This is a genomic window from Segatella hominis (genome assembly GCF_019249725.2).
Lineage (GTDB): Bacteria > Bacteroidota > Bacteroidia > Bacteroidales > Bacteroidaceae > Prevotella.
In genome coordinates this window covers 167,501-1,090,246 of sequence record NZ_CP137559.1, presented here as the reverse complement: position 1 = coordinate 1,090,246, position 922,746 = coordinate 167,501, and the positions used below count along the sequence as shown (strand labels likewise).

715 protein-coding genes, 7 tRNA genes, 9 pseudogenes and 1 riboswitch (1 of these 732 running past the window's edge) are annotated in these 922,746 nt (G+C 43.5%); of the genes and pseudogenes, 346 read left to right on the top strand and 385 right to left on the bottom strand.

Features of this window, described 5'->3' with window-relative positions; genetic code table 11:
* The 12 genes from KUA50_RS04380 to KUA50_RS04325 form a co-directional block, all read right to left on the bottom strand.
* Window positions 1-796, bottom strand: partial view of a hypothetical protein gene (locus KUA50_RS04380; RefSeq protein ID WP_296978864.1) — the 5' portion only. 122 nt of this gene lie to the left of the window's left edge; the window shows 796 of its 918 coding nt (coding positions 1-796); it begins with the start codon at window positions 794-796; the stop codon falls past the left edge of the window.
* 30 nt (window positions 797-826) lie between these two features.
* The gene (locus KUA50_RS04375; protein ID WP_218456898.1) at window positions 827-1,144 is read right to left on the bottom strand and encodes a DUF4377 domain-containing protein; all 318 of its coding nucleotides are present in this window, start codon (window positions 1,142-1,144) and stop codon (window positions 827-829) included.
* 213 nt (window positions 1,145-1,357) lie between these two features.
* The gene (locus KUA50_RS04370) at window positions 1,358-2,110 is read right to left on the bottom strand and encodes a hypothetical protein (protein ID WP_151202118.1); all 753 of its coding nucleotides are present in this window, start codon (window positions 2,108-2,110) and stop codon (window positions 1,358-1,360) included.
* A 115-nt stretch (window positions 2,111-2,225) separates the two neighbouring features.
* Window positions 2,226-2,471, bottom strand: coding sequence for a hypothetical protein (locus tag KUA50_RS04365; protein ID WP_218456897.1), 246 nt, complete (start codon window positions 2,469-2,471; stop codon window positions 2,226-2,228).
* Window positions 2,472-2,836: 365 nt separating this feature from the next.
* Entirely contained in the window at window positions 2,837-3,238 is a 402-nt protein-coding gene (locus tag KUA50_RS04360) for an N-acetylmuramoyl-L-alanine amidase (RefSeq protein ID WP_218456896.1), read from the bottom strand.
* A 37-nt stretch (window positions 3,239-3,275) separates the two neighbouring features.
* Window positions 3,276-3,821, bottom strand: coding sequence for a hypothetical protein (locus tag KUA50_RS04355; RefSeq protein ID WP_218456895.1), 546 nt, complete (start codon window positions 3,819-3,821; stop codon window positions 3,276-3,278).
* Window positions 3,822-4,055: 234 nt separating this feature from the next.
* Window positions 4,056-6,596: a DUF3987 domain-containing protein gene (locus KUA50_RS04350; RefSeq protein WP_218456894.1), complete on the bottom strand. Its 2,541-nt coding sequence runs from the start codon at window positions 6,594-6,596 to the stop codon at window positions 4,056-4,058.
* A 32-nt stretch (window positions 6,597-6,628) separates the two neighbouring features.
* The gene (locus KUA50_RS04345; protein ID WP_218456893.1) at window positions 6,629-7,048 is read right to left on the bottom strand and encodes a hypothetical protein; all 420 of its coding nucleotides are present in this window, start codon (window positions 7,046-7,048) and stop codon (window positions 6,629-6,631) included.
* A 150-nt stretch (window positions 7,049-7,198) separates the two neighbouring features.
* Entirely contained in the window at window positions 7,199-7,480 is a 282-nt protein-coding gene (locus KUA50_RS04340; RefSeq protein WP_218456892.1) for a DUF3127 domain-containing protein, read from the bottom strand.
* 179 nt (window positions 7,481-7,659) lie between these two features.
* Complete coding sequence (locus KUA50_RS04335) at window positions 7,660-7,956, bottom strand: hypothetical protein (protein ID WP_218456891.1); 297 nt, start codon at window positions 7,954-7,956, stop codon at window positions 7,660-7,662.
* Between the two features lie 289 nt (window positions 7,957-8,245).
* Window positions 8,246-9,196 carry a hypothetical protein gene (locus KUA50_RS04330; RefSeq protein WP_218456890.1) on the bottom strand — a complete coding sequence of 317 codons (951 nt, stop codon included), beginning with the start codon at window positions 9,194-9,196 and terminating at the stop codon, window positions 8,246-8,248.
* A 39-nt stretch (window positions 9,197-9,235) separates the two neighbouring features.
* Window positions 9,236-10,234, bottom strand: a complete 999-nt coding sequence (locus KUA50_RS04325) for a hypothetical protein (RefSeq protein WP_218456889.1) — start codon at window positions 10,232-10,234, stop codon at window positions 9,236-9,238.
* A 629-nt stretch (window positions 10,235-10,863) separates the two neighbouring features.
* Here KUA50_RS04325 and KUA50_RS04320 point away from each other — a divergent pair.
* From KUA50_RS04320 to KUA50_RS04215, 22 genes and pseudogenes are all read left to right on the top strand, one after another.
* Window positions 10,864-11,397: pseudogene (locus tag KUA50_RS04320) on the top strand (HU family DNA-binding protein); the annotation flags it as partial.
* Window positions 11,398-11,722: 325 nt separating this feature from the next.
* Window positions 11,723-11,827 (top strand): smalltalk protein, encoded by a 105-nt coding sequence (locus KUA50_RS04315; RefSeq protein ID WP_318346071.1) that lies wholly within the window; start codon window positions 11,723-11,725, stop codon window positions 11,825-11,827.
* 829 nt (window positions 11,828-12,656) lie between these two features.
* Window positions 12,657-13,457 carry a YqiA/YcfP family alpha/beta fold hydrolase gene (locus KUA50_RS04310; protein ID WP_218456887.1) on the top strand — a complete coding sequence of 267 codons (801 nt, stop codon included), beginning with the start codon at window positions 12,657-12,659 and terminating at the stop codon, window positions 13,455-13,457.
* Window positions 13,458-13,459: 2 nt separating this feature from the next.
* Entirely contained in the window at window positions 13,460-13,759 is a 300-nt protein-coding gene (trxA, locus tag KUA50_RS04305) for a thioredoxin (RefSeq protein WP_218456886.1), read from the top strand.
* Between the two features lie 24 nt (window positions 13,760-13,783).
* Complete coding sequence (locus KUA50_RS04300) at window positions 13,784-14,161, top strand: YccF domain-containing protein (protein ID WP_218456885.1); 378 nt, start codon at window positions 13,784-13,786, stop codon at window positions 14,159-14,161.
* Between the two features lie 27 nt (window positions 14,162-14,188).
* Entirely contained in the window at window positions 14,189-14,482 is a 294-nt protein-coding gene (locus KUA50_RS04295) for a DUF1294 domain-containing protein (protein WP_218456884.1), read from the top strand.
* Window positions 14,483-14,496: 14 nt separating this feature from the next.
* Window positions 14,497-14,736, top strand: a complete 240-nt coding sequence (locus tag KUA50_RS04290) for a hypothetical protein (RefSeq protein ID WP_218456963.1) — start codon at window positions 14,497-14,499, stop codon at window positions 14,734-14,736.
* The gene (locus tag KUA50_RS04285; RefSeq protein WP_218456883.1) at window positions 14,737-15,477 is read left to right on the top strand and encodes a YczE/YyaS/YitT family protein; all 741 of its coding nucleotides are present in this window, start codon (window positions 14,737-14,739) and stop codon (window positions 15,475-15,477) included. It begins immediately after the preceding gene.
* Window positions 15,478-15,843: 366 nt separating this feature from the next.
* Window positions 15,844-16,470 carry a type IV toxin-antitoxin system AbiEi family antitoxin domain-containing protein gene (locus tag KUA50_RS04280; protein ID WP_218456882.1) on the top strand — a complete coding sequence of 209 codons (627 nt, stop codon included), beginning with the start codon at window positions 15,844-15,846 and terminating at the stop codon, window positions 16,468-16,470.
* Window positions 16,467-17,297: a nucleotidyl transferase AbiEii/AbiGii toxin family protein gene (locus KUA50_RS04275; RefSeq protein ID WP_256624251.1), complete on the top strand. Its 831-nt coding sequence runs from the start codon at window positions 16,467-16,469 to the stop codon at window positions 17,295-17,297. Before KUA50_RS04280 ends, KUA50_RS04275 begins: the two co-directional genes overlap by 4 nt.
* A 177-nt stretch (window positions 17,298-17,474) precedes the next feature.
* On the top strand, window positions 17,475-18,143 hold the full coding sequence (locus tag KUA50_RS04270; RefSeq protein ID WP_218456961.1) for a hypothetical protein: 669 nt from the start codon (window positions 17,475-17,477) through the stop codon (window positions 18,141-18,143).
* A 2-nt stretch (window positions 18,144-18,145) separates the two neighbouring features.
* Complete coding sequence (locus KUA50_RS04265) at window positions 18,146-18,826, top strand: DNA alkylation repair protein (RefSeq protein WP_218456881.1); 681 nt, start codon at window positions 18,146-18,148, stop codon at window positions 18,824-18,826.
* A gap of 2 nt (window positions 18,827-18,828) precedes the next feature.
* The gene (locus KUA50_RS04260; RefSeq protein ID WP_218456880.1) at window positions 18,829-19,269 is read left to right on the top strand and encodes a ribonuclease H; all 441 of its coding nucleotides are present in this window, start codon (window positions 18,829-18,831) and stop codon (window positions 19,267-19,269) included.
* 382 nt (window positions 19,270-19,651) lie between these two features.
* On the top strand, window positions 19,652-20,173 hold the full coding sequence (locus KUA50_RS04255; protein WP_218456879.1) for a GNAT family N-acetyltransferase: 522 nt from the start codon (window positions 19,652-19,654) through the stop codon (window positions 20,171-20,173).
* A 12-nt stretch (window positions 20,174-20,185) separates the two neighbouring features.
* Window positions 20,186-20,578, top strand: coding sequence for a TIGR04076 family protein (locus KUA50_RS04250; protein WP_117664173.1), 393 nt, complete (start codon window positions 20,186-20,188; stop codon window positions 20,576-20,578).
* A gap of 43 nt (window positions 20,579-20,621) precedes the next feature.
* Window positions 20,622-21,482 carry an aldo/keto reductase gene (locus KUA50_RS04245; RefSeq protein ID WP_218456878.1) on the top strand — a complete coding sequence of 287 codons (861 nt, stop codon included), beginning with the start codon at window positions 20,622-20,624 and terminating at the stop codon, window positions 21,480-21,482.
* Window positions 21,483-21,591: 109 nt separating this feature from the next.
* The gene (locus KUA50_RS04240; RefSeq protein ID WP_256624250.1) at window positions 21,592-22,116 is read left to right on the top strand and encodes a hypothetical protein; all 525 of its coding nucleotides are present in this window, start codon (window positions 21,592-21,594) and stop codon (window positions 22,114-22,116) included.
* 232 nt (window positions 22,117-22,348) lie between these two features.
* Window positions 22,349-22,957 (top strand): hypothetical protein, encoded by a 609-nt coding sequence (locus KUA50_RS04235; protein WP_218456876.1) that lies wholly within the window; start codon window positions 22,349-22,351, stop codon window positions 22,955-22,957.
* A gap of 121 nt (window positions 22,958-23,078) precedes the next feature.
* Entirely contained in the window at window positions 23,079-23,255 is a 177-nt protein-coding gene (locus tag KUA50_RS04230) for a hypothetical protein (protein WP_218456968.1), read from the top strand.
* A gap of 1,142 nt (window positions 23,256-24,397) precedes the next feature.
* On the top strand, window positions 24,398-24,787 hold the full coding sequence (locus KUA50_RS04225) for a PepSY-like domain-containing protein (protein ID WP_413777444.1): 390 nt from the start codon (window positions 24,398-24,400) through the stop codon (window positions 24,785-24,787).
* Window positions 24,784-24,936: a hypothetical protein gene (locus KUA50_RS04220; RefSeq protein ID WP_218456195.1), complete on the top strand. Its 153-nt coding sequence runs from the start codon at window positions 24,784-24,786 to the stop codon at window positions 24,934-24,936. Before KUA50_RS04225 ends, KUA50_RS04220 begins: the two co-directional genes overlap by 4 nt.
* 387 nt (window positions 24,937-25,323) lie before the next feature.
* Window positions 25,324-27,312, top strand: a complete 1,989-nt coding sequence (locus KUA50_RS04215) for a KUP/HAK/KT family potassium transporter (protein ID WP_218456196.1) — start codon at window positions 25,324-25,326, stop codon at window positions 27,310-27,312.
* A gap of 202 nt (window positions 27,313-27,514) precedes the next feature.
* Here the strand turns inward: KUA50_RS04215 and KUA50_RS04210 are convergent, their stop codons facing one another.
* Both KUA50_RS04210 and KUA50_RS04205 read right to left on the bottom strand, forming a co-directional pair.
* Complete coding sequence (locus tag KUA50_RS04210; protein WP_218456197.1) at window positions 27,515-28,783, bottom strand: ammonium transporter; 1,269 nt, start codon at window positions 28,781-28,783, stop codon at window positions 27,515-27,517.
* Window positions 28,784-28,832: 49 nt separating this feature from the next.
* Window positions 28,833-29,189: a P-II family nitrogen regulator gene (locus KUA50_RS04205; protein ID WP_022111209.1), complete on the bottom strand. Its 357-nt coding sequence runs from the start codon at window positions 29,187-29,189 to the stop codon at window positions 28,833-28,835.
* Window positions 29,190-29,825: 636 nt separating this feature from the next.
* On the opposite strand from KUA50_RS04205, the gene KUA50_RS04200 reads away from it, so the two are divergent.
* Together KUA50_RS04200 and hrpB are read left to right on the top strand one after the other, a co-directional pair.
* Entirely contained in the window at window positions 29,826-31,463 is a 1,638-nt protein-coding gene (locus KUA50_RS04200; protein ID WP_118117293.1) for an ABC-F family ATP-binding cassette domain-containing protein, read from the top strand.
* Window positions 31,464-31,531: 68 nt separating this feature from the next.
* A complete protein-coding gene (hrpB, locus tag KUA50_RS04195; protein ID WP_218456198.1) occupies window positions 31,532-34,075 on the top strand; it encodes an ATP-dependent helicase HrpB in 2,544 nt (847 codons plus the stop codon).
* 79 nt (window positions 34,076-34,154) lie between these two features.
* On the opposite strand, the gene KUA50_RS04190 is transcribed toward hrpB, so the two are convergent.
* The 3 genes from KUA50_RS04190 to KUA50_RS04180 form a co-directional block, all read right to left on the bottom strand.
* On the bottom strand, window positions 34,155-35,174 hold the full coding sequence (locus KUA50_RS04190; protein ID WP_218456199.1) for a FecCD family ABC transporter permease: 1,020 nt from the start codon (window positions 35,172-35,174) through the stop codon (window positions 34,155-34,157).
* 389 nt (window positions 35,175-35,563) lie between these two features.
* Entirely contained in the window at window positions 35,564-37,144 is a 1,581-nt protein-coding gene (locus KUA50_RS04185) for an OmpP1/FadL family transporter (RefSeq protein ID WP_218456335.1), read from the bottom strand.
* A gap of 42 nt (window positions 37,145-37,186) precedes the next feature.
* A complete protein-coding gene (locus KUA50_RS04180; protein WP_147344132.1) occupies window positions 37,187-38,173 on the bottom strand; it encodes a hypothetical protein in 987 nt (328 codons plus the stop codon).
* 182 nt (window positions 38,174-38,355) lie between these two features.
* Between KUA50_RS04180 and prmA the strand changes: the two genes are divergently transcribed.
* Window positions 38,356-39,222: a 50S ribosomal protein L11 methyltransferase gene (gene prmA, locus KUA50_RS04175; RefSeq protein ID WP_218456200.1), complete on the top strand. Its 867-nt coding sequence runs from the start codon at window positions 38,356-38,358 to the stop codon at window positions 39,220-39,222.
* A 137-nt stretch (window positions 39,223-39,359) separates the two neighbouring features.
* On the opposite strand, the gene KUA50_RS04170 is transcribed toward prmA, so the two are convergent.
* Together KUA50_RS04170 and KUA50_RS04165 are read right to left on the bottom strand one after the other, a co-directional pair.
* Window positions 39,360-40,250, bottom strand: a complete 891-nt coding sequence (locus tag KUA50_RS04170; protein ID WP_218456336.1) for a glycoside hydrolase family 25 protein — start codon at window positions 40,248-40,250, stop codon at window positions 39,360-39,362.
* 66 nt (window positions 40,251-40,316) lie between these two features.
* The gene (locus tag KUA50_RS04165; protein ID WP_218456201.1) at window positions 40,317-41,966 is read right to left on the bottom strand and encodes a diphosphate--fructose-6-phosphate 1-phosphotransferase; all 1,650 of its coding nucleotides are present in this window, start codon (window positions 41,964-41,966) and stop codon (window positions 40,317-40,319) included.
* A 203-nt stretch (window positions 41,967-42,169) separates the two neighbouring features.
* Here KUA50_RS04165 and KUA50_RS04160 point away from each other — a divergent pair, with 203 nt between their 5' ends.
* The 5 genes from KUA50_RS04160 (at window position 42,170) to KUA50_RS04140 (ending at window position 48,528) form a co-directional block, all read left to right on the top strand.
* Complete coding sequence (locus KUA50_RS04160; protein ID WP_022111323.1) at window positions 42,170-42,442, top strand: hypothetical protein; 273 nt, start codon at window positions 42,170-42,172, stop codon at window positions 42,440-42,442.
* Between the two features lie 18 nt (window positions 42,443-42,460).
* A complete protein-coding gene (locus KUA50_RS04155; protein WP_022111324.1) occupies window positions 42,461-43,018 on the top strand; it encodes a 1-acyl-sn-glycerol-3-phosphate acyltransferase in 558 nt (185 codons plus the stop codon).
* Between the two features lie 95 nt (window positions 43,019-43,113).
* Window positions 43,114-45,729 (top strand): fibronectin type III domain-containing protein, encoded by a 2,616-nt coding sequence (locus KUA50_RS04150; protein ID WP_256624152.1) that lies wholly within the window; start codon window positions 43,114-43,116, stop codon window positions 45,727-45,729.
* A 94-nt stretch (window positions 45,730-45,823) separates the two neighbouring features.
* Window positions 45,824-46,165 (top strand): hypothetical protein, encoded by a 342-nt coding sequence (locus tag KUA50_RS04145; RefSeq protein ID WP_022111326.1) that lies wholly within the window; start codon window positions 45,824-45,826, stop codon window positions 46,163-46,165.
* Window positions 46,166-46,194: 29 nt separating this feature from the next.
* A complete protein-coding gene (locus KUA50_RS04140) occupies window positions 46,195-48,528 on the top strand; it encodes a YgiQ family radical SAM protein (protein ID WP_256624153.1) in 2,334 nt (777 codons plus the stop codon).
* A 394-nt stretch (window positions 48,529-48,922) separates the two neighbouring features.
* Here KUA50_RS04140 and KUA50_RS04135 read toward each other — a convergent pair whose 3' ends face one another.
* The 5 genes from KUA50_RS04135 to KUA50_RS04115 form a co-directional block, all read right to left on the bottom strand.
* Window positions 48,923-49,954, bottom strand: a complete 1,032-nt coding sequence (locus KUA50_RS04135) for an N-acetylmuramoyl-L-alanine amidase-like domain-containing protein (protein ID WP_318346070.1) — start codon at window positions 49,952-49,954, stop codon at window positions 48,923-48,925.
* A gap of 29 nt (window positions 49,955-49,983) precedes the next feature.
* Entirely contained in the window at window positions 49,984-50,898 is a 915-nt protein-coding gene (locus KUA50_RS04130; protein WP_413777443.1) for a DUF4421 domain-containing protein, read from the bottom strand.
* A gap of 386 nt (window positions 50,899-51,284) precedes the next feature.
* On the bottom strand, window positions 51,285-52,268 hold the full coding sequence (locus KUA50_RS04125; protein ID WP_022111330.1) for a Gfo/Idh/MocA family protein: 984 nt from the start codon (window positions 52,266-52,268) through the stop codon (window positions 51,285-51,287).
* A gap of 35 nt (window positions 52,269-52,303) precedes the next feature.
* The gene (gene yihA / locus KUA50_RS04120; protein ID WP_118117302.1) at window positions 52,304-52,906 is read right to left on the bottom strand and encodes a ribosome biogenesis GTP-binding protein YihA/YsxC; all 603 of its coding nucleotides are present in this window, start codon (window positions 52,904-52,906) and stop codon (window positions 52,304-52,306) included.
* An 88-nt stretch (window positions 52,907-52,994) separates the two neighbouring features.
* Window positions 52,995-54,830 carry an ABC-F family ATP-binding cassette domain-containing protein gene (locus KUA50_RS04115; protein ID WP_218456203.1) on the bottom strand — a complete coding sequence of 612 codons (1,836 nt, stop codon included), beginning with the start codon at window positions 54,828-54,830 and terminating at the stop codon, window positions 52,995-52,997.
* Between the two features lie 155 nt (window positions 54,831-54,985).
* Between KUA50_RS04115 and rho the strand changes: the two genes are divergently transcribed.
* Window positions 54,986-57,181 carry a transcription termination factor Rho gene (rho, locus tag KUA50_RS04110; RefSeq protein ID WP_218456204.1) on the top strand — a complete coding sequence of 732 codons (2,196 nt, stop codon included), beginning with the start codon at window positions 54,986-54,988 and terminating at the stop codon, window positions 57,179-57,181.
* A 98-nt stretch (window positions 57,182-57,279) separates the two neighbouring features.
* Here the strand turns inward: rho and KUA50_RS04105 are convergent, their stop codons facing one another.
* The 4 genes from KUA50_RS04105 to dapA all read right to left on the bottom strand — a co-directional run bounded on the left by KUA50_RS04105 (window position 57,280) and on the right by dapA (window position 62,272).
* A complete protein-coding gene (locus tag KUA50_RS04105; RefSeq protein ID WP_218456205.1) occupies window positions 57,280-58,599 on the bottom strand; it encodes a YihY/virulence factor BrkB family protein in 1,320 nt (439 codons plus the stop codon).
* A 99-nt stretch (window positions 58,600-58,698) separates the two neighbouring features.
* Window positions 58,699-60,102 carry a glucuronate isomerase gene (gene uxaC / locus KUA50_RS04100; RefSeq protein ID WP_218456206.1) on the bottom strand — a complete coding sequence of 468 codons (1,404 nt, stop codon included), beginning with the start codon at window positions 60,100-60,102 and terminating at the stop codon, window positions 58,699-58,701.
* Window positions 60,103-60,420: 318 nt separating this feature from the next.
* The gene (locus KUA50_RS04095) at window positions 60,421-61,308 is read right to left on the bottom strand and encodes an AraC family transcriptional regulator (RefSeq protein ID WP_218456207.1); all 888 of its coding nucleotides are present in this window, start codon (window positions 61,306-61,308) and stop codon (window positions 60,421-60,423) included.
* Window positions 61,309-61,384: 76 nt separating this feature from the next.
* Window positions 61,385-62,272, bottom strand: coding sequence for a 4-hydroxy-tetrahydrodipicolinate synthase (gene dapA, locus KUA50_RS04090; RefSeq protein WP_022111338.1), 888 nt, complete (start codon window positions 62,270-62,272; stop codon window positions 61,385-61,387).
* Between the two features lie 148 nt (window positions 62,273-62,420).
* Between dapA and truA the strand changes: the two genes are divergently transcribed.
* Complete coding sequence (gene truA / locus KUA50_RS04085; RefSeq protein WP_218456208.1) at window positions 62,421-63,224, top strand: tRNA pseudouridine(38-40) synthase TruA; 804 nt, start codon at window positions 62,421-62,423, stop codon at window positions 63,222-63,224.
* Between the two features lie 157 nt (window positions 63,225-63,381).
* Here the strand turns inward: truA and KUA50_RS04080 are convergent, their stop codons facing one another.
* The 15 genes from KUA50_RS04080 to thrS all read right to left on the bottom strand — a co-directional run bounded on the left by KUA50_RS04080 (window position 63,382) and on the right by thrS (window position 79,789).
* The gene (locus KUA50_RS04080; RefSeq protein ID WP_134843455.1) at window positions 63,382-63,969 is read right to left on the bottom strand and encodes an IMPACT family protein; all 588 of its coding nucleotides are present in this window, start codon (window positions 63,967-63,969) and stop codon (window positions 63,382-63,384) included.
* A gap of 80 nt (window positions 63,970-64,049) precedes the next feature.
* Window positions 64,050-65,384, bottom strand: coding sequence for a DUF1015 domain-containing protein (locus tag KUA50_RS04075; protein WP_218456209.1), 1,335 nt, complete (start codon window positions 65,382-65,384; stop codon window positions 64,050-64,052).
* 117 nt (window positions 65,385-65,501) lie between these two features.
* On the bottom strand, window positions 65,502-66,419 hold the full coding sequence (locus KUA50_RS04070) for an NAD(P)-dependent oxidoreductase (protein ID WP_218456210.1): 918 nt from the start codon (window positions 66,417-66,419) through the stop codon (window positions 65,502-65,504).
* Window positions 66,420-66,447: 28 nt separating this feature from the next.
* Window positions 66,448-67,518, bottom strand: a complete 1,071-nt coding sequence (gene serC, locus KUA50_RS04065; RefSeq protein ID WP_218456211.1) for a 3-phosphoserine/phosphohydroxythreonine transaminase — start codon at window positions 67,516-67,518, stop codon at window positions 66,448-66,450.
* Between the two features lie 266 nt (window positions 67,519-67,784).
* Complete coding sequence (locus tag KUA50_RS04060; RefSeq protein ID WP_218456212.1) at window positions 67,785-69,098, bottom strand: DEAD/DEAH box helicase; 1,314 nt, start codon at window positions 69,096-69,098, stop codon at window positions 67,785-67,787.
* 2 nt (window positions 69,099-69,100) lie between these two features.
* Window positions 69,101-70,318, bottom strand: coding sequence for a tetratricopeptide repeat protein (locus KUA50_RS04055; RefSeq protein WP_218456213.1), 1,218 nt, complete (start codon window positions 70,316-70,318; stop codon window positions 69,101-69,103).
* A gap of 77 nt (window positions 70,319-70,395) precedes the next feature.
* Window positions 70,396-71,493, bottom strand: a complete 1,098-nt coding sequence (locus KUA50_RS04050) for a DUF6057 family protein (RefSeq protein WP_218456214.1) — start codon at window positions 71,491-71,493, stop codon at window positions 70,396-70,398.
* Between the two features lie 10 nt (window positions 71,494-71,503).
* Window positions 71,504-73,606: an alpha amylase C-terminal domain-containing protein gene (locus tag KUA50_RS04045; RefSeq protein WP_218456215.1), complete on the bottom strand. Its 2,103-nt coding sequence runs from the start codon at window positions 73,604-73,606 to the stop codon at window positions 71,504-71,506.
* A gap of 81 nt (window positions 73,607-73,687) precedes the next feature.
* Window positions 73,688-74,131 carry a YhcH/YjgK/YiaL family protein gene (locus KUA50_RS04040; RefSeq protein ID WP_118117318.1) on the bottom strand — a complete coding sequence of 148 codons (444 nt, stop codon included), beginning with the start codon at window positions 74,129-74,131 and terminating at the stop codon, window positions 73,688-73,690.
* A 76-nt stretch (window positions 74,132-74,207) separates the two neighbouring features.
* A complete protein-coding gene (locus KUA50_RS04035) occupies window positions 74,208-75,326 on the bottom strand; it encodes a phosphatidylinositol-4-phosphate 5-kinase (RefSeq protein ID WP_218456216.1) in 1,119 nt (372 codons plus the stop codon).
* Between the two features lie 274 nt (window positions 75,327-75,600).
* Window positions 75,601-75,945 carry a 50S ribosomal protein L20 gene (rplT, locus tag KUA50_RS04030; protein WP_022111350.1) on the bottom strand — a complete coding sequence of 115 codons (345 nt, stop codon included), beginning with the start codon at window positions 75,943-75,945 and terminating at the stop codon, window positions 75,601-75,603.
* Between the two features lie 39 nt (window positions 75,946-75,984).
* Entirely contained in the window at window positions 75,985-76,182 is a 198-nt protein-coding gene (gene rpmI / locus KUA50_RS04025) for a 50S ribosomal protein L35 (RefSeq protein WP_022111351.1), read from the bottom strand.
* An 81-nt stretch (window positions 76,183-76,263) separates the two neighbouring features.
* Window positions 76,264-76,950 carry a translation initiation factor IF-3 gene (gene infC, locus KUA50_RS04020; protein ID WP_218456217.1) on the bottom strand — a complete coding sequence of 229 codons (687 nt, stop codon included), beginning with the start codon at window positions 76,948-76,950 and terminating at the stop codon, window positions 76,264-76,266.
* Between the two features lie 355 nt (window positions 76,951-77,305).
* Window positions 77,306-77,683 carry a GxxExxY protein gene (locus KUA50_RS04015; RefSeq protein ID WP_218456218.1) on the bottom strand — a complete coding sequence of 126 codons (378 nt, stop codon included), beginning with the start codon at window positions 77,681-77,683 and terminating at the stop codon, window positions 77,306-77,308.
* Between the two features lie 153 nt (window positions 77,684-77,836).
* Window positions 77,837-79,789 (bottom strand): threonine--tRNA ligase, encoded by a 1,953-nt coding sequence (thrS, locus tag KUA50_RS04010; RefSeq protein WP_218456219.1) that lies wholly within the window; start codon window positions 79,787-79,789, stop codon window positions 77,837-77,839.
* Between the two features lie 434 nt (window positions 79,790-80,223).
* Here thrS and KUA50_RS04005 point away from each other — a divergent pair, with 434 nt between their 5' ends.
* Entirely contained in the window at window positions 80,224-81,264 is a 1,041-nt protein-coding gene (locus KUA50_RS04005; RefSeq protein ID WP_218456220.1) for an asparaginase, read from the top strand.
* Between the two features lie 23 nt (window positions 81,265-81,287).
* Here the strand turns inward: KUA50_RS04005 and KUA50_RS04000 are convergent, their stop codons facing one another.
* The 7 genes from KUA50_RS04000 to KUA50_RS03970 form a co-directional block, all read right to left on the bottom strand.
* Complete coding sequence (locus KUA50_RS04000; RefSeq protein WP_218456221.1) at window positions 81,288-81,818, bottom strand: hypothetical protein; 531 nt, start codon at window positions 81,816-81,818, stop codon at window positions 81,288-81,290.
* Window positions 81,799-83,853: a TonB-dependent receptor gene (locus tag KUA50_RS03995; protein ID WP_218456222.1), complete on the bottom strand. Its 2,055-nt coding sequence runs from the start codon at window positions 83,851-83,853 to the stop codon at window positions 81,799-81,801. Before KUA50_RS03995 ends, KUA50_RS04000 begins: the two co-directional genes overlap by 20 nt.
* Before the next feature lie 112 nt (window positions 83,854-83,965).
* A complete protein-coding gene (locus tag KUA50_RS03990) occupies window positions 83,966-84,793 on the bottom strand; it encodes a LytTR family DNA-binding domain-containing protein (RefSeq protein ID WP_218456223.1) in 828 nt (275 codons plus the stop codon).
* A gap of 124 nt (window positions 84,794-84,917) precedes the next feature.
* A complete protein-coding gene (locus tag KUA50_RS03985; RefSeq protein WP_218456224.1) occupies window positions 84,918-85,343 on the bottom strand; it encodes a hypothetical protein in 426 nt (141 codons plus the stop codon).
* 26 nt (window positions 85,344-85,369) lie between these two features.
* The gene (locus KUA50_RS03980; protein ID WP_022111360.1) at window positions 85,370-85,918 is read right to left on the bottom strand and encodes a Panacea domain-containing protein; all 549 of its coding nucleotides are present in this window, start codon (window positions 85,916-85,918) and stop codon (window positions 85,370-85,372) included.
* Window positions 85,919-86,033: 115 nt separating this feature from the next.
* On the bottom strand, window positions 86,034-86,414 hold the full coding sequence (locus KUA50_RS03975) for a DUF1016 N-terminal domain-containing protein (protein ID WP_218456225.1): 381 nt from the start codon (window positions 86,412-86,414) through the stop codon (window positions 86,034-86,036).
* Between the two features lie 16 nt (window positions 86,415-86,430).
* Entirely contained in the window at window positions 86,431-87,297 is an 867-nt protein-coding gene (locus KUA50_RS03970; protein ID WP_218456226.1) for an Rpn family recombination-promoting nuclease/putative transposase, read from the bottom strand.
* A gap of 782 nt (window positions 87,298-88,079) precedes the next feature.
* Here KUA50_RS03970 and KUA50_RS03965 point away from each other — a divergent pair.
* The 6 genes from KUA50_RS03965 to KUA50_RS03945 all read left to right on the top strand — a co-directional run bounded on the left by KUA50_RS03965 (window position 88,080) and on the right by KUA50_RS03945 (window position 93,002).
* Window positions 88,080-88,568, top strand: a complete 489-nt coding sequence (locus KUA50_RS03965; RefSeq protein WP_218456227.1) for a hypothetical protein — start codon at window positions 88,080-88,082, stop codon at window positions 88,566-88,568.
* Window positions 88,569-88,632: 64 nt separating this feature from the next.
* Complete coding sequence (locus tag KUA50_RS03960; protein ID WP_218456228.1) at window positions 88,633-90,933, top strand: BT4734/BF3469 family protein; 2,301 nt, start codon at window positions 88,633-88,635, stop codon at window positions 90,931-90,933.
* A gap of 182 nt (window positions 90,934-91,115) precedes the next feature.
* On the top strand, window positions 91,116-91,325 hold the full coding sequence (locus KUA50_RS03955; RefSeq protein WP_022110161.1) for a DUF4248 domain-containing protein: 210 nt from the start codon (window positions 91,116-91,118) through the stop codon (window positions 91,323-91,325).
* Window positions 91,326-91,580: 255 nt separating this feature from the next.
* Window positions 91,581-92,177, top strand: coding sequence for a DNA-binding protein (locus tag KUA50_RS03950; RefSeq protein ID WP_218456229.1), 597 nt, complete (start codon window positions 91,581-91,583; stop codon window positions 92,175-92,177).
* 60 nt (window positions 92,178-92,237) lie between these two features.
* Window positions 92,238-92,333, top strand: a complete 96-nt coding sequence (locus tag KUA50_RS16850) for a smalltalk protein (protein ID WP_022110163.1) — start codon at window positions 92,238-92,240, stop codon at window positions 92,331-92,333.
* A gap of 231 nt (window positions 92,334-92,564) precedes the next feature.
* The gene (locus tag KUA50_RS03945) at window positions 92,565-93,002 is read left to right on the top strand and encodes an N-acetylmuramoyl-L-alanine amidase (protein WP_218456230.1); all 438 of its coding nucleotides are present in this window, start codon (window positions 92,565-92,567) and stop codon (window positions 93,000-93,002) included.
* Between the two features lie 325 nt (window positions 93,003-93,327).
* Here the strand turns inward: KUA50_RS03945 and rhuM are convergent.
* A pseudogene (gene rhuM / locus KUA50_RS03940) lies at window positions 93,328-93,636 on the bottom strand (RhuM family protein); the annotation flags it as partial.
* Between rhuM and KUA50_RS03935 the strand changes: the two are divergent.
* The 3 genes from KUA50_RS03935 to KUA50_RS03925 all read left to right on the top strand — a co-directional run bounded on the left by KUA50_RS03935 (window position 93,624) and on the right by KUA50_RS03925 (window position 95,583).
* Complete coding sequence (locus KUA50_RS03935) at window positions 93,624-93,833, top strand: hypothetical protein (RefSeq protein ID WP_218456231.1); 210 nt, start codon at window positions 93,624-93,626, stop codon at window positions 93,831-93,833. The pseudogene rhuM and the gene KUA50_RS03935 sit on opposite strands and share 13 nt — an antisense overlap.
* Before the next feature lie 118 nt (window positions 93,834-93,951).
* Entirely contained in the window at window positions 93,952-95,040 is a 1,089-nt protein-coding gene (locus tag KUA50_RS03930; protein ID WP_218456232.1) for an AAA family ATPase, read from the top strand.
* Between the two features lie 6 nt (window positions 95,041-95,046).
* Window positions 95,047-95,583 carry a hypothetical protein gene (locus KUA50_RS03925; protein ID WP_218456233.1) on the top strand — a complete coding sequence of 179 codons (537 nt, stop codon included), beginning with the start codon at window positions 95,047-95,049 and terminating at the stop codon, window positions 95,581-95,583.
* 285 nt (window positions 95,584-95,868) lie between these two features.
* Here KUA50_RS03925 and KUA50_RS03920 read toward each other — a convergent pair whose 3' ends face one another.
* From KUA50_RS03920 to KUA50_RS03875, 10 genes are all read right to left on the bottom strand, one after another.
* Entirely contained in the window at window positions 95,869-98,334 is a 2,466-nt protein-coding gene (locus tag KUA50_RS03920; RefSeq protein ID WP_256624158.1) for a TonB-dependent receptor, read from the bottom strand.
* A gap of 109 nt (window positions 98,335-98,443) precedes the next feature.
* Window positions 98,444-99,376 carry a zinc ribbon domain-containing protein gene (locus tag KUA50_RS03915; RefSeq protein WP_218456234.1) on the bottom strand — a complete coding sequence of 311 codons (933 nt, stop codon included), beginning with the start codon at window positions 99,374-99,376 and terminating at the stop codon, window positions 98,444-98,446.
* A 68-nt stretch (window positions 99,377-99,444) separates the two neighbouring features.
* Entirely contained in the window at window positions 99,445-101,421 is a 1,977-nt protein-coding gene (locus tag KUA50_RS03910) for a peptidase U32 family protein (protein ID WP_218456235.1), read from the bottom strand.
* Window positions 101,422-101,424: 3 nt separating this feature from the next.
* Window positions 101,425-102,342, bottom strand: coding sequence for a homoserine O-acetyltransferase MetA (gene metA, locus KUA50_RS03905; RefSeq protein ID WP_218456236.1), 918 nt, complete (start codon window positions 102,340-102,342; stop codon window positions 101,425-101,427).
* A gap of 199 nt (window positions 102,343-102,541) precedes the next feature.
* Window positions 102,542-104,575, bottom strand: a complete 2,034-nt coding sequence (locus KUA50_RS03900; RefSeq protein WP_218456237.1) for a M13 family metallopeptidase — start codon at window positions 104,573-104,575, stop codon at window positions 102,542-102,544.
* Between the two features lie 105 nt (window positions 104,576-104,680).
* Window positions 104,681-106,618 carry an ABC-F family ATP-binding cassette domain-containing protein gene (locus KUA50_RS03895; RefSeq protein WP_218456238.1) on the bottom strand — a complete coding sequence of 646 codons (1,938 nt, stop codon included), beginning with the start codon at window positions 106,616-106,618 and terminating at the stop codon, window positions 104,681-104,683.
* 227 nt (window positions 106,619-106,845) lie between these two features.
* On the bottom strand, window positions 106,846-107,385 hold the full coding sequence (locus tag KUA50_RS03890) for a 30S ribosomal protein S16 (RefSeq protein ID WP_022109795.1): 540 nt from the start codon (window positions 107,383-107,385) through the stop codon (window positions 106,846-106,848).
* A 142-nt stretch (window positions 107,386-107,527) separates the two neighbouring features.
* On the bottom strand, window positions 107,528-107,995 hold the full coding sequence (locus KUA50_RS03885) for a DUF4293 domain-containing protein (protein ID WP_218456239.1): 468 nt from the start codon (window positions 107,993-107,995) through the stop codon (window positions 107,528-107,530).
* 262 nt (window positions 107,996-108,257) lie between these two features.
* Window positions 108,258-108,599, bottom strand: coding sequence for a DNA-directed RNA polymerase subunit omega (locus tag KUA50_RS03880; protein WP_218456240.1), 342 nt, complete (start codon window positions 108,597-108,599; stop codon window positions 108,258-108,260).
* A 205-nt stretch (window positions 108,600-108,804) separates the two neighbouring features.
* Entirely contained in the window at window positions 108,805-109,677 is an 873-nt protein-coding gene (locus KUA50_RS03875) for an outer membrane protein assembly factor BamD (RefSeq protein ID WP_218456241.1), read from the bottom strand.
* A 195-nt stretch (window positions 109,678-109,872) separates the two neighbouring features.
* Here KUA50_RS03875 and uvrB point away from each other — a divergent pair, with 195 nt between their 5' ends.
* From uvrB to KUA50_RS03855, 4 genes are all read left to right on the top strand, one after another.
* Complete coding sequence (uvrB, locus tag KUA50_RS03870; RefSeq protein WP_218456242.1) at window positions 109,873-111,915, top strand: excinuclease ABC subunit UvrB; 2,043 nt, start codon at window positions 109,873-109,875, stop codon at window positions 111,913-111,915.
* A gap of 216 nt (window positions 111,916-112,131) precedes the next feature.
* The gene (locus KUA50_RS03865; RefSeq protein ID WP_218456243.1) at window positions 112,132-113,049 is read left to right on the top strand and encodes a DMT family transporter; all 918 of its coding nucleotides are present in this window, start codon (window positions 112,132-112,134) and stop codon (window positions 113,047-113,049) included.
* 135 nt (window positions 113,050-113,184) lie between these two features.
* Window positions 113,185-113,457 carry an ACT domain-containing protein gene (locus KUA50_RS03860; RefSeq protein ID WP_022109789.1) on the top strand — a complete coding sequence of 91 codons (273 nt, stop codon included), beginning with the start codon at window positions 113,185-113,187 and terminating at the stop codon, window positions 113,455-113,457.
* Between the two features lie 67 nt (window positions 113,458-113,524).
* Window positions 113,525-114,889: a PFL family protein gene (locus KUA50_RS03855; protein ID WP_118117456.1), complete on the top strand. Its 1,365-nt coding sequence runs from the start codon at window positions 113,525-113,527 to the stop codon at window positions 114,887-114,889.
* A gap of 449 nt (window positions 114,890-115,338) precedes the next feature.
* Here KUA50_RS03855 and KUA50_RS03850 read toward each other — a convergent pair whose 3' ends face one another.
* The 5 genes from KUA50_RS03850 to mazG all read right to left on the bottom strand — a co-directional run bounded on the left by KUA50_RS03850 (window position 115,339) and on the right by mazG (window position 120,084).
* Window positions 115,339-116,709, bottom strand: coding sequence for an outer membrane beta-barrel protein (locus KUA50_RS03850; protein ID WP_218456244.1), 1,371 nt, complete (start codon window positions 116,707-116,709; stop codon window positions 115,339-115,341).
* Window positions 116,702-117,247: an RNA polymerase sigma factor gene (locus KUA50_RS03845; RefSeq protein WP_218456245.1), complete on the bottom strand. Its 546-nt coding sequence runs from the start codon at window positions 117,245-117,247 to the stop codon at window positions 116,702-116,704. The genes KUA50_RS03850 and KUA50_RS03845 overlap by 8 nt, the downstream gene beginning before the upstream one ends.
* Before the next feature lie 126 nt (window positions 117,248-117,373).
* The gene (locus KUA50_RS03840; protein WP_118117449.1) at window positions 117,374-118,288 is read right to left on the bottom strand and encodes a ribonuclease Z; all 915 of its coding nucleotides are present in this window, start codon (window positions 118,286-118,288) and stop codon (window positions 117,374-117,376) included.
* Window positions 118,289-118,405: 117 nt separating this feature from the next.
* Window positions 118,406-118,969 carry a lipocalin family protein gene (locus KUA50_RS03835; RefSeq protein ID WP_218456246.1) on the bottom strand — a complete coding sequence of 188 codons (564 nt, stop codon included), beginning with the start codon at window positions 118,967-118,969 and terminating at the stop codon, window positions 118,406-118,408.
* A 158-nt stretch (window positions 118,970-119,127) separates the two neighbouring features.
* Window positions 119,128-120,084, bottom strand: a complete 957-nt coding sequence (gene mazG, locus KUA50_RS03830) for a nucleoside triphosphate pyrophosphohydrolase (protein ID WP_218456341.1) — start codon at window positions 120,082-120,084, stop codon at window positions 119,128-119,130.
* 176 nt (window positions 120,085-120,260) lie between these two features.
* Here mazG and KUA50_RS03825 point away from each other — a divergent pair, with 176 nt between their 5' ends.
* The 3 genes from KUA50_RS03825 to KUA50_RS03815 all read left to right on the top strand — a co-directional run bounded on the left by KUA50_RS03825 (window position 120,261) and on the right by KUA50_RS03815 (window position 125,212).
* Window positions 120,261-122,942 carry a valine--tRNA ligase gene (locus KUA50_RS03825; protein ID WP_218456247.1) on the top strand — a complete coding sequence of 894 codons (2,682 nt, stop codon included), beginning with the start codon at window positions 120,261-120,263 and terminating at the stop codon, window positions 122,940-122,942.
* A gap of 109 nt (window positions 122,943-123,051) precedes the next feature.
* Window positions 123,052-124,341 carry a clostripain-related cysteine peptidase gene (locus tag KUA50_RS03820; RefSeq protein ID WP_218456248.1) on the top strand — a complete coding sequence of 430 codons (1,290 nt, stop codon included), beginning with the start codon at window positions 123,052-123,054 and terminating at the stop codon, window positions 124,339-124,341.
* Window positions 124,342-124,345: 4 nt separating this feature from the next.
* Window positions 124,346-125,212 (top strand): GYF domain-containing protein, encoded by an 867-nt coding sequence (locus KUA50_RS03815; protein ID WP_218456249.1) that lies wholly within the window; start codon window positions 124,346-124,348, stop codon window positions 125,210-125,212.
* A gap of 75 nt (window positions 125,213-125,287) precedes the next feature.
* Here the strand turns inward: KUA50_RS03815 and nth are convergent, their stop codons facing one another.
* From nth to KUA50_RS03800, 3 genes are all read right to left on the bottom strand, one after another.
* Window positions 125,288-125,935: an endonuclease III gene (gene nth, locus KUA50_RS03810; protein ID WP_118117434.1), complete on the bottom strand. Its 648-nt coding sequence runs from the start codon at window positions 125,933-125,935 to the stop codon at window positions 125,288-125,290.
* Window positions 125,936-125,942: 7 nt separating this feature from the next.
* Entirely contained in the window at window positions 125,943-126,551 is a 609-nt protein-coding gene (locus tag KUA50_RS03805) for an OmpH family outer membrane protein (protein WP_218456250.1), read from the bottom strand.
* A 146-nt stretch (window positions 126,552-126,697) separates the two neighbouring features.
* Window positions 126,698-126,892: a hypothetical protein gene (locus KUA50_RS03800; protein WP_022109776.1), complete on the bottom strand. Its 195-nt coding sequence runs from the start codon at window positions 126,890-126,892 to the stop codon at window positions 126,698-126,700.
* A 173-nt stretch (window positions 126,893-127,065) separates the two neighbouring features.
* Between KUA50_RS03800 and KUA50_RS03795 the strand changes: the two genes are divergently transcribed.
* On the top strand, window positions 127,066-128,532 hold the full coding sequence (locus tag KUA50_RS03795; protein WP_218456251.1) for an aminoacyl-histidine dipeptidase: 1,467 nt from the start codon (window positions 127,066-127,068) through the stop codon (window positions 128,530-128,532).
* A gap of 780 nt (window positions 128,533-129,312) precedes the next feature.
* Here KUA50_RS03795 and KUA50_RS03790 read toward each other — a convergent pair.
* Entirely contained in the window at window positions 129,313-129,837 is a 525-nt protein-coding gene (locus KUA50_RS03790; RefSeq protein WP_318346068.1) for a sigma-70 family RNA polymerase sigma factor, read from the bottom strand.
* 216 nt (window positions 129,838-130,053) lie between these two features.
* Between KUA50_RS03790 and htpG the strand changes: the two genes are divergently transcribed.
* The 8 genes from htpG to KUA50_RS03750 all read left to right on the top strand — a co-directional run bounded on the left by htpG (window position 130,054) and on the right by KUA50_RS03750 (window position 138,776).
* Entirely contained in the window at window positions 130,054-132,111 is a 2,058-nt protein-coding gene (gene htpG / locus KUA50_RS03785; RefSeq protein WP_218456252.1) for a molecular chaperone HtpG, read from the top strand.
* Between the two features lie 490 nt (window positions 132,112-132,601).
* Window positions 132,602-132,690, top strand: a tRNA-Ser gene (locus KUA50_RS03780).
* A gap of 70 nt (window positions 132,691-132,760) precedes the next feature.
* Window positions 132,761-133,639 carry a DUF4468 domain-containing protein gene (locus KUA50_RS03775; RefSeq protein WP_218456253.1) on the top strand — a complete coding sequence of 293 codons (879 nt, stop codon included), beginning with the start codon at window positions 132,761-132,763 and terminating at the stop codon, window positions 133,637-133,639.
* A 31-nt stretch (window positions 133,640-133,670) separates the two neighbouring features.
* Complete coding sequence (locus KUA50_RS03770; RefSeq protein ID WP_256624159.1) at window positions 133,671-133,967, top strand: mechanosensitive ion channel protein MscS; 297 nt, start codon at window positions 133,671-133,673, stop codon at window positions 133,965-133,967.
* Between the two features lie 101 nt (window positions 133,968-134,068).
* Entirely contained in the window at window positions 134,069-136,414 is a 2,346-nt protein-coding gene (locus KUA50_RS03765; RefSeq protein WP_218456254.1) for a putative porin, read from the top strand.
* Between the two features lie 4 nt (window positions 136,415-136,418).
* Window positions 136,419-137,342: a 1,4-dihydroxy-2-naphthoate octaprenyltransferase gene (gene menA / locus KUA50_RS03760; protein ID WP_218456255.1), complete on the top strand. Its 924-nt coding sequence runs from the start codon at window positions 136,419-136,421 to the stop codon at window positions 137,340-137,342.
* An 8-nt stretch (window positions 137,343-137,350) separates the two neighbouring features.
* Window positions 137,351-137,989, top strand: coding sequence for an HD domain-containing protein (locus KUA50_RS03755; protein WP_218456256.1), 639 nt, complete (start codon window positions 137,351-137,353; stop codon window positions 137,987-137,989).
* Window positions 137,990-138,326: 337 nt separating this feature from the next.
* Window positions 138,327-138,776 (top strand): hypothetical protein, encoded by a 450-nt coding sequence (locus KUA50_RS03750; RefSeq protein ID WP_218456257.1) that lies wholly within the window; start codon window positions 138,327-138,329, stop codon window positions 138,774-138,776.
* Between the two features lie 187 nt (window positions 138,777-138,963).
* On the opposite strand, the gene KUA50_RS03745 is transcribed toward KUA50_RS03750, so the two are convergent.
* Window positions 138,964-140,631 (bottom strand): glycoside hydrolase 43 family protein, encoded by a 1,668-nt coding sequence (locus KUA50_RS03745; protein ID WP_218456258.1) that lies wholly within the window; start codon window positions 140,629-140,631, stop codon window positions 138,964-138,966.
* A 33-nt stretch (window positions 140,632-140,664) separates the two neighbouring features.
* Window positions 140,665-141,768 (bottom strand): hypothetical protein, encoded by a 1,104-nt coding sequence (locus KUA50_RS03740; RefSeq protein WP_218456259.1) that lies wholly within the window; start codon window positions 141,766-141,768, stop codon window positions 140,665-140,667.
* Between the two features lie 177 nt (window positions 141,769-141,945).
* On the opposite strand from KUA50_RS03740, the gene KUA50_RS03735 reads away from it, so the two are divergent.
* The 12 genes from KUA50_RS03735 (at window position 141,946) to hemL (ending at window position 158,401) form a co-directional block, all read left to right on the top strand.
* The gene (locus KUA50_RS03735) at window positions 141,946-143,136 is read left to right on the top strand and encodes an ATP-binding protein (RefSeq protein WP_218456260.1); all 1,191 of its coding nucleotides are present in this window, start codon (window positions 141,946-141,948) and stop codon (window positions 143,134-143,136) included.
* Between the two features lie 106 nt (window positions 143,137-143,242).
* Window positions 143,243-146,821, top strand: a complete 3,579-nt coding sequence (nifJ, locus tag KUA50_RS03730) for a pyruvate:ferredoxin (flavodoxin) oxidoreductase (RefSeq protein ID WP_218456261.1) — start codon at window positions 143,243-143,245, stop codon at window positions 146,819-146,821.
* 272 nt (window positions 146,822-147,093) lie between these two features.
* Window positions 147,094-147,306, top strand: a complete 213-nt coding sequence (gene thiS, locus KUA50_RS03725; RefSeq protein ID WP_022110249.1) for a sulfur carrier protein ThiS — start codon at window positions 147,094-147,096, stop codon at window positions 147,304-147,306.
* Window positions 147,307-147,550: 244 nt separating this feature from the next.
* Window positions 147,551-148,360: a HesA/MoeB/ThiF family protein gene (locus tag KUA50_RS03720; RefSeq protein ID WP_218456262.1), complete on the top strand. Its 810-nt coding sequence runs from the start codon at window positions 147,551-147,553 to the stop codon at window positions 148,358-148,360.
* Window positions 148,361-148,586: 226 nt separating this feature from the next.
* Window positions 148,587-149,171 (top strand): hypothetical protein, encoded by a 585-nt coding sequence (locus KUA50_RS03715; protein ID WP_218456263.1) that lies wholly within the window; start codon window positions 148,587-148,589, stop codon window positions 149,169-149,171.
* Window positions 149,172-149,187: 16 nt separating this feature from the next.
* Entirely contained in the window at window positions 149,188-149,586 is a 399-nt protein-coding gene (locus KUA50_RS03710) for a M67 family metallopeptidase (protein ID WP_218456264.1), read from the top strand.
* A gap of 81 nt (window positions 149,587-149,667) precedes the next feature.
* On the top strand, window positions 149,668-152,208 hold the full coding sequence (locus KUA50_RS03705) for a sulfurtransferase TusA family protein (RefSeq protein ID WP_218456265.1): 2,541 nt from the start codon (window positions 149,668-149,670) through the stop codon (window positions 152,206-152,208).
* Between the two features lie 22 nt (window positions 152,209-152,230).
* On the top strand, window positions 152,231-152,686 hold the full coding sequence (locus tag KUA50_RS03700) for a bifunctional precorrin-2 dehydrogenase/sirohydrochlorin ferrochelatase (protein ID WP_218456266.1): 456 nt from the start codon (window positions 152,231-152,233) through the stop codon (window positions 152,684-152,686).
* Complete coding sequence (gene hemA, locus KUA50_RS03695; protein WP_218456267.1) at window positions 152,664-153,674, top strand: glutamyl-tRNA reductase; 1,011 nt, start codon at window positions 152,664-152,666, stop codon at window positions 153,672-153,674. Before KUA50_RS03700 ends, hemA begins: the two co-directional genes overlap by 23 nt.
* A 74-nt stretch (window positions 153,675-153,748) precedes the next feature.
* Window positions 153,749-155,884: a uroporphyrinogen-III C-methyltransferase gene (cobA, locus tag KUA50_RS03690; RefSeq protein ID WP_218456268.1), complete on the top strand. Its 2,136-nt coding sequence runs from the start codon at window positions 153,749-153,751 to the stop codon at window positions 155,882-155,884.
* A gap of 192 nt (window positions 155,885-156,076) precedes the next feature.
* Window positions 156,077-157,072 (top strand): porphobilinogen synthase, encoded by a 996-nt coding sequence (gene hemB / locus KUA50_RS03685; RefSeq protein WP_218456269.1) that lies wholly within the window; start codon window positions 156,077-156,079, stop codon window positions 157,070-157,072.
* Window positions 157,073-157,126: 54 nt separating this feature from the next.
* A complete protein-coding gene (gene hemL, locus KUA50_RS03680; RefSeq protein WP_218456270.1) occupies window positions 157,127-158,401 on the top strand; it encodes a glutamate-1-semialdehyde 2,1-aminomutase in 1,275 nt (424 codons plus the stop codon).
* A 176-nt stretch (window positions 158,402-158,577) separates the two neighbouring features.
* Here hemL and KUA50_RS03675 read toward each other — a convergent pair whose 3' ends face one another.
* Window positions 158,578-159,516 (bottom strand): Rpn family recombination-promoting nuclease/putative transposase, encoded by a 939-nt coding sequence (locus KUA50_RS03675; protein ID WP_318346067.1) that lies wholly within the window; start codon window positions 159,514-159,516, stop codon window positions 158,578-158,580.
* Between the two features lie 420 nt (window positions 159,517-159,936).
* Between KUA50_RS03675 and KUA50_RS03670 the strand changes: the two genes are divergently transcribed.
* From KUA50_RS03670 to KUA50_RS03660, 3 genes are all read left to right on the top strand, one after another.
* Window positions 159,937-160,221: a hypothetical protein gene (locus KUA50_RS03670; RefSeq protein WP_218456272.1), complete on the top strand. Its 285-nt coding sequence runs from the start codon at window positions 159,937-159,939 to the stop codon at window positions 160,219-160,221.
* A 197-nt stretch (window positions 160,222-160,418) separates the two neighbouring features.
* A complete protein-coding gene (locus KUA50_RS03665; protein WP_218456273.1) occupies window positions 160,419-160,562 on the top strand; it encodes a hypothetical protein in 144 nt (47 codons plus the stop codon).
* A gap of 8 nt (window positions 160,563-160,570) precedes the next feature.
* The gene (locus KUA50_RS03660; RefSeq protein ID WP_199545556.1) at window positions 160,571-160,744 is read left to right on the top strand and encodes a hypothetical protein; all 174 of its coding nucleotides are present in this window, start codon (window positions 160,571-160,573) and stop codon (window positions 160,742-160,744) included.
* Between the two features lie 191 nt (window positions 160,745-160,935).
* Here the strand turns inward: KUA50_RS03660 and KUA50_RS03655 are convergent, their stop codons facing one another.
* From KUA50_RS03655 to KUA50_RS03635, 5 genes are all read right to left on the bottom strand, one after another.
* Window positions 160,936-162,168 carry a GIY-YIG nuclease family protein gene (locus KUA50_RS03655; protein WP_218456274.1) on the bottom strand — a complete coding sequence of 411 codons (1,233 nt, stop codon included), beginning with the start codon at window positions 162,166-162,168 and terminating at the stop codon, window positions 160,936-160,938.
* Window positions 162,169-162,203: 35 nt separating this feature from the next.
* Window positions 162,204-162,464 carry a hypothetical protein gene (locus KUA50_RS03650; protein ID WP_218456275.1) on the bottom strand — a complete coding sequence of 87 codons (261 nt, stop codon included), beginning with the start codon at window positions 162,462-162,464 and terminating at the stop codon, window positions 162,204-162,206.
* A gap of 25 nt (window positions 162,465-162,489) precedes the next feature.
* Window positions 162,490-164,523, bottom strand: coding sequence for a DEAD/DEAH box helicase (locus tag KUA50_RS03645; protein ID WP_218456276.1), 2,034 nt, complete (start codon window positions 164,521-164,523; stop codon window positions 162,490-162,492).
* A gap of 15 nt (window positions 164,524-164,538) precedes the next feature.
* A complete protein-coding gene (locus tag KUA50_RS03640) occupies window positions 164,539-167,295 on the bottom strand; it encodes a class I SAM-dependent DNA methyltransferase (protein WP_218456277.1) in 2,757 nt (918 codons plus the stop codon).
* 669 nt (window positions 167,296-167,964) lie between these two features.
* Window positions 167,965-168,600: an HU family DNA-binding protein gene (locus tag KUA50_RS03635; RefSeq protein ID WP_218456278.1), complete on the bottom strand. Its 636-nt coding sequence runs from the start codon at window positions 168,598-168,600 to the stop codon at window positions 167,965-167,967.
* A 462-nt stretch (window positions 168,601-169,062) separates the two neighbouring features.
* Between KUA50_RS03635 and KUA50_RS03630 the strand changes: the two genes are divergently transcribed.
* From KUA50_RS03630 to KUA50_RS03600, 7 genes are all read left to right on the top strand, one after another.
* Window positions 169,063-170,457, top strand: a complete 1,395-nt coding sequence (locus KUA50_RS03630) for a metallophosphoesterase family protein (protein ID WP_218456279.1) — start codon at window positions 169,063-169,065, stop codon at window positions 170,455-170,457.
* Window positions 170,454-173,864 carry an AAA family ATPase gene (locus KUA50_RS03625; protein WP_218456280.1) on the top strand — a complete coding sequence of 1,137 codons (3,411 nt, stop codon included), beginning with the start codon at window positions 170,454-170,456 and terminating at the stop codon, window positions 173,862-173,864. Before KUA50_RS03630 ends, KUA50_RS03625 begins: the two co-directional genes overlap by 4 nt.
* Before the next feature lie 226 nt (window positions 173,865-174,090).
* Complete coding sequence (cysD, locus tag KUA50_RS03620) at window positions 174,091-174,999, top strand: sulfate adenylyltransferase subunit CysD (RefSeq protein ID WP_371318253.1); 909 nt, start codon at window positions 174,091-174,093, stop codon at window positions 174,997-174,999.
* An 86-nt stretch (window positions 175,000-175,085) separates the two neighbouring features.
* On the top strand, window positions 175,086-176,351 hold the full coding sequence (locus tag KUA50_RS03615; RefSeq protein ID WP_218456281.1) for a sulfate adenylyltransferase subunit 1: 1,266 nt from the start codon (window positions 175,086-175,088) through the stop codon (window positions 176,349-176,351).
* Between the two features lie 13 nt (window positions 176,352-176,364).
* Complete coding sequence (locus KUA50_RS03610; protein ID WP_218456282.1) at window positions 176,365-177,090, top strand: phosphoadenylyl-sulfate reductase; 726 nt, start codon at window positions 176,365-176,367, stop codon at window positions 177,088-177,090.
* Between the two features lie 186 nt (window positions 177,091-177,276).
* Window positions 177,277-178,158 (top strand): phosphate ABC transporter permease subunit PstC, encoded by an 882-nt coding sequence (gene pstC, locus KUA50_RS03605; protein WP_218456283.1) that lies wholly within the window; start codon window positions 177,277-177,279, stop codon window positions 178,156-178,158.
* Window positions 178,159-178,213: 55 nt separating this feature from the next.
* A complete protein-coding gene (locus KUA50_RS03600) occupies window positions 178,214-179,053 on the top strand; it encodes a PstA family ABC transporter permease (protein ID WP_134842814.1) in 840 nt (279 codons plus the stop codon).
* Between the two features lie 128 nt (window positions 179,054-179,181).
* Here the strand turns inward: KUA50_RS03600 and panD are convergent, their stop codons facing one another.
* Together panD and panC are read right to left on the bottom strand one after the other, a co-directional pair.
* Window positions 179,182-179,526: an aspartate 1-decarboxylase gene (gene panD, locus KUA50_RS03595; protein ID WP_022110374.1), complete on the bottom strand. Its 345-nt coding sequence runs from the start codon at window positions 179,524-179,526 to the stop codon at window positions 179,182-179,184.
* A 72-nt stretch (window positions 179,527-179,598) separates the two neighbouring features.
* Entirely contained in the window at window positions 179,599-180,450 is an 852-nt protein-coding gene (panC, locus tag KUA50_RS03590) for a pantoate--beta-alanine ligase (RefSeq protein WP_218456284.1), read from the bottom strand.
* Between the two features lie 174 nt (window positions 180,451-180,624).
* Here panC and KUA50_RS03585 point away from each other — a divergent pair, with 174 nt between their 5' ends.
* Genes KUA50_RS03585 through KUA50_RS03575 form a run of 3 tightly spaced genes read left to right on the top strand, consistent with a single transcriptional unit; the run spans window position 180,625 to window position 183,087 of the window.
* The gene (locus KUA50_RS03585) at window positions 180,625-181,437 is read left to right on the top strand and encodes a glycogen/starch synthase (protein ID WP_118119152.1); all 813 of its coding nucleotides are present in this window, start codon (window positions 180,625-180,627) and stop codon (window positions 181,435-181,437) included.
* Window positions 181,438-181,495: 58 nt separating this feature from the next.
* Window positions 181,496-182,944 (top strand): DUF4270 domain-containing protein, encoded by a 1,449-nt coding sequence (locus KUA50_RS03580; RefSeq protein ID WP_218456285.1) that lies wholly within the window; start codon window positions 181,496-181,498, stop codon window positions 182,942-182,944.
* Window positions 182,945-182,949: 5 nt separating this feature from the next.
* Window positions 182,950-183,087 carry a dehydrogenase gene (locus tag KUA50_RS03575; RefSeq protein WP_118119156.1) on the top strand — a complete coding sequence of 46 codons (138 nt, stop codon included), beginning with the start codon at window positions 182,950-182,952 and terminating at the stop codon, window positions 183,085-183,087.
* A 208-nt stretch (window positions 183,088-183,295) separates the two neighbouring features.
* Here the strand turns inward: KUA50_RS03575 and KUA50_RS03570 are convergent, their stop codons facing one another.
* Genes KUA50_RS03570 through KUA50_RS03560 form a run of 3 tightly spaced genes read right to left on the bottom strand, consistent with a single transcriptional unit; the run spans window position 183,296 to window position 187,221 of the window.
* Window positions 183,296-185,779, bottom strand: a complete 2,484-nt coding sequence (locus KUA50_RS03570; protein ID WP_218456287.1) for an ATP-dependent helicase — start codon at window positions 185,777-185,779, stop codon at window positions 183,296-183,298.
* Window positions 185,780-185,797: 18 nt separating this feature from the next.
* On the bottom strand, window positions 185,798-186,532 hold the full coding sequence (gene mtgA, locus KUA50_RS03565; protein ID WP_118119160.1) for a monofunctional biosynthetic peptidoglycan transglycosylase: 735 nt from the start codon (window positions 186,530-186,532) through the stop codon (window positions 185,798-185,800).
* Window positions 186,532-187,221 (bottom strand): OmpA family protein, encoded by a 690-nt coding sequence (locus KUA50_RS03560; protein WP_218456288.1) that lies wholly within the window; start codon window positions 187,219-187,221, stop codon window positions 186,532-186,534. The genes mtgA and KUA50_RS03560 overlap by 1 nt, the downstream gene beginning before the upstream one ends.
* Window positions 187,222-187,489: 268 nt before the next feature.
* On the opposite strand from KUA50_RS03560, the gene proS reads away from it, so the two are divergent.
* Window positions 187,490-188,971: a proline--tRNA ligase gene (gene proS, locus KUA50_RS03555; RefSeq protein ID WP_218456289.1), complete on the top strand. Its 1,482-nt coding sequence runs from the start codon at window positions 187,490-187,492 to the stop codon at window positions 188,969-188,971.
* A gap of 173 nt (window positions 188,972-189,144) precedes the next feature.
* On the opposite strand, the gene KUA50_RS03550 is transcribed toward proS, so the two are convergent.
* The 18 genes from KUA50_RS03550 to KUA50_RS03465 form a co-directional block, all read right to left on the bottom strand.
* Window positions 189,145-190,419, bottom strand: a complete 1,275-nt coding sequence (locus tag KUA50_RS03550; RefSeq protein ID WP_218456290.1) for an S-adenosylmethionine:tRNA ribosyltransferase-isomerase — start codon at window positions 190,417-190,419, stop codon at window positions 189,145-189,147.
* 45 nt (window positions 190,420-190,464) lie between these two features.
* Complete coding sequence (locus KUA50_RS03545; RefSeq protein ID WP_218456291.1) at window positions 190,465-191,169, bottom strand: phosphatase PAP2 family protein; 705 nt, start codon at window positions 191,167-191,169, stop codon at window positions 190,465-190,467.
* A gap of 1 nt (window position 191,170) precedes the next feature.
* The gene (locus KUA50_RS03540; RefSeq protein ID WP_218456344.1) at window positions 191,171-193,780 is read right to left on the bottom strand and encodes a BatD family protein; all 2,610 of its coding nucleotides are present in this window, start codon (window positions 193,778-193,780) and stop codon (window positions 191,171-191,173) included.
* Window positions 193,781-193,834: 54 nt separating this feature from the next.
* A complete protein-coding gene (locus KUA50_RS03535) occupies window positions 193,835-195,619 on the bottom strand; it encodes a VWA domain-containing protein (protein WP_218456292.1) in 1,785 nt (594 codons plus the stop codon).
* Window positions 195,620-195,685: 66 nt separating this feature from the next.
* Window positions 195,686-196,684 (bottom strand): vWA domain-containing protein, encoded by a 999-nt coding sequence (locus KUA50_RS03530; RefSeq protein ID WP_218456293.1) that lies wholly within the window; start codon window positions 196,682-196,684, stop codon window positions 195,686-195,688.
* A 39-nt stretch (window positions 196,685-196,723) separates the two neighbouring features.
* On the bottom strand, window positions 196,724-197,797 hold the full coding sequence (locus KUA50_RS03525; protein WP_118118292.1) for a BatD family protein: 1,074 nt from the start codon (window positions 197,795-197,797) through the stop codon (window positions 196,724-196,726).
* 57 nt (window positions 197,798-197,854) lie between these two features.
* Window positions 197,855-198,724, bottom strand: a complete 870-nt coding sequence (locus tag KUA50_RS03520) for a DUF58 domain-containing protein (protein ID WP_218456294.1) — start codon at window positions 198,722-198,724, stop codon at window positions 197,855-197,857.
* Window positions 198,724-199,719: an AAA family ATPase gene (locus tag KUA50_RS03515; RefSeq protein WP_218456295.1), complete on the bottom strand. Its 996-nt coding sequence runs from the start codon at window positions 199,717-199,719 to the stop codon at window positions 198,724-198,726. The genes KUA50_RS03520 and KUA50_RS03515 overlap by 1 nt, the downstream gene beginning before the upstream one ends.
* A gap of 271 nt (window positions 199,720-199,990) precedes the next feature.
* The gene (gene leuB, locus KUA50_RS03510) at window positions 199,991-201,052 is read right to left on the bottom strand and encodes a 3-isopropylmalate dehydrogenase (RefSeq protein ID WP_218456296.1); all 1,062 of its coding nucleotides are present in this window, start codon (window positions 201,050-201,052) and stop codon (window positions 199,991-199,993) included.
* 22 nt (window positions 201,053-201,074) lie between these two features.
* Window positions 201,075-202,673, bottom strand: coding sequence for an alpha-isopropylmalate synthase regulatory domain-containing protein (locus KUA50_RS03505; protein WP_218456297.1), 1,599 nt, complete (start codon window positions 202,671-202,673; stop codon window positions 201,075-201,077).
* A 2-nt stretch (window positions 202,674-202,675) separates the two neighbouring features.
* Window positions 202,676-203,266 (bottom strand): 3-isopropylmalate dehydratase small subunit, encoded by a 591-nt coding sequence (gene leuD / locus KUA50_RS03500; protein ID WP_006846819.1) that lies wholly within the window; start codon window positions 203,264-203,266, stop codon window positions 202,676-202,678.
* 53 nt (window positions 203,267-203,319) lie between these two features.
* Entirely contained in the window at window positions 203,320-204,717 is a 1,398-nt protein-coding gene (gene leuC / locus KUA50_RS03495) for a 3-isopropylmalate dehydratase large subunit (protein ID WP_218456298.1), read from the bottom strand.
* A gap of 68 nt (window positions 204,718-204,785) precedes the next feature.
* Window positions 204,786-206,288 carry a 2-isopropylmalate synthase gene (locus tag KUA50_RS03490; protein WP_022110578.1) on the bottom strand — a complete coding sequence of 501 codons (1,503 nt, stop codon included), beginning with the start codon at window positions 206,286-206,288 and terminating at the stop codon, window positions 204,786-204,788.
* A 346-nt stretch (window positions 206,289-206,634) separates the two neighbouring features.
* Window positions 206,635-208,137: a replicative DNA helicase gene (gene dnaB / locus KUA50_RS03485; protein WP_022110579.1), complete on the bottom strand. Its 1,503-nt coding sequence runs from the start codon at window positions 208,135-208,137 to the stop codon at window positions 206,635-206,637.
* Window positions 208,138-208,215: 78 nt separating this feature from the next.
* Complete coding sequence (locus KUA50_RS03480; protein ID WP_318346066.1) at window positions 208,216-210,345, bottom strand: tetratricopeptide repeat protein; 2,130 nt, start codon at window positions 210,343-210,345, stop codon at window positions 208,216-208,218.
* 6 nt (window positions 210,346-210,351) lie between these two features.
* On the bottom strand, window positions 210,352-211,266 hold the full coding sequence (locus KUA50_RS03475; RefSeq protein ID WP_218456300.1) for an ABC transporter substrate-binding protein: 915 nt from the start codon (window positions 211,264-211,266) through the stop codon (window positions 210,352-210,354).
* A 14-nt stretch (window positions 211,267-211,280) separates the two neighbouring features.
* Window positions 211,281-212,462: a class I SAM-dependent rRNA methyltransferase gene (locus tag KUA50_RS03470; RefSeq protein ID WP_218456301.1), complete on the bottom strand. Its 1,182-nt coding sequence runs from the start codon at window positions 212,460-212,462 to the stop codon at window positions 211,281-211,283.
* A 61-nt stretch (window positions 212,463-212,523) separates the two neighbouring features.
* Window positions 212,524-213,273 (bottom strand): 3'-5' exonuclease, encoded by a 750-nt coding sequence (locus KUA50_RS03465; RefSeq protein ID WP_218456302.1) that lies wholly within the window; start codon window positions 213,271-213,273, stop codon window positions 212,524-212,526.
* A gap of 162 nt (window positions 213,274-213,435) precedes the next feature.
* Between KUA50_RS03465 and KUA50_RS03460 the strand changes: the two genes are divergently transcribed.
* On the top strand, window positions 213,436-216,069 hold the full coding sequence (locus KUA50_RS03460) for an FtsK/SpoIIIE family DNA translocase (protein WP_218456303.1): 2,634 nt from the start codon (window positions 213,436-213,438) through the stop codon (window positions 216,067-216,069).
* Window positions 216,070-216,186: 117 nt separating this feature from the next.
* Window positions 216,187-216,789 (top strand): LolA-like putative outer membrane lipoprotein chaperone, encoded by a 603-nt coding sequence (locus KUA50_RS03455; protein WP_022110585.1) that lies wholly within the window; start codon window positions 216,187-216,189, stop codon window positions 216,787-216,789.
* 100 nt (window positions 216,790-216,889) lie between these two features.
* Here KUA50_RS03455 and KUA50_RS03450 read toward each other — a convergent pair whose 3' ends face one another.
* From KUA50_RS03450 to KUA50_RS03420, 7 genes are all read right to left on the bottom strand, one after another.
* The gene (locus KUA50_RS03450; protein ID WP_256624165.1) at window positions 216,890-219,526 is read right to left on the bottom strand and encodes a S9 family peptidase; all 2,637 of its coding nucleotides are present in this window, start codon (window positions 219,524-219,526) and stop codon (window positions 216,890-216,892) included.
* A 51-nt stretch (window positions 219,527-219,577) separates the two neighbouring features.
* Window positions 219,578-220,294: a phosphatase PAP2 family protein gene (locus KUA50_RS03445; protein ID WP_256624166.1), complete on the bottom strand. Its 717-nt coding sequence runs from the start codon at window positions 220,292-220,294 to the stop codon at window positions 219,578-219,580.
* A gap of 77 nt (window positions 220,295-220,371) precedes the next feature.
* On the bottom strand, window positions 220,372-221,748 hold the full coding sequence (locus KUA50_RS03440; RefSeq protein WP_256624167.1) for an alpha-L-fucosidase: 1,377 nt from the start codon (window positions 221,746-221,748) through the stop codon (window positions 220,372-220,374).
* A gap of 158 nt (window positions 221,749-221,906) precedes the next feature.
* Window positions 221,907-222,419: a nitroreductase family protein gene (locus tag KUA50_RS03435; RefSeq protein WP_218456304.1), complete on the bottom strand. Its 513-nt coding sequence runs from the start codon at window positions 222,417-222,419 to the stop codon at window positions 221,907-221,909.
* Between the two features lie 135 nt (window positions 222,420-222,554).
* Complete coding sequence (locus KUA50_RS03430; protein ID WP_218456305.1) at window positions 222,555-223,940, bottom strand: ABC transporter substrate-binding protein; 1,386 nt, start codon at window positions 223,938-223,940, stop codon at window positions 222,555-222,557.
* Between the two features lie 338 nt (window positions 223,941-224,278).
* Window positions 224,279-225,058 (bottom strand): peptidylprolyl isomerase, encoded by a 780-nt coding sequence (locus KUA50_RS03425; RefSeq protein ID WP_218456306.1) that lies wholly within the window; start codon window positions 225,056-225,058, stop codon window positions 224,279-224,281.
* A 79-nt stretch (window positions 225,059-225,137) separates the two neighbouring features.
* Window positions 225,138-226,145, bottom strand: a complete 1,008-nt coding sequence (locus tag KUA50_RS03420; protein WP_413777442.1) for a DUF5715 family protein — start codon at window positions 226,143-226,145, stop codon at window positions 225,138-225,140.
* 272 nt (window positions 226,146-226,417) lie between these two features.
* On the opposite strand from KUA50_RS03420, the gene KUA50_RS03415 reads away from it, so the two are divergent.
* The 14 genes from KUA50_RS03415 to KUA50_RS03350 all read left to right on the top strand — a co-directional run bounded on the left by KUA50_RS03415 (window position 226,418) and on the right by KUA50_RS03350 (window position 244,354).
* The gene (locus KUA50_RS03415) at window positions 226,418-227,407 is read left to right on the top strand and encodes a PhoH family protein (RefSeq protein ID WP_218456307.1); all 990 of its coding nucleotides are present in this window, start codon (window positions 226,418-226,420) and stop codon (window positions 227,405-227,407) included.
* Window positions 227,408-227,559: 152 nt separating this feature from the next.
* The gene (locus KUA50_RS03410; RefSeq protein WP_022110836.1) at window positions 227,560-228,510 is read left to right on the top strand and encodes a phosphoribosylaminoimidazolesuccinocarboxamide synthase; all 951 of its coding nucleotides are present in this window, start codon (window positions 227,560-227,562) and stop codon (window positions 228,508-228,510) included.
* Between the two features lie 69 nt (window positions 228,511-228,579).
* A complete protein-coding gene (gene ubiE / locus KUA50_RS03405; RefSeq protein WP_218456308.1) occupies window positions 228,580-229,314 on the top strand; it encodes a bifunctional demethylmenaquinone methyltransferase/2-methoxy-6-polyprenyl-1,4-benzoquinol methylase UbiE in 735 nt (244 codons plus the stop codon).
* An 18-nt stretch (window positions 229,315-229,332) separates the two neighbouring features.
* Window positions 229,333-230,085, top strand: coding sequence for a shikimate dehydrogenase family protein (locus tag KUA50_RS03400; protein WP_218456309.1), 753 nt, complete (start codon window positions 229,333-229,335; stop codon window positions 230,083-230,085).
* Window positions 230,086-230,374: 289 nt separating this feature from the next.
* On the top strand, window positions 230,375-231,523 hold the full coding sequence (locus KUA50_RS03395; protein WP_218456349.1) for an AIR synthase-related protein: 1,149 nt from the start codon (window positions 230,375-230,377) through the stop codon (window positions 231,521-231,523).
* 33 nt (window positions 231,524-231,556) lie between these two features.
* On the top strand, window positions 231,557-232,666 hold the full coding sequence (gene prfA, locus KUA50_RS03390; RefSeq protein WP_218456310.1) for a peptide chain release factor 1: 1,110 nt from the start codon (window positions 231,557-231,559) through the stop codon (window positions 232,664-232,666).
* Window positions 232,667-232,721: 55 nt separating this feature from the next.
* A complete protein-coding gene (gene pyrF / locus KUA50_RS03385) occupies window positions 232,722-233,564 on the top strand; it encodes an orotidine-5'-phosphate decarboxylase (protein ID WP_218456311.1) in 843 nt (280 codons plus the stop codon).
* A gap of 231 nt (window positions 233,565-233,795) precedes the next feature.
* On the top strand, window positions 233,796-234,827 hold the full coding sequence (gene lpxD, locus KUA50_RS03380; RefSeq protein ID WP_022110830.1) for a UDP-3-O-(3-hydroxymyristoyl)glucosamine N-acyltransferase: 1,032 nt from the start codon (window positions 233,796-233,798) through the stop codon (window positions 234,825-234,827).
* 98 nt (window positions 234,828-234,925) lie between these two features.
* Window positions 234,926-236,308 (top strand): bifunctional UDP-3-O-[3-hydroxymyristoyl] N-acetylglucosamine deacetylase/3-hydroxyacyl-ACP dehydratase, encoded by a 1,383-nt coding sequence (locus KUA50_RS03375; RefSeq protein ID WP_256624169.1) that lies wholly within the window; start codon window positions 234,926-234,928, stop codon window positions 236,306-236,308.
* Window positions 236,309-236,323: 15 nt separating this feature from the next.
* On the top strand, window positions 236,324-237,094 hold the full coding sequence (gene lpxA, locus KUA50_RS03370; RefSeq protein ID WP_022110828.1) for an acyl-ACP--UDP-N-acetylglucosamine O-acyltransferase: 771 nt from the start codon (window positions 236,324-236,326) through the stop codon (window positions 237,092-237,094).
* Between the two features lie 281 nt (window positions 237,095-237,375).
* Window positions 237,376-238,284: a tRNA (adenosine(37)-N6)-dimethylallyltransferase MiaA gene (gene miaA / locus KUA50_RS03365; protein WP_218456312.1), complete on the top strand. Its 909-nt coding sequence runs from the start codon at window positions 237,376-237,378 to the stop codon at window positions 238,282-238,284.
* Window positions 238,285-238,496: 212 nt separating this feature from the next.
* Window positions 238,497-241,064 (top strand): transglycosylase domain-containing protein, encoded by a 2,568-nt coding sequence (locus tag KUA50_RS03360; protein ID WP_218456313.1) that lies wholly within the window; start codon window positions 238,497-238,499, stop codon window positions 241,062-241,064.
* Between the two features lie 196 nt (window positions 241,065-241,260).
* On the top strand, window positions 241,261-243,024 hold the full coding sequence (locus tag KUA50_RS03355) for an AAA family ATPase (protein ID WP_218456314.1): 1,764 nt from the start codon (window positions 241,261-241,263) through the stop codon (window positions 243,022-243,024).
* Window positions 243,025-243,034: 10 nt separating this feature from the next.
* Complete coding sequence (locus tag KUA50_RS03350; RefSeq protein ID WP_218456315.1) at window positions 243,035-244,354, top strand: serine hydrolase domain-containing protein; 1,320 nt, start codon at window positions 243,035-243,037, stop codon at window positions 244,352-244,354.
* Between the two features lie 88 nt (window positions 244,355-244,442).
* Here KUA50_RS03350 and KUA50_RS03345 read toward each other — a convergent pair whose 3' ends face one another.
* From KUA50_RS03345 to KUA50_RS03320, 6 genes are read right to left on the bottom strand one after another with little or no spacing between them, the layout of a single operon-like run.
* On the bottom strand, window positions 244,443-245,642 hold the full coding sequence (locus KUA50_RS03345; RefSeq protein ID WP_022110823.1) for a hypothetical protein: 1,200 nt from the start codon (window positions 245,640-245,642) through the stop codon (window positions 244,443-244,445).
* A 15-nt stretch (window positions 245,643-245,657) separates the two neighbouring features.
* Window positions 245,658-246,302: an ATP-binding cassette domain-containing protein gene (locus tag KUA50_RS03340; RefSeq protein WP_218456316.1), complete on the bottom strand. Its 645-nt coding sequence runs from the start codon at window positions 246,300-246,302 to the stop codon at window positions 245,658-245,660.
* A 58-nt stretch (window positions 246,303-246,360) separates the two neighbouring features.
* Window positions 246,361-247,737, bottom strand: coding sequence for a DUF4836 family protein (locus tag KUA50_RS03335; protein ID WP_218456317.1), 1,377 nt, complete (start codon window positions 247,735-247,737; stop codon window positions 246,361-246,363).
* Window positions 247,738-247,759: 22 nt separating this feature from the next.
* Entirely contained in the window at window positions 247,760-248,485 is a 726-nt protein-coding gene (locus KUA50_RS03330; RefSeq protein ID WP_218456318.1) for a 16S rRNA (uracil(1498)-N(3))-methyltransferase, read from the bottom strand.
* Window positions 248,482-249,036, bottom strand: a complete 555-nt coding sequence (locus KUA50_RS03325) for a bifunctional nuclease domain-containing protein (RefSeq protein ID WP_218456319.1) — start codon at window positions 249,034-249,036, stop codon at window positions 248,482-248,484. The genes KUA50_RS03330 and KUA50_RS03325 overlap by 4 nt, the downstream gene beginning before the upstream one ends.
* A gap of 33 nt (window positions 249,037-249,069) precedes the next feature.
* Window positions 249,070-250,368 carry an MFS transporter gene (locus tag KUA50_RS03320; RefSeq protein ID WP_218456320.1) on the bottom strand — a complete coding sequence of 433 codons (1,299 nt, stop codon included), beginning with the start codon at window positions 250,366-250,368 and terminating at the stop codon, window positions 249,070-249,072.
* 160 nt (window positions 250,369-250,528) lie between these two features.
* Here KUA50_RS03320 and KUA50_RS03315 point away from each other — a divergent pair, with 160 nt between their 5' ends.
* Both KUA50_RS03315 and KUA50_RS03310 read left to right on the top strand, forming a co-directional pair.
* Window positions 250,529-251,071 (top strand): chromate transporter, encoded by a 543-nt coding sequence (locus KUA50_RS03315; RefSeq protein ID WP_218456321.1) that lies wholly within the window; start codon window positions 250,529-250,531, stop codon window positions 251,069-251,071.
* A gap of 10 nt (window positions 251,072-251,081) precedes the next feature.
* Window positions 251,082-251,654: a chromate transporter gene (locus tag KUA50_RS03310; protein WP_218456322.1), complete on the top strand. Its 573-nt coding sequence runs from the start codon at window positions 251,082-251,084 to the stop codon at window positions 251,652-251,654.
* Window positions 251,655-252,510: 856 nt separating this feature from the next.
* Here KUA50_RS03310 and KUA50_RS03305 read toward each other — a convergent pair.
* The 5 genes from KUA50_RS03305 to ppdK form a co-directional block, all read right to left on the bottom strand.
* Window positions 252,511-253,149 (bottom strand): DUF3256 family protein, encoded by a 639-nt coding sequence (locus KUA50_RS03305; RefSeq protein ID WP_218456323.1) that lies wholly within the window; start codon window positions 253,147-253,149, stop codon window positions 252,511-252,513.
* 93 nt (window positions 253,150-253,242) lie between these two features.
* Window positions 253,243-253,734, bottom strand: a complete 492-nt coding sequence (locus KUA50_RS03300; RefSeq protein WP_218456324.1) for a hypothetical protein — start codon at window positions 253,732-253,734, stop codon at window positions 253,243-253,245.
* Window positions 253,735-253,882: 148 nt separating this feature from the next.
* Window positions 253,883-254,197, bottom strand: coding sequence for a helix-turn-helix domain-containing protein (locus tag KUA50_RS03295; protein ID WP_218456325.1), 315 nt, complete (start codon window positions 254,195-254,197; stop codon window positions 253,883-253,885).
* Window position 254,198: 1 nt separating this feature from the next.
* A complete protein-coding gene (locus KUA50_RS03290; RefSeq protein WP_218456326.1) occupies window positions 254,199-254,537 on the bottom strand; it encodes a type II toxin-antitoxin system RelE/ParE family toxin in 339 nt (112 codons plus the stop codon).
* 203 nt (window positions 254,538-254,740) lie between these two features.
* Window positions 254,741-257,461 carry a pyruvate, phosphate dikinase gene (ppdK, locus tag KUA50_RS03285; RefSeq protein WP_218456327.1) on the bottom strand — a complete coding sequence of 907 codons (2,721 nt, stop codon included), beginning with the start codon at window positions 257,459-257,461 and terminating at the stop codon, window positions 254,741-254,743.
* 391 nt (window positions 257,462-257,852) lie between these two features.
* On the opposite strand from ppdK, the pseudogene rlmD reads away from it, so the two are divergent.
* A pseudogene (gene rlmD / locus KUA50_RS03280) lies at window positions 257,853-259,301 on the top strand (23S rRNA (uracil(1939)-C(5))-methyltransferase RlmD); the annotation flags it as partial.
* A 178-nt stretch (window positions 259,302-259,479) separates the two neighbouring features.
* Complete coding sequence (locus KUA50_RS03275) at window positions 259,480-260,658, top strand: porin (protein ID WP_218456351.1); 1,179 nt, start codon at window positions 259,480-259,482, stop codon at window positions 260,656-260,658.
* Between the two features lie 368 nt (window positions 260,659-261,026).
* Here the strand turns inward: KUA50_RS03275 and KUA50_RS03270 are convergent, their stop codons facing one another.
* Window positions 261,027-262,307, bottom strand: a complete 1,281-nt coding sequence (locus tag KUA50_RS03270; protein WP_218456328.1) for a DUF3078 domain-containing protein — start codon at window positions 262,305-262,307, stop codon at window positions 261,027-261,029.
* A gap of 148 nt (window positions 262,308-262,455) precedes the next feature.
* Between KUA50_RS03270 and KUA50_RS03265 the strand changes: the two genes are divergently transcribed.
* From KUA50_RS03265 to KUA50_RS03240, 6 genes are all read left to right on the top strand, one after another.
* On the top strand, window positions 262,456-264,060 hold the full coding sequence (locus KUA50_RS03265; RefSeq protein WP_022111671.1) for a CTP synthase: 1,605 nt from the start codon (window positions 262,456-262,458) through the stop codon (window positions 264,058-264,060).
* A 20-nt stretch (window positions 264,061-264,080) separates the two neighbouring features.
* The gene (gene yidC / locus KUA50_RS03260; protein ID WP_218456329.1) at window positions 264,081-266,018 is read left to right on the top strand and encodes a membrane protein insertase YidC; all 1,938 of its coding nucleotides are present in this window, start codon (window positions 264,081-264,083) and stop codon (window positions 266,016-266,018) included.
* Between the two features lie 267 nt (window positions 266,019-266,285).
* Window positions 266,286-266,639 carry a type II toxin-antitoxin system HicB family antitoxin gene (locus tag KUA50_RS03255; RefSeq protein WP_218456330.1) on the top strand — a complete coding sequence of 118 codons (354 nt, stop codon included), beginning with the start codon at window positions 266,286-266,288 and terminating at the stop codon, window positions 266,637-266,639.
* Between the two features lie 116 nt (window positions 266,640-266,755).
* The gene (locus KUA50_RS03250; RefSeq protein ID WP_022111675.1) at window positions 266,756-266,962 is read left to right on the top strand and encodes a helix-turn-helix transcriptional regulator; all 207 of its coding nucleotides are present in this window, start codon (window positions 266,756-266,758) and stop codon (window positions 266,960-266,962) included.
* 12 nt (window positions 266,963-266,974) lie between these two features.
* The gene (locus tag KUA50_RS03245; protein WP_022111676.1) at window positions 266,975-267,373 is read left to right on the top strand and encodes a HipA N-terminal domain-containing protein; all 399 of its coding nucleotides are present in this window, start codon (window positions 266,975-266,977) and stop codon (window positions 267,371-267,373) included.
* 15 nt (window positions 267,374-267,388) lie between these two features.
* Entirely contained in the window at window positions 267,389-268,330 is a 942-nt protein-coding gene (locus KUA50_RS03240; RefSeq protein ID WP_022111677.1) for a HipA domain-containing protein, read from the top strand.
* Between the two features lie 133 nt (window positions 268,331-268,463).
* Here KUA50_RS03240 and KUA50_RS03235 read toward each other — a convergent pair whose 3' ends face one another.
* Window positions 268,464-269,927: a DUF1846 domain-containing protein gene (locus KUA50_RS03235; RefSeq protein WP_218456331.1), complete on the bottom strand. Its 1,464-nt coding sequence runs from the start codon at window positions 269,925-269,927 to the stop codon at window positions 268,464-268,466.
* A gap of 128 nt (window positions 269,928-270,055) precedes the next feature.
* Here KUA50_RS03235 and KUA50_RS03230 point away from each other — a divergent pair, with 128 nt between their 5' ends.
* The 8 genes from KUA50_RS03230 to KUA50_RS03195 all read left to right on the top strand — a co-directional run bounded on the left by KUA50_RS03230 (window position 270,056) and on the right by KUA50_RS03195 (window position 282,658).
* Complete coding sequence (locus KUA50_RS03230; protein WP_022111679.1) at window positions 270,056-270,424, top strand: DMT family protein; 369 nt, start codon at window positions 270,056-270,058, stop codon at window positions 270,422-270,424.
* A gap of 117 nt (window positions 270,425-270,541) precedes the next feature.
* Window positions 270,542-271,825 carry an O-acetylhomoserine aminocarboxypropyltransferase/cysteine synthase family protein gene (locus KUA50_RS03225; protein WP_218456332.1) on the top strand — a complete coding sequence of 428 codons (1,284 nt, stop codon included), beginning with the start codon at window positions 270,542-270,544 and terminating at the stop codon, window positions 271,823-271,825.
* 520 nt (window positions 271,826-272,345) lie between these two features.
* A complete protein-coding gene (locus tag KUA50_RS03220; RefSeq protein WP_218456333.1) occupies window positions 272,346-273,209 on the top strand; it encodes a hypothetical protein in 864 nt (287 codons plus the stop codon).
* An 11-nt stretch (window positions 273,210-273,220) separates the two neighbouring features.
* The gene (locus KUA50_RS03215) at window positions 273,221-273,913 is read left to right on the top strand and encodes a hypothetical protein (protein ID WP_218456334.1); all 693 of its coding nucleotides are present in this window, start codon (window positions 273,221-273,223) and stop codon (window positions 273,911-273,913) included.
* A gap of 328 nt (window positions 273,914-274,241) precedes the next feature.
* A complete protein-coding gene (locus KUA50_RS03210; protein ID WP_413777421.1) occupies window positions 274,242-275,681 on the top strand; it encodes a transposase in 1,440 nt (479 codons plus the stop codon).
* Between the two features lie 582 nt (window positions 275,682-276,263).
* On the top strand, window positions 276,264-278,015 hold the full coding sequence (locus KUA50_RS03205) for an AAA family ATPase (protein ID WP_413777449.1): 1,752 nt from the start codon (window positions 276,264-276,266) through the stop codon (window positions 278,013-278,015).
* A gap of 116 nt (window positions 278,016-278,131) precedes the next feature.
* Window positions 278,132-280,297, top strand: coding sequence for an alpha/beta fold hydrolase (locus tag KUA50_RS03200; RefSeq protein WP_218458215.1), 2,166 nt, complete (start codon window positions 278,132-278,134; stop codon window positions 280,295-280,297).
* Window positions 280,298-280,390: 93 nt separating this feature from the next.
* Window positions 280,391-282,658 (top strand): S8 family serine peptidase, encoded by a 2,268-nt coding sequence (locus KUA50_RS03195; RefSeq protein ID WP_218458216.1) that lies wholly within the window; start codon window positions 280,391-280,393, stop codon window positions 282,656-282,658.
* A gap of 453 nt (window positions 282,659-283,111) precedes the next feature.
* Here KUA50_RS03195 and KUA50_RS03190 read toward each other — a convergent pair whose 3' ends face one another.
* The 3 genes from KUA50_RS03190 to KUA50_RS03180 all read right to left on the bottom strand — a co-directional run bounded on the left by KUA50_RS03190 (window position 283,112) and on the right by KUA50_RS03180 (window position 285,395).
* Entirely contained in the window at window positions 283,112-283,474 is a 363-nt protein-coding gene (locus tag KUA50_RS03190) for a hypothetical protein (RefSeq protein ID WP_022111683.1), read from the bottom strand.
* 632 nt (window positions 283,475-284,106) lie between these two features.
* Window positions 284,107-284,997, bottom strand: a complete 891-nt coding sequence (locus KUA50_RS03185; RefSeq protein WP_233524585.1) for an IS3 family transposase — start codon at window positions 284,995-284,997, stop codon at window positions 284,107-284,109.
* Window positions 284,998-285,047: 50 nt separating this feature from the next.
* Window positions 285,048-285,395, bottom strand: a complete 348-nt coding sequence (locus tag KUA50_RS03180; protein ID WP_218458243.1) for a hypothetical protein — start codon at window positions 285,393-285,395, stop codon at window positions 285,048-285,050.
* 245 nt (window positions 285,396-285,640) lie between these two features.
* On the opposite strand from KUA50_RS03180, the gene KUA50_RS03175 reads away from it, so the two are divergent.
* The 3 genes from KUA50_RS03175 (at window position 285,641) to aroC (ending at window position 287,862) form a co-directional block, all read left to right on the top strand.
* Window positions 285,641-285,916, top strand: coding sequence for a hypothetical protein (locus KUA50_RS03175; protein ID WP_218458187.1), 276 nt, complete (start codon window positions 285,641-285,643; stop codon window positions 285,914-285,916).
* Window positions 285,917-286,070: 154 nt separating this feature from the next.
* Window positions 286,071-286,682 carry an FKBP-type peptidyl-prolyl cis-trans isomerase gene (locus KUA50_RS03170; protein WP_022111686.1) on the top strand — a complete coding sequence of 204 codons (612 nt, stop codon included), beginning with the start codon at window positions 286,071-286,073 and terminating at the stop codon, window positions 286,680-286,682.
* Between the two features lie 64 nt (window positions 286,683-286,746).
* Window positions 286,747-287,862, top strand: coding sequence for a chorismate synthase (gene aroC, locus KUA50_RS03165; protein ID WP_218458186.1), 1,116 nt, complete (start codon window positions 286,747-286,749; stop codon window positions 287,860-287,862).
* A 104-nt stretch (window positions 287,863-287,966) separates the two neighbouring features.
* On the opposite strand, the gene KUA50_RS03160 is transcribed toward aroC, so the two are convergent.
* Window positions 287,967-289,520, bottom strand: coding sequence for a peptide MFS transporter (locus KUA50_RS03160; protein ID WP_218458185.1), 1,554 nt, complete (start codon window positions 289,518-289,520; stop codon window positions 287,967-287,969).
* A 343-nt stretch (window positions 289,521-289,863) separates the two neighbouring features.
* Between KUA50_RS03160 and KUA50_RS03155 the strand changes: the two genes are divergently transcribed.
* A complete protein-coding gene (locus KUA50_RS03155; RefSeq protein ID WP_022111689.1) occupies window positions 289,864-290,739 on the top strand; it encodes an RNA polymerase sigma factor RpoD/SigA in 876 nt (291 codons plus the stop codon).
* A 105-nt stretch (window positions 290,740-290,844) separates the two neighbouring features.
* On the opposite strand, the gene KUA50_RS03150 is transcribed toward KUA50_RS03155, so the two are convergent.
* The 4 genes from KUA50_RS03150 to KUA50_RS03135 all read right to left on the bottom strand — a co-directional run bounded on the left by KUA50_RS03150 (window position 290,845) and on the right by KUA50_RS03135 (window position 295,219).
* Entirely contained in the window at window positions 290,845-291,519 is a 675-nt protein-coding gene (locus KUA50_RS03150) for a hypothetical protein (protein ID WP_218458184.1), read from the bottom strand.
* A 147-nt stretch (window positions 291,520-291,666) separates the two neighbouring features.
* Window positions 291,667-293,043, bottom strand: a complete 1,377-nt coding sequence (locus KUA50_RS03145) for an MFS transporter (protein WP_218458183.1) — start codon at window positions 293,041-293,043, stop codon at window positions 291,667-291,669.
* Window positions 293,044-293,058: 15 nt separating this feature from the next.
* Complete coding sequence (locus KUA50_RS03140; protein ID WP_022111692.1) at window positions 293,059-293,820, bottom strand: porin family protein; 762 nt, start codon at window positions 293,818-293,820, stop codon at window positions 293,059-293,061.
* A gap of 25 nt (window positions 293,821-293,845) precedes the next feature.
* Entirely contained in the window at window positions 293,846-295,219 is a 1,374-nt protein-coding gene (locus KUA50_RS03135; RefSeq protein ID WP_218458182.1) for a LysM peptidoglycan-binding domain-containing protein, read from the bottom strand.
* 151 nt (window positions 295,220-295,370) lie between these two features.
* Between KUA50_RS03135 and KUA50_RS03130 the strand changes: the two genes are divergently transcribed.
* The 10 genes and pseudogenes from KUA50_RS03130 (at window position 295,371) to KUA50_RS03090 (ending at window position 304,883) form a co-directional block, all read left to right on the top strand.
* A complete protein-coding gene (locus KUA50_RS03130) occupies window positions 295,371-296,081 on the top strand; it encodes a gliding motility-associated C-terminal domain-containing protein (RefSeq protein WP_022111694.1) in 711 nt (236 codons plus the stop codon).
* A 140-nt stretch (window positions 296,082-296,221) separates the two neighbouring features.
* Complete coding sequence (gene uvrA, locus KUA50_RS03125) at window positions 296,222-299,059, top strand: excinuclease ABC subunit UvrA (RefSeq protein WP_218458181.1); 2,838 nt, start codon at window positions 296,222-296,224, stop codon at window positions 299,057-299,059.
* Between the two features lie 39 nt (window positions 299,060-299,098).
* Window positions 299,099-299,284 (top strand): DUF4250 domain-containing protein, encoded by a 186-nt coding sequence (locus KUA50_RS03120; protein WP_022111696.1) that lies wholly within the window; start codon window positions 299,099-299,101, stop codon window positions 299,282-299,284.
* Between the two features lie 160 nt (window positions 299,285-299,444).
* Window positions 299,445-300,374, top strand: coding sequence for a YitT family protein (locus KUA50_RS03115; protein ID WP_022111697.1), 930 nt, complete (start codon window positions 299,445-299,447; stop codon window positions 300,372-300,374).
* Window positions 300,371-300,508: pseudogene (locus tag KUA50_RS16845) on the top strand (ATP-binding protein); the annotation flags it as partial. The gene KUA50_RS03115 and the pseudogene KUA50_RS16845, both read left to right, overlap by 4 nt.
* Before the next feature lie 237 nt (window positions 300,509-300,745).
* On the top strand, window positions 300,746-300,931 hold the full coding sequence (locus KUA50_RS03110; RefSeq protein ID WP_022111699.1) for a Fic family protein: 186 nt from the start codon (window positions 300,746-300,748) through the stop codon (window positions 300,929-300,931).
* Window positions 300,932-301,087: 156 nt separating this feature from the next.
* Window positions 301,088-302,311, top strand: a complete 1,224-nt coding sequence (locus KUA50_RS03105; RefSeq protein ID WP_318346065.1) for a transposase — start codon at window positions 301,088-301,090, stop codon at window positions 302,309-302,311.
* Between the two features lie 63 nt (window positions 302,312-302,374).
* Complete coding sequence (locus tag KUA50_RS03100; protein ID WP_218457435.1) at window positions 302,375-302,593, top strand: hypothetical protein; 219 nt, start codon at window positions 302,375-302,377, stop codon at window positions 302,591-302,593.
* Between the two features lie 78 nt (window positions 302,594-302,671).
* Window positions 302,672-303,136 (top strand): PD-(D/E)XK nuclease domain-containing protein, encoded by a 465-nt coding sequence (locus tag KUA50_RS03095; RefSeq protein WP_218457434.1) that lies wholly within the window; start codon window positions 302,672-302,674, stop codon window positions 303,134-303,136.
* 208 nt (window positions 303,137-303,344) lie between these two features.
* Window positions 303,345-304,883 carry an ATP-binding protein gene (locus tag KUA50_RS03090; RefSeq protein ID WP_218457433.1) on the top strand — a complete coding sequence of 513 codons (1,539 nt, stop codon included), beginning with the start codon at window positions 303,345-303,347 and terminating at the stop codon, window positions 304,881-304,883.
* A gap of 262 nt (window positions 304,884-305,145) precedes the next feature.
* Here the strand turns inward: KUA50_RS03090 and KUA50_RS03085 are convergent, their stop codons facing one another.
* Both KUA50_RS03085 and KUA50_RS03080 read right to left on the bottom strand, forming a co-directional pair.
* Window positions 305,146-305,493 carry a hypothetical protein gene (locus tag KUA50_RS03085; protein ID WP_218457432.1) on the bottom strand — a complete coding sequence of 116 codons (348 nt, stop codon included), beginning with the start codon at window positions 305,491-305,493 and terminating at the stop codon, window positions 305,146-305,148.
* 4 nt (window positions 305,494-305,497) lie between these two features.
* Window positions 305,498-305,827: an AAA family ATPase gene (locus KUA50_RS03080; RefSeq protein WP_218457431.1), complete on the bottom strand. Its 330-nt coding sequence runs from the start codon at window positions 305,825-305,827 to the stop codon at window positions 305,498-305,500.
* A gap of 421 nt (window positions 305,828-306,248) precedes the next feature.
* Here KUA50_RS03080 and KUA50_RS03075 point away from each other — a divergent pair, with 421 nt between their 5' ends.
* Genes KUA50_RS03075 through KUA50_RS03050 form a run of 6 tightly spaced genes read left to right on the top strand, consistent with a single transcriptional unit; the run spans window position 306,249 to window position 312,720 of the window.
* Window positions 306,249-307,298: a chain-length determining protein gene (locus KUA50_RS03075; RefSeq protein ID WP_218457430.1), complete on the top strand. Its 1,050-nt coding sequence runs from the start codon at window positions 306,249-306,251 to the stop codon at window positions 307,296-307,298.
* Window positions 307,299-307,300: 2 nt separating this feature from the next.
* Complete coding sequence (locus tag KUA50_RS03070; RefSeq protein ID WP_218457429.1) at window positions 307,301-308,842, top strand: oligosaccharide flippase family protein; 1,542 nt, start codon at window positions 307,301-307,303, stop codon at window positions 308,840-308,842.
* Window positions 308,843-308,848: 6 nt separating this feature from the next.
* Window positions 308,849-309,907 (top strand): EpsG family protein, encoded by a 1,059-nt coding sequence (locus tag KUA50_RS03065; protein WP_218457428.1) that lies wholly within the window; start codon window positions 308,849-308,851, stop codon window positions 309,905-309,907.
* 39 nt (window positions 309,908-309,946) lie between these two features.
* Window positions 309,947-311,095: a glycoside hydrolase family 99-like domain-containing protein gene (locus KUA50_RS03060; RefSeq protein WP_218457427.1), complete on the top strand. Its 1,149-nt coding sequence runs from the start codon at window positions 309,947-309,949 to the stop codon at window positions 311,093-311,095.
* Window positions 311,096-311,099: 4 nt separating this feature from the next.
* A complete protein-coding gene (locus tag KUA50_RS03055; RefSeq protein ID WP_218457426.1) occupies window positions 311,100-311,909 on the top strand; it encodes a hypothetical protein in 810 nt (269 codons plus the stop codon).
* Window positions 311,896-312,720 carry a glycosyltransferase family A protein gene (locus KUA50_RS03050; RefSeq protein ID WP_218457425.1) on the top strand — a complete coding sequence of 275 codons (825 nt, stop codon included), beginning with the start codon at window positions 311,896-311,898 and terminating at the stop codon, window positions 312,718-312,720. The genes KUA50_RS03055 and KUA50_RS03050 overlap by 14 nt, the downstream gene beginning before the upstream one ends.
* A gap of 18 nt (window positions 312,721-312,738) precedes the next feature.
* On the opposite strand, the gene KUA50_RS03045 is transcribed toward KUA50_RS03050, so the two are convergent.
* The 3 genes and pseudogenes from KUA50_RS03045 to KUA50_RS03035 form a co-directional block, all read right to left on the bottom strand.
* The gene (locus tag KUA50_RS03045; RefSeq protein WP_218457424.1) at window positions 312,739-313,536 is read right to left on the bottom strand and encodes a family 16 glycosylhydrolase; all 798 of its coding nucleotides are present in this window, start codon (window positions 313,534-313,536) and stop codon (window positions 312,739-312,741) included.
* A 125-nt stretch (window positions 313,537-313,661) separates the two neighbouring features.
* Window positions 313,662-314,750 (bottom strand): macro domain-containing protein, encoded by a 1,089-nt coding sequence (locus KUA50_RS03040; RefSeq protein ID WP_218457423.1) that lies wholly within the window; start codon window positions 314,748-314,750, stop codon window positions 313,662-313,664.
* A gap of 2 nt (window positions 314,751-314,752) precedes the next feature.
* Window positions 314,753-315,316 (bottom strand): annotated as a pseudogene (locus KUA50_RS03035) (DUF4433 domain-containing protein).
* Window positions 315,317-315,667: 351 nt separating this feature from the next.
* Here KUA50_RS03035 and KUA50_RS03030 point away from each other — a divergent pair.
* A complete protein-coding gene (locus KUA50_RS03030; RefSeq protein WP_218457420.1) occupies window positions 315,668-316,486 on the top strand; it encodes a glycosyltransferase family 2 protein in 819 nt (272 codons plus the stop codon).
* 97 nt (window positions 316,487-316,583) lie between these two features.
* Here KUA50_RS03030 and KUA50_RS03025 read toward each other — a convergent pair whose 3' ends face one another.
* Window positions 316,584-318,149, bottom strand: coding sequence for an ATP-binding protein (locus tag KUA50_RS03025; protein WP_218457419.1), 1,566 nt, complete (start codon window positions 318,147-318,149; stop codon window positions 316,584-316,586).
* A gap of 288 nt (window positions 318,150-318,437) precedes the next feature.
* Between KUA50_RS03025 and KUA50_RS03020 the strand changes: the two genes are divergently transcribed.
* Complete coding sequence (locus KUA50_RS03020) at window positions 318,438-319,073, top strand: sugar transferase (protein WP_218457441.1); 636 nt, start codon at window positions 318,438-318,440, stop codon at window positions 319,071-319,073.
* A 181-nt stretch (window positions 319,074-319,254) separates the two neighbouring features.
* Here KUA50_RS03020 and KUA50_RS03015 read toward each other — a convergent pair whose 3' ends face one another.
* The 5 genes from KUA50_RS03015 to KUA50_RS02995 form a co-directional block, all read right to left on the bottom strand.
* Complete coding sequence (locus KUA50_RS03015) at window positions 319,255-320,841, bottom strand: ATP-binding protein (RefSeq protein ID WP_218457418.1); 1,587 nt, start codon at window positions 320,839-320,841, stop codon at window positions 319,255-319,257.
* 291 nt (window positions 320,842-321,132) lie between these two features.
* Window positions 321,133-322,719, bottom strand: a complete 1,587-nt coding sequence (locus tag KUA50_RS03010; protein ID WP_218457417.1) for an ATP-binding protein — start codon at window positions 322,717-322,719, stop codon at window positions 321,133-321,135.
* A 201-nt stretch (window positions 322,720-322,920) separates the two neighbouring features.
* Window positions 322,921-324,480: an ATP-binding protein gene (locus KUA50_RS03005; protein ID WP_218457416.1), complete on the bottom strand. Its 1,560-nt coding sequence runs from the start codon at window positions 324,478-324,480 to the stop codon at window positions 322,921-322,923.
* Window positions 324,481-325,301: 821 nt separating this feature from the next.
* Complete coding sequence (locus tag KUA50_RS03000; RefSeq protein WP_256624307.1) at window positions 325,302-325,784, bottom strand: lipocalin-like domain-containing protein; 483 nt, start codon at window positions 325,782-325,784, stop codon at window positions 325,302-325,304.
* 15 nt (window positions 325,785-325,799) lie between these two features.
* Window positions 325,800-327,392, bottom strand: a complete 1,593-nt coding sequence (locus KUA50_RS02995; protein WP_218457415.1) for a capsule assembly Wzi family protein — start codon at window positions 327,390-327,392, stop codon at window positions 325,800-325,802.
* A gap of 300 nt (window positions 327,393-327,692) precedes the next feature.
* Between KUA50_RS02995 and KUA50_RS02990 the strand changes: the two genes are divergently transcribed.
* Entirely contained in the window at window positions 327,693-328,694 is a 1,002-nt protein-coding gene (locus KUA50_RS02990) for a hypothetical protein (protein WP_218457414.1), read from the top strand.
* A gap of 272 nt (window positions 328,695-328,966) precedes the next feature.
* Here the strand turns inward: KUA50_RS02990 and KUA50_RS02985 are convergent, their stop codons facing one another.
* The 5 genes from KUA50_RS02985 to KUA50_RS02965 form a co-directional block, all read right to left on the bottom strand.
* Window positions 328,967-329,554: an AbgT family transporter gene (locus KUA50_RS02985; RefSeq protein WP_256624306.1), complete on the bottom strand. Its 588-nt coding sequence runs from the start codon at window positions 329,552-329,554 to the stop codon at window positions 328,967-328,969.
* Window positions 329,555-329,613: 59 nt separating this feature from the next.
* Complete coding sequence (locus tag KUA50_RS02980; protein WP_022111179.1) at window positions 329,614-330,339, bottom strand: DUF5932 domain-containing protein; 726 nt, start codon at window positions 330,337-330,339, stop codon at window positions 329,614-329,616.
* A gap of 50 nt (window positions 330,340-330,389) precedes the next feature.
* The gene (locus KUA50_RS02975) at window positions 330,390-333,914 is read right to left on the bottom strand and encodes a DUF5112 domain-containing protein (protein ID WP_256624305.1); all 3,525 of its coding nucleotides are present in this window, start codon (window positions 333,912-333,914) and stop codon (window positions 330,390-330,392) included.
* A 19-nt stretch (window positions 333,915-333,933) separates the two neighbouring features.
* Complete coding sequence (locus tag KUA50_RS02970; RefSeq protein WP_022111177.1) at window positions 333,934-334,605, bottom strand: bifunctional 4-hydroxy-2-oxoglutarate aldolase/2-dehydro-3-deoxy-phosphogluconate aldolase; 672 nt, start codon at window positions 334,603-334,605, stop codon at window positions 333,934-333,936.
* A 79-nt stretch (window positions 334,606-334,684) separates the two neighbouring features.
* Window positions 334,685-335,707 carry a sugar kinase gene (locus KUA50_RS02965; RefSeq protein ID WP_218457413.1) on the bottom strand — a complete coding sequence of 341 codons (1,023 nt, stop codon included), beginning with the start codon at window positions 335,705-335,707 and terminating at the stop codon, window positions 334,685-334,687.
* 376 nt (window positions 335,708-336,083) lie between these two features.
* Between KUA50_RS02965 and KUA50_RS02960 the strand changes: the two genes are divergently transcribed.
* The 6 genes from KUA50_RS02960 to KUA50_RS02935 all read left to right on the top strand — a co-directional run bounded on the left by KUA50_RS02960 (window position 336,084) and on the right by KUA50_RS02935 (window position 343,020).
* Entirely contained in the window at window positions 336,084-337,148 is a 1,065-nt protein-coding gene (locus tag KUA50_RS02960) for a substrate-binding domain-containing protein (protein ID WP_218457412.1), read from the top strand.
* A gap of 76 nt (window positions 337,149-337,224) precedes the next feature.
* The gene (locus KUA50_RS02955; RefSeq protein ID WP_218457411.1) at window positions 337,225-338,721 is read left to right on the top strand and encodes a UxaA family hydrolase; all 1,497 of its coding nucleotides are present in this window, start codon (window positions 337,225-337,227) and stop codon (window positions 338,719-338,721) included.
* Window positions 338,722-338,782: 61 nt separating this feature from the next.
* Complete coding sequence (locus tag KUA50_RS02950) at window positions 338,783-340,075, top strand: Na+/H+ antiporter NhaC family protein (RefSeq protein ID WP_218457410.1); 1,293 nt, start codon at window positions 338,783-338,785, stop codon at window positions 340,073-340,075.
* A gap of 192 nt (window positions 340,076-340,267) precedes the next feature.
* Window positions 340,268-340,963, top strand: coding sequence for a hypothetical protein (locus KUA50_RS02945; protein ID WP_218457409.1), 696 nt, complete (start codon window positions 340,268-340,270; stop codon window positions 340,961-340,963).
* Between the two features lie 70 nt (window positions 340,964-341,033).
* Window positions 341,034-341,720, top strand: a complete 687-nt coding sequence (locus tag KUA50_RS02940; RefSeq protein WP_218457408.1) for a glycoside hydrolase family 25 protein — start codon at window positions 341,034-341,036, stop codon at window positions 341,718-341,720.
* A gap of 67 nt (window positions 341,721-341,787) precedes the next feature.
* Window positions 341,788-343,020: a zinc ribbon domain-containing protein gene (locus KUA50_RS02935; RefSeq protein ID WP_218457407.1), complete on the top strand. Its 1,233-nt coding sequence runs from the start codon at window positions 341,788-341,790 to the stop codon at window positions 343,018-343,020.
* Between the two features lie 138 nt (window positions 343,021-343,158).
* On the opposite strand, the gene KUA50_RS02930 is transcribed toward KUA50_RS02935, so the two are convergent.
* Window positions 343,159-343,917, bottom strand: a complete 759-nt coding sequence (locus KUA50_RS02930; RefSeq protein WP_218457406.1) for a DnaJ domain-containing protein — start codon at window positions 343,915-343,917, stop codon at window positions 343,159-343,161.
* A gap of 198 nt (window positions 343,918-344,115) precedes the next feature.
* Between KUA50_RS02930 and KUA50_RS02925 the strand changes: the two genes are divergently transcribed.
* From KUA50_RS02925 to KUA50_RS02915, 3 genes are read left to right on the top strand one after another with little or no spacing between them, the layout of a single operon-like run.
* A complete protein-coding gene (locus tag KUA50_RS02925; RefSeq protein ID WP_218457405.1) occupies window positions 344,116-345,882 on the top strand; it encodes a bifunctional metallophosphatase/5'-nucleotidase in 1,767 nt (588 codons plus the stop codon).
* Window positions 345,879-346,649: an NAD(+) diphosphatase gene (gene nudC / locus KUA50_RS02920; protein ID WP_134842667.1), complete on the top strand. Its 771-nt coding sequence runs from the start codon at window positions 345,879-345,881 to the stop codon at window positions 346,647-346,649. Before KUA50_RS02925 ends, nudC begins: the two co-directional genes overlap by 4 nt.
* Window positions 346,650-346,676: 27 nt before the next feature.
* Window positions 346,677-347,864 carry an MFS transporter gene (locus KUA50_RS02915; RefSeq protein WP_134842666.1) on the top strand — a complete coding sequence of 396 codons (1,188 nt, stop codon included), beginning with the start codon at window positions 346,677-346,679 and terminating at the stop codon, window positions 347,862-347,864.
* 349 nt (window positions 347,865-348,213) lie between these two features.
* Here KUA50_RS02915 and KUA50_RS02910 read toward each other — a convergent pair whose 3' ends face one another.
* The gene (locus tag KUA50_RS02910; RefSeq protein WP_218457404.1) at window positions 348,214-348,654 is read right to left on the bottom strand and encodes a DUF3127 domain-containing protein; all 441 of its coding nucleotides are present in this window, start codon (window positions 348,652-348,654) and stop codon (window positions 348,214-348,216) included.
* Window positions 348,655-348,906: 252 nt separating this feature from the next.
* Here KUA50_RS02910 and dnaN point away from each other — a divergent pair, with 252 nt between their 5' ends.
* Genes dnaN through KUA50_RS02880 form a run of 6 tightly spaced genes read left to right on the top strand, consistent with a single transcriptional unit; the run spans window position 348,907 to window position 356,445 of the window.
* On the top strand, window positions 348,907-350,031 hold the full coding sequence (dnaN, locus tag KUA50_RS02905) for a DNA polymerase III subunit beta (protein ID WP_218457403.1): 1,125 nt from the start codon (window positions 348,907-348,909) through the stop codon (window positions 350,029-350,031).
* Window positions 350,032-350,058: 27 nt separating this feature from the next.
* On the top strand, window positions 350,059-350,922 hold the full coding sequence (locus KUA50_RS02900; protein WP_022111162.1) for a 3'-5' exonuclease: 864 nt from the start codon (window positions 350,059-350,061) through the stop codon (window positions 350,920-350,922).
* A gap of 19 nt (window positions 350,923-350,941) precedes the next feature.
* Window positions 350,942-352,213 (top strand): bifunctional phosphopantothenoylcysteine decarboxylase/phosphopantothenate--cysteine ligase CoaBC, encoded by a 1,272-nt coding sequence (gene coaBC / locus KUA50_RS02895; RefSeq protein ID WP_218457402.1) that lies wholly within the window; start codon window positions 350,942-350,944, stop codon window positions 352,211-352,213.
* Window positions 352,191-353,135, top strand: a complete 945-nt coding sequence (locus KUA50_RS02890) for a DUF4835 family protein (RefSeq protein ID WP_413777440.1) — start codon at window positions 352,191-352,193, stop codon at window positions 353,133-353,135. Before coaBC ends, KUA50_RS02890 begins: the two co-directional genes overlap by 23 nt.
* A gap of 2 nt (window positions 353,136-353,137) precedes the next feature.
* A complete protein-coding gene (recN, locus tag KUA50_RS02885; protein WP_218457401.1) occupies window positions 353,138-354,796 on the top strand; it encodes a DNA repair protein RecN in 1,659 nt (552 codons plus the stop codon).
* The gene (locus KUA50_RS02880) at window positions 354,793-356,445 is read left to right on the top strand and encodes a tetratricopeptide repeat protein (protein ID WP_218457400.1); all 1,653 of its coding nucleotides are present in this window, start codon (window positions 354,793-354,795) and stop codon (window positions 356,443-356,445) included. Before recN ends, KUA50_RS02880 begins: the two co-directional genes overlap by 4 nt.
* A gap of 185 nt (window positions 356,446-356,630) precedes the next feature.
* On the opposite strand, the gene KUA50_RS02875 is transcribed toward KUA50_RS02880, so the two are convergent.
* The 4 genes from KUA50_RS02875 to radA all read right to left on the bottom strand — a co-directional run bounded on the left by KUA50_RS02875 (window position 356,631) and on the right by radA (window position 360,217).
* Window positions 356,631-356,705: transfer RNA gene (locus KUA50_RS02875), tRNA-Arg, on the bottom strand.
* A gap of 183 nt (window positions 356,706-356,888) precedes the next feature.
* Window positions 356,889-358,019: a TlpA disulfide reductase family protein gene (locus KUA50_RS02870; RefSeq protein WP_022111157.1), complete on the bottom strand. Its 1,131-nt coding sequence runs from the start codon at window positions 358,017-358,019 to the stop codon at window positions 356,889-356,891.
* A gap of 49 nt (window positions 358,020-358,068) precedes the next feature.
* Window positions 358,069-358,722 (bottom strand): 7-cyano-7-deazaguanine synthase QueC, encoded by a 654-nt coding sequence (gene queC / locus KUA50_RS02865; RefSeq protein WP_022111156.1) that lies wholly within the window; start codon window positions 358,720-358,722, stop codon window positions 358,069-358,071.
* 49 nt (window positions 358,723-358,771) lie between these two features.
* The gene (radA, locus tag KUA50_RS02860) at window positions 358,772-360,217 is read right to left on the bottom strand and encodes a DNA repair protein RadA (RefSeq protein ID WP_218457399.1); all 1,446 of its coding nucleotides are present in this window, start codon (window positions 360,215-360,217) and stop codon (window positions 358,772-358,774) included.
* A gap of 175 nt (window positions 360,218-360,392) precedes the next feature.
* Between radA and KUA50_RS02855 the strand changes: the two genes are divergently transcribed.
* Window positions 360,393-362,096 carry a SulP family inorganic anion transporter gene (locus tag KUA50_RS02855; protein WP_218457398.1) on the top strand — a complete coding sequence of 568 codons (1,704 nt, stop codon included), beginning with the start codon at window positions 360,393-360,395 and terminating at the stop codon, window positions 362,094-362,096.
* A gap of 146 nt (window positions 362,097-362,242) precedes the next feature.
* On the opposite strand, the gene KUA50_RS02850 is transcribed toward KUA50_RS02855, so the two are convergent.
* Window positions 362,243-365,185: a TonB-dependent receptor gene (locus tag KUA50_RS02850; protein ID WP_218457397.1), complete on the bottom strand. Its 2,943-nt coding sequence runs from the start codon at window positions 365,183-365,185 to the stop codon at window positions 362,243-362,245.
* Window positions 365,186-365,357: 172 nt separating this feature from the next.
* Here KUA50_RS02850 and aroB point away from each other — a divergent pair, with 172 nt between their 5' ends.
* The 7 genes from aroB (at window position 365,358) to KUA50_RS02815 (ending at window position 375,128) form a co-directional block, all read left to right on the top strand.
* The gene (aroB, locus tag KUA50_RS02845) at window positions 365,358-366,404 is read left to right on the top strand and encodes a 3-dehydroquinate synthase (protein ID WP_022111151.1); all 1,047 of its coding nucleotides are present in this window, start codon (window positions 365,358-365,360) and stop codon (window positions 366,402-366,404) included.
* A gap of 146 nt (window positions 366,405-366,550) precedes the next feature.
* Entirely contained in the window at window positions 366,551-368,839 is a 2,289-nt protein-coding gene (locus KUA50_RS02840; RefSeq protein WP_218457396.1) for an alpha-N-acetylglucosaminidase, read from the top strand.
* Between the two features lie 36 nt (window positions 368,840-368,875).
* A complete protein-coding gene (locus KUA50_RS02835; RefSeq protein ID WP_218457395.1) occupies window positions 368,876-370,006 on the top strand; it encodes an acyltransferase family protein in 1,131 nt (376 codons plus the stop codon).
* 124 nt (window positions 370,007-370,130) lie between these two features.
* Window positions 370,131-371,861, top strand: coding sequence for a lysine--tRNA ligase (lysS, locus tag KUA50_RS02830; RefSeq protein WP_218457394.1), 1,731 nt, complete (start codon window positions 370,131-370,133; stop codon window positions 371,859-371,861).
* Between the two features lie 73 nt (window positions 371,862-371,934).
* The gene (locus tag KUA50_RS02825) at window positions 371,935-372,933 is read left to right on the top strand and encodes an NAD(P)H-dependent glycerol-3-phosphate dehydrogenase (RefSeq protein ID WP_022111146.1); all 999 of its coding nucleotides are present in this window, start codon (window positions 371,935-371,937) and stop codon (window positions 372,931-372,933) included.
* A 43-nt stretch (window positions 372,934-372,976) separates the two neighbouring features.
* Window positions 372,977-374,335 (top strand): glucose-6-phosphate isomerase, encoded by a 1,359-nt coding sequence (locus KUA50_RS02820; RefSeq protein WP_218457393.1) that lies wholly within the window; start codon window positions 372,977-372,979, stop codon window positions 374,333-374,335.
* 28 nt (window positions 374,336-374,363) lie between these two features.
* A complete protein-coding gene (locus tag KUA50_RS02815; protein ID WP_218457392.1) occupies window positions 374,364-375,128 on the top strand; it encodes an HAD family hydrolase in 765 nt (254 codons plus the stop codon).
* A gap of 131 nt (window positions 375,129-375,259) precedes the next feature.
* Here KUA50_RS02815 and KUA50_RS02810 read toward each other — a convergent pair whose 3' ends face one another.
* A complete protein-coding gene (locus tag KUA50_RS02810) occupies window positions 375,260-376,588 on the bottom strand; it encodes a S28 family serine protease (protein ID WP_256624304.1) in 1,329 nt (442 codons plus the stop codon).
* 274 nt (window positions 376,589-376,862) lie between these two features.
* Here KUA50_RS02810 and KUA50_RS02805 point away from each other — a divergent pair, with 274 nt between their 5' ends.
* The gene (locus tag KUA50_RS02805) at window positions 376,863-377,246 is read left to right on the top strand and encodes a membrane lipoprotein lipid attachment site-containing protein (RefSeq protein ID WP_218457391.1); all 384 of its coding nucleotides are present in this window, start codon (window positions 376,863-376,865) and stop codon (window positions 377,244-377,246) included.
* Window positions 377,247-377,382: 136 nt separating this feature from the next.
* Here KUA50_RS02805 and KUA50_RS02800 read toward each other — a convergent pair whose 3' ends face one another.
* The 3 genes from KUA50_RS02800 to pheT are packed head-to-tail and all read right to left on the bottom strand — an operon-like array spanning window position 377,383 to window position 380,922.
* Entirely contained in the window at window positions 377,383-377,661 is a 279-nt protein-coding gene (locus tag KUA50_RS02800; RefSeq protein ID WP_022111140.1) for a TIGR03905 family TSCPD domain-containing protein, read from the bottom strand.
* Between the two features lie 7 nt (window positions 377,662-377,668).
* Window positions 377,669-378,412, bottom strand: coding sequence for a YebC/PmpR family DNA-binding transcriptional regulator (locus KUA50_RS02795; RefSeq protein ID WP_218457390.1), 744 nt, complete (start codon window positions 378,410-378,412; stop codon window positions 377,669-377,671).
* A 41-nt stretch (window positions 378,413-378,453) separates the two neighbouring features.
* Window positions 378,454-380,922 (bottom strand): phenylalanine--tRNA ligase subunit beta, encoded by a 2,469-nt coding sequence (gene pheT / locus KUA50_RS02790; RefSeq protein WP_218457389.1) that lies wholly within the window; start codon window positions 380,920-380,922, stop codon window positions 378,454-378,456.
* A 216-nt stretch (window positions 380,923-381,138) separates the two neighbouring features.
* Between pheT and KUA50_RS02785 the strand changes: the two genes are divergently transcribed.
* Window positions 381,139-382,449, top strand: coding sequence for a ComEC/Rec2 family competence protein (locus KUA50_RS02785; protein ID WP_218457388.1), 1,311 nt, complete (start codon window positions 381,139-381,141; stop codon window positions 382,447-382,449).
* Here KUA50_RS02785 and KUA50_RS02780 read toward each other — a convergent pair.
* Window positions 382,377-384,695, bottom strand: a complete 2,319-nt coding sequence (locus tag KUA50_RS02780; RefSeq protein ID WP_218457387.1) for a penicillin-binding protein 1A — start codon at window positions 384,693-384,695, stop codon at window positions 382,377-382,379. The genes KUA50_RS02785 and KUA50_RS02780 overlap by 73 nt on opposite strands.
* Window positions 384,696-384,844: 149 nt before the next feature.
* Here KUA50_RS02780 and KUA50_RS02775 point away from each other — a divergent pair.
* Both KUA50_RS02775 and KUA50_RS02770 read left to right on the top strand, forming a co-directional pair.
* Window positions 384,845-386,150, top strand: a pseudogene (locus KUA50_RS02775) (AAA family ATPase); the annotation flags it as partial.
* A 129-nt stretch (window positions 386,151-386,279) separates the two neighbouring features.
* Window positions 386,280-386,633: a helix-turn-helix transcriptional regulator gene (locus tag KUA50_RS02770; protein ID WP_318346084.1), complete on the top strand. Its 354-nt coding sequence runs from the start codon at window positions 386,280-386,282 to the stop codon at window positions 386,631-386,633.
* A 187-nt stretch (window positions 386,634-386,820) separates the two neighbouring features.
* On the opposite strand, the gene KUA50_RS02765 is transcribed toward KUA50_RS02770, so the two are convergent.
* On the bottom strand, window positions 386,821-387,483 hold the full coding sequence (locus KUA50_RS02765) for a hypothetical protein (protein WP_218457386.1): 663 nt from the start codon (window positions 387,481-387,483) through the stop codon (window positions 386,821-386,823).
* Window positions 387,484-387,769: 286 nt separating this feature from the next.
* On the opposite strand from KUA50_RS02765, the gene pyrB reads away from it, so the two are divergent.
* The 4 genes from pyrB (at window position 387,770) to KUA50_RS02745 (ending at window position 391,655) form a co-directional block, all read left to right on the top strand.
* The gene (gene pyrB / locus KUA50_RS02760) at window positions 387,770-388,717 is read left to right on the top strand and encodes an aspartate carbamoyltransferase (RefSeq protein WP_022110142.1); all 948 of its coding nucleotides are present in this window, start codon (window positions 387,770-387,772) and stop codon (window positions 388,715-388,717) included.
* A gap of 28 nt (window positions 388,718-388,745) precedes the next feature.
* A complete protein-coding gene (pyrI, locus tag KUA50_RS02755) occupies window positions 388,746-389,210 on the top strand; it encodes an aspartate carbamoyltransferase regulatory subunit (RefSeq protein WP_134842617.1) in 465 nt (154 codons plus the stop codon).
* Between the two features lie 111 nt (window positions 389,211-389,321).
* Window positions 389,322-390,602: a serine hydroxymethyltransferase gene (gene glyA / locus KUA50_RS02750; RefSeq protein ID WP_022110140.1), complete on the top strand. Its 1,281-nt coding sequence runs from the start codon at window positions 389,322-389,324 to the stop codon at window positions 390,600-390,602.
* A gap of 171 nt (window positions 390,603-390,773) precedes the next feature.
* Entirely contained in the window at window positions 390,774-391,655 is an 882-nt protein-coding gene (locus KUA50_RS02745; RefSeq protein ID WP_218457385.1) for a hypothetical protein, read from the top strand.
* A gap of 125 nt (window positions 391,656-391,780) precedes the next feature.
* Here KUA50_RS02745 and KUA50_RS02740 read toward each other — a convergent pair whose 3' ends face one another.
* From KUA50_RS02740 to KUA50_RS02645, 20 genes are all read right to left on the bottom strand, one after another.
* Complete coding sequence (locus KUA50_RS02740) at window positions 391,781-392,890, bottom strand: UDP-N-acetyl glucosamine 2-epimerase (protein ID WP_218457384.1); 1,110 nt, start codon at window positions 392,888-392,890, stop codon at window positions 391,781-391,783.
* Between the two features lie 44 nt (window positions 392,891-392,934).
* Window positions 392,935-394,158 carry a transposase gene (locus tag KUA50_RS02735; protein WP_318346065.1) on the bottom strand — a complete coding sequence of 408 codons (1,224 nt, stop codon included), beginning with the start codon at window positions 394,156-394,158 and terminating at the stop codon, window positions 392,935-392,937.
* Window positions 394,159-394,344: 186 nt separating this feature from the next.
* Window positions 394,345-395,295: an SPFH domain-containing protein gene (locus KUA50_RS02730; RefSeq protein WP_022110137.1), complete on the bottom strand. Its 951-nt coding sequence runs from the start codon at window positions 395,293-395,295 to the stop codon at window positions 394,345-394,347.
* 53 nt (window positions 395,296-395,348) lie between these two features.
* A complete protein-coding gene (locus KUA50_RS02725; RefSeq protein ID WP_218458066.1) occupies window positions 395,349-395,801 on the bottom strand; it encodes an NfeD family protein in 453 nt (150 codons plus the stop codon).
* Window positions 395,802-395,839: 38 nt separating this feature from the next.
* The gene (locus KUA50_RS02720) at window positions 395,840-396,745 is read right to left on the bottom strand and encodes a M48 family metallopeptidase (RefSeq protein WP_218458065.1); all 906 of its coding nucleotides are present in this window, start codon (window positions 396,743-396,745) and stop codon (window positions 395,840-395,842) included.
* A gap of 129 nt (window positions 396,746-396,874) precedes the next feature.
* The gene (locus KUA50_RS02715) at window positions 396,875-397,999 is read right to left on the bottom strand and encodes a metallophosphoesterase (RefSeq protein ID WP_218458064.1); all 1,125 of its coding nucleotides are present in this window, start codon (window positions 397,997-397,999) and stop codon (window positions 396,875-396,877) included.
* A gap of 105 nt (window positions 398,000-398,104) precedes the next feature.
* Window positions 398,105-399,556: an NADH-quinone oxidoreductase subunit N gene (locus tag KUA50_RS02710; RefSeq protein WP_218458063.1), complete on the bottom strand. Its 1,452-nt coding sequence runs from the start codon at window positions 399,554-399,556 to the stop codon at window positions 398,105-398,107.
* A gap of 15 nt (window positions 399,557-399,571) precedes the next feature.
* Entirely contained in the window at window positions 399,572-401,071 is a 1,500-nt protein-coding gene (locus KUA50_RS02705) for a complex I subunit 4 family protein (RefSeq protein WP_118115842.1), read from the bottom strand.
* Between the two features lie 33 nt (window positions 401,072-401,104).
* Complete coding sequence (nuoL, locus tag KUA50_RS02700; protein WP_118115844.1) at window positions 401,105-403,060, bottom strand: NADH-quinone oxidoreductase subunit L; 1,956 nt, start codon at window positions 403,058-403,060, stop codon at window positions 401,105-401,107.
* Window positions 403,061-403,068: 8 nt separating this feature from the next.
* The gene (gene nuoK / locus KUA50_RS02695; RefSeq protein ID WP_006846356.1) at window positions 403,069-403,377 is read right to left on the bottom strand and encodes an NADH-quinone oxidoreductase subunit NuoK; all 309 of its coding nucleotides are present in this window, start codon (window positions 403,375-403,377) and stop codon (window positions 403,069-403,071) included.
* Window positions 403,374-403,901: an NADH-quinone oxidoreductase subunit J gene (locus KUA50_RS02690; RefSeq protein ID WP_134842611.1), complete on the bottom strand. Its 528-nt coding sequence runs from the start codon at window positions 403,899-403,901 to the stop codon at window positions 403,374-403,376. The genes nuoK and KUA50_RS02690 overlap by 4 nt, the downstream gene beginning before the upstream one ends.
* Before the next feature lie 15 nt (window positions 403,902-403,916).
* The gene (locus tag KUA50_RS02685; RefSeq protein WP_218458062.1) at window positions 403,917-404,447 is read right to left on the bottom strand and encodes a NuoI/complex I 23 kDa subunit family protein; all 531 of its coding nucleotides are present in this window, start codon (window positions 404,445-404,447) and stop codon (window positions 403,917-403,919) included.
* Between the two features lie 34 nt (window positions 404,448-404,481).
* The gene (gene nuoH, locus KUA50_RS02680; protein WP_218458061.1) at window positions 404,482-405,567 is read right to left on the bottom strand and encodes an NADH-quinone oxidoreductase subunit NuoH; all 1,086 of its coding nucleotides are present in this window, start codon (window positions 405,565-405,567) and stop codon (window positions 404,482-404,484) included.
* A 2-nt stretch (window positions 405,568-405,569) separates the two neighbouring features.
* Entirely contained in the window at window positions 405,570-407,141 is a 1,572-nt protein-coding gene (locus KUA50_RS02675) for an NADH-quinone oxidoreductase subunit C (protein ID WP_118115850.1), read from the bottom strand.
* A gap of 19 nt (window positions 407,142-407,160) precedes the next feature.
* Window positions 407,161-407,886: an NADH-quinone oxidoreductase subunit B gene (locus tag KUA50_RS02670; protein WP_118115852.1), complete on the bottom strand. Its 726-nt coding sequence runs from the start codon at window positions 407,884-407,886 to the stop codon at window positions 407,161-407,163.
* Complete coding sequence (locus KUA50_RS02665; RefSeq protein ID WP_022251748.1) at window positions 407,877-408,227, bottom strand: NADH-quinone oxidoreductase subunit A; 351 nt, start codon at window positions 408,225-408,227, stop codon at window positions 407,877-407,879. The genes KUA50_RS02670 and KUA50_RS02665 overlap by 10 nt, the downstream gene beginning before the upstream one ends.
* A gap of 186 nt (window positions 408,228-408,413) precedes the next feature.
* Complete coding sequence (locus tag KUA50_RS02660) at window positions 408,414-408,746, bottom strand: cupin domain-containing protein (protein WP_118115854.1); 333 nt, start codon at window positions 408,744-408,746, stop codon at window positions 408,414-408,416.
* A gap of 119 nt (window positions 408,747-408,865) precedes the next feature.
* Window positions 408,866-410,188: an MFS transporter gene (locus KUA50_RS02655; RefSeq protein ID WP_256624368.1), complete on the bottom strand. Its 1,323-nt coding sequence runs from the start codon at window positions 410,186-410,188 to the stop codon at window positions 408,866-408,868.
* A 105-nt stretch (window positions 410,189-410,293) separates the two neighbouring features.
* A complete protein-coding gene (locus tag KUA50_RS02650; protein ID WP_413777448.1) occupies window positions 410,294-411,745 on the bottom strand; it encodes a mannitol dehydrogenase family protein in 1,452 nt (483 codons plus the stop codon).
* Window positions 411,746-412,017: 272 nt separating this feature from the next.
* The gene (locus KUA50_RS02645; protein ID WP_218458057.1) at window positions 412,018-413,022 is read right to left on the bottom strand and encodes a LacI family DNA-binding transcriptional regulator; all 1,005 of its coding nucleotides are present in this window, start codon (window positions 413,020-413,022) and stop codon (window positions 412,018-412,020) included.
* Between the two features lie 325 nt (window positions 413,023-413,347).
* Between KUA50_RS02645 and KUA50_RS02640 the strand changes: the two genes are divergently transcribed.
* A complete protein-coding gene (locus KUA50_RS02640) occupies window positions 413,348-414,709 on the top strand; it encodes an NAD(P)/FAD-dependent oxidoreductase (protein WP_218458055.1) in 1,362 nt (453 codons plus the stop codon).
* Between the two features lie 124 nt (window positions 414,710-414,833).
* Here the strand turns inward: KUA50_RS02640 and KUA50_RS02635 are convergent, their stop codons facing one another.
* Entirely contained in the window at window positions 414,834-415,841 is a 1,008-nt protein-coding gene (locus tag KUA50_RS02635) for a LacI family DNA-binding transcriptional regulator (RefSeq protein ID WP_218458054.1), read from the bottom strand.
* A 280-nt stretch (window positions 415,842-416,121) separates the two neighbouring features.
* Here KUA50_RS02635 and KUA50_RS02630 point away from each other — a divergent pair, with 280 nt between their 5' ends.
* From KUA50_RS02630 to KUA50_RS02610, 5 genes are all read left to right on the top strand, one after another.
* Entirely contained in the window at window positions 416,122-417,516 is a 1,395-nt protein-coding gene (locus KUA50_RS02630; protein ID WP_218458053.1) for an MFS transporter, read from the top strand.
* 61 nt (window positions 417,517-417,577) lie between these two features.
* Complete coding sequence (locus KUA50_RS02625) at window positions 417,578-418,627, top strand: zinc-dependent alcohol dehydrogenase (protein WP_117663466.1); 1,050 nt, start codon at window positions 417,578-417,580, stop codon at window positions 418,625-418,627.
* Between the two features lie 169 nt (window positions 418,628-418,796).
* Window positions 418,797-419,681: a carbohydrate kinase family protein gene (locus tag KUA50_RS02620; protein ID WP_218458052.1), complete on the top strand. Its 885-nt coding sequence runs from the start codon at window positions 418,797-418,799 to the stop codon at window positions 419,679-419,681.
* Between the two features lie 3 nt (window positions 419,682-419,684).
* Window positions 419,685-420,419, top strand: coding sequence for a hypothetical protein (locus KUA50_RS02615; protein WP_218458051.1), 735 nt, complete (start codon window positions 419,685-419,687; stop codon window positions 420,417-420,419).
* Window positions 420,420-420,475: 56 nt separating this feature from the next.
* Window positions 420,476-420,865, top strand: coding sequence for a VOC family protein (locus KUA50_RS02610; protein WP_218458050.1), 390 nt, complete (start codon window positions 420,476-420,478; stop codon window positions 420,863-420,865).
* A 325-nt stretch (window positions 420,866-421,190) separates the two neighbouring features.
* Here the strand turns inward: KUA50_RS02610 and KUA50_RS02605 are convergent, their stop codons facing one another.
* From KUA50_RS02605 to KUA50_RS02590, 4 genes are read right to left on the bottom strand one after another with little or no spacing between them, the layout of a single operon-like run.
* Window positions 421,191-422,339: an acyloxyacyl hydrolase gene (locus KUA50_RS02605; protein ID WP_218458049.1), complete on the bottom strand. Its 1,149-nt coding sequence runs from the start codon at window positions 422,337-422,339 to the stop codon at window positions 421,191-421,193.
* Window positions 422,340-422,355: 16 nt separating this feature from the next.
* Window positions 422,356-422,898, bottom strand: a complete 543-nt coding sequence (locus KUA50_RS02600) for an NUDIX hydrolase (RefSeq protein ID WP_218458048.1) — start codon at window positions 422,896-422,898, stop codon at window positions 422,356-422,358.
* Window positions 422,899-422,934: 36 nt separating this feature from the next.
* Window positions 422,935-423,366 carry a DUF6575 domain-containing protein gene (locus tag KUA50_RS02595; protein ID WP_256624367.1) on the bottom strand — a complete coding sequence of 144 codons (432 nt, stop codon included), beginning with the start codon at window positions 423,364-423,366 and terminating at the stop codon, window positions 422,935-422,937.
* The gene (locus KUA50_RS02590; protein ID WP_218458047.1) at window positions 423,363-423,743 is read right to left on the bottom strand and encodes a hypothetical protein; all 381 of its coding nucleotides are present in this window, start codon (window positions 423,741-423,743) and stop codon (window positions 423,363-423,365) included. Before KUA50_RS02590 ends, KUA50_RS02595 begins: the two co-directional genes overlap by 4 nt.
* 276 nt (window positions 423,744-424,019) lie before the next feature.
* Here KUA50_RS02590 and KUA50_RS02585 point away from each other — a divergent pair, with 276 nt between their 5' ends.
* Complete coding sequence (locus KUA50_RS02585) at window positions 424,020-424,499, top strand: GAF domain-containing protein (protein ID WP_218458046.1); 480 nt, start codon at window positions 424,020-424,022, stop codon at window positions 424,497-424,499.
* Window positions 424,500-424,681: 182 nt separating this feature from the next.
* Here KUA50_RS02585 and KUA50_RS02580 read toward each other — a convergent pair whose 3' ends face one another.
* The 7 genes from KUA50_RS02580 to KUA50_RS02550 form a co-directional block, all read right to left on the bottom strand.
* Window positions 424,682-425,026 (bottom strand): HigA family addiction module antitoxin, encoded by a 345-nt coding sequence (locus tag KUA50_RS02580; protein WP_218458045.1) that lies wholly within the window; start codon window positions 425,024-425,026, stop codon window positions 424,682-424,684.
* A gap of 7 nt (window positions 425,027-425,033) precedes the next feature.
* Entirely contained in the window at window positions 425,034-425,231 is a 198-nt protein-coding gene (locus tag KUA50_RS02575; protein WP_218458044.1) for a type II toxin-antitoxin system RelE/ParE family toxin, read from the bottom strand.
* Between the two features lie 1,324 nt (window positions 425,232-426,555).
* Window positions 426,556-427,941, bottom strand: coding sequence for a leucine-rich repeat domain-containing protein (locus KUA50_RS02570; RefSeq protein ID WP_218457583.1), 1,386 nt, complete (start codon window positions 427,939-427,941; stop codon window positions 426,556-426,558).
* Between the two features lie 52 nt (window positions 427,942-427,993).
* A complete protein-coding gene (locus KUA50_RS02565) occupies window positions 427,994-428,137 on the bottom strand; it encodes a hypothetical protein (RefSeq protein ID WP_218457584.1) in 144 nt (47 codons plus the stop codon).
* A 101-nt stretch (window positions 428,138-428,238) separates the two neighbouring features.
* Window positions 428,239-429,969 (bottom strand): hypothetical protein, encoded by a 1,731-nt coding sequence (locus KUA50_RS02560; protein ID WP_218457585.1) that lies wholly within the window; start codon window positions 429,967-429,969, stop codon window positions 428,239-428,241.
* 21 nt (window positions 429,970-429,990) lie between these two features.
* Complete coding sequence (locus KUA50_RS02555; protein ID WP_218457586.1) at window positions 429,991-431,334, bottom strand: OmpA family protein; 1,344 nt, start codon at window positions 431,332-431,334, stop codon at window positions 429,991-429,993.
* Between the two features lie 40 nt (window positions 431,335-431,374).
* Window positions 431,375-431,608, bottom strand: a complete 234-nt coding sequence (locus KUA50_RS02550) for a protein regulator of cytokinesis 1 (RefSeq protein ID WP_218457587.1) — start codon at window positions 431,606-431,608, stop codon at window positions 431,375-431,377.
* Window positions 431,609-432,092: 484 nt separating this feature from the next.
* Between KUA50_RS02550 and KUA50_RS02545 the strand changes: the two genes are divergently transcribed.
* Window positions 432,093-434,837 carry a response regulator gene (locus KUA50_RS02545; protein ID WP_256624325.1) on the top strand — a complete coding sequence of 915 codons (2,745 nt, stop codon included), beginning with the start codon at window positions 432,093-432,095 and terminating at the stop codon, window positions 434,835-434,837.
* 5 nt (window positions 434,838-434,842) lie between these two features.
* Here the strand turns inward: KUA50_RS02545 and KUA50_RS02540 are convergent, their stop codons facing one another.
* From KUA50_RS02540 to KUA50_RS02530, 3 genes are all read right to left on the bottom strand, one after another.
* Entirely contained in the window at window positions 434,843-436,207 is a 1,365-nt protein-coding gene (locus tag KUA50_RS02540) for an ATP-binding protein (protein ID WP_218457589.1), read from the bottom strand.
* Window positions 436,208-436,626: 419 nt separating this feature from the next.
* Window positions 436,627-437,529 (bottom strand): IS3 family transposase, encoded by a 903-nt coding sequence (locus KUA50_RS02535; RefSeq protein WP_218457590.1) that lies wholly within the window; start codon window positions 437,527-437,529, stop codon window positions 436,627-436,629.
* A 2-nt stretch (window positions 437,530-437,531) separates the two neighbouring features.
* Entirely contained in the window at window positions 437,532-437,969 is a 438-nt protein-coding gene (locus KUA50_RS02530) for a transposase (RefSeq protein WP_089543290.1), read from the bottom strand.
* A gap of 441 nt (window positions 437,970-438,410) precedes the next feature.
* Between KUA50_RS02530 and KUA50_RS02525 the strand changes: the two genes are divergently transcribed.
* The 5 genes from KUA50_RS02525 to KUA50_RS02505 all read left to right on the top strand — a co-directional run bounded on the left by KUA50_RS02525 (window position 438,411) and on the right by KUA50_RS02505 (window position 442,377).
* Window positions 438,411-438,872, top strand: coding sequence for a peroxiredoxin (locus tag KUA50_RS02525; RefSeq protein ID WP_134842595.1), 462 nt, complete (start codon window positions 438,411-438,413; stop codon window positions 438,870-438,872).
* Between the two features lie 12 nt (window positions 438,873-438,884).
* Window positions 438,885-439,613: a sulfite exporter TauE/SafE family protein gene (locus KUA50_RS02520; RefSeq protein WP_218457591.1), complete on the top strand. Its 729-nt coding sequence runs from the start codon at window positions 438,885-438,887 to the stop codon at window positions 439,611-439,613.
* A 63-nt stretch (window positions 439,614-439,676) separates the two neighbouring features.
* On the top strand, window positions 439,677-440,186 hold the full coding sequence (locus KUA50_RS02515; RefSeq protein ID WP_218457592.1) for an HD domain-containing protein: 510 nt from the start codon (window positions 439,677-439,679) through the stop codon (window positions 440,184-440,186).
* Between the two features lie 39 nt (window positions 440,187-440,225).
* The gene (locus KUA50_RS02510) at window positions 440,226-441,518 is read left to right on the top strand and encodes a dicarboxylate/amino acid:cation symporter (RefSeq protein ID WP_218457593.1); all 1,293 of its coding nucleotides are present in this window, start codon (window positions 440,226-440,228) and stop codon (window positions 441,516-441,518) included.
* A 418-nt stretch (window positions 441,519-441,936) separates the two neighbouring features.
* The gene (locus KUA50_RS02505; RefSeq protein WP_153122300.1) at window positions 441,937-442,377 is read left to right on the top strand and encodes an Hsp20/alpha crystallin family protein; all 441 of its coding nucleotides are present in this window, start codon (window positions 441,937-441,939) and stop codon (window positions 442,375-442,377) included.
* A gap of 118 nt (window positions 442,378-442,495) precedes the next feature.
* Here the strand turns inward: KUA50_RS02505 and KUA50_RS02500 are convergent, their stop codons facing one another.
* From KUA50_RS02500 to KUA50_RS02415, 18 genes and pseudogenes are all read right to left on the bottom strand, one after another.
* Window positions 442,496-443,782 carry a hypothetical protein gene (locus KUA50_RS02500; protein ID WP_218457621.1) on the bottom strand — a complete coding sequence of 429 codons (1,287 nt, stop codon included), beginning with the start codon at window positions 443,780-443,782 and terminating at the stop codon, window positions 442,496-442,498.
* A gap of 46 nt (window positions 443,783-443,828) precedes the next feature.
* Complete coding sequence (locus KUA50_RS02495) at window positions 443,829-445,466, bottom strand: hypothetical protein (protein WP_218457594.1); 1,638 nt, start codon at window positions 445,464-445,466, stop codon at window positions 443,829-443,831.
* A 14-nt stretch (window positions 445,467-445,480) separates the two neighbouring features.
* The gene (locus KUA50_RS02490) at window positions 445,481-445,738 is read right to left on the bottom strand and encodes a hypothetical protein (RefSeq protein ID WP_118190147.1); all 258 of its coding nucleotides are present in this window, start codon (window positions 445,736-445,738) and stop codon (window positions 445,481-445,483) included.
* Between the two features lie 172 nt (window positions 445,739-445,910).
* Window positions 445,911-446,990, bottom strand: a complete 1,080-nt coding sequence (locus KUA50_RS02485; protein ID WP_256624322.1) for an AraC family transcriptional regulator — start codon at window positions 446,988-446,990, stop codon at window positions 445,911-445,913.
* 811 nt (window positions 446,991-447,801) lie between these two features.
* Window positions 447,802-448,116: a hypothetical protein gene (locus tag KUA50_RS02480; RefSeq protein WP_218457596.1), complete on the bottom strand. Its 315-nt coding sequence runs from the start codon at window positions 448,114-448,116 to the stop codon at window positions 447,802-447,804.
* A 258-nt stretch (window positions 448,117-448,374) separates the two neighbouring features.
* Window positions 448,375-448,470, bottom strand: a pseudogene (locus tag KUA50_RS02475) (IS30 family transposase); the annotation flags it as partial.
* 227 nt (window positions 448,471-448,697) lie between these two features.
* Entirely contained in the window at window positions 448,698-449,282 is a 585-nt protein-coding gene (locus tag KUA50_RS02470) for a TonB-dependent receptor plug domain-containing protein (RefSeq protein ID WP_218457597.1), read from the bottom strand.
* A gap of 476 nt (window positions 449,283-449,758) precedes the next feature.
* Window positions 449,759-450,421 (bottom strand): hypothetical protein, encoded by a 663-nt coding sequence (locus tag KUA50_RS02465; RefSeq protein ID WP_153122290.1) that lies wholly within the window; start codon window positions 450,419-450,421, stop codon window positions 449,759-449,761.
* A gap of 439 nt (window positions 450,422-450,860) precedes the next feature.
* Window positions 450,861-451,094 carry a DUF2442 domain-containing protein gene (locus KUA50_RS02460; RefSeq protein WP_153123040.1) on the bottom strand — a complete coding sequence of 78 codons (234 nt, stop codon included), beginning with the start codon at window positions 451,092-451,094 and terminating at the stop codon, window positions 450,861-450,863.
* Window positions 451,091-451,525 carry a DUF1016 N-terminal domain-containing protein gene (locus tag KUA50_RS02455; protein WP_218457598.1) on the bottom strand — a complete coding sequence of 145 codons (435 nt, stop codon included), beginning with the start codon at window positions 451,523-451,525 and terminating at the stop codon, window positions 451,091-451,093. The genes KUA50_RS02460 and KUA50_RS02455 overlap by 4 nt, the downstream gene beginning before the upstream one ends.
* Window positions 451,526-451,889: 364 nt before the next feature.
* Complete coding sequence (gene carB / locus KUA50_RS02450; RefSeq protein WP_218457599.1) at window positions 451,890-455,123, bottom strand: carbamoyl-phosphate synthase (glutamine-hydrolyzing) large subunit; 3,234 nt, start codon at window positions 455,121-455,123, stop codon at window positions 451,890-451,892.
* Between the two features lie 47 nt (window positions 455,124-455,170).
* Window positions 455,171-456,247 carry a glutamine-hydrolyzing carbamoyl-phosphate synthase small subunit gene (carA, locus tag KUA50_RS02445; protein WP_118116254.1) on the bottom strand — a complete coding sequence of 359 codons (1,077 nt, stop codon included), beginning with the start codon at window positions 456,245-456,247 and terminating at the stop codon, window positions 455,171-455,173.
* Between the two features lie 66 nt (window positions 456,248-456,313).
* Window positions 456,314-458,197, bottom strand: coding sequence for an amidophosphoribosyltransferase (locus tag KUA50_RS02440; protein ID WP_218457600.1), 1,884 nt, complete (start codon window positions 458,195-458,197; stop codon window positions 456,314-456,316).
* Between the two features lie 129 nt (window positions 458,198-458,326).
* Window positions 458,327-460,231, bottom strand: a complete 1,905-nt coding sequence (glmS, locus tag KUA50_RS02435) for a glutamine--fructose-6-phosphate transaminase (isomerizing) (protein WP_218457601.1) — start codon at window positions 460,229-460,231, stop codon at window positions 458,327-458,329.
* Window positions 460,232-460,263: 32 nt separating this feature from the next.
* Window positions 460,264-461,049 (bottom strand): polysaccharide biosynthesis/export family protein, encoded by a 786-nt coding sequence (locus tag KUA50_RS02430; RefSeq protein WP_218457602.1) that lies wholly within the window; start codon window positions 461,047-461,049, stop codon window positions 460,264-460,266.
* A gap of 129 nt (window positions 461,050-461,178) precedes the next feature.
* On the bottom strand, window positions 461,179-462,630 hold the full coding sequence (gene pyk, locus KUA50_RS02425) for a pyruvate kinase (protein ID WP_218457603.1): 1,452 nt from the start codon (window positions 462,628-462,630) through the stop codon (window positions 461,179-461,181).
* Window positions 462,631-462,865: 235 nt separating this feature from the next.
* Window positions 462,866-463,447 (bottom strand): LemA family protein, encoded by a 582-nt coding sequence (locus tag KUA50_RS02420; protein WP_022111006.1) that lies wholly within the window; start codon window positions 463,445-463,447, stop codon window positions 462,866-462,868.
* A gap of 77 nt (window positions 463,448-463,524) precedes the next feature.
* Window positions 463,525-464,361, bottom strand: coding sequence for a TPM domain-containing protein (locus KUA50_RS02415; RefSeq protein WP_022111007.1), 837 nt, complete (start codon window positions 464,359-464,361; stop codon window positions 463,525-463,527).
* A gap of 166 nt (window positions 464,362-464,527) precedes the next feature.
* On the opposite strand from KUA50_RS02415, the gene KUA50_RS02410 reads away from it, so the two are divergent.
* From KUA50_RS02410 to KUA50_RS02400, 3 genes are all read left to right on the top strand, one after another.
* The gene (locus KUA50_RS02410; RefSeq protein WP_022111008.1) at window positions 464,528-464,827 is read left to right on the top strand and encodes an HU family DNA-binding protein; all 300 of its coding nucleotides are present in this window, start codon (window positions 464,528-464,530) and stop codon (window positions 464,825-464,827) included.
* A gap of 259 nt (window positions 464,828-465,086) precedes the next feature.
* The gene (locus KUA50_RS02405) at window positions 465,087-466,658 is read left to right on the top strand and encodes an Rne/Rng family ribonuclease (RefSeq protein WP_118116104.1); all 1,572 of its coding nucleotides are present in this window, start codon (window positions 465,087-465,089) and stop codon (window positions 466,656-466,658) included.
* A gap of 184 nt (window positions 466,659-466,842) precedes the next feature.
* Complete coding sequence (locus KUA50_RS02400) at window positions 466,843-467,160, top strand: heavy metal-binding domain-containing protein (RefSeq protein WP_118116257.1); 318 nt, start codon at window positions 466,843-466,845, stop codon at window positions 467,158-467,160.
* Window positions 467,161-467,255: 95 nt separating this feature from the next.
* Here KUA50_RS02400 and KUA50_RS02395 read toward each other — a convergent pair whose 3' ends face one another.
* From KUA50_RS02395 to rpsF, 8 genes are all read right to left on the bottom strand, one after another.
* On the bottom strand, window positions 467,256-467,498 hold the full coding sequence (locus tag KUA50_RS02395; RefSeq protein ID WP_218457604.1) for a hypothetical protein: 243 nt from the start codon (window positions 467,496-467,498) through the stop codon (window positions 467,256-467,258).
* Between the two features lie 45 nt (window positions 467,499-467,543).
* Window positions 467,544-469,034 (bottom strand): type II toxin-antitoxin system HipA family toxin, encoded by a 1,491-nt coding sequence (locus tag KUA50_RS02390; RefSeq protein WP_218457605.1) that lies wholly within the window; start codon window positions 469,032-469,034, stop codon window positions 467,544-467,546.
* 9 nt (window positions 469,035-469,043) lie between these two features.
* Entirely contained in the window at window positions 469,044-469,352 is a 309-nt protein-coding gene (locus KUA50_RS02385; RefSeq protein WP_218457606.1) for a helix-turn-helix domain-containing protein, read from the bottom strand.
* A gap of 597 nt (window positions 469,353-469,949) precedes the next feature.
* Window positions 469,950-472,142 (bottom strand): alpha-amylase family glycosyl hydrolase, encoded by a 2,193-nt coding sequence (locus tag KUA50_RS02380; RefSeq protein WP_218457607.1) that lies wholly within the window; start codon window positions 472,140-472,142, stop codon window positions 469,950-469,952.
* A gap of 88 nt (window positions 472,143-472,230) precedes the next feature.
* Window positions 472,231-473,118, bottom strand: a complete 888-nt coding sequence (gene fabD, locus KUA50_RS02375; RefSeq protein WP_218457608.1) for an ACP S-malonyltransferase — start codon at window positions 473,116-473,118, stop codon at window positions 472,231-472,233.
* A gap of 363 nt (window positions 473,119-473,481) precedes the next feature.
* Window positions 473,482-474,000, bottom strand: a complete 519-nt coding sequence (gene rplI / locus KUA50_RS02370; protein ID WP_118116122.1) for a 50S ribosomal protein L9 — start codon at window positions 473,998-474,000, stop codon at window positions 473,482-473,484.
* A 20-nt stretch (window positions 474,001-474,020) separates the two neighbouring features.
* Window positions 474,021-474,290, bottom strand: a complete 270-nt coding sequence (gene rpsR, locus KUA50_RS02365) for a 30S ribosomal protein S18 (RefSeq protein ID WP_006847399.1) — start codon at window positions 474,288-474,290, stop codon at window positions 474,021-474,023.
* A gap of 2 nt (window positions 474,291-474,292) precedes the next feature.
* Window positions 474,293-474,637: a 30S ribosomal protein S6 gene (rpsF, locus tag KUA50_RS02360; RefSeq protein WP_118116124.1), complete on the bottom strand. Its 345-nt coding sequence runs from the start codon at window positions 474,635-474,637 to the stop codon at window positions 474,293-474,295.
* A gap of 268 nt (window positions 474,638-474,905) precedes the next feature.
* On the opposite strand from rpsF, the gene KUA50_RS02355 reads away from it, so the two are divergent.
* A complete protein-coding gene (locus KUA50_RS02355) occupies window positions 474,906-475,118 on the top strand; it encodes a hypothetical protein (RefSeq protein ID WP_218457623.1) in 213 nt (70 codons plus the stop codon).
* 60 nt (window positions 475,119-475,178) lie between these two features.
* Here the strand turns inward: KUA50_RS02355 and KUA50_RS02350 are convergent, their stop codons facing one another.
* From KUA50_RS02350 to KUA50_RS02340, 3 genes are all read right to left on the bottom strand, one after another.
* The gene (locus tag KUA50_RS02350; RefSeq protein WP_022109847.1) at window positions 475,179-475,877 is read right to left on the bottom strand and encodes a response regulator transcription factor; all 699 of its coding nucleotides are present in this window, start codon (window positions 475,875-475,877) and stop codon (window positions 475,179-475,181) included.
* 49 nt (window positions 475,878-475,926) lie between these two features.
* Window positions 475,927-477,486 (bottom strand): sensor histidine kinase, encoded by a 1,560-nt coding sequence (locus KUA50_RS02345; RefSeq protein WP_218457609.1) that lies wholly within the window; start codon window positions 477,484-477,486, stop codon window positions 475,927-475,929.
* Window positions 477,487-477,669: 183 nt separating this feature from the next.
* Window positions 477,670-479,832, bottom strand: coding sequence for an elongation factor G (locus KUA50_RS02340; protein WP_022109845.1), 2,163 nt, complete (start codon window positions 479,830-479,832; stop codon window positions 477,670-477,672).
* A gap of 280 nt (window positions 479,833-480,112) precedes the next feature.
* Here KUA50_RS02340 and hemW point away from each other — a divergent pair, with 280 nt between their 5' ends.
* Window positions 480,113-481,288, top strand: a complete 1,176-nt coding sequence (hemW, locus tag KUA50_RS02335; RefSeq protein ID WP_218457610.1) for a radical SAM family heme chaperone HemW — start codon at window positions 480,113-480,115, stop codon at window positions 481,286-481,288.
* Between the two features lie 55 nt (window positions 481,289-481,343).
* Here the strand turns inward: hemW and KUA50_RS02330 are convergent, their stop codons facing one another.
* The 19 genes from KUA50_RS02330 to KUA50_RS02240 all read right to left on the bottom strand — a co-directional run bounded on the left by KUA50_RS02330 (window position 481,344) and on the right by KUA50_RS02240 (window position 514,700).
* Window positions 481,344-481,712, bottom strand: a complete 369-nt coding sequence (locus tag KUA50_RS02330; protein WP_218457611.1) for a hypothetical protein — start codon at window positions 481,710-481,712, stop codon at window positions 481,344-481,346.
* Between the two features lie 360 nt (window positions 481,713-482,072).
* Window positions 482,073-483,254 carry an AGE family epimerase/isomerase gene (locus KUA50_RS02325; protein ID WP_218457618.1) on the bottom strand — a complete coding sequence of 394 codons (1,182 nt, stop codon included), beginning with the start codon at window positions 483,252-483,254 and terminating at the stop codon, window positions 482,073-482,075.
* Between the two features lie 26 nt (window positions 483,255-483,280).
* Window positions 483,281-484,624 (bottom strand): MFS transporter, encoded by a 1,344-nt coding sequence (locus KUA50_RS02320; protein WP_218457612.1) that lies wholly within the window; start codon window positions 484,622-484,624, stop codon window positions 483,281-483,283.
* A gap of 168 nt (window positions 484,625-484,792) precedes the next feature.
* Window positions 484,793-485,965 (bottom strand): glycosidase, encoded by a 1,173-nt coding sequence (locus tag KUA50_RS02315; RefSeq protein WP_218457613.1) that lies wholly within the window; start codon window positions 485,963-485,965, stop codon window positions 484,793-484,795.
* 79 nt (window positions 485,966-486,044) lie between these two features.
* On the bottom strand, window positions 486,045-487,214 hold the full coding sequence (locus tag KUA50_RS02310) for a glycoside hydrolase family 26 protein (RefSeq protein ID WP_256624323.1): 1,170 nt from the start codon (window positions 487,212-487,214) through the stop codon (window positions 486,045-486,047).
* Window positions 487,215-487,305: 91 nt separating this feature from the next.
* Entirely contained in the window at window positions 487,306-488,649 is a 1,344-nt protein-coding gene (locus KUA50_RS02305) for an acetylxylan esterase (protein WP_218457614.1), read from the bottom strand.
* 186 nt (window positions 488,650-488,835) lie between these two features.
* Complete coding sequence (locus KUA50_RS02300; protein WP_218457615.1) at window positions 488,836-490,392, bottom strand: cellulase family glycosylhydrolase; 1,557 nt, start codon at window positions 490,390-490,392, stop codon at window positions 488,836-488,838.
* Between the two features lie 13 nt (window positions 490,393-490,405).
* Window positions 490,406-492,046, bottom strand: coding sequence for a glycan-binding surface protein (locus KUA50_RS02295; RefSeq protein ID WP_256624324.1), 1,641 nt, complete (start codon window positions 492,044-492,046; stop codon window positions 490,406-490,408).
* 33 nt (window positions 492,047-492,079) lie between these two features.
* A complete protein-coding gene (locus KUA50_RS02290) occupies window positions 492,080-493,873 on the bottom strand; it encodes a RagB/SusD family nutrient uptake outer membrane protein (protein WP_218457616.1) in 1,794 nt (597 codons plus the stop codon).
* Between the two features lie 64 nt (window positions 493,874-493,937).
* Window positions 493,938-497,144, bottom strand: a complete 3,207-nt coding sequence (locus tag KUA50_RS02285; protein WP_218457617.1) for a SusC/RagA family TonB-linked outer membrane protein — start codon at window positions 497,142-497,144, stop codon at window positions 493,938-493,940.
* Window positions 497,145-497,388: 244 nt separating this feature from the next.
* Window positions 497,389-498,678 carry a hypothetical protein gene (locus KUA50_RS02280; protein WP_218457624.1) on the bottom strand — a complete coding sequence of 430 codons (1,290 nt, stop codon included), beginning with the start codon at window positions 498,676-498,678 and terminating at the stop codon, window positions 497,389-497,391.
* A 169-nt stretch (window positions 498,679-498,847) separates the two neighbouring features.
* A complete protein-coding gene (locus tag KUA50_RS02275; RefSeq protein WP_413777421.1) occupies window positions 498,848-500,287 on the bottom strand; it encodes a transposase in 1,440 nt (479 codons plus the stop codon).
* 742 nt (window positions 500,288-501,029) lie between these two features.
* Window positions 501,030-502,316, bottom strand: coding sequence for a glycoside hydrolase 5 family protein (locus tag KUA50_RS02270; RefSeq protein WP_218457891.1), 1,287 nt, complete (start codon window positions 502,314-502,316; stop codon window positions 501,030-501,032).
* A 264-nt stretch (window positions 502,317-502,580) separates the two neighbouring features.
* A complete protein-coding gene (locus KUA50_RS02265) occupies window positions 502,581-504,392 on the bottom strand; it encodes a cellulase family glycosylhydrolase (protein ID WP_218457890.1) in 1,812 nt (603 codons plus the stop codon).
* A 30-nt stretch (window positions 504,393-504,422) separates the two neighbouring features.
* The gene (locus tag KUA50_RS02260; protein ID WP_256624354.1) at window positions 504,423-506,552 is read right to left on the bottom strand and encodes a hypothetical protein; all 2,130 of its coding nucleotides are present in this window, start codon (window positions 506,550-506,552) and stop codon (window positions 504,423-504,425) included.
* Between the two features lie 28 nt (window positions 506,553-506,580).
* Window positions 506,581-508,482, bottom strand: coding sequence for a hypothetical protein (locus tag KUA50_RS02255; protein ID WP_256624353.1), 1,902 nt, complete (start codon window positions 508,480-508,482; stop codon window positions 506,581-506,583).
* 26 nt (window positions 508,483-508,508) lie between these two features.
* A complete protein-coding gene (locus KUA50_RS02250) occupies window positions 508,509-510,209 on the bottom strand; it encodes a RagB/SusD family nutrient uptake outer membrane protein (protein ID WP_218457889.1) in 1,701 nt (566 codons plus the stop codon).
* Window positions 510,210-510,227: 18 nt separating this feature from the next.
* Window positions 510,228-513,401 carry a SusC/RagA family TonB-linked outer membrane protein gene (locus tag KUA50_RS02245; protein WP_218457888.1) on the bottom strand — a complete coding sequence of 1,058 codons (3,174 nt, stop codon included), beginning with the start codon at window positions 513,399-513,401 and terminating at the stop codon, window positions 510,228-510,230.
* Between the two features lie 387 nt (window positions 513,402-513,788).
* Window positions 513,789-514,700 carry an ATPase gene (locus KUA50_RS02240; protein ID WP_218457887.1) on the bottom strand — a complete coding sequence of 304 codons (912 nt, stop codon included), beginning with the start codon at window positions 514,698-514,700 and terminating at the stop codon, window positions 513,789-513,791.
* A gap of 197 nt (window positions 514,701-514,897) precedes the next feature.
* Here KUA50_RS02240 and KUA50_RS02235 point away from each other — a divergent pair, with 197 nt between their 5' ends.
* The 5 genes from KUA50_RS02235 to KUA50_RS02215 all read left to right on the top strand — a co-directional run bounded on the left by KUA50_RS02235 (window position 514,898) and on the right by KUA50_RS02215 (window position 521,111).
* A complete protein-coding gene (locus KUA50_RS02235; protein WP_218457886.1) occupies window positions 514,898-517,294 on the top strand; it encodes a mechanosensitive ion channel domain-containing protein in 2,397 nt (798 codons plus the stop codon).
* A 26-nt stretch (window positions 517,295-517,320) separates the two neighbouring features.
* Window positions 517,321-518,076: a 3-deoxy-8-phosphooctulonate synthase gene (kdsA, locus tag KUA50_RS02230; RefSeq protein ID WP_218457885.1), complete on the top strand. Its 756-nt coding sequence runs from the start codon at window positions 517,321-517,323 to the stop codon at window positions 518,074-518,076.
* A 32-nt stretch (window positions 518,077-518,108) separates the two neighbouring features.
* Window positions 518,109-519,089 carry a KpsF/GutQ family sugar-phosphate isomerase gene (locus KUA50_RS02225; protein WP_022110972.1) on the top strand — a complete coding sequence of 327 codons (981 nt, stop codon included), beginning with the start codon at window positions 518,109-518,111 and terminating at the stop codon, window positions 519,087-519,089.
* Window positions 519,090-519,188: 99 nt separating this feature from the next.
* Window positions 519,189-520,454, top strand: coding sequence for a phospholipase D-like domain-containing protein (locus tag KUA50_RS02220; RefSeq protein ID WP_218457884.1), 1,266 nt, complete (start codon window positions 519,189-519,191; stop codon window positions 520,452-520,454).
* A gap of 33 nt (window positions 520,455-520,487) precedes the next feature.
* Entirely contained in the window at window positions 520,488-521,111 is a 624-nt protein-coding gene (locus KUA50_RS02215; protein ID WP_218457883.1) for a response regulator transcription factor, read from the top strand.
* A 142-nt stretch (window positions 521,112-521,253) separates the two neighbouring features.
* Here KUA50_RS02215 and KUA50_RS02210 read toward each other — a convergent pair whose 3' ends face one another.
* Entirely contained in the window at window positions 521,254-522,210 is a 957-nt protein-coding gene (locus KUA50_RS02210) for a LuxR C-terminal-related transcriptional regulator (RefSeq protein WP_218457882.1), read from the bottom strand.
* A 381-nt stretch (window positions 522,211-522,591) separates the two neighbouring features.
* Between KUA50_RS02210 and KUA50_RS02205 the strand changes: the two genes are divergently transcribed.
* From KUA50_RS02205 to KUA50_RS02175, 7 genes are all read left to right on the top strand, one after another.
* Complete coding sequence (locus tag KUA50_RS02205; RefSeq protein ID WP_218457881.1) at window positions 522,592-523,893, top strand: hypothetical protein; 1,302 nt, start codon at window positions 522,592-522,594, stop codon at window positions 523,891-523,893.
* An 80-nt stretch (window positions 523,894-523,973) separates the two neighbouring features.
* Window positions 523,974-525,227, top strand: a complete 1,254-nt coding sequence (locus tag KUA50_RS02200; protein WP_218457880.1) for an imelysin family protein — start codon at window positions 523,974-523,976, stop codon at window positions 525,225-525,227.
* 105 nt (window positions 525,228-525,332) lie between these two features.
* Window positions 525,333-527,090: a di-heme oxidoredictase family protein gene (locus KUA50_RS02195; protein WP_218457879.1), complete on the top strand. Its 1,758-nt coding sequence runs from the start codon at window positions 525,333-525,335 to the stop codon at window positions 527,088-527,090.
* Window positions 527,091-527,251: 161 nt separating this feature from the next.
* A complete protein-coding gene (gene ccsA / locus KUA50_RS02190; RefSeq protein ID WP_218457878.1) occupies window positions 527,252-529,516 on the top strand; it encodes a cytochrome c biogenesis protein CcsA in 2,265 nt (754 codons plus the stop codon).
* 333 nt (window positions 529,517-529,849) lie between these two features.
* Window positions 529,850-531,493, top strand: coding sequence for a hydroxylamine reductase (gene hcp / locus KUA50_RS02185; RefSeq protein ID WP_218457877.1), 1,644 nt, complete (start codon window positions 529,850-529,852; stop codon window positions 531,491-531,493).
* A gap of 180 nt (window positions 531,494-531,673) precedes the next feature.
* Window positions 531,674-532,342: a Crp/Fnr family transcriptional regulator gene (locus tag KUA50_RS02180; protein ID WP_218457876.1), complete on the top strand. Its 669-nt coding sequence runs from the start codon at window positions 531,674-531,676 to the stop codon at window positions 532,340-532,342.
* A 90-nt stretch (window positions 532,343-532,432) separates the two neighbouring features.
* Window positions 532,433-533,347, top strand: coding sequence for a transglutaminase-like domain-containing protein (locus tag KUA50_RS02175; RefSeq protein WP_256624352.1), 915 nt, complete (start codon window positions 532,433-532,435; stop codon window positions 533,345-533,347).
* Between the two features lie 132 nt (window positions 533,348-533,479).
* Here KUA50_RS02175 and KUA50_RS02170 read toward each other — a convergent pair whose 3' ends face one another.
* From KUA50_RS02170 to KUA50_RS02150, 5 genes are all read right to left on the bottom strand, one after another.
* Complete coding sequence (locus KUA50_RS02170) at window positions 533,480-534,181, bottom strand: tRNA 2-thiocytidine biosynthesis TtcA family protein (RefSeq protein ID WP_218457875.1); 702 nt, start codon at window positions 534,179-534,181, stop codon at window positions 533,480-533,482.
* A gap of 101 nt (window positions 534,182-534,282) precedes the next feature.
* A complete protein-coding gene (gene rny / locus KUA50_RS02165) occupies window positions 534,283-535,818 on the bottom strand; it encodes a ribonuclease Y (protein WP_218457874.1) in 1,536 nt (511 codons plus the stop codon).
* Window positions 535,819-535,863: 45 nt separating this feature from the next.
* Window positions 535,864-536,166: a cell division protein ZapA gene (locus tag KUA50_RS02160; protein WP_118116168.1), complete on the bottom strand. Its 303-nt coding sequence runs from the start codon at window positions 536,164-536,166 to the stop codon at window positions 535,864-535,866.
* A 13-nt stretch (window positions 536,167-536,179) separates the two neighbouring features.
* Window positions 536,180-536,473: a hypothetical protein gene (locus KUA50_RS02155; RefSeq protein ID WP_118116170.1), complete on the bottom strand. Its 294-nt coding sequence runs from the start codon at window positions 536,471-536,473 to the stop codon at window positions 536,180-536,182.
* Window positions 536,474-536,565: 92 nt separating this feature from the next.
* Window positions 536,566-537,213, bottom strand: a complete 648-nt coding sequence (locus KUA50_RS02150) for a hypothetical protein (RefSeq protein WP_118116172.1) — start codon at window positions 537,211-537,213, stop codon at window positions 536,566-536,568.
* Between the two features lie 239 nt (window positions 537,214-537,452).
* Between KUA50_RS02150 and KUA50_RS02145 the strand changes: the two genes are divergently transcribed.
* From KUA50_RS02145 to KUA50_RS02130, 4 genes are read left to right on the top strand one after another with little or no spacing between them, the layout of a single operon-like run.
* The gene (locus KUA50_RS02145) at window positions 537,453-538,883 is read left to right on the top strand and encodes an undecaprenyl-phosphate glucose phosphotransferase (protein ID WP_218457873.1); all 1,431 of its coding nucleotides are present in this window, start codon (window positions 537,453-537,455) and stop codon (window positions 538,881-538,883) included.
* 17 nt (window positions 538,884-538,900) lie between these two features.
* On the top strand, window positions 538,901-539,776 hold the full coding sequence (rfbA, locus tag KUA50_RS02140; protein WP_022110174.1) for a glucose-1-phosphate thymidylyltransferase RfbA: 876 nt from the start codon (window positions 538,901-538,903) through the stop codon (window positions 539,774-539,776).
* 58 nt (window positions 539,777-539,834) lie between these two features.
* Window positions 539,835-542,384 (top strand): GumC family protein, encoded by a 2,550-nt coding sequence (locus tag KUA50_RS02135; protein WP_218457872.1) that lies wholly within the window; start codon window positions 539,835-539,837, stop codon window positions 542,382-542,384.
* 9 nt (window positions 542,385-542,393) lie between these two features.
* Complete coding sequence (locus KUA50_RS02130; protein WP_022110176.1) at window positions 542,394-542,822, top strand: BT0820 family HAD-type phosphatase; 429 nt, start codon at window positions 542,394-542,396, stop codon at window positions 542,820-542,822.
* Between the two features lie 94 nt (window positions 542,823-542,916).
* On the opposite strand, the gene KUA50_RS02125 is transcribed toward KUA50_RS02130, so the two are convergent.
* From KUA50_RS02125 to KUA50_RS02110, 4 genes are all read right to left on the bottom strand, one after another.
* A complete protein-coding gene (locus KUA50_RS02125; RefSeq protein ID WP_218456960.1) occupies window positions 542,917-545,067 on the bottom strand; it encodes a peptidylprolyl isomerase in 2,151 nt (716 codons plus the stop codon).
* Window positions 545,068-545,319: 252 nt separating this feature from the next.
* A complete protein-coding gene (locus KUA50_RS02120; RefSeq protein WP_218456959.1) occupies window positions 545,320-546,588 on the bottom strand; it encodes a hemolysin family protein in 1,269 nt (422 codons plus the stop codon).
* A gap of 17 nt (window positions 546,589-546,605) precedes the next feature.
* Window positions 546,606-547,265: an LPS export ABC transporter periplasmic protein LptC gene (gene lptC / locus KUA50_RS02115; RefSeq protein ID WP_218456958.1), complete on the bottom strand. Its 660-nt coding sequence runs from the start codon at window positions 547,263-547,265 to the stop codon at window positions 546,606-546,608.
* 9 nt (window positions 547,266-547,274) lie between these two features.
* Window positions 547,275-548,573 carry a hypothetical protein gene (locus KUA50_RS02110; RefSeq protein ID WP_218456957.1) on the bottom strand — a complete coding sequence of 433 codons (1,299 nt, stop codon included), beginning with the start codon at window positions 548,571-548,573 and terminating at the stop codon, window positions 547,275-547,277.
* Window positions 548,574-548,733: 160 nt separating this feature from the next.
* On the opposite strand from KUA50_RS02110, the gene KUA50_RS02105 reads away from it, so the two are divergent.
* The 4 genes from KUA50_RS02105 to feoB all read left to right on the top strand — a co-directional run bounded on the left by KUA50_RS02105 (window position 548,734) and on the right by feoB (window position 556,711).
* Window positions 548,734-549,969, top strand: coding sequence for a DUF4105 domain-containing protein (locus tag KUA50_RS02105; RefSeq protein WP_256624257.1), 1,236 nt, complete (start codon window positions 548,734-548,736; stop codon window positions 549,967-549,969).
* 23 nt (window positions 549,970-549,992) lie between these two features.
* Window positions 549,993-550,355, top strand: a complete 363-nt coding sequence (locus KUA50_RS02100; RefSeq protein WP_022110182.1) for a hypothetical protein — start codon at window positions 549,993-549,995, stop codon at window positions 550,353-550,355.
* 235 nt (window positions 550,356-550,590) lie between these two features.
* Window positions 550,591-553,944, top strand: a complete 3,354-nt coding sequence (gene secA / locus KUA50_RS02095; protein WP_218456955.1) for a preprotein translocase subunit SecA — start codon at window positions 550,591-550,593, stop codon at window positions 553,942-553,944.
* Between the two features lie 235 nt (window positions 553,945-554,179).
* Window positions 554,180-556,711, top strand: a complete 2,532-nt coding sequence (gene feoB, locus KUA50_RS02090; protein WP_218456954.1) for a ferrous iron transport protein B — start codon at window positions 554,180-554,182, stop codon at window positions 556,709-556,711.
* A 162-nt stretch (window positions 556,712-556,873) separates the two neighbouring features.
* On the opposite strand, the gene KUA50_RS02085 is transcribed toward feoB, so the two are convergent.
* Window positions 556,874-558,043 (bottom strand): MFS transporter, encoded by a 1,170-nt coding sequence (locus KUA50_RS02085; protein WP_318346064.1) that lies wholly within the window; start codon window positions 558,041-558,043, stop codon window positions 556,874-556,876.
* 171 nt (window positions 558,044-558,214) lie between these two features.
* Between KUA50_RS02085 and KUA50_RS02080 the strand changes: the two genes are divergently transcribed.
* Together KUA50_RS02080 and KUA50_RS02075 are read left to right on the top strand one after the other, a co-directional pair.
* Entirely contained in the window at window positions 558,215-559,081 is an 867-nt protein-coding gene (locus KUA50_RS02080; protein ID WP_256624256.1) for an SGNH/GDSL hydrolase family protein, read from the top strand.
* A 375-nt stretch (window positions 559,082-559,456) separates the two neighbouring features.
* The gene (locus tag KUA50_RS02075) at window positions 559,457-559,576 is read left to right on the top strand and encodes a hypothetical protein (protein ID WP_318346082.1); all 120 of its coding nucleotides are present in this window, start codon (window positions 559,457-559,459) and stop codon (window positions 559,574-559,576) included.
* 136 nt (window positions 559,577-559,712) lie between these two features.
* Here the strand turns inward: KUA50_RS02075 and KUA50_RS02070 are convergent, their stop codons facing one another.
* Genes KUA50_RS02070 through KUA50_RS02060 form a run of 3 tightly spaced genes read right to left on the bottom strand, consistent with a single transcriptional unit; the run spans window position 559,713 to window position 568,773 of the window.
* Entirely contained in the window at window positions 559,713-562,961 is a 3,249-nt protein-coding gene (locus KUA50_RS02070) for a DEAD/DEAH box helicase family protein (RefSeq protein ID WP_218456952.1), read from the bottom strand.
* A gap of 8 nt (window positions 562,962-562,969) precedes the next feature.
* A complete protein-coding gene (locus KUA50_RS02065) occupies window positions 562,970-565,831 on the bottom strand; it encodes a site-specific DNA-methyltransferase (RefSeq protein ID WP_218456951.1) in 2,862 nt (953 codons plus the stop codon).
* Window positions 565,832-565,872: 41 nt separating this feature from the next.
* Window positions 565,873-568,773, bottom strand: a complete 2,901-nt coding sequence (locus KUA50_RS02060) for an SNF2-related protein (protein ID WP_218456950.1) — start codon at window positions 568,771-568,773, stop codon at window positions 565,873-565,875.
* A gap of 770 nt (window positions 568,774-569,543) precedes the next feature.
* Here KUA50_RS02060 and KUA50_RS02055 point away from each other — a divergent pair.
* The gene (locus tag KUA50_RS02055; protein WP_218456949.1) at window positions 569,544-570,863 is read left to right on the top strand and encodes an ATP-binding protein; all 1,320 of its coding nucleotides are present in this window, start codon (window positions 569,544-569,546) and stop codon (window positions 570,861-570,863) included.
* A 156-nt stretch (window positions 570,864-571,019) separates the two neighbouring features.
* Here the strand turns inward: KUA50_RS02055 and KUA50_RS02050 are convergent, their stop codons facing one another.
* From KUA50_RS02050 to KUA50_RS02035, 4 genes are all read right to left on the bottom strand, one after another.
* Complete coding sequence (locus tag KUA50_RS02050; RefSeq protein ID WP_218456948.1) at window positions 571,020-571,349, bottom strand: cation transporter; 330 nt, start codon at window positions 571,347-571,349, stop codon at window positions 571,020-571,022.
* Between the two features lie 44 nt (window positions 571,350-571,393).
* Window positions 571,394-573,511: a TonB-dependent receptor plug domain-containing protein gene (locus tag KUA50_RS02045; protein WP_218456947.1), complete on the bottom strand. Its 2,118-nt coding sequence runs from the start codon at window positions 573,509-573,511 to the stop codon at window positions 571,394-571,396.
* A gap of 247 nt (window positions 573,512-573,758) precedes the next feature.
* Window positions 573,759-574,094 (bottom strand): hypothetical protein, encoded by a 336-nt coding sequence (locus KUA50_RS02040; protein WP_218456946.1) that lies wholly within the window; start codon window positions 574,092-574,094, stop codon window positions 573,759-573,761.
* 283 nt (window positions 574,095-574,377) lie between these two features.
* Complete coding sequence (locus tag KUA50_RS02035; RefSeq protein ID WP_218456945.1) at window positions 574,378-574,602, bottom strand: hypothetical protein; 225 nt, start codon at window positions 574,600-574,602, stop codon at window positions 574,378-574,380.
* A riboswitch (SAM-I-IV-variant riboswitch) is annotated at window positions 574,602-574,713 on the bottom strand. (Overlaps the previous gene by 1 nt.)
* A gap of 294 nt (window positions 574,714-575,007) precedes the next feature.
* Between KUA50_RS02035 and KUA50_RS02030 the strand changes: the two genes are divergently transcribed.
* Window positions 575,008-575,421, top strand: coding sequence for a secondary thiamine-phosphate synthase enzyme YjbQ (locus tag KUA50_RS02030; protein ID WP_218456944.1), 414 nt, complete (start codon window positions 575,008-575,010; stop codon window positions 575,419-575,421).
* Between the two features lie 78 nt (window positions 575,422-575,499).
* On the opposite strand, the gene KUA50_RS02025 is transcribed toward KUA50_RS02030, so the two are convergent.
* The 8 genes from KUA50_RS02025 to rlmN all read right to left on the bottom strand — a co-directional run bounded on the left by KUA50_RS02025 (window position 575,500) and on the right by rlmN (window position 582,737).
* A tRNA-His gene (locus KUA50_RS02025) sits at window positions 575,500-575,575 on the bottom strand.
* A gap of 404 nt (window positions 575,576-575,979) precedes the next feature.
* Window positions 575,980-576,372: a preprotein translocase subunit SecG gene (secG, locus tag KUA50_RS02020; protein ID WP_218456943.1), complete on the bottom strand. Its 393-nt coding sequence runs from the start codon at window positions 576,370-576,372 to the stop codon at window positions 575,980-575,982.
* Window positions 576,373-576,385: 13 nt separating this feature from the next.
* On the bottom strand, window positions 576,386-577,132 hold the full coding sequence (locus KUA50_RS02015) for a tetratricopeptide repeat protein (protein ID WP_118116210.1): 747 nt from the start codon (window positions 577,130-577,132) through the stop codon (window positions 576,386-576,388).
* Between the two features lie 189 nt (window positions 577,133-577,321).
* Window positions 577,322-577,843, bottom strand: coding sequence for an LptE family protein (gene lptE / locus KUA50_RS02010; protein ID WP_118116213.1), 522 nt, complete (start codon window positions 577,841-577,843; stop codon window positions 577,322-577,324).
* Between the two features lie 12 nt (window positions 577,844-577,855).
* A complete protein-coding gene (locus KUA50_RS02005) occupies window positions 577,856-579,148 on the bottom strand; it encodes a sigma-54 interaction domain-containing protein (RefSeq protein ID WP_218456942.1) in 1,293 nt (430 codons plus the stop codon).
* Between the two features lie 65 nt (window positions 579,149-579,213).
* Window positions 579,214-580,347 carry a PdxA family protein gene (locus KUA50_RS02000; protein ID WP_022109975.1) on the bottom strand — a complete coding sequence of 378 codons (1,134 nt, stop codon included), beginning with the start codon at window positions 580,345-580,347 and terminating at the stop codon, window positions 579,214-579,216.
* 83 nt (window positions 580,348-580,430) lie between these two features.
* A complete protein-coding gene (locus tag KUA50_RS01995; protein ID WP_218456941.1) occupies window positions 580,431-581,372 on the bottom strand; it encodes a DUF4837 family protein in 942 nt (313 codons plus the stop codon).
* Window positions 581,373-581,669: 297 nt separating this feature from the next.
* Window positions 581,670-582,737: a 23S rRNA (adenine(2503)-C(2))-methyltransferase RlmN gene (gene rlmN, locus KUA50_RS01990; RefSeq protein WP_218456940.1), complete on the bottom strand. Its 1,068-nt coding sequence runs from the start codon at window positions 582,735-582,737 to the stop codon at window positions 581,670-581,672.
* A 137-nt stretch (window positions 582,738-582,874) separates the two neighbouring features.
* Between rlmN and KUA50_RS01985 the strand changes: the two genes are divergently transcribed.
* Together KUA50_RS01985 and KUA50_RS01980 are read left to right on the top strand one after the other, a co-directional pair.
* Window positions 582,875-586,927, top strand: coding sequence for a DUF4922 domain-containing protein (locus KUA50_RS01985; protein ID WP_218456939.1), 4,053 nt, complete (start codon window positions 582,875-582,877; stop codon window positions 586,925-586,927).
* A gap of 120 nt (window positions 586,928-587,047) precedes the next feature.
* Window positions 587,048-588,496 carry an MFS transporter gene (locus tag KUA50_RS01980; protein WP_256624259.1) on the top strand — a complete coding sequence of 483 codons (1,449 nt, stop codon included), beginning with the start codon at window positions 587,048-587,050 and terminating at the stop codon, window positions 588,494-588,496.
* Window positions 588,497-589,029: 533 nt separating this feature from the next.
* Here the strand turns inward: KUA50_RS01980 and KUA50_RS01975 are convergent.
* From KUA50_RS01975 to KUA50_RS01950, 6 genes are all read right to left on the bottom strand, one after another.
* Window positions 589,030-589,602, bottom strand: a complete 573-nt coding sequence (locus tag KUA50_RS01975; RefSeq protein ID WP_218456938.1) for an L-threonylcarbamoyladenylate synthase — start codon at window positions 589,600-589,602, stop codon at window positions 589,030-589,032.
* A 19-nt stretch (window positions 589,603-589,621) separates the two neighbouring features.
* Complete coding sequence (gene fmt, locus KUA50_RS01970) at window positions 589,622-590,659, bottom strand: methionyl-tRNA formyltransferase (RefSeq protein WP_218456937.1); 1,038 nt, start codon at window positions 590,657-590,659, stop codon at window positions 589,622-589,624.
* A gap of 131 nt (window positions 590,660-590,790) precedes the next feature.
* Window positions 590,791-592,593: a chloride channel protein gene (locus tag KUA50_RS01965; RefSeq protein WP_022111454.1), complete on the bottom strand. Its 1,803-nt coding sequence runs from the start codon at window positions 592,591-592,593 to the stop codon at window positions 590,791-590,793.
* Window positions 592,594-592,629: 36 nt separating this feature from the next.
* Window positions 592,630-594,216, bottom strand: coding sequence for a peptide chain release factor 3 (locus tag KUA50_RS01960; RefSeq protein ID WP_118116229.1), 1,587 nt, complete (start codon window positions 594,214-594,216; stop codon window positions 592,630-592,632).
* 44 nt (window positions 594,217-594,260) lie between these two features.
* Entirely contained in the window at window positions 594,261-594,812 is a 552-nt protein-coding gene (locus tag KUA50_RS01955; RefSeq protein WP_022111452.1) for a DUF4924 family protein, read from the bottom strand.
* A gap of 52 nt (window positions 594,813-594,864) precedes the next feature.
* Entirely contained in the window at window positions 594,865-595,542 is a 678-nt protein-coding gene (locus KUA50_RS01950; protein WP_022111451.1) for a LysE family translocator, read from the bottom strand.
* A 119-nt stretch (window positions 595,543-595,661) separates the two neighbouring features.
* Between KUA50_RS01950 and KUA50_RS01945 the strand changes: the two genes are divergently transcribed.
* Window positions 595,662-596,642, top strand: coding sequence for an ROK family protein (locus tag KUA50_RS01945; RefSeq protein ID WP_218456936.1), 981 nt, complete (start codon window positions 595,662-595,664; stop codon window positions 596,640-596,642).
* 11 nt (window positions 596,643-596,653) lie between these two features.
* Here KUA50_RS01945 and KUA50_RS01940 read toward each other — a convergent pair whose 3' ends face one another.
* Complete coding sequence (locus KUA50_RS01940) at window positions 596,654-596,827, bottom strand: hypothetical protein (protein ID WP_218456935.1); 174 nt, start codon at window positions 596,825-596,827, stop codon at window positions 596,654-596,656.
* Between the two features lie 284 nt (window positions 596,828-597,111).
* On the opposite strand from KUA50_RS01940, the gene KUA50_RS01935 reads away from it, so the two are divergent.
* Window positions 597,112-598,110 carry a hypothetical protein gene (locus KUA50_RS01935; protein WP_218456934.1) on the top strand — a complete coding sequence of 333 codons (999 nt, stop codon included), beginning with the start codon at window positions 597,112-597,114 and terminating at the stop codon, window positions 598,108-598,110.
* 10 nt (window positions 598,111-598,120) lie between these two features.
* On the opposite strand, the gene KUA50_RS01930 is transcribed toward KUA50_RS01935, so the two are convergent.
* From KUA50_RS01930 to KUA50_RS01890, 9 genes are all read right to left on the bottom strand, one after another.
* On the bottom strand, window positions 598,121-598,666 hold the full coding sequence (locus KUA50_RS01930) for a DUF5675 family protein (protein ID WP_218456933.1): 546 nt from the start codon (window positions 598,664-598,666) through the stop codon (window positions 598,121-598,123).
* Window positions 598,638-601,685 (bottom strand): hypothetical protein, encoded by a 3,048-nt coding sequence (locus tag KUA50_RS01925; RefSeq protein WP_256624254.1) that lies wholly within the window; start codon window positions 601,683-601,685, stop codon window positions 598,638-598,640. Before KUA50_RS01925 ends, KUA50_RS01930 begins: the two co-directional genes overlap by 29 nt.
* A gap of 335 nt (window positions 601,686-602,020) precedes the next feature.
* Window positions 602,021-603,031, bottom strand: a complete 1,011-nt coding sequence (locus tag KUA50_RS01920; RefSeq protein WP_218456932.1) for a phage antirepressor — start codon at window positions 603,029-603,031, stop codon at window positions 602,021-602,023.
* A 345-nt stretch (window positions 603,032-603,376) separates the two neighbouring features.
* Window positions 603,377-604,912, bottom strand: a complete 1,536-nt coding sequence (locus tag KUA50_RS01915) for a hypothetical protein (protein WP_218456931.1) — start codon at window positions 604,910-604,912, stop codon at window positions 603,377-603,379.
* Window positions 604,913-605,239: 327 nt separating this feature from the next.
* The gene (locus tag KUA50_RS01910) at window positions 605,240-607,444 is read right to left on the bottom strand and encodes a sodium-translocating pyrophosphatase (protein WP_218456930.1); all 2,205 of its coding nucleotides are present in this window, start codon (window positions 607,442-607,444) and stop codon (window positions 605,240-605,242) included.
* Between the two features lie 181 nt (window positions 607,445-607,625).
* On the bottom strand, window positions 607,626-608,108 hold the full coding sequence (locus tag KUA50_RS01905; RefSeq protein ID WP_218456929.1) for an energy transducer TonB: 483 nt from the start codon (window positions 608,106-608,108) through the stop codon (window positions 607,626-607,628).
* Between the two features lie 199 nt (window positions 608,109-608,307).
* Window positions 608,308-608,724, bottom strand: coding sequence for a hypothetical protein (locus tag KUA50_RS01900; RefSeq protein ID WP_218456928.1), 417 nt, complete (start codon window positions 608,722-608,724; stop codon window positions 608,308-608,310).
* 308 nt (window positions 608,725-609,032) lie between these two features.
* Window positions 609,033-609,422 (bottom strand): DUF86 domain-containing protein, encoded by a 390-nt coding sequence (locus KUA50_RS01895; RefSeq protein WP_218456927.1) that lies wholly within the window; start codon window positions 609,420-609,422, stop codon window positions 609,033-609,035.
* Complete coding sequence (locus KUA50_RS01890; RefSeq protein WP_218456926.1) at window positions 609,409-609,708, bottom strand: nucleotidyltransferase family protein; 300 nt, start codon at window positions 609,706-609,708, stop codon at window positions 609,409-609,411. Before KUA50_RS01890 ends, KUA50_RS01895 begins: the two co-directional genes overlap by 14 nt.
* A 266-nt stretch (window positions 609,709-609,974) precedes the next feature.
* Here KUA50_RS01890 and KUA50_RS01885 point away from each other — a divergent pair.
* From KUA50_RS01885 to KUA50_RS01875, 3 genes and pseudogenes are all read left to right on the top strand, one after another.
* A pseudogene (locus tag KUA50_RS01885) lies at window positions 609,975-610,171 on the top strand (IS1380 family transposase); the annotation flags it as partial.
* An 813-nt stretch (window positions 610,172-610,984) separates the two neighbouring features.
* Window positions 610,985-611,605 (top strand): HU family DNA-binding protein, encoded by a 621-nt coding sequence (locus KUA50_RS01880; protein ID WP_218457442.1) that lies wholly within the window; start codon window positions 610,985-610,987, stop codon window positions 611,603-611,605.
* 78 nt (window positions 611,606-611,683) lie between these two features.
* Window positions 611,684-611,779, top strand: a complete 96-nt coding sequence (locus KUA50_RS01875; protein WP_178035995.1) for a smalltalk protein — start codon at window positions 611,684-611,686, stop codon at window positions 611,777-611,779.
* Window positions 611,780-612,270: 491 nt separating this feature from the next.
* On the opposite strand, the gene KUA50_RS01870 is transcribed toward KUA50_RS01875, so the two are convergent.
* The 5 genes from KUA50_RS01870 to KUA50_RS01850 form a co-directional block, all read right to left on the bottom strand.
* The gene (locus KUA50_RS01870; RefSeq protein ID WP_218457478.1) at window positions 612,271-614,367 is read right to left on the bottom strand and encodes a glycoside hydrolase family 127 protein; all 2,097 of its coding nucleotides are present in this window, start codon (window positions 614,365-614,367) and stop codon (window positions 612,271-612,273) included.
* 828 nt (window positions 614,368-615,195) lie between these two features.
* The gene (locus tag KUA50_RS01865; RefSeq protein WP_256624309.1) at window positions 615,196-617,757 is read right to left on the bottom strand and encodes a glycoside hydrolase family 2 TIM barrel-domain containing protein; all 2,562 of its coding nucleotides are present in this window, start codon (window positions 617,755-617,757) and stop codon (window positions 615,196-615,198) included.
* An 18-nt stretch (window positions 617,758-617,775) separates the two neighbouring features.
* Complete coding sequence (locus tag KUA50_RS01860) at window positions 617,776-619,392, bottom strand: rhamnogalacturonan acetylesterase (RefSeq protein WP_413777439.1); 1,617 nt, start codon at window positions 619,390-619,392, stop codon at window positions 617,776-617,778.
* A gap of 163 nt (window positions 619,393-619,555) precedes the next feature.
* Entirely contained in the window at window positions 619,556-621,679 is a 2,124-nt protein-coding gene (locus tag KUA50_RS01855) for a rhamnogalacturonan lyase (RefSeq protein WP_256624310.1), read from the bottom strand.
* Window positions 621,680-622,001: 322 nt separating this feature from the next.
* Entirely contained in the window at window positions 622,002-626,612 is a 4,611-nt protein-coding gene (locus KUA50_RS01850; RefSeq protein WP_218457443.1) for an autotransporter-associated beta strand repeat-containing protein, read from the bottom strand.
* A 309-nt stretch (window positions 626,613-626,921) separates the two neighbouring features.
* On the opposite strand from KUA50_RS01850, the gene KUA50_RS01845 reads away from it, so the two are divergent.
* The gene (locus KUA50_RS01845) at window positions 626,922-627,143 is read left to right on the top strand and encodes a hypothetical protein (protein ID WP_218457444.1); all 222 of its coding nucleotides are present in this window, start codon (window positions 626,922-626,924) and stop codon (window positions 627,141-627,143) included.
* Here the strand turns inward: KUA50_RS01845 and KUA50_RS01840 are convergent.
* From KUA50_RS01840 to KUA50_RS01820, 5 genes are all read right to left on the bottom strand, one after another.
* The gene (locus KUA50_RS01840) at window positions 627,131-629,254 is read right to left on the bottom strand and encodes a hypothetical protein (RefSeq protein WP_218457445.1); all 2,124 of its coding nucleotides are present in this window, start codon (window positions 629,252-629,254) and stop codon (window positions 627,131-627,133) included. The two genes, KUA50_RS01845 and KUA50_RS01840, sit on opposite strands and share 13 nt — an antisense overlap.
* Before the next feature lie 135 nt (window positions 629,255-629,389).
* Window positions 629,390-631,216, bottom strand: coding sequence for a RagB/SusD family nutrient uptake outer membrane protein (locus KUA50_RS01835; protein WP_218457446.1), 1,827 nt, complete (start codon window positions 631,214-631,216; stop codon window positions 629,390-629,392).
* Between the two features lie 18 nt (window positions 631,217-631,234).
* Window positions 631,235-634,105 carry a SusC/RagA family TonB-linked outer membrane protein gene (locus KUA50_RS01830; RefSeq protein WP_218457447.1) on the bottom strand — a complete coding sequence of 957 codons (2,871 nt, stop codon included), beginning with the start codon at window positions 634,103-634,105 and terminating at the stop codon, window positions 631,235-631,237.
* A 39-nt stretch (window positions 634,106-634,144) separates the two neighbouring features.
* Complete coding sequence (locus KUA50_RS01825) at window positions 634,145-636,433, bottom strand: RagB/SusD family nutrient uptake outer membrane protein (protein WP_218457448.1); 2,289 nt, start codon at window positions 636,431-636,433, stop codon at window positions 634,145-634,147.
* A 35-nt stretch (window positions 636,434-636,468) separates the two neighbouring features.
* A complete protein-coding gene (locus tag KUA50_RS01820) occupies window positions 636,469-639,816 on the bottom strand; it encodes a SusC/RagA family TonB-linked outer membrane protein (protein ID WP_218457449.1) in 3,348 nt (1,115 codons plus the stop codon).
* A 529-nt stretch (window positions 639,817-640,345) separates the two neighbouring features.
* Between KUA50_RS01820 and KUA50_RS01815 the strand changes: the two genes are divergently transcribed.
* From KUA50_RS01815 to rhaM, 5 genes are all read left to right on the top strand, one after another.
* Window positions 640,346-641,221 (top strand): AraC family transcriptional regulator, encoded by an 876-nt coding sequence (locus KUA50_RS01815; protein ID WP_218457450.1) that lies wholly within the window; start codon window positions 640,346-640,348, stop codon window positions 641,219-641,221.
* Window positions 641,222-641,574: 353 nt separating this feature from the next.
* Entirely contained in the window at window positions 641,575-643,074 is a 1,500-nt protein-coding gene (gene rhaB, locus KUA50_RS01810) for a rhamnulokinase (RefSeq protein ID WP_134842496.1), read from the top strand.
* Between the two features lie 66 nt (window positions 643,075-643,140).
* A complete protein-coding gene (locus KUA50_RS01805) occupies window positions 643,141-644,394 on the top strand; it encodes an L-rhamnose isomerase (protein WP_218457451.1) in 1,254 nt (417 codons plus the stop codon).
* 106 nt (window positions 644,395-644,500) lie between these two features.
* Window positions 644,501-645,532 carry an L-rhamnose/proton symporter RhaT gene (locus KUA50_RS01800; protein ID WP_022110649.1) on the top strand — a complete coding sequence of 344 codons (1,032 nt, stop codon included), beginning with the start codon at window positions 644,501-644,503 and terminating at the stop codon, window positions 645,530-645,532.
* 80 nt (window positions 645,533-645,612) lie between these two features.
* Window positions 645,613-645,930, top strand: coding sequence for an L-rhamnose mutarotase (rhaM, locus tag KUA50_RS01795; protein ID WP_022110650.1), 318 nt, complete (start codon window positions 645,613-645,615; stop codon window positions 645,928-645,930).
* Window positions 645,931-646,175: 245 nt separating this feature from the next.
* On the opposite strand, the gene KUA50_RS01790 is transcribed toward rhaM, so the two are convergent.
* The 12 genes from KUA50_RS01790 to KUA50_RS01735 form a co-directional block, all read right to left on the bottom strand.
* On the bottom strand, window positions 646,176-646,625 hold the full coding sequence (locus KUA50_RS01790; protein WP_218457452.1) for a hypothetical protein: 450 nt from the start codon (window positions 646,623-646,625) through the stop codon (window positions 646,176-646,178).
* Window positions 646,626-646,806: 181 nt separating this feature from the next.
* A complete protein-coding gene (locus tag KUA50_RS01785; protein WP_218457453.1) occupies window positions 646,807-647,121 on the bottom strand; it encodes a hypothetical protein in 315 nt (104 codons plus the stop codon).
* A gap of 5 nt (window positions 647,122-647,126) precedes the next feature.
* On the bottom strand, window positions 647,127-647,657 hold the full coding sequence (locus KUA50_RS01780; RefSeq protein ID WP_218457454.1) for a hypothetical protein: 531 nt from the start codon (window positions 647,655-647,657) through the stop codon (window positions 647,127-647,129).
* 53 nt (window positions 647,658-647,710) lie between these two features.
* Window positions 647,711-648,172, bottom strand: coding sequence for a hypothetical protein (locus KUA50_RS01775; RefSeq protein WP_218457455.1), 462 nt, complete (start codon window positions 648,170-648,172; stop codon window positions 647,711-647,713).
* A gap of 48 nt (window positions 648,173-648,220) precedes the next feature.
* The gene (locus KUA50_RS01770) at window positions 648,221-649,177 is read right to left on the bottom strand and encodes a DUF6443 domain-containing protein (protein ID WP_218457456.1); all 957 of its coding nucleotides are present in this window, start codon (window positions 649,175-649,177) and stop codon (window positions 648,221-648,223) included.
* A gap of 5 nt (window positions 649,178-649,182) precedes the next feature.
* Window positions 649,183-649,716, bottom strand: a complete 534-nt coding sequence (locus tag KUA50_RS01765; protein ID WP_118120481.1) for a hypothetical protein — start codon at window positions 649,714-649,716, stop codon at window positions 649,183-649,185.
* Between the two features lie 62 nt (window positions 649,717-649,778).
* Window positions 649,779-652,874, bottom strand: a complete 3,096-nt coding sequence (locus KUA50_RS01760) for an RHS repeat-associated core domain-containing protein (RefSeq protein WP_218457458.1) — start codon at window positions 652,872-652,874, stop codon at window positions 649,779-649,781.
* 19 nt (window positions 652,875-652,893) lie between these two features.
* Window positions 652,894-655,878, bottom strand: coding sequence for a hypothetical protein (locus KUA50_RS01755; protein WP_218457459.1), 2,985 nt, complete (start codon window positions 655,876-655,878; stop codon window positions 652,894-652,896).
* A gap of 13 nt (window positions 655,879-655,891) precedes the next feature.
* The gene (locus KUA50_RS01750) at window positions 655,892-656,890 is read right to left on the bottom strand and encodes a hypothetical protein (protein WP_318346063.1); all 999 of its coding nucleotides are present in this window, start codon (window positions 656,888-656,890) and stop codon (window positions 655,892-655,894) included.
* A gap of 379 nt (window positions 656,891-657,269) precedes the next feature.
* Complete coding sequence (gene rhaD, locus KUA50_RS01745) at window positions 657,270-658,079, bottom strand: rhamnulose-1-phosphate aldolase (protein WP_218457461.1); 810 nt, start codon at window positions 658,077-658,079, stop codon at window positions 657,270-657,272.
* A gap of 133 nt (window positions 658,080-658,212) precedes the next feature.
* On the bottom strand, window positions 658,213-659,712 hold the full coding sequence (locus tag KUA50_RS01740) for a M56 family metallopeptidase (RefSeq protein WP_218457462.1): 1,500 nt from the start codon (window positions 659,710-659,712) through the stop codon (window positions 658,213-658,215).
* A 34-nt stretch (window positions 659,713-659,746) separates the two neighbouring features.
* Entirely contained in the window at window positions 659,747-660,109 is a 363-nt protein-coding gene (locus KUA50_RS01735; RefSeq protein WP_218457463.1) for a BlaI/MecI/CopY family transcriptional regulator, read from the bottom strand.
* A 502-nt stretch (window positions 660,110-660,611) separates the two neighbouring features.
* On the opposite strand from KUA50_RS01735, the gene KUA50_RS01730 reads away from it, so the two are divergent.
* The 4 genes from KUA50_RS01730 (at window position 660,612) to KUA50_RS01715 (ending at window position 667,750) form a co-directional block, all read left to right on the top strand.
* Window positions 660,612-662,186, top strand: a complete 1,575-nt coding sequence (locus KUA50_RS01730; protein WP_218457464.1) for an ATP-binding protein — start codon at window positions 660,612-660,614, stop codon at window positions 662,184-662,186.
* A gap of 266 nt (window positions 662,187-662,452) precedes the next feature.
* Window positions 662,453-665,056 (top strand): glycosyl hydrolase, encoded by a 2,604-nt coding sequence (locus KUA50_RS01725; protein ID WP_218457465.1) that lies wholly within the window; start codon window positions 662,453-662,455, stop codon window positions 665,054-665,056.
* Between the two features lie 82 nt (window positions 665,057-665,138).
* A complete protein-coding gene (locus tag KUA50_RS01720; protein WP_218457466.1) occupies window positions 665,139-666,311 on the top strand; it encodes a glycoside hydrolase family 88 protein in 1,173 nt (390 codons plus the stop codon).
* A 47-nt stretch (window positions 666,312-666,358) separates the two neighbouring features.
* On the top strand, window positions 666,359-667,750 hold the full coding sequence (locus KUA50_RS01715; protein ID WP_256624311.1) for a glycoside hydrolase family 28 protein: 1,392 nt from the start codon (window positions 666,359-666,361) through the stop codon (window positions 667,748-667,750).
* Between the two features lie 134 nt (window positions 667,751-667,884).
* Here KUA50_RS01715 and KUA50_RS01710 read toward each other — a convergent pair whose 3' ends face one another.
* The 7 genes from KUA50_RS01710 to trpD form a co-directional block, all read right to left on the bottom strand.
* A complete protein-coding gene (locus KUA50_RS01710; RefSeq protein WP_218457467.1) occupies window positions 667,885-668,478 on the bottom strand; it encodes an anthranilate synthase component II in 594 nt (197 codons plus the stop codon).
* An 87-nt stretch (window positions 668,479-668,565) separates the two neighbouring features.
* On the bottom strand, window positions 668,566-670,002 hold the full coding sequence (locus tag KUA50_RS01705; RefSeq protein ID WP_218457468.1) for an anthranilate synthase component I family protein: 1,437 nt from the start codon (window positions 670,000-670,002) through the stop codon (window positions 668,566-668,568).
* A 128-nt stretch (window positions 670,003-670,130) separates the two neighbouring features.
* On the bottom strand, window positions 670,131-671,330 hold the full coding sequence (trpB, locus tag KUA50_RS01700; RefSeq protein WP_022111389.1) for a tryptophan synthase subunit beta: 1,200 nt from the start codon (window positions 671,328-671,330) through the stop codon (window positions 670,131-670,133).
* 141 nt (window positions 671,331-671,471) lie between these two features.
* Complete coding sequence (gene trpA, locus KUA50_RS01695; protein ID WP_218457469.1) at window positions 671,472-672,248, bottom strand: tryptophan synthase subunit alpha; 777 nt, start codon at window positions 672,246-672,248, stop codon at window positions 671,472-671,474.
* Window positions 672,249-672,303: 55 nt separating this feature from the next.
* Entirely contained in the window at window positions 672,304-672,999 is a 696-nt protein-coding gene (locus KUA50_RS01690; RefSeq protein WP_218457483.1) for a phosphoribosylanthranilate isomerase, read from the bottom strand.
* 43 nt (window positions 673,000-673,042) lie between these two features.
* Entirely contained in the window at window positions 673,043-673,870 is an 828-nt protein-coding gene (gene trpC / locus KUA50_RS01685) for an indole-3-glycerol phosphate synthase TrpC (RefSeq protein ID WP_218457470.1), read from the bottom strand.
* 90 nt (window positions 673,871-673,960) lie between these two features.
* Window positions 673,961-674,965, bottom strand: a complete 1,005-nt coding sequence (gene trpD / locus KUA50_RS01680; protein ID WP_218457471.1) for an anthranilate phosphoribosyltransferase — start codon at window positions 674,963-674,965, stop codon at window positions 673,961-673,963.
* A 639-nt stretch (window positions 674,966-675,604) separates the two neighbouring features.
* Between trpD and rpe the strand changes: the two genes are divergently transcribed.
* Window positions 675,605-676,270, top strand: a complete 666-nt coding sequence (gene rpe, locus KUA50_RS01675) for a ribulose-phosphate 3-epimerase (protein ID WP_218457472.1) — start codon at window positions 675,605-675,607, stop codon at window positions 676,268-676,270.
* Between the two features lie 25 nt (window positions 676,271-676,295).
* Here the strand turns inward: rpe and KUA50_RS01670 are convergent, their stop codons facing one another.
* The gene (locus KUA50_RS01670) at window positions 676,296-676,892 is read right to left on the bottom strand and encodes an RNA polymerase sigma factor (protein ID WP_022111383.1); all 597 of its coding nucleotides are present in this window, start codon (window positions 676,890-676,892) and stop codon (window positions 676,296-676,298) included.
* A gap of 386 nt (window positions 676,893-677,278) precedes the next feature.
* On the opposite strand from KUA50_RS01670, the gene KUA50_RS01665 reads away from it, so the two are divergent.
* From KUA50_RS01665 to KUA50_RS01655, 3 genes are all read left to right on the top strand, one after another.
* Window positions 677,279-679,894 (top strand): glycoside hydrolase family 88 protein, encoded by a 2,616-nt coding sequence (locus KUA50_RS01665; protein ID WP_218457473.1) that lies wholly within the window; start codon window positions 677,279-677,281, stop codon window positions 679,892-679,894.
* 296 nt (window positions 679,895-680,190) lie between these two features.
* The gene (locus tag KUA50_RS01660; RefSeq protein ID WP_218457485.1) at window positions 680,191-681,456 is read left to right on the top strand and encodes a hypothetical protein; all 1,266 of its coding nucleotides are present in this window, start codon (window positions 680,191-680,193) and stop codon (window positions 681,454-681,456) included.
* Window positions 681,457-681,727: 271 nt separating this feature from the next.
* The gene (locus KUA50_RS01655) at window positions 681,728-683,548 is read left to right on the top strand and encodes a pectate lyase (RefSeq protein ID WP_218457474.1); all 1,821 of its coding nucleotides are present in this window, start codon (window positions 681,728-681,730) and stop codon (window positions 683,546-683,548) included.
* A 157-nt stretch (window positions 683,549-683,705) separates the two neighbouring features.
* Here the strand turns inward: KUA50_RS01655 and KUA50_RS01650 are convergent, their stop codons facing one another.
* A complete protein-coding gene (locus KUA50_RS01650) occupies window positions 683,706-684,410 on the bottom strand; it encodes a hypothetical protein (protein ID WP_218457475.1) in 705 nt (234 codons plus the stop codon).
* 308 nt (window positions 684,411-684,718) lie between these two features.
* Here KUA50_RS01650 and KUA50_RS01645 point away from each other — a divergent pair, with 308 nt between their 5' ends.
* The 7 genes from KUA50_RS01645 to KUA50_RS01615 all read left to right on the top strand — a co-directional run bounded on the left by KUA50_RS01645 (window position 684,719) and on the right by KUA50_RS01615 (window position 701,103).
* Entirely contained in the window at window positions 684,719-689,275 is a 4,557-nt protein-coding gene (locus KUA50_RS01645) for an InlB B-repeat-containing protein (RefSeq protein WP_256624312.1), read from the top strand.
* 255 nt (window positions 689,276-689,530) lie between these two features.
* On the top strand, window positions 689,531-692,779 hold the full coding sequence (locus KUA50_RS01640; RefSeq protein WP_218457476.1) for a SusC/RagA family TonB-linked outer membrane protein: 3,249 nt from the start codon (window positions 689,531-689,533) through the stop codon (window positions 692,777-692,779).
* An 18-nt stretch (window positions 692,780-692,797) separates the two neighbouring features.
* Window positions 692,798-694,741 carry a RagB/SusD family nutrient uptake outer membrane protein gene (locus tag KUA50_RS01635; RefSeq protein WP_217763789.1) on the top strand — a complete coding sequence of 648 codons (1,944 nt, stop codon included), beginning with the start codon at window positions 692,798-692,800 and terminating at the stop codon, window positions 694,739-694,741.
* A gap of 28 nt (window positions 694,742-694,769) precedes the next feature.
* The gene (locus tag KUA50_RS01630; RefSeq protein ID WP_218457477.1) at window positions 694,770-696,458 is read left to right on the top strand and encodes a DUF5123 domain-containing protein; all 1,689 of its coding nucleotides are present in this window, start codon (window positions 694,770-694,772) and stop codon (window positions 696,456-696,458) included.
* Window positions 696,459-696,703: 245 nt separating this feature from the next.
* Complete coding sequence (locus KUA50_RS01625; protein ID WP_217752555.1) at window positions 696,704-697,927, top strand: transposase; 1,224 nt, start codon at window positions 696,704-696,706, stop codon at window positions 697,925-697,927.
* A 54-nt stretch (window positions 697,928-697,981) separates the two neighbouring features.
* Window positions 697,982-698,941, top strand: coding sequence for an Rpn family recombination-promoting nuclease/putative transposase (locus KUA50_RS01620; RefSeq protein ID WP_022110694.1), 960 nt, complete (start codon window positions 697,982-697,984; stop codon window positions 698,939-698,941).
* A gap of 149 nt (window positions 698,942-699,090) precedes the next feature.
* Window positions 699,091-701,103, top strand: coding sequence for a glycoside hydrolase family 28 protein (locus tag KUA50_RS01615; protein ID WP_218456717.1), 2,013 nt, complete (start codon window positions 699,091-699,093; stop codon window positions 701,101-701,103).
* A gap of 208 nt (window positions 701,104-701,311) precedes the next feature.
* Here the strand turns inward: KUA50_RS01615 and KUA50_RS01610 are convergent, their stop codons facing one another.
* The 8 genes from KUA50_RS01610 to gap form a co-directional block, all read right to left on the bottom strand.
* Complete coding sequence (locus KUA50_RS01610) at window positions 701,312-703,369, bottom strand: RagB/SusD family nutrient uptake outer membrane protein (RefSeq protein WP_218456718.1); 2,058 nt, start codon at window positions 703,367-703,369, stop codon at window positions 701,312-701,314.
* Between the two features lie 16 nt (window positions 703,370-703,385).
* Window positions 703,386-706,484: a SusC/RagA family TonB-linked outer membrane protein gene (locus tag KUA50_RS01605; protein WP_218456719.1), complete on the bottom strand. Its 3,099-nt coding sequence runs from the start codon at window positions 706,482-706,484 to the stop codon at window positions 703,386-703,388.
* A gap of 368 nt (window positions 706,485-706,852) precedes the next feature.
* A complete protein-coding gene (locus tag KUA50_RS01600) occupies window positions 706,853-708,271 on the bottom strand; it encodes a glycoside hydrolase family 57 protein (RefSeq protein ID WP_218456720.1) in 1,419 nt (472 codons plus the stop codon).
* Window positions 708,272-708,359: 88 nt separating this feature from the next.
* Complete coding sequence (locus tag KUA50_RS01595; protein WP_218456721.1) at window positions 708,360-709,628, bottom strand: glycosyltransferase family 4 protein; 1,269 nt, start codon at window positions 709,626-709,628, stop codon at window positions 708,360-708,362.
* A 16-nt stretch (window positions 709,629-709,644) separates the two neighbouring features.
* Window positions 709,645-711,588: a glycogen debranching enzyme N-terminal domain-containing protein gene (locus tag KUA50_RS01590; RefSeq protein ID WP_218456722.1), complete on the bottom strand. Its 1,944-nt coding sequence runs from the start codon at window positions 711,586-711,588 to the stop codon at window positions 709,645-709,647.
* Between the two features lie 299 nt (window positions 711,589-711,887).
* Window positions 711,888-712,820 (bottom strand): diacylglycerol/lipid kinase family protein, encoded by a 933-nt coding sequence (locus KUA50_RS01585; protein WP_134843725.1) that lies wholly within the window; start codon window positions 712,818-712,820, stop codon window positions 711,888-711,890.
* 104 nt (window positions 712,821-712,924) lie between these two features.
* Window positions 712,925-713,899, bottom strand: a complete 975-nt coding sequence (miaA, locus tag KUA50_RS01580) for a tRNA (adenosine(37)-N6)-dimethylallyltransferase MiaA (RefSeq protein WP_218456723.1) — start codon at window positions 713,897-713,899, stop codon at window positions 712,925-712,927.
* A gap of 195 nt (window positions 713,900-714,094) precedes the next feature.
* Window positions 714,095-715,123 (bottom strand): type I glyceraldehyde-3-phosphate dehydrogenase, encoded by a 1,029-nt coding sequence (gap, locus tag KUA50_RS01575; RefSeq protein ID WP_022110706.1) that lies wholly within the window; start codon window positions 715,121-715,123, stop codon window positions 714,095-714,097.
* Between the two features lie 426 nt (window positions 715,124-715,549).
* On the opposite strand from gap, the gene mscL reads away from it, so the two are divergent.
* The gene (gene mscL, locus KUA50_RS01570) at window positions 715,550-715,981 is read left to right on the top strand and encodes a large-conductance mechanosensitive channel protein MscL (protein WP_218456724.1); all 432 of its coding nucleotides are present in this window, start codon (window positions 715,550-715,552) and stop codon (window positions 715,979-715,981) included.
* Window positions 715,982-716,114: 133 nt separating this feature from the next.
* Here mscL and KUA50_RS01565 read toward each other — a convergent pair whose 3' ends face one another.
* The gene (locus tag KUA50_RS01565) at window positions 716,115-716,513 is read right to left on the bottom strand and encodes an FKBP-type peptidyl-prolyl cis-trans isomerase (protein ID WP_218456725.1); all 399 of its coding nucleotides are present in this window, start codon (window positions 716,511-716,513) and stop codon (window positions 716,115-716,117) included.
* Window positions 716,514-716,647: 134 nt separating this feature from the next.
* Between KUA50_RS01565 and KUA50_RS01555 the strand changes: the two are divergent.
* A pseudogene (locus tag KUA50_RS01555) lies at window positions 716,648-717,266 on the top strand (aminoacetone oxidase family FAD-binding enzyme); the annotation flags it as partial.
* A 4-nt stretch (window positions 717,267-717,270) separates the two neighbouring features.
* Here KUA50_RS01555 and KUA50_RS01550 read toward each other — a convergent pair.
* The 5 genes from KUA50_RS01550 to KUA50_RS01530 all read right to left on the bottom strand — a co-directional run bounded on the left by KUA50_RS01550 (window position 717,271) and on the right by KUA50_RS01530 (window position 723,150).
* A complete protein-coding gene (locus tag KUA50_RS01550) occupies window positions 717,271-718,278 on the bottom strand; it encodes an alpha/beta hydrolase (RefSeq protein ID WP_256624227.1) in 1,008 nt (335 codons plus the stop codon).
* Between the two features lie 173 nt (window positions 718,279-718,451).
* Entirely contained in the window at window positions 718,452-720,566 is a 2,115-nt protein-coding gene (locus KUA50_RS01545) for a TonB-dependent receptor domain-containing protein (RefSeq protein WP_218456726.1), read from the bottom strand.
* 36 nt (window positions 720,567-720,602) lie between these two features.
* Complete coding sequence (locus KUA50_RS01540) at window positions 720,603-722,648, bottom strand: hypothetical protein (RefSeq protein WP_218456727.1); 2,046 nt, start codon at window positions 722,646-722,648, stop codon at window positions 720,603-720,605.
* A 182-nt stretch (window positions 722,649-722,830) separates the two neighbouring features.
* Window positions 722,831-723,019 (bottom strand): hypothetical protein, encoded by a 189-nt coding sequence (locus KUA50_RS01535; protein WP_218456728.1) that lies wholly within the window; start codon window positions 723,017-723,019, stop codon window positions 722,831-722,833.
* A complete protein-coding gene (locus KUA50_RS01530; protein ID WP_218456729.1) occupies window positions 722,995-723,150 on the bottom strand; it encodes a sigma factor in 156 nt (51 codons plus the stop codon). Before KUA50_RS01530 ends, KUA50_RS01535 begins: the two co-directional genes overlap by 25 nt.
* Before the next feature lie 184 nt (window positions 723,151-723,334).
* Between KUA50_RS01530 and KUA50_RS01525 the strand changes: the two genes are divergently transcribed.
* The 5 genes from KUA50_RS01525 (at window position 723,335) to KUA50_RS01505 (ending at window position 726,854) form a co-directional block, all read left to right on the top strand.
* The gene (locus KUA50_RS01525; RefSeq protein WP_117664352.1) at window positions 723,335-723,631 is read left to right on the top strand and encodes a nucleotidyltransferase family protein; all 297 of its coding nucleotides are present in this window, start codon (window positions 723,335-723,337) and stop codon (window positions 723,629-723,631) included.
* The gene (locus KUA50_RS01520) at window positions 723,615-723,944 is read left to right on the top strand and encodes a DUF86 domain-containing protein (protein ID WP_218456730.1); all 330 of its coding nucleotides are present in this window, start codon (window positions 723,615-723,617) and stop codon (window positions 723,942-723,944) included. Before KUA50_RS01525 ends, KUA50_RS01520 begins: the two co-directional genes overlap by 17 nt.
* Before the next feature lie 253 nt (window positions 723,945-724,197).
* On the top strand, window positions 724,198-724,965 hold the full coding sequence (locus KUA50_RS01515; RefSeq protein WP_218456731.1) for a radical SAM protein: 768 nt from the start codon (window positions 724,198-724,200) through the stop codon (window positions 724,963-724,965).
* Between the two features lie 80 nt (window positions 724,966-725,045).
* Window positions 725,046-725,867 carry a bifunctional hydroxymethylpyrimidine kinase/phosphomethylpyrimidine kinase gene (locus KUA50_RS01510; RefSeq protein ID WP_218456732.1) on the top strand — a complete coding sequence of 274 codons (822 nt, stop codon included), beginning with the start codon at window positions 725,046-725,048 and terminating at the stop codon, window positions 725,865-725,867.
* Window positions 725,868-725,915: 48 nt separating this feature from the next.
* On the top strand, window positions 725,916-726,854 hold the full coding sequence (locus KUA50_RS01505; protein WP_218456733.1) for a DMT family transporter: 939 nt from the start codon (window positions 725,916-725,918) through the stop codon (window positions 726,852-726,854).
* Between the two features lie 44 nt (window positions 726,855-726,898).
* Here KUA50_RS01505 and KUA50_RS01500 read toward each other — a convergent pair whose 3' ends face one another.
* Complete coding sequence (locus KUA50_RS01500) at window positions 726,899-728,995, bottom strand: hypothetical protein (protein WP_218456734.1); 2,097 nt, start codon at window positions 728,993-728,995, stop codon at window positions 726,899-726,901.
* Between the two features lie 201 nt (window positions 728,996-729,196).
* Between KUA50_RS01500 and KUA50_RS01495 the strand changes: the two genes are divergently transcribed.
* Together KUA50_RS01495 and KUA50_RS01490 are read left to right on the top strand one after the other, a co-directional pair.
* Entirely contained in the window at window positions 729,197-729,970 is a 774-nt protein-coding gene (locus tag KUA50_RS01495; RefSeq protein WP_256624228.1) for a helix-turn-helix domain-containing protein, read from the top strand.
* A 93-nt stretch (window positions 729,971-730,063) separates the two neighbouring features.
* Window positions 730,064-730,621 (top strand): hypothetical protein, encoded by a 558-nt coding sequence (locus tag KUA50_RS01490; protein ID WP_218456735.1) that lies wholly within the window; start codon window positions 730,064-730,066, stop codon window positions 730,619-730,621.
* 125 nt (window positions 730,622-730,746) lie between these two features.
* On the opposite strand, the gene KUA50_RS01485 is transcribed toward KUA50_RS01490, so the two are convergent.
* The 3 genes from KUA50_RS01485 to KUA50_RS01475 all read right to left on the bottom strand — a co-directional run bounded on the left by KUA50_RS01485 (window position 730,747) and on the right by KUA50_RS01475 (window position 734,251).
* Window positions 730,747-731,544, bottom strand: a complete 798-nt coding sequence (locus KUA50_RS01485; RefSeq protein WP_218420347.1) for an Ig-like domain-containing protein — start codon at window positions 731,542-731,544, stop codon at window positions 730,747-730,749.
* Window positions 731,545-731,663: 119 nt separating this feature from the next.
* Window positions 731,664-732,458: a class I SAM-dependent methyltransferase gene (locus KUA50_RS01480; protein WP_218456736.1), complete on the bottom strand. Its 795-nt coding sequence runs from the start codon at window positions 732,456-732,458 to the stop codon at window positions 731,664-731,666.
* A gap of 74 nt (window positions 732,459-732,532) precedes the next feature.
* Entirely contained in the window at window positions 732,533-734,251 is a 1,719-nt protein-coding gene (locus KUA50_RS01475; protein WP_218456737.1) for a sigma-70 family RNA polymerase sigma factor, read from the bottom strand.
* Window positions 734,252-734,405: 154 nt separating this feature from the next.
* Between KUA50_RS01475 and KUA50_RS01470 the strand changes: the two genes are divergently transcribed.
* The 3 genes from KUA50_RS01470 to KUA50_RS01460 all read left to right on the top strand — a co-directional run bounded on the left by KUA50_RS01470 (window position 734,406) and on the right by KUA50_RS01460 (window position 739,125).
* Window positions 734,406-735,971, top strand: a complete 1,566-nt coding sequence (locus tag KUA50_RS01470) for an ATP-binding protein (RefSeq protein WP_218456738.1) — start codon at window positions 734,406-734,408, stop codon at window positions 735,969-735,971.
* A 185-nt stretch (window positions 735,972-736,156) separates the two neighbouring features.
* On the top strand, window positions 736,157-738,481 hold the full coding sequence (locus KUA50_RS01465; protein WP_218456739.1) for a TonB-dependent receptor domain-containing protein: 2,325 nt from the start codon (window positions 736,157-736,159) through the stop codon (window positions 738,479-738,481).
* Between the two features lie 50 nt (window positions 738,482-738,531).
* A complete protein-coding gene (locus tag KUA50_RS01460; RefSeq protein ID WP_218456740.1) occupies window positions 738,532-739,125 on the top strand; it encodes a hypothetical protein in 594 nt (197 codons plus the stop codon).
* 6 nt (window positions 739,126-739,131) lie between these two features.
* On the opposite strand, the gene KUA50_RS01455 is transcribed toward KUA50_RS01460, so the two are convergent.
* On the bottom strand, window positions 739,132-739,890 hold the full coding sequence (locus KUA50_RS01455) for a helix-turn-helix transcriptional regulator (protein ID WP_218456741.1): 759 nt from the start codon (window positions 739,888-739,890) through the stop codon (window positions 739,132-739,134).
* Window positions 739,891-740,244: 354 nt separating this feature from the next.
* On the opposite strand from KUA50_RS01455, the gene KUA50_RS01450 reads away from it, so the two are divergent.
* Together KUA50_RS01450 and KUA50_RS01445 are read left to right on the top strand one after the other, a co-directional pair.
* On the top strand, window positions 740,245-741,090 hold the full coding sequence (locus tag KUA50_RS01450) for an N-acetylmuramic acid 6-phosphate etherase (RefSeq protein WP_218456742.1): 846 nt from the start codon (window positions 740,245-740,247) through the stop codon (window positions 741,088-741,090).
* A gap of 40 nt (window positions 741,091-741,130) precedes the next feature.
* Window positions 741,131-741,922 carry an SDR family NAD(P)-dependent oxidoreductase gene (locus tag KUA50_RS01445; protein ID WP_218456743.1) on the top strand — a complete coding sequence of 264 codons (792 nt, stop codon included), beginning with the start codon at window positions 741,131-741,133 and terminating at the stop codon, window positions 741,920-741,922.
* Window positions 741,923-742,148: 226 nt separating this feature from the next.
* Here KUA50_RS01445 and guaA read toward each other — a convergent pair whose 3' ends face one another.
* The 6 genes from guaA to groES form a co-directional block, all read right to left on the bottom strand.
* Complete coding sequence (guaA, locus tag KUA50_RS01440) at window positions 742,149-743,759, bottom strand: glutamine-hydrolyzing GMP synthase (RefSeq protein WP_218456744.1); 1,611 nt, start codon at window positions 743,757-743,759, stop codon at window positions 742,149-742,151.
* Window positions 743,760-743,834: 75 nt separating this feature from the next.
* A complete protein-coding gene (locus KUA50_RS01435) occupies window positions 743,835-744,611 on the bottom strand; it encodes a nucleotidyltransferase family protein (RefSeq protein ID WP_218456745.1) in 777 nt (258 codons plus the stop codon).
* 76 nt (window positions 744,612-744,687) lie between these two features.
* Complete coding sequence (locus KUA50_RS01430; protein WP_218456746.1) at window positions 744,688-746,232, bottom strand: phosphotransferase; 1,545 nt, start codon at window positions 746,230-746,232, stop codon at window positions 744,688-744,690.
* A gap of 54 nt (window positions 746,233-746,286) precedes the next feature.
* A complete protein-coding gene (locus KUA50_RS01425; RefSeq protein ID WP_022111054.1) occupies window positions 746,287-746,502 on the bottom strand; it encodes a transporter in 216 nt (71 codons plus the stop codon).
* A gap of 445 nt (window positions 746,503-746,947) precedes the next feature.
* Window positions 746,948-748,576: a chaperonin GroEL gene (gene groL, locus KUA50_RS01420; protein ID WP_118118927.1), complete on the bottom strand. Its 1,629-nt coding sequence runs from the start codon at window positions 748,574-748,576 to the stop codon at window positions 746,948-746,950.
* 75 nt (window positions 748,577-748,651) lie between these two features.
* Complete coding sequence (gene groES, locus KUA50_RS01415) at window positions 748,652-748,924, bottom strand: co-chaperone GroES (protein WP_022111401.1); 273 nt, start codon at window positions 748,922-748,924, stop codon at window positions 748,652-748,654.
* Window positions 748,925-749,200: 276 nt separating this feature from the next.
* On the opposite strand from groES, the gene KUA50_RS01410 reads away from it, so the two are divergent.
* The gene (locus KUA50_RS01410; RefSeq protein ID WP_022111403.1) at window positions 749,201-750,823 is read left to right on the top strand and encodes a Na+/H+ antiporter NhaC family protein; all 1,623 of its coding nucleotides are present in this window, start codon (window positions 749,201-749,203) and stop codon (window positions 750,821-750,823) included.
* A 1,619-nt stretch (window positions 750,824-752,442) separates the two neighbouring features.
* Here the strand turns inward: KUA50_RS01410 and KUA50_RS01405 are convergent.
* The 5 genes from KUA50_RS01405 to KUA50_RS01385 all read right to left on the bottom strand — a co-directional run bounded on the left by KUA50_RS01405 (window position 752,443) and on the right by KUA50_RS01385 (window position 764,597).
* Window positions 752,443-755,604: a glycoside hydrolase family 2 TIM barrel-domain containing protein gene (locus KUA50_RS01405; protein WP_218456747.1), complete on the bottom strand. Its 3,162-nt coding sequence runs from the start codon at window positions 755,602-755,604 to the stop codon at window positions 752,443-752,445.
* A gap of 42 nt (window positions 755,605-755,646) precedes the next feature.
* A complete protein-coding gene (locus KUA50_RS01400) occupies window positions 755,647-757,902 on the bottom strand; it encodes a TonB-dependent receptor (protein WP_218456748.1) in 2,256 nt (751 codons plus the stop codon).
* A 986-nt stretch (window positions 757,903-758,888) separates the two neighbouring features.
* Window positions 758,889-759,986 (bottom strand): metallophosphoesterase, encoded by a 1,098-nt coding sequence (locus KUA50_RS01395; RefSeq protein WP_413777447.1) that lies wholly within the window; start codon window positions 759,984-759,986, stop codon window positions 758,889-758,891.
* A gap of 63 nt (window positions 759,987-760,049) precedes the next feature.
* Window positions 760,050-761,558: a RagB/SusD family nutrient uptake outer membrane protein gene (locus KUA50_RS01390; protein WP_218456750.1), complete on the bottom strand. Its 1,509-nt coding sequence runs from the start codon at window positions 761,556-761,558 to the stop codon at window positions 760,050-760,052.
* Between the two features lie 12 nt (window positions 761,559-761,570).
* Entirely contained in the window at window positions 761,571-764,597 is a 3,027-nt protein-coding gene (locus tag KUA50_RS01385; RefSeq protein WP_256624234.1) for a SusC/RagA family TonB-linked outer membrane protein, read from the bottom strand.
* 733 nt (window positions 764,598-765,330) lie between these two features.
* Between KUA50_RS01385 and KUA50_RS01380 the strand changes: the two genes are divergently transcribed.
* Both KUA50_RS01380 and rbr read left to right on the top strand, forming a co-directional pair.
* Window positions 765,331-766,884, top strand: a complete 1,554-nt coding sequence (locus tag KUA50_RS01380) for an endonuclease (RefSeq protein WP_218456752.1) — start codon at window positions 765,331-765,333, stop codon at window positions 766,882-766,884.
* 203 nt (window positions 766,885-767,087) lie between these two features.
* Window positions 767,088-767,630, top strand: coding sequence for a rubrerythrin (rbr, locus tag KUA50_RS01375; protein ID WP_218456753.1), 543 nt, complete (start codon window positions 767,088-767,090; stop codon window positions 767,628-767,630).
* A 100-nt stretch (window positions 767,631-767,730) separates the two neighbouring features.
* On the opposite strand, the gene mutY is transcribed toward rbr, so the two are convergent.
* From mutY to KUA50_RS01355, 4 genes are read right to left on the bottom strand one after another with little or no spacing between them, the layout of a single operon-like run.
* The gene (gene mutY / locus KUA50_RS01370) at window positions 767,731-768,897 is read right to left on the bottom strand and encodes an A/G-specific adenine glycosylase (protein WP_218456754.1); all 1,167 of its coding nucleotides are present in this window, start codon (window positions 768,895-768,897) and stop codon (window positions 767,731-767,733) included.
* 57 nt (window positions 768,898-768,954) lie between these two features.
* On the bottom strand, window positions 768,955-770,208 hold the full coding sequence (locus KUA50_RS01365) for a mechanosensitive ion channel family protein (RefSeq protein ID WP_218456755.1): 1,254 nt from the start codon (window positions 770,206-770,208) through the stop codon (window positions 768,955-768,957).
* 11 nt (window positions 770,209-770,219) lie between these two features.
* Window positions 770,220-771,548: a D-alanyl-D-alanine carboxypeptidase/D-alanyl-D-alanine-endopeptidase gene (dacB, locus tag KUA50_RS01360; protein WP_256624229.1), complete on the bottom strand. Its 1,329-nt coding sequence runs from the start codon at window positions 771,546-771,548 to the stop codon at window positions 770,220-770,222.
* Window positions 771,549-771,572: 24 nt separating this feature from the next.
* Window positions 771,573-771,992: a PH domain-containing protein gene (locus tag KUA50_RS01355; RefSeq protein WP_022111410.1), complete on the bottom strand. Its 420-nt coding sequence runs from the start codon at window positions 771,990-771,992 to the stop codon at window positions 771,573-771,575.
* Between the two features lie 262 nt (window positions 771,993-772,254).
* Between KUA50_RS01355 and nadB the strand changes: the two genes are divergently transcribed.
* Window positions 772,255-773,844 carry an L-aspartate oxidase gene (nadB, locus tag KUA50_RS01350; RefSeq protein ID WP_218456756.1) on the top strand — a complete coding sequence of 530 codons (1,590 nt, stop codon included), beginning with the start codon at window positions 772,255-772,257 and terminating at the stop codon, window positions 773,842-773,844.
* A 213-nt stretch (window positions 773,845-774,057) separates the two neighbouring features.
* Here nadB and sprA read toward each other — a convergent pair whose 3' ends face one another.
* The 3 genes from sprA to axeA1 form a co-directional block, all read right to left on the bottom strand.
* Window positions 774,058-781,911, bottom strand: a complete 7,854-nt coding sequence (gene sprA, locus KUA50_RS01345) for a cell surface protein SprA (protein WP_413777437.1) — start codon at window positions 781,909-781,911, stop codon at window positions 774,058-774,060.
* A 19-nt stretch (window positions 781,912-781,930) separates the two neighbouring features.
* Window positions 781,931-782,545 carry a Holliday junction branch migration protein RuvA gene (ruvA, locus tag KUA50_RS01340; RefSeq protein ID WP_022111413.1) on the bottom strand — a complete coding sequence of 205 codons (615 nt, stop codon included), beginning with the start codon at window positions 782,543-782,545 and terminating at the stop codon, window positions 781,931-781,933.
* Between the two features lie 355 nt (window positions 782,546-782,900).
* Window positions 782,901-784,373 carry an acetylxylan esterase AxeA1 gene (gene axeA1 / locus KUA50_RS01335; RefSeq protein ID WP_256624230.1) on the bottom strand — a complete coding sequence of 491 codons (1,473 nt, stop codon included), beginning with the start codon at window positions 784,371-784,373 and terminating at the stop codon, window positions 782,901-782,903.
* Between the two features lie 180 nt (window positions 784,374-784,553).
* On the opposite strand from axeA1, the gene sppA reads away from it, so the two are divergent.
* From sppA to KUA50_RS01305, 6 genes are all read left to right on the top strand, one after another.
* Window positions 784,554-786,338 carry a signal peptide peptidase SppA gene (sppA, locus tag KUA50_RS01330; protein ID WP_218456758.1) on the top strand — a complete coding sequence of 595 codons (1,785 nt, stop codon included), beginning with the start codon at window positions 784,554-784,556 and terminating at the stop codon, window positions 786,336-786,338.
* Window positions 786,339-786,378: 40 nt separating this feature from the next.
* Window positions 786,379-787,554: a tetraacyldisaccharide 4'-kinase gene (gene lpxK / locus KUA50_RS01325; RefSeq protein ID WP_218456759.1), complete on the top strand. Its 1,176-nt coding sequence runs from the start codon at window positions 786,379-786,381 to the stop codon at window positions 787,552-787,554.
* The gene (locus tag KUA50_RS01320; protein WP_118116816.1) at window positions 787,439-788,248 is read left to right on the top strand and encodes a purine-nucleoside phosphorylase; all 810 of its coding nucleotides are present in this window, start codon (window positions 787,439-787,441) and stop codon (window positions 788,246-788,248) included. The genes lpxK and KUA50_RS01320 overlap by 116 nt, the downstream gene beginning before the upstream one ends.
* Before the next feature lie 78 nt (window positions 788,249-788,326).
* Window positions 788,327-789,436: a thiamine-phosphate kinase gene (gene thiL, locus KUA50_RS01315; protein WP_218456760.1), complete on the top strand. Its 1,110-nt coding sequence runs from the start codon at window positions 788,327-788,329 to the stop codon at window positions 789,434-789,436.
* 145 nt (window positions 789,437-789,581) lie between these two features.
* Window positions 789,582-789,654 (top strand) — tRNA-Phe (locus KUA50_RS01310).
* Window positions 789,655-789,811: 157 nt separating this feature from the next.
* Window positions 789,812-791,215, top strand: coding sequence for a glycoside hydrolase family 28 protein (locus tag KUA50_RS01305; RefSeq protein ID WP_218456761.1), 1,404 nt, complete (start codon window positions 789,812-789,814; stop codon window positions 791,213-791,215).
* A gap of 186 nt (window positions 791,216-791,401) precedes the next feature.
* Here KUA50_RS01305 and tsaA read toward each other — a convergent pair whose 3' ends face one another.
* Window positions 791,402-792,079, bottom strand: coding sequence for a tRNA (N6-threonylcarbamoyladenosine(37)-N6)-methyltransferase TrmO (gene tsaA / locus KUA50_RS01300; protein WP_218456762.1), 678 nt, complete (start codon window positions 792,077-792,079; stop codon window positions 791,402-791,404).
* Between the two features lie 250 nt (window positions 792,080-792,329).
* On the opposite strand from tsaA, the gene KUA50_RS01295 reads away from it, so the two are divergent.
* The 4 genes from KUA50_RS01295 (at window position 792,330) to KUA50_RS01280 (ending at window position 795,161) form a co-directional block, all read left to right on the top strand.
* Window positions 792,330-793,193, top strand: a complete 864-nt coding sequence (locus tag KUA50_RS01295; protein WP_218456763.1) for an FAD-dependent thymidylate synthase — start codon at window positions 792,330-792,332, stop codon at window positions 793,191-793,193.
* A 312-nt stretch (window positions 793,194-793,505) separates the two neighbouring features.
* Window positions 793,506-793,590, top strand: a tRNA-Ser gene (locus KUA50_RS01290).
* Between the two features lie 84 nt (window positions 793,591-793,674).
* Window positions 793,675-794,613, top strand: coding sequence for a bifunctional hydroxymethylpyrimidine kinase/phosphomethylpyrimidine kinase (gene thiD, locus KUA50_RS01285; protein WP_218456764.1), 939 nt, complete (start codon window positions 793,675-793,677; stop codon window positions 794,611-794,613).
* Window positions 794,610-795,161, top strand: coding sequence for a thiamine phosphate synthase (locus tag KUA50_RS01280; protein WP_218456765.1), 552 nt, complete (start codon window positions 794,610-794,612; stop codon window positions 795,159-795,161). The genes thiD and KUA50_RS01280 overlap by 4 nt, the downstream gene beginning before the upstream one ends.
* A gap of 102 nt (window positions 795,162-795,263) precedes the next feature.
* Here the strand turns inward: KUA50_RS01280 and KUA50_RS01275 are convergent, their stop codons facing one another.
* A complete protein-coding gene (locus KUA50_RS01275) occupies window positions 795,264-797,540 on the bottom strand; it encodes a right-handed parallel beta-helix repeat-containing protein (protein ID WP_218456766.1) in 2,277 nt (758 codons plus the stop codon).
* Window positions 797,541-797,765: 225 nt separating this feature from the next.
* Between KUA50_RS01275 and KUA50_RS01270 the strand changes: the two genes are divergently transcribed.
* From KUA50_RS01270 to KUA50_RS01215, 12 genes are all read left to right on the top strand, one after another.
* The gene (locus tag KUA50_RS01270) at window positions 797,766-800,345 is read left to right on the top strand and encodes an endonuclease MutS2 (protein ID WP_218456767.1); all 2,580 of its coding nucleotides are present in this window, start codon (window positions 797,766-797,768) and stop codon (window positions 800,343-800,345) included.
* Between the two features lie 235 nt (window positions 800,346-800,580).
* A tRNA-Thr gene (locus tag KUA50_RS01265) sits at window positions 800,581-800,654 on the top strand.
* A gap of 294 nt (window positions 800,655-800,948) precedes the next feature.
* The gene (locus KUA50_RS01260; RefSeq protein WP_218456768.1) at window positions 800,949-801,482 is read left to right on the top strand and encodes a DUF4199 domain-containing protein; all 534 of its coding nucleotides are present in this window, start codon (window positions 800,949-800,951) and stop codon (window positions 801,480-801,482) included.
* Window positions 801,483-801,503: 21 nt separating this feature from the next.
* On the top strand, window positions 801,504-802,475 hold the full coding sequence (locus KUA50_RS01255; RefSeq protein ID WP_022111427.1) for a glycosyltransferase: 972 nt from the start codon (window positions 801,504-801,506) through the stop codon (window positions 802,473-802,475).
* The gene (locus KUA50_RS01250; protein ID WP_022111428.1) at window positions 802,463-802,945 is read left to right on the top strand and encodes a DUF6452 family protein; all 483 of its coding nucleotides are present in this window, start codon (window positions 802,463-802,465) and stop codon (window positions 802,943-802,945) included. Before KUA50_RS01255 ends, KUA50_RS01250 begins: the two co-directional genes overlap by 13 nt.
* Window positions 802,899-803,591 carry a DUF6048 family protein gene (locus KUA50_RS01245; RefSeq protein WP_218456791.1) on the top strand — a complete coding sequence of 231 codons (693 nt, stop codon included), beginning with the start codon at window positions 802,899-802,901 and terminating at the stop codon, window positions 803,589-803,591. Before KUA50_RS01250 ends, KUA50_RS01245 begins: the two co-directional genes overlap by 47 nt.
* 25 nt (window positions 803,592-803,616) lie before the next feature.
* Window positions 803,617-804,633, top strand: a complete 1,017-nt coding sequence (locus KUA50_RS01240) for an FAD:protein FMN transferase (protein WP_218456769.1) — start codon at window positions 803,617-803,619, stop codon at window positions 804,631-804,633.
* 43 nt (window positions 804,634-804,676) lie between these two features.
* Window positions 804,677-805,351, top strand: coding sequence for a Crp/Fnr family transcriptional regulator (locus KUA50_RS01235; RefSeq protein ID WP_022111431.1), 675 nt, complete (start codon window positions 804,677-804,679; stop codon window positions 805,349-805,351).
* Between the two features lie 114 nt (window positions 805,352-805,465).
* Entirely contained in the window at window positions 805,466-807,559 is a 2,094-nt protein-coding gene (locus KUA50_RS01230) for a M3 family metallopeptidase (RefSeq protein ID WP_218456770.1), read from the top strand.
* 6 nt (window positions 807,560-807,565) lie between these two features.
* Window positions 807,566-808,021: a dCMP deaminase family protein gene (locus KUA50_RS01225; RefSeq protein ID WP_022111433.1), complete on the top strand. Its 456-nt coding sequence runs from the start codon at window positions 807,566-807,568 to the stop codon at window positions 808,019-808,021.
* 64 nt (window positions 808,022-808,085) lie between these two features.
* A complete protein-coding gene (locus tag KUA50_RS01220) occupies window positions 808,086-809,765 on the top strand; it encodes a S41 family peptidase (protein WP_022111434.1) in 1,680 nt (559 codons plus the stop codon).
* A 29-nt stretch (window positions 809,766-809,794) separates the two neighbouring features.
* Window positions 809,795-810,340, top strand: coding sequence for a 5-formyltetrahydrofolate cyclo-ligase (locus KUA50_RS01215; RefSeq protein ID WP_022111435.1), 546 nt, complete (start codon window positions 809,795-809,797; stop codon window positions 810,338-810,340).
* On the opposite strand, the gene KUA50_RS01210 is transcribed toward KUA50_RS01215, so the two are convergent.
* Both KUA50_RS01210 and recF read right to left on the bottom strand, forming a co-directional pair.
* Window positions 810,337-810,627 carry a DUF721 domain-containing protein gene (locus tag KUA50_RS01210; RefSeq protein WP_022111436.1) on the bottom strand — a complete coding sequence of 97 codons (291 nt, stop codon included), beginning with the start codon at window positions 810,625-810,627 and terminating at the stop codon, window positions 810,337-810,339. The two genes, KUA50_RS01215 and KUA50_RS01210, sit on opposite strands and share 4 nt — an antisense overlap.
* Before the next feature lie 119 nt (window positions 810,628-810,746).
* Window positions 810,747-811,856: a DNA replication/repair protein RecF gene (gene recF / locus KUA50_RS01205; protein ID WP_218456771.1), complete on the bottom strand. Its 1,110-nt coding sequence runs from the start codon at window positions 811,854-811,856 to the stop codon at window positions 810,747-810,749.
* 252 nt (window positions 811,857-812,108) lie between these two features.
* Here recF and KUA50_RS01200 point away from each other — a divergent pair, with 252 nt between their 5' ends.
* The 3 genes from KUA50_RS01200 to KUA50_RS01190 all read left to right on the top strand — a co-directional run bounded on the left by KUA50_RS01200 (window position 812,109) and on the right by KUA50_RS01190 (window position 813,704).
* Window positions 812,109-812,804, top strand: a complete 696-nt coding sequence (locus tag KUA50_RS01200) for a tetratricopeptide repeat protein (RefSeq protein WP_022111438.1) — start codon at window positions 812,109-812,111, stop codon at window positions 812,802-812,804.
* A gap of 2 nt (window positions 812,805-812,806) precedes the next feature.
* Complete coding sequence (gene ribH, locus KUA50_RS01195) at window positions 812,807-813,283, top strand: 6,7-dimethyl-8-ribityllumazine synthase (RefSeq protein ID WP_022111439.1); 477 nt, start codon at window positions 812,807-812,809, stop codon at window positions 813,281-813,283.
* Between the two features lie 103 nt (window positions 813,284-813,386).
* Complete coding sequence (locus tag KUA50_RS01190) at window positions 813,387-813,704, top strand: hypothetical protein (RefSeq protein ID WP_317518708.1); 318 nt, start codon at window positions 813,387-813,389, stop codon at window positions 813,702-813,704.
* A 39-nt stretch (window positions 813,705-813,743) separates the two neighbouring features.
* Here KUA50_RS01190 and KUA50_RS01185 read toward each other — a convergent pair whose 3' ends face one another.
* Complete coding sequence (locus tag KUA50_RS01185) at window positions 813,744-814,349, bottom strand: DUF4738 domain-containing protein (RefSeq protein WP_318346062.1); 606 nt, start codon at window positions 814,347-814,349, stop codon at window positions 813,744-813,746.
* 393 nt (window positions 814,350-814,742) lie between these two features.
* On the opposite strand from KUA50_RS01185, the gene KUA50_RS01180 reads away from it, so the two are divergent.
* The 3 genes from KUA50_RS01180 to KUA50_RS01170 all read left to right on the top strand — a co-directional run bounded on the left by KUA50_RS01180 (window position 814,743) and on the right by KUA50_RS01170 (window position 817,600).
* Window positions 814,743-815,420, top strand: a complete 678-nt coding sequence (locus tag KUA50_RS01180) for a DUF4230 domain-containing protein (RefSeq protein WP_218456772.1) — start codon at window positions 814,743-814,745, stop codon at window positions 815,418-815,420.
* An 85-nt stretch (window positions 815,421-815,505) separates the two neighbouring features.
* On the top strand, window positions 815,506-816,090 hold the full coding sequence (locus KUA50_RS01175; RefSeq protein ID WP_218456773.1) for a DUF4230 domain-containing protein: 585 nt from the start codon (window positions 815,506-815,508) through the stop codon (window positions 816,088-816,090).
* Window positions 816,091-816,175: 85 nt separating this feature from the next.
* Window positions 816,176-817,600 (top strand): alanine/glycine:cation symporter family protein, encoded by a 1,425-nt coding sequence (locus KUA50_RS01170; protein ID WP_022111444.1) that lies wholly within the window; start codon window positions 816,176-816,178, stop codon window positions 817,598-817,600.
* A 353-nt stretch (window positions 817,601-817,953) separates the two neighbouring features.
* Here KUA50_RS01170 and KUA50_RS01165 read toward each other — a convergent pair whose 3' ends face one another.
* From KUA50_RS01165 to KUA50_RS01130, 8 genes are all read right to left on the bottom strand, one after another.
* Window positions 817,954-818,532, bottom strand: a complete 579-nt coding sequence (locus KUA50_RS01165) for a GNAT family N-acetyltransferase (protein ID WP_218456774.1) — start codon at window positions 818,530-818,532, stop codon at window positions 817,954-817,956.
* Between the two features lie 95 nt (window positions 818,533-818,627).
* A complete protein-coding gene (locus KUA50_RS01160; RefSeq protein WP_218456775.1) occupies window positions 818,628-821,045 on the bottom strand; it encodes an alpha-xylosidase in 2,418 nt (805 codons plus the stop codon).
* Window positions 821,046-821,157: 112 nt separating this feature from the next.
* The gene (locus tag KUA50_RS01155; RefSeq protein ID WP_256624231.1) at window positions 821,158-823,629 is read right to left on the bottom strand and encodes a glycoside hydrolase family 2 TIM barrel-domain containing protein; all 2,472 of its coding nucleotides are present in this window, start codon (window positions 823,627-823,629) and stop codon (window positions 821,158-821,160) included.
* A 107-nt stretch (window positions 823,630-823,736) separates the two neighbouring features.
* Window positions 823,737-826,691, bottom strand: coding sequence for a TIM-barrel domain-containing protein (locus KUA50_RS01150; RefSeq protein ID WP_218456776.1), 2,955 nt, complete (start codon window positions 826,689-826,691; stop codon window positions 823,737-823,739).
* Window positions 826,692-827,195: 504 nt separating this feature from the next.
* Window positions 827,196-831,710, bottom strand: coding sequence for an ATP-binding protein (locus KUA50_RS01145; protein WP_218456777.1), 4,515 nt, complete (start codon window positions 831,708-831,710; stop codon window positions 827,196-827,198).
* A 261-nt stretch (window positions 831,711-831,971) separates the two neighbouring features.
* Window positions 831,972-832,994, bottom strand: coding sequence for a LacI family DNA-binding transcriptional regulator (locus tag KUA50_RS01140; RefSeq protein ID WP_218456778.1), 1,023 nt, complete (start codon window positions 832,992-832,994; stop codon window positions 831,972-831,974).
* 324 nt (window positions 832,995-833,318) lie between these two features.
* A complete protein-coding gene (locus KUA50_RS01135) occupies window positions 833,319-833,957 on the bottom strand; it encodes a response regulator transcription factor (protein ID WP_218456779.1) in 639 nt (212 codons plus the stop codon).
* A 217-nt stretch (window positions 833,958-834,174) separates the two neighbouring features.
* Complete coding sequence (locus KUA50_RS01130) at window positions 834,175-836,727, bottom strand: DUF5686 and carboxypeptidase-like regulatory domain-containing protein (RefSeq protein ID WP_218456780.1); 2,553 nt, start codon at window positions 836,725-836,727, stop codon at window positions 834,175-834,177.
* Between the two features lie 226 nt (window positions 836,728-836,953).
* Between KUA50_RS01130 and KUA50_RS01125 the strand changes: the two genes are divergently transcribed.
* Window positions 836,954-837,220, top strand: coding sequence for a hypothetical protein (locus KUA50_RS01125; RefSeq protein ID WP_218456781.1), 267 nt, complete (start codon window positions 836,954-836,956; stop codon window positions 837,218-837,220).
* Between the two features lie 204 nt (window positions 837,221-837,424).
* Here KUA50_RS01125 and KUA50_RS01120 read toward each other — a convergent pair whose 3' ends face one another.
* The 4 genes from KUA50_RS01120 to KUA50_RS01105 all read right to left on the bottom strand — a co-directional run bounded on the left by KUA50_RS01120 (window position 837,425) and on the right by KUA50_RS01105 (window position 842,084).
* Window positions 837,425-838,243: an HAD family hydrolase gene (locus KUA50_RS01120; protein WP_235391285.1), complete on the bottom strand. Its 819-nt coding sequence runs from the start codon at window positions 838,241-838,243 to the stop codon at window positions 837,425-837,427.
* Window positions 838,233-839,243, bottom strand: coding sequence for a lysylphosphatidylglycerol synthase transmembrane domain-containing protein (locus tag KUA50_RS01115; protein ID WP_218456782.1), 1,011 nt, complete (start codon window positions 839,241-839,243; stop codon window positions 838,233-838,235). The genes KUA50_RS01120 and KUA50_RS01115 overlap by 11 nt, the downstream gene beginning before the upstream one ends.
* Window positions 839,236-840,144, bottom strand: a complete 909-nt coding sequence (locus tag KUA50_RS01110) for a CDP-alcohol phosphatidyltransferase family protein (RefSeq protein ID WP_218456783.1) — start codon at window positions 840,142-840,144, stop codon at window positions 839,236-839,238. Before KUA50_RS01110 ends, KUA50_RS01115 begins: the two co-directional genes overlap by 8 nt.
* 245 nt (window positions 840,145-840,389) lie before the next feature.
* Complete coding sequence (locus tag KUA50_RS01105; protein WP_218456784.1) at window positions 840,390-842,084, bottom strand: nucleotidyltransferase family protein; 1,695 nt, start codon at window positions 842,082-842,084, stop codon at window positions 840,390-840,392.
* 363 nt (window positions 842,085-842,447) lie between these two features.
* On the opposite strand from KUA50_RS01105, the gene KUA50_RS01100 reads away from it, so the two are divergent.
* Window positions 842,448-843,815 (top strand): MATE family efflux transporter, encoded by a 1,368-nt coding sequence (locus KUA50_RS01100; protein ID WP_218456785.1) that lies wholly within the window; start codon window positions 842,448-842,450, stop codon window positions 843,813-843,815.
* Window positions 843,816-844,626: 811 nt separating this feature from the next.
* On the opposite strand, the gene KUA50_RS01095 is transcribed toward KUA50_RS01100, so the two are convergent.
* A complete protein-coding gene (locus tag KUA50_RS01095) occupies window positions 844,627-844,896 on the bottom strand; it encodes a hypothetical protein (RefSeq protein WP_318346061.1) in 270 nt (89 codons plus the stop codon).
* Between the two features lie 170 nt (window positions 844,897-845,066).
* On the opposite strand from KUA50_RS01095, the gene epsC reads away from it, so the two are divergent.
* The 11 genes from epsC to KUA50_RS01040 all read left to right on the top strand — a co-directional run bounded on the left by epsC (window position 845,067) and on the right by KUA50_RS01040 (window position 860,552).
* A complete protein-coding gene (epsC, locus tag KUA50_RS01090) occupies window positions 845,067-846,008 on the top strand; it encodes a serine O-acetyltransferase EpsC (RefSeq protein WP_022109960.1) in 942 nt (313 codons plus the stop codon).
* Window positions 845,992-847,608 (top strand): THUMP domain-containing class I SAM-dependent RNA methyltransferase, encoded by a 1,617-nt coding sequence (locus KUA50_RS01085; RefSeq protein WP_022109959.1) that lies wholly within the window; start codon window positions 845,992-845,994, stop codon window positions 847,606-847,608. The genes epsC and KUA50_RS01085 overlap by 17 nt, the downstream gene beginning before the upstream one ends.
* 205 nt (window positions 847,609-847,813) lie before the next feature.
* A complete protein-coding gene (locus tag KUA50_RS01080) occupies window positions 847,814-850,156 on the top strand; it encodes a S9 family peptidase (RefSeq protein WP_256624383.1) in 2,343 nt (780 codons plus the stop codon).
* Window positions 850,157-850,229: 73 nt separating this feature from the next.
* Window positions 850,230-851,498: a phosphoribosylamine--glycine ligase gene (purD, locus tag KUA50_RS01075; RefSeq protein WP_022109957.1), complete on the top strand. Its 1,269-nt coding sequence runs from the start codon at window positions 850,230-850,232 to the stop codon at window positions 851,496-851,498.
* A 141-nt stretch (window positions 851,499-851,639) separates the two neighbouring features.
* Window positions 851,640-852,590, top strand: a complete 951-nt coding sequence (locus KUA50_RS01070) for a hypothetical protein (RefSeq protein WP_218458170.1) — start codon at window positions 851,640-851,642, stop codon at window positions 852,588-852,590.
* Between the two features lie 222 nt (window positions 852,591-852,812).
* On the top strand, window positions 852,813-853,220 hold the full coding sequence (locus KUA50_RS01065; RefSeq protein ID WP_218458171.1) for a VTT domain-containing protein: 408 nt from the start codon (window positions 852,813-852,815) through the stop codon (window positions 853,218-853,220).
* Between the two features lie 232 nt (window positions 853,221-853,452).
* The gene (locus KUA50_RS01060; RefSeq protein ID WP_218458169.1) at window positions 853,453-854,358 is read left to right on the top strand and encodes a metal ABC transporter solute-binding protein, Zn/Mn family; all 906 of its coding nucleotides are present in this window, start codon (window positions 853,453-853,455) and stop codon (window positions 854,356-854,358) included.
* A gap of 23 nt (window positions 854,359-854,381) precedes the next feature.
* Window positions 854,382-855,071, top strand: coding sequence for a metal ABC transporter ATP-binding protein (locus tag KUA50_RS01055; RefSeq protein ID WP_218458168.1), 690 nt, complete (start codon window positions 854,382-854,384; stop codon window positions 855,069-855,071).
* Window positions 855,072-855,312: 241 nt separating this feature from the next.
* Window positions 855,313-858,747, top strand: a complete 3,435-nt coding sequence (locus tag KUA50_RS01050) for a DUF2723 domain-containing protein (protein WP_218458167.1) — start codon at window positions 855,313-855,315, stop codon at window positions 858,745-858,747.
* 446 nt (window positions 858,748-859,193) lie between these two features.
* Complete coding sequence (locus KUA50_RS01045; RefSeq protein ID WP_022109951.1) at window positions 859,194-859,805, top strand: polysaccharide deacetylase family protein; 612 nt, start codon at window positions 859,194-859,196, stop codon at window positions 859,803-859,805.
* 6 nt (window positions 859,806-859,811) lie between these two features.
* Window positions 859,812-860,552, top strand: a complete 741-nt coding sequence (locus KUA50_RS01040) for a hypothetical protein (protein WP_118116892.1) — start codon at window positions 859,812-859,814, stop codon at window positions 860,550-860,552.
* A 253-nt stretch (window positions 860,553-860,805) separates the two neighbouring features.
* Here the strand turns inward: KUA50_RS01040 and KUA50_RS01035 are convergent, their stop codons facing one another.
* From KUA50_RS01035 to KUA50_RS00985, 11 genes are all read right to left on the bottom strand, one after another.
* Window positions 860,806-862,011, bottom strand: coding sequence for an IS256 family transposase (locus tag KUA50_RS01035; protein WP_218458245.1), 1,206 nt, complete (start codon window positions 862,009-862,011; stop codon window positions 860,806-860,808).
* A 115-nt stretch (window positions 862,012-862,126) separates the two neighbouring features.
* Window positions 862,127-863,518: a phosphoglucosamine mutase gene (gene glmM / locus KUA50_RS01030; RefSeq protein WP_218457894.1), complete on the bottom strand. Its 1,392-nt coding sequence runs from the start codon at window positions 863,516-863,518 to the stop codon at window positions 862,127-862,129.
* A 60-nt stretch (window positions 863,519-863,578) separates the two neighbouring features.
* Window positions 863,579-864,295: a DUF4827 domain-containing protein gene (locus KUA50_RS01025; RefSeq protein ID WP_218457895.1), complete on the bottom strand. Its 717-nt coding sequence runs from the start codon at window positions 864,293-864,295 to the stop codon at window positions 863,579-863,581.
* Window positions 864,296-864,438: 143 nt separating this feature from the next.
* Complete coding sequence (locus KUA50_RS01020) at window positions 864,439-865,473, bottom strand: DHH family phosphoesterase (RefSeq protein ID WP_218457896.1); 1,035 nt, start codon at window positions 865,471-865,473, stop codon at window positions 864,439-864,441.
* A 62-nt stretch (window positions 865,474-865,535) separates the two neighbouring features.
* Window positions 865,536-866,447, bottom strand: coding sequence for a nucleotidyltransferase (locus KUA50_RS01015; RefSeq protein ID WP_022109941.1), 912 nt, complete (start codon window positions 866,445-866,447; stop codon window positions 865,536-865,538).
* A gap of 296 nt (window positions 866,448-866,743) precedes the next feature.
* A complete protein-coding gene (locus KUA50_RS01010; RefSeq protein ID WP_256624355.1) occupies window positions 866,744-869,095 on the bottom strand; it encodes a BamA/TamA family outer membrane protein in 2,352 nt (783 codons plus the stop codon).
* Window positions 869,096-869,180: 85 nt separating this feature from the next.
* Window positions 869,181-873,923 carry a translocation/assembly module TamB domain-containing protein gene (locus tag KUA50_RS01005; protein WP_218457898.1) on the bottom strand — a complete coding sequence of 1,581 codons (4,743 nt, stop codon included), beginning with the start codon at window positions 873,921-873,923 and terminating at the stop codon, window positions 869,181-869,183.
* Between the two features lie 31 nt (window positions 873,924-873,954).
* Window positions 873,955-874,626 carry an RluA family pseudouridine synthase gene (locus tag KUA50_RS01000; protein WP_218457899.1) on the bottom strand — a complete coding sequence of 224 codons (672 nt, stop codon included), beginning with the start codon at window positions 874,624-874,626 and terminating at the stop codon, window positions 873,955-873,957.
* A 22-nt stretch (window positions 874,627-874,648) separates the two neighbouring features.
* Window positions 874,649-875,407, bottom strand: a complete 759-nt coding sequence (gene fabG, locus KUA50_RS00995) for a 3-oxoacyl-[acyl-carrier-protein] reductase (protein WP_118116896.1) — start codon at window positions 875,405-875,407, stop codon at window positions 874,649-874,651.
* Between the two features lie 77 nt (window positions 875,408-875,484).
* The gene (locus tag KUA50_RS00990) at window positions 875,485-876,081 is read right to left on the bottom strand and encodes a TetR/AcrR family transcriptional regulator (RefSeq protein WP_022109936.1); all 597 of its coding nucleotides are present in this window, start codon (window positions 876,079-876,081) and stop codon (window positions 875,485-875,487) included.
* 323 nt (window positions 876,082-876,404) lie between these two features.
* Window positions 876,405-876,710, bottom strand: a complete 306-nt coding sequence (locus tag KUA50_RS00985) for a hypothetical protein (RefSeq protein WP_233524633.1) — start codon at window positions 876,708-876,710, stop codon at window positions 876,405-876,407.
* Between the two features lie 193 nt (window positions 876,711-876,903).
* On the opposite strand from KUA50_RS00985, the gene KUA50_RS00980 reads away from it, so the two are divergent.
* The 19 genes from KUA50_RS00980 (at window position 876,904) to KUA50_RS00890 (ending at window position 892,612) form a co-directional block, all read left to right on the top strand.
* Window positions 876,904-877,125: a hypothetical protein gene (locus tag KUA50_RS00980; protein ID WP_118116898.1), complete on the top strand. Its 222-nt coding sequence runs from the start codon at window positions 876,904-876,906 to the stop codon at window positions 877,123-877,125.
* Entirely contained in the window at window positions 877,110-877,316 is a 207-nt protein-coding gene (locus KUA50_RS00975) for a hypothetical protein (protein WP_218457900.1), read from the top strand. Before KUA50_RS00980 ends, KUA50_RS00975 begins: the two co-directional genes overlap by 16 nt.
* Complete coding sequence (locus KUA50_RS00970; protein WP_218457901.1) at window positions 877,300-877,614, top strand: hypothetical protein; 315 nt, start codon at window positions 877,300-877,302, stop codon at window positions 877,612-877,614. Before KUA50_RS00975 ends, KUA50_RS00970 begins: the two co-directional genes overlap by 17 nt.
* A 378-nt stretch (window positions 877,615-877,992) precedes the next feature.
* Window positions 877,993-880,929, top strand: coding sequence for a hypothetical protein (locus KUA50_RS00965; protein WP_218457903.1), 2,937 nt, complete (start codon window positions 877,993-877,995; stop codon window positions 880,927-880,929).
* Between the two features lie 672 nt (window positions 880,930-881,601).
* The gene (locus KUA50_RS00960; RefSeq protein ID WP_218457904.1) at window positions 881,602-882,186 is read left to right on the top strand and encodes a hypothetical protein; all 585 of its coding nucleotides are present in this window, start codon (window positions 881,602-881,604) and stop codon (window positions 882,184-882,186) included.
* Window positions 882,187-882,283: 97 nt separating this feature from the next.
* A complete protein-coding gene (locus tag KUA50_RS00955) occupies window positions 882,284-882,697 on the top strand; it encodes a hypothetical protein (RefSeq protein ID WP_118116902.1) in 414 nt (137 codons plus the stop codon).
* A gap of 61 nt (window positions 882,698-882,758) precedes the next feature.
* Entirely contained in the window at window positions 882,759-883,784 is a 1,026-nt protein-coding gene (locus KUA50_RS00950) for a Clp protease ClpP (RefSeq protein WP_218457905.1), read from the top strand.
* A 1-nt stretch (window position 883,785) separates the two neighbouring features.
* Window positions 883,786-884,886: a hypothetical protein gene (locus KUA50_RS00945; RefSeq protein ID WP_218457906.1), complete on the top strand. Its 1,101-nt coding sequence runs from the start codon at window positions 883,786-883,788 to the stop codon at window positions 884,884-884,886.
* Window positions 884,887-884,919: 33 nt separating this feature from the next.
* Window positions 884,920-885,540 carry a hypothetical protein gene (locus KUA50_RS00940; protein WP_218457907.1) on the top strand — a complete coding sequence of 207 codons (621 nt, stop codon included), beginning with the start codon at window positions 884,920-884,922 and terminating at the stop codon, window positions 885,538-885,540.
* A gap of 100 nt (window positions 885,541-885,640) precedes the next feature.
* On the top strand, window positions 885,641-886,312 hold the full coding sequence (locus KUA50_RS00935) for a hypothetical protein (protein WP_218457908.1): 672 nt from the start codon (window positions 885,641-885,643) through the stop codon (window positions 886,310-886,312).
* Window positions 886,296-886,871 (top strand): C4-dicarboxylate ABC transporter, encoded by a 576-nt coding sequence (locus KUA50_RS00930; RefSeq protein WP_218457909.1) that lies wholly within the window; start codon window positions 886,296-886,298, stop codon window positions 886,869-886,871. Before KUA50_RS00935 ends, KUA50_RS00930 begins: the two co-directional genes overlap by 17 nt.
* Window positions 886,849-887,061, top strand: coding sequence for a hypothetical protein (locus KUA50_RS00925; protein WP_218457910.1), 213 nt, complete (start codon window positions 886,849-886,851; stop codon window positions 887,059-887,061). Before KUA50_RS00930 ends, KUA50_RS00925 begins: the two co-directional genes overlap by 23 nt.
* Window positions 887,058-887,684, top strand: a complete 627-nt coding sequence (locus KUA50_RS00920; protein ID WP_218457911.1) for a hypothetical protein — start codon at window positions 887,058-887,060, stop codon at window positions 887,682-887,684. The genes KUA50_RS00925 and KUA50_RS00920 overlap by 4 nt, the downstream gene beginning before the upstream one ends.
* Complete coding sequence (locus tag KUA50_RS00915) at window positions 887,681-889,282, top strand: hypothetical protein (protein WP_218457912.1); 1,602 nt, start codon at window positions 887,681-887,683, stop codon at window positions 889,280-889,282. The genes KUA50_RS00920 and KUA50_RS00915 overlap by 4 nt, the downstream gene beginning before the upstream one ends.
* An 842-nt stretch (window positions 889,283-890,124) precedes the next feature.
* Window positions 890,125-890,649, top strand: a complete 525-nt coding sequence (locus KUA50_RS00910) for a ComF family protein (protein WP_218457913.1) — start codon at window positions 890,125-890,127, stop codon at window positions 890,647-890,649.
* Between the two features lie 11 nt (window positions 890,650-890,660).
* The gene (radC, locus tag KUA50_RS00905) at window positions 890,661-891,350 is read left to right on the top strand and encodes a RadC family protein (RefSeq protein WP_233524634.1); all 690 of its coding nucleotides are present in this window, start codon (window positions 890,661-890,663) and stop codon (window positions 891,348-891,350) included.
* A gap of 225 nt (window positions 891,351-891,575) precedes the next feature.
* Entirely contained in the window at window positions 891,576-891,722 is a 147-nt protein-coding gene (locus KUA50_RS00900; RefSeq protein ID WP_218457914.1) for an ArsR family transcriptional regulator, read from the top strand.
* Between the two features lie 48 nt (window positions 891,723-891,770).
* A complete protein-coding gene (locus KUA50_RS00895; protein ID WP_218457915.1) occupies window positions 891,771-892,028 on the top strand; it encodes a DUF5053 domain-containing protein in 258 nt (85 codons plus the stop codon).
* A 341-nt stretch (window positions 892,029-892,369) separates the two neighbouring features.
* Window positions 892,370-892,612 (top strand): hypothetical protein, encoded by a 243-nt coding sequence (locus KUA50_RS00890; protein ID WP_218457916.1) that lies wholly within the window; start codon window positions 892,370-892,372, stop codon window positions 892,610-892,612.
* Here KUA50_RS00890 and KUA50_RS00885 read toward each other — a convergent pair.
* Window positions 892,589-892,795 carry a hypothetical protein gene (locus tag KUA50_RS00885; protein ID WP_218457917.1) on the bottom strand — a complete coding sequence of 69 codons (207 nt, stop codon included), beginning with the start codon at window positions 892,793-892,795 and terminating at the stop codon, window positions 892,589-892,591. The genes KUA50_RS00890 and KUA50_RS00885 overlap by 24 nt on opposite strands.
* A gap of 403 nt (window positions 892,796-893,198) precedes the next feature.
* Between KUA50_RS00885 and KUA50_RS00880 the strand changes: the two genes are divergently transcribed.
* The 20 genes from KUA50_RS00880 to KUA50_RS00785 all read left to right on the top strand — a co-directional run bounded on the left by KUA50_RS00880 (window position 893,199) and on the right by KUA50_RS00785 (window position 911,771).
* Window positions 893,199-893,384, top strand: a complete 186-nt coding sequence (locus tag KUA50_RS00880; RefSeq protein WP_218457918.1) for a type II toxin-antitoxin system HicA family toxin — start codon at window positions 893,199-893,201, stop codon at window positions 893,382-893,384.
* Between the two features lie 94 nt (window positions 893,385-893,478).
* Window positions 893,479-893,877 carry a pilus assembly protein HicB gene (locus KUA50_RS00875; RefSeq protein WP_218457919.1) on the top strand — a complete coding sequence of 133 codons (399 nt, stop codon included), beginning with the start codon at window positions 893,479-893,481 and terminating at the stop codon, window positions 893,875-893,877.
* Window positions 893,878-894,308: 431 nt separating this feature from the next.
* The gene (locus KUA50_RS00870) at window positions 894,309-894,551 is read left to right on the top strand and encodes a hypothetical protein (RefSeq protein WP_218457920.1); all 243 of its coding nucleotides are present in this window, start codon (window positions 894,309-894,311) and stop codon (window positions 894,549-894,551) included.
* Entirely contained in the window at window positions 894,551-894,841 is a 291-nt protein-coding gene (locus tag KUA50_RS00865) for a hypothetical protein (protein WP_318346059.1), read from the top strand. Before KUA50_RS00870 ends, KUA50_RS00865 begins: the two co-directional genes overlap by 1 nt.
* Window positions 894,838-895,296 (top strand): hypothetical protein, encoded by a 459-nt coding sequence (locus KUA50_RS00860; protein ID WP_218457922.1) that lies wholly within the window; start codon window positions 894,838-894,840, stop codon window positions 895,294-895,296. The genes KUA50_RS00865 and KUA50_RS00860 overlap by 4 nt, the downstream gene beginning before the upstream one ends.
* 37 nt (window positions 895,297-895,333) lie before the next feature.
* Window positions 895,334-895,807 carry a hypothetical protein gene (locus tag KUA50_RS00855; RefSeq protein WP_218457923.1) on the top strand — a complete coding sequence of 158 codons (474 nt, stop codon included), beginning with the start codon at window positions 895,334-895,336 and terminating at the stop codon, window positions 895,805-895,807.
* On the top strand, window positions 895,800-896,069 hold the full coding sequence (locus KUA50_RS00850) for a hypothetical protein (protein WP_218457925.1): 270 nt from the start codon (window positions 895,800-895,802) through the stop codon (window positions 896,067-896,069). The genes KUA50_RS00855 and KUA50_RS00850 overlap by 8 nt, the downstream gene beginning before the upstream one ends.
* Window positions 896,066-896,377, top strand: coding sequence for a hypothetical protein (locus tag KUA50_RS00845; protein WP_218457926.1), 312 nt, complete (start codon window positions 896,066-896,068; stop codon window positions 896,375-896,377). Before KUA50_RS00850 ends, KUA50_RS00845 begins: the two co-directional genes overlap by 4 nt.
* A gap of 574 nt (window positions 896,378-896,951) precedes the next feature.
* Window positions 896,952-897,578 (top strand): hypothetical protein, encoded by a 627-nt coding sequence (locus tag KUA50_RS00840; protein WP_218457928.1) that lies wholly within the window; start codon window positions 896,952-896,954, stop codon window positions 897,576-897,578.
* Window positions 897,579-897,865: 287 nt separating this feature from the next.
* Window positions 897,866-899,263 (top strand): hypothetical protein, encoded by a 1,398-nt coding sequence (locus KUA50_RS00835; protein WP_218457930.1) that lies wholly within the window; start codon window positions 897,866-897,868, stop codon window positions 899,261-899,263.
* On the top strand, window positions 899,256-900,098 hold the full coding sequence (locus KUA50_RS00830; RefSeq protein WP_218457931.1) for a DUF6712 family protein: 843 nt from the start codon (window positions 899,256-899,258) through the stop codon (window positions 900,096-900,098). Before KUA50_RS00835 ends, KUA50_RS00830 begins: the two co-directional genes overlap by 8 nt.
* Entirely contained in the window at window positions 900,055-900,849 is a 795-nt protein-coding gene (locus tag KUA50_RS00825) for a hypothetical protein (protein WP_218457932.1), read from the top strand. The genes KUA50_RS00830 and KUA50_RS00825 overlap by 44 nt, the downstream gene beginning before the upstream one ends.
* On the top strand, window positions 900,846-901,376 hold the full coding sequence (locus tag KUA50_RS00820) for a hypothetical protein (RefSeq protein WP_218457933.1): 531 nt from the start codon (window positions 900,846-900,848) through the stop codon (window positions 901,374-901,376). The genes KUA50_RS00825 and KUA50_RS00820 overlap by 4 nt, the downstream gene beginning before the upstream one ends.
* Window positions 901,357-901,815: a hypothetical protein gene (locus tag KUA50_RS00815; protein ID WP_218457934.1), complete on the top strand. Its 459-nt coding sequence runs from the start codon at window positions 901,357-901,359 to the stop codon at window positions 901,813-901,815. Before KUA50_RS00820 ends, KUA50_RS00815 begins: the two co-directional genes overlap by 20 nt.
* A gap of 16 nt (window positions 901,816-901,831) precedes the next feature.
* Window positions 901,832-906,853: a hypothetical protein gene (locus KUA50_RS00810; RefSeq protein WP_318346058.1), complete on the top strand. Its 5,022-nt coding sequence runs from the start codon at window positions 901,832-901,834 to the stop codon at window positions 906,851-906,853.
* 18 nt (window positions 906,854-906,871) lie between these two features.
* Window positions 906,872-908,629: a hypothetical protein gene (locus KUA50_RS00805; protein WP_318346057.1), complete on the top strand. Its 1,758-nt coding sequence runs from the start codon at window positions 906,872-906,874 to the stop codon at window positions 908,627-908,629.
* Window positions 908,630-908,739: 110 nt separating this feature from the next.
* Window positions 908,740-909,096, top strand: coding sequence for a hypothetical protein (locus KUA50_RS00800; RefSeq protein ID WP_318346056.1), 357 nt, complete (start codon window positions 908,740-908,742; stop codon window positions 909,094-909,096).
* 276 nt (window positions 909,097-909,372) lie between these two features.
* A complete protein-coding gene (locus tag KUA50_RS00795; protein ID WP_218458201.1) occupies window positions 909,373-910,530 on the top strand; it encodes an RNA-directed DNA polymerase in 1,158 nt (385 codons plus the stop codon).
* 17 nt (window positions 910,531-910,547) lie between these two features.
* The gene (locus KUA50_RS00790; protein WP_318346055.1) at window positions 910,548-911,135 is read left to right on the top strand and encodes a DUF4376 domain-containing protein; all 588 of its coding nucleotides are present in this window, start codon (window positions 910,548-910,550) and stop codon (window positions 911,133-911,135) included.
* 108 nt (window positions 911,136-911,243) lie between these two features.
* Entirely contained in the window at window positions 911,244-911,771 is a 528-nt protein-coding gene (locus KUA50_RS00785) for a hypothetical protein (protein WP_218458203.1), read from the top strand.
* Here KUA50_RS00785 and KUA50_RS00780 read toward each other — a convergent pair.
* Entirely contained in the window at window positions 911,750-911,902 is a 153-nt protein-coding gene (locus tag KUA50_RS00780; protein ID WP_218458204.1) for a hypothetical protein, read from the bottom strand. The genes KUA50_RS00785 and KUA50_RS00780 overlap by 22 nt on opposite strands.
* A 154-nt stretch (window positions 911,903-912,056) precedes the next feature.
* On the opposite strand from KUA50_RS00780, the gene KUA50_RS00775 reads away from it, so the two are divergent.
* The 6 genes from KUA50_RS00775 to KUA50_RS00750 all read left to right on the top strand — a co-directional run bounded on the left by KUA50_RS00775 (window position 912,057) and on the right by KUA50_RS00750 (window position 919,986).
* Window positions 912,057-912,305: a hypothetical protein gene (locus KUA50_RS00775; protein WP_218458205.1), complete on the top strand. Its 249-nt coding sequence runs from the start codon at window positions 912,057-912,059 to the stop codon at window positions 912,303-912,305.
* On the top strand, window positions 912,292-912,714 hold the full coding sequence (locus tag KUA50_RS00770; RefSeq protein WP_218458206.1) for an N-acetylmuramoyl-L-alanine amidase: 423 nt from the start codon (window positions 912,292-912,294) through the stop codon (window positions 912,712-912,714). The genes KUA50_RS00775 and KUA50_RS00770 overlap by 14 nt, the downstream gene beginning before the upstream one ends.
* A gap of 2 nt (window positions 912,715-912,716) precedes the next feature.
* Window positions 912,717-913,301 (top strand): DUF6549 family protein, encoded by a 585-nt coding sequence (locus tag KUA50_RS00765; protein WP_218458207.1) that lies wholly within the window; start codon window positions 912,717-912,719, stop codon window positions 913,299-913,301.
* A gap of 79 nt (window positions 913,302-913,380) precedes the next feature.
* Window positions 913,381-913,707: a hypothetical protein gene (locus KUA50_RS00760; protein ID WP_218458208.1), complete on the top strand. Its 327-nt coding sequence runs from the start codon at window positions 913,381-913,383 to the stop codon at window positions 913,705-913,707.
* Between the two features lie 87 nt (window positions 913,708-913,794).
* On the top strand, window positions 913,795-918,147 hold the full coding sequence (locus KUA50_RS00755) for a phage tail tape measure protein (RefSeq protein ID WP_218458209.1): 4,353 nt from the start codon (window positions 913,795-913,797) through the stop codon (window positions 918,145-918,147).
* A gap of 3 nt (window positions 918,148-918,150) precedes the next feature.
* Entirely contained in the window at window positions 918,151-919,986 is a 1,836-nt protein-coding gene (locus tag KUA50_RS00750; RefSeq protein WP_218458210.1) for a hypothetical protein, read from the top strand.
* Window positions 919,987-920,001: 15 nt separating this feature from the next.
* Here KUA50_RS00750 and KUA50_RS00745 read toward each other — a convergent pair whose 3' ends face one another.
* From KUA50_RS00745 to KUA50_RS00735, 3 genes are all read right to left on the bottom strand, one after another.
* Entirely contained in the window at window positions 920,002-921,165 is a 1,164-nt protein-coding gene (locus KUA50_RS00745) for a tyrosine-type recombinase/integrase (protein ID WP_118119428.1), read from the bottom strand.
* Between the two features lie 121 nt (window positions 921,166-921,286).
* Window positions 921,287-921,359: transfer RNA gene (locus tag KUA50_RS00740), tRNA-Met, on the bottom strand.
* Between the two features lie 241 nt (window positions 921,360-921,600).
* Window positions 921,601-922,044 (bottom strand): lytic transglycosylase domain-containing protein, encoded by a 444-nt coding sequence (locus tag KUA50_RS00735; RefSeq protein ID WP_218458211.1) that lies wholly within the window; start codon window positions 922,042-922,044, stop codon window positions 921,601-921,603.
* Window positions 922,045-922,746: the final 702 nt, after the last annotated feature.

The following is a 922,746-nucleotide window of genomic DNA, read 5'->3' as shown; positions in this document are numbered from 1 at the left end:
AAAAATCGGAAGGGTTTATCATTCGTTCCATAATTAATGGAAGTATTTGTTTTCCCATTGATTTGAGAGGAATGAACTCAGGCAATTTTGCATATGAATATGTGCTTGCACTATATCGCGTCTTAGGATTATGGTCTATTGCAAAATTCCATTTATCCACTAAACTTGCAAAACGATTTCTTATGCTGTCTGGAACTTGTGAAGCCAATTCTTTTATTTTCTCTTTCTCTGTATTTGTTAGAAAGTCTCTCGTTGATAGGCTGTCTTGTTTGTTGTCAGCATTGGAATTCCAAATACTCTCTGGTTCATGTACAGTTTGCAATGGTACTTTAACAATAGAGTCAGAAGCCACTTTCTCATAGTCATTTGGTGAGTGATTGGTTTGCTCTACAAAGGTTTTAAATAGAAAATTTCTTCCCCAACCATTACCAAATATAACATCTAATGGTTCCCCTGTATCTTTCCATATTCTGACTCTTGCTGCAAATCCAAAATCAAATTTAACGGCAGTACTATCATATGTAAAAGTTACAGTATAGTACTTTCTTCCTATCTGTTTTTTAATTTCAGGAAAGCTGTCCCCATAATCCTCCTTTTGGAAAACTTGAACATCCGATACGTTAGCCTCTTTAAAAAATGGAACATACGCAGGACCAAAGGTCAAAGCCACGTTTCTTGCGCTATTTACAAGAGTACTATTGTCTAAGACCTCTGGTCGCTTGCATGAACTCAAGAATAGTGTACATAATACCGCTATTCCCCAAACTACAATCATTATAGATGTTTTATTTTTCATTGTTTGATTTGATACAATTAAAACTCTCTACTACTCATTTCCCTTTGCCATTTTTGACACCACTTTTATAAGAGTATAGTCATAGCTTGATCCATCTGCTGGTGGATTGGCATATATGGTCTTCGTAGCCAAAAGTTCGTACTCGTATCCTTTCTCGTATGTAAAGCCTTTAATTCCGTTGAACTCGCATGGCTCCAAAGTCTTTTCTCCCTTTTCTTTTATCAACATACATTCGTGTGGTGTACCCGTCATACCGGTACGTTCTCCTGTTGTGGCAGAAACATATAGAGTTACAGTCTTCTGCTTGTCTTTGGGTTCATCGTCATCATTTAAACAGCTTGCAAACATTGTAAATACTGTTAACAAAATGACGAGAATCCCGATTCTTGTTTTGATTTTTTTCATAATTCGTAATTTTTAATGTTTATATATGTGTGAAAATATAATTATAATTGACTGTTTGAATGCAATTTTTAATTTGCATTTCTCAGCTCCTCAATTACACTTTGACGCTGGAAGTAAGAATCCACATAAGTAGGATCCTCATAGCATCCGCTTAAACTAATCATGGCTGAAATAGCCACAATGACCATTGATATCTTTTTCATTACTATTGTTTTTATTATATAACGGCGAGACTATATTATTATTGTTATGTTCAGAGTCTATCGTATAGTTTACGTTTGCATCGTAACCATAAGCTTTCTTGGTTGCCTCAAGTTCGTTGTCCGTCATGCGCTGATAAATCACCATGCCGTAGAATGGTTTCAGATTTCCATTCTCATCGGTTGCATCGCCCAGTTTCTGCATGGTGTGCATTTGCAAATAATTTGACTCTGTTTTTGTGAGGAGTAAAACTTGCATATAGCGGCTTTGCATACTTTGACTTGCCGAACCGCGCATGATGAATCCTGCCACAGCATCATAAAACCATTCTGTTTTGTTATAGAACTTACCATCGGTATCGCCATGGTGGAAACCTATCAGATGACCGTCTGACTCAAACCAATAATCCATATATCCACCGCCATAAACTGTCTTGCGGTAGTCTGTTTGTGAAAGTCTGCCGTTATCCTGCACTTTATACATGCCTATGACTTTCCATCCATAGCCCTTTACCTTATTTTCAATGTCAGCAGCACTTACGGGCTTTAATCCTTTAAGCACACAGCATCCATCGTTGTTAATAATATAAGTCCTATCGAACTCATAGTCTATAACTGTAACTGGTCCGCTAGGTTCCTCAGTCATATCACAACCTGTAAAAGAAACGATGCTGAGCATTGTCATCAAAAAAATCATTCTAATTTTCATACGCTTCTTGATATTAAAGGGTTATATCTATTCAATAAACGCAAAAGGAATCAAAAACTTGCATGAGATTTCAAGATTATTTTATTCCTTGTGTTATTTCATCAATACAGGCTTATTATCGAAGCCGTTCATCTTGTTTGTCACTATTGTCGTTCCAAATAACCTCTGGTTCATGTATAGTTTGCAATGGTACTTTAACAATAGAGTCAGAAGCCACTTTCTCATAGTCATTTGGTGAGTGATTGGTTTGCTCTACAAAGGTTTTCTTCTTGGAGAGACAGGCATGACGGAGCTTACTTTGTTCTACACTCTTGAATGGTGGCAGTAGGCATTTCGTAACAGTGTCAAAGACGTTATCCAAAAAGCAACTGTGAAATAATATTTTTTAAGATAATAGTTTGCTCTAATCCAATATAAATCTGTATCTTTGCAACCAGATAAGCGTTCTGTAACACAAGAAACGGAAGAGGCTGAGAAACAATGCATTGCATTTCTTTCCAGAATCTTACAAAAAAGGCTAAAAGGAACGGTACAACTTCATCGCTAACAGGTTGAGAATAAGCAGATTACATTTGTTGTTCATTTTCTCTGCACTTGTAAAAAGGGTAGTTGTACCGTTTAAAAGATAAAAGCTTAACTATCAGCAACATCCACATGTTGCATCGGAAAGTAATAGATAATTATAATAGGGAACGCAGTGCGTTCCCTATTATAATACCCATCAGTTTAGCCAAATTCTTCCTTCACGTCGAAACAAGGACAAGCCTTGCTGGCGAACTCGTTGTGCCCGTGGATAGTAGCCCCGGGATATTCCTCCTTCAACTGTTCGATGAGGGATTTCATGGCAGCCTTCTGCTGGGGCGTACGGGTGTCTTTAGGCTTGCCGTTCTTCGACAAACCGCCGATGTAGCAGATACCGATGCTCACAAGATTGTGACCTCTGCAGTGGGCGCCTACTTCTTCTACAGAACGGCCCACGTGGATGCTTCCGTCACGATAAATTACAAAATGATAGCCGATGCAGAAAAAGCCACGATCTCGATGCCAGCGGTCGATGTCGGCTACGGTGTAATCACGACCTTCCTTGGTCGCGCTACAATGAATGATGATTTCCTTGATTTTACGCATGATGAAAATAAATTTAAATATTGATCTACTAATTGATTTACTGAACAGACTCCGGATTTACAGACGCTTCTGATAGAGATTGAGACGCTTCTGAAAAAGGCAGAGATGCTTCAGAGAATGTCTGAGATTCTTCTGATGACGATGGATCCTCTTGGGGAATATCTTCGCTGCCCCAGTCTCGTATTAGCAGAGAGACTTTCTCCTTGTTCTTCAAAGCCACGTTCACTCTTTCTAAAAACTCCTGAAAGTATTCCTCCGAATAAGCCATTAAACCTGTAATCAGAGGCTTGCCTATGATGATGCTTCCATATTTCAGTCTGAACGGACCTAAGCCAGGCGTAATGAAAGGCTTTTGTACTACTTTTGGGGGAACTCGGTCGTCTGCGCCAAAGATGACTGGCAGGGTTTTGAATTCCTCTGTCCCGTTTTCTATCTTGACAGGTACAAGTACGATTTTGTAACTGTTAGCAAGCAGATAATTCTTGGGATGCTCAATGGTTCGACAGAAAGTCCCACCATTGATGATCATGGTTCCGTCCACACTCCAGGGAGTGAAGCGACGGCGATATATAATGATGTTCATAATGATGATATTTTATTAAATTAGAAATGAGAAATGGAGGATAAAACCTTAATGACACTTAATGACACCCGTCCTTAATGACACCTTATAGCTTCATTCCCCTTCCCCTTTCCCTTACTCATTCTTCTCTCTTTCTCCTCCTTTCTCTTTCTTCCCCTCTTCTCATTCCTCCTCATTTCTAATTTCTCATTTCTAATTTCTCATTAAAAAACCTTTCTCATTTTATCATCTTTCTCATACTGTTGGCGATGTTTTCTGATAACGTTTATCGGGCAACAGACAGATCAGACCCTGCCGTTTCCAGTTTTTCAGCATTTGCTTTACTGACTGATAGGTAGCGTTCGCCCCCTTCACGGCAATGCTCTGCTGCTGCGCCTGTTCGAAGGAGAAGGTAACGTCCAGACGCTCGAAGATAGAGTCGTTTTTTCCTCTGCGACTGCGGTCGTAAGGCGACTGCCCGCAATAATCCTTGGATGAGAAAGCATTCTCGATGCGAGAGCGGAAGAAGTAGAGCGCATTGTCCAACTGATAATCTGCCAGCACATTGAAAACTCCTAACATGGTAGGTGTCTGCATCTTTACAATCGATTCCTTCCACTGCTGAGGATTCTGCTTCAGCAACTTCTCTGCACCCGCAAATCCGTGCTTCTGAATCAGAGATTCTGCTACCTTGCAGAGCATGATGCAGGTCATCATTCTCATCGTTGTAGGACAGATGCGGAAGCCCTGACGAGCCTTTACTTTGTCATCATTCTTTATGGTCTCCAGTCGTATTTCTTCCAGCCATTCCCTACCTTTAGTCTCCAACTTGGGTAGCACAATTTCGCCCTCCATCAGGGGTAGCAGATGAGCTATCTGTACTATGCGCTCTCGCTGACGCTCATTGAGCACATACAGATTTTCTGTGAGCGGAGTAAACGTATTGTCAGGCGTTCTCGCCACGGTGATACGGCTCTGAAAACCATCCGTATAATTGTTGACCACTCGATAAAGCGCATCAGGTGTTCCACACATCACTACGTTCCATAACAGTCTGTCTATGTGGACATTCACCGCATCTGCGCTCCTTGCCTCACGCTCATAGCACGTTCCGTCGTAAGCCTGTCGGAGCATCACGGAGAAGTCGCTCATAGCCGATTTCCACTTCTGCGCCACGGTGTCAGCTTCCGGAGTAAATGAGAAAGCGTGCTTGCCGTCGGTGTTGGCCAGTCGTTCAGCCAGATTGGCCACGGTATTGTTCAGCGTGAGACATCTTACGGGCAGTTTAGGCTCTTCGGGCTGATCCTTCTTGTTCTTTGCTGCTCGCTTCTTGGCTCTCCATTCGTCCTCTTTCTGCTGATACATTTTGTCCATATCTTTCACTTCTTTTGTCCAGGCATTGATTACGGGGTCGATGCTGCCTTTGCCCGAAGCGAAATCACCAGCGATGTAGGAGATGAGGTTCAGCGTGTTCATCTTGCCGTGCACGCTCACCTTCACGCCTGTGGCGAGCATTCCGATGACGGGGCAGATGGCGGTAATGACGGGCATTGCTAAGGCTGGTCCTACGGCATTGATGGAGTCGCGCACACCTTGTGGCATTTTGGGCAGGGCATTGTAATAGAACAGTTCGTCCTGCGCATTAGCCTCGTCAAGTGCATTGATCAGCACCTCGTCCTCATGGGCAGAAGTGCCATTCTGCGCCATCTGTTTCAACTTTTCCTGTCGCAGCGCAGCAAGCACATCCTTCAGTCGCTTAGGCATTTGGGTAATTTTCTCGTTGAGCGCTGAGTTGATGCAAGCCATCTTCTCCTGCTCAGGGAAGCCATCGTAGCAGGGGATGATCTGAGCCATCATATTGCGGTCGAAACCACAGATGTGGCGCAGGTTTACGGCGAGCTCGAAAGTCAGTGTGTTGCGGTTGGAACGAACCGGTTCCTGACCGTCATTATACATCTGCCACCATTTCGAGATGATTTCAGAATATGGGATTCCGAGATACTGGAGATTCGAAGGGACTGGAATTGGAGATTGATTCTTTCCAGCCGAGGTCTGTGATGTTCCTGCCGCTTCAGCTACTTCTGATTTCTCGCCATTATTTTCCCCGTCATTCGCCTCAACCCCCGTCTTGAGCATTCCGTTAATATCTGCATTCTTTGTCGTATTTTCCCAAGGTTTGTAATGCTTATTCGCCTTGTGAGCCCCCTCAGGAAGTTCTTCCTGTCCATACTTCTCTCGCTCCTCCAACACCTTGCTTTCAGCCGCCACGGCAGCTTCATCGTAAGCATCCTGAAAGAGTTCGGGAGAGAGGAAAAGCAAGTCGTCCGGTTCGGCGGATGAGGTGAAATAAACCCGGTTGATGTCGTGTGCCGACGTGTCCATTTCGCATTTCAGCATCGTGGCGATGCGTACTTGGTTTTCCAGTATAGTCTTACCCATTTCTCGCTTGCAGACGGCGTGACCACCTTGTCTTGCACTACGTTCCAGCATCAGCAGTCCATATTTCTCAGGCTCCTTGAGCAGCAGTTCAGCAGCCTTCTCGAAAGCCTCTTTGTCGTCGAGATCAAATCCGAAAGCCTGGCCTGGCAGTTTCATGCCTTTCACCACGCCCTGTGGATAATGTCCGGAATAATTAAATTGTATCAGACGGCGTTTCGCCGCATCGTTTCCAGCGCGAGCCAGTCGCAGATTAGCCTTCTGCTCATTGCTTCCACGCAGCATTTTATACTCCTCTTCCGAAGTGATGGAGCGGGCCACCTTGTGCCCGTTCTCCACCCTGATCAAATAACAGCTCATTGATATGTTTTTTTACATTATTAAAAGATTTTCTATCGCTTCAACTGATAATCTACCAAAGCATCCGCAGCCTCTTCAGACTCTTTAACGAGTGTGCTGCCGATATTGATACCCTCGTCGCAGAACACCTTCAGCGTGAGCTGGATAGCCCCATCTTTGGTTTTGCTCAGACGTCCGTGAGCCAACTTTCTGATGAGTTGAGCCTGCGAACGGATTCTTGGTTTCATTATGAAGTCGAAAGTGCCATCCGTCAACTGCTGGGCAATGCCCTGCGTACGGAATGCCGGTACTTGATTTCTCACTCCCTGTTGGTTGGGCGCAAAGAGAAAACACTTGCTCTCATCATAGAAAGCCACACCACCCAACTGCACGTGCTGGCAGCCATTATTCTGTTGGAACTGATTGTAACCATTGTTTTTCTGGTTGCCCTTTTTAGCATTATTTTTCTTCATGTCTGAATTGAAATTTTCGAGGAGAAACATCTGGAATGTTGCGCGCTTTACTTAAGAAAATCCTCCGTCCGTCCCAACTCAGATTAATAATTTTGTTACAGAACCAGCGCAAGTCTTTCCCTGCGAAGCTCTTTTTACCTTTTTACCTTTTTACTTTTTTACCTTTTCAATGTCCGTCACGAGGATGTCCTGATACACCTGCCCATTATACTCTCTTGCCGTGAATCTGAGTGTAGCCACCACCAAATCCCCAGGATAGAATTTGCATTGAGCAGCATTACCCAGCATGGCTGCAGCATATTGGTTTTCGTACTTGCCGCCCAACTCCTGCAACACGATGTTGCACTTCATTATCTGGCCATTCTCACTCTTCTGACTCTGTACAGTGAAAGGCTCGCCCTGCTTAACAACTCTTAGAATCATTGTATTCATAATCAAAGAAACAAGACCTCGCCTTCCTTTCAAGGCTCCTTAGTTAGCAGCTCCGATCTTGCTGAAAGCTGTTGCAAAGATAGTGAGTCTTTCCATGCGCTGGAATACTTAGTGTAAGAATCCCCCCTCATCTTTTCACCACTTTTCTTTAGAGGGTCTATTTTCAGCCAGTTTTCAGTCTATTTCAGTTCAGCTTCCAGGATGTCTTTCATCACGACAAGCAGACTCTTGGTTCCATCGCCACCGCTCGCCATTCTCTGCTCGTATTCCCTATTGATCAAGTCGAAGAATAGTTTCAGATAGAATCGTTCCGTCGCTTTCTTCAGTGCTTTCCCGTCTCTGATGTTTCTCAGCGTGGGATAGTTTACGCTCATGTCGAGCTTTACCAGTCTGCTGTGCGTATAGCCCAGTCTCACTACGGCAGTATAGGCAATGCCCAATGCCGTTTGTTTGTTTTGATGATTATCTGCCATCATTCCTGATCGGTTTGCGAGAGAAGCCGTGGATTACCGATGGCCATCTTCAATCACGTTGTGAGGTTCCCCACCTCCGCTCAGGTTGTTATTATATAAATAGGTACTATAAGAATAGATGCTATTTAAAATGAAAACACTCGGAAATGAGAATGTACAGTTCTCAAATCCGAGTGCAAAGATAAGATAAAGTAGTGTAAGTGCCTGAAAATAAAATCGGTCATTCCCGGACGACCGGAAATGACCGAAAATGACCGTAAACAGATCTTTTTTTTATCCCATTTAATGTGTTTCAAACAATCCTCGAGAAGCCGTTTACCATTTCCCGATAAGCCATATCTTTTTCGTATGGTTTGTTGTCAGGATTCATATAATCAGTAAAAGTCGTCTTCGTCATTATAGCTAATCCGTCAATAGCCTTATATTCGTTGAAGGTAGGCCTTCTGATAACGCCAGCATCCATAGCCGCCCTCACAGGCATGGCCAGATCTTTAGGTTTTGATTTGCCCGACTGGTAATCTCTGATCATGGTAATGACAGTGGTGGCTTTCCCCTCCTTTACCATAAAGGAAGACGGAGTCGACGGAGCTGGGGTGTTTACCCCTAATTTTCGCCTCAACAGATCCACCTCCTTATCTAATTCCCCCTCATACTGCCTATTCAGATCGTGCAGGGGGATGAGCACCTTCTCGATGGTATCAGGTGGATATTCACAGACCTGCTGCAGAAAGTGATGGAGAAAATCCTTGACATCAGAGGCTTTAGTACCGTCGGCTTTCATGACATTCAGTTCACAAGTCAGCAGATTGGTCCGCTTACCCTCCATCCATTTCTTCTCCTCTTTTCGGGCGCATATTTCGAGCAGTTGGAAGAAGAGAGGATGGTCATTCAAACGTTTATAAATAGTCATAATGATGGCTTTGACATCCAGATGCTCATAGGTCTTGCCAGCTGCGAAAATCACGGCAGAAGCCACCATGAGCACCAGCATGGCTTCATCCTCATTAGCAGCATCGTCCTGGATGTCATCCATCTCGTCTTCTATCCCCTCCAGAATATCCGGTAATTGCAATACATCGCTGGCAAATGACTTGGCAGAAAGATATATTTCGGCAGGGGTAAGCGCAGTGTAGCCCTCACGACAAAACTGCCTGAGTGCATCATGGAAGATAACGAAAACGTCATCCGAAAGCAAGCGTCTTCTCTCCTGCCTCACCTGTTCCTTGTCCAAATGTATGATCATAATTTTTCTGCCTGATAGTAGGTTGTTGGTTCATATTGCTTAATCATCCACAGAGGTATTTTTCATCCCGTTCAGCATCTCAACGATGGCCGCTTCTCCCTTCATGATATCATCGTGCTCTACCTTCTCACCGTTTCTTTTCTTTCCCTTGAAAAGCATTTCCAGAAGCTGGGCGTCCAATTGCTTATGTATAATTTTATCGGTATTTTCCTCATCCGATTCCACAAAGCACCGGTAGGTAGCACCATCCTTTGTCACCAGTTCTACGGGCGTATGGGAGGCACTTGCCAGGGTGAGCATATTTTTCATATATGTAGAAGTTTCATTCAGACTGGCACAGGTAAGTTTTTCTTCACAACTTACTTCCATTCTCAAATTATGTTTGTCCTCTTTGGCAGCAAAAGCCACTTGTAAAAGTGCAGGAATCAGCGAATCATCAAAATATCCCTTTTTCTTCTGCTTGAGCTCTTCCACCCTTTCCAGCAATTCCTCTTTGCTCATATTAGGATTACCAAAGAACATCTTTCTGGTATTATCTTGTAACTTCTCCCATGCTTCAACCAGATCTTCGGGATAATATTTTGGCAATATCTCCAGGTCATAACAATATTCACAAAAGAGCACTTTATTGATCTCTCGTGTCAGAATTTCTGCCACTCGCTTAGGAGCCGAAAAGGCCTTGCGGCGGTTCTGTATGGCTATCGTTCTCATCCCCTCCCGGTTGTCGATGATGACAAAGCAGGAAGGTTCAGTCTTGGCGATAGAATTCTCATACTTGATTTCTATGGGGATGTCAATAGAATTGGCAAACTGCATCACGATGATGTTGGGATTGCTCTCCAGATGATAGACGCGATGATTATACACTTTGTCATAAGGGATTCCCTTCTTTGCCTGTTCTTCGCTTGCTTCTCCTTCACCGAAAACAATATCTTTGTCTTCTTGGAATAGAGTCGCAAGATGCTTCTGTCTGTCCTCCCAGTCATAGGGGGCAAACTCATGCTTGTATTTTATATAGTAGTCAGCAAATTTAGCCATATTATTCTTTAAGTTAATAGTTTATTATTATTTTTCATCCTGTGGCAGTTTACTTTAGTAGATTGTCCGAATGATTGTTACAAAGGTACTAAAACATCGTAAAATATTTTATAATATTACATTTTTTAACGCGTATAAATAATAAATTGATAGCTTTGGGTGTCATTAAGAGAGGGTGTCATTAAGTGTCATTAAGGTTTCGGGGGGCGCAAAAATCCTCTATAGTATAATATATAAATATTTATATATTATACTATAGCCCAAAATGACACTTTCATTTTTCTTAATGACACTTAATGACACCCTTCCTTAATGACACCTTTGTCACCTTTTGTCTTCCATGGGATATGAAATGCAAAATCAGCTTTTGCGTATATAGTTATAAATCAGCTACTTACAGAGTTATTTCTAACTTTTTTGGCCATATTCTTGTTTTCGGCTCAGAATTGTTGTACCTTTGCACCAGCAATCGAAAGAAAGCTTCTCTTGCACCGAAAGTCGGTCTTTACAGACGACACATTTGAATCTCGATTGATGTAAGGCGCCAGACATCAATGACGACCAAAATAAGGGCAAGAAACGGGGCTTCTGGGGAATTGAAATATCAACCATCAAAACACACAAAAAGTATGATTAACTACAGCATTACCATGCGCTCAGTGAACAGTAACCTCCTTGAAATCAACCAGGCTAAATCACGTATCAACCAGGCTAAGAAAGAGGGTAAGAACCCCGACCAGGCCGACCTCAACCTTGTGAAGACCGAGAAGAAGAATGCCTTCGCCGTATCTCAGTATTCTGATGTGATGACCATCGAGAAGTTTGCCAAGCACATCTCCAGTCACGGCAGCGTCTATTCTCGCGCAGACATCTCTGCCATCCTCTACATGACCGTGGATTGCATGAGAGAGCAACTCCTCGAAGGCAAGAAAATCCGCCTCGGCGATCTCGGTGATTTCTCCATCCTCCTCTCATCCAAGGGCGCTGAGGATGCAGACAAGTTCTCCGCTCAGAACATCACTGACGTGAAGGTTCAGTGGGAGCCAGGCGCTGAGTTCAAGAACCTCATTGCCGATGCAGAGTTCAACCTCGTAGCCAGCCGTAGCGCTCAGGCTGCAGTCATCAAGGCCATCAAGGAGGGCAAAGCCAACGTGGACATCAGCACTCCAACTACTCCTGACGACGGTTCTGATGGCGGTGGCTCTAACCCAAGCAGTGGCTCTAACCCAAGCGGCGGCACTCCTGCAGGAGGTAACACCGAGCAGAGCGGCGGCACCAGCCAAGGCACCGGTTCCACCCCAAGCGGCGACAATAAGGGCGACACTGGACAGGACGGCGATGGAGACTACGAATTGAAGTAGCCTCTCCCCCGCCAAAGTGAAGCTGGTGGGGGCAACCTACCCTCCCGAAGTCCTAACAGACCAGGGGAAAATTAACCTCATGTGAAACACACAAAAATATAAGTTTAACCTTTAAAATTGAATCAATATGAGTAAAATGAAAGCAGACACATGGAAGACCATTCTTCAAATCGCCATCAGCATTCTTACGGCACTTGCCACCTCGCTGGGCGTTTCGAGTTGCATGGGATGAAATATCGCATATATATCATGTTGAATGTTAAGTTGCATTCTTGTATACATAAAAAGGTATAAATCCAGTATGGTTTGAGTTTTGAATTTACCTCACCGAAAATGTGGTTTTAGAATTACAATCAGACAGAGAGTTTGATGAATCCCTATAAGACGACCGCTTCCTCAAAATCATGAGGGGAGCGGTCGTCTTTTGTTTTTCAAGTGTTAGTTTCAAGTTTCGTTATCATTCCGAGGGTGTCATTAAGAGTGGGTGTCATTAAGTGTCATTAAGGATTTTATGTGTTATTTTTATGAAAAATTATAATTTCATGGGGGGTTATTACTTTATTTCATTTTATTTGCCCTATCATTCAATCATGATAGTACAGCTGACTAGATATATTCATTGTTTTTGCACGTAATAATCTTATGAATATTATGTGCAAAGTCGGTGATTCTATTCTGAAAGTCAACAATATTGCTAAAACAAGCACTCAGACAAATACCAAGAAACGCAGTACATAGAAAACCGATGATAGCACTACTAATGATCGAAAAAAAATAGAAGATTACAGAAAGTGAGGTTGAAATTGAGGTTAATAATGAGATAAAGAGTGAGGTGAAGAGAAACTATGTACTTGGAACCCAAGATAACACTAAAGACATTTTCGTTATCCCCTTGCATACAAATAAAGTTAAATCAAGTTCGCCCTGCAAACAAAATCCATCTAAATATTCACTTTTCTGAATATTTTTCTGTATTTTTGCAGATATATTGCGCTGATATGGGCGTTGAGCATTGCTTATCTCCCTAGATTACAGGCGCATCATTATCAAATGATTAGAGCATGAAGAAGATATTATTCCTACACGGATTCTTCGCCACGGGCAGCTGTCCGATGGCGAGAGCCTTGAAAGAGGCGTTTGAGGGGACGGCGGTGGTGCTGACTCCCGACCTGCCATTGCACCCCAAGGAGGCACTAAAGGAGATTCGCTCCATCATCGACCGGGAACAGCCCGACTTGCTTCTGGGCAACAGCTGCGGCTCTTTCCTCGCCCAGATGCTGGCTCCGGTGGTGGGCATTCCTGCCCTGCTCGGCAATCCGTATTTCATGATGACGGAGTTTCTGAAGGAGCGAATCGGCGAGCATGAATACAAGGCACCGAGAAGGGACGGCAATCAGCGGCTGGTGATTGACGAGGCGCTGATAGAGGAGTTTGCGGAACTGGAAGCCGTGCAGTTTGACCATTGCAACCCTTATTATAAGGATCGTGTGTGGGGACTTTTTGGAGAGCAGGACACCCTGGCTCACTTCTCCCCTCTCTTCCTGGAGCACTACAACCAAGCCTTCCATTTCCCTGGCGGTCATACGCCTACTGAGCAGGAGGTGAAGACCTGGTACGCTCCCCTCGCCCAGAAAATGCTGATGGAGTTTTCAGCAAAGGAAGAAAGATATTTCCAGCACTTTAAGGGCGGTAAATACAAATTCATCCATTCTGCCTTCGACTCCGAGACTCAGGAGCGCATGGTGGTTTATCAGGCTCTCTATGGAGACCAAGCCTATTGGGTAAGACCGGAAGATATGTTCTTCGGGAAAGTAACAAGGGACGGCAGAACTTTTAATCGTTTCACAGAAATAGAAAGATAATTATGGAGACATTCAATGACGTAATCAATAGTGACCAGCTTGTTCTGGTCGATTTCTTTGCTACATGGTGCCAACCTTGCAAGGCGATGCACCCCATTCTGCAGCAGGTGAAGAGTGTATTGGGCGACCGCATCCGAATCATCAAGGTGGATGTAGATAAGTACGGCGTAACAGCAAGCCAATACCGCATCCAATCCGTGCCTACGCTGATGCTCTTCCGAAACGGAGAAGTATTGTGGCGCACAAGCGGTGTGGTAGATAAAGCTGAACTGCTGGCTACGCTTGATCCATTCTTGACATAATCAAAAATATAAAAGAATAATCTTATGCGCATAATAGGAAACTTACTTTGGTGGCTCTTCGGAGGTCTCGAAGCTGCCATCGGTTATTTCACCGGAAGTCTGGCTCTTGCATGTACTATCATCGGCATTCCGTTTGCAATACAGACATTCAAGATTGGTCTGCTCTGCCTATGGCCTTTTGGTTCTACAGTAAGAGAATCGAATAGTCCTACAGGTTGCATTCGCATCCCGTTGAATTTACTCTGGCTGATTTTCGGAGGATTGTGGGCTTGCCTCATGCATCTGTTCTTCGGCTTTCTCTTATGTATAACCATTTTCGGCATTCCTTGGGGAAAACAGCATTTCAAGATGGCCGCGCTTTCGCTCGCACCATTCGGAAAGGATGTGGAGTTGGGATTTTAAAGAAATAAGAAAAAGAAGTCGAAGGGTATGAACACATTACACAGTTGCCTCGCCTACTATCTCCTGGGCATCAATGCAGTTACATTCATCGTGTACGGCATTGATAAGTACAAGGCAAAGAAAGCCAAATGGCGCATTCCGGAAGTAACGCTTTTATTGCTGGCTGTCGTTGGAGGAAGCGTCGGGGCATGGATGGGGATGAAAGTCTGGCACCATAAGACGATGCACAAGAAATTCAAATACGGCATTCCTGCCATTCTGCTGATACAGATTGCGCTGATGACGTATTTACACGTGAATCTTTGGAAACAAATAGTTTGAAGAAAATTATGGCAATGACTATTGATACAACAAACCTCTGCTCACATCTTCAAAAGAAGTTGTTTGAACCTGAGGGAGTATATTATCCTATCTGGCAAGCCATGCAGAACGATAAGGAGCTGACAGCCGTAGTTCGCTCACGACAGCTTCATATCTATCGTAACGGCAAGAAGATTCTCATTCTCGCTGGCAAGGCTCAGCCGAAGATTATCAGAGAGGACAAACTGAACGAATTGATTAAGAAAATAATATAAATGATGAAGAAAGAAGAAGTTATATCTTTTGTATGGCAGCATATTCTGCTGCTCGTTTCGCTCTATGTAATGACTTTCGGAGTCGCAGCATGTGTGCGAAGTCAGTTAGGTTCAAGCGTTATTTCCACCATCCCTTACGTGATGGCTTCGGCAGGAACAATGCTTGACTACATTCCCCGATGGACTATCGGCGGCTACACCATCATGATGAACGCCATCTTCGTGGTGCTGCAGATTCTGATTCTGAGAAGAAACTTCGAGTGGGTGCAACTCTTCCAACTCGCTATCGGCTTTATCTTCGGAATGTTCATAGACCTCAATATGGTGCTTACACAGTGGATGGTTTCAGAAAATATCCTGGTCAATGCCCTTGTGCAGATTGCCGGTTGCACCATCCTCGGTTTCGGAATTGCCATGGAGGTGAAGTGCGGCTCAGTAACCATGCCTGGCGAGGGCATTTCCATCGCCATTCACAAGGTTACCGGCTGGCCTTTCCCTAAAGCCAAGATTCGGGTGGACATCACGCTCGTGGTCTTGGCCGTCTTGTTCTGCTTCCTGCTTCTCGGTTCATGGAAATGGGAGATTGTGGGCATCGGAACGCTCTTCGCCATGGTCTATGTAGGTGTTACAGTTCGCCTATTCAACAAACATCTTGCATGGTTCGACCGCCTGCTCCACTATCGTCCAGGTTGCCGCAGATATGTTTACGGACTGGCACGATACATAAGAAAACAGATGTAAGTTTTTCTAAATATGAATAAAAATGGAAACAGAAAGAATTTTAGCTTGTGGGTGGTGACAAGGATATGGTTAAAGTGTTTAAGTACAAAGGATAAAAATAAATCTCTGTTCACATCTTCAAAAGAAGTTGTTTGAACCTGAGGGAGTACATTATCCTATCTGGCAAGGCTCAGCCGAAGATGCAATTCTGATGTGGGCAATGAGAATGCTATGGAATAGGAGCACAATTCAGACTCGGAGTATCTAGCCTGATTTCTGCATCAATGTTTAACGGTCTGACTAAGCGACTTGTTAAAATAGCCAAAAACAGAACAGAAAAACAAATAAAAGTTCGTTTTCTATTCCAAATTTTACTATTTTTGCACCATGATAATGGATTTAGAACATATAGGTAACATACCAGTCAGTACTTCAGCTATAGCTTCATTGTTTACAAATATTGAAGCAGGGAATCAGAAAGTACGCAGTCTTGAGGCGGCTCATAAAATTATCCGACTCAAGAAGGGGCTTTATGTGGTAGCTCCAAATGTGTCTCGTGTTGCTCTATCCACAGAACTGATAGCCAATCATCTTTATGCCCCTTCGTATGTGTCAATGCAGACAGCATTACGTTATTATGGATTAATACCAGAAGCTGTTTACACTACTCAGTCTATGACACTAAAGCACTCCCGTAGTTTTGATACTCCTGTCGGGCGTTTTGAGTATAAGAACATGTCAAGAGAAGCCTTTTCAATAGGGATTACAAGCATCAACATGCAGAGTTACGCCTTTCTGATGGCAACACCAGAAAAAGCGCTCTGTGACTTAATCGCAAATTCTCCGAAGGTTAATTTACGTTACCAGAAGGATATAGAGAACTATTTGGAGGAGGACATCCGAATGGAAATAGATGATTTCAGGAATATGGACATAAGTATATTTGAGCGATATGCTCAGGTTGGGAAAAAGTCTAAATCCATAGAAACTCTAATTAAATATTTAAGGAAATGAATACAAACGAGATATTCAATCAAATGCTTTCGAGCTATGACATAACGACCGAACTGCAAAACCGCAATGCTATCTTTGAGGTCAACCAGCAGATTATTCTTTCTGGTCTTTACAATGGTGGCTTTTTCAACGAGGCAGCTTTCTATGGTGGAACATGTCTGCGTATATTCCATGGATTGCAGCGTTTCTCTGAGGATATGGATTTTTCCCTGCTTGCTCCGAATGAAAACTTTGATTTTACACATTATTTTCAGCCCATCATTGACCAATTCGCTATGGTGGGTAGAGAGGTTGAGATCAGAAAGAAGGACAAAAAGAACTTTGGCAAAGTGGAGTCTGCCTTTCTGAAAGACAACACAGATGTATATGATATTACATTCCGAACTGAGAAATCTGTCAAGATCAAGATTGAAGTTGATACTCAACCTCCTTTGAAATTCCAAACAGAACAGAAGTTGCTTCTGCTCCCCCAATCTTTCATGACACGATGTTTCACTTTGCCAGCCCTCTTTGCAGGAAAGATGCATGCACTGGTGTATCGTGCCTGGAAGAACAGAGTCAAGGGACGTGATTGGTATGATTTCGAATGGTATGTTCGCCACAATGTTCCTCTTGACTTTACTCACTTGTGCGAAAGAGCCTTGCAGTTCAATCACGAAGAGCTTGACAAGGAGACGTTCCTTCAAAAACTGAATGAAAGACTTGCCACGGCAGACATGAATCAAATAAAGGCAGACGTGTTGCCTTTTGTCAGGAATCCCAAAGAGTTGGATATTTGGTCGAATGACTATTTTATGGAACTTGCAAAAATGATCAGATTTGAATGAAAGAAACATTTAGAAAATATCTGGACAGATCATTTCACCGGAAATTCAGCATCAGGAAAGGTCATGGTGAAATGCGGTTTCTCTGACACCGGAATGCTGAACAGATGCAGCCAGCTTGTGGGTGGCGACAAGGATATGGTTAAAGTGTTTAAGTACAAAGGATAAAAATAAATGAACATGAATTTTCCAGAAATATATTCAGCAACAGGCATGATGGAGCTAATTCAGAAGATCGGCTTCCTCCCTCTCCTTGATAGCGGCATTGAAGGATTCTCTGCCGAAGACATCGTGACAGATGACTGCGGTTATGTAACATTTCCTGAAGGCGGTTGGGACTGGCCGCTATGGAAATGGAAGGGCGAAATTGTGCAGGAAATGCCGTGTATGTACGGAAAGTTCTTCAACAAGAAAGCAGGATTCATCAGCCAGGAATGGTGGCCGGACTTCTACAACTACAGAAGAAGCAAGTTTCCTCGCCCGAATGAAGAATCGATAGAAGGAGCCATTCTCAGTACACTTCAATCTACCGGCAGTCTCATTACAAGGGAACTTCGGGCAGCCTGCGGTTTTACGGGCAAGGGAATGAGAAGCAAGTTTGACGGTTATCTCACCCGACTGGAAATGGCGACTTACATTGTGACCGAGGATTTCATCTATCCTCGTGACAAGCACAATCATGAATATGGCTGGGGATGGTCGCTGCTCAACACTCCCGAAGATCTCTATGGCAGGGAGGCTTGCCAATGCAACCGTACTCCCCTGGAATCTTACCAGAAGATTTTCAAACATCTGAAAGAAATCCTGCCTGACGCTTCGGATAAACAGATCATTAAATTAATTGGATAAAAATGACTTCACTTCAAGAAAGACTGTTCGCCATGCAGGATAAGCAGTATGCTGCTTTCCAAGCCAAACTGACACCGGGAGTGCCTATAGAAAGTTTCATAGGCATTCGTGTGCCTGTGCTTCGCAAGTTCGCAAAAGAATTTACAAAGGAGACAGAATGCGAGGAATTCCTTCATCAGCTTCCTCACGAATACTACGATGAGAACATGCTTCATGGTCTCCTCATTTCTGAGGTGAAGGACTACGAAGAATGCATTCGTCTTACAGACAGATTCCTGCCTTTCGTGGACAACTGGGCAGTTTGCGACATCATGTCTCCGAAGGTGTTTGTCAAACACAAGAAGGAGCTGTTGGCGAAGATCAAGACTTGGAGTAAATCGTCACACATTTATACCTGTCGCTTTGGAATAGAGACACTTATGTCTCATTACCTGGATAAAGACTTCAAGGCTGAATATCTTGAAATTCCAGCCTCTGTAAGGAGCGAAGAATATTACGTAAAGATGATGGTAGCCTGGTTCTTCGCCACCGCCCTTGCCAAGCAATGGGACCAGGCGATTCCCTACATCGAGCAAAACCGCCTTGCTCCATGGACGCACAACAAGACCATCCAGAAGGCCATCGAGAGCTACAGAATCACGCCCGAGCAGAAGGAATATCTGAGGACATTGAAGATAAAATAATTATGACACAAGATACTTCTACATATTACGTTTGGATAGGTGGCTCATGTGATTATGGCCATAAAGAGCGAGCTGGTGGTGCTGCCGTTGTGATTGAGCATAACGGCAACATCATCAGCCGTGATGTAATCAGCGACTTGCACACCACGGAGTTCCGCATGATGCTTACCCTCATGGTGAAAGTAATGCAGGAAATACCGGATGGTTCCGACATTCTCTTCCTGACCAACGCTGCCTATATTCAGAACTTTGACAAGACTCCAACGGCTAAATCTGCCAATCCAGACTTGATCATTCAATGCATCGAGGAAAAGAAAAGGCACAACTCTGTCGGGGTCAAGATTGTGCAATATCACAAAAGCCCATTGCTGATAGAAACCCACGATAGGGCTACGGAAGCAATGGCTAAGACAAGAAAGGAGTTTCATCAGAAAAACAAATAATTGTTTAGGGCCGTTTTCCGGTCATTAAGGTCACGGTCATTAAGGTCATTAAGGATTTCTGTTTTCAAAATATCCCTCTGTCTTATAAAATAAGGTTAAATCAAGTTCGCCCTGCAACCAAAATCCATCCATAAAATCACTTTTCTGAATATTTTTCTGTATTTTTGCAGATATATTGCGCTGATGGCGTATTTGCACATGAATTAATAACAAAATAAAAAACTAAGTATATGAGCATTAAAAAGAATGGGATTTATTGGAAGGGCATCAAGCGCCGGATAGGGAGATTCTTTGAGAAGGTGCACGAATGTATACTTATCTTCACCGACTGGCTTGGGTAAGCACACAAAGTAAATAGACAGCAAAACATTGATATAATCTGATGGAAACAGAAAGAATTTTACTCCGCCATTGGCTGGAATCTGATGCAGAGGCACTATTCAAGTACGCCTCAGACCCTGACGTAGGACCACGTGCAGGATGGCCAGCACATAAGTCAGTAGAGGAAAGTCGGGAGATAATCCGGACATTCTTCCATAATGAAACGACATGGGCGATTGTGCTGAAAGAGACTGGCGAGGCTATCGGCTGCATCGGCTACTACACCCATGAAACCAGCAACATCCCTATCGGAGAAAACGACTGCGAGGTGGGCTACTGGGTAGGAAAACCTTATTGGAACAAGGGAATCTGCACCGAAGCCTTGAAGCTGATGCTCGACTACTGCATCAACGAAAAGCATTTCGAAAACATCTGGGCAGACCATTTCACAGGCAATCCTGCATCAGGAAGAGTCATGGAGAAATGCGGTTTCTCAGACACCGGAATGCTGAACAGATGCAGCCAGCTTGTGGGTGGCGACAAGGATATGGTTAAAGTGTTTAAGTACAAAGGATATAAATAAATAAAAAAGAATATGAAGCATAAAGTAAAAGTGACCGTAATAGACAAGAAAATCTATCCGGAACTACAGGAGAAGTATTGCGCCGACCCTAAAGCAGGAATGTGTCCATGCTACAATGTTGGCGATGAGTTTATCTTTGAGCGTGACGAAGAGAACGACCATTTCTGGCATGGAGGCTTGAATACGCTCGTCAAAACATCCGCTGACCCGAACACAGTAGCTGGAGGTCCGAAAATGCCACATTGCTCTGAGGCATGGGACGCTATTTCACGATATATATACACCGGACTGCAAGGTGGTTCAATCATGAAGGGGTGGATGAAGCGTGAAAACGAAATGATTTGCTGTTGTTCTGACGGAACAAGACCAGTCATATTCAAAATTGAGCGTATAGACGAAGAGTAGTTGTGGAATAAATGGGATAAACGAACATTAAAACATATTGGTTATGAAGAAGATAAAGTTAAGCAATGGCGTGGAAATGCCACAACTGGGTTATGGTGTTTATCAGGTGGAACCTGATGAGTGTGAGCGTTGTGTGCTGGATGCTCTCAGCGTGGGCTATCGGATGATAGATACTGCGCAGGCTTATCTCAACGAGGAAGCCGTGGGCAACGCATGGAAGAAGAGCGGCGTAAATCGTGATGAGATTTTCCTCGTTTCCAAGGTCTGGCCTTCCAACTATGGCGATGGACAGACCATGAAGAGCATCGACGAGAGTCTGCGCAAACTGCAGACCGACTATATAGACCTGATGCTCCTCCACCAGCCTTACTGCGACCGCTACGGTGCCTATCGTGACTTGGAAAAAGCTTACAAGGCAGGAAAGGTTCGTGCCATCGGAGTGAGCAACTTCTTTCCTGATCATCTTATAGACCTGGCTTCAAACATGGAGATTGCGCCGATGGTGAACCAGATGGAGACGCACGTGTTCAACCAACAGTATGAGACTCGAAAATTCATGGATGAGATTGGCACCAAGCTCATGGCGTGGGCTCCTTTGGCAGAAGGTCAGAACGGAATGTTCACCAACCCTACCCTCACCCAGATTGGCGAGAAGTACGGCAAGACTGCTGCACAGGTAGCCTTGCGCTGGCTGCTGCAGAGCGATGTAATCATCATCCCGAAGACCGTTCACAAAGAAAGAATGCAGGAGAATCTGAATCTCTTCGACTTCGAACTTGATGCTGAGGACATGCAGAAAATTGCTGCGCTCGACACCGCCCACAGTCTCTTCCTCGACCATCATAGCGGAGAAACAACCAAGCAGTTTATGGAGTGGAGAGCTGTGGTGAAACCTACTGAATAAAGAGACTCTTAGAAACGAGCTCACTCTTATATGATAAATTTCGCTAAAAAATTGGTTATTTCAAAATAATTGGTGTATATTTGCATAAAAATCATTAGAATGGAGAATTATGGAAGAAAAATTATCGACTATATATTTGGTAAACGGTCAAACAGCTCTGCAGTATCTTATGAACGTGAGCAAAAAAATACAGGCAAATAGCGACCGAAGCGATATTCGAGTGTTTGAGACTGGGATATCCCCTCAACGACATGGAAATATCAGGCAAAGCTCGCGAGTTGCTGAGGAAGAGGAATGTAATAGGTTGATCAGTATTGCCAAGGAGAATAACTTATACATAGATAAGGAAGATTGGGATAAATTCGGCAATCGACGGATGATTCCAACAGGGGAAAGTATTGTCTTTTTGAGCAAGGACGGAAGTGTCTTCACAAAGATGAAATCTCCATTTTCCAAGGTTCCTTTAAAACAAACTCATCCGGAGGATATTATCTACGAGCATCTGATACACAATATGTTATTTCCTAGTACCAGGTACAGGTTCATCGGAATTTCAGAAGATATCAAAGGAATCAGAATCGTCTTGCAGCAAAAGAACATATCATCTATGTTTAGAGTTCCTACCCCAAAATGATAGACGACTATCTCCGAAATGTATTGGGATTAACTAAGGAAGACAAGTATTTCTATGGTAATGAATAAATGTTTCATAATCAAGAAACAAATAGCGTTTAAATGAGTTATATATCCCATTTTTAACATTTCCATAGCAAGTAATTGCCAGATCCCCATAAGACACGTGCTACTTATAATTCTAATATATCTTGCTTATGTTAATATTTCTCCAAAAAAATAAAATAGATATTATGCAAAGACTGATAATCACTCTTTGCATAATATCTATTCCTTTTTTTCAATCGTTTTCTAAAAGGTATTCAAAGACAAACTTAAAGATAGATATTCCTTCTGAGAATATTCATTTTAGAATGCAAGTATATAAAGGCAAAAACTATTTTATTTTACCGAAAGCAACTTTACACTCTTTAAATAAATATATGGATAATGAAAGAATTTGGCAATGGGAGAAAACATATATTATTGGCAAAACAAATGTAATATTAGACAGTTTTAAAGTGGGAGACATCGTTGGAGATATATGTACTGGTTTTTATAAAATTCGTAAGAAAACTTCTTTTAGATTATTATATTTTATTCCACCACAAAAAATAGAATATGTCATATTACCTTATATGTATAATGAAAAAACAAATAGACTTTATATTAAAAATATTAGTGATTATATAACTACACCAGATACAAAATACCTCTATTCTATAGATGATAATCACCTTATATGGATAGAAAATACACCATCTTATGAAAAAATACCGAATGAAGTATGTCGTTTGCAGATATATAATCATCCATCTCTAAGCGTAGAGAAAGAATTAAAGGAAGAATATTTAAAGGAATAATAGTCCTAATGGCATAAAATACAGGCTCAGGAGAGATTGTCCGTGGGATAAGACAACCTCTCCTAATCAAATATCTTGACTATACGATATATATTTCAAAAAAATGTATTACCTTTGTAGCATGGCTAAGAAAACTTCAACATTCGATTACGAAATATTGGTACGCTATATGCTTCCGAAAGGCATCTTGGATACATTTGAGGTAGCCAAGGTAGAGGAAGAATGTACTGGTGTCATGGATGAGACCAATACCGAAATACGTATACTTCAGACGTTGTCATTTAAACTGTGCCGATAAAATTCCACATTAACGACACTATAATCAGACTTTATTTTCTATTGCTTGAACAATGACTATCAATCTTTTGTAGAATAGCGAAATTAATTACTTTATTTAAAGGAAAAAGTTATTTTTGAGGCTATTTTTGCGATTTAAGACCCTCGAAAATGGCGAAAAAATGAAGCAGAAATGCCAAAACAAGTACCCCAAAATGCAGTTTTAGTAAAGAAACACAACAAAATGGCAGGCAAGAAATGGATATTGAACATGGATTTTCTTTGAATTTGAGAGACAGGAGAATATAAGAATAAGATTTTTTAGGAGAGAAAAAGAGGGGTTTAATAATCATATAACACACTGATAGTCAAGTACTTCTAATTACATCTTATACACTAAGACACTTGCTATGAAGAAAAACAAAATCCGGTCAAAATCGGTCATGGTCATTTTCGGTCAAAATGAAATTGAAACCGGTCAAAATGGTCTATAATATAATATAAATAAATATTTATATTATATTATAGAATGACCGAGCGCCCCCGAAAATGATTTTGACCGAAAATGACCATGACCGGAAATGACCGCTTTTCTAAAATTCTGAGTCACAAGCCTTCATTTTCTTCAAAATCAGTCAAAATGCAGCAATTGATTTCCGAAATATCATTGTAAAGCACTATCAGTCAGGCACTTACAGACACAACTAAAAAATCTGTAGCGGAAAAATTTGTTTTCAACTCCAAATTGTTGTACCTTTGCACCAGCAATCGAAAGAAAGCTTCTCTTGCACCGAAAGTCGGTCTTTACAGACGACACATTTGAGTCTCGATTGATGTCAGGCGCCGGACATCAATGACGACCAAAATAAGGGCAAGAAATGGGGCTTCTGGGGAATTGAAATATCAACCATCTAAACACACACAAAGTATGATTAATTACAGCATCGCAGGAGAAGAGAAATAGAAAGAAAAAAGCGAAAAAAAGAATGTTTTTACTTAAACCTTTGTGGATAGTATGCGTCTACTTCATAAAGTATAGGACATATAGTATAGGATGTTCAGACATTCATCGCAAATAGAAATTATAAACTTTTAATATTGTGGCTTATGAAAAGAATGATAAGAATTTTGATGATTGCCATTTGCTGCATGCTAACATGCAATATGGCAGCAAATGCAGGCAATGACAAGCCTATCGCCGTTAATGCTCTCCCGATAAAGGCTCAGACCTTACTCAGCAACCATTTCAACAATCAGAAGGTGATACTTGCTACCATTGAGACGGGAGTTATCAGCAAGAGCTATGATGTGGTTTTGCAGAACGGAACCAAGCTGGAATTTGATAAAAAGGGAAATCTCACTGAGATTGACTGCAAGCAGGGAAAAGTGCCAGCCAAGCTGATTCCGCAGGCCATCAGAAACTACCTGAAGGAGAATTACCCAGCGCAAGCGGTAAAGAAGATTGAAATGAACAAGAATGAATACGAAGTGGAATTGGCAAATGGGTTGGATTTAACCTTCAACAAGCATTTTCAGGTAATCGACATCGATTGATAAGACAACTCGACGCCATGGTCTATGTAGGCGTTACGGTTCGCCTGTTCAACAAGCATCTTGCATGGTTCGATCGCCTGCTCAACTATCGCCCAGGTTGCCGCAGATATGTTTATGGTCTTGCCCGATATATAAGAAGACAGATGTAAGTTTTTTGATGTGGTCGTGTTTAAGCACTCATCACAATTCAGGGATTATAAAATTTGAATTTGTAGCTTATACCCCACCAACCTTCCGATTTCAGCATGAATGAAGATTCGGATAGTTGATGGGGCTTTTTTGAGTCCGAGAAAGAATATCACTTTTTTACCTCTTCCAAACAGTCATTTACTGCCAACTAAAACGAAAGTTAAAACAGATAAATCTTGTTAAACAAATCATTTTTTACTACTTATGTTCATACCTTTGCACCCAAATTTATAATCAAAAAGGGAAATTTTATGTTCTAATAAGGATAATACAAAGGATCATTCCTTCAATTAAAAAGGTTCATTCCTTAATTGAAAGGATCATACATTAATTAACAAGAGAAAAATATGAGAGAAAAAACAGAAAGTTCAGTAGCCTGCAACCATCACAAAGTAGGCTTCTTAGGGCTGCTCGTCACATTAGGCATCGTGTTCGGAGACATCGGAACATCACCCCTCTATGTAATGAAGGCCATCCTCCATACAGGCGAAACCATCAACGAAAGTACTATTCTGGGCGCATTGTCCTGTATCATCTGGACACTCACCCTCCAGACCACCATCAAATACGTATGTGTGGCGCTGCGTGCCGACAACAATGGCGAGGGAGGCATCCTTGCCCTCTACGCCCTGCTGCGCCGACTCAAGAGCAAGTGGATTTACATTCTTGCCATCATTGGCGCAAGCACCCTGCTGGCAGACGGAATCATTACCCCTGCCATCACGGTGACCACGGCCATCGAAGGACTCGAGAGCATCAGTCCACACCTACCAGTCATTCCCATCACCCTTGCCATCATCACCATCATCTTCTTCGTGCAGCGTTTTGGTACAGAGAGCATAGGCAAATCGTTTGGCGTCTTCATGCTGCTATGGTTCCTGCTGCTGGGTGTGGTGGGAGCATTCAGCATCACGTCTTACCCATTGATACTGAAGGCTTTCAACCCCTATTACGCAGCCATACTGCTGGCAAGATCTCCTGAATGGTTCTTGATTCTGGGTGCCGTATTTCTCTGTACCACCGGTGCAGAGGCTCTCTACTCCGACCTGGGGCATTGCGGCAGAAAGAACATCGCCATCAGTTGGGGATTTGTAAAAACCATGCTCATTCTCAATTATCTGGGTCAGGGAGCATGGGTGCTGAACCATATCCAGACTGCCTCCTCCGTGAATCCGTTCTTTTCCATCATGCCGCAGAGCATGCTGTTCTTCGCCATCATCATGGCCACAGGTGCTGCAATCGTTGCGAGTCAGGCACTCATCAGCGGAACCTTCTCCATTTTGAGCGAAGCCATGAACCTTCACTTCTGGCCACGCATGCGAATTAAGCACCCTACCCATGTTAAGGGGCAACTCTATATCCCGATGATCAACCTCGCTATGTACATCGGCGTGGTGCTCATCATCCTGCTCTTCCGCGACTCCTCACACATGGAAGCAGCCTACGGACTTGCCATTACCATCACCATGCTGATGACCACCCTGCTGCTCGGTTTCTACCTGCACAGCAAGGGCGTGGCACGGGTCTTCACCCTGCTGTTTATGGGCGCATACTGCACCATCGAAGCCATCTTCCTGGCAGCCAATCTGTCAAAATTCCTCGCAGGAGGATGGTGTACGATGCTCATTGGCGGAATCCTCTTCCTGATGATGTATGTATGGGTGAGAGCCATGAAGATACGCTGCCATTATATCAGTACCAAACCGCTGGATGACTATTATCAGATTATCTCCGATATCAAGGCCGACGAAAGCATTCCCAAGTACGCGTCCAACCTTGTATATGTAAATCATGCCGGCAAGGAAGGTGCTGTAGATGACAAACTGCTCTATTCCATCATCAACAAGCAACCTAAACGAGCCGATCATTACTGGCTTATCAATATGGATTTTGTTGATACACCAGACACACTGGAATACCGCTGCGAAACCCTGGTACCCGATACTCTTTACAGCATAACGATGCACATAGGTTTCCGCATAGAGCCTCGGGTAAGCCTCTATCTGAGACAAGTGGTGGAAGACCTTGTGGCAAACCAAAAGGTAGATCTGACCAGTACGTACTCTTCGCTTCGCAAAAATGGTATTTCTGGCGACTTCCGCTTCATCATTATCCACCGCGTATATTACCCGGAAAGTTCCGATAATCGTCAACAGAATTTACTGATGAGTATCTATGCTCTTATCTGCAAGATAGGCATTGATGAGCCAAAGGCATTGGGACTTGACACTTCTATGGTGACAGTGGAACGTGTACCGCTCATCATCAACCAACGCAACAAGAGTATCAGGCGCATTACGCCAATAGTGGAAGAAAAGGAGGAACATTCCAATTAAATAATATTAGCAGAGGAGAATAGATATCCTCTGATTAGCAGAAATAAATAAACCGGCTGACTTTATGTAACAAACATAAAATCAGCCGGCTATGTATTTTAAAACTCACATGTATCAGAGTCAGAACCTATTCTATCAGCCTTCAGCATTGCGATTTCAAGCATTTAGTCGATCATTATAGGCTGACCTGTGGAAATCTCAATTAGTTACTATACGCACTCTCACCATGCTCGTAGATGTCGAGACCTTCCTCCTCTACTCGCTTGTCAACACGTACACCTACAGACTTATCAACCACCTTGAAGATAATGTAAGTAACTATGATACTATAAATGATACTTACCACGGTGGCTACTACCTGAATCCAAAGCTGGTGCCAATCACCATAAAGGGCTCCCTGAACACCATCAGTACCAGTTACACAATGAGTGGCGAATACACCAGTAAGTATAGAACCTAAAATACCACCCATACCATGAACACCAAAAGCATCAAGCGCATCATCATACTTGAACTTCTCTTTTACTACTGCTACCATGAAGAAGCAGACTACGGTAGAAATGATACCGATGCAGAATGCTCCTAAAATATCTGTACTACCTGCGGCTGGAGTGATAGCCACCAAACCGGCTACGGCACCGGTACAAGCTCCAACAGTGGTTGGTTTCTTATTGACAAACCAGTCAATGATCATCCAGGTAGTGGCTGCGGCTGCGGTGGCGATATGGGTTACGAGGAAGGCATTGGCAGCCAAACCATCGGCAGCCAGACCGCTACCTGCATTGAATCCGAACCATCCCAACCAGAGGAATGACATACCCATGAACACGAAAGTAATGTTGTGAGGAGTGATAGGATGACCAGCACGGTAATCATCACGCTTGCCCACACAGAGTGCCATGACCAGGGCTGCTACACCAGCATTGATATGAACCACAGTACCACCAGCAAAGTCGATGGCTCCCATCTCCTGCAGGAAACCGCCTCCCCACACCCAGTGGGCCATTGGAAGATAGGCGATGATGATCCAGAGAATGGTGAAAAGTACATAACCGTTGAATTTGACACGCTCGGCGAAAGCACCGAGGATGAGGGCTGGAGTAATCAGGGCGAACATGCACTGGAACATGGCGAATGTAAGTTCTGGAATACCTGTAGGCATGATAGAATCCAGACCGATGCCATGAAGGAAACATTTATCAAAACCTCCGATGATGCAAGCCAAAGGATTGCCGGAATCTGCATATTCTGTAGAGAAAGCCCAGGAATATCCGAATGCTACCCATATCAAACTGACTACTGCCACGATAAATACCGTCTGCATCAAAATACTCAATATATTCTTCTGGCGCACCAGACCGCCATAAAAAAGTGCAATACCTGGGATTGACATCAAAAGCACCAAGATGGTAGCCATAATCATCCACGCTGTGTTACCTGTATCGAGTGTTGTCAATAATAAACTGCTCATAAATATCTTAAAGTTAAATTAGAATACAATATTATACAAAAACGTCTTTTTATTTTTCTTTCTCAGCATTATATAATGCAATGTCGCCTCGTTCACCGGTTCTGATTCTGATGGTATCCATTACTGGAATCACGAAGATACGACCATCTCCGATTTCTCCCGTCTGTGCTGCACCCTGTATGGCAGCGATAGTAGGTTCTACATTCTTATCACGAACCACAATATTCAGAAGCACTCGTTCGATGCTGCTGGTATCGTACATCACACCACGATAAATACGAGCCTGGCGCATCTTTCCTTCACCTCTTACATTGTAATAAGAGAACCACTCGATGTCTGCTGCTAAAAGTGCTTTCTTGACATCCTCGAATCTGGACTTGCGGATAATTGCCTCAATCTTCTTCATAATCCTTTAATAATTAATAATGTGTTAATACTTCTATTGATTGTCTCTTTTTGAAAACGGACTTTCATTGGTTGTTATTCAAATCAAGTCATCCTTTATCGTTATGTTCGTTTTCGGCTGCAAAATTAATACATTTTGCTACAAAAACAAAACATAAACAAACATATTGTTTTATTTTTATTGCTTATGTTTTAGTTTGTTCTTTGTTTATAGTTATATCCTTACAATCTGAAATATAAATATGATTTTAACCGAGCAATTAGTAAGTTTTATAAAAATATTTAGAGTTAAATGTTTCTTTAAAGTGCATTTATTCTATCAAATTGCCTTAATTCTAAATAAAAAAATAACAAAACGCTTAAATTTATGTTCATAGGAATAAAATCATGAAATATTTACTAAATGATGATGGATTCATAAACTTACAAACACCAATTTTCAATATTATACTTATATTTATGCGCAAAATTAATCATTTATATAGTTATATCCTAAAGATTGGTTGATTTTTGAATATTTTTCAGAATATAATTTGTACCTTTGCATTCAGAAACATCGATACGTTCATTTTTATCAGAAAACAGAAAGCAAAGTCGATGAACACCTTATTATATAATATAGACAGAAGAAAAAAATATGATTACAGTTGATGGACTGACCGTCGAGTTTGGCGGCACCACCTTATTCAAGGACATTTCCTTCCAGATCAATGAGAAGGACCGTATAGCCCTGATGGGTAAAAATGGCGCAGGCAAGAGTACCTTGCTTAAAATCATTGCTGGTGTGAGAACGGCTACAAGAGGTACGGTTTCCGCTCCAAAAGATTGCGTCATTGCCTATCTTCCGCAGCATCTGATGACCGAAGACGGTCGAACCGTGTTCGATGAAACCTGTCAGGCGTTCGCTCATCTGCACGAGATGCAGGCGGAAATCGACCGTATCAACAATGAACTTGCCACCCGTACAGACTATGATAGCGATGACTACATGCAGCTCATCGAAAAGGTTTCTTCACTCTCAGAAAAATTCTATGCCATCGACATGACTCATTTCGAAGAAGATGTTGAGAAAACTCTTCTCGGTCTGGGTTTTGAACGTTCTGATTTCGATCGTCCTACCAGCGAATTCTCTGGTGGTTGGCGAATGCGTATCGAATTAGCAAAACTACTGCTGAAATCTCCTGATGTCTTGCTGCTGGATGAGCCTACCAATCATCTCGACATCGAATCTATCGGTTGGCTTGAGGATTTCATCATCAACAGTTCTAAAGCCGTGGTTGTCATCAGCCACGACCGCAAGTTTGTAGATGACATTACTACTCGTACCATCGAGGTTACTATGGGGCGCATCTACGACTACAAGGCTACCTATAGCCAGTATCTGGAACTGCGCAAGGAGCGTCGCGAACAGCAGATGAAGAAATATGAGGAGCAGCAGAAGATGATAGCCGAAACCAAGGATTTCATTGAGCGCTTCAAAGGTACTTATTCCAAAACATTTCAGGTGCAAAGCCGCGTAAAGATGCTGGAGAAACTTGAACTTATTGAGGTGGATGAAGAAGACACCAGTCGCCTTCGCCTCAAGTTCCCACCAAGTCCTCGCAGCGGTGCCTATCCTGTGCAGATGAGCGATGTATCAATGTCTTTTGATGATAAGAAGATATTCAGTGGCGTGAATCTTACTGTAGAGCGTGGCGACAAGATTGCTTTCGTAGGTCGTAATGGCGAGGGTAAATCCACGCTCGTGAAATGTATCATGGGACAGTTGCAGAATGAGGGAAAACTCGAATTGGGGCATAATGTACAGATAGGTTATTTCGCCCAGAATCAAGCCTCTCTGCTTGATGGTGAACTCACCGTATTCCAGACTATCGACGATGTGGCGAAAGGAGAAATCCGCAACAAGATACGCGATTTGCTCGGGGCTTTCATGTTTGGTGGCGAAGACTCTACCAAGAAGGTGAAAGTCCTCTCCGGTGGTGAGCGTACTCGCCTTGCCATTCTCAAACTCCTTCTGGAGCCGGTAAACCTGCTGATTCTGGACGAGCCTACCAACCATCTCGACCTCAAGACCAAGGACGTGCTCAAGCAAGCTCTTCTGGATTTCGACGGAACCCTCATTGTAGTGAGTCACGACCGCGATTTCCTCGATGGACTGGTGAGTAAGGTCTATGAATTCGGTCATGGTCGCGTCCGCGAACATTTGTGCGGCATCTACGAGTTCCTCGAAACCAAGAAAATGGAAAATCTGCAGGAACTGGAAAAGAAATCATAACATCATCATGGCTTTCATGAAAAGTCAGAGCAAACGCCATAGTAGATTACTTTAAAAAACAACAAGTAATGTCGATTGAAAATATAGCCAAACGTTCCGGTAATCTTCCGGTTTTTCAAATCGCTGATGCAGTAAACCAAACTTTGTCAGAGCACAATTCCATTGTGATTACGGCTGCACCCGGTTCTGGAAAATCAACCGTTCTCCCGCTTACCATGCTTCAAGCATTGGGAAGCGAGGGGAAAATAATCATTCTCGAACCCAGGAGAATTGCAGCCAGACAAATCGCTGAGCGCATGGCTTATTTGCTCGGTGAACCGATAGGAAAAACTGTGGGCTATCGTATTCGCTTTGAAACCAAAGCTTCTAAAGATACACGCATTGAAGTCGTGACGGAAGGAATTCTTACCAGAATGCTGATAGAAGATGCTACACTCGACGGGGTGAATCTTGTTGTCTTTGATGAATTTCATGAAAGAAGTCTTGCGGCTGATCTGGCTTTTGCCCTCACCCATCAGACCCAACAGATTATCAGAGACGACCTGAAAATCGTCATCATGTCGGCTACCATTGATGTGGACTCTATCTGCCATTCCCTTCAGGCTCCCATGATAGAGAGTCAGGGAAAAATGTTTCCAGTAGAAATCGTTTATGCAAAGGAAACTCCGCAACTTCATGAGATTGTGCAGGTTACCGCTGCCACTATCCTGAAAGCCTATAGGGAACAGGAAGGAGACATGCTTATATTTCTGCCTGGACAGGGAGAGATTATAAAATGCGCGGAATTGCTCGAGAAATCTTCACTTGATGCAAAGGTTTATCCTCTTTACGGCAACTTATCTCAAGAAGCACAAAAACAGGCCATCGCTCCTTCCCTGGATGGAGAAAGGAAGATTGTGCTCGCAACTCCTATTGCTGAAACTTCTATTACTATTGAGGGGGTAAAAATTGTGATAGATGCGGGCTATTGCCGTCGTTTGAACTATGATGCGAAAACTGGATTGAGTCGTCTTGATACAGTAAGAATCAGCAAGGACATGGCTGTACAGAGAGCGGGACGTGCAGGACGAGTGACAGAAGGAACCTGCTATCGACTTTGGACAATGGCGACGGAACATCAGATGGAGGAACAACGTAAACCGGAAATTCTGGAAGCTGACTTGTCATCCATGTTGCTTGAAATCGCAGCATTCGGCGAAACAAATGTTGCAGTCTTGCCTTGGCTTACTCCACCTCCGACTGGTAATTTACTGAGTGCAAAGGAATTATTAGTAATGCTTGGAGCGATTGTTCTGCATAATTCCCAGCCAAAGAATGTTTCTAATAGCAAGGAGGAAGAAGCTTCTTTCAGCCTGACTCCTTTGGGCAAAGTAATGGTCAAACTCCCTTGTCATCCTCGTATTGCTAAAATGATTTCGGGAGCGAAAACGCAGCAGGAGAAGAGTCTGGCATGTGATGTGGCTGCTCTCTTGGAAGAAAAAGATCCGCTTTCTGATCAGGAGGATAAGGATATTACTCTTCGCATTTCCCTTTTGCGGAATGCACGCAGAAAACAGAGTTTGGGCAGATGGGCAAAAATCGCAAAGAGTTCGGCAGAACTGCATCGTATGTGCAAGGTTAAAGTGGAGAATCAGGATCCTTCTGCTGAAGTTGTCGGCCGTCTGGTGGCTTTAGCTTATCCGGAACGCATCGCCCTCGCCATGGATCATATTGGCAACTATCGTTTGGCGAATGGTAATAGAGTCAGAATAGAAAGCACAGATTCCCTAATTGGTTACCAATGGCTTGCGGTGGCTTCGATGCATTCCAATGGAAATGCAGGAAAGGTTTTCTTAGCAGCACCTGTCTGCGAAAAGGATTTACAGGAACTCGCCACAGAGCATGATCATGTTTCTTGGGACAGTAAACAGGGATGTGTTGTCATGCAAAGGGAAAAAAGAATTGGTAGAATCATTGTTGACAGCAAACCGATTCATGATATTGATAAAAGTCTGATTATCAACATTATATGTGAAGCTATCAGAAAAGATGGACTTAGCATGTCCGACTGGAATGAACAGGTGCAGATGCTGCAGAGGCGTGTGGCTCAAGTGACAGAATGGCATCCTGAACTGGAGATTCCGAATCTGAGTACTCCTTATCTGATGGAACATGCGCAAGACTGGCTTCCGTTCTATCTGGAAGAAGGAAATCATGTGATTTCCACTAATAGTGAACTGAAGAAAATCAATCTGAAAGAAGTTTTGTGGAATAGCATTCCTTATGATCTTCAACAGGAAATCGATCGGCTGGCTCCTACCCATATCCAAGTTCCTTCTGGTAGCAGAATCAAACTCGATTACCGCCAGGGTACTGAAATTCCTGTATTGAGCGTACGCTTGCAGGAGTGCTTTGGAATGAAGGAAACACCTTGTGTGAATGACGGAAAACAGCCTGTACTGATGGAACTTCTGTCGCCTGGTTTCAAGCCGGTGCAATTGACTCAGGATTTGGGCAGTTTCTGGAAGGACACATATTTTGAAGTACGAAAGGAATTGAAGCGCCGCTATCCTAAGCATTTCTGGCCTGAGAATCCGTTGGAAAGCGAAGCTGTTAAAGGAGTGAAGAGATAGTTTATCTTTTCACTCTATTTTTGAATTTCTCATCTTAGTTTTTTACTTTTTTACCTTACTTTTTTACCCTTTTACCTTTTTACCCTTTTACCTTTAATAATATATAAATGACAATCGGGGCTCCAAAGAGCGGAGTTACGGCATTGAGCGGCAACGTACCATTCCAGCAAGGCAATGAACACAGGAGATTACAGATTTGAGCCATCAGACTGCCTGCAATCATCGTAAAAGGGATGAGCAGTCGGTGATTGTCTGTAGATAAAAGCATCCGAGCCAGATGTGGAGTTACCAGTCCGATGAAAGCTATAGGTCCGCAAAAAGCTGTAACAACGGCAGTCAATACACCTGTTATTAATAAAAGTGTCAGTCGGATTTTTGATATTTCAAACCCCAAGCTTGCTGCATACTGTTCGCCTAATAATAGCGCATTGAGGGGTTTGCTCATCATCATGGCAAAGAAACTTCCTACCAGAATGACACCAGCCAGAAGCGGAACGTTTCCCATCGTAACATTTCCGAAACTACCCAATCCCCAAATCATATAAGACTTTACTCCCTCAGCCGTAGCATAAAAATTAAGAAGAGAGATGGCGCTGCTTGCCAAATACCCTATCATAATACCGATAATGAGAAGTACTACGTGACTTTTGACCATCGTAGAAAGCAGAGAGATTATGCAGATGATAATCATCGCTCCCACAAAAGCACTGACAAGAATTGCCAAGAAACCATTGGCGGTATAAGAACCTAAAGAAATATTTCCTCCAAGTATGAACATCACGATAGCTACTGCCAGACTTGCACCACTGCTAATGCCGAATACGTCCGGTCCGGCAAGTGGATTGCGGAAGGTTGTTTGAAGCAGTAATCCAGAAACCGACAATGCAGCTCCGGCTAAAAGTGCCGTAAAAGCCTGAGGAAGACGGGATTCCAAAACAATATAACTATATGAAGGATTTGCCACCCCCTCTCCTTTTCCGAGTAGGATGGCTATGATGTCTTGAATCGGAATTGAAACGCTACCTAATGCTAAACTTAACATAAACAGCAATAGAACAGCCATCAATCCTGCGATAGTATATATGAAAACTTTGCCCATAATCGTATTCTTATTTGAAATTCTATTCTTTAGTTTGAAATGATCATCTCCTTCAGAAATAACATATTACTTAGTCAGAAATATATTACCGCATCAGAAACAGCTTTTACTTCATCAGAAATAAATCAATACTCCATCAGAAAATAAAAAAAATAGGACCTGTTTCTCAACAAATCCTATTCACATACTTACTAAAACTAAATTAACCACTAAAAAAACTAATATTTTCTTGTATAAACAATCTGTTTTCATTTGCAAAGGTAGTACTTTTATTTGTAACCACCAAATTATTCTCGCCTTTTTTTCTTGAAAATTGCGAAAAAGCAAACTTTTAACAGTTATTGCCTATTTTCTGTCGCGTTTCTGTCTTTTTTCAAAGATATCTACATTTAAAATTTGTAAGATAAAGTCATCAGCAACTGATGACGATTGTTCTCAACTTTTGTTGCAGGAGCTATACAATCGTTCTCACAGTCATGATTATCATAGTAACTCATGAATGGATAGAAATCTCCCTTCTGGGCACTATACTGATAAGCCACATCGAAAGCCCAACCCTGATAGTTGAAACCTACACCGGCTGTAATGCGATTGGTAGCCTTCCAGTTGGTAAAGTCGCTGGAAGTTGCATAAGCTGTTCCAGGAGAAGCGATGCTCTGATCACGGTAACCTTCTTCCTTAAACATCGGAGATACATAATTATATCCGAGACGGATGGCAACCAATGGCATAGGCTTGTACTCCAAACCTAATTTCACGGTACTAACTCCACTCAGTGAAAAACGAGTGTTATCGTTCATGGCATCATCACTACTACTGGTCTCATAATAATCACCATACCAGGAATCATAATATCCACCATCCTTGATGCGGTTGTCCATATGGTCATACCAGGCGTATTCATAAGTTGCACCCAATGCAAGATAGTTGCCCACAGTATGTCCGAGACTGACACCTGCTTTCCATGCAGTATTCAGACGATAATCATAACTGCAGGTATTGTTAGAAAAAGCAGTATCATCATATCTCTTTACATCCACCATTTCCAGTCTGGAAGCACCACTCATGGTCAGGTCGTAATATACTGGCGAATTCAAGTAGGCACCGATGCGGAAAGGAGAATCATTCACAGGGCGGAAGATGACACCGGCCTTTACATCAAAACCAGTTCCATCAATCTTGAGACTCTCATAGTGGTCGGAAATCGCTCCGCCAGGATTATCAGATTTCAGGTTTTCAGAGTACATGGAATTGCTCTTATAGTTGACATCGTGCAAACCAATGGTAAGACCAAGCCAAACACGATTGTTGATAGAACCGCTGATGTTGAAATCATACTGTCCTATGTATCCTTTCTGAGTCTGACCATAGAGAAACTCATTGCCATTATAATAATACATATTTCCCATTTCATCATATCTCATCATCTTTTCATAATTAGCATCAACACCGGTCCATACCATATCTCCGCCTGTCTGACCATGAAAAGCAGCATATTTAATAGCAGTCAACTTGCTTTGAGAAGCCCCATTCAGATTGTTGGCTGCATTCAGAATCTGATTGAAATCAGCACTCTTGTGATAGTTAAATGCCAAATTGATGTAGCTACTTTTGCCGCGTGTAGGCGACCAGACAAAACCTACCTGATCAAGGCTTACATGTGATTTGCTTCCATCAAAATCAATAGTCGTATTATTGAACTTTGTATAGTTCTCTGCGTCAGTCTGCGCCATTACACCCGCAGAAAGGCTTACCTGATTCTTTCTGAACAAACCGATACCAGCAGGGTTAGAGCCGATGGTAGAAATATCTGCACCGAGGGCTTCCATGGCACCACCCATACCTACATAACGTGCAGTACCATTCAGACTGTTCTCTGCAAATTTAGTATCCTGGTAAGTTTCCTGAGCCAAGGCTGGGACTGCCATGAGTCCCAGCGCAGCTAACAAGAAATATTTAGAATTCTTCATCATGATTTCCAAACTTTAAATAAATTACTTATATTACATTTTTTATCTTCTGCCACCAAAGCTGCCGCCTCCGCCGGAACGTGAGCCTCCTCCAAAGCTACCGCCACCGAAGCTGCCGCCAGAATGACTTCCACCGAAACTACCTCCTCCAAAGTTACCACTTCTGTTGCCAAAGCCACTGAAGTTGGAATTACTATTGTTAGAGCGATTGGAATTGCCGAAACTGTTGTTGTAATCACGGTTAGAACGATTGCCGAAGTTACGATTGCCATACGAGTTATCATCCCTTCTGCCATTATAGCGGCCAGAATTATTACCCGGACCATTCCAACTGCGGTTGCCAGCATAACCCTTTGGATTTCCGCTATAGTGAACATGTCCTATCATCGGACCACCCCAGTACCAAGGATTGTAATATCCGCCCCATCCATACCAAGGAGAATACCAACCTCCATACCAGCCAGCATATCCGTAATACCAAGGATCGTAGAATGGGTCAAACCATGGGTCGTACCAACCTGCGTAATAACCATAGCGCCAAGGATTTCTCCAGCCCCAGTAGCCACTACGCCAGTAATAAGGTCCTACTCCATAATAATCATAGAACCACGGATTATAATAACCATCCCAACGACTCAAATCACGCGTGTATTCGAAATCCTCATCCTGATTGATGAATTTCTGAGCGAAAGCCTCATCGTCGTAAATAGAGTCTGGTTTGACACCTTTCTCAAGACGGAATGAAATAATGTCATTACCCAAAGAATCTGTAGTGATACCTTGATAATGACTCAATATTCTACCATTACGATTGTATTCGTCAACGGAACGTGGACTGCCCGACCAATGAATAGCATAAAGACTATCACGAACGGCACGTACTCTGGCATAAGCCTTCGCTCTCTGCTCACGGAGTGCAGCTTCTTTCTTGGCCTCCTGTTTCGGATTGAAATAGAGGTCATCGTCCTGAGCCATCGTTGTCAATGGCATCGCTGCTACAAGGACTGCAAGAAGAACAAATTTTTTCATTATATGACTCCTTTTATTTATTCTCTAACCAACTTTCTATACCAATATAATTAATTACATGCAAAAATATTGCTTATTCTCATGCAAAATTAAAGAAAAACCCTAAATAATGATAGGTTTTTCCCTATTTTTTATAATTTTGCAGTAGTTTTTTAGATTTAAATAAGAATTGAAGAATTGATATGAAATATTTAGTAGCAAAATTTAAGATTAAAGCCAGCGAGGATTTGATGCAAGTTTGCAAGGATCTGTTGGCTGACAGTGCAGCTGAAGCCGGATTTGAATCGTTTGAAGAAACTGAAGAAGGCATGGAGGCGTATGTGCAGAAAGAATTGTTTGATAAGGAAATACTCGATCAGAATATTAAAGAATTTCCTATTGAAGGAACTGAAATCTCTTACGAGGTAGAAGAAGCTGAAGATAAAGACTGGAATCAGGAATGGGAAGATCAGGGATTTGAACCGATTTGTATTGATGACCAGATTCTCATCTATGACGCCAAACATCCGGATCTCCACCCTACTACATCTCCAGACCATATTGAGATTGGAATCGAAGCTAAACTCGCCTTCGGTACAGGTAACCACGAAACGACACGCATGATTGTTTCTTCGCTCATGAACATGAATCTGTACAAGAAGCGTGTTCTTGATTGTGGTTGCGGTACTGGAATCTTAGGGATTGTGGCCTCTAAGTTGGGAGCAAGCGATGTGGTCGCTTATGATATTGATGAATGGAGTGTAGAAAATTCCAAGCATAATGCCCAGCTTAACGGCGTGAATAATATAAGCGTATATTTCGGCAATGCATCAGTCGTCAATCATATCAGTGGTATGTTTGACGTGGTTCTTGCCAATATCAACAGAAACATTCTCTTGGAAGACATGAATGTTTTCAGAAGTGTAATGAATGATGGCTGTTATCTGATTCTCAGCGGTTTCTACGTGGAAGACATTCCTGTGTTGCTGGAGAAAGCAAAGGAATTGGGATTGTCGGAAATCGAAAGAAAAAACGATAACAACTGGGCTTGTCTCATTCTCAAAAACTAATCAACTTCTGTATCTTTTAATGACAATTTCAGAGGTTTTTAAGGAAAATTTTGGATGCAGTAAATAAAGGGCTGCATCCAACTATATACTAAATCATAAAATCCTTTCTTTTAGGCAGATTTGCTAAAAGAAAGGATTTATTCTTCTTCATCTTCTTCGTCATATTCATCATCTCCAAAAAGACTTTCGCCTTTTGAACCAATACAGAGTTTTCGTAGGTCATAATAACTTCCGTTGTAGATATTGAAATCCACGTAGCCCTTAATGCCTGGTAGTTTACCAGCATCCGTATGCTGCCAGAACTTCCACTTTCCCTTGTACTGCACCTTATCTACATAATAATGCGCTATCCAATAAGGATAGTCATCAAAGACAGGAGCGCTCAGATACTTCTCCTTAAACTTATAATAGGTGTAGATAATCGGCTTGGCATGATACTTATCTTCTACGATATGCAGCCAGGTAAGTACATCACGCTGAAAATCTTCAACAGACTTATCTGCAGGCTTGTGCTCAATGTCCAGAACAGGCGGCAGGTCTCCATCTGTAAGATGTATCTTCTCCAGGAAGAAATATGCCTGATCGCGAGCAGAAGACTTATTACTCCAAAAATGATAAACACCACGGATAAAACCATAATCCCGCGCCTGATTAAAATTCTCTCTGAAATTATCATCCAGACGTGAGGAACCTTCTGTTCCCTTGATGATGATAAAGCGAACAGGACAGCCTTTTATCATCGCATTCTTGAGCTGCTCCCAATCAATCGTACCCTGATAATGCGAAATATCTATACCATGAATCTCATAACCTTCAGGATATTCTGCATCACCATACAAAGCACGCCACCGGAAACCAGTAGGACTTACGAAGAAATAATAAAAAGCCCAGATGTAAAGAAAAACAATCAATAATCCTCCTATCCACCATGCCCAACGGGGATATGAACGGAGGAAACGTGGTAAAAAAGAAGACGAACGCCTTCTTGCACGAGTATTACCACGTCGAGTCGTTTTCTTTCTCGGCATGCTATGTTTTTTCTGTGAAGAAGCCGTTCGTCTTGTTGACATATACTATAAAAATATAATACGATATTACTTAGCCTGCTCCAACTGGAGAGTCTTAGTGGTCTGATCGCAAACCTCTGTAGGACCCCAGTACTGGATAGGACCTGGATATACATAAGCAGTCTCCTTAGCCCACTGCTCACGCTTAGAAGCGAAGAACTTGAATGGAGCACCGTCGAGCTCTACGAGAGCCTTACGGATAACAGGCTTGTTAGCACCGTTACGACGCTCGATGTTCATCATCATAGTGATAGGCACACCACCAGCAATCCACTCAGCAGCAGGAGCTGTTGTGTTCTTGATTACTGACATATAACCTGTCTTACCATTAGCGATGAGGCAAGAAGCATTGAAACCGAGTGAGTAGCAGTAGTCTGCATCGTAGTTAGAAGGAGCAGCGCAGCGTCCCTCGTAACCGAAGAAGTGATGCTGAGCAGAGAACTTACCTACATACTTACCCTCCTTCTTCCAAGCAGCCAACTTCTCTGCTACCATGCGAGAGAGCAACTTCTCTGTCTCAATGAGAGAAACCTGAACGTTTCCGTGAGGGTCACGGTCGAGGCAAAGCTGACGAGCTACATCTGCTGGCAAAGACTCCAATACTGCGAGGTTGTCCTTAGCGATGGCACCCTTAACGAATGCAATCTGCTCCTCAGCACTTGCAAACTCACGGCTCTCGCCTGTAGCTGGATCAGTAAGAACCTCATTCAATTCAGCGATCAACTTCTTGATAGCAGGGATAAACTCGATCAAACCCTCAGGAATGAGAACAGTACCGAAGTTATTGCCATCAGCAGCACGGTCTGCTACAGCCTTAGCAATATATGTAACAACATCATCAAGTGACATTTCCTTAGCCTCTACCTCCTCAGAAATCAAGCAGATGTTAGGCTGAGTCTGGAGTGCGCACTCAAGAGCGATATGAGAAGCAGAACGACCCATCAACTTGATGAAGTGCCAGTATTTACGTGCAGAATTGCAGTCGCGCTCAATGTTACCGATGAGCTCAGAGTAAGTCTTACAAGCTGTATCGAAACCGAAAGAAGTCTCAATCTGCTCGTTCTTCAAGTCACCGTCGATAGTCTTAGGACATCCGATTACCTGAACGCCATACTTCTTAGCAGCGTAGTACTCTGCAAGTACACAAGCATTGGTGTTAGAGTCGTCACCACCGATGATTACGAGAGCCTTGATACCAAGTTCGCGAAGAATCTCGATACCCTTCTCAAACTGGTCTTCCTTCTCCAACTTAGTACGGCCAGAGCCGATGATATCAAAACCACCAGTATTGCGGTACTCGTCCATGATTTCAGAAGTAATCTCCATGTAGTTGTGATCTACGAGACCACCAGGACCGAGAATGAAACCATAAAGTTTGTTAGCAGGGTTGAGAGCCTTTACACCATCGAAAAGACCAGAAATCACGTTGTGACCACCAGGAGCCTGACCACCAGAGAGGATAACACCTACATTGAAAGAAGGGAGTTCCTTAGCCTCACCAGCTTCAAAAGTGATGACAGGCATTCCGTATGTATTAGGGAACAATGCCTTAATTTCATCCTGATTACCTACTGACTGTGTAGCTGCGCCCTCTACTGCCTTAACAGGGCCCTGAAGAGCCTTTGGCAACTTTGGCTGATAAGCAGCTCTTGCAATTTGCAATGCACTTTTTTCCATAATTATTCTTTAATATTTAAAAGTTGAAACTACAAAAACTTTGAAAAACACTGCAAAAATAACTTTTTTTTGCGAAATAATGAAAGAAAAAAGCTAAAATTGCGTTAATCAGTATTTTTTTTCGTTACTTATGCTTGGATTTCAAAGATTTTTGCTATCTTTGAGCATTCATTTCATAATTTTAAATTTAAAAGAATAACATTATGGCTAATAAAAGAGATTTAAAACGCACTATCAATTACATCACCAGCGAACTCTTCGCTGAGTGCGTAGCAGCCTCATTGTATAATGGCAAACCAGAGCAAGAAGACGTGGACGGCATCATTTCTGTCATTGTTATGACCAATACGAATTTCATCAAACGTGTCTCTCATCCGGAACCAGGTATGAAACAGACCGTATATTATAAGAATCTCGTTTCTGATTTCAACAAGCAAGTTTGTGAGATTATTGATCAAATTGCTAATCTCGCTTAGTCCTATACCTTATTATATATGTTACAGAATTTTTGTCGCTGGATTTTATATAAGAAATTAGGGTGGAAAAAGGATATCACGGTTGATTTGCCGGAAAAGTATATTATATGCTTAGCTCCGCATACAAGCAACTGGGATTTGTTTCTTGGACAGGCTTTTGCCAAGGCTGAAGGTATGAAGTCTAACTTCTTGATGAAAAAGGAATGGTTCTTCTGGCCTCTCGGTCCTATTTTCCGCAAGATGGGTGGCATTCCGGTCTGGAGAAGTAAGCATACGAGCATGACTGATAATTTGGCTGAAGAGGCTAAAAAGAGAAAGTCTTTTGTGCTTTGCATCACACCTGAAGGAACCCGTTCTCTTAATCCAGAATGGAAAAAAGGTTTCTATTTCATTGCACAGAAGGCTAATATTCCTATCCTGCTCTATGGTGCTGATTATGAAAAGAAGCTCATTCAGTGCACCAAGAAGATGATTCCATCAGGCGATGTAGATAAGGACATGCGCGAAATCAAACTTTATTTCAAGGACTTCAAGGGTAAAAAACCGGAAAAATTCACTATCGGAAACATCGATTGAAGTAAAAAGTAAATATCAAAACTTAGAAATAGGTAATGATAAAGGTAAGTAAACTTAGAAATAAGTCAGCTTATAAATAACTTAGAGGTAAAAAATTGAATAAGAAAAACTATCTTAAATATTGGGCATTCTGTTGCTGGCTATTGATGCCGGCAACTGCAAATGCGCAATATCTTGAAGGCAATACAAGGGCCTGGGGAGACATCGAATATACCGATGATCCCTGGGTCTTTAATGCATCACATCCTTACTTTATAACTGAAGGATTGCAGAACCGCCATCTTTCAGTATGGGCATCGCATGGCAGATATTATGATAATGATCAGAAACGCTGGAAATGGCAACGACCAAATCTCTTTGGTACTACCGAGGATTTGTTCACGCAAACCATTGTTATCCCTTATCTGATTCCGATGCTTCAGAATGCCGGTGCCATCGTTTTCACTCCACGTGAAAGAGATTGGCAAAAAAAGGAAATCATAGTTGATAATGATGATCCTATCAAAGCCAATTACTACAAAGAAACGGTAAATGGAAAGAAATGGAAAACAGGTAAGGAACCTGGATTTGCTGCAAAAAAGGCACTCTACAATGATGGGGAAAATCCTTTTACTGATGGTTCCATCAGAAAGGCTAAAGCCACTAAAAAGAAGAATTACAGTGAAATCAGCTATCAGCCAAATATTCCTGATGCTGGTAAATATGCTGTCTATGTAAGTTATCAGACTTTGCCTAAAAGTGTGAAGGATGCAAAATATCTCGTTTTCCACAAAGGGCAGGTTACGGAATTTACAGTCAACCAGAGAATGGGAGGCAGCACATGGGTCTATTTGGGCACATTTGATTTCGATAAAGGTTGCAATGAGTTCAATCGTGTTGTCGTGACCAATCAGGCTTCTTCCAAAGGTATCGTGACAAGTGATGCTGTAAGATTTGGAGGAGGTATGGGAAATATTCTTCGTGGCGATTACAACAGTGGGGTTCCTCGTTGTCTGGAAGGGGCAAGATATTACGCACAATGGGCAGGCGCTCCCTACTCTGTTTATGGAGGAAGAAAGGGCAAAAATGATTATGCTGATGATATCAATACCCGTTCGCTCATGACCAACTGGCTGGGTGGTGGTAGTGTCTATATGCCTGCTAAAGACGGCAAGAATGTACCTATTGAATTATCACTTGCCATTCATAGTGATGCGGGATACAATCCAGACGGCAAATCTGTATATGGATCTTTGGCTATTTGCACAACCAACTTCAATGATGAGAAATTGAATACGGGTATTTCCAGATTTACATCCAAGGATTTTGCCCAGGCATTGCTGAAGAACCTCGTTACAGACATGAGATATAAATATGGTGATTTTGGAGAACGCTATCTTTGGGACAGAAATTATTCTGAAACAAGATTGCCAGAAGTGCCTTCTGCCATCATCGAAACTCTCTCTCATCAGAGTTTCCCAGATATGAAACTGGCTCAGAATCCAATGGCTAAATTCACCATCGCTCGTTCACTATACAAGACCATTCTCAGATATGTTTCCTCCAATCATGGCAAGAAATATACGGTTCAACCTTTGCCTCCAAATCACTTTTCTGTAGAAGTGAACAATCAGGGAATAGCTACTCTTTCATGGAGTCCGCAGACTGATAAAACAGAACCGACAGCAACTCCTACCTCTTATGTCTTGTATATAGCAGAAGGAAGAGGTGGCTTCGATAATGGGCAAATTATCAGAACTGCTGCCTGCCAGATCAAACTGGAACCTGGTAAGACGTATAGCTTTAAGGTGACCGCACTGAACAAAGGTGGAGAAAGTTTTCCATCTGAGACATTGGCTGCTCTCTACAATCCGAAAGCTCACCATACCGTATTGATAGTCAACAACTTTCATCGTTTGGCTGCACCTCAAGTGATAGACAATGAAGCGGAACAAGGCTTTGATTTTGATCAGGATCCTGGAGTAAGTTATGGCCTGAATGCTGGATGGAATGGTAAGCAGAGAGTTTTCAAACGTTCTAAAATGGGCGTGATGACTGCTGATGGACTTGGGTACTGCGGTGACGAAATGGCAGGAAAAATGATTGCAGGTAATGATTTCAATTATCCAGTAGAACATGCCAGAGCAATTGCTACTTCTAATCTGTATAGTATTGCCAGTTGCTCCAGCGAAGCCATCCTTTCGGGTAAGGTAAATATGGGCAAGTACTCAATAGTTGATTTGATCAATGGACTCGAAAGATATGATGGCTACACGCCTGAATACTACAAATCTTTTACCCCTACCATGATCAATAAGATTGAGAATTACATGCATCATGGAGGACGTTTATTGGTGAGCGGCTCCTACATCGGAAGCGATATGCAAACGGATGAAGAGAAGAATTTCCTGGCTAATACGCTGAAGGTGCAATATCAGGTTTCAGACAGTCTGAAAGCCACACCGATGGTTAACGGATTAGGAATGAACTTTGATTATTACGACAAATTGAATGACAAGCACTACGCTGCAACACATCCTGATATTCTTGCCCCAATTGATGGGGCTATCTGCACAATGCAATATATAAATGGAGCAAGTGCTGCTGTAGGATATAAAGGCAATGGGTATGGTTCATTCACCATGGGCTTCCCATTCGAGTGTATCAAGAATGAGCAGACACGCGTACAGTTAATGTCTGGTATTCTCAAGTATTTACTTGACAACAAGTAATAATACTGTTTTCTGATATATTCAACAAGTCAATGCATTCAACAAATCTGAATATGATAAAAAAGAAATAATAACCCTTTAAATGTAGAATATTATGTATAAAATTCAAGCAAACCAATCAGGTACTCGCTCTATTGAAGTAAGCGACCTGCATCTTGAAACTATTGATAAGTATCAGCTTCTTCGCAATCTGGTGGACAGTAATGGAATCATTGATGAAGAAGTACTTGAAAAATTGAAGTTGAATGTCCGCTCTTTATTGGAAGCAGACAACTGTCAGGACAAGAATCTTTTGGATCTATGCCTTGACGTTATTTATAATAGCAATATGAAAGCCTTAGGCCTTCATAACCTGGTATTGCTATATGTAGATTGGAAAGAGAAGAAGGAAACTGAGGAGGCAACAGAAGCTGAACCAGACGCGGTTAATGACTAACTCCTGAACCTCTTTAAGACAGATTTTAAATGGATTATAAATTAACAGATTTTTTACCAACAACTAAGAAAGAATGTGAACTCAGAGGGTGGGACGAACTGGACGTTATCCTGTTTTCAGGAGATGCCTACGTAGATCATCCATCCTTTGGTTCTGCTATACTTGGCAGAATCCTTGAAGCCAATGGCTACCGTGTGGCTATTGTGCCTCAACCAGACTGGCATGGTGATTTCCGTGATTTCAAAAAGCTCGGACGTCCACGTCTGTTCTTTGGCGTTTCTCCAGGAGCCATGGACTCGATGGTAAACCGCTATACTGCCAATCGCCGTATGCGAAGTGAAGATGCATTCAGTCCAGACTCGCGCCATGACATGCGTCCAGACTATCCTTCTATCGTCTATACTCAGATATTGAAGAAACTTTTCCCTGATGTACCTGTGGCTCTTGGCGGTATAGAAGCTTCGTTGCGCCGTATCAGTCACTATGATTATTGGAAAGACGAACTGCGCAAGTGTATTCTCTGTGATTCAGGTGCCGACCTCATTCTCTATGGAATGGGTGAACGTTCTATTGTGGAACTTGCCAACGCTTTTGCTGAAGGAAAGACAATGGACGAGATTCACGAAATGCCACAGGTTGCTTTCTATTGTAAGGAAAAGGATATTCCTGGTGGTTTCAAGGATGATGACATCATCCTGCATAGCCATGAGGAGTGTCTTCACAACAAGAAAGGTCAGGCTGAGAATGTGCGCCATCTGGAGGAAGAAGCCAATAAGATGCATGCACAGAGAATGATTCAGGAAGTGGATGGAAAATATGTTGTGGTCAACCCTCCTTTCCCTCTGATGACAACAGAGGAATTGGATGCAGCTTTCGATTTGCCATACACCCGTCTGCCTCATCCGAAATATAAAGGGAAAACGATTCCTGCGTATGAGATGATCAAGTTCTCTGTCAACCTGCACCGTGGCTGTTTTGGCGGCTGCTCTTTCTGCACCATCTCTGCTCACCAGGGCAAATTTGTGGTATGCAGAAGCAAGGAAAGTATTCTGAAGGAGGTGAAGAAAATCATCGCAATGCCTGATTTTAAAGGATACTTGAGCGATTTAGGCGGTCCATCAGCTAATATGTATGGAATGCATGGCAAAAATCAGAAGGCCTGTGAGGTGTGCAAACGTCCATCATGCGTAAATCCCCAGATTTGTCCAAACCTCAATACCGATCATAGCAAACTCCTCGAAATTTATCATGCAGTTGATGCCCTGCCTGGTATCAAGAAAAGTTTTATAGGTAGTGGTGTCCGCTATGATTTGCTATTGCATAAAAGCAAGGATGAGAAGGTGAATCAGGCTGCAAGGGAATATACCCGCGAGCTGATTACCAAGCATGTGAGCGGACGACTGAAAGTGGCACCAGAGCATACAAGTCCGGAAGTTCTCAAGTTCATGCGTAAGCCATCGTTCGACTTATTCTATGAATTCAAACGTATCTTCGATAAGATCAACAAAGAAGAGGGGCTCAATCAGCAAATCATTCCTTATTTCATCAGTTCACATCCGGGCTGTCATGAAGAGGATATGGCAGAATTGGCTGTTATAACCAAGGGACTGGATTTCCATCTTGAACAAGTACAGGACTTCACTCCTACTCCGATGACAATCTCTACGGAAACCTGGTACACAGGATATGATCCATACACTCTGGAACCAGTTTTCAGTGCCAAGACTCAGAAGGAAAAACTCGCTCAGAGAATGTTCTTCTTCTGGTATAAACCGGAAGAAAGAAGGGCTATAGAATCTGAATTACGTAGAATTGGCAGAAGCGACCTGATTGCGAAACTATATGATAAGCGTGATATGAAAGGCGGGCACACTTCTGCAAGATTCGATGAGAAAGCTGTAGGCTCTACTTATGACAACCCAGGCGTTGGTCGTGGTGCAAGAGGAAAGAACAGACAGGGAAATTCTTCTTACGGCCCCAATTCCGGAAGAAATGGTAGAAATCAATCATACCAACCTAAGGGATATGGCAATGTAGGATGCTATGATGAGGATAAATATCTCAATAATGGCAAACCTCTGAATGCCCGTAACCATCATGAGGGTTCACAAAGACCACTATCTCCTCGCGAACTTGCCAAGTCTGTAAAAGAGCAGTTGAAAGCCGATAAAGGTTCTGGATTCTTCAAGGATAAAAAGAAAAAGAGTTTCAACCCTAATTTTGATGAAGGAAATCATAGACGCGGTGACATGAGTCAAAATCGTGGAAACGGCAAACAAAATCATGGAAATGGTAGAAATTCAGGATCTTTCTCTGGAGATAATAGAAATAAAGGCAATTCCGGAAGAAGAGGTAAAAGATAATCATCATTACTATATTTAGGGCAAGTTCTCAATAGAAGTGCAAAAATATAGCAGTGATGTTAAAATAAAAAATGAACAGTCATTGAATTGAAAGAAACGTTTTCAAGACAAATGACTGCTCATTTTGCGCATTTCACCCAAGAGAGAGAACCAACTTGTTTTCTTATAGTGCTCGGGGGCAGCACCAATGTGCCCTGACTATAGCACTTTGGTGCCCTCCAAAAAGCATTTTTATAGGAATGAGAGATACGAGTGCTATCTCCGAAAGATAGGTGTGCTAAATGACTTGTTTCTATTCCCCAATAGCCTAACTTTTTAGGAAAGTCAAAAACAAACATTTAAAACTTATCCACAGACTATAGGTACAATAATAATTTAAAATATATTCTCAAAATCATTTAGCTCCATCAACAACTCTGCAAACTCTGATTCCTATCTGGCTCGGATGTTTCATCATATAAGTACGCAGAAGCATTGGTTCATCAATTACCTTCTTGTGAATACTGCTTGCATTAAGCATATGGAGTCCATCTTGATGCCAAGATGCTATTCCTATATGCGTCGTATCAAGTCCCTTTTTATTGGTTATCATGACAAGGATGTCGCCATTATGAATGGTATTTCTGAATAAACGACTATCCACAATCTGCTCTTTTGGAATATACCGATAACTTTTACCACTAATCTGCTCTTCCAATGCTTTAATACCTTGAAGTCGCTTTGTATTATTTTTTAGCATCTTATAGCTCTGCTGATGAGTAGTCATCCAATTCACAGAAACATGCTGAACTTTGGTGAAAGGAGGATTGTTCTGAATATCAGTAACAATGCCTTCCTCTGCATTATCACTAATCCAAACAGTAAAATAATGCTGTCTCTTTTCATAGACAATTTCTCCATTGATATAACGGACATGCTGAAGCTGTCGGAAAAAATCTGAGAAATCCCTTTTTCCATTCCCGGACATGCAACGAGTCAATGCTGTCACAATTTCAACAAAAGTCGTACAGTCGAGTTCTGAAGTATTAATAACCAGTTTTTCTTCCTCCGCCCTATCCAAAGTTCCTCCTACATACGGAACACCTATGAATTTCTTTCCAAACCAAAGCATCCAACTTTTCGGTTTTGCTTTGAGTTGGGAAGCCTCTCGAAGTAAGGAGTTGATACGGGAAATATCTGACTGACTATATGTAGCATCAACCTGATAATGTGCTGTATCGTCAGTACGATGACTAACGACTTTGTCAGATGAAGTCTTTAATGGAGAAAGATGAGCATCCTGATAACTATCAATATTCTCCTTCTTAACTCCATTAGAAACCGACTTAGGATGCGGTTCGAACGTACAACTTCTCGTTTGTCCTACAGCCAATAATGTAGCCAGATTTAAAATCTGACTGGCTAAAATAAACTTAAAATACATCATATCAATTATGTTTTTACTTGATGGAATCGTTAATGGTGTCGCTTACGACCAAAGTTCACACCTACATAGATATTCAGCGAGCCAAAAGAACTGTTTGTAGAAAACTGTTCTTTTTTATAATTATAAGTATGGATTACTGCGCTGGCTCCAGCATACCACTTCGTATTATTCCATACAATTCCAAACCGACCAATACCATCAAGATTGAAATTATTGAAACTGAAATCATGAATATCCAATCTGCTATGTTCTGTATCTGATTTCGATTTGTTGTAAGCAAGACCTACCGAAAGCGAAGCATTAAAGAGGAAGTTCTTTGCAAATACCCAATTATAAGCATATCCGCAAGAAACCGAGATGTCTGAATATTTCACCTTCGAGAAGGTTAAAGTACTATCTATTCTTGATTTTCCATCTTCCTTTTTTCCTAATTTCTCATCTACAAGAGAACTCAACTTATCCCAGTCAACATCAAGCGTATGCCGCATATAACCAATCCCTAAGAGCATAGAACCAGCACTTTTTCTTTGACAGGTACTTTGCGAGTAAGCTGCTGGGTATGAGAATTTTCTATGATTGAAGATATAGTAAAGATTGAACCCTTTAATACTGGACTTAAAACCATCAAAAGGAACTTTGTGCATCGGTGATGTATCAAGTTCGCTGCTCAGATTCATGCGTTGTACATGGTAATCATTACCCGTTTGTCTCCAAAATAAATCGATGCCCAACATACTGCTATATAAGCTCAAGTCAAACTCTTTCTTATTGGTATGTTGTGAACTCGCATTGATATGTTTGAGGTCAACGGTGTAACCAAGGAACACCCAGCGCCAACCCAGATAAGGCCCCAGTCGGAAGGTTGGATCGGGTGCAAAAGATATGCGCTGGCCTTCCTTGCTGGAAAGCGTATATTCCTCATAAGTATTCGTATTCTGAAGCATTACTGTATAATTATAATGCTGCGGTTCTATATAGGAACTGTCCGTAACATTAAATTCACGGAAAAACTTCGTAAAAACATCCCCCACACGATGGAAAAAAGTCTTTTTATGTTTTTCCCTAATGAGACTATCAGGTGAATTGGATTGAAACATCGATCTATTGAAGAGAACGTTGAAACCGATAGAATCACGCTCCCCTATTTCCGTTGCATGAATAGATGCAACGGAAAACAGCAAAAATAATCCTATATAATATCTCTTCATCTCAATCACGATGTTTATTACTTTACAGAATACGAGTAAAAACTTATTTAAAATTCTATCAGAAATCTGATTAAATCAGAAACCAGAGTAGCCGAATGAATATTCATCAGCCCTATGAGCCTCTAGTTTTTCCAAAGAATACGGTCAAGTACCCAATTGGTAGGAGTAGCAGAAATAGCAGTACATTCACAAATACCTATTCCTTGTAAATCTTCTATCACCTTCTGGATGATTGGTAATTGAACGTATGGTGGATTTGGAACAACGATATCTTTCTTTCCTTCGGAATTAATTAATCGGATAGGTTCGTAATTGAAAACCGAGAAAGACAGTGATCCCTTGTCACCAATGATTTCGATACAATCTTCCTTAGCACTTTCATGTCCAACAAAACACCAGCTTCCACTGCCAGGAATGCCACTTTCAAAGAAGAAACATGCAGAAATCGTATCTTCAGCTTCATACAAGTGAGCACGATTTGCCGGATATCCGTGAGCACGTGTTATCACACCAAACAAATCTTGCAAAAGATCAATCTGATGTGGAGCTAAATCATAAAAGTAGCCACCACCAGAAATATCCGGTTGCAATCTCCAAGGCATTTCCTTTCCACTATGATAGTCTAAATCGCGAGGTGGAACAGAAAATCTTACCTGCACATTGATGACATCTCCAATTCCTCCACTTTGAATAATTTCCTTAACTTTCTGGAAATAAGGGAGATAACGGCGATAATAAGCAACAAAACATGGCACACCTGTCTGTTCGCTAATACGATTGATACGAATACAGTCGTTATAGCTTGCAGCCAGAGGCTTCTCAACATAAACAGGTTTACCAGCCTTCATAGCCATAATAGCAAAAGTGGCATGAGAAGAAGGTGGCGTGGCGATATAGACCGCATTTACATCAGGGTCATCAATAAGTTCTTGAGCATCAGTGTACCATTTTCTGATATGATGGCGCTCAGCATAACTGCGCGCTTTCTTTTCACTTCTGCTCATAACCGCAACAACTTGTGAGCCAGGAACTTCATTGAATGCTGGTCCTGACTTTTTCTCGGTTACCTCACCGCAGCCGATAAATCCCCACTTAATTTCTTTCATTGATTCTGATATTAATATTTGAAGTGTTCAGAAACTTACTCACTCAAAGACTTGTTGATTTCATCGATATAATCAAGCACTTCATCCCTTCCCATTTTCTTTTCACTACTGGTTATAAAATAAGGAGGGAGTTCTTCCCAGCGATCCTCCAATGCTTGCATCCACTTCTGGGCATTCATTCTTGCCTTTACAGGACCTAACTTGTCTGCCTTGGTAAACACAATGCAGAAAGGAATGTTACTTTCGCCCAACCAATCTACAAATTCACGATCTATCTTCTGCTGCTCATGGCGAACATCAATCAATACGAATACATTTGCCAACTGAGGGCGCTGAAGAATATAACCAGCAATCATCTGTTCCAGTTGCTTCTGAACAGTCTTGGAGCGCTTGGCAAATCCATAACCAGGAAGGTCAACCAAATACCATTCGTTATTGATGATAAAGTGGTTGATTAACAGAGTTTTACCTGGTGTGGCTGAAGTTTTTGCTAAACCTTTATGATTGCAAAGCATATTGATAAGACTTGACTTACCTACATTACTTCTGCCAATAAAAGCATACTCTAATTTATTATCTTTAGGACACATACTCACTCGAGGAGCAGATATCGTAAATTCTGATTTTTTAATCTCCATTGTTACTGATATTATGTTACGATTATTATTTTATACGTTATACTTTCCCCCCATCCAGTTTCTTTATTAGAATACCGGATATCGGTTATTAAAGCAATTCTGAAAGCTCAAGCCATCTCATTTCCTTTTCGTCAAGTTCATCCTTGATTTGTGGCAATCTCTTGCTTTTTTCTGTCAGTTCCTCCACGCTCAGTTTTCCGCTACAGAGTTCTTCCTCCAATAGCTTCTGTTCTTTCTCTAAAGCTTCGATTTCCTTTGAAAGTTGTTCGTACTCACGTTTTTCCTTAAAGGACATCTTCCGTTTGTTTTCGAAGTTTACATCACGTTTAGCAGTACCACTGGCATTATCACTATTCTTTGCATCAGTTGTCTTTGACGCCGATTTTGCCTTAGTGGATTCGTCTTCATTTTCCTTAGCTTGCAACCTGCTCCAATCACGATACTGGGTATAGTTGCCAGGGAAATCCTGAATATCACCCTCTCCCTTGAACACAAGCAGATGATCTACAACCTTATCCATGAAATACCTGTCGTGACTGACTACTATAACACATCCAGGGAAATCCTGAAGATATTCCTCCAGAACCTGCAACGTCTGAATGTCCAGGTCATTAGTAGGCTCATCCAGAATGAGGAAATTCGGATTACGCATCAATACGGTACACAGATAAAGCTTTCTCTTTTCTCCTCCACTCAACTTATATACATAATTATGTTGTTCCTCCGGTGTAAAGAGGAAGAATTGAAGAAACTGAGAAGCAGTCATGTGTTTACCGCCACCGAGATCGATATAATCGGCAATTTCCGTAATTACATCTATAACCTTCTGGTCCTCACGGAATTTCAGACCTTCCTGCGAAAAATAACCAAAGCGTACAGTCTCACCGATATCAAATTTACCCTCATCAGGATTCACTTCACCCAAGAGCATCTTGATAAACGTCGATTTACCGGTACCATTATTACCCACAATACCCATTTTCTCAAAACGGGCAAAGTTATAATAAAAATGGTCGAGTATCACCTTTTTATGACCGTGATCTTCAAAAGCCTTGCTAACATACTGGCATTCAAAAATCTTGCTACCAATATAAACTGTCGAAGCCTTCAGTCTGACCTGCCTGTCCTCAATGCGCTGTTTGGCAACTTTTTCAAGTTCATAGAATGCCTCTTCACGATAGCGCGCTTTATGACCACGGGCTTGTGGTTGTCTGCGCATCCAGTCAAGTTCTCTTCTATACAAATTTTTAGAATGTTGTATCTCAGCACGAAGATTGTCCATTCTTTCCTGACGTTTCTCCAGATAATATGCATAGTTACCTCGATAGGTATAAATAGTCTGATCGTCCAATTCAAGGATAACATTACAAACCTTATCAAGGAAGAAACGATCATGAGTAACCATGAAAATAGTCTTGTTTCCACGATTCAGATAACCCTCCAGCCATTCTATCATTTCCAGATCCAAATGGTTAGTAGGCTCATCCAGCATCAGAAAATCAGGTTCTTCTATGAGTACATTAGCAAGTGCCACACGTTTTTGCTGACCACCACTGAGCTGACCCATAGGTTGCTCTAGATTGGTGATATGCAGTTGTGTAAGTATCTGTTTAGCTTTCAGTACCTTTTCCGGATCTCCATTATGATTGAAGCAAGCATCCAATACTGTCTCCTCTGGATCAAAGTCTGGTGATTGCTCCAAATAACCGATTTTCAAGTCTCTACGATATATAATATCACCGTTTTCATACCCCTCTTTATTCATCAGTACAGACATAAGAGTAGATTTGCCCGTACCATTACGTGCAACAAGTCCCACCTTCTGTCCTTCTGCGATGGAAAAAGAGATTTTATCGAAAAGAACCTGTGCTCCAAAGCGCTTTGTAAGGTTCTGTACATCTAAATATGGTGTCTGATTTGCCATTTTTATTGAAATTTTGTGCAAAGATACAAAAAAAATTTGGCAGAAACGATTTTTTTAATTATCTTTGCACTCGGAATTTGTACGATAGGTGTTTCTCCTCTTGAAACACCTTTTTATACTATCAAGAATCATATACAATATAACTATTATAAATAATGTATAGCAAAGACGAATTAACTTCTAGGAATGTCGCAACATTGAAGGACATTGCTAAGCAAATTGGCGCAAAGATTAAATCAAGCGACAACAAGGAGACTATCATCTATGCCATCCTTGACGCTCAGGCAGAAACAGCGCCTCAACCAGTAAAAAGAAAGAGAGCTCGCATTGCCAAAACAGAAGATAAGGTTTACACTGTCAAGGGAAAAGACGGTGAAAACTTTGACGTGATGAAAAATCAAGCTACAGGTCCTTCTGCACACGAGGAACCTAAATTATTTAATGAGTCTGATAAAACTCAAGAAGGAACACAGTCGGTTTCTGAACCAGCAAACTCAAATACTGAACCACAAGAAAACAAAAATACAGAAGTTAGTGATCAATCAACAAATTCCCCAGAGGAACCTGTTATTGACTTTCCAAAGCATCGTGGTAGAAAAAGCAAGGCTGAATTGGAAGCTATTGCTATAGCGAAAGCTGCTGCGCTTAAAAAACTGCACGAAGCTAAGTTGGCTACCCATGATACCATTAACACCGAAATGAACTCTTCTGAAAACGAGAATGCCCAGAAAGAACTGCCTGCTAATGCATTATCTGCAGAAAATAAGGTTTCAGAAAGTAATGCTGGCATGGACAATACTGAAGAAAGTAAGAATGAAGGAAATACAGTTGCAGAGAATGATTCTACTACTACTTCCGATTCTTCTTTAAGTGGTACTGATAACTTAATTCCTGAGCAAGTTTTCGATCATTCAAAAGAAACAAATGGTCAGAATAATGAATTGTTTGCACAGTTGCAGGCTAAGATGAATGCTCAAAATGAGGAAGAAGTATACCAGCAGAATGCAACAGTTCAGACACCAAATAATGGCTATGTACAAGTCTGGGAAAACGATCCAGGTGATGGGACAGATTTCATCCCTGTAGTTGATTTACCTATTGAAGATCAGTCTGCTTTGCCATCTTTCGACATATTTGACAGACCGATGAATTCTGCGGCAGCAAACCAACAAAACCAAGCTGTTCTGTCGGATGCACAGGAAGAACAGGAACAAGAACCATTATATGATTTCAGTGACATCATTACATCCAATGGTGTTCTCGAAGTAATGCCTGACGGTTACGGATTCCTTCGCAGTAGTGACTATAATTATTTATCTTCTCCTGACGATGTATATGTTGCTTCCAACTTTATCAAGCGATATGGTCTCAAAACTGGCGATGTTGTTCTCTGTAAGGTACGCCCACCTCATGAAGGTGAGAAGTATTTCCCATTAACTTCTGTTGTCAAGATTAATGGTCGTGAGCCATCAGAAATTAGAGACAGAGTTCCATTCGAGCATCTTACTCCACTCTTCCCTAACGAGAAATTCTCTCTCTGTGGAAATCGCTCGACCACCAATCTCAGCACAAGAATTGTAGATTTGTTCTCGCCAATCGGTAAGGGTCAGCGTGCTTTGATTGTAGCTCAGCCTAAAACGGGTAAGACTATTTTGATGAAGGATATTGCAAATGCGATTGCTGCCAACCATCCGGAGGCTTATCTGATGATGCTTCTCATCGACGAACGTCCAGAGGAGGTTACTGATATGGCTCGTACTGTAAATGCAGAAGTAATTGCATCTACATTTGATGAACCGGCAGAGCGCCACGTGAAAATTGCAGGTATCGTCTTGGAAAAAGCAAAGAGAATGGTAGAATGCGGCCACGACGTTGTCATCTTCCTTGATTCTATTACACGATTAGCTCGTGCTTACAATACTGTTGCACCAGCTTCTGGTAAGGTTCTTACTGGTGGTGTGGATGCCAATGCTCTACAGAAACCAAAACGTTTCTTTGGTGCTGCCAGAAATATTGAGGGAGGTGGATCGCTGACGATTATTGCTACAGCTCTGATTGATACAGGTAGCAAGATGGATGAAGTTATCTTTGAGGAATTCAAGGGTACGGGTAATATGGAGTTGCAGTTGGATCGTTCTCTCAGCAACAAACGTATCTTCCCTGCTGTCAATCTGGTTGCTTCATCTACACGTCGTGATGATCTCTTGCAGGATAAGATTACCCTCGACCGTATGTGGATTCTGCGCAAGTACATTTCAGACATGAACCCAATTGAGGCTATGAATACCATCCACAATAGCATGCAGCATACAAGAAATAATGATGAGTTCTTACTCTCTATGAACTCATAAGAATGAAAATAAAGTTATCCTATTTATAATTTAGGAGAACATAAATAATAAACGGTCATTTGTACAAACTGATGTTACAAATGACCGTTTATATTTTTCTAAATAAATAATATCTGCTTACCGTTATCTACGAATTTCTGATTTACGATATCGATATTTTTCCACAATTTCAATTCTTTTTCTATTTCTGAAAAACCAGAAATTTCCTCACCATAGTTAAAGAGGCGTTCTATCATCACCCCATAAGTCAGATGATCTATCTTCTCTATCGGATGCAAGACAACAGATTCTTCAAAACAACCTTTTTTTTCGCTTCTAATCTCTACCAGTAATTTAGCATGCAAAAGTTCTCTTACTGCCTGATTGACTATCTGTTGCGGTATTTCTGTTAAATCATGAATCTGCTTAGGAGTATAAGCCTGTTCTCCATTATTAAACTGCTTGCATACCAAATGCATAACCATTCCGCAAACCTTGATACGCTGCACTAATTTAAGACGATCATATCTGAGGTCTCCATCATAATAATGTATGTTTTGATTCGTATGACAAAGCAAAGCACCAAATACCACTATTGCCCAAGAAATCTGAAGCCATAACAGAAAAAGTGGAATGGCAGCCAAAGAACCATAAATGACATTATAGCTGGAAAGGAATACTTGCAAATAAATATAGCCATACTGCAATGCTGTCATACAGATACCAGCCAGAAAAGAAGGTACAAGAGTACTGCGAAGTCTGATATAGGTATTCGGAATAACACAATAGCAGAACACAAAGAACAGAAACATCGGAACGAATGCAGCCAAATGGAGGATAAACGAAGGAATTGTTTCTCCTATATCAGCTATCTTATCGACATTATCTACCATATTCACCGTCCATACATTAATACTCGAAGCAAAAAGTATCATGAGACTTAACCCAAACAGAATGGTAGGATATTCCGTAAAAATCTGTTTCCATGAACGTTCACCCGTATGCCAGATGTCATCAAACGTAAGTTCTATTTTCTGCATCAGAGAGATGATCGTATAGAGAAACATCACGATACCCGTACCGATGATATAGTTGCTCTGGGTATTCTCGATATAATTATGTACGAAATTTACGATAGTTTGAGCCACAACCGGTTGTGCCTCAAAAGTAGTAGAAAGCCAGGATTCCAATAAGGATGCATATCCAAAACCTCTGGCAATGACAAACATCATCGCCATAAAAGGAATCAAAGCCATGAAGGAGGCAAAAGTCAATGCTGCCACATCTCTGGCCCACATATCCTTTACATAGAAGATACGTCCGGCAAGCATACCCATCTTTATCCAAGACTTTACTCTGCCTCGGAAATCCTTGATATTAGAAGAATTAAATTCTCTGAGATCTTCGTAATATCGTAGTATTCTGTCTATTACCCCCATAATCAAAAGTTTTCTGTTATTAACCAACAAATCCCTCCACAACATCATCAGATGCCGTAAAGGGATTTGTCTTAGTATAATTGCTATTCAGCTCTACAATTAATAGAACTTGAAGTAGTTGCGGGCATTGTTGTAAGAGATATCTTCAACCATGCGAGAGAGACTCTCCATATCGTTAGGAAGCAAACCCTTCTCTACATCATTACCGAGGAGGTTGCAAAGCAAACGACGGAAATACTCATGACGTGGATAGCTCAAGAATGAACGAGAGTCGGTCAACATACCGACGAAACGGCTCAAAAGACCGAGCACAGACAATGCATTCATCTGACGTGTCATACCATCGAGCTGATCATTGAACCACCAGCCAGAACCAAACTGAATCTTACCTGGGCAAGAACCATCCTGGAAATTACCAAGCATAGTAGCGATTACCTCATTGGCACATGGGTTCAAGCAATAAAGGATTGTACGAGTCAACTTACCCTCTACGTTCAATTCATTCAAGAAATTACTCATAGCACGAGCTGTAGTAAACTCACCAATAGAATCAAAACCTGTATCTGCGCCCAACTTATTGTACATCAATGTGTTATTGTCGCGGATGGCACCATAGTGATACTGCTGAGTCCAATCAGCAGCATGATCCATCTCAGCACAAATTCTCAAGAAAGCATGCTTGTACTGACGAACCTCAATAACTGACAACTGCTGACCACGCATAGCCTTTTCAAAGATAGTCTCAATCTGAGAATCAGTATATGCCTCGTCATAGAATTCCTCAATACCATGGTCGCTCAACTTACAGCCATTCTCTGTGAAGAAATCGTGGCGCTTCTGAAGAGCATCAACCATATCCTGGAATGTTGAGATAGTAACACCTGCAACTTCACCCAACTTATTCATATACTCAGCGAAATCAGGCTTCTCGATATTCATAGCCTTGTCAGGACGCCAAGCAGGAATCATCTTAATTTCGAAACCACTCTCACGGGTCTGCTTGTGGTAACGGAGATCATCAATTGGATCGTCTGTTGTACAAACACACTCTACATGATAATGGCGCATCAAACCGCGTGCACTGAACTCAGGCAACTGCAATTTCTCGTTACACTCATCAAAGATCTCACGAGCGGTCTTAGGGTTCAACTGTTTGTCAATACCGAAAGCTGTCTTAAGCTCGAGATGAGTCCAATGATACAATGGGTTGCGGAATGTATAAGGAACAGTTTCAGCCCACTTCTCGAACTTCTCCCAATCGCTTGTATCGGTACCAGTGCAGAAACGCTCATCTACACCATTAGTTCTCATTGCACGCCACTTGTAGTGGTCACCACCGAGCCAAAGTTCAGTAATACTCTTAAACTTGTGATCATTAGCTACCATCTCAGGAATAAGATGGCAGTGATAGTCAATAATTGGCATTTTAGCCGCATGATTGTGGAAAAGATCCTGCGCAGTCTTAGTGTCGAGCAAGAAATTTTCATCCATAAATTGCTTCATAATTGTATAGTAGTTTTAAATATTTTGCTTTTGAAAAACCTTTTGGGAATTCCATTAACTATTTTCTTTGCAAAAATAACTCAAATTTTCGGTAAAACAAAATAATAATAGAATTTTTAATCAGATTTTTACTTAAACGATTGCGGAAAAGGTAAAAAAGAACAAAATAAATCTCCCAAGTAGTCATACATGGAAGATTTATTTGTTTTTGGATTTTTAATTCTCTTCAATTCTTAATATTTATAACAGGCATTTATGCCATAGGCCATAAATTCATCAGAAGAAAACACTATTCATACAGTCCATTCACTAGACAGACTACACAATAATACGAGTCTTGTGATAATTTTCACGGAATTCACTTGGTGAGCATCCTTTTTTCTTCTTGAAAATACGATTGAAGTTACTCAGATTATTAAATCCGCAATCAAATCCGATTTCACTGATAGATTTTGCAGTATCTACCAGCATTCGTGCTGCATAACCCAACCTCAGATCAATAATATATTCACTGATATTTCTTCCAGTGTGCAACTTAAAGAATCTACTGAATGCACTTGGACTCATGCCAGCCATGCTTGCAAGCTCTGGCAGTCTCAGTTCATCCATATAATTCTTAGAGATATAATTCTTTACCTTCAGAATTCTTCTACTGTCATCCTCCACAGTAACCTTCGCATAACTGGTAGAAGCTAAAGTCTTAGCACCATCACACCGTGAAAGTTCATACAATATAGTCAGAAACTGCTGAACGGCATAAAAGCCATCTTTGACAGAACTCAAAGTATCCAACAATCCATATACTTTCATAATGGCTTTCATCGGAAACACAAGTCCTTTCTTGGCTTCCTGCATCATTCTTGTAATACTTGAATACGGATTTCTGCCAAAGAGCGTTTCGGTACCCATACTGAAGTCAAATTGTATTGTAATCTCTCTGATATCCTCGCTGCGACAATCATTCTGTTCCCATACATGTTCAAGGTCAGGAGAAGTAATCAAACACAAATCATAATCACCGATAATTTCCTGCGAGTCACCCACTATGCGTCGGACACCTTTAGCATTCTCCACAAAATTGAGTTCAAACACAGAGTGATTGTGAATAGGATAAGTAAACTCCTTTTTATGACGGTCTGCAATGTATAAAACATCTTTTCCCATCAACGGAGTAATTTCATGTATGATTCTTCTATCGTCTGACATAAAGTAGCTATTAGTGAAATTCAGAATAATTCAGTGGCAATATTTCGGAAAATGAGCAAAATCAAAGCTAATGTCATCAGAAACGCAAGTCCTTGATGATATCGCTCATCTTCTGCTTAGTTGCAATTCTTGTTGGAACAAGAGGCAATCTAAGTTCATTTTCTATGAAACCCATATCATTGAGCAAAGCCTTTACACCAGCAGGGTTACCATCTACAAAAAGCAAGCTATAAAGCTCTGTAAATGCATGATGAATCTTACGTGCTGGCTCATATTCACCACGGAACTCCAAGCGGATCATACGGCTGAATGCTTTAGGAAGAGCATTACCAATAACTGAAATCACACCTGCTGCACCACTGGCTACCATAGAGAAAGTCAATGCATCATCACCACTGATAACATCAAAATTATCAGGTTTGTTCTTGATAATCTCATCTACCTGTTCCAAGCTGCCACTTGCTTCCTTGATTGCTACAATATTAGGGAAATCGCGGGCGATGCGACAAGTTGTTTCAGGTTTCATGTTAACACCTGTTCTACCTGGTACATTATATAATACGATAGGCAGAGGACTAACTTCAGCGATTGCCTTAAAATGCTGATAAAGTCCCTCCTGAGAAGGCTTATTATAATAAGGACAAATACTGAGGATACCATCAATACCACTCCAATCAGTATTCTTGATTTCATCTACTACAGCAGCAGTATTATTACCACCGCAATATTTCAAAATCTTGACACGACCATGATTGACCTCTTTGACAAGTTCTGTGATTTTATCTTTCTCATCTTTAGTAAGACAAGGCGCCTCACCAGTTGTAGCAAGGATGCAAAGGAAATCTGCACCATTGTCAATTTGAAACTCTACCAATCTCTTCAGAGCCTGGTAATCTACCGAACCATCGGTCTTAAATGGAGTAATGAGAGCTATACCTAACCCTCTAAAAATATTCTGTGCCATAATCAATTTTACAAAATTAATCGCAAAATTACAAATTTATTGCCAAATTGCAAAACAAATTGCCATTTTTCTTTCAAAATTGTATCAAAATTGAAAAAATTTGGTATTATTATCGCATATATCGCATATTTTTCGTAATTTTGCAGCTATGAGTAGATACTTTATTACCTTTAGTTATGATGGTACAAACTATCATGGATGGCAAATTCAGCCTAATGCAAATACGGTGCAGCAAGAGTTGCAACGAGCGTTGTCTATTTTACTCCGAAAAGAAATTGAAGTTGTAGGTGCCGGACGTACAGACACAGGAGTTCATGCCAGAAAAATGGCAGCTCATTTTGATTGGGAACTTAAAGATCAGGCAGCATTATCTTCTGACGAAGAAAAAGACATGTCTGCGAAAAAGGAACTTCTTCCCATTTCCTGCGACCAGATGGTTTATCGCCTGAATCGAATTCTCCCAAGAGATATATCTGTATGGGATGTTTTCCCTGTTGCAGATGACATGCATGCCCGTTTCTCCGCCACCTCCCGCACCTACCATTATTATATACATACGCGAAAGGATCCATTTGAACGTCATTTCTCTCTCCAAATTAATTATCCATTGGATTTTAATAAAATGAATGAAGCAGCCAAGTATTTCCTTCAGCATGAAGACTATGCAGCATTCTGCAAGGCTGGTGGTGACAACAAGACTACCATTTGTCATGTTACAGAAGCGAAATGGGTGCAGACCTCCCCTACATCCTGGTATTTTGAAATAACAGCCAACCGTTTCCTTCGCAACATGGTGAGAGCTGTGGTAGGAACATTGATTGATGTAGGCCGTGGAAAAATAAGCATGAATCAATTTCTTGAAATTTTGCATCAGGGAACAAGAAGTGATGCCGGCGAGAGTATGCCAGGCAATGCTCTTTTCTTAGAAGATGTAAGCTATCCGGAATTATAGCTTTAAGATCATCCGAAAATTAAAACCATTGCATCCAGAAATAAAATCCATTGCATCCGGATAATAAATACAAAAACTTCCAGTTTTTTAAAACAGAAACAATTCTGATTTATTTAACGAAAAGAATATATAAACCAAAAACTCGCTTGGAGAAACTTTATTCAAACGAAAGTTTCTTCAAGCGAGTTCTTAATTGTTCTGCCTCACTCTTGCGAATGGAAAGCTTTATGCTGCAGGTGTTATCAAAAACCTGATCCACAATACGTGGATTCATTTCCTTCACAATTCTCATTACATCATTCATCATAGGATAGGTAAAATCGTAAGTCACAATTTCTTCTACCTGTCTGATTTCCTCTTCACAATGAGCCAATGCCTCTATAGCTGCTTCACGATAAGCGACTATCAAACCACTTGTTCCAAGTTTTACTCCACCGAAATATCTGATAACCACTATCAGAATATCTGTCAATTCTGCTTTGTTGATTTGTCCTAAGATTGGTTTTCCGGCAGTAGAAGACGGTTCTCCATCGTCATTCGCCCGGAATTCATTTCTTTCAGGACCCAACATATATGCATAGCAACAATGTCTGGCATCATAGTATTTCTTCCTATAACCTGCCACTATTTCCTTGACTTCTTCGACAGATGTCACATGATGGGCAAAAGCGAGGAACTTACTTCTTTTCTCAGTGTACAGCCCCTCGCCTACTTGATCTTTTATAGTTTTGTATTCGTCAATCATTCCATTTAAGTCGTCAATTATATAAACCAAACTGTCCTACATAAATTCTGTAGAATAGTCGGACTTATAAGTCGAACTCTTTAATCTAATTTATGAATTATCAAACCGCTGCGCAGTTTTGGTTCAAACCAAGTTGCCTTAGGTGGCATAATCTTACCACTATCAGCAATGTCCATAATCTGCTGCATAGTTACCGGATGAAGTGCCAATGCCATCTTCATTTCACCACTATCTACACGACGTTTCAGCTCACCAAGTCCACGGAGACCACCCACAAAATCGATACGCTTATCAGAACGTAAGTCCTTGATTCCAAGGATTTCATCAAGAATCAAACGGGATGAAATATCAACATCTAATACGCCAATCGGATCTTCATCATCGTAAGTACCTGGCTTAGCGAATAATCCATACCATTTACCATCCAGATATAGGAGGAATGAATGAAGGGCTGCAGGTTTCAGAATATCCAAACCGAATTTATCGATAGCTTCCTGTAACTCCATCTTTTCATAGCATGGAATACCTTCATCATCACCAGATACATTGATGTTAATTGCATCAATCTCAATAACTTCGAAATTTTTAGTCAAAGCATCGAGGAATTGTTCTGAAGTCAAACCATTCAAGTCCTTCACTACTCGATTATAGTCAAGAATTGTCAACTGACTTGCCTGGAAGCAAACTGCCATAAAGTAGTTGTATTCTTCCTGACCAGTATGATGAGGATTATTCTTAGCCTTTTCAGCACCTACCAAAGCTGCAGCAGCTGAACGATGGTGACCATCAGCTATATAGAGACTTGGCATTTTCTCAAACTCCGCTGTTATAGTGGCAATATCCTGGTCATCACTAACAATCCAGAATTGATGACGGAATCCGTCAACAGGAGCAATGAAATCATACTCTGGTGCAGTAGCAGCATAGCGAACCAGAAGGTTATTGAGTACCGGATTATCTGGATAAGCAAAGAATACAGGTTCGATATTTGCATTGCAAACACGTACGTGCTTCATGCGATCCTCCTCCTTGTCACGGCGAGTCAACTCATGTTTCTTGATAACACCCGTCATATAATCGTTTACATAAGCACCCACTACAAGACCATACTGCGTCTTGCCATTCATGGTCTGGGCATAAATGTAATATTGTTCCTTATCATCCTGTTTCAACCAACCATTCTCCTGAAACTTTCTGAAATTCTCAGCAGCGCTTTCATAGACTCGTGGATCATACTCAGAAGTACCAGGTTCAAAATTGATTTCAGGTTTGATAATATGATAAAGACTCTTCTCGTTGTCACCAGCTTCGGCACGAGCCTCTTCTGAATCGAGCACATCGTATGGTCTTGATTCCACCAGTTCCACCAGTTCCTTTGGCGGACGAATGCCCTTAAAAGGTTTAATTTTTGCCATAATGTTGTAGGTATTAAAATACCGCACTAAAATAGTCCGGCACTATGATAAAACACAAAAGCCCACAAAGGATACTTTCACACAATACCCTCTGCGAGCTCACCTATTATTCTTTTATTACTTGTTTACCTGGAATTTGGTACAGCCATCCTTGAAGAATGCATTAATCTGCTTAGCAGCAGCAATACCAGCATTGATATTAGCCTCTGCTGTCTGTGCACCCATCTTCTTAGGAGTAGAGAAATAACGACCTTCAAACTTAGCAAACTCAGCATCTGCATCTGGCTTGATATCTGTAATAAACTTCAAGTCCTCACGCTCAGCCATCAGCTTAATCAACTCATCCTCGTTGATAACTTCCTTGCGGGCAGTATTAATCAAGATACCACCCTTAGGCAACTGGTTTACAGCCTTATAATCGATGCTCTTGATAGTCTCTGGAGTAGCAGGAATATGAAGAGAAACGATATCACAAGTCTGGAACAGTTCATCCTGACTCTTGACAGCATGAACACCGGCAGCCTCAATAACATCAGCAGGGCAGAAAGCATCATAAGCAGATACTTCCATACCGAAGCCCTTAGCGATGCGAGCAACATTTCTACCCACATTACCGAAAGCAAGGATACCTAATTTCTTACCCTTCAACTCAGAACCAGCCTTGCCGTTATAGAAATTACGAACAGCAAATACCAGTAAACCGAAAACCAATTCGGCAACTGCATTAGAATTCTGACCAGGAGTATTCTCAGCTACTACATTGTGAGCCGTAGCAGCAGCAAGGTCAATATTGTCATAACCTGCACCAGCACGTACCACAATCTTCAGATTCTTGGCAGCATCCAAAACTTCAGCAGTAACTTTGTCAGAGCGAATGATCATTGCATCCACATCTTTCACTGCATCCAATAGCTGAGTCTTTTCTGTATATTTCTCAAGCAGGACAAGTTCATTGCCTGCACCTTCAATTTCTTTCTTGATACCTTCAACAGCAGCTGCTGCAAAAGGTTTTTCTGTTGCAACTAATACTTTCATGATTGAATTTGATTAGAATATTTTAGAATTAGTGCTGTGCCTCGAAATCCTGCATAGCCTTTACAAGAGCATTCACGCCCTCCATAGTCATAGCATTGTAGCAACTTGCACGGAAGCCACCTACAGAGCGGTGACCCTTTATACCTACCATACCACGCTCAACTGCAAAGTCAAGGAATGGCTTCTCAAGTTCCTTATATTCATCGTTCATAACGAAACAGATGTTCATCAGAGAACGTGAAGCCTCCTCTACAGTACCCTTGAAGAGTTTATTGCGATCAATCTCTGCATAGAGTACATCAGCACGCTCGTGAGCACGCTTATCAGCAGCCTCTACACCACCATTAGCCTTCAACCAACGGAGATTCTCCATCAGAGAATAGATAGGCACTACTGGAGGAGTATTAAACATACTGCCCTTATCTACATGTGTACGATAATCAATCATTGTAGGCAACTCACGTGGAGCCTTGCCCAAGAGTTCATCCTTCACGACTACTACAGTTACACCAGCCATAGAGAGATTCTTCTGTGCACCAGCGTAGATAGCTGTATATTTAGAAACGTCCACAGGACGGCTCATGATATCAGAACTCATATCAGCAATCAAAGGCACCTTAACATCTGGATCACGACGTAACTCAGTACCATAGATGGTATTGTTGGAAGTGATGTGCAGATAGTCTGCATCAGCTGGCTCGAGACCTTCAAACTGAGGATAGAAAGTATAGTTGGCGTCGGACGAGGATGCGATCTCCACGACCTCACCAAAATGCTTTGCCTCTTTCATCGCCTTCTTGGCCCAAGTACCAGAATTGACATAGGCAGCCTTCTTGATGAGGAAGTTGGCAGGAATCTGCATGAACTGCAATGACGCACCACCACCAAGGAAGATAACGGAGTAACCCTCAGGGACATCAAGCAACTCCTTGAACAAGGAGACTGCCTCATCAACTACTGGCTGGAAATCCTTAGCGCGATGGCTGATTTCCATCAATGAAAGACCTGAACCGTTGAAATCCAAAATCTGCTTAGCTGTGTTTTCAATCACTTCGCGTGGAAGCATTGAAGGACCTGCATTAAAATTGTACTTCTTCATCTGTATATTATTTAAGTTTTTATTGGATTATTCCCTATGTGTTTTTAAAACACGTCGGCGAAATTACAATTTTTATTTGAAACCACCAAACTTTTCTGCACATTTTTAGCAAAATGGGCAAAATTCTTACGGATTGTCAGCCTTTTCTGCCTATTCTATGTATTTTTATGCAGAAAATAGAATTACTGATACATATTATCAGCAATTAAGATGACAGAGAATCAATAAGATCAATATGGGAATATATCAGGGCGAAGGAAATAAGATTATAAAACCTCTTCCACTACTGTTCTGATACCTTTGATTTTTTGTCCGGCAGTCAGTTTGAGCACCTGTTTCAACTTAGTACGCGATACGGCCACATAGGCATATCTGTCCTTCACATCGATCTTGCCGATCTCGGAAGAATTGAGCTGGCCTATTTTGCAGAGATAACCTACGATGTCACCCTTGCTTACCTTATCCTTCTTTCCTTTACCTATATATATAGTAGCCATACGTGGTTTGGCTGGTACAGAATGAGTCAGCGGGATTTCGTAAGTCTGTATCTCTGCATCCACATAATCTGGAATGTGTTCAGTAGGTCCGATGATAAAGAAAGCCTTACCCTGAGATTCCCAGCGCGCCGTACGACCTACTCTGTGAATATAACTATCCTCACATTCCGGGATATGATAATGCACAATATTGTTGATGTCAGGAATATCAATACCTCTTGATGCTAGATCAGTACTTACTAAGATATTCACACTACCATTGCTGAACTTATAGAGTGCATCTTCACGCGCTTTCTGGTCCAATCCACCATGGAATGAGGAAAGTGAGAAACCTTTTTCACGCAAGAAATCGCTGGTACGCTCCACACTGTCACGGTAGTTGAGGAACACAATGGTACTCTCATCACCAAAACTCAACAGAAGCTGGGCGAGTGTCTCCAACTTGTCTTTCTGTGGACTATCCACCTGATAGATGCAAACACGGTCTGAAACCTGTTCCTCCTCAATGCGATAGTCAATCGTTTCTGCACGATTCATGTGAACGAAATTAGGAATCTGCTCTGCCTCGGTAGCAGAAAGCAGTATATGGCGTTCCAGATTTGGCAGACTCTCTATCAGTTTGCTCATTTCGTTCTGAAAGCCCATTTCCAGACACTTATCAAACTCATCGATGATGAGGTACTTGATATTCTCTATTTCGAAATTACCCTTATCGATATGATCATTCAGACGTCCTGGAGTACCGAAGATAACCTGAGGCATCACCTTTCTGAGCAAACGATGTTCATCCATCGTAGGTCGTCCACCATAACAAGCCATTGCCTTTACAGGAGTATGCATAGTTCCCAGTACATTGGCCGACTGCAATGCAAGTTCACGACCAGGAGTAATCACAAGCGCCTGTGGTGCATCTACCGATGGATCAATGAGCTGAACCAGTGGCAGAAGATAAGCCAGCGTTTTACCGCTACCTGTAGGCGAAAGAACCACAACGTCCTTATTGCTATGAAGCATTGCATGCATCGTAGCTTCCTGCATGCCGTTCAGTTCTATATCCAAACGATTCAATATATCTTGTAACATATTTACTTTTTATTTCTGTTATTATTCATCACTTTGTCTATCTCATCAAACTCTTTACCCATATTCAGATTGAGATAAATCGTATATAATGGGAGGGACCACTTCCCTACTTCATTCGGTTCGAGCTTTCTATATTTTTCCAGATATGGAAGTGCCTGTTTGTAGAGCGCATTTATTTCATCATGTTTCTTTCTCAATTTCTGCGAATTTTTATCCAGCATAATGGCGCGGTTGAAACATGAGAGACCGGCATTGAGATGAGCTTCGGATAAGGAATCATTTTTCGCTATCAGAGACTTACAGATATCAAAACATTCCTCATTCTTTCCCTGATTCAGCAAGATGGAACTCTTGGTCAGGAGATAAGTGGTATTCAAAGAATCCACCAGTAAAGCTTGGTTCACCACATTCATTGCCGAATCCAGTTCATTTTTTTCCATATAATGTTCTACCAGGCGTGGAAAGAAGAAAGGAAAAGAAGGTGAATTCTTGAATCCTTCTTTCAGACAATCCACATATCTTACCTTATCCTTTTCGAGTTTATATGTCTCTGCCAGATATTGCAACATATAATTATAATGAGTAGTATCCTTCAGAGCGATATACGAATGATGTAAAGTAGCCTGTGGATTCTTCATCTTGTATCCGCAATATACGGCCCAGAAAGCCACAGTCGGAATCAGCTTATCTTTCTCCCTGTAATTGTAAGAGGCGAAGAGAGGAATGCTGGCGCAATGCAAATACTGATCCAACAAACTATATGCCTCGGGAAATCTGGTTTTTCTGATAAACCAGAGACCACCGCTGTAGAGGTTTTGTCTGATTTTTCCCAGATAATCAGCATGTTGCTTGCGATATTCGATACGCACTCTCCCTTTCCTGTCAGGAACCATTTCTACAGAATCCATATTCTGTGCCACCTCAAAGAGTTGTCTTGTCAGATTAAACAGTTGGGCTGTATCATACGCCTGTTTCAGATACAACTTTTCATTCCCCTGCTCATATTGTTTTCTCACAGCATCATAGAGAATATTCCATATTTTCAGGTTTCCGCGATTCACAGAATCCTTGAGCAACTTCTCCATAGATGCCTGAGCCTGAGTTAAATTATTTCCAGCCTTAACATTGTCTCGTGCAGCAGAAATCTCCTTCTTCTGAGCATAGCCTGCCATACAGAAGAAAGAAATCGACATGAGCAAAAACAACTTAAGTTTATTCATACTTGTTTTTTATGTTGAGATATTTAATAAGGCTTATAGCCTGAATGATCATAACGATAAAAGGCATATTAGCCAGTTTATTCCTTACCATAAAGATAATAATACCAGTACGTATTACCATAGGTATCACGCAAGGCGGCATTACGTTCCATTGCATTAGGATATTTCCGTTCCAAAGTCTGGAAATCCTGGAAGTCAGCTTCCATTACTGCATTTCTATATACTACCTTCGGATGCAATCTTCTGTGGGTATATAGCATCAATGCCTCCTTATAATGCTTGGGGAGCGAATCATTCTCGATATTATATTTGCTTTGCACAAGGTGTACAAACTGATCGATTTTCTTATCCAGCAGGAATGCATTCAACTGATAGTCCAGCGGTTTCACATAGTAGAATTTTCCTCTTACCTTCTTGCGCATCCACTTCGGAGTGGTCCACATCATCGATTTGGTAGTCACGCTGTCTGGTATCATTGCCTTGCTGCCACCTACAAGAGGGTAAGTGAAAAGTTTCTCCCCCATCGCTCCCGTTTTATGAAGGCAGGCTATTCTGAGCATGGTGAGTGAAGAATCCGTATGAGCAGACTGCGCACCCACCTCCAGCGCTTCCTGATATTTTCCTTCACACATCAGACTTTCCATCCGCATGCGATAGTGGAACACATCATTACCATTTCCGATAAGAATCACCAGAAGAATCATCACATCCAGAGAAAGCACGTTGATCCAAGTACATTTGGACAGCCAGAGCCCTTTCTGAATATCTGGTTCGTATGCTTCCAGTTGACGGATTACCCACATTATTCCTGAATAAAGAATCAGGAGCAACGGAAAAAGCCAGCACCAGCTACCCAATGAATGGTAGGTATCAATATCCGTAGGAATATCCGTGATGATAGCGAGTATCAGCAAAGATGGAAAATACGTCAATGCATGAAATCGTTTCTTCACCCGCGTGATGGCAAAAACGCCGCATTGAAGAAGAAACAGGACAAGGGTAGTCAGGATAGGAAACAGTACATAGTTGTACTGAGTCATTCCACCCGATAAAGCATGTTGAGCTACTGCCAACAGATCCTGTTGGTAGCAGCTCAAATAGAGATATGTAAATACTATAAAGATGATAGCACACGTCAGACGCATCTTGGTGGTACTATTTCTTTTCTTTTCCATATAATTACTTTCAGTTTTTCTTTAATACGAGCGCAGAACGAGCTGGTAAATAGAGTTTTAACCACTCTTTATGCTCTTCTACATAGAGCGCATCATAATTTGTTAAATGTGTCATTGTATCATCATTCAGACCATTTCCTCCAAATGCCACATTATCACTGTCCAGTACGATACTGTAAGAACCAGTAGGTACCAGGAAGCCATAATCGGTAAATGATTTGGTAGGTGAGAAGTTGAAAACAAACAGCAGGTCGCCTCTCATGAAGGCAAGTACCTGATCACCATCATTGTGCCAGATTTCCTGAACTGGAGTCTTATTGAAATTCTTCTCACTCTTGATAACGTTGATCATTTCACGATCGAAGTCACCCAGATAATGATAACACAAATCCTTATTATCTACAAGGTTCCACTGACGACGGGCATACTTGTAACTCCATCCGTTTCCTTCTCTTGGGAAGTCAATCCACTCTGGATGACCGAACTCATTACCCATAAAATTCAGATATCCACCATTGATAGTAGAAGCCGTCACCAGTCTGATCATTTTATGCAGAGCAATTCCGCGATGTGCCATATCATTCTCATCTCCCTTCTTGAAATGCCAGTACATATCAGCATCTATCAGTCGGAATATGATCGTCTTGTCACCCACAAGTGCCTGGTCATGACTCTCACAGTAAGAGATAGTCTTCTCATCCTTACGGCGGTTCTTTACCTCCCAGAATATGCTGCTTGGCTTCCATGCCTCATCTGGCAATTCCTTGATGGTCTTAATCCAGAAATCAGGAATATTCATTGCCATGCGATAGTCGAAACCATATCCGCCATCGGTAAACTTAGCTGCCAATCCTGGCATACCACTCACTTCCTCTGCTATGGTGATTGCATTCTTGTTTACCTCATGAATCAGGCAGTTGGCAAGAGTCAAATAGCAGATGGCATTGTCATCCTCATGTCCGTTGAAGTAATCAGCATAGCAGGTGAAAGCCTCGCCTAGACCATGACTGTAATAGAGCATGGATGTAACACCGTCGAAACGGAAACCATCAAAATGGAACTCATTAAGCCAATACTTGCAGTTGCTCAGGAGGAAGTGGATGACTTCATCCTTGCCATAGTCGAAGCAGAGACTATCCCAGGCCGGATGCTCATGGCGGTCACCAGGATAGAAATACTGGTTAGGATCGCCAGCTAAGTTACCCAGACCTTCCACCTCATTCTTTACAGCGTGAGAATGAACGATATCCATAATCACAGCGATACCCTTCTGATGAGCAGTATCAATGAGATCCTTCAGTTCCTCAGGAGTACCGAATCGGCTGCTGGCAGCAAAGAAACTGCTTACATGATAACCGAACGAGCCATAGTATGGATGCTCCTGAATAGCCATGATCTGGATACAGTTGTAACCATCCTTGATGATACGTGGCAGTACATTCTCCTTAAACTCTGTATAGGTACCCACTTTTTCAGCATCCTGTCCCATACCGATGTGGCATTCGTAGATCAACAGCGGAGTCGTCTTTGGCTTGAAAGTTTTCTTCTTCCATACGTATGGTTCCGGATTCCAAACCTGTGCAGAGAAAATCTTGGTCTTTTCATCCTGTACCACTCTTCTTGCCCAAGCAGGAATGCGCTCACCTTCTCCACCTTCCCAGTGAACTTTCATCTTGAAAAGATCACCATGCTTCAACGCTTTCTCAGAGAGCTTGAGTTCCCAGTTTCCTGTACCCTGAATACGTTTAGCACGATACTTTGGCGACTCTTTCCAGTCATTGAAATCACCAATCAGATAGATATCAGTAGCATTAGGAGCCCACTCACGGAACACCCATCCACGATCAGTTTTATGCAGACCGAAATACTCGTAGCCATTGGCGAAATCACTCAAGGTCTGCTTACCATTCTTAGTCAGTTGATTCAATTTCCACAGAGCATGATCATGTCTTCCCTTAATTGCATCCTCATAAGGTTCGAGATAGGAGTCATTCTTCACCAAACCGATATGTTTAGGAGCTGCAGGAGTCTTCACTGCTTTTTTAGTTGCAGTAGTTTTCACTGCCTTTTTAGCAGCAGTTTTCTTGCCGCTTTCTGCTTTTTTTGTTGCCATATACTCATGATTTTAGATTAGCTATAGAGAAAGAAATCTGCGAGTAACAGATTCCGTCTTAAACTTTGATTGATTTTCAGTTTATGCCTTGATTTTGAAGATAGCCTTGTGGATATCGCCTGTACCGATGCATGGCTGATGCCCATCCTGAGGAGCGAAAATAGCAAATTCACCAGGCAGACAGGTTACATAAGCAGAAGCCACAGCACCAGGATATTTGGTTACGTCTTTTTCTGCATTGTATTCTGCCTCAGGCAATTTAGCCAAAGGAAGATAACCATAAGTCTCTTCGTTGTCAAGAGGTATCTGGATATCAAGCATATTCTTGTGAGTTTCAAATACAGCTTCATCCACAGTTTTTCCATGAGCTGTTGTTATATTTACAAACAAGTCATTACCCACGATGGAATGCTTGCCGTCTTCCAATTCGTTCAAATCGTTCTCTTTCAAGAACTTAACGACCTCTGCAAAGAGAGGATTCAGAGAGACATATTTCTCCAAATTTTCTAATGTGTCAACTATCATGATTTAAAAGTTTAAAATACAAATTCTATTTAATATAATTGATAACTCTTTAGAAGATTTTTCCTGAAATTTCATATCAATCTTCAAAGCGCTTACCGTTCTCGTAAGTTCCGCGAGCTGTCACCTGTCCGTTTCTATCTTTCTCTACGAACTTGCCTTCTCGGCGGTCGTTACGGTAAGTGCCTTCAAATCGTTTACCTTCCTTGGTTTCCTCGATGCAGGCACCCTCACGTTTACCATTTCTGTAAACACCCTTGAAACGGTTGCCATTGGCGTAGTGGATAATCACCTCTCCATTCACCTGACCTTTTCGGAATTCACCTTCAAAGATATCACCCGATTTCTTGGTCAGTTTACCTCTACCATCCTGCAGGTCATCTTTCCAACTACCTACGTAGATATCCCCATTTTTCCAGATAAAAGTACCCTGTCCGTTTCGCAGACCATCACGGAACTGTCCGGTATATTTCGCCCCATTCACAGACTTGAAGATACCTTCACCAGTACGTTCACCCTGCACATAGTCGCCTTCATATACATCACCGTTCTTAAACTTGTATATACCTTTACCGTCCTGAATATCATCTTTCCAGTCTCCGATATATACATCGCCATCGGCATACTTGTTGGTACCCTTTCCCGAGCGCTGGTTATCCACCCAGTTTCCATCGTAAGTCGTACCATCACCCCAGTCAAAGAATCCCAGTCCATTCTTCATGTCGTTCTTCCACTGACCTTTGTAGTATGCTCCATTGGAGTAAGTATAGGTACCACGTCCCTGTCGCTTGTCCATATACCAGTCACCATCATATTTATCCTTATTGTAATAATACATGATGCCATGTCCATGCTGGTAATCACGGAACCATAAACCAACATATTTATTATTATTCTGGAAATAGTAAGTTCCACGTCCATGCTGCTGATCTTCCATCCACTGACCTTCATATTTTTCACCGTCAGCAAAAGTATAGATACCATAACCGTTTCTCTTACCTTTCACGTAGGATCCTTCATAAGTATCACCATTTTTAAAGACGGTAGTACCTTTCCCATTCGGCTTATTTCCTACCATTTCGCCTTTATATTGTCCTCCGTCACGAGTAACGCAAGAACCCAGTGAAATTTTCTGGGCAAAGGAGCACAAAGGCAATGATATCAGTAAAAATGAGATTAAGTTTATCTTGTATTTCATACGCTTGCGTGTTGATTATTCTCCAAAATTATATAAAATCTATCAAACGACAAAATAGATTAAGTAAATTTAAGGATAAACAACAAAATAAGAACAAAATAAACAAAGATAAAAACGGGAAATTCCGGATAAAAGTTAGTCGTTGCTTATATAACAGGAGATATAAAACGAGAGATAAAGGATGCGAAATAGGGAATTCTTAAAAAGCAAAAGACTGTACCCCATCATCTGGAATACAGTCTTTATTTTTTGAAATCACAGACTAAGTCTTGAATTACTTAACCTTGTCAACAATAGCCTTGAAAGCCTCAGGGTTGTTAACAGCGAGGTCAGCGAGCACCTTACGGTTGATCTCGATACCTGCCTTGTGAAGCGCACCCATCAACTGGCTATAGCTCATGTTCTCCAAACGAGCAGCAGCATTGATACGCTGAATCCACAATGCGCGGAAATTGCGCTTCTTGTTACGACGGTCACGATAAGCGTAAGTAAGACCCTTCTCCCAAGTGTTCTTAGCTACTGTCCATACATTCTTGCGAGCTCCATAGTAACCCTTAGTGAGCTTCAAGATTTTTGTTCTTTTTGCTTTTGATGCAACGTGATTTACTGATCTTGGCATAATTTTTTTTCTTTAAAAGTTCGACTAAAAAGTTAATAATTAACGGAGGCAGAGCAAGTCGCGAACCTGCTTGAGGTTAGAACGATCTACGAGAGTCTCACCAAGGAGATTTCTCTTCTGCTTCTTTGTCTTCTTAGTCAAGATGTGACTGTGATAAGCGTGATGACGCTTGATCTTACCTGTACCGGTGAAACGGAATCTCTTCTTTGCGCCGGAATTAGTCTTTACTTTTGGCATTTTTACTTTTAATTTAAATTGTTATTTATTTAACGGATGGCAACGCATATACCACGGCGTTACGCATCTCTTTTTTCTTGATTAATCCTCGCTGTCTGCTGCAAGTTGCTTCAAGGCATCACCGCCCTTAGCGTTAGCCAGCAAACTGTTTTTTTCTGCATTGGCAGCTCTTTCAGCCTGTTCTGCAGCCTTAGCTTCAGCCTCACGCTTTTCACGATCCAGTTTCTGCTGACTCTTCTTAGCCACACCAGCTTTCTTAGGGCTCATATAGAGGAACATCTTCTTACCTTCCAATTTAGGCATCTGCTCCACCTTACCATACTCCTCGAGGTCGTTAGCAAAACGGAGAAGAAGAACTTCACCCTGCTCCTTGAAGAGGATACTGCGACCGCGGAAGAATACGTATGCACGTACCTTGTTACCTTCATTCAGGAACTCCATAGCGTGCTTGAGCTTAAACTGATAATCGTGCTCATCAGTCTGAGGTCCGAATCTGATCTCCTTGGTCTCCACCTTTACCTGCTTCTGCTTCATCTCCTTAGCATGCTTCTTCTGCTGATAAAGGAATTTAGAATAGTCAACTATTCGACAAACAGGAGGTTGTGCATTAGGAGAAATCTCCACGAGATCAACACCTTCCTGGCGAGCCAAGTCCAAAGCCTTACGTGTTGGCATCACTTCTGCTCCGCCATCACTTACCACTCTCACTTCACGTACGCGTATTTGTTCGTTTACGCGGTACTGATTTTTTATTTTGTCATTTTTCATTAACTATTCTACGTTGTTTTTTTGATTAAACGGCTGCAAAGTTACGATTTTTCTCGCAAACCACCAAATTTTCAGCTGGTTATTTTCATTTTTAGGCTTATATTTTGTTGCTGTGGATGAAAATTCCACGCAAAATTCATTTTTAAAGACTCATAAATCGTTTTTAGTCACGCAGATTACGCAGATCTTTCTTCTTCTACATCATTTATCCGCAGATGAGACCTGTCCGGTCGGATTACGCAAATCTTTCGTGCGATACTCTTAAGTATGCCACTGCAAGGAAAATCTGCGTTATCTGCGAAATCTGAGTGACTAAAAAAATCAAGCGTGACCAAGAAATATATATCTACGTGAGCTAAAGGTGATTAACGACTCGGTGAATAGATGAACGAATATCAGATGTATCAAAATTAACCAACAGACCAAGCTTTAGATTAGATATTTTCAGATAAGTAAGAAGCTGTTTGCCATAAACCGCCTTCATTTCTGTAACAGATTTCAATTCTACAATCACTTTATCCTCTACCAAAACATCCAATCGCAAATCTACAGGCAAGACGTGCCCATCATATATTACAGAAAGTTTCACCTGATTCTCAACCTTCAAACCATCTTTTCTAAGTTGATAGCAAAGGGCTGCTTCATAAACAGACTCTAACAAGCCAGGACCAAGCTCATTATATACCTTATATATTGCTCCGATAACCTTATAAGATATTTCGTTTTCTGTCATAACAACAAGTATTAAGTATCCCCCCTTTTAAAAGACTCACGCAGATTCCCCAAACTACGCCGTTTTCCAAGTACTCCAACAAAGAATACCCAAAGGAAAATCTGCGTTATCTGCGAAATCTGCGTGACTTAAATAATATATCAGCGTGAGAAATTACTCCTCTGCTGCCTTCAGCTGCTCTGCTACCTCAGCATTGATGCGCTGAGCAAACTCTTCCATGCTCATGGTAGCCTGCTCGCCACCACCCTGCTTACGCATGGAAACGAGGCCCTCGGCACTCTCCTTCTCACCTACAATAACCATGTAAGGAACACGCTTCAACTCGTTGTCACGAATCTTGCGACCAATCTTCTCGTTACGATCATCAACCAAAGCACGAACACCCTGCTTGTCAAGATACTGACGTACCTTCTGAGCATAATCGTTGAACTTCTCAGAGATAGGGAGAATAGCAACCTGGTCTGGAGTCAACCACAATGGGAAGTGACCTGCTGTATGCTCGATGAGAACGGCTGTAAAACGCTCCAATGAACCGAATGGTGCACGGTGAATCATCACAGGAGTCTTCTTTGAGTTATCCTCAGCTGTATATTCCAGCTTGAAACGCTCAGGCAAGTTGTAATCCACCTGGATGGTACCCAACTGCCAGCGACGACCGATGGCATCCTTCACCATGAAGTCGAGCTTAGGACCATAGAAGGCAGCCTCGCCAACCTCCTCACGAGTCTCAAGACCCTTCTCCTTGCAAGCCTCGCGGATAGCATTCTCGCTCTCTTCCCAAATCTCATCAGAACCGATATACTTCTCTGTATCTTTAGGATCGCGGAGAGAAATCTGTGCCTCGTAGTTCTCGAAACCGAAAATCTTGAATACCTTCAAGATTACGTCGATTACATTCTCGAACTCAGACTTCACCTGATCTGAACGAACGAAGATATGTGCATCATCCTGAGTAAATGTACGAACACGAGTCAAACCGTGGAGCTCACCGCTCTTCTCATAACGGAACACGGTACCGAACTCGGCGATACGCAAAGGAAGATCCTTGTAAGAACGAGGCTTACGGGCGTAGACCTCGCAGTGGTGAGGACAGTTCATTGGCTTGAGCATATACTCCTCATCCTCCTCCGGAGTCTGGATAGGCTGGAATGCATCCTTGCCATAGTGAGCATAGTGACCAGATGTAACATAGAGACTCTTGCCACCGATACCTGGGCAGATAACCTCCTGATAGTTGTAAGGCTTCAGGAGAGAACGGAGCAACTCCTGCAGACGCAGACGGAGCTGAGTACCCTTTGGCAACCAGATAGGAAGACCCTTACCTACACGCTCAGAGAACATGAAGAGTTCCATCTCCTTACCAATCTTACGGTGGTCGCGCTTCTTAGCCTCTTCGAGAATAACCAGGTACTCGTCGAGCATCTTCTTCTTAGGGAAGCTGATACCGTAGATACGGGTCATCTGCTCGCGCTTGGCATCACCGCGCCAGAAAGCACCAGCCACACTTGTAATCTTCACAGCCTTGATCAGACCGGTGTTCATCAAGTGAGGACCACGGCAGAGGTCGGTGAAGTTACCTTGGGTATATGTGGTGATAGTGCCATCCTCCAAGTCCTGTTCGATGTGCTCGCATTTGTATTCCTGACCGTCAGCCTTGAACTCAGCGAGTGCATCAGCCTTAGAAACCTCCTTGCGAACTACAGGCTCGTTCTTCTTGGCAAGTTCCAACATCTTAGCCTCGATCTTGGCGAAGTCATTCTCAGAAATCACCTGACCCTCAGCTGGCATCACATCGTAGAAGAAACCGCTCTCTACGGCTGGACCGAAACCAAACTGAATACCAGGATAAAGCTCCTGAAGAGCTTCAGCGAGCAAGTGTGCAGAAGTATGCCAGAATGTGTGCTTACCCTGCTCATCCTCAAACTTATAGAGTTCTACATTCGCATCCTCATTGATAGGACGGTTCAACTCTACTGTCTCACCATTTACACCGCAAGATACAACGTTGCGAGCGAGAGCCGGTGAGATACTCTCGGCGATTTGTAAACCAGTTACGCCCTGCTCATACTCACGAACAGATCCGTCTGGGAATGTGATTTTTACCATAACAACTTAGTATTTTTATTAAATCAAATGCAAAAGTAATACTTCTTTTTGTAACAAGCGAATATTTTGCATTAAATTTTCATAACTTTTCATTTTCAATACATTACGCCCTCTCTTTATACCTTATAATATTACAAATGAGAAATGAGGGATGAGATTGGGGGAAGAGGAAAAACATTTTGGAATGTGTGAAAAAGAGGAAGATGAAAAAAAAGATGAAAGACAAGAAATATGAGATATGGAAAAACAAATAAAATGATGAGAAAAAAAAAGGAAATAAAGGGTGTTCACGGGAAAACATAGAGGACACACCTTCCACGCAACTAACAAAAAGACACATCTTCGTCATTTTTTATCATACATTTCTTTGCCATTACAAAGTTTTTCCGTATTTTTGCAGGCGATTAATTGACAAATTGCTAAATATTTCAAAAATGACAGGTACACCAAAGATTCTCATTATTTATACAGGCGGTACAATCGGTATGGGTAAGGACGTAAATACAGGCGTTCTCGAACCTCTCGATTTCAACCATTTGGTTTCATCTATGCCCGAATTCCAACTGATTCAGGCAGATATTGATGTGAGAAAATTCGACCCACCGATAGACTCCAGCGATATGGACCCAATGGGATGGGCTGAACTGGTGGGCATGATAGCCAACAATTATAATGACTATGATGGTTTCGTCATTCTGCATGGCACGGACACAATGGCCTACACCGCCTCTGCCCTATCGTTCATGCTCGAAAACCTGACCAAGCCTGTCATTCTCACCGGTAGCCAGTTGCCTATCGGCGAATTGCGTACCGACGGCAAGGAGAACATGATGACTGCCATCGAGATAGCCTCCATGAAAGATCAGGAAGGCCATCCGTTAGTACCAGAGGTCTGCATCTTCTTCAATGGTAAGTTGCTGCGCGGCAACCGTACTACGAAGATCAATGCAGAAGGATTTCATGCATTCGATTCCTTCAACCACCCTCATCTCTGTGATGTAGGTATCAACTTCTCTTTCCATCCGCACCACATTCTGGAACCAGACTATCACAAGCCGATGGTACCTCACATGAAACTGGACCCGAACGTCATCGTCTTCAGTCTCTTCCCAGGCATTCAGGATACCATTGTCCGCCACGTCCTGGAATCCCCATCTCTGCGAGGTATTGTGATGAGAACTTATGGTTCAGGCAATGCCCCTCATGCCCCTTGGATCATACGACTGCTCGATCAGGCAGCCCATCGCGGTGTGAACATCATCAACATCAGCCAGTGCATCACGGGATGTGTGGATATGGAGAGATATGGTGCTGGGTTCCAGCTCAAGGTAGCTCATGTGGTGAGTGGCTACGATAGTACCGTAGAGGCAGCCGTCACCAAACTGATGTACCTGCAGGGCAGATATCCAGACAATCGCATGGTGCGCGAAAAACTGAAACAGTCACTGGCAGGAGAAATCACGCTTCCGGAGTAAATACCCGGAAGCATATCACTTTTTTATAAACCAGTTTGCTTCTTCATACCCTCAAAAAACTTTTGCTGTAATTGTTTGGCAAGTTGGTTCTCAGGATTGAGTTTAAGCGCTTTCTCATAGTTCTGCATGACATCAAGATAATAGCGCTGGCCGTTTTGTACAGGATTCTGTACGATACGTACCATGCATAAAAAACCTCGAAGAGTACAGATATCAGACTGGTTTGCATTCCTCATTTTTTCCATTTTAGCAATGGTTTCTTCTGCTCCAGCCATCAGGTCTTCCGTTTCCAGAGCATGCGGATTCATAACGGAAAAATTGAGGCTTTGCAACACCATCTGAAATTTAGGTTGAATACTATCCGGAAACATATCATCAATACGTTTCATCTCAGCAACACAATTCAGGAAGTTTTCAGGAGTGGGTTGTTGGAGTTTGGAAAGAGACTGTCCGATAAGTGCCTGCATATTAGGCTCTTGAGCATGAATGCTTACAGTAGAGATCAAAAAGAAGATCCCCATCAACATGAACTTTTTAAAAATTTGAAATGTCATAAGCTTTGTTATTTTTAAGTGAAACAAATATACCTATATAAAAGAATCTATCGCGGGATGAAACAATCGGGCGACCCTTGGCATCATATCCGAAAACATTCGTGCGACCAAGGATGTTATTCAGCGAAGAATAAACAATCACCTTGGGACTCAGCAAATAAGTCAGATTTACATCTACACTGTGATACGGCGGAGTCTTACCTTGCAGAAAGAGACGACCGCTGGCATAAGATTCAGCCAAACTCAGAATAGCTTTTCCGAACGAATATTTCGCTGTCAGTCTCAGATTATGTCTGGAAGCAAAAGCAGGTGTTCGTTCTTCCGTATAATCCAGATAGAAACGTCTGGAGTCATTGTATGAATAAGATAAGGTGGTGGAAAGACGCCTGCAAAGAGAATGGTCATCCACAAAGAGATCAAACCCCTTACTCGTCCCATATCCTTTCGGAAGATAAACACCCTTATCCCATAAAGGCAACCGATGATATTTCTTCCAATAGGGTTCTATCCTTACAAGTGTACCCGCCGATTTATATTGCATGGAGATGATAGCATGATCAGCAGTACACTGCCCAAGAGAATAGTTGCTGGTGGCGAGATCATCATCACTTGCAGTCTGACTATACCGTCCCGCAACAAGCGAAATCTGGAAAATCTTGTTGGGAACATAAGAGAGTGTAGCTCTTGGCATGAACAGCCACTGCGCATGCGACATATATTCAGTCCTTGCTGAAAGATTCAGAAACACACCGGGCAGCATCCTCCACTGGGCATCAGCATGGGCAGCCAGAATGTTATAATCCAGGGTGTAGCAATAGGAATCATACTCCAATAAACTGTTTCGCTGATAATCCTCCACACCAACCGACAATTTCAGTACATCTGAACAAACCTTGCGCATTTCTGCCTTCAGATGTATCTCATTTCTGAAATTATAAAAACAGTCACCAGCAACCTTGGCATCTTTTATATCATTGAAAACAGATGAATTTGCCATACCACAAAAGAAGGTATAACCAGCCCCTATCGCTGCCTTATAGGTAGCATTTGTATAAACATTGTTCTCCTTCAGCAACAGGTTTCTATCATCAATACGTTGCCCTACAGAAGTAAAATCATAGCCAACGTATGTCTTCAAAATTCCAGCATTCTTGAACTCCATCTTATATTGGGCCTCACCAGATAATTTCCGGTATGGCTTGTAGAAATCGAATCTTTCAGAAAACAACTGGTTGTAGATACCCATGCTTGTCATTGCCGCATTAAATGACAGACTGCTGGTATCAAACACTTTAGTTCCACCGATATTCCAGTCCACCAGTGATGCACTGGCTCCATATTTGTCGCTCGTAGCCACATCAGTAGTCTCCATCGGAAGAACAGATGAAAGAGCCTGCCCATATTCTCCGCCATAACCTCCAAGAGAAAAGCAAATTCCCTTGAACAGAAAAGGAGAAAAACGGCCTCGCACTGCTGTATTTTCGGCATTGGTACTATAGGGAACAAGTACGTGCATTCCATTGATAAAAGTCTGACATTCTTCGCTTTCACCACCCCTCACATAGAGTTTGCCATCCTCACCCACCTTTTGCGTTCCTGGCAATGACTGCAAAGCTGCCACAATGTCTCCACATGAATTACCTGCCATCACCACGTCCAGCGCATCCATCGTCTTGAAATGATCACTTTTTCCAAAACTGTAAGTGCTGGCAGATACTACAACTTCTTGGATTGTTGCAGCCTTTTCTTTCATTGAAATGGTGAGATGCTTCAGTTTGCTGACATCAGAATCCTGTGTGTATTCCTCAAAGCCTATCATGGTTGCCTTCAGGGTTATTTCTCCTGTCTTGGAAGTGTAAAAAGAGAATCTTCCAAGAGAATCCGTCAGGCATCCATCAATAGTACCAGCGATAAAAACGTTGGCACCAGCAAGAGGTTCCAGACCACTCATGACCATTCCTGAAATCAGAGTCTGAGCAGTCAAATCAACTACCATAAATAGCAGTAATGCGATATGTATCATTCGTTGTTTCATGCTGCAAAGATACAGCACAAAACGGAACTAACCAAATTCTCAGGATATACAGCTAAAACCTATGACAGACAACAACTTATGATGACGAACAACTAACAAAAAGGACGAATAACTAAGTAAGATATGTCTTAAACTGAGGCACAAATGACCGCGAAACTGGGATGATATCAGCACATTTATCCAGTTTCAACTGATACCCGTTAGAATTACCTTTAGCCGAAGATATATTGTTCACATTGACGGCAAAAGAGCGGTGACATTGGAAGATATTATCATATCCCTTCAGTTCTTCCAGAGTACGTGTCAGCGTATTATGAACATCAACAGAAACGACATGATTCTCCTTTACAAAACAGACCGAGATATTGTTTTTCTGCGCTTCGATATAAAGCAGATCATTGATAGGCATCGCAAGATCATTTCCCCTGCTGCTCGTATCGTGGATTGTAATAATCACCTCCTTTTGTTCCTGAGTCGTTTTGTGCAACAAATCTTCCATTCTGTCTCTTAAATATCCGTTGTATTGTATTCCGACTGACAGCAAAGTCAGAAACACACCGACAATAATCGTCCAGTTCAAAAACAACAGAAAAAGCCTGATAGTGATTGTATAATGAAAGAGAAATGAGGATAAAAGAAAATTACAAAAAGCAATCATGACAATGAGCCCGAGTACTGCCATTCCTTCATGCCAGATGCGCCAGGGATTGACAGTTCGGTGAAAACGCTTCAATACCAAAGCTAAATAAAGAGCATAGCACACGAAAGTGACCATGCCAAACAAGGCAGCAGCAAGACATTTATTGCCCAGATACAGACAGAACCCGAAAGGCTGCAGAAAATATAATATAGCCCAAATGACAAGACCATAGAAAAATCCATCTCTCATCCAGTGTCTGCTCTGCTTGAATGGATATATGCGAGTAAGGAATGACATCATAAAATACTATTGATTTAAATTTTACTGGCAAAAGTACAAGAAGCTTATGCTATTCATTTGTCAAAACAAAAGCAATATTTACTTCGCCAGATGTTCATATAAAGCATCAGGCGAAGCCAGTATCTTATATAATACCAAACTCTCTTAGTTGCTTTTTGCTTATGGTTGGACTCTCTTTTACGGTATTGATAATCAGTTCCATCATTTCTGTATCGGAGATAGCCCCACGATAAGTATTTTTATTGAATTTACTTCTCTTGGCCACAATAATCTTTGAGCAGTTGATAAACGAGTTGTGCTCCAAAAATGAAAATTGTTCAACTGTTACAGGTAGCTGATAGTCTGTAACTGACGTTGGCAAATTATAATTGATGTTTGAGTTTATTACTAAACCACCAATAACATTACCTTCATTATCAAAACCAAGGATGATGAAGAATTTATTGCGGGAAGTATCTCCTGCTTTGGGAGTAATACCATTATTTGAATCAAGATTGAGGAAGTGAACATCACCGATGTTAAGACTATCTTGGGCTAACTTGTCAGCCATAGTTCCCAATAATTCTCCGAGTTTCGTCATGACAATGCAGCCTCCACCAACAGATTATCCTTAATATATTCTATCATATCATCGGATGCCATACCATCTTTTGCCATACCAATAATATCCATGACTTTACGCCCTTGTTGGGCATAAGCACGCTTCCATTCTTCGCCATGTGATTTTGCACGTAACTCACCGTATGGAAGATTTACATTCTCGAAGATAGACTTATCCAAAGCTTCAATATCAGCTTTTGACAGGTATTCATCGTCTGCCTGTCGCTTGGCTTCAAGCATATAATAAGCGTCATCAGTTCCTTTAGAAACGCAATTGTCTATCATTGCTTGCAATTCTTTATCACACTGAGGATCGCCTTTTATACAATTATAAAGGACAGAAGGTACAGGTCCATCTGGCAATGCACAGAATTCGTCAGAAACCATGGGAAAGCCATATTTTGCTAAATATGAAATATTAGCAAAATATATAACCTTGAATACATGGTAGTAGTCTAACCCTTTTGTTTTATTCAAGATATATAATACAATCTCTGTCAGTTTCTGTTTATCGAAGTTTGTCATCTCAATAGTTTTTTATTGGTTGCAAAATTAATACATATTATTAATATGTGCAAAAAACAATAAGTTTTTTACGAAATATTATATATTCAAATGAAAGTAGAGCTTATTTCAAATTTTAATAGCCATACTTCCCATAGACACCCAAAGGAGTAGTGATGCCACGCAGAGACCATTCTACTACTGACGAATCTTTGTCCTTGCAAAGAAGAATACCAATACTCGGAATGTCTCCTTCGCATATAAGCAAATTGGCATCATCCACTTCCTGTAATTGTCCACCAGTCTGGTGGACAAATTCAATTTGGCTTGAATAGAATGCGAAACATCTTTTGATGTCATACAAATTGGTCCTGGAAAAACCTTCACTCTGAGGAAATTCCGCACGCAAATCAAGGCTCAATCTTTTCATGAAGTTTGCATCCCATTTATATTGCTTCTGCTTCTCACAAATGTCCTCGCCCAAACTCCAATAGAATTTGAGCTTTACAATCTCCAAATCATTATTATTTAGCCTACAAACTGCTTATTTGCTCTTTTGTCAAACCTGTAACTTGCATGATTTGACTTACTGGCATACCTAATGCAAGGAGATTCTTTGCAACATCAAAACTTTTAGCAAGTTCACCTTGTTCAATCCCCTTCTCATTTCCTTCCAGCCAGGCACTATACATTCCCAGGTTGTAATTATCAACCTGGCGCTGGCTCTCTTCATATTTTTCCATTTCCTCCTTGCTCAGGCAGCGGCTGTCAGCCACTTCTGCCAAACGCTTGAAGATCTTCTTCTGCGTCTCAAATGGAATTCTTTCTAATGTTGTCATATGCTTCAATACGTAAATCCACTTTTCAAAATCTGTTACACATTCCTCCGCCTTCTTTGTGAAATACGGAAGATTCAAATAGATGAAGCGAAGCTTGTCTGTGAAAGGCTCTTCGCTATTTTTCTCCCTCAGCATCACATCAGATTTAAACTGACTGATCTCTTCTCCGACATGAGGAGAGAAATTCATAAAACTGATCACATAGACAGGAACCAGCTCATAAAATGAAGGCTTGTCCTTGGACTTTTCTTTCTCACGCTGATTGGTAATAGCCTTGCTGGCATAACACAACGTGCGATTCACGAAATTAACCGTCCAGTTGTTCTGCATCTCCACAATGAAATGCTTGCCCTCATCTGTCTCGCAATAGACATCATATATACAGCCTCGCAAATCCTTGGAATCAGCCAACTGCTCTTTGTCCTTGAAGGAGACATCCCTGACTTGAAATTCCCCCTCGAACAAATCGTTTAAGAAACTTATCAGCAAATCCTTGCTGAACTCCTGACCGAACAATCGCTTAAAGCCCCAGTCGGTAAATGGGTTAATGTATTTCGCCATAATATTTGTATGATGTATGTTGTTAACGCACTATTGCGTCTTCGAGGGCAAAAGTACGATTATTTTTTGAAAAATGCAAATCTGAAGGAAAAAAAATCAATATGATGGAGAATATTGGAGGAAATAAGGCTAAAGGTCTCGTATTTGATTGATGTTTCGATAGAACATAAAGGAACATTACAATCGTTTCATTTACATGTACCATAAGCCTATATTTTATACCATTGCAAAAATACGAATTTAATTTGAATACGCCAAACATTTCAACAGTTTTTAGTTCTAACCTCAATAAAATTGCCCAATTTTTCCATTTTTTTCGCAATACCGATGGGTGACAGGGGTGACAGACCCCTCCACAAAAAAACTGAAAACTCGTGTCACCAGCGTCACCCAACAAACTGGCTCCAATAAAGGGCGCAGCAGAAAACGGTGACAGGTGACACTTTTATATACTCTTTTTTTTATGACTTACCGCGCGAAAATAGATAAAAGATTGATAATCAGAGGGAGACATCCAAATTGGAGGGTAGTGGATCCAATGCATAAAAAAAAATGAAAAGTAAGTGTCACCGACACCTTTGGCATTCATTTGTAAAGTTTTATTTTCCTTTTATCGAAAGGATGGTTTGGCTGGAGATTTTAAATACACAGGAAAGCCCCAACTGTTAAAGATTCAAAATATTCGGATATTATTTTCGCACCTTGGGGGTTCTATATAACCCCCCACCCTATCTGGCATTTTTTGATGAACTTTGCAGCATAATATTAATAATTGCAAGAAAATGGAGAAACCAAGGAAACAAAAGGGAGAAACAAAAAAAATGACCCCAGTTTATTCTGAAGAAAAACTGAAGGCTTTGGAGACCGCTGCTAACTGGATAAGAACCCAACAAGTTTTCTTCATCCAGCAAATACAGAAATATGATATCACCGGGAAAAAACTGCAGGAAATTGGTCATTTCGACAAAAAATTAATTAAGAGATTTGAAACAGGAGTTATCTCTGTGATCAAGCTGATAGAAATGAAAGTAACGATTAGCGCTATCCTCCGTGAAAAGGACCTTCAAGAGCAAGTAAATATGCATGAAAGAGGACATAGAGAGAGTGATTTTTATGCCGACTATATGGCCCTGGAGATCAATCAAACGATTGAAGAACGTGAAGAAAAAATAAACGCTTTCAAAATGACCGATAAGTTCATTCAAAGTACACACTTCGTCGAAAATATCAACATCCTGATTCAAAATGGAGACATTCATCTGAAACAGTAACAATCTTCAGACCTCAACTAATTTCCAAAATAACAATTTAACTTGGAAGCTAATGGAAGAAACCATGCCCTCGCTATTTACTTCGCTCAGAAGTAGTAGCCACAAACCTCTGTCAAGCAAGAAGGAACTGGAATGGCTCATCATGCAAGACAGATTCATCCAGATTCATACGGATGACTACCGACAAATGGTAAATATCGACAGAAAAGCTGCTGATAACAAAAAGCGAAACTCTGCTGCCATCTGTCCATCTATCCAGTTCAAACCCGATGGTAGAACGCTCGAATACTTCGGCAAACCTACCTACTGGGCCATGCTCGACTATGATCATACGCCAAGCATCATCCTGGAAGACGCCGTGGAAAAGGCTATCAAAAAGCCTACTACCATGGTTTGTTACCGCACTATCAGCGGCAGGGGATTCAGAATCCTCCTGAAATATGCGCGTCCCCCCGGCTGCACGCTCACTGAGACTGAACTGCACCGCCTCGCCATCACAAAGGCCATCAAAATCTATGATGAGCTGCTGAATCTCAATGCCGACAGACAGTGCCTCGACATGACCCGTCTCTGCGGTCTGGCGCACGATGAGAAAGCCTACTTCAACTGGGATGCGGAACCCCTACCCCTTTCGCCTGAGGAGGTGACGAAATTCTACCAGACCGTGCTGAAACCGGAGATGGAAAGGGAGAAAAAGTTGGAGACGGATAGAGCCAACGGTACTTCATCGAAAGGCAGTAGAAGCGCCAAAAAGAGTCAGGGCAGCGCATCCTCAGGGAAGGCAAACGGCAAGAAGCAGACGCAAGCGAGTACGGAGGACGTGATAGAGCAAGTGAAAAAGCTCTCTGAGGGCTGGTTCTGCCGATTTGAGCCTGGCAGCCATCACGAGTTCTGCATGCGATTTGCCACCTTCTGCTTCAACTACGGTGCCAGGAAGGAAGAACTGCTCAACTGGATGACGGCGGAATATGGAAGCCAGTATGACGGTGTGAAAAGCATCGTGGACTGGGTGTTCAATCATACGGAAGGTTGGGGCTGCTGGCATCTCTATTCGAAGGGAGAGAAATACGGATCCAACCCGAGCATGAAGGTGCTGATGCAGTGGCTTAACACCCGATATGAGATGCATCTGAACACCGTGACCGGCATGGTGGAAATCAGGGCCTACGATACCCAGAGCGACTTCTACTACAAATGGACGGAGGTGACCGAGACCGTGGAGAATACCATCTATACGCTGATGGATATGGACGGACTGCGCACCAACAAGAAAAGATTGGAAAGCGCCATCAAGTCGGATTTCACGAAAAAGTTCAACCCCATCGAGGATTATCTCATGGGATTGCCAGAATGGAAGGAAGGCGATCCCGACTACATCGACCAGCTCTGCGAACGTATCACGGTGAAGGAGGCGCCCGAATACTATCACACCAAGAAGTACTTCAAGTATGCCTTCCGCAAATGGTTTGTGAGCATGGTATATGGCTGGGGCAGCAAGGAGATGGTGAACGAGCTGGTGCTCGTGCTCGTGGGTCGTGGCGGTATCTTCAAGACCAAATTTCTGGAAAATCTCCTGCCCAAGTGCCTCAGAAGTTACTATGCCAACGATTCTTCCGCCGACTACAAGAACAAGGATTTCCTGCAGATAACGACCAGCAAGGCGCTCATCTGTCTCGACGAGTTTGATGCCCCACATGGCAAGAATCTCAATTCCTTCAAGAGTTGTGTGACGAAGCGCAGCGTAACCATCCGTGTGCCCTACGACAAATATCCCAGTCAGCTGCTGCGCCATGCCTCTCTCTGCGGCACGAGCAACAATCGCCACGTGATATGCGAAGAGGAAGACCGCCGCTGCCTGGTATGGGAGGTGGAGAAAATCCAGAGCCCCTTCGAATATCCCATCGATCACGATCATATCTATGCCCAGGCTATATATATCGTGAAAGAACTCATCAGAAAGCGCAAGGAGGGCAAACTGAAGCAAGGTGACTGGGTGCCTTGGCTCACCTACGAGGACATGGAGAAGCAAAGACTGCACAACAGGATGTTCCTTGCCAACAGCTTCCTGGAGGAGCTCATAGCCAAGTATTTCAGGGTACCAACAGACGGCGACCTGATGAATCCGAATATGAAATTTGCCACCTCTGCCGACATCATGGAAAAGATAGGATTCAACCCTGCCATTCGAAACAACGTGACCAGTGGAGACATTCAGAACGTCATGGAAAAAATGGGATTCCGGAGATTACGCAGAAAACAAGGCAGAGGTTGGAGCGTAATCGAGAAGGAAGGCTATGATATCAATCAGGAGGCGAAACTGTCGATAGCAGAGAGCCGGAATGACTCAGATACGACGGTGAAATGACTGAAATACGATGAGAAAATGACTCATTTAGGAGTTGCAAATGACTTGTTTGGCTATCGTAAATGACTTGTTTACGGGTACTAAATGACTTGTTTGCCACTCCTAAATGACTTGATTCGGGATAGCAAATGACTTATTTAGAGATAGTAATCAACTTATATCATACTAAAAATCAATCGGATATGGAAATACGTATTTATGAAAAGACAGAATTGGCTTTACTCTACTTTCCACGATCGGAAGCCAAGGTGGCGCTCAACCGTCTGAAGCGCTGGATCAAAAATAATCCCGAACTCTCTGAGGCTCTCGACGACTGCAAGGTGGGCAAATTTGCCAAGTATTACAGTCGCCATCAGGTAGAGCTGATAGTGGATTATTTGGACGAACCTTAGAATCATGATGGAGATTCTCAGAACATTGACTCTCAGAAGGAAGAAAAAGGGCTTCCGGAAAGGGATAGAAAGGGATAGAAAAGGATAGAAAAGGATAGAAAAGCATCAAAAGGGATAGAAAGGGATAAGTGAGTCAGCAGAATGTTGTATCTTTGCATTGTCATTCAGAGAGAGTGACTTAGCTGAAAACGAAGGCGAGCGCGCAGCCCTGATTGGAGGCTAACAGTTATTAACCACTTTCAATAAACAGTAATTATGATTCTATTTAAATTATCTAAAAACAAGAACCCGAAAATTCAAAAGGCGTATGGCAAGTACTATGCACGCCCAGTAGTAACTCAAACCATCGATCTCAACGGACTCGCTGAGCACATGACCGAACACAATACGGGTTTCTCGCCCGGTGCCACCAAGGGTTTGCTCACCGACATGGTGAAGTGCATCAAGGAGTTAGTGCTCCAGGGTCTTGCCGTGAAAATCGACGATCTGGCCATCTTCTCCATCGGTCTGAAGACCAAGAAGGGTGCTGATAGTGAGGATGATTTCTCTGTGGCGAAGAACATTGATGGCGTAAGGCTCCGTGCCCGTGCTACCGGTAATCTGACCAGCAGCAAGCTCGATATCCAGGCTTCCCTGAAGAATGCTGCCAACCTCCTCGTCGAGGATTCAAGCAAGACCACTACCCCATCTGGTCCTGATGGTGACGGAAGCGGTTCGGGTACCAACGGCCCAAGCAAGGGAGACTCTTCGCAGACTGGTGACAACAAGGACAACACTCAGAGCGGCGGTGGAAACACTGACAACTCACAGGGCGGCGGTACAGACGGCGATGGAGACTACGAACTCAAATAGTCCTCGCTGAGCCTTGAGAATGAATTCACAAAAATATTAACTACTTAAAATTTGAAAAGTATGAAGAATGTAACATTGAAGAACGTGATTAATTTCATCATTACAGTTTTGACAGCAATTGTCGGCGCTTTCTGCGTTTCCAGTTGCAGAGGATAGCGGTCCTATTCTGCTACTTACCGAAACAGGATTAACCACTATTTTTTAGAAGGAGGGAATTGAGGAGTTATCGCTTCTAAGGATTACAGAGGAGTTAAGACAACAGTCTTATAGTGAAATGAAGGCAACCGTCTTAACTCCTTCACCTCCTTTCATTTCTTTATCTCCTTTTTCTTTCTCAACCTATAAAATTTAAGAGTATTAACATTTAAAACAGGAAACGGTAAAATTATGAGTAAAAACAAGAGAAATATTTCGCTGATTGTACTTCATTGCAGTGCAACGCGAGTGAATCAGAATTTCACGATAGAGCAGTTGGAAGCGTGTCATAAGGCAAGAGGTTTCCAGACCATTGGTTATCATTACTACATCACGAAGGATGGCACGCTCTATCCGGGTCGTCCGGAGAGTCAGATGGGAGCTCACGCCAAGGGTTTCAATGCCCACAGCATCGGCATCTGCTATGAGGGCGGTCTGGACGAGCACGGTCGCTGCAAGGACACCCGCACCTTGGCCCAGAAGGTAACGATGGAGGAATTGCTCCAGAGCCTCTGCGTTGACTATCCTGATGCCGAGATTTTAGGTCATCGCGACTTACCTGGCGTCCACAAGGAATGTCCCTGCTTCGACACCCGTGCCTGGCTCAAGGAAATCAATTTCCATATTTAGAAGGGAATCATAAAGAAGTGGGTGTATCGGAAGTCATATCCTGTACACCCATAAATGTCCCACAGATTTCACAGATTTACACAGATTTAGTTTTATCCTTAAAATACATCCGTGTAAAGCTGAAAATGTCTTTGGCTGGCGAAATCACGCTTCCGGAGTAAATCCCCGGAAGCATAACACTTTTTTATAATCCTGTTTGCCACTCACGATACATAACCACCGTCCAACGAACTTGATAGTATTCGAAGACCTTGGTGAACTTGAGTGAGGTATCGGTGCTGAACTAGAAAATATTTTCTTTTTTCTTGTTAATCTTTTCATGACAATCACGAGTATGGTCGAGCAACTCTTTCCAATAGTTGCCACCACCAAGATTTTTGAGTCGTTCATCGTCCATCGTAAACCCTTTTACGATGTACTCATTCAGTCGCTCTGTAGCCCATTGACGGAAACGAGTGCCTTGAATAGATTTTACACGATAGCCCACAGATATGATAACATCAAGGTTATAGAACTTCACTTCTTTGCTTTGGGTTTTTCCTGCCATAGCACCATGCTGAGTGGTCTGTCGGAATTTCCGAACAACCACTTTTTCATCAAGTTCTCCCTCTTTAAAAATATTTGATAAATGCTGACGTCTGGAAAGACTTTGGAAACATCATTGAGTATGATGCGACAGGTATTGACAAGGTGACAAATCGCAGCGATGTGAAGGAAATCTCCCGCTATTCTCTCAACGGACAGCGAGTAACCTCTCCTACCAAGGGCGTGAATATCGTGGTATATAGCGATGGCAGCATCAAGAAAGTTGCCGTTCAACAAACAAAATAGAAAATCAGTGTTACTCTCAGTCGTAGCACTGATTTTTTTTTGCTCATTTTTTGCTCATTTCGAAAAAAAATGATTAGCTTTGCAAAAAATATACTGGTGAATAAAATATACACAGCCCATGATTACAAAGATTAGGTTACAAAACTGGAAGAGTTTTAGGGACTCTACAATATATATTGATTCTTTAGGCATCCTTATTGGAACCAATGCAAGTGGCAAGTCGAATGTATTAGATGCGTTCGCCTTTCTCCGTGCCGTGGGTGATGGCAAAAGCCTTCTTGATGCCATTCAGACTGTTAGAGGAGGTGAAGATTGGATTATCCGTAGAGGGGAAAATACTTTTTGTATTGAAGCAGAAATAGAAACAGAAGAAGGTAATTTTATTCTTGATTTAAGAGTAATTAAAAAGGATTCTGGCTTCTCATATGGTCCTTGTGAAATCCATCGCTTGGGTAGTACCCCAGAGGAAAATGTTCCTGATGAATTCACGGATTCTACTCGAAATATAACATGGAAGACCTATAATATTCCGTCATCAATGGATTTATGGTCAAGCTTGTATGCTACACTAAGAAGTATTGTTATTCTTGATCCTGTTCCTGCAAAGATGCGCGACTACTGCAAGATCTCTAAAGAGTTAAAGCCAGATGGAAGTAATGTTGCTGGTGTATTATGCGCGATGGCTCCAGAGGAAAAAGAGAATGTAGAAAATATTGTATCAAGTTATGTCCGTCCTCTTCCAGAACGTGATATCAACAAAGTTATATCTGTACCAGTAGGTCTGATTAAATCTGATGCCATGCTTTATTGTTATGAAGATTGGAATCCAGACCAGCCAGTTGATGCAAGGGGCATGAGCGATGGTACACTTCGTTTCATAGCCATTGTTGTGGCTCTTTTAACTGCTGCACCTCATAGTTTATTACTCATCGAAGAAGTGGATAACGGCCTGCATCCTTCTCGTGCCAAGGAATTAGTTGACATGCTAAAAGAATTGTCAAGAAAGCGCCAAGTTGATGTACTCTGTACAACTCATAATCCCGTTTTGTTGGATGAATTAGGAAATAAGATGATCCCATTTGTCAGCTACGTTACTCGTGATGAATATGGAGATAGCCATGTCAAACTTCTAGAAGAAAAAGAGAATCTTGCAAAACTAATGGCTTCTGGAACATTAGGCAGAATAATGATTAATGGTAAGATATGATGAAATATGAAAACATTAATATTTTTTCTGATATTCATAATTAGCACACTTTGCTGCTATAGCCAGACCTCTATGACGGGTGCGCCGCGACAGTTTGCTGCGCCGCGTGCGTCTTTCAATGATATCATTAGCATTGGTGAGCTGATAAAGAGTGTGAAAGAGGGTAACGTTGGTATTAAGAAAATAGCGGAAAAGAGCGGCTATGCGTTTCGAGGTCGCTATCACGACCCTGAGTTGAACGACTTCTATTATGAGGATGTCTACTATAAGAATTGTATGGTGGCGGCAGACGGCAGTCCGATTAAATATGGTAAAGGTAATTCTTCTGTGCTGATAGCAGGAAGCGTTGGCTTCGGACCTTTCGTCTCGATTCGTGTCTGCAACAAGCGTGCCTATAACTACATAAAATCGGAACTAAGGAACAAGTTCCATTTCAAAACCGCGGAGGTCGATGGCAAGTGGGCAACGCTGAAGAAAGGGAGTGTGGTTGTTGACGTTTCCGTGGACGGCAATGCCTATGGTTTCACCTTTTACATCAAATAGACGTTGGTTAAAAGCTGGCGTGAACTGAGCTGGGACAGATGAATCTGCCGTCGCTGTTCGACGGAGCGTATGCTAACGCTGGCGCTTTCCTGTCGTTGAAAGGTGCCTCAATAGATTTTGGCGATTTGGCGGATAGCAAAAGTAACGCCTATCAATGATTATTCGTATCTTTGCAACACGAGAACCCGCCAAGCCTCTCAAAGATGCTCAAACAAAATAAAAACCACCACATACTTATTTATTGGCATGTGGTGGTTTTTATATAATCCCGCCTTTTACGGAATATTAGAAGTGGAAGCGGAGATCAACGCCACACTGGAAAGGATTGCCACGCTGGGCGAAGTATTCCTTGTTGCCTGTGGCGGCATTATCTACCGCGAAGGTATTGTAATGGGTATTCGTCAGATTACGAGCCCAGAAACTGATGAGGACCTTGCCTAAATCGGCATCCAGATGAGCGCCTAAGACTGCATACAAATTCTGACAGTAACTGTTGGCCTGATCCCAATAGGTCTTGCCCTGTGCATTGACATTGGCTCCTAAAGTAAGCGAACGGAGCAAACGGCAATCTGTATCAATGCGATAATCTGCAGTAGCAGAAAGCGTATGCTGCGGAACATAAGGTACAAACTTGTCCTTGAAATCCTCAGCCTCGGCTCCTTCCCCACTCCGGTACTCATCAAATACGGCACGGGTATAACCATAGTTCACCATCCAGTCTAAATGACCATTGAAGAGCTGACCTCTGAGCGCAGCCTCAATACCGCAACTGTGACTCTTGCCTGCATTGACCATCATTCTGCCAAAACCGTAATTACCTGCCATCACGGACAACTGTTGGTTCTTTACCTGCATATAGAAAGCACTGAGATCCAGATGAAGCGCATTCTCAAAGAGATTGAGATGGGTTCCCAACTCGTAGTTCCAGCTCACTTCCGGTTCATAAGAGATCGTCTTATTCACCTTCTCATAATCCTCAGCAGAATGAGGAACATCATAATCACCACGCATCGCAGCCTGACGGTTGGCATTCAATTCTGTCTGAAGAATATCGCTGAACATCTGGATGTTATAACCACCGGCACGATAACCCTTGCTGACTACCGCATACACATTACTGCCATGGGAATCCAATCGCCAAGTGAGTCCCAACTTAGGCAACAGCTCTTCGAAATGATCGTGCGTGCGACCATCGAGCATACTGCGCAAAGTATAAGTTGCCTCCCTGCCCATCACGTTCGCCTTCATAGCCATATAGGCTGAACTCTCGTAATGGATGGAGGTAAGCATATAATCGTAACGCAAACCCAAGGTAAGGGAAAGCGAAGAAGATAAATCGAAAAGGCTCTCGTGATAGAAACCGAGATTGGACTGAGGCGTATGATACAATCCTGGCGCACCCATGGAAACCTCCATGCCTACTCCACCAGCTTGTTCTATAGCTCGCTGAGCGGCAGCCTGGGCTGCAGCTGCAGGCATTCCCTGTGCTATCATCTTGCCTGCCATCGCCTTCACCATCGCATTATACATCTGGCTCTGGATGGCATTGCCGATAGGCGCCGTCATCGCTTCATCAAAGAACACTGGTCCGTTGGTCTTCAACCACTGTTGGGAGAAGAAAGCACCTAATGTCCAATGCCAGAATCCGCCCACAGCCTGCTTGCCCTTGAAGGTAAACTCCTGGGTAAAGGAATTCTGCAACTGCTGCTGAAGGATGCGCATATAGTCAGCCGGAAGATAATCCTGATCCATCAGCATATGGTCTTTCACATACTGATAACTCGAAACGGAAGTGAAATCGAAAAGTTTTCCCTGACGGGTGAGTCGCAAACCGGAAATCAGATTGTTGCGGCGATAGATGCCTGCAAAGGTGGAGGCTGGACGGTCGGTATTGCCTGTTGCAAGGTCCAGACGACCATAAGGAAATCCATTCTGATCTACATACTGATAATTGGCGAGAACATCAACATCCCAACCGGCATTCAGACGGGTTTTTACAAGCAGTTTTCCGCCCGCCTCATTCATCTTGTCAGCCCTTTCCCCAGTAAAGGAATTGCGGAAGAAACCGTTCTGTCCATCATAAAAACCTGCCAAAGAGAAGGCTGTCTTCTCATTCACCTTATTATAATGCGCTACCTCAAAATTGCGATAGCTGCGACTGCCATAGCCCAATTTCACATCCGTACCCTGATAGTTAAAAGGATTGCGGGAATACATTCTGACGAGTCCGCCCTCTGTATTCTGTCCATAAAGAGTGCCCTGCGGTCCACGGAGCACATCCACACGACTCAGTTGGTAATTGTGGAGATTGAAGGCAGACTTGCTCATCACCGGGATATCATCCATATAGATGCCCACAGAAGGACTGTTGACACGACTGCCGATGCCACGTACATAGACAGAAGACGACAAGCGGCTGCCGTAATTAGGCATCACAAAATTAGGGATATACTGAGAGAGTTCACGCAAATCATGAACACCGAGTTTATGCATCTGAAAACTGCTGAGAGAACTGCTGCTCAATGCCTGCTGACGGAGGCGACGGGTTTCCTTGGGTTGGGAAACAACTACAATCTCATCAATATCAAATACCTTGCTGCTATCCGCAAAAACGCTCTCTCTACTGACCAAATTACCATTAACGGCACTGGCTGGATGCATACTTTCCGCTTTAGCCAGATATTCATTTTCTGCATTTACTGGCAGAAAATTTGCAGCTAAAGATGCGGCTATCAAAATTTTAAAATACATAATTCAACTGATTTTTTCGGCTGCAAAGGTACAAAGATTATCCCGAAAGGATTATCCTTATAAATTAGGAAATCAGACTGAACCTGAAAAATCAGAAAAGGGGAACATATCAGGAATTTCGCTTGAGATAAGTCCGGATAGCATACCAGAAATACGCTACTAAAATAATATAACCAACAGTGTATAACGTACTGATACTGAATATGATATAATCTAAGGCGCACATACCCATCAGCCCACCCAAATAAAGTATTCCTTCACCCAAAGTAAGACGGTTTTTTACTTCATCCACACAGGCAATGGCAAGTATGAGTATCGCCCATACGGATGCTAAGAAGAAGCCTAACACCTTAGGCACTGCAAAAGGATTGAGCGTAGGATGGAAATAGAAATGACGCCATACCTCAGGCATGTAGGTCTGAATCGTGGCATAGAATGCAGCAGACAGCGATACCATCAGCACAAGGGCTGTTGGATAAGGTGAGTCGATATCATTGAAATGCACGATAGGCGCATTTCGCGTAAAGATCTTCTTCACCAGATAACTCACTCCTATCAGCACAAAGACTATCAGGAAGATGAGCAGGTGGGTATTGCTGAACACCATGATAAACTGGGAAATAGGATCATCGGGCACTACCTTAGAAAGCATATTAGACTCATGTGTCCAACCGAATACATTATCTTCTGTTGCCAACTGGATCCAAACTGAATCCACACGATCCTGCGGAATTATCCTGATATCAGAAACAACCAGAAGACAGTGCTTCATGACTGCGAAAGAATCGATGGGAAGATGGTTGACGAATTCCTCCGGCTGCTGCTTGATAAGCATCAGAGAATCTGCTGCCACCTCGAAATTGTAGCGATAGGTATAATGATGCGTAGAAGAAAAAGAAATCGAATCGCGCTGGCGATCACTGTATTCCACCAGTGCAGCATGCTGTCCCTTCGTACTGTGACGGTGATAACAACTGGTTACAAAGAAAAGCACAAAGACCATCAGCATGCCCGTGAGGACATACTGACAGCCTTTTCTCATATCGGATAACTTTAACTTCATCTGTATTTTATTATATGATTCTTCTGAATAGAACCTGCTCACGATAATCAGTTTGACGCAGCATAGACATTCATCTGACATTCCTTGCAGACAAACTCCAGCCGGAATCTTCTGCCATCGCCTAATACCAGCGAAAGCGGTTCTTTCCATGTAGGTTTCTTTCCACCCCTCTTCACGCAATATCCTAAGGAATAGCGGATGCAATGGCGGCACTGCATGATGAGCGATTCATCCTTGCGTTTGTTAGCACCCAGTTCGAATGCAGGCTGGATATTCTCAAGTCCATGCTTCTTGTAGAAATCAACCGCAGAATCATTGGCAATATTATAAGTATATCGCCATTTTTCATATTCCGGTTGCCAGGTTAATTCCTTCTGACTCTTAGCTTCACGTTCTCCCGGCTGATCCAATCTGTAAGGATTGGCAAAGAAATTTCTGTCCATACCAGAAATCAGCGAACGGTTGAGTTCATCTGTTATTCTCTGATCAAGTTTTTGAATCAATTCCCTACGGACATTTGAAAGCACACTGTTGGGGATGAACGCAGCATCAATATCATTCTTGAGTACCACATGCTTACATTCATATTTAGATTCACCGAACTTGCTCATCTGCGCAATCATATTATCATGCTGAGAGCGTTTGGCGCACTGCAGTTGCATAGGTGTGAAGACCTCTGCAGCCTTGTAGTACAAGCCCTGTTCTACACTCTTGAAGATATTGGCAGTGGCAAGGAATCCATCTACTACTTCATCATTATCCTCGTCCTTTTCCAACACAGGCTGAAGTTCGATAAAGAGCGGAATACGGCGTTCGGCTGTCTTACGTGCCAGAATCTGTTCGAAAGCCTGGTCGTTGTTGCGATACAAAGCCATACCCGGTCTGAGGTTTTCCGGCATGCGGAAAGGGAAAAGGCGGTTGCCCTCTACCTTGTTGACACGGAAGCCCTCCAACTCTCGCTCATCATTGATGAAACAGAGTCCGTCGCCATTGGCAAAACTGGCTACTGTAGCTACATTGAATGATACATTTCCACGTATTTCTTTCACCTTACCTACGTATTCACCAATAGCCTTCGGTGTATCGAAGGAGGAAATATCGGGTTGTCTGCCATGCAGGAAATAGTTGGTAAAACCGCGGTTGAAGGTTTTCTTCAGATTCGGAACGAAATTATATTCCACATGTCCTCGCGAAGCACGTCGGTATTCGCGTGGATATTTGGCTACGATTTCATCCAATTTCTTGTTATAGGCAGCCACCACGTTTTTCACATAAGTGATATCCTTGAGTCTGCCCTCTATCTTGAAAGAAGAAGCTCCGGCATCAGCCAGGTCCTTCAGATAATCTAACTGGCAGAGATCCTTGAGCGACAGGAGATAGCGCTGGTGCTCTATCATCTTGTTGTCGGCATCAACCAGGTCAAACTTCATACGGCAGAACTGGGCACATTCACCACGGTTGGCAGAACGGGAGAAGCATTTTTCGGATGCATAGCAGACTCCGGAATAACTGACACAGAGAGCACCATGCACGAAGACTTCAATCTCTCTGTCTGGAATAGCATTGTGGATGGCTTTGATTTCATCCAGTGACAGTTCACGTGCAAGAACCACTCGCTTGAAACCGATCTGAGTCAACCACAAAGCTTTCTCAGGAGTTCGAGTATCGCATTGGGTACTGCTATGTAACTCCCTCTTCCACAATCCTTTAGCTCTTACCTCCCAAAGGAGTCCCATATCCTGCAGCAAGAGTGCATCAACACCAATCTCATCCAACTGGGAAATCATCTTAAGCGTATCTTCCAATTCTGAATCATAGATGATGGTATTGACGGTAACGTGAACCTTGGCACCAAACTGATGGGCGTAATCACAGAGTTGCTTGATATCCTCGATAGAGTTGCCGGCAGCAGCTCGTGCACCGAAGCGTGGAGCACCGATATAGACGGCGTCTGCTCCATGATCGATGGCAGCTATACCGCATTCTAAATTTTTGGCAGGAGCCAATAATTCCAATGTTCTCATATCTTACTGAATATCGTCAATATTATAAGGAGTCTCCTGGTAAACATAATAGTTGATCCAGTTGCTATAGAAGAGATTGGCATGTGCACGCCATGTAACCAATGGAGCCTCGTTAGGATCGTCGTGATAATAATAATTCTTCGGCAATTCCACATCATCGCGCTTGCCCATATCGCGCTTATACTCTTTATCGAGTGTATTTGGCGCATATTCAAGATGACCGGTTACAAAGAACTCACGGCCCCCTCTTGCCATCACGATGCTCACACCGCTTTCAGGAGATTCTGCAATAATGTCAAGTCCTGGTACCTTCTCAATATCCTCTCGTCTCACTTCTGTATGACGGCTGTGAGGCATGGCAAAGACATCATCAAAGCCTCTGAAGATAGGCTGTGACATATCCAGCGGTTTCTGCTGGAAGATACCGAACATCTTCTTCTCCAACGGATATTTCGGCACGCCATAGAAATGATAAAGTCCTGCCTGTGCGCCCCAGCAGATATAGAGCGTAGAAGTGACATGAGTACGTGCCCAATCGAAAATCTGCATGATTTCCGGCCAATACTCAACTTCCTCGTATGCCATCGTCTCGATCGGAGCACCAGTAACAATCATACCATCAAACTTCTGCTTGGAGAGTTCGGAAAAATCCTTATAGAACATCATCATGTGCTCGATAGGAGTATTCTTAGGGGTATGACTCTTGAGTTTCATGAAATAGACCTCAAGCTGCAAAGGCGTATTGGACAACAGTCGCACGAGGTCGGTCTCTGTAGTTATTTTCAGCGGCATCAGGTTGAGAACCACGATTTTAAGTGGACGGATTTCCTGGCTATGAGCCCGGCTCTCGTCCATCACAAAGATATTCTCATGCTTCAGCAACTCGATGGCTGGCAATTTATCTGGTAATCTTAATGGCATTTTTTATCCTTTCTTTGTATTTTTCTGCAAAGTTACTGTAAAAATCTGACTTAGCGAAAAAAAAGAGGATTTTTTTTATAAAACAGAAAATGTGTTGAACAACTGTTCAACACATTTTCCTATAGCTGTATCTAAAAAAGAACTGACCCATACCCCTAAGAATATTTAAAGCTGAAAAGAGGTATGGATCATCATTTCTTTACCAGAGATCTAATCTCTCTGACTCTGGGATATACATTTTGTCTCCCTTCTTGACACCAAATGCCTCATACCAGGCATTGATGTGAGGAAGAGCGCCATTTACTCGCCATTCACCCAATGAATGTGGGTCGCTCTTTACGCGGTTGCGGATTTCCAGCTCTGTGATGTTCTGACCCCATACGCCAGCATAAGCAAGGAAGAAACGCTGTTCTGGTGTGAAACCATCCTTCTCCTTGAGCTTTTTCTTTGCAGTTGCATTCTTAAATGCATTGTAAGAAACCATCAGACCTCCGTGGTCTGCCAGGTTCTCACCCAAAGTGAATCGACCATTGGCATTCAAATCAGGCAATACCTTGATATTGCTGAAGAATGCAGCATACTGATCAGCACGCTTGTTGAAGCCCTCTGCATCATTGGCTGTCCACCAGTCATGCATATTACCATCTGAATCATACTGTCTTCCCTGGTCGTCAAATCCGTGAGTCATCTCATGTCCGATCACCACACCGATAGCACCATAGTTGAATGCAGCATCAGCCTTCGGATCGAAGAATGGATACTGGAGAATACCTGCTGGGAAGGTAATCTCATTGGTTGTTGGGTTATAATAAGCATTGACTGTCTGTGGAGTCATGTACCACTCGTCACGATCCACTGGCTTTCCTGCCTTGTCATTGATATGCTTGTCGTGAGCAAACTTGCGGCATGCCATCACGTTCTCATAGAAACTCTTAGATGGATCGATTTGAAGACTGCTATAGTCTGTCCACTTGTTAGGGTAACCGATCTTCACATAGAACTTGTTGAGCTTTTCGTGAGCTGCTGCCTTGGTAGTATCGCTCATCCAGGTCTGTGCATCGATACGCTGACCGAGACTTACCTGAAGATTTTTTACCAATTCCAACATGATCTTCTTGGAAGACTCAGGGAAGTAGCGCTTGCAGTACATACGACCGAGAGGTTCGCCCAACTGAGCTTCTACCTGATTGGTAGCACGTTTCCAGAGAGGATAATCCTCCTTACGGCCACTCATTGTCTTGCCGAAGAAATCAAAGTTAGCCTCACGGATCTCATCTGTAAGATAAGAAGATGAACTCTGGATAACATCCCACTCCATCAAGGCTCTGAGCGTATTGTCATTCTCGGCTGCAGTAATCTTGTCGAGACCAGCGAGGAAGTCAGGCTGACCTACGATCATCTCCTGGATGTACTCGCTCTTGATACCCTCTGCATTACACATTGCCTCGAGATTGAGGTTAGGATATTTCTCCTGGAACTCCTTGAGAGTCATCTTATTATAGTTAGCCTGAGGATCGCGAAGTTCTGTCATACTCTTTGAGATGAGCGCCAACATGGTTTCGTGCTGGAAGATAGCCTGCTCCTTCTGAGCTGCTTCCTCTGCTGAGAAACCGTAGAGCTGGAACATCTTCTGAACATACTTCTTGAATGCCTCACGGATAGCTACTGTAGCTGCATCATTGTTGACATAATAGTCTTTCTGACCGAGGGTAAGACCGCCCTGACCGAGATTGAAGATATTCATCTTGACATTCTTCTCGTCAGCACCGAAGCCGCCACCGAAGCTCACACCATAACCTTGTGCTGCATACTTCAACTGGATCTTCTGCAAGTCAGCCTTTGTCTTGGCTGCTTCCATCTCATCGAGAAGTGGCTTAACAGGTGAGATACCAGCCTTGTTGCGAGCATCTACATTAAGAGCCAACTTATAGAAGTCAGACAATTTCTGCTCGATAGTACCCTTCTTATAAGTCTTCTTCTGAAGTTCAGAAAGAATGGTATTGATACGCTTGTTGTTGTCATCTGCCAACAGATTGAAGCTGCCGTAGCAGCTGTAAGCTGCTGGGAGTGGGTGGTTCTTCTGCCATCCACCTGTAGCAAACTTGTAGAAATCATTAGCAGGACTGACTGTCTTATCAAGGTTTTCCATGACAAGACCCGACTTGTTCTGTGCATCTGCGCCGAGAGGCATAGCTGCCAGCATCATCATCGGAAGAATCATTTTAATGTTCATGTTAATTATATTTTTTATTATTAAATCTCAGAAAGATAAGCATCTGCTGAAAGAAAATCTTATGCAGAAAAATATCTCAATATGAAGAAATCTTATGCTGAATGATTATGAATTGCAGACTTCTTCGAGCTTTTCAGAAAGAAGCAGCCAGTTATCATTTTCTTCATCAAGTTTCTGCATCAGCGAAGTATATTCTGTGACAAGTTCCATGTTGGTAGCATTCTCCGGCTTCATCAGGAGGTCATCGATTTCCTTCTTGCGCTTTTCCAGTTTGGCAATGCGATCTTCACACTCCTTGACAGCCTTCTCAGCCTTGCGGATTTTCTTCTGCTGTTCCTTATGCTCCGCATAATTCTGTTTACCGGCAGAAGGAGTTGACTCTACAGTTGCTGCTACTGGAGCTGACTGAGCACTTGTCAATGCGGCATTGATGGAATCTGCATTGTGCGCACGGAGATAGTCGTAGATACCACCTAAGTGCTCACGTACCTTACCGCCACCGAACTCATAGACTTTATCTACCAGTCCATCAAGGAATTCACGGTCATGGCTCACGATGATAGCTGTACCATCAAAAGCCTTGATAGCTTCCTTGAGCACATCCTTTGACTGCATATCAAGATGGTTGGTAGGCTCATCGAGTATCAGCAGGTTGACTGGTTCGAGCAGCAGTTTGATCATGGCCAATCTACTTCTTTCACCTCCACTGAGTACCTTCACATACTTTTCCGATGTCTCACCACCAAACATGAATGAACCGAGGAGATCATTGATTTTCAATCGCATTTCACCAGTGGCTACACGATCGATGGTATCGAATATCGTGAGGTTTTCATCAAGGAGCTGCGCCTGGTTCTGTGCGAAATATCCTATCTGTACATTGTGTCCAATCTTGAGGTTGCCCGTAAAAGGAATCTCGCCCATGATACATTTGACAAGCGTTGATTTACCTTCACCGTTCTTTCCTACGAACGCAACCTTCTCACCTCTTTTAATAGTAAGGGTGACATGATCGAAAACCGTATGCTCTCCATAATCCTTGCGTACCTCATCGCAGATAACCGGATAATCACCGCTTCGCAGACAAGGAGGGAACTTGAGATGCATCTGTTTGTTATCCACCTCATCCACCTCGATCGGCACAATTTTCTCCAATTGCTTGATACGGCTCTGCACCTGTACTGCCTTGGTAGGTTTATATCGGAATCGCTCTATAAAGTCCTTAATATCAGCGATTTCCTTCTGTTGGTTCTCGTAAGCCCTCAACTGCTGTTCACGACGTTCCTGACGAAGGACGATATACTCATCGTATTTTACTTTGTAGTCCTCTACCCTTCCGCAGGTAATCTCCAACGTACGATTGGTAACATTATTGATAAACGCACGGTCGTGGCTCACGAGTACTACCGCCTTGGCACTTTGAGCAAGAAACTGTTCCAACCACTGGATACTTTCGATATCAAGATGGTTGGTAGGCTCATCGAGCAAGAGGACATCAGGTTTCTGCAACAGGATTTTCGCCAATTCAATACGCATACGCCATCCACCGGAAAACTCTCTGGTAGGACGTTCAAAATCCTCTCGCACAAATCCGAGACCTGTCAGGGTACGTTCGATTTCAGCCTCATAGTTTTCACCTCCCATCATCATGTAGCGTTCATGTTCCTGAGAGAACTTCTCCACGAGTTGCGCATATTCATCACTCTCGTAGTCGGTACGGTCAGCCATTTCCTGCTGCATCTTATCAAGACGCGCCTTCATCTCCGTATTATGAGCAAAGGCCTTGCGGGTTTCTTCCTTGACCGTCGTATCGTCCTGAAGTTTCATGACCTGAGGCAGATATCCGATAGTGGTATCGTTTGGAATCGCCACAACACCGTCAGTAGGTTTCTGCAAACCACACAGGATTTTGAGCATGGTAGATTTTCCAGCACCGTTTTTGCCGACGAGCGCTATGCGATCTCTATCATTGATGACAAAACTGACATCATGAAAAAGAGGTTTAACGCCAAATTCAACTTTAAGATTTTCAACCGATATCATTACAGAATCTATATATTACAGAATCTTGATTACAGAATCTACTTTTAAAGAATTCATTCTTTTGAAAATGTAAATATCCTTATTATGAAGAATTTATTATTCTTTTTGAGAATCTATCATCAAGAATCTATTATTTCCAAAAAAAATCCCCAATGGGGTAAGTTTAATAAAAAAGGTCGGACCTCAAAAAGAGAAACCGACCTTTATACTTTAAATCTTCAAGAAGATTAAGCCTCTGCAGGAGCGTCCTCTGCTGGAGTTTCCTCAGCAGTTGCAGCAGCCTCAGCCTCTGCCTGAGCAGCAGCCTGAGCAGCCTTCTTGTCAGCTACCTTCTTTGCGATTGCTTCATTCATCTTCTTCTCAGCCTCGAGCTCCTTAGCAGCAGCTTCCTTCTTAGCCTTAGCCTCAGCGTCACGAACTGCAGAAACCTTCTGGTCTGCGCCGTTCTTCCAAGCGTCGAAACGCTTCTGAGCCTCAGCCTCGTCGAATGCGCCCTTCTTAACGCCACCACGGAGGTGCTTCATCAAGTAAACGCCCTCGCCCTTGAGGATGTTACGTACTGTGTCTGTTGGCTGTGCACCTGTCTCTACCCAGTAGAGGGCACGATCGAAATTCAAATCTACAGTAGCAGGATTGGTGTTAGGGTTGTAAGTACCAATCTTCTCAGTAAATTTACCATCACGTGGTGCTCTAACGTCAGCGATTACGATGCTGTAGAAAGCATAGCTCTTACGACCGCCGCGCTGCAATCTGATTTTTGTTGCCATTTTTTAATCTAATTTTTTAATTTGAGGTTTGAATTTTATGCTGCCATCTCGTGACAGCGGGTGCAAAATTACAACTTTTATTTGATTCCCACAAATTTCAAGTTGATTTTATAATTATTTTTAACGTATTCTACGGATTCCATTAACGAATTCTATCGGCTGCACGTACCAATTTCTCATCATCACTGACTCCCTTGCGTGCTAAAAGCACAAAGACAAGTGATAAGAGAGGCATTACTGCACCCCAATGGAATGTCAAATTGCCGGATACTTTTTCTAATCCTACAAGTCCGAAGAAGATCACTGCATAATCTACGTACCAGAGTACATTGAAAAGCAGGTTGATAGAACAGAGATTGATCTGCAACTTACGGTTCTTGAACAGGAATACTGTTGCCAGAGACATCAATGCTGAAACGGAGCAAAGAAGAAACAGTGGCAAACAGCTTGCATCAAAACGGATTCCCTCGTCGCCACTAATGCCCAGGCAGTGTACTGACATCGGATTTTCCATACCTTGTGGCATCACTGAAGCCACAGGTACAAACAGGCAGATCACACAGGCAATGACCGCGACCAGAAGAAACAATGTTTGTTTACGCTGTATCATAATCTTGTTATATTCCTACATGATTATATAATCACTACCCTACATTTCTATATAATTGAGATCCCTAAATTATAATTATATTCCTAAAATTACATAATAGAGACGGAACTCCACATTAAAAGGCAGAACTCCTCATTTAAAAAGGGAAGCACCTCATTAAAAGGAGAAACACCACATAAAAAAGCAGAATACCTTACTATATAACATTGAATTATATATTTGCAGAATCTGCATTATATATGATATAGAGTCAGTAATCAGATTAATATCTGTCAACAGGAGCGTGCTCTCTTGTTGGGTCACGCCAGTAGATATTCTTATCTACAAACTCCTGAGTAGCCAAGAGAGTTGGCTTAGGGAGTTTTTCATAATAGCGAGAGATTTCAATCTGCTCACGATTCTCGAACACCTCTTCCAAAGAGTCATTATAAGAAGCAAACTCCTGAAGCTTCTTGTTCAATTCCTGCTTAATATCAAGAGAAATCTGATTCGCACGCTTAGCGATGATTGCTACACTCTCGTAGATATTGTTTGTGTCATCACAGAGATCCATGATATTGCGAGTCACGGTGTTTGTTGGAGCTTTTGTTTTTTTGTAATCCATAATAATACCTTTATTTAATATCTATTTTGATTGATTCTTATTATTCTTATTTTTGAGAAATTCTACAAATTATATTTATTCTGGAAAATTCTATAAATCTGCAGATTCTTCAAACTATTTTTATAATGTTCTCTAAATCCCTTCAGAAAAATTATTCAAATCTCTTCGGATAGATTCTTGCAACAGCTAAATCCCAAAAGAAACTTTACTGATTGGAATTGCCGGAGCTCAATTTTTCCAGTGCATCCTCTGGATGTTCTTTTTCGAATTCCTTACATTTCGCAATCATCTTTTCAGCATTGGCACGTTCTTTTGAATCTGGATACTCATTGATGAAGCCGTAGCACTCATCCTCAGCATCCTGATAACGCTCCAGCTGCTTCTCCTCCACACTCATCTTGGCCAGTTCAAACTTGCCTTTCATAATCAGTGTGGCAAATGCTTCACGCTTATTGCTATAAGGATAATCCTTCAACGCATTCTGAGCTGTTACGATACATGCCTGATAGTTGTTACCCTCACCCAGACAGTTGCCGAAATAACTGCCCAAATCATAATATAGCTTCGCATTCTTATATTCCTTCTCCACCAGAAGATCCTGCAAAGCGAAAAGACGACTGGTAGCCAAATTCTTCAGACGGGCATCAGGATATACATCAAGATACTCCTGAAAAGCACTGATCGCTGTAATCGTAGTACTCTGGTCAAGACGTGGTTCTGGAGCATTCATATACAGACTTTCGCCTACAAAGAACTTAGCTTGCTCTGCATAGATACCCTTAGGATAACTGGAAACATATTTGCGGAAATACTCAGCAGCCGTCTCATAGTCTTTCATCTCAAACTCACACATAGCGAGCATGTAAAGGCTCTCCTCGGCCTCTGTAGATCCCTTCTTGATAGTAATCAAGTCATTCAGAAGAGTAGCTGCACGAGAATACTTGCCAGAAGCAAAATACTGCTTGGCATACTCATATTTCAAGTTATAATCCTGAGACTTATAAACCTGGTTAAACTGATTTGCACAACTTGACATCAGAAGCGCAAAACAAGCTGATATAAGAATTGTTTTTTTCATTATAATCACGTTTTGTGATGCAAAGTTAACTATAAAATAGCTATCTACAAAGAAAAAAATACACTTTTTCGCATTTTATCATTCTTTATAACTAATTATGCGATTTTTTTTGTAATTTTGCAACCGATAATTTAATTTTATTAAGACTTCGTGTCTCAATACTTGTCAACAAACTGATTTTTGAAATCAACAGATATGGAATTCAAGATAACTTCTAAATACCAGCCAACTGGCGATCAGCCACAGGCAATCAGGCAACTCACCGAGGGGGTGGAGCAAGGAGATCCTGCACAGGTTCTCTTAGGTGTCACCGGTTCGGGAAAGACCTTCACCGTGGCCAATGTCATTGCCAACGTGGGAAAGCCGACCCTCATCCTGAGTCACAACAAGACTCTGGCTGCACAGTTGTATCAGGAAATGAAGGGCTTCTTTCCTGAAAATGCTGTAGAATACTATGTCTCCTACTACGACTATTATCAGCCAGAAGCTTATCTTCCTACTACGGACACCTACATAGAGAAGGATCTTGCCATCAACGAAGAAATAGACAAGTTGCGACTCGGAGCCGTTTCTGCTCTATTATCAGGTAGAAAGGATGTCATCGTGGTTTCCTCTGTTTCCTGTATCTATGGTATGGGTGGACCTACTGCCATGCAGGAAAATATCATCAAGATAAAGAAAGGACAGATACTGGATCGCAATGTATTCCTGCGCCAACTGGTTGATGCGCTGTATGTAAGAAACGACATTGAACTGCAGCGAGGCAACTTTAGGGTGAAAGGTGAAACGGTGGACATCTTCATGGCATACAGTGACCATGTACTGAGAGTTACCTGGTGGGATGACGAAATCGACAGTATCGAGGAAGTCGATTCTCTCACCTACCATCGCATTGAATCGTTCGACCAGTATGAGATTTATCCTGCCAATCTGTTTGTGACAACCAAAGAACAGACAGAACAAGCTATCCGCATGATACAGGACGACCTGGTGAAACAGGAAGAGTTCTTCAAGAGTATCGGAGACGGTATCAAGGCACAGCGAATCAAGGAAAGAGTGGAATACGATATGGAAATGATTAAGGAATTAGGTCACTGTTCGGGTATCGAAAACTACTCCAGATATTTCGATGGACGACAGGCCGGAGAACGACCATACTGTCTGCTGGACTTCTTTCCGAAAGACTTTTTACTGGTAGTGGATGAAAGTCATGTCAGCATCCCACAGATAGGTGCGATGTACGGAGGTGATAGAGCCAGAAAGAAGAATCTCGTGGAATACGGTTTCAGACTTCCTGCTGCTTTTGACAACAGACCACTGACTTTCGAAGAATTCCACAGTATGATCCACCAGGCTATCTATGTAAGTGCCACACCTGCCGACTATGAACTCAAGGAGGCTGAGGGCATTGTGGTAGAACAGTTGATTAGACCGACCGGACTGTTGGATCCGGAAATAGAAGTAAGACCAAGTGAAAATCAGATAGACGATCTGCTGGATGAGATATTGACCAGAACGCACAGAAACGAGCGAGTACTGATTACGACCCTGACCAAGAGAATGGCAGAGGAATTGACTGAGTTCTTGCTGAATCATAATGTGAAAGCTGCCTATATCCACAGTGATGTGGCTACGCTTGACCGTGTGAAAATCATGAACGACCTGCGAGCTGGCATTTACGACGTACTGGTGGGCGTCAACCTCTTACGTGAAGGACTTGACCTGCCAGAGGTTTCATTGGTAGCGATTCTTGATGCCGACAAGGAAGGTTTCCTGAGAAGTCACCGTTCACTCACTCAGACGGCTGGTAGAGCTGCCAGAAACGTCAACGGAAAGGTTATCATGTATGCAGACAACATCACAGAAAGCATGCAGCGTACCATAGATGAGACTGCCCGCAGAAGAAGTATCCAGTTGCAGTACAATGCAGATCATGGTATCACACCTAAACAGATAGAGAAGGCAATTACCTCTGCACTCCCAACATCTGCCGACAAGGAAGATAACTATCGCATCGGTGACGGCAAGAAAGAGATTAAACGGGTATATATCGAACCGGAAGGAGGTGCCTTTGCCGCCGACCCTATCGTACGTAGTATGAGCAAGGAGGAACTCGTCAAGAGTATTGAAAACACAACTGCCCTGATGAAACAAGCTGCCAAGGAACTCGATTTCATGCAAGCTGCACAATACAGAGATGAAATCCTGAGACTGCAGAAGGAACTGGAGGAGAAATAAGCACTTGAAGAAAATCAGAACTGGAGGATTCAAGGACTGGAGAAATCAAGAAGTGGAGGAATCAAGGACTGGAGGAATCAAGAAGTGAAGGAATCTGGAACTGGGAAACCAAGTACTTCAGGAATCCAGGACTATTGAAATTCTGGACTTCAGAAAAAGTAAATTAAAATATTAGAAAAAACAATAGGTAAATAAAAGGTAATAAGATTAAAATTTATGTGGTTAGTATTAGCATTTCTCTCAGCCACTTTGCTGGGATTCTATGATGCCTTCAAGAAAAAGGCACTTTCAGGTAATGCGGTGATTCCGGTGCTCTTTCTGAACACCCTCTTTTCATCGCTCATCTTTATTCCGTTCATCATAATGAGCTATACAGGAACTCAATTAGACGGAACGATTTTTCATGTAGCTGAAGGTGGATGGGAGGTTCATAAATATATCGTACTAAAGAGTATGATTGTACTGAGCAGTTGGACTTTCGGCTATTTCGGCATGAAGCATCTGCCTCTTACCATTGTAGGACCAATCAATGCCACAAGACCTGTAATGACGCTTGTTGGTGCACTGATTGTATATGGCGAGGTGTTGAACCTGTATCAGTGGATTGGTGTAATTTTGGCCATCATCTCTTTCGCCATGCTCAGCAAAAGCGGAAAGAAAGAAGGAATCGACTTCAAGCATGACAAGTGGATCTACTTCATCGTTTTGGCTGCCATATTGGGAGCTATCAGCGGTCTTTATGACAAATATCTCATGGCTCCCCCAGAGAATGGTGGCGTAGGACTGGACAGAATGATTGTACAGAGCTGGTACAATATCTACCAATTCTTCCTCATGGGAGCGATGATGCTCATGATTTGGTGGCCTAAGAAGAACAGTACCACCCCATTCCACTGGCACTGGTCTATCGTTTTCATCAGTATCTTCTTGAGCGCAGCAGACTTCGTCTATTTCTACGCATTAAGTTTACCAGGCGCCATGATCAGTATCGTGAGTATGGTGAGACGCGGAAGTGTCATCGTCAGCTTTCTCTTTGGAGCCGCCATCTTCCACGAAAAGAACCTCAAAGCAAAGTTTGTCGACCTGCTTTTGGTGCTCTTAGGTATGCTCTTCCTATATTTCGGAACTAAATAAGAAACAGGGAAATTACTGCAAAAAGAATATTCTTTCCATTAAAAACAATAACTTTTTGAATATTTATTTGGCAGTTCGATAATAAAGTGTTAATTTTGCAGACAAAATAATTACCAAAAACAAATAGATTTGATCATGAACAGAACAATTATTACAGTAGTGGGCAAAGATACTGTGGGTATCATTGCAAAGGTTTGTACCTATTTGGCAGAGAATGACATCAACATTCTTGATATCTCACAGACCATCGTTCAGGAGTATTTCAACATGATGATGATTGTTGACATGGGTAAGATGAAGAAGTCTTTTGAGAATGTGGCTGATGAACTTGCTGAGATTGGTAAAGGCATGGGGGTACAGATCAAAACCCAGCGTGAGGAAATTTTTGATATGATGCACCGTATCTAATCAATCCTGATATTCATTCAGGGTATCAGTTTGACACATTATTATATATATAGATAAAAATACAATTATGATCAACATATCTGAGGTTATCGAAACCAACAAGATGATTGAGCAGGAAAATCTCGACGTTCGTACTATCACAATGGGTATCAACCTGTTGGATTGTGCTGCAACAGATGTAGACGTGCTCTGTCAGAACATATACAATAAAATCACTCGCCTGGCCAAAAATCTGGTAAAAACTGGCGAAGATATCTCTAAGGAATTTGGTATTCCTATCGTCAACAAGAGAATCTCCATTACTCCTATTTCACTCGTAGGCGGTTCTGCATGCAAAACTACAGACGACTATGTGAAGATAGCCAAGACGCTTGACAAATGTGCCAAGGAACTCGGTGTAAACTTCCTGGGTGGTTACTCTGCCATCGTAAGCAAGGGTATGAGCAAGAGCGATGAACTTCTGATTCGTTCTATTCCGCAGGCTCTGGCGCAGACTGATTTTATCTGCAGTTCTATCAATGTAGGTTCTACAAAGACTGGCATCAACATGGATGCAGTCCGCCTGATGGGACAAATCATCAAGGATACTGCTGAAGCAACCAAGGACAAGGGTTCATTAGGTTGTGCTAAATTGGTTGTTTTATGCAATGCACCTGACGATAATCCGTTTATGGCTGGTGCTTTCCATGGTGTTAGCGAAGCTGATGCTGTCATCAGCGTTGGTGTCAGCGGTCCTGGTGTTGTAAAATATGCACTGGAAAGTGTTCGCGGTGAGAGTTTCGAGGTTTTGTGTGAAACTATCAAGCGTACAGCATTCAAGATTACACGTGTAGGTCAGTTGGTTGCTAAAGAGGCTTCTGCTCGTCTGAATATCCCATTCGGCATCATCGACTTGTCTCTGGCTCCTACTCCTGCTATCGGCGACAGTGTGGCTGATATTCTCAAGGAAATCGGTTTGGAGCATCCAGGAGCTCCTGGTACAACTGCTGCTTTGGCTTTGTTGAATGACCAGGTAAAGAAGGGCGGTATCATGGCTTCATCATACGTAGGTGGTCTGAGTGGTGCTTTCATCCCAGTAAGTGAAGACCAGGGTATGATTGATGCTGTAGAGGCAGGTGCTCTGACTATCGAAAAATTGGAAGCTATGACCTGCGTTTGCTCTGTAGGTCTTGATATGATTGCAATTCCTGGCGATACTCCTGCAACAACCATTTCTGGTGTGATTGCTGACGAGGCAGCTATCGGTATGATCAATCAGAAGACAACTGCAGTCCGCGTTATTCCTGTTGTAGGAATGAAGGTTGGCGATAATGTTGACTTTGGCGGTTTGCTGGGTCATGCACCTATCATGCCTGTCAACTCTTTCAGTTGCGAAGCTTTTGTAAACCGTGTAGGACGCATCCCTGCTCCTATCCACAGTTTCAAGAACTAAATTAGAAAAATCATATAAAAAAGAGAGGGTGCGTCATGGCTTATGACACTCCCTCTTTTTATAAAGCATTTCCTCAAAGGAAACGCATTTATAAGCTCTAATGAAGCGCTTTGTTAAGGTCTAAGTTTATTGAGATCTAATAAAGCGCTTTATTAAGGTCTAATGAAGCGCATCGTTAGGTGTTAATGAAGCGCATCGTTAAGTGACTAAAAAGCGCTTCATTAAGTGACTAAAAAAGTGCTTCTTCATCCGTCTATAATTTTCGAGGATTCAGGTTTCATAATTTCCGTCCCTGTACCCACTTTTATTTTCCCCTGCCCACGGAAAAATTCTTGCGTGGACAGGGAGAAAAATATACCCAGGCAGAGAAGGGAAACCATAAGTGTATTTGTAAGAAAAGGGAGTGTCATGTAGTTATGACGCACCCTCTTTTTTTATAATTAACTTTATTATTTCCCAACATTGAATCGGAGGCCAAACTGGATATTGAAATTCAACTTTTTATCTTTGAAGATATTTTCAATCTGACTTCCATTATCAAAGTAATATTTCATTCCTGGCTCCACATAAACTCCCAATTGAGGAATAAAATCATACTGGATACCAACAGATGCATTTGTTGACCATTGCATCTTATCACGTTTGCTTTCTTTTACTTCTCCATCCGTTTCGGTATGATTCTTAATATTTACAGCTCCTTCGCCACCTGCTGTCACGTAAGTATGCAAGCCTTTATATTCCCATACAGAATAACTCAAATTGAGCGGTATTCCAATATAATGGAGATCTTGGGTAGATACTGTACGAGTATCAGAAACTCCACTGATGAAATCCGAACTGACTTTGGTATAAACCAGACCCGTAGAGAGTTTCAACTTAGGAAGAAGATGAAAGCCCACCTGCATACCTACTGATATCGGTTGATGATGCTTGGTCTCTTCGTAGAGATCCGAAGTTGGAATCATGACCATATATCTTTCATCGAAGAGACTGGCAATCTGGGTGTTTTTGTCATAAAAGACCGGATCAGAAGAAGGCATAGAACTCATCAGTACAGGACTATTACCTCCTGATGTCTTCCCTATAAATCCATTCTCGCCGTACAACTGAAGTTTCAAGCCACCACGATGACGTTTGTCTTTACGTCCCAGTTCTTCATCCATACTGCTTTGTGCCAAAACAGTCCTTCTTCCGTTCTGAGCAGAAGACATTACATCACCTTCTGAAGTTATTAGAGAGTTTACTTTCCGAGAAGAACGGGATGAAGGAACCGTTTCTGATTTCTCATTTACAGAACGGGCAGAACTCTGAGTATCTAAATCTAAAGACAAAGCAGATTCAGAACTTACTAATCCTACAGAATTAGATTGAGCAAGAATGTTGTTCCTTGTCTGTCCGCCTCCAGACAAAGTTTGCAGTCCATCTTTAGACATCGCATTTTGACCATTAGCAGAGATTGATTTCTGATTATTATCAGAGATTGCTGCCTGACTATCTTTAGGGACTGCTGTCTGCCTTTTATCAATGAAAGTTTTGGAGCCTTTGTCAAATATAGCAGCAACTTCATTTTCTGCAACTTCATTCCACGGATGGAAATACACATAGGCCCCACCAGCAAGAAGGGCTGCTATTGATGCAGCTATAGAGAAACGACGCATTACAACAGAGCGAGCGACACCATTATTGCTATGGACGTTTTTATTCGCAAATACCTCATCTTGAGCTAACGATTGTTCTATGTTAGCCCACAACTCATCTCCGACTGGCATTTCATAGTCTGCCATCCGGTCGCGTAGTCTGTCTGTCCAATCGTTATTCATATTCCTTATTCTTTAGATAATTATTAATTTTGCTCGCTAAAAGTTTCTTGGCCCTCAAATACTGAGAAGCAGAAGTAGATTCCTTGATATCAAGCATCTCTGCAATCTCCTTGTGACTCTTTTGTTCAAAGACATAAAGATTTAAAACCATTCTATAACCATCAGGCAACTCACTGATTATCTGATTCAGAACTTGCGGTGGCACTTTATCGACGTCTGGTTCTTGTTCTTCTATCTCATCTGGGAACTCATCAACAAAAGAAAATTTCGCTTTCTGTTTGATGAAATTGATTGCCTCATTGGAAACAATCCTAAGAACCCACCCTTTCAACGATCCCTCACCCCTGTATTCAAACCTGTTGACAGAAGAAAGAATCTTCACGAAACTATCCTGAATGACATCATTGAGATCATCACGATCAGGGACATACCTCAGCCCTACAGCCATGGCATATCCCACATATCGGCTATACAGTTGATGCAACGCACTCCTGTCGCCCTTTTTGATATCATCCAATAATTCCTTTTCTGATTTCATTCTCTAACAACAAGTTTCCACAACTGGGTGGTCTAAAACTCATAGCCATTTATCTAAAAACTGAAAAATATGAAAATCTTGCATCAGATTTATATTTTTTTGCAAATTTCTTTTCTAGAAGCCATTTTAAATCTCAACTACATCTCCTTCCTGAGTTAAAAAACTATGAGGGAAAACGGCTTTTGCCTCATTGAGCAAAACGGCTTCACAATTATATCTTGCACTATAATGGCCTAAAAGAAGTTTACCAACATTGGCTGCTTTAGCTACAAGAGCAGCCTGCTTCGCTGTGGAATGATAATAAAGTTTGGCTCTATCCTCATTCTCCGAAGCATAAGTACTCTCATGATAAAGTACCGTTACATCCTGTATTTTTTTATAAAGCTCAGGCATATACTTTGTATCACTACAATAGGCATAACTTCTTGGCGTTTCTGCTGGAGTAACCAATTGGCTATTGTCAATAACCTTTCCATCCGATGTAATCCAATCTTTTCCTAACTTGATATTATTAATCTGACTTACTGGTATCTCATAATAGTCAATCATGTCACGTCGGATATGAGGCAATGTGGCCTTCTCACGGAACAGAAATCCACAACAAGGAACGCGATGCTGAAGCGGAATTGTTTCTACCGTAAGAGACTTATCTTCATAGATAATTTCAGACACCTTAGTATCAACGGGAACAAACTCGATTTTATATTCCATACCCGTCATAAAGAAATCTAACTGTTGTTTAAACAAACTCTCATATTCTTTTGGCGCATAGACTTTTAAAGAAGAGGTTCGACCTAACATTCCAAAGGTAGAAAGTAATCCGAGCAAGCCAAAGCAATGGTCACCATGGAGATGAGAAATGAAGATGGCATTAATCTTCCCAAAATGAATGCGGGAGCGCCTGAATTGTATCTGTGCGCCCTCACCACAATCTATCATAAAAGCCTTTCCTCGCAATTCAATAATTTGCGAAGTAGGATAATGTTTAAGGGTGGGCAATGCACTGCCACACCCTAATATATGAATTCTAAAAGGTTCCATTAAAACTTATCTAAAAAATAAATCATTTTCCTCTTACAAGAAGCTTATACCCAACATTTGAAAATATATTATACTATAACGTTAGGAAGTAAATTACACATTACGCCTGAAAGTAGATTATACTTGACGTTTGAAAGTAAAGATTCCTGCATTGTTTTCCAAATACATACTGTCAGGACCAAGTTCATCAATCATGAAAGTATCCTTGTTGAGCAACAACTTACCATTGAGAATTTTCCAGGATGTCCAAGGATTCTGTTCTGCCTTCACATGATTCTTGACCTCACCACCTTCAATAATCTCAAAATTCTTATCCAAGCTCGTCCACTTTCCGAGAAGTGAAGTCAGATTAATCACCTGCTGAGCAGCCACATCGCCCAGTCCTTCATTTTTTTGTCCATTCAATATCAAAGCAATTCTATCACCTGCCAACAAACCACCTTTCACGATGTTAGGTTCTTCATCATCGATAAAGACGTTCATGGTATCTCCAGCATCTGTTATCAACTGAAGATTATGCATTGTGGTACCGTCACCGCAAATACCATATATTGTCGAATCTGGAACATCAACATCTGTTGTATCAACAACAGAAATGACATTAGATGTTTTACGCTCTTTACAACTATTAACAACGAACAAGCTTACCAAAGCTATTGTTATAAAAAATAATTTCTTCATAATTAAATCTCCTTATTCTTTATTTTTCTCAATATTCGCGACATTGTCTGTATTCTCAGGAAACCAATAATCGCAGGATTATCTATATTCGGAATGTTGTCAAAATTTAAAACCATTCTTTACTATAGAATTACCTATACTCCAACTTTATAAAAAGATCAGCCTTTATTCGCCTCTTTTAGATTGCCTTCACACTTCTCTAAAGATTTAGCTTCATTCCATAGCTGATCCATTTCTTCCAATGAAATATCCTTCAGATTTTTTCCTCGTTTTAAGGTATGATCTTCCACATAATTAAAACGTCGGATGAATTTCTGATTGGTATGTTCAAGTGCATTATCGGGATTCAGTTTATAGAGACGGGCTGCATTGATCACAGAAAAAAGGAAATCACCTAATTCCTGTGTAGATTTTTCCTTATCTTCCTTTGCCAATTCTATTTTCAATTCATCAAGTTCCTCCTGAACCTTATCCCAAACATCCTCTTTGTTTTTCCAATCAAAACCTACATTTCTTGCCTTGTCCTGTATGCGATAAGCTTTAATAAGAGAAGGCAAGGCATTAGGAACACCGCTAAGCACTCTTTCATTTCCATCCTTCTCCTGCTGCTTAATCTGTTCCCAGGTTTTCTCAACAGCAGTTGATGTTTTAGGTTTGACTGAACCCGCCTTTACAAAAGAGTTCTGGTCATCATCAGAAGCAGAATCCTCAGACTCACATTTTTCTTCTTTATAAACCACCTGTCCATTTTCGTTGATATACATATCAGGATTGGATACGCTCCATTCTCCTTCCTCGTTCCAATTGATAAATGGATGTCGGAACATCAGTTTATCTGCTTCCTGATTGCAAACATCGCAGATATCAAACTCACCATCTTCTCGTCCGATGATACTGTAGAACATCACATGCTCCAAAACATCACCCAACTCTTTCTTGATATCTTTATAATCGCGTTTCATCAGTGCATCACAGAGTTCGAAAGTCTCCTCGATTGTATTCGGGCGAAGACTCTCGAATGTCTGTTTCTTATCCCATGGACACTGCAGGCGCAAACGGTCCTGCACATCCAACAAGCGACTGAACGCTGCCATTTTTTCTTCTTTCGTATGCATTTTATTCATATTCAACTTTAAAGGTTCATCATGCGCATCTCCAACTATCACGTTAAGAAAATGTGCAAAAATTAATAATTTTGATGCAAAGATAGTGTTTTTCGCCCAAAAAGTAGTATCTTTGCACTGTTTTTTAAAGAAAAAGAAAGAAAAAGAATAAAAATTAGATATAAGCAATGGAATTAGCAAGTAAATACGATCCACAAGCAGTGGAAAGTAAATGGTATCAGTACTGGCTCGACAACAAGCTTTTCAGCTCTAAGCCAGATGGTCGTGAACCTTATACAGTGGTTATCCCTCCACCAAACGTTACAGGTGTGCTTCACATGGGACACATGCTCAACAATACTATCCAGGACATTCTCGTTCGCCGTGCACGCATGGAAGGTAAGAACGCTTGTTGGGTACCAGGTACAGACCATGCCAGTATCGCTACTGAGGCTAAGGTAGTCAACCGCCTCGCTCAGCAGGGCATCAAGAAGACTGACCTTACTCGCGAGGAGTTCCTCAAGCATGCTTGGGACTGGACTCACGAGCACGGTGGCATCATCCTCAAGCAGCTCCGCAAGCTCGGTGCCAGTTGTGATTGGGACCGTACAGCATTCACTATGGACGAGACCCGTTCTCGCGCTGTCATCCACGTATTCTGCGATCTTTACAAGAAAGGTCTCATCTATCGTGGCGTGCGCATGGTTAACTGGGACCCTAAAGCTCAGACTGCGCTCTCTGACGAGGAGGTAATCTACAAAGACGAGCACTCTAAGCTCTATCATCTGAAGTATTATGTAGTAGAGCAGGACTGCCAGCAGGTGGATGAGGAGAACGTGATTCACAAGGATGAGAAGGGTTACTATGCCGTGGTAGCAACAACCCGTCCTGAGACCATCATGGGCGACTCTGCCATGTGTATCAACCCTGAGGATAAGAAGAATACCTGGCTGAAGGGCAAGCACGTGATCGTGCCTCTCGTAAACCGCGAGATTCCTGTCATCGAGGATACATACGTAGATATCGAATTCGGTACCGGTTGCTTGAAGGTAACTCCAGCTCACGATATCAACGACCACGCCCTCGGTTTGAAGCATGGTTTGGAGACCATCGATATCTTCAACGACAACGGTACCATCAGCGAAGCTGCTGGTCTCTATGTTGGCATGGATCGTATGGATGTACGTAAGCAGATTTCCATCGACCTTCAGAACGCTGGTTTGATGGAGAAGATTGAGGACTATAATAATAAGGTGGGCTTCTCTGAGCGCACCAATGTGCCTATCGAGCCAAAGCTCTCTACACAGTGGTTCCTCAAGATGCAGCACTTTGCCGACATCGCCCTTCCTCCAGTAATGGACGATGACATCGAGTTCTATCCTAAGAAGTATAAGAACACCTATCGTCACTGGTTGGAGAACATCAAGGACTGGTGTATCAGCCGTCAGCTCTGGTGGGGTCACCGCATCCCAGCTTACTACTTCGACAATGCCGGCAAAAAGGATTTCGTAGTAGCAGAGACCGCAGAGGAAGCTTTGAAGCTCGCTCAGGAAAAGAACGCCAAAATCAAGGCTGAAGATCTTGAGCAGGAAAGCGACTGCCTCGACACATGGTTCTCTTCATGGTTGTGGCCTATCTCATTGTTCGATGGAATCGAGAATCCTGACAACGAGGAGATCAACTACTACTACCCTACTTCCGACCTCGTAACTGGTCCGGATATCATCTTCTTCTGGGTAGCACGTATGATTATGGCAGGCTACGAGTATCGTGGCAAGATGCCATTCAAGCACGTATATTTCACAGGTATCGTTCGCGATAAACTCGGCCGCAAGATGAGCAAGAGTCTCGGTAACTCCCCTGACCCACTCGATCTGATTGACAAGTTTGGTGCCGACGGCGTTCGTATGGGTATGATGCTCAGCGCTCCAGCAGGCAACGACATCCTCTTCGACGAGAGCCTCTGCGAGCAGGGACGTAACTTCAACAATAAGATCTGGAATGCCTTCCGCCTCGTGAAGGGTTGGGAGACTGCGGATATCGAGCAGCCTAAGAGTGCAGAAATCGCCGTGAAGTGGTTTGATGCCAAGCTCAAGGAGGTGAACGAGGAGATGCAGAAGCAGTTTAAGGACTACCGTATCTCTGAGGCATTGATGACAGTATATAAGCTGTTCTGGGATGAGTTCTCATCCTGGTACCTGGAGATGGTGAAGCCAGCTTACGGCCAGCCTATCGACCAGAAGAGCTACGACGCTACCCTCCGCTTCTTCGATGCCCTCCTGAAGATGTTGCATCCATTCATGCCATTCATCACCGAGGAGTTGTGGCAGCACATCTACGACCGCAAGGATGGAGAGAGCATCATGCGCGAGAAGCTGGAGATGCCTGCACCTACAGCCGAGGAGCAGAAGTTGGCAGCCGATATCGAGGCAGTGAAGCAGATCATCGCCGGTGTTCGTACCGTTCGCAACCAGAAGAACATTGCCCAGAAGGAGCAGTTGTCTCTCCAGGTAGTAGGCAAGAACGATTTCGAAGTTTACAACGACGTGACTCTGAAGATGGTGAACCTCGACAAGATTGAGGTTATTGCCGAGAAGAGTGCCGATGCATCCAGCTTCATGGTAGGCACCGACGAGTTTGCCGTACCATTGGGCGACCTCATCGACGTAGCTGCCGAGATTGAGAAGGCAGAGGCTCAGCTCAAGCACCTGGAGGGCTTCCTGATGGGTGTACGCAAGAAACTCAGCAACGAGAACTTCGTAGCTCACGCTCCTGAGAAGGTGGTAGCCCTCGAACGTAAGAAGGAAAGCGACTCTGTAGAGAAAATAGCTACCCTGAAGGCTACTATCGAGGAACTCAAGAAGAAGTAATTATAAATAATCATGTTTAGTGTTTAGAATATCATGTCAGCTCATCATTTTTATGTTTTGCAATCATATATTCCTAAGCACTAAACATTTCATTTAAATCCTCCCCTAAATGAAACAGTTTGTTTACGGATTTATCTTTGCAATTGTATCCATCATCGGACTAGGAAGTTGTACAGAAGAAGCTTTTGACGTCGATAAAGTTAATAAGCAGACAATACTCGTCTTCCTACCTTGGACTGGCGGAAACTCAAGTATCGGATTGACAGAAGCTTTATCTAATAATATTGATAGCATCTGTGCAGGTATTACTGACAAGAAGGGACTCAACAATACGCGTGTATTGGTTTTCTTCAGCAATAATGCCAACAATAGTACGCTCTTTGATCTGACATATAATGATGTTACAAAAGAGGTAAGCAGGACTCCTATTAAAACTTACGAAGGCTCAGCCTACAATTCTGCAAATGGATTCGCAGATCTTCTCAATGAGGTAAGACAAAATGCAGAAGCACTTAACTATGCCCTGATTATTGGTGGTCACGGTTGCGGCTGGTCTTGCGCTGACGATTGGATAAATTATCCAAATCAGGCAAAATCATTCAATACACAGCAAACATTTGATACCTCATTTAGCGGCATTCAGTTTGGCGCAGACCCAAACAATCCTACAACCCGCTTTTTCGGTAGCGTAGATCGCAAGGAAAATTCAATAGATCTAAGCACATTGGTGGAAGGTATCAAGCAAAGCGGCATCAAAATGCAGTATATCCTCTTCGATGCATGCTATATGGGAAATGTGGAGACAGCATACGAGCTGAAGGATGTCACAAACTATCTCGTCGCTTCCAGTAGTGAAATCATGGCTAAAGGAATTCCTTACCGCTCAATGTGGAGCTATCTTAATGGAACAACCCCAAACTATAGCAGTCTTGTAAATGGCATCGTAAACTTCTACAAGAATAGCAATTCTCCATATTGCAATATGGCTGCCATCGATTGCAGACAATTAGATGCGCTGGCAAATGTAATGAAAGAAATCAATCAAAAATATACATTAGATACCACGATTCCTCTCGACTCCATCCAGCCACTCGATGGTTTCTTACCACATCTTTCCTACGACATGGCAGTATATGTTGACAGTTTGAAGCCAAGCGGTTATCTAAAAGAACAATTCAGCAACCAACTGAAGAAAACAGTCAAAGCTGCAGCACATACTGATTGCGTATATACAGCTTTAAGACTGTATCCAGAAGCAACAATTAAGATCAAGAATTATTGCGGTCTTTCAATTTCTGACCCAAGCCAGCATCCTGTTGCTATCAGAGGTAAAGAGAAAACTGGCTGGTGGAAAGCTACACATGAACAAAAGAAGATCATACATTATATAATATCATAAGCAAATGAAATTCTTTGTTATATTAAATAATCAGCAAGAAGGACCATACACGATAGCCCAACTTGCAGAAATGGGTATTTCAGCAGAAACCTTAGTATGGAAAGAAGGTATGAAAGACTGGCAACCAGCCTGGACTGTTTCTGAACTCCGTTACATTTTGAACGAAAAGACAAATGAATATAGGAATGCTTCTTCCACAGGCATGCAACAAGAAACTGCAATTCCGCCAACACCCCCTTCGGCTCCCTATAAAGAGGAAAAGAAACCGCAAAATCATTATTTGCTCAAAATTTTCGGTGGACTTGTCTTGCTTCTCCTCATTATCATGGCTCTGACAAATCCGAATAGAGAATCACATGAAAATGCCATTCGCACAGAAGTAAGTAAAGCCGTGGAAAAAGCAACAACATCTAATGGCAATGATATCTTCTCACAAGGTTTTGGAATGATGGCGAGAATGCTTGCAGGTAATTTTATTGACTCGGCACTTGACAATCTCTTCGAATATCATAACTATCTGATTTTCTCGAAAGGTACTGTGACTATTCAAGACAAAGAACATACGGTCAGTTATGGAATTTTCGGAAAAGTCATTACTATGAATTCTGACGACATGGTAAAAGCATTGGAAGGAAACAACCCAGAAAATACCAGTTCTGACGAGTACAATTCAAGTGAAAACACTACTGATGAAAAAGATTTGGGCGAAAATATCCAGAAGAAGTTGGAAGACAGAGCCAATCAGGCTATGGATAAGGCTGCAGACAAGGTGAGCAAGAAAATCGAGGAAAAGATAAATCAGAAAATAGATCAAGCTACTGATTCTACTACAATAGATAAGATTATCGATAAGATTCTGGAATTAATATAAAAAGATAAAACATCAAAAAAATCCCAAACAGAGATTGAATATCAACCAACTGTTTGGGATTTTTTGCATCCATATTTATAACTTACTGTTTTTCAGCAATTTAGGACAGATATCTGTAAACTGACACTTACCACAATCTGGGTTAGCACTTTTACAAACATACCTACCATGCAGGAGTAGCCAGTGATGAGCATTAGGAATATCTTCCTTTGGAATATGCTTCATCAGGTAATCTTCTACTTTACGAGGAGTATCAGCGGTTTTAGGAACTAAGCCCAAACGGTGACTTACGCGATAAACGTGTGTATCAACAGCCATCGTAGCCTTACCAAACCAAACTGCCCGTATCACATTTGCAGTCTTTCGCCCTACTCCTGGAAGAGTAACCAACTGAGCCATTTCGGAAGGAACCTCTCCATTAAAATCACATACCAGTTTACGTGACATTTCCACCAAATGCTTAGCCTTGGCATTAGGATAACTGACTGATTTAATCAGATCGTAGATATCATCCTCCTCAGCCTGAGCCATTCTGTTTGCATCAGGATAATGGGCAAAAAGAGCAGGTGTAACCATATTGATACGCTTGTCTGTACATTGAGCCGAAAGCAAGGTTGCCACCAAAAGCTGAAATGCACTACCAAACTGCAACTCCGTGGTTACATGTGGCATGGATTGCCGAAAGTAATCCAACACAAATTGATACCGCTCGTCTCTTAACATAATAATATTACTTCTTTGCAGCAGGAGTAGCAGCAGGGAGTGTGCTCTTGTAAGCCTTGTTAAGACCAGAGATTACTTCATTGGTAATATCATAAGCCTTGTCTGCGTACAGCAAGTTGTCACCACTCTTAGAGAAGATAATGCTATATTTCTTATCCTTATTATATCTTGCCAGATAATTAGCGATGCTATCATGAAGAGCCTTATTGTACTTCTCCTGTTCTGAAGCAAACTCGTTGCTCAAACGCTGCTGCAATCCCTGCAAATCATTATTCTGCTTCTGTATAGCAGCCTGTCTTTGCTCAGCAGCCTCACGACTTAAAGCATTCTGCTGAATCTGCTGCTGGAAATTAGCAGCGGCAGCCTGCAAGTTCTGCTGCTTCTGTGCAAGAGTAGCCTGAATGTTCTGACCCTTCTTTTCAAGAATTGCAGCATACTCCTTTGCGAATTTATATTGAGTCATGATAGAATCCACCTCAACATAAGCAATCTTTAACTCAGCCGGAGCCTTACTTTCAGATTTAGCTTCAACCTGTGGCTGTGACTTGTTGCAAGATGTTAGTGACAAAGCGGCCATAGCTGCAAATGCCACTGAACCCAAAATGTTCTTTTTCATTTCTTCTATAATTTTATTATTACTTATTTTCTATTTCTCAAAAATCAAATTAGGAATCGGAATGCATACATGAGTCATCATTTATAATAAACATAAAATAACATATACGTTATCTTCCATTTATCACAATACATCTCAATTATTAATTAATAGGCTTTTCCTGCCTGACGCGCTTCTCTGTCCTGATCAATGACACAATGAATGCCCTGCTTGCGCAAGCCTGGATTATCATGCACATGCTGGGAAGAGAACTTTCCGTTCTTCCTAAAAATCAACTTAACTGATAACAATGCTATACAAATAGCAATTATTAACACACTAAATAGGAATATCTTTACCATTTTTATTAATTTTGCAGTGCTTTAATTAGCACATTTGGTTGCAAAGGTAATATTTTTTGGGGAATATCCCAAATAAAAAGCCAGAAATAGTAAGTAATTATAAATAAAATAACATTCTTTTCTAAAAAAAGTAAGTTATTAATAGTACAACAATAATATAAAAACATATTGATATGGAAAAAAATGAGTTAAAACCATCATGCGTTTTCGAGCAATTCGCAAAAATCAATCAAATACCTCGTCCTTCTAAGCACGAGGAAAAGATGATTGAGTTCCTCAAAGATTTTGGCGAAAGCAGAAATCTTGAAACCAACGTTGACAAAACGGGCAATGTGATCATCAGAAAGCCTGCTTCACCTGGATATGAGAACAGAGAAACCATCATACTCCAGAGTCACATGGATATGGTTTGCGATAAATTGGTAGATGTTGATATCGACTTTACCAAGGATGCTATCCAGACTTATATAGATGGCGAATGGTTAAAAGCTAAGGGTACTACTCTTGGGGCTGACGACGGAATTGGATGCGCTATTGAACTGGCTATCCTTGACAGTAATGAAATCGAACACGGTCCTATAGAATGTGTGTTTACACGTGATGAAGAAACTGGATTAACCGGCGCGCATGGCATGGAAGCCGGTTTTATGACAGGCAAAATGCTCATCAATATGGATTCTGAGGATGAAGGACAGATTTTCGTTTCATGTGCTGGTGGACAGACCATTCACGCAACTTTTGATTTTGAACGCGAACAAGCTCCTGCAGGTTACTTCTTCATCAAATTGAGTCTGAAAGGTTTAAATGGCGGCCACTCAGGTGATGACATCAACAAGAAGCGCGCCAATGCCATCAAACTTCTCGCCCGCTTCCTGTATCTGGAGATGGAAAAGTTTAACGGCGACATCAGATTAGTCAACTTCAATAGTGGTAAGATGCACAATGCCATCCCTCGTGATGGTCAGGTAGTATTAGCTATCAAGAATGAGGTAAAAGAACAGGTTCGTATAGACTGGAACATCTTTGCATCAGAAGTTGAAGAAGAATTCCATGTTACAGAAAAGGATATGGTCTTCAATATGGAATCTGCAGAATCATCTCCTGTCATCGAAAAAACAATAGTAGAAAAGTTCATCATGGCTTTACAAGCAGTAGATAACGGCCCGTTGACAACCTGCCAGGATGAAGCTATTGCATGGATGGTAGAAACTTCCAGCAATGTTGCCAGTGTGATAACTACAGACAACTCTATTGACATCGTAGCTTCACAACGCAGTAATGTGATGAGCAATCTGGAAAACATGACCAATACAGTGAAAGCTGCCTTCCAGCTGGCTGGAGCTAAAATTACTGTAGGCGACAAATATCCAGCATGGAAAATGCGTACAGATAGCAAACTAACGGAAATCACCGTCAAGAGTTACGAAAAACTTTTCGGAAAGAAACCATTAGTCAAGGGTATTCATGCAGGTCTGGAATGCGGCCTCTTCTCAGAAAAATATCCTGATTTGGACATGGTTAGCTTTGGTCCTACTCTCCGAGAAGTACACACTCCACAGGAAGCACTCTATATCCCAACTGTGCAGATGGTATGGGATCATCTTCTGGACATACTCCGCAATGCACCACGCAAAGGATAAAAGTTAAGTAACAGGCAAGATTAGTACGGGCTGATAGCCTAATAGCACATAGTCCCACAGATTCCAGATATACACAGATTTGGTCTTTCCGCCATAAAAATCTATGTAAATATTTAAAGTCTGTGGGACATTTTTAGTTTACATGATGCGGCTTATGACGCACCTACTTTTCTTTTATCCAGAATCATAAAATATACTAAATTCAGCAAAAATAGAAAAAAAGACGCATAAATATTCCAAAAGAAAAACAATACTGTTAAAAACGTAAAAAAAATGCGGTAAATACTTGATAATCTGAAAAATAATGATTAACTTTGCAATGTCTTAAAGATAACATGCTTGTTTTCTTAAGACAAAGTATAAGTACAAAGATAAACATTTATTAAATCACAAAACCTAAAGAAAATGAAAACAGAAAATGCTAAGAACTATGGTGAATACGTAGAAATCGCATCACCTATTCAAGAAACAGCGTTTATGCCCCAAAACGTAATGGGCGGAGAAATTTGGTATAACTAACTTATGATTAGCTAAACAAAGAAATTTACGTTGTCTCAATACTTTTGTGGCAACAGCTACAAAAAGATAGGAGAAGTTATCATTTATAAGATGATAATTTCTCCTATTTTTATATAAAACAACAATTATTTAAATACAACTTCACAATCTTACTTTTATACATCTGCCCTTCTTGTCCTTTTCGGCCATCTCGTCCTTCTTGCCCTTCTTGAGAAAAATACCAATCTATAAGAACCATTCTAAAAAACTATAAATCCCCAATTAAGCCAACATACGTTTCATATATTTCCTAACCTCTTTACGAGCAGCACAAAGACGATTTTCTACCTTCTTATATTTAACATCCAACTTGATTGCAATCTCACTAATCTGCATTCCATCGCATACATTCATTCTGTAAATCTTACGTTGATTTTCACTTAAGCGAGCAATTCCACGTTCAAGCAATTCGTTAATTTGCTGGACCGAATAGATTGATTCACCCATATTCGTGCAAATTCGAGAAGCATGAGAGTTCACGAAAAAATGTTCATAATCATATACACATTGACGATGGCGCCAATAATCACAAATCAAATTTCTGGCAATCGTATATACCAAACAAGGCAAAGTGACAGAAGATATCATTTTGTCCATTTGCAAGAGGCGCAGAAAGATATTCTGAACGACATCTTCAGAATCATCTGCATATTGTAATCGGGAAGAAACGAAAGCCTTCACTTCTTCATAGTGCTGAGAATAATAGTCAGCGATCAAATCGGATTTAGATTGTAATTGTTGCATCATGATTGTGTTGTTTCAAAAGTTTATCATTAAATTTCTTGCAAAGGTAATAAAAAAAACAAAGCAACCAAATTTTATAAGAAATAATTTGAGCCAAAAAGTCATAAATGAAACATTTCAGATACAATAAGAAACATTTTATCGCTCTTTGGCACGCCTTTTGTAAGTGGCAAACACAAAAACATATGAATAGTAAATTTTAAATTAAAACATATAATTATGGCACAAAAAGGTAATATTGGAGTAACGACAGAAAATATTTTTCCTGTCATCAAGAAGTTTCTTTATTCAGACCATGACATCTTTCTCCGTGAGATGGTGTCAAATGCAGTAGATGCCACACAAAAGTTGAAAACACTTGCTGCTCAAGGTGATTTCAAGGGAGAAATTGGAGACACTATAGTAAGAGTTTCTCTTGACGAGAATGCTGGTACATTGACCTTCAGCGATCATGGTATCGGAATGACTGAAGAGGAAATAGATAAATACATCAACCAAATAGCTTTTTCAGGTGTTACTGATTTCCTTGATAAATATAAGGAGAATGCCAATGCTATCATTGGTCACTTCGGACTCGGCTTCTATTCTTCTTTCATGGTTTCCAACAAGGTGGAAATCATTACCAAGAGCTACAAAGAAGGCTCTAAAGCCGTAAAATGGAGCTGCGATGGTTCTCCTGCATTCGAAATTGAAGATGCAGAAAAGAGCGAGAGAGGTACGGATATTATCCTCCACATAGCAGATGACTGCAAGGAATTCCTTCAGAAAAACAAGATTCAGGAATTGCTGAACAAGTACTGCAAGTTCATGGCCGTACCTGTGGCATTCGGAAAGAAAACTGAATGGAAGGATGGAAAAAATGTCGAAACAGAGGAAGATAACATTATTAATAATGTAGAGCCTTTATGGACTAAGACTCCAAGTACATTGAAAGACGAGGACTACAAGAATTTCTATCGTACCCTCTACCCTATGTCTGACGAGCCTCTGTTCTGGATTCACCTGAATGTAGATTTCCCATTCAACCTGACAGGTATTCTCTACTTCCCACGTATCAAGAACAGTATCGACATGCAACGCAATAAGATACAGTTGTATTGCAACCAAGTCTTTGTTACTGACCAAGTTGAGGGTATCGTACCGGAGTTCCTCACCTTGCTTCATGGTGTCATCGATTCACCAGACATTCCATTGAACGTAAGCCGCAGTTACTTACAGAGCGACAGCAACGTCAAGAAGATTTCTACCTACATTACAAAGAAAGTAGCAGATCGTCTGAATTCTATATTCAAGGAAAACCGCAAGGAATACGAAGAGAAATGGGATGACCTCAAGATATTCATCAACTACGGTATGTTGTCTAAGGAAGATTTCTATGATAGAGCTAAAGACTTCGCCTTGTTTAAGGACGTAGATGGTAAGTACTTTACATTTGACGAATATAAGACCGTCATCAAGGACAACCAGACTGACAAGGAAGGCAACCTGATTTATCTCTATGCCAACAACAAAGAGGAGCAGTACTCATATATCGAGGCTGCAAAGGACAAGGGATATTCTGTGCTCTTGATGAATGGACAGTTGGATACCCCAATGGTGAACATGCTTGAACAAAAGTTTGAAAAATCTCGTTTTGTTCGCGTTGATTCTGATACAATTGAGCGCCTTATCGTGAAAGAAGATGCCAAAAAGACAGACCTCAATCATGAGCAGACCGACAATCTGACACAAGTATTCCGTTCACAACTTCCTAAGATAGAAAAAACGGAATTCACCGTTGAAGTGCAAGCTTTGGGTGAGAACAGCAAACCGGTAGTCATCACACAAAACGAGTGGATGCGCAGAATGAAGACCATGAGTCAGTTCCAGCAAGGTATGAACTTCTATGGTGAGATGCCTGACAGCTACACCATCATCTTGAACTCAGACCATACTCTGATAAAGAATGTTTTGGCTGATTCAGAAAGCAATACTGCAGAAGCACTCAAGCCTATCTTGGCAGAGATCAAGGGTCAGGAGGCTCGATTGGCAGTTCTTCATCAGGAACAGACCAAGAAGAAACCAGAGGAGATTACCCAGCAGGAAAAGGATGATGTTCATCAAACCGAAAAGACTATCAGCGATGAAAAAGGTAAGCGTGATGAAATCATAGGCAATTACGCCAAGGACAACAATATCGTTCACCAACTGATTGACCTTGCTTTGCTGCAAAACGGTATGCTTAAGGGCGCAGGCCTCGAAGCATTCTTGAAGCGCAGCGTTGATATGATCAAATAATAGATTTATTCTACCGAATATAATAATTCCCCGCCCGGAAAGACAATCAAATGCTTTCCAGGAGGGGATTTTTATGTTTACAAATCAGAATCATAGATTACAAATTCAAGAAATAAAGGGAAACAGCAACAATAAATAAGTCATTTAGCACCAGTAAACAAGTCATTTAGCACCAGTAAACAAGTCACTTAGCACCAGTAAACAAGTCACTTAGCACCAGAAAACAAGTCAGTTCGCATCAGAAAACAAGTCAGTTCGCATCAGAAAACAAGTCAAATAGCAACAGTATCTCCGAAAAATACCACCCCTTCATCTTTTACAATATGATCCAAAACACCAATTGAACTTGTCCATTGAATGAACAACAAAGAAACTGAGGTTAATATTGTTAAAAAATACGTCATAAATTTTGCTATAACATCAAAAAACACTATCTTTGCAATGTTTAAAGGTAAGTATGAATATATATCATGCTAAATTACCAGAGAATGGAAGATTGGCAGAGTGACCGAATGCGCTGGACTCGAAATCCGGTATACCCCTTACGGGGTATCGGGGGTTTGAATCCCTCATCTTCCGCACATATCATTTATAACCATTCTGTTTTCGCCATTCACCGAGCGGAAAAGATTCTAAAAACAAAATAATCATGAAGAAAGTATTTTTCACAATATTCATGTTTCTCCCTTTAATGATGTCAGCACAGACTGTTTTGACACCAGAACAAAAGTTGGAACAAGCTCAAAAACAATTGGAAGAAGCCAAGAAAGCTGTAGAAGAAGCAAAGGCTGCCGCAGAAAAAGCGAAAGGTACAGATAAAGAACTGGAACCATCCATTGCAAACGAGCCAGCATCTACTACGATTAATGGTAAAACTATCGTAGTCAAAAATCAGCAAAAGAATACAGAAAGCACCAATGCTCCTTCAGAGACAAACCAAGGTTGGATTGTCCCTAAAGTAGAAAAGCGCACTGAAGTTGCCAAGAAAACGGTTACTAAAAATGGTGTTACACTGAAAGATGACCCGAAGTATTTGGAGGGCGCAATACCAACTGATGAAAATGGCAAAATCGAATTTACCATGCAAACAGATGCTAACGGGAAATCTGCGAAACAGATTTATGATCTTGTGTACAATTACTTCAGCAATTTAACACAAGACAAAAATAATATAGCAAGCAGAGTTGCACTTGTCAATCCAAAAGAGAATATCATAGCAAATACTATGGATGAATGGCTTGTTTTCAGCCAGTCATTCCTTTCACTTGACCGAACAGAATTCAGATATCTGTTGGTTGCTCAAATTGCAGATAACTCTTTGACCGTTACATTGTCAAAAATCATCTATAATTATGAAGAAGGACGCTCTACTGGTTTTAAGGAGCCAGCAGAAAAAGTAATTTCTGATCGCTATGCACTCAATAAGAAAAAGAATGGCTTAGCACGCATCTTTGGCAAATTCCGCAAGGGAACTATTGATCGTAAGGATCAGATTTTCAGCGACATAAAAGCATTAGTTAAAAATTAACTTTCAAGTTGTTTAATACAATTCTTTCAAAATGCAAGAAGATAACAAGATACAGGATACAGTAAATACTGAATCCAACGAGAATAACGAAACAAAGACATCTTATGCCGTCAGACCCCAACATCGCCAGCGACGACTCATTGACTATGATGGCAGAGACAAGATGCTGAAAGTTCGAAACAAGCTTAATATTGCATTCATGCTTTTGGCTGTCATCGGACTCATTCTTTGGACTCAAACAGAATATCAAACTGCAAGTACCATTGTACTGATTATAGGAGTTGTTCTTAAAATTATTGAAGTCTGTCTCAGACTATTTAAGAAATAACATTTAAGATTTTAAGAAATGATATTAGGTTTTGTCTGTTCAAAAATCATGAGAAAACCATATATATAGGAATAAGAAAGTAGTAAATGAATACCTACATAATGAATAAAATATTCACTACAATGCTATTTTGTGCTGCAACTACCTCGGTTGCAGCACAAACTGATTTTAATTCAATCAATGAAGATGGAGATTTCCGCCCAGCTTCCGAAAGAAGAATAAGTACAGATTCACTCGGCTCTAATCAGGAAATTCCTAAAGGAATTAAGGTTTGGACGGTAGATGAAAGATTCGGCGACCAGCAAGATGCTGTTGTAGATACACTTCAGCATATGTACATGAATACGACTTTCACAGAAGGACTTCGCGGAGAATACAACACCTTAGGTAACATGGGCTCTCCGAGAATAGGACGTATTTTCATTGATCGCAGAAATACTCAGGGCCAATTCCTTTTCACAGAACCTTATTCATATTTCAACACGCCCGTCAGTGATTTTCATTTCACCAACACATACTCACCAATAACCAACATCACACTCAATTCATGTGGTGACCGCACGAATGGTGAGGACGATTTCCATGCCATCTTTGCAGTCAATGCCAATAAGCGATTGGGAGCAGGATTCAAATTCGACTACAAATACGGACGTGGTTACTATAACGCACAAAGTACCAGTCATTTCAAATATACCATGTGGGCTTCCTATATTGGTGACCAATATCAGGCACATTTACTTCTTAGTACTCTCCACCAGAAGGTGACAGAGAATGGAGGTATTACAGATGATGACTATATCAAGCACCCGGAAATTTTCGAAGAAACATTTTCAGAAAATGAGATTCCAACTGTTTTAGAGAAGAACTGGAACAGAAACGATAATCAGCATATCTTCTTATCTCATCGCTATAGCTTAGGTTTCAAACGCAAAGTAAAAATGACAGAAGAAGAAATCAAGGCCAAGAAATTCGCTATGGAGTCTGCAAAAGATAATGCTGAAAGCGAAGCTAAAGAAGAAGCCATAAAAAAGGCGAAAGAAACCGGAAAGAAATTTAACGAGAAGGAATTTGATAAAGCTCAACAAGCCAAATATTCCGGAAGACCAGAAGGCGCTAAAATTGCAGGCAACGAACCTGCAGTGGAAGCTAATGCAGGCTCTTTGAAAACAGATACAACCAGAATAGCAGTCAACGGTAAAGCTGCTGCTGATAGCTTATTGGCCATCCAAAAGAAGGCCAAGGAAGACTCATTGTTCTATAAAACTGAGTACGTACCAGTCACAAGTTTTATCCATACGCTCAAATTTGACAATTACAAGCGTATATACACTGCTTATCAGACCCCAGCGAACTTTTACTTAAACGAATACTACAACGTGGGTAAGTTGACAGGAGACTCTATATACGACAAGACCCGCCATTGGGAAATGAAGAATACCTTTGCATTAGCCACTTTAGAGGGCTTCAGCAAATGGGCCAAAGCTGGCATCAAAGCTTTTGCAAGTTACGACATGCGCCACTTCGACTTGCCTACAATGGAGGGCGGTATAGAAAAATATAACGAACATACACTTAGTGTTGGTGGTCAACTCAGTAAAAAACAAGGAAAGCTATTACATTATAATGCCATTGCGGAAATAGGTATCGCAGGCGAAGATGCGGGTACTTTGGCTGTAGATGGAAATCTGGATGTAAATATCCCTTTCCTTGGAGATACGCTTTCAATTATAGGAGATGCTTTCTTCCATCGCGAAAATCCATCTTTTTACTATAGAAAATATCATTCTCGACACCTCTGGTGGGAAAACGATCTCGACAAGATCATTCATACCCGCATCATGGGAACATTAAGGTTCAACAAGACTCGCACTTCGTTACGTGTTGCCGTTGATGAAATCAAGAATTATACTTATTTGAGTCAGAGTTACAGCATTACCGATGAAGGTTTGAGAACTGGCGTTACAGTAACTCCTATGCAGAGTTCCAGTCCTATCAATTTACTTACTGCACAATTAAAACAGGACTTTAAGTTGGGCATACTGAATTGGGAAAATGTAATTACATACCAGCATTCAAGCAAGGAAGAAGTTGTACCGGTACCAGACTTGGATATCTACACCAATTTATATATCAAATTCTCTATCGCAAAAGTTTTGCATATAGACTTAGGTGCAGATGCCCGATATTTCACGAGCTACACTGCACCCGACTATTCTCCATATATGGGACAATATGTAGTCCAGGGAAATGGTGACAAGAACGTAAAGGTAGGCAATTATCCGATAGTCAATGTCTATGCCAATGCATTCATCAAGCATACCCGCTTCTTTGTCATGATGAGTCACATCAACGCCGGACAGGGAGACAGAAATTATTTCTTGACACCTCACTACCCTATCAATGGAAGGGTATTCAGATTTGGAGTAAGTTGGAATTTCTTTAACTAATAAAATGGTAAAAACGAATTCTGTAAAAGCGTGGCTTTTAGCAACACGCCCCAAGACGCTTTCAGCGGCTGCAGTTCCTGTCATGATAGGAACTGCATTCGCGTGGCGAAATACAAGCGAACAATTCAATTGGATTCCTGCAATCTTATGTTTGCTATTTGCATGGATCATGCAGATAGATTCAAACCTTGTCAACGACTATTTTGATTTTAAAAAAGGTAATGATGACGAGACGAGATTAGGTCCTAAAAGAGCATGTTCGGAAGGATGGATAACATCCGACGCTATGGTGTGGGGAATCCTCATTACAACCCTTTTGGGATGTATGACAGGAATACCACTTATATTATACGGAGGACTGGAAATGGTGATGGTGGGAATAGCATGTGTCGTATTTTGCTTTCTCTACACCACATTATTCAGCTACCACGGATTGGGTGATATTTTAGTACTTCTGTTTTTCGGTATCATTCCTGTATGCTGTACGTACTACGTCTGCATGCCTCTCCACCAACAAATTCCAACAGGTGAAGTGATCGCATCATCCATAGCCTGCGGCTTAGCAATAGACGCACTATTGATAGTCAACAATTACAGAGATATTGACAATGACAGGAGCAACGGCAAGATAACCCTTGCAGTACGTTTGGGAGAAAGCAAGACAAGAAGACTATACGAATCAATAGGATACATCGCTGCAGGTATCATGATCATCCGCGTATTCTTCGATTCATATCAAACCGACAAGTTAATTCCGACGTATGCTCTATACCTTATATATATCATATTACACCGGCAATCCTATCAAGAGATGAAAAGAATCAACAAGGGAGCAAAATTAAATCAGGTACTCGGCTTGACAGCCCGCAACATTTTAGTTTTTGGCCTTCTATCAGTTGCAGCCATACTTTCTGTGATATTTATATAACAAAGCTTATGAAACAACAGGTAAATCTTGAAATAATGGAATTCATCGAGCTACAGATTCTTCCACGTTACAATGCATTCGGAACGAGTCATGGCTTACGCCACGTGAATAGAGTGATCAAAAACTCCATCAAGTTGGCAGAAGTGACAGGTGCAGACATAAACATGGTATATGTGATAGCAGCATATCATGATTTAGGAATGGAAGGACCAAGAGCCATACACCATATCACAAGTGGTAAGATACTCCAGAGTGATCAAAGATTGAAGCGTTGGTTCAAGCCAGAGCAAATCAAAATCATGAAAGAAGCTGTAGAAGATCATCGAGCATCTTCCAGCAGACAGCCCCGAAGTATTTATGGGAAAATCGTAGCAGAAGCAGACAGAGATATTGAAGCTCATGAAATTTTCCTGCGAGCTATCCAATATGGAATAGAAAATTACGCAGAGAAAGATAAAGAAAACCAATGGCTCAGATTCTCTCAGCACATGGAAGAAAAATACTCCAACAATGGGTATATCAAACTCTGGATACCAAACTCACCCAATGAAAAAGCATTAAAGGAACTGAGGGGTATTATAGAAAACAAAGAAGAATTAAGAAGAACATTTGAAAGCATCTGGAAAGAAATTGAAGAATGCAAATAAAAAAATGAGAAAATATTTGGTTATTTCATAAGAAAGCATTACCTTTGCAAATGTAAAACATGACAAATGAATAAAAATATTTGGGGTCGTATCGGTTCGATCGGGTTACTCTTCATATTAAATCGTGAAACCGAGAAGACTTCTCTTGTTGATGGCGGGCCATATAAATCGCATTTGCGACTAAGCTGTAAAGCCAGTGGATTACAAAGACGGAGAGCTCTCAAACTTGTGAAAGTTCAGAGTTTCATCACATCATCGAGCGACCCCTCTCTTTTTATAAGTACATAAAAGTACAAACATCAATATCATGCCAGACAGTAACGCTAACAGAAACGACATGGAAATAACAGAACAAACACTTCAGCAAGTTGAGCGATTCATCAAGAAGATAGCTCAAAAGTTTCCACCTCAAGAACTCGATGAAACTTCTGTTCTTACAGATATTCATGTACGATGTTCTCAGGATAGTGGAGAATTGTTGGCATACAATGACGACGAGCAGGAGATTACTCGCTGCGTTGTTGAACAATGGATAGACAACAAGGACGAAAATTTCTATGAGGAAGTTGCCAAGTGTTTGAGAGATATTCTGAGAAAGAACACAGCTATCGTTGATAACTTGGGAATTCTCAAGCCATACAGTTTTGTTCTCGAAGATGATGACAAAGAAAATCTTGGAGAACTCTATCTGGCAGATGATGACACGATTATTGTGGGTGGTGACCTGATGGAAGATTTAGACCATGATCTGGATACATTCCTCGATGATCTACTCAAAGAAGTATAATTGTGCTTTTAGTAAGAAAAGTAAATAATAAATTTTTTATAAATTAAATAAGTACATACTTATAAGAACTAAAATTGATTTAGCGAAATCAAGCAAAAGGATGAGTAACTGAGAAGTCACTCATCCTTTATTTTTTCTGAATACTCTTAATATATTGAATTCAAAATGCTCTACGAATATTAGTAGCTTATTTGGTAATTCTAAACCAATCTACATCTATCCAGCCACGATTGGTCTTACCTGCTGGTTCTTTAGCAACCATACCGACCTTGGCTCCAATCCATTTTCCTTCACGCATTGTAAATTCGTCACCTACCTTCTTAAAGGACTTTCCGTCTTTGCTAAAGTAGAAATTAACCTTTCCCTGCTTAACAACCATTCGGAGATAAGAAGAATGATGCAAGGCAGGCTGATAATCAATTTTATCAGCGGAAGTCGGCGCAAAAGTGGCAAGCACCTTCACATCTTCAGTTCCCTTCTTGTCAGCCTTATGACAGGTAATCTGCTGCAACTGGAATTCATCCCCTACTCTTTTGACAACCAAAGCAGAATAGTCCAATCCCATCATGATAATACCACCCATCTGATTCTGATCTTTAGCTGTCAGTTGTAATTTTGCAGTAGCCGTAAAATTATCAGCAGGAGTTTTTTGGAGCAAGAGGTTGGGAGTATGCCAAATGGTTTCATCACTCTTATGGGTATAAATACGATATACACCCCAGGAAGTAGGCATACCAAACTGCTGTTGGTAATTAGCGTGCCACTGCCATTGCAAACCAAGTTTTGGAGTATTAAACTCATCACTCTCAACAGGATTCACATTCACATGAGTACTTGCTTTAGGCATCTTATAAGTCTCATACGGTTCCCCACAATAACCTTTTGCCGGAACCTTGCCCATCACTGGCCAATTATCCTTCCAGGTAACAGGTTGGAGATGGACGACACGTCCATAAGCTTCCTTATCCTGGAAATGAATAAACCAATCCTCTCCATATTTGGTATGAACCCATCCACCCTGATGAGGGCCGTTAATCTGACTCTTTCCCTGTGCCAGAACCTTCTTAGATTCATAAGGACCGAAAGGTGATTTAGAGCGCATAGCCACCTGGAAACCTGTAGGTACGCCACCAGCAGGGAACATAACCCAATACCAGCCGTTTCTCTTATAGAATTTAGGTCCCTCGCAAGTACGGTTCTCCGTTCCATTTCCATCAAAAACGATGACAGGATCACTGATAGCCTTGGTACCATCAGCATTCAATTCTCTAACAGTAATGACAGAGGCAAAACGATTGCGGGAATTAGCCCAACCATTAACGAGATAAACTCTACCATCTTCGTCCCAAAGAGGAGACGTATCAATCATTCCCTTACCAGGAATCACGCATACAGGATCGTCCCATTTTCCGGCAGGATCCTTCGTCTTGACCATAAATACGCCATAGTCAGGATCGCCCCAATAAATATAGAACTCACCATTATGATAACTGATACATGGAGCCCATACACCATTACCATGAGAAGGCTGATCAAACTCACTCTCTGGTTGAAGTTTCGTAACAGCATGACCGATGATTTCCCAATTCACCAAGTCTTTACTATGCAAGATTGGTAAGCCTGGGATACAGTTGAAACTGCTGGCAGTCATATAATAATCATCACCAACGCAAACCACATCCGGATCAGAATAATCCGCATTGATGACAGGATTTTTATACATGCCATTACCTAAGTCTGGATTCCAGACCTGAGAAACATAAGGGGAAGTCGAATGAGCCTTTTGAGCAAAAACAGTCGAACTACCACCTACCAAAGTTGAAGCTATCAGCAGATAGATTAATTTTGTTTTCATGTCTTAAGTTGTTTGTATAATATAATAGTACTTTTAATGATAAGGAGCAGATTCAGAAGGCAAGCCTGGTAAAACCCGCAGGCGATGTTTGTTACCATCAAAACCAACCTGCATAATATGTCCGGCCGTTTTTTCGGATGCTCCCAAGGACAATGCCACATGTCCCATCGTACGACGAAGATTCAATTCCACACATGGATTGATCTGCAATCTTCGTTCATCATCCGCATAAATCATCATATCCACCCCAAAAGGTCCGCTATAGATAGATTTCAGAACCGGCTGGAGAATCTCAATGATATGCTGACGTATTTGAGCCAATTTATCTAAGGAAACATAAGAAGCAAGAATTTCCTCTTTCTCCTCTTCAGAAGCAAGGATATTACCCGCATAAGCCCCCTTGATGGTCTGAAACAGAGATAATCCGCAATATTTCACCACTCCATCAACTATTTCAAATTCCATACCAAAATCTTTCACCTTATTATAATAAGGCTCCACAGTAACACCCCCTTGATGGCGAATCACGTTAGCAGCCCATTTCTCCATATCATCCAGATTGTCGAGTCTGGTGATGCCTGAATTTTGAGCAGTAGCAGAGAAAGAACTGTTCACATATCTGAGTCCACGACCACTTGAACTCCAAGGAGATTTAATAATCGCCTGTCCTTTTCTTGAAACCACATCTTTCAGCATTGCCACATCAGCAACAAAATCCACATGACTCTGGAGATTCTTGGCAGCCCATTCTCTACTACTTATGCATCTGATTTTATTCAGATTTTCAGAAGTAGGCAACATGATATCTGGGCACCCCAAATGTTTCAATTGAGAAACTAAGGCCTTGTCCCATCCCCAAGGATGAATACTGTCTATCTCCATCGTATCCCTGAAAACACCTTCCAGCTGTCTTGGCGTGATAAATTCCACCTTATTATATATATAGCCGAGATGTCTTACCTTATCATAAGCATCATCAATGGAATCCACCATAACGAAATCTCCTTCATCCGCCCAAAGAGCAGGAATGAAAGCTAAATCATTACGAAGTTGTCTCCCAGCATGAGGAGCCGTATAATTCGGTTGATTGACTGCAAGCGCCAAATCATGTTCAGGATTAAATATATGTAATTTCATACTGCAAAGTTAATAAAAAGCACTCTAAAATGAGAAAAAAAAAGCCCAAAAATGGGATTTTAACTTAGAATAGTGCTAAATAATGAAAAAAAAGTTAGTTTTTGCTATCTAGAGTTTGCAAATTAGAAAATATTGATTACCTTTGCATCTATAAACAACACGAACAAACAGAAACTCATGGAAGAAGCTTTCTTCAGAACACATACATACCTGGTAGAGCATATCAATGCGCCAGTACGTCGGTCTCTCATGGATGAGATTGACTGGAACGACCGCATGATAGGTATCAAGGGCACAAGAGGCGTTGGTAAGACAACATTTCTACTTCAATATGCTAAAGAACATTTTGGAGCGAAAGACCGCAAGTGTCTCTTTGTGAACATGAACAACTTCTATTTCCAGGGTAGAGGTATAGCAGATTTTGCTGGAGACTTTGTTCGCCAAGGTGGAAGAACATTACTCATTGACCAGGTATTTAAACAGCCTAACTGGAGCAAGGAGTTAAGAAAATGCTACGACTTGTATCCAGAGCTGAAAATCATATTTACCGGGTCAAGCGTGATGCGACTCAAGGAAGAGAATCCTGAGCTCAACGGAATAGTTAAAAGCTACAACCTCAGAGGTTTCTCATTCAGAGAGTTTCTCAACCTGCAGACGGGCAATAACTTTCCTGCATTTTCTCTCGATGAAATATTACGTAATCACGAGCACCTAGTAAAACAAATCTTACCGAAAGTAAGTCCGATGAAGTATTTCAAGGACTACTTGCATCATGGATTCTATCCATTCTTCTTGGAGCAACGCAACTTCACGGAGAACTTGCTCAAGACTATGAATATGATGACGGAGGTTGACATTTTGCTCATCAAACAAATAGAACTTAAATATCTAAACAAAATCAAAAGATTGTTCTATCAACTGGCAGTAGAAGGTGCAAAAGCTCCAAACGTCAGTCAACTGGCAGATAGCATTGAGACAAGCCGTGCAACGGTGATGAACTATATCAAGTATCTGGCAGATGCAAGACTCATCAACATGATTTATCCTGATGGTCAATTCTTCCCAAAGAAACCATCCAAGGTCATGCTTCACAATACCAACCTGATGTATGCCATCTTCCCGCTGCAAATAGACGAGCAGGAAATCATGGAGACATTCTTCGTCAATTCCATGTGGAAAGATCACAAAGTACACCAAGGCGGAAAAGACCATTTCTATATGGTAGATGGAACGACCAAGTTCCGTATCTGTGATGCTCATGCCACCAACAAAGTGAGATTTAATCCAGACACCATCTATGCCCGCTATAATACGGAAGTTGGTAAGGACAATAAGATTCCACTGTGGTTATTGGGATTCCTGTACTAAGGTAAATACAACAAAGACTATAAAACGCATCGGTTGGCTTGCAAAAGTCATTCGATAAAAAACGAATTAAATACAAAACATTTTTAATATTTTATCTAAAAGTAAAATGGCTAAAGAGAAAAAATTTATCACTTGTGATGGTAACACAGCTGCCGCACACGTAAGCTACATGTTTACTGAGGTTGCTGCTATCTACCCTATTACTCCATCATCACCAATGGCGGAGCATGTAGATGAATGGGCTGCCAAAGGTCGTAAGAACCTTTTCGGTCAGCGAGTTTCTATCCAGGAAATGGAGTCTGAGGCTGGTGCTGCCGGTGCAGTTCACGGTTCTCTCCAGGCTGGTGCCTTGACTTCAACTTACACTGCTTCTCAGGGTTTGTTGTTGATGATTCCTAATATGTACAAGATTGCTGGTGAGTTGCTTCCTTGCGTATTCAACGTATCAGCTCGTACATTGGCTTCTCACTCACTTTGTATCTTCGGTGATCACCAGGACGTAATGGCTTGCCGCCAGACTGGCTTCGCTATGTTCTGCTCTGGTTCTGTTCAGGAGGTGATGGACCTCTCTGCAGTTCCTCACTTGGCTACATTGGAGACAAAGGTTCCTTTCATTAACTTCTTCGATGGTTTCCGTACTTCTCACGAGTACCACAAGATCGAGGAGATGGATATGGAAGACATCCGTCCATTGGTTAAGGAAGAGTTCATCGAGGACTTCCGTAACCGTGCTTTGACTCCTGAGCGTCCTGTTACTCGCGGTACCGCTGAGAACCCAGAGACATTCTTCACACACCGCGAGGCTTGCAACACTTACTACGATGCAATCCCTGAGGTAGTAGAGAAGTATTGCCAGGAGATGACTAAGATTACTGGTCGTGAGTATCACCTCTTCAACTACTATGGTGCTGAGGATGCTGAGAACATCATCATCTTGATGGGTTCTGCTACAGAGCCAGCTCGTGAGGCTATCGACTACTTGAACAAGCAGGGCAAGAAGGTTGGTATGGTTGCAGTTCACCTCTTCCGTCCATTCTCTGTTGACTTCTTGAAGAAGACTATCCCAGCTACTGTTAAGCGTATCGCTGTTCTCGACCGTACTAAGGAGCCAGGTGCAGAGGGTGAGCCATTGTACCTCGACGTTAAGTCAGCTCTCTACGATGACGAGCGCAAGCCATTGATCGTTGGCGGTCGTTATGGTCTCGGTTCTTCTGATACAACTCCAGCTAAGATCGTTGCTGTATTCAAGAACCTTGAGTTGCCACAGCCAAAGAACCACTTCACTGTAGGTATCGTTGATGACGTTACATTCACTTCTCTCCCAGAAGAGGAGGAAATCCCAATGGGTGGCGACGACTTGTTCGAGGCTAAGTTCTACGGTTTGGGTGCTGACGGTACTGTTGGTGCTAACAAGAACTCAGTTCAGATCATCGGTAACAATACCAACAAGTATTGCCAGGCATACTTCTCTTACGACTCTAAGAAGTCTGGTGGTTTCACCTGCTCTCACTTGCGTTTCGGCGACAGCCCTATCCACAGTGCTTATCAGGTAAATACTCCTAACTTCGTAGCTTGCCACGTACAGGCTTATCTCCACATGTACGATGTAACACGTGGTTTGCGTAAGAACGGTTTCTTCCTGCTGAACACTATCTTCGACGGCGAGGAGTTGGTTAACTTCATCCCTAACAAGGTAAAGCGTTACTTCGCTCAGAACAACATCACAGTTTACTATATCAACGCAACTAAGATTGCTCAGGAGATTGGTCTCGGCAACCGTACCAACACCATCCTCCAGTCTGCATTCTTCCGTATCACAAAGGTTATTCCTTTGGATCTCGCTGTAGAGCAGATGAAGGCATTCATCGTTAAGTCTTACTCTAAGAAGGGTCAGGACGTTGTTGACAAGAACTTCGGCGCTGTTGACCGCGGTGGTGAGTACAAGCAGTTGACAGTAGATCCAGCTTGGGCTAACCTCGCTGACGATGAGGCTAAGGAGGATAACGCTCCAGCATTCGTTAAGGAGCTCGTTCGTCCTATCAACGGTCAGGCAGGTGACCTCTTGAAGGTTTCTGACTTCGTTAAGCACAACACTGTTGACGGTACATGGCAGAATGGTACAGCAGCATTCGAGAAGCGTGGTGTTGAGGCATTCGTACCAGTATGGAACGTTGAGAACTGTATCCAGTGTAACAAGTGTTCATTCGTTTGTCCTCACGCAGCTATTCGTCCATTCGTATTGACCGATGAGGAGCTCGCAGGCATCGAGGGTCTCGAGACTCAGGATGTGAAGGCACCTAAGGCTTTGGCTGGCATGCACTTCCGCATCGAGACATCAGTACTCGACTGTCTGGGTTGTGGTAACTGTGCTGACGTCTGCCCAGGTAAGAAGGGTGAGAAGGCGTTGACAATGGTTCCATTCAACGTTGACGCAGAGGATATGGTCAAGGAGGCAGCTAACTGGGAGTACCTCGTACACAACGTTGCTTCTAAGCAGGATCTCGTTGACATCAAGCAGAGCCCTAAGAATTCTCAGTTCGCTCAGCCATTGTTCGAGTTCTCTGGTGCTTGCTCTGGTTGTGGTGAGACTCCATACGTTAAGTTGATTTCTCAGCTCTTCGGTGATCGTCAGATGATTGCTAACGCTACTGGTTGTTCTTCTATCTACTCAGCTTCTATCCCATCTACTCCATATACAAAGAACGCTAAGGGTCAGGGTCCTGCATTCGACAACTCATTGTTCGAGGACTTCTGCGAGTTCGGTCTCGGTATGGTAATGGGTAACAAGAAGATGAAGGAGCGTATCGCTCACTTGCTCGAGGAGGCTAAGGCTCAGGAGCATGTTCCTGCTGAGTTCGTAGCTGCTGCTGACAAGTGGATGGCTAACATGAACGATTCTGAGGGTTCTAAGGAGGCTGCTGCAGAGTTGAAGCCTCTCATCGCTGCCGGCGCTGAGAAGGGTTGCCCTATCTGCAAGGAGCTCAAGACTTTGGATCACTACCTCGTTAAGCGTTCACAGTGGATCATCGGTGGTGATGGTGCTTCTTATGATATCGGTTACGGTGGTCTCGACCACGTATTGGCTTCTGGTGAGGATGTTAACATCTTGGTACTCGATACTGAGGTTTACTCTAACACAGGTGGTCAGTCTTCTAAGTCAACACCTCTCGGTGCTATCGCACAGTTCGCTGCTCAGGGTAAGCGTATCCGCAAGAAGGATCTCGGTTTGATGCAGACTACATACGGTTACATCTACGTAGCTCAGGTAGCTATGGGTGCTGACAATGCTCAGACATTGAAGGCTATCCGCGAGGCTGAGGCTTATCCAGGTCCATCACTCATCATCGCTTACGCACCATGTATCAACCACGGTTTGAAGCGTAAGGGCGGTATGGGTCGTTCACAGCATGAGGAAGAGTTGGCTGTTGAGTGCGGTTACTGGCACTTGTGGCGTTACAACCCACTGTTAGCTGATGAGGGTAAGAACCCATTCACACTCGACTCAAAGGCTCCAAACTGGGAGAACTTCCGCGACTTCTTGCTCGGTGAGGTTCGTTACCTCTCTGTACAGAAGGCATTCCCTAAGGAGGCTGATGAGCTCTTCTCTCAGGCAGAGAAGATGGCTAAGCTCCGCTACCAGACTTACGTTCGTAAGAGCCAGGAGGACTGGAGCGAGCAGATCTAATCTGATTTTCAGTAAATATCTATATAAGGTGGTACATCCCAAAGAGGGTGTACCACTTTTTTTACTATTACTTATACCTATTTTTGGGTTACTTTAAGCGCATATCTGCAGTTTTGTAGTCTTATTTATACTTATATAATATCCTTCTACCCCATTTGTGGTATATACCATACTATCATAATGTGACCCAAAATACCCCCGGGGTGGTATGGTATAGGTCGCAAAATCGCCGTACCTTTGCACCCAGAAAATAACAAATAAAAAATAAGATTATGGCACAGATTATTGTAAACGACGAAAAGCAGGAAGTAACACTTCCTCTCACATTGGCAGAACTGATAAAAATCAATAAAGTGTTCCAGCCAGAAATGGTAACCATTCAGGTAAACGAAGATTTCGTAGAAAGAGAAGACTACGAGAAAATACAACTGAAAGAAGGTGACCGTGTAGATTTCCTATATTTCATGGGAGGAGGCGCTTGCTAAATTCAATAGAATCTCTGTCGTCAAGCAGGAATCAACTGTATACAAAATAGCAAGAAAAAATTCTTAAAGAGAAAAAACTATTAAAAGTAGCATTTTTTAAGAAGCAAGACAGAAATTCAGTACAATAAAATGCTTATTAAATAGTTTAATATATTAGATTACGTTGTCGTTAATGTACGTATTCTGTATCGTTAACGTATTTAATAAGTGATAGTATTCATCCGTAAAAGAAAAACAGTGTAAAATGATAGAATTAAGTGAAGAACAAATTGAGAGATATAGCCGACATATCCTGCTTCAGGATGTAGGTCTCGAAGGACAGGAAAAGCTCCTCAATGCCAAAGTCCTAATTATCGGTGCAGGAGGTTTAGGCTCACCAGTATCTCTTTATCTGGCAGCAGCCGGAGTGGGACATATCGGTATCGTAGATGCAGACGTTGTTGATCTGAGCAACCTGCAACGACAGGTCATTCATCAGACCAAAGATTTGGGAAGACCTAAGGTGGAAAGTGCCAAGGAGAAGATGATTGGCATCAATCCGGACGTAGAGGTAACTACCTATCATGATTTCCTTGATTCCCACAATGCAGAGGAAATCATCCAGCCTTGGGATTTCATCATTGATGGAACAGACAATTTCCCAGCAAAATTCCTCATCAATGATGCCTGTGTTCGATTAGGCAAAGCCTTTTCTCATGGCGGTATTCTCCGCTTCCAGGGTCAGACCTTTACACATCTGCCAGGAACAGCATGTTATCGCTGTTTCTTCAAGGAGCCACCTCCAGCAGGTGTCGTTCCGACCTGTAGTCAGGCAGGAGTTTTAGGAGCCATTGCCGGTATGTTAGGAACCATTCAGGCTGCAGAAGCATTGAAATATTTCCTGGGCGTAGGCGATCTCCTGACAGACAGACTGCTCACCTTCGATGCCAAGACGATGAACTTCCGCACCATCAAGGTGAAGAAACGTGCATCCTGCGAAATCTGCGGCGACCACCCTACCATCGATCATCTCATCGACTACGAGCAGGCTGCGTGTGATTTGAAGCATCACTAGATAATGAATACATTACATCACTAAATAATGAATACATTACATCATTACATTATCATATTGTTATTTTCTGTAGGTTTAATCTATAGTATCTACAGAATAGCTATCAAAAATAGAAAAATAAAAGATAAACAAATACAAAAATTGACACAAGAAAGAGATATACTTTCCGCTGCTATTTTTTTGTATGTACTCTTAGAGATATTAAACAATTTAAGACAATAGAGTCATGAATAAGAATGGGATTATAAAAATAGTACTATTTTTTATAGTATGTAATGTGATTTCTGCATGTTCTACTGATGAAATACAGACTTCAAACAAAGAGGTTTCTGAAAAAGTTAGCGGAATAAATCAGTTTACTGAGGTAACCAGCAAGATTGCCCAAAAGTCAGCTAATGCATACAAAAATTATTATCCAAACACATCAAGAGCTGCCATAAATGAAGATTCTCTTGATGTTTACGCTCAAGAAATTGCAACAAAAACAGAAGATTTTCTTGCAAAGAATTTTATCACAACAGATAGCATTGACAAGGAATATAAAATCCAAACTCTTTCTCTTCTTGGGTTAATTTTAATTGAAGAAGCAGAATATGAGAATCATCCAACTACTAGATCTATTGGTGGGTGCGCAGCATATGCTTTTGGAATAAAAGAACTTGTAAAAGGAGGTTTTACTTCAAGAACAGGCTTAAAAATTGCATTAAAAGCTGTAGGAAAAAGTATTGCAAAACGAGCTATTCCTTACATAGGATGGGGTATAGCCCTTGGTGAATTTTCATATTGCATGTATCATAGAGGAGATGTATAAACAATCTTAACATATTATGAAGATTAACGACGACGTAATACAGACCATCATCGAGCAAGCCAAAAAGGACGCTCCCATTGAGAGTTGCGGACTTCTGTTAGGCAAGGATGATGTGGTGACGGAAAGCTACTGGATGGAGAACATCGACCATAGCGAGGAGCATTTTGCCTTTGCTCCGAAAGACCAGTTTGCGGCTCTGAAATACGCCCGAAGCAAGGGCTTGAAGATTCTCGCCAACTGGCACAGTCACCCTGCATCGCCTTCCCGCCCATCGCAGGAAGACCTTCGGCTGGCAAACGATCCCAACATCCGTTATGCCATCCTCTCATTGCTCGACGGAAAGATTCACCTCAATTCATTCAAGGTTCTGAATGGAAAGGTGGTGGATAAGGAAGAACATTATAGTGAAGAGTGAAGAACGAAGAGTGAAAAATTCTATAGTCTCATTCTGATAAACGCTTCACTCCTTCAATATAACTAAATAAGATACAAGAACATGTACAGAATACCTTCTACATTAAATGGAGACTTGGACTATACCCAGTCACTCATCGACCAATTCAAGGCGGGCGAGATTCAGGCTGGTCAGTTGAAGTCGAACCGTGTACCTATGGGCATCTACGAGCAGCGCAAGAACCAGCACTATATGCTCCGACTGCGTTGTGCCGGCGGTCTCGTCACCCCAGAGCAGCTTGCCAAGATTGCCTTTGTGGGTCACCAGCTCTCCACTTCGCATCTCCACGTTACCACCCGACAGGAGATTCAGATTCACAATGTTGATATCGAAGATGCCATTCCGGCTCTGAAGAAACTGGAAAAGGTGGGCATCTCCAGCGCAGGTGGCGGTGGAAACACCGTAAGAAACATGATGGTGGATGACCGGAGCGGACTCACTGCCGATGAGGAATTCGATGTCTATCCATACGTGGAGGAACTCACCTCCCGACTCATCGCCGAGAAAGATTCGTTCACGATGCCTAGAAAATACAAGGTGGCAATAGATACCAGTGTGGCTACAGGCAACTACTCCTACATCGCCGACCTGGGTCTGCAGGCACGCATCAAGGACGGACAGCGAGGATTCAGAGTGCTCATCGCCGGTAGTGCCGCCAGCAACGCCCACACCGGTTGGGAGGTATTCGACTTTCTTCCAGAGAAGGACCTCTATCGTGCAGCCAAGGCATTGAAAAACTGGTTCCATAAATACGGAAACAGAAGAAACCGCCACAAGGCACGCATGAGATACGTGTTCTACAAATACGGAACAGAAGAAGCCAAGCGATTGTATCTCGAAGAGTTTGAGGAACTTAAAAAAGATGGTTCAATCGATTTCGAGGCTCCGGCATTGCCATTGGAACACCATAAGCCCAACTTCCCTCCACTTAAAGCTCCAACCGATTTTGAAACCTGGAAGCACCGTTACGCCCATAAGCAGACCAATGCCGAGGGCTTGAAAGAGAACCTCTGGTATGCCTACATCCCATTGCGCCACGGCAATAATTCCACCGATTTCTTTGCAGAAGTGGCTGAATATCTTGGAAATTATGGCAACGATGTGATCCGCTTCACCAAGAAGGAACAAATCCAGGTGCGAAATATCCCAGAAGAATATCTTCCGGATATCTATGCCTTCTTCAAGAAATTAGGCGTATATCAGGTAGATTATCCTGTAGTTGTCACCAACCTCACATGCTGTACTGGTGCAGACACCTGCCGACTTGGCATCTGTTTACCTAAAGGTGCGATTGATGCAATTGCCAAGCAACTCCTCAGCAGTGATTTGAATCTGGATACCATCCCTGACTTCGAACTCCGAATGAACGGATGTACCAATATCTGTGCATTGGCCACATGGGGCGACTTGGGATTCAGTGGACGTGTGGGACGTGTAGGAGATGATCCATACCCTGCCTATACGGTTTGGTTGCCAGTCAAGGGCAAACATGAGATCGACCTCCAACAGGGTTATATCGCAGCCAAGAAGATTCCTGCCTTTGTAGAAGATTATCTGAGAGATGTCATCCAGGAGCAAGCCAACTATGCAGACTACTACGATTATGTAGCAAAGCGTGGTGCAGGTTTTATCAAAGAATTGATAGCCAAGTACAAGGAGATAGCTCCGTTTACAGAAGAACCGGATACCTTTTATGATTTCGGCGACGACGAAAAGTTCTCTCTCATCAAATATGGTAAAGCAGAATGCTCAGCCGGTCTGTTTGATATCATCGAGATCGACCAGGATACCATCAGGGAGAAACTCGGAGAGATAGACAAGATATTGGGCAATGATAAGTCGCACACAGATCTCACGAATCTCACGGATATTGTAAACGAAGAGGACGCAAAGAAGATAGAGAAACTCCTCCACGACATCGTGTTCTCGGAGAACCGAATGCTGCTCGTTACCCGTGGTTTGGATCCACGCACCGACGAGGATGTATATCAGGGATTTGAGAAGGAATTCATCGCTGCTGGCATCATCCCTCAGAAGTTCAAAGTATTGACAGAAAAGGCAAGAAACAACAATTCATTGATTGAGTACCAACCCCTTATCGATGAGCTCGCAGACTTGCTCAACGATCTCTATCAGAACATGGATGATTCATTGCAGTTTAAATTGTCAAGCGATAGTTCTCAGACGGATGCAAAAGATTCCAAGGAAAAGGACAATCAGAAAGAAAAATCCGTGAAATCCGTGTGCGTTTCCGAAAGCAAGAATGCCAATGATAAATCTGTGCCATCTGTGAAATCTGTGGGACAAAAAAACGGAAGCGAGAATGAAGAAAAAGAATCTGCGGAATCTGCAGCCATATCCCCGGATGTAAAGAAAGACTTCCGAGGTGTGATGTGTCCGATGAACTTTGTAAAGACAAAGATTGCTCTCACACCAATGCAGAGTGGACAGATACTGGAGATTCTTCTCGACGATGGCGCACCTATCGAAAACGTTCCAGGCAGCGTGAAAGGCGAAGGCCACACCATACTCTCTACTGAAAAGATAGAGAACTACTGGAAAGTATTGATTAGGAAAAAGTAGAAATTCATTAATCTATGTCAATATGGACTATCTTCCTATAACGATTAAAATCGTCTCCGCCAACATACTCATCGTTGGCGGAGGGAAGGTAGCGACCCACAAGGCTCAGATACTCGCTCGCTTCACCACTCATGCAACGGTTGTAGCCCCAGAGATTACAGAAGAGCTGAAGGCACTACCCTTCCATATCAAAGAGAAAACTTTCGAAACTGCAGATCTGGATGGAGTACAACTCCTCTTTGTATGTACAGGAGATCATGAGTTGAACCACCATATCAAAGAACTTGCAGCAGAACGGCATATTCTGACCAGCGTTTGCGATGACCCGGCTCAATGTGATTTCATATCCCCAGCCATCTATCGCGATGACAACCTCACCATTGCCGTTGGAAGTGATTCCAGGGATGTAAAAAGAAGCATCCGAGTAAGAAACAGAATAAAAGAATTGATAGAAAATGGTACATTACAAATCGATTGACCAAAGCCAGTTCGCTGAAGGAACCGACATCAAGGAGCAGGAGAAAGTCTTCGATGAATTTCTACAAGAATCACTCTTGGAAATACAGGGAAGTCATATCAACAATCATTCCCCCATTCCTTATATCTTCCTGAAAACGTGCAACCGCAGCGAGATATACTATGGTGAAGGCGAAGTCCCGGATGAGGTAGCGCGCCATCTCTTTCGTGTGGTAGCAGGATTGGAATCTGCCATCATTGGAGAAAGAGCTGTTCAGGGACAAGTGAAAGAAGCTTATTATACAGCCAAGGACCAGCGCCCATTGACAGCCGAGCTCCATCGACTTTTCCAGAGCGCATTACAGGTAGGCAAGCGGGTGCGCAACGAAACAGAGATTTCGCATGGTGCCGTATCGCACAGTCTCGCAGCCTTGGAGATTATGGAGGATGGCAATATTGATTTAAAGGATGCCCGAATCACCATCATCGGTGTCAACAAACTGACCGCCGACATTCTGAAGTTCCTCCAGAATAAAGGAGCAAAGATGGTGTTCCTCGCCAACCGCAGCCAGATTAAGGCACATTACCTTGCTGATCCCCTCGGCATCAAGGTATATACATTGGATGAGAAGCAGGAGTTCCTGTCAAAGACAGATATCCTCATAAGCGCTACCTCAGCCCCACATCTCATCATCCGCAAGGAAGACATCCCAGAGCAGAAATCTCTGCTCGCTATAGATCTCGCATTCCCTCGTGATATCGATTCACGCCTTAGTGAACTCCCAAACGTTCAGCTCTACAATATCAGAGACGTAGAAAGAAAAGTACGTGAGAACATCGAAGTGAGAGGAGCCGAAGTAGAGAAAGCCGAAGCCATCATCGAAGAAGAAATTCAGGAGATGCAGGAGGCTTTAAAAAGAAGAAAGAAATTTTTAGAAGTGAAGAATGAAGAACAAAGAGTGAAGAAACAACGTTCGGCGGCCGAAGGGAAAGCCAATTCTATTGCTTAAAGTCAGTTGTCATCATCTCAAACATCTTTACTTCCTTTTCATTTTATTCATAAACATAACCGACATTTTTAAAGATGAATAAAAAGATTAGAGTTATTGCAAGAGGCAGCCGACTCTCCCGGCTGCAAGTTGAGGAAGTGTTCAAGAACTTCCCGGAACTCGCCTACGAGATTAAATATTTGGAATCTTACGGCGACAAGAACCAGCAGATTTCACTATTAAACGGTGAAGCTCCTGCTGATATTTTCACGAGAGAGCTTGACGATGCCATCCGCCAAGGAGATGCAGACATCGCCATTCATTCAGCGAAAGACTTGCCTTATCCTCTGCCTGAGGACATGGAAGTCATCGCCTTATTTCCTGCTTTCGATACGACCGATTCACTCGTTAGCAGAGACCATAAGAAACTGGCAGAACTCCCTGCCGGAAGTATCATTGGAACCAGTAGCCCACTTCGCAAGAAAGGTTTAAACGAATTACGTCCTGACCTGACTATCAAAGGAATACGCGGTTGCATTGAAGATAGAGTACAACAGGTAAAAGACGGAAAATATGATGCCGCCATCGTAGCTACTTGTGCATTAAAGCGATTGGGAATGGAGGATGAAATCGCCGAAGTACTCCCTTTCCCAACCCATCCTCTTCAAGGTTTCCTTGCCATCACAGCAAAGAAAGTGAAGAGTGAAGCACAAAGAATGAAGAATCAAAATACAGAAGGTTCTTCTGCTTCTGAGCAAGAAAATTCTTCGCTTCTCACTCTTCGTTCTTCCCTTAAGAATCTCTTGAATTCGCAAGGCACCGTATCCTTGGTAGGTTTCGGTCCTGGTGACCCAGAGCTGTTGACCATCAAGGCAGCAAAAGCCATTGAAGCCGCTGACATCATCTTTTATGATGACTTGATAGACGAGACTTATCTCAATGATAAAAAAGCAGAAAAAGTATATGTAGGAAAGAGAGACGGATATCATCATAAAGAGCAGTCTGAGATCAATCGTCTCCTGCTTGATGCAGCCAGAAAGGGTAAGAACGTAGTTCGCCTGAAAGGAGGAGATCCTATGATATTTGCTCATGGAAGCGAAGAAATCGAATTCTTAGAGAGTAATCTCATCAATGTGAATGTCATTCCGGGCATTACCACTGCCTCGGCCCTTGCCGCATCTCAGAAAATCAGTCTCACCCATCGCGATTTCTCCTCCAGCGTGGCATTGGTAAGCGGACATACCCCACAGCCAGTCACTCCTGATGCAGAAACTTTGGTGTATTACATGGGTGCCAAACAGTTGCAGGCTATCGCTACCCAACTCATCGACGAAGAGGGTTGGGCTTTCAACACCCCGGTTCTCCTCACCTACAATGTGAGCCGTCAGGACGAACAGACCTTTGAGACTACGCTTTGGGAGCTCAGAAACGGAGAGAAAAAAGATCTCCCTACTCCTCTCATCGCCCTTATCGGCAACGTGGCTGGTCTGAAGCATCATCAGGCATCAGACATCAAGCCAACACTCTACACAGGCACATTACCTGATATAGAGAAACGAAATGCCGACTACACATATACCCCGCTGATAGAAATCAATAATAGTTCTATTTTCAGTTTAAAAGATGCATTATATGATGAAGAAAACTATGAGTATTACAAAGGAAAAGGTTTAGCTTGGAATGACGATGATGAAAAGAAGCCGAAATATGTAGTCTTTACAAGTCAACATAGCATATCATCAACAATAGAATGCATACCGGAATTACTCGAGGAGCAAGAAAATTATATATTTATTTCCATTGGGGATACCACGACTGAAGCTTTGCATAATGCAGGCATCAAAGATGTGACACAGGTAGAGGAAGACAATCGCTTCGGAATCATAAAATGGTTCGAAAAAGAGAAAGAGAAATACGATGAAGCCAATGCACGATACGAGGATATTATCTATCCTCATTCCTCATTGTCACCAGAAGACATTCCTCTGGCATTGCAAGAATTAGAATTTAGCGTAAAAAGCTTCGTCGCTTACAAAAACGTGATGCCGGAGCATCCTCGCCTTGTGAATCTCAATCACTTCAAGCGGATTGTCTTCACATCGCCTTCCACTATCGACAACTTCATCGAACTGTATGGTAAATTGCCAGAGAATACTGAGTTCATCACCCGTGGTCCTATCACTCAGAAACATCTGGAAGAAGTATTGGAAGCGAAGAACAATAGAAAGTAAAGAACGAAGAGCAATAGAAAGTGAAGAACAAGAGTAAGTGAAGAACGAAGAGTGAAGAGTGAAGAATTCAAGTGTTTGAAGGGCGCAGCCTAATTTCTCATTTTTCATTTGTCATTTCTCATTTTCTTGTCTTTCTCATTCTTTAATATTTCTCATTTTTAATTTAACATTATAATAAAACCGACATAGATTATGAAAAGATTCAGAGATTTTAGAAAAGACCAGGCTACTCGCGACAAGTATGCCGACGTCTCATTGAGTGCCACAGACTTCATCTACCCTTACTTCGTAGTAGAGGGAGAGAACCAAAAGGAAGAGATTTCCACCATGCCGGGCGTCTATCGCTTCAGTATAGATACTCTTCTCAAGGATATCAAAGAAATCAAGAACCTCGGCATCAACAAGGTTCTTCTTTTCGGAGTGATTCCTGATGAACAGAAAGATGAACGAGGCAGTGCTGCCTATGCCGATGATGCACTCATCGCCCGTGCCGTGAAGGCCATCAAAACAGAGTTTGGCAAGGACATCATCGTCTTCACCGACGTCTGCCTCTGCGAATATACCAATCACGGACATTGCGGACTCCTGCATCATCACGATGTAGATAATGATTCCACCCTCCCATTACTTGCTGAAGAAGCTTATGTTCACGCCAAGGCCGGTGCTGATTTCGTAGCCCCATCAGCCATGATGGACGGACAGGTGGAAGCCATCAAGAAGAGGCTTAAAGAAGGAGGTCTCGACAAACAGTGTAAGGTTCTCGCATACTCCGCCAAATACGCCTCAGCCTTCTATGGTCCATTCCGTGATGCAGCAGATTCTGCCCCAAGCTTTGGAGACAGAAAGAGTTATCAAATGGACTTCCGCACCCACGATCAGGGTCTTGAAGAGATTGCAGCAGACATAGAGGAAGGGGCAGACTGGACGATGGTAAAACCAGCGATGCCTTATCTCGACATGATTGCCAGAGGTGTAGAGAAGTTCCCAAACATCCCAATGGTAGCTTATCAGGTGAGCGGAGAATACTCCATGCTCAAGGCTGCAGCCAAACTCGGTTATCTGGACGAGAGCCGCGTGGCATTCGAGAGCCTCATCGCCATCAAGCGAGCTGGCGCACAATACATTATCACTTATTATGCCAAGGAAATCATCGAAAAGGCAGAAGAGTGGAATATCAAAATAGATTAAGAGCAATTTCCATTCAGTAAATACAAAACATTTAACACTAAACATTACTGAAATATGAACGAAAGAATCAAATCTGCCGCCGCTTTTGAGGAGGCAAAACAGATAATTCCTGGTGGAGTCAACTCGCCAGTGAGAGCATTGAAGAGCGTGGGAACCACCCCACTCTTCGTGCGTGATGCCAAAGGTCCCTACATCTATGATATTGATGACAACAAGTTTATCGACTTCTGTATGTCATGGGGCGTATTCATCTTGGGTCATAATAATGATAAGGTAAGCAAGGCAGCATCCGATGCCATCTTCCACGGAAGCAGTTTCGGAATCCCGACTCTTGCAGAAACCACCTTGGCAGAGAAGGTAAGAGAGTCATTTCCTTCTATGGAGCGACTTCGCTTCGTCAACAGCGGAACCGAGGCAACGATGTCAGCCATCCGTGTGGCACGTGGTTTTACCGGACGAGATATTCTCGTGAAGTTCGAAGGATGCTATCATGGTCATGCCGACCATCTTCTGGTAAGTGCCGGTTCTGCAGTAGCCAAGCTGAACAATGCTTCGTCTGCCGGAGTTCCAGCTGGTTTCACTCAATATACCGTGGTATTACCTTATAATGATACCGAGGCTTTAGAGAAATACTTTGCAGAAAACGGAGACAAAGTGGCAGCGCTCATCATTGAGCCTGTAGCCTGCAACATGGGTGTGGTTCCTCCTACCCGTGAGTTTATTGAAGCAACCCGCAAGGTAACCCAAGAGCATGGAGCCATCCTGATATTCGATGAAGTCATCACCGGTTTCCGTCTTTCATACGGCGGAGCACAGAAGCGATTCGGAATCACACCGGATATGACAACAGTTGGTAAAATAGTAGGTGGCGGATTCCCTGCCGCAACCTTCGGAGGTAGAGCGGATATCATGAGCGTATTAGCCCCAGAGGGTCCAGTTTACCAGGCAGGTACTTTGAGTGGAAATCCTGTGGCGATGGCAGCCGGTTATGAAACTTTGAAGCAGTTGGGCGAACCGGGCGTTTATGAACTCTTAGAAGAACGCAGCAATCGTTTCCTCTCCCGTCTTGAGAAGATAGTAGAAGACAAGGGCATCCAGGTAAACCACGTGGGCACGATGTTCACGATGTTCTTCAACGACCAGCCTGTGCGCAATTTCCAAGATACCAAGAAGAGTGATCAGGAACGTTTCGCACGTTATTTCCGCAACATGTTGGATCGAGGCATCTACGTGAGTCCATCGCAGTTTGAGGGCAACTTCATCTCCCTCTGCCACACTGATGAGATTCTCGACTACGTATTGAAGTCAATAGAAGAAAGTATAGAATAGAAAAGATTTGTATAATAAAAAAGTAAAGTCACAATACTCAGCACCATCTGCCGGATATTGTGACTTTTTTTCAGAAACACCCCAAGCCCAATAAAGAGCAAAAGCCTTGATTATAAGATACTTTATAAAACTTTTCTCCCATTTTATTTCTTGAGGATTCTAAATCCGAATTTATATTATTTCTTGGCCTGCAAACTGCTTATTTGCTCTTTACTCAAACCTGTAACTTGCATGATTTGACTTACTGGCATACCTAATGCAAGGAGATTCTTTGCAACAGCAAGATTAGTAGAAAGTTTTCCTTGCTCTATTCCTTGCTCTATTCCTTGCTCTATTCCTTGCTCTATTCCTTGCTCTATTCCTTGCTTAATCCCCTTCTCATTTCCTTCCAGCCAGGCACTATACATTCCCAGGTTGTAATTATCAACCTGACGCTGGCTCTCTTCATATTTTTCCATTTCCTCCTTGCTCAGGCAGCGGCTGTCAGCCACTTCTGCCAAACGCTTGAAGATCTTCTTCTGCGTCTCAAATGGAATTCTTTCTAATGTTGTCATATGCTTCAATACGTAAATCCACTTTTCAAAATCTGTTACACATTCCTCCGCCTTCTTTGTGAAATACGGAAGATTCAAATAGATGAAGCGAAGCTTGTCTGTGAAAGGCTCTTCGCTATTTTTCTCCCTCAACATCACATCAGATTTAAACTGACTGATCTCTTCTCCGACATGAGGAGAGAAATTCATAAAACTGATCACATATACAGGAACCAGCTCATAAAATGAAGGCTTGTCCTTGGACTTTTCTTTCTCACGCTGATTGGTAATAGCCTTGCTGGCATAACACAACGTGCGATTCACGAAATTAACCGTCCAGTTGTTCTGCATCTCCACAATGAAATGCTTGCCCTCATCTGTCTCGCAATAGACATCATATATGCAGCCTCGCAAATCCTTGGAATCAGCCAACTGCTCTTTGTCCTTGAAGGTGACATCCCTGACTTGAAATTCCCCCTCGAACAAATCGTTTAAGAAACTTATCAGCAAATCCTTGCTGAACTCCTGACCGAACAATCGCTTAAAGCCCCAGTCGGTAAATGGGTTAATGTATTTCGCCATAATATTTGTATTATTTACCTACGCACTATTGCGTCTTCGAGGGCAAAAGTACGATTATTTTTTGAAAAATGCAAATCTGAAAGCAAAAAAATCAATATGATGGAGAATATCGGCGTAAAAACAAGGAAAACTACCTCGTCATTTTCGTAGATTTATGGGATATGAGAAGAAGCCCCAGATATCTGATTAGACAATTCAAAAGAAAACTATAAAGGAAAGAGCTCTAACTGTATGGTTGAAACGGGCTGAATGCCCAAAAGCTCGTAGCCCAGGGCAGCGCCCTGGGTACACTAACAATCAGCAATACGCCCTGCAAGGGCAAAAGCTTAAAAATGTATTGTTTTTCACAGTTTTCTCCCATTTTCCTTGCATGATTCAGATAATAATCGTAAATTTGCAGTAGATAAAATACGCAAGCTTATGAAAGAGAAAAGCTATACATTGCCAGAAGAGCAGAAAGATGCAGCTTTCGCAGCAGAGCCTGCACCAACCTATCACGGAAATGCCGCCATGACACTTCCCGAGGATGAATGTGCAGAAGAAGATATTGACTGGAACAAGATTCCTGTGGGCTGGCATCCGGCTAATGAAGAAGAAGCCATGGCTAGGATTGAAGCTATTGAGGCGGAGTATGAGAATGGGCAATATATTGATGCAGAAGAATTTGAAAAAGAACTAATTGCACAATATCCATGGCTGGCATAAGATTAACTCTTTACCACCGCCCTTACCATAGTGCAATTATCAAGGAGAATTGGAAGATTATCTATCGCTACGACGAAGCCAACGACCTCGTCATTTTCGTAGATTTATGGGATATGAGAAGAAACCCCAGATATCTGATTAGACAATTTAAAAGAAAACTATAAAGGAAAAAGCTTATGAAGAAGAAATGATATACATTGCCAGAAGAGCAGCCGATTCCGGTTGGCTGGCATCCGGCTAATGAAGAAGAAGCCGCGGATAGGATTGAAGCCATTGAAGCGGAGTACGAAAGGACAGGCAAGGCTACTGATTTTGATGAATTTATAGAAGAACTAAAATAGGAAGGATTATGGCTCAACCAATAAAAGCAATACCAACACTCTATGGTGAAGAGGCTCGTCGTTTCCAAGAAATGGCAGACGAAACTGAGCGCAAATATGATATTAGTCCCAAGCGAGACATCAAAAAAGATCCTCGCTATCGTGCTATGCGCACAATACTTGAAAGGTCGAACATAAAATAGAACTTTGCAGGTGGTTCAGGAACGGGCTGAAAGCCCAAAAGCTCCTATCCTGGGCAGCACCCTGGGTACACTAACAGTCAGCAATGCGCCCTGCAAGGGCAAAAGCTTCGTATAACACACTATATTAGAACACATAGAAATAGCGTTTAAGGTCACAATTTGTGACCTTAAACTATTGGTTTTCAACTATTTTATTTATTTTCCTTTCCCCTAATCACCTCCAATACCTTTCCGAGATGATAAGTTACCAAGCCATCCTCATAGGTAGTATCCAATACCTGAACCACGGCACTATCCCTATCCGAATGATAACCCACATAAAACCTTATCGCATCGAAACGACGGAGATAACGCTTGCCATCAGCCTCATCAATATAAGTATATTTGTTAAGCGTGGTCTGCTTCAGCGAACGGTACTCCTCGGTCTTCACACCAGATACAATCTCCTCGAAATATACCTTCTCGATAATCAGCGTCAAAACCTTCAAGCCCGACAGATTTAACTGCGATGGCTTTTTCTCTATTCGCTGCTCCAGACATTGCTGTTCCTTATTGTAGGAAAAGTAGATGATAGTGCCATTCATGATTTTCTGAATGATACTGTCGATGATTTCCAGCGGAACCTGATACCACTCCGTAGCCTCATGCATCTCTCCCTTATCATCAGCCACCCTGAAACGGAAGTTCACCGTCTGCAACACCTGATGCACCAGGTCCTCAAACTTCTGGGAGTGCATGTTCACTATCTTGTAAGTGCTTACAATCTCTACAGGTGCCATCAGATAAGTAGGCTCGTGCTCGGCATTTGCCACACGCTCCTCCACCTTATTCGTAGAGAAACCTATCTTATAGAGATTCTTGATGTTACGAATTTCCGGATTCTTTGATTTCGAACGAAGCACGTAGATGTAACCCGTCACCTGGTCTTCCTGTCTCACGTCCTCAGGATTGAAGAAATGGGCATCAGTCTCCTCCAGAGTTTCGGTGATGGCATAGCCACTTGTCACCACATTCTTGCGAAGTGTCTGGAGATAGATATCCGACTCCGTACCATTTTCATAGATACAGCGGGTTCTGCCATCGGGCAAACCATTAGTACCCTTTTTCTTCTCAATAATCTCATATAACAAAACCATCTGACCATCTACAAGATAATAGCGTCCAGCCAATAAGCTCGTCGTCTTCGAGATTCTCTGCAACTGTCGCTTCCCGATCTTCAAATCCTGATGCACCTGTTCGAAGAGAGGCTTAAACCGTGCAAAATCCTCACACGGTTTTCTTTGCGCCACATGGTCGGGCGCATCCTTCTTCTGAGCCATCACGCCTTTCATGTCAGCAGGCACATCGAAGAGTTTTGCCTCCTGATAGGAAACATCCATCAAAGGGTCACTGAATATATCTTCTAATTCTTTATCAATATCCATATCACTATATATATAATAAGGTGAAAAACTATAGCCTATCCCAACAGTTGATACTCATCATACTGTCTTAGACTATCTGTTGCCTTGATTCGCAGAGCCTTGAGCGATGCAGCAAGCAACTTTTCTTTCAAGCCACCATCTGCTGTAGGTTCGCTACCATGCTCTGCCACCCACTTGTTGATTTCAAGCAATTTCTGTGCCAGCCTGTCATCGGGCGTCGGTGCCTTCGGTTTCGGACGTACATCCGCCAACAAGGGGTCATCAAATATCTCTAATAATTCTTCTGGCCAATCCATTTATATTAATGTTAAATGTTGAATATTACCTTTCTGGCTCATACTCCAATCCCATCATCTTTCGAATCTTCAGGTTCTTGAGTTTCTGGAATGCAGCAGCCAGTTCCCTTACCTTCGGGTCAGGGTCGTTGATGTCTGGGCGCAGACCGTCATGCTCTGCCACCCATTGCTTATAGGGTCCCTTGAACAGCATCATCGCCTGTTCGATGGTCATATCGAATTTCTGTTCAGCCATCGTATCCTGGATAATCTTCAGGGTCTGCTTATCCACATTCTTCGACAGCACCTCGTAAGCACGCTGGAAAGGGTTGATGGAATCAATCAGATTGATGCTCAACTGGTTGATATTAATCATTCGGTTTGCCAGTTTGATGAGGCGATTGCCTTCAGACTCCTTCTCCTCATCGTTTGCCGAAGCATCGAAGTCGATAGGATTTCCCTTATCATCCACCACTTCACCACCCTTGACAAGGGTATCAAGCAGCAGGCGCTGACGAACTTCTTCCACTTCGTCCTCGCTCAAATCCGGATACTTTTCACGAATCACTTTCGGAATGAGCGTTTTGGTGATGGTTTCAGCCGTAGTACTTCCGCTGATGGCTTTCACCACAAGGTCGTCTTGCAAGATAGCAGCCTTCAAATCATCCAACTGATCCACTACAATCATCTTCGTCTTCTCGCTCGACAAAGGTTTCAAACCCTCTATCACCAGGGTACGGGCATCCAGCGGACTACCTTCATCACGATCCACATCCTTCACCGTCTTGAAATGCCAACTTGGCGCCATTACCTGCTCCATCAGAAGCGATGCGGTAATGGCTTTAAGAAAGTCGTTCACCGCCACCTTCACATCGGGCTGATTGGCATCAGGCATTCCTATCATGTTCACAAACTTGGCGGTTTCCTTGCCTTCGCAATCACGGGTGCATCTTCCAATAATCTGCACCACTTCGGTCAGCGAGCCACGCACACCGATGGTCAGACATTCCTCACACCATTGCCAGTCGAAACCTTCCTTGGCAGTACCCAGAGCGATGATAATATCTACATCATCACGCTTCTTTATCCGCTGCAAATATCCCTGCACCAGGTTGCGAGTCTCGGCGTGGTCTTCCACCAGATCAGCAACCTTCAGCAGTCTGCCGTCCTTGGTTCTGATGTAATAGATGCCACCATTATTGTAATCCCGTTCTTCTACCTTACCGATGATCTTGATGATTTCATCCACCTCCGTGTATTTACCCAAACCGCTGGATGCTCGGGAGTTGACACTCGGAATATGGATGATGGTCTTCTTGGTAGTATCCAGCACCTCGGCGATATGGTCGAGATAACTGCCGTGATAGAAGTGATAGCCCAGGACGAGGTTCTTGAGATAGCGATAACCGTTGAGTTGCTGATAATAGTTGTAGGTTACCGGGAAGAAACGGACCTCATCCTCTGCCCTCAATACCGGAACGCCATCGCCTCGGAAGTAACTGCCCGTCATGGCAACAATATGACCGGTGGAATTATTCATCACCCGGCGCACGATATCGCCCAGTCCGCTGTTCACATCAGCACTTGTATGATGAAACTCATCTATCGCCAAGAGGCAATCATTAAACTCCTCGTCACTTATTTCCTTCATACCGTTTCGGAGAGTGGCATGGGCACAAACCAGGATATTGTTTTTATCTTGATGGAAGAAATTTTTAAAGCGTACCGCCTTATCTTTCTCGTCGGTAGTATCGCAAAGATTATACTGTTGCGCCACCCTCCAATCGGCGAAGAAGCCATACTTCATCAGGTCGGTGTTTTGGAAGGAGCGGCCGATACTCTTTTCCGGTACAGCCACTACAACCTTCTTGATGCCCTGATTCTTCAGCTTATCCAGGGCGATGAACATCAAGGCGCGACTCTTGCCAGAAGCTGGTGGTGCTTTGATAAGCAGAAAGCGATGGTTGCGGGCTTCGTAAGCCTTGGCTTGCATCTCTCGCATACCGAGTTCATTGGTATTACTCGATTTACCCGTTTGCTGATACTTGATATCTACGATATTATCATTTATCTTGTCCATAAGCCATTCAAATTATTACTTGTTAGCTGTCATTTTCTCATAGAGTTTGAAGAGGCATTCCAATCGAGCCTCATCATTTGGGAACGGAGCGCCAGGATAGCAGCTTTCTACGATGGCATCCAGTTCCTCATGTGCAGCACGCAAATCCTCCGGCATCTTTTCCGGGTCGTAAAGATCAGCAAGCGTCTTCTCGGGATAGTTTTCACGAGCCAGAAGGACATTCGTTGCCGCCTCTTCTATCTCAGACTTCTTTGTGCCGGAGATGGATGGGAAGGGGAAAGTGTTGTAACAGAGACCTGCGGAATATCTGTAATCAGTCTTTAATCTACCTCCTACAGTTCGAACCCATACCATGTGCATCTCACTGGTAAGGATGCCAAAGAGCCATAATGATGCGTCATAGATGGCGAAGGCTGAATCTGAAATAACAGTTCCTTTGTCCAAGAACCCCATAGGAATGTACTTTCGCCTTTCAGATGATACACGAGGAATGATAATACACTCAGTTTCTTTATAGCGAACCTCTCCAAAAGAATATGGTTTCTCTGCCAACTTTTGAGTACTAGCTCTTTCACTTTCTAATCGTGTTTGCTGACACTTCTGAATTCGTTTATGAATTACCTGTATTGCATCAGCTTCTTCATAATTGCTCTCCGTAATCCAAAGACAATATCTTTTTTCACCTCTGATAAACTCCTGAGCTCCCAATAAAGGATGAATAAACTTTTCACAATTAGGATCACTCTTCATTATTTCATCCTTTTCCTGCTGATCTAACAGAAGAAAGCCTCCATCATTAGGCATACTTCCAAAAGACATTCCTACGAAATCCGAAATCGGAGCAAACTTCTTTGTAATAATATTCGTTTTAGCCGCAGTTAAATATGGCGTTATATTATCAACCTCACGTGCTTCTCCAGTACAAAACAAGCATTTCTTTCCTGTACGACAACTTCGTAAGCCTATAATCACACAAGTAACACCAGCATTATATTTTGCATTATTAGACCACTTAAAAGAAGTATAAGCAAAGAATATTTCTACATCTTGAGAAAATATATAATCCCATATTAATGGAACTTGTTCCCCTTGACAAATAGAATTTGTTGTTACAAAAGCCAGCTCTGCTTTAGTATTTTTTACATAATTTGTACCTTTATAAAACCAAGTGGAAATATAATCTAGATTGTTATACGCCAAATCTGCTCCGACTGCAACTTGCATATCTTCTTTTTGATCTACATCTTGAAGTCGAGCGCCCAAATACGGCGGATTACCAAATACAAACACTTCTTCATCCTTGGTATGTGGGCATACTACCTCCCAATCCATTCTACAGGCATTACCACATTTTATCTGGTCGATATTATGCAAAGGCAAGGCGGCAACATTCACACCGAAATCGGCGTGAAACTTGTTGTTCATCTGATGCTCAGCAAGCCAAAGGGAAAGCATGGCTACCTCGTGAGGGAAGTCGAGAAGCTCTATTCCATAGAACTGCTCCAAACGGATGCACGAACCATCGATAAAATCGAGCATCTGCTCTGGCTGGCACTTTTTGCGAAGATGCAAGATGTCTATCTCCAACAAACGCAACTGCTTATAGGTGATAATCAAGAAGTTGCCACTTCCACACGCTGGATCGAAGAACTTCATCTTACTCATACGCAACAGCAAGCGGTCGCACCCCCTGACAATAGGCTTGCATTCCGCCACAAACCGATTGATGGACAATACGCTCATGTCATACAAGTTTCTCTTCTGATCGTAAAAGTCCGTCAGTTTCTTATATTCCCCTCTCAAATCATCCATAAAGAGTGGATTGATTACCTTCATGATATTAGGCACACTGGTGTAGTGCATACCTTCCTTGGCACGCACATCAGGATTCACCACCGCCTGAATCATACTACCGAAAATATCCGGATTGATGTCCTTCCAATCCAAGTCGCCGCATTCGATGATAATCTTTCTAGCCTTATAACCCATCTTTGGGATAGGAATGTCTGAGGCAAAAAGACCGCCATTCACGTAAGGAAACTGATTGATTTCCTTGGTAAGTTCTTCCGAACGCTCCTTGTTTGGCACATTCATCACCTGGAATGCCTGACCTAGCATCTCGCCGAGATCGGAACCATCTTCCTTGGTAAATTGCTTGATAAAGTTGGTAAAGAGATTTACGGCAAAGATACCTGTGTCTTCGGCAAAGAAGCAGAAGAGCAGGCGGGTGATGAAGATGTTAAGGTCGTGCAAGTCGTCATCACTATTATATTCGTTATAAGCACGAATCTCATCATGCAGTTTGGCAAGTTTCTCAGCAGCCTTCACATCGGCAGGGTTTTCTGCCGTAGTGTGTACTCGCTCTACGTTCATCAAAGGATAGAAGAAGCCAAAGTCGCTGTGCATCTTGACGAGTTTCTGCTCGTAAGTATCATTCTCACGAGTATCATAAGCAAGGAGGGTTTCACCATCGCTCACCGCAATAATCTTTGGTGCAGCCTTCTTTACTTGAGCATCAGTCTTCAATGCCTCCAACCTGGTGGTAAGATGCAAAGTATCTACAGCCTGATAGCAGAACAAGCCTTTGATAAGCAAGCCATCGAATGTCTTCAAGATACCCTTTCCTTCCTTGTATCTCGACACATCCTTTTCGCTTTTACCAAAAGCCATCAGTATCTCGTAGCCAACCTCAGAGGCTGGCACCACTTTAGTTTTAAACGATTCTAATCGGGATTCGATTTCCTTATAGCTGAGTTGCAGTTTCTTTGCCATAACTTCCGTTGCCGATGGGAGCATAGCAAAGCCTTGCCATCCTATTACTCCACCGATTCCCGAAAGCAGAAACCATCTGATTTAAAAAGATTATTTTGATTTTAGTCCAGCCTCATCGCAAGATAAGGAATAGGATAACTGATTAGCTATCAAAAAGGAAGGCGTAGGGAATCTATCACTCGCATTACCCTTGCCAATTGAGGTCCTCGGACGACCTATGGGAACAAAGATAAGAAGCAATAGAGCCTACGCCTAACGGGTATATATATGATAGCACAGAGCGTACCCCTCCAGACGAAGGGGCACACCTATGCCATGTGTATATACACAGTGGGTAGACGCCCACTGCTGTCTTCACCTGCTTCCCATTTGAAATTTCCGAGGTTTCAATTGAACAGAAGAAAACGTAGAGAACGTCTTTCTTAATTATGATAGGCCAAGCCATGGATTTTTACCTAGCCAGCGACTCATCGCCAACCATCCACGGCAAGACAACCGCAAAAGTAATAAAAAGAATTGGGATTTGCAAGAAAATCGGAAAGTTTCTTGCAAATCCCAATAAAATAGTTGATGAATTACTTCTTAATACGGCATCTTATACCCACGCCTAAGCCTCCAGATAATCCATCATATCCTCCAATGTATCGAAGTTCTTGACTTTCCCCTCCTTTAAGATCGCTTCACCCAAACCTTGTGGCTTCCTCTTCCAATCGAGCGGATAGGTGATGTCGGGTCTTGGGTTATCTCCTTCAATTCGAGGGAAGCGGCGGTGCGGCTCATATCGTTGATGTAGGCATAATCACCGAGAGTGATAGCTGCGTTCTTTTCCAATACCGATAAGGCACGGGCAATGCGCTCTTCCTTGGAATAGAGTTGCTTGCGGATAACCTTCACACCACTCATCTCTCGTTCCAAATCACAGTCGGTCTCCATCTTTACAGCCTTCACAAACTCAGGAGATGAATTGAAGTTGACGTTCTTCACCCCTACCTTGCGATATTTCATCATGTCGTCATCTGTCTGCATCTCCGTAGGCTTGTCATCCTCAAAACCAAGGGACAAGGAGAAGGTGCCCAAGCCTTCGAGATTCACATTATAACCCATAGAGAGCATACGGACCAACACGTCTTCCACATCTGTCAGAACCGCTTCAATAGTGCCCTGAGAAAGGTCACGATGATAACTCTGCATCTTTTCGATGAATTCCTTTCTGGAAAGCGTGCGATAGGGCACCATCTTGGGATAAACTCTGCGCTTGCCTTCATCACGCATATCACTCATTTCCTGCAATTTGTACTTTGCCATTTCTTTTCCTTTCTTATTTAGATTGTTAGTTTTCTCACTTAATCGGTCCTTCTATCTCTGAGAGATATGATCTCTACTAAGTAACAGGATCTTCCTACTTAGGAATAAAAGTATCTCATCCTAAGAGAAATCTCCGTTCAAAGACGTTGAACCGACATTCAAAGTCGTTGAACCGCCGTTCAGAGTCGTTGAACCGACATTCAACGTCTTTGAACGAAGATTTCTATTAGGCAAAGATACAACATTATCAGGTAGAAAACAATAGTTTACCCAAATATCTTCACTTTTCCAGTCATTTTTCTTCATTTTTAGGGTATTTTTCCTTGCTTATCCCAAAGAATTATGCTAACTTTGTGGTCAGATTGCATTTCCGAGTTCAAGGATTGCAATCTTGGAACAGAGGAAAAACGATTGTAAACTTGAAACAAAGAAAAAGACAAAGATAACACACCCCCTATGAGTATGAAGATATTAGCAACCAGCGACTGGCACTTGGGCAACTTGTTTCACGGCAACGACCGACTGCCTGAACACAAGCACTTCCTGCAATGGCTCTTAGTGCAAATCGATGAACAAAAGCCCGATGCACTCCTCGTCGCAGGAGACATCTTCGACAATGGAAATCCATCGGCAGCAGCACAGACCGTTTATTACGAGTTTCTTGCCGATGCCACCCATCTGTGCCCGAACATGCAGATTATCATCACCGCCGGCAACCACGATTCCGCCAGCCGACTGGAGGCTCCCCGCCCACTCCTTGCCAGATACCATGTAGAAATCAGAGGAAATGTAAGGAAAATCTGGCAGCAGGGAGAAAACGAAGACGATAATAAAACCGGCGGACATTGGCTCTATTCCTACGACGATCTCATCATCCCTGTGTCCAATGAGGAAGGAGAAGAAATCATCATCCTCGCCGTGCCTTTCCTTCGGAGTGATGTTGTGCAGAACGCCTGTTATTCGCAAGGAGTCAACACCTTCCTGAGAGAACTGACTGCTGAAGCACGAAAGAAATACCCGGGCAGAAAGTGCATCATGATGGCCCACATGTACGCCAAGGGCTCGGATATCGCCAAAAAGGATGCGAGCGAGAAAATCATCATCGGCGGACAGGAGGAAGTGGATTTGGAAGGATGGAACGATCATCCTGACTACATGACTTGCGGACATATCCACAAACGGCAACATATCTGGAACACCGACTGGGCAAGATATACGGGAAGTATTCTTCCAATGTCGTTCGCCGAGAAAGACTACACGCACGGCATCGACCTCATCACCATCGGATGTGACAAGGGAGAAAAGAAGGAAATGGAAGTGAAGAAGAAAGAAGATGAAATGAAGGAAAATAAAGATGAAATTGAAGAAAACAGAACGAACGAGGACGAAACAGGAAACTGCAAAGGCAAGAGCAAGGATATAAAAGTAGAATTCCTGAAATACAAGCCTCAGCACTCCCTTCGCATTCTGCCTGAAAACGAGGAGGAACTCACCATCAAGAAATGGCAGAAACTCATCCATTCAGAACTTTCAGAAAGGATGAATGGCGAACTGAGCGACCATTTCGACTACGTAATGCTGAAGGTGAAACAGGAGAAGCTTTCCAACGATGACATCAAGGAACTGGAGAATCTCGTCAATGAGAAGGATGCCGTACTCTGCAAAATCCAGCGCATCATCCCGCAGTTAGACCTCTCCACAATCCAAGGTTCCCAGCAAATCACCAGCATCGAGGACATCGTCAACCGACCGCCACTTGATACTTTGAAGGAGGCCTTTGCCATCAAGCACAACGCTCCGATGAACGAAAGACAGGAGAAAATGTTATCCGATTTATTAACGACATCATCATTATGAAATTCCTACAACTCGAAATACTCAACCTCGCTTCGCTTGACAAACAGGGTGGCGAGGTCATCAACTTTGAAGAAGGTGCCTTAGGCGAGAGCACCATCTTCAGCATCGTAGGTCCGACGGGCAGTGGCAAATCTACCCTACTCGACGCCATCTGCCTTGCCCTCTACAACCGCGCCCCTCGCTACCCAAGAAAGAAAGGCGACAAGAATCAGAACATAGAGATTTTCGGAGAAGCTGATGCTAATGAAAACAACCGGTTAGCTCCTACAGATAGTCGAAACATACTGACCCGTGGCAAGAAAGAGGGTTACAGTAAACTCACCTTCCTTGCCAACAACGGCAGTATCTACCGCGCAGAATGGCACGTCAGATTCCAAAGAGTACGCTATGAAAATGCCAAGACTTCTCTCTATAAAATCACGAGAAACGGAGAACAACTGACAGAAGAAATAGCCGATTGGAACGAATTGCCGAACATCATCGGTCTCGACTACGACCAGTTCCTCCGCACCGTGCTCATCGCACAAGGTTCGTTTGCCAACTTCCTGACTGCAAAGGAAAACGAGCGCTACGAACTCCTGGAGAAACTCATCGGATGTGAGGAAACTTATACGAACATCGCTACTGAAATCAAGAAAGCAAAAGACCAGGCGGTGGATGCCTACAACCAGATGGCAGCATCAGTGGAAGCAGTAAAACAGAACCTGCTGAATGACGAAGAACTCGCCCAACTGCAAGAGGAAATCACCCTTTTGGAAAAGGCAGAGAAGGAACTCGACAGCCAATTGAAGGCCATCTCAGAAAACCTGCAATGGTATGAGGAAAACGATAAGCAAACGAAGCAAATAGCTATCTATCAAGCAGATATGGAGCAGGCTGCAAACGCTATCAAAGACATACAAGTCCAGATTATCCGTCTCCAGTTGCACGATGAAGTACAACCAGCCGTCAACCTGTTACAGGAAGTTGAGCGACAGATACAAAGCATCCACAATCAGGAAGAAGAAATCCTGAAATCGGAAGCTGCCATCAAAAGCAAGGAGGTTGGCATCACCGAAAGCGAGCATACTCTCTCCTACCTAAAGGAAGTAGTCAACAAGGCACAGGAGCAACTCGAAAAGACCATGCCGGTTATCGCTGAAGCAAGGGCGCTGAAAACAAAAATGGAAGCGGCAATGCCGAATCTGAAAGAAAAGAAAGAGGCATTGGAGTTAGCACAGAAAGAGAATCTAACTGCCCTGAAAGATGTGGAAGAGAACGCCAGAAACATCCAAAAATGGGAAGCTGAAACGGAGAAAACGAACCTTGCCCTCAAAACGACCAAGGAAGAGATTGCCAAGCAGAAACAGGTTCTGCACGAAGCGACGCAAGCCGCAGAACAGGCTTGGGAGAAGGAAAGAAATAAGACTGCCGGACAGAACATAGAGGAACTGCAGAACAGTAAGACTGTAGCTGACAGGAAACTGCAAGATGTCCAGCAAGCCATCAAGGTTGTGGCTCATCTCGATGCTGCCACAACTGAAAAGCAGAAGAATGAAGAGCGAATCCAGGTCTTGGGCAAGAGAAACGCGGAGATAGATGAGGCGCTGGGCAAATTGACCATCGAGGCGCTGACCCAAGAGACCCTGGTGCTGAGAAATGCCTATACCCTCATGGTGAGTGAGAAATGGGAGATTCATCGTGCCAACCTGACCGAAGGCAAGCCTTGTCCGCTTTGCGGCAGCACGACCCATCCTTATCATACCGACAACAGACAGTTTGAGGAAGCCACCACGGAACTCTCGCAACTTCTGAAAGCAAAAGAGGATCTGCTGAAACTGCAGCAGAAAGAGGAGAAGGATCTTTCCGGCGAAAGAAAACAGAACGACGGCGAAGTACAGACGCTCCAAAAACAACAGGAAAAACTCTCGCGTGAAATCGCAACTTACGAAGAGGAATGGAAGGCACTCATCGCCCAGTATCCAAAGATTCCAAAGAAAGAGGCAGAACTGAAATCGCTCTTGCCTATCTATGAAGACAAGGCGAAAGAAGCAACCGGCAAACTGAGCCTGTTTAACAAGATTCAGAAAGAGATAGAACGGCTGACCCAACTCAAGGATAAGGCTGTAAAGGATGAAGCTGCGTATGAAAGCAAGGCTTCAACGATACTGAATAACGCTCAAGAAAGCACTTCAATATGCGCTACAAAACTGGCTGAGCACAAAGCACTTACCACAAATCTCATTTCACAAGAAAAGAACAAGAAAGAAGCTTACGAGAAAACTCTTCAAGCGTGGAATAACACCAAGAAAGAAATGGAGGAATGGCAGGCGCAATACCAGCAGATTCTGAATGGCGAAGAGCCTGATGCGGCAGAACAAAGACTGACTGCAGCTAAGGACGAAGCAACAAAAGCAGCAGATGACCAGAACGAGAATATCAACAAACTGAAGGCAGAACTCGCCAACAGGAAAGGTTCGCATCAAACCATGCTGTCTCAGAACAAGACGATGAAAGAGAATCTGCAAACGAAGGAAAAGGAACTCGACTTTTGGATTGAGGAATATAACAAGCAGCTTGCAGAAAAGAGCATCGAACCAAGCCTTATCGACCGAAATACCATCCGGGAGATGCTTCACTCTGCCAAAGACTGGAACGCTATCCGACGGGAAAAGGACGAAATGGAGAAAGCCGTGGCTTCAACTACCGCCCTTTATCAGAGCGCAGAAAAGGTGCATCAGCAGCACTTGGAACATCAGCCTGCCCAAACCCGTGATGCTCTCTTAGCCATTCAGCAGGAGTATCAGGAAAGAAGCCAGCGCAACGAACTGATTGCCGCCAACGCCAGGATGCAGAACCATCAGGAAGCCGTGAAGCAGTTGGGTGACAAGGCTGAGGCTCTGAAGCACGTAACGCAGGAAAAGGACAACTGGACAGCCATTACGGATGCCATCGGAGCAGACGGAAAGACGCTGCGCAAGATAGCCCAATGCTATACGCTCAGTTTCCTGATAGCGCACGCCAACCAGGAAATCAGAAAGTTCAACAGCCGTTACGAACTGCAGCAGGTAAAGCATTCGCTGGGCATCAGAGTCATCGACCACGACCGTGCCGACGATATCCGAGACACCACCTCCCTATCAGGTGGCGAAACCTTCATCGTAAGTCTCGGTCTCGCCCTGGGTCTGTCGGCATTGTCCTCCCGTAACATCTCCTTCGAGAATCTGTTCATCGACGAAGGCTTTGGAACCCTCGACCCCGATACCTTAGCCACCGTCATCGATTCCCTCGCCATGCTGCAAAGTTCGCAAGGCAAGAAGGTGGGCGTCATCAGTCATACCGACACGATGAGCGAGCGCATCACCACCCAGATAAGGATCATCAAGAATGGCAACTCCGGCAGCAGCCATATCGAGATCTATCCATGACACACCGTAATTACACCCTTCATTATAAAGTAATTACACCTTATTTAATATAGGATCCACATACGTTATCCATCATACATACCATACGTTTGGCAGCCTTATACCAAATGTATGGTATGTTCTTTACTCCCTGTATGGTAGTCTTTTTACACCCCATGTGGTATTGCCCAAGTGGGGAAATCACAGTACCTTTGCACCCAGAAAATAATAATAAAAAAAGACATAGATTATGGACAATAAGACTATCAAACATCTCAAGGAACTGGAGGCAGAATCTATCTACGTGCTCCGCGAAGTAGCTGCCCAGTTCGAGCGTCCAGTCATCCTCTTTTCGGGTGGCAAGGATTCTATCGTGATTACATATCTTGCCTACAAAGCTTTCTATCCGGCAAAGATTCCATTCCCGTTGTTGCACATCGACACAGGACATAACTTCGAGGAAACCATCCAGTATCGTGATGAACTGGCGAAGAAACTCGGAGCCGAACTCATCGTGGGTAGCGTGCAGGAAAGCATCGACAAGGGACGAGTGAAGGAGGAAACAGGTTATTATGCATCCCGCAACAAACTGCAGACCACTACCCTGCTCGACACCCTGGAGGAATATAAATTCGATGCAGCCATCGGAGGCGCACGAAGAGATGAGGAGAAAGCCCGTGCCAAGGAACGCTTCTTCAGTCATCGTGATGAATTCGGACAATGGAACCCGAAGAACCAGCGCCCTGAGCTCTGGAACATCTTCAACGGCAGAAAGAACATGGGCGAACACTTCCGTGTGTTTCCTATCTCCAACTGGACCGAGATGGATGTATGGCAGTATATCTTTTTGGAGAACATCCCGATGCCTTCACTCTACTTCACCCATGAAAGAGAGGTATTCAACCGCGACGGACAATGGCTCGCAGCCCTGCCTTGCATCAAGCGCAAGCCTACAGAGGAAGTGGTAAAGAAGCTGGTTCGCTGCCGAACCATCGGCGACATCACCTGCACCGGACTCACGGAATCAAAAGCAACAACCGTAGCGGATATCATCGATGAAATTGCTTCAACACGTGTGACAGAACGTGGAGGAAGAGCCGATGACAAGCGAAGTGAAACGGCAATGGAAGACCGCAAGAAGGCGGGATACTTCTAATTTAATGAGAAATGTGAAATGAGAAATGAGCATAGCAAGCATATAGTGCAAACAACTCAACATTTAACACTTAAGATTTAAAAAGCATGGACAGAGGTTATTTAGATATGGAACTGCTCCGCTTCTCTACTGCGGGCAGCGTGGACGATGGAAAGAGTACTTTGATAGGAAGATTACTTTATGATAGCAAGTCGATTTTCGAAGACCAGTTGGAGGCGGTGGAAGCGGCAAGTAAAAGCCGTGGTAATGAAGAGGTGAACTTAGCTTTGCTCACGGATGGTCTCCGTGCTGAACGTGAACAGGGCATCACCATCGATGTGGCTTACCGCTATTTTGCTACACCGAAACGCAAGTTTATCATCGCTGATACTCCGGGACATATTCAGTATACCCGCAACATGGTGACGGGTGCAAGTACTGCCGATCTGAGCATCATTCTCATCGATGCACGACATGGTGTATTGGAGCAGACAGTACGTCACAGCTATATTTCTTCGCTTCTCGGAATACCACATATTCTGGTGGCTATCAACAAGATGGACCTGGTTGATTTCAGTGAAGATGTATATAACAAGATTATCGCAGACTACAAGAAGATGTCTGAGACTCTCAATATCAAGAACGTAGTATTTATCCCTATCAGCGCCAAGGATGGAGATAATGTAGTCAACAAGAGTGAAAAGACGCCTTGGTATGACGGTCCAACACTTCTGAACTATCTGGAGACCGTTCCAGTAGGTCATAAGACGGTGAGTGATTTTTTCCGCTTCCCTGTACAGTATGTGATTCGTCCTATCAGCAATCAGTTCCCAGACTATCGTGGTTATGCAGGTAGAGTAAGCGGCGGTATCATCCGTCCGGGTGACAAAATTAGGGTTCTTCCTTCAGGTACAGAAAGTACCATCAAGAGCATCGACTTTGTAGAGGAGCATTTAGAGGAAGCTTATTCACCAATGAGCGTAACGCTGACCCTGAATGATGACATCGACATTTCTCGTGGCGATACGATTGTGAAGGCAGACGAAAAGCAGCCAAGTATCGAACAGGATATTACGCTGGATGTTTGCTGGTTCAACGAGCGCCCAGCTGCCATAAGGAATAAATATGTAATCCGTCAGGCTACTTTCGAAACACAGGGTTTGATACGCAGCATCAACTACCGCCGCAACATCAATACTTTGGAAAAGGAAGAGGGAGTAAGTGAATTGAAGATGAATGACATCGCCGAAATCACTATCCACACCGCCAACCCATTGGTATTCGACCCATATCAGGCGAACAAGGTGACGGGAAGCCTCATCTTCATCGATCCTGATACCAACGAGACTGTGGGAGCAGGACTTATTAAGTAATGAGAAATGAAAAATGAGAAATGATCAAAGTAATATAGAGTCTCTCGTACCAGAGCTCAATAAGAAATTCAGCGATGCGCCTGCCGAGGAAATTGTCGGTTATTTCCTTCAGGCATTCAAAGGGCGCATCGCTCTTTCTTCTTCTCTCAGCATAGAAGATCAGACGCTTACCGACATCATCGTGAAGACAGATAAAACTGCACGCATCTTCACACTTGATACTGGTCGCCTTTTCCCGGAGACTTACCAGCTCATCGACAAGACCAACATGACGTATGGCATCAACCTGGAGGTATTCTTCCCCAACTATGAGGCAGTACAACAGATGGTGAAAGAAGAAGGTATCAATCTGTTTTATAACTCCATAGAAAGTCGCCACCGCTGTTGCCAGGTGAGAAAACTGGAACCTCTCAAACGGGCAATGAAAGGACTGGATGTTTGGATCTGTGGACTGAGAAAGCAGCAGAGCGTGACCCGAAAGAACATGCAGGTAGTAGAATGGGATGACATTCACAACCTCATCAAAGTAAACCCACTCATCAACTGGTCTGAAGATGACGTTGAACAGTATGTAAAGAAGCACCATGTGCCTTATAACAAGCTGCAGGACAAAGGTTTTCCGAGCATCGGTTGCCAACCTTGTACAAGGGCTATTAAGCCTGGCGAGGATATCCGTGCAGGCAGATGGTGGTGGGAATCTCCAGAGCACAGGGAGTGTGGACTTCATCAGAGAAGCTAGGCTTTAAGTGAAGAGTGAAGAGTGAAGAAACAACGTTCGACGGACGAAGTGAAAGTCAATTCAAATGTTTTTAAGAAAGGAATGAGCATGAAGAATTTGATCATCAATATTTTGGAAGCTGCAGTATTTCTACTGCTGGGATTGGGCGTTAGTCTGCTCAAATAATTCTTGAAAAATAAAAAGAGTATGGATTATAGAATTGCAAAGGATAAGATTGCAGGACAAGTGATGTTCATCATGACCATTGCCTCCATATTACTGGTGATAGCCATGACGATAGGGTTGTTCATCAAATCGGAACCGATATTGAGCCTGTATCATCTGTGGGACCTGCTCACGGAAAGCAACTGGCGACCGATGGAAGGGAAATTTGGTTTTCTGCCATTCCTTGCCGGAACCTTCTGGTGCACAGTACTCGCCATGATTATTGCCTTACCGATATCACTTTTCATGGCTATATATCTTACGGAATATGCCCATCGAAGGATTAGAAAATACGTTTATCCCCTACTCGACATTCTCGCTGGTTTACCTTCGGTCATCTATGGTGTCTGGGGATCCTTGCTGATAGTACCTTTCATTTCAAAATATGTAGCTCCTCTCTTCATTGATTTTTCTTCGGGATATACGGTGCTTGCAGGAGGCATCGTATTAGGAGTCATGGTTATTCCCCTCTTAGTAAGTCTGTTCATGGAGATTTTCGATAACATATCGAAAGAACTGCGTGAGGCTTCGCTCTCTTTAGGTGCTACGCAATGGCAAACCATCAAATACGTGGTTCTGAGAAAAGCAAGATCGGGAATGATTGCAGCCATCGTACTGGCCTTGAGCCGTACGCTCGGAGAAACGATTGCAGTTCTCATGGTCTGCGGCAATCTTGCCATCGTACCAGGAAGTCTGCTCGATGCCTGCTATCCGATTCCGGCACTTATCGCCAATAATTATGGTGAAATGCTTTCAGTTCCGCTCTACGACAGTGCTCTGATGTTTGCAGCCTTCCTGCTTTTCTTCGTAGTGGTCATCCTGAATCTCTGTTCAAGAATCGTGCTTTTAAAGGTAAAAGGGTAAAAAGGTAAAAGGGTAAAAAGGTAAAAAAGTAAAAGGGTAAAAGGACAAAAGGCTTATGAAATACTTGGAAGAAAAAATCGTGAAAATTTTGATGCTTCTGTCGATCGGCATTGTCGCTTTCTTCGTACTGAGCGTTCTCTGGACCATCTTCAGACGAGGATTTCCGGTACTCTCCTGGGAAATGGTGAGTCAATTACCAAGCGGAGGTTTCTATCTGGGCGGTAAGGGAGGTTTTCTCAATGCCATCGTGGGAAGTCTTTATATCGTAGGAGGTTCTACCATAGTCGGACTGCTTATCGCACTACCTGTAGTATTCTATATGAACGTGTATCTGAAACCGAATTCCAAATTCGGTTATGCTGCCCGTCTGGCTTACGACACTCTCTTTGGAATACCAAGTATCGTATATGGCTCGTTTGCCTTCACCATCATGGTATGGTTGGGAATCAGAGCCTCGCTGGGCGGTGGAATTTTGGTAACTACCCTGCTGATAGTACCTATCCTGATTCGTTCGATGGACGAAGTAGCCAAGACCATCCCACAGGAGATTCTGGACAGTTCCTACAGTTTAGGAGCCACACGCATAGAAACCATCGGCGTCGTATTGCGACAGATAGCTCCAGCCATCGCTACCGCTACTCTTTTGAGCATCGGAAGAGCCATTGGAGACTGTGCCGGTGTGATGTTTACGGCAGGCTTTTCAGACCATATCCCTCATGGTCTCAACCAGCAAGCCGCAACGCTACCACTAAGCGTATTTTTCCAGTTGAGTGCTCCACAGGAAGATGTACAGAACAGAGCCTATGCTGCAGCCGTGGTGCTCACCATCATCGTTTTGATATTGAGCTTCGGTGGCCGTTTCATCATGAGTCATTTCTCGAAGAATAAAATATAATATTTGCGCACGCAGATTTTTCTTCTCACTAAATATTTTTATGTCCCATGGAACATAAAAAAGAAGGTGTGCCAAAAGTGGGAAATCCACTTCAGGCACACCTTTTTCCTTTTCCATTGAATAGAATCCTATACCTTATTTCCCTCTTTTGGGAAAACCACGGTAGGCTTGAAAGTCTTAGCCTCCTCAAAGTCCATGATGGCATAGGCAATGATGATAACCGTATCACCCACCTGAACCTTGCGGGCAGCAGCACCGTTCAAACAGATGCAACCACTGCCACGCTCACCCTTGATGATGTAGGTTTCCAAGCGTTCGCCATTATTATTATCTACAATCTGAACTTTTTCTCCAGCAATCAGTCCGGCAGCATCCATCAGATCCTCATCGATGGTAATACTTCCCATGTAGTTGAGATTGGCTTCCGTAACAGTCACGCAATGGAGTTTACTCTTCAATACTTCGATTTGCATATCTCGATTCGTTTATCTTTATCAAACTGACTAAATTTATAGAGCTAAATGATACTGTTTCTATCGCCAGGATTACCCCTTGTACTTGATATGGTCGATCAGGCGTATAGGGGTCTTTCCGCAATACACCGTAATACAACCTACAACATAGGCAGAGTCATCCCATGAAGCAACATCCTGCAAGGTATCACCATCCACAATCTCGAAATACTCCACTTCAAGACCATCCACGGCATTGATATCCTCAACCACCTTGTCGTGAGTTTCCTTGACAGTATGAGTCTTTGCGAACTCCACACTCGCCTTGAGAGCCTTGAAGATAGAAGGAGCAATAGCACGCTCATCAGCAGAGAGCAAGGTATTTCTACTACTCTTCGCAAGACCATCCTCATCACGAATGATAGGACACTCTACGATTTTGACATCACTACCGATGTACTTGACGAGTTGCTTGATGACTGCAATTTGCTGCCAATCCTTCTCACCGAAATAAGCACGAGTAGGACGAACGATATAGAACAAACGGCTAACTACCTGGCATACGCCATTGAAATGTCCAGGACGCTTAGCGCCCTCCATGACGGTAGAAACCGGTGGAAACTCAAAATGGCGCTCATCAGGAATTGGATACATTTCCTCAACTGATGGAGCAAATACATAATCAGCACCACAAGCCTCAAGAAGCTTGCAATCTGCATCGAGTGTACGAGGATAGCGATCCAGGTCACCCTGATCATTAAACTGAGTAGGATTCAAGAAAACTGATACCACAGTAACACCGTTTTCCTTAACACTGCGCTTAACTAAAGAGGCATGACCCTCATGAAGCGCACCCATAGTTGGCACTAAGCCGATTTCCTTTCCCTCCTTGCGAACATCGAAAAGTTCATTCTGGAGGTCAACAATCTTATTGAATACTTTCATCGTTTAAATCTGTTTTCAGGGTGCAAAATAACAACTAATTTCTGAAATAACAAAAAAATATCATAAAAATATGCCTTTTAGGGCATTGATTTCTTTGTTTTCCCTAATTTTTTCGCTAATTTCAACTTTTTTTTGTAACTTTGCACCTAATTCGAGAAGAATAAATTAATAATTATGGCAAAGAAAGTATTATTCATCAATCAGGAGATTAATCCATACGTAGCTGAAAGCCGCATGTCTGTCATGGGAAGAGAGTTGCCTCAGAAAATGCAGGAGGCAAGTTTCGAAATTCGAACATTCATGCCAAAATGGGGCATTATCAATGAGCGACGTGGTCAACTACATGAGGTTATTCGCCTTTCTGGCATGAATCTCATTATCGACGATACGGATCATCCACTGATTATCAAGGTTGCCTCTATTCCGACAACCCGTCAGCAAATCTATTTCATCGACAACGATGATTACTTCAACAACCGCCAAATGGGTGCGGACGAAAATGGCGTGGAATACACCGATAATGGTGAGCGCGCTATTTTCTATGCAAGAGGCGTGTTGGAGACTGTCAAGAAACTACGTTGGCAGCCTGATGTAATCGTTTGTCAGGGATGGATGAGTGCTGTGGTACCTCTCTATATCAAAACTGCCTACGCAGAAGAACCTTCATTCGCAAACTCCAAGGTTATCATCTCTCTTTACAACAACGAACTGAAGGGAGAGTTAGGCACCAACTTTAAGCAGTGCGTAGATTTCCGCGATGCGAAAGCAGAACTTCTGGATGGTTACAAGAACGACTTTGACTTCGTAGAACTCGGCAAACTGGCCATCGACTATTCAGATGGTGTGGTAGAAGGTGAAGAGGGCGTAAACCCTATCCTTCTGGAATATGCCAAGGAGAAAGAAAAGCCTATGCTGGGATTCACTGGCAACGACTTCGAAGAACCATATACAAACTTCATCAATGAGGTTTGTCCTGACGAAGAATAAAAGTTTATTCTGCAATATTCTGTTCCCTGCAAAGGGTTTTAAAAAACAAAATTTAGAAATGAAGTTTTTCAAATATACAGCATTGATAATGGCAGCCTTTTCCATGGTTGCCTGTGATGACACTACCGACATGATTGGTTCGTCTATCACTAATAATGTGGATAAACTCACCGTTACGGATGCAACATACAATGTAATTACCAATTCATTGGCTGCAGGATCCGTTTTAAGCAAGACAAATAATGGTATTATTGGTAAAGTAAAGGATCCGGAAACAAAAGCTTATCTGACAGCCGACTATATGGCTCAGTTAGCTCCGCTTTCTTCATTCGACCTCGATACTCTAAAATATATCAAGGATGCCAACAATGGTGTACTCAAAGCTGATTCCTGCTTCCTCCTCGTGAGCTATCAGAGCACATACGGAGACACCCTCGCACCGATGAAGGTTACTGCATACGAAATGACCAAAGCGATGCCTGAGGACAGAAATTACTATTCTGATTACGACCCGATGGCTGAAGGATATGTGAGCAAGGACAATTTGCATTCCAGCGCTACATATACCCTATCCAAATCAAAGGGCTATTTCAAGATTTATTTCAACAAGCCTTTTACGAAAAATGGGGTACAGTATGACAACTATGGTACATACATCATGCAGAACTACGAGAAGCATCCAGAATACTTCAAGAGCAATTATGAATTCATGAAGAATATCTGCCCTGGTTTCTATATCAAGCATGAGGGTGGTATCGGCAACGTAGCTGACATCTGGAATACTGAGCTCCAGTTCTACTGGACCCGAAAGAAGACCGTCAAGGCTTCTGATGGTGTAACAGACAGTACTGTTGTTTCATACGGCTTCAACCGATTTGATGGTACAGAAGAGGTCCTTCAGACGAATAGGATCACCAATGACCAGAACAGAATCAACGAGTTGGCTGCAGATGAAAGTTGTACATATTTGAAGTCCCCTGCGGGCATCTTCACTGAAGTTACTCTCCCTGTAGAAGATATCATCAGAGGTCATGAGAAGGATACGCTGAATACAGCAACGGTTATGTTCCCAAGAATCAACAATGTGGATGATAACAATGCATATAATTTTGATACTCCACAGACGGTTCTCTTACTGCCTAAAGACAGTTTGAAGTCTTTCTTTGAGAATGGTGATATTACAGACAATAGAACATCCTTCTACGCCACATACAATACCATCAATAAGAACACTTATACGTTCAGCAATATCAGTAACTTGATTACTGCCATGTATAAGAACAAGGGTAAAAGTGAGAATTGGAACAAGGCGGTACTCGTACCTATCACCATCACTACGGTAACAGAGAACTCATCTACCGTTATCAGTAAGATGACACACTGTATGAGTTTGACCTCTACCCGACTGGTAAAGGGAACTGATGTATATGAGACCAAAGATGGCAAGAATGTTCCCGCAGGACCTATTCAGATCAAAGTCATCTATAGCAAGTTTAAAGAGAATTAATCAAGATGGAAGACAATTTCCTGGAGCGTCATCGGGAGGACTACGAAAAGCGAAAAGCTGCATGGCTTCGCAAGAAAAAACGTTTTCCTGTGATTAAAGGCGGAAGGGCTATTCCTGAGAAACCAGAGGATGAGGCTCTATAAATGACGTAGTTTTAATAAACTCTATCATATTAAAAAGCGAAAGAAATAGGATGAGAATCTTATTTCTTTCGCTTTTTTATAGGTATTTATTGATTGGGTCAGAAGAATAAAATGGAATATAAATGACGATACTTATTCAGAGATCAAAAAACATGAGTCCAACTGAACCCTAAAGATGAAAACCTCTGAATAAGAACATCAAATCATTTCAACTGACAACAGTAAACTTAGCAAACTTCAACAAAAGTTGCTTACGACCAGAATTAACAAATTCTACGGTAGCCTTTGCATTCTCTCCAGAACCTTCTAATTTCACCACAGTTCCCACACCAAAACGCTGGTGTTCTATCTTGACTCCTTCCTGTAATCCTCCAAAAGAAGAATTCGTTCCGGAAACAGGTGTATCCTTCCCCATAATCCTGCGAGCAGCATTTACAGCTCTTACAGACTTGAAGTTTCCTTCATTGAGTGACGAAGATTTCGGTTCAGATCTATAACTGTCAGAACGAGAGGCAGATTTCGGTTCAGACTTATAGCCCTGAGAACTGAATGATGGCTTTGGATCCGGCATAAATTGGGATACCACAGATTTCTGTCTACGTTGACCTCTCAAAAACTCCGGTTCGTCATCATCCTGCTCCCATATTGACCTGCGGGTTCTGGAATAATCATCCCGATTCCAGGGCATTCTTCCGCCATAACCACTATCCATTCCACTCGATTCACCTTCAGCCTGAACCAATCGAGAATCAATCTCATCAATGAAACGGCTTGGATTATCAAACTCCATCTTTCCATAGCGGAAACGGTTTTTGGCATTGGTCAGGACACAGCGCTTCTCTGCACGTGTAATAGCCACATAAAGCAGACGACGCTCTTCCTCAAGTTCACGTAAAGAAACTGCAGAAATAGGACTTGGGAAAATATTTTCCTCCAGACCGACAACAAAGACGGTTGGGAATTCCAGACCCTTGGCAGCATGAACAGTCATCAGAGAAACACGGGGAGCATCATCATCTCCCTTACTATCCAGGTCGGTCAACAGGGCTACATCCTGCAGATAATCAGTCAGAAATATCTCTTCTGCCCTATCCTCTTCCTTGCGTTCCTCCACAAACGTTTGCATACCACTCAAGAACTCCTCCAAGTTTTCCTGACGGGCAATATTGTCTGCGTCCTTACCGCCATTAAAGATTTCTGCACTGATACCACTTTCCTTGATAATAGCCTCACCAAGTTCATAGACATCCACCTGATTAGCTCTTTCTATAAAACTACTGATAAGAAGACGGAATTTATCCAACTTAGTAAGCGTACCCTTGTTGACAGCTAATCCATAATGTTCGGGAGAAGAAATGATTTCCCACAAACTGACCTCCTGGCTGCGGGCACAATCAATCACCTTATTGACAGTAGTAGCACCAATACCGCGAGTAGGATAATTGATGATACGCTTGAAAGCCTCCTCATCATCAGGATTAGCCACTAGACGGAAATAAGCTATGATATCTTTGATTTCCTTGCGCTGATAGAAACTCAATCCACCATAAATGCGGTAAGGGATACCCTGCTTACGAAATTCTTCCTCAAAACTACGGCTCTGCGCATTCGTACGGTAAAGGATGGCAAAATCACTATACTCGCAGTCATCCATACGCTTGAACCGCTTGATGTCCTTGCTGACGATTAAAGCCTCCTCCTTATCGCTATAGGCAGGCTGGTACAGAAGCTTTTCTCCCTCTGCATTTTCACTGTACACATCCTTAGGAATCTGATTACGATTGTGCTTAATCAGACTGTTTGCGGCATTGACAATAGTTTGGGTAGAGCGGTAGTTCTGTTCCAGCTTGAAAAGTTTGGCATCATCGAAATGGCGTCTGAAATTCAGGATATTATCAATATTAGCACCACGGAAACTATAGATACTCTGCGAATCATCACCCACCGCACAGACACGCTGCTTTTCCTTACAAAGTTGCATCACGATATTCATCTGAACCTGATTGGTATCCTGATACTCATCCACAAGAATGAAATCAAAGCGGTCTGCATATTTCCTTCTGATATCCTCATGATCACGGAACAACTGGAAAGTAAGGGTAAGCAAATCATCAAAGTCCATTGCGTTAGCCTGCTTACAACGCTGAACATAAGCAGCAAAGATCTTCCCCACCTCTGGCATCTTCTCACGCAAATCACGCTGGATGAGTTCACCATTAGCAGCATATTCATTCGGTCCCATCAACTGGTTTTTTGCCATCGAAATCTTATGATGTACGGCAGCTGGCTTGTAAATCTTATCATCCAACCCCATCTCTTTGACAATAGCCTTGAGCAAGGAGCGAGAATCGGTCTCGTCGTAAATAGTGAAATTATTATTGAAGCCAAGATGAGACGCTTCTGCGCGCAAAATACGTGAAAAGATACTGTGGAATGTACCCATATACAGATGGGCAGCCAAATCGCCTCCCATCAGTCTATCAATACGTTCCCTCATCTCACGAGCAGCCTTGTTGGTAAAGGTTAAAGCCATGATATTCCAAGGTTTCAATCCCATTTCCAACAGATAAGCAATCTTGTAAGTAAGAACACGTGTTTTACCAGATCCGGCACCGGCAATCACCAGCGAAGGACCGTCTATATATTCCACAGCCTGACGCTGCGCCTCATTCAAGTCGTTCAATAAATCCATAAACTTCAAATATTATAACTATTTACCCTTATAACCACCCACTGCAGTAGAAGGGTCAAAATCCTCACCTTCTTTTGGGAAAGAAGGCACAAAACGCATTTCATGCTCTATCTGGCGTTGGCGCTTCTTCATATAAGCGCTCGGATTCTGGGAATCAAATTTTCTTGGATTAGGAAGCGTTGCCGCTATCAATGCACATTCACTTCTGAAAAGATCAGAAGCCTTTTTATTAAAATGGTATTCGGCCACAGCATCTACGCCATAGATACCATTGCCCATTTCTATACTGTTGAGATAAACCTCCATGATACGTTGCTTACTCCACATCATTTCTATCAGGAAAGTAAAATACACCTCAAAGCCTTTACGGGTCCAAGAGCGACCAGGCCAGAGAAAAACATTCTTGGCAGTCTGCTGACTGATGGTTGAGGCTCCATGAACCTTACCTCCACGGGCATTATTCTTAGCAGCATTCTCGATGGCATTAAAATCAAAACCATGATGCTTCAGAAAACGACCATCCTCGCTGGCCATTACAGCTACAGGCATATGAGGAGAGATTTTGTCCATACTTACCCAATGATGATGCAACGTAATGCTTTCACCATCAGCAACTTGCTGAAAACATCTGATAAACATCAGAGGGGTAAAATAAACCGGTAAGAAACGATATACTACAACAGCAAGAATGGTGGTACTGAAAAACAGCACCACCACCCATCTTAGAATATTTCTAATTCTTTTAAGTATCATTATTTCAATGTTCCGTTATTAGCGGCATTAACCATAGCCTGAGAAGCATAGAGGTAAACCTCTACACGACGGTTCTGAGCACAAGCTGCAGTTGTATTGACAACTGGGTTAGAAGAGCCCAATCCCTCAACAGTCTTTACCTGATTACGTGTTACACCACAAGAAGAAAGATAGCTATAAACAGCATCAGCGCGCTTCTGACTCAAAGGCAAGTTGATACCATCATTACCAGTTGCATCGGTATAACCCTGAATAGCAACCTCACAATCAGTATTACTCTTCAATACACCAGCAAACTTAGCCAAGTCATTCTTAGCTGCGCTGCTCAATGTAGAACCATTAGTAGGGAAAAGGATACCAGAATCGAAAGTTACCTTGACAGCAGCCAAACCATTGGCATCAGTAACCTGCTCTACCTTGGCATTCTCAACAGCCTTAGCCTGCTCAGCCACTTTATCCATATGCTTACCAATCAAAGTACCAGCACCACCGCCAACGGCTGCACCAATAGCTGCACCAACGAGGGCACCTGTACCACGATGGCTATTGTTCAACAAACCACCTACGATAGCACCGAGGGCTGCACCTGCACCAGAACCTACTGCTGCACCTGTACCAGTCTTAGTCTGACAACTACCCAAAACCAACAGCATAGAAAGTGCTGCAACCGAAAATTTCATCTTTTTCATATTCAAAATCTCCTATATTTTTGTTATTTAATTGCAAAGATAACTCTTTTTTCTCCATTATGGAGCTTTTTCTAATATTTTTTTGTATTTTTGCATGCAAATTTAATGGTATTTGATGAAAAGGGCAAAGGGAAACACCTATTTTGGGTTGGAAAATCCCTATTGTGCACATTTTCTGAAGATATTTTACTCCTAAGAACGGAGCGCAGATATCTGACGATACCTATATTATAATATATTTGGAATATTAAAATTTAGAATAATAAAAATGGCTAAGGAACTTAAGAATTTGACCAAGCGTGCTGACAATTACAGTCAGTGGTATAATGACTTGGTAGTAAAAGCTGACCTCGCTGAGTTGTCACCTGTACGTGGTTGTATGATTATCAAACCATACGGTTACGCTATCTGGGAGAAGATGCAGCAGCAGCTCGACAAGATGTTTAAGCAGACAGGTGTACAGAATGCATACTTCCCTCTCCTCATTCCGAAGAGTTTCTTCTCTCGTGAGGCTGAGCACGTAGCAGGTTTTGCCAAGGAGTGTGCCGTAGTTACTCACTATCGCCTCCGTTCTACGGAAGATGGTACTGAGGTAGAGGTAGATCCTAATGCAAAGCTCGATGAGGAATTGATTATCCGCCCTACATCAGAGACTATTATCTGGAACACATACAAGAACTGGATTCATTCTTGGCGTGACCTCCCTATCCTCTGCAACCAGTGGTGTAATGTCATGCGTTGGGAGATGCGTACTCGTCCTTTCCTCCGTACATCAGAGTTCCTTTGGCAAGAGGGTCATACCGCTCATGCTACTAAGGAAGAGGCAGAGGCAAAGGCTCAGGAGATGCTGAAGGTTTATGCTGACTTTGCAGAAAACTACATGGGTGTTCCAGTATTACAGGGTGTAAAGTCTGAGACTGAGCGTTTCGCTGGTGCTTTGAACACATATACCATTGAGGCTATGATGCAGGATGGCAAGGCTCTCCAGAGCGGTACTTCCCACTTCTTGGGTCAGAACTTCGCCAAGAGCTTCGATGTTACTTATTTGAACAAGGAAAATAAGCCTGAGTATGTATGGGCTACTTCTTGGGGTGTTTCTACCCGACTGATGGGTGCCCTCATCATGGTTCATAGCGACGATAATGGTTTGGTATTGCCTCCAAAGTTAGCTCCTATCCAGGTGGTTATCATCCCTATCAACAAGGGCGAGGAGCAGTTGGCTCAGATTACAGCTAAGTTGCAGCCTGTTATCGACCAACTCCGCGAGCTGGGCATCTCAGTGAAATATGATGACAATACTGCTAAGCGTCCAGGATTCAAGTTTGCTGACTACGAGTTGAAGGGTGTTCCTGTGCGTCTCGCTATGGGTGGTCGTGACTTGGAGAACAACACCATCGAGATTATGCGCCGTGATACACTCGAGAAGGAGAATGTAAGCTTCGATGGTATCGTAGAGCGCGTAAAGGATATGCTGGAAGACATTCAGAAGAACATCTTCGAAAAGGCTCGTGCTTATCGTGATGCTCACGTTTATGAGTGCGACAACTACGAGGAGTTCAAGGAGCGCGTGAAGAATGGCGGTTTCTTCCTCTGCCACTGGGATGGTACAGCCGAGACCGAGGCAAAGATCAAGGAGGAAACACAGGCTACTATCCGCTGCGTGCCATTCGCTTATGAGCAGACACCTGGTGTGGATATGGTAAGCGGCAAGCCTGCTGTGGCTCGTGTCATCATCGCAAGAAGCTACTAAAAAGTAGATTCCAATCATGCATAGATTTAATATCATAGATTTCTATAATAAATAAAATAGAGATTCTATCCTATCGATTCCTATAAATAATAAAAGGTGAATGAGAATAATTCTCATTCACCTTTTATTATTTATTATCAACTCAACTGAGTCTTTGAATACTTGACTACCCCTTATGGAATCAGCAAAGAAGAATCTCCATAACTCAAGAAGCGGAAATCGTGACTTAAAGCATAATCATATACTTGCCGCCAATCACCATGCAGGAAGGCGCTGACCAACAACAAGAGAGTACTCTGTGGCTGATGGAAATTAGTAACCAGCATCTTCACAATCTTATAGGTATATCCTGGAGCTATAATAATCTGTGTACTGGAATGCAGGGCCTCCAATCCATTCTTATCCAAATAATCTACGATAGCCAGAATAGCCTGCATCGGAGTAATATCATCTACAAGACCACCATCACGACCATCATCATAAGGATCCCACTGATTCACATGCAAATCCTCTTCATTGGCCTCTGGATGTTTCAACAGATGAACACCCATATAATAAAGACTTTCAATCGTACGAACACTGGTAGTACCCACAGCTATCACCTGACAATCATGGTGAAGCAGTTTTTCCAAGCTACGACGATGAACAACGATATACTCCGTATGCATCTGATGCCCCTCAATCTCCAAACTCTTGACCGGTTTGAATGTACCAGCACCAACATGAAGAGTCACTTCTTCCCTGTCTATACCATGGGCATCCAGATCTGCCAAGACTGCATCTGTAAAATGAAGACCAGCCGTAGGAGCAGCTACACTACCCTTGATTTTAGAATAAACCGTCTGATAGGTAGTCTTGTCACTCTCCTGAGTTTCGCGATTCAGATAAGGAGGAATCGGCAATTCACCGACTGCCTCGAGAATCTCAGCAAAAGAGATGTTTTCATTATCCCAATCAAAGTCTATCCAATAATTAGTTCCACCACCTACAGCTAAAGGAGCAGCCTTGCCGTCAGCACCAGCCTCTCCTCTTCGCATCGTTGCAGAAAGAGTGAGCGAATGACCTTTGATTTCAAAATCGCGTTTCAGGCTACCCTCTTTCCATTTTTTCAGATTACCCACCATACACAACCAGGAACAGTGACCAGCAGTCTGGAACATCAATTCATAATCGGTAGGAGCAGCAGGTTCCATCAAGAAGACTTCAATCAATGCACCAGTTTCCTTTCTGAAGTGCATACGTGCCTGAATCACCTTAGTATTATTAAATATCATCAAAGCTCCCTTAGGAAGATAATCCGGAAGATGATAAAAGACATCATCACTTACCTCTCCATGCTTATAGACCAACAGTTTAGAATGGTCTCTCTGAGCAATAGGAAACTTGGCGATTCGCTCATCTGGCAAACTATAATTGTAATCACTAATTTTTATATGTTTTGTATCCATTTTCAATTTATTCTTTATATAACAATCACCATTTCTCACATCACATTAAAATCCACTCATCATGATACAAGCACGCAAAAGCACATAGACGAGGATGAACATAATAACACCCATCACATAATCCAAATCATCATGCGCATAGCCCGTACTTGTATATTGATTGGAAATGTACTTAATCTTCGGAGAAATCTTATAGTACAAACGATAATACAGCAGGTAAACCAATATACCAACTACAACTCCCAATACCAGTCCACAGAGAATGTCTGAAGGATAATGTACACCTAAATAAAGGCGAGTCCAACAGTTCAACAATGACCAGAAGACCAACGTGAAAGTCATCAGACGACTACGTATCAAGAGAGAGAAAAATACAGCTAATGACATGGTGTTCGCTGCATGGGCAGAACAGAAGCTGAAATCTTTCAGGCGCATATTGTTGACTACCTCTATGGTATATTTGATAACAGGATCATTACTTGGTCTCCAACGGGCAACTAATGGTTTGATAATACCATCTACTAATCCGTCGGAAAAGAAGATACATAGAATAGCCATCACAACTACCAATCCTATCTGAGACATTGTTTCATTGTTTCTCATAACAATATAAAACAAAGCCAGATAAAGAGGAACCCAGGTCAATCCGGAAGAAAGTAGCCAGACTATCTGGTCCAACAGCATATTACCACTTCCATTAAAGAAGTGAAGCAACGCCAAATCCGCATTTAATAAAAGAGATGCTCCCATATTATATTTCCTCTATTTGTTTGGTCTCTACCCAACCTGTTCGCCCGTCAGCCAGGCGAACACCTCGCCAGTCATCCATAGACTTGTCAGTAATATCAACTCGAGTTCCCTCATGAATGACGAATTGGTCAGAACTTGATTTAGCAGGCGTATTCTTCACATTCACAGTTGGTGCCACCACAATAGCACCCGTGCGGTTTAAGAGAACTTCTTTCTGCTGATATGCAAAGACATTACAGAACAGGAAAATAACCAAGAAGAATATACCACCAAAAAAGCCCATCTTGCGCAAATAGATTTGCGGAGCAAACAGATAGACCAATGCTAAAACCAAAGCTATGATAATCGCTATGATACCAGTCTTTGCCCAGCTATCAACACTGGTATAATTTACTAAAGCCTTATACCATGTCACGAAAAACATCTCGCTTACGGGTGTAATCTTATCAATCGTCTTGCCACGAACAAACTGAAGATTGAAATTAATATCTTTATCTCCAGGAGACAGGAGATGAGCACGCTCGAAAGCCAATACCGACTTTGTGATATTATCCGTACGATAGTAGGCATTACCCAAATTATAATAGATATCAGAAGAAACACCATTTTTCAGGAGATCCTCATAATCCTTGATAGCTTGCTGATAATTCCCCTTCTGATACTCAGCATCTGCATTCTGCTTGGTTATTGCAGAAGCAGACACAGATGTAAGGAGAAAGAATGCAAGAATCCATATGAAAGAATAGGACTGTCTGTCCTCTTTTGCACGGTTCTTGTGCTCCTTGCGCATAGCATTGATTGCGTTTTCTATTTCCATAATTCCTGTCATAGCAGAATTGAAAGTCTTGTTCATATTACCAGCAGCATCACCTGGTGCATATCGCTCGAACTCGCACTCATCCAATGCCTGGGTAAATTTATCAATCGTTGAGATGTTAACAGAATGCATCTCTAAATTTTCCGTGATATTCTCACGAGAGAGTTTCTCTACAGGAATATTCAGCTTATAGCTTACATAACCCCACAAAGCTCGCAAAACTTCATCATAGAATTCACTCTGTTTACCATGAGACATTAACTGCTGAGCCTTTTTCAGACGCTTCGTTGCAATCTTATTAGCCTTATTGGAACGAACCTTCACGATATCTGCATTTTCCAAAGCTCGTTTGCGGAAGACAACAAGCAAAACAATAAAAGTGATAAGCGGAACAAGCAGACTGGTCCAATATCCAAAACTGCCATAGAACATATCATCCAAATCATGCAACTTACTCTTTCCTAATTTCAAAGCACGAATATCCTTTGCCTGATCAGAGAAATCCTGTGAACTATCTGTAGAACCATCACCTTTAGACACAGTCAAATCAAAAGCCTGAGTCTTGATGGTTTTATATGAATTAGAAGATGTATCGTAGTAGGTAAATTCTACAGGCGGAATCTTATAAGAACCCTGATTACGAGGTACAACCAAGAAATCATATACCATATTACCTTCAACACCATTGGAGGTCAGGCGAGTCTTGTCGGTTATCTTAGCATCATATTTATCAAAATCTTTCGGCAAAGTAACGACAGGTTGTTTGAGAAGTTTGAGGTTTCCTACTCCACCCACAACCACACGAATCGTAACAGGATCACCAGCTTTTACTTCTTTCTTGTCAATACTTGCAGAAATATTAAACTTACCTACACCTCCTGAGAAATTAGCAGGACGTGATGGCAAAGGCAAAACATTGATAGTCATGCCTGGCGCCTTGATATCCTTGTGTACCTCAACGTAACCGGAACCACCATTAAAGAAGGCTTCCATCGGATCCACATTACGATTCTGCTGAACGACAAGACCCTTAAAAGTAATAGACGGAATTTCAAGTTTACCAGTCATCTGCGGATACATGACATACTGGCTCCAGGTCACACACTTATATTGACGACCATTGACCATTTCACTATGAAAAGCCTTCTGCTGAGGCAAAGCAACCTCCTGAGTATGGAAACCCTTCAGATCTGGCATTTTACCTTCCAACTGAGACAAATCAACCTGTGTATATACCTTATAGGTCAACAAGACAGGTTCCTGTTCATGAACCGTTTTCTTATTGGCAGAAACCTTGATGAAAAGATCTCTACCAGAAATAGAAGAACCAGCCTGTCGCATACGAGGTTCATCATCCATATTGGAACTTCCGTGCATATTCGGAGCACCATTGGAATTTCTGGCATGACCAGAAACACTCACCTTAACAGCACGAGAAGCAATTCTCTTACCATTTACTACAGCATGAGAAGATCCTATCGTATAAGAACCATTCTTTGCAGCATACAAAGTATAAGTAATAGTAACGGAAGAAGAAGAACTGGTATGTCCGTTAATCATCTGATAGCTGGACTGCTGGGAAGTATAAGGACCGGCTATCACTTCCAATCCTTCTGGTACTCCGCCCATGCGGAATTCCTCCACATCACGCGTATTAATAGTGTAAGCCAGACGGAAGTTCTCACCCGCCGACACATGAGATGGAGCAGATACAACAATATGCTGAGCTCTGGAACTCAGAGCACAGCAAATAGCAATCACCACCAATATCGCATAACGTCCAATATGTTTCATTATACACATCATAATTTTACTTTTTGAAAAAAAGAGTCTGTGATAAGATTCCTATTACCAGTTTTTCTCATAAGAGCGGCTCTTAGGCTGTGACAATGCTTTCTGCATTTTCTGTTTTGTTGCCTTCTCTTGTTGAATAGCTGCATTCAGAAGTTGCTCAGCGTTGTCTTTGCTCATCTTGTCCTGATTACGCTCTTCGTTCTGGTTCTGTTTATTCTTATCCTTGTCGTTATTTTTCTTATTGTTTTTATCTTGTTCGTTATTCTTGTCCTTATTATTCTGGTCTTTGTTTTTATTTTTGTTGTTCTTGTTCTTATTCTTATTATTCTTATTATCTTTATTATTCTTTTGAGGTTGATTCTTCAGAAGTTTCTTACACAAAGCCAGATTATATCTTGTTTCATTATCCTGAGGATTACATCTCAGAGCCATTTTATAACATTCAATAGCCTTGGCATATTCACGATGGTTTTGCATGATAACACCCATGTTGTGATAACTCTTGGAACGTCTCAGCACATTGGTTTCTTCCTGTGCTGCATGCTGGTACTGTACCATCGCCATGGAATCCTTCTGCTGCATCATCAAGGCACAACCTAAATTATACAATGCCTGGGTATTCTTCGCATTTTTAGATATCGCTTTTCGATATTGGGTTTCTGCCTGAGCCCATTTCTGAGTACGGTATAACTTATTACCCTGTCGTATAAAGGTTCTGTCATTTTGTGCAAATACCAGTGCACTATTTACCAATAAGAGTAAAAGCAGGATACTGGTTTTACCCAATTGCGATGATTTGGCAGCCTTTCCCATAGAAAAGGCCTTTCCAAAGAACATGACATTTCTCAACAGAGGATTTTTCACTTCCAAAATACAGATTTCTATGATTAAGAGCAATATCACTAAAATACCAACAGCCTGAAACTGTTCGTCATACTCACTGTATATCACAGAAGAAGTATCTCCCTTTTGCAATTTTGCCAGATCATCATTCAGTGTTTTCTCTGCATCGCTGGTATTATCAACATGAATATACTGTCCGCTACCAGCCTGAGCCAATTCCTTGCACATGTTTTCATTCAGGGCAGTCATAACCGTATTACCGGAATGATCTTTCAGATAACCGCCATCACCCATAGGGATAGGCGCACCTTTCGTATTACCAATACCAAGGATAAATACATTAATACCTTTTTTCTTGGCAGCGGCAGCAGCCTCCGTTGCACCTGGTTCATGGTTTTCACCATCAGTAATCACAACGATAGCACGTCCAACATTGTTCTGTTGGGTAAAACTTTTAGAAGCCAAATCAACGGCATCAGCTATATTGGTGCCTTGTGTCTGAATCAGACCAGGGGTAATATTCTGCAAGAACATCTTGGCAGAAACGTAATCGCTGGTAATAGGCAACTGTACAAACGCATCGCCAGCAAAAACAATCAGTCCAATCTTGTCATTGGTAAAATTATCAACCAGATTTTCTACCAGCATCTTACTCTTGTCAAGACGGGAAGGAACGACATCCTCTGCCAACATAGAGTTGGAGATATCCAAACAAATGATAGTTTCAATACCCTGGCGCTTATCATGCGAAATCTTGCTACCCATCTGCGGACGAGCCAACATGACAATCAGAAGCGCCAATGCTGATAACATCAGACAGAATTTCACGGTAGGACGGTATTTTGAAATACCGGGCATCAGTTGTTTGAGAAGCTCAGGATCACCCAGCTTCTTCAACTTTGCATGTCTCCTCCTCCATCCTATCAGTCTGATAAAAATCAAAACAGGAAGGATGCATAGCAACCAGAGGAATATAGGATCTTCAAAACGTAACATTTTCTAATCTATTTAAATCTACAAGAATCGACTTCATGTATAAAATGGAAGTTCGACCTCTTTTTTTTAAGGAATTTTTCTCAACCAGGTGATTCTAAGAAGAATTTCCATGAGCAAGATCAAGAACGCTGCAATAATGAAAGGCTGATAAGCCTCATATCTCTTGGCGAAATGCTTGACGTTCATCTTCGTTTTCTCCAGTTTATCAATATCCTGATAGATTTGCTTCAACTCCTTGTTATTGGTAGCTCGATAGAAATTACCATCGGTAGTCTGGGCAATATCCTTCAAAGTCTTCGTGTCTATTTCTACAGGAATGTTCACATATTGAATTCCACCTGCTACTGGTACTGGATATGGAGCAACCTTATTAGTACCGACACCAATGGTATAAACTCTGATACCCAAACTTCTGGCAATTTCTGCAGCTGTCATAGGAGAAATATCACCCATATTATTACTACCATCAGTCAGAAGAATGACAACCTTACTCTTTGATTTCGAATCTTTCAGACGACTCACTGCATTAGCCAAGCCCATTCCCACAGCGGTTCCATCCTGGATAAGACCTCGTGCAGCTATATCCGTACGAGTATCTTGCAACAGGCGTAAGAGGCTCGAATGGTCTGTGGTCATCGGACACTGAGTAAAAGCCTCACCGGCAAAAATCGTCAAACCGATATTGTCATTAGGACGGCCAGAGATAAATTCATGAGCAACATCCTTGGCAGCTTCCATACGGTTAGGTTTCAAGTCTTCAGCAAGCATGGATGTAGATACGTCCATCGCCAGCATGATATTTATACCTTCCACCGTCTTGTTGTCCCAGGAATTATGGGTTTGAGGACGAGCCATTGCACAAACAATCAGTACAAAAGAGACGCAGCGCAGAAACATCGGAAGATGAATCAGACGAACACGCAGACTCTTAGGCGCATAAAGATACTGCTTGGTATCACTCATACGCATCGTTGGCTCGTTCTTTCTCCTGTATAGGAAATACCATAATATATAAGGTATCAATAACAGGAGTAACAGAAAGTATCCTTTACTTGCAAATTCCATTTTTTCGTTTTATTAATAACTATCGTCCAACAACCACTGTTAAACAAGTGAAACCACTGTATAGACGATATAAACCAAAATAGCAACAATCGCCAAAGAGCCTGCCCATAAGAGCAACTTGATGACCTTGCGCTGACTCTGAGACTTCTTATCATTCTCACTCAATGTTGGAACAATTTTCTCCTCTACAGGCTTTTCGTCGGTCTTTGTCTGGTCGATAAAGTTGATGGCATTAACGAGATTAGAATCGTTTTCATTGATGAGCGTCTCATACTTGGCAAACTTTACCAGATCGGCAGTTCTGAAGAGTTGTCTCAATTCATCAATCATCTTCTGATCACCAGCAGACTGGAGACATTCGATAATTTCGCTACTGGTCATCTCCATAGCGTTAAATCCGAAGCGACCATTGATATATTCACGCAAAGTATTGGTAAGACGGGTATAATACTCTTTCAGATTCTCCTGATTCTCAGAGCGCTGATGCTTGATAGCGTTGATTTCGTTAAGAGCCTTTTCATGAGCAGGAACTCGTTTTACTATACGGAAACTTTTGAGAATTGGTTTATTCTGCTTTAACCTCTGCAAGAGATAGCACATTGCACCACAGAGCAATAACATCAATACGCTCAACCAAAAGATTCCACTCCATTCACTCCAGAGGAAAGGATTGTCCTGAACGTCCTTAGGAGGATAGAACTGGTTAGGATGAACTGTATCTACAGGAACCGTAAGAACCTTCAATGCTAAGGGATTACCATGAAAGTCCTTGCCGTTTACCTTTACATTGAGTGCAGGAATCGCATACACATTCTCATCAAAAGAAGTAAGCGTATAGTTGCGACTCACCTGTATCCGGTTACCATCAATCTCAGAAGTATTTTCTTCACTCTGTCCAACAACCTCTACGCCTGGTATCAACTGTTGGGAAGGTTTGAAAGAAGGCATTACAATCTTCTGACCACGGTTGGCAGTCACTGTAAGATGTAAAGTAGTCTGCTCACCAATGAGAAGTTGCAGAGAATCCAACTTCTGTTCAACACTTTGTGCAGAAGCAGAAAAGGCACTGCAAATCAAGGCGATTGCCAATATAAAACTTTTAACTTTAATCATTAACCTAATATTATATGATTCGCTAAGTATTTATATACTTCAGTCATCGTAATCACTTCATCCTCTCTGCTTGAAAAGCATGAGAAGCGCTTTAGAGAAATCTTCATTTGTAGCAATGGAAGTCCAGTCCACTTTACTTTTGGCAAATGTATCACGAAGTTTTTCTTCCCGATACATCCAATTGCGAGTATGAGCCAACCTCATTTTCTTGCTACTGGTATCAATATACATTTCATGTCCAGTCTCAGCATCCCTAACCTTCAACAAGCCGATATCCGGCAAAGTCTTTGCCCTCAGATCATAAACCTGGATGGCCACTACATCATGTTTCTGATTGGCAATCTGCAGTTTGTGCTGATAATCTTTTTCATCATAGAAATCCGAAATCAGGAACGCAGTGCAATGTCTCTTCATGACACGAGTGAAATATTCCAAGGCGACACCGATATCAGTACGCTGGCTGTCGGGATGGAAATCCAACATTTCCCTAATGATATAAAGAATATGTTTTCTTCCCTTCTTCGGAGGAATATACTTTTCAATTCTGTCCGAGAAAAAGATAACACCTATCTTATCATTATTCTGAATAGCACTGAAGGCTAATGTGGCAGCTATCTCTGCAGCCAAGTCACGTTTCATCTGGCAGGTTGTACCAAAATCCAGCGAACCACTCACATCGACCAACAGCATGACCGTAAGTTCGCGTTCCTCTTCAAAAACCTTGACGAACGGGCGATGAAAACGAGCAGTAACATTCCAATCGATATCACGCACATCGTCACCGAACTGATACTCCCTTACTTCCGCAAAAGCCATCCCCCTGCCCTTGAAAGCAGAGTGATATTGACCTGCGAAAACATTCTGGCTCAATCCGCGGGTTTTGATTTCTATCTTACGAACTTTCTTTAAAAGATCTTGTGTATCCATCAAGGAACCTCCACCTTGTTGATAATTCTGCTTACAATTTCTTCACTGGTTACATCACTTGCCTCAGCCTCATAAGAAAGACCTATACGATGTCTCAAAACATCATGAGCAACAGCTCTCACGTCCTCAGGAACCACATAACCGCGGTGCTTGATGAAAGCGTATGCTCGTGCTGCCTTAGCCAAAGAGATACTTGCACGAGGACTGCCACCAAAGGTAACCATATCCTTCAAATCTGCCAGTCCATAACGGTCAGGATAACGGGTAGCAAAAACGATGTCAGCAATATACTGCTCAATCTTTTCATCAATATATACCTCATTGACAATGCTACGAGCCTTGAGAATTTCATCAGCAGAAGTAACAGCAGTCACGGTAGGCATACTGCCCTGAATATTTTCACGGATGATAAGTTTTTCCTCTTCCAATGACGGATAATCAATGACAACCTTTAGGAGGAAACGGTCAACCTGCGCTTCAGGCAGCTGATAAGTACCTTCCTGTTCTATAGGATTCTGAGTAGCCATAACAAGGAAAGGATTAGGCAACTTGAAAGTCTGTTCGCCAATGGTAACCTGATGTTCCTGCATAGCTTCCAGCAAAGCACTCTGTACTTTAGCAGGTGCACGGTTGATTTCATCAGCCAACACAAAGTTTGCAAAGACTGGGCCTTTCTTTACATGAAAAGACTCATCCTTCTGGGAATAGATCTGTGTACCGATCACATCGGCTGGCAACAAATCTGGAGTAAACTGTATGCGGCTATAATCGGCACTTATCAATTGAGATAGTGTTTTAATTGCAAGGGTCTTAGCCAATCCCGGCACACCTTCCAGGAGAATGTGACCATCTGAAAGTAAGCCTATCAAAAGACAGTCAACAAGGTGCTTCTGTCCTACAATGACTTTATTCATGCCAGTTACCAGATTGGTAACGAAATGACTTTGTTGTTCAATCCGGATATTCAATTCGCGGATATCTATAGCTTCTGCCATAATCTATATACTTTTACGTTTAAACTCTAAATTAAAATCGTATTTAATCACTCTAAGATAAGGAGCAATTATTAAAACATTCGCAAAAGTAATCATTTAGCCTCAGATAGACGAATATAGCAATCTAAATAATATTAAAAATGAGAGATATTTTCTTTATTTAAGAAACTTTTGATATTTTGAGCCAAAGAAACAAGCAATAAAAATGGGGAATGTAAGAAACATTCCCCATGAAAATAGTATAATCATATATAAATATAGCATCTGTAGATTACGCATTCTTGATCCAGTTTACGATCCACTCACCAACCTGAGTGGTACCGTACTGTGCACCGCCCTCAACCTGAATTTCAGGTGTACGGACATTGGCATCAAGAGATGCATCAACAGCCTTGCGAATCAAAGCACCTTCCTCGTTCAGACCAAAGTGCTCAAGCAACATGGCTGCAGAAAGAATCTGAGCTACAGGGTTGGCAAGATCCTTGCCAGCTGCCTGTGGCCATGAACCATGAACAGGCTCAAACAATGGAGTATGCTCACCCAAAGAGCTGGATGGCTGCAAACCCATAGAACCTGTAATGCATGAGGTCTCATCAGTCAGGATGTCACCGAAGGTATTCTCTGTTACGATGACATCGAAGAAAGTAGGTTCTGTCAACACACGCATAGAAGCATTGTCAATAAACATATAGTCGGTATTAACCTCTGGATACTGAGGTTCCATTTCCTTAGCAATCTGACGCCAGAGACGAGAAGAAGCCAAAACGTTTGCCTTATCAACAACAGTCAAGTGCTTATTGCGCTTCATGGCAAACTCGAAAGCAACCTTCAAGATGCGCTCAATCTCAGGACGTGTGTAGATATCTGTATCATAAGCCTTGTCGTTATCCTGATACTTCTCACCGAAGTACATACCACCGGTCAACTCACGAATGACAACAAAGTCAGCACCCTTCAAGAGTTCATCTTTCAAAGGAGACTTATGGAGCAAGCAATCAAATGTTGCAACAGGACGTACATTAGCAAAAAGCCCCAACTTCTTACGCATAGCGAGCAAACCCTGCTCAGGACGAACCTTGGCAGTAGGATTGTTGTCGAAACGTGGGTCACCAACAGCTGCGAAAAGTACAGCATCAGCATCCATACAAGTCTTGAAGGTCTCCTCTGGGAATGGATCACCTACCTCATCGATAGCATGAGCGCCGCAGATAGCCTCGTTGTAAGTAAACTCGTGATTGAATTTCTCTGCAATGGCCTGCATAACAGCAACGCCCTGCTTCATAATCTCTGGTCCGATACCATCACCGGCGAGAACTGCAATGTTTAATTTCATTTTATTTATTTTTTAATCGTTTTTATTCCATATCTAAATTTCGAGGCGATACTTGCTGTTCGTCATTCTTATCTGCCTCATACATATTAATCATCTTCAGCGTTGCCTTGATAGCAGCCTCAGTCTGGTCGGCATCCAAACCACGGGTTCTCCAGATACGATTACCTTCACGCCAAGTGATGACAGTCTGAACAAGTGCATCTGTACGACCGCCAGGAGGAATACTTACCTGATAGTTGTCAAGCAATGGGAAGGTTTTGCCAAGCTTTACCTTATATATATTACGTAAAGCTTTCACGAAAGCATCATACTGGCCATCACCAGTACTCTGATCTTCATATTCCTTGCCATCGATTTCAACTTTTACACTTGCAATAGGCTTCAAACCATAAGAAGTTGACACCATGTAGCTTACCAGCTTTACCTTATCTTCTGGAGCGGAATGTTTCAGCACATCGCTCACGATATAAGGCAGATCATCCTGAGTTACCAACTGTTTGCGATCACCCAGTTCGGTAATACGTTTCGTCACCGCCTTGGTCTGCTCCGGCGTCAACTCCAAACCCAGTTCATTAAGATTCTGAACAATATTAGCCTTACCGGAGTTCTTGCCAAGTGCATATTCACGATGTCTGCCGAATCGTTCCGGCACCAGATCATTGCAATAAAGTTTGTCCTTGTTATCGCCATCAGCATGAACACCAGCCACCTGGGTGAAGACATTATCACCCACGACAGGAGTATTCGGAGCCACAGCAATACCACTATACCCCTCTACCAGACGGGAGATTTCATTCAGACGATCTTCCTTGATATTGGTTTTAGCCTCAAACATATCCTTCAGAATCACCTGCACGCTCGCTAAAGGCGCATTGCCACAACGTTCACCCAGACCATTTACGGTAACGTGAAGTCCCTTAGCCCCACTCAGTACTGCAGCCAAAGAATTGCTCACCGCCAAGTCATAATCATTATGAGCATGGAAATCGAAGTGAGTATTCGGATAGCGGCGCACCATCAGGCGCATATACTCCACACACTGCAATGGGTTCAGAATTCCTAAAGTATCAGGAAGAAGGAAACGCTTGATAGGCAGCTTGACCAGTTCGTCCATCATCATGAAGAGATAGTCACGACTATCGCGCATTCCGCTCGACCAATCCTCCAAGTAGAGATTTACAGTGAAATTCTTGCTCAAGGCATAATCAATGGTCTGCTTGATATGCGCAAGATGCTCCTCAGGAGACATCTTGAGCTGCTGGGTGCAGTGCTTGTAACTGCCCTTTGCCAAGAGGTTGATAACATGACCGCCACATTCAGCAATCCAATCTACACTCTTATTGTTATCCACGAATCCAAGTACCTCAACGGAATCCAGTTTACCTATGGTCTTAGCATAACGGCAAATACGAGCGACAGCATCCTTTTCGCCTTCCGAAACACGAGCTGAAGCCACCTCAATGCGATCCACATTGATATCGTGCAACAGCATTCTTGCTATCATCAACTTCTCGTGAGGAAGGAAACTGACACCATTGGTCTGTTCGCCATCACGCAGCGTACAGTCCATGATTTCTATCTCCTTGATACGAGAATTATCTCTCTTTGCGTTAACATCCATAATTACTTGTTTTTAGCTTCCCAAGCCTCTACCTTGTCACGGTTCTGCACAAGGAAATCCACATCATCCAAACCATTCTCGAGACAGTGCTTCTTGTAGCCATTGATCTCGAAATGCTCGCTCTTGCCAGTAGCAAGATTAGTAACGGTCTGATTAGGAAGATCCACCTTTACCTCTGTCTTATGATCCTTATCGATGCTCTCGAAAAGTTCTTTCAGGAATTCCTCACTTACGACAACAGGCAAAACAAGGTTGTTCAACTCGTTGTTCTTGTGAATATCAGCGAAGAAAGAGCTGATGACAACACGGAAGCCAGCGCCAGCAATGGCCCAAGCAGCATGCTCACGAGAAGAACCAGAACCGAAGTTCTTACCTGCTACGAGGATGACACCACTGTAAGAAGGGTCGTTCATCACGAAATCAGGCTTAGGAGTACCGTCAGCATTATAACGCCAATCACGGAAAAGGTTGTCGCCCATACCTTCCTTGTCAATAGCTTTGAGGAAACGGGCAGGAATTATCTGGTCTGTATCAACATTCTCCAAAGGAAGAGGAATGCAGCTTGATGTAATTACATTGAATTTCTGTTTCATCGTTATTTAAAAGTTTAATTTTTAAAGCTAAGTGTTTGCTTGATAATCAAACACTATTTCATGAACTCTCTTGGATCGGTAATCTTACCAGTGATAGCAGCAGCTGCTGCCACATAAGGACTGGCAAGGATTGTACGGGAACCTGGTCCCTGGCGACCCTCAAAATTACGGTTTGATGTACTTACAGAATACTTACCTGCAGGAATCTTATCATCGTTCATAGCGAGACAAGCAGAGCATCCTGGCTGACGGATTTCGAAACCAGCAGCCTCTACAATCTTATCGATTCCTTCTTCACGAATTTGTTTATCAACCAACCATGAACCAGGTACAAGCCAAGCAGTTACGCCCTCAGCCTTCTTCTTACCTTTAACCAAAGAAGCAAAGGCACGGAAGTCCTCAATACGACCATTGGTACAAGCGCCCAAGAATACATAATCAATAGGATGGCCTTCGAGTTTCTCACCAGGCTGGAAGCCCATGTAGTTAAGGCTCTTCTTGAAGCCAGCCTGTTCTTCCTCAGGAATCTGGTCAAGAGTTGGAATATTCTCTGTGATACCGATACCCATACCAGGATTGGTACCATATGTAATACGAGGTTCGATATCCTTAGCATCGAAAGTCAATTCCTTATCGAATACAGCGTCATCGCCACTCTGCAAGGTTTTCCAATAAGCTACAGCTTTATCCCAGTCTTCACCCTTAGGAGCATATTCGCGACCCTTGATGTACTCGAAAGTTGTCTCATCAGGAGCTACAAAACCACCACGGGCACCCATCTCGATTGAGAGGTTACAGAGAGTCAAACGACCTTCCATAGACATATCCTTCACAACATCGCCACTATACTCGACGAAGTAACCGGTAGCACCAGAAGTAGTGAGCTGGCTCATCAGATAGAGTGCCACATCCTTAGCAGTAACACCCTTGCCGAGTTTACCATTGATGCTGATACGCATAGACTTTGGTTTGCTCTGGAGAATACATTGTGAAGCCATTACCATCTCCACCTCAGAAGTACCGATACCGAAAGCAACGGCACCCATCGCACCATGAGTAGAAGTATGAGAGTCACCACAAACGATAGTCATACCAGGAAGAGAAAGACCCTTCTCAGGACCAACCACGTGAATGATACCATTATCCTTGGTGTTCATGGCAAAGTGAGTTACGCCAAAATCAGCGGTGTTCTTTGCCAAGGTATCTACCTGTTTCTTTGAGATAGGATCCTCGATTGGTTTATCCTGATCGTGAGTAGGAGTATTGTGGTCAGGCATACAGAAAATCTGGTCTGGGCGGAACATCTTGAGTCCGCGTGCTCGCATACCAGCAAAAGCCTGAGGTGATGTAACTTCGTGACAGTAAAGACGGTCGATGTAAAGCTGTGTAGGACCGTCTGGTACAATCTGGACAACATGCTTGTCCCAAATCTTGTCGAATAATGTATTCATTATGCTAATGTTTAATATTTATAGTTTAAGTTTAATGACAAGTCAAGATATATATATAAACTGAATAACTATCTCACCTTGAACTTGTTAATACAATCAATATAAGCCTCTACAGAAGCTGTCACAATATCGGTATCAGCACCGAAGCCATAGTAAACATGACCATCGTATTCTACCTGCATATGAACCTTACCCACATCATCAGAGCCCTTGTCAATAGCCTGAATAGTGAACTCTTTGAGGTTCATTTCCTTGGTAATCACCTTCTTGAGAGCACGGATAGCAGCATCCACAGGACCATTACCAGAAGATGCAGCCTCGAACTTCTGCCCAGCGATATTGAGACCAATACTTGCCACACTCTTGACACCCTTACCGGTAGTAACCTGCAACCAGTCGAGCTGAACACCATGCTTGTCAGCAGAATCAGCACCAGCGAGCATCAACACATCCTCGTCAGTAACCTCTTTCTTCTTATCAGCCAACTGGAGGAACTTCTTGTAAATCTTATCGAGTTTCTCTTCATCGTCCACATTGACACCATTTACATGGAGACGATACTTCAATGCCGCACGACCAGAGCGAGCTGTCAATACGATAGCATTATCATCCAATCCCACATCCTTAGGATCAATAATCTCATAAGTCTGAACATTCTTCAACACACCATCCTGATGGATACCAGAAGAGTGAGCAAAAGCATTACGGCCCACAATAGCCTTGTTAGGCTGAACAGGCATATTCATCAGACTGCTCACCATACGAGACATCGGAACAATCTTAGTCGTATTTATATTGGTATCAATATTGAGATGCTTATGACACTTCAGAATCATGGCAATTTCCTCAAGAGAAGTATTACCAGCACGTTCACCGATACCATTCATCGTAACCTCCACCTGACGGGCACCATTCAACACACCTTGGAGCGTATTGGCAGTTGCCATACCGAGGTCATTATGACAGTGAGTAGAAATACGGGCATTTTCAATACCATCCACATGCTCCATCAGATACTTGATTTTAGCACCATATTCCTCAGGAAGGCAATAGCCGGTAGTATCAGGAATATTCACAACCGTAGCACCTGCCTTTACGACCGCCTCTACCACACGAGCCAGATACTCATTATCCGTACGTCCAGCATCCTCCGCATAGAATTCCACATCCTCGACGTATTTTTTAGCATACTTTACAGCAGCAACAGCACGCTCGATGATTTCTTCACGATTAGAATTGAACTTATATTTGATATGGCTATCGCTTGTACCAATACCCGTATGAATACGCTTATGCTTAGCATACTTCAAAGCCTCGGCAGCACAGTCAATATCTTTCTCCACCGCACGAGTAAGGGCACAAATCGTAGGCCAAGTCACGGCTTTAGAAATCTCCACAACCGAATTGAAATCACCTGGACTAGAGATAGGGAAACCAGCTTCGATAACATCAACGCCGAGTAGCTCCAACTGCTTTGCCACTTGAATTTTTTCCACTGTGTTCAACTGACATCCAGGCACCTGCTCACCATCTCGCAGGGTTGTGTCGAAAATAAATAATCTGTCACTCATATCAATATCTTTTTTTATTATTCTATACCCAAGAAGACAACCGAAGTTTTTAACAAAAAAGCCTTTCACACTTCTATACGGAAGTGGAAAGGCTTATTATATCATAATCCATGAACTATACGCATACCTCATCACTTCCGCCTACATACTGCAGTCGAAGTCGAATAATAATGCTACTAATGTTCAATGTTTCAATTGCCATAATTCTTATTTTTTAATTTACGATTGCAAAGGTAATATATTTATTCGACATGAACAAACAATTTATCACTTTTTTAATCTAAAAGATAACAATTTAGTATTCGAAGCGTAAATTTATACCCAAAATCGTAATATTTGTGCATATTTAGAAAGGCAAGTCGCCTGGAGGTGGAGGTAATTCGCCTCCTCCATTCATACGTGAACCTATAATTTCACCACCACCATCAGCGGCTGGTGATGAAGCTGCCGCCTCAGTAGGATCCTGGAAACGGGTAAACTCACCACGGAAGTTGAGCAACACATCTCCCGTAGAACCTTTACGGTGCTTGGCGATAATGATCTGTGCCATACCATGGAGATCGTTTCCCTTTTCATCCTGATAGATGTGATAATACTCCGGACGATGCACAAAGAGTACCATATCGGCATCCTGCTCGATGGCTCCAGACTCACGGAGGTCACTCAACTGTGGGCGTTTTCCTTCAAGTCCCTCACGGTTTTCTACGTTACGACTCAACTGAGACAAAGCCAAGACAGGGATATCCAACTCCTTGGCAAGTCCCTTGAGAGAACGGGAAATGGTAGAGACCTCCTCCTGTCGGCTGCCGAATTTCATACCGTTGGCATTCATCAGCTGCAAGTAGTCAATCATGATAATCTTGACACCTTTTTCGCGCACCAGTCGGCGAGCCTTGGTTCTCAATTCAAACACAGAGAGGCCCGGTGTATCGTCCACATAGATAGGAGCATCGGTCAATCTGCCGATTCTCTTATCCAGTCGTTCCCAGTCAGAAGGGTCCAGCTGACCATTCAGAATCTTACGTCCAGAGACCTCGCATACATTACTGATAAGACGGTTGACCAGCTGGACGTTGTTCATTTCAAGAGAGAAGAAGCCGATAGGAACCCCATAATCAACAGCCACATTCTTGGCAATACTTAGTGCAAAGGAAGTTTTACCCATGGCAGGACGTCCTGCGATAATCACCAGATCGGAAGCCTGCCATCCGGAAGTGATCTCATCCATTCCTACATAACCGGTAGGAATACCGGTAAGACCACCCTTGTTGCTGGCAGCTCGCTGCAGAATTTCCACAGCATTCTTTACCACAGGAGCCACCTGAGTAAAGTCTTGCTTCATGTTGTTCTGAGAAATCTGGAACAAGGATCCTTCCGCCTGCTGCATCAGTTCATCCACATCCACACTGCTGTCATAGGCTTTCGTTTCTATGTCACCAGCAAAATGAATCAGCTGTCGCTGCATATATTTCTCCGCCAGGATACGGGCATGAGACTCCACATGGGCAGCAGAAGCCACCTGTGAAGAAATCTCCATCAGATAGTCTACACCACCCACTTTGTCAATCTCACCCATCTTGGAGAGCTCATCGTTCAGCGTCATAATATCCACAGGACGTTCGTCCATGTTCATATTACGGATAGCCTCGTATATCTTCTGATGGCGAGGTTCGTAGAAAGTTTCGGGTTTGAGCAGCTCCGATACCACAGAAAAGGCATCAGAGTCAACCATCAAAGCACCGAGCACCACCCTCTCGATTTCTACAGCCTGGGGCTGAACATGTGCGAAATTAGGATCAATCGGGGAAGTTCCCTTTTTTCCATTATTTTTTTTTCGATTATCTGGCATAATTACTCATTCATATTATATATATTTATATATATTAAGATAAAGGCGAATTGCCATTCTTCTAACAGACAAAACGAATTACCTTTTTTGTTTTCTTTCTACATATTGTGAAATAGCATCCTTCAAGATATTCACTTCAAATTCCAGAACACCATTATTCTTCAACATCTTAAAATCATCATAAAGCTGTTGGATCAGAGCTGCGACATCAATATCGGCAAGTTCCAAATACCTATTGAAGAGTGAAATACTAGTTCTAACATCACCCTGCAACCATAAACATATAGCCAAATTATAAGAATCTTCAGGGATGGAAGAAAAATCATCAGATGCTAAACGTTCATATATATCCTTCGCCTTCTCATATTCAAATCTTAAGATATTTCCCCAAGCCAAAGGACGGAGAATCTGCAGATCATTAGGATTTTTGTAATCCATTTCATATAGAATAGCCATGGCTTCATCCGTACGATACAACTGGAAGAGACAGTAAACCTTCTGTAGCAATCTCTTCGTCGTTGACTTCAAACTGATCAACTGCTCACACAGTTCCAAAGCTTTATCATATTGATGCAGACCAATATAACACTTGACCAGAGCTGGTTTGATAACTTCAACATTTTCTTCTTCGTCCTGATACGGAGAAAGCACATCAATAGCTAACTCATATTCTGTCATAGACAACAGGAATAATCCCTTCATTAACTTTTCTTCCTTACATCTTGGAGTATCAGAGAGGAAGAAACTTAAGCGCACAGACTGATTGCGCTTAAAAAGGAAATCGCAGATATAGAGCCTAACTCTATCAAACTTTTCATCAGCCTTAAATAAAGGCTTGGCAAAGAAATATGCAATTGAATCTTGTTCTGATGAGAAAACCTTCGGAAACGAATTTTTGAAAGAAGATAAAGTCAGGAAACGATACAAATCCTGCAAGCATTCTCTTCTTATCAGGAAAGCCAATTCTTTAGGATCATGAACATCGGTTTCACTAAACATAGGTCCGAATCCTTCTTTTACAATAGGTAAGAGTGCAGACAAAGTACCTTTCAAAGATGCAGCCATACAAAAACTGAAACTGTATTTATCCCCATCACAGAAAGAATGTGAAAGTTTCAGAGTTCTCAAGAAAGTATCATCACCCTCCAGAATTTCCAACAAGGGATACAGGGCAGGATTAGACTCATAATATGGAACAAACCAATTGGATGCCGTATTGAAGAAATCAAAACTCTTCATCTGAGAGAAACCATCGAAGAAGACATCAGCTCCCTGCTTCTGCATATTCACCATTTTATTGATATTTTCATCAATAGACATCACCATTTCCTCTTTCTTTTCTGGAGTGAGAATCTCGTCAAGAGAAGGTTTCTCATCGTTTTCCAGAGGCCGGTTCCATTTTTCATCAGGGAACGCATTCATGATATCTGCGCTGAATTGTTGAGCATCTTCTGCAGCATCCATACAGAAAAGAATCTGTTTCTGGATAGCATAAAGATGTGCGATTGTAGGTTCATCTTCCTTGATTTTATTAACAAACTTTTTTACATAAGAGTAATTCTTGATATCTGCGGAAATCAACATGACTGCCCAAGCCACAAGAATACGTTCTTTTATCTTCACATCCTGAGACTTTTTCCAAAGATCGTAGAAAGTTGTCATCATTTTATAATTGAAGACTTTGATTGATGACAACATGGCTGCAGATATCATCATAGCAGCTACACGATAATCAGTTGCAGGATTGGAAACAAGATCTGCAAAATAAGATAGTTTTCGGTCATCCCACAGACGAACAGTTAGGACATAAGAAAAGACGCTATCAAGGAAATCTTTATCGACATCTCCCTTCTCCGCTCTTTCTCCAATTTGTCTTAAATCTAAAGCCTTACTGCTATCATAAGCAGCCTTAAATAAAGAATCATTCTGAATGGCTTCATACATCTGAAGATGATGTACCAAATTACGACAGAAAGATTCAATGCCCGCATATATTTCTGCCATTTTTGGATCTTTGATACCCTTAGCATAGCAGTAAACCATTTTATCAAAAGTGTCTAACACATCCTGCACTTCGTCTTTCAAACCCGGACAGATAGGATTTTGGATTAAATACTCGTTAGAATGCGTTAGACACTTACGATAATAACCATCCCCACATTCTACAGTTATCTGCAAAATTGGGCTTTTTGAATTTAATCCATTCATAGTTTATTACTTTTTGTAAGGTCGTAAAAAATCAACAGTTTTCGGTTTACCAGCATGGTCAAACTTCAGTTTCGGCAAAGCCTTCACTGCAGCAAGATCTGCATCACAATATTTACGGAATAAATCCGAATAGTGTACAAAACCATTTTTATTTATACTGTCAACTGCCTGATTATATCCTTTGATGAATAAATCAAGTTGCTTTTTTCGTTCAATAGATTTAAGTGCCTTTTCTCTAAAAGCAAAGACGCCCAATCTCAAGCCCTTATCTCTGCTGTCCATGAGAACAGGATGCCGCTCTTTTCGGGCTTTAGTGGCCTGAGGTTCCGTCAAAAGAACCGCATCCATTTCATTATTGAGCAGCATTTTCAGACGTATTCTCACATCATTAATCTGCACCCGATATACATCATATTTAGGTTTGGCACTGTCTATCGCCAAATCAGCCAGATAATCAGTAGCAGAATATCTTGTCATGGCAATCATCTTGTCAGAAAGCTGCTTCAGTTCTGAGATACGTGCTCTCCTATTGGTAATCAATTGCCAATAAGTATTAGTAGAAATAGGAAATTCCAAAGGAGTTCCTCTTTTGATGATATGCCGGGCGCGTATCAGATCTGAGACAGCACCTTCTACCCGCCCCCGTTCAAGAGCAGTATCGCAGTCCATCTGCGCAGAGTAGCACTTCAGATGCACAGTAACTCCCAGGGAGTCGAAAAGTTTTTCATCATGTGCCACAAAGACAGGCAGACAATCCAAGGTAGGCATGACACCCACCTTGAAAGAAGCTTTGTCAATACTATCTTGACGCGCCTTTTCCTGCATAGACAGGCGACGGACTTTCTCCTTGGAGTCGCTGCATCCGACAAGTGCCGAAAGCCATGCTACCAGCAAAAACGCAACTACAGTCGCTTTCTTCATAATCGTTTCATTCCTTATTCTACATACAAGACCAATCCCTTGAGATACTCACCTTCCGGATGATAGATATTGATAGGATGGTCGGCTGGCTGATGAAGCTGATGCAGGATTCTCACCTTTCGTCCTGCCTGTGCAGCTGCCGTGAAAACAGCATTGCGGAAGTTGTCTTTCGTAACTACCTGCGAGCAGCTGAAAGTAAAGAGGATGCCTCCGTGCTTGATGCGCTGAAGTCCCTTCACGTTCAGGCGGGTATAACCTTTCAAAGCATTGCGCAGAGCAGCTCTGTGTTTGGCAAAAGCAGGCGGATCGAGCACGATGAGATCATACTGCTGGTCGTGATCGTCAAGATACTTGAATGCATCTTCGCAGAAAGCCTCATGACGGCTGTCACCAGGGAAGTTGAGATTCACATTCTCATTGGTCAACTCTATCGCTTTGGCGCTGCTATCTACAGAATGCACGAGTTTGGCATCGCCTCTCATGGCATATACGGAAAAGCCTCCGGTATAGCAGAACATATTCAGTACGCTCTTGCCTTTGGCATAATGTTCCAGAAGCGAACGATTTTCGCGCTGATCCACAAAGAAACCGGTCTTCTGACCTCTCAACCAGTCGATATGGAATTTCAATCCATTCTCAACAGCCACATTGTCAGCATCACCACCCAAAATAAATCCGTTTTCCTGACGGAGATCAGCCTTGAATGGCAAAGTTGTTTCACTCTTATAATAAATATTCTTGAGTCTGTCGCCCATCACTTTTGCAAGAGCCTGAACTACTTCCATTCTGTTGACGTGCATACCCACGCTATGCGCCTGCATCACGGCAGTCTCTCCGTAGCAGTCGATAACCAGTCCAGGCAGGTTATCACCCTCACCATGCACCAGTCGATAGGTATTATTGGCAGCATTGTCGGCGATACCCACAGCGATACGCATCTTGAGGGCAGAATCCAGACGAGAGCACCAGAACTCATCATCGATGGCAACATCATGGAAAGAAAGGACACGAACTGCGATGGAACCTATCTGATAATGTCCCACAGCTATAAAATCCCCGGTAGAAGTGATGACACGTACAATCTCACCTTCTACGATTCCCTCGTCCATCTGAGCGATAGCGCCAGAGAAGACCCAAGGATGAAAACGTTTCAGGGACTCTTCCTTTCCCCTCTTCAAATATATTTTCTTATACATATAATCTTACTTAGTATATTGTCTATTTTGTATCTGTATTACACCTTAATTATATATGGTTTCAAGATGATGCTTTCGATTGAGAAATCAGTTCGACTTGAGGCTTTACTTGAGATTCTACATGAAATTCAGCATGAGACTCTACTTGAGATGCTGGCTGCGATTCTGTCTGAGATGCATCTGCTTGAGGTTCCTCTATTTTCGGCTCAATCAGCACATAATCATGAGTCTCGTTGAGTTTGTTGAACTCCTTATAGAGTTGAATACACGCCCAAGCATCAGTAGCAGCATATATTTTTTGTGAATCTTTCAACTCAGTAACCTCCCAGTTGCTCAATCGCTGCGCCTTACTGATTTTCTGGTGAAAGAGGTTGGCGTAAATTTTCTGCAGACTCATATCAATCAGTCCCAAATCCTTAGCCATATCCTGAATCTCGATAAAGTTGCCCGGTTCAAAATCAGCCCTTTTATGAAGCTGATTAAGATCATCATGCCAGGAAAGACCAATCTTAGGTACCTTCTTATCAGTCAGGAATCTAATGATAGCTGGATGCATTCCCACATAATTCAAGCGGAACAGAAAACATACATCCTCTGTACTTACCTGAAGCAAGCACACCTCATAGCTTACGCCTCTTTTGAAAGAAGGACGAGTTTCCGTATCGATACCAAGAATGTCCTGGGACAGCAAAAAATCAATTGCCGCCTCAACATCCTCCGGGTGATCTATTACCTTAATTTCCCCCTCAAAGATTACTCTGGGCAATGCTACAATAGCATGCTTATCATACTTTTTGAATATTGTCTTCATTATTATTTCCAAGATTTCAGAATGCAAAAGTACAATTTATAAATGAAATGACCAAATGTAAATCAACTTTCTCGCAAAAATTAGAAAAATTAGCATTAAAATCTCGATTTTTTCGATTATTTTAGCTACTTTTGCAAGATAAATAATTCAAGAACATCAAAAATGGCAAAAAAAAGAACTGAACAGAAAACCAAAAGCTTCAGTCAAGCAATTGGCTTACAATATATTTTCAATAATACTATTACAGATTTCTTCTTAGGACTGGCTCTGGTCACCATTTCTGTAGTTACCATCATCGCGATGGTTTCTTTTTTGAATACGGGCGCGGCAGACCAAAGTATTCTGGAAGAAATGCGAACGGGAGAATGGACCAACAGTGAGCACCAGTTTCAGAATTATTGCGGTTCGCTGGGTGCTATCATCTCCTACTGGCTGATTTCACAGAATTTCGGTTTTCCATCATTCCTGCTCCCCACCTTTTTTATAATATGGGGATTGCAGCTCATGCATGCCTACAAAATCAATCTGTGGAAATGGTTTTTAAGCACCATGATTGTCATGGAATGGTGTGCCATCACATTTGCCAAATTCCTGACACCACTTACGGGTGGACTTATCTTCAATCCTGGCGGAAAGCATGGAATCTTTGTCGTACAGAACTTGGAAAACGTAGTGGGTGCACCGGGTCTTACAGCGATTCTGCTCTTTACTGCCATCGCTTTCCTCACCTACCTGACGACGGAAACCATCACCGTGATCCGAAAGGCGCTCAACCCGATTGGCTATATTACAAGTAAGGTGCACTTCGAAATCACCAATCACGGCAAAAATGGTGAAGACAACGAACCGGATGCCATTGCGCAGGCTTATGCGAATGCTGAAAATGGACAGAAACAGGAGGAGGAAGAAGAACCTGAGAAATCTGAGTTTAAGGATCCGGAGCCTGCCAAGGTGATAGATTTGGATGTTAATCCAGATAAAGCAGAAGAAGGAGCAGCTGCACATAACGCTGAAAATATGACGGCTGGAAATATGGATGCAGAACATGCTGCCGATGTAGAAGATGCAGCAGGCGAAAGCGCTTCTGTAGCGGCTGCAACCAAAGATCCTAACGTATCATTCCTGGAAAACCAGCGCAGATTGCGCAACGAGAGAGCGCAGGCTGAAGCTGATGAAAAGAAAGCTGCCGAACTCGCTTCCCAGCATATCGGCATGGATATTTCCGTAGCTGCCAACGAGGAACAGGCTTCCAGCAACACCGTGAGCAGCACCGTAGAGCTGAATACGCCTATCAACCCGAAAGAACCTTTCACCCGATATAAATACCCTACGCTCAACCTGCTGAAGAAGTATGAGGACAACGGTGCTTATATTGACGAAGAGGAACAGATAGCCAACAAGAACCGAATCATTGAGGTTTTGGGCAATTTCGGTGTGCAGATTAAGACCATCCGAGCTACGGTAGGTCCTACGATTACACTCTACGAAATCCAGCCAGCTGAAGGTGTGCGCATCTCCAAGATCAAGAATCTGGAAGATGATATCGCCCTGAGTCTCGCAGCTTTGGGTATCCGTATCATCGCTCCTATTCCTGGCAAGGGAACCATCGGTATCGAGGTGCCGAATGCCAAGGCCAATATCGTGAGCATGGAAAGTATCCTCAACTCCAAGAAATTTCAGGAAACCAAGATGGAACTTCCTATCGCTCTTGGTAAGACGATCACCAATGAGGTTTTCATGGTAGATTTGGCCAAGATTCCTCACCTGCTCGTAGCCGGTGCCACCGGACAGGGTAAATCTGTAGGTCTGAATGCGATTATCACCTCTTTATTATATAAGAAGCATCCTAATGAGCTGAAACTGGTGCTCATCGACCCCAAGAAGGTGGAATTCAGCGTTTACTCCCGCATCGCCAACCATTTCATGGCAGCGGTTTCTGACGAAGAAGAACCTATCATCACAGATGTTACCAAGGTGGTAAGAACGCTCAACAGTCTCTGTGTGCTGATGGATAGCCGATACGACCTGCTGAAGAAAGCCGGTGCCAGAAACATCAAGGAGTATAACCAGAAGTACATCAACCACAGGCTCAAGCTGACCGACGGACATGAATATATGCCATACGTGGTGGTAATCATAGATGAGTTTGGCGACTTGATCATGACAGCCGGCAAGGAGGTGGAACTTCCTATCGCTCGTATCGCCCAGCTGGCTCGTGCCGTGGGTATCCACATGATTATCGCAACCCAGCGCCCTACTACGACCATCATTACGGGTAATATCAAGGCCAACTTCCCAGGCCGTATCGCCTTCAAGGTGACATCTGCCATTGACTCCAAGACCATTCTGGACAGAACAGGTGCCAACCAGCTGATAGGTCGAGGCGATATGCTCTATCTGAATGGCAACGAGCCGGTACGTGTGCAGTGTGCATTCGTAGATACTCCGGAAATTGAGCGCATCAACGAGTACATCTCCAGTCAGCCTGGTCCTATCGAGCCACTCGAACTTCCTGAGCCAGCCAATGACGGAGAAGCTGTGGGCAGCGGAAATGTGGATACGCGCAATCTCGATCCTTACTTTGAGGAAGCAGCGCATGCCATCGTCTTATCACAACAGGGAAGTACGAGTATGATACAGCGCCGATTCAGTATCGGATACAACAGAGCCGGACGACTGATGGACCAGTTGGAAGCTGCAGGAATCGTAGGTGCTGCCCAGGGCAGTAAGCCAAGAGAGGTGCTTCTGCAGGACGAAAACCAGCTGAACACGCTCCTTCTCCAACTGAGAGGATAAGATTAAACGAGGCTTAAAGAAACTAAGAATTCTTAAAGAATAGATATTAATTAAACTTTTCATGTTACCTTTGCATCTAAGTAACATGAAAAGTTTTTTTTAATTTATAAAGAAAGAATGATGAAGAAAATGATTTTATTTGCTTTCATGACTCTGATGAGTCTTGGAACATTCGCACAGACAGCCCAGCAGGTTTTAAATAAGACTGCCAAAATCATAGGCAACAAAGGTGGCGCCAGCGCCAATTTCAGCCTGTCAAGTACCAAATACGGTTCCACTTCCGGCACCATCGCCATCAAGGGCAACAAGTTTAATGCCCACACTCCGCAGGCTACCGTATGGTATAATGGTAAGACGCAGTGGACTTATATGAAAAATACCAACGAGGTAAATGTCAGCAATCCTACACAGGCGCAGCAGATGTCAATGAACCCTTATACATTTATCAATATATATAAGACCGGTTACAATTCCAGCCTGAAAAATGCTGGCAGCAACTATGAGGTTCACCTGATTGCTCAGAACAAGAGGCGTACGGTACAGGAATTGATTATCACCATCAACAAGAAAACCTACGTTCCTTCTGTCATCAAGATGAGACAGGGCAGTTCCTGGAGCACTATCAAGGTGAGCAATTTCAGAGCTAAGAATGTGTCTAACAGCACTTTCGTCTTCAACAGCAAAGATTTCCCTAAAGCAGAAATCGTAGATTTGAGATAATGAGAAAATTGCTGATAATGAAAAAATCGAGAATTTTAAGATAAAACTAAAATCGCAGACTTTGAGATAAAGCAACAAAAAAATGTAAGTCTTTTCAGACTTACATTTTTTCGTTTCCATACATCTCGTTCCACCAACAGTCATCATCCTGAAGCCATTTGGAGAACCAGGCAAAGATGGTATTCTGCCATTTGATGCGCTTTTCGTAGTCGATGATATGATGATCCTGACCATCTACCAGCACCATAGCCGTAGGACGGCCTAATACTTTCAGCGCAGTATAGAGTTGGATGCTCTCTCCTACCGGCACGTTGTTATCAGCAGTACCATGCAGGAAAAGCAATGGTGTATGAATCTTATCTGCACGATAAAGCGGACTCTGGTCTACAAAGAGATGCTTGTTGGTCCAAGGATATTCATTGGCCATAGAAACCTGACTGTAGGAATATCCCCAATAGCCTTCTCCCCAATAACTGGTATGATCACTGATACCCGCATGGGAAATGGCTGCAGCAAAGAGATCCGTCCTGGTCTGAAGATACTGGGTCATAAATCCGCCATAGCTGGCTCCGATACATCCTATCTTCTTCCTGTTCACAAAACCATGTTCATCACAGAAAGCCTGAGTGCTGGCTATGATATCTTCAGCCACTCCCTCACCAGCCGTATCTACGTGGCGGGCAGAGAACTTCTGTCCGAAACCGGTGGCTCCACTTGGATTGACCACCAGCACCACATAGCCCATGGCTGCATAGACATGATGCGGATAGCGGCTCTGGAACATACGACTCGTAGGACTGCAACCTCCATAATAGTTGACTACCATCGGATATTTCTTGGCTGCATCAAAATGAGGAGGCAGATAATAGCGGCAGCAGATGGTGTCGCCCTTTGCGTTGACATAATTCCACGCCTTGCATTCGCCCAACTGGACATCTTTCAATTCGCGGGCACTGAGGTCGTCTATCACCTGTGCTTTCTGCGCCTTGGTATTCATCCTATAGAGGCGGTCGGCATTGGATGCACTCTGTCCTGAGAATGCCATTTCGGCAGCAGAAGATGCCAGGGAGAAGGACTTGATATACTCTTCAGGCGACTTCAACAGGACAAATTTTCCAGATTTCGGATTCAGTTGGAAAAGATGCACGCAGTCCTTGTCTTCAGCCGTAAAATAGATGTTTCCATCCACCTTGCTCCAGACTACATTCTGCACATTCGGATCGAAATCCTTGGTGAGCGGACGCACCTGCTGAGCCTCCTTTGACGAGGCAGACATCAGATAAAGTTGCGTATCTATCATGCTCGGAATCTGACCTTCTTCCACATTCTTGCCGATACCGTCAAAGGCCTCAGGAGAAGCACTTACAAGAATCGACTTGCCGTCTGGAGAGAACAGGGCACTATTGATAAACTCGCCCTTATCCACCAGGGTTTCAGCCTGAAGGGTTTGGAGATCCAGTCTGTAGAGCGAAGTCAGGGTAGTTGGTCGCTTGGTCAGACGATCCTCACTCTTGCCGATGAGCAGATAGCGGGAATCGGCAGAGATATCATTGAGATAAATATTGTGATAACCGAAGGTGATAGGCTGGAAAATTCCGGATACCAAATCATATTTTGCAAGATTGGAGCGATTGCGCCAGCCCGGTTGACGGTCATCCGGTTCCTTGATGTCATAAACCTGTGCATCCTTCTTCCTGCCCTCGGTAGTGACCGTATAGATCAGAGATTTCTCGTCGGGAGTAAACTGAAAGAAGCCTTCCGGAATATTTGTTGCCAAAACCTCACGTTCCATCGTCAGCGGATTGACAGTTACCAGCTGCTGACTGGAGCTTTCAGTTTCATAAGAGAGTGCGGAGCCAGCTGCGGCATTTCCATTAGCCTCGATAGCACTTTCACTATTCTTCTGCACGAAATACATTTTATTGCTGCGAGGCATCCACTTCACGTTTTCCTGGAAAGAAGCAAGTACCCTGCCTGTCTGATAATTCCTCACCTCATTGATACTGTGGTTGTTGCCCTGACGGTCAACCCAGGTTTTGTGCACAATCACGTATTTTCCATTCGGAGAGAGTGATACGCTCGAATAGTTAGGCGCGCAGATCACATCATAAATATTGTATGCACGCTTGGAAGAAGCTGAAGGGACATCAATTTTCAGGGAATATGCAGAGTTTTTCTGAGATTCTTCAGATTCTTTGGATGATAATGCAGGGTTCCCAGAAGGCTGAGCAGTTAGATCATTTCCCGTTTTTACCAGAACCTTGGCATCATCCTTTGCAGCCAGATATTTGATCACCACCTGATGAGAAGAAGGCAACAGAACCGTCTCAAACTGGTTTCCATTTCCCTTCAAAGACTCTCCATCCACAAAAAGTCGATACTCGCTGACACCTTCCACAGAGATCATCACTTTCATCCGGTGCTCATTGGAGAGACTGAAAGATGCCAGATTCAGGGCATGCGGAGATGATGCGGAAGATAAGGAAGAAACCTCTTTCCCCTGATTGAAGGAAGTAAACGACAGCGGGGAATCCAACAGTTTTTCCATCGCAAACTTTTCTCCCTTAATATCTACACTGTCCGCCATCCAAGGCAAACTGACAGGAAATGGACCTGCATATTTGAACTTCTTCACCTCGATGGTTTCAGCCTGAGCTGTCATAGAGGCACACAAGGCGGCACTGAAAGTGAGTGCCATCACGCCTTTCTTGCTTATAAAATGATGTTTATCTATCATCGTTTTCTTGTTTATATTCGATTTTTTAATCTTGATTGTCAATATGACTCACTATAATTTCATAGCGAAAGCCAAACCCGTAGGAGAAACAGAAAGACTGATATTGTCTAACTTATCAGTCGTACTTTTTCCGCTGATATGGCCATCGTTGTCTGTTGTGGAATTTAGATGATTCTGGCTTTCTCTAACATTATCTCCACCATTTTTCTTCTTTTTGCCCAAAATCAGATTACCTATCAGATAACCCGCCTCTGCCGAAGCCACTCCGATGGCAGCACCGGCCACGACATCACCCCAATGATGGCGGTTGCGGCGGATTCTATCTACCGCCACTCCGGTAGCCAGCGCATAACCAGCTATGCCTATCCAGGGAGAAGCCTTGCGATATTCGTGCATCAGATTGGTGGCGCCACAAAAGGCGACAGAGGTGTGTCCCGATGGAAAAGAACGATTGTCAGTTCCATCGGGACGCATTTTATGAATGGTATGTTTCAGACCATAGGTGACTCCGGCATTCAGTCCGAAAGACACGACCGAAACCGTCAGTCTGCGCTTCCAGGAACTCTCCGCCTCTACACCCAGCAGTTTCAGTCCGAAGACCGAAGCCATGGGCACATACTGCAGCACGTCGTCAATGCCGTCACCATGATACGTTTTGTAATGACTCGCACTCGCTGGAACATCTGCCCCACCTGGAGTCTGAGAAAACGCAGTTGACGATAGCAGCAGACCGGCTACTATCAGGTAATCTCTCAAATTTTTCATCATTGATATTAATTTCAGTCTTATGCCATCATCGCTACACCTTATATATATATAGGCGCAACGATTACAGATGTGATATATCACAGTTGGATTTCCACAACCTTGTCGATTTCAGTAGGAATGGCGCCTAAGTCGAGGATGATTCCACCATTGCATTTCTGCATCTTGAGCGGTTTCTTGCTCACAAAGTCGAATACCTTTTTCACCTTTCTGTTGCCCAAAGGCAGGAAGAGAGACTGGTCCTGAAGTTTCAGCACATGCACAAAGAGTCGGTTGCCCTTCTGGGTGGAAACGCCCCAGTCGTGAGGAGCCACGATGCCCGCTCTCGTACCATATATCGTTTCACCGTATGTTTTCATCCACTCGCCCATTTCCGCCAGGCGCTCCAAGGCCACAGCAGGCAGTTCACCATCTGGCTGAGGACCGATGTTCATCAGGAGATTGGCATTCTTGCCCGCCGATTTCACCAGATAATGAATCAGGGTTTTGGTGGATTTATAGTCCTGATCGGTTATCTTATATCCCCACATCCCGTTCATGGTTTCGCAGGTTTCCAGCGGCAGTTTACTGATGTCCTGTCCCGACAAGCCCGACTTGTTTTCGCCAGGAAGATCACGCTCGAACATCTGGAAATCCTCTCCCTCAAAAGGCACCTGATGATGATTGTTGCCTATCATACAGGCTGGTTGGAGACGATGAATTAGGGCATATTGTTCAGGCAGCTGCCAGTTGAAATCGGGATTGATATCCTGATCCCACCAGCCATCAAACCATATTGCGCCTATCTTGCCATAATGGGTAAGCAGTTCGGTAAGCTGGTTGTTCATAAACTGGTAGTAGCTCTGCCAGTTGCCCTTCGGATTCGGGCGTCCGGTTCCCCTGCCCGTTCTTCCCTGCGGAGCATCCTCGCGATACCAGTCGATGTGTGAATAGTAGAGATGTAGGCGGATGCCCTGCTTGTGGCATTCATCCGCCAGTTCCTTGAGAATATCCCGCTTGAAAGGAGTGGCATCCACGATATTATAATCAGAATACTGGGTCTTGAACATGGAGAAGCCCTCATGATGACGGGTCGTGAAACAGATATATTTGGCTCCGGAAGCCTTGATGGCAGCCACCCATTTGGCAGCATCAAACTTAGACGGATAGAAGCCGCCAGCCAACTTAGCATATTCCTTGTAGTTCAAATCCTTGTTGGTCATCGTCCATTCGCCCGTTGCCAGCATACTGTACAAGCCCCAGTGCAGGAAGATTCCGAACTTGTCGTCCTGAAATTCCTGTCGCGACTGGAGATTTTCCTTTGTTGGCTGATAATGCTGCGCAGGGAGAACTGCAGACAATTCCCCATTCTTAGAAGATGCGGAAGATGCAGCAGTAGCCGAAAGAGACGAGCAGCAGAGAGCGAATGAGATCGCAGCTGCAAAAGACTTGGTTTCCAGATTCATTTTCTTTCCCATAATAATGATTTTATTTGTTGGAACCTTCTCCATATATAATAGGTAAACTCTATATGATATAGGTAAAACTCTATAAATAATAGGTACTCTATATCATAATAGATAAAACTTTTTTCTATATATTAAATAGAATAAGATGCAAGTGAGCAGATAAGAAATCAGATTTCCTCTACGATTTCACTCATATCCTTGCGCTTCTTTGCAGCATGCGGACAATCTTCGGCTATATGACCGATTGGGATGATGACGACTGCCTCAAAGCCAGGACGGGAGAAAAGTTGCTTCATCTTGTCGGTGTTATAATTGCAGACCCAGCAAGTGCCCAATCCTCTTTCGGTGGCAGCCAGACAGAGATGTTCGGTAGCGATAGCCACATCGATGTCGCCATGAGCTTTTCCGTCGTATTTTCTCACCCAGTTTTCCTCCACATTTCTCATGCCTACGATATACATAGGTGCCGAGCGAAACCACTCTCTGTCATAGCATTCCTGCAGTTTCTGCTTTGCCTCATCAGAGCGCACGATGAGCCATTTCCAAGGCTGCTTGTTGACTGCCGATGGTGCCATGCGCACACACTCCATGATGTAATCAAAATCCTCCTGACTCACAGCCTCAGAAGTAAATTTGCGAGCCGAAAATCTTTCCTGGCTCAAAGCTAACATATTTTTCATATCGTATCTTTCTTTTATAAATGAATCTTTTTCTTTAGAGAAAAAAGTCATTATTTGAATAATGGTACAAAGATAAAAAGAAATTGCGAAAAAACAAAGAAAAGGCTCAATAATATAATAAGGTATGGTAAAATATTACATTTTCCTGTAGAATCTGAGAGCACCCAATCCCTTTGCCTGAGGATGAGAGAGGAGGATGAACTCGCGGAGCAGGATTTCGGGATGGAAACTGACGGTCTCAAAATAAGGAACGCGGTCGGTATTACACTCGTAGATATTGCCAGTCTGGAAAGCACTCAGAGCCTTATATCCATCATATTCCTGCAACAGAGCAGCACGGGAAAGCGGTTGTCCACCGAAATACTTGAATGCCCAGATATCCACCTCACTGCCCCGGGCAATCACCTGTTCCGGACTCAGCGAGAGACTTCCACTATGTTCATCGTCGGCAAAAATATATCTTGCATTGGCATCTTTCAGGAGAATACCCATCGTGCTTTTTCCGCCTGGCGAATACCATACGCTGCCCATTTTCCGCTCAGTCAAGACCGAAAGACCTTTCGGCAACTTGGCAGCCTGAGCCTTAAGGGAAAGATATCCCTTCTCAATAGCTGCGAAAAGGGAATCCGCCTTATCTGCCCCATAGAGCAAGCCGTAGAACTTGATCCACTCTGCCCTTCCAAGCGGAGAGGTTTCCATATAGTCAGCAGTCTCGATAATCGGAATATTCAGATTGTCGAGTTTGCCATAACCGCCACTGTTCTCAAAAGGGGAAATGAGAAGCGCCTCCGGGTGGAGAGCTATGATTTTCTCGACATCCGGCTGCATACCGGAACCGCAATCTACTATGGGAAGGGAAGCGGATGTAGATGAAGCTGAAGACTTGCAAGAGCCTGATGCAGACGAAGCGACTTCAGGCATTCCTAATCTTTTCTGAATATCCTCTATCAGAATATATTTGGAATCGCAGACGCCTCGAATTGCATTTTGGCAACCAAGTTCGTAAAGGAGCTGGCAATGAGGAGACGTAAATACCGCACTACTACAAATCGGAGTTCTCACTATATCGGCTCTACAACCGTCAGGTCCGGTCAAACCGAGAGAGCCTGCCAGAGCATGAGAGCCTGCCAGAGCACGAGAGCCTGCTGCTCCATGAGATTCTGCCATGGCCTGAGAAGCACCCGCTACATCTTGACTTCCATTTCTGCCTTTCATCAGCATTTCGGCAGTTTCATCTCCCTTTTTCCCTTTCGGAATCAGGATATATTGGTGCAATACGGTCCCTTTCTTCCAGGGATTTCCTACATTCACCTCCGTAAATCCCTCATGCTCCACCATCGTAAGCAGTTGAGCATATTTCAGTCTGATTGTATCTCCCTCATCCCAAGCGGCAAATTGCTGTCCGCCCTGACAGGAAGAGAGAGAGAAAGAAAGGACAAACCAAAACACAAGCATTCCGAAATAAAGGGGAAAACTGGAAAAGCAGAAACGCTTACTTGAAGCAGAAAACTTCATACTCATATCTTTTTCTAAAACGATCATATTACAATTATTTATAAGATTATTAATACATTTCTCCGAGATTAAAGGGATGATGCTATACCCTCACGAACCTAATACCATAATTCTTTATTTTTATATATATGATTTCAATATATTAAATCACTTGACGATGGTTTATTCAAAACATGTTTGCATTCCGGCATGTACATTTTGCATTAAATCTAAAACTATTCGAGTCGAAAGATATAGCAATCGGTCTTCCCGAAAAAGTCAGTGACTATCTTGCTTAATATAACCATTTTTGTCATTGCCACTCTGATAAATATCAGAATAAGGTATATAAAAAATCCTGAAGACTATCGGATAACCGAAGCCTTCAGGATAATAATATCTTGGAGAGGGCGGTCGTTATTGCCCTTGTCTGTGACTACATTCTGGATTTTCTCCACCACATCCATACCCTCAAGTACTTCTCCAAAAACGGTATAACCCCCATCGAGATGAGGCACACCGCCGTATTTCACATACCCATCAATCACCTGCTTATTAGGCAGCACGTAGGCCTTTTCCTCTCTGGCCTCTTTCTCTATCAGATATTCTATTTGCCGACGGGAGAAATTCCTGCCCCAGGTGATATAGAAATCGCAGGGAGCTGAAGCAAATTTAGGATTCTCCTCATCACCCTCACGTGCCGCACAGAGCTGACCACGCTTATGGTAGTATTTCGGATAGCGTATTTCAGCAGGAACAACATAGGCGGTATCAAATACTTCCTTCTTCAGAGGGTCTACCTTTCGGGTAGCAGGATCACCAGCCTGCACCATAAAGTTCTTGATAACACGATGGAAGATGCAGCCGTTATAATAGCCACAATTTACCCACTTCAGGAAGTTGTCACGATGCAGAGGCGTATCATTGTAGAGCGCAATACGGATATTGCCCATCGTAGTCTCCAGCAAGACTTCCGGACAGGTAGGATCCTGATGCACTCCAGCCGTATCAACGCCCTCCACGGCGATGCCCTTCAAGACAGTCACCTCCTTGGCATTCATATAATCCTGAGCATAGCTCTGCAACCCGTAAAACGCAAGCACCATGCTCGCCATCACCATTTTCAAATTTATATTCAATTTCATATTTTTCCACATTATTTTAAGAAGAATTCCCTAAAAATCAAAAGACAAGAGAATACCCCAAGATTCAAAAGATAAAGACCTACTTCACTGTGATATGAAAGCAGCCCTGGTTCACCTCATATTTCACGAGGCAGCGACCGTTCTCACGAAAGTCGCGCAGCACCTCGCTGAGCACCCATTTCAGAGAGTCGTTTCTCACCTGTCTGCGCGAATCCTTAGCAGTCTGCACGGTCTTATAACGATTGTAGCAGACATCAAAAGTAGTGCCGTAGAGATGGCAGGAATTCTCGGTTGCATTTCCGTTTCTCGTGCGGAGTTTCGCTACATCATCCTTGGTACGGAGAATACTCGTCACAATGATCTTGTGGAGCGGAATGCCTTTGATTTGGAGGGAGTCGAAATAGGCCCTTCCTATATCCTGTAGCAATACCGATGCACGTGGAACGAGATAAGGAATACTGCTATTGAGTTTGTCAACATAAAAAAAGGGATTACTACCCACATAGACCAGCGCTCCCTTGCTGTGTTCTGCCTCATCGCGGTTCCGAACTGGCTTCACCCCATAGCGGTTGGCTGCTTGTATCTGCACATCCTGCTGGTCAGGGAACGTATTTCCGAAATGCGGAACAGAGAATATGCGGTGCTTCACTTCCTTACCATCCTTGTCAAAGAAAATCGAACTTCCCTTCGCAGCAGAGTCCAGAAGCTGTTCTGATGCAGCATCCACCGTCATTCCGGCATTCGCCAGTTGGTCGGCAGAGGCACCATTTGACTGGGAGGCATTAGATGGTGAAACTTCCACCTCCCGTGCCGCATCATCCTCGGCCAGCAAAGCAGCAGAATCATTTTTCAAAGAATCGGCTGCCTCCGCTTTTGTCAAACGGGATTCTGCCACGCTCGGATTCGCCACTCTTATCAGGGCGAGAATCAGGACTACTACGACAAATCCGAGCAGAAAACGGTTTTTGCCCGACATGACACGGAGAATCCTGAAGATATTTCGTATGATTTCTTTCAATTTCATGATTTGAGTATTTTCAATTTCATTCTGATCAAGCTCCAGTTTCAGAGGATTACTTTCTTCCATCTCTTATAAAAAAGGATTCCAGCCAAGGTCCTCATAGGAGATAAGCCCATGCCTCATTCCAACGAGGGAAAGAATCCCAGACCAGAAGCCAAACTTTCAGACCTGTCCGATCAAAATGTAGTGCAAAAGTACGGCAAAAAAACGAAAATGCAAAACTTTTTAAAGTCTTTTTAAACAAAACATATCAGAAATTTTGCTCATTTCAAGGAAAAATAGTAATTTTGCAGCGTATTAATATCATATAAGTTTAAACTACATTATTTTTTAGAGTTTTGATAGAGAAACATATTGTACTCGAAGACGTTGACCCAGTGATGTTCTACGGAGTGAACAACAGTCATCTGCAGATGATCAAATCACTGTACCCGAAGTTGCGTATCGTTGCACGCGACAATGTACTTCGTGTGCTCGGCGACGAGGAGGAAATGGCGAAAGCGGAAGAAGAAATAGAGCAGATGCGCAAGCACTTGGTGAAATACAACATGCTCAACGAAGAGGATATTCTTGACATTGTGAAAGGCAAGCAGACCAAGGCCGATTCAGCTAAGGATGTACTGGTATATAGCATCAGCGGAAAGCCTATCAAGAGCCGGAGCGCCAATCAGCAGAAGCTCATCGATGCATACGAGAAAAACGACATGGTATTTGCTGTAGGTCCTGCAGGAACAGGTAAAACCTACCTCAGTATCGCACTTGCAGTAAAAGCTCTCAAGGAAAAAACAGCCAAGAAAATCATCCTCTCACGCCCTGCCGTAGAAGCAGGCGAAAAACTCGGTTTCCTACCGGGCGACATGAAAGACAAAATAGACCCTTATCTGCAGCCGCTCTATGACGCCTTAGAAGACATGATACCTGCCGTAAAACTGCAGGACATGATGGAAAAGCATATCATACAGATAGCTCCACTTGCCTTCATGCGCGGACGCACACTGAGCGACGCCGTAGTCATCCTCGACGAGGCGCAGAACACCACCTCCCAGCAAATCAGAATGTTCCTCACCCGTATGGGTATGAACACCAAAATGGTAATCACGGGAGACCTCACGCAGATAGACCTGCCGAGAGAACAGCGAAGCGGACTGAAAGAGGCCCTCAAAATACTCGAAGGTGTGGAAGGTATCGGAGTGGTCAACCTCGGGCAGAAAGATATCGTAAGACATAAGCTCGTGACACGCATCGTAAATGCATACGACAAATACGACAAGGAAAGAGCTGAAGCCCGGGAAGCAATGAAAGCAGAAAAGACAGAAAATTCAAAATAATTTAGAATAAGGAACCGGAAGAAAGCCTACCCTGCACAAAGAGAAAGGAATAGGATTCCCTGAGCAAAAGAGAAAAGGAATAAGATTCCCTGAGCAAGAAAAAGGAAAGCCGACAGAAAGTTCGAAGTTCAAAATTCAAAGTTCAAAATAAAATGAAAGCATTAACAAAGACAGATTTCCATTTCGATGGACAGAAGAGTGTTTACCACGGTAAAGTACGTGATGTGTATGACATTAACGACGACATCCTTGTGATGGTCGCTACCGACAGAATCTCAGCGTTCGACGTTGTGCTGCCAAAAGGCATCCCATTCAAGGGACAGGTACTCAACCAGATAGCTGCGAAGTTCCTGGATACTACGACAGACATCTGTCCTAACTGGAAGTTGGCTACACCAGACCCTATGGTCACCGTAGGTTTGAAGTGCGAAGGTTTCCGTGTTGAGATGATTATCCGCTCTATCCTCACAGGTAGTGCATGGAGAGAATACCAGAAGGGTTGCCGCGAAATCTGTGGTGTGAAACTCCCTGAAGGTATGCGCGAGAACCAGCGTTTCCCAGAACCAATCATCACTCCTACCACAAAGGCTGACGAAGGTCACGACATGAACATCTCTAAGGAAGAAATCATCGCCCAGGGCATTGTTAGTGCTGAAGACTATGCAGTGATGGAAGACTACACCCGCCGCATCTTCGCTCGCGGACAGGAAATCGCAGCTAAGCAGGGACTCATCCTCGTAGATACCAAATATGAATTTGGCAAGCGCGACGGCAAGGTTTACCTCATCGATGAAATCCACACTCCAGACTCAAGCCGCTACTTCTACGCTGATGGTTACGAGGAGAAATTCGAAAAGGGCGAGCCACAGCGCCAGCTCTCTAAGGAATTCGTACGCCAGTGGCTCATCGAGCACAACTTCATGAACGAGCCTGGACAGACCATGCCAGAAATCACCGACGAGTATGCAGAGAGTGTGTCAGACCGCTACATCGAACTCTACGAGCACATCACAGGCGAGAAGTTTGACAAGGCTACCGAGGAAGGCGACATCGCTGCCCGCATCGAGAAGAACGTAAGCGAATGGCTTGCAGCAAGAAAGTAATCATTCCTGGGGAAATAATCATTCCACAAAGAAAATAGTTTTTCCCTGAAAAGAGTACTATATATATTAATGTACAAGCAAGAACAAATTAAGCCCTATGAAGGCGAAGGAGAAAAGGGCAAGTTGGTAGAAGAAATGTTCGATAACATCGCTCCTACCTACGACACTCTCAATCATCGCCTCTCATGGGATATCGACAAGGGGTGGCGTCGCAAAGCCATCAGACTGCTGCAGCGCCACCACCCTGAAAAGATGCTCGACATCGCCACCGGTACGGGCGACTTCGCCATTCTGGCGGCCAAAATGCTGCATCCCCAACAGCTCATCGGAGCAGACATATCCGAGGGCATGATGGAAATCGGAAGACAGAAAGTGAAAAAGGAAAATCTGCAGCACATCATCAGCTTCAAGAAAGAAGACTGCCTGCACCTCTCCTTCCCAGACGAAACCTTCGATGCAGTGACGGCAGCATTCGGCATACGCAATTTCCAAAACCTCGACCAGGGACTCAAGGAAATGTGCCGAGTACTGAAGAAGGGCGGACATCTGAGCATCGTAGAACTCACACATCCCGTGAGATTCCCGATGAAGCAGCTCTTCCGCATCTATTCCCACACGGTATTGCCGATATACGGCAAGCTGATCTCTAAAGACCAGAGTGCCTACAACTATCTGACGGCCACCATCGAAGCCTTCCCGCAGGGAGAAACAATGATGGAGGTGCTGAAGAAAGCCGGTTTCGAAAAGGCAGAATTCAAGCGACTCACCTTCGGCATCTGCACGATGTATTTCGCAACAAAATAAAAACAAAAAATAATCAGTATGGACAAGTATGGACTCATAGGTTACCCTCTAGGACATTCGTTCTCAAAGAATTACTTCAACGAGAAATTCGAGAACGAGGGCATCGATGCTACCTACATCAACTTCGAAATTCCAACCATCGAAGACCTGGCAGAAGTGCTCGACTCCAATCCGGAATTGAAAGGATTCAATGTGACCATCCCTTACAAGGAAAAGGTTATCAGCTATCTGGACTACGTTAGTCCCGAGGCAAATGCTATCGGTGCTGTCAACGTGGTAAGAGTTACCCACAAAGGCGATGAAACTGTGCTCAGAGGCTACAACAGTGATGTGATAGGCTTCACCCAGAGCATCGAACCGTTTATCGAGTCTTTCCACAAGAAAGCCCTGATTCTCGGTACAGGTGGCGCATCAAAAGCCATCTGCTATGGACTGAAGTCGCTCGGACTGGAAACCGTCTTCGTGAGCCGATACGAGCGTCCTGGCACTCTACAGTATGACAACATTACGCCTGAAATCATCAAGGAATACAACGTGATTGTCAACTGCACTCCTGTAGGCATGTACCCTCACGTAGATGAGTGTCCACCGCTGCCTTACGAAGCCATGGACAGCCATACCTTATTATATGATCTGATCTACAACCCTGATGAAACTCTCTTCATGAAGAAGGGCAAAGAGCAGGGAGCCACCGTAAAGAACGGACTGGAAATGCTGCTCCTGCAAGCCTTCGCATCCTGGGATTTCTGGGAAGGAAAAGAGCAATTGTAAAAAAGATTTTTCTGAAAAAGAATCTCTAATAGATGAAAAGACTTTCTGATGCAAGATTTATTCTTTGTGGATATTCTTTAGCACAGAATTTTTCTGGTGAAATCTAAGTTGTGGTGTTATTTTTTAGGCACGGATTACGCAGATTACACGGAATTTTCAGAAGAAGGAATTCGTCAGAAGAGGATGCTTTCAGATGAAGGATTTATCAGATTATATAATATATAATGTAAAGGAGAAAAGACTTTAAATAAAAACGATAAAAAATAGAAAAATGAGTAACAATCGCTATATGATGCGCGGAGTGAGCGCAGCAAAAGAAGACGTGCATAACGCCATTAAGAACATCGACAAAGGTATTTTTCCACAGGCTTTCTGCAAAATCATACCTGATATTCTGGGCGGTGACCCAGAATACTGCAACATCATGCATGCCGATGGTGCTGGTACGAAATCAAGCTTGGCATACATGTATTGGAAAGAAACAGGCGACCTCTCTGTATGGAAAGGTATCGCACAGGATGCTGTCGTAATGAATACAGACGACCTGCTTTGTGTAGGTGCTGTAGATAATATCCTTGTTTCATCTACCATCGGAAGAAACAAAATGCTCGTACCAGGTGAGGTAATCTCTGCCATTATCAATGGTACAGATGAACTCCTCCACGAAATGAGAGAAATGGGCATCGGCATCTACCCTACTGGTGGAGAAACTGCCGATGTTGGTGACCTCGTACGCACCATCATCGTAGATTCCACCGTTACCTGTCGCATGAAGCGCAGCGATGTTATCAACAATGCCAACATCCGTCCAGGCGACGTCATCGTAGGTCTTTCCTCTACAGGTCAAGCTACTTACGAGAAGAAGTACAACGGCGGTATGGGCAGCAACGGACTCACCTCTGCTCGCCACGATGTATTCGCCAAGTATCTCGCTGAGAAATACCCAGAAAGCTTCGATCACGCAGTACCAAGCGAACTGGTTTACAGTGGCAAATACGAATTGACCGATGAGGTGGAAGGCGCTCCTATCAATGCAGGCGAACTTGTACTCTCACCAACCCGCACCTACGCCCCTGTCATCAAGAAATTGCTCGATGAACTGCGCCCTGAAATCCACGGTATGGTACACTGTACTGGCGGTGCACAGACCAAGGTGCTCCACTTCGTAGGCGAAGACTGCAAGGTAGTGAAGGACAACATGTTCCCAGTACCACCACTCTTCAAGGCTATCCACGACTGTTCTGGCACCGACTGGAAGGAGATGTACCAGGTATTCAACATGGGTCATCGCATGGAAATCTATGTACGCCCAGAGATTGCAGAAAAGGTCATCGCCATCAGCAAGAGCTTCAATATCGATGCACAGATCGTAGGTCACATCGAGGAAGGCAAGCGCAGCCTCACCATCAAGAGCGAATTTGGAACATTCGAATATTAATCAATAGAACATTCGAATAATAATCATTATAAAATGGATAATAACAATATATTACAGAAACTGGAAGGCTTAGAGAGCCGATACGAGGAAGTTAGCACCCTCATCACCGACCCGGATGTCATCGCAGACCAGAGCAGATACGTAAAGTTGACCAAGGAATGGAAAGACCTCGGCGACATCATGGACGCTCGTAAGCGATACATCAACTGCCTCAACTCCATCAAAGAAGCCAAGGACATTCTCGCCAACGAGAGTGACCCGGAAATGAAAGAAATGGCACGAGAGGAGTTGAACGAAAACGAAGCTCTGCAGCCTAAACTCGAAGAGGAAATCAAGATAGCACTTGTACCAAAGGATCCAGAAGATGCCAAGAACGTGCAGATGGAAATCCGTGGTGGTGCAGGTGGCGACGAGGCAGCTCTCTTCGCTGGAGACCTCTTCAGTATGTACAAGAAATACTGCGAGTCTAAGGGTTGGACCGTGAGCGTGACTTCTGTCTCTGAGGGCGCCGTTGGTGGATATAAGGAAATCGACTTTGCCGTAAGCGGAACAGATGTTTACGGTACGCTGAAATATGAATCTGGCGTTCACCGCGTTCAGCGCGTGCCTGCTACCGAGACTCAAGGACGTATGCACACATCAGCAGCCACAGTAGCCGTTCTGCCAGAAGCAGACAAGTTTGAGGTAAACATCAACGAGGGCGACATCAAATGGGATACTTTCCGAAGTTCTGGCGCCGGCGGTCAGAACGTCAACAAGGTGGAATCTGGTGTCCGCCTTCGCTATCCTTGGAAAAACCCAAATACAGGCGAGGTAGAGGAAATCCTCATCGAATGTACAGAGACCCGCGACCAGCCTAAGAACAAGGAGCGCGCCTTGAGCCGACTCTATACATTCATCCACGACCGAGAGCATCAGAAGTATGTTGATGATATCGCAAACCGCCGCAAGAGCCTCGTATCTACGGGCGACCGCAGTGCGAAAATCCGCACATACAACTTCCCACAGGGACGCGTAACCGACCACCGTATCGGATACACTACTCACGATCTGAATGGATTCCTCGGTGGAAACATCCAGGACATGATCGATGCGCTGACCGTGGCAGAAAACGCAGAAAAACTGAAAGAAACAGAATTATAAACCCTTATTCATCGTTCCGATAATCGGAGCGATGAATCATCGTAAATACCATATTATGAACAGAAAAGAACTTGTAGAGCAGATTTTCGCCAAGAAGAGTTTCTTGTGCGTAGGTCTTGACACAGATATCAATAAGTTGCCAAAGTGCATCACAGAGAGTGAAGAAATCCAGGGTGCAGAATCACAGATGATATTCAAATTCAATAAGGCTATCATCGATGCAACAGCCCCATATTGCGTGGCTTACAAGCCAAACCTGGCTTTCTACGAGAGCCGTGGCATCGATGGTATGATTGCCTTCGAGAACACCATCAAGTATCTCAACATTCACTATCCACACCACTTCATCATCGCAGATGCAAAGCGTGGCGATATCGGCAACACATCAAAGATGTATGCCCAAACTTTCTTCGAGGAGTACGATTTCGATTCAGTAACCGTAGCTCCTTACATGGGCGAGGATTCAGTAAAGCCATTCCTCGAGTATGAGGGAAAATGGGTGATTCTGTTGGCTCTTACCAGCAACAAGGGTAGCCACGACTTCCAGCTCACAGAGGATAAGGAAGGTGAAAGACTTTTCGAGAAAGTACTGAAAAAGAGTCAGGAATGGGGCAACGATGAGAACATGATGTATGTAGTAGGTGCTACACAGGGCAAGATGTTCGAGGACATCCGCAAAGTAGCTCCTAACCACTTCCTCCTTGTTCCAGGCGTAGGTGCCCAGGGTGGCAGCCTCCAGGAGGTTTGCAAGTATGGCATCATCAAGGACTGCGGTCTGCTCGTCAACTCTTCTCGCGGCATCATCTATGCCAGCAACGGTGATGACTTCGCCGAAGTAGCTGGTCAGAAGGCGAAGGAACTCCAGGAGCAAATGGCTGTAGAATTGGCTAAACTCTAAAAGAGTAAGACCAGACTCTATAGAAAGATTAAAAAGTATCTTTTAGGCGCAATGTTTCATCAAGAATGAGGCTTTGCGCCTAAAAAATAGTGGTTTGTTTGGAAAAAAAGCGAAATATTATAAGATAATTACAAGAATTCGAAACTTTTTTACTATATTTGCACCAAATAAAAAACAAAGCAAACCAGCCGGCTGGTTAAAGCTGGCTAAAATCAAAAAGAATAGATAAATATGGAATTTACCGCTCAGCAAATTGCCCAGCTTGTTCAGGGCAAGGTAGAAGGTGATGAGAACGCAACCGTGAACACCTTCGCCAAAATCGAAGAAGGTAAGGAAGGCGCAATCTCGTTCCTTTCTAACCCGAAATATACCCACTACGTGTACGACACAAAGTCAAGCATCGTCCTCATCGACGAAAGCGTGGAACTGGAAAAGCCTGTCAGCGCTACGCTGATCCGCGTGAAGAATGCATACGAATGTGTAGCTAAACTGCTCCAGATGTATGATTCTATGAAGCCTAAGAAAACAGGCATCGACCCATTGGCTTTTGTTTCTCCAAAAGCCAAGGTGGCAGAAGGTGTTTACGTAGGTGCTTTTGCTTACATCAGCGATGGCGCAGAAGTGGGTGAAGGTAGCCAGATTTATCCTCACGCATATATCGGTGAGGGAGTGAAAGTGGGCAAGAATGCGCTCATCTACCCTAACGTAACCGTGTATCACGGATGCAAATTGGGCGACAATGTGACCCTCCATGCAGGTAGCGTAGTTGGTTCTGATGGCTTCGGATTCGCTCCAGGTCCTGAAGGCTACGATAAAATACCACAGATTGGTATCGTTACCATCGAGGACAATGTAGAAATCGGTGCCAATACTTGTATCGACCGTTCTACAATGGGTTCTACCTACGTTCGTAAGGGCGTGAAACTCGATAATCTTGTACAGATTGCCCACAATACTGATATTGGTGCAAATACCGTGATGTCTTCACAGGTTGGTATTGCAGGCAGTACCAAGGTTGGTCAGTGGTGTATGTTTGGCGGTCAGGTAGGAATTGCAGGTCACATCACCATCGGTGACAAGGTATTCCTCGGAGCTCAGAGCGGTGTGCCAGGCAGTCTCAAAAGCGGTCAGCAGCTCATCGGCACTCCTCCAATGGAGCAGCGTGCTTACTTCAAGTCTCAGGCCATCTTCCGTCGCTTGCCGGACATGTATAAGGAACTGAACGACCTGAAGAAGCAGATCGAAGAATTAAAGAAGAAGTAATTTTTCAATATTAAATGTAAAGTGTAAAATGTTAATGAGCGAATGCCCCCAACAAGTTAACACTTAACATTTAACAATAAACAATAAAATAAATCGTTATGTCAAAACAGAAGACACTGAAAGGTAGTTTCTCTCTCTGCGGAAAGGGATTGCACACAGGCTTGAGCCTCACCGTGACTTTCAATCCTGCACCAGAGAACACCGGTTATAAGATACAGCGCATCGACCTCGAAGGTCAACCAATTATTCTGGCTGTGGCAGAGAACGTAGTTGAAACCCAGCGTGGTACAGTACTCGGCAAAGGCGATATCCGTGTGAGCACTATAGAACACGGAATGTCAGCTCTTTATGCACTCGGTATTGACAACTGTCTGATTCAGGTAAATGGTCCTGAGTTCCCTATTCTCGATGGCTCTGCTGCACTGTATGTAGAGAAAATCCAGAGTGTTGGAATCCAGGAACAGAATGCAGAAAAAGATTTCTACATCATCCGTCACAAAATAGAAGTGAAAGATGATAATGGTTCCGTCATCACCATCCTGCCAGACGAAGATTTCAGTATCACAGCCATGTGTTCCTTCGAAAGCAAATTCATCAACAGCCAGTTTGCTACACTCGACAGAATGGAGAAATACGTTGAAGAGATTTCTTCTGCACGCACATTCGTTTTCGTACGAGACATCATGCCATTGCTCCAGGCCAACCTTATCAAGGGTGGAGACCTCGACAATGCCATCGTTATCTACGAACGTCAGGTAGAACAGGAACAGCTCGACCAGCTTGCCGATCATCTTGGAGTGGCTCGTATGGATGCTACCAAACTTGGCTATATCCAGCACAAACCATTACAGTGGGAGAACGAGTGTACACGCCATAAACTGCTCGACATCATCGGTGACATGGCGCTCATCGGTAAACCTATCAAGGGACGCATTATCGCTACCCGCCCAGGTCACACAGTCAACAACAAGTTTGCCCGACTGATGCGCAAGGAAATCCGCAAGCATGAAATTCAGGCTCCTATCTACGATCCAAACGAGGAACCTATCATGGACAATATCCGCATCCGCCAGCTTTTGCCTCACCGCTACCCTATGCAGCTCGTGGACAAGGTGATTGCTATGGGCCCTACCAGCATTGTGGGTGTGAAAAACGTAACTGCCAACGAACCATTTTTCACTGGTCACTTCCCTGAAGAACCAGTAATGCCAGGTGTACTCCAGGTAGAAGCAATGGCACAGTGTGGCGGCTTACTCGTACTCAACCAGTTGGAAGAACCAGAGCGCTGGAGTACTTACTTCATGAAACTCGATGACGTGAAGTTCCGCAAAAAGGTAGTTCCAGGCGATACACTGCTCTTCCGAGTAGAGTTGTTGGCTCCAGTACGTCATGGCATCAGCAGCATGAAAGGTTACATGTTCGTAGGCGATCAGGTTGTAGCAGAAGCAACATTCACCGCTCAGATTGTAAAAAATAAATAATAACGAGAATTAGATATGAATCAAATTAGTCCTTTAGCATTTGTTCATCCAGAGGCAAAACTCGGTGACAACAATATCATCGGTCCTTTTTGTTATATCGACAAAAACACCGTGCTAGGAGATAATAATGTACTTCAAAATAGTGTAACAATACATGTAGGTGCTCGCATCGGCAATGGTAATGAATTTTTCCCAGGTGCCAGCATCTCTACCAAGCCACAGGATCTCAAATTCCGTGGCGAGGAAACCATCTGCGAGGTGGGCAACAACAATAGTATCCGTGAGAACGTAACCATCTCTCGTGGCACTGCCTCTAAGGGCAAGACCGTTGTGGGCAGCAATAACCTCCTGATGGAATGTGTACACGTGGCTCACGACTGTGAGTTGGGCAGTGGCTGCATCATCGGTAATGCAACAAAATTTGCTGGCGAAGTAGTGATTGACGATAATGCTATCGTAAGTGCCAATGTACTCGTTCACCAGTTCTGCCATATCGCAGGCTACGTGATGATTCAGGGTGGTTGCCGCTTCTCTCAGGATATTCCTCCTTATATTATTGCAGGAAAGGAACCTACAAAGTATTGTGGTTTGAATCTCGTAGGTCTCCGTCGTCGCGGTTTCAGCAACGAACTCATTCAGAATATCCATGAGGCTTATCGTCTCCTCTACTCTAAGGGTGTGCTGAAAGAAGGTATTCAGGAAATCAAGAACAACCTTGATGTTACTCCTGAAATTCAATACATCATCGACTTCGTAGAGACATCAAAACGAGGAATCATCAGATAATTTTCTGATAAAAAGAAAAGACTTTCAAAAAGGAAGAAATAAATTTCAAGAAGAAAAGGATTCCTGAAGATAGAAAGTTTTTTAGAAAAAGTTTATAAAAAGAAAATGAATCTGAAATAGAAAAAATAGAGGAAGTGCATTCAGTTTTAAGTTCTGGCGACAGAAAGACAGAAGGTTCAAATGAATCTTAGAAGATTTCAAGAATCAGAAGGTTCAAAAAAAACTGAAAGCACTCCCTTTCCCAAAAGGGAATGATCATCTTAAACTTTAAAACAATAAAAATGAAGACCCTCATTGTTGTTCTCGGCCCAACAGGTGTAGGAAAAACAGAACTCTGCCTATCCATAGCAGAACATTTGCAAACCCCTATCATCAATGCCGATTCCCGTCAGATTTTCAAAGAACTACCGATAGGAACAGCCGCTCCCACCGAAGAACAGCAAAAGCGAATACGCCATTACTTTGTAGGAAATCACAATATAGAAGATTATTACAGCGCAGCCATGTATGAAGCAGATGTAATGAATCTCCTACAGAACGACCTATTCAAAAGTCACGATACTGCACTTCTCACGGGCGGTAGCATGATGTATATTGATGCCTTATGCAAAGGAATCGATGATATACCTACAGTAAGAGACGATATCCGCCAATGGATGAAGGAAAGACTGGAAAAGGAAGGTTTGGAAAAATTGGTGGAAGAACTGCAAAAGATGGATCCAGAACACTATAATATCGTAGATAAGAAAAACCCACGCAGAGTAGTTCATGCACTTGAAATTTGCCATCAAACTGGCAAGACATACACTTCCTTCCGTACTGCAGAGAAGAAAGAAAGACCATTCCGCATCATCAAAATAGGACTCAACCGGGATAGAGCAGAACTCTATGAGCGAATCAACCAGAGAGTACTCCTGATGATGGAAGAAGGACTTGAAAAAGAAGCAAGAAACGTATATTCTCAAAAAGGACTGACAGCCCTCAGAACCGTAGGATATAAAGAAATGTTTGCCTACTTCGATGGGGAAATAGACCTGCAAGAAGCCATCCGACAAATCCAGTCGCATAGTAGAGAATACATGCGAAAGCAGTTGACATGGTTTAAAAGAGATGAAGAAATCACCTGGTTTCACCCCGACAACAGTAAAGAAATCATAAATTATATTGATACCTGCTTGCAAAAGAAATAATTTTGCTATTTTTGCACGTAAAAACGGTTAGAAAAGGAAAAGAAAGATTCAAAAAGCTTTCTAAAGACTTCTGAATAGACAGATCAAATCGATTCTAAGGTCAATAAGAACTTCTGAATAGACAAGCAAAGTCGATTCTCAGTTCAATAAGGACTTCAGAAAGTCAGAAAGCTTCTGAAAACTTCCTTCAATAGCCCTCAACAATAAAAAATATGAAAAAACTCAAGACTTTTTTTGCCTGGTTATGGCACAAGTTCTGTGGCTTCTGGCCTTGGTATAGAAATCTGTATCGAGGCAAAGCATGGTACACCAAAACCGCCATTGGACTGGTGAGTTGCATCATCGCCTTCATTCTGTATCTTGGCGCAGTAGATATCAACTTCCTATGGCTCTTCGGAAAATCACCAGGCTATTTTTCTGGTATTATGAATCCTCAAACAAGCGAGGCTTCTGAAATCTATAGTGCCGACGGCAAACTCATCGGTAAATACTTTAATGAGAATCGTACGCCTGTGACTTACGAGGAAGTCAACCCAGATTTCTTCAAAGCACTTGTAGATACAGAGGATGAGCGCTTCTACAAGCACTTGGGTATAGACCCTATCGGCTTATTTGGTGCAGCAAAAGATGCACTCTTGCACCATGATGCTCGTGGAGCTTCTACCATCACACAACAGTTGGCTAAAAACATGTTCCGAGTTCGCTCACAATACTCTACAGGATTGTTGGGCAAGATTCCTGTTCTCCGCATCCTCATCATCAAGAGCAAGGAATGGATCATCGCAGCTAAACTCGAAACCGTATATAGCAAAAAGGAAATCATCACCATGTATGCTAATACTGTGGATTTCGGTTCCAATTCATACGGTATCAAGACTGCTGCCAAGACCTATTTCAATACCTCTCCGACAGAAATGACTACTGATCAGGCTGCAGTGTTAGTGGGCATGCTGAAAGCCACTACCTACTACAACCCTCGTTCTAATCCGGAAAACAGTCTCGCCCGCAGAAATGTCGTATTATATAATATGGTAAGACACGGAGACCTGTCGGAGGAAAAATATAACGAACTGAAGGAATTGCCTATCAAACTGAACTTTAAGGTTGAGGAAAACTACGACGGACAGGCTAAATACTTCCGTGAAGCCGTGGCCAACTACCTCAAAGGATGGTGCGAAGAAGAAGGATACGACCTCTATTCCAGCGGTCTGAAAATATACACCACCATCGATACCCGTATGCAGAAATATGCTGAAGAAGCTGCCATAAAACAGATGAAGCAGGTTCAGAAGAATTTCAACAGCCACTGGAGCATCAACCGAGGTAAGGCTGGCGAAGGGGAATGGTTGGGACAGAATCCTTGGCAGGACGAAAACCACAAGGAAATACCAAATTTCATCCAGGGCATCGCAGAGCGTCAGACATTCTATAAGAATCTGATGGCAAAATTCCCTAACAATCCAGATTCCGTCAACTATTATTATAAGGAATGGGTTCACCCTGTCAAGGTATTTGACTATGAAAAGGGAACTGTCACCAAGATGATGACTTCAGAAGATTCCATCAAGTACATGACTACATTCATGCACTGTGCTTTTGTGGCAATGGAGCCTCAGACAGGTGCAGTGAAAGCATGGGTAGGAGACATCGATTTCGATGCATGGAAATATGATAAGGTTACGGCAGAACGCCAACCGGGTTCAACCTTCAAGCTCTTTGTCTATACAGAGGCGATGAATCAGGGATTGACACCTTGCGACAAGCGTCGTGATGAATACATCTCCATGGACGTATATGACAAGAAGAAACATGAAATGGTGAAATGGACTCCATCCAATGCCAATGGTTCTTTCTCGGGTGATTCCATCCCATTGAAGGGTGCTTTTGCCAAGAGTATCAACTCTGTAGCCGTAAGACTTGGACAGGAAATGGGCATCAAGCGCATCATAGAAACAGCTCAGAAGATGGGTATCAACAGTCCTTTGGAGGACGAACCATCATTGGCTCTCGGTTCCAGTGATGTCAATCTGCTGGAATTGGCATGCGCCTATAGCACTATCGCAAATAACGGTATGCATCACGACCCTGTACTCGTTACCCGTATCGTTGACAGAGACGGAAAGGAAGTATATACCGGTCCTTCGACTGCCGAACAGGTGATTCCATACAAGAGCGCCTTCCTGATGCAGCAGCTTCTCAGAGGAGGTATGCTGGAGCCAGGCGGAACTTCACAAAGCTTGTGGGGATATGTAGGCGACTATAAGGATACAGAATTTGGAGGAAAGACAGGTACTTCAAACAACCATTCAGACGCATGGTTTATGTGTGTAAGTCCAAAACTGGTCTGCGGTGCCTGGGTAGGCGGCGAATACCGTTGCATCCACTTCCGCACAGGAGCTTTAGGACAAGGTTCACGCACGGCATTACCTATCTGCGGTTACTTCCTGCAATCCTTACTCAAAGATCCTGCCTTCAAGGAATATAGGGCAAAATTTGACAAGCCGAAGGATGGCGACATCACCAAGGATATGTACATGTGCGCAAGTTATGCACCGAAAGTCAAAGTGGATACCACAAGGATAGACAGTGCTGCCATGAACGAGGAAATCATTCTCGATGAAAACGGCAACCCGGTTGTCCGCGAGAATTCAAACTCTGAGGAGAAAGCAAATGGTGAAAAGAAGCAGGAAGAGAATGGCGAAAAGAAAGAAAAGAAAGAGAAGAAAGAAAAGAAAAAAGCCAAACCTGCAGAGCAAGTCATCAATTTCGACGATTTATAAAACAGATAAAAGACAAGGCTTGGAAAGATAAAACTTGAAAAGTAAAACTTTCAAAAAGGCTTTCGAAAGATAAGTTTGAAAAAGGTAAACTTGCCAAAAGCCAAGACTTTTAAAGATAGATTACAAAACAATAGGACAATCGGTGGTTTCCGTCATATAACTGAAACCGCCGATTCTCTTTTTAAGAATAACCGATATGGCTGAGAATATAGATTTACAGAACGAAGAATTGCAAAATGCTTTGCAGATCATACAATATACGCACCGCTCCCTTTTCCTTACAGGAAAGGCTGGAACGGGTAAATCTACATTCCTACGCTATATCGCTGCAAACACGAAGAAAAAGCACGTGGTGCTGGCACCTACGGGGATTGCTGCCATCAACGCCGGAGGCTCTACCCTACATAGCTTTTTCAAACTTCCCTTCTATCCCCTCCTTCCTAACGACAGTAAATATAGTGTCCGCAACCTGAGAAACACCATGAAATACAACTCAGAGAAAATCAAACTTCTCAGAGAAGTGGAACTCATCATCATCGATGAGATCAGTATGGTAAGAGCTGACATTATAGACTTCATAGACAAGATTCTAAGGGTTTACAACCGCAATATGCGCGAACCTTTCGGAGGGAAACAGTTGCTTTTGGTGGGTGATATATACCAGTTGGAACCGGTAGTGAGGGAAGACGACAAGAAACTGCTCAACCCTTTTTATTCCAGCAACTTTTTCTTTGATGCCAAAGTTTTTTACCAGTTCCAATTGGTCAGCATCGAACTGAAAAAGGTGTACCGGCAGAGTGATCCTGTATTCATCAACATACTCGATCATATCCGAACCAGTCAGGTGGCAAACAGCGACCTCATGAAACTCAACGAGCGTGTGGGAGTCACTCTGGATGAAGGAGACTCACGACTGGCAATCACCTTATCCACCCGACGAGACACGGTAGATTTCATCAATGAAAACAAGTTGAAAGAACTCCCAGGAGCCCCTACGCTCTTCAGGGGAACCATCGAAGGCGAATTTCCAGAAAGTAGTCTTCCTACCCCTATGGAACTCTATCTGAAAACTGGCGCCCAGGTTATTTTCATCAAGAATGATATCGACCACCAATGGGTAAACGGAACGTTGGGAACCATCATCGGATTTGACGACGACGAAAACAGTCGAATCTATGTAAGAACAGAAAACGGGGAAGATGTGATGGTGGAACCGGCAGCCTGGAGCAATATGCGCTATCATTTCAATGAGACAGAGAAAAAGATAGAAGAAGAGGAAATCGGCAGATATACCCAATATCCACTCAGATTGGCGTGGGCCATCACCGTTCACAAAAGTCAGGGCCTCACTTTCAAACAGGTAAAGATTGACTTCACAGGAGGCGTATTTGCAGGCGGACAGACATACGTAGCACTTTCCAGATGCACCAGTCTGGAAGGAATCAGCCTTCAGGAACCCATCCGTCACAATGAAGTCTTCGTAAGAAATGAAGTCAAACAGTTTGCGCGTCAATACAACGACCACAACATCATCAACAATGCCTTGCAGCAAAGCAAGGCCGACAAGCAATATCACGATGCGGCTAAAGCCTTCGACAAAGGAGATATGCAGGGAGCGCTTGATAATTTCTATCTTGCCATCCATAGTCGCTATGATATAGAAAAGCCGCTTGCCAAAAGGTTCATCCGGAGGAAGCTGGACATTGTGAACCGTTTGAAAGATGAAAATACCCAACTGAAAGAAATCATCAGACAAAAAGAAGAAGAAAGAAACAAGTTGGAAAATTATCTCAAGAAACTGGCTACAGAATTTGTGATTCTTGGAAAAGAATGTGAGAAAGAGAATATGAAAGGGGCAGCCATCAATAATTACAAAAAAGCCCTCGAACTCTATCCGACACATCCAGAAGCCCAGAAGCGGTTGAAGAAATTAAACAAAAAAAATGATTCTAAAGAATAAACCTTGAAAAATGAAAAGAAGAAGACTGAAGACAAAAAGAATAGCAGCACTCCTGCTCATCCTGTTCGCCATCATCACTTTCTGCCTGCGAGGATGCGTCAGCAAGTGTACAAGTACAGAAACGGAGAAAAAGGATTCTGTGACAAGCATACATCTGAACAAGGTATTAAACAATAAGATGTCAGACGGAAAGGAATACAAGGAGTTTGACTCTCTTGTGACGCGCTATCTGAAAAGATGGGAAATCCATGGAGCACAGCTCGTCATTTCCCGCAACGATTCCCTCCTCTATGCCCGCGGATTTGGTTATGCGGATAAAGAAAAAGGTATCCTGATGGAACCCAATATGGTAATGAGATTCGCCTCTGTTTCTAAACTCATCACTGCCGCAGGCATCATGAAACTTGTGGAGATGAAGAAAGTCAGGATGAGCGACAAAGTATTTGGCCCGAAAGGTATTCTCAATGATACGACCTACAACAACAGCATCAAGGACGACAGATACTACGATATAACCGTAGAACAGTTGCTCAGACACAATGCAGGTTTTACCAACGGAGCAGGCGACCCGATGTTCTCTACAAGATACATTATCATGCAAAATCACCTCACTACTCCCCCCGACCACAAGACACTGCTGAAGATTCTGCTGAAAAGACGTCTCGGCTATACTCCAGGTGAAGGAAGATGCTACTCCAATTTGGGCTATATGATCCTGTCAGAAATCATCGCCAAAAAATCAGGAATGAAATATGCCGACTTCATGCAGAAATACATTTTGCATCCGGCAGGCTGCTATGATATGCACATTGCAGGCACTTACTACGAAGATCGCCGTCCAAACGAAGTGAAATATTACATGCATCAGGGTTCTGAAAATGTATATGAATACAACAATAGCGGCAGAATGGTACCTCGCTGTTATGGAGAGAACGATGTTCCAAGACTCGAAGGAGCGGGAGCCTGGTGCGGTTCGGCAGCAGAATTGTCAAGACTCATCGCCTGCATCGACGGAATGCCACATATCAAGGACATTCTCAGTAAGAAAAGCATAGAATTCATGACCCGCGAACAGCCTGATCATAATTTCTCTATCGGTTGGAATTTCACTGCCAAGGGAAGACCTTGGATTAGAACAGGTTCGCTTTCTGGAACATCCGCACTCATCCTGAAATATCCTGATGGACAATGCTGGATTCTGATTACCAACACCTCCACCTGGAAGGGACATGGTTTCTCCAATGACTCCATGACATTCTTCGAAAAACTGAGACAGAAATACATGGCAGATATGCCAAAGAAAGACCTGTTTACGCATTTGAAGAAATAAGAAAATAAAAAAGTCATTTGTAAGCCCTACATAAGAGGACTTAACAAATGACTTTTCTTTTTGCCGTACTATGAATAATACCAAGCAGTTATTCCTTTCTTTTCCAGATATTTCCCACCTTCCTGCGAATCGCCACAATATTGAGGAGCGAAACTATCAGGAACAATACCGCTCCCAATCCTATGGCAGGCAGCATACTGCCATCTTCCACATCAGGATACAAAGTCTCGATGAAATCCATATAATAGTTGCGGATAAAGAAAAGAGCCACCCAGGCAATCACCAGCACAGCCACATTCAGCCCCATTGTCAATATCTGATAAGGTCTTGAAACCTGCGCTGGACTATAGCCGATAAGCAGCAAATTCTCCAACTTGGATGAGTTTTTCTGAACCAGCAGATAGATACTCAGCATAAGAATATAGAAGCTCAAAGCAGAAATCACCAGACCGATGACCATCACCATCATGACAATCATACGGAGGAAATAAGTCGTCTTCTCAGCATCCAACTTATCCGTTTCCACCTCATAACCATGATTATCGAGATATTGACTGATATTCTCATCCGCAGGATTTCCCACCTCAACAATCAAACGGGTAGGATCACTATGATTTTCAGGGGCAAATTCCTGATTACTCCAATCCATAAACGCCTGAGGAACAAGGATCGTATTCAGACGGGAAGAGAAACCGATCACCTTACCCTTAAACTGTTCCTTCTTACCTCCAGCCTGGATGAAAATCTGAAAATCAATCATGCCCATCAGTCCATCACTGATTTTAGGAAGAGAATGACTCTGGGCAAAACCGAAATTGTACATATTAATATAGGTACGAGGCAGAATAATCGGAACCTCATGCGCCCCAGGCTCATACTTCCAGTCTTTCAGCGGAACATCCACAAAGCCATCCGGAACACTCTCGAAGAACAGTTCCGAGTTGAGCACATTCACACCGTTCACGCCCATAGAAGCATCCACCTTGTATTCAGTAGAAGTAAATTTACCTATTTTCTTCACAAACTTCTGCGATGCAATCTCATCAATCTCACTACCCGCAAAACTATTAGTCCTACCACTGATTGTATTTCCCATACCGATTTTCTTACTCATGATAAGATAATCAGCCTTCATAAAACTATCCTGCTGGGTGAACACAGGCAAGACATCCTGATAAAACTGAAAGCCAAAAAGTACAATCAGCATACCAAACAGATTGGCAAAAGCAAAACCAGCAAACTGCGAGATACTGATATGTTGCCTAAGTAATTTCCAAACCAAATTCATAACACCAAAACTAAACTATAATCTTACAATCTTTTCATAGGCAAGATCCATGTGCTTACCGATACTGGTGACGATGACCCCAGCGCCCTGTCTCCCCGCTTCTTCCATCATGATGTCTCCCATGATGCGAGAGTTGGTATCATCCAGATGACTGATAGGCTCGTCGGCCAAGATAAAATCGAAAGGCTGGCAGAGGGCACGGATCATAGCCACACGCTGCTGCTGACCGAAGGACATACGCCCTATCTTGGCATCCACCTTATCCGCAATGCCCAATCTGTCAAACCATTCCAGGATGGTACCTTTCTTCTGAAACCCTGTGATTTTATTCTTGATTTCGACATTCTCCATCGCCGTGAGTTCAGGGAAAAGACGAAGTTCCTGAAAGAGATGACTGATATGGCGCTTTCTCACCTCCACCCAATCTTTCACCTGATAATGAGCGGTCACATCCTTGTCAAACATCACGCTTCCGCTATAGTCGTGACGATAACCCAAAACATAACTGCAGAAAGTACTTTTACCCTTTCCGCTGTCTGCCTCAACAAGATAAAGATGCCCTTTCTCAAAAGAGACATCCTGCTGCCAGATCTCCGAATCAAGATCAGTGCGCTGCGCAAAGACCTGAGGGAGAACAGATTGAAACTGAATTGTTTCCACTTTGATATATATTTTTTAAAAACTTAGTTATTTATATTTTAAAAAACTTAGTTTACCATTACTTCAATGTATATACTACGGAATTGAGATTTCCGAAAATCGGACTCAGCAGCGAAGTAACTGCCGCCATGGCCTCACCACCGTTACCGGCTTTATTGAGATTGATGACCATCGCCAACTTCTGTCCCTTGATTTCTTTTCTGATGTCCGCAGAAACCGGATGATTAGAACGCTTGATGGCATAGGAAGCAAGCAGTTCGTCACTTCCGCTGAAGAACTGTTTGTCATCGCTTACACCGAAATAGAAAGACGTTTTCCCATCCGTATAATAATAGGCATTCTTCCCCCAGTCAGCAATAGAAGCACCCTTAGGGCACGACTCTTTCCAGTAGCTCACATCAGCCAGCCACTTATAATGAGCCAACTGCGCAGCCATCGTCATCTTCAGATTAGCATCAGAGAAAGACGGCAGCACGATGGCCATATCACCATTCACACTCCGGATGATATTATCCATATCAATAGCCGCATTGATGCCAAGCAAAAGCTGTTGGATACCCTTATTGGTCTGCATCATCGGCAGGAATTTCTTACCATCCACATTCATAAAGATACCAGCAGTAGCATCATCCGGCATAGATTCCAGATACTTACCCTGTATAGGACGGTAAGAAGCAATCGCCGACTGGAGAGCCTGATTGATTTCAGGATTAAAGGAGCAAGTCTCACCCTTGATTCTCAGCATTCCCTTCTGAACATTCATTTCGGCAGCAATGACGATTTGGGAAGCATCCGCATTCTTAGGAGCACCCAAGGTGAAAGGAGCCACAAACTTCTCTGGCAAAGCCTGAGCCTGAGCCACCAAAGCCATCGGGGAAGAAATCGAATCGAGACGTTCAAACATCGGAGAAGACTTGATGCCATGTTCTTCGTCAGCTTTCAGATACTTGATCATCATGCGCTGCAGTTCAGCCTGGGCATCAGCTACAACTGGTCCCATGACGAGGAGTGTCTGGTCGGAGAAGCCCACCAGCCACGAATTCTTGAGCACAGAAAAATGAAAGCTTTTCTTTTCTGTTACATTTTCACAAATCTTCTGTTTCTTCGACAGTTGGTTCAACCAATCTTCCAAATCAGCTGCATCAGAGACCTTTGCACAAAGCCCCAAGTTACCATCAGCAGTTTCAAAGAGATACAGTTTTTCAGAAACATCAATGCCACATTCTGTCACATCCTCCACATGAAGCAAAGACTTCAATACACCAGTCCGACTGACCTGTGGATTGTTCTCAGCCATTTTCTGCATATCAATAGAGATGACAGCAGAACTGTTGGCAGGAATAGCGTTGATATAATCAGACCCAGAGCAGGAACAGAAAAATACCATTCCCATGATCAGCCAGGCAAGTGCCATGCTGATATTCATTTTTTTCATCAGTTCCATTATATAAATTAAATTAAATGCGTCGAGCCAAATTAGCCATAGCCACAGCCATCAGACCAGCAGTCTCCGTACGTAATCGGCTGGTACCTAAACTCACCGATACATATCCATGTTGCAAAGCCAACTGCACCTCTTCGATAGAGAAATCCCCTTCCGGTCCCACCAGAATCGTGACATCTCCCTCATCATCCAAAGGCTTCTGGAGTTCAGCAAACAAGTCCACCTTGTCTATCTCCTCATAGCAATGGCAGATATATTTTTTCCCCGTACGAGGCTGGGCTATAAACTCCTTAAAAGGAGTCATCTCATTCACCACAGGTTTCCAAGCCTTATGACTCTGCTTGACGGCAGAAACCACAATCTTATCCACACGGTCCACACGAATAGTCTTGCGCTCAGAAAATTTGGCAGAGAGAAAAGAGAGTTCATCAAAGCCGATTTCCGTAGCCTTTTCAGCCATCCATTCGATACGATCCATCATCTTCGTAGGCGCAATAGCTAAATGCACCTTTCCCTTCCAGGCAGGCTGTTGAGGGAAAGTTTCCAAAATCTGATAGAGACAGTGCTTGCTGGAGGCGAGACTAACTTCCGCACGATAGAAGTTACCCTCACCGTCCATCAGATTTATCTCATCACCCGAGGAGAGGCGCAGCACTTTGAGCGCATGCTTAGCCTCCTCCTGAGGCAATTCCGTCACATTGCCAGCATCAGGCACAAAAAAATATCTTACTTCTTTCATTCGTGCTTATCTTTATGTCTTTTATTGAGTTCATCCCGCAAATTGGAAGCCATCTCGTAGTTTTCTGTCTCAATCGCCTTTTGGAGAGAATCCTTGAGCAGCTTATCAGAGAGTACGGTTAAAGGAAGCCCTACCTTCGTAGCAAACGTCTCGTAAGGAATAGAATGACAGCGCATCACCTCTGCCGAAGCATAAATATGGAGCTTGCAGACAATAGCAAAGAAGATTCCGTCACTACATCTGATAGGGAAAGACCTCTGTGTCAACTGATCACAAATTTCAGTCTGATAAACACCATCTTTCAAACCAAAGATTCTGACCTCCAGCGAACTCTTATCCCGCGTACCTAAGATATCACTCACCACACTTGGGAAAAGCATCTGGGTCTCAGGCTTATCCGCCATATACTTCATGATCAAGTCACGCATCTCCAGATCACACGCAACGACAAGCTGTCTGGTCTCTGCAGAATTAACCAAAGACACCAGAGCCACATCATCTATTCCTAAAATCTCGGAAACACTTTTAACATCTAATAAACATGAGTCCATAAATAAATATCTCCTATTTTTCTTAATCACACATTAGTTTTGCTTCTTAGGTTTAAACAAGAAAGCAAAAAGCACAGCTACAACAAGCGCATAACCGGCAAAAATCAACCAGCAACTTCTCCAGTCGCCCATCAAATATCCCTGTTCATTGAACTGGCAATAATGATTGATCACCTGTCCAGCCAACAGCGTACCGATTGTAGCTCCCAGACCATTCGTCATCAGCATAAACAGTCCCTGGGCAGAAGCCCTAATCTTCGGGTCGCATTTCTGGTCAACAAACAATCCACCAGAAACATTGAAGAAGTCGAAAGCCACACCATAAACGATGCAGGAAGCCACAAAGAGGATGACACCCGGAAAGGCAGGATTACCCAATCCGAAGAAGCCAAATCGGAGCACCCAGGCAAACATGGCAATCAACATCACCACCTTGATACCAAAACGCTTCAGGAAGAACGGAATCAGCAGGATACACAGCGCCTCAGCCACCTGAGATATAGAAACCAACAGAGTAGCATTATTGGCAGCGAAAGTATCTATCATGGCAGGATCTCCCTTGAAACTGGTAATAAAAGGAGTAGCATAACCATTGGTTACCTGCAGAGACATACCTAAGAGACAGGAGAAAATAAAGAACAGCGCCATCTGCTTAGACTTAAACAGTTTGAAGGCATCCAGTCCCCACATCTCCGCAATACTCTGGTCTTCCTTCCTTACTATCTTACACTGAGGCAGGGAATAACAATAAAGGAAAAGCACAAAGCTCATCAATCCCGACATGAGGAACTGCAGATGCGTATATTGGAACTTATTTGCATTTTCAGTAAGGAGGAAAGAGAAAGAACCGTCTTCCCAAGTTGCGCAATTCACCACCCACATCATGAGGATGAAGCCCACAGTACCGAACACACGAATAGGCGGAAAATCTTTCACGGTATCCAGTCCATGATCCTTGAGAATGGTGAAAGCAGCCGTGTTTGACAGAGCGAGCGTAGGCATATAGAAAGCCACACTGAAGGTATAGACAGCCATAAAGAGCACCTCGTCCGGTTGAGCAGCAGCCTGTCCCATGGCAAAGAGTGCACACATCCCCACGCCAGCCAGGAGATGGCAATACCCGAGGAGGCGTTGAGGCTGAATCCATTTATCAGCAACAATACCCATCAAGGTAGGCATAAAGATAGACACTATTCCCTGAATAGCGTAAAACCAGGCAATTTCTGCGCCCATGCCAGCTTTGCCAAGATAATTGCCCATAGAAGTAAGATAAGCTCCCCAGACTGCAAACTCCAGGAAGTTCATCACTGCCAAACGTACTTTCAAATTCATGCTATTATATTTTTTAAGTTTAATTCAAAATGCGTTTATCTTATGCAAAGATAATGAATATTCTTGAAATAAAACAAGAAAATATAAAATCTCATGACGATATGGCCAATATTTAACAAATTATGTGTAAATTTGCAGCCAAATTAAAACAGAAATACAGATGTTATTGAATTTTTTCGCGACGTGCAACAAGATTGGGGCATTCACCTTGGGAGGAGGTTATGCCATGATCCCCATCATGGAGAGAGAGTTTGTGGATAAGAACAAGTGGATGGACAAACAGGAGTTTATGGACATCATGGTAGTAGCGCAGACCACTCCGGGAATCTTTGCCATCGACATGGCCAGTCATATCGGATATAAATTAAAAGGAGTATGGGGAGGCATCGTGGGCGCCATAGGCATCGCCTTGCCATCAATAATCGCCATCCTCATCATCGCTATGTTTTTCCAGCATTTCAAGGACAATTACTGGGTGGCTAAATTTTTTGCAGGAGTAAGACCTGCCGTAGTAGCCCTGATAGCAGCACCTTGTTTCAAGATGGCAAAGACTGCCAACATCAACAAGTACAATTTTTGGATACCGATTGTATGCTGTGCACTCATCGCATTGCCGGTATTCGCCGTATCCCCTATTTATGTCATTATAGCAGCCGGTGTACTCGGTTGGCTATATGGCAGAATCATCAAAAAGGACAAGTAAAAAAACAAGTATGATTTTTCTGGATCTATTTCTCACGTTCACAAAGATAGGAACATTCAATTTTGGCGGAGGCTATGCCATGCTTTCGCTCATCCACAATGAGACTGTAGTAAAAAATCACTGGCTCACGAATGCCGAGTTCACGGACATTGTAGCCATCAGCCAGTCCACACCTGGACCGATAGGCATCAATTGTGCCACTTATGTAGGTTACACCTCCGTACTTCATGCCGGCTATTCCCATTGGGTAGCCTGTATAGGTTCACTCATCGCCTCCCTTTCGATCATTTGGTTACCCTTCATCATCATGATATTAATCAGTAAGTATTTAATGAGCCACAAGGATTCCAAGGATGTGAAGAACATATTCAGCGGTCTCCGTCCTGCCATTATAGGTCTGATAGCCGCAGCAGCAGTATTATTGATGAACAAGGAGAACTTCGGTTCGCCAGTAGATAGTCCATACCAGTTTACAATCAGTGTACTCCTCTTTGCCTTCGCCTTTTATTTCACGAAAGTAAGGAAGACGAATCCGATTTTAGTCATGCTGCTTTGTGGTCTCATCGGAATATTCATATTATAGAAAGCATGGGGTTAAATAGATTATATCCCCCAAACTATAACCCCAAAACAGGCGTACGCCCCTCGCAATGAGGACGCACGCCTTGTTTATTTATTCCCCCACTTCCCTTCTCAAAATAGGGAGCCAGCTCTTTCTTCACGTCGAAACAAGGACAGGCTTTGGCGGAAAACTCGTTGTGGCCATGGATGGTGGCGTGAGGGAAGTGTATCCCCCGAATAATTTTGACCAGAAATTACCATGACCTTAATGACCACTTTATATTGTAGCAGTTATTTTTTGGTAAAGCTTGTCTTTCAGTATAACAATCAATCCCTGCTTTCACCAGTTCTTCAGCATTTGCCTTGCCATCTCATTCGTTACGCTGGCTTTATAATCAAGCCTGTATCTTTATACCATTCTGCAAAATCCTTGTTATAGCAAAGGTACAAACAAGAATAGCCTTCACATTTGTTCAATGATTTTACCGAATATCGCAATTTCGCTCCTGAAAAACTATATATTTGAGTTCAAAAATAAGGGTTTTTAGTGAAAAAATCTGCAGTTTTGAGCTCTTAAGTGAAAGAATAAGCTGAAAAACGCTCCATAAATGGGGATTTCTTATCATCCGTCTGGGCGATCTCGGTGATTTCTCCATCCTCCTCTCATCCAAGGGCGCTGAGTTCAAGAACCTCATTGCCGATGCAGAGTTCAACCTAAATGGAAAAGTATTAAATTATCAAATACAAAAAAAAAATTGATTGTCTCACGACAACCAATCTTTTATTAACCTTAATAATCTAATACCATGAAAAACACATTGCAAAGGTACAAAAAAAACTGCAACCTGCAAGTGTTTTGCATAAAATATGTATTATATTTATATTTCGTTAAATCTTCCAAGAACCCATTTAAACTTTCTTTGCACTAAAATGGACTGCACCTTCAATTTATCTTCATTCGACAGTAATGGCAGGGATACCTGAACGCGAAAGGCTTGCGCTGTGGGGAGATACTCCGTTACAAACATGACTGGCTCAAGCTTGCTCTTCAATTCCTCATACTCTTCTACACGCATCGTATCTGATTTAGGTTTAATATAACAACCTAATGAATACTGATCCTTGGTCAAATAGGAGGTTACAGGCAAAGAACGCCATCCCTGATCATAGAAACGGATTTCGCTTTCCTTGGATGGAGCATTGAAGATCTTGATTACGCAAAGAATAGAATCGGCTGCCGATAAAGGCAGATATATCATTTGCAGACGAGCCACCTTACTGGTAGTACACTCCAGATAATCATTCGTCAGCGTATCCATTTCACAGTCCTCGCCCAAAAGGTTCTTCACGTTAGGCTTCACACCCATTTCCTCTAATTCCACCAACTCCAGACGAAGATTCCTGTCTAAGGTTGGCAGAAGAGAGTCTGGCATAGATACCCACAAATCCTTGAGCGACTTAGCCTGAACAGAAGCCACCAACAATACTACCCACAGAAAAGCAAAAAGTTTCTTCATAATTTATATTTTATCATTAAATAAGCCTCATACAACGACTCACATTACTATCAAGACGTGTACGAGGCTTTTATCTTATTTCCCTACAGAAATCTACTTAAACTGGAATTTACCATAACGCAACTGGCAAGTCCATTTTCCCTGATAAGGAGAAACGAAAATCGTAAACAAACAGCCTATGCCCAATGGGGAATTGCCACCCTTATAGAAGGCTGTACCACCATCTTCCTCATCATAGGAAACAGAATAGTGTGTCTCCATCTTCTTCACCAAAGACTTCATCTTGGCGATGGCTGCTGCCTTGTTAGGACAAACAAAATAGAAACGAGCCTGGTTCAACTTTGTTGTTCCCTGAAGATCCTGGAAACCGAGTTCTATGCGGTCTGCCTTGAAACCTTCAAACATCTCGTTGAGGTAAACAAGTTTGTCTGCACTCTGAGATTTAGGTGCACCATAATCTTTATTAAGCTTTTGAACTGTCTCTTCACAAGTTGAGCCGAATGCTACACCTAAAACTTCGGCATCCTGATTTGCGCTCACTGATAATGAAGAAAACAATGCCAATGCCATTAATATTTTTTTCATGATTGTTACATTGTTATACTAAAAACTGTCGCAAAGGTACGATAAAAATAAGAAACAACAAAAAAAATCATCACTTTTTTCAAAAATAAGGGGAAATATCCTTAAAAATAAAGAAATTTCCCCAACAAACATATTATTATTTCAAAAATTACCACAAAGCTACATTCCCTATTCCTGCCATACTAAAATGCGCAGAAATATTCATAGCCTTGAAAACTCTTGCTATTGTGGAAAAAGAAAGATTAGCCCCATTTTCCATACGAGATATTTGCGCTTTTTTAACACCAATCATTTTTCCAAGTTGTTCTTGGGTCAAGTGTCTTTCTTCTCTTGCCTTTCTGATAGCTTCCCCCATTAGATAAGTTTTCAGATCAGCTTCCAGCTTATCACGTCTTGGCGTACCTTTTTCCCCAATGACACTATCCATCATTTCGTCATGAGTATAAAGTTTCATTTTTTCCATATCATTTATTATTAAAATATTCTTTTCTTATTGCTTCTGCTCTTGCTATTTCTTTACTGGGAGTCTTTTGAGTTTTCTTGATAATACCATGTGTAGCAACAACAAATGTCTGCTCATCATTATCCCAAAATGCAAAAAGTCGATAAGAAGTTTTGTTATAAAGAGTTCTAAACTCCCAGATTTCTGAATTTTCAAGTTTTTTGAATAATTCATTATCTGTATAGAATCTGCACTTATTGATATTATAAACTATTTTATCTTGTACCTTTTCACTTAGTGAACGCAAGAACTCCAAAGCTTCCTCTGTATAGAGGATTTGAAATTTTGGTATTTCTTCCATAAATTAATCTTTTCTGCAAAGTTAGGAAAAAGTTTACATATAAGAAAACATTTTCCCGACTTTTTTATTTAAAGTCGCATATTTTTAACACTTTACGGTCTAAACAGCCCAACCTGTGGTACTTCCGCCCGAAACGAATTAAGTGGAAAGTCCGCTATTACTGGGACTTTCCACTTAATTTATTGAGATTCAAATATTTGCTATTACTCCTCTACTGCCGCCTGCGCCGCAGCCAAACGTGCGATTGGCACACGGAATGGAGAGCAGGATGCATAATTCATACCTACCTTGGCACAGAACTTAACTGATGATGGCTCACCACCGTGCTCACCGCAAATACCTGTACGGAGGTTAGGACGAGTAGCACGACCATTCTCTACTGCCATCTTGATGAGCTGACCCACACCCTCCTGATCAAGAACCTGGAATGGATCCACCTTCAAAATCTTCTTCTCCATATAAGCTGGGAGGAATGAAGCGATGTCATCACGAGAGTAACCGAAGGTCATCTGAGTCAAGTCGTTGGTACCGAATGAGAAGTACTGAGCCTCTTCCGCAATCTGACCTGCTGTAAGAGCTGCACGAGGAATCTCGATCATAGTACCAATCTCGAATTCTACCTCTACGCCGTACTCAGCGAATACCTCCTTAGAAGTAGCGAGAATGATAGCCTTCTGCTGCTTGAGCTCCTGAACGGTACCGATGAGAGGAACCATGATTTCTGGGCATGGATGGAATCCTTCCTTCTTCAATTCGCAAGCTGCACCAAGGATGGCGCGAGTCTGCATCGCCGTAATCTCAGGGAATGTGATACCGAGACGGCAACCACGATGACCGAGCATTGGGTTGTTCTCTGCCAGAGAGTTCACACGCTTCTTGATTTCCTCTACACTTACGCCCATTTCCTTAGCCATGGTCTCCTGACCAGCCAAATCGTGTGGTACGAACTCATGGAGAGGTGGGTCGAGCAAGCGGATGTTCACGTGGCAACCGTCCATAGCCTTGAGGATGCCGTAGAAGTCAGCCTTCTGATAAGGGAGGAGCTTGGCAAGTGCCTTCTCACGACCCTCTACAGAATCAGCCAAAATCATCTCACGCATCGCAACAATCTTCTGATCATCGAAGAACATGTGCTCTGTACGTGTCAAACCGATACCCTTGGCACCGAATGCACGAGCTACCTCAGCATCATGAGGAGTATCCGCATTGGTACGGATTTCCATCTTGGTATATTTATCACAGAGATCCATCAGTTCCTTGAAGTCACCAGAAAGCTCTGCAGCCTTGGTCTCAATCTGACCAGCATAAACCTGACCTGTAGTACCGTTCAAAGAGATGAAATCACCCTCCTTGTAAACTACGCCCTCGATCTCAACGGTCTTTGCCTTATAATCTACGTTGATAGAGCCAGCACCAGATACGCAGCACTTACCCATACCACGAGCCACTACGGCAGCGTGAGAAGTCATACCACCACGAGCGGTAAGAATACCCTCGGCAGCAGACATACCAGCGAGGTCTTCAGGAGAAGTCTCAATACGAACCATGATGACCTTCTTGCCATCCTCATGCCACTCCTGAGCATCGTCTGCATGGAATACAATCTGACCACAAGCAGCACCTGGAGAAGCAGGGAGTCCCTGTGTGATGACCTTCGCCTTAGAGAGCGCCAACTTATCGAATACAGGGTGCAATAATTCATCAAGTTTCTGTGGTTCGCAACGGAGGATAGCAGTCTTCTCGTCGATCATACCCTCGTGAAGAAGATCCATAGCAATCTTCACCATCGCAGTACCTGTTCGCTTACCGTTACGTGTCTGGAGGAACCAGAGTTTACCTTCCTGTACGGTGAACTCCATATCCTGCATATCATGATAGTGATTCTCCAACTTAGTCTGCAGCGCATCCAGCTCCTTGTAAAGTTCAGGCATAGCCTCTTCCATAGAAGGATATTTAGCTACGCGCTCCTCCTCAGAGATACCTGCACGCTCAGCCCAGCGCTGAGAACCAATCTTAGTAATCTGCTGTGGCGTACGGATACCAGCCACTACGTCCTCACCCTGTGCATTGATCAGGTACTCACCATTGAAGAGGTTTTCACCATTACCAGCATCACGGGAGAAGCAAACACCTGTGGCAGAAGTATCACCCATATTACCGAATACCATCGCCATCACAGACACGGCAGTACCCCACTCTGCAGGAATGCCTTCCATCTTGCGATAGAGAATAGCGCGCTCGTTCATCCAACTATCGAATACGGCGCAAATGGCACCCCAAAGCTGATCCATAGGATTGTCTGGGAAATCCTTACCTGTCTGCTGCTTGATAGCCGTCTTGAATGCCTTGACAAGATGCTTCAATTCATCTACTGTCATTTCATTGTCCAGTGTGATACCGCGCTGCTTCTTCACCTCCATGATGATAGCCTCGAATGGGTCGATATCCTCCTTGTTGACAGGCTTCATGCCGAGCACCACGTCACCATACATCTGCACAAAACGGCGATAGCTGTCATAAGCAAAGCGCTCATTACCCGTTTTACGAGCCAAGCCCTCTACTACCTCATCATTCAAACCGAGGTTGAGGATGGTATCCATCATACCCGGCATAGAAGCACGAGCACCGGAACGTACACTAACCAAAAGAGGATTTTCCACATCTCCAAACTTTGAGTTCATCAAAGCCTCAATATGCTGAACTGCTTTCTCAACTTCATCCTTGAGAAGAGCCACTACATCTTCCTTGCCTTTTTCAAAGTATTCGTTGCACACATCTGTGGTAATTGTAAAACCAGGAGGTACAGGTACACCAATAAGATTCATTTCCGCCAAGTTGGCGCCCTTACCACCGAGCAAGTTTCTCATGTCGGCCTTGCCCTCTGCCTTACCATTACCGAAAGTATAAACTCTTTTTTCGTCCATAATCGAATAGGTTCTAATTTATTAGTTTATTGTTATTAAAATTTGTGATGCAAATATACGATTAAAAATCGGTTCCACCAAACTTTTTACCATCTTTTTGCAATCTCGACATTACATTTTTAATTGTTTACGTACACACCATCTGCCGATAATAAATTATAAGCAAACTTGCTATTATTTTTACAAATCAATATATACCTTATTATATATAGGGGAAAAAACTTGATGATATATAGAAAAGAAGCACTTCTTCATCAAAAAACAGAGATTCGCCACCACAGATGATTCTTTTTCATTCCAGTTTTTCACATATCTTACAAATTACTTTGGAAAAATTTTCATTTTTTACAAAAAAGTAGTATCTTTGCACTCAAAAATTTAAATATCAATCATGGGAAGAAAACGTAAACCGTTACCATTTATAGAAAATGTTACCATCGAAGCTGTGGCTGCTGAAGGAAAATGCATCACACGCGTCGATGACCAAGTCATCTTCGTACCTTTCTGCGTACCTGGAGATGTGGTAGATTTACAAGTAGTTAAGAAGAAGCATAAATACTGTGAGGCGAAAGTTGTCAGATTCATCAAGAAGAGCGACGTTCGCCAGGAACCGATGTGCGAGCATTTCGGTATCTGCGGCGGTTGCAAATGGCAGAACCTGCCATACGAAGAGCAAATCAAGGCGAAGCAGAAACAAGTGGAAGACCAGCTCACCCGCATCGGTAAAATCGAGCTTCCTGAATTCCGCCCTATCATGGGCAGCGTGAAGACTCAGGAGTACCGAAACAAGATAGAATTCGGATGCAGCAACAAGCGATGGTTTACTGCAGAGGAACTCGCACAACTTCCTCAAAAAGAGGATGATACGGTATCTTCATTAAAGGAACGCCACGCACAGAACGCTATCGGTTTTCATATCACCGGAGCCTTCGACAAAATATATCCTATCAAAAAATGCTGGCTGATGGATGACCTCTGCAATGAGATTCGCAACTTCGTATTCGAGTATGCCGATTCTCACGACTATACTTTCTACGATCTGCGTGAGCAACATGGATTGTTGAGAGACATGATGATTCGCAACTCCAACACAGGCGAATGGATGCTTGTATTCCAATTCCATTACGACGAAGAAGGCGACGAGCAGAGAGCGCAGGAATTGATGCAGCAAGTAGCTGACAGATTCCCGCAGATTACATCGCTCATGTATGTAAACAACCAGAAGGGCAACGATACCTTCAATGATCTGGAACTGAGCCTGTTCAAAGGCAACGACCACATCTATGAACTGATGGAAGACCTGAAGTTCAAGGTAGGTCCTAAGAGTTTCTATCAGACCAATACCGAGCAGGCTTACCACCTCTACTGTGTGGCCCGCGAATTTGCCAACCTCACAGGAAACGAGCTGGTTTACGACCTCTACACCGGTACAGGAACCATTGCCAATTTCGTGGCACACAAGGCTAAAAAAGTGATCGGTATCGAATACGTGCCAGAAGCTATCGAGGATGCAAAGGTGAATTCGCAGGTAAACAACATCGAGAACACCCTCTTCTATGCAGGCGATATGAAGGATATCCTGACCAACGATTTCATCAGGCAGCATGGCCGTCCTGATGTCATCATTACCGACCCTCCACGTGCTGGCATGCATCCAGATGTCATCAACGTGATTCTGAATGCAGCACCAGGTCGCATCGTCTATGTAAGCTGCAATCCTGCCACCCAGGCACGCGACCTCCAGCTAATGGACGATTACTACAAAGTAGCAGCGGTTCAGCCAGTGGATATGTTCCCTCACACTCCTCACGTAGAAAACGTGGTACTTCTCGAAAAGCGCTGCGATACGGAAATCAAGCAGAAACTGAAGGAACGCAAAGAGCGCGAAAAGGCTGCCGCCGAAGCCAAGGCTGCCAAGGAAGCTGAGAAACTCGCCTCCAGGCTGCCCAAGCTGAGGACCTGACTGCAGAGGAACTCGCAGCTAAGAAATAAACCTTAAAACATAATAGAAAATGAAGATGAAAAATAGTATCATCATGGCGCTGATGGCTATGGCAGTAACCACAGCGGGCGCCCAGGAAAAGAAAACAATCGAGTTGCCAGCATGGCTCAACAACGTCAAGTTGTCGGGCTACGGCATGACTCAATATCAGTATAGCGGACAGAAGGGAAAGGAATCCAATTCCTTCAACATCCGCATGGGACGTATCGCCCTTGAAGGGCGTATCGCCAACGATTTCTACTGGAAAACCCAGATCCAGTTTAATGGCAACACTTCCGACCTGGGCAGCAGTCCAAGAATGGTAGATCTGTTTGCCGAATGGCAGAAATACAGTTATTTCAAGGTGAAAATCGGACAGTTCAAGAATCCGTTTACCTTTGAGAATCCGATGCACCCTATCGACCAGGGCTTCATGGGTTATTCCCAGAACGTAAGCAAGTTGGCAGGTTTCAGCGACCGTGCCGGAGAGCACGCTTCCAATGGTCGTGACATCGGTTTGCAGCTTCAGGGTGATTTCCTCAAGAATGCCAACGGCCGCAACCTGCTGCACTATCAGATAGGTGTGTTCAACGGACAGGGCATCAATACCAAGGACGTTGACAATCAGAAGAATGTGATTGGTGGCGTATGGGTAATGCCTGTGGCAGGAATGCGCATCGGAGCTTTCGGCTGGACCGGTTCTTATGCAAGAAAGGGAAACTGGACAGAAACAGTGGGTGATCCAACATCGAGCGTAACTCCAGGAGCCACCACTACAATAGAACACAAAAATGAAGTCAGAAAACTCAGCCAGAACCGATATGCTTTCTCGTTCGAATACAAGGCTAACGACTGGACTGTCCGTTCAGAATATATCCATTCTACGGGTATGGCATTTGCCAAAAGCATAACCAATCATGGGGATGAAGCCTCCAAGGATTGCAGTCTTAACCAAAAAATCGGCAATAAGGCACAGGGTGTATATGGTCTTGTTATCGCACCTATCGTGAGCAAGAAGCTCTATGCAAAGGCTCGCTATGATATGTACGAGGCTAATGGTAAGACAGACATGATGAAAACCCAATACGAAGTCGGTCTGAACTATCATATCAACAAAAACTTCACCATCCTGTCTGAATATGCGTTTGTCAACGACCGCACAAGTGCAGACCACAATTATTCTATGGCAGACGTGGAAGTTTGTTTCAGATTCTAATATATAACCAGATTCTTAATATATTAAGCAAAAGGAGAGTTACTCATGGAAACAGAGGAGAGACATCATCACCACCATCACAGAGATGGAAGTGAACAAAGAAGTAGTGGACGCAAGAAACATTACAGTAGCAGAGCAGGACACAATCGTCATACAAAATCACAGATTAGGAGAAGAATCATAGGAAGAATCCTGTTTCTTATTCTTAGTCTGATAGCTCTTGCCATCATTCTTTTCATCATTTACGACCATTATTTCGGGGCATTTTAAGGCATTCCATGAGATAAAACTATTCATAAAAAAAGCCAAGTCAGCAGTTCACAACAGAATACTGACTTGGCTTTTTTACATTAACTTGGCTTTTTATATTAAAAAGAATAGGAGAAACCTACGGATGCATATTCCTTAAACTGCCAATAGCTCTCACCCTCCTTGCGCTTGGTGCCATCATCAAAACGAGGATAAAGGAAGATGTTCGTAGAAATATACTTATTGAACTGGAAGGTGAAAGTATTCTCCCACTCCAACTCAGCACGCTCATAAGTAGTATATCCATAGAGGCGGGTCTTCCATCTCAGGTTTTCCGCCATCTGCCACGTAAAGTCAACCGTAAATTCAGAACCATAGTCCAAAAGTCCGTGCTGTCCTTCTTCCAGACCATATCGGGTGGCAAGCGAACTGCGGTCCACATATTTCCAGTTAAGAGCCAAAGGAGCGATATGCGTGCTACCCTTCAGGCGATGATTGAGCCAGTCGATGGAATAATCCATACCGACAGAAAGATTCAACTTGAAAGGTGACATGAAGTCGGAATAGACAAACTTATCATTGCTGCGAAGACCCCTGGTAAACTGGGTCTGTCCGATCACCTGCAAGGTATAATACCATCTTCTGGTAGCCTGCAAGCCCAACTTTCCGGTATAGCGCAGCAGATCTTCAGAGGTTTTGTACTTATGCAAGGTATCGCCCTTGGAAGTCTGGTAACCCAAGCGCATTTCCAACTTGTTTTCCCACTTCACCTTCTGCTTATTGTTATAATTAGCCTGCATCGTGACACTACCCAACATCGAGTAGTTGCTCTCACCACCTTTATACCAGTTATCACTCACATAATTCTGAAGGAACTGCAAGTAATAATCCCCCTTGATCGTCCAGAAATTAGGTTTCGCCACATAGATTTTCATCGGTGAAGCCTCTAATTCAATAGCCTTTGGAGCCACCTCCTCCACAATATCCACCTCCGTCTTTCTCGGAGCGCCCTCAGGAATAGGAGCACCAACCACATCCAGTCTGGACTCATTACTTCTCACAAGATCAGGACGGTTTAAGTAAATGAACATCAAAGACTTATCCAGCATACATTCAAGAGAATCAGAATAGCCAGCCGGATTCAATCTGAGAAAATGATTAGCAGGAGAATGATAAAAAGTAAGCGGGGTGAAAAGTCGGGAATAGCGGATATCGTTCGCAGCATAATAGCTGGAATCGATATGAGCCCGAACTGCGGATAAAGAATCCATATAATTCTTCACCCATTCAGCCGTTTCAGGTTCCTGTACACCCTTGGTAAGCTTATGACTCTTGGTTTGTGCCCATGAAGGAAAACAAACAAAAAGAGCAGCCACCACTATATTAAATCTCAATTTCATAATCATTAAAATCTACGCAATGCTATAATTTAGGCGCAAAGGTAATAAATAATTCATAAAACAACGGCATTATTTGCAATAATTTTGGCTATTTCATAAATTTATAGTAACTTTGCACGCGATTATTCTAATTTAAAAAATAAATATCGTGGCTGAAACTAAGTACATCTTCGTTACTGGTGGTGTGGTTTCTTCTTTGGGTAAAGGAATCATATCGTCATCCATCGGTAAGCTTCTTCAAGCAAGAGGTTACAACATTACTATCCAAAAGTTTGACCCATACATCAACATCGACCCGGGTACACTGAACCCGTACGAGCATGGTGAGTGCTACGTGACAGTAGATGGTATGGAAACCGACCTGGACCTCGGACACTACGAGCGATTCACCGGTATTCAAACTACGAAAGCAAATTCTCTCACCACTGGTCGTATCTACAAGGCTGTCATTGACAAGGAACGTCGTGGCGATTATCTCGGAAAAACCATCCAGGTGGTGCCTCACATCACCGACGAGATCAAGCGCAATGTGAAGCTGCTCGGCAAGAAGTATCACTATGATTTCGTAATCACCGAGATAGGCGGAACCATCGGCGACATCGAAAGTGCTCCTTACATGGAAGCTATCAGACAGCTGAAATGGGAATTGGGCAAGAACGCCGTCAATGTGCACCTCACCTACGTGCCTTATCTGAAGGCTGCAGGGGAGTTGAAAACAAAACCTACCCAGCACTCCGTGAAGGAATTGCAAAGTGTAGGTATTCAGCCAGATATTCTGATCCTCCGCACAGAGAAACATCTCGAAGAGGGAATCATGAAAAAGGTAGCCAGCTTCTGTAATGTGGATCTGGACTGCGTGATACAAAGCGAAGACCTCGCCAGTATCTATGAAGTACCTGTAAACATGCAGAACCAGGGTCTTGACACCGCCATTCTCCGCAAAATGGGCGAGCCTATCGGCGAAAAGCCTGCACTGGGTCCTTGGAAAGCATTCCTCGACCGCAGAAGCAAGGCTACAGAGGTGGTAAACATCGGACTGGTAGGTAAGTACGATCTGCAGGATGCCTACAAGAGTATCCGCGAAAGTCTTTCACATGCCGGCACCTACAACGACCACAAGGTGAAGATAACATTCATCAATTCTGAATATCTCACAGAAGAAAATGTGGCAGAGCAGTTGAAGGGTCAGGACGGCATCGTCATCTGTCCGGGATTCGGCCAGCGCGGCATTGAGGGCAAGATCATAGCAGCCCACTATACCCGCACCCACGACATTCCTACCTTTGGTATCTGCCTGGGTATGCAGATGATGGTCATCGAGTTTGCCCGCAACGTATTGGGCTACAAAGATGCCAATTCAAGAGAGATGGATGAAAAGACTCCACACAATGTCATCGACATCATGGAGGAACAGAAAAACATCTCCAACATGGGTGGAACCATGCGCCTCGGTGCATACGAATGTGTACTGAAACAAGGTTCTCGCGTCTTCTCTATATATAAGAAGGAGCACATTCAGGAGCGTCATCGCCATCGCTATGAATTCAACAATGAGTTTCAGAAGGAATACGAGAAGAACGGCATGATGTGCGTGGGACGCAACCCAGAGAGCGACTTGGTAGAAATCGTTGAAATACCAGGATTGAAATGGTACATCGGTACACAGTATCATCCAGAATACCAAAGTACCGTATTAAAACCACATCCTCTGTTCATGGATTTCGTCAAGACGGCTATCTCAAACAAGAAATAATATAAATTTCTAAAATAACAATGAACAAGAACAACATTATTGGCTTTCTTCTCATTGCCTTAGTACTCATCGGATTCAGCTGGTACACCCAGCCTTCTGCAGAAGAGCAGAGAGCGGATTTCGTACAGGATTCCATTGCCAAGGCTAAGCATGCTGAGATAGAAAAGGCCAGCAAGGCTGCCGCAGCCAAGCGCCAGGCAAATGCCAAGGCTAAGATTGAGGCAGACTCTACAGCCCTCTTCTATTCTGCTTTAAAGGGTCAGGCGAAGAAGATCGTTTTGAAAAATGAGAAAGTTGAATTAACCCTCAACACCAAGGGTGGTACTGTCGAGAAGGCAGTAATCAAGGGTTATGTAGGTCACAACATCCAGGTAAAAGACGGTTCTGCCGACCAGAAGGATGTTACGCTCTTCGATGGCAAAGACCAGAGTCTTAAGTTTATGCTTGAGGCAAAGGAAGCTAACATCATCACCAGCGACCTCTACTTCACTCCATCAAACGTAACAGATTCTACTGTTACCATGACAGCTGTGGCTGGAGAAGGAAAGACACTCTCCATGACTTATACATTAGGTAAGGACTACATGCTCCACATGAGCTTCTCTGCTCAGGGTATGGAAGGTCTGTTCTCACCTAATTATAATAAGATGGACATCGACTGGAGTGATAAGGCACGCCAGCAGGAACGTGGTTTCATGTTCGAAAACCGCTACACCACGCTCACCTATCACAATGCAGAGGGTGGCACTGACTATCTCAATGAGGGAAGCGAGAAGATCGATGAGAAAATCGAAGAGACCATCGACTGGGTATCTTTCAAAAACCAGTTCTTCTCTGCCATCATCGTTGCTAAAGACAACTTCGAAAAGGATGCCTTCATGACCTCTATCCCACAGGAGAAGGGTTCTGGCTATCTGAAGCAGTTTCAGGCTAAGATGAAAACTCCTTTCGACCCAACCGGCAAGAAAGCCTCTGAGTTTGAGTTCTACTTTGGTCCTAACGATTTCCAGATTCTCAAAAATACCGAGAAGGAAAGTACCTTCGGCAAAGACCTGGAGTTCCAGAGGCTCGTTTATCTGGGATGGCCTGTCATCCGCTGGATCAACCGTTTCTTCACACTCTACGTGTTCGACTGGCTGAGCAAGGTATTCCCTATGGGCGTCGTACTGATTCTCATCACCTTGCTTCTGAAGCTCATCACCTACCCTATGGTGAAGAAGAGTTATATGAGTTCTGCCAAAATGCGCGTTCTGAAACCAAAGCTCGAAGCTGCTACTGCGCAGTACAACAAACCTGAGGATCAGATGCAGAAACAACAGGCGATGATGGCTGAATATGCCAAGTATGGTGTGAGTCCATTGTCAGGCTGCTTGCCAATGTTGATTCAGATGCCAGTGTGGATTGCGATGTTCAACTTCGTTCCTAATGCCATCCAGCTTCGTGGTGAGCATTTCCTCTGGATGAACGACTTGAGTACATACGACCCAATCTTTGAGTGGAACACCAACATCTGGATGATAGGTGATCACTTGAGTTTGACCTGTATTCTCTTCTGCGTAGCCAACCTGTTGTACTCATGGATGACCATGCGCCAGCAGAGAGACCAAATGGTAGGTCAGCAGGCTGAGCAGATGAAGATGATGCAGTGGATGATGTATCTCATGCCATTGATGTTCTTCTTCATGTTCAATGATTATTCATCAGGTTTGAACTTCTACTACTTCATCTCACTGTTCTTCAGTGCTGCCATCATGTGGACTCTGCGTAAGACCACCAACGACGAGAAGCTTCTCGCCATCTTGGAAAAGCGCTATCAGGAGAATAAGAGTAATCCTAAGAAGGCTAATGGCCTCATGGCAAGAATGCAGGCTCTCCAGGAGTTGCAGCGCCAGCAGCAGGAAGAGATGATGAGAAAGAAGGCTGAACTGAACGAGAAAAAGAATAATCTCGGAAAATAAAGTTTTATAGATAATAATTAAAGCGTAATGGATTACCCGGAAAAGGTGTTCGTTACGCTTTTTTATATGATTACGTACTTAAAGCCCCCAAAAAGATTGTTAAAAAGCCCCCAAAAACTTGGTAATGTAACTATTTTTAGTTACATTTGAAATCGAATACATAAAGAATGTAGCAAATGAACAAGAATAATCAAAGGATATATTATGAAACAAGTATTCACATTTCTAAAAGCTAATAGATATATTAATAAATAGGAGGAACATAATATGGGATTATTAAAATATAAAGGTTATACGGGTAGCGTAGATTATAGTGAGGAGGACAATTGCTTATATGGCAAAGTTCTCGGAATGAGCAAGGATATGATTACCTACGAAGGTCAAGATGTCAATGAACTACGAAGGGATTTTGAAGGCGCAATAGATGACTATCTGGCCTTATGTAAAGCCAACGGCAAGGCACCTCGTGCACCTTATAGTGGCAACTTGAATATCCGCATTACTCCTGAAATTCATAGCCGTATTGCAATGATGGCGATGCAAGCAGGAACAACAATCAATGGTTTTATTCGTGACACATTAGCTAATGTTACAGGAGTTACTCCAGTCACAAAGGCATAACATTACCCCCGAAAAGGTATAATTTGTTAAATGATATTATAAATTATACCTTTTCGGGGGTATTTCCATTTTTTATTCGTATATTTGTCCCCGAAAGGGTATAAAACAAATAAAATATGAGCAATACATTATCATCATACGTCAAGGAAATGCGCAAGCAATTCGGATTGACCCAGGTAGATCTGGCGGCGAAATCGGGCGTAGGCCTCAGATTCGTAAGAGAACTGGAACAGGGGAAAGAAACGCTGCGACTCGACAAAGTTAATCAGGTTCTCCTCCTCTTCGGCCAGGAAATCGGCCCCGTTCCTATCAAAAAAGAATAAAAATAGAATTTTATGAAACAAGGAAAGATTTATCTCTACGACCAATACGTAGGCCTGCTGACGGAAGACGAAACAGGCTTCACCTTCGCTTACGATGCAGATTATCTGGCATCGAGTCAAGCCGAAGCCGTGAGCCTCACACTCCCGTTATCCGATGAGCCCTACCACGATTCCGTCTTGTTTCCTTTCTTCGATGGATTGATCCCCGAAGGATGGCTGCTGAATATCGCAGAAAGCAGTTGGAAAATCAACCAGCGGGATAGAATGTCGCTCCTCCTTGCCTGCTGCAAGGATTGTATCGGAGCCGTCAGCGTCATCCCACTTGAAGAATCTCATGCAGAAAGAACCAACAATTCACCTGCAGAAGGAACTTCACCTGCAGAAGTAACAAATGCTTCCCCCAAAAACTAGAAAGGAGAAAGAAATATGGAAAAATGTCTATATTGCTATAAACCGCTCAAGCCAGGTCAGATAGATTATCATCCCACTTGCGCCAAGAAACTCTTCGGTACCAAAGAAGCCCCTGTCCTACCCTATGTAAGAAAGGAAATCGGCGACCTTGCTAAAAAGGTTGTACGCGCTCAGACAACCCTCACTGGTGTTCAGGCAAAACTCTCACTCGATGTGAATCCGGGTGGAAAGAACGAGCCGTCCCGTTTCACCATCGTCGGCCTTTGGGGTAAATACATCTTAAAGCCGCAAACCGACCGCTACCGCAGTCTTCCAGAAATAGAAGACCTCACGATGCATCTCGCCGAAGCTGCCAAAATAACTGTTGTTCCCCACGGACTGATACGATTTGCAGATGGCGAACTCTGTTATATTACCCGAAGAATAGACAGACTGGACGATGGAACCAAGGTACCTATGGAGGATATGTGCCAACTATCAGAACGCCTTACGGAATACAAGTACAAAGGTTCCTATGAGCAGATAGCGAAACTCCTAAAAAAATATTCATCATTCTCGCAACTCGACCTCGTAAACTATTGGGAAGTTGTCATTTTCTCATGGATTACTGGCAATGCAGATATGCACCTCAAGAACTTCTCGCTCTACAATAACCGCAAGATGGGTTATGCACTTACTCCTGCCTACGACCTGCTCTGTACCAAGATCGTAATGCCCGAAGATACCGAGGAGCTCGCTCTGACACTGAACGGTAAAAAAAGAAAGATCCAAAAGTCTGATTTCATCAAAGTGATGAAAGCATCGGGACTAAACGACAAGGTGATTGCCAACATCGCCAAGAAGTTCCGTCGTTCTATCGTGAAATGGATAGATCTGATAGAAGCCTCCTTCCTGCCGGAAAGCATGAAAAAAGAGTATAAGAAACTGATTCTCAGCAGAGTAATGGCACTGAGATAAATTGAAAAATTTGAGATAAATTGAAGAAATAAAAACAAAAAAAGGTGTATCAAAGTCTAACAAACTCTTTGATACACCTTTTTTATATCTTTATATAGCAAGATTGAGTAATCTTTATATCGCAAGATTGGGATTACTTCTTCATTACAGGCTCGCAAGTCAAGCCTACACCTAATTTTTTGAAGATACGCTGATCCACATCGCTCAGCATCACCGTGCAGTGAGCCTGACATCCACGAAGTTTAGGCAACTGTTCCAAGGCTTTTCGGCAATTCTCATCATTCTCAGAGAGAACAGAGAGAGCTACAAGAACCTCATCTGTATGAAGACGAGGATTGCGACCGCCGAGATAACTGATCTTCGTATGCTGAATAGGCTCAATCATAGACTGAGGAATCAGTTTAAGATTGTGATCAATACCAGCCAAATGTTTCATGACATTCAACAACAAGGCGGCACTACAACCCAGCAACTCACTACTATGACCGCAGATGATGGTGCCATCCTCCAACTCAATAGCCGACGAAGTATGTCCCGTCTCCTTCTTATGATTCTTAGCAGCAACAGTCACCTTACGGTAATCTGTAGAAATCTTAGCCTGATTGAAAAGCATCTGTATCTTGGCAATTTCTTCCTCATTACAAGCACCCAGAGCCAACTTGTTGGTAGCAGCATAATAGCGACGAACGATTTCATCCTTCGAAGCCTCGCAGCAAGCCTCATCATCAGAAATACAGAAACCTACCATATTCACACCCATATCCGTAGGAGACTTGTATGGATTAGAACCATAGATACCCTCAAAGAGAGCATTGAGTACAGGATAAATCTCAACATCACGATTATAGTTGATAGCAATCTTATTATATGCCTCCAGATGGAAAGGGTCGATCATGTTGACATCATTGAGATCGGCAGTAGCAGCCTCGTATGCAATATTTACCGGATGCTTCAATGGAAGATTCCAAACTGGGAAAGTTTCAAACTTGGCATATCCTGCACGTACACCACGCTTGTTCTCATTATAAAGCTGACTCAGGCAAACAGCCATTTTGCCACTACCAGGACCAGGAGCTGTCACGATAACCAGAGGGCGCTCAGTTTCTACATAATCATTCTTTCCGAAACCATCATCAGAAGCAATCAGGTTGACATCATGAGGATAGCCCTCGATGAGATAATGACAGTAGGTTTTGATACCATCACGTTCCAAGCGCTGCTTGAAAGCTGTAGCAGCAGGCTGACCGTTGTAATGAGTAATCACAACAGAACCCACCATAAAACCACGGTTTTGGAACTCGCCACGAAGACGGAGAACATCCTCATCATAAGTGATACCCAAGTCGGCACGCTTTTTATTCTTCTCAATGTCTGCAGCACTAATCACGATAACAATTTCAATGCTATCGCTGATTTTCTGAAACATACGGAGCTTACTATCTGGCTGGAAACCAGGCAATACGCGACTTGCATGATGGTCATCGAAAAGCTTTCCGCCTAATTCCAGATAGAGCTTTCCGTCAAACTGTGAGATTCTATCCTTGATATGCTCGGATTGAATCTTCAGATACTTCTCGTTATCGAATCCTATCTTCATATTCTTTTTACTGATATAACTAATTCTCTATTGATTGAACAAATCGAGTGCAAAAGTACAAAAAACTATCGAAATATCAAAAAAAAATTGTACCTTTGCACACAAAAAAGTAAAAAACAACAAGAATGATGAACGGAATTTATACAATTCTTCTATTAGTATTGAGCAACATATTCATGACGCTGGCATGGTATGGACATCTCAAACTTCAGCAGACGGGTACAAGTAGCCATTGGCCACTCATTGGAGTTATCGCCTTCAGTTGGGCCATAGCCTTCTTTGAATATTGCTGTCAGGTACCCGCCAACCGTATCGGTTTTGTAGATAACGGAGGTCCTTTCAACCTCGTACAGCTCAAGGTCATACAGGAATGCGTTTCTCTCATCATCTTTGCAATCATCGCTAATATCCTCTTTCAGGGACAAGGTCTGCACTGGAATCATGCTGCTGCATTTATCTGTCTCATCGCTGCAGTTTATTTTGTATTCATGAAATAGAATAATCCACAGATTATCAAGGTTTTACAAGATATCAATTAAAGGAATGCAAAGAGGATAATGAGCGTCATTGAGGAATGTAAATATAGAAATACAACATTAAAAATATAACCGACAATGGAAAAGAAATTACGTACAGCTTCCATCTGTGTACAGGGAGGCTATCAGCCAAAGAATGGTGAGCCTATTGAAGTGCCTATCATTCAGAGTACAACATTTAAGTATGACAATTCTGAAGAGATGGCTATGCTCTTCGATCTTAAGAAAGAAGGATATTTCTATACCCGTCTCCAGAACCCTACCAATGATGCTGTAGCGCAGAAAATAGCACAGCTTGAAGGTGGCGTGGGTGCTGTGCTGACAAGTAGTGGTCAGGCTGCCAACTTCTATGCCGTTTTCAATATCTGCGAAGCTGGCGACCATATCGTGACTTCCAATGAGATTTATGGTGGCACCTTCAATCTCTTCGGTGTAACACTCAAGAAACTCGGCATAGAATGTACATTCGTCAATCCTAACGATAGCGAGGAAGAAATCCAGAAAGCATTCCGTCCTAACACCAAGGTTGTCTTCGGCGAAACCATCAGCAACCCTGGATGTGCTGTTCTTGATATCGAGAAGTTTGCCCGCATCGCCCACAAAAATGGTGTTCCACTGATTGTTGACAATACTTTTGCCACTCCTATCAATTGCCGTCCTTTTGAATGGGGAGCTGACATCGTAACTCATTCTACCACCAAGTATATGGATGGAACTGCATCTCAGGTGGGTGGTGTAGTAGTAGATAGTGGTAACTTCGACTGGATGGCGAATGCTGAAAAGTTCCCTGGTCTTTGCACACCAGATGACAGCTATCACGGTTTGACATACGTGAAAGCATTTGGCAAGATGGGTTATACCACTAAACTTGTAGCCCAACTGATGCGCGATCTCGGTAGTATCCCTGCCCCAATGAACTCATTCATCCTCAACTTAGGTTTGCAAAGTCTGCATCTGCGTATGCGCCAGCACTGTGAGAATGCTCAAAAGGTGGCAGAATTCCTGCACAACGACCCTCGCGTAGCTTGGGTTCATTACAGTGGACTGAAAGACGATACCTATTACGAACTTGCTCAGAAATACATGCCAAATGGTACCTGCGGTGTCATCGCCTTTGGCTTGAAGGGTGACCGTGAGACGGCCATCAAGTTCATGGACTCACTCGACATGATCAATATTGTGACTCATGTGGCAGATGCCCGCACCTGTGTGCTTCATCCTGCCAGCCATACCCATCGCCAGCTATCTGACGAGCAGTTGAAAGAAGCCGGAGTTGCCCCCGACCTCATCCGCCTCTCCGTAGGCATCGAGGATGTCGAGGATATCCTCGACGACATCAAACAGGCACTCGACAAGATATAATCTTGAAGCTCCACTTTAAGGGGCTGAATAAATCAATCTGTTAGGAGGTAAATGCTAATCATAAAAGGCATTTGCCTCCTATTTTCATATTTTCCGACCTCCCACACCACCATACATTCCGTTCGGGATAACGTTGATTCTGAAGGCGCAAAGCGATAAGATTCCGTTATTGGCGTATTGTTTTTTTAAAATAGAACTAGTAGATTGTAAAGTCTAAAAGTTGCATAAAACAGCATCCATTTTTGTTGATAATCAATGATACTGTATATATATCTTACTCAACTTTTAGACTTTACAGACTACTAGTAGTGGAACAAACTACCACCCAAGCACTCTCTTACCAGTATGATAAAAAAAGTTAAATAGCAAGAATGATATTACTATTTATTAAAAAAAATACTATATTTGCAACAATTTTCGTTATATTCAACAATTAAATTCACAAAATCTTATGAGAGCATTTTTTAGAAACACCGTATTTGGCTTAGTATTGGTATTTATGGTTTCATGTGGAAGTAACATGGAAGAAAGTACTTTTCAACCAACCTATAACACAGAATCTTTAAGCAAAGATTACGCATCACTTCACTCTGATTTGACCAGAATGAATACCAACATGGAATCCGTAACTTCTAGAAGTTTTTTATCAAGATTTTTCAAACGCGTGTTAAATGTTTTTGTTGCAGATTGTGTTGGTGCTATAAAAGGTGCTTTCAAAGGAGAAAACATTTGGCAATCAGCCCAAGGGGCTTCATGTTCGTCCGCAAGAAAGCAAGGTTTTATCGAAGGTGTTGATGCTGCAAATACGCTATTATCAAGAGCAACGTTAGAAAATAACAATTTAGTAACCTCTAAAATCCAACCCAAAAAGACGGCCTTAGACGGCTTAATATTAGTAGATTCGTCAACAGCAACACTTGAAGATAGCATTGGCTTTTTTCACAATAATATCATTTACACGACATTAGAAAAGGACAACAGCATTACACTTTGGAAAGATATTTCTGACGAAGATTGCCTCAACAAGCTAAATGCAGAAATCACAAAAGTTTCTAAAGAAACTACTTATAAAGACACCATTCTAAACAAAAGCACAATAGAGTTTTGTCAATTCATCTGTAACACATCTGTAGAGACTCAGAATTATAAAGCTTTACTAGAATCAACGAAGAAAGCTTATCCACAATTAGGCAATATGCTTGATATTACTTCCGTGTATTTTGAAGGAATGGAACTTGTCACAACTGAAGAAGAATGGCAACAATATTGCAAAAACGTAATAAAGACTATTAGCAATTCAAGCATTCCAAGCAAAGATAAAGATGCTTTAAAAATGGGTGTTACAGTTGGGTATGCTAGTTCTAAATTATGGAAATGCGAATAATATTACAATATATGAAGTATATGATTTTATCTTTTCTGATGCTGCTTACCCAAGCTGTATCAGCCCAAACTATCAGAGATAGCCAGAATCAATCAGACAGCTTGTCTATTGGAGAAATCTTCTATCTCGGAGAGCAAAATGAAGCACAAAAAGCGACTATCAAGATTAAGACAAATGAAACAACCACCCAACGCCATGACGGAAACGGTGTCTTCAAGACAAACAGAGTAGTAGAATACTCGATAAAAAAGACATCTGCCAATATTGTCATCAGCAGAAAAATAATATCGACTGTAGACACACCGTTGAGTACCGAGACTACCATCAAAAAGCTTTTTCCAAATGTAACTTCCAAATTATTAAGCGGAATATTGAAACCTGGCAAAAGAAACATAGCAGAGTGGGAGCTCAAGAAAATACCATGCTCCATATCAAGCAAGAACGGCCTTGTTGCATTTCTCATAGACAAGTTAGTTTTGGCTGGCGGAAACATCGAAGAAAAAAACATGGGAACGATAACGAAGTTCAACAACATGACCGAAACACTTCTATGCAAAGAAAAGAGCGAACAGCCTTGTCTTGACAATATAAAATCGATCATTACAAGCACCGCGTTGACATCAACTAACAAACTTGAAGGTTATCACCATATCGAATTAGAAGAAGTTATCAATATAGAAGACAAGGCTATCGTCAAGAAATAGCAAGTACATCATAAAAAAACAGCTTAGAATACTTATATATAGCATTCTAAGCTGCTTTTACCTTTTCATAGCTTTATACAGTATGCACTTTTTGAAAGTGTTTCCAAAAAGCGATTTTAATAATCATTAGACATGCTCATTTTCAACGAGTTAAACAGTGCGCTCTATGCGCCTATACCGAAATATATATATCTAAAGTTTCGCAAGTGAAAATTCACAAGCGTGATTTAACGTAATTTTGGAATAAAAAAGGCTCTGAAGTTTGTATAACTCACAGAAAATGAGTATCTTTATAATCGCTAAACAATAAAGATAAAACTTCAAAGCCGTGAGCAAATATACAAAAATTATTTCAGATCTGCGAAGCTTTTTCGCAAAAAATGACGATAATCGTGCAATTAAGTGCATTATGGGTGTGATGGAACATATAAATATACGCTCCAGCCAGATTGGAGTAGAGAAGAAAGAGAACTGCAAGTTCACCACTTTGCAGGTACTCAACCTCCTCATGCTCTTCCCGTTCTTCGTAGTCAAGAATGCGAGTCGATACTCCAACTCGTCCTTGAGTAAATTGTTCAATTGTGATAAAGACATGTTCTATCGTTTTATGAATGATGGCAACGTCAAGTGGCGCAAGTTACTATATGCAATGAATCTTCAGCTGATAAAGAAGATATCAAGCAGCACAACTGTTCATCATGACAAGCCGGTTTGTTTGATTATTGATGATACTGATGCACCTAAGACTGGTATGACGACCGAACTCATAGGAAGAATCTGGTCTCATGTTCATCAAAAGAGCATCCTTGGTTATAAGTGTCTGACCATGATGTTGTCCGATGGCGTTAGCCAGCTCTTTCTCGATTTTTCTCTTCATGGTGAGGAGGGAAAGGACAAGCAAAAGGTTCAGGGACTTACTGCTAAGCAACGCAAAGCTCGCTATACCGAGGACCACGAAGGGCAAGCGGTAAAAGATCGTGTGGATGAATATCTGATGAAGAAGACAGACAAGGCCATAGATATGGTCAAGTATGCCATCAAGCGAGGTGTTCGCTTTGATTACTTGCTCGTAGATAGCTGGTTTACAAACACTAAGCTTGTGCGTTTCATTTCCAGCAGACATATCAAGTGTCACCTGTTGGGCATGATTAAACTGGGCAAAACCAACTATGCAACGAAGCATGGCAAGATGAATGCCAAGCAAATCATCAAGCACCTGCAAAAGGAGAAGGCATGCAAACACAACAAAATACTTCGCTGTACCTATTGTACAATGGACGTTAAGTTGGATGGTGTGCCAGTCCGTTTGTTCTTTTGCAAACGAGGACGCAAGGGAAACTGGAATGGGTTGTTGACCACAGACCTTTCTCTTAGCTTCCTTGAAGCGTATCGTATTTATGCCAGACGATGGGCTACCGAAGTTGCATACAAGGATTGCAAGACCTTGCTGAACTTTGGTAAATGCCAGTCTGTACATTTTGCCGCTCAAATTGCTAGCTTCACTTTGACAATGATGCAGTATAACATCTTGTGTACAGTGAAGAGATTTGAAGCGTATGAAACCATCGGTGGTCTCTTTACAGAGGTTACCAATGACACTCTCGAGTTGTCCGTAACGGACAAGATATGGGCTATCATTTTGGACTTCGTTCTGGAAGCAGCAGAGCGTTACTCTATAGATGCTACAGAGTTGCTGGCAGATTTCATCGAAAGTAATCCTGTTGCCCATACGCTACGTAATATGTATATTTATAAACAAGCAAGTTGATATTTATTCACTTGCGAAACTTCAGTATATATACTGCATCATTGATTATCAACAAAAATGGATGCTGTTTTATGCAACTTTTAGACTTTACAATCTACTAGCATAAAACCCTTCATCCTTCATCTATCCCTTGGAATCCCCTGTGTTTATCGGGGTTTCAGAGGGTGAATGGCACAATTCCACCCTTCATCACCCTTCATTCTCGATGGTAAGTAGCTCCGCGTTGACACCTCGCATCGCTCAACCTAGAGCAGTTAAAAAGGCCAGAAACAAGCATCTCTTGAAGTTAAAGAAGACTTGTCATAATGAATTCGATTCTGTATGGTTGGCACACCCTTAAAGGTAGGGAGTTAAAATCAAGTTAAAATTTGGCACGTTTTTTAGGCTCCTGGGAGATTGTCCGTGGATAGCCAATATCTCATGAGCCACTTTTCTTTGCACAAAAATACAAAGAAAAGTGAACATGGTAAAATGTTTAACATATCTTTTGAAGAGTTTCTTGTTCTTTCGGAAAATTATCCTTATTTTTGCAGAACAATATAAAAAAGGTGTAAAAATATGGTAGAGAATCAATCAACGAGCATTCGAAAATATCCCAAGCGCATCCCTTACGGCATGATGAACTTCAAAGCCGTCATCGAGGATGACTGCTATTATGTCGACAAGACTCCATTCGTGGAGAAAATAGAAAGAGCCAACAAGTTCTTCTTCTACCTCCGCCCTCGCCGATTCGGCAAGAGCCTTACTCTCTCCATGCTTGAGCATTACTACGACATCAATCGAGCAAACATCTTCGACAAGCTCTTCGGGCATCTCTACATCGGTCAACATCCCACACCCGAGCACAACAAATATCTTGTCATCAAGCTCAACTTTGCAATAGTAAATACAGAACTAAATGACTATAAAAAGGGATTAGACGACCATTGTCGCATAGCCTTTAATTTTTTCTGCGATGTATATGCGCAATATTTACCGAAAGGCATCAAAGAAGGTATGAACCAACTGGATGGTGCGGTCAAGCAACTGAACTTTCTGTGCCGTGAATGCGAGAAGACCAATGCCAAGGTGTTCCTCTTCATCGACGAATACGACCATTTCACCAACAAGATTCTTGCTGAACCCAACTGTCTGGACAAATATCGCAAAGAGACTCATGGCGAGGGATACTTGCGCACTTTCTTCGACACGATCAAGGCTGGTACAGATTCTACCATCGCCCGTGTATTTGTGACAGGAGTCAGCCCTGTCACATTAGACGACCTGACCAGTGGATTCAACATCGGCACCAACTACACTCTGAGTGCCCAATTCCATGAACTGACGGGATTCACAGAGAAAGAAGTGCGTGACATGCTCGAATACTACTCCACCCAATACGAGTTCAACCATACCATCGACGAATTGATAACAATCATGAAGCCATGGTACGACAACTATTGCTTTGCACTCAAGAAGTACGGCAAAGTGACGATGTACAACTCCAACATGGTGCTTTACTTCATCGACAATTATGTGAACAATGATTGTGAGGTGCCCGACCACATGATAGACGAAAACATCCGTACCGACTACAACAAGCTCCGCATGCTCATCCGCAGAGACAAGGAGTTTGCCCACGATGCCTCTATCATCCAGCAACTGGTGCAGCAAGATTACATCACAGGCGAACTCAAGTCGGGATTTCCTGCCGAGCTGATAGGCAATCCCGACAATTTCGTCAGCCTATTGTTTTACTTCGGAATGGTCACCATCGACGGAACATCCAAAGGAAAGACCAAATTTATTATTCCAAACGAGGTTGTGCGCGAGCAGCTATTTACTTATCTGCTCGATACCTACAAAGAAAACGACCTCTCATTCGACAGCTACGAAAAGAATGAGTTGGCAAGCAATCTTGCTTATGATGGCAAATGGAAGGCATACTTCCAGTACATTGCCGACAGCCTGCATAAATACGCCTCCCAACGAGACCATCAGAAAGGGGAGTATTTTGTGCATGGCTTCACGCTTGCCATGACTTGCCAAAATCAGTACTATCGTCCTATCTCCGAAAAAGATACTCAGGAAGGATATGCTGACATCTTCCTATGTCCGCTGCTCGACATCTATAGCGACATGACCCACTCTTATATTGTGGAACTCAAGTACGCCAAATCGAAAGATACTGACGCACACATCCAACAGCTTTTCAAAGAAGCCGAGGTTCAAGTGAACCGCTACGCTCAAAGCGAAGTGGTCACTTCCGCCGTGAAGACCACCCAACTTCACAAGATTGTCGTCATTTACAGAGGTACTGAGATGGTGGTGTGTGAAGAAGTTGATAATCAATAACTCCCATTTACATTTTCTCTCTTCACCCAGCCATATTCAAATAGGAATAAGCGCTATTCAAGTTGAGAATAAACGCTATTGTTGTTAAGAAAAAAACTCTAATAAAATTAAATACAATGATTAAAGCAATGATTTTAGCTGCAGCTGCACTCACGATGAGTACCACTACAGTTGATGCACAAACTATGATTCAAAAGAATGAGATCAAGGTAGAAAACCACCTGATGACTCCTGAGGCTCTCTGGGCTATGGGACGCATCGGTGCAGCCGAGGCTTCACCTAACGGCAAGCAAATCGTTTATCAGGTAGGTTATTACAGTGTGAAGGAAAACAAGGGTCATCAGATGCTCTTCATCATGGATGCCAACGGTAAGAACCAAAAAGCGCTCACCACTGATGCCAAAAGCGAAAGTGATGCTGCCTGGATAGCCGGTGGACAAAAAATTGCTTTTCTCCGGGAGGGACAGCTCTGGAGCATGAACCCAGACGGAACCGACCGCAAGCAGTTGACCAACGATAAGTTAGGCATCGAGGGATTCAAATTCTCTCCAGACGGTAAGAAGGTCATCCTCATCAAGGAGTTGCCTTATCATGGCACCATCAAGGAGAATCCTTCAGACCTGCCACTCGCCACTGGTCGTCTGGTAACAGACATGAACTATCGCCACTGGGATCACTATGTGGAGAGCATATTGCACCCTTTTGTTGCTGATGTCACAGAAAACGGCACCATCAACGAGGGAGAAGATATTCTGAAAGGTGAACCATTCGAATGTCCTATGGCACCATTCGGCGGTATCGAGCAGTTGGCCTGGAGCCCTGATTCAAAGACTATCGCCTATACCTGTCGCAAGAAAGAGGGCGTTCAGTATGCCATCTCTACAGACTCAGACATCTACTTATATAATATAGGTACGCGCGAGACCAAGAATCTCTGCAAGGAGGCTGGTTATGTAGAGCCAAAGATTGATGCAACCAAGAGCATGAAGAATCAGGCTGTCAATGCTCCTGAAAATCTGAAAAACAATCCTGGTTACGATACCAATCCACAATTCTCTGCTGATGGTAAGTACATCGCATGGCAAAGCATGGCACGCAATGGTTATGAAAGCGACCGCAACCGTCTTTGTGTTTACGAACTGGCTACGGGTAAGAAAAACTATGTATCAGACAAGTTTGACTCCAACGTAGAAGGATTCGTATGGAACAAGGACAACAAGAGCCTTACTTTCATCGGTGTTTGGCACGGAACCCTGAACCTCTATCAGGCCAACTTCAAGGGCGAAGTTAAACAGATCACCAACGACTGGGCTGATTATGGTAGCGTAGCTTTGGCAAATAATGGCAACAAGATTCTCGCTACCCGTGCAAGCATGAGTCATCCTACCGATATCTATATCGTTACCCCTGGTAAGGATGCCAAAGGTACTAAGGTAGAACAGATTTCTCACGAGAACGACCATATTCTGAACCAGTTGAACCTCGGAAAGTGCGAACAGCGTTGGGTAAAGACTACAGATGGTAAGCAGATGTTGGTATGGATTATGTTGCCATCCAATTTTGATGCTACCAAGAAATACCCTACCCTTCTCTTCTGTGAAGGCGGTCCTCAGAGCCCTGTAAGTCAATTCTGGAGCTATCGCTGGAATATTCAGATCATGGCTGCCAACGGTTATGTAGTGGTATTGCCTAATCGCCGTGGTCTTCCAGGTTTCGGTAGTGAATGGAACGAGGAAGTCTCTGGCGACTGGACCGGTCAGTGTATGAACGACTATCTCTCTGCTATCGATGATGCAGCAGCCAATCTGCCATACGTAGATAAGGATCGCTTAGGTTGCGTCGGTGCAAGTTTCGGTGGTTTCTCTGTTTACTATCTCGCCAGTCATCACAATAAGCGTTTCAAGGCATTCCTGGCTCACGATGGTGCTTTCAACCTGGAGAGCATGTACACAGACACAGAGGAGGCATGGTTCTCTAACTGGGAATATGAGGATGCTTATTGGAATAAGGACCTGAGTGGAAATGCCAAGAAGACTTACGAGAACAGTCCTCACAAGTTTGTTGATAAATGGGATACTCCTATCCTCTGTATTCATGGAGAGAAAGACTATCGCATCAATGCCAATCAAGGTATGGGAGCTTTCAACGCTGCCCGTATGCGCGGTATTCCTGCAGAACTTCTCATCTATCCTGACGAGAATCACTGGGTATTGAAACCACAGAATGGTGTTCTTTGGCAGAGAACATTCTTCAACTGGCTTGATAAATGGTTAAAGAAATAAATCCTTTAGTTTTTTAAAAGCTAAAATCTCAAAAAAAACAGGGAATCCTCTTTCACGGGGATTCCTTTTCTTCTTAATCACAATCTTACTTGTATGAAAAAGCTATTACTATATTTGACCTTGACTATATTCTTCGGACATGGAGCCTATGCCCAAAGAGCATGTCTATCCAAACTTTCTCCTATGCTCCGACACTATGTTTTGGAGGAACGCGAGAAAGAAAAACAAACCGTCAATCTTGCCAAAATACATGATGTCAAAGCAAAGAAAACAATAACAGGCATCCCCTCTCCCATGACTACTGCTTTTATCAAAGTGTCGGGAGATGGAAAAAAAGTGCTACACCAGCATGGTGGCAAGGTTTGGGCCAGATATGGTAATATATACATCGCTACGATTCCGCTGAACTCTGTATCCCGTCTATCATCATTACCAGAGATACAACGCATCGAAGCCAACATGAACCCGAAATGTACTTTAGATTCTGTCATCATTCAGACCAATGCTTTACCCGTATATGAAGGTAGGAATTTGCCACAGGTCTATACAGGAAAAGGCGTAGTAATGGGCATTATGGATATCGGTTTCGACTTTACAAATCCGAATTTCTACAACCCACAGATGACAGATTATCGCATCAAGGCTTTTTGGGATCAGATATCTTCAGACACCTTACAGAGTACATTGCCTGTAGGCCGCGAATATATCGGAAAAGAACATCTGCTTGCATTAGGATGTTCGAGAGATGGATATGATAATTCACATGGCACACATACCTTGGGAATAGCAGCAGGAAGCGGATGTGAGGGAGTGGCTTCAGATATTCCTGGCAAATACCACGGCATGGCATACGAAAGCGATATTTGTCTGGTAGCAAATGCGACATCCGAAAATGCTGCATTGATTGATTCTTCCCAAACTTATAAATTTACTTATGCCATGGATGCCTTAGGATTCAAGTATATCTTCGATTATGCGGATCAGGTAGGTAAACCATGCGTCATCTCATTTAGCGAAGGAGCTGGACAGGATTTTGATGGAACAGACTTGCTATATGGCGAGATTTTAGATAGTCTGACCCGCATTCCCGGTCATGTATTGGTATCTTCAGCCGGCAACAATGGTCAACAATATTACTATATGCATAAGCCATTGGAAAAAGAAAGTGCGGGCTGTTTTGTGAATAGTGCCAAACCATACGTCTATCACATCGCCAAATCATCTCAGCCATTTACTTTGCGCACCACCATTTATGAAGAAAGAACGCGTCCTCATATCTTTGATGTGAATACCGAGCATATTTTAGCTACTGCCGACTCTACCCTGATTGACACAGTAGAGGTGGCTGGAAAAAGGTATGTCATGATGATGGGGGCATACCCTTCCTGTTATCAGAAAGAAGAAATATGCTATGACTGGATGGTGAAAGCCTTAGACGAAAAAAATGTGGGTTTAACCAACCATATATCCTATCAGGTAATGGGCAAAGACGCAGATGTTCAAGTATATCATGGTTCGGGCAATATGTATATCAGCTCAGTAGATCCGTCACTTGCTGACTGCGAGAAGTCGCATAGCATCAATTCCCCTTCATCTTACCCGAGTGTGATCTGCGTAGGTGCCACCATCAACCATACCGGCTATACGGATATAGAGGGAAAATATAAGCAGTCTGAAACACTGTCCATCGGAGCACTTGGAGCCTATTCGTCAATAGGACCAACCTTCGATGAACGAATCAAACCAGATGTAATTGCACCGGGCAGTACGGTCATTTCATCCTATAACTCATTCTATGAAGTATGTCATCCCGACAACTGGGACAGGGACACCCGCATTTCCAGTTATACCTATCAGGGAAGAAATTATTTTTGGCATTCCAATAGTGGTACCTCTATGGCTTCTCCGGTTGTGGGCGGAGCAATTGCCCTATGGTTAGAAGCCAATCCGAGTCTAAACAGTCAGGATGTTTTGGATATTATCAAGAAGACGAGCATTCCTTTAGACAAAGAACAAGATATACCAAACAACCTCTGGGGATATGGAAAACTGGATGTTTACCGAGGACTATTGGCTGCTTTGAACCTGGACGGAATATCAGATATCAGTACTTATCTACCTCAAAAAGCTCAAATCGGTATGGACAGGAATAAGATATGCATCAATCTCACAGAAAAAGCCACTCAAGATTTTAGGGTTTCTGTCTATAACTTATCTGGAATAAGAATGAAAGTGGAAAAGATGCAATCAGGAGAAATGGAATATCTATGTGACATATCAGAATTGCCTACGGGCATCTATATCATACAACTATCTGGTTATCAAGCTATTCAAGGATCATCGCTGATACGAAAAAAGTAATTTCCAACCATCATTATAAATAGGTATTTGGATAAAACCCCCATTTTTAGGTATTGCAGCAATCGAAAAAACTTCGTACCTTTGCAATCGTTAAAAGCAGAGGCTTAACCTATAAGTGATAATGTTTCATGCAGATGAATGATTGAACCTTATAGCTGATTTGAAACTTTTAGATGGATTAGTTAAGTTAGATAATAGTAATATCGAATCTTGTTCGCTAATTAAATAAAATTCATAATGTTTTTGTATAATAAGCAAGAGGGAGTCCGTGAGGATTCCCTTTTTTGTTTTCTATTGAGAACTATCAAGTTTGAATATAATCAATTTGAAAACAATTAGATTGGAAACAATCATTTTGAAGACAAAAAAACTGTGTGCCAAAAAGCTGACACACAGTTTCTCAAAATTATCTCTCTCTTATTATAATAATTTCTTCTTTTGTTTCAAGAATCATTACTTGATGAGACCACGATTCTTGAGAGTTGCATTGAGCAACATCAAATACTTGCGATACTGCTTCTCAGAAAGAATAGTATGCATGTATTTCAAATCCTTATTAATAGCCTTACCTACCATTGCATCACGCTCCTCAGCTGGAGCAATAGCAGCATTCATCATCTCTGCAGTGAAGTTCTTATGAACATCTGCTACAGCCTCAACCTGATCAATGTTAAGAGACAAAGCATCAGCCAAAGGACCCATCTTGATATTCATGTTGTAAGCAGCTGTTGCTGCTGTTGCACTTGCGTTCTCATCTGCTGCAAAAGTAGTTGTCATACTCAACAATGCTACTGCCAAAACTACTAACTTTTTCATAATCTTTTTACCTTTCTTTACTTTGTGAGCCTACCAATTGTGTTAATGATTGGCATTTCCTTACCCGAAGGATTAGCTCGTTTTACATTATCCTAATTCTTTTTGTCTTTTTCTTTTTGACGATGCAAAGATACGAACTTTCTACTGTGCCCGCAAACAATTTATTAAAAAAGTTGCCAAAACCCTTTCTTTTTTGATTTAAATCAAAGAACCATCCTCTTTTTTCTAACATATCGTAGCTTTTATTTTACTTTTTATTTAAATATGTAAGAAAACAGTATATCTATACAGAATCTTATAAAATAAAGCCTTTTTATATTGCCCAGATTGTAGCTATCGGTTTGGGCACTTGTTGCCCATCGCGTGAGCAACGGTTGCCCGTCTCTTGTTCACCAGCTCCCCATCACGTGTTCCCCGAGGGATCTGTAGTTTCCTATATTTAGTTGACTACATAGTTCCTTATTCCTATTGTAAGTTGACAATTATTTTCTCTATTCCTAATTCTACTTGTCAATCTTCTATCTTATTCCTAGTTAGTATTTACATACTTCATTCTAGTTCCTAATAGAAGTAGACAAAGGACCCACCCCTAGGGGTGGATCGCGGTTTTTACAATTTTGCTGCAAAATTAATCATTTTTCCTGAACTGACAAGGATTTTATGTACTTTTCCCTATAACTTGTCCAATTTTTCTTTAAACTTCCCTTTTGTTTCGCAGCTTCCTTTGGTGTTAGCATCCCGATACTTCCATGAGGGCGTAACTCATTGTAAAAGTGTACTGCCCTTTCTAAAGCCTCTTCTACTTCCTGTAAAGAAGTAAAAGAAAGCCCCATGAATAACTCGTTCTTCAACGTGTTATTGACACGCTCTGCTACAGCATTATCCTTCGGATTGCCACATTCTGTCATGCTAGGTATGATACCGTATTCCCTTAGTAATTTGATGTATTCGTTACTAGCATATTGTACACCTCTATCGGAATGATGGATTGGTGTAATAATATCCTTATAACTTTCCATGCGCATTAAGGCCATGTTTAGGGCTTTCAAAGGGAACCTGGTGGAGAGTGACTCACCGACAGAATAGCCAATGATTTCTTTTGTGTAATAATCCGTAATCAAAGAAATGTAGCAGAAATGATAAGTGCCTTGTTCGGCATCATCCCAAATCTTCTGATATGTAATGTCGCTCACCCAAACTTCATTGGGTGATGATGGTATCAGTTCTTTTATCTTGTTGGGGTATGTGGGTAACCCATGACGAGAGTCCGTTGTACGAGGTTTTCGGTTGGAAGAACGCACTCCCAACTTGTACCTTGATATTATATCCTCGAAACGGCAATGTCCCATGGCGTTCTCTTCTCCAAACTCCTTGCAATACATCAGCCAGAGTTTACGACCGCCGATACCTGGATCTTGCTTTCTAATAGACTTAACATACTCTATTACAAACGATTCCTCTGCCAAGGCTGCAAGCATATTGTCTTCGTGCTGATAATACGCTTGACGAGTAAACCCAAACAGTTTACAGAGGCCAGAAACACTATAGTTTTTGTCCTCTGCACGAAGTTCCTTTACTGTTTGGGTCCAGATTTTTTTCGCACAGGAATCTTATAAAGACGCTCTGCAATATCAATCATCTTGTTATAGGCGGCAGCTGCCATCTTTGCCTCATGGAGTTCTTGCTCCATAGCTGCCAAGCGTTTCTTCAATTCAATGTTCTCCTGCGAGAGATTTTCTGGTGTTGCATTTTGCTTCATTTCTTCTACGATTTGTGGATTATTGGTTGCAAAGTTACCAAGAATTCTGTAAACTGAAGTACTGCTAATTGACATTTTTGCCATAATTTCTCTAACTGGTACATGATACTGATAATAACTGCGAGCTATGCTCAACGCTAAATCCATTTTGTCTTTGTCCATATTTGTTATTTTTAAGTTGATTTATACTGTGTCAACTTTTTCTAGGACAAGACAATCGCTTGATGGTCATGGTAGGAACGCGGTTTCAATATTCAAGGAGAAGAGTATGTAATCAAGAATATAAAGGGGAAATATAGCAAAGTGGAATAATTTCTTTCACATTCTTTGCCGATTGTCGATTTTTTATTGTACCTTTGCAGTCAATGTGCAAACACCTATATATATAATCATGTAGAATAAGATATATGGAAGAACAAAATCATATAGACAAAGCGCTTGCTTTCATAGAGAGTCTGGAAAAGTTAGGAAACCAACTCAAAGCTGCGGAAGAACACCAGAAACATCTCTTAGCTCGCATGCTTGAACTTAAGAAGGAAAATCTGTTGGATTCTGAGGAATATGGACAACTCGCGCAACAAAGCAAGAGCTTGCAAGACATCATTGACAAATGGCGCCCTATTTATCTGGAGCGCATGGAAATGGTAAAAGGAGTTCAGAAAAGAAAAAGAACCAAGAAATAAACCATTTGGTTCTTTGTCCTTTTGGACTTTTCATATACTGGGGTAATCTTCTAAATTATCAATAAAGAAACCACAGTAAAAATCAAAGATCCAAAACTGTTAGCAAAAAAATAAATGGTAAAAAGTGACTATAATAAAATAAAAAATAAATAAAATGGAAGAAACAAAAAACAAATTTATCGTTTTGTCATACTCACTCTATGACACAACAAAAGGTGACGATGGTAACGAAGAGTTGCTTGAGAAGACTGCTGATGAGCGTCCTTTCATCTTCGTAAGTGGTATGGGTGCTACTCTCCCTTCATTCGAGGAGCAGGTAGTCAACCTCGAGAAAGGTGCTGAGTTTGACTTCGAATTGACACCAGACCAGGCATATGGTGAGCATTTCGACGAGCGTGTCATCGAACTCGACAAGCAAATCTTCACTATCAACGGTCAGTTTGATGCTCAGCATGTACAGGTTGGTGCAGTAATTCCTCTCCAGAACGAGGATGGTAACCGTTTCTTAGGTCTTGTATTAGCTATCTCAGAGGACAAGGTTAAGATCGACCTCAACCACCCATTGTCAGGCAAGAAGCTCAACTTCTGTGGTGAGGTTTTGGAAAACCGCGAGGCTACTGCAGAAGAGGTTGCACACATGGCTAAGCTCCTGAGCGGTGAAGGTCAGCAGGGTTGCGGCGGTAGCTGCGAGAACTGCGGTGGCGACTGCAAGGATGGAAATTGCGAAGGTGGCAACTGCGAGGGCGGTTGTGACTGCAATAAATAATCATACAATATGAAGATGGGGCTTTCATGCCCCATTTTTTTCATGACAATAAACCCATAATTTTATGAGAAATACTTTTGGCAATCTCTTCACGCTTACCACTTTTGGCGAAAGCCATGGTATAGCAGTAGGCGGTGTAATTGACGGCTTCCCTGCTGGCATCGAAATTGATATGGATTTCATTCAGAGTGAACTGAATCGTCGCCGACCAGGACAAAGTCATATTACAACTTCCAGAAACGAAGCTGACAAAGTGGAGTTTCTCAGTGGCGTTTTCGAGGGTAAATCCACAGGAACACCTATCGGATTCGAGGTAAGGAACACCAACCAGCATTCACAGGACTACGAGAACATGCGTTGTCTGTTCCGTCCTTCTCATGCAGACTATACTTATCATGAGAAATATGGCATCCGCGACCATCGCGGCGGAGGTCGTTCTTCTGCCCGTATCACCATCGCCAGATGTGTAGGAGGAGCTCTTGCTAAATTGGCACTGCGTCAACTCGGCATCAGCGTCACCGCATACACATCACAAGTTGGCAATATCGCCCTTAACAGAGACTACCGGAAGTATGATCTTACAACTATCGAAGACAATATCGTACGTTGCCCTGATCAGGAAAAAGCTAAACAGATGGAAGATCTCATCGCCAAAGTAAAATCAGAAGGTGATACCATTGGAGGAGTTATTGCATGTGTTATCAAGGGTTGTCCTGTTGGTCTGGGTGAACCGGAATTCGATAAATTGCATGCGCAGTTGGGTGCAGCCATGTTGGGTATCAATGCCGTCAAGGGATTTGAGTATGGAGAAGGATTTGAAGGAGTCACTACTCGTGGCAGCGAACAGAATGATGTATTTATTCCTGCCAAGGAAGGTACTACTCATCAGGCCATTACTCCTACTGACGGACAGGATGTTACTACGACAACCAACCATAGTGGAGGCATCCAAGGTGGTATCAGCAATGGTCAGGACATCTATTTCCGCATAGCATTCAAGCCCGTAGCTACGATCTTGACAGAACAGCATACAGTAGATCTGGAGGGCAATCCTACCCTACTGAAAGCCCGTGGTCGTCATGATCCATGTGTCCTGCCTCGTGCAGTACCTGTTGTCGAAGCAATGGCAGCAATGGTCATCCTCGACAATTATCTTTTGAATAAAACCGTAAGACTATAATAAGAATAAACGCTGCAGAATTCTAACAAAAAATTCTGCAGCGTTTATTCTTATTATGCAGTTATAAAACTCTCTCACTGAGAGAGAGAGTTTTCATATATTAATTATGCAGTCATTTGCTTCAACTTCTTGAGAAGTGCAAACATAACAACAGCACTTACCAAGCACAAAGCTATCAAGATGCCCCAGTTATACATCAAAGGAATCTTGTTCCACAACATAGATGGGATAGAACTCAAATAGTTACCTATTGCTGTAGAAACAAACCAACCACCCATCATCAAACCCTTATACTTTGGAGGCGCAACTTTAGAAACAAAGGCAATGCCCATAGGAGAAAGCAACAACTCAGCCAGAGTCAGAGTAAAATAGGTAGAAATCAACCAACCTGGAGACAAAATACTCTGGGTATTATCTCCCAAATCCATAGGTGAAATCAAACCAGTAGAAGCTAAAGTAATGACACCGAAACCAAGAGCAGCAACCAACATACCCCAAGCTATGCGAGTAGGAGCACTAATCTCCTTACCTTTCTTGGTAAGAGTACCGAAGAACAGCATGCTGAACGGAGTGAGCGATACCACGAAGAATGGATTGAACTGTTGGAAATCTGAAGGCTGACCCATAGTCGGATTATCCATACTCAAGAACAATGCAGCAGCAATGGATAACAAAACGACAGTAGAAATACCACAGATTATACGGTTCTTAGAACTCTTAGACTGGAAAGCACCAAATCCTGTATAAACAGAAAGAGCAATCAGAGCAAGACTGAAAATATTGAACCATACACGCATACCACCGGAAATGGTAAGATTAGTATATTTTTTTGCAAAGAAAGTCAAAGCAGAACCATTCTGATGGAAAGCCATCCAGAAGAAGATAACCACAGCGAAAACTAGTAACAAAGCGATTACACGATCTTTTTCCTGTTTAGGAGTAAGAACCTCAACATTAGCATCATTCTGCTCTTTAGCCTGCTTAGCTGTTACATCAGCATGCTTAAACCAAGCGCGACAAACAAAGTATATAACTGCAGAAATAATCAAAGATACACATGCAACACCAAAACACAAGCCATAAGCACCATACAAAACTTTCAAGTAATTAGGATCTAAATTGGAAGCATCATACACCATACCGTACTTACCAAGATAAACATTGGTAATCCACTTAGCCATAGAAGGGGCAAACATAGCACCGATATTAATGGCCATATAGAACAAACTAAAGGCATCAATACGTCTAGAAGCATACTTCGGATCATCATAAAGATTACCTACAAGCACCTGCAAATTACCCTTAAAAAGGCCAGTACCCAAAGACACACAAGCTAAACCTGCATACATGGCATACTCACCAGCAGCGTTAGCCTCTGTAGGAATTGCCAATCCTAAATAACCCAAAAACATGGTAGCAAAGCCTATGGTTACACACTTTCCATAACCTATCTTATCGGCTATCATACCACCAAATAATGGTGCGAAATAAACAACAGCAAGGAAGATGGCATACACCTGTCCTGCATGAGACTCTGTCCATCCAAACTTAGCCTGCATGAACAATGTAAAGATGGCAAGCATGGTATAATAACCAAAACGCTCACCAGTGTTGGCCAATGCTAAAGCATAAAGACCTTTAGGTTGATTCTCAAACATAATAATTTATTTATTTTTTCACTTGTTTTTCAGTTTGCAAAGATACGGAAAATCTTTGAATATACAAACAATATGCACTATTTTCATCAATTTTACCTCACTTTTGTTGTAAAATCATGTAATAACTTAGGCATATTTCCAATTCTTTTACTTATAATCAACGAGATAAAAAATAAAAATATCCCAGAAGATACACAATAAAATCAAACTTTTTCGGTTTATATGACAAAGAAGTTGCAGTTTTTTTGTAATTTTGCACCCCGAAACAGGTAATATCGGTTTCAGCGATAATAAAACAGATAATTTAATAGACAATTAAATACAGGTAAAAAGATAAATATTTATGAGACAACTTAAGATTAGCAAGAGTATAACCAACCGTTCCAGTGAAGCACTTGACAAGTACTTGGTGGAGATTGGTCGTGAACCTATGGTCTCTATTGATGAGGAGATCGAACTCGCACAGAAGATCCGCAAAGGCGGTCGCGAGGGTGAGCGTGCTAAAGATAAATTGGTGAAAGCCAACCTCCGCTTCGTGGTTTCTGTAGCAAAACAGTACCAGCATCAGGGCCTTTCGCTCACCGACTTGATTGATGAGGGAAATATCGGACTTGTAAAGGCTGCCGAGAAATTTGATGAGACTCGCGGTTTTAAGTTTATCTCATACGCAGTTTGGTGGATTCGCCAGAGCATCCTTCAGGCTATTGCAGAGCAGAGCCGTATTGTTCGTCTGCCACTCAACCAGGTAGGTGCTTTGAGTAAAATCCAGGCTGAGATTAGTAAGTTTGAGCAAGAGCATCAGCGCAAGCCATCCGTTTCAGAATTGAGTAAGATAACCAACATGGAGGAAACTAAGATTGACCAGACTATCAAGGCTGACAATCACCACATGAGTATCGATGCTCCATTCGGTGGCGAGGATGATGACAATGCGATGGTTGACGTGATGGCATCAGGTGATGACACACGTACAGACAAGCAGGTGGATTTCGAGTCAATGAGCAGTGAGTTGAAGCGCGTACTTGACGCTGTTCTCAAACCTCGTGAGCGTGATATTCTCTGCTATTGCTATGGTATCGGATGCCATGAGAAAGGCTTGGAAGAAATCGGAAGCGAGTTCAATCTCACCCGTGAACGTGTACGTCAGATTCGCGAAAAAAGTATTCTGAAGCTTCGCGACAGTGGTAAGATTAAGATTCTCATGAAATACTTAGGATAATAAAAAAGCTTGGCAAATAAATTTTGCCAAGCTTTTTTTATTTCTCTATTAACTAAAAAGGGTTCCTTTTACTTCATCAAGTCTTGCCTTAATGCTGGATGTAAATTAATGCTGGATGAAATTTCCATCCTTATCTATCAGTCCAGACATACCATCCTTGACAGCTTCAAAATAAGGATATTCATCGCGTAAACAAATCTCATCATAGAGGAAGTCTGCAACAATGGTATCATTACCATCAGGATAAACCAACCCCATCTTGCCATTCTTTTCTGCTATTACAGGCATCAGGCTCAAGTCGTCATTGTAAATATAGCAAGTACGGAGGAAGTCATACTGAGGCGAAAGCATAATCTCACCCGTATGATTCTTCATACCAAACTTACCATTCTGCTCAAATACCTCATGATACTGGATATACTTCTCTTTGAGGCGAAGATAATAGAAAATCATCTTGCGCTTATCATTGACAAATTCCAACATATATTGGAATGTATCACAATAGTTAGCTACAGAGCGGACCAGTATCATCTTCAAATCAAGGCCATCCAATGCCTTTCTATTCAAGTCGATATACTTGGCTATCGCCTTTTCTTTCTCCGGCAAGGTCAAACTTGCCAATCGTTCCTCAAACTTGAGCATGGCAGTTTTAGTACCCGACATACCTTTGATATATCGGTGAATCTGTCTTCCCATTTCTGCACAGACGAACTTGTCAATCTCTTGCTGCTCTATCGGGTCAGCATACTCTTTTATAAGAGCTTCAGGTGTCGTGTTCATGGTTAGTCCTTTCTTTTTATAGATGTTCCTCATCCCACCAATAGGATGAGAGAACATCCGGGTTTATAATTATTTAGTACTCAATATCATTCAAATATGATTTCTGATAAAACGCATCAGAAATCAGCAGACCTTATCAGAGAAATATTATTTCTTGATATTAGGCTCCTGCAAGCCATATCCCTTGCGCTTATCTTCCATCATAAGAAGAATGGAGATTAAGATAGCCACTACACCGAAACCAGCAAAGATGGTCATCGTCTCCGTATAGTCTATCACACCATTAGCCGCAGTGTTAGCCTGATTTACCTTACCAATCCAAACTGGAACAAGAGCCAAACCGATATTCTGAATATAGAAGATAAGAGCGTAAGCAGAGCCTAAGAATTTCATCGGAATAATCTTTGGTACGGATGGCCACATGGCTGACGGAACCAATCCGAAAGCAACACCCAAGATAAGCATCATGATGATAGCCACCACGTACGAATCCATTGGCAAAGCAAATACGATATGCACCAAGGTCAAGAGACAACTGCCGATAAGCATCAAGGTTGCACCCTTACCATACTTATCATATATACTACCGAAGAGTGGAGTCAGGATAATAGTACCGTAAGGCAGCATAGCAGGAATAAAACCAGCTACATCTTCACTTACTCCATACTTGAAAATCATCAACTTGGTAGCAAACTTCAGGAATGGGAACACACCTGCATAGAACATGAGGCAGAGTACTGCAACATACCAGAAACCTGTAGTCTTCACCAAACCTGCCAAATCAGAGAACTTGAATCCCTCTTCCGGTTCCGTTTCAACCGCAGCAACAGATGCATCTTCCTTCTTATCCATCACGCAATAAACAAGATAAGCCATGATACCGGCACAAAGCAGGGCAAGACCTAAGCCTACAGAAGCAGAAACGCTACCCATCATCTTGGCAAATGGAAGAGAAGCACTCAAGGCAGCAGCTGTACCCAGACGGGCCAAAGCAACCTGCACACCCATCGCCAAAGCCATTTCGTGACCAGTAAACCACTTGGCAAGTATCTTGGTTACGGTAACTCCACAAATCTCACTACCTACACCGAAAATAGCAAAACCAGTAGAAGCAAGTACCACTTGGGTCTGATATTCACCAAAGAAAGGCACAGCGATAGTACCCGTAAACTGATTGCTAACCGCATACCATTTTACCAACGCACCAGCAAACATCAATAATGTGGCAATCACACCCGTAAAACGGATACCAAACTTATCCAAGATGATACCACCGAAGAACAGGAGTAGAAGAAATACATTAAAGAATCCATATGAACCAGAAAAGAATCCATATTCATCTGATGTCCATCCGAGTCCTAAGCCGCCATCCTCTTTAGCTGCTGTCAAAAGCGGCTCCAATGGTGACATTACGTCTGTAAAAAAGTAGCCAAACATCATGGTGATAGCCACAATCAGTAAGGCTGTCCAGCGAGCAGACTTAGAGTCGCTCAATTTCTGTTGAAATTTTTCTGTAGTTGTCATTAATCTATATATTTATTATTTTCTCTTTACATCCTTGGTTTTTACGATATCAAAAAGATATGATACTTTGAACACAATCTGACCGAAATTACTTTTTGCGAAGAAATCCCTCTTGGAAGATCCATAGATATTGCCCAATCCATAGTAATAACGAGCCTCAGCTAAGAAATGCCCCACTTTCGGGATACTGTATTCCGCTCCAATGCCTAAAGCTATACCATAGTCAAACTTATTCTCCACTGCCATCGTATCCTGTGCAATGATTCTGTTTACACGGTCATTGTCTGTAGCTGGCAGGCGTTTCGGATCGAAGTTGGTCTTCGTAGATTCACTGAGATAGTAACCGAACTGAGGACCAGCATTAACGAAGATATTCAGTCCACGTGTTTCTCTACCCCATGCTAAATGTGCAAAGATAGGAATCTGAACATAACTGATGGTACGCTCGTATGCCATCGGCTCACCCGTACTGGAAATGATGACCGGAGCATTTTCGATATCCAGGATTTTCTCCTTCCATCCTGCCTGAGCGAAATTCACCTCTCCATAGACAGAGCAGATACTCTTGAAATATTTCTCGCAAACATATCTGAAAGAGAAACCACCGGTCAGTCCTCCATGTTGGCTTTGAGGAATACTGGGAGTAAAGCCCACGCTGCTCATCAAGTAGCCACCATTTACACCTATAGAGAAGTCATTGCGATGTTCACCTATCTGAGCCTGTGCTGTCATACCGCCCAGCATCAGAAACATCACCAATATCTTAATTGCTTTCATTTACTTATCTTTAATATGTCACTTTTTAATAGGTTACCGCCTCTATCTGGCGATTGAATGTATAATGAATCAACTGTAATATCTGGTTACGGTAACCACCCTTTGAAGTCTTGACAAAATGCAGAGGAGTCTGCACAGGAGTATAGTTTACCTGCGTCATCTGCCCTGTGAAATCCTTGCCATACTTATTGACACCCTGAATGAAGAACATCGCCTGATCATAACCAGTGATGGCAAATCGGGGCATCGCTACCTGCATAGGTTGATGGAACCAGATATTGTATTTACTCTCCAAATCTATTGTTTTAGCAGAATTTGCATTATAATAGAATGTGGAAGGGATATAAGTATCATATTTATAGAAGCGGTCGAGATTGTACTTGGCATACATCAACCACTCGGTATAACCATAGAGGGAGATGTCAGCACCAGGATACTTGGCGGTAAACTCATCCAACTTATTCAAAACCTGAGTCAGCTGTGGCGAACGTCCGGTATTGAGTATCACTACATTTTGCTTGGAAGGAACAAACGCCTTGGCAAAATATTCTAATGAAGAATTTACATTGGTCACACTATAAGTAATCTTTCTCTTCTCCAGTTCCTTGCGGAGACCAAAAGTAAAGTTACCCTTACGGGAAGTAGTGTCATTGCAATCCACAAAGATAGGATGTACATTCTTAAAACGGTTCAGGAAAGCCTTGATGCTTGTATCATTGAGCGATTCTGGAGACTGATATACCTGAAAGATTTCCTTGCAGTGATCCACCTGGTCACCATTGATAGAAAAAGGAATCACCATCTTGATGCCATAGGTTTTGCAGAAATCAGCCAATGGTGCCACCTGCTTGGTATAAAGCGGACCAAAAATAAGATCACACTGATTGGCACCTTCCTGTACCAGTGTAGTACGAATATCCGCATCAATAGGTACATTCCAGGCATGAATATTCGTAGAGACACCCTGCTGCTTCAACTTTTCGCAAGCCATCAGAATGCCACGATAAAACTCCACCATGCGCTTGCCGTCACCATCTACATCATGCAGAGGAAGCATCACACCCACATTCACCGTATTGGCTTTCTTCTGAGGAGCCACCTGTTTCTGAGCTGCATGGGTCCGACCTGCCTGAGCAGTTCCACCTGTAGCGGTATTATTCTTCTCGAAAGGAATAAAGATGGTAGCACCCTTCTGGAGCATATATCCTTCCTTCTTCATTTCCGGGTTAGCTTCCATCAGTTCAGGCAGACTCAATCCATACTTATTGGCGATACCGAAAATCGTATCTTTTTTCTTCACCGTATAAATGTCACGCCATTTAGTAGTCTGACAGAACGCTGAGGCATTGAACAAAATCAATCCTATGCCCAACAAGATGTATCTCATTTTTTGTTTCATCTTTTTCGTTGATTTATGTTATTAATCCACAAAATTATGATTTCTTTTGCTTAATTTTATAATTTCATTTGCAAAAATACAAAAAAACTCTCATTCAACCATACTCTAATTCAGAAAATTGCGCTATCTTTGCAGAAATTTACATAAAGACATGAAAATAAAGACGAATTTCATATTATTATTGATGGTGTTTTTAGCCATGGCAACAACCAGTTTCGCAGACGATGCTCCATCTATTGCCCCATCAGTCACCTATACTACAAGTGATGGTGAGACCAGTGAAGACGCATCCTATTCCGGTTCGGCACCTATCAAGGCTGCTTTCAAGGCGAATCCTACTGGCATTACCGGATGGACAGAATACTATGAGTGGCGCATCTATCACGACAATGATACAGAGCCATATATAATAAGGTATGAAGAAAATACAGATCTTGAGTTTAATCAGTCTGGTCTGCACCGCATCATCCTCTATGCCAAATTCACGAAAGATGGACAGGTTATCGAACAGAACAATGAGGATTCTCCTCTCACTCTTACCATCTCTGAAAGTTTCTTGCAGATGCCTAATGCCTTCTCCCCAAACGGTGATGGTATCAATGACATCTACAAGGCGAAAGACGGATACCAGAGTCTGACCGAATTTCATGCATATATCTTCAATCGATGGGGACAGAAACTTCATGAATGGAACGACCCTGCAGACGGTTGGGATGGCACCTATAAGGGTAAGCCTGTGAAAGACGGAGTCTATTTCTGCCTAGTCAAGGCAAAAGGAGCCGATGGCAAGACCTACAACATCAAAAAGGATGTCAACCTGTTGAGGGGTTACATCGAATCAGGTTCTACTGCCACGGAATAACCCCGAGAGCAACAGGATTAGAAAGAAAGGAAATCATTCAAGTCATATTTCCATAAAAAGAAGTATTTCAAGAAGAGAAAAGCTTTTCAAGAAGCATTTCAATACAAAAATAGCATTTCAACAAGAATCAATTAACTTCAATGAATTCAGAAGAAGAAAAGATAAACGTGTGGGGAGCCAGAGTTCACAACCTGAAGAATGTGGACGTAGAGATTCCCCGCAACTCACTGACAGTAATTACAGGACTTTCAGGTTCCGGCAAGTCATCTTTAGCCTTCGACACCATCTTTGCCGAAGGCCAGCGACGCTATATCGAAACTTTCTCTGCATACGCCCGCAATTTTCTGGGCGGCATGGAACGTCCTGATGTAGATAAGATTACAGGTCTCAGTCCTGTCATCAGTATCGAACAGAAGACTACCAACAAGAATCCCCGTTCCACCGTGGGCACAACCACAGAGATTTACGATTACCTGCGTCTGCTCTATGCACGCGCAGGTACAGCTTACAGCTATCATACTGGCGAGGAGATGGTAAAATATACCGAGGAACAGGTCATCGACATGATTCTCAGCGATTACAAAGGCCGTCGCATCTTCCTCCTTGCCCCACTCGTTCGTCAGCGCAAGGGTCATTACCGCGAACTCTTCGAGAGTATGCGACGCAAGGGATACCTACATGTGAGGGTAGATGGGGAAATCATGGAACTCGAAAGAGGAATGAAAGTGGACAGATACAAGAACCACAACATCGAGGTTCTCATCGACAAACTTGCAGTTCGCGATGATGACGAAGAGCGTATCCGCAAGAGTATCACCACTGCCATGAAACAAGGCGACGGCATGGTGATGGTCATTGATAAGGAGAAGGGAGAATCCAAGATTTTCTCCAAGAGACTGATGGACCCTGTTACCGGAATGGCCTACCGGGATCCAGCTCCAAACATGTTTTCCTTCAACTCTCCCGAAGGAGCATGTCCACACTGTAAAGGTTTAGGAAAGGTTAATCAAATAGACCTCAAGAAGGTAATACCAGACGACAACCTCAGCATCTACGCAGGTGGAATCGTGCCTTTAGGAAAATACAAGAACCAGATGATATTCTGGCAGTTACAATCATTGTTAGAGAAACATAATGCCACCATCAAGACCCCTATCAAGGACCTTGATGACGACACCATGCAAGAGGTAATGTACGGCACACTTGAGAACGTGAAGATACCGAAGGAAAAGGCAGGAACCTCTTCCGACTATATCTGCGCCTACGATGGTGTAATCGATTATCTTCATAAAGTAATAGAGAATGACGACTCTACTGCCGGCAAGAAATGGGCAGACCAGTTTATCACCACCATCGACTGTCCGAAATGTCACGGTATGCGTCTGAAACAAGAGTCTCTCTCCTATCGCATCTGGGATAAGAATATCTCAGAAGTAGCCTCCCTCGATATTGATGAATTGCTCGATTGGCTCGAACACGTAGAGGAACATCTGCCGAAGATGAAAGCCAAAGTAGCTCATGAAATCGTAAAGGAATTACGTTCCCGCGTAACCTTCCTCCTCGATGTCGGTTTGAATTATCTCTCTCTGAACCGTCAGTCTGCTTCCCTTTCCGGTGGTGAAAGCCAGCGCATCCGACTTGCCACACAGATAGGTAGCCAGTTGGTCAATGTACTCTATATCCTCGACGAGCCGAGCATCGGATTGCATCAGCGTGACAACGAGCGCCTCATCAACAGTCTGAAAGAACTTCGCGACATCGGCAATACCGTCATCGTAGTAGAACATGACCGCGACATGATGCTTGCAGCAGACTGGATAGTGGATATCGGTCCGAAGGCAGGACGCAAGGGAGGCGAAGTTGTATTTCAGGGAACACCGGCTGAAATGCTGAAGACCCAGACCATCACCGCACAATATCTGAATGGCGAGATGGAAATCAAAGTACCCGAGAAGCGGCGTGAAGGTAATGGCAAGAGCATTATCATCCGTGGCGCAAAGGGCAATAACCTGAAGAATGTAGATATCGAGTTCCCACTCGGCAAACTCATTGTGGTAACAGGTGTCAGCGGATCGGGCAAATCAACACTCGTCAATGAGACGCTTCAACCGATACTCTCTCATCATTTCTACCGTTCGCTCAAGAAGCCGATGCCATACGACAGTATTGAGGGAATAGACAACATCGACAAAGTAGTAAATGTTGATCAGAGTCCTATCGGTCGTACTCCTCGCAGCAACCCTGCTACTTATACAGGAGTATTCAGCGATATCCGTTCACTCTTTGTAGGTTTGCCGGAAGCCAAGATACGCGGTTATAAATCAGGTCGCTTCTCTTTCAACGTTAGTGAAGGCCGCTGTCAGGCTTGTAAGGGAAATGGATATAAAACCATTGAGATGAACTTCCTGCCGAATGTATATGTACCATGCGAAGTTTGCCACGGCAAGCGATACAACCGTGAGACCTTAGAGGTAAGATACAAGGGAAAGAGTATTGCAGATGTGCTTGATATGACCATCAATCAGGCTGTAGAATTCTTCGAGAACGTACCGCAGATACTCCAGAAAGTCAAGGCTTTGCAAAGTGTCGGACTCGGATATATCAAGTTAGGACAAAGTTCCACTACCCTCTCCGGCGGTGAAAGCCAACGAGTAAAACTTGCCACCGAGCTTTCCAAGCGTGATACCGGCAAGACCCTCTATATCCTGGACGAGCCTACTACCGGACTCCACTTCGAAGACATCCGCATCCTGATGGATGTATTGGAGAAGTTGGTAGATAAAGGCAACACAGTACTTATCATCGAACACAATCTCGACGTTATCAAGTTGGCAGACTATATCATCGACATGGGACCAGAAGGCGGACGAGGAGGCGGTCAGTTGCTGTGTGCAGGAACCCCAGAGGAAGTAGCCAAGAGCAAGAAAGGATTCACTCCAAGATTTCTGGCAGAAGAACTCAAGAGAGAAAAGAAATAAGATTATCAACACTATATTTTAACAAAAAAAGATTGCTTTATGGATAAATTACCTATGAATGATGTGCCGATGCTGGTAAGCGCAATCAACTTCCTGCTTCGCGACCATGAGTTTGATACATTGGATGAGATTTGCTATCATTTCCATGTAAACCGTGCCGATCTGGAAGCTAAAATGGCAACCCAGGGTTTCGAATGGTCAGAAGAGCAGAAGAAGTTCTGGTAAATCGACATCAATTCGCATTCTTATGCAAGAAAAACTCAGATAATTTATTTTATCTGAGTTTTTTTATGTACTTTTGCAGCCACAATTATCATCTTATAAAAGAGATCAATTAAATAAACAAGAAAAACGAACAAGAATAAATAAAAAAATAAAATAAGACATGACTGCAAACATAACAAAGCGACCCTTGTTTCGAGAGATTCAAGACTATGTATTCATCGCCATTGGCATGATTTCCTATGCCATCGGCTGGAATGTATTCCTCCTTCCTACCAATGTAACAGCCAGCGGCTTACCTGGTATCTCCTCTATTATCTATTGGGCCACAGGATGTCCAGTACAGATACCTTATTTTATAGTCAATTCCTGTCTTATCGTAGCAGCTTGGATCATTCTCGGCAAGAAGTTTTGCATGAAAACCATCTATGCCGTAATCGTGGTAACCCTTCTCACCTCCTATTTTTCACACCATACAGAGAATCTGCATCTTCTCCAGAGCCAACCGCTTTGGGCAGCATTCTTAGGAGCAGTATTTTGCGGATGCGGTATCGGACTCGGTTTTTCTGCGGGCGGTTCTACGGGAGGAACAGATATCGTAGCAGCCATCGTCAATAAGTATCGCGACATCTCTCTGGGCAGAGTCATCATGATATGTGATATTTTCATCATTTCCTCCAGCTACTTTGTAGTCCACGACTGGGAGAAAGTACTCTATGGATATGTAGTACTCTATGTCCAGGCTTTCTGTATCGACCAGGTGGTCAACAGTCGTCGCCGAAGCGTACAGTTCTTCATCATTTCCAAGAAATATCAGGAGATAGGCAAACGTATCAATACAGATGCCGACCGTGGAGTAACCGTAGTAGATGCCTCCGGTTTCTATTCCGGTCAGCAGGTAAAGATGCTCTTCGTACTGGCCAAGCAGCGCCAGTCGCAAACCATCTTCCGCCTCATCGAAGAGATAGACCCTCACGCCTTCGTCAGCCAGAGTGCCGTGATTGGCGTATATGGCGAAGGCTTCGACCAGATCAAGGGTAAGATCAAGAAGAAAAGCGAAGAAGGGAATGAAGAAGAAATAGAAGGGAAATAAACTTTTGCATTATATACATTTTACTCCATAAACACACCTCCAAACCCCGCAATCTCAACATAGCTAATGCCTTCTACAAGGCAGGCTTCATCGAATCATGGGGACGAGGCATCGGCATAATCCAAGCAGGCTTCAAGAATGCTGGGCTTTCTGCCCCTAAATTGGAGGCAACCATGGGCGGTGTACTTGTTATCATGCCCAGAGGATGCCAAAAGACAAATGAGACTGTAAATGATACCGCAACCCGACAAGTACCCGACAAGTACCCGACAAGTACCCGACAAGTACCCGACAAGTACCCGGCAAGCTCAGAGGGAAGCAAAGAACTCTTACACGTTATAGGCATCCATACATTTTCTATTAAAGAAATAATGGCATTTCTTAAACTTAAAGACAGAGAGAACTTTATGGTAAATTATCTTATTCCTGCCATCAAGAAAGGATATATTACCCCTCTCTATCCAAACTCACCTCATCATCCAAAGCAGAAATACTTGCTTACAGAGAAGGGAAAGGAACGTCTTGAAAGAGAAGATGGCACACATTTCACAAAATAACAGCATATGTATACCCAATACTGCGTTAAATTAATATTTAATCGTCTGTAAATCAATAACTTATATTAAGAAATGCTTATGAAAACTTAGCTATAAAAAGTTGGTCAAGTCGCTGATTTTCAGTAACTTTGTAGATCACGACAAATACAATATTACATGAATACAGGACTTGACCTATATATGGATATCTTTAAAGATGCAGTTGAAGATTCGGCTGCAAAGTTAACAAAAAGTTTCGAGAAAATACTCATCGAGGTGATAATTTTGTTCATGGTAATACCAAGAAAGATAAATTTCACCCAAATGGGTAGGTATGGCTCGCATGTTGAGCAAACCTATCGCAACGCATTCGGCTTGAAAAAGTCGAAGTGCATTGACTGGCTCAAACTTAATGTCTCACTTGCCAAGCGCTTCTTTGGTAAACAGGGAAGATGGGCTATTGCCATTGATCCCAGCTACATCAGCAAAGCTGGCAAGAAGACTCCACATATCGGTCGTTTTTGGTCGGGATGTGCACAGTCTGTTAAACATGGTCTCGAAATCATGGGTATTGGTCTCGTTGATATCGATGCCAAAGACTGCATGATGTTAAGAGCCCACCAGTCGCTAAGTAATAAAGAACTGAGTCTCAGAAATAAGACTATGGTAGATTTCTATATCAGCGTCATTAAGCGTTATCGCAAGGAACTTCTTAAACTCTCAACCCTCATAGTTGCAGATGCTTACTTCTCTACAAGTACATTTGTTAATGGGATAAAGAAAGAAGGGTTCTCTTTGATAAGCCGCTTTCGTGACAATGCTTGTCTCTTTTATGTCTATGCAGGTCCACGTACAGGAAAACGTGGTCGCCCCAAGACCAAGGATGGCAAGATTGATATGAAGAATCTTGACCTCACTCGAATGGAGAAGATGGAGATGAAAGATATAGAAGGAACAGCTTATACTTTGATTGCCTATTCCAAGGCACTCAAGTGTAAAGTTAGACTTGTCATCTGGCAGATGCCGAATGGCAAGAAGAAACTATTCTTCTCTACAGACACCTCACTTTCGGGTGAAGAGGTACTTCTTTATTATAGAACTAGGTTCCAGATCGAATTTTGCTTTCGTGACGCCAAAGGCTATACTGGTCTTATGGACTGCCAAGCTCGCGATAAGTGGAAACTCGATTTTGCTTTCAATGCTTCGTTCACATCACTAAATGTTGCCAAGGTAACTATGAAGGAGATGGGAATGGAATATTCTATGTCTTCATTTAAGTCACTGATGACCAACATTTATCTAGTGAAACGAATTTTTAAAGCAAGTGGGTACACCCCGAACCGAACTTTAATTAGTAAGATTTTCAAAGATCTCTCGTGCTTACAGCGTATAGCTGCTTAGCACATTATTGAATTATTAACGAACTATTGTATACCAATTATATTATAAAATAAAGACAAGATTATGGATTTACATACATTAGTACAAGCACAGATGGAGCTGATGGGCAACGACCAACCGGTTGCTTCTTGCGGTCTTCACGGTGCTACAAGAAGAGACGTAATAGAACAAGCTATTGAATATCTCCAAAAATCATTAGCCAACACCAAACGCGACGAGCCTTCCGGATATGGCTATCGCATAAATGTAGAGATATTCAAGAAAGGGAAGCCAAGATTCTAATCACAGCGAATCCACAACAATACCATTCGCAAGTTGTATTACGACTTTCTGGTAGAACAATACCAGTCACTACACGGTTTGGATCTCAATGACTTATCTGCTATGTACCGTAAAGCGGCACAAGAAGGAGAATGGCAACCTTTATTTAAATATCTTTCCAGTTCATATTGGAAAGACAGTAGCATCAGAGATAGCATTCAAGGAGAGCGTAACATACAAGGTTATTTCAATGCCTACCTTCACCTATCAAAGCTCTTCATAGCGCATCCTGAGATAGAGGCAAATCATGGCTATTGCGACTTCTTTCTTTTAGCAGACACCAAGAAATACCCAACATTGCGCCATAGCTACATTATAGAGTTGAAGTATCTTAATTCTAAAGCAACAGTTGAAGAAGTAAAGATAATCAAGGAACAAGCCCAGGAGCAATTGAAAAAATACATTACAGACTCGAATATACAAAGTCTATCTGTAGGAACACAACTACACGGAATATATCTAATATTCCAACAAGGTAAGACGACAGAGATTGGAGAGATATAAACTTTTGCATTATATACATGTTACCCAAGCCCAAATCGGGCGAAAAGTGCCATAATTTCGTTTACAACGAACATTTAACACTTCACAAGTTGGGTAACTCAGAAAAAATGCTTAATTTTGCATTTAGGAAGCATGTCATAAGATAGCAACTGTTGCTAAAATGACGAAGTAAGAAACAACAAAACACCTCAAGAAAGGAGTCATTCTAATGAAATATCCAATAGGAATACAAAATTTCGAAGACTTGCGACGTAACGGTTACAAATACGTTGACAAGACAAACTTTGTATATAAGCTCGCAGATGAGGGCAAATATTACTTTCTGAGTCGTCCGAGACGATTCGGCAAGAGTCTCTTCTTGTCCACCCTGGAAGCATATTTCCAAGGCAAGAAGGAACTCTTCGAAGGCCTTGCCATTTATGACTTAGAGACAGAATGGAAGAAATATCCTATATTCCATATTGACCTCAATACCGCCAACTTTCGAGAAAAGGACAGCCTATATAATGTACTTAACGATTACCTTACAGGTTGGGAGGACAAATATGGAGCCCGTGAGTCAGAAGCCACACTTGCCCTTCGTTTCAAGGGTGTGATAGCAAGAGCTGCGGAGAAAGAAGGATGTGGTGTCGTTATTCTTATAGATGAATACGACAAGCCTATACTTCAGACCCTGCGCGACCCTGAGTTACAGGCAGAACACCGTGCACAGCTGAAAGCATTCTATTCGGTTTTGAAAACCCAAGACCGATATATCAAGTTTGCATTCCTCACAGGTGTAACCAAGTTTGGCAAGGTTAGCGTGTTCAGCGACCTCAACAACCTGACGGATATCTCGATGGACCATCGTTATATCAGCATCTGCGGAATGACAGAGAAGGAACTGCTTACGAATTTCAAGGAAGGTATCAGCGAATTAGCCGAAGCCAATGGCGATACAGAAGAATCCACAATAGCAAAACTGAAAGCAAGATACGACGGATATCATTTCGAGGAAAATACAGTAGGTCTCTATAACCCATTCAGCGTACTGAACACTTTGTCAAGACTTCGCTATAAAGACTACTGGTTTGAGACTGGCACACCCACATTTCTAGTTGACTTGCTGAAAATGCACAACTATCGTTTGCCAGACATGACAAAGGAAAGGGTATCAGACGATGTAATCAACAGCGTGGATTCACTGTCAACCAATCCGATACCTGTGATATACCAGAGTGGTTATCTCACTATCAAAGGCTATGACGAAAGGTTTAAGAAATACCTACTTGGTTTCCCTAACAGAGAAGTGGAAGAAGGTTTCCTTAACTTCCTGCTGCCACTATACTGTTCTGCGGGTGATCGTTCCGCCTTTATGGTCGATGAGTTTGTCAAGGATGTGGAAGCAGGACATGTTGAACAATTTATGAATCGGCTTACTGCTTTCTTTGCAGACAACAACTATCAGGTAGCAGGCGAAGCAGAACTTTACTTCCAAAATGCCCTATATCTCATTTTTAAGATTATGGGATTCCGCACACAGGTAGAAATACCGACAAGTGATGGCAGGATGGACGTTCTCATTCAAACTTCCGACTACATTTACATCATTGAATGCAAATTAGACGGAAGTGCAGAAGAAGCCCTGCAACAGATAGAGTCCAAAAACTATGCAGCTCCTTTCGCTATGGATAAGCGAACAATTATCAAGCTCGGCATCAACTTCTCCAGCAAGACAAGAGGAGTAGAGAGTTGGAAGGTGGGATAATTCAGGCATTGTTTTATTTTAGACTATTGCGAAATAAAAGACGACAGAGATTGGAGAGATATAAACATTAGCAAAACGAGCGGAAGAAATTAAAATCTTCCGCTCGTTTTTATTGGACTAATCCAGAACCTGCCACTCTTTCAGTCCTCTGCTTTCTTTAGAAAATTCAAGAGCTAAACAGATTATTTTCTTTTCACTTGCCGCATAAATATCAGCATAATGACGAGACTTCATCTGACTAATAGCCGCTTTAATCCCACCATTATCTACCTGCTACCAACCCTTTGAGACAAAGCATAGCATCATCTACATTCCCCATAGACAAGTTCATTTTCAACTTTTGAACCAGAGTAGTCACTTCAGAAGAAGGCTTATCTGTCATCATAGGCAAAACCATTTCATACATAGCCTTCTTCACTTCCCTATTTGGATAACCTAACAAGTAACAATCACCTTTCACAACCTTAATGGTAAGATAACCAGACTGATAGAGAAAGAGTTTCGGCTCGTCCATATTGACATCACTCATCTCCAAATAATCAGCATCTATGAGACTACCATCAAGTGAAGGTATATCATCCACATACTTTTTTAAAAGTTTATTAAGCATTTCATTAGAACCAATGCAAATATTCCTTAAGTTCCTGAGCAGAAGAGCCACCCAAACTCATACTTAGATAGATGACCGGACGTTTGACCCAGTCTTCCTCCATCTGCATGATTTTCAATCCTTCAAAGAGTTCTTTCCTTCCTTCAAAATAACACTTGAGGGTAGAGCACAACAGGGACTTACCAAAACGACGAGGACGACTTAGGAAATTGTACTTAACGCCGTTAGCCAACTGCCATACAATATCCGTCTTATCCACATAGAGATAATCACCCCTACGCATTTCTTCAAAGTCCTGTATGCCCAAAGGCATTTTTCTTTTTTGTTTCATCATTTTGAATCTTTATTTTATCCCTAATCTATCTACTGTCAATATCAGTAGAAAATCGCCACTAAAGACAAACATATACAATAGTGTCAATATTCCTAAGGAAATTAAATATAGCTCATAATATATTTTGCAAATATACATATAAAAAAGAAAATCACCAAATATTTTCAAAAGATATTTTTCAAAATATCAGCACTCAAAAAGAGAAAAAAGGAAAAAATCTTATTGCAACAGTTGCTATGCGATGTATTCATTGTTATCCAAGAGAATGTCCAAATGTAAATAAGACCATCACTTCATCTTGTTTTTCTTCCATTCATTGCATTTTTCCACTAAAAGAGGGATAAAATGAAAAATATCTTTGCTCAAACAAAATAAATTTAGTAATTTTGCATTATATATAAAATAAGCAAACAAAAATAACATGGAATATAAAGAAGAAAAAACAAAGCAAATAGATGTAGTTGCTATTGCCAAAACAATGTGGCAACATAAAAAGGCATACATAATTGCACTACCAGTAGTCGCAGTTGTATCCTATTTACTCATAGTTTGTGTACCAAGGACATATACATCTACTGTAAAATTAGCACCTGAACTTTCCAGTTTTAATTCAAGTTCTTTGAGCGATATAGCATCCTCCTTTGGATTTGATATGGGAACATCTAAGGGTGGTGATGCCCTTTTTCCTGAATTGTATCCTGATCTGATTCAATCTAATGATTTTATAACCAGTCTTTTTGATGTGAAAGTAAAATCTAAAGATGGTAAGATAAATACAACATACTACAATTATTTATCAACGATGCAAAAAGCACCATGGTGGACACAAGCCATTGAAGCTATCAAAAACATATTTGCAAGCAAAGAGGCTTCAGGCATTAGTCAGCAAAAAGTTAATTCTTTTATGTTGACTAAAAAACAAGATGAAGTAGCAAAAAGCATGGGTACTCTTATAAAATGTAGCGTTGATAAGAAAGACTATGTCATCTCAATATCTGTCGATGACCAAGATCCTTTGATCTGCGCAACAATAGCTGACACAGTAAGAGCAAGACTCCAGCAGTTTATTACAGAGTATCGTACAAGAAAAGCTCGTACAGACCTGGAATATTATCAGAAGATGTGCAAAGATGCTAAAGAGAAATATGAAAAGGTACGTCGTACTTATGGAAGCTATTCCGACGCTAACCAGGACGTTGTCTTAGAGTCATTTAAACTGAAAGAAAATGACTTAGAGAACGAAATGCAGTTATTATATAATAATTATACTGCATTGACAACACAAGTTCAACAAGCACAAGCAAAATTATTAATGCAAACTCCGGCATTTACAACATTACAAAATGCCTCAGTTCCTTTGAAGCCAACAGGACCAAAAAGAATGATTTTTGCTTTAGGAATGACTTTATTAGCTTTCATAATCATTACATTTTTTTCTGTTAGAAAAGTCATATTTGGAGAAATAGATTAAATATGTATGCAAGTAGTAAAAACATACAAAACCGTTCTAAGCGAATAGCATCCAATACATTAGTGCTATTCGCCAGAATGCTTATTATAACCTTCGTCAATCTCTACACAATACGTTGGGTATTGGCAGGACTTGGCACTGAAGATTATGGAATCTTCAATGCCGTAGCAGGAGTAGTAACTGCAAGCACATGCTTCAGTAACGTACTTGCTTTGTCTACGCAACGTTTTTATTCTTTCGCAATGGGTAAAGGAGATACAGAACGATTGAAGGAGATTTTCTCGGTTAGCCTCAACATCGTTATGCTGACAGCTCTCATTTTGTTTATCATTATCGAGCTGATTGGACCATGGCTAATTTCTACCCAACTTACCATTCCGCAAGAACGTTTGGAAGTAGCTCAATGGATTTTTCAATTTTCCCTTTGCTCTTTCATATTTACACTTCTTCAGATACCATTCATCGGTGCAATCTTTGCCAATGAGAACATGGGATATTATGCCTTGATATCTACAATTGATTGCATCGTAAAACTTCTAATAGCCTATTGTATTGGTATGACAGGTGGTGATAATCTGTTATTTTACGGAGCAGCCCTGATGTTTGAGGCGTTAATGGTGATGATACTTTATATCATAATTGCAAAGAAAAAATATTCGGAATGTAAATATACCATAGTAAGAAAAAAAAGCCTATACAAGGAATTATTTTCCTTCTCTGGCTGGTCTTTCTATGGAGCATTGGCTGGTGTAGGCATGACTCAGGGAAGCACCATCATCCTAAACATATTTTTTGGCCCTATTATCAATGCTGCTTTTGGTATTGCCAATCAAATATACAATGCAATCAATACTCTCACCAACAGTATCGTCATTGCATTCCGACCAGCAATGATTAAATCATATTCTGCAAAGGAGAATGGATATTTAGAACAGCTTTTCTTCGCAAGCAGCAAGGCCATACTCTATCTGCTGACGATGGTACTTATCCCCTTCATCTTCGAAGCAGAGACTTTACTTAAACTTTGGCTTGGGAAGTATACACCTACCATGGTTTTGTATTCTAGACTCTATGCGGTTTATACTATATGCTTGGCATTACATAATCCGATTACCACTATCATACAGGCAACAGGCAACATACGCAAATACAGTATGTATGTGGAAAGTATGACGATACTGTGCCTGCCTATCTGCTGGATCCTATTCAAGTTAGGCATGCCATCCTATTATGTGTTCATCACCATGATTGGACTTTGCATTTTGGCACATATCATCAGATTACTCATGCTGCAGAAAAGTATATCCTACTTAACCATCTTTAAATATATGGCACGACTGGTTTTACCGGGCATCCTGATTATTTCTGCAACAACGCTGATTGTATATTGCGTAGAGACGTTGAATACAAACAGGATACTTCAACTCATCTTGTCGTTTGCCGTTTCTGCAATAAGCATATCCATCCTATTATATACTGTTGGCATTTCAAAAACGGAACGGAAACTTATCAAAGAGTTAGTTAATAGAAAAATAAAAAAATAAAGCAATATGGGTTACATCTTATTGGCAATGTTTATTATCATTGCTATACTTTGTTACTTAGAAGAATATATCAAGAAATATCAGAAGCCATTATTTTTTCTGATAGGTCTTGTACTGATAATTATTGCTGGATTTCGAGAAATCGGCTTGGATCCAGACTCTGAAAATTACGAAAAAACATTCTTGAATTATTTCAAGAATAGAACAGACGAGATGGTTGAGCCTTCATTTCTGCTCATATCATACATTTTGAGATGCTTTACAGACAATGTACACATTTTGTTTTTGATTTACGCACTATTCGGAGTGTCTTTAAAAATGTTTGCATTTAGGAAATTGACCGAATTCTATTTTATTCCACTGTTATGTTACATTAGCTTCTACTATGTACTGCATGACCTTACACAGATAAGAGCAGGAGTCGTATCGGGAATATTACTTATTGCACTTCATCTCATAACAGAGAACAAAAAGAAAATAGCCTTCTTGCTTTTGCTTGGAGGATCTTTAATACATTATTCATCATTAACACTCCTTCCTATCATATTTCTGAACAACAAACCTTTCAACAAAAAGACAACTATTCTATTTCTATGCGCTATTCCGTTGGGATATGTAGTATTCTATGCAGGGGGTAGTATTCTGATGAATCCATCAATTCCATTTATCGGTAACAAACTGGCAATTTACCAGACTGCAGTAGAGAAGGGAAAAATAACAGTAGCAATCAATATTTTTGATCCGCTGCATATCATGTCGATATTGCTGTTTTATTACCTCTTCCTTTTTAAGGATACGCTGACAAAACTATGCAGTAATTTCCCGATATTACTTAAAACTTCAGCAATAGGATTGTCTCTGTATTCAGCACTTTCCTTTTTGCCAGTTTTGGCTTTGCGAACAAGCCAGTTATATTGTATCGTGAATATACTGCTTTATACCTATCTTATATACACCATCAAACAGAAGTGGATAGGTATCACCATAGTAGTTATAATATCTCTCATTCTGCTCTATGTAAGCATACCGCATTATGGATTGGGAAATATAATCATGCCCGATTAAACGACAACAAAAATATAAAAAATATAAAAATATAACAACATGAAAGCAAGAGTTATTGCATATTATTTACCTCAATTTCACCCAATTCCAGAAAATGATAATGTATGGGGACCGGGGTTTACTGAATGGACTAATGTTGCCAAAGCCCGTCCTGTATTCCATAACCATTATCAACCAAAGATTCCTGCAGACTTGGGATTCTATGATTTACGATTAGAAGAGACACGCATACAACAAGCGCAATTAGCAAAAGAAGCAGGAATTGAAGGCTTTTGTTATTGGCATTATTGGATGGGAAATGGCAAACAACTTTTACAACGTCCTTTCGAAGAGGTACTAAGTTCAGGAAAGCCTGATTTTCCTTTTTGCCTTGCATGGGCTAATCATGATTGGAAAACCAACACGTGGAAAAACAAGGGTGGAAACAAAATGATTTGTGAGCAACTTTATCCTGGTGATGAAGACTACATCAATCATTTCAACCATCTCTTGCCAGCATTTAAAGATCACAGATATATAACAATAGATGGTAAACCACTATTTTTAATTTTTGACCCTTACCACTTTGCAGAAGTAACTCATTTCATTGAGCTTTGGAGAAAACTTGCAAAAGATAATGGGCTAAAAGGTATATATTTTGTTGCAATGTGTGCTTCCACTACAACTATAAAAAGAAATGCGGATGGAAGTATAACACGAGTATTGCCAAATTTGCAAAGTAGTGCCGATGTCTATAACAGCTTCTTAGATTTAGGATTCGATGGTATCAACCCAATTGGAAAGAACCGTGCAGAAATGCTTTATCAAGGTAAATACAAGAGAATAATTAGAAAAGCTATTCAGGAAAGATTTCCTTTCTTGCCAGCTTTAAAATACGACTATCCAAAAGTCGTGAAAAAATTCTTCTCTCCAGAAGACAATTGGGAAAACGTATTTCCAACCATTATCTCTAACTGGGATCGAACTCCAAGAGTTGGTAAGAATGAGGGCATTTACGTTAACTCCACACCTCAAAATTTTGAGAATCACATCAAAGATGCTCTAAAGATTGTAGAAGATAAACAAAATGAACATAAAATCATATTCTTAAGATCTTGGAACGAATGGGGTGAAGGAAATTACGTTGAACCAGATATTAAATATGGTCATGGTTATTTAGACGCAATTAAAAATACAATTATTGATTAAATTTATGGAAGTAAAAATTATACCAACAGGTGGATTATGCAATAGATTGAGAGCCATCGCAACAGGAATAGCTGTTGCGGAGCGCTATCAATCTGAAGCTATCATATATTGGAATAACAGTATCGGCTTAAAAGCTGATTTCAAAGACCTGTTTCAACCAATAAATAATAAACATATTACGTTGAAAGAAAACCAGAAATGGATATACAAAATTGATGGTACAAAGGACTATCTGAAAAGAGCGTTACTTCTGCATCTTTTAAGTGAGCAGTGTATATTCAACTATAGCATATACAGAAGCAATAGTGATATTTACGAGAAATTGAAAAAGCAGTATAAAAATACTCTTTTGTTGATATCCTGCTACCCGATGTGTAAGGAATATGAGCTAAAGAATATATTTGTACCTCAACTCGATATACAGAAAAGAATCGACAAAGTTGTTCAAAATTTCACAAAAAGAACAATTGGAATCCATATTCGCAGAACAGACAACATTGAGTCTATAAAATCATCACCTCTGGAAGCTTTTATTAATTCTATCAATGCAGAATTGAAGAAAGATGCAAATACTAAATTTTATCTCGCCAGCGATGATGATCATGTAAAGGATATATTGGAGGAAAAATTTCCTGATTCCATAATAACTATTAGAGAAGATGTAGATCGCAACACATTAGAAGGGATGAAATTTGCGGTTGTGGACCTTTTTTGTTTAAGCAAAACACAAAAAATTATAGGAAGTGTTTTTTCATCTTACTCACAAATTGCAGCAGAATTAGGAAATATTGAAATTGAATATGCAAAAATATAAAGAACCTGAGAATAATGGTTTGACCGTTATTATACCAACATATATTCCCAAAGATTACCTATGGGATTGTTTGGATAGTATAGAAAAGCAATCCTTAGATAAAGACAAATTTCAAGTCATCATTGTATTAAATGGAGAAAAAGAACCATATTGGTCAAAAATAGAAGAACATCTCAAATCATATACATTCAATTCCACTTTGCTATACTCAAAAGCAAAGGGGGTATCACAAGCAAGAAATATTGGAATTGAAGCTGTAAAATCGAGATACATCACATTTATTGATGATGATGACTGGATTAGTTCTTGCTATTTGGAAGAAATGTTGGCACAAGCAGAAAACGATGCTATCGTAGAAACTTATGCAAAATCTGTAGATGAACGTAAAAAAGAAGAAAAAGAACATTTTCTTGGTATTGCTTTTAAAAATAGCCAAAAGCACAAGAAACATAATATTCTGAATTCTCGTAGTTTTTTCTCCAGTTCTTGCTGTAAACTAATAGACATAAATTCTATCGGTAAAGAACGTTTTGTAGAAGGAATCACACATGGTGAAGATGCCTTTTTCATGTATAAGATTTCATATCGCATTAAAAAGATTAAGACGACTTCCGAAAAGGCAATTTATTATGTGAGAGAAAGACAGGATTCTGCATCAAGGAATACTCAAATAAGAAATAAGAAGAAAAAGATGGAACGAAAAATGTTGTATTTATACTCTTCTACATATTTTTCTCATCCGTTTCGATACAACTTCTTATTTACAGTGACTAGAATCATAGCAACATTAAGAAAGCTACTATTAGAATAGCAGCTTTCTTAATGTAACTTATTGATAAACTTTTATCCAATCTATTTCTGTTTCATAAATTGTATTCAACATAGGAGTATTCCAGCCTTCATCCCCTACACTCTGATTAAGGATAATATAATATGGGCGATCAAATGTCCATTGTCCTTCTTCGACCTCTTCGGAGTCATTTGATTTAAAAAACGTTCCTATTATTCTTCCATCAACATACATAGCTATATAAGTAGGAGTCCACTCCATTCCATAGATATGCCACTGATTAGGTGTCACTTTCTGAGCAAAAGAATTTTGCTGTTCAGTTTTACCTAATATAAAAGAACTATGAGAATGTACTGTTTGATGGGATTTCTGGTCAGTACCAAAAAATTCTACAACATCAATCTCACCATATCTATAAGGATTTCCATGATTCTCTGGCAACAACCATACAGCAGGGAAATTACCCGGCAAAAAATTGGTTTTCATTTTCACCTCTAATTTTCCATATTTGAAAGAAAACTTACCTTTAGTACAAATTGCGCCAGTTAACATTTTCGCAGAATCAGCAAAAGCAGTATTTGGTATAGCCCGACATATCAATTTACCATTTCTCCTAAGAACAACTGATTTAGAATCAGATATCCATCTTGACCACTTATAAGGTTCTCGATCTGGGACTATCCATTTTGTCGTATCAAAACGTTCCTTTCCTATAGAATTAAAATCATCATAAAAAATCAATTTCCAACTTTTTTCTTTAGCCTGAACAGGAATAGAGTCAGAAATTAATAATCCACATAAAAGCAATAAAAATAACCTAATACAATTAACTTTCATATCTTTTTCTTACAATGTTAACACAAAAAACTCATTTTTTTGAACAAAAAAATAACTTTTAATAATATTTTTATATTTGTATGACGTCCTTAAAGTCATGCAAGAAATCCATGTATAAAATGTACTCACACATATAATAATCCAGTATTCTGTTTTTCGAACTGATACAGATGATTTAACACCAGACGAACATACTCTTCATTATTGAATAAATACTTTTTGCGTTCACTCCATTGATTAATATGCAAAATCACCAGTTCATATACTTTTTGAGGTTTCATTATCAGCCACTCCTTAAGATCTGCATTGTTATGCAAGATAAAATCAACAGTTGACAATAACTCCAAAAGATAATTGGAATAAAAGCCAGAGAGGAAACTTGCTGTTTTCTTACAAATATCCTCATAATGCCTATTCTCTTCTTTTGCAAAGAAGTCCTGGACATCTTTGAAAGTATCTGGTAACAACCAAATAGGATCAAATGGTTTTTGTTCCATCTGTCCTACACCTTTTAGATAACTTCCGTTTAAGTAATGAAGAACAAATCTTACCTTACCGGAATAAGGACCATAATAATACTGTCTAAACTGTAATTTAAAACTATCCTTTGCTCCAAATTTTTGCAGAAAATATGCCAGCTTTTCTGCAGCAAATTCAGACGCAAATTCACCTTCAGAAACCAAGGAACAGAGCATATATAGCAACATAGCTCTTGCTGGAGTCAATTTCACTCGTTCAGATTTCATCAACTCTATAATTGCTTCATTTGGTTCATAAAGTATAATGTCACAATTCAGCTCAGACAATTGGTTAATAATCATCTGTTTTACAACATTCCAATCCAAGCCACCATTATGACTGCCTAATGGAGGTATTGCTATAGACTCGATATGATATTCAAGAATCTTATCTTTCAAATCTTTAAGTCCCATCTCTATATAGGAATACTCAGAGGGCTTTCTCCAGGTCGTTTTTGTAGGAAAATTTACTATGATTTTATTTATTCCATATACATTTTGTTCATGAGTTATGAACATAGAACCAACCCGAACAAGTTTATCTTTACATGCCTTTCTGTATAGAATATAATTATTAGGGTAAGCCTCCTTAAATTGCAAAGCTATACCTTTACCCATCACTCCCACAGTATTTACTGTATTCACAAGTGCTTGAGCAGAACTTTCCAATAAATTGCCTTTTACAAATCTAATCATATCTAATAATAATATTCTGGTTTAACAATAATTTTTTCTTTAGGAATCCCAAAAGAAATCATTTTTTCTAAAGCTTTCTCACTATAAACAAGGAATCCTACTATAAATTGAGGTGGAATCTCATCCTTAAATAACAATTCAGCCTCTTTTTTCCGTTTCCTATCGTCCCAAGGCGATTGATTGAACCAATATGTTGCATATACATCCTCCTGTTTTACAAAACTATCCAATCGTTGCAAATCTGACTTAGACTAGAATTTACTCATATTATTTAATGCATGTCCATCTGTAAAAACGCAATGCAAATCACTACAAATTACATCCTCTATACGTATTACACAATAGACTATCTCATCTGGGGCTTTCTTTGTCAAAATACCATTACCATTCTGAATATTATATAACGTAGGGGATCTTGGTCCAAAATAGAAAGGAATATATTCGGATAGTAAAGATCCATCTGGCAGCAGCTTCGTTGAGCGGGCATCCATAACCGACATATCTCCTATAGGTACATAGCTATCACTTGCAAAAGGTGAATTATTATGTACCAAACCATATTTCATAACATGAGGTATGTTATTTATATGGATAATTCTAAAAGCAAACTTAATATGCTTCTTAAAATTTGTATTATCTTCCAAAATTAAATTTGATTCTAAATCAATACAAATATACGATTTTTATTTGAAACACACAAATATCGTTTGGTCTATTCAATAAAAATTAGTTTTTTTTTGATATTGTTTTTAAACCCAGAAAATTCAAAACCAACCACTATTCACGTTTCTTTCAATCACATATTTCTTCATCATATTAATTCAGAACACACAAAATAAATATTTTATGTTTTTTTTTGAACCAAAAATAACATTTAATAATATTTTTATAGTACCTTTGCAATTAAAATAATAAAAATGGCAAATAATATCGTTTCTGTAATTATGCCTACATATAATACGGGCAAATTACTATTTGGTAGCATCAATAGCGTACTGAACCAAACATATTCTAATATAGAATTGCTCATTGTAGATGATTGCTCATCAGACGAGGAAACAAAAAGAATTCTAAATGATTTTTCACAGAAAGATTGTCGAGTAAATGTTACCTATCTGAAAAGTAATCACGGAGCAAGTTATGCCCGTAATATTGCAATAGAAAAAGCCACAGGGCGATACATTGCATTTTGTGACAGTGACGACAAATGGCATCCCGAAAAAATCGAAAAACAAATTGATTTAATGGAGAAAAAGAATTGCGCACTATGCTGCAGTGCCTACTGTATCTGTGATATTCATAACAATATCGTTGGCATAAACATCCCTCCTAAGCACATTACATTAAATCAAATGAAATATGATAATAAGATTGGCTGCACTACTGCGATATATGATATTAAAAGATTAGGTAAGAAATACTTCATGCCAAAATTATATAAAAGTGAAGATTGGGCTTTATTCTTACAAATAATAAAAGCATGTAAGGATTGCTATGCCTATACAGAGGAACCACTTGCCTACTATTGTCTGAGAAGCGAATCCTTATCAAGCAATAAACTTTCAATGATAAAATACAATTTAGCAGTATATCAGGAAATATTAGGTTATAATCCAATAAAAGCCTATACTACATTCTTATTAGGCTTCATACCATCATATTTCAAAAAAATCATAAGAAGAAAAATTGACAGCTATAAATATCTTAAGAAACATAGTAGTTTTACACAAAAATAAATACGCAATATAGACAGAACTCTTTCAAAGAACCTGTATCAATAAGGGCAAACAACGAAATCATTGCTTGCCCTTATTGAACATTTTTAGAATTATGCTAACCTTTTCTAATTAGCCACTCTCCTATCGTCCGCTGGGTACTGTCATAGTTCACACCTACTTTCACAAGTTTCTTACCACTTGCAGTATAAGGTATTAAATAACCCTTTTCATCAATCTGTCGCAATGCATCTTCTGCAGATCCATCATACTTAAGTTCAAACACATAAATCGTATTAGGCAACTGTAGTACGGCATCAGCCCTACCAATAGCACTCTCCTCTTCCACCTTAATGAACGCTCCCATCAGGTTGAATATCAGATAAAAAACCGTTTGAAAATCACGCTCATTCTTATTGCTTAAACGGTTAGAAATACTTGAGAGATAAGCCTTCAGACAATTCATTGCCCCTTCAATATTCTCATCATAAAGATAATCTATGAACTCTGTCACTAAACCATTGTTGTCTATTGAAACTGGAGACAGATAGTTAGGAGACAGACTTCGCAACATTCCTATCCTCACCTCCTTGTTAGGATAACCCAACTGATAGCTCTTGGTAAGGGGCTTATAGCCCTTGATTGTAAGATAGCCACTCTGATAGAGCAAAGGTAAGGCGGAAGTCATCTGCTCGGGAGATACATCGAAATCATCAATAGTAACTCCTTTTGTCTCTATATCCATCACGTTAACATGGTATTTCTGCAAACTCTTTATCAGATAACTTGGCGTACCAGAACCAAACCAATAGGATTCTATGGCTTGACCATTCATGGCGCGAATCAAGCTGAAAGGATTGAAAACATCCTCGGAATGCTTGCTGAAGTGATAACCATCATAATATAAGCGAAGTTCTTCTAAACATTCATCATAGGTTAATCCAAGAGCATCACCCAACCCTTCAACATCAGGCTTCATTACAGAAGTAAGTTCCGTCATACTTATACCGCAAATGGCGGAATATTGATCGAACATACTGATATTTTCCAGATTGTTCAACTCACTAAAGATACTAAGCTGAGAGAACTTGGTGATACCTGTGATGAAAACGAATTCCAAATGTGGGTCAAGCTTTTTCAGAGGGCTATAGAAGTTTTGCATGATACGACGGAGTTGTTGCAGGTTGTCTTTCTCATGCACTACATCTAACAACGGAGCATCATATTCATCAATGATGACTACAGCCTTCTGACCTGTCTGCTTGTAAGCGCGCTTTACGATACCTTCCAGTCTTTCATTAGGATAAGTCTCACCTTCCCCTTTACCATAAAGTTTTTCGTAAGGTAAAAGTTCCAGATTAAGATAACTGTCCAATGCTTCTGCATCCATGTGCTTAGCACCACTCATGTCAAAATGAAAGACTGGATATTTCACCCATTCTTTCTCATAATCGGCAATAGCAAGTCCTTCAAAAAGTTCTTTTCTTCCTTCGAAATAAGCCTGAAGGGTAGATGCAAAGAGAGACTTTCCAAATCGTCGGGGACGACTCAGAAAGATAAACTTCATCTTTTTCTCTCGAAAATTCACGATATATTTTGTCTTATCTACATAGAGATAATTACCCTCACGAATATTCTCAAAAGTCTGTATTCCTACAGGATAGAAATTAACTATTTTTGCCATAATACTCAGTTTTCTGCAAAGATAAGGGTTTTCTACGGATTTTCCAAAATTTTACTCATATTTTTAAGGAAACTACCTATTTTCTAATATCAATATATAGTAGTCTAAAAAAATAGAGAGAAAAATTGAAAAAAAAAGTAATTTCATACAATATTCATATTACTCTATCGTTAATAAAATAAATGTAAAAGTTAAAGAATGAACACAATGCCTATAAACAAGCTTGCTTCCTACGAAGAGGTTGAGCTTCCAATAGAAGAAACATCTCAAATACCATCTTATATCAAGATGAATTCCGATGTAAACAATCCTCGATTCATTGCTGATGGCATGAATGAGTTTGAGCGCAATATCAAGCGCATCGGTGACTTTTTGCTTTCAGGCATAAGTCTCATCATATTCTCACCTCTATTTGTCATCTGTTACATTCTGGTGAGAAGAGAGGATGGAGGTCCTGCTATCTTCAAGCAAGAACGCATCGGACGATTTGGACGACCTTTCTATATCTATAAATTCCGTTCTATGAGAGTGGATGCAGAGAAGAATGGTCCTCAGCTTTTCGGGCACAAAAAGGATACTCGTATGACAAAGATTGGAGTTTTCCTTCGCGACCATCATCTCGATGAACTGCCTCAACTCTGGAATGTTTTCAAGGGTGATATGGCGTTTATTGGTCCTCGCCCTGAGCGCAAGTTCTATATCGATCAAATAATTAAGCACGATCCTCGATATGAGTATCTCTATCAGATTCGTCCTGGAGTTACCTCCTACGCTACGCTCTATAATGGTTATACTGACACCATGGAGAAAATGCTGCGACGTCTGGATTTAGATCTCTATTATTTGGAGCACCGCTCATGGTGGTTTGATGCTAAGATTCTCATCAAGACTTTCATCAACATCGCATTTGGAAAGAAATTCTAAGAATAAACTTAAGAAATTAGGGCAAGCAACAATTCTGGTTGCTTGCCCTAATTGTTTATATGAATACATTTATCCTTCCATGCACCTACTTTGCAAATCCACCAAAGCCTCCTCTACCTCCTTATTAGGATAGCCCAATTGAAAGCTCTTGTATGAATCTCTTTACTGTTGAGTTTCAGATTTACTTTTCCTTCCACTCCTCTATCGTACCAGACTTCGACGAGAAGTTGACACCTATCTGATGAATATGTCGGGCATCCGTAGCGTACTCCTTGGCATAACCCTTGTCCTCTATCTGCAGCAAGGCTCCTTCCGCCGATCCGTCCAGTTTGAACTCGAAGATATAGACATCGTTAGGGGTTTCATAGACACAATCCGCCCTACCCTTGCTCGTCTCCTTCTCACGAAAGAGCATATAGCAACTCAGCATACGGAGGAGCAAATAGAAAGTATAATCGAAGTATCGCTCATACTCTCGCTCATCATTCCTGCGGCGTACACTGTACGGAATGCTGGCGAGGAAAGCTGTGAGCGAATCCATGAATTCCTGTAGCTTGCCTCGCTTCAACTGATGTACAGAAGTAATGAGCCAACTTGCAGAATCCTCCTTTGTCTGGAGATAAGCATTTGCCAAGATTGTAAGAAGTCCTTCTCTCACTTCATTGTTAGGGATATCGAGCAAGAACGACTCCGTGTCCTGGTCATAATCCTTGATGGTGAGATAGCCGCTTTGGTAAATCATCGGCAAAGGCTTCTCTATATCCGCCTTATAGTCATCAAACTGTGGCACCCCATAATATTTTCCTACCAATTCATCAAGATTCTCATCAAAATGATTCAACAGACGCACAAGGTAAGTAGGCGTGCCGCTTTTAAACCAATACCCACCTAACTTCATGTTGTAAAAAGCATTGAGCAAGCTGAAAGGATTGAAAACATCCACCATTTTCTCACTGAAGTGATAGCCGTCATATTTCATTTTCAACTTTTGCAGCATCTCCTCTTCCGTGCAATGATATATCTGGGCAATTTCCGCTATAGGCTCGGCAAAATATTTCACCAGCTCATCCTTGGTAATACCACAGAGAGCTTCGTAATTTCTGCTTAAGCTGATGTCAGCAGGTTGGTTAAATCCACTGAACATGCTGATTTGCGAGAATTTCGTAACACCAGTGAGGAACACAAAGCGAAGGTCTGCGTCAGCCCCCTTAAAAGTGGTATAGAAAGACTTCATGATGTTACGATGCTTTTCTTCCAAACTAATCATCTTACCAAGATGTTCGACCCGATAGTCAAGTTCTATTACGTCCAAGATTGGCTTGTCGTATTCATCAATGAGCACAACGGCACCAAGTCCCGTTTTCTCATGAGCAGCTCGAAGCACTTTTTGAAAGCGCAACCCCAAGTCATTACTGGTCTTGGCAACTTCATATTGAGTTTCCCATTCGGTGAGATTATCCGACAACACATCTTCTAAAACTCCATCATTCAGATAATTGCCCGTACTGAAATCTATGTGAAACACAGGATATTGTTTCCATTCTGTTTCCAGCTTGTCAATAGCAAGACCCTTGAATAGCTCTTTGTTTCCACGGAAATATTGTTCCAAGGTTGACACAAGAAGACTTTTTCCGAATCGCCGAGGGCGACCCAGAAAATAAATTTTTCCACTATATACTAGTTGATAGACCAAGTCTGTCTTATCAACATACACAAAACCACCTTGAATGATTTGCTCAAAAGATTGTATTCCTATAGGATATTTCATATTGCTCACATTTTTCCGCAAAGTTACACTTTTTCTTCGACACAACAAAATTTATCACAATAAATATTCCTCAGAAGAACATATATAAAAAGATCGCACATATCAACATCGAATGAATGACTACCCTCCTATCACACTCCAATCATCAATAGTTCGACTATCATCTGAGAAATTAATACCCATCAGGAGAATAGTAACGGAAAAGACTTTCTGAAAATCCCTGACGAACTTCCTCATTAGGATAGCCCAATTGAAAGTTCTTGTATGACTCTCTTTACTATAGTTTCAGATTCACTTTTCCTTCCACTCCTCTATCGTACCAGACTTCGACGAGAAGTTGACACCTATCTGATGAATATGTCGGGCATCCGTAGCGTACGCCTTGGCATAACCCTTGTCCTCTATCTGCAGCAAGGCTCCTTCCGCCGATCCGTCCAGTTTGAACTCGAAGATATAGACATCGTTAGGGGTTTCATAGACACAATCCGCCCTACCCTTGCTCGTCTCCTTCTCACGAAAGAGCATATAGCAACTCAGCATACGGAGGAGCAAATAGAAAGTATAATCGAAGTATCGCTCATACTCTCGCTCATCATTCCTGCGGCGTACACTGTACGGAATGCTGGCGAGGAAAGCTGTGAGCGAATCCATGAATTCCTGTAGCTTGCCTCGCTTCAACTGATGTACAGAACTGATAAGCCAACTCGCAGAATCCTCTTTCGTCTTCAAGTAATTGTTAGCGAGCACCGTCAACAACCCCTCACGCACCTCATTGTTTGGGATGTCAAGAAGATACGATTGCGTGTCACGATCAAAACCCTTGATAGTCAGATAACCACTCTGATAAATCATAGGCAATGGCATTTCTACATCCGCCTTATAATCATCAAACTGACTTGTGGAATAATACTTTCCTATCAGCTCATTCATGTTTTGGTCAAAATGAGAAAGCAAACGAACCAGATAAGTCGGTGTGCCACTCTTAAACCAATAGTTTCCGAAGTCCATCTGGTTAAAGGCATTCAGGATGCTAAAGGGATTAAAAATATCTGTCATGCGTTTACTGAAATGATAGCCATCATATTTCTGTTTAAGCATAGTCAGCATCTCGTCATAACTACAATCGTAATCTTCTGCAAGTTCCTTAATTGGTTCAGCAAAATATCTGACCAACTCATCCTTGGTAATTCCACATATAGACTCGTAGTTACGATTCAAACTGATGTCATCAGGCTGGTTGAACCCGCTGAACATGCTAATTTGCGAGAACTTTGTAACACCTGTGAGGAAAACAAAGCGAAGGTCAGCATCAGCCCCCTTGAAAGTAGCATAAAACGACTTCATGATGTTGCGATGCTTTTCCTCCAAACTAATCATCTTACCTAAGTGCTCCACCTGATAGTCAAGGTCTAGTACGTCCAAAATTGGCTTGTCGTATTCATCAATGAGCACGACAGCACCTAGCCCTGTCTTCTCATGAGCAGCACGAAGTACCTCTTGGAAACGCAAGCCCAAATCATCATAAGTGTTCTCTACACCATACCGTGTCTCCCATCGCGAAATTGTCCCCGATAATTTTTCTTCCAAAGCTCCATCATTCAAGTAATTGCCTGTGCTGAAATCTACATGAAACACCGGGTATTGCTTCCATTCTGTCTCCAGCTTGTCCATAGCAAGCCCCTTGAAAAGTTCCTTGTTCCCAAGGAAATATTGTTCCAATGTAGATACGAGAAGACTCTTTCCAAATCGCCGAGGGCGACCCAGAAAATAAATTTTTCCACTATATACTAGTTGATAGACTAAGTCTGTCTTATCAACATACACAAAACCACCTTGAATGATTTGCTCAAAAGATTGTATTCCTATAGGATATTTCATATTGCTCACATTTTTCCGCAAAGTTACACTTTTTCTTCGACACAACAAAATTTATCACAATAAATATTCCTCAGAAGAACATATATGAAAAATATGCCAATCCTAAAGATTCACCTAATCTTTGCACATCAGATTTCATAACCGAAGTTAGTTCGGTAATATCAAAACCACAAATAGCAGAATAACAGCGATTTCGAATGACTACATTCCTATCACACTCCAATCATCAATCGTGCGGCTATCCTCAGAGAAGTTGATACCAACCAACACCTTCTCACGCTTATCATCAGCAAAGGCAGCTGCATACTTTTTATTCTCTATCTGAGTAATGGCAGTTTCAGCATCCTTGCCATACTTCAACTCAAAGATGTAGATATAGTCATCTGTCTTCAAGACCATATCAATTCTACCATCAGAAGTTGGTTGTTCGGGGGTAATATCAGTTCCTAACATGGCAAATATCGTGTACATCACCGCTTGATAATGACGTTCATTGTTATTGACCAATGTATAAGGAAATTTGTCGTAGAATGTTTTTAGGTGAGACAAAAATGCGTCCATGTCACCATCTCGCACCACACAGTCATAGTATGCACGGCACAAAGCATCATACTTCCCCATACCATCAGGAGAATAATATCGGAAGAGGCTCGTAGAGAAGCCCTGACGCACTTCCTCATTAGGAAAGCCCAAACGATACAGCCTACTTTGCTTATCATACTCTTTGATAGTAAGATAGCCACTCTGGTACAAGACTGGGATTGGGTCCGTTATTTTCTCAGTTGGCACATCAAAACGCTTATCTGATGCCCAGAGGTCATCTATCTGGAGCATGTCCAAGCCCTTTTTCTGTAAAAGTTCAACCAGGAACGTTGGAGTGCCCGAGGAGAACCAATAGCTGTTCAATTCTTTATCATCCAATGCATTGATGATACTGAATGGGTTATAGATGCCAGGTGACTTCTCTGAGAAATGATATCCGTCATAATGGTAGCGCAAAGCAGCCACGGCTTCATCATAAGTCATCTCATTTTCCTCGGCAAAGGCTTCGATGTCTTCCGTATATTTTTTAAGAATTTCCTCTTCCGTAAATCCACAGACTGTGGCATATTCATTCTTCATGGTTAAGATTTTCAAGTTGTTAAGTTCGCTGAAAATACTTAACTGACTAAACTTTGAAATACCCGTAATGAAGACGAAACGTAGGTTGGCATCTTGCTGCTTCAATGGACTGAAGAAATCACGCAGGACATTCCTGATTTGATTTTGTAATTTTTCATCATTCATAGAGTCATGCATCGGTGCGTCATACTCATCAATGAGAACTACGACCTGCTTGCCAGTCTGCTGACAAGCAGCCGCTATAATGTTAGCCAATCTTTCGCTATAGACATCAGAATTTTCAGAGAGAGTCCCCACATGATACAAATCCTCATAATTCGACAAGATTCCATTAAGGATAGCGTGCAAATTCTTCAACTGATAATACTTACCTCTACTCATATCTATATGAATCACAGGATAGACCTCCCATTCCTGTTCCAGTTTTTCGATAGCAAGTCCTTTGAACAAATCCTTGCGTCCCTCAAAATAAGCCTGAAGAGTAGATACAAGAAGCGATTTTCCAAATCGTCGAGGACGACTCAGAAACAAATTTTGCGCATAATGCGCCATTTTATACACAAGGGCAGTCTTATCTACATAAGAGTAACCACCATCGATTATTTTGTCGAAAGTCTGGATTCCTATAGGATATTTCATATTGCTCACATTTTTCCGCAAAGTTACATTTTTTCCACGAAACTGCCAAATGATTCTTGCTATTTATTTAATAACGACAAATATTTTCGCAATACCGATGGGTGACAGGGGTGACAGACCCCTCCACAAAAAAACAGGAAACTCGTGTCACTGGTGTCACCCAACAAACTGGCTCCAATAAAGGGCTTGACAGAAAACGGTGACAGGTGACACTTTTATATACTCTTTTTTTATGACTTACCGCGCGAAAATAGATAAAAGATTGATAATCAGAGGGAGACATCCAAATTGGAGGGTAGTGGCTCCAATGCATAAAAAAAAGATGAAAAGTAGGTGTCACCGACACCCTTGAGATTTTTTGTAAAACTTTACGCTTTTCAGGAACAAGCCATTTGAAGGAAGGAAATGACTTGTTTACGATGAGGAAATGACTTGTTTGCAATGAGGAAATGACTTAATTAGCAGTCCTAAATGACTTGTTTACAGGTCCTAAATGACTTGTTTCGCTGTTCTAAACGACTTGATTACAGGCCCTAAATGACTTGTTTGAGAAAACGAATACAAAAGAGAAAAGCATCAAAAGGGATAGAAAAGCATAGAAAAGCATCAAAAGGGATAGAAAAGCATCAAAAGGGATAAGTGAGTGCCAGAGAAACTGTAACTTTGCAGCGTCCTTCAGAACTTGAAGTGGCAGAATTTGGTATAACAAACAAAAAATGGAAAAAATGGAAAAGCAAATAGCACTTTCAGAAAGCAACCAAAAAGCCGAACTGACTTTGACATCAATCCGACTTTTGAATATTTTTAAAACAAGAAGTCGTTTAGAACTTCTTGAATTTCAATCTCAAGGTCTTCGAACGAAGAATCATCTTGCTACCGCTGAGTGCTTCTTTAGCGAAACCTTCCGGAAGATTATTGATTCCGTAGTATCGCAAATCGTTGGTAACCTCAGTCAAAGGAATATCACCTCCATCTTCACCATTGTCCTGATGGCCATGATTAATAAAAGCCTGAGTAATCTTCAAACTATCAGAAGTTTGCTCAAAGCGGAAATACATCCGCTCAGTATTATTGTCATACTGTGTTGCCGCAATCAGTTTAAACTCAATTCCCCAGAAGACATGCAACTTAGACATATCAACCGTCTTGCCATTCTCAAGAGAATCAATACTCTCCAGATGCCAGAAGCCATCAAGCTTGCCATTGTCACTGGATTCCAGTTCACAGGAAGAGAAAGCAAACATGCTAATAGCTACAAAAGCTACCATCATGGCGTGAACAATCTTATATTTTTTCGTAAACATATTCATACTCCGCTATTAAAGTTTAAAGATGCCAGACTTGCTTACCGTCAACTGGAAACCAGCATTATGACCCAACATCTGGTCGCTTCCAAAATCCATACCATACGCACCTTTCACCTTCCAATCATGGTTAAAGTGATAAGCACCCTCAACCAAGAAGCTGATATTGTGATGCATTTTATTGAATGGAATCCAATAAGTACCCCATCCTTTCTGGAATGTACCCAACACTCTATATCCGAAACGTTCAGTTGGCATACCGTCAAAACCTAAGTGATAAGCAACAAAACGGTTATTTAAAACCTGGATGCTACCATCGGTGTTATAAATTGGAGAACGGTAAAGCGGATTACCCATCACCTGTCCCCAATGCTGCCAGCCTGGATAATTGGAATGATTATAATAATCATCACTACCTGCAAGATGGTCTGGAATATTCTGTGTACGATCGTGATTGTAAGGACCGCTCTGATACTTTGTGTAAATATACTCTAAGACCACATTGCGCAACCAAGTACCATATTTAAGATTCAACTCCAATCCAAGAAGCATGTCCTTCAACTTATATCGATAATAACGGCGCTTGGTGTGAGTATTCCATTGATCACCCGTACCATATCCATCATAATCGAGGAAGAACATAGCGCTATGATCCTCGAAGAAATGGTCTCCGTAAAATCCGAGTTTCCAGGAATCAGCATCATAATTGATACGGAACACCCAACTGCCCAGCATATTACCTGCCACATTATGATACTCTCCATCAGAAGCATCGAAACCGCCTGGGATAAAAGCCTGCCACATACCCTTCAAACCTCCTTGAGTAGGTTCAGCCTGCATCACGCCATCCTTTTTTTTCTTATACGGAGTTCCTCCAAACTCAGCTGCCATTTCCAGTCCCAACTCCACGCTCAGCGGGAAGAAAAAACCTTCATTACCTATCTTCAGATATCCCGCCTTGCTATGATAGAGCATACCATCAGCATACTTGGACTGGCGCTGGGTAAAATCGTGCTGCCAGTTCTCATCGGTCATCCTACCATAGGCAATATGTCCCTTGATGGCTAACCAATGATGGGCAAAAGGAAGGGTCCAATACTCCGGCAATGCCAGGCGAACCTGAGGTACCGGACGAGCATTGATACCCAAAGTCTGGCTACCACTACTCAAAGTCTGATTCTTCAGTTCCATCGGATACTCCTTGGCACCAATACTCAGCACACCATGCAGCCAGCGAGCTTCCACAAAAGCCTGCTGAACCACCACATTACTCGTATAATGAATCGGTGCTGCTACATCCAAACCATATCCGATGCCCCAACGACGGGCAGAATCAGTACCCAACGGACGGATGACACTACCACGGAGATACCCATTATTCTTCTCCAGCGAACTGAGTCCATGCTTATTGGCATTGAGCCAGAGCGGAGTCTTACCCTTGGAGAAAGAACCCTGCATCTCCACATTGTAATGAATGTCCTTGCCCAGGTCCAATTTACCCGGATCTACATCCTCCTGCCAAAGATATTGGGCAGAAACCGAGAGAGGCAAAAGCAGGAATGCACCAAAAGCAAGCGCTTTTTTCTTATTAGTCTGATTAAATTTCATCTATAATTACTTTCGAAAGTTTTAATAATAACGGATTTTTTCTCCTTTTATTATATATAAGGAACAAGTTATTATATTAAGAAATAGGAATAAGCAAAAAACAAAAGACAGAATTGAGCGAAATATATGGGAAATATAAAACTATCATCCCTGCCAAATCCCTCTTAAAACCAAACCTATAATGACCTTTAGGGAATTTCCCCCACCTCTTTAGGGAAAAACCTTTCCGCTGCCAGATATTTCGCCGTATCTTTGCAGCAGAAATAAAACAAGAAGTCAAACTTATAAAGAGATATGATTATGAAGAAGTTTATATTAGCCCTTGTAGCAATGGTCACAATGACCTTCACTACAGCATCTGCAATGAGTTACGAGCAGGCTCGCCAGCAAGCTCTCTTCCTGACAGATAAAATGGCATACGAGCTGAACCTCACAGACGATCAGTATGAGGCTGCTTACGAAACCAACCTCGATTATCTGATGAGTGTCAATACAGTGGATGACCTCTACGGAATCTACTGGAGACAGCGCAATATGGACTTGAGCTATATCCTCCTGGACTGGCAATATCGTACATTCATCAATGCCTCATATTTCTATCGTCCTCTCTACTGGGACGCTGGTTACTGGCATTTCGGCATCTACGCCAGATATCCTCACCGCGACTACTTCTACTTCGGTCGCCCTCACTTCTACGTTTCTTATCGTGGAGGACACAGTTGGAGAATGAATGGTGGTAGAAGCTGGTATCACGGACGTGATTTCGGTGGTCCTCGCCCAGAAGGTCATCCAAGAGTTGGCATGCGTGACGGATTCAATAGAGGAGATTTCGGACGTGGACAGAGCTTCGGAAACATGAGTCGTGGCAATGGACAGAGCTTCGGAAATATGAACCGTAACAATGACTATCGCCCTCAGAGCGTGAACAGACCACAGAATAATGGTGGTTTCGGCAACCAGAGCAGCAGTTTCGGCAACCAGAACCGTCAGTTTGGTAATCGCCAGAGCAGTACCCGTACTACTGTTACCCGCGAGAATCCATCAAACAACAGCAGACCTGGTGGTTCTTTCGGTGGCAACCGTGGAGGCAGTTTCGGTAGTGGTTCTACTATGATGCGCAGCTTTGGCAGTGGCAATACTACCAGCCCATCCAGGAGTTTCACTCCTCGCTCTAATCCAGGAAACGGTGGTGCTTCTTTCGGAAACAGTTCTCGCTCCTTCGGTGGTGGCAACCGCTCTGTAGGTGGACCTACAAGAAGTTATGGTGGTGGTTCTCACGGCAGTTTCGGAGGACGCAGATAATTTTGAAAACATTAATTCATAAGATATAAAAACAAAAGAGTTATAAAATTCAAGAAAATGCGGAACATTTACCATGCTGAATAATTAAGTATAGTAAAAGATGAAAGTTCAATAGGTTCAACATAGGTAAAAGGACCAATAGAGAGTTATTTACAGAGGCTTCCCCTTTCTCCTGCAACGGAAAATACGGGAAGCCTCATTTTTTTATATTAATCAAACGTTTCTTTCAAGATAATAAAAACACGTATGATGATTCGTTCAAGAAACTGTTCTTATATCAGATACAGAACTGAATAGAACAACTGGGCGGCGAATACATAGAGCACAATGAGAGGAGATGCCGTAGAAATACCATACGACATACAGCAGAAAATATCCTCCACTCCCTTCAGGTTATCACTGATAACACCGAAACTGCAGCAGACTACGGTTACGGCAAAAGCGGTATAAGGTATGATGCTCTGCGTAAAACTGCTTGGAAAGAGACCGCCCATCACATTCAGAAGGATGGCATGAGGCAGCAGGGTGAGTGCCAACATGATAATCACAAATACCCCTAACTCAAAACTTGCCACGCCCATCGCAAAGCGCTGACGATACTCGTCTGGCTTATAATGGACAATACCACTTCTACAGAAAGCTCCATAGGTGATACCACCCAACACCAGCCACACTAATACGGGCGAAGCTAAATGATCCTGGAACTGACCGAAGAACCAGCGGATGCCCTCAGAACTCAAGAGCGAACGGTTATAGTCCTCCGGCATCGCAGCCGTCAACAGCCACGAAGTCAGCATCAGCAGGATTTGAGCCACGCCCAAACCTAAAGCCAAATACGAAAACACCTTCATTTTCTTCATCGTTCTCTCTATTCTTTTCCTGATTAAATCCTATTCTATATCTTTCTTGATGCCGCAGCTTATTCTGGATCAGCCTCGAGATTGTCGATATCTAAGATGCGAAGTTCGCAGGCTCTTACCACCAGACGGGTAGCATTGATGCCCATACCATTGTTGCCATCAGGGAAGAGTTTCTGTACCAGTTCGTTCTGTCTCTTCTCCAAACTCTTCACACCGAAAGGCATACCTCGCAAATTGGTAATCTGCTCCTTGGTATAACCGAGGGCAAGATGGCGAAGGAAGCGCTCGTCATATTCGTCAATCTCATAATTTACCAAAGCCTCCTGGCGCATCAACTGACTATTGACACTTTTCTTGAAACGTTCTACGATCTTCTGCAGAATCGGCTGATTGAAAACCATCTTCTTACCACTCATGCAGGAAGCCACATCGCCACGGGTCAAGAGTTCCCCACTCTTCAGGATAATACCATCGCAACCTGCATCAAGAACATCCACCCAGAGCTTCTCATTCAGGATTTCTCCCGTGAAAATCAATACCTTTACGTTAGGATACTGTTCCTTGGTATAGCGGCAAATTTCTACACCCACCGTAGTGGAACCGCCCAAACCAAGATCGAGAAGCACGAGGTCAGGCAACTGCTGTTTGATGAGTTTCCAATAGCTCACCTCACTGTCAGCTGTTCCGATAATCTCAGCTTCGGGTATATCGTTTTTGAAAATTCCTTCCGTACCTTTCAGTTCCAAAGGTACATCCTCTACTATGATTACTTTAAAATTGTCCATCGTCGTTTATTTTAGTCTATGTTGAATTTATGTTTTAACTATCTTTGATTCTATACCAACATCCCCGGCAGAACTACCTCAATGACCAGGAATCCATCATCAGAAGACTTTGCCTGGATACCGCAGCCTCGAAGATTGGTAGTCTCTCCCATCTCCCTCACAATCTGGCGGCAAACTAAGAATCTCATATCCTCGGTAAGCGGAGTGAAAAGGAGATGATGCAAGGAGTCATCGTATCTCAATCCGGAGAAAACAAACTGGCAGGTGGCATAAGCCGTATGCACAGTTTTGATTTCCTGTTTCACTTGCGTGATGGCAATACCATGCGCCTTGGCAAGATCCTTCACGGTTTCCTGTATCAGCCGGAAGAGATAATCCTTCAGCGCAGCATCACACTTCAGATTGGTTTCCACCTGTTCCATCGCCTGCGCACTCAGCATCAGATAGATGGATTTATAGTAATCTACCAATTCTTTCAGAGAAGCTACATCATCAGGGGATGCCTCTATCAACTGTCGGATACGTGACGGATAATACATCGTCTCATGCTTCAACGTAGAGAGGCAATTATCTAATACAGAATTAGATACGTGCAAACGATCATTTTCAAATCGCACCCGTCTCAACTCATCTTCCAGCAGTTGATTATCTGCCTCCTTGCCATTCGATAAATCCAGTCCACGTTTCAGTTCTTCCTCAATCTCATGCACCACCTCATCCAAACGGAAATTGACACGGGTATGCCGGGACTTCTTACTCCATATTTCCCTGATGCGCTTCAACTTCTCCGGTATAGACTGGTCGCTGAGCAACAGAAGATTGATATCACGGATGCGATCCACCGCAAAGCGATAGGTCACTACATGGCGATAATAGAGCAGATAGTAGGCTATCGGCAACTGCAACAACAGGAGAAAGAGCAGGATGACAGCTACCGTCTTGGAGTTTTCCGAACTCTGCATCGTGCGGACATACTCAGGCAGTGTATTATCAGTACTCCGTTCCCGGAAGAGTTTGGTATAAACCTTATTGTTTCTATCATACAAAGTCCATTGATGCAAGGCAAGCGCAGCCACCGCACTCTCATTTCTAATGTCGAGAATAATGCTGTAATCGGTCGTCACACTATCAGCAAACCATTTCAGTTCGGCAGCTTGAGAGAGTTTTGGACTGCTCACCATCAGATTTTTACCCTGAGGATACTGGCGCAGATAATGCTGATTGAGATAGTAGATGGCAGAATCAGCAAATGCCAAGGTACGCTGGTATGTACCATTGATATTGCTAAAATAAGCACTGTCGGCAAAGGCATCAGCCAAAGTGAGTTCTCGGGAAACCTTTCCGGTAGCCAGGGAATGCTGATGTATCTGGGATGCAAAAGACGACACGGATGATGCCAACAAAAGAATGACACCAACGATCATCCGTCCGATTCCCTTAGGCAGTCGGAAACGGAACACACTACCCTTTCCCACTTCACTCTCTGCCTCAATATGACAAATATTGAAGATACTGCTCACCTTCTTATATTTCTCGATGATACCCTTGCAGTTGAGGAGTCCGAATCCATGACCGCCCGTATAGGTACGGTCGAAGACATGAGCCAATTGTTCCTCATCCATTCCCTTACCGGTATCAGCGATGACGATTTCTACATATTTATCATGTTCCTCTGCAGAAACAGTAACCTTACCTCCAGCAGGAGTAAACTTGCGTGCATTGTCGGCGATAGTATTGATCATAAAGAGCGTCAGGGTGCGGTCTGCCTTCACCTTAGCTGCAGTTGGCTGCACATCGAGTTTTATCTTCTTCATCTGGAAACTCATCTTGCCCTTTGCCACAATATCGAAAAGCGGTTGGAGAGGGAAAGAGACGATACGGAGATTCAAAGTTCCCTGTCGCATCTGAATCCAGTTGGTCAGGATGGTGTTATACTGGTTGATCTTATCCGTCAGTTCTGAGATATACTCATACCGCTCCTGTTTCACCTCATCCGGGGTACTTTCATCATCCTCTGCCAACTTATCCACCTCATGAATCATGCGATCTATAAAAGGTGTGATGCTATTCACTAAAGAGACCTTAGCACGCTGCTCCAAATTACGTTTTTTATTGTCATCAAGATGCAAACGGGCTATAGATATCTCTTCATTCAATTCTTCTGTTATTTCATTTATATCATTGATATACTGTGTATTACGCTGTTTCCACTGCTCTAAAGGTTCAAGCAGGGAAGACAGTGGTTTAGACTGTATCTTTCTTCTTCGCATACGGTCGAAGAGATACAGGAGGATGACCACGAGCAATATCATGACGAGTACCGCTGCTATCATGAGATTGAGCTGCAGAGCATTATCATCAAGCAAGGTGGCGCGAGCTTCCAACTGCCTGTCCTGACGGGTTCGTTCCTGCAAGTCAAGATAGATATTGCGGTTGTAGTCACTCTGCTGTTTATTGTCGAGCGCAGAATATACCAAACAAAGTCGTTCACGGATAGAAGCCACCAGATCGGGAGCTGACTTGATATTCTTGCTCACTTGTAAGGCACGAAGCAGACAGTCGCCTGCAGAATTATAATCCTCTATAGCGAAGTAACATTCAGACAGCGTACGGTAACCACCCGCTATCTGGTAGATATCACCATAAGAGATGAAAAGGTTCAGCGCACGCTGAGCTAAATTACCAGCCAAGAGCGTATCTGGCATCTGTTCTACATTCAGATACTGGATAGCCGGCAGGTTATTTCGGATGAGGAAATCTCGCATCCTTCCATTCTGCAGATGTTCACTGATAGCCTGAAGGGCATTAGCCTGCCAGTAAGGATAACCGCCGGCCATCGTACCATCGGGCATGATGACTCGTCCGGCTGAAGCCAACATATAGCATTGTATCAGATAGTCAAATTCCGTCTGTGCTATCTGTTCAGACGTTCCATTGGTGATTGCACCACCCGAACCGATATTATATAGATAGTTGAGATACTGGGCAGTATCTGCCTCAAGAGCATCCGCATCAATATCGTTCAAAGCCTTCAGCATCGGTTCTTCCAGACCGACATAATAACAATAGGTGGCATCAACGATATCAAATTCGCTATGAGCATAGGTGGCACGTCGCCGCTCACGGGGTGGCAGATTGGAAGCCTCCTCGCCCAAGCGGCGCAAGCGCACCATCGCTTTCTCGCGATAGGAATAAAAATCTTTGTTGTGAGATTCCCGCTGACAGATGCGCATCATCTGCACATCAGCAATGAGAAGCTCCAGTTGATTGTTGCTCTTTTCTTCCACAAGACCGAGCCATCGGCGAGCCTCCTTGTAATTCATCTTTGCCATCTCTACGAATGCTAAGTTATTGCAAGCCTCAGCATACCCGGCACGATAGTCATCAGAAAGAGCTAAAGCTCTCTGTGCCAACATTTTAGTAGAATCAAGGTTACGGTAGTGATAGGCATATGAAAGTGTATTCAACCGATCCACCTCCTGCTTATGAGAAGGACCACAAGCTGAATAGAAAAACAGCGCCAACATCATCACGATGGAGGCGCTGAACTTTTGCGTGATATTAATTTTGGCCATTAAGCCATTAAAATCTCAATTAACCACGAGCCTTGGCAATATAGCCAAGAGCCTCTTTACACTTAGCAGTAACTGCAGCCCAGTCGCCAGCAGCTACAGTCTCCTTAGGGAAGAGCTTAGAACCCATACCTACACAGAGGACACCTGCCTTGATCCAAGGAGTCAAGTTCTCTTCAGTTGGCTCTACAGCACCAGTAACCATGATATTGCTCCAGCGCAAAGGTGCCATTACATTCTTAACGAATGAAGGACCACCTACGTTACCTGCAGGGAATACCTTAGTTACATCACAACCTGCAGCCTGAGCATTGTTGATCTCTGTTACAGAACCACAACCAGGAGAATAAGGAACCAGGCGACGGTTGCATACAGGAGCAATCTCTGGGTTGAAGTTAGGACCTACGATGAAATTGGCACCCAACTGGAGATAGAGAGAAGCAGTACCAGCATCAACTACTGTACCAGCACCAAGAATCATCTCTGGGCACTCCTTGTCAGCCCACTTTACCAACTCACCGAAGATTTCGTGAGCGAAATCACCACGGTTAGTAAACTCGAATACACGTACGCCACCCTCATAACAAGCCTTGATGACGTTCTTGCAAATTTCAATATCCTTATTGAAGAATACAGGAACCATACCAGTCTCTTTCATGGCTGCCATGACCTGCATTTTGCTAAACTTTGCCATTTTTTATTTAAATATTAAATGTTAAGTGTTAAATGTTAAATAGGAAGAGCACAAATGAATTCTACACTCTTCACTTAAATTATCGCTGAACGCGACCATTAGCGTTACCACCAGCAAGACTCTCTACCTCGTCAACAGAAACCTGGTTGAAGTCGCCAGGGATAGTGTGCTTCAAAGCAGAAGCAGCTACTGCAAACTCCAAAGCCTCAGCCTGAGTATTCTTAGTCAAGAGACCGTGGATCAAACCGCCAGAGAAAGAGTCACCACCACCTACGCGGTCGATGATTGGGTTGATATCATAATGCTTGCTCTGGTAGAACTCCTCACCGTTGTAGATAAGAGCCTTCCAACCATTGTGTGTAGCAGAGAGAGACTCACGAAGTGTAGAAACTACATACTTGAAGCCAAACTCCTTCATCATACCCTGGAAGATACCATAGTATCCCTCAGCGTCAGTCTTACCACCCTCTACGTCAGCATCTGGCTTGAAGCCCAAGCAGAGCTGAGCATCTTCCTCATTACCGATGCAGACATCTACATACTGCATCAATGGACGCATAACAGAGATAGCCTTCTCTGAAGTCCAGAGCTTCTTGCGGAAATTGAGGTCAACAGAAACTGTTACACCGTGACGCTTAGCAGCCTCACAAGCCAACTTGGTCAACTCAGCAGCCTTGTCGCTGATAGCAGGAGTAATACCACTCCAGTGGAACCACTGAGCACCCTCCATAATCTTGTCGAAATCGAAATCAGATGGATCTGCCTCTGCGATAGAACTATGAGCACGGTCATAGATTACCTTAGAAGGACGCATAGAAGCACCTGTCTCTGCATAATAGAGACCAACACGGTCGCCACCACGAGCAATGAAATCGGTATTCACGCCATAACGACGGAGGGCGTTAACTGCAATCTGACCAATCTCATGCTTAGGCAACTTAGATACGAAGTAAGCCTCATGACCATAGTTAGCTACACTGACAGCTACGTTAGCCTCACCACCACCAGGGATGATACGGAATGATTCACTCTGGATAAAACGATCATTACCTTCTGGAGACAAACGAAGCATGATCTCACCTAATGTTACAATTTTTGCCATTGCTTGAAATGTTTTTTAATTTGTTTCTTTATAGTTGTTCTTCGAATTCAGTATCAAATAATTTGCATTCTGTTCCGAATATCGTGGCAAAAATAATCATAATTTCTCAAATAACGAAACAAAATCGAGTTTTTTTTTAGTTTTTGTGCAAAAAAGTTGCTGTGCATTCGCACAATTCAATTTTTTATTGTAAATTTGTACCGAATATTCTATATGTGGACGCACACACGGAAAATGGAAGTTCTCTGAATTACCATCTTCGCACAGTACAACAAGCGCATCTACATATATTATATTAATGTACGCACGTGAAAGAAAGTGCATCATAGACTTAGTTTAATAACAAATTGGCATAAAACCAGCAAACGCTTAAAACATGGCCGAAAAAATAAGAATCAAAGATATCGCCGAAAGGGCTGGCGTATCTGTAGGTACTGTCGATAGAGTTCTCCACGACCGACCTAATGTCTCCAAACCTGCCCGCGAAAAAGTGGAACAGGCGCTCAAGGAGATGAACTATCAGCCTAACATGTATGCCAGTGCTCTGGCATACAACAAGTCATATACCTTCTACTTGCTACTTCCGAAGCATGAATCTGAGGCTTACTGGGAGGAGATAGAGGAAGGTGCACGCAAATGTGAGGAAAGCAAACGCGATTTTCACATCAACGTGAAGATCAACTTTTATGAGCGCTCCAGCGAGGAGTCTTTCATCGAACAGGGAAAGGCTATCGTCGAAGAAAAGCCGGAGGGTGTCATCGTCGTGCCTTCATCTCTTGAAATTACCAGAGCATTTACCGACCAATTGCATGAGTTGAACATTCCGTTCATCTTACTCGACTCCTACATGCCCGACCTTCGTCCGCTTTCCTTCTTCGGACAGGATTCTTTCTGCAGTGGATTCTTCGCTGCCAAGATGCTCATGATGCTTGCTTTCAAAGAAAAGGAGATTATGCTGATGAGACAGACAAAGAACGGAATCGTGGTCAGCAAGCAGCAGGACAACCGTGAGGTTGGGTTCCGCCACTATATGCACGACCATTTCCCAAGCGTCAAGATCAATGTGCTCGACCTGCCACTCAATGGTTCCCGCGCCGAGTTCATGAAGATGCTGGAGAAATACTTTGCCACCAATCCGAATACGCACCATTGCATCACCCTGACCTCGAAGGCTCATATCGTGGGTGACTTCCTGCTGAAGACCAACCGCCGTGATGTTCAAATTATGGGATATGATATGGTGGAGAAGAATGCAAAATGTCTGAGAGAAGGTAGCATCTCCTTCCTCATCGCACAGCATGCCTATATGCAAGGATACAACTGTGTGGAGACGCTCTTCCGGGCACTTGTCCTCAAGAAAAAGGTAACACCGGTCAACTATATGCCTATCGAGCTGCTGATGAAGGAGAATATCGACTTCTACCGCAGAACGCAGTTGTAGGAAGATTCTGGGGATATTTTTAAATAAGAATAAATAGAATTTTATGTAATTATAAATTTAAAAAACATAACTACAGATGAAACAATCAAGCTTTATCAAAATTAACCCTGCCGACTCGGTAGTGGTTTGCTTGTGCCCTATGAAGAAGGGCGAGACCATCGAAGTAGATGGTAAGTCTATCACCCTCTTGCAGGATACTCCTGCCGGACACAAAGTGCTCATCGATGATGCGCCTGAAGGAAAGGACATCATCAAGTACGGTTACCCTATCGGACATGCAAAGAAAGACCTGAAACAGGGTGAGTGGGTCAACGAAAACAACCTCAAGACCAACCTTGCCGGCACTTTGGAATATACTTACAATCCTGTAGATGAGCAGTTGAACATCGAGAAGGAAGACCGCACCTTCCTGGGCTACGTGCGCAAGAACGGTGAGGTTGGCGTAAGAAATGAAATCTGGGTAGTTCCTACCGTAGGCTGCGTGAATGGCGTAGCGGAAAAACTGGTTGAGCGACTCAAGGAGGAGACAAAATGCGAGGGCATTGATGCCATCCATGCTTGGCACCACAACTTCGGCTGTTCCCAGCTCTCTGGCGACCACGAGAATACCCGCAAGGTGCTTCGTGACATCTGCCTCCATCCAAATGCTGGTGCTGTGCTCGTTCTTTCACTCGGATGTGAGAATAATCAGCCTGACGAGTTCATGGAGATGCTCGGCGACTATGACAAGGATCGCATCAAGTTGCTCGTGACCCAGAAGGTGGAAGGCGACGAACTGGAAGTGGGAATGGATATACTCTGGCAGCTCTACGACAAGGCTAAAACAGACAAGCGTCAGAAAGTTCCTGTCAGCAAGTTGCGCGTAGGTTTGAAGTGCGGTGGTTCTGACGGGTTCAGCGGTATCACTGCCAACCCATTGGTAGGTGAGTTCTCCGACTGGCTCGTTGCTCAGGGCGGTACTTCTATCCTTACTGAGGTGCCTGAGATGTTCGGTGCAGAGACGATTCTCATGAACCGTTGTGAGAACAAGGAATTGTTCGACAAGACCGTTCATCTCATCAATGATTTCAAGGAGTACTTCCTGAGTCATGGCGAACCTGTAGGTGAGAATCCTTCACCAGGCAACAAGGCGGGCGGTATCTCTACATTGGAAGATAAGGCTCTCGGTTGTACACAGAAGTGCGGTCGTGCACCAGTCAGCGGTGTATTGCAGTATGGTGACCGTCTGGAGACAAATGGTTTGAACCTCCTTTCAGCACCAGGCAACGACCTCGTAGCAGCTACAGCCTTGGCATCAGCAGGATGCCAGTTGGTTCTCTTCACCACCGGTCGCGGTACCCCATTCGGCACCTTCGTACCAACCATGAAGATTTCTACCAACAGCACCTTGGCAAAGAACAAGCCAAACTGGATTGACTTCAATGCCGGCGAGCTCGTAGAGGGCACTGAGATGAAGGACCTCGTACGCAAGTTCATCGACAAGATCATCTCCATAGCCAGTGGAGAGGAAGCTCGCAACGAGGAGAATGGTTATCGCGAGATTTCCATCTTCAAAAATGGAGTAACACTTTAAAGAAGTGAAGAACGAAGCGTGTAGAGAGAAGAACCCTACACGCTTACTAAATATAAGAAGAATGAGTAATAAGAAAGGATTGTTGGCTTTATCGCCACTGATTTTATTGATAGCAATGATAGCCCTCTTTACGGGATATTCCGCAGAGGAAAGTCATAAGGATACGAGCCTGTCACTCACCGTGGCATTCATGATTTCAAGCATTTATGCCGTAGCCATCTCGGGCGGTATGCCTATCAGAAAACGCATCGACACCTATAGTCGAGGGGCTGGAGCCAACAACCTCATGCTCATGCTATGGATATATGTGCTGGCTGGTGCATTCGCTGCATCGGCAAAGGCGATGGGAGCAGTAGATGCTACTGTCAACCTTGCCCTGAGCCTGTTGCCAGCCAGCATGATATTACCCGGTCTCTTCCTCGCTGCCTGCTTCATATCGCTCTCGATAGGCACCAGCGTGGGAACCATCGTAGCTCTCGTGCCCATCGCGGCAGGTCTCGCCCACTCTGTGGATGCTAACCTGGCACTGACCGTAGCCATCATCGTGGGTGGAGCTTACTTTGGCGACAACCTGTCTTTTATCTCAGACACAACGGTTGTAGCTACCCAGACGCAAGGTTGCCAGATGAGTGACAAGTTCAGAGTAAATGCCCTCATCGTCATCCCTGCTGCCATCATCATCCTGATTATATATGGCGTATTGGGCGCAGGAACCAAGGCACCGACCCATATCGATGCGGTACAATACATGAAGGTTCTACCTTATATAGTAGTACTCGTCACGGCTATTGCTGGCATGAATGTGATGGCAGTACTGACATTGGGTTCCATTCTCTGTGGCATCATCGGCATCATCGACGGCGGTTACGACATTTTCGGATGGTTCTCTGCCATGGGCAATGGCGTGATAGGAATGGGAGAACTCATCATTATCGCTATGATGGCTGGAGGTATGCTTGAGATCATCCGTGAAAACGGAGGCATCGACTTCATCATCTCCAAGATTACAGCTCATGTAAACAGCAAAAGAGGTGCCGAACTGTCTATCGCTGCCCTCGTTTCGATGGTGAATATCTGTACTGCCAACAATACGGTGGCGATTCTTACCGTGGGAAATATCTCTAAGAAGATAGGTGACAAGTTTGGGGTAGATAACCGCAAAGCAGCAAGCATACTTGATACCTTCTCCTGTACCATACAGGGATTGATACCATACGGCGTGCAGATGCTCTTGGCAGCAGGACTTTCAGGACTCAGTCCGCTCGACATCATCCCTTACCTCTATTATCCAATGGCTATCGGCTTAGCAGCCCTGTTTGCCATTCTCTTCAGATATCCAAGAAGATTCAGTTAAAGAATAAATAGGAAATTCAGTTTCTGGGAGAAGGAAGAATGAAAAAGGAGGAATGAAAGAAAGGAATAAAGGAAGGAATGATAAAATGAACAAGGAGGAAGAATGAAAGAGAGGAAGGAATGAACAAGGAGGAAGAAGAATGAAAAGGAGGAAAATGGAAGGAAATAAGGATTTTTAAAAATAGGAATCACGATGGACTTTTTACAGAGAAATCTTTTCACGAAATTGCGCTCGGAAAACTTCGGCACAAAGGAGGAACTGGAGGCGATGACCACCTTCAAGAAAAAAAAGATTGCGCAGATGATGAAAAACCTGAACAACGTGCCTTCAGGTGAGGTGCTCATGCACAACAGTTTTCTCAACAGACGCTTGACCAAGATTCAGAAAGAGGAACCGCACGTCATTGATACGTCCATGGAAACAATCTATCTGCTCCGACTGATTGTGAGCAATGCCAATGCCATGCTTTCCGGCGGCATCAGCATCAGGGGCATCATCCAACTGGGACTCTATCTTCGTACCCGGGGCGACAAGGTCGATTTCGTAAAACTCGACAATTGGCTCACCAAACTGCATCTGCAGAGAATGGCTCAACTGGAAGGAAGCGTGCTCATCACCTTCTTCAACTTTGAACAGGATGAAATCCCGTTTGTCAAGTTGGTAGAGAGAGGAGCCTATAAATTGACCCTTCGCTCACTATACTACAACATCAAGGACATGGAAGACATCAAGTTCCAGCAGTCGCAGGTAGGATTCGTGCATACCACAGGCGGTTCCATGCGCAAGAACCTGCGCCGAAGCATGAGATTCTTCGGATATGCACCAATAGAATCTGCCAGCAACTTCTTCAACGGTTTCTTTAGATCACTCTCTGAAATCGAAGAATAAAATATAAAATTAATATAAAAAAAACGCACGCCTGACTCATATATCAGACGTTTTTCGTAACTTTGCACTTATGAAGCGTATTTTTATAGTAATCATAGCAATAATCATGTCCCTCGGCATCCAGGCGCAAGTGCAATGCGAGGATACCTGTCAGCATGTACATGGCATCGACCTGAGCCACTATCAGGGCAATGTGTTCTGGGAAACTGTAGGTGATAACTCCAAAATGGCTTACGTATATCTCAAAGCCACGGAAGGAGCAACCAACGTGGACAGCAAATATAAACAAAACATAGATCTGGCTCACAGATATGGACTGAAAGTTGGTTCATATCATTTCTATCGTGCCCGCATTCCACAGCAGACTCAGTTGAAAAACTTCATGGCACAATGCCGACCTGGCGATCAGGATCTGCTGCCGATGATAGACGTGGAAACCAAGAGTAACCTGCCTACAAAGGAATTCTGTGACTCACTCTTCAAGTTCCTGCATCTCGTAGAGAAAGCCTACAAGCAGAAACCGCTCGTCTATACAGGTGCCAACTTCTATGACAACTACCTGCTCGGCAAGCTCAACAGCTACAAGATCATGATAGCCCAATACACCAAGCGAGAGCCTGTGCTCCGTGATGGCAGGGATATTGAGATGTGGCAATATACCGGAAAGGGACGACTCAACGGTGTAAACGGCTATGTAGATAAAAGCCGATTTATGGGAAAACATAAGTTGAGAGAAATCAGATTCCGACACCGATAAAGGGGAATCAGAATCCGATAACGAGAAAGCAAGAATTCTTTTGTAATAAATAATATTTAGAAATAACATGGCAATTATAAAATGTCCAGAGTGCGGACATCAAATCAGTGACAAAGCACCCATTTGCCCAAGCTGCGGCGTAGAAATAGCAGGAAAGGTTATCAAATGCCCTAACTGCGGAGAGGTTTATTTCAAGGTTCAGGAGATGTGCCCTAACTGCCATCGACCTACTTATCAGGCTCAGGTGCCACCCGTTACAGACCCAAAGCCTGTAACTCCACCTGTAACTCCTGTACCACCGACAACTCCTGCGGCACCAGCTTCACCGGTTTCTCCTACTCCATCAGCAACTCCAACTGCTCCGGTAACTCCTCGCCCTACAGCACAGGGATTCAAGCAAGATGCAGAGGGAAAGGAACAGCCAAAACAGAAGAAGCCAGGTCTGGTCTTCATCATATCAGCCATCTTCTCTATTCTGGTATGCGGCATTTTCTATTATTTCTACGACAGTGCCAACAAGAACAAGGAGCAGGAGGCTTACGAATATGCAATGCAGAGCTCTGACCCGATGGTACTCAAAAGTTACCTGGATACATACAAGGATGCAGATGAGGCTCACCGCGATTCTATCACTGCACATCTCAACATGCTGCAACAGGTAGATCAGGACTGGACCAACGCCATCGTCAGCGATTCCAAAGAAGCTCTGGAGGCATACCTGCAAAAATATCCAAACACACCGCATAAGAACGAGATTTGGAACAAGATTGACTCCATTGACTGGCAGTTAGCCCAGAAAGACAACTCGGTGGATGCTTATCAGGCATACTTGGATGCACATGCCGACGGTGCTCATATCGAAGAGGCTGAGATTGCCATGAAGAAAATCAAGAGCAGTGAGGTACAGCCAGAAGAGAAGCAGATGATAAGCGATCTCTTCCGACAGTTCTTCCAGAGCATCAACTCTCGAAATGAGGATGGTCTGACTGCGACTTGCGAGGATATCCTCTCTTCGCTGCTCGGCAAGGCTTCTGCCACCAAGTCAGATGTGGCTACTTTCATGCACAAACTCTACAAGGAAGATGTGAGCAATATGAACTGGCACCTCAACAACGACTACCAGATCAAGAAACGCGAGGTAGGCGATCAGGAATATGAATTCCAGGTACAGTTCTCTGCACGTCAGGACATCGACAAGACCGATGGCAGCAAAGTAGAGAACAAATTCAAGATCAACGCTACCGTTTCGCCAGACGGAAAGGTTTCTGCCTTCAACATGGCGAAGGTTACCACAGAATAATTAACAGGTATGAAAGGTAAGAAGATAGCAGGTTAATCTCAAAAACAAAAAAACTCCGATGTGATTGATATTCATCGGAGTTTTACTTTTTTAGACGAAACGCTTAATTAGCTTTTTCGCTTATTTTCGATACATTGCTTATTTCGCTTCCTTCATTTCTTTCAGCAATTCCTTCTGACGCTCGGTGAGTCCTGTAGGAAGTTTCACATTATAGGTGATAATCAGATCACCGAATGTGCCGTCGCCTCGGTCATAACCCTTGCCACGAACACGAACCTTCGTACCATTCTGCGTCTCTGGTTTGATCTTTAGTTTGATCTTTGAGCCATTGCTCAATTTCACAATACCTTCACCGCCCAACAAGGCAGTGTACATATCGATATTCACATTCATGTTCATCTCACCAGTACTATGACGGGCATTGCCACCACATCCGCCGTTGCAACCACCAGCACCGAAATCAGCCCCAGCGTTTCCGCCAAAACCACCGAAACCGCCAAAGCCTCCAGCGCTACGACCACGACCACCGAAGAGATTTTCGAAGAAGCTGCTGAAACCGCTGCCTCCCGAACCGAAATTACTGAAATCGAAGCCCTCAAACGGATTGCCGCCACCAGCACCACCGCCGCCGAAGCCTCCAAATCCACCGCCAGCCTGTTCATAAGCCTGCGCATTCTTCCACTGTTCGCCATACTGATCATATTTGGCGCGCTTATCTGGATCGGAGATGACATCATAGGCTTCATTCAAAGCCTGGAATTTTGCCTTCGCCTTCGGATCGTTAGGATGCAAGTCGGGATGGAACTGCTTTGCGCGTTTACGATAAGCAGCTCTCACATCCTTCTGAGGGATATTCTTATCCACACCGAGAATCTTATAATAATCTACAAATGCCATAATTACAATTCCTCCATTTTTAAAGTTTTTAGCAATTATCCTACAAAAAGTATGCCGTATTCATTTCTTTTTTGTAATTTTGCATCCAAATGGGGAATTTTCATGTGGACTGACAGAAAAGACGACTCATCTGTCAGAAACAGTGACATGCCCCTTCACTGATACTTGATTTACAGAAATTAATAAATTCTTTCAGTTATGAAACAATTAATGGCTGCGCTACTGATGGCGCTAACTCTTAATCCAAATGCAATCATGGCTAAACAAAGAACTGTCAAGCTAAGAGTAATAGAAACCAGTGACGTACACGGTTCCTTCTTCCCTTACGATTTCATCAACCGCAAGCCGAAGGCTGGTTCGCTCGCTCGTGTTTCTTCATACGTGGATTCTCTCCGCCAAACCTACAAGGATAATCTCATCCTGCTGGAAAACGGAGATATCCTGCAGGGACAACCTACCTGCTATTATTACAACTACATCGCTACAAAGGAAAGAAACGTGGCAGCAGATGTGGTAAACTACTTGAAGTATGACGCACAAACCTTTGGTAATCACGACGTTGAGACCGGCCATGCGGTTTACGACAAGTGGATCAAGGAACTCAACTGTCCTGTGATCGGTGCCAATATCATCGACACCAAGACCCAGGCTCCTTACGTGAAACCTTATATCATCCTCAACCGCGAGGGTGTGAAGATTGCCGTCCTGGGCATGATTACTCCTGCCATCCCTAACTGGTTGGCAGAAAACCTCTGGAGCGGTCTCCGCTTTGAGAACATGGTGACTTCTGCCAAGTACTGGATGAAGCAGTTGCAGGAGAAGGAAGACCCGGATGTTGTGATTGGTCTCTTCCATAGCGGTTGGGACGGCGGCATCAAGACCGATGAATACGAGGAAGATGCAGCACAGAAGGTGGCACAGGAGGTTCCGGGATTCGACCTGGTACTCTTCGGTCACGACCATACCCGCCATTGCAAGACCATCACCAATAATGAGGGCAAGCAGGTGGTATGTCTCGACCCTGCCAACAATGCCATCAGCGTGGCAGATGCAGAAATCACCATCAACATCGATGAGCATACCATCAACAACAAGACAGCGCATATCCTGCAGAACAAGCAGGTGCATGGCAAGATAGCAGACGTGACAGACTGTCCTATCGATGAGAAATTCATGGCAGCCTTCAAGCCTCAGATGGAAGCGGTAGATAAGTATGTCAACAAGGAAATCGGAACTTTCAAGAACGCCATCTACAGTCGTGAGGCATTCTTCGGCGATTGCGCTTTCAATGATTTCATCCTCAACCTGATGCTCCAGATTACCAAGGCCGACATCGCTTTCAATGCTCCGCTGCAGATGAATGCTGTCATTGAGGAGGGACCTATCCGTGTCAGCGATATGTTCAATCTCTATAAATATGAGAACGGACTCTATACCATGCGCCTCACCGGTGAAGAGATACGCAAGCATCTGGAAATGAGCTACGACCTCTGGGTTAACACCATGAAGAGTCCTGACGACCATCTCCTGCTGCTGGACGAAAAGACTTTCGGCGACCAGCAACGACTCGGTTTCAAGAACTTCTCTTTTAATTTCGACAGTGCTGCGGGCATCGACTACGAGGTGGATGTCACCAAACCAGACGGAGAGAAGGTGAAGATCCTGCGCATGAGCAACGGACAACCTTTCGATGAGAAGAAATTCTACAATGTGGCAGTGAACAGTTATCGCGGCAATGGCGGTGGTGAACTCCTGACCAAGGGTGCCGGTATTCCAAAGGAAGAACTGGAGAAGCGCATCGTATATCGCAGTGAGAAAGACCAGCGTTTCTATCTCATGGAGGAGATTTCACGTATGGGCGAAATTGAGGCAAAGGCTAACGGCAACTGGAAATTTGTGCCAGAGAATTGGGTGAAGCCTGCCGCAGAAAGAGACTATCAACTTTTATTCGGTAAGAAAAAATGAAATATTGGTTTATATTCTGCAAGACGGATATCGTCTTGGAAAAGAGAGAAGACGGAACCTACACGATTCCATGCAGTGAGGAGTGCCCGATAGAGACGAAGCCCTGGACACATATCCTCAACATTACTCCAATGGAAGATGGTACGGAGGTGAAAACGTTCACTATTCCTGAACCTATCACAGACAATCCGAAATACGAGATGTGCGGTCTCCGTCCCAGTTTCTACAAGCTCTCTCCGGCACTCTACCAGAAGGCTGGCAAGTGTCAGGAATTGAACTACTGGGACCAGAACACCCACTTCTGCGGAGTCTGCGGTGCGCCTATGGAAATGGCGACAGACATCAGCAAGAAATGTACCAACTGCGGCAAACAGGTTTGGCCTTCCCTCGCCACAGCCATCATCGTACTCATCCACAAGGGCGATGAGGTGCTTCTTGTTCATGCCCGCAACTTCAAAGGTAATTTCGACAGTCTCGTAGCAGGATTCGTTGAAACTGGCGAGAGTCTGGAGGAAGCCGTTCACCGTGAGGTGATGGAGGAAACCGGACTCACCATTACCAATATCAAATACTTCGGTTCCCAGCCGTGGCCTTATCCGAGCGGACTGATGATTGGTTTTACAGCCGACTACGTAGATGGGGAGATTCATCTTCAGAAAGAAGAACTCTCCCGCGGAAGATGGTTTAGGAAGGACAATCTCCCTATCCTCCCCGAGAAACTTTCCATCGCCAGAAAGCTTATTGATGCCTGGTTGGAAGAAAAATAATTCATTAACGGTAAAACATATAGGTGTATGTCAACGAATAAAGAGAAACTCTGGAATGCAAACTATGTGAAGGTGATGACAACCAATTTCCTGTTGTACTTTGCCTTCTACCTTCTTACTCCCCTGCTCCCACTCTATCTGAGCGAGACTTTCGGAGCAACAAAGGATACCATTGGAATTGTACTGAGCGGCTATACCGTGGCAGCTCTCATCATCCGACCATTCAGTGGATATGTAGTCGATAGTTTCTCCCGAAAGAAGGTACTCATGTTCTGTTTGTCGGGCTTTGCCATCTTCTTTGCCGGTTATATCGCTGCTGGCACCATCCTCATGTTTGCCATTTGCCGTACCCTTCATGGCGGTCCTTTCGGTGCAGTCACAGTAGCCAACAGTACCTGTGCCATCGATGTACTCCCTTCGAGCCGCCGCAATGAAGGTATCGGTCTCTATGGATTGAGCAATAACTTCGCCATGGCTATTGCTCCATCCATAGGAATTTATCTCCACGATTTCGTGGGGAGCTACATGGTTCTTTTCTGGATAGCCTTTTTGGTGGCTTTAGCCTCTGTAGTTATCGCAGGAACCATCCGCTTACCTGAGAAGGAAATCATCAAGAACAAGGAGAAAATCTCTTTCGACCGTTTCTTCCTGACCCGTGCCTGGTTGCTCGCCATCAATATCGCCATGTTTGGTTTCTGTTGGGGAGTACTCAGCAACTACCTTGCCATCTACAGCAAGGAGGAATTGGGCATTACGGGAGGAACCGGCACCTATTTTGCCATTCTTTCCATCGGTCTCTTCACCTCCCGTCTGCAAGGTCGTAAGGCATTGAGCCAAGGTAAGTTAACTCAGAATGCAGCCGAAGGTATGTGCATTTCTCTTGTGGGATTCCTTCTCTTCGTAGGCGTTCATCATCCGATAGCTTATTATCTCTCTGCTGCCCTTATCGGACTGGGCAATGGACACCTCTACCCTGCTTTCCTCAACATGTTTATCAATGTAGCCCGCCACGACCAGCGAGGTACTGCCAACAGTAGTATTCTTACCGGTTGGGATTTAGGTTTCGGTATCGGTTGTCTTTTAGGAGGCGTTGTGGCAGAACATTTCAGTTACAATACTACATTCTGGATGGTAGCAATAGAAAATGCTGCCAGTGTAGCCCTCTTTTTCCTCGCTTCCAAGAAATTCTTTGAGAAAAGAAGAAGAATGGAATAGAAAACCGAAATTTTAGAAAAAATATAAATATAATTCTAAATTAATTCAAGTTTCGCAAATTCAGGAGTTAAAGGAGTTATCACTCCCTATGGTCGCTGAGGAGTTAAGACAATAGTCTTTTTGACGTAGTTTTTTAAGCAACAAGACATACGTCTTAACTTTCTTAACTCCTTTAACTTCCTTATATACGAAAGTTCAGTGACTTTATATATTTCTTCAAAGATATGATTAACAATTTGGGATAAAATCTAGAAGGAATAAATTAAAAGTGAGTACAGAGATAAAAAAATCGCTTCTTTCGAAAAGACTCGAAAGAAGCGATTTTTTCATTATTTAGATGTGTCGTCATTTAGAACGGAAGATCGTCTGCACTACCACCAGCAGTGGCATCAGCAGCAGGAGCTGCATTCTGAGCTGGAGGGAATGGAGCTGTAGCACCACCAGCAGGAGCAGCAGGAGCACCCATTGGAGGGAATGGAGCAGCACCAGGCTGAACACCACCCATCATGCCAACAGCATTAGGATCTACCTTTACTACATTCCAGGCACGTACATTGTTAAACCAACGACCATTATATTCGTGAGCATCAATGTCGAATGAAACATTAATCTCCTCACCACTCTGTATGTTGAACTGAGCCAGACGGTCAGCGCCAAATACGTCAAACACTAATTTCTTAGGATATTGCTCGTGAGTCTCGATGACAAACGACTGCGACTTCCACTCGCCTCTTGCAGAGACACCGCTTCTTTCAGGCAAAACGGCAATGACCTTTCCTTGTAATTCCATATATTTCTCGATTAATATTTTGTTTCAAAAACGAAGAAAGTTACCTTTCAGTTTGCGAAATTACTAAAAATAGTTCAAAAACTAAAACATTTCTCTGTTTTTTTTGCCTATAACCGATATTTTTTGTATTTTTGTGCTCATATTACAGCTTTTAGGAAACAACAAGTTGCCTACTGGCTCGTCATATAACAGAAACAATAGAATAATAACAACAATATCAGTAACAGATAATATTAAAAATACAAAATACTCATGAGATTTACATTATCCAGTACTGCGTTGAGCAATAAGCTCAACATGCTTGCCAAGGTCATCGGTGGAAAGAACTCTCTGCCTATCCTTGACTGTTTCTTATTCCAAGTAGCCGGAGGCGAGATGACCATCACAGCCAGCGACAGTGACAATATTCTCAAAACTACCATCGAACTCACAGAGTGCGACGGTGAAGGAGAATTCTGTATCCCTAACAAGGTTATCCTCGAATCTCTCAAGGAACTCCCTGAGCAGCCACTCGATTTCGAAATCGATACAGAGGGCACCTTGGCTATCAAGATCTTATACCAGAATGGTCTCTATAACTTCACTGCGCAAAGTGCTGATGAATATCCTCGCACACAGAGCGTTAACGATGCTGCACATACCGTAGCCATCGACGCAGCTGTGCTCATCGACAATATCACCCGTACCCTCTTTGCTACTGCCAACGACCAGTTGCGCCCAGTGATGAACGGTATCTACTTCGATTTGACACCAGAATCACTCAATATCGTAGCCAGTGACGGACATAAGTTGGTACGCAACAAGAACTTCACTATCAAGAGCGATACTCCTGCTGCTTTCGATCTTCCTAAGAAGCCAGCTACACTCCTGAAGAACATCCTCTCACGCGAAGAAGGTGACGTAACCATCAAGTTTGATGAGAAGAGTGCAGAAATTCTCTTTACAGACGGCAGTTTGAGATGTATTCTCTACGAGGGAAAATACCCAAGCTACAACTCTGTGATTCCAAATAACCCTAACGAGGTGACTGTAGATCGCCGTGCCCTGATCAGTGCCTTGCGCCGTGTCATGCCATTCGCCAGCGAAAGCAGCCAGTTGGTTCGCCTCAAAATCGACAACAACCACATGGAGGTTTCATCAGAAGATGTAGATTTCGCTACATCAGCTAAGGAACAGCTCGTATGCGAATCTAACAATACCAACATGAGCATCGGTTTCAAGGGCAGCAGCTTGCAGGAGATTCTCAACAACCTCAGCAGCGAACAGGTGATTATCCAACTTGCAGACCCAAGTCGTGCTGGTATCATCGTTCCAGCCGAACAGCCTGAAAACGAAGATGTCCTCATGCTGCTCATGCCTATGTTGCTCAACGACTAATCACGCAGAGAAAGGAAAAGAAAGAAAATGAAACTGAATCTTAAGAAACCTTTGATCATCTTTGATTTGGAGACTACGGGTCTCGACTTCATCAAAGACCGCATCATACAGATGTCATATATTAAGGTCAGTCCAGACGGCACGGAGGTTCGAAAGAACCTCTTTGTCAATCCGGGAAGACCAATTCCACAAGAGGTGGTAGAACTGACTGGTATCAGCGATGAGGACGTGAAAGACGCGCCTACCTTCAAGCAGTTGGCTGCCACACTCGAACAGGAATTTACCGGTTGCGACTTTGCCGGTTACAACTCCAACCATTTTGATGTTCCTATGCTCGCAGAGGAGTTTCTCCGTGCAGGCATCGACTTCGACTTCAACAAGTGCCGCCTCATCGACGCACAGACTATCTTCATGAAGATGGAGCGACGCAACTTAGCTGCAGCCTATAAGTTCTATTGCGGCAGAAAGATGGAGGAAGACTTCGAGGCTCACCGTGCCGATCAGGATACAGAGGCTACCTACCGTGTACTCATGGGTGAATTGGACAGATATGCTCCAGGCGTACAGGAAGAACCGGACCGTGTACTCAACAATGATATGGATGAGCTTGCAGCATTCTCTAAGCAGAAGGACAACGTAGATTTCGCCGGACGCATCATCTGGAAAGAAGTAGTGGATGCCAACGGAAAAGCAGTGCTCGACGAGAAAGGTGAACCACTCAAGCACGAGGTGTTCAACTTCGGTAAGTACAAAGGTTGGGATGTGGCAGAAATCCTTTCCAAGGACCCAGGCTATTACACCTGGATATTAGGAAGCGAATTTACCAACAACACCAAGCAGGTACTCACCCGCATCCGTCTCCGTGAGTACAACAAACGAATGGGAAAGTAATTTCTTCTAATCACAGATTATGTTAAAAGGAAAGAAAATCGTATTGGGCATCACAGGCTCGATTGCAGCCTATAAAGCATGCCTGATTATACGAGGATTCATCAAGCGGGGCGCTGAGGTTCAGGTGGTCATCACTCCTGCCGGAAAGGAGTTTATTACCCCTGTCACCCTCTCTGCCCTCACTCATAAACCCGTGGTAAGCGAATTCTTCTCTCAGCGCGACGGCACCTGGAACTCTCATGTAGATCTCGGTCTCTGGGCAGACGCAATGGTCATCGCTCCTTGTACGGCTTCTACCATGGGAAAGATGGCAAACGGTATCGCTGACAATATGCTGATTACCACCTATCTCTCCATGAAGGCTCCTGTATTCCTGGCTCCTGCCATGGATCTCGATATGTATAAGCATCCTTCTACGCAAGCCAACATGGCAAGACTGAAGGAATACGGCAATATCATCATCGAACCGGCTTCGGGATTCCTTGCCAGCGGATTGGAGGGTAAAGGACGTATGGAAGAACCTGAGGTCATCGTGGATTACATCGACCAGTATTTCGATCTGCTGGACGGAATGAAGGATGGAAACAAGGAAGGCATAAAGGACTGTATCAAGGGAAAGGATCTGGCGGGGAAACGTATCCTTATCACAGCCGGTCCTACCTATGAGAAGATAGATCCTGTGCGCTTTATCGGCAACTATTCTTCCGGCAAGATGGGATTTGCCTTGGCTGAGGAATGCCGACAGAGAGGAGCTGACGTAACCCTCGTTGCCGGACCAGTATCACTCTCCTGTCATGAGGACATCCACCGCATCGACGTGGAGAGCTGTGAGGAGATGTATCAGGCTTCCACGAAGGCTTTCGAAGGAAAGACCGATGGAAACTCAACGGGCAGAAAAATGGATGCAGCTATCCTTTGTGCCGCAGTGGCTGATTTCAAACCAGCTGAGGTGGCAGACAGGAAAATCAAACGCGAGAAGGACGATCTGCTCCTGCGTCTGGAACCCACCCACGACATCGCTGCCGCATTGGGACAGATGAAACAGGAAGACCAGCACATCGTAGCCTTCGCACTGGAAACCAATGATGAGGAAACGAATGCAGAGAAGAAGCGTATCAAGAAAAACGCAGACTTCATCGTGCTCAATTCCACCCGCAACCCAGGCACCACCTTCCGGACAGACGAAAATCAAATCACGATTATTTCTGAAAAGGGTAAGATAGAATATGAGAAAAAGCCAAAGACTGAAGTGGCTGCCGACATCATCGATGAATTGGCTAAACTCTTCTAAGATGAAAGGCTTCTGCCTTCAGATACTAATCATAGGATGCACCCTGCTTGTTAGTGGTGCATCCTATATTCATGCACAGGAACTGCAAGCAAAGATTACCATCAACCATGCCCAGATTTCAGGTACGGAAAATGCGGTTTTCGACAACTTGCAGCAGACATTAGAGAGATTCGTCAACGAGCGACAATGGACGCATCTGCAATTTCAAAAGAACGAGCGCATCAACTGCAACTTCAATCTGACGGTGAGCAAGTATGACAAGAGCCAAGGTCTCTTCACCTGCAAGGCACTCATACAGGCCAACCGCCCCGTATATAACTCCGCCTACACCACTACTATATATAATAATGTGGACGAGAACTTCATCTTCAAGTTTGCTGAGTTCGACCAGATTGAATTCAATGAGGAAACCCTCGACAACCAGTTGACTGCCCTCTTCGCCTACTACGCTTATCTCATCATCGGTCTGGATCTCGACACCTTCTCCCCGATGGGAGGAGAAGACATCCTGCAGCGCTGCATGAATCTCACCAACAATGCCCAGAACCTCGACTTCCCGGGATGGAAAGCTTTCGACAACAACCGAAACCGCTATGCCATCATCGCCGACTATCTGGACGGAGGTATGAAACCATTCCGCCAACTCCAATACGATTATTACAGAAAGGGACTTGACGAGATGGCAAACAATGCAGAACGAGGACGTACAGAAATCACGACCACTCTGGAGGAGAACCTGAAGAAGGCAAGGGAAAACAAGCCGCTCAGTCTCCTGCCACAGATATGGACGGACTACAAGAAAGACGAGCTCGCCAATATCTACAAGGGAAAAGGAACTCAGAAAGAGAAGGAAAGCATCTATGATCTGCTCTTCTCCATCAATCCTACACAGAACAATTCGTGGGACAAAATCAAGCAATAATTATGCTCAAACAATTATATATCAAGAATTTCACGCTCATCGACGAACTCAACATCCAGATGCACCCAGGCTTCTCTGTCATCACGGGTGAAACGGGTGCAGGAAAGAGTATCATCCTCGGAGCCATCGGTCTGTTGTTAGGCAACCGTGCTGACAGCAAGTCTATCAAGGCTGGCAGAGACCGTTGCGTCATCGAGGCACACTTCGATCTGTCTAAATATGATATGCAACAGTTCTTCACCGACAATGACATCGATGAAGATTTGTCGGATACCATCATCCGCCGTGAGTTGACGGCAGCAGGGAAAAGCCGTGCTTTCATCAATGATACACCGGTATCGCTGACCAAGATGAGGGAACTGGGGGAACAGCTCGTCGATATACATTCGCAGCACCAGAATCTCCTGTTGCAGAAGGAAGACTTCCAGCTCAATGTGGTGGATATTATCGCACAGGACGAGAAACAGCGGAAGAACTATGAGGCTGCGTACAATCAATATAAACAAGCCAACCAGAAACTGAACGCTCTGAAGGCAGAAATCGAAAAGAACAGAGAGAACGAGGACTTCCTCCGATTCCAGTTTAAGGAACTCGATGAGGCACAACTGCAGAACGGAGAACAGGAAGAACTGGAACAGGAATATGAGATGCTCAGTCATTCCGAAGACATCAAGACGGCACTCTATCAGGCAGACAACCATCTGTCGGGAGATGACGGCAATATCATCGAAAGACTGAAACAGGCATCCGAGCAACTCGCTAATATCAAGGATGTTTATCCCGAAGTAACCGAACTGTTGGATCGCATCGATTCCAGTTATATCGAACTGAAAGATATTGCCCAGGACATCAATGGCCTGACAGATCATGTAGAATTCGACCCTGCCCGTCTGGAGACCATCAATGAACGACTGGACAAACTCAACTCGCTGCAGCAGAAATTCCACGTCAGAGACTTGGGTGAACTGATAGAAACCTACCATCAGCTCGAGGAACAACTCTCACACATCGACCATAGCGACGAAGATGTGGAAGCCTTGGAACAGGAAGTGGCCCAATTGTTAGAGAAAGCACAGAAACTGGCAAAGGAACTGACCGCCATCCGTACGAAGGCTGCCAAGAAGGTGGAGGAAGAAATGAAACAACGCCTCATCCCGCTGGGCATTCCAAACGTAAGATTCAGCATCAGTCTGACAGAGAAACCGCTCAGCCACGATGGTGGAGATAAGGTAAGCTTCCTCTTCAGTGCCAACAAGAGCACCCCACTCCAACCTGTTACCCAGGTAGCATCAGGAGGAGAGATTGCCCGTGTGATGCTCTCACTGAAGGCTATGATCAGCGGAGCCGTGAAACTCCCAACCATCATCTTTGATGAGATAGATACCGGAGTAAGCGGCAAGATAGCAGAGAAGATGGCACAAATCATGGTAGAGATGGGCAACCACGAACGACAGGTACTTTCCATTACCCACCTGCCACAGATAGCAGCCATGGGCAGTCACCACTACAAGGTGAGCAAGGAAGAAACCGATGAAGGAACCATCAGTCGCATGACAGAACTATCACAGCAGGAACGCATACAGGAAATCGCTCAGATGCTCAGCGGAAGTGATGTCAGTGAGGCAGCACTCGCTAATGCCAAGGAATTATTAAGAATATGAAAAGAATATATATAACAATGATAGGATGGATGGTCGGAGCATCATCCCTCCTTGCACAGCCGGGTTCTGTGCAGAAGGTAGCCAAGAGTGTATTCTCACTCACCACCTTCAATAAAGATGGAGGCATCATCGCTTCTACCCAGGGCGTCTTCATCGACAACAAGGGCACTGCCATCAGTACCTTCAAGCCATTTATCGGTGCTACCAAGGCAACCGTAGTAGATGCCAATGGCAAATCGATGGAAGTAGATGCCATCATGGGTGCTGACGAATTGTATGATATGGCTAAATTCAGAGTCATCGGTAATACCAATGCTGCACCGATTGCAAGCAAGGCTTCAGAAGCAGGCAACAAGGTATGGCTGGTTCCTTACTCAATCAAAAAACCACAATACCAGCAAGAGGATATCAGTAGCGTAGAACAGTTTAACACCTCCTACAACTACTATATTTTCAGCAATACCATGCCAGAGAATGCTATCGGTTGCCCATTTGTCAATAAAGACGGACAAGTAATCGGACTCATGCACTCCAACGGTACCGTTACGGCCATCGATGCTAACTATGCCAAACAACTGCATGTAACCGGTCTCTCCACCCTGGACGCAGCCCTTCGAGAAAGCGGAATCCGCACCGCCTTACCAGACAAAGAGGAAGATGCCATCACGATGATGACGCTAAGCAAAGGACAGAAATCGGCTGAGGACAACATGAAATATGCAGACGAGTTTATCGGCAAGTTCCCTACATCCTCATTCGGTTATAAGGAAAAGGCAGCCTTATTGGTCAACAAACAGCAATTTGAAGAGGCAGAGAAAGTGATGCTGGAAAGCATCAAGAAATGCAGCAAGAAAAATGAGGCTCACGGCGATTTCGCAGACCTCATCTATCAGAAAGTAGCATACGTAGGCGATTCTATCTACCCAGCTTGGAATGCAGACAAGGCATTACAGGAAGCACAGAAAGCATATAGTATCAAAGCAGAGCCGCTTTACAAGCATCAGGAAGGTAAAATCAACTACCTGAAAAAGGACTATCAGAAAGCATACGACCTGTTTATGGAACTGACCAAGACCCCGATGAACAGTGGCGAAATATGGTATGAGGCTGCTCAGGCTAAGAGTCAACTGAAAGCACCATACAATGAGTTGAAAATACTTCTGGACAGTGCCGTATCAGTAGGAGTTCGCACCAAGATGGCCGCCCCTTATTATCTGGCACGTGCCAATTTCCTCGATGCCCAGGGCAAGACCAGAGAAGCATTGGCAGACTATAATATGTATGACAGCATAGCCCGTCCGATAGCCCCTACCTTCTTCTATGCCCGATACAAATGCGAGATGAAGTTGCGCCAGTGGCAACAGGCATTGTTGGACATCGCCCGCACCTGTTATCTCAATCCGAACGAACCGACCTATTTTGCGGAATGGGCAAGTCTCGATCTCCGCGTGAAGAGATATGATGAGGGAATCAGCGCTGCAGAAGCCTGCATCAGACTGGCACCGGAATATGCAGACGGTTATCTTCTCCTCGGTATTCTGCAAGCAGAGAAAGGCAAGAAAGAGGAAGCCAAAGGCAATCTTCTGAAAGCCAAGGAACTGGGAGATACCAGAGCAGATGAATATCTAAAGAAATACAAATTGAATTAAAGTTTAAGTTTCATTTATAGTAGGCGTACAGTTCTCGTAAAGAGAACGTGCGCCTTTTTTATTCCCCAAACTTTTTTAATCAAAATATTGTGAATACTCCTTCTTCACATCGAAACAAGGAGAGACTTTAACAGAAAAAGAGGCTCATCAGGAACTCCTGACAAACCTCTTTTCTATGATTTTTGTGATTCCGTTGGGGTTCGAACCCAAGACCCACAGCTTAGAAGGCTGTTGCTCTAATCCAACTGAGCTACGGAACCATCAATTAATCATTTGCAATTTCTAAACTTGCGAGTGCAAAGGTACAACTTTTTATTGAAACAGCCAAATATTTTTGCAAATATTTGGCTGTTTATGCTTATTTAGAAGCAAACGACCCCGTCTAAAAAGAAAACAGAGGGATATTTACTGCGTTTCTGCACCAGATGAACGGTGCGCAACATTTACTTACTGAACAACTCGTCGAGCAATGTATAGAATGCAGGATCCTCACCTACGATGGTCTTCACAATCTTACCCTCTGGAGAAAGTACAATCTTGGTAGGGAAACCCTGGATGGCATACTTGTCGCAAACATTCTCGGCACCATTACGTGGATTGTAAACATGCTTCCATGGCAACTCGTGCTTCTTCACAGCATCCTTCCACTTCTGCTCGGTATCATTGCAATCAATACCTACAATCTCAAACTTACCTGCATACTTGGTATAGTACTCTTTCATCTGAGGCATACCCTTGATGCACCAACCGCACCATGATCCCCAGAAATCAAGAACTACATACTTGCCACGCAAGCTGGAAAGGGTGAAGTCGTTGCCCTCAATATCCTTCAAGGTGAAATCAGGAGCCTCAACACCGGCTGCCTGCACTTTCTTTGCCTTCTCCTCTGCCTCCATCTGAGCCTTTGCCTGATCCAACATTGGCTGATAGAATGCCTTCATACGACCGTTACGAACTGACTCTGAAAGCATATTGACTACCTTCTGCATGACGTCATACTCCTGGAACTGAGGAACGAGTGCTGCAGTTGCCTCCTCGTTGGCATGCTGGGAAATGTAATTCATTATCTTCTCATTGCGTGCCTTCTCGAGTTCCATAGCCTTCTCCTGATATTCCTTACGGAGGGCATTCTGATCGCCACCGTTCTTCATGCGGTCCTCGATAGACTTACGCAACTCAGTGAAAGGCTTCTCTGCCTCTTCCAGCATCAGATCCACAGAATGGTACTGCTTATAGAAATTGCTACCAGAGATATCGTAACGGGTGAGAACATCACCTACGAGCTCTGCCTTCTCACCTGGCACTGCTACGATGCGAGCCATCTTGTACTCTGTGTTGCGGAAGGTACCTGGAGTAGCGAAGATGATAGACATTGGCTTGTCCAAAGTTGTAGTATAAGTGAACTTATCCTTCTTTACCAAGATGGTATCGTTCTTCACACCTCTGTTCTTAAAGACAATCACGGTATCACCGAAGTTCTTCATGTTGGCCTTCAACGTGAAAGTGCCACTCTGTGCCATCGCTGCAGTTGCAGAAAGCAAAAGAGCTGCACTCAAAATCAAATTCTTTTTCATTTTGTTGTTATTTTATTATTTACTAATTTTTATCTTATACACGTTGCTATCAGGCTTCATATACAGTTGTGTCCTCGATACCTGCCTCGGCAAGCGCTTCCTTGCGTTCTACGCATGTGCCGCATTTACCGCAATGGATTTCGCCGCCCTTGTAGCAGCTCCAGGTCTCAGCATAGTCGATTCCCAACTTCTTGCCGATACGTGCAATATCTGCCTTGGTGATATTGGTATAAGGAGCACTCACCTGCACATCCACGAAAGTTCCTGCCTGTGCCGCCTTGTCGATGGCATCAATGAACTCAGGACGACAGTCGGGATAAATCGTATGATCGCCTCCATGATTGGCGATGAGCACCTTCTTCAGCTGATTGCTCTCTGCAATGCCGATGGCGATGCTCAGCATGATGCCATTACGGAAAGGAACCACCGTGGATTTCATATTGTCATCTGCATAATGTCCTTCTGGAATGGCATCGGCACCTTCAAGGAGACTGCTCTTGAAATACTGGTGCATAAAGCCCAAATCGATAGTAATATGCTTGATGCCAAGACGCTCGCAATGCATTTTGGCAAAGGGAATTTCACGCTCATTATGATTGGAACCATAATTGAAACTGATACCCAAAGCTATCTCGTCCTTCTTGTCGTAGAGCAGCGTGATACTGTCCATACCACCGCTCACAATAATCACTGAATCTTTCATTTCCTCTATATATTTTTACTTTTTTACCTTTTTACTTTTCAAAAAGCCTCTATCCGAACAGGCATCTCAGCGCCTCTTCCACCTTTCTGACCGGGTGAATCTCTATCTTGTATTTCGAATGATCAAATCCCGAATAGTTGTATTTGGGGATGACGATGTGCTGGAAACCGAGTTTCTCTGCCTCAGCTATCCGTTGTTCGATACGGCTTACGGGGCGCACTTCTCCGCTCAGACCTACCTCGCCACACATACACCAGCCAGCCTCTATGGCTGTATCTACATTACTGCTCAAGACAGCGGCTATCACGCTCAAATCCATCGCCAAGTCAGTGACTCTCAGTCCTCCTGCTATATTCAGGAACACGTCCTTCTGCATTAACTTGAATCCCACACGCTTTTCCAATACCGCCAAAAGCATGTTGAGTCGGCGCTGGTCGAAACCCGTAGCTGAGCGCTGGGGAGTTCCATAGGCGGCAGTGGAAACCAAGGCTTGAGTCTCGACCAGGAATGGCCGCACACCCTCGATGGCACTGCTGATGGCCACACCCGAAAGTCCGTCGTGATCCTCTGTCAAGAGGAGTTCTGACGGATTACTGACCTGTCGGAGTCCTCCCTGCTGCATCTCATAGATTCCCAATTCCGAAGTACTTCCAAATCGGTTTTTGATACTACGGAGGATGCGATACATATAATGCTGGTCGCCCTCAAACTGGATGACGGTATCCACGATATGTTCCAGTATCTTAGGTCCTGCAAGCGTTCCCTCCTTATTAATATGTCCTATCAGGATAACTGGAATACCACTGGTTTTGGCAAATCGCAACAAAGCTGCAGCACACTCTCTGACCTGCGAGACACTGCCCGGACTGCTATCCACATCCTCTGTAGCGATGGTCTGGATGGAGTCGATGACCACTATTTCTGGAGCCACCTGCTGGATATGGGAGAAAATCTTCTCTAAGGAAGTTTCACAAAGGATAGAAATATGGTCGAGATTCACATCCGTTCCAACGGTCGTTATCGAAGAAGCCAACCTGTCGGCTCTCAACTTGATCTGATGCGCACTCTCCTCTCCGCTCACATAGAGCACTTTCTTTTCAGGGATATTGAGAATGGTCTGCAGTGTGAGCGTACTCTTACCGATACCCGGTTCACCACCCAACAAAGTGATACTGCCCTGCACCATTCCACCACCGAGTACACGGTTCAGTTCCTCATCGTGCATATCAATACGGGGTTCATCGTGGGCAGAGATATCACGAAGCTTCATGGGTTGGGCTGCTCCGTCCGAAGCACGCACGCCGCCAAACATAGTAGCAGCGCCACCATGTCTCATCGTCATGCCCGCATTTCGGGCAGCCTGGGTTCCCGTATCTCCGGCGATTCGGATTTCCTTGAAAGTATTCCATTGTCCACAACTCGGACATTTGCCAATCCACTTGGCTGATTCCTGTCCACAATTGCTGCAAACGTATGCTATCTTGTCTTTTGCCATAATCTGTATGCTATCTAAACCTTAGATGACGTACAAAAGTACGCTAAATCAATGAAACGAGATTAACAATTAAGAAACATTAAAAAACATTTTGTTATTTAAGATATTTGTCGTACCTTTGCAAACGCTATTTTTGGATAACAAAAAAATACAATATAATTTTTTAAAAAAGGTAATGAAAGCAATAGCAATCAAGTCAAGCTTGTTTTCTTGTCTGAAGACATACAACAAGAAAACATTCATGTCTGACCTCATGGCAGGAATCATCGTGGGAATCGTAGCCCTGCCTCTGGCCATCGCATTCGGTATTGCCTCAGGCGTGACCCCAGAGAAGGGAATTATCACCGCCATTGTGGCAGGTCTTATCATCTCCGTCTTTGGCGGTAGCAAAGTGCAGATTGGTGGTCCTACGGGAGCCTTCATCGTCATCATCTATGGCATCATCCAGAAGTATGGCATGGAGGGACTGACCATCGCCACATTGATGGCGGGTCTCTTCCTGGTACTCTTCGGACTGCTCCGACTCGGCACCATCATCAAGTACATTCCTTACCCGATCGTAGTGGGATTTACCAGTGGTATCGCTGTTACCATCTTCACCACACAGATCAAGGATCTCTTTGGCTTGACCTTAGCCAGCAATCCTTCTGACTTTATCGAGAAATGGGGCGTTTATTTCCAGAGTTTCGATACCATCGACCCTTGGTGTGCCCTCATCGGTGTGGTGAGCGTGATTGTCATTGCCATCACTCCTCGTTTCAGCAAGAAGATTCCGGGTTCGCTCATCGCCATTATCCTGATGACGGTAGTAGCGCTCATTCTGAAACAATATGCCGGTGTGACAAGCATCGAGACCATCGGAGACCGTTTCTCTATCAGCAATGAATTGCCTGCGGCACAGGTGCCTGAAATCAACTGGGAAACCATCAAGAACCTGGTGTCTCCTGCCATCACCATCGCTATTCTCGGTGCCATCGAGAGTCTGCTTTCTGCTACCGTGGCTGATGGTGTAATCAGCGACCACCACGATTCCAATACAGAGTTGGTGGCACAGGGATTGGCCAATATCGCCTCTCCTCTCTTCGGCGGTATTCCAGCTACAGGTGCCATCGCCCGTACGATGACCAATATTAATAATGGTGGTAAGACTCCTGTGGCCGGTATCATCCATGCCATCGTCTTACTGTTCATCTTCCTCTTCCTGATGCCATTAGCTAAGTTTATCCCTATGGCTTGTCTGGCTGGTGTATTGGTAGTTGTTTCTTATGGTATGTCTGGCTGGCGTTCATTCTTAGCACTGATGAAGAATCCTAAGAGCGATGTTACTGTGCTCCTGATTACTTTCTTCCTCACCATCATCTTTGACCTTACCGTAGCTATCGAGGTGGGACTGATTATCGCCTGTCTGCTCTTCATGAAACGTATGTCTGAGACGACCGACGTAAAGGCTATTACCGACGATGAGATTGACCTCAACAAGGAGTTCGACTTCCTTTCTACCAACCTGGAGCACTATACCATTCCTAAGGGTGTGGAGGTATATGAGATCAATGGTCCTTTCTTCTTCGGAGCCGGCAATAAATTTGAGGAAGTGATGGCTGCCTTCGGTGATCGCCCACTGGTACGCGTCATCCGTATGCGCAAGGTTCCTTTCGTAGATTCTACAGGTATTCACAACCTCACCAACCTCTGCGAAATGAGTCAGAAGGAAAACATCCAGATCGTTCTCTCCGGTGTTTGCGAGAAAGTAAACTTCCAGTTGGAGCATGCTGGTTTCTACAATATGCTCAGTAAGGAGAATATCACCGACCATATTAGCAAGGCGCTCAAACGAGCTGAGGAAATCATCGCACAGAATAAGTTGGAGCAAGCCAATTAAATATTGGATCAAGCCAACTAAAAAATAAGAACAGCCGCTTCTCGAACACATGAGAAAGCGGCTGTTCAGCTTTTATAAAGCCATACCTAAATTATTTCTTATCGCCTTAAAGACTCGAAAGTTCAGTTATCTCCTAAAAAATTCTATTAAAAGAAACGTCCTGGAGGAGGACCCATTGGACGACCCATTCCATTAAATGGGCGACCACGGAAATCAGGACGTCCACCTGGTCCTTCCTCACGATTTCCCTTGCGTGCATCCTTGCCTCCGAAGAGATTCATGCGATATACTACGTGAAGCATCGCATAAGAGTTGATGGCATTGTATTCCGTATCCGTACGCGAAACGGATGAAATCGCTCTCGAGAAGGTACTCTGCTGGTGCAACAGATCGTAGAACTGAAGCATCACGGTGAGAGGCTTACCCTTCAGGAATCCCTGTGAAAGTTGAGCATTCCACACAAACTCATCGGTATTCATCGACTCATCGGAATAGCCGCGGCGACTGCTGCAGGAGAGACTGGTATTCAAACTTGTGCCCCAAGGAGCAGTCAATGTCATCGAAGGTCCGTAAGAGAACTGCCAGGTATCCAGGTTGCTGTTAGGCTGCAACTTGTTCTTGGCATGATTGTAAGCCAATGTTCCATCGAGTGACAATTCCAACCAATCATTGCGATAACTCAGAGAGAGACGCTCATTCCACGTGGTATTCTGGGTGGTATTCTTTTGGGAATCCTGCGACTTGTCGAGGCTCAGATAACTCACATAATGGTTATACCCCAAATTCGTATCAGTATTGATATTCCATACACCAGCACTGTCGATAGAACAGTTGAACATAAAGGCTCCCATCACATTCCAGTTGCCATTGATATTCTCAGGTCGGGTGATTCTTCCACCAGTCGTCTCATCGTAGGTCACCTTATTGCTGATGCTATTGCTGGTCGTAGAGAAGTTGATATAGGTCATCACACCCTTGTTGTGATTCTGAACGAAATTGTTGTAGAACAATCGGAAGTTCTGAGTGAACGAAGGTTTCAAACCAGGATTACCCATAGAGACATTGAGCGGGTCGCTGTTATCTGTGATATCAAGCAACTGAGAGATGCTTGGCTGCGCTGTGGTACCACGGTAGTTGACACGCAGATTGCTCATCTTGGAGAATCGGTAACGGAAATCAAGGGTCGGACTGACGTTGGTCACCGTGCGCACCGTATCTACATATTTGCCCTGATAATCCTGTATGAACTTGGAACGCTGAGGCTGGATCATCACACCGAAGTTCAGATTATACTTCTGACGGATGAAGCGCATCATCACCTGAATATCATGGGTATAGTTTCTATACTCTGAATAGCGGCTCAGTTTGTCATCTCGATAGTCACCCAGTTCACCATCCAAACGGCCGAGGTAATTGCCCCACGCTCCGTATTCTGGAGAGATTCCATCAAAACTGTATTTGCTGAAATCGTAAGTGCTGCGGTCACTCTTGGAGTAGCTGTAGGTGAACTTATAGCTGAACTGGAGGAAGGTGGCCTTCCAGAGCGGTTCGCTATAGGTGGCCTGCGCACTGTAACTGTAATCCTTGGAAGGAGTCAGATTATAGCGGTTGGTCTGATATGTGGAATCCAAGCCTGCTTCATTCTGTACCAGATAAAGATGAGCATTCTGCAAGGAGATGCTCTTGCTGTCCTTATCGGTATATTTGGCATCCATACGGAGGGTTACGTTACGTCCTTTATTGTTGAGCTTGCGGTTCAACTGGAGCATGCCGCGGATGTTGTTGTTCTTGGAATTACTCAAGCTTACAGACTTCTGTCTGTTGATCACAGCATCCACTTCATCCATCTTTTCTATGCCCTCATCAGAAAGAGGGTCTTCGGTATATTGGTATGGATCCTGATTGTAGGATGCAGAAATACCCGTGCTGCGGCTATCATTAGTAGTCCATGAGATAGAAGGACGGAAGAGGATGTTGGTCATTGTATCCGGCATCCACTCCAGACGGATATTACCATTCCAACTATCACTGCGAGAGAAATTCTGGTTCAGACTGTTGGAGAAAGAGGAACTGCTTCCCATGAAGTTCTCACTGGAACGACGGCTCCATACATCACCATCACTGTGATTCCAGCGAAGAGATGTATTAAATTTAAATTTATTCTTCTCCTCATAATTATAGTTGGCTGCCAGCATCTTGCTTGCATTCAATCCATTGCCACCACCAAAGCCACGTCTTGGCCCACCGCCACCGAAGCCACGGTCGCTGGTATTGTTTGCATTACCGAAAAGCATGAAGTGGTTATTACTGTTGAAATATCCACCCATACCTCTGGCACTATACCTATCTTTATTACCTATACCGAGGTCGATATTAGACATTAAACCCTTGTTCATACCCTTCTTCACATTGAAGTCGAGCACGGTCTGTTCCTCACCATCATCAATACCCGTCACCTTCGAGAGATCACTTTTCTCATCGTAAGCCTTGATCTTATCAATAATACTAGTTGGCAGGTTCTTGAGGGCAGTCTTGGTATCTCCCGTCATGAACTCCTTGCCGTCAACGAGGATTTTCTTCACCTCCTTACCATTGATTTTGATGGTACCGTCGTCGCTCACCTCTGCACCCGGCAGACGTTTCACGAGTTCTTCCACCACCGAACCTTCCGGTGTACGATAGGCAGCTGAGTTATATACGAAAGTATCCTCCTTGAGCGTTACTTTCTGAGCCATAGCAGTAACTACAGCACCTTTCAACATGATGGCATCAGCACCGACAACGACATTACCCAACGCCAGATTCTTGTCCTGTTCGATGACCACGCGCTTCACGGTAGGCTTATATCCTACACTCGTAATCTTCAGAAGATACTTGCCATTTTCAGGCGCATTCAGATGGAAAAGACCTTTCTCGTTGCTGATGGCACCCGTCACATAGGTACTATCGGTCTTGAGCAACTGGACGGTCACCTGCTCCACTGGATCCTTGGTATCCCGGTCGATAATCGCTCCGCTTACCAAGCGTTCCTGAGCAAACGATGCTATTGAGACCAAAAGCAACAGCATCGTCAAAATTGATTTCTTCATTTCTAATAAATAATTTTTGATTTGCCTTTTTGACGTACATAATTATACAAGGTTTAAACAAAAATACTATTTTTATGCCAAATATAGAGTAAACAATCAAAAAAAATAGGATTTTTTGCCGTATAAGTCAGTTTTTTAACGTACCTTTGCAACATTATTAAACGTTTTTGTTATGAATCAGAGAATTATCATATCTACTCATCTGGAGAGTGAGATTGCCAATGCGCTCACAGAATGCGAGCACGACAAGATTTTTATCCTTGTCGATGAGGTGACGAAGGAAAAATGCCTTCCGGTTATCCAGGGATTCTTTACGCTGAAAAATGCACAGGTCATCAAGATAGGTGCTACAGACACCCATAAGAACCTGGAAACAATAGCACATGTATGGAAATCGCTCGGCGATGGCGGCGGTTCACGACACTCTTGTCTCATCAATCTCGGTGGCGGCATGGTAACTGACCTCGGCGGTTTTGCAGCTTCCACCTTCAAACGCGGCATCAACTTCATCAATATCCCTACTACCCTGCTTGCCATGGTGGATGCATCGGTTGGCGGTAAGACGGGTATCAACTTCAACGGACTGAAGAATGAGATAGGTGTATTCAACGATTCTAAGTTTGTCATCCTCGACACGGAATTCCTGCGCAGTCTGGATGCCGAGAACATCTGTTCTGGCTATGCAGAGATGTTGAAGCACGGACTCATCTCAACGGAGGATATGTGGAAGGAACTGATTACCTTCGATTTGGCAAATCCTGATTTAAAGCATCTGCAGCAAATGGTGGCTGACAGCGTGAAGGTAAAGGAACGCATCGTAGAAGAAGATCCTCATGAGCAGGGTATCCGCAAGGCACTGAACTTAGGACACACCTTCGGTCATGCCTTTGAGAGTTGGGCCTTGAAGCGCAAGCCTATTCTGCATGGTCATGCGGTTGCTTTCGGTATGATCTGCGAACTATATCTCAGTGCCACACATACAGGTTTCCCTACCGAAAAGATGAGACAGACCGTAAGTTTCATCAAGGAATACTACGGCACATTGCCTATCACCTGTGATGACTACGATGAACTGATAGAGTTGATGCACCACGATAAGAAAAACCAGAACGGCATCATCAACTTCACCCTCTTGGGAGGCATCGGTGACATCCGCATCAACCAGACGGCTTCCGTGGACGAAATCAAGGAAGCACTGGATTTCTTCAGAGAAGGATAATCTTATGAAATGTTGGAGAGAATGTGTATCAGCAGAAGGAAGAATGAAGATACACAAACTCTTCAACATTTATATTTTAGACCTTTTCTATATTCAAATATGAAACCTTTTCATCATCATGTTAAACCTTTATTTATATAATGTATATGAGAAAAATATTATTCTACCTATTTCTATTGACCGTTACGGGCATACAGGCAAATCCTGTAGATGACATCCTGGAACGCATTGACAAAGGCGCTTCACGCAAGTTTCAGACCATACTGGTAAAATCAGACAAAGACTTTTTTGAGATTGACCAGAAGTCTCATCCTTCCTCCAACAGCAGGAAAACTTCATCTCCTATCATCATCCGAGGCAACTCTTGGGTGAATATTGCCGTGGGTGTCAACTGGTATCTCAAACATTATGCCGGCATCCATATCTCCTGGAACAATATGACGGCTAAAATACCTGCCGTATTGCCACGAGTTGAGAAAAAGGAGCGCCATGAGACAGATCTCAAATTGCGCTATGATTTCAACTACTGCACCTTCTCCTACTCGATGGCTTTCTGGGACTGGAACCGTTGGCAGAAAGAAATCGACTGGATGGCTCTGCATGGCATCAACATGCCGCTTGCCATCGTAGGCGAAGAATGCGTATGGAGAAACATGCTCCTCAAGTTAGGCTATACAGAGGAAGAAGTCGGCAAATTCATTGCCGGTCCTGCTTTCCTGGCTTGGTGGGGAATGAACAACCTCGAGGGATGGGGCGGTCCGCTGCCACTCAACTGGTACAAGCAACAGGAAGTATTGCAGAAGAAGATATTGGCAAGAATGAAAGAGCTTGGTATGAAACCTGTCTTGCCGGGCTATTGCGGTATGATGCCTCATGACGCCAAAGAAAAGTTAGGACTCAACGTGACTGATGGTGGTCGCTGGAATGGTTATCAGCGCCCTGCCAACCTATCGCCTACGGATGCCCGATTTGCAGAAATCGCAGACCTATATTATAAGGAGCTCACCCATCTCTTCGGTAAGGCTTCCTATTACTCCATGGATCCTTTCCACGAAAGCAATGATGATGCTGCAGTTGATTACGGAAAAGCAGGAAAGGTGCTGATGGATGCCATGAAGCGTGCCAATTCTAAGGCAGTGTGGGTGGTTCAGGGATGGACCGAGAATCCACGTCCACAGATGATAGAAAATCTGAAGGTTGGCGACCTCCTCATACTCGACCTCTTCTCTGAATGCCGCCCGATGTTCGGAAGTCCGAGTATCTGGAAACGGGAAGGTGGATACGGCAAGCATCAATGGCTCTTCTGTCTTCTGGAGAACTTTGGCGGAAACGTGGGTCTTCATGGAAGAATGGATCAGCTTCTCAACAACTTTTATCTCGGAACGGGGAAAACGGACACCCAAAAGCAAGAGAATTCTTCACTCATCACTAACTCTTCACTGAAGGGCTGGGGCTTTACGATGGAAGGTTCAGAAAACAACCCGGTGATGTTCGAACTGATGAGCGAACTGCCTTGGAGAGCGGAGAAGATGACCAAGGAAGAATGGATCCAGGAATACTGCTTTGCCAGATATGGCGTCCACGATGACACAATCGTGAAAGCCTGGACTTTGCTTGCAAAAAGCATCTACAACTGTCCGCTCGGCAACAACCAGCAAGGTCCCCATGAGAGCATCTTCTGCGGACGTCCATCATTAAACAATTTCCAGGTTTCCAGCTGGTCGAAAATGCACAACTACTATGATCCGGAAGACACCCGACAGGCTGCCATCCTCTTCGCACAAGTAGCTGATAAATACAAAGGAAACAACAACTACGAATATGATCTCGTGGATATCTGCCGACAGGCTCTCGCCGATCAGGGCAGAAAACAGTACCTGCAGACGATTGCCGACTACAATGCCTTTGCCCGTAAAGACTTTGACAAGAATGCAGACCGATTCCTGAAGATGATTCTCCTGCAGGACAAACTCTTAGGCACCCGTTCTGAATTCCGTCTGGGACATTGGACAGAACAGGCACGCAAAATCGGCAAGACTACGGCAGAGAAAGACCAATATGAATGGAATGCTCGTGTACAGATTACCACATGGGGAAACCGCACCTGTGCTGATAAGGGAGGGCTCCGAGACTATGCACACAAGGAATGGCAAGGTTTACTGAAAGACTTCTACTACAAGAGATGGAGTACCTATATGAAGGCATTAGAAGACCAGATGAAAGCCAGCACCCAAGTGGATTACGAAGCGTTAGGCGGTGGCAAGAATGCTAACAAGACTGCTGCCGAACTATTCCAAATGGCATTGCCTGGCGGTCCGGTAATTGACTGGTATGCTATAGAGGAACCATGGACTTTGCAGCACAATACCTACAGTGATCAACCTGAAGGAGACTGTGTGGAAGTGGCGAAGGAAGTTATCAATTTTATCAGATAAGAACTATTAAGAACAAGATAAAACACCCAGAAAACTATGATCAGACTCAAATCTCTGGATATCATGCGAGGGCTCACAGTAGCCCTCATGATATTGGTCAATAATGGCGGTGAACAGAACTATCATATTCTGACGCATAGCAAGTGGAACGGCTTGACTCCCTGCGACCTGGTCTTTCCTTTCTTCCTCTTCATGATGGGTATGTCCACCTATTTGTCTTTGAGAAAGACGGAGTTTAAGCCCTCGCTAATTATCTACAGAAAAATCGCAAAACGCACCATCTTGCTTTTCCTTATCGGACTCAGTATCAACTGGTTTGATATGATTTGTTCGGGTAATGGATTAGACTTTGCGCATCTGCGTATATGGGCAGTCTTACAGCGCATAGCCCTCTGTTATGGCATTGTATCCCTGTTGGCCATCCATATCAACCAACGGTATTTTGTCCATATCATCCTCGGCATCATCATAGTCTATATGAGCATCTTAGCTTTCGGCAACGGTTATGCCTACGATGCATCAGTCAACATCATCGCCCAGGCAGATCTCCATTTTTTCGGCTACGATCACCTCTATCATAAGAGTCCGGTAGATCCCGAAGGACTGCTGAGCACATTGCCAGCCATCGCCCATACGATGATAGGTTTCCTCTGTTGCAAATACATCAGCATTGCAGGTCAGAACGTTCATTCCAAAATTAAGTTTTTGAAAATCAGTGGTCTTGTCATGCTCATTCTTGGTTTCTTCCTTTCCTTGATTGGTTTCGGCATCAATAAGAGAATATGGAGTCCAAGCTATGTATTTGTGACCTGTGGTTTTGCTGCCTGGATCTTGAGTCTGCTCATCCAATGGATTGACAGGGGTGAAATCAGTGCAGAAGGAAAGAATGAAGCAAATGCAGAAGGAAAGACGATAAAAACAAAGGAGAATCCGATAACAGTTCTGTTTCTGTCTTTCGGAATGAATCCACTTTTTCTTTATGTCCTGAGCGAGTTCCTTGCCATCGTTTTCGGAACATACGGCATCAAGGACGACCTGTTAGGCCTCATCAGGAATGTCATTTCAGACGAGTATCTGGTTTCCCTCACCTATGCCCTGTTTTTTGTTGCCATTCATGCAGCGATGGGCATCTGGATGTACCAAAAGAAGATTTTCATTAAGCTATAATGCAAATGTTTGCACAACTATTTCCGACTTATTATATTAAAAAGCATAAAAATAAGGTGGAGTTCAGAAAATTATTTGTATTTTTGCAGACAGAATAACAAAATTAGATATATCTAAATAGAATATGAACATTTTAGAGTTAAGCGAACAGGAAATCGTTCGCAGACAAAGTCTTCAAACATTGCGCGAGATGGGCATTGATCCATACCCAGCTGCAGAGTTTCCAACCAATGCATTCAGCACTGATATCAAAGCTGAATTCAAAGATGAGGAAGAGCCACGCCAGGTAGTCATCGCAGGTCGTATGATGGGCCGACGCGTAATGGGTAAAGCCAGTTTCGCAGAGTTGCAGGACTCAAAGGGAAGAATCCAGGTCTATATCGCACGCGACGAGATTTGTCCAGACGAGAACAAAGACCTTTATAATACTGTTTTCAAGAAACTTCTCGACATCGGTGACTTCATCGGTATAAAGGGTTTTGTTTTCCGCACACAGACTGGCGAGATTTCAGTTCATGCCAAGGAACTGTGCCTGCTCTCTAAGAGTTTGAAACCACTCCCTATCGTAAAATATAAGGATGGTGTTGCTTACGACAAGTTCGACGACCCTGAGTTGCGCTATCGTCAGCGCTATGTTGACCTCATCGTCAACGATGGCGTAAAGGATACTTTCTTGCAGCGTGCTACTGTTCTCCGTACACTCCGCAGCGTTCTCGACAACGCTGGTTATACAGAGGTGGAGACTCCTACTCTCCAGAGCATCGCTGGTGGTGCTTCTGCCCGCCCATTCATTACTCACTTCAATGCGCTCGATCAGGATATGTATATGCGTATCGCTACTGAGCTTTATCTGAAGCGCCTTATCGTAGGTGGTTTCGAGGGTGTTTATGAGATTGGCAAGAACTTCCGTAACGAGGGTATGGACCGTAACCACAACCCAGAGTTCACCTGTATGGAACTTTATGTTCAGTACAAGGACTACAACTGGATGATGTCATTCACTGAGAAATTGCTTGAGACGATCTGTATCGCAGTCAATGGAAAGCCAGAACGCGAGATAGATGGTAACATCATTAGCTTCAAGGCTCCATATCGCCGTCTTCCTATCCTCGATGCCATCAAGGAAAAGACTGGTTTCGATTGCAACGGCAAGACAGAGGAAGAAATCCGCGCATTCTGCAAGGAGAAGGGCATGGATGTAGATGAGACCATGGGTAAGGGTAAGTTGATCGACGAACTCTTCGGCGAGTTCTGCGAGGGTACTTTCCTCCAGCCTACTTTCATCACCGACTATCCTGTTGAGATGTCTCCACTGACTAAGATGCACCGTTCTAAGCCTGGTTTGACAGAGCGTTTCGAGTTGATGGTCAACGGTAAGGAGCTTGCTAACGCATACTCAGAGCTCAACGACCCAATCGACCAGGAAGAGCGTTTCATCGACCAGATGAAGTTGGCTGACAAGGGTGACGATGAGGCAATGATCATCGATCAGGACTTCCTCCGTGCCCTCCAGTATGGTATGCCTCCTACATCAGGTATCGGTATCGGTATCGACCGTCTCGTCATGTTGATGACAGGCAAGACCTTCATCCAGGAGGTATTGTTCTTCCCTCAGATGAAGCCAGAGAAGAAGATGCCACAGAGTACTATCAAGGAATGGGCTGAGATTGGCGTGCCAGAGGATTGGGCATACGTGCTCCGCAAGGCAGGTTTCAACCTGATTTCTGACATCCGTGAAGAGAAGGCTCAGGGTCTTCAGCAGAAGATCGGTGAAATCAACAAGAAGTACAAACTCGGCTATGAGAAGCCTTCTGTTGATGATATCCAGGGCTGGATTGACGCAGCAAATAAGTAATATATATTAATGTATAATTGGGGCAGCATACTCCAATTATACATTATTAGTTATACATTAAACATAAAACGAAGTGTTCAACTGCGGAAAAATTGCTATTATTGGCGGCGGTAGCTGGGCTACGGCAATAGCCAAGATTGTGGTGGGGCATACTCATCACATAGGTTGGTATATGCGACGCGACGACCGCATCGAGGACTTCAAGCGCTTGGGGCATAATCCTGCCTATCTGATGTCGGCAAGATTCAATGTGGATGAGATTTTCTTCTCTTCAGACATCAATAAGATTGTGCAGAACTACGACACACTCGTATTCGTCACCCCATCGCCTTACCTTAAGAATCATCTCAAGAAACTCAAGACTCGCATCAGCGACAAGTTTATCATCACAGCCATCAAGGGTATCGTACCTGACGAAAACCTCGTTTGTTCGGAATATTTCCATCAGGTATATGACGTGCCTTATGAAAACCTGGCTTGTATCGGTGGCCCTTCTCATGCAGAAGAAGTTGCGCTGGAGCGTCTGAGTTATCTCACCGTGGGCTGTAGCGACACAGATAAGGCTCGCGCCTTTGCCAACGACTGTTTGGCAAGCGAGTATATCAAGACCAAGACTTCAAGCGATGTCATCGGTATCGAATACTCATCGGTCTTGAAGAATGTATATGCTATTGCTGCAGGCATCTGTGGCGGTCTGAAATATGGCGACAACTTTCAGGCGGTGCTCATGTCGAATGCCGTTCAGGAGATGCACCGTTTCCTCACTGCCGTCCACCCTATCGACCGCAGCATGTACGACTCAGTATATCTCGGTGACCTGCTCGTTACAGGTTACAGTAATTTCTCACGCAACCGCACCTTCGGTACCATGATAGGTAAAGGCTATAGCGTGAAAAGTGCACAGATAGAGATGGAGATGATTGCCGAGGGATTTTTCGGTACAAAGTGTATGAAGGAAATCAATCGCCACATGCACGTCAACATGCCAATTCTCGATGCTGTATATAATATACTGTACGAGCGCATCAGTCCGCAAATCGAAATCAAACTCTTGACTGATTCGTTCAGATAATGGAGAAACATTAACACATTCATTTAGATATTTAAATAAGAAAATGAAAAGTATCAGCTTAAACATTACTAAGGCTGCATCATTCCTCGCAGAAGGTGCAGTAAAGGCTTACGAGCCTAAGGTAAAAGCCGCTCAGGAAGCTCTTGAGAACGGCACTTGTGAAGGTAACGATTTCTTGGGATGGTTGCATTTGCCATCTTCTATCACTCCTGAGTTCTTGAATGAGATTCAGGCTGTTGCCAACACATTGCGTGAAAAGTGTGAGGTTGTTGTTGTTGCTGGTATCGGTGGTAGCTACCTTGGTGCTCGCGCCGTTATCGAAGGTCTCAGCAATTCTTTCGCTTGGCTCGTAAATGATAAGAAGAATCCAACTATCCTTTTCGCAGGTAACAACATCGGTGAGGATTACCTCTACGAGTTGACTACTTTCTTGAAGGACAAGAAGTTCGGTGTTATCAATATCTCTAAGTCTGGTACCACAACAGAGACTGCTCTCGCTTTCCGTCTCTTGAAGAAGCAGTGCGAGGATCAGCGTGGCAAGGAAGAGGCTAAGGATGTGATCGTAGCCGTTACCGATGCTAAGAAAGGTGCTGCCCGTACTTGCGCTGACAAAGAGGGTTATAAGAGTTTCATCATTCCTGACAATGTAGGTGGTCGTTTCTCAGTTCTTACTCCAGTAGGTTTGTTGCCTATCGCAGTTGCTGGTTTCGACGTAAAACAGCTCGTTGCTGGTGCTGCTGACATGGAAAAGGCTTGCGGTAAGGACGTTGCTTTCGATGAGAACCCTGCTGCTATCTATGCAGCTACTCGTCAGGCACTCTATACACAGGCTGGCAAGAAGATTGAGATCGTTTGCAACTTCCAGCCAAAACTTCACTACTTCGCTGAGTGGTGGAAGCAGCTCTATGGTGAGAGCGAGGGTAAAGACCAGAAGGGTATCTTCCCTGCAGCTTGCGACTTCACTACCGACCTTCACTCTATGGGTCAGTGGATTCAGGAAGGTGAGCGTTCTATCTTCGAAACTGTTATCAGCGTAGAGACTCCTAACGAGAAGTTGCTCTTCCCTCACGATGATGAAAACCTCGATGGTTTGAACTTCTTGGAGGGCAAGCGTGTGGATGAGGTGAACAAGATGGCAGAACTCGGTACTCGCTTGGCTCACGTTGACGGTGGTGTTCCTAACATCTTGGTTAACGTACCTGAGTTGAACGCTTACTACCTCGGTCAGTTGATCTACTTCTTCGAGAAGGCTTGCGGTATCAGCGGTCTCTTGGAAGAGGTAAACCCATTCAACCAGCCTGGTGTTGAGGCATACAAGAAGAATATGTTCGCATTGCTCAACAAGCCTGGTTATGAGGCTGAAAGCAAGGCAATCCAGGAGCGTTTGGCTAACGAGAAATAATCGATATTAAGAAATCATTTCATTATTGATGAAAGAAATTATTTCAAAATACTTAAAAGACCACGGCTTTGGGGAATTCAACCCTAAAGCCGTTCTTTTTGATATGGATGGCGTGCTATACAACAGTATGCCTAATCATGCCGTAGCCTGGCAGGAATCGATGAAGCAGTTTGACATCCACATGACTGCCGCTGATGCTTATGCTACAGAGGGAGCACGAGGTATTGATACCATCAAGATGATGGTGAAAAAACAGAAAGGTATCGATATATCTCTGGAAGAAGCTCAGAAAATGTATGATGTAAAGACGGATATCTTCCACTCTATGCCAACGGCAGAAATCTTCCCTGGTGTTAAGGAAATCATGCAGAAGATTAAGGATGCTGGTATGCAAGTGGGTGTGGTTACCGGTAGCGGCCAGCGCCCTCTCATCATGCGCCTACTCAATGACTTCGGCGATTTTCTGGATGAAGAACATATTGTAACTGCGTATGACGTGAAACGTGGAAAACCAAACCCAGACCCATACCTGATGGGATTGCAGAAAGCGGGCAATCTTCAACCATGGGAAGGCATCGTTGTAGAGAATGCTCCATTAGGAGTCAGAGCGGGTGTTGCTGCTAACATCTTCACGGTAGCTATCAATTCCGGTCCATTACCAGATAATGAGTTATCTGATAAAGGCAGTAATCTTCTTTACCATCAGATGACCGAGTTCTGCAATGACTTCGAGAGTTTAATAGAAATGGCACATCAGCAGAGCCAGATATTCAAAAACAACAAAAACGTGTAAGTAAACATCATTACTTACACGTTTTTGTTTGATTTTTATATTCGTATAATTCGATTCCTTTATAGGACAATTTAATGATAGCCGATTTTTATTTAAACAATTCAGATAGTGATACTTTCCTTGACAATTTATTATTCTTTCAACCAACGACCAATCAGATCAATAATTTCCTGACGAGTAGGCTCTGGGAAGGAAAGAATACGGGTCTTATGAGAACCTCCCGGACACATATAAACATGCAAATTGTGTTTGTTCTTCGTAAATGGAAGTCCATAAATACCAGAAGCACTCCATGGGTCGATAGAACCATAAATATAAACCATCTTAGGATCATTCTTACTCAAGAAATCTACTGTGTGCTTATATAATACAGGAGAAAAATTCACGTTCTCCGCATCCTTCGGCAACATCAACCGATGCAAATATCCCTTTGCCGTCTTAATACTCAGATATCTTTTGAATGGTTTTGTATAATAGCCATAGTAACCTAATTCTTTAGCTGCCTGCACATCAAATGAGAAATAAGGATTCTGATTGGAGAAATAATCGGGTTCACAATGACTCATCCAATACTTGAATACTGCTAAATCATCAGCCTCTCTTGTAGGAATCTTTTGGATATCAGAGCCCCACTGCCAGAAAGCAAACGCATACTCAAAGACTGAGAAGTCATATATTTCAGCCAAAGGTGCATTGAATGTATAATGCTTGTCATTGCAATATTTCTCAAGCAGAGGAAGAAGAGCTGCCTTGCGCTTAAAGAGCAGAAGTTGGAAATCGAGCACTTTCTGTCTGTTTTCAGGAGTCGAAACCTCATATTGGAGAAATTTCTCATGTCTGCCATCCTCAACACTTCTGTTGAGTGGAGCTACGTATGGAACAGAAATATCCACATCGTTTGGAAAGTAGGAACGGTAGAACATGGTTGTCTGACCACCCTTACTGATGCCTGTAGCAATCCACTTACCCTTATATAAAGCATGTAATGCTTCATTCACATGATGCAAATCATAAAGAGAATTCTCCACTGTCAGATAATCCCAGTTGCAAGGGTTTGGCATGGACTTATCAAAATAACGGTACTCCACGGTAATGATATTGGTATCGAAGAGCTTAGACAGTTCCTCTATATATCCCTCATGCAACGCATAATTGGCATCATAGCCTTCTGTAACAAGTACTGTTGGACGGTCAAAACCGCGATGACAGAGCACAACTCGCTGCTCAAACTGACCAGCCTGCGGGTTCTTAGCATCTAATTGCTGCTTGATAAAGAACACGTATTTTTCTGGGAAACAAGTACTCTGCAGCGGTTCCACTTTACTCACACCAGGAAGAGCCGCTAACCGTTTACCAGCTTCACCCAATTCTGCTGCCAACATCTGCAAAGGCAGGATGAGCAACATCAACATCAACAAACAAGCTGACTTTAATGATTTTGTTTTCTTAAAAAATTTCATTGCTTTCAAAGATATTATACTTTTGAAGATATTATATTTTGAAATACAAAGGTACTGCAAAAACCAGAGAAAAAAGAAAATAAAATGAGAAAAAGTATAATTTGATGAATCTTCCCCACAAAAACGTAGCAGATTGCTTTGCTATTCCATCAAAAAAACTTATCTTTGTGCCCGAATTTCAGTACAATTCAAATACAGAACAGCATATTGTACTTGTGAATAAAAAGAATTAAAAGGATAAATACGATAAAGGACAAATATTAAAAAGAAAGATATGAAAAAGATTATTTTTCCAATCATGTTGATTACAATGTTGGCTTCATGCTCAGAAAGCATTGAAGACAGAGCAGCAAGAGAGGCTAAGGAATATACAGAGAAAGTATGCCCTACTCCTTTCGTGAATGATGGGCGCACAGACAGTACGGTATTCGACAAGAATACCCGTACCTATATTTATTATATGACTTTGAGAAACAAGGCAGATAATGTCATACTCATCAAACAGAACCACAAGAAACTTTATGATGTACAAAAGCAGTCATTAGACAATAATCCTGGACTTCAGAAATATAAAGAAGCCCATTTCGCTTTCAGATTCATCTATCATTCTGCTAAAAATCCAAAAGAAGTTCTATTGGATGACACCTTTAAATATTAAGACAGAAAAGATCGTAGATTAAAAGCAGAATAAGACAAAGATTACAAGCAGAAAAAGTCCCGAAGAAAGATTTAATTCTCCGGGACTTTTATATTGTTTCTACTGGGAAACTGACCAGTATTGCTGTCTTTTACATTTAGTACCCCATTTCCTGAAGTGCAGTTGCCAACTGGTCTGGACAACTTGTTGGTTTGTTGCCGCAGGTAATACCCTTCAATCGGGCAATCACTTCCTGCGCCTTCATACCTCTTATCAAGGAACAAACGCCCTTGGTATTGCCATCACAACCACCGATAAACTGCGCATCCTGTACGACTCCATTCTCATCTACACTGATGCAGATGTACTTGGAGCAGGTACCATGAGTCTGATAAGTCACCTTGGTAAGATGCTTTGCATTCTCATTGCTGATCATAGGAAACTTATTCAGCGTCAGCAGGAATTTCTGGCTTCATGTTGGTATAGACAGTCTGAACATCGTCAAACTCCTCCAACTTCTCAACCATCTTGTCGATAGTCTCACGCTCCTCAGGAGTTACATCCTTCAAATCATTAGGAATGTAAGTGAACTCAGCACCAGTTACCTCGAAGCCCTCAGCCTCCAAATGCTTCTGGATTTCACCGAAGCTTGTAGGAGCACCATAGATAGTGATTTCATTGTTCTCCTCATCTTCATCAAACTCGTCTTCTACACCATAGTCGATCAGGTCGAGAATCAACTCGTCCATATCCAGACCTTCCTTCTTCTTGAATGTGAACACAGCCTTGTGATCGAAGAGGAAAGAAAGGGAACCTGTAGTACCCAAGTTGCCGCTGAACTTATTGAAAATAGAACGAACGTCAGCTACAGTACGAGTAGTATTGTCTGTCAATGTGTCAACAAATACAGCAACACCGTGAGGACCATATCCCTCGTATGTTACCTCCTTGTAATCGCTGGTATCCTTGCCACAAGCGTTCTTGATGGCACGAGCGATGTTATCCTTAGGCATGTTCTCACGCTTACAGTTAGCGATGATAGCACGCAAAGTAGGATTGTTCTCTGGCTCTGGACCGCCAGCCTTTACTGCAATTGCAATCTGCTTACCTAACTTAGTAAATGTCTTGGCCATGTGGCCCCATCTTTTCAGCTTTGTAGCTTTACGATATTCAAATGCTCTTCCCATTGGAATAAATTTTAAAAATGTTTATCGTTTTGTTTAAAATATTATCTTAACTCTGCATTGAGCTTGCCTGTCAGGTTGGCAATCAACTTCTTCATGATTGCGTCTATCTGCTTGTCATTCAAAGTCTTTTCTTCATCCTGAAGAATGAAGTTGACAGCATAACTCTTCTTGCCAGCTGGCAAGTTCTTACCTTCATAGACATCAAAGAGAACGACACTCTTCAGAAGTTTTTTCTCTGTCTGACGAGCGATTTGCTCAATCTGCTCAAACTGTACACTCTTATCTACCAAGAGAGCCAGGTCGCGGCTTACTGAAGGATACTTACTGATATCAGTATAGGTGAGGTTCACCTTCTTGATGGCCTTCATCAGGTTGTCCCAATGTACATCGGCATAGAATACATCCTGCTCAATATCAAAAGCCTTCTTCAACTTGAGACTCAAGATACCCAACTCTACCAATACCTTACCTGCACGTGTCTCATACTGTACACCCTTAGAGAAGATATTGTTGTCGCTATGCTTAATCACAATGTTATTGGCAGGCATGCCAACACGACGAAGGATATTCTCTACCACAGCCTTCAACTCGTAAATGCTACTCTGCTCATCAGCATGAGCCCAGTTACCCTCTACGCGCTTACCGGTAATGAAAAGAGAAATATGACCCTCCTGAGTATAACCCTTGATAGGATTCTCAGCATCCCACTTCTCCTTATTATATATATAGGTGTTACCAACCTCGAAGAACTTCAGATTCTGACTCTTGTGATTGATGTTGCGAGAAACACTCTCCAAACCGCCAAAGAGCATAGTCTGACGCATCACACCGAGATCAGTACTCAATGGATTCATGATCTTAACAGTATGCTCATCAGGATAAGCATTGAGTTCCAAATCAGTATAATAGCTTGCCTTGGTAAGAGAGTTGTTCAGGATTTCCATGAAACCTTCACCCACCAACTGCTCTGCTACGATATTCTGAGTATGATAATGCTTATCTTCCTCTCCCTGAACTGTCAAAGAACTCTTCAACTGGGTAGGAATTTCTACATTATTATAACCATAGATACGGAGAATGTCCTCTACTACATCACAAGGACGCTGAACATCTACACGGAATGGAGGAACAAGGAGATCGATGCCTTCAGCATCCTCCTTCACAATCTTCATCTCCAGGGATGTAGCAATGTTCTTGATAGTCTCCACACCGATTTCCTTACCGATGAGACGATGAGCGTACTCATAGTTCAAGCGAACAGGGAAATCCTGAATAGGCTCTGGATAAACATCCTTGATTTGCATGGAAATCTTACCACCTGCAAGTTGCTTACAGAGAATAGCAGCCTGCTGCAAAGCATAAATCTGTCCGTTTGGATCAACACCACGCTCAAAACGATAGCTGGCATCTGTACTCAAACCATGACGACGTGCACTCTTGCGAATCCAGGTTGGATGGAAATAAGCACTCTCCAGAACTACATTCTTGGTGGTCTCGTATGTACCAGAACCCTTACCGCCAAAGATACCAGCGATACACATTGGCTCTTCTGCATTGCAGATGCTCAAATCGTGCTCACCAAGTGTATGTTCCTCACCATCGAGGGTAACAAACTTAGTTCCTTCTGGCTGGGTACGAACTACAATCTTATGACCGGTTACCATGTCAGCATCAAAACAGTGCAATGGCTGACCATATGCCATCATGATATAGTTGGTAATATCCACAATATTGTTGATTGGGCGCAAGCCGATGATATTCAACTTATCCTGCAACCACTTTGGACTTTCCTTTACTTCGCAATCTGTGATACTTACACATGCATAACGCTTGCAAGCATCAGCATTCTGAATCTCTACGTCAATAGGCAGGTCCTCGTTATCTACGACAAACTCAGCGCAAGAAGGACGATGAAGACTGGTCTGATAACCATTCTGCTTCAACCAAGCATAGAGGTCGCGGGCAACACCCCAGTGACCCAGTGCATCTGCACGATTGGCAGTGATATCAATCTCAATCAGCCAATCACTCTCAAGATGATAATACTCAGCAGCAGGCTGACCTACTGGAGCATCCTCTGGGAGAACAATAATACCAGCGTGGTCTGTACCCACACCAATCTCATCCTCAGCACAAATCATACCAAGGCTCTCAACTCCACGGAGCTTGCTTCTCTTGATAGTAAAACTCTGGTCACCATCGTAAAGTACACAACCTAAGTCTGCTACGATAACCTTCTGACCAGCGGCAACATTTGGCGCACCACAGACAATCTGCTGAGGCTCACCCTTGCCCAGGTCAACAGTTGTTACATGAAGATGATCGCTGTTAGGATGCATCTCGCATGTCAACACTTTACCCACGTAAAGACCTTTCAGTCCACCTTTGATAGACTGAACTTCTTCCAAAGCGTCAACTTCCAGACCGCAAGAAGTCAGCGCGTCTGCAACTTCCTGAGGAGTCAAGTCGAAATCGACGTATTCTTTAAGCCATTTATAAGAAACGTTCATTATAATGATTTTATTTGTATTCTCAAAATTCACATCGAAGCACCTCCTGCACTTCGACTTTTTATGATTTTCTCTAAAACTTTGCAAAAATACAAAAAAAAACAGACTTAGACGAAAAAATATTCGTATATTTGCACTTATTAAAAGTTTAATGCGATTTTTCCAGCGAAAACAGAAACTTTTTCATTTAGAAGATAGATTTCAAAGCAAAATAACATGCGAAAGAAAAAGTCCCCACAGATAACACCCCTGATGCACATCAGCATCATCCTAACCATCGGAATTCTCATCGCAAAGATGGGATACGGCTACATTGACACCATCTATTGGCTGGTGGCAGCACTGCTGTCATGGGGTATTTCATTCTATCTTCTCAAACGCTCTTCATCGACAATAAACGTCCAATGCCTTTCCCTGTTTATCTGCATATTCTGTATGGGAGGAGTCCTGACTTCTCACCAGCTGGACAAGAAACAGGATAAGCCGCAAATCATCACTGAAGAAAACCTTTCATCATTTGACAAAACCATGTTAGTCACTCAAGAATGCAGAAACACAATCCAAAAACGATTGCGAAGCCTCAACATTCAGGAACAGGACTTCGCCATCGTCTCTGCCATGACCCTCGGAGACAAGACCTCATTGACAAAAGAAACCAAAGATATCTATTCGATATCAGGAGCCAGTCATATACTGGCTGTCAGCGGATTACATATCGGAATTATTTTCCAACTATTCATTCTATTGTTAGGAGGACGAAGACGTAGTATCCCTACCATCATACTTTCCATCACCGCCATTTGGGCTTATGTCATTTTTATCGGAATGCCCGCCAGTGCTATACGTTCTGCTACCATGATCAGCATCTGCTGCTTTGCCATGCTTTCCCATCGTAAAGCACTGTCTATCAACAATCTCACGTTTGCCTATGTTATCATGCTTATTTACAATCCGCTCTACTTATTCGACATCAGTTTCCAAATGTCGTTTATGGCAGTTTATTCGATTCTATTGTTCTACCAGCCTCTTGAAGGCCTATGCAGTACCAGTCATTTTTATACCCGATGGCCCTGGAGTATGCTCTGCATTTCCATAGCTGCTCAAATCGGCACCATGCCACTCATCATCTATTATTTTGGCCGCATCTCATGCTATGCACTTTTCACCGGTTTCATAGCCATCCCTGCAGCCACAGTAATCCTTTGGTTATCTGCCGCCATTCTCCTGCTTACACTTCTTACCCATATACCCCTGATGAGTTTACTGTCAGAACCGCTTCTACACTTTGCAGCAAATGGACTCATTAGTATCACCCAAGCAACGAATACGGCATTAAAACTCACAACTATGCTGCCAGGAGCAAGCATTGATGGGATAAAAATAAATATCCCACAATTATGCCTCATCTATTTCTGCATAATCGTGGGATACATATTTATCAGGAAGACAAGGTATTATTCAAAAACCTCATCAATTCCATTTTCAGTAAAATCATCCTCTTCTGTCTTCCGACCACAAGGATTATAATCTTCCGGAAGATCAAACTTTGCCATTGGATCTATACCTAATGACCTGTCAGCATACACCTTCTTCATGAAGATAGCCCATATAGGAAGCGCCATCGTAGCACCTTGTCCCATCTGTCCTCTGTCAAAATGAATATCACGGTCTTCACCACCCACCCAACAGCCGCTTACCAACTGCGGAGTGAAACCGATAAACCAACCATCACTATTATTGTTGGTTGTACCAGTCTTGGCACCTATCTGTCCCTGGAAATTATAACGATAGCGCAAACGCCCAGCAGTACCATTATCTACTACACCCATCAGCATCGTAAGCATCTTCATTGCATTGGCTGCACCAATCACCTCATTCATTCGAGGTTGGAATGTAGCAATGGTATTTCCTTCATTGTCCTCTATTCGACTCACAAACATAGGAGCTGTACGGATACCATGATTGGCAAATACCGTATAGGCACTCACCATCTCGCTCACACTCACTTCACAAGGACCGAGACAGAGACTCATGGATGCATGAATATCAGGATTATGAATACCGAAGTCATGGAGAATCTGAACAAACTGGTTTGGATTCAACTTGCTCATCAGATAAGCACTAATCCAGTTGTTACTCTGCGCCAATCCCCACTTCAATGGCACCATCTGTCCATAACGGGCATGACTCACGTTACGAGGAGTCCAAGGCCTTCCGCCAACTATATATGTCCGCTGTCTGTTAGGAGCATAATCACAAGGTGTGAATCCGTTCTCCATAGCTAAGCTATAGAGGAATGGTTTGATAGTAGAACCCACCTGTCTCCTACCTAAGCTTACCATATCATACATGAAATGAGGATAATCCAAACCGCCCACATAAGCCTTGACAGCTCCAGTCTTCGGATCCATACTCATGAAACCACTACGCAGGAAGCCTTTGTAATATCTGATGGAATCGAGCGGACTCATCAAGGTATCAATATCTCCATGATAAGTGAACACCGTCATTTCAATTTTCTTGCGGAAAGCCTCTTTGATTTCCTCTGGTGTGCATCCCGCGGCCTTCATCGTACGCCAGCGCTCACTCTGGGTAATAGAACGGTTCAGAATATAACGTATCTGCTGAGGAGTCAACTTATCTGAATAAGGAGAACTTGGCTTTGGCTTATTTTCCTTATCAAAAGCTGGCTGAAGATAACGGGCAACATGCTGATAAACAGCCTCTTCTGCATACTTCTGCATACGACTATCGATGGTAGTAAACACCTTCAGTCCATCAGAATAAACATTGTATGGCGAACCGTCTTTCTTGAAATTTTTATTGCACCAACCATAGAGAGGATCTGTATCCCAGGCTATGGAATCGGCAACAAACTGCACATTGTTCCACGAAGGATAGTCTGTACGAACAGGGCGTTTTGCCATCATGTACCGGCGCAAGAATTCCCTTAAATAAGTAGCCGTACCATCCTTATGATCAGTACGATGGAAGTTCAGCGTCAAAGGTTCACTTGAATAGTTCTGATACTCAGCACGGTCCATATAACCAGCCTTCACCATCTGCGAGAGAACAACATTACGACGCTCCTTGGCACGTTCAGGATAACGTACCGGATTGAAGAGCGATGGGTTCTTGCAAAGACCTATCAAAGTAGCAGCTTCACACACCGTCAGATTCTTCGGTTCCTTATTAAAATAGGTATTAGCTGCCGTCTTGATACCGACAGCATTATGCAGAAAATCAAAATAATTGAGATAGAGAGCAATAATCTCCTCTTTGGTATAATAACGTTCCAACTTGATGGCAATGACCCACTCTATTGGTTTCTGGAGCATTCGCTGAGCAGCACTTTGCGCAGTACTACTATACAACTGTTTAGCCAACTGCTGAGTAATGGTGGAACCACCTCCAGCATTAGTCTGTCCCAAAATACCACGCTTAATAATAGCACGACCCAGCGCTCTGAAGTCAATACCAGAGTGCTCATAAAATCGTTCATCCTCAGTAGCCACCAAAGCCTGAACCAAATAAGGTGACATTTTCTTATAAGGTATCACAATTCTGTTTTCCTTATTCAGATTCCATGTACCGATAACCTTACCGTCAGAAGAATATACCTGAGTCGCAAAGCGGTTGATCGGATTCTGCAAATCTTCAATATCCGGCATATAGCCAATCCAGCCAAACCAAATGGCAAAGAATCCAATAATTGCAGAAACAATACCTCCAGCAAGAAGCGCCCACAAAATATGTATGAAACGTTTTCTCATCACTAATTAAATTATATTTCAAATATCATTTCTTGATAATTTGTGCAAAATTACACAAAAAAAGTTGTTACGCAAAAGAAATCAAGGAAATTTTGCATATTCCAAATAATAATGTTAACTTTGTCGGCAGAAAAAAGACTTAGATGCTTATGGCAAGAAAACTATATCCTTTAGGAATACAGACATTTGAGAGAATCCGCAAGGAAGATAAACTCTATATAGACAAGACGGAATATATCTACCACATGACTCATACCAGTGGTACATATTTCTTCCTGGCTCGCCCTCGCCGTTTTGGAAAATCACTACTTGTCTCAACGCTCCAAAGCTACTTTGAAGGCAAGAAAGATTTGTTTGAAGGACTTGCCATCGAAAAGTTTGAGAAAGAATGGACAGAATATCCTGTACTGCATTTTGACATGAGCGGTGGAAAGCACATGGACAAGGAACAGCTGGAAGAGTACCTGGGATATCGCCTCCAAGATGAGGAAAAGAAATGGGGAATTTCTAACCCTGCAAAAGGTAACAACAATCGTTTGATAGACCTTATCAACACTGCATATCAAAAAAGCGGCAAACAAGTGGTCGTTCTCATTGATGAGTATGATGCGCCTTTGTTAGACGTTGCTCATGACAATGACAGACTGATAGCTCTTCGTGATGTTATGCGCAATTTCTACAGCCCTTTGAAATACAGAGAACCTGTTCTCCGTTTTGTTTTTCTCACAGGCATCACCAAGTTCTCGCAAGTCAGCATTTTCAGTGAACTAAACAACATCACCCTTCTCTCCATGAATGATGACTATGCTGGTATTTGTGGTATCACAAAAGAAGAACTGCTTACCCAAATGTCGGAGGACATAGGAGAATTGGCTGAGAAAATAGGCATAACCAAGGAGCAAGCCATCGAAAAACTCAAAGAGCATTACGATGGTTATCACTTCTCTGGCGAATCACCAGACATTTTCAATCCTTACAGTTTGCTGAATTGCTTCAATGAGAAGAAATTCGGTTCATATTGGTTTGCCTCTGGCACTCCTACATACCTCATCAATATGATGCGAAAATTCGACGTTATACCATCGGACATCACAAGAGTAGAAGCTGATGCAAGCGAATTTGATGCACCAACGGAGAACATGACTACCATCATGCCATTACTCTACCAAAGTGGTTACATCACCATCAAAGATTACAACCAGGAGTATAATTATTATACCCTCGACATTCCAAACAAAGAGGTAAAAGATGTTATTCTTCATTTAAACTTTGCTCACTGACTATCTTGTAGATGTGGAGGTACATACCCCAAAAGGCAGAGTTGGCATTGTTCTCCTGACCAAGACCAATCTCGACCTCATAGAATTGAAACTTAATCAGGATGCCCAGACTGCAATGCAGCAGATCAACTTCAAGAACTACCCCCAGCATTTCGCTTTAAGCGAGAAGCCAATTTGTATAGAGAATGTTCTTCTCACCTGGCAGAAGTACGTTTTCACTGGATTGAGAGTCAAAACGAAGATAAGTACAACAAACAAGTCCATAAACTATGTACAGAGGCTTACTGGAACACTTGTGAACAATATGGAATTGAAAAATTATATGAAAACAAATAAGATAATGGATTCTATCCGCAAGACTACTCCTGAAAACACAAACAAGCAAGTAGATTTTGGTGTAGCTATTGCCAACAGAGTGTATGACTTGCTGAAGGAACGCAACATGACCCAACGTGATTTTGCTAAAGCCCTAAACAAGACAGAAACAGAAGTGAGCCGATGGTTAAGCGGCACGCATAATCTCACACTATCCTCTATCGCTAAAATGGCAACCGTTCTTGGAGACGACATCATCACTACCACACATACACTTCGCCCGTACAAGATTCCAGACGTTGAGCAATATGCCACAAGCGTAGCAGAAGAGGTTCACACATAAAGAAGTAAAGTTCCGATAGTTTTTCACTACCGTCAAAAGAGCTTTCGAGAATAACTAAAAGAGTTTTTGACAGCCGTCAAAAACTCTTTTTACGTATGTACTAAAGGTTGAGAGCATACGTTTCAGCCCATAAGTATTGGTAATTACTCTTAAACAATATACCTTTTTACTCTACAATCACGTAATTTCACTCCCCTATTACCCGATACAAATAAGTGGCACCCACCTTCTCGCGAACCATCTTCGGAAAATCTCCTTCACAATAACCATCAAGCACTTGGCGAGCATGATAGTCTGCTACGCCCAACAAAAGACGGAAGTTCTTGACTGTTATAAAACCATGTTCCTTGCAATAATTGGTGATAACCAGCCATTCTTGCTCTGGGGCTTGCGCAAAAGCTTTTGTTTTCCAAGGACTACGGCTGCATTTACTATCATACTCAATGAAAAAGTCCTTGTCAAACTCCTTGGTTGTTCGCACCTCAAAACCGGAACATACTACCTCACTGGCAGGTATGCGCTCACCTTCATGATAAACCTTGTGATAATAATTACCATTTTCATCCTTGTGTTCCCGTAACTTTAGCTTCGGACGAATGACAAGCATATTTCCTATCTTCACTTCCATACCTTGGGAGAGAGCCAACATCGTCTCGTCCTTGATGGATTCGATGGCTGCCACAAATTGGGCTGGCGTCATCTGGTGATGATGCCGCATTCCCTTTGTCATATCCTTAAAATCATAAATATCGCTATAAACGAACTGAGGATGAATCAAATATTCGCCGGTCTCGTCTTTCATCGGAGAACGGTGTTCTATATAATGTATCGAACCTGTTGCTTTTGGCATAGTTATCTTGTACTCTATGATGTTAATATCTACCGAATATTTCCTATCTCTTATATATATAAATAGGTAAACATATTCACCATCTTCATGATGCTATGTTTTGATTCGTCATGTGAGTGCAAAGATAGACAAAAAGTTTGAGATTTGAAAAGGAATTAGAGAAAAACATGATAACAATGAAAGACGATGTGCAAAATAACCTAAAACTTTCAGAGGAAATGAATGAAAAACCAAAAAATATATGTAACTTTGGAGGCGATTTCAAAACAATTCAATCAAATTTACAATGGAAAAACATAATTTTGTGACGATTGCAGACCTTTCCAAGGAGAAACTCATGTATCTCTTGGAAATGGCACAAGAGTTTGAAAAGCATCCTAACAGGGAGCTGTTGAAGGGAAAGGTTGTAGCAACCCTTTTCTTCGAACCATCCACTCGTACCCAACTCAGTTTCCAGACAGCAGCCAACCGCCTTGGCGCACGTGTCATTGGTTTCTCTGATGCCAAGACATCCAGCACTACAAAGGGTGAGACTCTCAAGGATACCATCCTGATGGTAAGCAACTATGCTGACGTCATCGCTATGCGCCACTTCATCGAAGGTGCTGCCATATATGCAAGCGAAGTTGCTCCTGTGCCAATCGTCAATGCCGGAGACGGAGCCCACGAGCACCCATCACAATGCTTGCTCGACCTCTACTCAATCTACAAGACACAAGGTACTTTGGAGAACCTCAATATTTATCTGGTAGGCGACCTGAAGTACGGACGTACAGTTCACTCCCTCATCACGGCCATGCGCCATTTCAATCCTACATTCCACTTTATCGCTCCTAAGGAACTCGCTATGCCACAGGAATATAAGTTGTACTGCCAGCAGCACAACATTAAGTATGTGGAGCACGAAGATTTCAACGAGGATGTCATCGCTGGTGCCGACATTCTCTACATGACACGTGTACAGAAGGAGCGTTTCAGTGATCTGATGGAATACGAAAGAGTAAAGAACGTATATATCCTCAAACGCGAAATGCTCAGCAAGGCTAAGGAAAACATGAAGATCATGCACCCACTGCCTCGCGTGAATGAAATTGCATACGATGTGGATGACGACCCACATGCATACTACATCCAGCAGGCTCAAAATGGTCTCTATGCACGAGAAGCCATCTTCTGTCACTGCCTCGGCATCACACTCGATGACGTCAAGAATGACAAGACCGTGATTGAGTAATGTTTAATGTTTAGTGATTAATGTAATTATGGGAAACAATAAGAATCAACTCGTAGTTGCGGCTATCGAAAACGGTACCGTAATCGACCACATACCAGCCGAGAAGACCTATCAGGTTGTCAACCTGCTCCAGTTGGAAAAGATGGACACTCCTGTCACTATCGGCTACAACTTGCCTTCCAAGAAAATCGGCAAAAAGGGAATCATCAAGGTTGCCAACAAGTATTTCACTGATGAGGAAATCAACCGCCTCTCTGTAGTTGCTCCTAACATTGGTCTGAGTATCATCAAGGACTATGAAATCGTGGAGAAAAAGACCGTGAAGACTCCTGATACACTCAAAGGCATCGTAAAATGCAACAATCCTAAGTGTATCACCAATAATGAGCCTATGGCAACTATCTTCCACACAGTAGATGCTGCACTCGGAATTATCCGCTGCCACTATTGCGATAAAGAGCAACAATTAGGCAAGGTAGAACTTTGTAAGTAACAATTTGAAAGCATTTTTCTTCTTTTTCTTCCATATTATTTGGAGTATTGAAGAAAAATGCTTATTTTTGCATCCGCAATTCATAAATACAGAACTTAACAATAAGAGCCAATGGAAAAAGATCAAGAGATTTTCGACCTGATTGAGAGAGAGCATCAGCGTCAGTTGAAAGGTATGGAGCTGATTGCTTCTGAGAATTTCGTAAGTGAAGAAGTGATGAAAGCTATGGGTTCATACTTGACCAACAAGTATGCAGAAGGTCTCCCTGGCAAACGTTACTATGGCGGTTGCCAAGTTGTTGATATCGTAGAGAACCTTGCCATCGAGCGTGTCAAGAAAGTCTTCGGTGCTGAGTATGCCAATGTTCAGCCTCACTCTGGAGCACAGGCTAATGCTGCCGTTCTGCTCGCTGTCCTCAAACCTGGCGATACTTTCATGGGATTGAATCTCGACCACGGTGGTCACCTTTCTCATGGCAGCCACGTCAATACTTCTGGTATTCTCTACAACCCTATCGGTTACAACCTCAACAAAGAGACAGGCCGAGTTGATTACGACGAAATGGAGAAATTGGCTCTTGAGCATAAACCTAAGTTGATCATCGGTGGCGGTAGTGCCTATAGCCGTGAGTGGGATTATGCCCGCATGCGCAAAATTGCTGATGAGGTAGGCGCCTTGCTGATGATTGATATGGCTCACCCTGCTGGTTTGATTGCAGCTGGTTTGTTGGATAATCCATTGAAGTATGCCCACATCGTTACTTCTACTACACACAAGACTCTCCGTGGTCCTCGTGGTGGTATCATCCTGATGGGTAAAGATTTTGATAATCCTTGGGGTCTGACTACCAAGAAGGGCGAGGTGAAGAAGATGAGTATGTTGCTCAACTCTGCCGTATTCCCAGGACAGCAAGGTGGACCTTTGGAGCATGTCATCGCTGCCAAGGCAGTTGCATTCAATGAGAACCTGCAACCATCTTGGAAAGATTATGCACTTCAGGTTAAGAAGAACGCAGCTGTACTTGCAGAAGACCTCATCGGTCGTGGATTCGGTATTGTCAGCGGTGGTACAGACAACCACTCTATGCTTGTCGATCTGCGCTCTAAGTATCCTGACTTGACAGGTAAAGTTGCTGAAAATGCACTTGTTGCAGCAGATATCACTGTCAATAAGAACATGGTTCCATTCGACTCTCGTTCTGCATTCCAGACATCAGGTATCCGTCTCGGAACAGCTGCCATGACTACTCGTGGTGCTAAGGAAGATATGATGCACCTAATTGCTGAACTTATCGAGGAAGTTTTGAATGCCCCAGAGGACGAAAAGGTCATCGCTCGAGTTCGCGAAAAAGTAAATGAGACAATGAAGGACTATCCTCTGTTCGCTTACTAATTCTTCTGATAAACGGAAAGTAAAGGTCCGGAAAAGTTCCTGATTTTTACATTATTATATAATAGGCTTGTTTTTTAAGTAAAGCAAGCCTATTTTTTGTTGTTTTATATTAAAGCCTGATAGAAATACAAGAAAAAATTGTAAGTTTGCAGAATAAAACAAGTACGGAATATGAAGAAATATATCATAACTCTGATATCACTCTTTGGTTTCTGCATTGCTCAAGCACAGGCACAAACCTTAACTTTCGGTCCACTGCACAGCGCAGATAGTCCGAGAGCAGACTGGTTATTGCCTGGTGACACCATCATGCAAGCCGGTCAAAAGATGATTTATCAGGGAAAACCAATGAAGAACGTGAAATATACAGTCAGTTCACCTTCTTGGAATGAAGAACAGAAATCTTTCTCTGAAGAAAAATCCAACTTATCTCCTCTAAGCAGTTTAGATGAAAACAAGGGATTGGAGTACGGCTATGGTCTGCACAAAGGACTGAATGTTTCCTTAGGTGCTTCAGCATTTGCAACTTTCGGAAAAGGCCTGCCTCATAAAGGCGGATTCTCGCAGAATATCAATGCCACTTATCTGGCTCCTCTCTCTAAAGATGGAAAACTCTGGATTGCAGGAGGCGGATATTTCAACAATACTTTCTGGGGAAGCGACAGCTATCGTGACGTTGGACTTTATGCCATCATGGGCTATAAATTCAATGAGCATTGGGAAGCTTATGTATATGGACAACTCAGCATCAGCAACAACTATGATAACTTCTACAATCGCTATGCTGGATATGGCCCCTATGGTTATGGAAGATATGGTGGCTACGGATTAGGCTATTATCCCGGTTTATGGGGAATGGGAGGAACCATGCCTTTCGGATATGGTATGGGAATGCCTGGAGCCAATGTCTTAGGTGCAGGCGTGAAGTACAATGTCAACAAGAATTTCTCCATCGGAATCAATGTGGAGGGTGTATGGTATAATAATAAGGGAATGGATTATTTTGATAGATACAATTATCCGAACCCGAATGAAAACCGTTCCAAACAGTAATATAAAATTCATTATAAAGACAAAAAAAATAAGAGTGTGATGAAAAACTTCATCACACTCTTATTTTTTTGTTCATATTGATTTGAAAATCAATGATGTAAAACCTACATAACTTATCTCTATACTTAATCACAAAGGATTTGAAGGATACGTTCTGCAGAACGACCATCCCAGCGGTCAGGAATGCCAGCCTTCTTCCATTCGCCCTTGAAGATTTTCTGCAACATGGCAGCAAGTATCTCAGCATCTTCTCCTACCAGTTCATTGGTTCCCACTTTTACCGTCTCAATATGCTCTGTATAGTCATTGAGCGTAATACATGGAACACCATTAAACGTAGCCTCTTCTGCCACATTACCAGAATCGCTGATGACACCCTGAGCATGAGCTGTGAGATAACAGAAATCGAGATAAGCCTGTGGAGAAACAATCTCTATTCCTGTATGGTGATCATGTAATGCCTGATGAGTTTGGAAAGACAGTACTGCCTCCAAAGCTTTACCTCTCAAAGGAGCTATCACCTTGACACCAGCCTTTCGCGCCTCCGCATCAATCACAAAGAGTAAGGCATTTAACTTATCTCTATCGGCAAGCAAAACTTTTCGGTTGATGGTCAAAACAAGATACTTCCCATCTTCCAATCCATGCTCATCCATCAGTGATGGGCGAGACATCTTGTTCTTCAGGAAACGGATGTTATCGATAAGGATATTTCCTACCATATATACCTTGGAAAGTTCAGCACCTTCCTTATTGGCAATACTGTTGTTTGAAATACCTGCAGTAAAGAGGATGTCAGAGAGACCATCAATGACAAGACGATTGATTTCCTTAGGCATCGATATATCGAAACTACGGGTACCCGCTGCGATATGAGCTAATTGAATGCCCTGTTTCTTAGTTACGATGGCTACTGCCATAGTAGAAGCCAAGTCATCCACCACGACAACCACATCCGCAGGATTTTCCTGGAGATATTTTTCAAATTTAGCCATGACATGACCTGTAAGTTCATTCAGATTCTCACAGTCCACAGCCAGATAAACATCCGGCTTCGCTATCTCCAAGTCTTCAAACAGAGAATTTTCCAACGTAGGATCATCTTCCATTCCTGTATAGACCAGTTGATAGCCGATATCATGACCACTGTTTTTTGCAGATACGATAGCTCTGATAAGTGGAGCTACCTTGATAAAATTTGGTCTTGCTCCTGCTACAATACAAATCTTTTTCATAAAGTTTTACTTGATCAATAGTTCGTTAATAATTCAATAATGTGCTAAGCAGCTATACGCTGTAAGCACGAGAGATCTTTGAAAATCTTACTAATTAAAGTTCGGTTCGGGGTGTACCCACTTGCTTTAAAAATTCGTTTCACTAGATAAATGTTGGTCATCAGTGACTTAAATGAAGACATAGAATATTCCATTCCCATCTCCTTCATAGTTACCTTGGCAACATTTAGTGATGTGAACGAAGCATTGAAAGCAAAATCGAGTTTCCACTTATCGCGAGCTTGGCAGTCCATAAGACCAGTATAGCCTTTGGCGTCACGAAAGCAAAATTCGATCTGGAACCTAGTTCTATAATAAAGAAGTACCTCTTCACCCGAAAGTGAGGTGTCTGTAGAGAAGAATAGTTTCTTCTTGCCATTCGGCATCTGCCAGATGACAAGTCTAACTTTACACTTGAGTGCCTTGGAATAGGCAATCAAAGTATAAGCTGTTCCTTCTATATCTTTCATCTCCATCTTCTCCATTCGAGTGAGGTCAAGATTCTTCATATCAATCTTGCCATCCTTGGTCTTGGGGCGACCACGTTTTCCTGTACGTGGACCTGCATAGACATAAAAGAGACAAGCATTGTCACGAAAGCGGCTTATCAAAGAGAACCCTTCTTTCTTTATCCCATTAACAAATGTACTTGTAGAGAAGTAAGCATCTGCAACTATGAGGGTTGAGAGTTTAAGAAGTTCCTTGCGATAACGCTTAATGACGCTGATATAGAAATCTACCATAGTCTTATTTCTGAGACTCAGTTCTTTATTACTTAGCGACTGGTGGGCTCTTAACATCATGCAGTCTTTGGCATCGATATCAACGAGACCAATACCCATGATTTCGAGACCATGTTTAACAGACTGTGCACATCCCGACCAAAAACGACCGATATGTGGAGTCTTCTTGCCAGCTTTGCTGATGTAGCTGGGATCAATGGCAATAGCCCATCTTCCCTGTTTACCAAAGAAGCGCTTGGCAAGTGAGACATTAAGTTTGAGCCAGTCAATGCACTTCGACTTTTTCAAGCCGAATGCGTTGCGATAGGTTTGCTCAACATGCGAGCCATACCTACCCATTTGGGTGAAATTTATCTTTCTTGGTATTACCATGAACAAAATTATCACCTCGATGAGTATTTTCTCGAAACTTTTTGTTAACTTTGCAGCCGAATCTTCAACTGCATCTTTAAAGATATCCATATATAGGTCAAGTCCTGTATTCATGTAATATTGTATTTGTCGTGATCTACAAAGTTACTGAAAATCAGCGACTTGACCAACTTTTTATAGCTAAGTATTCATAAGCATTTCTTAATATAAGTTATTGATTTACAGACGATTAAATATTAATTTAACGCAGTATTGCTTGATATAAAGTATAAAATTATAAGTTATCTGAGGAAAGGGGCTTTATCCCTTAAAGAGGTCTTTGATTCCACCAATTGAACCCAACAGGTTTGTGGCCTCGTATGGCAAATAAACCACCTTATTGTTCTTACCTTCAGCAACCTCCTGCATCATCTGAATATATTTCTGTGCCAAGAGATAGTTGGCTGGATTGGTACACTGCCCTACTGCCTCTGTTATTTTCTGGATAGCAATCGCCTCGGCTTCTGCCTTGCGAATACGTGCAGTAGCTTCACCTTCGGCATTCAGGATAGCCTGCTGTTTTGCAGCTTCAGCCTTGTTGACAATAGCTGCCTTCTCACCTTCAGAAAGCAAACGCTGTTTTTCCTTTTCACCTTCAGAAGTCAGAATAGTAGCACGCTTGTTTCGTTCTGCCTGCATCTGCTTTTCCATGGCAACGAGCACACTCTCTGGAGGAGTAATATCCTGCAACTCAACACGGTTTACCTTGATACCCCACTTATTGGTAGCATCATCCAATACAGAACGTAATTTGGTATTGATGGTATCTCGGGATGTCAAAGTCTGGTCAAGTTCCATCTCACCTATAATATTACGGAGTGTAGTCTGTGTCAACTTCTCGATAGCATTTGGCAAATTATTGATTTCATACACACTCTTGAATGGATCTACGATCTGGAAATACAGGAGGGCATTAATCTGCATCTGAATATTATCCTTCGTGATTACATTCTGACGGGCGAAATCATAAACCTGCTCACGCAAATCGATGCTATTACTATAGGTATAACGTCCGTTGCGCTGGGAAACGATATCCTTGGCATGATCGATAAAAGGTATGATGATATTGATACCTGGTTTCAAAGTCGCATAATAACGACCGAGACGCTCTATAATCTTGGTCTCACTCTGAGGAATGATGACAATGGTCTTCTTGACGATGATAAGTGCAAGAACCACAATAACAATTAACACGTAGATACCGATGCTCATAATTGTATGTTTTGATTAGTTAATAATAAATGAAAATTGACTAAAATTGCTTTTTACAGCTTTTCAACTTCCAGAATAATAGACTCTCTTCCGACTATCTTTACCTTTGTTCCCACTTCGATGTTCACAGATGAAGATGGCGCCTCTGCTTTCCAGTCGTCACCATCCAATTTCACTCTTCCGTAATCACCGGCAACAATGGTTTGCGTCACTTCACCCACCTGTCCCAAGAGGGCATCAGCATTGCTTTTCCTGTCATCAGCTCCTTGATGGATGGCATGAACCAGATGAGGGCGTATGAGCCAAATACTCAATACCGAACAGACTGCCCAGGCAATAACCTGCACCCAGAAAGGCAAACCTGCCACTGCCAGGCAGATACTTACCAGAGCACCAAGGGCGAAACAAGTAACATAGAAATCACCAGATGAGAGTTCCATGATGAGACACACTACTGTAATAATGGTCCAGAAAAGCCAAAGATTTTGAGAAATATAGTCTATCATGATTCAATGATTTTGAATGGTTAGTATTTTTATATTGTCTAACGTCTTCTTGTTGTAGTCTTCTTCGCTGCAGTCTTTCTATTTTTTGTCAATTGCGAAGCTCTGACTGTCTTAACAGAAGTAACGGCAGGAGTTGCGGCCTTATAATATTGCAAAGCTGTAGGCATTTCTTTTTGCAAAGCAGCAATACGCTTAGCATCAGAAGGGTGATCACTGAAGATATCACTCTTGTTTGAACTTGAACCGCTGGACATGCGCTTCCAGAAAGGAATTGCCTGCTGAGGATCATAACCAGCCATCGCTGCAAAAATCAGACCCATATAATCAGCCTCAGTCTCATTGTCACGGGAATACTTTAAGTTACGGAATGAGAAATACTGACCGGCAACAGCACTGGCCACATCACCTACACCGCTTCCTACAGCCTGATTCAGAACACTGCCTAAAATATTAGTACCAATCTGCTGATTCTGCTGCTTGCTCAACTGCTCAGCACTATGTTTAGCCACAGCATGTGCAATTTCATGACCAAGAACAATGGCAAGACAGGTCTCGTTCTGGGTATAAGGGAGCAATCCTTCATAAACTACGATTTTACCGCCAGGCATACAGAAAGCATTGGCACTATTATCTTTCACCAGATTAAATTCCCAGGAATAATTCTTCAAGTCATTAGCAAAACCATTCTGCTTCAAATATGTTTCTACGGCAGTTGCCAATCTCTGACCTACTCTTCTGACCATAGCTGTCTGAGTAGCATTCGTGGATTTTTTAGCCGAAGCCATATACTTTGTATATTCCTGATTAGAGAGGCTCAACACCTGCTCATCAGAAACTGAAATACGATGAGTACGACCTGTCAGTGGTACTTGCTGGGTGGTTCCACAGGAAGCCAACACCAATGATGTCATTGCCACAAGGGCAAGATTCTTTAAACTTTTCATCTTCTCTTTGATTTTAAAAACTCCTAAATTGACTGAATTATATGATATAACTCTACTCTTATGCAAAAATAATGTTTTTCTAAATAACTTCCAAACAATTGATAAACTTTTTGAAAGGAAATCGCTATTTTATAACTTTCTTTTCAATGTGATGACGGTCATTTCAGGCCATGCTCCCAAACGGAAAGGGAAAGAGCCACCGATACCTGCGGATACATAGAGCATCTGGGCACCCCGCCTATAAATACCTCCCCACTCCTTGAAAGCCAGACGGGCTGGTGTCAATTTACCTATGAGAATCTGTCCAGCATGAGTATGACCGGAAAGGGTAAGATGTATGCCAGCCTTCAGAGCCTCCTTGCGCCAATGATGTGGGTCGTGGGTCAACAGTATTTTGAAAGCTTTCTTATCTACGATTCCTTTCATTGCCTTTTTCAAGTTGGCACGATTAGAGAAAGGTGGATTTCCTGCATTCTCTACACCTATTATCTCAATACTTGCCAGTCCATGCGATAAGGTAACATGCTCATTCATCAACTGAGTCCAGCCCAACTCCTTCTGAAATCCGAAAAGCATTTTGCGGTTTCGCTTCAAAGCTCCAATGGTATGATTGTTATCATACTCACAATAATCATGATTTCCCCATACAGAATAGATTCCATCGGGAGCATGAAGTTGTTTTAATGTTTCCAGATATGGAGCGACTTCTGTAGCAGAGTTATTGACTAAATCTCCTGTAAAAACCATCAGTTCTACATCTTCATTATTGGCACATTCCACCACTTTTTCTACGAAATCCGTATCTTTGGGAAAAGTACCCAAATGAAAATCCGTGAAATGCAGTATCTTATAACCATCAAAATAGGGAGGTAAATCCGGTGACGAATAGGTTATCTGTTTCACTTCCAACTTTCTCCATCCCTTCGTGAAACCAAATATGAATCCCCCTATCATAAACAAGGCAGGAAGAATGGCTACCCACCAAGGCAAAAATAGAGACAAAAGGATATAAACAATCTTTGGCATCACAGAAAAAAGAATCATCGTAAAAAGGACCCTTACTGAAAGTCTATGATATACGCCAAATTGCAGTCCTGTTTCTGCCAGAAGAAGCAAAGCTGATGGTATCCACCATGCTATTACCAAAGCTAAAGGCCAAGTAGAAACAGCATCAAACCACAGCCAGAGGTCGGGAAGTAATGCCAACCCCAGCATCATGATAATATATAGTAATGATCTAAAAATCTTTTTCATGGTGCAAAAATACAAAAAAAGGATGAGACTCTATCATGGAGCCCCATCCTTTTTTATATTAAATCAGTATTTTCTTCTTGATAAGAATTCTATACCTTAATGATGTTATGCATTAGCTGCTACAGAAATCCAATCGAATACATATGAACAGATACCGAATGCTACGATACCTACTGTGCAAATAGCAAGCGCCAACTTGGTTGAGCAAGCGCTCTGGAAAGTAGGCAGCGGATTATCGCTGTGCTTGATAAACATTGCCTTCACGATAAGCAAGTAGTAGTACAAGCTCAATACGGTGTTAACCAAAGCGATGAATACTACGCCATAAGCCCATGCTCCAAGAGTGGTGTGAATATCTGCACCCTGAACGGCTGCCATAAACACGAAGAACTTTGAGAACATACCTGCAAATGGAGGAATACCACCCAATGAGAACAAGGCCAAGGTCATCAGGAATGCCAAACGTGGATTGGTCTTGTACAAACCGTTGTAGCTGTCCATCATAACTGTACCATTGTTGTGCTCCTCAACAGATGAGATAATGGTAAACACGCTCAAGTTGGCAACTACATAAATCAATACATAGTATGTCAGAGCGGTCACGCTCATTGCTGAGTTACCAACCACAGCCAACATGATGTAACCTGCCTGAGAAATAGAAGAGAATGCCATGAAACGCTTCAAGTCACTCTGACGGATAGCAAAGAGGTTGGCGATAGTGATAGAAAGTACAATGACAATGTAAAGCAATACTGTCCAGTACTCTACCATTGGAGCAAATACCTTCATGAGGATAGCACAGAGAGTAAATGCAGCAGCACCCTTAGAAACTACAGAGAGATAACCTGTAACTGTAGTTGGAGCACCCTGATATGAATCAGCTGTCCAGAAGTGGAAAGGAACCAAAGAAATCTTGAAGCCCAAACCACTGAAGAAGAATACCATACCAGCAATGGTCAATGGAGATGCAGAGATAACCTTTGCAACATCATCGAAATACAAAGTACCACAAGCAGCATAAAGCAAAGAGATACCATAAATCATCACACCACTTGAGAATGTAGCAGTAAGGATGAACTTAGCACCAGCTTCAGCTGAATTGTGACGATACTTATCGAATGCTACCAAGCAAGCCATTGGCACAGATGCCATCTCAAGACCGAGGAAGAACAGGAGGAAGTGATTGGCACTTACCATCATATTCATACCGAGCAAGGTAGAGATAATCAACATATAGAACTCACCCTCCTTGAAGGCTGTGTCCTTACGGCTCAACCACTCCTTGGCCTGTACCAACACGATGAGGGTACCGAGAGCAAGGATAGTCTTCAAGACACCGACAGCAGGACCTGTTGTGTACATGCCGCCAAATGCCTCTGTAGCTTCTGTAGGGAAGATATTGATGGCAATGTGAGCCACCATCAAGAGACATACCAGAGGATTGAACCACTTACGGTCTGCGCTCTTGGAACTGCAGAAGTCAGCAAAGAAAGTGATCAGCAGAACTACCATCAGGGTAGCTTCTGGAATCATATTTAAAAATTGACTGTAATTCATTTCTTCTGATATTTATTACATGATTACACTAAAGATAGGACCTACTGCGTCCATGATAATCTCCTCTGCCCAGAGTGGGAACATACCGAGACCTGCTACACAGGCAATCAGACCTGCTACTGCAATACGCTCATCCCATGTTGCATCGTGGAGTTTCTCCAACTTTGGATTAGGAACCTTCTGATAAAGGATCTTACCTACACAACGCAAGATGTAAACCGCTGTTACTACGATAGAAGTACATGCGATGATGGTACATACACGGTGGAACATATCTGCATTCTGGAATGAACCTACGAAGATGGTCATCTCAGCTACGAAACCAGAGAAACCTGGCAAACCGAGGTTAGCCAAACCTGCTACAGCATAACCTACTGAGAGGAATGGGATAATCTTCATCAAACCACCCAAGTAACGAACGTCACGTGTACCAGCCTGATGATAAATCATACCGATAACGGCGAAGAAGAGGGCTGTCATCAAACCATGAGACAACATCTGGAGAATAGCACCAGTTGCAGCTGTCTGGGTCATCATACAGAGTGCGAAGAGCACCATACCACAGTGAGATACAGAAGAGTAAGCGTTGATGTACTTCAAGTCAGTCTGTACACAAGCTGACAAAGCACCATAAACGATTGAGATGGTTGTCAATACCAAGAATACCTTAATCCAGAAACCATGAGTAGCTGCTGGCAAAAGGAACATAGCGATACGGAAGCAACCATAACCACCCAACTTCATCAATACACCGGCATGCAACATAGATACGGCTGTTGGCGCACTTGCGTGACCATCAGGAGACCATGTATGGAATGGGAACAAAGCTCCAAGAATACCGAAACCGATGAAGAGCAATGGGAAGAATACATTCTGAACGCTCTCAGGAATAGCGTGAGCACCATGGGTATGGTGAGCGATATCCAGGATTTCGAATGTCTGAGCACCACTGTAGAAGTAGATACCCAAGATACCGATAATCAAAAGAGCAGAACCACCCATCAACATCAAAGTCAACTTCATAGCAGAATACTCCTTTGCACCACTACCCCATACACCGATGAGGAGATACATAGGAATCAGCGCAACCTCATAGAACATGAACATGGTGAACATGTCGACAGAGATGAAGAAACCATATACACCGATGCTCAAGAGAGTGAACCAGAGGAAGTATTCCTTCTTCATTGGCTCCATCTGCCAAGAAGCAAATGTACCGGTGAACACAATGATGGAAGTCAAGAGAAGCATCACTACAGAAATACCATCCACACCGAGTGAATAGTTGATGTGCAATGGTTCAAACCAAGGCACACTGTAAGTGAAGAGCATAGGAACCTGGTCTGCTGGCATTGTCTCACGAGCCTCGAGAAATGCAAACACCAAATAGATGGAGAGGCCAAGCAACACGCTGGCACCTGCTACCATCACACCACGAACCTGCTTGTCGTTGCGAGCCAACCAAAGGCCGAGCAACATCAGGAGTGGTACTATGACGAATATACTTAAATTCATTTCTTTTCTATTTACTTAATTGTGAGACTTTAATTAAAGAAGAGCGAGCAGACACAAAGTCAACGCTACTGTACCAGTAAGGAACCAGATAGCATAGCTGCGTACATCGCCACTCTGCCATGGACGGATAGTCTCGCCTGCCTCCTGTGCACCCCAAGCCATGAAATTGAAGGTACCATCGATGACACGACGGTCGAACCATGCAATAGGCTTTGAGAACAAACCAAAGACAATCTTATGTGTAAAGAACTGCCAAGCATCATCAATATAGAAACGATTCAAGGCTGCCTTGTGCAACTTAGGCATCTTCTTAGCCAAACCGTCTGCTAATGGAGTCTTCTTTGGTGCATACATATAAGTAGCAAGAGCAATACCGATAATAGCAACAACGATAGAGGTGCAAGCTACCTGAGTATCGATGTGAATATCATAGCTCTGACCTGTAGCAGAAACGAAGTGACCGAAAGGAATCATACCGCAAACACAAGAGATTGCTGCGAGGAATACCAATGGACCCCACATTACAAAAGGAACTTCCTGAGGTTTACGACGGTTCTCTGGGTCCAACTCATAATAGCTCTGACCCCAGAAGATAACATAGTAAAGACGGAACATATAGAATGCTGTCATACCAGCTACCACTGTCATAAACCAGCCCATGAATGGAGAGAACTGGAAGCAAGCAGTAATGATCTCATCCTTAGAGAAGAAACCTGCGAATGGAGGAATACCTGCAATCGCCAAGCAACCGATGAGGAAGCAGATGTTGGTAATAGGCATGTACTTGTGCAAACCGCCCATGTACTCCTTGAAGTTGCTGCCGATGATGACGATGATAGCACCAGAGCAGAGGAACAACAAGGCCTTGAACATAGCATGAGTAAACAAGTGGAAGATACCAGCCATGTAACCCAAACCACCATGATGGTTATCTACAGCAAAGCAAACACCCAGTGCAACGAGCATGTAAGCAATCTGAGAAATAGTAGAGAAAGCCAAACCACGCTTGATATCGCGCTGGCAGCAAGCTACTGCTGCTGCATAGAATGCTGTGAAAGCTGCAATATAAGCTACATAGTGAAGTGTGTTAGGAGCATACTCTACCCAGATTGGGAAGAGGCTGGCTACCTGATAAACACCAGCTACAACCATGGTAGCAGCGTGAATCAACGCAGAAACAGGAGTTGGACCCTCCATTGCATCTGGCAACCAGATGTGCAATGGGAACATCGCACTCTTACCTGCACCACCGATGAACATAAGGAACAATGCTGCTGGCATTACCCATGCCGCACCAGCCAAAGAACTCTGAAGTTCAGGCTGAGCATTCAAGTCATAGTTGAATGTACCTACATAGAAGCTGTAGAACAAGATACCAATGAGGAAGAAGAGGTCAGCGAAACGAGTTACGATGAACGCCTTCTTGCTGGCATGTACTGCTGCATGCTTTGGATAATAGAAACCAATAAGCAAGTATGAGCAGACACCCACCAACTCCCAGAAAAGATACATCTGGAAAATATTGGTAGCTACTACCAGACCCAACATAGACATGGTGAAGAGGCTGAGGTAAGCGTAGAAACGCTGCATACCCTTTTCATAACCCTCAACCTTGTAATTCTCATCACGCTCAGCCATATAACCGAAACTGTAGATGTGAACCATGAAGCTGACGGTGGTAATCACGATGAGCATCAATACAGAGATTGGTGTCAGACGGAAACCAATGTTGAAAGTCAGCAACTCAGTAAACTTCAACCAAGTAAAATTGAATGAGTCAACAGTTGGATACAAACCTGTTGAAGCATCACGGCCGATAGCAAAGAAATATTCGTATGCTGTATAAATAGACAGACCGAATACACAACCCATCAGGATGGTACCGATGATGGCTGCTACCTGCTTTTTCATCTTCATACCCGCAAGTCCCAGAACCAGGAAGCTCAGGAATGGGAGAAGAAGTATCAAAAATGCATAACTGTAATTCATTGTCTTAATTAGAATTTCATGTTTTCAATACTGTTCACCTGGTCACTGTGATAGTTGCGGTAAACGTTAATAATTATTGCGAGCGCTACGGCTGTCTCGGCTGCTGCTACTCCGATAGAGAACAATGTGAAGAAGAAACCTTCCAACTGTCCTGGGAAGAGAATGCGGTTGAACACAGCGAAGTTCAGATCGGCTGCATTCAATACAAGCTCGATGGAGATGAGCATAGCAACGAGGTTACGACGTGTACAGAAGCCATATACTCCGATGAAGAACAAGAGTGCTGAAAGCACGAAGAAATACTGTACTGGAATCATTTCTTATCCTCCTTTCTTGCGATTAAGATACCACCGATGATACATGCCAACAGGAATACAGAGATAAACTCGAATGGCAATACATAGCCATACTTGTCTGCACCTACCAGGGCAGAACCTACCTGCTCCATTGGCACCTCAGTGTCGGCTACTGTTGCAGCCAAATCGATAAAGTGATTCTTCAACACGATGACTGCCAAGGTTACGAAACCTACAAGGCAAACGAGTGCACGGCCAATGACCTTGCTACCCTTCACGTGCTCCAAAAGACCCTGAAGGGTACGCTTGGAAACCAACTGAATGGCGAAGACATAAAGAATAGTAATACCACCTGCATATACAGCAATCTGAGCTGCACCCAGATAGGTATAGTCGAGCAGGAAGAATACACCAGCTACACCGAAGAGCACGAACAACAGATAAGTTGCCGCACGCATGATACGCTTGGTAGCTACGCACATGATGGCTGAGCCAAGGATGACTACTGCCAAGATGACGAACATAAATAAATTAGCTGTTATCATTGTCTAAAGTCCTCCTTACTTAGTCTTGGTGTTAAACTTACCGATTTCGAGTGGAGCGCCACCATCAATGAGGTTAGGAAGGCTTCCGCCCTTGTAAACCTCCTTGTCGAGGTGCATCACCAACTTGCTGCGGTCGAAGACTGCATTCTCGAAATCGTTGACAAACTTAATTGCACCGAAGTTACATGCGTTCACACAGAGTTCACAGAACATGCAGTCACCCAAGTCGTACTGGTAATCTACCAACTTGCGCTTCTTCTTGCCTGTCTCTGGGTCCTCCACCATCTCGGTCTGAATTTTGATGGTATCGTTAGGGCATGACTTCTCACACAATGTACAACCCACACACTTGTAAGCCTCATTCTCGTCACGGACGAAAACCAGACGACCACGGAAACGTGGAGATACGTGGAGTGTAGTCTTGCGGTTCTCAGGATACTGCTCAGTGCTCTTAGGTGTGAAGTACTCCTTCATGGTGACCTTCATACCAGTAGCGAGGGTCTTCAAACCCGCAGCAATACCGCCGAAATATGAATTGTTAGACATACTTTCTTATTATTATAATAATGTGTATTAAAGATTATCCGTGGATTCCAAATGCTACGCACACGGTCATCATAATCAGAATGATGAGTGACAATGGCATCAGATACTTCCACTCCAACTTCAGAATCTGGTCGATACGGAGACGTGGAAAAGTCCAACGTACCCACATCAGGAGCCATACCACAGCGAAGGTCTTACCGAAGAACCAGATGAAACCAGGAATCAAGTTCATCAAATTGTCGAAGCCCTCAATACCGATATTCAATGGCGCCCAACCACCGAGGAATACGGTAGAAGCAATACCAGAAATCACGAAGAGGTTGAGGTACTCAGCCAAGTAGTAGAAACCGAAGCCCATACCAGAATACTCTGTATGATAACCAGCAGTCAACTCACTCTCAGCCTCAGCCAAGTCGAAAGGACCACGGTTAGCCTCAGCATTACCTGCTACGAGGAATACGAGGAAAGCAAGGATAGCTGGAACATGACCCTTGATGATCAACCAGTTCCAAGCACCAGTCTGAGCCTCAACGATACCGCTCACCTGCATAGTACCAGTAAGAACTACTGCAGAAATCAGGCACAGACCGAGAGACATCTCATAAGAAATCATCTGTACGGCACCACGCATGGCAGATACCACAGAGTACTTATTGTTAGATGCCCAACCTGCGAGGAATACACCCAGCACACCGATAGAACTTACGGCAGTGATGAGGAATACACCTACGTTGAAGTCTAGAATATGAGCTCCCTTGTTCCATGGAAGGAATGAGAAAGTACCCACAGAGGCAATGATCACGAGGAATGGTGCTATGTAGTAGAGCAGCTTGTCGGCTCTATCAACAGCGAAGATCTCCTTGATCAACATCTTGAGCACATCGGCGAATACCTGGAAGATACCCCAAGGACCTACACGCATAGGGCCGAGACGGCACTGGAAGTAGGCACACACCTTACGCTCCATAAAGATAAGTACGATAGCTATCAGCGCGTATGCTGTCAAAATGCAGATACCCACGAGCACGCACTCTATCAGAATCGACAGGAAGTCGCCCAGACCCAAAGTCTGGCGAAGCAAATTGTCGACGAATGTTGTTACTATACTAAAATCAAACATAATTATCTATCAATATCAGGGATTACGAAGTCGATTGCTGCACCTGTTGTAATCAAGTCAGCGATTTTCTGTCCACGAAGCATTGGATCGAGCGCACCTGTCAAAGACAAGCCCATTGGGCGCATCTTCATACGGTATGGACTCTTGTCACCCTTTGAGTCGAGATATACACCAAACTCACCGCTGGCACCCTCAACAGAGAAATACCACTGTCCCTCTGGAACCTTGATGATTGGCTTCTGCTTGATGTAGTACTCACCCTCTGGAATGTTGTCGATCAACTGCTCGATGATATCCAAACTCTGATACAACTCCTGGATGTGAACGTAATAACGATCCATAGAATCGCAACCAGTCAGAGTGATTTCCTTCCACTCTACCTTGTCGTACATATCGTATGGATGACGCTTACGAGTATCGTTCTTCCAACCAGATGCACGACCTGCAGGACCTGTAACAGCATAGTTGATACAATCCTCATAATTCATAGGACCTACGCCTTCGAGACGGTTGTGAGTAATCACGTTGTCACCGAATACGTCGAGATATTCCTGAATCATCGGACGAAGATACTTGCAGAGAGTCTTCACGTTCTGAACGAAGTTAGGATCGATATCAGCCTGAAGACCACCGATACGGTAATAATTCTGGATCAAGCGACCACCAGTTGTCTCCTCCATCACGTTCAACACGTGCTCACGGTCACGCATACAGTAGAGGAATGCTGTCAAAGCACCCAAGTCCTGTGCGGTACAACCGAGGTACAACAAGTGAGAGTCGATACGCTGCAACTCATCCATGATAGTACGGATGTAGTGGATACGATCAGAAAGTTCGATACCCATAGCCTCCTCGATAACGCCTACCAAAGCGTGGCGGTGCATCATGGCAGAGAGGTAGTTCAGACGGTCGGTCAAAGCCAAAGTCTGAGGATAAGTCATATTCTCCCACATCTTCTCAATACCACGGTGGATATATCCGAGGTGAGGATAAATGCGCTTCACGGTCTCACCGTCGATAACGGTCTGAAGACGGAGCACACCATGGGTAGATGGGTGGTTAGGACCGATGTTGACAACATACTCATCCTCATCGAAACGACGCTTTTCAGTAGCTACCAGATGACCATCAGCACTAAGACTGTATTCTACAGTGAAATCATCCTCAGGCTCATCAGTACAAGGGAACTTATTGGCCTCTGGACTCATATCGAAATCCTTGCGCAAAGGATAGCCCTGGAAATCAGTACGGAGGAAAAGACGACGCATATCTGGGTGACCCAAGAACTTGATGCCGACGAAATCAAACACCTCACGCTCCAGCAGATCAGCAACCTTCCAGAGATTGATGACTGTAGGAATCACATCAGAACCATCCACCTTCTTGGCGATAGTCTTGACAGAGCAACGTTCGTTAGTCTGAGTATTTTCAAGAATATAGATACATCCGAGACCTTCCTCACCGAAGTCTTCACCGATGATGGTAACAAGGTAGTCGAAATGCTTCTCGTTCTTCAACTTCGCCATTTCAGAAGCGAAATTATCAAAACTCAATTCAATATTATTCAGTTTCATATTCTTATACCTTATTATATTAATCAGTTAGACCTTTCTGAGGGTCGAAATCCTCAGGTACTTCTGTTACGATGATTGGTTCCTTATGTCCGAGCAGATTAGCATCAGAGAGGTTTTCGTTGCTCAAGCCACGAAGACCGCCCTTGCTCATAGACAGTTCCTTCTCCTCGCTGTTCATCTTGTGGTTAGCACCACCGAAGAATTTCTCAACCTTTACCTTACGCTGCAATTGCATCATACCGTAAAGGATTGCCTCTGGGCGTGGAGGGCAACCTGGGATATAGACATCCACAGGAACTAACTCGCTGATACCACGAACTACATTGTAGCTCTTCTTGAATGGTCCACCAGAGATGGTGCATCCACCTACAGCTACCACATACTTTGGCTCAGCCATTTCATCATACAAACGTTTAAAAACAGGTGCCATTTTATTGGTAATAGTACCGGCACACATAATCAAGTCGGCTTGACGTGGAGAGTTACGTGTTACCTCGAAACCGAAACGGGAGAAGTCATAACGAGCACAACCTACAGCCATAAACTCGATACCACAGCAAGAGGTACCGAATGTCAATGACCAGAGTGAGTTACTGCGTCCCCAGTTGATGGCGGCATCGAGAGAACCAACTACCACATTAGCACCACCCTCATTCAGCTCTTGTGCGATTTTCTCGAGGGTGTCATTGTCCTTAAACTCGTCGTAAGGAATACTCTTGATAGAGGCTCTTTTGTTTACTTCCATTCCAATGCTCCTTTCCGCCAAGCATAAGCCAGGCCTAATACTAATACCAACAGGAAGAACCCGATGCTCACGAGAGCCATAGATCCAAACTGCTTAACTACGACTGCCCATGGGTAAAGCATTACAGTCTCAATATCAAACATCAGGAAAAGGATGGCGAAGAGATAGTAGCCGATGTGTGATGGCAACCAGGAGCTGCCACGTGTCGGAATACCACACTCAAAAGGTTCACCCTTTACCGGATTGTATGAACGAGGACCGATCAACTTTGCGATGACATAAGCAGCCACCACCAAGGTTACAGCCGTCAGCAAAACGGTGATAAATAGTGTAAAGTTCATAAATTTGTTATAACGTTATTTTGTTTAAATGCTTCTAAGCGGTTGCAAAGTTAACAATTATTTCTGAAACAAGACATAACTTTTAAAAAAAATTGTTTCAAAAACACGAAAAAAGGGAGAATGATTACCATTCCCCCCTTTACACGTTCTGAATTTTAGAAAGATAACTTCAGAAACGTAGTTTTTTTAATGATGTTCTGGTACGATAGCTAAATAGACCAGATCATGGTCTGTGAGATTCTCCATGTAATGAGCATGATTCATCGGACAGTAATGCACCTGTCCCTGGCGAACCTCCTCTACGGTATCGTCATAATGGAAAGTAGCAGTGCCGCTTACCACATAGATAATCTCGCAGTTGCCCTCATGAGTATGAAGACCAGTTGATGCACCCGGACGCAAGGTAGAATACATAATCTTCACCTTATCGTCCACATAATTACGGGTATCGAGTTTACCCTTTCCACCCTTGAAGCCCTCCAAATGAGCCTCAGCAATCTTTTCAAAATCTATGACCATTTTTTCTGAAATTATAATGTAAATTGATGCTATCTTGTTTTTAATTTGCAAAAGTAAGAAAAAATCATCATTTCACACCATAAAATGCACGAAAAAAAAAATTATTTTTTAAGCACTTATCATTCTGCCACTTGTTTATAGCCCACAAGTCCATACCACAGTATCACAAACTCGCAGAAAAGTGGAATGAGCCAGGTGAACTGCCATGAACCTACATAATCAGCCAACAAGCCCTGCAGAACAGGAAAAACAGCTCCACCAAACACACCAATCATAAATACGCCCGAAGCTCTGGAAGTATATTCTTTCAAGCCATCAACAGCAAGGGTGAATATACAACTCCACATCACACTATGAAATAATCCAACAGCAGCCATTAACCAAAGATTCTCTGTAAACATAGAGGTTAACATCAGGACAATAGCCGCAACTGAAACAAAGAGGAGCATGGGACGAGGTGCCACATTCTTCAAACCTGCCGAAACCATTCTTCCAACCAAGAATCCTCCCCAATAAAGGGTAGCAAGAAGGGCTGGTGAGAAGTCATATCCCTGTCCCATCAAATCCATCGCATGAAGATTCATATTATTGCCGATACCTACCTCTGTTCCCACATAGAAAAAGATAGTAATCACACCATATTTCAAATGACGGAACGACCAAATACTCCGTTGCTTTGATTTCTCTTCAACAGCAGATGAGGTCTGTACTGAAGCATCTGTTTTTCTTTCATTTTCCTTATCATCAGTAACATCTCTTGTACCTTCTATATCAGGAAGATTGGCTCTTGAAGTAGTCCAAGTAGTCAAGGCTATAACGAGCATCATAACCAAAAAAGGAATTGTTAGTTGATCAGCAGAAACACTTTCCAAAGAAACACCAGCAAACATCACTCCCGTAACAAAGAAAGGGGCTATCGTTGTACCGAAAGAATTCACAGCACAAGTAAAATTCATACGCTGCACAGGCTGAGTTCCCGGCAAAGGATAAGCTACGATATAAGGATTTATGACCACCTGAAGCATCGCTGCAGAAGTACCCATCAGATATGCTCCGAGTAGGAAGACAAAATATCCAAAAGGCACGAAATCCTGTGAAATCCTGACGCCTGCTCCACCCCAATATTCTGCTATGATTGCAGATGCAAGATAGAAAGCAAGAGCCAATACCATGACCATCATCGAACGGATAAGCGTCTTTTTATAACCTATCTTATTCAGCAAACGTCCCGTTTTTGCACTATTGAGCAAATATCCCATAAAGAAAGCAAAAGAAATGAGCGTCGCCAAGAAATTTCTGGTAGCGGTTACTTCTGAAAGGAAAGCTACCTGCAAAGGTCCCTGACACTGTCCATTGACAGTGGTGAGGAATCCCACGATAAAATATATGAATGTCAGGAGCAGGAAAGGTCCTGTACTCTTGAGTGTAATCGATTGTTTCATTTTCATCTAGGTTTTTATAAGAGATTTAATTATCATTAGGTGTTCCGACGGATATCAAAATCCATCGAAAGCACCTAATCACTAACGCAAAAACGCTAAACTAAATTATAAGATTTCTTCTTCCAAAACCTTCATGGCACCCTTCGCCTTGATATCCTCCACCATCTTCAGGTAAAGTTCTACAAAATGAGAAGCAGCCTTCAAATCTGTGCTTGTAAAAGGAGAGATGGCAAGGAATTCGAGGGCATCATCACTATCAATGACTTTTCTATCATCTACAGTAAGCCATGGATCTGCTACTTCAAAAGCATCCCCGTTATCATCCACCTGGTACTTCAGATAATGACGGTAGGCAGCAAAGAGATAAGCCACACGCTTGAACTCCACATCCTGACGCTTACCCGAAGCATCATCTGCTATCATTTTCTCCAAGTTAGGCATCACATAAACTGGGAACTTGCTGGCACCATCGAAGCAAAGGCGAGCCACCTGATCGCTAACCATACGGTTGCCGAAACGCTCAACGAGGCATTGCTTGTATTCCTCCAAATCAGTATCCTTTGGAGCTGGCACGTAAGGAGTAATATCATTATCCATAAAAGCACGTACAAACTTGCAGATTCTTTCATCGTGCATGGCAGCATCTACCTTGCGATAACCACCGAGGAAAGAAGGATAAGAGAGCAATGTATGGGAAGCATTCAGGAGAGAAAGCTTCATATTTTCAAATGCTGTCACATCGTCTGTCATCTGAGCACCAACGGTTTCCCATGCTGGGCGACCTGCTACAAAATTATCCTCTACTACCCACTGGATGAAATCCTCGCAATATACAGGAGCCTCATCGCAAGTACCATTCTGAGCATTCAAACGTTCGATGTCGGCTGGTCGTGTAGCAGGTGTGATACGGTCAACCATAGAGTTAGGGAAAGTAACGTTTTCCTCCATCCAGGCTGCGAGTTCCTTGTCCTGAGCACCTACGAAAGTCATGAAAGCCTTACGTGCAGTATTGCCATTATGCTGAAGATTATCACAAGAAAGGATAGTGATAGGGCCATTGCCTGCTGCTCTGCGGCGGCGCAAACCCTCAGCAACATATCCGAAAGCCGTTATAGGATTGGCTGGATTTTCAAGATCATGAGCCACCTGTGCATTATCGAGCATGAATTCACCTGTCTGGCGAGAAATATTATATCCACCCTCCGTGATAGTAAGGGTAATAATCTTAATATCTTTTGACGCAATCTTATTCAAGATCTGCTCCTGCTCCTTCACGCCCCAATAGAGTTCTACGAGTGCACCCAACTGATAGACATGAATACTATCATCACGTCCACACACAGTAAGGGTGTATTCCCCATCCTGCTTCTTCAAGGCATTGTAGAGACGCTCGTCACCAGGAAGAATCATCGCTCCACAGATACCCCAGTTCTGCTGGGTATTATTTTCCAGAAGTTTATTGGTCATATACTCCAAATGAGCACGATGGAAGTTACCTACTCCGAAGTGCAGGATACCTGCCTTTACCAAACTGCGGTTATAAGCATAACCATTCACTACCTGAGCTGCATTTGCTGCGTTTGCATTTACTAAATTTGCCATAATTGTATTGATTGTTAGTTCTATAAATAAATTATTGTCATTCTACAAGAACAGACCATTTAGGTTTTCTATGTAGTCCGTCTCGTTTTCAATGGCAAAGATAGATGAAATTTACAACATAACAATTATTTTTTTCTGATATATTTCTGCAAACGTTCCCGCAAACGTTTCCAATTTCTGCAAACGTTTTAAAAGCCAAAAGAAGCGCATGAATACATACTATTCAACTATTCTCCTGTCGATTCTCGGCATCGCATTGTGGTTTTCAGTACCACTATTTGGTTTTCCATCTCAGGATTACTAATCTTCTCCATTACCAATTCTGCAGCTTTTCTTCCCATTTCCTCCAGAGGCGGCTCCATGGTAGTAATCTGCGGAGAAACGATAGTAGATAGTTCCGTACCCGAGAATCCTGCCACAAATATATCTTCTGGCACCCGTCTGCCTAAGGCACGGAGTCGATTCTGCGCACCTATCGCCAAAGTATCGGTGAAGGCGAATACTGCATCAAATTCCACCTTATTAAATATAAGGCGGTCGATGGCGTCGGCACCATCCTTGAAGGTCATACCCGTTTTTACTATCAACGAAGGATCAAAAAGATGGAATTTCTCCATCGCCTCACGATATCCTAAACCTCTCTGATAAGCATTATAGATATCATCAGGACCTTGAATGTGGGCGATGCGCTTCTTACCTAAACGGATAAGATGCTCCACCATGAAATAAGAATCAATGTTATCATCCACGAGCACCTGTGGCATCTGCAAACTGTATGGAATACGATCATAGAAGACAATAGCCATACCTTCTGCTGCCAACTGCTGATACATTTCAATATTCTTGCGATAACTGCAGAGGCTTACAATTAATCCATCCACCATAAACTGCTCCATCATCTTCAAGTTTTCCAATTCCCGCTCCGGCTTCTCGTCGCTCTCAGCTATCATCACCTTTTGATTGCGCTTATAGAGTACCTCTTGTATTCCATTAATCACCAGAGAAGCATAAGGAGTATGCATCTCTGGTACTATGACACCAATCGTATTCGTACGTCCCATCTTCAGGTTCATCGCCACTGGGTTGCGTTTGTAGCCGAGGCGCTTTGCTTCCTCTACAACCATATCACGTGTTTCCTTTCGAATATTCTTATCATCAGCCAAGGCTCTGGAAACTGTAGATACCGAAATACAGAGCGAACGGGCAATGTCTTTAATAGTTACATGTTTCATAATGATGCTACATTATAATGGTTAAGATTTTGATGATTATGATGCAAAAATACAACAAATTCTTGAAAAAAGAAAACAATTCTCGAAAAAAGAAGAAAAGACTCCTCAAAATGCTATCTGAATATTACAATTTATAGCATTGATTTCTAACTTTAAAAAATGGGAACGATTGCAACAGATTTAAATAGTATTTTTCTACACATTTATTTTTCATTCTTATCAAAAATTTATACCTTTGCAGATGATTTTACAGCTATAACCTTGGCTATATGTCCATTGAGAAAAAATCAGCAAATATTAGTAATTATAAAAAACAGCAGCAGTTATGAGTATTAATATCAAGAGAAATCAGTTGAAGAGAGTTGTGATTGTAGGTGGCGGACTCGGTGGTCTTCGCTTGGCAGAAGACCTCAGCAAGGCAAACCTTCAGGTAGTGTTGATTGATAAGAATAACTTCCATCAGTTCCCTCCGCTTATCTATCAGATTGCCTCAGCAGGTATCGACCCAAGTTCCATCTCCTTCCCTTTCCGACAGATTTTCCGCAAGCGCAAGAACTTCTACTTCCGCATGGCAGAAGCGAGAGCCGTGTTCCCAGACAAGAAGATTCTGCAGACATCTATCGGTAAAATCGAGTACGATTATCTGGTGTTCGCAGCCGGTACCACTACCAATTTCTATGGTAATGCCAATATCGAGAAATGGGCGATTCCAATGAAGACCGTTTCAGAGGCAATGGGATTACGCAACGCCGTGCTGAGTAATCTGGAACGTGCCTTGACCTGTGCTACAGAAGAGGAACGACAGGAACTTCTGAACGTAGTGATTGTGGGCGGTGGTGCCACTGGTGTGGAAATTGCCGGAGCTCTCTCGGAGATGAAGCGCTACGTGATTCCTTACGATTATCCTGATATGGACTCATCTCTGATGCATATCTATCTTCTGGAAGCCGGCGACAGACTGCTCGCAGGAATGTCGCAGGACTCTTCTAAGAAAGCATACGAATTTCTCACCAGCATGGGTGTAGATGTACAATTCGGTAAGATGGTAACCGACTACAAGGATCACAAGGTTCTGATGAAGGACGGTCAGGAGATTCCTACCCGTACCTTCCTCTGGGTTTCCGGTGTAAAGGCACAGCCTATCACGGGTATTGATGGCGACCATCTGGGCCGTGGTTTCCGAATCGTAGTAGATGAGTTCAACCGCATCCCTGGCATGGACGGTCTCTTCGCCATCGGTGACCAGTGTATTCAGACCACAGACCCAGCTTATCCTGGCGGTCATCCACAGTTGGCTCAAGTAGCCATTCAGCAGGCTGCGCTTCTGGCCAAGAATATCCAGAAGATAGCAGAGGGAGCAGACGATACCCAACTCAAGCCTTTCCGCTACAAGAACCTGGGTTCTATGGCAACCATCGGAAGACACAAGGCTGTGGTAGAGCTTGGCAAGTTCCACAGCCAGGGCTTCTTTGCCTGGGTATTGTGGCTGGTAGTTCACCTCCGCTCTATCCTTGGCGTAAAGAACAAGGTAATGGTAATGCTCAACTGGCTCTGGAAGTACGTAAGCTATAACGATTCTATCCGAATGATTACCTACGCCACCAAGCCTAAAGAGGTGCGCGACCGTTTGAAGCGTGAACAGACCACTCACCTCGGCACCGACTTGCTGGAGAATGAAGAAGATTAAATAATACTTAGAGATATAATATAAAAAAGCGGGTGTGTCATTCAAATACAATGACATACCCGCTTTTTATGTAGATTCTTCAATGTCGTTTATCTTTTTATGCAGTTCTTGGGAACCGATTTCTTTATGTAGATTCTCTTATTATGGCTTCACCTCTCAATGCGATTTCCTCAACCTTCTTATCAGCATCGGCAAGATGTTCCAATAGCAGTCGGCAACATTCCTGCGCCATTTTCTCTACAGGTTGCTCCACAGCCGTCAGCTGGGGATGAACCAAGGTGGACAGGGCTGTGCCCGACATGCAGCATAGTGCCACATCCTCCGGAATACGCAAGCCATGCTTCTGGATGGCACTCTTAGCTCCCAACACGGCAGTCTCGGTAAAACCAAAAACTGCATCAAAGGGCACATTCTTATTCAAGAACTGCTCCATCACCCAACTACCTTCCTCCGCAGATAAAGCTGGCGACAACACATCTTGCGACTGAAACTCTATATGAAACTTCTCCAGCGCATCCCGATAGCCCCTCAACCGCTCATAACTATTTCGGATATAGGCAGGTCCTGGAATATGAATAATATGTTTATATCCCTTGCGCAACAAAGCCTCCACCATGAAAAACGACATGATATAATCATCCATATGCACAAGAGAAGCCTTTCCCCCCTCCACGGTTCTATCGAAAAACACGATGGGAATGCCTCTTTCTATCACCTTATTATATAAATTCACATTATGCTCCTTATCGCAGGCACTCATCAGAATACCATCCACACGCAGCTGCTCCATCATCATGATGTTCTCCCGTTCCTGTTCTGGATTCTCGTTAGAAATGGCAATCATCACCTTATATCCCTGCTTACGCAGGATAGCTTGAGCATCATTGATGAAGGTCATATAGAATGTAGTAACGATTTCAGGAATGATAATACCGATATTATGAGTACTCTGCTGACGAAAGTTCACTGCCAGTTCATTGCGATGATACCCCATCCTCTCGGCTGTTTCCAATATCCTCTGCAAGGTTTCTGCCTTCACATTACCTGTATCTCCCGAAAGAGCACGCGAAACAGTGGACTTAGAAATACCCAACTCCCTTGCTATATCTATGATCGTTACATACTTTGCCATATCTCTTTTTATTTTTTTGTTGAATATGATTGCAAAGATAATTATTTTCTAAGAAAGGTACAACAAAAAACTAAGAAATCTTTTTGGGAACGGTTGCGAAAAATGGGAACGGTTGCGGGAACGGTTGCGAAAAAACAATCGTTTTTTTTCTTGTTTTTCCAGCAAAATAGCTCTATCTTTGCAATGGAAACAAGAAAAAAAACGAATTCTCAAATCGCTTTTTATCTTCATAAGAAATATAAATAAATAATAACAAACATAACAATCAAACCTAAAAAAAATGGAACAGGATTCAAAATCTCAAGCGACCAACTCGCAGGAGAACCATTCACAGGGAAAGGTTCCCTTCATCAGCAAGCTCGCCTATGGAATGGGCGATGTAGGCTGCAACTTCAGTTGGATGTTCGTGGGCAACTTCCTCATGATTTTCTACACCGATGTATTCGGAATCAGCATGAGTGCCGTAGCAACCCTGATGCTTGTGTCCCGATTCTGGGACGCCATCAACGACCCCATCATCGGCACACTTACCGATAAAACCCACACCCGATGGGGACGATTCCGCCCATGGCTGCTCTTCGGAGCTCCTATCACGGCACTGGTACTGATACTCACCTTCTGGGCACATCCAGAATGGAGCCAGACCGCCAAGATTATCTATATGGCAGTAACCTACTGCATCCTGGTGCTGGGATATACCTGCGTGAACCTGCCTTACGGCACACTCTGCGGAGCCATGACACAAGACATCGATGAGAGAGCCAAGCTCAATACCAGCCGTTCGGTGAGCGCCATGATGGCCATCGGAGTAATCAACATCGTAACCGTTCCGCTCATCAGCTGGTTTGGCGCAGGCGATACCAAATATGGTTATCTGGCTGTGGCTGTACTCTACGGCATCATCTTCGCCGCCTGCCATCTGTTCTGCTTCCACAAGACCAAGGAAGTGGTAGAAGTTCCTGTAGGACAGAAGCTCCCTCTAAAGGTGCAGCTTCGTTCCGTGATGAAGAACAAGCCCTATCTGCTTGCCCTATTAGGACAGTTGCTCTTCGGTTTCATTCACTACGGACGCAACGCCGACATGCTCTACTATTTCACTTATGTGGAAGGTTCAGCAACACTCTTCTCCTACTATTCCATGGCTATCATCGTGCCAAGCATCATAGGTGCAGCCTGCTTCCCTCTGGTATTCAGAAAAACGGGCAACAAGGGTTTCACAGCAGCCATCTTCGCTTTCCTCACTGGTATTACGATGATAGGTCTGTACTTCTTCAGCCCTAACGGCAGCGCCATCATGTTCTATCTGTTCTCGGCATTGTCGTGGTTCTTCTTCTCAGGCTTCAATACAGCCATCTATGCCATCATCCCCGACTGTGTGGAGTATGGCGAGTGGAAGACGGGCATCAGAAACGACGGATTCCAGTACGCCTTCATCTCGCTGGGCAACAAGATAGGAATGGCACTCGGCACATCGCTCCTCGCCATTGCTCTGGGCAGCGCAGGATACGTAAGCAATGCCATGCAGAATCCGGAAGTATTGAGCATTATGCACCACGCCTTCAGCACCATTCCGGGAGTCTTGTGGATTATCACCGCAGGATGCCTCTGCTTCTACAAGCTCAACAAGAAGCAATACAAGCAGATTATGGCTGATTTGGAAAATAAAAAGAAATAAAGATAAACCGGGATCTTTTATCCCACCAACATAACAATAACATTTTTAAAACATTATAATTATGAGACAGGCAATATTGGTAGAACCAAAGCATATCGAGTTCAAGGAAGTAGCAGAACCAAAGGCAGCAGACTTAACTGCTCATCAGGTTCTCGTCAACATCAAGCGCATCGGCATCTGCGGTAGCGAGATTCACTCTTACCACGGTCTTCACCCAGCCACCTTCTATCCAGTGGTTCAGGGACATGAGTACTCAGGAGTGGTTATGGCTGTAGGCAGCGAAGTTACCGTCTGCAAGCCTGGCGACCACATCACCGCTCGCCCACAGTTGGTTTGCGGCAAGTGCAACCCTTGCAAGCGCGGACAGTATAATGTTTGTGAGCACCTGCGTGTTCAGGCTTTCCAGGCAGATGGTGCAGCACAGGATTTCTTTGTAGTTGATGACGACCGCGTGGCTAAGTTGCCGGAAGGCATGAGCCTCGACTATGGTGCCATGATTGAGCCTTCAGCCGTTGGTGCCCATGCCAGCAACCGCACCGATGTAAAGGGCAAGAATGTAGTAGTAAGCGGCGCAGGAACCATCGGCAACCTCATTGCCCAGTTCTGCATTGCACGTGGTGCCAAGAATGTACTCATTACCGATGTAAGCGACCTTCGCCTGGCCAAGGCTCGTGAGTGCGGCATCAAGCATACCCTCAACATCACCAAGAAGACCTTGAAGGAAGCTGCTCAGGAACTTTTCGGTGAGGAAGGCTATCAGGTAGGTTTCGAGGTAGCAGGTGTAGAAGTTTCCATCCGTTCACTGATGGAGACCATCGAGAAAGGTAGCGACATCGTGGTTGTGGCAGTCTTTGCCAAGGACCCAGCCCTCAGCATGTTCTATCTCGGCGAGCACGAGTTGAGACTCATCGGTTCGATGATGTATCGCCACGAAGATTATCTCACAGCCATCGATTACGTAAGCAAGGGCATCGTCAACCTCAAGCCACTTGTAAGCAATCGCTTCGCCTTCGAAGAATACGATGACGCCTACAAGTTTATCGACGCTCATCGCGAAACCAGCATGAAGGTTCTCATCGATTTCGAACAGAAACCAGGAGAGAAGAAGTAAAGGATAGAAGAGAAGAAACATACTGCAAACGATTGCAGAAAATGGAAACGATTGCGGGAACGTTTGCAGAAAGTTTAGATGATTTTTTCTTTGCGAAGGTAGCTGAAAAATGCTACCTTTGCAACAGAAACCAAGTAACATCTCTAACATTCTTAAAGTAAAAATGACAATGGAAAAGAAACAATCAGTAATAGGTCTCGGCGAAGCTCTCTTCGATGTGCTTCCTGAAGGTAAAAAACTCGGTGGTGCTCCTGCCAACTTTGCTTACCACGTTTCGCAGTTCGGACTCAATAGCTGTGCAGTCAGCGCAATGGGCGATGATGAGCTGGGCAAGGAACTGGAGAAGGAACTCAACGATCACCATCTCAACTATCAGATAGACAAGGTAGCCTACCCTACGGGCACCGTCCAGGTTTCACTCGACGCCAACGGTATTCCTTGCTACGACATCAAGGAAGGAGCAGCTTGGGACAACATACCTTACACCCCAGCCCTGGAGAAGTTGGCAAAGAATTGCACCGCAGCCTGCTTCGGTTCGCTGGCTCAGCGCAACGAGGTTTCCCGCAACACCATCTATCGCTTCCTCGATCACATGCCTAAGGAAGAAGGAATCCTCAAAATCTTCGATATCAATCTCCGTCAAGGATTCTATACCAAGGAGATTATCACCGAGAGCATCAAGCGATGCAACATCCTCAAGATCAACGACGAGGAACTGATTACCATAAGCCGCATCTTCGGCTATCCGGGCATCGACTTGGAGAATAAATGCTGGCTCCTCTTGGGCAAGTACAATCTGAAGATGCTCATCCTTACCTGTGGCGTAAACGGCAGCTATGTATTCACTCCTGGTGAGGTTTCGTTTATCGAGACTCCAAAAGTGGAAGTAGCTGATACTGTGGGTGCCGGTGATTCATTCACAGGCGCATTCGTGGCAAGCATCTTGAAGGGCAAGAGCGTCAGAGAGGCACATGAATTGGCAGTAAAGGTTTCGGCATACGTCTGCACACAGAACGGAGCCATGCCTGTATTACCGAAGGAATTTTGTTGTTAAACCATGAAAAGAATTGTAGTTATTGTTTTGATGATGGCTGCTTGCCTGGGAAATGCCCAGGCACAGCTCCATCTGAAAGCCAACGTGCAGAACAACCATCTGTGGCGTGGCATGGAAGTTTCCGACGGCATCGTCCTCCTCACCGACCTGAGCTATACGATGGTCAACGATCACGTTACCATAGGACTTTGGGGTGGCTGCAACTCGGAAGGCTCCTACAAGGAGTTTAACCATTATCTGAATCTGAAGGCTGGCGGTTGGGGATTCGCCCTGTGGGATACCTACAACTTCTCCCCTGGCGCCAACTATAATAATAAGGAATACTGGAACTACTCTGCCCATACCACGGGCCGATTCCTCGATGCAACATTGAGCTACCGGTTTCAGGACGAGAAATTTCCACTGCTCCTGAGCTGGTCAACGGTAGTCTTCGGACGCGACCGCAACAGCGACAATACCGAGCAGAAATATTCCACCTTCGCCTATGCGGAATACCCTATCTACCAGAAGGATGGCTGGAAGATTGATGCAGGAGTAGGTGGAGCCTTCGCCCTGAACAGAGCTGGCGAGGATGCTCACTTCTTCGGAACCACGGCAGGCATCGTTCACGTATCGTTGCAAGCCACCCACGACCTCAAGCTCGGCAACTACACCGTTCCGGTTTACGTAAAGGGCATGTGGAATCCGCAGAGCAACCAGAGTTATTTCCAGATTGGAGCAGAAATCATCCGCTTCTAAATCTTCAAAAAAACACAGAAAGTTTTATCATAACAATCATCTAAACACAAATTCTTATGAAGATTAAAGATTTTACAACAGGCGTGCAGCACATCGGCATTCCTACCAACGACATCAACAAGACCATTGAGTTTTATCATGCTCTAGGCTTCGAGACAGCCCTTCGCACAGTAAACGGCACCGAGGAAGTAGCCTTCCTCCAGCTCCACAATCTCATCATCGAGACCTATCAGAACCATCAGGCAAAGATGGAATATGGAGCCATCGACCACATCGCCATTGATGTAAAGGACATAGAGGATCTTTTCCAGGTAGTGAAGGAAGCCGGCACCTTCAAGATGCTGGATCAGCAGGTAAATGGTCTTCCTTTCTGGGAGAACGGCGTAAAGTTCTTCACTATTGAGGGTCCTAACAAGGAGAAAATCGAATTCTGCGAAAAGCTCTAATCAGCAGCATATTCTTTTAGATAAAAACAGATGCCTATAGTAATATAAGAGAGAGAGATAAGAATGACGAAAGTCCAGCTTGGAGTCTTTTTATAAGAGAGGCATCCGAGTTGGACTGCCCCTAATTATAGAAGGTTGGCTCATTCTTAGCCCCTAATTTTAGAAGGTTTGACTCATTCTTAGCCCCCTAATTTTAGAAGATTTAACCCATTCTTAGCCCCTAATTTTAGAAAAACTAGCACTTTTATACTTAATTATCAATACATTACGACACTCTTATACAATTAATCTAAACAAACTACATAGCTGGCGAAAGATGGCGGCATTACTTGCCGCCAAAACGCCACCCCAATCCGAGCATCAGATTATTGGGAGTTTTGAAATCCACAAGACTATAGCCGATATGGAGCATAGCACGTTTGGTGACATGAATCTTCAAGGCAAGTACTTCATATACACCTCTGAAATCGTTGCGATTGCCAAGCAGATAGGTTCCTGCACCGAAGTTGATGCTGAAATAAGGCATGGCAAATTCGCCACGAGCCGAAAGACCCAAACCAGCCTGAGTACTAAACTTATGATTCACATCCTCGCCCCAGGGATCATTCTCCCTGCCTGCCGAACGATCGTACACGCCATCAAGCGATGCTCCTAAACTGAGCCACGGATTCAGCCGATACATCGGATTGACATTGAAGCCCATTACGCCATATTTTCCAGGCAACAGATAATGATCATAACCATCATACCCTACGCCCTGCTTCCAGGCACCATACAGAATCACATCTGCATAAAAACCACGGCAGTCTGGCAACTTTTCCCGCTCCACCTTCGGCACAGTCAATGGTTGCCGGTTGATGTAATAAGCCAATCCCAACCGGATACCACCCGTATTCAGTCCCATATTAGGATAGGTGGTATTGCCATTAGAGAAATGACTCAACGAGATACCGGCATTCAAGTCAAAGGCCTTAGAGAGCATCCATCTGACGTAAAGATCAGCATCAATATAAGCAGTTACTTTCGAACCGATAACCTTGTTTTCTGGATTGTTCTGTTCATCATATCCATTCCACCCAAATGCCATACCTAAGTTCCATTCATAATTGAGCGAAACCCTGCGCGAGAAATTCACGATAGGCGCACCTTGGAACAGATAAACAGAGATAGGGTTTGCCAGCCATCGGTTGAACTCATGCCTTGCCAAGCCCACACCCTGATACACTCCCTGATGAATAGCCCCCGGTCGCACCTCATCTCTATTCATAAAAGCATATTTAAGCGTAAAGGTCATATCGTGGTTCATCGTCCTAATCTCCTCATTTCCACCACGCAGAAACTCGTTGGTATGGAAGATGGTAGCAGGAACAGCATCTGCAGCAATGCGATGAACGGTCTTGATGCTATCTTCCTGAGAGAAGACAGGCAATGCAATCATCGCAACTATTGATATAACCGACAAACGTAAATCCATATCACAAAAACAACGTTTAGTTTGCAAAATACTTCCATAGTGGAGCAGCCATCAAAGCCTGCCAAATCTCCCCTTTCTGTAGCATATCCAATACTTCCTCACGGGAGAACATACGAGGTTCCAAGTCTTCACCTTGATCAAGATGCTGTTCACCTAAAGGTTCAACATCCGTGGCTAAATAGCAGTGAGTCAGATTGGTATGCGTACTTGGATTAGCAGAGATTGTCATCCACTTCTGCCAGTTACCACCACCAAATCCAGTTTCTTCCAGCAGTTCTCGCTTGGCAGCATCCATCGGGTCTTCCCCCTTCTCCACCACTCCAGCGCAAAGTTCGTTCACCGTCTTTCCTAATGCATAACGATACTGTCGAACAAACACAAACTTTCCGTCCTTCGTAATGGCAATGGTATTCACCCAATCAGGATATTCCAGCACATAATATTCGTCAATGATAACCCCTGTTGGCAACTGCACCTTATCAACACGCGCCGTGAGCCAAGGCTTCTCTATCAGATATTTCTGCGAGAGCGTCTTCCATTTCATATCTTTATCTGCCATATATTCCATTCTTTAAATAATGACACTTCTATACAACTACATACAAGCCCAACCAAACTTTCTGACTATTTCAGTAAACAGACCTTTATCTTTAACTGGGATATTAACAACAATGCTTTCCTTACCTGAAGTTTCCAGATAATAACCTTCATCTGGCAAACGATCTTCAGGTATTGTAGTATTGATTTTCAAATCCAGCACAAGGTTATTATCAGCCCCTCTCACATTAAAGTACTCCTTATCTCCTTCAGGAGACAAGAACAAGGAGCGCAGGTCTTTCTTTCCCATGCAGAAATCCTGCAATCTCTTACTGGAAATACGAATTGCCGTATATTTGCATTCGGGAGTATCTTCATACAGCAAACACAAATACAACGTATCAAAACAATCCCTTGCGGTTAGCAATTGAGGATTGTCGTAGTACTCCAGTATGCTATCTACTTTTAGCTTGGATTGTTTCATATTCATAATTCTATTGTTTTTGCCTTTTTAATATCAAACGCTTTGCTTCTCCACCAAGAATAATGAGAGTTTTTGAATGTCTTCTTAATTTTTCCATCCATTGTCCGAAGGCTTACCTCCGCTATATTGGCATGCTTGAACTTTGGGAGTTTCAATAGTCTTTTTGCATCCTCCAATAAGGAAAAGACAGATACTGCTCTCACTATACAATCATCAATACCTTCTCCTTTAAAAACTTTATTTGGTGCCAATCGTTTTTGAGAGAAAAAGTCCTCTGATTCCGCAGGATTTCCATAGGATACACGGAAATAAGTACCATTGCATTCAACAGAGTCAAATGGCGGACAACTCGGTGGCAATTCTTCAAACCATTGATATTCCATAATCATATTTTTAAAAAACACATGGCAAAGATAACATTTTAATTCGATATTCACAAATTTTAGGACGAAAAAATTAGTGAAGTCAGGCTATGAGTTGATCATTATGAAGCCTACCCCTTAGTTTTTTGCATTTTTATTGAGAACTTGCCAGCTTACCATCTACTTTCTTAGCGGATAGACTTTACTTTTTTAGAAGATTTAACCCATTCTTAGCCCCCTATTTTTAGGAAAATCAGTAACTTTGCATAGACATCAACAAGACAAAACATTTTCATCATGGCAAAACATCTTATAATAAAAGGAGAAACGAAGGCAGAACTTTACGCCACTCTCATCCCTCAGCTTCAATCGCTCATAGAGGGCGAAAGCGACATCATCGCCAATATGGCAAATATTTCAGCATGCATCATGGATACCTTTCATTTCTGGTGGGTAGGTTTCTATCGCGTCATTGATGAAAACCTTGTATTAGGACCTTTCCAAGGACCTTTGGCTTGTACCCGCATCAAACGGGGCAAGGGAGTTTGTGGCACAGCTTGGGACAAGGCAGAAACCATCGTTGTAGAAGATGTAGAAAAGTTTCCTGGTCATATAGCTTGCAGTAGTGCTTCTCGCTCAGAGATAGTAGTGCCTGTCATTAGAAATGGTGAGGTCATCGCCGTACTGGACATTGACAGCGAACACCTCAACACCTTCGATAGTATTGATAAAGAATGGTTGGAAAAGGTAGCAGAAATAGTGCTCAAGTCATATTGAATCTTTGCCGAAAGTTATTGATTTTCAAGGATATAGCTTATAGAGAAACAACATGACTTAAAGATGCGCATCATTGCACCTTAAAGAAGCGCATCATTAACACCTAACGAAGCGCATCATTAGACCTCAATAAAGCGCTTCGTTAAAGTTTATACTTCTGCATCCTTTAAAAACTTGCTATTTTACAAGGCTGCAGCCACCCTTCTAACTTTTGCCAATCTGGCCATAAAGGTTGAATCATTTTTTGTTGATTGCAGATTATATCTCATCTGCATTTTCAACAAAGGCTCAGCATTCACTCCAAGTGCAGCCTCAAAGAGCAGAGCTGTTTTTTCCGTCACAGGGCGACGTGTATTCAGAATTTCGTTCAGAGCAGAATAGGCAATCCCCATTTCCTCCGCCAACTGTCGCTGAGAAATTCCACGATATTCTATTTCATCCTTCAAAACATCTCCAGGATGCGTAGGAAAAGCCGGAGTCATCTCGTTTGCTTGCATTCCCTTTATTGTTTTTTTATCGTTGCTCATAACTGTATCATTTATAATGGTTTGACAATTCTGTTATATTACATATGGTTGCAATAGTCTGACCATCCTCAAATTCTTCTTCAAATTCTATTCGATACTGATCATTCACTCTTACCGAGGACAATCCTTCTTTGTTTCCTTCTAACCGTTCATAATTGAGAGAATTATATTTCCATAGGCCTTGAACGTTATCTTCCGATATCATAAGGTCTATCACTCGAATTCGCTCCTGAAAACCTATATATTTGAGTTCAAAATAAGGGGTTTTTGTGAAAAAATCCGCAGTTTTGAGCTCTTAAGTGAAAGAATAAGCCGAAAAACGCTCCATAAATAGGGATTTCTTATCATAGTATAAATACACAATAATTGTTCCCTCTCTAATTTACGTATTACTGCCCATGGTTGATTCAACCCCCATGAGTTAGGATTTATAAATCACTCATAATTAAGTACTTAACTCCGCCACTTGGGGGTAATTCTAATTCACTCTATATGTTTATCAGCATCTAAAATGTTCCGTATTTCATATCTTTTGGCAAAGATAATAAATCTTTTATATAATATCGAATTTTATTATTTTTTTAACGTAAAAGTTATTTTTGAGGCTATTTTTGCGATTTAAGACCTCGAAAATGGCGAAAAAATGAAGCATAAATGCAAAAACAAGTACCCCAAAATACAGTTTTAGTAAAGAAACGCAACAAAATGATAGGCAAGAAATGGATATTGAACATGGATTTTCTTTGAATTTGAGAGACAGGAGCATATAAGAATAAGATTTTTTAGGAGAGAAAAAGAGGGTTCAAATAATCACATAACACACTGATAGTCAAGCACTTCTAATTACATCTTATACACTAAGACACTTGCTATGAAGAAAACAAAATCCGGTCAAAATCGGTCATGGTCATTTTCGGTCAAAATGAAAATGAAATCGGTCAAAATGGGCTATATTATAATATAAATATATTTATATTATAATATAGAATGACCGAGCGCCCCCGAAAATGATTTTGACCGAAAATGACCATGACCGGAAATGACCGCTTTTCTAAAATTCTGAGTCACAAGCCTTCATTTTCTTCAAAATCAGTCAAAATGCAGCAATTGATTTCCGAAATATCATTGTAAAGCACTATCAGTTAGGAACTTACAGACACCCCTAAAAAATCTATAGCGGAAAAATTTGTTTTCAACTCCAAATTGTTGTACCTTTGCACCAGCAATCGAAAGAAAGCTTCTCTTGTACCGAAAGTCGGTCTTCATAGACGACACATCCTGGTCTTATTCGATGTCAGGCGCCGGACATCAATGACGACCAAAATAAGGGCAAGAAATGAGGCTTCTGGGGAATTGAAATATCAACCATATAAACACACACAAAGTATGATTAACTACAGTATTACCATGCGCTCAGTGAACAGTAACCTCCTTATAGGGTCTATATGCCACCTATTGATTGTGGCATATAGACCCTTGTTGTATCTGCGAAATCCGCGTGCCAAACCTTTTATGTTCGGGTTTTATAATCAACGATTTTTATAACCTTTGGTCATCACCTTGCGCACGGTGCCGTCGCTCATTTTCACGATGTTTATTCCGTGTTGCAGAGAGTTCACTTTTGTGCCGTTTAGCGTATAGATGGCTTTCACGGTAGCTTTGCCGACACTCTCTATTGGCTTCACCGATGCCAATATGCCAGATTCTGGCACGTTCCCCTCTATCTGGTAGAAGTTTTCGGCAGGAATTAAATTCCAATAGGTCTTCGTCGTCTTGTAGGTGTCGAGCAATGCTTTTGGAACGTACACCTTAGAATTGAACTTCTTTATATAATAAGTGAAGTAATAAGGCACATTCATGGGTTGTGGCATGCGGCATACCAACGACTCGATTTTTGCGTCAACAAACGCCCAGTCTCCGATGTTTATAAGCGTAGAAGGGAGGTCAACATATTGCAATGGTTTATAGTATCTGAAAGCATGGTCGGTGATATATTTCACACCTTCGTCCACGATGAGTTTCTCGCAGGTCAATCTAGGCAGTTTACCTTTTCTCACACCCCCAACTGTTTTAACGACGTTGCCTGCCGTTTCCACTTTGCCAGGAATCAGAAGGACACCATTCTTCACGGCATTGCTTAAAATGACATCCGCCCACATGCCATCTACCGATACTTCGTCATTTGCGTCACGTCCGTTCTTGTAGAAGGTCACCGTACCTTCGCAAAAGAGTATGCCGTCCTTGTAGGCGTACACGGGATTGTCGCCAGTGTCAATGTGCTTCAGGTTGGAGTTGAATGCCAATACCGACGCTGCTCGCAACGACTTTGGCAAGACTACCGTGTTATCGGCATCTGTCAGTGCGTCTGCAGATATTCCGAATATGCCTTCGGGAACTGTCACCTTGACTGTTTCGCCTTGGGGTGTGTATTTTATAAGCCAGTCGGAGAAAACAAAAAATTCATTCTTGATGCCGTTGGTAAGGAACTTTGTTCCGGAGAATACCGCCCCCTCTTCACCAAGATTCTCGATATGTTTGGGGATATTGTTGATGTTTTCAAGATTCCGGCAGTATGTAAAAGCTCCGTCGTTAATGTACTTCAGATTGTCGGGCAATGTGACAGAGGTAATGCTCTTGTTGGAATAGAAGGCTTTTCTATTAATCCCAACCACCGTGTATTCCTTGCCGTCAACTTCTATTTTCGACGGAATCGTAACGTCGCCCTGAGCCTTCTCGCCATCATCCACCCATGCCGTTCCGTCGGTGCGGAGTTCATAGTCGATGTTGTCAACTTCATGAGCCTGTCCATTAGTTGTCACAGCGATGACAAAGCAAAGCAACAAGGTTCGCATCAATGATTGTAGAGAAAAGGAATGTTGTCCTTTCACGAAGAGAGTTGAGTAAATAGTTTTCATAATACTTCTGGTTTTTGTTGGCAGCCCCCGATGCCATTTGTTACTTGAATGTTTATGTCGCTGCATAGCCGGAAGTGATACGGAGGTACATCGCCCCGAACTTACACCGATTGTTTTCTTGCAATGAATGCTGCTCCATCATACCAACCTGCAGATGGCAAGATGATGAAATACACTGAGCCCTATTCTTGCCCATCTGCTATAAGATAGCGGAATGAGCGGTTTGTTACGCTGCCCTTTTCTTATTGAGGGCTTTTTATCCCCGCCAGCACTGAGGCTGACGGGAATTTTAAATCTTTATTTTTTTTCAAATACTGGGCGTACTGGGTAACCATTTTCACGTATTACTTTATACATACTAGGCATTACATTCGTTTCATCGATTTCCCAATTAATAGCCTCTTCTGAAGCTGATTGATAGCAACCGGAATTTTTCCATTTATCGACATAATAATAACCTGCAGATGGTAAGATGATGAAATTGCCATTCGGTCCAACCACTTTCCAGTAATCAATAACTGTCTTGTTATTTTTATTTGTTGTCGTTGCGACCTCCCAAGTACATTCAGCCAACAGTTCTTCCCATTCTTTCACGGTAGGTGTGCGGTAATTGTTGCCGAGATTAGCAGTAGCAGCATCATCTTCAGGTTGGAGCAATGTCAGCTTATCTGTCTCGTTGTACTTAGTGTAGTCTGTTTTTTCTCCTATAATTTCAACCCATTTGTATGTAGTTATATCATATTTCTGCTTTGTTACAGTCTCACCCCATGCATAGTAGTTGCCCTTTTCATACTCGCTATTTGCACCTACGTTGTATTTTCTCCACATCAGTCCGCTTGGCAAGCCGAGGTCTACACAATCCTTTACCACTGTTGTAGAGCCTCCGGCAGCCTTCAGTTCCTCCAGTTTCTTAGCGATTTCAGCCAAAGCGTCAGCATTGCTCTTGTTTCCGGCCTTCACCTCCTTTACGAGGTTGGCAATTTCGTCCTTGATGCCGTTGATGGCAGCGTCGTAGTCAGGCATAGCCTTGATAGCATTCTCAATGGCGTCGAGCTTGTTGCTGTAGTCTGGAATAGCGTTCATGATGCCCTCAAGTGCAGCAATCTGATCATCAAGCTTGCTATTCTGGTCCGTAATGAGAGTGTTGAGAGCCTTGAGCTGTGCCTCATAATTAGGCAGTGCCTTGATGGCAGTCTCGATGGCAGCGAGCTTTGAGGTGTAGTCAGGCATAGCCTCAACTGCACTACTGATAGCTTCGAGCTTGTTTGCCAATGTCAAAGTCTGAGTCTCCAATGTAGAATTGAGCAAGGCGAGCTTGTCCTTGAGTTCCAATGTCTGATTCTTCATGGCTGTTTCAAGAGCACCGAGTCTGAGGTCTAAAGCCTTTGTCTGGTCATTAATCACACCCTTGAGAATATCCATCTTCTCCTTCATGGCGATGGTCTGGTCTTCCAAAGCACCCTGGATGAATCCGAGCTTTTCTGCGAGTTCAAGAGTCTGCGATGTGAGCGCCTTCTCTATAGCCTCAAGCTTCGCTGTGTAATCAGGCAGCGCGCTGATAGCCTTCTCAATAGCCTGGAGCTTAGCGGTATAGTCCGGCAGCGCCTTGATAGCAGCCACGAGAGCGTCGCATTTCTTTTCGAACGTGAGGGTCTGAGCCTTCATGGCGTCCTCGATAAGAGCCAGCTTGCCTTCCAATGAGAGGGTCTGAGCCGTCATGGCAGCCTCGATGACAGCGAGCTTGGCGTCGATAGTAGCATTGACAGAGTTGAGCACATCCTTGATGGCTTGCAACTTGGTTTGCTGGTCGGCATTCATCTTGTCGATGGCAGCCGTAAGCTGGGCAATGGCCTGCTCGTTCTTAAGCGTACCATTGTTGATGGCATCCACCACCTTGCTGAAGTCGTTGACCACAGTAACACTCATTGTATAGTCGATCTGGGGAGCGTCTTCCTGACAAGAACTGAAGAACGCAGGTATAGTCAGCAGCATTGCGCCAGCTAACAAGATTGATTTTAATGTTCTCATAATCGTATGTTTTTTAAGTTATTACTTTTTTACCTTGATAGTTACTCTTCTGCCTTCAAACGTCTTTTTGCCGTTCTTGGCTCCGATGGCAGTCTGTGGTTGGAGATCCTCTGGAGCGAAACCTTCCTTCAACAGTACCTTTACTACCCGCTTCAGGCGGCGCTCAGAGAGGGTCTGGTTGTACTCTCGGAGGCCCGGAGTGCTTGCTTCGGCAAGGATAGACAGTTTCTCGCCCTTTACGCTGCGTGCAAACGTGCGCAGACGGTCCATTTCCTCACGGCTCATGTACGAGCTGTTGTGTGCAAACTGTACGAAGTGCTCCTGTGTAGCCACTACAGCCTTCTTGCTCTTCTGGCAGTCATCGAGCTGTCGCTGAAGGTCGCTGTTCTGCTGTTCAGCCTTCTGTCGGAGTGCAGCTTCACGGTCGGCACGGGTCTTTTCGGCATCAGCTTTCTGGCGCAGGTTGTTGGCTCGGTCGTTGAGCGCAGCCAACTCGCCGTCGTAATAGTTGCGCAGCTTGCGTGCACGACTCTGTACGAAGTTGTAGCGAACGGTTGCCATAGCGTAGATGAGATGCTTCGGAGCCACCTCCTTGCGGTTGAGCAGCCAGTCCATCTCGCCTTTAACGCCTACGGTGAAGCGGCGGCTCACGTCAGCCTCGATGTGCAGTGTGGCAGGGATGTAGAGCTTGTCGAAGTTCTCGTGGCGGTTGCGTGTGCTCACGTTGCCCGTAATGGTGACGGTACCGTCATTATTGATATTGGTATTGCTACCTATCGGCTTGTTGGTACCGTTCTCGGTCATGGTGTTGTTTATCCACATACCGTATTCATTGCCACGGGCGAATATTCCGCCTACACCTGTGCCTATCCAGATGTTGAACCACTGTGCCTTACGTGCAGGCCAGAACTCCATGAAGTTGAACTGTGCGCCAAGTTTCACGCTGTGGGTATTCATCACATAGTTGCCATAGGTCTTTACAGGCATCACCTGGGTATTGATAGTCGAGAAGCGTTGCTCACGGCGGTAGCGCGACCAGATGTAGTCGGCACCAATGCGAACCCACGGGCGAATGGTGAAGTCGATGCCACCGCCTACTGCGGGCGACTGCTTATAGCTCTTCTTGGCGTCGAAGTTCTCATACCACACACCGTTAGCCCACGACAATCCTCCCTGAGCGTAAATGCTCCAAGTATTAGTGCGCAGTTCCTTATTAGTATCGCATGGCGGATCAGCTATGCCCTCACCCTCGGTCTGCGCCTGAGCGCCTACCGTGAAGAGCGATGCAATCAATATGCTGAGCCCTACTCTTGCCCATCTGCTATTTGATAGCGCAATGAGCGGTTTGGTTCGTTTTGTATCCATACTATGCCTTTTTTATTAATTATATATTGTGAAAGTTTTGCTATATCAAACTCCTGAGCCATTCCAGGAAAAAGCGCTTTCGTATATGAGGTTCGGGTGGCATCTTGCTATGCATCGTTTCACCTTCAATACAGCCTCCCCGCCTGTCTATCTCCACGTTTATCATCTCACGGATTGTATCAAGCAGTTGGGTGCGATCCTCCATAAAATGCTGCGCCTCGTCTGTCTTGCGTCGGCGGTCGTCATATCCAATATTATTATCTTTCTGTCCCATAGCCTAAGTATTACAAGTTTCACATTCCATGAAGTTTTCTCTTTTAATGCTACCAATCTGTCTTAGTCTTGGTGCTGCAAATTTAGGAATAAATTCAGCTAAGTATCTTATGAAAATCGGACAAAAATATGTGATAATCCGACTTTTTAACATGAACAGGATTGTTCTAATCGGACATAAAAACAGCGTAAGTTGCTGATTTTCAGCAAAACATCAAGAACACAAAAAACGTAGAATCGTTGTGATGTCTGTGGTGTGTCAGAGTGATAAGTTTTTACCCTCATTACTATATTTCTTTCTATTTTATTTTGGGTTTAGCAAACAATTTGTATTAATTAATTTTTAAAAAATCGGTCTATATCAGTAAAAATCACCGATATTCCATTTAATTCGTTATCTTTGCACAAAAACCCAATAATCCTCGCCTATGTACAACCTAAGACATAACACTGCCACTCTTGTGTGGTACCTTATTATATTAGTGATGCTGATTTCCTGTGGACAGAAACCAGCGAAGATATCCCTTGCCGAGCGCAAAGCTATGGACAGTATCGTCTCCTCTTCTCATAATATTGACACACTCTCCATGATACAGAAACGCATGGAGCGTGAGGGAAATATGTTAGGTAGCATCGTTGCCTACAGAGTAATGGGAAAAGAGTTGCGCAACGACAGTAGATTTGACGAGGCACTGAAGGTACACAGCGAGGGACTGAAGCAGGCGGAGACCTTAGGCGATACATTAGAGATCGTGCAGGCTCTGAACAATATCGGCACCGTCTATCGGAGAATGGGAATGCTCGACATGGCTCAAGATTACCATTACCGCGCTTTCGCTATCAGCAAAGAGTCTGCCGACACATCTTTTACGACCACGAAAAACCGCGTGGTATCACTCAATGGACTGGGCAACATCTATCTCACCCTGGGCAACTACGCACGTGCCGACAGTGCGCTGCGACTGGCATTAGCAGGCGAACGAGAATTGAACAGTGCCTTAGGACAAGCCATCAACTATGCCAACATCGGTTCTATATTCAGCCACCGTGAACAGTTGGACTCGGCATGGAGGTACTATCGCCAGTCCATGGGACTGAATCTGCAGGCTGGCAACACACTCGGTGTGGCACTATGCCACATTTATTTCGGTGAGCTACACGAGAAAGAGCACGACTATGAAAAAGCCATTTCGGAGTATGACAAGGCTTATCAGCAGTTGCAGTCGTCACAAGACGAGTGGCACGCAATGAATCCGCTCATTGCCCTGGCTGGTATTTACACCCAAATGGGCAACGACACCAAGGCACAGGAATATCTGGACAAGGCGCTGCACACTGCACGCGCCATCAAGTCGCACGAACATTTAGCTGAGGTTTATAACTTATATTATAAACTATACAAACGCAAGGGCAACTACAGTGCGGCGCTGACGGCGCACGAGAAGGCTGCAGCCATGGAAGACAGCGTCGTCGATATGGAGAAACTGAACCGCATACAGAACGCAGGACTGCTCATAGAACGCAACATTCAGGCTCGGGCGATGGACGAGGTCAATACAAACCTAAAGAACGAGCGGTCGGCACGATTCACCAACACCATCGTCTTCATAATCATTATGATAATACTGATTGGTACACTGGTGGTGTTCTACTTCGTACAGCGCATACACCGTCGCAACCACCTGGCCCTGAAAAGCCTTGCCGAAATGCGCGAGAGTTTCTTTACAAACATCACCCATGAGTTTCGCACACCACTCACTGTGATTCTCGGTTTGAGCCGCGACCTGCCTAATAAATCCCCAGACGAACTGAAACAGAGCGCCTATGCCATCGAGCAGCAGGGAAACAACCTGCTGGCGCTCATCAACCAGTTGCTTGATATTTCGAAAATTAAGTCGAAGATGGGCAACTTCGATTGGCGCAACGGCAACATCACCACCTACGTTTCGATGCTGGTGGACACCTATCGCAACTATGCCTGCAGCAAGAACATCGACCTGCAGCTGCATGTGAAGGAACCCGTGACGATGGACTTCGTGCCCGACTTTGTCAACAAGGTATTCAACAACCTCCTGTCCAATGCCTTTAAATTCACGCCCGAATATGGCAAAATCATCGTTGCCATGTGGCGCGAAGGCAGCAACCTCCTTATAGAGGTAAGCGATACGGGAGAGGGTATGGACAAAGAGACTGCCAACAAAGTGTTCAATCCATTCTATCAGGGAGTAACCGACTCTATGAATATTGGTACAGGCATTGGACTGGCACTCGTAAAGCAGGTGATTGACTCATTGAACGGCAAGATCAATGTCAGGAGCAGGGAGGGCTATGGAACGACGTTTCACATCGAAATTCCTATAACAAACGAGTGCAACGTGAAGCTCGACGAACAGCCTATAGACAACACGCCTGTTCTGCCTACAGAGGAAAAAACACTAACAGATACCGATGCAAAGGACAACCAGTACACGATGCTCGTGATAGAGGACAATCGCGACATTGCGACGTACATCGGTGAAGTGCTTAGCGAACGCTATGCTGTGGCTTACGCTACTAATGGAGAGGACGGATGGCAGAAGGCCATCAACCTCGTACCCGACCTGATTATAACCGACTTGATGATGCCGGGCATGGACGGTTTGGAACTGTGCCGACGCATACGCTCCAACGATGTAGTGAATCACATACCTATCGTCATCGTCACGGCAAAGATTTCAGACCAAGAGCGCATCGAAGGCTTTGAGGCTGGTGCTGATGCCTATTTAGCCAAACCGTTCAACGTGGACGAGCTGCGCACTGTAGTGGAACGTCTGCTCGACCGCCAGCGCTCGCTGCGCAACAAGTTTAGCGACAATGCTACTCATACGAAGGAACAGCAGGATGAGGTACAGCTGACGGATACTGAGCGCCGCTTCCTCGCCAAGACGGTGGATCATATCTATCTGCTTATGGACAAACAGCAGCTCAACGTGAATACGCTCGCAGAAAAGCTGTGCATGAGTCCACGACAGTTCCATCGCAAGATCGTTACGCTCACGGGCAGTTCGCCAGCCTCTTTCATTCTGAATATCAAGATGAAGCGTGCTCGCCATCTGCTCGAAACCGCCCCAAAAATGAGCATAGACGATATAGCCTTCTGCTGCGGCTTTGAACATACTTCCAGCTTCTATCACGCCTTCCGTAAAAAGTATGGAGTTACGCCAAGGGATGTGAGAAGAGGAATAGAGTAAACCATCTACTTCTCCGCAAATAAATTGGAGATTGCATAAAGAGGAATGATGTCTATCTTCTTGCCATCGGGACTCTCGAATGTACCAAAGTTTTCGAGAGAACAGCGAATGCCCATTTCTATATGCTTCTGCGGATTGCGCATCAGCGAATACATACTACTCATAGAACCCTTCACGCCCGATTTTACTTCTATCGGAACGATGCTGCCACTGCGAGCTATCACATAATCCACCTCGGCACAAGTACCTTTGTTCATATTTTGCCAATAGTACAACTGGTGCCGCGTCTGCGGAGAAGAATATTTGATAAGTTCCAAACCCGCCATCATCTCTGCCACATGCCCCTTGTCAACAAGATCGATGGAGTCTGCCACCATCATCTCCTTGATGCGCTCATCGATATCATCATCTATTCCTAAGATACCAAGTAGCACGCCAGTATCATGAATCAGATATTTTACTACCCGCTCATTGATTTCAGCTCCAAGCGGCACCCCATTGGCATCCGTATGATAGGTCGGTATGATTAGCCCGGCATCCTTCAGCATCTCCAAAGCCACCTTTACTTCTGCCGAACGATATTGCCCTTCTACCCTACTGCAAACAAACTTGGCTCCTGCCTGATGCGCTACACTTATGAGAGTTTGGCGCAAAAGCAGAGGATTTGCCTTGGCTCCGTATTTGGCAAAATCGTCCTGATAGCCCTGAATGATTTCGTTTACAATGTCACTACTATAGCGATAAGATCCTGTCTCCGTGTAGGTTGCCACGGCTTCTGGCATTCCGCCAACCAGCATATAACTTCGGAAGGCTTCCACCAACCTATTATAGAATGCCTCGGGAAGCGGATTCGTAGGACTGCTATTTCGCTTGATTCTAAGAAGCCCCTCTTGTCTCGTTGCTGTCAGGAATTCATCAAAAGACATCGGATAGACAAACAGGGAACTTACTCTGCCCACTCCAAATGATGACAAATTCTTTAGCGCAAACTCCAAGAGCGAACCTGCAGCAATGACATGAAGTTCGGGATAATCTTCCTTAAAAAACCAAAGGCTATGAATGACGTCTTCACACTTTTGTATCTCATCAAGGAAAAGAAGGGTTTCGCCCGGAACAACTGGCACATTAAAGAAGTCGGAGAGCTTAGCAGCAATGCTCTTCACATCACGACTGCCCTTAAAGAATTCCATCACCTCAGGATTTCTTTCCACATTAACTTCCAAAAAATATTTGAAGTTCTTGCCTAAATGCCGAATGGTGCTCGACTTGCCTACCTGTCGGGCGCCCCTCACCAAAAGCGGTTTCCTTCGAGGATTATCCTTCCATTCCAGTAAAGCCTGGTCGATGCTTCTTGACAAGTATTTATCCATATCTTTGCGTCTTAATGATTATATGGCTGCAAAAATACTGATTATTAACAAGATATGCAATTATTTTATGTTAACTTTGCTAAAAGATAGAGTTATAATGGGGTGTTTTATGACAAAAGATAGAGTTATAAAGGGGCGTTTTATGACAAAAGATAGAGTTATAAAGGGGCGTTTTATGACAAAAGATAGAGTTATAATGTCTTATACGTGAAAAAGTTGTCACCTTTAGGATGGTTAAACTAAATTTGTTACTATCTATTTTTCTTATCACTAAATGAGTTACGCATTTTTATTTTTATCACTATATGGGTTGTCAGCGAATACCCATTATACCTAACTAGGTTACTCTTTTTAAGGAGCTATCCCTAGAAAGGTTACGGTGATGATATTCTTTCAAATGCAAAGATACACATTTTCAACTAATTAGAAGATTTTTCCCAAGGATTTTTCCACATTTTCTGCTGTGGCCCCACTTGAGTATGTGCAACTGATGGTGTTTGATTACCGATACTCATATGCGGTCTTTCGTCGTTATAAAACGCAATAATCCTGGTCAGTTCCTTCTTACATACTTTACGAGTAGGAATTGTCATTCTATAAAGCCATTCTGTTTTTAAAATGCCGTTTGCACGTTCTGCTATAGCATTCTCCAAAGGATCTCCTGTTTGAGTCATACTTATTTGTGAGCCATGACTTTTTAGGATAGATACATAATTCTGACTGCAATACTGGCTTCCTCTGTCAGAGTGATGAATGAGTCCTTTTGCTGTTTCTTCATCAATGCTTTTATATGCCATTTTAAGCGCTTCTAATGGATATACAGTTTCTAATGTTGGACCAACAGCCCATCCAACGATTTTATGGGAATACAGGTCTGTTATAAGCGAGAGATAGCACACACCTTCATTGGTTTCAACATAGGTGATGTCACTTGCCCAAATCTGGTTCGGATGGGTAGGAACGACTCCCTTAATCAGGTTTGGGTATTTGCGATAATTATGGTCGGAATCTGTTGTCTTATAGCGCCTACGGCGCTTTATACGTACCATGAGTCCATGCTTACGCAGCATCTCAATAAATGCGTCACGACCAGGGAAGCAGCCTGTATCCTCAAACATCTGTTTCAATATGACATGCAACTTTGCAGCTCCTAAGCCAGGATTCGACTTACGATACTCACGTGCCTTTTCAATGATGATAGACTCAATGGCCTCTTCAGCAAAGCCGTCAGAGACATTGCGCTTATTATATGCTTGCCGGGTAAAACCAAACAGCCCGCATAGAGTGCCTAAACCTTGGCTCTGGCACTCTGTGCGGAGCAAGCTTACTGTTTGGTACCAGATTTTTTTCTCACAGGAATATTGAAGGTTTCTTCTGCGAGGTCAATCATGGTGGAGAATGCCTTAGAGCGAAGCTTCTCTAACTCCAAAGCCTTGCGGAGACGCTTAATCTCTGCATCTTTCTCTTTCAACTGTTCATTTGTTGTCTTTGCCATATCGTCACGGTTTTGGTCTTCTGGCGGCAAAGATAACAAATCTTTTTCATTTAAGAACTTATCCATCCAAGAAAATAGCACTGTACGACTGCTTATATAGTATTTCTTGATGATTTCTTCTGCTGGGAGCCCACTCTCCATATACTCTCGAACTATCATGATACGATCATCATCTGTAAAAGAGTAGCTATTCAACTCTACCTCACGGGTCTCAAACCAACCAGTGTCCTCATTATACACACGTTCAATTCTTGTCTTACGTTTCATTGTCACTTCTGTTTGTTCCTAAGTGACAACCTTTTTCAGGGAAGTACATAAAGGAGCGTTTTATGACAAAAGATAGAGTTATAATGGGGTATTTGTAACAGATTTCCAAAGCAAACTGTCAGAGACAGAGGAGAGAGGCATAGTTTCATGTATAAGTTTCTTATTATGGGCGCTCATGCTCAGTCAGGATGATAATATATAATAGACGTCATAAAATTCCCTCAAGGCTTCAAGAGCTTTAAATCTTGTATTGCCCATTTTATTCGAAATGACAAAGGAAAAATGGCAAAAACGTATGGGTATCGTTAAATCATGTTGGCATATTAAATTAAAAAAGACTAATTCATTCATCCATCAGAATAAATATTGTATTTTTGCATTTGATTTATCATCAATAGTTAGTGATAAAAAGAACAGAAAACAAATTTAAAAATTACAATTATGAATGTAGGAGATAAAATACCTGAGATTCTTGGCATTGACCAGGACGGACGTGAAATCAAGGCAAGCGACTTTCGTGGTCGCAAGATAGTACTCTACAGTTATCCGAAGGCTAACACCAGCGGATGCACTGCCGAAGCCTGCTCCCTGCAGGCTCATAAGGAGGAACTGGCAGCTGCCGGTTACGAGATTATCGGTGTGAGCAAGGACAAGCAGGCACTGCAGAAGAAGTTTGCAGAAACCAAGGGCCTGCAGTTCCCTCTTATTGCTGATACCGAGACCACCCTGTTGCAGGAACTCGGCTGCTGGGGTGAGAAGGTTACCTGCGGCAGAAAGACCATCGGAATCCTCCGCACCACCTATCTCGTCAACGAAGAAGGCATCATCGAAAAAATCTTCACTCCTAAGGAAATCAAGACCAAGATTCATGCTGAGCAGATTCTGGATTACATCCATCAATAAGCCTACAGCAGAATGGACAATATTGTCATCGAACTTTTTCTGTTGAGCATCGGAGCCAGTTTTGTACAACGCACCACTGGCTTCGGTTTTGGCATCTTCATCATGACGATGCTCCCCTCTATCATGCCTTCCTTCGGTGAGGCAACAACCCTCTCGGGCATCCTGGCGATGACCACCTCGCTGATCATCGTCATTCAGAAATACAAGTACATCACCTGGAGACGGCTGCTGCCCATACTGTTCACCTTCATCATCATCTCCATCGGAGCCATCTTCGTGCTCAAGCGGATGGAATATCACATACTGAACATATTGCTCGGTATTACCCTGATCATCGTGAGCATCTACTTCGCCTTCTTCAGCAAGCGCATCAAGGTGAAGACTACGCTGCCCGTGCAGGTTACGGCAGGAACATTGAGCGGACTGATGGGAGGATTCTTCGGAATGCAGGGTCCCCCAGCCGTGCTCTACTTCGTAAGTTCAGAGCCAGACAAGGAACATTATCTGGCGATGACGCAGACCTATTTCCTGGCAGGCAATCTGATGATGACTTTAGCAAGAGCCTACAATGGTTTCTTCACCACCACGGTCTCCATTGGTTATGTGTATGGAATAGCCGGAGTCTTCATCGGCAACCTGATAGGCGCCTGGGTGTTCAGACACCTCAGCGGCTCCCTGCTCAAATACATCATCTATGCCTATATCGGAATCAGCGGATTAACCTTCCTTCTATGGGCGTAATCCACTGTAAAACAAGCCATTCCATCCAATAGACATAAAAACATTGATAAAAAACATAAGATTATGACAAACAAGGAATTGATACTCGCCCAACTGATGAGGGCGATGATAAAATACGATGGTGGCGATGCGCCACGCATCCAGCATTTCGTAAAGGTACACGACTTTGCCCGTATGATTGCGATAGCAGAGGGAATGAACGAGGAAGACCTCTTCGTGCTCGAAGCTGCAGCCATTCTTCACGATGTAGGCATTCACGTTTCAGAAGCCAGATACGGCAACTGCGATGGCAAGCACCAGGAAGAACTGGGTCCTGATGAGGCAAGAAAAGTACTGTCAGAAGTAGATGGATTCACAGCCGCACAGATAGAAAGAATCTGCTGGCTCATTGCCCATCATCATACTTATAAGGATGTAACCAGCCTCGACCACCGCATTCTGCTCGAAGCTGATTTCCTGGTCAATTCCTTCGAAGCCCAACTTGCTCCCGAAGGCATCATCACCTTCCGCGATCATGTATTCCGCTCGGAGTCAGCGATCAGTATGCTGAATGATATGTGGGGACTGGAATAAGGAGAATACTTTTGTCCAAAAAAATAATAATTTAAAATCATGGGAAAAACAATGAATGATATGGGAAATAGACAGCCGGATAGCAATGCTGGCAGCAGTAAGCAAAAAGGAGTGAAGAAAGTGAAGAATAAGCAAACCCGGCAGCTGGTACTATGGATTGGCGCTTTGATAGTAGGCGCAGTTTTGGGTATGTTCGGCATCAGCTGGCTGGATGGCCTGATGAATTTCATCGCCACGGTCTATACCCGCTTATTCCAGCTTCTGGCAGTACCAACCATAGCCTTGGCTGTCATCACAACCCTGGCATCCTTGGGCAACCAGGCAGATACCGGTAAGATATTCCGCCACGCCATCACCTACACCCTGCTTACGACAATAGCAGCTGCAGCAGTGGGACTGGTGCTCTACAACATCGTTTCTCCAGGCAATTTACCTACAGCCTTGGTACAGAGCGGTATGGCGGATGTTCCCCAAAAGCTGGGAGAAACCAGCTATTATGACCATATTCTTGGGGTAATACCCAACAACATCATCAAGCCGTTTGCCGAAGGAAATGTACTCTCTATATTGATTTTGGCGGCAGCTGCAGGTATTGCATTAACCAAAATGCCATCAAGCGATAAGAAAGAAGTCGTGATGAAGGGATTGTTTGGATTACAAGATCTGCTCTTCATGCTGATTCATGGATTAATCTGGGCTTTGCCTCTGGGTATCGTTGCCTTTGCAGCACAACTCTCAGCCCAGTTCTCTGCGGGTATCGTGATGGCTTCTCTAGGAAAGTACGTAGCTGTTATCCTGGGAGGTAATGTCATTCAATTCTTCATCATCCTTCCGCTCTTCCTCTTGGCAAGAGGCTTAAATCCTGTGCGTACACTGGGCAAGATGATGCCGGCAGTATTAATGGCTCTGTTTACAAAGAGTTCTGCTGCTACGTTGCCGGTGACGATGCAGACAGCAGAAGATAGACTGGGAGTTTCCAATCAGGTTTCCCGCTTCGTATTGCCTATCTGTACTACCATCAACATGAATGGTTGCGCTGCGTTTATCCTCGTAACCTCCTTGTTCCTGATGCAGAATGGAGGAATGCCTTTACCTTGGACTACGATGATTCTCTGGCTCTTCATTTCAGTTATCTCAGCAGTGGGTAATGCAGGAGTGCCGATGGGATGTTATTTCCTTACCCTATCTCTGATGTCCGGCATCAATGCTCCTATCGGCATCATGGGTATCATCCTGCCTATCTATACCATTATCGACATGGTAGAGACGGCAGAGAATGTATGGTCAGACTCCTGTGTCTGCGCCATGGTGGATAAGGACTTGAAAGGATAGAGTTCACTTGAAAAAGTATTCTCATTAAAAGTTTAACATACATTCGTTCTTCAAGCAACAGACGGGAATGACTGAGGAGGGAAAACGGAATATTTTGGCAGAAATGATTAAATTAATTATACTTTCATGCCACTTTTGCAGCATTTATTGCCAGTTCTGGCAAAAACTGTTCACTCCTGATATAAAAATTCACCTGGCACATAACTTGCTAATACCTAAGATGAAAGCGGAAGCCGAAAGGACAAGGGGAACGTTAAGAACCCTAAGCAATGGCATTTGAGGGTTTCTCGAAATCCTTGACTCCTGAAAGCCGAAGCGTTCATTAAGAAAAAGGATAAATTAATAAACAATTAGAAATCCCGACAGAGCCGGAAGGCGAAGAGAGGACGAGAAAAATATAATTTGGAGGTTTTACATTATGTTGTTAGCTCGTAGAAATAACAGTGTTTCAAATTGGTTGAACAGTTGGTTTAATGATAACTTCTTTGATACCGAATTGATGCCACACATGAACGCCACAGCTCCTGCAGTTAACGTAAAGGAGGATGCTACAGCTTACACAATGGAGATTGCAGCTCCTGGCTTGAAGAAGGATATGGTTAAGATGAACATCGACAAGGATGGCTATCTGAATGTATCTATCGAGAACAAGAACGAGAAGAAGGAGGAAAAGAAGGAAGAGCATTACCTGCGTCGTGAATTCTCTTACAGCAGCTACTCTCAGAGCTATGCTTTACCTGAGGATGCCAACCACGAGAAGATTTCTGCTGAGGTCAGCGATGGTGTCTTGAAGATTGAGATTCCTAAGGTAGCCAAGGAGGAGAAGAAAGACGATGTTAAGCACATTGAGGTAAAGTAATCACTCATAACGTGCTAAGCAGCTTTCGGGATGACATTTCATTGCACCCTAGAAAATAATTAAAACGGAGGGCTAGTCCTGATAATGGGCTAGCCCTTTTTTTGTGCCTTTGGGGTCATTACTGCAAGAAATCATCGTTGCTTACCTTTACACCAAGTGGTCCATAGTCGCCAAGAGCTTTGTGAGCAAGCTGCTTGTCGGGATCGGTCACATGGTCGATAGGTTCGCCAGTCTTATCCTTGTAAGCAGTAGGTGTCATGGTTGCGATGGAGTGTTTCCATTTCCTGTCTGGAAGAATGTTCCTGTACATGACAGCCACAACCTCTCCGATAGGATTGCCGTCTATGTTCTTTTTCTCACTGTCCCAAACGAAGAGATTGACATACTCTCCGTTGGCATTCATTTCGTTCACCTTGCTCTGTATGGCTGATAGCTTAGGATTCTTTTTCAGGCAAACCACAAATGTTGCTTTCTTGCCATCGGCATAGCGAGCCTTCGCATCATATATAGACATATATGAGCGTGTGTCGCTTGCTGAGCCAATGCAGATAGACCAGTAACGTGTCACAGCTTTTCTGTATTCCTCAGGCTTTGTTGGCACTGTGGCCGGTATGAAGGAGAATGTGAGCACAGAGTCCTCGCGCAAGTGCGTTCTTCCATAAAGGTATGCCGTGGAGTTGTTTGGATAGTACATGCTAACTGGAGCAAGGAAGAATGGCATCTCCCTGTTTTCGTCGGATTTCTGTGTAAACACCTTCGATGTTATCTTATAGACATTTGATACAACGTGTTCTGGCACGAAGGTCTCATGCAATTTCATGTCGAGTGCAGTGATGGCTGGCAGTTCTACTCCTGCGTATTCATTTTTTTGGCTTCCATCGGCAGTAGTGCCCAGGTAATGTCTGAGAACTACAGCTACTTTGTTCACACCTTCTTTAACTTTCACCACATTCTCTCCAAGTTTGTCTATTACGCTTTGTGACGTTCCGTTTGGCACCACATAGAGGGTGAAATAGTTCTTTCCAGAAGTGGTTGCGACGAAAGGGTTTGTGCTTCCTTTATCTGCCGAGATGTCCTGGTCATCGATGCCTGCAAAAACGTCTCCTGTCTTATCATTGTATAGTGATATGCTGAAATATCTGCAATGAGGATATTCTCCTTTCAGGCATAGAATCTTGTCACTGTTTTTGTCTATCTCATAGGTGTATTCCCAATAATTGGAGTATAAGTCCGGGTATGCTCCGAGAACTTCACCATCGCCTTTCAGGGTTGCGCCCCATTGCTCCTTAGGTGACACGGTAGGGATTTTTATATCGTTGTTGCTGTCGTCATCGGAACATGCGATGAATGTCATTGCCGTGATAAAACTTAGCAATGAGGTCATGATAATTTGCTTGATTTTCATACTTCCTGTTTTTTTTAATTAATATACTTTTTGTTCTCACTCTGTTTTACTTGATTTCCACTCTGAACGGTCCAGACACCGAGTTGTAGAGTAAGTCACCATTGTCAAAGAACTGTATGATGGCATATGCTCCATTGGCCCGATTGTCTTTGCCTAGGATTGTGCGGTGGCGTGTGGTGCCTGTGCGCCAGTCGAGTCCGGTTACTTCCCATCCTGTGGCATCGTTCCATCCACTTACGAATACCATTTCAGACGATGTGCTTACAGCAGGAATCATGCTTGGTGAACTGACGTCAGCACGTGTCCACTTAGTCTCCCACTTGTTCTCCTTTGTGTTCCAGCTCACGCATTCAACACCTCTAGGAGTCTCTATGGTAGGACCGATTGCCAGCACGCCTATAATCTTGTCGTTTATCTTTTCCGTTGTCTGGCTGATGTTGTTCACCACAAAAGCGTCGTATCCTGCGGTTACTACGGATTGCTCCGACTGTACCCATTCGGTAGAGGCTGGTAATCCGCACGTTATGTCGAACGTTCCTGCCAAACGCTTGTTGCCGGAATCTACAGGCTTGGCATCGGCAGGTATGGCGTCACGCCAGAAAGCTACGAGTTTCATTTTCTTTGCTCCGTCTGTTATCACCACGAGTTTGTCCTCGTCGTTGCCAAATCCCATTAGTGTAGGGGTTGCTCCTGTGCCATATCCGAGCTTGATACATGGTGCCATTGGACCTCCGTCATACTCGGCTTTCCATGCTCCATCACTTTCGCTGTCAGAGAACTTTCCATTCTTGCATATCAGCTTTTGCATGAGTCCCTTGCCGTTGGCCTCCTTGGCGTTGCTTGCCACATATACCCCGCCGTTCTCATCCACTGCAATTGAGTTCGTCAATATCTGGGTGCTTGCCAGTGGGTAGGTATCTTCTACCGTGGTCAACTCACGGTTGAGTACAACAAGAGCATTCTGTGCCGCCACGAGCAAATGTCCATCGTATGTCATGGTAGCTCCCACCAGCGTGTAAGAGTTGTTGATATACGGTGTGAGCTTAATCTGACTGTCTAGCTCTATGCCTTCCTTTGGATTATTTGGGTTCTTCAGCTTGTATCTTGCCATGATGTGTCCAGCATTGGTATATACATAGTTGTCCTTGTCGCACAACACATAGTTTCCATTGGCTATAGACATCTGTGGGGCAGCACCTAGCACTCCGGTTACGGCTGTTGCAAGTTCTGAGTAAGACGAGTAGCTGGCTGTCAAGATGTTGAGTTGTTCTTGAGTTTTCATTGTTATTCCAGGCAAACCAGCTTCTGCGAGTCTTTCAAAGTTGCCGTTGGATACGTCTATGATAGACACTCTGTCGCTGCTCATTCCCCACATGTATTTTGGGGAAGTGGATGCGAGCGTCATGAGGTTCACAGGACCGCTGCTTGTTGCCTTGCATTTCGTCAGGTCGGCATAGAACGTGCCGTCCTTCACTTTTGCAGTGAAAGCATCGGTCTGAGCCGAATTGAAATGGGTGATGCTGTATTCCTCTTGTGCCAGCCAAGGGTTTGCCTTTGGCTTGGATAGTTCTGCCAGAGGAATGTTAGGATTTCCGTTTTCCCCATTGTTGTCATCGTCTGAACAAGCAGTAAACATCGCCGCTCCTATTGCGAGGATGAATAATGATAGATACGATTTTTTCATAATTATTTATTGTTTTAAAATGAATACTCGTTTTGTAACAACAATTCCGAACCTACCAAAAGAAGGAAGAACAACAGTATATAAATATAAAACTGTTCTTGCTTGACGAAATCAGCGAAACTGAATTTCTTTTTCCAATGATTCCCAAGATAGAGACGGTAGTCGCGTATCATCACAAGGATGAACACTATGATAATCACAGTCACGATCACTACAACAATCATGATGAGATTTTCATCTGAAATTGAAATGGTTGGTTCTGCTCTTGTCATTTTCATTATCTGTTATGTTATTGATTCGATTGCAAAAATAGCTTTTTTATTTTGAAAGTGATAGTAGCTTTCCTATGGTAGTTGTAGCTTTTCCACAAAAAAAGTAGTAGCTTTCCTAGGAAAACTACTACTTTTTAAATAGTATTTAATGTAAAATTACAAAAATTCATATTTAGATGGAGGCAAACTGTTTGCGCCATTGGCTAGGCGACATGCCCGTTTTTTGTTTGAATATACGATAAATCCATGTGTGGGATGAGAAACCGCACTCTGTGGAAATAGCGTCAATGCTATATTCGGGGTTGGCTTTCATCATGCGAACTGCCTCATTAAAACGAATATCGCTAAGCCAGGTTCTAAAATTGGTGTATTCTGACTGATTGAAGTATTCTGTCAATTCGTTTTTCTTGTATCCCAACTTGGTAGCTAGCGAATAGATGCTAACTTCATAGTCCTTATAACATCCCTCTTCACACCATTTCTTGAGGGCTAATTCTATTTCCATCTTTCTATTAGCTGTCAAGATATTTGTGCTATGAGTGTTCTTATCGTCATTTATGTCTTCTGCTTCCGTGACTTTTGCCTCTGCATCATTTTCATCAGAAATGACTCCTTTGGGTGTGATGTAATAGCCCATAGCAATGAAAGTGTGGACGAAAAAGATGACAGAGAGTAACATCAAGGGACCTATTATATATAATAAGGTATTGAAGAGGATTGCTACAGGCAGGAGTCCAGCAGTGAGGTATAGCAAAATGATGCTGGCTTGCGAATAGCGCACGTATGGAATCAAGTCACTTCCGAAATTTTCCATGAGCTTCTGCCTTTGGGTATTTGTTTCTTTGCGAATGACAAAAATAAAATATGCCATGCTAACCACAAAAAGACCGAGCATCACATAGAGCATATTGCCAATGTGTAAACTATGACTTTTGAATATGCCAATGACGAAAACTAGGGCGATGAGTATATATGCCATTATACTACGTAAACAATAACGGCGCACTTTGCTGCCTGTGCTCTCTATGTTGATGATGGAGAGAGTGATGGCAAATGCCACTGGGGTATAGAACAGTATGTTGAATGCTGCGCCCACATCGGTACCTTGTGCACGGAGTCCATGAACCATCTGTAAGAGGTAGTGGACGGAGAAGAATAGCATGGATGCAACGAGAAGCCATCTTGATATTTCGTAGCGCCACACCTTCCATCTCACCTGCAAACTTGCCATGGCTAATTGCAATGCTAGCATGGCTGTAATGACGCAACATACAAGTTGCAATATGAATAACGATGTCATAATATTGTTATTACCTTAAATCCACAACACTATTATAAATCAAACCTTTTAAGCCCCAGAACAACAAAAAGTTGCTCAGGATTTTGCCATGTGAGAATTTTCACTTATCTTAGTGTTGCGAAAAGAAAACAAGCAAAACTCTGACATAACATGGCAAAGATACAAATTAAATCTGAGAAACTCACTCCTTTTGGAGGATTTTTTCGGGTCATGGAGCAATTTGACTCCACATTGTCTTCTGTAATCGACTCAACGAGCGGGATGTGGCAGAACAAATCGTATATTCCGACCCCAAGGGCAACATCGTGCGCCTGAAGGACATCGCACAGATTAAAAGAGAGTAACCACCCCTGTGTACTTGCAATGTGCATGATTTCTACGGATACAAGCAAGATATTCTATATCATACATCCTACCCTATCCTACCCTAAAAACGCAGAAGGCGGTGTGTCATAAGCCACATCCCATACGCCCTGAAAGGGCAGAAGCTCTTAGCCCAGGGCAGCGCCCTGGGCTAGGAGCTTTTGGGCTTTCAGCCCGTCTTCGGCTGCCATTATTTAGACTTATGACACACCCTCTTCACTTTTCATAAACCGAACCTAAAATCCTACTTATCTTTTGAGATAATAAAACTGCAATTTAAACCTAAATATAAACTTTTACCTTGATGAAAACTCTTTCTACTTCTTTATCTATCTATATATATGTACTGCAAAATGTATTGCATTTGTGTATGCCTAGAATTGAGTTATATCAGAGCTGCTTACTCAGAAACAGTTGCCTGTGCTGCAGGCTGCTCTGCCTGAGCAGTATCTACAGACTCTGCTGGAGTCTCAGATGTAGCCTCTGTTGCTTCAGATGTTGTCTCTGCAGGAGTAGCCTGATCTGTAGAATCCTCTGCACCAGCCTGTGGCAAAACAGGAGTGCTGACCTCTGCTGAATCCTTAGGAGTTTCAGGTGCTACTGTATCAACTGGAACTACTTCAGAATTATCTATCATCATTTTGCCTGATGCAAATACGTTGCTTACTGAAACCATTACCATAGCTGCGATAGCTGCAAAAACGAACTTCTTCATAATCTTATCTATTTTAAATTGTTACTAATTTATTGTTATTTACTCTGTTTTGTGGATTCATTATCGAACCCGCTATTCATAGTTGCAACCAGCGTGCCAAAAAACAGATAAAATCATGATACCGTTGATTTACAAATAGTTATCAATTTTGTGCCATAAATTAGGGTTGTGGAAATTGGGGAAATAGTGTGGAACTATTCCTCAAAAAGTTGGGGAATGGACAAGATAATGATAAGGAAAATGATGTAGGAACTGATAAATATGTTTGCCGCCTACAGGTCTTGCACGATGCTTCAATTTATGACGGCAATTCTCATACAAAGAACCTCCCTCTTTTTTGTCTTTTCTAATGATGCTCTTCTCGGCTTGGAAAGTCATGTCCCACGGCAGACGTACCGATGCCATACAGCGCACATCCCACACCAAACGGTTCTGTTTGTCACCATGTACGGCATAGAAGCTGTCGTGCAACGGATAGTCTGCACTCCTAGCCTTGAGATGACTATTGTAAAGGTTCAATGTGGTGGTGAGTGTCAGCCGTCTGAACAGCAGGTTGCGGGATATAATCTCCACCCCGGAGTTTAATTGCCGATCCATTGCCCCGGCACATTGCTAAGGTGAATGGTTGTCGTACGTCCCCATTTGTGTCCGAGCGTTCCGATTGCACTCAGGTAAACATCATTCCTGTCATCAGGTCTGAAATTCGTGCCCAGACGAAGGAACATGCTGTTTTCATGCTTCTTGCTATCGCCGTCAGAGTTGAGATATGTTCCATTGTCATAACTGCAGCGTGATGCCGAGCCTCCGGGTACATGTTGGGTTTTAAGTCCGATTCCGGCAGTTCCCTCCGTGCTATGCTTGGAAGACGGATTCGTCATGACCTCAATGCTCGCAATGGCTTCAGCAGGAAGCTGACGAAGTATCTGGGCACGGTTGTCATCGTTCATCCCCATCTTTTTGCCATTTATCCACACAAGGACATCGGCATTGCCACGCAATGATATTTCTCCCTCGCTGTTTACATCAACCGACGGGACTGCGGCAAGAAATTCATCAATAGTCTTACCATCCTCAAATTCTATTCGATACTGATCATTCACTCTTACCGAGGACAATCCTTCTTTGTTTCCTTCTAACCGTTCATAATTGAGAGAATTATTTTCCATAGGCCTTGAACGTTATCTTCCGATATCATAAGGTCTATCACTCTAATCCTAAGAGATCAAGTTCTTCATAGAACACGGGTCTTGGAGATGTACCCAATACACCTTCTACTTTGCCCTCAAAATACCAGTTATCTTTCTGATAATTAACAACTTAACACCAATAACACTTCTTAAAAAAATGCAGCAAAAAGTATCATCAATGTATCATGGAAGTATCATCATATTATGGTCGTACAACTAAAAGATGTATAGTTGTACGATAACAAGGGGTTGCCACTAAGCTCGACAGAGGTGCTGACTGCAGTCAGCAGACCTGCTGACTAGGCTCGGCAGAGGTGCTGAGCCTAGTAGCAACAGTTGGGAAGATACTTGATTGCACCCGAGAAGATACTTACTTCAAACCAAAAGGATACTTACTTCAACCCCAAAAGATACTTACTTGAACCCCAAAAGCCGTTTACTTCAACTTCCTATCATCATTCCTTCTTTCTCAAACGATAGATCGTAACAGGACCTTCTTTGGTAGCATACATTCTGGCTGCCGGTTCCTCACAGAGATCATTCAATACCTTATTGGCATGATAGCGGGTGACACCGAATTCACGAATCATATCCTTCACCGTAATATAACCCTGCTGCTGACAAATCTCTACAATATCAGCAAACTCCTTATCCGCCTCCTTTGGAGTAGATTTCACACTCCAATACTGTCGGCTGCAACCATTAGAGTGGCGCTTCAGCCTTTCCAGAAACTCCTTCGTGGGCTGAATTTCCAAGCCGCAGATATCCACCTCGTTGGCTGGAATCAGGTCACCCTCATGATAGGTTCTTTTCCATTCGATTCCATTCTTGTCCTTATGCTTCACCATCCCCAGCTTAGGCTTGACGATAAACATATCGCCTACCCTCACCTCGTTGCCCTCAGCCAAGGCGTAAAGCGTTTCATCCTCCAGCGTTTCCAATGCGGAGATAAAGGACGAAACGTTCATCGCATAATGATCGCGAACACGCGTCTCCATCTTCTCCCGGTCAACGATATCCCGTTTTACGAACATCGGATGTATCTGATACTTACCGCTTTCGTCTTTCAAGGGCGTGCGATGCTCCAAATAATTGATTGAACCTGTTGCTCTAGCCATATTCTTAGTTTTTTTTGATCCTGTAAAAGATTATGCGCAAAAATACTGATTATTAGTGAGATAAGCAATTATTTTATGTTAACTTTGCTAAGAGATAGAGTTATAAAGACATGTTTTGTGATAAAAGATAGAGTTATAAATGGGTGTTTTGTGATAAAAGATAGAGTTATCAGACTCATACGAGCCATTATGATCAAGATTACTGATTCTCGTAGTCAATTATCTGATGTTGAGAAAACAACATTCTTCGTGAAACCATAATTGCATAATCAAAATATTGGTTGTATTTTTGCAAACAGAAAGGAGTTGTTTGACAAGTAAACCTATATATGTTTCTTTACAAAAAAATCCCTGCCATAGGAAGCCTTTCCTACAGCAGGGATTTTTCTATTGGGAATCATCAAGAATGACGAAACCGGGATTTTAATTATGCTGCCTTTCACTCATAAATACTGTCGCTGGCTAGATCTATCTTGTCGTTCCAATATACACAAGTTCGGCTGGTGTCCAACTGAGCTTGTTTAAAAAGGCCATATACATCCACTAATGCACGAAACGAAGGAAGCGTCTTGATGTCATCCTTCACATCGTACAACACTTTATATCCATCATCGAATTCAACGAAAAGGATATAGTCATCGAGAACTGACATTTTCTTAATTCTTGGTATCATAATGGTGGAAGTTTTGTTATTATTTGTTTGTCCCACATTTCCTTTGAAGCCATTTCGAGATACCAACGAATGGCAATAGAGTCTTCCACACGAAGAACTTTTGTTATATGTGTACAAGTAAGATTTTGCAATCGCGATTGCAAAATTCGTATATCATTGATTGTCAAGTAGAATTGGCGAAAATAAGCCAAATTTCTTTTGCTAAATCCTTTACCATATTGATGTGTCAATTGCTCAGATAATTGCGCAATGATCTGAGCCCCATACTCTGCACGTGCCTCACCATTCTGTTCTTCTTCCACGATGCGTCGCCCTATGTTCCAATAGGTCTCTATCATCTTATGATTGACGGAGGCATAAGCTTCCTTCCTGCCTTGCTCTATGATGGAACAGACATCGGTATATAGTCTTGTATTTGTCAATTCATCCATAACTTAATCTCCCATGTTTATCAGTTCTGTCAAACCCTTGATAGCATACTCATCGCCTATAAGCTAGCTTACGAGTGATAACAATTCACTCTGCGCAGCCGCCATCTCAGTTCCTATATTGCAGGGCGTTCCGCCCATCTCTTAAATATATAGTCGATAATTTTTCTTCCATAACTCTTCATTATTATAGTTTTTGCTGCAAATTTACGATTTTATTTTGAAACAACCAAAGTTATCACGGCTTTTTTCAAATAAGAAATCCCTGCCATAGGAAGCCTTTCCTACAGCAGGGATTTTTCTATTGAGAATCGTCAAGAATGACATAACTGTCAATTCTTAAACACTAATAAATAATCACTAAACATTATTTATACTCGCCCCAAGCCTTGATATCGATATCCTCGAGCTTGGTGGTGCAGAATGCATAGATGAATGCACTCGCCAGACGGCTGTTGGTAATCAATGGCACGTTCAGGTCGATGGCTGCACGACGAATCTTGTAACCATTTGAAAGCTCGCTGCTGGTCAAGTTCTTTGGAATATTCACTACCATATCAATCTCGTGGTTGTGGAGCATCTCCAAAGCCTTTGGTGCACCGCCTTCTGCCTCCTCTGATGGCCAGAGTACACGGGTGTTCTCAATGCCGTTCTCGGTAAGGAACTTGCTACTACCACCAGTTGCAAACAACTTGTAGCCATGCTTAACCAGCATCTGGGCTGCATCGAGCAAATCTACCTTCTGCTTGGCAGAACCTGTAGAAAGCAGGATGTTCTTGGCTGGAATGCGATGACCCACAGAAAGCATACTCTTCAGAAGTGCGGTAGATGTATCGTCGCCCAAGCAACCTACCTCACCCGTACTGCTCATATCCACGCCCAATACTGGGTCTGCTTTCTGCAAACGGTTGAAGCTGAACTGAGATGCCTTGATACCTACATAGTCGAGATCGAAGAGGTTCTTGTGTGGCTTCTCTACTGGCAAACCGAGCATTACACGGGTAGCCAACTCGATGAGGTTGATCTTCAATACCTTGCTTACGAATGGGAACGAACGGCTGGCACGCAAGTTACACTCGATAACGAGAATATCATTGTCACGAGCCATGAACTGAATGTTGAACGGACCGTTGATGTGCAACTCCTTGGCAATCTGACGACCTACTCGCTTCACACGACGAACTGTCTCAACGTACAACTTCTGAGGAGGGAACTGGATGGTAGCATCGCCTGAGTGAACACCGGCAAACTCGATGTGCTCGGAAATCGCATAGGCAATCACCTCACCATTCTTTGCCACAGCATCCATCTCAATCTCCTTGGCATGTTCGATAAACTTACTAACTACCACAGGATGGTCCTCGCTCACGTTGGCAGCCAACTGCAGGAATCGCTTCAGCTCTTCCTCGTTAGAACATACGTTCATCGCAGCACCAGAAAGAACGTAACTTGGACGAACCAATACAGGGAAGCCTACACGCTCGATGAAGTTGTCGATGTCCTCCATAGAGGTCAGGGCACTCCACTCTGGCTGGTTGATACCGTTGTTGGTCAACATCTGAGAGAACTTGGCACGGTCCTCAGCGTTATCGATGTCCTTGGCAGCAGTACCTAAGATTGGCACGTTCTGTGCATCCAGATGCATAGCCAGGTTGTTTGGAATCTGACCACCGGTAGATACGATGACGCCATGAGGCTGCTCCATCTCGATGATATCCATCACGCGCTCGAAGGTCAACTCGTCGAAGTAGAGACGGTCGCACATATCGTAGTCGGTAGAAACTGTCTCTGGGTTGTAGTTGATCATCACTGAGCGCCAGCCCTCCTTGCGGATTGTATTCAAAGCCTGAACGCCACACCAGTCGAACTCTACGGAAGAACCGATGCGATAAGCACCTGAACCGAGTACGATGATAGAACGGTGATCGTTCTCGAAGTTGATGTCGCTCTTCACACCTGCGTAGGTTACATAGAGGTAGTTGGTCTGAGCAGGATACTCTGCTGCCAGGGTATCAATCTGCTTTACTACAGGCAGAATGCCATAGCTCTTGCGCTTGTTGCGAACCAGGAGGGCTGCCTTGTGCATGTTGCCCAACTCCTGCTCCAAGCCCACGGCACGAGCAACCTGGAAGTCGGTGAAACCGTAAACCTTAGCGGTGCGGAGCAGATCCTGACCGATGGTATTGATGTTGCACTTCTTCATCTCTTCGTCGATGTCGATGATGTGCTTCAGTTTCTCCAGGAACCACTTGTCAATCTTGGTCAAGTCGTGAATCTGATCTACGGTATAGCCCTTGTGCATTGCCTTTGAAATCACGAACACACGCTTATCTGTTGGCTCGCGCAAAGCTGCATCGATATCATCGATTTCAAGCTCCTTGTTCTCTACGAAACCATGCATACCCTGACCAATCATACGAAGACCCTTCTGAATAGCCTCCTCGAAGTTGCGGCCGATAGCCATCACCTCACCTACTGACTTCATAGATGAACCCAACTCCTTATCTACGCCACGGAACTTAGACAAGTCCCAACGAGGAATCTTACAAACCACGTAGTCCAATGCTGGCTCGAAGAAGGCTGATGTGGTCTTGGTTACAGAGTTCTTCAACTCGAACAGGCCGTAGCCCATACCGAGCTTGGCTGCAACGAAGGCCAGAGGATAACCGGTAGCCTTAGAAGCCAAGGCAGATGAACGGCTCAAGCGGGCATTCACCTCAATCACGCGATAGTCCTCGCTCTTAGGGTCGAAGGCATACTGCACGTTACACTCACCCACGATTCCGATGTGGCGGATGATCTTGATGGCAAGGGCACGGAGCTTATGATACTCAGAATTGCTCAGGGTCTGAGATGGAGCGATGACGATACTCTCACCGGTATGGATACCTAATGGGTCGAAGTTCTCCATGTTACAAACTGTGATACAGTTGTCGTAACGGTCACGAACTACCTCATACTCAATCTCTTTCCAACCCTTCAAACTCTTCTCTACCAATACCTGTGGAGAGAAAGAGAAGGCCTTCTCTGCGAGTTTGTTCAACTCCTCCTCGTTGTCTGCGAAACCAGAACCGAGTCCACCCAATGCGTAAGCAGCACGGATGATGACAGGATAGCCGAGCTCAGCAGCAGCCTTGCGGGTCTGCTCGATGTTCTCGCAAGCCTCACTCTTGATGGTCTTCACGTTGATTTCATCCAACTTCTCTACGAAGAGCTCACGGTCCTCTGTATCCATGATAGCCTGTACTGGAGTACCCAATACCTTGACATTATATTTCTCCAGGATGCCCTGGCGATAGAGTTCCACACCACAGTTGAGGGCAGTCTGACCACCGAAACTGAGGAGGATTCCGTCTGGCTTCTCCTTCTGGATAACACGCTCTACGAAGTATGGCTGCACTGGCAGGAAGTAAATCTGGTCGGCAACACCTTCTGATGTCTGTACGGTTGCGATATTCGGGTTGATGAGCACAGTCTCGACACCTTCCTCGCGCAATGCCTTCAGGGCCTGCGAACCTGAGTAGTCGAACTCACCTGCTTCACCGATCTTCAAGGCTCCAGAACCTAAGAGGAGCACCTTCTTTATATTTTCGTCTTTCATTATTTTCCTAAATTACAATAAAATCAATCGAATTCTTCACTCTTCACTTACTTGAGTGTTTCTACAAACTTATCAAACATGAACTCTGTATCCACAGGGCCTGAACAAGCCTCTGGGTGGAACTGACTTGAGAACCAAGGGTTCACCTTGTGGCGGATACCCTCGTTAGAGCCATCATTCATGTTGACAAAGAGTTCCTCCCAATCGTTGCCCAATGTCTTGGCGTCAACGGCATAACCGTGGTTCTGAGAGGTGATGTAGCAATTGTTGGTTCCTACCATGCGCACTGGCTGGTTGTGTGAACGGTGACCATACTTCAACTTGTAGATGGTAGCACCGGCAGCCTTAGAAAGCAACTGGTTACCCATACAGATACCGCAGATAGGCTTGCGGCTCTGGTTGATCTGCTTGCGGATAATATTCACAGCATCCTCGCACATATCTGGGTCGCCAGGACCATTTGCCAGGAACAATCCGTCGAAGTCCATATCGGTGTAATCGTAATTCCATGGCACACGGATCACCTCTACGCCTCTGTTGATGAGGCAACGGATGATGTTTGCCTTCACACCGCAGTCAACGAGAACCACCTTCTTACCGGCACCTTCATTGTAGCGGATAATCTCCTTGCAGCTTACCTGGTCAACAAAGTTTACACCCTCGTAGTTAGCTTCAGGTATGTTGTCAGGCTCATCATCAAAGAGAATCTTACCCATCATCACGCCATGCTCACGGAGCACCTTAGTCAACTCACGGGTATCGATGCCTGTGATTCCTGGCACCTTTTCACGCTTCAACCAGTCAGCAAGACTCTCCACTGCATTCCAGTGGCTGTACTGCTCACTGTAATCATTCACGATGATGGCAGAAGCATAAATCTTGTCACTTTCCATAAAGGTAGGCAAACCATTTGCTTCGAAAGTAAATGGAGGCACACCATAGTTGCCCACGAGAGGGAATGTAAGTGTCATCAACTGACCGGCGTAAGAAGGGTCGGTCAAACTCTCTGGATATCCCATCATGGCTGTGTTGAACACAACCTCGCCCGCTACAGGAGCGTCATATCCAAAAGATTTACCATGGAACTTGGTTCCATCGCTCAAAACTAAGGTTACATTTTTCATATCTGACATAATTTCTTTATTTCATACTAATAAGAATAAACGAACTCTTCATTCTTCTTTTTTCACTTATTTATGATACACATTCTCAATGTAGTTCACGAAAGACTGGTTGCAAAGCTTAGTACCACCAGGAGTTGGATAATGACCGGTGAAATACCAGTCTCCCTTGTGATTAGGAATCGCCTTGCGCAAACCTTCGATACTCTGGAACACGAGTTGGATAGGAGTTGTCATGCCTTCCGGTCTGAGCATCTCTACAATCTTCTCATTGATTTCCTCAATAGAAAATGGCTTATAAATGGCACGCACAGGATTGATCTGTTCTTCCTTCGGTTTCTGAAGTTCAGCCTTACAAGCCTCATAAGTCTGGTCGATGAGACTTTCCATATTGCGCTCTTTGAGAAGCTGGATAGCCGCACGGAACACACAGAATTCTTCCAGTCTCGCCATATCGATACCATAATAATCCGGATAACGAATCTGAGGAGCACTGGATACTACAACAATCTTCTTAGGATGCAGACGATCGAGGATGCGGAGGATACTCTCTTTCAGAGTAGTACCACGCACGATACTGTCATCGATAATCACAAGATTATCCACTCCAGCTTCAATGCTACCATAGGTCACATCATATACGTGACTCGCCAAATCATTGCGGCTATTTCCTTCGGTAATAAAGGTACGGAGCTTGATATCCTTCCATGCTATCTTTTCAGAACGCACAAAGTCGCCAAGTATATCATACAATTCTTCTTTCGAAGGGATGTGATCGAGACTGGCTATCTTCTCTATCTTGCTTTCGTTGAGATACTTCTTGAAACCGCTCAGCATGCCATAGTAAGCCACCTCGGCTGTGTTCGGGATGTAGCTGAACACGGTGTGATCTACATCGTAATCCACTGCCTTCAGGATAGGCTGGGTCAACTGCTCGCCCAACTGCTTGCGCTCCTGGTAGATATCCTTATCGGAACCACGACTGAAGTAGATGCGCTCGAATGAGCAGGCAGAATCACCCTTCTGCTCCATGATACGCTCAATGGTGCACTCACCGTTCTTCTTTACAAGAAGAGCCATACCAGGCATGAGTTCCTGTACTTCCTCTGCTTCCAAATCGAAAGTTGTCTGAAGCACAGGTCGTTCACTTGCCACTACCACAATCTCATCGTTCTTATAATAGAAAGCAGGACGGATACCCCAAGGGTCACGCATTGAGAACATCTCTCCAGAACCAGTGATACCACAAACCACATAACCACCATCGAAGTCCTTCATCGTGGTTTTGAGCACATTGCTCATCTTCACGTGGTCCTCGATATAGTTGGTAATGTCGGTATTTTCCATCTCCATCGCCTTAGCAGCCACAAAGTTGCGCTCCACTTCTCTATCCAGACGGTGTCCCATCAGTTCGAGCATGATGTAAGTGTCGCTGTAGATACGTGGACTCTGCCCCTGCTTGGTCAGTTCCTCGAAGATTTCATCTACGTTGGTCATGTTGAAGTTACCGCAAAGACAGAGGTTCTTCGCCTTCCAGTTGTTGCGGCGAAGGAAAGGATGAACATACTGAATGCCACTCTTGCCAGTAGTACTGTAGCGCAGATGTCCCATATAGAGTTCGCCGGCAAAAGGAAGTTCTTCCTTAGCAAACTTGGCATCAGCCAACTGCTCTGGAGTCAGATTCTTGAAGTTGGCATTTGCATTACCAAAAATCTCGGTAACGGCATTCTTACCTTCAGCACGCTCACGGAACATATACTCATGTCCAGGTTTGCCACCAAGCTTGACACAAGCCATACCAGCACCTTCCTGGCCACGGTTGTGCTGCTTCTCCATCATCAGATAGAGCTTGTTGAGGGCATACATCCAAGTGCCATACTTCTGCTGGTAATATTCCAACGGTTTGAGTAGCCTGATCATGGCCACACCACATTCATGTTTTAATGGTTCCATCTCACTATTATCCTTTATCTTATTAGTTAAATTTGAATATTCATTTATGAGGACTGAGGAAATAAATCCATTTTAGCGTCCCCCTCTAAAAAAAGGGAAACGTCAAAAAACGACGATTCCCTTTATATATTATTCAACGGTAACAGACTTGGCCAAGTTTCTTGGTTGGTCAACATCCTTACCCTTACATACAGCAACATGATAAGCTAATAACTGCAAAGGAATGGTAGCCAATAATGGCTCCAAGCACTCCAATGTCTCAGGAAGTTCAATCACTTCGTCAGCTATCTTAGAGATAGTTTCATCGCCCTTGCTAACAATAGCAATGACACGTCCCTTACGGGCTTTAATCTCCTGGATATTAGACAAGACCTTCTCATACATGAAGTTATGGGTGGCAATAACTACCACCGGCATATCACTATCAATAAGAGCAATAGGTCCATGTTTCATCTCTGCAGCAGGATAACCCTCTGCATGAATATAACTGATTTCCTTCAACTTCAATGCACCTTCCAAGGCTACTGGATATTGGAAACCTCTACCCAAGTAGATGAAATTACGGGCATAAGTGAAAGTACGGCTCAAATCAGCAATCTTATTATTCAACTTCAAAACCTCCTTCATCTTTGAAGGGATGTTCCAAAGCTGTTCTGTAATCTTCTGGTAATCCACATCACTGATAGTACCCTTCTCCTTTCCGATGGCAAGAGCCAGAAGAACGAGAACGGTTACCTGACCGGTAAATGCCTTCGTAGAAGCCACACCGATTTCCGGACCAACATGGATATAAGTACCAGTATTGGTTTCACGTGCAATGCTGCTGCCGATAGAATTACAGATACCATAGATGAATGCACCATTCTCCTTAGCCAACTTAATAGCAGCCAAGGTATCAGCAGTTTCACCACTCTGTGAGATAGCAATCACGACATCATCCTTCGTAACAACAGGATTGCGATAACGGAACTCAGAAGCATATTCCACTTCCACAGGAATACGACAGTAATTCTCTATCATCTGCTTGCCGATAAGTCCGGCATGCCAAGAGGTTCCACAAGCAACAATGATGAAACGCTTGGCATTGAGAAGTTGCTGACGGTGATCGGTGATAGAACTCAGCACCACACCCATTTCAGTCTTAGTATCTGTAGTAGCTTCATTATCGTCTGTCATCACACGGGTTTCAACCGTACGACTTACGACACGTCCACGCATACAATTACGCAGACATTCAGGCTGTTCGAAGATTTCCTTCAACATAAAGTGAGGGAAACCACCTTTCTCTATCTGACCGAGGTCGATATCCACAGTCTGAACCTCAGGATTAAGCTTTACATTCTGGATATTAACCACCTGAAGTTCTTCTCCGAGGCGCATCACAGCAATGTTGCCATCTTCCAGATAAACCACCTTGTCGGTATATTCAATAATAGGACTGGCATCAGAACCCAGATAGAAATCACCTTCCTTACCGATACCCACTACCAATGGACTTTGCTTGCGGGCAGCGATAATCTGATTAGGATTACGCTTATCAAGCAAAGCAATGGCATAAGCACCGATTACCTGACGGAGAGCCACCTGAACGGCAGTAAGGAGGTCAAGATTTTTCTTAACCTGAATATATTCTATCAACTGAACCAATACTTCTGTATCAGTATCACTGCGGAAAGTCACACCCTTCGCTATCAGATTCTTCTTAATGGCAGCATAGTTTTCAATGATGCCATTATGAATAATCGCCAAATTCTTGGATGAAGAATAATGTGGGTGAGCATTCACAGAAGAAGGTTCTCCATGAGTTGCCCATCGGGTATGTGCTATACCAACAGAGCCTGTTATATTCTTATCGGAGCAGAAATTCTCCAAATCTGCAACCTTACCTTTTGTCTTATAAACATTCAGTGCGCCATCATCATTGATGAGAGCTACACCTGCTGAATCATAACCTCGATACTCCAAGCGTTTCAATCCTTTGATCAAAACAGGATAAGCATCTTGTTTTCCTAAATACCCAACTATACCACACATAATAAAAATAATAATTCAAAATTAAGCCTTCCTTATTTGCACAAGCTAACAGTAAGTGTCGCCAAGGATATAATCGACGACACCAAGCCAATCCAGAATGTAACCGAGTTACTCAAGCCAGCTGTACCTTTCTTCGCTCCATTAGGTTCAACATACACGATGTCGTTCTGCTGCAAATAGAAATATGGAGAGTTAATCAAATTGGCATCTGTCATGTCCAAACGATGTGCTTCCTTACGACCTGTAGCATCCTCACGAATAAGCAAGATATTCTTACGCTTACCCTGCAAACCCATGTCACCACTCTGCGCCAAAGCCTCTACGATACTGATTTTCTCATTAGGCACTGTTACGACGCCAGGGCTACCTACCTCACCTGTCACTACAACACGGAAGCTAGACATTCTAACTGTGACCAAAGGCAACTCGCTCTCTTTGAAATAGGGCTGAATCTTAGACCTTACCAAATTCTCACACTCTCTTGCAGTCAAGCCCAAAACTTTGATTTTGCCGACAATTGGAAAATCTATGTAGCCAGCATTATCTACCAAATAATACTGAAGGTTCTGGTTTAGGGAAGAACCTCCCATGGACTTCGAATAAAGATTGAAAGGCTCAGACAAATCCTCATTGGAAGATTTCACGATGATAGACAACTGATCCTTTGGCATAATTTTAGCATCATACAACATTCTCGATGCGCTCAAATTCAAAGAATCAATATTTTGAAAATAAGCCACCTGTTTAGCACTTCCGCAACTGCTCAGCGCTAAAACCATAGTCATAGCGACTACGACTGCAAATAATAGTTTTTTCATCGTTGACAATTTATTTTTGAAATTTGGGTGCAAAAATAATGTTTTTTTTTAATATCAGCAAATGTTTATAGCAAAAATTAATGATTTAAGCCAAAAACATTTGCTGATTCCTTTATATTTGTCAGACAATTATTCCTCAATGCCGTTAGATGGCAAGTTGAAAGTATAACTGTTATCAAAAATCTTCTTCACCTTATTAATTTCTACGAAGGTAGTACCTCCACCCTCTCCAAAGCTACCGCTCAGATAAGCAATCTTATCCTCCTCACCTAAGTAGCCTTTCTGGCGAAGCATACGTACCGCTGCGGTAAACATAGCCTTGGTAGAAACCTGATCCTTCTGATGAATTGGAATAATACCATAGCTCAGATTCAACCAGCGCTGAAGTTTCTCCTTATAACAGATTGCCAATACCGGATTTGGGCCACGGAAGGCTGCCAGGTCGCGTGCAGTCTGACCGCTCTCGCCATCGGTAATAATACCAGCAACACCCAACTTCTTAGTAGCCTCAATGGCAGCATGAGCCAGGAAGAGCTTCTGGTCAATCTTACCATCTTCCATTGGATCAATATCATTCAGTGGAGACTTATCCTTCTCTGCCTGCTCAGCAATACGTGCCATGGTCTGCACAGCTTCTACAGGATACTTACCGCTTGCTGTCTCACCAGAAAGCATCAGCGCATCGGTGCGATAAAAGATAGCATTGGCAATATCGGTTACCTCAGCACGGGTAGGACGTGGATTCTTAATCATGGTATGCAACATCTGTGTAGCCACGATTACCGGTTTCTGCGCCTTCACACACTTAGAGATGATGCGGCGCTGGATGCCAGGAATTCTCTCGATTGGCACCTCGATACCCAGGTCACCACGGGCAATCATGATACCATAACAAGCATCAATAATCTCGTCAATATTATCTACACCTTCCTGATTTTCAATCTTAGAGATAATCTTGATATCACTGTTGTGAGCGTCCAAGATATCCTGAACTGCCTTCACGTCGGCTGCATTGCGCACAAAAGAGTGAGCAATAAAATCAATATCCAGTTCGATTGCGAGTTCAATATTTCGGCGGTCTTTCTCGGTCAACGCAGGCAAATCAATATGTTCGCCAGGTACATTCACGCTCTTATGTGAACCTAAGAAACCCTCGTTCTGAACTTCAGCTACGAGCATCGGACCCTGATTATCAATGACCTTCATATCAAGTTCACCATCATCGAAGAGCAAATCATCACCCACTTTCACATCAGCAGCGATATCAGGATAGCTCAGATTGACAATGTCATGAGAAGTTTCCATCTCAGGACGACCGAAAATCTTGACTACATCACCCACATTATAATGAATAGGCTCTGCTACACCTGTGGTACGCACCTCTGGTCCTTTGGTATCAATCATAATACCAATATGAGGAGACACTGCTCTTACATTCTTGACAATTGTGCGAACACCTTCTTCTGTAGCATGTGCAGTATTCATACGAACGACGTTCATGCCTGCAAAAAACAATTTGCGGATGAAATCCTGATCACAACGACGATCACTGATTGAAGCGACGATTTTTGTTTGTTTCATATCTTTTATTACCTTATTCTTTTTCTCAAATTTTCCTCTAGAAAGACACGCTCTCTGCAATTTGACTGCAAAGATACTGCAAAAGCAAGACAATACAAAATTAAAAAGATTTTTTTTTTATTTTTTTATTGAGAAACTTCCAATATCATTCCAGAAGTATTGCTTTGAGCGGGTCTAAACAAAATTTTAACCTGATTCTGATAACTGAAATTACGAATTGCAATTTATCTCGTTTTTAAATATCAAGATCGGGAGCCTTTTCTGCACCAGCAGCTGCCTCAAACTTAGGCATAGTCTGGAAGCCGAATAGATTTGCTATGATGGCAGTAGGCATCTTACGTACCTTCAGATTATACTGCTGCACAGCATCATTATATTTGCGGCGTGCTTCACTGATTCGGTTTTCTGTACCCTCCTCCTGTATCTGAAGTGACTTGAAATTATCGCTCGCCTTCAGTTCCGGATACTTTTCAGCCACTACCATCAATTTGGAGAAAGCATTCGCCAACTCGCCCTGCGCGTCAGAATAAGCCTTCAATTTTTCTGGAGTCAGATTGCTTGCATCAAGTTTTACCTGTCCTACTGCTGCACGTGCCTTGGTCACGGCTTCAAACGTTTCCTTCTCATGCTTAGCATACGCCTTCACGATTTTTGCCAACTGAGGCATCATGTCTGCACGGCGCTGATATTGAGTCTGCACATTAGCCAGTTCAGTAGTAGCTTGCTCCTGTACTCCAATGATACCATTATAAGAACTTAAACCCCATAGTACCAGAAGTACTACGACACCCAGAATAATCCATCCAGATTTTTTCATAACTTTCAAAATTTAATGTTATAATTAATACTATATTTATTTCACTTGAGAATATTTTCTTTCCCAACAACCTTGATTTACCATCCACCGCCGGAGCCACCTCCGCCAAATGAACCACCACCGAAAGAACCTCCAGAGAAGCCTCCGCCAGAAGAACTGCCTCCCGAGAAGCCACCTCCTCCACCCAGAAAGAACGGAGGAAACCAATCATCATCATGTCTTTTATGCTGACGAGAGGATTTACCGGAAGATGGCTTTTTCTTGATAACGCCGCATTCCTCCAATATATACCTTATTAATAAATATAGAGGAATGCCGAAACAGATGATAAGAAAAAAGATAATAAATCCCCATTCATCCTCACCTATAGGGCCATCATCCACATCCGGAATACCAGTTCTACCACTCTTCACCTTATTATATATAGAGCGACTAACGGTAACAACTGCCATCCCCGGCTGATTCAGCCGCATATACTTCACGATACATGCTCTGGCAATATCATCACAATCCACATCGGTCAACTCGCCCTCCAGTCCCATACCGGGAGCAATAAAGTACTTATGATCCTCCACGGCAATCACCATGACAAGCCCCCTTCGGGTTTTCTTGTAACCAATACCATATTTCTCACCGATATCCTGTGACATACGGAAAGCATCCTGATCCTTCACATGTCCCACTATGACCAAGACATTCTGAACACCACATTCAAGATTCAATTTCTGAAGATAAAAATTGGCAGAATCCTTCTGGTCCTTAGACAGATAACCATCTGGATCAGAAACATATTGTGTAGAATCCTTCAGATATGGAATCGGCACATTCTCAGCACTCCACTCGCGTTGAGCAAATGAAGAAGAAAATACCGAAACTATCATCAAGAGCAATATAAAAAAACGCTTAAATCTCATTATTTTTTCAATTTTGGTACAAAAATACACAATAAAAACCTTATATGCAAATACTTAGAGCATTATTTTTGCAAAAAAATCGCTAACTTTTTTGTTATGTCGCAAAAAACTTGTATCTTTGCACACCGATTTAGATTAATAAATAAATAATTATAGTAAGAATAACATGACTAAAGCAGATATCATCAACGAGGTGTCTATAGCAACTGGAGTACCAAAGAAAGATGTTGGCGTAGTAATAGAAGCTTTTATGGATCAGGTTAAGGCCAGTCTTGTCGAGAGAAAAGAGAATGTTTACCTTCGCGGATTTGGAAGCTTTAACATCAAGCATAGAGCTGCAAAGACTGCGCGTAACATTTCCAAGAACATTACTCTCACCATTCCAGCTCACGACCTTCCAAATTTCAAACCAGCAAAGAGTTTTGTAGATTTGATGTTGGGTGAAGCTGTTGAAAATGAGGATTAATTAAGTCTTTGGACATAACATTTATAAATAACAATATTTTAAAATTTTAAAATCATGCCAAACGGAAAGAAAAAGAAGGGCCACAAGATGGCTACTCACAAGCGTAAAAAGAGATTACGTAAGAACAGACATAAGAGCAAGTAAGCTTTTATAGCCTATTTTGCTCCCAGTCAGTTCGTGACTGAGGGGGTATGTCAGCTCTTAAGTGTTGACATGCCCCTTTTCTGTAAGTACTAATTTAAAAGATTTTTTGAAGAAAATGACAAGCGAAGTTGTAATTGACGTCCAACAGAAAGACATCTCCATCGCGCTCATGGAGGATAAGCAATTAGTAGAATATCAAAATGAGCCACGCGAGGCTTCCTTTTCTGTGGGCAACATCTACATCGCCAAGGTTAAGAAACTCATGCCGGGACTTAATGCTTGTTTTGTGGATGTAGGTTATGAACGCGACGCCTTTCTTCATTATCTTGATCTAGGAAGTCAATTTAATTCCTACCAGAAGTATCTTAAACAAGTACAGAGCGACAGAAAGAAACTTTTCCCATTCTCTAAAGCCACCAAATTACCTGACCTCGAGAAGGAAGGTAGCATACAGAATGTTCTGAAGACAGGACAGGAAGTGTTGGTGCAAATCGTAAAAGAACCCATCTCAACCAAGGGACCTCGACTGACGGGAGAAATCTCATTTGCAGGTCGATACTTGGTGCTCATGCCATTTGGAGAAAAAGTTTCTGTTTCGTCGAAAATCAAAAGCGGTGAAGAACGTTCACGACTCAAGCAACTCATCCACAGTATCAAACCTAAGAATTGTGGTGTAATCGTACGTACTGTAGCTGAGGGAAAACGAGTCGCAGAACTCGATGCTGAGCTTAAAGTTCTGGTGAAGCGATGGGAGGATGCTATCGCCAAGGTACAGAAGACACAGCAACGCCCGCAACTGGCATTCGAGGAAACCGGAAGAGCCGTCGCTCTCCTGCGTGACTTGTTTAACCCATCTTACGAGAACATCTACGTAAACAACGAGGATGTGATGAACGAGGTGAAAAACTATGTTTCTCTAATAGCCCCTGAAAAGGCGGGCATAGTTAAGCTCTATACTGGTAAGGTGCCTATCTTCGACAATTTCAGCATTACCAAACAGATTAAGGCTGGATTTGGACGAGTTGTCAACTACAAACATGGTGCTTATCTCATCATCGAGCACACAGAGGCTCTGCATGTAGTTGATGTAAACAGTGGCAACCGCACTCGTGAGAAAGGTCAGGAAGCAAATGCTCTCGATGTGAACCTGGGTGCTGCCGATGAGTTGGCACGACAGTTGAGACTCCGCGATATGGGAGGTATCATCGTGGTCGATTTCATTGATATGCATCTGGCGGAAGACCGACAATTGCTTTATGAACGCATGTGCAAGAACATGCAGAAGGACCGTGCCAAGCACAATATCCTTCCATTGAGCAAATTCGGATTGATGCAGATTACCCGTCAGCGTGTACGACCTGCTATGGACGTAAACGTAGAGGAAACCTGCCCTACCTGTTTCGGATCGGGCAAAATAAAATCCAGCATCCTCTTCACCGACCAATTGGAAAGAAAGATTGACCGCTTAGTCAACAAGATTGGCGTCAAGAAATTTACTTTGTATGTGAATCCTTATGTAGCTGCCTTTATCAATAAGGGCTTCATTTCATTGAAGCGCAAATGGCAGTTCAAGTATGGTTTCGGATTTAATGTGATTGCTTCACAGAAACTGGCATTCCTTCAGTATGAATTCTACGATAAGGACAACCAGTATCTGGATATGCAGGAAGAACAGGAAACTAAATAGTTGTCTGAAACCAAATGGGGTTTCTCATGCATAGAATAATAAATAAAAGCTCCATTCGTATCATGATGACGAATGGAGCTTTTATTTTGCTTTTTTTTTAAAATTCCATGCAACCTTTTTTATTCCTTCATCGTCTAAGCTATAAGATAACATGAGTAATAACATAAAAAGAAAGGAAAAGATTATGATTTTGAGCACAACTCCAACCATAGAAGGTCACCCTATCCGTGAATATCGTGGCATTGTGACAGGCGAAACCATCATTGGTACCAACTTTGTGAAGGATTTCTTTGCCAGTATTCGTGATGTGATTGGCGGAAGAAGCGGTTCTTACGAAAGTACGCTCCGCGAAGCCAAAGATACTGCGCTCAGAGAAATGAGCCAGCGTGCTGCATCCTTAGGCTGCAACGCCATCGTGGGCATAGACCTGGATTACGAAACCGTAGGCAACAGCGGCTCTATGCTGATGGTAACTTGCAGCGGAACGGCGGTAATTATCTAAGTTCAGCGACAGTTAAATAGAACAAAATATGCTTGAAACAGGGCGGTAACTCGATTTTTTAGGCTGTTACCGCCCCATTTCAAGCATATTTTTATCTAATATCTCTTGCGGAATTCAAATAAAAGCATTATCTTTGTATCCTCATACTCTGGCGGAAACCCTTCGAGATTACTCTTTCCTATCTGGAACATATTATCTATCGCCGTGAGTTGTTCAGAGAAACCACCGGTACCAGCAAGGCTCTGCACCTCACCTTCGTTACGACCTATGGAGTGGCAAAAAATGCCCAATATGGCATGATACAGAGCGAGATAACGATGGATGATTTGTTTAAGCAATAAAGTGATTACACCTGATAAAGGTCACAGAAAATCACTTCTCTTCTATCTCACCAGATATTTCGCAACCAAATCCATGAGCATCGATTTAGAAAGATTTGACAATCCCGTCTCTTGAATCGTAGCATATTCGGGCTTGTTCTTTCCGATAATAAACTTACAGTCTCGCCCATCTATGCTTGCATACAAATGGAAGTTGCCTTTGTAAGCCTGCTCTATGCGAACATCAGTACAACTTTTACCATCTATCTCAAAAGAAGCAGAACTGTTGTCTTTATCCTCCAACCCCCATGAAACGAGATGAGCATTTATCGCTGATTCTATGGAACTGATCCATCTGTCCTGAACAGCATACCGCTTGGCTATGTCACGGAATTGCCGCAGAGAATCAGCTACTTCCCTGATGATTGCATCAGCACGCCGAATGCCATTGTCCTTGGCAAACAGAATGGCATCATCGTAAGAAATATGATGCAGCTTAGACCTTACATACATACAATGACCCGTATTGGGTAAATAGCCTCCTGTATCTATAATATAAGTGAGGTCATAGGCTGGCGACAAACGCCAAAGACCCGCCTCGTCCATCACAAAAGAGAAATTCTTTGTATGGTCATCCGTATTGTTGGAAAGTACATTGAACACAAGTCTGCGAAATACCTCCTGACAATCAGTCTCTGGCAAATGTATTTTTCTACAGACAGCAACAAGTCCCTCATAACTATCGGTTTCTGGAGAAATCGCAGCAAGGGTCTGTGTATGCAATTTCCGCTCACCATCACGATCGAAACGCTTCGTTATGAAATTCCTGTTTCCATCAATCTCATATAGTCTGGATGGCATCATATCTATTCCCGACTTGATGGCCATCTCGTAATAGGTCATCTCTATCTCGGCAGAACTATATTTCGTATCGCCAAATTTCAATATATAGTAATCATAATCCTGAAGCCCAGCCACCTGACCACTTCGTATTTCCCCCGTATCTTTATTGATGGCAATGATAGCCTTAGGTTGACGTCCACCAGCCGATGTTCCCACAGTAAGCAAAGACTGCATAGTGATAGATTCCTCTGGCATGATGTGGGCATTTTCACGCTCGATGAATATGCGCTCTGCCAAATCGGCCAACGACTTGACATCTATCATTTCAACCTTATCCGTCTTTGCCACCTCTGGTAAGAATTCCAATGCCCCCATGCCTCGCTTACCGATAAAGGAAAGTTTATCCAACGGAGTTATATCAGCATTAGGAATATGATTTTGAATTCGCCAAAGCTCGAAAAGCTGATTACCCCAGGCATCCGGCAACGAATCAGCCAAAAAAGCAGGAAGTTTTTGGTACATTCTGGCATCCTCTCCCCACACGGGTGTCATTGCACGAATACCACGCACAGGAGCTTGAAGAGGAGAAACATCAATTCCCTTCTTCAAGAACTCAGGATTATATGTAAAGTACGATAACCTGCGGCGATCGTCCCATGCTAAGCGACCGATTTCTTCGTCCCAAAGCATTACTCTCAACGTATTTACCATAACCAGTTATTATTTAGTATGACGTATTCTCTGCGCTTTCCTCTCATCCTTTCTCATCAAATAAGGTGAAGGGGGTAGTTCAGGAAGCACATCGTTGATGGCATCAATCTGCCCCACCACCTTCAGCAAGAGAAGAAAAGTGGCAAGCGAAAGATTGCCCGCTGTTCCATTCTCAAACTTGTGGATGGTGGTCAAGCCAAGCCCCGTAAGCTCGGCAACCTCTTTCTGGGTGAGATTGCATCTCATTCTATATTCTTTGAATCTCATTCCCAGCAAGCGTACCAACTCTGGAGTAGAATATTCATATAAATCTGCCATAATCTTCTATTCATTTATCTATCATTATAATGATATTTACCCTTTATATCAGCCTTTATCTTCAACATACTGATATTTATGGTTGCAAAAATAATAAAAAGGAATGAGACTGGCAAGCTTTCAAGAGATTATTTTTTTCCTTTCTATTTTTTCTGATAAATGACGTACTTTTGATGCTCTTTTTGCACAAAGTGCCCAAAAATCACTCTATACTATGGGCACTCAATGCTCACGTGACGAGCAGTGAGTGCTCGTCTGTTGATCCATCGATGCCCATCAGTTGGTCCGTATGTGCCCATCAGACGAGCACCGACAAAGAAACGTATTTATAGGATAAGACTGACACTAACAAAGATGTCAAAAGACATAGAAAAGCATCTATACCTCAATAAATGTTTCTCTCTTATAGGATAATTTTCCATTCAACGACGTTGAACGGACATTCAAAGACGCAGAACAAAGAATTCTCCCTAGTGCATAAACAATTTATATCAAGAGAAAAAAGTCATCTTGCTATATAAGAAAAAAACAGCAATAGCTACTACTGAAAAGTATAGCCATTGCTGCTTTTTTTTATATCGTTACTATATTTTATCACTACTGCACAATCTTGAAACGGATACGCAATGAATGGGCATGCTCATCCCAATTGGTGCCGAGCAATACAAACTTACCAATCTGCGCCGTAGAACGTACATGCTTGCCAATACATGGACAAACATCGTAATCACCAATGCGTACCAGACGCAAGGTTTCACTTGCATCATCCGGCAAACGATCAATCTTAACATTTGCAGGAATATGGTCGCGATCCACAAACTCATAGGTCACAGGCATATCTTCCTCTATCAAGCGATTCATTTCCGTTTCTATCGCCTTTTCCTCCTGACGAGTTGGCTTATGATCGACAACAAAAGTCATCTTACTCTTCTTACGCTCAATATGGGCATTGCGACTACGCTCGCAACCAAACATGCGAACCATCAACTGGTTGAGCAGATGCTCAGCCGTATGAGCAGGAGGGAACTCCTCCTTGTGGTGCTCATTCAATATGAAATCAATCTCCTCCATCTTGACATTGAATTTATATATTCTTACTCCATTGGCATCCATTGATATTGGGAACACGCCATCCTTCTTCAGTTCCACCTTCTTCTTACCACCAGAGAACAGTTCTGTGACAAGGACTTCTTCTTCCTTGATTTGGAAGAAATCGAAGGCATGACCTGGAATACAAACCTGCAACTGACGAGTCTCCTGAGAGAAATTGAGCACGATGAGCATCACCTCATCATCCTTCTTGCGAAGGAAAGCAAAGTTGGTACGCGGATCGAAGCCTTCAGACCACGGATTCACATACATCAAATCGAAGGTTTCACCCTCACGAATTGCTTTCTCCTCATTGGCGAGACGAAGAAGCTGGCGATAAGTGGCTGTCAAATACTTCTGTTCTTGGGTATATACTTCCTCAGCATTTTCCTGATAAGCATGCGCCAAAGTCTCAGGACTCCAATAATCAAATATCGTGGTGCGACCATCTCTGCCACTGAATCCTTCCTTATCCATACCCTTCTCGCCAAATTCCTGTCCGCTATAAAGCATGAAAGGATTCTTCTGGAAGAAGAGACTCATGGCTACTGCTGGAATCGCCTTCATAGCATTACCACAGAAGAAATCGCTGGCGATGCGCTGCTCATCATGATTTTCCAGGAAATAGAGCATGTGCTCGCGGATATCATCCACCACCTGCCATTCATGAGTGATACTGGCAGCAGGACGCTCACCACGGATTACTCCACGCAGACAATCATACATACCCACCTTATCATATAGATAATCAAAACCTGCCTTCACATAGTTGCGATACTGACTTGGATCATAAACCTCACCTATCACAATGATATGAGGGAAACGGGATTTCAATATCTCAGTAGCATACGACCAAAAGGCTGTAGGAACCATCTCCGCCATATCGCAGCGGAAACCATCCACACCTTTGCCTGCCCAATAAAGCAGGATATCTGTCATCTTGCCCCATGTACTTGGTACTGGTTCATAGTGATAACTTCTACCTCCTGCATCACAATAATCAACACCATAGTTGAGTTTCACGGTCTCATACCAGTCATTACAACCTGGGCGATTATCAAAACGATCATTTCCTGTAGCCTTAGCCGGACTTTCTGTATATGGTTCAAAAATCTTAGAATCCTTCTCTGAAAAAGGAACCATTGCCGGTTTGGAATGACGGACTTCATTCAGGTCTAAGTCACCCCAGGCATAATAGAAATTATTCTTTGTAGAGAAGTGCATGTTCGTATCATCATCTTCTCCTAAATCTCGTACACCTGCTGGTTTGCAAATAGAATGATACTCACGGGCCACATGGTTAGGCACGAAGTCCATGATAACCTTCATACCAGCCTTGTGGCTTCTGTCTATAAGACGTTCCCATTCAGTCATTCGCAAGCTTACATTCTCCGCTAAATCTGGATCAATATCATAATAGTCAGTTATAGCGTATGGAGAGCCTGCCTTTCCTTTCACCACCTCTGCGTGTTGGGTAGGAATACCATAAGATGAGTAGTTTGTTTGGGTAGCGTGACGAATAACTCCAGTAAACCAAATGTGAGTGAAACCCATATCATGTATGCGAGCCAGCACATCATCGGTAAAATTATTCAGTTTGCCGCAACCATTCTCCTCAATTGTTCCGTTCTCCTTTCGTGTGGTATTCTGATTACCGAAGAGCCTCGGGAGAACTTGATAAATTACAATTTTTTCCTTCATTTAGCGGTTCTACTAAAAATGAAACGATTTATCTTCTCGGCAACGCCTTTGCCAAGAAGATAAAACGTGGGATTATTTTTTTAAACGATTAAGCAATACCGTGAGCTGCAACAGTCTTATCGATGCGACCAATCATTCCCTGTAAAGCCTTACCTGGACCGCACTCAGTAAAGTCATCAGCACCAGCAGCAATCATAGCCTGTACAGATGAAGTCCAACGTACAGAGCTTGTAAGCTGTGCGATGAGGTTCTGCTGAATCTCAGCTGGATCAGTATGAGGCTTACCATCTACATTCTGATATACAGGACACTTAGGAGCAGAGAATGTAGTCTTCTCGATAGCAGCCTGAAGTTCATCCTTAGCTGGCTGCATCAATGGAGAGTGGAAAGCACCACCAACCTTCAAAGGCAATGCACGCTTAGCACCGGCAGCCTTCAGCTTCTCGCAAGCTGCATTAATAGCATCCACGTTACCAGAGATAACGAGCTGACCAGGGCAGTTGTAGTTAGCAGCAACTACCACGTTGCCTTCTGTGCTTACCTCAGCGCAGATTTCCTCAACCTTCTCATCTGGCAAACCGATGATAGCAGCCATAGTACCAGGATTAGCCTCACAAGCCTTCTGCATAGCGTTGGCACGAGCAGCAACAAGTTTCAAACCATCCTCGAAAGCCATCGCACCAGCAGCTACCAAAGCAGAGAACTCACCGAGAGAGTGACCTGCTACCATTGCTGGATTAAACTCATCACCCAAGCAAAGTGCAGAAATAACAGAGTGGAGGAATACAGCAGGCTGAGTAACCTTAGTTTCCTTCAACTGCTCATCAGTACCAGCAAACATAATATCAGTAATCTTGAAGCCGAGAATCTCGTCAGCCTTATCGAAAAGTTCTTTTGCCAATGCGTTGTTATCGTAGAGATCTTTACCCATACCTACGAACTGTGAACCCTGACCAGGGAAAACAAATGCTTTCATTTTATTTATATTTTAAGTTTAATATTAATATTTTCTATCAGAAATGTCGCTTAACCATCTTCAATATCAAAATAGAAGATGTCATCATCGACTCAATTCGGCTGCAAAGATACAACAAAAAATCGAGACTTCGCAGAGATTAATTAAAAATTAATGGCTGTATTGACATTTCAGACGAAATTGTTCAATTTTACTATGAGATTGTTCGATAATTCGACTGTCCACAACAAGATATGCTACATAGGAAAACAAAAAAATCCCTTAAGTCTTTCGACAAAAGGGATTTATATTGTTTTGCTTTACAGTGCGAAAATTATCGTACTAAAAAACGGAGTAGTTAACCTACTCAATAGTTGAGTATAATTACTCAGCTGCTGGAGCCTCTTCCTCAGCTGGAGCTGCAGCAGGAGCTTCCTCAGCTGCAGGAGCAGCAACAGGAGCATTCTCAGCAACAACAACAACAGGAACCTTAACCTCAACCTCCTTGTGGTAGTGAACTGTAGCCTCGTACTCACCAACCTTCTTAGCATCCTTCATAGTGATGATCTTGCGATCAACCTCGATGCCCTTCTTAGCGAGCTCCTCAGCAACAGTAGCAGCGTTTACAGAACCATAGAGCTGACCTGTAGCGCTTACCTTAGCAGCGATAGTAAGAACAACGCCATTGAGAGCCTCGCCCTTCTTAACAGCCTCAGCCTTGATAGCCTCAAGCTTGTGAGCCTGCTGCTTCAAATCCTCAGCCAACTGCTTCTTTGCAGATGGAGATGCGATAACAGCCTTACCTGTAGGGATAAGGAAGTTACGACCGTAACCACTCTTAACATTCACGATATCGTTCTTGTATCCAAGACCGATAATATCTTGCTTCAAAATAATTTCCATTAGTCTTTATCCTCCTTAAATTACTTCATCAAATCGGTTACGTAAGGAAGCAAAGCGATCTGGCGAGCACGCTTAACAGCCTGTGCTACACGGCGCTGATACTTCAAAGATGTACCTGTGATACGACGTGGAAGGATTTTACCCTGCTCGTTCAAGAACTTCTTCAAGAACTCTGGATCCTTATAGTCGATATACTTAATACCGCTCTTCTTGAAACGGCAATACTTCTTCTTCTTTGTATCGATAGAAGGAGCGGTCAAATAACGGATTTCTGATTTCTGATCTGCCATGATTAAGCCTCCTCTTTTTTACCAAGCTTTGCACGACGCTTCTCTGCGTAAGCGGCAGCATACTTGTCAAGTTTAACAGTCATGTAACGAATTACCTTCTCGTCGCGGCGATAGCCTACTTCGAGGGTATTGATAACAGTTGGGTCAGCCTTGAACTCAATCAAGTTGTAGAAGCCTGATGTCTTCTTCTCGATGTTGTAAGCCAACTTCTTCAAACCCCAAGCCTCTTCATTCAAAATCTCAGCACCGTTATCGGTGAGCAGCTTCTTGAACTTAGCGACCGTTTCCTTCATCTGTTCATCAGACAAAACGGGAGTCAAAATGAAAACGGTTTCGTATTGATTCATACTACTTTAATTAATTAAAAATGTTATTATTAAATTTCTTGCTTTTCACTAAAAAGGTATTCAAAACACCTATTTTCGCGAATTGCGGTGCAAAATTACGACTTTTTCTTGAATTAACCAAATATTTTTTGTACTTTTGCACTATAAATACCTCTCTTTTATAGTATTTTACCATTTTTAGGGAGAAAATGTGGCTCTTATCTATATAATCTATCACATTTTATGTACTATCAGCCATATATTACTGCATTTTAAAATTTTTCAAGTCATGAAGAAATTCGGTTCTAAAATTTCAAGAAAGAAAATCCGATCATCACTCCAGGCACTTCCTTCTATGGGAATAGCCTTCGTGATTTTGGGTATCTTAGTTTTCGCTTCTACGTTTGTTTTCAGCATCAGAAGCAACGCATTGCTGCTCACTGGTCTTTTCCTCGTCATAGCTGGATGCCTCGGTTATGTTTATTCATTAAAAAAAGGATAGATGCAGTTTTGAAGCATCTATCCTTTTATCTTTCAACCAACTAATGTTCTTACTTAAGCATTATTCCTGTTCTGGAGCAATCAACTTATATCCCTTACCGTGGATATTGATAATCTCGATCTGTGGATCATCCTTCAAATGCTTACGCAACTTAGTGATATAAACATCCATAGAACGTGCATTGAAATAGTTATCATCAATCCAGATAGTCTTCAATGCAAAATCACGCTGAAGTATCTCATTCGTATGAGAGCAAAGCAATGCAAGAAGTTCATTCTCCTTGGTTGTCAACTTAGTCTGCTTGTCGCGGATTGACAAGAGCTGCTTCTGGGTATCGAATGTAAACTCACCGATATGATACAATGTAGATTCCTTATTCTTCTTACCACGAACACGGCGAAGAATAGCCTCTACACGGAAAACAAGTTCTTCCATAGAGAAAGGCTTAGTGATGTAATCATCAGCACCCAACTTGAAGCCTTCCAAGATATCCTCTTTCAATGTCTTTGCAGTCAAGAAGATAATTGGAATCTCAGCATTAGCCTGCCGAATATCCTGTGCCAAGGTAAAGCCATCCTTCTTTGGCATCATCACGTCAAGAACTGCTATATCAAATTTGGTCTTAGAGAACTCCTTATAACCAGCTTCACCATCAGGGCAAAGTACTGTATCGTAATCCTTAGCCTCCAAGTACTCGCGAAGCAACATACCCAAATTCTCGTCGTCTTCACAGAGAAGAACCTTTATTTTCTCTTCCATATTCTTTATCTTTTAATTGTTAATATTCTAAATTTATTATCTATCTTTTCTAATCATGAATGACAGGCAACTTAATGGTAAACTTCGTTCCCTTACCAAATTCACTTTCCACCTTGATTTCACCATCATGCAAATCAACGACCTTCTTGACATAAGCAAGTCCGAGACCGAAGCCTTTCACATCATGCACATTTCCTGTATGAACGCGATAGAACTTATCAAATATCTTCTTCAAGTTCTCTTTCTTCATTCCCATACCCGTATCTTTGATTGAGAGATAGAGGAATTTGTCATCATTCCAGGTTTTCATTGTAATATTCAGAGCCTCATCTGTTTTTCTGTATTTAACAGCATTGTCCATCAAATTGAATATCACATTCTGGAAATGAACCTCATCCACATAGATAGCCGAATCAATAGCTTCAATATCCGTATAAACCTTTCCACCAGTATGCTCTACTCTGAGTGTAAAGGAGTTGGCAATATTCTCCACCATTTCATTGAGGTCTAACTCCTTCTTCTTGAATACAGCCTTCTTGCGATCAAACATACTCATCTGAAGTACTTTCTCCACCAGGAATCTCAAGCGCTTGGACTCATCATTGATAACATTTCCCAAATGCTTCATCATCTGTTCACTCTTATTCACAGAATTATCATTGAGCATCTGAGCCGCCAGACTGATACTGGCAATAGGAGTTTTCAGCTCGTGGGTCATATTATTGATGAAATCATTCTTTATCTCCGTATATCGCTTCTGACGGAAAATGACAACTATCGTGAAGATAAATGTAACAAGCAAAACCAAAGTGAAAATGACACTTGGAATCATGAATCTCACACTGGAGAAGATATAGCTGTTCATATCCGGGAAATGAATCTTAACAACACCCATCTTCGATTGCGGATCATTACGGAATAGCACTTGAGAGTAGCTGTACTCCTCACCTTCCTCTGTATAATCAGGACACCGATAAACTTCACGACCATCCTGAGTAGTTACCGTAAAATGATAAGGAATATCAATGCCATTATTCATCATCTCAGCCTTCAAGTCCTGGTCCAACTGCTTGAAATTGATTCTCTCCTTCAAAGGCTTATCTGATGCCGAGTAAAGGATTGAATAAACCACCTCATCCAACAAGGCTTTCTGATAAACATATCTATTCTTGACGATTTCCTGCAAAGATTTCTGCGTCTCATCAATAGAATTCTTATCACTCCTCAATATCATCGCCTTTGGCATATTACCAGGATTGGTGGCTATGGTCTTCAACTCGAACGAAGAATAGATTGTACCATCCTTTCCTACTACCGAATACTGATGAGAATGCTGAATGGTTCCATCAGGCGTCCCACTGCGAGTTCCTACAGAATCTTTCTTGTTGGCTCTACGCTCCGTCTCATTGACGTCTTTTTCCAAATAGCGCAAAGTCTCATTAAGCTCCAGATTTCTTGAAGCTTGATATAAGGCTCTGTTGACAGACTCGTCAAACTGTTCCTTTTTCATATTCACCATTTCCTGAATATAGCTCAACTGCAGAAACAGCAAAGCAAGGAACGAAAAGCCCATAATGATTGCGATAGTCCAAATTGTTCTTTTCTTCATGGCAGCAAAGATATGAAATTTCTTAATCAGTTAACACTTCTGCGTTAATAAAATCACCTGTTTTTAACGTTATTAACACATTTATATACTTATAATTATATATATGCAATTATCCGCAAACAAAATAACAGAAAAAGAGGCGAACGAAATGCGCTCGCCTCTTTCTCTATACTTATATCTTTATTACTCTGCTTCTTTAGCCAATTCCTCCTCATGATCAGCAATCAACTTGCTCTGGATATCATTAGGAACAAGTTCGTAACTTGCAAACTTTGTAGTAAAGGAAGCTCGACCACCAGTCAAGGAACTGAGAGAAATCGAATAGTTGGAGAGTTCCTTCAAAGGAATCTTAGCACTCAACTTCTGATAACCAGCCTCACTGTCCATACCCATAATAAGAGCGCGACGGCCTTGCAAGTCGCTCATCACATCACCCATGAAGTCTGCAGGCACATAAACTTCCAAGTCGTAGATTGGTTCCAGAATCTTAGGACCAGCCTGCTTGAACGCATCACTAAATGCACGTCGTGCTGCCAACATAAATGATAGCTCATTACTATCTACCGGGTGCATCTTACCATCGTAAACGATAACTCGTACATCACGCGCATAACTACCTGTCAACGGACCATGCTCCATACAATCCATGATACCCTTTAAGATGGCTGGCATGAAACGTGCATCAATAGCACCACCAACAACAGAGTTGAGGAAGACCAACTTTCCACCCCACTCCAAATCAACTTCCTCACGGCTCTTGATATTCATCTTGAACTCCTGACCATTGAAAGTGAATGAGGTAGGATCTGGCATACCTTCTGCATAAGGCTCCACGATAAGGTGAACCTCACCGAACTGACCAGCACCACCACTCTGCTTTTTATGACGATATTCAGCACGGGCTTTCTTGGTAATAGTCTCACGATATGGAATGCGAGGCTCCTCAAAGACAACATTGAGTTTCTCATTATTTTCCAAACGCCACTTCAAAGTACGAAGATGGAATTCACCCTGTCCGCGGACAATAACCTGACGCAATTCCTTACTCTGCTCAACAATCCAAGTTGGATCCTCCTGACGCATCTTCAAGAGAGCAGCCATCAGTTTTTCTGTATCCTGAGCATTAACGGCCTTAATAGCACGTGAATATTTAGGATTAGGATATTTGATAAAGTCAAATCGCCATTCTGTATCCTTACCATTCAGGGTATTACCGGTCTTCACATCCTTCAACTTCACCGTACAACCGATATCACCGGCATTCAACTGTTCTACAGCTACACGATTAGCACCAGCACAAGCATAAATCTGTCCAATGCGTTCCTTGCTGCCACGATCAGCATTTGTCAAGTCATCACCCGTCTTCACGCAACCACTCATTACCTTAAAGTAACTTACTTCACCGATATGAGGTTCCATACCTGTCTTGAAGAAATAAATACTTTCAGGACCATTAGAGTCTGGAACAATCTCCTCACCACGAGTGTTATGCAATTTAGGCATATCATCAACGAAAGGAACAACATTACCCAAGAATTCCATCAAGCGGTGAACGCCCATAGACTTACCTGCACAAACACAGAAAACAGGGAAGATGCTACGAGTAACCAGACCCTTGCGGATACCTTCACGCATCTCATCTTCAGTCAAGCTCTCGCTTTCAAAGAATTTCTCCATCAAGCCCTCGTCATTTTCAGCAGCAGCTTCAACTAAAGCTTTATGCAATTCCAAAGCCTTATCCATCTCCTCTTCAGGAATATCCTCAATAATAGGAGCACCACCCTCTGGCTTCCAAGAATATTTTTTCATCAGAAGTACGTCAATGAGAGCATTAAAGCCAGAACCTGTCTCAATAGGATATTGAATCTGAACACACTTTGGACCATAGATTTCCTTCATCGTAGCGATGACATTATCGAAATCACACTTATCAGAATCCAACTGATTGACCAGGAAGATAACAGGCTTGCCCAACTTCTCTGTATAGCGGAAGTTGTTCTGAGTACCTACTTCAGGACCATACTGACCATTAATAAGGATAACAGCCTGATCGGTTACATTCATTGAAGTTATCGCACCGCCCACAAAGTCATCACTACCAGGACAATCAATGATATTAAGCTTCTTGTTGTTCCACTCAACATGAAAAACAGTAGGGAACACCGAGTAGCCATATTCCAACTCAACTGGGAAGTAGTCGCTCACCGTATTCTTCGCTTCTACAGAGCCTCTACGCTTGATAACGCCTGCTTCAAACAACATACTCTCGGCAAGTGTAGTCTTGCCGCTACCCGCACTGCCCAGCAGCGCAATGTTTTTAATCTCATTAGTCTTATAAACTCTCATGACGCTTATAGATTTTAAGGGTTATACATAATTGTTAGCGAGGAGAGGACACCAAGGCATCTTCTCCTGAATTCGTTTTCTAAGTTACCACTTTTTTCTGACCCATGCAAAATTTTCGACCTAAAAATGCTCTATTTTTAAAACATATTAGTAATTTTGCACCTTATTAAATACTCTTTTCGTGCTTACACCTTATTATATAAGGAAACACAGAATGTAAACAAGAGACTTCACGTCTGAACAAAAAGACGATGATATCACAAATTAAAATATAAAAATCATGGCAGGAATTTACATACATATCCCTTTTTGCGAAAGTCGATGCATTTACTGCGACTTTTATAGTACTACATCTCTCAAATGGAAAGATGATTATGTAGATGCTTTATGCAAAGAAATGGAACTGCGACCAGCAATCCAGGCATTGGGCGACAACTACCCTATTGAAACCATCTATCTGGGCGGTGGCACACCAAGCCAACTCTCAGATGGACATCTGCTGCAGATTTTCACGAAGCTAAAAGAGACGTATGGGGATTTATTTTCCAAGAATATGGAAATCACCATGGAATGCAATCCTGATGATGTTACACCCGACTATTGCAAGACTCTGGGGAAACTACCAGTCAACAGAGTCAGCATGGGAGCACAGACATTCTCTGACCAAAGACTTCAATTCCTTCGCAGGCGCCACAATACTACTGAAGTAAAAGAAGCTGTATCTCTATTGAGAAAAACTGGAATAGAAAACATCAGTATCGATCTCATGTTCGGTTTTCCAAAAGAGAACATAGAAGATTGGAAATATGATATTCTACAGGCTTTACAATTAGGTGTAGAACACATATCCGCCTATAGCCTCATGTATGAAGAAGGAACTCCATTATACAAAATGCTGGAACAAGGGAAGATAGAAGAAATTGATGAAGAATTAAGCAGAAACATGTACGACACCTTGGTTGATATGCTTACTATTTCTGGATATGAACATTACGAAATCAGTAATTTTGCAAAACCAGGCTACCGCTCACGACACAACAGCAGCTATTGGAACGAAACTCCATACATAGGACTGGGCGCAGCAGCACATTCCTATCGTAGAGCAAGGAATCAATCAGGCAAGATGGAAGTAATCAGAAGTTGGAACATCAATAACATTCAACAATATATCAATAGCATCCATCAAGGAATCTTACCTTCGGAAAAAGAACACCTTGGCCTTGCTACACGTTATAATGATTTGATAACGACAGCCTTAAGAACAAGTGATGGTATTGATCTGGAAAAGACAGAAAAGGAATTTGGAAAATGCTATCTGGAGAAATTGCTCGACGAAGCAAACGACAAAATAAAAAGAGGACTCATGAAAATAGACAAACAAAACGATCGTTTGTCATTGACAAGAGAAGGAATTTATATTTCAGACGACATTATGGGAGATTTCATGATTGTTTAACGACAATGTTAAGCAATCATGAAATCTATATTTAAACATATGAACCACAAGGAAGCTAATTATTCCAAGGTTCCAATGTATCTAACTTTCCTGTTTTCTTATAACGCTCATAATAATATTTCTTAATTTCTTCCAAGGCTTCAGCCTCGGTCTTTTTCTTGGATATGTATGGCTTTATCATTTGCATGAGAACAAACAATACAACAACGACGACTAAAACTATTGCCCATGACAGAATTTCACTTGTAAATCTCAGAAATGGCTGCAGCAATATACCCACTCCAACAGGAAGGATAAAACAAACCCAATCTGCAGGAGAGTCCAAACGGCCGGCTTCCATATATTCTGAGCGCAGCTTCTCAGGTGCACTTAATATCAAATGCCGCTGATGCAAATTCCAATAGTCCTCAAACTCTTTATCCATACTTAAAAGACGTTCTTTTATTAAAAGTTAAAACAAAATAGTGTGTAACAATATATATATAATATTATATGCAAAGTTAGTATAAATATTCAGAAAATCCAAATATATCTTGATATAGCAGACACAATTAAGTGTATTTAACTATAATAATCGCATTTTTATTGGAAATATATAAAAAACTATGATTTTATTGTTATTACATAAAAGTATATTCATGCAATTAACAGCAATCCAATAAACTTATCCAAAAAGATGAATATGATAAAAATAGAAAAAAAACAAATACTATTTTTGCATATTATAAAAAAATGCCTGAAGATAAAAATCTCCAGACATTTGATTCTATTATAAAAAGTAGTATTAGTATTCACGCTCAATAAGTTCCAGACACATACGACTATTATGGTAAGGACACTTCCAGAAACCTGCCTTATCATCATCAAGATTCAGACTACCATCTTCAAGCACAGCCCAATGCCATTCTCCATTTTTTCCATCCAGCAAATGCTTAGCTACATAATTCCAGCACAGGATGGCCGTCTCCAACGACTCCTCTGTATGGAAATATTGATAGAGGTCTATATGACCAATAATATTCTCGCACTGCACCCACCACTGGCGCTGCAAATCATATTTATCATTATCTTTCCAATGCTCATAAACCATACTGCCATCAGGACGCAAACCTTCATCAGCAGCATCTGCTATTCGACGGATAATCTTTTCTATCTTGAGAAGTACCTTCTTGTCACCGAGAACCAAAGCGGTCTCATGGAGCAGCCAGGAGGCCTCGATATCATGACCATAACTCTCAATATTGCGCTTACCTACCCATTCATCATTGAAGAACAAATCAAGATGATAAGTCTCCTTATTGAGCAACTTGTCTGTAAAGATATCCAGAAGGTTTCTGATACTCTTCTCCAATTCAGGAGACTTCCATACACGATATAGATTGGTATATGGTTCAATGATGTGAAGATGAGTATTCATTGTACGGCTTCCATTCTCATCCTTATCAGACAGGCGCATATCAGCAATAGGATTCCACTCACGAGTCTGCGCCTCAATGTAACCATTATTCACACTATCAAAAGCATGTTTCTCTATATCATGATAAAGAGAAATAGCAATATCTAATGCTTCTTTATCACCTGTGGCACGAGCATATTCAGACATACCATAGATCGTAAAACCAATAGCATAAGTCTGTTTCTTTGTATCCAATGGATTGCCCTTGAAATCGACGCTCCAGTAAACACCACCATACTCCTTATCCAGGAAATGATCACGTACATATTCCTTAGCCCTTGTAGCTGCCTCCAGATACTCAGGCTTCTTCAATACACGATAAGCCGCAGAGAATGCCCATAGAATTCGAGCATTCATGATAGCACCCTTTTCTGCTTGAGGATGCACATTTTCATGACCATCTACACGACCATAGTAACCGCCATTCTCATGGTCGGTTACACGGTCAATCCAATAGTTGAGGATATTATTCTCCAGAATATCCTTCATTGTCAGTTTCAAATTTCCCATAGAGGTATTTAGTTTTAATATCATTTTTATTTCTTGATTGGGAACAGCCAACTTAATACCATCAGCAAGAAGGCGATGACAGCAGGGAACAGAGAGAACAGAGACCATACCATGGTAAGCACAGAATCTGTCACAGACTTAGGGTCTATCATCGTATTACCCATCGCATCAGTTATCATATTAGCTCCTGCCATACCCAACAATAATGCTATCAATGAACCAGAGATGGCTGTACCAAACTTTTGAGACATGGTACCAGATGAGAAGATAAGTCCGGTTGCGGATGTCCCGAAGTGTTCTGTATGATAATCAGCCACATCAGCATACATAGACCACATCAATGGTGAATAAATACCAATACCTATAGAAGTGAGTACAACCAAAACTATCATAACCCAAATATAAGACGGATCCATTGGGATAAAGAAGAAAACTATGGAAAGTACCAGACAAAGTGCCGCAGCCCAGAAGAAAGCCATACGTTTAGAACCAACCAAGCGGGTAAACCAAGGAGACACTCCACCAAAAATCATACAGGTAACCTCACCAAATGCCATAAAAACGGTATAATTGATAATCAGCCCTTCTACAGTCACATTACCATGCAAGCAATAATCAAACATATATCCGGCTACAGCATAGCGGAAACCATTAAAGAAATTGGTACATACAGCAATGGCCGTCATATACAACCAGGCTTTATTGTGTACCAAATCCACAAATTGATGGAAAGAGAACTTCTCTGCACGCTTTGGTTTCAGTCGTTCTTTTGTCATAAGGCCACAAGCCAAAGTCATCACGGCTGCAACAACACCAAGAACTGCACCTATCACAGCATATTGATGTGCATCTGTACCACCCACCATTTTCTGCAGATAAGGGAAAGAAAGTAATGTGATGAATCCCATTGCATAGGCTCCTACCATACGGAAAGAAGAAAACTGGTTTGTCTCATTGGCATCATCGGTCATCACACCCAACAAGGAACCATAAGGTACATTCACCATGGTATATACTGCCATCATCAGGAGATACAAAGTATATGCATAGATTCTTTTACCCACAGGACCGAAATCTGGAGTATAGAGTAGCAATGCAAAAATCAGTCCAAAAGGAATCGCACCAAAAATAAGCCATGGGCGATAGGTACCAAAACGAGATTGGGTACGGTCAGCCAGACTACCCATCAATGGATCTGTCACCACATCAAACATACGGGCAACAAGCATCAATACTGCTGCATCAGCAAATGAAAGTCCAAAGACATTTGTAAAAAACAAAGGGAAAGCAATAGACATTACCTTCCAAACTATACCACCAGCAGCTGCATCACCCAATGCGTATGCTATTTTTTCTTTTATACTTGCCATTAATTTAATATGTTATTAAGTTATTTATAAAGCGTTAAGTGTCTTTATGAGATATATGAGGCAAAGCAAAAACACTTCACCACAAAAATAGGGACTCAATCCCCAAGCGCTTTATAATACGCTTGAGGAAAAAGAATCCCTACAATCTTTATCTCATCTTTTACTTAACTACTTTCCCAAAGTTGCCTTATTCTTAGCCACTAACTTCTTGATAGTCTCTACACTCAGAGCTGTACGATAGCCATCCTGAGGCGTATTCATGCAATAATCTACCAAACGATCGATAGTAGAAGTAGCCACATGCATTCTTGTATCAGAAGAAGCATAGTAGATGAAGACTGTTCCATCCTCATCAGCAATCCAACCGTTTGCAAAGACCACATTCATTACATCACCAATATACTCACCCCCTTCAGGAACCAGCAAGTATCCACCAGGTTCAGCAATCACCTTAGTAGGATCTTCCAAAGATGTCATATACATATAGAGCACATAACGGAGACCGCTTGCACAACCACGTACGCCATGAGCCAAATGCAACCAACCCTTATCAGTTTTGATAGGATGAGGACCTTCTCCATTCTTCACCTCCTGAATAGTATGATAATGACGGGCATTGATAATCTTTTCTTCTGTAATCTCTGCATGAGTGATGTCATCCACCAAAGCCCAGCCGATACCTCCACCAGAACCTGTATCAATAAAGCCATCCTGTGGACGGGTATAGAAAGCATACTTGCCATCTACGAATTCCGGATGAAGCACAACATTGCGCTGCTGGCTCTTAGTCTTCAAGTCTGGAAGTCGTTCCCAACTTACCAAATCTTTGGTACGTGCAATAGCAGCAGTTGCAGTTGCAGCACTCAAATCGCCTGGCTGGCTGTCATCATGACGCTCTGCACAGAACACACCATAAATATATCCATCTTCGTGAGCAGTCAGACGCATATCATAAATATTGGTAGCAGGAATGACGTCCTCAGGCATTGTAATAGGTTCATCCCAGAAACGGAAATTATCTATACCGTTAGGGCTTTCTGCTACAGCAAAGAAACTCTTGCGGTCGGCACCTTCTACACGGACAACGAGGAGATACTTTCCGTTCCACTTGATGGCACCCGAATTGAGGGTAGCATTCATCATGATACGCTGCATCAGATATGGGTTACTCTTCTCATCGAAGTCGTATCGCCACTCCAATGGAGTATGTTCTGCGGTGAGGATTGGGTTCTTATATTTCTCGTAGATTCCGTTTCCCCACTCTACAGGTTCATTCTTGCGGCACAGCAATTCCTCATGATGAGCACGCAAAGCTTTTACTTTGTCTTGAAAAGTTGTCATATTCTATCTTTATTTTATTGTTTCTTATACTTTGAGTTTGATGATTAGTAAATATATTGGATTCTTCACTATTCGTTCTTCACTCGTTACCTACTATATCCTTTACAAAAAGAACCTTTGATTCATTATAGAATTTCTTGAAATCCTTGACAATGGCTCCATCCTTCACCCCAGGAAGATAGGCTTCCTCCTGTGGTTTATCCCAAGCATTGCGCCAGAAGAGCACATAACTCAACTGATAGTTCTGCAAAACTGGCCAAAGCGTCTTGGTAAACCAGTCTTTCTTTTTGGAAATACCACGGCAACCGGTTTCTGTCAACGCAGCCATCTTTCCCACTTTCTCTGCTGCAAGCTTCATCACATCTAAAGTCTCGACGAGATTCTTCTGATAGTTGACATCACTGTCGTCAAATTCATAGATATCAACACCGATGAGATCAACAAAATCACCACCTGGATAACATCTCAGGAAAGAATCCACATCCTTCTTGTCACTCAGATTAGGAGACCATGCCCATACGATGTTATCACAACCAGCTTTCATCAAAGTCACATAGGTCTTGATGTAAAGCATCTTGTATTGCTCAGGAGTACAACTATTGGCACCCCACCAGAACCAGCCGCCATTCATCTCATGCCATGGACGGAAAATCACAGGAACTTTCTTCCCGCAACAGGTCTGGAGAGAATTAATGAAATCAGCAACCTTCTTCAGCCAAGACTCAAATTTCTTCTGTTGGGCACCCCCCTCGAGTATCGCATTCACAGCATCACCCTTCGGATCCCAGGCATTTTCTCCTGTCACCGGATTCCATGGATGCCAGCTCAAAGTGATAATACCTCCGCGCTTGAACTGAGCAATGATTTCCTGACGCATTCTATCAAAAGGCACGCCATCCAGGTTTTCTTTACTATCCAGTTCTAATTTACCAAGGTCAAATCCCATTACTGCCGGATAATCACCCGTAGTAAGAAGCACATCACTCTTTCCCTCGTCCCATTTCCAGGTAGTACCATAGACAGGATCATCCTGATGCCCCACCATGATTCCCTGATCTTGCAACAATCTCAAGCGATCCAAAAGTTGTTTGGCAGATGAACTACCACACTTTTGAGTTGAAACCGAAGCACAACCAGGGCTGCAAGTTGCAATGCCATGCTTTGAAGCGCTACTGTCAGGAGACTGCGCAAAAGCGCCTTCAAAAGCAAGGCAACAAACTGCTCCCATCAACATTCTTTTAATTTTCATGCTTTTAATTTTCATGTTTTTATATCTCGTAGTTTAGTAAATATTCAATTTGGAAATATCTCGTAATTTAGTAACAAAAAAATCGTTCATACTACTTACCCAAAAGATGATTAGTAAGAAATTCCTGCCACTCATCCCATTGTTCCTGATACCAGAAATGACCAGTCATCTGATACAGACTCAATGTCTTTGGCGCTTTTACCGAATTATAAAGGCCGTAAGATGATGTTGGCGGAACCACCTCATCATTATAACCGAAACTGTACCAGCCAGGAACAGTGATGCGACGGGCAAAGTTGACGCCATCATAATAGCGTGCACCTTCGAGTCTTGCCTTTTCCAAATAAGTAAGTTTCTGCTCTTTCCATGCAGCCCCCTGCGCCTTGTCTTCCTTATAGAAATAGTGAGGCCAGCCGCCAGCAACTCCGTGAATCTCAGCCTCATAATCACACATGGCATCATGAACAGGAGCCAGGAAGGTGATGCGCTTATCGAGAGCTGCCACAGCGATGGAAAGGAATCCACCCTGTGATGAACCCGTTACACCGATAGTCTTTCCGTTCCACTCAGGGAGCGAAGCGATATAATCCACACCACGGACAGCACCGGTTACTACTCGTCTGTAAGCATTGCGATAAGGATTCTCGAGATTGGTATCCCAGTAACCATTCAGTTCGCCATTGGCAAGATCATCATAAATCTTCTGCTGCATGGTAACAGGAACACCGTGAATACCGATTTCCAGTACGATGCACTCAGCAGGAGCCGTATAAGTATCGCCGGCATAAGGGCGCACACCCGCACCAGGCACACGGAGCAAAGCCGGATACTTGCCTTCTTTTACCGGTACACTTAGGATGCCATACATCTTAGAGCCCCAGCGGTTGCTGTTATAACTGATTTCATATACATTCTTATCCTTGGTACAACGCTCAGGCAGAAGCACCTTGGTAGGATTGAGGTCATTCTGTCTTGCCTCATCCAGCGCCTTCTTCCAGAAAGCATCGAAATCCTTAGGTTCCTGTGCGAAAGGCTGAATCTTCTCTGGAGAGAAACCTGCCGTGCAAAGTCCCTCATAATCCTTGCCATCAACATGAGCGATAACCTTGAGGCGGTAGAAGCCCGGTCTGTTCTGACTGCCACACCATTTCATGGTTCCGTCCTTGAGAGTGGTACTTTTCTTCACCTCCGGAAACATTGCCGGTCCGGCTTCATAATCTACCTTCACCTGATTGAGTAGCGTACCGCTCTTTCTCACATTCACCGTGAAGTTAGCCTTCTCGCCTACCCGGTAATTCCAGTCCTGATGGTCAGGAGTTACCGTTACCACGATGTTGTTTCCCCTGATTTGTGCGCTGAGACTTGAAGCCCCCAGCACACTTATCAGAACACCTATAATTATTAACCTAAAAATATTTGCAATCCGATGATTCATATTGTCGTTGTTAATCTTGTTAGTTAAACATTCTGTTTTACGGTTGCAAAGTTAACACAATTCTTTCTATAACCCTTGTACTATTTTGCTAAATGATTACACTTTCTTTTCAAAGCATAAAAAAAAGGTGGAAAATCTAGCCGCCGCCAGATATTTCCACCCAATTATTATTAAATTAAATACGATTTACTTAACACGATTCTTCACCAATGCATCAACAATTGGAGCCTCGTCCTCAAGCCATGTATTAGTACTACGGTCGAGCAAGCCCATCCACCAGAAAGCAGCAGTCTTATACTCATTGCACAAAGAAGTGACATAATCCGCATACTTAGCACGCTCCGTCATCTCCGGATGATCACCGATAGCACCAAACTCGCCGAAGAAATAAGGAATGCCGAGAGAACCGCACTTCTTATCAATACGATTGAAGACAGCCTTGATTTCAGCCTTCTGGTCATCACCTAAATCATAGATATAATACTTCTCGTTTTCATCAATCTTCTTCTTTTCTTCAGCACTTTCACCTTCATGATGACGGTTACCATTACAGAACCAATATGGATCATAGCTATGGAATGTAGCACAGATATGGTTTGGATGAGTATCAGCAGGAACAGACAGTGCATTGACAGCGACATCAGAAGTACCAGTATCTGCATAATTAGAAATCAAAAGATTTCGATACTCATTGTTTCCACCAGTAGCTCGAACCACGTTGACAAAATCCTGCTGCAATTTATTGATCGTCTCGTATGCAACATCTCCTGCAGCTGGTGCAGTCCAGCTAGATTTGGCATTCAGAATTTCATTAAACGATTCGAAGATAACCTTGTCATCAAAATCTTTCATTTCTGTAGCAATCTGTTTCCAGATAGCCTGATAGATCTTGGTTACATTCTCATAGTCATTATCTGCGTGGAGCCATGCTGAGTTAGGGTCACCGCTACCATTGTTAGCACCGGCATCGTGCTGGATATTAACAATGCAGTACATACCCTCATCATTAATCATTTTCACGATTTCCTTTACACGAGCCATCCATGCAGCATCGATAGCATAATCCTCATCCTTGGTATAGGTCTTAGAGAACTTGGCAATGTGAGGATACCATGTTACAGGCAAACGAAGCACATTGAATCCCTTTGCCTTGAGGGTCTGGATAGTTTCCTTAGTTACCTGTGGCTGTCCCCAAGCCTTTTCCCAGTCGGCAACAGTCTTCTCCTCTGGCTTCCACCAGTTTCCATAAGGATTAGACTCCATGGTGTTACCCAAGTTGTAACCGAGAACAAAATTCTCAACCATTTCCCATACACTCTCATGCCCGTCATCATTTCCGGAAATACCAGCCTGATTTACGGTAATAACTTTAGTCAGACCACCAGCAGTGATGGTAAGAGTAGAAGTACGTGGAGCTTCTACATTCTTCTTGGTTGTTACCTTGAAATAAGAACGGTAGTTGGATGCTGTAGAATCAGAAATATTCCATCCGTAACCTTCGTGAGGAGTCACACTGATCCAGCTGGCATCTGCCTCGGGAACAGAAACTGTCCATTCTGCATCAGTATTGACACCGAGCATTACAGACGACTCACCCAAAGGCATAGAGAGAGACTCTATTGTTACACCATCATTGGTGATGGTCAATCCTGTGGCAGCATTATTATCATCGCTGTCGCTGCAGCTCATGAAGAGAGCTGCAACGAAGAGGAGTGCGAAACTAAATATATTTTTTAATTTCATAATTTTTCAGTTTTTACTTTTTTGGAATGTAAATCACACGGATATTATCAAATTTCACATCAAGCTTACCAGAAGTAGTACTCTGGTTGATGCTCTGGATGCGGAACTGATTCAAACCAACAGACTTGATAGCAGAGAAATCCTTGCCTGCATAGCAATTGAACTTGCTCAATGGAACAACGGCACGATACCACTTTTTCTTGTAGAACTTACCATTGATATCCTGGAGTACAGGACCATCAGGGAATTTACCAACCTGTGGATTAGCGTCATAACCACCATCAGGCCATCCAAAGTTGTCATACTGGTTTTCTGCATCGCCCAATGGCTGTATCAGATAACGGAGATAACCCCAATAAGAACCATTGTTGTAATCACCTGCATCATAAACATTCATGGTGAAATAAAGTTCGTCAGCCGTAGCTGAAGCAGGAATGTTATCAGAGAATGAGAAAGAATTACCACTCCAATCCTTGCGGAAATAGATCATGGTACCCCACCACTGCTGATATTCTGTAGCAATATTAATGTGAGCATACTTACCATCGGCATTACCAGCATCTACATAAGAAGCATCTGGACTCCAACCATTATCTGTTGCATCGCCATCGAAGGTGGTCAGGATGGTTGAATAATCGTAGAAACGGTCTACGCTAGCAGAACCTGCAGGGTTGGTTACAGTCAATACCATATTATTACCCTCTACAGCTGGTTTTTGCTTGAATGGAATAAAGATAGAGTCTTCTGATTCTGCAACAGTATAGTCACCATCAGCCTGCTTCAATACCACATCACCATAAGTAATCTGGTCAATCTGAGTAAAGTCACGACCTGTCAAAACCAAGGTCTCACCAATCTCTGGCATATCGTTAGAACAGCTATTGATTACAGGTTTGCCTGGCAAGTAGTTGAAGTTAAGATAAACAGTACCAGCTGCACACTGCAAAACCAGAGCTCCGTGCTCAGGTGCACCCTCAGGAACGGTTACATCAACGATAGAAGTTGTACGATAAGCCTGGTTTTCAGGATTGATGGCATGATCAGCCTTTTCGATATTGAAAGCACAAGCAATATGATTGCCAGGAACCTCATTATCTTCCCAAACCTGTTCATCAAGTTCATCGCCTGTTACATCAGTGATATATACCTTCTCGATATCCACGAGATTGTAACCATAAACCTTCATCACATTACCAGCCTCACGAGGATAGACTGCGGCAATACGTGAAGCAATAGGACCAGGAGCCAACACCTTGAACTGGTAGGTAGCAGAACCATGAGAGGTCTCGATACGAAGCTCATCCTTCAAATCGCTGTTGAAAGCAGTCAACTTAAAACCTTTTTCCTCTGTAGGAATGGTAACAATGAGACTGTGAGGAGTATTCATTGTAGAGTTGAAACTTACATTCTGGTCATTGATATATACATTACGTACATCACTGAGATTATGACCCATTACAGCAATGACCGAACCGCAACCCGCCTTGCTGAACAAGCTGTCAGCCTTAGCCGGATCACAAGCACGGATACCTGTAATCTCAGGAGTACCATAGCCTTCCTCATCATCCTTACAAGAAGTAATGGTGATGGACAACATTGCCAGCAAAAGCAATGCCAACAAGCCGAATCTATGTTTAATTATATTCTTATTCATAAGATAATTATCTATTAAATATTGTCTTTACTCTTATTTTTCTACATCCCAGGTGAAATCATAAGGCTGGGCAGGCATGCTCAAGTACTTATTCTGGATAACATCACTCTCAGGATAAGGCATGAAGATATTGTTCTCATTAAGAACGACAGCCTGGTAACCAGTTACATACTTAGATACCAACTCGTTGACATTATATGTATAACCGCCATCAACCTTAATGGCTGTATTGTCATTCTCGCTCTCTGCCAACTTATCATTCCAATATACATGTCCCTCCTCATCAGTGATGTACCAGGTTCCTGTACCAGGTGGAATCACACGATAAGAGAATGTGCCGTTAGAATTTCTATAAAGAGAATTTTCACGAATTTCAAAAGCACGATGCTGCTGATGGTTGAAGAAGTTCAACATAGTCTGTGGTTTCCAGCGATACCATGTCACCATATCCCACCAGTTGAAATACTCCATACAGAATTCGATGCGACGCTCACGGATAAGATCCATCAATGTGATGCTTGTAGGATGAACAGCTTCAACACGAGCTCGATTATGAACGGCATCAAAAGCAGCCAAAGCCTCAGGATCAGAGGTACTCTCATTATTACCGAGAATAGCTTCAGCCTTCATCAGGTATACATCAGCCAAACGCTGGATATAGGTATTCAATGGTGAAGCCATCTGAGCAAGTGCTGCCGGCTCTACATCATTCTTAGTTCCAAGCACACCCTTCTTGCACTGCATCCAATTGTGCTTGTAGGTATAACCACCATCAGCCTTCTTGATATAGCTATAATAGCAATTTGGAGAGAACCAGGTAGCCTTGCGACGGATAGAATCAGCTGGATCTTCATTGTAATAGTCAAGCATATCGCATGAAGGTGACAAGTTACCACCCCATACATTCACATCTGTTACTTCTGGGAATGCCAAATCGGAATAAGTAGCATTCATGGCGCCCCACTCTCCAGAATTTGGACTAGCCCAACGCATGGCAAGAACGGTTTCGCTATTGTCATTGTTCTGAGCCTTGAACAGATCCTCATAGTTATTCATCAGAGAATACTGGCCGCTATTGATTACCTCATCGCAAAGTTTCTTTACCTCTTTCAAGGTTGTCTCATTGCGCTGATGGTCTGTAGTTGAGCCTTCTTCCCAACCACTCTGAGCCAAGAGAGCCTTAGCCAAGGCTGCCTTTGCTGCATACTTGGATGGGTGATGATCGGTTCCAGTCTCTGGCAACAACTCAGCAGCCTTGCGGAAGTCACGAACGATAAACTTCAATACGTCAGCCTCTGTGTTCAAAGGCTGGATAGGAGTCTGAACCAACTTGTTGTTGTCCTCAAAGAGAATATTGTCACCCCAACCACGGAGCAAATAGAAGTAAGCCCAGCCACGCATCAAGTAGCACTCGCCCTCGGCAGCCTGCTTAACGGATGGAGTTACACCATTGGTGCAATACTCTTCCAAGTTGGCAAGAGTAGCATTACTCATGGTTACGACATTGTAAAGAGCAGACCAAGCTAAGCCCAACTCTTCAGTCAAAGCAGTAACCTTAAAGTTTGCAAACTCAGCGTTTACATATGGATTCCATCCATCATTAGCACGGAAAGAACCTATACCGATCAAGGCACGGCGGTTGAAATTGAACCAAGCCTTGTTAAAAAGAGGCTCAACACCCTTTCTTACAGCAGCATCCGAAGAATAGAAAGTAGGCGCTGTGTAATTGCCAGAAGGGGTCTTGTCAAGGAAGTCTGAACCACAACTGGTAGTCATGAGCGCAGTAGCTGCCAAGGCAGAAGCCATCAATATATGTTTTGTTTTCATATTATATCCTATTTAATATATATATATACGTTATAATTACATATTAACCTTTTCCAGAGATTACTTAGAATGCCAATTTCAAACCGAAGGTATAGATTCTCTGGGATGGATAACGGTAGTTATCGATGTTCTGGAGAATCACACTCTGACCGCTAGCACCAATTTCCGGATCATAGCCGTCGTAACCTGTGATGCTAAACAAGTTCTGGATGTTACCATAGATAGACAAGCTCTGAATCTGCAATGGAGCCAACCACTTCTTAGGGAAGTTGTAGGTCAATGAGATTGACTTCAAGCGGAGGTAAGAACCATCTTCTACGAAGCGGCTGCTTACACGGTTGTTATCATTCTGGCTCTGACCAGCTGTACTGATACGCTGGGTGGTAGCAGTGGTAGGGTTGGTTACATATACATTATTAATATCTGTAGCAGAACCGTTAGGGTCGATCAAGCCAATCTTGGCATAACCAGCCACTTCCTTCATCATGTTGCCATACTTCTCTGGGTTGGTGTGTCCCTGGCGAACATAGTTATAGATGTCACCACCCACACTACCATTGATGAAGAAGCTAAAGTCGAAGTTCTTCCATGTAATGGTGTTGTTCAAACCGAAGGTAAAGTCTGGGTTAGGATCACCAATAAAGGTACGGTCGTTGTTATCAATCTTACCATCGCCATTGACATCCTCGAAAATATAATCACCTACCCAAATGCTGTTAGGGGCAATAGGATACATGTTGCCATCGCCATCGGCAGGACGTGGAGTAGGAACCTTGTTGCCAGCAGCATCAAGCAAGAACTCACCCTTGCTGTTCTTCTGATAGAAGTCGTCGGCTGTCTTGTACATACCGATTACATTATATCCATAGAAACGCCCTACAGGTCCACCGATCTTTGACAAAGTCAAGGTCTCTGTACCGATTTTACCAGAGATGGTGGCATCGTCACTGTTGAGGGCAGTCAACTTGTTGCGGTTGATAGAGAGCGTGGCACCTGTGCGCCAAGACCAATCGCCCTTATTGATATTCACGGTGTTCAAGGTAAACTCAATACCTTTATTCTCGATAGAACCAGTGTTCACCCAAGGAGCACTCATACCCTGCCAATCGTTATTGATGACGTATGAAGGAAGAGCTGCCTCCATCAAGAGGTTGTCTGTCTTCTTCAAGTAAGCATCTACGATAAACTCGATACGGTTGTCTAGGAAGGCAAAGTCCATACCCACGTTCCATGAGTTAGTGCTCTCCCACTTCAAGTCAGGATTTGGGAAACGGGCAGGATAATAACCTGTACCCCATGCGGTAGCCACATTGTTCATTGTGGCACCATAAGCAAAAGAACCTGTGCTCTGGTTACCGACAAGACCCCATCCAAGACGGAGTTTCCAGTTGTTCAACCATTTCACATCCTTCATAAATGGCTCTTGGGTGATACGCCAAGCCAAAGCTGCAGATGGGAACCAACCCCAACGGTTGTTCTTACCGAAGGATGAAGAACCATCGGTACGCAGAGTAGCTGTCAACAGGTAACGCTCCAGGAGATTATAGTTCAAACGACCGAAGTAAGACTCAATAGCCCATGGTGTACCATCATCACCAGAGTTGGTGGCGGTAGAAGCGTCTCCTATTCCCAAAGAGTGGAGAGAATCGGAGATATATCCCTTACGACTACCAGAAAGGCTTTCCCAGTTACCCCACTGAGCCTCGTGACCCAACATGATCTGGAAGTGATTGTGCTTGAATGGATCGAAGTCGTATGTAGCATACTGCTTGAATGAGCTATATTTACTCAAGGTCTTGGTACGTGTACTCTGACTCTCTACCTTAATATTACCATCGGAATAGTCTGGAACAAAGTAGTAAGAGTTACCCCAGCCACGGTTGCCACCATATTCGATACGGATATTCAATCCCTTGACAGGCTTGATGTTAGCGAATACATTGTAATCCAACTGATAGTTGTTTGTACGGTTTTCCTTCATGTTAGCCTCAAAGATTGGGTTGCTGTATGAAGTATTGAAATCGTTAGCCTCAGGCACACCATAACTGCCATCAGGGTTGCGGGCTGCAACATCAGGGAACTGGTTCAAAGCAGTATTGATGACATCATTCTCAGAGAAAGTCAAGGTCTGCTTTGTATTAGAATAGGCAGTATTAAAACCAACCTGAACCCACTTATTAATATTGGTATCAAAGTTTGCACGGAAGCTGGCACGTGTAAAGCCGGAACCTATACCTACACCATCCTGATCGAGGAAACCGCCAGAGAGAGAGTAATGCATGTCCTTATTACCACCACTTACGTTTATTGCATGATTCTGCATGAAAGCAGTCTGGAAGAGTTCCTTCTGCCAATTGGTACCATCGGTCAAAAGTGAAGGATCCTTAAAGTCCTCGCGTATACCATAACCACGAGCTTCCTGACGAGCATTATAGAAATCGGCATACTCCTTGAGGTTCATCACATCAAGGTATTTAGGAATAGCCTGCCAACCGATATAACCGTCATAAGAAACCTGCGCCTTACCATCCTGACCACGCTTGGTAGTTACGAGAACGACACCATTAGAGGCACGGGAACCATAGATGGCTGTGGCTGACGCATCCTTCAAAACCTCAATAGAGGTAATATCTGAAGGGTTGATACTTGCCAATACGGAAGTATTACTGCTGGTATTACCACTTACAGGAATACCATCAATGACATAAAGAGGTTCATTACCATTAAAAGAGTTAATACCACGAATCTGCACAGAGATACCACCACCAGGAGCACCAGAGTTCTGGGTTACCTGAACACCGGCAATACGTCCCTGCATGGCTTGTTCCATACTGGTATTAACACCTTGTTTAATAGCCTTTTCATCAATGCTGGATACAGAACCTGTCAAATCTGAACGTTTCATGGTACCATAACCTACAACAACTACCTCGTTGAGAGAGTGAGTGTCTTCGGTCATCACAATACTGATTTTACCATTAGCAGGTACTTTAGCGGTTTTATTGGAATAACCAACATAAGAAATTTCAAGAGTCTGTCCTGGCTTGGCATTGATAGAGAATTTACCATCCAAGTCAGTTACAGTACCCACACCATTAACACCCTTGATTTTAACGGTCGCACCAATTACGGTTTCACCATTAGCATCGGTAACAGTACCTGTCACCTTACTTTGGGCGGAAGCAGTCAATGGCAACAACATCATCAAGGAGAGCGCAAGAGGTCTGCCTATGACAGACTTGCACTTAGAATTTAATCTGTTGTGACTCATAATAATTGTTATCTGTTAAGTTTATATTTATTTTAAAATTAGTTGTTTACCCATTAGAATAAAGGGAAGTAATTCTGTTATTCGAGTACAAAGATACTACTTTATTATCACAAATTATGATACTTTTTTGCTGATTTTATATAGCATTTTACATTTTTCTAGTTTTCTAAAAAAAAGCAACAAAAAGAGGGTAGAGAAATTCCTCCACCCTCCTTATTTTACTTTATTTTAAAAGTTGTCCTTATTATTTTTGAACAAACTTCTTACCGTTCTGGATAACAACTCCCTTGTAAGACTTGTTCACCTTCTGACCTGCGAGGTTATAAATTGGAGCGTTAGTGTTTTCCTTTGGAGCTACAACAGTGCCAGAGATGCTAGTAGAAACAGCCTTAGTATAAAGATTTGCACCTGCAACTGTCAAGCACTCACCCTTAATTACCAAACCAAACTCTTTAGCTGCAGCAACAATCTTATCATCAAATACAACTACCGCCTCTGATACATCAAAGACATCTATAGTACCGGAAACAGACGGCCAGTTCTCATCAGCTGAAGCCAACTGAATCTGGCCACGACGAGTCCAAGACTCGCCCTCCTTATTCACCTCTTTAAAATCCTTAATAGCTATATGCAATTCATCACCTGCTTGTACATTTGCAAAGTTCTCCTTTGCCAAAACAACACCATTTTCCCAAACACCTAAAGCTGTCTCTTCTACATTTATAACAGTTTTGTTTGAAGGTAAATCAGCTTTCTGACGATACAACATAGCCGTAGCAGAAACAGGGAACTTTGCACCCTGATAATACCACTGAGGGTTTGCGGTTGAATTGATATTTTCAATATCAGCTGCCGACAAAGTCTGAACAAAGAACATTGGGATATTCCAACCATTGAACTGAAGTTTACCCATATTATACTGGAAATTACCTTCATTTCTAATTGCATCCTTAGCTGTAGTCGTAACTACTACGACATCACCAGCTTTAGCTAACTTAAAATTAGCACTTGGAATTGTGACTCCACTCCAAGCAGCCGTTGTTGGCTTATCTGCGGAAGACAAATCCAATGTCATAAAATCACTAGCAGGCAAAACTGATATTTTAGAAACTGTTATTTTCTTGCCAAGTACTGCAGGCCAAGAGCCACTCTTCTGCTGAACCGCACCACCGAGTTTAAAGCCTTCGCCTGTTATCTGTGCCAAAATTTCCTTTGTAACTGGTATCGTGACAACAGAGTTTGGAGTAGGATTAAATGTACTTCCATAATACATGTCACTACTATCTGCTTTTTTAAACTGCAAAACATTCTGTTCACCAGAACCTGCCTCTGCATCAGTAATGGTCAACTTCAAGAAGTCATTCACTGTGACATCTGAAGCCTTAAGAACAATAGCTTCAGTTTCTGCCCATTTTAGACCATCATCACCTTGAGTGGCCTCAATGGTTATTGGAGTCGTAACTACATCTTTCTCAACTGCACAAACACTAAGACTTGCACATGCAGCAATTACTAAAGTAAATAACTTTTTCATAAGCTCTTTATTAATTTATAGGTTTAAAAATTGTTTTTATGAATCAAATTTAAATATTGATTCTTTTCGATGACAAAGGTACAACAAAAACAGCAAAACTAATGATACTTTGTTATCTAATTCCGATACTATTTTATAAAAGTACTGAAGTTTCGCAAGTGAATAAATATCAACTTGCTTGTTTATAAATATACATATTACGTAGCGTATGGGCAACAGGATTACTTTCGATGAAATCTGCCAGCAACTCTGTAGCATCTATAGAGTAACGCTCTGCTGCTTCCAGAACGAAGTCCAAAATGATAGCCCATATCTTGTCCGTTACGGACAACTCGAGAGTGTCATTGGTAACCTCTGTAAAGAGACCACCGATGGTTTCATACGCTTCAAATCTCTTCACTGTACACAAGATGTTATACTGCATCATTGTCAAAGTGAAGCTAGCAATTTGAGCGGCAAAATGTACAGACTGGCATTTACCAAAGTTCAGCAAGGTCTTGCAATCCTTGTATGCAACTTCGGTAGCCCATCGTCTGGCATAAATACGATACGCTTCAAGGAAGCTAAGAGAAAGGTCTGTGGTCAACAACCCATTCCAGTTTCCCTTGCGTCCTCGTTTGCAAAAGAACAAACGGACTGGCACACCATCCAACTTAACGTCCATTGTACAATAGGTACAGCGAAGTATTTTGTTGTGTTTGCATGCCTTCTCCTTTTGCAGGTGCTTGATGATTTGCTTGGCATTCATCTTGCCATGCTTCGTTGCATAGTTGGTTTTGCCCAGTTTAATCATGCCCAACAGGTGACACTTGATATGTCTGCTGGAAATGAAACGCACAAGCTTAGTGTTTGTAAACCAGCTATCTACGAGCAAGTAATCAAAGCGAACACCTCGCTTGATGGCATACTTGACCATATCTATGGCCTTGTCTGTCTTCTTCATCAGATATTCATCCACACGATCTTTTACCGCTTGCCCTTCGTGGTCCTCGGTATAGCGAGCTTTGCGTTGCTTAGCAGTAAGTCCCTGAACCTTTTGCTTGTCCTTTCCCTCCTCACCATGAAGAGAAAAATCGAGAAAGAGCTGGCTAACGCCATCGGACAACATCATGGTCAGACACTTATAACCAAGGATGCTCTTTTGATGAACATGAGACCAGATTCTTCCTATGAGTTCGGTCGTCATACCAGTCTTAGGTGCATCAGTATCATCAATAATCAAACAAACCGGCTTGTCATGATGAACAGTTGTGCTGCTTGATATCTTCTTTATCAGCTGAAGATTCATTGCATATAGTAACTTGCGCCACTTGACGTTGCCATCATTCATAAAACGATAGAACATGTCTTTATCACAATTGAACAATTTACTCAAGGACGAGTTGGAGTATCGACTCGCATTCTTGACTACGAAGAACGGGAAGAGCATGAGGAGGTTGAGTACCTGCAAAGTGGTGAACTTGCAGTTCTCTTTCTTCTCTACTCCAATCTGGCTGGAGCGTATATTTATATGTTCCATCACACCCATAATGCACTTAATTGCACGATTATCGTCATTTTTTGCGAAAAAGCTTCGCAGATCTGAAATAATTTTTGTATATTTGCTCACGGCTTTGAAGTTTTATCTTTATTGTTTAGCGATTATAAAGATACTCATTTTCTGTGAGTTATACAAACTTCAGAGCCTTTTTTATTCCAAAATTACGTTAAATCACGCTTGTGAATTTTCACTTGCGAAACTTTAGTAAAAGTATAAAATAAACTATTTTTATAGCCAATATTCCTATGGTTCCCTCGTTTCAAGTGAGGCTTACGTAATGTTCAAGTGAGGCTCACCTGAACTTCAAAAGGGGCTTACTTGATATGCAAAGGAGGCTTATCTGGAGTTCAAATGAGGCTTACTTGATTCTGGGCAGGATGTATCTGAAATTACATCGCGATGCATCTGTTACTGCGTCGGGACGTACCAGATGCTACGTCGGGACGCATTTTCGGGAACAGCATTGGAGATTATACGGGAAAAACAGCATCAAAAACAATAGGCATTGAACCGAAAAAACACCTTTTTACTCAATGCCTCCTGCCTTTTGCCTCAAAAACACCGCTAAAATCACCAAAAACTCCTAAGTATCGCTATTTTTATGGCAATATATGGCAGATTATGGCAATTAAAAAGCTATTGCAATATCGGTACATTCTCATAATCAAACAGTTACCGAATTATATGGCAATATGGCAATTCTTTTACGAAAAAACATAAAAGTATTATTATAAAAAGTCAAACAAAAAAAGGGTGCACCATGAACTGATGACACACCCTCCTAAAACAACTAACAATTTCACCTAACTTATTACTTACCAATCTTCTTCATTCTGTCTACCTGCGTCTTCACTACATCCAATGTAGATTTATCAGTAGAAAAGACGGAGTTCAGACCTTGCGCTTCCTGAGCAGGATCACCGGTGTAGTCATCACCTACCTGCCACTGCTCATGCTTAGGATTGGCAAAGCCGCCCCATCCCCAGAAGTTGCAACCAGCAAAGTAACCGCCGGATGCAGCATTGTCGCCAACAAGACTGAACACATACTTATAATATCCATCACGTGCTTCTGTTGTAGAAGAAGTTGAAAAAGAGAAACCATCACGAGGATAGCCGAACTCCTCCATCACCAATGGTTTCCTAATACGTCCGCATACCTCAAGATGTTCATCAATATACTCCTTGGTGTTCTTGCAGGAGATTCCCAAATCTTCCAGCAAATGATCTTTTCTCGCCCAACTCCAGTTGTATGGCCAAAGATGAATGTTGCAATAATCTACATTCTTATCGGCACAGATCCGTTCCCAACAGTTCAGTTCACCTTCACATCCCCATTTACCTTCGCTACCGATAGAAATCAGATGATTCTTATCGAGCGAACGAATCAGCTTGCTCGCTTCACCCAGCCACTTTTCGAAAGCAGGCAACTGCTCTTTGCTGAAAGCACGAGGCTCATTACCTATCTGCCATGACATAATGGCTGGATCATCTTTGTACTTCTTCTTTGTATATCTATTTGTTCTCGTAAGTATAAATCGCACATAATCATAAAAATACTGATGCGCCTTCTCACAGGCTGCATATTTAGCCACATAATTCATGAAAGCAGGATATCCATCTTCATTAGGCCTTGGAGCCTTCCCCATCCCAGCCTGCTCCAGGTAATAGCCATAACCGCCACTCCATTCCCAGGAATTGTTAAGATAGAGCACGGCCAGCATCTTGCGCTTGCCCATCTCCATCAGCAGATAGTCGAGACCTGCAAGAATCGTATCATTATACACTCCAGGAGCCTCCTGCAAAGTAGGTTCCACCTTAGTCTTTACTCCTCTCTTGCCATCAGATCCTACAAGAATACGAAGGTTGTCTATACCCATCGCCTTCATCTCGTCAAGTTCCTTGCAAAGACGTTCACGATTACCACCCTGTCCCTCAGAACCGAGAATGGCACCATACCAGAAATTGGTCCCTACATAATAATATGGTTTACCATCACGGATAAAATGTCCGTCCTTCACTTTCACAAAGTTAGACTTAGCAGAAATGTTGCCAGCAGTAGCTAAAGCCATCATCAGTAAAAAGAATATTTTCCTCATTTATACATTGTTTAGATTGTTACTTGCCATATCTCCATGAGTAAAAACTCACGAAAGATTTACTTTCGTTTGCAAAATTACGAAAAATGGGCAAAAAAGTATGATACTATTTTGCCCATTATACATACCAATCTAATCTATGAACTATTTCTGAACGAATTTCTTGCCATTTTGAATAACAATACCCTTATAAGACTTGTCTATCTTCTGACCAGCGAGGTTAAAAATCTCTGCAGGATGAGAAATTCAAACAGTTTCATCATATTATTTAGAAGGCCACTTAGCAGCAGCAACTCCAGCATTGATACTCTCCATCATATTCGCATTGCTGATATTAGCACCAGCTCTATTAAAGATGGTCATACTTGGGAAATTTGAATTTGTATCCCAAGCTACTGGCACACATCCATTGTTGATGGCACTGGTAACGACTGCCTTATAGTAATCCTTCACGGATGCATCATGAAGCGCATCCTTACCGATAGCCAGACGCTGGTTGGCACCAAACTCACCAATCAACACGGGATAACCCTTGTCGAAGAAGTGGGTCTTCATCTTCTCCATCTGAGCCTCTACATAATCCTCGTTGTATTTGGCATCAGCAGTGCGGTCGGCATCACCACCCTTGTTGTTCTTACCCCAATAGAGATAGTACTTTCCCCAATCCTTGTCTTCACTCAAATCAGTAAACTGATATGGATCATAGAAGTGAACCTCTACCATCAATCGGTCGGTAGCTGAATCATGGATCTTATTCATATAATTATGAGCCACGAAGTTGTCGATATTGGTATTAGGACCCTGAACCACCAGAACTCGCTTGGCATTGTTGCCACCAGTAGCACGCACTGCCTCAATGAAAGTCTGCTCATACTCTGCAATTCTATTGGCCAAATCCGCAGTGCCCAGCAATGCATTGGCATCACCGCCACCCACACCAGGCTCATTCATACCGGCAAAGATAAGACGCTCGTCATAATTCTTGAAACTATTGGCTATCTGAGTCCAGATCTTGGTGAGTTTTGCCTTGGTAGCATCCACATCAGTAGCAGCAGTAAAGCCATCATGCTCAATCCATCCACCATCCCAATGCTGGTTGATGATGACATAGAGATCGTTCTTGATGCAGTAATCTACCACCTCGTGAACACGAGCCAGCCAATCGGCATCGATGGTGCAAGCCTCAGCATCTGTGATGTGACCCATCACCCAAGAACAAGGAATACGGACGCTATTGAAACCGGAAGCCTTCACCAGGTCGATGAGCTGCTGGGTAGTCTTTGCCGACTGCCATGAAGTTTCAGAACCGATACCGGCATTCTTCCAGTTATTGGCAGCATTTCCTGCCTCCATCGTATTACCCAAGTTCCAACCCGGATACATCAAGGCTGCAATATCCATAGCCGTCTTACTCATATCACTAGAAGAAGTACCCTGCTCCTGGTTGACGGTAACAGCTTCGGTGATGGAAGTACTGTCGTTTACCACCATGGTATAGCTGATGGTTGCCGAACGGGCATTGCTGATGTTGGCAGCCACCGTATAGTTGCGGGTGTATTCCATCATGTTGGCACGAGTAGTAATCTCACTCACCCATTCATTGCTGATGACCTGAGAATAACTTGCATTTGCCTTCAGGGTAACAGTAACCTTACCACCTGCAGCCCCCACATTCAGGGTCTTACCTGATGTTATGAGCAGTCCCTCGGTAGAGTTCTGGATTACGGTGATAGTCTTGGTATCAGAACCAGCCGCTACGGTGATAGTTGCCGAACGGTCATCATTGGCCGTATTTGCCTCTGCCTTGATGAGGAAATGATGGGTGATACTAGAAGAGCCAGCCACAGGAGTTACAGCCAACCAAGCCGCTTCGGTAGAAACCGTTGGCACCTGAGCCGCCTTGACATATAAGTCTGTCTCACCACCATTCTTCGTAAACGCCATATCAGAACGGGAAACCACGAAATCCTTAGAGAGTCCTTCACCGCCTCCGATGGTATCCTCATTAGAACAGGCTGAGAAACTGACCATGGCAAAAGCCATGATCAGAAACGATAAAATTGTTATTTTCTTCATATTCATAGAATATCAAAATAATACGTATGATTACTTACCTGGAGTCAATACATGATTAATCTTGACCTTAACCTGGGTAGGATCAACCAGGTCTTTCCACAAATCGTAGAGTTCGATGGTCCAAACCACTGCACCCGAGCAGTTATCTGCCAAAGAAGCGGAAACCTCGTAGGTGCCATCGCCCTTCACATAAGTGCGACCGAATTCAGAACCGCCCCAGTAGCTAGGATACCAGCTAGGTGTGGCATAAGAAAGTTCTGTCTTGTAGTTCTTGGAAGCAGAATCCTTCAAGTTGCCGTCGATACCCGTGATGGTGAAGTTGACTATCAGATTACCTACGAATGACAAGGCTGAAGCATCCACTCCATTTGCCTTGGTATTACCATACTCATTGTAGATTTCAATACGACCGTCTGTGCCGTTGCCATCCTTGTTGTTGAACTCAGTCTTAGAGAAATCCATAGAGAATTCAGGATCCACATCAAACTTGATGCTCACAATCTCTGCTTTAATCTTGGATGCATCGATGGCATCAGCTGCCAGATTGTTGATATCCACACAGAATACCGCTGCACCTTCAGCCTCAGCACCACCAGTCTCCATCCAAACCGTATAGAGACCATCGCCAGTGACGTTGGCATCATACTTGGAATCATCAAAGGCTGACCAGCGATTTGGATCCCAAGAAGCATCAGCATACTCCAAACCAGCCACATGACTACCCGCACCTTCCTTCATGTTATCTTTCAAACCAGAAAGACGGAAAGTAACCACCATGTTCTTGGTAAACTTAATCTGAGCCTGGTTGATGCCAGGATTGCTGCCCGTAGAACCATACTGGTTGAAAATCTCGATACGGATTCTGCCATTATTCTCAAGGTCGCCGACAACCAACTTGGAATTATCTACCTTCAACTCAGGTGACATACGAACAGGACGGATTGCCAAACCCAGGTTGCGGGCTGAAACACCTGATGAAGCAGTACCATTGGTCAGATTGAGCGTCTGGCTATAATCCGTAGCGATGCTATAGTTATTGCCGCTCCAATACAAGCCCTGGTTGCCCTCGCCTACCTTGGCAGTACCGTTGCGGTAACCGGTGTAAGGCATAAAGATGCTGTTGCCATTGGCTGCAGTAAATCTGATACCCTTCACGCCCTTTACCTCAACTTCTGTCTGAGTGGTATTGGCAATCAACTCACTCATCTGATCGGCGGTAGGAGTAGAACTGCGCATCAAGGCACCTGCATCCACATTCACCTTCTTCAAGATATCCTTATCCGTACCGGCGATATCCTCCACAGTATTGTAATCAATGAGATAAGTACTCTGATTCACACCTGTCAGATCACCATAGCCCAGAAGGGCACCTGTTTCTTCCTCAGATTCAGCACCCAGGTTGCACTTAGCCCAAAGGATGCTCAAACCCAAGTCTACATATTCCATTTTCTGAGCAGGAGTGGTAAAGCTCTTGGTCTCACCATAAACAAAACCATCGCCCAACTCAAAATATGCTGTATAATAGTAAGTAGTACCAGGAAGTAATCCTTCCACACGTTGACTGATTGTCTTGTTACTGGCTGAGATTGGATAATTGATACCATTCTCTACATCCGCCTCCGAGGTAGAAATCTTGAAACCGTAGTTCATCTGGGTCTCTCCCTCTATCAGGATGCCTTCCAAGCCATTAGCTGTAGCACTCAGGGTGGCCTTGGTTGCCGTAACATCTGTGGCTTCAGCTGTAGCAATCTGGGCATCGGTAGCCACGAAGCTCTTCACCTCACCAAACTTGGTTACTATGCCCTGCAACTGTACGTAGGTGGCATAATAATAGGTATTACCCTTGGTCAATCCCGAGAGAGTAGCGGTTACATTACCTTCGGCATCAATAACGCCTGGCTGCTTGGTGCCGGCTGTGGTAGGATCGGGGTTGGTACCGTAAACAACACCCACCGCATAGGCACCTGCATCCTGCTTACTCAAGTCCAAGACCTTGCCGCTGACTACTGCCGAAATAGCAGTAACAGAAGCATCTCCCGTCTCAATGGTGCTAATCACATTTCCTGTGGCTGCAGAGTAGTCATCATCATCGCTACAGGAAGAGAGCGAGCAAAGACCGGCCATCAGCAGCATCACACCTGCTAAATATTTCATTTTCATAATCTAATCCACATTAAAGTTTCTAATCTTATTTACCCTCTGATGGTTTCACTACAGGAGCACCTGTATCCATCTTCACGGTGATAACCACTTCGATGCTTGAAGAACACTTGAAGTCGGTAAACTCATTGTTGCCGGAATCAAACTTGAAGCATGCGGCTGGTCCCCATGGGTTCAATACATAACGACGGAAAGAGTTGGTACTTGGGTCGTCATCTGTATATCCTCTTGAAATGAGTGTATCATCAAAATCAACACTCTTGCCATCTACCTTGATGCTCTTGATGGTGATATCACAGTTTGGATTGTCCTTCAGAATCTTGTTGACATCGATGTAGAGAAGATATGGATTGCTCTCTGCACCCTCAAACTTCAAGGAATAGTCGCCATCGCCTGTGATGAAAACATTGGTGCTCATATAGTTGGCGGCATCGCCATCGTGTTTCCAGCCCCAACCGGAGTTGTTGAAGAAGAGGTTTGCCTTATACTTAGGACCAGATGCAGAACTTGCACTCTGGGCTACCCAGTGGTATGCCTGATACTGATAGAGATTGCCCTGGTCATCAAGACACTGGCTACCGAGCCACAGATCCTTCAGATGTCCGGTATAATCATCCTTGCTGACTTTCAGGATGCGCAGGGTGTTGTCGGCATTGGCATGCATGTTGTAATTGCCCGTTGCAGAAAGCTGGGTATTTCCGAAGCCCTTGTCGAAGGTGAACACGCCCTCATCGGTCAAGGTATATTTACCAGAAACCTGACTTCCATCAGGAGCTGTATAGATATAGCTCTTTGACTCACTGTTCATCACGAGGGTTGCATCCTCGATACCACTAGCTGCTGTAAGTTGAATGCCCTTGGCACTACCGTCGAGGTTGCAATAGTCAAACTGCTTTCCCTCTTCATTATCAGGGTTAGCCAACTTGTAGGTGATTTCCTTATTAGTCTTCTGCTCTACCCAGTCGCGCCAGTCGGCCATCAGCGTTGGCTTCACATGGGTATTCACTACCACGGTAGGAGTCCAATTGTCCCAGTATTCCTCTGAAACGAAGTTGTAGCAAAGCAAGCACTTGCCTTCATCAGAATTGTCTCGAACAGTTGCTATCTGCAAACGGTCATCAGCAAGTCCCATCAGTTTCAAACCGCTACGCCAGTTGGTAGCAACCTTATCATGACCCGAATTGTGGAGCAGCTCCGCATCCGAAAAGGTGATGGTATGATTGTCTGTATCCAGCATGTAAGTACCCTTAAAGGTCTCACCTGTCTCAGCATTATATACGGTGACATGGGCACCGCCAATCAGGTCGAACTCCATATAACCATAGTCGATAGCCGACATCACCCAGGAGTTGCCTGCGATATCAGGAGTCCAGTTCCAATGGTCGCCGGCAGAAGCGGTCTGTCCCATCATACAGGTACTCCAGTCATCATCCATACCCCAGAATCCGAGCGGACCTGCCCAGAGGTCAGAATGCTTGGTGATGGTATTGGCATCGATATCCAACTTCCATCGCTTCGATTTGCCTACACCTCCGCTCAGGTAGGTCCAAAGAGGATCGGTAACGAATTCGGCACAGAATTCATCTACCTTGAACTCGGCGTAGGGTCCCCAGAGGAAACCACCGCGGGTTTCAACACCAATACGTGCCTGATAGGTACCATTGAAAGGAATCTTCAAGCTCACCTCATCCTGCTGGAAACGTCCCTGAGGAGTATCAAAGACCACCGAATAGCTCGATGGCAACAGACTCTTGAACTTGACGATATTAGGATTGTTTTCGTCGTGAGTAATCGTGAAGGCGATGTTCTCAGCCAAATCCTCAGAAGACAAGTTCTTATCGCCCAGACCAAACTCGTCTGGAGAGCAGCTCGCCATGAAGAGAATCATGACTGCTGTCAAAAGCGAATATATTTTATTTATAATCTTCATAAAACCAATACTTTAAAAAGTTAGAATTACCAACCTGGATTCTGCTTCAGGAGACCATGAGAAAGTCCGATCTCGGTGATAGGAATCTGAATCAAGCCACGTTTCTTGATGATATTCTCGGCACTGATGGATACGGTGGATTTCTCGCCGCCATCCTTCACTTCCCAGGAACCGGCAATCTCCCTGGCTGCCTGCTCCACGCCCTGACGGAGCTGATCCCAATAGCGGATTCCCTCGAAGGCAAACTCAAGTTTGCGCTCTTTCAGGATGTTCTCCTTGGTGGCTGTCTGCTGAGAATAGTTGCCACTCAGGGTGGTACCATCATCCTCTGTATAAGCACGCTTGCGAACCTGGTCGAAGTAAGACTGGGCATTAGGACTACCCAACTCTGCTGCCATCAACAGGACATCGGCGTAACGGACGAGTACCCAATCCTGGAACTGACTGATTTGGAAATCGCCTGCACCCACTGTTTCCGTGTAATGCTGCAACTTGCCATCACCAGCAGTTTCGTGCTTAGACAAAGGGGTGTATTTCTTCACGAAATATCCGGTGTATTCACGCTGGTCGGCAAGATAAGTGCTCTCGTAATCCTTCAACTGTGAAGCATCGATGATAGAGGCTGAACGGCGGGTATCACCCGTAGCATAGGCTGAAGCAATGGATGGCGTAACGGTGCATGCACCCCAACCCTGGCCATAGCCTTCGTAAACCAGACTACCGGTACGCATTCCTACCATCACCTGGAAACGGTTTCCATCATTGTTGCCATTATAGTCGGCTGTGTAGTTGAACTTCATCGATAGTATGGTCTCTGGGTTTCCAGGACCAGCCCAGGAAGAGTTCTCATGTGCCCAAAGTCCTACGTGGTCACCGCTCTTGTCATCAGAAGAAGCTGGCCACAAATCTCTGAATCGAGGTACCAGACTGAACTCGCCACTGGCGATGATATCCTCGCAGGCAGCCAGTGCATCCGCCTTGGTCAAGCCCAACTGATCAGGCTCCTTGCCATAATAGCCACTATAGAAGAGGTATGCGCGAGCCAGAATGGCCTCGGCACCATACTTGGTGACATGTCCATCGTTGGTAGCCGCATCCTTCTTAGGATAGGCATTGGCAGGAATGTGCTCAATGGCATACTTCAAATCTCTGAACACCAGACTATATACGGAGTCTGGAACAGCCTGGGGAACCACATCACTGGTGGCATGTTCCAGCAACGGGATATTCTCCCAGAGGCGAAGCATATCAAAATAGCACAGGGCACGAAGGGCATGAGCCTCACCCAGATAGGTGTTCTTTGCATTCTCATCATCCCAGGTAATGCCTTCACCCTTATCGATAAACTCATTGCAGCGGAAGATGGCTGCATAATAGCTCTTCCACAAGGTTTCGTGCATATCGGTATAAGATGGTGCCTGATTCATATCGAAACGGTCGAGGATCTGGGTATTGCGTCCATCGTTGTTACCCGTACCGCCAAAACACTCGTCACTCATCGTCTCGGTCAACTGATAGACGGTGAACGAAGGACCGTCCGAAACGGTACGCTGCCAACCGTCGTAGCAGGCATAGAGCGAGCGAAGTCCATCCTCCTGACTCTTATAGTAATTGCCGGAATTCGATTCTGTCTTGGAAGCCACATCCAGCCAACTGTCGCTGCAAGATGCCAGACCTCCCATAGCCAAAATACCCAAAGCGGCTATCTTTATTTTATTTGTCTTCATAATGATATCTCCTTTAAATTAGAACTTAAGATTCAAACCTACCATGAAGGTACGTGGACGTGGATAGTAACCCAAATCTACGCCTGATGCCCAACTGTTGACACCATAACCGATTTCTGGATCCATGCCGTCATACTTGGTAAAGGTAAACGCATTCTGAACCTGGAAGTACAAACGGGCCTGAGATACGAACTTCTGATGCAGAAGCTTAGCAAAGTCATAACCTAAGGTGATGTTGCTGATTCTCAGGAAGTCACCATCCTGGATAAAGAGGTCGGAGAACTGATAGTTCACATTGGTCTCTGTCACACGTGGATATTTGTTGGATGTTCCCTCACCTGTCCAGCGCTGCAGGATGGCTGAAGTGTAGTTGGCTGTCTTGGCACCTACATTGCGGTAGCTCTGAACGATGTCGTTGCCTACAGAACCGTTGGCGGTTACAGAGAAGTCGAGTCCCTTGTAGTCGAAACCGAATGAGAAACCATAGGTAAAGTCTGGCATACCATTGCCCAGGTTTACCTTGTCGGCATCATTGATGGTACCATCGTGGTTGACATCGTAATACTTCACATCGCCTGGTTTTACAGAAGATCCCTGAAGTACGCCATTGCCTGCTGCTACCCACTCGTCGATTTCTTTCTGGTTCTGGAAGATACCAGCGGTCTTGTAACCCCAGAAATAACCGATTGGTTCGTCATTGCTGCAACGGTAGAACTCGGTAGAGTTATCATAGAGCTGACCATTACCATCGGTACCATGAATGATACCATCTGATGTAGGGATGCTTCCCACCTTATTCTTATTATAGGCGCCGTTGACATTCACATAGTAGTTGAAATCTCTACCGATGTTGTCGCTCCAGCCCATACCGATTTCTATACCGGTATTCTCTACGTCACCTCCATTGAAATAAGGGGCTCCCGTACCGGCTGTGCCTGGGATAGGCTTAACCAGCAACCAGTCTTTGGTGGTCTTCTTATACCAGTCGATGTTGATATTCAACTTGCCCAGGAGGCGCAGATCCAAACCGAAGTCCAACTGCTCTGAAGTTTCCCACTTCACATTCTCGTTAGACAGACGGCTTTCGTAAGCACCATAGTAATTTGACTGTCCGTCAGCACCCAAAGCCGTACCGAAGTTATAGTAAGCACCCGATGTTGAGATAGGAGAAATAAACATCAGGTCGCCAATATTCTGGTTACCAACCTGTCCCCAGCTTGCACGCACCTTGGCATAATCAAGTACCTTGAGCAGAGGCTTCACCCATTTTTCATTGGTTACAATCCAACCGGCAGAAACAGAAGGGAAGTAGCCCCAGCGGTTGCCACGGGCAAACTTAGAAGAAGCATCGGCACGCAGGGTAGCTGTTGCCATATAGGTTTCCTTCCAGTTCCAGCTTACACGACCAAAGTAGCTCACCATGCGCTGTGACAGAGAAGGAGCACCGCTGGCACCCAGACCATCGGTAGCGGTGGCAGCAGTACCATTGCTTACATAAGCATGGTTCCAGTCGGCAAAGCCACTCTTCAGGGTGGCATTGGATGCACTTACGCCTACGCCATCAAAGCGCCAGGATTCCATACCTGCCAAGGCTGTGAAGCTATGCTCCTTCACCTTGAAGTCGTAAGACAGGGTGTTGGTCCAGGTCAACTGCCAGTTATGTCCCATATTCTGGTTCACACTGGTACGGTTGGCTGTGTTGTAACTATAGATAGAGAACTGATAGAGAGGAGTAAACGAACGGTAATCGCTTGCATAATATTCGTAACCTACTACGGTGCGATACTTCAAGTTCTTGATAGGCTCAATCTCCGCATACACATTACCGGTGAAACGGGCTGCATTCGTCTGATTGTTATTGTTCGTCATCATCAAGCCGTATGGGTTGCCATCGGCATTATACCAGTCGCTGTTGCTGGTATCATTAAAAGGAGAATCATACTTGTTGTTGTCGCTATATACAGGCGACAATGGAGAGGTATTGAAGGCACTGCGCAGAGAGTTGTTGTAAGCATTGCCCACACTGATACCCGTATTCTGGGTATAGATGAAACTGATCTGCTCACCCACCTTCAACCAGTCCTTCACCTTCCAGTCGGAATTGACACGGAAGTTGTAACGTTCATAATTGCTGACGTCCTTGCCGCCAACAATACCCTCCTGGTTCATATAACCCAGCGTCATGGCATAATTAGCTGTCTTGCTACCGCCATTTACACCTATATTATAAGAAGAAGTCTTGGCATTCTTCACAAACATCTGATCTACCCAGTCGGTATCAATCAAATCGCCATTGGCATCATAGATACTCTTGTATTTGCTCCAGTCGTAGGCGTTCTTACCCGAGTTGATGGCAGCCTCATCCAGAATAGTCATATACTCCCTGGCATTGAGCATATCAATGCTGCGTGGCTTGTTCTGCCAACCCACATAGCCGTCGAAGCTAACCACGGCACGGCCTTCCTTACCACCCTTGGTAGTAATCAGAACCACACCATTGGCCGACTGCGAACCATAGATGGCAGCCGATGCCGCATCCTTCAGCACATCAATGCTTTCGATATCGGCAGGATTCAGAGAAGCGATGTCACCACGTACACCATCAATGATGTAAAGCGGATCAGAACCACTCACGGTGCCCATACCACGGATGTTTACCTTCAAACCGGAACCCGGCTGACCGGATGTAGAAATGATGCTCATACCAGGAGTCTGTCCCTGGAGCGCCTGAAGCGGATTGGAAGTGTTCAACTTGGCGATGTCATCACCCTTCACGTTGATATTGGCACCCGTCACCAGCTTTTTCTTCTGAACACCATAACCCACGACGACGACCTCATCAAGAGATTGCTTATCCTCATTCAAGGTTACGTTGATTACAGAACCTGTGACCTTCACCTTTTGGGTGATAAAGCCCAGGTAAGAAACTTCGAGTGTTTGTCCATTCTTTGCTTCAATGGTAAAGTTACCATCCAGGTCAGTAACGACACCCGTCTTTGTACCCTGCACCATGACACTTGCACCAATCAATGGTTCATTGTCACTGCCAGAGATAACAGATCCCTTCACCGTCTGAGCATTGAGGACACCCGCTCCGATTCCTAACAGTGCCTGGAAAGCCAACATGATGGCTACCAGAGCAACTTTACAGAGCACTGGACTCTGCGAGAAATGTTGAGATGTTTTTCTCATAATTACTTAGGTTTTAAATTTAAATAAGTATAGGTTTATACCATGTTCTAATGTGATGATTTTTAGGATCATTAGGTCACTATAAAACACAGATGATTCCTTGTGATTATAATATATCGGTGGCAAAAGTACATAAAAAAGAAGCACACATTTGTATCTTTTGGTTAATAAATAGTGTATAAAATGTAATAAACTAAACAAATAAACATGTATTTTTCATTTAAAAGAAACAAATAAACATGAGAAGGAAATGAAAACGTACTCATCCAGAAAACAAAAAATAACATTAGATATAATTATTTTTGCGTGTGCACGCAGAAATTCTTGCTTGCCCACGCAAAAATAAAAGCCCTAGGCCATCCTGAAAATCAAGCAACTATTGAGTGATCAACTTTTTGGGGAATTAGACGAATGATAGCGAATCAAACCTTCCATAGGAGACCTCATAATTACTCCCATTTTCATTCCAGTTTCTTCCATTGCAGCCAAGATAAACTTCTGAAAATAGAAAGCAATACTGCCTACAAATCCAACAGCATCTTCTGCCAAGGAATAAGAACATAAAATATGAGAAACAAAATCACGATACACCTGAACCAACATCTCTTTCAAGAGTTTATACTCCTCATCCGTTAATCCAACCTTAGCATCAGCCTTACTTTGAAGTAATTCACCGACAAACGTAGAGATGGAAGCCAGGAAACGATTAGCTAAAGGTTGTCGATAAACCCTATCAATAATACCAGCATAGTCCATACCTGCCCACGCAAAGAATCTTTCCTTTACAGCAGCCATGACAGGTTCACGCAAAATCAATCTGAGGAAAGCCTTTCCTATTGCAGTACCACTACCCTCATCACCCAGGATATAACCCAACGGAGGAACTCCCCGAACAATATTTACTCCATCATAGAAACAGCTGTTGGAACCCGTTCCCAAGATGACAGCCACACCTTGCTCTCTGCCCAACAAAGCACGGGCAGCACCCAACATATCACTCTCCGCTATACAAGATGCTCCAGGAAAAGAAGTATGAAGCAATGCCTCCATCTTCGGTTTCATGGCATCAGTAATTCCGCTACCATAGAAAAAGACCATCAGCGGACCTGCCAATGCTTCACCTATTTTATTTGAAAGAGGAACTTTCACATCCTCATCCAAAATTCGGAGAATCTCATCCTCATGAAGATGATAAGGATTCAATCCCTGCGACTGGCAGGTTATCAGAACACGACCATCAGTTTCCACCAAGTTCCAATCAGTTTTTGTACTGCCACTATCAGCTATCAAATACAACATACTTATATGATTAATTTGAATATTTCACTTACTATAATAATACGACAAGCACCCATATTCTAAATTCATCAGGCACTTTCTCTATGCAAAATTAAGAAAAGAAACAAATATTACCAAACAAAAGACGAAAAAGTTTATCGATTATTTTGCATTATCTCTGATTTTGAGTAACTTTGCACTCAAATATGAAATTTGTTATGAAAAAGAAAATTCTGTTTATCCTTTTATTGTTGGTTGTGTGTTTATTGCCAACTCATGCCGTGCTGAAGGAAGCTAACCTCGACACGACACTCTTCATGCTTCGTACAGAATTGACACAATACCACATAGACCTGGAAAAGCAGAACAGAATGGCGAAGGCTCAGCAGCAAGCTGTCATCAAAGAGCTTATTCATATCATGATGCAAGCAGACCAGAACTCCATTATGCTCTATTCACAAAGAAATGGTTATATATTTGACTTGACCTATGCCTGCAACGAAGCTACAGAACAGTTCAGAAAATTTAAGTCTAAAGCAGCCCCATTCCGCAATATGATCAACCAAAATAATATTGAGGTGGCACGGTTTGACTCGCTCATCAACTATCTCTACGGCATGAACACCATATTCATGACCAAGGAAGCCCAAGTGAATCGCAATGTGGATCTGACCCTTGCTGTTAATATCAGGAGGCAACTGATAGAAAAGCAACAGCAACTCAACGAATACATCAAGGCATACGATGTAACCGACAAAAAGCTGAAAGCTCTCAACGACTATGCCAATATCAGATATTCCGAAATACAAACCAGCATCTTCAATAATGGAGGAGAAAACTATTTCAAGATATTAGGCAACTTAGGCAACAACTATAGAGAAGCAAAAAGTTCAGTCACCGAGAAATACAAGCCAGCACCAGATATGATGTCACAATGGGATGTACGCATCATCTTCATTCTTTTCGGCATCATCATTTTCTATGGACTCATTTCCGTCTTCCTCAACTTGCTGACCATTCGTTGTCTGATGACTTTCCTCATCAAGAAAGGATGGTTTGAAAGCATCAAGGAGAGTTTCATGGCCAAGCGTCCATGTATCATCATGGCAATGACCGTTGTTACCTTTGCTGCTATTTTAGGGATTATTAGAATGATTACCAAGCAGAATTTCATCATCATGGCAAGCGATTTGCTGGTAGAATTTTCCTGGTTGGTGGGTGTTATTCTCATCTCTCTCCTACTCCGTGTAGGCAATGACCAGATCAAGAGTGCTTTCCGCATCTATTCTCCATTGATGCTGATAGGCTTCTTCGTCATTACGTTCCGTATTATCCTGATTCCAAACGATTTGGTCAACTTCATATTTCCACCTATTCTGTTGCTTTGCACTTTATGGCAGTGGAATGTCATACAAAGACACAACAAGAAAGTACCACGTCTGGACATGATTTACACATGGATATCACTGGCAGTATTCACCGTCAGTACATTCTGTTCGTGGATTGGTTTTACCCTGCTTGCCGTACAGATCATCATCTGGTGGATGATGCAGCTTACCTGTATTCTAAGTATCACCTGTATCAAAGACTGGCTGGGGGTATATGCAGAGCGCAAGAATTTAAAGCACAAACCTATTACAGACAAGTGGTTCTTCCGCTTTATCAATAAGGTGGCTTTACCTGTAGCCGGTGTATTCTCATTTATTATTGCCATCTACTGGGCGGCAGCGGTATTCAACATGAGCGACACAACCTGGATGATTTTCAACAAGCATTATATCGACAGTGAGAATTTCTCGGCCTCTCTATACAGTTTAAGTCTTGTAGCATGCCTCTACTTCCTGTTCAACTATCTGAATATCACAACCACCGATATCATGCGCCATCATTTCGAGAAGTCTGATCCGACGTCTGCAGCTTCCAAGATTATGATGTTCAAGAATGTGCTGCAGGTAGTGGTCTGGGGCATCTGGCTGATGATAGCTCTCACAATATTCCATGTAGGCAAATCCTGGTTATTGGCCATCTTCGCAGGTTTATCAACGGGTCTGGGTTTTGCATCGAAAGACATCTTGGAGAACATCTACTATGGCGTTTCCCTCATGATGGGTCGCGTGAAAGTTGGCGACTACATCATTTGTGAAGGAACCCGTGGACGCGTAAGCAGTATCAGCTATACTTCCACGATGCTGGAGGCTACAGACGGCTCCGTCATAGCATTCCAGAACTCTCAACTCTTTGCCAAGAACTACAAAAATATGACCCGAAATCATGGTTATGAGTTGGACATATTAGAAGTAGGTGTGGCATATGGTACCAACGTAAAAGAAGTTAAGAAAATACTCATTGAGGCACTCAACAAACTCGATTGCATCTATCATGAAAAAGGTGTACGCATCGTTTTGAAGAGTTTTGATGACAACTGTATCACGCTTAAGATATTGGTATGGGTCAACGTACTCACACAGTATGCAGACGATGGTATCATCATGGAATGCATTTACGATACACTCAACGAGCACAATATTGAGATTCCTTTCCCACAACGTGAAATAACAATCAAGAACGTAACGACAGAGGAATTAGGAGTCAAGAAACAAGAGTTAGGAGATTAAAATTAGATACTTTAAAATAATAAGATATGGCAACAACATTTATAGCAGGTCCATGCGTCATTGAATCCATGGAGTTACTGGAAACAGTAGCCCAGGAGTTGGTACGCATCAACCAGGAGTTGGGAACAGACATCATATTTAAGTCATCATTTGACAAGGCCAACCGCACATCTATCCACTCTTTCCGTGGACCAGGCATAGAAAAAGGCTTGCAGATGCTCGGGGACATCAAGGAGAAATACGGCTTACGCGTACTCACGGATATTCACGAGAGCTATCAGGCAGAAGCTGCAGGTGAGGTATGCGATGTACTTCAGATTCCAGCTTTCCTCTGCCGTCAGACCGACCTTTTAGTAGCAGCAGCAAAGACCGGTAAAATTGTTAACATCAAGAAGGCTCAATTCTTGAGCGGAAGAGATATGCGCTATCCTGTAGAGAAAGCTCTGGATAGTGGTGCCAAGGAAGTATGGCTTACAGAACGCGGCAACTGTTTCGGATACAATAATCTTGTAGTTGATTTCCGTAACATTCCAGATATGAAGGAGATTGTACCTAATGTCATCATGGACTGTACCCATAGCGTACAACGCCCAAGTGCAGGTGACGGAAAAACCGTTGGAGACCGTAAGTTCGTACCAGCCATGGCTAAAGCAGCTAAAGCATTCGGTGCTACAGGCTATTTCTTTGAAGTACACCCTGACCCAGACCATGGAAAAAGCGATGCCGCTAACATGTTGGAACTGGACAAGCTTGAAGCATTAATCGCAGACCTATTGGCTTAGCACATAACATTTCAGTTTAAGAATCATCAATCATGACAGAAAAGAACAACCATATAGAGGACAAAACCGTCCGTGCCTATGGTGAACAGGCACTTCGAGAAGAGGCACAGGCCATTCTTGACCAAATCCCTTTCCTGGACGAGAACTTCGAAAAAGCAGTTGACATGATGTACAACTGCCAGGGAAAAATCATCGTAACCGGTGTAGGCAAAAGTGGACATGTAGGAGCTAAAATAGCAGCTACACTTGCATCAACCGGAACACCAGCTTTCTATATCAACCCACTCGATGTATATCATGGCGATTTGGGTGTCATGACAGATAAGGATGTGGTATTAGCTTTGAGTAATAGCGGTCAGACAGACGAATTGCTCCGATTCATTCCTATGGTTCTTCACATGAACATCCCGATCATTTCCATAACAGGTAATCCGAAATCACTGTTGGCAAAATACTCCAACTTTCATATCACAGTAAAGGTAAAGAAGGAAGCGTGCCCATTAAACCTCGCTCCAACAAGCAGCACAACAGCAGCTCTTGCCATGGGTGATGCCTTGGCTATTGCGCTGATGCAGGTGCGCCATTTCCAACCTCGTGATTTTGCGCAATTCCATCCAGGCGGTGAGTTAGGAAAACGATTGCTGACAACAGCAGAGGATGTCATGCGAAGCGACGATTTGCCTATTATTCCTAAGGAAATGCATCTCGGTGAAGCTATCATCCATGTAAGTAAGGGCAAATTAGGATTAGGAATATCGCTCGATGAGGACAAGAAGGTCATCGGATTGATTACCGATGGTGACATCCGTCGTGCGATGGAAAAATGGCAGGCAGAATTCTTCAACAAGACTGTGAGCGACATCATGACAACTACTCCGAAGATGGTAAATCCAAACACCAAAATCTCCGAGATACAACGCATCATGCACAAGTACAAGGTTCATACTGTACTCGTAGTAGATCAGGAAAACCATCTCATGGGAATCGTCGATCATTATGCTTGTATGGTATAAGGGATTTATGCACAGATTACACGGATTTTTTACGCGGGGATTCCTTTTGTGAGGGATTCTTTCATGGATTATTGATTTTAGAGGTTATTGATTAATAAGATGAGATATTTATTATTCATTGCGACTTTGTGGCTGTCTTGTTCGCTGTGCAGCGCACAGACAAGCGATTCATTGATCGTCAATCAGCTTCGCGGGAAAGGCATCCGCTTTTCTCACGATAATTCTGTTACACTTCTGATGAGCGGTCAGGAGAAATTTGATGATATGTTCCAGGCTATCCGACAGGCCAAACATAGCGTACACTTGGAATACTTCAACTTCAGAAACGATAGTATTGCCGGACTTCTTTTTGATCTGCTTGGCGAGAAAGTCAAGGAAGGTGTCAAGGTAAGGGCACTCTATGATGGTTTCGGAAATGCTTCCAACAATCAACCGCTCAGAAAGAAGCACCTCAAAAAAATACGCAATATGGGCATCGAGATTTATGAATATAAACCGATGAAATTCCCATGGGTACATGGAGTGTTCAACCGTGATCACCGAAAGATTGTAGTCATCGACGGACAAATCGCCTATACAGGTGGCATGAACGTTGCCGACTATTATATAAAAGGTACAAAAGTTGTAGGTGAATGGCACGACATGCATTGCCGCATTGATGGTAGTGAAGTGAATACCCTGCAGAAAATCTTCCTCAAGATGTGGAACAAAGTAAGTGGACAAAACATACATGGTGCAGAATACTATCGGGCAGCCAAAAAGGAATATCTGGTAGAGAATCTGAAACCAGACACTACCGCAACAGCCTATCATAAGATGGTGGGCATCATCAACCGTGAACCACACATTTCCAAGGACATCATCCGATACTTCTACGTGAATGCCATCAATGATGCCCAAGACAGTATCAAAATCATCAGTCCCTACTTCACTTTAAGCCGCAAATTGAAGAAAGCATTAAAGAATGCGGTAAAACGAGGAGTGAAGGTTGAGATTATGCTCAGTACAAGGAGTGATATACCGCTGACACCCGACTGTGGATTTTATAATGCCCATAAGTTGATGAAAGAAGGTTGCAATATCTGGATGTACACCCCGGGCTTCCATCATACCAAGATTATCATGGTAGATGGCAGATTCTGTACAGTGGGCAGCGCCAACCTCAATGCGAGAAGTCTTCGTTGGGATTATGAGGAAAATGCAGTTATCATCGACCCACATACAACCCGCCAGCTTGTAGATCTCTTCGATGGCGAGAAGAAAGATAGTTTCCTGCTCAATGAGAAAAATTGGCGGGAATGGAGAACAGGCTGGCAAAGATTCAAAGGATGGTTTGCAGCCAAACTGCTGACACCTTTTTTATAAATTCCTAACAAGGAGAAAAAACAGAGATATAGAATGAAAGAAGAAATGAAGAAACAACAAATTGGCAGACAAATACCAGCGTTTGCTATAGTAGAAAGCAACACGTTGGCAGTAATGGGACTCAGGCAATTGCTCGAGTCTGCCATCCCCTCTGCACAAATTCAGGCATTTGGCACATTTGGTGAATTGCAAGCTTCCAATCCAGAGCATTTCATCCACTTTTTTGTATCTATGCATATTGTACTCGCTAATCGAAATTTCTTCTTGAATTTTAAACATAAGACCATCGTCCTCACTCCCAGCAATGATCCTATGTCACAACTGAATGATTTCCATTGTCTTTGCGTCAATGTATCAGAAGGAATACTCATCAAAGAACTCATCAGTTTACAAAAAAAAGGACATCCTCATGGAGAGTATTTGCCAGAAACATTGGAGCATACACAGGAAAAAACACTCACCGACCGGGAAATTGAGGTACTTTCATTGGTGGCAAAAGGAAAGATTAACAAAGAAATTGCCGACCTCCTATGTATCGGATTGACAACTGTGATAACACATCGAAAGAATATTCAAGAAAAATTAGGTATCAAATCGGTATCTGCTCTTACCATTTATGCTGTCATGCACGGTTTTGTGGATATCAATCATATATAAGCCATCATTATAAGTAGGTATCAACTGTAAAAGAGACAATAAAGCCTCCCATCATTTTTTTGATAGGAGGCTTTATTGTATATCTTCAATACCTAAAAATAGGGATCGTAAGAATCTATCCAAGAGCTTTCTATTGAAAGAATTATAGTTTGACCGTTGAAATATCTACGAGATTATTCACTATCGCATAGATGGTAAGACCTGCTGGTGAATGAATCTGAAGCTTTCGTGCTATATTTCTTCGATGCGTAATCACTGTATTAATAGAGATATAGAGATGATCAGCTATCTCCTTATTGGTCATACCTTGAACCAAAGCTACAATGACATCCTTCTCGCGATCACTCAACTGTTCGTCATTCTGTGGAGTCTGGGATATCATATTAGAAATCTTCGCACTTACATCATTCTGTTTCAACTTCCGTTCTGCATTTCTTACGGCAGGAATAAAGATTTCTTCCTCCACTTCAGAGTGGTGCCTGAGCCATTCCTCATTATTGTATATATCATAAAGTGTAGCACTTAGCTGATTATTGTGCAACCCATCAGAAGGAAGATATTTGATGATGATATTTTTTAATTCCTTAAGCTTCTGGTCCACCTGAACATGATGCTTGGAGAACGTTTCTATATTGAAATCAGCAAGTGGATTACTCTCTATAAGTGACTGTACATAAGGGAATACCGACTTTTCCTCATACTTCATGTGATTGATGATACTATGAGCATATTCATCATAAAGTTTGAGGATGAGACGCGCTAAATTGTCATTTTCATCCAAAGCCTCAACCAATTCCTTACGGATGAAAGGTAATTGAAAATCAATGTAATAAGCATGAGAAGCCTTGAGATAATGCAACAAAGTTGACAAGGACAAACGTTCAGCATTATCATATTCCTTATACCCATTCATAGCGTAGTTAACTACAGCCAAGAAAGTATAAGTATCCACTCCCTGTTCCGCGCATACCTCTTCTACCGTCTTGTCGCCGAATCCCAGATTGATGCCGAAGCTACCAAGACTCTGCAAGATGTTATAATTGTCTCTAATGATGCTGATCATCTTATCATCAGCTTCATACATCTTTTGATTTTTCATCTTTGTCACCTATTTTGAAAACATTCATAATGTCAAGTATCCCAACAGCAAAACTCTCATTCTGCTATTCGGCGGCAAAGATACAAAAAAACTCTGAAACATGCAATACCTAAAAATGGGGATGCTAAAGTTTACCGATTTTTAGGTATTGCAAGTTTTTTTAAAACTCCGTACCTTTGCACCCGAAATCAGAATAGTGCGGTGATGCTTGCCACTCCCGAGTGGATAGTGCTGTGTTCCTATTATATATAAGGATAACCCACTTGAAGTCGAGACCGCAAGCAGACAACCGCACTTTTCCTTTTTTGTCCGTTCCAGCTCTATATATTAGGTTAGGATGATAAGGAAAAAGATTATAAAGATAACAAAATAAATAAATAAATGAACAATTTAAGAATTGGATTCATGTCTGCTGCCTTGATTGCCGGCTTGGCCAGTGCAAACGCACAGACAGTTGCTGCTGACAGTGTTATGCAGCACGTAAATGGTAAACGACTTAGCGTCGGAGGATATGGAGAGGTAGCTCTGAGTCGCAACTTCTATAGCGACCACGTGAGCCGTTACAGTTTGGCAGATGAGCACAAAAAAGATCCAAGTCATGGTCGTTTTGATATTCCTCATGCAGTTATCTATTTAGGTTACGACTTCGGAAAGGGTTGGACTATGGGTACCGAGATTGAGTTTGAGCATGGTGGCGTAGGAATGGCCTATGAGAAAGAAGATGAAGAAGGTGGCGAATGGGAACAGGAAGTAGAAAAAGGCGGAGAGGTCGAACTCGAACAGTTCTGGATTCAGAAGTCATTCGGTCGTTGGGCAAACATCAAGGCTGGTCACATCGTTGTTCCCGTTGGTTTGAACAACGCTTACCATGAGCCATTGAATTTCTTCACTGTTTATCGTCCTGAAGGTGAGAATACGGTTCTTCCAAGCACCTGGCATCAGACAGGTGTCAGTTTCTGGGGTAAGACAAAGGGCTGGAGATATGAATTGCAATTCCTGGCAGGCTTGAACTCTGACAACTTTACCAACACAGGTTGGATCAATAAGGGACCAGGCACTCCTACCGAAGGTGAAATTGCAACAAAATATGGTACAGCCCTCCGTATCGACAACTACTGCATCAAGGGCTTACGCATCGGTCTGAGCGGATACTATGGTCATGCCATCGGCAACTCTTATCCAAACAACAAGGATGGAGCAGAATCTAAGTACAAAGGTGTGGTAGCTATCGGAGCCATCGACTTCACATACAATAATTATAACTGGATTGTACGCGGTCAGGCAGACTATGGTTACCTGAGTGATGCAAAACAGTTGAAGTACTTTACTAATCGTCTAAATGGTCTCTCTCCATTCCATCACTCTGCATTTGTCAGCAAGAATGCTTTTGCCTATGGTATCGAGGCAGGATATAATATCTTCTCACAAATTGAGAAACTCCGTCAGGACAACCAGAAACTGTATCTCTTTGGACGTTATGAGCACTATAATCCATATGCTTCCAAAACCAAAAATACATCATACGACTACACAAACGTACAGCGTATGGCAGTTGGTATCAATTACTATCCTGTGAAACAGATTGTAGTGAAGGCAGAATATTCACATCGCTTCCTGAAGAGCCAGTACAACAATGAGCCAGCCATCAACATCGGTGTGGCTTATGAAGGATGGTTTCTCTAAAGATTCTCACAGAAGAACTTAATATAAAGTGATTGAAACATAGAAACAAACATATCAATAACAAAATATTTATATAAAAAATGAAAAAGGTTTTTAAAAGTGCAGTAATGCTCATGGCAGCTTTCATGTTGCCATTAGGTTTCACTTCATGCAGCAGTGATGATGATCCTGTAGAGAACAATGACTTTACAAACAAGGAGTATGGTCAGGATGCCATGGATGCCTGCGATGAACTTTGCAATGCGCTCCGTGCAGCTTACAGCAAAGTAAACAACGCAAATTTGAGTGCAGATCAGGAAACATACCTGAAGAATGTATGTGCTAACGCTGTAGACAATACCATCCAGCCAACATACAAGTCACTGGCTGACGCTGTAGAGAAGTTGCACACAGCTCTTCCTAAGAGTGTAGATACCAACAACCTGACTCAGGAGAACATCAACAATGCCTGCGAAGCTTTCAAGGAAGCACGTGCCTTGTGGGAGAAGAGCGAGGCTTTCCTCGGTGGTGCAGCATCAGACTTCGATATTGACCCACACATCGACTCATGGCCATTGAACCGTACACTCCTCCACAGCTACTTTGCTACAGGCAAGTATAGTGATGATGCGCTTGAGGATGCTTCTATCCTTGGTTTCCATGCACTTGAGTTTATCCTCTTCCGTGATGGACAGCCACGTAAGGTTGCAGAGTTCAAGGGAAACGATACCTACAAAGGCTTTACAGACGTAAAGGGTTCTGAGGAATTGAAGTATGCCGAGGCTGTTATCGAGGACTTGGTAAATCACGTATATGAGCTGGAGGTAGCATGGTCTGAGAATCCTAACGAATCTCGCCTCGCAGCAGTAAAGGCAGCAGGTCTTGAGTACCTGACAGACAAAAACCAGTCTTACGCAGCCAACCTGAAGAATGCAGGCAACAATTCTATCAGTAAGTTTGCAACACTGAAGGCAGCCATCCAGCAGCTTCTCTCTTTGGAGGAAGGTTCAGCATGGGGCATCTCTAACGAGGTAGGTACAGCCAAGATTGCCAACCCATTCCAGGCTGGTGATATCAGCTACGTAGAGTCTCCATATAGCTACAACTCTATCACCGACTTCCAGAACAACATCCGTTCTATCGAGAACTTGTGGTATGGTGGAACTAATGGTACAAGCTCTAATGCTAAGTATAGCTTCCATCAGTTCTTCAAGGATAATGCATCTGCAGAAGGTCAGCGTGTAGAGACAGCTATCGCTAATGCTATCAGCAAGATTGGTGGTATGCCTTACCCATTCGTTAAGTATGTAAGTACCGTTTGGGGTAAGAAATTTGATGAAGTTAACCCAGAGTAATCTTGGGTAAACAAACATACAGGAAGCATCTCACCATACTCTTTTTGGTGAGATGCTATTCTGCGTAAAACGAGAAAATAAAACATTATAAAACAAAATAACATTATGATTTATCAAAGAATTAGCAAAATGTTATTGCTCGGCTTGCTTGTATTGCCATTGGCATCCTGCTCTGACGATAACAGTGTTGTAAACAATGACAAGTTAAATGGTGACTCTCAGTTTGGTAAGGCAAACGATGTTTTTGACGCCTCAGAATGGTATCCAGGTGGTGAACTTGGTACAGACGAAGGCATGAGCTATTCGGCCGAAACTCCAGCTACCACCAATCAGGGATTGTCAACCAGTTTCAACAAAGGTGAGGATTTCTTCGAGCACCTTTACACCATCACAGAGGCTCCACGTAAGGGTCTTGGCCCAGCTTGGGTTCGCAGCAGCTGTATTCACTGCCATCCAAACTATGGTCATGGAAAGTTCCAGAACCAGTATCAGGCAGACCAGTTTGGTAACGGCTACCTACTTGTTATTTATCACCCTACAGCAGGTACTACCGCTGACGGAAAGGCTTATGCGGCTAACAGTTACATTTCTGAGGTAACAGGTATGCCACAGACCAAGGCTATGACTCCATTCTCTGCTCCTATCGACGAGAAGCAGATTAACATCCAGTGGAATGAGGTTACAACCATGCCTAGCGGTTTGGCTATGAAGTTCCCTAAGGATGGCGAGGCTTTTGCTTTGCAGTATCCAGAGGTTACCATCCCTCAGTCTGCATTCAATACCAATCCTAAGCCAGACAACTATGAAGTACGTTTGGAATCAACCATCGGTATCTATGGTACAGGCTTGCTTGATGCCATCGACCAGGATGATATGAAGAAAGTTTATCAGAATGAGGCGAAATACGTAGAATTGAATCCAGGCATGTGGGACAAGACTGCTAACGATTGGGCTTCAGGTGCCTGGTACACGTTGGCAGATGGAACCAAGAAGGTGAAGAAGTTTACCTATGCCATGACCCGTGCTTCCCTACAGGATGGTGCAGGTGCCAATGCCATCTGGAACATTACCAACGTAACACGTTCCGACCGTCATTACCTCTATACCACTCCAGCTTGGGCAAAGTATCAGAGCGAAGACCCAGAAGTAATCAGTTATATCAAGAAGCATGGTGCTGACGAATCTTCTGTACTCCACCCATACTATGCAGATGGAACTGACGAAGGTATCAAGGAGAGAGTAAACGAGATTCTGAGCTGTAACAATGCAGCCAAGTCAGCTACTTTCGAGAAATACCTTTTGAAGGGTGCTCCATACAATGGCGAGGAAGAAATGAGCGACAAGGATTACTATGACTTCATGGTATGGCATCGTGGTCTGGCAGTTCCTGCAGCTCGTAACCTCGACAACGCACAGGTTCAGGAAGGCAAGAAGCTCTTCACCCAGTGGGGTTGCGCTACTTGCCACAAGCCATCATGGAAGACTGGTTCTGACAACTATTGGGTAGATAATGCTATCAAGGCTTACGCTAAGAGCATTGGTCAGGATCCTAACACCATGTTGCCAAAGTATCCAAACCAGACTATTTATCCATACACCGATTTGGTACAGCACCGTCTGTTCATGGCTAACGACATCCGCACAGGATGGTGCCGCACTACTCCACTCTGGGGACGTGGTTTGTCAAGCATGTTGACTGGTCGCAGCGACCGTTTGCACGACTGCCGTGCCCGCAACGTAGTAGAGTCTATCATGTGGCACTGCTATGACAAACGCAGTGATGCTTACAACTCAGCACTCAACTTCTACAATGCAACCAAGGAAGAGCGTGATGCTGTAGTGGCATTCATCAATGCTATCTAAGCCTTTACAAGAAGAAACAAAAATAAGAAAAGCTGCCAGGCTATCAAAAGCATTTGGCAGCTTTTTTTATCAGAACCTCTAAATATACGTATAAAATCTTGCTCGTCTCCGAATAATATCGTAATTTTGCAGCGGAAATTCTATCAAGGTTCCAACTAAGTATGGTTAAAAAGATTATATTCATTCTTTACATTCTTGTGCTCGTATGCATGGCTGCCGCCACCATCGTGGAAAAAAGCCAGGGCACAGATTATGCCCATGCCCACTACTATGGGGCATGGTGGTTCATTCTTATCTGGGCAGTACTTGCTGCCCTCGGTGCTTTCTACATCATCAAAAGAAAAGTGAAGTGCGCTTCTACATTGGCACTCCATCTCTCCTTCATCATCATCCTTGCCGGGGCATTGCTCACACATATATCGGCTAAACGGGGCATGATTCATCTGCGCATCGGTCAGCCTACAGATACTTATATGGCTCAGGATGAAGAGCAGGGTATGAAGGAAGAGAAACTCCCTTTCTCGCTCTGCCTGCAAAAGTTTGAAGCGAAGATGCACGATGGAACCAACGCCGTGGCTGACTATTCTTCAAAATTCACCGTAATAGACGGAGATGATAAGAGCGAAGGCGAAGTTTCGATGAACAACATCTATTCCCACCGGTCATACCGTCTTTATCAGTCATCTTACGATGAAGACGGTAAGGGAAGTGTGCTCGCTATCAATGCCGATCCATACGGCATACCAGTCACCTATACTGGCTATGCGCTGCTCTTCATCTCCCTCGTATGGATGCTCTTCGACCCTAAGGGCGGTTATCGCAAACTACTGAAGAGTCCTTTGCTCAAGAAGGGAGCCTTGATGACAGCACTCATCCTTAGCATGGGCAATATACAGACACTGTATGCAGAATCTGCAACAGGCAATCTCCAAAATGCTGTATTGCCAAAGGAAACTGCTGAGAAGTTTGGCGAGCTTCATATTCTCTACAACGACCGCATCTGTCCGGTACAGACCTTTGCCCTCGATTTCTGCAAGAAGATATATGGAGCCAGGAGCTATCAGGGATTGACTGCAGAACAGGTACTCTCTGGTTGGGTATTTTATGGAAATACTTGGGCAAACGAGCCTTTCATTAAGATCAAGAGCGGAGAAATGAAAACGGCGATGAATCTGCCAGACTATGCTTCGCTCAATACTTTCTTCAATCGTGAGATGGGTGGCTATACCATCGGACAGTATGTTCAGGAATACTACAATGGTCAGCAGGACAAGTTCCATCAGCAAGCCGCTGATATCGACAGCAAAATACAAATCATCATGGAATTGCGGGAAGGTATCTCATTGAAAGTTCTTCCTTACACCTTCACCAAGAACGTGAAAGCTACCAAGGATCATCCTTTCATCAAGGCGGGTACCACCACCTGGTTTTCACCGGTGGATAAGTTGCCGCAAGCCGTAGAGCAGCAGCATGCACTCTATATCAAGAACGTATTCTCCCTGCTGAATGGCGATGTAAAGGCAGGAAATATCAGCCGTGTAAATGAGTTCTTCGTCAAGATGAAGAAATATCAGGAGGTTAGTAGCGGTAATTCGCTACCAACAGCTACACAGTATAAGGCAGAACGCATCAATAATGCCTTTCCTTTTGCCACCATTCTCTTCATGGCAAACCTCACATTGGGCTTCATTGCCCTCTTCTACACCATCTATCGCATGACGAAGAAGAGAGAAATCAAGGCATTGAACATCGCTTTGCCTATCTTGCTTGGCGTATCCTTCCTTGCATTAACCTTCGGATTGGCATTGAGATGGATTATCAGCGGCAACATACCTATGTCTAACGGATATGAAAGTATGTTGACTGTAGCCTGGTTCGTGATGCTTATCAGTATTCTGATGCAGTTGCGCATCCGCATCGTCATGGTATTCGGCTTCCTGATTTCAGGATTCTTCCTTCTGGTAAGCCATATCAACCAGATGGATCCTGCTATCGGACAGATGATGCCGGTATTGAACAGTCCGTTACTCAGCATCCATGTCAGCATCATCATGATGAGCTATGCTCTGCTATCCTTGACTTTCATCTGTGGCATCATGGGTATCTGCCTTCGCTCTCATGGCGAAGAGCTTCAGGCACTGAGCCGCATCTTCCTATACCCTGCCCTCACCACGATGGGATTCGGCATCTTCATCGGAGCCATCTGGGCTAACGTGAGCTGGGGTAATTACTGGAGTTGGGATAGCAAGGAGACGTGGGCGCTCATCACCTTTATGATATATGCCGTGGTAGTGCATACGCAGAGTCTACCGATTTTCCGCAAGCCGCTGGTGTATCACATCTACATCACCCTAGCCTTCCTGAGTATCGCCATGACCTACTTCGGTGTGAACTATTTCCTCACGGGCATGCACTCGTATGCATAGCCCGTCAGAAGACAGAATATATTTAGTCTTAAGGCAAAATTTATTTTCCCTTAAGGATATTTTTATTTTCCCTTAAGGATATTTTTATTTTCCCTTAAGGATAAATATATGATGGTGTTGACATCAATCTAATCAAGAAGTATTCCGGACTAACCCAGGAACAGATAGAAAAAATCCATTCCCCCACACTCTTTTTATGTTTTTTTAATACCCTACGGTCACAATTGTTACCATAGGATCGTTTTTTAAGCCGTAATTTTGCAGCCGGAAACCAGGAATGGCAGATTGCCGCCTGGAAGAAAACATTAAAATAACTCATTAATTTATAGCAATATGGCAGAAAACAAGATGTTCTGTTTCCAGTGTCAGGAAACAGCTAAGGGTACAGGCTGTACCATCAAGGGTGTTTGCGGTAAGGAGGCTACAACTTCCAAGTGGCAGGATCTGCTGCTCAGCGTGGTTCGTGGCATAGGAACCATACAGCATAGCATAGGCGAAGAGCCGACACCAGAGGTAACCCATTTCCTCACGGATGCACTCTTCACCACCATCACCAACGCCAACTTCAACGACCAGGATATCCTGCAAAAGGTAGATAAGGGCATCGTACTGAAGAAACAGCTGCTGCAAAAGGCGGCAAGCATGAATATCCACCTCCCTGCCTATCAGGAGGTAACCTGGGGTGGCGAGAAGACAGACTATGAGGCAGAGAGCACCCGTGAATCCGTGCTCCGCCACGAGAATGCAGATATCCGCTCGCTCAAGGAACTCACCATGCTCGGCCTGAAGGGTATGGCGGCATACTACGAGCACGCAGCCCATCTGGGAGAAGAGAACAGCGAGATCATCAGCTTCATGTGCCGTGCACTCGCCACCATCAGTAACCCTGATGCTGATATGAACACGCTGCTGGGCGTAGTGCTCGAAACAGGAAAGTACGGCGTGGATGTGATGGCACTTCTCGACAAGGCCAACACCCAGGCATACGGTAATCCGGAACTCACCAGAGTGAACATCGGCACAGGCAGCAATCCGGGCATCCTCATCTCCGGTCACGACCTGAAGGATATAGAAGATCTCCTCATCCAGACCGAAGGCACGGGCATCGACGTCTATACCCATGGCGAGATGCTTCCTGCCCACTACTATCCGCAGCTCAAGAAGTACAAGCATCTGGTGGGCAACTACGGCAATGCGTGGTGGAAACAGAAGGAGGAATTCGAGAGCTTCAACGGTCCTATAGTCTTCACCACCAACTGCATCGTACCGCCATCGCCATCGGCAGGCTACAGGAACCGCGTCTTCACCACCAACTCTACCGGTTTCCCTGGCTGGAAGCATATCCAGGCGGGTGCCGACGGCCACAAGGACTTCTCCGAGGTGATTGCGCTTGCCAAGACCTGCCAGCCACCTAGGGAGATAGAGACAGGCGAGATCATCGGCGGTTTTGCGCATGCTCAGGTTTTTGCCCTGGCAGACAAGATAGTAGAGGCAGTGAAGAGCGGAGCCATCCGCAAGTTTGTGGTGATGAGTGGCTGCGATGGCAGGATGAAGAGCCGCAACTACTACGAGGAGTTTGCCAAGGCGCTGCCTCAGGATGTAGTGATACTCACCAGCGGCTGTGCCAAGTTCAAGTACAACAAGCTCAATCTGGGCGACATCAACGGCATTCCTCGTGTGCTGGATGCCGGTCAGTGCAACGACTCCTATTCCTGGGCGGTTGTGGCATTGAAGCTGAAGGAGATCTTTGGAGCCAGCGACATCAACGAACTTCCTATCTTCTTCAATATTGCCTGGTACGAGCAGAAGGCTGTCATCGTACTTCTTGCCCTGCTGCATCTGGGCGTAAAGAACATCCATCTGGGTCCTACGCTCCCAGCCTTCTGTTCACCAGCAGTACTGAAGGTTCTGGTAGATACCTTTGGCATTGCCGGAAACGGAACGGTAGAAGAGGACATCAAAAAATATATAGGATAAGAACAACAGCTACTGAGTTAAGGGAGAATCTGTAAAACTCGGGGAAAAAATCAAAAGATAAGTTTTCATGTTTAAAAGGCACTTTGCAATAACACTCTCGATAGTGTTGCAAAGTGCCTTATTTTTTGAGCGAACAATAAATCGGGGGAAAATGCGTTATTGAATATAAAACTTAAATGTATGAAAGAATCAATATTCGTTACCTTGCAGAAATGTACGGTGTTTGAGGGATTTACCTCTGAGGAAATCAGAGGGGCGCTATCGATGGTAAGCTACCGGATGGTGGAGCTTGCTGCCAGGGAAACCTATGTGCTGGCAGGAATGCCCTGCAGATATGCCAACATCATCGTCGAGGGGGAGATGATAGCCCGCATGTCGGGATTGTCGGGCAAACAGGCCCAGATAGAGCGGCTAGGAGAATCGATGCTGATAGCCCCTGCCTATATCTTCGCACATAATAACGAGATGCCCGTAAGCGTGGAGACAAGTAGGAAGACTACCCTCCTGCGCATGAGGCCTTCGGAACTGAAACTGCTGATAGATACCGACGAGCGCATACGCTGGAACTTCATCCAGCACCTGTCAAGGATAGATATCTTCCTTTCGCAGAAAATGCGCATGCTCTCCCTTTTCTCCGTCAAGGAGAAGGTGGCGCAATACCTCATCAAGATGGCCACCGAACAGCAGAGCAGAACCATCCGGCTGGATGTCAGCCGACAGGAAATGGCGGATATCTTCGGTATCCAGAAGTTCTCGCTCCTCCGCTGCCTGTCCGAATTCGAGAAGAAGGGTGCCATCAGGATTGATGGCAAGACCATCACCATACTCAACTCGGATGACATGAAATAAGAAGCAAGAATGAACATTGTAGACTACATCCTGGTTGCTGGGGATAACATATCCCCAGAGCATAAATGAAATAACTAATAGAATAAAAAAATGAAGAAAAAAATGAAGAAAAAAATCAAGTTGGTTGGCTGGAGCATCCTAGGAATCCTGCTCATAGCTGTAGCAACATTACTGTTGGCACGCTTTGTTTTCAATAAACAAGTGGAAGCTTATCTTTGCAATTCGCTGAAGAATGAAATGGTAGAAAAATTAAAAGACGCTGGCAAATATGTACCAGATACTACGTCCTATCATTTTGCATATCAGAAAGATTCTGTCCAATCACAAAAAATCCGTGAATATTTCAAACTCGATACAGTTGTATCTTCCACAATGCCAACATGGGACAAGGCCATTTCACTGGCACGTTTTGTAGCGGAAAACATTCCTCATGCCAATCAAAAGATTTATCCTAAGAGACGTAATGCTGTAGATCTCTGGAAATACACTCGATCGATAGAGCCTGCATTCAACTGTCGATTACACTCCATCCTCTTACACGAACTATTGCTGTCTGAGGGTATTGTAAACCGCTTTGTAACTTGTCATCCCGCAGATTCCGAGGATTCCGACTGCCATGTTGTTAACCTGGTGTGGCTGCCAGAATTACAGAAATGGGCTATGCTAGACTCGGATATGAAAGCTTGGGCAGAAGATGAAAAAGGCACTCCACTTTCTCTTACAGAAATGCGTGAGCGATATATTGACGGCAGAGAAATCGTTTACCGTCCTCTCTTGAATTCAGATAATGATTTTGTTTATTACAGGGCATATTGGGCAAAAAACTTATACTGGTTTGATACTTGGGAGACAACAGGCTATGGTCGCGAAGATAATAATCCTGCTTATCGAAACAAGAATCGCCATATCGTGCTTGTTCCTTCTGGATTCAAAGGTTTTGAACTTCCCGACCATTCAGTACTGACAACAGATGCTTCACGTTTCTGGGCAGCTCCCCAAAATTAGTAACTGCCATTTACTAGATCTACCCCAGGAACAAATACAATAGGCTTCGATGGCAAATGAAGCCAGTTTCATTGTCCAACGAAAGTACTTTCATGTCAACATGAAAGTACTTTCGTTTTTTCAGCAATTCTACTATATTTTATTCACAAAAACAGAGCGCCAAAGACTGTAGCGGGCTTCGGGGTTCATCTGCTCCAACTGCTGGAAGATAGCCTGCATATCAGCACGACGAGTAGTCTCTTCGTAAGGACACAATGTTTTCTGCTTGCTGAAATGTAATTCCTCGGCAACCAGCCTGATATCAGCTTCATGAACCAGACAGAGAGGACGGATAATAGTTAGCGGATAATGCTTTAAAGAAAGACTGGGTTGCATCGTAGAATGTGAACCCTCAAAGGTAATATTCATCAGAAGCGTTACAAGAATATCATCCATGTGATGACCCAGAGCTATCTTGTTAAACCCTTGGCTCACCGCAAACTCGAAGAGCGTCTTGCGGCGGTTCCAGGCACAGAGGAAGCAACGGGTCTTGCGGGGGTCGGTGGATTCATCGAAGGAACTATGCAGGATATGGAGCTTGATGCCATTCTCTGCACAGAATGCCTGGAGATAAGAACGGTCGGTTTCGTAAGGAATGTTATCCATGATGATATGCGCCGCCTCTACCTCAATATGCGGCTTAAAAATACGAGAACGTTGTGCAAGTAAACGAACAAGTTCCAGAGAATCCTTTCCACCACTCAAAGCAATCAGAATGCGATCACCATCTTCCAGAAGATGATAATCCACACAACCTTTATTGAACTGTTTTAAAACCTTACGTTCCACCATCATAACTTCAAATTTAATAAGATGTAAATGAACATTTAAGATATAAAAAGCCGCTGCCCAAAAGAACAGCGGCTTTGTATCTTAATCAATATACTTAGCTTTCATTATTTAGCATAAGCAACGCTACGAACCTCGCGGATGACAGTAATCTTCACCTGACCAGGATATGTCATCTCATTCTGAATCTTGGTTGCAATCTCATCAGAAAGTTTTGTACTCTCATCATCAGACATCTTGTCTGCACCCACAATCACACGAAGTTCACGACCAGCCTGAATAGCATAAGTCTTGGTTACACCTGGGTAGCTCATTGCGATAGCTTCAAGGTCATTCAGACGCTTGATATAAGCCTCAACAATCTCACGACGGGCACCAGGACGGGCACCAGAGATGGCATCACAGACCTGAACAATAGGAGCCAAGAGCGTATTCATCTCCATTTCATCATGGTGAGCACCGATGGCATTGCAGATATCTGGTTTCTCCTTATACTTTTCAGCAATCTTAGCACCATACAATGCGTGTGGCAATTCACTCTCCTCATCAGGCACCTTACCAATATCATGTAAGAGACCAGCACGCTTAGCCTTCTTAGGATTCAATCCCAACTCAGAAGCCATTACAGCACAGAGATTGGCTGTCTCACGAGCATGCTGTAAGAGGTTCTGTCCGTATGAAGAACGATATTTCATCTTACCGATAATACGAATCAACTCTGGATGTAAACCATGAATACCCAGGTCAATAGCAGTACGCTTACCCGTTTCGATAATCTCATTCTCCAACTGCTTCTTCACCTTAGCCACAACTTCCTCAATACGAGCAGGATGAATACGTCCATCAGCAACCAACTGGTGGAGAGCCAAGCGACAAACTTCACGACGGATCGGATCGAAAGCTGAAATAACGATAGCCTCAGGAGTATCATCAACAACGATTTCAACACCAGTAGCTGCCTCTAAGGCACGGATATTACGACCTTCACGACCGATAATACGTCCCTTCACCTCATCATTATCAATATGGAAGACACTAACGGAATTCTCTATAGCAGTTTCCGTAGCCACACGTTGGATGGTCTGGATTACAATCTTCTTAGCCTGCTGGTTGGCATTCAGTTTAGCATCATCCATGATTTCATTGATATAACTTGCAGCATCCAGTTTAGCCTGATCTTTCAGACTTTCCACCAGTCGCTGTTTCGCTTCCTCAGCACTCAAACCAGAGAGTTCCTCCAGTTTAGCCTGCTCCATCTTCTGCATCTTCTCGAGTTCCTGCTGCTTGACGGTGAGGAGTTTTTTCTCATTGTCAATACGCTGCTGGTTCTGCTCCACTTCCTGTTTGCGACGACCCAGTTCTTCCTGGCGCTGATTGAGAGAAATCTCACGCTGCTTGAGCTTGTTTTCACTCTGCTGGATACGGGAATTACGCTGTTGCACTTCCTTCTCCAACTCAGCCTTCTTGTTCAGGAATTTTTCCTTTACCTCAAGAAGTTTTTTCTCTTTAACTACCTCAGCCTCTTTATTGGCTGCTTCTATCATTTCATTATATTTTCCCTTAATAACATAACGGAAAATGAAAAACCCTGCAGCTCCACCTAAGATAAGAGCCACAAGAGCGGCGATAATTATTTCTACCATTTATATATTAATTATGTATTTATAGAACATTCTTTCTAACATGCATCATGATTTTAATGCATCTTCTATTTCGGCAGTCAGCTTTTTGAGAAGATCATCATAAGGTTCGGTATCATTGCGCCCAACCTCTTTCTCATATCTCAAGGCAATATCAATAAGCGCCATATAGAGGATTTCCTTGTCGCTTTTTCTTCCCTTGAAAATTTTATTATATGAATTGACAATATCATCAATCAGTTTTCCAGACTTACGATAATATTCTTCATCCTCTCTGGGAATTCTCACAGAGAGGTCTGTGTCATAGACATGTAATCTAATCAATAATTTCTCTTCACCTTGATCTGCCATAACGCTTATAGTTTTACTGATCACTCAATAACGTGATACATTTGTTAACATCCCTGATAAGTTTAGCTATACGTTTTTGCGTAGCTTCCATATCCGTATCAGAAATCGTCATCATCTTAGCCATTTTGAGACTATTGTAATCATGCTCAGACTGAGATAACTTATCCTCCAACTGTTTGATTTTTGCATCACGCTCATCCACCATAGAGTATAGTTCAGCATTCTCCTTTTTGAGTTCTTCAAACTGGAGAATCATCTGCCTTACTCTTGTAGCAAACGTATTGATGTTTTTCTCATTAGCACTCATTACACTTCTTTTTTGGCTACAAATATAAAGGAATAATTTGAAAAGAACAAATATTCCTCTATATTTTTATTAAATTTAATGAAAAAGTGGTATTACTTACCCATTTTAGCCTTGGCTTTTTCCACATCTTCATCAGAAGGACGTGGTTCTTTCTTAGCCAACATGACTACTTGGTAAGTAAAATCAGTTACCCACTTCTGGCTGAATCCCAAACGTTGGTTCAACTGTCTCAACTGTGCCACAGTCTTCAAGACGCTGGCATCATTGAAATCATTTTTATTGAAAATATCATTTACCGTTTTTTGAGTCATGTTGTATAATGCTTTCTTCATGAAAGAAGGCAAACGCAACTTAAATTTCATCAAGTTACCCATCAACATCATCAAATCCTGTGTAAATGTTTGGAACTGAATCAGATAAACATTGACATCCTGCAATTTGCGGCAATTCTTACGAATACTTTGGTCTATTTCCTTGAAATAATCCTCTTCAGTTCCATAGACGCCCTTCATCATCTTCTTCACATGAGCTTTTTCGCCAATACCTAAACGATTATTGACAGTAGGAACATGGAAGGTATTTTTGAAAACACGAAGGTCAGGAAGCATTGCCAAATTGGTGATACCTAATTGAGAAGCCAAGGCTGCCTGGAAATAGACACGCACCAAAGTCATGTAGTCTTCCATTCCTCCGACCTTTTCTTCATTTTTATGACCGAATAATTTTGAAAATATTCCCATTTCTTATTCTTTTAAACTTTTAAATTTTCAATTGATTTACTAATTTGTTCTGCAAAAATACAATAAAATCGCAAAATATCAAAATTCAAGGCTTCTTTTTTGCAAGAATATGAAATAATTGTGTCCAAAAACAAAGTTTTAACCATAAAAGTTTCAAAATATGAAAAAAAAACGCTAACTTTGCGCACGTTTAAATGATGCATCTTTTAACTTAGCAATAAAAGAAATACCACATTCACATGAAAGAAGCTTATAAAGGTAGTGATATAGTAAGATGGTTGGTAATAGTCGCAGACTTTATCATTCTCAACTTTGTTCTTTTTCTGGCTATCAACTGGGATAAGATCTCTGTTCCAATAGTCTTTTTCCATGCAAGCAAGATATGTTATTTTGTAGCTAACGTTTCACTTTTCTTAGGTGAACTACTCTTTGCATCCATTATCCACATTCGTAAGATAAGGTTTATACAGGTATTGGGCAGAACTTTCAAATTGATTTTCGCCACGATACTTATCTTCAATCTTACCATGTCCTATTTGCTGAAGGGTGGCTACGACTTAATTAAATTCAGCATCTATTTTGCAGCTGCTACATACATCTGCTTAATTCTCTCTCGATATGCAGAATTGAACATTCTTAAATATTACAGATCAAGAGGTAGAAACATCAAAACAGTTTTATTTATCGGAAACGACCCTGCAGTCATAGAAATGTACAATACGCTGATGGAAGACCCATCTGCCGGATATCGTGTACACGGATATTATGCAAATGAACCGATAGCTAATGCTCCTAAAGAGTTTAAATGGCTGGGGGATATGGAACACCTCAATAAAGTGATGGCAGAAAGCATCAATAATACCATCAATGGTATTCCAAACAATATTGAAGAAGTCTTCTGTTGCCTATCTCATGATTTCTCCAATGAGATAGTACGAATTATGCAGTTCTGTGACAAGAACGTTATTCATTTTTATTATATGCCACGCCAATTCGGAGAATATAGCTTGCACCTGGATTCACAACTCTATCTTGGGAAAAGTGTATTTACCAATCGCCGTGAGCCTTTGGCGAAATTAGGCAACAGAGTTATTAAACGCTGTTTTGATATCGCTGTAAGTTCTATTATTTGTCTCTGTATCTTACCTTTTTTACCTATCATAGCTATCATCATTAAGATACAAAGTCCTGGTCCGATTTTCTTCCGACAGGCAAGAACGGGTCTCAACGGTAACACATTCCAATGTCTGAAGTTCCGTTCAATGCATGTCAACAAAGATGCAGATACAGTTCAAGCTACAGAAAACGACCCAAGAAAGTTTGCTTTCGGAAACTTTATGAGAAAATCCAACATAGATGAGTTCCCACAGTTTTTCAATGTACTCAAGGGAGACATGAGCATAGTTGGACCACGTCCTCATATGCTCCATCATACTGAAATATATGGTTCTATCATCGACAAATACATGGTACGCCACTTCTCCAAGCCAGGAATTACAGGATGGGCACAAGTGACAGGTTTCCGTGGTGAGACCAAGGAGCTTTGGCAGATGGAAGAAAGAATAAAAAGAGATATATGGTATATTGAAAATTGGTCGTTCTGGCTAGATCTGCGCATTATCTACCTGACAGCCAAGAGTATAATCATACACGATAAGAATGCGTATTAATAAAATCACATAAAAATATGAAAGGTATTGTATTAGCAGGTGGATCAGGCACTCGCCTTTACCCCATCACAAAAGGTATCAGCAAACAGTTGATTCCGATTTTTGACAAACCGATGATTTACTATCCGATTTCAGTCTTGATGCTTGCCGGTATCAAGGAAATCCTGATTATCTCCACCCCATTCGACTTACCTGGGTTCCGCAGATTATTAGGTGACGGCAGTGAACTTGGCATTCATTTCGAATATGCAGAACAACCTTCACCAGACGGATTGGCTCAAGCTTTCATCATTGGTGAAAAATTTATTGGAAAAGATAATGTCTGCCTGGTTTTAGGAGACAATATTTTCTATGGTGCAGGATTTACAGGCCTTCTCAAAGATAGTGTTAAGGCAGCTGAAAATGGTCTGGCCAGTGTTTTCGGCTACTATGTGAACGACCCAGAAAGATATGGAGTTGCAGAATTTGACAAAGAAGGCAACTGCCTCAGCATTGAAGAAAAGCCTGCTGAGCCTAAGAGCAATTATGCTGTAGTTGGTCTGTATTTCTATCCTAACAGCGTAGTAGAAATCGCCAAGAACATTAAGCCAAGTGCTCGTGGAGAACTGGAAATAACCACCGTGAACCAAGAATATCTCAAGCAAAAGGTACTGAAGGTAAGAACTTTACAGCGTGGATTTGCCTGGCTTGATACCGGAACGCATGATAGCCTTTCAGAAGCCAGCACCTTTATTGAGGTCATCGAAAAGCGTCAGGGGTTGAAAGTTGCATGCCTGGAAGAAATCGCATTCAAACAGGGATGGATTAACGCTGAACAACTCAAGGAATTAGCCAAACCAATGCTCAAAAATGGTTATGGACAATATTTGATGGAATTGGCCACTACTAAATAGGCAAATTGCATAAAGAGATCATACATATAATAATATAATAATAAACGACATTTGAATAATGGAAGAAAACAAGAACTTAGAATTGGAGAGTATCCAGGAGAACGAGGAAAAGTCAAGTTTTGACTTTGCCACTATCTACACGGTTCTCATACTCAACTGGAAGTGGTTTGTACTCTCCCTTATCATCTGTATGGGCGCAGCCCACATATATTTGCGCTATGCAACGCCAATATACCAATCTGCAGCCAAACTCTTGATCAAGGATGACGAAGGCTCAGGAAGCCGCAGAGGTGGTAATTCTATCCAGAGTGCCACAAACTTGGGTATCATATCAAACTCCAATGGTATTGATAACGAGATGGAAATTTTGAAGTCCAGAACCCTGGCTCAACAAGCTGTCTATGACTTGAAACTTTATGTGAATTACAGACATGAAGGCAAGTTGAAAGACCATGTTCTTTATGGTGATCAGGAAGTGAACATTGATATGGACTTGGAGCATTTGAAGAAACTGAATGCACCGATGAACTTCAAGATTACAAGAGAAGGTAGAAACTATCATGTAACAGGCTCTTACTATGTTCCGATAGATAACAACTCATTCAACCCTGAAGCTGTCAATATAGACAAGACATTCTCAGCACTTCCTGCTACTATCGGTACAAGAGTAGGCATAGTAAAATTCACACTAAACGGCAACTATATGTTGAGAGATGGTGAATCTCTCAAAGCTACCATGATTGCTCCAGAGATAGCTGCAGGCAAATATGTAGGAAGCCTGAACGTAGCACAGGCCTCTAAAACTACGACCATTGTTGATTTGGTGCTGAACGATGAGATTCCACAAAGAGCTATTGATTATCTGAAGCAGTTGGCTATCGTATATAACAGACAAGCCAACGAAGACAAAAACGAAATTGCAGTACGCACCGAGCAGTTTATCAATCAGCGATTGGAAAAAATCAACGCAGAATTGGGTAATACAGAAGGACAATTGGAGAATTACAAGAAGCGTAACAATATGGTTGAGTTGAAGATGAATGCATCTCAGGCTGTTGCAAACGCAGACCAATATGCCCAGAAGTTGAACGAAGCCAATACACAGGTGGCTCTGTTGGATGAATTGACTAAGTACATGAATGAGCCAAGCAACCGTCACCAGCCTATCCCATCAAATGTAGGTCTGTCTGATGCGAGTGCTACTTCCCTTATCAACGAATATAACAGAATTGCCTTGCAGCGCAATCAGTTACTCCATAGTGCAAGTGAGAATTCGCCTACAGTAACACCATTGACAGCCCAATTGGACGACTTGAATTCATCTATCAAGCGTGCAATGACACAAGCCCGTGCTGGTTTGAAAATTCAACGTAACAGCATTGCAGCTCAAGCAGGCAAGTATGAAGGACAAATCAACAATACTCCAGAACAAGAGCGAATGTTGACACAGATTGGTCGCCAGCAGGAAGTAAAATCAGGCTTGTATTTGATGTTGCTCCAGAAGCGTGAGGAAAACTCTATTTCATTAGCAGCTACAGCAGATAAAGGTAAGCTTATCGACAACCCTGTGTTTGCAGGTAAGGTAACTCCTAAGAATTCTATGATTATGCTGATTGCTTTGATTCTTGGTTTGGCTATTCCTGCAGGTATCCTCTTCCTCTTGGAATTCTTCCGCTACAAGATTGAGGGACATAACGATGTTGCAAAATTGACAAACTTGCCTATCATCGCTGATGTAGCCATCGCAAGTGAACGAGCTAAGACCAAGGCTGATATCGTAGTACATGAGAATAAGAACAACTTAATGGAGGAAATTTTCCGTAGCTTACGTACTAACTTGCAGTTTTTACTCAAGCAACATGACAAGGTGATCATGTTTACTTCTACTACATCTGGTGAGGGTAAAACTTTCATTGCTTCCAATGTGGCAATCAGTTTCGCACTCCTTGGCAAGAAGGTTGTTTTAGTAGGTTTGGATATCCGTAAGCCTCGTCTGGCTGAATTGTTCGAGATAGACAATTACAACCATGGTATTACTAATTTGCTCGTAAAAGACGAAGTAAACTGGAATAACGTAAAAGAACAGATTACCCCGTCTGGCATTAATGACAACCTGGATATCCTCATGGCAGGTCCTGTACCTCCTAACCCAGGTGAATTGGTAACAAGAGAAAGCCTCGAACAAACTATAGAGCACTTGAAAGAGCACTATGATTATATCTTGCTCGATACAGCTCCTGTAGGCCTTGTAACAGACACATTGGCATTGGGCCGAATCTCAAATGCTACTGTTTATGTTTGTCGTGCAGACTTCACCCAGAAGGCAAGTTTTGGTCTCATCAACAGCTTGAGCATGGAGAAGAAATTGCCTAATATGAGTATTGTTCTCAATGGCGTTGACCTGTCTAAGAAGAAGTATGGTTACTATTACGGATACGGAAAGTACGGAAAGTACGGAAAGTATGGCAACTACGGTATGTACGGCAGCAAGGGAAAATATGGCTACAAGAGCTACAGCTATGGAAGCTATGGTTCATATTATGGTAGCTATGGTAATTACAGCAAGAGTCATTATGGCGACATCAATGACGACAGCGTAAAGAAATAAATGTAAAGAATGGCAACTATTGCAGTTGATTTCGATGGCACAATTGTAACTCATGAATACCCAAAGATTGGTACCGAGATACCATTTGCCATCGAAACCTTAAAAATGTTGATCAGAGACCATCACCGCTTAATCCTGTGGAGTGTCCGTGAAGGGCAACTCTTGCAGGAAGCAGTTGACTGGTGCAAAGAGAGAGGAGTAGAATTCTGGGCAGTTAACAAAGACTATCCTGAAGAACGTTTTGAAAACAACAATCACTTCTCAAGAAAACTGAAAGCTGACTATTTCATTGATGACAGAAATATAGGCGGACTTCCCGACTGGGGACAAATTTACCAGATAATAAGCCAGGGAAAGAGCTATAGAAGCATCATCAAGGAAAGCATGGGAGCGAACCAAGAACCACCCAAGAAAAAGCATTGGTGGAGTCGAGGATAAACTATATCACATATCATAAGATATATAAAAACAAAAGAGCGTGGCTTCGAAATGAAGCCACGCTCTTTTGTTTTTATATGAAATTCTCTTATACTTAGAAGAAGAGATATCTGTTATCTACGACATTTGCATTGAGATAAAGCTCGTTCATGAAGTTACCAGCATACTGCATAGACTTCTGACGGCATTTCTGCTCCTGTGCCTTTTCATCAAACTTAACTGGTCTGTTAGACTTATTAGTAACCAAGAAGAGATATACACCAGCATTACCCTTTACAGGATGAGCAGAGAATACACCCTTCTTAGTGACAGAAACAGCACCAGAAAGAGCAGGTTCGCTTGCACCAGCAGAAGCTACAAATACAGGAGCTGCAAAAGTAATCTGATTAACCACAGAAACCTTAGCACCCTTAGACTTAGCTGCAGCGATATTCTTAACACCATTCAGTTTAGCTTCAATCATCTCTGCCTTCTTGTCCTTGATTACCTCAGCCTTAACCATCTCCTTAACCTGAGGATCATCTAAGCCACGGAAACCAATACGATTAATCTTATCAAGTACTACAACCAAAAGGTGATCGTTGTTACCGCATTCATACATAGGAGACACAGAACCCTCTTTAGCCTCAAAAATCCACTTGAGAGCCTCACGAGTAGAATGGATGTTTGCTACATAGTGAGTAGCTGTTGTAATATCCTTCAAATCCTGAACCTTATAACCGCTCTTTGCAGCATTCTTCACAATCTCATCAGCAGTCTGGTTGGCGCTGACAAAACTTGAGAACTTGTTGTAAGCAGTACGATAAGTATCCTGAGAGAAATCAACATTCTTCTTGATGACAGCAGCTGTATATTTCTCGATCATAGCCTTACGGTCACAAACTTGAAGAATCACATAACCCTGTCCCAACTGCAACTGAGAAGTTGCATTGACAGCCTGAGTATTCAAAGCGTTAATGAATGCCTTATTGTCCTTATCCATAGACTGAGCAAACTCATACTGACGAGTTGTCATCCATGCCTTTTCACCAGTCTGACCATACTTCTTAGCGATAGCCTCGAAATCAGCACCACCAGAAATAGCACCCTGGATAGAATCAGCCTTTGTCTTAGCTTCAGCAACAGAAGCTGCGGCAACCTGAATAACACGATACTGAATAGAATCAGGCAACTGCTGCTTGTTAACCAACTTGACAATATTCAAAGTATTGTCAGCAGTATTAGCCTTCACCGCAGTAGTAGCACCAACAGCCATAGAATCAAGAGTTGCTGCGATATCTGAAGGGAAAGCATCCTTAGCAACAGGAATACCCAAGTAAGCAACTGTAGATGCAGACTTGCGAACAACCTCTGTAGGATCTGCTGCAGCAGCTAACTGAGTATGGTAACCAGCAAATTCCTTGTTAAGAGCAGCGCGGTCTGCCTGAGAAGCCTCTACCTGAATATCAACGAACTTGATATCACGGCTCTCAACAGGCTGCTTGAAACGGGCCTTCATCTCATCATACTTAGCCTTCAAATCACTTTCAACAACCTTCACCTTGTCATCCTGGATATCAGAATAAGGGAAAGCAGCCAACTGAATCTTGCTCTCCTCGTTTTCCTCCTTGAAAGCCATCTTAGCCTCTACAGGATTTGAAAGGAAACAGTGTGCGAGCAAAGACTGATACTTTTGAGCCAAAGTCTGCTGACGAAGAGTCTTCTCGATGAATGACCAATAGTTGTAAATCTTAGTGTATTGATCCATCATCTGGGCATTTGCAGATGGATTAGCCTTCTGAGCCTTATAATCAGCCAAGAACTTCTGCAATGCAGAAACATCAAAGCGTCCTGTCTGCTGATTAACAAAAGGAGTCTGAGCCAACATTGGACTAGTACCTGTCTTCAAGATATCCTGAAGCTCTGCATCAGTAACTGTGAGACCCAACTTCTCTGCCTCATGAGCAACAATCTTGTTCTGGATATATGAATTCCAAACCATATCCTTGACTTGGTTCATCTGCTCCTCAGGGAGATTGTCCTGTCCCTGTTGCATTTTAATTACTTCGGTGTACTCATCTACGAGTTTCTGGAACTCCTGTACACTGATTTTCTCGCCAAATACCTCACCAATCTGCTGACGTTCGTTGTTCTTCGCAGAATCACAAGAACGGAAAGCTTCTTCGGCAATAAAGGCGAAGAGACCGAAACTGATAATGCAAACCAGAATGACGCCTCTTTTTCTAATTGTTCCTAATGCTGCCATTACGTTTTAATTTTATTTTTATTTTTTGTTTATTTTCTCTATTTATATAGACTTTTCTTTCCATATCCAAGCTTCGAATCGATGAAAGCAAGGGAAGACTTTAGCCAATTGTTTGCAAAAATACAAAGAAAATTGGAAATAAGGGAATTTTTTAATGTCTTTTTTGGACATACATGCCAAAAAGAGTAAAAAATAGCAAGAAAAAAGCACTTATCGCAAATGACAAGTGCTTTTTGCTATATTTTTAGGAGTTCACTTCAACAAATGTAAGTGAACTAATTCTATTTTTCGAGAGGTTGATTTTATGATTTTAAACTCAAACTTACCGATTTCGATAACTTCATTCAACTTTGGAAAACTCTGATATTCATGAAGTATCAAGCCTCCGACAGTCATGTATTCATCACTTTCAGGCAAGTCTAAATCAAACATCTCATTTACCTTATCTATTTCCAGACGAGCTGACAACAGATAATCACCTTCTGGGGTCCGTTTGGCTACATATTTAGCAGAATCATGCTCATCCTCAATATCACCGAAGATTTCCTCCACAATATCCTCCAAACTGACCAGTCCGCTGGTACCTCCGAATTCATCTACGACAACACCCAATGTTTTCTTCTGCTGAAGGAAAATCTGCATCAGCTTTTGCGCCTGCATCGTCTCAGGAACAAAAGGCATCGTACGAATATGGTCTTGCCATTTCTTAGGATTACGGAATAATTCGGAGCTATGAATATAGCCTTCTACATGATCGATATCATCCTTATATACCACAATCTTAGAATTACCACTCTCCACGAATTTCTGACGCAAGTCCTCAAGCGTTGCATCCAGTCCAACCGCCTGAATTTCAGTACGAGGAACCATACAATCCCTTACTCTGGTATCCGAGAAATCCAAAGCGTTCTGGAATATCTTGACCTCATCGTTAATATCAGAATCCTTCTCTGCATTATCTATACTGGATTGGACAAGATAATCCAAATCCACTTTAGAGAATCCTTCATCCCCAGTCTCATCATCCATTTTAACACCAAGAATCTTCAACAGTATCTTACTCAAAAAAGTACTGAACTTACTGATAGGCCAAAGGATGACATAACATAAGTAAGCTAAAGGGCTGAAAAGAGACAACAATCTATTAGGATTGGACTTGAAAAGAGTCTTAGGCAAAAACTCACCCGTGAAAAGCACGATTAATGTAGATAAAATCGTATCAGCAGAAACCTTCAGTCCATCATCCAAGCCACTGAAAATCGTATTATCAAAGAGTCGGGCTATCAGAATACCATACACAACCAAGGCAATATTATTACCCACAAGCATGGTACTGACAAAACCATTAGGATGAGAGTAAAACAAAGAAATAATACGTTGTGTAAATCCGTTTTTTTCTTTATCCATCTCAGCCAACATACGATTGGATGAAACAAAGGCTATTTCCATACCACTGAAAAAGGCAGAAAAAACCATTGTCACCAAGATTCCAATTATGAGACTAATCCCTATTTCTTCCATTTTCTTTTTATTCAATATTAGTGCATAAGCGGAATCGATTTTGTTGCACTTCGCGGAGTAGCTTGCGGACGTAAATTCTGCTTTACAGAATCTGGCTGAGAAGAGATGGTATCACTCTGTGTACCAGCCACATCACCCTTTTCAAAGCTACCTTTAGAATTACTAACAAAATAACGCGTCATCTTCTCGTCACTCCTGAAATATGACCCTTGCAGGGTACGTTCAGGAGTAACTAATTTACTGAAGACATTGCTCGAAAGCTCATGCTTATTTTGATCCCAAGTGAGCTGTTCACTTGTAAATTTCAATCCATCTTTAGTCAAGATACGGACTCTTCCATAAAGTTTCCATATCTTCTGCTGGTCATAATAATAAGCAGTATCACTCTGAATATAACTATTCACATGAAACTTCTCATCGAATTGTTCCAGCAAAATACCCTTTTCAAAAATCCATTGAGAAGGATTCTTACTGGTATTCACTTCCCATCGTTCCGTAACAATACGATATTTCATTACACCCGAATCACTGATGAGCGTATTAACACCATACGAAGTCATCATGGCAACAGAGTCACGCGCCAAGATTGCAGGTGCAGTATGTTCCACTTGTTCCTGGCAAGCCACCAAACAAATGAACATCAATAATCCTAAAAAAGTGCTTTTTATCTTATACATTATTATATATTACTTCATTCTCCACTTTCTAAACCACTCCTCATTGAAAGTAAAGCCTATATTCAAGCGGAAAGTATTTTCATTAATTAAATCCTTTGCAGAACTCTTCACCCACTGTCCACTGATATTGAGGAAAGAACGGTGGTTGTAATTGTTCATAATTGGAATACCGAAACCTGCACTGACAGAGATTTCCTTAGGCCCATCAATACCATTTACCTTATAATATGAAGTTGCATAGCTTACACCGGCACGATATCTCAAACGCTTGAAGAAATGACGGTTATATTCTCCATAACAATACTGCATACCTAAATTGAACTTACTGCGGTCAGAGTAAGCACCATCCACATCAAGGACATGATTCTTGTCATTGACATTTACATATCTTCGAGGATATTTGAGACTACCCCACTTCTGCAAGGTATAATCAAATCCTATTTTCCACTGATCATTATGATTCCACATCAAACCCACACCATACATGTGAGGCAGTTCAAATGCTTTATCAATAGAGAAAAAGGCTGTATCCGATGCATTTGTCTGAGAATTATTAGATATAATATTCATGTCGGCAGCTGCACCAAGATTATGTCCTGGCGAATAGGTTGCACCGATTGTTGCCCAATTCTTCTTGGAAAGCTTGGCTGTATATTGAATACCAAAATCCAACTTATAGCTGTTGACCTGAGTAGAATAAGTACGAATCAACGTATTGTAATTGGAATTGCTATAAGCATTGGAAACATACTTATTGTAATCACCCCAAATATATGCCACATTAGCACCCACAGCCAAACCCTTAACAGGAACCCAACCGACACCAAGATAAACCTGATGAAGTCCACCCTCACCATTATAAGTATTGGTATAAGTAGCATCATTAAACTGTGAGCCTACTTTTTCTGTAGAAGTATAGTTATAACCTACATTAGTAAAAGGCAGCACACCAAAGCTAACACCTAAATGCTTGGCAGCTCTAAAACCGGCAACCACATATTCAAAGTTAGCATTATTAGCATTCTTCTTGACTCCATTCTCTTCGAAATTGGTAATCTGACCAGAGATACCTGCATCAAAAATAAAAGATAAGGAATCTATAGCTGAATATGAGGCAGGGTTCAAGTAGTTGATTTGGTTATGCTCATGAAAACCGAGACCTACACCATTCATACCACGATTAAAACCAGAAGTCTGGTCTGACAACACGCCAAGACCATACTGGCTATATGGAGAATTAGTACCACTTTGGGCATTAACCGAAATAACTGTACCCAACAAAAGGGTTGCTAAAATAAGCTTTCTCATTGATAATTATCATTCAAATTTATATTCAGAGTGCAAAAGTATTAAAAAAAATTAGAAAAAAGAAGGATAATTGAAAATAATAAGGTATTTTTGCATCGTGAAACGATTTAAGTATATTTTTAGAGCTTTTTTAGCCGTTTTGTTAATCAATTTAACGAGTTTGGCTAACGCACAGGATTTTCAGGGTAACAGACCTCAAGAAAATTCTGAGAGAAACTATATGTCATCCCCAGAGTCACAAGCATGGCTCGACTCTGTAGATATATCTCTCCTGACGTGCGGACCAGGACAAGAAGTATGGTCATACTATGGCCATACTGCTCTTCGCATCGAAGACCATGTCCACGGTACAGACCTTGCAGTCAACTGGGGAATGTTCTCCTTCAAGCAGGCCTTTTTCATTCTTCGGTTTGTGTTCGGCATGACCGACTATCAGATAGGTATATTCCCTATGGAGCATTTCATAGCAGAATATTCAAGCGAAGGAAGATGGGTAAGACAACAAAGGCTGGCACTCACCAGAGAGGAGAAGATAAAGATTCTCTCTGCTATTGACGAGAATAACAAAGAAGAGAATCGCACTTACCGCTACAATTTCTTCTTTGACAACTGTACTACCAGAGCCCGTGATATGATTATCAGAAATCTCGGACAACATATCACAGATTTCAAGGACGTTGATGCCCAATCAACCTATCGTAAAGAAATCCATCGCCTGAACGGAAATCACAAATGGGCAAGATTCGGAAATGATTTACTTTTAGGATTCATGGCAGACCGCCCTATCAGTAAACAAGAATGGGAGTTCCTGCCAGAAAACCTCAGTAAGGACTTTGCTACAGAAGCGAGAAAGGACACAACCGTTCAAAAAACGATGGCGGAAGTATATCCAACTAAAACAAGATATATCAAATTAGTAGATAGTACATTCTACCTGATACCGGTACAAGCAGACCATGCAACAGAAAGCGAAAGCATCACTCCATTCAGAGTAGCGCTCGCTCTGGGCGCAGTCATATTCTTATTATCCATCATAGAAGTCTTCAAGCGAAAGAACTTCTGGTGGTTAGAGATGACTCTTCTGATACTTACAGGTATTCCAGGATTTATACTTCTGGCGATGATGTTCTCAGAGCACCCTACCGTTCAGATCAATTTCCAGATTTTGATATTGAATCCACTCAATCTCATCTTTGCATGGAAAACCTGCAGAAATCTGTATAAAGGTAAAATATATTGGTACTATAATATATGGGGAATACTTCTTTTCGTGTCCCTCTTTATGCAAATCTGGCAGCACTATGCAGAAGGTATGGAAATTTTGGCATTATCTTTGCTAATGCGATATGTCATAAGATCCATAGTATATGATCTCCGTAAACAGAAAAACAATTAAACAAATAAAATAAATTAGGATTTATGATTGTCAACAGATATATTACCGCCCTCCTGGTTGTCTTAGCGGCAACAGGCATGGAAGCGCAGACTTATCAGCAGGCACTGAAGTTTGCGCTGACAGATATATCCTATGACGAATTTATCCAGCAACCTGAGGCGAAGGCATTAGAGGAAGACATTCTCTATGTCATCAAGGCTATTAAAGAAGCCTCTGATGAAAACCATTCAAGACCTCAGTTTCACTCAGTATCTGCTTCATTAACAGCAGATACTTCTGACATTCTGACAGACATTCATTCTAATATTTATTTCCACCCTATTCTGGAGCATAAATACAAGGCTCCTTATGGTAGTATTGTTATTCGAGGACCTGATTGTTTTTAATCCCATTGCAAGTCATATAAGGACAGAATCTCACAAATATTACTTGCAAACGAGCATTAATTAACAAAACATTGCTGATTTACAGATATTTTTTGTAAATTTGCAGACAATAAATATAATGTGGAGAAAGAAATAGAGAAAAAGAGAACGACAAGTACTTGTCAAATGACTCATAACTCCTTTATTTTCAATTACTCCCGATAAATTTCGAATAACAAAAAAAATAAATATAACAATGAACTTTAACAAAATTCTTCAGTCATTGTTTGGCAACAAATCAACTCGCGACATGAAGTTGATCCAGCCAATCGTAGAGAAAATCAAGGCAGAATATCCTAATATCAAGGCCTTGAGCAATGACGAGCTTCGTGCTAAGACAAAAGAAATCCAGAAGTATGTACAGGAGTATGCCAACGAGGAGAAAGCTAAGATAGCAGAACTCAAGGCTAAGATAGAAGAAACTCCTATTGACGAGCGTGAAGGTATCTTCAACCAGATTGATAAGTTGGAGAAGGAAGCACTCGACAAATATGAGATTGCCCTCAATGAAGTGCTCCCTACTGCATTCAGTATTGTAAAGGATACAGCTCGCCGTTTTGCAGAAAACGAGGAGACCATCGTTACAGCTACTGATTTTGACCGTGAGTTGGCAGCAGACCCTAAGAATGACTTCATCACCATTGATGGTGATAAGGCTATCTATCACAACCATTGGACAGCAGGTGGTAACGACCTGAAATGGGAAATGGTTCACTACGATGTTCAGCTCTTCGGTGGTGTCGTTTTGCATCAAGGTAAGATTGCCGAGATGGCTACCGGTGAGGGTAAGACACTCGTTGGTACCTGTCCTGTATTCCTGAATGCCTTAACTGGCAATGGTGTACATGTCGTTACTGTCAACGATTACTTGGCAAAGCGTGACTCTGAGTGGATGGGACCTCTCTATATGTTCAATGGTCTTTCTGTAGATTGCATCGATAAGCATCGCCCTAATTCTGACGAGCGTCGCAAAGCATATTTGGCAGATATCACCTTTGGTACAAACAATGAGTTTGGTTTCGACTATTTGCGCGACAACATGGCAACAAGTCCTGCAGACTTGGTACAACGCCAGCACAACTATGCAATCGTCGATGAGGTTGACTCCGTTTTAATTGACGATGCCCGTACTCCACTTATCATTTCCGGTCCAATCCCAAAGGGTGACGATCAGATGTTTGAAGAATACCAGCCATTGGTAGAGCGTCTCTATGAAGTACAGCGCAAACAGGCAACAGAATTGCTCGCAGAAGCTAAGCAGAAGATTAGCGAAGGAAGCAAGACCAAGAATCAGGAAATACTTGAGGCTGGTTTCTTGGCTCTTTACCGTTCATTCAAGGCATTGCCTAAGAATAAGCCATTGATCAAGTACCTTTCTGAGGAAGGTATCAAGGCTGGTTTGTTGAAGACCGAGGAATACTACATGGCTAACAACAACCGTGAGATGCCTAAGGCTGTAGAACCTTTGTATTTCGTGGTAGATGAGAAATTGAATTCAGCCGACCTTACCGACAAGGGTACAGACTGGTTGGCAAAACAGGTAAACGATAAGGAACTTTTCGTATTGCCTGATATCACTACAGAGATGAGTGAGTTGGAAGCTCGCACAGACATCTCTGACCAGGAACGTCTCGACAAGAAAGACGAGATGTTGGCACACTATGGTGTACAGAGTGAACGAGTTCACACACTTCAGCAGTTGCTGAAAGCTTATACCATGTTTAATAAGGACGACGAATATGTTGTCATGGATGGCGAAGTGAAGATTGTCGATGAGCAGACTGGTCGTATCATGGAAGGTCGTCGCTGGAGCGATGGCTTGCATCAGGCTATCGAAGCTAAGGAGCATGTAAAGGTTGAGGCTGCTACTCAGACATTCGCAACTATCACACTCCAGAACTATTTCCGTATGTACCACAAACTCTCTGGTATGACCGGTACTGCAAGCACAGAAGCTGGTGAGTTCTGGGATATTTACAAACTCGACGTAGTTGAGATTCCTACCAACCGTCCTATTGCACGTCACGACTTGGACGACCGCGTCTATAAGACAGCCCGTGAAAAGTATCGTGCCGTCATTGATGAGATTGAAGAAATGCGCAATGCTGGTCGCCCTGTTTTGGTGGGTACAACATCTGTAGAAATCTCAGAGTTGTTGAGCAAGATGTTGAAGATGCGCAACATTCCTCATAACGTATTGAACGCTAAGTTGCACCAGCAGGAGGCTCAGATTGTTGCCGAGGCTGGTCGCTCAACAAATGGCAAGGGTGCCGTAACCATCGCTACCAACATGGCAGGTCGTGGTACCGATATCAAGCTGACTCCAGAAGTAAAGGCTGCAGGTGGTCTTGCTATCATCGGTACAGAACGCCATGAGAGCCGTCGTGTTGACCGTCAGCTCCGTGGTCGTGCAGGTCGTCAGGGTGACCCAGGTTCATCTGTATTCTATGTATCATTGGAAGATAAGCTGATGCGTCTGTTCGCTTCTGAACGTATTGCAAAGGTAATGGACCGTCTTGGTTTCGAGGATGGCGAGCGTATCGAGAGTCCTATGATCAGCAAGAGCATCGAGCGTGCCCAGCGCAAGGTTGAGGAAAACAACTTCGGTATCCGTAAGCACCTCCTGGAGTATGATGACGTGATGAACCGTCAGCGTACCGTTATCTATGAAAAGCGTCGTCACGCCTTGATGGGTGAGCGTATCGGCATGGATATCACCAACATTATTTGGGACCGCTGCTTGAATATCATCAATAACAATGATTTCGATGGTGCAAAGGAAGAGTTCCTCAAGGTTCTTGCTATGGAGATTCCATTTACCGAGGAAGAATACGAATCTGGCAGACGTGAAGATTTGGCAGAGCGTGCATTCCAGGAGGCAATGGCAGCGTTCAAGCGCAAGACAGACCGCATTCAGGCTACTGCATTCCCTATCATCAAGCAAGTATTTGAAGACCAGGGTGCAATGTACGAGCGCATCATGGTGCCACTGACAGATGGTAAGCGTATGTACCAGATACCATGCAACCTCAAGGAAGCTTACGAGTCTGAGGCTAAGAGTGTTGTGAAGGAATTCGAGAAGAGCGTCTTGCTCCATATCATTGATGATGACTGGAAAGAGAATCTCCGCAAACTGGACGAACTCCGTCACTCAGTACAGAACGCCAGCTACGAGCAGAAAGATCCATTGTTGATCTACAAACTGGAGAGTGCCAAGATTTGGGACGCAATGATCAACGAGATGTACGATCGTATTTCAAGCATCCTGATGCGTGGTCAGATTCCTGTAATGGAACAACAGCCTGTACAAGAGGCTGCTCCAGAACAGCCTACACAGCAGAACTATGTAGAGTCTAAGGTTGACATTGACGAAGAGCGTGAACGTGCAGAGCGTGCTGCTCAACAGGCTGCAGCCAACCAAGACACTCGTGAAGGCGCAAGCCTGGCAAACCACACTCCTTACCGTGCAGAGCGCATGCCTCGTCCAAACGATCCATGTCCATGCGGCAGCGGCAAGAAGTTCAAGAACTGCCACGGCAGAAACTTGTAATCACAAGAAATGGTGATGCTCTTATATATATAATAAGGTATAAGAATACACATCATCAGAAATAATGATAAGAATACCTAGAATTGATGATACTCTCATCATTTCTAGGTATTTTTGTTATTAATATCATCATTGCTATCAAGTTGCAAAGTTTTATTAGTAACTTTGCAGTCTAAAAGAATAAGAGCATATCATAAGGACATGCTCAAAGAAAAGATAAAACGAGGAAAGATATATGAAATTATCAGAACTTAAAACAGGTGAAAGTGGCGTTATCGTCAAGGTATCCGGTCATGGTGGCTTCCGTAAGAGAGTCATCGAGATGGGATTTATCAAAGGCAAAAAAGTTGATGTACTTCTCAATGCCCCACTCCAGGACCCAGTAAAATACAAAATCATGGGATACGAGGTATCACTTCGCCACAGCGAAGCTGATCATATCGAAGTTGTTTCCATCGATGAAGCTAAGCATGATGCAGAACTGAGCAAGGCGGATGCAGAAGACCGCCAACAGGTAATGAACTCGCAAATAGTAGATACCAACGATAACGATGAGTTGGCACTCGGTGATAAGATGTTAGTGGCTGAAAAAAAAGACAATGCCAGTAACGAGGCTATTGCAGAACAAGAGGCTGAGAGACTTCACCATGTCATCAACGTAGCTTTGGTAGGTAACCCTAACTGCGGTAAGACATCATTGTTCAACTTCGCTTCAGGTGCTCACGAACGTGTGGGCAACTATAGTGGTGTAACCGTAGATGCCAAGGTAGGTGAAGCCGATTTTAACGGTTATCACTTTAATCTGGTTGATTTACCAGGCACCTACTCTCTTTCTGCTTATTCACCAGAAGAACTTTATGTGCGCAAACAGCTCATCGAGCACACGCCAGATATCGTCATCAATGTAATCGACACCAGTAATCTGGAACGCAACCTCTATCTCACTACCCAGCTGATAGATATGCACATCCGCATGGTCTGCGCTCTCAATATGTTTGATGAAACTGAGAAGCGTGGCGATAATATCGACTATGACAAACTCGGTGAACTCTTCGGTATTTCAATGATACCTACCGTCTTCACCAATGGTCGAGGCGTGGATAAACTCTTCGAGACCATCATCGAACTTTACGAAGGAAAAGAAGACACTAACGCTCACTACCGCCACATCCACATCAACCACGGACATGAGATAGAACATGGTATCGAACATATCCAGAAGTATCTGAAGGTAGATGATTCCATCCGCCAGCGCTACTCCACACGATATCTTTCTATCAAATTATTGGAGAACGACAAACACGCCGAGGAATACGTAAGTCATCTGAAATCGGCTAAGGAAATCTTCGCAGCCCGCGATGAGGCAGCCAAGCGTGTGAAGGAAGAGACATTGGAAGATAGTGAAACAGCCATCATGGATGCCAAATATGGTTTTATTCATGGAGCATTGCAGGAAGCAGGCTATGAACCTGGCAAAGCAAAGGACACCTATCAGGTAACCCACCTCATCGATAGCATCCTGACCAATAAATATGTGGGCTTCCCTATCTTCATCCTGCTGCTGTTCATCATGTTTTCAGCCACCTTCGTACTGGGCGAGATTCCTAAAGGATGGATTGAGGACGGCGTGGCATGGCTGGGCGAATTCATCAGCAATACAATGCCGGATGGACCTGTAAAGGATATGCTGGTAGATGGTGTGATCGGTGGTGTAGGTGCCGTGATTGTGTTCCTGCCACAGATTCTGATTCTGTATTTCTTCATCTCATACATGGAGGATTCGGGATATATGGCTCGTGCCGCCTTCATCATGGATAAACTGATGCACAAGATGGGCCTGCATGGCAAATCATTCATTCCGCTGATTATGGGATTCGGATGTAACGTGCCTGCCGTGATGGCAACGAGAACCATCGAGAGTCACCGTTCCCGTCTGATAACGATGCTGATTTTGCCATTGATGAGTTGTTCGGCTCGTCTGCCAATCTACATCATGGTTATCGGAACATTCTTTGCCATCCAATACCGTTCGCTCATCATGGTATCGCTCTATCTCATCGGCATCTTCCTTGCCGTGATATTGAGCCGCATCTTTGCCAGTTTCGTAGTGAAAGGCGAAGATACCCCATTCGTGATGGAGCTGCCTCCTTACCGCTTCCCTACCTGGAAGGCGATAGGCCGTCATACCTGGGAAAAGGGTAAGCAGTACTTGAAGAAGATGGGTGGTATCATCCTCGTGGCAAGTATCATCGTCTGGGCTTTGGGTTACTTCCCTCATAATGAAGAACTTGACAACCAGGCTCAGCAGGAGCAGAGCTATATCGGAAGAATCGGTAAGACCATTGAGCCTATCTTCACTCCACAGGGTTTCGACTGGAAACTGGATGTGGGCTTGGTTTCCGGTGTGGGTGCCAAGGAGATTGTAGCCTCAACAATGGGCGTGCTCTACAGCAACAACGACAGTTTCTCTGATGATCAGGATTACAACGATGAAGACGGAAAATATGAGGTTTTGAAGAAGCAGATGACTTCTGATTTGAAGAAGACCTACGGTTACAGCGATGCCGAGGCGGAATCCAAGGCAACGCTCACCGCCTATTGCTTTCTCCTCTTCGTATTACTCTACTTCCCTTGCATCGCCACTATCGCCGCCATCAAGGGCGAGACGGGCAGTTGGAAATGGGCAGGCTTTGCCGCTAGCTACACCACGCTATTGGCATGGGTAGTATCAGCTCTGGTCTTCCAGATAGGAAGTTTGTTTATCTAACACAACAATATGATTTTTTTAAAAAAGGGTGTGCCTCTTCGATGAGTCACACCCTTTTCATTGGTTTTCTAAGAACAATTGAATAAAAAAAACAGTGGATGCTTCCTTACATCCACTGTTTTTTGTATTTTTATTCTGATATTCATCTCATTTTCAGGATATTCAGGATATTCTCTTTCCTACCTTTGCGGCAACAAACGCTATCATCAAGCCTAAACAGGCGGCAATACTGATGGCGATACGAAGTCCGGTAGCCTCAGCAAGCCATCCGATAACCGGAGGACCTACCAGGAAACCGAAGAAACTGATACTCGAAACAATCGTGATGGCAATGCTGGCCTTGATAGTGCCCAACTTACCGGCGATACTGTAACAGATAGGAACAGACGAAGAGATGCCGAAACCTACCAGCAAGAAACCAAAGGTAGCAGGAATGAGATAAGGCAAGGCAGCAGCCAGCCACAAACCACCCAATATCAAACCACCACAAACCTTCAATACTCTGGCTGGGCCGTATTTCGTAACAAACCCATCAGCCATGAATCTCCCCAACGTCATCGCACCCATGCCAGCCACATATCCCGCACGGATAAAAGCCTCATCGGGTTTTACTACTGATGAAAAATATACGCTACTCCAATCGTAAACGGTACCTTCACAGAACATGCCTGCAAATCCCATCAATCCTAAAAGGAACAGAATCGGGTCGATGGTCTTGAAAGAGAACTTCGGAACATCCTCCTCTTCTGCTTTCGCCATGGCATCATTAATCAGAAAGCGGAAACCGACAGCAACGATGAGAATACTCAGAGCCAGGATAGTTCCAAAGTGGACATCTATCGGGAGCAAAGTGTTGGCAAAGATGGCACCGATGATACCACCGGAGAATCCACCCAGACTCCACAGACCATGAAACGATGACATGATGTTGCGCCCATACATCTTCTCTACCAGACAGGCCTGTGTATTGGTGGCAATGTTCATCAGATTCGCCATCATTCCGAAAGCAATAAGACTCAAAATCAGATGAAAAACCGTAGTACTGCTACCGATGCAGAAAAGAACCAGGGCATAGAGTACCTCAGAGAGAACCAGCATCTTCTTGCTGCCAAATCTACTCACCAGGATACCAGAGAAAGCCATCATCAGAAGCTGACCGATAGGGATGGCAAAGAGCACCGTTCCCAACTGGCCGTTGCTCAGATGTAACATCTGTTTTACATCCGGAATACGGCTTGCCCAACTGGCAAACACCACTCCCGGTACAAAATAATAAGCCGCAACTGCCACTCGCTTGCGCGCCAAATCACTCAAATTACTTAAATTACTCAAACTGACTGTCATCCTTAATAATATACCTATTATAAATACTCATTTCTATTAGCGGCTGCAAAATTACAAAAAAAAGCAGAAAAAGAGAGATATTTGAACAAAAAATGTTGCGCCGTTTGAGATTTTTGCCGTACCTTTGCACTCAGAAAAAGAATTAAAAACAAACTAGCAATGAAGAAACAAACAATGATTACCCTGGCACTCGCCTTGACTTTGGCGATGCCAACCATGCCCGCCTTCGCCCAAAAGGCGATGAGCAAGAAAGAAATCGCCGAAAAAGAAAAGGCATTCAAGAACCTTCAGCATCCCTGGAAGGGAAAGAAAGTGGCTTACTTCGGCGACTCCATCACCGACCCAAGAATCAAGGCATCGAAGGTGAAATACTGGGGATTCCTGCAGGATTGGCTCGGCATCACTCCATACGTTTATGGCGTGAGCGGCAGACAGTGGAACGACATTCCCCGACAGGCAGACCAGCTCCAGAAGGAGCATGGCGATGATTTTGATGCCATTCTCATCTTTATGGGTACCAACGATTACAACAATGGTGTGCCTGTAGGCGAATGGTATACAGAAACTTTTGACAGCGTGAGAGTAGCCCGCCACAAGCCAAGCGAAATGGTACAGCGCCGCCACCGCCACTTCTGTATGGACAAGAATACATTAAAAGGTCGCATCAACATCGCCATGTCGAAGCTGAAGCAGATGTATCCTACCAAGCAAATCGTGGTGATGACTCCTGTGCATCGTGCCCTCTTTGCCAGTGGTGACAAGAACATCCAGCCAGATGAGATGTACGAGAATGCGCGTGGCATCTTCTTCGATGAATACGTGAAAGCTATCAAGGAAACAGGCAATATCTGGGCGGTTCCGGTCATCGACCTCAACTCCCTTTCCGGTCTCTTTCCTCTTTACGATGCTGGTGCCCAGATGTTCAACAAGCCGGATACCGACCGTCTTCATCCAAACGATGCCGGTCACTCTCGCATGGCTAAGACCATTATGCAGCAGCTATCTGCATTGCCTTGCGTCTTCTAGAAATCCACATCATTTTCTACCCGCGTACATGAGCATCTATACCCATGTACACGGGTATCCGTGACCACGTACACGGGTACGCATGACCAAGACGATGGGTACGAGTGACCGAGACGATGGGTAAAGATGACCAAGGTAGTTGGGCAAATTTGCCCAACGCCTCGGGCACAGGCGGGCATTGTGGTTTAACGATTTTAGTTGACCACTTTTAGTTTTATTTGTAAGACGAGTTGACTCGGTTAAAACTTATTTATAATTCACGTTGACTTTCCTGAAACTTAGTCATATTTATAGTTGACCACCTGCCTTAGCGTGCCTTTTTCTTCTATCAATAGATACTTTTTACTTTATAAACTAGAAAGGTAGCATGTTTTGGTGCATGGATACTATACTATTAAGCCAAAACAGCTTTGGAATATCATAGAGAAGGATATACCTGTTTTGATGCCGCAAATCAAGCAACTTCTTGATTCTGAGAAGCTTACAGAAGAATAAGCAAGAATAAGGCGTGGCAATGCGTGGTAATAAGTGGCAATAAAAGCACCGCTTATTACCACGCATTATTTTCTGTAAATCAGCCACTTGCGCTTCTGCGTGGTAGATGTGGCATTAAAATAGAAAAACTTTTTTCCTACATATACTGCAAAATCATATTCATCATCGTTTCCAGATAGCCTTTATCATCCTTAAACAACACATGATTCTTTTGGAATTCCCCTTTCTCAAATGGATTCTTCAACCAAAACTCAACCTGCTCCATTGGCGTATTGCTGATAATGAAACTGTTCAACATCAGATGAGCGTTGCCCAACTGAGAAGCCACTTCTGTCTGTAAATACTTGAAGAGTTGAATCTTATCATCCTCCAATCCTTTAAGATTGCGAATACCTTTCGGGTCGATGAAGGTGATATATTGCTTCTCTCCATCCAATATCCATAAGATAAAATCAGGATAGAAGTTGTTTGCTTCAAAGAAACCCAATCCCCTCTTGCTCTCATTGCGAAGCAGATAAACCTGCTTACCAGCCAGCACATCGTCTTGATGAACCCTACAATATTCACGGAAGGAAGTAACAAAGTTCTGTTCTCCTAAGTTTAATGCCACAGGAGACACCTTCAACTTTGGCTCACCAGTTACAACATCTACATAAGGACGATTACCATTGGTATTTTTCTCTGCAAGGAAGACCAAAGGCTTATACAGATGTTCCTCCACATTCAATGCTTTGAAATAAGGAGCATCAAGAACTAAGTCTTTACCAAATTCATTGGTCTCCACCTGCTCCTGCAATATTTTCAAATAATCCACCACATTATACAAGTCGTTACGAACCTCTATTTCATATTCGTCAGGCATACCTATATTATAATAGGTAACGCGTGTCTCCTTCAGATGTTTTTGCTCTTCCTTCGACTTGGCCTTCTTGTAAGCCATATCCATATAGCCACGGAGCAGACTGATTGTAACATCCTGCCACAACTCCACATTCTTTCCGAAATCATGAAAGTTCAAACGGTCTTCAGGAATTGACAATTCGTACCAGGAAGGATTTGCCATCAGATACTTCAAGTCTTCCAATCGCAATTCCAGATTATACCAACCTCGCTCTGCCTTCATACCCTGCAAGGCAAAGAACACTTCCGTCCAGTCTATCCAATTCAGATGCTCCTGGCCCAAAACACCAATATAGCGACTTGCTGCATTAGCAGTTTGAACATTCTTGCTTCTCAGCAAATCCACCTTTGGATATTTGTCCAGTTTTACATTCACCTTTTTCATCAGGCTTTCGTCGGCAGGTTCTACCACGGCAGACTTCTTGAAGTTATAGCCATCCACGACTTTCGGCAATGAGAGATGAAGAGCATCTAAATCAACAGACTTAATGGTTTTGATGACAATCTTCTCATAGTCTATCTCATTGGTAGGTAAACCTTCATCCTCCAAATATGCCTTGAAGGCTTCCATATAATCAGCCCGCACGCCAAAGATATTCAGAGTCTCTATGGTTGACAAATTCTTTGGAATCATCTCGTCCTGATAGCAGGCATCCAGCATCTTGCTTCGCTTCAGCGAATACTTGTATCCTTTCAGACGAACACCACGACCAAAAAGCTGAATAATCTCAGAACCTTCGCTGCGTCCCACATTCATCAGCCCCATCACGGAAACTCGCCAACTACTCCATCCTTCAGTAAACTTCTTGGAACCAATCAGGATATTGACTGTTGAATCTTGAGAATTGATATTGTTGAAGAGGCTGGAAGTTCCGAATGCTTTCGTTTCACAAAGGAATCCTTTATCCTGCAAAAGTTTCAGCAATTCCTTACCATCACCCACATTGATGACGCCGAAATAATCCTTAGTACTTCCTACTCTCAATCCAATCTCCTCAAAACCTCCTTTTTGAAGATCTATATGAAGTTGGGCACCATGGATATTGGAGTGGAAAAGATCCCGCAAAATAGCATCATAGATGTTCTCGGCAAACTTCTGTTTGTCATCTTCTACGAGATAACCACCTTTAAGCGCCAGAAAAGAGTTGCCAAATACAGAATAACCATTCTTTGTTTTCAATCCATCTTCCGAACTGAGCAAACGACGGATATAACCAGAAAACTCAGTACGATTCCGGATAAAATCCTGCAAGAACAAGAGTATCTGAGTTACATCCGATACCTGATTCTTATTTTCCTTGCTCACAGCCTTTACGCTACTTCCCACAAATATTCCCAAAGGCTTTTCCACCAGAAACCTGTTATGAATCCGCATATCACTCTGATAGATTTTAGTCTGTTCATAAAGACATAGCAAATATGCCGTGAGATACATATTGAGCAAATCATCATCATTCCAATCGTTCATATTCATGATACGATAATCCTTGCCATATCCATCGGCATAGAAATAACGATAGGAATAATCAAAAAGTGTTGCCTTACCATATTGGTCAAACATCGCCTTCCGGTCTTTGGCATTACTCTTTGCAGAAATGGCTTGACCAAAGGTAGCGGAATACTCAAAAGAGAAGCCTTCCTCGGTCAACTTCTGGCGATACCCCATCCAGACATCGCCACTGGAACCTTTGTGACCTTCATCTACCAATACCAGGTTGTTGCCCTCGAAAGCCTCAACAGCTACCGTTTTATCTCCATCCTTATCTGCCAATTTATTGATATCGATGATTTCTACAGCCTTACCTTGAAACAAACCACCAACACCTTGCTTGCTGAACATTGCAACATCCATATTAGAAGCCTTCAACTCTTCATAATGCTGACGACTCAATCCTTCATTTGGAGTCAATACGATGATGCGGTTGAGTTTCTTGGCATGATGAATCCTGGCATACTCCTGATATTGCTTGATATTGACATGCATCAGCAGAGTCTTACCCGAACCTGTTGCATTCCAATAAGCCAACTTATTCAAGTCATCAACCGTAAAGTCGGGCAACTCGTGCCAGGTTTCTGCACGATGATTGAAGTCATCATGCAGAAAACGATTCAGGTTGTCGCAAAGTGCCTGCGGATTACTGAAATACTGGTCGAGATAGATTTCCGTGAACAAGAGGGATAGATACTGGAAGTACTTCCACTTGATTGGTTCACTTCGCTTCTCGTTAATCTCATCAGTAAACTTCACGATATGCTGGTCGTAAAAGTACAACTGTTCTATGGACAAAGGACCTGTAGCATAGAGCTTATGACAAAGCTCATGATAGAGTTTTGACTCGTGGTCATCATTCAATCCTTCGTATGCAGGATCCTTGAGGTCACGAGACAAAGCCTCCAAGTCCTTACAGCCAAACAGCTGCAAGATATAATGAAACAGGACCAGTGCCTGCTGCAGTTTTCCTTTTTTCTGTATTTTCTTAGCCATAATAAGACCTATTCAAACATTCTTTTCTTAAATTCTTCCTCAATGAGTACTACTTTCCAATGCTCCTCATCCGTCTTGATATTCGGTAATGTATTATCACCATTTACATAAATCTTATCGAACTCTGAGTCTGTGGTGCAGTAGGCTTGCTTACGGAAGAATTCATTCAAGTCTTCGTTGCTCACCTTGTTGCAGTTTCTCCAAATCACGAGAGTTCGCTCATTGCCGATATGGGTAGTTCCTTCCACCACACAGTAGCCATCCTTAGGATAACGGAGCGTCTCTACATTCAGACCGATAAGGTAGTTGAATGTTTCCACCATATCAACATGGGTATCTACCAACTCATTATCCTTGGTTGTCTTGATAGACATGGCAAACGGGTTCTTAAACCATTCCAGGTTGAAGAGATCTCCCTTGGTTTCTGTATCGAGCATATAACGGAGGAAATAGGTTTCCTCGAAATCTCCCTTGCCATTCTCGTTATCGAAGTCGAGTCGCTGGTTCTTCGGCTGCAAATTATTTAGGGTATCCTCATATTGCTCCAGACGGATGTACTTGAAGCATTGAGAAATGCCTTTACGGGAAATAGGCTTGCCATCCTTCCAATCCTCGGAATAGATTACTTTTTCCATGCGAGGCTTGGGAAGTATATCAAAATAATAATTGACGTCACACAGTATATACTTATGCATTTTACCCTTACGCCCTTGATTAATTGCAGCATGCCCTGTTGTACCTGAGCCACAAAAACAATCCATAACTATAGATTCATTCTTTGTTGAAACGTTAACAACCTTATTGATAAACTCAACTGGCTTAGGCTTAATACCATCAATAAATTCTTTTGGCAATGATGTTCCAAATAAATTGAGCAACAATTTCGTACCTTCTGCGGTAGTCTTAACATCATCCCATAAAGATGTTATGGCATCACCTTTCTCTAAAGCTTCAGACTTATATCTTTTATAAGCAGGCTTTGTATTTCCCTTTTTACCAAATAAAATCCTTCCCTCTTCCAATAATCTCAAAGTATCATGTTGTTCGAATCGCCAATGTCTTCCACTTGCCGGATAAAAAGTTTCATTTGTTTTGGGATTTATAATACCATAAGAAAGATTTTCACGAATACCCGGCGCATCCATAGGATCTAATTTCCATGGACCATTAGGATCATTATCAGGATTTATAAAACCCTCCTCATTCGCTTCAACCTTAAAATCCGTTTTATTAGCTTTTAGAGCTATCATATCTTTAGTGAAAACAGTCGTATGATTAATAGAATTAGATACCAATGCATCGTTAGATACAGACTTTCTACTATTCCATATTATATCTGCAACAAAATTATCTTCATCAAAAACTATATCCAAATTGTGTTTTAAATTCGCATATTCACCATCATCAGTACTAACCCAAAACGTTGATGTTCCTATCATCATATTCTTCATTAATTCACTCCTATCATTCATCATAGAAGCCCAAGACGAATGCTGATAATTATCCTTATAAGAGAAACTATTATCAGAACCAGTATTATAAGGTGGATCAATATAAACACATTTCACAGTCTCACGATACTTCTCCTGCAACAGTTCCAGAGCCTGGAAGTTCTCACTATTAATCAGCAATCCATTACACTCCTCATCTACTTTCTCCATACTTCCCACGAGTTTATGCTTGAACTCGACACTAAAGAACTTAGTGTCAAGCACAAGGAACGGATTGTCTTCCAGGAACTTTTCTGTTAATGGCTCACAATAGCCCTCGGTCATCATATCCCCTTTGATTTCATCGATGGCAAAGAGGCGAACCCATTCTTTACGCTGCTCATCATTAGCAATAATCTCTGGGTAAAGGGTACGAGGAATTCGGTCGAGTGTGATACAATAATCACAACCGACTACAAACTTTTTCTTGAGCCACAACTTCTTTTGGAAATCTTCGAGCTGGGCAAGGAAGGTGATAATCTTCTCTCCTACCAACTTGATGGCTTTCACTTGTGCCAAATGCTCCATGATATGAGTAGCATCCAAATCATCCAAAAACATTACCTCGTTTTTGATATAGAAATCAAGTTCTCTACGAAGGAAGCCGCCCAAGTCTTTGTGGATGAAATAATCAAAATTGTTCTTTGCCGTATAGTCTTGCAGATGCTTCATCAGCAAAGTGCGTTCCTTATTCTTTTCTGTTGGCACCTTTTCATTGACCAACTCTGCAAAGTCGGCATATTTTCCTTCTGCAAACGAAGAAATAATCTTAGCCTCAGCATCCTTGATAAGTGCATCCTGCTTGGTAGTCTTCGGCATCAACTCATAAGTAAAGAAGATGTTAAGCTCACCATCTTCCTCTGCGATACAGTCCGCTTCACAAAGTTGGAAACGGCGCTCCATATTGTTGGCAGCCTTGTTGTTGTTCTGCTCTGTATCCGCATCACGAAGAACAAAGTGTACCTTACGACGGCTGGTCGGCAACACGAACGAGTAATTCTTGAAATACTCAGAAGTCTTGATGTAATACTGGTCGGCATTTGCCCAATACAACTTCACTTCCTCTCCGCTATAAGGAATGGCATAGGCATCGTCCTTATAGCGACGTTTAGAGATAAAATCGCCACCCTCATAATAACGGCTAAAGAATTTAGCCAAATGAGAAAACACCTCATTCTCCATGGCAGAAATATCAGTTCCTGCAGAAGTTTGAGTCTTCAAAATCTTTGTAATTTCAGGAACAAGGCGATTGTTCAAGAACGCCTCGATATCCTTACGCTTCTGATTCATGATGCGATATATACCAAAGTCGAGTTCGGCTTGGTCGAGTTGCAGTATTTCTGCAAGTATATCTCTAAATTTCTGTTCGTATAGTGTCATTGTTTATTCCTTAGTTATATTATTTTTGCTTTGATTCCGATTCATTTCTTTAATGCCCAATGCACGCAGAAGAGTTCTTCTTCCGTAATATGCTGCTGGATAAATGCCTTCACTTTATCAATCATTCCGTCTCGCTTCTCCTCTATCTCATCTTCCAGATTAAAGATTTCGGCTCGCTTACGCTTCTGCTGACGAGTAAGGGTATTCAAATCCTTTTCCAGGGTCAATGTTTGCTGTGCATTCTCCGAACGACTCAAAAGTCTTTTCTTCTCCTTGATTTTAGCCTTGATGTCTTTCAGTTCATTCTCCAAAGTGAGCTGCTGGTCTTCTGCCCACTTCTCGATATGCTGGATTTCAGCATCAAGCAAAGCCTTGTTTCGTTCTTCTATCTGAACGGTCAAGGCTGCTCGCCGGTTATCATACAGGGAAGATAGCTTCTGGCTTGCTTCCTCCTGCACACGAACATTTCCGGTACTTATCGTTGGAACATTCAATAGTTTTTCTGCAAACTCCTGGCCCAAAGCCGTTCCATCTTCCGCAAGTGCCGTCAGCACAATGTGTTGTTCCTGTTGCCCTTCGGATATAAAAGAAACAAGATGAGCCTGTAGCCATCCACTTTCATAAGCACATTGTTCTATATCTGCTACCTTATAACGGTATAGGCTATAATCGAAGAGGAGATTCTGCAGACTTTGCTCATTCCGCTTACACAAGGCAATGATCTTTTGAGCCAAAGGATGCGACAAACGATAATTGATGTATTGCGATTGCAGCGTAGTTATCTGATACATGCCACATTCTGCTGCCACATCAGGATAAGGATTGTGCTTCAAGCGAAAGACGAGATTAGTTTCATCTACTACTTCTACATTCTCCTTACCAAGCGTAGCAATGGTTATCGTCCAAAGCCAGCGATGGAACTTATTCAGATTTCCCATATCCTTGCCTTGACGAATCTTCAGCAGTCCCACCACATCCTCATCAAAGTTTTCAAGCAGTTGCTTGCGGGTATCTTGCATCGTTGCCTTGATACTTGCATCCATCTCTTGCTGAATCTGGTCGAAGGCTGCATTGATTTCTTCAGGAGTACGGCACTGCTGATAGATGTTGAGCATCCGCTTCTCGAAGTCAACCCCCGACTCGATGCTGCCCAACACATCATCACTCGAACCGAAGACACCATCAAAGAGATGGAATTTCTCAGAAAGCAGTTGGAACACACGCACATCAGCTGCATTTGCCTTGTTGATGAAGTTGAAAACCACAACATCATTCTTCTGTCCATAACGATGGCATCTACCTATGCGCTGTTCCACCCGCTGAGGATTCCACGGCAAATCATAATTCACAATAAGCGAACAAAACTGAAGGTTGATACCTTCGGATGCCGCCTCGGTAGCAATCATGATTTCGGCATCGTCTCTGAAATAATCTACAATAGCCTGGCGCTTGTTTGCCGACAAAGAAGGGGTAAAGGCTGATGTGCCTATATTCCGCTCTTTCCATGCCTTATATATCTTCCGGGAAGTTTCATCATTGTTGGAACCATTGAAGAGGACTATCTTGCCCATATAACCATTCTCCTCTAAAAGCTGTTTCAGATAGAGCTGGGTACGGGTACTTTCCGTGAATATCAATGCTTTGCGGTTGGCTCCCAACTCTTCCATCTTCTGAAAGCCGGTATGGAGTGCCGACAAGAGGCAATCACCTTTTTTATTGCTACTGATGCCATTGGCAAGATCATATAGACGTTGAAGTTCCTTGATTTCATCCTTGATGCCTTCTATCTCATCAGGAGTAAGGATTTCTCCTTCCTGTTCGTTCTCATCCTGCTCATTCCATTCATCCCAATCATCGCCCAACATATCTTCGGCAACCATAGCTATTTTTCCATCTTCCCCATACCAGCCTTGCGGTTTATCGGCAGAATATGGAGCAATCTTGGTCTGCAAACGGTCGATAAGCGTTTTGAGCGTATAGCCGATGGCAAAGGTTGATGAAGACATGAGTTTGCGGAATATCAGCGTAATCAACTGACGTTGACTGGTTGGTAATCCGTAAGTATCATCACGGCGAAGATACTCGCTGATTTGATTATAGAGTTTCTGCTCTTCAACGGCAGGATAATATTCCTGCGCCATCGGGATACGGGAAGTATATTTTACATACTCCGTAACCTGTTTGCGAAGCGTGCGATGCACGATGGGGCGAAGACGCCTGCGAAGATCACCAAAAGCAATATCATCGTTTTTGTTACTATAGCAATACTGAGCCTTGAAACTCTTCAAGTCACCAAAGTAATGGTCATCGATGATACTTACCAGACCATATAATTCCTCAATGTTATTCTGAAGCGGAGTGGCGGTAAGGAGGAGTTTATGACTATCAGAAAAAGCTGATTTCAGACGGGAAGCCATCGAAGGGGTTGACTTATAAACATTGCGCAGTTTATGAGCCTCATCATAAACCACCAGGTCCCAATGAGTGCGCGACAAGATTTCGGCTTGTCTGGAAGCAAACTGATAAGAGCAGATATAGATTTGCTTGCCATCGGAAAGATGGTCTAAAGAAATCCCTTTTTTCTTTTCGAGAATAAAAGAATCCAGAAAGAACTTTTCCTCCAGCTCCATGCTCCACTGTCGGCGAAGGGTAGCTGGAGCAACGATGAGAATACGACGCTTACGTTCAGCCCAAAACTGGCTGATAACAATACCAGCCTCTATTGTTTTTCCCAATCCCACCTCATCGGCAAGGATAACACCTTTGGAGAAAGGAGATTGGAATGCAAAAAGAGCCGCCATCACCTGATGGGGGTTCAGATCGACACGTGCCTCCGACAAGACACCCGTCAACTTATCATCATCTGCACCGCCCCTATTGCGTGACAACTGCCAGGCATAATACAAGAGCTGCGCAGATGAATAAGGGATTTTCTGTTTCATCGTCGCTATAGAAAAAATGAGCGTTGAACTTTATTCTGGAAGTACGAGCCACAAGCAAAAAAAATACCTGAGAGCATGATATAAAAGAAGCGTGAGCTTCACTTATCATACTCTCAGGCATTTGGCGTGGCCCTCCCAACAGATAAGTTCAGCCCACGCTATAGCGCAGGCATTCACTTATTCTATTGTTGGGAAATACATCTGTTAATCGCCAAATTTCGAGAGTATTCCGAATATCGTAAACGCTTTGTATATTAATATGTTATATGTCTAAAGTTTTATTCTTTCTGTTTCTTATTATTCTATTTTATTTGTTCAACTTATGTTACAAGGGAGCAGCTGCCTGCAGCAACCAATCCCCTTTTCGAGGGCAAAGTTACAAAAAATAAATGAGATTATCCCTGTTTTTATGCAATAAAATTTGGGAGTTACAAAGAAAACTCAAAAATTTGTAACTCGTATTAGGATTTAATTTAAAGAAGGACATAAAGCCGGCTTGAATCTTTCTTATCGGATTATCACTCAATCTGGTCTTTAGAAACTATTGCTAATCACTGTTGATTACATACTTAGCTGTAGAGATACTATATTCGGAACCGCTATTTCGAAAACATCGACAACATTCATACAAACAAAAAAAAACTTAAATTAGCAAACAAATAGACTGATATTCAAGCATTTTTATTAACTTTGCATTCGAAACCGTCATTTCGGAAACGGCGGTTTCGAAAAATAACATAAATAAAAAGAAACTATAAAATTATAGAAATATGAAGTTCTTTGGAAGACAAAACGAAATAAAAGAATTGCAAGAGATAAGAAATCTATCTTTGCAAACGGCTCGTTTCACAATCGTAACAGGACGCCGACGTAGCGGAAAAACATCCTTATTGATAAAAGCATACGAGGATGTTCAAGATATGCTGTATTTCTTTGTTGCAAGAAAATCAGAAGTTGAACTCTGCAGAGATTTTATCGAAGAGATAACAAGCAAACTTCAGCTTCCTATTCTCGGAGAAGTAACACGCTTTGCAGATATCTTTAAATATCTGCTTCAACTATCCAAGATTCGCCCTATCACTCTCATCATTGATGAATTTCAAGATTTCAAACGGGTTAATCCATCTATATTTTCAGATATGCAAAAGATATGGGATCTTAACAAACAGGAAGCTCATATTAATCTCGTGGTTTGCGGTTCTGTTTATTCACTTATGAACATCATCTTTAAAAACAACAAGCAACCACTTTATGGTAGGCAGACTGGAGAAATAAAAGTCACTCCATTTCCTCCTTCTGCTATCAAGGAAATTCTCTCAACATATAATTCTGCCTACACCAACGATGACCTACTGGCTCTCTACAGTTATACAGGCGGAGTTGCAGAATATGTAGAAATGATGATGGATGCTGGAGCCACGACAAAGGAAAAAATGACAGAGAAGTTTGTTGCAAAGAATTCTTATTTCATATACGAAGGAAAAAATATGCTGATAGAAGAATTTGGTAAAGACTATGCCCGTTATTTCGAAATATTGCAACTTATTGCTTCTGGCTACACAACTCGTGGTGAAATAGAAAGCATTATGAAAATAGAACTCTCAGGCTATCTCACTAAACTGGAGAATGACTATTGCTTGATTTCTCGTTATACACCGATGTTTCAAAAGACCAATCGCAACATTCGCTATCAGATAGAAGATAACTTCCTTCGCATCTGGTTTCGCTACATCTACAAATATGGATACATGATAGAGGTTGGCGCCAATAAAAAACTTAAGATGGTTATGGATAAGAGCTACACCACATACACAGGCAAGGTTCTGGAAAGATATTTCATTGCAAAAATGATAGAAAGCGAAGAATATACCCAAATCGCTTCTTGGTGGGACCGAAAGGGAGAGAATGAAATTGATATTATCGCTGCTGATGAACTGGAACAGAAAGTCATTTTCTATGAGGTGAAACGCCAAGCCAAGGATATAAATCTCGGCATTTTAAAAGATAAAGCCGAGCATTTCTTCCAGACAACAGGAAAATTCAAGAAATTCACTATCGGATACCAAGGGTTGTCAATGGAGGATATGTAGTTTCATAAAATAATAAATCCCGGCAGGAGATAGCTTGAAGCTATTCTCTTACCGGGATTTTCATTATCAAGACGATAAGTAGTCTGCAAAAGATAAAAATTCTTATTTCATTATCATTTTATGATAATCATTTTTCTTTCACATCAGCATATAGAATTACATCAAGTCACACTTCTCCTCGGTGTTCTTCTTGACCTTCTCGCCATTTTTCAGGATGCGAGCCTTATAGCCAAACTTCTCAAAACCTTTCTGGAGTTTCTCGGGGGTTGTCTTGTCGGCATTATACCGTACTGTGACTGTCTGGTTTGGCACAGAGGTCTCTATGCTCTTGATACCCTTTTCGAAGCGAAGGTTGCTCTTGATCTTGTTCTCACAAGCCGCACAGTGCATCTGTGGTGTTGTGGTGAACACTACGGTCTTGATGTCCTTGGCAAAGGTTACCATTGCCACCATCATCATTGTGAACATTACTAAAATTTTCTTCATAACTTTTCTATTTGCTTAAATAATTCAACATTAAATATTTCCACTTAAAAGTGTACTCTCACGCCTGCGTAGAACATCCGTCCCTCTACAGGTCCCCAAATCAAGGTTGGCTCGAAATCGCTTCCCCATGGATTGCTGGCACCATAGATAGGAGCCTTCTGCTTAAAACCAGTCAGGTTCTCGCCTCCCACATAGATGCTCCAATGACGAAACCATCTCGTAACCTGCGCACTCACTTGCTCGAAGCTATGGAAACGAGGAGACCATGACTGGCTTCCATCTGCCAACTGGTAAGGCTCTGGATTCCTGCCTCCACCATTCAACTGCACGGTGGCATCAAATTGCCAAAGTCCAAGTGGGGTCTTATAGGAAGCCGTGAAAAGCGCCTTATATTTACTGGTCAATGGCTTCTCTTTCAAGGTTTTGCCATAATCGTATGTACACTTCACATCGTTCAGACGATAAGCCGCTGTTATCTCTAAGCCTTTCAGCAATGGATAAGAGGCATCTATCTGGAAAGTGTGCGAATAAGACTTACCTATCAAATTATAGATGGAGATAAACCCCTTGTTGGCATCATAATCCACTACCGCTTGATTCCTGAAGTCGGTATAGTAATACTCGGCGTTCAGTTTCAACGTCTTACCAAACATAGGGATATAGAAAGCCGTGCTCAGTCCATAGTTCCAAGCCTCCTCTTGCTGGAGGTCTTCGCCGATATTGAGGTTTCTGCCACTCGCCAAGAGGTAATTGTACTCAGCCAAGCCAAATACCGTGCGATAGCCCTTACCTGCTGATAAGCGGATGCTGATGGCATCGACAGGCGAATACTTCACGTGGAAACGAGGGGTGAAGAAGTTGCCATAAAGCGAACTATGGTCGAAACGGACTCCTGCCATTGCCGTCAACTTCGTGCCTAACGTATAGGTGTATTGGGCGTATGCTCCAGGAGTCGTCTCCTTCTCGTTCATTCTCTGCATGTCCGACAAAAGGTAAGGAGAGTCTTCTAACCCTACTGTCGGTCTTGGAGAAACATTCACATTGGCACGCTGTCCCAGGTAATCATGGTTGACGCTCAAACCTACCGACAAATTGTGCTGATGAGTAAAATTGGTCTCAAACATCAGCGAGCCATAGAGATTCTTCTCATTGAGGTCGTAGAACTTGTTGCCATACTGAGCATTCAACTGGTGCATCGAAGCTGAGGACATGAAGGCAATATTGGTACCATGCTCATGATTGAGGATGAAGGCATGTTTCATATAACCCTCATAACGGTTGGTATGGAGCTTGATTCTATAAATATCATCACTATGAACATGTTCCTCATCCTGCCCACTGGTACGAATCTCCTTCAAAGCCCCAAGTCCACCATGGAAGATGTAGTGCTTGCCTTTATACAGCCAACGGTTCTGTACATTATATTGTTCTCTGCCTGGCATATCATAGAAACCATCGCCATTGTCATCATGGTTTTTGAGGATATTCTCATGATGCAACAAGATTTCCGTTGCCCACTTATCCGATAGATGAACGTTGGCATCGGCGTTTGCTTCGATTCGACTCTTGGTATCACCAAAGAGGTTCACCTCCACCTGTTGCTCATCCTCTGGTTTCAAGTAATCCACATTGATTTGACCTGTAATCGACTCATAGCCATTCTTCACCGAAGCACTACCCTTAGATACCTGAATGCCTTTCATCCAAGGTCCCGGCACATAGCCCAGGGCGTATGGGATGGCTGCACCACGGAAATTCGGCAGATTCTCGGTGAGCATCTGTACGTAAGTGCCCGAAAGACCGAGGAGTTTGATTTGTCTTGCGCCCGTCGTAGCATCATTATAAGCCACATCAACCGATGGGTTGGTCGTGAAACTCTCGCCTAAGTTGCAACAAGCCGCCTTGAAGAGTTCATCCTTGTTCACAGCAATGCCATTCACGGCACCAGCCAATCGAGAACTGCCCGACTTACGAGCCACCACCTTCACCTCCTGCAAGGTCTCGTCCTTGAAGATGGAATCATGAGAGGAGGAATCTACAGAGTTATTTCTTACAGAATTGTGATATGACAACAGAGACTCAACCTCTGTCTTATTATTTTTTGCATAAGTCTCAGCACCAATAACCAGCAAGGCACTGAGCAACAGATTTCTTGAATACATAAATATATTTCCTTTTATCCGAATCTTAAATCTTCGCTCCGGATGATTTTACCTTTTTAATATATGTATGCAACCCTAAGATTTTACTGATAGGGATAGGCATACGACAATCTTGGTTGCAAAAGTACAAACAAACTTTTGCAACCTATTTGCAAATATGGAAAAATCAAATAATCAGGATGTTAAGGAGGGCAAGATAAGCCCTTGGAGGCGAATGCGGAACGTTCTGATTCCAATATCTTGCCTTCTAAATGCTACAGATAACAGGACGAGGCAATGTCTTCCAAAGAGCTGGCACGATGCCAGCAAACACTGGTGCTGTATCGAAATCCACATGCTGGACAGAGACCGTAGGCGATAGCTTCACCTGCCTTACGTTCATGCAATGCTTTTTCACCTGTGCGCCCAGCTTACCTTGGCAACAGTCATGCCCCACGCAACAGTCAGCCATCATACCCACCATCACCTTGTCTGAACGAAGGCAGTGCATGACTGTAGTGCCTACGCTCAGGTAAACCACCATGAACGAGAGCATCAAAGCCATCAATATGTTGAGCGAACGTTTCATACCTATTTTTTGCACACCTTCCTTTTATTTGGTTGCAAAATTAAGTATTTTCCTCAGAATAAGAACCTAATAGCCCCATAAATTAATGACCTTTAACTGCTCTTGTATAAAAAAATCAAAAAACACCGCCTCAAATAGCTCCCCCTTTTCTTTAGTTCTACTTTTTCTCAAACTGTTTTTTTCATCCACTTTGTGAGTGCCACTTGACAAAAACAAGTAAGTAAAATATAGAAAGAAATAATAAAAAAAAACAGGGAGATCGCAAAGATAATCGCATTTTTGCAATCTCCTGATACGATTACCAGCAATATGGTATCCCTCGTTTCTCGCACTCTTTACGCAGAGCTGCCAGGAAGTAACTGCGCTCGCTGCCCCAACCACGAACCTTGCGCTCGTGATCTACGGTCTGCTTCAGTTGTTCATCGCTATATGCGGCAAAGCGGGCTGCATACTCTGAAATTCTTGACTCGGCAGTAGCTGCCATCACATCCTCATTGTTCTTTAAATCTGAATTTGGATTCATAAAGATAATTATTTTAAGTTGTTAAACACTTACACATTCTTTTACCACCGTGGTTATCTCTATGCGAAACTCGGTTGGTGTGCCACAACTGGGCAACTCTTAATGCTTATTTCGATTGCAAAAGTACATCTTTATTCTGAAACCACCAAATTTTTCTCAAGTTTTTTTCTAATGTCTTCCTCCTTCTTCAAAGAAGAAGATTTTTTAGTAAGTAGTACTTACTTCACCCATGCAGTAGTACTCACTCTGCCGTTGCAGTAGCATCTGGGAACATTTTTCAATTTCTAACAAACTCGGTAAGGGTTAAACTTTACTATAATTACATGAAAAGAGTAAGAGAATCATCAGAATATCATTATCTTTGCAAGATACATATCTAAAAAGAAAAAATTAAATCCAAAAATTATGATAGAACAAGTTGAATTTTCATTGCGTCCTTTTCCTCGTGGCTTTCATCTCGTCACGAGCGAAGTACTTCGTCAATTACCAACATTGCCAAAGACTGGAATACTAAATCTTTTCGTCAGACACACAAGTTGTGGATTGTCACTTAACGAGAATTTCGATCCAGATGTGCGATACGACCTGAAGGGAATCTTTGAGAGATTGGTGCCAGATGGAGATCCGAGATACCTGCACCAAGATGAAGGTCCAACGGACATGTCTGCCCACGCCAAATCAAGTATGGTAGGAGTTTCACTGACGATTCCTATCACAAACGGCAGACTGAACCTCGGAACCTGGCAGGGAATATACCTATGCGAGTTTAGAGAAGGTGGCGGCAGCAGACATCTCATCGCCACAATCATGGGGGAATAAAAAAGACAAATGATAAACCATTTCATAGAAAGTAGAAACAAGAAACCCAGTAAATCAATGATTTACTGGGTTTATCTTGGGTGGAAGGTGGGACTCGAACCCACGACATTCAGAACCACAATCTGACGCTCTAACCAACTGAACTACGTCCACCATGTTAGCTTGCTTAATTGTTATTTCTTTTAAGCGAGTGCAAAGGTACTACTATTTTTTGATTCCACCAAATTTTTAGCGAACTTTTTTCGAAAAAACTTCATTTTTTCTCAAATTAAGCCGTTTTTTAGCCCGCTTTGTTGAATTTCGCTCTATTTTCACCTTCTTTTCCTCTTTTCTATTTTTTACTTTACTAATTCTTAGTCATCCATTCCCCCTTTACTTCTTTGTCATTTCTCCTTTCTCACTTCTCACTTCTCATTTTCCTCCTTCCTCATTAATGCAAATCAACTCAAAAAACAAATGAGATAAAGACGATAAGAAATGAGAAGAGGGTGTGTCACGAATTCATGACACACCCTCTTCATAAAATGCTTTTAAATTTCTCGCAGTAATGTAGAAAAATTACTTAGCTGGAGTTGCAGGAACTGCAGGGGCAGCCTTCTGAGCATCAGCACCCTTAGCAGGAGCTGCAGTCTGAGCACCAGCAGCATTGTTAGCACCTGGCATAGCAGGGAGAGCAGTCTGCTCAGTTGTAGCAGAATTTTCCATTACACTGCTTTCACCAACAGCTGTTGGAGCTACATAAGCACAAGCTACGCTGATGATAACCATAGCAGCAGCAAGGCCCCAAGTTAATTTCTCTACTACATCAGTGGTCTTACGAACACCCATGATAGCGTTTGAAGAAGAGAAGTTGGATGCAAGACCACCTCCCTTTGACTCCTGGATAAGCACGATGAAAATCATCAGCAATGCTACCAGAACGATTAATACTACAAATAATGTGTACAACATTTTAAAACTAGTTTTATTTATTATTTTTGATCAATTTTTCCAAGAATCGCATCTGGTCAGCATAATGCATGCTCTTACCAGGATGCTTTTCATGCAAGCGACGTATAATGTCGAGTGCACGTTGGTATTTTCCCTGTTTAATATAGATACGAGCCAAAGTCTCAGTAAAGACTCCACTATTTTCAGCCTGTTCCTCCTTGTTGTTGTCATCCAACTCAGGTTTGTACTCAGGTTGATAATCAGCAGAAACATCAATCTTAGGAAGTTTAAATCCTCCATCCTCCATGAAATCATCAATGAGCGAGATGGTACGTGAGGAGTTCTCTTCCTCAGTCTCCCCTTCTGTTTCCAGAAGATAAGCCACATAATCGACGGCTGCATCAGCAGGAGTTGGTTTTCTTTTTTCCTTTTTCTTTTCCTCGTCTTCCTTATCAGCAGGTATAGACTCCAGAAAGTTGTCTATCAAATCTGAAGTTCTATCAGCCGTATTATCTTTCTTTCCAGCCGCAGCATGCGACTCTTTCTTGAGCTGATAATGAGCTGCCTCCACCATCTGGAATATCACCTTTCTGTCAGTAATATAGATAGCTGCCCGGCGAAGTTCTTCATCAAAACTGGCATCATGGAGCAAATACAAGTTCTGCAACATCAGCAATCGAGCCGTCTGATAGTACGGATAGAGTGCTAACAGCTCACGGAGATCATAAAGAGTCTCTTTATTCATCTCCTCCGGATGTTGTATCAATCTTGTTAATTCCACGAATCTCTAATAATATTAACAGTTATAATTTTTAAAAACTTTTTTTCTAACGAATTCAACTTTTCAGAAGAAATTCATCTTTCAGACAAAATGCTTCTATTCTGCCTACATATATCTCTCATGAGAACAATATCTCCCCTGAGAATTATAACTCCAGAGAGAATGCATATTTCTTGAGAGAATGCCTAATTACCAGTTTGCAACAGTAGCGTTGAAAATCTGCTCCACCAAATCCTTCACCATCTGATTGACCAGTTCTTCCTGAACCGAAGCCAGACTCTGGGTGGTCTCATAACTCTTTGAAGAAGTAAACTGGCGTTCAAAATCTTCATTGTGGTTCACATTATTGGTGAATCTCACATTTACAGTAATAGACAATTCGGTCTGTGCAGAATAGCCTTCGCTCGAAACACTCTTGTTGCGCTGGCTATACTGTGTAATCTCTCCCTCTATCTTCAGATCTCCATTTCTCTTGACCTGTTGCAAGCGGGTATGATTAGCAAATTCATCCTTCAAGGCATTGTTGAACATCGGTCCCATCGGTCCCCACACATAGGTACTTCTAATAGGGAATTCAGCTATCTGAATGGTCTTGGTCTTGGTATAGTCGATGCTTGCGCCATTGAACTTATAGCTCACGGAGCATGCAGCAAGAATGCCAATAGTAAGGATGACACCTATTATATATATATGTTTGCGAAAACGCTTCATATTCCAATTGTCTTACTTATTTTTGTCTTTTTCTTCTTCCTCATCGCCATTGAGTCCATATTGCTTGAGACGGCGATACAGGGTACGGTCGGAAATACCAAGTTCCTGAGCAGCCTTTTTGCGATTTCCGTTATTTCGTTCCAAAGCCTTTTCGAGCATCTGGCGCCCCAAATCATTCAGATTCAGCGTTTCCGGTTCATTGATTTCCTCAACGATAGCATCTTCTGTCGCATGATGCGGAATGACCGGACGGATACTTGGTGTCTTATCCATTCTCGCAGGGAAGTCGCTTACAGACTCTACTGGAGTAATAGCATTAGGACTTGTAAATCCACTGACACCATTGAGCTGGCGGGCTTCATCCAATTGCTTGCGCAGAGAACTGACATCACGACGGAGATCACTCACATTGCCCCTCAACTCATAGAGAATCTTATAGAGAAGTTCACGCTCGCTCTCGTAGCTATGAGCACCGCCCGTCTGGGAAGGAATCGTAGCCAACTGGGTTGACTCTTCATCCATCGGAATATAATGCAAGAGCATTTCTGCACTGATTTCCCGTTCCTGGCTGAGCACAGACATCTGTTCTGTGATATTCTTGAGTTGTCTTACATTTCCTGGCCACTTATATTTGAGCATGATGCCCTTTGCATCCTCGCTGAGCGAAATCTTAGGCAACCTGTACTTTTCAGCCATTTGCATCGCAAAAAGTCTGAAGAGCAGAAGGATATCATTTCCTCTTTCACGGAGCGGTGGCATCTGGATAGGAATGGTATTCAGACGATAATAGAGATCTTCTCGGAAGCGACCTTCACTGATGGCTTTGCGCATGTTGACATTCGTAGCAGCCACTATTCTCACATCAGTCTTTCTCACCTCCTGTCCACCTACGCGAATATATTCACCGGTTTCCAGCACACGGAGCAATCTGGCTTGTGTCTGGATAGGCAGCTCGCCCACCTCATCAAGGAAAATGGTTCCCTTGTTGGCGATACCGAAATATCCTTCACTTTCTCCGATAGCTCCCGTAAAGGAACCTTTCTCATGACCGAAGAGTTCGCTATCGATAGTACCTTCAGGAATACTACCGCAGTTGATAGCAAAATACTTCTCACGTCGGCGTGGAGAATGATCGTGGATAACACGCGGAATGATTTCCTTACCCACACCCGATTCACCGATGATAAGCACAGAAAGATCTGTCGGTGCCACCTGCAAGGCGACATCGAGCGCACGGTTCAATCCATCGCTATTACCCACGATGTTATACCGTTGTTTTACTTTCTGAAGTTCACTTGTGTCCATTTAGCTGACAAAATTACGCATTTTTTTTGAATAATCTGCAAAAATGGCATAAAATAGTCATTTTTTTAACTTTTCACCTCAGGCTTTGGGTTAAAAGGAGCATTAGAATGCTTCTTTGGGATAGAAAAACGCACTTTCTCGCTCTCATCACGTTTTTCGTGATAAAGCTTTGGAAGCGGATTTTCACGAGCCTCATCATACTCATTGCGATGGTGATAAGCATCCACAGCCAAATAGACTGCATGGCGGAAAGAAGTCTCATCAGCCTCTCCTACTCCTGCGATACAGAACTCCGGTGTAACATCTGCCGCAGTACGGATGATTGGCATGCCGGCAGTGAAGACTACACCGTCTTCCGTATATAGTGAATGGAAAGGAGTTGTTGCCTGGTCATGATACATAGCCATTACGCCGTCGAAGTCTTTGAAATAGCCTTTTCCGAAGAATTCATCTGTAGCATACGGACCAAACGCCTGTACGCCCTTCTCTGCCAAAGCATCAATAGCAGGGATAATGATTTCGCGCTCTTCTGTACCACAACTGCTGTCCTCATTGCTCTTTGGATTCAAAGCAAGTACTGCGATACGTGGATTGCTGATATAGAAATCACGCTTGAGAGTCTGCTGCATCAGGGTTACTTTTTCTACGATCGCCTCCAGACTGATAGCTGCAGGTACATCTTTCAGAGGTGTCTTTTCTGTGACCGATGCGATACGGAGATCACCGCCAATCAGCATAGACAGTCCCTTCTTGCCTTCACCAAGACAGGTCTCAATATAATTTCTATGACCAGGGAAAGGATAGTTATCCATCTGCGCATTGGCATTGTTTACAGGTCCGGTAACCAGCACGTCGTAGAGACCGGCACGATAATCGGTCATGGCACGATCGAGCGCCTTTACTGCAGCCAGTCCTGAGTCAGCTGTAGGCATACCCATATCCACTTTCACCTCGTCATCTACAGCAGCCAGAAGATTGATTCTTCCATCCTGTACATCCTCAGCCTGCTGAATGATAGAGAACTGACCTGGCAAGTTCATGGCCTTGCGATAATAGGCTGCCACTTTTGGCGAGCCATATATAATAGGTGTACAGAGTTCCAGCATTTCTGGCTCTGCAAAGGTTTTAAAAATGAGTTCATATCCGATACCATTGGTATCTCCGTGGGTGATAGCCACCCTTACTTTCTGATTGTCCATATATTATATTTTGATGTATTTATTTGAATCTTATGATATTTATCTGAAACTCGCGATGGTTTCAACTTCAGCTTACGAGTTTTTTATCTGATAGTTGTCAGCACAGCTTCCAACTGCTTGATTAAATTTCTTTTCTTCATTTCGGGCGCATAGACGAAACCAATGATGACTAATGCATTATATTTTCCAAGGACGTTCCGCCCTTGTGTGAAGTCGGCATCAGACATCAGCTTCATCACATAGGGTCCACCCATGGCATCCCCCTTCATTTCCCAGCATCCATTTAAATATTCACTGATATAGGCAAGTTGCATGTACATGCCATCCTCCTCACCTGGCACGTTGACACGTAGTACGCTGTCAACTTTCGGTTTGAGAGCAGATGGAAGATAGGGATTCCCTCGCCAAAAATCTCTCAACTTAAATATGAGGAGGCTCTGCATACCCGAGTTTGCATTATTTGACAGCCACAGGAAATCCTTACCACGCTTACTTGACTGCATGTCAGCAGGAATCTTCATGTCGATGCCGAAGAGGCGCTTTACCTCTTTCTGCTTCTCTACATTCTGCCGGATGACAGACGCCAGATGCTTCAGTTCCGATTCGTCCAGTATCTGGCGGAGTCTCATTCCATCCAGGCGGCTTTTCAACTGTTCTACGGTCTGCGCCTTGATACGGATAATGACTTGCGGAGCAGCATTGACATCCTTGCTGATTTTCACTTCAAAGTCACGATTTCTCTTATCCACATCCACGACTACCCGGTTTCTTACCGTCTGATACAGGCTTGTCAGTTTTCCTTTTCTCACCTGTATGATATTGAACATGGGTTCCGGCTGAGGCATATCTGGCACACTCTCCTGCAAGATAGCAGTTACGATGTGATTTGTATCTCCTTCAAGCACCACTTCATAGGGCTGACCGATACTTTCAGGAAGCCGATTGCTCTTTCCGTCTTTGCAACAAGCCAGCATGAATACAAAGCAGATTGCAAGAAATAATCTCAGATATTTCCAATTCATCATTATTCTATCATCGTTTTGTTCACTTATCTCTTCGAAGGAAAGTTCTTCAGTTGAGGAAAGTCCTTTCCGTTCTAAGGAAAGTCTCTCGATCGAGTGAAACGCCTTGGATTAAAAGGGACTGCTTCTGTCGAAGAGAAGAACTCTCAATTAAGGAAGAACCGGGTCCTAACGAGAGGAAGGTCCTAACTAAAGAATGAATCCTAATGAGAGGACTGCTTCTGTCGAAGAGAAGAACTCTCAATCAAGGAAGAACCGGGTCCTAACGAGAGGGAAAGATTTCCATCTCAGGAAATTGTCTTACCGCAAAGAACGTTCTTCGTCCTCGTGCTCTCTGATTTCTCCGATTTTCTTGGATGTACTGAGCAAGCCACAAGCTGCATAGATATCCTGTCCGCGACTGGCACGGATGGTCGTAAAGACTCCATGAGAAGTGAGATAATCACGGAACTGTTCCATTTTCTCATCATTGACGCCCTGCAACGGGATGTCCGGAATCTGATGGAAACGAATCAGATTGAAACGGCAGTCGAGACCCTTCACCAACTTGATGATTGCCTTGGCGTGCTGCATACTGTCGTTCACTCCCTTGAACACGATATATTCGAAAGACAAGCGACGCTGGTGAGAGAAATCATAATTGCGGAGCAGCTCCACAACCTGTTCTATACCCATACCCTTCTCGGCAGGCATCAGTTCTGCTCGCTCAGAAGGTATCGGATCGTGCATCGATATAGCCACATGGCACTCGCTCTCTTCGAGGAATCGCTTCAACTTGTTTTTGACGCCCACCGAACTTACTGTGATGCGTTTCGGACTCCATGCCCAACCATAGTCAGCGGTCAGGATTTCTGTGGCCCGCAATACATTATCCAGATTATCCATCGGCTCGCCCTGTCCCATAAACACGATATTGGTGAGTTTGTCCACCTCTGGCAGGGAGTAGATCTGATTGAGGATATCGCCAGCAGGCAAACTTCCTTCAAACCCCTGCTTACCAGTCTGACAGAAGAGGCAGTTCATCTTGCATCCCACCTGTGATGATACACAGAGCGTGGCACGGTCTTTGTCGGGGATATAGACCGTCTCTACAAACTTTCCGCTGCGTATAGGGAAGAGATACTTGATGGTACCATCTACGGAGTGCTGTGCATCGGTATATCCGGCACATCCTATCTCATATTCTGCGGCCAGCTTGGCACGGTTAGCTTTCGAGATATTAGTCATCTCGTCGATGCTCTTCACATGCTGTTCGTAGAGCCATTTAGCCATCTGCCCACCCGTGAAGGCAGGCATACCCAAGTCCTTAGCCACTTGCTTCAATTCAGCAAGGGTAAGCCCCAAAAGATATTTTTTTTCATCATTCATAGTGCAAAGATAGTATTTTTTGGCGAAAAATTGTTATCTTTGCCACATATTTTAATATAATAAGCTAAAATATAGATAAAAAATACCGTTTTGACCTCCGGAAAGGGAGCCGAAACGCAAAAACATAACACAAAGAAATGAGAGAAAAAATAGACCTTTTCTTACCTTGTGAAGACATTGAAGTAGCCCAAAGCGCACTTCTGGAACTTCATGACAACAAGACGGTTCAGCATATCAATCTCCTGGTGAGCGCTGATTTTGCAGCCCATCACCAAGTGCCTGATGGATGCACCTTCGTAGTCATTGACCGATTGGAAAGCAGCAACACGGTAGAAAGCATTGCTGAAAACACCGATGCCGACTATGTGATGATCTGCACAAAGACTACTCCGATCAGATGGGGACTTTATGCCCTGGAACGATTCCTACGCACGGCTGACGATACAGGAGCCGTTATGGTTTACTCCGACTATTATTCCTTGATCAAAGAAGATAAAGAGGCTGCAAAAGTTGGAGGAAAAGAAGAAAAAGATGGAACAGAAATTCATGAAGCAAAAGCGGATGGAGCAGAAACTCATAAACTGAAAGCTGAACAAGAAGCGAATACCGGCAAGCTGATCAAGCATCCGGTTATTGACTACCAGTCTGGTAGCCTTCGCGACGACTTCGATTTCGGAAGCCTCTGGTTCATCAAGGCGCAAGCCCTCCATGACTTCATCGCCCAGCAGGACAGAGCTGACTATCAATATGCGGGTCTCTACGACCTCCGTCTCTACCTGAGTCGCATGGGAGAGATTTTCCATCTCAATGAATTCCTCTATACAGAAGATGAACTCGATAACCGAAAGAGCGGCGAGAAGCAATTCGACTATGTGAACCCTCGCAACAGAGAGGTGCAGATAGAGATGGAAAAGGCTTGCACACAGCATCTCAACAAGGTGGGAGCCCTCATCGATACCAGCTTTTATCGCCAGCCGGATTTCGGCGAACAGGAATTCTTCTACGAGGCTTCTGTGATCATCCCAGTTTTCAACAGAGAGAAAACCATCGCGGATGCCGTGAAGAGTGCGCTGAGCCAGAAAGCCAATTTCAAGTTCAACGTCATCGTGGTCAACAATCATTCTACCGACCGCACTGGCGAGATTCTTGATGAAATCGCTCGTGAGATGGAAGCCAGAAACGACAAGCAGGCGGGGCGGCTCGTACAGATTGTGCCAGAGAGAAACGATCTCGGCATCGGTGGCTGCTGGAATGTAGCCATCAATAGCGAGTACTGTGGCAAGTTTGCAGTCCAGCTGGACAGCGACGACCTCTATTCGTCTCCGAAGACTCTCCAGAAAATCGTAGATGCCTTTCACAACCAGAAGGCAGCGATGATGATCGGCTCGTACCGCATGTGTGACTTCGACCTCAACACCCTGCCTCCAGGACTGATAGACCATAAGGAATGGACCGAGGAAAACGGTTGCAACAACGCACTGCGCATCAACGGATTGGGTGCTCCGAGAGCATTCTTCACACCGCTCGTCAGACAGATACAGTTCCCTAACACGTCTTATGGCGAAGACTACGCCTTAGGACTTGCCTTCTCTCGCCGATACAGAATCGGAAGAATCTATGATGAACTGTACCTCTGCCGCCGCTGGGGAGGCAACAGTGATGCCGCTCTGAGTATCGAAAAGGTGAATGCCAACAATCTCTATAAAGACCGTCTGCGCACGATGGAACTGAAGGCACGCCAGCAGATGCTGCAGGGCAAGGCCGACATTATGGAAGACAGCAGTATCTCACGCTTCTTCAACCGCCAGTTGGAGAGATGGGAGGATGCCCGCCATCGCTACCGCGACCTGAAGCACGTGGAGAGCCAGACTCTCTCCGATCTTCTCAAACTGCAATGGAACCCTGCCCGCATCGTGAGCACAGGTGCCAAGATAGACAAGAAGACCCTCGATGAGCGTCCATGCTTCCTCTGCGAGAAGAACCGTCCGAAGGTACAGATGTCCAAGCAGATAGACGAACGTTTCTACCTGCTGGTCAATCCGTTCCCTATCCTTCCGGTACATTTCACGATTCCGGCACGCAAGCATCAGCCACAGGCCATCTTCAAGAACTATGGCGAGATGCACCGATTCCTGAGTCTGCACAGCGAACTGATGGTATTCTACAACGGTCCGAAGTGCGGTGCCTCGGCTCCAGACCATCTGCATTTCCAGGCAGGAACCAGCGGCATACTTCCCCTGCAGAACAACTGGCAGCGCCTCTCACGCAACCTGACAGATATCATCTGTCTGAACGACGAGGAGAAGATAGCAGCCATCCGCGACTATACCGTTCCAGCCTTCGTGATTATCTCCAAGAGCGAGGAATGCGACGAGATGCTCTTCAAGCGCCTCTACAGTGCGATGCCTCAGCGCGGCGACGAGACTGAGCCGATGATGAACATCGTGGCCTGGCGCAAAGGTGATGAATATATCAGTATCGTGATTCCAAGAGAGAAGCACCGTCCGGAAGCCTACTTTGCCGATGGCGATGCCCAGACCATGGTTTCTCCAGGAGCCCTCGATATGTCGGGACTCATCATCACGCCACGCGAAGAGGATTTCCGCAAGCTCACCGAGGAGAAGGCTGAGGCTATCCTGAAGGAATGCGGCATTTCCGGCGAGAAGATGGAATGCATCATCAATAAGCTGAAGGCTGCCAAGGAGGCTGAGGAAAGTACCGTCACTACTTCCACATTATATAATAACGGCAAGCAGCCGAATGTCTCTGTGGGCATCGTGAGCGGTCAGAAGATTCACTTCTCGCTCAACAAGCCTTACCTTGCCAAGGGCGAAGTGGTTACGGGCGAACAGGAAGTGGAATTCTCCGAGGGAGGTGTGCTCTGGAACGGCAATCAGTACAGTTCGCTTACCTTCCATCCGCAGAGCTGCGATGCCTCCTTCTCACTGAGCGATGTCACTATCGGTGTCAACTTCCACTGGGAACGCAAGGAAACACAGACCTTCTTAGGTACGCTCCATTTTGTGGTAGAATCAGACAAGATCTGCGCCATCAACGAGCTTCCTGTAGAGAAGTATCTGGAGAGCGTGATATCCAGCGAGATGAGTGCCACCTCCAGTCTTGAACTCCTCAAGGCGCATGCCGTGATTTCCCGTTCATGGCTCCTGGCACAGATGAAAAAGCGCAGAGACGTGGCTGAGAGCGGCAACAATTTTTTCTCTTTTGTCAAGAAAGACGACATGCTCATCCGCTGGTACGACCGCGAAGACCACACCATCTTTGATGTCTGCGCCGACGACCACTGCCAGCGCTACCAGGGCATCACCAAGGAGACTTCTCCGCATGTGGCAGAAGCTATCCGCCAGACCAAGGGACAGATTCTGATGGATGGCGAGGAAATCTGCGATGCCCGATTCTCCAAGTGCTGCGGCGGTATCACCGAGGAATTCCAATATTGCTGGGAGAACACGCCTAAGAGTTATCTCTCTGCTGTGAGGGATATTGCTTTGGGAATCAAGCCGAAAGGACTGAAGAGTTCTATGAATGCCGAGTGCTTGAAGGACGCAAGAAATACAGAGGGACTGAAGGATGGAGATACTGAGAACTTGAAGGGTTCAAAGGCTCTGATGGATTCTGAATACAGACTTCCTGACTTGACTCAGGAGGAAGAGGCTGACCGCTGGATCCGCTCCAACCCGCCTGCTTTCTGCAATACTACAGACAGAAAGGTGCTCTCGGAAGTATTAAACGACTACGACCAGGAGACTGCTGATTTTTACCGCTGGAAGGTGACGCTGACTCAGGAGAAACTGCAGCACCTACTCGAAGAGAAACTGAAGATGAACTTCGGCTGCATCCTCGACATGAAGGCTGTGGAACGCGGTACGAGCGGACGCATCAGCAAACTGCAGATTATCGGTACCGAAAAGACTTTCACCATCGGCAAGGAGCTGGAAATACGCAGAGCCTTGAGCGACAGCCATCTCTACAGTTCGGCTTTCGTGGTAGATAAGTTTGATCTGGACGAGAACCAGGTTCCTCAGCGCTTCGAACTGATCGGAGCCGGATGGGGACACGGAGTGGGTCTCTGTCAGATAGGTGCTGCCGTGATGGGCAACGAAGGATACTCCTACGATGACATCCTGCTGAGATACTATCAGGGAGCAGAAATCAAGAAAATCTACAAGTAAGGTCTAAGGATAGAGTCCTTTCTGATCTACAAGTAAGGTCTAATTTCTGATAGACAAGCGATGTCTAAGAAACAGGACGATATCTAATGGACAAAAGATAAATAATATCTAATGGATAAAATGGTAACAAAGAAGAATAGCAGGAATCCATGGGCATGGATCCCTACCCTATATTTTGCAGAGGGACTGCCCAACGTGATCGTGACAACTCTCTCTGTAGTGATGTATATGCAGTTGGGACTCACGGATGCCGAAGTGGGTCTCTATACAGGATGGCTGGCGCTTCCCTGGGTGATCAAACCCTTGTGGAGCCCGTTCATCGATCTGCTGAAAACGAAGCGCTGGTGGGTACTTACGATGCAGGCGCTCATCGGAGCAGCACTGGCTGGCATTGCGTTCTCGCTGCCTACGGCCTTCTGGTTTCAGGCCACCATGTGCTTCTTCTTCCTCATCGCCTTCTGCAGCGCCACCCACGACATCTCTGCCGACGGCTTCTATATGATAGAGCTGGATGAGCACAACCAGACGAAGTTTGTGGGTCTGCGCAACACCTTCTACCGCCTCGCCATCATCTTTGTGAATGGTTTCTTAGTGATGCTGGCTGGTGTGCTGCAGGTGATGTTCCGCAATCAGATAAGCTTCTCGTGGGCACTGATTTTCTACGGATTAGCTGGCATATTCATCGGTCTGTGGCTCTACCATAGCCGCCTGATGCCTACGCCGAAAGAGGATGTGCAGACGGAGAGAACTGTGGGCGAAGTGACTCACGAACTGAAGAATATGTTCCGCACTTTCTTTACGAAATTCGGAGTGAGAGAGACGGTCATCGTGATGCTCTTCCTGCTGTTCTACCGCTTCCCGGAGGCTTTGCTCAATACAATGACCAAGACTTTCATCCTTCGCCCTAACTCGCAGGGTGGTCTGGGCATGTCACCGCAGGAATACGGACTTGCCAATGGTACGGTTGGTCTCATCGGTCTTCTCCTGGGTGGTATCATCGGAGGTATCTTAGTGAGCCGCGACGGTATGAAGAAGTGGCTGTGGCCAATGGTTTGCGCCATCACCCTGCCGGATGCCGTCTATATCTATCTCAGCTATTCGCTCAATTCTGATATCGTGATGGTGTCCTCCTGCCTGTTCGTAGAGCAGTTCGGTTATGGACTGGGCTTCACGGTGCTTACGCTCTACATGCTATTCTACAGTCAGGGCAAGTTCAAGACCTCTCACTACTCCATCTGTACCGGTATTTCCTATCTCGGCCTGATGCTTCCGGGCATGGTTTCGGGTTATCTGAAAGACATCTTGGGATACCGCCATTTCTTCATCGTCGTGATGGCATGCTGCGTAATCACCTTCCTGGTTACCAACTACCTCAAAATAGATCCTGACTTCGGAAAAAAGGAAAAGGAGGAGGATGAAGAGGAGATGACGGATGATGATGAAGAAGGGATGACGGAAGAAGAGGAGATATTGGAAGAAGAGGTGACGGAAGAAGAATATCTAGAAGTCAAGGACTCTTCGGAAAAGCAGGATTTGCAGAACGAAAACGAAAAGGGAAACCGAAAGTAAAGGGATTCCCGTAAAAATAAATATTTATTACTCACGGATTTGTGCGGAGACGACCTGTTCGGTCGTTGCAGATACCCCTTGGGAGTAGAATATGTCCCACAGATTTCACAGATATACACAGATTTTTCATCGGAGTTTTTTGTCACGCAGATTTCGCAGATGACGCAGATTTTTATTCATCGGATGACACGGAATTTATTCGGAGGTTTCCTGCTGCGACGATTACTCACGGATTTTCGCGGATGCGACCTGTTCGGTCGATACAGATACCCCCTGAAAGTGGACTAAGCGATTCACCAGAGATTCCATAAAATATCTGTGTAAATCTGCGAAATCTGTGGGACAAAAAAAATCCCATGAAGAAGAATCTGCGTCATCTGCGAAATCTGCGTGACAAAAAATATAAGGAGCACATTTCGGGCACTAACCATTGGCCAGCGGCCAAATTTCCGCGAAAATCCGTGAGTAATCCGAAGAGCAAGAATGTTCCGATAACTCCGCGTAAATCCGATGAAGAAACTTCACAGATTTCTTTATCGGATAATCGTCACCTCTCCATTCTTGGCTATCTTCACGATGCTGGATGGAGTGTGAGGCTTATGCTCCTGGCGACGGGTCCAGCATACATAATCTACTTGCTCCAACAATTCTGGGACAATATCACGATAGTTCTGCGCTGCAGGCTCACCACTCACATTGGCACTGGTGCTCACAATAGGCTTCTGGAAGCGATAACAGAGTTCCTTGCTGAAAGACTCGAAAGTTACTCGCATGGCAAGACTGCCATCCTCTGCCACCAGATTGTTGGCTACACCCGTAGCATCATCGAGGATGATGGTAGTTGGCTTCACAGGCATGGCTACATCGATGAAATCCCAAGCCACCTGAGGCACATTGCGGAAATAACGCGCCATACGGTCTGCACTATCCACCAGACAGATAAGCGCCTTACTGTCGTCGCGCTGCTTTATTTTGTAAACCTTTGCCACTGCCTCTGGGTTAGTAGCGTCACAACCGATACCCCAAACGGTATCTGTAGGATAGAGAATCACTCCACCCTTGCGCATGCATTCTATTGCATTCTTAATATCTTCCTGTTGAGTCATTTTTTATTCTCCTTTATTATTAAATACTTCTGTACTGCTCGATATCTCTCATTCCGTTGAGGAAATCACGGGCTTCCATTCTCTTTTTGCCACTAATCTGGATTGTGTCGAGCTGGAGCCATTCGTCTGCACAAGCTATTTGCAGGCTCTTGCCTTCTACTCTCAAAGTTCCTACTACAGAAGAAGCGACATTCTTTGAAGAAGCGACATTCTCTACTGCAGCGGCGTTTGCAGAAGAACCGGCAACTGCCTTTCCGGTTTTGGAAGTCTTGAATACTTTCAGCACCTGCGCCTTACCGCCTTCCTTCTGAATCTCGGTCCAGGCGCCTGGATATGGCGAAAGACCACGGATGAAGTCATACACCTTCTTGGCTGGCTGATTGAAATCGATACGGCAGGTATCCTTGAAAATTTTCGGAGCAGAATGAAGCACGGTGTCTGTCGTGATCATCTCGTCCTGCGGCATAGAGTCGATATTACCGTCGGATGCTATCAGGCGGTCGATGGTCTCTACGGCTATCTCAGCGCCTAAGTGCATCAGTCCGTCATAAACATACTCTACATCGGCATCGTCGGGGATGGCGAATGGCTTCTGCATGATGATGCGACCGGTATCGATATCGTGGTCGAGGAAGAAAGTGGTGACACCAGTCTCCGTCTCACCATTGATGACAGCCCAGTTGATAGGGGCAGCACCGCGATACTGAGGAAGAAGGGCTGCATGCACATTGAAGGTGCCGAAGCGAGGCATATCCCATACCACCTCTGGCAGCATTCGGAAAGCTACCACCACCTGCAGGTCGGCCTGATAACTGCGCAACTGCTCTACAAATTCCGGATCCTTCATCTTCACCGGCTGCAATACTGGCAAGCCCTTCGACAAGGCATATTGCTTGACCTGCGAAGGCTGAAGAGTATCCTGATGGCGACCCACCGGTTTGTCGGGCTGGGTTACTACAGCCACCACATTATATCCGCCTTCTACAAGGCTCTTGAGGGATTCCACCGCAAACTCCGGGGTTCCCATAAATACGATTCTTAAATCTTTTTTCTCCATTTTCCTATTGTTTTAAAAAAATGCAAGTTTACAAATATCGGAGCGCTTTGCCGAAGGCCAAAACTCTCAAAAGACTGCCCCCTGAAGACTATCTCTTTTTCTGAAGACTATCTCATTCTGAAAGCAACCTTTTACTCCGCCGACATATCCGCCACAATCTGGCGATAAGTCGAATAAAGGCGGGTACGGCTGATATATCCCTTCAGCACGCCGTTCACATCCACTACAGGCAACTGGGCGGCATCGGTCTCGTCAAATTTCTTCATCACTTCCTGCATCGGTTCGTGATCGCTGAGCACGGCTGAAGGCTGGAGCATCAGCTGCTTTACCTTGAAGCGCGTGTAGAGTTCCGAACGGAAGATGATGTGACGGATGCGGGTGATATCGATGATGCCCAGCAAGACGCCAGCCTGATTGACTACCGGAAGGAAATTGTTGTTGCTGCGACTGATTTCTGACACCAACTTGCCCATCGGCAGGTCGGGACTTACCGGATGATAGTCCTTCTCCACCACGCTCTGCATACCCATCAGCGTGAGGGCAGCCTTGTCGATATGGTGGGTAAGCAACTTGCCTTCCCTTGCCAGTCGAAGCGCATAGATACTGTGGCTCTCGAAGATGCTGATGGTAAGCAGCGAGCAGATGCACACGATCATCAGTGGGATGAAAAGCAGGTAACCGCCTGTCAGTTCGGCTATCAGGAAGATGCCCGTCAGCGGTGCATGCATCACGCCCGTCATCACGCCTGCCATGCCCATCAGCGTAAAGTTCTGCTCGGGGATATAGACGCCTAACTTGTAGATGTTCCAGATGCGGGCGAAGAAGAAGCCAGCAAAACCGCCGATGAAAAGCGATGGAGCAAAGGTTCCACCACAACCGCCGGAACCATTGGTTGCTGAGGTGGCAAACACCTTGGTGAAGGTTACCAGTCCGATATATAGCACGAGCAACTGACTGTGACCATAGAAGAGCGAATTGCTCATCACCATGTCCCAGTCGGCCTCTGTTCTACCCTTCAGCAGGATGTTGACTGCCGAATATCCCTCGCCATAGAGCGATGGGAAGAGGAAGATGAGACTGCTCAGGATGATGCCTCCGAAGAGCAGTTTGACATACGGATACTGCTTCAACTTGGCGAAGAATCCCTCGCAGGCCGACATGGTTCTCATGAAGTAGAGACTCACGAAACCGCAGAATACGCCCAGCAGGATGCACGCCGGCACACGGTCGAGCTCCCATGGGTCGGTAAGCGTGAAATCGAAGAGCGATTTTTCACCCATCAGGATATAACTGAAACAGGTGGCCGTAACACAGGAGATGAGGATAGGCAGCAATGATGCCATCGAGAGATCTACCATCAGCACCTCAAGCGTGAAGACGAGACCTGCGATTGGGGCTTTGAAGATACCAGCAATGGCGGCACTCGCACCGCATCCTACGAGCAGTATCATCGTTTTCTTGTCCATGCGGAATATCTGTCCCAGATTACTTCCGATGGCTGAACCCGTGAGCACAATCGGCGCCTCGGCTCCTACTGATCCACCGAATCCAATGGTGATACCAGAAGCTACTACCGACGACCAGCAGTTGTGGCCCTTCAGCTTCGACTGCTTGGTAGAAATCGCATAGAGCACTCTCGTGATACCATGAGAGATATTGTCTCGCACCACATACTTGATAAAGAGCGAGGTAAGATAGATACCCACGATAGGAAACAAGAGAAAAAGCAGATTGTAGGTGCTTTTCTCAAAACCCGAAGTGAGCAATATCTGTATCTCGTGCACGATACTATGCAGGAAAAATCCGGCAACGGAGGCAAGCAGACCGATGACAAAAGCCAGGATAAGCGTCATCTGGCGATCGGAGATATGCTCCTTCTGCCACGCTACCATTTTGGCTATTGCGCCCGGTTTTTCTGCCATTTCATCTATCATCTCTTATTATTTTTTAAAAGTTATCCTTTTATATTATTAGAATTCCGAAGTAAAGTGGAACTTGATATGCTCGAAATCCTGCTGCGCCATGCTCAATACATAGCCAGAATCGGCCAGGAACACATCCCTGCCCTCGATATCCTTCGCCATATACTGGTACTTGCGCTTCTTGAAGCTCTCCAATTCCTTCTCGTCGTCGGCCTCTATCCAGCATGCCTTATGCAAGTGAACTGGCTCCCAACGGCACTTGGCATTATACTCGTTCTCCAGACGGTACTGGATCACCTCAAACTGAAGCTGACCCACGGTTCCCACAATGCGGCGACCATTAAACTGGTTGACAAACAACTGTGCCACACCCTCGTTCATCAGCTGCTCCAATCCCTTCTGGAACTGCTTGCTCTTCATCGGATCATCATTCTCGATATACTTGAAGAGCAGTGGAGAGAAGGATGGCAAACCGCGGAAGTGAATCTTCTCACCCTCGGTCAGCGTATCACCGATCTTGAAGATGCCATTGTCTGGCAAACCTACGATATCGCCCGGATAAGCCTCGTCGATGGTACTCTTGCGCTGCGCCATAAACTGGGTTGGCGAAGAGAAACGCACGGTCTTGTCGAGGCGCACATGATAGTAAGGCTGATTGCGCACAAACTTGCCCGAACAGATCTTGCAGAATGCGATGCAGGAACGGTGGTTAGGGTCGATATTAGCAGTAATCTTGAAGATGAAACCCGTAAACTTAGGCTCCTCAGGCTCCACCATGCGCTCCTCTGCCTTGGTAGGTCTTGGCGATGGAGCTATCTGAACGAAGCAGTCCAAGAGTTCCTGCACACCGAAGTTGTTCAATGCAGAACCGAAGAACACAGGAGCCACCTCGGCAGAGCGGTAGGTCTCGACGTCAAACTCAGGATATACGCCATCCACCAGTTCCAGTTCCTCGCGCAACTGGGCAGCCTCGCGCTCGCCTACTCGCTGGTCGAGCTCCTCAGACTGCACATCCACCTCCACCTTTTCGGTTACGCGCTGCTTGTTAGGCGTAAAGAGGTTGAGCTGATGCTCGTAGATATTATACACACCCTTGAATCGGGCGCCCTGTCCGATAGGCCATGAGAGCGGACGAACGGAAATCTTGAGTTCCTCCTCCAGCTCATCGAGCACGTCGAACGGATCACGACCCTCGCGGTCCATCTTGTTGATGAAGATGATAACCGGCGTATTGCGCATACGGCACACCTCCATCAGCTTGCGGGTCTGCGCCTCCACACCCTTGGCAGAATCCACCACGATGATGGCAGAATCCACGGCAGTAAGTGTGCGGTAGGTATCCTCGCAGAAGTCCTGGTGACCCGGAGTATCGAGGATGTTCACCTTATATGGTTCGCCAGACTGTCCGTCTGGGAGATAATCAAACTCCATCACAGAAGTAGATACAGAGATACCACGCTGCTTCTCGATGTCCATCCAGTCGGAAGTGGCAGACTTGCGTATCTTATTGTTCTTTACGGCACCAGCCACCTGTATCTGTCCACCGAAAAGCAAGAATTTCTCGGTCAATGTTGTCTTACCAGCATCCGGGTGAGAGATAATGGCAAACGTTCTTCTTCTTTCTATTTCTTTCATCTATGATTTATATGATTTTAAAATGTATATATAATAATGTATAACTACATGTCGTCGTCAAATTTCAATCCCTCGGTGCGATCCTTGATATAGTAGTCGCTGAGCAGTCCCACGAAGGTGGTTATCTCCTTGATGGCACGCTCTGTTTCCGGGGTAATCGGCTTCTTCTGCAGTCGGAGCAGCATCACTCCGTAGAGGGCATCCAGACAGGTTTCTATCTCGTTGACGTCCTTGTCGCCCCTGTTGCGCAGTTCCACGATGAATGGCAGCACCTTGTAATATTCGCCATTATAGATAGGGAACTTGGTGCTCTGCAGCAGCATGCCGTGCAGGTCGATCACATCCTGGAGCAGCACCTTGTTGATATTGAGATGTCCCGATTCGCGCTTTCCCTCCTCATTCATCATGCGGATGAGATTGCCAAACCAGTCGATTTCCTCCTCCTTCTGTTCCGGAGTGAAATCAAAATTTTCGATATAGTGCTTCTTGATAACCGGGAGCGAACAGCCGCAGGCACGGATGATATCCTCCACCTGCCACATGTACAGAAGGTATTCTGCTATACTTTTCTTCTTTAATTCCTGAGCTACAAACATCTTTTTTTAATGTGAAATGTAAAATGTGAAATGTGAAATTGGGCATGCTCCCTTAGAATTCCGGGAGATGATAGAGATTGAACACGGTTCCGACGAGTGCGATGAGCGAGAAGATGATCACGATACTTCCTATTACCTTATTAATAATAAGGATGCCGTTGGTATCAAACTTGCCCCTGATCTTGTCGATGAGCCATGTGAGACCGAACCACCACAGCAGCGCTCCGAACATGATGCTCAGATAGCCCACGCCCATCTCCAGCGGCATATCCGGCACTACGAAGGCAAACTGGGCAAAGGTGGCCATGAAGAGGAACACGATGAGCGGATTGGAGAGCGTGACGAAGAAGGCGGTGATGGCATTGTGCCAGAGCGTGCCCTGCCTCTTGCTGCTCTGATGCATGTTCTTCGTAGGATTGCTCTTGAAGCAATATACGCCGAACACCAGGAGCAGAAGGCCTCCGAAAATCTGCAGATAGAACTTGTTTTGGGCATTATTGACAATGTCCATCACAAAACTCATTCCCAAACCCGTGAAGAGGGCATACACGATATCGCTGAAAGCGGCACCGACACCCGTTACAAAACCAAACCAGCGGCCCTTGTTCAAAGTGCGCTGGATACACAAGATGCCAACAGGTCCCATCGGGGCTGAGGCGATCACACCTATGATAATTCCCTTGAATATAAAATCAAGTATATTTATCTGAATCGGAAACACTAAATTCATAACAAGGCGCAAAGTTACAAAAAAAAGGCCATATCTTGTAATTTTTTCGAGTAAAACTTTGTTTGTTACAAACTTTTTTATATCTTTGCACCATAATTCTAACTAAATAAAAGAAAAACATGACAGAGAATGCACTTAAGCCATATGTAATCGGTTTGGATCTGGGAGGTACCAATTCCGTATTCGGCATCGTAGATGCACGTGGCGAAATAAAAGCTACTACTGCTATCAAGACAGGTGGTTATGATGATGTAAATGATTATGTAAAAGCTGCCGTGGAGGCTCTCCAGCCTATCATCGATACCGTGGGTGGTATCGACAAGATCAAGGCGATGGGTATCGGTGCTCCTAACGGCAATTACTATAGCGGAACTATCGAGTTCGCTCCTAATCTGGCTTGGGCTCACGATGGTGTAGTGCCTTTGGCTAAGCTCTTCAGCGATGCGCTGGGTGGTCTGCCTGTGGCTCTTACCAATGATGCCAACGCTGCTGCATTGGGCGAGATGACCTACGGTGTGGCTCGTGGTATGAAGAATTTCATCGACGTGACACTCGGTACGGGTGTTGGTTCCGGCATTGTGATTGATGGTAAGATGGTCTATGGCTGCGATGGTTTCGCAGGCGAGTTGGGCCATGTCGTCATGGTTCGCGGCGAGGAAGGTCGTCTCTGCGGTTGCGGCCGTAAGGGATGCTTGGAGGCTTACTGCTCTGCTACTGGTGTGGCTCGCACAGCCCGTGAGTTCCTCGAGAAGAGTGATGAGCCATCTTTACTTCGCGATATGAAGCCAGAAGACATTACTTCTTATGATGTCAGCGTAGCTGCTGGTAAGGGAGATGCTTTGGCTAAGCGAGTATATGATTTCACTGGTAAGATGCTGGGTGAGGCTTGCGCTGATTTCGCTGCATTCAGTTCTCCTGAGGCATTCGTATTCTTCGGTGGTCTTACCAAGGCTGGTGACCTCCTGATGAAGCCTCTCAAGGAATCTTACGACAAGAGCGTATTGAAGATTTTCAGGGGCAAGGCTAAGTTCTTGATTTCTACTCTCGATGGCAGCTCTGCTGCGGTACTCGGTGCCAGTGCAGTGGGCTGGGATTTGTAAGATATTTCTCTTTAATAAGCATAAAGTTTAAAAAATATAGCATTTTGTTTTTTGGCGTATTGCTGTCGTGAGACAGCTTTTATGCGAGGCGATACTCCCAGAGAATTCTCTGGGAGTATTTTTTGCTTCTCTTTCCTCCCCCTTCCATTTCTTTCTTCATTTCCCATTCTCATTTCTAATTTCATCGTCTTTCTCATTTGTCATTTGTCTTTCTCATTTCTCATTTCTAATTTGTCATTTCATTATCCTTTTTTACCTTTAAAAGAGCTTTTTTTAGAAACTATTTGGTTTCTCCGAGTTTTTTTCGTAATTTTGCAGCCAGAAAGTAAACGACATAATCTTTAAGTTCTTAGTAAACAGAGATTTATTGTCCATATCAAGGGATTTGCATTCCCCATTCAGGAAAGAATGATATCCCATGCACAGGTAAGAATTGTATTCAATATAATAAATAATCAAACAAGTAAAAATGAAGAAAATTTACACACTGGCTAATATGGCCAAAGGTATGATGCTCGCTGCCCTTCTGGCAGTAGGCACAACTGCTCTTGCGCAGAATGTTTCAGGTAACACAGAAAACGGTACTGTTGAAGGCAATGAAAATGGTACTGTTGAAGGTACAGGAAATGGTAGCAACGAGAATGAAACTTTCGCTCCTGCTGCTGAAAGTTCTTGGCTCCAACCTGTAAAACTCGGTGGTAATGGTCAGAAGGCTTACATCTACAACGTGGCTACTAAGACTTTTATCACCGGTAAGACTGCTACCGTGAAAAATATCAAGGATGCAGACGTCTGGACGATTAATGGCGATGAAACTCGTAGTTTCACTTGCGATAACGAGACAAAAGAACATCTGTTCTTGGAATATATCTATGCTGTAATTCCAATCTATAAGTGGCATGCAGAGGTTTCTTCTAACGACAAGAGAAAAGCAACATATTTTACCATCGTAGAAGGTTCTACAGAGAATAGTTATAAACTCACTAAAAGCAGAAATAAAATTATATCAGGTCCTGAAACTGCCTACTTCAGCGTCAGCGGTGAAAACTACGAGGTAAGTCTGGAGCCTTCTATTAACAACGACTGGTATTTCATTTCTACAGACCAGAAGGATGTCTATGCAGAATATACTTCCCTCTTCACTGAGGCTGCAAACCTGCTCAAGAACGAGAAGCTGAACGATCAGGAATCTGTTCTGGGCGCTATCAAAACTGCATTGCAGAAGACTGCCAAAGGTACTTTCAATACCTCCAATGATGACATCAATACGCTCAAGACAGCTATTGCAGCTGCCAAGAAAGCGATTGAGGACATCACTAACGGTATCAGCAATACCTCTGACAATCTCAAGAATGCAGAAATTACTTCTATCTACAGCGCCAACGGTACCCGTAAAGCCCAGTTGACCAAGGGCATCAACATCGTTAAGATGAGCAACGGCACCGTCAAGAAGATTTTGGTGAAGTAAACAATAAGATTCAAACGATGGTGATCCAGACCGCCTCGCCCTGATCGCTCGCCGCCATGATGGTGGTGATGAGCTTCGTCAGCGTGGCACGAGAGGAGGTCAACCTGCCCACTATCGTGTTCTCACCCACAAGAATGCAGCCCCGCGTATCTGCCGCCATGTTGCCGCTATGTATGCGTATGCCAGTGAAACCCGGCACGCCTACCAGCAGCGGAAGCCAGCGACGGAAGCGGGGCGATTTCGTTATGACCACTGGATAACTGCCCTCGGGAATGGCCGTCACCCCCACTACCTTGCGAGCCTTCTTGCTCGACTGGCGTCCCAACGACTCGTTCACCAGCTGCGGCGGCAACTTCACGCCCAAGAGATTGCGCCAGGTAGGTTCCAATGTATCACAGAAATAGGTCTGGCGATTGAGCTGGTCGGGATTCTTCAGGGTCCTCACCGACTTTCCGCGGTTGTTGACACCCACTTCCATATCCTCATCGCCCAGAATATACAGTCGTCCGATGGTATATTCTTTTTTCTTAGCAATTCTTTTCAATATTAATTCCATCTTTTCTATATTTTAGTTTGATAAAATAGGTATTTTCAAAACTGACATTACTGAAATTGACATCGGTCTTAGCTTGACTGGCAGACTGGAACGATTTCCGCTCAATATATCCCCGATGAACCCAGTTGTTGATCATCACTCGTGTTCCCTTCTGTCCCAATCCATACTCCAATCGGATGGCCATTGCCTCCTGATAGGAGAATTCATCAGGCAGCAACTGCAGGAGATTGGCTGGTCCACGGCGGCTTGATTTCACGCCCCCATCCTCGGCCTTGGCAATGGCATCTCCGAAGAAACGCATCTTGCAGTAGAGGTCGTAACGCAGACTCCAGCGGATGAATTCATCCATCTCCGGCTCCCACTTGCAACCGTTGGCCACGTAGAGCACACAGGCCTTCAGATAGGCAATGACATTGGCTCGGAAACTGAGATTCTCGTAGATGCGATTCTGCGTCATGCGGGCAAAATCGGCATTCTCCTCCTTCAGTTTCAGGGCAAGCTGGAAGGCCTGATCACACTCCACCAGTCCGCTCGTCTTACAGAGATTTTCGATGTAAGGACGCAGAGCCTCACGGAAATCATCACCATAATAGCCATAGACGGGCATCTCGGCTCCGATCTCTCTTTCGGGTATCGTACAGAAATTGATACGCGAGATAGGACCATCGGTGAGCACACGGGAGAAGTAGCGCAAACCCTTCTGGATGGTGGTAGATGCATTCCAGTTGAAGCGGATGGTGACACGCTCCGTAACGCTGGATGTGCCCACGCGGGTCTGACCATACTGGTTGGCTGGATCGAAGGCAAGACACATGATGCGGAACTGCTGGTTGCCCTGACCACGGAGTGCATCAAACTGGTCTATTTCATTGAGCGAAGTATAGAGAAAATGCTCTTGTGCCTCTGCCGTTCGCATCACGAAAGCAGGATTGGTCATGTCGGCATCTATCTCCTGAATCACGAGATTCTCCGGTCGCTTTCTCTTGTCCTTGTTGGCCCCCTTCCGGGTCACCTCGTCCTTCCATGCTTTCTCCCTTGCCAGGTTTTCCCGGTCTCGCTTGCGGATGTCTTCCATCACATAACTGATAGGCATCTGCACGCACGATTTTCCGGCTCCTGTTCCGGCAAGCAGACAGGTCATCAGCGTGGCCTCATGTTCCACATTGTCGATATACTTGAAGCGGGTTTTCCAGAGATGCGTGGCGAGCGACGGGAACACGGCATGTGCCACGGCTGGCTTATAGACTTCGGGCGTGCGACTCACGAGCAGGGCGATGAGAGCGGGCAATTTTTCGGGCATCGGAGGCGGTGCGGGATAGTCCTCCTCCTGGTTCTGCTGCGCCATCTCCTTACTGCCGAGCCTTTCAGCCTGCGCATTGATGCGGATCACCTCGCGCGACATGGGCTTGCAACTGTCGTGATAGCGGGCATAGAAGTCGCTGATGAGCTGCTGGCAGTCACGCTCCTGTGCAAAGGCGGGCATGCGCTGCTCCACCACCCTTCTGAGTTCCTCTTCGCCCATCATCCTGCTGGCTCCGGCACTCATGATGGCGAGGAGCGAGGAGTGGCGCGAACCTACGGCATTGATATCTACTTCTGCCAACCCAGCCTGCGCCCTAAAGAGGTCGAAAGCGATAAGATTCTTATCATTTCCATGATGGCTCCCATCAGGATGAGCAGGAGCACTGCCAACACCAGTTGAGGTGTGGCTATCAGCAGGATGAGGAGCAGGATGAGGAGGAACTTGAGCGCCTCCCACAGCTGGTTGTTTTTCTCCGGTCTTATCACCGGAAAGTAACGGTTGATTGTCATGATTTTCTGAATTTGAATGTTTTTGATTTTGTGAAGTTTTTTCTGAAAGAGAGGGATTTCCGGACGACTGACTGCTTCCTGAAAGAGGAGCCTTTCCGGAAGACTGGCTGCTTCCTGAAAGAGAGGGATTTCCGGACGAGTGGACGAAGGAAGAAGAAAAAGTTCCCTGTTTCAAAGCCCGTCCGTCGATGTCGAGACCTCGCTTGCGGAAGGCTTCTCTTCGGAGATTGATTTCGTCTTCTGGCAGAAGGGCATACCAATCGCTGGAACGGTAGATTTCCGAGTCGGCATCCGTCATAAAGATGATGCGTTCGGGCGAGAAGCAGCTCTCGTCACACGGCACCCCAAGCGCCTGACAATAGGCTCGCTGCGTTTCTTCGATGGTCATGCCTATCGGCATACGAATGTCGATATGGAGCTTTTTGCGGGCGGAATACTCCAAATGCAGGAGCATTCCCTTCCAGGGATTTTTCTGTCCATTCTCGGGATTTCTCTGTCCTTTCTCGGGATTTCTCTGTCCTTTCTCGATTTTTTGGTCTGCCGTCACAGCCTCATCCCCGTCATGATTTCCCACTGCAGCAGTTCTGTTTCCAGTCTCATCATCAGAACCCCCGGCAGCTGCACTGTTTTCATTCTCTGCATCAGAACCCCCAACAGCAGTTCTGTTTTCTGTCTCATCATTAGAACCTCCAGAAGCTGCTCTGTTTTCATTCTCTGCATCAGAACCCCCGGCAGCAGCTCTGTTTCCAGTCTCATCATTAGAACCTCCAGCAGCAGCCGTTGCTCCTTGTTCTCCTGTATCATCAGGAATCAAATCGAGGGAATCCAGCAGCTTCGCCCGCTCCAAAGCCTTTTCTACGAGTTCCTTTTCGTCCACATCAATGGTGGTCTGAAAGAGGAAGCTTTCAGGGATGATGTTTGCCTGGCGGCGCTTATTATCCTTGAACTGGTAATAATGGGCACTGCGGAAGGGCAACTGGCTTTTGATGCGCTGCTGAGCCTTGGCAAGTGCTGTAGCATCATGGTTGTTGATACTGCGGATGGGCTTTTCGCCTCGTATCTGCAATATCGCATCGTGTACCCAGGGGTAACGGATGGTTTTGTCGTACTCCGAAAGAGGCTGGGAAGTGATGCTCCCCTTATTGCCGCCCCGGAATCCATTGAAAGCGATACGGAATCGCTGATTTTCATTTTCTTTTTTCATCATTTATTTAGAAGTTTTAGTAATACTTGGGGGGTTATATAGAACCCACCACCCTTTTTATAAGTTTTAACACAAGTGGGGGGGGTCATATAGAACCCACCACCCTTTTCACAAGTTTTAACGCAAGTGGGGGGTCATATAGAACCCACCACCCTTTTTGCAAGTTTTAACGCAAGTGGGGGGTCATATAGAACCCACCACCCTTTTTGCAAGTTTTAACGACAGTGAGGGGTATAAGTCTCGTTTCTTCATAGATTTTCTTCATCGGATTTCACGGATGAATAAAAAATTCATGTCATCCGATGAATAAAAAATCCAATGAATGAAACTAACAAGATTTAACCCTTATCGGAATAGGAACCCAAGAGGCGGAGGCGACTTCGGTCCAGGTCGTGGATAAAGCGGCGACCCTTCTCTGTCCAGACGAGATACATCTGGGTTTTCACGCGAGATTCCGCTTCAGCAGCACACCTGCCGCAGCCCCCATAAACATCCTCCGTGCCATATCTCGTACGGCTTTTGGCAAGACCCTGATGGGCATAGTGGGCATAGAGCAGATACTGACCGCTCTGGTAGTACTGCACATGGAGGGAACAGAGCGCACGGTTCAGTTCCTGGGCAGTCATCCCGAGTTCCTTGGCTATCTGAGTGGTGGTGAAACAGGAGATGGAGTCGAGCACATTGTCGGCATAGAAAGCCTTCGGCATCAGTCGGTCGATATCCCCTTCGAGCGAGAGAATCTCCTCGGCACTCTTCTGGATTTTCACCACCTGCTGCCCCACCTTCTCGTTGAGCTGCCTGATGCGCTCATCCTGTTCGGCGATGAGTTTCGTCTTCTCCTCGATGGTGCTCCTCAGGATATTTTCGGTGTTTCTGAAGACGCTTTCCGCCTTTTGGCGCATCTCCTCCTCGGTGTCACCCTGGTTCACCGGGATATAACCGCCCGTCTTGCGTATCTGGGGCAGCACCACGGAGGTAACCCAGAGTTTGAATCGCTGGGCACTCTTCTTCTTAGAACCGAAGATGAGGGAGTAGAGTCCATTCTCATTCACGAAGATCATCAGTCGGTTCTGAATCACTTCTCTGCGGTGGCTATAGCTCACCCGGATCTTGGAGGCGATACAGTGTTTCACTGCATCATGTTCGTTAACGTGCTGATATACAGCCTGATTGGATCTGCAATACCCAAGCGCATCGCAAACATCCTTACTACAGAAAAGCGGTTCTCCCTTTTCATTAAGTATCGTACGTACCTGACCAAACTCAGGATTATCGAATACCATCACATGAATGGCATTGTTGAGCTCCACGGCCAGACTGCCGCGAGCAATAAAATGATATTTTGTCATAAGCTTTATTGAAATTTAATGTATGAATAATTCATGTTATTACAAATATGAAAACATAAAAGATATGTCATCACATTTTATTTTTTTTATTTTGTATCAACCTTGTAAAAGAGCGGGTGGATACTCTCCGAAATTCTGCCAACAAGGCATAACACGAAAAGCCCACGAACCTCAGAACTCGGCTTGTTCTGAAATCCGTGGGCAAAGGTACTGCGAAAAAATCAAAGCTATTTAGTACGTACTTGGTACGGTCGTACTACATAGTACTAAAAAAAAGTTGTCCGAACTATGAAAATCAGGCTGAAAAATCGAAAAACAGGCTCGATAAAGCTATATCAGGCTGGATTATCTGAAAATCTCCTTGATCCGGTCGTCAAAAGCAGAAATGCTGGGCATCTGTCTGGCCCGATTGTATCCGCTTCTGAGCGAATTGGAATTCTTTCCCCAGAAGCCTCCCATCACCTGCCAGAGATTGTCTATCGCTAATGTGAATGCTATCTGATAAGCCAGATACCCCATCTCCGCCCACGACAGATTTACGGGCGCATAATGCTCGTCGAGAATATGGATATCGCGCAATGCATCCAGTATGCGCCTGCCTTTCGCACTCATAAGCACAGAATTGATAGAGGATGCATCAAAAACTGAAGATGGAGCTGGAGTCGAGGATGCACCAGAAGCTGAAGATGGAGCTGGAGTCGAGGATGCATCAGAAACCGAAGATGGAACAGATACAGAAGAACCGGCATAATCCGTTTGCTGATTGTTCAGAGACGGATTCTGCGGCTCATTATGAGACTGAGAAGCATTCTGAGATTGCTGCTCGTTCTGAGACGGATTCTGCTGACCAGAAGGATAGTTGTGATTCACTACATTGCCGGTCAAGGTACCATAATTGGTAAAGGAACCGCCGAAATGAATGTGGATGCCGCCCAGGGCATCGCTTGAAACCTGATTGTTTACTTGTGCGTTGTCATTCATCATAATTGTATTGTTTTTGATATAATGATTGATGTTTTCTATAATCTGATTGATATTTTGAATATTATTTACAAGTTGCACTCTCATCTCCATCAGATATTCCTGAGTTTCGCTCCAGGATTCCAAAGTTATTCTTTCTGAAATATTTGGAACCGCAAGAGGCTCTGAAGGTTCTGAACCAAGAGGAGAAGCCTCTGAAACCAAGCGAGGAGATGAATCAAAAGACGCAAGAGGATCAGAAGGTTCTGAACCAAAAGGAGAAGTCTCTGAACCCAAGCGAGGAGATGAATCAAAAGCCGCAGGAGGCTCAGAGCTGAAGACAGGAGTTACCGCAAGAGATTCAGGGAACGGAGAAACATCTGAAAGAAACTCAGAGGAACAGGCATCAACAGAAGAAAGTTCAGAGGACGGAACATCAACAGAAGAAGCCTCAGAAGTCCGGGCATCATCAGAAGAGGAAGCCTTTTCGCGCAGCATTTGAGACTCCACTTCGTAAGCCTTCCACTGATGCTCATCAGCCACATCATAGAAGAACTGCCCGATGGTACCTGGCGCCCACGCATGCTCTATCAGCACCGCATAGAAATCCCACATGATCATCTCCATCGTAGTACCCTCGGAATCAAACACGAAAGGATCGCCCTGCACCATAATAGGATAGCAACCCATCAGCGAAGCGGAAGGCAGCAGATACTGTCCATCCATACTCTGACGGGCATGAATCGACTCGTCAATATGCTCAAACACAGCCTCATTACCGCCTGCAGCCTCGCCCGCCAAGGCCCAAGCCACACTCAAAGCCAACAGACATTTCTTCTGCTCGCAACGCCTCTTGAGCGCTGCGTACTTCTTCACAATTCTGCGCAACAGCTCCTCCACCATACTATTGGTATGAGCCAATACTTCCTGCACCGAAGTGAAGATAAACCTGATGTCTAATTGTCGGTTCGTTAACGTAGTTATTTTATTGAAAACAGTTGTTGTATATCTGAAAGCGGTTATTTATACCGCACACAATATCTTAGGCTAATTTTCTGTGGCAAAGGTAATAATTATTTTTGAAATCAACAAACATATCAAGGATTTTTTTTGAAAAGATTCAATCCAATAAAAATCCCCCTTCACAGTATCGAGGCAAATCGGAAACTGCAGGGGGATATCAATATTAGGAAATCTTTCATTCAAGCTTTCATCCTACAAATAAGATTTCATTCAAGCTTTTTCATCCTACAGGAAGGCGATAGTAAGTCCCGCCATTACGATGCTCACCATCGACATGAGCTTGATGAGGATATTCAGCGAAGGACCGGAAGTATCCTTGAACGGATCGCCCACAGTATCGCCCACGATGGTAGCCTTGTGATGCTCGCTACCCTTGCCGCCGAAACTGCCCTCCTCGATCATCTTCTTCGCATTATCCCAGGCACCACCCGAATTAGACATGAACACAGCCAGCGTAAATCCGGCTGCCAATCCGCCAGTGAGCAGACCTAATACGCCCGCTACACCTAATACCAGCCCCACCACGATGGGTATCACGATGGCCAGCAGCGAAGGAATAATCATCTCCCGCTGGGCACTGCGCGTACTGATTTCCACACACCTGCCATAGTCGGGAGTAGCCTTGCCCTCCAGGATTCCCTTGATTTCACGGAACTGGCGGCGCACCTCCTGCACCATCGATTCCGCAGCCCTGCCCACGGCACCCATCGTGAGTCCACAGAACAGGAAGGCTGCCATCGCACCCAGGAAGGCTCCCACGAGCACCTTCGGATTGATCAGGTTTACCTGGAAGAAATTGATAAAGTCGATGGTAGAGGCATTCATAGGGTCGAAGACATTTCCAGCCGCATCCACATACTGCTTTCCATTCTCCACCGCCCGGATCATGGCTATCTTGATTTCCTCTATATAAGAAGCCAACAGCGCTAAAGCCGTGAGAGCTGCAGAACCGATGGCAAATCCCTTTCCGGTAGCAGCAGTGGTATTGCCCAAGGCATCCAGTGCATCCGTACGCTCTCTCACCTCCTTGCCTAACCCGCTCATCTCGGCATTACCGCCCGCATTGTCGGCGATAGGACCATAAGCATCGGTGGCAAGGGTGATGCCCAACGTAGATAGCATGCCCACAGCTGCTATACCGATACCATAGAGACCGGTGCTGATAGACTTGGCTGAGAGCGACATATCAAATCCGTTGGCGCAGAGATAACTCAGCATGATGGCCACAGAAATGGTGACCACAGGTATCATCGTGGAAATCATGCCCGTACCGATACCCTTGATGATCACGGTGGCAGGACCCGTCTGCGAAGCCTCGGCTATCTTCTGCGTAGGCTTGTAACTCTGAGAGGTATAATACTCAGTAGCCTGACCGATGATGACACCAGCCACCAGTCCGCTGATCACAGAGAAGGAAAGTCCGAGCCAGTTTTCGATGCCCAAGAGATAGAGAATCACAAAGGTGGCCACGGCAATGAGCAGGGCACTCACATTGGTTCCCAATCCAAGCGAATGTAGTAAATCCTTCATAGAAGCACCATCCTTCGTACGTACCAGATAGATACCGATGAGGGAAAGGAAGATACCGATGGCAGCGATGATCATAGGGGCGATGACGGCACGCAACTGCATATCGCCGTTCATGGCAAATGCCGTAGCACCCAAGGCTGCCGTAGAGAGAATAGAGCCGCAATAACTCTCGTAGAGGTCGGCTCCCATACCAGCCACATCGCCCACATTATCGCCCACATTGTCTGCGATGGTAGCAGGGTTGCGCGGATCGTCCTCCGGAATATTCGCCTCCACCTTGCCCACAAGGTCGGCACCCACATCGGCAGCCTTGGTATAGATACCGCCGCCCACACGGGCAAAGAGCGCCTGCGTGGAAGCACCCATACCAAAGGTAAGCATGGTAGTGGTGATGGTGACGAGGGCTGTGGATTCGCCCTGATATACGGCATTAAGAACAATAAACCAGATGGCGATATCGAGCAATCCGAGCCCCACCACGACGAGTCCCATGACGGCACCGCTGCGGAAGGCTATCCTCAGTCCCTTGTCCAGTCCCGTACGCGCTCCATTGGCAGTACGTGCAGAAGCATAAGTAGCCGTTTTCATACCGAAGAAGCCAGCCAGTCCGGAGAAGAGACCGCCTGTAAGGAAAGCGAAAGGCACCCATGGATTCTGCACCTTGAGCACATAGGCCATGAAGGCGAAGATGATGGCGAGCACCGCAAAGACGATGGTTACCACCTTGTACTGCTGCTTGAGATAAGCCATAGCACCTTTTCTCACATGCATCGCAATCTCTTTCATTCTCTCGGTTCCCTCATCCTCTTTCATCATGCTGCAGAAGAAGAACCAGGCCATGCCCAATGCTACGATACTGGCTATCGGGATGAGCCAAAATACGGTCGGAATGTTGTTCATAATGGTATATTTATAGGGTTTCTAATTATCTTAATTTTAAAAGATTGACTGAGCCCACTTGAAAAGTCAGAGCACTATCAATTTGAAAGTTAAACAGCAAAAATAAGCCAAAAACAGGCTCGTAAATGCAATTTTGAATTGCCTTTTTTTATTGGACAGTAGTGAATTATGACAAATCGAGTTACTTCATTAAAACTGATTTATTACTGCTGCCATAGCCGATAATCTTGACATCTACTTTTGAATGGATTAAAGTTGGTGAACCTTGTATCTTGTATTGGAAGTAGATTGTATCTATTTTCTCTGTTGTGGCTATTTTGAGAGTTTTAACTTGATTGAATATTTCCAATGTTATCTTTTTGAATTTTTTATTGTCGCAAATAACCACTCTTTTTTTTACAATATATCCTCGTTGGTCTGTCTTGTATTCAACAGCAACGTATGCCTCCAAATTATTTTTTTGAAACTCAATAGGATATTTACATTTTCTTTTCAATTCGTTTATAAACAACTCTTTATTTCTATAGTCAGGATTACCTGTGCTTACTTGGCATACATCAAATAGTTGCGGAGATGTTCCCACAAGAGACACATTAGTATTGGAGTTGCATGAACCAAATACTACCAAAACTGTCAATAATATAATACCCACTAATTCCTTCATCTTTATTCTATATGATTTTATCTATAACTCCACTTTAAAAAGTGGAGTCTTGCAATAAATCATTAGCACTATAAAAACATCTAAAAAAACAAATAATTTTATCAGAAAAGGACACACCAAAAGATATAATATTACATCACTATGATGCGTCCTCTTCATCTTTATTTCAGTCTATTAATATTTCAAATTCATTAAATTTCTAATTCATCAAGGCAGATATCTGCTCCTCTGTCAGCCCCGAAGCCTGAACAACCTTATCCATAGGTATACCCATGGCAAGAAGATTCTTGGCAATTTCGAGTTTTCCTTCAGCTCTTCCTTGCTCTCTTCCTTCAGCTCTGCCTTCAGCTCTACCTTGCTCTCTTCCTTCAGCTCTACCTTCAGCTCTTCCTTCAGCTCTACCTTGCTCTCTTCCTTCAGCTCTTCCCTTTTCTATTTCCATGCGCTTCTGCTCCTCCTCCCATTTTTGGGTGGCATACAGGTCACGCATCACCTTGATGTCCTCGTCATATAGCTCTCGCTCCTCAGGAGTGAGCTTTCTGAGGTCACCTATCTCAGCCAGCATACGGAAGACTGGATTTTTGTCCACAAAAGGCATTTCCTTCAACTTTTCCATATTCTTAATTATATATATCCAACAATCAAATTTGTTAATATTTTAAATTTTGTTCGCGCTTGTACGCACTTGATTGCATTCTGAGGGCAAAGATACGGTTTATTTTCTAAACTTGCAAGTCTTAAGGCAGTTTTTTCTGTTTTTTAGAATGAAAAATAATCAGTTTTCTATAAAGAAAAATTAGTGGCCAATAAAATTGGACACATTAATTAATCTTTTACCTTTACACTCAAATAGTCCCTTAAAAAGGGGATAAATGTATGAAATGGGGGGCTGAAAGTACGAAATGACAAAACGGCTACCTGACATTACTCATCAAGTATCCGTTTTAAAGATTCTATCATTTCCTGAATTGCCTTTTTCAAAGGTTGCAACTCATTTTCTATAATCCACCAAATCTGATCGGCATCAATCTCAAAATAATGATGAGCTATGATATCACGTAACCCTTTCACATTTTTCCAATCAATTTCAGGATGAGTTGTAAGGAGTTCTCCTCTAGTAACCTTATCAAGTCCCTTTAAACTTTCTCCTATAGCAATAAATTGCATACATATGGAATCAAGAATTGCTACACCAGTAGAAGACATCAGAAAATCATCGCCACAATGATAAGGTTGTGAACGCTCTTCTATATGCTCAATAGAAATATGCACTCTATTAAGTATATCCAATGCTACATACTTATCGAATTGCATAGATTCCATCCCGTTCAATTCTTGATTTAAAGAAAGGATTCATGTTTTTGTGAATACGCACTACATCAACTGAGCACTTGAACAAGCCCTCTAAAAACTCTTTCAAGTCGGCCAATAAAAATGGATTAGGAGTTTCTGTTTCTACACAAATATCCAAATCGCTTTGCTCTGTTTGCTCATTTCGTGATACGGAACCAAAAATGCGCAAGGTCTTGATTCCAAAATCTCTAGTAATCTTGGAACTATTTTGCCTTATTATTGCTATATAATCTTGAACTGTTCTCATAACACCTATCTTTAAACAGTGCAAATATAAGAAATTATCTGGTATCTTCCAAACTTTTTGCCAAGTTTTTGCAATTCATCCCACAAAATATCATTTTAAAACTTTGATACATTCCTTATTTCCGCAACACTATAATTTAAATGTTTTTTATAAGCACCTGAGCAACAAAAAAGTTGCTCAGGATTTTGCCATGTCAGAAATTTCACTTATCTTCTGATGTGCGTATATCTTTGTGGTGGCAAGGAACGCATCTTCGATGACATGAACGTAACTTCTACAAAGCTATTATGCAGAGATTGAAAACCCGTGAATTGGATTGCGTGCCACCAGCAGAATCAAGACCTTTGTGTTCAAGTTCATCTCTGTTCCTGCAAAATGGATTAAGACGTCACGTAGGTACGTATTGAACATTTATTCAGACAACTATGCTTATGCCAACCTGTTCAAGACAGACTTTGGTTAAAGACCATGCTTTTCTGGTTAAAAAAAATAAACTGACATTACTGAAATTGACATTGATAGATAGGAGACTGAATGTTATAGCAAAAATAACTTTTCAAGAAATCGCACAGCTACAAAACTATAGAAACAGTGCGATGTCAATTTCAGTTTATTCAGTTTTTTTTCGGAGGGGTATATCTCTCTACTTACTAATTGAAATGATATTTTTTATATTATATATTATATATATATAATAATATAATATACATTCTGTTTCGAAAAATAATAGGCACAAAAAAAACTGAATAAACTGAAATTGACATCGCTCAAGACTGTTCTTTGTTTGGAAAAAAATCAAGATTTTCAAGTAAAAACCAAGATTTTCTTGAAAAACAGGAAAGAATTTCAGAAAATCAGGCTTTGATCTGAGAAAAAGAAACAAGTATCTTTAAAAAGGATTTTTTGAGTTTCTAAGGAGTTTTTCAGAGAAGATTACAGATTGAAAGTAAAATCAAAGATAAATGAGATAAGAAAGGAATAATCAAGATGGTATAATTCTGATATATAGGCACATAACAATGCTTACAATATGAAAAAACATAGTTTAAGAAAAGGAAAAATATAGATTTGCGCCCCACAAAACTATACTTTACAGTTTTTAACATTTGATTATTTTCAAAACTCACATAACTCGGCGATTTAATTTGGCTGCAAAAGAAAAAAGCAGTACCTTTGCATCAGAAATCAGAACAAGAAGCATGACTGGTTCTTCTGTCTGAAAGAGAAAAATTCATTCACATATTTATATTATTAACCCTTTAAAAACTAAAAAATTATGGCAAAACGAGGAACATTGAAGTATCGTAAAATTACTCGCACTCCACAGAGTGGAGAAAATGCAAACAAGAAAATGTGGTACGCCACCACCGTAACCGACCGAGAAGTGAGCTTTGAGGATTTCGTGACCCACGTATCCGAGCACAACTCTCCTTACTCCCGAGGCACTGTCCACGGAGTTTTGATGGACACACTCGACTGCCTGCAGGAACTCATCCTCGACGGCAAGAGCGTACGTTTCGCCGACCTCGGTCTCTTCTCCATCGGCATGACTTCCAAGGGTGTGGAGTCTAAGGACAAGGTTTCTGCTGCCAGTGTAGAGGGCGTTCACCTCATCCTGCGCAATACCAAGTCCTGGAGCAACACAGAACTTCGCAAGAAGTGTCGTATCGAGGAGTACAACGCCTACGAAAACACCGAAGATACCGGTAATACTAATGGCGATGACCCAAATCAGGGCGGAGACCCAAATCAGGGCGGCTCAACGCAAGGCGGAGGTTCTAACACAGGAACCGAGGGAAGCGGTTCTCAGGGCGGTTCTCAGGGAAGCGGAAGCAACCCATCCGGTGGCAACACTGAGGGAAGCGGAAGTGACGACGGATCCTATGATTTGAAGTAATCCCTACCTCTCCTTCTCACCAAAATCGCAGCATAAACTGCTAATTCATTCATTATTAACCCTTTAAAAACTAAACAAATGAAGAAAGAAACTTGGAAAACAATTCTGCAAATCGCGATCAGCGTACTCACTGCATTGGCTACCACTTTGGGTATTACTTCGTGCAGTCTGTAAAATCAAATGAGTGCAGCCGACAAAGGCTGAAAGACAAAGCCGAAAAGGGCTGAAAACCAAAAGAGGGTGTGTCAGAAATTCATGACACATCCTCTTTTTTTTTATTTCATCAAAATTTTTCTTCATCGATTTTTCTTCATCGGATTTCACGGAGTTATCGGAACATTCTTGCTCTTCGGATTACTCACGGATTTTCGCAGATATTTGGCCGCTGGCCAATAGCTGGCGCCCCAAAGGAGCTGCTATTAGTTTGTCACGCAGATTTCGCAGATGACGCAGATTTTTCTTCGTGGAAGTTTTTTGTCCCACAGATTTCACAGATTTTCACAGATTTTTATGGGATCTCTGGTGAATCGCTTTGTCCACTCTCAGGGGGTATCTGTATCGACCGAACAGGTCGCATCCGCGAAAATCCGTGAGTAATCGCCGCAGCAGGAAACCTCCGAATAAATTCCGTGTCATCCGATGAATAAAAAATGAATCGATGAGACCTACTTCTCCAAAGCCTGCAAATCCTGATAGAACCAGACATTCATCTGATTGGCTCCTCTATGATTCCAAGCATAATAAGGAATCAAAGTGAGCTTCTGATTCTTCACGGAAACCTTGCCATCAGCAGCCTGATCGAGCACCTGAGCAGCGGTCTGGATAGCCTTCACTGAGAACGCAGGAGCACCCTTAGTCTCTGTATTTGAAATGCTATAACCATCTATCACAGAAAAAGCTGGATTCTTGGCTACAACGCAGCGAAGAACAGGAGCACCATCATTATCCACTGCCTCTGCGCAATACACTAATGGACCACGCTCTACTGCCACCTTGCCTCTGTCGTCAGCCACTTTTCCGTTAGCCACAACCGTGCGTACAGGCATATCAAAATGGATGCGGATCACATCACCCTTCCTGATATTCTTCACAGGCAGATAACCCTTGTTGGCAGCCAGATCAGCCTCCACAGCCTTGCCGTTCACGCTCACGCTATAAGCAGGTTGCTCGGCATCACTATACTTATAAAGGTCGCTCGGAACCACCTGATTGCGAACCCATCCAGGAATGCGCACCAGCAGATTGGCACCCTTCACACCACTCTTCTTTACCACAATCTTGATATCGCCATTCCAAGGATACTCAGTAGTCTCCTCCAGCACCACTTCCTTGCCCATCACCTGGATGGTAGAAGTATTTCCGGCAAAGAGATTCACATAGATATCCTTGTCCTTCACGCCATAGAGATAACCCGGCAATGAAGGGATGAAACGGCTCAGATTGCTCGGGCAGCAGGCACAGCCAAACCAAGGTTGGCGGGTGGTGGTACCGTCGGCATTAAACTTGTATTTGCCATCGCTCGACAATGGGTTCGGATAGAAGAAGCGGCCTCCGTCCATGCTCATGCCCGAAATCACACCATTATAAAGTGTGCGCTCCAGACAGTCGATATACTTGCTCTCGCCATGCAGGAGGAACATGCGCTCATTGAGATACACCTGGGCAATGGCAGCGCAAGTCTCGTTGTAGGCAGTCATGTTAGGCAACTCATAGTCGGCTCCGAAAGCCTCTCCGGCATGACGGGCACCCACACCGCCCGTGAGATAATACTTCTTGGAAACGATATTGTTCCAGATGCGGTCGATGGTCTTGATATAATCCGAATCACGCGTCAGGGCAGCCACATCAGCGATTCCGGCATACATATATCCGGCACGCACGGCATGTCCCCAAGCCTCGTTCTGCTTCAGGATAGGCTTATCGCTCTGGCTATAGGCATCGTGGATAGAGGTAGTACCGCGGGCATCGAGGAAGTATTTAGCCTCGTCGAGATACTTCTTTTCGCCCGTAAGGGTGTAGAGGCGGGCAAGTGCCATTTCGGCTATCTGATGACCCGGCACAACCCTGTGCTGACCGGCTTGAGGACCCACTTCCCTGATCACACAGTCGGCATATCGCTTGGCAATATCGAGGAATTTTCTGCTGCCCGTAGCCTGATAATGGGCGCAGGCTGCATCCACCATGTGACCGAGATTATAAAGCTCATGGCTCAGCACTTCCACCTTGCTCCAGCGGGTAGCGCCCGACCAGCCGTGAGGATGTTTCGGATTGATGGTACGAGCGGTATAGAGATATCCGTCAGGCTCCTGCGCAGCGCCCACCACATTGAGCACACTGTCGATATAGGCCTTCATCTTCTTGTCGGGATAGGTCTGCAGGATATAGCTGGCTCCCTCGATGGTCTTATAGACATCGGTATCATCAAAAGAGAAGCCCATAAACTTGCTCACGTCCCACTCCTTGGTATCGAGACCGGCATGTCCGGGATGCTGCAAGGTATAGGCAGCCATCTCAAAATTCTTGTAGCGGTGCTCGCTCTCACACTTGCTGAAAGCCAACGGCACAGTCACCTCTCGGGCAGCCTTCAGACGCGCACCCCAAAAGGTATTCTGAGCGATTTTCACACTGGTAAAGGGTACCTGAACAAAAGGATAACCATTGTCCAGAACTTTGGATTTCTGGGATGCTGAACTCTTAGACTTCGCTGAAGAAGCCTTGGTAGAAGCACCAGCAGACTTGGCTGAAGAAGCCGTGGCAGCCATAGCCGAAGCCTGCAACGCAGCAGGAGCAAACATTGCGGCAGAGAGTAAGACTGCAGAAAAAATTCTTTTTTTCATCATTTTATTAGGTATTTTATAGTTATATTGTTGCATTTAATTATTCTGATATACTCAAGTTTCGTTTGTAAGCTCCACACGCCTAGAACCAACGGTCACCGGCGCATAGCGGAAAGGTAAAGGACAGAAGCCCCTTGCCCTGGGTAGGAGCTTTTGGGCCTTCAGCCCGTACTTAAACCACATGCGAAACTTCTGTGATATATATACGATTGAAAAACTAACTCCCTCAAAAAGGTGTAAGTTTGACACAAATCGTTTTCGGATGCAAAAATAATAAAACTTTCAATACAAAGCAAATAACTATCAATAAAAAATGGGCACAAATCACGAAAATCATGATAAATGCCCACATTTATAACCATTTTATACCCTATCGGGAGTATCCTAATACTGTGCTCTTAAAATTATACCCTATCGGGAGTAGCCTATATTTTTTAACCAATTTTATACCCTATCGGGACAAAATTAGATATAAAAAACAGTTTTTTACTACTCTAAGCGATGTCAATTTCAGTTTATTCAGTTTTTTTTGTGCATAAACAAGCGAATAAAGGCTAAAGAAAGATATTCAAGAACCCCTTGAAAGTTATAGTCCCCACTTTGAAAAAGTTCAGGAACCACATTAAAAAGTTCAGGAACCCCATTAAAAAATCAGGAACCATTAAAAATCAAGAACCATAAAAAAAACAGGAACCATTAAAAAAGTTCCAAAAAACCTTTTAATAAAAGATTTCAAGGAACTTTTTCAAAACACTATTTTGTGACTAATACGATTCTCTTTGTTTTAAGATTGCTTTTCTGAACGCCAGATGCAGCAGACTGATGACCAGAAGCAGCAGACTGAACGCCAGACACCGCATTCTCGCAAGCAACTGTCAATTCAACCTTAGACGGCTGAGTTCCAGCTCTTAAGATTACAAGCGCAGAACCCTGATAGAGCGCACGCTCGGCAGTCTTGTTCAACTGCTTCTTGCCCACGTGCAACTCATCCGAATTAATATTTCCGTTATCCACCGCCACGATATCCGCGTCGCCCTTCACCGTGAAAGTCAACTTGCTGAAGGCGTTCTTATCCTTCAGGTTCATCACTCTCCTGCCTTTCTTATCTACGGCATACACTCTCACGTGCATCAGATCCTGTCCGTCAGCATGCCAGGTTTCAGCATCAGGCACCATCTTCAGCGCCACAGCCTCGCCCGTAGTCTCTATCTGATGACGAGCCACAACCTTGCCATTCTTCCGAGCCACAGCCAGCAGAGTGCCAGGCGCATAAGCGATGCCGTCCCACTTGATACGGGCACGCAACTTAGGGTCGTCACTGTTCTTCTTCACACCTAAACTCTTACCGTTCAGGAATAGCTCCACCTCGTCACCATTGGTATAGGTATAGAGCGAAACCTTCTCACCTGCCTCCCGGTTCCAGTTCTCAGAAAGCTTACCAGCCGAAACATTGATGCCGTTCCACTGCACATTGCCACCAGCCTTCTCGATGATGCCGATATGCACAGTAGGCTCGTCAGAGAACATACTTTTCACGAAATAAGCATCCGGTTTCGGTTGCAGAGACAGGTCGAAAACACCCTGATTCCAGCCCTTAACAGGCCATCCCATACTCTCGCCCAGATAGTCGATGGCACCCCAGTAAGCCAACCCGAGCACCTTATCGCGGTCCATCTCATAGAAGTTAGGACCCATCGCAGCCGTGCTCGCCTCACTCTGATAGAACGTCTTTTCCGGATAGCGCTTCATGTCGCCAGGGAAGTACATATACCTATAATTATAGGAATTCACCTCGGTTGCCACAGCCAGATCAGCTGGAATGGAATCGGTATCCAGATTGCGATAGCGCGGATGCATGGCCACGGTAGTGAGACGGGTGTCGTCGTAGCGATGGAGCAGTTGCTTCTGCAGTTCATAAGCCGTCACACCCCAGTCATTGAAAGGCAGATTGGAATACTGCTGCAGTTCATTACCCAAACTCCAGAGCACCACAGACGGATGATTTCTATCTCGCTTCACCCATTCAGGAATATCCTTCTGCCAGAGACTCTCCCAATCTACTCTGCCACCGGCATACTGCGCCAACCACTTATCATAGAGTTCATCCACTACGAGAATACCCAATCTGTCGCAAAGTCTAAGAAAGTCTTCGCTATAGGGATTATGGGAAGTTCTCACATGATTGAATCCGAACTCTTTCATCATCTTGAGTCGCTTCTCAATGGCACGTGGATAGGCTGCTGCACCTAACGCACCGAGCGTATGATGATTGGCAAAACCCTGCAGGAGCACCTTCTTGCCATTAACGAGCAGACCATGCTGCGGATTCATCTCGATGGTTCTCACACCAAAGGGTTCTCGTATCTGGTCAGCCACCTTTCCCTCGTTATCGTAAAGCGTAACCTCGGCAGTATATAAATAAGGTGTATCGCACGACCAGAGTTTGGCATTCTCTATCTTGATAGCCGGCAGTTCATACTCTCTGTCACGCCACTTGGCATTGAAATCCACATCCGTTTTCTGCTGCGCCACAACATGGCCGTCAGCATCCAAGATTCTGACTTCTACAGGAATAAAAGTTCCAGGAGCCTTCACCTTTTTCTGCTGGTTGAAGATGTTTGCACGAATCTTTACTTCCTGATTGTTGACGGTACGGATGAAGAGTGGATGGCGAGGGAAATACAAATCCTTGTCGGTGACGATAAGATTGACATCCCGATAAAGACCTGCACCGGTAAACCAGCGGGAGTTGTTCGGATTGCGGGTATCTGCCTTCACTGCAATCTCATTGACTTCGCCAAACTTGAGCAACTTGCTCACATCTACATCAAAGCCGAGGTAACCATAGTCAGTACCACCTATCCGCTTACCATTGAGGTAAACATCGCCCACGAGCATGATGCCCTGGAAATCGAGGAGAATGCGCTTGCCCTTCCACTCAGCCTTCGGAGTCAGTTCATAGCGATACCAGCCGATACCCATTTCCTTGAAGCCACGTGGACTCAAACGGCTGCGAACATTGCTACCAGCATCACTATTATCAGGACGTTCGCTGGCATCAGGAGCCACCCAGTCCTGTCCGATCAGGAAATCGTGAGGAAGGTTGACCACCTCATCGTTAGCCTGCAAATTCTTCAACATATTCACGTCGGAAACATCCCCACGATGGAACTGCCAACCTCTGTCGAGAGAAATCGTATCTCGGACTGATGCAGAAGCAGTGCCAGTAAATGCAGAAGCAGTGCCAGCAGAAGCATTACCAGCAGCTGAAACCAACATCAGCAGGCCAGAGTAGAAAAAATATTTTGTTGTCATATATTTCATTCAAAATTATTATTTCAAATATTTAGCCAAAGGACTCTTCATCTTTTTCAATCCTTTCGCCACACACTTTGCATTATGACGAGCACCCTTGAGAGAGGTGTGCGTATGATCTTTCTTGTAATATTCTTTCACTTTCTCCTTACCTATCTTATCATAAGAATCGGCAGCGATATTGTGGAGGTCGAGGAAAGGAACTTCGGTCTCAGCCACCACCTCTCTGTACCACTTGCCATAGGTATCGTTGCGACGCTCCATCTTGCCATGTGGCCACTCATTGCGAGGAGTCAGGGAAACCAAAATAGGATGAGCGCCCTTCTCGTAAACGTCCTGAATGAACTTCTTCAGATACCAGCCGAAAGAATAAACTACCTCAAACTGCTTGCTCTCCTGCATCTGATAGACATTGCAGGTATCCTTAGCACAAGGGATGGAACCGCGCATCTTCTTATCGGTCAAGGAACAGATGTCGTTATGACCGAACTCAATGAGCACGTAGTCGCCCGGCTGCAGACTGTTATATACCTTCTCCCATCTGCCCTCATTGAGGTAGGAACGGCTGCTGCGACCCGCCTTGGCAGCATTCACACAAGTAATCTTCTTAGGATTGAAAATGGTATAAGCCTGAGAGCCCCAGCCCCACATACCATCCTCTTCCTTGTCAGCATTCTTTACGGTACTGTCGCCAGTAAAGAAAACCACCGGTTTGCCCTTCTCTCGCTGAAAATTCTCCACCGGCAGAGCCACATTGATCATCATCGCCTGCAACGGAGCCAGACTTGGGTCCTTACTCTCTGCCAATCCCTCAGCAGCCGAACGGGCATTCATCATCGCACCGAAACGGGAGGTGTGGATATGGTCCTTGAAGAAGTGATACTTTTCCTTCCAATGACCGTAACTGTCGAGTTTGGCAGCCGAAATCTCATTCAGATCTACGAAAGGAACGCCCTCCTGCTCTGCCACCTGCTTCGCCCAGAGACCGAAAGTCTTATTCACGCGTACAATCTTATCATTCTCATCATAGGCATCACGAGGAGTAAGCGACATCAGGATAGGATGAGCCCCGAGCGCCTTGCAGTCGTTGATATACTTGCGCATATACTCGCCGTAGGTATAGACAGTCTCCTTCACGCCCGTCTCCTTGATGGTGACATTGAGCGAATCCTTGCCGATTCCAGGGATGCTGGCACGCGCACGACCGCTATCGTAAGGACCGTTATCATTATGGCCGATGGAGATGATCACCCAGTCGCCAGCCTTGATTCCCTTGCGCACATCCGGCCAGAGACGGTTGTAGAAAGTACGGCTGCTCATGCCTCCGAGTGCCTGATTTTCTACCGTAATCTTATTCTCGTCAAAGAACTCATGTTCGTAGTAGCCCCAGCCCCACTGACCGTTGTTACCATTGCCGAGCGTACCGTTGCGCATGGTAGAGTTGCCTATCAGGAAGAGCACAGGATTATTGCCCTTTCTGCTGGTTCCCGGTTGGATTCGGGCGGTCATCGCCTTGTTGAGACTGTCCACCGTATTATCAATCACATGGTTAACATCTTCCATCGGTTTTGCCACCTGGGCAAAAGAAGCAGTTGTTGCCGCCATCAGCGACATTGCAAACAATATTTTTTTCATTATTTATTTATATTTTTATTTTCTATTTTCACCAGTTTTTCACTTAGGCTCACTTTCAAGTTCACCAACTTTTCACTTTAGTTCCCTTTCGAGTTCACCAACTTTTCACTTAGGCTTCATCAGAGTTCACCATCTTTTCACTTAGGCTTCCCCTTTAAAGACTTTATTTGATTTTCCAATCTTTCTCCTCTAAATAAAAACCGAGATGTGGCGGCTGGTTGTACCCCACATTCTGCCAAGCCACACTCAGGCGATAGATGTGATCGTGCATGAGCGTAGGGATGCGGTATTCCGTCGGGATATTCGTAGTGAAAATATTCAGATGAGAGGCATCGCTCTCGTCCCAATAGATCACCTCCTCACGCCAGTCACCGAAGATATCAGCCTGCAGATTAGGAGTAGCCTTCGTCCAGTTGTTGCTCACAGAATGCCCCATATCGCAGAGGTGTTTGCCATTGCTCAAAGGCAGCGGCACCGCCTTCTTTCCGTTCCACTTCTGCAGGTACGGAGCAAAATGCGGTCTGCGACCATTGGCAAGCAGTTCGTCCTGCAGGTCGCCATCCCAGTAGATTCTGAAGTTCATCGCCGGCATTTTGGAAGGGTCGTTAGCAATCACTTTTCCATGACAATCCCTTACTTCCTTACTGTCTAAGCTCCACATTTCAAAGCCCCGATGACGCCCGTCAATATCCGCAGCCACACCCCTTCCGGTATCGTCTCTATCCAGCGTACGGTAGAGAATCTCGCCAGTACGGGCATCCCGAAAATCAGAACCATAAGGCTTCTCTTCGTGTACCATAAAGACTTCCAACCCCGGTCTGTCTGGGTCGAGATCAGAGAGATGGAGCGCATCACCATGACCGAGCCCCGTGGAATACAACAGACTTCCATCGTGATTGATGGCTGCCGAACCATAGGTTATCTCGTCGCATCCATCACCATCCGCATCGCCAACTGCCAGACTATGGGCGCCCTGTGCAAAGGCCGTCGCCGAGAGCCCATGCGCCTCCTTGATTACCTTGCCATCGCCATCCATCACCACCCAGTCGTGAGGCGTAAGAGAGGCGTGCAACCACTTCGTCTTCAGATGTTTACCATCAAAATCCACTGCCCAGAGATAAGAGCGGGTGTAGTATCCTCGGCACATCACGGCACTCGGGCGATGGGCTGCCCCATCGAGATAAGCCACGCCAGCGAGGTATCTTTCGCCACGGTTGCCATAGTTGTCTTTATCGCCCCAAACAGACGAATAAGCAGGGAACCCATCAGCCTCAAGTCGTTCACCCTCAGCCACTTGCCTGCCCACACCGAAAGCCCTGTTAGGATTGTACCAGATGGTATGCATCGCCTTACCCGTCTCACCATTGAAGACCGTGAGCAGTTCCGGACCATTCTTGATACGTCCCCGATTGTTGCGATAATCTACCGCATTATCGAGCGAACGGATCTCTGCATCAGTAGCCGATTCGCTGACGAAGGAGCCCTGTCCATCGACACTTCCAGCAGAAGTCTTGCAAATCATTTCAGACTTTCCATCGCCATCAAAGTCGAAAACCAAGAACTGGGTATAGTGGGCACCGGCACGGATATTCTTGCCAAGATTGATGCGCCAAAGCTGGGTTCCGTCGAGCTTATAACAGTCGAAGATTACATCGCCCGTATAGCCATCGTGGGAATTGTCATGGGAGTTGGAAGGGTCCCATTTCACAATCAGTTCATACTCGCCGTCGCCATCCACATCGCCCACGCTACAGTCGTTTGGAGAGTAGGTATAGACCCTGCCGTCGGGAGCAGTCCCGCCCTCAGGACGGTGGATGGGCAGCGACTTATACAGATCCGTCCAAGGCTTCACTGGTTTAGAAACCTCCCGTTGCATCGGGGCACCCATCTTCGGCTCATCCTGATAACTGATCAGGCGATAAGAATGTGCAGGAGAACCTTTTACGTCAGTAAAGTTGGTTGCCCGGATATGATGAGCGATCACTTTTCCATCCCGCTCTATATCAAAACAGACATTCTTGCTGTCTGTACCGAGGAGTCGCCAACTGAGAAAAATCCCCTTTCCGGCAGCCGGCAAAGCTACCAGTCCACGGTCGAGACGTTCCATCGGAAATTGTGAAGATTTCTGCCCAAATGCACTATTTTGCTGACCATAAGCGAAACCATTCTGTTCATAGACGTTTCTCTCCTGTCTATAGACACTACTCTCCTGTCCATAAGCGCAATTATTTCCAAATGCGCTGAAGACAGAAAGAAGCGAAAAAATATATAATTGTCTTTTTCCCATCAGTAGATTGTCTTTTCAGACATTTATTATAAATTTAGAATTTCTCTGCAAAAGTAAAAAAAATAATGCAATTTTCGCTTTATATTTTGCTTATTTTTCTCTATTTTTTGGCAGGGGCTTTTTTAAAGGTAAAAAGGTAAAAAGGGTTTTTTAAAGGTAAAAAAGTAAAAAGGGATAATGAAGTGAGAAAGACGATAAAATGAGAAAGGAGAAATGAGAAAATAAGAGGGCGTGCCATAGACTTATGACACACCCTCGTTTAGATTTCATTAACTATATTATAACCAGCAAACTAAAGTCTTTACTGAAAATTTTTCTTGGATTACTTCAAGGTAACCTTGATAGTTCCCTTAGCAGTACGGACAATGTACAAGCCAGGAGCCAAGCCACGACTCTTCAAGTCGCTCTGCAAGGTAGCCATAGAAGTCTGCAAACTTGTCATGCGGAAGCCGTTGAGCGTATAGACTTCTGCCTGGAATGAACCAGCATCAAAACCAATCTCACGGATACCTGTAGCATTGGCTACATAGACTACTCCCTCTGTAAGGAACTTGCTTGTATCCCAACCCAAACCAGCAGGGAGCGCCTGCAAGTCAAATGTAGGAGTACCGCTGATTGTGCCAGCACAGTCAACAACACGCACATAGTCACCCTCAGCTGGAGTCCAACCATTCGCATTGTATGTGACATAGATGGTACCATTCAGAGTAGCATTGCCACCTACCTTCAGATATGCCCAGCCGAGACTCTTGCTTCCTGTATATGCATTGACAACGAGAGAATCAGCCTTGGCCCTGTTCACATAAATGCTGGAACCATCGTAGGCTACCAGGTTCTTCTGGATATTGATAACGCCCGTATTGCTGGTCTGAGCTGTAGGCTTATTAGTTCCTGGGCGCAAGGTACCGCCATTCAAAAGGTTGATACCGTATGCATAACCCACGCCACAAAGCTCACCGGCACCCTGAATATTGAGGATGGTTGGAGAAGTCATAGATGTAGTCGCAGTTGCCTTGTTCAGTTTCACGAATCCATCAAGAATCTTCAGCGACTTGGCATTGGCAAGTACATTCTCACTGGAGATGGTCCAGATACCCGTACCATTCTTCACCACATGGCTACCATTGATAGAACCCTTGAACTCAAAGTTCGTATTTTTGCCACCAATCGTCAAAGTATTGGTACCAGAACCGAAGTTTCCACCATTACTGATATAGCCGGAACCTGTCAAGGCACCGATAGCAAAACTCTTGCCGTTGGTACAGAATGCATAGTCTTTGGTGAAACGTGAATCTACATTGAGCGTTGCCAATGGAATACCATAAGCATTGTTGAAATCAAATACTGGCTCGTAAGCATTCTTGGTGCCGCGCTTTGCATTGATGGTTCCGGCAAACTTGCTCCAGTCGCCCTTGAAAGAACAGCGGATCCAAGTACCATAGATGTCGATGGTTCCCTCGCCGGTCAGCTTACCTGTATAGTCACAACGCCCATCAGGATACCAAATTCCCGACTTACCCTTAGGCACCTCGATATTCACATTATCCGAGTTGTTGCTGTAGATACTGTTGGAAGCCTGCAGCACCACCTTGCTGCCATTCAGCACAATCGTCTTGCCATTGAAATGGGCATCCTGGAAGTCATAGACTGTTCCGGCATTGATATAGAGCTTGTCGAAATCGGCTGCACAGTTGAGCTGCAGTGTACCACTACCCAACTTGTAGAGATCACGGTTGGCTCCCTTATTCATCTTGCTGATACCGCCATTCACAATCAGGTTTGTACCAGTATAAGTCTCTATCTGACCGCCATTCTCGCCCAATACAATCGGATGAGAAGAAGTCATGGAAGCATTTACCCACAACTTACCTTGGTTGGACATGGTAATGGTATTGTCGGCTGCACCTAACGAACCATATTCGAGACCATCCTTATTGGCAAGCGTTGCTGGACGGAGATAACCGCCATCAATATAGGTACCGCCCGTATATCGGTTGGTATTCTTGATATTGACTGCACTCTTACCCTTCAAAGTGACAGAGCCATTGCCCTCGATAGCGCCCTTACCAGACAAGGTATATACCTTACTGTTATTGTTGAAGACGATGTTGCCAGGAGCGAGGTCCTCATTGATCTCTACGTCAGTCTTAACGGCTGCATCATTGAAGGTTACGTTATCACCTGAAACGAATTTATTATCGGAAGAAGCGAAGTTCTCAGACTCCATCAGGTCCCATATAGAACCGTTGGCACCAGTCCAGACTACAGACTCGCTGTCGCGTGAATCGCTCACCCTAATAGTCAACTTGCCATCAGCATACTTTAAACTGTATTTCTCGCCAGAGAGGCCTTCCACGGTGATGTCAGCCAACTTGCCAGTCAGTTCGCCTACCTCTGCCAGTGTATAGGTACCAGGCTGAGGAGCCGATGTAAACTCGAATACTGGAGCTGAATACTGAGGACCGTTCGCCCAGTTCTTCTTTTCGATACTCATCTTGCCAGCCACGAGCTTATCTACATTCCCGCCGTTCACATCGAAGATGACGCGAGCACCGAAACCGAGCTGGAGATCAGAAGTAATAAGCGTACCCACCTGGTCCTTACCGCCCGGACGGATGATAGAACCATAGTCGGCCTTGATACCGCCCTTGAAGTTACCGCCGTTGGAATTCAACTCCGCAAAGCGGTTCAGCCATACCGGACTCTTCTCCATCGTTCCGTCAAACTGCAACGTACCTGCCCATACATCAGTCTTGCCAGTGTAGGTCTGGGTTACGTTAGGAAGAACGAGTGTACCGTCGCCCTGCTTCACTAAGCGCATATTGCCAGAGAAAGCACCGCCAGTGAGGGTATGAGTATAGTAGGTATATTTGATTTCAGTATCCTTTACCTTGCACTCGCTGGCAGCCGTACCCTGCACCCATGAAGGAGCATTGTCGATAAAGATAGCAGGAGCAGCACCATCAGCCACAGCTACCGTGGCATCGCCATTGGTAGAAAGCAAAGCGTGCTTGCCGTCCAAAGACTTAGAGATAGAAGAACCTACCTCTTCACGACCCCTAGTGGTGAGTGGTGGAGGAGCTATCGTGATGCCTTCCAGTTCACCGAGGAAGTAAGAAGCGTGAGGAGGCTGGTTGTAACCGCATGGCTGCCATACCATCGCATTGCGATACTGATGATCGTACCACAGAGAGTAGTTGCGCCAAGGAGTCGGAGTCGTAGTGGTATAGATGCGGATATTGTTATCGGCAGTACGCTCAATAACTTCCTCACGCCAGTCGCCGAACACATCGCCCTGAAAACAAGGAGTTGCCTTGGTTGAATTGTTGGAATAAGCGCCCGTGAAGGTTGCTATAGTGCCCTGTCCAGGCTTGGTTACCTCTGTATTATTGAAGCATTCCTCCTGCAAATCGCCATCCCAGTAGATACGGAAGTTCATGCTCAGACCATTCGTATTCGGAGATACATGTTCATTGGTAACGGTAGATATAGGCGTATCATGCGCACTATGACCTACGGCACCAGGAATGTCATTATAGAAATTACCAGCCAGGCAGCGACCGTCATCATTGGTATCTGTCTTGCGATAATATATCTTGCTGGTAGTTGCATCGCGATAGTTGTTGGAAGGAGCATCCTCGTTGCAGGCAAACATCTCCTGACCATGGATATAAGGATTAAAATCACTTACATGCTGAGCATCGCCATGACCGAGACCAGTAGTGGAAAGTCCCTTGCCATTATCGTCGATAACCATAGAACCCCATACTATCTCATCACGTCCATCCCAATCCACATCGGCAATGATATAGTTGTGATAACCCTGTCCATACCAAGGAGAACCCGGCTGGTTGTTGGTCCACTTCCAGCGAACATTCAGCGCATGAGTATTAGGATCCACATCGTATGCGATAAACTTGTGGCGGGTATAGATACCACGACCCAGGAAGATGCTTGGATGCTTGCCATCCAGATAAGGAGCACCGAAGAAGTACTTACTGCTGCGATGACCATAACCATCACCCCAAGCTGTCTTCAAATCAGTCTCGCCTGCTTCCAGACGCTTCAATGGGAAATCTATGCACTGGTATGGCTTACCCGTAGCACCCTCGCAATACCAGAGGAACTCCTTGCCATAGTGGGTAAACCATTCTACGCTTCCTTCAGCCTTTGGCTGGCGATAGTTAGTCCATGTAGAACCATTCTTGCCGTCAGCACCAATGGTATAAGTGGTACCATCAGCCATGTGGACGGTAGAGCCTTCTTCGAGACGCATTACGACTTCTGCCTTACCGTCCATATCCCAGTCGTAACCTACGATATTCTGCTCGTTGTTTTGGAAGTCGCCCATGTTAGGACCACAATTTACCCACCAGAGAATCTTACCGTCCTGCTTCAGACAGGCCAGCATAGTATATTCCTTGGTCTCAACGCCATTGATGGTAGGTCCATTCTTAGGATAAAGCTGTTCACCTTCCTGCTGGTTGGTGAACTTCATCAGAATCTCCAACTCGCCATCGCCATCCACATCGGCGCAGCAGGCATCGTTAGGGATATAAGTTGACTTCAGGGCAGCAGGATACTGGATTTTTATTTCCTTATAATTTGAGTTGAATACAGTAGCAGCCTTAGAAGCTGCCTGCTCTACCCCATTCACTACTGCCTTTACGGTATAAGTGTTGCTTGATGAACCAGACTTATCTGTAAAGTTGGAAACATCGAGGGGTTCAGAATTTAATTTCATACCATTTCTGTAAAGATTGTACTTTACATCATAGTATTCATCGGCCTGGATACGCCAAGAGCAGTACACACCATTTGTGGTTTGCACTGCAATGAGTCCACGATCCAACTTATCGGTAAAGCGCTGGGCATTTGCTCCCATACTTACCAACAATGCTAAAGCAGATGTTGCGAGTAGTTTTTTATTCATTATTGTAGGTTTTATTGTTTTATTCTTGTTTATTATCGATTCTTGTCGATTATTGTTGTTTATTCAGGTTTAACTGATTTGTTGGCAAAAGTACACAGAATATTTGAGAAAGCATCCATAAAATATGATATTTAACCTTTTTATTTTGAGAAAAACAAAAAAATAGGGAACAAAGGGGAAGAAGGAAAGAAGAAAAGAAGAAAGGGAGAAAGAAAATGAAAAGATGAGAAGGTATAAGAAAAAAGGAAAGAAGGAAAGAAGAAAAAGAGAAAGACAAGAAAATGACAAATTAGAAATTACAAATGAGAAATGAGAGAGGAAGGGAAAGAGGAAAGAGGACAAAAAAGAGAAGAAGACAGAGAAAGGAAAGAAGACAAAAAAGGAAAGAGGAAAGAGAAGGACAAGAAAGAGAGACAAAGAAAGGGATGCATCCCTGCATCCCTTTACATGAAAATGATTGATTCAATCTCGGCAAATTATAGAAACCATAATTGCCAATGCTTTATCTATGAAACAAATTACTTAAGCTGAGCACCTGCTACAGAGAATGTCTTGCCATCCTTGACGATAACAACACCATTCTTAGTAACAACCTTCTTCACTGCTGAAGCTGAGGTCTCTGCTGTATTTACATTCTTGATACCAGAAACGCCTGGCACAAAGCCCTTATAAGTCATTACCTTTACATCGCAGAGAGCTGTATCGTAACGGAAGAGATTGAAATTCTCACCTGCTACACAAACAGTTGTCTTGTTGCAATCACCCTTGTCAGGACGGTCGTAACCACCACGAGTGTGAACGATGTAGAAGTTTGGCTTGTTAGCATCATCAGATGTATATTTAGCGTCGAGACTTAAAGTAGCATTGGTAACAGCAGTGTTGTAGTAAACGATACCCTCGAGTGGGAAGATGCTCCATGCAGAAGCTACATACTTAGAGTTGGCAATGAAGTCTGCAGTTGGAGCCAAAGGAGCAAATGCTGTTGTTGCATCCTCAGGAACCTGAACATTCCACTTGGCATCATTAGTACCAATACTTTCCATACCATAGAAACCATGACCCTTCTTGGTAGATACATAGTTAGAAGCATCTGCATCTGTACAAGCTGTAGCATTACCATTTTCATCATAACCATACATCTGGGTTGAATAAGCGCGGTCCCAATGTGACTTGTTGGCATTATCAACAATCTCAGTTACAGTGAAGCCAGTCTTTGCTGCATCGCACTCCTCCTTAGACCAAGCGTAGTTCTTCTTATCAGCTACTACGTACTCAACATCGTTTTCTACAGTAACCTTCTCTGATGGAGCATACCAAGGCATATCTGCAGGGTGGGTACCGTCGTATGAATAAAGTTCCAAAGATCCCTTACCTTCCAATGTGATAGTCTCACCTGTCAACACTTTACCCTCCTCTACTTGACCATCAACAGTCTTCTTATAGTGGATAGTAACTGTAGGCTTCATCAAAGTCTCAGAGTTATCAGCCACAATCTGATAAACCTTCTTGTAGCCCTCTTCTACGTTAACAATTGAAGCAGATGGTGTAGGCATGGTAATCTGCTCACAAACTACGTCGTTGACAACCTCGTTAGACTTGTTGGTCTCGTCATCCTCAAGAGTTGTCCAAACCTTCAACTGGCCAGACTTGTTGCAGAAGATAATCTTAGAACCGCCTTCGCCGGTGGTCTCCATCTCGCGGGTATCAGTTGCATCACCATAAGCTACAGAACACTCCTCACCATCAGCATAAGCATTACTACTAAGGTCCTCAGCATCACCGAGCTGAGTCCAATGCAATACATGACCCTCTGGGAAGGTTACGTAATAAGCACGCTGCTCACCGATAGCAGCAAACAAATCTACAGAAGGCTCCTGAGCGAATGGACCCTCAGCCTCGTAAGAAAGACCGATGTTAGAGAGCTGGTGAGTAGAAGTACCGTTCATACCGAATACGAAGATACCGGCACGATCCTCTGTACATGTATAGTTATGAACACCTGTCTTCAACACTGTACCTTCTTCATCTGCAATAGTGTAAGTTGCAGTCTTAGCTTCTGTGTTGATGGCAACAGCAAACTTGTAAGTCTTCTGGCTTGAGAGGGTAAGAGTCTCCTCTGTAGTCTGATTCCAGTCGTTCTTTGCTGTTGGCTCCTCGTTAATCCAAATAGTGTAATCACCATTAGCGGCAGCAGGCTTCTCGCCTACTCTCCAACGGAAGAAATAGTCATCACCTTCGTTAACCTTGTACCAGTGATAGTTGTGAGTACTTACACGATTATCAGAAGAAGTACAGATACCTACAGGAAGAAGTGTAAACTCCATGTCTGCACGGGCAGCCATGTTAGACATGTTCAAGTCCATGGTGAACTTGTAGGTGTGATTAGGAAGAGTAGCAGGATCTACACCAGCCCATGCAGCCTCATTCCAGAAATAGTTGAGCATACGACCACCATTCTTCTTGTTCTGTACCTCAAGGTAGTCCTTACCAGGTGTTGCTGCGAAGTTACCTGCATCCTGGATAATCCAGCCCTCAGACATCTTATCAGTTGGCACCTTGAAGAAGTACTTGTCCATCACCTGAGCCTTTGCTGTCATTGCGAATACAGCCAAAAGCATTGCAATAAAAGTAAACTTTTTCATTGTTAAAACGTTTAGTTGTTAATAATTTGATTTTAATATGTTGTCCTTATCCCAAATCATCTGCCCACCCGAAGGTGGGCGAAATGATTTCTGACAGGAGATTCAAAATCTTTGTTCTTTTGGGAAGCTGGAGGATTACCATCCAGGATTCTGGGTAATGGCACCACCCGACTTCATGATTTCTGTCTGGTTGAATGGGAAGAGATTCCATTTACTCTGCCACTGTCCATCACCACGAGTCACAGCCACCTTCTTATAAGTAAAGGTACCATCCTCGTTCTTGGTGATTTCCATGCGGTGGATGTTCATGAACTTATCGCCATCTTCCATCCAGCGACGCACGTCGTAGAAACGGTGTCCCTCGAAGGCAAGCTCCACGCGGCGCTCATTCTTATACTCAGCCCAGAACTCATCGTTGGTCATACCTGTAGCGAAAGCAGGCATGCTTGAACGCTCACGGGTCTTGCTAGCCATCTTGGCTGCAGTCTGAGAAGCAGGAACTGTCACACTCTGCGCATTGCCTTCTGCATCTGTATATTCCACAACGCCACTGGCATCTGCCGCATTTCCATTGCCACATGCCTTGAAGTACTCATAAAGAGCCTCGGCATAGTTCAAATACATGCCACCCATACGGAAGGTCAACCAACCGTGAGGAGAGGTAGTAACAGCTACGCCAGAACGGGCACGGAGAATCTGATCGGCATTACAGAATTTCTTCAGATAGTAACCGGTGGTAGTAGCGTATGACTTACCTGCCGCATTACCTGTACGGGAGTGATAACCACCTGTATAGGTTTCGATAGTAGGATGCTCACTATTGTAATCGGCAAGGTCGTTTGGCCATTTCTCACCATTCACAACAATTGTCTTGGCAAGTCGAGGATCGCGGTTGGCGTATGGATCATTCGCATCATAGAGAGGACTCTCTGAAATGCTCTTACCATCTGTACATTCGAAAGCATCTACAAGGTCCTGGGTTGGACAGTTGCCACCCTGACCAGATGAATAACCAACAGGGAAGTTGTAGCCCTCGAAGGTATTGGATGATGCAGTACGACGGGCAAAGAGAATCTCCTTAGTGCTGGAAACATTTGAATAGTATTCCTTACCCCAAAGATCTTCCAGGTTGGTAGCCAAACCATAACCCTTAGCCTCAGCAGCATCAATCAGTTCCTTGTTGGCAGCCACAGCGATAGCCCAGAGATTCTTCTTCTCCTCATCGGTTTTACCCTGGGTGAAGAGAGGTGAAGCATGATAGAGGGCTGCCTGAGCCTTCAAGGCAAGAACTGCATACTTGTTGGCACGACCGGTTTCTGCCTTAGAAAGAATCATATCCGATTTACCGGCATAGTCTTCGATAATCTTATCCTTGATGTCATCACACTCCTTGATGATGAAGTTGAAGATGTCATCAGAACTGGTGCGTGGCAGAGCTGTTTCTTCTGTACCTGTGGTGTTATGGTCCTTGAAAGGAACACCGCCATACTGGCGAACCAGGGTGAAATAGAAGTAAGCACGTGCCCAACGAGCCTCATACTGATAGTTATTGTAGAGGAACATCTGCTTCTCGTAATCGGTATTGAGCTTGAACTGGTCAAACTCAAGATTAGACCAGTTGTCAATAACCTCATTGCAATAGGTGATGCCCTGATAAGCAGAAGACCAGATGGTCTGGTGTGCATTAGATGCACTCCAGTTGCCATTGAAGAAATCTTCCACGGAGTTACCATCGTGGCTATACTCCGACTCATCTGTTGCAGAAGAGAGCATGGCACCCGAAAGATTGCCCCAGTCTGTATCGATATCTGTGTATATCGTGGTCATCAATCCACCCACATAGCTGAATGAGCGCTGTATATACTCCTTGTCGTAAGCTGTATATTCATTGTAGTCCATGTTACAAGAAGACAACGCCATAGCAGCCAATGCAAAGCAAAATAGTTTTTTATTTACTTTCATAATCGTAATTCCTTAAATTTAGAATGTTACTGCAGCTCCAAGCTGAAGACTTCTTGTAAGAGGCTGCGTTGTGCCGTATGCTGCAGCATCTGCCTTATCGAGATGATCAGCTGTAAAGAGGTCGGTACCACGTACATACAACTTCACGTTGCTGATAAATCCAGCCTTGTTCAACAATGCCTCCGGCAAGTAGTAATACATCTCAACATAGCGGAGCTTCAGGTAGCTGCGGTCAAACATATTGAGCGTATTGTTTGTATTGTTGTTGGCATTGCTTGTTGCAGAAAGACGTGGGAACTTGGCATTCTCTGTATTGTTGCGCTCTGCAGACCAGGAGTTCTCGTAAAGATACTGCGACAAGGTGTTGCTTGCCACAGCCGAACGGTACAGACCATTGGTGGTCATGAATCCGGTCCATTTGCCTACTCCCTGGAACATCGCATCAATACCCAGTCGCTTATACTCCACACCCAGGTGGAAGTTGTAATAGAGGTCTGGCGCTGTAGTGCTGTAACCTATCGCCTTGCGGTCGTTGGTATCAATCTTGTCGTCACCTGTCAGATCCACATACTTGATATCACCAGGATAAACCGTAGTAAAGTTCTGTACAGGATAGCCCAACTGCTTCATTTCTGCGGCAGAAATCACTCCATCGCCATTCAGGTCGTCGCCCTTCTGAAAGAAGCCATTGGCTACATAACCGAAAGCCTGACCATATCGCTTACCTGTAGAAGAGGTATTGGCAAAGAGCTGCGGTGTCTCAGCCTGCTCCTCAACGATGGTCTTGTTCAATGTCATGGATGCACCCAAACTGATGGTGAGATCCTTGTTGAGCTTCTTGCTGTAATCAGCAGATACCTCAAAGCCCTTCTGGTTGATGACACCTACATTCTCATAAGGAGCGTCCAATCCGAAGACTCCAGAATAGCTGCCTGCTGTAGAATACCAGATGTTGTAACGGTGCTGGTAGTAGTAATCAGCAGAAATATTCAAACTGCCAAAGAGAGTGGCATCGAAACCTACATTGAACTTGCTAGACTGCTCATGGCCGAGACCCTGAGTACGGGCTGTTCCGAGATAAGTATTACCCCATTGTGTACCAGTATAAGTGGCATCGAATGGATAAGAATTACCATTCATCAGATAGAACTGATCGTAATAGGTCCATACGTTATCGCCAGGGAGCACGTCGAGTGACTGGTTACCCCAAGATGCACGCAACTTCAGGAAGTCAACCCACTTCACATTCTTCATGAAAGCCTCGTTAGAGAGGTTCCATGCTGCAGAAACATTTGGAGAGAAAGCCCACTTGCTGCCAGGAGCCAGACGGCTGGAACCCGACTCAACGAGCGCTACATCCAAGAGATATCTGCTATCGAAGCCATAATGAGCGAAGAGAGATACATTGTGACGATAAACGGTGGTGTTAGTACCCGTCTTGTCGTTGTACTCGTAATCGTACTTCAACTGTCCATACACATTGTGCTTCTCTGCGAAAGTTCTATCGTAATTGATGGCTGCATTCCATACACAACGGCGAATCCAGTTGTTGTTGTTAGAACCAGTACCCATGTTTGAGTCGGTACCCAACACTGAAGCCATCTTTGCCTGTCCATCAGCTATCACAGCACCATTGGTTGGAACCTCGTAATAACTGTATCGATAAGTTTTGGAATGATCCTCATATACATTCGACCAGGTATCGTAACCCAACTGAGCCTGTGCACTCAATCCTTCTGTAATAGAAGAGAGATCCTGATTCAATACCAAATCAGCATAAAGAGCACGCTGGTGGTTCTTGTAATAGGCAGCACCCTGACTCTGAGCCACTGGGTTGTTCGTAGTATATACAGAATTACCACCCCAAACCGTTTCAGAAACCTTCACTGGGAAAGCATTGGCTGGCACCTTGTAAATCATGCTCCAAAGATCAGCCTGAGCTCCTGGCTGCGACTGTTCTGTCAGCAAGCCATACAGGTGGGTATGCAGCTTGGTCTTAGGACCCAGGTCAATATCCATGTTAGAGCGCAAGGTTCCGCGGGTGTATTTATTCTGTGTAGAATAACCGTCGTTCTGGAAATTCTTGATGAATCCCTTGTTGGTGAGCAACTGCACGTTGGTATAATAACGGAAGTTATTGGTACCACCCTTGAACTCGATGTTGAAACGATCGTTGTTCGATACATTACGGAAAGTTTCATCAGCCCAGTTTACATTTGGATAATAGAGCGGATTGGAACCGTCTCTATAGGCATTGATGACATCTGCACTATAGACATCGCCACCATTCTGATTATGGTAAGCCTCGTTGACAGCTGATGCGTATGTAGCGGCATCTACCATCTTAGGCTTGTTGGTCAGGAAAGAGAACACGTGATCATAAGAGGCAGTAATCGACTTGGTATTATACTTACCGTGCTTGGTAGTAATCAGAACCACGCCGTTGGCACCTTTGTAACCATAGAGAGCCGTTGCGGCTGCATCCTTCAGGATAGATACGCTCTCCACATCCTCTGCTACCACATTCTCAATGGCACGCTCCACTCCATCCACAATGAAAAGAGGAGTGCTGCCACTTGAAGACTGGACGCCACGAATATAGAATGTAGGATTCTGGGCATGAAACAGGCCTGCGCCATCAAGACCTACAAGACCTGAGCCTGAACCCAAGATATTATTACCAATGTTGCGTGCGCCACGCTTGTTGACATCCTTGTTGGTGATGACGCTGACGGCAGAAGTTGACTGCTCACGGGTGAAGGTGTGATTGGCACCCACATCTACAGTCTGGTCTTTATATGCCACAGAGTCCACGATGTCCTGCTGCGCCATTGCAGGCAGGCTCATGCCTGCAAGCAATGACAACATATATATATTCTTTGTTTTCATATACAAATTCATTTTAGTTTGTTAGTCCCAAAGAGTTCATTACTCCCAACCAGGATTCTGAACAAGACCATAATTCTTATTAATTTCTGCCTGTGGAAGTGGGTCAAGTAGCCATTTCTTCACCTCGTTACTCTTAGGATCTTTAGCCCAGAGATAACGGCTGTTGGCAGTAATTGTCTTGATGCAACTCAAGAAGAACAGAGGCTGTGTTGATGAAGGGTCATTCTCACGGTCTGCTCCTACCCAGGCTGCATTACGGCTCTGGAAACCATCACTAGTCTGAATCAGACGATACTGCATCAAGCCATGGAGCTGCTTGGTCATCCAATCGGTACGCTTCAGGCGAACCATATCGAACCAGCGGGCATTGGTAAGACCCAACTCACGCACACGCTCATCGAGAAGTTCCTCCATAAACTCATTGGAAGTTGCACCATTACTCAATGTTACTGTCGTACCCAAAGCACCCTCCGCTGTAGTTGCAGTATAACCTTTTGCCTTGCGGTATGTAGAATTTATCCAAACCCTAGCCATCGTAGGAAGACCTACACGAGAGCGAACCTTATCTACCATCTCCACTGCCTTATTTACATCCTTATTGCTGCGCTTCACGAGAGCCTCTGCATACTGCAGATAGAACTCAGGCAATGACAAGGCAACCCACTGGGTTGGGAAACGGTAAGAGTCTGCGGCATCATCAGTAGGATAACCACCAGCACCCAAGTAATACTTATTGAATCCGTAGCCGGAACCAAACATGGTATTCTGCTGGGTCAAGACACCTGTACCACCATCATTTCCACTATACCAAATCTCCCAAGGATAACCGGTCATAGAAGCAGTATTCCAGTCGAGGTTCATGTTCTGACCATTCACGATGCACTCTTCATACAAGCGTGGATCACGGGTAAGCACAGTGGTAATCTGTCGGCTACCTGCAGGCACTGTTCCATCTACGAACATGGTATGCAGAGACTTCTTATTGCGGGTAACTGCACCTGTATATTTGTTGGTTACGAAGTTTGTCACATTCACAGTAAAGCTTCCATCCTTATGATATACCATGGTAGAGTCTGGCTGAGTAGCCTGGCTCTTATAGGTCTTCTTGGCAGCATTGTCCCAGTTGAATGGCTCGCCATCATTCCAAGAGAACTTCTCCACATACTCCTGTGTAGGGCAATAAGCATTACGTGGCACAGTCTTAGAATACCAGGAGTGCCAGCAATAACGGCCTGCACCGGTCATATCATTACCCTGTACACGCACAGTGTGCAATACCTCGGTAGAAGCATTGAGGTAATAACCACGGCGATAAGCCAGTCGATAGTAAGGCACCTTCGCTTCTGCCTTGGTAACGTTGGCAGGAATATTGGCTTCCTCAAGCTGATACTCGCCTTCCTGCTGCAACTTGTTGTAGAAATCATCACAGGCCTTGGCAAAGGCATCCCAACGTTCCTGATACTTAGAAGCATCTGTGTACATGATATATGGCTTCACCTCTTCTGAAGCACCATCATAATATGGTTTTCCATCCTCAGGATTCAGCAAAGGAGAGGCAGCAAACTGCAAGACCTTGCACTTCAAAGCCATCGCACCTGCCTTGGTCCAACGACCGTTCATTGTAGCCGTGGCTTTCCATGGCAAAGCACTCTCGGCAATAGCCTGATCGAGCTCAGCTACCATCCAGTTTACACACTCCTCTACCGTATTACGAGGCATTTGTTCGCTCACCTCGCCGATTTCCAAAGGATGATCCATGATAGGAATACCACCAAAATGCTGGAAGGTATTGAAGAAGGCATCAACCATCAGACAACGGGCTTCAGCCTTCAAGCGATTCTTCTCTTCCTGAGTCATATCAGCCTCAGGAGCACGATCTACATTAGCCAGGAAAATCTGGGCAGCACGAATCGACTTCCACTGAAATTCCTTATCGTATGAATAAAGCGGACCATCCAGACCATCAGAACGGTCAACATTGGCAGTCAGAGAACCTGTATAGTACTTGGTATATACGGCAGGTCCGTTAAAGAAGTCGTGCCAGCAATCGGTGAGTGCATCAAACTTACCAGCATATGGGTTACCCGCATGAGGCATATTGGTTCCACCATTATAATAAGGTAAGCCATAATACTGCTTGGAGTAGATACCTACAAGAAACTCACGTGTATATTCTGCATTCTGGAATACAGAGTCGATAGTGGCAGTAGAACTGGTTGCCTTGTCAAGAGAGGCATCACCCACGGCAATGGTATCAGTACAAGCGGTAAACGCTGCACCTGCCATGAGCATTGCTACTGCACTATGTAATAGTATATTATGTTTCATTGTTTCTTTGTTCATTTATTTACATTACCTTTTGATTAGAAGCCTACATTCAAACTAATGGTGTAGGTGCGCTGCAATGGGTAAGATGGAGCATTAGAAGCTCTGGTCTCCGGGTCACCCCACTTATAAGGAGTAAAGGTAAGGAGGTTGTATCCGGAAAGGGTTACCTCGCACTTGTTCATACCTATCTTCTTGAAAGTAGGATTGATGAAATCGTATGACAAAGAGACTGTCTTCAGACGAAGATACTTGGCATCCTTCTCCCAAAGGTCAGATTCTGTATAGTTCTGCTCAGCATTATCCCAAGTGGCACGTGGATAGAGCGCATTCTGCGACTCATAGCTTCCTGGTGTCCATGTATTGTTAACATGGTATGAAAGAAGTCCACCCTGGGTTGTATTGGAAGAACAGTAGAATGGCTGACGGAACACATCGGTGATGTAACGGCTTACATTCCATGCACCAGTGAGCTGCATGTTGAAGGTCAGGCGCTTGTAGTTGAAACCAAGTGTCAAACCTGCCATGTACTCAGGATCATCCGTATAACCATTGTCACGGGTCTTATCATTAGGATTTATCTTGCCATCGCCGTCAAGATCGACATATACACAATCGCCAGGCATAAGGTAATCCTTCAGCTGTGCTGGGAATGGCTGACCAAATGTCTTCTCATACTCTACCTTGGTCTGTTCGCCCTCGTAATACTTCCAGAACTTATACATAGAACGGGCACCGATGCGATGACCCCTTGCCATCATGTATTCATTCTTCTTAGGCTCCTCCTTCATCTCTACAATTTCATTCTGGTTGTAAGAGAGATTCAGTTTGCCCCAGAAGCGGAAGTCCTTACCTATCTTATCATTGTAACCGAGCGAAAGCTCCCAACCCCATGACTTGGTCTCACCGGCATTGGTATAAGGCATGGTGAAACCGATGGTTGATGGAACTGTTTCATCACGAACAAGGATATCGGTACGATGCTCACGATAATAATCGAAAGTAGTCTTAAAGCGGTCGCCGAAGAAGTACAGGTCGAAACCATAGTCCTGCTTGAACGCCTTCTCCCAACCAATATCAGGGTTGTTCTTGATAGACTCGTATGCACCTGCTATAGAAGAGGTTCCCTGAACGGTACCCGACTGAGCGTTACCAAAAAGATAACCGTATGTATCTGCCCAGTTGCTCATATTGTTTGTCAAGCCATAGCTGCCCGTGATATATGGATCGGCGAGATACATGAATCGGATAGCGTCCTTGGTCTTGTCGTTACCAACGAGACCCCAAGATGCACGAATCTTGAAGAAAGATGCCACCTTGGAAATTGGCTTCCAGAACTTCTCCTCGCTGAGAATCCATCCCACGGAACCTGCAGGGAAGACACCAAAGCGTCTGCCTGGCGCAAAGTTCTCTGATCCGTTGTAACCCATGTTGAACTCTGCCATATATCGGTTGGCATAATCGTAAGTAACACGACCCACAAGACCTACGTAAGAACGAGGTACATCAGGATAAGAATCTTTAGAATAGTAATACTGCTTCGACTGGTTGTAAAGGAGCAGTGCATTAACGGTATGCTTATCGAATACACGGGAATAGTTGAAGCTACCCTCCAGATACCAGTCACGAGCCTTAGCCTGAGATGCCGAATAAGAAGGATCTGTATCATTGCCATTCTGACGATATACAATATATGGTGTACCATCAGCATTTAAGATTATTTTCTTGTTACCTTCAGCATCCAAGATAAATTGACCCTGATCGTCTTTCTCATACTGTATGAGCGGATTGAATGAAGCCACGACGCTCTTACCCTGCTTATTAATGGTATAGGCAGAGTTATAAGATCCCTTTGCCTTGAAACTCAATCCCTTGGTTATGAAGTCAAGTTTCTGGTCGAGAACGAGGTCCATCTGAATCTTATTGATATTGGTCTGCATGAATCCATTGCCATAGTAACCCATACCTGCATTACCTACGAACGGCAACTTCTGATCATCATAGTCGGCGGTACAATAAACCAACTTATTATCCACGATACCAGGGCTGGAGAATGGGGTTGCATAATAAATCTGCTTAATCAAGCCGGCTGCACCAGAACCTGTATAAGGCTTATCAGCATTGCTCACGTTACCTGCCACATTGAACGACAAGGTTGTAGTCTTGGTTGCCTTGAGGTCGAGGTTAGAACGGTAGTTGAAACGATGATATTGATAACCATAGTTGTATCCAGCATCAAACTCCTTGAAAAGACCATCCTGAGAGTAATAACCTGCAGAGATAAAGTACTTCACACGATCAGTTCCACCCGAGATATTCAAGTTGTGCTGCTGCTGAAGCGTTACATCCTTCATGATGTAATCAGCCCACTTGGTACTTGGGAAACGGATAGGGTCTGAGCCAGTGGCAAACTTCTGAATGATACCATCAGTGAAGCTGTTAGAGAAGGGGTTTTCAGAAGCATATGCATCCAAACTTGGATATTTGCCGATTGCCACACTCTTGTTTGCACGCATCTCATAATCATTCAGAGACATCTGATTATAGAAGTTGGCATACTCGTAAGAACTAGCCTGCTCTACCATCTTGGTAGGTGAAAGTGCTGTCCAAGAAGTAGATACGCTGATTTTGGCCTTACCCTGTGAACCACGCTTGGTAGTAATCAGGACAACACCATTGGCACCACGCACACCGAATACGGCTGTTGCAGAGGCATCCTTCAAAACGGTTACACTTTCGATTTCATTTGGGTCGATATCAGCCATCGTACGCTCTACACCATCCACCTGGATGAGAGGCTGTGAATCGCCCCATGTAGCCTTACCACGAACGAAAATCTCTGCGGCATCGCTACCTGGCTCACCGGAATACTGAACGGTAGTTACACCAGAAAGCTGACCACCCAGTACATTATTGACAGAACCTACGGAAGTGCGGACCAAATCCTCACTCTTCACGCTGGAGATGGCACCCGTCATGGTTACCTTCTTCTGTACACCATAGGCAACAACCTCAACGGTATTCAGAGAAACAGCACCAGAAGTCTTCATCTGAACTTTCATTCCATCCTTGGCTGCCACGATACTTTCGTCGTAACCAATATAAGTAATCTTGAGTTTCTGACCAGGCTTGACGTTGATACTGAAGTTACCATCCATATCGGTAATCGTACCTTGTGATGCACTTCCGCCTACAACCAGTACGGTCGCACCAATCACTGGTTCGCCAGTCTCATCGACCACCGTACCTTTGACAGCCTTTGCCTGCTGCACGTTCTGTACCTCAGCATGAGCTTGCCCCCCCACGTAAGGGCTGAGCATCAGCGCTGAGCATACCAATGCAAATGGCAACACAGACTTTTTCATCATTTTGTTTTGTTTGCTCATATTTTATATAGGTTTTATGTTCTGTCCAATCCCCTATATACCCAAAAAGTCAATTTGCTTAATGACAACAACAATATTCATCTGAAAGCATGGAATGCTATTGCAGAATGATTTTGAAATTGCATATAAGTTTCAACTTCCTTTAGGCAACGAATAGGTTCATCTTGTACAAAGCTAATTTAAGAATGCTTCTGTTTTAGTCGATCACTAATTAATTTTAGTAGACCACCAATCCGCATAAGCTCTTGATTTAGTTTATTACCAACTTCGTTTAAGTCTTGTTTTAGAATTATTTCGGTTGCAAAAGTACGGAATCGGTTTATTTTGCTACCTTAAATTTTGATTATTAACCCTAATTTTTTGACAACAAACCTAAAATATCGAATTCTATTTCTTAAAATTGCTTATAATATTATATATAAATAGGTATATAAGAAATGATAATCGCAGAAAAATTCTGCATTTTGCCATTTTTTTAGTAACTTTGCAAAAGAAACAAGTTACAACTACCATTTATAACAAAAGATCGATGCAAACAAGTAAATATTTGCTCGCCTCAGAACGGGATGCACAATGGGGGCTCACCATCAGCACTATCGGATATGAGGTGATAGAGCCACACGACAGCTACCCTACCAAGGGACATGCTGACGGCTACTATTTTGATATCAACAAAGGCAGAACGCTGGATGAATTTCAGTTGCTCTATCTGACAGAGGGCGAAGGTGTTTTCCAGTCAGCCCACTGCCCAGAGACCGTCATCAAAGCTGGCGACATCTTCCTGTTGTTCCCTGGCGAATGGCATACTTACCACCCTACTCAAGGAAAAGGATGGAAAAGTTATTGGATAGGATTCAAGGGAAGAAACATTAACGACCGAGTGAAGCATAAGTTCCTCTCTCCAGAGAAGCCCATCTATCACGTGGGGTTTAGCAACGAAATCATCAATCTATATGAGGAAGCACGATACATTGCTCAGGAGGAAGCTGCATACGCCCAGCAAACCTTGGCAGGTATCGCCAACCATCTCATCGGCCTGATGTACTCCTTGGAGCGTAATATTGAATTGAATAAAGATTCAAAGCATGTGGATATCATCAATAAAGCCCGTCTTCGCATCCGCGAATCATTGGAAGGCAACCTTACCATTCAGGAGATTGCGCAGGAACTCGGCATCAGCTATTCTTCCTTCCGCAAGCTCTTCAAGGAGCATACCGGTTTTGCACCAGCCCTTTACCAGCAGAATCTGAAACTGCAGAGGGCAAAGGAACTGCTTTCCACTACCGATGATAGCATCAAGGAGATAGCCTACCGCCTTAATTTCGAGTCGCCAGACTACTTCTCTTCAAAATTCAAGAGTCAGACGGGCATGAAGCCTTCAGATTTCAGAAACATGAACAGATAATTCATTCAAGTTTCGATAGTTCAGAAGTTAAAGGAGTTAAAGGAGTTAAGACAATAGTCTTTTTGGCGCAGTTATTAAGCTGCAAGACATACGTCTTAACTCCTTTAACTCCTTTAACTCCTTTAACTTTCATCACTTCCCCCAAAAAACATCCATCACTTCCCCAATTTTATACTGCCGCCAAATATCAAGGGCTGAAAATCAAAATCCCTTGTTGCATTTCACGATTTAGGTCTATCTTTGCACCGAAAATTTCAACAAAGACTTTGAAGTAACACATAAGGAACTTCGGAATCAACAGAAATTAAACTTAGAAATCAATAACATAAAATTAGACTTAAAAACCTAGCAAAATGGAACAAAAAAAATACTTCTTTGCAGTGGATTTAGGTGCCACCAGCGGAAGAACCATTATCGGTAGTTTATCAGATGGAAAGTTCAATCTGGAAGAACTGACACGTTTCGACAACCATCTCATCGAGACGGGCAATCACTTCTATTGGGACATCTATGCGCTCTATCTGGAAATCATCAAGGGTTTGAAACTCGTGGCTCAAAGAGGCATCAACATCCAGAGCATCGGAATCGACACCTGGGGATGCGACTTTGTATATGTGGGCAAAGACGGAGCCATCCTCCGCAACCCTCTCGCCTATCGAGACCCACATACAGTGGGCATGATGGAGAAATACTTCGACGAGCAAATCAGCAAGGAAAAGGTATATGAAAAGACGGGCATCCAGTTCATGAACTTCAACTCCCTCTTCCAGATATACGCTATGCGCAAGGCTGGCAATGTGGCTTTGGAGAACGCAAACAAAATACTCTTTATTCCGGATGCGCTGAGCTATATGCTTACCGGTAACGCTATCTGCGAATATACTGTAGCCTCCACCTCGCAGATTCTCAATCCGATGACAGGCGACCTCGACCAGGATCTTGTTGAGAGTCTCGGATTGAAGCGCGAACAGTTTGGAGAAATGACAGCACCAGCTACCATCATCGGCACACTCACCGAGGAAGTACAGAAGATAACTGGATTGAATGCAGTACCTGTCATCGCTGTAGCAGGGCATGATACTGCCAGCGCTGTAGCTGCCGTTCCTGCCAAGAATGAAAAGTTCGCTTACCTCAGTTCTGGCACTTGGAGCCTCATGGGTATAGAAACTCAGAAGGCTATCATCAATGAACATAGCTATGAGCTCAACTTCACAAACGAAGGCGGTATCGAGGGTACTACCCGATTCCTCAAGAATATCTGTGGTATGTGGATCTACGAGCGTTGCCGTAAGGAATGGAAAGATGCGGCAGCTGCTAATAACAGTGACCAGACTTGTCTGGGACATGGCGAACTGATTGCTGAAGCAATGAAGCAGCCTGCCTTCCAGAGTATCATCAATCCAGACGATGCTGTCTTTGCCAACCCATCCAGCATGGTAGAAGCTATCAAGCAATATTGTGAAAAGACCGGTCAGCATGTACCTGAGAGCTACGGCGAGTTCTGCCGCTGCATCTTCGAAAGTCTTGCCCTTCGCTACCGTCAGGTATTCACATGGCTCAAAGAATTTGCAGATTTCGATATCAACGTGCTCCACATCATCGGTGGCGGTTCTCTCAACCAATACCTCAACCAGTTTACAGCCAACAGTTGTGGCGTAACCGTACTGGCTGGTCCACAGGAAGGTACAGCTATCGGAAATATCATGCTGCAGGCTAAGGCTTCCGGCTTGGTAAAGGATATCTGGGAAATGCGACAAATCATCGCCAACTCTCTGGAGCTGAAGAAATTCGAGCCACAGGACAAGGATGCTTGGGATGCAGCTTACGAGAAGTTTTTAAAGGTAAAAGGGTAAAAAAGTAAAAGGGTAAAGAAAGAAATAAACAATAAAAGATTAACAATATAAAACTTAAAGACAATTATGAAAGCAGATTTGATTTTGAAGAATTACGAGATTGCAAAAGAGCGCTATGCTGCTCTGGGTGTAGATACCGACAAGGCTATCGAGACATTGGAGAAAACTCCTATCTCTCTGCATTGCTGGCAGGCTGACGATGTAGTTGGTTTCGAGCGTGGCGAGGCTGCTTCTGGCGGTATCCAGAGTACAGGTAACTATCCTGGCAAGGCTCGCAATATCGATGAACTCCGACAAGATATTGAAAAGGTAAACTCTCTCCTCGCTGGTACCTTCCGTCTCAATCTCCACGAGATATATGGTGAGTTCGGGGGCAAGCAAATCGACCGTAACGAGGTAACCGTAGATCAGTTCACAGGTTGGATGCAGTGGGCAAAGGAGCAGAACATGAAGCTCGATTTCAACTCTACTTCTTTCTCTCACCCATTGAGTGGCAACCTCACTTTATCAAACCCAGACCCTGCTATCCGTGAGTTCTGGATTGAGCACACCAAGCGTTGCCGCCGTATCGCTGATGCTATGGGTAAGTTCCAGAACGATCCATGTATCATGAACATCTGGGTACATGATGGTTCTAAGGATATCACTGTAGAGAAGGGACGCTATCGTGAGATCTTGAAGAACTCTCTTGATGAGATCTTGGCAGAGGAGTTGCCTAACATGAAGTCTTGTCTCGAAGCTAAACTCTTCGGTATTGGCTTGGAGGCTTATACCGTAGGTTCTCACGACTTCTACGCTGGCTACTGCGCTAAGAACAATGTGATGTACACTCTCGACACAGGTCACTATGAGCCAACAGAGAACGTATCAGATGCAGTTTCTGCACTTCTTCTCTTCGTACCAGAGTTGATGCTCCATGTATCTCGCCCAATGCACTGGGATTCAGACCACGTAACACTCTTCGACGACAATACCCGCAATCTCTTCTCTGAGTTGGTTCGTGCCAATGCCCTCGACCGTGCTCATATCGGTCTCGACTACTTCGATGGTTCTATCAACCGTATCGGTGCTTACATCATCGGTGTACGTGCTGCCCAGAAGTCATTGTTGCAGGCATTCCTTGAGCCTCTCGACACCCTCCGCAAGTACGAGGATGAAGGCAAGCTCTTCCAGCGTCTTGCACTCTTGGAAGAAGAGAAGACATTGCCATTCGGCGCAGTATATGATTACTTCAACCTGAAGAACAACATCCCTGTTGGTGAGGAATACATCGCTGACATTGAGAAGTACGAGGCAGAAGTTCTCGCTAACCGCAAGTAAGTGAAGAACGAAGAGTGAAGAACGAAGAATTCAATAGTCTTATGTCTAAAAAAGCATTTGAATTCTTCACTCTTCGTTCTTCACTCTTCACTTTAATTATACAATTATGGAAATATTAATAGGACTTTTAATCATAGCCGTGGGTGCCTTCTGCCAATCCAGTTGCTATGTTCCAATCAATAAGATCAAAGATTGGAGCTGGGAATCCTACTGGTTGGTACAGGGAGTATTCGCTTGGTTGATACTGCCTTTCTTGGGAGCCTTATTGGCTGTACCAGACGGACATTCTTTCTTTGAATTGCTCGATGGTAACGGATTCAATGTAGCGATGACCATGCTCTTCGGTGTACTTTGGGGTGTGGGTGGTTTGACTTTCGGTCTCTCCATGCGCTATCTCGGTGTGGCCCTCGGCCAGAGTATCGCCCTTGGAACTTGTGCAGGTCTGGGTACCATCATGGGACCCGTTTTGCTCAACATCTTCTTCCCAGAGATGAATGCCCTCTCTTCGCTTACATTCAGCGTCATCTTGGGCGTAGTGGTTACCCTCGTGGGTATCGCCATTATCGGTGTGGCAGGCAGCATGAAGGCAGCATCACTGTCAGAGGAAGAAAAGAAGGCAGCAGTCAAGGACTTCAACTTTCCTAAGGGTCTTGCCATTGCTCTCCTTGCTGGTTTCATGAGCGGTTGCTTCAACGTAGGTCTTGCCTTCGGCAGCGACATTCACTTCGGCAGTTTCACTCCCGATATGTACAAGACACTCCCTGCCACTTTCTTCGTGACACTGGGCGGTTTTGTAACCAATGCCATCTACTGTTTCTATCAGAATACAAAGAACCATACTTGGGGCGATTATCAGAAACAGGAAGTATGGGGCAACAACCTTCTGTTCTGTGCTTTGGCAGGTGGACTTTGGTACAGTCAGTTCTTCGGTTTGTCATTGGGCAAGGGATTCCTCACAGAATCACCCGTTCTCACTACCCTTTCCTTCTGCATCCTGATGGCTCTCAATGTGGTATTCTCCAATGTATGGGGCATCATCCTGAAAGAATGGAAAGGCTGTTCGGGCAAGACCATTGGCGTGCTGCTGGTAGGTATATTAGTACTCATCGTCTCTTGCTTCTTGCCGCAGCTTATCTGATGCAGATAAATACCTATGCCATCAGAAATCAATCGTATAGCAATTTGCATTTGTATAACAAATAAAAAACATAGAATAACATGAAACGTTTTGCATTCAAGATGTATCTCAAGAAGGGATGCGAAAAAGAATATGCCAAGCGCCACGCTGCAATTTGGCCGGAGTTAAAACAGATGATCAAGGACCAGGGTGTAAGCGACTACAGCATCTTCTGGGACAAAGACACCAACCTACTCTTTGCCGTCCAGAAATGTGATAGCGACACCAACAGTCAGGACACCACCAACGTGGATCCTATCACTCAGAAATGGTGGGATATGATGGCAGACATCATGGAAGTGAATCCAGACAACTCTCCTGTCAGCATTCCACTGGAAGAACTCTTCCACATGGATTAAAGTCATATCTATATTGCCCAGATTTGGTTCACCTATTTGGGCACTCGTTGCCCGTCTCGTGAGCAACAGTTGCTCGTCTCATGTTCATCGGTTCCCCATCACGTGATCCCCGAGGGACCGCTTGAAGAGCATGGCAGACAACTGTAGTTTCCTATATTTAGTTGACTACATCATCAGATTGCGCCTTGACATCTATGGATGCCAAGGTGCAAAATAATATCAATGTGGAAAGAATTCTATCCATATTATTCCCATTCTAATGGTTCTAAGCCTTTTACAAATATAGTATCTCGAAATACATTAAAACAATACCTACTTTGGTCACACCCACCATCATATACCCAATAATTATTCCCTAGTTCTGGATATATAGGATAAAATTGTGTTCTTATTTCTTTTTTTAAATATCTAATTTTATATTTGTTCAATGTACAACGAAGCATCTCGAAATCTTGTCGCAAGTAAATGATATTAGAATTGTCGTGCATATAAAAAGTTATAGGTAGATATTGACCGTGTAATGACCATGGTAGAAAAATAGAATCAGTTTTACCTAGGATAAGTACATCGTTATTTTCTTGTTCTACAACAGAGAATGTAAATCCATTTTTATCATTATAATACGTATGTGTCTTTGATCCACATGCCTCAAACAGAAGTATACTTCCAATTAATAATATATATAAGTATTTCATATTTTAAAAACCTCCGAAAATCGAATTAAACAAAGTTTGAATACAAGAATTTATGGATCTTGTTAAATTAGCGGCTTCTGTTATGCCGTTTGAATGTACATTCATCAGTGACCAACCATAATATTCGGCATTACGGGTGGATATTCCCTCTATTTGTAATCCATTGCGAGACTGATAGGCATCAATAGTTCCTTTGCTCGATGCCGTGGATGGCGTTTCCCTGATAGAGCGCCTGTGCCGTCATGCGCCCAAGGCCGTCGTAGGCATAGTGCCTTGACACGAAGTAGGTGTCCACCATCCCTTGTGTCATGACATGTCGCTCAAATACCTTTCGTCCCAGTCCATCGTAGTATTCGATCGTGGTTACAACGTTTTGTCCTTGGTCATCCAGCATAGAGGATTTGATGACATAATTATTATCATCAGATTGTGCCTTGACATCTATGGATGCTAAGGTGCAAAGTAATACTAATGTGGAAAGAATTCTATTTGTCATATTTGTTATCTGTCTCTGTAAGCATGAACTTCAGGCTTGAACTTAGATTTTTTAATTTCTTTATATTCTTCCAATGAACAGCCAAAACATTCAATTAACTCAATATTTGTAATTTTATTTTTCAATAATGCGTTTTTAATCTCATTTGAAACAATAATACAAGAAGTTCCTTTGATGCCAAATATTTGTAGCGAGTTATCTTGGACATAATAAAAATGAGGGTCATACCTAAAAAGTAAATCGTCTTTATTGATGAAAGTATATGCATCTAAATTATAAATTACATAGTATAGTGTTTCTACCCCCTCTATAGTTATTGGATAGCATTTATCGGTCATATCTATAAACTTAGATAATACGTAAATAACCCTTTGCGAAAAGAAATATTCTCCACTTTCATACAGGCGGATAATGTCATAAGCTTTTTTGCCTGAAGCGATTGTAAAAACAATATTTTCAGGAAGTTTTTCCTTTTGAAGCGGATCCAAATATTTCCACAAAATATCATAAGAAGTTTTAGACGTGATTTCTAGCATACTTCTTTTAAAACGATGATTAAAACTATAATACGAAAACATATTTTTTTATTTTAATTTGTTGGTGTATCACCAATTTTATTACCAAAATATTTTTTTTCTAATTGATCTCGAAAATTTGTCACTTGAGTTTTGGTTGGCTTACCTTTATGATTTATCATAAAATTCATGCCTGTATATTCCTTACCTTGAAACGTAAAAGATGTGAGAATGCCAGTTGCCGCATCATAGTTGTTGGTGGTTACACTCCGAAACACTTCTTTTGCACCCTTGTAGTCAAGGATGGTATGTGTGAGTACCTTGCCGGTAAAAGTATAAGAGAATTGCTCACGTCGGAGATGATTGTCCAACAACTTGGAATTCTTCTCCATGACACGCCCTTTCTGGTCGTAATACATCGCTGTCACGATGTCTGTTCCATCGCTTGCAAGTTGCGTTTGCACGCAGGCGAACGTGTTGCCTAACTCTTTTCTTTGGGCACTTGTTACGCCCATGACTCCAGAGTAAGCAAGCATGTTCCTTGCTTCCGCAGCAAGAGTATTGCCATTGTCGCTTATAAGGCTCTAGTCTCCGTCGTAATAGTTCCTTTGCTCGATGCCGTAGATGGCGTTTCCCTGATAGAGCGCCTGTGCCGTCATGCGCCCAAGGCCGTCGTAGGCATAGTGCCTTGACAAGCCCTTCTTGCGCATCTCTCCGTCCTGCATGGTAAGCAGACGGTCTGCGTCATCATAGGTATAACTGATTTTCTCACAGCCAGGGATGGTCTTCTCAACCATTCTTCCCCGGTTGTCGTATCGGTACTGGAAGGCAAACTTGTCCAAGTCTGCCTCCTGCTGGTACATTGGCTGAAGGACATAGCACAGTTTATAGCAGTCATTGTACACAAAGTAGGTGTCCACCGCCCCTTGTGCCATGACATGCCGCTCAAGCACCTTTTGTCCCAGCAAGTTGGTGTAGATGTCCGTTACGTTGTTGTCCTCGTCGGTGATGCGTTCCCAAGACAAGGCCGCTTCTAGGTAATAACCTTTTTGTACCAAGCTTCCATCATCAGCGACTACATATTTCTTGACGCTGTTAGCCTTGTTTGCCAAATACTCATGTTTCTTTCCTCGCCCTCCCATGTCGCCGCCAGGAGTTGTGGCAAAAGTTAGGCGGTCGAGGGCATCATAAGTTATGGCAGACAATGCCTCGGAGTCATTATGCTTGTATGAGACGTTAGTCTGGTACTCCAACCCTATTGTTGTCACAGGCAGGAATTTCTTCCATTCGTTTCCCCTGTCATCGTAAATGATGCGAGAGAGCAAAGTCTTGGAAGGATTTTCTGGTCTTACTTCATTGGTGACTACTTGTTCCTTGCGTCCCAGTCCATCGTAGTATTCTACTGTGACCACAGAGTTCTTTCCTTGTTCATCCTGCATGGAAGACTTGGCGATGTAATTGTGATCATCAGACTGCGCCTTGACATCTAGGGATGCTAAGGTGCAAAGTAATACTAATGTGGAAAGAATTCTATTTGTCATATTTGTTATCTGTCTCTGTAAGCATGAACTTCTGGTTTAAACTTAGATTTCTTTATTTCTTTGTATTCTTCTAAGGAACAGCCAAAGCTTTCTATCAATTCAATGTTCGAGACTTTATTTTTTAACAAAGCATTCTTAACTTCTTCCGATACCATTATAAACAATGTTCCTTCAATACCGAAAATAGGAGTAGAAGGATCCTGCATCCCAAAATAGCAAGGATCATACAAAAATGTATCTTCATCTCTATTCCAGTAAGGATATGCTTCTAAATTATAAATGACATAATATTGCTCTTCTAGACCCTCTATCTTTATTGGGTAACATTTGTCAGACATATCCACAAATTGAGACAATACATTAATAATTTTTTTCGAATAGAAAACTCCAATGTCTTGGTTAACACGAATAATATCATAACTTTTTTTTCCTGTTACTACAGAAAATGTAACATTAGCAAGAAACTGTTCTTTGTAAAGTGGACTTACGTGTTCCCATGACAAGTCAAAAGAAGGTTCTGTAGGGATAATTTCCAACATACTTCTTTTAAAGCGATGAGTAAAATAATAAAATGTAATCATATTTTATAACGTTTTTAAGATTATTTAGTTGGAGTGTCATATTTGTTGCCAAAATATTTTTTCTCCATTTTATCTCGGAACTGATAAATTTGTTTCTTTGTTGGCGACTTACCTCTAGCCATAAACCGAGTCCATTCGCTAGTCAAAGCATTGCTTTTCTTTCGATGTCCATTTGCTTCACGCCAAACGACATTGCCTGGCTCATCTATGTTTATTCCTAATTTTTCAAATCTCGTTCTATATTTTTGAGGTAAGGTGTGGTGAGCCTCATAGCCCTTTCCTATTTTACCTGTGACTTTTTGCAAGACACTTCGATAATTATATCTTGTAGCTCTCAATACAGTCTTTGCAGTTTGCGCCGTATGAACAACAACCTTGCTCGCACGATAGGCCTTCAATGCCGCCCCAGCACCACCAGGTAACCCTGGTACGGCAGTAGCAGCTACATCATATATCAGGGCGGCACCGTCAACTGCCGCCGACCAATAGTTTCCCGTTGCGGCATTGGCTATGAGGCTTGTGGCATCCATTGCCACATTGGCGGCATCCCATCCTGTCTCAACAATACGACCGTCCGAATCTGTGTTTCTTACAGGATTGTTCAGGCAGAAGACATAGGGACTCCAGCTGTAGTACTTCTCGCTCAGTTGGTCAACACTCGTCCATCTTCCAATGAGTGGTGCATGTAGGCGAGCCCCGAAGTCGAACATTCCAAGCCCGTACATGCCTGTGTATTCCTTACCTTGAAACGTAAAAGGTTGGGAAATATTGTGTGTGTATAGTTCCTCGCAATGGTCGAAGTAGCCACCGAACGGATAGAAGTTGTATGTAGCTTCTACTTTACCCTTCTCGTCCTGGACGATTCTGTTGCTGCCGAGATGGTCCTTGACGTAGTAATGCCACGACAACTCGTTGCCCTTGATGTTCGCAAAACCACCATCAAAGAAGAATTGCTGTGGTGTGCCGTTCTTGCAAATGATGTCCGTGCCCCAGTAGTCTTTGGTGATGACGCTTTGTATCTCGGGAGGAGCAAGGGAGAATGGTAAACCGACAGGCTTGGTGATGTTTGGGACAGAAGTAGTGTATGTCTCCTTCAGCTTCTCTCCATCTGAGGTATGTACATATTCGATGCTGCTTCCATTCTTGAAGTAGACAGCCTTTGCATATCCAAAGTTGTCGTATTCCATGAATACAACGCCGTTGTTCACATCCGTCTCCATACCACCATTTGCATTGTAGGTGTACCTGGCAGGTAACTTGCTGTTTTGTATGAAGTTTGTAGTGGTCATGTAAGTGATGTCGTTTGCTTTGTCTTCGACCTCACTTAGTTGATTTCCATTGTATGACATGTCTAAGTCGTCCAGGAAGGTGGTGGGCTCATGCTCGTCAGGGAAGCCAATGCGCTGTAAGCGAGTTATGTTTCCGTTGTCATCATAGCTCGCATATTCACTGAAGTCAGGCTCAGTCCATGCCAGTTCATTCTCATCATAGTTGATGTAATCAGCCGATGTCAGTCGATTCAACTTGTCGTAGTCAAACTTGTAACTGTAATCGTAATAAGGACCTGTGCAATATACTCTGCTTACATTGCCGTTGAAGAATTGATCAGTGTAATATAATCGTTCGTTGAAGTTGTCCGATGCAAGTCTCGTAGGCCAGTCGCGCACATTAAATTCCGTCTTTTGTACGACTGAGCCATGAGTTGTTGAGTAAATTCTTCCATAGTCATCATACTCAAAAGCGGCAGTTCGTTTCTTCGCCTCGTTTCCTCCGTTGGCGGAAGTAGTCACATCAATAGATGTGAGAATGCCAGTTGCCGCATCATAGTTGTTGGTGGTTACACTCCGAAACACTTCTTTTGCACCCTTGTAGTCAAGGATGGTATGTGTGAGTACCTTGCCGGTAAAAGTATAAGAGAATTGCTCACGTCGGAGATGATTGTCCAACAACTTGGAATTCTTCTCCATGACACGCCCTTTCTGGTCGTAATACATTGCTGTTACGATTTCCGTTCCATCACTGGCAAGCTGTGTTTGTACACAAGCGAATGTATTACCCAACTCATTTCTTTGGGCGCTTGTGGTACTCATGTCCCCAGAGTAAGCAAGAATGTTCCTTGCTTCCGCAGTCAGTGTACCATTATTGCCGTTAATAAGGCTATAGTCTCCGTCGTAATAGTTTCTTTGCTCGATGCCGTGGATGGCATTTCCCTGATAGAGCGTTTGGGAGCTTATGCGTCCCAAACTGTCGTAGGTATAATGCCTTGACAATCCCTTCTTGCGCATCTCTCCGTCCTGCATGGTGAGTATACGGTCTGCGTTATCGTAAGTGTAAGTAATCTTCTCGCAACCAGGGATGGTCTTTTCGACCATTCTTCCCCGATTGTCGTATCGATACTGAAAGGCAAACTTGTCCAAGTCTGCCTCTTGTTGGTACATAGGCTGAAGAACATAGCATAGCTTCGAGCAATCGTTATATACGAAGTAGGTGTCCACCATGCCTTTGCTCGTGGCATGACGCTCCAGTACCTTTTGCTCGAGTAGGTCGGTGTATATGTCCGTTATGTTGTTGTCCTCGTCTGTGATGCGTTCCCATGACAAGGCACCCTCAGGGTAATACCCTTTTTGTGCCAAGGTTCCATCATCCGAGACTGTGTATTTCTTGACACTGTTGGCCTTATTTGCCAGATACTCATGCTTCTTTCCCCTTCCTCCCATGTCGTTGCCAGGAATTGTGGCAAAAACAGGGCGGTCGAGTGCATCATAGGTTATGGCGGACAATGCCTTTGAGTCATCATGCTTGTAAGAGATATTGGTCTGATAATCCAACCCAGTGGTAGGTACAGGCAGGAATTTCTTCCATTCGTTGCCTCTGTCATCGTAGATGGTGCGTGAGAGCAGAGTCTTGGATGGATTTTCTGGTTTTACTCCATTACTGACCACCTGCTCCTTGCGTCCCAGTCCATCGTAGTATTCGATGGTAGTCACGGAGTTCAGTCCTTGCTCGTCCAACATGGAGGATTTGATGACATAATTATGGACATCAGACTGCGCCTTGACATCTAGGGATGCCAAGGTGCAAAGTAATACTAATGTGGAAAGAATCTTATTGGTCATTTTTTACTAAACTAGATAATTAATAGTTCATTTTACCACTGATTGCAGCACCGGAGATATACCTATAAAGATATTTCCACAATGATTTTCCATTGCAGTCCTTTATCTCAGCCAGTCTTCCTGCTGTATCATAACTATAAGACATGACGTCTTTGTTAGGTTTGGTTTCAGAAGTCATGCCTACGCAAGGGATATAAGTAAATGTACGTTCGTGTGTCACGCTACCTCCAACCTTTCTTTCAAGGATAGGGTACTGCCGTGTTGTATCCCATGTGTAATAGGTTGTTATACCTTGCTGGTCTGTCAAATGTTCAATGCGTCCATTCTTATATCCGATGTCAAGCAGTGGAACATACAGATTATTAATCTCAGTCCCAGAATATTTGACAAAACTATTAAAGGCGCATGCCGATGCTCCAGGGGTGTAAGTATATATCTTATTTGGATAAAAGCTACCATCTTGGCAGCTATATGTCATCAGTCTGGCAGAGATGACTTTACCATTACGCTCCACTCGCTCCTCCACTGGGTAATCTAACATGTTCTTTTTTACCATATCTGCATAAATACCATTGTTTATGCTCGAAGGATATGAAGTATATATGCTATACTTATCATCGCTTCTACTTGTTGTCTGCGAGGTCATTCGTATATCGGAAGGGTTGTCGTAATTATAAGTTTGCAGATTGCTCATTCTTACCCCATTCGTCATAACTTCCGTATGAGCATGCGCCCTCAGCAGTTTGGCCTTCGGAGTAACATAATAATCTTTACATGATGAATAAGCAATATTGCTTATTAGATCGAAATCCTCATCAGAGAAATTTTCATGGAAATCATTTCTGTACTCCCAACCTCTTACCGTATAGCTTGATTTATGAGAATTCATATCATAGTCGTAATAATCCGAAGACACGAGCTTGAATCCAGTATTTGTTTTTTCATATGTTTCTTTGGAACGAAGATAATCAGAAAACCATTTGTCGTAATTATGTAAATGGAAATCCCAAACATCTAATTCTGTCAGCACATCGTTACCTACTAGCTCTGGCAATTTATAGCTGTATATGGTTTTGTAGCAAGGTGCATCATTGGAATAGGTGTATTCCGTTACCATATCGTACATGACAGATGAGCCATTGTAATAGGTAAATGGAATAATTGGGCTACTGCTCAAGGTGCGGTATCTAGATTGGCTTTTACCAAGGTTTTGACGAATTAACTGATTGTCATAAATCTTGGTTTGGGTGCGCATGAAGTAGTTGATTCCATCTCGTAGGGGCGTAGTGCCAGTGCCGTCTTCCTTCTTTCCATATTTGAAGGTTCTTTTTAATTTGCATTCACCGTTTTCTATAATATTTATTTCTTTGATTCTTAATCCTCCCATTGTATAGATTCCGTCCTTTCCATCTAATTCTTCTGTGATTCTGAATACACTATTTTCTGTATTATAGAAACGGTCTTCTATTCTTGCCTTGTTTGCTTCCCACACGAATGTTTCCTTTGCACCCGTAGGATGCTCTATACCAGACAGCATACCACATTGCATATAGTATTCATCCGCATGTCTAACTTTCTTTATCCAGTTATCTGGGTCACCGCCTATGGTCAAACTGTCCCTAACAATTTCCATACTGGAGTTATACCTGTGGGTATATAATTTCATCTTTGGTACCAAAGATATATAATCATACAGATAGTCAGAATTGTTATAGCCCCAAAAATCATAGGCTCTTCCACCAGGACGGCATACCTCTCCTGTAGGGTTATAATTTAGATGGTAGGAAGATACAACCTTATTGTCTGTAGATAATTCTTTGATATTTGTAAGATAATATCTGTCACGTGACAACTCGTAATCTAATATAAAGTGCTTGACGGTTTGTCCTTTGTTGTTCATGAATGTGATACTGGATAAATTCTTATTATTATCAACAGTAAATGTAACCTTGTTACCTGAAAAAGAAATTTCTGAAAGGTGTTGATACTCATAACTGACGTTTGGATAGTAGCTTATTTTGTCAATAGCTCTTCCATCATCTACCAAATTATGATTGTCGTCCATTTGGTAACTTTTTGTTTGGTCATCAAAAGTCTGATAGATGACTGGCATTCTGAATAATTCCTCTGCATCAGGACTAGTTTCTAGCCAACTTGCTTGGATTTGGTCAAATTTCGTGCATCCAGCACTAGTGTTAAAAGGGTTTGCTGGGATGTAATCATCTACAACAACCATATGATCCTCATGCCTTTCTATATTTACTCGTTGTATATTGTTATATTTAAAAGAAATACAGTCTAAACCATTGGCTGCCGTTACGGTCGAAGCATGCCATGCTGTTTTATACATTAATGGACTAAAAGAATAGTCAACTCCCCCACTATACGAATATTTTATACCAAGTGGATCTGTTATAGAAATACATTCTCCCCCACCAGAAATCTCTATGTCATCATAAGGTAGGCAAACAAATTTGCTTTTTCCTTCTTCATTACTGCCATACATAAACATGCCTCCTCCTTCAAGCAAGGTGAAATTATATTCATCTGGCATGATGTCATCAGTGCATAGTATGTTATTGTCAAGGTATTTGCGCATCCAATAATAACTATTCCTGTCTTTATAAAAATTGAAGTCTCCATTATTGTCACAATGTCCTCTTAGATTTCTTGTTAGGATAGGTTCTGCATGGAGAGTCCAGTTTTGACCTACCCATCCACTAGGTTCATTTACCTTGATACCTGTGGAGTTGTAAGACAAGTATATCGGTAGGCTTAAGTCACCACATTCTATGTTGAATAAAGGAATGCGGATACCTACAGTTCCTGTACTATAATTTACGGAAGATAAGGCTACTTTTCTAATAGCACTCATTTCTGGTGTCTGAACATAATTTTTTGAGCCTAGTCCATCTATCCTAAGGTTGTAGTTCTGTGCCGAAAGAATATTGCAAAACAGTAACTGTATGCAAATGGACATGAGTATTGGGTACTTTTGTTTCATAATAGTATATTTTTTACTTTAGATGGAACTTTTCGCTGTTAACTATGCCATTTACATTGACATATAGAATGTATTCACCACTAGGATAACCATAACAGTTGAAGCTAGCATTATGATTCTCACCGGCTTTGCCGCTATATGTCTTGTTTTGACATACCACTCCCATCGTATTAGTGATGATGAAATTAATGGTTGCATCACTCTTTGTAGAATAGGATATTAGAATAGAACAACCCATTTGTGAAACTTTATAATCCATAGGGATACGTGTTTCTTTCAGAGATACAACATTGTCCATGAGGTTGTTTGGAAGATAGCAATAGGCTGCTGATTGCGTCCCGATTTTTTTGCCATTTCCATAGCTTGTGCTTATGTGATATTCAAATATAGGGTAGCGGCATCCTTTGGCATACCATAGGTAATCCTCTGCAAGTTCTTGCTTGGTTGTCGCCGTGTCAACAAGGTTAGCGTCCATGCCTTCCAGCAAAATATTGTTAGAAGTAACGGTATGTACACGCAATACCTCTTTTATTATTTTATTGTCTGGTAGAATGATGCTGCCTTTCGCATCTGCTATAATAGTACGTGTTCCATGATGTGATAGTTGGTAAGTGTCACAGAAAGTTCCTTCGCCATAAAAGGACGAAGAGATGGAATCACTATAAGTGAAAGGGTAGAGCATTGCAATCTGCGGCTTCTTGTATGTTATTTCTTCTAGTTTTGAGCGAAAGGCATGTTTTAGAAGGCTATCTCCTGATAGAAGATAGTAGCTTTGCAGTCCTGCTTCAGAACAATGGAATCCCAAAGAATCGGAAGAAACCCGTATGGGAGAGTTTTCTTCTTTGAACGTACAATTGGAGAAATCCCATAAAATATGGTCTCCTTTTTTGCCGCAATATATACCTTCTATAACTTGACGTTCAATCTTGTCACCTATATGTGGCTTATTTTGTAGATCTGTTATTGACTGGGCAAATGTAGTGTATTGATAAAATGCTAAGCATACTATCATTACCAGGAGCCTTTTATGAACCAGTACCACCATACGTTTTGTTATATTAGGTTGTTAAAATGTTTTTATTAAACTATGTTGCAAATATAGTATTTTTTCTATTTAATTACAAATTTTAAGCTAACAATTTGTAAAGTTTAACATGTTTTTAGCTCGCAAACTGTCAAGCCCCCGAACATTTCGCAATGTCCGGGGGCATCATCTTTACTCTTAAAACCTAAATTCTAACCTATAGCATGTGTCACATAACACATCAAAACTAAAATCTACTAAACCATAGTTGTATGTAAATAAATAAATGTATCTTGGTTTATATATGTATTTGAGGATACTATATATTTGTTACAATTTAAATAATAATGAAGACTTGAAGCGATATTTATCGAGGGAGATTGAAAGCCTTAGTCATTTCAGCCATCTCCTCCTGACTCATTCCTGCAGGCTCGTAACCCATGCATTTTGAGTCGATATATATCTTAGCACTCTTAGAGAGTACATCAATCTGATCGAAAGCATCCATCACATCCAAACCCTTAGCAAAGACGCCATGCTTCTCCCACATTACTACATCATAATCCTCCAACTCCTTTAGAGTCTCTTCAGCCAATTTCAGACTGCCTGGCAACTGGTAAGGAACGATACCTAAACCGAGCGGACAGAAAGCCTTGGTCTCTGGAATCATACTCCAGAGCAAGTTGCTCAACACATCCTTGCCCATAAAAGCCTTGTTGTGGCTCATGGCAATCAACTCGATAGGATGAGTATGAACAGTAGCCTTATAGTTGCTTCCCTTCTCTATCAGACGAGCATGAACGCTCAAGTGACTTGGAAGTTCAGAGGTAGGCATTACTGGATTATCAGCAATAATCACATAGCTGGCGCAATCGTCTAAGATACGGATGATAGAACCATTATCCATAGGCCAACGAGCCAAGTCGCGCATACGCTTGCCAGTACCCTTGCAGAAGAAATAACATCCCTTCAAGGCAGGCAATGCTGTACCGATCTGCTTCACCTCACTGATGGCAGGCAAAGCCTTGATTTCGTCGTCCACCAACTCAGTGATGTTGACAGTGATATTACCACCATTACGTTCAGCCCAACCGTTTTGCCAAAGGTATCCAGCAACTTCTGCAATCTTCTCGACCTCCTTTTTCAAGGCAGGACGACCTTCTAAAACACTATTCATATTATTATTGTTATTAGCTTGTTTAAAATTTCTGCTGCAAAAGTACTCATTTCGCCCCATACCCAACCTATTCTTTTGATATTTGGTCTATGACATTTGGCACAATCAACAATTATATGACTTATGCCCTACTTTACTTCTTTTTTCCTAGGGTTGCATCTTTCTGAAGAGAGAATTTTACAGGAAGGGTATATTTTACGTTCACAGGTTTACCCAACTGTGTACCAGGAATCCACTTAGGCATCCCCCTCACGACTCTCAAAGCCTCAGCATCCAGTTCCGGATCTATAGATTTGGCTATCTTGGCATGCGTAACGCTGCCATCCTTCTGGACGATAAAGGTTACGATCACACGACCCTGCTTTTTGGCCTTGACAGCGGAAGCAGGATATTTGATGTTAACAGCCAGATACTTCAGCAGCAATTCCCGACCACCAGGAAAATACGGCATCGTCTCCGGAATACAATCCCAAGATTTTTTCTTCTTGGTTGTATCGGCTTGAGCCTTGTTTTTCACCTTCACTTCTGCTTTTGCTTCTGCTTTAACTTCTGCAACCTTGTCTGCTTCTTCCGTCTTTGCTTCCTCAGCTTTTGACAATTCAGCTTCTGCAGCCTTCTCAGCATCCATTTCTTCAGACTCAGCTGGGTTCATCACCTCGATGGCTTCCTTTGCCATCGGATTCGCCACAGCCACATCAGTATTCAACGCCTGCTCAGCCTTCTGCTGAACCTCGGCCACTTCCGGAATCTGCTCGCCAATCTCACGAGCCACACTCTCGATGTTGCTCACCATGAGCAACGCTCCTGCCAAAGGTGCGAAAAGGAGGTACTTCGCCTTGCCTATTTCACTTGTTCTACGTTTGTTCATCATTTTAATTCTTTTTTTAAGAGGTAATAAATTAAAATTATTAGCAATCTGAGCCGAATCCTTCGGCTGTCGATATGCCAAACCTAGAAGGTGATACTGATAGGATTTGCGCGCGTTGCCATCAGATAAAACACTTTCATCGGCTAAATATTCCAAATTCATTCTTACTTCCTGCTTCATCAGCCAGGCAAACGGATTAAACCAGCATACGATGGAGAAAAGCTCGGAGAAGAGGGTATCCAGGGAATGGAGACCCGAAACATGGGTGCATTCATGAACCATCACCTCGTGCAACTGCTTGCCCTCCAGGGTAGATGGATACATAAACACCCAGCGGAAGAAGGAGAACGGACTCCCTTCGCCCTTGAGCAGATGCACCGTGATGCCTTCCACCTCCTGCTTCCGGGAAATAACCACAAGGCGGATGATGCTGAAGAGTTGCCATACCAACCGCAATGAGAGGACGGCTACTCCTACCCAATAGATGCCCAGCAGCATATCCATCCAGGTTATGCTGGAAGCCTGAGCCTTTACAACCACCACGGGATAAAACGTGTCGGCATATACATTCGCCATACTCACCATCGTAGGGGTATCGCGTACCCAATATTCCAGATTGAACGCCGGTACCATCAAGGCGACGGCATAGATGAGCCAGAGGGTCAGGCGGCGAAGACCGAAGAAGGTATCGCGGCTCACCGTGAGGCGATAAAAGCCATAAAGCAGCATCAGGGCTACATTTATTTTTATAAGATATATTGCCATACAGTTTAAGTTTTTGTTTGAAATGAACTATTAGTTATTCTTCCGAACTCTCGATTTCTCTAATGATATCCTTGAGGTCCTCTGGACTGATTTTCTCATCCTTGGCAAAGAAGGAAACCATCTCCTTGAAAGAATTCCTGAAGTAATTGTTCACGAAACCCGACAGGAACTTCCGCTTGTAATCGCTCTCGGCGATAGCAGGCGAATAGACATACCCCTTGCCATCCCGCTTCGCCTTGACGTATTCCTTGCGCTTCAGATTGTTCACAATAGAAGCTACAGTGGTATAAGGTGGACGAGGTTCTGGCAACAGTTCCATAATCTGTTTCACGGCACATCGCCCCAACTGCCATATCCGAAGCATAATCTCTTCTTCCTGATTCGTCAATTTTTCCATCTTTCTATCTTTATTTTTTAATTTCAACATATTTGTTTCTAAATCACGCTACAAAACTACGAAATTTTCGTATAAGCACAAAATAATCTACGTTAAAAAGCATAAACTCAACTATATTTTAACGTTTTACGAGCTTTTCGTAATACTAAAACATAGGATATTACGAGTTTATCGTAGATTACATATAAAAAGAATAAATAGCAGGAGAGTTTACAAATCACTCACAACTAAGGCAGGCTGGCAAGAACCTTCCCGTCAAATATAAAGACGGAAAATATCTGATTCAGATAGAACCATCAAAAAGAAAGGTGTTCATCAGCCAATGATCACCTTTTTTTCTTGATACCTCGCGTTTGCCAGGTATCAAGAATAGTCTGGTTTTCCCGTGCCATTAAGCATTTTTATACCGGTTTTTCTTGGCATAACCATTTTTTCTCTGTATCTTTGCAAAAAGTTAAGCTGCAGAAGTCAAGTAAGTACGAACATTCAAAAAGTATCGGATATGACAAATTATAATCTCAGAAAGCTGCCAGCAGGCATCCAGTCGTTCAAGAAAATCAGAGAAGAGAACTATCTCTATGTTGATAAGACCGACATTATTTGGAAATTAGTAACCAACGGCTATACGTATAATTACCTGAGCCGTCCTCGCCGATTTGGCAAGTCATTGCTTGTCGATACGCTACAGTCGTACTTCGAAGGAAAGAAAGAACTCTTCGAGGGATTGAAAATCATGTCATTAGAGAAAGAATGGAAATCATATCCCGTTGTTCGACTCGACATGAGCATGGCTGATGCCACCCCCGAAGGCATCAAGGCTTACTTTGACGAGACCTTCGCCAAATACGAAGTCCAATATGGCATCACACCAAGATCCCTGACCGCTCTGTCAAACCGATTCAAGAACATCATCGTTGCAGCATACGAACAGACCGGCCTGCAGGTTGCCGTGCTCATTGATGAGTATGATGCACCCCTACAGCACTCCTGGATGACTCCGGAACACAAGGCATGCACGGAAGTATATCGCACCGTGTTCTCTGTGCTTAAGAATGCTGATGAATACGAAAAGCTTGTCTTTATCACGGGCATCACCAAGTTCACCCAGATTTCATTGTTCTCGGTACTCAACAATCTTTCCAACATCAGTTTCTTACCAGAATATACCCCAATCTGCGGTATTACAGAAGAGGAAATTTTGGAGAATTTCATGCCAGAAATTGAAAAAATGGCAACACGTAACAAATGGTCAGTACAGGAAACCCATGATAGATTAAAGGCTTATTACGACGGATACCACTTCTCAGAAGAAAACATGGTGGACATCTATAATCCTTATAGCCTGGTCAATGCACTACAGCAATCCAGATTGAGTAATTTCTGGGCTGCATCGGGCGCCACCTCTCTCATCCCTAAGTTTGTAAACAATGCCGAATTGCGCTTAGGCGATTTCGACCATTGCCGCATCCTGCGAAATATACTGGAGCAATCTGATGTAACAGGCGGTGGAGCTGCCCTGTTCCTATATCAGTCGGGCTATCTCACCATCAAGGACAGCGATGAATTCGGCTACGTCTTGGGATTTCCTAACGAGGAAGTGAAGCAAGCTCTCTATGAGATGGTACTCCCAGCCTTAACCTTGCGAGAGGAAGGCGATAGCCAGTCATTGCAAGCCAATCTGTACTACCAGTTAGGAACAGGTCAGTTGGCTGAAGCCATGAAATCAATGAAGGCTCTCATTGCCGATGTGCCATATAGCAACAAGAAGCTTGCCTCCATGGATATGGAAGAACGCTACCGCCTCATCATCAGCACCATCCTCAATGCCATCGGACTGAAGGTTGAAGTGGAGCACATGCTCGCCACAGGTAGAATTGATATTCTCGCCACAACTTCGAGATATATCTATGTAATAGAATTAAAGCTGAAGAACAATGGTGGTAAGGAAGCTGCCATCAAGCAAATCATCTCGAACCAATATCTAGAGCCGTTCAAGGCTGACAAGCGAGAAGTGATAGGACTGGGAATTGAGCTGGATGATGAAGGAAAAGGATTGCTGGATTGGGAAAAAGCATAAAGAAAAAAACAAGAATAAGGAAAAGACTGAAACAAAAGATAGAGAAAAGACTATAACAAGCAAAAGATGACCTCACGTTTTGCGAGGTCATCTTTTTTATTAGCGATTCCTTGACTTTTTGGCAAAACACCTAACATATTTGTACTATTTTACATTTTTAAGGACCATAAGACAGACGTTATTGAGTATTTTTCACTATCTTTGCATCCGAAGAAATAAACAAAGAAGTAATAATCAATAAGGAAAACTTAAAAACCAACAACAATATGGACAAGATACTAAAAACGCAATTTGTCGGATTTTCCCTTGCATTGGCTCTGCTGTCATCTCTCGGCAGTCAGGCTCAGTCGCATTCTGGTGCACTGTCGCTCCCTACCCCTACTCAGGAAGCCAAACCGGGCGTAAGATGGTGGTGGATGGGATCTGCTGTAGATAAAGAGAACCTAAAGTGGAACCTCGACGAATATGCTAAGGCTGGCATTGGAGCCGTAGAAATCACGCCACTCTATGGCGTGCAAGGAAATGACAAGAATGACATTCCGTATCTCTCTCCGAAATGGATGGAGATGCTCAAATTCGTAGAAGAAGAAAATAAGAAGGTAGGTATTGAAACCGACATGGCTACTGGTACCGGCTGGCCTTTTGGTGGTCCTTGGGTTCCTATCAATGAAGCTGCCTGCAAGGCTGTATTCGTGGATACGATCGTTGACGTGAAACAGAAATTGATGGAGATTGAATTCAACGTTCCTCAGAAAGAGCGTGACTTTGCCAAGCTGAAACTCATCAAGGCATATCCAGTTGAGGGACAGAACAGGAAAAAGCGTGTCATCGCTCTCTACGAAAGCCGCACCCGACAGAAAGTTAAACGTGCTGCACCGGGCGGAGAAGGATATGTCATCGACCACTTTGACTCCACTGCCGTGGCTAATTATCTGGCACATATCGATAGTGCCTTCGTTGCCAACAAGACTCCTTATCCACATACCTTCTTCAATGATAGTTATGAGGTATATGGAGCCAACTGGACTCCTAAACTGCTGACAGAATTTGAGAATATGCACGGATATAAACTGCAGGAAAAGTTCCCTGAATTCCTTGATGGTGATGCCGTGGTGGTAAGCGATTACCGTGAAACATTAGGCGATATGCTGCTCCATAACTTCACCGAACAGTGGACCAAGTGGGCAAACAAGCGTGGTGCCATCACCCGCAATCAAGCTCATGGTTCACCAGCCAACCTCATCGACTGTTATGCCGCCGTAGATATCCCTGAGATAGAAGGATTCGGTCTTACTGATTTCGGCATCAAGGGCTTACGCAAGGATCCGGGCAAGACCCGTCCTAATTTCAGCGACCTCAGCATGCTCAAGTATGCACCATCTGCCGCCCATATCACAGGCAAGAAATATACCTCCAGCGAGACCTTTACCTGGCTCACCGAGCACTTCCGCACTTCCCTGAGTCAGATGAAACCAGATATGGACCTCATGTTCTGCGCAGGTGTGAACCACATGTTCTTCCATGGTACAGCCTACTCGCCTAAAAACGACCCATGGCCAGGATGGAAGTTCTATGCATCGGTGGATATGAGTCCGACCAACAGTATCTGGCGCGATGCACCGGAACTGATGAAGTACATCACCCACTGCCAGACCTATCTGCAGTGGGGACAGCCTGACAACGACTTTCTGGTCTATCTGCCAGTAAGAGATATGTGGCGCAAGGATACCAAGAACTGGTTGATGCAATTCGACATCCACTCCATGGCGAAGAAAGCACCGGAATTTATCAAGGTGATTCTCGACATTGACAAGGCTGGATTCGACTGCGACTACATCAGCGACAAATACCTGCGCACCTGTATCTTTAAAGATGGTATGATCGAAACTGCTGCTGGTACCCGCTACAAGGGCATCATCATCCCAGGCAACAACATCATGCCAAGCGATGTAATCCAGCATATCTCCGACTTGAAGGCGCAAGGAGCCAAGATTATCAAGGGCGACAACATCAAGGCGATGGAACAAGCTGCAAAACCGGAACTGATGAGAAAGAACCTGGGCTTGAAGATGATTCGCCGCAACAACAGCATCGGTCATCATTACTTCATCGCCAACCTCACCGGCAAGGATATCACTTCTACCGTAGCACTGGCTGTAAACGAGAAGAACGGTATCTGGTATAACCCTATGACGGGCAAATATCACAAGGCCACTATCGGCGATAAGGGCATCGAAGTGATCCTGAAGAGTGGCGAGAGCCGCATTCTCATCACCTCGGATAAGCCTGTAAGCGAATGGAAACTCGGTTCTAAGGTGAAGGTAAGCGAAAAGGAGAAGTTTGCGGCTTCGGACAGCAAGACCATCGACCTGACCGCCAATACCTGGAAGCTGTCGTTCATCGAGGAGGCTCCTAAGGTGGGCGAGACCTTCAACCTCAAGGGCTTGAAGAGTTGGGAAAATCTCAGCGAAAAGGCGAAGGTGATGATGGGAACAGGTGTTTATGAAACCACCTTCAAACTGTCGAAGGATGATGCACAGAAACAGTGGGCTATCGACTTAGGTGATGTCCGTGAAAGTGCACGCGTCTATATCAATAATAAATATGTGGGCTGCGCATGGGCGGTACCATATATCCTCAACTGCAAAGACGCACTGAACAAGGGCAAGAATACTATCCGTATCGAGGTAACCAACCTGCCTGCCAACCGCATAGCAGAACTCGACCGACAGGGTGTGAAATGGCGCAAGATGAAGGAAATCAACGTGGTGGATATCGACTACAAGAAGACCACTTACGAGAAATGGACTCCTGTAGCAAGCGGACTCAACAGTTCGGTAAAACTCGTGGAATTGAAAGACCAACTCTAATCATTTTCATTTCGCATGTTTTGGAAATTCAATAAGAAATAAGCAAATTTAAAATAAGAACATAATCAATCAAAGAGTACAAATGAAGAAACTAATCCTGACAAGCTTCTGCATCTTGATGGGCATGACCTCTGTGTCTGCCCAAAATGCAGCCGTGAAAGTTGCAACAGTGAAAGCTGCATCTGACAAGGAATCTCTAAAGAAGGAAATCCTGGAAGTATCACAGCGCACCAACAACTACTTCATGACGAAGTACAGTGACCCAACCCTCGACACCTATGTCAAGAAGGTACGCACGAGCAACCTCTGGACCCGTGCCGTATATTACGAAGGATTGATGGCACTCTACGAGATAGACCCTCAGCAGCGCTACCTCGACTATACCGACCGCTGGGCAGACTATCACAAGTGGACAGCCCGTGGCAGCGTGAATGATACTGATGCCGACAACCAGTGTTGCCAGCAAACCTATATCGACCGCTATATCCAGACTGGCGGCAAAAAGGATTTGAGTAAGGTAAAGGAGAACCTCGACCATCAGATGAGCACCAACCGTGTTTCATACTGGACATGGATTGATGCGATACAGATGGCTATGCCTGTCTATGCCAAATATGCTAAGTTGACCGGTGAGAAGAAATACCTCGACTATGCAATGAACTCCTACAAGTGGAGCCGTGATACCTTGGCTGGCGGTCTCTTCAATAAGAAAGAAGGACTCTGGTGGAGAGACAAAGACTATGTGCCACCTTACAAGGAGAAAGATGGCAGCAACTGCTATTGGAGCCGCGGAAACGGTTGGGTATATGCTGCATTGGTACGCGTGATGCAGACCTTGCCTAAGACTGATAAGAACTACCTATACCTGAAGAAAGACTTTATCGCTATGAGCAAGGCGATATTGAAGTGCCAGCGTGAGGATGGATATTGGAACGTAAGCCTCGTTTGTCCTGCCAACTATGGTGGTCCTGAAATGACTGGTACAGGTCTCTTCCTTTATGGCATGGCATGGGGTGTGCAGCAGGGTATCCTGCCAAGAGCTACCTATCAGAAAGCAATGGATAAAGCTTGGAAGGCATTGGCTGCATCGGTTCACGAAGATGGTTTCATCGGATACAACCAGGGCACAGGTAAGGATCCTGCTGCAGGTCAGCCTGTCACCTTTACTTCTGTTCCTGACTTCGAGGACTACGGTACTGGTTGCCTCCTGCTCGGTGCGGCGGAGTATTACAAGCTTTTAAAGGTAAAAAAGTAAAAAAGTAAAAAGGTAAAAAAGTAAAAAGGTAAAAGGGTAAAAAAGTTATGAGAAAATATATTTGGCTGATGGCTTGCTTGGTGGCTTTTGCGCCACTAAGCGCCAATGCCGCCAAGAAACAGAAGAAAGCGAAAAAGGCACAGACTGAACTCTGGCCTGACGGCACGAAGATGGATGCATGGTTCTGCAATGCACAGAAGGTGAATGTAGATACCCTTGGCAAGAAATACGTGATTACCGATTATGGTGTCAAGAACGACAGTACCCTGATTCAGACTCAGGCTATCCAGACTGTTATCGACCAGGCTGCTAAGGATGGCGGTGGTGTCATCGTCGTTCCTGCTGGTACCTATCAGAGCGGTGCCCTCTTCTTCCGTCCGAAAACCCATCTCTATCTTGAAGAGGGTGGTAAACTGAAAGGTAGTGACCGCATTGCCAACTTCCCTGTCTTGGAAACCCGTATCGAGGGGGAAACCTGCAAGTATTTCTCTGCCTTCATCAATGCAGACAAGTGTGATGGTTTCACCATTGCCGGTAAAGGAACTATCGACGGTAACGGCTATCACTACTGGGAGGAATTCTGGATTCGTCGTACATGGAACCGCCAGTGTACCAACAAGGATGCCCAGCGTCCACGCCTCGTATATATCAGCAATTCGAGCCATGTGACCATACAGGATGTCCACATCCAGAACAGTCCTTTCTGGACCAATCACATCTATCGTTGCGACCATGTTCGCTTCTTGGGATGCACCATCTTCGCTCCTACCAGTGGAGTGAAGGCACCAAGCAGTGATGCTATCGATATCGACGTATGTCACGACGTATTAGTGGAAGGCTGCTTCATGAGCGTAAATGATGATGCCATTGCCATCAAGGGCGGTAAGGGAACCTGGGCAGACAAGGCACCAGAGAATGGACCAGTCTATAATGTGCTCATCCAGAACTGCAACTATGGTAGAGTGCATGGTTGTCTGACTTTGGGCAGCGAGAGTGTGAAAGACCGCAACATCGTGTTGCGCAACATCAAGGTGGGCAATGCGCAGCGCGTACTCTGGTTGAAGATGCGCCCTGACACTCCTCAGCACTATGAGTATGTGACGGTAGATAACATCCAGGGCACCACAGGCAGTTTCTTGGTTGTCCGCCCTTGGACTCAGTTCTTCAAACCAGGCGACCGCAAGGATATGCCACTCAGTCAGTGCAACAACATCACCATCAAAAACATCCAGATGGATTGTGACAACTTCTTTGATGTGGGCACCAGCGACAAGTACCGTCTGGTAGATTTCACCTTCGAAAACATCCAATCTACTGATAAGAAAATGGCATTCAATAAGGATGTCATTGAAAACACAATCGTGAAGAATGTCAATATCACACCAAGAGAAAAGAGCAATGGTTTGAAAACTACCGGCGATGCTGATGGATTGAAATAAAAGAAATAAAATAAAAAGAATAAATAAAAAGAGAAAAACAGCATATCTTCCATTGACGGTTGATATGCTGTTTTTCTATTGAGGATTTTCGTCTTCCTTTATCACGGAAAATTCTGTTCGAGGTTTTATATCCACTATGTCCAACTCTTATCAAAATCTTCACCGTCGAAGGCAAGCCAATTCTTGATAATCGTCTTGCCCTCTGGAGTCAGTACACTTTCCGGATGGAACTGAATACCATGGATATCATAATGCTTGTGCTTCAAACCCATGATGCAACCGTCATCGCTCACTGCTGTCACATCAAGACACTCTGGGAAATTTGTTCTATCCACTACCCATGAATGATAACGACCTATCTCTATACGCTTAGACATACCAGCAAAAATAGGATCATTACCAAACTGAGTACAAGGAGTAGCAACTCCATGATATACTTCAGAGAGATTGGTAAGTTTGGCGCCAAAAGCCTCACCTATCGCCTGATGACCCAGACAGACACCCAACATTGGTTTTCTGCCAGCATAAGTCTTGATGACATCCATCAGAAGACCTGCCTCAGAAGGAATACCAGGTCCCGGACTCAGGATGATCTTGTCGAAACGGTCTAGTTCGCGCAATTGGAACTGATCGTTGCGGAATACCGTCACCTCTGCACCTAACTCTTTTACCAGATGAGCCAGATTATAGGTGAAGGAATCGTAATTATCTATGATTACTACTTTCATCTTTATAAAATATTTAATGTTTAGTGCTTACTGGAAGCATTTGAATTCTTCACTCTTCATTCTTCACTCTTCACTTACATCACTATCCTACAACTGCTCTGCAATATGGATAGCCTTGGTGAGTGCACCCAACTTGTTATTACACTCTTCCAGTTCATACTGGTCATTGCTTTTTGCTACGACACCACTACCCGCCTGGAACCAGAGCTCACCATTACGACTGATAAAGGTACGGATAACGATGGCCTGATTGAGGTCACCATTCAGTCCGATAAATCCGATGCAACCGCCATAAGCACCTCGGTTGTGAGGCTCCAGTTCTGAGATAATCTGCATGGCACGAACCTTAGGAGCACCACTCAGCGTACCTGCTGGGAAAGTATCGATAAACTCCTTGATATGATCAGCATCCTTATCAAGCGTACCACTTACACGACTTACGAGATGAATGACATGGCTGTAGAACTGCATATCCTTATAGAAATCTACCTTCACACCATGACAGTTGCGACTCAGGTCATTGCGTGCCAGATCCACCAACATCACATGCTCTGCATTCTCTTTCGGATCATTGCGCAGGAACTCAGCAGCCTTGCGGTCCTGTTCGATATCGCCTGTACGCTTAGTAGTACCGGCAATAGGATCTATGAATGCCTTGTTGCCTACGATACGGTTGTGGGTTTCTGGAGAAGAACCGAAGATACGGTATCCGCCGAAATCAAAATAGAAGAGGTATGGTGATGGATTGATACTACGAAGCGCACGGTAGAGTTTGAAATCATCACCCTCATACTTCTGGACGAAACGGCGACTGACCACAATCTGGAAGACATCACCACGCAAACAGTGCTGGATGCACTTTCTTACATTCTCCTTATGCTGCTCATCAGTAAGCGTAGAAGTCGTATCTCCCACAGGATGGAAGTCGTATGGTTTCACATTTGCCTTGTTGATAGCCTTCAGGAGCGCATCCAGTTCAGCCTCACCAGCAGAACCTTCTGCATCACTCAGCGCAATCAGTTCCATCGTATTGTTGTAATGATCGAAAACGATGATGTCCTTATACATGATATAATAGATATCCGGCGCATCATTCTTTTCCATCGTCGTATCCTTTACCGGGATATTCTCAAAGTAGCGTACCGCATTGAAAGTGGTGAAACCATAGAGTCCACAGAAGTCCTTGCCCTCTCCCTCCACATGGAAAGACTTGACAAAGTCATTGATTGCCTTGGAGATGGCGAGTTTACACTCCTCACCCTTTCCCTCACCGAAGGCAGGGAGTTCCTGTTTTTCCACCTTGCCATCGGGATAAGTGACTGTCACGATACCGTGTCCCACAGCGATGCTTGCCATCGGATGTACGCCGATGAAGGAACGAGAGTTCTCTGAGCCATGGTAGTCGGAACTCTCCATCAAGGCAGACTGGGGATATATGTCACGAAGTCGCATATAGACTCCCACCGGTGTATAGAGATCGGCGAGAATCTTGCGAGTCTTTGTTGTATAATTGAATCTACTCATATTTTAAACGATAAAAAAATGAAGCCTATTGCATTGACACATGAAGCAGGCTTCAATGACCAACGAAGCCTATTGCATTGACACATGAAGCAGGCTTCGCTTGATGGTGAAGCTTAAAGCCTCTAATTTTAAAAATCTCCGTATTCTTTAGCCATTTCCTTATGACTCAAGTAGGTCTCCACGTCCTTGTCACCACGTCCAGAAACTGTGAGCACAACGACATCGTCCTTCTTGAATTTCATCTTCTTCAAGGCAGCCACAGCATGGGCACTCTCGATAGCAGGAATGATACCCTCCATACGGGTCAACTCATATCCAGCATAGATAGCCTCATCATCTTTGATGGCAAGCACATGACTACGGCCACGGGTAGCCAAGTCGGCATGCATTGGTCCGATGCCTGGATAATCCAAACCGGCACTGATGGTGAAGGCTTCTTCTATCTGTCCGTCTTCGGTCTGCATCACGAGGGTACGCGCACCATGAATGATACCTTCTGTACCGCAGTGCATGGTAGCAGCCGTATAGTTGGTATCGATACCATGACCGGCAGCCTCAGCCAAGTAAATCTGCACACGCTCGTCATCGATATAGTGATAGATGGTACCCGCAGCATTACTTCCGCCACCCACACAAGCGATAAGATAGTCAGGATAATCACGGCCAATCTTCTCTTCCAACTGCCATTTCAGTTCCTCTGAAATCACACTCTGCATCTTTGCCACGATATCAGGGTAAGGATGTGGGCCCATCGTACTGCCCACGATATAGAAAGTATCCTGAGGATGACAGCACCAGTCGCGGATAGCTTCTGAACAGGCATCGCTCAAGGTCATATTACCCGTTCTTACAGGATTAACCTTAGCCCCCAACATCTTCATACGTTCCACATTGGTATGCTGACGCTCAACGTCGGTAGCACCCATGAAGATTTCGCACTTCATATCCATCAGAGCGCAGACCGTAGCTGTAGCCACACCATGCTGACCAGCACCTGTCTCGGCAATGATACGGGTCTTGCCCATCTTCTTTGCCATCAGAATCTGACCGATGGTATTATTGATCTTATGAGCACCAGTATGGTTCAGGTCTTCACGCTTCAGATAGAGCTGGCATCCGTACTTCTCACTCATGCGCTTGGCATAATAGAGAGGTGAAGGACGACCCACATAATCTTTCAGCAGAGCGTAATACTCTTTCTTGAATTCCTCACTCTCGATGATAGGCTTGTAAGCCTCCTGGAGTTCTGTCACACATTTATATAATATCTCTGGCACGTATGCGCCACCGAATTTTCCAAAAAATCCTTTATCGTCAACTTGATACATCGCAATCTAATATTAAATGACAAATGACAAATGTAAAATGACAAATGACAAATGTAAAATGTAAAATGTTTAATTAGGCTTTCGCCCTTGAGTCACAAACGAAACTGATGAATTCTTCACTCTTCGTTCTTCACTCTTCACTTACTTCTTGAGTGCCTCGAAAAGCAGATCGAGCGCCTTGTCCGGATCACCCACTTCATTGAGTAATGTCACGAATTTACTTCCAATGATAGCACCAGCTGCATTGTCCTGTGCACTGGTCAGAGTCTGCTTGTTACTGATTCCGAAACCAATCATACGAGGGTTGCGGAGATTCATACTGTTGATATGATTGAAATAAGCGAGTTTGGCATCACCAAAACTACTCTGTGCTCCTGTGATGCTGGCTGAACTGACCATATAGATGAAACCATCGGTATGCTCATCGATGAATCGGATGCGCTCCTCGCTGGTCTCCGGTGTAATCATCATGATGACACGGATGTCATACTTGTCGGCAATCGGCTTCACCACTTTCAGATAGTCATCGAAAGGAAGGTCTGGAATGATGGTGCCACTCACACCGCTCTCCACACAACTCTGGAAGAAAGCCTCGATGCCATAGTGCATGATAGGGTTGAGGTAACCCATCAGAACCAATGGCAATTGCACTTCATCCTTGATGGCCTTGAGCTGACCGAAGAGCGCCTTCACGGTCATTCCGTTCTTCAAGGCTTTGGTACCTGCACTCTGGATGACTGGTCCGTCAGCCAAAGGGTCACTGAAAGGAATGCCTACCTCAATCATATCGATGCCATGGCGTTCCATGGATTTGATGACAGCACCTGTGCCCTCGAAGGTTGGACAACCGGCACAGAAATACAAGCTCAAAAGCTTGCGGTCTTTATTGTTTGCAAATAATGCATTTATCTTATTCATTTTTTTGTTTTTTTACCTTTAAGAGCAAGAATGCTCTTTTTACCTTTTTACTTTTTTACCTTTTTACCTTTAAAAGGAATTTCCTGAGTTTCTCTACATCTTTCAGAGCAGGTTCGATTTCAAATTTCGAATTCAAATCGATACCGATACACTTCGGGTGCTGGAAGGCTTTCAGCCGTTCTACATCTTCCGGTCCGATACCGCCACTCAGGAGGAATGGGGTCTCGCCATCGTACTGCTGCAGAACTTGCCAATCAAACTGCTCACCACATCCACCGACCGTCTTACATTTGGTGTCGAAAAGGAAGAGGTCAACAGCGCCTGCATACTCCTTATATTTCTGGATATCCTCGGCTGAGCTTACGCTGATAGCCTTGATGATCCTGATATTGGGTTTGATGTCGGGATCGATGGTAGCACGGAGATTCTCGATGGTTTCACGAGGTTCATTACCATGCAACTGGATGTAGTCGAGACGGTAATTATAGACACGTGTCACGATGTTCTGGGGCATATCATCCACAAAGACTCCCACCCTTGCCGGTTGCTTTTGAGTCTCAGCAGTCTTACGCGCCATCGCAAGTTCGATACGCTCTTCCGAGTAGTCTGGTATAATGCCAGCCTTGCTGCTGATCATCTGCACAAACCGCGGTGACTTCGGATAGAAGATGAATCCTATCATATCAACCCCGAGTTGGGAAACTTCGCGAATGTTATCGGCATCACGCATACCACACACCTTAACCAACATTTTATCTGTATTCATTTCTCTTTCTTTTTTCTCGTTAGTATTTTCATCTGAACGCATCATTGATTTCCAGTTGCTTCAGAAAATCCGCAAGTCCTTGTCCCGGGTCAGCCTGTTTCATAAACTGCTCTCCCATCAGGAAGCCACGGAAACCGCCTTCCTCACGGAGCCTTTTGACAACTTGCGGATGGGAGATACCGCTTTCGCTGACTCTGCACACATCCTTCGGCAACTGCTCTGCCAGGCGGAAACTGTTTTCCACATCGGTAACAAACGTACCGAGATTGCGATTGTTGATGCCATACATATCAGGTTCGAGTTCTGCATATTCGAAATCCCGGTCGTTGTGCATCTCCAAGAGTACTTCCATTCCGAGTTGGTGCGCCATATCAAGAAGACGCTTACATTCCTCTTTCGTCAGACAGGCAGCTATCAGGAGTACGGCAGAAGCACCGCAATATCTCGCCTGCAGGAGTTGGTATTCCTCGATAACGAAGTTCTTATATAATATAGGTATATGAACCCCCACGTGGCGAGCCTCCTGTATAAACTCATCATAACCGCCGAAGTAGTCGATATCGGTAAGGATGCTGAGAGCTGAAGCTCCATTCTCCTGATAAGCCAACGGGATGATACTTGCCTTACCCTCCTCCTTGATCCATCCCTTGGACGGTGATTTTCTCTTAAACTCAGCGATGATACCCGTAGAGGACTCCATCAGTGCCTTGCGCATGCTGCCTCCAGGTACCAGTCCGTCATCCGCCTGCATCTTCTGTTCCGTCAGGGAAATCATCTGCCGGGGTTGGATGAAGCGCTTGCGCTGTTCTATCTCGATTCGCTTATGAGCGACAATCTCTTCTAAAATATCAGCCATTTTCAATGTTAAATGTTAAATGAGAAATGAGGCATACGCCCTCAAACATTTGAATTCTTCACTATTCACTCTTCGTTCTTCACTCTATACTTAACTATTCAGTTCTACAAATTTCTTGAATGTAGCGAGTGCCTTGCCACTATCGATGCTCTCTCGTGCAATCTCCACACATTCCTCAATACTCTTCTTTCCCTTCTCCATAACCTGAATACCGAAGGCGGCATTGGCAAGTACGATATTCTTCTGGGCAGGCAATGCACGGTTCTCAAGTACGGCATCAAAGATTTCCTTAGCCTCTTCCTCTGTAGCACCACCTCTAACTTCCTCAGGTTTAGCAATTTCAAAACCAAGATCCTGTGGCTTGAAGATGCGCTCATAATGATTGGTCGTTACCTTGAAATCACTGGTCAGGGAAATCTCATCGTAACCGTCGATGCTATTTACAATACCATAGTCGATGCCTAACTTCTGATAAACCTGATTATAGAGTCGCATCTGGTCCAGGTTGGCTACACCGAGCAACTGGCATTTAGGCAGACTTGGATTAACCAATGGACCGAGGAGATTAAAAACGGTTGGGAATTGGAGTGCCTTACGGATAGGACCAACAAACTTCATTGCCTTGGCAAAGAGTTGGGCATGGAGATAGACGATACCAGTCTCATTGATAGAACGGTTCAACTTATCCAAATCATCAGTAAACTGCACACCATGGTTTTTGATGACATTCGAAGCACCGCTCACAGAAGTAGCCGCATAATTACCATGCTTGGCAACCTTATAACCAGCACCAGCAATGACGAAGCAAGCGGTAGTAGAAATATTGAAAGTATTCTTGCGGTCGCCACCTGTACCAACCACATCAATGTATCGGTCGCAATCTAAGATGGCAGGAACGCCGGTAGCCAAGATACCATCACGGAAGCCCAACAGTTCATCTACGGTAACGCCTCGCATCTGCAAACCGGTAAGCAAAGCGGTAATCTGCTCCTCAGGGAACTCACTCTTGGTGATACCCACGATGATGTTCTTGGTTTCCTCACGGGAAAGTTCCTCGTGATTCAACATTCTGTTCAAAATGTCCTTCATTTCCATAGTTTATTCTCCTATATTTTATTTTTATTTTCTATTCCCAATCCCCCATTCCTAAGGTAAATATATGAAAAAAGACCTGTCGTAAGTACGGCAGGCCTTAATTATATCATGGATTCATATCCACGCACGGCTTATCGTCTCACGACTTTTTAAATCTTGAGATACGCCACCACCATGCTGTTGAAGATACGAATGTTGTCATCATATTGTTTATTTTTAAATTCAATTGCAAAAGTACGCTTTTTCTATTAAACTACAAACTTTTTGGCGAAAAATTTTAGAATTTAACAGAAATAAGTAATTAAAAGCTACTTTTGGGGGTAAAATCAAGTGTTTCAAGCCACTATACATTATTATATATAATAAGGCAAGAGTCAAGTTGATAAAAAAATACATTTCAAATGTAATAAAGTAGAAAATCTTTCGTTATACTAATAAAGATGAAGAAATAAACTGAATCTTAGTATCATTATATTAACTATCATAACAGTAACGCCTATGAAGCAAGTTTTTACTTCCGAAGAAATGAGACCATCCAAAAGGACGATCAGCATTATCAAACAGATAGCATACACCTATCGAACGATTAAGAGGAATGGTAAGTACGAGGTGTACTGTCTTAACTAACGAACTCAAAATATGAAGACATTGGTATCACCATCTTTGCTTTCAGCCAATTTTTTGGATCTGAAAAGCGAAGTTGAAATGATTAATCAGAGTGAAGCCGACTGGCTCCACATGGACATTATGGATGGGGTATTCGTGCCCAATATCTCTTTTGGTTTTCCTGTTCTTGAAGCCGTAGCCAAGGTTTGCAAAAAACCTCTTGATGTGCATTTCATGATAGCACATCCGGAAGAATACATCGAGCAGACTGCCAAGACTGGTGCCATGATGATGAATGTACATTACGAAGCATGTACCCACCTGCACCGTATCATCCAGCAGATTCATGCAGCTGGCATGAAAGCAGGTGTTACACTGAATCCATCTACTCCAGTCTGCGTACTGGAAGATATCATCTGCGATGTAGATATGGTATTGCTGATGAGTGTAAACCCAGGTTTCGGAGGACAGAAGTTCATCGAGAACACCATCAAGAAGGTGGAAAGACTGAGAAAACTCATCAAGGATTCACACTCCAACGCCCTCATCGAAGTAGATGGTGGCGTACAGGCAGAAACAGCCCCACGCCTGGCCAAAGCAGGAGTCAACGTACTGGTAAGTGGAAGTTATGTGTTTAAGAGCACAGATCCTATTTCCACCATCCATGCCCTCAAAGAATTGAAACAGCCAGAGGATTAAGCCTCCGGAAATAAAATATCCAATACTAGTCTAACTGAAGATATACGTCATGCTTCTTAGCCATTCTGCGAAGATTGAGAAGAGCATAGCGCATTCTTCCGAGACTGGTATTGATACTTACACCTGTAGCCTCAGCGATTTCCTTGAATGTGAGTTGCTGATAGTAGCGCATATACACTACTTCACGCTGTAAAATAGGCAACTGCTCCATCATCTTTCTGACATCAGAAAGAATCTGGATATTAATCAAATTAACTTCTGCATTTGCTTCCAACAAATCATCACCACTGATATTAGACAGATCATTGTCGTCTTTCGATTCTACGACATACTTATAGCGCTGACCACGATACATATCCATCATGACGTTATGAGCAATACGCAACAACCAGCCTCCGAATTTTCCGTTTGCAGAATATTCGTGGTTCTGAAGTTTGCTTACCACCTTCAAAAAGGTTTCCTGGAAGATGTCATTAGCCACCTCTTGATCACGCACAAAGAACATGATGTATGTAAACAACTTCACTTCATTGCGCGAAAGCAGTAAGTCAAAGGCACGATTGTTACCTTCGACATAAAGAAGGGCCAACTCCTCGTCGGTCAAATCTTGTAGATTTCTCATTTCTTAATCCTTTATTTTTAATTAAGTAAATGTCTTATCAATAGGCTATTTTTTTTAAGAATTGCACAATATAAGTTAATTATCGTTGGCAAAGATAATAATTTTCTGAGAAACCACCAAAATTTTAACATAAAAAAGGTTGGTTACAGGACGTAGCCAACCAAAAATGAATACTTTGAAGCAAACGGCTTTAAAGTATTACGGGTGCAAATATACGCCTTTTTCCGATTATCTCCAAACTTTTTTAAGGCAAAATTACTTTTTTAACATTGTGTGCGTGTACATTACAAAATAAAATCGTATCTTTGCAGTATCTTTATAAAAGATAAGGTTCTAAACCAAGCCAAATCAAAATTTAATATAAATCTACAAACAGAACAACAAGCATGAAACACTTAAAAACGTTGCTGCTTGCCTTACTACTCTTCCCTACCCTCGCTTTTGCATCGGGATGGAACGAACAGGAGTACAAGCAGATCGAACAAAGTATTCTAAAGCCTCAACTTCATGAGCGCCAGTTTGTCATCTCTTCTTTTGGTGCCAAGACCAATGCGTCTGCAGCCCAAAACCAGAAGGCTATCAACCGACTCATCTCTCTGGTTTCCAAAAAAGGTGGCGGTAAGGTGATTGTACCGAAAGGAACCTGGAACACAGGTGCCATCGAAATGAAAAGTCATGTCAACCTCGTTCTCGAGGAAGGTGCGACGCTGAAATTCGCTTTCGATACCAATCTCTATCCACTCGTCCGTACTTCTTGGGAAGGTCTGGCTTGTTGGAACTATTCTCCATGCATCTATGGCTACAAGGTGACTGACATCGCCATCACGGGTAAGGGTACCATCGACGGTGGTGGTAACAACGAGACCTGGTGGCCTATGAATGGGCATCCACGTTTCGGTTATCAGGAAGGCATAACCAAGGAAGCACAGCGACTCGGCTCACGTGCCAAATTGCTGAAACAGGCTGAAGACGGCGTGCCTTTCGACGAAAGAAAATTTGGTAAGGGACAAGGGCTGCGCCCACAGCTCGTCAACTTCGTACGTTCTGAGCGCATCCTCATCCAGGGTGTCAAGATGCTCAACTCTCCTTTCTGGGTTATCCATCCTCTGCTCTCCAAGAACATCACCGTAGATGGTGTGACCATCTGGAATGAAGGTCCTAATGGTGACGGATGCGACCCTGAGGCTTGCGAGAATGTGCTTATCCAGAACTGTATCTTCCATACCGGCGATGACTGTATCGCCATCAAGAGCGGACGCAACAATGATGGTCGCCTCTGGAACCAACCTTCCAAAAACATCATCATCCGCAACTGTAAGATGGAAGATGGACATGGAGGTGTGGTAATCGGAAGTGAAATCTCTGGCGGATGCGAGAATGTATATGCAGAAGATTGCGAAATGGACTCTCCTCACCTCGACCGCATCCTGCGCATCAAGACCAACAACTGCCGCGGTGGTGTCATCAAGAACATCAACATGCGCAACGTCACTGTGGGACAATGTAAGGAAGCTGTCGTAAAGATCAACCTCGACTACGAGCCAAAGGAGATCTGCTATCGCGGTTTTGAACCAAGCGTATCTCAGGTGTATGTGGAAAATGTAACCTGCAAGAAGAGCAACTATGGCGTGCTCATCGTTGGTCGCGACCAGGTAGAGAACGTAACTGATATCACCGTCAAGAACTGTAAGTTTGATGGCGTCATCAAACAGCCTGTCAAGATTACCGGCAAGACCCGTGATGTGAAGTTCGACAATCTCATCATCAACGGTTCCCTCGTTCTCAACAAGGAAGACCGTCCATACCAGGCATACAGCGAGTGGCTTACCCATAGCGAGATGAGCCGTGTGGCTCATCCATACCTGCTCGATTTCAGCAGCAAACCTAAGTGGAGCTACGTGATGGGCATCGAGATGGAAGGTATGCTCGACACCTATTTATATTATAAGGACAAAAAGAGCACTTTCAAGGGCAAGGATGCAGAAGCCAACAATGAGGCTATCCTCAACTACCTGAAGGAATACCCTGCCAAGATGATTGACGAACAGGGCAATATCACCGGTTACAAGTACGAGGATTTCAATCTCGACAATGTTCGCACGGCTAAATTCATCCTCCGTATGCACAATCTCTTCCCTTCTGAGGGTACCGACAAGGCACTGAAGACACTCTTCAAGCAGTTGCAGAAGCAACCTCGTACCAAGGAAGGTGTTTATTGGCACAAAGCTATCTATGCCAATCAGGTTTGGCTCGACGGTATCTTTATGGGCTTGCCTTTCTACTGCAACTATGCGGTGCAGACCATGAAACCAAAGAAGGCAAAGAAATACCTCGATGATGCCGTTGACCAGATGATCAAGACTGACAAGCGTACATACGATGAAAAGACTCAGCTCTGGAAACATGCTTGGGATGAGACACATCAGCAGTTCTGGGCTGACAAAGAAAATGGTAAGAGCCAGCATACCTGGGCAAGAGCCTTGGGATGGTATGTGATGGCAATGACCGAATGTCTCGATGCAATGCCAGAGGACTATGCCCGCCGTGGTGAAGTGATCGAACTGCTCAACAAGGCGATGGCAAGTGTCGTGAAGTATCAGGATAAGAAAACCGGTGTATGGTATGACGTGATGGACGTAAAGGATCCTCGCAACTATCTGGAGAGTACAGCATCCAGCATGTTTGCCTATGTACTCCTGAAGGGTTATCGCAAGGGTTACCTCGCAGAACAATATCGTGATGCCGGCATCAAGGCTTACAAGGGAATCTTGAAGGAATTCATCCAGGTGAACCCTGACAAGACCATCAGTCTGACCAAGTGCTGCAGTGTAAGCGGTCTCGGTCCTGGCGATGGTCCATACGTAAAGAAGCCAAACTATAAGCGTGACGGAAGCTTTGAATATTACATGAGCGAACCAATCCGTGACAATGACCCTAAGGGTGTAGGTCCATTTATCTGGGCAAGTTTGGAGATGGAACAGCAGGGACTAAAGGCAGAATAACTTGCTGATATAGAGCTACCTGAACGCACAGGAGAACTGTAATACACAGAAAATTTAGAAAATACTGAGGTGGAAAAGGACTTATTAATGTTCTTTTCCACCTTTTTTTGTGTTTTTTGGTATATTCATCAAATTTTAATACGTTTTTTGAAACAACCAATTCATATTTTTACTATCTTTGCAAAAGAAGATAAGAGCACTCGGCAATCTGAAAGTTGTCTTTCATTGCGCTCGTTTGCAATTTCTTCACCTAAGAGTTAAATAAAACATTAATTAATCTTTTAAATCTTACGTTTATGAATAAAATTTTACGCATTTCAATGATCGCTGTATTGGCATTAATTGCTAATGTCAGCTTTGCTGGTGTATCAACCATTGATTTTACAAAACTTGCTGTTAAAACTGTTAGTGATGAAAACAACAAGGAAAACAACGGCTATACTTTCACATCAGGCGACTTCACATTTACAGCAAAGAAAAATAAGGGTCAAACTGTACCAACCCAAAATACCAGCTCCAAAGACCTACGCCACTATGCCAAGAACACCATTACCATAAGCGGTGCCAAAATGACAAAAATGGTCTTTACTATATCTAAAGCGGGTAAAAGACAATGGGCCATTGTAACTGCATCAGAAGGCACAATGACCGTGGATGTAAATAGTGGTACAGCAACATGGGAAAACACCAATGGTTCTTCATCTGTAACATTAACAGTTGGCGACAAAAACGCATATGGAACAGCTGAAAAAACAAGAGCTGGACAGTTTAATGTAGACAAAGTTGACATCACCTCTGATGGTCAAGGTGGTGGAGAAACTCCTACTCCTCCTGTAGAAGAAACCAAAGTTGAAAATATTGCAGCATTCAAGGCTTTGGCAAGTGGAACAACTGCTACTTTAACTCTCAAGAATGCGCAAGTAGTTTACAAGAACGTTTACACAACAAAATCAGGTGCAACAAACACAGAGTACTATGTTCGCGATGCATCAGGTGCTATTCAGTTCTTCAATACAGATTTGGAATTAAATGTAAATCAGGTAATCAATGGTACAGTAGAGGTTACATACTCTCCTTTCAACGAATTGCCTGAGGCTACAAAGACCGCAAATACATCTGCAGAAAAGTTAACTATTACAGACGGAGAAACCGCAGTTCCTACTAAGGTTACAGTAGCAGACCTCACAACAAATAAATATCTTTGCGATCTTGTAACAGTAGAGAATGCAAATATAATATCTGAAACTTCAGGAACTTATACTAATCAATATCTTACAAATGGTACTGATAAAGTTATGATTTACGACAAATTCAAAACCAAGACTAACATCACAGATGGTGAAGGTTTTGACGTAACTGGTATCTTTGTCACAGCTAAGTTGAGCGGTAACATCATTAAAGAATTTGCTCCTATCTCTGCTCCTGTACCAACAGGTATCAACAACATTACACCCGAGGCAGCTGACGCTAATGCTCCTGCTTACAACCTCGCTGGTCAGAAGGTAGGTAAGGAATACAAGGGTGTCGTTATTAAGGCTGGCAAGAAGTTTATCCAGAAGTAAAAGTAAACAAAATAATCTGATAGGATACAATTCCATTTATCAGATCCCCTAACATCAAATCCCAGTTTCACGTTGTAACAGACGAGAAACTGGGATTTTTTATTCTCTACATTCAATCACACCATGAAGAAGGCCCATTTTGTCATAAAAATATATAAAAGAAAAGGAAAACTCCACTTATTACATATTTTATGCTTAACTTTGTTAATATATTAGTTTCAAAACAAATTATCAGATAAAAAGAATCTAACAAAATAACATACTGAAACAAATGAAACAGAAAGTTTTTACACTATTGGCTGCTTCGCTCATCAGCGCAGCATCCATGGCGCAAGCCCCTGCCTTTCCTGGAGCCGAAGGTCACGGAAGATACGTAACGGGTGGTAGAGGCGGCAAAATCGTACACGTAACGAATCTCAATGACAGCGGAACTGGCTCTTTCAGAGAGGCTGTCAAGTCAGGCAATAAGATCATCGTCTTCGATGTGGCTGGTGTGATTGCGCTGAAGTCTGACCTTAAATTCGCAGACAATATCACGATTCTTGGACAGACTGCCCCATCTCCAGGCATCACCCTGCGCTATTATACGGTTCAACCGGGCAGCAACAACATCATCCGCTTCCTTCGCATTCGCCGTGGACAAGAGAAAGACATCAACGACGGAGCTGATGCTTCATGGCAGCGCAACAAGACCGGCATTATTTACGACCATTGCTCCTTGAGTTGGAGTATTGATGAAGTAGCCTCTTTCTACGACAACAACAATTTCACCATGCAGTGGTGTACTGTAGCAGAAAGCCTCACCAACCCAGGTCACTCCAAGGGAGCACACGGCTATGGTGGTATTTGGGGCGGTAAGTTGGCAAGCTTCCACCATAACTTTGTAGCTCATCTCATGAACCGTGGTCCTCGATTCAATGGTGCCAGATATGGATGGACAGGATACACCAGCAACAAGGATTACGATACCTATAAATGGCAAAACACCGTGCAGGCTGAAAACGTGGATTTCCGTAACTGCGTGATGTATAATGCACAAGGAACCTGCTATGGCGGTCCTGGTGGCGGACAGATCAATATCGTCAACAACTACTACAAGGCTGGTCCCAGCCATAGTTTGAAAGGTACAACTTTGAATGGACTCAAGGTGGATGTGAGCACAGGTAAAGAGCGAGGAAGCCAAGACCGTATCACCCTTGTCACACTTTCTACACAGAGCAACTCCGACAAAAATCATCCAGAACTATACGACATGACCAGCCGTTACTATATCAATGGTAATACGACAGAAACCACGAAGGGTCAGAAGACGGAGAACAAAGACTGGAAGGGCATAAGCTACGACAAGGGTATTCCAAGCCTGAACGGTGAATACTATAGTCCGGACGCGAACAACTACTATGGCGATGCTGTGGCTCATACCACTATCAGTGGCAAGTCGTGCGTCAAAATCAAGATGGATGAACCAGCTCCAACAGGACAAGTAACCACCCACTCTGCTGCCGAAGCATACGAAAAGGTTTTAGCCTATGTGGGAGCATCCCTCTATCGCGACGAAATAGATGCTCGATACATGGAAGAAGCCAAGACAGGTACCGCTACTTACAAAGGAAGCATCACCCAATCGCCAGGAATCATCGACAAGGTATCAGATGTGAATGGATATACAGAAGACAACTTCGGAACCGGCACACGTCCTGCCGACTTTGATACAGACAAGGATGGCATACCAGACGAATGGGAGAAGGCGAATGGCTTGAATCCAAACGACGCTTCTGATGCCCTCACCTACTCGCTCGACGAGAAGGGTTATTATACAAACATCGAAGTCTATGCCAACTCTCTGGTAGAGAATATCATGAAGGTAGAAAACCAGGATGCCCTTTCAGAAGTAGATGAGTATTATCCAACTACCGTTTCCACCGGCATTTCTCAGATAGAGAATAACCAGGAAGTAGGCAATAGCGCCATCAAATCCATCACTTACTATACCCTGAATGGGACAAAGTTACCTACTCCCAATAAAGGAGTAAACATCAGAAAGATAGAATTGACGAATGGGACAATAAAGACTGACAAGGTTATCAAATAGGATAACCTTGTCGGAACCATACCATATCATAGAAAAAGATAGATTATATCGCAAGATAAAACAAATAAAAATCCCCTGCCAGCATATTGCCGACAGGGGGGTAACTAAACTATATCCTTAAACCTATGATAAACCTTTTTACGCTTTCAAAAGGAAATTATTTATTAATGAACTTTTTTCCATTCTTGATAACAATACCCTTAGCATCATTTGCAACTTTCTGACCTAAGAGATTGAATGTTGCGCCATCTTTAGAAGACTTTGGAGCTTGGATATCAGAAATGCCAGTAGATGTGCCTGTCACATACTTGAAGCCGAAGAAGCCCAGCTTAGTACCAGCAGCGAGTACATAGTATGTACCACCCTCAGCAACGCTGAATGTTACAGTACCATTAGACTTTACAGAAACAATATTCTCGCCCTTGTCGTTCTGTGTGAACTCCTGAGAATCACCATCCTTGGCAGCAGGCAAATTATAAGAAGCAGGAGCTACCTCAGCAAATTCTGCATCCAGGATATGGAAACCCTTGTTTCCATTCAACTGAACACCTACTGTTAGAGAACCAGCCTTTACTGTTTCGAACTTATAAACACAACCAGTTGGCGCTGCATCTGACACCAACTTACCGTTGCTCTTACCACAAACATAAGCTGTAAAGTCTGCATCAGCCCAATTGTCCGTAGCCTTACCTACCGCAAAAGCAGTACCAGCATTCTCGCAATAAGTCAAAGTTACATTGTTTACAGATGTAATCTGATCACCAGCTGTCACCTTATCACCTTCCGCTACTGCGTAAGTTCCCTGAGCGTTCATACTTGCTGCCATAGCGACAGCGGCAATAAGAGTAAAGAATTTCTTCATAATTGTTACGTTTTAAGTTTATTAATCTGTAATTTGTTTGAAAATTTAAGTTATTAGCTTATTTTCGTTTGCAAAAGTAACACATTATCTGATAAAATAGAACAGAAAAGTAGAGAAATCTCACGCAAACGATTACGTGCGTTTCACCGGTATCTTACATACATATTACAGATATTTGTTGTATTTTTGCCACGTGAATCTATTTAGGCAACAAATCGTAGTGGATTCATCATACTTGAAACAAACAAGTAAAACTATACAAGAATAAATATAAAACATTATAAATTTAAACCTAAAAGTAACAAACAATGAAAAGAAATCTACTGAGATTCGGACTACTATGCTTAGTCCTACTCGTTTCAGTCGTTACAAAGGCTGGTGATTTCCGAGACATTAAGCTCGACTTGGCAGGCGGCAGTTTATTTACTGCTGATGAAATGTCAACTCAGTCGGCTACGTCTTTCGGAGTCTCAATAGCTACCGACGGAAGCGCGACTCGTGTTGCAGCAGATGCAACGGATGCAAATGTTGCGATTTCATGCAAGTATCATGACAATCAACATGGAGTGACCAACTTCAAGGCAACAGTCCCTGTAACAGGTCCCGTAAAAATCACAATGGGTAATTGTACCTATGGTAGTACTGCCACTGTAAAAGACGCACAAGGAACCACCATCGGAACAATTAATGTAAAAGAAGCAGGAAATTGCTGGCATGGTAACAAAACCGCCAATGTAACCTCTTGCGTTTACAAAGGCACAGAAGCCACTACCCTGACTATAGAAGGTGGAGGCTATGTTCCTTATTTGGCAGTTGAGGCAGTAAACGCTGCAGACTTGGCAAGTGACATTACCCTCACTTACTCTTTAGGAACGACAACTGCAGAAGGAACACTCCCTGCAAGCGCAAAGGTAGAAGTGGGAAGCAGCTATACGCTTCCTACGAACACCACGCTTTACGTTGCTGGCAGCACGCTGACAGGTTGGACAGATGGCACCAACACCTATAAAACAGGAGAGACCATCACTGCCCCAAGCGCAAGTGCTACACTGACCCCAGTATTCACTGCCAACACCAAGTCGCTTGCCGACCGCACAGAGGAAACCACCCTTACCTATTACTTTGGTCACACGAATGGTGCCCAGGATATCAACTATCAAGGAAAGAAAGGCATTTTGGTAACCCAGGCTACTGTCGATGGTGAAACCATAGATGTAAAGATTGACCTTGACGGAACACCAAGCGGAGCTAAGTTCAACAATGCAGGCCGTACAGACGAATGGGCACAGATGAATGCAAACGGCATCATCACCGTACCTTCTTGCAAAGGTGCAACCATCGAAATGGCTGCATACGGCAACATCACAACGACAACAATTGATGGTCAGGCAGAATATACTTCAGGTAAAGTGATTAGCCAGACCATTGCATCAAGTGCTGAAACAGTGAACATCGTCATTGGCGATGGTTCATACTATAGCTATTTGAAGATCACTCTTCCTGTCGTTGCAAGCAAACCTGCTGGCAAGACTTTCAACAATGAGGCTGCCAGCGTCGTATTTGCTATGAACGACCTCAGTAATGCAAGTGCCAACACAACCTCTCCAACTGATGCTTTCAGCACCATTGCATTTGATTATGGAGCAAACTTATCTTTGAAAGGAATTCTCGAAATTACCAAGGCGGATGGTACCGCATCAGGTATCAAAGGTCTCAAAATTGGTAATGACTCAGGAAAGAAGGAAACAGAAATCAACTGGTTTGTTCGTCCTGCTGCAGGACTTACTTTCACCCCAACCAAGGTGAGCGGTTATGTAAACCGCTGTGGTACGGATGTAGAAAACGGAATCGTTATCAGTGCCCATAAGGCAAACGGAGAAGTAGTAGCACTGGGCACCTATACCGCTTGGCGCCAAGGCAAGGCTACATCAAAACAACTATATGATAACACCGCTATCCATCAGTTTGAAATCACACTGACAGCAGAGCAGCAGGCAGCCTTGGCTGGTACAGATGGCTTCTATCTGACATCTACTATCGGTGTAGCTTCTAACAAGCAGGCTGTTTTCGGTCCTGTTACGATCGAAGGAACCGTCAACGGAACACTCGTTGCAGTAAACAAATACAAACTCTCTGTCGTAACCAATCCTGAAGGCATCGCAGACGTTACCGTCTATCCTAAGTCTGACGAATATCAGGAGAACGACGAGGTAACACTGACTGCAGCCGATAAATTCGGTTATAATTTTGTCAACTGGACTGACAAGAATGGCACAGAGCTTTCTACTGAGAGCAAATTCAAATATACTGTAACAGAAAACCAGACTCTCACTGCCAACTACAAGAAGGTAAAGACCTATGCGCTCGACGTAAACGTAGAAGGTGGCGCCAAGGACTATATGGTGACTCTCTCTCCTGCCCCAGAGATGGTAGATGGCAAGAAGATGTATGAAGAAGGTACAGAGGTAACGCTTACCGCAACAGGAAACGACATCATCGACTTCAACAACTGGAGCAATGGTGAGACAACAGCAGAAATCAAGACAACCATGAATGCAGACCAGGCTTTCACTGCCACATTCTCGGCTAAGGACTACATCGTGGCATGGGACTTCTATCAGGAAGGCAAGGAAGGTCGCACAGCAGACTTTGCAGCAGCAGACAACGACGCAGTACAGCTCGTACTCCGTGATGCAGAAAGCAACTCATACGGCTGGCTCGACAAGAGCAACACGGCTGGTGGTTACGAAGGCAAGAATGCAGCTGTCAACTGGACCAAGACTTCAACAAAGGCTTTAGGTGAAACCTACTGGCAGACCAAGTTCAACGCCACTGCATTCACTGACATCAAGGTAAAGAGCAGCATGCTCTACAACTATAATGCTTACGAGACCTACAATGTAGAGTACTCTCTTGACGGCGAGAAATGGACCAAGGTTGGCACCATCGCTATGCCAGGAGCCAAGGCATGGACTACAGAAGAGTTCACTCTCCCAGCCGATGCCAACAACCAGGCTGCAGTATTTGTTCGCTGGATTGCCGACAAGAATTCATCTGTCAAGGGAACAACAGGAACCAACGACGGTATCGCTCTCGCTCAGATCTATATCACAGGAACAGCCAAGCTCTTCGATGACGGCACAGCTCCTGTACTCAAGAGCCAGGTACCTGCAGCAGGTGCAACCAATGCTTCAGCCAATGGTAAGATTGTATTGACCTTCGATGAGAAAGTAAAACTGACTGAAAGCGCCAAGGCGACCCTCAATGGCCAGAATTTGACAGGCACTGTATCTGGCAAGACCATCACATTTGCCTACAAGGGTTTGAGCTACGCTACAGAATATACCTTCGCTCTCGCAGCTGGTTCTGTAGCCGACTTGACAGACAATGCTATCCAGAGCGACATTACCTTCAGCTTCACCACCAAGGAGAAGCCTGCAGTGACCAAGGCTCTGTATGATTTCATCGTACCAACAGACGGAACATTCACTGAAGCTCTCGCAGCAGCAGCCAAGCGTGCTGATACCAGCAAGCGTTTCCGCATCTTCATCAAGCAGGGCGACTATAAGATTCCTGCCAACCCGAACAGCATGGTGACTGGTACTGATGGCAAGCAGTATCCAAGTGCTACCACCTATATGAATACACCTAATGTATCTATCATCGGTGAAAGCAATGAGACTACTTCAATTACCAATACCGTACCAGCAGTAGAAAGCAGCAATGGCTACAATATCGCCAACGTATTGGAAGGAATTGGACGTGGTGATGTATTGAGTTTGGAAAGCGGTGCAACAAACACTTACTTCCAGGACATCAAGATGTATAGCAGCATGGGCGACGGCAAGGGTCGTGACATCGTACTCAACGATAAGAGTAACAAGACTATCTGTAAGAACGTCAACCTCTGGGCTTATCAGGACACCTACGTATCCAACAACCAGAAGGGTCGCTTCTACTTCGAGGGCGGTATCCTGCGTGGTAACACCGACTATCTCTGCGGTAAGGGTGACGTATATTATAATAATGTAGATCTCTTGATGTGTGGCACAGGCTATCTCGCCGTACCTTCACAGCCTACCAAGTATGGTTATATCTTCAAAGATTGTACCATCAAGGACGGATCAACCGCAGGTATCAACGGCAAGTACAAACTCGGTCGTCCTTGGGGCAAGGGCACTCCTATCGCTCTCTTCATCGACACCAAGATGGAAGTGATTCCTACAGCAGCAGGTTGGAACGAGATGAGCGGTGGTTATCCTAAGCGATTTGCTGAATACAACTCTACCACAGCTACAGGCACTGTAGTAGATTTGAGCGGAAGAAAGCAGGTTTATGATGCTTACGATGCAAAGGATGGAAATAACTATACCAACCGTCGCAACGAGACAGCAGAAAGTCCTGTCCTTACAGCAGAAGAAGCCGCATCCTACACTATCGAAACCGTTATGGGCGGTGATGATGACTGGGATCCAACAGCTGCCACAGAACAGGCTTCAGCTCCAACTAATGTGAAGATTGCTGGTAACAACCTGACATGGGACAACAGCAACTACGCTCTGCTTTGGGCTGTATGCAAGAACGGCAAGGTGGTTGACTTCACCGTTGAGCCTACCTACAACGTTGACGATGCTTCTGCTACATGGAGTGTTCGTGCAGCCAACGAGATGGGTGGTCTTGGCGAAGCTACAGAAGCTACTACCAGTACAGGTATTGAGAACATCACAACTTCTGCCGATGTTTTGAGTACCAAGATCTACTCTGCCGACGGTGTACAGGTAAGCAAGTTGCAGAAAGGCATCAACATCGTCGTAAAGACCATGTCTGACGGTAGCAAGAAGACAAGCAAGATTATCATCAAGTAAGCTAAATTGGAAGATGTTGCATTGAAGCAACTAAAATCATAGTTAATCCCCAACAAGAGGACATCGGAAGAAGTTCGATGGATTCTTGTTGGGGACTTTTGTGTTAACGAATACACTACACAGAAGCTATTTTGTGAAAGAACTTTGAAAACGTTTACGTTATTTTTTATATTAAAATGTATTGTCAGATAAACTAATATTCGTATATTTGCACAGAATTATACAATATTTCACTAATCTAACCAAAATAAATGTATGTCTGGTAATTCAAACAAAAAGAAAATTGCGTTAGCAGGTGCATTGATGTTCTGTGTAACGAGCATCTCAGCGCAGACCGTTAAGGGCGTTGTTACTGACAATACGGGCGAGCCTATTATCGGCGCATCTGTCATGGAGGTAGGTGTAGCAGGTAATGGTGGCGTGACCGACATTGATGGTAATTTCACCGTAAACTTGAAAGGCAAAGGTAACAAACTGAAGATTACTTACATCGGTATGAAATCTAAGGAAGTGAACGTTGCAGGTAAAACTAACATTACTGTAAAACTTGAAGACGAAGCAAACAGCTTGAATGACGTAGTCGTTATCGGTTATGGTACTGTTAGAAAGAAGGACCTTACAGGTTCTGTTTCTTCTATCAGCGATAAGCAGATTGCCAACATTCCTGTATCTAACGTGAGCGAGGCGATGACCGGTAAGATGGCGGGTGTGAACATCACCACCACCGAGGGTTCACCAGATGCTGACGTGAAGATTCGCGTGCGTGGTGGTGGTTCTCTTTCACAGGACAACTCTCCTCTCTACATCGTAGATGGTTTCCCTGTAAGCTCTATCAGCGACATCGCTCCTAGCGAAATTCAGAGCATCGACGTTTTGAAGGATGCTTCTTCTACAGCCATCTATGGTGCCCGTGGTGCTAATGGTGTTATCATCGTTACAACCAAGAGCGGTTCTGAGGGTAAGACTCAGGTAAACTTCAATGCTTCTCTCGGCTACAAGAAGGTTTCTAAGTTGGTGAAGACTATGTCTCCATACGACTATGCATACTATCAGTATGAGTTGGGTAGCACTGACTATGGTAACTACAACGATCTCGACATCTGGAAGTCTATTGAAGGACGTGACTATCAGGATGAGGTATTCGGCCGTACAGGTAACCAGAAACAGTATAACGTGAACGTAAGCGGTGGTACCAAGGACATCAAGTACAACATCGGTTTCTCTCACAACGACGAGAAGAGCATCATGCAGGGTTCTGGCTACGCCAAGAACAATGTAAACGCCAAGATCAATGCCAACCTGAACAAGTGGTTGTCTCTCGACTTCAATGGCCGTATGGCATTCACCAAGCTGGATGGCTTGAATGGTGGTGCAGATACCAACGAGTCGAGTGCAGCAAACTCAGTTGTTGCCAACACCGTAAGATGGAACCCGGTAGAGCCTCTCTCTGGCACATCAGACGATGATGAGGAGAACAGCACATCTACACGCCGTAACCCAACAGAGCGTATCACCGATACCTATAAGTATCAGGAGCGTTTCCAGCAAAACTACAACGTTGGCTTAAACTGGAAGCCATTCAAAAATATCACATTCCGTTCTGAGTTCGGCTATGGCTGGAAGTATAACAATACCGACCAGGTTTGGGGTTCTAATGCAACTACCAACTCTAAGTATGGTTACAACGGTCAGCCACAGGCACAGTTCGTGCGTTTGGAGAACAAGAACTGGCGTAACGCAAATACATTAACTTATGACAATAAGAAGCTCTTCCATGGTCGTGACCATATCAATGTATTGGTAGGTCAGGAATGGAGCAGTAGCCAGGACGTAACCCGTACCAGCACTTCAGTAGCCTTCCCAACTTCATTCAACGTGAACGAGGTATTGGCTAACACAGCAGCAGGTACAGCACTTCCTAACGAGGGTAATATCAAGGCTGAGGAGAACATTCTCTCTTACTTCGGCCGTATCAACTATACACTCAACGACAAGTATCTGGCTACCATCACCGTTCGTGCCGATGGTTCCAGCAAGTTCGGCAAGGACAACCGTTGGGGTATCTTCCCATCAGCAGCCTTGGCTTGGCGTATGTCTGACGAGGAATTCCTGAAGGGTGCTTCCAGCTGGCTTTCTAACTTGAAGGCTCGTCTGAGCTTCGGTACAGCAGGTAACAACCGTATCAACTCTGGTTTGTTGACTACCACCTACTCTATGGCAGACAACACATCAAAGGCTCCATTCTTCGAAGAGAACAGAGCTTCTATGCTTGAGCATGGTAAATATCTCTATAATCCAGACCTGAAGTGGGAAACCACAGTGACCCGTAACTTCGGTATCGATTACGGTTTCTTCAATGGTCGCATCAGCGGTACATTAGACTTCTACTGGAATACAACCAAGGATCTCTTGATGCAGAGTATCATCCCTGCCAATACAGGTTACTCTTACCAGTTCCAGAACTTCGGTAAGACCTCTAACAAGGGTATTGAGTTGGCACTCAATGCAGTAATCGTAGACAAGAAGAACTTCGGTTTGAACTTCAACTTCAACGTATCTTACAACAAGAATAAGATTGATGAGTTGAACATGGAGAACCCATGGCAGAGCTCTAACTGGAGTGGTTCTACCATCTCCAAATATGAAGACTTCCGCGTAGAGCAAGGGGGTCGCCTCGGTGAGCTTTGGGGTTACAAGAGCAATGGTTTCTACACCGTATATGATGCAGCAACAGGCAAGGGTGATTTGGTATTGAAAGAAAACGGCACCTGGGCACTGGCTGAAGGCGTAAAGGACAACAGCTACAAGCTCTTCGGCGGTAACCTCTATCCAGGCGTAGCCAAGGTAGAAGTTGACGAGAATGGTGATGCAGTGAAGCAGCGTCTGGGTAACACCGTACCAACCACAACTGGTGGTTTCGGTTTCGACGGTCACGTTGGTAACCTCGACTTCAACCTGTTCTTCAACTACTCATTGGGCAACAAGCTGGTAAACGGTACCAAGCTTGCCAACGCATTCTATGCAGGTTCAGCCAAGAACTACAACCTGGTAGATGACTTCAGCGTAGGCAACCGCTATACCTGGATTGACCCAGCCAACGGTAACAACATCGGTCGCCCATCAGCTAGCCTCATTGCAGAGTATGGTGGTGTAGAGAATGTAATGAACCGCTTGAATGAGATTAACGCCAACGCTAATATCTACAATCCAGCAGGCGTATCAAACATGCAGCTCATCAGCTATGCTGTAGAGGATGCATCATTCCTGCGTCTGCAGAACGTAACAGTGGGTTACACCTTGCCAAAGAAGTGGGTAAACAAGTGCTACTTGCAGAACGTACGCATCTACTTCACAGGTTACAACCTGCTTTGCTTCACCAACTACACAGGCTACGATCCTGAGGTGGATACAAGTTCTAAGAAGAACCCAATGACCCCAGGTATCGACTATGCAGCTTATCCAAAGAGCCGCACCTTCGTAGGTGGTATTAACGTTACATTCTAACTTTATAAGATAATAACAATGAACAAGATATTATATGCATTTGCATTGGTAGGCGTATTAGGATTGTCTTCATGCTCCGACTTCCTGGATCAGACTTCTCCATCAGAGATGACTGCAGAGAATACCTACGCCTCACCTTATTATACCAATCTTCGCGTCAATAAGCTCTATGGTGGCATGGGACAGGACCGTACCTACGCACAGGACTTGTCTATCGTATGGAACCTGAACAGCGACTGCGAATTAGTTGATGGTCTTGGAAGCAACGCAACCAATACCTCAAATGAGCGTGGAAACATGAACTATAACATGGACCCGGGATGGAGCAAGATCAGCGGTGTATGGGATGCTGAGTATGGTATCATCGAGGATGCCAACCAGATTATCGAGGGTATCCGCAGCAGCGCTACACTCACAGCCGGCGGTGCTAACCAGAAGTCTATGGAGCGCAGCCTCGGCGAAGCGCTTACCATCCGTGCCATGGTTTACTTTGACCTGGTTCGTATCTTTGGTGATATTCCTTTCAAGAGAGAAGCATCAAAGTCTGACTTGAGCAACGCTTACCTGGAGAAGACCGACCGCGACGTGATCATGGATTCCCTGATGAACGACCTGGATGAGGCTATCGAATACCTGCCATGGGCAGACCAGGTATCAGGCTATACCACAGAGCGCACAACCAAGGGTTATGCTCACGCCCTCCTGGCACAGATTGCCATGACTCGTGCCGGCTACGCAATTCGTGAGAAATCAAAGGATGGATATGAGACTGCATCTTACAGCGATGCTACCTATCCAACACAGCGCCCAGGTGCAGCAGACCGCAAGGCTCTCTACGAGCGTGCCCTGAAGCATTGGTCAGCTATCATCAATGACAATACTCATAACCTCAACCCATCTTTCGAGAACGAGTGGTACCTGATCAACCAGCTCTCTCTCGACAAGACTTACCACGAGAACCTCTTCGAGATTCCTTTCGGTGAGAACGTTACAGGTGAGCTGGGTTACACAGTGGGAGTTCGTCTGAATGGTGTCACAACAGAATATGGCTATGGCAACTCATCTGGTAAGATGAAGGTTACAGCTCCTCTGCTCTATTCTTACGACAAGAAGGATACACGCCGTGACATCACTTGCGCTAACTTCGAAATCAAGCAGGATGGCAGCAACACCATAGAGAGCATGATTAAGAATGCTCCTTTCGGTATGTATGTAGGAAAGTGGGATGCCCGCAAGATGAACAACACCTGGTTGCAGAACAACCTGAAGGCTACAGCTAAGCATACCACAGGTATCAACCCTGTGAAGATGCGCTATGCTCAGGTATTGCTCTACTATGCTGAGTGCATGAACGAGTTGGCTGGCAATCCAGATGCCAACTATGAAGGTTCTGCAAACGGTATGACAGCCCGCCAGGCTCTGGAAGCAGTTCACACACGTGCCTTCAACAAGGATGACAAGAACGATGCCAAGGCTTACGTCAACAACATCGCTTCAGACAAGGACGCATTCTTCAATGCTCTCGTTCAGGAGAACATGTGGGAGTTTGCCGGTGAAGGTATCCGCAAGTACGACCTGATCCGTTGGAACCTCCTCGCAGAGAAGATCATTGAGTTCAAGCAGACTTACCTGGCTGAGCTTGCAGACGGTACTTACCAGAAGACTATCTACTTCAACTACCTGGATAAGAACAAGACTAAGATTGACTTCTCTAGCGTAACATGGTATGGTATTCCTGACGGAAAGACATCTGCTGACTACGATGACAGCATCGATTCATTCGGTGCAGCTAAGCTGGATACAGGTAACGATACACAGGTTGACGTAAACCTGCCATCTATCAGCAGCGGTCTGGTTGGCGAAGACGTAGCAGTGAAGAACCGCTACCTCATGCCAATCGCTTCAACAACCATCTCTGCAACCAACGGCAAGATCCACAACTCTTATGGTTATGCAGACTAATTCATCTTTAATAAAAAAAGACAAGAAAATGAAGAGCATTAAAAACATATTGGGCACAGCGTCTATGATGGCATTGGCTCTGTCGGCTACTTCTTGTACCGATGGCAATGACTGGGACGTAGATGGCAGCCTGTCAAGATTGTTCGGTCTCAACGGTGACAAAATCACCGTTGAAACTGCCGAAACATCAGCTACTGTTACATTCTCTGCCTTCACATCAAAAGCAGTTGCAGAACCTGAATACTATGTATTCGAGGTAAGCAAGGACTCTCTTTATGAGGGTGTCGAGAATGCCAACATCATCAAATACGGTGAAGATAAGACCTTGACTTCTTCTCCTGTAGTTCTCTCAGGTCTCGATGGAGACAGCAAGTACTTCATGCGTGTAAAGGCTATGTCTTCTACTACCAACGAGTCTAAGTGGGTTTACTATAAGGATGGTTCCTCTTTCAAGACGAAGGCAGAGCAAATCTTCAACAACGTTGAGTCAACCGACCTCTTCGAGGATCATGTGAACTTGAGCTGGACTCCAGGTGCTGAAGTTACTCACATCACTTACGTCAAAGCTAACGATGCAGAGAACATCCAGACCATCAATTTGACAGATGAGCAAAAGGCAGCTGGTAAATATACCCTTACCAACTTGCAGCCAACAAGCACTTATACCATCACTATCTATAAGAATGATGTAAAGCGCGGTCAGTTGCAGGTTACAACTCCAGCAGCTCCTCCAGCAGCCAGCATCAAGTATACACTTCCTAGCGATGTAACAATCATCTCTCAGACTCTCATCGACGAGATTGCTGAACAGGCAAAGGCAGAAGCAGGAAACGAGACCAACTATAGCGCAACCATCTGTATTCCTGCTGGTGCTAAGGTAGCTCTCTACGGCACAAATGATTCTGACGGTGGCAAGACCAACGTAACCATCCCAGACGGAATGTCTGTTACATTCTTCGGTTTGGCTGGTGGCGAGACTCCAACCATCACCCTCGACAAGAACTTTGATATAGCAGGTTCTCATGCTTACATCAAGTTCCAGAACGTGAAGTTGGAAGAGAATGGTGCCGGCTACTTCATCAACCAGAGCAAGGCTTGTACTGTAAGCGAGTTCTCTTTGGAGGATTGCGAGGTTAGCAATCTCAAGACATCATTCTTCCGTATTCAGGGAAGTGATGCCAAGTCTATCGGCAAGCTGACTTTGAAGAACAGTATCTTCACAAACCTCTGCGCAGGTTATGGTTTCATCCACGTTGATGCTGGAAGCGGAGCTGGCCATCTTGACAACGTAGAGATTGACGGTTGTACATTCAACAGCATCTGTGTAACTGGTAAGGTCTTCATCTTCAGCAAGAAGACAGATATGCAGGACATCACCATCAAGAACAGTACATTCTACAACTGTAATGGTAACGGACAATACTTCGTAGACTTCAACGTTGATACATTCGGTCCAAACACATTCACAATTGAGAATTGTATCTTCGGTAAGAGTGCAGATGAAGCTACCAACAAGAACATCAGAAGCAAGACTCCAGCTACTGTAGCCAACAGCTTCAGAACAACAGACTTCTTCAAGGTGATTAAGGGTGTGAATGATACAGAATTCAGCTCTACCCAGTTGTTCAAGGACCCAGCCAATGGCGACTTTACCATCAAGGCCGGAACTTTGAAGGAAAGAGCTGGTGACCCACGCTGGTATGCAGTAGAGGATTAAAATTCATCTCTTAAATATTTAAAAGTGCAATGCTCAAATTTGAGCGTTGCACTTTTTTTTGATTTTCTTGGAAGTTTAGAATAAAAAGCGTATCTTTGCAGGGACAATACTGCGTTAAATTAATATTTAATCGTCTGTAAATCAATAACTTATATTAAGAAGTGCTTATGAAAACTTAACTGTAAAAAGTTGGTCAAGTCGCTGATTTTCAGTAACTTTGTAGATCACGACAAATACAATATTACATGAATACAGGACTTGACCAATATATGGATATCTTTAAAGATGCAGTTGAAGATTCAGCTGCAAAGATAACAAAAAGTTTCGAGAAAATACTCATCGAGGTGATAATTTTGTTCATGGTAATACCAAGAAAGATAAATTTCACCCAAATGGGGAGGTATGGCTTGCATGTTGAGCAAACCTATCGCAACGCATTCGGCTTGAAAAAGTCGAAGTGCATTGATTGGCTCAAACTTAATGTCTCACTTGCCAAGCGCTTCTTGGGTAAACAGGGAAGATGGGCTATTGCCATTGATCCCAGCTACATCAGTAAAGCTGGCAAGAAAACACCACATATCGGTCGTTTTTGGTCAGGATGTGCTCAGTCTGTTAAACATGGTCTCGAAATCATGGGTATTGGCCTCATTGATATTGATGCCAAAGACTGCATGATGTTAAAAGCACACCAGTCGCTAAGTAATAAAGAACTGAGTCTTAGAAACAAGACTATGGTAGATTTCTATATCAGCGTCATTAAGCGTTACCGCAAGGAACTTCTTAAACTCTCAACCCTCATAGTTGCAGATGCTTACTTCTCTACAAGTACATTTGTTAATGGGATAAAGAAAGAAGGGTTCTCTTTGATAAGCCGCTTTCGTGACAATGCTTGTCTCTTTTATGTCTATGCTGGTCCACGTACTGGAAAACGTGGTCGCCCCAAGACCAAGGATGGCAAGATTGATATGAAGAATCTTGACCTCACTCGAATGGAGAAGATGGAGATGAAAGATATAGAAGGAACAGCTTATACTTTGATAGCCTATTCCAAGGCACTCAGGTGTAAAGTTAGACTTGTCATCTGGCAGATGCCGAATGGCAAGAAGAAACTATTCTTCTCTACAGACACCTCACTTTCGGGTGAAGAAGTACTTCTTTATTATAGAACCAGGTTCCAGATCGAATTTTGCTTTCGTGACGCCAAAGGCTATACTGGTCTTATGGACTGCCAGGCTCGCGATAAGTGGAAACTCGATTTTGCTTTCAATGCTTCGTTCACATCACTAAATGTTGCCAAGGTAACTATGAAGGAGATGGGAATGGAATATTCTATGTCTTCATTCAAGTCACTGATGACCAACATTTATCTGGTGAAACGAATTTTTAAAGCAAGCGGGTACACCCCGAACCGAACTTTAATTAGCAAGATTTTCAAAGATCTCTCGTGCTTACAGCGTATAGCTGCTTAGCACATTATTGAATTATTAACGAACTATTGCAGGGAAGTATTAAGCAAATAAGAAATGACAATGAACGGAGAAAACTATATAAGATTCGACTGGGCGATGAAACGTCTGCTGCGCAACAAAGCTAACTATGTTGTGCTTGAAGGATTTCTATCTTCATTGCTTGGGAAGAAATTTAAGATTCACCGCTTTCTGGAAAGCGAAAGCAACCAAGAAGACGAATACGATAAATATAACCGAGCCGATATTCTGGCAGAAAGCGAAGATGGGCAATTATGCATCATTGAAGTACAAAATAGCCGTGAAGTAACCTATTACCACCGTATACGCTATGGTGCATCTAAGGCAATAACAGAGTATATTGGTTTTGTCAAACCATACGAAGCTGTCAGCAAGGTATATTCTATCTATATTGTGTATTTTAAACTGGGACAAGGCAAAGATTATGTTTACCATGGCAAAACCGAGTTCATCGGTGAGCACGAACCACATGATACTCTTAAGCTCTCCATCCGACAGAATGAGAAATTCTTTGGCATCAAGGATAAAGATTTAGAACTAAGGAAGGGGCCGGGAGACTTATTCCCAGAATACTACATACTACGTGTCAATGATTTTGACAAGGTAGCAACTACTCCACTTGATGAATGGATTGAATTTCTAAAAACAGGTTCTATCAGTTCAAAAGCCACTGCTGCAGGATTACCAGAAGCACGCGAACGCCTGCGTGTAGATTCACTCTCTCAAAAAGACAAGCAAGCCTATTTCCGTCATTTAGAAGCGGTTAGACACATGAAGAGTCTCTTTGATACCAGCCATGACGAGGGTTATCAAGATGGACTAACAGAAGGAAGAATTGAAGGAAGAGCTGAAAGAAGAGCAGAAGGAAGAGCAGAAGGAGAAAAAGAAAAGACCAAAGAAATCGCCCTCAAACTTCTTGCTTTAAATACGCCAATGGACATCATTTCCCAATCTACAGGATTATCTATAGAGGAAATCAAAAAGATAAATTCATAAATACATAAAAAGTGCAATGCCCGATGAGAGCATTGCACTTTTTATGTACAATCACGCAATCGTTTTCGTATTATTTTGAGATGATTATACCTTATAATATAAAGAATAGTTGTAATTTTGCCACAAATATAAATTTAGCCTAAATTACAATGAGAAAATCAATCATCAAAACTATCGTGCTTTCAGCACTCTTGGCTCTGCCAGGCATTGCCAAGTCCCAGACTTTTACAGGTATTACTTCTGAGCAAAATGCCCAGAATACTCCTGAGGGATGGACAGCAGTAACATTACCACAGTTGCCAGCCATCACATCGGCAAATACGTTTAACATCATAAACTATGGTGCATCTACATCGGCTGCAGATAACACCAAGGCTATTCAGAAAGCCCTGGATGCAGTTCCTTCAACTGGCGGCGGTATGGTCGTAATACCTGCGGGTATCTGGATGTTTGGTAGCACAGACCAGATGACCAGCAAGACAGAGGTGCTCAGCATCAAGTCTAAGACTGTACTCCACCTTTGCGCTGGAGCCACCTTGAAGCTCGTGGAATACGACAAGGCTCCTAACAATAAGACTGTCTTCATCGGCGGAAAGAACAAGGGTAAGAACGTTACCGACATTGTTATCGAGGGTGAAGGTGAAACTTCAGTCATCGACGGTCAGGGTGCACGCTGGTGGCTCGCAAGAGAGAATGGCGAAACCTTCAATCCTGGTGCAATGATCCGCTTCGAGCAGGGCAAGCGTTTCCTGCTCCGCAACTTCAAGATTCAGAATACTCCAGGTGTAAACATCACCATCAGCAACAGCGGTAAGGCTAGCCATGCTACCATCCATGATGTAACCATCAGTGAACCATCATCTGAAGCTGGCAGGGGAAAGGCATCGCATAACACCGATGGAATCTCCATCTGGGGTCCATACGTCAATATCTACAACTGCAACATCAGCAACGGCGATGACAATATCGTTTGCGACAACGATGCACAATATATCCATGTATGGAACTGCTACTTCGGAACTGGACATGGTGCTTCTATCGGCAGCTTCACCAACAACATCAAGCATGTATGGTTCGATAACATCACCATGAACGGTACTACTGCGGGCATCCGCATGAAGACAGGTCAAGATGTAGACAAAACAACCAACAAGGTAACTCTCCGTGGCGGTTGTGAGGAAGACTGGAAGTTTACTAACTTCACCATGACCAAGGTAAAGAACCCACTCTCTATCGACTGCTTCTACGACAAGAACTACAATAGCGATCCTGCTGTAGATAAGGCAAACGCAAGAGCTGTAGATGGCACTACCCCAACCTATAATGGTATTTATCTGCAGAATGTAAAGACTACAGATGTTTGCGATGGCAACGCTATCTTCTTTGTTGGTCGCCCAGAGAGCCACATCAAGAACGTGACACTCGACAATGTGCAGATTTCAGCAAAGAAGGGTATCGATATCCGCTTCGTAGATAATCTCGTATTCAAGAACAACTCTAAGATTACCGTCAGCAGCGGTTCTATCTGGATCAAGAAGTTTGATTCTACATGGGATGATCAGTGCGGTGCTACAACTACAGGTTCTACCATAACAGATACAAAAGGGCCTTTCACTTTGAACTCAAAGACCCTAACTGATAAAACAGCAGGTTCTTTCAGCAATGGTTTCGCCATCAGCAATGAAAAAGGAAAGACATATGATATTGGGTCTGGTACAAACTACATCAAGTACAGTGCAAACCAATACACCATCATTATTCCTGATGGAGTAAAGATAACCAAGATGGATATTGAGGGTCGCAACAACTATGATACTGCTGATGCCTATATCGGCGAGATTAATGGTACAAGCTATGATGCAACAACCTATGCCTTCCCAAAGGACAAGAGCGTGAAGAAATATACTGTAGAGTTTGATTCTCCTGTAGAGCACACATTGACCTTCACACCGAAAGTAAAACAATGCATTTTGGCATTTACTCTTTATACTGAAGTAACCAACTCTATAGCTGGTATCACATTAGATAATAAAAACAAGGCGGACAACAATGTTTATGACCTCAGCGGTCGCCTGGTAATCAAGAACGCTTCTACAAGCGATTTGCAGGCTCTCAACAAGGGTATTTATATCCACAACAACAGAAAGTACATTGCAAAGTAATATAAAACACTATATCACTCAAACAAAGTCCCCCAGCCAATCAATTTTGGTTGGGGGATTTTGTTTGAGTAAAACACAAAAAAGTATCCTAAGATACTTGCCAAACTATCCTAAGATAAATGGCAAAGAATCTAAGAATAAAGAAAGCGAGCACCATCCCTCGATGATGCTCGCCCAAAACTAGTGTGTTTCTAACCAAAAATATCTATTAGTATCCTGGGTTCTGCCAGAAACCTGTCGTACTATTCACCTCTGTGGTGAAGTTCTGAACAGCGTCAATCTCATTCTGTGGGATTGGACGATAGAGATAATGCTTGCTGACATCAGCCTTCAGGTTGTCAGCTGCCTGTGCATTATACTTCTGTACGTACTCGTAAAGCTTACCTGTACGCTTCAAATCAAACCAGCGCATCTGCTCACCGCAGAACTCTACTGCACGCTCCTCAAGGATGGTATCGATAGTTGCATTACCACTCAAGGTATTATCCTTACCCTCGATAGCACGCGCCTGACGGAGCTGGTTGATAGTTGCCATGGCTGCACCACCATCACCGAGAGCCAACTGACATTCTGCCTTGATGAGATACATCTCTGGGATACGCATCACGATGGCATCACGGCTGGAGATGTCATGAGTTGGGTAGTTTGGATCATAAACATCATCCAAGAACTTCTTGATGCCAGGGAATGAGCACCAACCAGCAATCTTATACAGGTTGTAACGATTATCACCATAAACCTTTGAGGTTGGCACGGCTGCTTCTGTTGGCTTGGCTGTAGCCTCATCCATAGATGTGTAAACAGGGATGTCACCACCTGCCATAAACTGGATACGGTATCTGTTCTTTGCCCAAGCCTGCATAGCCTGTCCCTCTGGAGAATCACCATCCATTGGACAATAGTAAATAGCGGTATCCTGCAACTCTGGATAATTCTTTGAATTCTTAGCCAAATCAGGTGAAGCTATATCATAGTGATCAAGCAAAGTTGCTTCTGAACGCTGATCGGTTGTCTTATGCTTCTCCAACAGGTTCCACAAGTGCAATGAAGGCAAGTAGCGGGTGAATCCACGTCCGTATGGAGAATAAGCTGCGCCACATTCTACATTCTTACCAGTTGATTTACTCTTGATGGTTGTCTTGCCAGCAGCTATACGCCAGAACACCTGTGTGTCTTTCTGACCATTGCCACCCAAGTCGTTAGCGCCATTGTTCCACATAGAAACAAACATCAACAACATGGCATTACCACCACGAGTATAACCCGTACGGGTAATCAAACTATTGTACTGCATTGGGCTACCACCTTCCAAACGATAACGGTAAGGAATGCAGTTGGCATTGGTCTTGATGTCCTGAGAATAGGTTACACCGAAGAGCGCCTCCTGATTGGTATTATAGCTCTCATTAGCCATCGTCCATACATGCTTGTAGTTATTGTCAAGACTTGCATAATCGCTTGCACCAATAACAGCCTCTGCATCTGCCTGAGCAGCTGTATAGAGAGCATTCTTGTCTTTACCATCATAATTGCCACCCTTGACGGTCTGACCTAACTGACCACCCAACCAGGATGCTGCATAAAGCAATACTCTTGATCTCAAAGCCTTAGCTGCCCAATAGTTGGCACGTCCATCAGCCTTGGTCTTGTAACCTGCAGCCTCAAACTTAGCGATAGATTCATCCAAATCGTCCAATACCTTACCGAACACTTCATTCTCTGGCATTCTGGTAGGATTGAAATTCTGAGCTGTTACTGGTTCTGAATTATATGGGATAGCTCCCCAGGTGTTAACCATGTGGAAATAATAGAAAGCTCTCAGGAAAAGAGCCTCACCCAGATAACGGTTCTTCAGATCCTCACCCAAGAAGTTTGCATCATTCACATACTTGATGGCATTGTTGCAGACATCTGTAGCACTATAGAAAAGTTCCCAATAGTTATCAAGACAAGGGTTATCTGCCACATTGTTTTCCAATGCTGCTGCATTGAAATTGTAAGAGCAAAGGCTCTTCTGCTTGTTATCATAACCATAATAGAAGAGGTCGGTACCCATTTCACTTAAACCTAAACCTGCTTCCTTACCATACCAGCCACGGGCAAAGGTGTAGCAGTTTGCTACAAGACCTTCCAGACCAGCAGGAGTTTTATATGCCAAACCGGCAGTTTCACCCACTTTATTCTCTTCTTCCAGAAAATCAGAACAAGAGGTAAGTCCCAACATCATAGAAGATGCCGCTGCCATGAATAATATCTTTGTTTTCATAATTGATTCGATGTTTTTAGAATTCTACATTAAGACCGATTACAACCTGCTTCTGCATAGGGAATGAGATGCTACCACCACGCTCTGGGTCGTAGTTGTCAATCTTACTCCATGTCATGAAGTTCTTCATTGAGCAATATACTCGAGCCTTATTCATACCGATAGTATGCAACCACTTAGCTGGCACATTATAAGAAAGGGTGATATCCTTAATCTTGAAGTAATCAGCCTTTTCGTATGTGAACGCAGACTTGTAAGTTGACCAGATCTTGCTGGAATTAGTATCCAAACCTGGGTTAGGGAATTTTGCATCTGTATTGGTTGGTGTCCAATAATCGATAGCATCACCCCAGTTAGCAGACTCAAAGTTCAACTGCTCATTCATTGCGTATGAAATATAACCGCCCAAACGAGCCATCAACTGTACTGAGAGTGAGAAGTCCTTATAGGTGAATGTATTGGTCATACCGAATACATGGTTAGGATCCTGGTTGTAGAGTACACGGTCGTCAGAGGTGATATTGCCATCACCATCCTTATCCAAAATCTTTGGAGAACCTGGTGTACCATAGCCCTTGGTACCTGTGCAACCTGGCTTCTTGCCTTCATGTGCAGCCTTAAAGTCTTCTACATACTGGTCGAACTCACCAATACCCCACTCACCGAGTACCTTGTAATCATAGAATGCGTTTACACGATTGCCTACGAACAAGCCCTTGGTACCAGATACATACTTATCAACACCACCTGTCAACTCAGTAATCTCATCCTTGAAATGAGAGTAAGACCAGTTGGCTGTCCAGTCGAAGTTCTTGGTACGAACGATATCTGTCATCAAAGAGATCTCAAGACCCTGTCCCTTTGTCTTACCGATATTGTCGATAACGGTAGGGAATGATGATGCAGGTGCTGTCTTATAGAACAACAAATCGTAGGTATGGTTCCAATAGTAATCAATGCTACCGCTGATACGGCCATCGAGGAAACCGAAGTCGAGACCAAGGTTGAATGATGAGGTCTTCTCCCATGTCAGGTTAGGATTACCCAACTGGCTTGGAATCTTACCAGATACATCTGTGTTGCCTAAATAGTAATAATAGGTATTGGCACTCAGTGATGTCAATGTAGAATAAGCGTCAATAGCTGCATTACCGGAAATACCCCAAGAAGCACGAAGTTTCAAGTTGCTCAAAACTTTCTGGTCTTTCAACCAACTCTCCTCGATCATTCTCCAACCACCTGCTACAGATGGGAAGTAACCCCACTTGTGACCCTTTGCCAAAGTAGATGAACCATCAGCACGAAGTGAAGCGGTCAACAGATACTTGCTGGCATAAGAATAGTTCAAACGACCAAAGAATGACAACATGGAAGTCTTGACGTAGGTAGAAGTTGTCACAGGAGAAAGGATCTTAGACAGATCATTGTAACCGCTCTCATAATAATGAGTAGCACCTGCATCACCGCCTACGGTAGAACTTTCTGTCACTGTCTGGGTCAACTCATGACCAAGCAATGCTGTCAAATCATGCTTCTCTGCTATCGTAGTATTGTAATTGATGGTATTATCCCATGTAATCGCAGTAGAGTTATTTCTAATCTGACGAATATAGCTGGTAGAAGGAGACTGGTATCTCTGCTGACTCTGATAGTCCTGATACAAGCCATTGCGTGAGTCGCTTCTATCTACAGCAAACATAGAGCGCAAGTTCAGACCCTTCAGAGGAGCAACCTCCACATAAGCATTGCCGAAGAAACGGGTTGACTCTGTATTATTCTGATAAGCACCATCCACATCATCCAGCAATGGAGAACAGTGAGCTGCATACCAAGGGTTTGGAGTTGCATTGATGCTTCCATCTGTCAAATATGGATGAGTAATGGAGGTCATCTTCAAAGCCTGGTTGTAAACACCGGAATTACGACGATTCCAGTTTTTGTAAGTAAAGAGTAAGCTGGATCCTACCTTCACAACCTTATTGATGCGATGGTCGATATTCACCTTACCATTGTAGCGGCTCATCTGATCGTTCTTCATCAAACCACGGTCGTACATAGCACCCAAGGAAATATTGAAATTGGTCTTTTCACTACCACCAGCTACATTTACTTCATAGTTCTGAGAGGTACTGTTTTTCAAGAGCAAATCGCCCCAATCAGTATAGGAACCATCATTATAAATATCGAATGTAGATGTACCATCATCCAGTTTATTGGTCAGTACACTTTCAGGAGTGATGCTGCCGAGCACGGTATTGTAAGCCTCCAAAGTCTTGTCAGCACCTTTATACCAAGTCGAATAAGCACTCTTGTCTATCAGGCGCTGTACTTCCTTTGCACCGTACATAGAATTTGCTGCATTGGTAGCACTGTTGAAAGAATTGTAGAAATTGAATCCTACTGAAGTCTTACCGGCCTTACCACGCTTAGTAGTAATGATGATAACACCATTGGCACCACGGGTACCATAGATAGCAGTAGAAGAAGCATCCTTCAATACCTCCATAGACTCAATATCTGATGGATTAAGGTCGAGCGTAGAACCATAAGCCACTCCATCCACAAGAATCAACGGATTATTGGATGCCAACATAGAACGGGCACCACGGAGATTGATGCTTACACCAGAACCTGACTCACCACTTGACTGCTGCAAGTCCATGCCAGGAATCTTAGCCTGCATCGCCTGCATCGCATTGGATGAAGCTACATTCTTAAGATCGTCAGACTTGATGGAAGCGACAGAACCTGTCAAATCGCGTTTCTTCACTACGCCATAGCCGATGACAACCAATTCATCCAGAGAATTGTTGTCTTCCTCCATCACGATATCGACTGAGTTCTGTGCACCTACCTTTACCTTCTTTTCCTTGTAACCGATATAGGTAAATTTGAGAACTGTAGATGGATTAACTCCGTTAATAGAAAAGTTACCATCCAAATCGGTGACAGAGCCTAAGCCTGCCATTCCTTCAGGAACAACACTAACGCCAATCATTGGTTCGCCATTAGAATCCTTCACTGTACCCTTGATTGTTTTCTGTTGTGCAAAAGCACCAAAACAAACAGAGCCTAAAGCCAGTGCCATACTGACACGTTTCAGTTGTTGATACATAAACTTCTGTTTTAGGTTATTATTATTTCAAGTTTTTAAGCTGAACTTAATTTTGCTTTTATTCAGTTTTCATACAAACTCACCTTATTCATCACGACTTGGTTCCGTTATTATGAAGCGGCTCCTTAGTTATTATGTAGGTTTGTTATGCTGCAAAGGTATGAAAAATTCTCAAAAGGTCAATGCAATTACATACACAAAATAACGTAAACGTTTACGAACAAGTGTATAAAAAAGCGCCCATCTTCCATCAGATGAAGCGCTTTTTATACGTTTATATTCAAAAAAAGTGTATCTTCTAAAAAAGTCAGAAGATACACTCTTGTTTTATATTTTTTTCTTCAGGGATTTCCTGAAGAATCTCATTCCTACTTATCAGTAGTTTTCTTGGCAGCAGGTTTTGCTGCTGTCTTGGCAGGTGCCTTCTTTGTAGCAGTCTTCTTTGTAGCAGTCTTGGCAGGTTTCTGTGCTTCACGCAGTTTCTCTACTTCCTTTTCTATCTTGTCCAACTTAGCCTGGAGACGGGTGATTTCCTTATCCTTCATCTCTATCTCCTCCTCCATATTGGTTACACTGGTCATGTAATTATCGAGCTGCTCATTGTCCATCTCTGGATGGAGAGAGTTTACTAGGTTGAGGAAGTCGCCCAGAATGTTCATGTAATTTGTGAAAGCATCAAATGGACTTGAATAGATACCACGGTCAAGACCCACATTACTTGGCTTGGTAGTCATGAAACGGAAGTTATTGCTTGCCTGCAAGTAATCCCAGTCCTGATTGATACGAGGATCATTGGCAATACGTACACGGTCGGCTACACTATAGAGTTTGTTGAAAGCCTCACGCTGCATCGGATTTCCGAGCCATGTGCTGACATCACGCTCCTCATCCACCCAACTCAATGTATCAGGTACATTCAACTCGCCCACTGACTTCATCTTCTTGCAGATCTCTGAAGGTGTAGAGAAGGTAATGCCCTTCTGGCGTGCACATTCCGGCAATGCCTTGAAGAACTCGAGAATATTACTGGACAATGGCTGGGCAATACCAAGGGCTGACAGTTCCATGAAGATATTGATAATCTGCTCTTCCTGTGGCAAAGCTGCTATCTCATTGATATAGGTATCAGCAAAAAGTGGATAACCATCCCAACTACTATTATTGAAACGCAAAGAGATATCATCGCTCAAACGGATATCACGGAGCAAAAGCTTCAGATTTGGAGCTATCGGACAATGATAAACATAGTGTGGAGACTTCCAGCCCAATACATGCTTGGCACCTTCGGTCAACATACCTTCGAAGCCCATCTGAGAAGCCTGCAAACCAATATCATCGCTGTAAATGAGTGATGAATTGCGAAGCACAGTTGGCTCCTTACCGAAATATTCCTTGATCTTGGAAGCCTGACGCTTAACCTCCTTGGCAAAGCTATCCTCATTGACGAGAGAGGCAAGACCATGAGAATATGGCTCTGCGAGGAACTCTACACAACCGGTAGCATTCAGTTCCTGCAATTTTTCCAATACCTGAGGAGCATGCATTTCCAACTGTTCCATGCCGACTCCTGAGAGTGAAAAGGCTACCTTGAAATACTTGTCACTCTGATGGATCATCTCCAACAGGGCATTGAGCGCTGGCATATATGACTTCTCAGCTATCTCGCTGATAGAACGCTCATTCTCGTAATCATCATAGTAATAATGATCAGTACCGATGTCGAAGAAGCGGTAGCGTTTCAGATGGGTAATCTGATGTATCTCGAAATATAAACAAATTGTCTTCATAATTTGAAACTTGATATTTGAACGTTTAACTTTATGACAAGCAAAGACAAAGAGTTCTTCGCTCTTCGTTCTTCACTCTTCACTTAACCTACTTCCATCCTAAGGTTTTAAGGTATAAGTCCCTGATGCGGGCACCCACCTTTTCCCAGGTAATCTGGTCAACTTCCTTCTTGCCCTCCACAGAAAGATAGTCGAAAAGACTCTCATTATGACAGATACTGTAGATGGCATCTGCAAGGGCATGAATATCCCAGTAATCTACCTTGATGCAGTTGGTAAGAATCTCACCGCAACCACTCTGCTTGGAAATGATGGTAGGTGTACCACACTGCATGGCCTCCAAAGGAGAGATACCGAAAGGTTCACTCACAGAAGGCATGACATAGACATCGGAATCCTTCAGGCACTCATACACCTGCTTGCCACGCATGAAACCAGGGAAATGGAAACGATCGGCAATACCTCGCTCTGCTGCAAGATAAATCATCTGATCCATCATATCTCCTGAACCAGCCATGCAGAAACGCACATTACGGGTACGATGAAGCACCATATTGGCAGCCTCAACGAAATATTCAGGTCCCTTTTGCATGGTGAGACGACCCAAGAATGTAACCACCTTCTCCTTGCCCTGATGATCAGGACGAGGAATATCCTGCCACTCCTGCTTCAATGGATATACCGCATTGTGCATAGCAAAGCACTTGCGTGGATCCTGGTGATACTGATTGATGACCGTCTGTCGGGTCAACTCAGATACACACATGATACAGTCAGCATTGTCCATACCATCCTTCTCGATGGAATAAACGGTAGGGTTTACCTTACCACGGCTACGGTCGAAATCGGTAGCATGCACGTGAATGCACAATGGTTTACCACTCACCCTCTTGGCATGAATACCAGCAGGGAAAGTCAGCCAGTCGTGAGCATGGATAATATCAAATTCCTCACTTCGAGCTACCACACCGGCAATGATGCTATAGTTGTTGATCTCGTCGTGGAGATTGGATGGATAACCACCTGCAAAATCCATACATCCGAGGTCGTTGACATTCATATAGTTGAAGTCGGCATAGATATGATCGCGATAACGGAAATAGTCATCCGGATTCATAATATTGCCTACTCGCTGCTGTACGTAATCATGATTGACATCACGCCAGGCGATAGGCACACTATTCATGGCCACAATCTTACAAGCACTGCGGTCCTCATCACCGAAAGGATGAGGAAGACAGAGTATGGTTTCAATGTCACCCTGGGCATGCAAGCCCTGAGAAATACCAAAGTTAGCAGTAGCCAAACCACCAAATACATGAGGAGGATACTCCCATCCAAACATTAATACTTTCATATAGCAGTCCTCCTTATTAATATTGATACTTATCGAGTAATTCGAGTGCACGCAGAATCTCTGCCACATTCATGGCAAAGGAAATGGCACCACGTCCAGCAAATGGAGGGTTACCATCAAAGAGTTCGCTGATGGTACCGAGACAATGATAAGACATTTCATCTTCATATCCCACCATCTGGCGCTCGATGAAACTCAATCGGGTTCTTCTGTAGAGTTTCAAACTTGCCTCCATATAGAAACCGCCGAGCCAAGGCCATGCAGTACCCTGATGATATGCATAATCTCGCTGGCTCTGAGGACCTACATAGACAGGATTATAACCGCCACTCTTAGGAGAAAGAGAGCGCAATCCCTTAGGGGTCAGGAGTTCACGTGTACAGATATCGAGCACTTTCTTCTTCTGGTCTTGAGAAAGAGGAGAATAGTCGAAAGCGACTGGGAAAATCATATTAGGTCGAACACTCCAATCGATCATGTTACCATCTACATAGTCATAGAGATAACCATACTCATTGAGGAAAGTATCGAGGAAAGACTGCTTGGTCTTCTCTGCCAATTCCAGAAGATGCTGTTGTCTCTCTTGCTTGCCTTCCAGTTCGCAGAGAGCAGCACAGAAGCACAATGCATTGTACCACAACGCATTGAATTCCACAATATAGCCACTTCTTGGAGCTACAGGTTTTCCGTTGGCAGTAGAGTTCATCCATGTCACAGCCTTATTCTTTCCATCAGCGTAAAGGAGTCCGTTAGGATGCAATTCCAGATTAGGATGGTGATTGCCTTCGATAAAGAGCATGACACTCTTGATGAACTTACCATATTTCTTCAGACATTCCTCCTTGCTGGTTTCCTTAGCATACTGCTGAAGAGCCCAGATTGCCCAGAGAGGAACATCCGGCTGTTCCAATTCGGTAATATTCACCGTGATATCCTTTCCTTCCATGAATTCCTGATATCCCTTCATGGCAGTCTTCATCACCAGTTCAAAGTAGTCATTTTCCTCTATAGAGAGGGTAAGACCCGGCAAAGAAATAAATGTATCTCGCGCACGGCACTTGAACCAAGGATAACCAGCCAGAATGTATCGGTCATCATTTTTCTCACGACGGTGGAACTGATGGGCAGCATTGACAAGACAATGGAAGAAATTGTCACGAGGGGCTCTTTCTGCCACTTCCTTATCAAAAAGTTTCTTCAATGTACCGGTCTTGATTTCAGATGTAGATGCAGCAAAGACAATGCTCTCACCTTTCTTGATTGGCATCTCAAAATAACCAGGTACATAAAGGTCCTCATTGGAAGCATAGCCACGCTCCTGCTCCTTAGGATACTCCACACCACGATACCAGTCTGGGGCAAAAACAAACTCGTTATTCTTGGAGAACTGCATATAAAGGTCTGGATAACCTGCATACATACAAGTCTTGATACCATTATCCACTGCTGAATACTCACGGGATGCTGTTCCATTCTCATGGGTAAACTGACGCACGCTTCTGAATGCCAAGAATGGACGGAAACGCAAGGTGGTAGCTGAATGACAATCCACCATGGTGTATCTGATCAAGATGCGATCTTCATAATGCTGAAAAACGACCTCTTTCTTTAAGATGACACCACCTACACGGTAAAGCGTTGTTGGCACCTTATCGCAATCAAACTCACGAATGTATTTATGGCCCATCGGGCTAAAGTTGTTGCCTTGATACTTGTGCAATCCGAGATTGAATTCAGCGCCATGCTGAATGACTGTAGGATCGAGAGAACTCAGCAATACATGATTGTCGCCATCCAGTTCTGGAACAGGGATAACCAGCAAACCGTGATACTTTCGAGTATTACAGTCAACAATCGTAGAGCACGAATAAGCACCCGAGCGGTTGGTTCTAAGCAACTCCTTCGGCAATGACTCCTGTAGGTTGGTCATCAGGGCCTTTTCGAATTTTAGATAACTCATAGATCTATATTAAGGTTTTTAATATTTTTTGTTGACTTTATTGCATCCAAAGGTAAGGAAAAAAAGCGAAACGACAAAGTTTTTTGGCAAAGAATTTAAGAAAATCGCTATATTTAATGTTTTATAAGCTTTTAAAGGGCAAATATTCCCCGTTTTTAAGTCACTTAGATGAATACACACAGTTTTGTGTAGCCTCTTTACAACAATCACACAATCGAAAAAAGGTGCACCGGAACTTGTATTCCGATACACCTTATTATTCTTAAAACCTTATTATTCTTGAAATAAGATCAATCTGACTACTGCGGTATCAGGAAGTTGATTACTTCCTGCTCCACCGTAATGCGGTAAGGCCCAACAGGCGTCTTCATCAATCGACCATCTACACCAATCATCGCATGAGAAGAATCCTCTACCACCACCTCTCTCGTGCGATAGGGATGCACACTTTTATGATTGAGGAATTTACCTTTGACGAAAAGATAAAAGCCTTCAAAGAGCTGGGTCATACCAGGATGATGAACTACAGAGACATCCAGAAGACCATTGTAAGGCACCGCATTAGGAGTCTGTCCATATCCCGATGCATTTCCTACACACATGGTCATCACCCTACGCTTAATGACATCTGAATTGATGCGGATATGCATCTTATAGTCTAATCGCTGGAAAATCATCAGCACGAATGAGAAGAGGAACGACAGGGTGCGGGAACCGAATACATGATGGGTCTTGCGACGCAAGTTCATGATAGCAGCTATCAGACCGACATTCACGCAATTGAGAAAATAGCGGTGACAGTTTTCCCCCTTCTTGTTCTGATAACGGATACAACCTAAATCTATCTTACGCACACGACGCTGCTGGAGCCATTTGATAGTCTGTTCATAATCACTATCATCAAATCCCCAGAAATGAGCAAAGTCATTCATCAGTCCATTAGGAATAATACCCAGCGCAATCTGGTTTCTTACGGAAGCATCTACCTGCATCAGACAGTTTACTGCATCATTCAATGCAGAATCTCCACCCACAATAACGATTGTCTTATAGCCATTATTGATAAACATCTTAACCAGACGCTCTACACTTTTCTGATTCTCGCTTTGCACGAAATCATAGTCCACATGAAGTTGGCGCAAAACTTTCTCTATCTTAGTCCAGCGCGCACTGCTCCTCCATCCTCCTCGAGGACAATAGAGCAATCCCCATTTATTTTCATTTACAGCCACGTCGATTATTCTCCTATAATAATATTCTCTATATTAATAATAATGTATATACGATCAGAAATCCATCTATTACTTATCCAAATATCTATCAATCATATAAATAGCTACTGATTAGATTTCATCAGTTCAAGAACCTGCTCTACCTTCTGCTCCATCGGTTGAAGTGCATCTATCCAATGAATGGTACCCCCCCTGCGCTCCATACCACGGAACCAGGTCATCTGCCTTTTGGCAAACTGATGAATGGCGATTTCCAATCCTCTCAGCATCTCCTCATAAGAAGTTTTCCCTATCACATATTCTGTGACAAACTTGTATTCCAACCCATAGTACAACAGGTTTTCTGCAGGAATACCACGATCGAGGAGTCCCTTGATTTCCTCTACCATCCCATTCTCCAGACGCTGTTTCAGACGGCGGGTGATTTTATCACGGCGGGCATCACGGTCGATACTTACTCCTATCACCAAAGAATCAACCGCAGGCAATTCCCGCTCTGGCATTGGATGTTCGAGATTGTAAGTTTCAATCTCAATCGCACGGATGGCGCGCTGCGCAGTATCTACATCTGTGCGATTGTGCATATTAGAACCATTCTTCGCCTTCAAATCCACCAACATATCTGTCAGTTCTTCCAGCGTTTTACCTTCGAGAGAACTACGAAGAGCAGGATTTTGAGGAACTGGTGAAAGATGATAACCTTTCAAGACAGACTCGATATAGAGTCCGGTACCTCCACAGAGTATCGGAAGTACGCCACGATGAGTAATGTCCTGATAGGCATCATAGAAGTCCTGCTGATATTGGAAGAGATTATACTTGGTACCGGCATCACAGATGTCTATCAGATGATAAGGAATCAGTTTACCCCCTACCGTATAATCCTCAAGATCTTTTCCCGTACCAATATCCATGCCCCGATAGACCTGGCGACTATCGGCACTGATAATCTCAGCCCCATGCGTATCGCCACCCCACATGGAAGAATCCATGCCATTGATATGCGAGGCAAGTGCAGCGGCAAGACTAGTCTTTCCACTGGCAGTAGGACCCAATATGGTAATCATAGAATGTTTCATGGCGCAAAGATACAAATTTTTCCGATACAGACAAACAAAGAAATAAAAAAAATGGGAAAACAAGGCAAGAAAAGGAGAATCAGTATGCCTTTATGCTATAAAACTTCAAGCCATTAGACAAAAAAAACAAATAATAAAAAAGCCTGGCATTTTACAATGCCAGGCTATATATTGTCGTAAATCGCTTCAGCGGTATTACTTCAACTCAGCGAGGTACTTGATAGTACGAACCATCTGAGAAGTATAAGAGTTCTCATTGTCGTACCAAGAAACTACCTGTACCTGATATGTGTCGTCATCGATCTTGCTAACCATTGTCTGAGTAGCATCGAAGAGAGAACCGAAACGCATACCGATGATATCAGAAGAAACGATAGGATCCTCGTTGTAACCGAAGCTTTCGTTAGAAGCAGCCTTCATTGCAGCGTTGATACCCTCAACTGTAACGTCCTTACCCTTAACAACAGCTACGAGGATAGTTGTAGAACCTGTTGGAGTAGGAACACGCTGTGCAGAACCGATCAACTTACCGTTCAACTCAGGGATTACAAGACCGATAGCCTTAGCAGCACCTGTTGAGTTAGGAACGATGTTCTGAGCACCTGCACGAGAACGACGGAGGTCGCCCTTACGCTGAGGACCGTCGAGAATCATCTGGTCACCTGTGTAAGCGTGGATTGTTGACATGATACCTGACTGGATAGCTGCGTACTTGTTCAAAGTGTCAGCCATTGGAGCCAAGCAGTTTGTTGTACAAGAAGCTGCAGAGATAACTGTATCAGCTGGAGTCAAAGTCTTGTGGTTTGTGTTGTAAACGATAGTAGGGAGATCGTTACCTGCTGGAGCAGAGATAACTACCTTCTTAGCACCTGCTGTAAGGTGAGCAGAAGCCTTCTCCTTAGATGTATAGAAACCTGTGCACTCAAGTACTACGTCAACACCAAGCTCACCCCAAGGAAGCTCAGCTGCGTTAGGCTTAGCGTAGATAGTGATCTCCTTACCATCAACGATGATAGAGTTGTCTGTTGCCTCTACAGTGTGCTTGCCCTCGCCATACTTACCAGCGAAGCCACCCTGTGCTGTATCATACTTAAGAAGGTGAGCCAACATTTTTGGAGATGTAAGGTCATTGATTGCAACTACCTCATAACCATCTGCCTCAAACATCTGACGGAAAGCCAGACGACCGATACGGCCGAAGCCGTTAATAGCAACTTTTGTCATTTTTTTTAATATTTAAAATTAATGGTTTAAAATAATTCCATATTTTAAGCTCTCAAGCAATCCTGAAGTGCTGAAACATTCAAAAAAATAAGCTTTCAAGCATTTTTTTCTTTTTCCGAGCGCAAAGTTACTAATTTTTTTCTAACTTTGCACACGAAAAGAGTATTAAATAAGTTAAAAAAGGATAGTTGAGGTTTAATCTTGCTATAAAAAAAGCAGTTAACATGCCAGACTGACAACTCCATATTGCAAAATTCAATCCTTTCACAAGAATGAAATATGCATATCGGATGAAGAAATCAAACCCAATGATGCCTTACACCTTATTATATATATTGGAAAAATCATCATTCTGCAAGAAATGACAAAGTATAAAAACTAAAATTATATCAACATTTAAATAAACAAAAGTAAAAGAATTAAGTTATGAGTAAATTTTTGAATGAATTCAAGGAATTCGCCATGCGTGGCAATGTGCTTGACATGGCTGTCGGTGTGATCATCGGTGGTGCTTTCGGCAAAATCGTAAGTTCTGTTGTGGATGATGTCATCATGCCTCCTATCGGATGGTTGATTGGTGGCGTCAACTTCGCTGACCTCAAGTTGACCTTGCCTACCGTACAGGTTGCCGGTGAGGAATTCAAGACTGCGACCATCAACTATGGTAGTTTCCTCCAGACCTGTTTCGACTTCCTCATCGTGGCTTTCTGTATCTTCATGCTCATCAAGGTGGTCAACAAGTTAGCTAAGAAGAAGGAAGAACCTAAGGAGCCTGAGGCACCAAAAGCACCAGAGCCAAGTGCTGAGGAGAAACTTCTGATGGAGATTCGCGACTTACTGAAATCACAGCAGAAATAATTGCCACAACAAAAAGTGACAATAAAAGAAGTCCCATACGATCCGCAGAATGCCATCTGGCAGTACCTGGAATCGTATGGGACTTTTTTATTTAAAGATGGAATAGAAACCTTTGGGATTTCAACAGGTGCGTTTATCCCACTCCCAACAACTCAACTTCAAAGATAAGAGTAGAACCTCCTGGTATTCCTGGCTGAGAGAACTTTCCATATCCCATTTCGGCAGGAATATAAAGTTCCCACTGGTCGCCTACGTGCATCTGTTGCATCGCCACAATCCAACCATCTATCAGATCGCTCAATCGCATTGCAAACGGAGTTCCGCCACGGCTGGAATCAAACTTCTTGCCATTGATGGTCCAACCCGTATAATGAGCAGTCACAATACTGCGCTTGCCTGGTTGTGCCCCATTTGGATCTCCCTGTTTCAACACCTTATAATATATACCACGAGGGAGTGCTTTCACACCTTCCTCTTGAGCCTTTTCTTCCAGCCAACGCTTGTTGGCCTCTACATATTCTTTTTTTGCCATATTTCAGATTACATGATATTATATTTGCGCCGCTAAGTTACGAAGAAAAATCGGAATGACAAAAAAAATCTGGTTTTATTTTGCCATGTCTTCTTTTTATGCTAACTTTGCATCCTAATCATCAAAAATACAATATGCCACAAACACTACATATTGCAATCATCGGTGGGGGTGCCGCAGGATTCTTTGCAGCAATAGAAGCCAAGCGCAACTTCCCTCACGCCGACATCACCATATTCGAGAAGAATTCAAAGGTACTTGCCAAGGTGGAAATCACGGGAGGAAGGCCAATGCGTGTTTCCGCAATCGCAGGATTCACACAGCATCATCGACTGTCTGGTGAATACCGCCAAGCGACTGGGCGTAAAGATACAATGCAACCACCTGCTCACCGCCATCACGGAACTGGAGGATGAGCGCCTGCTCCTGGATTTCAAGGTTTCAAAAGAAAAGGGAAATCTATCGGGTGCATCTTCTGCCTCTTTTCAGAAAGCATCTTCTGCCTCTCATCCCGTTTCCGAAATCAGACAGATAGCTTTCCACCGGGTAGCCATCACCACTGGCGGTCATTCCAAGATGGAAAACTTCAAGCATCTCTCAGATTTAGGACATGCGATAGAACAGCCTATCCCATCGCTCTTCACCTTCAACATAGCCGACAAGACTTTTAGTCCGCTCCTCATCACCCATTGGGGCATGAGCGGTCCTGCCGTGCTGAAACTCTCCTCTCATGCTGCCCGCCATTTGCATGAATAGCCTATTTCTCTTTCGATACAAAGTCTTTCACGATGCGGGTGTATTCCTCGTGATGGTCGCGATATGCCATAGCATGAACGGAACCTTTGGCGATGAAGATGGCTTTACGGCCTTTCGTCTTTGCCTCATAAAGCGGATGAAGCATGGCGTAGGGCACGAAGGCATCCTTATCGCCATGGATAAAGAGCATCGGTTTGGTGCTCTTGCGAACCTGCTCTATCTGCTGAGCCTCGGCAAACGACCAGCCGTAGCGATGCTGGCAAAGGGCGGAAGTGGTATTCATCAGCGGGAAGGCTGGCAAGCCAAACTGGTCTTTGAGCTGAGCAGCAAACTCATCCCACACGCTGGTATAGCCGCAATCCTCCACAAAGCACTTCACGTAATCGGGAGTCTTCTCCCCCGATACTGCCATCGTGGTTGCCGCACCCATCGAAATACCGTGAATCACCTGACGGGTATTCTTCACTCTTCGTTCTTCACCCTTCACTTTAAAAATCTCATTGGCGATTTCCGACCATCTGATGACATCCCATCTATCCTTCCATCCCATCTGGATATGGTCGCCCTCGCTCTCTCCATGTCCATACAGATCTGGCAGGAGCACATTATACCCCATATCGTGATTATAGAGATAGGCGATGTGCAGCATTCCCTCGGAGCGCACCTGATAGCCATGCACCACCACGGCAGTCTTTTCCGTAGTCTTCGGTGCATAGAGATAGATGGCATGGGCCTTGTAGCCCGATGGCATCGTGACAAAGGTATCCTTCACACAATGATACTGATACACGGAGTCCATCCAGCCAACCATCCAGGGGCACTCGTTCTTCATTCTGTTCTTCCAATGCTCAGCCGTCATTCTCTCCTCCTTCGGATAGTTGAGCGAATAATTGAGCATATTGTTGCTGGCGCCATACAGTCCCAATATCACGAGCACCACCAAGCCCAAAGCCGAAGCGATGCCTATCTTTCTCATCTTTTCCTGTTTCATCTTCATTCTTATTGCCATTACATATATCTATTATAGAGTTTCCACTGCAAAATTAAGGAAAAAGATGGAAATGGCAAAGAAACGGAGGGAAAAATCCTATTAAATTGAAGCATAAAGCTGCATTTATATGGGTATATGAACTACGACAAACTATCGATAAGCATATCCCAGAATGGATAGAGTTTAAACAGTTACAATCTATCCATTTCCTTTTTCCCTGCCCCTTTACCTTTATATTTTGTTTTAACTGTATTAAACTTATATCTTACGATACATTCCACTGCCCTTACAGACGCAGCCTTTTCAATATAGACATCATTCATTCCGCTGAAAATGGTAAAAGTATTTTTGCGGGCAGTATTAAAGATGTCATTTGCAGACAACTTGACATTCCATTTTTCAGATAAGTCCTTAGCCAAAGAAAGATTTATCTGTCCAATACTCCCCATCTTAATATTCTCACTATTTCCCTCACTACGCCAACTGTAATTTACTGTCGCCATATAGTTGTTATGGAATTTGAAAATATTATTGAACTTAACTACAACCAAAGGATTGTCCACGTGCTTTATATTCCCTCTGTAATCAATCTTGTAAAATTGCGAGACAACACCACATGCCAATACGGGATAATAGCATTTCCAAAGGAATCCGGGCATAAAAGAAGCCATTATCTGTAAGTTAGACAGACTGTTTCTAGAATTTTTCTTTTTGAGCAAAGCAATAGTCTTCGAATCATCATAATATGTATATGATGTTATTATTTGGTTTTGCACCTTTTTATAATTAGCAGTTAATGCCAGCCAGCGATACCTCAAATTCAAAGTGATATTGTCGCTATAGGATGGTTGCAAATACGGATTTCCACTTTGATAGAGATATTTGTTAACATAGTGAACCGTGTTGCTCAACTGAGAGTACAATGGACGATAGCATTGCTTAGAATAGCTCAGCTGCACCATAGTTTTTCCAATGGGCAGAGACAATGAAGCTGTCGGGAAAAACTTATCATAAACATGTGACTGTTCGTGATTTTTTCTGCCACCTATAAAATATTCACTGTTCACATGCTCATACCTGCCACCGATACGGAATGTTACATTGCCTAGATGCTGCATAGTTTCAACGTAATATGCCATATTCAGCTCCTGTATTTTATTGTTCTCGCCTGCCATAATGCTATTTTCACTTTCTGAATTTTCCTCACGGCTACTATTGGTGAAATCTACTCCAAAGCTAAAATTTCCTTTAAGAAATGGGTGTGACGCATATAATTCCGTTGCCATTAACCTAGCATGCCCAACATCTTTTATTCCGAAATCCTGATTGATGCCGGTTTGCTCTATAACATTTTGATTTTCACGTGTTTTTTTCCACATTAAATCAAAAGTCATTTCCAAATTCCATTTTCCCCAAACCCCATGGCAATATCCATCTAACAAATGTTCCAAATCTCTTAATTTGATATCCTTGTATGCAGAAGTCTCACTTTCAATTACATCATCAGAATATAATGATGACATAATGCTAGAATTGGTCTTTGTTGGAGCATAAGATACTTGATAAAATGCGCCAAATGAGAGTTTTGGAAATGAGGAAAAATCAAATCCCCATTTACCATCAATCAAGTTTGAGTGCTGTGTCGATTTCATCGTCGTATTCTGCTGATGATGTGACGAGAGCCATGAATTCTGAACATTTTTGCTAGAGTTCGTATCCTTGCCTTTCTCAAATCCAAACGTTCCAAAAACATCAAACTTGTCTGCCCTATAGTTCAAGTCCAAATTGTCTTTGCCATACAGATAATTACGATAACCAAAAGTCGCGATGTTATCAAAGGAGAAACCATCCCCAACCTTTTTAATGGTTGTTATCTTTATGATGGAACCTACGGTTGATGCATAACGTGAACTTGGATTCGTTATAACTGTTATCTTATCTATTTGGTTAGCCTTCAATTGCTCAACTTCTATATTATTGCGGACAATATGTCCATTGATATAGAAGACTGGTTTTCCCTTGCCAAAAACTTCAATGGAACCATTATTATTCAGTACACCAGGCAACATACCCATAACGTCTTTTGCAAAACCAAGTTTTTCCAAAACGGTACCTTTGACTTCTGTCACAAAGCCTTCGCTGTTCAACTTTGCCAAAGGGCGGGTTGCTCTTACAACAACCTCCCTTAATTGCAGAGTATCCTTTCCAAAATTTTGGTTAGCGATACCAGTCTGTGCCAAACAGATTTGAGCTAAAATCAAATGAAATATAATACCAACAAATCTTTTTACCTTAAAATCTAACATTTTTATCCGTTCCTATATCTTTTGTTTTATAATACTCTACTCCACTCTTAACAAAGAGCTGTTTATATTCTTATTAACATCCTTCTCTACTTTTTGGGTCTTCCTGCCAAAGTCGAAGGAGTAAGCAACCTTGATGCTGGCATATTGCGAAGCCGTCTGGTCTTTGATGCTCTTACTGTAGCTGTAGATAGGCAAATCCAGCCAATATCGCTTCTCCTGCTTTTGGAAAGGCGATGCTGCCTGAAGTTCTACATAGAGGTTGCCCCTGCTGTAAGAACACGACATTCCATAGTCGATAGGAGTCTTGCTTATCACCAAAGCAGCTTCATCTAAAGACTTCTTGCCAAAATGCAGGTAAGGCTTCAAGGCAAAATCACCCATGAACATATTCAACCCAAGATTACCCGTCAAATTGTTGTTATGCTTCGACCAGGTAGTCTTCACCTCCGCATGGTTATATCTGATATCTCCCGACAGATTGGCAAACTTACACAGTTTGTACTGCAAGGCGAGGATAGCAGAATAATATTGAGCATTTCCACCATTCGAGTAAGTCTTCACTATTTTCCCGTTTGCCTCATCCAGGTAATAATCATCAGTTACAGGATGATGATTGTAACGGAATTGTCCGATGGCAGAAATACTCAACCTGTTGAAACGCCCCATATAATATAAATAGGTGTTGATGCCATGCGATTTCTTCAGTTCGGGCATTCCCTTTTCTATCATGTGGGAATTGACCTGAATCATAGCCCGGTTGATGACATCCATACCATGATTGGAGTTCACAAAGTTGAATGACCACAAGAGCATTCCCTTATTCAGCTGGTATTGCACATTCGTATTGATGCGAGGAGACAGCTGGCTAAAACTGTTGTCTCCATGCAGATGATATTGAAGCCAATCCAATCCGATGCGGTTTTTCAGGCTCAAGCGCCTGCTAACCTGGAAATTATAGGAGAAGAAAAATAACGACTCCCCTTTCCACAGATGCTGCCAAAGTTCGCAATTGCCGGAATAATCGGCATTCCAGACATCGTGGTAATGAAACAGTTCCACAGATAAGGAATGCTTTTGAGAGAAATAATTATAGATGGCAGACAGCTGGAACGACAGTGCATTCTCGTCTTCATCGGTCATTGCCTCGAAAGGCTGTTCCTGACAAAGACGATGATAGGAGTTGGCAGAATACTTGCCATGTACTCCCAAAGTAAGCGTCTGATTCTTGCTTAATGGTAAGTTGGCGTTCAGGTCAATCTTAGGAGACAGACTCTTCTTCCGGATATTTGAGAATACATTCGTCTCTGTGCTTTCCCTCGCAAAACCAGAAGATACATTTCTTGGAGTAGAGAGGTTGACGAGCGTAAACTTGCCCACCCAATATCTCTTTCCCTTCTGGTTCTGATAGCGGAACTGCATATATTCCAGATGATTCCGGTAAGAATTCTTACTATAGCTCTCCCTTTCAAATAGGGATTGTGGAAACTGATAGTTCTCATTGTTCCAGGTCTCAGTACCATCTACATGACTATAGTTTGCACCAGCAAACACAGTATAGGAATTGTTACCTTTTACATAATTGGTGGCAACGTTATAGTCGCCATGGTCATATCCCATCGTCTGCAGTCCGTCAGCCTGCACATATCCTCCATATCGGTATTGTTTGGTGATGAAGTTGACGACAAGCTTATCCTTGGCGTATTTTCCAGATGGAGCATCATGATATTCTATCTTCTCGATGTCACGAGGACGGAGCATCTGTATTTCCCGGATGTCGCATTCCTGCCCATTCAGATACAAGGTGGCTTGCAGTCCCATCACATCCACCTGATTCGACTTCGCGTCGATGATGAGTCCTGGGATATTCAGGTTTTCCAACACCCCGAATCCATTGACCGCATGTTTTCGTTGCTGGCTGTTGGGATAGATGACGAGATGATTACCCACACGACTGATATTGGAGGCTGATACCACCACATCATCCAAAGCTTTAGTAGAGACAATAGAGTCCTTCCCAGTGTTCTGAGCGAACACGGGCACAGCAGCCATCAGCAGTCCAAAAGAGCAAAAAACCGTCTTCATTCTTACAATATGTTTTTATTTCATCATTATCTAGTACAAAAGTACACATTATTATCCAAAGCCCTTACATCTCTTCCGTTAAATTTGTATAACTGCATCAAATTACCACTTCTATCCAGTTCGTCATCCCTCCTAGCCTGAATGTATTCCCGTTTTTTGTTATACATCATCTCTAAAAAAAACTAACTCATAGCATCCGTCTCATGAACAGGACCTAGAATCGTACGACTTTCATCGTCATCATATTTCACTTTGTCTACATGCTTCCCATCTTCTTTCACCTCATAATCAGAATACGACATTCCTTCCCGATAGCACAGTCGGATGACGGAAGCTGTCTGGTCGGTCAGGTCATGGTCGATGCAATCCACGGCAGCCTGCCATCACTCACCACATCCCTCGCCTCCTCATTATCATGGAGCAAGGCAAAGGCGAAGCGATACATCTGCTCGTAATGGTCGTGGAACAGCCGTTCCATCCGCTGTTCATTTTCTTCTGTCATCACGTCATTTTCTTCTTGTTTCTACTCTTATATACAAGCTTTCCTGAAATCAATTACCCCTAAAATGAAGAAATCTTCTACTTCCTTTGGAAAAACCGATGCAAAGGTAATAAAAAACTAGAAAAAGTTTGCACTTTCGAATAAAAAGTGTATCTTTGCAGCAAAGAAACAACATCATTACAATATGGGTAAACGAGCCATTATAGAAGCTTTACGCCATTATTTCAGCACCCAACCCGTACTGAAAGCTTGGCTGTTCGGTTCTTTCTCCAGAGGGGAAGAAACGAAGGATAGCGATGTCGATATTATGGTTTCTTTGGACAAGAGCAAACCTATTGGTTTAAAATTCTTTGGCATGTGGAATGATTTGGAAGAACTCTTAGGTAGAAAAGTTGATTTGGTATCAGAAGGAACCTTACTCCCTTTTGCACAGGAATCAGTAGAACGTGATAAAATCTTAGTATATGAGAGAACGAAGTAGAGATAAAAACCGCCTAGAGCACATGCTCCAGGCGATAGAAAGAATCTGCCGATATACAAAAGGTAAAAACTTTGAGGATTTTATCGCAGACGACATGATGTATTACGCAGTAGTCAAGAACATAGAAATTCTTGGAGAAGCTTCGAATATGCTTACCGAAGAATTTCGACAAGCACATCCTAAGACTCCTTGGAAACAAGTGGAATGCATCTGGCCAGATTGTACATCTTCGCGTAATGCTGACGGAATAACTGTTCTATCTCCTTTTTTCTGTTCATATACTACTATACAGTTGAACCAAGCGAAAAACTAAGCAAAACATCAACTTTTTTGTTTTTTTCTTTAAATCCGAATCGAAATCACCAAGATTCTCCACAGATTTGAATGCAAAAGTACACAATCTATCGGAGATAGAAGACTAACGGTTAGGATAAATCGATTTTCAGTTGATTTATTTGTTCATTCCAACATTTTTTAGTACTTTTGCCCTCCAAATTACAAACAAGTAAATAAAATTGGTATTACCAAGATAAAAAAGAATAGATTAGATAAAGGAAAATAAGAATATGTCAACGATTATTTATCCATCACCGATATTCGGACCCGTGAATTCCCGCCGTCTGGGAGTTTCATTGGGCATCAACCTCATGCCATCTGATGGCAAGGTCTGTTCATTCGACTGCGTTTATTGCGAATGCGGATTCAACGCCGACTTCCGTCCTAAGAAGAAGCGCCCTACCCGCGAGGAGGTAAGAGAAGGATTGGAGAAGGTTCTGAAAGAGCGCCACAACAACAACCAGCCTTTGGACGACATCACCTTCGCAGGAAACGGTGAACCAACGGGGCATCCAGACTTCAAGGGAATCGTGGAAGATACGATGGAACTCTGCAAGAAGTATTTCCCAGGAGTACAGGTTTCCGTACTCAGCAACGCCACCTATATATATAAGGAGGAAGTGAGAGAGGCGCTGATGCTCGTGGATAACAACATCCTGAAACTGGATACCGTGGATATGGATTACATCAAGAAGCTGGACCGCCCTCAGCAGCCTAACTACGACGTGAAGGATGTAATCAAATATCTGAAGATGTTCAAGGGGCACGTCATCATCCAGACCATGTTCCTGAGAGGTGACGGTTTGGACAATACCAGCGAGCATTTCGTAGCTCCTTGGCTGGAGGCAGTGAAAGACATCCAGCCTCAGCAGGTAATGGTTTATACCATCGCCCGCGAAACACCAGACAAATTGCTGGAAAAGGCACCAAAGGAAGTACTCGATGCCATCAAGGAACGAGTAGAAGCATTGGGCATCAAGTGTACAGCCTCTTATTAAAAGATAATTAGGATTTGATATTTGTTAAAGACTTGCGATGAAGCAAAGAAGAACAAAGAAAAGAAAGAAGAAAAAAAACGATGAAAGCAAAAAGTAATATCCTTATTATCAGCGACATGTGTGGTTACGGTAAGGTATCAGCCGCCGTTCAGATGCCCATCCTCTCTTATATGGGACTCGACGTGTTCAATCTGCCCACCATGCTCATCAGCAATACCTTCCCATACGGCAAGTACGCCATTCTGGAATGCACTTCGTATATCGAGGAAGCCTTGCAGAAGTGGAACGAACTGGGCATTCACTTCGATGCCATCACCACGGGTTTCATGGCTTCGGAGCGTCAGGCGAAGTTAGTGGCACGTTATTGCAGAGAACAGGCAGCACTGGGCACCGACATCTATGTGGATCCAGTGATGGGCGATTACGGCAAGCTCTATGGTGGAGCCAGTGAGAGTACCGTGAGATGCATGAAGGAGATGCTGAGCGTATCGCATCTCTGTTTTCCCAACTATACCGAGGCTTGCCTGCTGACGGATTCGGAATACAAGGAAGAGGGAATCTCGGAGAAGGAAGCCTATGAACTGATAGATAAACTGAGAGTCATCGGTTCCCACTCTGTGCTCATCACCTCGTGCATCGTAGAGGGTCAGCATGCCGTAGTAGGTTTCAATCATCTTACAGAAGAGTATTTCCTCCTACCCTACGAAGAAATCCCAGTTCAGTTCCCAGGCACCGGCGACATCTTCTCCAGCATCATCGTGGGCAGACTGAAGGATGGCGATCATCTTCGCCATGCCACCCGCATCGCCATGGATACCCTGCGCAACTGGATAGACATCAATAAGGATGACAAGGACAAGAACCGCGGTATTCCGATAGAAAGACATCTGGGGGACTTGTAGATTGCCATTTAGCAAACACAGAAGCAAGGGAATACCAATTAAGTTATAATGGAAAAGAAAGAAACAAATACACTCAGTATATTTCAGCGCCCGGTATGGGTAAGCCTGTTCGCCCTTACGGCTGCGATCTCGTGGGGATGGGCTTACCCATTGATCAAAATGGGAATGGAAGAATATCAGATTACAGCAGACATGACCGGAAGCAAGATGCTTTTCGCTGGCATCCGCTTCTTCATCTCCGGCATCATCATCCTTGCCATCGCCAGAAGCTCGCATCGCGAATTCGGATTCAAGAAGAAAGCAGTTCAAGAGAATGTCTGGTTCCTTCTCCTCTATGCACTCCTCAACACCACCCTTCATTATGCCTTCTTCTATTTCGGACTCTCTCATAATGCAGGAGCACGTTCGGCGATACTCAATTCGATGAGCGTCTTCACGGTGGTTATCTTTGCCTGCATCTTCTTCAAGAGCGACAGGATGACGTGGCGAAAGGCATTGGGCTGCATCATCGGCTTCCTGGGCATCCTTGCCTTGAACCTTGGCGGAAAGGAAAGCGGAAGTTTCACATTCCTGGGCGATGGTATGATTATCCTCAATGCCCTGTGTGGAGCCAGTGCTTCCCTGCTGACCCGAGGATTGAGCAAGAGAGTGGATGTTTTCGTAGGAACCGGTTATTCGCTGAGCATCGGTGGAGCCTTGCTGGTGATTCCCGCATTGTTAATGGGTGGCTATCTGCCAGTCATCAGCCTCTGGGGCATCACCATCCTTCTGCTGCTCATTGCCATCTCAACCATCAGTTTCGCTCTCTACAACAAATTATTGAGCTGCAATCCCGTAGGAAAGGTAGCGATATACAATTCGCTCATCCCCGTAGTAGGAGCCATCACCTCCTGCCTCTGTCTTGGCGAAACCTTTTACTGGAAGTATCTGATAGCAGGCGCATTGGCTACTGCCGGAATTTATATCATCAATAAAGGGAAGAAATAAATTCCGGCTGTTGCCCATGCAACCCATATAGAAAGCAAAGCCACCTATTTCAAGATACCCGTTTCGCGCTCCTCATTGTTGATATTTCGCTGTATCTTACGGTATTCCTTTCCCCGATTGATATTCCAGGCAACACCGATACGGAACAAATTACCTCCCGAATTGTCATATCCACTAACCTGCTTACGGAGCAAGGCGTTGACGATTTCTGCTGAATAGGATTTCGGATGAGCCATAAACGGATTATGCATATAGAGCGTAAAATCGAAATCACCTATATGATAACTGGCTGAGGCTGCCAATGAAGGAGGATTATGCCCGATGTGCTCTCCCTCCATAAAGTTCCAACCGTTATCAGCATACAGTATCACAGTCCATTTTCCCCAATATCCCTGTAATGTTCCACCATAATTATAAGCGGTATAACAATGACTGTACTCATCGCCCTTATTGAAAAAACGGTAAATACCTGCATTCACAGATAATATAAGGTGATCGGGAATAATGTCAAACCGGGTATCATTCGTAAGATACAACATATTACAATGGGGCTGATTCGTCTGGGAATAAAGAAACTGATCATTTTCCGTGCGGGTGTATTTCGCCAAATCACAATGACGATTGATGCGATAATTCAAGGTAAAATCAGTATTTATCCTTGGTTTACTGAAAGAGAACGCAACCCAGTTTTCATATCTACTGTTAGGCTTAAGCGAAGGATTACCCACAGTCCATTCCATACTGTTCTTTCGAATACGGGTATCCGAAATCATAGCTATCTGCGAAATATGCTGTGATAATTCACTTCCCAAGCGAATCTGAAACGAAGATGTCAAGCAATAAGCCAATGTGAGTTTCGGACGACAAAGCCAAAAACTAAAATCCTCATCTCCCTGTCGATAAGACTGATTACTCAACCCGAAGCCAGCTACATAAGTTAAACGGGATGTTCCTTCCTTGAATTGCCCCAAACTTCCCTTGATTTGTGCAAAACCATAAATACCCAATGAACGGATACCATTCTCGCTAACCACATCACCCAAATACTGATTATCCATATATTTCCAGTTCAAGTTGGTTCCTGCAGAAAAAGTAAAGGGTTTCAACCGGTTTTCATAGATAGCCTCGGCTATGAGCGAATAGGTCTTTCCATCTACCTGATATTGATAGGGTTCGCCCTCACCTTCATAATAGGCTCCTTTGGTGTGGATATAAGTGCCCAAAACATCTGCCGATAAAGACTGATGCTTGCCCAACTGATGATAGAAATACAAATCGAGAGCAGGAGTAAAATCCCTACCCTTGCTGGTTCTGCAAACAGGATACGCAGGCTTTCCAGATTCAGAAAACCACATCTCATTCGATGTATAAGGCTGATTGCTGAAATCCGTGGTAAGCGTTGTCTGGAATACATATAATGCAGAATCAGCCAGATTATACTTCAACTGCAATGTATTACCATAATTTTGAGTTGCCCCATTCTTGATTTTTCTAGATATCTGATACTCAGAACCATCATGTAGAAGATATTGAGCATTCTCATTATATTCGGATGCCTTATTATCCACATAAGTCTGCTCATATAAAATATTCAATTGGCTCTTGCCTCTGTTGACGGATGCATAGACATCGTTCGAACCAAGCTTGGTAGTTAGCGCATTGGTCAAGTTGAAGCCCAAACTGCCACCCGATGAAGCCATGCGGGTATGAATATCTATCACGTATGCAATATTCTTTCCATATCTTACGCCAGGACTGTCGATATAATCTACACTCATAATAGAAGCTACATCCAGCATCTGCACGTCATGCATATTGGCGAGAATGCCATTGATACGAATCTGCACTTCTCCTTTATGATCGGTAGCAGAAATGGAACGGCCAGCCTCATCAACCCTGATATGAGGCAAAGCCAACTTTCCTAAAAGCGAAAAACCAGAAAAAGAACGCTGCTTCTGAATATCGCTTGGGAATATCAACTTGCCATCTTCCTTGTTGACTACTCGTGCCGCCTTCACAACAACCTCTTGCAAGGCTATAGAATCATTCGATACCTGCTGAATCTCCTGGGCACTTATTTCTGCACAAGAGATCAATGCCCACAGAATCACCATAGCTGTTAACAATTTACTTTTCTTCATTGTCATCATATACTTTTCTAAAACTTGTTTTCTGCTGCAAAGGTATCAAAAAGAGAAGACCGAAGCGAAAAATATGGCTGACATGAGTCTGACATTTATCAATTAACGAAAATTACATCAAAACTTACACCAACTTTCATTGAATTTCTGTACTTTTGCAATTGATTCGTTAAACAGTAACAGATTTAAACGATATAAAAAATGAAGTTGAAAGCATATCATTCCATCCTCATCTTCGCCATCCTTGTGATGTCTGCAGCATTCTCCAGCGTGAGCAACTACCGCAAGGCACAGTATGCCATTGTACAAGATATGAACAAAGCTTTGGCTCTGACTCTTCAGGAAAATAAATATCAATGGATTACGCCTGATACCATCCAGAGCTACCGCTCACATCTCAGCATCGACCTGCTGAAATCGACCAGTAATCTCTGCTATGTGATGGAAGACAGAAGAAGAGGCAAGAACAATTCTCAGCTGGTAAATAGCGCCAACCTGCTCAGCAGCAAACAGATGCTCCTCAACGAGCATTCTATCCAAAGTTATGCTAACTGTTCGATGGCAGATGTTTTGAGTATGAGCAACCAGCGGACATCTTTGACGCTTACCCTCATGGCTATGATTTGGGCAATTGCATCGCTATACTATCATCGCAGAAAACAACCCTGGAATCATGAGGCTGATATGTTCGGTACCATGTGCTATTCTCAAGACGAGGATTCCTTCTACAATCAGGAAAACGGACAAGCCATCAAGTTTACTCCGATGCAGCACCAGCTGATGCAACTCTTCTTCAACAATACGCATCATCAACTCTCCAAACAGGAGATTTGTAATGCTCTTTGGCCCAAGAAACCGGATGCCAGCGAAACGCTCTATACCTTGATTCGCCGTATCAAACCGGTGATTGAGCAGAATAGCAACCTCATGATTGAGTCGGAAAGAGGCAAGTCTTACCGACTGATTATCAGATAAGTTCAGAAATGTCAGCCAAATGTCATACTTATTATTTGGCTTTTTCCCATCTTCTTCATACCTTTGCTGCTAAAATATAAAAGTGGCAAAGATATGAAGAAGATTTTTTTGATAGCAGTTGTCTTGCTGATGATGATAAATTTCATCATCAACTATCACCATGAGATTACGAAAGAGAAACATACACCGATGGCGGATTTCAAGACCAAGGTAGAGATGGCACCCATGAAGGAATACAATGATCCGGACTTCGGCTACGTTGTCAAATATCCTTGCTTCTTCCAACAGGAGGATACTTCGGTATCGGGATACCAGGGCTATGCCCGCTTCTCATTCACTAATCATGCCAATATCATCCTGGAGAGTTACGTTACCCATAACTATAGCAATACCCTCCAGGCTTGTGCCGATTCTCTAGCCCAGAAGCTTCATTCGGAAAGGACGATGCAGGCATCGAATAAGGCATTCATCCTCTCTGGTCCTGTCTATGAAAACGGAGTAAGAGTAGATGGCTACAGTCATTACGATAAATTCATCAAGAGTGGCAGAATACTCTTCGTTTATTCCCTCACCTATCCCGACAGTTACAAGCCAGCCATGCCCCGACTGTTCAAACTCATAGACGACTGGAAGGTTTTAGGGGCATATTAATCTGCTTTGAAGATATCCTCACGAGCTTCTTGGGATTGTATAAATACAACAATCCCGAGGAAACGTTTCTTTAGAAATCTTTCCTCGGGATTTATCCACAAAAATATTACAAGAAACACTCTTACTTATTTGTCCGGCTCCAATTCCTCTATTGCACAAATGGCTTGTAGCTCGACCTTTTTAATGTGAGGATAAGTCTTCTTATAATTATCTGTCACATCTTTAAAGATACTCTCACCGTCACTATAGAATGTAGCCAAGACAACTGCTCTATAATCTTTGAAAGGCAACAAATACCAAACTTCTGTATTATCAGCATTTTGTTGGATGTTAAGAACTCCCTCCATACGAGTATTTCCTTCACTGTCAGTTATGGTAAGTCTTTTGGTTATAACACCAAAAGGATTATTAGTAGGAGTACGGAAAGTATAATATTTATAGAACTTGTCGTTCTCTATGGCATCGGCTGCGATAGCTGCGGAATCCTCGGAAGAAACGCCTTCAACTAAACATTTTCTATTTACCACATACATCGTTCTATATATCTTCCAACGGGCAGTCCAATTTTTTACTTCTACCTTTAAGATAGCAGAGTTTCCGTCTGAGTCGGTTACGGTTATAGTAGCATTTCCCTCAGAAACGCCACTTACGTATATCTCCTTCTCAGACTCATTTGAAGAACACGAAACCTTGGCAACACTATCATCAGAAGAAGTTGCTGATACTTTACCTTTAGCTCCATTAACATTCACCTTGCTGCCACTATCGGTATAGGTTGTAAGAGTGTTAATAACAATCTGCTTACCAGTAATTATATCACCGGTTACTTCGTCTTCAGTGAGCTGAATTCCAGAATCATCATCGCTACAACTTGTCAAACAGAGCAAAGCTGCTAATGCCATAAGAATCATTCTAATTTTCATACGCTTCTTTATATTAAAGGGTTATAACTAATTAATAAACGCAACTCGTTTTCAAAACTTGCATGAGATTTCTCTTTTTACTTTTTTATATTCTATCACTCTACAAGAGAGTATTACTTTTACGTATTGCTCAAATTCAATATGTACCAACAAGAAGTAGTGAAGAAATTTCTTGCATACTTAATTTTCCAAACAAAACGAGGCAACAGCGATGGAGTAAGCTGGAACTTCTGCTTATAATGAGGATTGATAAACCAAAACTTCTTGTCAACAACAGAGAATTCACATCTTTTTATCAATTTTTCAAATAACTCTATACTTGTCCTGCACTCTTTTATGCTCATCAGCTCGCTTATAGTACCCTCTTCCTCTTTGCATAGTTTCAATAATGAATTATACATAGAGTTTGGTAACAAATGTATGAATGGAAAGTGCGAACAGAGTTTGCTTCGGCAAATCTGTTGATGTCCACCAAACGGCATCTGCCATGCAGGGAATCCGACAAAGAGAACGCCTGTTGACTTTAGAAAACTTTTGAGGTGTAACAGAAATTTTCCTTTCGCTGGAACATGTTCTATTACATCATGTAATAGTATCACGTCAAACTTTTCCTCTTCATTGATTGGCGCATGGTATTTCATAAAGTCGCAACACACGAATGTGGCATTTTCGCAGATTTCCGAAAAGTATGCTTTCGCATCTATTATTCTGCATTCAGCTATGTCTATTCCTGTAACTCTACAGCCAAGTTGGGCAAAGGGGACTAAATTGCCTCCTTCGCCACAACCCACCTCTAATACTCTACTTTCCGAAGTCAACTTTTTGAAAGTTGATAAGTAGCTGACGTAAAACTCTTTTGATGTAATTTCCAAGTCATGGAAGTACATTTTTCTATCTGTATGTCTTTTCTGCATATCTATATAATGTTTTGACCTTTTATCATATAGATACAAATTTGCCAAAAAGACTGCATGCAAAAAGAGACTTTTTACCAAGAGAACCTTATTCCAAACGGAACGGTAAATGTGAATGGACGTTCTGTCCAAGCATTCTTAATACAGCTACCATTCGGAATGTACCAATTCATGGTTGGTTCTATAAACAGATTCAGATTTGGTGCAAACTGATATTGGATTCCGATGTTTGTATTTACAGACCACTGTATCGGGAGCGTCAGTTTCCAATCTGTTGTGTATGCAGACTTATCTCCAACGATATAATCTGCATCAGTTTTTCCATATATAGGAATCAGAATTCCAGTGCCTACAGAACCATAAGTTGACAATCTCTTGAACTTCATAAATTGATAAGACAGTTTGAAAGGAACACCAAGATAGTGGAGCTTTTGTTCCTTGTCAACACGATAGCTGCCAGTACCAAGAATGAGATATGATTTCAGATAAGAATATTGAAGTCCTGTCTCTAAACTCCATCTTTTACCTATGTTTTTATTTACAGCAATGCTCAATGTTATTGGCTTGTCATGATGTTCTACTTCTACTATTTCTCCACTATTGTGGTCTGCAATATCTGCCATGGCTACATTTTCTGTAGTAGGGTCTGCCTGGGATATGCGATGTAGCTCTTTTGCATAGTCTTCCCATGTCGTGAAATACTTCCCTGAAGGGATGGTTGGGCCTGTTGGCAGGTCCGGACCAGAAGGCAAATCACTAGTAATATCGTTACTTTTCATAAACTTACATACACTCTGTACAAGAGTCGTACCCAAAGAACCTGCAGCCAGTAATTGCCACTTATTCTTTTTGTGAACCTCAAGATTTTCTGTAATCCATGATTCCTTATAGAGATTAGGGGCGATGATAGAATCTTTTACCAAGATACTATCAGTTCTATTTACAGCAAACTGCTTTTCATCTTGCAATGTATCTGTTATATTTGCAATTATATTATGTTTTATTTCCGTTGTGTCATCACGCATTGCTGCTATAGTCTCTATGGTTAGTATCTTGTGATAATGAGTACATGGATTCTGCTTTGGGGTACAGTTTGTAGAGTCAACATCGTTCTTTGATGCTGGACTAACTGGACCTTTTATTTTACGTCTGCGTGTTATATTGGTATCATTTTCTGAAATAAGCTGTTTTTTGGTTATAAGTTGCTTATATACAGGAATAATGATGAGAACCAATACCATAATTAGTATTGTTCTCTTGCTCAATTTGTTTCTCAACAAAGCCTTAGCTCTCGCTAATTGCGAAGAAGAACTGTGTGGAGCTATATCAAGCAACTTTGCAATTTCCTGATGAGACAAACCATCTAGCACAGAAAGCTTGAATACCTTTTTGTATCCAACTGGTAATTTATCAATTTCAGCCATAATATCCTCGTATTGGATAGAAGATACTGTATTTCTACAATCATCACAGCTGTCAATCACACTTTCATCTATGTCTGATAAAGAAATATATCTAAATGTATTACCCTTTTCTTTGTATTTTAATGCAAGATTAGAAGTTATACTTGTAAGCCATTGACCGAATCTGTTAGGATTCTTCAAATCTTTCAAAGATACAAGCGCTAGTATAAATGCATCTTGGACAAGGTCATCAATGACATCCTTGTCCTCTTTAAGAATATTGATACATATACCTTTCATTTTAGGATAATATATCTGATACAATGTGCTGAAAGCACTATTATCTCCTTGTTTTGCTTTAAATACTAAAGTTTGTATATTTGAATCCATGAGTATATTATTTTGCACAATTTATCCATATATAGATATGAAACCAGCATGAATACTGCACGAAAAATTGTTAAAGAACATAAAAGCGCTTGATTATTTGCATATATCAAATAATAATTGTACATTTGTGGTGAAAATATAAACATCGAAGATTATGGCACTTAAGTTATATCCATTAGGCATACAGACTTTCGAGCGAATCCGCAAGGAAAACAAGCTCTATATCGACAAGACGGAATACGTTTACCGCCTGACGCACACCAGCGGTACCTATTTCTTCTTGGGACGTCCACGCCGCTTTGGAAAATCCCTGTTTCTCACCACCCTCCAGAGTTACTTTGAAGGCAAGAAAGACTTATTCAATGGTCTTGCCATCGAAAAGCTGGAAAAGGAGTGGACAGAATATCCTGTGCTCCACTTTGATTTGAGCGGAGGCAAACACATGAATAAAGAACAGCTGGAGAGATATCTCGCATTCATACTGGAAACAGAAGAAAAGAAATGGGGTATCACACAGCCACAAATTGATGCCAATAACCGATTGACAGAACTGATCAATACTACATACGAGAAATCCGGAAAACAGGTAGTCGTGCTTATTGATGAATATGATGCGCCCATACTGGATGTGGCTCACGAGCAAGAACAGTTAGATACCTTGCGCAATATCATGCGCAACTTCTTCAGTCCTCTGAAATTCAGCGAAGCTAAACTACGCTTTGTCTTCCTGACAGGCATCACCAAGTTCTCGCAAGTCAGCATCTTCAGCGAACTGAACAACATCACCAACATATCCATGAATGATGATTATGCTGGTATCTGTGGCATCACCAAAGAAGAACTTCTGATGCAGATGTCGGAAGATATTGACGAACTTGCCCGAAGAAGAAACATAACGAAAGAACAAGTCATCGACAAGTTAAAAGAGAATTATGACGGCTATCATTTCACAAGATTCTCACCCGATATCTTCAATCCATATAGCCTGCTGAATTGCTTTGCAGAAAACAAGTTCGGATCCTATTGGTTTACTTCCGGCACTCCAACTTATCTCATCAATATGATGCGCAAATATCAAGTAGTTCCTACAGATATCATCACCCGAGTGGAGGCTGATGCCAGTGAGTTTGATGCTCCTACGGAGAATATGCCAACCATCATGCCGCTGCTTTACCAAAGTGGATATATCACCATCAAGGAATATCATGAAGACTACAACTATTACGTTCTTGATGTTCCTAACAAGGAGGTAAAAATGGGACTGACCAAGGCACTGATTCCATCATACGTCACACAGAATACGCTTGCAACAACCAATACAGCCCGTCGTATCGCACAGGCATTGGATAAGCAGAATATGGAGGAGGCATTAACCTTACTCCAAACATTCCTGGGAACTGTTCCTTACTGCAACAACGCTCATTATGAGGGACATTACCAGCAGATGCTCTTCATCATATTCTCTCTGCTTACAGACTATCAGGTGGACGTTGAAGTTCATACACCCAACGGCAGAGTTGACATCGTATTGCTCACCCATACAGACCTTTTCCTGTTGGAGATTAAGCTGGACAGGAGCGCGAAGTCTGCAATGCAGCAAATCAACCTGAAGAACTATCACAAACGATTTGCGCTAAGCGGCAAGCCAATAACCAAGGTCGGCATCAACTTCGACAGTAAAACTGGGAATATCGAAAATTGGGTAATCGAAAAAGCATAAGATAAAAAATGCTTTTACCTTATTTATCCCCTATCACCAGGCGCTATCTATTCTTTCTTTTTATACACAAAAGTGTAATTCTTAAGCCGCACTCTTGAGAAATACACTTTTGTGTCAAAGGCTTTTTCATATAAAGCTATACTTTTGCAGCAGAAAAATAAAGAATCAAGCAAAACTGTAGCAATATGAAGGAAAAAGTAATTTTTACCACAGCGTTGTGCCTCTCGGCTATGACTCCGATGATGGCACAGAATATCATCGGCAAGGTGATGAATACCAAGGGAGAACCTTTGGCGCTTGCCAATGTAGTATTATTGAATAGAACAGACTCGGCTTTCGTCAAGGGCGCAGTGAGTGGAGAAGATGGCAGCTTTGTCATCGACTCTTCCTGCAACGGCGGAATCATCAAGGTGACATCCGTAGGCTATAAGACAATCTGCAAGGATTGCACAGGTGAGAATGTGGGCATTATCAAGATGGAAGAAGACAGTAAGATGCTCGGCGAAGTTGTCGTGAAGTCATCCCTGCCTAAGACTATCCTGAAGAATGGCGGAATGACAACAACCATTGTCGGATCCGTACTTGAGAAGGCAGGAACCATGGAGAACCTGCTCGACCGCATCCCTAACGTGTCTGCCCAGAATGGCAGCATCAAGGTATTCGGTCGCGGTGAGCCTGTTATCTATATCAATGGACGACAGATGAGAGACAAGAGCGAGCTGGACCGTTTGCATTCCGACAACATCAAGTCGGTGGAAGTCATCACTAACCCTGGTGCCCGTTACGCTGCCAGCACCAAGGCGGTCATCCGTATCACAACTAAGAAGATACAAGGCGAGGGCTTCGGATTTGACGCTACAACAGAAGGATCGTACGACGAGAAAAAGAACATTGGAGGATATGGCAGGCTGAATATGAACTATCGCAAGAATGGATTAGAGCTGGGCGCATACGCTTTTGGAGCAAAGCAGTACCAGCCAAACAATCAAGACTTACAACAGAAGACTTATCTTGACAAGACCTGGAACCAGAAAAGTGAGATAAGACAAGTAGGTATTATCGAAGCTATGAACTTTCGCTTGGATGCCAGCTACCAGTTGGATGCCAACAACTCTATAGGTGCCAACTTTGGTTTTCTTAGAAATCCTAAGCAAACATGGAACGGCGATATGAGTTCTTTGATATTGCAAGACGGAGATTTGTCTGAAAGTTCTGATAGTCATGCTGATTTCTTTTGGCAGAAGAATAATCTTTCAAGCAATATTTACTATGTAGGAAAGATTGGTAAGCTCAGCATCGATTTCAATACAGATTGGCTATGGTCGAAGGAATACCAGAACGATGTTACCAAAGAGCAATATCAGGAGGTGGGAATGGATGCACAAAGCCAAACGGCTCATAGCTTGACTAACAAGGATTATCATTTGCTTGCTTCCAAGCTGGTGCTTTCTTACCCATTATTAGGAGGTAATTTGTCTTTGGGTGGTGAATATTCCAATACCCATCGTACCTCAAAGTATCAAGTGGTGCCAACTAACTTGGTATCGGATGACGACAGCCGTATTACAGAAAGTATGACATCTTCATTCTTGACCTATTCAAGAGATTTCGGTAATCTGAGTTTGGAGGCAGGTATGAGATACGAGTACATCGACTTCAACTACTATGAATATGGTAAGTATATGCCTGGGCAAAGCAAGTCGTATGGCAACTGGTTCCCATCGCTCAGCTTATCGATGCCTGTGGGCAAGGTACAGATGCAGTTGAGCTATGCTACCGACATCAATCGTCCTTCCTATAATTACTTGCGTAGCGGTATTCAGTATGACAACCGCTACACGTATGAAACCGGAAATCCATTCTTAGTGTCTGAGATAAGCAAAAATCTCAACTACGAGTTAGCTTACAAGTGGTTGACTTTCGATATGACCTACAGCCATACTTCGCATACGATGATGTCGAATATGGAGACTTACAAAGACAATCCTGCAATAGGACTGCTTAAGCCCGTGAATGGAAAGGCATATAATCATGTAGAAGCTTCCGTCAACTTATGCCCTTCGTTTGGCATTTGGCATCCTTCATTTACGGCATCTGTAACAAAACAGTGGCTTGATATGGATGCACATGATGGCAAAATATCCAACAATCCGATGGCAGTATTCAACTTTAATAACACCTTCAACACCAAGTTGGCAATGTTAACGTGGATGATGTCGTATACCACAAAAGGATATGAGAGAAATATATATTTATATAAGCCAAAATTTTGTACCAATGTATCTGTATATAAGTCTTTCTTGAAAGACCGTTTGTCGTTCCAGCTCTTTGTCTATGATTTGTTTGGACACATTAGCCACATGAGTGCTCATTATGGCAAAATGAAGGACTTGATTGTTGATGGACTGTCAACAAGCAAAGTTTCGCTTACTGTACGGTATAAGTTCAACACTACAAGAAGCAAATATAAGGGTACGGGTGCTGGAGAAAGCCAGAAGAACAGAATGTAATCTGTCTGCAGCATCCAGTAATGGTGTAATGACAATAAATCTCTCTATAAATGAACAATCCAATAAAATTGTTGATTAGTGGCGCAGACATGGGAAGCTTGATAGCCTCCTGTGCCTTGCACCATGACTTCCATGAAAGCTCTCGGCAGGAAGATAGATTTCAAATCTATCGCATAGAAAAGGATACGCTGACGATGGAAGATGTGGATGCATGCCCCTTGTCGGGCATCCGATATGCGGTGAATGCAACCTTGCATGACAACGAAGCCTCTTTTGCTTTCGATGAGAAATGTAAGGAGCAGGGCATCACCGTTATCCATGCCGTCAATCTTGGCAAGGCTGCCTTTCTCGCTGTAGAGAAACCGAAAGGCTATCCATTCAGCGAAGTAGTGAAAAAAGGAACGGATGATTTCCGTTGCTCATTAGGCAAGTATATCTCGCAGTACGGTATGTTCTGGCAGATGCCTGTGCCTTGGATAGATGAAGCCATCAGGCATTATTCCAATGAGTCTTTCCCGCAACTGGGCATCGGGGCATATATTGCCGCCGGCTATTGTGCCAACATTCTCACAAACCTTGCGGAAGGCAAGGAGGTGAAATACTTCCCCAAATTCTATCTCTCGCCATTGTTGGAAGAGATATGATTGCGATTATATCATCTGATAGTTTGTGGCATGAAACAGTGCCTCGGCAATATTCTTCACGCCAAGCTTGGCGAAAAGGTTGCGCTTGCAAGCCTTTATAGTGTCAACCGATTTGCATAGTCGGTCGGCAATATCATTCATCGTGTAACCTTGGGCAGACAATCTCAAAACATCTCTCTCTGTCTCGCTCAAGGTTATGCCTTCTTTCTTTTCCCACTTGTGGCGCAATGTGGAATATTCAAAATAGCTACGCTCACCATTCTTCTGCATAATGATATGTCCCGGTTCATCGGTTGCTGCCAATGATACGGTGCAGAGGGCAAGCCAGATTCTTCCATCATCAGAAAGAAGTATCGGAGTGAGGTGATGATGAATCAATCGGCTATGCCTGCCATTGGTAAGATGAAAGTCGTACGAGATGGTATAGTCCAGACGGTCGCCTACGGGCAATTCGTTGAAAAGGTCAAAACCTTTCTTGTTCACTTCGAGCAGCATCTGCAGGTCGGCATCCGGAACATGGTCGATATACATCTGATAGCCTGCGTCCATCAACTGCTCCGGTTCCAATCCGCAGAGATAAGCGAGGTTATCTGATGCATAGATGAAGTTCTGATGAAAATAGTCGATGATATAGACACACTGGTAGGTGCTGCGGGCAAAGGCTTTTGCCGCATTCACCAATAATTCTATCTTCTCGTAATCTTCTCTGTTGATATGATTCACCTCGTTAGAATGGAGGAAGAAATCGTCTTTTTCTTTATTCATAAGCTATTCTGAATATTACTCTTTCTATCTGTTCTCCGATTCATTAAGCCATCGAATCTATTTTTTAATACGCTATTCGGATACAAAAATACATATTTTTATTTGATTACAACTCTATCGTATTGTTTATTTACAGATAATTAACCGTAAAAGACGCTTAATCACCACTCATCCATATTAGTGCCATTTTTACTTGGTAGTTTAAGAATAAAAGATTATCTTTGTATCGCTAAACAGAAAGAAGAAAACGATGGATCTTAAATATGTGATTCATTATCCTCCCAATACTGGAGGAAGAATACTATAAACGAAAGTTAGAACCCATCGAACGATACACCCTAAAGATAAAGTAATATGCCAAATAAAGAAGAAAAGAGAATAACTGAGCAAAGCTCGCTCTACGAACATCTCGAAAAGATGAGCGTGGCTGAACTCACCGCCCATATCAATGCTGAAAACCAGAAGGTGGCTCAGGCAATAGAAAAAGCATTACCAGCCATCAACCAACTGATTTCCGCCATCGAAGGGCAGCTGACGAAGGGCGGAAGACTTTTCTATGCCGGTTGCGGAACAGGCGGAAGACTGGCCACGCTCGATACCATCGAAGTGCAGAACACCTACGGCATCGAAGGTTCACAGATACAAGCCATCTTCCCAGGAGGCATCGGCTGCCTTACACAAACTAGGGAATCAAGAGAAGACGACCTGGAGAATGGCTGGCATCAGCTCTGCGATAAACATATCTCAAAGCAGGATTTCGTACTCGGTTTTTCTGCCAGCGGCACAACCCCATTCGTGCTTTCCATCTTGCAGCATTGCAAGAAAGAAGGCATTCCTACGGGTTGCATCGTCAACAATCCTCACGCTCCCATCGCCCAAGCAGCCGATTATCCCGTAGAAGTCATCACAGGACCGGAATTTGTAACAGGAAGCACCCGCATGAAAGCAGGTTCATCGCAGAAGATGATTCTGGATATGATCAGCACTTCCCTTCAGATAAGACAAGGACGGGTGGAAGGCAACAAGATGGTGAACGCCAAGCTTATCAATCATAAACTCATCGACCGCGCTTGCCGCATCTTCATGGAACGCAATCCGGAATACACGGATTACGAGGAAGTGAAGCAACTGATACTGAAAGCAGGAAGCGTGAAGAAGGCGGAAGCCCTGCTGAAGAGTAAAAGCGATTTAGATGTTTAGATAGAGTTAGACAAGAATTCACCTTATTTAATAGGATAATATGGCAAAGAAAGCAATCGTAATGGGTGCCACATCTGGCATCGGAATGGAAGTAGCAAAACTGCTTGCGGCAAAAGGCTGGCAGGTGGGAATAGCCGGCAGAAGAATCGAGAGACTACAGACTCTGATTTCTGATAACAAAACAACCTTGCAAAGCGGCGGAACCATCTCTGATAACAAAGCAACGCCACAAGGCGGAATCATCTGTTATCAGCAAATCGATGTGACTTCCGCCGAAGCCCCTTCCCTGCTTCTCGAACTCATTGACAAGTTGGGAGGAATGGACCTGTATTTCCACAGTTCAGGCATTGGCTGGCAGAACAACTCGCTCGATATAGAAAAAGAGTTGAAGACCGTAGAAACCAATGGTTTGGGATTCACACGCATGGTAGATACGGCATTCAACTGGTTTGTCCACCACCATAGTAGCCAGAAGGCCCGCATAGCCTGCATCACTTCCATTGCCGGAACCAAAGGACTCGGTGCAGCCCCAGCCTATTCAGCCACCAAGCGATTCCAGAACCATTATCTCGAATGTCTTTCCCAACAGGCAAGAATGCGCCATCTCCCTATCTCCATCACGGATATCAGACCCGGATTTGTAAAGACAGACCTCATAGCAGGCAGTACTTATCCACTCCAGCTCCAACCAGAAGATGTAGCCAAGCACATCGTTCGTGCCATCGAAAAAGGAAAAGAAGTGAAAGTCATTGATTGGCGTTACGCTATCCTCGTGTTCTTCTGGCACCTCATCCCAAGAGGACTTTGGACCAGACTGAGAATCACAACCTGACGGTCGTAGCGATCCCCCCCTAAAGCAGGAACGTTACAGCGTTAGCCCAATGACCGCAAGGTCAAATCCGTGAAAATCCGTGAGTAATCCGTAGAGCAAGAAGGTTCCGTAAACTCAGCGTAATCCGATGAACAAAACTATGAAAAACATGAAAAGAATATGATTAAAATAAAAAGAGGATGTATCATGAACTTATGACACATCCCCTTTTTATTTTAATCAGGAATTACTCCCACTCAATTGTCGAAGGTGGTTTTGAAGAAATATCATAGCAAACGCGGTTTACACCCTTTACCTTATTGATAATCTCATTACTTACCTTAGCCATAAAGTCGTATGGCAGATGAGCCCAGTCGGCAGTCATCGCATCAGTACTTGTTACGGCACGCAATGCTACAGGGTGCTCGTAAGTACGTTCATCACCCATCACACCTACAGAACGAACCGTAGAAAGCAATACAGTACCAGCCTGCCAGATCTGATCGTAGAGAGAAACCTCTATCTCGCCATTCTGCATATCAGCAGGAACACCGGCAGCCAGGACACGACGAGCTTCCTCACCACTCAACTTCACCTTATAATCACGCAAACCACGGATATAGATATCGTCAGCATCCTGGAGAATACGAACCTTCTCTGGAGTAATATCACCCAAGATACGAACAGCCAAACCAGGACCTGGGAATGGATGACGGGTAATCAGGTGCTCAGGCATACCCATAGAACGACCTACACGACGAACCTCATCCTTGAACAACCATTTCAAAGGCTCGCACAACTGGAGATTCATCTCCTTAGGAAGACCACCTACATTATGATGACTCTTGATCACCTTACCCGTGATATTCAAACTCTCGATACGGTCTGGATAGATAGTACCCTGAGCCAACCACTTCGCACCAGTCTGCTTCTTAGCCTCAGCATTGAACACCTCCACGAAGTCACGGCCGATAATCTTACGCTTTTTCTCTGGGTCTGTTACACCAGCCAAGTCAGTGAAGAACTTCTCTGATGCATCAACACCTATTACATTCAAGCCCAAGCACTTGTAATCTTCCATAACATCACGGAACTCGTTCTTGCGGAGCATACCGTGATCCACGAAGATACAGGTCAGGTTCTTGCCGATAGCCTTGTTCAGGAGAACGGCAGCCACACTAGAGTCAACGCCACCAGAAAGGCCGAGGATGACCTTGTCATCACCCAACTGTTCCTTCAACTCAGCCACTGTAGTCTCTACGAAAGAGTCTGCACTCCAATCCTGCTTGCTGCCACAGATGTCAACCACGAAGTTCTTCAACAACTGTGTACCCTGCAAAGAGTGGAATACCTCTGGGTGGAACTGAACTGCCCAAACAGGCTGCTTGGTGGAAGCGTATGCAGCATACTTCACATTAGCCGTAGAAGCGATGCACTTGTAATCCTCAGGGATGGCTGTGATGGTATCACCATGGCTCATCCAAACCTGCGAGTTCTCTACGAAGCCCTTGAACAAAGGATTCTCTGCATCAAAGTGCTCCAAGTTGGCACGGCCATACTCACGGCTATCAGCTGCCTCCACCTTTCCGCCCTGAGCGTAAGAGAGGAACTGAGCACCATAGCAGATGCCGAGCACAGGAATGCGACCAATGAACTGGCTCAAATCTACCTTGAAAGCTTCCGGATCATGAACGGAGTAAGGACTACCGCTCAAGATGACACCAATCACAGATGGGTCATCCTTTGGAAACTTGTTGTAAGGCATAATCTCGCAGAAGGTATCAAGCTCACGTACACGACGGCCGATCAGCTGCGTGGTCTGTGAACCGAAATCCAAAATAATAATCTTCTGTTGCATAATATTTTAATTTTTAAATTTTAACTTTGAAAATTTATGATTAGCAAAGCACTTGAATTCTTCACTCTTCGTTCTTCACTTTAATTCTTTGAGAAACTCCTCCGCCTCTTTCAGCGTTTCCTGCTTTCCCACATCCATCAACTTGAGGTCGTTTTTCACGTACCCCTCAATGCGCACCTTGTCACAGTTTCTGAGATAGAAGTCCATGATAGGGAACTTATCTGGTTCTTCTTCCATCAGCGGGAAGATAGTTGGAGCCACCATGTGAATACCGGAGAAAGCATACTTCTTATATTTTTTAGGGTCAAGATGCTGATAAGGACTCTTCACCTCACCCGTTTCAATATTCGTCCAACCCACCAGTCTCATCGTATCATCAAAGAGAAGATAGCGCTTGGTCTTGCGTTCACTTACCAAGAGTCGGGCTGCCAATGGAGGTTCCTCAGCATCAGAAACCGAAGTTTCCAATAAATCCTGAGTCTCCATCTGATAGAACTTCTTCAGATCCACATTACTGAGAATGTCCACATTATGTATCAGAACAGGCTCATGAGAATCAAAGAGAGGCCAGGCTTTCCGGATACCTCCACCCGTTTCGAGCAACTTATCCGTTTCATCGCTGATGCGGATGTCCATGCCGAAATTGTCATTCTCCTTGAGATAATCTGTAATTTGATTTGAAAAATGATGCACGTTCACTACAATGCGAGTGAAACCTGCATCCTTCAGTTGAAAGATGACACGTTTGAGCAAAGGTTCTCCCCCCACCCTTACCAAGGCCTTCGGAATACGGTCGGTAAGAGGCTTCAGGCGAGTGCCCAAACCTGCTGCGAATATCATTGCTTGCATCATTGCCAAATAGCTATCGTTTAATGTGCGTGCAAATTTACTAACTTTTTGCGATATAGCCAAATTTGCACGCCAAATATTATTGTTTTGCAGGCAAAACCTGCTCAATCTTCTGTTCACGATGGCAGATTCTTACCTCCACACCAAACTTTTCATGGATATGCTCGGCAAGATGCTGGGCAGAATAAACGCTGCGATGCTGACCACCTGTACAACCGAAGCAGAACATCAGAGAGGTAAAACCACGCTGAATGTAGCGATTCACATGATGATCGGCAAGCGCATAGACATGCTCCAGGAACTTCAGGATTTCCCCATCATCCTCTAAGAATCGGATCACAGGCTCGTCCAGTCCTGTCAACTTCTTATAAGGTTCATATCTGCCCGGATTGTGCGTGCTGCGACAGTCGAAGACATAACCGCCTCCATTGCCAGAAGGATCCTCTGGAATACCTTTTTTGAAAGAGAAACTGAAAACCCTGACCACCAGCGGCCCCTTGCCGTCATACTTGGAGAAAGTAGCCGGACCATCCTGTGGATGCGAAATATAGATATTGTTGTCCGTTGTCTTATATCCGTCAGCACGGTTGACTGCCGCACTTTCGATACGGGCAAACTGCGGCAATTCGGTCAGTCGGCGCAACATATCCATCATATAAGGATAAGGGAACACCTTTTCCCCCATCTTCAGGAGATCACGCAGATTCTGGATGGCAGGAGGTATGCTTTCTAAGAAATGCTTCTTGCGTTCGAAATATCCCCTGAAACCGTATGCGCCCAATACCTGAAGGGTACGGAAGAGCACGAAGAGACTTAGGCGATTGACGAAATGACGGACAGATGGAACTTCCGTATAATTCTTGAGCGACTGATAGTATTCCCATACCAGTTCCCGTCTCAACTTGAATGAATATTGAGCAGAAGCCTGCCACAGGAAAGAAGCCAAATCATAATAGAACGGTCCCTTACGGCCACCCTGGAAATCAATAAAGTATGGATTTCCTTCTTTGTCAAGCATGATATTTCTCGCCTGGAAGTCACGATAGAGGAAACAGTTCATCGGTTCAGAAGTCAGATCCTTGGCAAAAAGTCGGAAGTTAGCTTCCAGTTTCAGTTCATGGAAATCCAGATCCGTAGGTTTCAGAAAACAATACTTGAAATAATTCAGGTCGAAGAGCACACTATCCACATCAAATTCCGGCTGCGGATAACAATTCTCCCACTCCAGTCCACGTGCCCCACGCAATTGGATGTTAGGCAATTCACGAATGGTCTTGATCAGAAGATCCTTTTCCTTCTGATTATATCTGCCACCCGCATCTCTACCACCCTTGATGGCATCAAAAAGAGACACACTACCCAGGTCTGTCTGAATATATCGGAGTTCATCATCGCTGACAGCTAAGATTTTCGGCACAGGCAATTGCCTGAGATTGAAATGATTAGCCAGATACACAAACGCATGATCCTCGTCACGGCTGGTACCGATGACGCCCACCACCGTTTCACCACTTTGCTGGGTAATACGGAAATACTGGCGATTACTCCCCTGTCCAGCCAACTTAATCACGTTGGCAGGTTCTTCACCCTTCCATTGCTTATAGAGTTCTATTAACTTTTCCACCCTTGATTATTTCTATGTTATTTGATCAAAATTCACGCAAGAGCCAGTCCCGGGCTACTCGTCCTCATCATTCTCTTGCAGTTTACGGCGCTTACGCTTATCATCTATTTGCTGGGCGAAATTATCCCCCACAAAAAGAATCAACAACACACCCAAAGTAGCAAGGAAAGAATTCAGAGAAGTCATTCCCAATGCAACCTTAGTTATATATATCAGTCCACCTATCACGATCAGGAAGACCAGCATTTTTTTCCAATCAATATTTCTCATGCTGCAAAGTTAATACTTTTTGCGGAAAACACAAAGGAAAACGAAAGAAAAGGGCACAAAAAAAATCGGATGTCTCACGACAACCGATTTCCAAAAAACAAACTACTTAAAAACTAATCTACTAAAACAAATCAAAAAAAATATCTTTGTCGGCTCAAAGCCGATACTTTTCTTTTCACGTTGCAAAGATACGCAAAATATCAATAACGTGCAAGTATTTTTGCAGAAAAATGCAGCAAAAAGTGCTAAAATACCTAAAAATGGGGATAATTCGTAAGAATCATCCCCATTTTGTTATTTGTAGTTTACATTTTAGCTACTTAAATGCAGTTTCTGATATTTGCCGCATCATCTACCGTGAAATGCTTCTTATGCAGAAAAATACATCTTCAGCAGAAAAATACGTCTTTTTCTGTCAGACACTGCTTTTTCTATCAGATGCTTTTTACATCATGCCACCCATACCAGGTGCAGCTGCTGGAGCAGCAGGAGCTGGCTCAGGTTTATCAACCAACACGCACTCTGTAGTCAAGAAAAGGCCAGCGATAGAAGCCGCATTCTCCAAAGCCACACGCTCTACCTTAGCAGGGTCAACGATACCAGCCTGACGCATATCCTCGTAAACATCCTTGCGGGCATTGTAACCGAAGTCACCTTCACCCTCGCGTACTTTATTAACAACTACAGAACCCTCGCCACCTGCGTTAGCAACAATCTGACGGAGAGGCTCCTCGATGGCACGCTCAACGATGCGGATACCCGTAGTTTCATCAGCGTTATCACCCTTCATATCCTTCAAAGCCTCAAGAGCACGGATATAAGTAGTACCACCACCAGCAACGATACCTTCCTCGATAGCAGCACGAGTTGCGCAAAGAGCATCATCTACACGATCCTTCTTCTCCTTCATTTCCACCTCAGAGTTGGCACCTACATAGAGGACAGCCACACCACCGGCGAGCTTAGCCAGACGTTCCTGAAGTTTCTCCTTGTCATAAGAAGACTTGGTATTTTCAATCTCGTTCTTGATCTGAGCTACACGATCCTGGATGTTAGCCTTCTCTCCATGACCATTCACAATCGTAGTATTATCCTTGGTGACAGTAACCTTGTCAGCAGAACCGAGCATATCCAATGTAGCCTGTTCCAACTTCAAGCCCTTCTCCTCAGAAATAACAACACCACCAGTCAAGATAGCAATATCTTCCAACATAGCCTTGCGACGGTCGCCGAAGCCTGGAGCCTTCACAGCACAGATCTTCAAACCGCCACGCAAACGGTTAACAACCAAAGTAGTCAAAGCCTCAGAATCAACATCCTCAGCGATAACCAACAAAGGACGACCGCTCTCAGCAGCAGGCTGGAGGATAGGCAAGAACTCCTTCAAGTTAGAAATCTTCTTATCATAGAGGAGGATGTATGGGTTATCCATTACGCACTCCATCTTATCAGCATCAGTCATGAAGTAACCGCTCAAGTAACCACGGTCGAACTGCATACCCTCTACCACACCGATATTGGTATCACGGCTCTTGCTTTCCTCGATAGTGATCACACCATCCTTAGAAACCTTGCGCATAGCATCAGCCAAGAGTTTACCGATCTCAGCATCATTGTTGGCAGAAACAGTAGCCACCTGCTCAATCTTATCGTAGTTGTCATCTACCTGTTCAGCATGCTCCTTGATGAAAGCAACGACAGCAGCCACAGCCTTGTCAATACCACGTTTCAAGTCCATAGGATTAGCACCAGCAGTAACGTTCTTCAAACCCTCAGTCACGATAGCCTGAGTCAGGATAGTAGCAGTAGTAGTACCATCACCCGCATCATCACCAGTCTTGCTGGCAACACTCTTAACGAGCTGAGCACCTGTATTTTCAAACTTATTCTCCAACTCTACCTCCTTAGCAACGGTAACACCATCCTTAGTAATCTGAGGAGCACCAAACTTCTTTTCGATTACCACGTTACGTCCCTTAGGACCGAGAGTTACCTTCACTGCGTTAGCCAACTGATCGACACCCTTCTTCAAGAGGTCGCGAGCATCCATATTGTATTTAATATCTTTAGCCATAATATTTTCTTTCTAATTTAAATATCAGCAAAAAGTTTTTTACCTTTTTACTTTTTTACCTTTTTACCTTTAAAACTACTCTTCTACCACAGCGAGCACATCGCTTTGGCGCATCATCATATACTTCGTACCACCAAATTCAAGTTCAGTACCAGCATATTTTCCGTAAAGAACGGTATCGCCCTCTTTAAGAATCATCTCTTCATCCTTCGTACCCTTACCTGTAGCAACGATTTTACCACGTTGTGGTTTTTCCTTTGCTGTATCAGGGATAATGATTCCACCTACTTTTTCCTCGGCTGGTGCAGGAAGTACCAGCACTCTGTCTGCTAATGGTTTAATATTCATGATTCTATATTTTTTAATTGTTATGACATATGATTGCGTTTACACCGGAATCAGATCCGATGCTTCACACCCACGACATATACGAAAAATGTGCCAAACCAGAAAGGCTGACACATTGACACTCTTAGATACTGACATTTTTACATAAACGCAGCATATCTTTATTTTTTTCAGAAATTTCAAGCATTTTATTTTTTCATTCGGGATATTCTTCTTAATTTTGCCATCGAAAAGAATCATATACATTATTAATATATAATATACAGCAATAAAATTATGGATTACAATATGATAGGCACCGCATGGTCGCTCCTTCCCCCTATCGTTGCCATTGCACTGGCTCTGAAAACGAAGGAAGTTTATTCTTCACTCTTCATCGGCATCATCTTAGGAGCCGTAGAATACTGCATATCTATGGGTACGGGCTTAGACGGATTTCTCGTCCATCTCACCAACCATACCGTCATAGAAGGAGATGAAACCAAAGGATACGGACTGATACATTGTCTCTCAGACCCATGGAATGTCGGCATCCTGATATTCCTGGTATTATTGGGCTCCATCGTATCCCTGATGAACAAGGCTGGAGGTTCAGCAGCATTCGGCAGATGGGCATCCAAGCACGTGAAGACCAAGATGGGGGTCCAGATAGCCACCATCCTGTTGGGCATACTCATCTTTATCGACGATTACTTCAATTGTCTCACGGTAGGTTCAGTGATGCGCCCTATCGCCGTTCGCAATGGCGTGACCAAGGAAAAATTAGCTTATCTCATCGACTCCACAGCAGCACCCGTCTGCATCATCTCCCCAATCTCCAGTTGGGCTGCAGCAGTTTCCGGTTTCGTTTCTGGAGGAGAGAACGGACTCGCCCTCTTCTGCAAGGCCATTCCTTTCAATTTCTATGCCTTCTTTACCATCCTCTTCATGTTTGGTATAGTTTGGTTAGACTTTGATTTCAAGGCGATGAGCAAATACGATGCCCGACTGAAGGAATGGTATGAAAGAACCAATGGAGGAAAGCTCGACGAAGTGAGCGGCACCAAACTGCACATCGTAGAACATGGCGTGGGAGCCAAGAAGGGCGAAGAAGCAACAGCCAGCAAAGGTTCCGTAGCCGACCTTGTGATACCGATAGTCCTGCTCATCATCTTTTGCATGACGGGCATGGTATATTCCGGCGGATACTTTGATGCAACCAGCGACAACTACCATCATTTCGTAGATGCCTTCGCTGCAAGCAATGCCTCTGTAGGACTGGTCATCGGTTCATTAGGTTCCTTCATCCTGACCATCATCCTCTTTGTATCCCGCAAGACATTAGCGTTTACCGATGCCATGAGTAGCCTCATCAAAGGCTTCGAGGCAATGGTACCAGCCATACTGATCCTTACATTGGCGTGGACGTTGAAGAGCATGACCGACTCATTGGGAGCAGCAGAATACGTATCAGGCGTAGTAGCCAACAGTGCAGCCGGACTGCAGCAACTCTTACCAGCCATCATCTTCATCGTGGCAGCATTCTTAGCCTTTGCCACAGGCACCTCATGGGGCACCTTCGGCATACTGATTCCAATCTGCATCGCAGTATTCCCAGCCGCCGAGCCGCTTCGCATCATCTCCATTTCAGCATGTATGGCAGGAGCAGTGTGTGGAGATCATATCTCCCCAATCTCCGACACCACCATTATGGCAAGTGCCGGCGCCGAGTGCAAGCATGTGCATCACGTATCCTCCCAGTTGCCTTATGCCCTCACGGTAGCCACGGTATCCTTCATCACCTTCCTGATAGCAGGTTTCACCCAACAGTTGGGCATATTCGGCAGTGCTGTCGTATCATGGATATGCGGCATCAGCTTATTGGCAGGAGCCCTCTATGTATTGAAAAAGAAGTTCTAATCCCTTACCACCACACATTCCTCCAGTCTCAGCACCTTCATTTTGTTCTTTCTTCTCACAACTGTTTGGTGATATGAGAACCTGCTGAAGAAACAGTCTTTATGACAACTGGCGGCCCAGGCGCATTGACTATTTTCGCTGCAAATATCAAAAGAATTCTTAAATTAATGCATAAAGCATAAGAGAGAGGATATCCTCATAAATATGATCTCATATAACCCTCTGTAAGTCGATATAAAGCTATCTAAGCCATTGTGTCAGGCAGAAATAGATTTAAAATCTGTCCGTCAGAAACTGCTCAGAAGTACAATAACTGGCTGCATTTTTATTTATTTTTCCAAAAACAGGCACCTTTTTCAGTGCCCTCGGCGAAAAGGGGGTCTTTACCCCACTCCCAAGGAGGGTGTGTCATAAGTCTGTGACGCACCCTTGTTGAGCCCACTTTAAAAAGGGGCATATTTTGATTCCAGCATGACCAGTGTGGTCAGCCCGACTTCCTAACTGCATTGAGGGAGCCGTGAATATATCTAACTGAGGATTCGGATCTGTCTTTCTAAACATAATTTTTCTGTTTGATTGATGATGTAAAGATACGAAAAATATTCCAGACAACGGCATAAATCAGGGATTATTTTCGTTAAATATAAACATTTAAAACAAGCCTTACTTTTTAAAGTGGGCTCAGTTCTTGACTAAAAAGATACTGTAGCTATAGACAACGAAAATTAAGCATTTTTATTAACAAATATATATTTAAGTTCCATTTCCTCTAAAGAAGTGCAAGTACGAACTCTAACGATGCGCTTTATTAAGGTCTAATGATGCGCATCGTTAGGTGTTAATGAAGCGCATCGTTAAGTGTTAATGAAGCGCATCATTAGACCTTAATGAAGCGCTTCGTTAGGTCATGTAGATTTTCCACCAGCTATATTACTGAAAATCAGCAAATTACACTCCATCTCAAGACTGCGAACTCTTGCCGTCAACAGGAAGAACAGAAGTATAAAGGTTTGTTTCATCATTATATTGTATCATTAAACTATGCTATTGCAAAAGTACAAAAACTTTTACAATAACATACTATTTTATACCTGAAAATAACTAAAAACCAACATTGCTCTCTATCACCCTCAAATCCACAACTACGCCCTTCAACGTCCTTCTTGCGTGTACACGTCCTCTCATTACTGAATTATCAGATAAATTGAGGCAGAAGCACCCACTTCTGCCTACAATGATTCTGCAAATGTAGTTGACACCACCGCTTCTAATAAGGACAATGTGGATTTGACGTCTGTTGCAGGAACGTATGAGGAACTCTCCCGGCAGCAGATTGCCCGGGTATAAAATAAGGTTAAGAATGCCAACAGCATCATTATGACAGATTCTATGGGTGTAGAACCTGAAGGTGAGACTGCAAAATTGTATGTACTGAAAAAGAAATAGTACAAGGAATCAAAAAAAAAACGTGGACAGACATTAAGTCTATTCACGTTTTTTCAAAGATGTATTCAGAGCCTTATAACTTACTATGACTGATTGAACATAAAGCATTTATTTTCAATGCTCTTTGATATATTGCGTTCTCACTCTGATTTCTCAGAGTGAGAACTATTTGGTTATCTTACAGGACGAATCACGAATTTGAATGCATAGTCCTGATAAGGAAGCATATATTTCTCAATAGGTAATGCGCCCCATGTATTGATACATCCCAATCCCATTTGTCTCTGACTAATGTGTACAGAGGTAAAGTCTCGTGGTACAAGGTCTCCAGAATGTTCTTGGTTCTTTACCGGTCCGCGGTAAAGATCTGAAGTCAGATAGTTCAGGCTTGAACACTCCATTGGCTCATTGGAGAAAAACTCCAGACCTTTATTGTCTTTTGTCAGAACCTTCCAATATCTTACCTGCGTCTTGTTGCCAGACTCCTGTGGACGAACGTATGGATAATACTGATCCTTTACCAACTGGGTAAAAATGCCCAATCTGTCGGAATTGTTACGGTCTGCATAATTCTCGTTAGGACCCTTTCCGTAGAATTCAACTCTATCAAACTCCTTAGGCATCTGCAATTCCATTCCATAGCGCAGAAGATTTGGCTTGTTCTCCGCATCAGGATTTACCTTCAGATCTTGTTCAACAGTCAGTTCTCCATTATTATTCAATGTATAGGTAAGAGTCAGTGTTGACTCTGTTTCTTTGAGATACAACTCGGCAACAACAGAACCATTCTCCTTACGGGTAAAATTCTTCAGTTCCATACTTGGCTTATTCCATGCTGCACTTAATGTAGGCATATGTGAACCAAAATCGTTGTCTGTGCATGCTCTCCAGAAGTCTGGAGTCAAATCAAATCCTCTTACAAGCATAGGTGTTTTGTCAACATCCAAATAAGAAACAAGTCCTGTTGCCTTACTGATGGTAACATCCACACCATTGGCAGAAAGAACGAGATACTTGGCATGATCTACAGCCTTGACTTTGGCTGTTTCAGAGGAATTCAATACAGGGAACTTATAGTCGCTAATCACAAACTGCTGGTGGGCGATTTCTTCATCCTTACTTAGAAGAAGCGAATCACTGTTCAATTTGTACGTAAGATTCAGTGTCTTTTCCTTTCCTCTGTACTTCTTGTCTGCAACTATCTTTGCATATCCTGGAATTGCAATGGTCTTGCTTGTCTGAGGAAGAATATTGTATTTGCCAAGGTTGATTAAACCGTTTGCCATACTTTTTCCCTCTACCTCTATTGAATATACGAGATTTACGTTATTCAACGGAACAAAGAAGTTCTCGTTGAATACAGAGACAGTACCCTTGACCTTGTTCTCAAGTTTGCTCCAGATGTTCTGATGGAAGTATTTCACTTCGTAAGCATGAGGATTTGGTCTTCTGTCCGGACTAACCAAGCCATTGTTGTTGAAGTTCTCGTCAGACATAGGGAAACGACCATAATCACCGCCATAGGCATAGATCTGATTACCAGTTATCTTGCTCTTGTCGCGCAGACCCTGATCTACAAAATCCCAGATAAAACCACCCTGATACTGAGGATACTGACGGACCAAATCCCAATACTGCTTAAATCCACCCATAGAATTACCCATGGCATGGGCATACTCCTGCTGAAGAAGAGGTTTGTCACAATAGTCCTTTTCCAGATATGCTCTACAACTGTCGTAATCAGCATACATAGGACAGAAAATGTCAGTCTTGCCAGCCTTCAGACCAGCCAACTCGTATGACTCAACAGGACGGGTTTCATCATGATTGCCTGTTGAACATGCCATTTCGTATTGTACTGGACGAGAACTATCATATGCCTTTACCCAATCGTAGGCATCCTCAAAGTTCTTACCATAACCTGCTTCGTTACCAAGACTCCACATAATGATACAAGGATGGTTTTTGAGAACCTTCACATTGTGCATGTTACGCTCAATATGTGTCTTGTTGAACAACTCTTTTTTGGCCAGAGTCTCTTTACCAAATCCCATTCCGTGGCTTTCCAGATTTGCCTCAGCCACGACATAAATACCATATTCATCACACAAATCATACCAGCGTGGATCATTTGGATAGTGGCTGGTGCGTATAGCATTGATGTTTAATTGCTTGGCAACCTTTATGTCACGAATCATGTTCTCAACACTGACAACATATCCTCCATCAGGATCTATCTCATGACGGTTCACACCCTTGATAAGAACAGGCTGTCCATTTACCAAGAGCTGTTTTCCCTTGATCTCGATCTTTCTAAAACCGACATTTTGGCGAATGACTTCCAATACTTTATCTCCATCCATCAGTGTCGCTCTGAGTGTGTACAAATTCGGTGTTTCTGCTGTCCACTTGGCTACATTCTGAATGGTTGACTCTACTGTTGAACTGCCACCCTGTAACTGTTGCTTTCTTTCAAAAACCGTATTGCCAGTTTTCTTGTCTATCAATTCTACCAGAACATTCTTTCCATCACATGATTCTGTAGAAAAATGAATGGCAAAGATACCGTCTTTATAATTATCGGACAAGGAAGAGGTTACGTTCAAGTCCTTAATATGTGACTTCGGCTGAGCATAGATATAGTTCTCTCTGGCAATACCGCGAAGTCTCCAATAGTCCTGATCCTCAAAATAAGAGCCATCGCACCATCTCATCAGCTGCATGGCTATCAGATTCTCTTTTCCTGGTTCTACATATTTAGTGATGTCAAATTCCGCAGCAACCTTATTGTCTTCAGCATAGCCAACAAACTTTCCATTTACATATAGGTTGATATTGCTGGAAAATTCACCGATGTGCAGTATTATATTGTCACCATTCCAATTCTCAGGAATTACAATCTTACGTCGGTAAGATCCGACGTAGTTGCCAAGATCCTGCACATAAGGAGGATTTGATTTCCATTCATTTTCCCACTCATATCTATAGTTGGTATAGACTGGCACGCTATAGCCATTCAACTCCCAACATCCAGGAATTGGCATCTTACCCCAATTAGAATCATCAAGATTGAGAGAATAGAAATCTAAAGGACGCTCATTGGCATTCTGCACCCAATTGAATTTCCAATTTCCTTCAATAGACAAGAATCTCTTTGAAAGCGTCTTGTCATTTCTGTCAGACAGTTCCTTATTCTCATAGCCGAAGAAATCAGAAACAGGCTCGTTACGATTGATGTTGTTCACCAAAGGGTCATTCCATGGTTCTGTCTTCTGGGCATATACATTACCTGACAAAGCCATAAAAAGTACTATAAAATTGCATAATTTATTCATAATCAATTGGTATTTATAGTTTTATACTTGATTAATTGGTATTTATAGTTTTATACTTGCTCCAAACTCAACAGTGAAAGGACGAAGATAGCGTCCGGACATTACGTAGCCATTGAATCGCTTGGCTTCTTCCGGACCAATAAGCTCTGAGCCGGATATTGTACCGCTGGCACCTTTTTGGTTCAGGAAGTTGACTACACCAAGGTTGAATGATAATTTGTTGGTAGCATTCCATTTCACACCTGCGAAAGTTTCCCAATGACCGTTGAACCAAAGGGCATTTGAAAGGTTAGCATACGTTTTTCCAAAATATCTGAAACTGCCCCATACTGTCATTTTATCCTTGTAAAAGGTATAACTTGGGTCAAGCTCAATCAGTATCTGTGGTATTTCCTTGACGATGTTACCAGTGGCGTTTAAGTCTGCGGTCTCACCATCATCAAACTTTACTGTCACAGAATAGTCCTTGTATGTTGGCTTCTGATAGGTAAAGAGGGCATGAAGATGCGCACCCTTGAATGGATCAAGTTCCACATTGGTTGTCCATCCCACTGTCTGGATGCTATAATTTAATGATGTTGTCTTTGAAATACTAGTACCAGGTTTGGTTATATCCTGCTGGTCTGTATTGTTAGTCTTCTGAATCCAGGTAATCATTGATGTGACATCAATCCACTTATTGCGATAGTATATACCACCACGGAGCAATGGAATGCGGAGACGCAGGTCCTGCGGTCCCATATTGGCATAATCTGTCATGCGAGGAGAGCGTTCCATTTGAGTGAAGTCAGCGGTGAGTCCCATACCTTTATAAAAGGACCATGTAGCCGAAACTGTAAATGCATAGTTGAGTTTATTCTTTGTTCTGTGCTGTGGAGTAATGGTTACACCGTCTGCATTGGTTGCACCGACATACATGTCTGCAAATCGTGCATAAGGCAACTGGTCTACAGACATACGACACCACTCCAAGCGTGCACCATAGAAGAAACGAAGGCTTTCAATAGGACGCCATTCGTCTGTGAAATATCCTGCTAACTTGTTCTCATTACCGATAGCATAGTCTGTAGATATCTCATTGAACCCATAATAAGTTGTTCTTGCAGTCGGGTCTGAAACCGTGGAATGTGACAGAAACTCTGGATACTCATTTACAGTGGCATCCCATTGTGTTGACGCAGACCAGTAGTTTAAGTCAAAGTTCCACTCGTTGAGACCTATTTTAAGATTATGCTGGCCATAGTTTCTCATCACCTCAGAGGTGAGAAGGAAAGATTTTGCCTTTGCAGTATGAAACCAGATTCTTCGACCATCCATCATACCTGTATAAAGCTTTCCATTCTTGTCATAATACGTATTCGTATTACCCTCAACCTTTCCATCTTTGACATTCATGATGGAACTGCCGCCAAAGTCGGCATAGTTAGCATCAGCCCAGGTATATTTAGCCTTTGTATCCAAGTTCCATGCATTACCTAAATCCCATTTGAATAATACAGCAAATTCGTGAGATTTGTTTTTGTTCCAATCATTGATAGTAGTGTTTTTCACTTCACCTGTCTTCATATCACGGTACATGAAGTTCTGAGAAGCTGGAACGTATGAAGATGTACCCAATTTAAAGCCATCCAATTCTGTCACATCACCATTAGTGTGATAGATAAATGGTGCAAAACAGGTTACGGAACCCATACGCTGACTGTTTGAGAACTTGTAGAGGAAAGACAACTGTCCTCTGTTTCCCCAATGCTTTGTCAGGGCACCCTTATAAATCTGGGTACGGTCATTATAGTTGGTAAACTTCAAGTCAAAGGTTCCCGGATCAAAGTTTTGATACATATTCAAGGCATAAGTCCAGCCTTTAGCCAGAGGTCCTGAAACGTTCAAATCAAACTGATGCATACCATAATGGTTGCCTTTGTAATTCAAAATACCCTTGAACGTATTACTGCCTAAGTCGCTGAAACTGTTTACTGAATAAGCGATGTTTCCTGTAGCTATGGCTGATTCCTGCGGGTTCATCAATCCTACTTCAGCCAAGCTTCCGTCACTTCTCCAATGAGCAGATAGAGGATGGATGTAAGAAGAATAAACGACAGGTAATCCGTTCTCGTACACATTTACATCTTCACTTGGAAGACCAATCTGAATGTAACGAGGTGCATTGGCATCGGATGCATTGAGCATCACATTGCGTTCTGCTTTCTTTTCTACCATTGTAGTGTCTGACTTCTCTTGAGCACTACAAATGCTTGGGATGACCACGCAACAAGATAAGAGTAAAAGTTCTCTTCTCATAACTTTAAAACATTAAAAACGCTAAATACATAATGGATTTATTTCAACCATACATGCAATTACGTTTTATGTCCAATGCACCTATATGGACCAAAAAAACTACTGAACACATACATAAGGGAAACGGCATTGGTGCAGTACGAGCTACTCAGTCAAACAGTCCTGAACTCCTAAAACATCCTATACAAGCCAGTAGTGGAATACACTTTGTTACCTATAAGATAATTATGAAATTTTACTATACGTTATATACTACTAATGGAACTATTCTGGTGTAGCTGATAATAAGTTTTCTATTTTAATAATCTATTGGGCGGTCCGTAACTGCCTTGTATATTCCTGATCCTGATTTGATATTATAGAATCCAAGTGTGTGTATAACCAAGTGCGCTTGTAAACGCCATTTCCAATATGCTTGTCCTTCCCGTCTTTCTCACTCGGCATTCGTCAATTAAGGTAAGGCGTGAAAACGATTGCAAAGATAAGGCTCAAATCTTAATAATCAAAAAAAAAAAACAATATTATTAAACTTTAACGATAATAACCGAAGCGTTTATCAGATTTCAACATATTCTTACTCGTAGGTACGGATCTTTAATCCGTAACCCTTTAGAAGTAACATCTGTTTTTACGTTATTTGTTGCTTCTTTGTTTTCTTCTCTGCTTTCTTTCTCAACCTGCGGCGCAAGTTCAAGCTGTATTTTTCGGTCCAATGCAGCCAGTTCCGCTTTCAGACTTTTCAGCTCTTCTTCTCTCTTCCAAACCTTGGAAGCTATTTCCTGTAGTTGCGTTATCTCCTTCTCCAGTGTTCTGCATCTTGAATCATACTTTTCAATGTACCCTTGTATCTTCTGCAGGGCATGCCCGACACACAAAGATAAAGAGGGTGCGTCAAGGACTTATGACACACCCTCTTTAGACAATGAGTATCAGGAAGGATACTACATCAAGATGCTATAGCGAAGAGATTTTCTCTATAGTGCAAACTACAGCTTGCGCTTAATTCCCTTGTCACCGACAACATATACCTTATCCTCATCTATCAGGACAGCCCTGCCACGCTGATGGTTGTAGTTATCCAGATTATCGACATTCACGGCTATGACCTTTCCCTTATAGAAACGCTTGATGTCCTTGAATATCGTATGACCAACATAGATTCTATCCACATCGTAACGCTGAAGCACCATATCGAGAGAATCGTTTGACAAAGGCGACCATTTCTTGGTCTTCAGCACCAAGCCACGATACCAAATGGGACCACGGTTGCCATAAAGGAACTTACAGAACTCAGAATGAGCCTTGCGCTGTTTGCTCTTCATAAAGAGCACACTGCTGATAGTGTCGTTGACTACAGGGATTTTCAAATCACGGTCATAGAATTCCTTGCTGATACCGGCATGCACAAAAAGATTGCGGCCAATCACCTGCATGGCATTACGTGTGGCAAGCCATCGGCCCAGCTCGGTATTCGAACCGAAGAGATGGCGATAAGAAATTCCCAGGGTGTCGGCAAGCATCTTATATTTAGGCTTGGCGTAACGCATATCGCCAGCCAACTCCATAGGCTCGTGATTGCCCAACAACACAGAAACACGACCGCCACACTCGGCAGCCTCGGCCTCAAGTTTATAGAAGAGCCAAAAAATCTGAGGTACATCATAACCTCGGTCGAAGATGTCGCCAATAACCACCAGCTGATTGTCGCCATAAGCCCAGCGTAACTGGCTGTCAATAACACCATTGGCCTTCAGCAGGCTGACTACCAAGTTGAGTCTGCCATGAGGATCGGACATCACAAAGGTTTTCCTTGCCTGACTCTGCTTCCATGGCTGACGAGCGATAGAATGCAGACATACAGAGAAAGGGTATTTCCCCTCATGGTCAGCCACATGCAGAGTAAAATCCTTTGGCAAGACTGCATAGACAGTATCTTTCACCTCGCCATTCTCAGTTACCGAGATAACTCTTACACTACCGTCAGTCTGATAGACCACATAGGGACCATCGCACGACAACTTCTTGTCGTCGGCATGCTCCTTAGCCGAAATGGTGATGCTGAACATCGTCAGCATCACCATCATCATTACCAATAAAAACTTATTATTTTTGTTCATTTCATTTATTTACTTTTACCTGTTCAAGGATTATTCTCCGTAACCAGGATTATTCTGCAAGTGACTAACATTGCGTTCTGCCAATGGCAGAGGAAGTACTATCTTGTAGAAATTGTCTTCTCCCTCGCCTATGGTCATAAAATCCTTGCCACAAGTATGCTTGGTCTTGCTCAAAGTGCTGTTGCTCTCTTCCACACGCACCACCTTCTTGCCATTTCTCAGCAGGTCGAACATACGATGTCCTTCACCCACCAACTCCTTGCGACGCTCATCAAGCACCTGGTCTACTGTAACCGTAGAAGATGCATTAACCGATTTAGCAGGATTGGCTCTGCTGACGATAGCACCGAGATATTTCACAGCTTCAGCATTATGGTCGCTACCTGCTGCTGTCAACTTGGCTGCAGCCTCAGCAGCATTGAGATAGGCTTCAGAGAGACGAATCAAAGGAATATTAGCATCCTCAACACCCTCACCTTGCTGTGGCTGATACTTGTTGACATATCCACGTCCATAAACAGATGAAGAATAACCTTGAGCCTTGGTAGCCACATTGATAATCTTCAGACGAACATCATCGTTGTCTTTCTTGAGGAAATTGTAGAACGATTTTGTGACACAACCGTCATAATATCCATTAGGAGAATAGAGATAACCTAAACTTTCCTTACCAGGAGAATCGGTAGTAAGGTTGATGATCTCGAAGAGCACCTCGCCCTTATTGGTAGAAGCTTCACTCACATCGTTCGACCATGCTGTGGGATACTCTGCGTTGGTCCACAGCTGATATTGATGACTTTCAGCGCCCTCTATGGCAGCTTTGGCTGCATTAAGAGCCTTCTCGTTGTCACCATGATAGAGATACACACGACTCAAGAGTGTCAGGGCAGCCCACTTATTGATCTTGCCCTTATTGAACTTCTCGCCAAGCAAATTGATACTTGCCTCCAAATCATTAATGATCTGTTCGTAACATTGAGCCACCGTACTGCGCTGAGGCATATAGTCCTTATCCACCACATCTGTTACGATGCTGGCACCCAGAGAGGCACCATTGTCATAGGTATAGGGATAACCGTAGAGCTTGGTCAAATCGAAAAGCGACATACCACGGAGGGCAAGAGCCTGACCCTTATAGTCGTTCATGGTCTGCTTGTCGGCATCCGCAACCTCAATTTTATCAATATTGGTCAAAATCACATTACAGTTCTGAATAATACTGTATGGATAAGCCCAATAAGAAGAAGGCACATTGCTCTTGGTAAAGCCATAAAGGTAAGCGGATGCAGTACGCTTGGTAGAACTGACTGCCTGCATGTCGTCGCCAGTCATATCGCCATAATACACCAATCGACCAGAATAGGCGTAAGGAGACTGCATGGTACTATATATACCGTTCAGAGTGGCGTCAACCTCAGACTTTGAGGTAACCTTGGTAGGCACAGATGTTGATGGATCAAGATCGAGCCAGTCATTGCCACACGAAGACATGCCTATAGCAACGATTCCCATCATTACATATTTATATATCTTGTTCATAATCATTCATTTTTAGAAATTAACATTCAAACCGAAAGTAACTGTCTTGAGTGGTGGAGTAGCCTGTGTGGCACTACCATTGACCACAGACTCAGGATCATAATAATCCCAAGCCGCCCATGTCCACAGGTTATTAGCCGACATATAAATACGGGCATTGCTCAAGCCAACAGAAGAGAGCCACTGCTTTGGCAAGGTGAAGCCAAGGGTGAAGGTCTTCAGACGCAGGAAGTCGGTGCTGTGCAGACGACGGCTGTTGGTGATCTTGTGCATTGCCACGCTGGAGCTCTTCTCATAGAACTGCTCGTACTTGGTGACATCGCCAGGCTTCTTCCAACTGTCGGCATAATATGTTGGGATATTTGCCTCCAGGTCATAACCTCCGTGCTCAGTCTTCTGAGCCCAGGTGTCGTACGACCATCCACCAAACTGATAGTTGAAGAGGAAGCTCAGGTCGAACCACTTGTAGCGGAAGCTGTTATAGAGTCCGCCTGTGATGTTGGGCTCTGCATGTTTGTCGAGCATAATCGACTTAGCCTCGCTTGCCTTCTCGGTTATTTCCTTGCTATAAGAGCCATCCTCCAGCAAGTCGTTCTTATAGAACTGAGGATTACCATTCTCGGGGTTGATGCCGGCAAATTCTATCATATAGAAGGTACGATAAGAATGACCTATCTTGTGAATCTGAGTACCGCTTACTATCTCTGTCTGATCGCCATCGAGATTGACTACCTTATTGGTGTTGTGCGAAAGATTGAATGTGGTCTTCCACTCAAAGTCCTTGGTCTTGAAATTGGTAGAGTTGATTTCCAATTCCACACCCTGATTTCTCAACTGTCCTACGTTCATGAGGTAAGAGCTTAAACCTGTGGTCATAGACACTGGACTGTCCATGAGAAGGTTCTTGGTGTTACGCAAATAATACTCCAAGGTAACGTTCACACGATTGAAGAGTGAGAAGTCGAGACCTAAATTCAGGTTATAGTTGGTTTCCCACTTCAGGTTGTCATTGGCAAGCTGCGAGATGATGATGGCTGGCTGCTCGTTGTAGCCGTCGCTCAGACTGCTCAATGCCATATAGCCATAATAATCGGAAGGCAAAGTACCATTCACACCATAAGATGCACGAAGCTTCAGATCGGTAAGCCAGTCAGATACTGGTTTCATGAAATCCTCTTCGATGATACGCCATGCACCCGATACAGACCAGAAGTTACCCCAGCGATGAGAACGCTGCATACGAGAGCTGCCGTCTACACGATAGCTGAGTCCAAGAAAATACTTGTTGTCATAGTCATAGTTTACACGTCCGATATAAGAAACCATACGTGTGCGACTATCAGAACCGCCTACCGACTCCGTCTTCTTACCATTAGAGATGTCGTTCTTATCGGGAGTGGCGAAGTTGGTAGCATACCCTGACAAATAGTCGCGATACTGATCGTCAATCTCATAGCCCAAGAGTTCATCCAGATGATGTACGTTTGCAAAAGTCTGCTTATAGGTAAGCTGGTTGCCCCACATCATTTTACGACGCTCATAGAACTTCTTTGACATACCACCGTTGATATCATCACCATTAGAGGTACGTGGGTCAGCCCATTTTTTTCCCTTTGTCGTGATATAGTCATAACTGAAGGTGGTCTTGAACTTCAAGTCCTTAATAAACTCATACTGACCATAAATGGTATTGAAAGTACGGGTGACATACTCACGCTGAGAATCATATTCGTTGGCGAGGGCTGGGTTGCGATCACCGATACGAATCAGTGCGCGGTTCCATGTACCATCCTCGTTGTATACAGGATCGGAAGGTGTCACAGCACTTCTCGAAGAATAGAAAGGAGAAGTGTAGGAGAATCCCTCACTGTAAACATCCTGATTGACACTTGAGAAGAGGATATTGGCACCAAGAGTCAACTTGTTGGTGGCCTTGTAGTCCACATTCAGTCTTCCCGAAAGACGCTCCAGACCAGAACGCTGTGTGATACCCTCCTGCTTGAGATAGCTCAGTGAAGAATAATATTTAAACTTGTCAGTTCCGCCAGACAGAGATGCCTCATACTGCTGATGGCTTCCTTTCTTGAAAAGCACATCGTCCCAATCTACAAATCCACACCATGGCACGGGTGCATAAGTATCGATGTTCTCGTCGGCATAGGCCTTGGCATCCTCTTCACTCTCACCGTCACGAAGCGCACCCGCATAGAGACCATTGTAGATATAGTCACGTCGCTGCTGGCCACTCATTACCGGGCGATACTCCATGGCGAAGTCTGAGAATCCCCAGTCTGCCTGCAGAGAAACCTTAGGCTTGCCCTGCTGTCCCTGCTTGGTAGTAATAATGATGACACCATTGGCTGCACGCGAACCATAGAGTGATGCTGCGGCAGCATCTTTGATGACGGTAATACTCTGGATATCATTGGTATTTATGGTCGACATAATGTCGAGACCAGAATCTGAATCCAGCGAGCTGATGTTGCCACTGATCATCGGCACACCATCAATCACATAAAGCGGTGTGTTGGCTGCATTGATAGAGCCCATGCCTCGGATATTGATACTTGATGAGGCACCTGGCTGACCAGAGGCTGATGTAAACTGCACACCAGTGGCATTACCCTGGAGCATATCCTGGAAAGATACCGAAGGAACATCGGCTATCTTGTCGGCCTTCACATTTGCCGCAGAACCGGCATAAGCTGATTTCTTAAATGTACCATAACCTGTGACAATCACTTCATCCATCATCTGTGTGTCTTCTGTAAGGCTGATGGTAAGGGCACCATCAAAAGAGGATACCTTCACTTCCTTCTTCTGATAACCCACGTATGAAACCACCAATGTTACAGGAAGTTTGCTTACCGACAGCGAGAACTTACCGTCGATGTCTGTTACTGTACCTTGAGAACTACCTTTTAACATAATGCTTGCACCAACTATCGTTTCCTGTGTGGTTGCATCGATAATTACTCCACTAACTGTCTCTCTCTGTTGAACCGAATAGCTTGTTGCTGAATAAATAGCCTGGGGCATTACAATGCCCAACAAACAAAGCAACAGCATTCTGTTAATGAAGGAAGCACTAAACCTGATGCTTCCAGCAGAATGTAGATACTGCTTCTTCATAAAATACTAATAAAAATTAAACACTAATACGCTTTATCAAATGCAAAAGTATAAAAAACATTATAAATATAACAATATTTATTGAACTTTTTTAAAGACAATAGCAAAAAACTTTCATTTTGTAAGCAAAAATACCAATAACATGACAAAAAGCCACACTTGTAATACTATCCCTTCTATACCTAGATCCGATTTACCATCAGCCCCAGTAACGTGGATGCCCTTTGGTAAGCGTTTGCTTACATCGGCTATAGAAGGCGAATTCAAGCAATCCTACGTCATTTTTTTATATTGTGCATCATCTTAATCATAACTATGAGTATTTGGCATGTAGCCTCTACACATGTATCTTTATTTTACATTCGTCACATTTTCTTTTATAGAAAAGGGCAAACTTCTTGCAAAAATACAAAAATTAGTTGGATTACGTGTAAGATTTTATTTTATCATTTTTGTATGTCACTCCAAAAATTTCACACATCATCCCTTCTTCCATAGGGCTTCCATGACTCTTATAATAAATTATTGTTTCATCATTGAAAATATTCATCCCCAAAAAAGGAGTTATCGGATTTTATTTGTATTTTTGCCATGAGATTCGGAGTTTCATATGTTTTAGCAACACAAAAAATGAATTCTTATGAGAAAAAAATTACTACTTTGGTCTCTTGCAATCATTGCATCAGCCCTGCCAGCTATTCCATCACTGGCACAAATTCCTGATGGATATTACAACTCGCTCAAAGGTAAGAAAGGAGCAGAACTGAAAACGGCCATATACAATATCATCAAAGACGCTAAGGTTCTTGAATATGGTAAAGGAAAGGGGTATACCTGGTGGGGTTTCTGGGATACTGACCGAGATGAACGTGGCTATTTCATCGACCGCTACTCTGCTGAGAAAGAATGGGTGAAATCTACTTCACAAGGTGCTGTGGGGGCAGGAATGAATATCGAACATTCCTTCCCGAAGAGCTGGTGGGGTGGTGCCACTTGCCAAGCTTATAAAGACCTCTACAACCTCATGCCTTGTAAAAGCAAAATTAATTCCACAAAAAGCAATTATCCAATGGGGGCCGTTGTGAGTGGAGACAAGGGTAATGGCTGGACAAAGGTTGGAAAAGGTAATGATGGAAAGTCGTATTGGGAACCTGCCAATCCTTGGAAAGGCGACTTTGCACGTGGTTATATGTATATGGCAACCACCTACCAGAACTACAACTGGAGTGGTCCCCAAGCGCATCAGATTCTACAGCAAGGTGCCTACCCTACTCTCCAACCATGGGCTTACCAGCTGTTTATCCAGTGGGCTAAGGGAGACAAACCTGATGCGCTCGAGATTAAGCGCAATGAGGATGTCTATCAGATACAGGGCAACAGAAACCCATACGTGGATTTTCCTAACCTGATGGAATATGTATGGGGTGACAGTATCAACAATGCCTTCGATCCGGAAAAAACCATGAAATCCACCGACTATAAGGATGGTGAAGGTGGAGGCGGAGGTACCATCACTCCTTCTCCTGACGAACCTGATAACATCTACAGTGCCGACTTTACCAGTGGAAAAGGTGGCTGTACTGAAAAGATTGTTAAGAATGAAAGCAGTAACACCTCCATCTGGAAACAAGACAGTCAATATGGCTGGAAAGGAACTGCTTACTCAGATAGAAAGAACCATGTCGCAGATGCTTATCTTTACTTGCCGGAAATCGAGCTGACGGATTACAGACATGCCACCCTGACCATCAATCAGGCCATCAATTACGCCAAGGGACAGGCACTGAAATATCTCTCTGTTGAGGCAACAGTGATAGATTCGGAAACTGGCGAGGATATCGTCAGCAAATTACCTGACTTAGCTGTTCCGAGCAAAGATGGTTGGGATTTTGCAGACTATGACCTGGATCTGTCTCAATATTGTGGCGGCAAGGTGAAACTCGCTTTCCACTATACGAGCGATAACGAGATCGGTCCATACTGGGAAATCCAGAAACTGAATATCACCGGCACCAAGGTTTCTACTGGCATCCACACTCCTGTCATCACAACCGACAACCATGGGGAGATTGATTTCAGTCTGCCATACCAGATTTTCACCATCGATGGAAGACAGATGACATCCACCTCTGGAATGAAGGGTGTCGTGATCATCAAACAGGGAAATGCGACTCGCAAGTTGATCAGATACTAAACTGAAATATTAAATTCAGAAATGAAAAACTAAAGATAAAGCGTACTGAATGTGTAGCCAAAAGCTTTCATTTAGTACGCTTTTCCGTTAAAAGTTGCAAAATAGAAGAAAAAAGATTTCTCGAAATTTGCAATATTGGAAAAATTACAATATCTTTGCAAAGAAGTTAGGAATAAGATTATTAACTTTTAAACAGATACATTATGAAAGAATTAAAAGGAACAAAAACAGAGAAGAACTTACAGGAAGCATTCGCAGGTGAGTCACAGGCTCGTAACAAATATACATACTTTGCTTCCAAGGCAAAAAAAGATGGTTATGTTCAGATCGCTAACATCTTTGAGGAGACAGCAGCTAACGAGAAAGAGCATGCCAAGTTGTGGTTCAAGTATTTGGAGGGCGGTGCTATCCAGGATACAGAGAAGAACCTGGAAGCTGCTGCCAATGGTGAGCATGATGAGTGGACAGAAATGTATCCACGCATGGCAAAAGAGGCTCATGAGGAAGGTTTCGAGGAGATTGCAGCCAAGTTTGAAATGGTTGCTGAAATCGAGAAGCATCATGAGGAGCGTTATCGCAAACTCTTGAAGAATGTAAAGGACAAGCTCGTCTTCTCTCGTGATGGCGATTGCATCTGGCAGTGCTCTAACTGCGGCCATATCGTAGTTGGCAAGCAGGCTCCTGAGGTTTGCCCAGTTTGCAACCACCCTCAGAGCTACTTCCAGATTGAAGCACAGAATTATTAATATTCTTTAGCTCTATAAAAGGTCCCACAGATTTCACTGATTTACACAGTTTTTTATCTCATAAAGATTTGTGTAAATTTGTGAAATCTGTGGGATTTTATTAGCAAGAAATCTTTTCTAACATCAGTTCTATCAGTCTTGGAATACCATAGTCTTCTATTTCCTCCTCCTTGATCCAGATATAATCATCGGGAAGCTGGGGACGTGCTTCGGTTTCCAACAGGTAAAAGTCAGCAAAAAGAATGCGATGGGTCAAGACATGCTTCACATCCTGAGCCAGCAGCTGCAGGGCATCTACGTTTGACAAGTGAAGGTCTGCTGCAAGTTCTTTCTGGAAAGAAGAAAGCTTCGTGAGAGAAGTCGAAAACTTTGTGGAAGACAGAGAGACCTGTGCGGAAGAAGGCGAGGCGCAGGCTTCAGCGATATCTGAAGCATTGAAAGGTTCCCATAATCCTTGCCAAATATCTCCCTCTCCCCTACGATGAATGGCAGTCTCACCCTTACACCTTATATATATATAGGAAAGATGACGGGTCTTCACCTTCATGGTCTTTTGCTTGACAGGCAGTTCGGCTACCCGATTGGTTCGCATCGCCTCGCAGGTTTCAGCAAGTGGGCAGAGCAGACATTTCGGAGACTGAGGGGTGCACTGAATTGCACCAAAATCCATCATCGCCTGATTATAGGCTGCAACCAGAGATAAAGACGATTGAAAATCGGAAGCCGGAGAGAAAGACGAGAGAGAATCGGAAGCCTTTGATGAAGGCAACAGAGACTGCGCCAAGGCTGCAAACTCCTTTTTGCCCTGCGTGGAATTGATGGGAGTATCAATGCCAAAATACCGGGCAAGGACACGATAGACATTACCGTCCACCACAGCAGCCGGAATATCGAAAGCAAAGGAACCGATAGCAGCTGCCGTATAATCTCCCACACCCTTCAGTTGTTTGATGCCTTCAAGCGTATCAGGAAAATGACCGAGTGCCACAATCTGCTTAGCTGCCGTATGGAGATTCCGGGCACGGGAATAATAACCCAATCCCTGCCAAAGTTTCAGGACTTCATCCTCATGGGCAGCCGCCAAATCCTGCACAGTAGGATATTGAGCCATAAACCGCTCCCAATACTCCCGCCCCTGGGCAATGCGGGTTTGCTGCAGGATAATTTCACTCAGCCAGATGGCATAAGGATTCTTAGTTTCGCGCCAAGGCAATTCTCTGCCATTCTCACGAAACCAGGAAAGTATTGTATTCGAAAAGCTATTCATATCGATAAAAATGCTCAAATCAAGTTTAAGTCAATACGGTTCCGGATACTGCTTGCATTACTGTTCCGGATATTGCTCATAAATCTTCAGTTCGAACTCATTGGCAAGCGCATAGGCATGCTCCATGATGTCAGCAAGAATATGCTCATAGTTGACCCAAACCTTATCCTTGATGAAGAAATAAAACTCAATCGGGAGTCCGCACTGCGTGGCTTCCAAATGGCGCACCATCAGCGTGAGTTCCGTATTGATTTCCGGACGCTGGCGCAGATATTTCTCCATAAACTTACGGTAGAGTTGCAGATTGGTTGGGGCAAGAGCTGCCGGATTCTTCAGGTCTTCTATATCCTTGCCTTCCTGTCTGTCTTTCTCCAAAGCCTTATGGAGAGATTCTTTCAGTTTGAAGGAATCTTCAGTTGCAAAATGCTTAGAAATCAACTTCTGTTTCAGCAAGTCATCTACCAGTCGGATGCTGCGGAAATCGAAGTAAACCAGGCGTTTCACCCGTCGTCCCCCACTATTCTGCATACCAATCCAGTTTTGGAAAGAACCATTCACCAAGGTGGTAGGAGAAATGGTGACGATGGTATTATCGAAGTTGCGCACCTTGACGGTAGTGAGCGACATTTCCTCCACGATACCGTTGGCATCCACCGACTTCACCGTAATCCAGTCGCCCTTATGGAGCATATCGTTGCTCGTAAGACGGACACCAGAAGCCAAACCCGTAATCGTATCCTTGAAAACCAGCATGAGGACTGCAGAAGTGGCACCCAATCCAGCAAACAAGGTAAGCGGACTCTTGCCCAACAGGATGGCCACCACCACGACACCTGCAACAAAGAGCATGAGAACCCTGAGCACGCCACAGAAAGTATGAAAATACTGTTGAGCAGAGGACCGGCGATCCTTGGCATCTTCCAGTCCTTTGAAAGACCCGATGAAAACCAGGACGGTTCTCACAGACATCACCACGATATAGATGCCCGTAGCTCTTTCGAGGATTTCCTTGAAAATCGGATATTCCAGATAGATAAGTGGCATGAGCGACCAGATGACGACAGCCGGCACAATATGGCAAGCCGAGTTGAGTACCTTCTTATTGAAAAGCACATCATCCCAGGAAGCCTCCGTCTTCTCCGTAATCTTGGAGATAAGCGGCACGAGAATCTTACGACAAAGGAAATCGCTTATAATTGCCAGCAGAATAGCGGTAACTGTAAGCAACAAATGGCGGAGAACGGGTACGGAATCGCCCGAAACACCAGCCCACACCATCATTTCGTCCACAAATTTACGTATTTCTTCCATATATCAAGTCTTTACGGTTGGCAAAGCAACTCACACACCTTGTCTGCAAAAGAGCGTGCATTATTGCTATGCATAATACCATTATTGAGAATCGAGAAGCAAAGATCGTGGCCATTTGCCGCCTTGCAGTAACCGGCAAGACCAATAACACCTGTCACCGTGCCCGTTTTAGCCTTCACATTGCCATGAGCAAAACCGGAGCGCATTCTCCTCTTCAAAGTACCATCCACACCAGCAATTGGCAAGGACTGTTTGAGATGCGGCAAGATGTTCTCGTCCTGGTAAGCATAGCGAAGGAGTTTGACCTCCAGTTCGGCAGAAACATAGTTGTAGAGAGAAAGACCGGAGCCATCCGCAAACTTATATCGGGCAGGATCAAGTCCAATCTTTCTGACCAGTTGTCGCTGCACATTTCTGGCACTCTTGGCACTTGCCGGACGGTTGCCAGTAGAAGATGCAATCTGATAATACATGCTTTCGGCATAGAGATTATCACTGTCTTTCATCATCTTGTGCAAAATCTGGTCCATCGTATGGAAACGGGTACAGATGGTGAAAGCACTTGCAGGACAGCGCTTCACGGAAGTTCCGGAACCTGCATAGAAGATACCAGCGTCCTTCAATTTGGCGAGAAATCTTTCCATGAAAATATCCTTGCGTCCAAAAACCAATGGGGATAGCACGGGATTATCATCATCCCAGCACCAACCTTCGCCCAACAGGTCTTCGTCCTTCATCGAGCGGTCGGCATAGATGCTGCCCTGAATACTATCCACGCCCATATCTTTGAGACTGGTGACAAAGGCGGTCATATCATCATTATTGAAACGAGGGTCCATACCTCCAATGCAATACACGTCGCCCTTGAGCACCCCATTATCAATCGTGCCCGTATATTTCAGTGTCGTTTTAAACTGGTAAGAACCACCCAACTTATCGAGTGCCGTAATCGCCGTCACGAGTTTCATGGTGCTGGCAGGACGCATCAGTTGGCGCTCACGGAAGCGGTAGATACAAGAATCAGCCTCCAGGTCCCAAACCATGATGCCCACCTGAGAAGTTTCAAACATTTTGCTTTTGAGGAGTTTATCAAGTCCCACCTTCACGGTTTCCGTCCAAGGCAATCGCAAAGTATCAGCAGCAATAGACTCCACCATCGCGGAGTCTTCCACAGCAGAATCTTCACTATCCTCCACGACCTCCTCGTCCTGCTCAGGATTCGCATCATTTACCAGAACGTCCTGATTCTCCTGATTTTTTACAATTTGAGCCTGCATATTGGGGAGACAGAGCGTCATCACCATCAGAAGACTCATCGCATATTTTATCATCTTATTCATTTCTAATTTTTCAATTTTCATTTGTCATTTTTCATTTTTTATTCTTTTCTCGATTTCCCGGATAAAACTTTCCTCATTATCAGGCTGCAGGCTGACCAGTTTGTTAGCTCCCACCTGAATGACGAGAGCATGGTCGAGTCCCCAACACGTCTTCATTGGTTCCACGCTGACAATATCGCACACTGGAATGGTCTGGTTTCGGGAGAATCGCCCCTCATTGATGACGATGAAATCCATTTCCTCATCCCGGTCGATAGGTTGCACCCTTCGGAAAGTATAAGTTGTATTCAGAATGCGCTCGATCATGCCCACAATGACGATGGCGAGCAGGATGCCGATGATAGCCACCTTCACCCAGAAGAAATAACCGGTGAGGAGCGCAAATACCGCCACGCCACATTTGGCAGGAACCGAAAAACGCTTATGAAAAGTTCTGTCTGTCATACCTTATTATATATATGTTAAGTCACCCCGAAGCCACCAATTAGCACCTCACAAGGGTTTAGATTTACAAAAAACACTGCAAAATTACAAAAAATCCGTCTCTTATTACTCATTTTAAAGATAAATTATTACTTTTGCAACGAATTAAGGTTTCATCCCTTACAATCTTAAGGGAAGTGCAGGGTAAAACCATCGCAAAATGAAATAAAAATGAATACTCTTTTCCATAGGAAAAAGAGATAAACTGATAAAATAAACTCAAATGGTTTATAAGTATGATTTTCTGATTATCGGTGCAGGAGTTGCCGGTATGAGTTACGCCCTGAAAGTAGCCAGAGCGAAAAAAGGTAAAGTGTGCATGATCTGCAAGACCTCTCTCGACGAGGCCAACACTTCATTTGCACAAGGTGGTGTCGCATCAGTTACCAACCTGGAGGTGGATAACTTCGACAAGCACATCCAGGATACAATGATTGCTGGTGACTACATCAGTGACTACAAAGCAGTAAAACAGGTTGTTACCAAGGCACCAGAGCAGATCAAGGAACTGGTGGAATGGGGAGTCAACTTCGACAAGCAGCAGGACGGCAAGTTCGACCTTCACCGTGAGGGCGGACACAGCGAGTTCCGCATCCTCCATCACGCCGACGATACCGGTGCTGAAATCCAGAGAGGACTGATGGAAGCTGTACGCAACAATCCTGACATCGACATCAAGGAGAACCACTTCGCGGTGGAGATTATTACCCAGCACCACTTGGGTGCACGCGTTACCCGTCGCACTCCTTACATCAACTGCTACGGAGCCTACGTCCTCAATCCAGATACACAGAAAGTAGATACTTATCTCAGCAAGGTGACCGTGATGTGTACAGGTGGTTGCGGTGCGGTCTATCAGACCACTACCAACCCGATTATTGCCACAGGCGATGGTGAGGCGATGGTCTATCGTGCCAAGGGAACAGTAGCCGACATGGAGTTTGTACAGTTCCACCCTACTGCCCTCTATCATCCGGGCGAAACTCATCCTGCGTTCCTCATCACAGAGGCCATGCGTGGCTACGGCGGTATTCTCCGTTTGCCTAACGGCGAGAGTTTCATGGAGAAATATGATGAGCGCCTGAGCCTTGCCCCTCGTGACATCGTGGCTCGTGCCATCGATAAGGAAATGAAGATTCACGGTCTTGACCATGTTTGTCTCGATGTGACCCATAAGAATCCGGAGGAGACCAAGCATCACTTCCCTAACATCTATGCAAAGTGTCTCAGCATCGGCATTGATATTACGAAGGATTATATTCCTGTTCGTCCTGCAGCCCACTACATGTGTGGCGGTATCAAAGTAGATCTGAACGGTTGTTCCAGCATCAACCGCCTCTATGCTTTAGGCGAATGCTCCTGCACAGGTCTTCATGGCGGCAACCGACTGGCGAGCAACTCACTCATCGAGGCCGTCGTTTATGCAGATACAGCAGCCAAGCACAGTATTGAGCATGTGGATGAATACGACTTCAACGACAAGGTGCCTGAATGGAATGATGAGGGTACCATGACCAATGAGGAGAAGGTGCTCATCACCCAGAGTATCAAGGAAGTGGGCGAATGCATGAGCAACTATGTGGGAATCGTGAGAAGTGACCTGCGCCTGAAGCGTGCCTGGGATCGTCTCGACCTGTTGTATGAAGAGACTGAAAACCTCTTCAAGCGTGTGAAAGTAAGCAAGGATCTCTGCGAGTTGCGCAACATGATCAATGTAGGTTACCTCATCACCCGTATGGCCATCGAGCGCAAGGAAAGTCGCGGTCTTCACTATACCATCGACTATCCGGTTCATGCCTACGACAAGAAATAAAGATTTGATAATCAACAAAACTTTTAAATATTTGTGCTCCCCGCATGGGAGCTATTCAACCACGAAAGGGCTGGAGCCTCATCGCTACCAGCCCTTTCGTTTTTTCATAGTTTTTATTCATCGGGATTTTTCATCGGAGTTTTTTTGTCACGCAGATTTCGCAGATGACAAAAAACGTGAGTAATCCGATGAAGAAAAAGTCCGATGAAGAATCTATCTCGTCAAGGAGAACTTGATGCTCAGACCGAAGTCTTGTGTCGTCGTCGGATAACTGCTGCTTGAAAGCAGAGGCGTATTCGTCTGACGATCGTAGTAGAAACTCATGGTGAGCATCTTACTCAAGGTATAGTCGGCAGAGAAACTCAACTTCAATGCATTATTGCCGCTGCTGGCACTGCTCATCATGGAGGCAATGTCTCTTACGATGGCAGCCTGCTTGCGGAAACTGAAGTCCAAGCGCAGGTTCAGGTCATGGTTGGTGCCATAAGAATTGCTATTGGAAGAATTCTTCTGCTTGTCAGCCGAACCTTTACCCTTACTCTTGACAGCCTTACGCTTACCTCCCATTCCGAAGAGATGGAAGTTGTTCATGCGATAGCCCATTCCTATCACCCAGTCCTTGCTCACAGCCTCATTGAGCTGAATACTTGTCATACTGAGGTTCATCACGCGCGTCTGGCGATATTCACCCTTCAGCGTCATATTATTATTGAACGTCAGATCAAGTCCCAGCAATGGCGAGAAAGCCTCATTGATGCTCACCTGCGAAACATTGAACATGCTGCTTGGTGAAGGATTGCCGGTAGTGGCATCCTCGATGAAGCCCAAACCATTCATATACTCCTGGAAAGTGCTGTAACTGTTGTAGCTTCCAACGGCGAACACACTCTTATAGGAATGATTGATGTTCACACTCTTGAAGTGGTCGCGGAACCAAGGCAACTTACCTAATCCACTATACTTAACAGTCCAGTTAGGCAGCAATCGGCTCAAAGCCGGGAAGATGGAGAGCGACTTGCCACCCATGCTGGTATAAGCATTGAGGAAGGCAGGCACCATCACATCAGCACTATACTGGTTGACAGGTGTACGGGAAGCATCAAACTTGCCACCACCGAGACTGGAACCAGCAGGATAAATCATTCCAGCATATTGCTGTTCCACCCGATTGCGGAAGTCCTGCAGAGAGCCCACGAACTTTTCGAAGGTCTTGCTGCGGTAACCACTGTTAGCATCTCCCATTCCCTCGAAAGCAGAACCAATAGAGATGGTAGTCATTTGGAAGCTTCCGCTCTGGGTAGTAGGAGTTCCCTCATACATATACTGTATGCTCTTCTGCGTGGTCATGGTACGCATGGCATTCAGGTCAATCTTCAAGTTCTTCACAGGTTCCAGCGTCATACGAATCTGGAGATCTTCCGTTTTGCTCGTAGCAGCAGGAGTAGCGATGGAATCGTTGAGCAACAACCAGTCGTGCTCTCTTGCCTTCTCGATGTAACTATCGCCAACGAAACCGAAGGCGAAATCCAGACCCGGTGACATGATGCCCTGTTTGGTTTGTCCGAAAGCATCACCGATCGTAGGCAGGAAGCCTGGCAACGTGAGCTGGTAGTTGTTGCGATAACTGAAGCTCACATTTCTTGCCATCATTGCCACACGGGAAATAGCCTGCATGGTCTTGTACCAAGCCTTCTCCTCCAGCGGAGCCTTCGGAAGCACATTCACCTTCAACTTCGTAGCAGAATCCACCTTAGAGGTAATGCGGATTGTGTTATTATCCAACACCTTATATTTCAAGTGGAAGGCCTTTCCATCCTCAGTCTTAGCCGAAACAATCAGACGCTTCGTATTCTTACCGTGCTTTACGTCCACATATTTTTTCTTCGAATCATCCTTCTTGGACTTATCCTTTTTAGACTTCTTAGACTTTTCAGCATTCTTTGTTTCAGCCTCATCTCCAGAAGCCTCAGTCTTTTCCCCGGCAGCCTCATCCTTCTCTTTTTTCAAGTCTTTAGCATCAGCTAATAAAGGCAGGAGGGTGATTTCCTGTTCGAAGGATCTCTTGTTGAGCGGCAATCGCTTCTTCTGCTCCTGAGCTTTCTTGTTGTTTTTGCTTGTCCACTCCTTCACAGCCTCCTCAGGATCCTTACCAGCATCAATTGCCTCCTGGCGAACCTTAGCCAATTCCTGTTTGCGCTTCTGCGCCTCCTGTTTAGCCTTTTCCTTCTCCTGCTTCTTTTTCTGAATCTGCGAGCGGGAAGGTTCCTTGTCAAATTTCTGGTTGGCAGCCTTGAGGAACGGTACATGATTGTAGAGTTTCACCAGATTGAACGTACCATTGAGGTTTAAACTACGATTGGTGTTGATGGTATTTCCATACGAAACACCGTCCTCATCCTCCGTACCCTTGTTCCAGGAATAGGTGGAATTGTAGGAAGCATCAGCATTAACCCAGTCGAAGATTGGAATCAGATTGAGCGGCAACTGATAGGAAGCCGTAAAGGTCTGATTATAATCCAATGGTGCTCCCCAGTGCTTGATGCTGGTCCAAACAGAATCTTTCCAGGCATGGTACTGGTCAGCATAGAGATCCTTATTGATTGGGGTATAAGGTTCTTCTATCTGTGCATGGGTGGCACTCTGGAAGTTCATGTGCAGATTCTTGGTCAAGTCCCAGCGCATAGAGAACTCACGGTTCCAGAGGAACTGTTCGCTGAACGACAGAGGCAACTGTGAATTCTCCGTCGATTCCATATCGCGTTCCTGCAACTCATAATAGTTGCGGGTCATCTCCGTATTGAATGCCACATTCTGCGGCAGCCAGTTCAGTCCGAAGCGCTTCAGGATATCCAACCACTTGCTCTTGTTCTTCAACTTCTTGAAAGGTTCCCATGCCTTATAGACCGGAGTCCAGGAATAGTCGAGCGAACCGCGCCAGTTGTCTTCATTCTCATAGACCGTCGTCTCGCCCTGCGTATGCTGGTGGGAATGACTGTAGGAGAACGAGAAGTTGGCAGGGTCGTAAGGCATCGGATGGCGCTTGGTAGCAATTCCGACACGGGCATTGGAGATGGAGAAGTTGGTATTCACCACCTTCGTCACAGCAATATTCTCGATAGAATCCCGTTCCGCCTTAGAGCCTGTAGCATCCAGTGCATCCTGGAGTTCCATATCCGTATCCAGCGGATTGTACTTCGGAGAAGTCTTCTCCTTGGTCACACTATAATATAAAGGTATGCTCACCTTCGCCTTGTCAGGGAAGAACTTACCCATTTCCAAGCTCGTAGTCACGCTGTATGCCCCATAACTGTCGGTACTGCGACTTGCCACCTTGTCTTCCAGTCCACCGAATCCCTCGCTGGTATAACGACCAGTAGCATTGACACTACCCCAGTCAGACAACTGAACATTCAGATTGGCATTCGCAGCCCATCCACCCTTGTTGTTATGTTCCAGAAGTCGGAGTTCATTGACCCAGACTTCACCGCTCTTCACATCGCCAGAGTTGTTGCGAACACCAATCATCATGGTTTTCACCTCACCCAAGGTAGGATTTCCCACCAAGGTCATCTTGTTGTTCGGATGATTGCTGTCATAAGCCACGAAAGGCTGCGAGAACGAAGCCATGCCCATTGCCTTGGCCTTGTTGCGTTCCTTCTTCAGGGCGGTGAACACACTCATCTGGATATCGAGCATATTTTCCTCAGGCCATACAGCCTTGCAGTCTTCCAATGAACGGCGACTGTACTTACCTTCCGGAGTCAACTTCAGCGGAATCTCATATTCATAATAGTTGTTCTTATAGTCATTACCCAGACGGATGAACACAGAGAGTTGGTTATCTCTCAGGTCGGTGGTGTTCTGAGCGAGTGCATTGGCATGGGTAAACATCTGGATGCGCTTATACTGACGCAGGTCGAGGGTGGTATTCTTGTAAACCGCCTTGGCCTCACCGGTACTTAAATTCTTGACCACAAGGCTCAGCGCCTGTTCATTCTCCTCCACCAACTGAGGTTGTGAAGGGTCCTGCCCACGACGGATGCCAGGAGGAAGCACATAGTTGACCGGAGTCTTCTCGGCATTTTCCTCAATGCTCACCGCACTTGCTTCCAGCGTACCACCATTGGCAGCACTGAGCGGCTGGTCGTAAGTACGCCAGGTGCCACGTACCAGATCCAGAGTTCCGAAACGCATCACGATAGGTTTCTCAAAATTGGTAAGGAACATACGCATAAAGCGGATGCTGGAGAAGTCATTGATATTGCCCACCCTCGATTCATACTGATCTACCGGGATACGGAACTGGTACCAGGTGACCGTCTCATTCTTCGTTCCATTAGGCAAACTTGGTGTATATTCCCGTTTGTCAACGATATAGTTCTTACCCACCACAAGGTCTTCCGGACGGATGCTGACATGATACTGGAAATACTTCTCATATTCATTGAGGGTGTAGTCCTGGTTGATATCTTCCACATCCGGTGTAGATTTATAGGAAGTATCATAGCTCTCAGTACGGCTGTCGCTATCCGGAGAGTTACCCTGCGGATTGTTGATGAATTTATAGCGGTACAAGATAGGCGCCTGCATCTGATCCCAGTCAGAACCACGGTAATAGTGATAATCATCACGGGCTGGGTCAGCAAAGATACTGTCGAAAACCGCCTGATTGACCTTGCCCTGTATCTGGTCGAGGTAGGCGCTGCGATAGAATTCCTGTTCCTCCGCATCAGTGAGTCCGTTGAAACCCACATCCTGCAAGGCACGGCTTCCACTGGTTGTGGCAAAGGCATAAGTAACCGTACTCTGCGTAGGGATCTTACCCCACTGAGAGTAGGTAAAACTGTTGCTGCCATCTACAGGCATTCCGCTCTCATAGAATTTCTTTCCATCACGGAGAATATCCTCACTGATTTCTCCTAAGTTGATATAGAAATCACCGCCATAGAGACGGGCATCAGGCTGCTGATTGCTATAGATGAATGGGTCCAGCATCCAGAATTCGATATATTCCACATTCGCCTGCTCGAAGTCATTCGTATCCAACTTGCGCATCATACCACCCCAGTGCTTCTGAGGATTGGCAAGGGTACCATCCGCCTGGAGATCAGCCACATTGAAGTTGTACGGACCGCGCTCATTCGGATAGAAGGCAATGTTCATCGCATTCACTGTACTCGTCTCCGTACTATAGGTCTGTTGCTGACGAAGTGGGAACAACTCTCTCATGTAGATGGCTCTCACATAGTGATTGCTCAGCTGATTGAGGTCGCTCTTGATATGTCCCGGAGTCAGCGTACTACCCTTTCTGTTGAAAAGTGGGTCGATCGTGTACCATGCCATCTGGCTTCTGTTGAATCCACTCGTCAATCCCGTCTTGTCCTTATTTTCAGGGAACATGGAAGGAACACTGGAGAGGAACCATGAGGTAGGAGTCATCACATCAATACTGCTCTTAGTGGACTCGAAATCATCCAGATAAGAAGCATTGTCCTGTGTTCCGCTCGCCTGTCCGGCAATCAGTTGGGCAAACTCTCCAGTAAAGGAAATCTGCGATGGTTGAGTAAGATGCAGGAACGGAATCTTGTCGAGCACATTCGTCAGCCACTGACTTTCCTTCTTCCAGTTGATGTTGATACCCCAGAGGGTATTCTTCACCGGTTCCTCTCCCATAGCCACCTTGGTGAGGAGCGGTTGTTCACTCAAATGCTGGAACGTACCGCTCAGTTGGAAATTCTTCGAGAAGTCGTATTCCCAGTTGAGTCCAAACATCGTCTTGCGCATCATACCATAGTCGGTATTGCTTTCAAGCGAAACATTGACGGGTGTTCCTGCATCGATGATGCTCTGATTGAGAATCGTCACTTCACCGGCATTGTAATCTACAGAATAGTCAGAACCTTCGGTGAGCGTAACACCACCGGCAGTCACCATCACCGAACCCTGCGGAACATTGTATGCTCCGAGGGAAATGACATTGGAAGAAGAACCCTTGAACTGACCCACCAGCAGGTACTTGTTCTTCTCGGCTATCTGTTTGGCTACCGTCTTCGTACTGTCATAAAGAGCCGTAAAGGCATATTTCTCCGCCTGTTCAGCAGCCACGCCCTTACTCTTCAGATATTCGTACATATAACTACCGAAAGGTTCTACTTTAGGAATGAAGACGCTTCCGTTGGAAACCGTATAACCCTCTACGTAGTCGTAGTAACCATTGCTATGAGCATTGTTATTATTGTCAAGACGGTCGGCTCCCAATACCTTGATGAGTGGCGTCTGCTTCACTTGCTTTTCAGGGATATAGGTGATATAAACACCCGTCGTATCGCTCTGGAATTTCACGTCGAGTCTGAACTTTTCCTTCTCTATCTGGGAAGCTAAGTTATAGACATTTTTCATCATCAGTTTCCAGTTGCCCTGCTGCGGATTGTTGCTGGTATTCTTGAGAGATTTCACGAAGAGACCCTGCTTGGTGTCAGTAACGTCGCTGGCAAACTCACCCACCTGGTAAGTGACACCACCATACGTATATTCGTATGCCACTGCCAGAACCTGGTCGGTCTGCAACTGGTTTCGCAAGGAAATATAACCCATCGCTGTATTCACCGTATATTCCGATGAATTCAGAAGACGCGCATTCTCCAACTTTTCAAAATCATTACCACCGACAAGTCCAGCACCTTCCAGCGTAGAAGAAGTCTGATTCGCATCACGGGCAGCACTGTACTGGTTGACCATTGCATCATACTCCGTATTCGCCTTGTTGGCTGGGACCACGGTTCCTCCCACAGCCCACATCGGATTGCTTACCTTCTCGTTTTCACCCAAGTCGGTAAGCGCCACGATGTTTCTCGTATTCTCAGACGAACCCGTCTTATTGGTAACCCAAACCTCCACGCGGTTGATGGTAATACCGGTAGTAAGGTTAGGCAATTTCTGCATCCATCCATCATAATGGTTGCGGAAGTATTGTGAAAGGAAGAAGTGCTTGTTCTCCTCATAGTCGGTCACGTTCTTTTCAAAAGGCGTAAGCTGGACGCCACCCTTAGAGGAAACGCTTTTGGAGGAAGACTTCTTCTGGGAAATGACGGTTTGCAACTTGAGTTTACCAAACTGCAAATCGGTGCGGAAGCCGAAAAGACTGCTGGCTCCACGAATGAGTGACGAGTTGGAAGGAAAAGACACATTACCCGCCTCTACGAGTTTGATGATTTCATCTTCCTTGCCATCGTACTTGAGCTTCATATTCTGAGCATCATAATCGAAAGTAGCATCCGTGTTGTAGTTCAAGTTCATATTGACCTTATCACCGACACGACCATTGACATTGAGATTGATTTTCTCATCGAAATCCATCATCGTCGTCTTGCGGTTTCGGATAGGAAGCGAAGGATTATCCACATTCTTTTTCTTCACACCAAACTTCAATTCGGCCGTACCCTGCGTTTTCACACGAATACCACCCGGACCGAAAATCTTCTCAGCCGGTCCTAAATCAAAGTGCATATCCGTAAAGTCGAATTTCTCCTTACCCTTAGCCTTGAAGATTTCATCATTCTGCTTACGGTAATAGGCATTACGTTCCTGCATCTCGCTCCAGACGAGATACTCCTTCGGGGTAAGCATGATAGGCGCAGTTATCCAAGTATTCCCGAGCCGATTACCAATCACATATCGGTCGAGCGTATCATTATACTCCACCTGGTACTTCATGTTGTCAGGACGCTGCAGGTCGAGCGGACTTTGGTAAAGGTCGCGGAGGGTAATCGGTTGGGTGCGCTGCACAGGCCAACGGGGGTGCAGCAGACTGTCAGGAACAGAATCCTCATCAGAAAGAATTGGCTGTGCTGTGATTCCATTCTTCGCAGCCGCTCCATTCCTTGTTTTTTGTGTATTTTGTCGATTCTGAGAGCCCTGTTTTTTTTGCCGCGAGATGTCAGACTGCTGGTTTCTGTTGCGCGTTCTGTCATCTTGAAGGTACGGCAAGCCGATGGCATTGCCAATGACTGAAGTCAAGAGCAATGCCATCAACAAATATGCGTATTTTATATTTTTTATTCTAAACATCAAAAAACTGTCGTGAAAATTATTTAATCTGCTTCAAGGCCAACTTGATTACTTCCTCCACCTTAAGATCAGGTTTCGCTTTCAGAATTTCTATGACCACCTTAGCGGAAGGAGCCGGAGAGAATCCAAGCATGGTAAGCGCACTCACTGCCTCATCCTTCACATCATTGTTGACCATATCCACATTACCTCCATTGGCAGGTAATTCATTGGCAATACCCAAAGACACAATTTTGTCCCTGAGGTCAATAATGATACGTTGTGCCGTTTTCAGTCCGATGCCTTTCACGCTTTTCAGTATTTTCTCATCTCCAGAGGAAATCACATTGCAGAGTTCAGAAGGAGACAAGGAGGAAAGAATCATCCTCGCAGTATTAGCACCCACTCCCGACACAGTGATGAGCAGGCGATAAAGTTCCCTTTCCTGTTTGCTGGCAAAGCCGAAAAGAGTATAGGAATCATCTCTTCCGCCTGCCACCAGTACTTCATGTACATAGAGTTTCACCGTTGCTTTTCCCTGAATAGCCGTATAAGTATTCAGTGATATGTTAAGTCCATATCCTACCCCAGCAGTTTCCAGAACAGCCATGGTAGGAGTCAAGTCTGTCAGTTCTCCCTTGATATATTCTATCATCTTTATGCTTTTTTATTTTACGCTACTTTATTTTTGCTATCATTCAATAGATCTCGGAACAATTCCCCCAAAACAGGGAATTATCATAAATAACAGAGAATCTATCCATTAAATATCAGAGAATCTATTAAATAATATTTAATAAACGGAGAATCAGGGAAAATATTGCCACAAAAAGTATTTTATTACCAAATATCACTAAAAAAGAAAGGATGTGGTATCAATCAAATCCTATACACACTGAAAAATCCCACAGATTTCACCGATTTACACAGATCTTTTTGAAGCCAAAAAATAAATTTGTGTAAATCGGTGAAGTCTGTGGGACTATGTATTTTATTTTAAGAGAAGGGGTTTATGATTTCTTCTTAGAAGTCTTTTTGGATTTCTTTGCTTTCGTTTGAGACTCTTTCGCTTTGGTTCCCTTCTCAGGACTTGTCAAAGCCTCATATACAATACCAGCCAATTTCTCAGCACCCTTGGCATTCGGATGAATACCATCACCCAACATCATATTGCTGAATGTAAATTGGGAATGGAGGTCGAGATAATGACACTTATTCTTCTTTGCCAACTTCTGCAACACAGGAATCTCACCATTCACGATTACACTATCATTGATGGTCCAGCTGCCCTTGAAAGCAGGAATTGGAGAACAAAGATAAATCTTCGGATGGCTTGGCAATGCCTTCAAGGTGTCTATCATCGCCTGCATACTCTGACTATATTCCTCTGCTCCATGCGCCCAATTATGAGTCTTGGAGTCATTGGTGCCCAACTTGATCACTACGATATTAGGCAAGAAAGCCTGCGCATCCTTCCAAGCTAACTCCTTCATATAAGGAATATCGCCCTTGTTCATCATCGTACGGGCAGACACACCAAAGTTTTTCACCTCAAAATCTACTCCCAACTTCTTCTGCAACTGGGCAGGATAGCCTTTATCCTCCGCATTCATAATACCAAATCCATCCGTAATCGAATTGCCGATACATGCCACACGGACAGCATTTTCTTTAGGAGCCTTAAAGCTCTGCAACCACGCCGTCAGATCTGCAAGCATCTGGTCGTGATGCTTGAAATTGCTGCGGAATCCCCAACCATGACCGCCAGTTGGATAGACATGCAGTTCACAATCGTTTCCTGCCTGATGCATACGGGTATAATAAGCCACGCCATTGGTAACAGGAGGAACCACATTGTCGTCATTCGACATCAGGAGAATCGCACGAGGTGTCAGATGACCATGAACAGCCTTGTCATTAGACCATTCTTCAACCGACTTAGGATTAGACTTGCGCTCATCACCCAGGAAATTGACACAAGAACCTTTATGAGTAATGCGCTCATCCATCGAGATAACCGGATAGAAGAGTATAGAAAAATCAGGACGAGCAGCATATTCTGCATGCGTACTGACAGAAGAAGCAAGATGACCACCAGCAGAGAATCCCATAATACCTACATCCTGAGGATTTATATGCCATACAGATGCGCTATCTCTTACCGTACGGATAGCCTGATAAGCATCTCCCAAAGGAATATTTCTATTTCCATTAGGCATGCGATATTTTAATACAAAAAAGGCAATGCCCTGTTTGTTGAAGAACTCAGCCCACTGATGTCCCTCATGATCCATTGCTAAGTGAGAATAACCACCACCAGGACAATCTACGACTGCTCGACCTGTAGGATTCTGAGGAAGATAACAGGTGAGTTCACTTTTACCATCTGCACTGTTTTTCAGTACAAATTTACGGGCTGTTGACTGAGCTGACAGATTGATGACCGCCAGCATCATAGCACAAAACGCAAATAACTTTTTCATTGATTTATCATTGATTAGGTTTACATTTCATCTTTTGTGTGCAAAGTTACGTAATTTTCGGCTAACACAACGCTTTATTTTCATCATTTTTTGGTTATTTCGTACAAATAACTTTGTCGTTTGTTTCTTTTTTACTAAATTTGCAGAAAATTCTGAACTATAACGTAAAAAGTCGTGATTATGAAACAATTTTTCAAGAATGTAGCAGCCACCATTGTTGGCCTTTTCGCCTTTTGCCTCATCTTAGGCATTTTCGGCTTCATCAGTCTCATCGGCATGATTGCTTCCAGCAATAATACCCCTACTATCAAAGACAAATCGGTCATGGTGCTCACGCTACAAGGGGAAATCATCGACAGAGCAGAAGACAATTGGTTGGGGCAGATTACCGGCAACCAGTTCAACACGCTCGGTATGAACGAAATACTTTCTGCCATCAAGAAAGCCAAGACAGAAGAAAAGATAAAAGGAATCTATCTGGAAGCTGGTGTCTTACAGGCTGACTATGCCACAATCCAGGAAATACGCAATGCACTCGCTGATTTCAAGAAGAGCGGCAAATGGATTATTGCTTACGGCGACGCCTTCTCGCAAGGCAGCTACTATTTAGCTTCCGTTGCCAACCAGGTTTATGTAAACCCAGAAGGTAATGTAGATTGGCACGGAATCTCATCTCAACCACAATATATCAAGGATGTGGCTGCCAAGTTTGGTGTCCATTTCACGGTGGTAAAAGTGGGTAAATATAAAAGTTTTACGGAAACCTACACCGAGGATAAGATGAGCGACGCCAACCGTGAGCAGGTTTCACGCTATATCAACGGACTCTGGCAACAGATGCTGACGGATGTTTCCAACAGTAGAAAAATCAGCAAGGACTCACTCAATCACTATGCTGACGGACTCATGGTGTTCGACGACAGCAAACTCCTGAAATCACGTAAATTCGTGGATGGTTTCTGCTATTATGATGAGATCAGGAATATCGTAAAGAAGCAACTCGGTCTGAAAGCAGACCAGAAGATAGCTCAGGTTTCCATGAAAGATGTCAACGCTGCTATCAATGACAACAATATGATGGGCGACAAAATCGCAGTCTATTACTGTCAGGGTAGCATCGTGAGAATGGCTACTCCAAGTATTTATGGAGACGAGCAGCAGATAGTCAGTTCTGATGTCGTCAGAGATCTGGAAGACCTGGCTGAAGACAAGAACGTAAAAGCCGTGGTTCTCCGCATCAATTCCGGTGGCGGTGATGCTTATGCCTCAGAACAAATCTGGCATGCTGTAAGCGAGTTGAACAAGAAGAAACCTGTAGTTGTTTCCATGGGAGGCATGGCTGCTTCTGGAGCTTACTACATGAGCATGGGTGCCCGATATGTGATGGCCCAGCCTACTACCCTGACAGGCAGTATCGGCATCTTCGGAGCATTACCAGACTTCAGCGACCTACTGACCAAGAAATTAGGATTCAAGTATGATGAAGTAAAAACCAACAAGAACAGCGCCTATATGGGTGCCGGAACAGCCCGTCCATGGAGTCAGGAGGAAATCACCCATCTACAGGCTTATGTCAACCGTGGCTATGCCCTGTTCCGCAAGCGTGTGGCAGACGGAAGAAAGATGAACGTGGAGGAAGTTGAGAAAATCGCTCAGGGAAGAGTCTGGCTCGGAACAGATGCCAAGAAGATCAAGCTGATTGACGGATTCGGAAGTCTGGACGATGCCATTGTCAAAGCGGCACAGTTGGCAAAGATTTCAGATTATCAGACGACAGAATACCCTATGCAGGCAGACTGGATGGAGCAACTCCTTTCTCAGGTATCAGACAATAGTGGCAACTATCTGGACGAGCAGTTGAAACTGACGCTCGGCAACCTCTACCAGCCATTTGTAATGATACGTAATATGAAGGAAAAAGAACCAGTGCAAGCAGCTCTACCATTCTTCCTGAATATCAACTAAAGGGATTTATATATATATATATAATAAGGTATAAGAAACAATGAGAACAGAAGGCGACCTTATCAAGATCAACGATTGGCTGCTACCATTCAGTTGGATTTACGGCAGCATAGTGAGATTTCGCAACTGGCTCTTCGATATAGGTCTCAAGAAGAGCAAGTCATTCTCCATACCCATTATCTCAGTGGGCAATATCACTGTGGGCGGTTCCGGAAAGACACCCCATGTGGAATACTTGATACGCCTGTTGCACGACAAAGCAAAAATTGCCGTGCTATCACGTGGTTATAAGAGAAAAAGTCATGGTTATATACTTGCCAACGAAAGTACGACCATGCCGGAAATAGGTGACGAGCCTTTCCAAATGCACGAGAAATTCTCTGATATCTATGTGGCTGTAGATGCAAAACGGGCAAGAGGTATCGAGAACCTGCAGAATGATGAGGCAAGCAAGGACGCAGATGTCGTCCTGCTCGATGATGCTTTCCAGCACCGGTATGTAAAACCTGGCATCAACATTCTCCTGGTAGATTATCACCGTCTGATCATCTACGACAAGATGTTGCCGGCAGGAAGATTGCGTGAACCTTTGAGCGGTAAGAACAGAGCAGACATCGTCATCATCACCAAGTGTCCAAAAGATCTGAAGCCGATGGAATTCCGTGTGCTGACCAAAGCCATGGACCTCTATCCTTTCCAGAAACTCTACTTCACCAGCATCGACTACGACACACCGAAGGGAGTATTCGAGGAAAAGCAGATAGGACTCGACAAGCTACAGGATTATCATGTCTTGCTACTCACAGGAATCGCTTCACCCAAGCAGATGGAGCATGACCTGAAGCCAATGACAAAGGATATCACAAACTTATCATTCGGCGACCATCACAGTTTTAAAGGCAAGGATATCGACCGCATCAACGACGCCTTCGAATCCATGCCAGAGCCACGCATCATCATCACTACAGAAAAAGATGCAGTAAGACTGAGAGAAACGGAGGGACTATACGAAAAAGTTAAGTCAAACATGTACGAACTACCTATCAAGGTAAGCTTCATGCTTGACCAACAAGATAATTTTAACGAAAAAATAATAAGCTATGTACGAAAGAATTCAAGAAACAGCATCCTGGCTAAGAGAAAGGATGACAACAAGTCCAAAGACAGCTATCATTCTGGGAACAGGTCTCGGACAATTAGCTTCAGAAATAACTGACAGTTATTCATTCCCATATAGTGAAATTCCAAATTTCCCAGTATCAACCGTAGAAGGACATGCAGGAAAACTCATCTTCGGAAAATTGGGCGGCAAAGACATCATGGCTATGGAAGGCCGTTTCCACTTCTATGAGGGTTACAGCATGAAAGAGGTGACATTCCCAGAGCGCGTCATGTATGAGCTGGGCATCGAGACCCTCTTCGTCAGCAATGCTTCAGGTGGTATGAATCCAGAGTTCCACGTAGGCGACCTGATGATTATTGATGACCATATCAATTTCTTCCCAGAGCATCCATTGCAGGGTAAGAATTTTCCTACCGGACCTCGCTTCCCTGACATGCATGAAGCTTATGACAAGGGATTGCGCGACCTTGCCGACGGAATCGCTAAAGAAGTAGGCATTGAGGTGAAACATGGTGTATATGTAGGAGTACAGGGGCCAACCTTCGAAACTCCAGCAGAATACCGCATGTACCGCATCTTAGGAGGCGATGCAGTAGGCATGAGTACCGTGCCTGAGGTCATTGTAGCCCGACACTGCGGCATCAAGGTTTTCGGCATCAGCATCATTACCGACTTGGGTGGATTTGACGTTCCTGTACAGGTGAGTCATGAGGAAGTGCAGATTGCAGCCAATAATGCTCAACCTAAGATGACAGAGATTATGCGTGAGATGATCCGCAGATCTTAAAGAACAGGAAACACTTAGCATGAAAAGTGAAGCCTCCGCACCTTCACTTGTTTTTTTAACACTTAATATTTTCAGAAATTGGACATAGCAAAATTGGGTGAGTTTGGTCTTATCGACCATCTCACCAAAGGACACGAAAACAAGAATGCCTCTACCGTTTATGGTGTAGGTGATGATTGTGCCGTGATGCACTATCCTGACAAGGAAGTATTGGTTACCACCGATATGCTCATGGAAGGCGTGCATTTCGACTTGACGTACATAGACTTACAGCACCTTGGATATAAAAGTGCAATGGTGAACATCAGCGATATCTTTGCCATGAACGGAACGCCAAGACAAATGGTTGTAAGTATTGCCTTGAGTAAACGTTTCAAGGTAGAAGACATTGACGAGTTTTACAAAGGACTCCGTATGGCTTGCAACAAATGGGGTGTTGACATCGTAGGCGGTGACACCACATCTTCCTATACCGGACTTGCCATCAGCATCACCTGTATCGGTGAGGCAAACAAGGAAGATATCGTATATAGAAGTGGAGCCAAGGAGACTGACCTCATCTGCGTAACGGGTGACCTCGGCGGTGCCTATATGGGTCTGCAACTTCTGGAGCGAGAGAAAGCCGTTTACTATGGACAGGTGGAAGATATTCGCAAGAAAATAGCTGAAGCCAAGCATAACGGTGATACGGTGAAAGTCTCTGCACTCAATGAGGAGTTGGCCAATATGCGCAATTTCCAACCAGACTTTGCTGGAAAGGAATATTTACTGCAACGCCAATTGCAACCAGAAGCTCGCGGTGACATCATAGCCCAATTGCGTGAAGCAGGTATTCGACCTACAGCCATGATGGATATTAGTGACGGACTCAGCAGCGAACTAATGCACATCTGTGAACAGAGTCACTGCGGATGTCGTGTATATGAGAAAAACATTCCAATAGACTATCAGACGGCAGTAATGGCAGAGGAATTCAACATGAACCTCACTACCTGTGCCATGAATGGTGGCGAGGATTACGAACTTCTCTTTACTGTACCAATAGGCGATCATGCCAAAATCGAGGAAATGGAAGGTGTGAAGCAGATAGGCTACATCACGCAAGAGAATCTCGGCAAGTACCTGATTACCCGCGACGGACAGGAATTTGAACTGAAAGCACAGGGTTGGAACCCTCTCAAAGACTAAATTCAATAAGGAAGAGCGTTTCAATACGACTTCATACGCTACAGAAAGGTGATTTTAGTTAATAAACATTAAGCAAGAGAAATTCTGATAATTTCTCTTGCTCAATTCAAAAACTTATTGTACCTTTGCAACCGCAAAAGAAAATGGTGCCATAGCTCAGTTGGTAGAGCAAAGGACTGAAAATCCTTGTGTCCCCGGTTCGATTCCTGGTGGTACCACTCCTCCTTTCATTAGGGCGGTTTCCGACTTCGGTTGGAGCCGCCTTTTTCGGTATTTATAACCCAAGGAAACAGTTGTTACGAAACAATTACAAACAATTGCAATCATAAACTATTATAATTTAAAACAAATAACAAAAAGCAGACTTAAAGACTTATGAAGAAAATTCTTATTTCTTTAATGGCACTGTTCGCGATAGCGAATTCGTTTGCCGCTGATTACAGCAAGTATTACACCAACTTGCCAGTTCAAATGTCACAGCCTACCCTTCCTACCTTCCCGGACAATCAGGTCAGCATCCTGGAATGCGGCGGTAAAGGAGACGCACTGACAATGAACACCCAGGCATTCGTCAAAGCCATCAGTAAACTAAACAAGATGGGCGGAGGTCATCTGAATGTTCCTGCGGGTGTTTACCTCACCGGATTGATTTCTCTGAAAGACAATATCGACCTGCATCTCGAGAAGAATGCCATTATTGTTTTCTCTGAAGACAAGAACGACCTCATCAAAACAGACGAGACAACAGGTAAGAAAGAAGAGAGAGCCTCAACAGCCATCTCTGCCAGCAAGCGCAAGAACATTGCCATTACTGGTGAAGGTACCATCGACGGAAATGGCGAATGGTGGAGACCGGTCAAGAGAAGCAAGGTAAGCGACGTGGAATGGAAAAGATTCCAGGAAATGGGCGGTACTCTCAATGAGAAGGGCGACATCTGGTTTCCACTCAACCTGAAGCAGACTCCGAATGTAGTAGATAATATCGATGCACAGGAGAAGGTGCGCAACCACATGATCCGTTTCACCGACTGTGAGAACGTGCTCGTTCAAGGTATTACGCTTCTGAACTCACCTCGTTTCCACCTCATCCCCACCCGTTGCAAGAATGTAGTTATTGACGGAATTACCGTAAAATGTCCTTGGAACGCACAGAACGGAGATGCCATCGATATTTCAAGTTGCAAAGATGTACTGATTGTCAACAACGTGATTGATGCTGGCGATGACGGTATCTGCATGAAGGGCGGTGCTGGTGCAGCTGGCGTGAAAGCAGGTCCATGCGAGAATATCAACATCCAGGACAATACCGTATATCACGCTCATGGCGGTTTTGTAATCGGTAGCGAATTCTCTGGAGGTATGAAAAACATTGTTGTAAGAAACAATACCTTCCAGGGCACAGATGCCGGATTGCGATTCAAGAGTGCTGTAAAAAGAGGCGGTAAGAGCGAGAATATTTATATCGACCATATCTACATGACCGATATTACAGGCGATGCTATCACTTTCGAGACTACCTATTTTGACAACCACGTAGGTGCCAAGCAGCAGGCAGTCCCTGTAAAACAGGAATTCTTGCCAGATTTCCAGGACATTCATATCAGCAACGTCTATGTACGTGGCTGCAAGAATGGAATCGTGGCGCATGGCGCAGAAGGTATGATACACGATATCACCATCAAGGACAGCAACATCTTCTACAACAAGAATGCAAAGGATATAGATGCAGCCTGCAAGATTACCTTGGAGAATGTAAACTTTTCCACTTTTGCAAAATAAAAAAAAGGAAAGACGGATATCTGCAGTTTGTCTGATCTGCCAGACAAGCAGTTAAAATTATATCATAAGACAAAATCAAAAACTCTCCTGATGTCAGTTGTGCTGACTCAGGAGAGTTTTTGATGTTCTGCCGAGGGAAAAATTATTGCGTGGGCAAGGAAGAATTTTTCCCTGCCCAGGGAATTTTCAAAGTACCTCTAAGGTTTGATGGGAAACCCGGAAGTGAATATCCAAGCCCTCGTAGGGCATTCCATAAACCTTGTCAGGATTTTTTTGATAATGCGGACGAGGATCCTGCGCCAACACTTCTTTTAAAATCGAAATCTTGGCATCTGTTAATCCCTGCTTATTCAGTTTGTCTTTCACCTCATCGCTGACCAGCACCTCAAGTCTGTCCCATTTTCTTTCATCCACAAAACCGCTGCGGGCATCAGGATGACAGTCAGCATAGACTACGTAGGGTTTGATATCATATATCGGTGTTCCGTCCATCAGGTCAGCCCCTTTCACATGAATCACCGGTCCCCGATTTGTCTCCCATTCTATCCGGTCTATACGCACAGAAGACAAGCCGATATGGTTGGGTCTGAAAGGACTCCGGGTAGCAAACACCCCTACTTTCTCATTTCCTCCCAGCACTGGGGGTCTTACAACGGGACTATTAGCTTTATGCTTATTGGCAGAAAATTCCCAAATCAACCAAAGATAGTCAAAGCCCTCCATACCACGAAGTGCATCAGGATTTCGGAATTCGGGTTCAAAAACAATCCGTCCCTCCAGTTCTTCTACCAGACCAGCCTGTTTTGGAATACCGAACTTACTGGAAAAGGGCGAACGAAAATGTGCAATTGGTTTTATTTCCATGATGATATCTAATTCATTCAATCAACAAGTCCCCCATTTCAACTTCTATACCCCTATTCATAACAAAATTACACCTTATTATATATATAGGGCAGAACGAAGGACATTCATGATTGCAAAGATACTACCTTTTTTGCAAGAAAAGCAAAAGTAAAGAAAGAAAAAACAGTTAATGGCAAAATATAAGGGAATAATTTTGTAATTACCCCAAAATAATGTACCTTTGCAGCAGAAATAAAAACAGAAAACAATGAAGATACAGAAACCTCAATATGAGATTTGGATGCAAAATCCAGGAGAGCTTGGTATCTATCAGCAGATAGAGCGAGCAGGTAGAGTATGCTACAAGAGTGAAAACAACACCACAGAAGACTCAGCCAAGCCTTTCGTAGGTCGCATGATAGAGCATGAACATTATGCCATGCTGGAACACGGCACCGTATATATGACCTGCAACCACGGGGAACTCCCACTCTATGCAAACAACAAGTTCTCTCATGTGAATACGATAGACGGCAAGGACTACATCACAACCAATCTCCGTGTGATGGCAGAGAACAAAACACTGGAAGATCTGAAGTATCGTACAGATTTCGAAAAGGGCAAGCATGAACTCCGCATCACCGTACACTTTACAACCCAGATTGCCATTACCCGTGAATACAATCGTCATCGCGCCAACTCCATGGCAGAACAGAGTACACGCTACTGCAATTATACGAAGAATAAGTTTGGTAGCGAAATCAGTATCAACCTTCCAACTTGGGTAAAGGGTGATTTAGAAATCAATGATGAGAAATTCGTAGAACTCTGTGAAGACGTAGCAAATGAAGAGACCAACGACTGGACTCCAATAGATGCCTGGCTCTTTGCCAATCAAGCAGCAGAATTTGCCTACATGAAATTGATTGCTATGGGATGCAAGCCACAGGAAGCACGCGTCATTCTTCCATTGGATACAAATACAGAACTGGTGCACACCGCATTCGTAAGCGACTGGAAGCATTTCTTCGACCTTCGTGCGTTAGGCACAACAGGAGCACCTCATCCTGATGCTAAGATTTTGGCTGAACCTCTATATGAAGAGTTCAAAGAAAGAGGTTATATTGATTAAAAAAGGTAAAAATCAGCGCAAAAGATAAGATTTTCCATTTTTCGTACATGAAATAACGGAAAATTCAGTATCTTTGCGATGTGTTTTTCATAGTATTAGATTTAAGGTTATCAAGGTTGGGGCTACAGCGGTAGCCCTTTTTTGTTGCTTTTTTCTCTAAAAAGTAGAAGAAAAACAGTGTAAAATCAAGAAATCTGCATTTTTTTTGAGATTTTTGAAAAAAAGTTCGCAAAAAATTTGGTAGAACCAGAAAATAGTCGTACCTTTGCAACCGCTTAAGAAAACCAAGCTATAGTCATCCAGACTAAATTTGGAGAGATGGTAGAGTGGTCGATTACAACGGTCTTGAAAACCGTCGTACCGAGAGGTACCGGGGGTTCGAATCCCTCTCTCTCCGCAAAGCCTTCTGAAAGAAATTTCAGAAGGCTTTTTTCATTATTGCCCGATAGATCGTTTAAAACATTTTTAAGACGAAAAGAATATGAAGAGATATTATACAGCATTAACTATAGCAGGCTCTGACAGTTGTGGTGGAGCAGGCATTCAGGCTGACATAAAAACGATGTCTGCCCTAGGCGTATATGCTTCCTCTGCGATTTCTGCCATCACGGTGCAGAATACCACCGGCGTGTTTGGAATCCAAAAAGTTGAACCGGAAATTGTAAGCGGACAAATCGAAGCTGTCATGGATGATATTCACCCTCAAGCCATCAAGATAGGAATGGTTAACGACGGCGAAACCATACATACGATAGCAGAAACGCTCAAAAAATACTTAACTGCAGCGCCAGATAAGCAACAGGCGTCTGCCCCTACCCGTTCCTTCCAACTAATCATCGACCCGGTGATGGTTTCTACAAGCGGTTGTCAACTCATGCAGAAAGATGCGCTGGAAATATTCATCAAAGAACTCCTGCCACTTGCCACCCTGCTCACTCCGAATATTCCGGAAGCAGAAATTCTAGCAGGTAGAAAAATCCAGAATGTTGATGATATCAGGAAAGCTGCCTCATCCATTATCCGATTGGGGTGCAACAACGTTCTCATCAAAGGCGGTCACTTTGAAAGAACAGAAAAGACGGATTATCTTTTCGAGAAGAAACAGCATCAAAAAGCCAACAAACAGGAACATGCAGGCGATATCAGAGAAACAGCTGTCTATAAAGGTGCAACGGTAAATACATGCAATACGCACGGAACAGGTTGCACGCTCTCTTCTGCCATTACCTCTTATCTTGCTCGCGGATACAATATGGAAGAAGCCATCTCTTCTGCCAAGGCTTATCTTTCGGATGCCATCGAAGCCGGAAAAGATGTCAAGATTGGTGAAGGACATGGACCAGTCAATCACTTCCATGCACCTCAAAAGCTGTACATCGTAACAGATGAATCCATCATATCTGACAAGACTGGAAAATGAAAAGAGTAGTAATCACATTGCCCCACTTCATTGAAGATGAGGCAACCTATATCAACCAGTTGTTTGAATCGGGTATTGACCTGCTCCATTTCAGGAAACCCGAGTCATCCCAAGATGATTGCGAAAAGTTGTTGAAGACCATACCAGAGAAATGGTATTCACGGATTGTGATACACGATCATTTTGAGCTCTGTACGAAATACCATCTACACGGTATTCATCTCAATCGCAGGAACCATCAAATTCCAGCCAACTTCACAGGAAGCATCTCCCGTTCATGCCATTCTCTGGATGAAGTCAGAGAAGCCTTAGCGTTCCATTATGATTACGTATTCCTCAGTCCTATCTACGACAGCATATCCAAGCAAGGTTACTGTCATGCTTTCACATCAGAGCAACTGACAGAAGCAGCAAAAGAAGGAATCATCAACGAACGGGTCTTTGCACTTGGCGGAATAACAGAAGCCAATATTCCACAATTAAAAGCATGGCACTTTGGTGGGGCTGCCATGCTTGGAAATGTCTGGAATCAACTGGTCAAACAATAGTATGTGGAAAGAAACACACCCAAGCATACGATATAGAAAAAACGATGTTTGTCTTGTCTGGCCAAACATCGTTTTTATTTTTTTCCTTACGATGAAATCAGTTTATTTTCTCAGGAATTTCTGAGCTACCTGACTTCCATCCTTACCAAGGATTCTAACCACATAAACACCCTTAGAAAGACTGGCCATATTCACAAACTGGGAATCAGAGCTTTCTGCGACCTTCTGACCACCCATTCCATATACTTGAAGAGAAGCAATTTCACCATAGACAATCAGACCATTGGTAGTCTGATACATCTGATAAGACTTCTGTGTCTTGGTTTCTGATACGATATCCTGAATGCCATTAACCACGTTACCATTCTCATCAACTTCCTGATAAACACCAAGAGTCAAATCAGTAAGATACATATCACCTCCACCATTGTTAGTTAAAGTCACAACAATCGGCTTTTTCTCTATCTTTTTACCAATCTTAGCAGCCACATCTACGAAAGCAACACCTTCGCTTAAAGAAACAGACGCGGTGCCTGAATTGGAGTTATCCACATAATGCCAGGCAATATTCAGAGTACGACCTCCAGTACAATAAACATTAGACTGCAACTGCGCAAGCGATTCGAGCGTAAATTCCACACAGGTTCCTTTTGGCAAACGATAAGCACCATAAGTTGCAGAATATTTCTTACCCCGTGCAGTATTTTCATCCACATAAGTTACGGAAGACTTACCATCGCTTGATTTTCCGTAATATTTAGGAAGTACACCTGCCGCATTGCCACCAGTAATATATTTCTTCACATTGCTATCCAAAACATCATCCTGGAAAAGGTAATTATTAACCACAGTAGCAATCTGATAATATTTACCATCATCAGTATTATCAACCTCGGCATCCTCAACAGTTCCATCGTTCACAGGCATCTGCAACGTATAGGCATTGTCATTACCTCCAAACTCATAAGGACCATAATCAGGAGCCTTGCCCACGTATGGAATATTGAGTGTGACAGACCAGTTTTGAGGAGCATTGTCGGCATATTCATAAGCAGTCTTGTGAGCATCTACAGTCTTGAAATCCGTAATAGGAGTGGCTGTATCTATCAGTTTACTGCCAGCTTTCAATCTACCAAACTTCAAAGGAAGTTCACCATTCTCCTGACGGTCTCCTATAGCCGTTTCATAACTGAGATCCTCATATTCAGAAGCATAATTACCAATCGTCTTAGAATAAGAAGTTCCGTTACTACTTGCTTTCTCACCCATCGGATTGGTATGATCGAGTGTAGTCCAAGTACAATAATCAATATCAGGAGCAATGGTAAAGGCCGAATTACGCTCCATCTTCTTCGAACCATAAGCGAAGCCCACACAGTTGCGAAGTACCCAATTGCCATAATCCGGTTTCTCCATATTATAACCATAATTGATACCATTACCAAAAGAAAGATCATTGATCAAGTAAGCCCCCTCACGATGATGATTCTGATCGAATCCTTTCTTGGCATTGAAAGCCGCAATACAGTTCTTAAACACATGAGCACCTGTTGAGGTTCCACCTTGTTTGCAACCGCCCATCTTAAATCCATTGGCATTGCCCTTGTCAAGACCATTGTTAAGTACCCAACAGTTATCTACAACAATAGGGAAAACGGTGTAATACAAATCCCATCCGTCATCAGAATTATGCCAAGCACGACAACCATGGAACTCATTGCCAGGTCCAGGATACAATTTGATAGCAAATCCATCTGCATTTCCACCATGGGTCCAAGGATCGGTATTATCGTATGCATCACAATTCACTATGATGTTATAGCGTCCATATTTAAACTCAGTATTACGGGTGTTGTTTCCCTTGGAATCTTTACCAAATCCCTGTTGCAGACCCGTATCTTCATTGCCGTAGAAGCGACAGAGTTCTACCACACAGTAAGAGCCCTCCAATTTCATACCATTATCAGCAGCATGGCAAAAATCCAATCCACGATAATGCCAGTAGTTAGCGCCGATGTTATGCATCACTCCACGATAAGAAGCAGCTTCTGTAGATGTAGAGCGAGGTTGACCGGAGAAATCAAAAACAGGGCGTTCTGTATCACCAGGATAAGCGAAAACACAGATTCGCTTGTCAGCCGTACCCGTCTGATTTACCTTGATAGTTTGGGAGAGATGATAAGTTCCTCCTCTTACATAAAGAATATCACCTGCCTTTAGGGCGGCAAAAGCCTTAATCGGATCACCGAATGGTTTGTCAATTGTCATACCATTACCTGTTCCACCTGGTGCCAAATAATAATCTTTGGCAGATGCTTCCAAAGAAGCAAGAAGACATAATCCCATGAGAGATGTCTTCATCAAAAATTTTGTTTTCATTTTTGTTTGAGTAGTTATTATTTAAGTTCGATTTACTTTTATGCATTGTCAGTGGTCACAAAGATATAATAATTTGGTGAATTATATTAAAAAGTAGGTATTTTTTAAGTTTTAATAAACATTGCGGAGTAAATATCCAATCAACCAAACAGAAAAATAATGCTAATTTTCTTCGCTAAATCAGAATTTTGCAGTAACTTTGCACAAAAATTTTCGAAACAAGAAATGATTTATCCAGATAATTTTGAACAAAAGATAGGATTTAATGAAATCCGAACCATGTTGCGCGAACGCTGTCTTTCCTCCCTCGGCAAGGAACAGGTGGAGAAAATGGGATTCAGCGACCATGCAGAAACGGTAAACGAATGGCTCATGCAAGTGCGTGAGTTCAGACAACTCATCTCTGAAGTAGAGGACTTTCCGCTACAATATTTCTATGATGTGAGAGAGAGCATCGTACGTATCCGCATAGAAAACACCCATCTGGAGGAAAATGAACTTTTCGATCTTCGCCGTTCACTTTCAACCATTGAAAGCATCGTGAAGATTCTCAACCACAGCGATGAAGACGACAGTCATGCTGAAGAAAACGACGGTTGGCGCAGGGAGAAGAAATATACATATCCTGCCTTGCACCGCTTGGCAAAAGACGTGATAACATTTCCTCAGATTATTCAGCGCATCGATCAGATATTGGATAAATACGGAAAGATACGTGACAATGCTACACCGGAATTGCTGCAGATCAGAAGAGAACTTGCAAAGACCGAAGGAAGCATTTCGCGTACCTTATATAGTATATTACGTTCTGCACAAAGCGAAGGCGTGGTTGAAAAGGATGTAACTCCTACGCTTCGTGACGGCAGACTGGTGATTCCGGTGATACCTACGCTGAAAAAGAAAATCAAAGGTATCGTACATGACGAGAGTGCCACCGGTAAGACCGTATTCATTGAACCGACTGAAGTGGTGGAAGCCAACAACCGCGTGCGCGAACTGGAAGGTGAAGAGCGCAAGGAAATTATCCGCATCCTCACAAGCTTTACCAATAAGGTACGCCCATACGTACGCGAGATGATGGACAGCTATCGTTTTTTAGCTAAAATAGACCTGATACAGGCAAAGGCTAAAATAGCAGAAATCTTCAAGGCAATAGAACCGGAAGTTGAAGACCACCCACATATTGACTGGATACGGGCCATTCACCCACTCCTCCAAATCTCTCTGGAGAAGAAAGGCGAAAAGGTAGTGCCACTCGATATTATCTTAACACAAGAAAAAAGGATACTGATCATATCCGGTCCTAATGCCGGTGGTAAATCCGTCTGTCTGAAAACCGTAGGATTGCTACAATATATGTTGCAGTGTGGTCTGAGCATACCGGTAAGCGAACGCTCTAAGACGGGCGTATTCCAGAACATCATGATTGATATCGGTGATGAACAGAGTCTGGAGAACGATCTCAGTACCTACTCTTCCCACCTCCTCAACATGAAAAATATGATGAAGGCTGCCAACAACAGTACCTTCATATTGATAGATGAGTTCGGTACAGGTACAGAACCTGGCATTGGCGGTGCCATAGCAGAAGCGGTGCTCGACAAATTCTGCAAGCAACAAGCCTATGGTGTCATAACAACCCACTACCAGAATCTGAAACATTTTGCAGACAGTCATGAAGGAGTAGCCAATGGAGCCATGCTCTACGACCGACATGAGATGAAAGCATTATTCCAATTGGCTATCGGTCGTCCCGGTTCTTCCTTCGCCATTGAGATTGCCCGCAAGATCGGTTTACCAGAGGAGGTCATCAAAGAAGCCAGCGACATTGTAGGTTCTGAATATATCCAGAGTGACAAGTATCTGCAGGATATCGTAAGAGACAAGCGCTATTGGGAAAACAAGCGACAGAGCATACACCAGCGCGAAAAGGATATGGAGAAAACCATCTCCAAATACGAGAGCGATATAGAGGAAATAGAAAAAAGTCGCAAGCAAATTCTCGCCAAGGCCAAGCAGCAGGCAGAAGAACTTCTCAAGGAAAGTAATAAGAAGATAGAGAATGCCATCCGAGAAATTCGCGAGAACCAGGCTGAGAAAGAAGAAACCAAGCGCATTCGTCAAGAACTGGATGCATTCAAACAGGAAATGCAGGAGATTGACACAAAGGACAATGATGACAAGATTGCCCGCAAGATAGCGCAGATACAGCAACGAAAAGAACGCCACGCCAAACGAAAGGCTGAAAAGGCACAGAATCAGGAGAAAGCTGCTGCCGCCCTACGCAATGCGCAGAATAAGTCACAGACCGAAAGCAACAAGGAGTTGAAAGAAGGTGACACCGTGCGCATCAAGGGACTCACTACCGTGGGCAAGATTGAAAGCATTGCCGGCGACATGGCCACCGCTGTCTTTGGAGGCATGAAAACAAAAATGCGCCTCAGCAGACTGGAACATGCCACTGCTTCTACAGAAAAGGATAAGACAGAAGAAAGAAAAGAGAATTTAGCTTCATACGGCATTAGCAAGGAGACACGCAAGACGATTGATGCCCACAAGAGTAATTTCCATCAAGATCTTGATGTAAGAGGTATGCGTGGAGACGAAGCACTCAATGCGGTTCAGCACTTTATAGACGATGCCATACTGGTGGGAATGCCTCGCGTAAGAATCCTGCATGGAAAAGGAAACGGTATTCTGCGCCAACTCATCAGACAGTATGTGAGCAGTATCCCAAATGTGGTACATTACGCTGACGAACATGTGCAATTTGGTGGAGCAGGCATTACTGTCGTCGATTTCTAAAGCGATTTTGAGCCTGCTTTTCTAAATAAACGTTAAAGACCGAAACTTTTCTCTGGAAAGTTTTGGTCAATACAAAATAAAGTCGTACCTTTGCACCCGCTTAAAAGCAATAAGCATTTTAAAGCACATTGAGACGGACAAGTCTCATACGACCAGCTCCCTCGGAATCCCCCAGGATGGGAACATAGCAAGGGTACTTGGTTGTAGCGGTGCGATATGAATCGCTTGTCCACCCGCCTCTTTAGCTCAGTTGGCCAGAGCACGTGATTTGTAATCTCGGGGTCGTTGGTTCGAATCCGACAAGAGGCTCAAAAAGGAACTTCCATGAAGGAAGTTCTTTTTTTGTTTTTATAGACTTTTATATTCAGACTGATACCATTTATTATATACAGACAGCCTCCTTTATTATATATAAACAGATTCCTTCTCTCTCCTATTTCCGGGCAACTTTTTGACAAACAATACAAAATATATATAAAAATAAAGGGAATATTGTCGGTATGTGCAGAAAATTACGTAATTTTGCAAGATAGTATAAGAAATATAGCAAGAATTATTTCATAAACATATCATTATAAAAATAGCTAAAGGAAAATAATCAAAATGATAGATGTAGTAAAGATTACACAAACAAAAGCTTTTGCCAGACAGGACGGAGCCATTTTGGGCGCTGTTTGGATAGCCAGTTTTGCATCCACCATGTGGTCGGTAACGCCAGGCTATGCTTTGCTTAGTTTATTGGCCAACATCTTGGCTATCAGCACTCCATTTGTGGTAGCAAAAAGACTGAAGGCATTCAGAGACGATGCATTGGATGGAACCATTTCTTTCCGAAGAGGTTTATTTTATTGCGCACAAACATTCTTCAATGCAACCTTACTCCTGACCATAGTTCAATTTCTATGGTTTAAATTCCTTGACACAGGTGTTTTCATGAGCTATATCATAGACAATTACACCCTGATGCTGAAAACATACAATTTTCCAGCCAACGAGATAAAGACACTCATAGAAGCCATCAGTATGATGAAACCTATATCCTGGGCTGCAGCATTCATGATTACAGATATATTTGCTGCCATTATCCTGAGTCCAGCGATTGCAGCACTCATGAGTAGAAAACAAAAGAAAGAATAAATTATAAACCAAGAATAAAAAATGGACATAACAGTTGTTGTACCTCTATTTAATGAGGAAGAATCTTTGCCAGAACTTTATGCGTGGATAGAACGCGTAATGAAAGCCAACGACTTTAGCTTTGAGGTCATATTCGTTAACGATGGTTCTACCGACCATTCCTGGGAGGTCATCGAAGAACTTGCAGAAAAGTCAGCAAACGTAAAGGGCATCAAATTCCGCCGTAACTATGGAAAAAGTCCTGCCCTATTCTGCGGATTCAAGGAAGCTCAAGGCGATGTTGTTATTACAATGGATGCAGACTTACAGGATTCTCCGGATGAGATTCCTGCACTTTATCATATGATTACCAAAGAGGGGTACGATCTGGTTTCCGGATACAAGCAGAACCGCAAACAGGGAGATCCACTTTCCAAGACCATCCCAACAAAGCTCTTCAATGCCACAGCACGCAAAGTGAGTGGCATCCACAACCTGCATGATTTCAACTGCGGACTGAAAGCTTACCGTAAAGATGTCATCAAAAACATAGAAGTTTACGGAGAAATGCACAGATATATCCCATATCTGGCAAAGAATGCAGGTTTTGACAAAATCGGAGAAAAACCAGTACACCACCAGGCACGTAAATTTGGCACCTCCAAATTCATGGGCTGGAATCGCTTTGTCAATGGTTATCTGGACCTAATGACACTTTGGTTCCTGAGCAACTTCGGAAAGAAGCCTATGCACGTATTCGGTTTCTTGGGTAGTGTGGTATTCTTCATAGCCTTCCTTTCCCTCATAGGATTGGGAGTTGATAAGTTGATAGAACTCCACCAAGGTGTATATGGGCACCTCATCACAGATTCCCCATATTTCTTCATTGCCCTGACAGCCATGTTGTTAGGAAGCCAACTATTCCTTGCAGGCTTTTTAGGCGACCTTATCAGCCGCCAGAATCCAAATCGTAATGATTATCAAATAGAAAAAGAGATAAGATGCGGAAAATAATTCCTACCATCCTGTTCGCCATCATAACGATGGTGAGTTGTTCCACGCTCGACTGTCCCCTCAACAATACGGTATATACCAAATACAAACTGGACGGAAACGTAACACAACTCACAGGTTCATACATAACCATCTCGACAAACAAAAGAGATGGAGAAGACAGCATTCTCATCAATAAGGATGAGAATGTAGATAGCTTTATGCTACCGATGAGTTATACAAATGCAGCAGACACACTCTATTTCGAGATTCAAGATGTCCAAGAGCGTGTATTCAATGATACCCTCATCGTAGCAAAAGACAATCATCCACATTTCGAATCTATCGATTGCAGTCCGTCCTACTTCCATACGATTACGGGAGTTACGACGACTCACCACTTGATAGATTCTGTAGTCATCAACCATAAAGACGTAAATTTTGATGCAACGAAATCTCATTTCCTCATATATTTCGGCACTCGCGATTAGCATTCTATTACTTTTCGCAAGCGTCCCAACCTTTGCACAGTCAAAAGTAAAGAAAGTGATCGCTCAGGCTGACACCATACCTCTATTAAGAGGCGTGGCTATAAGTGTTGATGCTTTTGGAGCAGGACAGATGCTGCTTGGCGACTACGGTCAGTATGAAGCAGCCTTGCGCATCAACCTAAAAGACAAGTACTTCCCTGTCGTTGAATTAGGTTTAGGAAAAGCAGACGCCAAGGACGAAGGAACCAATCTGCACTATAAGACAAGTGCACCCTATGCCCGTATCGGTATGGATTGGAACCTGATGAAGAACAAGCATGACATCTACCGTCTCTATGGTGGTCTGAGATATGCTTTCACTTCCTACAAATATGACTTGACTGGTCCGGAGATGACAGATCCCATCTGGGGCACCACCTCTCCATACGAAGCAAAAGATGTATCCTGCAACTATCACTGGATGGAAATACTTTTTGGGGTAGATGCCAAGATTTGGGGACCCATCAGAATGGGTTGGAGTGTAAGATACAGACGCCGTATCGCCCACAACAATGGAGAACTGGGAAATACATGGTATGTTCCAGGATTTGGAAAACAGGGAAATTCCCGTTTCGGAGGCACATTCAACATCGCATACGAGTTTTAAAAAATCTCTAACAAATTCATAAAATATGAACAAGAAGAAATTGATATGGCAACTTCCTTTTCTGGCAATACTGGTTATCGGTACCATCTTTATCATACGCCAGCAACATGTCACCCCTTATCAGCATGACGAGGGTTTCGTTTTCGGAACCATATACCATATAACTTATCAGAGTGACGAAAACTACCAGAAAGAAATTGAGGCCGAACTACAGAAAGTAGATCAATCGCTTTCACCATTTAACAAAGGGTCTATCATTTCTAAAATCAATCGTAACGAGAACATAAAGGTTGACAAAATGTTCAAGGAGGTTTTCCAACTAGCAGAAAATATATCCAAAGAAACCAATGGCGCCTTTGACATTACCGTAGCACCTATGGTCAACACTTGGGGATTCGGATTCAAGCAGGGAAAGGCGCCAAGCAAGGAGACTATAGATAGCCTCAAAGCCATCGTGGGATTTCATAAGGTGAGTCTGGAAAATGACTATATCAAGAAACAGAATCCCAATACAATGTTAGACTGTTCAGCCATCGCAAAAGGATACGGAAGTGATGTCGTAGCCCGCTTACTGAAGAAAAAAGGTGTTGAAAACTTTATGGTTGAAATCGGAGGCGAAGTAGTAACCTGCGGCAATAGTGAAAAAAGAGTACCTTGGCGCATTGGAGTGAATAAGCCTACGGATGATTCACTCAATACTAATACAGAACTCCAGACGGTACTCAACGTCACGGACAAAGCTATGGCAACGAGTGGAAATTATCGTAATTTCTATTACAAAAACGGCAAGAAATATGCACATACCATTGACCCCAAAACCGGTTATCCCGTGCAGCATAATATACTCTCTGCCACAGTAATTGCCAACAATTGCGCAACAGCAGATGCATTTGCCACCTCCTTCATGGTACTTGGCATGGATGGAACAAAGAAAATTCTCGAAAAGCACCCCGAACTACTCGCATACCTGATTTATTCAGATGCCCAAGGTAAAAACAGGGTATGGTATTCTCCATCTATAAAAAAGATTTTAGCAGAATAGTCAGAAATCTCCGTCTAAGAAAGTTTGAGAGAAACAAAACGCTATGGCAGAAAACAGATTATACGACATATTACTCTCCCTTCCCCTCTTCCTCGGCATGAGTCGCAACGACTTGCACGAGGCAGCAGGAAAGACACGCTTTGACTTTCTAAAAGTATCAGAGGGAGAAGCCATCGTGAAAGACGGTGAACGGTGCCTCTCTCTCTTCTTTCTACTCACAGGAGAAATCAAGGTCATGACAGATGCAGATGACCATGGCTACAATATCGAAGAAGACATATCTGCTCCTGAAATTTTCCAACCAGAGAGAATCTTCGGACTCAACCAAAGATTTACCCACACGTATATTGCAAAAACCGATTGCAGTATCATGCGACTCGAAAAGCAGGAGGTATTGAAACTCTCCGAATTGTTTGAGATTTTCCGTATCAACTTACTTAACTTTATTTCTGCGCAGACTCAAAAAATGAGCAGAAGAGCCCTGCGTGTACCACCAAGGAATATAGAAGAACTCATTATCCGCTTTTTTGAAGCTCGTTGCGTTCGTCCAGGTGGAGAGAAAACATTCCGTATCAAAATGACCAGAATGGCAAAGGAACTCAACGATAGCAGACTTGACATTTCCAAAGCTCTAAATAATTTGGAAGCACAGGGATTATTACGCTTACAAAGAGAAAGAATTTTTATCCCTGCCCTTGAGAAACTGTTAAGTAGATAAGAAATATATATGAATTATCAAACAAGAGTGTAATATTAGTTAAATTCTCTCTCACAGATATGAGAATCACATCTTTTTTTACTAATTTTGCACCAAAATAAAAAGAAAGTCAGTATGCTTGATGAAAAGAATATAGAAAAGAGAATAAATCCATTTTTCGAATCTTATAATACGCCGCACAACACGGTGCCATTCCATCGTATAAAACTTGAAGATTACGAAGAGGCTTTCATGGAGGGAATACGTCGCGATGATGAATCTACAGATAAGCTTATCAACGACCCCGCAGAGCCTACCTTCGAGAATACCATTGCGCGTGTAGATACAGAAAAGGGAGAACATTATTACGACCTTCTGAGTCGAGTTTCCAACGTTTTTTCCTGCATGATGAGTGCGGAAACCTGTGACGAAATGGAAGCTTTGGCACAGAAGCTAAGTCCTATCCTCACCAAGCATGCCAATGACATCACTCTGAACAAGAAGTTATTTGAAAGAGTCAAGTTTGTACATGATCATCCCAACCGAGAGTTGACAGCAGAAGAACAGATGCTGCTCGATACAAGTTATGATAGTTTTGTAAGAAGTGGTGCCTTGCTCGATGAAGAAGGAAAGGAAAAACTCCGCAAACTGACAGAAGAAGCCAGTATGCTCACACTCCAGTTTTCTCAAAATGTATTAAAGGAGAACAAAGCATATACACTGCATATAACAGACGAGACCCAGCTGGACGGTCTTCCTAATACAGCCATAGCAGCAGCTGCCCAGAATGCCAAGGAGCAAGAAAAAGAGGGATGGATATTTACGTTAGATTATCCAAGCTACTCTCCTTTCATGACTTACTCTACACAGCGTGAGTTACGAAAGGAAATGTATATGGCACGCAATACAGAGTGTACCCATGACAATGACTCCAACAATCTGGAAATCTGCAAGCGCCTCATCAACCTTCGACGCGAACTGGCTCAGCTTTTGGGTTACAGTACCTATGCAGACTATGTACTCAAGCATCGCATGGCAAGCAATATAGAAAATGTCTATAAACTTCTGAATGATCTCATTGATGCCTATAAACCAACTGCTATCAAGGAGGTGAAGGAAATCGAAGAACTGGCAAAGGAGATGGAAGGTAACGATTTCGAAATGCAGCCATGGGACTTCAGTTTCTATTCACACAAACTCCAGATGAAGAAATTCAATCTGGATGCCGAAATGCTACGACCATATTTCCAGTTGGACAAAGTGATCGAGGGAGTATTCGGTCTTGCAAACAAGTTATATGGAATCACCTTCAAAGAAAACAAGGAAATACCGGTATATCACCCTGACGTAAAAGCATACGAAGTATTCGATAAAGACGGCAGTTATCTCGCTGTATTCTATGCAGACTTCTTCCCACGAAAGGGTAAACAAGGAGGGGCATGGATGACTGAATTCCAAGGTCAATGGATAGACCATAAAGGCAACAATGTACGACCTCATGTAAGCGTAGTGACTAATTTCACCAAGCCTACAGAGGAAAAGCCTGCTCTTCTGACATTAGGAGAAGTAGAGACATTCCTGCACGAATTCGGTCACAGTTTACATGGTATGTTTGCCAACACCCGTTTTGAAAGCCTTTCAGGTACAAACGTCTGGTGGGACTTCGTAGAATTACCATCCCAATTTATGGAGAACTATGCCATAGAAAAAGATTTTCTACGCACATTTGCCTTCCATTATGAAACAGGCGAGCCTTTACCTGACGAACTGACAGAGCGCATCGTCAAAAGCCGCAACTTCATGGCGGCTTATGCGTGCTTGAGACAGGTAAGTTTTGGACTTCTTGATATGGCATATTACACGAAAAAAGATGCGTTCACAGACGACATCATCCCATTCGAAAAGAAAGCATGGGAAAAGGCCATGATTCTACCTCAGTTACTAGACACCTGTATGACTGTAACCTTCTCCCACATCATGGCTGGTGGATATGCTGCGGGATACTACAGCTACAAATGGGCTGAAGTACTGGATGCTGATGCATTCAGCGTTTTCAAGAAAAATGGTATCTTCGATCAAGCTACAGCAAAAAGTTTCAGAGATAATATTTTGTCTAAAGGAGGAACAGAACACCCAATGACATTATATAAGCGATTCCGTGGTCAAGAACCTACGATAGATGCCTTGCTTGAGAGAAACGAAATAAAGAAAAATGTGAATGTTAATTAAAAGGTTATGGAGAACGGACTTTCTAAGCAGACAAAACTGGATTTGCGATATTTAAGAATGGCTCGCATTTGGGCAGAAAACAGTTATTGCAAACGCAGACAGGTAGGAGCACTGGTAGTCAAAGATAAAATGATTATCAGTGATGGATACAATGGTACTCCAAGCGGCTTCGAGAATATCTGCGAAGAAAATGATATTACCAAACCGTATGTTCTCCATGCAGAAGCCAATGCCATCACAAAATTGGCAAGAAGCAGCAATAATAGTGACGGCAGTACACTCTACGTAACCGCATCTCCTTGTATAGAATGTGCCAAACTCATCATTCAAGCAGGAATCAAGCGCGTAGTATATGCAGAAAAATACAGACTCAATGATGGAATCCAACTCATGGAAAGAGCAGGGATTAAAGTTGAGTATCTGGATATAAACCAGCAAATTGCTCAAACTGAAAATGAATAGGCTTCTCATGACAAATACAAACAAGAGCAAATAGTAGAATATAACGTTAGTATAAAACATGATTATGAATAAAAACAAGAACAATCGATTTATGCCAATCATCATGGCCGCTTGTGTCGTGGTGGGTATATTTCTTGGCTCTTTTTTCTCCAACCACTTCTCTGGCAACCGACTCAACATCATCAATAGTGGAAGCAACCGACTCAACAATCTGCTACACATTATAGATGACCAGTATGTTGATGCTGTCAATATCGACTCGTTGGTAGATGAGGCTATTCCATTAATCTTGGCAGAATTAGACCCACACTCTGTCTATATAAGCGCAAAAGATGCGGCTGCAGCAACAGACGACCTCAAAGGCTCATTCTCTGGAGTAGGTGTAGAATTTGTCATCAGAGACGACACCATCCACATTCAGAATGTCATCCAAAACGGACCTGCAGAAAAAGCCGGTCTTTTGGCTGGTGATAAAATCGTAGCAGTAGATGGCAAACCTTTTGTAGGCAAAATTGTCACCAACCAGGAAGCGATGCACCGTTTGAAAGGTCCAAAAGATACAAAAGTTAAAATTGGCGTTGTGCGTTATGGCAGCAATAAAGTACAAACTTATACCGTAACCCGTGGTGAGATTCCAACCAAGAGCGTCACTGCTGCATACATGTTGGATAAAACTACCGGATATATTCGTATTAAGAATTTCGGTGAGAACACCTATCCTGAGATGTTGATAGCTTTAGCTAAGTTGTCACAGAAAGGTTTCAAGAATCTCTGCATCGACCTGCGAGACAACTCCGGCGGTTATCTTTCGGCAGCTGTAAACATGGCTAATGAATTCCTGTCTGATAAAAAGCTGATAGTCTATACACAGGGACGTAAATCTCCACGTCAGGAATATCGCAGCGATGGTAAAGGTTCCTATCAGGATATACCTTTAGTGGTACTTATTAATGAAGGTTCTGCTTCATCTGCAGAAATATTTGCAGGTGCCATGCAGGACAATGACCGCGCCACTATTATCGGCCGCCGCTCTTTTGGTAAAGGTTTGGTACAGCAACAGTTGGAATTCCCAGATCACAGTCTAATCCGACTGACTATTGCAAGGTACTACACTCCTTCCGGACGTTGCATACAGAAGCCATATACCATGGGCGACGATAAAGATTATGAGCAAGATTTACTGGATCGCTACCAGCATGGTGAGTTCTTCTCGCAAGACAGCATCAAGCACACCGGTCCTGCCTACCATACAGGATTGGGCAGAGTGGTATATGGCGGTGGTGGTATCACACCTGACATCTTCGTGCCGGAAGATACGTTGGGCATGACCTCATATTTCAAAGAAGCCAGCATGAGTGGCCTGATTCTTCAATACGCATTCATCTATACAGACAATAATCGTCCTAAGTTGAATAACTTTAAAGAGATGATGGAACTTTCAGATTATCTTGTAAAACAAGACATGGTTGAGAAGTTTGCTAATTATGCAGACAAGCATGGATTACAACGCCGCAATCTGCTGATAAGAAAGTCGCACAAACTTTTAGAGCGTGTACTCAATGGTCGAATTATTTACAACATGCTTAATGAGCAGGCTTGGTCTCAATACATCAATCAGGATGATCCTGTCATCAAGAAAACATTGGAAGTATTCGAGGAAAATGCAGCATTCCCTAAAAAGCCAGTTGCTGTGCAAAAGGCAAAAGGAAAATTATCAAACAAAGTTAGCGGAAAAGCTAAATAAGACTTTGTCTAATAAGAATAGCTATTGTCATGAACAAACAAGAACTCAGAACAGAGATACGAAATAGAAAGCGACAGTTTACCCAAGCACAACTGGGAGAGCTGTCGCTCTCTATTATTATGCAATTAAAAAAGCATCCCCGTTTAAGAAAAGCACAAACGATACTGCTATACTATTCATTACCGGATGAAGTAAATACACATGAATGGATAGATGAAATCGTAGCCGAAGGAAAAAAAGTCCTACTACCTGTAGTTACAGACGGAGAAAACATGATTTTAAGAGAATATACAGGGAAAAAGGATCTTAAGGAAGGTAATTATCATATCCTAGAACCAAGCGGAACTCTATTTTCTGAAAAAAGATACGGAGAAATCGAAGTAGGAATCATTCCTGGTATGAGCTTTGATGACAAAGGACACCGCCTGGGCAGAGGTAAAGGATATTACGATCGATTCTTAAAGAAAATTCCATCCATCTATAAAATCGGAGTCTGCTATAGTTTTCAGAAAGAATCTTCGATTCCTTATGAAAAACATGATAAAATCATGGATGAAATTATTACTGATATCTAATAAAATTTAATATCAACAATGACCTGTGCACCGGCACATTCGTTCAGGCGTTTCACTAAAATGCTACGTCCCATAGATAGATCTGCACGCAAGGCTGGATTATTCACCTTTACGAACAGTGTCTGGTTTTTGATAAAACGTTCACTGGTATATCGGGCTATAGGCTCCCCTACCACATCATCCCAAGAAGTCAAAAGTCTCCTTTGACGTAGAGGTGACTCTAAACCTTGACGCCGCAGAAAGTCTGGCAATAAGGTCTGCATGGATTGTACTTTTCTTCTAAACATGATATAAATGATTTTAATAATTAATGTAAATCAAATAGAGCGCATTAGCCACAAATCAACAGAGACAAGAACTTTGCAACAGCGAAATGAACTTTACCCCCAAAGAGAAAGAACTATTCTCAACTGTTTGCCATCAATTCTATATCACCTCCCTCGACCGTAAATATCTTATATTCACCATCGCTTTTAGACAGGATTTTATCCAAATGATCACGATTCGTATCAGTAATGAATATTTGTCCGAAGTTATCACCAGAAACAAGTTGGACAATAGATTCTACTCTTTGTGCATCCAACTTATCAAAGATATCGTCTAACAGCAACAAAGGGGTTGTGATTGAAGAAGTACGGCGCAGAAAATCAAATTGAGCAAGCTTCAAAGCAAGCACAAAAGTTTTATTCTGTCCTTGACTTCCCTCACGTTTCATCTGAAAATCACCTATAAGCATCTCAAGATCATCACGATGTACACCATGAAGAGAATAACCAACTGCCCGGTCCTTGAATCTATCACGCTGAATAACATCTAACAATGAACCACGCTGACAATGAGAGACATAGCGAAGACTAACCATCTCCCGTTGACCAGAAATCTGCTGATAAATTCGTTGAAAGACAGGAACCAATTCCTCCACAAAAGCAAGACGTTTCTGAAAGAGCAACTCGCCATTACGGGCCATCTCCTGTTCCCATATATCAAGCAAGGACAAATCAGGCTCCTCCTCCATCTTCAAAAGAGCATTACGCTGCTGGAGAGCCTTATTATAATTAGCTAACAATTCAATATAAGAATGGTCATATTGTGAAATAACAACATCCATCAGGCGACGGCGCTCTTCACTTCCTCCTTCAATAAGGGAAGAATCAGAAGGAGAAACATAAATTAAAGGAACTAAACCGATATGTTGCGACAATCTTTTATACTCCTTTTTATTGCGCTTGAAATGTTTCTTCGTACCACGTTTCATACCACAATAAATATTCTCGATATCACCCTGTTCTGTGCGATATTTCCCTTCAAGCATAAAGAAATTCTCATCATGCATGATAATCTGAGAGTCAATAGGATTATTGGCACTACGACAAAAGGAGAGGTAATAGATTGCATCCAAAAAATTAGTCTTACCTACGCCGTTATGGCCGATAAGACAATTGATTTTTGGGGACAAATCCAAATTCACTCCCTTTATGTTCTTATAATTTAAGATGGAAATATTCTCTAAAATCATAGGCTCTTTATGCTTTTGGACTGCAAAGATAGCAGAAAAACCGCAAAAAACGAAAAAAGTAGGCTAGAAATTTCAATATATAAATAAAATTGCGTATTTTTGCAAAAAATTAGGCGCAATCGACTAATATAAAGACCTTAAATGGGATTAGCATTCATTTTTATAAATGAAGACATTCCTTTTATTGAATATTAAAGTTGATGATGCGTTTATCCAACAGAATTAGAATAATAAAAAAAACAAAATAAAAAAATGGCAAAAAACAACGTACAGGCTCCAGAAAGCGAGAGCCTTAACATTCATGAGGCCTTCTTCTTGAAAAACAAGAAGTTGATTCTCGGCGCAGTAGTTGCTATCATTGTAATTATTGCAGGTATTTTCGTTTACAACAATCAGATTGCTGGTCCACGTGAGGACAAAGCAAGTACTATGTTAGGCAAAGGTCAGACTTATTTCAACAATGAAATGTATGATCAGGCTCTCAATGGCGATGGTGCTGGCTTTGTAGGTTTTGCAAAAATTGCAAGTGACTACAGCGGCACAAAAGCTGCAAATCTGGCCAATCTCTATGCAGGTCTTTGCTATGCAAACCTTGGCAAGTGGGCTGAAGCACAGAAAAGCCTTGATGCTTTTTCTTCTAAAGGTGATCAGATGATTAGTCCTGCAGCACAAGCAGCTTTAGGTGATGCTTATGCACATCTCAACCAGCTCGACAAAGCAGTGGAAGCATTTAAGAAGGCTGCAAGCATGGCTGATGACAAGGCACAAGACGATGCAAACAACAGTCTCTCTCCTACTTTCCTCATCAAAGCAGGTGAAATTCTTGAAAGCCAGGGAAAGAAGGCCGACGCTTTGAGCATCTACCAGGACATCAAGAAAAAATATGTAAACTCTATGCTCGTTCAGAGTTCAGAGATTGATAAATACATCGAAAGAGCTTCCAACTAATTATGGCAACAGCACTTCATAATTTATCAGACTACGACTTTACCAAGGTGCCAGACGCAAGCAATATGTGCTTTGGCATCGTGGTAGCAGAATGGAATCCTGAGGTAACAGGTGCCTTGCTTGACGGAGCTGTCAAGACTTTGGAAAAGCATGGCGCTCTTTCTGAAAACATTCATGTAAAGACTGTTCCTGGCAGCTTTGAACTCATTTATGGTGCTCACCAGATGGTACTCAACGGTGGTTACGATGCTGTCATCATACTTGGATGCGTCATACGCGGTGAAACTCCACATTTCGACTATATCTGTCAAGGAGTTACCTATGGTATAGCTCGCTTAAATGCCACACAGGAAATCCCTGTCATCTATGGCCTGTTAACAACAAATGACCTGCAGCAGGCTCAAGACCGCTGTGGTGGCAAACTTGGCAACAAGGGTGACGAATGTGCTATTGATGCTATTAAAATGGCAAAATTCTAAATATATATATAATAATAACGTACTATATATAATAAGGTATATGAAACTATATCAGTTATTACAATCATTCGAATTTGAAGAGTTATTCCCTGCAGTGAATGAAATGTATCCAAATGCGTACCTGCATCGCGATATATTTGAAAAAGCATTCAACATGCTTTGCAACATCCAGCCTGTAGTTTCGAAGAAAACCATCAGATACGAACTTAAGGAAGATCCAAATAGCAAGGATATGATTGTGGGAGCAGATGACACCAGTTTCAATACAACCTGGGATGCTTGCCTCGGTAAAGAAATAAAAAAAGGAAAGGGTGCAAACCTCAATGATGAAGAATTAGCAGCCAATTGCCTGCTCAATATACTCTTCCTTGGCCGACACCCTCTAAGTTTTGAAAAAGACTACCGAAAACTTTTCAAGTAGTCTTTATTCTGCAAGATTGATAATCAATTCACATAAGCATTAGACCTCATCCTCATCGGATGAGGTTTTTTGTTGCTCATTAGTATTATCATCATCTTCTTCATCACTACCTGTATCCAATTTGGTATCTTTACCAACGGAAACAGCACCCATGCGAGAGATTTTAACGACCAAAGGCACATACTCATCACTTGTTACATCTGGAGATCCAACACTTCCTGCAAAAACCAGGTTGTTACCCTCAGCCTGTACATAGACCAAACCAAGCAATGCCCCATTTTGCTGGGTATTCTTATCTAAATATCCCGTAAAATCGGTCTTCAGAAAGGTGCGATTAAAAAATTCAGTACCATCCTTACGCAGAATTCTAACCGTAATCTTATTATCAAAATATTTGGTATTATCATCACCGACTGCTAAAGGCAAACTATTGTCTGCTTCACGCTTAACTATAACTTTATAGGTTGAACCCAGCCATTCAACCTCACGAGCCTGTTCATATCCACTCATCTGCTGAGTCTTCTTTGGCTTTGGAGCCTGAGGCTTTGGAGCGATGATAACATCACTCTTCTTCTTTTCACTGCATGATGTGAAGCCAGTGGCAAGACATGCGGCCAAAAGTAAAGGAAATATTCTATTCATCATTACATTTTTATAGATTATGTGGCAAAATTAAGAAAAAATTATCAATTGACAAAAAAAACAGAATAAAAAAAGCACCCTCTTTCACAAGAGAGTGCTTCTTAATCTTTTTACTAACTAAAAACCTATTGTTCTCACACGATATTATAAAAGTTCAGTTTATGAATTCTAATCGTTTATATAGACACTTTGAAAGCAGAAAGGTTTAATACGAAATTGATTTTTCTTCGTATTTAACATATTTCAACACAAAAAACAATCTTTCAAAGTGGTATTTAAAAGAAGAAAAAGTACCCATTATAAAAGATTATCAATTAAAAAGAAACAAAAGAAAAAAAATAATTTGGTTTTTCGAACATTTTGATGTAACTTTGCATTCAAAACAAGACAATTCGTATGAAAAAGTTATTTTTTTTATTATTAATTGCTATCATATACACCTTTTCCTCTTGCTCAGAAAAGAAAACAGAGGAAAAGAAGACTATCATTGATACTATTCCTATGATGGTAATGCAGATACAAAAATGCAACAGACTTTACACGACAGAAATACATGTCCATAAAATAGTAACTCATGACGACCAACTGAAATTGAAAGGCTCTATATTCAAAAAAGATTTCAATATCAATGTACCAGGTTCCAACAGAAAAGTTGCAATTCCGATGGATGCTACATTAAAAGCATACATAGATTTCAATGATTTTGGGGCACAGAACATCAGCAGAAAGAATGAAAAAATAGAGATTACATTGCCAGACCCCAAAATAATGCTCACAAGCAGCAAAATAGATCATGAAGGAGTCAAGCAGTTTGTTTCTCTCACCCGACGTAACTTTAGCGATGCTGAACTCAGTCTATATGAACAGCAGGGCCGGGAAGGAATCATCAAGGACATTCCCAATATGGAAGTCATTGAAACAGCAAGACAAAATGCTGCCAACATTCTAATTCCTATGCTCATAGAAATGGGATTCAAAGAAGAAAATATAAAGATAACTTTTAGAAAGAAATTTTCTTTGGACGATCTCAAGACTATCTTGGACAATTCGACTATCGAAAAGAAAACGAACTAAAGAAACAGATTTAAAGGCCTGTTTTTAGTCATTATCGAGGATACTAATTAGGTAAAGTTTACCTGATAGAATAAAGATTATAAAAATGAAGAGAATAGAAATCATCATTATATTAGTACTTGTCATTATAATAGGTGGAAGTCTATATTGGTTGGCAAGAGATACTCATGTGGAAGGAGAAAACGTGGGGCAGACACAACTGTCTCCTACACAAATCCGCACTATAGAGAACATCGGGCAATGGGAATTTCTATCAATCAGTGACGAAGAACTCATTGATACAACAAGGCATGGCTTCTTCGGTGACGATAAGTTAGTACGTATCTATTATGGTACACTTCGGCTTGGCATTGATATGAAAGATGTAAAAGAAGGTTGGATGGAAACAGAGAAAGATACAATTGTCTGTACACTACCTCCAATCAAATTACTGGATCATAATTTTATTGACGAAGCAAAAACCCAGTCTTTTTTTGAAACCGGCGACTGGACAGGAAAAGACAGGCAAAAACTATATGAGCAAGCTTACAATGCAATGAGAATACGATGCTTAACAAATACAAACATATCAACAGCAGAAGAAAATGCTCAGATTCAATTCTACAAGATGCTCAAGGCTATGGGGTTTACAAATGTAAAAGTTAGATTTGAAGAAGAACATAAGAAATAAGTGTTAGGACAAATAGTCACTTTCCAAAACTTCAATTACAAAAATATAATCACGTAATAATAATAAGGTAAATTAAGAGAGACTTATGGATGCAATCAACGATTTTTTCTTAGCTTTCAGTTCATTCCTTTGGGGATGGCCTATGATTATCCTTCTGTTAGGAACCCATATATTCCTGACTGTCCGATTACGTTTTCCGCAACGTAAGATATTGAAAGCTATCAAGCTTTCCCTCAAGAAGGATAAGAACGCAACAGGAGACGTATCACAGTTTGGTGCCCTGGCTACAGCGCTTGCTGCAACTATCGGAACAGGTAATATCATCGGTGTTGCCACGGCCATTGCGCTGGGTGGTCCGGGTGCTGTACTATGGTGCTGGCTTACAGGTGTATTTGGTATATCCACAAAATATGCAGAAGGATTACTTGCAGTAAAATATCGAGTAAAAACGAGACGAGGACGCATGCTGGGTGGACCTATGTATGCATTAGAGAAAGGATTGGGCTGGAAATGGCTGGCCATTCTTTTTGCAATCTTTGCTGCATTGGCTTCTTTTGGAATAGGAAGTACCGTACAGGCTAATGCTATATCTTCTCTGGTAGAAAACCAATATGGAATATCACCATACATTACGGGAGCCATCGTTACTATTCTTGGCGCAGCCGTAATTCTCGGTGGTGTAAAGACAATCTCAAAAGTATGCGGTATGTTAGTCCCTTTCATGGCACTCTTCTATGTCATCGGATGCATATACATTCTCTTTGTCAACCATGCCTATCTGTTGCCTGCCCTCAAGGTTATCCTGGAGTCAGCCTTTACTACCAAAGCTGCAGGAGGCGGCTTTGCGGGAAGCACATTGATGATGGCTGCACGTTATGGTATCGCACGTGGCCTTTTTTCTAATGAGTCTGGTTTGGGATCTGCCCCTATTGTTGCTGCAGCTGCACAAACCCGCAATCCTGTACGCCAGGCATTGGTATCTTCAACCGGTACTTTCTGGGACACAGTCATCATCTGTGCGTTAACAGGATTAGTAATTACCTCCAGTATCATTGCCTATCCAGATATAGACTATCATAATGGTGCAGCACTTACCAAAGCCGCATTCAGTAAAATCCCTTATATCGGTGCCCCTCTTTTAACTTTCGGACTGGCGACTTTTGCTTTCAGTACGACATTGGGATGGAGCTATTACGGAGAGCGTTGCGTGGAATATCTTAAGGGCAAAAAGTGGATGTTATGCTATCGAATGCTATACATCGCAAGTATCTTTGCAGGAAGTGTTATCAGTCTCGGTCTCGTGTGGAACATAGCAGACTGCATGAATGCACTCATGGCCATTCCAAACCTGGTATCCCTGCTATGCCTCAGCGGAATTATCGTACACGAAACCAGAAAGTATCTCTGGAGAGACAGACTTGATAGGGATATGGAAGAAAACGAGATAGAGGAACTGGAAGAAATCGAAAAGATTCAACCACAAATGGAAGAAGAACATCCAAAGAAATAAAGTTCTTGCATCCATATAAACAAAATTGTCCTGACTACATCACGCAGTCAGGACAATTCTTTTTACTAAATCAACAAAAACTAATAAAATTTTATTCAACCTAAACCTAAAAACTTACTTTCTACCGAGAAACTGAATACCTACAGTAATTCAGCTATAACCTATACTTTACCTATATGAAAAACCTAAAACCTTTTTCTGATTGCAAAGGTACGACAAAAAGTAATAAGTTGGATGCATTTATATTAGTTTTTTGCACTTTTACTTGAGCAAACGTTTGCACAACTCTTTGCACTATAGTCGTTAACATGACGAATATCACGCCAAAGACATTATGCAACAAATATCAGCTATCAGTCATGCTTATACTGTAAATGCCTCATCGGATGTCCCCCCCATGTAGAATCATTTACATAAACAAAACCAAGACGCTGATAGAGAGCCTCAGCTTTAGGATTACCTTTATCGACAAGCAAACCGACTGTTGGTATTCCAAATTCTGCCCCACGCTCAATAGTAGCCTGAAGCAACTGAGAAGCAATGCCCTTTCCACGGAAATTACTGGAGACGGCGAGACTGTCAATATAGAACTCACCATCCTCTGTCTCATCAGTCATGCCTGTATAATCAATTCCGAAAGCTTCCAATGCTGCTTCATAGAATCGGCGACGGAGCTGATGGAGTTTACCACCATCATAAGCAACACAGATACCAGCCAATATGCCACCAGAGGTATAGGCAGCCAAGACATTACGATAACTATATTGGCTATCTTCCATCTCGACCAAACGGGTCATCATGCGATGAAAGTCAACCAATGTATGCTTAGGTCCAGCAAAGTTTTGACAACACTCAGCATTCATCGCCTCCATGATGAGCGATGCTATATGAGAAGCCATGTCAGGCGTAGCATTTTCTATTTTTATCTTCATAATGCTTGCAAAGATAAACAAAATAACCAAGACTAACGAATTTTGTCTTGGTTATTTTTTTAAAGATATTGTGAAAAACAAAAAAATCGGTTTTGTTAGCGTTTAACTACCTCTATTTCAGTACTTCCTGGTTTATATAAATAACCTGTACAAAGAGGAGCATCCACCTTAAAAGCTTTCCATGTAAGCTTAGACCAGTCTATTTGACTCGTACTCTGCGCTATAGGAACTTGCGGTATCAGGCTACCATCCCTCACTAAAATAATACAAGGAACAGGCTTACTTACATTAGGCAGACCAGATTTCTCTGAATATGCAGCAACTTCTTCTGCGGTAGGAATTGCGATATTCTGATACCCACCTTCATAAACTTTTCCATTCTGATAATCTATCCACTTTCCCGCAGGAAGATATACAGAACGCTGATGCCCTCTCTCTAAAAGCGGAGCAACCAGGATTTGGGAGCCAAACATATATTCGTCCTCAACAAGCCACGCTCCAGCATCATGAGGAAACTCTACGAAAAGCGCTCTAACCATAGGCAGTCCTTTGTCAGAACACTCCTTGGCCTGTGTAAACACATACGGCATCAGTTGATATTTCATTTCTGCACATGTGCGGAATGCATCAGTAAAATCCTTGCTAATCAGCCAAGGTTCTGTAGGAGGTGCACCATGTGCACGAGTATGTGAACTCAAAAATCCAAATGGCAACCAGCGGCGATAAAGATCATCAGGACTCTTAGTAACAAATCCGCCCATATCATGACTCCAGAAAGAGAAACCACTCAAACCAAAGCTCAAGCCACCCCTAAGATCGCCTAACATACCAACACTTCCCACTTCGTTAGTGGCAGCATCACCACCCCAATGCAAAGGGTATCTCTGACTTCCTGCCCATGCACTGCGGGCCCAAATAACACCCTCCTGCTCTTCAGAATTAGATTTTACGGCTTCCCAAAGTGCCTGATTATATCTCAACGGATAAAGATTATGTTCATAAAAACCAGTTTTACCGCTTGCATAAAGTCCGTCATAAGGAGCAGCCTCTCCAAAATCACACTTGATTACACTTACACCTTGTTTTATAAGACGAGCAATCTTATCTTGATACCAAGAGATTGTTTTAGGATTACTCAGATCAAGCACGGCATCCTCATAATTCAAGGTACCATTCGCATTACGGACTGCCATCCCTTCATCCACTAATTCATGGAAATAACGGTTTTTAGGAGTAAAATATGGTAACTGCCAAAGACAAGTATGGAACCCCTCTTTTTTCAAGGTTTTCAACATACCCACTGGATCTTTAAAACGATCTTTAGAAAATTCATAGTCACACTGCCAGTCTACTCCAAACCAACCTGTATCAAAATGAATCACATCAGCCGGTATATGGTTGCTTCTTAACTGATGAGCGATTTCCAAACCTTCTTTCTGAGAGAAATAAGAAATGCGGCTCATCCAAGTACCGAAAGTCCAAAGCGGCAACATGGGTGATTTACCTGTCACGTGCGTATATTGGTCCAGAATATCTTTAGGTTCGCCAAAGAATATAAAGAAATCCATGACCTCATCGCCCATGAACAAACGCTGTGCACCGATATAACTTGCTCCGAAATCCGCTGTTGTAGGAGCAGACGTATGCATAAAAAATCCATATCCCCTATTAGAGAAATAAAACGGAACCGGCTTATACATACCATCAGTTTCCGGTCCTTGAGGATCTACGACAGAGATATTTACCTTCTGCCCCACCTTGTTGAGGGAAGTAAAACTTTCACCACATCCATAGATTCGCTCACCTGGAGAAAGCAAAAAAACAGGATTGATACTACGAGAATTATCGCTTCCACGCTTAATAAAATTGAACGGTAGAAGTTTTACTTGCGTACTGTCATTATCAACAATATGACGGGTTTGAGTAAGTATCTTTCCTTGTGCATCTCGTAAGATCAAGCGGAATGGGTATTTCTGTATCTCCAGTTCACCACTTTCATTCTTATATACGATACTTTTTGCCGATGCAGAAGTATTCCAACTTCCTTTGCCAATACGATTGTTACTATTGCCTGCATTTCCAGCAATAAAATCAGGTGCAAACATTGGATCTTCAGCATCGTTCATTTTCGGTTCTATCGGTGAAGTAAAAATAGTAACCCGTAAGGAACGATTACTTATTTTCTGTATTTTGATTTTCAAGTTGGGATCGTTATCATACTGAGTATCCGGAAAATCAAGCATCTGCATACGAACTGGCCAGTAACCATTCAGATTAAAAGCTTGACGAGGAGCCAGACGATAACGCTTCCAGTTCAGCAATCCTTCGCCTTTATTCGTATCAAATCCTGCAATACTATCAGCGAGGAAATAGGTATTTGCCAAATCACAGAAGTCGCCCGACATATCGGGAGCCTGACATTGCAGGTACTCTATGCCATTATTAGTTTTCAATTGCGCCTGACTCGTTATAACAGAAGCCAAAGCGCATAGGGTTAAAATTGATTTTTTCATGATTTCAATATAATTATTAAAAGTAATCAGAGGAAAATCCCCCTGATTACTAAAAATTTAGAATTAGAATATTTCTTTCCGATTGAGAATTTCAATATAATTACTTTCTCATTTAGAAATTCAATATCGCTTCTTTCAGATCAGGCGCCTGTGCTTTAAGTGTACCTTTTCCTTTCAGAACTACGATGCATTTACCAAAGAATGCCTTACGCTTCGGATCGGTAAAACGCTCCAAAGAGGTTTGACATCCATTATCTGTTCCAAGAATGTGGGCATCAGATGAGAAGAAAATCTGATTTTCAGCACGAGGACAAAGATTGCCATCCTTATCCACGACATTTACTTCTACGAAAGTTGTTGGCTCAGAAGAACCATATGCAAGATTGCCTTGATAGGTCTTTTTCAAAACAATATGATCAGGAGCTCCAGCAGTCTGGATAGATTGAACAGCAACCTGCTTTCCATTCTTTCTTGCGACGACCTTCACTTCTCCCGGTTCAAATTTTACTCGCCACACCACATGATATTCCGTAGATTTCTCGTATTCCTTGCCTACATTATCAGCCTTAAAAATCCGTTTTTTACGAATACCCTGACTTTTTCCATTCACAAAAAGTTCTACCTCGTCAGCATGGTTGTAATAACACCACATATCAATCGTCTGACCCGGAATCCAATTCCAGTGTGGGAAAAGATGGAGAACATTCTTCTGCGTCCACTCACTCTGATACATATAATAGCTATCCTTAGGAAGACCCGCTAAATCGATAATTCCAAAATAGCTACTGCGAGCAGGATAAGCATACGGAGTCGGTTCGCCAATATAATCAAAACCCGTCCAGATAAACTGTCCTCCTACGAAATCGTTATGCTTCACAACATCCCAGGTCTCCTCGTGGGTACTACTCCAGGAAGCATGCATATTATCATAAGCAGAACATTTATAAGAAGGGTCACTATATGGTAACCACCATGCTTTAGGAGCAGTATAGATACTATCACTTGGCATCATGTAATAACCGCGTGTCTGCAATGCTGATACACTTTCTGAAAGGATGAACGGTTTGTTAGGGAAATTCTTCGGCACATCCTTGACCCACTGGTGATGATAATTGAATCCGATGACGTCGATGGCACCACTCTTAAAGAGATGATTCTTCGGATCAGGCTCATTACAACCAGCAGTTACAGGACGACAGCCCCATGGATCATGCTCCTTAACAATGCTGGCAAGATGCTGGGTAAGAAGCGAATTGACACTCAGTTCATCACTATGTGCCAGAGAAGAAGCATCATGACCGGCATTCAGAATCAGGTTGGCCTGTTCCAGAGTAAGCGTATCAGCAGCTGCATCCGACCATTGTTCCAACACCTCGTTGCCTATACTCCACATGATAATGCTCGGATGGTTACGGTCACGCTTTACCAAATCGGAGAGATCGCGTTGATGCCATTCATCAAAAAAACGTGCATAATCGCCATTTGATTTCTTACGACGCCACATATCGAAGCTCTCATCCATCACGAGAATACCCATCGAATCACACATATTCAAGAGTTCAGGAGCAGGAGGATTATGACTACTTCTGATGGCATTTACCCCCATATCCCTGAGAATAGTGAGTTTACGATGCATAGCATCCTCATTCAGGGCCGCTCCCAGACATCCGAAATCATGATGCTCGCAGACACCATTGATCTTGATATTTTTTCCATTTAGGAAGAAACCTTTCTTGGCATCAAACCTCACATCCCGGAAGCCAGTAGTAGTTGTAACCTCATCAACTACCTTTCCATTAGCCACTAATTCACTTTTCAAGGTATAAAGGTATCCCTTTCCAATATCCCAGCGATGCGGATTCTTAACCTTGAGTTTCTGTTCCTGACTACCCTGGCTTCTTGCCACCACTCTTCCATCGGCATCGTAAATGGTATTTCTTACAGAAATCTTTAACTTTTGATCAGTAGTCAGAAAATCCACCTTTACCTTTACATCACCTTTCGGAGTGGTAGAAACATATTGTCCCCACTGAGGAATATATGCCGCTTTCATAGTCTTGGTAATCCAAACATGACGATAGATACCGCACCCAGAATACCAGCGGCTGTTCGGTTGGTCGCTGTTATCTACCTTCACGGCAATTACGTTATCGCCCTCCTTATTAATATAAGGTGTAAGATCGTATTCAAAAGTGCTATATCCATAAGGACGTGTACCGAGTTTATGTCCATTGATGAAGACGGTGGAGTTCATATATACACCATCGAAGGTGATAGTAAAGCGGTCGTACTTTTCGTGAGAATTCAGAGAGAAATGCTTGCGATACCATCCAATACCTCCCGGAAGAGCACCACCACTGGCACCCGAAGGATTTGATGGAGAGAAGTCACCCTCTATCGCCCAATCGTGAGGTAGATTTAAACTTCGCCAATGCCCATCAGAATACGCAGTTTTCTGCATACCGGAACTATCGGCTAAAATGAAAAGCCAATCTTTATCAAAAGACTGATGTTCGCGGGCACTCATCTGAAGAGCGAAAAGTCCACTCATCAAAGCTAAGCTAAATATTTTTTTCTTATTCATTCTTATCAACAAAAAATCCCACAGATTGCACGGATTTTCACAGATTTATCATCTCTGGGATAACAACAAAAGTTCTGTGGAATCTGTGGAATCTGCGGGAGATTAGATTATTTCAATTTAACAGTAACAGTCTGTCCTGCATACTTTACCATCTTTCCCTTAGGTGCCTTGTCAAGGCTTACGCCCTGATTTTTTTGAGCCTGAACCAGGACTACATTGAAGCGACGCTTCTGAAGCATACCATCGAAACTACCCTTGCGGGCACCCACAGTGAGGGTCTTCTGTGCATCATTATACTGGAAATCAATAGTAGCGTACTTACCCTTCTCGTAGTTGTAATTGGTTCCTTCATCTTCATAAAGCGTATAAGAACCATCCTTGCCGGCATATACATAGAGGTCGATAAGTTCCGGTTTCTTCTGGTCACTCCATTCCATCTCAGGACCTATTGGAAGTATTGCACCTTCTGGTACGAATACAGGAATCTTCTCGTATGGAGCCTCAGCCACAATAGTCTGACCTCCTGCATAGTATTTACCTGTATAGAAATCATACCATCCCTTCTGCTTAGGCAGATATACATTACGGGAATACTTCTGATACTCACCCACTGGACAAGCCATCAAAGCTGATCCGAACATCCATTGGTCTTTGATATCATAGATTTTATCATCGCCATTGAAATCCATAACCAATCCACGCATCATGGTATAGTCTTTGAAATGAACCATACCGGCCATACTATAGAGATATGGCATGAGACGATAACGGAGTTTGTCATAATAAACGATACTCTTGTAAGCAGGATGGTCTGCCGGTGCAATATTCCACACCTCACGAGTAGGCCACTGACCATGAGCACGATATAAAGGAACAAAGCAACCAAACTCATTCCAACGAGCCTGCAACTCTCTCCACTCCTTCAGATCAGCATTCTCTTTACCCGTCTTGTCAAACTCCTGCTGAGCAGCCACATAGCGGTTTTCTACACAGAAACCACCCTGGTCCATACCCCAGAAAGGAAGACCCGCCATAGAATAATTCAAGCCAGCAGTCATCTGAGCACGCATATCCTCCCAACGGGTAGCGATATCACCCGACCAGGTAGCAGTGCTATAACGCTGTTCTCCTGCAAATCCAGAACGAGTCAGAAGGAATACACGCTGGTTAGGATTCACGCTGCGCTGACCATGATAGATAGCATCAGCATTCACGATGCTATAAGCATTGAAATATTCTGTAGATGTACCGAGTGCCGTAGGACCAGAAAGAGCCTTGCGATACCACATCGGAGTACAGTCACGAACGTTTGGCTCAGAAGCATCCATCCACCAAGCGTCAATTCCAAACTTATACTTAGAGTAAAGATTTTCGTCCATCTGTCGCCAGAACATCTTTCGGGCACCAGCATCATAAGCATCATAGAAAGAACCGCGGAAGCCGAGCCAGTCGTGAATATCATCCTTGATGGCCTGATGATACATCCAGCCCTTGGCATCCAATTCCTTATAATTCTTTACGGTATCATAGAACTTAGGCCAGACAGAAATCATGAAGCGACCATTCATCGCATGCACGCTATCGAGCATAGCCTGCGGATTAGGGTAACGGCTCTTCTCAAATTCATGGCTACCCCAAGAATCGAGTGGCCAGTAGTTCCAGTCCTGTACGATATTATCTACAGGAATATGCAGGTCGCGGAACTTCTTCAGATTGCTCTCGATATCCTCACTGCTCTGATAGCGCTCACGGCTCTGCCAGAAACCAAGTGCCCACTTAGGATACACAGAAGCCTTACCAGTAAGAGTGCGATAACCAGAAATTACCTCATCGAGATTCTCGCCAGCAATGAAGTAGTAATCCATATCAGGAGACATCTCGCTCCAGATGCTCAATTGCTTCTTCTCCTCCTCAGAACGAGGAGCAGCTACACGAAGACCACAGTAGGATACATCACCATCCGGCTGCCATTCTATGCGAATAGGAGTCTTCACACCTTTCTGAATAGCTGTTTCAAATTTGAAGGAATTAGGATTCCAAGCAGTACGCCAACGCTCAGGGACAACCAACTTGCCGTCGATATAGATTTTCATATAGCCAGCGTAGTAGAGGATAAACTGATAGAAGCTATTGGTAGGTGCCTCTACGTAACCCTCGTAAACGACCTTGGAACCATTCAAAGCAAATCCCTTAGGCAGATTCTGAATACCTCCCTTATCTGTCTGATTACATATTTCAGAAGCCTCAGGCATAGCATATTCAAAATAGATACTGTCTTCACCACGAACGATTTTCTGTCCATTCTTATCTACGTATGTACCTGTCAACTGCCCTTCCTTGCCATCCTTGTCATAGAGTTTGAAGGCACGATTCAACTGGAGATAATCGTCAGGATTACCCCATCGGCAGTATGAATAAGAATCCCAGAGGATACCATAGTTTTTATTAGAGATAACGAAAGGAACACTTACCTTAGTATTATATTGGAAGAGGTCTTCGTTCTTTCCCTTCATATTCAGTTCTTCACTCTGGTGCTGGCCAAGTCCATAGAAAGCTTCGTTGTCGGGACTGTCGAAGAGGGCATGCCATGACCATCCATGCTTCTGCTCCTCAGGAACCTTAGCGATATCAACCCCGATTTCACGATCAGGTACCGTGAAAGGCTTGAAAGTCTTGCCACCCTGAGCCACCTCATTGAGAAGTACATTTCCCTTGAGATCATAGAAAGTAATCTGACCAGTAGCCTCGTTCAATACGGCACGCATGGCTGCAGTTGTGATAATCAGATGATCTCCCTGCTCTTCTACCTTATAATTGGTCTTACTCGTCTGAGGCACAATAATAAGACTCTGCTTATTACGGAAAGATTGCTCCGCAGTAGCTTGTACGCGGATAATTCTATCACTTACTATCTGTAAGCGAATCTGATTAGGACCGAAATTCTGATGCTGTTTCAACTGGACTGTCAGGAAATTGGCATTCTGCAAATATCCTGCTGCTGAAAGAGAGCCTGCACTCATCATCAGAGCAGATGAAATCAAAAATGTCTTAGTTATATTCATTGTTTAAAGTATATATGATTGCTATTTATAAATTTTAAAATATATGATTCCTTAATTATAGTCTATATGTTCCTTAATTATAGACCACATATTCCTTAATTATAGACAGTATAATTGCCCAAAATATACAGAACTGCTGCAAAATTAAAATATAAAAATGAATAATCAACAATATTTTGTTTCAAAAATAAGCACAAAATGTTAACCGAAAGTTATTTGTACGAAAGTGACAGAACCAGGAAAACAAAACATACACACAAAAACAACAAAACTACACCTAAATTAGTAAAGACTACCATTGATACTACATTTAACAGCATGAGATAAGAAAAAGCACGAATCGGTCTGCTACTATATGTGATAAGAAAAAGCACGAACCAATCTGCTACTATATAAGATAAGAAAAAGCACGAACCGGTCTGCTACTATATAAGATAAGAAAAGGGTACCCTGATGCAGCGTTTTACTGCATGAGAGTACCCTTTGTGGGATTCTGGAATGTAATTATCCAAATATCTTTTTCTTATATTGAGAAGGAGTCATTCCATATTCATCCTGGAAATACTTAGAGAAGTATCTTGGATTATTGAAACCTACCTTATAAGCAATCTCGCAGACTGTATAATCACCGGTACGCAACAGTTCTTCTGCCCAATGGATTCTCTTGGCACGCAGATACTCGGAAGGAGTAGTACCCGTAAGAGATACCATGCGCTTGTAGAGTTGCACACGAGAGATACACAGATGAGAACTCATAGATTCCACACCCGTATCCGGATCACCCATATTATCGCGGATATAGATATCCACATTTCTCAAGAATTTCTTGTCTCCCTCTGTCATCACATATTCCTGCACAACCGGAGCACCTTCTTCTGCCTGAGCAGTTGGGATACCATTGCCCTGCTGATTACCAGGCTGATAAATATCAGAGTTCATTGAATCAACTGCAGACAAAGATCCATCTGAAGCAAAAGTACCCATAGACATGCCATGACCATGGAAGGTACCCTCATCAGAAGAACCAGAAGACAAGGTTGCAGATGTAGCAGAAAGAGGCTGAGCGTTGCTAAAATTGGCATTTTTTCTCTTTGCCCATTTCATGAGATTTCTGATACGCAGATTGAGCAAGTCCATATCGAAAGGCTTTGTGATATACTCATCTGCACCATTTTCCAATCCCTCTTTCTTGTGTTCAGAAGCCAGTCGGGCTGTCAGCATAACAAATGGGATATCAGCGGTCAACTCATTTCCCTTTGCCAACTTACAGAGTTCGTTACCATCCATCTCCGGCATCATGACATCACTCAGAATAATGTCAGGCAAAGGTTGGGTCTGCAGTTTTTCCCACGCTTCCTTACCATTTACGGCTTCCTCTACCACATAATTCTCAGAAAGAACTTCGCACATAAACTCACGGAAGTCATCACTATCATCCACCAACAGAACCTTCGGTTTCAGAGATACAACGGTCTCTTCTGACGGAACTTTTGAGGAGCTGTCTAATGGAACGTTGGAAGAACCAACTGATGAGACAGATGAGGAACCAACTGATGAGACAAATGAAGAACTACCTGATGCGACAGTTGAAGAACCACCTGATGGAACAGTTGTCGTTCCGTTAGTTTGAATTGACGACTCTGCAGAAGAGGCAACTGAGGATTCAGAAGAAGAACCAAGAGCGGCGGATGCAGGAGATGTTGCAGATGTAGCAGATGCAACCAAGTCAGAAGATGCAGAAGATGCAGCAACTACCGGATTTACTTGTCCATCCTGCGACTTTCCGATAGAACTATCCTGTCTCAGCGGAATATTGACAGTAAAGACAGTTCCGCCACCAGGATTGTCTGCTACAGTTACATTTCCGCCATGCAGGTCGGCAAACGCCTTGACCAGGTTGAGTCCAATGCCACTTCCGCCGTAAGGCTGCATTTCCGTACCGTTCACCTGATAGAATCGGTCGAAGATATGGCGCTTATCCTCATCACTGATGCCTTTGCCTGTATCAGCTACCTGAATCTGGAGAACATCTTTGGCAGAGCCATTGATCACCAGGTCCTTCACTACAGACAGACTGACCATTACACTACCATGATCTGGCGTAAACTTATATGCATTGCTCAACAGATTGTTGACGATTTTACCCAACTTATCTACATCAAATTCCATAAGTAGCTGAGACACAGACGAAGTAAAATTCAACCGAATCTTATTGTTAGCCAGCAACTGGAAAGAGCGGCAAATATTCTCCACATAAGATACCACCTCTACCAGCGTCAGAGTTAGCTTGCCCTCACTCTGTTCGATTTTTCTAAAGTCGAGTATTTGGTTTACCAATTGCAGGAGCCGGTCTGCATTGCGATGAATCATCTCCAGTTTATGCCTCTTGACTTCATCCTCCTCTTTCTTGATCATATTGAGGAGTGGAGAGATAATCAGGGTAAGCGGCGTGCGGAGTTCGTGACTCACATTGGTAAAGAAGTTGAGTTTCAACTCGTTGAGTTCTCTATCCTTTCTGATATTCTCCTCCATTTTTTCTTTTTCGAAAATTATTTTCTGCTTTTCGATAGTTCTCTTGCGATAGAAATAGAAGAGTAAGAAAGCAAGACAAACATACAGCAAATACGCCCATATCGAGAGATAGAAAGGAGGATTTACATCAATGATCATCTCGCTGACATCATCGCCTACCGTTCCATCCCCATTCACGACCTTCACCTGCAAGGTATAGGTATCAGGTGAGAGGTTGGTAAAAGTAACTTCCGGCCTACCCAGCGGAGTCATCATCCATTTGTCCGTGACTCCTCTCATGCGATACATAAATCTGTTGCGCGAAGGAACGGTCACGTCTGTAGAAGCCAGTTGGATGGTAAAGGCATTTTCCTTATAGCTGAGATTGAGTTTTCTGCACTCATCCAAAGCCTTGTCAAAGACCACTCTTCCCTCATATTCCTCTCCGGCAGCCAGAGGATGGTCGAAGAGAACCAGACCGCTGAAGAGAGCTTTTACATGCCTACGAGGCTTACGTTTCATCTGGGTATCGATGATATTGATGCCATCCTGACCGCCCACAATGAGTTTACCTTCTTGGGTCAAGAAGGCAGCACGGTAATTGAAATGTCCGTTTTGCAATCCGTCCATATAATTATAGCTGGTCATGCTTACATCCCATTTTCCACGATTATCCTTGGATAATTTTACATGACTCACGATAAATTCAGATACCAGCCAGATAGTATGCGCTTTGTCTTCTACAACGGAACAGCCCACGGCACCCTGGGTACCATTCTGATCGTTGAGGATTTCCATCTGTCCCGTCTTTGGATCATACATGGTAACACCAGCAGGCGTAGCCATCCAGAAGAGACCGCGACTGTCGCAAATAGCATGGTTGATACCCGGACTCGGGAACGACCTTCCACCCTTAGCAGTAAGATAATTAGTCATCTTATAGGTATCCGTATTCAGCACTGTCACGTTCTGCGAATGGCCTATCAGTACATCCCCATTCGGCATCGGAGCAAGCGAATTGATATAATTGGAAGGTATCTTAGAATTTTCGATTTTGAAAGTCTTAAAAGTTTCCTTCTGGGTATCCATGATCTGAAATCCACCGCCCAGAGTACCAATCATCAGGCGATGGTGCTTGTCTTCAGCCAATGCCCAGACACTTTGCTGTGCAAGTCCATTCTTTGACATCTGATAAGCCTTCCACTGCCCATTGCGATAACAGGTCATGCCTCCGTTGAAAGTACCGAAGTACATAGAACCGTCGCTCATCGTTACGCTACTCACTACGACATCCGACTTCAATCCAGTCTGAGCCTTTCCATAATGAATTCGCTCACCTGTATTTGGATTGTAGCAGATGATGCCTGCATCATTGGTTCCGCACCAGTAATTGCCCAACTTATCCTGCGTGATGGTGCAGACATCACCCAGATAGATGGTTGAAAACTTGGTAGAAGATTGCGAATAGTAAGCCACACCATTCTTGTTGGTACCAATCCATACAGCATCGTTCCTGTCGATGATAACTTTTTGCAAGGAGTTGTCAGGAATGCTTCCAGTCATTCCCTCTCTCTTTACATACTGCTTGCATTTTCTTCCCTCCAAATCAAGTACAAACAAGCCATCATGATCCGTGGCAATCCATAGTCTATTTTTTCTGTCATAGGCAATATCCCTAATCAGGATTTTATTGTCTGTAGGCATACTGATGCCGAGCGATTTGATAAAAGTGCCCATCCCGTCATACCATTTTTTGCGAAGGGAGGAATAGACATATACGAAATCATTGGAGAGTACCCAGTAGTTATTATGACAGTCGATAAAGGTATAAACAGTTTCATCCTTGATATGACAGGTTTGGGTAAGATGACGGTTCACCCAGAGCACCTTGCCTTTCAATCCATCTACCCGACAAAGCGTTCCGTTTCTGAAAGAAAAGACTGCAGTACCCTGCTGTTCCGTGACACAAGACACTTCCTTCTGATCTTTCACTCCCAACTGCGCAAAGCTGAAGAATTTATGCTTCATCGTCTTTGTATCGAGGAAGAATACACCCTTACCATACATCACGAACCACATATTCTTATTAGCCTCTATGAATACTTTTTGGGGATATCCTTCAATACCGATTTTCTTGAGCCATTTTTCAGGATTGCGATCGAATTTCTCGTTGGAATATTGATAGATACAGTATCCTACCGCAGTATGTATCCATAGATTACCAAGGACATCCTGCTGGATTTCATCTACAGAATTGTTGGCCAATGAACTCACATCCAAGTTGTTGTAGAAGAAATTCTTGAATCGGAAACCATCGTAGCGATCCAGCCCGGACTGTGTACCAAACCAGACATATCCCTGCTTGTCCTGCAGGATAGTATTCACTTGTCCGTTGCTGAGTCCATCTCGATTGGATAGAAGGTTGAATTCCATCTCCAAGTGGTTTGCAGCCATAGCAAGCGGTACCCATATTATCCAGCAGATAAGGGTAGAGATTAGTTTGTTCATTATGTCCATCTTTATTTTCATTTAGGTATATATTGAATTAAGCCTTTGACAAATAGCGGGCAAGCATCTAATAGTAAGCTATTCGCAAATATGAAATTAATCAACATCTGATAAAATTCTGTAAGTAAAACTTTCGGTTTAGGTGTCCAGAAAGAACTACAGAGTTTCATTAAATATCATTGTTTCCAGCAGCAGGAGAATATTCTATCTACTGATCATCAGAGAGTTAATATCCTCTCTCCTACTGGAATATCAGTCGTTTTATAGCGATTCCTGTTTTTCAGAACTTTCTCTGATTTTCAGAATCATCGGTACCACCTCTTTATATATCTTCTCATCACCATTGATACTTCTCATCAGGAGTTCGCATGCCTTGGTTCCCTGCTCGTGAGCCTTGTCCATGATGGCTGTGAGACGAGGAGTAACGAAGGCAGCCGAGTCTCCATCCGTAAAGCCGATGATGGCAACATCCTGTGGAATGCGAAGCCCTTTGGCCTTGATGGCGTCAAAGGCTGCATAGGTGATGATATCGTTGAAAGCTAAGATAGCATCCGGACGATTGTCGCCCTCCAGGAGTTTCAGAGTTGCGTTGCGGGCCACATCGAAATCAATTTTGTCACAGACAACCAGGTTTCTTTCTATCGGAATATGATTATCTCTGAGAGCCTCCAGATAGCCGTGCTTGCGGCGGCGCACCATATCAAGATGGTTAGGACCGCCGATGAATGCGATACGTTTCGAACCGGTTTCGATGAGGTGCTGCGTGGCTTCCTGCGCTGCCACATCTCCATTTCCTACCACCTGAGAGAACTTGTCTTCCAGACAGCAGCGGGCGAAGAATACAAGCGGTATGGACATCTTATGAAGTTGTTCGAAATGAGAATAGTCTATGGTATCCTGCGCCAGACAGGCAATGATGCCTTCCACGTGCATATTGAGGAAGTTGTCGAGTGCCATTACCTCTCGCTCATAATCTTCATGACTGTTGGCACTGATAACGGAATAACCGTGTTTGGTTGCATAATCTTCTATACCATCGAGAACGGCAGCATAGTAGTGGGTCACCAGATTAGGGACGATGACACCTATCACGCGCGGTGCTTCCTTGCGGAGGCTCTGCGCAAACGGGTTAGGTCTATAATTGAGTTCCTTGGCCAGATTCTTAACCTTCTTGGTCATCTCCTCGCCCACTTCGTGGCTATTGCGCAAAGCGCGAGAAACGGTAGCTATGCTGACACCAAGCTGGGCTGCCAAATCCTTCAAAGAGGTTCTACGTTGTTTCATTTAGTTACTGATTTATAGACAATTAAGAGTTCATTTAATTACACCTCACAAGCATCTTTGTTTAGTAAAAACTTTATCAAACCAGTGAGTACACTTTTTCCTCTGCAAAGATAGTATTTTTTCTCTAAAAGCGCAAACGTTTACGTGTGTTTTTTCACAAATTTAGAAAGATTATCACTAAAAATGTACTAATTTTGCAAATGAAAGTAATGAATAGTTGATAATAAGTTAGTTAGAAACAGGTAAGGCTTAGATTTGTCGTGAGGACAAGTTTAAGCCTATTTTTTATTCCGGACTCTTTCTTGCTGAATTTCTTTCCGAGAATCAGATATAGTATTCTGCAGTATCCACGAGTCCTGCCCTCAGCGCATACTTGGTAGCCTCATGAACATTGTTCACATTCAGCTTGCGGAAGATATTCTTGCGATGAGTGTTCACGGTATGGAAACTTGAGAATCGCTTGTCTGCTATTTCCTTGGTCGTCATGCCGAGAGCGATATCTTTCAGTATCTCCGTCTCCGTCTTCGTCAGGTTAACCTTCTCCTCTACCTCATGCTTAGGAGCCAGAAGCACTTCCATCATGCGCTGACAGATGAACCGGTTGCCATGCACGCAGAACTTGATGGCTTCCTTAATTTCTGAAAGCGGACACTCCTTCAGCAGAATACTGAACTGCATGCTGCTGGCTATCAATACCCTTACCAGCTCGGCACTCAGATCTTCGCTGAAGAGCAGCCAGCGTGTGTGAGTGAATCGCTGCTGGAGTATCAGCAGTTCATCGGCATCGTTGATATCGAATGAGGTGTAGTCTAAGACCACTACCGTATCATCGTTCTCCTTCAGCGCCAGCATCAGTTCGGCCTTGTCATCCGTATATTTCCATTCCAGTCCTTCCATCCCCTGCAGCACGTATATCATGCCCGCACGGGTGATGTCCTGTCTGTCTGCTAATAAAATTTTCATAGTTATATTCTCTCCTATTTTTTTATGTTGTTATTCTCCTTATATATTCTGTTTGCGCACTGTAGCCATCGCACCCCGATTGATTTGGAGGATGGTGATACCGGTTCGATATTCAACTGATATTTATTCAGTTTTTATACCATTGATATATCTCTATAATGCAAAACGACCCATAGGCAACTTTGAGGAGTCTCCTATGGGTTATTTTTCTCGTATATCAGAACGACATCATGAAGCCGAAACGGATACCCCACTTGTCGATGTTGTTGTTATTCAGATAGGTGAGTCGTCTCACATACTCTACTGAGAAGAACTTGAAGATGTTGTGCACACCAGCCACGCACTCCCAGTAAGGTGTATCATTCATCACATGAGAGTTTTTAGGGAACTTAAACAGCCTTCCGTCTCCCTGGTTCTTCTCCAGATATGGATTGTTCTTGTCGGTAAGATGGCCCCACACGCCCTTGATGGCAAACCACTCGCGCCACTTGAGTTTCTTGATGAGCGGAATGCGGTTGAGCAGCTTGCCGTTCATATCCCAAGAGAGTGCCCAGAACACCTGGCGGTCGTTGAGGAATTCCCAGTCTTTCATCAAACTGATTGTTGTCTCCTGCTCAAAGTAAGAGAGGTTGATAGGAGGCAGGATGAGCATTGGGAACGGCACCTTGTTCCACTGTGCCTGTCCGATGGCATGGAAGTCGAGATAACCCCAACTGCCGAGCCACTGGCGCTTGTAGATGCTCAACTTGGTGATATTGCTGTGATACTGACCGCCCATGAAGCCCCTGAAGCCCATCGTGTGCGAAAGTCCGATTTCCGGACTGTCGAGATTGATAGGCAGTCGCTGCTGCTTGGTATTCACATAGGTAACACCCGGATTATAGTTGATGCCCACGTTGAGGTCGGTCATGCGAATCTTCTTCACCTCGGTACCGTCCAGATGATAGTAGTGGAGATTGCCCACCGTACGGTTGCTCTGGAAGCGGAGACTCGTATTGAATCGGAAACCCCAGTCGGTCTCGTAGGTGAATGCCAACTTCTGGCGGTGGTAGAGGAACATCTCGTCCTGAGTGGCAGCACGGAAGGTCATGAAGAAGTTGTCCTTGTTGTGCAGCAGGTTCTCGTCTGAAGGAGAAGTCACATCTCGGGCCACCTCGAAAGTGAGGTTGCGCATCGGGAATTCAAACGGACTGTTCTTCTTCTTGTTGAGCGAATAAGTGAAGATATTGCCCGTGTACCAGTCGTTGCTCTTGGTACCGTAGGCTGCATATCCGTCCCAGAAGAAATGCGGATTGAGGGCAGCCATGGTTCTACCGGCCAGTCGCAGTCGGATACCATCCACGAAGTTCTTGGAGATATAGGTGTTCACCGGTCCGAGATCAAACTTGCTCTTCTTGCCGTCCGTACCGCCACCTATCTCCACGTAGTTCTCCATCAGGGCTTTCACGAAGAAGATGATATACTTGAATCCCTTCGAATTTTCCATGCGGTGGATAAAGCTGTCCATCGACGATTCACTCTTTGTGAGGTCCACCTGCCTGTATTTGTTCCAGTAGGCCTCGTCGCGGTTCATGGCATCCATATCGTGCCTTACCTTGGCCTTACCCTTGAAGAGTATCTTCGGCAGTTCATCGAAGGCATAGTCGGTAAGTCGGGTGTTCCTCACCACGAGCAGGTCTTGCAGCACACTGTTCACGTGCAGTTCGGCTATCATATCGTCTTTCGAGAGCACCCATTCGCCGTTGTCGAGCCTGGTGTATTCCTGCTCTATCTTCATATTCTTCACATAGTTCACGTCGGTATTGTGAGGCATGTAGAGATTGCATTTCTTCACGTGCAGCGAACTGTCTGCGAGAACGTACAGCTCTCCACGGAAACCGAAGTCCTGCGAATTGGCAGGTATAAACTGGAGATGATAGCAGAGGTCTCGCTCTACATACACCGTGTCTTCTATATAATAATGATAGAAGGAGATACCCGTTCTGCCGATAGGTGAAGGGAACGGATACTGCAGCAGGCGCACGTAGTCGTCGTAGATATCCACATCGGTGAAGGCATCCTTGAGGGCAGTGTTAAGTATCTCGCCGGTCTGGATTACCTGTCCGATGCCATTGCTCTGCTGGCCCTTGATGATATCTTTCTCTGTCTTCGGATCCTTGCGATAGATGTGCTGCGAAACCGTCTCGTCGATGCTCACTGGAAGGGTAAGCTTGCCGTTATAGGGAGAGGTCTCCACCTGGTCCAGAAGATACTGTCGCTTGCTGAAGAACTTGCCTTCCAACTGCTCTTTCTTCAGGTCGTTGAGGGCAAGCGTTATCTTCTGATACTTGTCATACTGATAGTAATCATGATTGCTGAGATCTGTCTTTTTCTTGGCAGCTATCACTCGCCTCATCAGCTCCACGGCAGGATTGTCCTTACGACTGTATTTGCCTCGCTTGGTCTTCACCACCACCTCGTTGAGCTTATGACTGTCATCTTTCAGCTTTACTTCTATGAAATCCATTTTCTCGTTTACGCTGATGGTCTGCGACTTGTAGCTCAGGGCAGATACTGTGAGCACCCAGCCTGGATGTTTCTCGATGGAGAACTTACCCTGACTGTCGCTGGACACGGCTATCTTATGCCCGCGATATTGCACGCTGGCATAGGAAACGGCAAATCCATCCTCATCTATGACTCGTCCTGTTATCTTTTGTTGGGCCATCAGCTGGAGTGTAGAAACCAGCAGCAGCGCAACTACAAAATACAATTTTCTAAAAACCTTCATACCTTATTAATATATAGGAGGACAAAACTGCGATGCCCTACCCTTAAAAAACTTTTGACTACTAACTGCTTTTTTCGTCAACTTTCTATTTCTGGCTGCAAAGTTAAGAATATTCTTCTGAAAACCCGCGAAAACTATTTAGTAATTTAAGTTTTTTATAAGATTTAAATGCTTTGCCGCCTATTTTTTCAGATTTATATCAAAATTAAAACTGAAATTACTGAAATTGACATCGCTGAAGGATATCAAAGAGCAGATAATCAAAATTAAAACTGAAATTACTGAAATTGACATCGCTGAAGGACAACAAGAGCAGATAATCAAAATTAAAACTGAAATTACTGAAATTGACATCGCTGAATCTAAAATTCAACTTATAAGTCTGCAACTGAACCCAAGAGAGGGAGAGAAGGAACCAACTAAACCCAAGAAAGAGAAATCTGTCAGAAGCCCCCTCAAGCAATGTATTACTGCACTCAAGTTTCACATGTAAACTCCACACGCCCTGAACCAACGGTCACTGGCGCGTAGCGGAAAGGTAAAGGGCAGAAGTCCCTAGCCCAGGGCATCGCCCTAGGTTATTATGGACGCAACCCTTACAGAGCGCCTTGCAGATTGCTTTTATACCCAGGGCGTTGCCCTAGGATAGGAGCTTTTGGGCCTTCAGCCCGTACTTAAACCACATGCGAAACTTCAGTTACAGCAGATAAGCCTCCATATCAGAGAGTTTCGTCAGAATCCCGTCAGGCACACTCTCATCGTATTCCTTCTTTTCCCATTGCAATCCCTTGATCCACAATGTATGGCAACCCAGCTGACGTGCCGGAAGAATATCCTTGCTGAAGGTATCTCCCACCACCAGCACCTGCGAAGCCGGTAAATCCAAAGCACAGACACCCAGGGCGAAGATAGCAGGATTTGGCTTGCGAACACCCACTACCGCCGACTCTATGACGCGACTGAAATAACCGTCGATGCCCGCATCCTTCAACACCTGATTGATATTGCCATAGAAATTGGACACGAGAACCATCGGATAACCCGCCTGCTTCAGATGCTCCAGCACCTGTTTGTTTTCGGCCAAAAGCTGCTGGGTCTCACTATTGATATAGGCTGCCAGCGATGCAGAGATTTCTGCTATCTCCGACTCACTCAACTCAAGCCTTTCAGCAAGAGCCTGCTGCTTCAGGGCATCGTCCTTACCGGTTTCCAACAAAGGCGCACCAGCGAGGAAAGACAACTGGAAATGTATCTTCAAGCGGAGGATATCCTCGAAGTGGTCCTCAGCCTTCACCAGTGGATGCACTGCCAGCACACGCTCACCATACACGTAAGCATCACGGAAAGAAGACTTGCCGATGGATACCCCCGGCTCCACCTCCTCATCAGCATTCACGCCAATACCGAAGTGCTCGTAGCCTTTCCACAACACCTCCGACCAGTGGTCGCCCCTGGTATCGAGCGTACCGCCATAGTCGAAAATAATTCCCTTTACATCCAGTTTCTTATTCATCATTTTTCTGTTTCAAATCCTTATTTCCTATCTTGATAAGCAGGATGCCGACAGCTATCCAGAACAACTCTCGCAGGCGGGTAATGAGACCCGTATAGACGCCTAATGCACCCGTAAGATGCAGTCCGTCCACCGCCAGAGCCAGACCACCCTCACGCGCTCCCAACTGCATCGGAGAGAAGAAGATGAGATTGCTGAAGAGCGAAGAGAATGCCAATATCAGAATACTGTCGAGAATGCTCACATCCGCAGCGAAAGCCTTCAGGATGAGATAGATTTCCACACTCTGAAGCACGCGTGCTGCCACCTCGGAAAACAACGAGAGATAGAACGTGCGCTTGTGCTGACCGTGGAGCATCGCTATCTGGTTGTCTATCTGCTCCAGCGTTTCCTTCTTAGATTCCGCAAAGCCTCTCGCCCATTTCTTCACCATCGGGATATGCGTAAGGATTCGGATGCCCTTCTGAGCCATGCCCGTGCGATAACCGCGAGAGAAGAAGTAGATGCCCAGCAGGCAGAATGCGCCTATCAGCACCAGCATGATGCCCATCGGAACGCCTACCGGATACATTGCCACGAAGAGGAATATCGACAAGAACCAGAACCAGAAATGCGAGAAGATGTGCATCATCACATAGAGGATAACCGACGAGGTGGCCTTGCTCACTCCCGTATAAGGCTTCAGCTCCATGATGCGGTAAGGCTCGCCGCCCATCAGTCCGCAGGGCGTAGTATAGTTGAGTGCAAATCCGCTCACGGTCAGTTTGTACACACGCCAGAAGGAAAGCCCCTTCACCTTGCCCTCGTCATTGATGATGAGATACCAAGAGAGCGTGTTCACCATATACACCGCCAGCCACAGAGCGAGTATCAGCGGAAAGTAGATGCCCGCCTGCTTCAGATAGCGCCAGATGTCGGTATAGTCCATATCCATCGTACAGAGCATGATGATGATGGCGATGATACCGAAGGCCATGAAGATATTTCTGAACCGATTATTCATAAGAAGCTATTTTAACTAAAATCTCACAACAGAGCTTTTCGTGGCGATAATGCATATAGAAATATACAGCTGTGAAGACCACAATCTCCACACAGAAGTATATCCAAGGCAGACCCACCAGGATGCTCGCAAAGAGCGTAAAGCTGCGCCAGTTGAAAGTCAGGAAGTTGGCATACTTCATCAGCGGCAGACTGCCCTTGCGGAAGTCGGCACGCAGCTCATCCGGCAACTGGTTAGGATACTTGTGGCGAATGATTTTCTTGAGTTTCTGAAACCATGGCGTCTCCTTCTCCTGTGCCAGCGTATAGTTCTTGTAGAAGAACTGGAAGAACTTCTGCAGCGGCTCCCTTTTCCACTTCATCTGCTTGTAGATAGCCACCTGCTTGATGGCATCATCCATCTCGCTCCCCTCCTTGCCCTTCAGGAAGAAGAGGTGTATCTGGCGATAGTAGTCGGCCAGTCGGCACTGGCGGGAGTGGCAGAGCAGACCGCTCACGACAGCCAGTCCCCATATCCAGAATCCCCACTCTGGCATCAGACGGATGCAGATGCAGACATAGATGGAGATGAACCACAGGTCGCCGGCAGCACCGTCGAGGATACGTCCCAGCGCACTTTTCTGATTGGTGAGTCGCGCCAGCTGTCCATCACAACTGTCGTACATATTCGCCCATACGAGCAGCAGAATGCCCACGATATTGATTTTCAAATCGTTGAAACCGAAGCAGATACCCGCTCCCACACCCAGGAAGATGGAGAGGATGGTTACTACATTCGGCGTAACGTGCAACATTCTGAAAAATCTCGCCCACTGATAGCCTATCGGGCGATAGAAATAAATGTCAATATGCTCCTCGGTGTCTGCAGACTTCAGAGAAGCTTGATATTCCTGATTTGCCATTTCTTTTTGAATTACTATACCTATTTATATATTATAAAGGATTTTTTTCTATATTTACTGGAGTCTCGAAAGAGATCGTCTCAAGGAGTCTCGAAAGAGATAATCTCTGAGACCTTCGCAAGAAACAATCTCTGAGACCTTCGCAAGAAACAACCTCTGAGACCTTCGCAAGAAACAATCTCAAGGACTCCAGAAAGAGATTATCTCAAGGACCTACGAAAGAGATCATCTCAGGGATTCCCTTTTTAATTCTGCTTTCTCAAAATCTGCAACATCTTAATAAACGGATGCTTTTCGAATTCCATGCAAAGACGCTTGGCTATATAATAAGCAGCAGTATCTCGGCAAGGAGCGAAGCTTGGCCAGTCATTGAAGTCGATAATTCTGAAACTGCCATCCTCGGCTATGATGCAGTCGCCACCGTAGATAGGAGTCTTGAGCACCGTGGCAGCCCTGTCGGCAGTCTTTTTCAAATCCTCCACCACGAATGGAATTCCCTGCGCATCGCCGTTGATTACTTCAAGACCGAACTTGCTGCGATGACCGCACTTTGACGGATAGAACCAGTAGAAGAAATCAGTGCCTTCCACGCCATAAAACTTCACGAGGTCGCCCTTCAGATGCTCATTGAGAACCACCGGAGTAATGCTTCTCTTCTCGAAGTTCTTCAATACCTTCTCAGCTTCCTCACGGGTCTCCACATAGCAGGTATCCTCCTTTTGCTGCGCACAGTCATTACCACGCTTCAGCCAGCATGGATAGATATCCCAGTCGCCCAGACCGTCAAAAGATTCCACTATCTTGCTCTTCGGCATCGGGATACCGTCCTCCATCAGCAGGATGGTCATCTCCGATCTTATGCAGTTCATCACGCTCACCGGAGTGTTCAGTCCCGGAAGGTCATAAAACATAACCCCCTCCAACTCCAGTAGTGCACTGCTGCTACGGGCCATACTGAAATAGCCAGCCATATTGCTCTTAAACCAAACCTGATTCATAAACTCAGAATACTCTTCAGACTTTGTAAAGTTACGAATTTGCTCTTCAAAAGAATGCTCACGGAATGGATAGACTGTCGCCCCGAGAGCCTCCAGTTGCTTACTCACAGCCTCAAAGATGGCAGCGTCGCTATTTTCACAGTTGGGCGAGTAACAGCTATCGCGCATGATGCCATTGATTATCTTGCCTTCTAAAGGCAGCAGGAATTTTCTTGCCTTGGCGATATCCTCCTTATGATCCACATCGAGAATCTTGTCGATAGGATAAGCCTCCAGGCGCAGACCTTCAGCTACAAGCTGGCGCTGGAAGTTGCGCATTCGGCTCATGCCCTGCTCCATACAATGATCGAGCACATCGAGGGCCTTGTCGCCCAGACAGTAGATGCCTCCCGAAATCAGATGGTCGTCGCCCTCGCACTGGTCGTGGAAACCGGTGATGAGCGGCTTGCGGCGGTATCCCTGCTGGTCTATGAGGTTCTCCCCCTCCGCACCGGTCAGCTCCTTCACGCCTACCCAGAGAGGCTTCTCGTCGTCCACGTAAGGAGTCACAGCCATGCAGCCGTCGATATCTTTGACGCGCTCAAAATGGCGGATATATTTCTTGAATTCCTCTTCACGGAAAATCGTATCAACAGTAGTCAGGCAGAAGCGTTCACCCCTGAGATAAGGCGACAGGGCATGAAGGCTATGCATAGAACTTGGGGTAGTTTTCACAATGATTTTGAGCGGCACAGGCAGATCCAGCGACTTCAGATAACGGTGCACGCTGGTACTCTGTTCGTTGATGATGACCACGATTTCTGATGCTCCACAATCCACGAAGATACGCATCAGGCGCTCTATCATCGGCTGGCCACATACAGAAACTAAGGGCTTTGGCTCCTCTACGCCTTCCTGCGCAAGGCGGCTGCCCTCACCGGCAGCAATAATTGCAAATTTCATATTATATTGTTGTTTAATATATTTTTTTATTCAAGTTTCGCAAGTTCAGAAGTTAAAGGAGTTAAAGGAGTTAACTCCTTAAACTTCCTGATATGCGAAAGTTCAGTAGAATGTATATAAAGGAACGTATCAGTACTCCTGAATTTTGAACATACTTTGGATACAAAACAACATTCATAGAGACGCAGACACCCTTCTATGATACAAACTAATATTTTTAACGGATGCAAAGGTACAATAAATTTCTGATACGACAAACACTTGTCCGCAAGAATAAAACCTAAATAGCTAAATTATTTTTCATTTCAGATAATTTAAACTTACTTTCTTGGCTCTTACGACAAAACTTCTTACCTTTGCAGCATGAAAAGAGAGAGAGACAACTACACTTTCCTGACTCATGCACCCGTTCATAGAGTCATTTTCACGATGGCAATCCCTACAATCATCAGTATGCTGTCGACGAGCATGTACAACCTCGCCGACACCTATTTCGTGGGCACTATCAATACGCAAAGCGTAGCTGCCGTGGGCATCTCCTTCTCGGTGATGGCCATCATTCAGGCAGTAGGCTTCTTCTTCGGTCACGGCTCAGGCAATTATATTTCCCGCCAGTTGGGAGCCAAGGAGCACCGGAAAGCAGAGAAGATGGCCTCTACGGGCTTTATACTGAGCTTCTTTGCCGGGCTTCTCATCGCCATCCTGGGACAGATTTTCATCACTCCGCTCGCCATCTTCCTGGGTTCCACACCCACCATCCTGCCCTATACAGAGCGCTACTTAGGCATCGTCATGCTCGGCGCTCCCTTCATGACTATGTCGCTCACACTGAACAATCAGATGCGTTTTCAGGGCAACACAATGTCGGCGATGAAGGGCATTCTGTCGGGAGTTTTGCTCAATCTGGTACTCGCTCCGCTGCTCATCATCTACTTCTGTATGGGCATTACCGGAGCCGCCATTGCCACCCTCATCAGCCAGACTTTCGGTTGCCTGATGCTCTTTCTGATGAGTAGAAGGGGGCAGAATATCAGAATCCGCCTGAAAGACTTTACTCCTAATAAACAACTTGCGAAGGAAATTATTTTTGGCGGTACTCCTTCCCTTTCGCGTCAAGGATTAGGCAGTGTATCCACCATCCTGCTCAACGTGGCAGCCGGAGCCTACGGAGATGCTGCCATTGCAGGCATGAGCATCGTAACGCGCATCTCTTTCTTCACTTATGCTATTGTCATCGGACTGGGACAGGGCTTCCAGCCGCTCTGCGGTTTCTGCTATGGCGCCCATCTGTACCAGCGAGTGAAGGAAGCCTTCTATTTCTGTATCAAATGCGGTACAGTATTTCTCTCGGTATGTGCGCTGGTAGGCTTTGCTTTCTCCGAATCCATCATCGGCCTGTTCCGCAGCGATCCAGACGTGATCCATGTAGGAGCTGCAGCTCTGCAATGGCAGGTGCTCAGCTTTCCGCTTGTATCAACCATTGTACTCACCAATATGCTGATGCAGACCATCCGTAAACCTATCCGTGCCAATCTTGTGGCAGCAGCCAGAAGCGGACTTTTCTTCATTCCGCTCATCTTTATATTGCCTCATTTCTTTGGTCTGCTGGGCGTGGAAATGTGTCAGGCTTGGGCAGATGCATGCAGCTTTACCATGGCCATTCCTATCGCCTGGAGTGCTTTCAGGGATATGAACAGATTAAAGAAAACAGGAGAGATTCCGGTGGAATAACTCAAAAACTGGTGAAGAATAAATAGGTAAAGAATAAACAGGTGAAGAATAAATAGATAAAGAAAGCTGACAAATCGGATAAAAATTCTACATAAAGACAAGCATTACGGCTTTCCCAACAACTGCATATTATTACATTTATACAAAAAAGATACAAAAATCGAAGCATATTCATACACTTACAATTTAAAACTAAGGTGCAAAAACAAGAATTCTATGAAGTAAATCAAAGCACTATAGGAGGCAATTCTACTCGTCAAGAGAGACAATCGTATGTGCTATGAGAGACTCCTCTATACCTCACAAATGCCTACTCTATGACTTCCGCAGCGTAACTCTATATTTTCTTCGACGTAACTCTACGTTTCCTTATTTTACTATATAAGCAGGGGGATTATTCTCTTCTAACAAGCACAAAAAACTCTAATAAGCGAATATTAAGAAGAGGCTTTTTCGAACAGAAAAGTAAGGACATTGAAACCAAGAAGAAAAGTCTCATTCAGCGATGTCAATTTCAGTTTATTCAGTTTTTTTTGTGCCATTAGCAAACTTGAATAGATAGTATATTATATATTATATTTATATATAATATATAATATAAATAATTTACTTACTATCTATAAGCATCAAAAAGCAATGTCATTTTAAAAACTGAATAAACTGAAATTGACATCGCTATGTTTTCTCTGAGAGATTATCCACTCTGATTTTACAAAATATTTACATTAAAAAATCTTCAGACCATCTATCCAAGCAATAGTTATAATCTATTCCGGGAAGTTGCTTTCTCTTTTCGAGCAGACTACTTTCTCTAACCGAGCAGGCTATATTCACTCTCCAACATACCAAATCCCTCAAGAAAAGACTCAAGAACAAGCAAAGCCCACAGCCATCCTACAAGCAAAGCCCACAACCTTTCTACAAGCAAAGCCCACAACCTTTCTACAAGCAAAGCCCACAACCTTTCTACAAACAAAGCCCACAACCATCCTACAAGCAAAGTCCACAACCATCCTACAAGCAAAGTCCACAACCATCCTACAAGCAAAGCCCACAGCCACACCACATCCCTAATGCTCAAAAAACACTCAGAAAAACAAGCAAATCCAGCAAAATATCCCCAATATTCTACCCTTTAACATATTTTTAAAGTCAGTTTTGAAAAAAAATCGCTTATCTCGGCTTTTTGATTTGGAGATTTCAATCTTTTATTGTAATTTTGCAACGAATTTATTGACACACTGAATAACAATGAGTAAAGATACATTAACTCATCAGCTGACTGAGACCATCGAGGAACTTTCATGCCCAGAGTCACTGAAAGGTCTGTTTCATCAGCATCGAGACGGAAATCCACTCCCTTCGGGCAAGGCGCTCGAAGAAATCATCAGTCTGTCTCGCTCCATCCTTTTCCCGGGATATTTCGGCAACTCATCCGTCAATATCTCCACTATCAAGTATCACATCGGAGTAAGAGTTGAAAAACTCTATGAAAAGCTAAGCGAACAGATTCTTGCCGGTCTCTGTTTTGCCAACGACTGCGAGCACGAAACCCCTGCTGAGCTGCAGCACCAGAGGGCTAAAGCCGGAGTCATCGCTGCCAAAGCCATCATGGAATTTCCGAGACTCAGAAAGATACTCGCCACAGACATAGAAGCTGCCTACGAGGGCGATCCGGCGGCAGTGAGCCAGGGAGAGATCATCTCCTGCTACCCAGTAATCAAAGCCATCACCAACTACCGACTGGCGCACGAGCTCTACAAGCTGGGCGTACCGCTGATACCGAGAATGATGACCGAACTGGCCCACTCTGAAACGGGCATCGACATCCACCCGGAAGCCACCATCGGCAAGCACTTCACCATCGACCACGGTACGGGTGTAGTGATAGGAGCCACCTGCATCATCGGAGACAATGTGAAACTCTATCAGGGCGTAACCCTCGGAGCCAAGAGCTTCCCGCTCGACAAGAACGGCAACCCTATCAAGGGAATACCTCGCCACCCTATCCTGCAAGACGACGTCATCGTATATGCCAACGCCACTATCTTGGGCAGAATCACTATCGGCAAGGGATGCGTAGTGGGAGCCAACGTATGGGTGACCAAGGATATGCAGCCGAAAACAAAAAAGTATAAGAAAGAAAAACAAAGTTTATTAGATATAGAATTCAATAATGGAACAGGAATTTGAACTCATTGCCAAGACCTTTATGGGTCTGGAACCAGTCTTGGCTGAGGAGCTCACCCAGCTGGGTGCCAACAATGTACAAATAGGTCGCCGCATGGTATCTTTCACAGGCGACAAGGAAATGATGTATCGTGCCAACTTCCAGTTGCACACTGCCATCCGTATTCTCAAGCCTATCAAGCACTTCAAGGCTCGTAGCGCAGAGGAGGTTTACGACGAGGTGCAGAAAATCAAGTGGGACGACATCCTCGATGTAAAGAAGACTTTCTCGGTAGATTCAGTAGTCTATTCAGAGGAGTTCCGCAACTCCCGATTCGTAACCTACAAGGTAAAGGATGCCATCGTGGATTGGTTCCGCGAGAAGATGGGCACACGTCCTAACATCAGCGTTTCCAACCCAGACATCCGTCTCAATATCCACATCGCTGAAGACAAGGCTACACTGAGCCTCGACTCAAGTGGCGAGAGCCTCCACCGCCGCGGATACCGCCAGGAGCAGGTAGAAGCACCGCTCAACGAGGTGCTCGCAGCAGGCATGATCCTGATGACCGGCTGGAAGGGCGAGTGCGATTTCATCGACCCAATGTGCGGTTCAGGCACCATCGCCATCGAGGCAGCCCTGATAGCCCGCAACATCTCTCCAGGTGTATTCCGCAAGGAATTCGCATTCGAGAAGTGGAATGATTTCGACAAGGATCTCTTCGATGCCATCTACAACGACGACTCACAGGAGCGCGAGTTCGAGCACCACATCTACGGCTACGACGTGGATATGAAGGCTGTGAACACTGCCAACCTCAACGTGCGTGCAGCAGGTCTCACCAAGGATATCACCATCCAGCACCAGGACTTCAAGGACTTCCAGCAGCCTGCAGAGAAGAGCATCATCGTGATGAATCCTCCATACGGAGAGCGCATCTCTACCCCTAACCTCCTCAACACCTATAAGATGATAGGCGAGCGATTCAAGAAGGCTTTTGCCGGCAACGAGGCTTGGGTACTGAGCTACCGCGAGGAATGTTTCGAGCAGATAGGATTGAAGCCTTCTATCAAGATTCCGGTATTCAACGGCAGTTTGGAATGCGAATTCAGAAAGTACGTAATGTTCGACGGCAAGATGAAGGACTTCCGCTCTGAGGGCGGCGTAGTGAAGACTGATGCCGAGAAGAAAGAGATGGCTCAGAAGCACAGATTCAAGAAGGAACGCGAATTCAAGAAGCGCATCACTGAGGAGACTGAGAACGAGGAAGACGACATCCGCTCATTCAAGTTCCATACCCACCGACTCGAGGACTTCGAGAAGCGCCGCGAGGAAATTCGCCGTGGTGGCAGACCTCGCATCAGCGACAGCCGCAGAGGCGATGATGACGACGACAAGCGCGGAGGCCGTGGATTCAAAGGCGACCGTAAAGGCGGCAAGGACTTCGGCGGTAAGCGTGGCGGATTCAAGGGCGACCGTAAGGGTGGCAGAGATTTCGAAGGAAAGGACTTCGGAGGAAAGAGTTTCGGCGGAAAGCGCGGCGGATTCAAAGGCGACCGCAAGGGCGGCAGAGATTTCAAGCGCGGAGGAAAGCGTGACTTCTCCAACTACGACGAGGATTAAGTCTTCAACATCGACGAGGATTAAGCAAGAACTTGTTAAGACCTCATGCAGCGAAACACTGTATCATGTATCAATCATCTGATTATCAACAGGTTATTAGACACAGAACAGTATTACGCTGCATGATGAGTAAATAACAGAAATATTTTTTTAAAAGAAAAGTATGATTCTAAAGAATTCAATTTATAAATTAACTTTCGCCGCTATGATTTCAATGATGGCTATGAATGCCGGCGAGGCTTCGGCACAGGGCAAGGCTTCAAAGACCCATACAGAGACATTCCCAGTAGTGGCTGCCCAGAAGGGAGACAAGGCCTTCACTCTGGAAGACCTGAACTTCGGAGGCAACAACTACCGCAACATGGTAGCGAAAAACCGCTGGTGCACCTGGTGGGGCGATGAACTCGTAAGACAGGACATCGACGCCTGCTATCTCGTCAACAAGACGACGGGCAAGGAGACCAAGCTCTTCGGCATCGACCAGATCAACCAGTGGATAGCCCCTACCAAGGATATCAAGGTAAGAGCTCTGTACAATGCACAGTTCCCATTCGCAGGCAAAAGCATCGTAATGGTGAGCAACGGCAGCAAGCTGTTCACCATCGACTTCAAGAAGCACAAGCTCATCAGCGAAATGGAATATGCTGAAGGCGAAAGCCTGCTGGAAGCCAATGCCCAGCAGAATGCATTTGCCTATCTCAAGGGCAGCAACCTGTACGTGCGCACCTTCGACGTGGCCAACTACAATGCCATGACCAAGGACAAGAAATCGCACGATTTCCAGATTTCTACCGACGGAAGCCGCGAAATCGTATATGGGCAGAGCGTTCACCGCGATGAATTCGGCATTTCAAAGGGCACATTCTGGAGCCCGAACGGAGAGAAGCTGGCATTCTACCGCATGGATCAGAGTATGGTGACCGACTATCCGCAGGTGGACATCCCGGAAATCGGATTCGACCATCCGGAGACTCAGAGCTGCATCGCCACTCCGGCACCAGACAAATATCCGATGGCAGGAGAGACCTCACACAAGGTGACCGTAGGCGTATTCGACTGCCTCACCGGAAAGACCATCTATCTGAAAGCTGGCGACCCTACAGACCGCTACTTCACCAATATCGCATGGAGCCCGGACGGCAAGACCATCTATATGTTTGAGTTGAACCGCGACCAGAACGACTGCCGCCTGACTGCCTACAGCGCAGAGACGGGTGAGAAAACCGGCGAACTGTACCGCGAGACCGACGAGAAATACGTAGAGCCATGCCACCCTATCCAGTTCCTGCCTTGGGACAGCAGCAGCTTCATCATGCAGAGCCGCAAAGATGGCTACAACCACCTCTACCTCTGTGAAGTGAAGAACAAAGAACGAAGAGTGAAGAATTCAAAGGCAGAATCTTCATCCGAAAAACAAGAGAATTCTTCATTCTTCACTCTTCACTCTTCACTTAAAATCCGTCAGTTGACAAGCGGCAAGTGGGAAGTGATGGACGTGCTCGGCTTCAATGCCAAGACCAAGAGCATCATCATCGCCAGCAACGAGTGCTCACCTATCCAGCGCAACATCTTCAGCGTGGATACCAAGACCGGCAAGCGAAAGATGATAGACGACTGCGGCAAGGGATGGCACAACGCTACGCTGAGCCAGAACGGAGAGTATATCTACGACAACTACTCCACACCGACCCTGCCTCGCAAGATAGCTATCGTAAATACTGCCAACGGCAAGCGCACGGCTTACTTCACTGCCGAAAACCCTTGGAAGGGATACAACGTGCCAGAGTACAGTTGCGGTTCCATCAAGGCCAACGACGGCAAGACAGACCTCTACTACCGCATGGTGAAGCCAGTGAACTTCGATCCTAACAAGAAGTATCCTACTATAATATATGTATATGGTGGCCCTCACGCCCACAATGTGGATGCCCGCTGGAACTACTCCAGCCGCGGATGGGAAACCTACATGGCAGAAAAGGGCTATCTGCTCTTCATTCTCGACAACCGTGGCAGCGAGAACCGTGGCAAGGCTTTCGAGCAGGCTACATTCCGCCAGTTGGGACAGGTGGAGATGCAAGACCAGATGCAGGGCGTGGAATATCTGAAGACCCTGCCATACGTGGATGCCGACAGAATCGGAGTACACGGATGGAGCTTCGGCGGATTCATGACCATCTCGCTGATGACCCACTATCCTGACGTATTCAAGGTAGGCGTGGCAGGTGGCCCAGTCATCGACTGGCACTGGTACGAGGTAATGTATGGCGAGCGCTATATGGATACTCCTCAGACCAACCCTGAGGGCTACAAGAAGACCTCTCTGCTCTATCAGGCCAAGAATCTGAAGGGCAAGCTGCAGATCATCCAGGGCCTCAACGACGTAACAGTGGTGCCTCAGCATTGTCTCACCTTCCTGAAGGCCTGCATCGCAGCCGGCACTCAGCCAGACTTCTTCGTCTATCCAGGTGAGCCTCACAATATGCGCGGTCATCAGAGCACTCACCTGCATGAGCGCATCAGCAACTATTTCTTCGATTATCTCAAGTAAATACTTAGGAGTAAGCTCCCCCGAAAAAGAGGAGTTTACTCCTACATCAATAACAAACAATAACTTACAGCAAATGAAAATTTTATTGTTAGGAGGCGGTGGCCGTGAGCACGCCTTAGCATGGAAAATCGCTCAGAGCGAGAAAGTGGAGAAACTCTTTATCGCTCCAGGTAATGCCGGTACACAGAATGTCGGCGAGAACGTAGATATCAAGGCTGACGACTTCGAAGCACTCAAAAACTTCGCAGTAGAAAATGCTGTCGATATGGTAATCGTTGGTCCGGAAGACCCATTGGTAAAAGGTGTTTACGACGACTTCAAGAACGATCCTCGCACCCACAACATCCCAGTGATCGGACCATCCAAGGCTGGTGCCGTACTGGAAGGCAGCAAGGACTTCGCCAAGCAGTTTATGAAGCGCCACAACATCCCGACAGCCCAATACGAAACCTTCGACGGCGAGCACGTAGAGGAAGGCTTGAAGTTCCTGGAGACCCTGAAGGCTCCTTACGTACTGAAGGCCGACGGTCTGTGCGCAGGCAAGGGCGTACTCATCCTCCCTACTCTCGAAGAGGCCAAGAAGGAGTTCAAGGAGATGCTCGGAGGTATGTTCGGCAATGCTTCTGCCCGCGTGGTAATCGAGGAATTCCTGAGCGGTATCGAGTGCTCAGTATTCGTACTTACCGATGGCAAGAACTACAAGATTCTGCCAGAAGCTAAGGACTACAAGCGCATCGGCGAGCACGATACCGGTCTGAACACAGGCGGTATGGGCAGCGTAACCCCAGTTCCTTTCGCTACCAAGGAGTGGATGCAGAAGGTGGAAGACCGCATCATCCGTCCTACCGTAGAGGGTCTGGCAGAGGAGAATATCGACTATAAGGGCTTCATCTTCTTCGGTCTGATCAATGTAGAGGGCGAACCAATGGTCATCGAGTACAACTGCCGTATGGGCGACCCTGAGACCGAGAGCGTAATGCTCCGACTGAAGAGCGACATCGTGGACCTCTTTGAGGGAGTAGCAGAAGGCAACCTCGACCAGAGAGCCATCGAATTTGACGAGCGTGCAGCAGTCTGCGTGATGCTCGTGAGCGGCGGCTATCCTGAGGCATACAAGAAGGGATACCCTATCGAAGGCATCGACCAGGTAGAAGGCTCTGTAGTATTCCATTCCGGTACAGCCATGAAAGACGGCCAGGTGGTAACCAACGGCGGTCGAGTAATCTGCGTAAGCAGCTATGGCAAGGACAAGGAGGAGGCTTTGAAGAAGAGCTTCGCAGAGGCTCAGAAGATCAAGTTCACCGACAAGTACTTCCGCTCTGATATCGGTCAGGACCTTTAAGATAATGTTGAATTAGAAATGTTGAATGTTGAATTGGGCATACGCCCTTGTGTAAACAGGCAATTCAACTTACAATCAGAAGCAAGGACAACTCCTGCCAAGTCAACATTCAACATTCAACATTTAAAATTCAAAAGATAGATGTTAAGAAAGAAAAGATTACAAAACAAGATAGCGGCAAGCCGCTTCTCATTACCTGTCACTGCAACCCTTGCCGCTCTGGTTTGGGTTGCAGTAGGCTTTATAATGGATAACATCTGGGCACAGTTCGCCTTTACCATCATCTCTACCCTGCTCATGGTAGAGTTGAACAATCGCAATTCACTCATGCGCACCTATAGCCGCATGGTATCTTGCAGTTTTCTGATGCTCATCACCATGGCCAGCCTGCCCAATCCATCGATGAAAGCCAGCATCGTGACCATGTGCTTCATCGCCTTCACTCTGATCATCTGGAACAGTTATCAGGACCGGAAGGCAGCGGGATGGGCTTTCTATGCCTATTTCTGTATTGGTCTGGCTTCGCTGGTGTTCATACAGGTCATCTACTATCTGCCGATACTCTGGCTCTGCATGATATTCTTCTCCAACTGTTTCAGTGCCCGCACATTCTTAGCTTCGCTGATAGGAGTCATAGCTCCCTACTGGTTTGTATCCGGCTATTTCGCCTATACAGACAATCTTCAGGCACTTTCCGACCACTTTACGGCTATCATCGATTATCAGGAACTGTTCGATTACTCCCAGATTACCCTTCATCAGATCATCAATTACGGTTTTATCGTCATTCTGGGTCTTCTCGGAACCATTCATTTCATCCATTCAAGCTATGCCGACAAGATACGCACACGCATGATCTACGATTCATTCATCACGCTGAGCATTGTAACTTGGGTATTCATGATACTTCAGCCCCAGCACGAGAACGAACTTTGCGGCATCATGATAGCCAACACGGCTCCTCTCATCGCCCATTTTATCACCTTTACCAAAGGAAAGATTACCAATATTGCTTTCATCGCCATTATCTTGATCACGGCGTTTATCACACTGTTCAACATCTTCGTGCCGCCTGTAGCATTGCTGCAATAAAGCAGAAAAGGAAAAGCAAAAGATAAAAGAGCGATGTCAATATCAGTAATGTCAGTTTTTGATGAGCATAATTGAAAAAAGAGCGATGTCAATTTCAGTAATGTCAGTTTTTGATGAGCATAATTGATAAAAGAGCGATGTCAATTTCAGTAATGTCAGTTTTAAAAAGTAAATAAAGTGCATTTGATTATAGGATTATTAGTAGAATGGGGATATTGGGGAATGCTCTTGGCAGCATTTCTGGCAGGCAGTTTCTTTCCATTCAGCAGCGAGGCTGTAATGGCAGGCCTACAGGCAGCTGGACTCGAGCCCATGCCACTCATCATCTACGGAAGTATAGGAAATGTACTCGGCTCTATGTTCAACTATGGATTCGGAAGGATGGGAAAGATGGAATGGATAGAAAAATATCTCCACGTGAAGAAAGAAAGTCTCGACAAAGCTGAGCGATTCATGGCAGGTCGCGGAGCATGGATGGGATTCTTCGCCTTTCTGCCGCTACTGGGAAGCGCCATCACGATCGTACTCGGGCTCACAAGAGCCAACCTCCCCATCTCTATCTTCAGCATAACTATCGGAAAAGTACTGAGATATGTGCTGCTTGTATATGGGCTGAGCTTTATCTTCTGAATAAAACGCTTCTGAGCAGAAGACAAATGATTCTATTAAAGAAATAAAGCAAAAAGCGAATTATAAGACAAGAGCTAAAAGTTCTAAAAAGAGGAAAGGAACGAAAGTCCAATCGAAAGAAAAGACAGAAAGTCTAATCGAGTATAAGGAACGAAAGTCCAACCAAGAAATGACAGAAAGTCTTATTTAAAAAACTTTACAACATTAAAATTAAACAATAAGAGAAGATAAAATGAAAAGATTCCTACACCTTATTATATTAAGCAGCTGCATGATAACAGGATGCATCTGCATGCTGGCAAGCTGCAAGAATGGCAATAGCTACAACAATGGAAAGGATGGCTTAGATCCAAACAAGCCTACCGTAACTGTAACTATTGAACCATTCAGATATTTCGTGGAACAAATAGCTGGCAACGATGTGAATGTCAACGTGATGGTGCCTGCCGGAAGCAGTCCTGAGACTTACGAGCCTACCCCACAACAAATGGTTGACCTCTCACAAAGCGTATTCTATTTTAAAGTAGGACAGATCGGATTTGAAAAAACTTGGATGAAGAAACTCCAACAGAATGCACCCGACATGAAAGTGATAGACACATCCGCAGGTATCAGAATGCTCAAAACGCAGAGCGGAAATATAGATCCACACACCTGGATGAGTATCAAAAGTGCTGATATCATCACTTCCAACATCGCCAAAGCCCTGATGGACAAATATCCAGAAAAAGCTGAGGAATACAAGAAAAGGTTGAGGGATTTCAGAAAAAACAAATTGGATAAACTGCAGAACGAGATAGACAAGTACCAGTCCTCCATCAAGGGAGAGAAACAGAAAAGTTTCGTTATCTACCATCCTACCCTAACCTACTTCGCCAAGGAAAACGGACTGAAGCAGTATGCGATAGAAGAAGAAGGAAGGGAACCAAGCATTACGCAGTTGAAAGAACTCATACAGCGTGCCAAGAGCGAAGATATCAACCTCATCTTCGTACAAAAAGAATTCTCAAACCGAAATATCCAGGTATTTATTGATGCAACCCATTCGAAAGCCGTGGAAATCAATCCGCTAAGCTACGACTGGGAGGGACAGATGCTCCTGATCACAAAAGAAATAGCCCAATCGGGAAAGAAATAAGTGCTATTGTTAAAAAGGAAAATATGTCAAAACCAATCATTCAAATAGAACATGTATCTGCTGAATACGACGGAAAACAGGTGCTCAAGGATATCAATCTGACCGTCTATCAGGACGATTATCTTGGCATCATCGGTCCCAATGGCGGTGGCAAGACCACACTTATGCGCCTCATTTTGGGACTGAAGAAGCCAACCGAGGGAAGTATTCATTTCTGCAGCGAGGGGAAAGAAATATCAATGGGATATCTCCCACAATATAACGACTTAGACAAGCAATTTCCTATCTCTGTATATGAGGTAGTTCTCTCAGGACTGAGCAAGAGCCTCTTTGCCAGATATACCAAGCAACACCACCAACAAGTGGCAGAAACCCTGGAAAGAATGCAGATATCCGACTTAAAAGACAGGCACATAGGAGCTTTGAGCGGCGGACAACTCCAGCGCGTACTCCTGGCACGTGCCATCGTTTCCAAGCCAGATGTCGTCATTCTCGACGAGCCGAATACCTACATCGACCGCAGATTTCAAAAGCAGATGTACGAAATGCTGGAACAGATCAACAAGGAATGTGCCATCATCATCGTAAGTCACGACATAGCGGAGGTTCTCAATAATGTAAAACACGTGGCCTGCGTAAACCACAACCTGCACTATCATGACACGACAGATATGCCAAAAGAAAAACTGGAGGAACATTTCCCGAAGGTTTAGAAAGAATACTGATGATGCTCATTACTCTTTGCTACATACATTGTAGCATTGAGAGTTAGCAAAATTTAGGAGCAAAGGCTGGTAAAGGACAGAAAATGTATAATATAATCTAAAAAACGCAACTCGCCAACAATTATATCTTTTCTTTTTATTACCTTTGCAAAGTTATATAGAAATATAGTTATATACATAGAAAATAAAGTTATATAGAAATATAAAACATTAAAGTTTATAAACCATAATGAAACAGTACAGATTAGTGGACAATATCTTTGGATGGGTCGCATTTGTCATTGCGGCCTTCGTATATTGTTCCACAATTGAACCGACAGCCAGTTTTTGGGACTGTCCTGAGTTTATCACTACTGCTTACAAGCAAGAAATCGGTCACCCTCCTGGGGCACCATTCTTCATGCTTTTAGGCAATTTCTTCACACATTTCGCCAGCGATGCCACACAGGTAGCCAAGATGGTGAACACGATGAGCGCACTCCTGAGTGCCGTTTGTATCCTGTTCCTCTTCTGGACTATCACACATTTGGCACGCAAACTCATCATCAGCGACTGGAAAGAGATGACCACCAGCAAACTGATTGCCATCGAAGCTTCAGGTATGGTGGGCGCACTCATCTACACCTTCAGCGATACCTTCTGGTTTTCTGCAGTAGAGGGTGAGGTCTATGCGTTCTCATCTGCATTCACAGCTGTAGTATTCTGGCTGATACTGAAGTGGGAAGACCATGCCGACGAACCTCACAGCGATCGCTGGCTTGTACTCATCGCCTATATGACTGGTCTGAGTATCGGTGTGCACCTGCTCAACCTGCTCTGTATCCCGGCCATCGTACTCGTATATTATTATAAAAAGGTGCCACATGCCAATCTCAAAGGTTCGCTGCTCGCACTGATTCTCTCTTTTGCTGTAGTTGTAGCAGTACTCTATGGCGTAGTACCTGGTATCATCACTGTAGGCGGCTGGTTTGAGTTGTTCTTCGTCAACGTACTCGGTTGCCCATTCAATACAGGAGAAATCGTTTATATCATCTGCCTCGTGGCTGCCGTTATCTGGGGCATCTACGAAACATACAATGCAACAGACAAGAACGTAAAGCGACAGAACATCGCCTTCATTCTGGGCTTCGGCATGCTCGGCATCCCATTCTACGGATACGGATGGAGCGCCGTAATCTGTGGTGTGATAGTAATGGCTATCCTCTGGTTTGTACTTGGATACAAGCGCAAGCAAGAAGTAGCAACAGGCGTGGACGAGACAACGGGCATCACTAAGAAAAAGATGCAACTATTGCCTCTCGTTTCTGCACGCATTAAGAACACCGCTCTGCTCTGCATGCTGATGCTGATGATCGGCTATTCCAGCTATGCACTCATCGTAATCCGTTCTTCTGCCAACCCTCCTATGGATCAGAACTCTCCTGAGGATATCTTTACCTTAGGTAGCTATCTGAGCCGCGACCAGTATGGCGACCGTCCGCTATTCTACGGTCAGGCATACACATCGCAGGTGGCCCTCACGGTGGACGGCAACATGTGCAAACCTGAGATGAAGGAAGGCGCACCAGTATATCAGCGCAAAGAAAAAGCAACTGCAGACGAGAAGGACTCATACTTCATCGTAAGCCATAAGAATAAATACCAGTACGCTCAGAATATGTTCTTCCCTCGTATGTATGACGCAGCACATGCACAGGCTTACGAGGACTGGATGGGTGGCGTAGATGGCACAGAAGTGCCTTACGACAGATGCGGAGAAAACATCATGGTGAAGGTACCTTCACAGGTGGACAACATCCGCTTCTTCCTCTCCTACCAGTGCAACTTTATGTACTGGCGTTACTTCATGTGGAACTTCGCTGGTCGCCAGAACGACATTCAGGGCAACGGAGAACCTGAGCACGGAAACTGGATAACCGGTTTCTCATTCATCGACGACTCGCTCTATGGTGATCAGAGTAAACTTCCGGATGACCTGAAGAACAACAAGGGGCACAACGTATTCTACTGCATGCCTCTGATACTCGGTCTCATCGGCCTCTTCTGGCAAGCATGGTACACACGCAAGCGCAAGGTAATCAAGAACGGTAAGGAAGTAGAGGAAATCCTTCCTATCGGTATCCAGCAGTTCTGGGTAGTGTTCTTCCTGTTCTTCATGACTGGTCTTGCCATCGTCATCTACCTGAACCAGACCCCAATGCAGCCACGTGAGCGCGACTACGCATACGCAGGATCATTCTACGCATACGCCATCTGGTGTGGTCTGGGTGTACTCGCCATCATCAACCTCCTGAAAAAGAAGGCGAAGTTGAGTGGTACCGCCATCTCTGCCATCGTAGCCGTCATCACACTACTCGTGCCAATACAAATGGCTTCCCAGACATGGGATGACCACGACCGCAGCAACCGCTATACCTGCCGCGATTTCGGACAGAACTATCTGATGTCACTCCAGGAGAAGGGAAATCCTATCATCTTCACTAACGGAGATAACGATACCTTCCCACTCTGGTACAATCAGGAAGTAGAAGGCGTAGGTACAGATGCTCGCGTTTGCAACCTGAGCTACTTGCAGACCGACTGGTACATCGACCAGATGAAGCGCCCTGCCTACAACTCTCCATCAGTGCCAATCACATGGCCAAGACTTGATTTCTGTTCAGGAACCAATGAGTACGTAACCGTAGAACCAGGAGCAAAACAGCAGATTCTCGAATTCTATAAGCAGAATCCAGAAGCAGCCAAGAAACAGTTTGGCGATGAACCGTTCGAACTGAAGAATGTGCTGAAATATTGGGTAAGAAGCAAGAATCCAGACCTGCACATTATTCCAACAGATACCCTCTACGTGACTATCGACAAGGAGGCTGTAAAGAAGAGTGGCATGATGATGGCTTCTGATACAATACCAGACAAGATGGTTATCTCACTCGCAGGAAAGACCGCACTCTACAAGGGCGACCTGATGATGCTGGAAATGATAGCTCAATGCAACTGGGTACGCCCTATCTACGTAGCACTGACTGTAGGTGAGGACAACTACATGAATCTGGGTGACAACTTCGTACAGGAGGGTCTCGTAAACCGTATCACTCCTTTCACCACCAACAAGCCAGGTGCAAAGAATTTCGATACCGAGAAGGCTTATCATAACATCATGACCCGTTTCAAGTTCGGCAATCTGAAACAGAAAGGACTCTACATCGACGAGACAACTATGCGTATGTGCTATACACACCGTCGCCTGCTCGCCCTGACAGCCCTCCAGTTGCTTTCAGAGCATAAGAACAAGAAGGCTATCGACATTCTGAAGAAAGCTGATGTTGAGATACCAGACTATAATGTGCCTATCGATTACATGAGTGGTGGTCTTGATATGGCTCGTGGATGGATTCTCGCTGGGCAGAAGCAGAAGGCAGCTGAATACGTAGGAAAGGTTTGGAAAACTGCCAGCCAGTATCTGAGCTACTATCTGTCACTCGATGCCAACCGTTTCGCGCAGGCACAGAACGACTGCATCCGTCAGATCATGATTATGCAGAGCACCTGCGAGGTAGCAAGCATGGTAGATCAGAAGACTGCCAAGAAGTATGAAGACCAACTCAATAAGCTCTATACTTTGTATCACGGCAGAGGAGGTCAGATGCCAAATGCAGGAAATTAAGAGAAACTTTTACAAGGAGAAACTTTCTAATAAAGAAAGCCATTAGGAAAATTCAACGGGGATTTTCATGGGAATCCTAAACAAGGATTCCCCATACAGAGAATTATTAAAAGAATTCTCTTGGCAAGATTTCAGAAAATTTCCAGTAAATGTATCTCTATATATAGAATAACATGATAGGGCGGCTTGAAAACTGCCCTATCATGTTATACAGATAATTATAAAGGCCCTGTTCCAAAAACTGCAGGCATCAATCAAGTATTTTAACTCTATAAATTTACTAAAAGGCTCTAAACTCACAAGTAATAGAGCCTATTAGTTTTAAAAGACTCTAATTAAGAGGTTTCTCAAGGGAAAAGAGTCTATAAGCAAAAGGCTCCCATCAAGAGGATTTCTTTAGAGCATAGAGCCAATAAGTTTTATCAATTCATAAAAATAGGAATCAAATGTTCATAGAGCAACCAGCAAAATGGCTCCGATGGCTTTATCCGAAGGCAATCTGGAGAATGGACAAAAAAGAACATTCCGTTTATCTGACCTTTGACGATGGTCCGATACCAGAATCCACACCCATCATTCTCGAAATTTTGAGGAAATACAATGTGAAAGCAACTTTTTTCATGGTAGGAGAAAACGTACTGCGCCATCACGATTTGTACAACCAGATAGTAGAAGAAGGACACCAGGTGGGAAATCACACATTCAATCACATCGGAGCTTTCAAACACCGTGTCATCTCCTATGTGCTGAATACCAACAAAGCAAACGAATTGATTCACGCCCACTTGTTCAGACCTCCACATGGATGGATGAGACCAAGCGAATACTGGTGGCTGCACCGCACCTACAAGGTAATCATGTGGGATCTGGTGACACGAGACTATTCTAAATGGCTCACAGCTGAAGATGTGGTAAACAACGTGAAAAGATATGCCAGAAACGGCAGCATTATCACCTTCCACGACTCACTGAAAAGTATAGAAAAACTGAAGACAGCCTTGCCTCAATCCATCGAATGGCTAAGAGAACAAGGCTATGAATTTAAGACTTTTGAATAAGAAACAATGAAAAGAATAAATAGTTACAAGGCCGTAGCTTCTTTTGTGAGGGCTTTCTTCGAGGCGTACGCACGCGGTATCATCGACGCAACCGTAGGTGGAGATGACTTCAAGAAAAAGAATGATCCGAAAGAAATCAAACAGCTGATGCTCGACCACTATGGAGAGGTTAATCAATATTTCTTCGATGTTATGTTCTCTACACTTGTTCGTCTCAACTATAAGACAGCAGAGGAAGCTAACGAACGTATGAAGAAAAATTTCGAAGGAATGAAGGCAGCCGATCCCACCTTTGAGCCAAGCATGCTCGACTACCTACGTATCGCCTGCAAGAGTCCACAACTATACAAAGCAATGGAAAGTGAATATAAGCGCAATTTTACCTGGCTCTTACAAGGTAAATTCACTACTCTCGAAGAGCATGTGCGCGACTACACCCATGGCATCCTCATCAGCCTCGCTGACGAACCTATGGCCATCCATCTGCTGGTACGCATCATCGTAAAGGCATACGCTGCAGGATTGAAATGCGGTAGCAAGGAAGGCGAACAACATCAACTCCACATGCCTACCCTGCATGGAATGCTTCTCAACAATGTGAACATTCTGCTCAATGAAACTCCGCTCACAAGCAGTACGGAAGACCCAGTAGCACTCTTCAAGGAAGCCTGCAAGAATGAAGAGGAGAACATCAACGTATTATTTAATACGCTGAATGATGCCATGAAGGAACTGGCAGAAGAGTAAAAACAGACAAAAAGGTAAAAGGAAAAGAGCGTTTAGGGCTTTCAAGAGCAAAAAAGCTAAGAAAGGAAGAACAATAATAAGAGAAATAATAAAAGAACAAAAAGGGAAGAATAAGAAAGGAAATAATAAAAATAAGAGGTCATACGGTAAATTGGGGGTGTAAATTAAACTGTGTCAAGGCTTGTTCTTAACTTTCATTCCCACTCCCTGCTGGGGGCATGCCCCCAGCAGGGAAGCCTTTTCGGCTGCAAAGTTACATAATTTTAAATCTATCTCCAAATTTTATTGCCAATTGTTGAGAAAGTTGTCCCCAATTTGCCAGTGGCATAGTCCATTTCTTACGGATGTTGCGGTAAGCTAAGTACACAAGCTTCTCCAAAGAATTATCCGTAGGAAAGACCCCTTTAGTCTTTGTGACCTTTCTTACCTGTCTGTGATACCCCTCAACCGTATTGGTCGTATAAATGAGTTTACGGATGGCTGGAGTATATTGGAAATACTCTGTCAGACGTTCCCAATTGTCACGCCATGACTTGATGACAATTGGGTACATCTCTCCCCACTTAGACTCTAACAGGTCTAAATTAGCAGCAGCGGAGTCTTTGTTTACTGCACCATATACTGTTCTTAAATCCTTGATAAACTCCTTTTGATGCTTACTGCCAACATACTTGATAGAATTGCGTATCTGATGGACAATACAGAGCTGCACAGAACTCTCAGGAAATACGCTTTGGATGGCATCTGGGAAGCCTTTGAGACCATCAATACAACAAATCAAGATGTCTCGAACACCACGGTTCTGAAGATCCGTAAGAACTTCTAGCCAGAAGTTAGCTCCTTCACTCTTAGACACATACATACCTAACAGTTCTTTTTGGCCTTCCTTGTTGATACCAAGAATGTTGTAAATGGCTCGTGTGACAGCTCTGCCATTCTCATCCTTTACCTTATAATGGATAGCATCAAGCCAGCAAATGGCATATACAGGATCGAGCATGCGAGACTTCCAGACGGTGATTTCGGGTAATACACGGTCTGTTATAGAGCTGATAGTATCGGCTGATAGAGTTGTGTTGAACTCACGCTCAAAGTAGCTGCTGATGTCACGTGTGCTGGTGCCCATGGCGTACATCTCAATAATCTGGTCTGCCATGCCATTGGCAAGAATAGTCTCACGCTTCTTTACGGTCTCAGGTTGGAAAGTTCCGTCTCGGTCACGAGGAGTCTCTATAGTGACCTCACCATATTTTGTTTGAACCTTCTTACTCATCTTACCATTACGACGGTTGCCGGAAGAGCGTTCCTCTTCACTTAAATGAGCGTCCATCTCACCTTCGAGAGCTGAGTTGAGAATACGCTCTAACAATGGAGCTAATGCTCCGTCCTTGCCAAATAAGGCTTCACCACTACGCAACTGCTGAGCTGCTTTCTTGTAATCAATTTCTAAGTTGTCCATAATATAAAAACTGTGTTAAACTACTTTTATTGTAGCTTGACACAGTTTAATTTACACTCTCGGTAAATTACTGTATGGCCTCTTATTCTTTATATAAACATCAGATAGATACAGATTACTGCATATCGTAAACTACCTGCATTAATTTCTTACCAAGTTCATCAGCCTGCTCCATCGTAGAAGCCTCGCTATATACACGGATAATAGGCTCAGTATTACTCTTACGCAAGTGAACCCACTTATTAGGGAAATCGAGCTTTACGCCATCAATATCAGTTACAGTAACATCCTGCTCCTTACCATATAATTCCTTAACCTTAACAAGTATAGCATCTACATCTGTAGAAGGAGTAAGATCGATACGATTCTTTGCGATAAAATAGTTAGGGAAGGAAGCACGAAGCTCACTAACCTTGCATCCCTTATGAGCCAGACTACTCAGGAAAAGAGCAATACCAACAAGGGCATCACGACCATAGTGACTCTCTGGATAGATAACACCTCCATTGCCTTCGCCACCAATTACAGCGTTGACATCCTTCATCTTGGTAGTAACATTCACCTCACCTACTGCCGCAGCTGTATATTTGCCACCATGCTTCTCCGTTACATCGCGAAGCGCACGAGTAGAAGAAAGGTTGCTAACTGTATTGCCTGGAGTTTTGCTCAACACATAATCTGCAACGCTTACCAAGGTATATTCCTCGCCAAACATCTTGCCATCCTCACAGATGAAAGCCAGTCGGTCAACATCAGGATCCACAACGATACCCATATTGTATCCACCCTTCTTCAATTCATCCATGATACCACCAAGGTTCTTCTCTAATGGCTCAGGATTGTGAGCAAAGTCGCCATTCGCAACCCCATTCAAAAAGGTATATTCTACACCAAGAGCATCCAGCAATTCAGGAAGTATAATACCACCTACTGAGTTGATAGAATCTACACAAACCTTGAAATGAGCATTCTTAATAGCCTCTACGTCCACAAGTTTCAGAGCAAGTACAGAATCAATGTGACGCTTGTTGTAAGAATTGTCTTCAGTATATTTTCCAAGATGATCTACATCGGCATATTCAAAATCTTCCTTCTCAGCAATACTCAACACCTCATTACCATTAGCAGCAGTCAAGAACTCACCCTTCTCGTTAAGAAGTTTAAGAGCATTCCACTGACGGGGATTATGAGAAGCGGTGATGATGATACCACCGGCTGCACCACTCATAGTAACAGCAAGTTCGGTAGTAGGAGTAGTAGCCAAACCGATGTTAAGCACATCGTAGCCCATGCCCATCAAAGTACCGCAAACTACATTCTTTACCATCTCTCCTGAGATACGCGCATCACGTCCTACCACGATTGTATTACTCTTAGAAGCACCACTACGACGAATGAAAGTAGCGTAAGCAGAAGTAAATTTCACGATATCGAGGGGATTCAACGTATCGCCTGCTGGTCCGCCAATAGTACCACGGATACCAGAGATTGACTTAATTAATGTCATAAAACACCTTATTTAATATTTTTATCGTTTACTATAGAAAATAAAGATGCAGAAAGGCCTTTAACGACCCTTCTGCAATGTCATATCATAAAAATAGGCATTCACATTAGCTGATGCCTGAGTAGAACCGTAAGTATGAGGAATCAGAAGACGCACATGAGCAATTTTCTCGCCCTCAGCATTTCCACGACCTATCTTTACCCAACTGAATGGAATAAGCCACCCGGAAGGAATAGTACTGCTATAACTACCAGTATAAGAACTGTAATTATAAGCCAAGCCAAAAACGCTCTTCTTAGGCTCAACAAGCATGCCTGTAAATGTACCGGAAGTATTCGTTACCTTCAATTTATCAATATAGTATGAATACGCTGGAAGATTATTGCTCAGACAAAGAGACTCATCTGATATATTGGCACGCGTATTGACATTATACTCATCAAAACGTACCAAAACTTCCTCTGATTTACCTTGCTGTATATAGTCACCGCAGCCCTGCTCTACTACTTGCATATAGATACCATTACTCTCAAAGAGTACATATTCGTTCTTTTCTGCAGAGGTATCAGTCAAAACAATAGCAGGATTTGTCTTCTTAGCTTCCCAGCGCTCCTTGAATTGCTTCTCGTTTATCACCGTAATTTTTTCATTACGGAGGAAAGCATTGATAGAATCACGCTCTCTATTTCGCTGATCTGCATATGTCTCAGAATCGCTACATGCAGCCATTGAGAATAGGGCCGCAAAGGCTATTACTATAAATAAAAATTTCTTCATTACCTAAATTATATTCATTTTAGCGGCAAAGGTACAAAAAAGATAACAGACTACCGAGAGATAATAGGTGATTTTATTATTATTTATCACTTATTACCATCCAAACGATAGTCTTTATCCAATACTTAACATAATTATCGCTATTATTGCAACAAATGAGCATAGGCCTCTATTGCCTTGCATGCTATCTGTTCTGCCTCTTCTATCGTAGTCATCAACTTACCGCCTGAGGCATTAAGGTGACCTCCGCCATTGAAAAACTTGGCTGCAACCTCATTACAAGGAAAATCATCTACCGAACGAAGACTCACCAGCACGCGGTTCTTTACCTCTGTGTCTTCGCGCAAAGATATCGAGAATTTAAGGCCACGAATACGCAGCGGTTCATTTACCAATCCTTCCAAATCGCCTTTTATGAAATGATATTGCTCCATCTCCTTGCGAGTAACACAATAATAAGAGGCATGTAAATTTTCAAAAACACGCAGTTTCTTATCCATGATATGCCCGCGGAAACGGATAGAATTGGTAGAATAATTATTGAAAACCTTGCGGTAAATTTTGTCCTTATCTATGTTCTTGGTTAGCAGTTCACTGATAATAAGATAGATAACGGGTTCATTAGAATTATAGACAAAACCTCCAGTGTCTGTCATCATGCCACAGTAAATGCATGTAGCCCATTGGCTATCCATCTGAGTAAAACCATCAAGTTGCCAAACGATTCTGAATATCAATTCACTCGTACTACTCATATGAGGATGAGAAATAAGTAAATCTACAGACATAAAAGGATCCAGATGATGGTCTATCATCACCTTCTTACCCTGATAAGATGTAAGAACTGGTTCCATCTCATCAAGACGGCTGGCACCATTGAAATCCAAACAGAAAACCAGATCTGCATTAGTAAAGGCAGCTTTAACTGCTTCCGGTTGCTTATCATAGCGAATAATTTCTTCTGTTCCAGGAAGCCAACTTATGGCATCTGGTATCATATCTGGTACACAGATTGTGGAATTCTTGCCCAAGGACTGCAAATAATAAAACCAGCCCAAGGAAGAACCTATCGCATCACCATCAGGTGACTTATGACAACATATTACTATACGATGAGAAGCCGCTATCATCTCTCGAAGGGTAGCGGCTTCTTGTTCTTTTAATATATTTATCTCCATGAAAGAAATATATTTACTGAAAAAGATTAGGATAAACGAATTTATCTTATCAAAAGAACTTATTAGAAAAGTTTGTTTGGATAAACACCCTCATCTATCAGGCTCTGAATTTTCTCTACAACGCTCTGGCGGTCTGCTGAATAAGTTACACCAAACCACTTACTTGTAGTATCCAATACCTTGACAGTAGAAGTACCTTCATTAATCAGTTTGTTGACCATCAATGGGATAAAGAACTCAGCTTTCTTGTTCTCCATATTCTTAGGATCGCTCAGGAACTCTTTGAAGTAAGCCTCACTGTGCTCAAAATAGTCAGGAGTAAAGCCCCATACGTTCATAGATACAGGAGTATTATCACCTACAGCTACCCACTGGCCTTCTTCGTCCTTATAAGATACCTTACCATCAATACGCATAATCTCAGTACGCTCTACACAAGTAGTCAGATTCTCATCTGCATCCTTAGAGCAAATACCACGTGCAACTGTACCATTGTCGCTCAAAGTATTGCCTACACGGAAACCTACCATTGCATAGCGATTCTTGCTACCCTCTGGAAGTTCTGAAAGGAACTTGCCGATTACCATAAAGCAATCACGATTATAGAAATCATCACAGTTGATAACACAGAAAGGCTCGTTGATAACATCCTTAGCCATCAATACAGCATGATTAGTACCCCAAGGCTTCTCACGACCTTCTGGTACAGAAAAACCTTCTGGAAGTGCATCCAAAGACTGAAAACAGAGTTCTGCTGGAATATGTCCTTCATATTTGGAAAGAATCTTCTCACGGAACTGATCCTCGAAATCCTTGCGGATTACAAAAACAATTTTACCGAAACCTGCCTGGATTGCATCATAAATGCTATAATCCATGATAGTCTCACCATTAGGACCTAGACCATCAAGCTGTTTCAAACCACCGTAGCGGCTACCCATGCCTGCCGCTAAAAGCAATAGTGTTGGCTTCATATTATTTATTTTATTAATAGTTGATAGTTTAATACTGACTGCAAAAGTACTAAAAATTTTGCGAGTGCCACTATATTTTCTCTTTTTTTTAGATTTAAATCAAATAAAAGTAAAAGTTCTGCCGTTTTATAGCATTCAATGAACGATTTACCGTATTCTGAGAAACATTTTACTGTATTCCGAGAACCACCTTCAACATTCCTAAATTGGAAGTTCAAAAATAATTTTCGACATTTATAGAAACTTTTGTCGATATCTACAGAAACTTATTCTGGTATTTCTAAAATCCGGCATTCCTAGAAAGGATAGCCCACGGCAAAATGGAAACTATGAGAATCTTTGAATCGGTGAATATTATAAAATCCGTTCTTGCCAGTTTCGTAAGGAAGATGCAATCCAAGTCCCCAATCCAGACGAATCACAAACATTCCCATGTCATATCTGACACCAACACCCGTACCCACAGCCATCTGTTTAAAAAAGTTTCGGGCATAAAAATTTCCATTTTCGCTATACTCCTCTTCATGGATATTCCAGACATTACCCATATCCAGAAATATTGCACCATACAAATCACCCCAAATTCTTGGTCTATATTCCAGATTGGCAACAAACTTAATGTCACCCGTCTGGTCTATATATGAGAACTTACTATTAGTAGGCGCAAATTTGCCCGGTCCGATACTTCTTACATTGAAAGCTCGGATGCTATTGGCTCCTCCTACATAGAACTGCTCATAATAAGGAGCTTTTTCCGTATTTCCATAACTCCAGACTACACCAGCATTCAAATGCCCAACAAGCGTGGATTTTTCCGTCAACTTCCAATATTTTACGAAATCAGTCTCTAACTTAAGAAATTGTGCAAAAGGATTTTTAAACATCTGCTTATCCTTATCATTCCATTTTTTGCCTGCTATCAGATAACCTGTTGCCAAGACATTACCAGCTTCGCTCACCGTAGTAGACCAGGTGATAGGATGACGATAGTTGAGCGGACTATTATAGGTATAGGTATAGCTCATCTTTGGCACAAACTGATCGCGCATAGATATCTGGAGATATGGATGCTTTGCTAGTACGCTATCAAAAGCTGCCGTTCGAGCATTCATATACTCGTAAGAAAGGACAAGAGGACTGAATGAATGATGATGCTGGGAAGAAGTGGACCAGTTATATGTCAATTCGCCAGACACAACATGACGACGAAAATAACTTGCCCTATTTAGCACATTCATAGAAGTCTTGACGGTAGTTGTCGGAGTTCCATAAAAACTTCGTGGGAAACGACCCGCCCTGAAGCGTCGCTCGTTCTGAGCCATTGTGCGAAACATATTCCAAGGAGTTATGATTCGTGGGAAAGATAATGAAATATCCGAACCATACTCATAGGAATTTATATGAGTTGATTTAGCACCTTCTTGTTGTATTGTCTGCCATTCATAGGAACCATGCAAGTTGATATCCAGTTTTTCTCCACCTTTAAAGGCATTTCTCTTAGTCAAACCTATCACAAGTTCAGGTCCTACTCGTCCTGTAGTCTTTCCCTTTGCATTCGCCTCGATATAGAAATCATAGGGTTTGTCAAATACCAAGTCGATAGTCGCATCCAATGTATCACACAGGGATACACAGGAATCATTTATCAACACCCTGTCATTAGAAGAAAGACGTGGCGAAAACTGAATACTGGTATAGCTAAACAATCCCATTGCCTGCAGATGATTTTTAGCAGCCTCCTCATTTTCTATCTTATAGAGACGATTTGGGAAAAGCTTTAAGTCTTTCAAAACAACTCCTGCACGTATCGGCATCTTTCGTCCATTATAGTAAAATTCCAGCTTGCCCCTTACGAAAGAATCTTTCAATTCTTCCATAAAATTTCTTTTAAAATTGAATTTCACATGACCTATGTACCATTTACGCAAAGCCATTGTATCAATACTATCAGCCATTATCAGACGAACTTCAGCCTTACCCGGCGTTCCTAAAGTATCAGCCAGATAAGATGCATATCCATTTTTATAGAAATAATAACCATTATTACGGAACAACCGGGTAATACGCTGGCGTTCCTGCTCGAGCTTAGAAATATTAAATGGTGAACCTGTTCGGATAACAGCCAGGTTTCGGGTAGAATCTATCAGTTGCTGACCTTCATTCGGGAATCCAAGATACTTGACAGTATCAAGCGTCCAAAGATGTCCCATATCTACATGATAAGCAACTTTAGCTTTTTTCGGATTGTTGTCAGTAACAACATCGTAAGTAACTTTACCATTAAAATAACCATACTTGTCCAACTGATTTTCTGCAACCTGCGCACGAAGTTGAGGATTTACATTCGACATCAGCTTCGGTTTAGAACCAAAAGCCTTTGTTATCCATTTAGCAACACCTCCTTCTGACTGCGAAAAGGCATTCCATATCCATAATCTTACGGGGAAAGGAGTACGATAATAACTACTTCCAAAAAGGGCACCATTTGGAGCCGAAGCCAGCACATTCTCCATTTCCAACATTGTAGTATCTGCATAGCCCGATTTTTCGTAATTAGAATATTCAATAGGCTTCAATCCCGTAAAAAGCTGCTGCCCCTCTTTTAATGCACTCGTAGAAGAACATGCCAGCAAAAAAGGTATTGACATTATTAATGTCAACACATATATAATAATGTATAATTTACTCTTTCTCATAATCATTCATTAATCAAAGATAACCAAGAAGTATTTATTACAGCTTCTCTCCTAACGGATCAAAGAATCGAGGCTTTACAGAAGTACTATCCTCCATTTTTTTTCTCACAATAGTATCTTGTCTGACATTTTCAACTGGAACATCTTGTTTTTCCGTCTTGAAACGGAAAATATCCTTGAAGTGTTGTAACTTTCTGCGCCACATAAAACCAACGCCATATTCACCGACCAGGCCTTCCAACCAATCGTAAGTATTGTTGTTATAAAAAGCACGGATATACTGCGAAGCACCTTCATTAAGTCTATATTGCAGCTCTACATTATTGAAGAACGAATCGTTATTTCCAGCATTCTCCATTTCTGCTCCAGAAGAAACTTTTCCACCTATGGTGAAACTCAAACGATTATTGAAGAAACGTTTGGCAAACTTGAAATTATAGTCTGTATGCAAAGCTCCGGAAGCGTTCGTAGAATTATCCACGCTCATACCAAGATCCAGTCCCAAAGATCGCATGGCAGAACCTGCAATATTATTAATCTCCGAATTAAGAAAACTGCTCAAGGCACTGTTCATAGAGAAATCGCTGGTATTTCCACCAGAAAGATACATACCAGATGCAAGCATCGTAACTGCAATTTTACCTCGTTCCTCAATACTCATTGTATTCAATTCATCCTGCATTGTCATATCATTAGGAGCAGAAATGATAAACTGAATACCTGGCTTACTCAATGTCTGGGTCAACTTCACACCACACACAAAATCCACAGAGCGACCTGTTCCCTGTCCCTCATTAACAGTAGATTTCATATTTTCTGTCGCAGTAATATTAAGAATAGGATTGAAAGGATCACCCGTAAACTCAAGGTAACTGCCATCTTGTATGGTAAAGGTCTTCAATGGAATAATTGGCAATGAGTACTTCATCGCTCCATTATTTAATGTATATTTACCAGTCAACTGAATATTATCGACAGGGTTATATTTCATTTGCAAGTCACCGCCACCCATCAAATCTATATAGTTCGTCTTTTCTTCATTCAGAGCACACAGAATATGAGCAGATTCATCAATAGACATACTGAGCATCATATCAAATCCTTCAATGGCTGGACGCACAATAGTCTCTTCCTTACCACTCTTAAAATCAGTGAACTTCACCAACTCATCCAACTGAGAATCGGTTGACAGTTCTGATTCACGTAAGACATAAGTCATATCTGTATTTCCCAACACATCCAATTTTCCACGCATCTGAAGGCTGGTCAAAGGACCTTTCATCATTGCAAAGAAATTGACATAAGCTTTACCAAATGCCTCAGAGCGCAAATTCTCCTTAGCATCTATCAAAAGGAAGTTCTGAGCTCTCATACGTAAGTCGAGCATCATTCTGTCCACATTAGAGAAATCCAGATTTCCTTGCAGATTTAGCGGACTCTCATTGTTTGCATACATCATGAAGTTTTCGAAGAGTAACTTGCTATCTACGATACGCACAGGATCATCGTCAAAACGCATAGAAATTCCATACGGTTCACTTATCAGATATGCAGAATCCAGATAAACCTCACCTTCCACATGCGGTTTATTCAGAGCACCCTTTACAGCAAGTTCACCTTCCCCATATCCTTTCAAACCAAGCAACTGGTCTGGAACAAATCCATTGATAAAGTGAAGCGGAATCTTATCAAGCCCTACAGTAGCATCAAGATATCCGGCTCCTTCAGACTGATAGGTACCCTTAACTGTTGCCACATCCTCACCCTCATAAGTCAGAATGCCATCTACATAATGAGAACCATCGCTCTTAGGCATATAGACAAATTCAGACCCAACATCGCCCATCGGACATTTCTCATAGACAAGGTTATCAATCTTCAGATTAGAAGAAACAGAAAGTTCTTCCTTTGTCTGAATAACGTGGAAGTCACCATCCATGATGCCAGAAATATCAGGCATATAAGGAATGACGCTCAGAACCTTATCCAGGTTGAATTTACTCAAACTGACCGTTATATCCTGCAATGCGTCCTCATTTTCATCATTAGAATAGACTCGCACGCCCATACCACCAGAAGCTGTCAACAACAGATTAGCCGATACTCGCTGATCATCAGAGAGCATCAAGTAATTATCAGCATTAGCCTTAAACTTCTTATAGCCAAGAATTGGATGCGTATCCGTAAGTGAAACTTTGATTCCATTATCCTGCATCAAAGCCGCTAATCCTACATCAAGACCTAACTTATTATTGGCATCATAGAGTTTTGCCTTAATATTCGAACCTTTTTCCTGCAATTCACCATCCACCAAGGCACGGAAAACATATTGTGGATTTTTCTTATTATTTTCTATTCTTGCAGAATAGCGGATAGTGTCACCCTTAGTATGCACAAGAGCACGTATCGTATCCAACTGAACACCTTGGACCACCATAGAATCAACATGAAAAAATCCATTCAATCCCATAACAGGAGAGGCATTCAGATCCATCTCAACTGTTTTAAACTGATATCCACAATATTCGATAAAACGGGAAATAAAATTATTTTTTCCTGAAGAAAGATAAATATGCCCCAAAGGAAAATTCTGGCGAAGACGAATCTGGTCTATCTTGCGATTCTTCATCTGACTGAATATTTCTCGTTGCAATCCATCTATATGTCCAAGCAGTTTTTTATACCCTCCATGAGCATCCATATTAAGATGAAAATCACCACAATCTACAATAGCATGAGTTGTATCCTTACGCGTGAACACATCCAAGAGAACATCTACTGGTCGATAAACTTTATCTGCTGTACGCAAAGTAATATCACCCACAGAAGCTTGAAGATTATAAAAATCTTTCAAATCAGTATTGACATCCATGTAGCCACACAAAGCTGCCTTCATCGGTTTTTCTACCAATTGCAACAGATAAAGGTCTGCCTGTCGGACATCAGCTTTTATTGTAGCCTGCACCTTCTTCGTATTAGTCAGTGCATCCAAACTTACCAACCCTGTAAGAAATTGATTTTTACTATCCACATCAGCATGCACCTTTCCGTGAGCAACATGAGCAATCGCCAGTACATTATTTATCTTATATTTCCCATAATGAACTGAAGATACTTGAGCCTTAGCAGCCAAACGGGTGGAAGGTGACAAGAAATCAGTACCCACTCCTTTGGCTTTTATATTACCACTAAAAGCATACAAATCCTGTTTTGGAAGGAAATGCTTCGCCTGAACATTCTTGGCCTGAATTTTGGCATCGTAAGCCAGACGTCCCAAATCTATTCCACCAGTAGAGTTAGTTTTTGCGATAACAGAAGCATCTATATTCAAACTACCTCTACCCTCAGTTAAAGCCAACTTGGTAGCATATCGTTGACCATCAACATTTATATTTCCCTTAATTCCAATACCATTAGGAACACATATTTCTTTCATCAAAGAAGGCTCCAACATGGCTGTAATGAAACCTAAGTTGTAGGTACGAGCATTTAAGTTGACATTTGCCTTCAACTTATTCATATCCGTCAAACAGCCCATTGTTCCATGGGCGGAAATTTCAAAGGCAGAAGGTAAGACAGCCTTCAACCCATCAAAGGCCAATTGCTGCAAGTTTCCTTTTACCGATCCTTTCAACTTAAGAGGGTAATAAGGCCACAGTTTTTTCATTTTTTCAGGCATTGCATCGCCTGCAAAAAGCATCAAATCAGATTTACCCAGACTTCCATCAATCAATGCAGCGAGATGCCCAGGATTACTCTCAGCGAAAGCATCCATATCCATATCCACAGTTGCCTTCAACTGTGATACAGGAGTCTTGAGATAAAAATCCGGCAATGCTAATTTGGTAGAATCCATCACGAATCTACCATTCATTTGCGATATAGACAAGCCGCTCTTTTCCTTAAATTGCGCCTCACGAATTTTGACATCTATTTTGGAATCACAATAATAGAACGAATCCGCCTTCAAATTCATCCCAGATAAAGCCAGATGATTGAAGTCTATACCAGAAACGGGCTTTTCGAAATTATTGTCATAAGAGACCCATCCGTTTTCCCAATCCAACTTCTTAACCTGATATAATCCTTTGAAAAGATCAAGATACGTTTCTTGAGCTAACGCATTTCCAAAATAAGCACTTACCTGAAGAGTATCCCCAGGCATATGCAACGTAAGATTAGTGTTTTTTAATTTCAGCTTTTGTAGATTGATTTTCCAAAAGTTTTCACTTGGGGCAGTATCTGCAGGTACAGTATCACTTAGCTCAACAGCCAATTTAGCATCAGCGAGCAATGCATTCTCTACTAAAACATGCTCATTGGCTAAATCAATACCATGTGCCTGGACACTAAGTTTTCCGACATTTCCTTTGATACGCGCCTCGTGAATAAAATTGGCAGTATTCACTTTCATTCCATCGAAATCCAACTGATCAACCATCACTTGACTATGGAAAATAGGCATCAGTTGAACATCAACTATCATTTTTCTAATGCCAGCAATAGTATCTTTTTTTCCACGCAATGAAAGATTAGTGCTATTTTTAAGAGAGTCTATAGGTTGCAGAACCTGCACACCTTCCACGCCAAGCCGTAAAGGGAATACCAGCTTTACGTGATCCACAGTAACATCCATGCCCGTAGATTCAGAAGCATACGCTGCCACATGCCTTACTGCCCAATTCTGAACGGGTGGCAAATAAAGCATAACAGCAAGTATCATGATGAGGAGTATCGGAGAAAAGAGAATGAAAACACTCCATTTGATATACTTCTTCATAGGCATAAAGGTTTAGATGACTAAAACACTTCTAAATTGGTGCTATCGCTCGCCATAGATTATCATCCGGCAACGGAGCTTCAATTGAAATCAACTCCTTAGAAACAGGATGTAGGAATTCAACATGATGAGATAAAAGACAGATACTACCATCAGGATTGCTACGTGGGGAACCATATTTCAAATCTCCCTTGATAGGACACCCCATTTTAGCAAGTTGACATCTTATCTGATGATGACGACCTGTCATAAGGTTCACTTCCAATAATGTATAATGGTCTGTACGGCCAATTACTTTGTATTTTAGAATTGCTTTCTTGGAATTTTTCACCTCATGATCATAAGCATAACTTTTATTCTGCTTCTCATTTCTCACTATCCAATGCGTCAAAGTCGCCTCTGGCTCCTTCGGCGTATTCTTAGTTATTGCCCAATAAGTCTTATGCACATCTCCATCACGGAACATATTGTTCAAACGCGAAAGAGCTTTAGACGTTTTGGCAAAAACTACAAGCCCAGCAACAGGGCGATCAAGGCGATGTACCACCCCCAGGAAGACATTTCCCGGTTTGTGGTACTTGTCCTTAATATATTTTTTTACAGTCTCCGAGAGAGGCACATCACCGGTTTTATCACCTTGAACGATTTCACCACTTCTCTTGGAGACTATTATAATATGGTTGTCTTCGTAAACTACCTGCATTATTTTTTTAATAAAGGATAGATTACATATTCATACCACCATCGATCTGGATAACCTGACCACTTACGTAGCTTGACATATCAGAAGCGAGGAAAAGGCAAACGTTAGCGATATCCTCAGTCTGACCACCGCGACGCAAAGGAATCTTCTTCATCCAATCCTTACGGATATCCTCTGGCAACTGTGCAGTCATAGCAGTCTCAATGAAACCAGGAGCAACGGCATTAGCACGTACGCCCTTAGGACCCAACTCCTGAGCAATAGACTTAGCAAGCGCAATCATACCAGCTTTAGAAGCAGCATAGTTACACTGACCAGCATTACCATGTACACCTACAACAGAAGCCATATTAATGATAGAACCACCACGCTGGCGAAGCATAATAGGAGAACAAGCATGAATGAAATTGAAAGCAGACTTCAAGTTAACATTCAAAACTGCATCCCACTGAGCCTCACTCATACGAAGCATCAAACCATCCTTTGTAATACCTGCGTTATTTACGAGGACATCAATAGAGCCAAAGTCTTCATGAATCTGCTTAACGGTCTTCTGTGTCTCCTCAAAATCAGCAGCATTACCTGCATAAGCACGGCAAGTTACTCCAAGAGCTTCAATTTCTTTACGGGTAGCCTCCAAACCAGCTGCCATTTCGTCATTGAGTACAAGATCTGTAAAGGCGATATTAGCACCCTCAGAAGCAAATTTCATAGCGACAGCTTTACCAATGCCGCGTGCAGCACCTGTTACAAGGGCTGTCTTACCTGTTAATAATCCCATTTTGTAAATATTTTAATTGAATTAGTACTTCTTTATCTATTCAGATAATATCAGATAATAAAAAATTCTCGAAATAATTAAAGTTTCAGACCGGATTTTCCTAAAGCACCATATACAACTTTGGCAACCAAAGGCCTACTAGACTCAACATTCAATCCATGTCCCAATCTGCCATAAATAAATGGAACTTCCAATCCTTTAATACAATAATGCGTAATATCCGCCACTAAGTCAACATTATCTATGTCGAATTCTCCTTCTTCCTTGCCTTCGGCATAAACACGTCTGAGAAGTTCTATTTCATCTTCATCAAAGTTTTTTCTTGCCTTTTCCACCATCCATATATTACGGAAGAATTCAGCTCTCAAGTTTCCATTACGCACTACAGTTTCCTTAATCATACTTAAATGCGTATAAATCAACTCAATAATCTTATCCTGTGGTCGGATTTTACTTGTAGCAACCTCATCCAGTTTATCAGAAAGGCGCTCCAATTCAGACTCTATCACAGCATAATACACATCTTCCTTTCTACTGAAATATGTATAAAGAGTGCGACGTCCTTTACCAGAAGCCACAGCAATATCATTCATGGTAGTATTAGCAATACCATTCTTAGCGAATAGTTGTCTAGCGACATCTACCAATTTCTGTCTTGTTTTGGATATTGACATGATCAGATACCTCCATATTGATTTTAGTTGCACAATAATTTATCAATGTGCAAAAGTAGTAGTTTTATTCGACATAAACAAAAAATAAGTGTTAAATCTTTGCACATGGGTAAAATTATCAGGCAATAAAGAAAAACTATAGTAATATAAAACAAAAAAATGGTAAGAAGAAAACTTCTTACCATCATTTAGTTGCGGCGGCAGGACTAAACCTTCTAACCGCCCAAACTACTAAGATAAGTTGTTAATACCAAGACCAAATTAATATTAATTGTACCTGTTCCTTATTATAGAAGAGTTATTTTACTAACTTTCGTTCGTATTTAGTCTCTATTTTCCTTACTTTCTAACAATTTTATATAATTTTCTAACGTACAGATGCGCTTGTCCTTCTCCAAGATTAACTCTTTTAGATACTGGGATTCAAGCGAAGCGTTACCAATAGCGACCGTGGACATTACATTATTTGAGCCCACAACTGCTCCCGTCCCACTCGAAGCCCAAGATGGTGCGGTAAAGAGATCATCCATAGAGCACTTCAATACATCACGCAGACGCTCAAGAGTATCACTACGGAGATTCTTTGCTTTCTCCAGATGGTAGAGGTCGGTGGATTTACTACCGAACATTTGCTTTTCAAACTCTTTTTTAGTTAATCCAGCATTTGCTATTAACTGTCTGAGTATCTGACCATTAAACATAATTATACTATTTAATTAATAATATTTAACTAACTATCATTAGTAATTTTACTTATTATCGTTAGTCTTTTCTAATTTTTATTCGTAACTTTGCAACAAAGTTAATAATAATATTTCAATTATGGAAGAAAAAAAGCAAAAAAATGATGAGAAAAATTCATTGCTCGACTGGTACAATGAAATTCCACGCAAAAAGAGAAGCAAGTTTATACTTGCCCTCCAACTGAAGTTCGGTATGTCTGCATCTGGCATCTATGACAAAATTAAAAAAGATAACTGGTTGCCATACCAAAAAGATATTGTCGATGAAATTATCAACGAAGGAGCATGGGAAAAATTGTAATAAGATGCAATCATAAGCAACTTGAAGCCATCAACAAAGACTTCGAGGATGCAAATGTCAATGCGGAGGTTTGCTATGGAATTTTCCACAAAGGCGCGACTAATGTCGAAATTTCATATGATGATGCAGAGGTTGGCATCGTCGAGGGTATTGTCAAATATAGAATGAAGAACAATGAAAAAGAAGATTAAAATGAAATCTATCGAGGATGCCATCACAGAAAAGTTCCCCGATGTTATCATACACGAAGTCAGAAATAGTGCCAAGTTTGGTATTCGCATACTTGGCACTATTCCTGCCCAAGACGAATATGATAAAGATCATATCGTAGAATGGACTGGGGACGGAAGAGCCTCAGAGTGCTACATCGATAGCAGAGACTACAGGGAAATTGCTTGGAACGAGGAGGAGCAAAGACCAGAATATATCAAAGCCAAGCTGCTCATCCACAACGATAGATTTAACGTACAGGTAGATGCCTCCAAGTAAATGTCTAAGTTGCCCAATAGGGGTGAACTGCATCAATGGAAGATACTGTCCCCTATTTCGCAGATATGTAGAGCATAAATCTGAACCACTTGGATGCACCCCAAAAAGAATTAGCGATTATGAAAGCAATAATAACGTTAGAAACAGGCTATAAGGTTATCTGTGATATCCTTACCCCCCCACGCCGTAAAGAGCGTGAGACGCAGGCTGAGTACGAAAGACGTTTTGTCTCGGAACTCAACCTGTCCCAACCAAATGCTGTCAACAAAGTCATAAAGTGTCATATCCTAAGGCATTAAGGCTATCGAAAGTAAGTATTTTGTTTTGAGCTTGCTTTGCAATAACTTTGCAAGCGAATTTTAATAAGGGAAAAGAAATATGATCAAAGCAGAACAAATTTATCAAGCGACAAATGACGGCCTGGACATTATCTTCGCACTATATCCAGATGCTAAAAATTGCTTCGCTAAATACTGTATCAATGGCAATGTCAAAAAACACTTTGCTATAAGAAACGAAAAGACCCCTTCCTGCAGCATCAAAAAATACGATGCCTGCTGGAAGGTGACGGACTTTGGAGGCGAAGGTGTAGCAGAATCACCTATCGACCTCTATATGAAAGAGAAAAACATCAGTCGCTTTCCTGACGCTATCCTACGATTGGCTGCAGAGTTCAACGTCAGCGACGAGTTGAAGAAGGATGTCAACAAGCCAACCTTCGCTGAGCGAGATGCCACCATAGAGGAGAAAGACGGCACTCGCATATTTGAGCTCAAGGAGAAGTTTACCGACAACGAGCTGAGTGTACTTGGTCCAAACGTCAAACAGGAGCACGTCGATGCGCTCAACTGGCACTCTGCCAAATGGATTGGCTACGTAAAAGACCGCAAGGTTAAAATCAAGTACAGTAATGAGCACTATCCGATATTCATGCGTGAGTGCCTTGTATCTCCGGCTTCAGGCGATAAACCGGAAGTCAAGTTCTTTAAGATATACGAGCCTCTTAACTATCAAAAGCAATGGCGATTCTCTTATACACCTGAAGGCATAAAACCAAAATCATACATCAATGGGCTTGCCGAGCTGAAAGCAGCTTACCACGAATTTAACAGACGTGAGGAGGCCGAATACAACAAGACCAACACCGATGAGTCCAAGCCTTACAAGGAAAAGAAGTTACCTGAAGCTTTCATCTGCAGTGGAGAGCGTGACAGTCTCTGTTGCCGATCCTTGGGCTACCACCCTCTATGGTTCAACTCCGAGACTTACAAGTTGAGTGAAGAAGAATACAAAGAAAGCATGAAATATGTCGAGGTACTCTACAATATACCAGACATTGACGAGACGGGCATTGCTAAGGGTACAGAGTTAGCTCTGCGCTTCATCGATGTTCATACAATATGGCTGCCTTCATGGCTTCGTACTTACCATGACAACCGTGGTAAGGGGCGCAAAGACCTACGAGACTGGATGGAGTTGCGCAATACACGCAAAGACTTCCGCAATCTTATGACACTTGCCATGCCAGCTCGCTTCTGGGTGAGCAAGCTCAACAAAAAGGCCAACACCTGGGACCATTACATTGACACTGCGTGCCTCTATAATTTTCTTCGCCTCAATGGTTTTTACACCTTACATGACGACAACTCCACAATTACTAAGTATGTCCGCATCACAGGCAACATCGTCAAGCTCATAACAACAAGAGACATCCGAGAGTTCTGCCGTCAATGGGTCATCGATAGAGCTGAAAAGCGAGATATCCTCAACCTGGTTCTGAATACACCGAAGCTCTCCAGCGCTGCGCTCGACTCACTGCAAGAGATTACGTTAGACTTCACCAGCTACACCAACCACTCACAACTATTCTTCTTTCCTCGAGTCAGCGTAGAGGTCAGCAAGGATGGCTTGACGGAGTATCAGCGTGAAGGCAGTTCGTTGAAAAACTACGTGTGGCAAGAGAATGTCATCGATCACAACTTCAAAAAGTTAGACGACATGTTCGCTATATCTCGCACCATAGATGAGGATGGAAGACCGAAGTTTGACATTGAGATCAAAAGCGTGAAATCCCATTTCTTCGGATACCTCATCAACGCCTCACGCACCTATTGGCGCAAGGAGCTGGAGTATGCTTTCGAGGACAAAAGTATTGATGAAAAGGAGGCTTACCATAAGGCTCACCTCTTCGATATAGCAGGCGTTGGTCTCGCCGACACTGAGATCCAGGAGCAAAAACAGAATCTGATAAACAAGATTTTCACATTCGGCTATATGCTCCATCACTACAAGGCACCATCAAGAGCATGGGCGCCAATGGCCATGGATAATAAAATCGGCGAGAATAACGAGTGCAACGGTCGTTCCGGCAAGAGTTTCTTCTTCAAGACCCTCTCCTTGCTGATGAAGACTGTTAAACTTTCCGGGCGCAACCCGAAGCTGATGGACAACCCTCATGTCTTCGACCAGGTTACCCAGCACACTCAAATGCTGTTGCTTGATGACTGCGACCGATATCTCAACACAGGTCTCTTTTACGACAACATTACTTCAGATATGACAGTAAACCCTAAGAATAACCAAAGCTTCACGATTCCTTTTGAGGATAGTCCGAAGATTGCTTTCACCACTAATTATGTGCCTGCAGACTTCGACCCATCCTCAGAAGCAAGATTGCTCTATATGGTGTTCTCAGACTATTACCACCAGCGCACAGAAGAAAACGACTACCAGGAGACACGCAGCATCCGTGATGACTTCGACGAGGATCTGTTCTCAAAGACATACACCGAGGATGAATGGAATGCGGACATCAATTTTTTCCTGCAGTGCTGCCGTTTTTACCTCTCCTTGGCCAATGAACCCATCAAGATCATGCCACCGATGGATAACATCATCAAGCGTAAATTCAAGGCTGACATGGGCGTAAACTTCGAGGATTGGGCTGCTACTTACTTCTCAGAGGAGAGCGAGCGACTCGATAAATTCATCGTGAGAGAGCGTGCCTTCAACGACTTCAAGCAATTCTCAGGCATCAACAAGGCGACAACTCAGAGCTTCACCAAGAAGCTGAAGGCATTCGTTGAGTTGTGTCCTTACATCAAAGAGTTGAACCCAGAAGACCTCTGCAACAGCCAGCATCGCATTATTAGACGCGATCCTGCCAACCCAGATGGCAGCCCTGTTGAAATGATCTATCTCAGAAGCAAAAAGAGTGATGTTAAAAAAGAGGAGACTCAAGCAAGCCAAGGTGATATACAACCCACCATTCCATTCAACATGACAGACGCTGGTGGATGTACTGACCCTTTCTGACCATCTATAAATAAAAGAATAGATAGCCCCAAGTTATAGTGCAAAGGTACAAAAAATATCTGAATTATGCAAATATTTTGAGCTAAATTTTCAAGCAATTTTTGCTGATTTCTATAATTCTTTTCCCATGTTACGAGGGAGCGGTGAGCATTGGCCCATCGCTCCCTTTTTCTTTGGCCAAGACACCCATCCAGCCGTTCTGACCGTCTCTCCTACGCTCTTTTCACGCCCATGCCGTCGTTTTCCCCACACCCCTTTCTTTTATTTTATACAAATCCTTTGTAACTCTGTAACAGGATGTTGGCAAAAGAGATAAACAACTGATAAATAGGGAGTTAAGCCGCATTTTCAGCGTTTACAAAGTTGCGTTACAACTACTTTACAAAAATTTTTAAGTTTGTAACAAGCCCATTCTAATACTGGTCATTAACTCCAAGATTTGTCTATGTAACAAAATCGAAAGTGTTACATTTTCTGTATCACAAAATCGTATCATAAAAAACACACTGATTATCAGCGACTTACAAAGCCAAGTTTGCATGATACAAAAATACAAACTTTTCGGACGAAATTATATCACACCAACTTTACTGATAAAAGTTAGTTTTTACTGATTATCTTTAGCATTCTCAAAAATTCTTTGTATCTTTGCCGCAAAAACCGCATATATATATGAATCCAGTAGTTTATATCAAGATTCCTACACACATCAGGCAATGGGCATATCATGCCTATGGCAACCCTGTTGTTTTTCCTGCCGGTGGCAATGAAGTGGCGGTGATCCGCAAGTTCACCACTAAACCTCCATCGACAAAACTCTCACTTGTTGAACAGGAGAGTCAAACAGAGCAGGAGGCTGCAGACTCCACAAAGCTTCATCAGAGTGCTTCTCATATATTTAAGGATAAGGAGTTCGAGGAGAGCCGTTGGCTCACTCATCCTGATGAATATCTCGCTATCATGCTCCCTGACTCCAAGGCTAAACCTGTGCGAGAGTACTGTTATCTCGGTCCTCGAGCAAGACGTGCCATCAAGGAGGTCATCATCGACCTCTTCAAGATGGATCTCTGGGCATCGCTTAAGGATATTGCTGACCGATCATGCCGCATATCTTCCATCATTTCTGCATGGTGCGAGCAGCATGGTATTGGTATCGATTATGAGGATACTGTGCGTCAATGCTTCTACAGAATGCGTGATCAACACGCAAAAAAAGGCGTTATTTTAAATTCTACAACAAGATTTAGTAAATGTTAGCATAAAATTTTCCGTCGCTGCGAACAACTCCGAACAAAACCGAAATATCCAAACAAACCCGAACAAGTCCGAACAACTTAGAAATATTTCAAAGCTTATGGCATACATCAAAAACATCATCAAAATAGAGGCGGCTGAGGCAGAGAAACTCAAGAGTGTGATCTTCCCAGCACGTCATCTTTGCATTCTTCCACAGGATGTCGAGTTTAGACAGATTCAGTGCAAAAATCCGTCAAGTTGTGAAATCTCCGACAAAGTAGAGTCTAAGGTTCGTATTTTCACGTCGAAACTCACCTTCAAGTCGTGTGAGCAAATTAATTCTGACGACATACCACTCGCATACAGGGTGACAACCGCCGATGGGTGCCGATACCTCATCGGGCGCGACCATCGCCCGTTTCCTGTCCTCACTCGCTCCGAGCTTATGCCGAGCTCGCACACCGACAGTTCACTCATCGCCTATACCGTTACATGGTCTGATGTGATAAAACCGCTCCAAATCATCGAATAAAAGTTTTTTTATTCTTCCCTCATATTATATAACTTTGCAGTGTTCTTATTCGCAAAGCTATATGAAATATCAAATATCAATCACTGGCTACATTGGGTCGTGGACTAAGAGAATGGTCCACGACATTCTCAATGACAACAAAGGCAAGCATGTAGATGTCTCCATCGACTCGCTTGGTGGAGAAGTTTCCGCCGGTCTCGCCATCTGCCAGATGTTCAAGTCACACGGTGATGTTACCGTTGACTTTCAAGCTGGCTTCTCTGCTTCCGCTGCAACCATCTGTGCGATGGGTGCCAACAAGATCCGCATGAGCAAATACACTTTACTCCTCGTCCACAAATGCTCCACGGAGCAATTTGTCTGGTCTGCACTCAACGAAGAAGAGATTGGATCTCTTATCGAACAGCTTCAGAAACAACAGGAGAACCAGCAGAAGATAGACAACATCATCGCCAACGTTTACTGTGATCGCTCCGGCAAAAAACATGAAGACATCATTAAGGTAATGTCAGAAGCTCTCTGGCACACCGTCGATGAGTGCATCAAGTTCGGATTCGTTGATGAGGCGATGGACGGCAAGCCTGCCGAGATTACCGAGCAGACACAAGACTTTATCAAGTACAACAACCTTCCAGTATTGCCAGAGGTTGTCAATTCATGGTACGAGAAGAAGCCAGGCTTCCTTGACCGTCTGTTTGGAAAAGACAAACAACATAACATTATTTTAAATATGATCAAGAAATGGACTCACATTAACAATGTCCTCAATATTGAGGGTATTGAGGCAGAAGATTCCGCAAAGGACTGCACTATCTCAAAGGAGCAGATGCAGAAGATTGAGGACAAGATGGCTGCCGATGCCAACTCCATCCATGACAAGGACGAGGCACTCACCAAAGCCAAGAATGAAAAGACGGCTTTGGAAGATAAGGTCAAGGACCTCGAAAAGGAGAGAGACGACCTGAAGGATAAAGTGAAGGATCTGGAGGAAGAGCCAGGTGGTAGCACCTCTACAGCTGTGGAGGATACCAAGGCTACGGATTATGATCCTATCGCAGTTGCTAACGCTTTAAAACAGTTTGTTTAATATGGGTAAGATTACAGAAGAAAACAAGTTTGCAGTGCCTGCCGATGTCGATGTTGCACTGCAGAAGACTGCTCAAACCTATCGCAAAGACTTGATTAAGATGCCAACGCATGGTATGGCAAAGTCTTTGAAGTACATGACACTCCGACCAGGCATCAGAGCATCCGAGACTGTTGGTGAGCTCATCGCAGATGCTCAGTTCGGTCCATACAACGAGACACGCAAGACGGATGCAGGTGTAAAAATTGTACCACGTACCCTCGAAGTCTTCTTGGGTAATGTCACAGTTCCATTCTCACCAAACTCAGTCTATTCTACAGTTTGGGGTGCCAACACCTTGAATGGCGAGGCTCTCAAGAATGTGCCAATCGCCCTCCAAGTTCTCCAGCTCATTGCCTTGAGACTTGGAAAGCATCTCGACCAGGCTCTCTTCAAAGCAGTTCGCAATGCAAGTGGCGACAAGTCCGTTGACCTCTTCAATGGTTTCGACACCATCGCCAAAGCAGAGCTGACCAACAACAAGCTCTCGGCTGACCTCGGCAACCTCGTCAAGGTTTCTGACATCCTTGGCGATAATCAGACTATCAACTCAGATAATGCCGTCGATTTTGCCCAAGGCATCTGCGAGGCTGCAGACGATGAGCTGATGAACGAGGAGAAACTCTACCTCTATGTCCCTCAGACATTCGTCAATCTCTACAACAAGGCTTTCGAGAAGCGATTCGGTTCCATTCCATACAACACCAAGTACGACCATAACAACGTAATCGGTTTTGAGAATGTGGAGTTTGCTGCTCTCGGCAACAAGAAGGATGCTCCTTTCTTCCAGTTGACCACAAAGAGCAATATGCTTGTGGGTGTCAACGAGGCTATCAACAGCGACGCAGAAAAAGTGGAGGTTGGCAAGTATGACTCTTGGCAACTCACTTATGCTGCCGCCAAAATTCTTGGTGTTCAGTATGAGAGCATCAACAAGGAGCGCGCCCTGTTCGTCACTGACGATGGCAGCAAGCCTCTTATCCAAAAGTCTGCCACCGCAAAAGGGAGCAATACTGTGAGTGGTAGCAGCGACCCTGTTGATGATGGCGAGGGCAAAGAATAAACTTTCACCTTATTATATATAGGAGACTAAATTATGGTTTGCACAACAAAAGATTTATATAAATCAGTCAAGAAATGTCCAGGAGTACGCATTACTCCTGGCATTCGCCCTAAGTTCTTAGCCATTCTGGCATCCCAGATTCTCAAATGGCCTAAGTTACCAACTACCCTGGAGGAGAAAGCAACCGACATGACTGCCCTCGTAACATACAAGGGCAGCTTCACGCTCGCAGCAGATGCCAAGTGGCATGTGGTTGACCTCGTGGCTCTCAAGTCAAACATCAGCTCCGAGACACAGGGCGAGGCTCCATCTGCTACCTTCCTCAACAAGGCAGAGTACATCATCGGGGGCATGGATGCAGACATCACAGGCTTCGGCGGCATGGCGGTTAACGATGAGTTGATTTACGCCCAGCAGATGCCTAACGGTCGTTTCCGCATCCTCGGTTGCGAGATGTTCCCAACCAAGTCAACATTCGCACAGAGCAGTGGTGCTGGTGCTACCGACGCCGTGACCTCTACCCTCAGCGTGGAGGCGACCGACGTGGTACCTGCTCCGTTCTATGTGGGCAAGTTGGAGACTGACGAGGGCGACATCAGCGGTCTCGATGGCTCCGAGTGGGTTGACCCTGTGGAGGGCGGTGGTGGCAGCTAATGCCTCCGTCAAAGTGTTTCATAGTCATTAGTTACTTTTAGATGCTTAGGTGGCTCTCGCTTCGTGCCTGAGCCACCTTTTATTATTTTCGCATATATATATGGATCATCAATTCACCAAACAAATACAGGCATGGCTCAACGCCAAGCATGAGAGCGATGCCGACATCAAGCGTGGCGCAGACATTCTCTTCCGTCTCAACCGAGACCGCTTCTACCATGCCCGTGCCACTCGCCAGCCACAGGCATACCGCTCCAACATCGAGTATGAGCTGGGCAAGTTCCTGAAGATACGACTCGCTGGCATGACCATCGAGGAAGTCAAGCAGATGAATGCTACCGTGATACCAGAGGCGCAAGCCATCATCAGCGAGGGCGCACCAGTCGCTACGACCGAAGAAACGACCGAGACGACCGATTCCATCGAGGAAGAAACCAACAATGACGATGCTGGGCTTCCATCCTCCGAGAGCGATGGTGTCGCAGTCATCCGCAAGGGCAAGCGCAAAGACCATGACTTCCTGCCCGAAGAGGTGGCTGCTCTCTGGGATATCAACGCCAAGCGATACAAGGAGATAAAATCAACCTTCGAGACGCTGAAGGCGATGGAGGACAAAGAACCATGCGACCGATACGAATATCTCAAGATACTCTCAGACCTCGACAAGAAATACCGTGCCGATATGCTCACCTACGACTCATACGCGGTCACTCGTGCCGACCGTGACCGTGTGGCTAAGGCTCGCCTCGCTGAGAATGGCAAACAAGGTTAAGGTCTCAGACCTCTTGCGTCCCATCAGCGAAGTGCAGACGCAAGCCTACTTCGGACGGCATCTGCACACCCTCGGTCTCATCAAGTGGATTCTCTCACAGACAGGCTCTGCAGAAGTGTGGGTGTCATCCTATTCTACCTCCGAGGAGTTCCTCCGTGGGTTCCGCCTGATGCGGCAGTCTGACAGCATCCGTTCGGCAAAGATGCTGCTCGATGTCAAGGCGAGCAAGAAGACCGTGCAGCTTTGGCGCATGATGCAGGCATGCTTCGACGAGGTCTATCTGGGTGAGAACCACTCTAAGGTGATCCTCTTCAGAGCCGCCGATTGCGTGGCGTCGGTCGTCACCTCACAAAACCAGACCTATGGTAGCCGTGATGAATCGACCATCGTCACTACAGAGCCACAAGTCTTCTATGATCTGCTCCATGGTTACCTGGAGCACTGTACTAACAAAAGTTTGAAAATCAATGGAAATTACACAGGAATTGATGAAAAACGTGCAAGACTTGGCAGAGACTTTGACTCCGATATCGGAGATGTCCGTCCTTTTGGATATTAACGAGGACGATCTGCGTGAGGAGATCCTGAAGCCTTCGTCTAAGCTTCACCGTGCCTACTACCTGGGCATGGCGACTGTGAAGCAGCAGCTTCGCAAGAATGAGCTTGACCTCGCTGCAGCCGGTTCGCCGCAAGCCGTGCAGCGCACACATGAATACCTGAACCAAATGTTAGAGGAGATTAGAGTATGAGAGAACCAGCCAACATCGATGCCATCATCGACCTCATGGACCGTACCCCCGAAGAGATGGATGCGCAAAATGTACCCACCCCTGTGCGTGACCGCATTTTGCGCATCCGTGCCCTCTATGCCTGGTGGCTCGTCAATCCTCGCAAGACAGATCAGGAATTGGTCTTCAAGGATATGCAAGATTATCGTGTGCAGCGCATGATGGCATACAACGATCTGCACCTCATCAAGCTCATACTGGGCAACCTTCAGCGTGTGTCCAAGGACTTTGCCCGTTTCCGCTTCGACCAGATGATACAGCGCACCTACGATAAGGCTGAGTCCATGGGCGATGCCCGTGCCATGGCTGCTGCAGCTGCTGCCTACGGTAAATATCATCTTCTGGATAAGGAAGATCCTGTGGATAATGGCTACGACCAGATTCAGCCTCAGGTGTTCATCCCTACCACAGATCCTCGTCACTTGGGTCTCAAGCGCATTCCTAACGTGATGACCACCATCAAGAAGCTCATCAAGAAATACACCGACAACTCCATGGATCTTGTCAAAATCGAAGCTGAAGACTATGATGAGCAACTCTTGGAATATACACCAACAGAAGAAATCAAGGAGGATGCTCAATGATCGATCAATATCTAAACCCAGCACAGATGGAGGTCAACTTCATCAACGCTCGAGACAACGTGGTAGTGGGCGGTCGAGGCATAGGCAAGAGTGTACTCCACTCCATGTTCAACCTGCGCAACATGCAGCGCATGCCTGGCAGCAATGGTGGCTTTGTCTCCGCCAATGCAAAGCGATGTCTCACCAATACCATACCGTCCATGCTTCAGCACTGGGAGCGATGGGGCTTCCATCGGGGCAAGCATTATCTCATCGGGGTCAAGCCACCTAAGAAATTGGGATGGCCTGACCCGGTCATTCCTCCTTCCAACTGGGAGAACACCATCTCTTTTTATAATGGCAGTATAGGTACCATTATCTCACAAGACCGCAAGGGCACGTCTAACTCCCTCTCGCTTGACTACCTCGACATCGACGAGGCGAAGTTCATCGACTTTGAGCAGCTGAAGGATGAGACCTTCCCTGCCAACCGTGGAAATGTCAACCTATTCGGTCAGCATTACTACCACCATGGCATGCTTATCACCTCCGATATGCCGGTCACCAAGAAAGGTTCCTGGTTCCTCAACTACAAGAAGGATTGCGACCCTCACCTCGTGGAAGCCATCTCCTCGCTCGTGGTCGAAGAGTTTGACATCCGCAACCGCATCAAGACATCGGGACACATCAGTCTATATGCCAAGCGTCGCCTAAAGGAAATAGGCTTGCTGCTGGCACAGTTGCGTTCCAAGACTCTCTTCTACAAGGAGTATTCCTCTGTCTATAATGTAGAGGTGCTCGGCATGGAGTTCATCAAGCAGATGAAGCGAGACTTGCCTGCGCTCACCTTCCAGACCTCCATCATGTGCAAGCGGCCATCCATCTCGCTCGATGGCTTCTACTCCAACCTGCGTGATGTCAACTTATACACGGCTCCTAACCTCGACTTTCTCGATGGCCTGGAGTATGACATCGATAAGCTACAGCATGTGGATGCACGCATGGATGCAGACGTTGATCCTGACCGTCCGCTATGCATAGCGTTCGATGCCAACGCACTCATCAACTGGATGTGCGTGGGACAAGACAACCTGCGTGGAGAGGCTCGTTGTCTGAAGAGTTTCTTTGTGAAGTATGAGAATAAGCTGCCTGCCCTGCTCGATAAGTTCATGGAGTATTACCAGTACCACCGATGCAAGGAGGTTAACTTCTACTACGACTCTACCTTCGTGGGCAACAACTACGCCCTGATGAATGATGACTTCCATACCTTCATTGCCAACTATCTCACAGACCATGGCTGGTATGTCAACGAGGTCTATCTGGGCAACCCGATGGGACACCTGGAGAAGATGCTGCTCATCAACCGTATGTTTGTGGGCAAAGCTGAGCACCGTGCCATGATCAACAGCGAGAACAATGAAGATCTGCTCATATCCATCCGTCTTGCTGGTGTGTATAATGGCAAGAAGGATAAGCGAGGAGAGAAGCTGGCAGAGACCGAGGAGGACAAGCTAGAGGCTCGCACCGATGGCTCCGATGCCTTCGACACACTCATGATTGGCATAGAGAAATTCCCGCAGTCCGATGGCTACATCTCTACTGGCTCCATGCTCTGATATTATTTTTTTCATACGACTATAGGTGGTTGGCATTCTCGCTTGACCGCCGTTTGGGGGAGTTCGCAGCGATGCGGACTCCCCTTTTTTGTGTTTAGCACTCTTACAAACTTCTTAATACTTGTTTACATATTCCGTCTTTTCCAAGGGTCGGGAGGCGCGCTCGGGCGCAGGGCGGTGGGGGGTCGTTTCCGACGCAAAGGGGAACTTTTTCCCCTTTGAAACCCTAAAACCACGATAAAACCGAGGTTTTCCAAGCCGTGGGTGTGGAAAACCTGTCGTAAAACGACACATTTTGCATCCTCCAAACCGAGGTCGAGAGGTGCAAAATGTCGTGATTTCATCGCTCTAAGGTCTGTTTTCCGCTCCAAAGACCGCAAAACACGGTTTTCTTGATACGCAAATTTTCTTTTTACCCATTTCTATACAGATGTTAAAATTTGCGCTATTCAAACGTCACAGAGGCTTAACACCAAGGTAAGGCAAAGCCTTTTCTTTGTCCGCTTTATCCGCTCCGAGAGCAGCCCTTTATAGGTAGCCCATCAGACTTTATCCCTTTTTCCTCAGCAAATTTACGGCGGACGGTACCTACCAAGTACTGGTTCCCGATTTCTGCGAAAACTTTCTGGCAGCCTTCCACAATCACAGATTGGGTATTCCTGTAACTTTTAGCCGAAATTCCTTGGTCTTCATACCTCTTCTCCACTCGTCTCATTGCACCGTAAAAAGTGACAAAAAAGCCTGACGGGCAGAATAAAAAAAACTCTCAGACGGGCAGACAAAGACGAGTTCAAGTAAAAAGCTCCTTTAGCCCTCTGGGTAGAATAAAAATTTTAAAGCGTATGAAGACTTTCAACTATTACGAGTACAACTCCAAGCGTTTCGACCGCTCAGCCAAGGCAGAGCAAGTAAGAAACTTCATCTTTGCCTTCAAGGATGGCAAGAAGTGGGCGACAGACTATGCAGCCGACATGGTGGCAAAGTCATTCTCTCAGACCTATGGCGACAAAGCCGGAGACTTCGTGCTTGTTTGCGCTCCAGCCGCCAACTCCAAGAAATACACCAAGCGTTTCTCTCGTTTCGCCTCCAAGGTGAGCCAAGGGGCTAAGGTACAGAACGGCAACGACCATCTTTTCATCTATGGCGAGCGCACAGCCAAGCACAACAGCGCAAACCATGTTTCTGAAAGCTTCGGCTACAGGGTGGCACTCGATAGAGAGTATTTCAAGGGCAAGAAGGTCATCATCTTCGACGATGTGATAACAAGCGGAGCGACCGCCCAAGAGTTTGCAAGCCAACTCGCTGAATGTGGCGCCGAGGTCATGGGTGCCATGTTCCTCGCAAGAACCAAAAGAATGTATAACTAATAAAAAATATAATGATGATACGACAAAATTATAACGACCTTTGCATGGAGGAAAGACCTCAATACAGAGCCTACAACTACGGCATGGACACCCTCAGCAACGTGGAACTTCTATCGCTTGTGATGAACAGAGGGGCAGGAACAAAAGAGAGCCTACAGCAGGCACGACAGATTTATAATATTATGGGCGAGAGCCTACGTAATATCAAGCGTGCGAGAATTGAGGAACTCGAAGTGGTGCAGGGTGTAGGCGACTGCAAGGCGATAGCCATACAAGCCGCCATCGAACTCGGAAGACGCTACCAAATGGAAAAGGTGGCTCGGCAGACCGACCTCGGCAGTAGCTTGGCACTCTATAACTTTCTTCTCCCTCAGATGGAGGACAACGAGAAAGAACGTTTCTTCGTGGTGCTGATGAATCAGAACTTCAGGCTGATAAAGTGCATCAAACTCAGCGAGGGAGGACTGACGGAAACTGCGGTCGATGTACGATTGATAATGAAAGAAGCGGTGCTCAACAATGCCACTATCTTAGCCGTGGCACATAACCACCCGTCCAACAATGCCACGCCAAGCAAGGCTGATGAAGAAGTAACTTTGAAGATACACAAGGCTTGCCAAATCATGCGCCTTTTCTTCATGGACCACATCATCATCACAGAGGATGGCTTCTATAGCTTCCACGACAAAGGCAAGCTATAATATATAATAAGGTACAGGGAAGACATTTCTGTCTTCCCTGTTTTCGCAAATTTTTCGCCTGACGGCGAAAGTAGTCTGGCAAGAGCCTAAAAGTGGTCAAACATTACCCATTTTTATGTTCAAATGTTAAATATTTGCCAAAAATACGTTTTTTCGTAGTAAATATTTGGATAATACGAAAATTAGTAGTATCTTTGCATCGTCTTTTTTAAAAAAATAGTGCGTATGAATTTAAAGTACGAATTAAACGAAAAAGAAGCGGAACTGATAGAGGCTATTAGAAATTACAGGCTATCTTACCCAGATGGTTATCCGCAATTATTATGGTATGCCCAGCAGCTTTTTGATGACTTGGTTGACATGCCAGAGTAACTAACAAAAAGCCCTCCCTTCGGGGAGGGCATTAAAAACAATGGAATTATGGAAATTGTAGCAAAAACAAACCAGGTTAAGGACAGTGCCGTAAAGCAGCGCATTCAGGATATCCAGTTATTGGTATCATGGCGCGAGATAGCACGCACTTATTTTGGAAAATCGTCATCATGGCTCTACCACAAGCTTGATGGTATCGATGGTAATGGTGGTGTAGGTGGTTTCACCGAAGAGGAAAAAGTAATGCTCCGTGGAGCACTATGCGAGGTTTCAAATCGCATTCGTGCTGCAGCGGATAGAATCTAAGAAAAATGAGGCTAGGGGCTAAGCACTCCCCTATAAGACAAAAGACACCATAGCCTTGTGGTGCTAATCATGCGATTAGGCATGGTTAAGTTTCAAAACAATTAAAAACATATGGCAAAAAGAAAAAATTAAACGAATGCCCTCGGTGTGTGATGCATCGGGGGCATTTTGTTGTCAAAACGTTTGGCTGCCTCAAATAAAAATATTATCTTTGCATCCAAACATAGATTATTATGCAATGTGTGATTCGGGCAGGTCTCACGCAGGGCAAATTTAAAATATACAGCTGTTATGGCTCGTGCTGAAGGACTGCCCTCTGGATGCACGAGCCGTTTTGTTTGATGAGAAAGATTATAGGATATGATGACGATGAGTGGAGTCATTCCAGTGATGATGGAAGTGGGTACTCAAATGAGGGACATTTTCAAAACAAGAAGAATATGAATGAGAATAAGATAATAGACTACATATTGGGCCTGTTCACCAAGAACGAAATGAGCAAGGATGATATGTTCCTCTATGGTGCAGGAGGCTTCATTGCAGGATGGCTGGCCAAGACCTTAGCAAATGTTCTCGGCATGTAGCAGAGCTACCAGCAGGAACAGGCATACCAGGATAAGAACCAGGATACCCAGTATGCTTTTTACAGCATATCCCAACCCGCTATTTTTATGATAGTCGTGCCAGATGGGGCTGAATGCATCCAGCAGGGAGCGCTGCTGCTTCTCGAGCATCTCTACTCGCTTCAAGAGATCTTTTTCTTCCATACCTTGTATCTTATTATATTAAAAATGAAAAACGATGCAAATATAAGGAATTTTATTGAGATAACACGGAAAGCACACGGAAAATATGCGGAAAATCACGGAATTTTCAAGGAATTCCTTCCTCAACCTCTAGCTGAAGAACCCCGTTTACGCGGTCATTTCCGGTCATTTTCGGTCGTTTTTGCAATCATTTCCGGTCATTCCTGGATATGATTCCGATTCATTCCGGTTTCTTTCCGTTTTTATTCCTTTTTATTCCTCAACCCCTAGTTTTTCTTCCCCAAATGTTAAAGTTTAGTTAATATAGCAAAAAAGCTACCTAAATATTTGGTAGTTTGTAGCTTTTTGCTACCTTTGCAGTGTCATTCAGACAAAGAGTTCTTTAACATATTTAATTACAACAATGAAACACAATCAATTGTACAATGAGTTGACTAAAGCAGGATGCTTTATCACTCGACATGGTGCCGAGCACGATGAATGGTTCAATCCCAAGAATGGGATGAAAATCAGAATTCCAAGACATGGTAGCCATGAGGTTAAGACAGGGTTGCTTAGACGCATTAAAAAGACGTTGCTCGGACCATAAGTCCGGGCAACTGCCCTTAACCTTACAAATGATTACTTTCTGTAATGGATGTGTGGGGAACTCTTTTTATATGGATTTTAAACAAATAAGATATATGGCAAAGAATGTAATGCTGATTTTAGAATATGGTGATGGCGGATATTCTTGTTACAATGATAAGCCATTGGGTAATTATGCAGTCATTGATGGCGATGGGGCTACCGCTGAGGAGGCAAAGGCTGATTTCATGAAAGCTTTGCAGGAGTGCAGGGATGATGATCCTGATAACAAGGACTTGCAAGACTTGACTTTTACATATAAGTACGACGTGCAAGCCTTCTTCAAGGAATTTTCGTTCCTCAACGCCACGGAGATTGCCAGACGTGCAGGCATCAACCCATCGCTCATGCGCCAGTATGTAAGTGGAGTCAAGACCGCTGGAGAGAAGACATACCAGCGACTCAATGCTTGCATGAACAGTATTAAAGCGGATTTACAAGCAACCGTCTTCTGATGGTTGTGTTTTCATAAAGTAATTAAATGAACTCTTGAGCCCCTGGTGCGAGATGCATCGGGGGCTTTTTCATTCCCTTTTCCTATCATTTCTCTCAAAAAAATAACCTTTTCCACCAAAAACAAAACTTTTTCCCAAAAATATTTGGCAGTTCCAAATATTCTCCTTATCTTTGCCAACGGTTATAAGACGATAGTAAACTATCCGGCAAGGCGACCGTTTCGCCTATGGCTTCTTAGCCGCAGGCTTTTTTTATGCCTATAAAGTATCATTTTCCCGGCAGCGGGAAAAAGGTCTTTTCAATATGGCGGCTGCATGAACCGTAAGATTTGATTTGTCCTTCCGGATAAGCCATCGTCTTATAACCAACGGGGAATGCAGCCGCCACCCTTTTGTACAATCGGCTGTTAATGGTTATAAGACGATGCAATATGCAGAATTCTATTTTATTAAATGATGCACAGGTGAGACCTGTAGGCATCAGCGTTGAGGAGGATATCAAGGCCCTCAAGTGTGAAATCAAGAAACTCGCCAAGACCAAGAGCGAAACCTTCAGTTTCCTCTGTGACGAGACGGTCACTTATGGAGACGTCGCCAAGGTCATGTTGGGCATGGTGGCTCTGATGGCCATCGTGGCAGTCAGCGGTTTCTTTTTCGGAGGGGAGGTGATGTGATGAAGCGCAAAGGTAAAAAGCTATTCCTCTCTCGCAAGCAAATTGATTCTTACCGATTTCTTGCGAAGGAGTGCAAGCAAACGAATGCTGCCGAAATGGAGGTTAAATTCTCTGATAAATCAGATCGGGTAATATTCTCAGTTGCAGCCTGGAAGAGTGTAGATAAGCACGGCAACATTATCAGATGGCAGAGCAATCATTTCTTCTACATTCCATACCTGAGTTTCAAGGCTATGCCATACAAGATGACATTGGCCAAGTATAAATCACATAAACAGAATATAGCATGAACAAGCGTAAGGTTAGGGATATGGATGTCCGTCTCCTGCAGGATTCCAATGACCTGCTCTGGCAATACCGTCAGTTCTATCCCGATGCAACCATGACGGAGATAACGAGCGCAGACGGTTCGGATTACCTCAACGAGGAAGTGTACGACGTGGTGATGAAGCTTTGCAAGATTACCCACACCATGGCACTATACATCAACGTGAGTCGCAACAAAATAAAGGTCATCAAGTCTGCCGAGTTTCTGAAGAACACCGACAAGATGATGAAGAAAGGCTGCCTGGTTCGCTTCTACGACCCACGCATGCCGACCGATGAAACCGAGGGTGTGGTGACGCGCGACAACGGCATACACTACGAAGGCGGTGCAGCCGTGTTTCACATCGAGTGCAAGCAACGGGGACTCGTCGATTTAGACATGACATACGCCCTGTTCTGGAGACCCATAGAGGGATAAGACATTCACAATTCACAACTTTTTAAACAGACAAAAAATGAAAGACAATAATTCAAATAACATAGAGACCAACAACCTCACCACCGAGGAGTTCCATAAACTTCTGGCAGAGAATACGGCAAATCTGAATGAGCTCCGCTTTTATTACGCTCAGCAATTGGCAGACGTTCGGGATAAATATAATAAAGACCTGGATAAAATCATCGCACAGGAGCATCATGAAAATGATGAGCTCCGTAAAGCAAGAAAAGAGTATGAGAGAGCCAAAGAGAAGTATGAGCTTAACATTCGCAGTCTGAAAAAAGACCGCAACGATGCAGGACGCAGATACAACGTAGGAAAGGCAAAACTCAAGAACTCTTGGAGTATCGAGAACGAGAAGATACAGAGCGAGCGTCACAACATATTCGAGCGCTATAGAGATTCTGGGGGGGTACTCACGGGAGAAACAGAAGGTCTCCTGCACCCAGGCTGGACCAGAGACAAGAAAGGAGGAATGAGCGATGAATGAGAATAATGCTACCGATCTGCGCATGACAGCTGAGGTCTGGAATGCGCTCGTGGATATGATGAATGTTGAACAACTCAACAACTTCATCGAGAACCTCGACTATATACAGGAGAAGCTCGTCTCAGATGAGATGATCACCTGCTGCCTCGAGGACTTCGGGGGTGCAGGCAAGGTACTGCTCATGCTCAACGCATTCAAGCGCATGAGCAAATTCTTCCAAACCATCAACGTAGCCCTGGAGGCCAAAGGAGGTAAGGCATGAAAAAACGACCGATAGGCTTTGCAGCCTACGATAATGAGCAAAAGCCACAGTCGCTGGAGCGAGAGTCAAAGATTGACTATGTGGCAATGGCCCTTGATGCCTACTTGGAAGGAAGAGGCCCATGTGATGATCTAAATGATCAGCATGTTGATTTTCTCTCCTCCAAGGATATACAGGATGCCATCAAAGAGATGGTCTCTGCCTCTATCTCTACCATCACAGAATACATGGTAGAGCATGGCTATAAGATGATGCAGATCGAGGGTGGCAGGCTCGTCTGGATAATCAAGGATACCATGCCTGAATAACAAGAAATGCAGTCATTTTTTTTCTATATTGACTACTTTTCTACCAGAAAGTAGATAACATACGAGGTCGTCGTGATGACGGTCTCGTATTTTTATTTTCTCCCCTACCTTGTTATCTTTGCACGAAAAAAAAAGATAAGACATGATCAACGCCAATACTATACCCTCCCCTATCTTCACCAGCGCGCTCGACACCTTCACGTTTGGCATCAGCGGCGAGCGTGCCAACGTCATCATCACTTGTGCAGGAGAAGAACTGCTCAGCGAGACATACTACCCAGTCTCCGGCAAGATTACCATCTATGACCTCGGTACACTAGTAGCCGATGCAGTTCGCTCTACCGTGGTCGCTACATTCTCCGTGTCCATCACCGAATATTTGGGCGACTCTTCCACTGATACGTGGTCGAGCGGCGACATTACGGCATACTATGCCACCGTGGATATAGACATGTCGGCAACTACGTTCCTCAATCAGTTCTTTATGAATCTGCTGGATGGCGCGAAGCTAACCCGTCTCGGTCATCGAGAATACCTGCATGCCGCAGGTGCCGACAGCACAAGCGCCTCCGTCGTGGCCAGATACTTCAAGAGCGACACACAGACGGTCAACACCAACACCTTCTCTGACGGCACACCAATGCGCACGGTAAACGGCATCACTACGTTCGACGTTTCGCCGGACAGGTATTACGACGAAGAAAAAGGTGATCTTTTCGCCTATACCGTGACCGCAGGCAAGCGCACGCAGGAATTCCAGATAGACCATGGCAAATCGGTGGCAGATCCAGTACTACTCTTTACCAACAGCTTCGGATGCCAGGAGACCTTCTATTGTCTCGGTAAAAAGAAGATCTCACCAGAGTTCGAGCGCAAGAGCGCCGTGATCTCCGGCAAGAAAATCAACTATTCCGTCAAGGAGACCCGCAACTTCGAGGGCGATACGGGCATTCTTCCACCCTCGATGGCTCACTTTGCCGAAGACCTGCTGCGCTCCGACGAGATCTATCTTTTCCGGGATTACTCACAAGACAAGCAAGTCACCATCACCGACTCCAAGGCTGAGCGCACCAACGAGGCTGACGACATGCCAGAGTTCACCTTTACCTACCAATATGCGCAACGCATACAGAACGTGATGTTCAAGAGCATGGGCGAAGGTCGCATCTTCGATGATTCCTTCGATGACACGTTCAACTAAAGTTTCACTCTTAAAGTTTTCACATATATGGCTGATACAAGCAAGGCAATACACATCAACGAGCTTCGCCGATCGCTCGATATCTCACGCATCGACCGCTCGCCTGTTGACATCGACTGCTGGAAGGCATCCGACGGATCCATCATCCACTACCGTGGCTGGCTCGTCACGTCCTCTAACTGGCGAGAGGGCACACACCGACTTCGCAACCCCGTCAACAACCAGGTGCGCAAGGTGCGCGACGTTTTCATCTTCAGATACAATAATCACCCAATATACTTATAGCAATGGACGACAAAAACATAGACATTACCTTCGCCACCATGGGCGATGTGATGAGCTACCAGGCATACAACCCGACGGGCGGTTTCGTGGAGTCTTCTGGCATCTTCGACGATGACGGCATCACAGGCACGATGACCGTCAAGGCAAGCGATGGCAAAGACTACACCTATATTCCCTTTGGTGCTGACAACCTTCTACCCTATCAGCTCATCAAAAGCATCGGAGAGAGCAGCGTGATGGCACAAAACAAACTTTTCAACGTGCTCACCTGCTACGGTCTTGGATTCCAATACAACGACATCAAAACCAAACTGCCAAGCGACGACAAGGATGTCAATCTCTTCAAGATGCACAATTCTCTGAGCAGATTCTTCCTGGAGCAAATCACCGACATGAAATATTTCTTTTTCTGTGTCTCGGCTATCATCCTCAACAAGAAGGGCGACCGCATCGTGGCCGTCCGACACAAGGAGGCTTGCTACTGCAGATTCACGCAGAGCAAAAACGGTCGCTCCGAATACGTGCTTTACGCCAATTGGCGCAATGCGCTGGAGCCTGAGAACATAGAGGCAATCCCATTGCTCGACGAGCTCGACCCACTTGGCGACCTGCAAGAGCGCATGGGGCTGAAGGGGCAGAGCGGACAGGTGAAGTCACGGCAAGGCGGCAATGGTCCTCGCACTAAGGCGCGTGTTTTCGCCATCGTGACACGTTTCCCTACTGCCGGGTGTCAATACTATCCAGTTCCCTACTACAGTGCTATCTTCAGAGATAAATGGTATGATATCTCCCGGCTCATCGCCATCGGCAAGATGTCGAAGCTCAGAAACCATGCCGCTATCCCCTACCTCGTGGAAATCCACAACGACTATTGGCGCGGCATCTTCAAGGAGGAGCACATCACCAATCAAGAAGATCAGAAAAAGCGTAAGCTCCAGGAAAAAGAAAAAATCAAGTCCTTCATCTCTGGCATCGAGAACAGCGGCAAGCTATGGGTGGCGGGATATTACACTACCCCAGACGGCAAGGAGGTCAACATGGTCAAGATCACTCGCATCGACACCTCCAAGGACGGAGGCGACTATAGCGACGACATCGCAGAGAGCAACAATATGCAATGTTATGCAGACAATATCCATCCTAACCTCGTAGGTGCTACTCCTGGCAAGAGTCAGACCAACAACTCAGGATCCGACAAGCGAGAGCTCTTCACGCTCAAGCAGTCGATAGAGAAAGCCTTCCATGATCTCATGGAGACTGTCCACTGGGTTATCATCTATTTCAACCACTGGGAGGATAAGGTCTATCCAGACGTGCCGCTCATCATGCTCACCACCCTTGACGAGAACAAGGATGCCAAGAAAGTTTCAAACAACCCAAAATCACAGGAAAATGATTGATATTACCATTAATATATTCGAGACGGTCTTGCCGTTCGTTGGGACTGCATCTGAAGATGTATTCTATAAGATGACAGGTCACTTTGAGACCACATACGATGATCTTGTGGCAAACATTATAGGGCAAGATTGTGAGGGCGAGGCCACCAAGGAGGGCACACCCTTGTTTACTCAGATTGAGAGATACGTCATGATAGCCACATTCCTGGACAGGCTTCACTCACAAGACATCATCATGACCGACAATGGCTTCGGGGTGGTAAACAACGATAATATCGCTCCGGCCTCACAGGCTCGCGTCGATGCCTTGGAGCGTGAGTTGACTTACAGACGTGATATGGCAAGACACAACATAATCAATGAGCTTCGCCGTGTCGATGGATGGGCAGAGACGGAGCAAGCCCTTGACAATATACGGTCTTTCTTTTGGTCACCGGTCTTGCTGCGCCCGTTCTATTACGTCAATCGCAAGCTGACGTTCGACGACCTTGCATCCTTCAGGTCAAATATCGATACTGCAGAGAATTTTCTTCGCAAGCAGCTCTCCGATGACTTGATTGACCAGTTACTAAGCGAGGAGCGCAAGGCTACATTTGAGATTAATCATCGAGCAGCTAAGCTCAAAATACTCGATTTCATCGCGTTGTTCCTGCCAAAAAATGGCGATATCACAGACAGACAAGATACCCATGGCTCATTCGAGAGTCTTCTTCGTTTCATAGAAGATCATCTCGATGACTTCGCCAAATATAGAGACTCAACCGCCTACAAGGCCAATCACATGCAAGCGTATGAAAACAAAGCTGATGACACAACCTTCTTCTTTGCTGGCTGACGGCAGCCTACAACTCCACGCTCCTCACTCCTGGAGTGATCTCACACAAGAGCAGCTGCGCTATGTGCTCTTCCTGCTCACACAAGGTTGGAGCGAATGGCAAGTGCGCACCTATCTCTTTGCCCGTTTCTGCGGTATCAAGGTACTCAAGGAGAAAAAAGACGGATGGCTCTGCGAGACTATGCTGGAGAATGGTGAGAAGTTGCGCTTCTTCCTTCAGCTTTGGCAGATACAAAGTTTGTGCGAGGCATTCGACTTCATCTTCGATGGCAAGGGTGCAGACAACAGGCTTGACTTCATCGGTCCATACAAGGCAGTAGATGTCGAGCTGCATGATTTTCCACTCATCAACTATATCGTCTGCGATAACTATTTTCGGCAGTTTCTCAAGTCAGATAAGACGAGCGACAAGCCGCTATGCGAGATGGCGTGCCGGCTATATCTCGATGATCAGGGCAAAGAGCCTGACTCCATCAAATGTGCTCCATCCGAGACCATGGGAGTGTTCTTGTGGTTCATGTGGATAAAAGATAACTTTTCAAAATCTTTTCCACACCTCTTCAAACCTGCGTCTGAAGAAGGCGACTATGATATGACGGAGGCTATGAATGCGCAGATCCGAGCGCTCACGGGTGGTGACATCACCAAGGAGAAACAAATAGAAAAGTCTGATGTGTGGCGTGCGCTCACCGAGTTGGATGCCAAGGCACGTGAGGCCGAGGAGTTAAACGATAAACTGAAAAAATCATGATTAAGACAGAGATAAACACCCCTTCTGTACAGGTGGGCTTTGATGCGTTCTCTTACTTCAGAGATCTCACTAAGCACAACAAGCTTACCTCAGAGTTGGGGTTCATGCCTACCACCTGCAGCAGCCCGCTCTCCTTCGAGGGTATGCTGCAAAACATGGCTAAGAGTAAAAACTTTGTGGTCATCGATGACACCAACGAGGGCAACGTGGCCGTCAATGGTGACGGTAGTTACCGCAAGGTCATCACTTATACTGTGTGGATTCTCATGCGCTACAAAGAGTTTGACATGAATGACCGACAGGAGAAGCTCAACACATGCCGCAAGATCTTCCGCCAGTTTCTGAGCAAAATCGTCATCGATAAGTACGACTGGCAATTCAAAGAATACACCTATATGCTCAGCGACCAGATAGACAGCCGTGAGATAGGTGCCTATTTCATCAACGGTCTCACAGGCGTTGAGTTCCATCTTGACGTGAGTGAGCCATTAAACCTGGAGTTCAACTATGAGGAATGGAACGAATGACATCAAGCGTCCTGTCTCACAAGCAGACATCTACGCCTATGAGAAGGGATGGGCAGAAGAGATGGTCAACATCTGGAAAGAAAAACTCATGCACTATCGCATCCGGCATACCGGTGCCCTCTTCAACAGTGTGCAAACTACTTCTTACGGTGGTTCTTCTCGCATGATAGCCCACAAATTCCTGCTCTACGGTCTCTATCAAGAGGCTGGCACAGGCAATGGCTATTACCATGGCAACCCTGGCGACCTTCATTTTCTCGATCCTGAATACCGTGCTAAGCACCATTTGGGCGAGCCTCGTCAGCGCAAACCATGGTTCAATAAAAAATATTATGCCTCAATCATGAAACTCAACGATATGGAGGGTATGTTTTATGGTGAGGAATACTTAGGATTGATGGCAGACATTTTCAAGCAGATGTTTGGTTCTAAAATATGATTCTAACCTGATTATTATGGCAAACAAAGATACACTCATCAAGATGTTCGAAGGCATCAGGGACGAGCGAACAAAGCATGCCAACACGGCAAGGCGCATAGGAAACGCTTTTTTGTCGATGTTGGACTTTGCTTCCTCTGCCGGGGACGGCAAACTCTCATCCGTACACGACGATATCGCACAAGGCTTCATAACCTTCGTTAAAGGTCTTATGTCCAATCAGCTCGCACAACTGAAGGGTGGTGCAAGTTTTGGATCAGACGGTTCGTATTCGTTCGATAAAGACGGCAATCTCGTCATCGATAGTGCGCATTCGCGCGACTTCGACGAAATGCTACAGAATGGCTTCGCCCTGAAGCGCAATCCTACGTCGGGCAAATATACACTTTCCATCTCTGACCTGATCGTATGGGGGCGTATGGTTATCAATACCCTCGAAACCCGTAAAAAATACGCCATCGGGGGCAACGTATATCTCAGTGGTGCTTCCTCCAAGATCCAGCATGTGGAGAAGGTTTACTCTGAGGATGGCGAGACGGTTGTCGGATATAAGTGCTATATACTTAAAGACGATGGCACTATGGCAACCCAAAATGGATGGGTGGTGGGAGACCAAGCCCTCTGCCAAACTTTTGACATTGAGGAGGGCATTTATCAGAACGTTAGTAACCAATACTACTGGAGACTGGTTACGCAGGTGAGCGAGGAAAATGTCGCTATCACGGAAAAATATATAGACAAGGATGGTAATGAACAGATTCGTGAACTTTACGAGGGGCAGAAGTTCGCCTGGGTTGTCCTGTCCAAAGACGATTGCGATAAAAACAGTGGCGTCCCGGCTTCGGGGGACACGATTGTAATGGACGGACACAGGCTTACCGAAAATGAGGATATCGACTACACCGAACGTACCAATGTACTCATGCTCGAGGCTACCGGCTCCGGCTCGCCTCGCATCGTAGCCCTCACTGGCATTGTTGACTACAAGCACGCCACAGACAACGAGGTGTTCATACTATCGCCTCAAAAAGTCATATTTACCACCGAACACTTTGAGATTCGCACAGCATCTGGCACCCCTATAACGTTTGTGCACTTCATGGGTCCATGGGTGAAAGGTACGGAATATCATTATTACGACCAAGTTTCACATGCCAACGCCTTGTGGACCTGCATTGCGGAAAAAGGAAAATCCACCACCGACGAGCCTACGGACGGGAACACCTATTGGCGCAAGGAGATGAGCGGAGGTAAAGGCGAGAAAGGTGAGAAGGGTGATGATGCTGTGTCGTATAGCGTCCAGTTTTCCGTTGTTAATGGGTCTGCCAATGGGGTTACGTCTCAGCTCTTGTACGTCACATTTACGAAAGCTGTAGGCTCAAATATTACAAGCGGTACGATTGAAAAAATCGGCTTCAAGGGAAGAGTTATGGTTTATGTTGACGGAGTTGAAAATGGTGCTATGTCTGATGTGCTGAATCGGTGCTACCCGTATATTGATATTAGCAATGCCTTTGCTGGTATGATTGAGGGCAAGAAGAATCTGTCTGTAAAACTCATTGATACAAATGGAAAAGTTGTTGCGTCAAGCATTTTCTTCTTTGCCGAAAAAGGCGACAAGGGAGAGGATGGATTAAGCGGCAACGGCATTGTCCCTGCTTATATCCGTTCCGAAGATAAGCCTACGCTTCCTACATCGGCGGATAAGAACAACTTGGACAACGGTTGGTCATTGACAATCCCTTCAGCGGATGGCGTAAAGAATGTAAGCTATAACGACTCATCATGGACGGATTACAATGATGGCGGCTACACGTGGAAGAAATCTCCTACCACGGCAGCCAGCTCTACAAGCTCGTGCTTGGTAACATTCACTACAACGAAAGCGAATCAGGCTGTTAAGTTTGTACTCAAAGCTTTCAGTGAGATAAATTATGATTACATCTTTTTGTCAGAAATTGACGCAAGCGTTGTTCCGTCAAAACCAGGTTATTCAGGTTCATCTCGTGCGGTAAGCGGAAACGGAGTAGAGTTATCCATAACAGACATTGTAGCTACAGTAGGAACGCATACTGTGTACGTCTGTTATGGCAAGGATAGTTCTAATGATGATTACGGCGATTATGGATTGTTCCGCATTGAGAATATAGCTGGCATACCTCTTTGGCAATCAAACGGCAAGGAGGTGTTTGTTCGTGAGGATAGTGGTGCAACAAAGAGCGAAATCGAGTCTTGGTCAGAGCCGTTTAAGGTGACAGGTGAGAATGGAACAAATGGTAAGGACGGAACAGACGGCAAGGACGGAACGGATGGTGAGGATGCCTACAGAGTAGAAGTCTCGCCTGCCACCCTCGTGTTCGATACAGACGATAATGGTTTTGTCGATTCAGCTACATTAAGCGGTAAATATGCGACTGTGACTGTCTATAAGGGTAATCAAAAGATAAGTGCAAATAATCTTTCTCTTCCAAGTAATCATGAGACGAAAAAATCCACAAACGTGGAAGGTGATATTTCTAATGTTGATGGAGAGGCAAGAATTACCATCTCAAGCATAGGGACGGAAACTATTAGCGAAGATGTAATGGTAAGCAAGTCGAGCGGACAGATTTCGTTCCCGATTGATGTGTTCGGAGAACGGAGCACCCTTGTGTGGGCTACGGTCAACGTACAGGTCAATGTTGCGAAGTTTACGGGTTCTGTGGTTGTTAATAATAAGAGCTACAAGATACAATTTGATGAATTGTCAAAGAATGCTGCAACTAAAGACGAGCTGGAGGACGCAACGTCGAAATTTGAGCAGACCGCAAGGGAAATCTCACTTTCGGTAAGCGAGAAGATAATCGACAGAAGAAACCTACTTATAGGTAGTGCGTTCCTGCGTGATGATAATAATCGTATTCTAAACTATGCCGCAAGTATCGAGATAAATTCTGGCTATCAGGGTACAAACTGCGCCAAGATTATTGATGATACGGATGGGACACCGCATTATTGTGGCGCTTTCTGGGATGGTTCGCAAGGAGGTAAGAGTGTGAAGATAACAAAGGGCAAGAAGTACGTTATATCATGCTATTGTAAGACGAATGACACAAATGGAATCTTTTGCCTTGAAGCATTATATACAGACAAGCAGACGAACGCGCAAAGAATGGGAGGTCCAAAATATCTCACAAATAGTTCTTTCCGTTGCAAAAGTGCGAATAAGTGGGAATTATTCGTGGCGATTATAGATACAACCGATGCGGAGTATGACTATATTGCCTTCAACTTTTTTGAATATAACAACGGCAATTATGGTCGTATTGAAGCTTGGATTTGTCGCCCGATGGTCGAGGAAGGCGATACCTATAATGGCTGGACGCTATCGACAGAGGATTACGATTACGTAGGTGGCAACATGCTCGATAATACATTGTCGCTCGATAAGTCGGGTACACTATACGATGTTAACGGTTCGCTGACTCCAGCAGGATTTGGCGAGAGCACGTCTATATACAAGTCGTTCTCTTATGTGCTGAAAGGAACTGTTAATAGCTTTAGCCAGCTCCCATCTTCGGGAAACGTGTATGGTGATACATACTGTGTACGTAATACCGAAATATGCTACAGGTACAACGGCAGCGAGTTTGAGAGTGTCGGTAATGATTACTATTATAATGTTCTTGAATGGAGAAAATTAGAATCGGGGGGATTCGTTCCTTTCGGCTTGGAGGCTAACAAGGATTACGTTTTCTCGTTCATGGCTAAGGGAACTGGTAAGTTGACAGCATACTTCTACAGCCCTGAGACAGACGTATTCGTTGAGAGCTCTTTAGGAGAAACAGCTACGAGAGTAGATGGAGCAGCAAATTTCCAACTGACGAGCGATTGGAAAAAATATTGGGTACATTGGCGACCATCAGACAGCTCGCACAAGTATGTCCTTTTGAGACTCAACAGAACGATACAGAGCAGCGAAGGTGATGCACCTATAACTAACTGCTACATTGCTCAGCCGAAGCTCGAAGCTGGTGCGGTTGTTACCGAATACACCGAGCGCAAAAGTGACCTTGTGGATAAGGCGAGCCTGAAGGCAGCAGGTATAGAGATTACGAGCGACCAAGTTACCTTGTACGGAAACAAAGTACAGGTAAAAACCCCGAAAGCCAATCCTTCAGAGGGTTATGACGAAGCTGCTATGTTTCAAAATGGAAAGCTCAATGCGAAATTCATCAACGCAGGAGACGTCGTAGCTAAAGGTATCAATGCTCAGGTGATTACAGCTACTAAGCTTAATGTCACAGGAGATAGCAAAATCGGAATATGGAGCATTAAAAAGGATGATAATTGGGGGGATATTATGCAAGCGGAGTGTACAGAATATAGTGGTGCAACTGTTGTAACTGGTATTCAGTATTGCCCGTTATTTGTCCGAGGTGGTTCACCTAATACTGCTTATTTTCGCGTAGGTGCGTCCTGTACGGAGTTTTCATATCAGTCAACTCTAAATTATTTTAATGCCGTGTGGTTTGGAGATGCTGCAAGAATTGTCTGTAAAGGTTCGGTAAACAACGTAAATCTTCCAACAAATTATGATTATAATACCCAATACGAACCAGTGCAGTATATTTATTCTGAACAGAGTAAACAAGAGTCGCCTGCGTTGGCTATAAATGTTATTGCCAAGGGTTTTTCGGGTACACCAACGGCTATACAGACAAACGGCGCTATACGAGGAGCGTTAGCACCGAACACAGAGATTATTAGTGATACTCAGCAAATATCAAACGGCGTCGGAATCGTTATTTGCACAAATCCTTCTGATATGACGTTAACACTTCCTGCCAATCCTGTTGATGGTCAGACGCTGATAATTATTCAAGGTAATGACAAAAGGGTATATATCGTTCCTCCTAAAGGCGATACGATATATTGGGGTGGTCAGACGAGATACGATACCGGCAATAGATTCTATTCGGGAACGATAGGACAGTTTACTATCCTTGTTTTTATCCGTGGGGCTTGGCAACTGCAATTCATGAATTATCGTCCATAATAAATTTTATATAAGCTTATGAAAAAAATAGTGAAAGGAAATGACTTCGCACTGAAGATTCCGGTGTCGAAGAAAGTAAACGGCGACATCGTGCCGTTCCCATTGACAGGGTGTACTGACATTAAGGTGCAGCTGGTGGGCAGCTTCTCCATCCTTACCCTCGCCTACACGCTCGACATTGAGCACGACAACGTAATCATCGCTGAAGTAAAGGGCGACCGCGTTAAGAAGGATGTCTATTCGCTCGTGGTGAGCGGCAGAAAATTGGGCAACGCATGGCAGAGCAAGGAATACGAGCAGATAGCCATCGTGGAGTACAATAAGGACGGCGACACCGAGTTTGGAGAAACTGACGAAGGAGACAACAGCGTAGAGATGGACACCTCCTTGGTGATACTGCCTCCAAGCGTGGAATTAGAGCAACTCATCTCGCAGGCGGAAGGACTTGTGGATGCAGCTCAGAGAGCGGCGGACACAGCGAGCGAGGCTTCGAAGAACGCCAAGACCGCCCTGTCGGCAGCCGAGAATGTCAACGCAGACCTCGTTGATCACGTGCTTACCGTGACCAACCGGCAAGGGGAGGTGAAGAGTATCAACTTGGGCGACATCGACGAGGTGGTGACGGTGACGATCACTTCGTCGGTGGAGAGCGTGAAGGTTGGCGGCATCCCGATAGCTGTGAGATACAACCACGGCACCACGCCGCAGACGTTCGTTACCGATGGCGACGGTAAAGCTATTTTCAGGGTTCATAAGGGTGAGTATTACGAACTGAGCGTACCCCAGTATGGAAATGTGCAGCCAATTTCCCCTGTGGGATTCACCGCCGTATTGGAGAGTCGGGATATCAACCTAAGCTATCTGCCATACGACGAGGAATCGAGCGAGAAGGTGGTGGTGACGGTCACCAAGTATGTGGCAGACAACCAGGGTACCGCTTACGAGGGTATTCCTGTGTCGGTGACCTATGACAAGAAGACTGTCGAGTATCAATCTGACAGCAAGGGACAGGTGACGGTCTATGTGCCTTACGGCAAGGAATATACCGTAACGGTTAAGAATCAAGAAGGTTACTATGTCAGTTTCAACAAAAACACAAGGACCTACACGGCGGCGGTTCCGCAAAGATTATTGGATTACAGGATGTATCAATTTAAGGCAGGCGTCTTTGTAGTGGATGGTGATCTCAACGAGTATTACATCGACAGTTGGGTCGCGACTGGCAGAGACAGCGAGGATGTTGTGGCACTAAAGGTGGCGGACTCCACCTTGATGATCAATAAGGGTACGTTCATGATTAGAACCTCCGACCTTAGAAATATGTCCAAGTTGCCCAAGCTGCCATGGTGTACACAGCAGCTGCTGTTTACAAGCATCGCCTCAAACGGCAATGTTAGCTCAGACGCCAACTACTACAATGGCGAGTCGGGCACTTTTCTCATCCGGCAGGAGGCACAGGAGCGAAGCCTTTCCGTGCCGGCGGCAGACTACGCCTACAACCAGATATTCAGTATTGGTGGTCAGGAGCTGCATGGGTTCAAAATGTCGGCAGGACAGGAATTTATCCACATGGCGAATGCGAGTCCTATCAAACAGATACTGACCATATTGTATGGCGAGGACGTGGGAAACGCCTACTACAAGTTCGTCATGAGCAATTGGCGATGGACCAGTTCGCAGAACGGCGCTGGTAGCGCCTGGATCTACTACAGTGGTGCGAACAACGGCACCAAGACGAACAGCTACGTCGTACTGCCAGTTTTCGCTTGCCCTTGACCTCTTCGCCTCTTTACCTCTTGACAACCCCAGCTCACTAAGGAGTAAAAAGAGGCAACGGCAAGGGGCGTGAATTTTAGTGAATTAATTAACATAAATAAAACAGAAGGATGTTAGCGGAAGGATTGGGAATATACAAGGATACACGCTTGCTCTGCAAGCTGTTGTTGGAATACGGAAGGAATGTTAGCAAGGTGGTGAGATATGGTATCTACGAACGGATGACAGAGAAGTCAGCAAGAGCCTTGGACTTGGTGTATCTGGCAAACGGCAGCATGGCAAGACGTGTGGAATATATAGACGAGTATATCATGATCGTCCGGGAGATACGCACATTCGTTGGCATTTTCGACGAACTCGCCTATCTTGACGTTCGGAAGGCTACAAACCTGACGAAACTCATGGACAGGCTGCTACAATTTGCATACGGATGGCGAAGGAGTTCTCTCGGATCTTCGCAGAGGTGAGAGCCACGAAGCTAAGGCAACGTGGGAGTGCCGTCATCGGATGATGACAAGGGATGCCGCCACGCAACTTCTTCAGAAGAAGTGGTCGGACCTCAAAAAGGGAGAAGGCATCGGTAACGCAGAACGGCGCTGGTAACGCTTGGATGTACAACAGTAGCGCGAACAACAACAACAAGACGAACAGCAACGTGGTCCTGCCAGTTTTCGATTATCACATATTGATGATGCCCTATTCTTTTCGCCATCCTTCTGTACTTTTCTAACAATCAAATTATTATGCAAGAGTATGTCTCTATCGAGGATATTAGACAGGCGTATATCGACTGCTGCAAGCATAAGACTTCGACCGACGATTGTGTAAGCTATCAGGCAGAGGCGATAATCAACAACTATCAGCTGTACGTAGACCTTAACCGGCTGACTTACGAGATAGGTCCAAGCAAGGCTTTCTGCGTGACTCGTCCCAAGTTAAGGGAGGTGTTCTGTGCCCAGTTTCGTGACAGAGTCGTGCATCATCTTCTTTCATTGAAGTTTGGAGATATTCTTGAGGGCGAATTGACCGATAGCGCATTTGCTTACAGGCAAGGTAAGGGTGTTCTTTATGGTGTCGAGCAGGTTAAGGCCCAGATGGAACGGGTGAGCGAAGGTTATACTCAGGAGGCTTGGGTCCTCAAATGCGACCTTCAGGGCTTCTTTATGAGTATCGACAGAAAAATGCTATATGACAAACTGGAACGGCTGATTAGGGTGAAGTATCGTGGTAAGGATATCGAGTGGTGGCTATGGCTGTGGAAGATAGTGGTGTTGCATGATCCAACAAAGAACTGCGTCAAGGTCGGCAACTTGAAGTTATTCGATATACTGCCCAAAAATAAGTCGCTGTTCACATGTGGCAAGGATAAAGGCCTTCCTATCGGAAACCTTCCGAGCCAACTGCTTGCCAATTTGCTGTTGTCCGATTTCGACAAGATGATGGTCTCGGCGGTAGGTGCGGACGGTGGATATGGCAGATATGTGGACGACTTCATCGTCATCAGTAGGGATAGAAGACTGCTTCATCACATCCTGCAAGAGGGCAGAGTATATCTGAGAGACGAATTAGGATTGACGCTACATCCTCGCAAAATCTCCTTGCAGAGAGTAAGCAATGGCGTTCGATTCATCGGCACGATGATAAGACCTCACAGACTTGTTCCCAACAGACAGACAGTAGAACGACTGTATGCTGTGATAGACGAACTCGGGATGGTCGAAAATCCTACAAGGCAGGTCTTGAAACGATACGTCGGGCGCATCAATAGTCTGATGGGACTGCTTGCCTATTGTGACAGCTATCACATAAGGCGCAAAGCCTGGATGATGATGCCACACAAAGACAGACTCTATTGTAAGAATATGAAGGTTATCAAGATTATGAATAAATTTAAGGTTTAATTATAAAAATGTCGATTATGAAGATTAATTTTATCAAGACAATTATCCCGGAAGCAGCTTTCAAAAAGCAATATGAGCTTGGAAGCTTGATGATTTATCATATCGGGGAAGCGCTTAATAAGGAATTAGGCGCATACGAATGTTATGAGTGTTCTATGGCAGTTTCTTCCTTTGATGAGGAAGAAGTAAAAAATGCTTTTGACGAATACATTCAAGGCATCGAGAAAATCAAGTTGCAACAAGCCAAACAAGATAAGCTGCAGGAGATAGACACCTACGACCTGTCTTCGGCTGTCAACGGCTTTATGCTGAACGGACTGCTTGTTTGGCTCGACAAGGCAACACGTGTGGGACTGATGAACTCAACCACTATCGCCAAGGCAGCAGGTCAGGAAACGACAACTCTTTGGCTCGGAGGGCTGAAGCTGGTGGTGGATTGTGACAAGGCTATTCAGCTATTGTCGGCACTTGAAATGTATGCCCTTGAGTGCTTTAATGTCACGGCAAGTCATAAGGCAGCTGTGAATGAGCTGACAACCGTTGAAGAGGTGGAGACTTACGACTACAAGGCAGGCTACCCTAAGATGCTTGAGATGAGTGTATAAGACTATTTTATTGATGTCGATAAAATGGCGTGTAGGCCTCCCTCCCTGCCAAGTCTATGGGTTGCGTAAGCCTGCATATTCGTTTAATTTTCTAAAATTCTAAAGATTATGTATGTATTAAGTATTATTTCCTTCCTGCTGTTGGCAGGATTTCTTCTTCTCGCAGCAATGCGGTTCGGTGTTCCTGCGATGGTAAGCGATGTGTATTACCAGTTGCAGGGATGCACGGGTAGCGAGGTAATTGGTGATAAACGTAAGCAAAACTATGGCTGGGTATTTACCGCTGTAATGGCGGCGAGTGCGATACTGATGCTCATTCCTTTGCTCGACTCGGGTAAGGGTATTCAGTTTCTTGCGTTCCTCGGATGCGCAGGACTGATGTTTGTAGGTTTTGTGCCTCGCTACCTTGATAGTGCGGAGCATATCATTCATAAAACGGCAGCTATCACAGCAGCTATCGGGTGCGTGGGATGGTGCGCAAGCGTAAACCTTATTCCTACCCTGTTGTTAGCTATTGCGGTGCTGATCTTCTATTTCCCTCCAGCTAAAAAGCCAAAGGTTATTATAGGTTATTACTGGGCAGAGGTAGCCGGATTCTTGGATATGTACTTAACTTACTGGATATGCGTATGTTGAAAAGAATAGTCACACTTAACAAGCGAGACTGGATTGGTCTTGCTTGTTGGCTGCTTATCAGTATATTGGTAGGTCTGCTTGCTTTGCCGATAATGGTAGGTAGAGAGATATACCAATATAAGCACTACCATCTGGCAAGGTTTGAATGGGAAGATATTGTGAGGTATTCTGTAGTGATAGTACTCGGTAGCATTGTAAACTACTTTATATTTTTTTGGGTGATTTTTTGTATTTTTGTTTTTGAATCCATTCGCGTATCTTTGCAGTAATTTTAAAAAAAAGAATATGCAGAAAAATACAAAAGAATGGATACAATACGGCTCGGCAGTGGTCGTGTTGATTTTCGCAATAGTGCTGGTATATATCAGCTATTTCACGTCGAAGACGCAAGATGTGACCGACAACGTGCTCTGGTACTTCGCGCAATCACTCATGTACGCTGGCAGCATCTTCGGTGTCGCCATCGCCATCGACGCCAAGTTTGAAAACATCAAAAACAAATTTCTAAATCACAATAGAGATGAGAAAGATTAAACGCATTTTCGTGCATTGCACAGCTGGCTCGCAACGTCAGAGCATCGAGGATCTCAAGGCTGAATTTCGTCTGAAGGGTTGGAAATATCCTGGTTATCATTACGTGGTCGACATCAATGGTGGCATCCATCAGCTTCTCGCCATAGAGCTGGTCAGCAACGGAGTGCAGGGCTATAACTCCTCTGCCATCAACGTTGCCTATATGGGTGGCATCGACAGCCACGGCAAACCTATCGACAACCGCACGCCCGAGCAGAAGGATGCTCTCGTCTTGCTGCTTCATAGACTGAAGCAACAATTCCCTGATGCAAAGATCATGGGCCACCGTGACATTTGGGGGACAGACTGCAAGAAGTGGAAGAAATGGTGCCCATGCTTCAACGCTATAGACGAATATAAAGACTTATGATTATGAAGGATATTAAACTCAACATCATCAAGGTTCTCTCCGTGCTTTTTGTCATCACCTTGGTTGCCCTTCTGGCAAGCATTGCCGAGAGTCACCAGTTGCAGAGCAACCTCGACCGGCAAACCTCAAATGTGGGTGCGCTCACCTACGACATCAAGTACGACAAACTGGATGACTCTCTGCCTGTAGCGCAAAACGCCGCCCTGCAAGCTAAGGTCTCTGAGCTGGAACAACTGCGCCTCACCGACACCAAGCTTATTAAGGCATTAAAGGTGAAACTAAAGGATGTGCAATCACAACACACCCTGTCAGCAGAAACCGCCGACACGGTTATCATCGCCCCAGTTCCCGGTACTGCCGATTCAGTTTTCGCATACAAGGATAAATGGCTCTCGCTCCATATCGATATCCCTAAGCGGGAGTGCCAGTATGTAGCCTACGACAGCCTCACTACCATCGTGAGCCGCACCTACAAGCATCGTTTCCTCTGGTGGCGGTGGGGCACCAAGGGCTACGAGGTGCGCATCGTGAGTTTCAACCCTCACTCTCGCATCAAATACTCCAGGTATATAGAGGTCGAAAAATGAAAGATTTAACATAAAAAACTTGCTTATTTCAAATATTATTATTAAATTTGCAACAAAGATAATAGTAAAGATTGGAATTATGTTTGAGATTTTGATTATATCGGCGATATTGGCTTATGCTACACTCGGCATTGGCCATGCTCTGAGCAAGATGGGAAGTCATTCTTGCTCATCCTCAAGCAACTACGATGATGATCATGAAGAGCCGATTCCGCTTCTTTCTCCTCACAACTCCGTGAGCGAAATCACTGAAAAGGATGGACGCTTTTATATCACCATTGAAAACTCTATTACAGGAGAGAGAAGAACTATAAACAATAGATTCAAAAAATATCTATGTTGGGATGCGCATGATGTGGCATTTGAATTTGCAGTCAACGAACGAGAAAAATATCATACATGCTAAATACGAGGCCGTAAAGCAAACGGTCTCGTATTTTTATTATATTATCATTGATTGTATCTTTGCCTTAAATTTAATTTTTAAAGTTTTATGGCAACATCAACCGATACCCACATTAGCAGAGTTATCCTTGACACTAAAGAAGCCAAGGATAGACTGAATGACTTAGAGAAAAAACTTAAAGAGCTTAAAAAGGCAAGAGACGAAGCATACGCTAAAGGTGAGTCGACTACGGCTTTGGAAAGACAAATAAAAAGAATAGAAGCCGAAGCAAATAATTATAGGACAACCCAAGATAAAGTCAACAAAACTCTTAAGAACCTTTCTTCTGCCTCATACAAAGAACTACAAATTATTGCCAAGGCTCTCAATAAAGAATTGAGAAGTGGTGCTATAAAGCGCAACTCTGAAGAATGGAAACGCCTGCAACAACAGCTAAAGAGTGTCAAGCGAGAAATGGCCGCCATCAACAATGAGTCCAAAGAACATGTTGGCTTGTGGGGTAAGTTCGTCAACGCCCTCAATACTAATTGGGGTGCAGTTTCCCAGATTATCGCAGCATATGCAGGTCTCTCTATGACCTTGCGCAAGTGCGCCCAAGCATACGCCGACATGGAAGAGTCAATGGCAGACGTGCGCAAATATACAGGTCAGACCGATGAACAAGTTCACCAGATGAATGAGGACTTTAAGCGCATGGATACTCGTACCGCTCGCAAACAACTCAACGAGTTGGCAGGCTCTGCAGGTCGCCTTGGTATCACCAGTAAAGAGATGATTGAGGAATTTGTGGATGGTGCAGATAAAATCAACGTAGCTCTCGGCGATGATCTTGGCGAGGGGGCGGTTGATAAGATTGGCAAGTTGGCACAGATGTTTGGCGAGGATAAAACCAAGGGATTGCGCGGCGCAATGCTCGCCACCGGTTCAGCGATTAACGAACTTGCCCAGAACTCATCAGCCAACGCTGGTTATATCGTCGATTTCACCGCCGATCTCTCGGGCGTCGGCATTCAGGCAGGTATGACTCAAGCGCAGCTCATGGGTCTCGCCTCTGCCCTTGATCAAAATATGCAAGAGGAGGCAACTTCCGCCACCGTCTTCGCACAGCTCATCACCAAGATGTATCAGGAGCCAGCTAAGTTCGCAAAGATAGCAGGCATTGAGGTGAAGAAGTTTTCTAATCTCATGAAGACCAATGCCAACGAGGGCTTGATGAAGTTCTTGCAAGCCATGAAGTCAAAGGGAGGTTTCGCTGAGATGGCTCCGATGTTCGAGGAAATGCAACTCAATGGTACTCGTGCCGTGGGAGTTCTCTCTGCCGTAGCTTCCCATCTCGACCAAGTGAAGACTGCGCAAGACCTCGCTAACCAATCGTATGCTGCTGGTACCAGCGTGTTAAATGAGTTTAATGTCCAGAACAATACCGTCCAAGCAGACCTCGACAAGGCCAAGAAACGTTTTCAGGACCTTACCATCGAACTCGGTGAGAAACTCATTCCCGTCACCCGATATGCCATATCGACCATGAGCGTAGGCATCCGTGTGTTATCAACTTTGATAACTTTCACGATTACGCATGCAAAAGAGTTGACGGTCCTAGCCACTGCCATTGCCGTTTGCACTACGCTATGGAAAGCGCAGACTGTCATCCTCAAACTCCAAGCTGCAAGGTTAGCCGTTGTTACAGCCTTAGAAAAAGGCTATCATGCCACCATTTTGCTGCTGAGGAGTGCGCTGGTTGCCCTGCAGGCCACATGGGCTTTGCTTACAAAAGGCGTGCAAGGCTACATCGCCGTCATGAGAACAGCCAAACTTGCCAGTCTTACCAATCCTTGGGCGGCTCTTGCTACGGTTCTTACAGTTGTCGGTGTCGCAATCTATGGTTGTTTTAAATCCATCAGCAGCTACAACAAGGCTCTGCATGACAACCTTCAATCCGTCAAGAATGCAAAGGCTGTCGCTGAGTCGCAGGCAAATCTGGCTAAGAAAGTATCAGATGCCACACTCGACGAGCGCAACAAAATTGATATGCTCAACAAGGTCATACACTCCAATGTCTATACTGTGGATGAGCGCAGACAGGCTATCGCCAATATGCAAAAGCTCGTGCCAGAATATCACGCCTCTATCTCCAAGGAAGGCAAACTCTACAATGACAACCAAATAGCCATCCAAAACTACATCAGAGAATTGGAAAATGCTGCGATGGCAGAGGCTATCTATGAGCGTAAAGTGGAAATCAACAAGAAAAGACTCGACCTCAAACAAAAGGAGAGTCGCATCAGAGGTTCTCTAAAAGCTGTGTATGCTGAACGCCAAGCTCACCCTAAGCGGTACCAGTCGCAAGTCGTAACTGCTACATACGGTATGGGCGGTACTGTCACTTACGAACGAAATGAAAATTTGATGAAGAGCAACCAACAAAAGCAGATACACCAAAATCGTCTCAAAGAGAATCTTAGCCAACAAAAAACTCTTGATGCCGAGGACAAGTTCTTAGATACCGAGATCAAAAAGAACACCAAGCTCCAACAACAATATAAAAAGGTGGAGAAAAAGAATATGCAAGTGACCGCCAACACAGGATCCGGCACGCCCATATCTTCCACCCATACCATGACCGAGAAGGAGCGCAAGGCTGCCGAGAAAGCCAAGAAAAAGCAGGAGGCAGAGGCTCGCAAGGCTGCAGCCAAGCGAAAGGCTGATCTCAAAAAGGAACTTGATGATGCCAAGAAATCAAACCAAGCGGAGCAGTTAGAGGCTACCACCCTCTACTCTACTGGGCAGATTCGCCTCGCCGAATACAACGACCGCATGGCGCAGATCAAAGAGCAAGGTCTGCAACAGCGCATGGACATCCTCAAAAAGTATGGCGAGGCTGAGAGCGAGGAATACAAACGATTAAATGCCGAGAAAGAGAAAATCGCAGCCGACTACGAGAAAAAGCAGACATCTGATCTCGAAACTATCGAGACCAACAGGCAGACCGCCGAAATGAATATCCGTGCCAACTACTACAACAAAAAGTCCGACATCTACCATGACGAAGAAGCTCTCAATGAAGCTCTCTTCCTGCTCGATCAGAACTATCTCGACGAGAAACAAGAGCTTTATCTGTCATCATCCGATGAGTACTGGCAAATCGAGAAGGAGCGTGAGCGCAGCCAGCTTCAGCATCAATACGAGCGTCAGGAGCAATACGACAAAACTCTCATGCAGCTCAAACAAGAGTATCTCAAAATGGGAAACGAGGAGCAAATGATGTTAGAACTGAGAGGCCTTGACGAGGTTCACAAGGCAGGTCTTGTCAGCGAAGAAGAATATCAACGCATGAAGATGGGCATCGCTAATAAGTACGCATCATACAAGCCTTCAGTCGATGATCAGCGCAAGGATGATGCCAATACTGCCCTCGATACGGCTCGCAAAATGAGTAAGCCACAAGATGATTATAGCAACATGTCGAGCGACAATATAGGTTCTGTTATCGGTGGCGCTATGTCTGTTGTAAAACAGCAGAAGATGGTCAACGACAATCTGGACAAGCTTCGTGCTGAAGACAAAATCAGCGAGCAAGCCTACCAGGATGCCAAGAAGCAGATGAACAAAGAGACCTACAGCACCATCCTCTCCGTGGCATCCGCAGCCTTCAGTAGCATGTCGGGTATGATGTCAGCTGCGTCCGCCTACTCGCAAGCTTGCTCTGATCTCGAAGTCGCCAAGATAGAGAAAAATTACGATAAACAAATCAATGCCGCCGGCAACAACTCTGCAAAGAAAAAGAAATTAGAGGAGAAGCGAGACAAAGAGATTGCCAAAGCGAAGACAAAAGCAAACAAAAAGGCGATGGTCATGGAGCTCGCGCAAGCCATGGCCCAGACTGCTACTGGTGCCATCTCCGCCTACTCGTCAACTATGGCTGGAGCTCCATACCCAGCCAACCTGGTGCTCGCTCCAATCTCAGCAGGCATCGCTCTCGCAGCTGGTATGCTACAGGTGGCAACCATTAAAAAGCAACATCAGGCAGAGGCGGCAGGCTACTATGAAGGAGGTTTCACTGGTCCTGGCAGCTGGAAGAAAGAGGCAGGCGTGGTCCATGCCGGCGAGTTCGTAGCTAACCATAACGCAGTCAACAATCCTCAATTGCTTCCTGCCCTGAAACTCATCGATGCTGCGCAGCGTAACAACACCGTCGCCTCTCTCACCGCACAAGACGTGAGCCGTGCCATGGGTGGTGGAGGTGCTGCCGTGGTCGCTCCTGTGGTAAACGTGTCGACAGACAACGAGCAAGTTACTGCAGCCCTCGATGGTGTGAGTGCAACCATCGACCTACTCAACCAGCAGCTCAACGATGGCATACAAGCTGAGGTGGTTATCACGGGGCGCAATGGCTTCGCCAGAAAATGGAAAGATTATAACAAGATGTTAGACAACAAATAGCTTATGATTACATGTATTATCAATGGCATGGCTGCTTATCCTGCAGCCAGCCAATCCATCAAGATAACATACGCCAACCAATACGTCACCGACGATGGTGAATACTCCTATGATATCACCTTCCCGATGTCCATCATGAATAATCGCAGGGTTTTTGGAAATGTCAGCAGATTCGACGTATCAAAGAATACCAAAAAGTATGACGACTGTAAACTGTACGTTAGCGGTCGGCTCGTCCTTTCCGGTGTAGGAACTATTATTAGTGTAACAGAGTCGGATATCAAACTGCAGATTGTTGGAGGTAAATCAAGAATTAAATTCAACAGTAAACTTGAAAGCCATTTTATTGACGAAATGAATCTCGGAGAAGCGGTTGCTCCAGGAATAAAAAAGTACTATAAGGAGGGCTGGAATAAGTTCGGCCTTACTATACTTAACAATTCATACCACGTCAACATGACGAATTTGGCAAATAATATTGTCGGAGTTAAAGGAAAATATACTTTCGTGCCAGTATGGGACGAGACAAACGACTGCGCTGCTAATTTCTATTATCCCACAACAAGCAACAGCATGACTGCATTATACAAGGCAGCCGTACAGCCAAATCTAATCTATATCCTTCACAGAGTCCTGGAACTCGAAGGATATAAAATCATAAAAGATGAATACGACGTATATCCGTGGAACACCCTATACATTGCGTCTGCCTTCAAGACCCTGCAGTTCAGTAAATGTCTTCCACACTGGAGCGCATACACTTTTATCGAGGAATTCCGGAAACTATTTAATGCTAGTATCGTCTTTGACGAAATTAAAAAGGAAGTCGGTATATATCAGTCTTCAGAGATATTATCATCTGCTGCAGTAATGTATGAGGCTATAGATGAATACTCTGTTGATTACGACGAAGACGGATCACTGAGTACTACGGAAACGTCAAATCTGGAATATAATCTCGGAGATTCCGCTAACAGAAAAGAGTATGAGGTTATCTCGCAGAAAGTCCTCAAGTCTTTCAAAATCGTAGAATTGGCACCAGAGGCTGACGTTACCGGTTGGACACGCAGATGGTCAGATAAGGAGAAACGAACTACGATCATTAAGCAAGACGGAGTATATAAAATCTACATGAACGATAACGGCAAGGAATCATGGGTAAAATGCGGTTTCTGGTCTCCGCTTGTCAGAGACAAAGATAGCGACTCTTCTATTACCATAAATATCTCTCCTGCAGCAGAAATCATATCGAGGGTTAGAGTCGGTGAGATTATAAAAATGAGTACTTCCTTTAGGGATTCAATAGATAGAGATAGACCTTTCCTGTCCGTGACAAATGATAAAGAAGCTTCTGCCGAAGCATCAAAAGAAGACGAAAACGGAGAAGAATACTACAGCGTGCAGGATGCTATCGATAGCGAATCTGTGCTCGATGAACAAGAGGCTGAGAACGAGTGTATGAGTGTGTTTTTCTATGTCGGATTCTATAACGATCAGTCCGCTAACGACCTTGATTTATACAGTCGTTTCCTTTGGCCAACATTTGTTACGGATCATAATATCAATAGCAACTATCATATTTCTAAGGATATGAATGAGGATGATCTTACTCTATCATTATGCGCTGGCGGGAGATATAGTATTCATAAGTTGCAGAACACGAAAACCATTGATACTCGAAATTGTATAGAAATAAAATTTAGGGCCAATGGAATTCCTGATCCGTCTAACATATACATATTCCGAAATAAAAAATATATATGTGAAAAGATTGAAACGGAAATTAAAGATGATTCCATCGACCCTGTGCACGTAGGCTATTTCTACATGATGGCATAGTTTCAATCGAGGAGACTATAAACTTCCCTTGAAGTGCTTGGTCTCCTCGTTTACTTTCATCTGGTTCTTGATATATCGGTTTGTCACGGATATGTCAGAGTGGCGTGCCTGTTCCTTGGCAACAACGATGCCCTGTGCGTTCGCCAAGTCCCTGATGCCCGTATCCTTCAGGCTGTAAAACTGGTACTCCTTGGGAAATCCCAAGGCTGTGCGCATCTTACCCCATTCTACTCTCAACTGGTTGTATGCCGCACGAGTATCCCCAGGTTTCAAGCTTTTACCGAAGATATAATTCTGGCTTGGATGCTCAAATATCTTCAGCTCAATCATGAGCTTCAGTATCTCATCATTCAAGGCAACAAGTCCATCTTTCCTGTTTTTGCTGATGGAAGAACTGATGAAGACGGTCTGGTCCTTGATGGATACATCGCCAATCTTTATCTGCGTCAACTCATTCGGACGAATGAATGTGTAATATTCAAAAAGGCAAGCCAAAAGAAAATGTTTATTGTGATCATACAAGTATTCCTTCAGCCTTCTCAGCGCCCCGTCGGAGAGAGGATCTCTGAACTTCTCCGTCTGAGCTATGTTGCGAATGTCGATAGCAGGATTCTCCGTGATATACTTTCTGTCCATCAACCAGGTACCGAAGGATACAAACCAGGAGCGATAGTTATTCCTGGTCGTAGCAGAGACATCACGATCATACATCAGATGGTCAAGGAAGTCGATAACAAAGGATCGGTCTAACTGATAGGCATATTTGATGCCCTTGCATTCCTCGATAAATGTCTCGAGCATCTTGACACGACTGAGATAGTCGATAGAGGTCTTTTCCTTCATCGACTTTTTGTCAGTCATAGCCTTAACATAATCACGGTATCTACCGATGATAATAGGTATTTCCGTGAATTGGCGAGACTTGTCAACGTTCACCCAAGGATTCCATCCTGCCGTCAATTTAGCTGTGATATTGTAGATAAGCAAACTGCCCATCATGCGCTTTTTCTGGTCTGTCTTAAACTTGTTAAGCATGTACTTCTTGCGCTTCATTCGTCCCGATACTGGGTCGTGGGCATAAAAGTCAACATACCAGTTGCTCCCCTTGGTATGCATCACTGGAAGCGTGAATCCTAACATTTCACGCGAACTCAAAAAATCAATTTCCTTTGCAGTCATTTTTTTTCATTGCCCGTTTTACTGGTCAATGATATTCAACAATCTAAATCTCGTTACCGTCCTATCTCTAAAACGGCAAATCGGATAAGATGTTGTTTACCAACTTCTTACCCGATATTAGTTGCGGCGGCAGGACTCGAACATGCGACCTCCAGGTTATGAGCCTGGCGAGCTACCAACTGCTCCACACCGCGATATAACATTCATTTCTGAATTGCGAGTGCAAAGGTACTACTTTTTTTTGATCTAACCAAATAAAAATATCAAAATATCAATATTTTAACTGCTTTTAACCTTTTCCTTGATTATATTAGCATAAAAATAGAAATTTCATATAAAATAAGTGATAAAATGATAGAATGACCTTGATATTAAAGAAGATCATAAAAAAAATCCGATCTGTCAGAAGCAAATCGGATCATATCAAAAAACTAATTACTTTTTCAAAAGTTTCATGACTTTCTCAAAATAGCGTTGCGTTCTCTTCACATTATAATGATTACCACCATTCCAAGCGCGAATTGCACGTTCTATACTATTAAGAGGATTGTAAGCTGATTGCAAAAGCAGAAACATTTCCTTAGACTTTGAAATACTAAATCTATCAGATAGTTTATAGCGCTTCTTGCTATTCTTTTTTTTAAGAATATTATTGCATTCAGCAACACAGATAGGAGTAATTTGCATAACTCCTACAGAGGAACCACTTTTTGCGTATCGGTTACCTCCACTCTCTACCTGAATTATCGCCTCCATCACTGGATTCCAATCAAATTCATTAGAGGATGCATTTTCAATTGAATTTGTTTCAGCCGACGCAGAAACTACTTTTAATGTCAGCATAAAAATGCTAACTAATACCATAGTTATTCTCTTCATATTAATTATTTTATGGAACCTGAAAAGCTGAACTACAACATCAGTGATTTCGCGATGACAACTTATGAGAAAAAGAACGGTTGTCAGTCTCAGTTCCGTTAGATACCTTAACGGACAGTTATCTCAAAATATCGAAAAAACTATCCTTATTCTTATCGTTTGCAAAGGTACAAAAAAAAACTCAAATATGCAAGTAATCTATTGATTATCAGCACTATTTTATAATTAAGAAACACTTTTAAACACATTAGATTGACGAATATCAACTAATTCAGCAAAGTTTTTAAACCCAGTTGCAGATATAGGAATAAAACAAACTATGAAGTAAAATAAAGATTCATACATAAAAGAATGATATCAAGAAACAGAAGAAAAAGAAAAGAGAGCAAGGAAACAACGTAATCTTAAAGACAAAACACAAAAAGGTGAAAGAAGAAAACTAAAGAAATTTTTCATAAAATTTGGAGAAAAATAATCTGCGAGAATAATCTGTGAAATCTATCCCAGACCGACAGGTCTAAAATCTACGAAATAAAGAAATGACAGGAAAAAGAAGAAATGACAGGAAAAAGAAGAAAATCAGAGAAAATCCGTGAAATCTGTGGGACTAAAATAATCAATGAAAAAAATCTGCGTCATCTGCGAAATCTGCGTGACAAAAACAATAGAAGCTCATTTCGGACGCAAGCCATTGGCCAGCGG

What these genes read in the sequence shown, in the direction of transcription:
- serC (WP_218456211.1), bottom strand. Translation starts at nt 67,518, where the DNA reads ATGAAGAAGTACAATTTTAATGCAGGTCCTTCAATGCTTCCACGCGAA.
- KUA50_RS03580 (WP_218456285.1), top strand. Translation starts at nt 181,496, where the DNA reads ATGAAGTTTTTCAAATATACAGCATTGATAATGGCAGCCTTTTCCATG.
- KUA50_RS02320 (WP_218457612.1), bottom strand. Translation starts at nt 484,624, where the DNA reads ATGGCAAGTATAAAAGAAAAAATAGCATACGCATTGGGTGATGCAGCT.
- KUA50_RS01655 (WP_218457474.1), top strand. Translation starts at nt 681,728, where the DNA reads ATGAAACAGAAAGTTTTTACACTATTGGCTGCTTCGCTCATCAGCGCA.
- rbr (WP_218456753.1), top strand. Translation starts at nt 767,088, where the DNA reads ATGAAAGAATTAAAAGGAACAAAAACAGAGAAGAACTTACAGGAAGCA.
- gap (WP_022110706.1), bottom strand. Translation starts at nt 715,123, where the DNA reads ATGACAAAAGTTGCTATTAACGGCTTCGGCCGTATCGGTCGTCTGGCT.
- KUA50_RS03105 (WP_318346065.1), top strand. Translation starts at nt 301,088, where the DNA reads ATGAATACAGGACTTGACCTATATATGGATATCTTTAAAGATGCAGTT.
- KUA50_RS02565 (WP_218457584.1), bottom strand. Translation starts at nt 428,137, where the DNA reads ATGGGCAAGAATAGGGCTCAGTGTATTTCATCATCTTGCCATCTGCAG.
- KUA50_RS01935 (WP_218456934.1), top strand. Translation starts at nt 597,112, where the DNA reads ATGAAGAAAATTTACACACTGGCTAATATGGCCAAAGGTATGATGCTC.
- KUA50_RS01115 (WP_218456782.1), bottom strand. Translation starts at nt 839,243, where the DNA reads ATGAATAATCGGTTCAGAAATATCTTCATGGCCTTCGGTATCATCGCC.
- KUA50_RS03545 (WP_218456291.1), bottom strand. Translation starts at nt 191,169, where the DNA reads ATGGGAGCATCTCTTTTATTAAATGCGGATTTGGCGTTGCTTCACTTC.
- KUA50_RS03075 (WP_218457430.1), top strand. Translation starts at nt 306,249, where the DNA reads ATGGAATATAAAGAAGAAAAAACAAAGCAAATAGATGTAGTTGCTATT.
- KUA50_RS03435 (WP_218456304.1), bottom strand. Translation starts at nt 222,419, where the DNA reads ATGAAAAATATGTTAGCTTTGAGCCAGGAAAGATTTTCGGCTCGCAAA.
- KUA50_RS00870 (WP_218457920.1), top strand. Translation starts at nt 894,309, where the DNA reads ATGCAGAATTCTATTTTATTAAATGATGCACAGGTGAGACCTGTAGGC.
- KUA50_RS02900 (WP_022111162.1), top strand. Translation starts at nt 350,059, where the DNA reads ATGAAACTGAATCTTAAGAAACCTTTGATCATCTTTGATTTGGAGACT.
- KUA50_RS01055 (WP_218458168.1), top strand. Translation starts at nt 854,382, where the DNA reads ATGTCAAAACCAATCATTCAAATAGAACATGTATCTGCTGAATACGAC.
- KUA50_RS02350 (WP_022109847.1), bottom strand. Translation starts at nt 475,877, where the DNA reads ATGGAAGAGAAAATAAAGGTTCTTCTCTGTGAAGACGACGAGAATTTG.
- KUA50_RS01135 (WP_218456779.1), bottom strand. Translation starts at nt 833,957, where the DNA reads ATGAAAATTTTATTAGCAGACAGACAGGACATCACCCGTGCGGGCATG.
- KUA50_RS04165 (WP_218456201.1), bottom strand. Translation starts at nt 41,966, where the DNA reads ATGGAAAAAAGTGCATTGCAAATTGCAAGAGCTGCTTATCAGCCAAAG.
- KUA50_RS03030 (WP_218457420.1), top strand. Translation starts at nt 315,668, where the DNA reads ATGGCAAATAATATCGTTTCTGTAATTATGCCTACATATAATACGGGC.
- KUA50_RS02060 (WP_218456950.1), bottom strand. Translation starts at nt 568,773, where the DNA reads ATGAAACAGAAAATCCCTTATTCATCTGCGCAGCTCTTGTATTATGCC.
- KUA50_RS01425 (WP_022111054.1), bottom strand. Translation starts at nt 746,502, where the DNA reads ATGAGAAATATTGATTGGAAAAAAATGCTGGTCTTCCTGATCGTGATA.
- KUA50_RS02215 (WP_218457883.1), top strand. Translation starts at nt 520,488, where the DNA reads ATGAAAGAAGAAATGAAGAAACAACAAATTGGCAGACAAATACCAGCG.
- KUA50_RS02940 (WP_218457408.1), top strand. Translation starts at nt 341,034, where the DNA reads ATGAAGCGTATTTTTATAGTAATCATAGCAATAATCATGTCCCTCGGC.
- KUA50_RS01495 (WP_256624228.1), top strand. Translation starts at nt 729,197, where the DNA reads ATGAAGTTGAAAGCATATCATTCCATCCTCATCTTCGCCATCCTTGTG.
- KUA50_RS04200 (WP_118117293.1), top strand. Translation starts at nt 29,826, where the DNA reads ATGATTACAGTTGATGGACTGACCGTCGAGTTTGGCGGCACCACCTTA.
- KUA50_RS04265 (WP_218456881.1), top strand. Translation starts at nt 18,146, where the DNA reads ATGACTTCACTTCAAGAAAGACTGTTCGCCATGCAGGATAAGCAGTAT.
- rpe (WP_218457472.1), top strand. Translation starts at nt 675,605, where the DNA reads ATGAAGACATTGGTATCACCATCTTTGCTTTCAGCCAATTTTTTGGAT.
- KUA50_RS01900 (WP_218456928.1), bottom strand. Translation starts at nt 608,724, where the DNA reads ATGGAAAAGTTGAAGGAAATGCCTTTTGTGGACAAAAATCCAGTCTTC.
- KUA50_RS03045 (WP_218457424.1), bottom strand. Translation starts at nt 313,536, where the DNA reads ATGAAAGTTAATTGTATTAGGTTATTTTTATTGCTTTTATGTGGATTA.
- KUA50_RS01895 (WP_218456927.1), bottom strand. Translation starts at nt 609,422, where the DNA reads ATGCAATTCGATAAGTATGTAGCATTGGATATACTTAATAGAGTGCAT.
- KUA50_RS02485 (WP_256624322.1), bottom strand. Translation starts at nt 446,990, where the DNA reads ATGCTAGCATTGCAATTAGCCATGGCAAGTTTGCAGGTGAGATGGAAG.
- KUA50_RS01840 (WP_218457445.1), bottom strand. Translation starts at nt 629,254, where the DNA reads ATGAAAAAGTTTACTTTTATTGCAATGCTTTTGGCTGTATTCGCAATG.
- menA (WP_218456255.1), top strand. Translation starts at nt 136,419, where the DNA reads ATGGTAAAAACGAATTCTGTAAAAGCGTGGCTTTTAGCAACACGCCCC.
- KUA50_RS02800 (WP_022111140.1), bottom strand. Translation starts at nt 377,661, where the DNA reads ATGATCAGCAATGAGAATGCAAAGCATCTTACCAAGGTGACTTATCAG.
- epsC (WP_022109960.1), top strand. Translation starts at nt 845,067, where the DNA reads ATGAGTAAAGATACATTAACTCATCAGCTGACTGAGACCATCGAGGAA.
- KUA50_RS04155 (WP_022111324.1), top strand. Translation starts at nt 42,461, where the DNA reads ATGTTACAGAATTTTTGTCGCTGGATTTTATATAAGAAATTAGGGTGG.
- thiS (WP_022110249.1), top strand. Translation starts at nt 147,094, where the DNA reads ATGGCACAGATTATTGTAAACGACGAAAAGCAGGAAGTAACACTTCCT.
- KUA50_RS03995 (WP_218456222.1), bottom strand. Translation starts at nt 83,853, where the DNA reads ATGAAACAACGAATGATACATATCGCATTACTGCTATTTATGGTAGTT.
- KUA50_RS01215 (WP_022111435.1), top strand. Translation starts at nt 809,795, where the DNA reads ATGAACAAACAAGAACTCAGAACAGAGATACGAAATAGAAAGCGACAG.
- KUA50_RS03425 (WP_218456306.1), bottom strand. Translation starts at nt 225,058, where the DNA reads ATGAAATTGAATATAAATTTGAAAATGGTGATGGCGAGCATGGTGCTT.
- KUA50_RS02745 (WP_218457385.1), top strand. Translation starts at nt 390,774, where the DNA reads ATGAAGAAATATATCATAACTCTGATATCACTCTTTGGTTTCTGCATT.
- KUA50_RS04375 (WP_218456898.1), bottom strand. Translation starts at nt 1,144, where the DNA reads ATGTTTGCAAGCTGTTTAAATGATGACGATGAACCCAAAGACAAGCAG.
- KUA50_RS03530 (WP_218456293.1), bottom strand. Translation starts at nt 196,684, where the DNA reads ATGGAATTTGCAAGTAAAGGATACTTTCTGTTACTCCTGTTATTGATA.
- KUA50_RS04235 (WP_218456876.1), top strand. Translation starts at nt 22,349, where the DNA reads ATGCAAAGACTGATAATCACTCTTTGCATAATATCTATTCCTTTTTTT.
- KUA50_RS03990 (WP_218456223.1), bottom strand. Translation starts at nt 84,793, where the DNA reads ATGATGTCATTCCTTACTCGCATATATCCATTCAAGCAGAGCAGACAC.
- KUA50_RS01855 (WP_256624310.1), bottom strand. Translation starts at nt 621,679, where the DNA reads ATGGGAAAAAGACAATTATATATTTTTTCGCTTCTTTCTGTCTTCAGC.
- KUA50_RS02620 (WP_218458052.1), top strand. Translation starts at nt 418,797, where the DNA reads ATGGAAAAGAAACAATCAGTAATAGGTCTCGGCGAAGCTCTCTTCGAT.
- KUA50_RS03170 (WP_022111686.1), top strand. Translation starts at nt 286,071, where the DNA reads ATGGAAGAAACAAAAAACAAATTTATCGTTTTGTCATACTCACTCTAT.
- KUA50_RS02160 (WP_118116168.1), bottom strand. Translation starts at nt 536,166, where the DNA reads ATGGCAGATCAAGGTGAAGAGAAATTATTGATTAGATTACATGTCTAT.
- KUA50_RS01910 (WP_218456930.1), bottom strand. Translation starts at nt 607,444, where the DNA reads ATGAACAACATTCCGACCGTATTTTGGCTCATCCCGATAGCCAGTATC.
- KUA50_RS02000 (WP_022109975.1), bottom strand. Translation starts at nt 580,347, where the DNA reads ATGGACAATCAGAAAGTAAGGGTGGCTATCACCCACGGAGATACCAAT.
- KUA50_RS03585 (WP_118119152.1), top strand. Translation starts at nt 180,625, where the DNA reads ATGGCAAAGAAAGTATTATTCATCAATCAGGAGATTAATCCATACGTA.
- sprA (WP_413777437.1), bottom strand. Translation starts at nt 781,911, where the DNA reads ATGTTTAGAATAAAAAATATAAAATACGCATATTTGTTGATGGCATTG.
- lpxD (WP_022110830.1), top strand. Translation starts at nt 233,796, where the DNA reads ATGGAATTTACCGCTCAGCAAATTGCCCAGCTTGTTCAGGGCAAGGTA.
- ribH (WP_022111439.1), top strand. Translation starts at nt 812,807, where the DNA reads ATGGCAACAGCACTTCATAATTTATCAGACTACGACTTTACCAAGGTG.
- KUA50_RS04060 (WP_218456212.1), bottom strand. Translation starts at nt 69,098, where the DNA reads ATGTTACAAGATATATTGAATCGTTTGGATATAGAACTGAACGGCATG.
- KUA50_RS01800 (WP_022110649.1), top strand. Translation starts at nt 644,501, where the DNA reads ATGGAAATATTAATAGGACTTTTAATCATAGCCGTGGGTGCCTTCTGC.
- trpA (WP_218457469.1), bottom strand. Translation starts at nt 672,248, where the DNA reads ATGAATAAGATAAATGCATTATTTGCAAACAATAAAGACCGCAAGCTT.
- KUA50_RS03865 (WP_218456243.1), top strand. Translation starts at nt 112,132, where the DNA reads ATGTGGTTAGTATTAGCATTTCTCTCAGCCACTTTGCTGGGATTCTAT.
- KUA50_RS01005 (WP_218457898.1), bottom strand. Translation starts at nt 873,923, where the DNA reads ATGAAGAAGTATATCAAATGGAGTGTTTTCATTCTCTTTTCTCCGATA.
- KUA50_RS04260 (WP_218456880.1), top strand. Translation starts at nt 18,829, where the DNA reads ATGACACAAGATACTTCTACATATTACGTTTGGATAGGTGGCTCATGT.
- KUA50_RS04295 (WP_218456884.1), top strand. Translation starts at nt 14,189, where the DNA reads ATGAACACATTACACAGTTGCCTCGCCTACTATCTCCTGGGCATCAAT.
- KUA50_RS02240 (WP_218457887.1), bottom strand. Translation starts at nt 514,700, where the DNA reads ATGTTGTATTTGATAGCTGATAGTGGCAGTACAAAAACTGATTGGAAC.
- panD (WP_022110374.1), bottom strand. Translation starts at nt 179,526, where the DNA reads ATGCAAATCGAAGTATTGAAGAGTAAACTCCATTGCGTGACTGTTACG.
- KUA50_RS03895 (WP_218456238.1), bottom strand. Translation starts at nt 106,618, where the DNA reads ATGATATCGGTTGAAAATCTTAAAGTTGAATTTGGCGTTAAACCTCTT.
- KUA50_RS02005 (WP_218456942.1), bottom strand. Translation starts at nt 579,148, where the DNA reads ATGGACACAAGTGAACTTCAGAAAGTAAAACAACGGTATAACATCGTG.
- KUA50_RS03350 (WP_218456315.1), top strand. Translation starts at nt 243,035, where the DNA reads ATGAAAAGAAGAAGACTGAAGACAAAAAGAATAGCAGCACTCCTGCTC.
- KUA50_RS01295 (WP_218456763.1), top strand. Translation starts at nt 792,330, where the DNA reads ATGAAGATACAGAAACCTCAATATGAGATTTGGATGCAAAATCCAGGA.
- KUA50_RS03755 (WP_218456256.1), top strand. Translation starts at nt 137,351, where the DNA reads ATGAAACAACAGGTAAATCTTGAAATAATGGAATTCATCGAGCTACAG.
- KUA50_RS02150 (WP_118116172.1), bottom strand. Translation starts at nt 537,213, where the DNA reads ATGGGAATATTTTCAAAATTATTCGGTCATAAAAATGAAGAAAAGGTC.
- dacB (WP_256624229.1), bottom strand. Translation starts at nt 771,548, where the DNA reads ATGAATAAGATGATAAAATATGCGATGAGTCTTCTGATGGTGATGACG.
- trpC (WP_218457470.1), bottom strand. Translation starts at nt 673,870, where the DNA reads ATGGCTGATATTTTAGAAGAGATTGTCGCTCATAAGCGAATCGAGATA.
- KUA50_RS03610 (WP_218456282.1), top strand. Translation starts at nt 176,365, where the DNA reads ATGAGAAATGATCAAAGTAATATAGAGTCTCTCGTACCAGAGCTCAAT.
- KUA50_RS01955 (WP_022111452.1), bottom strand. Translation starts at nt 594,812, where the DNA reads ATGTTTGTAGCTCAGGAATTAAAGAAGAAAAGTATAGCAGAATACCTT.
- KUA50_RS00800 (WP_318346056.1), top strand. Translation starts at nt 908,740, where the DNA reads ATGTTAGCGGAAGGATTGGGAATATACAAGGATACACGCTTGCTCTGC.
- KUA50_RS03655 (WP_218456274.1), bottom strand. Translation starts at nt 162,168, where the DNA reads ATGGATATTGATAAAGAATTAGAAGATATATTCAGTGACCCTTTGATG.
- KUA50_RS02285 (WP_218457617.1), bottom strand. Translation starts at nt 497,144, where the DNA reads ATGAGTCACAACAGATTAAATTCTAAGTGCAAGTCTGTCATAGGCAGA.
- KUA50_RS04225 (WP_413777444.1), top strand. Translation starts at nt 24,398, where the DNA reads ATGGCAGCAAATGCAGGCAATGACAAGCCTATCGCCGTTAATGCTCTC.
- KUA50_RS04255 (WP_218456879.1), top strand. Translation starts at nt 19,652, where the DNA reads ATGGAAACAGAAAGAATTTTACTCCGCCATTGGCTGGAATCTGATGCA.
- KUA50_RS02730 (WP_022110137.1), bottom strand. Translation starts at nt 395,295, where the DNA reads ATGAGCATCGGTATCTACGTGTTAATTGTTATTGTGGTTCTTGCACTT.
- KUA50_RS02080 (WP_256624256.1), top strand. Translation starts at nt 558,215, where the DNA reads ATGAAGAAACAAACAATGATTACCCTGGCACTCGCCTTGACTTTGGCG.
- KUA50_RS01040 (WP_118116892.1), top strand. Translation starts at nt 859,812, where the DNA reads ATGAAAAGAATAAATAGTTACAAGGCCGTAGCTTCTTTTGTGAGGGCT.
- KUA50_RS01175 (WP_218456773.1), top strand. Translation starts at nt 815,506, where the DNA reads ATGAAGAGAATAGAAATCATCATTATATTAGTACTTGTCATTATAATA.
- KUA50_RS04230 (WP_218456968.1), top strand. Translation starts at nt 23,079, where the DNA reads ATGGCTAAGAAAACTTCAACATTCGATTACGAAATATTGGTACGCTAT.
- KUA50_RS04140 (WP_256624153.1), top strand. Translation starts at nt 46,195, where the DNA reads ATGGATTATAAATTAACAGATTTTTTACCAACAACTAAGAAAGAATGT.
- KUA50_RS00910 (WP_218457913.1), top strand. Translation starts at nt 890,125, where the DNA reads ATGAAGACTTTCAACTATTACGAGTACAACTCCAAGCGTTTCGACCGC.
- KUA50_RS04055 (WP_218456213.1), bottom strand. Translation starts at nt 70,318, where the DNA reads ATGAATAAACTTAAGTTGTTTTTGCTCATGTCGATTTCTTTCTTCTGT.
- KUA50_RS03175 (WP_218458187.1), top strand. Translation starts at nt 285,641, where the DNA reads ATGGAAGAACAAAATCATATAGACAAAGCGCTTGCTTTCATAGAGAGT.
- fabG (WP_118116896.1), bottom strand. Translation starts at nt 875,407, where the DNA reads ATGGGATTATTAACAGGTAAGACAGCCCTTGTAACAGGTGCTGCACGC.
- KUA50_RS02455 (WP_218457598.1), bottom strand. Translation starts at nt 451,525, where the DNA reads ATGGATGAATTGACAAATACAAGACTATATACCGATGTCTGTTCCATC.
- KUA50_RS02290 (WP_218457616.1), bottom strand. Translation starts at nt 493,873, where the DNA reads ATGAAAACAAAACATATATTGATGGCTTCTGCCTTGGCAGCTACTGCG.
- KUA50_RS01505 (WP_218456733.1), top strand. Translation starts at nt 725,916, where the DNA reads ATGGAAAAGAAAGAAACAAATACACTCAGTATATTTCAGCGCCCGGTA.
- KUA50_RS01400 (WP_218456748.1), bottom strand. Translation starts at nt 757,902, where the DNA reads ATGAGAAGAGAACTTTTACTCTTATCTTGTTGCGTGGTCATCCCAAGC.
- KUA50_RS02715 (WP_218458064.1), bottom strand. Translation starts at nt 397,999, where the DNA reads ATGAAAAAGATTTTTAGATCATTACTATATATTATCATGATGCTGGGG.
- KUA50_RS01200 (WP_022111438.1), top strand. Translation starts at nt 812,109, where the DNA reads ATGGCAAAAAACAACGTACAGGCTCCAGAAAGCGAGAGCCTTAACATT.
- secG (WP_218456943.1), bottom strand. Translation starts at nt 576,372, where the DNA reads ATGTTGTACACATTATTTGTAGTATTAATCGTTCTGGTAGCATTGCTG.
- KUA50_RS02925 (WP_218457405.1), top strand. Translation starts at nt 344,116, where the DNA reads ATGAAACAATTAATGGCTGCGCTACTGATGGCGCTAACTCTTAATCCA.
- KUA50_RS00885 (WP_218457917.1), bottom strand. Translation starts at nt 892,795, where the DNA reads ATGGAAGAAAAAGATCTCTTGAAGCGAGTAGAGATGCTCGAGAAGCAG.
- KUA50_RS01615 (WP_218456717.1), top strand. Translation starts at nt 699,091, where the DNA reads ATGAGAAAATCAATCATCAAAACTATCGTGCTTTCAGCACTCTTGGCT.
- KUA50_RS01645 (WP_256624312.1), top strand. Translation starts at nt 684,719, where the DNA reads ATGAAAAGAAATCTACTGAGATTCGGACTACTATGCTTAGTCCTACTC.
- KUA50_RS00930 (WP_218457909.1), top strand. Translation starts at nt 886,296, where the DNA reads ATGGCAAACAAGGTTAAGGTCTCAGACCTCTTGCGTCCCATCAGCGAA.
- KUA50_RS01960 (WP_118116229.1), bottom strand. Translation starts at nt 594,216, where the DNA reads ATGAAAGAAATAGAAAGAAGAAGAACGTTTGCCATTATCTCTCACCCG.
- KUA50_RS01740 (WP_218457462.1), bottom strand. Translation starts at nt 659,712, where the DNA reads ATGGCAATATATCTTATAAAAATAAATGTAGCCCTGATGCTGCTTTAT.
- KUA50_RS01830 (WP_218457447.1), bottom strand. Translation starts at nt 634,105, where the DNA reads ATGAAAACAAAGAATATATATATGTTGTCATTGCTTGCAGGCATGAGC.
- KUA50_RS01460 (WP_218456740.1), top strand. Translation starts at nt 738,532, where the DNA reads ATGAACAATCCAATAAAATTGTTGATTAGTGGCGCAGACATGGGAAGC.
- leuB (WP_218456296.1), bottom strand. Translation starts at nt 201,052, where the DNA reads ATGAAATTAAACATTGCAGTTCTCGCCGGTGATGGTATCGGACCAGAG.
- KUA50_RS01590 (WP_218456722.1), bottom strand. Translation starts at nt 711,588, where the DNA reads ATGAGTTATCTAAAATTCGAAAAGGCCCTGATGACCAACCTACAGGAG.
- KUA50_RS01775 (WP_218457455.1), bottom strand. Translation starts at nt 648,172, where the DNA reads ATGCTTGCTTACTCTGGAGTCATGGGCGTAACAAGTGCCCAAAGAAAA.
- KUA50_RS01480 (WP_218456736.1), bottom strand. Translation starts at nt 732,458, where the DNA reads ATGCAGAAAAGACATACAGATAGAAAAATGTACTTCCATGACTTGGAA.
- KUA50_RS02980 (WP_022111179.1), bottom strand. Translation starts at nt 330,339, where the DNA reads ATGGACAATTTTAAAGTAATCATAGTAGAGGATGTACCTTTGGAACTG.
- KUA50_RS03400 (WP_218456309.1), top strand. Translation starts at nt 229,333, where the DNA reads ATGGACAAGTATGGACTCATAGGTTACCCTCTAGGACATTCGTTCTCA.
- KUA50_RS02380 (WP_218457607.1), bottom strand. Translation starts at nt 472,142, where the DNA reads ATGAAGGAAAAAATTGTAATTTATCAAGTTCTCCCGAGGCTCTTCGGT.
- KUA50_RS04000 (WP_218456221.1), bottom strand. Translation starts at nt 81,818, where the DNA reads ATGACATTTCAAATTTTTAAAAAGTTCATGTTGATGGGGATCTTCTTT.
- rhaM (WP_022110650.1), top strand. Translation starts at nt 645,613, where the DNA reads ATGAAACGTTTTGCATTCAAGATGTATCTCAAGAAGGGATGCGAAAAA.
- hemL (WP_218456270.1), top strand. Translation starts at nt 157,127, where the DNA reads ATGAACGAAAGAATCAAATCTGCCGCCGCTTTTGAGGAGGCAAAACAG.
- KUA50_RS02735 (WP_318346065.1), bottom strand. Translation starts at nt 394,158, where the DNA reads ATGAATACAGGACTTGACCTATATATGGATATCTTTAAAGATGCAGTT.
- pyk (WP_218457603.1), bottom strand. Translation starts at nt 462,630, where the DNA reads ATGAAACAAACAAAAATCGTCGCTTCAATCAGTGATCGTCGTTGTGAT.
- KUA50_RS02710 (WP_218458063.1), bottom strand. Translation starts at nt 399,556, where the DNA reads ATGAATTACAGTCAATTTTTAAATATGATTCCAGAAGCTACCCTGATG.
- KUA50_RS03100 (WP_218457435.1), top strand. Translation starts at nt 302,375, where the DNA reads ATGGATTTACATACATTAGTACAAGCACAGATGGAGCTGATGGGCAAC.
- nadB (WP_218456756.1), top strand. Translation starts at nt 772,255, where the DNA reads ATGGTTTATAAGTATGATTTTCTGATTATCGGTGCAGGAGTTGCCGGT.
- KUA50_RS02720 (WP_218458065.1), bottom strand. Translation starts at nt 396,745, where the DNA reads ATGAAAAGTTTAAAGAATCTTGCCCTTGTGGCAATGACATCATTGGTG.
- KUA50_RS03455 (WP_022110585.1), top strand. Translation starts at nt 216,187, where the DNA reads ATGATGAAGAAAATGATTTTATTTGCTTTCATGACTCTGATGAGTCTT.
- KUA50_RS04205 (WP_022111209.1), bottom strand. Translation starts at nt 29,189, where the DNA reads ATGAAGAAGATTGAGGCAATTATCCGCAAGTCCAGATTCGAGGATGTC.
- KUA50_RS03710 (WP_218456264.1), top strand. Translation starts at nt 149,188, where the DNA reads ATGAAGATTAACGACGACGTAATACAGACCATCATCGAGCAAGCCAAA.
- trpB (WP_022111389.1), bottom strand. Translation starts at nt 671,330, where the DNA reads ATGTATCAAGTTGACGATAAAGGATTTTTTGGAAAATTCGGTGGCGCA.
- thiD (WP_218456764.1), top strand. Translation starts at nt 793,675, where the DNA reads ATGAAGAGATATTATACAGCATTAACTATAGCAGGCTCTGACAGTTGT.
- KUA50_RS03015 (WP_218457418.1), bottom strand. Translation starts at nt 320,841, where the DNA reads ATGAAATATCCTATAGGAATACAATCTTTTGAGCAAATCATTCAAGGT.
- KUA50_RS04270 (WP_218456961.1), top strand. Translation starts at nt 17,475, where the DNA reads ATGAATTTTCCAGAAATATATTCAGCAACAGGCATGATGGAGCTAATT.
- KUA50_RS02295 (WP_256624324.1), bottom strand. Translation starts at nt 492,046, where the DNA reads ATGAATAAGAATATAATTAAACATAGATTCGGCTTGTTGGCATTGCTT.
- KUA50_RS00900 (WP_218457914.1), top strand. Translation starts at nt 891,576, where the DNA reads ATGAATTTAAAGTACGAATTAAACGAAAAAGAAGCGGAACTGATAGAG.
- KUA50_RS02625 (WP_117663466.1), top strand. Translation starts at nt 417,578, where the DNA reads ATGAGACAGGCAATATTGGTAGAACCAAAGCATATCGAGTTCAAGGAA.
- KUA50_RS01140 (WP_218456778.1), bottom strand. Translation starts at nt 832,994, where the DNA reads ATGAAACAACGTAGAACCTCTTTGAAGGATTTGGCAGCCCAGCTTGGT.
- KUA50_RS02780 (WP_218457387.1), bottom strand. Translation starts at nt 384,695, where the DNA reads ATGAGAAAACGTTTCATACATATTTTGTGGGCGCTTCTTGCTGGAGGT.
- KUA50_RS01510 (WP_218456732.1), top strand. Translation starts at nt 725,046, where the DNA reads ATGAAAGCAAAAAGTAATATCCTTATTATCAGCGACATGTGTGGTTAC.
- KUA50_RS04170 (WP_218456336.1), bottom strand. Translation starts at nt 40,250, where the DNA reads ATGCCGAGAAAGAAAACGACTCGACGTGGTAATACTCGTGCAAGAAGG.
- KUA50_RS02400 (WP_118116257.1), top strand. Translation starts at nt 466,843, where the DNA reads ATGATTTTGAGCACAACTCCAACCATAGAAGGTCACCCTATCCGTGAA.
- KUA50_RS02225 (WP_022110972.1), top strand. Translation starts at nt 518,109, where the DNA reads ATGACAGAAAAGAACAACCATATAGAGGACAAAACCGTCCGTGCCTAT.
- KUA50_RS03375 (WP_256624169.1), top strand. Translation starts at nt 234,926, where the DNA reads ATGTCAAAACAGAAGACACTGAAAGGTAGTTTCTCTCTCTGCGGAAAG.
- KUA50_RS03550 (WP_218456290.1), bottom strand. Translation starts at nt 190,419, where the DNA reads ATGGATACAAAACATATAAAAATTAGTGATTACAATTATAGTTTGCCA.
- pheT (WP_218457389.1), bottom strand. Translation starts at nt 380,922, where the DNA reads ATGAACGTTTCTTATAAATGGCTTAAAGAATACGTCGATTTCGACTTG.
- pyrF (WP_218456311.1), top strand. Translation starts at nt 232,722, where the DNA reads ATGAACAGAAAAGAACTTGTAGAGCAGATTTTCGCCAAGAAGAGTTTC.
- KUA50_RS01250 (WP_022111428.1), top strand. Translation starts at nt 802,463, where the DNA reads ATGCGGAAAATAATTCCTACCATCCTGTTCGCCATCATAACGATGGTG.
- KUA50_RS02570 (WP_218457583.1), bottom strand. Translation starts at nt 427,941, where the DNA reads ATGAAAACTATTTACTCAACTCTCTTCGTGAAAGGACAACATTCCTTT.
- uvrB (WP_218456242.1), top strand. Translation starts at nt 109,873, where the DNA reads ATGGAATTCAAGATAACTTCTAAATACCAGCCAACTGGCGATCAGCCA.
- KUA50_RS01145 (WP_218456777.1), bottom strand. Translation starts at nt 831,710, where the DNA reads ATGAACAAACTAATCTCTACCCTTATCTGCTGGATAATATGGGTACCG.
- KUA50_RS03065 (WP_218457428.1), top strand. Translation starts at nt 308,849, where the DNA reads ATGGGTTACATCTTATTGGCAATGTTTATTATCATTGCTATACTTTGT.
- KUA50_RS01930 (WP_218456933.1), bottom strand. Translation starts at nt 598,666, where the DNA reads ATGGAATTAATATTGAAAAGAATTGCTAAGAAAAAAGAATATACCATC.
- KUA50_RS00745 (WP_118119428.1), bottom strand. Translation starts at nt 921,165, where the DNA reads ATGACTGCAAAGGAAATTGATTTTTTGAGTTCGCGTGAAATGTTAGGA.
- KUA50_RS02170 (WP_218457875.1), bottom strand. Translation starts at nt 534,181, where the DNA reads ATGATGGTGGAACGTAAGGTTTTAAAACAGTTCAATAAAGGTTGTGTG.
- KUA50_RS00845 (WP_218457926.1), top strand. Translation starts at nt 896,066, where the DNA reads ATGAAAAAACGACCGATAGGCTTTGCAGCCTACGATAATGAGCAAAAG.
- hrpB (WP_218456198.1), top strand. Translation starts at nt 31,532, where the DNA reads ATGTCGATTGAAAATATAGCCAAACGTTCCGGTAATCTTCCGGTTTTT.
- KUA50_RS03600 (WP_134842814.1), top strand. Translation starts at nt 178,214, where the DNA reads ATGAAATACTTGGAAGAAAAAATCGTGAAAATTTTGATGCTTCTGTCG.
- KUA50_RS04075 (WP_218456209.1), bottom strand. Translation starts at nt 65,384, where the DNA reads ATGGCAAAAATTAAACCTTTTAAGGGCATTCGTCCGCCAAAGGAACTG.
- KUA50_RS02045 (WP_218456947.1), bottom strand. Translation starts at nt 573,511, where the DNA reads ATGTATTCAAGAAATCTGTTGCTCAGTGCCTTGCTGGTTATTGGTGCT.
- KUA50_RS01835 (WP_218457446.1), bottom strand. Translation starts at nt 631,216, where the DNA reads ATGAAAGTAAATAAAAAACTATTTTGCTTTGCATTGGCTGCTATGGCG.
- KUA50_RS01165 (WP_218456774.1), bottom strand. Translation starts at nt 818,532, where the DNA reads ATGAAGATAAAAATAGAAAATGCTACGCCTGACATGGCTTCTCATATA.
- KUA50_RS04190 (WP_218456199.1), bottom strand. Translation starts at nt 35,174, where the DNA reads ATGGGCAAAGTTTTCATATATACTATCGCAGGATTGATGGCTGTTCTA.
- KUA50_RS04325 (WP_218456889.1), bottom strand. Translation starts at nt 10,234, where the DNA reads ATGGCTAAATTTGCTGACTACTATATAAAATACAAGCATGAGTTTGCC.
- KUA50_RS03475 (WP_218456300.1), bottom strand. Translation starts at nt 211,266, where the DNA reads ATGAAGAAAGCGACTGTAGTTGCGTTTTTGCTGGTAGCATGGCTTTCG.
- KUA50_RS01805 (WP_218457451.1), top strand. Translation starts at nt 643,141, where the DNA reads ATGAAAGCAGATTTGATTTTGAAGAATTACGAGATTGCAAAAGAGCGC.
- KUA50_RS00880 (WP_218457918.1), top strand. Translation starts at nt 893,199, where the DNA reads ATGAAACACAATCAATTGTACAATGAGTTGACTAAAGCAGGATGCTTT.
- nuoL (WP_118115844.1), bottom strand. Translation starts at nt 403,060, where the DNA reads ATGAATTACAGTTATGCATTTTTGATACTTCTTCTCCCATTCCTGAGC.
- KUA50_RS02560 (WP_218457585.1), bottom strand. Translation starts at nt 429,969, where the DNA reads ATGAGAACATTAAAATCAATCTTGTTAGCTGGCGCAATGCTGCTGACT.
- KUA50_RS03860 (WP_022109789.1), top strand. Translation starts at nt 113,185, where the DNA reads ATGAACAGAACAATTATTACAGTAGTGGGCAAAGATACTGTGGGTATC.
- KUA50_RS01465 (WP_218456739.1), top strand. Translation starts at nt 736,157, where the DNA reads ATGAAGGAAAAAGTAATTTTTACCACAGCGTTGTGCCTCTCGGCTATG.
- KUA50_RS03955 (WP_022110161.1), top strand. Translation starts at nt 91,116, where the DNA reads ATGGAAATACGTATTTATGAAAAGACAGAATTGGCTTTACTCTACTTT.
- KUA50_RS01365 (WP_218456755.1), bottom strand. Translation starts at nt 770,208, where the DNA reads ATGGAAGAAATACGTAAATTTGTGGACGAAATGATGGTGTGGGCTGGT.
- mazG (WP_218456341.1), bottom strand. Translation starts at nt 120,084, where the DNA reads ATGCATACGAAAGAAGAAAAAATGGCAGCGTTCAGTCGCTTGTTGGAT.
- KUA50_RS03320 (WP_218456320.1), bottom strand. Translation starts at nt 250,368, where the DNA reads ATGAATTTGAAAGTACGTTTGGCAGTGATGAACTTCCTGGAGTTTGCA.
- prmA (WP_218456200.1), top strand. Translation starts at nt 38,356, where the DNA reads ATGAAATATTTAGTAGCAAAATTTAAGATTAAAGCCAGCGAGGATTTG.
- KUA50_RS03240 (WP_022111677.1), top strand. Translation starts at nt 267,389, where the DNA reads ATGGAAAAATGTCTATATTGCTATAAACCGCTCAAGCCAGGTCAGATA.
- hemA (WP_218456267.1), top strand. Translation starts at nt 152,664, where the DNA reads ATGGTACATTACAAATCGATTGACCAAAGCCAGTTCGCTGAAGGAACC.
- KUA50_RS03180 (WP_218458243.1), bottom strand. Translation starts at nt 285,395, where the DNA reads ATGGACAAAGACAAAATGGATTTAGCGTTGAGCATAGCTCGCAGTTAT.
- KUA50_RS00785 (WP_218458203.1), top strand. Translation starts at nt 911,244, where the DNA reads ATGTATGTATTAAGTATTATTTCCTTCCTGCTGTTGGCAGGATTTCTT.
- KUA50_RS04070 (WP_218456210.1), bottom strand. Translation starts at nt 66,419, where the DNA reads ATGAAAGTATTAGTTGCAACAGAAAAACCTTTTGCAGCAGCTGCTGTT.
- KUA50_RS01225 (WP_022111433.1), top strand. Translation starts at nt 807,566, where the DNA reads ATGGAGAACGGACTTTCTAAGCAGACAAAACTGGATTTGCGATATTTA.
- KUA50_RS04125 (WP_022111330.1), bottom strand. Translation starts at nt 52,268, where the DNA reads ATGAAAGAAATTAAGTGGGGATTTATCGGCTGCGGTGAGGTAACCGAG.
- KUA50_RS03920 (WP_256624158.1), bottom strand. Translation starts at nt 98,334, where the DNA reads ATGTATTTTAAAATTTTGATAGCCGCATCTTTAGCTGCAAATTTTCTG.
- KUA50_RS01060 (WP_218458169.1), top strand. Translation starts at nt 853,453, where the DNA reads ATGAAAAGATTCCTACACCTTATTATATTAAGCAGCTGCATGATAACA.
- KUA50_RS02465 (WP_153122290.1), bottom strand. Translation starts at nt 450,421, where the DNA reads ATGGCTAGAGCAACAGGTTCAATCAATTATTTGGAGCATCGCACGCCC.
- KUA50_RS03330 (WP_218456318.1), bottom strand. Translation starts at nt 248,485, where the DNA reads ATGAAAGAAGTAAGATATTTTTTTGTGCCTGATGCTGGCAATGTGACG.
- KUA50_RS01630 (WP_218457477.1), top strand. Translation starts at nt 694,770, where the DNA reads ATGAAGAGCATTAAAAACATATTGGGCACAGCGTCTATGATGGCATTG.
- KUA50_RS01880 (WP_218457442.1), top strand. Translation starts at nt 610,985, where the DNA reads ATGGCAAAACGAGGAACATTGAAGTATCGTAAAATTACTCGCACTCCA.
- KUA50_RS03090 (WP_218457433.1), top strand. Translation starts at nt 303,345, where the DNA reads ATGAAATATCCAATAGGAATACAAAATTTCGAAGACTTGCGACGTAAC.
- KUA50_RS02470 (WP_218457597.1), bottom strand. Translation starts at nt 449,282, where the DNA reads ATGGAAAATAATTCTCTCAATTATGAACGGTTAGAAGGAAACAAAGAA.
- KUA50_RS03420 (WP_413777442.1), bottom strand. Translation starts at nt 226,145, where the DNA reads ATGGAAGAAAGTAATCCTCTGAAACTGGAGCTTGATCAGAATGAAATT.
- KUA50_RS04105 (WP_218456205.1), bottom strand. Translation starts at nt 58,599, where the DNA reads ATGGGGGTAATAGACAGAATACTACGATATTACGAAGATCTCAGAGAA.
- KUA50_RS03050 (WP_218457425.1), top strand. Translation starts at nt 311,896, where the DNA reads ATGCAAAAATATAAAGAACCTGAGAATAATGGTTTGACCGTTATTATA.
- KUA50_RS02555 (WP_218457586.1), bottom strand. Translation starts at nt 431,334, where the DNA reads ATGGATACAAAACGAACCAAACCGCTCATTGCGCTATCAAATAGCAGA.
- KUA50_RS03855 (WP_118117456.1), top strand. Translation starts at nt 113,525, where the DNA reads ATGATCAACATATCTGAGGTTATCGAAACCAACAAGATGATTGAGCAG.
- KUA50_RS04005 (WP_218456220.1), top strand. Translation starts at nt 80,224, where the DNA reads ATGACAGGTACACCAAAGATTCTCATTATTTATACAGGCGGTACAATC.
- KUA50_RS01640 (WP_218457476.1), top strand. Translation starts at nt 689,531, where the DNA reads ATGTCTGGTAATTCAAACAAAAAGAAAATTGCGTTAGCAGGTGCATTG.
- KUA50_RS00950 (WP_218457905.1), top strand. Translation starts at nt 882,759, where the DNA reads ATGAAATATCAAATATCAATCACTGGCTACATTGGGTCGTGGACTAAG.
- KUA50_RS02065 (WP_218456951.1), bottom strand. Translation starts at nt 565,831, where the DNA reads ATGACACTATACGAACAGAAATTTAGAGATATACTTGCAGAAATACTG.
- KUA50_RS02390 (WP_218457605.1), bottom strand. Translation starts at nt 469,034, where the DNA reads ATGGTAAATACGTTGAGAGTAATGCTTTGGGACGAAGAAATCGGTCGC.
- KUA50_RS04280 (WP_218456882.1), top strand. Translation starts at nt 15,844, where the DNA reads ATGATAATGGATTTAGAACATATAGGTAACATACCAGTCAGTACTTCA.
- KUA50_RS01995 (WP_218456941.1), bottom strand. Translation starts at nt 581,372, where the DNA reads ATGATGAATTGGAAATATCTGAGATTATTTCTTGCAATCTGCTTTGTA.
- KUA50_RS01760 (WP_218457458.1), bottom strand. Translation starts at nt 652,874, where the DNA reads ATGACCAATAAGATTCTTTCCACATTAGTATTACTTTGCACCTTGGCA.
- KUA50_RS01860 (WP_413777439.1), bottom strand. Translation starts at nt 619,392, where the DNA reads ATGAAAAAAATATTGTTTGCAATGTCGCTGATGGCGGCAACAACTGCT.
- KUA50_RS04330 (WP_218456890.1), bottom strand. Translation starts at nt 9,196, where the DNA reads ATGATCATACATTTGGACAAGGAACAGGTGAGGCAGGAGAGAAGACGC.
- ruvA (WP_022111413.1), bottom strand. Translation starts at nt 782,545, where the DNA reads ATGATAGAATATATCAAGGGAGAACTGACAGACTTGACTCCTACCATG.
- KUA50_RS01545 (WP_218456726.1), bottom strand. Translation starts at nt 720,566, where the DNA reads ATGTTAGATTTTAAGGTAAAAAGATTTGTTGGTATTATATTTCATTTG.
- KUA50_RS01525 (WP_117664352.1), top strand. Translation starts at nt 723,335, where the DNA reads ATGGGTAAACGAGCCATTATAGAAGCTTTACGCCATTATTTCAGCACC.
- KUA50_RS02070 (WP_218456952.1), bottom strand. Translation starts at nt 562,961, where the DNA reads ATGGCTAAGAAAATACAGAAAAAAGGAAAACTGCAGCAGGCACTGGTC.
- htpG (WP_218456252.1), top strand. Translation starts at nt 130,054, where the DNA reads ATGGCACAAAAAGGTAATATTGGAGTAACGACAGAAAATATTTTTCCT.
- rplT (WP_022111350.1), bottom strand. Translation starts at nt 75,945, where the DNA reads ATGCCAAGATCAGTAAATCACGTTGCATCAAAAGCAAAAAGAACAAAA.
- KUA50_RS03650 (WP_218456275.1), bottom strand. Translation starts at nt 162,464, where the DNA reads ATGGATTGGCCAGAAGAATTATTAGAGATATTTGATGACCCCTTGTTG.
- KUA50_RS01565 (WP_218456725.1), bottom strand. Translation starts at nt 716,513, where the DNA reads ATGGCAAAAAAAGAATATGTAGAGGCCAACAAGCGTTGGCTGGAAGAA.
- KUA50_RS03825 (WP_218456247.1), top strand. Translation starts at nt 120,261, where the DNA reads ATGGAATTAGCAAGTAAATACGATCCACAAGCAGTGGAAAGTAAATGG.
- KUA50_RS01150 (WP_218456776.1), bottom strand. Translation starts at nt 826,691, where the DNA reads ATGAATATAACTAAGACATTTTTGATTTCATCTGCTCTGATGATGAGT.
- KUA50_RS01160 (WP_218456775.1), bottom strand. Translation starts at nt 821,045, where the DNA reads ATGAAAAAATCAATTTTAACCCTATGCGCTTTGGCTTCTGTTATAACG.
- KUA50_RS03740 (WP_218456259.1), bottom strand. Translation starts at nt 141,768, where the DNA reads ATGAAATTACATATATTTAATCCTGAACATGATTTGGCGCTTGCAGTC.
- KUA50_RS02930 (WP_218457406.1), bottom strand. Translation starts at nt 343,917, where the DNA reads ATGGCATTTGTAGATTATTATAAGATTCTCGGTGTGGATAAGAATATC.
- KUA50_RS01035 (WP_218458245.1), bottom strand. Translation starts at nt 862,011, where the DNA reads ATGGACAACTTAGAAATTGATTACAAGAAAGCAGCTCAGCAGTTGCGT.
- KUA50_RS02855 (WP_218457398.1), top strand. Translation starts at nt 360,393, where the DNA reads ATGAAAGCAATAGCAATCAAGTCAAGCTTGTTTTCTTGTCTGAAGACA.
- KUA50_RS04185 (WP_218456335.1), bottom strand. Translation starts at nt 37,144, where the DNA reads ATGAAGAATTCTAAATATTTCTTGTTAGCTGCGCTGGGACTCATGGCA.
- KUA50_RS01485 (WP_218420347.1), bottom strand. Translation starts at nt 731,544, where the DNA reads ATGAAAATTAGAATGATTCTTATGGCATTAGCAGCTTTGCTCTGTTTG.
- KUA50_RS16850 (WP_022110163.1), top strand. Translation starts at nt 92,238, where the DNA reads ATGAAGAATGTAACATTGAAGAACGTGATTAATTTCATCATTACAGTT.
- KUA50_RS03715 (WP_218456263.1), top strand. Translation starts at nt 148,587, where the DNA reads ATGAATAAGAATGGGATTATAAAAATAGTACTATTTTTTATAGTATGT.
- KUA50_RS01595 (WP_218456721.1), bottom strand. Translation starts at nt 709,628, where the DNA reads ATGAAAGTATTAATGTTTGGATGGGAGTATCCTCCTCATGTATTTGGT.
- metA (WP_218456236.1), bottom strand. Translation starts at nt 102,342, where the DNA reads ATGCCATTAAGATTACCAGATAAATTGCCAGCCATCGAGTTGCTGAAG.
- KUA50_RS04370 (WP_151202118.1), bottom strand. Translation starts at nt 2,110, where the DNA reads ATGAAAATTAGAATGATTTTTTTGATGACAATGCTCAGCATCGTTTCT.
- pyrB (WP_022110142.1), top strand. Translation starts at nt 387,770, where the DNA reads ATGGAAAAACATAATTTTGTGACGATTGCAGACCTTTCCAAGGAGAAA.
- KUA50_RS02270 (WP_218457891.1), bottom strand. Translation starts at nt 502,316, where the DNA reads ATGAGGAAAATATTCTTTTTACTGATGATGGCTTTAGCTACTGCTGGC.
- KUA50_RS03900 (WP_218456237.1), bottom strand. Translation starts at nt 104,575, where the DNA reads ATGAACATTAAAATGATTCTTCCGATGATGATGCTGGCAGCTATGCCT.
- groES (WP_022111401.1), bottom strand. Translation starts at nt 748,924, where the DNA reads ATGAATATTAAACCATTAGCAGACAGAGTGCTGGTACTTCCTGCACCA.
- KUA50_RS01170 (WP_022111444.1), top strand. Translation starts at nt 816,176, where the DNA reads ATGGATGCAATCAACGATTTTTTCTTAGCTTTCAGTTCATTCCTTTGG.
- KUA50_RS00935 (WP_218457908.1), top strand. Translation starts at nt 885,641, where the DNA reads ATGGATCATCAATTCACCAAACAAATACAGGCATGGCTCAACGCCAAG.
- KUA50_RS02430 (WP_218457602.1), bottom strand. Translation starts at nt 461,049, where the DNA reads ATGAAAAAACTATTATTTGCAGTCGTAGTCGCTATGACTATGGTTTTA.
- KUA50_RS03505 (WP_218456297.1), bottom strand. Translation starts at nt 202,673, where the DNA reads ATGGATGTTAACGCAAAGAGAGATAATTCTCGTATCAAGGAGATAGAA.
- rfbA (WP_022110174.1), top strand. Translation starts at nt 538,901, where the DNA reads ATGAAAGGTATTGTATTAGCAGGTGGATCAGGCACTCGCCTTTACCCC.
- KUA50_RS03950 (WP_218456229.1), top strand. Translation starts at nt 91,581, where the DNA reads ATGATTCTATTTAAATTATCTAAAAACAAGAACCCGAAAATTCAAAAG.
- fabD (WP_218457608.1), bottom strand. Translation starts at nt 473,118, where the DNA reads ATGAAAGCATTTGTTTTCCCTGGTCAGGGTTCACAGTTCGTAGGTATG.
- KUA50_RS02580 (WP_218458045.1), bottom strand. Translation starts at nt 425,026, where the DNA reads ATGAGCAACGATAAAAAAACAATAAAGGGAATGCAAGCAAACGAGATG.
- carA (WP_118116254.1), bottom strand. Translation starts at nt 456,247, where the DNA reads ATGAAAAATGTAACCTTAGTTTTGAGCGATGGAACCAAGTTCCATGGT.
- KUA50_RS03310 (WP_218456322.1), top strand. Translation starts at nt 251,082, where the DNA reads ATGATTTTTCTGGATCTATTTCTCACGTTCACAAAGATAGGAACATTC.
- KUA50_RS04145 (WP_022111326.1), top strand. Translation starts at nt 45,824, where the DNA reads ATGTATAAAATTCAAGCAAACCAATCAGGTACTCGCTCTATTGAAGTA.
- sppA (WP_218456758.1), top strand. Translation starts at nt 784,554, where the DNA reads ATGAAACAATTTTTCAAGAATGTAGCAGCCACCATTGTTGGCCTTTTC.
- KUA50_RS01010 (WP_256624355.1), bottom strand. Translation starts at nt 869,095, where the DNA reads ATGTCAATACCTTTTTTGCTGGCATGTTCTTCTACGAGTGCATTAAAA.
- KUA50_RS04245 (WP_218456878.1), top strand. Translation starts at nt 20,622, where the DNA reads ATGAAGAAGATAAAGTTAAGCAATGGCGTGGAAATGCCACAACTGGGT.
- KUA50_RS03230 (WP_022111679.1), top strand. Translation starts at nt 270,056, where the DNA reads ATGAACGGAATTTATACAATTCTTCTATTAGTATTGAGCAACATATTC.
- KUA50_RS02265 (WP_218457890.1), bottom strand. Translation starts at nt 504,392, where the DNA reads ATGAAGAAAATAACAATTTTATCGTTTCTGATCATGGCTTTTGCCATG.
- KUA50_RS01065 (WP_218458171.1), top strand. Translation starts at nt 852,813, where the DNA reads ATGCTCTTGGCAGCATTTCTGGCAGGCAGTTTCTTTCCATTCAGCAGC.
- KUA50_RS03750 (WP_218456257.1), top strand. Translation starts at nt 138,327, where the DNA reads ATGGAAATAACAGAACAAACACTTCAGCAAGTTGAGCGATTCATCAAG.
- KUA50_RS03700 (WP_218456266.1), top strand. Translation starts at nt 152,231, where the DNA reads ATGGACTATCTTCCTATAACGATTAAAATCGTCTCCGCCAACATACTC.
- KUA50_RS01155 (WP_256624231.1), bottom strand. Translation starts at nt 823,629, where the DNA reads ATGAATAAGAAAAAAATATTTAGCTTAGCTTTGATGAGTGGACTTTTC.
- KUA50_RS01255 (WP_022111427.1), top strand. Translation starts at nt 801,504, where the DNA reads ATGGACATAACAGTTGTTGTACCTCTATTTAATGAGGAAGAATCTTTG.
- KUA50_RS03570 (WP_218456287.1), bottom strand. Translation starts at nt 185,779, where the DNA reads ATGGATTTATTGAACGACTTGAATGAGGCGCAGCGTCAGGCTGTGGAA.
- KUA50_RS04310 (WP_218456887.1), top strand. Translation starts at nt 12,657, where the DNA reads ATGAAGAAGATATTATTCCTACACGGATTCTTCGCCACGGGCAGCTGT.
- dnaB (WP_022110579.1), bottom strand. Translation starts at nt 208,137, where the DNA reads ATGCCAGATAATCGAAAAAAAAATAATGGAAAAAAGGGAACTTCCCCG.
- KUA50_RS01305 (WP_218456761.1), top strand. Translation starts at nt 789,812, where the DNA reads ATGAAGAAAATTCTTATTTCTTTAATGGCACTGTTCGCGATAGCGAAT.
- KUA50_RS02460 (WP_153123040.1), bottom strand. Translation starts at nt 451,094, where the DNA reads ATGATACCAAGAATTAAGAAAATGTCAGTTCTCGATGACTATATCCTT.
- KUA50_RS03915 (WP_218456234.1), bottom strand. Translation starts at nt 99,376, where the DNA reads ATGAGAAAAGGCTGTCAGTATGTCCTCACGGGCATGCTGATGGTCTTT.
- KUA50_RS01490 (WP_218456735.1), top strand. Translation starts at nt 730,064, where the DNA reads ATGAAGAAGATTTTTTTGATAGCAGTTGTCTTGCTGATGATGATAAAT.
- KUA50_RS00830 (WP_218457931.1), top strand. Translation starts at nt 899,256, where the DNA reads ATGATTGATATTACCATTAATATATTCGAGACGGTCTTGCCGTTCGTT.
- KUA50_RS02725 (WP_218458066.1), bottom strand. Translation starts at nt 395,801, where the DNA reads ATGATAGACTATATTTCTCAAAATCTTTGGCTTTTCTGGACCATTATT.
- KUA50_RS03130 (WP_022111694.1), top strand. Translation starts at nt 295,371, where the DNA reads ATGAAAATAAAGACGAATTTCATATTATTATTGATGGTGTTTTTAGCC.
- KUA50_RS04300 (WP_218456885.1), top strand. Translation starts at nt 13,784, where the DNA reads ATGCGCATAATAGGAAACTTACTTTGGTGGCTCTTCGGAGGTCTCGAA.
- KUA50_RS04250 (WP_117664173.1), top strand. Translation starts at nt 20,186, where the DNA reads ATGAAGCATAAAGTAAAAGTGACCGTAATAGACAAGAAAATCTATCCG.
- KUA50_RS01820 (WP_218457449.1), bottom strand. Translation starts at nt 639,816, where the DNA reads ATGAGCAAACAAAACAAAATGATGAAAAAGTCTGTGTTGCCATTTGCA.
- KUA50_RS00985 (WP_233524633.1), bottom strand. Translation starts at nt 876,710, where the DNA reads ATGTTCGGTAGTAAATCCACCGACCTCTACCATCTGGAGAAAGCAAAG.
- KUA50_RS03245 (WP_022111676.1), top strand. Translation starts at nt 266,975, where the DNA reads ATGAAACAAGGAAAGATTTATCTCTACGACCAATACGTAGGCCTGCTG.
- KUA50_RS01070 (WP_218458170.1), top strand. Translation starts at nt 851,640, where the DNA reads ATGTTAAGAAAGAAAAGATTACAAAACAAGATAGCGGCAAGCCGCTTC.
- KUA50_RS03635 (WP_218456278.1), bottom strand. Translation starts at nt 168,600, where the DNA reads ATGGCAAAGTACAAATTGCAGGAAATGAGTGATATGCGTGATGAAGGC.
- KUA50_RS03465 (WP_218456302.1), bottom strand. Translation starts at nt 213,273, where the DNA reads ATGAAGACAATATTCAAAAAGTATGATAAGCATGCTATTGTAGCATTG.
- KUA50_RS03110 (WP_022111699.1), top strand. Translation starts at nt 300,746, where the DNA reads ATGGCATTTCTTAAACTTAAAGACAGAGAGAACTTTATGGTAAATTAT.
- KUA50_RS03965 (WP_218456227.1), top strand. Translation starts at nt 88,080, where the DNA reads ATGGAGAAACCAAGGAAACAAAAGGGAGAAACAAAAAAAATGACCCCA.
- KUA50_RS03885 (WP_218456239.1), bottom strand. Translation starts at nt 107,995, where the DNA reads ATGATACAGCGTAAACAAACATTGTTTCTTCTGGTCGCGGTCATTGCC.
- radA (WP_218457399.1), bottom strand. Translation starts at nt 360,217, where the DNA reads ATGGCAAAAGACAAGATAGCATACGTTTGCAGCAATTGTGGACAGGAA.
- KUA50_RS03845 (WP_218456245.1), bottom strand. Translation starts at nt 117,247, where the DNA reads ATGAAATCAGAAAAGGAATTATTGGATGATATCAAAAAGGGCGACAGG.
- queC (WP_022111156.1), bottom strand. Translation starts at nt 358,722, where the DNA reads ATGAAAGATTCAGTGATTATTGTGAGCGGTGGTATGGACAGTATCACG.
- KUA50_RS01940 (WP_218456935.1), bottom strand. Translation starts at nt 596,827, where the DNA reads ATGAAATTAGAAATGAGAATGGGAAATGAAGAAAGAAATGGAAGGGGG.
- KUA50_RS01705 (WP_218457468.1), bottom strand. Translation starts at nt 670,002, where the DNA reads ATGAGTAGATTCAATTATACAACAAAGACTCGCAAGATTCTCGCCGAT.
- KUA50_RS03910 (WP_218456235.1), bottom strand. Translation starts at nt 101,421, where the DNA reads ATGAGAACATTGGAATTATTGGCTCCTGCCAAAAATTTAGAATGCGGT.
- KUA50_RS02510 (WP_218457593.1), top strand. Translation starts at nt 440,226, where the DNA reads ATGGGAAAAACAATGAATGATATGGGAAATAGACAGCCGGATAGCAAT.
- KUA50_RS03790 (WP_318346068.1), bottom strand. Translation starts at nt 129,837, where the DNA reads ATGATGCAACAATTACAATCTAAATCCGATTTGATCGCTGACTATTAT.
- KUA50_RS00750 (WP_218458210.1), top strand. Translation starts at nt 918,151, where the DNA reads ATGATTACATGTATTATCAATGGCATGGCTGCTTATCCTGCAGCCAGC.
- lpxA (WP_022110828.1), top strand. Translation starts at nt 236,324, where the DNA reads ATGAATCAAATTAGTCCTTTAGCATTTGTTCATCCAGAGGCAAAACTC.
- mscL (WP_218456724.1), top strand. Translation starts at nt 715,550, where the DNA reads ATGAGTAAATTTTTGAATGAATTCAAGGAATTCGCCATGCGTGGCAAT.
- KUA50_RS00835 (WP_218457930.1), top strand. Translation starts at nt 897,866, where the DNA reads ATGGACGACAAAAACATAGACATTACCTTCGCCACCATGGGCGATGTG.
- KUA50_RS02280 (WP_218457624.1), bottom strand. Translation starts at nt 498,678, where the DNA reads ATGAAAAAGTTATTTACTTTAGTAATTGCTGCATGTGCAAGTCTTAGT.
- KUA50_RS04360 (WP_218456896.1), bottom strand. Translation starts at nt 3,238, where the DNA reads ATGCGTAAAATCAAGGAAATCATCATTCATTGTAGCGCGACCAAGGAA.
- miaA (WP_218456312.1), top strand. Translation starts at nt 237,376, where the DNA reads ATGAAGACCCTCATTGTTGTTCTCGGCCCAACAGGTGTAGGAAAAACA.
- KUA50_RS02890 (WP_413777440.1), top strand. Translation starts at nt 352,191, where the DNA reads ATGAATTGGCTAAACTCTTCTAAGATGAAAGGCTTCTGCCTTCAGATA.
- KUA50_RS03150 (WP_218458184.1), bottom strand. Translation starts at nt 291,519, where the DNA reads ATGAACACGACACCTGAAGCTCTTATAAAAGAGTATGCTGACCCGATA.
- KUA50_RS01790 (WP_218457452.1), bottom strand. Translation starts at nt 646,625, where the DNA reads ATGAAATACTTATATATATTATTAATTGGAAGTATACTTCTGTTTGAG.
- KUA50_RS03295 (WP_218456325.1), bottom strand. Translation starts at nt 254,197, where the DNA reads ATGGAAAAAATGAAACTTTATACTCATGACGAAATGATGGATAGTGTC.
- lptC (WP_218456958.1), bottom strand. Translation starts at nt 547,265, where the DNA reads ATGTATAAGATAAAAAGCACTTTTTTAGGATTATTGATGTTCATTTGT.
- KUA50_RS01130 (WP_218456780.1), bottom strand. Translation starts at nt 836,727, where the DNA reads ATGAAGGTTTTTAGAAAATTGTATTTTGTAGTTGCGCTGCTGCTGGTT.
- KUA50_RS01605 (WP_218456719.1), bottom strand. Translation starts at nt 706,484, where the DNA reads ATGTATCAACAACTGAAACGTGTCAGTATGGCACTGGCTTTAGGCTCT.
- nifJ (WP_218456261.1), top strand. Translation starts at nt 143,243, where the DNA reads ATGGCTAAAGAGAAAAAATTTATCACTTGTGATGGTAACACAGCTGCC.
- KUA50_RS02665 (WP_022251748.1), bottom strand. Translation starts at nt 408,227, where the DNA reads ATGAACTTTACACTATTTATCACCGTTTTGCTGACGGCTGTAACCTTG.
- KUA50_RS03040 (WP_218457423.1), bottom strand. Translation starts at nt 314,750, where the DNA reads ATGATTAGATTTGTAAAAGGCAATTTATTGGAAAGTTCTGCTCAAGCA.
- rplI (WP_118116122.1), bottom strand. Translation starts at nt 474,000, where the DNA reads ATGGAAATTATTTTGAAGCAAGATATTATCGGTCTTGGATACAAGAAC.
- KUA50_RS01220 (WP_022111434.1), top strand. Translation starts at nt 808,086, where the DNA reads ATGAATAAAAACAAGAACAATCGATTTATGCCAATCATCATGGCCGCT.
- KUA50_RS02120 (WP_218456959.1), bottom strand. Translation starts at nt 546,588, where the DNA reads ATGGAAGAAATAGGGATTAGTCTCATAATTGGAATCTTGGTGACAATG.
- ppdK (WP_218456327.1), bottom strand. Translation starts at nt 257,461, where the DNA reads ATGGACGAAAAAAGAGTTTATACTTTCGGTAATGGTAAGGCAGAGGGC.
- KUA50_RS03200 (WP_218458215.1), top strand. Translation starts at nt 278,132, where the DNA reads ATGATTAAAGCAATGATTTTAGCTGCAGCTGCACTCACGATGAGTACC.
- KUA50_RS01110 (WP_218456783.1), bottom strand. Translation starts at nt 840,144, where the DNA reads ATGGCAAATCAGGAATATCAAGCTTCTCTGAAGTCTGCAGACACCGAG.
- KUA50_RS03410 (WP_022110836.1), top strand. Translation starts at nt 227,560, where the DNA reads ATGAAAGCATTAACAAAGACAGATTTCCATTTCGATGGACAGAAGAGT.
- KUA50_RS02805 (WP_218457391.1), top strand. Translation starts at nt 376,863, where the DNA reads ATGAAAAAGATTATTTTTCCAATCATGTTGATTACAATGTTGGCTTCA.
- KUA50_RS00960 (WP_218457904.1), top strand. Translation starts at nt 881,602, where the DNA reads ATGAATCCAGTAGTTTATATCAAGATTCCTACACACATCAGGCAATGG.
- KUA50_RS03195 (WP_218458216.1), top strand. Translation starts at nt 280,391, where the DNA reads ATGAAAAAGCTATTACTATATTTGACCTTGACTATATTCTTCGGACAT.
- KUA50_RS01690 (WP_218457483.1), bottom strand. Translation starts at nt 672,999, where the DNA reads ATGTTGGTTAAGGTGTGTGGTATGCGTGATGCCGATAACATTCGCGAA.
- KUA50_RS00865 (WP_318346059.1), top strand. Translation starts at nt 894,551, where the DNA reads ATGAAGCGCAAAGGTAAAAAGCTATTCCTCTCTCGCAAGCAAATTGAT.
- KUA50_RS04015 (WP_218456218.1), bottom strand. Translation starts at nt 77,683, where the DNA reads ATGACAGAAAACGAAATATCTTATAAGGTTATCGGAGCAATATATAAG.
- KUA50_RS02315 (WP_218457613.1), bottom strand. Translation starts at nt 485,965, where the DNA reads ATGACAACTTTTCAAGACAAAGTAAAAGCTTTGCGTGCTCATCATGAG.
- KUA50_RS01715 (WP_256624311.1), top strand. Translation starts at nt 666,359, where the DNA reads ATGAGAAAATATATTTGGCTGATGGCTTGCTTGGTGGCTTTTGCGCCA.
- KUA50_RS02670 (WP_118115852.1), bottom strand. Translation starts at nt 407,886, where the DNA reads ATGGAAGTAAACAAAAGAGCCTCTATCAAGAGTATTCCTTACGACGAG.
- KUA50_RS04315 (WP_318346071.1), top strand. Translation starts at nt 11,723, where the DNA reads ATGAGTAAAATGAAAGCAGACACATGGAAGACCATTCTTCAAATCGCC.
- KUA50_RS03250 (WP_022111675.1), top strand. Translation starts at nt 266,756, where the DNA reads ATGAGCAATACATTATCATCATACGTCAAGGAAATGCGCAAGCAATTC.
- KUA50_RS02525 (WP_134842595.1), top strand. Translation starts at nt 438,411, where the DNA reads ATGAATGTAGGAGATAAAATACCTGAGATTCTTGGCATTGACCAGGAC.
- KUA50_RS01470 (WP_218456738.1), top strand. Translation starts at nt 734,406, where the DNA reads ATGGCACTTAAGTTATATCCATTAGGCATACAGACTTTCGAGCGAATC.
- KUA50_RS03720 (WP_218456262.1), top strand. Translation starts at nt 147,551, where the DNA reads ATGATAGAATTAAGTGAAGAACAAATTGAGAGATATAGCCGACATATC.
- KUA50_RS03970 (WP_218456226.1), bottom strand. Translation starts at nt 87,297, where the DNA reads ATGGCGAAATACATTAACCCATTTACCGACTGGGGCTTTAAGCGATTG.
- KUA50_RS04345 (WP_218456893.1), bottom strand. Translation starts at nt 7,048, where the DNA reads ATGAAGAAAAATAATGCTAAAAAGGGCAACCAGAAAAACAATGGTTAC.
- KUA50_RS00805 (WP_318346057.1), top strand. Translation starts at nt 906,872, where the DNA reads ATGAAAAAAATAGTGAAAGGAAATGACTTCGCACTGAAGATTCCGGTG.
- KUA50_RS00815 (WP_218457934.1), top strand. Translation starts at nt 901,357, where the DNA reads ATGAGGAATGGAACGAATGACATCAAGCGTCCTGTCTCACAAGCAGAC.
- KUA50_RS02770 (WP_318346084.1), top strand. Translation starts at nt 386,280, where the DNA reads ATGGAATTGAAAAATTATATGAAAACAAATAAGATAATGGATTCTATC.
- KUA50_RS02595 (WP_256624367.1), bottom strand. Translation starts at nt 423,366, where the DNA reads ATGAATATGAAACAATCCAAGCTAAAAGTAGATAGCATACTGGAGTAC.
- KUA50_RS03735 (WP_218456260.1), top strand. Translation starts at nt 141,946, where the DNA reads ATGGAAGAAGCTTTCTTCAGAACACATACATACCTGGTAGAGCATATC.
- KUA50_RS03490 (WP_022110578.1), bottom strand. Translation starts at nt 206,288, where the DNA reads ATGAGTGACAGATTATTTATTTTCGACACAACCCTGCGAGATGGTGAG.
- aroB (WP_022111151.1), top strand. Translation starts at nt 365,358, where the DNA reads ATGAATCAGAGAATTATCATATCTACTCATCTGGAGAGTGAGATTGCC.
- carB (WP_218457599.1), bottom strand. Translation starts at nt 455,123, where the DNA reads ATGAAAGACGAAAATATAAAGAAGGTGCTCCTCTTAGGTTCTGGAGCC.
- KUA50_RS02050 (WP_218456948.1), bottom strand. Translation starts at nt 571,349, where the DNA reads ATGAAGAAAATTTTAGTAATGTTCACAATGATGATGGTGGCAATGGTA.
- KUA50_RS02635 (WP_218458054.1), bottom strand. Translation starts at nt 415,841, where the DNA reads ATGGCAAAGTATGTAACGATCATAGATATAGCAAGGGAGTTGGGTATT.
- KUA50_RS01600 (WP_218456720.1), bottom strand. Translation starts at nt 708,271, where the DNA reads ATGAAGACAATTTGTTTATATTTCGAGATACATCAGATTACCCATCTG.
- KUA50_RS00915 (WP_218457912.1), top strand. Translation starts at nt 887,681, where the DNA reads ATGATCGATCAATATCTAAACCCAGCACAGATGGAGGTCAACTTCATC.
- hemB (WP_218456269.1), top strand. Translation starts at nt 156,077, where the DNA reads ATGAAAAGATTCAGAGATTTTAGAAAAGACCAGGCTACTCGCGACAAG.
- KUA50_RS01925 (WP_256624254.1), bottom strand. Translation starts at nt 601,685, where the DNA reads ATGATGAAAAAAGAAAATGAAAATCAGCGATTCCGTATCGCTTTCAAT.
- KUA50_RS03770 (WP_256624159.1), top strand. Translation starts at nt 133,671, where the DNA reads ATGCAAGAAGATAACAAGATACAGGATACAGTAAATACTGAATCCAAC.
- KUA50_RS01045 (WP_022109951.1), top strand. Translation starts at nt 859,194, where the DNA reads ATGTTCATAGAGCAACCAGCAAAATGGCTCCGATGGCTTTATCCGAAG.
- KUA50_RS03660 (WP_199545556.1), top strand. Translation starts at nt 160,571, where the DNA reads ATGGCTCAACCAATAAAAGCAATACCAACACTCTATGGTGAAGAGGCT.
- KUA50_RS04240 (WP_256624250.1), top strand. Translation starts at nt 21,592, where the DNA reads ATGGAAGAAAAATTATCGACTATATATTTGGTAAACGGTCAAACAGCT.
- KUA50_RS04275 (WP_256624251.1), top strand. Translation starts at nt 16,467, where the DNA reads ATGAATACAAACGAGATATTCAATCAAATGCTTTCGAGCTATGACATA.
- KUA50_RS02795 (WP_218457390.1), bottom strand. Translation starts at nt 378,412, where the DNA reads ATGGGAAGAGCATTTGAATATCGTAAAGCTACAAAGCTGAAAAGATGG.
- KUA50_RS03115 (WP_022111697.1), top strand. Translation starts at nt 299,445, where the DNA reads ATGACTGCAAACATAACAAAGCGACCCTTGTTTCGAGAGATTCAAGAC.
- KUA50_RS02210 (WP_218457882.1), bottom strand. Translation starts at nt 522,210, where the DNA reads ATGAAAAATCAAAAGATGTATGAAGCTGATGATAAGATGATCAGCATC.
- KUA50_RS02405 (WP_118116104.1), top strand. Translation starts at nt 465,087, where the DNA reads ATGACAAGCGAAGTTGTAATTGACGTCCAACAGAAAGACATCTCCATC.
- KUA50_RS04160 (WP_022111323.1), top strand. Translation starts at nt 42,170, where the DNA reads ATGGCTAATAAAAGAGATTTAAAACGCACTATCAATTACATCACCAGC.
- KUA50_RS03085 (WP_218457432.1), bottom strand. Translation starts at nt 305,493, where the DNA reads ATGCTTAATAAACTTTTAAAAAAGTATGTGGATGATATACCTTCACTT.
- KUA50_RS00980 (WP_118116898.1), top strand. Translation starts at nt 876,904, where the DNA reads ATGGAAGAAAAAAAGCAAAAAAATGATGAGAAAAATTCATTGCTCGAC.
- KUA50_RS02055 (WP_218456949.1), top strand. Translation starts at nt 569,544, where the DNA reads ATGAAGTTCTTTGGAAGACAAAACGAAATAAAAGAATTGCAAGAGATA.
- KUA50_RS01080 (WP_256624383.1), top strand. Translation starts at nt 847,814, where the DNA reads ATGATTTCAATGATGGCTATGAATGCCGGCGAGGCTTCGGCACAGGGC.
- tsaA (WP_218456762.1), bottom strand. Translation starts at nt 792,079, where the DNA reads ATGGAAATAAAACCAATTGCACATTTTCGTTCGCCCTTTTCCAGTAAG.
- KUA50_RS01980 (WP_256624259.1), top strand. Translation starts at nt 587,048, where the DNA reads ATGGTAACAAAGAAGAATAGCAGGAATCCATGGGCATGGATCCCTACC.
- rpmI (WP_022111351.1), bottom strand. Translation starts at nt 76,182, where the DNA reads ATGCCAAAAGTAAAGACTAATTCCGGCGCAAAGAAGAGATTCCGTTTC.
- KUA50_RS03000 (WP_256624307.1), bottom strand. Translation starts at nt 325,784, where the DNA reads ATGTTTACGAAAAAATATAAGATTGTTCACGCCATGATGGTAGCTTTT.
- KUA50_RS02990 (WP_218457414.1), top strand. Translation starts at nt 327,693, where the DNA reads ATGAAGAAGTTTATATTAGCCCTTGTAGCAATGGTCACAATGACCTTC.
- kdsA (WP_218457885.1), top strand. Translation starts at nt 517,321, where the DNA reads ATGGCAACAACATTTATAGCAGGTCCATGCGTCATTGAATCCATGGAG.
- secA (WP_218456955.1), top strand. Translation starts at nt 550,591, where the DNA reads ATGAACTTTAACAAAATTCTTCAGTCATTGTTTGGCAACAAATCAACT.
- KUA50_RS03520 (WP_218456294.1), bottom strand. Translation starts at nt 198,724, where the DNA reads ATGGATACACAAGATCTTTTAAAGAAAGTTCGTAAGATAGAAATCAAA.
- KUA50_RS02960 (WP_218457412.1), top strand. Translation starts at nt 336,084, where the DNA reads ATGGCCGAAAAAATAAGAATCAAAGATATCGCCGAAAGGGCTGGCGTA.
- KUA50_RS01610 (WP_218456718.1), bottom strand. Translation starts at nt 703,369, where the DNA reads ATGAAAACAAAGATATTATTCATGGCAGCGGCATCTTCTATGATGTTG.
- KUA50_RS03395 (WP_218456349.1), top strand. Translation starts at nt 230,375, where the DNA reads ATGATGCGCGGAGTGAGCGCAGCAAAAGAAGACGTGCATAACGCCATT.
- recF (WP_218456771.1), bottom strand. Translation starts at nt 811,856, where the DNA reads ATGATTTTAGAGAATATTTCCATCTTAAATTATAAGAACATAAAGGGA.
- KUA50_RS04340 (WP_218456892.1), bottom strand. Translation starts at nt 7,480, where the DNA reads ATGAATACAATGATTCTAAGAGTTGTTAAGCAGGGCGAGCCTTTCACT.
- KUA50_RS01785 (WP_218457453.1), bottom strand. Translation starts at nt 647,121, where the DNA reads ATGACAAATAGAATTCTTTCCACATTAGTATTACTTTGCACCTTAGCA.
- KUA50_RS01085 (WP_022109959.1), top strand. Translation starts at nt 845,992, where the DNA reads ATGGAACAGGAATTTGAACTCATTGCCAAGACCTTTATGGGTCTGGAA.
- KUA50_RS01850 (WP_218457443.1), bottom strand. Translation starts at nt 626,612, where the DNA reads ATGAATAAAAAACTACTCGCAACATCTGCTTTAGCATTGTTGGTAAGT.
- KUA50_RS02130 (WP_022110176.1), top strand. Translation starts at nt 542,394, where the DNA reads ATGGCAACTATTGCAGTTGATTTCGATGGCACAATTGTAACTCATGAA.
- KUA50_RS01190 (WP_317518708.1), top strand. Translation starts at nt 813,387, where the DNA reads ATGTATCCAAATGCGTACCTGCATCGCGATATATTTGAAAAAGCATTC.
- KUA50_RS02705 (WP_118115842.1), bottom strand. Translation starts at nt 401,071, where the DNA reads ATGAATTTAAGTATATTCGTCATAGTACCACTCCTGATGTTGCTCGGC.
- KUA50_RS00890 (WP_218457916.1), top strand. Translation starts at nt 892,370, where the DNA reads ATGAGAAAGATTATAGGATATGATGACGATGAGTGGAGTCATTCCAGT.
- KUA50_RS03345 (WP_022110823.1), bottom strand. Translation starts at nt 245,642, where the DNA reads ATGAATTTGGTTTGGAAATTACTTAGGCAACATATCAGTATCTCGCAG.
- KUA50_RS01770 (WP_218457456.1), bottom strand. Translation starts at nt 649,177, where the DNA reads ATGACAAATAGAATTCTTTCCACATTAGTATTACTTTGCACCTTAGCA.
- KUA50_RS01975 (WP_218456938.1), bottom strand. Translation starts at nt 589,602, where the DNA reads ATGACTCAACAGGAAGATATTAAGAATGCAATAGAATGCATGCGCAAG.
- KUA50_RS02550 (WP_218457587.1), bottom strand. Translation starts at nt 431,608, where the DNA reads ATGGGACAGAAAGATAATAATATTGGATATGACGACCGCCGACGCAAG.
- KUA50_RS02785 (WP_218457388.1), top strand. Translation starts at nt 381,139, where the DNA reads ATGCGAAAGAAAAAGTCCCCACAGATAACACCCCTGATGCACATCAGC.
- KUA50_RS03675 (WP_318346067.1), bottom strand. Translation starts at nt 159,516, where the DNA reads ATGGCGAAATACATTAACCCATTTACCGACTGGGGCTTTAAGCGATTG.
- KUA50_RS02260 (WP_256624354.1), bottom strand. Translation starts at nt 506,552, where the DNA reads ATGAAAATGAAATATTTAGCAGGTGTGATGCTGCTGATGGCCGGTCTT.
- KUA50_RS03300 (WP_218456324.1), bottom strand. Translation starts at nt 253,734, where the DNA reads ATGAAAAAAATATTAATGGCATTGGCATTGTTTTCTTCATTATCAGTG.
- KUA50_RS01635 (WP_217763789.1), top strand. Translation starts at nt 692,798, where the DNA reads ATGAACAAGATATTATATGCATTTGCATTGGTAGGCGTATTAGGATTG.
- KUA50_RS02440 (WP_218457600.1), bottom strand. Translation starts at nt 458,197, where the DNA reads ATGGAACCATTAAAACATGAATGTGGTGTGGCCATGATCAGGCTACTC.
- ccsA (WP_218457878.1), top strand. Translation starts at nt 527,252, where the DNA reads ATGGTTAAAAAGATTATATTCATTCTTTACATTCTTGTGCTCGTATGC.
- KUA50_RS01445 (WP_218456743.1), top strand. Translation starts at nt 741,131, where the DNA reads ATGGCAAAGAAAGCAATCGTAATGGGTGCCACATCTGGCATCGGAATG.
- KUA50_RS03355 (WP_218456314.1), top strand. Translation starts at nt 241,261, where the DNA reads ATGGCTGAGAATATAGATTTACAGAACGAAGAATTGCAAAATGCTTTG.
- KUA50_RS01120 (WP_235391285.1), bottom strand. Translation starts at nt 838,243, where the DNA reads ATGATGAATAAGAAACTGGATGTAAAGGGAATTATTTTCGACTATGGC.
- feoB (WP_218456954.1), top strand. Translation starts at nt 554,180, where the DNA reads ATGAAATTATCAGAACTTAAAACAGGTGAAAGTGGCGTTATCGTCAAG.
- KUA50_RS03670 (WP_218456272.1), top strand. Translation starts at nt 159,937, where the DNA reads ATGAAAGAGAAAAGCTATACATTGCCAGAAGAGCAGAAAGATGCAGCT.
- KUA50_RS01660 (WP_218457485.1), top strand. Translation starts at nt 680,191, where the DNA reads ATGAATAAAATTTTACGCATTTCAATGATCGCTGTATTGGCATTAATT.
- KUA50_RS01950 (WP_022111451.1), bottom strand. Translation starts at nt 595,542, where the DNA reads ATGAATTTAGTGTTTCCGATTCAGATAAATATACTTGATTTTATATTC.
- KUA50_RS03985 (WP_218456224.1), bottom strand. Translation starts at nt 85,343, where the DNA reads ATGGCTGACAAGTTAGCCCAAGATAGTCTTAACATCGGTGATGTTCAC.
- KUA50_RS04335 (WP_218456891.1), bottom strand. Translation starts at nt 7,956, where the DNA reads ATGATGGCAGATAATCATCAAAACAAACAAACGGCATTGGGCATTGCC.
- KUA50_RS00755 (WP_218458209.1), top strand. Translation starts at nt 913,795, where the DNA reads ATGGCAACATCAACCGATACCCACATTAGCAGAGTTATCCTTGACACT.
- KUA50_RS02685 (WP_218458062.1), bottom strand. Translation starts at nt 404,447, where the DNA reads ATGTCTAACAATTCATATTTCGGCGGTATTGCTGCGGGTTTGAAGACC.
- KUA50_RS00920 (WP_218457911.1), top strand. Translation starts at nt 887,058, where the DNA reads ATGAGAGAACCAGCCAACATCGATGCCATCATCGACCTCATGGACCGT.
- KUA50_RS02500 (WP_218457621.1), bottom strand. Translation starts at nt 443,782, where the DNA reads ATGAAAATCAAGCAAATTATCATGACCTCATTGCTAAGTTTTATCACG.
- KUA50_RS03930 (WP_218456232.1), top strand. Translation starts at nt 93,952, where the DNA reads ATGATTACAAAGATTAGGTTACAAAACTGGAAGAGTTTTAGGGACTCT.
- KUA50_RS00860 (WP_218457922.1), top strand. Translation starts at nt 894,838, where the DNA reads ATGAACAAGCGTAAGGTTAGGGATATGGATGTCCGTCTCCTGCAGGAT.
- KUA50_RS00825 (WP_218457932.1), top strand. Translation starts at nt 900,055, where the DNA reads ATGAAAACAAAGCTGATGACACAACCTTCTTCTTTGCTGGCTGACGGC.
- KUA50_RS02945 (WP_218457409.1), top strand. Translation starts at nt 340,268, where the DNA reads ATGGACTTTTTACAGAGAAATCTTTTCACGAAATTGCGCTCGGAAAAC.
- trxA (WP_218456886.1), top strand. Translation starts at nt 13,460, where the DNA reads ATGGAGACATTCAATGACGTAATCAATAGTGACCAGCTTGTTCTGGTC.
- glmS (WP_218457601.1), bottom strand. Translation starts at nt 460,231, where the DNA reads ATGTGTGGTATAGTTGGGTATTTAGGAAAACAAGATGCTTATCCTGTT.
- lysS (WP_218457394.1), top strand. Translation starts at nt 370,131, where the DNA reads ATGAACATTTTAGAGTTAAGCGAACAGGAAATCGTTCGCAGACAAAGT.
- KUA50_RS02820 (WP_218457393.1), top strand. Translation starts at nt 372,977, where the DNA reads ATGAAAAGTATCAGCTTAAACATTACTAAGGCTGCATCATTCCTCGCA.
- KUA50_RS01105 (WP_218456784.1), bottom strand. Translation starts at nt 842,084, where the DNA reads ATGAAATTTGCAATTATTGCTGCCGGTGAGGGCAGCCGCCTTGCGCAG.
- KUA50_RS01890 (WP_218456926.1), bottom strand. Translation starts at nt 609,708, where the DNA reads ATGAGAACAGTTCAAGATTATATAGCAATAATAAGGCAAAATAGTTCC.
- KUA50_RS02640 (WP_218458055.1), top strand. Translation starts at nt 413,348, where the DNA reads ATGAGTATTAATATCAAGAGAAATCAGTTGAAGAGAGTTGTGATTGTA.
- KUA50_RS03875 (WP_218456241.1), bottom strand. Translation starts at nt 109,677, where the DNA reads ATGAAAAAAACAATTCTTATATCAGCTTGTTTTGCGCTTCTGATGTCA.
- KUA50_RS01825 (WP_218457448.1), bottom strand. Translation starts at nt 636,433, where the DNA reads ATGAAACATAATATACTATTACATAGTGCAGTAGCAATGCTCATGGCA.
- KUA50_RS03535 (WP_218456292.1), bottom strand. Translation starts at nt 195,619, where the DNA reads ATGTTACGTTTTGAAGATCCTATATTCCTCTGGTTGCTATGCATCCTT.
- KUA50_RS01280 (WP_218456765.1), top strand. Translation starts at nt 794,610, where the DNA reads ATGAAAAGAGTAGTAATCACATTGCCCCACTTCATTGAAGATGAGGCA.
- KUA50_RS00765 (WP_218458207.1), top strand. Translation starts at nt 912,717, where the DNA reads ATGAAGGATATTAAACTCAACATCATCAAGGTTCTCTCCGTGCTTTTT.
- prfA (WP_218456310.1), top strand. Translation starts at nt 231,557, where the DNA reads ATGGATAATAACAATATATTACAGAAACTGGAAGGCTTAGAGAGCCGA.
- KUA50_RS02950 (WP_218457410.1), top strand. Translation starts at nt 338,783, where the DNA reads ATGAGTAATAAGAAAGGATTGTTGGCTTTATCGCCACTGATTTTATTG.
- KUA50_RS03440 (WP_256624167.1), bottom strand. Translation starts at nt 221,748, where the DNA reads ATGGGAAAGAAAATGAATCTGGAAACCAAGTCTTTTGCAGCTGCGATC.
- KUA50_RS02245 (WP_218457888.1), bottom strand. Translation starts at nt 513,401, where the DNA reads ATGAGAAAAACATCTCAACATTTCTCGCAGAGTCCAGTGCTCTGTAAA.
- KUA50_RS02490 (WP_118190147.1), bottom strand. Translation starts at nt 445,738, where the DNA reads ATGACAAGAGCAGAACCAACCATTTCAATTTCAGATGAAAATCTCATC.
- KUA50_RS00735 (WP_218458211.1), bottom strand. Translation starts at nt 922,044, where the DNA reads ATGAAGAGAATAACTATGGTATTAGTTAGCATTTTTATGCTGACATTA.
- KUA50_RS02420 (WP_022111006.1), bottom strand. Translation starts at nt 463,447, where the DNA reads ATGAAAAAATCTGGATGGATTATTCTGGGTGTCGTAGTACTTCTGGTA.
- KUA50_RS02340 (WP_022109845.1), bottom strand. Translation starts at nt 479,832, where the DNA reads ATGAGAGTTTATAAGACTAATGAGATTAAAAACATTGCGCTGCTGGGC.
- KUA50_RS02810 (WP_256624304.1), bottom strand. Translation starts at nt 376,588, where the DNA reads ATGAAATTTTTTAAGAAAACAAAATCATTAAAGTCAGCTTGTTTGTTG.
- KUA50_RS02540 (WP_218457589.1), bottom strand. Translation starts at nt 436,207, where the DNA reads ATGGATAAATACTTGTCAAGAAGCATCGACCAGGCTTTACTGGAATGG.
- KUA50_RS02815 (WP_218457392.1), top strand. Translation starts at nt 374,364, where the DNA reads ATGAAAGAAATTATTTCAAAATACTTAAAAGACCACGGCTTTGGGGAA.
- KUA50_RS01380 (WP_218456752.1), top strand. Translation starts at nt 765,331, where the DNA reads ATGAGAAAAAAATTACTACTTTGGTCTCTTGCAATCATTGCATCAGCC.
- KUA50_RS03010 (WP_218457417.1), bottom strand. Translation starts at nt 322,719, where the DNA reads ATGAAATATCCTATAGGAATACAATCTTTTGAGCAAATCATTCAAGGT.
- KUA50_RS03890 (WP_022109795.1), bottom strand. Translation starts at nt 107,385, where the DNA reads ATGGCAACAAAAATCAGATTGCAGCGCGGCGGTCGTAAGAGCTATGCT.
- KUA50_RS01435 (WP_218456745.1), bottom strand. Translation starts at nt 744,611, where the DNA reads ATGATGCAAGCAATGATATTCGCAGCAGGTTTGGGCACTCGCCTGAAG.
- KUA50_RS03145 (WP_218458183.1), bottom strand. Translation starts at nt 293,043, where the DNA reads ATGACAACTACAGAAAAATTTCAACAGAAATTGAGCGACTCTAAGTCT.
- KUA50_RS03820 (WP_218456248.1), top strand. Translation starts at nt 123,052, where the DNA reads ATGAAACAGTTTGTTTACGGATTTATCTTTGCAATTGTATCCATCATC.
- yihA (WP_118117302.1), bottom strand. Translation starts at nt 52,906, where the DNA reads ATGGAGATTAAAAAATCAGAATTTACGATATCTGCTCCTCGAGTGAGT.
- guaA (WP_218456744.1), bottom strand. Translation starts at nt 743,759, where the DNA reads ATGCAACAGAAGATTATTATTTTGGATTTCGGTTCACAGACCACGCAG.
- KUA50_RS01735 (WP_218457463.1), bottom strand. Translation starts at nt 660,109, where the DNA reads ATGGAAAAATTGACGAATCAGGAAGAAGAGATTATGCTTCGGATATGG.
- dapA (WP_022111338.1), bottom strand. Translation starts at nt 62,272, where the DNA reads ATGGCACAGAATATTTTTAGAGGGTTAGGTATAGCTCTCATTACTCCA.
- KUA50_RS03645 (WP_218456276.1), bottom strand. Translation starts at nt 164,523, where the DNA reads ATGGACAAGATAAATGATAATATCGTAGATATCAAGTATCAGCAAACG.
- KUA50_RS03080 (WP_218457431.1), bottom strand. Translation starts at nt 305,827, where the DNA reads ATGATGAAACAAAAAAGAAAAATGCCTTTGGGCATACAGGACTTTGAA.
- KUA50_RS01625 (WP_217752555.1), top strand. Translation starts at nt 696,704, where the DNA reads ATGAATACAGGACTTGACCAATATATGGATATCTTTAAAGATGCAGTT.
- KUA50_RS03445 (WP_256624166.1), bottom strand. Translation starts at nt 220,294, where the DNA reads ATGATGAAAAATTTGAGAGATTACCTGATAGTAGCCGGTCTGCTGCTA.
- KUA50_RS01750 (WP_318346063.1), bottom strand. Translation starts at nt 656,890, where the DNA reads ATGATAGTATGCTTAGCATTTTATCAATACACTACATTTGCCCAGTCA.
- KUA50_RS01390 (WP_218456750.1), bottom strand. Translation starts at nt 761,558, where the DNA reads ATGAACAAGATATATAAATATGTAATGATGGGAATCGTTGCTATAGGC.
- KUA50_RS01455 (WP_218456741.1), bottom strand. Translation starts at nt 739,890, where the DNA reads ATGAATAAAGAAAAAGACGATTTCTTCCTCCATTCTAACGAGGTGAAT.
- KUA50_RS01720 (WP_218457466.1), top strand. Translation starts at nt 665,139, where the DNA reads ATGAAGAAACTAATCCTGACAAGCTTCTGCATCTTGATGGGCATGACC.
- glmM (WP_218457894.1), bottom strand. Translation starts at nt 863,518, where the DNA reads ATGACATTAATTAAGTCAATCTCTGGTATCCGTGGTACTATTGGCGGA.
- KUA50_RS03135 (WP_218458182.1), bottom strand. Translation starts at nt 295,219, where the DNA reads ATGAAACAAAAAATGAGATACATCTTGTTGGGCATAGGATTGATTTTG.
- KUA50_RS01185 (WP_318346062.1), bottom strand. Translation starts at nt 814,349, where the DNA reads ATGATGAATAGAATATTTCCTTTACTTTTGGCCGCATGTCTTGCCACT.
- KUA50_RS01500 (WP_218456734.1), bottom strand. Translation starts at nt 728,995, where the DNA reads ATGAAGAAAAGTAAATTGTTAACAGCTATGGTGATTCTGTGGGCATTG.
- KUA50_RS03140 (WP_022111692.1), bottom strand. Translation starts at nt 293,820, where the DNA reads ATGAAAGCAATTAAGATATTGGTGATGTTTCTGATGCTGGGCGGTATG.
- coaBC (WP_218457402.1), top strand. Translation starts at nt 350,942, where the DNA reads ATGTTAAAAGGAAAGAAAATCGTATTGGGCATCACAGGCTCGATTGCA.
- KUA50_RS01730 (WP_218457464.1), top strand. Translation starts at nt 660,612, where the DNA reads ATGACAAATTATAATCTCAGAAAGCTGCCAGCAGGCATCCAGTCGTTC.
- KUA50_RS01780 (WP_218457454.1), bottom strand. Translation starts at nt 647,657, where the DNA reads ATGCTAGAAATCACGTCTAAAACTTCTTATGATATTTTGTGGAAATAT.
- KUA50_RS00760 (WP_218458208.1), top strand. Translation starts at nt 913,381, where the DNA reads ATGTTTGAGATTTTGATTATATCGGCGATATTGGCTTATGCTACACTC.
- KUA50_RS02690 (WP_134842611.1), bottom strand. Translation starts at nt 403,901, where the DNA reads ATGATAACAGCTAATTTATTTATGTTCGTCATCTTGGCAGTAGTCATC.
- KUA50_RS01015 (WP_022109941.1), bottom strand. Translation starts at nt 866,447, where the DNA reads ATGAAGCCAACACTATTGCTTTTAGCGGCAGGCATGGGTAGCCGCTAC.
- KUA50_RS03315 (WP_218456321.1), top strand. Translation starts at nt 250,529, where the DNA reads ATGTTATTGAATTTTTTCGCGACGTGCAACAAGATTGGGGCATTCACC.
- KUA50_RS03430 (WP_218456305.1), bottom strand. Translation starts at nt 223,940, where the DNA reads ATGAGTATGAAGTTTTCTGCTTCAAGTAAGCGTTTCTGCTTTTCCAGT.
- nudC (WP_134842667.1), top strand. Translation starts at nt 345,879, where the DNA reads ATGAAATATTGGTTTATATTCTGCAAGACGGATATCGTCTTGGAAAAG.
- KUA50_RS02955 (WP_218457411.1), top strand. Translation starts at nt 337,225, where the DNA reads ATGAAACAATCAAGCTTTATCAAAATTAACCCTGCCGACTCGGTAGTG.
- KUA50_RS02200 (WP_218457880.1), top strand. Translation starts at nt 523,974, where the DNA reads ATGAAAAAGGTTTTTAAAAGTGCAGTAATGCTCATGGCAGCTTTCATG.
- KUA50_RS00940 (WP_218457907.1), top strand. Translation starts at nt 884,920, where the DNA reads ATGGTTTGCACAACAAAAGATTTATATAAATCAGTCAAGAAATGTCCA.
- groL (WP_118118927.1), bottom strand. Translation starts at nt 748,576, where the DNA reads ATGGCTAAAGATATTAAATACAATATGGATGCTCGCGACCTCTTGAAG.
- rlmN (WP_218456940.1), bottom strand. Translation starts at nt 582,737, where the DNA reads ATGAATGATGAAAAAAAATATCTTTTGGGGCTTACCCTTGCTGAATTG.
- KUA50_RS04130 (WP_413777443.1), bottom strand. Translation starts at nt 50,898, where the DNA reads ATGCTTCAGAATACGAATACTTATGAGGAATATACGCTTTCCAGCAAG.
- KUA50_RS01450 (WP_218456742.1), top strand. Translation starts at nt 740,245, where the DNA reads ATGCCAAATAAAGAAGAAAAGAGAATAACTGAGCAAAGCTCGCTCTAC.
- KUA50_RS03305 (WP_218456323.1), bottom strand. Translation starts at nt 253,149, where the DNA reads ATGAAGAAACTTTTTGCTTTTCTGTGGGTAGTATTGTTGGTGGCTTCT.
- KUA50_RS03360 (WP_218456313.1), top strand. Translation starts at nt 238,497, where the DNA reads ATGAAAAAACTCAAGACTTTTTTTGCCTGGTTATGGCACAAGTTCTGT.
- KUA50_RS03640 (WP_218456277.1), bottom strand. Translation starts at nt 167,295, where the DNA reads ATGGCAAAGAAACTGCAACTCAGCTATAAGGAAATCGAATCCCGATTA.
- KUA50_RS03515 (WP_218456295.1), bottom strand. Translation starts at nt 199,719, where the DNA reads ATGGCAGAAGCTATAGATATCCGCGAATTGAATATCCGGATTGAACAA.
- KUA50_RS01000 (WP_218457899.1), bottom strand. Translation starts at nt 874,626, where the DNA reads ATGCAGGTAGTTTACGAAGACAACCATATTATAATAGTCTCCAAGAGA.
- KUA50_RS03925 (WP_218456233.1), top strand. Translation starts at nt 95,047, where the DNA reads ATGAAAACATTAATATTTTTTCTGATATTCATAATTAGCACACTTTGC.
- KUA50_RS03850 (WP_218456244.1), bottom strand. Translation starts at nt 116,709, where the DNA reads ATGAATAACGATTGGACAGACAGACTACGCGACCGGATGGCAGACTAT.
- KUA50_RS01020 (WP_218457896.1), bottom strand. Translation starts at nt 865,473, where the DNA reads ATGGAGATAAATATATTAAAAGAACAAGAAGCCGCTACCCTTCGAGAG.
- KUA50_RS01210 (WP_022111436.1), bottom strand. Translation starts at nt 810,627, where the DNA reads ATGTTTAGAAGAAAAGTACAATCCATGCAGACCTTATTGCCAGACTTT.
- KUA50_RS04180 (WP_147344132.1), bottom strand. Translation starts at nt 38,173, where the DNA reads ATGAAAAAATTTGTTCTTCTTGCAGTCCTTGTAGCAGCGATGCCATTG.
- KUA50_RS02175 (WP_256624352.1), top strand. Translation starts at nt 532,433, where the DNA reads ATGAAGAAAAAAATGAAGAAAAAAATCAAGTTGGTTGGCTGGAGCATC.
- KUA50_RS01515 (WP_218456731.1), top strand. Translation starts at nt 724,198, where the DNA reads ATGTCAACGATTATTTATCCATCACCGATATTCGGACCCGTGAATTCC.
- KUA50_RS02850 (WP_218457397.1), bottom strand. Translation starts at nt 365,185, where the DNA reads ATGAAGAAATCAATTTTGACGATGCTGTTGCTTTTGGTCTCAATAGCA.
- uxaC (WP_218456206.1), bottom strand. Translation starts at nt 60,102, where the DNA reads ATGAAGCAATTTATGGATGAAAATTTCTTGCTCGACACTAAGACTGCG.
- KUA50_RS01320 (WP_118116816.1), top strand. Translation starts at nt 787,439, where the DNA reads ATGTACGAAAGAATTCAAGAAACAGCATCCTGGCTAAGAGAAAGGATG.
- KUA50_RS02300 (WP_218457615.1), bottom strand. Translation starts at nt 490,392, where the DNA reads ATGAAATTAAAAAATATATTTAGTTTCGCACTCCTCTTCGTTGCAGCT.
- KUA50_RS02610 (WP_218458050.1), top strand. Translation starts at nt 420,476, where the DNA reads ATGAAGATTAAAGATTTTACAACAGGCGTGCAGCACATCGGCATTCCT.
- KUA50_RS01270 (WP_218456767.1), top strand. Translation starts at nt 797,766, where the DNA reads ATGATTTATCCAGATAATTTTGAACAAAAGATAGGATTTAATGAAATC.
- KUA50_RS02415 (WP_022111007.1), bottom strand. Translation starts at nt 464,361, where the DNA reads ATGAGATTTAAGCGTTTTTTTATATTGCTCTTGATGATAGTTTCGGTA.
- KUA50_RS01710 (WP_218457467.1), bottom strand. Translation starts at nt 668,478, where the DNA reads ATGAAAGTAGTAATCATAGATAATTACGATTCCTTCACCTATAATCTG.
- KUA50_RS03225 (WP_218456332.1), top strand. Translation starts at nt 270,542, where the DNA reads ATGGAAAAGAAATTACGTACAGCTTCCATCTGTGTACAGGGAGGCTAT.
- KUA50_RS00780 (WP_218458204.1), bottom strand. Translation starts at nt 911,902, where the DNA reads ATGGTAGTGCTTATATTGGTATATCTCTCTACCTACCATTATCGGCAA.
- fmt (WP_218456937.1), bottom strand. Translation starts at nt 590,659, where the DNA reads ATGGAGAAAAAAGATTTAAGAATCGTATTTATGGGAACCCCGGAGTTT.
- aroC (WP_218458186.1), top strand. Translation starts at nt 286,747, where the DNA reads ATGAGAAATACTTTTGGCAATCTCTTCACGCTTACCACTTTTGGCGAA.
- KUA50_RS02250 (WP_218457889.1), bottom strand. Translation starts at nt 510,209, where the DNA reads ATGAAGACAAATAAAATAAAGATAGCCGCTTTGGGTATTTTGGCTATG.
- KUA50_RS03765 (WP_218456254.1), top strand. Translation starts at nt 134,069, where the DNA reads ATGAATAAAATATTCACTACAATGCTATTTTGTGCTGCAACTACCTCG.
- KUA50_RS03625 (WP_218456280.1), top strand. Translation starts at nt 170,454, where the DNA reads ATGAAATTCCTACAACTCGAAATACTCAACCTCGCTTCGCTTGACAAA.
- KUA50_RS03805 (WP_218456250.1), bottom strand. Translation starts at nt 126,551, where the DNA reads ATGAAAAAGAACATTTTGGGTTCAGTGGCATTTGCAGCTATGGCCGCT.
- hcp (WP_218457877.1), top strand. Translation starts at nt 529,850, where the DNA reads ATGGCAGAAAACAAGATGTTCTGTTTCCAGTGTCAGGAAACAGCTAAG.
- KUA50_RS03880 (WP_218456240.1), bottom strand. Translation starts at nt 108,599, where the DNA reads ATGGATTACAAAAAAACAAAAGCTCCAACAAACACCGTGACTCGCAAT.
- KUA50_RS01260 (WP_218456768.1), top strand. Translation starts at nt 800,949, where the DNA reads ATGATAGATGTAGTAAAGATTACACAAACAAAAGCTTTTGCCAGACAG.
- KUA50_RS01755 (WP_218457459.1), bottom strand. Translation starts at nt 655,878, where the DNA reads ATGAAACAAAAGTACCCAATACTCATGTCCATTTGCATACAGTTACTG.
- KUA50_RS03275 (WP_218456351.1), top strand. Translation starts at nt 259,480, where the DNA reads ATGAAAAATAGTATCATCATGGCGCTGATGGCTATGGCAGTAACCACA.
- rhaD (WP_218457461.1), bottom strand. Translation starts at nt 658,079, where the DNA reads ATGAATAGTGTTTTAGAAGGTCGTCCTGCCTTGAAAAAGGAGGTCGAG.
- mutY (WP_218456754.1), bottom strand. Translation starts at nt 768,897, where the DNA reads ATGAATAGCTTTTCGAATACAATACTTTCCTGGTTTCGTGAGAATGGC.
- KUA50_RS03525 (WP_118118292.1), bottom strand. Translation starts at nt 197,797, where the DNA reads ATGATTAAAGTTAAAAGTTTTATATTGGCAATCGCCTTGATTTGCAGT.
- KUA50_RS01875 (WP_178035995.1), top strand. Translation starts at nt 611,684, where the DNA reads ATGAAGAAAGAAACTTGGAAAACAATTCTGCAAATCGCGATCAGCGTA.
- purD (WP_022109957.1), top strand. Translation starts at nt 850,230, where the DNA reads ATGAAAATTTTATTGTTAGGAGGCGGTGGCCGTGAGCACGCCTTAGCA.
- KUA50_RS03630 (WP_218456279.1), top strand. Translation starts at nt 169,063, where the DNA reads ATGAAGATATTAGCAACCAGCGACTGGCACTTGGGCAACTTGTTTCAC.
- KUA50_RS01920 (WP_218456932.1), bottom strand. Translation starts at nt 603,031, where the DNA reads ATGACAAAATATCATTTTATTGCTCGCGGCAGTCTGGCCGTGGAGCTC.
- KUA50_RS03945 (WP_218456230.1), top strand. Translation starts at nt 92,565, where the DNA reads ATGAGTAAAAACAAGAGAAATATTTCGCTGATTGTACTTCATTGCAGT.
- KUA50_RS03335 (WP_218456317.1), bottom strand. Translation starts at nt 247,737, where the DNA reads ATGAAAAAAATGAATATCAGCATGGCACTTGCCTGGCTGATCATGGGA.
- KUA50_RS02675 (WP_118115850.1), bottom strand. Translation starts at nt 407,141, where the DNA reads ATGAAACTGAATAATATTGAATTGAGTTTTGATAATTTCGCTTCTGAA.
- KUA50_RS03460 (WP_218456303.1), top strand. Translation starts at nt 213,436, where the DNA reads ATGGCAAAAAAAAGAACTGAACAGAAAACCAAAAGCTTCAGTCAAGCA.
- KUA50_RS03020 (WP_218457441.1), top strand. Translation starts at nt 318,438, where the DNA reads ATGAATTCCGATGTAAACAATCCTCGATTCATTGCTGATGGCATGAAT.
- KUA50_RS04285 (WP_218456883.1), top strand. Translation starts at nt 14,737, where the DNA reads ATGATGAAGAAAGAAGAAGTTATATCTTTTGTATGGCAGCATATTCTG.
- KUA50_RS02305 (WP_218457614.1), bottom strand. Translation starts at nt 488,649, where the DNA reads ATGAATCATCGGATTGCAAATATTTTTAGGTTAATAATTATAGGTGTT.
- truA (WP_218456208.1), top strand. Translation starts at nt 62,421, where the DNA reads ATGAGTAGATACTTTATTACCTTTAGTTATGATGGTACAAACTATCAT.
- KUA50_RS01385 (WP_256624234.1), bottom strand. Translation starts at nt 764,597, where the DNA reads ATGCCCCAGGCTATTTATTCAGCAACAAGCTATTCGGTTCAACAGAGA.
- KUA50_RS02030 (WP_218456944.1), top strand. Translation starts at nt 575,008, where the DNA reads ATGATAGAACAAGTTGAATTTTCATTGCGTCCTTTTCCTCGTGGCTTT.
- KUA50_RS03055 (WP_218457426.1), top strand. Translation starts at nt 311,100, where the DNA reads ATGGAAGTAAAAATTATACCAACAGGTGGATTATGCAATAGATTGAGA.
- KUA50_RS01180 (WP_218456772.1), top strand. Translation starts at nt 814,743, where the DNA reads ATGAAAAAGTTATTTTTTTTATTATTAATTGCTATCATATACACCTTT.
- KUA50_RS04210 (WP_218456197.1), bottom strand. Translation starts at nt 28,783, where the DNA reads ATGAGCAGTTTATTATTGACAACACTCGATACAGGTAACACAGCGTGG.
- KUA50_RS01275 (WP_218456766.1), bottom strand. Translation starts at nt 797,540, where the DNA reads ATGAAAACAAAATTTTTGATGAAGACATCTCTCATGGGATTATGTCTT.
- KUA50_RS01395 (WP_413777447.1), bottom strand. Translation starts at nt 759,986, where the DNA reads ATGATGGTGATGCTGACGATGTTCAGCATCACCATTTCGGCTAAGGAG.
- mtgA (WP_118119160.1), bottom strand. Translation starts at nt 186,532, where the DNA reads ATGATACTTAAAAGAATTAGAAATATTCTAAGATGGGTGGTGGTGCTG.
- KUA50_RS00875 (WP_218457919.1), top strand. Translation starts at nt 893,479, where the DNA reads ATGGCAAAGAATGTAATGCTGATTTTAGAATATGGTGATGGCGGATAT.
- KUA50_RS03005 (WP_218457416.1), bottom strand. Translation starts at nt 324,480, where the DNA reads ATGAAATATCCTATAGGAATCCAGACTTTCGACAAAATAATCGATGGT.
- KUA50_RS02100 (WP_022110182.1), top strand. Translation starts at nt 549,993, where the DNA reads ATGATTGTCAACAGATATATTACCGCCCTCCTGGTTGTCTTAGCGGCA.
- leuD (WP_006846819.1), bottom strand. Translation starts at nt 203,266, where the DNA reads ATGAAACAGAAATTCAATGTAATTACATCAAGCTGCATTCCTCTTCCT.
- KUA50_RS00975 (WP_218457900.1), top strand. Translation starts at nt 877,110, where the DNA reads ATGGGAAAAATTGTAATAAGATGCAATCATAAGCAACTTGAAGCCATC.
- KUA50_RS04355 (WP_218456895.1), bottom strand. Translation starts at nt 3,821, where the DNA reads ATGAACATCATTATATATCGCCGTCGCTTCACTCCCTGGAGTGTGGAC.
- KUA50_RS00945 (WP_218457906.1), top strand. Translation starts at nt 883,786, where the DNA reads ATGGGTAAGATTACAGAAGAAAACAAGTTTGCAGTGCCTGCCGATGTC.
- KUA50_RS01965 (WP_022111454.1), bottom strand. Translation starts at nt 592,593, where the DNA reads ATGATAGATGAAATGGCAGAAAAACCGGGCGCAATAGCCAAAATGGTA.
- KUA50_RS04350 (WP_218456894.1), bottom strand. Translation starts at nt 6,596, where the DNA reads ATGAGCTGTTATTTGATCAGGGTGGAGAACGGGCACAAGGTGGCCCGC.
- rny (WP_218457874.1), bottom strand. Translation starts at nt 535,818, where the DNA reads ATGGTAGAAATAATTATCGCCGCTCTTGTGGCTCTTATCTTAGGTGGA.
- KUA50_RS00855 (WP_218457923.1), top strand. Translation starts at nt 895,334, where the DNA reads ATGAAAGACAATAATTCAAATAACATAGAGACCAACAACCTCACCACC.
- pyrI (WP_134842617.1), top strand. Translation starts at nt 388,746, where the DNA reads ATGGGAAACAATAAGAATCAACTCGTAGTTGCGGCTATCGAAAACGGT.
- panC (WP_218456284.1), bottom strand. Translation starts at nt 180,450, where the DNA reads ATGAAAGTATTCAATAAGATTGTTGACCTCCAGAATGAACTTTTCGAT.
- KUA50_RS00810 (WP_318346058.1), top strand. Translation starts at nt 901,832, where the DNA reads ATGGCAAACAAAGATACACTCATCAAGATGTTCGAAGGCATCAGGGAC.
- KUA50_RS03835 (WP_218456246.1), bottom strand. Translation starts at nt 118,969, where the DNA reads ATGAAGAAATTATTTTTTATAACAATAGCTTTGGTAAGCTTGTTCGTT.
- axeA1 (WP_256624230.1), bottom strand. Translation starts at nt 784,373, where the DNA reads ATGAAAAAGTTATTTGCGTTTTGTGCTATGATGCTGGCGGTCATCAAT.
- KUA50_RS03290 (WP_218456326.1), bottom strand. Translation starts at nt 254,537, where the DNA reads ATGGAAGAAATACCAAAATTTCAAATCCTCTATACAGAGGAAGCTTTG.
- KUA50_RS02835 (WP_218457395.1), top strand. Translation starts at nt 368,876, where the DNA reads ATGATCAGACTCAAATCTCTGGATATCATGCGAGGGCTCACAGTAGCC.
- KUA50_RS02590 (WP_218458047.1), bottom strand. Translation starts at nt 423,743, where the DNA reads ATGGAATATCAATGGTTTGAAGAATTGCCACCGAGTTGTCCGCCATTT.
- recN (WP_218457401.1), top strand. Translation starts at nt 353,138, where the DNA reads ATGCTCAAACAATTATATATCAAGAATTTCACGCTCATCGACGAACTC.
- yidC (WP_218456329.1), top strand. Translation starts at nt 264,081, where the DNA reads ATGAACAAGAACAACATTATTGGCTTTCTTCTCATTGCCTTAGTACTC.
- glyA (WP_022110140.1), top strand. Translation starts at nt 389,322, where the DNA reads ATGGAAAAAGATCAAGAGATTTTCGACCTGATTGAGAGAGAGCATCAG.
- KUA50_RS04045 (WP_218456215.1), bottom strand. Translation starts at nt 73,606, where the DNA reads ATGGCAACAAAAAAAGCAGAAAGCGGCAAGAAAACTGCTGCTAAAAAG.
- KUA50_RS03070 (WP_218457429.1), top strand. Translation starts at nt 307,301, where the DNA reads ATGTATGCAAGTAGTAAAAACATACAAAACCGTTCTAAGCGAATAGCA.
- KUA50_RS01905 (WP_218456929.1), bottom strand. Translation starts at nt 608,108, where the DNA reads ATGAAGGAATTAGTGGGTATTATATTATTGACAGTTTTGGTAGTATTT.
- KUA50_RS02345 (WP_218457609.1), bottom strand. Translation starts at nt 477,486, where the DNA reads ATGAAGAAAAGAACAATTTGGACTATCGCAATCATTATGGGCTTTTCG.
- uvrA (WP_218458181.1), top strand. Translation starts at nt 296,222, where the DNA reads ATGAATTCAGAAGAAGAAAAGATAAACGTGTGGGGAGCCAGAGTTCAC.
- KUA50_RS02630 (WP_218458053.1), top strand. Translation starts at nt 416,122, where the DNA reads ATGGAACAGGATTCAAAATCTCAAGCGACCAACTCGCAGGAGAACCAT.
- KUA50_RS02655 (WP_256624368.1), bottom strand. Translation starts at nt 410,188, where the DNA reads ATGAAACAATCGATTACACTCAAGAGTACAGGACCTTTCCTGCTCCTG.
- KUA50_RS02530 (WP_089543290.1), bottom strand. Translation starts at nt 437,969, where the DNA reads ATGAAACGTAAGACAAGAATTGAACGTGTGTATAATGAGGACACTGGT.
- KUA50_RS02915 (WP_134842666.1), top strand. Translation starts at nt 346,677, where the DNA reads ATGTCAACGAATAAAGAGAAACTCTGGAATGCAAACTATGTGAAGGTG.
- KUA50_RS00925 (WP_218457910.1), top strand. Translation starts at nt 886,849, where the DNA reads ATGTCCGTCCTTTTGGATATTAACGAGGACGATCTGCGTGAGGAGATC.
- KUA50_RS03255 (WP_218456330.1), top strand. Translation starts at nt 266,286, where the DNA reads ATGGGATTATTAAAATATAAAGGTTATACGGGTAGCGTAGATTATAGT.
- KUA50_RS04115 (WP_218456203.1), bottom strand. Translation starts at nt 54,830, where the DNA reads ATGGCAAATCAGACACCATATTTAGATGTACAGAACCTTACAAAGCGC.
- KUA50_RS01355 (WP_022111410.1), bottom strand. Translation starts at nt 771,992, where the DNA reads ATGACAGACAGAACTTTTCATAAGCGTTTTTCGGTTCCTGCCAAATGT.
- KUA50_RS01665 (WP_218457473.1), top strand. Translation starts at nt 677,279, where the DNA reads ATGAAACACTTAAAAACGTTGCTGCTTGCCTTACTACTCTTCCCTACC.
- KUA50_RS02410 (WP_022111008.1), top strand. Translation starts at nt 464,528, where the DNA reads ATGACTAAAGCAGATATCATCAACGAGGTGTCTATAGCAACTGGAGTA.
- KUA50_RS01405 (WP_218456747.1), bottom strand. Translation starts at nt 755,604, where the DNA reads ATGAATAAATTATGCAATTTTATAGTACTTTTTATGGCTTTGTCAGGT.
- KUA50_RS02330 (WP_218457611.1), bottom strand. Translation starts at nt 481,712, where the DNA reads ATGGATAAAGAGTTTGAGGACTATTGGAATTTGCATCAGCGGCATTTG.
- KUA50_RS01530 (WP_218456729.1), bottom strand. Translation starts at nt 723,150, where the DNA reads ATGACAGAAGAAAATGAACAGCGGATGGAACGGCTGTTCCACGACCAT.
- KUA50_RS00895 (WP_218457915.1), top strand. Translation starts at nt 891,771, where the DNA reads ATGGAAATTGTAGCAAAAACAAACCAGGTTAAGGACAGTGCCGTAAAG.
- KUA50_RS02970 (WP_022111177.1), bottom strand. Translation starts at nt 334,605, where the DNA reads ATGGCAAAGTTTAGCAAAATGCAGGTCATGGCAGCCATGAAAGAGACT.
- KUA50_RS02605 (WP_218458049.1), bottom strand. Translation starts at nt 422,339, where the DNA reads ATGGATTTACGTTTGTCGGTTATATCAATAGTTGCGATGATTGCATTG.
- hemW (WP_218457610.1), top strand. Translation starts at nt 480,113, where the DNA reads ATGGCAGGAATTTACATACATATCCCTTTTTGCGAAAGTCGATGCATT.
- KUA50_RS01475 (WP_218456737.1), bottom strand. Translation starts at nt 734,251, where the DNA reads ATGGATTCAAATATACAAACTTTAGTATTTAAAGCAAAACAAGGAGAT.
- KUA50_RS04135 (WP_318346070.1), bottom strand. Translation starts at nt 49,954, where the DNA reads ATGATGTATTTTAAGTTTATTTTAGCCAGTCAGATTTTAAATCTGGCT.
- KUA50_RS03540 (WP_218456344.1), bottom strand. Translation starts at nt 193,780, where the DNA reads ATGAAACATATTGGACGTTATGCGATATTGGTGGTGATTGCTATTTGC.
- nth (WP_118117434.1), bottom strand. Translation starts at nt 125,935, where the DNA reads ATGTTAAGAGACGAGCGGTATCAATTTGTGTTGGATTACTTTCGGCAA.
- rhaB (WP_134842496.1), top strand. Translation starts at nt 641,575, where the DNA reads ATGGAACAAAAAAAATACTTCTTTGCAGTGGATTTAGGTGCCACCAGC.
- KUA50_RS03025 (WP_218457419.1), bottom strand. Translation starts at nt 318,149, where the DNA reads ATGGCAAAAATAGTTAATTTCTATCCTGTAGGAATACAGACTTTTGAG.
- rpsF (WP_118116124.1), bottom strand. Translation starts at nt 474,637, where the DNA reads ATGAATCAATACGAAACCGTTTTCATTTTGACTCCCGTTTTGTCTGAT.
- KUA50_RS03795 (WP_218456251.1), top strand. Translation starts at nt 127,066, where the DNA reads ATGGAAAAAAATGAGTTAAAACCATCATGCGTTTTCGAGCAATTCGCA.
- KUA50_RS01945 (WP_218456936.1), top strand. Translation starts at nt 595,662, where the DNA reads ATGACAGAGAATGCACTTAAGCCATATGTAATCGGTTTGGATCTGGGA.
- KUA50_RS00955 (WP_118116902.1), top strand. Translation starts at nt 882,284, where the DNA reads ATGGCATACATCAAAAACATCATCAAAATAGAGGCGGCTGAGGCAGAG.
- KUA50_RS00965 (WP_218457903.1), top strand. Translation starts at nt 877,993, where the DNA reads ATGATCAAAGCAGAACAAATTTATCAAGCGACAAATGACGGCCTGGAC.
- KUA50_RS00790 (WP_318346055.1), top strand. Translation starts at nt 910,548, where the DNA reads ATGAAGATTAATTTTATCAAGACAATTATCCCGGAAGCAGCTTTCAAA.
- KUA50_RS02495 (WP_218457594.1), bottom strand. Translation starts at nt 445,466, where the DNA reads ATGAAAAAATCGTATCTATCATTATTCATCCTCGCAATAGGAGCGGCG.
- KUA50_RS03235 (WP_218456331.1), bottom strand. Translation starts at nt 269,927, where the DNA reads ATGAAGATAGGATTCGATAACGAGAAGTATCTGAAGATTCAATCCGAG.
- KUA50_RS04215 (WP_218456196.1), top strand. Translation starts at nt 25,324, where the DNA reads ATGAGAGAAAAAACAGAAAGTTCAGTAGCCTGCAACCATCACAAAGTA.
- KUA50_RS00775 (WP_218458205.1), top strand. Translation starts at nt 912,057, where the DNA reads ATGCAGAAAAATACAAAAGAATGGATACAATACGGCTCGGCAGTGGTC.
- KUA50_RS02615 (WP_218458051.1), top strand. Translation starts at nt 419,685, where the DNA reads ATGAAAAGAATTGTAGTTATTGTTTTGATGATGGCTGCTTGCCTGGGA.
- KUA50_RS02310 (WP_256624323.1), bottom strand. Translation starts at nt 487,214, where the DNA reads ATGAAAATTAAAAGAATGTTGATGGGAGCAGTTTGTTGCCTTGCTTTT.
- proS (WP_218456289.1), top strand. Translation starts at nt 187,490, where the DNA reads ATGGCTAAGGAACTTAAGAATTTGACCAAGCGTGCTGACAATTACAGT.
- KUA50_RS02220 (WP_218457884.1), top strand. Translation starts at nt 519,189, where the DNA reads ATGAGATATTTATTATTCATTGCGACTTTGTGGCTGTCTTGTTCGCTG.
- nuoK (WP_006846356.1), bottom strand. Translation starts at nt 403,377, where the DNA reads ATGATTCCAGTACAGTATTTCTTCGTGCTTTCAGCACTCTTGTTCTTC.
- KUA50_RS02765 (WP_218457386.1), bottom strand. Translation starts at nt 387,483, where the DNA reads ATGCCAAAAGCAACAGGTTCGATACATTATATAGAACACCGTTCTCCG.
- KUA50_RS03220 (WP_218456333.1), top strand. Translation starts at nt 272,346, where the DNA reads ATGGAAGAAAGTACTTTTCAACCAACCTATAACACAGAATCTTTAAGC.
- KUA50_RS00850 (WP_218457925.1), top strand. Translation starts at nt 895,800, where the DNA reads ATGAATGAGAATAATGCTACCGATCTGCGCATGACAGCTGAGGTCTGG.
- KUA50_RS04080 (WP_134843455.1), bottom strand. Translation starts at nt 63,969, where the DNA reads ATGATTGACGAATACAAAACTATAAAAGATCAAGTAGGCGAGGGGCTG.
- KUA50_RS02520 (WP_218457591.1), top strand. Translation starts at nt 438,885, where the DNA reads ATGGACAATATTGTCATCGAACTTTTTCTGTTGAGCATCGGAGCCAGT.
- KUA50_RS03560 (WP_218456288.1), bottom strand. Translation starts at nt 187,221, where the DNA reads ATGAAAAAGATGAAATTTTCGGTTGCAGCACTTTCTATGCTGTTGGTT.
- KUA50_RS00970 (WP_218457901.1), top strand. Translation starts at nt 877,300, where the DNA reads ATGAAAAAGAAGATTAAAATGAAATCTATCGAGGATGCCATCACAGAA.
- KUA50_RS02910 (WP_218457404.1), bottom strand. Translation starts at nt 348,654, where the DNA reads ATGGAATTACAAGGAAAGGTCATTGCCGTTTTGCCTGAAAGAAGCGGT.
- KUA50_RS00820 (WP_218457933.1), top strand. Translation starts at nt 900,846, where the DNA reads ATGATTAAGACAGAGATAAACACCCCTTCTGTACAGGTGGGCTTTGAT.
- KUA50_RS02505 (WP_153122300.1), top strand. Translation starts at nt 441,937, where the DNA reads ATGTTGTTAGCTCGTAGAAATAACAGTGTTTCAAATTGGTTGAACAGT.
- KUA50_RS03840 (WP_118117449.1), bottom strand. Translation starts at nt 118,288, where the DNA reads ATGGAACCTTTTAGAATTCATATATTAGGGTGTGGCAGTGCATTGCCC.
- KUA50_RS01245 (WP_218456791.1), top strand. Translation starts at nt 802,899, where the DNA reads ATGCAACGAAATCTCATTTCCTCATATATTTCGGCACTCGCGATTAGC.
- KUA50_RS02145 (WP_218457873.1), top strand. Translation starts at nt 537,453, where the DNA reads ATGAAAGAAGCTTATAAAGGTAGTGATATAGTAAGATGGTTGGTAATA.
- KUA50_RS03160 (WP_218458185.1), bottom strand. Translation starts at nt 289,520, where the DNA reads ATGTTTGAGAATCAACCTAAAGGTCTTTATGCTTTAGCATTGGCCAAC.
- KUA50_RS02255 (WP_256624353.1), bottom strand. Translation starts at nt 508,482, where the DNA reads ATGAAGATTATAAATAAAATATATTCGCTTTTGACAGCAGTCATGATT.
- dnaN (WP_218457403.1), top strand. Translation starts at nt 348,907, where the DNA reads ATGAGATTTACATTATCCAGTACTGCGTTGAGCAATAAGCTCAACATG.
- KUA50_RS02480 (WP_218457596.1), bottom strand. Translation starts at nt 448,116, where the DNA reads ATGAAGAAGTTCGTTTTTGCAGCTATCGCAGCTATGGTAATGGTTTCA.
- KUA50_RS01550 (WP_256624227.1), bottom strand. Translation starts at nt 718,278, where the DNA reads ATGGCAATAAGAATGAAGATGAAACAGGAAAAGATGAGAAAGATAGGC.
- KUA50_RS02740 (WP_218457384.1), bottom strand. Translation starts at nt 392,890, where the DNA reads ATGAAAAAGATTTGTATTGTAGCAGGAGCAAGACCAAATTTTATCAAG.
- leuC (WP_218456298.1), bottom strand. Translation starts at nt 204,717, where the DNA reads ATGAATACATTATTCGACAAGATTTGGGACAAGCATGTTGTCCAGATT.
- ubiE (WP_218456308.1), top strand. Translation starts at nt 228,580, where the DNA reads ATGTACAAGCAAGAACAAATTAAGCCCTATGAAGGCGAAGGAGAAAAG.
- KUA50_RS02870 (WP_022111157.1), bottom strand. Translation starts at nt 358,019, where the DNA reads ATGAAAAAGAATTTGATTTTGAGTGCAGCTCTTTTGCTTTCTGCAACT.
- KUA50_RS01235 (WP_022111431.1), top strand. Translation starts at nt 804,677, where the DNA reads ATGGCAGAAAACAGATTATACGACATATTACTCTCCCTTCCCCTCTTC.
- KUA50_RS02355 (WP_218457623.1), top strand. Translation starts at nt 474,906, where the DNA reads ATGAAGAAATTCGGTTCTAAAATTTCAAGAAAGAAAATCCGATCATCA.
- KUA50_RS03705 (WP_218456265.1), top strand. Translation starts at nt 149,668, where the DNA reads ATGTACAGAATACCTTCTACATTAAATGGAGACTTGGACTATACCCAG.
- KUA50_RS02995 (WP_218457415.1), bottom strand. Translation starts at nt 327,392, where the DNA reads ATGAAATTTAATCAGACTAATAAGAAAAAAGCGCTTGCTTTTGGTGCA.
- KUA50_RS01865 (WP_256624309.1), bottom strand. Translation starts at nt 617,757, where the DNA reads ATGACAACAAAATATTTTTTCTACTCTGGCCTGCTGATGTTGGTTTCA.
- KUA50_RS01815 (WP_218457450.1), top strand. Translation starts at nt 640,346, where the DNA reads ATGCAAACAAGTAAATATTTGCTCGCCTCAGAACGGGATGCACAATGG.
- KUA50_RS00795 (WP_218458201.1), top strand. Translation starts at nt 909,373, where the DNA reads ATGCAAGAGTATGTCTCTATCGAGGATATTAGACAGGCGTATATCGAC.
- KUA50_RS03215 (WP_218456334.1), top strand. Translation starts at nt 273,221, where the DNA reads ATGAAGTATATGATTTTATCTTTTCTGATGCTGCTTACCCAAGCTGTA.
- KUA50_RS01410 (WP_022111403.1), top strand. Translation starts at nt 749,201, where the DNA reads ATGGATTACAATATGATAGGCACCGCATGGTCGCTCCTTCCCCCTATC.
- KUA50_RS03120 (WP_022111696.1), top strand. Translation starts at nt 299,099, where the DNA reads ATGGATAAATTACCTATGAATGATGTGCCGATGCTGGTAAGCGCAATC.
- KUA50_RS03325 (WP_218456319.1), bottom strand. Translation starts at nt 249,036, where the DNA reads ATGGACTCATGTTTATTAGATGTTAAAAGTGTTTCCGAGATTTTAGGA.
- KUA50_RS03800 (WP_022109776.1), bottom strand. Translation starts at nt 126,892, where the DNA reads ATGGTAAAGATATTCCTATTTAGTGTGTTAATAATTGCTATTTGTATA.
- nuoH (WP_218458061.1), bottom strand. Translation starts at nt 405,567, where the DNA reads ATGTTTGATTTTAGTATAGTAACAACATTCGTCGACAATTTGCTTCGC.
- KUA50_RS02155 (WP_118116170.1), bottom strand. Translation starts at nt 536,473, where the DNA reads ATGAGTGCTAATGAGAAAAACATCAATACGTTTGCTACAAGAGTAAGG.
- trpD (WP_218457471.1), bottom strand. Translation starts at nt 674,965, where the DNA reads ATGGAAATGAAGGACATTTTGAACAGAATGTTGAATCACGAGGAACTT.
- KUA50_RS02965 (WP_218457413.1), bottom strand. Translation starts at nt 335,707, where the DNA reads ATGGCAAAAATTGTAACATTAGGTGAGATCATGCTTCGTTTGTCTCCA.
- KUA50_RS01050 (WP_218458167.1), top strand. Translation starts at nt 855,313, where the DNA reads ATGAAACAGTACAGATTAGTGGACAATATCTTTGGATGGGTCGCATTT.
- KUA50_RS03470 (WP_218456301.1), bottom strand. Translation starts at nt 212,462, where the DNA reads ATGTATAAGAAAATATATTTGAAGAGGGGAAAGGAAGAGTCCCTGAAA.
- KUA50_RS04290 (WP_218456963.1), top strand. Translation starts at nt 14,497, where the DNA reads ATGACTATTGATACAACAAACCTCTGCTCACATCTTCAAAAGAAGTTG.
- KUA50_RS01520 (WP_218456730.1), top strand. Translation starts at nt 723,615, where the DNA reads ATGAGAGAACGAAGTAGAGATAAAAACCGCCTAGAGCACATGCTCCAG.
- KUA50_RS01620 (WP_022110694.1), top strand. Translation starts at nt 697,982, where the DNA reads ATGACAATGAACGGAGAAAACTATATAAGATTCGACTGGGCGATGAAA.
- KUA50_RS03615 (WP_218456281.1), top strand. Translation starts at nt 175,086, where the DNA reads ATGGACAGAGGTTATTTAGATATGGAACTGCTCCGCTTCTCTACTGCG.
- KUA50_RS02585 (WP_218458046.1), top strand. Translation starts at nt 424,020, where the DNA reads ATGGCAAAACATCTTATAATAAAAGGAGAAACGAAGGCAGAACTTTAC.
- KUA50_RS01650 (WP_218457475.1), bottom strand. Translation starts at nt 684,410, where the DNA reads ATGAAGAAATTCTTTACTCTTATTGCCGCTGTCGCTATGGCAGCAAGT.
- KUA50_RS02645 (WP_218458057.1), bottom strand. Translation starts at nt 413,022, where the DNA reads ATGAAACATGTAACTATTAAAGACATTGCCCGTTCGCTCTGTATTTCG.
- KUA50_RS03575 (WP_118119156.1), top strand. Translation starts at nt 182,950, where the DNA reads ATGGAAGACAATTTCCTGGAGCGTCATCGGGAGGACTACGAAAAGCGA.
- KUA50_RS04095 (WP_218456207.1), bottom strand. Translation starts at nt 61,308, where the DNA reads ATGTCAGACGATAGAAGAATCATACATGAAATTACTCCGTTGATGGGA.
- KUA50_RS01100 (WP_218456785.1), top strand. Translation starts at nt 842,448, where the DNA reads ATGAAAAGAGAGAGAGACAACTACACTTTCCTGACTCATGCACCCGTT.
- KUA50_RS01540 (WP_218456727.1), bottom strand. Translation starts at nt 722,648, where the DNA reads ATGAAGACGGTTTTTTGCTCTTTTGGACTGCTGATGGCTGCTGTGCCC.
- KUA50_RS03815 (WP_218456249.1), top strand. Translation starts at nt 124,346, where the DNA reads ATGAAATTCTTTGTTATATTAAATAATCAGCAAGAAGGACCATACACG.
- KUA50_RS02135 (WP_218457872.1), top strand. Translation starts at nt 539,835, where the DNA reads ATGGAAGAAAACAAGAACTTAGAATTGGAGAGTATCCAGGAGAACGAG.
- KUA50_RS02035 (WP_218456945.1), bottom strand. Translation starts at nt 574,602, where the DNA reads ATGAATCCAAATTCAGATTTAAAGAACAATGAGGATGTGATGGCAGCT.
- KUA50_RS03060 (WP_218457427.1), top strand. Translation starts at nt 309,947, where the DNA reads ATGAAAGCAAGAGTTATTGCATATTATTTACCTCAATTTCACCCAATT.
- rho (WP_218456204.1), top strand. Translation starts at nt 54,986, where the DNA reads ATGTATAGCAAAGACGAATTAACTTCTAGGAATGTCGCAACATTGAAG.
- KUA50_RS03775 (WP_218456253.1), top strand. Translation starts at nt 132,761, where the DNA reads ATGAAGAAAGTATTTTTCACAATATTCATGTTTCTCCCTTTAATGATG.
- KUA50_RS01670 (WP_022111383.1), bottom strand. Translation starts at nt 676,892, where the DNA reads ATGAGAAATCTACAAGATTTGACCGACGAGGAGTTGGCCCTTCTTTAT.
- KUA50_RS02935 (WP_218457407.1), top strand. Translation starts at nt 341,788, where the DNA reads ATGGCAATTATAAAATGTCCAGAGTGCGGACATCAAATCAGTGACAAA.
- KUA50_RS03450 (WP_256624165.1), bottom strand. Translation starts at nt 219,526, where the DNA reads ATGATAGATAAACATCATTTTATAAGCAAGAAAGGCGTGATGGCACTC.
- KUA50_RS01845 (WP_218457444.1), top strand. Translation starts at nt 626,922, where the DNA reads ATGAGAGAGGAAGGGAAAGAGGAAAGAGGACAAAAAAGAGAAGAAGAC.
- thrS (WP_218456219.1), bottom strand. Translation starts at nt 79,789, where the DNA reads ATGGTAAAAATCACATTCCCAGACGGATCTGTTCGTGAGTATGAGCAG.
- KUA50_RS02180 (WP_218457876.1), top strand. Translation starts at nt 531,674, where the DNA reads ATGAAAGAATCAATATTCGTTACCTTGCAGAAATGTACGGTGTTTGAG.
- KUA50_RS02110 (WP_218456957.1), bottom strand. Translation starts at nt 548,573, where the DNA reads ATGAGAAAGCTTATTTTAGCAACCCTTTTGTTGGGTACAGTTATTTCG.
- KUA50_RS02985 (WP_256624306.1), bottom strand. Translation starts at nt 329,554, where the DNA reads ATGAAGAAAATGAAGGTGTTTTCGTATTTGGCTTTAGGTTTGGGCGTG.
- KUA50_RS04050 (WP_218456214.1), bottom strand. Translation starts at nt 71,493, where the DNA reads ATGGAAAAGAAAAGAAATAGTACCACCAAGATGCGTCTGACGTGTGCT.
- KUA50_RS02385 (WP_218457606.1), bottom strand. Translation starts at nt 469,352, where the DNA reads ATGGCAGATTTATATGAATATTCTACTCCAGAGTTGGTACGCTTGCTG.
- KUA50_RS03190 (WP_022111683.1), bottom strand. Translation starts at nt 283,474, where the DNA reads ATGAAAAAGTTAGTAGTTTTGGCAGTAGCATTGTTGAGTATGACAACT.
- KUA50_RS02975 (WP_256624305.1), bottom strand. Translation starts at nt 333,914, where the DNA reads ATGGCCAAAATTAATATCACGCAAAAGTTCAGCGCCTCCATCGTGATG.
- KUA50_RS03960 (WP_218456228.1), top strand. Translation starts at nt 88,633, where the DNA reads ATGCCCTCGCTATTTACTTCGCTCAGAAGTAGTAGCCACAAACCTCTG.
- miaA (WP_218456723.1), bottom strand. Translation starts at nt 713,899, where the DNA reads ATGAAACATTCTATGATTACCATATTGGGTCCTACTGCCAGTGGAAAG.
- KUA50_RS02600 (WP_218458048.1), bottom strand. Translation starts at nt 422,898, where the DNA reads ATGGCAGATAAAGATATGAAATGGAAGACGCTCTCGCAGAAATATCTG.
- KUA50_RS01765 (WP_118120481.1), bottom strand. Translation starts at nt 649,716, where the DNA reads ATGTTGGAAATTATCCCTACAGAACCTTCTTTTGACTTGTCATGGGAA.
- lpxK (WP_218456759.1), top strand. Translation starts at nt 786,379, where the DNA reads ATGAGAACAGAAGGCGACCTTATCAAGATCAACGATTGGCTGCTACCA.
- KUA50_RS02195 (WP_218457879.1), top strand. Translation starts at nt 525,333, where the DNA reads ATGATTTATCAAAGAATTAGCAAAATGTTATTGCTCGGCTTGCTTGTA.
- KUA50_RS02235 (WP_218457886.1), top strand. Translation starts at nt 514,898, where the DNA reads ATGAAAAAGAAAATTCTGTTTATCCTTTTATTGTTGGTTGTGTGTTTA.
- KUA50_RS02575 (WP_218458044.1), bottom strand. Translation starts at nt 425,231, where the DNA reads ATGATATCGGAAGATAACGTTCAAGGCCTATGGAAATATAATTCTCTC.
- rpsR (WP_006847399.1), bottom strand. Translation starts at nt 474,290, where the DNA reads ATGGCAGATCAGAAATCAGAAATCCGTTATTTGACCGCTCCTTCTATC.
- KUA50_RS02880 (WP_218457400.1), top strand. Translation starts at nt 354,793, where the DNA reads ATGAAAAGAATATATATAACAATGATAGGATGGATGGTCGGAGCATCA.
- KUA50_RS02545 (WP_256624325.1), top strand. Translation starts at nt 432,093, where the DNA reads ATGCTGATTTCCTGTGGACAGAAACCAGCGAAGATATCCCTTGCCGAG.
- KUA50_RS04035 (WP_218456216.1), bottom strand. Translation starts at nt 75,326, where the DNA reads ATGAAATACAAGATAAACTTAATCTCATTTTTACTGATATCATTGCCT.
- KUA50_RS01870 (WP_218457478.1), bottom strand. Translation starts at nt 614,367, where the DNA reads ATGGCTGCCACGGCTTCTTCAGCCAAGTCTGCTGGTGCTTCTACCAAG.
- pstC (WP_218456283.1), top strand. Translation starts at nt 177,277, where the DNA reads ATGGATTATAGAATTGCAAAGGATAAGATTGCAGGACAAGTGATGTTC.
- KUA50_RS02325 (WP_218457618.1), bottom strand. Translation starts at nt 483,254, where the DNA reads ATGGGAAATTTGAAACTGACAATGAAGGATATTCTGGAGAATAATATC.
- radC (WP_233524634.1), top strand. Translation starts at nt 890,661, where the DNA reads ATGATGATACGACAAAATTATAACGACCTTTGCATGGAGGAAAGACCT.
- KUA50_RS04040 (WP_118117318.1), bottom strand. Translation starts at nt 74,131, where the DNA reads ATGATAGTTGACACATTAGAAAATTTGGAGAAATATGTCTCTCTGAAT.
- KUA50_RS01230 (WP_218456770.1), top strand. Translation starts at nt 805,466, where the DNA reads ATGCTTGATGAAAAGAATATAGAAAAGAGAATAAATCCATTTTTCGAA.
- KUA50_RS03480 (WP_318346066.1), bottom strand. Translation starts at nt 210,345, where the DNA reads ATGAATGGATTAAATTCAAAAAGCCCAATTTTGCAGATAACTGTAGAA.
- cobA (WP_218456268.1), top strand. Translation starts at nt 153,749, where the DNA reads ATGAATAAAAAGATTAGAGTTATTGCAAGAGGCAGCCGACTCTCCCGG.
- KUA50_RS03270 (WP_218456328.1), bottom strand. Translation starts at nt 262,307, where the DNA reads ATGAAATTGAGATTTAATATAGTGGTGGCTGCTCTTTTTGTTTGTTTT.
- lptE (WP_118116213.1), bottom strand. Translation starts at nt 577,843, where the DNA reads ATGAAGCGTTTTCGCAAACATATATATATAATAGGTGTCATCCTTACT.
- KUA50_RS01240 (WP_218456769.1), top strand. Translation starts at nt 803,617, where the DNA reads ATGAACAAGAAGAAATTGATATGGCAACTTCCTTTTCTGGCAATACTG.
- KUA50_RS02840 (WP_218457396.1), top strand. Translation starts at nt 366,551, where the DNA reads ATGAGAAAAATATTATTCTACCTATTTCTATTGACCGTTACGGGCATA.
- KUA50_RS01985 (WP_218456939.1), top strand. Translation starts at nt 582,875, where the DNA reads ATGAGAGAAAAAATAGACCTTTTCTTACCTTGTGAAGACATTGAAGTA.
- KUA50_RS00770 (WP_218458206.1), top strand. Translation starts at nt 912,292, where the DNA reads ATGAGAAAGATTAAACGCATTTTCGTGCATTGCACAGCTGGCTCGCAA.
- KUA50_RS01025 (WP_218457895.1), bottom strand. Translation starts at nt 864,295, where the DNA reads ATGAAGAAATTTTTATTTATAGTAATAGCCTTTGCGGCCCTATTCTCA.
- infC (WP_218456217.1), bottom strand. Translation starts at nt 76,950, where the DNA reads ATGAAAAATGACAAAATAAAAAATCAGTACCGCGTAAACGAACAAATA.
- KUA50_RS02205 (WP_218457881.1), top strand. Translation starts at nt 522,592, where the DNA reads ATGAACAATTTAAGAATTGGATTCATGTCTGCTGCCTTGATTGCCGGC.
- KUA50_RS02515 (WP_218457592.1), top strand. Translation starts at nt 439,677, where the DNA reads ATGACAAACAAGGAATTGATACTCGCCCAACTGATGAGGGCGATGATA.
- KUA50_RS03745 (WP_218456258.1), bottom strand. Translation starts at nt 140,631, where the DNA reads ATGAAAACAAAATTAATCTATCTGCTGATAGCTTCAACTTTGGTAGGT.
- KUA50_RS03155 (WP_022111689.1), top strand. Translation starts at nt 289,864, where the DNA reads ATGAGACAACTTAAGATTAGCAAGAGTATAACCAACCGTTCCAGTGAA.
- KUA50_RS02660 (WP_118115854.1), bottom strand. Translation starts at nt 408,746, where the DNA reads ATGGTCATAGATTTTGAAAAGATTGCTGAGGCTCATTTGGAGGGCTTC.
- KUA50_RS03980 (WP_022111360.1), bottom strand. Translation starts at nt 85,918, where the DNA reads ATGACAAACTTCGATAAACAGAAACTGACAGAGATTGTATTATATATC.
- KUA50_RS00990 (WP_022109936.1), bottom strand. Translation starts at nt 876,081, where the DNA reads ATGTCAATATCCAAAACAAGACAGAAATTGGTAGATGTCGCTAGACAA.
- KUA50_RS02125 (WP_218456960.1), bottom strand. Translation starts at nt 545,067, where the DNA reads ATGGCAGCATTAGGAACAATTAGAAAAAGAGGCGTCATTCTGGTTTGC.
- KUA50_RS01725 (WP_218457465.1), top strand. Translation starts at nt 662,453, where the DNA reads ATGGACAAGATACTAAAAACGCAATTTGTCGGATTTTCCCTTGCATTG.